The 922,746-nt window shown below is 63.4% G+C and carries 779 protein-coding genes, 4 tRNA genes, 1 other RNA gene, 4 pseudogenes and 2 riboswitches (2 of these 790 only partly in view); of the genes and pseudogenes, 392 read left to right on the top strand and 396 right to left on the bottom strand.

Features of this window, described 5'->3' with window-relative positions:
* On the bottom strand, nucleotides 1–1,143 hold the 5' portion of the coding sequence (locus tag L0U82_RS04645) for an SdiA-regulated domain-containing protein (protein ID WP_233828817.1). Its footprint begins 1,122 nt before the window's first position; only the first 1,143 of its 2,265 coding nucleotides appear in the window; it begins with the start codon at nucleotides 1,141–1,143; its stop codon lies off the left edge, out of view.
* Between the two features lie 202 nt (nucleotides 1,144–1,345).
* On the opposite strand from L0U82_RS04645, the gene L0U82_RS04640 reads away from it, so the two are divergent.
* The gene (locus L0U82_RS04640) at nucleotides 1,346–1,861 is read left to right on the top strand and encodes a hypothetical protein (protein WP_233828816.1); all 516 of its coding nucleotides are present in this window, start codon (nucleotides 1,346–1,348) and stop codon (nucleotides 1,859–1,861) included.
* A 104-nt stretch (nucleotides 1,862–1,965) separates the two neighbouring features.
* Here L0U82_RS04640 and L0U82_RS04635 read toward each other — a convergent pair whose 3' ends face one another.
* From L0U82_RS04635 to L0U82_RS04620, 4 genes are all read right to left on the bottom strand, one after another.
* Nucleotides 1,966–3,099, bottom strand: coding sequence for a porin (locus tag L0U82_RS04635; RefSeq protein WP_233828815.1), 1,134 nt, complete (start codon nucleotides 3,097–3,099; stop codon nucleotides 1,966–1,968).
* Between the two features lie 340 nt (nucleotides 3,100–3,439).
* Nucleotides 3,440–4,879 carry an MFS transporter gene (locus L0U82_RS04630; protein WP_233828813.1) on the bottom strand — a complete coding sequence of 480 codons (1,440 nt, stop codon included), beginning with the start codon at nucleotides 4,877–4,879 and terminating at the stop codon, nucleotides 3,440–3,442.
* Nucleotides 4,880–5,071: 192 nt separating this feature from the next.
* A complete protein-coding gene (locus tag L0U82_RS04625; protein WP_233828811.1) occupies nucleotides 5,072–6,223 on the bottom strand; it encodes a CaiB/BaiF CoA transferase family protein in 1,152 nt (383 codons plus the stop codon).
* A 12-nt stretch (nucleotides 6,224–6,235) separates the two neighbouring features.
* On the bottom strand, nucleotides 6,236–7,177 hold the full coding sequence (locus L0U82_RS04620) for a hydroxymethylglutaryl-CoA lyase (RefSeq protein WP_233828809.1): 942 nt from the start codon (nucleotides 7,175–7,177) through the stop codon (nucleotides 6,236–6,238).
* A gap of 145 nt (nucleotides 7,178–7,322) precedes the next feature.
* Between L0U82_RS04620 and L0U82_RS04615 the strand changes: the two genes are divergently transcribed.
* Nucleotides 7,323–8,252, top strand: a complete 930-nt coding sequence (locus L0U82_RS04615) for a LysR substrate-binding domain-containing protein (RefSeq protein ID WP_233828807.1) — start codon at nucleotides 7,323–7,325, stop codon at nucleotides 8,250–8,252.
* Between the two features lie 279 nt (nucleotides 8,253–8,531).
* Here the strand turns inward: L0U82_RS04615 and L0U82_RS04610 are convergent, their stop codons facing one another.
* From L0U82_RS04610 to L0U82_RS04580, 7 genes are all read right to left on the bottom strand, one after another.
* Nucleotides 8,532–9,677: an acyltransferase family protein gene (locus L0U82_RS04610; RefSeq protein WP_233828806.1), complete on the bottom strand. Its 1,146-nt coding sequence runs from the start codon at nucleotides 9,675–9,677 to the stop codon at nucleotides 8,532–8,534.
* The gene (bla, locus tag L0U82_RS04605) at nucleotides 9,674–10,558 is read right to left on the bottom strand and encodes a class A beta-lactamase (protein ID WP_233828805.1); all 885 of its coding nucleotides are present in this window, start codon (nucleotides 10,556–10,558) and stop codon (nucleotides 9,674–9,676) included. The genes L0U82_RS04610 and bla overlap by 4 nt, the downstream gene beginning before the upstream one ends.
* 77 nt (nucleotides 10,559–10,635) lie before the next feature.
* On the bottom strand, nucleotides 10,636–12,408 hold the full coding sequence (locus tag L0U82_RS04600) for a M56 family metallopeptidase (protein ID WP_233828804.1): 1,773 nt from the start codon (nucleotides 12,406–12,408) through the stop codon (nucleotides 10,636–10,638).
* The gene (locus L0U82_RS04595; protein ID WP_233828803.1) at nucleotides 12,405–12,788 is read right to left on the bottom strand and encodes a BlaI/MecI/CopY family transcriptional regulator; all 384 of its coding nucleotides are present in this window, start codon (nucleotides 12,786–12,788) and stop codon (nucleotides 12,405–12,407) included. Before L0U82_RS04595 ends, L0U82_RS04600 begins: the two co-directional genes overlap by 4 nt.
* 91 nt (nucleotides 12,789–12,879) lie before the next feature.
* Nucleotides 12,880–13,323 (bottom strand): lipocalin-like domain-containing protein, encoded by a 444-nt coding sequence (locus L0U82_RS04590; protein ID WP_267929305.1) that lies wholly within the window; start codon nucleotides 13,321–13,323, stop codon nucleotides 12,880–12,882.
* Nucleotides 13,324–13,422: 99 nt separating this feature from the next.
* On the bottom strand, nucleotides 13,423–13,830 hold the full coding sequence (locus L0U82_RS04585) for a RidA family protein (RefSeq protein ID WP_233828801.1): 408 nt from the start codon (nucleotides 13,828–13,830) through the stop codon (nucleotides 13,423–13,425).
* A gap of 85 nt (nucleotides 13,831–13,915) precedes the next feature.
* A complete protein-coding gene (locus tag L0U82_RS04580; RefSeq protein WP_233828800.1) occupies nucleotides 13,916–14,923 on the bottom strand; it encodes a zinc-dependent alcohol dehydrogenase family protein in 1,008 nt (335 codons plus the stop codon).
* Between the two features lie 192 nt (nucleotides 14,924–15,115).
* On the opposite strand from L0U82_RS04580, the gene L0U82_RS04575 reads away from it, so the two are divergent.
* Together L0U82_RS04575 and L0U82_RS04570 are read left to right on the top strand one after the other, a co-directional pair.
* Entirely contained in the window at nucleotides 15,116–16,006 is an 891-nt protein-coding gene (locus tag L0U82_RS04575; RefSeq protein WP_233828799.1) for a LysR family transcriptional regulator, read from the top strand.
* Between the two features lie 151 nt (nucleotides 16,007–16,157).
* Nucleotides 16,158–17,093: a hypothetical protein gene (locus L0U82_RS04570; RefSeq protein WP_233828797.1), complete on the top strand. Its 936-nt coding sequence runs from the start codon at nucleotides 16,158–16,160 to the stop codon at nucleotides 17,091–17,093.
* Between the two features lie 28 nt (nucleotides 17,094–17,121).
* On the opposite strand, the gene L0U82_RS04565 is transcribed toward L0U82_RS04570, so the two are convergent.
* Complete coding sequence (locus L0U82_RS04565; RefSeq protein ID WP_233828795.1) at nucleotides 17,122–18,000, bottom strand: LysR substrate-binding domain-containing protein; 879 nt, start codon at nucleotides 17,998–18,000, stop codon at nucleotides 17,122–17,124.
* A gap of 129 nt (nucleotides 18,001–18,129) precedes the next feature.
* Here L0U82_RS04565 and L0U82_RS04560 point away from each other — a divergent pair, with 129 nt between their 5' ends.
* The 5 genes from L0U82_RS04560 (at nucleotide 18,130) to L0U82_RS04540 (ending at nucleotide 23,560) form a co-directional block, all read left to right on the top strand.
* A complete protein-coding gene (locus L0U82_RS04560; protein ID WP_233828792.1) occupies nucleotides 18,130–18,834 on the top strand; it encodes an SDR family oxidoreductase in 705 nt (234 codons plus the stop codon).
* A gap of 364 nt (nucleotides 18,835–19,198) precedes the next feature.
* The gene (locus L0U82_RS04555) at nucleotides 19,199–20,605 is read left to right on the top strand and encodes a class I SAM-dependent methyltransferase (protein WP_233828790.1); all 1,407 of its coding nucleotides are present in this window, start codon (nucleotides 19,199–19,201) and stop codon (nucleotides 20,603–20,605) included.
* Between the two features lies 1 nt (nucleotide 20,606).
* Nucleotides 20,607–21,944 (top strand): sensor histidine kinase, encoded by a 1,338-nt coding sequence (locus L0U82_RS04550; protein ID WP_233828788.1) that lies wholly within the window; start codon nucleotides 20,607–20,609, stop codon nucleotides 21,942–21,944.
* A gap of 17 nt (nucleotides 21,945–21,961) precedes the next feature.
* Nucleotides 21,962–22,366, top strand: a complete 405-nt coding sequence (locus tag L0U82_RS04545; RefSeq protein ID WP_233828786.1) for a response regulator — start codon at nucleotides 21,962–21,964, stop codon at nucleotides 22,364–22,366.
* A 183-nt stretch (nucleotides 22,367–22,549) separates the two neighbouring features.
* The gene (locus L0U82_RS04540; protein WP_233828785.1) at nucleotides 22,550–23,560 is read left to right on the top strand and encodes a response regulator; all 1,011 of its coding nucleotides are present in this window, start codon (nucleotides 22,550–22,552) and stop codon (nucleotides 23,558–23,560) included.
* Between the two features lie 115 nt (nucleotides 23,561–23,675).
* Here the strand turns inward: L0U82_RS04540 and L0U82_RS04535 are convergent, their stop codons facing one another.
* On the bottom strand, nucleotides 23,676–24,485 hold the full coding sequence (locus L0U82_RS04535; protein WP_233833116.1) for an SDR family NAD(P)-dependent oxidoreductase: 810 nt from the start codon (nucleotides 24,483–24,485) through the stop codon (nucleotides 23,676–23,678).
* Between the two features lie 141 nt (nucleotides 24,486–24,626).
* On the opposite strand from L0U82_RS04535, the gene L0U82_RS04530 reads away from it, so the two are divergent.
* Entirely contained in the window at nucleotides 24,627–25,256 is a 630-nt protein-coding gene (locus L0U82_RS04530; protein WP_233828784.1) for a TetR/AcrR family transcriptional regulator, read from the top strand.
* Nucleotides 25,257–25,310: 54 nt separating this feature from the next.
* Here the strand turns inward: L0U82_RS04530 and cynS are convergent, their stop codons facing one another.
* From cynS to L0U82_RS04510, 4 genes are all read right to left on the bottom strand, one after another.
* Entirely contained in the window at nucleotides 25,311–25,778 is a 468-nt protein-coding gene (gene cynS, locus L0U82_RS04525) for a cyanase (RefSeq protein ID WP_233828783.1), read from the bottom strand.
* Nucleotides 25,779–25,888: 110 nt separating this feature from the next.
* The gene (locus tag L0U82_RS04520; RefSeq protein ID WP_233828782.1) at nucleotides 25,889–26,599 is read right to left on the bottom strand and encodes a cysteine hydrolase family protein; all 711 of its coding nucleotides are present in this window, start codon (nucleotides 26,597–26,599) and stop codon (nucleotides 25,889–25,891) included.
* A gap of 104 nt (nucleotides 26,600–26,703) precedes the next feature.
* Complete coding sequence (locus tag L0U82_RS04515) at nucleotides 26,704–27,294, bottom strand: TetR/AcrR family transcriptional regulator (RefSeq protein ID WP_233828781.1); 591 nt, start codon at nucleotides 27,292–27,294, stop codon at nucleotides 26,704–26,706.
* Between the two features lie 71 nt (nucleotides 27,295–27,365).
* Entirely contained in the window at nucleotides 27,366–28,271 is a 906-nt protein-coding gene (locus L0U82_RS04510) for a LysR family transcriptional regulator (protein WP_233828780.1), read from the bottom strand.
* 107 nt (nucleotides 28,272–28,378) lie between these two features.
* Here L0U82_RS04510 and L0U82_RS04505 point away from each other — a divergent pair, with 107 nt between their 5' ends.
* The 4 genes from L0U82_RS04505 to L0U82_RS04490 all read left to right on the top strand — a co-directional run bounded on the left by L0U82_RS04505 (nucleotide 28,379) and on the right by L0U82_RS04490 (nucleotide 31,247).
* A complete protein-coding gene (locus tag L0U82_RS04505; protein WP_233828779.1) occupies nucleotides 28,379–29,128 on the top strand; it encodes an SDR family NAD(P)-dependent oxidoreductase in 750 nt (249 codons plus the stop codon).
* Nucleotides 29,129–29,325: 197 nt separating this feature from the next.
* Nucleotides 29,326–29,928, top strand: a complete 603-nt coding sequence (locus L0U82_RS04500; protein WP_233828778.1) for a DUF1326 domain-containing protein — start codon at nucleotides 29,326–29,328, stop codon at nucleotides 29,926–29,928.
* Nucleotides 29,925–30,722 carry a DUF2182 domain-containing protein gene (locus L0U82_RS04495; protein WP_233828777.1) on the top strand — a complete coding sequence of 266 codons (798 nt, stop codon included), beginning with the start codon at nucleotides 29,925–29,927 and terminating at the stop codon, nucleotides 30,720–30,722. Before L0U82_RS04500 ends, L0U82_RS04495 begins: the two co-directional genes overlap by 4 nt.
* A gap of 108 nt (nucleotides 30,723–30,830) precedes the next feature.
* Nucleotides 30,831–31,247 (top strand): hypothetical protein, encoded by a 417-nt coding sequence (locus L0U82_RS04490; RefSeq protein WP_233833114.1) that lies wholly within the window; start codon nucleotides 30,831–30,833, stop codon nucleotides 31,245–31,247.
* Nucleotides 31,248–31,305: 58 nt separating this feature from the next.
* Here the strand turns inward: L0U82_RS04490 and L0U82_RS04485 are convergent, their stop codons facing one another.
* A complete protein-coding gene (locus L0U82_RS04485) occupies nucleotides 31,306–32,193 on the bottom strand; it encodes a LysR family transcriptional regulator (RefSeq protein ID WP_233828776.1) in 888 nt (295 codons plus the stop codon).
* A 278-nt stretch (nucleotides 32,194–32,471) separates the two neighbouring features.
* Here L0U82_RS04485 and L0U82_RS04480 point away from each other — a divergent pair, with 278 nt between their 5' ends.
* The 4 genes from L0U82_RS04480 (at nucleotide 32,472) to L0U82_RS04465 (ending at nucleotide 35,893) form a co-directional block, all read left to right on the top strand.
* A complete protein-coding gene (locus L0U82_RS04480; RefSeq protein WP_326489710.1) occupies nucleotides 32,472–32,780 on the top strand; it encodes a non-heme iron oxygenase ferredoxin subunit in 309 nt (102 codons plus the stop codon).
* A 33-nt stretch (nucleotides 32,781–32,813) separates the two neighbouring features.
* On the top strand, nucleotides 32,814–34,031 hold the full coding sequence (locus L0U82_RS04475) for an NAD(P)/FAD-dependent oxidoreductase (RefSeq protein ID WP_233828775.1): 1,218 nt from the start codon (nucleotides 32,814–32,816) through the stop codon (nucleotides 34,029–34,031).
* 84 nt (nucleotides 34,032–34,115) lie between these two features.
* Entirely contained in the window at nucleotides 34,116–35,396 is a 1,281-nt protein-coding gene (locus L0U82_RS04470) for an aromatic ring-hydroxylating dioxygenase subunit alpha (protein ID WP_233828773.1), read from the top strand.
* Nucleotides 35,393–35,893 (top strand): aromatic-ring-hydroxylating dioxygenase subunit beta, encoded by a 501-nt coding sequence (locus L0U82_RS04465; RefSeq protein ID WP_233828772.1) that lies wholly within the window; start codon nucleotides 35,393–35,395, stop codon nucleotides 35,891–35,893. Before L0U82_RS04470 ends, L0U82_RS04465 begins: the two co-directional genes overlap by 4 nt.
* A 127-nt stretch (nucleotides 35,894–36,020) precedes the next feature.
* On the opposite strand, the gene L0U82_RS04460 is transcribed toward L0U82_RS04465, so the two are convergent.
* Complete coding sequence (locus tag L0U82_RS04460; RefSeq protein WP_233828771.1) at nucleotides 36,021–37,691, bottom strand: ankyrin repeat domain-containing protein; 1,671 nt, start codon at nucleotides 37,689–37,691, stop codon at nucleotides 36,021–36,023.
* A gap of 659 nt (nucleotides 37,692–38,350) precedes the next feature.
* On the opposite strand from L0U82_RS04460, the gene L0U82_RS04455 reads away from it, so the two are divergent.
* Nucleotides 38,351–39,043, top strand: a complete 693-nt coding sequence (locus L0U82_RS04455) for a phosphatase PAP2 family protein (protein ID WP_233828770.1) — start codon at nucleotides 38,351–38,353, stop codon at nucleotides 39,041–39,043.
* Between the two features lie 94 nt (nucleotides 39,044–39,137).
* On the opposite strand, the gene L0U82_RS04450 is transcribed toward L0U82_RS04455, so the two are convergent.
* Entirely contained in the window at nucleotides 39,138–39,995 is an 858-nt protein-coding gene (locus L0U82_RS04450; RefSeq protein ID WP_233828769.1) for a LysR family transcriptional regulator, read from the bottom strand.
* A gap of 153 nt (nucleotides 39,996–40,148) precedes the next feature.
* Between L0U82_RS04450 and L0U82_RS04445 the strand changes: the two genes are divergently transcribed.
* Complete coding sequence (locus L0U82_RS04445; protein ID WP_233828768.1) at nucleotides 40,149–41,594, top strand: MFS transporter; 1,446 nt, start codon at nucleotides 40,149–40,151, stop codon at nucleotides 41,592–41,594.
* Between the two features lie 14 nt (nucleotides 41,595–41,608).
* Here the strand turns inward: L0U82_RS04445 and L0U82_RS04440 are convergent, their stop codons facing one another.
* Nucleotides 41,609–42,580 carry a LysR family transcriptional regulator gene (locus L0U82_RS04440; protein WP_233828767.1) on the bottom strand — a complete coding sequence of 324 codons (972 nt, stop codon included), beginning with the start codon at nucleotides 42,578–42,580 and terminating at the stop codon, nucleotides 41,609–41,611.
* 135 nt (nucleotides 42,581–42,715) lie between these two features.
* On the opposite strand from L0U82_RS04440, the gene L0U82_RS04435 reads away from it, so the two are divergent.
* Complete coding sequence (locus L0U82_RS04435; RefSeq protein ID WP_233828765.1) at nucleotides 42,716–45,010, top strand: NADP-dependent malic enzyme; 2,295 nt, start codon at nucleotides 42,716–42,718, stop codon at nucleotides 45,008–45,010.
* 48 nt (nucleotides 45,011–45,058) lie between these two features.
* Entirely contained in the window at nucleotides 45,059–45,388 is a 330-nt protein-coding gene (locus L0U82_RS04430; RefSeq protein WP_233828763.1) for a cupin domain-containing protein, read from the top strand.
* A 463-nt stretch (nucleotides 45,389–45,851) separates the two neighbouring features.
* Here L0U82_RS04430 and L0U82_RS04425 read toward each other — a convergent pair whose 3' ends face one another.
* From L0U82_RS04425 to L0U82_RS04415, 3 genes are all read right to left on the bottom strand, one after another.
* Nucleotides 45,852–47,942: a phosphocholine-specific phospholipase C gene (locus L0U82_RS04425; protein WP_233828761.1), complete on the bottom strand. Its 2,091-nt coding sequence runs from the start codon at nucleotides 47,940–47,942 to the stop codon at nucleotides 45,852–45,854.
* Between the two features lie 468 nt (nucleotides 47,943–48,410).
* The gene (locus L0U82_RS04420; protein ID WP_233828759.1) at nucleotides 48,411–48,809 is read right to left on the bottom strand and encodes a VOC family protein; all 399 of its coding nucleotides are present in this window, start codon (nucleotides 48,807–48,809) and stop codon (nucleotides 48,411–48,413) included.
* A gap of 161 nt (nucleotides 48,810–48,970) precedes the next feature.
* Nucleotides 48,971–49,942 (bottom strand): AraC family transcriptional regulator, encoded by a 972-nt coding sequence (locus L0U82_RS04415; RefSeq protein WP_233828757.1) that lies wholly within the window; start codon nucleotides 49,940–49,942, stop codon nucleotides 48,971–48,973.
* A gap of 94 nt (nucleotides 49,943–50,036) precedes the next feature.
* Between L0U82_RS04415 and L0U82_RS04410 the strand changes: the two genes are divergently transcribed.
* From L0U82_RS04410 to L0U82_RS04395, 4 genes are all read left to right on the top strand, one after another.
* On the top strand, nucleotides 50,037–50,870 hold the full coding sequence (locus L0U82_RS04410; RefSeq protein ID WP_233828755.1) for an oxidoreductase: 834 nt from the start codon (nucleotides 50,037–50,039) through the stop codon (nucleotides 50,868–50,870).
* 236 nt (nucleotides 50,871–51,106) lie between these two features.
* Nucleotides 51,107–51,838, top strand: coding sequence for a transporter substrate-binding domain-containing protein (locus L0U82_RS04405; protein ID WP_233828752.1), 732 nt, complete (start codon nucleotides 51,107–51,109; stop codon nucleotides 51,836–51,838).
* A gap of 45 nt (nucleotides 51,839–51,883) precedes the next feature.
* Entirely contained in the window at nucleotides 51,884–52,327 is a 444-nt protein-coding gene (locus L0U82_RS04400; RefSeq protein ID WP_233828750.1) for a GNAT family N-acetyltransferase, read from the top strand.
* 184 nt (nucleotides 52,328–52,511) lie between these two features.
* Nucleotides 52,512–53,309, top strand: a complete 798-nt coding sequence (locus L0U82_RS04395) for an alpha/beta fold hydrolase (RefSeq protein ID WP_233828748.1) — start codon at nucleotides 52,512–52,514, stop codon at nucleotides 53,307–53,309.
* A 73-nt stretch (nucleotides 53,310–53,382) separates the two neighbouring features.
* Here the strand turns inward: L0U82_RS04395 and L0U82_RS04390 are convergent, their stop codons facing one another.
* From L0U82_RS04390 to L0U82_RS04380, 3 genes are all read right to left on the bottom strand, one after another.
* Entirely contained in the window at nucleotides 53,383–60,207 is a 6,825-nt protein-coding gene (locus tag L0U82_RS04390) for a YDG domain-containing protein (protein WP_233828746.1), read from the bottom strand.
* 25 nt (nucleotides 60,208–60,232) lie between these two features.
* Nucleotides 60,233–62,002: a ShlB/FhaC/HecB family hemolysin secretion/activation protein gene (locus tag L0U82_RS04385; protein ID WP_233828745.1), complete on the bottom strand. Its 1,770-nt coding sequence runs from the start codon at nucleotides 62,000–62,002 to the stop codon at nucleotides 60,233–60,235.
* Nucleotides 62,003–62,789: 787 nt separating this feature from the next.
* On the bottom strand, nucleotides 62,790–63,416 hold the full coding sequence (locus tag L0U82_RS04380) for a LysE family translocator (protein ID WP_233828744.1): 627 nt from the start codon (nucleotides 63,414–63,416) through the stop codon (nucleotides 62,790–62,792).
* A 115-nt stretch (nucleotides 63,417–63,531) separates the two neighbouring features.
* Between L0U82_RS04380 and L0U82_RS04375 the strand changes: the two genes are divergently transcribed.
* The 4 genes and pseudogenes from L0U82_RS04375 to L0U82_RS04360 all read left to right on the top strand — a co-directional run bounded on the left by L0U82_RS04375 (nucleotide 63,532) and on the right by L0U82_RS04360 (nucleotide 66,103).
* Nucleotides 63,532–63,984, top strand: coding sequence for an Lrp/AsnC family transcriptional regulator (locus tag L0U82_RS04375; RefSeq protein WP_233828743.1), 453 nt, complete (start codon nucleotides 63,532–63,534; stop codon nucleotides 63,982–63,984).
* A 112-nt stretch (nucleotides 63,985–64,096) separates the two neighbouring features.
* Nucleotides 64,097–64,901: pseudogene (locus L0U82_RS04370) on the top strand (lipid II flippase Amj family protein).
* Between the two features lie 100 nt (nucleotides 64,902–65,001).
* Complete coding sequence (locus L0U82_RS04365) at nucleotides 65,002–65,412, top strand: hypothetical protein (RefSeq protein WP_233828742.1); 411 nt, start codon at nucleotides 65,002–65,004, stop codon at nucleotides 65,410–65,412.
* Between the two features lie 91 nt (nucleotides 65,413–65,503).
* Nucleotides 65,504–66,103 (top strand): hypothetical protein, encoded by a 600-nt coding sequence (locus tag L0U82_RS04360; RefSeq protein ID WP_233828741.1) that lies wholly within the window; start codon nucleotides 65,504–65,506, stop codon nucleotides 66,101–66,103.
* Nucleotides 66,104–66,701: 598 nt separating this feature from the next.
* Here the strand turns inward: L0U82_RS04360 and L0U82_RS04355 are convergent.
* From L0U82_RS04355 to L0U82_RS04345, 3 genes are all read right to left on the bottom strand, one after another.
* A complete protein-coding gene (locus L0U82_RS04355) occupies nucleotides 66,702–68,201 on the bottom strand; it encodes a hypothetical protein (protein ID WP_233828740.1) in 1,500 nt (499 codons plus the stop codon).
* Nucleotides 68,202–68,635: 434 nt separating this feature from the next.
* The gene (locus L0U82_RS04350) at nucleotides 68,636–69,271 is read right to left on the bottom strand and encodes a hypothetical protein (RefSeq protein ID WP_233833110.1); all 636 of its coding nucleotides are present in this window, start codon (nucleotides 69,269–69,271) and stop codon (nucleotides 68,636–68,638) included.
* 11 nt (nucleotides 69,272–69,282) lie between these two features.
* Entirely contained in the window at nucleotides 69,283–69,843 is a 561-nt protein-coding gene (locus L0U82_RS04345) for a hypothetical protein (protein WP_233828738.1), read from the bottom strand.
* An 882-nt stretch (nucleotides 69,844–70,725) separates the two neighbouring features.
* Here L0U82_RS04345 and L0U82_RS04340 point away from each other — a divergent pair.
* Nucleotides 70,726–71,451 (top strand): hypothetical protein, encoded by a 726-nt coding sequence (locus L0U82_RS04340; protein WP_233828736.1) that lies wholly within the window; start codon nucleotides 70,726–70,728, stop codon nucleotides 71,449–71,451.
* A gap of 630 nt (nucleotides 71,452–72,081) precedes the next feature.
* Here L0U82_RS04340 and L0U82_RS04335 read toward each other — a convergent pair.
* A complete protein-coding gene (locus tag L0U82_RS04335) occupies nucleotides 72,082–72,846 on the bottom strand; it encodes a hypothetical protein (protein WP_233828734.1) in 765 nt (254 codons plus the stop codon).
* A 776-nt stretch (nucleotides 72,847–73,622) separates the two neighbouring features.
* On the opposite strand from L0U82_RS04335, the gene L0U82_RS04330 reads away from it, so the two are divergent.
* From L0U82_RS04330 to L0U82_RS04315, 4 genes are all read left to right on the top strand, one after another.
* On the top strand, nucleotides 73,623–74,198 hold the full coding sequence (locus L0U82_RS04330; protein ID WP_233828733.1) for a hypothetical protein: 576 nt from the start codon (nucleotides 73,623–73,625) through the stop codon (nucleotides 74,196–74,198).
* A gap of 401 nt (nucleotides 74,199–74,599) precedes the next feature.
* On the top strand, nucleotides 74,600–78,457 hold the full coding sequence (locus L0U82_RS04325) for a type VI secretion system Vgr family protein (RefSeq protein ID WP_233828732.1): 3,858 nt from the start codon (nucleotides 74,600–74,602) through the stop codon (nucleotides 78,455–78,457).
* A 1-nt stretch (nucleotide 78,458) separates the two neighbouring features.
* A complete protein-coding gene (locus tag L0U82_RS04320; RefSeq protein WP_233828731.1) occupies nucleotides 78,459–79,070 on the top strand; it encodes a hypothetical protein in 612 nt (203 codons plus the stop codon).
* A gap of 151 nt (nucleotides 79,071–79,221) precedes the next feature.
* Entirely contained in the window at nucleotides 79,222–79,836 is a 615-nt protein-coding gene (locus tag L0U82_RS04315) for a hypothetical protein (protein ID WP_233828730.1), read from the top strand.
* Nucleotides 79,837–79,932: 96 nt separating this feature from the next.
* Here L0U82_RS04315 and L0U82_RS04310 read toward each other — a convergent pair whose 3' ends face one another.
* The 7 genes from L0U82_RS04310 to L0U82_RS04280 form a co-directional block, all read right to left on the bottom strand.
* Nucleotides 79,933–81,330, bottom strand: a complete 1,398-nt coding sequence (locus tag L0U82_RS04310; protein WP_233828729.1) for an MFS transporter — start codon at nucleotides 81,328–81,330, stop codon at nucleotides 79,933–79,935.
* Nucleotides 81,331–81,384: 54 nt separating this feature from the next.
* Nucleotides 81,385–82,446, bottom strand: coding sequence for an amidohydrolase family protein (locus tag L0U82_RS04305; protein ID WP_233828728.1), 1,062 nt, complete (start codon nucleotides 82,444–82,446; stop codon nucleotides 81,385–81,387).
* Between the two features lie 111 nt (nucleotides 82,447–82,557).
* Nucleotides 82,558–82,908 carry a non-heme iron oxygenase ferredoxin subunit gene (locus tag L0U82_RS04300; protein ID WP_233828727.1) on the bottom strand — a complete coding sequence of 117 codons (351 nt, stop codon included), beginning with the start codon at nucleotides 82,906–82,908 and terminating at the stop codon, nucleotides 82,558–82,560.
* Between the two features lie 88 nt (nucleotides 82,909–82,996).
* Complete coding sequence (locus L0U82_RS04295; RefSeq protein WP_233828726.1) at nucleotides 82,997–84,025, bottom strand: 2Fe-2S iron-sulfur cluster-binding protein; 1,029 nt, start codon at nucleotides 84,023–84,025, stop codon at nucleotides 82,997–82,999.
* A gap of 50 nt (nucleotides 84,026–84,075) precedes the next feature.
* On the bottom strand, nucleotides 84,076–84,810 hold the full coding sequence (locus L0U82_RS04290) for a class II aldolase/adducin family protein (RefSeq protein WP_233828725.1): 735 nt from the start codon (nucleotides 84,808–84,810) through the stop codon (nucleotides 84,076–84,078).
* 51 nt (nucleotides 84,811–84,861) lie between these two features.
* On the bottom strand, nucleotides 84,862–85,380 hold the full coding sequence (locus tag L0U82_RS04285; RefSeq protein WP_233828723.1) for an aromatic-ring-hydroxylating dioxygenase subunit beta: 519 nt from the start codon (nucleotides 85,378–85,380) through the stop codon (nucleotides 84,862–84,864).
* Nucleotides 85,377–86,669 carry an aromatic ring-hydroxylating oxygenase subunit alpha gene (locus tag L0U82_RS04280; RefSeq protein ID WP_233828721.1) on the bottom strand — a complete coding sequence of 431 codons (1,293 nt, stop codon included), beginning with the start codon at nucleotides 86,667–86,669 and terminating at the stop codon, nucleotides 85,377–85,379. Before L0U82_RS04280 ends, L0U82_RS04285 begins: the two co-directional genes overlap by 4 nt.
* A 404-nt stretch (nucleotides 86,670–87,073) precedes the next feature.
* On the opposite strand from L0U82_RS04280, the gene L0U82_RS04275 reads away from it, so the two are divergent.
* The gene (locus L0U82_RS04275; RefSeq protein WP_233828719.1) at nucleotides 87,074–87,808 is read left to right on the top strand and encodes an IclR family transcriptional regulator; all 735 of its coding nucleotides are present in this window, start codon (nucleotides 87,074–87,076) and stop codon (nucleotides 87,806–87,808) included.
* A 69-nt stretch (nucleotides 87,809–87,877) separates the two neighbouring features.
* Here the strand turns inward: L0U82_RS04275 and L0U82_RS04270 are convergent, their stop codons facing one another.
* The 10 genes from L0U82_RS04270 to hemC form a co-directional block, all read right to left on the bottom strand.
* On the bottom strand, nucleotides 87,878–89,302 hold the full coding sequence (locus L0U82_RS04270) for an MFS transporter (protein WP_233828717.1): 1,425 nt from the start codon (nucleotides 89,300–89,302) through the stop codon (nucleotides 87,878–87,880).
* Nucleotides 89,303–90,049, bottom strand: coding sequence for a class II aldolase/adducin family protein (locus tag L0U82_RS04265; protein ID WP_233828715.1), 747 nt, complete (start codon nucleotides 90,047–90,049; stop codon nucleotides 89,303–89,305). It lies immediately after the preceding gene.
* Between the two features lie 64 nt (nucleotides 90,050–90,113).
* The gene (locus L0U82_RS04260; protein ID WP_233828713.1) at nucleotides 90,114–91,268 is read right to left on the bottom strand and encodes a porin; all 1,155 of its coding nucleotides are present in this window, start codon (nucleotides 91,266–91,268) and stop codon (nucleotides 90,114–90,116) included.
* A 147-nt stretch (nucleotides 91,269–91,415) separates the two neighbouring features.
* Nucleotides 91,416–92,825, bottom strand: coding sequence for an MFS transporter (locus tag L0U82_RS04255; protein ID WP_233828712.1), 1,410 nt, complete (start codon nucleotides 92,823–92,825; stop codon nucleotides 91,416–91,418).
* 431 nt (nucleotides 92,826–93,256) lie between these two features.
* Entirely contained in the window at nucleotides 93,257–95,020 is a 1,764-nt protein-coding gene (locus tag L0U82_RS04250) for a SulP family inorganic anion transporter (RefSeq protein ID WP_233828711.1), read from the bottom strand.
* Nucleotides 95,021–95,538: 518 nt separating this feature from the next.
* Nucleotides 95,539–97,032 (bottom strand): DNA-binding protein, encoded by a 1,494-nt coding sequence (locus tag L0U82_RS04245; RefSeq protein WP_233828710.1) that lies wholly within the window; start codon nucleotides 97,030–97,032, stop codon nucleotides 95,539–95,541.
* A 229-nt stretch (nucleotides 97,033–97,261) separates the two neighbouring features.
* Nucleotides 97,262–97,972 (bottom strand): FkbM family methyltransferase, encoded by a 711-nt coding sequence (locus L0U82_RS04240; RefSeq protein ID WP_233828709.1) that lies wholly within the window; start codon nucleotides 97,970–97,972, stop codon nucleotides 97,262–97,264.
* Nucleotides 97,973–98,397: 425 nt separating this feature from the next.
* Nucleotides 98,398–99,588: a heme biosynthesis protein HemY gene (locus L0U82_RS04235; RefSeq protein ID WP_233828708.1), complete on the bottom strand. Its 1,191-nt coding sequence runs from the start codon at nucleotides 99,586–99,588 to the stop codon at nucleotides 98,398–98,400.
* A gap of 2 nt (nucleotides 99,589–99,590) precedes the next feature.
* Complete coding sequence (hemDX, locus tag L0U82_RS04230; protein ID WP_233828707.1) at nucleotides 99,591–101,627, bottom strand: fused uroporphyrinogen-III synthase HemD/membrane protein HemX; 2,037 nt, start codon at nucleotides 101,625–101,627, stop codon at nucleotides 99,591–99,593.
* On the bottom strand, nucleotides 101,627–102,622 hold the full coding sequence (gene hemC / locus L0U82_RS04225) for a hydroxymethylbilane synthase (protein ID WP_233828706.1): 996 nt from the start codon (nucleotides 102,620–102,622) through the stop codon (nucleotides 101,627–101,629). Before hemC ends, hemDX begins: the two co-directional genes overlap by 1 nt.
* A 568-nt stretch (nucleotides 102,623–103,190) precedes the next feature.
* Here hemC and ppc point away from each other — a divergent pair.
* The 3 genes from ppc to argH all read left to right on the top strand — a co-directional run bounded on the left by ppc (nucleotide 103,191) and on the right by argH (nucleotide 109,129).
* Nucleotides 103,191–106,457: a phosphoenolpyruvate carboxylase gene (gene ppc / locus L0U82_RS04220; RefSeq protein WP_233828704.1), complete on the top strand. Its 3,267-nt coding sequence runs from the start codon at nucleotides 103,191–103,193 to the stop codon at nucleotides 106,455–106,457.
* A 297-nt stretch (nucleotides 106,458–106,754) separates the two neighbouring features.
* A complete protein-coding gene (locus tag L0U82_RS04215; protein ID WP_233828702.1) occupies nucleotides 106,755–107,567 on the top strand; it encodes a helix-turn-helix transcriptional regulator in 813 nt (270 codons plus the stop codon).
* Between the two features lie 155 nt (nucleotides 107,568–107,722).
* Nucleotides 107,723–109,129 carry an argininosuccinate lyase gene (gene argH, locus L0U82_RS04210; protein ID WP_233828700.1) on the top strand — a complete coding sequence of 469 codons (1,407 nt, stop codon included), beginning with the start codon at nucleotides 107,723–107,725 and terminating at the stop codon, nucleotides 109,127–109,129.
* Nucleotides 109,130–109,172: 43 nt separating this feature from the next.
* On the opposite strand, the gene L0U82_RS04205 is transcribed toward argH, so the two are convergent.
* The gene (locus L0U82_RS04205; protein ID WP_233828699.1) at nucleotides 109,173–109,469 is read right to left on the bottom strand and encodes a hypothetical protein; all 297 of its coding nucleotides are present in this window, start codon (nucleotides 109,467–109,469) and stop codon (nucleotides 109,173–109,175) included.
* Nucleotides 109,470–109,669: 200 nt separating this feature from the next.
* Here L0U82_RS04205 and L0U82_RS04200 point away from each other — a divergent pair, with 200 nt between their 5' ends.
* From L0U82_RS04200 to L0U82_RS04190, 3 genes are all read left to right on the top strand, one after another.
* Entirely contained in the window at nucleotides 109,670–110,125 is a 456-nt protein-coding gene (locus tag L0U82_RS04200) for a TonB C-terminal domain-containing protein (protein ID WP_442793629.1), read from the top strand.
* A 360-nt stretch (nucleotides 110,126–110,485) separates the two neighbouring features.
* Nucleotides 110,486–111,793, top strand: coding sequence for an MFS transporter (locus tag L0U82_RS04195; RefSeq protein WP_233828697.1), 1,308 nt, complete (start codon nucleotides 110,486–110,488; stop codon nucleotides 111,791–111,793).
* Nucleotides 111,794–111,939: 146 nt separating this feature from the next.
* Nucleotides 111,940–112,119: a hypothetical protein gene (locus tag L0U82_RS04190; RefSeq protein ID WP_233828696.1), complete on the top strand. Its 180-nt coding sequence runs from the start codon at nucleotides 111,940–111,942 to the stop codon at nucleotides 112,117–112,119.
* A 39-nt stretch (nucleotides 112,120–112,158) separates the two neighbouring features.
* On the opposite strand, the gene L0U82_RS04185 is transcribed toward L0U82_RS04190, so the two are convergent.
* Together L0U82_RS04185 and waaC (L0U82_RS04180) are read right to left on the bottom strand one after the other, a co-directional pair.
* Entirely contained in the window at nucleotides 112,159–112,305 is a 147-nt protein-coding gene (locus L0U82_RS04185) for a hypothetical protein (RefSeq protein ID WP_233828695.1), read from the bottom strand.
* 532 nt (nucleotides 112,306–112,837) lie between these two features.
* Nucleotides 112,838–113,839 carry a lipopolysaccharide heptosyltransferase I gene (gene waaC, locus L0U82_RS04180; protein WP_233828694.1) on the bottom strand — a complete coding sequence of 334 codons (1,002 nt, stop codon included), beginning with the start codon at nucleotides 113,837–113,839 and terminating at the stop codon, nucleotides 112,838–112,840.
* A gap of 301 nt (nucleotides 113,840–114,140) precedes the next feature.
* On the opposite strand from waaC (L0U82_RS04180), the gene L0U82_RS04175 reads away from it, so the two are divergent.
* Entirely contained in the window at nucleotides 114,141–115,610 is a 1,470-nt protein-coding gene (locus tag L0U82_RS04175; protein ID WP_442793595.1) for a chloride channel protein, read from the top strand.
* 278 nt (nucleotides 115,611–115,888) lie between these two features.
* On the opposite strand, the gene L0U82_RS04170 is transcribed toward L0U82_RS04175, so the two are convergent.
* The 6 genes from L0U82_RS04170 to map all read right to left on the bottom strand — a co-directional run bounded on the left by L0U82_RS04170 (nucleotide 115,889) and on the right by map (nucleotide 120,299).
* Nucleotides 115,889–116,200 carry a YXWGXW repeat-containing protein gene (locus L0U82_RS04170; RefSeq protein ID WP_233828690.1) on the bottom strand — a complete coding sequence of 104 codons (312 nt, stop codon included), beginning with the start codon at nucleotides 116,198–116,200 and terminating at the stop codon, nucleotides 115,889–115,891.
* 293 nt (nucleotides 116,201–116,493) lie between these two features.
* Nucleotides 116,494–116,748: a cell division topological specificity factor MinE gene (minE, locus tag L0U82_RS04165; protein ID WP_233828689.1), complete on the bottom strand. Its 255-nt coding sequence runs from the start codon at nucleotides 116,746–116,748 to the stop codon at nucleotides 116,494–116,496.
* Between the two features lie 14 nt (nucleotides 116,749–116,762).
* Nucleotides 116,763–117,578, bottom strand: a complete 816-nt coding sequence (gene minD / locus L0U82_RS04160; protein WP_233828688.1) for a septum site-determining protein MinD — start codon at nucleotides 117,576–117,578, stop codon at nucleotides 116,763–116,765.
* 105 nt (nucleotides 117,579–117,683) lie between these two features.
* Entirely contained in the window at nucleotides 117,684–118,538 is an 855-nt protein-coding gene (gene minC, locus L0U82_RS04155) for a septum site-determining protein MinC (protein ID WP_233828687.1), read from the bottom strand.
* A gap of 234 nt (nucleotides 118,539–118,772) precedes the next feature.
* Complete coding sequence (locus L0U82_RS04150) at nucleotides 118,773–119,306, bottom strand: GNAT family N-acetyltransferase (protein ID WP_233828686.1); 534 nt, start codon at nucleotides 119,304–119,306, stop codon at nucleotides 118,773–118,775.
* Between the two features lie 207 nt (nucleotides 119,307–119,513).
* Complete coding sequence (gene map / locus L0U82_RS04145) at nucleotides 119,514–120,299, bottom strand: type I methionyl aminopeptidase (protein ID WP_233828685.1); 786 nt, start codon at nucleotides 120,297–120,299, stop codon at nucleotides 119,514–119,516.
* A 287-nt stretch (nucleotides 120,300–120,586) separates the two neighbouring features.
* On the opposite strand from map, the gene L0U82_RS04140 reads away from it, so the two are divergent.
* Nucleotides 120,587–122,164, top strand: a complete 1,578-nt coding sequence (locus L0U82_RS04140; RefSeq protein ID WP_233828684.1) for a methyl-accepting chemotaxis protein — start codon at nucleotides 120,587–120,589, stop codon at nucleotides 122,162–122,164.
* A 484-nt stretch (nucleotides 122,165–122,648) separates the two neighbouring features.
* Entirely contained in the window at nucleotides 122,649–123,341 is a 693-nt protein-coding gene (locus L0U82_RS04135) for a CBS domain-containing protein (RefSeq protein WP_233828683.1), read from the top strand.
* Between the two features lie 124 nt (nucleotides 123,342–123,465).
* Here L0U82_RS04135 and L0U82_RS04130 read toward each other — a convergent pair whose 3' ends face one another.
* Nucleotides 123,466–124,671, bottom strand: a complete 1,206-nt coding sequence (locus L0U82_RS04130; RefSeq protein ID WP_233828682.1) for an FAD-dependent oxidoreductase — start codon at nucleotides 124,669–124,671, stop codon at nucleotides 123,466–123,468.
* A gap of 287 nt (nucleotides 124,672–124,958) precedes the next feature.
* Here L0U82_RS04130 and L0U82_RS04125 point away from each other — a divergent pair, with 287 nt between their 5' ends.
* The 7 genes from L0U82_RS04125 (at nucleotide 124,959) to L0U82_RS04095 (ending at nucleotide 132,638) form a co-directional block, all read left to right on the top strand.
* Entirely contained in the window at nucleotides 124,959–126,311 is a 1,353-nt protein-coding gene (locus L0U82_RS04125) for an MFS transporter (protein ID WP_233828681.1), read from the top strand.
* A gap of 54 nt (nucleotides 126,312–126,365) precedes the next feature.
* Nucleotides 126,366–127,217: a fumarylacetoacetate hydrolase family protein gene (locus L0U82_RS04120; RefSeq protein WP_233828680.1), complete on the top strand. Its 852-nt coding sequence runs from the start codon at nucleotides 126,366–126,368 to the stop codon at nucleotides 127,215–127,217.
* The gene (gtdA, locus tag L0U82_RS04115) at nucleotides 127,217–128,245 is read left to right on the top strand and encodes a gentisate 1,2-dioxygenase (RefSeq protein WP_233828679.1); all 1,029 of its coding nucleotides are present in this window, start codon (nucleotides 127,217–127,219) and stop codon (nucleotides 128,243–128,245) included. Before L0U82_RS04120 ends, gtdA begins: the two co-directional genes overlap by 1 nt.
* A gap of 30 nt (nucleotides 128,246–128,275) precedes the next feature.
* A complete protein-coding gene (locus L0U82_RS04110; RefSeq protein ID WP_233828678.1) occupies nucleotides 128,276–129,655 on the top strand; it encodes an MFS transporter in 1,380 nt (459 codons plus the stop codon).
* A 25-nt stretch (nucleotides 129,656–129,680) separates the two neighbouring features.
* Entirely contained in the window at nucleotides 129,681–130,688 is a 1,008-nt protein-coding gene (locus tag L0U82_RS04105; protein ID WP_233828676.1) for a dihydrodipicolinate synthase family protein, read from the top strand.
* A gap of 95 nt (nucleotides 130,689–130,783) precedes the next feature.
* Entirely contained in the window at nucleotides 130,784–131,869 is a 1,086-nt protein-coding gene (locus tag L0U82_RS04100; protein ID WP_233828675.1) for a porin, read from the top strand.
* Between the two features lie 88 nt (nucleotides 131,870–131,957).
* Nucleotides 131,958–132,638 (top strand): TetR/AcrR family transcriptional regulator, encoded by a 681-nt coding sequence (locus tag L0U82_RS04095; RefSeq protein WP_233828673.1) that lies wholly within the window; start codon nucleotides 131,958–131,960, stop codon nucleotides 132,636–132,638.
* A 69-nt stretch (nucleotides 132,639–132,707) separates the two neighbouring features.
* Here L0U82_RS04095 and L0U82_RS04090 read toward each other — a convergent pair.
* From L0U82_RS04090 to L0U82_RS04080, 3 genes are all read right to left on the bottom strand, one after another.
* Nucleotides 132,708–132,798, bottom strand: a tRNA-Ser gene (locus L0U82_RS04090).
* 151 nt (nucleotides 132,799–132,949) lie between these two features.
* Nucleotides 132,950–134,245, bottom strand: a complete 1,296-nt coding sequence (gene serS, locus L0U82_RS04085; protein ID WP_233828672.1) for a serine--tRNA ligase — start codon at nucleotides 134,243–134,245, stop codon at nucleotides 132,950–132,952.
* 76 nt (nucleotides 134,246–134,321) lie between these two features.
* Entirely contained in the window at nucleotides 134,322–135,635 is a 1,314-nt protein-coding gene (locus tag L0U82_RS04080) for a replication-associated recombination protein A (protein ID WP_233828671.1), read from the bottom strand.
* A gap of 270 nt (nucleotides 135,636–135,905) precedes the next feature.
* Here L0U82_RS04080 and cytX point away from each other — a divergent pair, with 270 nt between their 5' ends.
* Nucleotides 135,906–137,222, top strand: a complete 1,317-nt coding sequence (cytX, locus tag L0U82_RS04075; RefSeq protein WP_233828670.1) for a putative hydroxymethylpyrimidine transporter CytX — start codon at nucleotides 135,906–135,908, stop codon at nucleotides 137,220–137,222.
* A gap of 650 nt (nucleotides 137,223–137,872) precedes the next feature.
* On the opposite strand, the gene L0U82_RS04070 is transcribed toward cytX, so the two are convergent.
* The 3 genes from L0U82_RS04070 to L0U82_RS04060 form a co-directional block, all read right to left on the bottom strand.
* Nucleotides 137,873–138,097, bottom strand: coding sequence for a hypothetical protein (locus L0U82_RS04070; protein ID WP_233828669.1), 225 nt, complete (start codon nucleotides 138,095–138,097; stop codon nucleotides 137,873–137,875).
* 304 nt (nucleotides 138,098–138,401) lie between these two features.
* On the bottom strand, nucleotides 138,402–139,133 hold the full coding sequence (gene lolA, locus L0U82_RS04065) for an outer membrane lipoprotein chaperone LolA (protein WP_233828668.1): 732 nt from the start codon (nucleotides 139,131–139,133) through the stop codon (nucleotides 138,402–138,404).
* A 175-nt stretch (nucleotides 139,134–139,308) separates the two neighbouring features.
* A complete protein-coding gene (locus L0U82_RS04060) occupies nucleotides 139,309–141,624 on the bottom strand; it encodes a DNA translocase FtsK (RefSeq protein WP_233828667.1) in 2,316 nt (771 codons plus the stop codon).
* A gap of 347 nt (nucleotides 141,625–141,971) precedes the next feature.
* Here L0U82_RS04060 and trxB point away from each other — a divergent pair, with 347 nt between their 5' ends.
* From trxB to L0U82_RS04040, 4 genes are all read left to right on the top strand, one after another.
* Entirely contained in the window at nucleotides 141,972–142,973 is a 1,002-nt protein-coding gene (trxB, locus tag L0U82_RS04055; RefSeq protein WP_233828666.1) for a thioredoxin-disulfide reductase, read from the top strand.
* A gap of 298 nt (nucleotides 142,974–143,271) precedes the next feature.
* Nucleotides 143,272–144,051, top strand: a complete 780-nt coding sequence (locus L0U82_RS04050) for a Smr/MutS family protein (RefSeq protein ID WP_233828664.1) — start codon at nucleotides 143,272–143,274, stop codon at nucleotides 144,049–144,051.
* 134 nt (nucleotides 144,052–144,185) lie between these two features.
* Nucleotides 144,186–144,845: a glutathione S-transferase family protein gene (locus L0U82_RS04045; RefSeq protein ID WP_233828662.1), complete on the top strand. Its 660-nt coding sequence runs from the start codon at nucleotides 144,186–144,188 to the stop codon at nucleotides 144,843–144,845.
* A gap of 195 nt (nucleotides 144,846–145,040) precedes the next feature.
* Entirely contained in the window at nucleotides 145,041–145,961 is a 921-nt protein-coding gene (locus L0U82_RS04040; RefSeq protein ID WP_233828661.1) for a LysR family transcriptional regulator, read from the top strand.
* A gap of 125 nt (nucleotides 145,962–146,086) precedes the next feature.
* Here L0U82_RS04040 and L0U82_RS04035 read toward each other — a convergent pair whose 3' ends face one another.
* From L0U82_RS04035 to L0U82_RS04020, 4 genes are all read right to left on the bottom strand, one after another.
* Nucleotides 146,087–147,202 carry an ABC transporter ATP-binding protein gene (locus L0U82_RS04035; RefSeq protein ID WP_233828660.1) on the bottom strand — a complete coding sequence of 372 codons (1,116 nt, stop codon included), beginning with the start codon at nucleotides 147,200–147,202 and terminating at the stop codon, nucleotides 146,087–146,089.
* A 103-nt stretch (nucleotides 147,203–147,305) separates the two neighbouring features.
* Entirely contained in the window at nucleotides 147,306–148,163 is an 858-nt protein-coding gene (locus tag L0U82_RS04030; RefSeq protein WP_233828659.1) for a carbohydrate ABC transporter permease, read from the bottom strand.
* Nucleotides 148,153–149,091, bottom strand: a complete 939-nt coding sequence (locus tag L0U82_RS04025; protein WP_233828658.1) for a carbohydrate ABC transporter permease — start codon at nucleotides 149,089–149,091, stop codon at nucleotides 148,153–148,155. The genes L0U82_RS04030 and L0U82_RS04025 overlap by 11 nt, the downstream gene beginning before the upstream one ends.
* A gap of 233 nt (nucleotides 149,092–149,324) precedes the next feature.
* Nucleotides 149,325–150,572: an ABC transporter substrate-binding protein gene (locus L0U82_RS04020; RefSeq protein WP_233828657.1), complete on the bottom strand. Its 1,248-nt coding sequence runs from the start codon at nucleotides 150,570–150,572 to the stop codon at nucleotides 149,325–149,327.
* Between the two features lie 557 nt (nucleotides 150,573–151,129).
* Here L0U82_RS04020 and zwf point away from each other — a divergent pair.
* The 4 genes from zwf to L0U82_RS04000 all read left to right on the top strand — a co-directional run bounded on the left by zwf (nucleotide 151,130) and on the right by L0U82_RS04000 (nucleotide 156,544).
* A complete protein-coding gene (zwf, locus tag L0U82_RS04015) occupies nucleotides 151,130–152,593 on the top strand; it encodes a glucose-6-phosphate dehydrogenase (RefSeq protein WP_233828656.1) in 1,464 nt (487 codons plus the stop codon).
* 237 nt (nucleotides 152,594–152,830) lie between these two features.
* On the top strand, nucleotides 152,831–153,550 hold the full coding sequence (gene pgl, locus L0U82_RS04010) for a 6-phosphogluconolactonase (protein WP_233828655.1): 720 nt from the start codon (nucleotides 152,831–152,833) through the stop codon (nucleotides 153,548–153,550).
* Nucleotides 153,528–155,444 (top strand): bifunctional transcriptional regulator/glucokinase, encoded by a 1,917-nt coding sequence (locus L0U82_RS04005; RefSeq protein ID WP_233828654.1) that lies wholly within the window; start codon nucleotides 153,528–153,530, stop codon nucleotides 155,442–155,444. Before pgl ends, L0U82_RS04005 begins: the two co-directional genes overlap by 23 nt.
* Nucleotides 155,445–155,617: 173 nt before the next feature.
* Nucleotides 155,618–156,544: a bestrophin family protein gene (locus L0U82_RS04000; protein ID WP_233828653.1), complete on the top strand. Its 927-nt coding sequence runs from the start codon at nucleotides 155,618–155,620 to the stop codon at nucleotides 156,542–156,544.
* 30 nt (nucleotides 156,545–156,574) lie between these two features.
* Here L0U82_RS04000 and L0U82_RS03995 read toward each other — a convergent pair whose 3' ends face one another.
* The 5 genes from L0U82_RS03995 to apbC form a co-directional block, all read right to left on the bottom strand.
* A complete protein-coding gene (locus tag L0U82_RS03995) occupies nucleotides 156,575–157,315 on the bottom strand; it encodes a lysozyme inhibitor LprI family protein (RefSeq protein WP_233828652.1) in 741 nt (246 codons plus the stop codon).
* Between the two features lie 2 nt (nucleotides 157,316–157,317).
* Nucleotides 157,318–159,603: an arginine/lysine/ornithine decarboxylase gene (locus L0U82_RS03990; protein WP_233828651.1), complete on the bottom strand. Its 2,286-nt coding sequence runs from the start codon at nucleotides 159,601–159,603 to the stop codon at nucleotides 157,318–157,320.
* Nucleotides 159,604–159,693: 90 nt separating this feature from the next.
* Nucleotides 159,694–160,263, bottom strand: coding sequence for a dCTP deaminase (gene dcd / locus L0U82_RS03985; protein WP_233828650.1), 570 nt, complete (start codon nucleotides 160,261–160,263; stop codon nucleotides 159,694–159,696).
* A gap of 176 nt (nucleotides 160,264–160,439) precedes the next feature.
* Nucleotides 160,440–160,976 carry a superoxide dismutase family protein gene (locus tag L0U82_RS03980; RefSeq protein ID WP_233828649.1) on the bottom strand — a complete coding sequence of 179 codons (537 nt, stop codon included), beginning with the start codon at nucleotides 160,974–160,976 and terminating at the stop codon, nucleotides 160,440–160,442.
* A gap of 152 nt (nucleotides 160,977–161,128) precedes the next feature.
* Nucleotides 161,129–162,217 carry an iron-sulfur cluster carrier protein ApbC gene (apbC, locus tag L0U82_RS03975; protein WP_233828647.1) on the bottom strand — a complete coding sequence of 363 codons (1,089 nt, stop codon included), beginning with the start codon at nucleotides 162,215–162,217 and terminating at the stop codon, nucleotides 161,129–161,131.
* A 344-nt stretch (nucleotides 162,218–162,561) separates the two neighbouring features.
* On the opposite strand from apbC, the gene L0U82_RS03970 reads away from it, so the two are divergent.
* Entirely contained in the window at nucleotides 162,562–163,215 is a 654-nt protein-coding gene (locus L0U82_RS03970; protein WP_233828645.1) for an OmpA family protein, read from the top strand.
* A 450-nt stretch (nucleotides 163,216–163,665) separates the two neighbouring features.
* Nucleotides 163,666–165,837: a methionine--tRNA ligase gene (gene metG, locus L0U82_RS03965; RefSeq protein WP_233828643.1), complete on the top strand. Its 2,172-nt coding sequence runs from the start codon at nucleotides 163,666–163,668 to the stop codon at nucleotides 165,835–165,837.
* Between the two features lie 109 nt (nucleotides 165,838–165,946).
* On the opposite strand, the gene L0U82_RS03960 is transcribed toward metG, so the two are convergent.
* Together L0U82_RS03960 and L0U82_RS03955 are read right to left on the bottom strand one after the other, a co-directional pair.
* Nucleotides 165,947–170,440, bottom strand: a complete 4,494-nt coding sequence (locus L0U82_RS03960) for a translocation/assembly module TamB domain-containing protein (RefSeq protein WP_233828642.1) — start codon at nucleotides 170,438–170,440, stop codon at nucleotides 165,947–165,949.
* A 68-nt stretch (nucleotides 170,441–170,508) separates the two neighbouring features.
* Nucleotides 170,509–172,371 carry an autotransporter assembly complex protein TamA gene (locus tag L0U82_RS03955; protein ID WP_233828641.1) on the bottom strand — a complete coding sequence of 621 codons (1,863 nt, stop codon included), beginning with the start codon at nucleotides 172,369–172,371 and terminating at the stop codon, nucleotides 170,509–170,511.
* A 245-nt stretch (nucleotides 172,372–172,616) separates the two neighbouring features.
* Between L0U82_RS03955 and L0U82_RS03950 the strand changes: the two genes are divergently transcribed.
* The 4 genes from L0U82_RS03950 (at nucleotide 172,617) to panD (ending at nucleotide 175,269) form a co-directional block, all read left to right on the top strand.
* Entirely contained in the window at nucleotides 172,617–172,802 is a 186-nt protein-coding gene (locus L0U82_RS03950) for a DUF3460 family protein (RefSeq protein WP_233828640.1), read from the top strand.
* Between the two features lie 32 nt (nucleotides 172,803–172,834).
* Nucleotides 172,835–173,710: a segregation and condensation protein A gene (locus L0U82_RS03945; protein WP_233828639.1), complete on the top strand. Its 876-nt coding sequence runs from the start codon at nucleotides 172,835–172,837 to the stop codon at nucleotides 173,708–173,710.
* 262 nt (nucleotides 173,711–173,972) lie between these two features.
* Nucleotides 173,973–174,806, top strand: coding sequence for a pantoate--beta-alanine ligase (panC, locus tag L0U82_RS03940; protein ID WP_233828638.1), 834 nt, complete (start codon nucleotides 173,973–173,975; stop codon nucleotides 174,804–174,806).
* Between the two features lie 76 nt (nucleotides 174,807–174,882).
* Nucleotides 174,883–175,269 carry an aspartate 1-decarboxylase gene (panD, locus tag L0U82_RS03935; protein WP_179401619.1) on the top strand — a complete coding sequence of 129 codons (387 nt, stop codon included), beginning with the start codon at nucleotides 174,883–174,885 and terminating at the stop codon, nucleotides 175,267–175,269.
* Between the two features lie 137 nt (nucleotides 175,270–175,406).
* Here the strand turns inward: panD and L0U82_RS03930 are convergent, their stop codons facing one another.
* Nucleotides 175,407–176,048: a ParA family protein gene (locus L0U82_RS03930; RefSeq protein WP_233828637.1), complete on the bottom strand. Its 642-nt coding sequence runs from the start codon at nucleotides 176,046–176,048 to the stop codon at nucleotides 175,407–175,409.
* 241 nt (nucleotides 176,049–176,289) lie between these two features.
* Here L0U82_RS03930 and L0U82_RS03925 point away from each other — a divergent pair, with 241 nt between their 5' ends.
* Entirely contained in the window at nucleotides 176,290–176,709 is a 420-nt protein-coding gene (locus L0U82_RS03925) for a PaaI family thioesterase (RefSeq protein ID WP_233828636.1), read from the top strand.
* Between the two features lie 54 nt (nucleotides 176,710–176,763).
* Here L0U82_RS03925 and L0U82_RS03920 read toward each other — a convergent pair whose 3' ends face one another.
* On the bottom strand, nucleotides 176,764–178,242 hold the full coding sequence (locus L0U82_RS03920) for a cobyric acid synthase (RefSeq protein ID WP_233833108.1): 1,479 nt from the start codon (nucleotides 178,240–178,242) through the stop codon (nucleotides 176,764–176,766).
* A gap of 184 nt (nucleotides 178,243–178,426) precedes the next feature.
* Here L0U82_RS03920 and cobU point away from each other — a divergent pair, with 184 nt between their 5' ends.
* The 4 genes from cobU (at nucleotide 178,427) to L0U82_RS03900 (ending at nucleotide 182,020) form a co-directional block, all read left to right on the top strand.
* Complete coding sequence (gene cobU, locus L0U82_RS03915; protein WP_233828634.1) at nucleotides 178,427–178,981, top strand: bifunctional adenosylcobinamide kinase/adenosylcobinamide-phosphate guanylyltransferase; 555 nt, start codon at nucleotides 178,427–178,429, stop codon at nucleotides 178,979–178,981.
* Entirely contained in the window at nucleotides 178,981–179,922 is a 942-nt protein-coding gene (gene cbiB / locus L0U82_RS03910) for an adenosylcobinamide-phosphate synthase CbiB (protein WP_233828632.1), read from the top strand. Before cobU ends, cbiB begins: the two co-directional genes overlap by 1 nt.
* Nucleotides 179,923–179,938: 16 nt before the next feature.
* Nucleotides 179,939–181,027 (top strand): threonine-phosphate decarboxylase CobD, encoded by a 1,089-nt coding sequence (gene cobD, locus L0U82_RS03905; RefSeq protein ID WP_442793628.1) that lies wholly within the window; start codon nucleotides 179,939–179,941, stop codon nucleotides 181,025–181,027.
* Between the two features lie 66 nt (nucleotides 181,028–181,093).
* Nucleotides 181,094–182,020, top strand: a complete 927-nt coding sequence (locus L0U82_RS03900; protein WP_442793594.1) for a cobalamin-binding protein — start codon at nucleotides 181,094–181,096, stop codon at nucleotides 182,018–182,020.
* A gap of 12 nt (nucleotides 182,021–182,032) precedes the next feature.
* Here L0U82_RS03900 and cobC read toward each other — a convergent pair whose 3' ends face one another.
* The 6 genes from cobC to L0U82_RS03870 all read right to left on the bottom strand — a co-directional run bounded on the left by cobC (nucleotide 182,033) and on the right by L0U82_RS03870 (nucleotide 188,492).
* Entirely contained in the window at nucleotides 182,033–182,623 is a 591-nt protein-coding gene (cobC, locus tag L0U82_RS03895; RefSeq protein WP_233828629.1) for an alpha-ribazole phosphatase, read from the bottom strand.
* Nucleotides 182,608–183,384 (bottom strand): adenosylcobinamide-GDP ribazoletransferase, encoded by a 777-nt coding sequence (locus L0U82_RS03890; protein WP_233828628.1) that lies wholly within the window; start codon nucleotides 183,382–183,384, stop codon nucleotides 182,608–182,610. Before L0U82_RS03890 ends, cobC begins: the two co-directional genes overlap by 16 nt.
* Before the next feature lie 61 nt (nucleotides 183,385–183,445).
* Nucleotides 183,446–184,507 (bottom strand): nicotinate-nucleotide--dimethylbenzimidazole phosphoribosyltransferase, encoded by a 1,062-nt coding sequence (gene cobT, locus L0U82_RS03885; RefSeq protein ID WP_233828627.1) that lies wholly within the window; start codon nucleotides 184,505–184,507, stop codon nucleotides 183,446–183,448.
* Between the two features lie 56 nt (nucleotides 184,508–184,563).
* Entirely contained in the window at nucleotides 184,564–185,424 is an 861-nt protein-coding gene (locus L0U82_RS03880; protein ID WP_233828626.1) for an ABC transporter ATP-binding protein, read from the bottom strand.
* A complete protein-coding gene (locus L0U82_RS03875) occupies nucleotides 185,421–186,500 on the bottom strand; it encodes a FecCD family ABC transporter permease (RefSeq protein ID WP_233828625.1) in 1,080 nt (359 codons plus the stop codon). The genes L0U82_RS03880 and L0U82_RS03875 overlap by 4 nt, the downstream gene beginning before the upstream one ends.
* Nucleotides 186,501–186,539: 39 nt before the next feature.
* Nucleotides 186,540–188,492, bottom strand: coding sequence for a TonB-dependent receptor domain-containing protein (locus L0U82_RS03870; RefSeq protein WP_233828624.1), 1,953 nt, complete (start codon nucleotides 188,490–188,492; stop codon nucleotides 186,540–186,542).
* Nucleotides 188,493–188,583: 91 nt separating this feature from the next.
* A riboswitch (cobalamin riboswitch) is annotated at nucleotides 188,584–188,843 on the bottom strand.
* A 206-nt stretch (nucleotides 188,844–189,049) separates the two neighbouring features.
* Here L0U82_RS03870 and L0U82_RS03865 point away from each other — a divergent pair.
* The 5 genes from L0U82_RS03865 to L0U82_RS03845 all read left to right on the top strand — a co-directional run bounded on the left by L0U82_RS03865 (nucleotide 189,050) and on the right by L0U82_RS03845 (nucleotide 191,564).
* A complete protein-coding gene (locus tag L0U82_RS03865; RefSeq protein WP_233828622.1) occupies nucleotides 189,050–189,409 on the top strand; it encodes an ATPase in 360 nt (119 codons plus the stop codon).
* Nucleotides 189,406–189,717, top strand: a complete 312-nt coding sequence (locus L0U82_RS03860) for a cell division protein ZapA (RefSeq protein ID WP_233828621.1) — start codon at nucleotides 189,406–189,408, stop codon at nucleotides 189,715–189,717. Before L0U82_RS03865 ends, L0U82_RS03860 begins: the two co-directional genes overlap by 4 nt.
* Nucleotides 189,718–189,873: 156 nt before the next feature.
* A non-coding RNA gene (gene ssrS / locus L0U82_RS03855) (6S RNA) lies at nucleotides 189,874–190,055 on the top strand.
* Between the two features lie 148 nt (nucleotides 190,056–190,203).
* On the top strand, nucleotides 190,204–190,662 hold the full coding sequence (locus tag L0U82_RS03850; RefSeq protein WP_233828620.1) for an EVE domain-containing protein: 459 nt from the start codon (nucleotides 190,204–190,206) through the stop codon (nucleotides 190,660–190,662).
* 173 nt (nucleotides 190,663–190,835) lie between these two features.
* Complete coding sequence (locus tag L0U82_RS03845) at nucleotides 190,836–191,564, top strand: SIMPL domain-containing protein (RefSeq protein ID WP_233828619.1); 729 nt, start codon at nucleotides 190,836–190,838, stop codon at nucleotides 191,562–191,564.
* 151 nt (nucleotides 191,565–191,715) lie between these two features.
* On the opposite strand, the gene lgt is transcribed toward L0U82_RS03845, so the two are convergent.
* Both lgt and L0U82_RS03835 read right to left on the bottom strand, forming a co-directional pair.
* Nucleotides 191,716–192,621, bottom strand: a complete 906-nt coding sequence (gene lgt, locus L0U82_RS03840) for a prolipoprotein diacylglyceryl transferase (protein WP_233828618.1) — start codon at nucleotides 192,619–192,621, stop codon at nucleotides 191,716–191,718.
* An 85-nt stretch (nucleotides 192,622–192,706) separates the two neighbouring features.
* Nucleotides 192,707–193,687 (bottom strand): LysR family transcriptional regulator, encoded by a 981-nt coding sequence (locus tag L0U82_RS03835; protein WP_233828617.1) that lies wholly within the window; start codon nucleotides 193,685–193,687, stop codon nucleotides 192,707–192,709.
* 234 nt (nucleotides 193,688–193,921) lie between these two features.
* Here L0U82_RS03835 and ilvD point away from each other — a divergent pair, with 234 nt between their 5' ends.
* Both ilvD and L0U82_RS03825 read left to right on the top strand, forming a co-directional pair.
* Nucleotides 193,922–195,595: a dihydroxy-acid dehydratase gene (ilvD, locus tag L0U82_RS03830; protein WP_233828616.1), complete on the top strand. Its 1,674-nt coding sequence runs from the start codon at nucleotides 193,922–193,924 to the stop codon at nucleotides 195,593–195,595.
* Between the two features lie 201 nt (nucleotides 195,596–195,796).
* On the top strand, nucleotides 195,797–196,138 hold the full coding sequence (locus L0U82_RS03825; protein ID WP_233828614.1) for a c-type cytochrome: 342 nt from the start codon (nucleotides 195,797–195,799) through the stop codon (nucleotides 196,136–196,138).
* Between the two features lie 125 nt (nucleotides 196,139–196,263).
* Here the strand turns inward: L0U82_RS03825 and L0U82_RS03820 are convergent, their stop codons facing one another.
* The 3 genes from L0U82_RS03820 to L0U82_RS03810 all read right to left on the bottom strand — a co-directional run bounded on the left by L0U82_RS03820 (nucleotide 196,264) and on the right by L0U82_RS03810 (nucleotide 199,319).
* Nucleotides 196,264–197,172 (bottom strand): DUF2486 family protein, encoded by a 909-nt coding sequence (locus tag L0U82_RS03820; protein WP_233828612.1) that lies wholly within the window; start codon nucleotides 197,170–197,172, stop codon nucleotides 196,264–196,266.
* 151 nt (nucleotides 197,173–197,323) lie between these two features.
* Nucleotides 197,324–197,740, bottom strand: coding sequence for a DNA polymerase III subunit chi (locus tag L0U82_RS03815; protein WP_233828611.1), 417 nt, complete (start codon nucleotides 197,738–197,740; stop codon nucleotides 197,324–197,326).
* Between the two features lie 67 nt (nucleotides 197,741–197,807).
* Nucleotides 197,808–199,319 carry a leucyl aminopeptidase gene (locus tag L0U82_RS03810; RefSeq protein ID WP_233828610.1) on the bottom strand — a complete coding sequence of 504 codons (1,512 nt, stop codon included), beginning with the start codon at nucleotides 199,317–199,319 and terminating at the stop codon, nucleotides 197,808–197,810.
* Between the two features lie 137 nt (nucleotides 199,320–199,456).
* Here L0U82_RS03810 and lptF point away from each other — a divergent pair, with 137 nt between their 5' ends.
* Genes lptF through L0U82_RS03795 form a run of 3 tightly spaced genes read left to right on the top strand, consistent with a single transcriptional unit; the run spans nucleotide 199,457 to nucleotide 202,118 of the window.
* Nucleotides 199,457–200,554: an LPS export ABC transporter permease LptF gene (lptF, locus tag L0U82_RS03805; RefSeq protein ID WP_233828609.1), complete on the top strand. Its 1,098-nt coding sequence runs from the start codon at nucleotides 199,457–199,459 to the stop codon at nucleotides 200,552–200,554.
* Between the two features lie 3 nt (nucleotides 200,555–200,557).
* The gene (lptG, locus tag L0U82_RS03800; protein ID WP_233828608.1) at nucleotides 200,558–201,706 is read left to right on the top strand and encodes an LPS export ABC transporter permease LptG; all 1,149 of its coding nucleotides are present in this window, start codon (nucleotides 200,558–200,560) and stop codon (nucleotides 201,704–201,706) included.
* A 31-nt stretch (nucleotides 201,707–201,737) separates the two neighbouring features.
* Nucleotides 201,738–202,118 (top strand): sirohydrochlorin chelatase, encoded by a 381-nt coding sequence (locus tag L0U82_RS03795; protein WP_233828607.1) that lies wholly within the window; start codon nucleotides 201,738–201,740, stop codon nucleotides 202,116–202,118.
* Nucleotides 202,119–202,191: 73 nt separating this feature from the next.
* On the opposite strand, the gene cobA is transcribed toward L0U82_RS03795, so the two are convergent.
* From cobA to L0U82_RS03765, 6 genes are all read right to left on the bottom strand, one after another.
* Nucleotides 202,192–203,064 (bottom strand): uroporphyrinogen-III C-methyltransferase, encoded by an 873-nt coding sequence (cobA, locus tag L0U82_RS03790; RefSeq protein ID WP_233828606.1) that lies wholly within the window; start codon nucleotides 203,062–203,064, stop codon nucleotides 202,192–202,194.
* An 80-nt stretch (nucleotides 203,065–203,144) separates the two neighbouring features.
* Complete coding sequence (locus L0U82_RS03785) at nucleotides 203,145–204,461, bottom strand: sulfate adenylyltransferase subunit 1 (RefSeq protein WP_233828605.1); 1,317 nt, start codon at nucleotides 204,459–204,461, stop codon at nucleotides 203,145–203,147.
* Nucleotides 204,462–204,485: 24 nt separating this feature from the next.
* A complete protein-coding gene (gene cysD / locus L0U82_RS03780; protein ID WP_233828604.1) occupies nucleotides 204,486–205,448 on the bottom strand; it encodes a sulfate adenylyltransferase subunit CysD in 963 nt (320 codons plus the stop codon).
* A 107-nt stretch (nucleotides 205,449–205,555) separates the two neighbouring features.
* Nucleotides 205,556–206,311, bottom strand: a complete 756-nt coding sequence (locus tag L0U82_RS03775; RefSeq protein ID WP_233828602.1) for a phosphoadenylyl-sulfate reductase — start codon at nucleotides 206,309–206,311, stop codon at nucleotides 205,556–205,558.
* Nucleotides 206,308–206,868 (bottom strand): DUF934 domain-containing protein, encoded by a 561-nt coding sequence (locus L0U82_RS03770; RefSeq protein ID WP_233828601.1) that lies wholly within the window; start codon nucleotides 206,866–206,868, stop codon nucleotides 206,308–206,310. Before L0U82_RS03770 ends, L0U82_RS03775 begins: the two co-directional genes overlap by 4 nt.
* 22 nt (nucleotides 206,869–206,890) lie before the next feature.
* Nucleotides 206,891–208,570, bottom strand: coding sequence for a nitrite/sulfite reductase (locus L0U82_RS03765; protein ID WP_233828600.1), 1,680 nt, complete (start codon nucleotides 208,568–208,570; stop codon nucleotides 206,891–206,893).
* Between the two features lie 226 nt (nucleotides 208,571–208,796).
* Here L0U82_RS03765 and L0U82_RS03760 point away from each other — a divergent pair, with 226 nt between their 5' ends.
* The 3 genes from L0U82_RS03760 to L0U82_RS03750 all read left to right on the top strand — a co-directional run bounded on the left by L0U82_RS03760 (nucleotide 208,797) and on the right by L0U82_RS03750 (nucleotide 211,555).
* Nucleotides 208,797–209,738 (top strand): CysB family HTH-type transcriptional regulator, encoded by a 942-nt coding sequence (locus L0U82_RS03760; protein ID WP_233828599.1) that lies wholly within the window; start codon nucleotides 208,797–208,799, stop codon nucleotides 209,736–209,738.
* A 96-nt stretch (nucleotides 209,739–209,834) separates the two neighbouring features.
* Nucleotides 209,835–211,010 (top strand): ABC transporter substrate-binding protein, encoded by a 1,176-nt coding sequence (locus L0U82_RS03755; protein ID WP_233828598.1) that lies wholly within the window; start codon nucleotides 209,835–209,837, stop codon nucleotides 211,008–211,010.
* Nucleotides 211,011–211,144: 134 nt separating this feature from the next.
* The gene (locus L0U82_RS03750; RefSeq protein ID WP_233828597.1) at nucleotides 211,145–211,555 is read left to right on the top strand and encodes a DUF302 domain-containing protein; all 411 of its coding nucleotides are present in this window, start codon (nucleotides 211,145–211,147) and stop codon (nucleotides 211,553–211,555) included.
* A 127-nt stretch (nucleotides 211,556–211,682) separates the two neighbouring features.
* Here the strand turns inward: L0U82_RS03750 and L0U82_RS03745 are convergent, their stop codons facing one another.
* The gene (locus L0U82_RS03745) at nucleotides 211,683–212,609 is read right to left on the bottom strand and encodes a LysR family transcriptional regulator (protein ID WP_233828596.1); all 927 of its coding nucleotides are present in this window, start codon (nucleotides 212,607–212,609) and stop codon (nucleotides 211,683–211,685) included.
* A 115-nt stretch (nucleotides 212,610–212,724) separates the two neighbouring features.
* Between L0U82_RS03745 and L0U82_RS03740 the strand changes: the two genes are divergently transcribed.
* Nucleotides 212,725–213,477, top strand: a complete 753-nt coding sequence (locus L0U82_RS03740) for an SDR family oxidoreductase (RefSeq protein WP_233828595.1) — start codon at nucleotides 212,725–212,727, stop codon at nucleotides 213,475–213,477.
* A gap of 61 nt (nucleotides 213,478–213,538) precedes the next feature.
* Entirely contained in the window at nucleotides 213,539–214,435 is an 897-nt protein-coding gene (locus L0U82_RS03735) for an SDR family NAD(P)-dependent oxidoreductase (protein ID WP_233828594.1), read from the top strand.
* A gap of 39 nt (nucleotides 214,436–214,474) precedes the next feature.
* Here L0U82_RS03735 and L0U82_RS03730 read toward each other — a convergent pair whose 3' ends face one another.
* On the bottom strand, nucleotides 214,475–215,896 hold the full coding sequence (locus L0U82_RS03730; RefSeq protein ID WP_233828592.1) for an aldehyde dehydrogenase family protein: 1,422 nt from the start codon (nucleotides 215,894–215,896) through the stop codon (nucleotides 214,475–214,477).
* A 127-nt stretch (nucleotides 215,897–216,023) separates the two neighbouring features.
* Between L0U82_RS03730 and L0U82_RS03725 the strand changes: the two genes are divergently transcribed.
* Both L0U82_RS03725 and L0U82_RS03720 read left to right on the top strand, forming a co-directional pair.
* Nucleotides 216,024–216,974, top strand: coding sequence for a LysR family transcriptional regulator (locus tag L0U82_RS03725; RefSeq protein ID WP_233828590.1), 951 nt, complete (start codon nucleotides 216,024–216,026; stop codon nucleotides 216,972–216,974).
* A gap of 250 nt (nucleotides 216,975–217,224) precedes the next feature.
* Nucleotides 217,225–217,989: a ParA family protein gene (locus L0U82_RS03720; RefSeq protein WP_233828589.1), complete on the top strand. Its 765-nt coding sequence runs from the start codon at nucleotides 217,225–217,227 to the stop codon at nucleotides 217,987–217,989.
* 85 nt (nucleotides 217,990–218,074) lie between these two features.
* Here L0U82_RS03720 and L0U82_RS03715 read toward each other — a convergent pair whose 3' ends face one another.
* Both L0U82_RS03715 and L0U82_RS03710 read right to left on the bottom strand, forming a co-directional pair.
* Nucleotides 218,075–218,572, bottom strand: coding sequence for a CPBP family intramembrane glutamic endopeptidase (locus L0U82_RS03715; protein WP_233828588.1), 498 nt, complete (start codon nucleotides 218,570–218,572; stop codon nucleotides 218,075–218,077).
* Nucleotides 218,573–218,606: 34 nt separating this feature from the next.
* Nucleotides 218,607–218,834 carry a hypothetical protein gene (locus tag L0U82_RS03710; RefSeq protein ID WP_233828587.1) on the bottom strand — a complete coding sequence of 76 codons (228 nt, stop codon included), beginning with the start codon at nucleotides 218,832–218,834 and terminating at the stop codon, nucleotides 218,607–218,609.
* 367 nt (nucleotides 218,835–219,201) lie between these two features.
* Here L0U82_RS03710 and L0U82_RS03705 point away from each other — a divergent pair, with 367 nt between their 5' ends.
* The 3 genes from L0U82_RS03705 (at nucleotide 219,202) to L0U82_RS03695 (ending at nucleotide 221,704) form a co-directional block, all read left to right on the top strand.
* Nucleotides 219,202–219,897, top strand: coding sequence for an alpha/beta fold hydrolase (locus L0U82_RS03705; RefSeq protein ID WP_233828586.1), 696 nt, complete (start codon nucleotides 219,202–219,204; stop codon nucleotides 219,895–219,897).
* A gap of 106 nt (nucleotides 219,898–220,003) precedes the next feature.
* Nucleotides 220,004–220,858, top strand: coding sequence for an alpha/beta fold hydrolase (locus L0U82_RS03700; RefSeq protein ID WP_233828585.1), 855 nt, complete (start codon nucleotides 220,004–220,006; stop codon nucleotides 220,856–220,858).
* Between the two features lie 75 nt (nucleotides 220,859–220,933).
* Nucleotides 220,934–221,704 carry an SDR family oxidoreductase gene (locus L0U82_RS03695; protein WP_233828584.1) on the top strand — a complete coding sequence of 257 codons (771 nt, stop codon included), beginning with the start codon at nucleotides 220,934–220,936 and terminating at the stop codon, nucleotides 221,702–221,704.
* Nucleotides 221,705–221,749: 45 nt separating this feature from the next.
* Here L0U82_RS03695 and L0U82_RS03690 read toward each other — a convergent pair whose 3' ends face one another.
* The 5 genes from L0U82_RS03690 to L0U82_RS03670 all read right to left on the bottom strand — a co-directional run bounded on the left by L0U82_RS03690 (nucleotide 221,750) and on the right by L0U82_RS03670 (nucleotide 226,448).
* Nucleotides 221,750–222,433 carry a class I SAM-dependent methyltransferase gene (locus L0U82_RS03690; protein WP_233828582.1) on the bottom strand — a complete coding sequence of 228 codons (684 nt, stop codon included), beginning with the start codon at nucleotides 222,431–222,433 and terminating at the stop codon, nucleotides 221,750–221,752.
* 37 nt (nucleotides 222,434–222,470) lie between these two features.
* Nucleotides 222,471–223,214, bottom strand: a complete 744-nt coding sequence (locus L0U82_RS03685; protein ID WP_233828580.1) for an amino acid ABC transporter ATP-binding protein — start codon at nucleotides 223,212–223,214, stop codon at nucleotides 222,471–222,473.
* Nucleotides 223,215–223,224: 10 nt separating this feature from the next.
* The gene (locus L0U82_RS03680) at nucleotides 223,225–224,286 is read right to left on the bottom strand and encodes an amino acid ABC transporter permease (RefSeq protein WP_233828578.1); all 1,062 of its coding nucleotides are present in this window, start codon (nucleotides 224,284–224,286) and stop codon (nucleotides 223,225–223,227) included.
* Nucleotides 224,287–224,402: 116 nt separating this feature from the next.
* Nucleotides 224,403–225,206, bottom strand: a complete 804-nt coding sequence (locus L0U82_RS03675) for an ABC transporter substrate-binding protein (protein ID WP_233828576.1) — start codon at nucleotides 225,204–225,206, stop codon at nucleotides 224,403–224,405.
* Nucleotides 225,207–225,380: 174 nt separating this feature from the next.
* A complete protein-coding gene (locus tag L0U82_RS03670; RefSeq protein WP_233828574.1) occupies nucleotides 225,381–226,448 on the bottom strand; it encodes a TauD/TfdA family dioxygenase in 1,068 nt (355 codons plus the stop codon).
* Between the two features lie 260 nt (nucleotides 226,449–226,708).
* Between L0U82_RS03670 and L0U82_RS03665 the strand changes: the two genes are divergently transcribed.
* A complete protein-coding gene (locus L0U82_RS03665; RefSeq protein ID WP_233828573.1) occupies nucleotides 226,709–227,083 on the top strand; it encodes a hypothetical protein in 375 nt (124 codons plus the stop codon).
* Nucleotides 227,084–227,616: 533 nt separating this feature from the next.
* Here the strand turns inward: L0U82_RS03665 and L0U82_RS39960 are convergent.
* The 4 genes and pseudogenes from L0U82_RS39960 to L0U82_RS03645 form a co-directional block, all read right to left on the bottom strand.
* A pseudogene (locus L0U82_RS39960) lies at nucleotides 227,617–227,764 on the bottom strand (RHS repeat-associated core domain-containing protein); the annotation flags it as partial.
* A gap of 329 nt (nucleotides 227,765–228,093) precedes the next feature.
* Nucleotides 228,094–228,618 carry a hypothetical protein gene (locus L0U82_RS03655; RefSeq protein WP_233828571.1) on the bottom strand — a complete coding sequence of 175 codons (525 nt, stop codon included), beginning with the start codon at nucleotides 228,616–228,618 and terminating at the stop codon, nucleotides 228,094–228,096.
* A gap of 37 nt (nucleotides 228,619–228,655) precedes the next feature.
* Nucleotides 228,656–233,569, bottom strand: a complete 4,914-nt coding sequence (locus L0U82_RS03650; protein ID WP_233828570.1) for an RHS repeat-associated core domain-containing protein — start codon at nucleotides 233,567–233,569, stop codon at nucleotides 228,656–228,658.
* Between the two features lie 434 nt (nucleotides 233,570–234,003).
* Entirely contained in the window at nucleotides 234,004–235,572 is a 1,569-nt protein-coding gene (locus L0U82_RS03645) for an MFS transporter (RefSeq protein WP_233828569.1), read from the bottom strand.
* 151 nt (nucleotides 235,573–235,723) lie between these two features.
* Between L0U82_RS03645 and L0U82_RS03640 the strand changes: the two genes are divergently transcribed.
* Nucleotides 235,724–236,632: a LysR family transcriptional regulator gene (locus L0U82_RS03640; protein WP_233828568.1), complete on the top strand. Its 909-nt coding sequence runs from the start codon at nucleotides 235,724–235,726 to the stop codon at nucleotides 236,630–236,632.
* A 31-nt stretch (nucleotides 236,633–236,663) separates the two neighbouring features.
* Here L0U82_RS03640 and L0U82_RS03635 read toward each other — a convergent pair whose 3' ends face one another.
* A complete protein-coding gene (locus L0U82_RS03635; protein WP_233828567.1) occupies nucleotides 236,664–237,167 on the bottom strand; it encodes a hypothetical protein in 504 nt (167 codons plus the stop codon).
* A gap of 96 nt (nucleotides 237,168–237,263) precedes the next feature.
* Here L0U82_RS03635 and L0U82_RS03630 point away from each other — a divergent pair, with 96 nt between their 5' ends.
* Complete coding sequence (locus tag L0U82_RS03630; protein ID WP_233828566.1) at nucleotides 237,264–238,202, top strand: LysR family transcriptional regulator; 939 nt, start codon at nucleotides 237,264–237,266, stop codon at nucleotides 238,200–238,202.
* Between the two features lie 70 nt (nucleotides 238,203–238,272).
* Here L0U82_RS03630 and L0U82_RS03625 read toward each other — a convergent pair whose 3' ends face one another.
* Nucleotides 238,273–239,037, bottom strand: a complete 765-nt coding sequence (locus L0U82_RS03625; RefSeq protein ID WP_233828564.1) for a bestrophin-like domain — start codon at nucleotides 239,035–239,037, stop codon at nucleotides 238,273–238,275.
* 129 nt (nucleotides 239,038–239,166) lie between these two features.
* Between L0U82_RS03625 and L0U82_RS03620 the strand changes: the two genes are divergently transcribed.
* Nucleotides 239,167–239,427, top strand: a complete 261-nt coding sequence (locus tag L0U82_RS03620) for a hypothetical protein (protein ID WP_233828563.1) — start codon at nucleotides 239,167–239,169, stop codon at nucleotides 239,425–239,427.
* 9 nt (nucleotides 239,428–239,436) lie between these two features.
* Here L0U82_RS03620 and L0U82_RS03615 read toward each other — a convergent pair whose 3' ends face one another.
* The 6 genes from L0U82_RS03615 to L0U82_RS03590 form a co-directional block, all read right to left on the bottom strand.
* Complete coding sequence (locus L0U82_RS03615) at nucleotides 239,437–240,588, bottom strand: Gfo/Idh/MocA family protein (RefSeq protein ID WP_233828562.1); 1,152 nt, start codon at nucleotides 240,586–240,588, stop codon at nucleotides 239,437–239,439.
* 51 nt (nucleotides 240,589–240,639) lie between these two features.
* The gene (locus L0U82_RS03610; RefSeq protein ID WP_233828561.1) at nucleotides 240,640–241,689 is read right to left on the bottom strand and encodes a sugar phosphate isomerase/epimerase family protein; all 1,050 of its coding nucleotides are present in this window, start codon (nucleotides 241,687–241,689) and stop codon (nucleotides 240,640–240,642) included.
* 77 nt (nucleotides 241,690–241,766) lie between these two features.
* The gene (locus L0U82_RS03605; RefSeq protein ID WP_233828560.1) at nucleotides 241,767–242,729 is read right to left on the bottom strand and encodes a substrate-binding domain-containing protein; all 963 of its coding nucleotides are present in this window, start codon (nucleotides 242,727–242,729) and stop codon (nucleotides 241,767–241,769) included.
* A gap of 120 nt (nucleotides 242,730–242,849) precedes the next feature.
* Nucleotides 242,850–243,863 (bottom strand): ABC transporter permease, encoded by a 1,014-nt coding sequence (locus L0U82_RS03600; protein WP_233828559.1) that lies wholly within the window; start codon nucleotides 243,861–243,863, stop codon nucleotides 242,850–242,852.
* The gene (locus L0U82_RS03595; protein WP_233828558.1) at nucleotides 243,844–245,331 is read right to left on the bottom strand and encodes a sugar ABC transporter ATP-binding protein; all 1,488 of its coding nucleotides are present in this window, start codon (nucleotides 245,329–245,331) and stop codon (nucleotides 243,844–243,846) included. The genes L0U82_RS03600 and L0U82_RS03595 overlap by 20 nt, the downstream gene beginning before the upstream one ends.
* A gap of 3 nt (nucleotides 245,332–245,334) precedes the next feature.
* Entirely contained in the window at nucleotides 245,335–246,423 is a 1,089-nt protein-coding gene (locus tag L0U82_RS03590) for a LacI family DNA-binding transcriptional regulator (RefSeq protein WP_233828557.1), read from the bottom strand.
* Between the two features lie 320 nt (nucleotides 246,424–246,743).
* Between L0U82_RS03590 and L0U82_RS03585 the strand changes: the two genes are divergently transcribed.
* Nucleotides 246,744–247,397, top strand: coding sequence for a protein-L-isoaspartate O-methyltransferase family protein (locus L0U82_RS03585; protein ID WP_233828555.1), 654 nt, complete (start codon nucleotides 246,744–246,746; stop codon nucleotides 247,395–247,397).
* Nucleotides 247,398–247,596: 199 nt separating this feature from the next.
* On the opposite strand, the gene L0U82_RS03580 is transcribed toward L0U82_RS03585, so the two are convergent.
* Both L0U82_RS03580 and tolA (L0U82_RS03575) read right to left on the bottom strand, forming a co-directional pair.
* Complete coding sequence (locus tag L0U82_RS03580) at nucleotides 247,597–248,778, bottom strand: retroviral-like aspartic protease family protein (RefSeq protein ID WP_233828554.1); 1,182 nt, start codon at nucleotides 248,776–248,778, stop codon at nucleotides 247,597–247,599.
* A 72-nt stretch (nucleotides 248,779–248,850) separates the two neighbouring features.
* Entirely contained in the window at nucleotides 248,851–250,362 is a 1,512-nt protein-coding gene (tolA, locus tag L0U82_RS03575) for a cell envelope integrity protein TolA (RefSeq protein ID WP_233828553.1), read from the bottom strand.
* 300 nt (nucleotides 250,363–250,662) lie between these two features.
* Here tolA (L0U82_RS03575) and L0U82_RS03570 point away from each other — a divergent pair, with 300 nt between their 5' ends.
* From L0U82_RS03570 to ureG, 17 genes are all read left to right on the top strand, one after another.
* Nucleotides 250,663–250,986 carry a rhodanese-like domain-containing protein gene (locus L0U82_RS03570; RefSeq protein ID WP_018431735.1) on the top strand — a complete coding sequence of 108 codons (324 nt, stop codon included), beginning with the start codon at nucleotides 250,663–250,665 and terminating at the stop codon, nucleotides 250,984–250,986.
* Nucleotides 250,987–251,492: 506 nt separating this feature from the next.
* A complete protein-coding gene (gene urtA, locus L0U82_RS03565) occupies nucleotides 251,493–252,791 on the top strand; it encodes an urea ABC transporter substrate-binding protein (RefSeq protein WP_233828552.1) in 1,299 nt (432 codons plus the stop codon).
* A gap of 340 nt (nucleotides 252,792–253,131) precedes the next feature.
* Nucleotides 253,132–254,832 (top strand): urea ABC transporter permease subunit UrtB, encoded by a 1,701-nt coding sequence (gene urtB / locus L0U82_RS03560; protein ID WP_233828551.1) that lies wholly within the window; start codon nucleotides 253,132–253,134, stop codon nucleotides 254,830–254,832.
* A 1-nt stretch (nucleotide 254,833) separates the two neighbouring features.
* Nucleotides 254,834–256,042 carry an urea ABC transporter permease subunit UrtC gene (gene urtC / locus L0U82_RS03555; protein ID WP_233828550.1) on the top strand — a complete coding sequence of 403 codons (1,209 nt, stop codon included), beginning with the start codon at nucleotides 254,834–254,836 and terminating at the stop codon, nucleotides 256,040–256,042.
* Nucleotides 256,042–256,905, top strand: a complete 864-nt coding sequence (urtD, locus tag L0U82_RS03550; protein WP_233828549.1) for an urea ABC transporter ATP-binding protein UrtD — start codon at nucleotides 256,042–256,044, stop codon at nucleotides 256,903–256,905. Before urtC ends, urtD begins: the two co-directional genes overlap by 1 nt.
* Before the next feature lie 102 nt (nucleotides 256,906–257,007).
* On the top strand, nucleotides 257,008–257,700 hold the full coding sequence (urtE, locus tag L0U82_RS03545) for an urea ABC transporter ATP-binding subunit UrtE (RefSeq protein WP_233828547.1): 693 nt from the start codon (nucleotides 257,008–257,010) through the stop codon (nucleotides 257,698–257,700).
* Nucleotides 257,701–258,043: 343 nt separating this feature from the next.
* The gene (locus L0U82_RS03540) at nucleotides 258,044–258,463 is read left to right on the top strand and encodes a GNAT family N-acetyltransferase (protein WP_233828545.1); all 420 of its coding nucleotides are present in this window, start codon (nucleotides 258,044–258,046) and stop codon (nucleotides 258,461–258,463) included.
* Nucleotides 258,464–258,568: 105 nt separating this feature from the next.
* Nucleotides 258,569–258,928 (top strand): hypothetical protein, encoded by a 360-nt coding sequence (locus L0U82_RS03535; RefSeq protein WP_233828542.1) that lies wholly within the window; start codon nucleotides 258,569–258,571, stop codon nucleotides 258,926–258,928.
* Nucleotides 258,929–259,036: 108 nt separating this feature from the next.
* On the top strand, nucleotides 259,037–259,234 hold the full coding sequence (locus L0U82_RS03530; RefSeq protein ID WP_233828540.1) for a hypothetical protein: 198 nt from the start codon (nucleotides 259,037–259,039) through the stop codon (nucleotides 259,232–259,234).
* A 361-nt stretch (nucleotides 259,235–259,595) separates the two neighbouring features.
* Nucleotides 259,596–260,477 carry an urease accessory protein UreD gene (locus tag L0U82_RS03525; RefSeq protein WP_233828538.1) on the top strand — a complete coding sequence of 294 codons (882 nt, stop codon included), beginning with the start codon at nucleotides 259,596–259,598 and terminating at the stop codon, nucleotides 260,475–260,477.
* Between the two features lie 348 nt (nucleotides 260,478–260,825).
* A complete protein-coding gene (locus tag L0U82_RS03520; RefSeq protein WP_233828537.1) occupies nucleotides 260,826–260,990 on the top strand; it encodes a hypothetical protein in 165 nt (54 codons plus the stop codon).
* Nucleotides 260,991–261,126: 136 nt separating this feature from the next.
* The gene (gene ureA / locus L0U82_RS03515) at nucleotides 261,127–261,429 is read left to right on the top strand and encodes an urease subunit gamma (protein WP_233828535.1); all 303 of its coding nucleotides are present in this window, start codon (nucleotides 261,127–261,129) and stop codon (nucleotides 261,427–261,429) included.
* A 25-nt stretch (nucleotides 261,430–261,454) separates the two neighbouring features.
* Nucleotides 261,455–261,760 carry an urease subunit beta gene (locus L0U82_RS03510; RefSeq protein WP_233828533.1) on the top strand — a complete coding sequence of 102 codons (306 nt, stop codon included), beginning with the start codon at nucleotides 261,455–261,457 and terminating at the stop codon, nucleotides 261,758–261,760.
* Nucleotides 261,761–261,839: 79 nt separating this feature from the next.
* Complete coding sequence (ureC, locus tag L0U82_RS03505) at nucleotides 261,840–263,546, top strand: urease subunit alpha (RefSeq protein ID WP_233828531.1); 1,707 nt, start codon at nucleotides 261,840–261,842, stop codon at nucleotides 263,544–263,546.
* A 5-nt stretch (nucleotides 263,547–263,551) separates the two neighbouring features.
* Nucleotides 263,552–264,235, top strand: coding sequence for an urease accessory protein UreE (gene ureE, locus L0U82_RS03500; protein ID WP_233828529.1), 684 nt, complete (start codon nucleotides 263,552–263,554; stop codon nucleotides 264,233–264,235).
* The gene (locus tag L0U82_RS03495; protein ID WP_233828527.1) at nucleotides 264,222–264,902 is read left to right on the top strand and encodes an urease accessory protein UreF; all 681 of its coding nucleotides are present in this window, start codon (nucleotides 264,222–264,224) and stop codon (nucleotides 264,900–264,902) included. The genes ureE and L0U82_RS03495 overlap by 14 nt, the downstream gene beginning before the upstream one ends.
* 24 nt (nucleotides 264,903–264,926) lie before the next feature.
* Nucleotides 264,927–265,607, top strand: coding sequence for an urease accessory protein UreG (ureG, locus tag L0U82_RS03490; RefSeq protein ID WP_233828525.1), 681 nt, complete (start codon nucleotides 264,927–264,929; stop codon nucleotides 265,605–265,607).
* A 147-nt stretch (nucleotides 265,608–265,754) separates the two neighbouring features.
* Here the strand turns inward: ureG and L0U82_RS03485 are convergent, their stop codons facing one another.
* The 5 genes from L0U82_RS03485 to L0U82_RS03465 all read right to left on the bottom strand — a co-directional run bounded on the left by L0U82_RS03485 (nucleotide 265,755) and on the right by L0U82_RS03465 (nucleotide 273,733).
* Nucleotides 265,755–268,067, bottom strand: coding sequence for a S8 family serine peptidase (locus L0U82_RS03485; RefSeq protein ID WP_233828524.1), 2,313 nt, complete (start codon nucleotides 268,065–268,067; stop codon nucleotides 265,755–265,757).
* A 594-nt stretch (nucleotides 268,068–268,661) separates the two neighbouring features.
* Nucleotides 268,662–269,984, bottom strand: coding sequence for a lipid IV(A) 3-deoxy-D-manno-octulosonic acid transferase (gene waaA / locus L0U82_RS03480; RefSeq protein WP_233828523.1), 1,323 nt, complete (start codon nucleotides 269,982–269,984; stop codon nucleotides 268,662–268,664).
* A 139-nt stretch (nucleotides 269,985–270,123) separates the two neighbouring features.
* A complete protein-coding gene (locus L0U82_RS03475) occupies nucleotides 270,124–271,008 on the bottom strand; it encodes a Kdo hydroxylase family protein (RefSeq protein WP_233828522.1) in 885 nt (294 codons plus the stop codon).
* A gap of 99 nt (nucleotides 271,009–271,107) precedes the next feature.
* Complete coding sequence (gene waaC / locus L0U82_RS03470; protein WP_233833104.1) at nucleotides 271,108–272,049, bottom strand: lipopolysaccharide heptosyltransferase I; 942 nt, start codon at nucleotides 272,047–272,049, stop codon at nucleotides 271,108–271,110.
* Nucleotides 272,050–272,338: 289 nt separating this feature from the next.
* Nucleotides 272,339–273,733, bottom strand: coding sequence for a phosphomannomutase/phosphoglucomutase (locus L0U82_RS03465; protein ID WP_233828521.1), 1,395 nt, complete (start codon nucleotides 273,731–273,733; stop codon nucleotides 272,339–272,341).
* Between the two features lie 339 nt (nucleotides 273,734–274,072).
* Between L0U82_RS03465 and L0U82_RS03460 the strand changes: the two genes are divergently transcribed.
* The 4 genes from L0U82_RS03460 (at nucleotide 274,073) to galE (ending at nucleotide 278,464) form a co-directional block, all read left to right on the top strand.
* Nucleotides 274,073–275,335: an oligosaccharide flippase family protein gene (locus tag L0U82_RS03460; protein WP_233828520.1), complete on the top strand. Its 1,263-nt coding sequence runs from the start codon at nucleotides 274,073–274,075 to the stop codon at nucleotides 275,333–275,335.
* Nucleotides 275,332–276,162: a glycosyltransferase gene (locus L0U82_RS03455; protein ID WP_233828519.1), complete on the top strand. Its 831-nt coding sequence runs from the start codon at nucleotides 275,332–275,334 to the stop codon at nucleotides 276,160–276,162. Before L0U82_RS03460 ends, L0U82_RS03455 begins: the two co-directional genes overlap by 4 nt.
* A gap of 118 nt (nucleotides 276,163–276,280) precedes the next feature.
* On the top strand, nucleotides 276,281–277,429 hold the full coding sequence (locus L0U82_RS03450; RefSeq protein ID WP_233828518.1) for a glycosyltransferase family 4 protein: 1,149 nt from the start codon (nucleotides 276,281–276,283) through the stop codon (nucleotides 277,427–277,429).
* A gap of 12 nt (nucleotides 277,430–277,441) precedes the next feature.
* Nucleotides 277,442–278,464, top strand: a complete 1,023-nt coding sequence (gene galE, locus L0U82_RS03445; protein ID WP_233828517.1) for a UDP-glucose 4-epimerase GalE — start codon at nucleotides 277,442–277,444, stop codon at nucleotides 278,462–278,464.
* 2,274 nt (nucleotides 278,465–280,738) lie between these two features.
* Here the strand turns inward: galE and L0U82_RS03440 are convergent.
* On the bottom strand, nucleotides 280,739–281,194 hold the full coding sequence (locus L0U82_RS03440; protein WP_233828515.1) for a hypothetical protein: 456 nt from the start codon (nucleotides 281,192–281,194) through the stop codon (nucleotides 280,739–280,741).
* Here L0U82_RS03440 and L0U82_RS03435 point away from each other — a divergent pair.
* From L0U82_RS03435 to L0U82_RS03425, 3 genes are all read left to right on the top strand, one after another.
* A complete protein-coding gene (locus L0U82_RS03435; RefSeq protein ID WP_233828513.1) occupies nucleotides 281,163–282,284 on the top strand; it encodes a hypothetical protein in 1,122 nt (373 codons plus the stop codon). The genes L0U82_RS03440 and L0U82_RS03435 overlap by 32 nt on opposite strands.
* Before the next feature lie 1,114 nt (nucleotides 282,285–283,398).
* Nucleotides 283,399–284,763, top strand: a complete 1,365-nt coding sequence (locus L0U82_RS03430; protein WP_233828511.1) for a malate:quinone oxidoreductase — start codon at nucleotides 283,399–283,401, stop codon at nucleotides 284,761–284,763.
* Nucleotides 284,764–285,389: 626 nt separating this feature from the next.
* Entirely contained in the window at nucleotides 285,390–286,601 is a 1,212-nt protein-coding gene (locus tag L0U82_RS03425) for a glycosyltransferase (protein ID WP_233828509.1), read from the top strand.
* A gap of 351 nt (nucleotides 286,602–286,952) precedes the next feature.
* On the opposite strand, the gene L0U82_RS03420 is transcribed toward L0U82_RS03425, so the two are convergent.
* The 7 genes from L0U82_RS03420 to L0U82_RS03390 all read right to left on the bottom strand — a co-directional run bounded on the left by L0U82_RS03420 (nucleotide 286,953) and on the right by L0U82_RS03390 (nucleotide 298,309).
* Nucleotides 286,953–287,882, bottom strand: coding sequence for a phytanoyl-CoA dioxygenase family protein (locus tag L0U82_RS03420; RefSeq protein ID WP_233828507.1), 930 nt, complete (start codon nucleotides 287,880–287,882; stop codon nucleotides 286,953–286,955).
* Between the two features lie 1,480 nt (nucleotides 287,883–289,362).
* On the bottom strand, nucleotides 289,363–290,679 hold the full coding sequence (locus tag L0U82_RS03415) for a glycosyltransferase (RefSeq protein WP_233828504.1): 1,317 nt from the start codon (nucleotides 290,677–290,679) through the stop codon (nucleotides 289,363–289,365).
* 174 nt (nucleotides 290,680–290,853) lie between these two features.
* The gene (locus L0U82_RS03410) at nucleotides 290,854–292,095 is read right to left on the bottom strand and encodes a glycosyltransferase (protein WP_233828502.1); all 1,242 of its coding nucleotides are present in this window, start codon (nucleotides 292,093–292,095) and stop codon (nucleotides 290,854–290,856) included.
* Nucleotides 292,073–293,326, bottom strand: coding sequence for a lipopolysaccharide biosynthesis protein (locus L0U82_RS03405; protein WP_233828500.1), 1,254 nt, complete (start codon nucleotides 293,324–293,326; stop codon nucleotides 292,073–292,075). Before L0U82_RS03405 ends, L0U82_RS03410 begins: the two co-directional genes overlap by 23 nt.
* Nucleotides 293,323–294,759 (bottom strand): DUF6418 domain-containing protein, encoded by a 1,437-nt coding sequence (locus tag L0U82_RS03400; protein WP_233828498.1) that lies wholly within the window; start codon nucleotides 294,757–294,759, stop codon nucleotides 293,323–293,325. Before L0U82_RS03400 ends, L0U82_RS03405 begins: the two co-directional genes overlap by 4 nt.
* Nucleotides 294,760–294,773: 14 nt before the next feature.
* Entirely contained in the window at nucleotides 294,774–296,027 is a 1,254-nt protein-coding gene (locus tag L0U82_RS03395; protein WP_233828496.1) for a glycosyltransferase, read from the bottom strand.
* Nucleotides 296,028–296,101: 74 nt separating this feature from the next.
* Nucleotides 296,102–298,309 carry a polysaccharide biosynthesis tyrosine autokinase gene (locus tag L0U82_RS03390; protein ID WP_233828495.1) on the bottom strand — a complete coding sequence of 736 codons (2,208 nt, stop codon included), beginning with the start codon at nucleotides 298,307–298,309 and terminating at the stop codon, nucleotides 296,102–296,104.
* Between the two features lie 408 nt (nucleotides 298,310–298,717).
* Here L0U82_RS03390 and L0U82_RS03385 point away from each other — a divergent pair, with 408 nt between their 5' ends.
* On the top strand, nucleotides 298,718–299,806 hold the full coding sequence (locus L0U82_RS03385) for a hypothetical protein (RefSeq protein ID WP_233828494.1): 1,089 nt from the start codon (nucleotides 298,718–298,720) through the stop codon (nucleotides 299,804–299,806).
* Here the strand turns inward: L0U82_RS03385 and L0U82_RS03380 are convergent.
* From L0U82_RS03380 to L0U82_RS03350, 7 genes are all read right to left on the bottom strand, one after another.
* A complete protein-coding gene (locus L0U82_RS03380) occupies nucleotides 299,784–300,425 on the bottom strand; it encodes a D-glycero-alpha-D-manno-heptose-1,7-bisphosphate 7-phosphatase (protein WP_233828493.1) in 642 nt (213 codons plus the stop codon). The genes L0U82_RS03385 and L0U82_RS03380 overlap by 23 nt on opposite strands.
* Entirely contained in the window at nucleotides 300,415–301,152 is a 738-nt protein-coding gene (locus L0U82_RS03375; protein WP_233828492.1) for a nucleotidyltransferase family protein, read from the bottom strand. Before L0U82_RS03375 ends, L0U82_RS03380 begins: the two co-directional genes overlap by 11 nt.
* On the bottom strand, nucleotides 301,149–301,748 hold the full coding sequence (locus L0U82_RS03370) for a D-sedoheptulose 7-phosphate isomerase (RefSeq protein ID WP_267929302.1): 600 nt from the start codon (nucleotides 301,746–301,748) through the stop codon (nucleotides 301,149–301,151). The genes L0U82_RS03375 and L0U82_RS03370 overlap by 4 nt, the downstream gene beginning before the upstream one ends.
* The gene (locus tag L0U82_RS03365; protein ID WP_233828491.1) at nucleotides 301,733–302,767 is read right to left on the bottom strand and encodes a GHMP family kinase ATP-binding protein; all 1,035 of its coding nucleotides are present in this window, start codon (nucleotides 302,765–302,767) and stop codon (nucleotides 301,733–301,735) included. Before L0U82_RS03365 ends, L0U82_RS03370 begins: the two co-directional genes overlap by 16 nt.
* Before the next feature lie 74 nt (nucleotides 302,768–302,841).
* On the bottom strand, nucleotides 302,842–303,969 hold the full coding sequence (locus L0U82_RS03360) for a DegT/DnrJ/EryC1/StrS family aminotransferase (RefSeq protein ID WP_233828490.1): 1,128 nt from the start codon (nucleotides 303,967–303,969) through the stop codon (nucleotides 302,842–302,844).
* A 914-nt stretch (nucleotides 303,970–304,883) separates the two neighbouring features.
* Nucleotides 304,884–306,437: a hypothetical protein gene (locus L0U82_RS03355; RefSeq protein ID WP_233828489.1), complete on the bottom strand. Its 1,554-nt coding sequence runs from the start codon at nucleotides 306,435–306,437 to the stop codon at nucleotides 304,884–304,886.
* A gap of 219 nt (nucleotides 306,438–306,656) precedes the next feature.
* Nucleotides 306,657–308,222 carry a methyl-accepting chemotaxis protein gene (locus L0U82_RS03350; RefSeq protein ID WP_233828488.1) on the bottom strand — a complete coding sequence of 522 codons (1,566 nt, stop codon included), beginning with the start codon at nucleotides 308,220–308,222 and terminating at the stop codon, nucleotides 306,657–306,659.
* Nucleotides 308,223–308,661: 439 nt separating this feature from the next.
* Here L0U82_RS03350 and L0U82_RS03345 point away from each other — a divergent pair, with 439 nt between their 5' ends.
* Together L0U82_RS03345 and L0U82_RS03340 are read left to right on the top strand one after the other, a co-directional pair.
* Nucleotides 308,662–309,762 (top strand): MraY family glycosyltransferase, encoded by a 1,101-nt coding sequence (locus tag L0U82_RS03345; RefSeq protein WP_233828486.1) that lies wholly within the window; start codon nucleotides 308,662–308,664, stop codon nucleotides 309,760–309,762.
* A 353-nt stretch (nucleotides 309,763–310,115) separates the two neighbouring features.
* Nucleotides 310,116–310,808 carry a phosphatase PAP2 family protein gene (locus L0U82_RS03340; RefSeq protein ID WP_233828484.1) on the top strand — a complete coding sequence of 231 codons (693 nt, stop codon included), beginning with the start codon at nucleotides 310,116–310,118 and terminating at the stop codon, nucleotides 310,806–310,808.
* A gap of 87 nt (nucleotides 310,809–310,895) precedes the next feature.
* On the opposite strand, the gene L0U82_RS03335 is transcribed toward L0U82_RS03340, so the two are convergent.
* The 3 genes from L0U82_RS03335 to L0U82_RS03325 all read right to left on the bottom strand — a co-directional run bounded on the left by L0U82_RS03335 (nucleotide 310,896) and on the right by L0U82_RS03325 (nucleotide 314,865).
* Complete coding sequence (locus L0U82_RS03335) at nucleotides 310,896–312,776, bottom strand: polysaccharide biosynthesis protein (protein ID WP_233828482.1); 1,881 nt, start codon at nucleotides 312,774–312,776, stop codon at nucleotides 310,896–310,898.
* A gap of 11 nt (nucleotides 312,777–312,787) precedes the next feature.
* On the bottom strand, nucleotides 312,788–313,810 hold the full coding sequence (locus L0U82_RS03330) for an MraY family glycosyltransferase (protein WP_233828481.1): 1,023 nt from the start codon (nucleotides 313,808–313,810) through the stop codon (nucleotides 312,788–312,790).
* Nucleotides 313,811–313,905: 95 nt separating this feature from the next.
* Nucleotides 313,906–314,865: an NAD-dependent epimerase/dehydratase family protein gene (locus L0U82_RS03325; protein WP_233828480.1), complete on the bottom strand. Its 960-nt coding sequence runs from the start codon at nucleotides 314,863–314,865 to the stop codon at nucleotides 313,906–313,908.
* Between the two features lie 658 nt (nucleotides 314,866–315,523).
* On the opposite strand from L0U82_RS03325, the gene L0U82_RS03320 reads away from it, so the two are divergent.
* The 4 genes from L0U82_RS03320 (at nucleotide 315,524) to L0U82_RS03305 (ending at nucleotide 322,623) form a co-directional block, all read left to right on the top strand.
* Complete coding sequence (locus L0U82_RS03320; RefSeq protein ID WP_233828479.1) at nucleotides 315,524–316,495, top strand: glycosyltransferase; 972 nt, start codon at nucleotides 315,524–315,526, stop codon at nucleotides 316,493–316,495.
* 20 nt (nucleotides 316,496–316,515) lie between these two features.
* The gene (locus L0U82_RS03315) at nucleotides 316,516–318,711 is read left to right on the top strand and encodes a glycosyltransferase family 2 protein (RefSeq protein WP_233833102.1); all 2,196 of its coding nucleotides are present in this window, start codon (nucleotides 316,516–316,518) and stop codon (nucleotides 318,709–318,711) included.
* A complete protein-coding gene (locus L0U82_RS03310; protein ID WP_233828478.1) occupies nucleotides 318,704–321,505 on the top strand; it encodes a glycosyltransferase family 4 protein in 2,802 nt (933 codons plus the stop codon). The genes L0U82_RS03315 and L0U82_RS03310 overlap by 8 nt, the downstream gene beginning before the upstream one ends.
* A gap of 71 nt (nucleotides 321,506–321,576) precedes the next feature.
* On the top strand, nucleotides 321,577–322,623 hold the full coding sequence (locus L0U82_RS03305; protein WP_233828477.1) for a glycosyltransferase family 4 protein: 1,047 nt from the start codon (nucleotides 321,577–321,579) through the stop codon (nucleotides 322,621–322,623).
* Between the two features lie 41 nt (nucleotides 322,624–322,664).
* Here the strand turns inward: L0U82_RS03305 and L0U82_RS03300 are convergent, their stop codons facing one another.
* The 4 genes from L0U82_RS03300 to L0U82_RS03285 all read right to left on the bottom strand — a co-directional run bounded on the left by L0U82_RS03300 (nucleotide 322,665) and on the right by L0U82_RS03285 (nucleotide 326,253).
* Nucleotides 322,665–323,555 carry a hypothetical protein gene (locus L0U82_RS03300; protein WP_233828476.1) on the bottom strand — a complete coding sequence of 297 codons (891 nt, stop codon included), beginning with the start codon at nucleotides 323,553–323,555 and terminating at the stop codon, nucleotides 322,665–322,667.
* Nucleotides 323,552–324,142, bottom strand: coding sequence for a histidine phosphatase family protein (locus L0U82_RS03295; protein WP_233828474.1), 591 nt, complete (start codon nucleotides 324,140–324,142; stop codon nucleotides 323,552–323,554). Before L0U82_RS03295 ends, L0U82_RS03300 begins: the two co-directional genes overlap by 4 nt.
* A 70-nt stretch (nucleotides 324,143–324,212) precedes the next feature.
* The gene (locus L0U82_RS03290) at nucleotides 324,213–325,214 is read right to left on the bottom strand and encodes a glycosyltransferase (protein WP_233828472.1); all 1,002 of its coding nucleotides are present in this window, start codon (nucleotides 325,212–325,214) and stop codon (nucleotides 324,213–324,215) included.
* A gap of 49 nt (nucleotides 325,215–325,263) precedes the next feature.
* Nucleotides 325,264–326,253, bottom strand: coding sequence for a glycosyltransferase (locus L0U82_RS03285; RefSeq protein WP_233828470.1), 990 nt, complete (start codon nucleotides 326,251–326,253; stop codon nucleotides 325,264–325,266).
* Nucleotides 326,254–326,669: 416 nt separating this feature from the next.
* Between L0U82_RS03285 and L0U82_RS03280 the strand changes: the two genes are divergently transcribed.
* The 4 genes from L0U82_RS03280 (at nucleotide 326,670) to L0U82_RS03265 (ending at nucleotide 331,724) form a co-directional block, all read left to right on the top strand.
* The gene (locus L0U82_RS03280; protein ID WP_233828468.1) at nucleotides 326,670–327,626 is read left to right on the top strand and encodes a class I SAM-dependent methyltransferase; all 957 of its coding nucleotides are present in this window, start codon (nucleotides 326,670–326,672) and stop codon (nucleotides 327,624–327,626) included.
* Nucleotides 327,627–327,677: 51 nt separating this feature from the next.
* On the top strand, nucleotides 327,678–328,751 hold the full coding sequence (locus tag L0U82_RS03275; RefSeq protein ID WP_233828466.1) for a zinc-dependent alcohol dehydrogenase: 1,074 nt from the start codon (nucleotides 327,678–327,680) through the stop codon (nucleotides 328,749–328,751).
* Between the two features lie 76 nt (nucleotides 328,752–328,827).
* On the top strand, nucleotides 328,828–329,985 hold the full coding sequence (locus L0U82_RS03270; protein WP_233828464.1) for a methyltransferase domain-containing protein: 1,158 nt from the start codon (nucleotides 328,828–328,830) through the stop codon (nucleotides 329,983–329,985).
* Between the two features lie 116 nt (nucleotides 329,986–330,101).
* Nucleotides 330,102–331,724 (top strand): hypothetical protein, encoded by a 1,623-nt coding sequence (locus L0U82_RS03265; RefSeq protein WP_233828463.1) that lies wholly within the window; start codon nucleotides 330,102–330,104, stop codon nucleotides 331,722–331,724.
* A gap of 65 nt (nucleotides 331,725–331,789) precedes the next feature.
* On the opposite strand, the gene L0U82_RS03260 is transcribed toward L0U82_RS03265, so the two are convergent.
* The 19 genes from L0U82_RS03260 to L0U82_RS03170 all read right to left on the bottom strand — a co-directional run bounded on the left by L0U82_RS03260 (nucleotide 331,790) and on the right by L0U82_RS03170 (nucleotide 352,924).
* On the bottom strand, nucleotides 331,790–332,212 hold the full coding sequence (locus L0U82_RS03260) for a GtrA family protein (protein WP_233828462.1): 423 nt from the start codon (nucleotides 332,210–332,212) through the stop codon (nucleotides 331,790–331,792).
* Nucleotides 332,209–333,492 carry an NAD(P)/FAD-dependent oxidoreductase gene (locus L0U82_RS03255; protein ID WP_233828461.1) on the bottom strand — a complete coding sequence of 428 codons (1,284 nt, stop codon included), beginning with the start codon at nucleotides 333,490–333,492 and terminating at the stop codon, nucleotides 332,209–332,211. Before L0U82_RS03255 ends, L0U82_RS03260 begins: the two co-directional genes overlap by 4 nt.
* Nucleotides 333,493–333,505: 13 nt before the next feature.
* The gene (locus L0U82_RS03250) at nucleotides 333,506–334,444 is read right to left on the bottom strand and encodes an NAD-dependent epimerase/dehydratase family protein (protein ID WP_233828460.1); all 939 of its coding nucleotides are present in this window, start codon (nucleotides 334,442–334,444) and stop codon (nucleotides 333,506–333,508) included.
* A 131-nt stretch (nucleotides 334,445–334,575) separates the two neighbouring features.
* The gene (locus tag L0U82_RS03245) at nucleotides 334,576–335,316 is read right to left on the bottom strand and encodes an SDR family oxidoreductase (RefSeq protein WP_233828459.1); all 741 of its coding nucleotides are present in this window, start codon (nucleotides 335,314–335,316) and stop codon (nucleotides 334,576–334,578) included.
* Nucleotides 335,313–336,632, bottom strand: coding sequence for an FAD-binding oxidoreductase (locus L0U82_RS03240; RefSeq protein ID WP_233828457.1), 1,320 nt, complete (start codon nucleotides 336,630–336,632; stop codon nucleotides 335,313–335,315). The genes L0U82_RS03245 and L0U82_RS03240 overlap by 4 nt, the downstream gene beginning before the upstream one ends.
* Entirely contained in the window at nucleotides 336,629–338,053 is a 1,425-nt protein-coding gene (locus tag L0U82_RS03235; protein ID WP_233828455.1) for a UbiA family prenyltransferase, read from the bottom strand. Before L0U82_RS03235 ends, L0U82_RS03240 begins: the two co-directional genes overlap by 4 nt.
* Nucleotides 338,054–338,057: 4 nt before the next feature.
* Nucleotides 338,058–339,206, bottom strand: a complete 1,149-nt coding sequence (locus L0U82_RS03230; RefSeq protein WP_233828453.1) for a glycosyltransferase — start codon at nucleotides 339,204–339,206, stop codon at nucleotides 338,058–338,060.
* On the bottom strand, nucleotides 339,203–340,465 hold the full coding sequence (locus L0U82_RS03225; protein WP_233828451.1) for a glycosyltransferase: 1,263 nt from the start codon (nucleotides 340,463–340,465) through the stop codon (nucleotides 339,203–339,205). The genes L0U82_RS03230 and L0U82_RS03225 overlap by 4 nt, the downstream gene beginning before the upstream one ends.
* Entirely contained in the window at nucleotides 340,458–341,579 is a 1,122-nt protein-coding gene (gene wecB / locus L0U82_RS03220) for a non-hydrolyzing UDP-N-acetylglucosamine 2-epimerase (protein ID WP_233828449.1), read from the bottom strand. Before wecB ends, L0U82_RS03225 begins: the two co-directional genes overlap by 8 nt.
* Entirely contained in the window at nucleotides 341,576–343,189 is a 1,614-nt protein-coding gene (locus L0U82_RS03215; protein WP_233828447.1) for a polysaccharide deacetylase, read from the bottom strand. Before L0U82_RS03215 ends, wecB begins: the two co-directional genes overlap by 4 nt.
* Nucleotides 343,186–344,568 (bottom strand): phenylacetate--CoA ligase family protein, encoded by a 1,383-nt coding sequence (locus tag L0U82_RS03210; RefSeq protein WP_233828445.1) that lies wholly within the window; start codon nucleotides 344,566–344,568, stop codon nucleotides 343,186–343,188. Before L0U82_RS03210 ends, L0U82_RS03215 begins: the two co-directional genes overlap by 4 nt.
* Nucleotides 344,569–344,804: 236 nt before the next feature.
* Nucleotides 344,805–345,584: an ABC transporter ATP-binding protein gene (locus L0U82_RS03205; protein ID WP_233828443.1), complete on the bottom strand. Its 780-nt coding sequence runs from the start codon at nucleotides 345,582–345,584 to the stop codon at nucleotides 344,805–344,807.
* 4 nt (nucleotides 345,585–345,588) lie between these two features.
* A complete protein-coding gene (locus tag L0U82_RS03200) occupies nucleotides 345,589–346,407 on the bottom strand; it encodes an ABC transporter permease (protein ID WP_233828442.1) in 819 nt (272 codons plus the stop codon).
* Between the two features lie 2 nt (nucleotides 346,408–346,409).
* Nucleotides 346,410–347,825 (bottom strand): mannose-1-phosphate guanylyltransferase/mannose-6-phosphate isomerase, encoded by a 1,416-nt coding sequence (locus L0U82_RS03195; RefSeq protein ID WP_233828440.1) that lies wholly within the window; start codon nucleotides 347,823–347,825, stop codon nucleotides 346,410–346,412.
* Nucleotides 347,826–348,171: 346 nt separating this feature from the next.
* A complete protein-coding gene (gene rfbD, locus L0U82_RS03190) occupies nucleotides 348,172–349,098 on the bottom strand; it encodes a dTDP-4-dehydrorhamnose reductase (protein WP_233828439.1) in 927 nt (308 codons plus the stop codon).
* Between the two features lie 9 nt (nucleotides 349,099–349,107).
* Nucleotides 349,108–349,659, bottom strand: coding sequence for a dTDP-4-dehydrorhamnose 3,5-epimerase (gene rfbC / locus L0U82_RS03185; protein ID WP_233828438.1), 552 nt, complete (start codon nucleotides 349,657–349,659; stop codon nucleotides 349,108–349,110).
* Nucleotides 349,644–350,537: a glucose-1-phosphate thymidylyltransferase RfbA gene (gene rfbA, locus L0U82_RS03180; RefSeq protein WP_233828437.1), complete on the bottom strand. Its 894-nt coding sequence runs from the start codon at nucleotides 350,535–350,537 to the stop codon at nucleotides 349,644–349,646. Before rfbA ends, rfbC begins: the two co-directional genes overlap by 16 nt.
* Nucleotides 350,538–350,547: 10 nt before the next feature.
* The gene (rfbB, locus tag L0U82_RS03175; RefSeq protein WP_233828436.1) at nucleotides 350,548–351,609 is read right to left on the bottom strand and encodes a dTDP-glucose 4,6-dehydratase; all 1,062 of its coding nucleotides are present in this window, start codon (nucleotides 351,607–351,609) and stop codon (nucleotides 350,548–350,550) included.
* Nucleotides 351,610–352,012: 403 nt separating this feature from the next.
* Nucleotides 352,013–352,924, bottom strand: a complete 912-nt coding sequence (locus tag L0U82_RS03170) for a GDP-mannose 4,6-dehydratase (RefSeq protein WP_233828435.1) — start codon at nucleotides 352,922–352,924, stop codon at nucleotides 352,013–352,015.
* Between the two features lie 177 nt (nucleotides 352,925–353,101).
* Between L0U82_RS03170 and L0U82_RS03165 the strand changes: the two genes are divergently transcribed.
* Nucleotides 353,102–353,974 (top strand): symmetrical bis(5'-nucleosyl)-tetraphosphatase, encoded by an 873-nt coding sequence (locus tag L0U82_RS03165; protein ID WP_233828434.1) that lies wholly within the window; start codon nucleotides 353,102–353,104, stop codon nucleotides 353,972–353,974.
* A 92-nt stretch (nucleotides 353,975–354,066) separates the two neighbouring features.
* Here the strand turns inward: L0U82_RS03165 and L0U82_RS03160 are convergent, their stop codons facing one another.
* The 8 genes from L0U82_RS03160 to L0U82_RS03125 form a co-directional block, all read right to left on the bottom strand.
* A complete protein-coding gene (locus L0U82_RS03160) occupies nucleotides 354,067–354,921 on the bottom strand; it encodes a lysophospholipid acyltransferase family protein (RefSeq protein ID WP_233828432.1) in 855 nt (284 codons plus the stop codon).
* A 38-nt stretch (nucleotides 354,922–354,959) separates the two neighbouring features.
* Nucleotides 354,960–356,240, bottom strand: a complete 1,281-nt coding sequence (locus tag L0U82_RS03155) for a dihydroorotase (protein WP_233828431.1) — start codon at nucleotides 356,238–356,240, stop codon at nucleotides 354,960–354,962.
* A gap of 58 nt (nucleotides 356,241–356,298) precedes the next feature.
* Nucleotides 356,299–357,324 (bottom strand): aspartate carbamoyltransferase catalytic subunit, encoded by a 1,026-nt coding sequence (locus L0U82_RS03150; protein WP_233828430.1) that lies wholly within the window; start codon nucleotides 357,322–357,324, stop codon nucleotides 356,299–356,301.
* A 145-nt stretch (nucleotides 357,325–357,469) separates the two neighbouring features.
* Complete coding sequence (gene pyrR / locus L0U82_RS03145) at nucleotides 357,470–358,009, bottom strand: bifunctional pyr operon transcriptional regulator/uracil phosphoribosyltransferase PyrR (protein WP_233828429.1); 540 nt, start codon at nucleotides 358,007–358,009, stop codon at nucleotides 357,470–357,472.
* The gene (gene ruvX, locus L0U82_RS03140; RefSeq protein ID WP_233828428.1) at nucleotides 357,996–358,436 is read right to left on the bottom strand and encodes a Holliday junction resolvase RuvX; all 441 of its coding nucleotides are present in this window, start codon (nucleotides 358,434–358,436) and stop codon (nucleotides 357,996–357,998) included. The genes pyrR and ruvX overlap by 14 nt, the downstream gene beginning before the upstream one ends.
* The gene (locus L0U82_RS03135) at nucleotides 358,433–359,011 is read right to left on the bottom strand and encodes a YqgE/AlgH family protein (protein WP_233828427.1); all 579 of its coding nucleotides are present in this window, start codon (nucleotides 359,009–359,011) and stop codon (nucleotides 358,433–358,435) included. Before L0U82_RS03135 ends, ruvX begins: the two co-directional genes overlap by 4 nt.
* Nucleotides 359,012–359,381: 370 nt before the next feature.
* Nucleotides 359,382–360,803: a hypothetical protein gene (locus L0U82_RS03130; protein ID WP_233828426.1), complete on the bottom strand. Its 1,422-nt coding sequence runs from the start codon at nucleotides 360,801–360,803 to the stop codon at nucleotides 359,382–359,384.
* 501 nt (nucleotides 360,804–361,304) lie between these two features.
* The gene (locus L0U82_RS03125; RefSeq protein WP_233828424.1) at nucleotides 361,305–361,475 is read right to left on the bottom strand and encodes a rubredoxin; all 171 of its coding nucleotides are present in this window, start codon (nucleotides 361,473–361,475) and stop codon (nucleotides 361,305–361,307) included.
* A 344-nt stretch (nucleotides 361,476–361,819) separates the two neighbouring features.
* On the opposite strand from L0U82_RS03125, the gene L0U82_RS03120 reads away from it, so the two are divergent.
* From L0U82_RS03120 to cysC, 3 genes are all read left to right on the top strand, one after another.
* Nucleotides 361,820–362,683 carry a hydroxymethylpyrimidine/phosphomethylpyrimidine kinase gene (locus tag L0U82_RS03120; protein WP_233828422.1) on the top strand — a complete coding sequence of 288 codons (864 nt, stop codon included), beginning with the start codon at nucleotides 361,820–361,822 and terminating at the stop codon, nucleotides 362,681–362,683.
* Nucleotides 362,684–363,008: 325 nt separating this feature from the next.
* A complete protein-coding gene (locus L0U82_RS03115; protein ID WP_233828420.1) occupies nucleotides 363,009–364,220 on the top strand; it encodes a sulfotransferase family 2 domain-containing protein in 1,212 nt (403 codons plus the stop codon).
* Nucleotides 364,221–364,248: 28 nt separating this feature from the next.
* Complete coding sequence (gene cysC / locus L0U82_RS03110; protein WP_233828419.1) at nucleotides 364,249–364,887, top strand: adenylyl-sulfate kinase; 639 nt, start codon at nucleotides 364,249–364,251, stop codon at nucleotides 364,885–364,887.
* Nucleotides 364,888–365,045: 158 nt separating this feature from the next.
* On the opposite strand, the gene groL is transcribed toward cysC, so the two are convergent.
* From groL to L0U82_RS03095, 3 genes are all read right to left on the bottom strand, one after another.
* Nucleotides 365,046–366,686 carry a chaperonin GroEL gene (groL, locus tag L0U82_RS03105; protein WP_233828418.1) on the bottom strand — a complete coding sequence of 547 codons (1,641 nt, stop codon included), beginning with the start codon at nucleotides 366,684–366,686 and terminating at the stop codon, nucleotides 365,046–365,048.
* A 54-nt stretch (nucleotides 366,687–366,740) separates the two neighbouring features.
* The gene (groES, locus tag L0U82_RS03100) at nucleotides 366,741–367,031 is read right to left on the bottom strand and encodes a co-chaperone GroES (RefSeq protein WP_008923887.1); all 291 of its coding nucleotides are present in this window, start codon (nucleotides 367,029–367,031) and stop codon (nucleotides 366,741–366,743) included.
* A 437-nt stretch (nucleotides 367,032–367,468) separates the two neighbouring features.
* Nucleotides 367,469–367,732, bottom strand: a complete 264-nt coding sequence (locus L0U82_RS03095; protein WP_233828417.1) for a hypothetical protein — start codon at nucleotides 367,730–367,732, stop codon at nucleotides 367,469–367,471.
* A 690-nt stretch (nucleotides 367,733–368,422) separates the two neighbouring features.
* Here L0U82_RS03095 and L0U82_RS03090 point away from each other — a divergent pair.
* A complete protein-coding gene (locus L0U82_RS03090; protein WP_267929301.1) occupies nucleotides 368,423–370,117 on the top strand; it encodes a ShlB/FhaC/HecB family hemolysin secretion/activation protein in 1,695 nt (564 codons plus the stop codon).
* A gap of 79 nt (nucleotides 370,118–370,196) precedes the next feature.
* On the opposite strand, the gene L0U82_RS03085 is transcribed toward L0U82_RS03090, so the two are convergent.
* The 5 genes from L0U82_RS03085 to L0U82_RS03065 form a co-directional block, all read right to left on the bottom strand.
* Nucleotides 370,197–372,647, bottom strand: coding sequence for a two-partner secretion domain-containing protein (locus L0U82_RS03085; RefSeq protein ID WP_233828416.1), 2,451 nt, complete (start codon nucleotides 372,645–372,647; stop codon nucleotides 370,197–370,199).
* A 322-nt stretch (nucleotides 372,648–372,969) separates the two neighbouring features.
* Nucleotides 372,970–376,827 (bottom strand): galactose oxidase-like domain-containing protein, encoded by a 3,858-nt coding sequence (locus L0U82_RS03080; RefSeq protein WP_233828415.1) that lies wholly within the window; start codon nucleotides 376,825–376,827, stop codon nucleotides 372,970–372,972.
* Between the two features lie 134 nt (nucleotides 376,828–376,961).
* A complete protein-coding gene (locus L0U82_RS03075) occupies nucleotides 376,962–378,497 on the bottom strand; it encodes a Dyp-type peroxidase (RefSeq protein WP_233828414.1) in 1,536 nt (511 codons plus the stop codon).
* Between the two features lie 721 nt (nucleotides 378,498–379,218).
* Nucleotides 379,219–381,087: an SIR2 family protein gene (locus tag L0U82_RS03070; RefSeq protein ID WP_233828412.1), complete on the bottom strand. Its 1,869-nt coding sequence runs from the start codon at nucleotides 381,085–381,087 to the stop codon at nucleotides 379,219–379,221.
* A 220-nt stretch (nucleotides 381,088–381,307) separates the two neighbouring features.
* Nucleotides 381,308–381,703, bottom strand: a complete 396-nt coding sequence (locus L0U82_RS03065) for a hypothetical protein (protein WP_233828411.1) — start codon at nucleotides 381,701–381,703, stop codon at nucleotides 381,308–381,310.
* 352 nt (nucleotides 381,704–382,055) lie between these two features.
* Here L0U82_RS03065 and L0U82_RS03060 point away from each other — a divergent pair, with 352 nt between their 5' ends.
* Both L0U82_RS03060 and L0U82_RS03055 read left to right on the top strand, forming a co-directional pair.
* Nucleotides 382,056–382,676: a hypothetical protein gene (locus L0U82_RS03060; protein WP_233828410.1), complete on the top strand. Its 621-nt coding sequence runs from the start codon at nucleotides 382,056–382,058 to the stop codon at nucleotides 382,674–382,676.
* A gap of 79 nt (nucleotides 382,677–382,755) precedes the next feature.
* Entirely contained in the window at nucleotides 382,756–384,588 is a 1,833-nt protein-coding gene (locus tag L0U82_RS03055; RefSeq protein ID WP_233828409.1) for a hypothetical protein, read from the top strand.
* Between the two features lie 555 nt (nucleotides 384,589–385,143).
* Here the strand turns inward: L0U82_RS03055 and gmd are convergent.
* The 6 genes from gmd to L0U82_RS03025 all read right to left on the bottom strand — a co-directional run bounded on the left by gmd (nucleotide 385,144) and on the right by L0U82_RS03025 (nucleotide 394,140).
* Nucleotides 385,144–386,262 (bottom strand): GDP-mannose 4,6-dehydratase, encoded by a 1,119-nt coding sequence (gene gmd, locus L0U82_RS03050; protein ID WP_233828408.1) that lies wholly within the window; start codon nucleotides 386,260–386,262, stop codon nucleotides 385,144–385,146.
* Between the two features lie 113 nt (nucleotides 386,263–386,375).
* Nucleotides 386,376–388,643, bottom strand: a complete 2,268-nt coding sequence (locus L0U82_RS03045; protein ID WP_233828407.1) for a polysaccharide biosynthesis tyrosine autokinase — start codon at nucleotides 388,641–388,643, stop codon at nucleotides 386,376–386,378.
* 51 nt (nucleotides 388,644–388,694) lie between these two features.
* A complete protein-coding gene (locus L0U82_RS03040; protein ID WP_233828406.1) occupies nucleotides 388,695–389,834 on the bottom strand; it encodes a polysaccharide biosynthesis/export family protein in 1,140 nt (379 codons plus the stop codon).
* 43 nt (nucleotides 389,835–389,877) lie between these two features.
* Nucleotides 389,878–391,263, bottom strand: a complete 1,386-nt coding sequence (locus tag L0U82_RS03035; protein WP_233828405.1) for an undecaprenyl-phosphate glucose phosphotransferase — start codon at nucleotides 391,261–391,263, stop codon at nucleotides 389,878–389,880.
* A gap of 56 nt (nucleotides 391,264–391,319) precedes the next feature.
* Entirely contained in the window at nucleotides 391,320–392,918 is a 1,599-nt protein-coding gene (locus L0U82_RS03030) for a sugar phosphate nucleotidyltransferase (RefSeq protein ID WP_233828404.1), read from the bottom strand.
* Nucleotides 392,919–393,000: 82 nt separating this feature from the next.
* Nucleotides 393,001–394,140, bottom strand: a complete 1,140-nt coding sequence (locus L0U82_RS03025) for a helix-turn-helix domain-containing protein (protein ID WP_233833099.1) — start codon at nucleotides 394,138–394,140, stop codon at nucleotides 393,001–393,003.
* Between the two features lie 943 nt (nucleotides 394,141–395,083).
* Between L0U82_RS03025 and L0U82_RS03020 the strand changes: the two genes are divergently transcribed.
* A complete protein-coding gene (locus L0U82_RS03020; protein ID WP_233828403.1) occupies nucleotides 395,084–395,233 on the top strand; it encodes a hypothetical protein in 150 nt (49 codons plus the stop codon).
* 15 nt (nucleotides 395,234–395,248) lie between these two features.
* Here the strand turns inward: L0U82_RS03020 and L0U82_RS03015 are convergent, their stop codons facing one another.
* From L0U82_RS03015 to L0U82_RS03000, 4 genes are all read right to left on the bottom strand, one after another.
* Nucleotides 395,249–396,838 carry a methyl-accepting chemotaxis protein gene (locus L0U82_RS03015; RefSeq protein WP_267929515.1) on the bottom strand — a complete coding sequence of 530 codons (1,590 nt, stop codon included), beginning with the start codon at nucleotides 396,836–396,838 and terminating at the stop codon, nucleotides 395,249–395,251.
* Nucleotides 396,839–397,022: 184 nt separating this feature from the next.
* Nucleotides 397,023–397,655, bottom strand: a complete 633-nt coding sequence (locus tag L0U82_RS03010; RefSeq protein WP_233828401.1) for a response regulator — start codon at nucleotides 397,653–397,655, stop codon at nucleotides 397,023–397,025.
* On the bottom strand, nucleotides 397,652–399,544 hold the full coding sequence (locus L0U82_RS03005) for a PAS domain-containing protein (RefSeq protein WP_233828400.1): 1,893 nt from the start codon (nucleotides 399,542–399,544) through the stop codon (nucleotides 397,652–397,654). The genes L0U82_RS03010 and L0U82_RS03005 overlap by 4 nt, the downstream gene beginning before the upstream one ends.
* Nucleotides 399,545–399,838: 294 nt before the next feature.
* Nucleotides 399,839–400,957: a porin gene (locus L0U82_RS03000; RefSeq protein WP_233828399.1), complete on the bottom strand. Its 1,119-nt coding sequence runs from the start codon at nucleotides 400,955–400,957 to the stop codon at nucleotides 399,839–399,841.
* A 65-nt stretch (nucleotides 400,958–401,022) separates the two neighbouring features.
* On the opposite strand from L0U82_RS03000, the gene L0U82_RS02995 reads away from it, so the two are divergent.
* The 3 genes from L0U82_RS02995 to L0U82_RS02985 all read left to right on the top strand — a co-directional run bounded on the left by L0U82_RS02995 (nucleotide 401,023) and on the right by L0U82_RS02985 (nucleotide 403,178).
* Nucleotides 401,023–401,316, top strand: coding sequence for a hypothetical protein (locus L0U82_RS02995; RefSeq protein ID WP_233828398.1), 294 nt, complete (start codon nucleotides 401,023–401,025; stop codon nucleotides 401,314–401,316).
* 35 nt (nucleotides 401,317–401,351) lie between these two features.
* Nucleotides 401,352–401,987 carry a LysE family translocator gene (locus tag L0U82_RS02990; RefSeq protein WP_233828396.1) on the top strand — a complete coding sequence of 212 codons (636 nt, stop codon included), beginning with the start codon at nucleotides 401,352–401,354 and terminating at the stop codon, nucleotides 401,985–401,987.
* A gap of 402 nt (nucleotides 401,988–402,389) precedes the next feature.
* Nucleotides 402,390–403,178: a sulfite exporter TauE/SafE family protein gene (locus tag L0U82_RS02985; protein ID WP_233828394.1), complete on the top strand. Its 789-nt coding sequence runs from the start codon at nucleotides 402,390–402,392 to the stop codon at nucleotides 403,176–403,178.
* Between the two features lie 45 nt (nucleotides 403,179–403,223).
* On the opposite strand, the gene L0U82_RS02980 is transcribed toward L0U82_RS02985, so the two are convergent.
* Nucleotides 403,224–403,472, bottom strand: coding sequence for a hypothetical protein (locus L0U82_RS02980; RefSeq protein ID WP_233828393.1), 249 nt, complete (start codon nucleotides 403,470–403,472; stop codon nucleotides 403,224–403,226).
* Nucleotides 403,473–403,808: 336 nt separating this feature from the next.
* On the bottom strand, nucleotides 403,809–404,156 hold the full coding sequence (locus L0U82_RS02975) for a BON domain-containing protein (protein ID WP_233828392.1): 348 nt from the start codon (nucleotides 404,154–404,156) through the stop codon (nucleotides 403,809–403,811).
* Nucleotides 404,157–404,783: 627 nt separating this feature from the next.
* Between L0U82_RS02975 and L0U82_RS02970 the strand changes: the two genes are divergently transcribed.
* The 3 genes from L0U82_RS02970 to L0U82_RS02960 all read left to right on the top strand — a co-directional run bounded on the left by L0U82_RS02970 (nucleotide 404,784) and on the right by L0U82_RS02960 (nucleotide 408,370).
* Nucleotides 404,784–406,322, top strand: a complete 1,539-nt coding sequence (locus tag L0U82_RS02970) for a TAXI family TRAP transporter solute-binding subunit (RefSeq protein WP_233828391.1) — start codon at nucleotides 404,784–404,786, stop codon at nucleotides 406,320–406,322.
* A gap of 258 nt (nucleotides 406,323–406,580) precedes the next feature.
* The gene (locus L0U82_RS02965; protein WP_233828390.1) at nucleotides 406,581–407,231 is read left to right on the top strand and encodes a 2-hydroxychromene-2-carboxylate isomerase; all 651 of its coding nucleotides are present in this window, start codon (nucleotides 406,581–406,583) and stop codon (nucleotides 407,229–407,231) included.
* Between the two features lie 188 nt (nucleotides 407,232–407,419).
* Nucleotides 407,420–408,370, top strand: coding sequence for a LysR substrate-binding domain-containing protein (locus L0U82_RS02960; protein ID WP_233828389.1), 951 nt, complete (start codon nucleotides 407,420–407,422; stop codon nucleotides 408,368–408,370).
* Between the two features lie 115 nt (nucleotides 408,371–408,485).
* On the opposite strand, the gene xdhC is transcribed toward L0U82_RS02960, so the two are convergent.
* From xdhC to xdhA, 3 genes are read right to left on the bottom strand one after another with little or no spacing between them, the layout of a single operon-like run.
* Nucleotides 408,486–409,145: a xanthine dehydrogenase accessory protein XdhC gene (xdhC, locus tag L0U82_RS02955; protein WP_233828388.1), complete on the bottom strand. Its 660-nt coding sequence runs from the start codon at nucleotides 409,143–409,145 to the stop codon at nucleotides 408,486–408,488.
* 55 nt (nucleotides 409,146–409,200) lie between these two features.
* The gene (xdhB, locus tag L0U82_RS02950) at nucleotides 409,201–411,570 is read right to left on the bottom strand and encodes a xanthine dehydrogenase molybdopterin binding subunit (RefSeq protein ID WP_233828386.1); all 2,370 of its coding nucleotides are present in this window, start codon (nucleotides 411,568–411,570) and stop codon (nucleotides 409,201–409,203) included.
* Nucleotides 411,571–411,607: 37 nt separating this feature from the next.
* Complete coding sequence (gene xdhA / locus L0U82_RS02945; RefSeq protein ID WP_233828384.1) at nucleotides 411,608–413,125, bottom strand: xanthine dehydrogenase small subunit; 1,518 nt, start codon at nucleotides 413,123–413,125, stop codon at nucleotides 411,608–411,610.
* 99 nt (nucleotides 413,126–413,224) lie between these two features.
* Between xdhA and L0U82_RS02940 the strand changes: the two genes are divergently transcribed.
* The 3 genes from L0U82_RS02940 (at nucleotide 413,225) to L0U82_RS02930 (ending at nucleotide 415,817) form a co-directional block, all read left to right on the top strand.
* A complete protein-coding gene (locus L0U82_RS02940) occupies nucleotides 413,225–413,452 on the top strand; it encodes a hypothetical protein (RefSeq protein ID WP_233828383.1) in 228 nt (75 codons plus the stop codon).
* 72 nt (nucleotides 413,453–413,524) lie between these two features.
* A complete protein-coding gene (locus L0U82_RS02935; RefSeq protein ID WP_233828382.1) occupies nucleotides 413,525–414,736 on the top strand; it encodes an MFS transporter in 1,212 nt (403 codons plus the stop codon).
* Nucleotides 414,737–414,953: 217 nt separating this feature from the next.
* Complete coding sequence (locus L0U82_RS02930) at nucleotides 414,954–415,817, top strand: sulfotransferase family protein (protein ID WP_233828381.1); 864 nt, start codon at nucleotides 414,954–414,956, stop codon at nucleotides 415,815–415,817.
* A gap of 151 nt (nucleotides 415,818–415,968) precedes the next feature.
* Here the strand turns inward: L0U82_RS02930 and L0U82_RS02925 are convergent, their stop codons facing one another.
* The 6 genes from L0U82_RS02925 to aspT (L0U82_RS02900) all read right to left on the bottom strand — a co-directional run bounded on the left by L0U82_RS02925 (nucleotide 415,969) and on the right by aspT (L0U82_RS02900) (nucleotide 432,197).
* The gene (locus L0U82_RS02925) at nucleotides 415,969–417,666 is read right to left on the bottom strand and encodes a ShlB/FhaC/HecB family hemolysin secretion/activation protein (protein ID WP_233828380.1); all 1,698 of its coding nucleotides are present in this window, start codon (nucleotides 417,664–417,666) and stop codon (nucleotides 415,969–415,971) included.
* A 14-nt stretch (nucleotides 417,667–417,680) separates the two neighbouring features.
* Nucleotides 417,681–424,922, bottom strand: a complete 7,242-nt coding sequence (locus L0U82_RS02920) for a beta strand repeat-containing protein (RefSeq protein ID WP_233828379.1) — start codon at nucleotides 424,920–424,922, stop codon at nucleotides 417,681–417,683.
* A 521-nt stretch (nucleotides 424,923–425,443) separates the two neighbouring features.
* Entirely contained in the window at nucleotides 425,444–426,667 is a 1,224-nt protein-coding gene (locus tag L0U82_RS02915; RefSeq protein WP_233828378.1) for a pyridoxal-phosphate-dependent aminotransferase family protein, read from the bottom strand.
* A 157-nt stretch (nucleotides 426,668–426,824) separates the two neighbouring features.
* On the bottom strand, nucleotides 426,825–428,486 hold the full coding sequence (locus L0U82_RS02910) for a bifunctional aspartate transaminase/aspartate 4-decarboxylase (protein WP_233828377.1): 1,662 nt from the start codon (nucleotides 428,484–428,486) through the stop codon (nucleotides 426,825–426,827).
* A gap of 165 nt (nucleotides 428,487–428,651) precedes the next feature.
* Complete coding sequence (aspT, locus tag L0U82_RS02905) at nucleotides 428,652–430,334, bottom strand: aspartate-alanine antiporter (protein ID WP_233833097.1); 1,683 nt, start codon at nucleotides 430,332–430,334, stop codon at nucleotides 428,652–428,654.
* A gap of 180 nt (nucleotides 430,335–430,514) precedes the next feature.
* Complete coding sequence (aspT, locus tag L0U82_RS02900; RefSeq protein ID WP_233828375.1) at nucleotides 430,515–432,197, bottom strand: aspartate-alanine antiporter; 1,683 nt, start codon at nucleotides 432,195–432,197, stop codon at nucleotides 430,515–430,517.
* Between the two features lie 155 nt (nucleotides 432,198–432,352).
* Here aspT (L0U82_RS02900) and L0U82_RS39680 point away from each other — a divergent pair, with 155 nt between their 5' ends.
* Both L0U82_RS39680 and L0U82_RS39955 read left to right on the top strand, forming a co-directional pair.
* On the top strand, nucleotides 432,353–432,481 hold the full coding sequence (locus tag L0U82_RS39680; protein WP_267929300.1) for a hypothetical protein: 129 nt from the start codon (nucleotides 432,353–432,355) through the stop codon (nucleotides 432,479–432,481).
* Between the two features lie 136 nt (nucleotides 432,482–432,617).
* Nucleotides 432,618–433,097 (top strand): annotated as a pseudogene (locus tag L0U82_RS39955) (2-hydroxyacid dehydrogenase); the annotation flags it as partial.
* A gap of 31 nt (nucleotides 433,098–433,128) precedes the next feature.
* Here L0U82_RS39955 and L0U82_RS39950 read toward each other — a convergent pair.
* Complete coding sequence (locus tag L0U82_RS39950; RefSeq protein ID WP_233828373.1) at nucleotides 433,129–433,755, bottom strand: plasmid fertility inhibition factor family protein; 627 nt, start codon at nucleotides 433,753–433,755, stop codon at nucleotides 433,129–433,131.
* An 89-nt stretch (nucleotides 433,756–433,844) separates the two neighbouring features.
* Between L0U82_RS39950 and L0U82_RS02885 the strand changes: the two genes are divergently transcribed.
* Nucleotides 433,845–434,678 (top strand): crotonase/enoyl-CoA hydratase family protein, encoded by an 834-nt coding sequence (locus L0U82_RS02885; RefSeq protein ID WP_233828372.1) that lies wholly within the window; start codon nucleotides 433,845–433,847, stop codon nucleotides 434,676–434,678.
* 54 nt (nucleotides 434,679–434,732) lie between these two features.
* On the opposite strand, the gene L0U82_RS02880 is transcribed toward L0U82_RS02885, so the two are convergent.
* On the bottom strand, nucleotides 434,733–436,352 hold the full coding sequence (locus L0U82_RS02880; protein WP_233828371.1) for a methyl-accepting chemotaxis protein: 1,620 nt from the start codon (nucleotides 436,350–436,352) through the stop codon (nucleotides 434,733–434,735).
* Nucleotides 436,353–436,692: 340 nt separating this feature from the next.
* On the opposite strand from L0U82_RS02880, the gene L0U82_RS02875 reads away from it, so the two are divergent.
* From L0U82_RS02875 to L0U82_RS02855, 5 genes are all read left to right on the top strand, one after another.
* A complete protein-coding gene (locus L0U82_RS02875; protein WP_233828370.1) occupies nucleotides 436,693–437,850 on the top strand; it encodes an MFS transporter in 1,158 nt (385 codons plus the stop codon).
* Nucleotides 437,851–438,254: 404 nt separating this feature from the next.
* On the top strand, nucleotides 438,255–438,887 hold the full coding sequence (locus tag L0U82_RS02870; RefSeq protein WP_233828369.1) for a hypothetical protein: 633 nt from the start codon (nucleotides 438,255–438,257) through the stop codon (nucleotides 438,885–438,887).
* A complete protein-coding gene (locus L0U82_RS02865) occupies nucleotides 438,884–439,435 on the top strand; it encodes a hypothetical protein (protein ID WP_233828368.1) in 552 nt (183 codons plus the stop codon). The genes L0U82_RS02870 and L0U82_RS02865 overlap by 4 nt, the downstream gene beginning before the upstream one ends.
* 64 nt (nucleotides 439,436–439,499) lie before the next feature.
* Complete coding sequence (locus tag L0U82_RS02860) at nucleotides 439,500–440,720, top strand: MFS transporter (RefSeq protein ID WP_326489741.1); 1,221 nt, start codon at nucleotides 439,500–439,502, stop codon at nucleotides 440,718–440,720.
* Between the two features lie 125 nt (nucleotides 440,721–440,845).
* Nucleotides 440,846–442,570, top strand: a complete 1,725-nt coding sequence (locus L0U82_RS02855; RefSeq protein WP_233828365.1) for a pyrrolo-quinoline quinone — start codon at nucleotides 440,846–440,848, stop codon at nucleotides 442,568–442,570.
* A gap of 82 nt (nucleotides 442,571–442,652) precedes the next feature.
* On the opposite strand, the gene fahA is transcribed toward L0U82_RS02855, so the two are convergent.
* A complete protein-coding gene (fahA, locus tag L0U82_RS02850; protein ID WP_233828362.1) occupies nucleotides 442,653–443,951 on the bottom strand; it encodes a fumarylacetoacetase in 1,299 nt (432 codons plus the stop codon).
* Nucleotides 443,948–445,306: a homogentisate 1,2-dioxygenase gene (gene hmgA / locus L0U82_RS02845; RefSeq protein ID WP_233828361.1), complete on the bottom strand. Its 1,359-nt coding sequence runs from the start codon at nucleotides 445,304–445,306 to the stop codon at nucleotides 443,948–443,950. The genes fahA and hmgA overlap by 4 nt, the downstream gene beginning before the upstream one ends.
* 359 nt (nucleotides 445,307–445,665) lie before the next feature.
* Here hmgA and L0U82_RS02840 point away from each other — a divergent pair, with 359 nt between their 5' ends.
* Nucleotides 445,666–446,499, top strand: coding sequence for an EAL domain-containing protein (locus L0U82_RS02840; RefSeq protein ID WP_233828360.1), 834 nt, complete (start codon nucleotides 445,666–445,668; stop codon nucleotides 446,497–446,499).
* A 105-nt stretch (nucleotides 446,500–446,604) separates the two neighbouring features.
* Here L0U82_RS02840 and L0U82_RS02835 read toward each other — a convergent pair whose 3' ends face one another.
* On the bottom strand, nucleotides 446,605–447,390 hold the full coding sequence (locus L0U82_RS02835) for an IclR family transcriptional regulator (RefSeq protein WP_233828359.1): 786 nt from the start codon (nucleotides 447,388–447,390) through the stop codon (nucleotides 446,605–446,607).
* A gap of 94 nt (nucleotides 447,391–447,484) precedes the next feature.
* Here L0U82_RS02835 and L0U82_RS02830 point away from each other — a divergent pair, with 94 nt between their 5' ends.
* A complete protein-coding gene (locus L0U82_RS02830) occupies nucleotides 447,485–448,675 on the top strand; it encodes an acyl-CoA dehydrogenase (RefSeq protein ID WP_233828358.1) in 1,191 nt (396 codons plus the stop codon).
* A gap of 299 nt (nucleotides 448,676–448,974) precedes the next feature.
* Here the strand turns inward: L0U82_RS02830 and L0U82_RS02825 are convergent, their stop codons facing one another.
* Complete coding sequence (locus tag L0U82_RS02825; protein WP_233828357.1) at nucleotides 448,975–449,904, bottom strand: AraC family transcriptional regulator; 930 nt, start codon at nucleotides 449,902–449,904, stop codon at nucleotides 448,975–448,977.
* Between the two features lie 201 nt (nucleotides 449,905–450,105).
* Here L0U82_RS02825 and L0U82_RS02820 point away from each other — a divergent pair, with 201 nt between their 5' ends.
* The gene (locus L0U82_RS02820; RefSeq protein ID WP_233828356.1) at nucleotides 450,106–451,149 is read left to right on the top strand and encodes an SDR family oxidoreductase; all 1,044 of its coding nucleotides are present in this window, start codon (nucleotides 450,106–450,108) and stop codon (nucleotides 451,147–451,149) included.
* A gap of 218 nt (nucleotides 451,150–451,367) precedes the next feature.
* Here L0U82_RS02820 and L0U82_RS02815 read toward each other — a convergent pair whose 3' ends face one another.
* The gene (locus L0U82_RS02815) at nucleotides 451,368–452,006 is read right to left on the bottom strand and encodes a peroxiredoxin (protein ID WP_233828355.1); all 639 of its coding nucleotides are present in this window, start codon (nucleotides 452,004–452,006) and stop codon (nucleotides 451,368–451,370) included.
* Nucleotides 452,007–452,355: 349 nt separating this feature from the next.
* On the opposite strand from L0U82_RS02815, the gene L0U82_RS02810 reads away from it, so the two are divergent.
* The 3 genes from L0U82_RS02810 to L0U82_RS02800 all read left to right on the top strand — a co-directional run bounded on the left by L0U82_RS02810 (nucleotide 452,356) and on the right by L0U82_RS02800 (nucleotide 453,887).
* A complete protein-coding gene (locus L0U82_RS02810) occupies nucleotides 452,356–452,658 on the top strand; it encodes a DUF883 family protein (RefSeq protein ID WP_008919742.1) in 303 nt (100 codons plus the stop codon).
* 135 nt (nucleotides 452,659–452,793) lie between these two features.
* Entirely contained in the window at nucleotides 452,794–453,183 is a 390-nt protein-coding gene (locus tag L0U82_RS02805; protein ID WP_233828353.1) for a phage holin family protein, read from the top strand.
* A 185-nt stretch (nucleotides 453,184–453,368) separates the two neighbouring features.
* Nucleotides 453,369–453,887 carry a DUF3318 domain-containing protein gene (locus L0U82_RS02800; protein ID WP_233828352.1) on the top strand — a complete coding sequence of 173 codons (519 nt, stop codon included), beginning with the start codon at nucleotides 453,369–453,371 and terminating at the stop codon, nucleotides 453,885–453,887.
* 26 nt (nucleotides 453,888–453,913) lie between these two features.
* On the opposite strand, the gene L0U82_RS02795 is transcribed toward L0U82_RS02800, so the two are convergent.
* From L0U82_RS02795 to glyA, 7 genes are all read right to left on the bottom strand, one after another.
* A complete protein-coding gene (locus L0U82_RS02795; RefSeq protein WP_233828351.1) occupies nucleotides 453,914–454,363 on the bottom strand; it encodes a type IV pilin protein in 450 nt (149 codons plus the stop codon).
* Nucleotides 454,364–454,385: 22 nt separating this feature from the next.
* Nucleotides 454,386–454,868, bottom strand: a complete 483-nt coding sequence (locus tag L0U82_RS02790) for a pilus assembly PilX family protein (protein WP_442793593.1) — start codon at nucleotides 454,866–454,868, stop codon at nucleotides 454,386–454,388.
* Nucleotides 454,869–455,002: 134 nt separating this feature from the next.
* Nucleotides 455,003–455,809 carry a PilW family protein gene (locus L0U82_RS02785; protein ID WP_233828350.1) on the bottom strand — a complete coding sequence of 269 codons (807 nt, stop codon included), beginning with the start codon at nucleotides 455,807–455,809 and terminating at the stop codon, nucleotides 455,003–455,005.
* Entirely contained in the window at nucleotides 455,806–456,279 is a 474-nt protein-coding gene (locus L0U82_RS02780; protein ID WP_233828349.1) for a type IV pilus modification PilV family protein, read from the bottom strand. The genes L0U82_RS02785 and L0U82_RS02780 overlap by 4 nt, the downstream gene beginning before the upstream one ends.
* The gene (locus L0U82_RS02775) at nucleotides 456,261–456,821 is read right to left on the bottom strand and encodes a GspH/FimT family pseudopilin (RefSeq protein ID WP_233828348.1); all 561 of its coding nucleotides are present in this window, start codon (nucleotides 456,819–456,821) and stop codon (nucleotides 456,261–456,263) included. Before L0U82_RS02775 ends, L0U82_RS02780 begins: the two co-directional genes overlap by 19 nt.
* A gap of 221 nt (nucleotides 456,822–457,042) precedes the next feature.
* The gene (gene nrdR, locus L0U82_RS02770; RefSeq protein WP_233828347.1) at nucleotides 457,043–457,525 is read right to left on the bottom strand and encodes a transcriptional regulator NrdR; all 483 of its coding nucleotides are present in this window, start codon (nucleotides 457,523–457,525) and stop codon (nucleotides 457,043–457,045) included.
* Between the two features lie 6 nt (nucleotides 457,526–457,531).
* A complete protein-coding gene (gene glyA, locus L0U82_RS02765; RefSeq protein ID WP_233828346.1) occupies nucleotides 457,532–458,779 on the bottom strand; it encodes a serine hydroxymethyltransferase in 1,248 nt (415 codons plus the stop codon).
* 167 nt (nucleotides 458,780–458,946) lie between these two features.
* A riboswitch (ZMP/ZTP riboswitch) is annotated at nucleotides 458,947–459,073 on the bottom strand.
* A 250-nt stretch (nucleotides 459,074–459,323) separates the two neighbouring features.
* Here glyA and ydfG point away from each other — a divergent pair.
* From ydfG to L0U82_RS02715, 10 genes are all read left to right on the top strand, one after another.
* Nucleotides 459,324–460,070 carry a bifunctional NADP-dependent 3-hydroxy acid dehydrogenase/3-hydroxypropionate dehydrogenase YdfG gene (gene ydfG, locus L0U82_RS02760; RefSeq protein WP_233828344.1) on the top strand — a complete coding sequence of 249 codons (747 nt, stop codon included), beginning with the start codon at nucleotides 459,324–459,326 and terminating at the stop codon, nucleotides 460,068–460,070.
* A gap of 164 nt (nucleotides 460,071–460,234) precedes the next feature.
* On the top strand, nucleotides 460,235–460,699 hold the full coding sequence (gene ybgC / locus L0U82_RS02755) for a tol-pal system-associated acyl-CoA thioesterase (protein WP_233833093.1): 465 nt from the start codon (nucleotides 460,235–460,237) through the stop codon (nucleotides 460,697–460,699).
* 187 nt (nucleotides 460,700–460,886) lie between these two features.
* The gene (tolQ, locus tag L0U82_RS02750; protein ID WP_007179119.1) at nucleotides 460,887–461,564 is read left to right on the top strand and encodes a protein TolQ; all 678 of its coding nucleotides are present in this window, start codon (nucleotides 460,887–460,889) and stop codon (nucleotides 461,562–461,564) included.
* Nucleotides 461,565–461,574: 10 nt separating this feature from the next.
* Nucleotides 461,575–462,021 (top strand): protein TolR, encoded by a 447-nt coding sequence (gene tolR, locus L0U82_RS02745; RefSeq protein ID WP_233828342.1) that lies wholly within the window; start codon nucleotides 461,575–461,577, stop codon nucleotides 462,019–462,021.
* Complete coding sequence (gene tolA, locus L0U82_RS02740) at nucleotides 462,018–463,058, top strand: cell envelope integrity protein TolA (RefSeq protein ID WP_233828340.1); 1,041 nt, start codon at nucleotides 462,018–462,020, stop codon at nucleotides 463,056–463,058. Before tolR ends, tolA (L0U82_RS02740) begins: the two co-directional genes overlap by 4 nt.
* Nucleotides 463,059–463,196: 138 nt before the next feature.
* On the top strand, nucleotides 463,197–464,489 hold the full coding sequence (gene tolB / locus L0U82_RS02735; protein WP_233828339.1) for a Tol-Pal system beta propeller repeat protein TolB: 1,293 nt from the start codon (nucleotides 463,197–463,199) through the stop codon (nucleotides 464,487–464,489).
* Between the two features lie 18 nt (nucleotides 464,490–464,507).
* Complete coding sequence (gene pal / locus L0U82_RS02730) at nucleotides 464,508–465,017, top strand: peptidoglycan-associated lipoprotein Pal (protein WP_233828338.1); 510 nt, start codon at nucleotides 464,508–464,510, stop codon at nucleotides 465,015–465,017.
* Between the two features lie 20 nt (nucleotides 465,018–465,037).
* Nucleotides 465,038–465,787, top strand: coding sequence for a tol-pal system protein YbgF (gene ybgF / locus L0U82_RS02725; protein ID WP_233828337.1), 750 nt, complete (start codon nucleotides 465,038–465,040; stop codon nucleotides 465,785–465,787).
* A 193-nt stretch (nucleotides 465,788–465,980) separates the two neighbouring features.
* Nucleotides 465,981–466,056 (top strand) — tRNA-Lys (locus L0U82_RS02720).
* A gap of 656 nt (nucleotides 466,057–466,712) precedes the next feature.
* On the top strand, nucleotides 466,713–466,922 hold the full coding sequence (locus tag L0U82_RS02715) for a hypothetical protein (RefSeq protein WP_233828336.1): 210 nt from the start codon (nucleotides 466,713–466,715) through the stop codon (nucleotides 466,920–466,922).
* 211 nt (nucleotides 466,923–467,133) lie between these two features.
* Here L0U82_RS02715 and L0U82_RS02710 read toward each other — a convergent pair whose 3' ends face one another.
* Together L0U82_RS02710 and L0U82_RS02705 are read right to left on the bottom strand one after the other, a co-directional pair.
* Nucleotides 467,134–468,579: a cytochrome-c peroxidase gene (locus tag L0U82_RS02710; RefSeq protein WP_233828335.1), complete on the bottom strand. Its 1,446-nt coding sequence runs from the start codon at nucleotides 468,577–468,579 to the stop codon at nucleotides 467,134–467,136.
* Nucleotides 468,580–468,739: 160 nt separating this feature from the next.
* The gene (locus L0U82_RS02705; protein ID WP_233828334.1) at nucleotides 468,740–470,563 is read right to left on the bottom strand and encodes a phospholipase C; all 1,824 of its coding nucleotides are present in this window, start codon (nucleotides 470,561–470,563) and stop codon (nucleotides 468,740–468,742) included.
* Between the two features lie 719 nt (nucleotides 470,564–471,282).
* Here L0U82_RS02705 and L0U82_RS02700 point away from each other — a divergent pair.
* From L0U82_RS02700 to L0U82_RS02685, 4 genes are all read left to right on the top strand, one after another.
* Complete coding sequence (locus L0U82_RS02700; RefSeq protein ID WP_233828333.1) at nucleotides 471,283–472,074, top strand: alpha/beta hydrolase; 792 nt, start codon at nucleotides 471,283–471,285, stop codon at nucleotides 472,072–472,074.
* 177 nt (nucleotides 472,075–472,251) lie between these two features.
* On the top strand, nucleotides 472,252–473,322 hold the full coding sequence (locus L0U82_RS02695) for an SDR family oxidoreductase (protein WP_233828331.1): 1,071 nt from the start codon (nucleotides 472,252–472,254) through the stop codon (nucleotides 473,320–473,322).
* A 258-nt stretch (nucleotides 473,323–473,580) separates the two neighbouring features.
* Entirely contained in the window at nucleotides 473,581–474,240 is a 660-nt protein-coding gene (locus tag L0U82_RS02690; RefSeq protein WP_233828329.1) for a hypothetical protein, read from the top strand.
* 255 nt (nucleotides 474,241–474,495) lie between these two features.
* Nucleotides 474,496–475,314, top strand: a complete 819-nt coding sequence (locus L0U82_RS02685) for a mechanosensitive ion channel family protein (RefSeq protein WP_233828328.1) — start codon at nucleotides 474,496–474,498, stop codon at nucleotides 475,312–475,314.
* Between the two features lie 118 nt (nucleotides 475,315–475,432).
* Here the strand turns inward: L0U82_RS02685 and L0U82_RS02680 are convergent, their stop codons facing one another.
* A complete protein-coding gene (locus tag L0U82_RS02680; RefSeq protein WP_233828327.1) occupies nucleotides 475,433–476,104 on the bottom strand; it encodes a DedA family protein in 672 nt (223 codons plus the stop codon).
* 192 nt (nucleotides 476,105–476,296) lie between these two features.
* Between L0U82_RS02680 and mutL the strand changes: the two genes are divergently transcribed.
* On the top strand, nucleotides 476,297–478,435 hold the full coding sequence (gene mutL / locus L0U82_RS02675; RefSeq protein ID WP_233828326.1) for a DNA mismatch repair endonuclease MutL: 2,139 nt from the start codon (nucleotides 476,297–476,299) through the stop codon (nucleotides 478,433–478,435).
* Between the two features lie 46 nt (nucleotides 478,436–478,481).
* Nucleotides 478,482–479,426: a tRNA (adenosine(37)-N6)-dimethylallyltransferase MiaA gene (gene miaA / locus L0U82_RS02670; RefSeq protein ID WP_233828325.1), complete on the top strand. Its 945-nt coding sequence runs from the start codon at nucleotides 478,482–478,484 to the stop codon at nucleotides 479,424–479,426.
* 113 nt (nucleotides 479,427–479,539) lie between these two features.
* Here the strand turns inward: miaA and purM are convergent, their stop codons facing one another.
* Nucleotides 479,540–480,595, bottom strand: a complete 1,056-nt coding sequence (gene purM, locus L0U82_RS02665; protein ID WP_233828324.1) for a phosphoribosylformylglycinamidine cyclo-ligase — start codon at nucleotides 480,593–480,595, stop codon at nucleotides 479,540–479,542.
* Between the two features lie 287 nt (nucleotides 480,596–480,882).
* On the opposite strand from purM, the gene hda reads away from it, so the two are divergent.
* The 6 genes from hda to panB are packed head-to-tail and all read left to right on the top strand — an operon-like array spanning nucleotide 480,883 to nucleotide 486,109.
* Nucleotides 480,883–481,698: a DnaA regulatory inactivator Hda gene (gene hda / locus L0U82_RS02660; RefSeq protein WP_233828323.1), complete on the top strand. Its 816-nt coding sequence runs from the start codon at nucleotides 480,883–480,885 to the stop codon at nucleotides 481,696–481,698.
* A complete protein-coding gene (locus L0U82_RS02655) occupies nucleotides 481,691–482,377 on the top strand; it encodes an HAD family hydrolase (protein ID WP_233828322.1) in 687 nt (228 codons plus the stop codon). Before hda ends, L0U82_RS02655 begins: the two co-directional genes overlap by 8 nt.
* Nucleotides 482,374–483,990: a polynucleotide adenylyltransferase PcnB gene (gene pcnB / locus L0U82_RS02650; protein ID WP_233828320.1), complete on the top strand. Its 1,617-nt coding sequence runs from the start codon at nucleotides 482,374–482,376 to the stop codon at nucleotides 483,988–483,990. Before L0U82_RS02655 ends, pcnB begins: the two co-directional genes overlap by 4 nt.
* 48 nt (nucleotides 483,991–484,038) lie before the next feature.
* Nucleotides 484,039–484,581, top strand: a complete 543-nt coding sequence (gene folK, locus L0U82_RS02645) for a 2-amino-4-hydroxy-6-hydroxymethyldihydropteridine diphosphokinase (protein ID WP_233828318.1) — start codon at nucleotides 484,039–484,041, stop codon at nucleotides 484,579–484,581.
* Nucleotides 484,578–485,258, top strand: coding sequence for a deoxynucleoside kinase (locus L0U82_RS02640; protein ID WP_233828317.1), 681 nt, complete (start codon nucleotides 484,578–484,580; stop codon nucleotides 485,256–485,258). Before folK ends, L0U82_RS02640 begins: the two co-directional genes overlap by 4 nt.
* A gap of 35 nt (nucleotides 485,259–485,293) precedes the next feature.
* On the top strand, nucleotides 485,294–486,109 hold the full coding sequence (gene panB / locus L0U82_RS02635) for a 3-methyl-2-oxobutanoate hydroxymethyltransferase (RefSeq protein WP_233828316.1): 816 nt from the start codon (nucleotides 485,294–485,296) through the stop codon (nucleotides 486,107–486,109).
* 102 nt (nucleotides 486,110–486,211) lie between these two features.
* Here panB and pabB read toward each other — a convergent pair whose 3' ends face one another.
* The 4 genes from pabB to grpE form a co-directional block, all read right to left on the bottom strand.
* A complete protein-coding gene (gene pabB, locus L0U82_RS02630; protein WP_233828315.1) occupies nucleotides 486,212–488,104 on the bottom strand; it encodes an aminodeoxychorismate synthase component I in 1,893 nt (630 codons plus the stop codon).
* A gap of 18 nt (nucleotides 488,105–488,122) precedes the next feature.
* The gene (dnaJ, locus tag L0U82_RS02625; RefSeq protein ID WP_233828314.1) at nucleotides 488,123–489,262 is read right to left on the bottom strand and encodes a molecular chaperone DnaJ; all 1,140 of its coding nucleotides are present in this window, start codon (nucleotides 489,260–489,262) and stop codon (nucleotides 488,123–488,125) included.
* A 266-nt stretch (nucleotides 489,263–489,528) separates the two neighbouring features.
* On the bottom strand, nucleotides 489,529–491,481 hold the full coding sequence (gene dnaK, locus L0U82_RS02620; protein WP_233828313.1) for a molecular chaperone DnaK: 1,953 nt from the start codon (nucleotides 491,479–491,481) through the stop codon (nucleotides 489,529–489,531).
* Nucleotides 491,482–491,807: 326 nt separating this feature from the next.
* Nucleotides 491,808–492,389: a nucleotide exchange factor GrpE gene (gene grpE / locus L0U82_RS02615; RefSeq protein ID WP_233828311.1), complete on the bottom strand. Its 582-nt coding sequence runs from the start codon at nucleotides 492,387–492,389 to the stop codon at nucleotides 491,808–491,810.
* Nucleotides 492,390–492,761: 372 nt separating this feature from the next.
* On the opposite strand from grpE, the gene L0U82_RS02610 reads away from it, so the two are divergent.
* On the top strand, nucleotides 492,762–492,923 hold the full coding sequence (locus tag L0U82_RS02610; RefSeq protein ID WP_233828309.1) for a hypothetical protein: 162 nt from the start codon (nucleotides 492,762–492,764) through the stop codon (nucleotides 492,921–492,923).
* On the opposite strand, the gene L0U82_RS02605 is transcribed toward L0U82_RS02610, so the two are convergent.
* From L0U82_RS02605 to hrcA, 3 genes are all read right to left on the bottom strand, one after another.
* A complete protein-coding gene (locus L0U82_RS02605) occupies nucleotides 492,895–493,302 on the bottom strand; it encodes an RNA-binding S4 domain-containing protein (protein ID WP_233828307.1) in 408 nt (135 codons plus the stop codon). The two genes, L0U82_RS02610 and L0U82_RS02605, sit on opposite strands and share 29 nt — an antisense overlap.
* Nucleotides 493,303–493,309: 7 nt before the next feature.
* Nucleotides 493,310–494,380 carry a ferrochelatase gene (hemH, locus tag L0U82_RS02600; protein WP_233833091.1) on the bottom strand — a complete coding sequence of 357 codons (1,071 nt, stop codon included), beginning with the start codon at nucleotides 494,378–494,380 and terminating at the stop codon, nucleotides 493,310–493,312.
* Nucleotides 494,381–494,594: 214 nt separating this feature from the next.
* Nucleotides 494,595–495,614, bottom strand: coding sequence for a heat-inducible transcriptional repressor HrcA (gene hrcA, locus L0U82_RS02595; RefSeq protein WP_233828306.1), 1,020 nt, complete (start codon nucleotides 495,612–495,614; stop codon nucleotides 494,595–494,597).
* 280 nt (nucleotides 495,615–495,894) lie between these two features.
* Here hrcA and L0U82_RS02590 point away from each other — a divergent pair, with 280 nt between their 5' ends.
* Both L0U82_RS02590 and recN read left to right on the top strand, forming a co-directional pair.
* Nucleotides 495,895–496,809, top strand: coding sequence for an NAD kinase (locus L0U82_RS02590; RefSeq protein WP_233828305.1), 915 nt, complete (start codon nucleotides 495,895–495,897; stop codon nucleotides 496,807–496,809).
* Between the two features lie 74 nt (nucleotides 496,810–496,883).
* Nucleotides 496,884–498,551: a DNA repair protein RecN gene (gene recN, locus L0U82_RS02585; RefSeq protein WP_233828304.1), complete on the top strand. Its 1,668-nt coding sequence runs from the start codon at nucleotides 496,884–496,886 to the stop codon at nucleotides 498,549–498,551.
* Between the two features lie 125 nt (nucleotides 498,552–498,676).
* Here the strand turns inward: recN and glnE are convergent, their stop codons facing one another.
* A complete protein-coding gene (gene glnE, locus L0U82_RS02580) occupies nucleotides 498,677–501,604 on the bottom strand; it encodes a bifunctional [glutamate--ammonia ligase]-adenylyl-L-tyrosine phosphorylase/[glutamate--ammonia-ligase] adenylyltransferase (RefSeq protein WP_442793627.1) in 2,928 nt (975 codons plus the stop codon).
* A gap of 109 nt (nucleotides 501,605–501,713) precedes the next feature.
* On the opposite strand from glnE, the gene L0U82_RS02575 reads away from it, so the two are divergent.
* The 6 genes from L0U82_RS02575 to L0U82_RS02550 all read left to right on the top strand — a co-directional run bounded on the left by L0U82_RS02575 (nucleotide 501,714) and on the right by L0U82_RS02550 (nucleotide 510,983).
* Nucleotides 501,714–505,955: a YhdP family protein gene (locus L0U82_RS02575; RefSeq protein WP_233828302.1), complete on the top strand. Its 4,242-nt coding sequence runs from the start codon at nucleotides 501,714–501,716 to the stop codon at nucleotides 505,953–505,955.
* A gap of 219 nt (nucleotides 505,956–506,174) precedes the next feature.
* Nucleotides 506,175–507,038, top strand: a complete 864-nt coding sequence (locus L0U82_RS02570) for a carbon-nitrogen hydrolase family protein (RefSeq protein ID WP_233828300.1) — start codon at nucleotides 506,175–506,177, stop codon at nucleotides 507,036–507,038.
* Nucleotides 507,039–507,131: 93 nt separating this feature from the next.
* Nucleotides 507,132–508,598: a metalloprotease TldD gene (tldD, locus tag L0U82_RS02565; protein ID WP_233828298.1), complete on the top strand. Its 1,467-nt coding sequence runs from the start codon at nucleotides 507,132–507,134 to the stop codon at nucleotides 508,596–508,598.
* 437 nt (nucleotides 508,599–509,035) lie between these two features.
* Nucleotides 509,036–510,109, top strand: coding sequence for a 3-deoxy-7-phosphoheptulonate synthase AroG (gene aroG, locus L0U82_RS02560; protein WP_233828297.1), 1,074 nt, complete (start codon nucleotides 509,036–509,038; stop codon nucleotides 510,107–510,109).
* Between the two features lie 201 nt (nucleotides 510,110–510,310).
* Nucleotides 510,311–510,649, top strand: coding sequence for a type II toxin-antitoxin system RelE/ParE family toxin (locus L0U82_RS02555; protein WP_233833089.1), 339 nt, complete (start codon nucleotides 510,311–510,313; stop codon nucleotides 510,647–510,649).
* 1 nt (nucleotide 510,650) lies between these two features.
* Nucleotides 510,651–510,983 (top strand): helix-turn-helix domain-containing protein, encoded by a 333-nt coding sequence (locus L0U82_RS02550; protein ID WP_233828296.1) that lies wholly within the window; start codon nucleotides 510,651–510,653, stop codon nucleotides 510,981–510,983.
* 53 nt (nucleotides 510,984–511,036) lie between these two features.
* On the opposite strand, the gene L0U82_RS02545 is transcribed toward L0U82_RS02550, so the two are convergent.
* The gene (locus L0U82_RS02545) at nucleotides 511,037–511,591 is read right to left on the bottom strand and encodes a cob(I)yrinic acid a,c-diamide adenosyltransferase (protein WP_233828295.1); all 555 of its coding nucleotides are present in this window, start codon (nucleotides 511,589–511,591) and stop codon (nucleotides 511,037–511,039) included.
* A 334-nt stretch (nucleotides 511,592–511,925) separates the two neighbouring features.
* Here L0U82_RS02545 and L0U82_RS02540 point away from each other — a divergent pair, with 334 nt between their 5' ends.
* The 6 genes from L0U82_RS02540 (at nucleotide 511,926) to proC (ending at nucleotide 519,237) form a co-directional block, all read left to right on the top strand.
* Nucleotides 511,926–513,341, top strand: coding sequence for an FAD-linked oxidase C-terminal domain-containing protein (locus L0U82_RS02540; protein ID WP_233828294.1), 1,416 nt, complete (start codon nucleotides 511,926–511,928; stop codon nucleotides 513,339–513,341).
* Nucleotides 513,342–513,539: 198 nt separating this feature from the next.
* Nucleotides 513,540–515,033 (top strand): FAD-linked oxidase C-terminal domain-containing protein, encoded by a 1,494-nt coding sequence (locus tag L0U82_RS02535; protein ID WP_233828293.1) that lies wholly within the window; start codon nucleotides 513,540–513,542, stop codon nucleotides 515,031–515,033.
* Nucleotides 515,034–515,225: 192 nt separating this feature from the next.
* Entirely contained in the window at nucleotides 515,226–516,314 is a 1,089-nt protein-coding gene (glcE, locus tag L0U82_RS02530; RefSeq protein ID WP_233828292.1) for a glycolate oxidase subunit GlcE, read from the top strand.
* Between the two features lie 8 nt (nucleotides 516,315–516,322).
* A complete protein-coding gene (gene glcF / locus L0U82_RS02525; RefSeq protein WP_233828291.1) occupies nucleotides 516,323–517,549 on the top strand; it encodes a glycolate oxidase subunit GlcF in 1,227 nt (408 codons plus the stop codon).
* A gap of 36 nt (nucleotides 517,550–517,585) precedes the next feature.
* The gene (locus L0U82_RS02520) at nucleotides 517,586–518,332 is read left to right on the top strand and encodes a YggS family pyridoxal phosphate-dependent enzyme (RefSeq protein ID WP_233828290.1); all 747 of its coding nucleotides are present in this window, start codon (nucleotides 517,586–517,588) and stop codon (nucleotides 518,330–518,332) included.
* Nucleotides 518,333–518,421: 89 nt separating this feature from the next.
* On the top strand, nucleotides 518,422–519,237 hold the full coding sequence (proC, locus tag L0U82_RS02515; RefSeq protein ID WP_233828288.1) for a pyrroline-5-carboxylate reductase: 816 nt from the start codon (nucleotides 518,422–518,424) through the stop codon (nucleotides 519,235–519,237).
* Nucleotides 519,238–519,360: 123 nt separating this feature from the next.
* Here the strand turns inward: proC and ubiA are convergent, their stop codons facing one another.
* The 6 genes from ubiA to L0U82_RS02490 all read right to left on the bottom strand — a co-directional run bounded on the left by ubiA (nucleotide 519,361) and on the right by L0U82_RS02490 (nucleotide 524,332).
* Entirely contained in the window at nucleotides 519,361–520,224 is an 864-nt protein-coding gene (gene ubiA / locus L0U82_RS02510) for a 4-hydroxybenzoate octaprenyltransferase (protein ID WP_233828286.1), read from the bottom strand.
* Nucleotides 520,225–520,448: 224 nt separating this feature from the next.
* Nucleotides 520,449–520,943 (bottom strand): Dps family protein, encoded by a 495-nt coding sequence (locus L0U82_RS02505; RefSeq protein WP_233828284.1) that lies wholly within the window; start codon nucleotides 520,941–520,943, stop codon nucleotides 520,449–520,451.
* A 258-nt stretch (nucleotides 520,944–521,201) separates the two neighbouring features.
* Nucleotides 521,202–521,372 carry a hypothetical protein gene (locus L0U82_RS02500; RefSeq protein ID WP_233828282.1) on the bottom strand — a complete coding sequence of 57 codons (171 nt, stop codon included), beginning with the start codon at nucleotides 521,370–521,372 and terminating at the stop codon, nucleotides 521,202–521,204.
* Nucleotides 521,373–521,491: 119 nt separating this feature from the next.
* Nucleotides 521,492–522,946 (bottom strand): catalase, encoded by a 1,455-nt coding sequence (locus tag L0U82_RS02495; RefSeq protein WP_233828280.1) that lies wholly within the window; start codon nucleotides 522,944–522,946, stop codon nucleotides 521,492–521,494.
* A gap of 88 nt (nucleotides 522,947–523,034) precedes the next feature.
* A complete protein-coding gene (locus L0U82_RS39675; RefSeq protein WP_267929298.1) occupies nucleotides 523,035–523,163 on the bottom strand; it encodes a hypothetical protein in 129 nt (42 codons plus the stop codon).
* Between the two features lie 209 nt (nucleotides 523,164–523,372).
* Nucleotides 523,373–524,332, bottom strand: coding sequence for a hydrogen peroxide-inducible genes activator (locus L0U82_RS02490; RefSeq protein WP_233828279.1), 960 nt, complete (start codon nucleotides 524,330–524,332; stop codon nucleotides 523,373–523,375).
* A 286-nt stretch (nucleotides 524,333–524,618) separates the two neighbouring features.
* Here L0U82_RS02490 and L0U82_RS02485 point away from each other — a divergent pair, with 286 nt between their 5' ends.
* Both L0U82_RS02485 and ggt read left to right on the top strand, forming a co-directional pair.
* Complete coding sequence (locus L0U82_RS02485) at nucleotides 524,619–525,200, top strand: TetR/AcrR family transcriptional regulator (protein WP_233828278.1); 582 nt, start codon at nucleotides 524,619–524,621, stop codon at nucleotides 525,198–525,200.
* A 128-nt stretch (nucleotides 525,201–525,328) separates the two neighbouring features.
* Nucleotides 525,329–527,029 carry a gamma-glutamyltransferase gene (gene ggt, locus L0U82_RS02480; protein ID WP_267929511.1) on the top strand — a complete coding sequence of 567 codons (1,701 nt, stop codon included), beginning with the start codon at nucleotides 525,329–525,331 and terminating at the stop codon, nucleotides 527,027–527,029.
* Between the two features lie 70 nt (nucleotides 527,030–527,099).
* Here the strand turns inward: ggt and recG are convergent, their stop codons facing one another.
* Complete coding sequence (recG, locus tag L0U82_RS02475; RefSeq protein WP_233828276.1) at nucleotides 527,100–529,571, bottom strand: ATP-dependent DNA helicase RecG; 2,472 nt, start codon at nucleotides 529,569–529,571, stop codon at nucleotides 527,100–527,102.
* 177 nt (nucleotides 529,572–529,748) lie between these two features.
* Between recG and queA the strand changes: the two genes are divergently transcribed.
* The 5 genes from queA to secF all read left to right on the top strand — a co-directional run bounded on the left by queA (nucleotide 529,749) and on the right by secF (nucleotide 535,901).
* Nucleotides 529,749–530,807 carry a tRNA preQ1(34) S-adenosylmethionine ribosyltransferase-isomerase QueA gene (gene queA / locus L0U82_RS02470; RefSeq protein ID WP_233828275.1) on the top strand — a complete coding sequence of 353 codons (1,059 nt, stop codon included), beginning with the start codon at nucleotides 529,749–529,751 and terminating at the stop codon, nucleotides 530,805–530,807.
* 130 nt (nucleotides 530,808–530,937) lie between these two features.
* A complete protein-coding gene (gene tgt / locus L0U82_RS02465) occupies nucleotides 530,938–532,128 on the top strand; it encodes a tRNA guanosine(34) transglycosylase Tgt (RefSeq protein ID WP_233828274.1) in 1,191 nt (396 codons plus the stop codon).
* Nucleotides 532,129–532,357: 229 nt separating this feature from the next.
* On the top strand, nucleotides 532,358–532,687 hold the full coding sequence (gene yajC, locus L0U82_RS02460) for a preprotein translocase subunit YajC (RefSeq protein ID WP_176109522.1): 330 nt from the start codon (nucleotides 532,358–532,360) through the stop codon (nucleotides 532,685–532,687).
* A gap of 139 nt (nucleotides 532,688–532,826) precedes the next feature.
* Complete coding sequence (gene secD / locus L0U82_RS02455; RefSeq protein ID WP_233828272.1) at nucleotides 532,827–534,932, top strand: protein translocase subunit SecD; 2,106 nt, start codon at nucleotides 532,827–532,829, stop codon at nucleotides 534,930–534,932.
* A gap of 18 nt (nucleotides 534,933–534,950) precedes the next feature.
* Entirely contained in the window at nucleotides 534,951–535,901 is a 951-nt protein-coding gene (secF, locus tag L0U82_RS02450) for a protein translocase subunit SecF (protein ID WP_233828270.1), read from the top strand.
* Between the two features lie 156 nt (nucleotides 535,902–536,057).
* On the opposite strand, the gene L0U82_RS02445 is transcribed toward secF, so the two are convergent.
* The 4 genes from L0U82_RS02445 to L0U82_RS02430 all read right to left on the bottom strand — a co-directional run bounded on the left by L0U82_RS02445 (nucleotide 536,058) and on the right by L0U82_RS02430 (nucleotide 539,434).
* Complete coding sequence (locus L0U82_RS02445; RefSeq protein ID WP_233828268.1) at nucleotides 536,058–537,335, bottom strand: MFS transporter; 1,278 nt, start codon at nucleotides 537,333–537,335, stop codon at nucleotides 536,058–536,060.
* Nucleotides 537,336–537,643: 308 nt separating this feature from the next.
* Nucleotides 537,644–538,213, bottom strand: a complete 570-nt coding sequence (locus L0U82_RS02440) for a YceI family protein (protein WP_233828266.1) — start codon at nucleotides 538,211–538,213, stop codon at nucleotides 537,644–537,646.
* An 88-nt stretch (nucleotides 538,214–538,301) separates the two neighbouring features.
* Nucleotides 538,302–538,865 (bottom strand): YceI family protein, encoded by a 564-nt coding sequence (locus tag L0U82_RS02435; RefSeq protein ID WP_233828264.1) that lies wholly within the window; start codon nucleotides 538,863–538,865, stop codon nucleotides 538,302–538,304.
* Between the two features lie 8 nt (nucleotides 538,866–538,873).
* The gene (locus tag L0U82_RS02430; protein ID WP_233828263.1) at nucleotides 538,874–539,434 is read right to left on the bottom strand and encodes a cytochrome b; all 561 of its coding nucleotides are present in this window, start codon (nucleotides 539,432–539,434) and stop codon (nucleotides 538,874–538,876) included.
* A 348-nt stretch (nucleotides 539,435–539,782) separates the two neighbouring features.
* Between L0U82_RS02430 and L0U82_RS02425 the strand changes: the two genes are divergently transcribed.
* The 6 genes from L0U82_RS02425 (at nucleotide 539,783) to L0U82_RS02400 (ending at nucleotide 547,274) form a co-directional block, all read left to right on the top strand.
* On the top strand, nucleotides 539,783–540,589 hold the full coding sequence (locus L0U82_RS02425; RefSeq protein WP_233828262.1) for a paraquat-inducible protein A: 807 nt from the start codon (nucleotides 539,783–539,785) through the stop codon (nucleotides 540,587–540,589).
* Between the two features lie 7 nt (nucleotides 540,590–540,596).
* Nucleotides 540,597–541,247, top strand: coding sequence for a paraquat-inducible protein A (locus L0U82_RS02420; RefSeq protein WP_233828261.1), 651 nt, complete (start codon nucleotides 540,597–540,599; stop codon nucleotides 541,245–541,247).
* Nucleotides 541,240–542,901, top strand: a complete 1,662-nt coding sequence (locus L0U82_RS02415; protein WP_233828260.1) for a PqiB family protein — start codon at nucleotides 541,240–541,242, stop codon at nucleotides 542,899–542,901. Before L0U82_RS02420 ends, L0U82_RS02415 begins: the two co-directional genes overlap by 8 nt.
* Complete coding sequence (locus tag L0U82_RS02410; protein WP_233828259.1) at nucleotides 542,898–543,617, top strand: PqiC family protein; 720 nt, start codon at nucleotides 542,898–542,900, stop codon at nucleotides 543,615–543,617. The genes L0U82_RS02415 and L0U82_RS02410 overlap by 4 nt, the downstream gene beginning before the upstream one ends.
* Nucleotides 543,618–543,677: 60 nt before the next feature.
* Nucleotides 543,678–545,846, top strand: coding sequence for a site-specific recombinase (locus L0U82_RS02405; RefSeq protein ID WP_233828258.1), 2,169 nt, complete (start codon nucleotides 543,678–543,680; stop codon nucleotides 545,844–545,846).
* 135 nt (nucleotides 545,847–545,981) lie between these two features.
* The gene (locus tag L0U82_RS02400) at nucleotides 545,982–547,274 is read left to right on the top strand and encodes a THUMP domain-containing class I SAM-dependent RNA methyltransferase (RefSeq protein ID WP_233828256.1); all 1,293 of its coding nucleotides are present in this window, start codon (nucleotides 545,982–545,984) and stop codon (nucleotides 547,272–547,274) included.
* A 70-nt stretch (nucleotides 547,275–547,344) separates the two neighbouring features.
* Here the strand turns inward: L0U82_RS02400 and L0U82_RS02395 are convergent, their stop codons facing one another.
* Nucleotides 547,345–548,517, bottom strand: coding sequence for a Fic family protein (locus L0U82_RS02395; protein WP_267929297.1), 1,173 nt, complete (start codon nucleotides 548,515–548,517; stop codon nucleotides 547,345–547,347).
* Nucleotides 548,518–548,853: 336 nt separating this feature from the next.
* On the opposite strand from L0U82_RS02395, the gene L0U82_RS02390 reads away from it, so the two are divergent.
* From L0U82_RS02390 to L0U82_RS02380, 3 genes are all read left to right on the top strand, one after another.
* Entirely contained in the window at nucleotides 548,854–549,486 is a 633-nt protein-coding gene (locus L0U82_RS02390; protein ID WP_233828251.1) for a lytic transglycosylase domain-containing protein, read from the top strand.
* 229 nt (nucleotides 549,487–549,715) lie between these two features.
* Nucleotides 549,716–550,099, top strand: coding sequence for a VOC family protein (locus L0U82_RS02385; protein WP_233828249.1), 384 nt, complete (start codon nucleotides 549,716–549,718; stop codon nucleotides 550,097–550,099).
* A 43-nt stretch (nucleotides 550,100–550,142) separates the two neighbouring features.
* Nucleotides 550,143–550,919, top strand: coding sequence for a helix-turn-helix transcriptional regulator (locus L0U82_RS02380; RefSeq protein WP_233828247.1), 777 nt, complete (start codon nucleotides 550,143–550,145; stop codon nucleotides 550,917–550,919).
* Between the two features lie 143 nt (nucleotides 550,920–551,062).
* Here the strand turns inward: L0U82_RS02380 and L0U82_RS02375 are convergent, their stop codons facing one another.
* From L0U82_RS02375 to L0U82_RS02365, 3 genes are read right to left on the bottom strand one after another with little or no spacing between them, the layout of a single operon-like run.
* A complete protein-coding gene (locus L0U82_RS02375) occupies nucleotides 551,063–552,514 on the bottom strand; it encodes an NAD(P)(+) transhydrogenase (Re/Si-specific) subunit beta (protein ID WP_233828242.1) in 1,452 nt (483 codons plus the stop codon).
* Nucleotides 552,511–552,852, bottom strand: a complete 342-nt coding sequence (locus L0U82_RS02370) for an NAD(P) transhydrogenase subunit alpha (protein ID WP_233828240.1) — start codon at nucleotides 552,850–552,852, stop codon at nucleotides 552,511–552,513. The genes L0U82_RS02375 and L0U82_RS02370 overlap by 4 nt, the downstream gene beginning before the upstream one ends.
* 13 nt (nucleotides 552,853–552,865) lie before the next feature.
* Complete coding sequence (locus tag L0U82_RS02365) at nucleotides 552,866–554,017, bottom strand: Re/Si-specific NAD(P)(+) transhydrogenase subunit alpha (RefSeq protein WP_233828238.1); 1,152 nt, start codon at nucleotides 554,015–554,017, stop codon at nucleotides 552,866–552,868.
* Between the two features lie 213 nt (nucleotides 554,018–554,230).
* On the opposite strand from L0U82_RS02365, the gene L0U82_RS02360 reads away from it, so the two are divergent.
* The 10 genes from L0U82_RS02360 (at nucleotide 554,231) to L0U82_RS02315 (ending at nucleotide 565,587) form a co-directional block, all read left to right on the top strand.
* A complete protein-coding gene (locus tag L0U82_RS02360) occupies nucleotides 554,231–554,710 on the top strand; it encodes an NUDIX hydrolase (RefSeq protein WP_233833087.1) in 480 nt (159 codons plus the stop codon).
* A gap of 94 nt (nucleotides 554,711–554,804) precedes the next feature.
* Entirely contained in the window at nucleotides 554,805–556,067 is a 1,263-nt protein-coding gene (mnmA, locus tag L0U82_RS02355; protein ID WP_233828236.1) for a tRNA 2-thiouridine(34) synthase MnmA, read from the top strand.
* Between the two features lie 320 nt (nucleotides 556,068–556,387).
* The gene (locus L0U82_RS02350; protein WP_233828235.1) at nucleotides 556,388–557,998 is read left to right on the top strand and encodes an FMN-binding glutamate synthase family protein; all 1,611 of its coding nucleotides are present in this window, start codon (nucleotides 556,388–556,390) and stop codon (nucleotides 557,996–557,998) included.
* A 231-nt stretch (nucleotides 557,999–558,229) separates the two neighbouring features.
* A complete protein-coding gene (glyQ, locus tag L0U82_RS02345; RefSeq protein ID WP_233828233.1) occupies nucleotides 558,230–559,237 on the top strand; it encodes a glycine--tRNA ligase subunit alpha in 1,008 nt (335 codons plus the stop codon).
* Between the two features lie 15 nt (nucleotides 559,238–559,252).
* Complete coding sequence (glyS, locus tag L0U82_RS02340; protein WP_233828231.1) at nucleotides 559,253–561,352, top strand: glycine--tRNA ligase subunit beta; 2,100 nt, start codon at nucleotides 559,253–559,255, stop codon at nucleotides 561,350–561,352.
* 10 nt (nucleotides 561,353–561,362) lie between these two features.
* Nucleotides 561,363–561,917: a D-glycero-beta-D-manno-heptose 1,7-bisphosphate 7-phosphatase gene (gene gmhB, locus L0U82_RS02335; RefSeq protein WP_233828229.1), complete on the top strand. Its 555-nt coding sequence runs from the start codon at nucleotides 561,363–561,365 to the stop codon at nucleotides 561,915–561,917.
* 52 nt (nucleotides 561,918–561,969) lie between these two features.
* Nucleotides 561,970–562,728 (top strand): lysophospholipid acyltransferase family protein, encoded by a 759-nt coding sequence (locus tag L0U82_RS02330; protein ID WP_233828227.1) that lies wholly within the window; start codon nucleotides 561,970–561,972, stop codon nucleotides 562,726–562,728.
* 40 nt (nucleotides 562,729–562,768) lie between these two features.
* A complete protein-coding gene (locus L0U82_RS02325) occupies nucleotides 562,769–563,683 on the top strand; it encodes a M48 family metallopeptidase (RefSeq protein WP_233828225.1) in 915 nt (304 codons plus the stop codon).
* A 92-nt stretch (nucleotides 563,684–563,775) separates the two neighbouring features.
* Nucleotides 563,776–564,171, top strand: coding sequence for a lactoylglutathione lyase (gene gloA / locus L0U82_RS02320; RefSeq protein ID WP_233828223.1), 396 nt, complete (start codon nucleotides 563,776–563,778; stop codon nucleotides 564,169–564,171).
* A 462-nt stretch (nucleotides 564,172–564,633) separates the two neighbouring features.
* Nucleotides 564,634–565,587 carry a DMT family transporter gene (locus L0U82_RS02315; RefSeq protein ID WP_233828221.1) on the top strand — a complete coding sequence of 318 codons (954 nt, stop codon included), beginning with the start codon at nucleotides 564,634–564,636 and terminating at the stop codon, nucleotides 565,585–565,587.
* A gap of 36 nt (nucleotides 565,588–565,623) precedes the next feature.
* Here the strand turns inward: L0U82_RS02315 and rsmA are convergent, their stop codons facing one another.
* The 4 genes from rsmA to L0U82_RS02295 all read right to left on the bottom strand — a co-directional run bounded on the left by rsmA (nucleotide 565,624) and on the right by L0U82_RS02295 (nucleotide 571,434).
* Nucleotides 565,624–566,466 (bottom strand): 16S rRNA (adenine(1518)-N(6)/adenine(1519)-N(6))-dimethyltransferase RsmA, encoded by an 843-nt coding sequence (gene rsmA, locus L0U82_RS02310; RefSeq protein WP_233828219.1) that lies wholly within the window; start codon nucleotides 566,464–566,466, stop codon nucleotides 565,624–565,626.
* Between the two features lie 141 nt (nucleotides 566,467–566,607).
* The gene (pdxA, locus tag L0U82_RS02305; protein ID WP_233828218.1) at nucleotides 566,608–567,618 is read right to left on the bottom strand and encodes a 4-hydroxythreonine-4-phosphate dehydrogenase PdxA; all 1,011 of its coding nucleotides are present in this window, start codon (nucleotides 567,616–567,618) and stop codon (nucleotides 566,608–566,610) included.
* 10 nt (nucleotides 567,619–567,628) lie between these two features.
* Nucleotides 567,629–568,996, bottom strand: coding sequence for a peptidylprolyl isomerase (locus L0U82_RS02300; protein WP_233828217.1), 1,368 nt, complete (start codon nucleotides 568,994–568,996; stop codon nucleotides 567,629–567,631).
* Nucleotides 568,997–569,061: 65 nt separating this feature from the next.
* Entirely contained in the window at nucleotides 569,062–571,434 is a 2,373-nt protein-coding gene (locus L0U82_RS02295) for an LPS-assembly protein LptD (RefSeq protein WP_233828216.1), read from the bottom strand.
* Nucleotides 571,435–571,658: 224 nt separating this feature from the next.
* Here L0U82_RS02295 and L0U82_RS02290 point away from each other — a divergent pair, with 224 nt between their 5' ends.
* Nucleotides 571,659–572,726, top strand: a complete 1,068-nt coding sequence (locus tag L0U82_RS02290) for an aminoglycoside phosphotransferase family protein (RefSeq protein ID WP_233828215.1) — start codon at nucleotides 571,659–571,661, stop codon at nucleotides 572,724–572,726.
* A gap of 3 nt (nucleotides 572,727–572,729) precedes the next feature.
* Nucleotides 572,730–573,443, top strand: coding sequence for an N-acetylmuramate alpha-1-phosphate uridylyltransferase MurU (gene murU, locus L0U82_RS02285; RefSeq protein WP_233828214.1), 714 nt, complete (start codon nucleotides 572,730–572,732; stop codon nucleotides 573,441–573,443).
* A gap of 56 nt (nucleotides 573,444–573,499) precedes the next feature.
* Here the strand turns inward: murU and L0U82_RS02280 are convergent, their stop codons facing one another.
* Nucleotides 573,500–575,398, bottom strand: a complete 1,899-nt coding sequence (locus L0U82_RS02280) for an ABCB family ABC transporter ATP-binding protein/permease (protein ID WP_233828213.1) — start codon at nucleotides 575,396–575,398, stop codon at nucleotides 573,500–573,502.
* Between the two features lie 266 nt (nucleotides 575,399–575,664).
* On the opposite strand from L0U82_RS02280, the gene L0U82_RS02275 reads away from it, so the two are divergent.
* Nucleotides 575,665–576,060 (top strand): acyl-CoA thioesterase, encoded by a 396-nt coding sequence (locus L0U82_RS02275; protein WP_233828211.1) that lies wholly within the window; start codon nucleotides 575,665–575,667, stop codon nucleotides 576,058–576,060.
* Between the two features lie 41 nt (nucleotides 576,061–576,101).
* Here L0U82_RS02275 and L0U82_RS02270 read toward each other — a convergent pair whose 3' ends face one another.
* Both L0U82_RS02270 and L0U82_RS02265 read right to left on the bottom strand, forming a co-directional pair.
* Nucleotides 576,102–579,365 (bottom strand): sensor domain-containing protein, encoded by a 3,264-nt coding sequence (locus tag L0U82_RS02270; RefSeq protein ID WP_233828209.1) that lies wholly within the window; start codon nucleotides 579,363–579,365, stop codon nucleotides 576,102–576,104.
* A gap of 173 nt (nucleotides 579,366–579,538) precedes the next feature.
* On the bottom strand, nucleotides 579,539–580,015 hold the full coding sequence (locus L0U82_RS02265; protein WP_233828207.1) for a nitrate reductase associated protein: 477 nt from the start codon (nucleotides 580,013–580,015) through the stop codon (nucleotides 579,539–579,541).
* Nucleotides 580,016–580,184: 169 nt separating this feature from the next.
* Here L0U82_RS02265 and fdhD point away from each other — a divergent pair, with 169 nt between their 5' ends.
* Nucleotides 580,185–581,084, top strand: coding sequence for a formate dehydrogenase accessory sulfurtransferase FdhD (gene fdhD / locus L0U82_RS02260; protein ID WP_267929295.1), 900 nt, complete (start codon nucleotides 580,185–580,187; stop codon nucleotides 581,082–581,084).
* Nucleotides 581,085–581,333: 249 nt separating this feature from the next.
* Here the strand turns inward: fdhD and L0U82_RS02255 are convergent, their stop codons facing one another.
* From L0U82_RS02255 to L0U82_RS02170, 18 genes are all read right to left on the bottom strand, one after another.
* On the bottom strand, nucleotides 581,334–582,104 hold the full coding sequence (locus L0U82_RS02255; RefSeq protein WP_233833083.1) for an enoyl-CoA hydratase: 771 nt from the start codon (nucleotides 582,102–582,104) through the stop codon (nucleotides 581,334–581,336).
* Between the two features lie 135 nt (nucleotides 582,105–582,239).
* Nucleotides 582,240–583,439 carry an acetyl-CoA C-acyltransferase gene (locus tag L0U82_RS02250; protein WP_233828205.1) on the bottom strand — a complete coding sequence of 400 codons (1,200 nt, stop codon included), beginning with the start codon at nucleotides 583,437–583,439 and terminating at the stop codon, nucleotides 582,240–582,242.
* Between the two features lie 78 nt (nucleotides 583,440–583,517).
* Nucleotides 583,518–585,953: a 3-hydroxyacyl-CoA dehydrogenase/enoyl-CoA hydratase family protein gene (locus L0U82_RS02245; protein ID WP_233828204.1), complete on the bottom strand. Its 2,436-nt coding sequence runs from the start codon at nucleotides 585,951–585,953 to the stop codon at nucleotides 583,518–583,520.
* A gap of 147 nt (nucleotides 585,954–586,100) precedes the next feature.
* On the bottom strand, nucleotides 586,101–587,888 hold the full coding sequence (locus tag L0U82_RS02240; protein WP_233828203.1) for an acyl-CoA dehydrogenase C-terminal domain-containing protein: 1,788 nt from the start codon (nucleotides 587,886–587,888) through the stop codon (nucleotides 586,101–586,103).
* 98 nt (nucleotides 587,889–587,986) lie between these two features.
* Nucleotides 587,987–588,586 (bottom strand): TetR/AcrR family transcriptional regulator, encoded by a 600-nt coding sequence (locus tag L0U82_RS02235; protein WP_233828202.1) that lies wholly within the window; start codon nucleotides 588,584–588,586, stop codon nucleotides 587,987–587,989.
* A gap of 363 nt (nucleotides 588,587–588,949) precedes the next feature.
* Entirely contained in the window at nucleotides 588,950–590,209 is a 1,260-nt protein-coding gene (clsB, locus tag L0U82_RS02230) for a cardiolipin synthase ClsB (RefSeq protein WP_442793592.1), read from the bottom strand.
* Nucleotides 590,206–590,745 carry a dihydroneopterin triphosphate diphosphatase gene (nudB, locus tag L0U82_RS02225; RefSeq protein WP_233828201.1) on the bottom strand — a complete coding sequence of 180 codons (540 nt, stop codon included), beginning with the start codon at nucleotides 590,743–590,745 and terminating at the stop codon, nucleotides 590,206–590,208. The genes clsB and nudB overlap by 4 nt, the downstream gene beginning before the upstream one ends.
* A gap of 315 nt (nucleotides 590,746–591,060) precedes the next feature.
* Nucleotides 591,061–592,860, bottom strand: a complete 1,800-nt coding sequence (gene aspS / locus L0U82_RS02220; RefSeq protein ID WP_233828200.1) for an aspartate--tRNA ligase — start codon at nucleotides 592,858–592,860, stop codon at nucleotides 591,061–591,063.
* A gap of 75 nt (nucleotides 592,861–592,935) precedes the next feature.
* Nucleotides 592,936–593,592, bottom strand: a complete 657-nt coding sequence (locus tag L0U82_RS02215; RefSeq protein WP_233828199.1) for a DUF502 domain-containing protein — start codon at nucleotides 593,590–593,592, stop codon at nucleotides 592,936–592,938.
* 75 nt (nucleotides 593,593–593,667) lie between these two features.
* Nucleotides 593,668–593,994 (bottom strand): FmdB family zinc ribbon protein, encoded by a 327-nt coding sequence (locus tag L0U82_RS02210; RefSeq protein ID WP_233828198.1) that lies wholly within the window; start codon nucleotides 593,992–593,994, stop codon nucleotides 593,668–593,670.
* A 208-nt stretch (nucleotides 593,995–594,202) separates the two neighbouring features.
* Nucleotides 594,203–594,826 carry a methyltransferase domain-containing protein gene (locus L0U82_RS02205; protein WP_233828197.1) on the bottom strand — a complete coding sequence of 208 codons (624 nt, stop codon included), beginning with the start codon at nucleotides 594,824–594,826 and terminating at the stop codon, nucleotides 594,203–594,205.
* Between the two features lie 104 nt (nucleotides 594,827–594,930).
* Nucleotides 594,931–596,508, bottom strand: a complete 1,578-nt coding sequence (gene ubiB / locus L0U82_RS02200; protein WP_233828195.1) for a ubiquinone biosynthesis regulatory protein kinase UbiB — start codon at nucleotides 596,506–596,508, stop codon at nucleotides 594,931–594,933.
* A 15-nt stretch (nucleotides 596,509–596,523) separates the two neighbouring features.
* Nucleotides 596,524–597,168, bottom strand: a complete 645-nt coding sequence (locus L0U82_RS02195; RefSeq protein ID WP_233828193.1) for a ubiquinone biosynthesis accessory factor UbiJ — start codon at nucleotides 597,166–597,168, stop codon at nucleotides 596,524–596,526.
* Nucleotides 597,169–597,332: 164 nt separating this feature from the next.
* Complete coding sequence (locus L0U82_RS02190) at nucleotides 597,333–598,334, bottom strand: Tim44 domain-containing protein (protein ID WP_233828191.1); 1,002 nt, start codon at nucleotides 598,332–598,334, stop codon at nucleotides 597,333–597,335.
* A gap of 37 nt (nucleotides 598,335–598,371) precedes the next feature.
* Complete coding sequence (gene ubiE / locus L0U82_RS02185) at nucleotides 598,372–599,103, bottom strand: bifunctional demethylmenaquinone methyltransferase/2-methoxy-6-polyprenyl-1,4-benzoquinol methylase UbiE (protein ID WP_233828189.1); 732 nt, start codon at nucleotides 599,101–599,103, stop codon at nucleotides 598,372–598,374.
* Between the two features lie 66 nt (nucleotides 599,104–599,169).
* The gene (locus tag L0U82_RS02180; protein WP_233828187.1) at nucleotides 599,170–599,583 is read right to left on the bottom strand and encodes a gamma-butyrobetaine hydroxylase-like domain-containing protein; all 414 of its coding nucleotides are present in this window, start codon (nucleotides 599,581–599,583) and stop codon (nucleotides 599,170–599,172) included.
* A 106-nt stretch (nucleotides 599,584–599,689) separates the two neighbouring features.
* Nucleotides 599,690–600,118, bottom strand: a complete 429-nt coding sequence (locus L0U82_RS02175; RefSeq protein WP_233828185.1) for an HIT family protein — start codon at nucleotides 600,116–600,118, stop codon at nucleotides 599,690–599,692.
* A 33-nt stretch (nucleotides 600,119–600,151) separates the two neighbouring features.
* On the bottom strand, nucleotides 600,152–604,267 hold the full coding sequence (locus L0U82_RS02170) for a DUF3683 domain-containing protein (RefSeq protein ID WP_233828183.1): 4,116 nt from the start codon (nucleotides 604,265–604,267) through the stop codon (nucleotides 600,152–600,154).
* A gap of 528 nt (nucleotides 604,268–604,795) precedes the next feature.
* Between L0U82_RS02170 and ilvA the strand changes: the two genes are divergently transcribed.
* The 3 genes from ilvA to queF are packed head-to-tail and all read left to right on the top strand — an operon-like array spanning nucleotide 604,796 to nucleotide 608,071.
* Nucleotides 604,796–606,319 carry a threonine ammonia-lyase, biosynthetic gene (gene ilvA, locus L0U82_RS02165; RefSeq protein WP_233828181.1) on the top strand — a complete coding sequence of 508 codons (1,524 nt, stop codon included), beginning with the start codon at nucleotides 604,796–604,798 and terminating at the stop codon, nucleotides 606,317–606,319.
* Between the two features lie 28 nt (nucleotides 606,320–606,347).
* Nucleotides 606,348–607,250 (top strand): 5'-nucleotidase, encoded by a 903-nt coding sequence (locus tag L0U82_RS02160; protein ID WP_233828179.1) that lies wholly within the window; start codon nucleotides 606,348–606,350, stop codon nucleotides 607,248–607,250.
* On the top strand, nucleotides 607,247–608,071 hold the full coding sequence (queF, locus tag L0U82_RS02155; protein ID WP_233828177.1) for an NADPH-dependent 7-cyano-7-deazaguanine reductase QueF: 825 nt from the start codon (nucleotides 607,247–607,249) through the stop codon (nucleotides 608,069–608,071). Before L0U82_RS02160 ends, queF begins: the two co-directional genes overlap by 4 nt.
* Before the next feature lie 83 nt (nucleotides 608,072–608,154).
* On the opposite strand, the gene L0U82_RS02150 is transcribed toward queF, so the two are convergent.
* The 3 genes from L0U82_RS02150 to L0U82_RS02140 all read right to left on the bottom strand — a co-directional run bounded on the left by L0U82_RS02150 (nucleotide 608,155) and on the right by L0U82_RS02140 (nucleotide 610,992).
* On the bottom strand, nucleotides 608,155–608,541 hold the full coding sequence (locus L0U82_RS02150) for a RidA family protein (protein WP_008923846.1): 387 nt from the start codon (nucleotides 608,539–608,541) through the stop codon (nucleotides 608,155–608,157).
* Nucleotides 608,542–608,616: 75 nt separating this feature from the next.
* Nucleotides 608,617–610,098, bottom strand: coding sequence for an N-acyl-D-amino-acid deacylase family protein (locus L0U82_RS02145; RefSeq protein WP_233828174.1), 1,482 nt, complete (start codon nucleotides 610,096–610,098; stop codon nucleotides 608,617–608,619).
* Nucleotides 610,099–610,101: 3 nt separating this feature from the next.
* Complete coding sequence (locus L0U82_RS02140) at nucleotides 610,102–610,992, bottom strand: MurR/RpiR family transcriptional regulator (RefSeq protein ID WP_233828172.1); 891 nt, start codon at nucleotides 610,990–610,992, stop codon at nucleotides 610,102–610,104.
* 153 nt (nucleotides 610,993–611,145) lie between these two features.
* Between L0U82_RS02140 and L0U82_RS02135 the strand changes: the two genes are divergently transcribed.
* Nucleotides 611,146–612,423 carry an amino acid deaminase gene (locus L0U82_RS02135; RefSeq protein ID WP_233828170.1) on the top strand — a complete coding sequence of 426 codons (1,278 nt, stop codon included), beginning with the start codon at nucleotides 611,146–611,148 and terminating at the stop codon, nucleotides 612,421–612,423.
* A gap of 125 nt (nucleotides 612,424–612,548) precedes the next feature.
* On the opposite strand, the gene L0U82_RS02130 is transcribed toward L0U82_RS02135, so the two are convergent.
* Nucleotides 612,549–613,043 (bottom strand): MarR family winged helix-turn-helix transcriptional regulator, encoded by a 495-nt coding sequence (locus L0U82_RS02130; RefSeq protein WP_233828168.1) that lies wholly within the window; start codon nucleotides 613,041–613,043, stop codon nucleotides 612,549–612,551.
* A 29-nt stretch (nucleotides 613,044–613,072) separates the two neighbouring features.
* Entirely contained in the window at nucleotides 613,073–614,668 is a 1,596-nt protein-coding gene (locus L0U82_RS02125) for an MDR family MFS transporter (protein WP_233828166.1), read from the bottom strand.
* A gap of 143 nt (nucleotides 614,669–614,811) precedes the next feature.
* On the opposite strand from L0U82_RS02125, the gene L0U82_RS02120 reads away from it, so the two are divergent.
* Nucleotides 614,812–615,651 carry an EcsC family protein gene (locus tag L0U82_RS02120; RefSeq protein WP_233828164.1) on the top strand — a complete coding sequence of 280 codons (840 nt, stop codon included), beginning with the start codon at nucleotides 614,812–614,814 and terminating at the stop codon, nucleotides 615,649–615,651.
* On the opposite strand, the gene L0U82_RS02115 is transcribed toward L0U82_RS02120, so the two are convergent.
* The 8 genes from L0U82_RS02115 to L0U82_RS02080 all read right to left on the bottom strand — a co-directional run bounded on the left by L0U82_RS02115 (nucleotide 615,621) and on the right by L0U82_RS02080 (nucleotide 626,635).
* Nucleotides 615,621–616,598 carry an alpha/beta hydrolase gene (locus L0U82_RS02115; protein WP_233828162.1) on the bottom strand — a complete coding sequence of 326 codons (978 nt, stop codon included), beginning with the start codon at nucleotides 616,596–616,598 and terminating at the stop codon, nucleotides 615,621–615,623. The genes L0U82_RS02120 and L0U82_RS02115 overlap by 31 nt on opposite strands.
* 235 nt (nucleotides 616,599–616,833) lie before the next feature.
* Entirely contained in the window at nucleotides 616,834–617,268 is a 435-nt protein-coding gene (locus tag L0U82_RS02110; protein WP_233828160.1) for a CHRD domain-containing protein, read from the bottom strand.
* A gap of 477 nt (nucleotides 617,269–617,745) precedes the next feature.
* The gene (locus L0U82_RS02105) at nucleotides 617,746–621,678 is read right to left on the bottom strand and encodes an ATP-binding protein (protein WP_233828159.1); all 3,933 of its coding nucleotides are present in this window, start codon (nucleotides 621,676–621,678) and stop codon (nucleotides 617,746–617,748) included.
* A 59-nt stretch (nucleotides 621,679–621,737) separates the two neighbouring features.
* Nucleotides 621,738–622,481, bottom strand: a complete 744-nt coding sequence (aqpZ, locus tag L0U82_RS02100) for an aquaporin Z (protein WP_233828158.1) — start codon at nucleotides 622,479–622,481, stop codon at nucleotides 621,738–621,740.
* 162 nt (nucleotides 622,482–622,643) lie between these two features.
* Nucleotides 622,644–623,288 (bottom strand): response regulator transcription factor, encoded by a 645-nt coding sequence (locus L0U82_RS02095; protein WP_233828157.1) that lies wholly within the window; start codon nucleotides 623,286–623,288, stop codon nucleotides 622,644–622,646.
* Between the two features lie 174 nt (nucleotides 623,289–623,462).
* Nucleotides 623,463–624,155: a response regulator transcription factor gene (locus L0U82_RS02090; protein WP_233828156.1), complete on the bottom strand. Its 693-nt coding sequence runs from the start codon at nucleotides 624,153–624,155 to the stop codon at nucleotides 623,463–623,465.
* 56 nt (nucleotides 624,156–624,211) lie between these two features.
* On the bottom strand, nucleotides 624,212–624,991 hold the full coding sequence (locus L0U82_RS02085; RefSeq protein WP_233828155.1) for a response regulator: 780 nt from the start codon (nucleotides 624,989–624,991) through the stop codon (nucleotides 624,212–624,214).
* A gap of 273 nt (nucleotides 624,992–625,264) precedes the next feature.
* A complete protein-coding gene (locus tag L0U82_RS02080; protein WP_233828154.1) occupies nucleotides 625,265–626,635 on the bottom strand; it encodes an MFS transporter in 1,371 nt (456 codons plus the stop codon).
* Between the two features lie 94 nt (nucleotides 626,636–626,729).
* Here L0U82_RS02080 and L0U82_RS02075 point away from each other — a divergent pair, with 94 nt between their 5' ends.
* The 8 genes from L0U82_RS02075 to L0U82_RS02040 all read left to right on the top strand — a co-directional run bounded on the left by L0U82_RS02075 (nucleotide 626,730) and on the right by L0U82_RS02040 (nucleotide 633,499).
* Nucleotides 626,730–627,626 carry a LysR family transcriptional regulator gene (locus L0U82_RS02075; RefSeq protein WP_233828152.1) on the top strand — a complete coding sequence of 299 codons (897 nt, stop codon included), beginning with the start codon at nucleotides 626,730–626,732 and terminating at the stop codon, nucleotides 627,624–627,626.
* A gap of 38 nt (nucleotides 627,627–627,664) precedes the next feature.
* Nucleotides 627,665–627,847, top strand: a complete 183-nt coding sequence (locus tag L0U82_RS02070; RefSeq protein WP_233828150.1) for a hypothetical protein — start codon at nucleotides 627,665–627,667, stop codon at nucleotides 627,845–627,847.
* Nucleotides 627,848–628,188: 341 nt separating this feature from the next.
* Nucleotides 628,189–628,926 carry a c-type cytochrome gene (locus L0U82_RS02065; protein WP_233828148.1) on the top strand — a complete coding sequence of 246 codons (738 nt, stop codon included), beginning with the start codon at nucleotides 628,189–628,191 and terminating at the stop codon, nucleotides 628,924–628,926.
* On the top strand, nucleotides 628,923–630,239 hold the full coding sequence (locus L0U82_RS02060) for a c-type cytochrome (RefSeq protein ID WP_233828146.1): 1,317 nt from the start codon (nucleotides 628,923–628,925) through the stop codon (nucleotides 630,237–630,239). The genes L0U82_RS02065 and L0U82_RS02060 overlap by 4 nt, the downstream gene beginning before the upstream one ends.
* A 96-nt stretch (nucleotides 630,240–630,335) precedes the next feature.
* Complete coding sequence (locus L0U82_RS02055) at nucleotides 630,336–630,512, top strand: hypothetical protein (RefSeq protein WP_233828145.1); 177 nt, start codon at nucleotides 630,336–630,338, stop codon at nucleotides 630,510–630,512.
* Nucleotides 630,512–631,084 carry a cytochrome C oxidase subunit II gene (locus L0U82_RS02050; RefSeq protein ID WP_233828144.1) on the top strand — a complete coding sequence of 191 codons (573 nt, stop codon included), beginning with the start codon at nucleotides 630,512–630,514 and terminating at the stop codon, nucleotides 631,082–631,084. The genes L0U82_RS02055 and L0U82_RS02050 overlap by 1 nt, the downstream gene beginning before the upstream one ends.
* The gene (locus L0U82_RS02045) at nucleotides 631,071–632,696 is read left to right on the top strand and encodes a b(o/a)3-type cytochrome-c oxidase subunit 1 (RefSeq protein ID WP_233828143.1); all 1,626 of its coding nucleotides are present in this window, start codon (nucleotides 631,071–631,073) and stop codon (nucleotides 632,694–632,696) included. Before L0U82_RS02050 ends, L0U82_RS02045 begins: the two co-directional genes overlap by 14 nt.
* Nucleotides 632,693–633,499 carry a c-type cytochrome gene (locus L0U82_RS02040; RefSeq protein WP_233828142.1) on the top strand — a complete coding sequence of 269 codons (807 nt, stop codon included), beginning with the start codon at nucleotides 632,693–632,695 and terminating at the stop codon, nucleotides 633,497–633,499. The genes L0U82_RS02045 and L0U82_RS02040 overlap by 4 nt, the downstream gene beginning before the upstream one ends.
* Before the next feature lie 389 nt (nucleotides 633,500–633,888).
* Here the strand turns inward: L0U82_RS02040 and L0U82_RS02035 are convergent, their stop codons facing one another.
* Nucleotides 633,889–635,547, bottom strand: coding sequence for a methyl-accepting chemotaxis protein (locus L0U82_RS02035; RefSeq protein ID WP_233828141.1), 1,659 nt, complete (start codon nucleotides 635,545–635,547; stop codon nucleotides 633,889–633,891).
* Nucleotides 635,548–635,767: 220 nt separating this feature from the next.
* Here L0U82_RS02035 and L0U82_RS02030 point away from each other — a divergent pair, with 220 nt between their 5' ends.
* Nucleotides 635,768–636,568 carry a bestrophin-like domain gene (locus L0U82_RS02030; RefSeq protein ID WP_233828140.1) on the top strand — a complete coding sequence of 267 codons (801 nt, stop codon included), beginning with the start codon at nucleotides 635,768–635,770 and terminating at the stop codon, nucleotides 636,566–636,568.
* Nucleotides 636,569–636,674: 106 nt separating this feature from the next.
* On the opposite strand, the gene L0U82_RS02025 is transcribed toward L0U82_RS02030, so the two are convergent.
* Both L0U82_RS02025 and L0U82_RS02020 read right to left on the bottom strand, forming a co-directional pair.
* Complete coding sequence (locus tag L0U82_RS02025; RefSeq protein WP_233828139.1) at nucleotides 636,675–637,217, bottom strand: single-stranded DNA-binding protein; 543 nt, start codon at nucleotides 637,215–637,217, stop codon at nucleotides 636,675–636,677.
* Between the two features lie 148 nt (nucleotides 637,218–637,365).
* The gene (locus tag L0U82_RS02020) at nucleotides 637,366–638,553 is read right to left on the bottom strand and encodes an MFS transporter (protein WP_233828137.1); all 1,188 of its coding nucleotides are present in this window, start codon (nucleotides 638,551–638,553) and stop codon (nucleotides 637,366–637,368) included.
* Nucleotides 638,554–638,908: 355 nt separating this feature from the next.
* Here L0U82_RS02020 and uvrA point away from each other — a divergent pair, with 355 nt between their 5' ends.
* From uvrA to L0U82_RS02005, 3 genes are all read left to right on the top strand, one after another.
* Nucleotides 638,909–641,782: an excinuclease ABC subunit UvrA gene (gene uvrA, locus L0U82_RS02015; RefSeq protein WP_233828135.1), complete on the top strand. Its 2,874-nt coding sequence runs from the start codon at nucleotides 638,909–638,911 to the stop codon at nucleotides 641,780–641,782.
* A gap of 34 nt (nucleotides 641,783–641,816) precedes the next feature.
* The gene (locus L0U82_RS02010) at nucleotides 641,817–642,902 is read left to right on the top strand and encodes an AI-2E family transporter (protein WP_233828133.1); all 1,086 of its coding nucleotides are present in this window, start codon (nucleotides 641,817–641,819) and stop codon (nucleotides 642,900–642,902) included.
* Nucleotides 642,903–643,115: 213 nt separating this feature from the next.
* On the top strand, nucleotides 643,116–644,348 hold the full coding sequence (locus tag L0U82_RS02005; RefSeq protein WP_233828131.1) for a PepSY-associated TM helix domain-containing protein: 1,233 nt from the start codon (nucleotides 643,116–643,118) through the stop codon (nucleotides 644,346–644,348).
* Between the two features lie 100 nt (nucleotides 644,349–644,448).
* Here the strand turns inward: L0U82_RS02005 and purU are convergent, their stop codons facing one another.
* The 5 genes from purU to L0U82_RS01980 form a co-directional block, all read right to left on the bottom strand.
* A complete protein-coding gene (purU, locus tag L0U82_RS02000) occupies nucleotides 644,449–645,318 on the bottom strand; it encodes a formyltetrahydrofolate deformylase (protein ID WP_233828129.1) in 870 nt (289 codons plus the stop codon).
* Between the two features lie 160 nt (nucleotides 645,319–645,478).
* Nucleotides 645,479–646,330 carry an NUDIX hydrolase gene (locus L0U82_RS01995; protein WP_233828127.1) on the bottom strand — a complete coding sequence of 284 codons (852 nt, stop codon included), beginning with the start codon at nucleotides 646,328–646,330 and terminating at the stop codon, nucleotides 645,479–645,481.
* A gap of 112 nt (nucleotides 646,331–646,442) precedes the next feature.
* Nucleotides 646,443–647,057, bottom strand: a complete 615-nt coding sequence (locus tag L0U82_RS01990) for a LysE family translocator (RefSeq protein ID WP_233828126.1) — start codon at nucleotides 647,055–647,057, stop codon at nucleotides 646,443–646,445.
* 261 nt (nucleotides 647,058–647,318) lie between these two features.
* Nucleotides 647,319–647,885 (bottom strand): adenine phosphoribosyltransferase, encoded by a 567-nt coding sequence (locus L0U82_RS01985; protein ID WP_233828125.1) that lies wholly within the window; start codon nucleotides 647,883–647,885, stop codon nucleotides 647,319–647,321.
* Nucleotides 647,886–648,037: 152 nt separating this feature from the next.
* Complete coding sequence (locus L0U82_RS01980; protein ID WP_233828124.1) at nucleotides 648,038–650,041, bottom strand: cation:proton antiporter domain-containing protein; 2,004 nt, start codon at nucleotides 650,039–650,041, stop codon at nucleotides 648,038–648,040.
* A 208-nt stretch (nucleotides 650,042–650,249) separates the two neighbouring features.
* On the opposite strand from L0U82_RS01980, the gene kdsD reads away from it, so the two are divergent.
* The 11 genes from kdsD (at nucleotide 650,250) to L0U82_RS01925 (ending at nucleotide 659,716) form a co-directional block, all read left to right on the top strand.
* On the top strand, nucleotides 650,250–651,233 hold the full coding sequence (gene kdsD, locus L0U82_RS01975) for an arabinose 5-phosphate isomerase KdsD (RefSeq protein ID WP_233828123.1): 984 nt from the start codon (nucleotides 650,250–650,252) through the stop codon (nucleotides 651,231–651,233).
* A complete protein-coding gene (locus L0U82_RS01970) occupies nucleotides 651,233–651,793 on the top strand; it encodes a KdsC family phosphatase (protein WP_233828122.1) in 561 nt (186 codons plus the stop codon). The genes kdsD and L0U82_RS01970 overlap by 1 nt, the downstream gene beginning before the upstream one ends.
* Nucleotides 651,790–652,389 carry an LPS export ABC transporter periplasmic protein LptC gene (lptC, locus tag L0U82_RS01965; protein WP_233828121.1) on the top strand — a complete coding sequence of 200 codons (600 nt, stop codon included), beginning with the start codon at nucleotides 651,790–651,792 and terminating at the stop codon, nucleotides 652,387–652,389. Before L0U82_RS01970 ends, lptC begins: the two co-directional genes overlap by 4 nt.
* Nucleotides 652,390–652,418: 29 nt before the next feature.
* Nucleotides 652,419–653,090 (top strand): lipopolysaccharide transport periplasmic protein LptA, encoded by a 672-nt coding sequence (lptA, locus tag L0U82_RS01960; RefSeq protein ID WP_233828119.1) that lies wholly within the window; start codon nucleotides 652,419–652,421, stop codon nucleotides 653,088–653,090.
* A gap of 14 nt (nucleotides 653,091–653,104) precedes the next feature.
* Nucleotides 653,105–653,881: an LPS export ABC transporter ATP-binding protein gene (gene lptB, locus L0U82_RS01955; protein ID WP_233833079.1), complete on the top strand. Its 777-nt coding sequence runs from the start codon at nucleotides 653,105–653,107 to the stop codon at nucleotides 653,879–653,881.
* 217 nt (nucleotides 653,882–654,098) lie between these two features.
* On the top strand, nucleotides 654,099–655,616 hold the full coding sequence (locus L0U82_RS01950; RefSeq protein WP_233828118.1) for an RNA polymerase factor sigma-54: 1,518 nt from the start codon (nucleotides 654,099–654,101) through the stop codon (nucleotides 655,614–655,616).
* Between the two features lie 170 nt (nucleotides 655,617–655,786).
* Nucleotides 655,787–656,143, top strand: coding sequence for a ribosome hibernation-promoting factor, HPF/YfiA family (gene hpf / locus L0U82_RS01945; protein WP_233799906.1), 357 nt, complete (start codon nucleotides 655,787–655,789; stop codon nucleotides 656,141–656,143).
* A 339-nt stretch (nucleotides 656,144–656,482) separates the two neighbouring features.
* Nucleotides 656,483–656,998: a PTS sugar transporter subunit IIA gene (locus L0U82_RS01940; RefSeq protein WP_233828116.1), complete on the top strand. Its 516-nt coding sequence runs from the start codon at nucleotides 656,483–656,485 to the stop codon at nucleotides 656,996–656,998.
* A gap of 83 nt (nucleotides 656,999–657,081) precedes the next feature.
* Nucleotides 657,082–658,050, top strand: a complete 969-nt coding sequence (hprK, locus tag L0U82_RS01935) for an HPr(Ser) kinase/phosphatase (protein WP_008921706.1) — start codon at nucleotides 657,082–657,084, stop codon at nucleotides 658,048–658,050.
* A gap of 97 nt (nucleotides 658,051–658,147) precedes the next feature.
* On the top strand, nucleotides 658,148–659,041 hold the full coding sequence (gene rapZ, locus L0U82_RS01930) for an RNase adapter RapZ (RefSeq protein ID WP_233828114.1): 894 nt from the start codon (nucleotides 658,148–658,150) through the stop codon (nucleotides 659,039–659,041).
* A gap of 39 nt (nucleotides 659,042–659,080) precedes the next feature.
* Nucleotides 659,081–659,716, top strand: a complete 636-nt coding sequence (locus tag L0U82_RS01925) for an LON peptidase substrate-binding domain-containing protein (RefSeq protein WP_233828113.1) — start codon at nucleotides 659,081–659,083, stop codon at nucleotides 659,714–659,716.
* A 40-nt stretch (nucleotides 659,717–659,756) separates the two neighbouring features.
* Here L0U82_RS01925 and mutY read toward each other — a convergent pair whose 3' ends face one another.
* Together mutY and mutM are read right to left on the bottom strand one after the other, a co-directional pair.
* Nucleotides 659,757–660,902, bottom strand: a complete 1,146-nt coding sequence (gene mutY / locus L0U82_RS01920) for an A/G-specific adenine glycosylase (protein WP_233828111.1) — start codon at nucleotides 660,900–660,902, stop codon at nucleotides 659,757–659,759.
* Between the two features lie 7 nt (nucleotides 660,903–660,909).
* Nucleotides 660,910–661,740 (bottom strand): bifunctional DNA-formamidopyrimidine glycosylase/DNA-(apurinic or apyrimidinic site) lyase, encoded by an 831-nt coding sequence (mutM, locus tag L0U82_RS01915; RefSeq protein WP_233828109.1) that lies wholly within the window; start codon nucleotides 661,738–661,740, stop codon nucleotides 660,910–660,912.
* An 88-nt stretch (nucleotides 661,741–661,828) separates the two neighbouring features.
* Here mutM and L0U82_RS01910 point away from each other — a divergent pair, with 88 nt between their 5' ends.
* The 8 genes from L0U82_RS01910 to hisC all read left to right on the top strand — a co-directional run bounded on the left by L0U82_RS01910 (nucleotide 661,829) and on the right by hisC (nucleotide 669,164).
* Nucleotides 661,829–663,670, top strand: a complete 1,842-nt coding sequence (locus L0U82_RS01910; protein WP_233828107.1) for a tetratricopeptide repeat protein — start codon at nucleotides 661,829–661,831, stop codon at nucleotides 663,668–663,670.
* Entirely contained in the window at nucleotides 663,670–664,302 is a 633-nt protein-coding gene (lolB, locus tag L0U82_RS01905) for a lipoprotein insertase outer membrane protein LolB (RefSeq protein WP_233828106.1), read from the top strand. Before L0U82_RS01910 ends, lolB begins: the two co-directional genes overlap by 1 nt.
* A 136-nt stretch (nucleotides 664,303–664,438) precedes the next feature.
* Complete coding sequence (gene ispE, locus L0U82_RS01900) at nucleotides 664,439–665,320, top strand: 4-(cytidine 5'-diphospho)-2-C-methyl-D-erythritol kinase (RefSeq protein ID WP_233828105.1); 882 nt, start codon at nucleotides 664,439–664,441, stop codon at nucleotides 665,318–665,320.
* 52 nt (nucleotides 665,321–665,372) lie between these two features.
* Nucleotides 665,373–665,449: transfer RNA gene (locus tag L0U82_RS01895), tRNA-Gln, on the top strand.
* A gap of 63 nt (nucleotides 665,450–665,512) precedes the next feature.
* Nucleotides 665,513–666,469 carry a ribose-phosphate pyrophosphokinase gene (locus L0U82_RS01890; RefSeq protein ID WP_233828104.1) on the top strand — a complete coding sequence of 319 codons (957 nt, stop codon included), beginning with the start codon at nucleotides 665,513–665,515 and terminating at the stop codon, nucleotides 666,467–666,469.
* 164 nt (nucleotides 666,470–666,633) lie between these two features.
* On the top strand, nucleotides 666,634–667,248 hold the full coding sequence (locus tag L0U82_RS01885; RefSeq protein ID WP_233828103.1) for a 50S ribosomal protein L25/general stress protein Ctc: 615 nt from the start codon (nucleotides 666,634–666,636) through the stop codon (nucleotides 667,246–667,248).
* Between the two features lie 149 nt (nucleotides 667,249–667,397).
* Nucleotides 667,398–668,003 (top strand): aminoacyl-tRNA hydrolase, encoded by a 606-nt coding sequence (gene pth, locus L0U82_RS01880; RefSeq protein WP_233828102.1) that lies wholly within the window; start codon nucleotides 667,398–667,400, stop codon nucleotides 668,001–668,003.
* Between the two features lie 81 nt (nucleotides 668,004–668,084).
* On the top strand, nucleotides 668,085–669,164 hold the full coding sequence (hisC, locus tag L0U82_RS01875; protein WP_233828101.1) for a histidinol-phosphate transaminase: 1,080 nt from the start codon (nucleotides 668,085–668,087) through the stop codon (nucleotides 669,162–669,164).
* A 91-nt stretch (nucleotides 669,165–669,255) separates the two neighbouring features.
* On the opposite strand, the gene L0U82_RS01870 is transcribed toward hisC, so the two are convergent.
* The 3 genes from L0U82_RS01870 to rsmD form a co-directional block, all read right to left on the bottom strand.
* A complete protein-coding gene (locus L0U82_RS01870) occupies nucleotides 669,256–669,513 on the bottom strand; it encodes a YfhL family 4Fe-4S dicluster ferredoxin (RefSeq protein ID WP_233828100.1) in 258 nt (85 codons plus the stop codon).
* 64 nt (nucleotides 669,514–669,577) lie between these two features.
* Nucleotides 669,578–670,093 carry a pantetheine-phosphate adenylyltransferase gene (gene coaD / locus L0U82_RS01865; RefSeq protein WP_233828098.1) on the bottom strand — a complete coding sequence of 172 codons (516 nt, stop codon included), beginning with the start codon at nucleotides 670,091–670,093 and terminating at the stop codon, nucleotides 669,578–669,580.
* Nucleotides 670,094–670,202: 109 nt separating this feature from the next.
* Nucleotides 670,203–670,817: a 16S rRNA (guanine(966)-N(2))-methyltransferase RsmD gene (rsmD, locus tag L0U82_RS01860; protein WP_233833077.1), complete on the bottom strand. Its 615-nt coding sequence runs from the start codon at nucleotides 670,815–670,817 to the stop codon at nucleotides 670,203–670,205.
* A gap of 248 nt (nucleotides 670,818–671,065) precedes the next feature.
* Here rsmD and ftsY point away from each other — a divergent pair, with 248 nt between their 5' ends.
* Nucleotides 671,066–672,217, top strand: coding sequence for a signal recognition particle-docking protein FtsY (gene ftsY / locus L0U82_RS01855; protein ID WP_233828097.1), 1,152 nt, complete (start codon nucleotides 671,066–671,068; stop codon nucleotides 672,215–672,217).
* Nucleotides 672,218–672,307: 90 nt separating this feature from the next.
* Here the strand turns inward: ftsY and maiA are convergent, their stop codons facing one another.
* Nucleotides 672,308–672,952, bottom strand: a complete 645-nt coding sequence (maiA, locus tag L0U82_RS01850; RefSeq protein ID WP_233828096.1) for a maleylacetoacetate isomerase — start codon at nucleotides 672,950–672,952, stop codon at nucleotides 672,308–672,310.
* Between the two features lie 33 nt (nucleotides 672,953–672,985).
* Nucleotides 672,986–673,684, bottom strand: coding sequence for a fumarylacetoacetate hydrolase family protein (locus L0U82_RS01845; protein ID WP_233828095.1), 699 nt, complete (start codon nucleotides 673,682–673,684; stop codon nucleotides 672,986–672,988).
* A gap of 224 nt (nucleotides 673,685–673,908) precedes the next feature.
* On the opposite strand from L0U82_RS01845, the gene ybiB reads away from it, so the two are divergent.
* Nucleotides 673,909–674,886: a DNA-binding protein YbiB gene (gene ybiB / locus L0U82_RS01840; protein WP_233828094.1), complete on the top strand. Its 978-nt coding sequence runs from the start codon at nucleotides 673,909–673,911 to the stop codon at nucleotides 674,884–674,886.
* Between the two features lie 604 nt (nucleotides 674,887–675,490).
* Nucleotides 675,491–676,477, top strand: a pseudogene (locus L0U82_RS01835) (2-isopropylmalate synthase); the annotation flags it as partial.
* Nucleotides 676,478–676,742: 265 nt separating this feature from the next.
* Here L0U82_RS01835 and L0U82_RS01830 read toward each other — a convergent pair.
* Together L0U82_RS01830 and L0U82_RS01825 are read right to left on the bottom strand one after the other, a co-directional pair.
* Nucleotides 676,743–677,126, bottom strand: a complete 384-nt coding sequence (locus L0U82_RS01830) for a nuclear transport factor 2 family protein (RefSeq protein WP_233828093.1) — start codon at nucleotides 677,124–677,126, stop codon at nucleotides 676,743–676,745.
* 41 nt (nucleotides 677,127–677,167) lie between these two features.
* Complete coding sequence (locus tag L0U82_RS01825; protein ID WP_233828092.1) at nucleotides 677,168–677,731, bottom strand: acyloxyacyl hydrolase; 564 nt, start codon at nucleotides 677,729–677,731, stop codon at nucleotides 677,168–677,170.
* Nucleotides 677,732–678,093: 362 nt separating this feature from the next.
* Between L0U82_RS01825 and rpoH the strand changes: the two genes are divergently transcribed.
* The 4 genes from rpoH (at nucleotide 678,094) to cydB (ending at nucleotide 682,381) form a co-directional block, all read left to right on the top strand.
* The gene (gene rpoH / locus L0U82_RS01820; RefSeq protein ID WP_233828090.1) at nucleotides 678,094–679,029 is read left to right on the top strand and encodes an RNA polymerase sigma factor RpoH; all 936 of its coding nucleotides are present in this window, start codon (nucleotides 678,094–678,096) and stop codon (nucleotides 679,027–679,029) included.
* Between the two features lie 335 nt (nucleotides 679,030–679,364).
* On the top strand, nucleotides 679,365–679,625 hold the full coding sequence (cydP, locus tag L0U82_RS01815) for a cytochrome oxidase putative small subunit CydP (protein ID WP_233828088.1): 261 nt from the start codon (nucleotides 679,365–679,367) through the stop codon (nucleotides 679,623–679,625).
* Complete coding sequence (locus tag L0U82_RS01810; protein ID WP_233828086.1) at nucleotides 679,615–681,210, top strand: cytochrome ubiquinol oxidase subunit I; 1,596 nt, start codon at nucleotides 679,615–679,617, stop codon at nucleotides 681,208–681,210. The genes cydP and L0U82_RS01810 overlap by 11 nt, the downstream gene beginning before the upstream one ends.
* Nucleotides 681,211–681,244: 34 nt before the next feature.
* Nucleotides 681,245–682,381: a cytochrome d ubiquinol oxidase subunit II gene (gene cydB / locus L0U82_RS01805; RefSeq protein WP_233828084.1), complete on the top strand. Its 1,137-nt coding sequence runs from the start codon at nucleotides 681,245–681,247 to the stop codon at nucleotides 682,379–682,381.
* A 113-nt stretch (nucleotides 682,382–682,494) separates the two neighbouring features.
* On the opposite strand, the gene nagE is transcribed toward cydB, so the two are convergent.
* The 5 genes from nagE to L0U82_RS01780 form a co-directional block, all read right to left on the bottom strand.
* Entirely contained in the window at nucleotides 682,495–684,312 is a 1,818-nt protein-coding gene (gene nagE / locus L0U82_RS01800; RefSeq protein WP_233828082.1) for an N-acetylglucosamine-specific PTS transporter subunit IIBC, read from the bottom strand.
* A gap of 124 nt (nucleotides 684,313–684,436) precedes the next feature.
* Nucleotides 684,437–687,007: a phosphoenolpyruvate--protein phosphotransferase gene (ptsP, locus tag L0U82_RS01795; protein WP_233828081.1), complete on the bottom strand. Its 2,571-nt coding sequence runs from the start codon at nucleotides 687,005–687,007 to the stop codon at nucleotides 684,437–684,439.
* Nucleotides 687,008–687,045: 38 nt separating this feature from the next.
* The gene (locus L0U82_RS01790; RefSeq protein WP_233833075.1) at nucleotides 687,046–688,053 is read right to left on the bottom strand and encodes an SIS domain-containing protein; all 1,008 of its coding nucleotides are present in this window, start codon (nucleotides 688,051–688,053) and stop codon (nucleotides 687,046–687,048) included.
* A complete protein-coding gene (gene nagA, locus L0U82_RS01785) occupies nucleotides 688,046–689,149 on the bottom strand; it encodes an N-acetylglucosamine-6-phosphate deacetylase (RefSeq protein ID WP_233828080.1) in 1,104 nt (367 codons plus the stop codon). Before nagA ends, L0U82_RS01790 begins: the two co-directional genes overlap by 8 nt.
* Nucleotides 689,150–689,234: 85 nt before the next feature.
* On the bottom strand, nucleotides 689,235–689,969 hold the full coding sequence (locus L0U82_RS01780) for a GntR family transcriptional regulator (RefSeq protein WP_233828079.1): 735 nt from the start codon (nucleotides 689,967–689,969) through the stop codon (nucleotides 689,235–689,237).
* 391 nt (nucleotides 689,970–690,360) lie between these two features.
* Here L0U82_RS01780 and L0U82_RS01775 point away from each other — a divergent pair, with 391 nt between their 5' ends.
* Entirely contained in the window at nucleotides 690,361–691,290 is a 930-nt protein-coding gene (locus L0U82_RS01775) for a bifunctional helix-turn-helix transcriptional regulator/GNAT family N-acetyltransferase (protein WP_233828078.1), read from the top strand.
* A 77-nt stretch (nucleotides 691,291–691,367) separates the two neighbouring features.
* Here L0U82_RS01775 and L0U82_RS01770 read toward each other — a convergent pair whose 3' ends face one another.
* From L0U82_RS01770 to L0U82_RS01745, 6 genes are all read right to left on the bottom strand, one after another.
* The gene (locus tag L0U82_RS01770) at nucleotides 691,368–692,180 is read right to left on the bottom strand and encodes a MetQ/NlpA family ABC transporter substrate-binding protein (protein WP_233828077.1); all 813 of its coding nucleotides are present in this window, start codon (nucleotides 692,178–692,180) and stop codon (nucleotides 691,368–691,370) included.
* Between the two features lie 410 nt (nucleotides 692,181–692,590).
* Nucleotides 692,591–693,220: an SCO family protein gene (locus tag L0U82_RS01765; RefSeq protein WP_233828076.1), complete on the bottom strand. Its 630-nt coding sequence runs from the start codon at nucleotides 693,218–693,220 to the stop codon at nucleotides 692,591–692,593.
* A gap of 4 nt (nucleotides 693,221–693,224) precedes the next feature.
* Entirely contained in the window at nucleotides 693,225–694,130 is a 906-nt protein-coding gene (gene cyoE / locus L0U82_RS01760; protein ID WP_233828074.1) for a heme o synthase, read from the bottom strand.
* A 5-nt stretch (nucleotides 694,131–694,135) separates the two neighbouring features.
* Entirely contained in the window at nucleotides 694,136–695,245 is a 1,110-nt protein-coding gene (locus L0U82_RS01755) for a COX15/CtaA family protein (protein ID WP_233828072.1), read from the bottom strand.
* Nucleotides 695,246–695,268: 23 nt separating this feature from the next.
* Complete coding sequence (locus tag L0U82_RS01750) at nucleotides 695,269–695,931, bottom strand: SCO family protein (protein ID WP_233828070.1); 663 nt, start codon at nucleotides 695,929–695,931, stop codon at nucleotides 695,269–695,271.
* Between the two features lie 51 nt (nucleotides 695,932–695,982).
* Nucleotides 695,983–696,699 (bottom strand): SURF1 family protein, encoded by a 717-nt coding sequence (locus L0U82_RS01745; RefSeq protein WP_233828069.1) that lies wholly within the window; start codon nucleotides 696,697–696,699, stop codon nucleotides 695,983–695,985.
* Nucleotides 696,700–696,810: 111 nt separating this feature from the next.
* Between L0U82_RS01745 and L0U82_RS01740 the strand changes: the two genes are divergently transcribed.
* On the top strand, nucleotides 696,811–697,020 hold the full coding sequence (locus L0U82_RS01740) for a twin transmembrane helix small protein (RefSeq protein ID WP_233828068.1): 210 nt from the start codon (nucleotides 696,811–696,813) through the stop codon (nucleotides 697,018–697,020).
* 318 nt (nucleotides 697,021–697,338) lie between these two features.
* On the opposite strand, the gene L0U82_RS01735 is transcribed toward L0U82_RS01740, so the two are convergent.
* The 8 genes from L0U82_RS01735 to L0U82_RS01700 all read right to left on the bottom strand — a co-directional run bounded on the left by L0U82_RS01735 (nucleotide 697,339) and on the right by L0U82_RS01700 (nucleotide 704,791).
* Nucleotides 697,339–698,196, bottom strand: a complete 858-nt coding sequence (locus tag L0U82_RS01735) for a cytochrome c oxidase subunit 3 (RefSeq protein WP_233828067.1) — start codon at nucleotides 698,194–698,196, stop codon at nucleotides 697,339–697,341.
* 164 nt (nucleotides 698,197–698,360) lie between these two features.
* A complete protein-coding gene (locus tag L0U82_RS01730) occupies nucleotides 698,361–698,582 on the bottom strand; it encodes a DUF2970 domain-containing protein (RefSeq protein ID WP_233828066.1) in 222 nt (73 codons plus the stop codon).
* A gap of 121 nt (nucleotides 698,583–698,703) precedes the next feature.
* The gene (locus L0U82_RS01725; RefSeq protein WP_233828065.1) at nucleotides 698,704–699,303 is read right to left on the bottom strand and encodes a cytochrome c oxidase assembly protein; all 600 of its coding nucleotides are present in this window, start codon (nucleotides 699,301–699,303) and stop codon (nucleotides 698,704–698,706) included.
* 41 nt (nucleotides 699,304–699,344) lie between these two features.
* Nucleotides 699,345–699,479, bottom strand: a complete 135-nt coding sequence (locus L0U82_RS01720) for a cytochrome oxidase small assembly protein (protein ID WP_233828064.1) — start codon at nucleotides 699,477–699,479, stop codon at nucleotides 699,345–699,347.
* Nucleotides 699,480–699,615: 136 nt separating this feature from the next.
* Nucleotides 699,616–701,229, bottom strand: a complete 1,614-nt coding sequence (ctaD, locus tag L0U82_RS01715; RefSeq protein WP_233828063.1) for a cytochrome c oxidase subunit I — start codon at nucleotides 701,227–701,229, stop codon at nucleotides 699,616–699,618.
* 44 nt (nucleotides 701,230–701,273) lie between these two features.
* The gene (gene coxB / locus L0U82_RS01710; RefSeq protein ID WP_233828061.1) at nucleotides 701,274–702,899 is read right to left on the bottom strand and encodes a cytochrome c oxidase subunit II; all 1,626 of its coding nucleotides are present in this window, start codon (nucleotides 702,897–702,899) and stop codon (nucleotides 701,274–701,276) included.
* A 68-nt stretch (nucleotides 702,900–702,967) separates the two neighbouring features.
* Entirely contained in the window at nucleotides 702,968–703,444 is a 477-nt protein-coding gene (locus tag L0U82_RS01705; protein ID WP_233828059.1) for a DUF2244 domain-containing protein, read from the bottom strand.
* A gap of 381 nt (nucleotides 703,445–703,825) precedes the next feature.
* Nucleotides 703,826–704,791, bottom strand: a complete 966-nt coding sequence (locus L0U82_RS01700; protein ID WP_233828058.1) for a methyltransferase domain-containing protein — start codon at nucleotides 704,789–704,791, stop codon at nucleotides 703,826–703,828.
* An 83-nt stretch (nucleotides 704,792–704,874) separates the two neighbouring features.
* Here L0U82_RS01700 and L0U82_RS01695 point away from each other — a divergent pair, with 83 nt between their 5' ends.
* Both L0U82_RS01695 and trmL read left to right on the top strand, forming a co-directional pair.
* Nucleotides 704,875–705,660 (top strand): phosphoribosyltransferase family protein, encoded by a 786-nt coding sequence (locus L0U82_RS01695; protein ID WP_233828057.1) that lies wholly within the window; start codon nucleotides 704,875–704,877, stop codon nucleotides 705,658–705,660.
* A 17-nt stretch (nucleotides 705,661–705,677) separates the two neighbouring features.
* Nucleotides 705,678–706,148 (top strand): tRNA (uridine(34)/cytosine(34)/5-carboxymethylaminomethyluridine(34)-2'-O)-methyltransferase TrmL, encoded by a 471-nt coding sequence (trmL, locus tag L0U82_RS01690; protein ID WP_233828056.1) that lies wholly within the window; start codon nucleotides 705,678–705,680, stop codon nucleotides 706,146–706,148.
* Here the strand turns inward: trmL and L0U82_RS01685 are convergent.
* The 5 genes from L0U82_RS01685 to L0U82_RS01665 all read right to left on the bottom strand — a co-directional run bounded on the left by L0U82_RS01685 (nucleotide 706,121) and on the right by L0U82_RS01665 (nucleotide 709,209).
* Nucleotides 706,121–706,681: an O-acetyl-ADP-ribose deacetylase gene (locus L0U82_RS01685; protein ID WP_233828055.1), complete on the bottom strand. Its 561-nt coding sequence runs from the start codon at nucleotides 706,679–706,681 to the stop codon at nucleotides 706,121–706,123. The two genes, trmL and L0U82_RS01685, sit on opposite strands and share 28 nt — an antisense overlap.
* Before the next feature lie 194 nt (nucleotides 706,682–706,875).
* Entirely contained in the window at nucleotides 706,876–707,874 is a 999-nt protein-coding gene (locus L0U82_RS01680) for an NAD(P)H-dependent glycerol-3-phosphate dehydrogenase (protein ID WP_233828054.1), read from the bottom strand.
* 22 nt (nucleotides 707,875–707,896) lie between these two features.
* Nucleotides 707,897–708,373 carry a protein-export chaperone SecB gene (gene secB / locus L0U82_RS01675; RefSeq protein ID WP_233828053.1) on the bottom strand — a complete coding sequence of 159 codons (477 nt, stop codon included), beginning with the start codon at nucleotides 708,371–708,373 and terminating at the stop codon, nucleotides 707,897–707,899.
* Nucleotides 708,374–708,526: 153 nt separating this feature from the next.
* Nucleotides 708,527–708,787: a glutaredoxin 3 gene (gene grxC / locus L0U82_RS01670; protein ID WP_013088272.1), complete on the bottom strand. Its 261-nt coding sequence runs from the start codon at nucleotides 708,785–708,787 to the stop codon at nucleotides 708,527–708,529.
* Nucleotides 708,784–709,209, bottom strand: coding sequence for a rhodanese-like domain-containing protein (locus L0U82_RS01665; protein WP_233828052.1), 426 nt, complete (start codon nucleotides 709,207–709,209; stop codon nucleotides 708,784–708,786). The genes grxC and L0U82_RS01665 overlap by 4 nt, the downstream gene beginning before the upstream one ends.
* Nucleotides 709,210–709,345: 136 nt before the next feature.
* On the opposite strand from L0U82_RS01665, the gene gpmA reads away from it, so the two are divergent.
* The 3 genes from gpmA (at nucleotide 709,346) to L0U82_RS01650 (ending at nucleotide 713,035) form a co-directional block, all read left to right on the top strand.
* Nucleotides 709,346–710,092 carry a 2,3-diphosphoglycerate-dependent phosphoglycerate mutase gene (gene gpmA / locus L0U82_RS01660; RefSeq protein ID WP_233828050.1) on the top strand — a complete coding sequence of 249 codons (747 nt, stop codon included), beginning with the start codon at nucleotides 709,346–709,348 and terminating at the stop codon, nucleotides 710,090–710,092.
* Nucleotides 710,093–710,446: 354 nt separating this feature from the next.
* Nucleotides 710,447–712,030 (top strand): S41 family peptidase, encoded by a 1,584-nt coding sequence (locus tag L0U82_RS01655; RefSeq protein WP_233828049.1) that lies wholly within the window; start codon nucleotides 710,447–710,449, stop codon nucleotides 712,028–712,030.
* A 246-nt stretch (nucleotides 712,031–712,276) separates the two neighbouring features.
* Entirely contained in the window at nucleotides 712,277–713,035 is a 759-nt protein-coding gene (locus L0U82_RS01650; RefSeq protein ID WP_233828048.1) for a HesA/MoeB/ThiF family protein, read from the top strand.
* 99 nt (nucleotides 713,036–713,134) lie between these two features.
* On the opposite strand, the gene ptsP (L0U82_RS01645) is transcribed toward L0U82_RS01650, so the two are convergent.
* The 7 genes from ptsP (L0U82_RS01645) to L0U82_RS01615 form a co-directional block, all read right to left on the bottom strand.
* Complete coding sequence (ptsP, locus tag L0U82_RS01645) at nucleotides 713,135–714,880, bottom strand: phosphoenolpyruvate--protein phosphotransferase (protein ID WP_233828047.1); 1,746 nt, start codon at nucleotides 714,878–714,880, stop codon at nucleotides 713,135–713,137.
* Between the two features lie 350 nt (nucleotides 714,881–715,230).
* Nucleotides 715,231–715,500, bottom strand: a complete 270-nt coding sequence (locus tag L0U82_RS01640; RefSeq protein ID WP_012431596.1) for an HPr family phosphocarrier protein — start codon at nucleotides 715,498–715,500, stop codon at nucleotides 715,231–715,233.
* 107 nt (nucleotides 715,501–715,607) lie between these two features.
* Nucleotides 715,608–716,135, bottom strand: a complete 528-nt coding sequence (locus L0U82_RS01635; protein ID WP_233828046.1) for a PTS sugar transporter subunit IIA — start codon at nucleotides 716,133–716,135, stop codon at nucleotides 715,608–715,610.
* Nucleotides 716,136–716,491: 356 nt separating this feature from the next.
* Complete coding sequence (gene gshB / locus L0U82_RS01630) at nucleotides 716,492–717,448, bottom strand: glutathione synthase (RefSeq protein WP_233828045.1); 957 nt, start codon at nucleotides 717,446–717,448, stop codon at nucleotides 716,492–716,494.
* A 102-nt stretch (nucleotides 717,449–717,550) separates the two neighbouring features.
* Nucleotides 717,551–718,840 (bottom strand): glutamate--cysteine ligase, encoded by a 1,290-nt coding sequence (gene gshA, locus L0U82_RS01625; protein ID WP_233828044.1) that lies wholly within the window; start codon nucleotides 718,838–718,840, stop codon nucleotides 717,551–717,553.
* 416 nt (nucleotides 718,841–719,256) lie between these two features.
* Nucleotides 719,257–720,759: an ammonium transporter gene (locus L0U82_RS01620; RefSeq protein ID WP_233828043.1), complete on the bottom strand. Its 1,503-nt coding sequence runs from the start codon at nucleotides 720,757–720,759 to the stop codon at nucleotides 719,257–719,259.
* Nucleotides 720,760–720,804: 45 nt separating this feature from the next.
* Nucleotides 720,805–721,143, bottom strand: a complete 339-nt coding sequence (locus L0U82_RS01615; protein WP_013088261.1) for a P-II family nitrogen regulator — start codon at nucleotides 721,141–721,143, stop codon at nucleotides 720,805–720,807.
* Between the two features lie 388 nt (nucleotides 721,144–721,531).
* Between L0U82_RS01615 and L0U82_RS01610 the strand changes: the two genes are divergently transcribed.
* Both L0U82_RS01610 and L0U82_RS01605 read left to right on the top strand, forming a co-directional pair.
* Nucleotides 721,532–721,786, top strand: a complete 255-nt coding sequence (locus L0U82_RS01610; RefSeq protein WP_233828042.1) for an accessory factor UbiK family protein — start codon at nucleotides 721,532–721,534, stop codon at nucleotides 721,784–721,786.
* Nucleotides 721,787–721,906: 120 nt separating this feature from the next.
* Nucleotides 721,907–723,523 carry a YifB family Mg chelatase-like AAA ATPase gene (locus tag L0U82_RS01605; protein WP_233828041.1) on the top strand — a complete coding sequence of 539 codons (1,617 nt, stop codon included), beginning with the start codon at nucleotides 721,907–721,909 and terminating at the stop codon, nucleotides 723,521–723,523.
* 332 nt (nucleotides 723,524–723,855) lie between these two features.
* Here the strand turns inward: L0U82_RS01605 and L0U82_RS01600 are convergent, their stop codons facing one another.
* Nucleotides 723,856–724,557 carry a hypothetical protein gene (locus L0U82_RS01600; protein ID WP_442793591.1) on the bottom strand — a complete coding sequence of 234 codons (702 nt, stop codon included), beginning with the start codon at nucleotides 724,555–724,557 and terminating at the stop codon, nucleotides 723,856–723,858.
* A gap of 202 nt (nucleotides 724,558–724,759) precedes the next feature.
* Here L0U82_RS01600 and L0U82_RS01595 point away from each other — a divergent pair, with 202 nt between their 5' ends.
* The gene (locus L0U82_RS01595; RefSeq protein ID WP_233828039.1) at nucleotides 724,760–725,296 is read left to right on the top strand and encodes a TlpA family protein disulfide reductase; all 537 of its coding nucleotides are present in this window, start codon (nucleotides 724,760–724,762) and stop codon (nucleotides 725,294–725,296) included.
* Nucleotides 725,297–725,398: 102 nt separating this feature from the next.
* On the opposite strand, the gene L0U82_RS01590 is transcribed toward L0U82_RS01595, so the two are convergent.
* The 7 genes from L0U82_RS01590 to L0U82_RS01560 all read right to left on the bottom strand — a co-directional run bounded on the left by L0U82_RS01590 (nucleotide 725,399) and on the right by L0U82_RS01560 (nucleotide 733,817).
* On the bottom strand, nucleotides 725,399–726,748 hold the full coding sequence (locus L0U82_RS01590; protein WP_233828038.1) for a sigma-54-dependent transcriptional regulator: 1,350 nt from the start codon (nucleotides 726,746–726,748) through the stop codon (nucleotides 725,399–725,401).
* Nucleotides 726,749–726,776: 28 nt separating this feature from the next.
* The gene (locus L0U82_RS01585; protein WP_233828036.1) at nucleotides 726,777–728,864 is read right to left on the bottom strand and encodes a sensor histidine kinase; all 2,088 of its coding nucleotides are present in this window, start codon (nucleotides 728,862–728,864) and stop codon (nucleotides 726,777–726,779) included.
* Between the two features lie 50 nt (nucleotides 728,865–728,914).
* Nucleotides 728,915–730,195, bottom strand: a complete 1,281-nt coding sequence (locus L0U82_RS01580) for a dicarboxylate/amino acid:cation symporter (RefSeq protein WP_233828035.1) — start codon at nucleotides 730,193–730,195, stop codon at nucleotides 728,915–728,917.
* A gap of 427 nt (nucleotides 730,196–730,622) precedes the next feature.
* Entirely contained in the window at nucleotides 730,623–731,411 is a 789-nt protein-coding gene (ugpQ, locus tag L0U82_RS01575) for a glycerophosphodiester phosphodiesterase (protein WP_233828034.1), read from the bottom strand.
* 269 nt (nucleotides 731,412–731,680) lie between these two features.
* Nucleotides 731,681–732,685 (bottom strand): lipoyl synthase, encoded by a 1,005-nt coding sequence (gene lipA / locus L0U82_RS01570; protein ID WP_233828033.1) that lies wholly within the window; start codon nucleotides 732,683–732,685, stop codon nucleotides 731,681–731,683.
* Nucleotides 732,686–732,698: 13 nt separating this feature from the next.
* Nucleotides 732,699–733,430, bottom strand: coding sequence for a lipoyl(octanoyl) transferase LipB (gene lipB / locus L0U82_RS01565; RefSeq protein ID WP_233828032.1), 732 nt, complete (start codon nucleotides 733,428–733,430; stop codon nucleotides 732,699–732,701).
* Between the two features lie 60 nt (nucleotides 733,431–733,490).
* Nucleotides 733,491–733,817, bottom strand: a complete 327-nt coding sequence (locus tag L0U82_RS01560; RefSeq protein ID WP_233828031.1) for a DUF2917 domain-containing protein — start codon at nucleotides 733,815–733,817, stop codon at nucleotides 733,491–733,493.
* Nucleotides 733,818–733,915: 98 nt separating this feature from the next.
* Here L0U82_RS01560 and L0U82_RS01555 point away from each other — a divergent pair, with 98 nt between their 5' ends.
* Nucleotides 733,916–734,899 carry a transcriptional regulator GcvA gene (locus tag L0U82_RS01555; RefSeq protein WP_233828030.1) on the top strand — a complete coding sequence of 328 codons (984 nt, stop codon included), beginning with the start codon at nucleotides 733,916–733,918 and terminating at the stop codon, nucleotides 734,897–734,899.
* 31 nt (nucleotides 734,900–734,930) lie between these two features.
* On the opposite strand, the gene L0U82_RS01550 is transcribed toward L0U82_RS01555, so the two are convergent.
* The 10 genes from L0U82_RS01550 to L0U82_RS01505 form a co-directional block, all read right to left on the bottom strand.
* Nucleotides 734,931–735,200, bottom strand: coding sequence for a DUF493 family protein (locus L0U82_RS01550; protein WP_233828029.1), 270 nt, complete (start codon nucleotides 735,198–735,200; stop codon nucleotides 734,931–734,933).
* The gene (locus tag L0U82_RS01545) at nucleotides 735,172–736,125 is read right to left on the bottom strand and encodes a D-amino acid aminotransferase (protein ID WP_233828028.1); all 954 of its coding nucleotides are present in this window, start codon (nucleotides 736,123–736,125) and stop codon (nucleotides 735,172–735,174) included. The genes L0U82_RS01550 and L0U82_RS01545 overlap by 29 nt, the downstream gene beginning before the upstream one ends.
* Nucleotides 736,126–736,138: 13 nt before the next feature.
* Nucleotides 736,139–737,368, bottom strand: a complete 1,230-nt coding sequence (locus L0U82_RS01540) for a D-alanyl-D-alanine carboxypeptidase family protein (protein WP_233828026.1) — start codon at nucleotides 737,366–737,368, stop codon at nucleotides 736,139–736,141.
* Between the two features lie 324 nt (nucleotides 737,369–737,692).
* Nucleotides 737,693–738,337, bottom strand: a complete 645-nt coding sequence (locus tag L0U82_RS01535; RefSeq protein WP_233828024.1) for an alpha/beta hydrolase — start codon at nucleotides 738,335–738,337, stop codon at nucleotides 737,693–737,695.
* A gap of 46 nt (nucleotides 738,338–738,383) precedes the next feature.
* The gene (locus L0U82_RS01530) at nucleotides 738,384–738,707 is read right to left on the bottom strand and encodes a (2Fe-2S) ferredoxin domain-containing protein (protein ID WP_233828022.1); all 324 of its coding nucleotides are present in this window, start codon (nucleotides 738,705–738,707) and stop codon (nucleotides 738,384–738,386) included.
* Between the two features lie 133 nt (nucleotides 738,708–738,840).
* Nucleotides 738,841–739,998: a VanZ family protein gene (locus L0U82_RS01525; protein ID WP_233828020.1), complete on the bottom strand. Its 1,158-nt coding sequence runs from the start codon at nucleotides 739,996–739,998 to the stop codon at nucleotides 738,841–738,843.
* 31 nt (nucleotides 739,999–740,029) lie between these two features.
* Nucleotides 740,030–740,656: an ABC-type transport auxiliary lipoprotein family protein gene (locus L0U82_RS01520; protein ID WP_233828019.1), complete on the bottom strand. Its 627-nt coding sequence runs from the start codon at nucleotides 740,654–740,656 to the stop codon at nucleotides 740,030–740,032.
* A 30-nt stretch (nucleotides 740,657–740,686) separates the two neighbouring features.
* Nucleotides 740,687–741,670, bottom strand: coding sequence for an MlaD family protein (locus tag L0U82_RS01515; protein ID WP_233828018.1), 984 nt, complete (start codon nucleotides 741,668–741,670; stop codon nucleotides 740,687–740,689).
* 55 nt (nucleotides 741,671–741,725) lie between these two features.
* Nucleotides 741,726–742,604 carry an ABC transporter ATP-binding protein gene (locus tag L0U82_RS01510; protein WP_233828017.1) on the bottom strand — a complete coding sequence of 293 codons (879 nt, stop codon included), beginning with the start codon at nucleotides 742,602–742,604 and terminating at the stop codon, nucleotides 741,726–741,728.
* Nucleotides 742,601–743,734 carry an MlaE family ABC transporter permease gene (locus L0U82_RS01505; protein WP_233828016.1) on the bottom strand — a complete coding sequence of 378 codons (1,134 nt, stop codon included), beginning with the start codon at nucleotides 743,732–743,734 and terminating at the stop codon, nucleotides 742,601–742,603. Before L0U82_RS01505 ends, L0U82_RS01510 begins: the two co-directional genes overlap by 4 nt.
* 113 nt (nucleotides 743,735–743,847) lie before the next feature.
* On the opposite strand from L0U82_RS01505, the gene L0U82_RS01500 reads away from it, so the two are divergent.
* The 3 genes from L0U82_RS01500 to L0U82_RS01490 all read left to right on the top strand — a co-directional run bounded on the left by L0U82_RS01500 (nucleotide 743,848) and on the right by L0U82_RS01490 (nucleotide 746,093).
* Nucleotides 743,848–744,777: a biotin--[acetyl-CoA-carboxylase] ligase gene (locus L0U82_RS01500; protein WP_233828015.1), complete on the top strand. Its 930-nt coding sequence runs from the start codon at nucleotides 743,848–743,850 to the stop codon at nucleotides 744,775–744,777.
* Nucleotides 744,774–745,676: a type III pantothenate kinase gene (locus tag L0U82_RS01495; RefSeq protein WP_233828014.1), complete on the top strand. Its 903-nt coding sequence runs from the start codon at nucleotides 744,774–744,776 to the stop codon at nucleotides 745,674–745,676. The genes L0U82_RS01500 and L0U82_RS01495 overlap by 4 nt, the downstream gene beginning before the upstream one ends.
* Nucleotides 745,677–745,853: 177 nt before the next feature.
* Complete coding sequence (locus L0U82_RS01490; protein ID WP_233828013.1) at nucleotides 745,854–746,093, top strand: hypothetical protein; 240 nt, start codon at nucleotides 745,854–745,856, stop codon at nucleotides 746,091–746,093.
* Between the two features lie 103 nt (nucleotides 746,094–746,196).
* On the opposite strand, the gene rfaE2 is transcribed toward L0U82_RS01490, so the two are convergent.
* The 6 genes from rfaE2 to L0U82_RS01460 form a co-directional block, all read right to left on the bottom strand.
* A complete protein-coding gene (gene rfaE2 / locus L0U82_RS01485) occupies nucleotides 746,197–746,679 on the bottom strand; it encodes a D-glycero-beta-D-manno-heptose 1-phosphate adenylyltransferase (RefSeq protein WP_233828012.1) in 483 nt (160 codons plus the stop codon).
* A 233-nt stretch (nucleotides 746,680–746,912) separates the two neighbouring features.
* Nucleotides 746,913–747,791 carry a ferritin-like domain-containing protein gene (locus L0U82_RS01480; RefSeq protein WP_233828011.1) on the bottom strand — a complete coding sequence of 293 codons (879 nt, stop codon included), beginning with the start codon at nucleotides 747,789–747,791 and terminating at the stop codon, nucleotides 746,913–746,915.
* A 685-nt stretch (nucleotides 747,792–748,476) separates the two neighbouring features.
* Entirely contained in the window at nucleotides 748,477–749,247 is a 771-nt protein-coding gene (locus L0U82_RS01475; RefSeq protein ID WP_233828010.1) for a PhaM family polyhydroxyalkanoate granule multifunctional regulatory protein, read from the bottom strand.
* A gap of 140 nt (nucleotides 749,248–749,387) precedes the next feature.
* Nucleotides 749,388–750,290 carry an enoyl-CoA hydratase/isomerase family protein gene (locus tag L0U82_RS01470; protein ID WP_233828009.1) on the bottom strand — a complete coding sequence of 301 codons (903 nt, stop codon included), beginning with the start codon at nucleotides 750,288–750,290 and terminating at the stop codon, nucleotides 749,388–749,390.
* A 56-nt stretch (nucleotides 750,291–750,346) separates the two neighbouring features.
* Nucleotides 750,347–751,612: an ABC transporter substrate-binding protein gene (locus L0U82_RS01465; RefSeq protein WP_442793590.1), complete on the bottom strand. Its 1,266-nt coding sequence runs from the start codon at nucleotides 751,610–751,612 to the stop codon at nucleotides 750,347–750,349.
* Between the two features lie 263 nt (nucleotides 751,613–751,875).
* On the bottom strand, nucleotides 751,876–752,859 hold the full coding sequence (locus tag L0U82_RS01460; RefSeq protein ID WP_233828005.1) for a fumarylacetoacetate hydrolase family protein: 984 nt from the start codon (nucleotides 752,857–752,859) through the stop codon (nucleotides 751,876–751,878).
* A 156-nt stretch (nucleotides 752,860–753,015) separates the two neighbouring features.
* Between L0U82_RS01460 and L0U82_RS01455 the strand changes: the two genes are divergently transcribed.
* The 7 genes from L0U82_RS01455 (at nucleotide 753,016) to L0U82_RS01425 (ending at nucleotide 761,374) form a co-directional block, all read left to right on the top strand.
* Nucleotides 753,016–753,966: an IclR family transcriptional regulator gene (locus tag L0U82_RS01455; RefSeq protein ID WP_233828003.1), complete on the top strand. Its 951-nt coding sequence runs from the start codon at nucleotides 753,016–753,018 to the stop codon at nucleotides 753,964–753,966.
* Nucleotides 753,967–754,009: 43 nt separating this feature from the next.
* Nucleotides 754,010–755,389: a DUF3108 domain-containing protein gene (locus L0U82_RS01450; RefSeq protein ID WP_233828001.1), complete on the top strand. Its 1,380-nt coding sequence runs from the start codon at nucleotides 754,010–754,012 to the stop codon at nucleotides 755,387–755,389.
* A gap of 224 nt (nucleotides 755,390–755,613) precedes the next feature.
* Complete coding sequence (locus tag L0U82_RS01445) at nucleotides 755,614–756,357, top strand: alpha/beta fold hydrolase (RefSeq protein WP_233827999.1); 744 nt, start codon at nucleotides 755,614–755,616, stop codon at nucleotides 756,355–756,357.
* 164 nt (nucleotides 756,358–756,521) lie between these two features.
* The gene (locus L0U82_RS01440; RefSeq protein ID WP_233827997.1) at nucleotides 756,522–756,779 is read left to right on the top strand and encodes a BTH_I0359 family protein; all 258 of its coding nucleotides are present in this window, start codon (nucleotides 756,522–756,524) and stop codon (nucleotides 756,777–756,779) included.
* A gap of 270 nt (nucleotides 756,780–757,049) precedes the next feature.
* Complete coding sequence (locus L0U82_RS01435; protein WP_233827996.1) at nucleotides 757,050–758,120, top strand: homocysteine S-methyltransferase family protein; 1,071 nt, start codon at nucleotides 757,050–757,052, stop codon at nucleotides 758,118–758,120.
* Nucleotides 758,121–758,221: 101 nt separating this feature from the next.
* The gene (gene metH, locus L0U82_RS01430) at nucleotides 758,222–760,954 is read left to right on the top strand and encodes a methionine synthase (protein ID WP_326489739.1); all 2,733 of its coding nucleotides are present in this window, start codon (nucleotides 758,222–758,224) and stop codon (nucleotides 760,952–760,954) included.
* A gap of 210 nt (nucleotides 760,955–761,164) precedes the next feature.
* The gene (locus L0U82_RS01425) at nucleotides 761,165–761,374 is read left to right on the top strand and encodes an acid-shock protein (RefSeq protein WP_233827994.1); all 210 of its coding nucleotides are present in this window, start codon (nucleotides 761,165–761,167) and stop codon (nucleotides 761,372–761,374) included.
* A gap of 106 nt (nucleotides 761,375–761,480) precedes the next feature.
* Here the strand turns inward: L0U82_RS01425 and L0U82_RS01420 are convergent, their stop codons facing one another.
* Nucleotides 761,481–761,807, bottom strand: coding sequence for a DUF1840 domain-containing protein (locus L0U82_RS01420; RefSeq protein ID WP_233827993.1), 327 nt, complete (start codon nucleotides 761,805–761,807; stop codon nucleotides 761,481–761,483).
* 447 nt (nucleotides 761,808–762,254) lie between these two features.
* On the opposite strand from L0U82_RS01420, the gene argS reads away from it, so the two are divergent.
* The 8 genes from argS (at nucleotide 762,255) to L0U82_RS01380 (ending at nucleotide 770,742) form a co-directional block, all read left to right on the top strand.
* Nucleotides 762,255–764,045 (top strand): arginine--tRNA ligase, encoded by a 1,791-nt coding sequence (gene argS, locus L0U82_RS01415; RefSeq protein ID WP_233827992.1) that lies wholly within the window; start codon nucleotides 762,255–762,257, stop codon nucleotides 764,043–764,045.
* Nucleotides 764,046–764,110: 65 nt separating this feature from the next.
* Nucleotides 764,111–764,917: an SPOR domain-containing protein gene (locus L0U82_RS01410; protein ID WP_233827991.1), complete on the top strand. Its 807-nt coding sequence runs from the start codon at nucleotides 764,111–764,113 to the stop codon at nucleotides 764,915–764,917.
* A gap of 189 nt (nucleotides 764,918–765,106) precedes the next feature.
* On the top strand, nucleotides 765,107–765,745 hold the full coding sequence (locus L0U82_RS01405) for a thiol:disulfide interchange protein DsbA/DsbL (RefSeq protein ID WP_233827989.1): 639 nt from the start codon (nucleotides 765,107–765,109) through the stop codon (nucleotides 765,743–765,745).
* Nucleotides 765,746–765,760: 15 nt separating this feature from the next.
* On the top strand, nucleotides 765,761–766,534 hold the full coding sequence (locus L0U82_RS01400) for an SDR family oxidoreductase (protein ID WP_233827987.1): 774 nt from the start codon (nucleotides 765,761–765,763) through the stop codon (nucleotides 766,532–766,534).
* A gap of 3 nt (nucleotides 766,535–766,537) precedes the next feature.
* Nucleotides 766,538–767,356 carry a helical backbone metal receptor gene (locus L0U82_RS01395; protein WP_233827986.1) on the top strand — a complete coding sequence of 273 codons (819 nt, stop codon included), beginning with the start codon at nucleotides 766,538–766,540 and terminating at the stop codon, nucleotides 767,354–767,356.
* A 288-nt stretch (nucleotides 767,357–767,644) separates the two neighbouring features.
* Entirely contained in the window at nucleotides 767,645–769,231 is a 1,587-nt protein-coding gene (locus L0U82_RS01390; RefSeq protein WP_233827985.1) for an ABC transporter substrate-binding protein, read from the top strand.
* Nucleotides 769,232–769,570: 339 nt separating this feature from the next.
* A complete protein-coding gene (locus tag L0U82_RS01385; RefSeq protein WP_233827984.1) occupies nucleotides 769,571–770,311 on the top strand; it encodes a LysM peptidoglycan-binding domain-containing protein in 741 nt (246 codons plus the stop codon).
* A gap of 11 nt (nucleotides 770,312–770,322) precedes the next feature.
* Nucleotides 770,323–770,742: a lysozyme inhibitor LprI family protein gene (locus tag L0U82_RS01380; protein WP_233827983.1), complete on the top strand. Its 420-nt coding sequence runs from the start codon at nucleotides 770,323–770,325 to the stop codon at nucleotides 770,740–770,742.
* A 183-nt stretch (nucleotides 770,743–770,925) separates the two neighbouring features.
* Here L0U82_RS01380 and L0U82_RS01375 read toward each other — a convergent pair whose 3' ends face one another.
* Complete coding sequence (locus L0U82_RS01375; RefSeq protein WP_233827982.1) at nucleotides 770,926–771,999, bottom strand: MBL fold metallo-hydrolase; 1,074 nt, start codon at nucleotides 771,997–771,999, stop codon at nucleotides 770,926–770,928.
* A gap of 153 nt (nucleotides 772,000–772,152) precedes the next feature.
* Between L0U82_RS01375 and L0U82_RS01370 the strand changes: the two genes are divergently transcribed.
* The 6 genes from L0U82_RS01370 to L0U82_RS01345 all read left to right on the top strand — a co-directional run bounded on the left by L0U82_RS01370 (nucleotide 772,153) and on the right by L0U82_RS01345 (nucleotide 777,133).
* The gene (locus L0U82_RS01370; protein ID WP_233827981.1) at nucleotides 772,153–772,557 is read left to right on the top strand and encodes a MerR family transcriptional regulator; all 405 of its coding nucleotides are present in this window, start codon (nucleotides 772,153–772,155) and stop codon (nucleotides 772,555–772,557) included.
* A 224-nt stretch (nucleotides 772,558–772,781) separates the two neighbouring features.
* The gene (gene can / locus L0U82_RS01365) at nucleotides 772,782–773,558 is read left to right on the top strand and encodes a carbonate dehydratase (protein WP_233827980.1); all 777 of its coding nucleotides are present in this window, start codon (nucleotides 772,782–772,784) and stop codon (nucleotides 773,556–773,558) included.
* Complete coding sequence (locus L0U82_RS01360) at nucleotides 773,551–774,759, top strand: acetyl-CoA C-acetyltransferase (protein ID WP_233827978.1); 1,209 nt, start codon at nucleotides 773,551–773,553, stop codon at nucleotides 774,757–774,759. Before can ends, L0U82_RS01360 begins: the two co-directional genes overlap by 8 nt.
* Before the next feature lie 70 nt (nucleotides 774,760–774,829).
* Complete coding sequence (locus L0U82_RS01355; RefSeq protein WP_233827976.1) at nucleotides 774,830–775,507, top strand: SDR family oxidoreductase; 678 nt, start codon at nucleotides 774,830–774,832, stop codon at nucleotides 775,505–775,507.
* A gap of 32 nt (nucleotides 775,508–775,539) precedes the next feature.
* The gene (locus L0U82_RS01350) at nucleotides 775,540–776,670 is read left to right on the top strand and encodes an acyl-CoA dehydrogenase family protein (protein WP_233827975.1); all 1,131 of its coding nucleotides are present in this window, start codon (nucleotides 775,540–775,542) and stop codon (nucleotides 776,668–776,670) included.
* A gap of 7 nt (nucleotides 776,671–776,677) precedes the next feature.
* Nucleotides 776,678–777,133 (top strand): YchJ family protein, encoded by a 456-nt coding sequence (locus L0U82_RS01345; RefSeq protein ID WP_233827974.1) that lies wholly within the window; start codon nucleotides 776,678–776,680, stop codon nucleotides 777,131–777,133.
* A gap of 93 nt (nucleotides 777,134–777,226) precedes the next feature.
* Here the strand turns inward: L0U82_RS01345 and L0U82_RS01340 are convergent, their stop codons facing one another.
* Nucleotides 777,227–777,379: a hypothetical protein gene (locus L0U82_RS01340; RefSeq protein ID WP_233827973.1), complete on the bottom strand. Its 153-nt coding sequence runs from the start codon at nucleotides 777,377–777,379 to the stop codon at nucleotides 777,227–777,229.
* A gap of 366 nt (nucleotides 777,380–777,745) precedes the next feature.
* On the opposite strand from L0U82_RS01340, the gene L0U82_RS01335 reads away from it, so the two are divergent.
* From L0U82_RS01335 to bioB, 5 genes are all read left to right on the top strand, one after another.
* Nucleotides 777,746–779,080 carry a dienelactone hydrolase family protein gene (locus L0U82_RS01335; RefSeq protein WP_233827972.1) on the top strand — a complete coding sequence of 445 codons (1,335 nt, stop codon included), beginning with the start codon at nucleotides 777,746–777,748 and terminating at the stop codon, nucleotides 779,078–779,080.
* 529 nt (nucleotides 779,081–779,609) lie between these two features.
* Nucleotides 779,610–780,887 (top strand): adenosylmethionine--8-amino-7-oxononanoate transaminase, encoded by a 1,278-nt coding sequence (gene bioA, locus L0U82_RS01330; protein ID WP_233827971.1) that lies wholly within the window; start codon nucleotides 779,610–779,612, stop codon nucleotides 780,885–780,887.
* Nucleotides 780,887–782,071, top strand: a complete 1,185-nt coding sequence (gene bioF, locus L0U82_RS01325) for an 8-amino-7-oxononanoate synthase (protein WP_233827970.1) — start codon at nucleotides 780,887–780,889, stop codon at nucleotides 782,069–782,071. Before bioA ends, bioF begins: the two co-directional genes overlap by 1 nt.
* A complete protein-coding gene (gene bioD / locus L0U82_RS01320) occupies nucleotides 782,068–782,814 on the top strand; it encodes a dethiobiotin synthase (protein WP_233827969.1) in 747 nt (248 codons plus the stop codon). The genes bioF and bioD overlap by 4 nt, the downstream gene beginning before the upstream one ends.
* Nucleotides 782,815–782,847: 33 nt before the next feature.
* Nucleotides 782,848–783,927 (top strand): biotin synthase BioB, encoded by a 1,080-nt coding sequence (gene bioB / locus L0U82_RS01315; RefSeq protein WP_233827968.1) that lies wholly within the window; start codon nucleotides 782,848–782,850, stop codon nucleotides 783,925–783,927.
* Between the two features lie 113 nt (nucleotides 783,928–784,040).
* Here bioB and L0U82_RS01310 read toward each other — a convergent pair whose 3' ends face one another.
* Nucleotides 784,041–785,084 carry a sulfate ABC transporter substrate-binding protein gene (locus L0U82_RS01310; RefSeq protein ID WP_233827967.1) on the bottom strand — a complete coding sequence of 348 codons (1,044 nt, stop codon included), beginning with the start codon at nucleotides 785,082–785,084 and terminating at the stop codon, nucleotides 784,041–784,043.
* Between the two features lie 156 nt (nucleotides 785,085–785,240).
* Nucleotides 785,241–785,843: an RBBP9/YdeN family alpha/beta hydrolase gene (locus tag L0U82_RS01305; protein ID WP_233827966.1), complete on the bottom strand. Its 603-nt coding sequence runs from the start codon at nucleotides 785,841–785,843 to the stop codon at nucleotides 785,241–785,243.
* Between the two features lie 183 nt (nucleotides 785,844–786,026).
* Between L0U82_RS01305 and L0U82_RS01300 the strand changes: the two genes are divergently transcribed.
* From L0U82_RS01300 to L0U82_RS01275, 6 genes are all read left to right on the top strand, one after another.
* A complete protein-coding gene (locus tag L0U82_RS01300; RefSeq protein WP_233827965.1) occupies nucleotides 786,027–786,968 on the top strand; it encodes a 2-hydroxyacid dehydrogenase in 942 nt (313 codons plus the stop codon).
* Between the two features lie 97 nt (nucleotides 786,969–787,065).
* On the top strand, nucleotides 787,066–787,992 hold the full coding sequence (locus L0U82_RS01295; protein WP_233827964.1) for a hydroxymethylglutaryl-CoA lyase: 927 nt from the start codon (nucleotides 787,066–787,068) through the stop codon (nucleotides 787,990–787,992).
* A gap of 34 nt (nucleotides 787,993–788,026) precedes the next feature.
* Nucleotides 788,027–788,548: a YbaK/EbsC family protein gene (locus L0U82_RS01290; RefSeq protein WP_233827963.1), complete on the top strand. Its 522-nt coding sequence runs from the start codon at nucleotides 788,027–788,029 to the stop codon at nucleotides 788,546–788,548.
* 17 nt (nucleotides 788,549–788,565) lie between these two features.
* On the top strand, nucleotides 788,566–788,805 hold the full coding sequence (locus L0U82_RS01285) for a DUF1289 domain-containing protein (protein ID WP_233827961.1): 240 nt from the start codon (nucleotides 788,566–788,568) through the stop codon (nucleotides 788,803–788,805).
* Nucleotides 788,802–789,275 carry a MaoC family dehydratase gene (locus L0U82_RS01280; RefSeq protein ID WP_233827960.1) on the top strand — a complete coding sequence of 158 codons (474 nt, stop codon included), beginning with the start codon at nucleotides 788,802–788,804 and terminating at the stop codon, nucleotides 789,273–789,275. Before L0U82_RS01285 ends, L0U82_RS01280 begins: the two co-directional genes overlap by 4 nt.
* Nucleotides 789,272–790,201 (top strand): MBL fold metallo-hydrolase, encoded by a 930-nt coding sequence (locus tag L0U82_RS01275; RefSeq protein WP_233827959.1) that lies wholly within the window; start codon nucleotides 789,272–789,274, stop codon nucleotides 790,199–790,201. Before L0U82_RS01280 ends, L0U82_RS01275 begins: the two co-directional genes overlap by 4 nt.
* 440 nt (nucleotides 790,202–790,641) lie before the next feature.
* Here L0U82_RS01275 and L0U82_RS01270 read toward each other — a convergent pair whose 3' ends face one another.
* The gene (locus L0U82_RS01270; protein WP_233833073.1) at nucleotides 790,642–791,493 is read right to left on the bottom strand and encodes a DMT family transporter; all 852 of its coding nucleotides are present in this window, start codon (nucleotides 791,491–791,493) and stop codon (nucleotides 790,642–790,644) included.
* Between the two features lie 234 nt (nucleotides 791,494–791,727).
* Here L0U82_RS01270 and L0U82_RS01265 point away from each other — a divergent pair, with 234 nt between their 5' ends.
* Nucleotides 791,728–792,198, top strand: a complete 471-nt coding sequence (locus L0U82_RS01265; protein ID WP_233827958.1) for an Lrp/AsnC family transcriptional regulator — start codon at nucleotides 791,728–791,730, stop codon at nucleotides 792,196–792,198.
* A gap of 98 nt (nucleotides 792,199–792,296) precedes the next feature.
* Here the strand turns inward: L0U82_RS01265 and L0U82_RS01260 are convergent, their stop codons facing one another.
* A complete protein-coding gene (locus tag L0U82_RS01260; protein ID WP_233827957.1) occupies nucleotides 792,297–793,187 on the bottom strand; it encodes an alpha/beta fold hydrolase in 891 nt (296 codons plus the stop codon).
* Between the two features lie 390 nt (nucleotides 793,188–793,577).
* Here L0U82_RS01260 and L0U82_RS01255 point away from each other — a divergent pair, with 390 nt between their 5' ends.
* Nucleotides 793,578–794,537, top strand: coding sequence for an NAD(P)H-dependent flavin oxidoreductase (locus L0U82_RS01255; RefSeq protein WP_233827956.1), 960 nt, complete (start codon nucleotides 793,578–793,580; stop codon nucleotides 794,535–794,537).
* Between the two features lie 39 nt (nucleotides 794,538–794,576).
* Here the strand turns inward: L0U82_RS01255 and L0U82_RS01250 are convergent, their stop codons facing one another.
* From L0U82_RS01250 to L0U82_RS01230, 5 genes are all read right to left on the bottom strand, one after another.
* Nucleotides 794,577–798,374, bottom strand: a complete 3,798-nt coding sequence (locus L0U82_RS01250; RefSeq protein WP_233827955.1) for a methylmalonyl-CoA mutase family protein — start codon at nucleotides 798,372–798,374, stop codon at nucleotides 794,577–794,579.
* A gap of 98 nt (nucleotides 798,375–798,472) precedes the next feature.
* Nucleotides 798,473–799,405, bottom strand: a complete 933-nt coding sequence (locus tag L0U82_RS01245; protein ID WP_233827953.1) for a LysR family transcriptional regulator — start codon at nucleotides 799,403–799,405, stop codon at nucleotides 798,473–798,475.
* A gap of 188 nt (nucleotides 799,406–799,593) precedes the next feature.
* Nucleotides 799,594–800,679 carry a porin gene (locus L0U82_RS01240; RefSeq protein ID WP_233827952.1) on the bottom strand — a complete coding sequence of 362 codons (1,086 nt, stop codon included), beginning with the start codon at nucleotides 800,677–800,679 and terminating at the stop codon, nucleotides 799,594–799,596.
* Between the two features lie 721 nt (nucleotides 800,680–801,400).
* Nucleotides 801,401–801,955, bottom strand: coding sequence for a hypothetical protein (locus tag L0U82_RS01235; protein ID WP_233833071.1), 555 nt, complete (start codon nucleotides 801,953–801,955; stop codon nucleotides 801,401–801,403).
* A 359-nt stretch (nucleotides 801,956–802,314) separates the two neighbouring features.
* A complete protein-coding gene (locus L0U82_RS01230; protein WP_233827951.1) occupies nucleotides 802,315–802,527 on the bottom strand; it encodes a hypothetical protein in 213 nt (70 codons plus the stop codon).
* Nucleotides 802,528–802,544: 17 nt separating this feature from the next.
* Between L0U82_RS01230 and L0U82_RS01225 the strand changes: the two genes are divergently transcribed.
* From L0U82_RS01225 to L0U82_RS01190, 8 genes are all read left to right on the top strand, one after another.
* A complete protein-coding gene (locus L0U82_RS01225; RefSeq protein WP_233827950.1) occupies nucleotides 802,545–803,573 on the top strand; it encodes a bile acid:sodium symporter family protein in 1,029 nt (342 codons plus the stop codon).
* Nucleotides 803,574–803,944: 371 nt separating this feature from the next.
* Nucleotides 803,945–804,931, top strand: a complete 987-nt coding sequence (locus L0U82_RS01220) for a LacI family DNA-binding transcriptional regulator (RefSeq protein ID WP_233827949.1) — start codon at nucleotides 803,945–803,947, stop codon at nucleotides 804,929–804,931.
* A complete protein-coding gene (locus L0U82_RS01215; protein ID WP_233827948.1) occupies nucleotides 804,928–806,238 on the top strand; it encodes an AGE family epimerase/isomerase in 1,311 nt (436 codons plus the stop codon). The genes L0U82_RS01220 and L0U82_RS01215 overlap by 4 nt, the downstream gene beginning before the upstream one ends.
* On the top strand, nucleotides 806,235–807,143 hold the full coding sequence (locus L0U82_RS01210; protein WP_233827947.1) for a carbohydrate kinase family protein: 909 nt from the start codon (nucleotides 806,235–806,237) through the stop codon (nucleotides 807,141–807,143). Before L0U82_RS01215 ends, L0U82_RS01210 begins: the two co-directional genes overlap by 4 nt.
* A 169-nt stretch (nucleotides 807,144–807,312) precedes the next feature.
* Nucleotides 807,313–807,543, top strand: coding sequence for a hypothetical protein (locus tag L0U82_RS01205; protein WP_233827946.1), 231 nt, complete (start codon nucleotides 807,313–807,315; stop codon nucleotides 807,541–807,543).
* Nucleotides 807,544–807,617: 74 nt separating this feature from the next.
* Complete coding sequence (locus L0U82_RS01200; protein WP_233827944.1) at nucleotides 807,618–807,863, top strand: hypothetical protein; 246 nt, start codon at nucleotides 807,618–807,620, stop codon at nucleotides 807,861–807,863.
* 373 nt (nucleotides 807,864–808,236) lie between these two features.
* Nucleotides 808,237–809,211: an ion channel gene (locus tag L0U82_RS01195; protein WP_233827942.1), complete on the top strand. Its 975-nt coding sequence runs from the start codon at nucleotides 808,237–808,239 to the stop codon at nucleotides 809,209–809,211.
* A gap of 344 nt (nucleotides 809,212–809,555) precedes the next feature.
* On the top strand, nucleotides 809,556–813,146 hold the full coding sequence (locus tag L0U82_RS01190; RefSeq protein WP_233827941.1) for an indolepyruvate ferredoxin oxidoreductase family protein: 3,591 nt from the start codon (nucleotides 809,556–809,558) through the stop codon (nucleotides 813,144–813,146).
* Nucleotides 813,147–813,248: 102 nt separating this feature from the next.
* On the opposite strand, the gene L0U82_RS01185 is transcribed toward L0U82_RS01190, so the two are convergent.
* Together L0U82_RS01185 and L0U82_RS01180 are read right to left on the bottom strand one after the other, a co-directional pair.
* Nucleotides 813,249–813,962, bottom strand: coding sequence for a copper homeostasis protein CutC (locus L0U82_RS01185; protein WP_233827939.1), 714 nt, complete (start codon nucleotides 813,960–813,962; stop codon nucleotides 813,249–813,251).
* A 70-nt stretch (nucleotides 813,963–814,032) separates the two neighbouring features.
* The gene (locus L0U82_RS01180; RefSeq protein ID WP_233827937.1) at nucleotides 814,033–815,301 is read right to left on the bottom strand and encodes a sensor domain-containing phosphodiesterase; all 1,269 of its coding nucleotides are present in this window, start codon (nucleotides 815,299–815,301) and stop codon (nucleotides 814,033–814,035) included.
* 439 nt (nucleotides 815,302–815,740) lie between these two features.
* On the opposite strand from L0U82_RS01180, the gene L0U82_RS01175 reads away from it, so the two are divergent.
* Nucleotides 815,741–817,396 (top strand): Na+/H+ antiporter, encoded by a 1,656-nt coding sequence (locus tag L0U82_RS01175; RefSeq protein WP_233827935.1) that lies wholly within the window; start codon nucleotides 815,741–815,743, stop codon nucleotides 817,394–817,396.
* Between the two features lie 24 nt (nucleotides 817,397–817,420).
* Here L0U82_RS01175 and L0U82_RS01170 read toward each other — a convergent pair whose 3' ends face one another.
* Nucleotides 817,421–818,725, bottom strand: a complete 1,305-nt coding sequence (locus tag L0U82_RS01170; protein ID WP_233827933.1) for a solute carrier family 23 protein — start codon at nucleotides 818,723–818,725, stop codon at nucleotides 817,421–817,423.
* Between the two features lie 215 nt (nucleotides 818,726–818,940).
* On the bottom strand, nucleotides 818,941–820,473 hold the full coding sequence (locus L0U82_RS01165) for a sensor domain-containing diguanylate cyclase (RefSeq protein ID WP_233827931.1): 1,533 nt from the start codon (nucleotides 820,471–820,473) through the stop codon (nucleotides 818,941–818,943).
* Nucleotides 820,474–820,846: 373 nt separating this feature from the next.
* On the opposite strand from L0U82_RS01165, the gene antA reads away from it, so the two are divergent.
* From antA to antC, 3 genes are read left to right on the top strand one after another with little or no spacing between them, the layout of a single operon-like run.
* Nucleotides 820,847–822,250 carry an anthranilate 1,2-dioxygenase large subunit gene (antA, locus tag L0U82_RS01160; RefSeq protein WP_233827929.1) on the top strand — a complete coding sequence of 468 codons (1,404 nt, stop codon included), beginning with the start codon at nucleotides 820,847–820,849 and terminating at the stop codon, nucleotides 822,248–822,250.
* Nucleotides 822,247–822,735, top strand: coding sequence for an anthranilate 1,2-dioxygenase small subunit (gene antB, locus L0U82_RS01155; protein ID WP_233827927.1), 489 nt, complete (start codon nucleotides 822,247–822,249; stop codon nucleotides 822,733–822,735). Before antA ends, antB begins: the two co-directional genes overlap by 4 nt.
* A 15-nt stretch (nucleotides 822,736–822,750) precedes the next feature.
* On the top strand, nucleotides 822,751–823,779 hold the full coding sequence (gene antC, locus L0U82_RS01150; protein WP_233827926.1) for an anthranilate 1,2-dioxygenase electron transfer component AntC: 1,029 nt from the start codon (nucleotides 822,751–822,753) through the stop codon (nucleotides 823,777–823,779).
* 123 nt (nucleotides 823,780–823,902) lie between these two features.
* Here the strand turns inward: antC and L0U82_RS01145 are convergent, their stop codons facing one another.
* A complete protein-coding gene (locus L0U82_RS01145; RefSeq protein WP_233827925.1) occupies nucleotides 823,903–824,856 on the bottom strand; it encodes an AraC family transcriptional regulator in 954 nt (317 codons plus the stop codon).
* Between the two features lie 500 nt (nucleotides 824,857–825,356).
* Between L0U82_RS01145 and L0U82_RS01140 the strand changes: the two genes are divergently transcribed.
* Nucleotides 825,357–827,150: a methyl-accepting chemotaxis protein gene (locus tag L0U82_RS01140; RefSeq protein WP_233827924.1), complete on the top strand. Its 1,794-nt coding sequence runs from the start codon at nucleotides 825,357–825,359 to the stop codon at nucleotides 827,148–827,150.
* Between the two features lie 173 nt (nucleotides 827,151–827,323).
* Here L0U82_RS01140 and L0U82_RS01135 read toward each other — a convergent pair whose 3' ends face one another.
* Entirely contained in the window at nucleotides 827,324–828,265 is a 942-nt protein-coding gene (locus L0U82_RS01135) for a response regulator (protein WP_233827923.1), read from the bottom strand.
* A 291-nt stretch (nucleotides 828,266–828,556) separates the two neighbouring features.
* Between L0U82_RS01135 and L0U82_RS01130 the strand changes: the two genes are divergently transcribed.
* Nucleotides 828,557–829,054, top strand: a complete 498-nt coding sequence (locus L0U82_RS01130) for an acyl-CoA thioesterase (RefSeq protein WP_233827922.1) — start codon at nucleotides 828,557–828,559, stop codon at nucleotides 829,052–829,054.
* A gap of 10 nt (nucleotides 829,055–829,064) precedes the next feature.
* Here L0U82_RS01130 and L0U82_RS01125 read toward each other — a convergent pair whose 3' ends face one another.
* Entirely contained in the window at nucleotides 829,065–830,510 is a 1,446-nt protein-coding gene (locus L0U82_RS01125) for a sensor histidine kinase (RefSeq protein ID WP_233827921.1), read from the bottom strand.
* A 526-nt stretch (nucleotides 830,511–831,036) separates the two neighbouring features.
* Between L0U82_RS01125 and L0U82_RS01120 the strand changes: the two genes are divergently transcribed.
* The 12 genes from L0U82_RS01120 to L0U82_RS01065 all read left to right on the top strand — a co-directional run bounded on the left by L0U82_RS01120 (nucleotide 831,037) and on the right by L0U82_RS01065 (nucleotide 846,261).
* Nucleotides 831,037–832,761, top strand: coding sequence for an NAD(P)/FAD-dependent oxidoreductase (locus L0U82_RS01120; RefSeq protein WP_233827920.1), 1,725 nt, complete (start codon nucleotides 831,037–831,039; stop codon nucleotides 832,759–832,761).
* A gap of 198 nt (nucleotides 832,762–832,959) precedes the next feature.
* Nucleotides 832,960–833,709, top strand: a complete 750-nt coding sequence (locus L0U82_RS01115; RefSeq protein WP_233827918.1) for a helix-turn-helix transcriptional regulator — start codon at nucleotides 832,960–832,962, stop codon at nucleotides 833,707–833,709.
* Nucleotides 833,710–833,909: 200 nt separating this feature from the next.
* The gene (locus L0U82_RS01110) at nucleotides 833,910–834,962 is read left to right on the top strand and encodes a porin (protein ID WP_233827916.1); all 1,053 of its coding nucleotides are present in this window, start codon (nucleotides 833,910–833,912) and stop codon (nucleotides 834,960–834,962) included.
* A gap of 68 nt (nucleotides 834,963–835,030) precedes the next feature.
* Nucleotides 835,031–836,425 (top strand): indoleacetamide hydrolase, encoded by a 1,395-nt coding sequence (gene iaaH / locus L0U82_RS01105; RefSeq protein ID WP_233827914.1) that lies wholly within the window; start codon nucleotides 835,031–835,033, stop codon nucleotides 836,423–836,425.
* A 60-nt stretch (nucleotides 836,426–836,485) separates the two neighbouring features.
* The gene (locus L0U82_RS01100; RefSeq protein WP_233827912.1) at nucleotides 836,486–837,679 is read left to right on the top strand and encodes a substrate-binding domain-containing protein; all 1,194 of its coding nucleotides are present in this window, start codon (nucleotides 836,486–836,488) and stop codon (nucleotides 837,677–837,679) included.
* Between the two features lie 12 nt (nucleotides 837,680–837,691).
* A complete protein-coding gene (locus L0U82_RS01095; RefSeq protein WP_233827910.1) occupies nucleotides 837,692–838,543 on the top strand; it encodes a branched-chain amino acid ABC transporter permease in 852 nt (283 codons plus the stop codon).
* Nucleotides 838,521–840,371, top strand: a complete 1,851-nt coding sequence (locus tag L0U82_RS01090; RefSeq protein WP_233827908.1) for a branched-chain amino acid ABC transporter ATP-binding protein/permease — start codon at nucleotides 838,521–838,523, stop codon at nucleotides 840,369–840,371. The genes L0U82_RS01095 and L0U82_RS01090 overlap by 23 nt, the downstream gene beginning before the upstream one ends.
* Nucleotides 840,368–841,090: an ABC transporter ATP-binding protein gene (locus tag L0U82_RS01085; RefSeq protein WP_233827906.1), complete on the top strand. Its 723-nt coding sequence runs from the start codon at nucleotides 840,368–840,370 to the stop codon at nucleotides 841,088–841,090. The genes L0U82_RS01090 and L0U82_RS01085 overlap by 4 nt, the downstream gene beginning before the upstream one ends.
* Nucleotides 841,091–841,412: 322 nt before the next feature.
* The gene (locus L0U82_RS01080) at nucleotides 841,413–841,868 is read left to right on the top strand and encodes a CHRD domain-containing protein (RefSeq protein WP_233827904.1); all 456 of its coding nucleotides are present in this window, start codon (nucleotides 841,413–841,415) and stop codon (nucleotides 841,866–841,868) included.
* Between the two features lie 282 nt (nucleotides 841,869–842,150).
* Complete coding sequence (locus tag L0U82_RS01075) at nucleotides 842,151–843,518, top strand: cytochrome c (RefSeq protein ID WP_233827901.1); 1,368 nt, start codon at nucleotides 842,151–842,153, stop codon at nucleotides 843,516–843,518.
* Nucleotides 843,515–843,994: a (2Fe-2S)-binding protein gene (locus L0U82_RS01070; RefSeq protein WP_233827899.1), complete on the top strand. Its 480-nt coding sequence runs from the start codon at nucleotides 843,515–843,517 to the stop codon at nucleotides 843,992–843,994. The genes L0U82_RS01075 and L0U82_RS01070 overlap by 4 nt, the downstream gene beginning before the upstream one ends.
* The gene (locus tag L0U82_RS01065; protein WP_233827897.1) at nucleotides 843,991–846,261 is read left to right on the top strand and encodes a xanthine dehydrogenase family protein molybdopterin-binding subunit; all 2,271 of its coding nucleotides are present in this window, start codon (nucleotides 843,991–843,993) and stop codon (nucleotides 846,259–846,261) included. The genes L0U82_RS01070 and L0U82_RS01065 overlap by 4 nt, the downstream gene beginning before the upstream one ends.
* A 105-nt stretch (nucleotides 846,262–846,366) precedes the next feature.
* Here the strand turns inward: L0U82_RS01065 and L0U82_RS01060 are convergent.
* The 5 genes from L0U82_RS01060 to L0U82_RS01040 form a co-directional block, all read right to left on the bottom strand.
* Nucleotides 846,367–846,442 (bottom strand) — tRNA-Ala (locus L0U82_RS01060).
* 64 nt (nucleotides 846,443–846,506) lie between these two features.
* The gene (locus L0U82_RS01055) at nucleotides 846,507–846,806 is read right to left on the bottom strand and encodes a c-type cytochrome (RefSeq protein WP_233833069.1); all 300 of its coding nucleotides are present in this window, start codon (nucleotides 846,804–846,806) and stop codon (nucleotides 846,507–846,509) included.
* Nucleotides 846,807–846,898: 92 nt separating this feature from the next.
* On the bottom strand, nucleotides 846,899–847,690 hold the full coding sequence (locus L0U82_RS01050; RefSeq protein WP_233827895.1) for a BON domain-containing protein: 792 nt from the start codon (nucleotides 847,688–847,690) through the stop codon (nucleotides 846,899–846,901).
* Nucleotides 847,691–847,716: 26 nt separating this feature from the next.
* Entirely contained in the window at nucleotides 847,717–848,304 is a 588-nt protein-coding gene (locus L0U82_RS01045) for a phosphoheptose isomerase (protein WP_184068788.1), read from the bottom strand.
* 304 nt (nucleotides 848,305–848,608) lie between these two features.
* Nucleotides 848,609–849,010 carry a YraN family protein gene (locus tag L0U82_RS01040; RefSeq protein WP_233827893.1) on the bottom strand — a complete coding sequence of 134 codons (402 nt, stop codon included), beginning with the start codon at nucleotides 849,008–849,010 and terminating at the stop codon, nucleotides 848,609–848,611.
* A gap of 217 nt (nucleotides 849,011–849,227) precedes the next feature.
* Between L0U82_RS01040 and rsmI the strand changes: the two genes are divergently transcribed.
* Nucleotides 849,228–850,112, top strand: a complete 885-nt coding sequence (gene rsmI, locus L0U82_RS01035; protein ID WP_233827891.1) for a 16S rRNA (cytidine(1402)-2'-O)-methyltransferase — start codon at nucleotides 849,228–849,230, stop codon at nucleotides 850,110–850,112.
* A 137-nt stretch (nucleotides 850,113–850,249) separates the two neighbouring features.
* Here the strand turns inward: rsmI and L0U82_RS01030 are convergent, their stop codons facing one another.
* The gene (locus L0U82_RS01030; RefSeq protein WP_233827889.1) at nucleotides 850,250–850,852 is read right to left on the bottom strand and encodes a septal ring lytic transglycosylase RlpA family protein; all 603 of its coding nucleotides are present in this window, start codon (nucleotides 850,850–850,852) and stop codon (nucleotides 850,250–850,252) included.
* Between the two features lie 645 nt (nucleotides 850,853–851,497).
* Between L0U82_RS01030 and L0U82_RS01025 the strand changes: the two genes are divergently transcribed.
* From L0U82_RS01025 to L0U82_RS01015, 3 genes are all read left to right on the top strand, one after another.
* Nucleotides 851,498–852,142 carry an MBL fold metallo-hydrolase gene (locus L0U82_RS01025; protein WP_233827888.1) on the top strand — a complete coding sequence of 215 codons (645 nt, stop codon included), beginning with the start codon at nucleotides 851,498–851,500 and terminating at the stop codon, nucleotides 852,140–852,142.
* The gene (locus L0U82_RS01020; RefSeq protein ID WP_233827887.1) at nucleotides 852,139–852,771 is read left to right on the top strand and encodes an exonuclease; all 633 of its coding nucleotides are present in this window, start codon (nucleotides 852,139–852,141) and stop codon (nucleotides 852,769–852,771) included. Before L0U82_RS01025 ends, L0U82_RS01020 begins: the two co-directional genes overlap by 4 nt.
* A gap of 79 nt (nucleotides 852,772–852,850) precedes the next feature.
* Nucleotides 852,851–853,321 (top strand): Lrp/AsnC family transcriptional regulator, encoded by a 471-nt coding sequence (locus L0U82_RS01015; RefSeq protein ID WP_233827886.1) that lies wholly within the window; start codon nucleotides 852,851–852,853, stop codon nucleotides 853,319–853,321.
* A gap of 104 nt (nucleotides 853,322–853,425) precedes the next feature.
* Here the strand turns inward: L0U82_RS01015 and L0U82_RS01010 are convergent, their stop codons facing one another.
* From L0U82_RS01010 to L0U82_RS01000, 3 genes are all read right to left on the bottom strand, one after another.
* Nucleotides 853,426–854,706, bottom strand: a complete 1,281-nt coding sequence (locus tag L0U82_RS01010; protein WP_233827885.1) for a cation diffusion facilitator family transporter — start codon at nucleotides 854,704–854,706, stop codon at nucleotides 853,426–853,428.
* 293 nt (nucleotides 854,707–854,999) lie between these two features.
* On the bottom strand, nucleotides 855,000–855,308 hold the full coding sequence (locus tag L0U82_RS01005; RefSeq protein ID WP_233827884.1) for an H-NS histone family protein: 309 nt from the start codon (nucleotides 855,306–855,308) through the stop codon (nucleotides 855,000–855,002).
* 393 nt (nucleotides 855,309–855,701) lie between these two features.
* Nucleotides 855,702–856,364 (bottom strand): HugZ family pyridoxamine 5'-phosphate oxidase, encoded by a 663-nt coding sequence (locus tag L0U82_RS01000; protein WP_233827883.1) that lies wholly within the window; start codon nucleotides 856,362–856,364, stop codon nucleotides 855,702–855,704.
* A 260-nt stretch (nucleotides 856,365–856,624) separates the two neighbouring features.
* Here L0U82_RS01000 and L0U82_RS00995 point away from each other — a divergent pair, with 260 nt between their 5' ends.
* Nucleotides 856,625–857,746, top strand: a complete 1,122-nt coding sequence (locus L0U82_RS00995) for an MFS transporter (RefSeq protein ID WP_442793626.1) — start codon at nucleotides 856,625–856,627, stop codon at nucleotides 857,744–857,746.
* A gap of 168 nt (nucleotides 857,747–857,914) precedes the next feature.
* Here L0U82_RS00995 and L0U82_RS00990 read toward each other — a convergent pair whose 3' ends face one another.
* Entirely contained in the window at nucleotides 857,915–859,060 is a 1,146-nt protein-coding gene (locus L0U82_RS00990; RefSeq protein ID WP_233827881.1) for a branched-chain amino acid ABC transporter substrate-binding protein, read from the bottom strand.
* A gap of 507 nt (nucleotides 859,061–859,567) precedes the next feature.
* A complete protein-coding gene (locus L0U82_RS00985; protein ID WP_233827879.1) occupies nucleotides 859,568–860,671 on the bottom strand; it encodes an NAD(P)H-dependent flavin oxidoreductase in 1,104 nt (367 codons plus the stop codon).
* A 373-nt stretch (nucleotides 860,672–861,044) separates the two neighbouring features.
* On the opposite strand from L0U82_RS00985, the gene L0U82_RS00980 reads away from it, so the two are divergent.
* Together L0U82_RS00980 and L0U82_RS00975 are read left to right on the top strand one after the other, a co-directional pair.
* Complete coding sequence (locus L0U82_RS00980) at nucleotides 861,045–861,743, top strand: dienelactone hydrolase family protein (RefSeq protein ID WP_233827878.1); 699 nt, start codon at nucleotides 861,045–861,047, stop codon at nucleotides 861,741–861,743.
* Between the two features lie 367 nt (nucleotides 861,744–862,110).
* Nucleotides 862,111–863,646, top strand: a complete 1,536-nt coding sequence (locus tag L0U82_RS00975; RefSeq protein WP_233827877.1) for an amidase — start codon at nucleotides 862,111–862,113, stop codon at nucleotides 863,644–863,646.
* A 140-nt stretch (nucleotides 863,647–863,786) separates the two neighbouring features.
* On the opposite strand, the gene L0U82_RS00970 is transcribed toward L0U82_RS00975, so the two are convergent.
* The 3 genes from L0U82_RS00970 to L0U82_RS00960 form a co-directional block, all read right to left on the bottom strand.
* On the bottom strand, nucleotides 863,787–864,098 hold the full coding sequence (locus L0U82_RS00970) for a high-potential iron-sulfur protein (RefSeq protein ID WP_233827876.1): 312 nt from the start codon (nucleotides 864,096–864,098) through the stop codon (nucleotides 863,787–863,789).
* A 213-nt stretch (nucleotides 864,099–864,311) separates the two neighbouring features.
* Nucleotides 864,312–865,418 (bottom strand): NAD(P)/FAD-dependent oxidoreductase, encoded by a 1,107-nt coding sequence (locus tag L0U82_RS00965; protein WP_233827875.1) that lies wholly within the window; start codon nucleotides 865,416–865,418, stop codon nucleotides 864,312–864,314.
* Between the two features lie 504 nt (nucleotides 865,419–865,922).
* On the bottom strand, nucleotides 865,923–866,900 hold the full coding sequence (locus tag L0U82_RS00960) for an AAA family ATPase (protein ID WP_233827874.1): 978 nt from the start codon (nucleotides 866,898–866,900) through the stop codon (nucleotides 865,923–865,925).
* 395 nt (nucleotides 866,901–867,295) lie between these two features.
* Between L0U82_RS00960 and L0U82_RS00955 the strand changes: the two genes are divergently transcribed.
* The 14 genes from L0U82_RS00955 (at nucleotide 867,296) to L0U82_RS00890 (ending at nucleotide 884,128) form a co-directional block, all read left to right on the top strand.
* Nucleotides 867,296–867,871 carry a hypothetical protein gene (locus L0U82_RS00955; protein WP_233827873.1) on the top strand — a complete coding sequence of 192 codons (576 nt, stop codon included), beginning with the start codon at nucleotides 867,296–867,298 and terminating at the stop codon, nucleotides 867,869–867,871.
* A 68-nt stretch (nucleotides 867,872–867,939) separates the two neighbouring features.
* A complete protein-coding gene (locus tag L0U82_RS00950; RefSeq protein WP_233827871.1) occupies nucleotides 867,940–868,737 on the top strand; it encodes an endonuclease/exonuclease/phosphatase family protein in 798 nt (265 codons plus the stop codon).
* 447 nt (nucleotides 868,738–869,184) lie between these two features.
* The gene (locus L0U82_RS00945; protein WP_233827869.1) at nucleotides 869,185–869,955 is read left to right on the top strand and encodes a ferredoxin--NADP reductase; all 771 of its coding nucleotides are present in this window, start codon (nucleotides 869,185–869,187) and stop codon (nucleotides 869,953–869,955) included.
* Between the two features lie 440 nt (nucleotides 869,956–870,395).
* The gene (locus L0U82_RS00940; RefSeq protein ID WP_233827867.1) at nucleotides 870,396–871,412 is read left to right on the top strand and encodes a sensor histidine kinase; all 1,017 of its coding nucleotides are present in this window, start codon (nucleotides 870,396–870,398) and stop codon (nucleotides 871,410–871,412) included.
* Nucleotides 871,413–871,422: 10 nt separating this feature from the next.
* Entirely contained in the window at nucleotides 871,423–872,079 is a 657-nt protein-coding gene (rqpR, locus tag L0U82_RS00935; protein WP_233827866.1) for a response regulator transcription factor RqpR, read from the top strand.
* 322 nt (nucleotides 872,080–872,401) lie between these two features.
* Nucleotides 872,402–873,793, top strand: a complete 1,392-nt coding sequence (locus L0U82_RS00930) for an amino acid permease (RefSeq protein ID WP_233827865.1) — start codon at nucleotides 872,402–872,404, stop codon at nucleotides 873,791–873,793.
* A 500-nt stretch (nucleotides 873,794–874,293) separates the two neighbouring features.
* Nucleotides 874,294–874,836 (top strand): (2Fe-2S)-binding protein, encoded by a 543-nt coding sequence (locus tag L0U82_RS00925; protein ID WP_233827864.1) that lies wholly within the window; start codon nucleotides 874,294–874,296, stop codon nucleotides 874,834–874,836.
* A gap of 10 nt (nucleotides 874,837–874,846) precedes the next feature.
* Nucleotides 874,847–877,228: a xanthine dehydrogenase family protein molybdopterin-binding subunit gene (locus tag L0U82_RS00920; RefSeq protein ID WP_233827863.1), complete on the top strand. Its 2,382-nt coding sequence runs from the start codon at nucleotides 874,847–874,849 to the stop codon at nucleotides 877,226–877,228.
* Between the two features lie 28 nt (nucleotides 877,229–877,256).
* Nucleotides 877,257–878,054: an FAD binding domain-containing protein gene (locus L0U82_RS00915; RefSeq protein WP_233827862.1), complete on the top strand. Its 798-nt coding sequence runs from the start codon at nucleotides 877,257–877,259 to the stop codon at nucleotides 878,052–878,054.
* 218 nt (nucleotides 878,055–878,272) lie between these two features.
* Nucleotides 878,273–879,154, top strand: a complete 882-nt coding sequence (locus L0U82_RS00910) for an AAA family ATPase (protein ID WP_233827861.1) — start codon at nucleotides 878,273–878,275, stop codon at nucleotides 879,152–879,154.
* 83 nt (nucleotides 879,155–879,237) lie between these two features.
* Nucleotides 879,238–880,446: a vWA domain-containing protein gene (locus L0U82_RS00905; RefSeq protein ID WP_233833067.1), complete on the top strand. Its 1,209-nt coding sequence runs from the start codon at nucleotides 879,238–879,240 to the stop codon at nucleotides 880,444–880,446.
* Nucleotides 880,437–881,021 carry a CoxG family protein gene (locus L0U82_RS00900; RefSeq protein ID WP_233827860.1) on the top strand — a complete coding sequence of 195 codons (585 nt, stop codon included), beginning with the start codon at nucleotides 880,437–880,439 and terminating at the stop codon, nucleotides 881,019–881,021. The genes L0U82_RS00905 and L0U82_RS00900 overlap by 10 nt, the downstream gene beginning before the upstream one ends.
* The gene (locus L0U82_RS00895; protein WP_233827858.1) at nucleotides 880,994–882,016 is read left to right on the top strand and encodes an XdhC family protein; all 1,023 of its coding nucleotides are present in this window, start codon (nucleotides 880,994–880,996) and stop codon (nucleotides 882,014–882,016) included. The genes L0U82_RS00900 and L0U82_RS00895 overlap by 28 nt, the downstream gene beginning before the upstream one ends.
* Nucleotides 882,017–882,226: 210 nt before the next feature.
* Complete coding sequence (locus L0U82_RS00890; RefSeq protein ID WP_233827856.1) at nucleotides 882,227–884,128, top strand: DUF3857 domain-containing transglutaminase family protein; 1,902 nt, start codon at nucleotides 882,227–882,229, stop codon at nucleotides 884,126–884,128.
* Between the two features lie 47 nt (nucleotides 884,129–884,175).
* On the opposite strand, the gene L0U82_RS00885 is transcribed toward L0U82_RS00890, so the two are convergent.
* Together L0U82_RS00885 and L0U82_RS00880 are read right to left on the bottom strand one after the other, a co-directional pair.
* Complete coding sequence (locus tag L0U82_RS00885; protein ID WP_233827854.1) at nucleotides 884,176–885,213, bottom strand: serine/threonine protein kinase; 1,038 nt, start codon at nucleotides 885,211–885,213, stop codon at nucleotides 884,176–884,178.
* A 168-nt stretch (nucleotides 885,214–885,381) separates the two neighbouring features.
* On the bottom strand, nucleotides 885,382–885,594 hold the full coding sequence (locus L0U82_RS00880) for a hypothetical protein (protein WP_233827852.1): 213 nt from the start codon (nucleotides 885,592–885,594) through the stop codon (nucleotides 885,382–885,384).
* A 434-nt stretch (nucleotides 885,595–886,028) separates the two neighbouring features.
* Between L0U82_RS00880 and L0U82_RS00875 the strand changes: the two genes are divergently transcribed.
* The 5 genes from L0U82_RS00875 (at nucleotide 886,029) to L0U82_RS00855 (ending at nucleotide 894,422) form a co-directional block, all read left to right on the top strand.
* On the top strand, nucleotides 886,029–889,214 hold the full coding sequence (locus L0U82_RS00875) for an efflux RND transporter permease subunit (RefSeq protein WP_233827850.1): 3,186 nt from the start codon (nucleotides 886,029–886,031) through the stop codon (nucleotides 889,212–889,214).
* Between the two features lie 190 nt (nucleotides 889,215–889,404).
* Nucleotides 889,405–890,742: an efflux RND transporter periplasmic adaptor subunit gene (locus tag L0U82_RS00870; protein ID WP_233827849.1), complete on the top strand. Its 1,338-nt coding sequence runs from the start codon at nucleotides 889,405–889,407 to the stop codon at nucleotides 890,740–890,742.
* The gene (locus L0U82_RS00865) at nucleotides 890,739–892,385 is read left to right on the top strand and encodes an efflux transporter outer membrane subunit (RefSeq protein ID WP_233827848.1); all 1,647 of its coding nucleotides are present in this window, start codon (nucleotides 890,739–890,741) and stop codon (nucleotides 892,383–892,385) included. The genes L0U82_RS00870 and L0U82_RS00865 overlap by 4 nt, the downstream gene beginning before the upstream one ends.
* A gap of 141 nt (nucleotides 892,386–892,526) precedes the next feature.
* Entirely contained in the window at nucleotides 892,527–893,804 is a 1,278-nt protein-coding gene (locus L0U82_RS00860) for an MFS transporter (protein WP_233827847.1), read from the top strand.
* Between the two features lie 432 nt (nucleotides 893,805–894,236).
* Entirely contained in the window at nucleotides 894,237–894,422 is a 186-nt protein-coding gene (locus tag L0U82_RS00855; protein ID WP_233827846.1) for a hypothetical protein, read from the top strand.
* Between the two features lie 82 nt (nucleotides 894,423–894,504).
* On the opposite strand, the gene mgrA is transcribed toward L0U82_RS00855, so the two are convergent.
* Entirely contained in the window at nucleotides 894,505–895,548 is a 1,044-nt protein-coding gene (gene mgrA / locus L0U82_RS00850; protein ID WP_233827845.1) for an L-glyceraldehyde 3-phosphate reductase, read from the bottom strand.
* Between the two features lie 214 nt (nucleotides 895,549–895,762).
* Between mgrA and L0U82_RS00845 the strand changes: the two genes are divergently transcribed.
* Entirely contained in the window at nucleotides 895,763–895,969 is a 207-nt protein-coding gene (locus tag L0U82_RS00845; protein WP_233827844.1) for a DUF3185 family protein, read from the top strand.
* A 118-nt stretch (nucleotides 895,970–896,087) separates the two neighbouring features.
* On the opposite strand, the gene L0U82_RS00840 is transcribed toward L0U82_RS00845, so the two are convergent.
* Complete coding sequence (locus tag L0U82_RS00840) at nucleotides 896,088–896,849, bottom strand: phytanoyl-CoA dioxygenase family protein (RefSeq protein WP_233827843.1); 762 nt, start codon at nucleotides 896,847–896,849, stop codon at nucleotides 896,088–896,090.
* 616 nt (nucleotides 896,850–897,465) lie between these two features.
* Between L0U82_RS00840 and L0U82_RS00835 the strand changes: the two genes are divergently transcribed.
* On the top strand, nucleotides 897,466–897,828 hold the full coding sequence (locus L0U82_RS00835) for a hypothetical protein (protein WP_233827842.1): 363 nt from the start codon (nucleotides 897,466–897,468) through the stop codon (nucleotides 897,826–897,828).
* Nucleotides 897,829–898,144: 316 nt separating this feature from the next.
* Here L0U82_RS00835 and metK read toward each other — a convergent pair whose 3' ends face one another.
* Nucleotides 898,145–899,335 (bottom strand): methionine adenosyltransferase, encoded by a 1,191-nt coding sequence (gene metK, locus L0U82_RS00830; protein WP_233827840.1) that lies wholly within the window; start codon nucleotides 899,333–899,335, stop codon nucleotides 898,145–898,147.
* 284 nt (nucleotides 899,336–899,619) lie between these two features.
* Between metK and L0U82_RS00825 the strand changes: the two genes are divergently transcribed.
* The 9 genes from L0U82_RS00825 (at nucleotide 899,620) to hslU (ending at nucleotide 909,412) form a co-directional block, all read left to right on the top strand.
* Nucleotides 899,620–900,504, top strand: a complete 885-nt coding sequence (locus tag L0U82_RS00825) for a lipid A biosynthesis lauroyl acyltransferase (RefSeq protein WP_233833065.1) — start codon at nucleotides 899,620–899,622, stop codon at nucleotides 900,502–900,504.
* Between the two features lie 171 nt (nucleotides 900,505–900,675).
* Nucleotides 900,676–901,611 (top strand): diaminopimelate epimerase, encoded by a 936-nt coding sequence (dapF, locus tag L0U82_RS00820; protein ID WP_233827838.1) that lies wholly within the window; start codon nucleotides 900,676–900,678, stop codon nucleotides 901,609–901,611.
* Between the two features lie 57 nt (nucleotides 901,612–901,668).
* Nucleotides 901,669–902,403, top strand: a complete 735-nt coding sequence (locus L0U82_RS00815; RefSeq protein WP_233827836.1) for a DUF484 family protein — start codon at nucleotides 901,669–901,671, stop codon at nucleotides 902,401–902,403.
* Nucleotides 902,404–902,468: 65 nt separating this feature from the next.
* Nucleotides 902,469–903,392, top strand: a complete 924-nt coding sequence (gene xerC / locus L0U82_RS00810; protein WP_233827834.1) for a tyrosine recombinase XerC — start codon at nucleotides 902,469–902,471, stop codon at nucleotides 903,390–903,392.
* Between the two features lie 107 nt (nucleotides 903,393–903,499).
* On the top strand, nucleotides 903,500–904,702 hold the full coding sequence (locus tag L0U82_RS00805; RefSeq protein WP_233827833.1) for a class I SAM-dependent rRNA methyltransferase: 1,203 nt from the start codon (nucleotides 903,500–903,502) through the stop codon (nucleotides 904,700–904,702).
* Between the two features lie 224 nt (nucleotides 904,703–904,926).
* Nucleotides 904,927–906,042 (top strand): CobW family GTP-binding protein, encoded by a 1,116-nt coding sequence (locus L0U82_RS00800; RefSeq protein WP_233827832.1) that lies wholly within the window; start codon nucleotides 904,927–904,929, stop codon nucleotides 906,040–906,042.
* A gap of 719 nt (nucleotides 906,043–906,761) precedes the next feature.
* Complete coding sequence (gene dksA / locus L0U82_RS00795; protein ID WP_233827831.1) at nucleotides 906,762–907,181, top strand: RNA polymerase-binding protein DksA; 420 nt, start codon at nucleotides 906,762–906,764, stop codon at nucleotides 907,179–907,181.
* 338 nt (nucleotides 907,182–907,519) lie between these two features.
* Nucleotides 907,520–908,056 (top strand): ATP-dependent protease subunit HslV, encoded by a 537-nt coding sequence (gene hslV / locus L0U82_RS00790; protein WP_233827830.1) that lies wholly within the window; start codon nucleotides 907,520–907,522, stop codon nucleotides 908,054–908,056.
* Nucleotides 908,057–908,065: 9 nt separating this feature from the next.
* On the top strand, nucleotides 908,066–909,412 hold the full coding sequence (gene hslU / locus L0U82_RS00785) for an ATP-dependent protease ATPase subunit HslU (RefSeq protein WP_233827829.1): 1,347 nt from the start codon (nucleotides 908,066–908,068) through the stop codon (nucleotides 909,410–909,412).
* Nucleotides 909,413–909,487: 75 nt separating this feature from the next.
* On the opposite strand, the gene L0U82_RS00780 is transcribed toward hslU, so the two are convergent.
* Together L0U82_RS00780 and L0U82_RS00775 are read right to left on the bottom strand one after the other, a co-directional pair.
* The gene (locus L0U82_RS00780; RefSeq protein WP_233827828.1) at nucleotides 909,488–910,030 is read right to left on the bottom strand and encodes a response regulator transcription factor; all 543 of its coding nucleotides are present in this window, start codon (nucleotides 910,028–910,030) and stop codon (nucleotides 909,488–909,490) included.
* Complete coding sequence (locus L0U82_RS00775; RefSeq protein ID WP_233827827.1) at nucleotides 910,027–911,337, bottom strand: ATP-binding protein; 1,311 nt, start codon at nucleotides 911,335–911,337, stop codon at nucleotides 910,027–910,029. Before L0U82_RS00775 ends, L0U82_RS00780 begins: the two co-directional genes overlap by 4 nt.
* A 119-nt stretch (nucleotides 911,338–911,456) precedes the next feature.
* On the opposite strand from L0U82_RS00775, the gene L0U82_RS00770 reads away from it, so the two are divergent.
* Nucleotides 911,457–913,094: a tetratricopeptide repeat protein gene (locus L0U82_RS00770; protein ID WP_233827825.1), complete on the top strand. Its 1,638-nt coding sequence runs from the start codon at nucleotides 911,457–911,459 to the stop codon at nucleotides 913,092–913,094.
* Between the two features lie 148 nt (nucleotides 913,095–913,242).
* Here the strand turns inward: L0U82_RS00770 and L0U82_RS00765 are convergent, their stop codons facing one another.
* Nucleotides 913,243–913,464 (bottom strand): cysteine-rich CWC family protein, encoded by a 222-nt coding sequence (locus L0U82_RS00765; protein ID WP_233827823.1) that lies wholly within the window; start codon nucleotides 913,462–913,464, stop codon nucleotides 913,243–913,245.
* Nucleotides 913,465–913,744: 280 nt separating this feature from the next.
* Between L0U82_RS00765 and argB the strand changes: the two genes are divergently transcribed.
* From argB to L0U82_RS00730, 7 genes are all read left to right on the top strand, one after another.
* Nucleotides 913,745–914,644, top strand: coding sequence for an acetylglutamate kinase (argB, locus tag L0U82_RS00760; protein WP_169499658.1), 900 nt, complete (start codon nucleotides 913,745–913,747; stop codon nucleotides 914,642–914,644).
* Nucleotides 914,645–914,821: 177 nt separating this feature from the next.
* Nucleotides 914,822–915,589, top strand: coding sequence for a pyrimidine 5'-nucleotidase (locus L0U82_RS00755; RefSeq protein ID WP_233827821.1), 768 nt, complete (start codon nucleotides 914,822–914,824; stop codon nucleotides 915,587–915,589).
* A 26-nt stretch (nucleotides 915,590–915,615) separates the two neighbouring features.
* A complete protein-coding gene (gene slmA, locus L0U82_RS00750; RefSeq protein WP_233827819.1) occupies nucleotides 915,616–916,374 on the top strand; it encodes a nucleoid occlusion factor SlmA in 759 nt (252 codons plus the stop codon).
* A gap of 308 nt (nucleotides 916,375–916,682) precedes the next feature.
* Nucleotides 916,683–917,828, top strand: coding sequence for a homoserine O-succinyltransferase MetX (gene metX / locus L0U82_RS00745; protein WP_233827817.1), 1,146 nt, complete (start codon nucleotides 916,683–916,685; stop codon nucleotides 917,826–917,828).
* Complete coding sequence (metW, locus tag L0U82_RS00740; RefSeq protein WP_233827815.1) at nucleotides 917,825–918,433, top strand: methionine biosynthesis protein MetW; 609 nt, start codon at nucleotides 917,825–917,827, stop codon at nucleotides 918,431–918,433. The genes metX and metW overlap by 4 nt, the downstream gene beginning before the upstream one ends.
* Before the next feature lie 14 nt (nucleotides 918,434–918,447).
* Nucleotides 918,448–919,842, top strand: coding sequence for an AmpG family muropeptide MFS transporter (locus L0U82_RS00735; RefSeq protein ID WP_233827813.1), 1,395 nt, complete (start codon nucleotides 918,448–918,450; stop codon nucleotides 919,840–919,842).
* Nucleotides 919,839–921,200, top strand: a complete 1,362-nt coding sequence (locus tag L0U82_RS00730) for a M48 family metalloprotease (protein WP_233827811.1) — start codon at nucleotides 919,839–919,841, stop codon at nucleotides 921,198–921,200. The genes L0U82_RS00735 and L0U82_RS00730 overlap by 4 nt, the downstream gene beginning before the upstream one ends.
* A gap of 40 nt (nucleotides 921,201–921,240) precedes the next feature.
* Here the strand turns inward: L0U82_RS00730 and L0U82_RS00725 are convergent, their stop codons facing one another.
* The gene (locus L0U82_RS00725; protein ID WP_233827809.1) at nucleotides 921,241–922,020 is read right to left on the bottom strand and encodes an exodeoxyribonuclease III; all 780 of its coding nucleotides are present in this window, start codon (nucleotides 922,018–922,020) and stop codon (nucleotides 921,241–921,243) included.
* Between the two features lie 54 nt (nucleotides 922,021–922,074).
* Nucleotides 922,075–922,746: the 3' portion of a PPK2 family polyphosphate kinase gene (locus L0U82_RS00720; protein WP_233827807.1), read on the bottom strand. It continues 168 nt past the right edge of the window; the window shows 672 of its 840 coding nt (coding positions 169–840); its start codon lies beyond the right edge, outside the window; its stop codon occupies nucleotides 922,075–922,077.

The following is a 922,746-nucleotide window of genomic DNA, read 5'->3' as shown; positions in this document are numbered from 1 at the left end:
GTTACCGCTGAACGTCACCTGCGATGCGTCGCCCACCGAAATCGTGCGCGTATCGTCCACACCGTTGCTGAGAACGATATTGCCGGAACCCGCCTTCACCGCCTGATCGAACTTCAGGTACAGGTTGCTGCCGATGCCGACATTGCTCGTGCCGGTGGTCGGCTTGAAGATGGTCAGGCCCGGCAGGCTCGGGCCAGCAGCCTGTTCGCCGACCGCGTAAATGGTGCCGTCCGGCGCCATCGTCACGCCTTCATTCTGCGCGGTGGCGCTCATGTACAGGTTGCTCTTCAGGTTACCTGCACGATCCATCTTGACGATCCGGCCATCCGGCGCGCCGATGATGACGACGTTGTCGTAGTCCGGCGCGGTGGACGATACGATATTCGACACCGAGAACACGTCATTGAATGCGGAAAGACCCGTCGTAGCCGCATCGAACATCACCGGCGGATTGTCCGTCGACGGCAGGATCGGCGTGCCGTCCGATGCCGTCGCCGTGCCGGCCGCGAAGTTGATGGCCGCCTGGAAAATGTTGGTGGGTTGCGACTGGCGTACTGCGATATAGCCACCCGTTTTGGTATCGAAAGTCACACCCTCGATACCGACGTTGCCCACCGTCGTACCCAGTTTGACGGACTGTACCGCTGCCCTGTTCAGGGTTCCATTCGGAACGTACGTAAACATATCGACTTGACGGAGGCGTTCTTCCACCAGAACGAACTTGCCGCCGCCGGCATAGGTGATGCCTTCAGTGTCTTCGAAGTCGCCACCATTGAGCGTCATCGAATCGATAACGTGGCCGTCGCTCTTCGAAACCTGCACGACCGACGTCGCGCCGTCGCCGATAACGAACAGCGAATCCGTATCCTTGTCGTAAGTCACACCGGACGCCTCTGCGTTCAACAGATTGGCACCGCTCGTGTTTTCCTGCAGCGGGAACATCGCCGTCTGCGTGTAGTTATTCAGATCGAAGCTGCTTTGCGGATCAGTAAATGCAAGCGTCGGGATCTTGCTGTCCGTTACGGGCGTGCCATTGCCGCCATTGCCACCGCCATTGTTACCAGCAGTATTGCTGCTGTCGCTACCCCCGCATGCACTTAGACCGGCTGCGAGAATCGCAGAAATTAGAAATGTTTTTTTCACGGTATTTTAAGATTTGAAAGATTGGTAAGAGTTCGCGAACTTACGGCAGTTGTGTTTCATCTTCGTGACGGACTGGGTTAGTTGTCTTTGAAACTATTGGTAATTTTTTCGCGGAAACACGGCTGCTGCTTGACGAAGAAACGGCCTTCCCTTCCAACGTTCAATGCATTGGCAACCATCGCGAACTGTCAGCCAAGGCTCAGTGATCAATGCGCGAACACGGCACAACCACCCGTGCGAAACGATTGGTGATCTGGCGTTTTACTTCCATCGACACCGCAAGCTCGATGGGATAAAGGTGGGTGTTGTTTCTCCCGAATCGAACATTCTGCAGTCGTGGATTGAGGCAAGCGCGGCGTTGCCGATAACAGTTGTCCAGGTTTATCCGCAGAAGTGGCATGTCAAGACCGCGGCGAAAGCTTATCCACGCTTCTCGACCAGCATCGACATGGGTGAGTTGACCGACACCGACATTCTCGTGACCGACTGCTGGCCCGACGACGCCACGCCGGCGGAACTGGAAGGCTATAGAGTTACGGCCGCGGTGCTGGACCGGAGACGACCGGGCACCGAATTCATCCCGTGTCCGCCGGTATCAAGGGGCGAGGAGGTATCGGCGGATGCGATGCAGCACCCGAGTTGCCGCGTTGCCGCAGCGAAGGCCTTTCTGCTTCATGCACAGAATGCGGCCTTGGAATGGGCGTTTGGAGTGGTGTGAAGCGATGTGGCAGAGCAATGCAAACGGCGCATCGAATCGGGCTGCCCCGAACCGATGCGCCAACGCCAACCCAGGTCTCTAACCTAGCTCAGCATTCACGAATATCAGAACCGCGTCCGAATCCCCACGGTCGCGGCAACCTGATTACCGGTCGACGACTGCGCGAGGCCATTGATATACGCACCCTCGAACGCGGAGCCGGCCGCACCGTAAGCGTGTTGATATACGCCCTCCAGGTAGACATCCGTGCGCTTGCTGAACGAGTAGTCCGCCATCAACGTCACCTGATGCCATTTCGGATTAACCGAACCTGTACCGGAGCTAACAGACCCTTCGGTGAACGTGTAGGCGCCGGCCAGCGAGATCGAAGGCGTCAGCGCATAGTGCGCGTTGACTTCATAGTTATTGAAGTGCAGCGTGTCGAACGGTTGCAGGATCACCGAATTCGCACCGGGTTGCGTGTTGTCGAACAACGAACGCGTCCACAACAGACCGACAACCGCTGGGCCAAACGTGTAGTTTCCACCTACCCCCATTACGCGCTGACGCGCTGACGGAAAGCTCACGAAGTCGTTGTTCGTCAGCGCGCCGCCGGCAGTCAGGCCGCCGTTGTTGAGTTGCAGGTAGGCAGCCGCCAGGTTGATCGGACCGTTGGCGTAACTCACGCCAAAGCTATACGCGCGATTGTTCGAGAAATCGCCGGCCGCATTGCTGAAGCCGTACTGTGCTTCCGCCTGCAGTCCCTTGTAAGTCGGGCTTACATACTTGACCGAATTGTTGATATAGAACGAGTCGTCGATATTGTCGTTATCGAACGGATGCGCGGCCAGGTTATTACCATCGCCGTTATTCGCCAACGCGATCGGCCCGAGCATGTCGACCACCGCGTCGTACTGGCGACCGAGCATCAACGTGCCGTATTGGTCGCTTTGCAGGCCGACATACGCCTGGCGGCCGAACATCGTGCCCGCGTAAGTTTGGCGGCCGTTCTGGATGTTAAAGCCGCTTTCGAGGCGGAAGATCGCATGCAGACCGCCGCCGAGATCTTCACTGCCGCGCAGACCCCACACTTCGTTCGACAGCATGCTGCTCTGCATCTGCCATGCGCTGTGACCGCCCTGGTTGTTCGTATAGACGATACCTGTATCGATCAAGCCATAAAGAGTGACGCTGCTCTGCGCATGAGCTGTCACTGCAAAGAGCGACAACGCTGCTGCGCCAATAAGCCTGTTTTTCACGTTTTGATAGTCCACGAATTGTCCTGATTGAATGCCGAAATGCACGAGAGTAGTCGGCGGTCAACAAAGCGCCCGCCCATTGCTTGGCCGGCGCACTTCGCCCCCGAAGGCTCGAAGAGTGTAGGGAGAATGCCGTGTGGATTCACCAAAAAAGATCGATGCTTCTCGTAAAATTGGCGTAAAGACAGGATCGGAAAAGCCGTGTCGCGAGTACTTTCGTGATGAACATTTAGATGCGCGTCATCGCAGGCGCTGCAAAAAGCAAAAAGCGGACATCGCCTGTTTTCAGGCAATGTCCGCTTTCGAGCGCGGATTCAACCGATGCCGCCAGCGGCATCATTCAGTGATTAATCTCTTCGAGCCGCAAGCCATTGGTTTTAGGACCGAACACACCGATCGATATCGCGACGACCAGCATCGTCGCGGTAATACCGATGAACACGCCAACAACGCCAAAGTCGCGAAGCAGAAACGCGATCAGAAAGCCCGACATCATCGCTCCCACTCGGCTCGCCGAATAGACGATGCCATTCGCGCGACACCGTACCGCGGTGGGAAACAACTCGGCCTGATAGGCGTGATAGCACACGGAGATCAGTTGCCCAGCGAAACTGATCAATACGCCGAGCACGATGAGCAACGCCGCCGATTTCGTCTGCCCGAATGCGAGCCCGCACACAATCACTGCAAACGCCCCGCCGACGATCAGATACTTGCGCTGAATCCTGTCGGCAAACAGCATCGCGATCGCCGGTCCGACCGGTAGCGCGAATGCAATCACGAACGAGTAAAGCAGGCTCTTCGTCACCGTGATCCCCTGCCCGATCAGCAGCGTCGGCACCCAGTTCGCAAAGCCGTAGTAACCGATCGCCTGGCAGAAGTTGAAGGCGATCAGCATGATGAGGCGCGAACGATAAGGTGGTTGCAGAAGCTCGGCAAACGACGCGCGCCGGTGCGCCGGTTGTTCGATCACCGGAAGCGGCGGCGGCAGCGGCCGTCCCGATTGCCGCTCGACGATCGCTTCGATCTTGCGCACGATCTCGTCGGCTTTATCCACGTGACCATGCGCCGCGAGCCATCGAGGAGACTCCGGCACCGAGCGGCGAATGAACCAGACGACGATCGCGCCGGCAGAGCCCGCCAGCACGACAATGCGCCAGCCATCGAGACCGAAAACCGTCTCGGGCACGAGCCAATACGACAGGATCGCCGCGACGGGCGCCGCCGCGAACATCACCATCTGATTGAACGCCATCGCGCGGCCGCGCATGTGCTGCGGCACCAACTCGGTCACGTAGCTGTCGATCGTGATGATCTCGACGCCCACACCGATACCGGCAATAAAGCGCCAGAAAATCACGCCTTCTGGCGTGGTCTGCAGTGCCATGATCGCCGAGCCGATCGAGTACCACAGCAACGAGACCGTGAACACCGCGCGGCGACCGTAACGATCGGGCAGCCATCCCAGACAGAACGTGCCCACGAACAGGCCCGCGAAGATCGCGGCGATGAAGCCCGCAATACCGGTGAAGCCGAAGAACGCGTGAGTGGTCGTCTGCAGCAGTCCGCTTTTCGCCATGCCGGGCGCGATATAGCCCGTGAAAATCAGGTCGTAAATCTCGAAGAAGCCGCCTAGCGAGATCAGCGCCACGAGTACCCATAAATGGCGAGCCAGCGGCAGCCGGTCCATGCGCGCGGAAATCTCCGCGCCGGGTGTGACGCCGACTGCGATAGTCGGCGAGGCGAGCGGACGCGAGTCCGCAATCACGGTGGGTTGCATCCTTGTCTCCTGATGATTTCGGCTGATCTTCGTCTGATACGACGGCACTCTTATTTGGTGTTAACTGTCGTTCATGTTGCGTTCGGCGGAGTGCCGATTGATGTTTGCGCAATCAAAGCGCGGCGACTCGCGTCGCGCTCGATCGACTGAATAAGAACAAGCGCGTTGATTCGCGGCCGATACCGAACGCACTCAAGCGTTCACCCGGCTTTTGAGGCGCGACAGCACTTCCTGCGTATGCTCGCCGACACGCGCCAGTGCCTGGCGCACGCCAGGGCGGCGGCCGCCCATCATGATCGGCAGCAGGACCACCTCGGTCATGCTGCCGTCTTCGGTCTGCATCGGCGCGAGACCGCCGCTGGCCTTCAGATGCGGATCGTCGAGCAGTTGATCGGGACGCACGATCGGCGCGTACGGAATGCCGGCTGCTTCGAGCCTGGGCGCGAGTTCGTCGGCACGATGATCCTTGAGGATTTCACCGAGCCGCGCGAGCAGCTCGGGACGCACCGCGACGCGCAGCGCGTTGTTGGCGAATTGCGGTTCATCGGCGAGTTCGGGATGCTCCAGCACGTCGCACAGCGTGATGAACTGCTTGTCGCTCACCGCGCCGATAAAAAGCTGCTCGCCGTCGGCGAGCGTGAACACGTCGTAGACGCTCCACGCCGATACGCGCGCGGGCATCGGCGGCGGCGCTTCACGCGTCATCGCGTATTGCTGCATGTGTTGCGCGGACAGGAACACACAGTTCTCGAACAGCGCGCTCTGCACTTCCTGACCGCGGCCGGTCGCGTCGCGCTCGCGCAACGCCGCAAGCACGCCGATCGCGCCGAACATGCCGCCCATGATGTCGTTGACCGAAGTCCCCGCGCGCAACGGACGGCCGACCGGTCCGGTCATATACGACAGACCGCCCATCATCTGCACCACTTCATCGAGCGCGAGGCGCTTTTCATAGGGGCCCGGCAAAAAGCCCTTGTGCGACACATAGATCAGACGCGGATAACGCGCGGACAGCGTGTCGTAATCGAGCCCGAGCTGGTTCATCAAACCGGGACGGAAGTTCTCCAGCATCACGTCACAGGTGCCGATCAGTTCGATCGCCGCTTGCCGTCCTTCGTGCGTATTGATATCGAGCACGACGCTCTTCTTGTTGCGATTGAACGAACGGAAGAAGCCGATGCCGAGCCCCGGCAACTTGCGTGTCTTGTCGCCACCGGGTGGCTCGATCTTGATCACCTCCGCGCCCAGGTCGGCGAGGATCATCCCGCATGTCGGTCCCATGACCATGTGCGTGAATTCGACGACGCGAATGCCGTCGAGCGGAAGCGTTGTGTTGTTGCTCATGATGGGGTGGCCTCAGGCGTTGAGCGCAGCCGTGGCAGCGTAGGTTTTGGGTAATCCGGCGAGCCATAACGCGCCGTGCAGCGTTTCACCGTCGAGCCACCGCGCGAGCTTCGCGCGTAGCGTCAACAACGCGGGAAGGTCGATGCCGGTATCGATGCCCATGTCGGCGAGCATGAACGCAAGGTCTTCGCTGGATGCATTGCCGCTCGCGCCCGGTGCATGCGGACAGCCGCCGATACCGGCAAGTGTCGCGTCGAAACGCGCGACACCGGCTTGCAGCGCCGCATAGACATTCGCGAGCGCGAGGCCGCGTGTGTCGTGAAAGTGGCCGCACCAGAAGCGCTCGCCGGCGATCTCGCGAGCTTTCTCGAACAGTGCGCGCACGGCGGCGGGGCCTGCATAGCCGACCGTATCGGCGATGCTGACGCGATCCGCGCCGGCATCGAGCAGCGCCTGCAGATAACGCAGCACGTCGCACTGATCGACGTGGCCTTGAATCGTGCAACCGAACGCAGTGCCGATACCGCCTTCGATCAGCGTCTTCGAGCCGGCCGCATCGCGCGCGGCACGCATGCGGGCAACTTCGGCAACCACTTCCTCCGGTTCCTTGCGCAAGTTCGCGAGGCTATGCGCGCGGCTCGCGGAAAGCGGCACGAGCATCAGATCGGCCTGAGTGTCGAGCGCGCGCTCCGCGCCCTTCAGATTCGGCACCAGCACTGAAACGAGCAGCCCCGGCAGCGTCTTTGCAAACGCAACGAGTTCAGCCGTGTCGGCCAGTTGCGGGAGAAGGCGCGCGGGAACGAAGGAGCCGACTTCGATTTCGCGCTGCCCGGCGGCGTACGCGTCGCGAATCCATTCGATCTTGCGTTCCGTCGTAAGAATGCGCTCGATGCTTTGCAGGCCGTCGCGCAATCCGACCTCCCGGATCACGACGTGCGAGGGTATTGAAGGCATAGGGGCTGTCTCCGTCGATTCTGTGCCGACACATCGCACCGGCGTTTGACATCACTCTAGAGATTCCCGAAGATTCGTAAAGCGACGTTTTGGAACCACAATCGTTCCAGACCGGAACGTCACGAAAAAGAACGGAGACGACCTCGTGCGAGACATCGATCTGAAGACGCTGCGCCTGTTCGTGGCCGTTTGCGATCAGCGCAACATTGCGCGCGCGGCGGAGGAAGCCCACATCGAGCCGTCGGCAATCAGCAAGCGCATTGCGCAACTCGAAGCCGAACTGGGCGTGCCGGTGCTATCGCGCTCGCGACGCGGCGTCGAGCCGACGCCGGCCGGCCTCGCACTACTTGAGCACGCACGCAACGTGCTCTTCACGATGGACCGCATCGCGAGCGATGTCGCATCGTTCGGCGAGGGGCTGAAAGGAAACGTCAGCATTTGCGCGTCGGCATCGGCGATCGCCGAACAACTGCTCGACGACATCGCGAGCTTCATGCGCGAACCCGCCAACAAGAATATCAAGGTCGATATCGAAGAGCGGCTGTCGTTGGACCTCGTGCGGCAATTGCGCGAAGGGGCGGCATCCGTGGGCGTGTGCTGGGACAACGTCGAACTGGCGGGGTTGGAGCATCGTCCGTATCGGACCGACCGGCTCGCGCTGGCGGTCCATCCGGGGCATCCGCTTGCCGCGCTCGATACCGTTGCCTTCGAGCAGACGCTCGATTACGACCATGTCGGACTGCCGCCCGCCACCGCTGTGCAAACCATGTTGCAAAGATCGGCGGCACAGTTGGGCCGCACGATCGCGTACCGGGTGATCGTGTCGAACTTCGACGCGGCGTTTCGGGTCGTGGCCGCCGGTTTGGGGATCAGCGTGGTGCCGGCGGAAGTGTCGGCCGCGTACAGTCCGCGACTCGGCGTGCGGATCATTCCGTTCACGGATGCGTGGGCGCAACGCAGCTTCGTCGTTTGCTTCAAGCGCTTCGACATGCTGCAGCCGGCCGCGCAGCGAATGGTCGAACATCTGACGAATCGTGCGCGTGTTGGGGAGGAAGCGCGGTCGCCCGGTGACTAGAGCTCAATGCGGCTTTGGCGCGGGCGGAGATGGCTTGGATAGTGACGCGATAGCGAAGTACTTAATCGGTCTCCTGCTTCCCTGTCTTCGGTTGTTCAGGTAAAGGCTCAGATCCGCGTTCCGTCGGTGCCCTTGTACATGCATCCGCGGGAGTGCCGGCGATCACATCGTGGCAGCAACATGCATAGACGGGGAACCCGTACGCATTCGTGCGGACAATGGTAGTTGGCCCATGTAGCGGGCACACCGCGTTCATTTCAATCTCCTGAAACTCGTCGCTCAGCTATATGGTACGCGCTGGCGGATCGATTGAGACCTTCGCGCCACCAGCCACTGACGGACGATCCGATTCGAAGGGTTCGCGTAGAGCCGTGCGATCGCGAGGCTCAGACAGACCGAAACGAGCAGAAAAGCCAGCAGCAGCAGGAGCTTTTCCGATCCTGCCACGTCGGTAGGCGGAAAGATCGTTCGCAACACACCAAGAACGATCAGGTGAAACAGATAGAGTTCGTAACTCAGTCTGCCAAGCCCTTCGAGCGCCGAGCACCGCATCGACGAGCGGTGCTGGCGATCGTGTACCGCCAGCAGCAGTACCGCCGTGCCGAAAGCCATCGCGGTGACGCCGAACACATTGCTTTCCCGAATGGGCCAGCACAGATAAACGAACGTCATGCCTGCTGCGCTCAGCCACATCGACACGCTCCGCGCGCGGCCGCGCCATACGACATGCCTCGCGAGCAGCGCCGTGCAGCAACCGATGGCGATTGCATCGAAACAGGCGAAATACGCGTACAGATAGCCGCCTTCGTCGCCTTGATGAAAGAACCGGTAAGCCGGACCGACGACCACGCACACGAGCCAGAATGCAACGAGCCGTGTGTCCTCGCGAAGCGCCACGCAAAGCAGCGGGAACGACAGGTAAAACACCTCCTCGACGGAAAGCGACCACAACACGCCGAGCGCATAGTTCGTCCATCCGTGCGCGCCGATCAACACGTTCATCCAGAACGTCAACGACGCCAGATTCACGAGCCAGAAAGAAACCGGCGCGCCGCCCGGCGAGTGATTCTGAAAGATCGGGATGCCGGCTACAGCTAGCGCATTCACGACGGCCAACAATAGCAACAGGCACGGCACGATACGCGCGGTACGCAAGCCGTAAAACGCCCCGAGATCGACATGACGGAATTCGGACCAACGACGAAGAGCGTTGGCCGTAATCAGGTAGCCCGAAATCACGAAGAACATCGTGACGCCGTAGTTACCGTTTCGCACCACCGTCCGAATCGTCGGCCATCCGAATACACGCGAAAGAAAGGTGTCGTCGAGCCGATACGCAATGTTGAAGTGATGCAACAGCACGAGCAGAATCGACACGCCCCGCAGCAGATCGATGTTCCGGTTTCGCGTGCCGGTGTCGGTCATGCGGCGCTCGTGGCCCATTGCACGAATGCTTTGCCGGCTTCGCGCAACACCGCCTCGCGCGCGTCCATCGCGACTCCCGGTGCATCGTAGTAGGCGGCGACGAGCAATGGCGCGCGGCCCGGCGGACGGACGAGCGCGTAGTCGTTGGTCTCGCTTTCGACGCTGGTTCCGGGCCGGTCGGCGGCCTGCCAGCCCGCGGGCAACGCGGCACGTAGCCGGTTGAGACCCGGCTTGCAGTCGGTCATGCCGCGCTCCAGTTGCGCGCGTGAACCGGCACTCAGCACATCGCCGAGCAATAGGCGCTGCGCCGTGATGGCCATCGCCTTTGGCGTCGTCGTGTCGAGTTCGCCGTGATAGCTATTCGAGTCGGGCTCGTAGCGGTCCGAACGCGTGACCCTATCGCCGAGTCCACGAACGAAACGGGTGAGCGCCGAGGGGCCGCCGACGCTGCGCATCAGCAGGATCGCGGCGGTGTTGTCGCTTTCCACCAGAACCGCCCGGCACAGTGCATCGATCGACATCGCGCCGTGCGCGACATTGGCCTTCGTTACCGGCGATGTGAAAATAAGGTCCTTCTCCGTGTAATTCACAAGGCGCTCCGGCCGCTCCGCGCCGCTATCGATGCGCGCCAGTATCTGCGCCGCGAGGATCCCCTTGAACGTGCTGCACATCAGGAAGCGTTCGTCCGCGCGATGGCTCAGCGTGCGTCCCGAACCGGTATCGATGGCGAACACGCCGAGGCGACCGCCATGTCGCCGCTCGATCTCCGCGAGCGGCGATTCGGCAGCATGCAACGCGGGAACCATGCCGATGCCGGCGAGCAGCGGTAATCCAATCAACAGCTTTCGGCGCGTGGTCGAATGAGTGATCGACTGAGTCACAGTTGAGTCCAGGTAGTCAGAGTGAGGGGAAGCGGCGCGTGCAGTGTGCGCGGCGAATGTCACGCGTGTTAAGCGTGTTAAGCGTGTGACGCGTGCCACGCCTGCTCGCGGGCAAGCAGCAGGCGGCGGATATTGATCGCGTCGCGCGTGGGGACCGCGGCTGGCCCGGCGTCCAGAAACACCATCGTGACGCTGTCCCGAACCGAGCGCAGCCGCATGATCAGGCAACGCCCGGCCACTTCCGTGAAGCCGGTTTTCGACAACGCGATATCCCAGCCCTTCTGCCCGACCAGTGGATTCGTGTTCTGATAGTCGACCAGCTTGCCGTCGATCGGGATGATGCTGTGGGCGTCGGTCGTTGCACGCGCAATCGCCGGATAGCGGGCCGCCGCGTTCACCATCACGGACACGTCGCTTGCTGTCGACGTGTTGAGCGGCGACAGGCCAGTTGGTTCGTCGATCGTCGTGTGCTTCAACCCGAGTGCCGCAATCTTGGCGCGCATCGCCGCCTGGAACGCCAGGATGCCGCCGGGATAGTGATGCGCCAGCGCATACGCGGCGCTATTGTTCGACGACATCAGCGCAAGTTGCAGCACCGCGTAAAGCGGCAGGCTCGAACCAGCCGGCAATCCCGTGGGACTGGGCCGCAATGCCTCGACGTCGCTGGCATCGATACGAATCGTTCGGTTCATGTCGGGCCGCGCATCGAGCACGACCATTGCCGTCATCAGCTTCGTCAACGACGCGATCGGCACGATGTCGTCGGCGCGTTTCTGGAACAGAACCTTGCCTGAGTTGTTGTCGACCACCACGACGTGGTTCGATTCGAGCAGCCCGACCGGAGCGATGTCTGCCGCGGACTGTGACGCGGGCCACAGTGCCTGCGCCGCTAAACACAACGCAACGACGCCGAATGCGATGCCTGGCGCGCATGCCGTCCATTTCGGAGAAGGCGCAGCGGGTTCGCACAGACGCTTGATGCGGTCAAGCAGGTGGCCGCCCTTTGCCGATTGCGCGACCGACGCATATTCGGCATTGGTCGATTGATGAGCGTCGAGTTGCTCGAGCGCAAGCGCCAAACTTCGCGGGTTCTGAATCAGCGTGGCGGCGATCTGATCGGCAACGCATTCCCGCTCGATACGAATTTGCCGCGACAGCCACCACACCGTCGGATGATAGAAAAGCAGTGCCTCGATCGCGCTTTGCAGCAGATTGACCAGATAGTCGGCGCGCTTGATATGCGCGATTTCGTGCGCCAGCAGCGCTTCGAGCAGATCGGGCGGCATGCACGTGAGCAACGCGGCCGGAACCAGCACCAGCGGACGCCACCAGCCGATCGTCAGCGGGCTCGACAGATGCGCCGCCACGCGCAGCGTCACCGGGCGCGGTAAAGCGCAACGCGCGGCCAGCGCTGATACGTGGCTCTGCCAGCGGGCATCCGGCGAATGGGGAAACGCACGGCCCATTCGCCCCACCCACAGCGAACCGGCGAGCAGACGGCACGACATGGCGGCAACACCGATCAACCATGCGGCAACCAGCCAGGGCAATACGTGCTCCATCGCAAACGGTACGCGTGCATCTATCGTTGGCACGACGGGAAAATCGCTCAAGGCAAACCAACCCGATGCTCGCGATGCAGCGGCGATTTGCCGATAGACGTCGAACGCCGCCACACCGAGACACGACAGCAGCGAAACGCAGAGCAGCGCATAGCGACTCCGTGGGCTCGCGCCGCGCAATAGCCGCAACGTCAGCGCCGTTGCCACGCCGATCAGCGCCCCCTTCCACACGAACTGGATGAGCGCCCATCCCAATGCCTGGACGAGCGCCCAGGAAAAAGGACTCATTGCTCGTCCCCGTGCAGAAATTGGCGAATCTCCTCGCGTTCCTCTTGAGTAACGTGTTTGCGCAACGCAGCCATCACCAGTGCCTTTCCCGAACCGGAAAACGCCTTGTGGATCAGTTCCTTCAACAGGCGGGTTTGCAGCATGTTCTGGCTCAGCGCAGGCGCATAGACGTGCGAGCGCTCGCTGTCGTCGCGCTTGAGCAGTCCCTTCATATGCATGAGCTGCATCTGCCGCAATACGGTCGCGTAGGTCACGTCCGCGCGTTCCTGCTGCATGGCTTGATGCACCTGCTTGACGGTGGCCGGCCCGAGCGGCCACAGAACCCGCAGGAGTTCGAGTTCGCCCGCGGTCGGTTTTGCCGGAGCGGCAGCCTTGGTCATCGCGGAAGCCCTAGTGGAAAATCGATGACACGTAGAATAATTTGTCTAGATAAAAATGTCTACATCGATGCATCGACATCCCCACTTCCGCTCAATTCGGCTCCGCGCGTTGCCACGTGATATAGGCCATCACCGTGCGGCCCGCCGACGAGAACGGCGCACCGGTGCTCAGTTGCAGCCGGTCGCCCTCCATCCGCACAGCGCGCGACTGCGTATTGCCGAGCCAGTTCGGAAAGAGCGACACGAACATCGAGTGAGTCAGCGATTGATTCTCCTCGTCGATATCGAAGCGACCGGAATAGGCGAGATACGATGTACCTTCCTCACGATACTCGTCGGGCGTGCCGTCGAACCAGTCGCCGCCGGCGAACGGCTTGCGCTCGCGCCGCATCAGTTGCGCGGACATATAACCGTCGGGCGTGTACATGATCAGGCCCAGCGGCTTTTCACCAAACGGATAGAGCGACGCCGAGCCATCGACAGGCCGCTCCTCGTAGGACACGAGCTTCCATGCGCCAATCAGACGATCGCGCAAACTGTCAGCTAGACGTGCAACCGAACTTGTCTTCCTGCTCCTTCAATGAGCGTTTTTTATAGCGACGCGTTACGCACGTGCGCATAGCTTGGCTTACACTCAGTCAGCTATCACAACTGCGATTTCCAGCTCGATCAGATAATCCGGATGAGCAAGCGCGGTAACGCCGATCAGCGTGCTCGGCGACGGACGTTGACGATCCCACGGCACCGGAAACGTTTCGTCGCGAATGCAATGCTCGACGAAGCCGGCAACGTCGAGTGCGTACGCGCGCCGGAACACGACGTCGTCCCATGTCGCGCCGACCGCTTTCAACTGCACGGTCAGTGCATCGAGAACCGCGATGAACTGAGCCCTGATATCGCCGATATGAACCGGCTTCGCATGCTCGTCGGCCGGCACCTGCCCTGCGATATAGATAAACGTCGACGGCTCGGTCACGCGAAGAACGCGCGTGTAGTACCCGGACTTCGACAGACCCGGGGGATTGATGTAGTCCTTGGGCATGACAGTTTCCTTCTGCAATACGTGTTGGCGACAGCGTCATTGCCGATTTGGCCCTCCGCTGCCGGCATCTGGTTGCGCGTGTCTGTTACGCCTGAGTCATCACATCGATAACGACCTTGATGTTCGCGCCACGCTCGACCGCTTCGTGCGCTTCCATTGCCGTATCGAGCGTGAAGCGACGCGGGTCGAGAACCGGCCGGATTTTGCCGGCCTCGACGAGCCCGGTAAGCTCGCGCAAAATCGCGCCCTGATGCGCGCGCCGCTCGCCGCTCAGCATCGGATAAAGCACGAACTCGCCGCTGATATCCGCATTGCGCAGCGACGAGATCGCCAGATTGTGCGGTTGATAGGCGACGCAACTGACGATATGGCCGTAATGCCGCACGGCGCCGAGCGACGCCTCGAGTGTGTCGCCGCCGACCGTGTCGTAGATCAGGTCGAAGCCTTCACCGTCCGTGTATTGCTGCACGTATTGTTCGACGGGCGTGCTCGTGTAGTCGATCGGCGTGGCGCCGAGCTCTCGCACCAGTTCCAGCTTGGCACCGCTTGCCGTTGCGTAGACGTCGGCGCCAAGCGCTTTCGCGAGCTGCACGACAATATGGCCTACGCCACCCGCGCCGCCCTGTACGAGCACCTTCGGTTTGTTACCCGCCTGGATCTCAGCTCGCAGATGCGCGCGGTCGACCAGACCTTCCCACGCGGTCAGCGCAACGAGCGGCAGCGCCGCGGCCTCGCGCATGCTCAGATTGCGAGGCTTGCTCGCGAACATCGACGCATCGGCTGTCATGAATTCCGCGAGCGAACCCGGCAGTCCGCGCACGCCGCCGGCCATCCCATAGACTTCGTCGCCAACGGAAAAGCCCGTTACGCCTGCGCCAACCTCGGTGACGACACCGGCGACATCCGTGCCCAGAATCGCCGGCAACTCGGGCATCGCAAACGACGCATCGCCGCGACGGATCTTGTAGTCGATCGGATTGACGCCGCTTGCGTGCACACGAATGCGCAACTGGCCGTTTGCAGGAAGCGGCGATTCGATGTCCGCTGCACGGAACCGGCCGTTCTGGTAAGTATCGAGTAGAAGTGCCCGCATGATCGTTTGTCCTTGATTCATATCGATGAAGTAAAGCTTCATCGCGTGCCTTCCACTGCTTGGCAGCCAGATTGGCAACCACGGTGCTCAGGTTCGCTATGAATGGCGCCAGTCTGGACGCGATCGATCGATCGGATAAGATGGCCAACCATGCATGCGCTGCTGAGCCAGATTCACCAATGACCCCACTCGATGATTGAAAATAGCGAGCTATCGGAACTGGCCGCCTTCGCAGCGGTTGCGACGCATCGCAGCTTCCGCAAAGCGGCGATCGAACGCGGTACGTCGGCCTCCGCCGTGAGTCATGCGGTACGGAACCTCGAGGCTCGAGTCGGTGTGCGCCTTCTGCATCGCACCACCCGCAACGTTTCGTTGACCGACGCGGGCCAGATGCTGTTCGCCAGCCTGGACCCGGCGCTGTCGAACATACGCATGGCTGTCGATGGCCTGAACCGGTGGCGCGACACGCCTTTCGGTACGGTCAGGATCAATGTGCCCAATACGATTGCTCCATTCGTGTTTGGCGACACGATCGAAATGCTATTGAAAGAAAATCCCGGTTTGCGTGTGGAGATCGTGGCTACGGATCAGCGCGTCGACATCGTCGAAGAAGGTTTCGACGCCGGCATCCGTCTTGGCGAGAGGCTGTCGCAGGACATGGTCGCGGTGCGGATTCGCTCCAATCTGCGTTTTGCGGTCGTCGGCTCACCGGCTTACTTCGAAAAGCACGGCACGCCGTCCACTCCCTACGAACTGAACGAGCATGTGTGCATTCGGTATGCGTTTCCGGGCGGCACGCTTCTGCAATGGGAGTTTCAGCAGAAGAACGGCGAATTCATTCATGTGGAAGTCGATGGCCCGCTCACCGTCGACAGTCAGGAACTGATGGTGGATTCCGCGGCGCGCGGAATCGGTCTTGCATATGTGTGGGAGCAGCGCGCCGAATCCTTTCTGCGAGACGGCAGGCTCTTACGCTGCCTTGAAGACTGGTGCCCGCAGGAAGAGAACATCTTCCTTTATTTCCCGAGCAGAAAGCACCAGCCCGCGGGCTTGCGCGCGGTCATTGAAGCGTTGAAAGCCTGACGTGCTGTGAATTTCCGAGGCACCGCGCGTCTATTGAATTGGTTCGATGACTGTGCGCGGCTGATGGCTGCTGCATCAGCAGAATGCTTCAAGGTTATTCCAGCGTGGCCGTTATCAAGTCATTACAAAAGCGCGACAAGGACCCTTGCCGATGCAGCGCACGTTCCGCACATTTCTTCTGGCGTTCCTGATGGTTCTCACGGCTTGCAGCACGACGACCGGGTCTTCTCGCCTGGTTCAGCGCCCGTCGGAGCGCGTATCAGCCTTATCCATTCACTACATCCACCATTCACTCGTCGCAAAGAAACCCCTCGCGCGCGACTGGGTAAATGCACAACTGGCCCACGAAGATTACGACCAGCTAGGCAGCCGCATCGCTAAACTCGCGCCGCCACTATTGAACGCTCGTCATATGTCGATGACGACCTTCTACGAAACCACCGCGGGTCAACCGATCAGTCCAGACTCGGCCAGGACAATTGGCAACAGCGGGTTCGAATTGCAGATTAGCGTCACGCAAGGGTCGATCACCGCAGTGCGACTGGCCAGTACCGAGGCCGAAGTGATATTCGACTTCTCGGCAATTTTGCAAGACAGGAAAAGCGGCGCGATTATATGGCTCGGCGCATATCACACCGACAGCATTCCATTGTCCCGCTGGCATGTCGGATTCGATGACCGCGCGCTGTCGACGTTGCTGGCGCGGATGTTCGACGATATGGCAGCGAAGGGCGCCGTCGTGGGCACGCCGGTAATCATCGAGAGCGGCCAACAACAGTCCGGCGGCACCACTGACAACCGGCATTCGATCACGGACGTGGACGCAGTGCCATTGATCGATGCGCGTGGCCGCGACGGCTATCGGGCATGGTTGTATCGTCCGTCTCCAAAGGCATTCGTCATTGCGTCCAACGGAAACTGGCGTGCTACCTGGGGCAAAGTTCCGCAGGGCGAGCCTGTAGATGCAGCCGAGCGGGCGATGCAACACTGCCAGTCGTCCGGGCTGAAAGACTGCACGCTGTACGCGGTCGATGACAAGGTCGTCTGGCCATTCGCATCCTCGACCCAATCACAACCAACTCCATAGCAGACCCCGCAATTCACACCCCGCACCGTCACACTGACGCGCGCTGATGCAACCATTCGCGCAGCGCCGCCACCGCTTGCGGATGCTGCTGCTTGCGCGGAAACACCAGATAAAAGCCAGCCCCAGTATCGAACGTCTGCGCGAAATAATGGACGAGACGCCCCGCCGCCAGATCGCGCGCGACGAACGCCGGATTCGCCAGCGCGATTCCCTGGCCTTCGAGTGCGGCATCGATAGCCAGCGCGATCTGGTTGAAGTGGATGTTCTTGAAGTCGAGCGGCTTGTCAGGCTGCATCCGCGCGAGAAACTGCGGCCAGAGATTATGGGCGTCATGCAGCAACGTGCGGCTTCCCGTCTCCGAGCGCTTGCGTTTACCAGCGGACATCTCGGGACTCGCAACCGCAACGAGCACATCGTCGAATAGCAGTTCCGCGGTGAGTCCCGCGCCGAACGGCGGCTGCCCATAGCGCACCGCGAGATCGATTCCATCCGTCTGGAAATGCGACAGACGCTCGGTCGCGACAATGCGCAAGTCGGTTCCCGGATGCGCCGCCGTGAACTCCGGCAAGCGTGGAATCAGCCACTTGGCCGCGAACGTCGGCGTCACGCTGATCGTCAGCTTCAGCGGCTGCGGCCGCAGCGCTCGGGTCGCCTCGGTCAGCACGTCGAACGCGCGGCGAACGCTGACCGCATAACTTTGACCGTTTTCGGTCAGCACGAGCCCACGAGGCCGGCGCTCGAACAGCTTGAGGCCCAGCTCAGCCTCGAGACCACGGATATGCTGCCCCACCGCGCCCTCGGTCACGCCGAGCGCTTCAGCCGCGCGCCGAAAGCTCAGATGCCGGCTGACCGCCTCGAATACGCGCAGGCCATTCAGCGACGGCAGTTTCTCGTCTGAGTCCTTCATACAATAGTTTTTCTACTGTTAACTGGCAATGAAACTGCCGGATTGCAACCGCGCGACGGTGCTATTCTTTTTCCATTCATCGGCGTTTTTGGGCAGCCGTGGATCCACGGTCTTAAGGAGAATATCACCATGACAGTAGAAAAAGTTGCGGTCCTGACGGCCGCGGGCAGCGGCATCGGTGCGGCGGCCGCACGCCGTCTCGCGGCTGACGGCTTCAAGGTTGCGATCCTTTCGTCCTCCGGCAAGGCAGAGGCGATCGCCAGCGAACTGGGCGGCATCGGCGTCACCGGTTCGAACCAGTCGAACGACGATCTGCGCAGACTCGTCGACGACGCGATGTCGCGCTGGGGCCGCATCGACGTGCTGGTCAACAGCGCGGGGCACGGGCCGCGCGCGCCGTTGCTCGATTTGAGCGACGACGACTGGCATCGCGGGCTCGATGTCTATCTGCTGAACGTGATCCGGCCGACGCGTCTCGTCGCGCCGATCATGCAGAAACAGCAGGCGGGCGTGATCGTCAATGTGTCGAGCGCATGGGCTTTCGAACCGAGCGCGATGTTTCCGACCTCGGCGGCCTTCAGGGCGGCGCTGGCGAGCTTCACGAAGCTGTTTGCCGACTCGCACGCCAAGGACAACGTGCGCATGAACAACGTGCTGCCCGGCTGGATCGACAGCCTGCCGGCCACCGAAGAGCGCCGCGAGAGCGTGCCGATGCAGCGCTACGGCAAGAGCGAGGAAATCGCCGCGACGATCGCGTTTCTCGCTTCCGACGGCGCGGGTTACATCACCGGGCAAAACATCCGCGTGGATGGCGGACTGATGCGCTCCGTGTGAAAGCGATGCACAGTCGGCGGCGTGCCTCGGACCCGCGGGTTCGGACGCCGTCGAACACCCCTTTCGAGCGCTTACTCGCTCACTCCCCCCTCTCTTTGATGCGCGCCAGGTAATTTCACCGATCGTGCTGGAGCGAACCGACAGCATTCATTTTTTATCAGTAGAATGCTGCAAATCGCAAAGATCGGTACCGTTCCGAAGCTGGCCTTCAGGCCCACCAGGCTAACGAGTCCGTCGATACCGATGGCGGCGTTTCGTCACCTGGACCGAGGAAACTATCTACGCCGACTGGCCGGCCTGCTGGCCTGGGTATGGCACCAGATTTCAGACCAACCTCCCGTGGTACTTACCTAGCCGCAATACTGTGTATTCGAAAACGCAAATCGATCCGGTAGTGAGCTTCCGCAACTCGCAGGGCGAGCAGGTGCGGGGCACGATCATCAATCTCCAGCGCAAGTCCCTGGTGATGGAGGTCTATAACCCCTATTCGATTGTTCAGGTCAGCGAGGTGCTGAGCGACCTGTCGGTCAAGATGGGCGTCGAGCACGCCTACTCGGGCAAGGCGGTCGTCATCAGTATGGTGAATACCGGCCTGACCGCCATCGTGTCGGTCACGCTGATCGCCGAGTGGCGCGAGCTGAGCGCCGACGTGCTGGAAGCGCGCACCGTCGGGGACGAAGCCCGCCAGTTCGTGCAGGACTGGGCCGAGCGCTTCCAGATCCGCCGCGACTATCAGATCGCGGTCAATCAGATCCGGGCGTTTCTGTCGGACATGTCGCGCTGGGTCGAGCAGGCGGACCTCGCGGACAGCATGCCGAAGGAAGGTAAGACTCTGCGCGAGGACTTCTTCCTCGAACTGGCATCGCCGCTGATGGAAAGGACCAAGGTCTACTTCGACGATTTCGAAGGCGAAGCGCGCCTGGTCGACGAAGAACTGGCGCCTGCTCACCGCGCCTTTGCGCAGGCCGCGCTGCATCCGCTGCTGCTGCGTTCGCCGTTCGTGTTCCGCACGTTCACGAAGCCGCTCGGCTACGCGGGTGACTATCAGATGGTCAACCAGATGATCGACGATCCGCGCCAGGGTCCGAGCACCTATTTCCAGATCGTCAACGCGGCCTTCCTGCAGACGGCCGTCGCACGCGCGCACCGCAATCGCATCGATCTGTTGGTCGACTATCTGACCCGGCTTGCTAACGAAGCGCGCGCCGCGGGCCGGCCGTTCCGCGTGCTGAACGTGGGCTGTGGCCCCGCTCAGGAGATCCAGCGCTTCATCCAGGAATACGACGAGCCGCACTGGCTGACATTCGAGCTGCTCGACTTCAGCCAGGAAACCTTGGACTGGACGCGCGACCGCCTCGGGTCGATCGCGCAGAAAGCGGCCAAGCGCATGACCATCAGCTACAGCCACGATTCGGTCCACCACCTGCTCAAGCGCCGGATGGACGAGGATGCACCGGACGTCCGCGAGTTCGACGCGGTCTATTGCGCCGGCCTGTTCGACTATCTGTCGGACAAGGTCTGCGCGCGGCTGAACCAGCATTTCGCCAGCCGCACCCGCCATGGCGGCCGCCTGCTGGTCACCAACGTGCACGCCGACAACCCCGAGCGCTTCAGCATGGAGCACGTGCTGGAGTGGTACCTGATCTATCGCAACGAGGCACAGATGGCCGAGATCATGCCGGAGAACTGCGGCGAACCGCGTCTGTACACGGACGCGACCGGGGTCAATGTGTTCGCCGAGACGGTGATCGGCCAGCAACAAGTAGCCTGAGATGACGACATCCCTGGCTGGGCTCTATTCGAACTATCGTGAAGAGCTGCGCGACTACCGCTTGCTGTGCAGCAAGGCCGGCGGCCTGACCGTCATCGTGCTGGTGCTGATGGGCGTGGCGCTCGACTACGTCGTGTACCCGTCCGAGCAGAAGTGCTTTGCGATCATCCGGGTGCTGACGAGCGTGGCCATCGGGCTCGCGTTGCTGTCGCTCTATACGGCGGCGGGCAAACGCCACGTGCAGGTCATCACGTTCTTCTGGCTGCTGCTGCCGCAGGCCATGATCTCGTGGATGATTTACGCGACGCAGGGCGAGGCGTCGCTGTTCTACGCCGGGCTCATGCTGACGATCTTCGCGGTGGGGATTCTGTTTCCATCCGGCTACTGGCAGACGCTGGCCTTCGGCGTGGCCACGGTCGTGCTGTACTACATCGCGTGCGTCGCGCATCCGGGCGGCATCCAGGACGCAAGCCAGTTCAAGTTCCAGTTGATCCTGATCTTCTTCTGCGCGGTGGCCAGTTCCATTTACACGTACTTCAACGAGAAGGGCCGCTTCCAGCTTTTCCGGCTCAAGGACGAGGTCGCGCACAAGAACGAACAACTCGCGCGCACCAATGAAAGCCTCGCGCAGATCAAAGGCCAGTTGCTGCAGCAGGAGAAGATGGCGGCAATCGGTACGTTGTCGGCTGGCCTGCTTCACGAAGTGAACAACCCGGTGAACTTCTGCCTGATGGCGATCGAACTGGCGATGGAGGAGCGGCAGGCCAAGGAAAGCGCGACGCTGCAGGAGTGCCTGATCGATGCCAAGCAGGGCATGCAGCGCATCCAGCACATTGTCTCGGATCTGAAGACCTTTGCGTACCGCAAGCCGGGTGCATCCGCGGACGGCGTGCCGTTCCTGTTCGAGAAAGCGCTCGATTCGTCGACCCGGCTGAGCGCGCACGAGCTGCGCGGCGTCAGCGTCACACGCGAGCTGCCCGGCGACACACTGGTGCTGGGCGACGAAGCGGCGGTCATCGGCGTGCTGATCAACCTGTTCTCGAACGCCGCGCTCGCGATGCAGAAGGCCAGGACCGCCTCGCCGAAAATTCATGTCACCGTGCAATGGCGCGATGAGCGGCTGCATGTGAATGTGCGCGACAACGGCCCCGGCATCGCGCCGGAGAATCTGGCGCGGGTATTCGAACCATTCTTCACTACCCGCGAAGTCGGCCAGGGCCTCGGCCTCGGTCTGTCGATCAGCTATGCGGTGGTGGAGCGCCACGGCGGCACACTGTTCGCGGAAAGCGAGCTGGGCAAGTGGACTGCGTTCAACTTCGACCTGCCGCGGGCCGAATGATGTTGAGTGGTGTGGAGATGAGAGAGACCCAGCAAGCGCGGCAGACCGTCGTCTATGTCGACGATGAGGAACTGGCCCGCAAGTACTTTGCGCGCTCGGCCGGCAGCGACTATGAGGTGCTGCTCGCGTGCGACGCGGAGGAGGCCCTGGATATCCTGCGCCGCGAAGGCGCGCGGGTGGCGGTCGTGGTGACCGACTTCCGCATGCCGGGCCGGCACGGTGCCGATCTGCTGCGGCAGGTCTCGCACGAGTATCCGCATATCGTGCGGATACTCGTGACAGCCTACGCGGACGGCGACGCGCTGCCGGAATCGGTGCATGCCGGCGAGGTGTTTCGAATCCTGGAAAAGCCGCTGGGCGTGAGCACGGTCCGCGAAGTGCTCGCATCGGCGACCGCGGCGCCGTTATCGCCCCGGAGGTGATGCGGCGCCTGACTGTCACCCAGTTATCGCGGACGCCGGCGTGAGCGGCTTGCACATGAATTTCTACCCCCGCGTGATGCAGTCCTTTGGCGGAAGTATCAGGATCGCATCCGCGTCCGGCGACGGCATGACCGGGACGCTGGAATTCCCAAATTTCAAGGATCGAATGCACAGGAGTTACCAATGAGCACTACGATTGCCGACCAGACACCGCCCCCGGCGATTCTGTTCGTTGATGACGAAGCCACCGCGCTCAAATACTTCGAGCGCGCGATCGGCGCGATCGCGCCGGTCGTGACGGGCGCCTCCGTCGAGGACGGCAAGGCCATGCTGGATGCGCACGCGGCCAGCCTCGCAGTGCTGGTGTCCGACCAGCGCATGCCGGGCGAGTATGGCAACGAACTTCTGCGCTATGCGCGCGAGCGCTATCCGCATATCGTGCGGATCCTGACGACCGCCTATTCGGAGCTGGACCAGACCGTCGAGGCCGTCAACCAAGGCCAGATCCATCGCTATATCAAGAAGCCGTGGGATATCAGCGCGCTGCGCATGGAGATGAAGCAGGCGCTGGAACTGGCGGGGCTGCGCAAGGAACGCGACCAGCTGGTGCGCGAAAAGCTCGGCGTGCTGCAAACGCAGACCGTCGCGACCCGCATCGGCATCGTGCACACGCTGTGCGCGAGCCTGATCGGCCCGGGCCGCTTCCAGCCGGTGGAAACCTATCTGGCCGGCACGCAACTGGCCGGTGCGCGCAACGTCGAGCCGGACTGGCAGCGGATGGACTACGCGGATCTGGTGCGTGTCGAGAGCGAATGCAGCGGCAGCTTCGGCCACGCGGTCAGTACACGGCTGGCGGAGTTGCGTAAGCAACATGCGGGACGGGGTGCCGCCGACGCGGTGCAGGTCTTCACCGACGTCCTCGGCGCCACGGTGCGCGGCAATGGCGATGCGCTGACGTGGACGTCGCCGGCCACGCTGAGCGAGTTCCTCACGCGGCCGGTGGGCCAGACCGTATCGGCCGAGCACGCGAGCTGGCTGGCCGGTCTGCTGTGGCTCGAAGAAGCCGGCGGTGCGCTGCAATTCGGGCGTGAAGGCGACACGATCGTCTGCCGCGCCGGTGCACGCACCGCGAGTTTTGCGGCCGATCGCCTGGCGGTCTGGATCGAGCGGTTCTCGGAACCGGCGTTAGGCTAGACGAAGGACGGGATCGCGGAGTTCGCGGCGACTGCGCCACTTGCGCCAATCGCCGACGGGCCTGCGATCTCGCCGATCCTCGGATCGCGCGCGATCACAAGCGCAATAGCGGTGCTTAAACGGCTGTCGAAGCGGCGCGATAACGCGCCGCCGGTTCGGAAAGCGACAGCTTTTCCGAAAGAGCAACACGTGCCTTTTCGTATTCATCCCACTCGGCCAGATCGGGCAGCGACGGCGACGTCATGAATTCGCCCTGATCGAGGCCGGCGAGTGCGGCATCGACCATCGCTTCAGTCTGCATGACCATTTCCTTCGGCAGGTTCGTCACCGGCAAGCCCGCATTCGCCCAGATATCGGTCGCGGTGGCGCCGGGCAATACCGCTTGCACGCGTACGCCCTTATCAGACAGTTCATGTTTCAGAGACTGGCTGAAGGCGAGAACGAACGCTTTCGAGCCTGAGTAGACGCCGTTCAGTCGTTCTGTCCCGATCGACACCGCCGACGCGATATTGATGATGGTTCCGCTACCGCGCTTCACGAAGCCAGGCGCCACCGCATAGGTCAGACGCATCAGCGCGTCGATATTGATCGACACCAGCGTGCTCATCGCGTTGACGTCCGTGTCGAGCAATGGCGTCACCGCCGCGACACCCGCATTGTTGACGAGCAGCGAAACGCGCTCATCGTTGCGAAGGATGTCTTCGACACGCGCTACCCCGTCGCGATCCGTCAGGTCTGCCTCGACGACTTCTACTTTGCGGCCCGTGTCGCTGATAATCTGGCTTGCCAGGCTTTGCAGCCGGTCGACACGGCGAGCCACGAGAATCAGGTCGTAGCCCCGCTTTGCCAGCCGATCGGCGTAGACCGCGCCGATGCCAGCCGAAGCACCTGTGACGATGGCCACTTTATCTGCATGATTGCTCATTTGGGTACCTTTCAAGTTGAGTTGGTCAACGCCGGCCGATGCACTATTATGATGATGGGCAACATTGATACGCTCACAATAATGTTGAGCAACATCATTGTCAAGCACAGGAACCCGGTGCGCTGATGAGGAGAGACTGACATGAGATTGACGAAAGAACAGGCTGAGCAGAATCGACGTACGATCGTCGAGACGGCGTCGCGATTGTTCCGCGCGCGCGGCATCGAGAATGTGTCCGTTGCGGACGTGATGAAAGAGTCCGGCTTTACGCACGGTGGTTTCTATAACCACTTTGCGTCCAAGGAAGAATTAGCCGCCGAGGCGGTGGCTTGCGCATTCGATACTGCGACGAGCAATTTTGCCGAGATGGTTTCGTCGGGAAGCGATCCGAGAAAAGCGCTTCTGTCGGCTCTCGCCGCTTATCTCAGCCCGGAGCACCGCGACGAATGCGCCGAAGGATGCCCCGCGACGGCTCTACAGGCCGATGTCGCCCGAACCGGCGCGAATATCCAGCAGATTTACGCCACGGGCATTGAGGCCTATCTGGACATCCTCGCCGCGCCCATTGAAGGCGACAAACGAAAATCACGGCAGGAAGCGATGTCCGCGATCAGCGCAATGGTAGGCGCACTGTCGCTCTCGCGCGCAGTGAAAGATGGACGGCCCGAACTCTCGGACGAATTGCTTAGCGTCGCGCGCAAGCATTTTCGGCGTCTGATAGCCGAATTGGTACCGAAGCGGAAACCGGCACCGAGCGGTGCCGATCACTAGTGGATTGCCGCTCGGCGCGCGAGCGCGCCGCCGGCATGATGCACGCTGAAAAGATCAAAACGGCCTGTAGGGAAGGAATTTCCCGTCCAGAGTGACGACCGCGCGCGAGCCGCCTTCGGGATCGTCGACTTTCTTCACATCGATCCGAAAGTTGATAGCACTGATGATGCCATCGCCAAACTGCTCGTGCACGAGTGCCTTCAACGTGCTGCCATATACCTGCACCATTTCATAGAAGCGGTAGATGGTCGGATCGGTCGGCACGTTTCCTGGAATGCTGCCTCGCACCGGAATCGTCTGCAGTAGCAAGCGGTCTTCTTCGTCGAGTTCCAGTTTCTCCGCCACGCTGCGTGCCGCATCTTCGGGCAATGGATGTTGGCCCAGCAGCGCAGCCGTCACATAAGCAACGCTAAGACCGGTTCCTTCTGCAAGTGCCTCGAAGCTCAGGTTCTTTCGCACCTTTGCGATAACAGCGCGTTCGGTGAGTGCCGCGCGCGCGTCCTGGGAAATTAGAGATTGCATATCGATTCCTTTGATTTGCCACACTGCGGTTCGTTAATAACGGCACGCTCTCTCCACAGACGATAGATAAGCGCGTAGCGGCAGTGTGGCCTGGTCAAAATAACTGCGGTTCAGGCGCGAAGCTGTTCGAGCGTCTCAGCCGTGGTCCAGAGCGCGTGCGCGAGGAAACGATAGTTGATGATGGCCGCAAGATACCCGTCCCCTTCCGGCACGCGCGGACCGGCTGTCGCATCGCGTACGACGACGACTTCGAAGCCTTGCTCGATCAGTTCCCGCAGATGTGACTCGATGCAAAGATTCGCCGCCATCCCCGCCAGAATGATCTGGGAGACGCCTTGTTTGCGAAGCTGCAGTACGAGATCGTTCGTTTCCGGGCCGTACACCTTATGCGGCGACGCAATGATCGTCTTGCCGTCGAGAATATACGGCTTGTACTCTTCGAGGAAATCCGCACCCGAGCCTTCGAACGCGTCGAGCGTGACCGGCCCCTTGCGCGCAAACATGTTGATATCGTGCATCACCTTTTCGAGCGGGCCGCCGAAGTGCCAATGATGATCGACCGGATAGTAGTAATGCGGTGACACCGCGACCGTCAATCCGACATCCTTCGCGGCGCTGAACAATTGTCCGATGTGCTCGACCGTATTGTTCTCAACGATGCTCGCACCGAAATACGCCCAGCTCGCACCGCTTGGGCTCAGGAAGTCGTTTTGCGGATCGATAACGACAAGTGCCGCGTTCTCCTTTTTCAGCTTGAAAGTCGAACGAGGAAGCGCTGGATTCAGCGGATCGGCGTAGTTAGCCTGGTTTTGGCTGCTCATGAAAAGCTCCTTGAAGGATTGACCGCAAAGAAGTGAAGCGGCGTGGCAGGACGTGGCGACCTTGAAAATAAATGACCAGTCGGTTATTTATATGGACAAATTTTTTAGACGAGCAGCAACGGAAGCACGACCTTCTCGAAACGACGACATGCCTTGCCGCTTTGTTCGAGTTTGCTGCGCATGACGGCGCCTTCGTAGGCTTCGACAAGGATCGTCGCCACTTCCGCTACGTTGCGATCTGCGTCGAAATCGCCGCACTGTTGCGCTTCGCGCAGGCAGTCGGCCAGCGCGGCTTCCCAGCGCTTCACGATGGCGGAAATCCGCTGCCGCGTGTCCTCGCTCGCATGTGACAGTTCGAGCGACAGGTTTCCGATCAGGCAGCCCAACGTAAAATCCTTCTGGGCATGATCGCTGGAAAGTGCATGGAAAAATCGGGTGATACGAACGAGCGGCCGAACCGACGCCTCCCGCAGCAGGCTGCCATGGCGAGCCTCGATGGACAGCCAGTACGCCTCCACGATCTCGACGGCGAAAGCTTCCTTGCTGTCGAAATAGTTGTAGAACGAGCCCTTGGGCACACCTACCGCTGCCGTGATATCACCGACTCCGCAGCCGTTAAAACCCATTTCGTGTACGGTATCGCGCCCGATTGTCAGGAATCGCGTGCGGACTTCAGGGTTCGGTGGTCTGGGCATTGGGGCTCAAGATCGCATGGTTGGCACGGGTAGTAAGATAGTCGGTCATCTATTATCGTGTCAAGCTGTCTTCACGAATTCGGATTGCCCTTCCACGGCAATGATTCGATCTGCTCCGACACGAAGTCCATGAACAACGCCGCCCGGTTTGGAACATTGCGCCCAAATGCGTGCAGAAATTGCAGTGGAACCGAACGCAGCGGCACATCACGCATCAGCACCTTTAATCGCCTTGCCGCGACATCGGCGTGCACGGTCGTGCCGAGAAGTTGCGCAATGCCTAGCCCGTTGACAGCAGCCGTTCTCATCGCTTCACCATTGTCGGTGTCGAACATTCCTTGCGGGAACAACGTCTGGCCATTGTGGAAAGTAATCGGGAAGATCTGCCCGCCAAGCCGGTAACGTACATGGCGGTGAGTGGTGAGGTCCTTGATCGTATGAGGCTCGCCATACGTTTTCAGATACTTCGGCGATGCGACGAGAACGAGCCGCAAGCTCGCCAACGAGCGGGAATACAGCCCACTATCGCTGGCCTCGCCGACCCTCAGCACCAGATCGAATCCTTCCCGGATCAGATCGACATGTCGGTCGCCGATGTTCACGTCCAGCGCGAGGTCAGGATGTCGCGCGAGAAAAGTGGACGCGATCGATTCAAGCAGCGTATGCCCCAAATCTCCGGGCAAACTGACGCGCAACCGGCCTGTGGCTGTCGCTGGAGCCGCCAATACTTCGTCGGCCTCCGCGATGCCTTTCACCAATGGCGCGACGCGTTCGTAGTAGGCCTGCCCTCCTATCGACAACGAGAACGCCCGTGTCGTGCGCTGGAAAAGGCGAACGCCAAGCCTACGTTCAAGCCGTGCGATGCTCTTCGATACGGCCGACGGTGTCGTCCCGAGCAGGCGTGCGCCACCCGTAAATGATCCCGCCTCGACAGAGCGCACGAATGCGGCCAAACCCTGCAGATGTTCAACGGTCATTGATGACAGAATGGAACAGGTGAAAGGGCCATTGTATGACTTCCATATCTATCAAGATCAAATTAGATTGACCGGCATTCGGTTTTGGATATGACCATGGAGCGGCAATGAAGAACCTCGCAGGCAAAACAGCCATCGTGACGGGTGGCAATAGCGGAATCGGCTTTGCCATCGCGAAGACGCTGATCGAAAACGGTGCGGATGTGATGATCGTCGGCCGCCGTGCTGATGCCGTTGACGCGGCCGTTCGCGAATTAGGCCCGCGCGCAATCGGTTTGACCGGCGACGTAGCCGATCTCGCGACACATGATCGCGTCGCGGCACTGGCGGCGCAGAAATTCGGCGGGGTCGATATCTATGTCGCCAATGCCGGCATCAATATGATCAGTTCGTCGCAAGACGTCAGCGTCGCCGACTATGATGCGCAGTTCTCCACCAATACCCGCTCCGTGTTCTTCGGCGTTCAAAAGATATCCGCGCACTTGCGTAACGCAGCCACGGTCCTGCTCGTCAGCTCGGTGGCCAGCAGCAAGGTCATGGAAGGACACGCCGCCTATGCCGGCAGTAAAGCCGCCATCGAAGCCTTCGCTCGCGCATGGGCGCTCGAGTTCAAGCAACGTGCTATTCGCGTGAATGTGCTGAGTCCCGGACCGGTAGACACGCCCATTCTGTCGAAACTGGGCATCCCCGCCGACGCCCGCAAGGACTTCGAAGTCGGCATCGCCGCGGCGATCCCGCTCGGTCGTCTGGGCCATACCGACGAACTGGCTCGCGCGGCGCTTTTCCTCGTCAGCAGTGACAGCAGTTTCATCACGGGAGTCAATCTGGCCGTTGATGGCGGAATCAGCCTGACCTGATGCGAACAAAACCCCGTCGGTCGATCCCTCTACGGAAAGTTCGGTCTTCGTAGCGCGCAGAACAATACCCTCTGTACAAGCTGCTTCATTCATTTTCCGCGCCCGGAACGCTTTGAATGTTGATCGTCCGGCGTCTACAACAGGAGAGTGTCCGGCGCTGTTGTTCGCGCCGGCTTCAACCGGTAGCGGAGGCGCAAATGAGCTATCAACTGATGGGCAGCATCCTCGAAGTGTGCGAATGCAAAGTGCTATGTCCGTGCTGGATTGGAGAAGATCCCGATAACGGTATTTGCCGCAGCGCGCTTGCTTACCACTACGAGCAAGGCACGATCGACGGCGTCGATGTATCGGGCCTGACGATCGCGTTCGCGGCATTCATCCCCGGCAATGTGCTAAAGGGTGGCTGGCGCGTCGCGATGTTCGTCGACGAGCGCGCCAGCGATGCGCAATTCAATGCGCTGGTGAGCGTGTACCGTGGCGAGCACGGCGGTCCGCTCGCGGATCTCGTGCAGTTGATCGGCGAAGTCGTGTCCGTCGAACGTGCTCCAATCGAATACTCGGTGATCGACGGCAAGGGCCGGATGAAAGTCGGCGCGGCCATCGAGGCCGACCTGGAGCCCTATCGCGGCCCGACCGGCGAGCCGACCAAGCTGGTCGAAAGCATCTTTTCGACGATACCGGGGTCGCCCGCCTTCATCGGCAAAGCCAACAGCTTTCGCCTGCAACACGACAAGCTCGGCCTCGATCTCGCCTTGAGCGGACATAACGCCATTCAGGGATCGTTCAGCTTCGTGTCGTGAAAACGCTCGCACGCTCGCGGCTGTTCGCGCCGCTTTTCGTCGCGTTGACCGCCAGCGCGTGGGTTGCGCTATGGGCGTGGGACACGGGTCCGTACGCGCGCTATCTGCGTCATGTGAGCTGGACTGACGTGCCGCTCATCGGCGCGCTATGCGGCGGATTACCTGGCGCGAGCATCGCGCTCGCAGCGTTGCTGCACAGCGTTGCGTGGCTCTTGATGATCGCGGCGATGATGCTGCCGACCGCGTTCCCGCTGCTCGATATGTTCAGACGCATGACCAGCGCGCGCGAAAACCGCTGGACGCTACTGGCATTTCTGATCGCAGGTTATGCCACCGCATGGGTGTTGTTCGGCCTCATCGCGCACGGTGTCGATGCCGCACTCCACCGTTTCGCGGACCAATCGCCCGTATGGGTGTCTCACGGCTGGCTGATAGGCGCGGCGAGTGTCGCGCTTGCAGGTGCCTATCAGTTCAGCAGCCTCAAGCATCGCTGTCTCGACAAATGCCGCTCGCCGATGATGTTCATCACCGGGTATTGGCGCGGCAGGAACGCACGCCGCGAGAGCTTTCGACTCGGCATCGGCCACGGCGCTTTCTGCATCGGCTGCTGTTGGGCGTTGATGCTGCTGATGTTCACGCTCGGCACAGGCAGCATCGGCTGGATGCTGGCGCTAGGTGCGATTATGGCGGTCGAGAAGAATTTCAGCTGGGGCAAGTCGATCGGCAAGCCGCTCGGTATTGCGTTGATGATGTGGTCCGCGTGGATCATCGTTCAGAATGTCCGTATCGGCTGAGTCATGCGAATACACACGCCAATTCATCGAGTCAGCCTATAGTTATCCGGTACATCGAATGTCACGCGGAAAAGCGCCCGGCGGTGCGATTAAGAGAGGACCTTGATGATATCCAGCGAATGGAAGCGCCGATGGAGGTTGTTCATCCAGCGTTTCTGGCAGCCCGTCAGCGCATGCATGACCTGCATGCCCGGCAGTTGGGCCAATATCGCCAGCATCGTGCATTGGACGATTGCCTTGCGCACGGGTTTATTGACGGCGCTTCTGGCGGTATTGCTCACGTTCACGCCCGCGGCGAAATTCTACGAACACCGCTACGGAAATGCGCTGATTGTCGGCGTGCTAACGGCGATCGGCGATGCTTACTCTCACCCGAGCCACTATCATTTCCCGTACGTGGAGCACATCGCGACGGGCGCGGTATCCGCTGCCATCACACTGGTTGCGTCATATCTACTGGAAAACAAGGCAAAACGTCTTCGCGCGGTGTGGACGCGGTTCTCAGGAGCGGCGAAATCTCATTAGCCGCTCATTAGCCAACTACTTCGGCCAATAGCTCACTTCAGCATCGGCACTATCAGTTTCAATCACTTACCACCAGCGCGTCATACAACTTGCGCACATGCGGGGCGAAGTTCTCCTGCGCGCGCGAGATCAGTTTCAGCTCACGCTTCGCCCATTGTTCGTCGAGTCGGACCACGGAAAACGGCAGCGTGTCGCGCAGACGACGCGTGGTCAATTCAGGCACGATCGATACGCCGACGCCCGCCGCCACCATATGACAGACCGCCTCGAAGGTTTCGACCTGTGTGCGCACCTGAATGCTCTGGCCGAGCAGCAGCGCGGTCTTCGACACGTATTGCTGGTGCGATGCGTGTTCGTGCAAACCGATGTAATTCCACTCCAGCACCTGATGAAAACGAATCGTATGCTCGCGGGCAAGCGCATGATCGTTCGGCACGATGACGACGAACCGGTCGTCGCGAAACGGCCGCACTTCGAGTTTCCGGGTGTTCACCAGTCCGACGATGATGCCGAGATCCGCGCTGCCTTCGTCGATTCCGCGCACAGTTTCGGGACTCGTGTGTTCCTCGACGTCGACGTTGATATTGGGGTTATCCGCGAGGAAGCGCGCGAGCAACGCGGGCAGGAATTCGTGGATCGCATTGGTGTTGGCGAGAAGCCGGACGTTACCTCGCAAGCCGTCGCCGAACTGGGACAGATCGTGACGTAGCTTCGCGGATTCCCGCAACATCGTGATCGTGTATTGCAGAAACACGTCGCCGGCCGGCGTCAGTTCGACACCTCGGCTATGACGCGACAGCAGCGGCGCGCCGACCGACTCCTCCAGCGCGCGAATGCGCGAACTCGCCGCGGCGACGGCAATCGGCAGGCTTTCCGCGGCTTTGGTGATGTTTCCACGCGCAGCGATAGCCGCGAACAGCCTCAAATCGGTCAAATCGAAACGCATGCAGTCTCCATCGTATTGCCCGCCCGCTTCGCCGCGGCGGCCACGAATCCCCGAATCGAGCCGACGTTACCACACGACGCGGCCCACCGTATCCGCCGCGCGCGCTGCGTTCGCGAACGGCGAACGCTCCATCAAGGAAATAGTGACACGGCCCGTAACCGGCTCGCTCAGAATACGGACCGCCGACGCATAACGTCGCCAATGCTGAACCGAAGCATTCCTGTCCGGGGCGATACCGATATCGCCAGCCTGGTACTCACTTTGAGGAGACTGATCTGATGGCATGGAAACCGCTGGCACTCGTTGCCGAAGTCCCCGCCGGCACCGTCAAGGCGTGCCGTATCGAGAACATTCCGGTTGCTCTGTACAACCTCGACGGCGAATTCTTCGCCACCCACGATATCTGCACGCATGCGCACGCCTGCCTGTCGGACGGCTACCTCGAAGACGGCACGGTCGAATGTCCGCTGCACCAGGGCGTATTCGACATCCGCACGGGCAAGGCCGTGTCGGGGCCGGTCGATGTCGACCTGCAGACCTTCGCGGTACGCGTAGACGGCGATGAGGTGCTCGTCGATGTCGAATGATCTTTCGCGCGGCTTCGCGTGCGGAGTGAGCGCATGAGCAGGCGAACCGTGATCGTCGGCGCGGGACAGGCCGGCGCGAGAACGGCCGCCGCCCTGCGCAAACTCGACGCATCCGCCGAGATCCTGCTGCTCGGCGAAGAGTCGGAGTTGCCCTACGAGCGGCCGCCGTTGTCGAAGGAAGTGCTGAACGGCGCTTCGCCGTCGAAAACGACGATGTTTCAGCGCGACTGGTATGACGAACAGCGGGTCGCCCTGCGACTCGGTGTGAAAGTCGCCAGCATCGACAGCGCTGCGAAGCAGATCTCGCTCGCCGACGGCGAGCCGCTTGCCTACGACGATCTCGTGCTGGCGACCGGCGTGCGGCCGAGGCCGCTGACGGTGCCGGGCGCGGCGCTCGACGGCGTGCTGATGCTGCGCAACGTCGGCGACAGCGTGAACCTGTCCGCGCGTCTGACGGCCGGCGCGAAGGTCGTCGTGATCGGCGGCGGCTTTCTCGGACTCGAAATCGCCGCGACGGCGGTGGCGCGCGATTGCTCCGTCACCGTGCTCGAAACCGGCAACGGCTTGCTGCCGCGGATTTTCGGCGGCTTTCTCGGCACGTATCTGTTGGACCTGCATCGCTCGCATCAGGTCGATGTGCGCGCCGGCGTGACGGTTGCCGCGCTCGAAGGCAATACGGCCGTCGAGGCAGTCCGCCTGGGTGACGGCAGCCTGCTCGCCGCCGATGTCGTAGTGGTGGCAATCGGCGCGGTAGCGAACGACGAACTGGCCCGCGAGGCCGGCGCCGAATGCGCTGACGGCGTGCTGGTCGACGCCGAGGCACGCACCTCGCTGCCGTCGATCTACGCCGTTGGCGACGTCGCGCGGCAACGCACGCACTGGCTCGGCGAAGCCATCCGCGTCGAGTCCTGGGAAAATGCCGAAGTTCAGGCACAGGCCGCCGCGAACGCGATCGCCGGCAACGCCCCCAGCGCCGCCGCCGTGCCGTGGTTCTGGACCGACCAATACGACCGCAACATCCAGATGCTCGGCGGCCGCGTAGCGAACGACGTCGTCGTGATGCGGGCAGACGCCGGCGCGTCGTCATGGTGCGCGTTCTTCGTCGCCGATAACGTGATTCGCGGCGCCGTGCTGGTGAACGCGGGACGCGAGCGTCGCAACATCAAACGATTGATCGATACACAGCAACGCGTGGACCACACCGAACTCGGCGATACGGCGCGGCCGCTAACCGGCCTCGCGCGCGGCTGAACCTTAGCTCAACCGTCGGAGAATCCGCGTGCATCGCGCGCGGCTCCAACCTCGCATTGCATTCCTATTTTGTGGAGATGAAACATGGAGAGCGAAATCAAATGGGCTCCGCGCGCCACCGCCGAGACCGGCGATAGCGCCACGCGCGAATACGTATGGCCTGAGGAGGGCTGCTCGCGCATTCCGTTCTGGGTCTATACGGACGAGGAAATCTTCCGTCGCGAACAGGAGCGGATCTTCCGTGGGCCGAACTGGCACTACGTCGCGCTCGAATGCGAAATTCCGAACCCGGGCGATTTCAAGCGCAGCTTCGTCGGCGATCTGCCGATCGTCGTGGTACGCGATACCGACGGCAGCGTCAACGCATTCGCCAACAGCTGCGCGCATCGCGGCGTGGCGTTCTGCCAGGAAGAGCACGGCAACGCGAAGTCGTTCACCTGCCCGTATCACCACTGGAGTTATGACCTGAAGGGCAACGTCACCGGCCTGCCGTTCCGTCGTGGCTACAAGGGCAAGGGCGGCATGCCGAAGGACTTCAATCTGAACGAGCATCGCGCGCAGCCGCTCGTGGTGAACGTGCGCAACGGGACGATCTTCGCGTCGTTCGACGCGAGCGTCGAGTCGTTCGAAGAGTATCTCGGCCCGCGGATGCTGGGGTATTTCGATCGCGTGTTCGACGGCCGCAAGCTGGAACTGCTCGGCTACATGCGTCAGCGGATCGACGGCAACTGGAAGTTCATGTTCGAGAACCTGAAGGACCCGTATCACGCGAGTCTGCTGCACGTCTTCTTCGTCACGTTCGGCCTGTTCCGGATGGACGCGGAGTCGGCGATCGAGATGGACGAAACTGGACGTCACTGCGCGATGGTCAACCGTCGCGGCGGCAAGCTCGACGAAGTGGCCGCGCACGAAATGCGGGCGACGCTGCGCAGCGACATGCAACTGAAGGACACGCGCGTGCTCGACCTGATCCGCGAATATCCGGGCGACGTGACCGCGGTGATGTCGACGATCTGGCCGAATCTGATCATCCAGCAGCAATCGAACACGCTCGCGATGCGCCATCTGGTGCCGCGCGGACCGGACAGCCACGACCTGCACTGGACGTTCTTCGGCTACGCGGACGATACGCCTGAAATGCGCGCGCATCGGATCCGCCAGGCCAACCTGATGGGCCCGGCGGGCTTCGTGTCGGTCGACGACAGCGAAGTGATGGTGATGTCGCAGGAAGGCGTGATGCCCTACAGCGATCGCGCCGGCGTCGCGGAAATGGCCGGACGCACGGTCGAGGATCACGACCATACGATTACCGAGGTGGCCGTACGCGGCCTGCACCAACACTACCGCAAGGTGATGGGACTATGAGCACGTTGACTCAACAACCCGTGCAAACCGTTTCGGCGGACGTACGCTTTGGCATCATGGATCTGTACGCGGCGTACACGGCCGCGCTCGACGAAGCCCGCTACAAGGACTGGGCCGAGTGCTTTACCGCGAACGCCGAGTATCGGCTGACCACGAAGGAAAACCACGAGCGCGGGCTGCCGATCGGCATCATTTACTGCGACGGCAAGGGCATGATCGAAGACCGCGCGTTCACGACGTCGGAAACGACGATCGCGCAGCCGCGCTCGCTGCGGCACATCGTCAGCGGCATGTCGATCAAGGCCGATGGTGATGGCTATATCGTCGGCTCGGAATTTCTGATCCTGCAGACGATGCTCGACCGGATGACGGAAATCGTGATGTCGGGGCGTTACATCGATCGCGTCGTGCTCGATGGAGACCGCCTGCTGTTCGCGAGCCGCATTTGCGTGACCGATACGCTGCTGTACCCGACTTCGGTGGTAGCGCCGGTTTAAGGTTTAAGTTTTTAGGCTGAAACTGACGGGGCGGCGCCGGTAGTTGGGCGCCACTCCGTCAGCGATTCTCCAACGCTGATTGGAGGCTCCTGTTCTGTTCTGCCACCGCTCTTCCGAATGCGAAGAACTATGGTCGACTCGCTGCACCGCTCCCCTGCACTCCTTCGACCAGCACCTCCGTCACCTCGCCGGAAAAGCTCATACGCCGGCCGTCGATCAACACGCGATCTTCATGCTCGGGATCGCGCTCCGCTTTCGGCACCCCATGCCGGATCAGCACGCGAGCACAGCCGGCCCAATCGGGGCTCCCCGCGACTGACGGCTCGTTCTGCGACGCCCAGGCCAAGGTGCCGAGCGCATCGGAGCCGAAGCCTTGCGTTTCGCGCCAGCTCGCTCCGTGCTCCAGCAAAAACGCGGTCAGATCGACATCGCCGCGAAACACCGAGTGATTGAGCGCGGTTGCGTCCCAATCTCCGCCGCGTACGTCCAGCGGCCAGCCGAGTTCGACCATCGTCTTCACCGCGGCAGTCGATCCCCATGCCGCGGCGTCGGGAAGCAGACGTAGCCGATCGCCCGGTAGAGCGCGGGGCAAGTCAGGATGTTCTGTCTGAATGCGCCGCGCCTGCTTGGCATCAGCGAGTGCACATGCCGACACGAACTGCTCCGCGGCCGTCAGCGTTTCCTCGGCACCGGCGGCACGCAGTTGAGCCGCAATCTCCACAAGACCGACCTGCATCGCGAGCCGATACGCGCTCACGCCAGCCGCGGTGCTGGCCTTCACATCCGCTCCGGCCGCGATCAGCGCGGCAATATGATGTGGCGACCTGTGCAGCGCGATAGCGCGCAGCAGTGGCGTGCCCCAAACTTTCAGGCCTTCGGGAGACGATTCGTTCGCATTGCCGCCATGGCCAAGCAATAGTTCGAGAGCGGTCGCGTCGGGCATATCGAGCGCACGCCATAACGCGTTCGACCCCGTCACCCGCGCGCCGTGCTGCAACAATAATCTCGTGCAGTCCGGGTTTTCGAGCGAGTGATAAAGCGACTCACCGTCGTTCGGCTCCGCGCCGGCATTCAACAGCATTTCGGTAAGCGCCGGATCACGAACGACACCCGCCGCGCCGTAAAGCGTCGACAGCGGCTCGGTCATATCAGGCGCCGATAAAGAGGCAGGCGGCAGCCGACTGCCGATCTGCTGATTCGGATCGGCCCCGGCATCGACGAGCGCACGCGCGCATTCACGCAGGCGCGCGGCGAATTCGGGGATCTGCACGAGGCTCGAGTGAGTGACCGCGACGAGAGGCGGCAAACGTAGCGCTCCACCGGGCTGATTGACCCAGCCAGGATCCGCCGCGATCGCGCGGGACATCGTCTTCCAGTACCCCGCGGCGCAGGCCACGTACGGGTCGCGCTCGACCAGATCCGGATGATCGAGCAATAACTTCACCGCGACGCGCGGTCGCGACGCGGCATAGGTGCCCGTCACATCCGCGCCATAGACGAGGCCCAACCAGCGTCGGATCAACGCGGCCTGTTCGCGATGCGCAAAAGCGCTTGCATCGGCATAGGCGGTCAGATCCGCCCACGAAACGAATCCGTACTCGCGCGCAATGCAGGACTGAGCGTCGTGCAGACGCAGAGCAAGTGCCTTGACGTCCTCAACGGTACGATGCGCGGCGGCGGGAAGATACTGAATGAAGCGCGCGATGGCGGTGGCGTTGCCGGCTCGATAAAGCCGTAACAGCTCTTTCGCCTGCTTCTTCAGATGATCGGGATGGGCCTGGGCAGGCAGCTTTTTCATACGGATCCTCGTGCATTCAGTGGCCGAAGGTCCGCAACACTGCCAGCACAAAGGATGGAGGGCGTTCTGATTCGCTACGACAGGTGGGTTCAACCCTTTCCGCGGACCCGGTAGCGGCCTGCACCGCTAACCGGGATGCTATGCGACCGCACATCGATGCGTCAACCCGCGTGGATAAAGACACATCAGCCCCTGGATCAGCTATGCCCCGTTTGCTGTTCAGTTCCGGCGGAGCGATCCGGCCTATTGCACTAAAGCGTTAAATCGTGGCACGCGGGACCTCTCGAAACAATAAGACACGTGGCATTCAGGCTGGTCAATCAGACTTCGGTCCGACAGGTGTCAGTATCGAACGGACACCTTCAGCAAACCTTCAGATTCCGTGCATAGAGTGTTTACTCAGAAAGCTGGACTCGATAATTGCATGGCTGCTTAGCCGAAACCACGACAAATCAAATCAGCAGACGTCGGACATTGTGTTGCACTTCCTGCTCCGTATTCATCCATTGTGTCGGGCAGAACAGCGAACGGTCACGGCGCGCTCGGGATAAACATCTGATTTTTTCACAGCAACTGCTCGACTGCATTGAGCGTGACGAGTTCCTCAGGTTCTCGTCGATGGGCCACGCGGATTGCAGCCGGCGACGGTGGAAAGAAAAATGAATGGATTTGATTCGTCTATCGAAACATATCTGTCCAACCTCCATTTCGGTCATTTCTCGACGCAATCCATACAAGCCATCGCCGGCCTGTACATCTGCAAAGGCCTCGTTCTGGTTCCCGTGCTGTGGTGGATGTGGTTCCAGCAGGACGAACGTCGTGAATGGCGCAGAGAAATGATCGTCGCGACACTTTTCAGCGGACTCGTGGCGCTTTTCGTCGCAAGACTGCTGGCTCATTGGTTGCCCTTCAGAGTGCGCCCGCTCTATAGCACCGAGCTCCATCTGCAGTTCGCAAATCAGTCAACCGCGGGTGTCGGGTTGGCGAATTGGAGTTCGTTCCCGAGCGATCACGCCATGCTATGGATGGCGATCGCCACCGGCATCTTCCTCGTGGAGCGGCGTATTGGTGTGCTGGCGATTCTCTATACCGCGCTGTTCATTTGCCTTCCGCGCGCCTATCTCGGCTTTCACTATCCGACCGATTTGCTGGTGGGCACCGTGCTGGGAATCGCGATCACGTTGATCATGACGTGCGATGTGATCCGCGTGCGCTATGCAGCCCCGTTGCTACGATGGATCGACCGCTACCCTTCTCCGTCCGCGATGCTGGGCTTTATTCTGTGCATTCAGCTCGTCACGCAGTTCGATGAGGTGCGTAGTCTGGCGAGCGCTGTGTTCAAACATCTGTGAGCTGGCGTTGCGGCACTGCCTGCGTCGTAGTAAGAGCAAAGCGAGAGCAAAAGCAGTACATGCCCGCCATTTCATCATCGTCGAAATCCGACATTTATTGCATCGCCGGCCGATGCTCACGAAATGCCGCGGCAATAGTCCGCAAGGTCTCGCGCGACTTGGCATCCGACAGACTCGAATGCAGCACGATCTCCGACGAAGGAAGCGCAGGCAGGCCCAGCGCCGCGCCGACTTCAACGAGACCGAGCGGCGCGACCCGATGCGCGAACGCTCCGACGCCGAGCCCGGCCGACACCGCAGCGGTAACAGCCGCCGTGCCGCCACCTATGAATACATCGACCCAGGCAATTCCCACCGCGTCCAGCTTACGCGTCGCCACGCTGCGTATTCCGCACGATGCCGACAGCGAAGCGAGCCGCAGCGGTCCGCCTTCCCGATGTACGAAGGCGGGCGATGCAAACCAACCCAGCGGCTCCAGCGCGAGCACCTCGCCGTTGCGACGGTCATCCTCACGCCGCAGGATCGCAGCGTCGAGCTTGCCTAGCTCGAACGCGTCGAGCAATTCGCGAGACGATTCGATCCGTACTTCGATCAGCAACGTGGGATCGTAGGCGTGCAGCCGTGCGAGCAGCACCGGCAGATCAGGACCGGCAACATGGTCGCTGATACCGAGCGCAAAGCGCCGCGTCGTACCCGATAGTTCAGCGACGGCGCGCTCGTGCGCCGCGACGAACTCGCGTGCAGCCTCAAGAAACGAGGCACCGCGCGACGACAACCGCACCAGCCGCGGCGTGCGTTCGATCAGCTTGTGGCCCAGGCGCTCCTCCAACCGCTTCAGCTTCATGCTGATCGCAGCCTGCGTCGTGTCCATGGCCTCCGCGGCGCGCGTAAAGCTCTGAAAATCCGCGACGAGCGTGAAGGCTCGCACCGCGTCGACATCGAGCGTTGCCATCTCATTCATCTCCGATTGTTATCGCTGATATGTTCATACATCCCGTTGAGTTATGGAAAATGATATCGCATAGTCGTCTTCATCGATCAACGGGTCGGCCGATTTCGATTCCGATTCCGACGTCCCGCATCCATCCGGCGAACGACGACATCCATGAGCACACTCGACAACGCACACCCGCATTCTTCACACGACACGCACACGGCCGACCCACGACGCTGGCTCGCGCTACCCATCCTATTGATGGGGGCATTCCTTCCTATCCTCGACTTCAACGTTGTGAACCTCGCACTCCCGTCGATCAGGAAGGACCTCGGCGCCACGTCCGCGGAGATCGAATTCATCATCTCGGCGTATGCGGCGACCTACGCGGTTTTTCTGATCACGGGCGGCCGGCTCGGCGATCTGTTCGGCCGCAAGCGCATGTTCGTGTATGGCGTCGCCGGCTTCACACTCGCGTCGGTTTTGTGCGGACTCGCACCGTCCGCTACTGCGCTCGTCGCGGCGCGTATCCTGCAGGGCCTGACCGCAACCGTGATGGCCCCTCAGGTACTGGCCTCCATCCGCGTGTTGTTCCCCGCATCAGAACAGGGACGCGCGCTCGCGCTCTATGGCGCCACGTTTGGCCTCGGCAACATCTGCGGCCAGATACTCGGGGGCGCGCTCGTATCGTTCCATCGATTCGGACTCACCTGGCAGGCCATCTTTCTTATCAACGTGCCGATCGGCCTCGTCGCATTCGTCGGCGCCCTTCTATTTCTGAGCGACTCGCGAGCCGAGCACGCACGACGTCTCGACCTTGGCGGCGTCGTGCTGCTTTCGGTTGCCTTGGGTCTACTGGTCTATCCGCTCGTCGAAGGAAGAGAAACCGGCTGGCCGATATGGATTGTCGCGATGCTCGTCGCGGCGCCGTTTGCTTTTGCGCTATTTGTGCGCTTCGAAACTCGTCTGGCCGCGACGGGCGGTTCGCCTCTGGTCGAATTCGCGCTCTTTCGCGAGGCGGGTTTCGGGGTCGGCATCGCGATGGCTTTCGCGTTGTATATGCTGTCGTCGTTCTATCTGACGTTCTCCGTGTACCTTCAAGGAGGCCTGCTGCTCTCGCCACTTCAAGCAGGACTGGCGACGTTGCCCTTCGCGATTGCCTATTTCCTGGCGTCTCTCGCCTCCGCTCAGGTCATGGCGCGGCTCGGCAAGTTCGCACTGACGGTTGGCTTCGCGCTGCAGGTACTGGGGTTTGGTGTCGTGCTCCTCGCGGCGGCGGGAATGCTGGCGAATAGCCTCGATATCGGTCTCGCCATTGCCGGGCTGGGATTTGGCACGGTCATGCCGTCGGTCATCAAGGCCGTGATCGGCGGCGTTGCGCCGAAGCACGCGGGGCTCGCTTCCGGCATTGTCATCTCGACGTTTCAGATCGCTTCGGCGCTCGGTGTTGCGCTTATCGGCGGCGTGTTCTATAGCGAGCTGGGGGCGGGGCGCGGAGCAACTGCGTTCGGTCACGCGTTTGCCGTCGCGCTCGGCTGCAATGTCGTGTTGCTGGCCGTAGGCGGAGTACTTTCGTTATTTCTGCCCGATCAGCCGCGCGCGCTCAGACATAGCTAAGGCCAACGTCGGTCTTAATCCCGCGTCTCAGCGTAGGTTTCCGCGCATATCTGGCGCAACGATTCGACGAACAGATTCTGTGCCGCCGAGTGCGGCCCTTCCGAGCGGGTAAACATTGCAATAGGCGGAAGCGTCCATTCGAACGAGTAAGGCACGATGGCGACACCGGCGATTCGAACCAGTTCTTCGGCGATATCGGCAGGAACGATCGACACGGCCTCTTCGCTAGAAGCAATCATTTCACCGATGAGCTTGGACGAATAGCTCTCCACTATCGGCACCGGCGGCGCCGTGCCCGCGGCGAGAAACAGGTCAACCACCTGTTCTCTCATCGGTGTGTGAGGTGCGCCGAGAATCCAGTCGAGCGTCAGCAGTCTGTACCAATCCAGCTTCATACGCGCCAGTTTTGCCGCGAGGCGCCGGCTCGCGATTAATCGCGGACGCTGCCGGTACAGAACTTCGAAGCGGGTCCGGCTCAGATCTACCGATGACGACGCCCGTCCAATCACTACATCGACGACATGGTCCCGCAATTGCAGCAACAGTTGATCGCTGGTGCCCTCGTGGATGGTCACCGTCACTCGCCGCCCCATGCTGGCGTGCACCCGATTCAATGCGCCCGCGAGAAGCTGGCCGGAAATGAACGGAATCACGCCGATATGCAGGTGCGCCGCGTGCCCGACGGCAACGGCCTCCATGTCGCGCGCAAGATGATCGAGATCGTGGATCATCGCGCGTGCCCTTTCGAGCACAACCGAACCGAGTGCGGTCGGCAGCATGCCACGCGACGAGCGCTCGAAGAGCGGCATGCCGAACATGCTTTCCAGTTCCGCCAACGCATTCGTTACCGCCGGCTGACTGCTGGCCATTTGTTGCGCGACACGCGTCAGCGAACCGTGCTGCTCGATCTGCAGCAACAGCACGAGGTGCCGCATCTTCAGACGCGAGCTGAGGCGCCTGACCATATCGTTCGACTCGAGCGTCATTGACGTTCAGCGACCATTACCAAAAAGTGATGGGGCGATACTAAAACAAAATAGGCCGCTTATGGCGTTTGTCTAGAATCGTCTCAACCAATCGCGTCGGGGCGGGCTCGGCGCATTTCACCGAGAGCACAGGACATGAGGCAGACAGATACCGACCAGCAAGCCGCATTCGACTATCACGAGTTTCCCACGCCGGGGAAGCTGTCGGTCGTCGCCAGCAAGCCTCTCGTCACCCAGCGCGATTTGTCGCTCGCTTATACGCCGGGCGTGGCCAGCGTCTGCGAGGCGATTGCAACGGACCCGATGCAGGCGCATCGGTTTACCGGGCGCGGCAACCTGGTCGGTGTCATCACCAACGGCACCTCCGTGCTTGGCCTGGGAAACATTGGCCCATTGGCCTCGAAGCCGGTGATGGAAGGCAAAGCCGTGCTGTTCAAGAAGTTCGCCGGCATCGATGTGTTCGACATCGAGATCAACGAAACCGACCCGGACAAGCTCGTTGACATCATCGCGGGCCTCGAACCCACGTTCGGCGGCATCAATCTCGAAGATATCAAGGCGCCGGAATGCTTTATCGTCGAGCGCAAATTGCGCGAGCGCATGAAGATTCCCGTATTCCACGACGATCAGCATGGCACGGCGATCACAGTATCGGCGGCGTTTATCAATGGCCTGAAAGTGGTGGGCAAAGCCATCACCGAGGTCAAGGTGGTGACTTCGGGTGCGGGCGCGGCGGCCCTGGCCTGTCTCGACTTGCTGGTCGATCTGGGCCTGCCGGTGGAAAACATCTGGGCCACCGACATCGAAGGCGTGGTCTACCGCGGCCGCGCCGCGTTGATGGACCCGGACAAGGCGCGCTTCGCGCAGGAAACCGATGCACGCACACTGGCCGAAGTGATCGAAGGCGCGGATGTGTTCCTTGGGCTGTCGGTCGGCGGCATTCTGAGCGCCGACATGCTGAAGACGATGGGTCCGCGTCCGCTGATTCTGGCGCTGGCCAATCCGACACCGGAGATCTTTCCGGAACTCGCTCACGCGACGCGCGACGATGTCGTCATTGCCACGGGGCGCTCGGACTATCCGAATCAGGTCAACAACGTACTGTGCTTTCCGTATATCTTCCGCGGCGCAATGGATGTCGGCGCAACCACGATCACGCGCGAAATGGAGATCGCCGCGGTGCATGCCATCGGCGGTCTCGCGGAAGAAGAGCAAAGCGATGTGGTCGCGGCCGCGTATGGCGTCTATGACGTGAAATTTGGCCCGCAATACCTGATACCCAAGCCCTTCGACCCACGCCTGATTACCCGGATTGCGCCGGCGGTCGCGAAAGCGGCCATGGAAGGCGGCGTGGCGACGCGTCCGCTGCCGGACCTGGCCGCTTATGTCGAGCAGTTGCAGCAGTTCGTGTATCACTCTGGTGCGTTCATGAAGCCGCTGTTTTCGACCGCGAAGCAACTCGTGCGCGACGGCGGCAAAGCACGCATCGTCTTCACCGAGGGCGAGGAAGAGCGCGTGCTGCGCGCTGTGCAGGTACTCGTCGACGAAAAGCTGGCGCGACCGATTCTGGTTGGACGCCCGGAAGTGCTGCTGGCACGCATCGAGCGATTCGGCTTGCGGCTCAAGCTCGGTCAGGACGTGGAAGTGACCAACCCCGAATACGACGAACGCTTCCCGCAGTACTGGACGACGTATTGGGAATTGATGTGCCGTGACGGCATTTCCAAAGAGATGGCGCGTGTCGAGATGCGCCGCCGCCTGACCTTGATCGGCGCGATGATGGTGCGGCTTGGCGACGCCGACGGCATGATCTGCGGCACGGTAGGCGCTTATCACGACCATTTGCGATTCGTCGATCAGGTCATCGGCAAGAAACACGGAGCGAATACCTACGCGGCGATGAACATTCTGCTGCTCGACGAGCGCACCGTGGCGCTGGTCGATACTCACATCAACGACGATCCGAGCGCCGAACAGATTGCCGAGTTCACGATCAGCGCAGCCAGACAGATGAAATGGCTGAACCTGACGCCCAAGGCCGCCCTGCTTTCACGCTCGAACTTCGGCTCAGGCGGCGCCGCTTCGGGGGTCAAAATGCGCGCGGCACTGAAGCTCGTCAGGGAGCAGGCACCGGAACTCGAAGTCGACGGAGAAATGCACGGCGACTGCGCATTGGATGAATCACTGCGTGAGCGCGTGCTGCCGACTTCGCCGCTCAAAGGCGACGCCAATCTGCTGGTCTGCCCGAACGTGGACTCCGGGAACATTGCCTACAACCTGCTGAAGACCGGTGCCGGCAGCAATGTCGCAGTGGGACCGTTCCTGCTCGGTGTCAACGCACCGGTGAACATCCTGACGTCCAGCTCGACGGTGCGACGGATCATCAATATGGCCGCGTTGACCGTGATCGAAGCCAATCGCGCGCTGTAGTACTTTGGCAGGTCGTTACAGTAAGGCGACGCCTAACAGGAGACGCAAATGAACGACGAGGACATTCCTCTCGCAAACAGCAAGGTACTCTATAAAACGCTGCTGGTAGAGGACGACTACGCCGTATCGCAGACCACCGTGCTTCCGGGGGGCGAAACGGAATGGCACCACCACACGAATGTGCGAGACCGATTCGTCGTCGTGCGAGGCGTGTTGACTGTTGAAACGAAGATCGGCGAGCGGGTCGACAGAACGCAAGTCGATGATCATCACACGGTCGAACCCGGTGTCATTCATCACGTCAGGAATGAGACAGGTGATACCGTGGTGTACATCAACGTTCAGTCCGGGGGTGAGCGCGACATCGTGATCGCTTGAAGGGGAATCGGGGCAGGCGGAAAACGCTACGGTTGGTTGTAACGCAGTGGTCGGCTATGGAGGCGGCCGCTATACGCCAGCAACAGATTCGCGATGATGTAACCCTTCTCTGCCGAACTACATCATCGCGACGGCTATGCGTTTTCTTTCATGGGTGGCGTTCGCAATCTCAGCGTAACGCGCTCAGGCGAACGCGCCACGCCACCCAATTCACGTTACGTATTACCGCATCGAAACGACTTGGCTACGGTCGAAGCCCCTGCGGGCGCCGAGGCCCCAGAGGGTGCCGAAGCTCCGTTGGACACCGACGCCGCGCTGTTGGACGACCCTCCGCCACATGCACTGAGCAGCAAGGCAAAAAGTACTGAGAGAACCAGCGTGGCGATGCTGGATTTACTGGAAATCATCGTTTTCATATCCTGTCATGTGTCGGGACGTAAAGGCCCATTTCGGTAGTGACGGCTCAGGCGTGGAAGCTGAGTGTCGGATCGCTCATGCCAGGCTTGCCGGTTTCGACATGGCCCGCGAAACGGCGCACGAACGACGGGTCGAGACTCGATGTGACGATGAGGTCATACCAGCTGGAGCTGGCCGCGAGTGTGACCAGTTTCTGCGACGTCTGGCCGGATGCGACCGTCAAGGTCTGTGCTGCCTGCCCATAGCTGTTGTCTGAAATGGTGAATGTGCAAGGCTGTGCAGACGCGTTGGTCAGATTCAGCTCGATATCACCCTGCGTGACTTCGTAGCACGCCGTCACCTCCTGTTGCGTGACGCCCAAGCCGCCACCCGCGAAACGACGCAGGAAGCCGTTCGGCGCAACGACGGTCAGATCGTGCGACACACCGCTCGTCGGCGCCCATGTCCATGTATCGGTGATCGATGTGTTGACATCGACGGTGTAGCGCTTGACCGATGTCGGTGCGATGCCCGAATAGACGTGAAACACCACGGCGGTCTTGCCGGTATTGATGAGCTTCAGTTGGATGATGTTCGCATTCGAAATCACCGTTGCATCGGCAAACAACTCGTACGGCGCCGCGCGCAACTGGCGTACGCCTGCTTCCTGAACCGGCATGCTCTGAATGGTTGGCGGGTTGACCGTTGCAAGACCGGCCTCCGAATCGGCCAGCGCGCTCAGGCCCTCGGCGGACGGCACTGAAACCGGCGATGTATTCGGATTGGAGAAGTCGAACGCCGAAGTCAGATCGCCCGCGATTGCACGACGCCACGTCGTGATATTCGGCTCATGAACGCCGAAGCGTTTCTCGAGAAAGCGGATCACCGACGTGTGGTCGAACACTTCTGAACACGTCCATGCGCCCTTCGACCACGGGGAAATCACGAACATCGGTACGCGCGCACCCATGCCCACCGGTCCCGGTACGAACGTCGGATAGTTGGGGCTCGATACGAACAGTTCATTCGTCGTGTCGATGTTCGACAGGCCATCGGCGTTTGTGACCGGCGGCACCGGAGCGACGCAATGATCAAAGAAGCCGTCGTTCTCGTCGTACATGATGAAGAACACGGTCTTTGCCCAGACTGCCGGATTCGACGTCAGTGCATCGAGCACCGCTGCAATATAGGTCGCGCCGTCCGCCGGTGTGTATACCGGATGTTCGGAACAGAGTGCCGGCGGCATCAGCCAGGACACCTGCGCGAGTTGATTAGACTGAACATCGGCGACGAGCTGCGCATACGTGCGTTTGGCGAGCACGTTGGCCAGAGGTGAATCCGCCGGAGCATCGAAGATGTTCTGGAAAAAACGCATTGCGTTGTAGTTGTTCGGGAAGTCGAGGTCTCCCATCACAGTCGGCGTCAGCGCAGTCTTGAACGGCTCGCTGCCATCTCCCACCGAGCCCTGATACACATTCCACGACACGCCGGCGTTTTGCAGGCGTTCGACATAGGTCGTCCAGAGCAGCGGAATGCCGTTGACCGGCTTGTTGTCGAGCAGCGGACCATTGCCTGTCGAGCCGATGTCGAGCATGCCGGTAAACAGGTGCATACGGTTGGTGTTCGTCGCACCGAGCGCCGAACTGAAGTACTGGTCGCACACGGTGAACGAGTCGGCCAACTGGAAATGAAACGGCAAATCGTTGCGGGTGAAGTGCACCATCGTCTTCGTGCCCTTCGCCGCAACCCAGTTGTCCCAGCGACCGTTATTCCACATTTGATGTGCATCAGGCCACGCATGAGCAAGGCCGGTCATCGACAGCGAGCGGGTTGTTTCGCTGTCGGCATGGAACGGCAGGATAAACGCGCCCGTCGTGCCATTCTTCTGGTGAAAGATCGACTGCTGGCCGTCTGTCGGCAATGTCGCCTTGTCATTGAAACCGCGGACCCCTCCGAGCGTGCCGAAGTAATGATTGAACGAACGGTTTTCCTGCATCAGGATCACGACGTGCTCGACGTCCTGAATAGTGCCCGTCCCCGATGCGGCGGGAATGGCAAGTGCTCGTTGAATGCTGAGCGGAAGTGCGGAGAGCGCGGCAGATGCGCCTAACGTCTCGACACTTCGTTTAATAAATTCGCGACGGCTTATGTTCGGCATGTGTTCGTTCTTCGAGAATGCGCACGCGACCGCAGTCGCGTGGCATAGCCACGTGACTGTGAAATCAGATGTGCGGTGTATACAGATGGAAACGCACCGCTCTCCAATAGAACAATGGAGGCGGTGGTATATGACGGCGCGGAATACAGGCGATGGCCGTACTTCGGTGAAGTCTATTGATCGATGGTGAAAATACGGTGTCAACCGATAATTGACAAAGACTGAGTGGCATCAGTCTTTATTTTGATCGGTGAATATGCGTATCGACTCTACAAACTACGTATTCTTACTCACGTTGCTCTCACTCCGAAGTCGAGCAAATAAAGTACTCAATGCGCCAATATTTTCATCACCGCCCCAACAAGGTGCAGTCGAAGAACACTACGGGTTCGCGTCACTCGCCTCTGTCACATTGAATGGCAGTTCTGGTTGTGGAATTCGGATATTCAATTGTGCTGCTAGTAGACTCTATTCGGAGGCTGCGTGACAAACGGCCTCCACTCGATTCCCAGCCGGGTCGAATAGAAACGCGGCATAGTAGTCTGGATGGTAGTGCGACCGCAGGCCTGGCTCACCATCAGAGCGACCTCCCGCGGCAAGGCCTTTTGTGAAAAACGCATCCACCTGTTCGCGAGAAGATGCCTTGAAGCACCAATGCCGTTTGTTGTCGTCGATCCCGCTGCGATCCAGATAGACCGCCAGATATGTCGAGGCCGTGTCATCCGCCGTGCACCGTTCACCATACCCAAGCGCATCGGCGTGATCATAGACTTTCGTTGCGCCGAGTGCCGTCATGATCGAGTCGTAGAACGGGCGCGCTGCCTGAATGTCGGGAACACCGATCGAAACGTGATCGAGAAGCTGCATGAGTCGATTCCTTGAAGTTATTTGGTGCTTTGCCCTGTGGCTATTCGTTGATTGAGAGCTGATCGCCAAGCTATGTGTGCTTGTGTTAGTTAACGCATGATCAGAGTAAGCGGAACCTGACGACGAATCCGTGGAGTTCTATAAGAGCGTACAGCACGACTTCAGTGCGACGACACATAAGCCGAATCGGCGAATACCGGTGGAATCGCAAAGCTCTCGCGCAGACGCCTCGCCTCCGCGGCCGGCGTCAAACCAAACAAGCGCCTGAATTCCCTGCTGAACTGCGATGGGCTCGTATAACCCACAGCGTGTCCCGCCGCCTCCGCGGTCAGCTCGTTGCGCACCATCAACAGACGAGCCTGATGGAGGCGCGTCGACTTCACGTACTGCATCGGCGACACCTGCGTAATTGCCTTGAAGTGACTGTGGAAACTCGGAATGCTCATACCCGCTTCGTCGGCCAGTTGCCTGACGTCGAGAGGCTCTGCATAGCTTGCATGAATCAGGCGCAGTGAGCGGCCTATCTGGCCGAATTGTCCGCGCATCGCCAACGCCTCGCGCAATGCGCTTCCCTGGGCTCCGGTGAGCACACGGAAATACAGTTCACGCAGCAGCCCGTCACCCAGCACGGCAGCTTCGAGCGGCCGATGCATTGCCTCCAGAAAGCGCAGCACGGACGCCTGCATCGCGTCATCCATCGGCGTCGACATCATGCTCCGAGGTGCCGGCGCGCGCTCCTCGATGTCCTCACGGTCGATCCGCTCCGCAAGCTCGGCGGCCAGCGCGAAATCGAGGTGCAGATACAGCGCGAGCAGCGGATGCTCGTCAGTTGCGTCGGTCTCCATGCTGAACGGCACTGGTACGGAGACGGCCAGGTAGTGACGCTCGTCGTAAAGGTACAACTGGTCGCCGAAATAACCCCGCTTGCGGCCCTGACAAACGATCACGATACCGGGGTCGTACAGAACGGGCGTGCGCGACAGAGCCCGGTTCGAACGCAAGATGCGCACGCTCGGTAATGCTGTCAGGTTGTAGCCCTCGTCGGGCGCCAACGCGCGCAGCAGCGCAACCATGCGTTTCTGGCTGCGAGAAGATAACGCTGAAGGTTGGGCCGAAGCGCGTGTCGTGCTCATAGTTTTATGCAAGAAAATCAGCGGAATTCGGCTTAATTTGCCGATCTCGGAAGATTAGTATGCACTCTCCAATCGATATTCGGGAGAAGCTTTGATGGCATCCAGCAAAACTCTGCTCATCACCGGCGTCAGCAGCGGCTTTGGCCGCGCGCTCGCACAGGAAGCGCTGGCGGTGGGTCATAAGGTCGTCGGTACGGTGAGAAGTGCCGAGGCGAAGCGTGAATTTGAGTCCTTATCCGCGAATGCCGCATGGGGACGTGTGCTCGACGTGACGAACTTCGACGCGATCGACGGCGTCGTGGCGGAAATCGAGGTCAACGTCGGACCCATCGACGTGCTGGTCAACAATGCCGGCTACGGCCACGAGGGCATCATGGAGGAATCGCCGCTCGCGGAAATGCGACGGCAGTTCGATGTGAATGTATTCGGCGCGGTCGCGATGATGAAGGCCGTGCTGCCCTTCATGCGCAAGCGCCGCCGCGGCCACATTCTGAATATCACATCGATGGGCGGCTATATCACGATGCCGGGAATCACTTATTACTGCGGCAGCAAGTTTGCACTGGAGGGTATCTCAGAGGCACTCGGCAAAGAGGTCGGGCCCTTCGGTATTGCCGTGACGGCCGTGGCGCCGGGCTCGTTTCGCACTGACTGGGCAGGTCGTTCGATGACGCGAACCCCTCGCTCGATTGCGGATTACGACGATATGTTCCATCCGATTCGCCAGGCTCGCGAGGAGAAAAGCGGCAAGCAGTTGGGAGATCCGCGAAAAGCGGCGCGCGCGATGCTGGCCGCTATCGCGGCGGACCATCCGCCCGCGCATCTTTTGCTCGGTAGTGATGCGCTCGGGTTGGTTCGCGACAAGTTGTCGGCGTTGAATGCGCAGATCGATGCGTGGGAGACGGTCACTGTTTCGACGGATGGGTGATGAGCGTCGACGCGAAAAGAACGTCTCGTTCGAGTCAATGACCTGCATCGCCGGGCAGCACGCGCGTATAAGGTCCTGGTTGCGTCTGTTCCGGGATCGGCCCTGCCCGCCGGCATATCAGGCTGATCAACAAACGACAAAGTGCAGCCAACACGCGACGTGCATGCATGCCGGTAGAATCACCAGCAATCGGCTGCGCAGATTCGATGGCCGTTCCTATTTGACGAGACACGATCATGAAGGTAACGATTGCGTACATCGAAGAGCCGCCGTTCGGCTGGACGGAAGCGGATCACACCGCTACCGGTGCGGACATCGATCTGGCCAACGAGGTTCTTCGGGCAATCGGTGTCACCCAAATCGAACATCGGCTGACGACGTTCAGCGAATTGCTGCCTGGCGTCGCAGCGGGCCACTGGGACATGAATGTTCCACTGTTCGTTACGCCTGAACGCGCCAATCTGGTTGCGTTCAGCGTACCCGTATGGGCGATGGGAGACGGGTTCCTGGTTCGGGCCGGCAATCCGAAAGCGCTCGACAGCTACGCGTCATGCGCCCAACGTGACGACGCACGCGTTGGAATCATCGCGGGACAGGTGCAGCACGACTCGGCGAAAGCGTCGGGCGTGAGTGATGATCAGATCGTCATCTTCGAACAGCAGGCCGATGCTATCGAAGCGGTTCGCTCGGGAGTAATCGATGCGTATGCGAGCACTGCGCTGGGAAACCGGATACTGGCGAATCGTATCGGCAGTTCGATGCTTGAGGCCGTAGAGCATCGGCCTGGAGCGAATGACAGGCCGTTGAAGCCGCCGCCCGGTGCGTTCTCGTTCAGCAGAGAAAACAGCGATCTGCTCAACGCGGTCAACGCTCAACTTCGTTTATATCTTGGGTCGCCGGATCATCGCGCTCGCATGGCGAAGTTCGGCTTGACGGGCAATGAGATTGATCCGGCGCTTGCCTGTTGAGTGTGCGCCCCGACATTGAAGGCGACCACCAGGGAATAGTCACCTATGAATCCGGGCTTCGCTGCCACAAATCCATCCGATGCCGACGCCCTCGTCGACATTCGCATTGCCGCGATGCGCGAGAGTCTGGAACACATTGGACGCTTTGACGCACAACGCGCTCGCGAGCGCTTTCTGGCATCGTTCGATCCTTCGCAATGTCGATTCATCGAGATCGATGGCGTTCGCGTGGGCTTCATCCAGGTTTGCCCTCGCGAAGATCACTGGCTTCTGGATCATTTTTATATCCTGCCGGACCATCAGGGAAAGGGCATTGGCGCAGCAGTCTTACTGGATGTACTCAAAGATGCCGACGCTCATCATATGGAGATCCGCTTAGGCGCATTGCGCGGTAGCGATTCAAACCGCTTTTATCAACGGCATGGCTTCGCGAAGTGTGCTGAAGCCGAATGGGATATCTATTACGTTCGCAAGCCAGTCGAATGCTGAAGCCGTGAGCGAGCGCGAAATCCCCTGTGGCTTTTCACTGATAGCAAACGAATAGCCCGCGCTGCGCCCACCCATTGACCCGCCCTCACTCGATTGATACGATGCCCTCACTTTCAAAACGCCCTCCCGGTTCACGCCGGGAGGGCGTTTCGTTTTGGTTCCCCCATCTGAATGGAACCTTGAAATGAAAGCAACCGTTGAAGTCCGTCGCGGATCCGACACTAGCCTCGGATATGTGCAATACGGCAATGGCCCCATTCGCGTGCTGGTCATGCATGACTGGCTCGGCGACCACTCCAGCTACGATGCGCTGATCCCCTGGCTCGACGACCGCGCATTCACATACGTTTTCGTCGATTTGCGCGGCTACGGTCTATCCATCGAACTGGCCGGCGAATTCACGATAGAAGAGATGGCCGCCGATTGCCTGATGCTCGCCGATCAGCTCGGCTGGACGCGCTTCCATGTAATCGGCCACTCGATGACCGGAATGATCACGCAGCGCATGGCCGCGGACGCTCCGTCTCGCATCGCGAGCGCGATCGCCGTGTGTCCCGTTTCCGCCGCTGGAAATCGGCTAAGCCCGGACGCCCGGGCTTTCTTCGACAGCACGATAGAAGACGACGACGCCCTTCGCCGCCTGTTCAAGTTCGTCACCGGAGGTCTTTCCGACACGTGGGCAGATCGCAAGGTACGACAAAGCCGCGATACGGTCGCATTCACCTGCAGGAGCAGATACCTCGACATGCTGACCACCGCTAACTTTGTCGATGACGTTCGAGGCCTTCAAACACCGTATCTGGTCATCGTCGGCGATAAGGATCCGGGGCTTGATTCAGAGGCAATGAAGCGGACCTTTCTCGCGTGGCATCTGAACGCGGAACTGCACGTTATCTCTAACTGCGGTCATTACCCGATGCAGGAATGTCCGCCGTATTTCGCAACCGTTGTCGAAGGTTTTCTGAAGCGCGACGTCGTTTGATTAGCGTGGCCGAAAAAAAGCCGGTCCCATACACCAAGGGACCGGCTTCTTGTTACACGACTCCATCTCAACGTCAGCTTTGCTGGCTATTCGACGCCTCCAGCACCACGGCCTTGATAGCCTGCACATGCACACCGAGCCGTTTTCTCGCGACTGCCAACCCGTAACCCGCCGCGTCCTCGTCGCGCTGTTGCGACACATTGGACGGCAGATTCACGAGCAGCGTGCCGTCGTTGAGCAGGCGCACACGCATCTCGAGTAGTTCGCCATCGGCGCGTGCGACCACGCCGCGGACCCACTCGCCTCCAGCGACACCCAGATCGGGCGTGTTCGAGCCGAGCGTGGCGACGCCTTCCAGCGCGATGTCGTTGCCCTTGTCGACGACTTCGTAAGTACCCTTGTTGTCGAGCTTATCGGCGCTCTCGGCGCGGAACACGACCAGCGTGTTGTGCGCGGCGGGCTCCTCCTTCTCGTCGCCGAGGGCCAGACTGGTCCAGCCGTTGGCTCTGACGATCGACGTGTCCAGCACCGGAGTCGCAGTGTCGACGTCGTGCATCCCTTGCGACGTGTTGCTGCCCGGCAGCCCGTCATACAGTCCGGCCACCGACTGTGGCGTCGTGCCGAGCGTGGCGACGCTGTCGCCCGCCGCATGATTGCCGCTGCCGCTGGCATTCTGATCGGACCTGGCCGTGCCGTTCACGCCCTGAGTCGGCGCAACCAGCGCTACCGGCGAGTAATTGGTGGAGATGTCACCCGTGCCGATTGCAGCCTGCGTGTCGAGCACGTAGTTGCCCTTGTCCGCGCCGGTGAGCGACAAGCCCGTGCCGTAGACCGACTTGCCTGCGCCGACGTTCTGGTTGTCGAAGCTTCCCGTGTTGCCGGCCACACCGAGGTCGTCACCGGAGATGATGTCCCCCGAATTCAGTGCGACGTTGGCCAGTTGCGCCGCGGTGGTGCCGTCGTACGTCTTGCCGGAGACTGTGCCGGTTACGGTGATCGTTTTCGGCGTGATGGCTGCAGTGGCTACCTGTGCCGACGTATCGAGCACGTAGTTGCCTGCATCGGCACCGGCGAGCGACAGGCCCGAGCCGTCAACTGCCTTGCCATTGCCGACGTTCTTCGTGTCGAAGCTGCCGGTGCTGCCAGTCGCCGAAACCGTATCGCTACCGACGAGACCGGCCAGCGTCACGTTGCTCAACTGCGCGTTAGTCGTGCCGTCATAGACCTTGTCGCCAGCCGTGGCCGAAGCCGTGAGCGTTTTCGGCGTGATCGCCGCCGTGGCCACTTGCGCCGATGTATCGAGCACATAGTTGCCTGCATCGGCACCCGCGAGCGACAGGCCCGAGCCGTCAACCGCCTTGCCGTTGCCCACATTCTTCGTGTCGAAGCTGCCGGTACCGCTAGCGGAGACCGTATCGCCGCTCACAAGACCCGCCAGCGCCACGTTGCTCAGTTGCGCGGTAGTGGTGCCGTCGTAGACCTTGTCACCCGCCGTGGCCGTAGCGGAAATCGACTTCGGCGTAATGGCGGCCGTAGCAATCTGCGCCGACGTATCGAGCACATAGTTGCCCGCATCGGCACCGGCGAGCGACAGGCCCAAGCCGTCAACCGCCTTACCGTTGCCCACATTCTTCGTATCGAAGCTGCCAGTACCGCTGGCCGAGACCGTATCGCCGCCCACGAGACCCGACAGCGCAACGTTGCTCAACTGTGCGGTGGTGGTGCCGTCGTAGACCTTATCGCCAGCCGTGGCCGAAGCCGTGAGCGTTTTCGGCGTGATGGCTGCCGTGGCTACTTGCGCCGATGTATCAAGCACATAGTTGCCTGCGTCGGCACCAGTGAGCGACAAGCCCGAACCGTCAACTGCCTTGCCATTGCCGACATTCTTGGTGTCGAAACTACCAGTGCTGCCGCTCGCTGAAACCGTATCGCCGCTCACGAGACCTGCCAGCGTCACGTTGCTCAGCTGAGCGCTGGTCGTGCCGTCATAGACCTTGTCACCCGCCGTCGCCGAAGCCGTAATCGACTTCGGCGTGATCGCTGCCGTAGCAACTTGCGCCGACGTATCGATCACATAGTTGCCTGCATCCGCACCCGCGAGCGACAGACCCGAGCCATCAACCGCCTTACCGTTGCCCACATTCTTCGTGTCGAAGCTGCCGGTACCGCTGGCGGAGACCGTATCGCCACTCACGAGACCCGCCAGCGTCACGTTGCTCAACTGCGCGGTCGTGGTGCCGTCGTAGACCTTGTCGCCGGCCGTCGCCGTAGCGGAGATCGACTTCGGCGTGATCGCGGCAGTCGCAACCTGCGCCGAAGTATCGAGCACGTAGTTGCCCGCATCGGCACCGGCGAGCGACAGGCCCGAGCCATCAACCGCCTTACCGTTGCCCACATTCTTCGTGTCGAAGCTGCCTGTGCCGCTAGCAGAAACCGTATCGCCACTTACAAGACCCGCCAGCGTCACATCGCTGAGTTGCGCTGTGGTGGTGCCGTCATAGACCTTGTCACCCGCCGTGGCCGTTGCGGAAATCGACTTCGGTGTAATGGCCGCAGTCGCAACCTGCGCCGACGTATCGATCACATAGTTGCCCGCATCAGCGCCCGCGAGCGACAGACCCGAGCCGTCAACCGCCTTACCGTTGCCGACATTCTTCGTGTCGAAACTGCCGGTACCGCTGGCCGAGACCGTATCGCCGCTGATAAGACCCGCCAGCGTCACATCGCTCAGTTGCGCGGCGGTCGTGCCGTCGTAAACCTTGTCGCTAGCCGTCGCCGTTGCGGTGATCGTTTTCTGCGTGATGTCGGCCGTCGCGACCGCGGTGCCATAGTCGATCACGTAGTTGCCTGCTTCGGTGCCGGTCAGCGTGAGGCCCGTGCCATACACCGACTTGCCGTTGGCGACGTTCTTGTCGCTGAAGGTGCCCGTGGTGCCGGCGACGGCCACGTTGCCGGCATCGCCGGCGAGCACGCCGGTGACCACCTGCGGATTGCTCAACGTAGCACCCGTGTTGCCGTCGTAAACCTTGCCGCCGGCTGTCGCGCTGACCGTCACCGTCGCCGGGTTGATCACGCCGATGTTGCCCTGGATCGCGCCGCCCGTCGCACCGACATCGCCCGTGCCGCCACTCAGGTTGTAGCCGTACACGCGGACCTGATGACCCGACACGTCATCGTCGGCGGCATTGCTGTCGCCGCCGTTGGTGGCCGTGCCGATCGTCACGCCGGTCGCGCTCACCGTCTTGCCGTTCGCGACCGTGACCGTGCTGCCGTTGACGCTGACCGAGCCGTCCGGGTTGGCGTTCTTGTCGCTGAACTGCGCGCCGCCGAGGCCGATCTGACTGACCGCTACCTGCACGTTGTCGCCGTCGATGCCGTTGCTCACGAGTTTGACGTTGCCGCTGGTCGTCAGCGCCGAGCCGGTGGTGCCGTCCTGATACGTGACGGTCGTGTTCGTCAGGCCGGTCGTGCCGTCGTAAGTCTTCGTGACCGCGCCGACGAACGTCGCTTCCACGGTCGGCGAGACCTTGTAGACCTTGCCGTTGACGATCGAGTTGTCGAACGCCGATGCGCCGGAGCCGCCCGTCAGCGTCAGCAGCTGAATGAGCGTGTGCGTGCCGTCGATGAGCCGGGTGTCCGGATGCGTGTCGGCCTGGGTACCGTTGGCGTAGCTATAGGTGCCGTCGGCCTGAGCGAACGCGCCGTCGGCATCGAGGTAGTTCCCGTTGTAGATCTTGAAGTCGTAGGTCAGGCCGCCGGTCACGTCGAGGTCGGGCGAGTTCGAATAGGTCAGCCAGCGGCCGCCCGTCGTGAATGCATCCGAACCGCGATCGTTGACGAAATTGCCATTGGCCGACGATGCAATGATGTCGTCCCCAGCGGTCACGGTACCGTCAGCCGTGATCGTCACGTTACCGGTGATGTTGTCGTTGTTCGCGACGCCGGCCACCCATGCCTGGCCGGCGGACGGCAGCGTGCCCAGTTGATCGATCCCGTCACGGGCATTCTCCGCCTGCAGCACCACCGAACCACTGCTGTTGCTCAACGCGCCGTTGACGACGATGTTGCCGTTGATCAACCCGAGTTCTCCCGGCACGTTGAACGTGAACCCCGGCGTCACGGCGCTGCCCATGCCATTGACGGACGATTCGACTTCGGTCGTACCGGTGCCGTCCGCGCGGCCGATGATCAGACTGCGCACGCCGTCGGCTTCCAGCTTGGCCAGATCGGTCTCGCTGATGAAGGTCGTGCGCGTGGTCTGGCCGCTCACTGTTCCGTCGCGATTGACCGTACCGTTGCCCAACATCACGCCTTCGGTGTTGTTGAAGAACAGGTTGTCGCTGGCGTTCTCGGACTTGAGCTGCAGATCCACGCTGCTCAGGCCATTGATCGTGGTACCGGCGTCGAGGGTGATTTCGGAGCCCTGCAAGCCGACGACGGACGATGTCGTCGCGTGACCGGTCGCCTTGTCGGTGGTCGTCATCGTGACGTTGCCGAGACTGACCGAGCCGCCCGTGTTCTGGATGTCGGCGCCGCCCTGAATCGTGTAGCCGGTCAGATCCAGATTGGACTGCGACACGATCAGTTGGCCGCCGAGAATGACGCCGCCGCTGGCGCCGCCGAGACCCGACCAGCCCATCGCATACTGGTTGTACGAAGTGTTGGGGCTATTGCCGGTAAAGCCCTTCGCCCTGGCGATATCCAACCCCGTGTACAACTGGCCACTGCCCAGATTCGTGACACCGGACAGCAGCGCGTATGACGTGCTATCCGTGCCGAAGCCCAGATAGAGATTGCCGTTATTGGTGGTGATGTTATGGCTCAGGATGATGTTCCCGACGCCGCCGCTGTCAGCATCGCCCGATACCCGGACATAACCGCCATGCGTGGTGAGGTTGCCGTTGACGGCCAGACCATCGGCGCCCAGCAACGTAATGCTGCCGGCCGCGGGATGATCGGCAAGCGTCGTATACGCGGTGCCGAGCCTGTAGTTCGAACCCACGTGCGCGGGCATGTCGGCGGGGCCCAGGTTATTGGACGGATCTGTCACGTCCGTGTCGCTGCCGACCACCAGATTGAACACGCCGAAGTTACCGGTGACGAGCGAGCCGCCGCTTTGCGGTTGACCGACCGTGCCGGTCCCCGATCCCCCTGCTTCCATGTAGATGAACGCGTTGCCGGATACAGCCAGCGTGTTGTTGCTGTTCATGAACTGTATCGAGCTGTGCGACGACGCCACCGTCTCGACATACACGCTCACGCCGGGCTGCATCGTGATCATGCCGTCGCCGGTGACATAGGCGTTCGTCAGGCCGTCGATCGTCGGCGCCGCGTGCGTGGTGGTCGATGTGATGGTGTTGCCCGAGCCGTCCTTGTTCAGATCCTCGAACGTGATGTCGCCCGACGCGAGCAGCGCAACGTTCGCGGTCTGCTTCTCGAGCGTGCCTTCGTAGATCTTCATGTCGCCGGTGGTGCCCGTGGTGCCCCAGCCGGAACTCGCGCCATTACCCGGGTCATCGCCGCCATAAATTTCGATGGTGGTCGGATCGAGCAGCAAATCTCCGACCACGCCCTTCGGAGCGAGTGCATTGGTCACGCCGGTGTAGTGCAGCCCGCCCTTGCCCGATACTTCCGCGAGGCCGCCGTCTCCGCCATTGGCGCCGCCGCGGATGAAAATGTTGCCGGCGAAATCGTTGTTGCCGTCCGACCAGAACGTGACCGTTCCGCCGTCGCCCTTGCCGGTCGCATCGGCGAATACGTTCACGTCGTTGCCGGTCGTGACCGAGTGCGCGTTGCCGATGCTGGCATCTTCACCCTTGAGCCCGCCACCGACCTTGACGGTGCCGCCGCCGGTCGCGCCGCTTGCGTTGATCGTCGCGCTGTTCACGGCGATGTTCGTTCCCGCGACGATGACGTCGCCGCCAGTCCCGGTCGTGGACGACACATCCAATGTGCCCGACACGTTCGTCGTGCCGTTCGCGGTGTCGTTGTCGAGCACGATCCGGCCATTGCGCGATACGAGGCTCTTCGCCTCGATGACGCCGGTGTTGTTGACAACGCTGCTGATGGCGGCATCCGCCGCGCGCGCGCTGAGCAGCACGCTGCCGCCGTCGGCGGAAATCGCACCGTCGTTGCGCACCAGCGCATTGAGCACGCCGCGATCGACATTGACGCTGACGAGCCCATCGCCTTCGAAGTCGAGGCTGACCGCATCGCCCGCGGCCATCGCCACGCTGCCGTTGGGCGTGCTGATGGTGCCGCTGTTGCTGACCTGCGGCCCGATCAGCGCGACCACGCCGCCCGCGGCCGTGATGTTGCCCTGGTTGATCACGGCTCCGCCCGTGGCGCCGCCCGTGAAATGCGCTTTACCCGCGAGGAAATCGTCGTCGCTGATATTCAGTGACGATGCAACCAGCCCGCCGACGTTGACCTGGGCGCCTTTGCCGATCACCACGCCGCCGGGATTGAGCAGCCACACCTGGCCGTTGGCGCTCAGGTTGCCGAGAATCTCGCTGGGACCGCCACCGCCGACCACACGGTTCAGCGCGATGCTGTTCTTGCCCGGCTGCACGAACCGCACACCGGCGTTGCTGCCGATGTCGAAGCTGCGCCAATTGGTGACCAGCTTGTCGCTCGTCTGGGTGACGGTCATTTGCGTGCCGGACTGCGCGATGCTGCCGGAGCCGGCGGTGATCGCGCCGCCGGTTGGCAGCGGTCCGCCTGCCCAGGCCGCGCTCGCGAACGAGCCGACGCTCACGGCCAGCAACGCGGCCGTCAGTTTGCGGCTGACGCCGCCGCGCTTGCCGCGCGCCGGCGAGTTCTCGGCGACGGCAACCCAGCAGTCCGACGCGGAGCTCCAGACCAGACGATAAACGTGATTCAGCGATGTGCTTTTCATGTAGAAATCCCCTTTATTGTGTGGCTTAGAACGCCATGCCAACCTGTACCCACGCCCGCCAGCTGGTATCGAGCCCATCGGAATTCGCACCCGACGGACTGCTGCCCGGATTGCGGCCGATCGTGCGCGCCACGGCGCCGTGGATGTTCCAACGGCCGCTCCACACGTTGACCCCCACCCCCGCGGAGGTCAGCCAATAGCTGTTGGTGTTGTCGGCATTGAGCGTCGAACCGGCCCAGGGCTGGTGATGCAACGTGATCTGCCCCGCGTCGACGAAGCCCAACGCCTGCACCTTGACGTTGGGCAAGCCCACGTTCACATAGCGACGCAGTTCGAGCGTGCCGAGCCATCCCTCGTCACCGGCGCCCTCGCCCACCGGATAGCCGCGTACGCCGGTCGGTCCGCCCAGCAGAAATTTCTCGGAGCTGTCGAGGTTTGCGTTGGCAAGCTGCGCGGACATGCCGGTGTAGACGCTCCAGTTCGTGTCCAGCGTCTGCAGGCGCGAAAGATTCAGCGTCAGCTTCGCGTAGTTGCCCGCGGTACGCGCGCTCACGGCATCGGCCGCTTCGTCTTCCGGATTACCCGCCAGATTCGCGTGGCCCAAGGTCAGTGCGACACGCCCTTCCATCAGGCCGCCGGCGCCGAGGCTATCGAAGCGGTTGCCGGTGAGTGCCAGCGTGGCATCGTCGAGTTTGCGGCTGCTCAGGTTGGTGCCGAGTGCGTCGTCGTCGAGCTGCTTGTGCTCGTATAGCAGCGACGCATTCAGGTTCTGCGTTCGGCTGCGAATCAGCGGATAGTCGAGGCCGACCGATCCGACCACCGCGTGACCCGACAGATCGAGCGCGCTGTAGGCATCCTGGTCGACGTGGTAGTGCAGATACGAACCGCCCAGCAACAGATGCAATCCGCTCGCTGTAAGGGGCGCGCTGTATCCGAGGTTCGCGAGTTCGCTGCCGCTCGTTTTGGTGAACCCCAGTGTGAGCTGGTCGCCGATCCGCAACGGGTCGTTGATCGACAGGATCGCATTGCCGCGCGTCGTGCCGGTACTGCGATTGCCGTAGTTGTCGACGGAGAGCTGGCCGCTCACGAGAGGACCTTCGGTTGCACTCACAAGCAGTTTGCTGGTGCCGGGCTCGTTGCCTTTCGCGATCGATGCATGCGCACTGATACCCGGCTGGTCATTGATCAGCAGCAGTGCGCGCTCGAGATCTTCCTTCTTCAGCGGAACACCCTGCGGCAACGCCGCGGCAGCGATGGCGGCGAGACGCTCGTGGCTGCTGCGCGTATCGCCGCTCACGCTGATGCGCTCATCGCCCGACTGCAGACGCCCCGCTGCCAACGTGATGACGAGGTTGCCGTCAGTCAGATCCTGCGGCGGCAGATAGGCGCGCGCCAGCACATAGCCTCGTCCGCGCAGATACTCGGTGATCGTGTCCGCCAACTGCTGCAGGCCCGCATGTCCGAGTGTCTTGCCCACCATCGGCTGCGTCAATGCGGGCAGGTCTTCTTTTGCCGCCAGATCGGTATCGCCGTTGAACGTAATCGAATGCAGCCGCACGCTCAATTCGGGCGCCTGCGCCGGCACGCCCGGTTCCGGCTGCGCGGGCAGACCCAGCTCCGCGGGCGCGGTGGATTGCGGCCTCGGAGGCTGGCCGAGTTGTTGCTGCTGGTTGAGCAAACCGCCAGCGCTGGGCAGCGCCTGTGCGTGAGCGTATGACGACGCAAGAATCCCGAGCAACGCGATGCTGTACGGAGAAACGACTTTGATCCGATGGCGAGTGTCTGGCTTAGGCATGAACTGATGTACCTTCTTGTTCCTTAGAGTGGGTACTGCAGGGAATTCGCGAGCAGGCTCAAGCAGAGCCGGCCTTCTTATTGGGCCGGCTCACGTGGTGAGTTTCAAAAGGGCGCACGTATCCGACGCGCGACAGGCGTGCTGTCACGCGGAAGACCAACATTCGCAAAGAGATCTATTGCGACAACAGAAGACTTTCCGCCATCGACTGGAGAGCTATTCGAACGCGGCGATCAGAGCGGAGTGATTGAATTGACCAGAAGAAGTCCCCTTTTTGCGGCAGCCCTATCGCTTTACCTCATGAATCGCTGTTCGGAGATTCGAGGGCGCTCGCGAGAGGACATCGTTTTAGTTTTGAGCGCCGCAATTATGGTCAATTCACATTTCGTTGACAATAAGTTTTTATACAACTTTCAATTTAACAATTATCCTTTCGGCGCTAGTGCTGTCATTTAACGATTATCTTGAAGAGTGGGAGTGCCGGACTGAATTGGCGTTCGGCCTCGAATGAGAAGTGTGCAAACGTTTGCGTAATATAGAGTAATAATGTACTTCTCTTTTTTGAGTACTCTCTTCGTCACCCGGCTCTACGCAGCATTTCACTGACCGGAATTCCGTCTAAAACTATTGCTTTCGACCGGTGCGTCGAGTGGCTTCGAACGATGGACCACAGTGTTTCGTATCGAGTTGGAGAGGACCTAAAAAGCGACAATCACCAGCAATAGATATCGACATCCGGATAGCAACTCAACTTCCGAAATTCGCCATTCCCGCTCAGATGATCCACTCACCCGCGTAGCGCACGAAACTGCTCCAGCAGCAACAACACAGCGACAAGAATCATCGCCGCGCCAGAGAACTGGCCAACCATTCGCGAAACCTTCGGACGGGTACGCAAAATGAACTTCGACCCAACCGCGACCAGCGAATAAACAACGGCACAGTTCGCAATTTGCACGAATCCCAACGCGCTGATTTGTGCGGAAATCGGCCACGCTTGTCCTTGTCGTGTGAATTGCGGCAGCAGCGCGAGAAAAAGCAGCAGCGCCTTGGGGTTCATGCCGCTGATTGCGAAACCCCGCACCACCCAGCCCAATTTCGTGTTCGACGCCCTCCCCTCACCGGCCGTCGGTACGGATGGACGTGTGAGGATGCCACCGCCAACCCAGAGCAAATAAGCCGCTCCAACAAATGTCAGTATGGTGAGCACGACCGGCACGCTCGCAACCAATGCGCCGATTCCCGCTGCAACGACCAATGTGATCATCAGATAGCCGCACAACATGCCGGCGATAGCGGGTGCGATTGCGCCCCCGCGCATACCCGCCGATATCGCGTAAGCCCAGTCCGCGCCTGGGACCATCACCAACGAAAAAGACACGACCCAGAATGCGGTCAACAAGCTCGCTGCCAAGGAACTCTCTCCCATTCATTACGACATTGCGATGGCGAAAAGCATACGGAATCGGCCGTGGAAGGTGCTCCTGATTTCTTGCCCGCTGGCCCTTGTGTGAGCTAATATCTTTCGTATGGATGCGATAGACCGCAAGATTCTTGCTGAACTACAGAAAGACGGACGACTTTCCATCACCGAACTTGGCGAGCGGGTGGGCCTCAGCCTGTCACCGTGCCAGCGACGGGTTCGAGCGCTGGAGCAAGCCGGCGTCATCAGCGGCTACCGCGCTGAGATCAATACTTCGTCGGTCGGCCTGGATTTTTCCGCGATCGTTTTTGTGACGCTGAAAGAGGCGAACGTAAAGAGTATTCAGGCGTTCGAGGCGGCGTTGCATCTGGTGCCTGAAATAACGCAGGCAGAGCGGTTGTTTGGTGACCCTGACTATATGCTTCACGTCGTCACGCAGGATTTGAGTGCGTTTCAGGCTCTCTATGATCGGAGCTTGTCGACGTTGCCGGGTGTGTTGCGATTGACGTCTACGCTCGTTATGAAGAGTGTTTTTGAAAACCGGCCGCTTCCGCTTTGAAGGTGGTGGGCGGTGTTTGTAGGTGACTTGAGTCGCGTCCTGGTATCGCCACAGTCGGCCGGTCACGTGCACTCCGGTAGACTTCGATCCTTGCCAACTTCGCGTCGACGACATGGACATTCAACTGTGGACCATATGCGGGCTTACGTTCGTCATCCATGTGATAGCGACGCTGGCGTACGCCGTTCGTATTGCGGGTGTCCGCACACGCCGTATCGCCGTTTCATTCTCGCTGTTCGGAATCATCGCGCTGGTTTCCCGCACGGCAAATTCCTTTCAAGGACCATTTATCGCAAAGCGGGTTGAACTCGATATTGCGCGTCACATAGAACATGGTTTGCTTGGGGGACTTTCGGCTCTTTCTGCTCACCGCCACCGTGGCAAGTGCGGTCGGCGCGTTTCTGATTCCCACATTTCAGCGGTATTTCAGCCGGGCCGTTGACCACTTCCAGGCGAATCGCTCGATCCCCCGTCTGCTGCTCCATATCTTCAGTCGCGGAGGCGTCAGCTACCTCCGGCTCGGCGCGCGGCTCCCATCCCGACGCAATGTCACTCAGCTAACAACGGGCGCAGGCGTTTCCTGGAAAGTCATCGGACTCAACGTCGTCGCGATGGCGATCTGGACGGTCGGCGTTTTCGCGTCGCTCTATGCAGGCTACCTGAAACCCGACCTGCGAGTGACATGCGCGAATCTGTCGTCGGTTATCAATGGCTTTGCGACAGTGGTGTTGGCGGTTGTCATCGATCCGCAAGTTTCGGTGATGACCGATGACGTGATCGAAGGCCGCATTTCGGAAAACAGCTTCCGGCGCGCGATTAAAACGCTCGCGGGTGCTCGTGTTTTGGGAACACTGTGCGCGCAGGTGGCGCTCGTTCCGGCAGCACTGGTCATCGTTCGCATCGCCGAAGTCATCTAGCGCGGCCGCAACCGGTTGCTCGACGACAGCGCCTAAATCGTCGAAAATCGCGCATCGCAAGTCTGAGTGCATGCCACCTTTCAACGCGCTATCAGCACAAATGGCAATCCTCGCGAATCCCGGCAGTACAGAAACGCCCGCTCATCGGCTCGTGATCATCGAGGGCATCATGGGTTCGGGCAAGTCCACAACGATGCGGTTCATTGCCAGGCACCTGCAAGACTCGGGGCAATCGGCATTGCCGTTGCATGAGAGGGCCGAGCCTCACCCGGTGCGAGCGACGGACGAACTCGAACACTGGTTCGAACCGTGGAGAGACACCACGCCGCGCGATCTCGCCGACCGCGCGCTCTCCCGATGGACTGCTTTTGTCGAAGCGACCCAAAGGGATTCATCAATTCCGGTGATGGATGGTCAACTGTTTCATGGTGACCTGACTCACCTGCTGCTGATGGACGCGGATTCAGCACTGATTTCCGACTACGTAAGCGCATTGGCCACAACCAGATAGTCGAGACCGTCTCGCGGCTCGCTGACAATCTAGTGCGTGTCGGTCGTTTGTTCTACGCTGCGAGGCTTAATATCCCTGGAGAAAATGAAAATTGAAAATCCGGTCGATCATCTTGTGCATCCTGTGGATCAGCCTGAGTTCAATTTTTCCCGTTGCGTTTCTCCTGTCCGCCGCCGCGTCCGACTCCTTCGTGAGTGGTACGCTTCGTGGCAGATTCAATCCCCTATGGATCGGGTTTGGCGCCGCCATCCTCGGTGTTGCCGCGATCTGTATCGCGCCTCGGACGTCGACGAAGCAGGTGAATTCGAAGATGCGGATTAACGGGCGCCGGCTGATCGGCTTGCTATTTTTCCTGGCGTATCTCGTCCTTACCGGATCGATGCTGGCAGAAGCCGGTGAACGACTACTCGTCCGAGCCACGTCCCACGAAGACCGCTACTACCTGACATCCGCGCAACCAATGTCAAGGAAATGCTCAAACCCCGTAACATGGTACGACCGCCAGGTCGACGATATGGTCTTCACATGTTCGACGTTCGCTCTCTTTGATCATCCGGCAGCTTCGTATGCACGCAGAGCGTCGATCGTTCATGTGCTGACCGGTCCGTATGGTATCCGTGTTCTCTCCATTCACGCCGTTGATTCTTTTTTTGGCCAGCAAGATCTGAAAGCGATGAACGATCATCGCTAATTGCTTGCGGCTCCGCGAGGAGTACAAGATTGTTCGCGTGGCCATTTTGAATGGCCCATGTGGGGAAATGCTCATCATCCGCTCCGGGTCGATTACACGAATCGCGTCAGCTCGCAGTTCAATCTGGAGCGCCAATGCAGCAACAGGAGATCGGCTTCAGCGCTGTGTAGCGAGAGCGTGGCGGGATGGACTTCGTATGCTGCCGCATAGCTCGTTGATGATGCTGACTCGCGAGGTCATCCTCGTCCCAGCAACAGTGATCGCGGCAGCATGTAGCACGTGGATCTATCGGCGGCATGCTTCGGAATTGTTGATAGCGGGACAAGACAGACCGTCGTAGGAATGGCCGAGCCGACGTCGTGGGGCGATTTAAGCGAGCGTCCAAGGTCCGATTCCCGGTCGCGGCGATTTTTCCGCTGCGGATTCAAGCGGTCGATGCAATACACACCGCTGTCACTCCAACAGCTGATTCATCTCCGAAACCTCTCGGATACCCTGTGGGAGCGAAAGAGGCGCACGGGTATTCCAAGGAAGTAGCGCGGATAGTGCTTTGCTTGATGGTACTGACGTTCACAGCCCCTGACATCCCGTTCAGCGCTCAGGGACTAGACGCGGTAGTCGAGTGCTGTGAACTGACGCAATCGTATGCAGTGCTCGTGCTCGTGCTCGAACCAGATTTGCCCTGCTGCGGGGTAGCCACCGGGAGAATCGAATATTTGACACCCCTCGTCGCCGTTATGTCGTATCCCTGTTTTCCCAGTTTTCTTTCGTTGGGATTTTCAGCGAACCAATTATTGAAATCCTCCGCGTCGGAATAGCTTGCAAAGATAAGTTCGTTTGATTTTTGATTGACAATCGCTCCGATTGTGTTTCCGTTTGGAGCGACCAAGTGATAGCGCTTGGGAAACTCCTCTGGTCGCACGAGAACCTGAGGGCCCATATCCACCTTTCCAGAAGTGATCGTTACGTTCTGGTTTCCCTCCAGATAGTACTTCCTCGTTTCGTCGGAGGGAGTCCGAAGCTGATAAGACAGCACGACGTTGGCGCACAAAGCCGTCAACGGTGGATCCTGCACTTCGGTTATTGAAATTGAGAGCTTCGCGCTCGGAATAGCCGTGTTGTTCTTGAAATATCCAGCCGGATTACTGATCAGAAATCCAGATTGAAGCAGCGCGTTTTCGGGGAGCGAGATTGTGATCGGAGAAATGGTTACATTTCCGCTTAGATCGATGCCCCGCTCGCTCTCTCGCACAAGAGTAATCTTTTCGGGTGTAATGGCGAGATTTTGCGCCTCGTACTGAGCAGAAAGATCGGTTGTGCCTTCGCTTGCGTACTGCGTGCTCAAATCTCCCTCGGCTCCCCCTTTGACCGCTCCCGAAAGTGTCGGCGAGAGCTTTCCGGTCAGCGAAGTCGTCATCGTGTTATGTACAGTAGCGATCGACTGGGCCTGTATGCTGGTGGCCGGCACGGTATAACCCGCAAAGACGAACTGCAATCTTTTAGATAGAGGCGAATCGATGACTATCGGAGTCAACTCGACGACGACCTTCATCAACCGATCGCCCGGTCGTGCCTCAATTGCTTTGGACACGGTGACCACGAGCGTCCGCTGGAACTCATTCTCCTCGACGACATCAGATCCGGCATCCTTCGCGTCACTGCTCTTCTTCTTTGCGATGAGCGCCTGAAGCGCCGAAGCGGGGTCCTTGCTTGTCGCTGCCAGTCTTTCGATGAAAGCCTGCTGTCCATGATCGGACAGACGTTCGAGGCCACTGCTCGCGGCGCTACCGCTCGCGGAGTCTGGCTGCGCCGCTTGAGGCGAAATCGCATAGCTCGCGATCGACGCTGTCGGCACGGATTCACCACGAGGCATCGTGGCGATCGTGCCGTCCGACGGGACCCAAGTGGGCGTCGATGCCCATCGATACTGCTCCGGATGGCACGCCGTAAGTAACCCGACGAGAACCAGCATCGGCAAACGCGCCATGCGCTTGCGGAGGATCAGGAGATCAGGCATACGTGGGCGGAAAGCGGTTGACCGGTTTGCTGATTCATCACTGTCTTCTGGTGAATGGGATGAAGATTGTTGTGGTTCCATGAGCCGGGACTCACCAAGGGATCAATGAACGGCATGGCGTCGATTTCCGCGCAGGTGGCCGCTATCGCCGACACTTTGACCGGATCCCTCGAGCTATACCAGAAGACATCCAGGACCAATGCATATGACATGGAAAATCACCTCCATATTGTTCTTGCTTCTCGCAATGGGGAAAGCCTCTTTACCTCTTCCGAGTGTGCCTTGCTGTCTAAGTCCTGATGAATCGGCGCGCTAGCTTACGTTTCAAACTGGTGATAAGCGCAAACCCGTCCCCGTTCAAGCCACCTGTGAATCGGAATGCGGGCTTGCGCACAAAACCGGTAAGGGCGTTTACCCTTCCGGACGAACCCGCTTGTAGAACAGAAATGTGCCCATCTTCTATGCGGCGCTTCTTTAACATCTCCCTGCGGCGTAGGTCCATCCGGTCTTTTTGTTCAATGCGCCGCCTGCTGCGCCCCCGTCCCGTTCTGCGCGGTACTCGTCCCAAGCGCCTGCTCGATCGCGCCAGGCAACTTCTTGACCGCCTCGATCGTTGCTCGATCCGCCGATAACCCGAAGTTGTGCTTGAACTCATCGAACTCAGCATGGCCGCTGCCGGTGACTTGTGGCTTCGCGATAATCTTTCCGGACGGATCCGAGACCGTGCACGTCAACGTGACACTAAAGTCGGTGGGTGGCCACGTGAGCAAGCTCGATGACGACGAACTCGTCGCAATCTCCGGCGTGATGATGTATGTGAGGCCTTTCGCACGCGCAGCCGCTTCGTTCGGCGCTTCGTCGAGCTTCACCACATTTTTGAACGTCTGCGACAGTGCGAGATAGACCGGAAATTCAAGATCGTGATAAGGCTTGTACGCAACCTTGTCGCCGCCGCCGCCGGGCGTCACGGCTTCTTGCGTGCGCATCGCATTGGTGACGACCAGACCGACGGCTGCATCGATTTGATCGGGCTTCTTCTCCGGCGTCATTGAGGCCGCGTCGGGTGAGATAGTGATGTTGTGTGCGCATCCCGCAAAAAGACTGATGCCGACGCACAGGGCGGCGAGGCGAATGTATCGACGAATGTGCATGAATGTCCCCTTTAGTGAATGGCTTTTATGAAAACCGGATCGGCGTAGAGCTTCGCCAACAAGGTCTGTACGATCTGCGGATATGCGGCAGTTGCGTTGTTGATGGCAACGACGCCCATAAACGAGGATTCCCAACTGCCCGTCGCGGATTTAACGCTGTCGTAGACGGCGTCTGAGCCGCGACGCACGATAAACCGTGCCGAGATGGTCCCTTCTCCGCGCGACAGGCCTGACGCGTCGATATCGTTCTTGAGCAGCACGCCGCTGACCTCAAACTTCGCATTCGGCGACAGGTCGCCTGCAACGGCGAATTCCTGCTCCATCGCGTTCGACAAATACGTACCAAACGAGTCGCCGACCGGTGAGTGCATGCGAGCGGCGCGCAGGTGTACGGGATAGGGATTTTCGTTAGTCTCAGGCGCATCGAACGGCTTGATGCGTGCTTCGACTGTACCCGACGACTTCAGCGTCTGAAGATTATCGACAGACGGAGCATATTTGGCCGCGTCGACTGACGCACATGCGGTGATAACGCAGCTTAGCGCCGCGCATACAACGGTCCTACTCAACATCGGTGGTCCCCTGTTATTGAGTTGTTATGCATACATTTGTTGGATTGCGGTGCGAGGAACGTCTTAGCCCAGAACCGGCGCACGTCGATCGTCGTCTCAGGATATCTGCGACCAGTTCATACGCGATCAGCAAGTCGCCGCGTTTATAAGAGTCGGCCTCACATTTCAACTTACGGCGGGAGCGGACAAAACTTTAATGGCGCCGCGGCCGAAGTCGATGGCTATTTTTTTATTCGAACTATAGTTCAATTACGAGGGCGCGGGAAATTGGCTCAACCGTTCAAGCGACGTCGACCACCTTCGCATGTGCACGACTCGAAGATGCCACGTCTATAGGTGCTTCATTAGACAAAGGCGATGATTCGAAGCTCAAGGACCTCGTCGCGCAGCATCTTTGCGTGAACATTCTCCGGAACGTTCCGTGGCAGGTTCAGCGCGTCAGTGCCCCTTGGGTCTTAATTTCCATCTCTGGGCTACCAGGAGCCGCGGAATGGTCTCCATTGGGCAAATACTCGGCCGTCAATCCGAACTAGTCACTCCACATGCCGTTTCCGGCGGAAAATCTGCCGCTGGCGTCTGTGTGCGAATGTCCGCTTAGGGTATCGGTAAATGGCGGTTGGGCGTGGCTAGGGAAGATCGACTGGACCTGAGAACTGTCTTGAAGTCAGGTAGTTCGAGCGGAATAGGAAGCACGCTCTATGGCATCGCCTATGCCAGATTCCAGCTAGGGAATCTTCAGCGTTGCGCTAGTATCACGAGACGTTAATAAATCAGCAAAAGCACGACAATCGGGGGGCGCCAATGCGGCAACAGGAGATTGGGTTCGAGCGCTGCGTAACAGGAGCGTGGCGGGATGGGCTGCGGATGCTGCGGCATAGCCCGTTGATCGTCGTCACGTCGATCGCGGTGCTCTTTTTTATCGGCATCTGGCAAAACGATCTGGCCGCCGGTCCTGATCCACACTCGCTCCATGTGAGTTTTGCGAAGCTCGGCTTTGTTGTAATACACATGCTGATCGTCACTGCGCTGGTGTTTCAGACCTTGCGTTTCATTCTGCTTGGCGATCAGGCCGTCACGTTGCGATCGTTCGTGGGACGCGATTTCTGGCGCTATGCTGGCCTGGTTTACGGCTTGATGCTCGCGTTTATCGTGGGCTCCGTGGTAATCGTGGTCGTGCTTGGTTTCGCTACACGCGCGCTAGGTTGGCGCGGACCGTTCTTTCCTGTCGTCGCAACCTGTCTTTGCATGCTGCTGCTAACCTGGGCGTGGATACGTCTGCGAATCACCCTGCTTCTCACCCACGTTGCACTGGGCGGCGCCATGAGGTGGCGCGCCGCGTGGCGCGACACGCGCGGTCACTCCGGGCGTATCGCGCTGGCATATCTCGGCGTGACGATTTCGGTGACGGGTGCCGCCATCGTGATCGGCATGCTCGGCGGACTGGTGGCCTCGATACTGGATGACGGCCGCACCGGCCCGGTGATGCTGCTGACGCGCGAGGTCATCCTCGTCCCGGCAACGGTGATCGCGGCAGCATGTAGCACGTGGATCTATCGGCGGCATGCGTCGGAATTGTTGGTGGAGGGGCGGGATGGGGGCAACCATTAACGGCGACACAGTTCGTGCTTCTTCACAAGCGCGGTCGCGGTTAGTGAACTTCACTCATGAGATGTACAACCGAGGCGGTTCGCAGACTACTCGCAACACTCCTATTCCGTGCCCCGGACATGGAACGCGAAGGGCAGAACTAGTGGTGGCTCATCTTCTGCGCCGCGACAACACTGCGGATAAATCAACATTGGTTCGTAATTCGAGTTAATCAACTGATATCGAATTGCATCCGGATTGTTCACGATCTCGCCGCTAAGCCTGTATCTACTCAATATTCCAAGTGTTTTGACGGTGATCCAGTATTTAAGAGGTACATCCTGGCTAACGATTGTGCTCGAATGTGCCGCTGCGTTTAGCAACGCGATGATTCCAAGGGCGCACAGTATCTTCTTCGACATACCCGGTTGCGTGGTGGTTGATCTATCCGAGACTATACGTTTGATTCGAGGGAGAACATTGTGTCGAAAGGCCTTCGTGGGTCAATCCACACCGATCGAGCAGCTTGCCGTTCGTCCAACAACGGACATTGACCCGGCAGGCAACGTGGTAACAATCTTCTTTCGCCTCAACAGCAATTACGGCGCGTCGTGGAGATGCCGACGCGCCGTTTGAAGAAATTGAAGAAGATCAGTACTTCATCGCCGCGTTCAGACTCGAGATTGCCGCCGCGTTCAGGCGGATCTGATAGTTCTGCGTGTCGTAGGTCGTCGTGATCGAGTTTGCGGTTGCGACCGTGTATCCGACATCGCCCACGACAGTTCCCGACTTCATGCAACTGCCGACGTACACGTTACCGTTCAACTCGTAATACGTGCGGTATTCCGGCGTTGCCAGATGCGGACGCGCCGTGTTGGCGACATAGATCGTCACACCGCCAACCGTCGTCGTCGTACCGTCCGTTGATTTGTACGTCGTCGAGTCGGTATTCGACACGATACCGCCAGCGTTCATCAACGCGGCGATCGTCGTGCCCGTCGCCACAGGAGTCGGCTGGTTGCCCGTCGTCGCTCCGGAGAAGTCATCTACGTAATAGACGTCACCGAGCAGCGTGGCCGTAAATTTCACGTAGGCGGCGCCCGACTGCCAGTTCACCGAAGGATCAAGCAGCGTCGGGTTCGTGAACAACGCGTTACCGTACTGTACGAGGTCGGCCGGCGACGACGCCACCGTGCCGGCGAGCGGTACAACCGAATAGTCCGAGCGCAATACGCTTTCTACAGACGTAGTCCCGTCCGCCGACATCCGGTCAAAGCGAACACCGCCGTTCTGGTAACTGACGTTATTGACGGTCAACGACTCGACCACTACCGCACCATTGACCAGCACGCGCGTCGGAATCTGTGTCTGTACGCCAAGCGTCTTTGAAACCGGGCTCGGCGAACTGACAGTCATCTTCTGGTTTCCAGCACTCGCCGGCGAGGCAGCGATCGATCCATGCGTTTCGACCAGGAAGTTCTTGTTACTGACAGGTGCGCCGACCGGTGGCAGTGACCACTCCAGTTGATATGACGCATTCGGCGCAAGCAGGAATTGCTCAGAAGCCTTCTGGTCGGCTGACAAGGAAACCGGCGGATTATTCCCTCCTCCCCCTCCGCCGCCTCCACACCCAGCAAGTAGCATGGAGAGAGCGAATGCCGTCAACGCGTGCTGCTGCGCACGTTTTCTCATTGTTATCACCCGTGATGAATCTTGTGTGGTTTGAGATCGATATCTTTATTTACGATTCTCATTCAATTTTCTTTCGACTGTACGCGAATTGCTTCGGAATTGCTCAACGTATTGCGATTAAATCCGGATTCGCGAGACGAGAGACTACCTGATAAATCATGACTGGAAACATGGTCAATCGTAGTTTTTTATAAAGACATTGCTAATCTAATAATGTTTTTTACATACGACAGTGCCTGGCAAACGTTAAAGCCTTCAACATCACTCGCAGATGCGTTGACAATCGACTAGCGGCGACGTGGACCCGAACGCTGTATCCGCTGCTAAACGTTTGGCTATCTCGACTCAAATCAACTCAGCGAGAGTAGATCGATCAAATGTCACAATCTCCGACTCCGAGTGCCCGCTGTGCGGAATGGTGAAAGATCGCGCCGAGTACCGAACAAAGTGCAACCGTACATACAAAGCCGCCGCTTCATCCAGTCCGTTAGCCAGCAACGATGAAAACTCAAAACCTTTCGGATCGCCTTGCGGTTTGGCCTTTAGCCACGGGGATGCTCGTCCTTGCGTGGGTATTCTTCGTGATGAGTTGGCCTGTGGCGGCCTACGCCTTTTCACTGCTTTGTCCGTTCTGGGCCGTGCCCTTTGGCATATTCGTCGCTATTGTGTTGATTTGCGCGTTGTGGTCACTTGTTGCATCTGTCCGTCACAAAAGATGGCGAAGCGCACTCTCCGTTCTGACCTTTCCTGTGTGCCTCGCGCTCTGTCTACCTACTGCTGCATGGGCCGACAGGATTTCAAATGAAATACATTTTGTGCTGAAGAAGAACGAATATCTCAAGGAAGCACAGTCAACCGTCTGGCAACAGCGCAACGTCCTGCCATCGTTCGATTGGGGCGGCAACCCCATGATCGGATTCAAGCGACTCCTCGTCTTTGATCAATCCGACGAGATTCTGCTGCCGGCTGACAAACGTTCGCCTGCCTGGAACGAGCGCGCTGAACCTATTCTCGATGGGGCGCCCTTGAATGTCGTTCAATTGTTAGGGGGACACTTCTACGTTGTTGATAAGTGAGCACGTGTCGCGCGCGTCCCCGCGTATCAGAAGGCGATGTCCCTCGGCAATCGCCTGCCCGCTCAGTTCTTCGTCCTGGTTATCCACGAAGCCGAGAATACCGAGACCTGGATCGGCTGACAGATCGATATCGTTCGCCGTCTTACCGACCAATCGCGAACCTGCGTGCACGCGCAGCCGCTAAACACTATCCGCGATCCGATACTGCTCGACGAGCGGCTGCGCATGCTGAGAGATTGATATCTGAAAACGCGGTCACTCATCGATGCAATGCACGACCACACTGGGCGAGTGCCTCAATTCATGGTTTTTCTTACTTGGGCTAAATTTTAGTCCAAATCCGATAGACAGCGGAGCATGCGCTTTCGATACTGGCGTTCGTCCTGTTACGCGACGTACGCATGCTCAAACCATTACAGCACCGCACATTAGGTATTTCTGGAGACGCCCTGCCGACTTGGGGCGGTCAACCCGTGCTGGCGCCGATGCGTCTGCGCGGTACTGAAACACTCGGTCGGCTCTATCGGTATGCGCTTGATGTGGTGACGGTTGAGAGGCCGACGCTGTCGCGATGGCAGGCGCAGGAACTTGTTGTGCCGGATGACCTGATCGGGCAGGTTGTTGATGTTTCGATTGATTTTGCGGATGGTGGGTTTTTTGGCAGCGAGGTGCTGGGGTCTGGCGATGCAGTCGATGTGGTTGATGCAGGGATTAGCCGCCGTACGATTTCCGGCCTCATTACAGACGTCGCGCTGACCGGCACCGACGCCCGCCGCGCTTACTACCGCTTCACCGTGCGCCCCTGGCTGTGGCTCGCCACGAAGAACCGCGAGAGCCGGATCTTCCAGGAAGCGAGCGTCGTCGACATCACCGATCGGCTACTCAGCGTGCACTATCCCTGGCAGGTTGTGATGGAGATTGGTGGCCCCGGTATGGGGAGCAGTTATCCCAAGCGCGATTACGTGCGTCAGATGTGGGAATCCGACTTCGACTTCCTCACACGCATCTGGCGGGAATGGGGCATCTACTACCTCTTCGACGGCATGACGCTGGTGCTGTGCGATTCACCCGGTTCGCACAAAAGGCACTGCAACGTGTACGACCGGATCCGCTATCGCGCGCCCGACAGCCATCACGTCGATGAAGATCATATCTACCAGCTCCAGGTCTCGCGTCGTATTACAGCGGGCAGGGTCAGCCTGACTGATTACGATTACACGCGTCCTGCCGCGCAATTCGATGGTGGGTTTGCGGACCATAGCGACAGCGCGCACGACAACATCGAACAGCACGGATGGGGTGATTTTTCGCAGCCGCTCGCCGGTGCGGCGGGATTGTCGGGTGCGCCCAATAACTGTCAGGACGAAGCCGGCTATCTTGCGAGCGTGCGCGTCGATGCGATGCGCAGCCGTGGTCTGCGTCTGAAGGGACGCGGCAATCTGCGCGGGCTGACAACGGGGAAGACGTTCTGGCTCGATGAGCATCCGCAGCGGGAGGTCAATGCCGAGTATCTGGTTGTGTCGACGACGCTTGATATCCGTAATCCGGCGCAGAGCACGGAGTCTGGCAGCCAGGAAGCGAACGATGAACCTCGCCGCTGCGTGACCGGTTTCGTGCTGCAACCTGCCAATACGTTCTTCAGGAACCGTCCGAAGAAGAAGCCGCACTGCGCCCGCGAAACGGCCATCGTCGTCGGCCCTGAAAATCAGCGCGTCTGGGTCGATGGGTATGCGCGTGTGAAGGTCCGCTTCGTGTGGGACCGGCTTGGCCCAAAAGACGAGAACGCCACCTGCTGGCTGCGTGTTTCATCACCGTGGCAGGGCAACGGGTTCGGCGCGATCTACCTGCCACGTACCGGTCAGGAAGTCACCGTCAGCTATCACGAAGACGACCCGGACAAGCCGTACGTTTCCGACCGGATGGTCAACGCATGGAACCAGCCGCCCTGGAAGCTGCCGGATAATCGGGCGCTCTCAGGCATCGTCAGCCGCGATCTCGAATGCGGCTATCACGGCCAGTCCAATCACTTTGTGCTGGATGACACGCCGAAGCAGCTTCAGGCCCAGCTCGCCAGCGATCACGCGCAGTCGCGGCTCGTGCTCGGCTACAACACGCGCATCGTGCGTAAAGCCGGCCGGCAGGAGGCGCGCGGCGAAGGGTGGGAACTGGCGACCGGTGCGTGGGGTGTCGCGCGGGCCAACCGGGGCTTGCTGATTACCAGCGATGCACGCGACGGTGCCAACGCGCCCGCGAAGGATCTGAGCGAGGCCGTCTCACGGCTCACACAGGCGCGCGATATCCATGAGGGTCTTGCCGGTCTCGCGCGACGGTATGAGGCGCAGGAACCGAAGACCAGTCAGGGCGATGTATCGGATGCGATCGGGGCGCAGAACGATGCGATACGCGGGGCTGTACCGAACGAAAGCGCGCCGTTTCCACAACTCGCGAGGCCGGACATTGTGTTGGCCAGTGCGGCGGGTGTCGGCATCACGGCTGCACAAAGCGCGCATCTGGCGAGTGCTGAACACGTTGCGCTCACGGCAGGCGAGCATGTCAGCATCGCAGCGCTGAAATCGCTGCTGGCATCGGCGGTCAATGGCGTGCGGATATTTACGCAGAACCTCGGCATCCGGATCAGGGCGGCAGCGGGCAAGGTACTGATCGAGGCGCAAAGCGATGACGTCGAGGTCATTGCGCAGCGTGTTGTCAGCATCATCAGCAGGACGGACTCGATCAATCTGATCGCCAGCAACGAGATCGTGTTCCAGGCAGGCACCACGAAGGTGGTGATCAACGCGCAGGGGTATCGGGTCTATACAGAGGGTGAGCATCGGGTCCATGCAGCGAGTCATCAGAGAGATGTGCCGGTGGCCCTACCCGTCAGCACGCCGGTGACACCTGATAAACCCGGCCGGCTGGCCGCGCATTACGTGCTGATCGAACACGATACCGGCTTCGCACTTGCAGGGCAGCCGTACCGGATCACGCTGGATGATGGTCAGGTGATCAGGGGTGTCACAAATGCGCTTGGGGAAACGCGTCTGGTCACGAGCAATGTGCCCGGGTTCGCGACAGTCGAACTGTTCGCGGCGAGTGAGCCAGACAAGGTCATTGCTCTCAGTAAAGGGGCTGTCATCCGGGAAACAGATGAGCCATTCAGAGGCGCCGGGCCCAACGCTGAAAAGCGCAGTGCCAAGGTCGCTGGAAAGCTCACCGCAACACCCAGTCAGGGCGCAACGACAGAAGACAAGCCACCTGAATTCGTGTCCTGTGATCCGATGAACTTCGGGTTGCGGTTTCATCACTTCATCAACGGTGCGCGAGAGAGTGATGCGCCGGCGGGCATGTCGATGCGCAAAGGCGTTGAATACCCGGTGACCAGGGCATATACGGCTGCGATAAAAGCAGCGTTGAAGGGAATTGATTGGTCGCGAGTTACCTGGCCGCTAACTTCCAACTCCAAGGCGGCGATTCAAAACGCGGTCAAGCAGTCACTGCACAACGCACTTCGAACAGGTCCCTTTGGATTGCCACAAAGCTATACCTCGCCCTCGGACAGTGATGATGCTATACCGAAAATTGTGATCATTGGTCCAGATCGCGCGGAGCAGTACGGCCTAAGGCAGGATGTCAGCGCGGCGTTTGTAGGGGGAGACTGGCTTGTCGTTGTCAACGAGAGTGAGATTGCGCGCATCGTTGAAGTTAAAGACCAGCCGGATTCCTTGGGTGACCGCCTCAGGTCGTTTGCCGATACGCTGTATCACGAGGCCCGTCACTGCCAGCAGTACTTCTGGATGTTTTCCCTCCTCCAGCATTTTCCGGGCGACTACGGGGATCTGCCGAACATACGGGAAGTATATGCGTCATCAACGTTCAAAAGCGCCTTCGCGGCGGCTGGGGCAACACCCATGCCAGACGATCATCGCGTCCACATCAGCTTGCACAGGATGCTGGTGTTTCATTACTACTGGCTGATTTCCTACATGCAGGACAAGTTCGGCTGGGAATATGTCAGGCGGGATATCCCTTTTGCCGAAAAGAAGGTCTGCGACCTGCTGAACATCTCTCCTGAAACCGCACAAAAAATGGCGCGATTCGAAACCGGCTACAGGAGCCAACTCCATGAAGAAGATGCCTACGCATGCGCGGAAGTGGTTCAGGCTTATTGGCAGAACGCTAACGATCCTCTCGTTCGCAATCCCGGTACATGCACAGCCCAATATGTCGACGCCATCAGGACCATCGGAGCAAGGAGCTGATATGAGACAGCCTGTTACCGACGCACAGCGCGATATGGCACTCAGGATACTGACCACGGCAATGGCCATCCTGCGCGACGATCAGCAGTTTGATCCCGCACATCTAATATTCGGCAAAATTTTTGCCGCGGAGCCCCTCAACGGTTCCGCTGGAACGGAGTATTCCTTCGAGAACTTGGCTTTCCCCGGCACGCAAATCACCCTATTAGTAACGATCGATCCATCCGACCGCACAGCCGATCGCATGAGGGCCAGGCGGATCCCGAGAGTCTTCACGATCCGGTTTAGCCCACTGATGGACGGAATCACCCGCTCGACGTTGGAAGATCTTTTCCCGCTCGACATCGGCTACTGGGTCGATGGTGAGGGAAACAGACGACCCGGCAACGACATGGGAGCAATACCACCGCAGGTTCGTCTGCATCACTATCGCTATCGTGCTTCGAACCAGCCGACCAGCCGATTTCCGGTCGATGTTCAACTGGCATTCGGCGACCCCGACCCGCAGGATCTGAGGGAGAACGCACGCAAAACGCCAGTGCTAATGGACGTTCTCCTGACTCGCGACTATTCCTCGCTCAAACCCGAACGCCGCGAACAAAATCGACGTTGAGCCGCGAGCAGCAACGTGTCAGCGGCCGGGACAATGGCCCTGCACTCCGACCAGCTTCGAAACCAGCCAAAAAAGCCAGCTCAATGAAGAAGACACCTACGCCCGCGCGGAAGTCGTTCACGCTCACTGAAAGAACTCCACCAACCCTCCCATGACCCAACCACCCCGCAGCCCCACCCCACGCAACACAGCCCTAAAAATACTAACCACAGCAATGTCAATCCTACGAGACGACCACCCATTCGATCTCGCACACAAAGTATTCGGCCAACACCTCACCGCAACCCCTCTGCGAGGAACCATAGGCACCGAATATTCCTTCGAGAATTCAACATTCCCCCACACGAAAATCACGCTATTCATCACGGACGATCCGACCGCTCCGATGGCCAATCGCATGAAAGTGAAACAGGTGCCAAGGGTCTTCACGATGCGATTCAGTCCACCGATGGCGGAGATCTCCCGCTCGGCGCTGGAAGATCTGTTCCCTCTCGACATCGGCTACTGGATCGATGGCGACGGCGACCGGCAACCCGGCAATAACCTCGGGGTGGCACCTTCGCAGGTTCTTCAACACCACTATCGCTATCGTGCTTCGAGTCTGCCGATGAGCCGGTTCCCAGTCGATGTCGATCTGACCTTCAGCGACCCAGACTCACACGATGCGCAAAAGCACGCACGCAACATGCCGCTGCTAACGGATGTTCTGCTGACGCGCGACTATTTCAAACAAACGCCGACACGTCGCCATCTGCACCTGTATTAATCAACAGCCGGCCGTGATACCGCGAAGTCATATACGAATTCATACACGAAGTTATCGCGCGAATTCGAATACGCTCGCACGCCCAACTTGCCCGGCTTATCGCCTCGCACTAACCAGCCGCAAACAACTCGCCACACCACCCGCCACCGCAAACACCGCACCGGCGACCAGTGCCATCACGCCGCCATGATCCGCGCTGAGCGCGAACAATAGCGCGGCGACCGCCGCGCCGAGCGTCATGCCGATCAACCGCGCCATCGTCATCATTCCGCCGGCTGCTCCGCTGCGCTCCCGTGGGCCCGCCGTCAGCAGCATCCGGTTGTTAGGTGTCTGGAACAGGCTGAAGCCGATGCCGCACAGCAAGATGCGCCACGCGATCTGCGCATCGGTGGCGGAAAACGGCATCGTCGCGGTCAACGCGAGCCCCACGGCCAGCACCAGCATCCCAATCGAGCCGAGTACGCCCCCCGGATATCGATCCGATAGCCGCCCGGCGATCGGCGCGATAAAGACGATTGCAAGCGGCCACGGCGTAATCAGCAGACCGGCTATCGACGTGCTGCGCGCGAACTGATGTTCGAGCAGAAAAGGCAGCGAAATCAGCGCGAGTGCTTGCGCGGCGTAAGAGCAGATCGACGTAATCATCGATAGCGAAAACACCGGGATACGCAGCAGGTCGACTGGCACCAACGGTGCGGCGGCTCGCTTCGTGTGGACACACAGCACACCGCCGAACACGAGCGCCGCGCCTAGCTCCGCCAGCGCATATGGCGTGGCCGCGCGATCGCCGAGCCCGCCGACGCCGATGATCAGCAGCGTCAGCGTCACGCCGCCAAGCAACGCACCGACTGTATCGAACGGCCGCGCCACGCCCTCAAGACGCGGCAACGCGAGACTGGTCAGCATCAGCACGCACACGCCGACCGGAATATTTACGCCGAACAGCCAGCGCCAATCGGCGACACGCAGAATCGCCGCCGCGGCACTCGGTCCGAGCGACGATGAAATCGCCACGACCAACGCGAGCAGCGAGATGCCGCGTCCGATCATCCGATGAGGAAACGCATGGCGCAGCAGCGCGGGCGTCAGCGCGCTCACGCAGGCGCCGCCCAGGCCCTGCAACACGCGAAAGGCGATCAGCGCGCCGATCGACGGCGCCATTGCGCACGCGACCGACGCGAGCGTAAATACCGCCACGCCGCTCATGAAGATGCGCTTGTAGCCGAGCCGCTCGCCGAGTGCGGCGAGCGGCAGCACGGCGACGCCCACCGCCAGCTGATACGCGTTGACGACCCAGATCGACGTTGACGCCGTGCTGCCGAACTCGTGCGCAATCACCGGCACGGCGATATTGGCGATCGCCGCATCGAGCGTGGCCAGAAAGGTGCCGAGCAGAACCGCGAACACGGCCCATTGGCGTCGCGGCGACTCCATGCCATCCGGGGGAGCAAGTGCCGCCATGGCGGGCGAGGTTCGGTCCTGTAACACGATCACGGCGTCGTCTTCCTTTTATTCTTCGTTGATGGGCGTGCCGGGCGAAAACAGTGCCTATTTCAGACGGAACGCCGCTTCCGCATTGCTCTGGAAGAAACGCTTCTTGTCCTCGGCGCTGATCGCCATGCCGTCGAGAATACTCACTTCCTCGACCGCATGCTGATACGGGTAATCCATAGCGTACATAACCCGGTCGGCGCCCATCATATCCTGCGTGAACTTGATCGCCGGTTCCGACGCTACGCCGCTATTGGTGATGTAGAAGTTCTCGCGCAGGTACTCGCTCGGCTTCTTCTTGATCGGCTGCATGCTCGCATAGCGCTTCGATACCACCGTCGCGCGATGCATGTAGTCGAGCCGATACGACCAGAACGGCAGCGCTTCACCCATGTGCCCGAGGATGATTTGCAGCTTCGGAAAGCGGTCGAACACGCCGGCGGTAATCAGACGCAATGCATGCATACCGGTCTCGACGCCGAAACCGTAGATGGCGCCGTCGAGTCCGCATTCGAGAAACGGCCCGATCATGTTGCGCGGCGGCGTATTCGGATGCAGATAAATCGGCGTGTCGTTCGCTTGCGCTGCTTCGAAGATCTCCCAGAACTTCGGGTCCGACAGGTACTCGCCCTGCGTGTGCGAGTTGACGATAATGCCGGTCAGACCCAGCTCCTGCACGCCACGCTCGATTTCCTTCGCCGCGGCAGCGGGATCTTGCGGAGCGATCGCCACCATGCCGGAAAAGCGCGTCGGATGCTTGCGCACCGCTTCCGACAACTGGTCGTTGGCAACCTGCGCAAACGACACCGCCGTGTCCTTATCCATGACCTGAACGCCGGGCGACGTCAACGCGATCACCTGACGGTCGATGCCGGCTTCATCCATATGTTGCAGCCGCAACTGGTCGAGATCCTGCAAACATTCGATGATATGCCGCGCACGCGCGCTCGGGCTGCTCATATAAAAACCGATCAGACTGACGAAGCCCGGATCGGGATCGGCGCCGTCGAGAATCTTGCGCCAGATTTTCAGCATCTCGGGCGGTGCGAATGCTTCTTCCGTCGCGATGCGCGCGTAGTCGACTTTAGCGGGTTGAGCGATGGTTTGTGCCTGTTCCATGGTCGTTTCCTTCTCGGGTTAAAGGGTTCTCGCGAGTACGGCAAACACTGCGCGCGAGCGCGCCGGGATCAATGCAAAGGGGTTCATCCGTGCCCGGGTTGGGCACCGGGTTTAGTGCATCCGTATCGGCACCCATGACGGATCGCGCGCGAGCCAATAAACGCTGATCTCGCCATCGATGACTTCTGTGCGGTACACCTGCAGCGGTATCGAGCACGGCGCGCCCGCGGGCTTGCCGGTCGGCACGTGGAATGCGCCCAGATGCAGGCTGCACTCGACCACGTCGCCGTCCAGTTCGCCGTCCGACAGACTGGACATGCCGTGCGTGCACGCATCGTCAGTCGCATAGAAGGCGCCGTTTATGTTGTAAAGCGCGATCGCATGGCCTTCGATTTCGAAGCGGCGAATCGAGTTGAGCGGCACGTCGGCGACGCTGCAAACGCGTGTGGGGGTATGACTCATGATTGACCTCGCGAAGCCGCCGCGCAAACGCCACGCAAGCGCTTGCACGATGAGCGCAAGCACGGCACGCGTGACGTCCGGCGGTGGTTTAGAAATAGCGATCGAAATGCAATTGCTGCTGAGGCACGCCCGCATTGCGCAGGCTGCTCTCGACGGCCATCACCATCGGCGGTGGGCCGGCAAAATACCACTCGTGATCCGCGGGCCGCTCGCCGGCTTCGGCAAGCGCGATGTCGTGAGCAAAGCCGACCGCGCCGGTCCAACGCGAGTGCGGCTCGGGCATCGAGATCGCCGGATGAAAAGTGATGTTCGCGCCGAAGCCCGCCAACGCGCGTAGCTGCTCCTCGCCGCCGATATCGGCAGGCGTGCGCCCGCCCATTACGAAGCGCAGGCGCCGCTGCGCGAGCGCGCCGGATGCGGCCATACCTCGCGCAATCGATAGCATCGGCGACAAGCCGGAACCGCCGGCCACGCAGACGATGTCGCGCGCCACGTCTTCGCGCAGAAACGCGTTGCCATAAGGTCCGTCGATCACGAGCTGCATGCCTGGTTCGGCTCGCTCGAACAGCGCGGTCGTTGCCCTTCCCTGCGGCACACGGCGAATCTGGAAATGCCACTCGCCGCTGCCGTCGGCAACGTTCGCGACGTCCGCGATATTCGACATCGAGTACGCGCGCGGACGATCGACGCCTGGTATCTCGAGCAGCGCGTACTGTCCAGGCAGAAATGGCGCGGGCTCATCGAGCCGAAAGCGGAATTCGCGGATGTCGTGCGTGATGTCCGACGTGCCCGTCAGCGTCGCGTGCAGACGTCGCGGTACGGGCGTGGCCGCAGCGCACGCTTCGACGTTGATACGCACCCTGAGGTCCGATCTCGGCACCGACTGGCAGCCGAGCCGACGGCCCTTGCGACGATCGCGTTCGGTGAGGGCCGGCGCGTCCGGATAGCGATCCTCGACGTCGCCCGACAGCAGTTCGTACCGGCAGGTCCCGCAGCCGCCCGCGTTGCATTCGTACGGCATCGCAAGACCGGCTCGCAAACCGGCGCGCGTCAGCGTATCGTGCGCACCGCACGTGAAGCCGGTGCCATCCTCAAGTTGTATGTGAAAGTCCGACATGGCGTGGTTCCTGGAGCGTAAAGGCGAACAGACGTGGTGCCGTCGCCCGCTCAGGAAACCGCCTTGAATTCGATGCCGGCGTGACGGCACCAGTACTCCCACGCGCGGTCATAACCTTCGCCCGGTTTTGCGTCTTTGAGTCGCGCCTTGATCTTCTCGATTTCGCCCGCGCTCAGATAACGCACTTCGCCGAGCTGCATCGCGCTCATCTGCAATTTCGCGTTCACTTCCAGATAAACGGCCGTGTACACCACCGCGCGCAGCGATTCGCCGACCACGGTCGAGCCGTGTCCGCGCATCAGCGCGCTGGTGTTGTCGCCGAGTACGTTGGCGAAATCGCGGCCCATCGCCATATCGGAGATCAGCAGATTGGTGTCGCCAAAAGACGTTTGCGCGTCCCACACCGGCACGTTGCAGCCGATCGTCGCGCAGCTATGCACGATCGGACGGATGCGTGCACCACTGACCGAAAACGGCGCGACGCTATGGCTATGGCTGTGCACCACCGCGTGCACGTCGGGACGCGCTTCGTACAGCGCGCCATGGATATACCGCTCCAGATACGGCTTGCCGATCGATGCATCGACCGGCGTGCCGTCGAGTTCGAAGGTCATGATGTCGCTGCGCTCGATCAGTTCCGGCGGCCGCGCGCGCGCCAGAATATAGCGCTGCGGATTCTCCGGATCGCGCACGCTGACGTGGCCGAAGCCATCGACGATGCCTTCGTTTGCAAGGATGCGGTTCGCCGCCACCAGTTCATTGATCAACGTGTCTCTGTTCGTCATGTTATGTACCTTTCAGGTAGTCGCGCGCGGTGGCGCAGGATCAAGGAATGATCAAAGAATGAAGCTAACCGAGCCGAGCGAACCCAGTTCGTGCGCATCGAGCAGCACGCGGCGCTCGCGGATCAACAGGCCATGCGGGTTCTGTTCGCTACGTGCCAATACATAGCGATACTGGCCGACGTATTCGCGGATACGTTCATAGCGCCGATAGCGGTAGCAGACGAAATTCGCGGTGACGGTCAATTGCTCATCGGTTTGCTCGACGATGCGCACATTGGCCAGCAAACGCCGCGTGCGTGACTTCGGAAACTCCGCGTGGCAATTCGGATCCTTGATGCGGATCACGCGCTGGCGAATCCGTTCGGCGTTGTCGGCGATCGTGAACAGCGCGTCGCGATGGTTCGCTTGCGGCGCATCGTTGGACGGCACCAGGTAGGCGGCATCGTCGGTCAGCAATTGCAGCCATGCATCGAGTTGCCACGTGTCGAGCAATTCGGCTTCGGCAAACAGGAAGTCTTCGACTTCGGCGCGCGTCACCGGGCGCACGGAAAGCTGGTCGGCGTTGATCATTGCGCGCTCCCGGTCATCAGTTCATTCCAGCGCCGCCAGAACGTGCGCAGATGATGTTCGTCACTATTCAATTGCTCGCTCTCGCTCTTGTTGAGACCGCGCGACATTTCGGACCACGGGTCGTCCTGCCAGTTGGCGAGACCCTGCTGCACGAGTTCCAGCGCTTCGACGTCGTCCGGCGTCGCGAAGCCGCCGGGGCCGTAGAACGTCAGGAATGCATCGAGCCGGCGCGCGCGCGCGGATTCCGATTCCTCCACCGGGCCCGCCGCCCACGCGGTGACCTGCATGCGCGCCGGCCCGTCGGGATAGAACGTGCGGATCGTCACCGACGACCCGTCGTTGATCACCAGATTCGGGAAGATCACCAGATTGCGGTTGGTATCCGCGACGCGCGCCGCGCGCTCTTCGCCGAGGCGCGCAACCAGTTCGGCGCGAATCGACTCGATCTCCTCCTTCGCCTCTTCGCCGTACAGCGGAATCCAGCGCGCGACCGGCCGGCCGCGGAAATTGACGTTGTCGGTCGTGAAGTGGCCGTTGCCGAGATCGATTGCGTAGCCCTTGGTGGGCAGCACGAGGCCGGCTTCTCGCGGCGGTTCGATATCGACACCGGAGTTCTTCATGAAATTCAGCCACGTCGAATGCGTGGTGGGCAGGTGGTAATCGTCGACGCTGTTTTCGACCATCAGCTTCCAGTTCGCTTCGACGTCGTATTCCTGCGAGCCGGTAATCACCTGCATCTGGCCCGACGGCGACTGTTCGAATACGAGGTCGATGTAGTCCATCACGGCGGCGCCAAGATAGTCGGTGAGCGACACCGCGTCCGCGTCGAGGCACATGAACCACAGGTCGCGATACGACTCGAAGCGCGCGGGACGCTTCAGCGCGTATTCGCTTTTCTCGAAACCTTCGTCGTACGCGTCGTCACCCGGAATGCGGGCGAGCGAGCCATCGTTGCCGTAGCTCCAGCCGTGATAGACGCAGAAGAAACGCCGCGTATTGCCGGCGCGCTCGGTACAGACGGTCGCGCCGCGATGCCGGCACGTATTGAACAGGCACTGCACGTTGCCCTTGCCGTCGCGACAGAAGATGACCGGGCGGCCGGCCACGCGCCGCGTGACGAAGTCGCCGGGTTTTGGGATTTCCGAGGCGTGCCCAACATAAATCCAGCATTTTGAAAAAATCTTCGCTACTTCTTCGCGAAGCAAATCTTCGGAAACGTGGACTTCGCGGTTCAGCTTGAAGACCTTGCGCTCCGCGTCATCGATGATGTACCGCCCTTCTCTGCCCATTCACGACTCCTCGCATCCTGCCGGATCAATGTTGAGCGCAAAGTATAAACCACATTTCTTTTAATATGGGATTTTTGATCGTCATATTTTAGGCAAACTTGGCGCAGTTTTCGGAACATTCACCAGTTCACCATCTCAATTTGAGCGCCGCATGTCGGTCGCATTCCCTGCTGCAGCGGTACTGCGCCAGCGCAAGGAAGCCCGATACAAGCCTAATTTCACGACATTATTCGGGGTACAATGCGGGATCACCGGCATGGACACAATCCAACACTGCGGGATGAACGCTCTCACCTCAAGCGCTCACTTCGCGACACCGGCGTCAGGCCACCGGTCCTCGTCACGACTTCCGAACCAACCCAAGGGTTATGCAAGCAGCAACCTCACAAAGCAGCCTCGAAAGGATGATTTCGGTCCTCGATCTGATCGAAGCAAGCAGCAGCGGGCTGACTTTCGATCAGATGCTCGACGCACTCAAACTCACGCGCTCGACCCTCTATCGCTACGTCAAGATCCTGTCCGAGGCGGGCCTGATTACTTCGCTGTCCGATCTCGGCTATACGCTGGGTCCGCGTGTCGCCGAGCTCGACTACAAGATGCGTACGCAGGACCCGCTGATCGTCGCGAGCATTCCGATCATGGCCGAGCTTGCGCGTGCGGTGCCCGGCGTCGTGCTGCTATGCCGCCGCTATCGCGACAAGGTGCTGTGTGTTCATCAGGAAGGCTCCAGCGTGACGTTCAGCAGCGGCTATGAACGCGGCCGCGACCGCCCGCTGCTCAGAGGCGCGGCGTCGCGCATCATCCTCGCGCATATGCATACGCGCGCCATTTCGCGCCTCTATGCGGAGCGCGAAGCGGAGTTCAAGGAGGCGGAACTCGGCGATTCGCTCGCGAAGGTTCGCGCCACCCTCGCGCAGATTCGCCAGCGCGGCTGGGACGTCAGCGAAGGTCAGGTCACCGCCGGCGTCACCGGTATTGCCGCGCCGGTGTTCGACAGCGAAGGCGCGATCGTCGGCAGCTTGAGCATCACGATCGGCAAGGCGTCGATGAAGAGTGATGAGATCAGCCGCGTGGCCGAGCGCGTGACGTTTTGCGCGGGCATCGTTTCTAATGCGATTTCGCGCAGCGCAGCGCCTTAGCAGCAAACAAAACGGCACCGGACGCTCACGTCCGGTGCCGCCACTTCGCGTCAACAACCACCCAGACTTCTACGCAGACTTCGCCCGAGCCGCGTGGGCATCATCAGCATGAACATCCTCCGCGGCAGCACGTTCTTCAGCCGCCTGCGCGGGCTCCACTCTGGCGAAACGGTCGCGCGCCAGCGGCCGCAATATCAGCGCCGCCACCGCGCCGATTGCGAGCGGCGCGATCGGCGCAAGGAACAGCAGCCGCAACGGCAACTGCGCGTGAATCAACTGCCCGCCCACCAGCGGCCCGAGAATCGCGCCGACCCGGCCGACCCCGAGCGCCCAGCCCGTGCCGTTCGCGCGAATCGCGGTCGGATAGCTCAAGCCCACCACCGAATTCAGGCCGAGCTGATTACCCAGCACCGTCACGCCCACCAGAAACACCGACAGCTTCAGCATCACCGGCGAAAACCCGGGCGTGCCCAGCCACGCGACCGCCGGGCAAGCCAGCAGCATGAACACCCCGACGATGCCGAGCATGCCGCGATCCAGCGCTACCGCAATCGCGAGACCACCGACCACGCCACCGAAGTAGTACATCGACGCGGCAATCGCGGCCTGCGCGGGCGACAGTCCCGACGCATGCAGCAGCGTCGGCATCCAGCTGTTGAGAAAGAAATTGCTCATCAGATTCGTGATGAACAACATCCAGATGAGCGGCGTGATCCAGCGCAGCTTGCCCTCGAACAGCATCCGCACCGCAAAGCGCTGCGCGTTGCGGGTCGCGATGATGAAGCTCGCCTTGTCTGGCAACGACAACTCCGGCCGCATCCGGCGCGCCAGCGTGATCAGTTGCGGATGACGAGGATCCCTGAGCGCAAGGAACTTCATCGATTCCGGCAGAAACGCGAAATTCAGCAGCGCCGCGACGATCGGCAGTACGCCGCCCACCAGGAATAGCAGGTGCCACGTCACGTTCGGCACGAGGGCCGCGACGACCGCCGGCACGGTGCCGCCCAGCGTGATGCCCATGAACATCAACGTGATCAGCACGGCACGCGCGCGAGCCGGGGCGTACTCGGCCATCAACGCGATCGTGTTGGTCGGCAGACCGCCAAGCCCGATGCCGGTAAAGAAGCGCAGCACGGCGAGCGCGAGCAGCGAATGCGCGCCGGCGGTGGCCAGCGAGAACAGCCCGCACATCGTCGAACACACGATGATCGCGGCGCGCCGGCCGAACCGGTCGCCGACGAAGCCGAACAACGGCGCGCCGAACATCATGCCGACGAGACTCGCGCTGAACACCGGCGCGAGCAGCGAGCGCTCGATATGCCAGTCGCGCGCGATACCGACGGCCGCATACGCGGCGGCGGCGAGATCGTAGCCGTCGCCAATCTGGCATAGAAAGCCCAGCACCATGATGCTGATCAGGAAGCGGCCGATGCGTTGCTCGTCGACCAGTTGCGTGACGCGAACCACGCCTGACTGAACGGTGTCGTCGGACATTTACAGGCTCCAGTCGGACGGCAGCAGTCCTTGTGCGCGGGCACGCCCGACGTAGTAGGTCCACAGCTTCGAGATATGTTTGTCGCGCTTCAGATCGCGCTTGAACGACTCGATTTCATCGTCGCTCAGCGCCAGCACGCGACCCAGCAAGGCCGCGTCGTACATCGCGACCGCGTTCTCGACGAAATGCACGCAATCGATCAGCAACGCGGGGATGCTCTCGGCGACCACCACCTGGCCGTGCGCGCGAATCAGCGCCGCGTGATGCTCGCCGAGCGTCGCGGCCAGCGCGCGTCCTCGCGCGGCCGTGTTCACATGGCTCGGGTCGGCGTGGACCGGAATGCCGGACGCCCAGCGCACCGCGTGGTTCTTGATCGCCACGAGACGCGGACCGTCCGCCAATGTGAAAACCGTGGTCCGGTCATGATGAAAATGCGCGACCGAATTGACGTCGGGGCGCACGCGCAGGATTTCGGTGTGCAGGAACACTTCGGCCGGCGGACGCTGACCGTCCGGGCCCGACAGCATGCGGCCATCCAGATCGCAGATCAGCAGCATGTCGGGTTTGAGCGCCGCGCGACTCTGGTCGAACGACTGGATCAGGATGCGATCGCCCTGCAGGCGCGCGCTGACGTGACCGCTGTAGCCGAGAATCTCGAGTTCGTTGAGCATCAACGTGCAAGCGGCGACCTGCTCGCGCAGATGGCTTTCCGAAGCCGTCTGGTTGACTGTTGGGGTGGTGTTCATCGCTTCTCCAGGATTGGGTTGGGAATATTCAACGCATATTCAACGCATCGCGCGGGCGCTCGGATCAGAACTTGTGGCGGATCCCCGCATTGACTTCGATCTGGTTCGCGTTGGATGACGGCGACAGACCGGTGATCGTCGCGCGGGCAGGCTTGCCGGTCGAATCGGTGCCGGCCGCGTGCTGCCAGAAGCCGGTCAGATAGAGATCCGTTGTCTTGGAGAGGAAATAGTCCGCACCGACGGAAAGCTGGTGATACAGCGCATCGTTGACGCCCGCGCCTTTCGTGTAGTCGTAGGCCGCGGACAGCGCCACCGTGGGCACCACGAAATACGTCATGTTGATTTCGGCGTTGTTGAAAATCGCCGTCGAGCCGCGCGGCGCGAGATTCGGAATGCCCGGCTCTGCGCCGAGGTCGCCGAAGCGGGTGTTGCTGTACGTCGCGCTGACCCTGAAGCTGTCGCTGAACGAATAGCGGCCGCCGAGCGCGAAGATTTCCTGGATGCCCGCCGACGCATACCCCGAATACGTGAGGTTGGTCATGTTCGACGCGGTGAGGCTGCCGGTCTGGGTATCGCCGAAGAACGAATAGTTCGGGTTTCTGATGTTCAGATACCCTGCGCCCAATGCCAGCGGACCGTTCGCATAGCCGGTCCCGATCGACCAGATCTGGTTGCGCGCCATCTGCCCCGCCACGCCGCCGAAGCTGTACATGCCGCCGAACGTGAAGCCGGCGTATTTCGGGCTCAAGTACTTGACCGCGTTGTTGGTGCGGTTAGTGCCGTGCAGATTGTCGAGATCGCCCGGATGGTTGCCGCGGTCGCCCGCCCATTGCGACGCCGCGCCGAACTGTCCAACGAAGTCGCCGACGGAATCGTATTGGCGCCCCAGCGTAATCTTCCCGAAGTCGCCGCTCAGTCCGGCATAGGCCTGGCGCCCGAACAGCGTGCCGCCCTGCGTGATCGTGCCGTTCATCGCGTTGAAGCCGTTTTCGAGCTGGAAGATCGCGCGCATGCCGCCGCCGAGATCCTCCGAGCCCAGCAGGCCCCAGCGGCTGCCGTAGATGTTGTTGGTCGTCGCCGACACGAGCGACTTGCCGCCCGAGTTGGAGATGTAGCTCAGACCGTTATCGATCGCGCCGTACAGCGTCACGCTGCTTTGCGCATACAACGGCGACGAGAACATACCGACGACCGCTGCGAGATAGAGAGGCTTTTTCATTCTTGATTGCGTTGGAATGGTTAGCGGGGACAGCAGACGAATGCGGCTCACGCCTCGCGTGAATCACGCGAACGGGACTTGCGCGAACCTGGGCGACGGCGTACGCGCGGCGACGCCGGTCAAAACAGTTGCGAAAGCAATTGCCAATCAGAGCGGTGGAATCGGCGTGCGCGATGCCGGCGCATGAGCGACATCAGCCGCGCCGCCCGCGCGGATCAGCCGCGTACCCAGACCGAGAAGCAGCACCGCGGCGACCGACAACGCACCGGCCAACGCCGCGCCGAAAAAGACCGGCCGCACGCCCCAGCCGAGCGCCAGCAGCGCGCCGCCGACGATCGGGCCGGCCACCGAGCCGAACCGTCCGATGCCGGATGCCCAGCCCATGCCGGTGCTTCTGATCTGCGCGGGATAGCACTGCGCGCCGAGCGCATTCACGCCCGACTGGCCGCCGACCACGCAAAAGCCGGACACAAAAATCGCGGCGAACAGCAACGGCACGCTGCTGTTCACGACACCGCCGATGACCGCCATAGCCAACGCACCCACGATGAAATTGCCGATCAACAGACGGCCGAGCGCGACGCGTCTCGTGCCGAAGCCGAGCAGCACCGTGGCGGGAATACCGCCGGCCTGCAGCACTGCGCTCGCGATCACCGCGACGCGCAGCGGCAGTCCCGCCTCTTTCAGCAGTGTGGGCAGCCAGTTCGACAGGAAATACAGGTCGAGCAGATTGGCGAAGTTGAGCAGCCACAGCGAGAACGTGGTCAACGCGTAGCCGTTCCTGAACAGCCGGCTCACGCGTACATCGCCGTCGGCCGCGTGGGTATCGGCCGCGCGTTCGCTGAACCAGTTCAGCCGCGCTAGTGTGAGATCGCCCGATAAAGCGCGCGCGACGCGCGTGGTGCGCTCGAACGGCGCCCTTTCGTTAGCGGCGAGGAACTGGATCGACTCGGGCATCATCAGCAGCAATGCCAATGCACCGGCGAGCGATACGATGCCCGCGAGCAGGAACACCGCCTGCCAGCCGAACGCGGGCACCAGCCATGAAGCAAGCACGCCGCCGACCACGGCACCCGACACGAGGCCCAACGACATCAACATGACGATGGTCGCGCGGTAACGCTTCGGGCTGAATTCGGCGGTCATCGCGAGCGCGGTGGGCAGTAGCGTGCCCAGACCGAGGCCGGTCGTAAAACGCGCCGCCAGTAGTTGCTGCGCGCTGTGCGCGCCCGCGGTGGCGATCATCGTCGCGCCGCAGAACGCCAGCGCGGCGATCAGCACCGGGCGCCGGCCGATGCGGTCCGCCAGAATTCCCAATATCAGCGCGCCGATCAACATACCGACCAGGCTCGCGCTGAAGATCGGGCCGAGACTCGCCGCCGGAAGATGCAGCGACTCGCGCACGCCGGGAGCAACGAAACCCATTGCCTGCGCATCGAAGCCGTCGAATACCAGACACAGCGCGCACAGCGTGAAGATGCGCCAGTGATAGCGGCCAAGGGGTTGGGCGTCCACGAAAGCCTGAACGCTGACCCGTTCGGGGAAAGTCTGCGGCAAAGTCGTCTCCGTTTTTATGCTGGGACGCCGCGACGAACCCTTGCATCGCTGCGTTAAGTCTCATTATACGAGATTTTTTTATGTTATCAGTTTTGTTTTTGTCTCGTAAACACGGATAGACCTGGCGCCTTCGGGAAAGGCGATTTGCTATGTCATTGCGCGATTGCAGTGTGTGGCAGCACGGCGAATGTGCTCGTACAGATGTGGGAGGTAGCAGCTCGGCTGCGTTTTACCCACGTGGCGCGACAAGCTCGCCTGGCGAGCTGGCTAGCGCTCAGATTACTTCAGTCTCATCTGGCAGGATTACGATTATTGAATGTGCTCAACGAAATTCCGGCACAAGATTGCATAGCGGATGCGATCAGACAGGACGCCTTGCGCGTCGCCGTTGAGGCTGTTCGAGGGCCGAAAGAACCGCGCTCGAATCACCGCTACGCGTCATCGTCGCGCTCGCCATGCCGCGCATCATCCGAGCCGCCGATATAGTCATCGACCGCGCTGCTGACGGTCGGATGAAAGCACGCGTCGCCGATCAGGTCCGACAGCTCGAAGCGCCTGAGCTTGTCGCGAACCGGATCCTTCATCTCCGCGAAATGCAGCGCAATGCCCTGCGCGGCGAGCGTGCGCGTCAGCTCGCGCAGCATGTCGGCGGAGGTCACGTCGACACTGGTCACCGGTTCGGCCGCCACCACCACGCGCCGTATCGGCGGCGGCGAGTCGGCGACCGCTTCGAGCAGGCGCTGCTGAAACAGCTCGGCGTTCGCGAAGAACAGCGGCGCGTCCCAACGAAACAGCATCAGCCCGGGGATCCGCTCGGCATGCGGATAGCGCTTCAGATCGTGATAGCCGCGCAAACCTTCCACGCGCCCGAGCACCGCGTAGTGCGGCCGCCAGCCGTCCCACAGAAATTCGATGACCGCGATCACCACCGCGACGCAGATGCCCGGAATCGCGCCGAACGCGGCGACGCCGGCAAAGCAGGCAATCGATAGCCAGAACTCCCATTGCTGGATGCGATAAATGCGCTTCAGATCCGTGATCTCGAACAGACCGATCGCCGCCGCGATGACGACCGCGGCGAGCGCGCTGTTGGGCAGATAGCGCATCAGATTGGGCGCGAGCAGCAGCAGCGCCGCGACGGCCAGCGCACCCACCACGCCGGTGACTTGCGTGCGCGCGCCGGCTGCCTCGGCGACCGGCGTGCGCGATGAACTGCTGCTGATCGGAAAACCCTGGAACAGCCCGGCTGCGAGGTTGGCGGCGCCGAGCCCGACCATCTCCTGATTGGGGTCCACGCGGCTATGAAAGCGCGCGGCGAAGGTTCGCGACAGCACGCTGGTATCCGCGAACGAGATCAACGCGACCGCGCAGCCGCCGAGCGCGATCCTGGTCAGGTCGGCATCGCTAAACCAGGGCAGTGAGAAGGTCGGCAGCCCCTGCGGGATCGTGCCCAGCACCTTGACGCCGACGCTGTCCAGCTTGAATGCGGTCACGCACAGCGTCGCGACGATCACCGCGATCAGGATGCCCGGCAGCTTCTCGAAGCGCTTGAGAAAGAAGATCAGCAGAAGACTTCCCGCGCCCACCGCGAAGCTGTACCAGTTCGCCTTGCCGGCGCCGATCGCCTGCACGAGGCTCACGATGTCCTGCACCGGTCCACGCTCTTCGATCGAGATGGCGAACAGCTTCGGCAACTGGCTGATCAGCACGGCCAGCGCAATGCCGTTCATGTAGCCATAGCGAATCGGCTTCGACAGCAGTTCGGTAATGAAGCCGAGCCGCAGCAGCCCGGCGACGATACAGAACACACCGGAAACGATCGCCATCATGCTGGCCGTCGCGATCGCGCGCGACGGATCGCCCGCCGCGACCTGCACGACGACCGCGAGAATCGGCGCCGCGAGCGAAGAGTCGGGACCCAGCACCAGAATCTTGCTCGGGCCGAACAGCGCGTACACGAGCAGCGGCACGATCGTCGCGTAGAGCCCGTACACCCCCGGCACGCCGGACGCCGCCGCGTAGGCGATGCCGACCGGCACCAGCATGGTGGTCAATACCAGTCCGGCGACCAGGTCGTTGGGCAGCCATTTGAGCTGATACTCCCTGAGCATCGACACACCCGGCAGCCAACGCAGCCAGCGTTGCGCGCCGTTCGCGGTCCGTGCTTCGCGGGGAGACGGGCTGTGTGCGTCCATTGGTCGAATGGTGGCGGTGAGAGAGACGCGGCGATGTGGATCACGAGCGGTGCCGTCATTCGAAGAATAGTCCAGACGTCCCGCCGGCAACAGCGGTGCGACTGGCTCGCTTTTTTTGGAGGGTCGCGCGTGCGTCTGCACTCTGCTTGCAGCGGATAAGTCGGGTTTTACGAGCGCCGGGCTATCGGTCGGGCTCAGACCGGGGCTACGGTCGCGACAGCACGTTGCGGTGCGTTGGCATGACCGGGATTGCAGATGAAGTGGGGAACCGATGCGCTAGCTGTAGGTGAGACGCTGGCGTCATCAGCGCAGAGGCTGATGTCATCTCGCGATCGCCGGGTGCGGACAACAACACCGGCATGGAGATTTACGACACGAAGACGAATATCTTCGCGGATTCGGACGCGGCATCCCGGCTTCCTGTCGGCACATACCGCATCGCCAGGGGGACTACGTCACAACGATAAGCAAGCGCGCCGCTCTATTCGCGGCGCGCCATCACTCACTCTTGCTTACGATCAGGCCGGCGCGCTTTCAGTGTTCAGCTTCGACACCACACCGGTCTTCTCGTCGTAACGATAGCCTTGCTTCTCCAGATGATTAGTGATCGTCTCGACGATCACCTGCTGCTGGACCACCTTGCTCAGCAGCTCATGATCCGGCTTGAGCAGGCTCAGTTCGGCGGAAAGCCGGCGGCTCAGGGTTGCTTCGCCTGCGCCACGAGCCAGCACGACGATCGTCTTTTCGTTGGCCTGCGTCAGTTGCTGCTTCAGTCCGTTCGCGTAGTCGGACCATTTCTTGACGGTCTCGCGTGCTTCGGCAATCGCGGCCGCGTGCGTTTCCGCGTCGCGCGTAATTTGCGCCTTCAGCGTTTCGAGCTCTTGCAGGTCGACCGCGGCCGTCGGTGCCGGCTCTTCGAGCACCGGCTCCGCAGCCACGGCGGCGCTTTCGGCACTTTCAACCAGTTCAGCCGCACGCTGCTGTTCGGCGTCGGCGCGCTGCTGCTCCGCGTCGGCACGTTCCTGCGCCTCGGCGAGACTTGCCGACAGCCGCGCGATTTCGGAGGCGTCCGCCGCGCGCTCATCGGTCAGACTGGCGACTTGCACCTGCGCGCTCTGCAGTTCAAGCGCGGCGGCATCCAGTTGAGCATGCGCGCCCGCGACTTCGTCCCGGCGCTCCGCGTGCGCTTGCTGCTCGGCCTGCAGTTCCGCGCGAATCGCTTCCAGCTCGCTTTCCAGACGGGCGACTGCTTCCGCATGCGCGGCTTCCCGCGCTACGCGCTCCGCTTCGATCTGTTCGGTCGCGGCAGCCAGCTCGGCCGGCTCGACGGTTTCAGTCGGCTCAGCCAGCTCGGCCGGTTCAGCCAGCTCAGCCGGTGCGCTAGCCTCTTCGGCTTGCGCTGCGGCACTGGTTTCCGCTTGAGCGGACGCTTCGTCGCGCGCGGCCAGTTCCGCCAGCGCGCGCTCCAGTTCTGCTTCGAGCTGCGCGACGCGCTCGGTCAGTTCCTGCGCGCGCTTTTCGGCCGAGTCGGTACGCTGCACCGCAAGCGCGATGTCCTCTTCCAGACCCGTGACGACATTGACCTTCTGCTCGTAGGAGTTCGCCAGCTGATCCAGTTGACCTTGCAGCTCATCGAGTTCCTGCACGGTGTTCTGCAGCTCCGCGAGCGCATCGTCGCGCTCGGTGCTGGCCTCGTCGACGCGCTGGCGCATCGCGGTGAGGCGTCGTGCCACAGCGCGCTCGGCCTCGTCCTGCGCGGACGTCCACAGCCGGTCGAGCGCGTCACGCATCCCGTCGGTCACGCTGTCCGGCAGCGCCGGACGCTCGACGACCTGCGGCACGCGCGGCGCGCGCGTTTCGCGCCACTTGCGCAGGGCCGCGGCCACCGCGACCACCGAACCGGTGTGGACTTCGGACCAGATCGCCACCGGCGACACCGTCTGCCCCTCGTCGGCCATCCGGGTGGCGATTTCAGCTATCTGTTCGTCCGTGATCGTAATGTTGCTTGACATGTCTGCCTCGACAAAGTGCGCGTGATGACGAATACCGTTTCGTCGTTTGGGCGGCAGGCGCGCACGATTGCCCGCCTCGCATAGTTGCAAATTGTCGGGTAACGGCACGGCGATCAATCGCTCGAAAAGCCGGGGTTACGGGGAGGTATTCATGGAATTGCGGCGCATTCGCGACGCAATCGCCGCCCGTGGGCGCGCGGCTGTGTCCCGGCGCCCGCGGACCGCGATCCTACAGCTGATAGCGGAATATCCGGGATTTATCGACCCTGAAGATCAGTGACAAATGAGTCCAACCGACCAGTCGATAATTGCGCTCCTCCAGATAGCGAAAAATCGCGGAATCAATCACGTCTCTTATCGAGGTCAACGCCGACTCGACAATAATGATCTTTGGCTTATATCTGTTGATATCGATCGAGCGCAGCGCTTCAAAATCGTGACCTTCCGTGTCGATCGAAAGAAGATCAATTTCACTGCCGGCGTACGGACTATGATCCAGAACGTCATTCAACGTGGTAGCTTCGACCGTCCGCACGGCAACCGGCTCGTGGCCTTCGGCTGCCGCTACGTCCGGATCGATTGTCGAAGTCAATCCATAGTCCGAAAAATTGTAGATTTCCTTGACCGCTTTCTCATTCGAAATGGCCGCGCATACGTTCATATCGTCGGCCCGCGCAAGCGAGAATGCTTCGATCTTGACCGGATCCATGTCGATGTTGACACCGCGCCAACCACGCTTGTAAAGCGCGTGCGTATTCGAAAATTTCGTCGGATGATATGCACCGACGTCGACATAAACTCCCTTATTGCACTGCGGACTGATTATCTCGCGCAGCACCGCGTCTTCTCCGAACTGCGAATAGTACAAACGTGGCCCGCGGGTTATAAAGGTCTTACGGACGAGCCAAAGGAAGTGTCCGAAGATCTTGAAGGTCACCATAATCGCTCCTCAACCTGGAAAGGTTAGAGGCAGCGGATCAAACTGCGTTTGACCCGGAACCTCGTACGAGGGACGTTTTGTATTGGGTTATCGCCCATCTCACCTGCGGGCCGCTTACGCGTTATTCGCGAATTATTTACACCACCGCAAGGTATTCGAATCTTCGTAAGGAATCTTATCCAGCGCTTCGCCGAACGCTATGCGGACGGCATCAACTCGTGTAGTTTTGGCCGAAAGCGTGGAATTGCAGGAAGAAAGTGCCGGATGAAGTTATTGCCTTAGTCCGCCCCAAGATCGCGACCATGGCGTGTGGCTCATCGACGGCTGGCCCGCGACCCGTTACTTGTGCCCGCAGAAAAAGAAATGGCCGCAGCATTCGCTGCGGCCATCAGATAGCGGCGCCAGGTGCTCACGCACCGCGCACGTCACACCACGTTCATCGCCAACGCACTCTCGCGATAATGCTGGCTGGCCTTATCGGTATCGCCCAGTTGCTCATGCAGACGCGCGAGCGCGCGATGCGAGCGGATTTTCAGCGTCTCGTTGTCGGCCAGCTTCAGTGCCCGTTCGAGGAACGACTGCGCCTTGCCCCACAACTGCTGATGCAGACACAGCCGGCCCAGCGCGAACATCAGATCGGCATCTTCCGGTCGCTCCTTCTGCCACGCTTCGGCCTTCTGGATCAGCGGCAACGCGTCGCCGCCGGCCGTATCCGGATAACGCCGCAACAGCCGCGCGTCCCAGTTCTGCGCAAGGGCTTCCTCGACGATCTTGCGCGCGTCCTGCGGACGATTCAGCGCGACCAGCAGTTCGGCGGCGACATCGGCGAGACGCGGCGAATGACGCTCGGCCGCCGACAGCGAACTCCACAGTTCGAGCAGCGCATCGGCATTGTGACGCCGGTCGCGCAGCAGATTCTCCGCCGCCTGCTGGCGCAGCCGCACCGCGACCGCCGGATGAATCGCCTCGCGCTTCTCCAGCATCTTCACGAGCTTCAGCACTTCGGCCCAGTTCTTCAATTGCTGTTGCGCGCGCAGCGTGATCTGCTGCGCGTGAATGCGCCGCGCGCCCGTGGATTGCATTTCGGTCAGCGCATTCAGCGCGCCGTCGGCATCGCGGCCGTCGGCGCGCATGTCGGCGGTGGCCATCAGCCGCGCGTCCTGCCAGTCGACCTGATCGATCTGCGCGAGCCATTCGTCGCGCCGCCCGTATTCGCGCATCCGATGCGCGGCGGTGGCCGCGATCAGGCCGGCCGCGCCCTTGTTGTCGCCGTTCGCGAGCGCGTCTTTCGCGGCTTTCTCCGCGCGAGAAAAACGCCCCGCGTACAGATTGCCGATCGCGTCACGCAGCGATGCATGCGCCTTCGCGACGCGCGAGCGCGCACGGTACGCGGCCACGCGCTGCGGCATGCGCCAGATGTTGCGGACGATGCGCGTAAGCGCGTACAGCAGGATGAACAGCACCACCAGCCCGACGACGAACAGATTCAGCGACATGTCGACGCGATACGGCGGATAGATCAGCATGATCTGTCCCGCGTCGAAGCGCCCGCCCACCGCGAGCACCACCGCAATGGCGAACAGCGCCGCGAGCCAAAGGAGTCCCCGGATCGCCATGATTAACCTCGATTCCGGTATTGATTGACGGCTTGCAGGCTCGTGTCGAGATTCGGCAGCTCGACCGCGGCCGAACCGGCATCCACCTGTTTGACCAGATCGATGACGGTTTGCGTGTCTTTCGACGACGCGTCGAAGTAGCGCCCAAGCGACGACTGCGCGGCCTGCAGATCGGACTTCAGTGTGGTCTGGTTGCGCGACAGCAGCGCGAGACGCGCCGACAGCAGACGCAGCTTCAGGTTCTGGCGCACGAAGTAGCCCTGATCGGGCGACACGAGCATCGCGTCTGCGTTGTCGATACGGCGCACCTGCACGAGGCTCGTCAACTGCTCGCCGATGCCGTGCGTGACCTGATCGATCCACACTTCCCAGCGCGGCTTGCCGGTGGCCGCCGCGATCTTCGCGGTGTCGGACCATGTCGCCGCGTGCGGCGTCGCATGCGGGATCGGCGCTTCGCCGGACAGCGGCAGCGTTTCGACGTGGTCGATCGCATTGTCGAGTTTGATCGCGAGGCCGGTCAGATCGGTGGACGGCGCGGCCTTCAGCTTGTCGATGTCCTGTGCGATCGCCTTGCGCACCGCGACTGCCTGCGGGCTGTCGGACGCGGCGAGGCGCGTATCGGCGCTTTGCAGCGCGAAGAGGGCCAGCTGCGTGTTGCCGGTGAGCTGCAGCTGCTGGCTCGCGGCCGACAACATCTGGCCGACTTCGGCGAGCGTCCAGTCGTCGCGATTGCGCGCGAGATCCGCGTATTGCTGCTGCAGCACCTGCTGCGCGGCCTGCGCATCGGCGAGCTTGCCTTCGAACTGCGCGACCTGCGAGTCCGCCTGATGCACGGTGGCGAGCGCCTGGTCGATCTTGATGCGCAGCTCGTTGGTCTGCGTGTCGTTCGCCTGCTGGCGTTGCGCGAGTTCCTGCTCGGTGCGCGCGAGCTTACGGTTCATCACGAAGCCGCCGGCACCGACTGCGCACGCGAGAATCACGATGACAAACCACAGCAGCGGCGCGCTCGTGCTACGGCGCGTTTGCTGCGCTTCGTACGGCGTGAAGGGTTGATTCGGCGGCAACGGAGTGGTCGCGGTCGGCTGGGGTGAGGCGTTCGTGGAGGCGTTCGTTTCAGTCATGCGTGGTTGGGCCGATGAGTGGACCGATGAATGAGCCGGTGAATAAGCCGCTGAATGAGCTGGATTGGACGATACCGGTTGAACGACGGCCGGAACGGCGGCAACGACCGCGCGAACGATACGTTCATCGCCCGCGCCGGACACCGTAATCCTATCAAAACCCAATGCCCGCGCGGTCTGCGCGATACGGGGGTGCGGCGCGATCAGAATCGCGCGTTTGAGTTGCGCGATTTCGTCGGCGGTCAGATGCTCCTGCGCGAGTTCGTGCAGGTTGCGCACACCTTCGGAACTGGTGACCAGCCACGCGTGCGGCGCGCCGGCGAGCAGGTCGTGCACGCGCGCCCACGCGCCGATCGACGGCTCCGGCACGATGCGCCGGTAGGCGGCGACCGCCTCGACCTCGGCGCCGGCTTCGCGTAGCCGATCGGCGAGCCATTCGCGGCCGCCGTCGCCGCGCACGATCAGCACGCGCTTGCCTTCGAGGCTGGCCGCGCCGAGCGATGCGTCGAGCGCGGCAAAGAGGCCTTCGGAGTCGAAGCCGGCCGCTTCGTCTTCGGCACCGGCCGCTGGGCTGATCACCCGATGTTCCGGCGCTCGGACACCGTGACGCGCGAGCGCGCGCACGCTGCCCGGCCCGACTACGCCGATCGGCAGCGCATGCGGCCAGATGGCCGCGCTGTGCGCGAAGGCTTGATCGACCGCGTTCGGCGACACGAACACGACGAGCGCGTAGCGTTCGAGCGATGCGAGCGCGTTGCGCAACGGCGCGTCGTCGAGCACCGGGGCGATATCGATCAGAGGAAAGTCGAGCGTCGCGAGACCGGCCGCTTCGAGCTGCTGGACCAGCTCAGCCGACTGGCCCGCCGGCCGCGTGATCACGACCGTGAATGGCGCCTCGCGCGCTGTGGTGGCGCTCATCACTCGCCGGTCGCCGCTTGGCCCGCGGCCGGACCGCTCGCGGTGCTGAGCGCGCGGATGATTTCGAGCGCGCCTTGCCGCACCAGCTCATCGGCAACGCCCTGCCCGAGCGCGAGCGCGCCGTCGACGTTCGGCGCGGGCGCCGAGGCCTGCGCGCTCAGCAGACGCTGACCATCGGGCGTCGCGACGATACCCCGCAGATGCAGCGCGCCGTCGTGCCAGCTCGCATACGCGCCCAACGGCACCTCGCAACTGCCGCCAAGCACGCGCGACACCATCCGCTCAGCCTCGACCGCCGACGCCGTATGCTGGTGATGCAGCGGCGCGAGCCATGCAGCGAGTTCCGCGCGATCGGCGCGAATCTCGATGCCCAGCGCGCCTTGTCCGGCGGTGGGCAAGCTGTCTTCTGGATCGATCAGCGCGCGGATGCGATCGGCGAGACCAAGACGCTTCAAGCCGGCCGCGGCCAGAATGATGGCCGAGTAATCGCCGCGATCGAGCTTGGCGAGCCGCGTGTCGAGATTGCCGCGCAACGGCCGCACTTCGAGGTGCGGATAACGCATGCGCAGCATTGCCTCGCGGCGCAGGCTCGAGGTGCCGACCACCGCGCCCGCCGGCAACGTGGCAAGCGAATCGTATTGATTGGAAACGAAGGCGTCGCGCGGGTCCTCGCGCTCCATGATCGCCGACAGCGCGAAACCGTCGGGCAACTGCATCGGCACGTCTTTCAGCGAATGCACCGCGAGGTCCGCGCGGCCATCGGCGAGCGCGGCTTCGAGCTCCTTGACGAAGAGCCCCTTACCACCAACCTTCGACAGCGTGCGATCGAGAATCTGATCCCCACGTGTTGTCATTCCGAGGATTTTTACGTCACAAGATGGATATAATTTGTGCAGCGCACACCGCACATGCTCTGCCTGCCACATGGCAAGGCGGCTTTCTCGCGACGCAATCACAAGCGTGTGGGGTGGCGTGGAAAACGTCTCGGTAGTCATTAGCTTGCTGCTTGATCTCGGGATGGGATAACAATCAATGTTAGCACGCGACCCCGTGTCGAAAGGCACCGCTGGCGCCGTGCCGACACGGTATCGACAGAGGAGACGGGCTTCGCGTCACGCGCGAAGGCCTCCATCCGGTTTGCCACGCACGGTCGTTCGCGCACCGCGCGGCGGCATGCGGGATGATGCAGTGCGGCGTAACGTGCGTTGACGGCGCGCGCCGGCTGTTCGGCATGGCCCTTCGGGCTGCGTTGCCCTTCTCTCCATGCGTCGGTCCCTGCTTGTCTACGGCTCGCGTCGTTCCTTGCGTGGCGTTCGCGCGGCAACGCCTTTTGCCGTTGCCCTCGCAATTCCGTTGCAGTCGATGTTTGCAGTCCGTGTTGTCGTCGCACGACCTGGTTGCGCGACGTATTTACGCGTTGCAGTTCCGCTGGTTCGATTTGTCGTTTCGCTTCGCAGTCTTCGTTGCACGCAGTTCACGTTGCAGTTGCTGGTTGCAGTTCCGCAGTAGCGGTTTCGCAGTACCTGCTCATCAATCAACAGGCTTTCCCCGAGGAAACCCATCGTGACGTCTTCCGGATCGGCGCGCCCTGCCCGCCGCAACACTGCCTCGCCCACCGCTCGCCCGGCCGCTGCCGCGGCGCCCGACGCTTCCGCCATCGCCGCTGCCGCGACCCCGCGCGGCGGCCAACGCGCGCCCACTGCGCAGGCCGCCAAAGCCTCGAAGGCTTCGCAAGCCAGCGTGGCCGTGAAGGCGGAAAAAGCGCTGAAAACCGTCAAAGCCGGCAAGGCTACCGTCACGCCCGACGCGGTCCCTATGACCGACGCAAACGACGCGGCCAATGTGCTTAATGCGCGCAAGTCGGCTAAAGCCGCCGCGAAAAAGCAGGCCGCTGCCAACGATGCCGCCACACCGCGCGCCGCGAAAACGCCGAAGAAGCCGTCGAAGCTGAAAGCCGCGCCGAAGACCTCACCCGAGGCCGAGGCCGCGGCCACCGTGCCCGCCGTCAAGACCCCATCCCGCACGCGCGAGAACAAGGATCACCCGCTGTTCCAGGACATCCGCTATCTCGGCCGCCTGCTCGGCGACGTGCTGCGCGAGCAGGAAGGCGACGCGGTGTTCGAAGTCGTCGAAACGATCCGCCAGAACGCGGTGCGCTTCCGTCGCGAGGACGACAGCGCCGCCGCGCAAACGCTCGACAAGAAACTGCGCGCGCTCACGCCCGAGCAGACGGTCAGCGTGGTGCGCGCGTTCAGCTACTTCTCGCACCTCGCGAATATTGCCGAAGATCGCCATCGCAACCGCCGTCACCGCATTCACGCGCTCGCCGGCTCGGCGTCGCAGCCGGGCACGATCGCCTTTGCGCTCGAACGGCTCGCGGCGGCGGGCGCGGCCGCGACGCCGGTGCTGCAGCAGTTCTTCAACGACGCGCTGATCATGCCGGTGCTGACCGCGCACCCGACCGAAGTGCAGCGCAAGAGCATTCTCGACGCGCAGCACGACATCGCGCGCCTGCTGGCCGAGCGCGACCAGCCGCTGACGAACCGTGAGCGCGCGCACAACGAAGCGATGCTGCGCGCACGCGTCACGTCGCTATGGCAGACGCGGATGCTGCGCGACTCGCGGCTGACCGTCGCCGATGAGATCGAAAACGCGCTGTCGTACTACCGCAGCACCTTCCTCGAAGAGCTGCCGGCCCTCTACGCCGACATCGAGGAAGCGCTGAAGGAGCACGGCCTCGAAGCGCGCCTGCCGCCGTTTTTCCAGATGGGCAGCTGGATCGGCGGCGATCGTGACGGCAATCCGAACGTGACCGCCGAAACGCTCGAAAACGCGATCACGCGCCAGGCCGCGGTGATCTTCGAGCACTACATGGAACAGGTGCATAAGCTCGGCGCCGAGCTGTCGGTGTCGAACCTGCTCGCCGGCGCGAGCGATGCGCTGAAGGAACTCGCGGCGATTTCGCCCGACCAGTCGCCGCATCGCACCGATGAGCCGTATCGTCGCGCGCTGATCGGCATCTACACGCGACTCGCGGCCAGCGCGCGCGTGCGCCTCGGCGAAGGCAGCGTGCCGCTGCGCAGCGCGGGCCGCGGCGCGGCACCGATTCGCGCGATTCCCTATGACGACTCCGCCGACTTCGAACGCGACCTGCATGTGCTGATGGATTCGCTCGCCGAGCATCACGGCGCGCCGCTCGCCGCCCCGCGCCTCGCGCCGCTCGCGCGCGCGGCCGAAGTGTTCGGCTTCCATCTCGCAAGCATCGACCTGCGGCAAAGCTCCGACATCCACGAGGCGGTGATCGCCGAGCTGCTGAAGCGCGCGGGTGTCGAGGCCGACTATGCGGCGCTGTCGGAAGCGGACAAGCTGAGCGTGCTGCTCGCCGAACTCGCGCAGCCGCGTCCGCTGCGCATACCGTTCGCCGACTACTCGGATCTCGTGAAAAGCGAGCTTGGCGTGCTGGAAGAAGCCCGCGTCACGCGCGAAAAATTCGGCGCGCGCGCGGTGCGCAACTACATCATTTCGCACACCGAGACCGTCAGCGATCTGGTCGAAGTGATGCTGCTGCAAAAGGAAACCGGCCTGTTGCACGGACGCCTCGGCGACGCGGACGACCCCGCGCGCGCCGCCCTGATGGTGATTCCGCTGTTCGAGACGATCCCCGATCTGCGCAACGCGCCGCACATCATGCGCGATCTGATCGCGCTGCCGGGCATCGACGCGCTGATCGAGCATCAGGGCAACGAGCAGGAAGTGATGCTCGGCTATTCGGACAGCAACAAGGACGGCGGTTTCCTGACGTCGAACTGGGAGCTGTATCGCGCGGAACTCGCGCTGGTTGCGCTCTTCAACGAGCGCGGCGTGACGCTGCGGCTGTTTCATGGCCGTGGCGGCACCGTCGGCCGTGGCGGCGGCCCGACCTATCAGGCGATTTTGTCGCAGCCGCCTGGCACCGTCGACGGCCAGATCCGTTTGACCGAGCAGGGCGAGGTGATCGCGAGCAAGTTCGCCAATCCGGAGATCGGCCGGCGCAATCTGGAAACGGTGGTCGCCGCGACACTCGAAGCATCGCTGCTGCCGCACGGCCATGCGTCCGCCGAATTGCCGGCGTTCGAGGAAACGATGCAGCAGCTATCGGATGCGGCGATGGCGTCGTATCGCGCGCTCGTCTATGAAACGCCGGGCTTCAAGGAGTATTTCTTCGAGTCGACGCCGATCGCGGAGATCGCCGAGCTGAACATCGGCAGCCGCCCCGCTTCGCGCAAGCTGCAGGATCCAAAGCAACGCAAGATCGAGGATCTGCGCGCGATTCCGTGGGGCTTCTCGTGGGGCCAATGCCGCTTGCTGCTGACCGGCTGGTACGGCTTCGGCAGCGCGGTCGCCGAGCATCTGGACAGCGCGCCGAGCGACGCCGAACGCACGCGGCGTCTCGCGCTGCTGAAGAAGATGCACAAGAGCTGGCCGTTCTTTTCGAACCTGCTGTCGAACATGGACATGGTGCTCGCGAAGACCGACCTCGCGGTCGCGTCGCGCTACGCGGCGCTCGTCACCGACAAGAAGCTGCGCAAGCATGTGTTCGAGCGCATCGTCGCGGAATGGGAGCGCACGTCGAAAGTGCTGTCCGAGATCACCGGCAAGGGCGAGCGGCTGGCGGAAAATCCGCTGCTCGCGCGCTCGATCAAGAACCGCTTTCCGTATCTCGATCCGCTCAATCACCTGCAGGTGGAACTGCTCAAACGCTACCGCGCGGGCGATACGAACGCGCGCGTGCGGCGCGGGATTCATTTGAGCATCAATGGGATTGCGGCGGGGTTGCGGAATACCGGTTGAAGCCGGCAATCGCGCGAATCGGCGCTGCAATGCAAAAGCCGGGCGTGGCCAACAAAGGCCACGCCCGGCTTTTTTTACTGCGCGTCGATCATCAATGCGTTGAGCTTGTCGGCGCCCATGATCGTGATACGTCGAGGGTGGCTCCGGTTAGCGAGAGACCCAGGGAGCCTGAGCACACGTAGCGCGATCGCTGCCGCTACAATAGACCCCGCATGTACCAGTACAACCCAAGCAATTATTCTGGTATCTCTATTACCCCCCAATCGATACACGCAGATCCACGCGCCGCCTGATCGCATGACCACGCCGCCCTCCGCCGCTCATCCGCCGCCGCTCGATGCCACGCCGGCCCGCGCGCTCGGCGATTTCATCCGCGCGCATCGCGAGCGGCTGTCGCCGCAAGCGGTCGGTCTGCCACCGGGACCGCGCCGCCGCACGCCCGGTCTGCGGCGCGAGGAAGTCGCGCAGCTGTGCGGCGTGAGCCCGACCTGGTACACGTGGATCGAGCAGGGCCGGCCAGTGTCGGCATCCGCCGATGCGCTCGCGCGGATCGCGGTCGCGTTGCAGCTGTCGCGCGCCGAGCGCGCGTATCTGTTCGAACTGGCCGCGCAGCGCGATCCGGCCGAGCCGGACCCCGCCGCCGCCGATGCGCCCGCCACGCTGCTGGAGACGGTACAGCTCGTGAACAGCCCCGCCTACGTGCTCGACAGACAGTGGAACGCGCTCGCGTGGAACGAGCGCGCGGCCGGTCTGTTCGTCGGCTGGCTCGACGGCGCGCACGACCGCAATCTGCTGCGCTATACGTTCACCGAGCCGGCGGCACGCGCGTTGATCGTCGATTGGGAAACGCGCGCGCGGCGCCTCGCCGCCGAGTTTCGCGCCGATTCGATCCGCCATCTGAACGATGCGCCGACGCGCGCGCTGATCGATTCGCTGTCTGCCGCGAGCGACGAGTTCGCGCGCTTCTGGGCATCCCAGGACGTCGGTGGCCGCGAGGGCGGCCGGCGCGAGTTCAACCATCCGCGCGATGGGCGCATCGTCTACGACCAGATCACCTTCAAGCCCGCGCATCGCGAGGATCTGAAACTGGTGGTGCTGGTACGGGAATAACCGCCGGACCGCTAGCGGCGGCGTCGGGAACGCCCGCGCGCGGTGTTAAAATCGCTCTCTTTCCTCGCTGCGGCGGCGCTTTGCACGGCCCTTTGAACAGCATGTGCAGCCGCGTTGCCAGCCTCTTCACCGCTCGCTTTTAACCGCCCAACACCATGACGTCCCAACTGCACAAAAAAGGCGAAGCCTGGTCGGCTCGCTTCTCGGAGCCGATGTCGGAGCTCGTCAAACGCTACACGTCGTCGGTTTTCTTCGACAAGCGTCTGGCGTTCGTCGACATCGAAGGGTCGCTCGCGCACGCCTCGATGCTCGCTGCGCAGAAGATCATTTCCGCCGACGACCTCGCCGCGATCCAGCGCGGCATGGCGCAGATCAAGGGCGAAATCGAGCGCGGCGAATTCGAGTGGCTGCTCGATCTTGAAGACGTGCACCTGAATATCGAAGCGCGCCTGACCGCGCTGATCGGCGATGCGGGCAAGCGCCTGCATACCGGCCGCTCGCGCAATGACCAGGTCGCGACCGACATCCGTCTGTGGCTGCGCGGCGAGATCGACCGCATCGGCGGCCTGCTGACCGAGTTGCGCACCGCGCTGATCGATATCGCCGAGAAAAACGCCGCGACGATCATGCCGGGCTTCACGCACCTGCAGGTCGCGCAGCCGGTCACGTTCGGCCATCATCTGCTCGCGTACGTCGAGATGTTCTCGCGCGACGCCGAGCGCATGATCGACTGCCGCAAGCGCGTGAACCGTCTGCCGCTCGGCGCGGCGGCACTGGCCGGCACCAGCTATCCGATCGACCGTCACGCAGTCGCGAAAACGCTTGGCTTCGACGGCATCTGCGCGAACTCGCTGGATGCGGTCTCCGATCGCGACTTCGCGATCGAATTCACGGCCGCCGCCGCGCTCGTGATGACCCACGTGTCGCGCTTCTCCGAAGAACTGGTGCTGTGGATGAGCCCGCGCGTCGGCTTCATCGATCTGGCCGACCGCTTCTGCACCGGCTCGTCGATCATGCCGCAGAAGAAGAACCCGGACGTGCCCGAACTCGCGCGCGGCAAGACCGGCCGCGTGAACGGCCATCTGATGGCGCTGCTCACGCTGATGAAAGGCCAGCCGCTCGCGTACAACAAGGACAATCAGGAAGACAAGGAGCCGCTGTTCGACACCGTCGATACGGTCGCCGACACGCTGCGCATCTTCGCCGAAATGGTCGCGGGTATCACGGTCAAGCCGCAGGCGATGCGCGACGCGGCGCTGCAAGGCTTCTCGACCGCGACCGATCTGGCCGACTATCTTGTGAAGCGCGGTCTGCCGTTCCGTGACGCACACGAAGCGGTCGCGCTCGCGGTGCGCGTGTGCGCCGATCGCGGCTGCGATCTCGCGGACCTGACGCTCGACGAAATGCGCGGCGAACTGCCGAACGTCGCGCATCTGATCGGTGACGACGTGTTCTCGTATCTGACGCTCGAAGGATCGGTGGCAAGCCGCAATCATCCGGGCGGCACCGCGCCGGAGCAGGTGCTGGCCGCGGTGAAGGCGGCGCGTGAGGCGTTGAAGTAAGCGACGTTAACGACGACGTTAGCGACGACGCTAACGACGACATTTAGCGACGACGTTCAGGCGAGATTGCGAGCATGAGCTTGCATGCCTCGCCCGCAACGTGTTCGCGGTCTCGTTGCTGGCGAACAAAAAAAAGCGAACCTGATAACGGGTTCGCTTTTTTTTCGCCTCTGCCGCCGTGCGGGAATAGCGCAGGCAGGTCGCGGAAGCGGTGTATCGAAGGCAAAAGAAAGCCCGCTAGAAGCGGGCTGAAAAAGACTTCCACCGATGCCTCACGGAGAGGCTCTGAAAGTGTAGGCGCGTTTCGCCCGATGACCAATTCGCGGATATTTCCGGTCATTACAGCAACGTGTGAAGCATTGCATGCACAAGCCAGCCACACGCAATCATCGGCACCCAAGCCAACGGGAGAATGCCGATTGAATCCTGGCGGATTTTGACTACCATCAAATCACCCCCTTCCAGCGTTGTTCGCCGACGATGCTCTCTCGCACACCCGCTGCTCCCCTTCGCCGCGCGAGTTCGCCGCGCATTGCCCGCATGCTGTTCGCGACGCTGGCGTTCGCCGCCGTCTGCGGCTGCACGATCACGACGCTGACGCCGCGCGAGACCGTCAACACGCCGGTGGCCGCGATCAACAGCGCGACGCTCGATCAGTATCGCGACGCGGTCGCGCGGCGCATCACCGAGCGCAATCCATCGTATGTGCTGCAAGGCAAGCCGCAGGCGATGCTGCGCTCGCTCGTGGTGGTGTCATTCACCGTCGATCGCTACGGACACGTCGTCGAATCGTCGGTCTATCGCACCAACGGCGACGACGAAGCCGAAAGCACCGCGCTCGCGTCGCTGCGCCGCTCGGCGCCACTGCCGACGCCGCCCGGCAAGCTGCTGAACGGCCGGGGCCAGCTCGAACTGTTCGAGGACTGGCTCTTCAACGACAACGGCAAATTCCAGTTGCGTGAGCTTGCAGCGCCGCAAGCGGAGACGTTCGACTGAGATTCGGCCAAAGCTTCAACCAATGCTGGCAGTGAGGAACGGCCTGCTCGCGTTGAATCAATCGCATCGAACCGAGCCACGCCAGACGTCACGAATCACCGCACGGCGCGCATCACGTGCAACTCCCGACAGTGATTGCCCGCATGCGCTTGCGCCGCCATTGCTGCGCGCCAGCCGCGCTCGCTATAATTTTCCGATCCGTTGCGCCGGCAATCATCCGGTATGGCTCGCGCCGCCCGCACACCCACCGGCCCGGCGCGCAAGCTTCGACTATTTCAACAAGGACGCCGCACGAACACGCGCCGCCTGCCTTCGAAAGCGCACGGCGGCGAGCGGCGTCACGACACAGGGAGACTCTGCATGTCCACTTCGCCGATTTCCGCGGCTCAGCCTGCCAGCGGGCAGAACAGTAGCGCGCGGATCATCTTCGCGAGCTTCATCGGCACCGCGATCGAGTTCTACGATTTCTACGTCTATGCGACCGCCGCCGCGCTCGTGATCGGGCCGGTGTTCTTTCCGCATGGCTCGGCCACCGCGCAGGCGCTATCGGCCTTCGTCACATTCGGTATCGCGTTCGTCGCGCGGCCGATCGGCTCGTTCCTGTTCGGCCACTTCGGCGACCGCATCGGCCGCAAATCGACGCTCGTCGCGTCCTTGCTCGTGATGGGCCTGTCGACCACGCTGATCGGCTTCGTGCCGGGCTACGACTCGATCGGCAGCCTCGCGCCGATCCTGCTGTGCGTGCTGCGCTTTGGCCAGGGCATCGGCCTCGGCGGCGAATGGGGCGGCGCCGCGCTGCTCGCCACCGAAAACGCGCCGGCCGGCAAGCGCGGCTGGTTCGGCATGTTCCCGCAACTCGGGCCGTCGATCGGCTTTCTCGCCTCCAATGGACTGTTCTTCGCGCTCGCGCTGTCGCTGTCCGACGAGCAATTCCGTAGCTGGGGCTGGCGCGTGCCGTTCATCGTCAGCTCGGTGCTGGTCGCGCTGGGCTTGTACGTGCGTCTGAAAATCGCCGAGACCCCAGCGTTCACGGCCGCGATGGAGCGTCAGGAACGCGTGCGCGTGCCGATCGCGACGCTGTTCTCGCAACACTGGGTGCCCACCGTGCTCGGCGCGCTCGCGATGGTGGTCTGCTACACGCTGTTCTACAACGCGACGACGTTCTCGCTGTCGTACGGTGTCGGTTCGCTGCACATTCCGCGGCAGACGTTCCTCGGCCTGCTGTGCATCGCGGTCGTGTTCATGGCGCTCGCGACGCCGCTGTCGGCCCGTGCGAGCGACCGCTTCGGCCGCAAGCCGGTGCTGATCGTCGGCATCATCGCGGCGATCCTGTCGGGCTTCACGATGGCGCCGCTGCTCGGTAGCGGCGAGCCGCTGCTCGTGCTGCTGTTCCTCGTGATCCAGCTGTTCCTGATGGGCGTGACGTTCGCGCCGATGGGCGCGCTGCTGCCGGAACTGTTTCCGACTAATGTGCGCTATACCGGCGCGGGTGTCGCGTACAACCTCGGCGGGATTCTGGGCGCGTCGGTCGCGCCGTATATCGCCCAGGTGCTCGCCGCGCACGGCGGGTTGCCGTGGGTCGGCGCGTACGTGTCGGTGGCGGCCGCGGTGAGCCTGATCGGAGTGTTGTGCATGCGCGAAACGCGCGATGAAAGCCTGATGAAATGATGCGGCGCGTCGTGGCGGAATCGAGGTTTCGCCGCGACGCTTGCGCCCATGCCCGATGCCATGCCTGAGTAAGTCCCCCGCCTTGCGCGCCTTTTCGGCTTGCCTATACTCCCTGCTATAACCCTACCAAAAACAGGGAGACTCGCATGGACGTCCATCTTCACAACGCCGATATCGTGATGATCATCGCGCTCGCCTTGCTCGGCTCGTTGCTGCTCGCTCTGCGCTTCCGTCCCGCGTCATGGAAAGGCATCGTCGTGGAGGCACTCGCCGCGAACGCCGCGGCCATCGCCGCGGTCGTCGCGTTCGAAATGCTGATGGCCTAAAGCGTAGCGCCGCGCCGCGGTGAACGCCCGCCGTCAGGCTCAGCGATAGTAGTAGCCGCCGCCGTAGCCGTGATGGTAATAACCACCGCCGCCATAGTAGTAGCCCGGTGCCGGCGCAATCACGCAGCCGCCGAGTGCCGATGCGAGCACCGTGCCGGCGACGAGAGTCAGAATCAAGCGTTTCATGTTGTTCTCCATCGAGTCAGATTGATTCGAGCCGAAACCCCGAATGACCCGATTGAACACGATCCGGCCCCTCGCGAACGTTGCCATTTGTAAGGGAAGATCACCGGTGTGTTACAGGATCGACGCATCCGATCAATGGGCATCACACTCGCGCGCTGCTCTTTCAGCGTGATGTCAACATCGCCGGAAACACCGCCTATACTGCGTTGAACATGCTGCCGCCGCGGATGCATTGCTGGCTGCGCCGGCATCGTGCGATGCAGCACTTCCCAGACACGGCCATTGAGCCTCGACCCGCCGCGCGGCGTGGGCGCGCGATGAGCACGAAACGCACATCACGCATGTCGGCGTCCAACGAAAAGCGACAGATTTAACAGCCGTGTAATCGATTCCTCTCCGCCCGCTGTTCCCCGACGCGGGCGTTTTTGAAGGCGTGACGACGCAGTCCGTTCTAACGGACGAACTGCGCGTCGCGCCTCCTTTCTTGACACCAAACGATTGCGCGATAGCGCGAGAAAAGAACCGATGATGCTCAGGCAGCGGACCCTTGCTGCGCCGCGAACGCTTCCGAGCCGGTATGCACGTAGTCGATCGCCTCGAGCGCCGCGCTGATCGGCGGCACCGAGCGGCCGTCGCCGATCGAAGTCGAGCGGAATGGCGCCTCGACGCCGCAATGCGACGGCGAGGTCGCAACGAAGATCATTACGGTGCGCTTCTGCAGCGCGTGTGCGAGGTGCACGAAGCCCGTATCGGTACCGACGACGAGCGCGCATGCATCGATCATCTGCGCGACTTCGGTCACGCTCATCGACGGCAGCACGGTCGCGCCCGGCACCTGCGCAGCGATCTGCTCGGCCTCGGCGCGCTCGCCCGCCGAACCCCACGGCAGCACCACGCGAAAACCACGCTCGCTGAGCGCGTGACCGACCGCGACCCAATGCGTGAGCGGCCATTTCTTGTCGTCTTTGGAGGTGGCGTGAAAGAACGCCGCGACGGGTGCGCTCTGCTCCGCGAACGGCTGCGTGACCGGCTCGGGCAAACGCAGGTTATAGATGGCCGGGCCTTCCACCTGATAGCCGAGCGCCTCGGACGCGCTGATGCGCATGCCGTGCCACGCATTGCCCTGCGGACGCGGACCGAAGCGTCCGGTATAGGCGAACGCCGCGCCGCGCTCGCCGAGGTCCTGCGACTGATAGCCGATGCGCCGTGACGAGCGCGCGAGAAACGCGATGATCGCGCTCTTGTAGACGCCGTGGATGTCGATGATGTAGTCGTAGCGATGCGCGCGCAGATCGGCGATCGACGCCCAGATCGCCTTCAGGTCGCTCCAGCGACGCGCTTTCTTGAAGCGGCGCAACGGTGCGCACAGCACGCGGTCGACGCCTTTGCTCCAGTGCACGAGCTCCGCGAACGCTTCGTCTGCTGCCCAATCGACCTGTACACCGGGGAACGCACGTTTGATATCGGCGACGACCGGCAGTGCCTGCACGATGTCGCCGAGTGAAGTGACCTTGACGATGAGAATTCGCTTCATTGAGGGTCAGTTCTTGGTTCGAAATTGCAATTATTTTAGCTGACGATCCCGCAAGGATCGGTAAAAGAGTCGGCGCGCAGGCCCGGCTTTGAATACGGAGCGTTACAGCGCGCAGGGCATGCGGCCTTGCGCCCCAAGCACGCGAGAGCCACCTGACACTTCGCCTGATTCGCTCTTGCAAAGCGATTTCGTGCGCTTTGCATCGGTATCGTCCGCCTTATACTTGTGGCTCCGCGCGAAGCCGCTTTCCTACTCCACTCGCCGCATGCCTGCAATTTTCGTCCCCGCTCCAGCCACCGTCATGCGACGCGCGAAACGCCTGTGGCGGCAATACGGTGTGTTCTGGCTCGGCGCGATCGCGGTCGGCCTCGTCGCGGTGCTGTACGCGCGCCTGATCGATTGGGGCTACGAGCAATTCCGCGGCGTGCAGCAACAGCACGCATGGGCACCGCTCGTGATCACGCCCGCGGTCGCGGCGCTCGCGGTCTGGCTCACGCGCAAGTTCTTTCGCGGCGCCGAAGGCAGCGGCATTCCGCAGGTCATCGCGGTACTGCATACGAAGCCCGGCGAATACGGCGCACGGCTGTTATCGCTGCGAATTCTGCTCGGCAAGATCGGCGTGTCGTTTCTCGGCATTCTCGGCGGCTTTACGATCGGCCGCGAAGGACCGACGGTGCAAGTGGGCGCCGCACTGATGTTCAATCTGCGCCGCTTCTATCCGCGCTCGAATGCGCTGATCGAGCGGCAATTGGCGCTGGCCGGCGCGGCCGCGGGGCTGTCGGCCGCATTCAATACGCCGCTCGCCGGCATCGTGTTCGCGATCGAGGAGTTGACGCGCAGCTTCGAAGCGCGCGCGAGCGGCGTGCTGATTACGGCGATCATCGTCGCGGGGGTGGTCGCGCTCGGCTTGAATGGCAACTACACCTATTTCGGCACGATGCAGATCGGTGTCGATTTCCCTCATCTGTTCTCGCTCGCGGTGCTGCTCACCGGGATCGTCACCGGCATCGCGGGCGGCGTGTTCGGCTGGCTGCTGCTCAATACCGCGCGCTGGATTCCCGCGCCGCTGCGTCAGTTGCATGGCGAACGGCCGGTTGCGTTCGCCGCGCTGTGCGGTCTCATCATCGCGGTAGTCGGATTGATCTCCGGGGGCACGACGTATGGCAGCGGCTACGCGGAAGCACGCGGTCTGCTGTACGGACACGAGCAGTCGGCGTTCTATCCGTTCCTGAAGATGATTGCGATGATCGGTTCGTACCTGCCCGGCATTCCGGGTGGCATCTTCGCGCCGTCGCTGTCGATCGGCGCGGGCTTCGGCAATCTGCTGCACATGGTGTTCAGCTCGATGCAATTGCCGATGCTGATCGCGCTTGCGATGGTCGGCTATCTCGCGGCGGTCACGCAGTCGCCGATCACGTCGTTCGTGATCGTGATGGAAATGATCGACGGCCATGCGCTGGTGATCTCGCTGATGGCCACCGCGTTGATTTCGAGCCGCGTGTCGCGCCTGTTCGCGCCGCCGCTGTACGAATCGCTCGCGCGGCGTTATATGGCGCCGTTGCCGCAGCCGGCACCCGCGCCGGTGCCAGAAGTGCCCGAGGTCGAGGCATCTGAAACGATCGAAGGCGCCGATCGCGCGTCGGCCGTTGTGGATGACGCTGACTCCGCAGATACCGCAACAGACACCACGACAGCAACCGCGACAACGGACGCCACCGCGAACACCCCGACCGACGCAGCGGAAACCACCGACAAAGCACCACCTCAGTAGACGACCACGCGCGGCGCGTGCACATACATCGGCCGCGCGGGTACCACAACGCAGCCGGCGAGCATCACCGCCAACGCGGCGAGCACGAGCAGATTCTTTTTCATCGGATATTTCTCCAGACTCACAGGCGACGCTGTCGTCGGCGCATGTGCAATCAAACCGGAAGACGCGGCGCGAACGGTATCGCGCGCCGCGCGTAGCCTCGTGCAGCGGCGCCGCTTACGCGTTCACCGCCGCGCCCATCGATACGCTCGTCGACCCATTCATCGACGCGGCATTCACGCCCAATGTCCCGGCACCCAGCGATAGTGCGGACCACGTTGATCCCAGTGGCCCGGGACCCAGTGATAGCCGACCCGTTCGGCCTGCCAGTGGCCCTCGACCCACACATAGCGGCCATGCTCCCAGCGCCAGTGACCGTGATCCCACACATAACCGGCACGCGGCGCGGGCACCGCTTCGAAGCGCGCGGCCGGCGGCGCGGATGGCGCGATCACGACGACTTCCGCGGCCGAAGCCGAGGCCATCGTGGCGGCACCGGCGACGATCAGAACGGTGTTGGCAAGCAGCAGGCGAAAGGCTCTGTTCATGATTTCCCTCTTTGTGGTTGAACACCGGATACGGCGTTACCGGTTTAATGCGCGAGGGCGACGCGCGGCTGACGACAGGCGTGTAACGGCACACGCTGAAGTGCAACGGATTATTTCGACCGGGACAGGGATGACAGAGGCGGCGCGGAAACGACCGCGCGCGGAGAACTTTGTCGCGCCGCGAGCGCGAAGGAACGGTAACGACTGAACAGCGACGAACGAACAGCAGCGAACGAACAACAACAACGCGCACGCGGCAAACGCACCGCGCACGCGCATCCAATAACAAACGATCAGACCTGCGGTATCTCGATCTTGACTTCGAGCACTTCGAGATCGTCCTGGCGCTCGAGGCTCACGCGGATATCCTCATCGGAGATCTTCACGTACTTCGAGATGACGGCCACCAGTTCGCGTTGCAACGCGGGCAGATAATCGGCCGGCGCATGACCGCCGGCGCGCTCGTGCGCGATGATCAACTGCAGGCGTTCCTTCGCTACCGACGCGGACTTCTTTTTCTCGCCCAGCAAAAACGAAAGAATCGACATGACGTGCGCCCCCCTTACTTGGTGCCGAAGAGGCGCTGCAGCAGCCCGGGCTTCTGGTAATCGGTAAAGCGAAGCGACTTCTGTTCGCCGAGGAAACGCGATACGACGTCTTTATAGGCTTCGGCCACGTCGGTGCCGTCCAGATGCACGGCCGGCAAACCCTGGTTCGATGCGTGCAGCACGGCCTCCGATTCCGGAATCACGCCGATCAGATCGATGCGCAGAATTTCCTGGATGTCGGTCAGCGACAGCATTTCGCCTTCGCTGACGCGCTTCGGGTTGTAGCGCGTGATCAGCAGATGTTCCTTGATCGGCTCCTTGCCTTCGATCGCGCGCTTGGTCTTCGACGACAGGATGCCGAGAATACGGTCCGAGTCGCGTACCGACGACACTTCCGGATTCGTCACGATCAGCGCTTCGTCGGCAAAGTGCATCGCCAGCAGCGCGCCCGATTCGATACCGGCCGGCGAATCGCAAACGATGTACTCGAAGTCCATCCCGATCAGATCGTTGATGACCTTCTCGACGCCTTCCATCGTCAGCGCGTCTTTATCGCGCGTCTGCGAGGCCGGCAGGATGAACAGGTTCTCGCACTTCTTGTCTTTGATCAGCGCCTGGTTCAGATTCGCTTCGCCCTGGATCACGTTGATCAGGTCGTACACGACGCGGCGCTCGCAGCCCATGATGAGGTCGAGGTTACGCAGGCCGACGTCGAAGTCGATCACGGCGGTCTTGTGTCCGCGCAGCGCGAGCGCCGACGCAAAACTCGCGCTCGTGGTCGTCTTGCCCACGCCACCCTTGCCCGAAGTCACCACAATGATTTTTGCCATTACCCTTACCTTGTGTTCGTCAAATGCGTCAATTGATGCACGGCCAGCTTTGCCGTGAAACGCCGCGTGCCATATCGCGTGAGGCAGCGCGCGCTTCGCGTCGCCTTACGTGAGCCGCAGCGGTTCGATCATCAGTTTTTCTTCTTCGAGCCAGATCTGTACCGGCTTGCCGAGCACATCGGCCGGCAGCGGGTTCTCGGTCGTTCGATAGATGCCCGCGATCGAGATCAGTTCCGGTTCGAGACACGTGCAGAAAATGCGCGCGTCGTGATTGCCCTGCACGCCGGCCAGTGCGCGGCCGCGCAGCGGTGCGTAAATATGGATGTTGCCTTCGGCGATCACCTCGGCGCCATAGCTGACGAGACCGAGCACGACGAGATCGCCCTTTGCGTAGATGCGCTGACCGGAGCGCAGCGGCTTGTCGACCACCATCGTTTGCGGCGAGGTGGCGAGCCGCACCGGCTCGGCGGCGGGCGCGGGGTCGACCGTCGCGGCAGCGCCGGAGGTGTCTGCCGCTGCACCTGCCGCGCTTGCTGCATTCGCGGGAGCATCCGCCGCTTCATTCGCTGCCGGCTCCGCCGCGGTGCCGGCGGCGGGTGCCGCTGCCGCGCTGTCCTCGTCCGCCTGTTTTGCCGCCGCGCCGCGGCGATCGCGCGCTTCGAGCAGCGGCAAGGCCGCCTCGGCCGCCCATGATTGCTCCGCATTCGCGACCACGCCGATCGGACGCATGCGCACGCTGTCGAGCAGTTGCGCGATGTCGGCGAGCGGTACGCGTTCGTCGCCGGCCAGACGCCGCACGTCGATCGCGACGACATCGTTAGCGAAGAATTCGGGAGTCGCCTCGAAGCGCCGCGTCAGTTCGGCACGCATCGCGTCGAGGTCGGTCGTCTTGACCACGAACATGAGCGTGTCGACAGAGCCGCTGCGAAGTTCGAAAAAGGGCGATTTCTTGGGCGACATAGCGTTCGGCAAAAAATTTTGCGTATTTTACAGGCGTACACGCGCAGGGCCAGTTTTTTTGCCGCGAGAATCTGCTAACGCGCGCGTGTCGCGCCGCGAAAGCGCGCCGCGCCGTCGTACGCTCGATATAGCGCAGAAAAATAGCGACGAAAAGAATTCCGGAGACTGGCGAGAAGAGACAACAACGAAGAGAACAGCGAAGCGAGCAGCGGCTTGCAGGCGCCGCTCATCGGTTCACGGCTGGGGTGCGTCGGACATCGCGGGCACGTGGCGCACCAGCAGACTTTCGGCCTGCTCGGGCATGCGCTCGACGCGCCGGTGTTCGCCGGTTGGGCCGAAGCCAAGCGCTTCGTAAAAGCGCATTGCGTTGCGGTTCGCGTCGGCGACCCACGCGTAAATTTCGCTGGCGCCCGCGCCCGCGAGCCAGTTGCTCGCGGTATCGACGAGCAGTTCGCCGCCGCGCAGATGACGCACGGCCGGCGCGACCCACAGCTCGCAAACGAATGCGCGGTGCGCGGCGGTGTCGTCGAAATGCGCTTCGATCAGGCCGGCCGGATGGCCCTCGGTGTACAGGATGAAAGTGCTGACGGACTGCGAGACCGCGTGATCGGCGGCGGTGGCGTTGAAGCTATCCGCACCGGCCGACAGCGCGTCCTCGAGTGTCGCGCCGAAGGCATAGGGCGCCTCCCGCAGCGACGCGGTACGGAGTTCGCGAAAAACAGCGCCCTGATCAGCGGTGATGCGGCGAACGGTCAATGACGGACTCATGCAGACGAAAACCCCTGGAAACCCTAACACGTAGCTTTAACCGAACCGGCGCGCGAGTCAATTTTTATTATTGACCAGAACAGGCGGCCGCGAGAAGTGCTCGCGTCGGGCGCGAGCCGCCGAGGCGGCCGTCGATGCCGCCCGCATCGCCTGCAAGCTTCGGATGTGACCGCGGTACGCGTGACGCCAGCACCCCTCGCCGCGCACTCAGGGCGCCTCGTAGCGGCCGGTACCGTCCGGCCACGGCGTCAGCAGTTCATAGCCGTCGTCGGTCACGGCGACCATGTGCTCCCATTGCGCGGACAGCGAGCGATCTTTCGTGACGACCGTCCAGCCGTCGCGTTGCACCGATGTCGCGGCGCGGCCCGAGTTGATCATCGGCTCGATCGTGAACACCATGCCCGGCTTCAGGCGCACGCCCTGCCCCGGCTGGCCGTAGTGCAACACCTGCGGGTCTTCGTGATAGACGCGGCCGATGCCGTGCCCGCAGTAGTCGCGCACGATCGAGAAGCCGTCGCGCTGCGCGACCTTCTGGATCGCGTGACCGATGTCGCCGAGCGTCGCGCCCGGCTTCACCTGGCGGATGCCGGCCACCATCGCCTCATAGGTCGTATCGATCAGTTGGCGTGCGACCGGGCTCGGCTGGCCGACGTGGTACATGCGGCTCGTGTCGCCGAAATAACCGTCCTTGATGATCGCGACGTCGATGTTGATGATGTCGCCGTCCTTCAGGATCTCGCCGCGGTTCGGGATGCCGTGGCACACCACGCTGTTGACCGACGTGCAGACGGTCTTCGGGAAGCCCAGATAGCCGACGTTGGCCGGAATCGATTTCTGCGTGTTGACGATGTAGTCGTTGCACAGCGCGTCGAGCTCGTCGGTGGACACGCCGGCCTTCACGTGCTCGCCGATCATTGCCAGGACATCGGCGGCGAGGCGGCCGGCGATGCGCAGCCTCGCGATATCGTCGGGGGTCTTATAGGTAATGGCCATGAATTCAGTCGCTGTGTATTGCGGGGAAAGCGCGGGAAATACAGACAGGTTTCTAGTGTCCGGCGAACTGGTTTCGCCGAATCGATCGGGCAATTGTACAGAGGATCGTCAAGGCACCCGCCGAAAACGACCCAATGTGGTGCAAACGAAGTCGTCGAACCGGCCACTGCCGGCCTAAAGACCCGGCCCGCCCCGCCGTTAATTCTCATATGCCTGCAGCGTAGCCGCCAAATTGTCAAGCCGTCGAGGTCGTACAGGCGACCGACCGCCATTACGAAGAGTCCGTCATGTTCAGAAATATGAAAATCGGCACAAAACTCGGCCTCGGATTTGGCGCCATGCTTTGCATGGCGGCGGTGCTGGCCTTTTACAGCATCACTTCGCTCAATACGCTGGTGGGCAGTTTCCAGGTCGTCACCGACCAGATCTGGCCACGCACCCGCATCGTCAATCAGAACATCCAGGATGCGTACGATTACGCGAGAGCGTTCACGTTCATCGTCACGTCGGAGGGCAAGCCGGGTGTCAGCGCGGAAGAAGCCGCGCACGCGCATGCGGTGCTCGGCGAAACCGTGAAACGGGTGAACGACAGCATCGCGATGCTTCACACGCTGCCGTTGTCCGATGCGGAGAAGGCCGCGCTCGCCAAGGTCGAGACCGCGCGGACCGCCTACATGAAGAGCCGCGAACGGGTGCTGGAGCTGAAGAGGAACGGCGGCCTGGATCAGACGGTGATCTATCTGATGTTCACTGAAACGAATGCGTTGCAAAGCGCGTATATCGACGCGTGGCAGGAGTTCATCCGCCTCGAGTCCGGCGCGCTCGCCACCGATTCCGATGTGGTCAACCAGACCTATCTGTCCGCGAAGACGTTGCTGATCGCCGCTTTCAGCTGCGCGCTGATCGGCACGCTGGTGCTGTCGATCAGCATCACGCTGAGCGTCGCGCGTCCGCTCAAGCGTGCGATGCAGGTCGCGGAAGCCCTCGCCGACGGCGATCTGACGATGGACATCGAGGTACGAACGAGCGAAGAAACCGGTCAGCTGCTCGCGGCGATGAAGCGCATGGTGACGCGTCTGAAGCACACGGTGGCCGAGGTCGACGGCAAGGCCAGCGAGCTGGCGGCCGCGGCCACGCAGATCAACGCGACTGCGCAGACCTTGTCGCAGTCGGCGAGCGAACAGGCGGCCGGCGCGGAAGAAACCAGCTCGGCACTGGAACAGATGTGCACGTCGATCGCACAGACCACGGAAAACTCGAAGCTGACAGAAAAGATCGCCACCGCCGGAGCGCGGGAAGCCGTCGACGGCGGCGAGGCCGTGCGCGTGACCGTCGCGGCGATGCGGCAGATCGCCCGCAAGATCAACGTGATCGACGACATCGCCTATCAAACCAATCTGCTCGCATTGAACGCCGCGATCGAAGCCGCCCGGGCCGGCGAGCACGGCAAGGGCTTCGCCGTCGTCGCGGCCCAGGTTCGCAAGCTCGCGGAAGGCAGCCAGGCCGCGGCGCAGGAGATCGGCGAGGTCGCGGCCGGCAGCGTCAGCCAGGCGGAGACGACCGGCCGGCTGCTGGAGAGCATGCTGCCGAACATCACCCGCACGTCAACGCTGGTGCGGGAAATTACCGCGGCGTCGCACGATCAGTCGATAGCGGTCACGCAGATCACCGATGCGGTCGGACAGTTGAGCGAGACCACGCAGCAGAATGCCGCGGGTTCGGAAGAGCTGGCCGCGACGGCCGAACAGATGAATTTGCTGGCCGAGCAACTGCAGCAGACGATGTCGTTCTTCCGGCTGGCAACGGATCGCACCACGGGTCGCCAGCACACCGGCTGGGTGAGCGCACCCGAACTGGCTTATTGAGGCTCGGGCGGGCGGCTGAGTCGATTCCGAGCGTGCCCGCTTCGCAACGTACTTAGATACCAGAGCGTGCGTTTCGGGCGCCGCGCCACGCCCAGCGTTCGGACGCGGAAAGACGTGCCATGTTGGGACGGATGGCCCGGAAAAGTTAACCTACACTTTCTGCGTATCGCATTTCTCAAGCGGCCTGAGCATGCTCTGCGAGAGCCTGGTGAGCGCGGTCGCGAAAGAGCTCGAACTGCGCCGCATGCGTCAGGCCATCGATACCGACTGACGTCGACTGGCCGCCAACGATTGCGGATAGCAACCGGATGGCGTGGAACAACCCAGGCTCTCCCGCGCAAACAATCAACGCCTGCGCGGCCCGCCGTCGAACACCTGATCCAGCCGCCTCAGCATCGCGCGGGCTTGCCGCCGGTGCGTCTGCCGGAATCGCGCGAAGGGTGCAACAGATGAGGACCCGTCGCGCCCCATCGAGGGGACGAACATGCGCGCACTCGACATCATGACTTCCTCCGTCGTCACCGCGACACCGGACATGACCATTCACGACGCGGCGAAACTCTTCGTCGATCACCACATCAGCGGCATGCCGGTGGTCGATGCAAACGGCCAGGTGGTCGGCATCGTCAGCCAGGGGGATCTGCTGCATCGCGTGGAGAACGGCACCGGTCATGGCAAACATCGATGGTGGCTCGAACTGCTGTCGTCCTCGCCGCGCGAGCAGGCCGCGCGGTACGTGAAGGAGCACGGGCATTTCGTCCGCGACGTGATGTGCGACAACGTCATTTCGATTCCCGACGACATGCCGCTTCAGCAGATCGCCGATCTGATGGAACGGCGGCATCTGAAACGCGTGCCGGTTTTAAAGGACGGCCGCCTGGTCGGCATCGTCAGCCGCTCGAATCTGATTCGCGCGCTCGCGAGTGTCGAACCGATCATCGACTCGGGCCTGCACGACGATGCAAGCCTGCGCGATGCGATCCTCCATGAAATGCAAGGGCAGCGTTGGGGGCTCGCGAAACAGGGCGTGGTCGTCCAGGACGGCGTCGCGCATCTGTGGGGGGTGATCGAATCCGAAGAGGAGATGCGCGCGATCCGTGTCGCCGCCGAAGGGGTGCCGGGCATCCGGCGGGTCGAAAGCCACATGGTGGCGCCAAGTGTGCTTCCGACGATGTAGCGTGTGAATCCGGATACCGTTTATTCCAGTGCGCTAATGCGTAGAGGCGAATCGCCGGAAACGAGGACACCCTGCAGCGCAACTCGCATGCAGGGTGTCGGCGACCATTTACTGAAAATCCCGCTTACTGGATTTCGTCGGCGCGCCGGACGCTCGCGATCATCGACGAGTTGATCAGGTACGCACGCAACTGGTCGGGACTGGCTGCAATCGTACGCAGTTCGTCGAGTCGCTGCTCGCGTACGACTGGATCACGCTCTTCCAGCAGACGTTTGTTCCGGATCGTGATCGCCTGCACGTACTCCACATTCGTCAGGCGACGCTGCCGGTCGTAAAGATCGAGCACCTCTGTCGATGCGCCGTTCAACAGCACATCGGCCAGTTTGCCCGCGAGATTCACCGCGTCATGAATGCCGCTGTTCAAACCCATGCCGCCAAGCGGATTGTTGATGTGCGCGGCGTCCCCCGCCAGGAGTGCGCGGCCGACACGGAACTGCTTCGCGACCCGCTGATGCACGCGATACACGCTGCGATAAAGAATCGGATATTCGCGCTCCGGTGACAGGAAGCCCTGAATTTTGGCCTGCACGAAATCATCCGTGAGTACTTCGCTATCTTCCACCTCGGGCGGGATCGGGAATGCAATGCGCCAGATTCCAGGCGGGCCGTCATGCGGCTGGATAAAAATCGCACTCCATTCATCAGGGTCGGCAATATACGCGTTGCCGGTGAATCCCTGCTCCCGCAGATCGTAGCTCGTCGCAAAGACCAAAAAACGTTCCGGCCATGTGAACCCTTCGAATTCGACGTCCATCGTTTTGCGCACCACACTGCGCGATCCATCCGCGCCGATGATGTAGCTCGCGCGCATTTCCCCCGCGCCCTCGGCATTCTCGAACTGGACGGTTACGCCGTCCGCGTCTTCCGTGTAACCCGTGCAGCGGTGTGAGAACAAAAGGCGCGCATTAGGCATGCCGCTAAGCGTCTCGCGCAGCAGCTCCGACAGTTTGTGCTGCTCGCAGTGCAGACGGAATGGATAAGGCGTGAGGTCCGATAGCACACCCAGATCGAATTCCGCCACGACGCCGGTTTTGCGGTCGCGTATCTGCCACTGCCGCACGGGAATGCCCTGCGCCAGCAATGCATCTCCGACACCAAGCGCCGATAGCATTTCCACCGTGGGCGGATGAAATGTCCCGGCGCGCAGGTCGTGCGGAATATCCGCCTCGGTTTCCAGCACGCACACGTCAATGCCCTGACGCGCAAGCGCGAGCGCCGCGGCAAGTCCGACCGGACCCGCGCCGGAAACGACAACTGATTTGTTCTTCATTGAATACGAAAAGGTGCTGTTAGGAAGAGATCGCGTCCATCGTTCGCACTGCGTGCGCAGTTACGTCGTCCGCACCCATATAAATGAGCATGATCAAGTTTATGAGGGGCGGATTTCTTTGTCAATACCGACTAAATGACGGTGTTTCTTAGGGGTTTTCACTATGGTGCGTGCATAAAAACGCACTTAACATTGAGCGCGATCAATTTTCACGACTGCCATTTCATATCACGTCATGAGGCAGTTCGCCGGAACGGCCGTCCACATTCGTACAGGGGAATGATTCGATGAACAACGCGCTCCTCACTATCGACGTCGATAGTGCAATCGGAACCAGTTCCGTCAACCGGTTCCATGTGAACGTGGTTTTCTGGTCGTTCGTCGTGATGCTGATGGACGGTTTCGACCAGCAGATGATCGGTTATCTCGCGCCCTCGATCATTCACGCATGGGGCATTGCGCGCGCATCGTTCGTGCCGGTTTTTACCGCCAGCATGGTCGGCATGATGGTGGGTTCGACTGTCGGCGGGAGCGCCGCCGATCGTTGGGGGCGACGTTCGATCATGCTCGTCGGCATGGCTATTTTTGGCCTGCTGACAGCGGCCTGCGGCTTGACCACATCCATTGCGCAGTTGTCGGCGGTGCGCTTTCTGGCCGGCATCGGCGTCGGCTTCGCGGTCCCCAACGCGCTGGCATTGACGGCGGAATACGCACCGATACGCCATCGCTCGATGATGATCACCGTGATGTTTCTGGGCTACTCGCTGGGTGGCGCGGCGGGCGGATGGGCTGCGGCGCTGTTGATTCCGCATTACGGCTGGACGTCTCTGTTCTTTGTCGGCGGCGTGGCGGCGCTGGTGCTGATTCCCGGCTGCGCACTGATGTTGCCTGAGTCGATCCGTTTCCAGCTATTGCGTGCCGGCAATAGCGTCCGCGCTCGAACCATCCTCGCGCGGCTGTTGCCTGGCGTCGCGATCGATGCGCAAACGCGGCTGATCGTGGCGGAGAAAGTCGAACGCGGCGTGCCCGCGAAGCATCTGTTCACCGAGAAGCGCGCGGTATTCACGCTGCTTTTGTGGCTTTGTTTTATCGCCAACCTGATGACGTTGACGTTCGTGCTGAACTGGTTGCCCACCGTCATCGCCAACGCCGGCATTCCGTTGACGCGTGCCGTGATGGTCACGTCGTATTTCCAGGTAGGCGGTGTCGCGGGCGGCCTGATCCTGAGCCGATTACTCGATCGCGGCACGCTCGCGCCGCTCGCCGGCTTCTTCGGTTGCGCGGCCGTTTCCATCGCATTGATCGGCATTGCCGGCAATACATCACTCGCGCTCGATCTCGTCGTGTTTGCGGCGGGTCTGTTTGTCGTCGGTGGTCAGTTCGGTCTGAATGCGGTGGCGAGCATCGCGTATCCGACGTTCATGCGGGCCACCGGCGCGGGCTGGGCACTCGGTGTAGGGCGTTTCGGCGCCATCGTCGGTCCGATCATCGGCGCTCTTCTGATCGGTCTGAATCTGCCGCTGCCGATGTTGTTCGTGTGCGGCTCGGTTCCGATGGTGATTGCGTGCGCGGCGGCGCTGGTGCTCGCACATGGCGATCGCATCCGTTTTGCCGGATATCGCGAATCAGGTGTTCATTGAAACTTCGCGCCTCGATCGAGGCGCTCAAATGGCATTCATGGAGAAGGTAGTCTTATGAAACTATGTCGATTCGGCGCAAACCGCCTTGGTGTCGTAGTCGGAAACGTCATTCATGACGTGACCGCTGCTCTCGACGTGTTGCCTACGTGGCAATACCCGCTGCCGTCATTCGATCCGCTGATCGCTAATCTGGACGCTATCCGGGCGCGCGCGGAAGCTCTGGTCGGTCAGGTCGAGACCGTGGCATTGAATGACGCGCATCTGCTGAGCCCCGTTGCAAATCCGGGCAAGATCATCGCGGCTCCGGTCAATTACACGAAGCACCTGCGCGAAGTACTGGATGATCAGAACCTGCATCACGGCAACATGATCAACCACATCGAGAAAGCAGGCCTGTTTCTGAAGGCGGGCAGCTCGCTGGTCGGCGCGAGCGATGGCGTGCAGTTGTGCCATACCGACCGCCGCAACGATCACGAAGTCGAACTCGCCGTCGTTATCGGCAAGACGGGCCGCAATATCAGCCACACGGATGCGCTCAGCTACGTCGCCGGATACTGCATCGGTCTCGACATGACGATTCGCGGGCCGGAAGAGCGCAGCTTCCGCAAATCACCGGACAGTTACACCGTGTTCGGTCCGTGGCTCGTCACCAGTGATGAACTGACCGACCCGAATGCGCTCGATCTGTCGATCACGGTCAATGGCGAAATCCGTCAGAAGGCGAACACGAGCGACCTGATCATCGGCGTCGCGAACCTGATCGAATTCGCATCCTCTTTCTACACGCTGCATCCCGGCGACGTGATCATTACCGGCACGCCTGAAGGTGTGTCGCCGGTCGTGCCAGGCGACACGATGGTCGCGACCATCGACCGTATCGGTCAGATGACCGTCAAGGTGTCGTGATGAAGCCCGAAACGACCGCCGAGCGCCAGGCGTTTTATGGCGTGCTCGATCGCCACGATCTGGCGCCGCTGTGGGAAGCCATGGCAACCCTGGTGACCCCGCAGCCGCAAAGCGCCTGTGTCGCCGCAAGCTGGCAATACGAACGCCTGCGTCCGCTGCTGCTTGAAGCAGGCGCGTTGATTACCGCCGAAGAAGCTGAACGCCGCGTACTGGTACTCGAAAATCCGGGCATTCGTGGACGTTCGCAAATCACCAGCAGCCTGTATGCTGGCCTGCAGCTGATCCTGCCGGGTGAAGTCGCGCCGGCTCATCGTCACGCCGCGGCGGCGCTGCGCTTCATCGTCGAAGGCGAAGGCGCGTACACGGCCGTGGATGGCGAGCGGGTCACGATGCATCCGGGCGATTTCGTCATCACGCCGTCGTGGACGTGGCATGACCACGGCAATCTCGGCAGTGAACCGGTCGTCTGGCTCGATGGTCTCGACGTACCGATCGTCAATCTGTTCGATACGAGTTTCGCGGAAAGGTCCGCCACGAAAAGTCAGTCCGTGGCTGGCGCGGAAGATGTTGCCGTATCGCGCTACGGTTCGAACATGCTGCCGCTCGACTACGAAGTGCACGGCGGCAACAGTCCGCTGTTTGCCTATCGCTACGCACCGGCGCGCGCCGCGCTTGAACGGCTGGCACGCAGCGGTCAGATCGATCCGCTGCACGGCACCAAGCTCCAATACGCCAATCCGGCGACGGGCGGCTATCCGATGCCAACCATCGGCGCATTCCTGCAATTGCTGCCTCGCGGCTTTAACGGCCAGAACTATCGCTCGACCGATGCGACGGTATTCAACGTCGTTGAAGGCGACGGCTTCAGCATGATCGGTCAACAGCGTTTCGAATGGCAGCCGCGCGATGTCTTCGTCGTGCCGTCGTGGGTTCCGGTTTCCCATCACGCCAACGCCGAATCCGTGCTGTTCAGCTTCTCCGATCGTCCGGCGCAGAAAGCCTTGGGCCTGTGGCGCGAGCTTGTTTAACTCCGCCTGATAACAGCGCGGCAGGAGACTATGAGTACACAACAAATCATCGCGGAAAGCGTATGCACGGCTGAAAGTGCCAACATCGCCGGGCGCCTCGAACGTATTCCCGTTTCATCGTGGCACGTGAAAGCACGCTTGATCGTCGGCGTTGCCACCTTCTTCGACGCGTTCGACATGCTTGCGATTGCAACGGCCGTGCCGGTACTGGCGAAGCTGTGGCACCTGACGCATCCGGAAATCGGCCTGCTGATCTCATCGGGATTCATCGGCCAGATTGCCGGCGCGTTTCTGTTCGGATGGCTCGCCGATCGCATCGGCCGCGTACGGGCGCTTCAGTACAGCATCCTGATCTTCTCGTTGATGGCGGTCGGCTGCGCGCTATCGACGAGTTATGGAATGTTGATGGCATTCCGTGTCATTCAGGGAATTGGTATCGGCGGTGAAGTACCGATCGCGGCAAGCTACATCAACGAGTTAACGCGAGCACACAAGCGCGGCAAATTCGTGCTGCTGTATGAGATGGTATTCAGCATCGGCGTACTGTGCGCGGGATTTATTGGCGCATGGGTCGTGCCATCGTTTGGATGGCAAACGATCTTCCTGATCGGCGCGGCGCCTGCTGTCGTTGCCGTGTTCATGCGTCGCGTGCTGCCCGAATCGCCGCGGTGGCTGGCGACGAAAGGCCAATATGCGCTGGCGGATAAGATCGTGTCCGACATCGAAGCGTACACGCTGCGTGCCGGTCTCAAGCTTGCGCCCGCGAAGCAGATCCCGACTGTTGCCGCACCGGTAGCGCGTATCGGCGAACTGCTTGGCCCAGGCTATCTGCGCCGCACGCTGACGGTCTGGGTGCTGTGGTTCTGTGCGTATTTCGTCGCGTATGGATCGATCACCTGGTTGCCGACGATCTATACGTCGACGTTCAAGCTGGATTTGCATACCGCGCTGATGCTGTCCGCGATCAATTCGTTCGTCAGTTTCCCGATGAATTTCGTGCTCGCGTTCATCATCGACAGGCTCGGTCGTCGCCGCTGGTTTGCTATCGGCTTCACGCTCGGCGCGCTCCCCCTGCTCGCAATCGGTCTGATGCCCGAGCTGAGCCATATGACGGTCATTGTGCTGGCCGCGCTCAGCTACATGTTTACCGGCCCGAACTGCTCAGCCGCCTATCTGTACACGCCGGAACTGTATCCGACGCGTTTGCGCGCACTCGGTGCGAGCAGCGCGACCGTATGGCTGCGTATCGCCTCTTCGATCGGCCCGTTCGTGGTCGGCATGATCATCACGCATGGTGATTACCGTTCCGTATTTCTGATGTTCGGCGTGGTCGCACTGTTCGGCGCGCTGATCATCGGCCGCTTTGGTGTGGAAACAAGCGAACGGGTACTTGAAGAATTGTCCCGATAACGTCGCAATCTCTGAAGGAGTTCATATGCCTCTCGATCAAACGGAACGAAAGAATCTTTCGCACCGTCTATACGCGGCACTGGTGCTGCCGCTCAAGCCGGATTACTCGATTGACGAAACCGGATTGCGCCGTCTGGTGCGCTACTTCGCCGACAATCAACGGTTCGCGCCGCTCGGCGGCCTGATCGCGAACGCGGAAGCCGGTGAGATCTTCTACATGACGCGCGACGAGAAGCGTCGAGTGCTCGACATCATCATCGATGAAGTCGCGGGCAAAATGCCGGTGCTCGCCGGCACGTTCGCGTGGACGACGGCGGAAACCGTGGCCACGGCACAGGACGCGAAAGCCGCAGGCGCAAGCGGTATCTTCGTGATTCCGCCGGCGGGTTCGCTCGATGTATCCGGCGCGTGGGATTCCGTGCGCTATCCGGAAGTGTGGCTGGATCAGATCAAGGCGCAGGATGCAGCCGTTGACATGCCCATTTTCGTGCATGCCGTCGCGCCGCTTTCCCAGCCGTGGGGTATCGGCCTGCCGCTCGCACCGACATTGCAGTATTGCCGCGAAGTGCCGAACATCGTGGGCTGGAAGACCACGTACGCTTATCCAGGGCATCGTCTGCTTTCGCGTGGTATGCGCGATCACGCGCCGCAAGTCGCCTTGCTGTGTTCCAGCGCGCACTTCTTTCACGAATATCTCGCGGTCGGCAACATGGACGGCACGATCAGCGGCTCGTGGAACTATGCACTCGAGCCGATGCTCGACCATATCGACGCGTGCCGGCGCGACGATATAAAGGAAGCGCGCCAACTGTGGAATGGCGGAATGGTTCGTCTGCACGAGTACATCTATTCGGAACCTGGCCGCTTGCACATCCGCTACAAGATCGCGGCATGGATGCGTGGCCTCGTTGATCTGCCATTCATGCGCGAGCCGATGCCGAAGCCGCGTGTCGAGGAAGTGAACACGATCCGTCAACTTATGTTGAACAGCGGCATCGACGCGGTACGCACCGCCGCGGACATCGGCCTGTAGATTCGTGCGAGTACCTGTTTAACTCTAAACAGGTACTACAAAAGCAGTAGCCATCAAAAGAACGGTATTACCGTCGATAATAAAGAGACAATTAAATGAAGAAGATCTTTTTCAGCTACGGGCTGGTATTACTCAGCACGTCCGCCCTCGCACAATCCTCCGTCACGCTGTATGGCAGTCTCGATATGGGCGTGGACTTCAATACCAATTCGAAAGGAAGTCACCTTGTTCAGGCAGTTGCGGGTAAGCGTCAGCCTGATCGCTTTGGATTTCTTATCCGTGAAGACCTGGGTGGCGGCACGGCAGCTGTCGCCAGACTCGAATCCGGATTTCTGACAGGTACTGGCGCGTCGATCAGCCCGACCAGTTTTTTCAACCGTTACGCGTACGTGGGGCTGACTAATAACAGCTACGGTACCGTGACGATGGGCAATATTCCGGACTACGTGTACGAATACATCGGCGCACTCAATAACGCCGTGCCCGGTATTTCATCGTTCTACACGACAGGCAATCTCGACGGTCTTGCCAACACGCGTGCGCTGAACAACTCCGTCAAATACGAGTCGCCGGACTTCTATGGCTTCCAGTTCGGTTTGATGAATGCGTTCGGCAATCAGGCAGGCGACTTCAGTTCGGGACGGCAGTACAGCATCGGTGCGAAGTACTGGCACGGTCCCGCGAAAGTCAGCTTCGCCTATTCGATGTCACACGACCGGACCGCGGACCTGTTCGGTATCTTCGGCGTGACGTCCGTACTTGGTCAAAAGTTGGGGACGGGCGTGCTGTTCAACGCTGACCGATACAGCACGCTCGCGATTGCCGGTTCATACCAGATTGACCGCTTCCTGCCCCACCTCACATACACCGATGTCAAACTCACCAATTCGGAAGGCAGCGTCCGCGAGCGCAATTATCAGGGCGGCGTGAATATGGATCTGACCGGTACTCACGAGTACATTCTCGGGCTTTCGTACAATCGCTCGATCTTCCAGGAGCTGACGTTCAACCAGTACAACGTGTTTCTGGACTGGTACCTGTCGAAGTCAACTGAGCTGTATGCGGGCGTCGGACTTGAACGCGCGTCAGGGCCGAACGCACATGCGGCACAGTTCGGCTATCAGGTCTCTACTTCGGACAGCCAGACGATTGGCCGTGTCGGTATCCACCACCTGTTTTGACCGCAAGCGGTTATCGGCTATGATCCTCGCAGGGCTACAACCTGCCTGATGGTCGTCTAATCTTTCATCGTCAGCAGTGATCCGGTACATGACCAAAAATACAACAGAAAGTGCGCGCGTTCGTGAAATGCCGCTCGGAGTACGCGAACGGAACAAACTCGAGAAGCGCGACCGGATCATGGCAGCTGCACGTGCAATGTTCATTGAGAAAGGCTACGAAGCAGCGACGACGCGAGAAATTGCGGCCCGTGCCGACGTTGCCATCGGCACGGTTTTTGTCTATGCGAAGGACAAGCGCGATTTGCTGTTGATGATCGTCAATGACGATCTGGACGCAGTAACCAACCGGACGTTTGCCGACATCGACGTGAGCGCGCCGCTGCTCGATCAGGTCATGGCGTTCTATCGGAAGCGTTATCAATATTGGGCGACTGAGCCTCGCATTTCGCGCGCCGCCGTGCAGGAGACATTTGACTTCCTGTCGGCGTCTCCCGAACGCGGTGCGCAGACGCTGCGGTTCTACGCCAGACGTTCACACGTGATGAGCATGCTGTCCGAACTGATTTCCGCCAGACAACGCGCGGGTGAAATTTCGACGGAACATTCCGCCGATCTGATTGCTTCGCTGCTGATGACGATCTATCTGACGGAAGTGCGCCGCTGGCTTGCCGCAACCGAGAACCCCGAGGTCCGGACAGGTTTGGCTCACCTGAGAAAGATGCTTTCGCTGGCGATGAGCGGAATTTATGGTGGTAAAAGCGGCGGCTAGCGTTTTGCCCGTTGATAGCCCAAAAACAAAAAGCCCCTGATTTTTCAATCAGGGGCTTTTTGATGAATTTGGCGGAAAGGGTGGGATTCGAACCCACGGTACGGGGAAACCGTACGCCTGATTTCGAGTCAGGTACATTCGACCACTCTGCCACCTTTCCGGGTATTCCAACTGGCTATTGCTTTGTCGGATCCAAGCGGGTCGTTGCTCGGGAGAAAAAGATTATAAAACAGTTCGAATCAGTTCTCCAAGCCCCTCGGCGAAAAAACTTCTAAAAACTTTCCGAGAGGCCTGGACGCCGCCAGCGACGTTCAAGCGGCCGGCACTTCCAGCCGCTCGACGCCGCCAAGGTACGGCCGCAGCGCTGCGGGCACCGTCACGGAGCCATCGGCGTTCTGGAAATTCTCCAGCACGGCGACGAGCGTGCGGCCCACCGCAAGGCCCGAACCGTTCAGCGTATGCACGAGCTCCGGCTTGCCCTGCGCATTGCGATAACGCGCCTGCATGCGACGCGCCTGGAACGACTCGGTATTCGAGCAGCTCGAGATCTCGCGATAGGTGTTCTGCGCCGGCAGCCACACTTCGAGGTCATAGGTCTTCGAAGCGGAGAAGCCCATGTCGCCTGTGCACAGCGTGATCACTCGATACGGCAATTCGAGCTTCTGCAGGATCGCTTCCGCATGGCCGACCATCTGCTCGAGCGCGTCGTACGATGCGTCCGGCGCGACGATCTGCACCATCTCGACCTTGTCGAACTGATGCTGGCGGATCATGCCGCGCGTGTCGCGGCCGTACGAGCCCGCTTCCGAACGGAAGCACGGCGAATGCGCGGTCAGCTTGATCGGCAGCGCGTCCGCTTCAACGATGCTCTCGCGCACGGTGTTCGTCAGCGAAATCTCCGACGTCGAAATCAGATACTGCGTGACCGTGCTGTCGCCGCCGCCCTTCTCGACGCGGAACATATCGTCCGCGAACTTGGGCAGTTGGCCGGTGCCGTACAGGATGTCCGGATTGACGATGTACGGCGTGTAGATCTCGGTATACCCGTGCTGCTGCGTATGCGTGTCGATCATCAACTGCGCGAGCGCGCGATGCAGCCGCGCAATCTGACCACGCAGCATCGTGAAGCGCGCACCGGACAGCTTCGCGCCGGTCTCGAAATCGAGCCCGAGCGGCGTGCCGACATCGACGTGATCCTTGACCTCGAAATCGAATTGACGCGGTGTGCCCCAGCGGCGCACCTCGACGTTATCCGCTTCGTCGCGGCCCGCCGGCACGCTGTCGTGCGGCAGATTCGGCACGCCGAGCAGCAGATCCGACAGACGCTTCTGGATCTCGTCGAGCTTCACCGCCGACGCCTTCATCTCGTCGCCGATACCGCCGACTTCAGCCATCACGGCCGACGTGTCTTCGCCGCGCCCTTTCATCGCGCCGATCTGCTTCGACAGGCTGTTGCGGCGCGCCTGCATTTCTTCGGTACGGGTCTGGGTATCGCGGCGTTCCGCTTCGAGCGCGGTAAAGGCGGCGACGTCGAGGGTATAGCCGCGGTCGGCGAGGCGCTTCGCGACGCCGTCGAGGTCTTTGCGCAGCAGCTGGATGTCGAGCATGGGATGGGACGGGTGTTCGTTGTATGAAACCGCGATTTTAGCGCACCGGCGTGTCGCTAAAACCAAAGCCGGAGCCTCAGCCCTTCTTCGGCCGGTTCTCCGCGCGCCACTGCGCGTCCAGCTCGGCGAGCCGCGCCAGCTTCTCGCCGATCTTGCCTTCGAGGCCGCGCGGCGTCGGCGTGTACCAGCGCGGCTCGCGCATGCCGTCCGGCAGATAGGTTTCGCCGGCCGCGTACGCATCGGGTTCGTCGTGCGCGTAGCGGTAGTCGTGACCGTAGCCGAGCTCTTTCATCAGCTTGGTCGGCGCGTTGCGCAGATGCACCGGCACCGCGCGCGACTGGTCCTTGCCGACGAAGCGGCGTGCCTCGTTGTACGCGTTGTAGCCGGCGTTCGACTTCGGCGCGACCGCGAGGTAGATGACCGCCTGCGCCAGTGCGAGTTCGCCTTCGGGCGAGCCAAGGCGCTCGTAGGTCTCGGCGGCGTCGAGCGTGATGCGCGCGGCGCGCGGGTCGGCGAGGCCGATGTCCTCCCACGCCATCCGCACGATGCGGCGCGCGAGGTAGCGCGGGTCCGCGCCGCCGTCGAGCATCCGGCAGAACCAGTACAGCGCGCCGTCCGGATTGCTGCCGCGCACCGATTTATGCAGCGCGCTGATCTGGTCGTAGAACGCGTCGCCGCCCTTGTCGAAGCGGCGCAGGTTTTCGGCAAGCGCGCTGCCGAGCAACGTGCCGTCGATTTCCGTGGTTTTTTGCTGCGCGGCCGCCCGCGCGACGATTTCGAGGTTGTTCAGCAGCTTGCGGCCGTCGCCGTCGGCGGAGCCGATCAGCGCAGTGCGTGCTTCATCGGTAAACGTGAGGCCGCCGAGTTCCTGCTGTGCGCGTTCGAGTAGTTCGCGCTGCTCGTCGTCGGTCAGGCTTTTCAGCACGTAGACCGCCGCGCGCGACAGCAACGCACTATTCACCTCGAACGACGGATTTTCGGTCGTAGCTCCTACGAACACGAACAGGCCCGATTCGACGTGCGGCAAGAACGCGTCCTGCTGGCTCTTGTTGAAGCGATGCACTTCATCGACGAACACCAGTGTCTGATGACCGTTCGCGCGATGGATCTGCGCGGTCTCGACCGCCTCGCGGATATCCTTCACGCCCGACAGCACCGCCGACAGCGCGATGAACTGCGCGTGAAACGCATCGGCCATCAGCCGTGCGAGCGTGGTCTTGCCGACGCCGGGCGGGCCCCACAGGATCATCGAATGGGCTTCGCCGGACTCGAACGCAACCCTGAGCGGCTTGTTCGGGCCGAGCAGATGCGTCTGGCCGATCACTTCGTCGATATTGCGTGGCCGCAGGCGTTCGGCGAGCGGAACATTGGCACGGGTTTCTTCAAACATGACGTTTTGGGGATAATCTCGGCTTTTCCAGTCATTCGCGGGCGCCGCAGGGCAGCGCGACGGCAGGCCGGACAAGCGCAAAGCCTTGCGCGCAAAGGCGAGGCACAGGCAAAGCCCAGGTGAAGACGCGGGCAACGTCCTGCATTATGACAGTCACGGCGGCCGGGTGATGGCCGCACGGCGCGTGCCGGGCACACGCTGCCCCGCAAACGGCGTACCGCGCGGATACCACGGCAAGGTTCACAGCAACACCAACAGGAACAACATCAGATGGCACAAGATTCAGTCGCCGGCGAAGCCGGTTCCACCTACGCGCCGCTCACGCCGGTGCCCGAAGCGCGGCGCGAGTTTCGCACCAGCGACGCGTTCGCGCTGTGGTTCTCGCTCGGCATCGGCCTGCTCGTCGCGCAGGCGGGCGCGCTGCTGGTGCCGGGGCTGTCGCTGCCGCACGCGCTCGTCGCGATCGCGCTCGGCAGTGTGATCGGCGTCGTGCTGCTCGCGCTCGCGGGCGTGATCGGCACCGACACCGGACTCGCGGCGATGTCGTCGCTGCGTCCGACGCTCGGCGTGCGCGGCGCGTCGGTGCCGGCGGTGCTGAACATGGTGCAACTGGTCGGCTGGGGCTCGTTCGAGGTGATCGTGATGCGCGATTCCGCCGACGCGCTCGCGAAGCAGGCATTCGGCCTGTCGATGCCGCTCGTGTGGACCGTGATCTTCGGCGTGCTCGCGACGCTGCTCGCGATCAGCGGTCCGCTGTCGTTCGTGCGGCGCTTTCTGCGTACCTGGGGCATCTGGCTGCTGCTCGCCGGCGCGCTGTGGCTCACGTGGAACCTGCTCGCGCGCCACAATCTCGCGGACATGATGCGTCGTCCGGGCACCGGCGAAATGTCGTTCGGCGGCGCAATCGACCTCGTGGTCGCGATGCCGCTGTCGTGGCTGCCGTTGATCGCCGACTACACGCGCTTCGGCCGCCGCGCCGGCGACACGTTCCGCGGCACGCTCGCGGGCTACGGCATCGCGAACATCTGGTTCTATGCGATCGGCGCGATCTACGGCCTCGCGGCGGGCGGCGGCGATGCGCTGTTGACCGGCGCGCTCGCACAGGCCGGCGGCGGTCTCGCGCTGCTGCTGATCCTGATCGACGAAATCGACAACGCATTCGCCGACATCCATTCGGCCGCGGTCTCGACCGGCACGTTCTGGACGCGCGCAAGCGTGCCGTTGCTGTCGGCCGCGTTCGGCGCGCTGTGCACGCTGATCGCGCTGCTCGTGCCGATGGCGAAGTATCAGAACTTCCTGCTGCTGATCGGTTCGGTGTTCGCGCCGCTGTTCGGCGTCGTGCTGATGGATCACTTCGTCGTGCGCAAGCGCCGCATCGAAGCTACCGTACTCGCCGACGTGCGCGGCCGCTATGGCTTCTCGGGCGGCTGGCATCTGAGCGCGTTCATCGCGTGGGCAATCGGCATCGGCGCGTACCAGGTGATCAATCAGTGGCTGCCGAATCTCGGCGCGACGCTGCCTTCGCTCGCGATCGGCGCACTGTGCTACTTCGTGTTCGTGTCCACGCGCAAAACCGCTTACGCGTAACTGATTTGCCGGCGCGCTTTCGCGCGGAGGAATTGCAAAGAGCGCGGTCCGCCAGTTCGTATCTGGCGGACCGCATTGCGGCGCCGGCATCGGAAAGGATCGCGTATTTGTCGGATTTTTCCAGCGCACTCGCACTAAAAGCAGCTGATGCGCTAATTCCTGAATGGCCGATATCGCTGTGATAGCGCGCCGTAAAAAGCGCGTCTTTTTTCTCGCCGGCTGAAACCGATTTACGGCCTTATCTTTTCGCCGCTTTACGCTTGCGGGATTCGACTTTGCGACAAAGGTCCGTCAGCAGCCAACGCGCCACAGTCTCTGGGCGGTTCGGCGCGTACGACGCGAATTTGGTTTCGTTTTCGAAATGAACGACGACGGAGCCCGTCATCACACGGTAGGTACCGGCATAGTTCACACCGTCCAGCTCCACGCTTAATGGGTGCGTGGTTTCGTATTCTGCGAAAGTCAAGGTAAAAGCGAAATGTCTTGAAAGGATCAGCTTATTATCCCTGTGATCCTCTCAAAGTCAAAAACATATGCAATTTTTTGCATATTGAATTGGTTACGCTTTAATTCGATACACATTTCGCCGCAAAATGCATCAGAGTTAAATCTGTATATAGGGACAATCCCTTTACCAGCGTATTTCGCTTTTATTGCCGCTCATACGCGGGCGCATCGGAAAACCGCGCGAGCGCACGATTGCCTTCCCGATGAGCCTCGGCTTCGTCGCTAAACGTTTCCTCGCTGTAGGCGACGACCTTGAAGCCGCTGCCGACTGCCCGCGGAACCGTGATACCCCAATGCCAGCCGCCTTCCTGCTCGAAAACATGCAGCGACGGGGACGACCGTAAATTCTGTACCGAAGACAAGTTCATGACATGCCTCACCCTTCCAAACATTCGAAGCAACTACTGACTTCGACCAGTGTAGGCGTTATCTTGTTGCGTCGCAGCAAAAAAATGTCAAATAGTGCAGACAAAAGCCTGGAAGTTTCGGAACGCTTACACCAACCCATACGTGAAATACCGCGCGTTCCAGTCTCGCACTAATCGATGAGGTCTGCTGAAACAGCCGACCATCCGCTATGGTGGCCGCCGCCGCGCCAACAAAAAGCCGCGCTCGAAGGCGCGGCTTCGTCGCCATTCGTATAGCGCGAACTTGTCACGCCAACGATCGAGCTTACCCGTTGATCACATCCGCGCCCTTCGGCACTGTGAACTTGAACGTGTCGGCCGGCAATTGTGGATTCTTCTGAATGTTGGAGAACGTCAGCAACGTCACGTTGCCGAACACATCGTGCAATTCCATCGCTTCGAGATTGCCGTCCTTGAAGCCAATGCCGACGCGCTCGAATTGCGTGTCCTTCGCCTTGGGCGTCAGTTCGAGCCAGTCGATGCCGGCCTTCACGCCCGCGTCATGCAACGTGAAGTTCTTGTCGAGATCGTTGCTGCCGAACAGGATCGCCGCCGGGCTCGCGCCGAGCGCATTGCCGAGCGTGCGCACGGTGACCTGGTTCAGATCCTTGTCGTACACGTACAGCTTGTCGCCGTCCGCCTGCAGCAATTGCGAATAGGGCTTTTCGTATTGCCAGATGAATTTGCCGGGCCGCGCGAACGTGAACGAACCGCTCGACGTGGTCGGCTTGTTCGCGCCCATGGTGGGGAGCGCGCCGCTCGCGCTTTGCGCCTTGCTCGGCGCGCGCACTTCCTGCTGTACGAAGGTGCCGCGTGCCGAATGAACCTGCGCGACGAATGCCTTCAATTGCTCGGTACCACTCGCGAATGCCTGCGAGGCGATGAGCAGCGACGCGCCGATCGCGAGGCTGGCAGCGCCGTGCGCGAAACGGCGCACGAGCTGATCGAGGCCGCCAGATTGACGCTTTCGAGCATCCTGCTGTGCGAATGCGTGCATAGGGTTTCTCCGTTGATTGGATTCGGTGAAGGGCTGCGCCGGAGCGGTGTGCCGTGGGAACAGTGAGCGTGAGCGGCCTCTCGGTGTCACGCGCCGAGTCACGCGTTATCGAGCCGTATCGAGCGGTTCCGGGGCGCGACAGCGGCGGCAAAGGTCGGCGGCAAAGATCCGAGGCTTATTCGGTTTCGCGCTCGCGCGCCGGGGCCAGAATCTCGCGATTGCCGTTCGACGACATCGCCGACACCACGCCCGAATTCTCCATCTGTTCGAGCAGACGCGCGGCGCGGTTATAGCCGATGCGCAAGTGCCGCTGCACCAGCGAAATCGACGCACGGCGGTTTTTCAGCACCACGTCGACCGCCTGGTCGTATAGCGGATCCGACTCGCCATCGGTCGAAGCGGTTCCCGGCGTGCCTTCATCGCCCTCGCCGCCGACACCGCCCTCGAGAATTCCCTCGATGTAATTCGGCTCGCCCTGCTCCTTGAGCTTGTCGACGACGCGATGTACTTCGTCATCCGACACGAATGCGCCGTGCACACGCACCGGCAGCCCGCTGCCCGGCGGCAGATACAGCATGTCGCCCATGCCGAGCAGCGACTCCGCGCCCTGCTGGTCGAGAATCGTGCGCGAGTCGATTTTCGACGACACCTGGAACGCCATCCGCGTCGGCACGTTGGCCTTGATCAGGCCGGTAATCACATCGACCGACGGACGCTGCGTCGCGAGAATCAGGTGGATGCCGGCCGCGCGCGCCTTCTGCGCGATCCGCGCGATCAGCTCTTCGACCTTCTTGCCGACGACCATCATCAGGTCGGCCAGTTCGTCGATCACGATCACGATGTTCGGCAGGCGCGTCAGCGGTTCCGGTTCATCCGGCGTCAGGCTGAACGGATTCGGCAGCTTCTCCTCGCGCTTGGCCGCATCGTCGATCTTGTTGTTGTAGCCGGCGAGGTTGCGCACGCCGAGCTTGCTCATCAGCTTGTAGCGCCGCTCCATTTCGGCGACCGCCCAGTTCAGCGCATGGCCGGCCTGGCGCATGTCGGTGACGACCGGACACAGCAGATGCGGAATCCCCTCATAGACGCTCATTTCGAGCATCTTCGGATCGATCAGGATCATGCGCACCTGCTCGGCGCTCGCCTTGTACAGCAGCGACAGGATCATCGCGTTGATACCGACCGACTTGCCCGAACCGGTCGTACCGGCGACCAGCAGGTGCGGCATCTTCGCGAGGTCCGCGCACACCGGCTTGCCGCCGATGTCCTTGCCGAGGCCCATCGTCAGCGGCGACGCGGCGTCCGCATAGACGGCCGAGCCGAGAATCTCGGACAGGCCCACCGTCTGGCGGCGCTGGTTCGGCAGCTCGAGCGCCATGTAGTTCTTGCCCGGAATCGTTTCGACCACGCGGATCGACACGAGCGACAGCGAACGCGCGAGGTCTTTCGCGAGATTGACGATCTGGCTGCCCTTCACGCCGGTAGCCGGCTCGATTTCGTAGCGCGTAACGACCGGGCCTGGGTAAGCTGCGACCACGCTCACATCGACACCGAAGTCCTTCAGCTTTTTCTCGATCAGACGCGACGTGAATTCGAGCGTGTCCGCGGAAATGGTTTCCTGCGCGGCGGGCGCGGGATCGAGCAGCGAGATCGGCGGCAGTGTGGAGTCGCCCGGCAGATCGGTGAAGAGCGGCACCTGCCGTTCCTTTTCGACGCGCTCCGACTTCACCGGCGTGACGACCGGCGGCACGATCACCACCGGCTCGTGTTCCTCGATGCGCACACGGCCCTTCTCGACCTTGCCCTCGCGCTTGACCGCGGCCGCTTCGCCGAGCTTGCGGTCGCGCCCGGCCTCGCGGCGCAGTTTCGCGAACGTCACCGCGGAAATGATCGACTCGCCGACCCGCTCGGCGACCGAGAGCCACGAAAAGCGGAAATACAGCGACAACCCGATCGCAAGCCCGAGCAGCAGCGCGAGCGTGCCGCCGGTAAAGCCGAGCGCGTGCGACACCCCGCGCGCGACAGCCTCGCCGATCACGCCGCCCGGCGCGCGCGGCAACTGCACCTTCAGCGACCACATCCGCAGCGCCTCGATGCCGTTGCACGACAGCAGCACGAGCAGGAACGCGAACGCGTCCGCCAGCCAGCTGACGCCGCGCGGCGCGTCGTCGTCCCGCGGCTCTTCGTGGCGGGTGATGCGTTTGTAGTTCGCGGAGATATGGCGGCCGAGCAACACGATCCACCAGTAGGCGGACAGGCCGAACAGCAGCAGCAGAATATCGGACGTCCACGCACCGACGCGGCCCGCCCAGTTGGAGATATGGTCGACTTGCGCGGCGTGGGTCCAGCTCGGATCGTGCCTGCTGTAGCTGACGAGCGACATCAGCAAAAAAACGCCGAGCGCCACCTGCAGAATCCAGCGGATTTCGGTGAAAAGGCGCGACATGCGGTGCGGCAATGCCTGCGCGCTCGCGGAATAAGGAGCTTTTGCCATTGATCCTGTTCTGGGGTAGCCAATTCAGGCTGAACTGCCACCGGCAGCGGAACCCCGAGCCTTGCCGCGCGCGGCTGCGGGCCCGTCTCCCGGCTACCGGAAACTTCGATCCGGCCTATTGTAAACGCTGCGCCTCACGCAAGGCTGTAAATGACGGTAACTTGGCCGTATCGCCACACGGGCGTCACGGCAATGCGCGCCGCCACGCTATCGCGGTGATCGGAAAGCTTCATGGCGCAGCCGCGCGCCCCGCCCTTTATAATGCCGCACTGACACCCATCTACAGTTTCAGCTCAAAAACGCACGGCCTCGCAACGGCGAGCCGCGCGCCGTACAAGGATTCGATCATGCCCGCAACAGCAACGAAACACGCCAAGGTTCTGATTCTCGGTTCCGGCCCTGCCGGCTACACGGCGGCGGTCTACGCGGCACGCGCCAACCTGTCGCCGGTACTCGTCACGGGCCTCGCGCAAGGCGGCCAGCTGATGACCACGACCGACGTCGAAAACTGGCCGGCCGACGCCAACGGCGTGCAAGGCCCGGAACTGATGGCGCGCTTTCTCGAGCACGCCGAGCGCTTCAACACCGAAATCATCTTCGACCATATCCACACGGCCAAGCTGGATGAAAAGCCGATTCGCCTGATCGGCGATTCCGGCGAATACACGTGCGATTCGCTGATCATCTCGACCGGCGCGTCGGCGCAATACCTCGGTCTGCCGTCGGAAGAAGCGTTCATGGGCAAGGGCGTGTCCGCCTGCGCGACCTGCGACGGCTTCTTCTACAAGCAGCAGCACGTGGCCGTTGTCGGCGGCGGCAATACCGCGGTCGAAGAAGCGCTCTATCTGGCCGGTATCGCGAAGAAGGTGACCGTGATCCATCGCCGCGACAAGTTCCGCGCCGAGCCGATCCTGATCGACCGCCTGCTCGCGAAGGAAAAGGAAGGCATCGTCGAGATCAAATGGAACCATACGCTCGACGAAGTGACCGGCGACCAGTCCGGCGTGACCGGCCTGCGCATCAAGCACACGCAGACCGGCGAAACCACCGACATCGCGCTGCAAGGCCTTTTCGTCGCGATCGGCCACAAGCCGAACACCGACATCTTCGCGGGCCAGCTCGAGATGAAGAACGGCTACATCATCACGAAGGGCGGCCTGAACGGCTTCGCGACCGCGACCAGCGTGCCGGGCGTGTTCGCCGCAGGCGACGTGCAGGACCACGTGTATCGTCAGGCGATCACGAGCGCCGGCACTGGCTGTATGGCCGCGCTCGACGCTCAGCGCTATCTGGAGACCATCGACGAGATGGCTGGCGAACACGCGATGAGCCAGGAAGCGGAGCGCTGATCCGCGGCGCGTGATCACGACGCGGGATCACCACGTCGGATCACGACAGCGAGTGCGACGGTAAAATGGCGGTGGGGCAAAGCCCGGCCGTCTCGATTGCAGATAAAGGCCGCGGCTGAAAAGCTGGCGGCCTTTTTTGTGCTCATCGCGTTTGCGTCGCATGTTGGCGAGCTTTCGCGGCTGCGATCGCCGCGTGGTTTCGCGCGTTAACCATTGATTCGCCCGCAAACCGATGCGCCTGATGCATCGCGGGGCCCGCCCCGCACCACCGATCGACCTTCCCGCGTGTACTGCCGATATGCCGAAGAATCAGCCACATCCGAACGAACCGAAACGCCCGCGCACCGCTGCGCGGCCCGCGCCTGAAGCGGCCGCGCCCGCCGTCGCGCCGAAGCTCGAGCGCACGAGTGGACTTGCCGGCTTGGGCGCGCTGCGCGACGCGCTAAAAGGCGATGCGCAGCGGCGCGAACGCGAACAGGCCGTCGCGAAAGCGGCCCAGCGCGAAGCGGCGGCCGACGCCGATATGTTCCGCCGCGAAATCGGCGAAGTCGCGCCGCTCGCAGTGCCGCCGCGCGCATCGGTGACGCGCAATCCCCCGCCGCCGCTGCCGGTGCAAACCTTGCTCGACGAAGAGGCGGTGCTGCACGAAGCGATTTCCGACGAGTTCGATCCCGAAGTGCTGCTCGAAACCGATGAAACGCTGTCGTATTGCCGCCCCGGCGTGAGCCGCGACGTCGTGCGCAAACTGCGGCGCGGCGACTGGATCGTGCAGGCGCAGATCGACCTGCACGGCATGCGGCGCGAGGAAGCGCGCGAAGCGCTCGCGGAATTCATCCGCGAATCGGTGAAGCGCGGCTTGCGCTGCCTGCGCGTGATCCATGGCAAGGGTTTGGGGTCGATCGGCAAGGAACCGGTATTGAAGGGCAAGGTGCGCGCGTGGCTCGTGCAGAAATCCGAGGTCATCGCGTTCTGCCAGGCGCGCCCGCACGACGGTGGCGCGGGTGCGGTGGTCGTGCTGCTGCAGCCGGGAGCGTTGCCGTCGCATGGGGTTCAAGCGGCGGGTCAAACGAAGGGCTGAACGGGCTGAGGGACTGTCGATTTTCGCCATCGCTGCTCGTCGTCAGGTAAACGGCCGCTGTGGCCGTCGCGCTGTGACCGCCGTGAGCGTCGTCACCCGCGCACCGTTCGCTGCAACCACCGGAGGTGATCGCGATGCCCCTGCAACTGTTTGCCCACCCGTTCTCTTCGTACTGCCAGAAGGCGCTGATCGCGCTCTACGAAAACGACACGCCGTTCGAGATGCGCGTGCTCGCGCCCGACAACCCCAGCGCCATGGCCGAACTCGCCGCGCGATGGCCGCTGAAGCGCTTTCCGATACTCGTCGATGACGGCCGGACCGTGGTCGAGTCGAGCATCATCATCGAATATCTGGGCCTGCATTATCCGGGCCCCGTCGCACTGGTGCCCGCCGACCCGCGCGCGGCGCTCGACGTGCGCGGCATGGATCGCTTCTTCGACAACTACATTTCGACGCCAGTGCAACGGATCGTCTACGACAGCCTGCGCGCCGACACGGAGCACGACCCGCGCGGCGTCGCCGATGCGCGCGCCGCGCTTGAGACCGCCTATGCATGGCTCGACCAGCACATGGCCGGGCGCGAATGGGCCGCCGGCATGAGCTTCAGCCTCGCGGACTGCGCCGCCGCGCCGTCGTTGTTCTACGCCGACTGGACGCATGCGATCGATCCGGCCTTCACGCACGTACATGCCTATCGGCAGCGGCTGCTCGCGCGGCCGTCGTTCGCGCGCGCGGTCGACGAAGCGCGACCGTATCGATCGTTCTTTCCGCTTGGCGCGCCCGATCGCGACTGAGCACGGCAAGGACACGACAAACCCGACGAATCCGGCGAAAGCGGGCGCGGCGGCGATACCAACAGCAACGACCGCAGCGGGCAGGCGCGCACCACGGCCGCCCCCTCGGAGACAACACGTTTTCCTCGCGGTAGACTTCGTCTTTTCGCAAGCGCGTCCCGCCCTTGCCCCGGCTCACCACTCACAAGGCAGACCATGGACCGTTTCGAAGCGATGGAGATATTTACGCGTGTGGTCGAAGCGAACAGCTTCACCAAAGTATCCGAATCGCTCGACCTGCCACGCGCAAAGGTCAGCCGCACGATCCAGGCACTCGAAGAACACGTCGGCGTGCGGTTGCTGAACCGCTCGACCCGCCAGGTCAGCGTGACCGAAGACGGCGCGGCGTTCTACGAACGCTGCGTGACGATTCTCGCGGATGTCGCCGACGCCGAATCGTCGCTGTCGAACAAGCGCGAGAATCCGGCCGGCACGATTCGCGTCGATACGTCCGGCACGCTTGCGCGCGCGCTGCTGCTGCCCGCGCTCGACGACTTCTACCGCCAGTATCCGCAAATCGACGTGCGCCTCGGTCTCGCGGATCGCAATATCGACCTGATCCAGGACGGTGTCGATTGCGTGATCCGCATGGGCACGCCCGAGGAATCGAGCCTCGTCGCGCGGCGTATCGGGCTCGCGCGGATCGTCACGTGCGCATCGCCCGCATATCTGGAGAAGTTCGGCACCCCCACCACGCTCGAAGAACTCGCCGAACATCGCGCGGTGAACTACGTGTCCGCGCGCAGCGGCAAGACTTTCCCGTTCGAATATCAGGTGAACGGCGAAATCGAACGGGTACAGATGACGAGCACGCTCGCGGTCAACGACGGCTCCGTGTACATCGGCGCGGCCGTGCTCGGCCACGGCATCATCCAGCCGTCGCGCTTCATGGTCGCCGAGCTGATCGAGCAAGGCGCGTTGCAGGAAATTCTCGGCAACTACACGAGCCCCGGCACGCCGCTGTCGGTCCTCTACGCGCACCGCCGCAATCTGAGTTCGCGGCTGCGCGCGTTCATCGAATGGGTCAGCGAACTCGCGCGCAACAATCCGGACCTGAGTCTGGAGGACGCGGCATAACGCGTTGGCGTTGACGTCGTTGGCGTTGGCGCCCGCACGCACCGCGCGCGCCGCACCCAAAAACAAAGCCCCATGCGCTATTCAACGCATGGGGCTTTTCCTTTGCGAAGCGAAGGATCTAACGCTTACGCAATCCGCTCTTCATTGCTCGGATCGAATAGCACCGCCTTCGACGTATCGAACAGCAGCGTCGTGGTCATCGTCGGCTGCGGGTTCGATGCCGGGTGCACGCGGCTCACCACGCGCTTGCCGTTGATCTGCGCGAACACCAGCGTATCCGGACCGGTCGGCTCGATCACATCGACCAGCACGTCGACCGGCTGCAGCTTCGAGTCGTCGCCGTGCGCGCCGCGCGCATCGGTGATGCGCTCCGGACGCAGGCCCAGAATCACATTGGCGCCGATATGCGAGCGCACCTTCGACGACTCGAACGGCAGCACCAGCACCTTGCGCGCGACACCCGTATCGAGTTCGATGCCGACGCCCGAGCCCTGCTCGACCAGCTTGCCTTCGATGAAGTTCATCGGCGGCGCGCCGATGAAGCCCGCGACGAACAGGTTCGACGGCGAATCGTAGATGTCCTGCGGCGCGCCGAACTGCTGGACGATGCCGTCCTTCATCACCGCGATGCGGTCGCCGAGCGTCATCGCTTCGATCTGGTCGTGCGTCACGTAGACGATCGTCGTGCCGAGACGCTGATGCAGCAGCTTGATTTCGGAGCGCATCTCGATACGCAGCTTCGCGTCGAGGTTCGACAGCGGCTCGTCGAACAGGAACATCACCGGGTCGCGCGCGAGCGCACGGCCCATCGCGACGCGCTGACGCTGGCCGCCGGACAGCTGGCCCGGCTTGCGATCGAGCAGATGCTTGATCTGCAGCGTGTTCGACACGCGCTCGACGATCTGCGTCTGCTCCTGCTTCGGCACCTTGCGGATATTCAGGCCGAACGAAATGTTTTCGCGCACCGTCATCGACGGATAGAGCGCGTACGACTGGAACACCATCGCGATATCGCGATCTTTCGGCGACAGGTTGTTGACCGTCTTGCCGTCGATCTGGATCTCGCCCTTGGTCACGGTTTCGAGACCGGCAATCATGTTGAGCAGCGTCGACTTACCGCAGCCCGAGCCGCCGACCAGAATCAGGAACTGACCGTCTTCGATGTCGATATTGACACCCTTCAGAACCGGCACCCCGTTCGGGTAGGTCTTGTACACGTCACGGATGGAAAGGCTTGCCATGCTGTGAATCCTCTTCTCTGGTACTGCTTGAAAACGTCTTGTCGGGTGACGGCGGCGCGGATTCGCCGCGACGCCGCCGCTCTACGATGAGTTAGCGCTTCATTTAGCCCTTCACCGCGCCCGCGGTCAGGCCGCGCACGAAGTAACGTCCGGCGATGATGTAGACGAGCAAGGTGGGCAGCGCCGCGATGATCGCGCCGGCCATGTCCACGTTGTATTCCTTGACGCCGGTCGAGGTGTTCACGAGGTTGTTCAGCGCCACCGTGATCGGCATCGAATCGACGCCGGAGAACACGATACCGAACAGGAAGTCGTTCCAGATCTGCGTGAATTGCCAGATCAGGCACACCATGAAGATCGGCAGCGACACCGGCAGCAGGATCTTCGTGAAGATCGTGAAGAAACCCGCGCCGTCGATCCGCGCGGCCTTCACGAGCTCAGCCGGAATGCTGACGTAGAAGTTGCGGAAGAACATCGTCGTGAACGCGATACCGTAGATCACGTGCACCAGCACCAGACCGGTCGTCGTGTTCGACAGGCCCATCATGCCTTCGAAGCGCGCCATCGGCAGCAGGATCGCCTGAAACGGAATGAAGCACCCGACCAGCAGCATCGTGAAGATCGGATCCGCGCCGCGAAAACGCCAGTGCGTGAGTACATAACCGTTGAACGCGCCGATGATCGACGAGATCAGCACGGCCGGAATCACCATGCGCACCGAGTTCATGAAGAACGGCTGCATGCCGTCGCAGCGCACGCCGGTGCAGGCGCCGCTCCATGCCTTGAGCCACGGATCGATGGTCCAGTGGGTCGGCGGTGTGAGCAGGTTGCCGGTGCGCAGCTGGTCGATGTCCTTGAACGACGTCGACAGCATCACGTACAGCGGAAACAGGAAATACAGGGCGAACAGGATCAGGGCCGCGTAAATGACGGCACGGCTCATCGTCATCTTAGGCTGCATTGCGCGTGCTCCTCGATTCCAGATACATCAGCGGCACGAGCACGGCCACGACGGTGGCGAGCATCATCATCGACGATGCCGCGCCGACGCCGAGCTGCCCGCGATTGAACGAAAACGTGTACATGAAGATGGCCGGCAGCGACGACGACGTGCCCGGGCCGCCCGCGGTCAGCGCGACCACGAGGTCGAAGGTCTTGATCGTGATGTGGCAGAGAATCAGTAGCACGGAGAAAAACACCGGGCGCATGCTCGGAATCACGATCTTGCGATAGATGGTCGGCAGCCCCGCGCCGTCGATCTGCGCGGCCTTGAAGATTTCGCCATCGACACCGCGCAGCCCCGCGAGGAACAGCGCCATCACGAAGCCGGTGGATTGCCAGACCGCCGCGATCACGATACAGAAGATCGCTTTATCCGGGTCGCCGAGCCAGTTGAACGAGAAGCTCGTCCAGCCCCAGTCGTGGAACACTTTCTCGATGCCGATGCTCGGCGTCAGAATCCACTGCCACGCGGTACCGGTCACGATGAACGACAGCGCCATCGGGTACAGGAACACCGCACGCAGCGCGCCTTCGTTGCGAATCTGCTGATCGAGCAGGATCGCGAGAAACAGACCGAGTCCGATACAGATCGCGATGAACGGAATGCCGAACCAGCCGAGGTTCTTGGCCGAGGTCCAGAACACGTCGTTGTCGAACAGTTCGCGATAACGCTCGAGGCCGGCGAACTCGAAACGGGGCATCAGCCGCGACGTAGACAGCGACAGATAGCCGGTGATTGCGATAAAGCCGTAGACGAAGATCAGGCTGATCACGACGCTGGGCGCGAGCACCAGCTTCGGAATCCAGCGATCGGCGAGGGCCGCCGTGGGCGACGCGCGGCGGGTGGCGGCAGCCGTTTTCCCGTTTCCGCTGATAGAAGCAGTCACTACTCGACTCCTGCTGAAACTGTGCCGTGTGGCTCACCGCCTACGCAAGATGCGGGACCGCAACAGCATGGGTGTGACTCGATGAAACCAGAGTGAAGCCGCCTCGCGCCTCACGTTGCCGCAACGCTCGACGCGATACGACATGCGGTACGACGTGCGGTACAAGGCGGCCCGAAGGACACACCCGGCGTTTCACTGCAAGCCGCCGGGCGCAACGCTTCGCCTTACTTCACTTACTTGGTCTTCGCTGCCTTCGCGAGCGCCTGAACCGCGGTCTTCGAATCTTCCTGCGAGTTCATGAACTTCGTGACGACGTCGGAGATCGCGCCGGCAGCAGCGTCCGGTTGAGCCATGCCGTGAGCGAGCGACGGCACATAGCCGCCTGCCTTGATCGCGACCTGCTCATCCGCGTACGACTTCTTCGCGCAGTCGTCGAACTTGTCCATCGGCACGCCGAGACGCACCGGGATCGAGCCCTTGTACAGGCTGAACTGCTCCTGGAATTCCGGCGACATGATCGTCTTCGCGAGCGCGAGCTGGCCCGGCGTCGCGGCCTTCTGGCCCTTCTGCTGGAAGAACACGAACGAGTCGACGTTGAACGTGTAGCCCTTGTCGGTGCCCGGTACGACCGCGCAGATGAAGTCGCTGCCCGACTTCTTGCCGGCGTTGGTGAATTCGCCCTTCGCCCAGTCGCCCATGAACTGCATGCCGGCCTTGCCGTTGATGACCATTGCCGTTGCCAGGTTCCAGTCACGTCCGGTGCGGCCCGCGTCGAAGTAGCCCTGGATTTTGCGCACGGTGTCGAACACGCCAATCATCTTGTCGGAGGTCAGCGTCTTCTCGTCGAGGTCGACCAGTGCCTTCTTGTAGAAGTCCGCGCCTTGCGACAGCACGACGTCTTCCCACAGCGTCAGGTCCTGCCACGGCTGGCCGCCCATCGCGATCGGCTGGATGCCCGCGGCTTTCATCTTGTCAGCCACCGCGAAGAATTCAGGCCACGTGGTCGGCACCTTGCCGCCGGCCTTATCCAGCGCTGCCTTGTTGATATACAGCCAGTTCACGCGATGCACCGAGAACGGCGCGGCGACATAGTGGCCGTCCGCATGCATGATCTTGTCGATTTCCGGCGGCAGGTTCTTTTTCCAGTCGCCGGCGACCGGGTCGATCGGCACCAGCACGCCCTGCGAAGCCCAGTCCTGGATCAGCGGACCCTTGATCTGCGCGGCGCTCGGTGCGTTGCCCGAGATCACCTGCGTCTTCAGTGCCGTCATGGCAGCCGCGCCGGCGCCGCCCGCAACCGCGAAGTCCTTCCACGTGTAGCCCTGCTTCGTCATGTCGTCCTTGAGGACGCCGACGGCCTTCGATTCGCCGCCCGAAGTCCACCAGTGCAGCACTTCGACCGACTCGGCGGCCTGCACGGCCGACACGCCACACATCAGACCCGCAGCGCACAGAGCGCCCATGATCGCGCGAAATTTCATTGCTTATCTCCTCCAGACACCTGAACAAAAAACGAATGGCCCCTGATGTCGCCAGGGTGCTGTGGTTGGTTCAAACAGGCAAAGCACTGGGCGATCGAGCATGGTCGGGCGCATGCGCGACGGCATGCGCCGGCGGACCGATGTCCGGCCGCTGGACGCTCAAGAGGTGAGTGGTTCGGGATGCAACTGACTGTCTCCTCTTTTGATTTTTGCCTGCCCGCGTCGCGCGGCAGACTCGAGGTACTTCCTGCACCGATCCGATGCCTGCCGTTACGCAAGCAGCGGGTAACGACCCCGCAGGCCGGTCGGCAAGCGCGGCCCCTGTCTATTAACATGCGGGGGACGCCTGCCGATTCGCAAAAACGCGCATCCCGCCTGAACAGCGCACGCTTTTTTCATCGAATTAGCGCTACCTCTTGATTTGGATTGTAGTTAAACTACAATTCAGTGTCAAAAAATATTTTATCGGACTACGGTCGCTCTTTTCGGTCAGCGCGCGGCACTGCGCGGTCGTACCGGTTCGGCTCGGCGGCCCTTCAGGACATCGACGGAGACTCATGCAAACCGATTCAAGCTTCACCTTCGTTCTCTTCGGCGGAACCGGCGATCTGTCGATGCGCAAGATCCTGCCCGCGCTGTTCGAAGCGCACCGTGCCGGCTGCATGCTCGCCGACAGCGGCAAGATCGTGGCGGTGGCGCGGCACGTGGCGGATCGCGGCGAATACCTGCAATGGGTCGACGAACACGTCAAACCCCACGTATCGAAGAACGGTGTGGACGAAGGCGCGTGGACGAGCTTCCTCGCACGCATCGAGTTCGCGAAGATCGATCTCGGCAAGCCGGAAGACTTCGTGCATCTGCGTGATGCAGTGCAGGACCTGCCCGGCATCCGCGTGTTCTACCTGGCGACCGGTCCGTCGCTGTTCGTGCCGATCTGTCATGCGCTTGCTTCGGTCGGGCTCAATACCAATGCGCGCATCGTGCTCGAAAAGCCGCTTGGTTACGATCTGAAATCTTCGAATGCCATTAACGATGCGGTCGGCGAGATCTTCGCGGAAGAGCAGATCTACCGGATCGACCACTATCTCGGTAAGGAGCCGGTGCAGAACCTGCTCGCGCTGCGCTTCGGCAATGCGCTGTTCGAGCCGCTGTGGCGCCGCGAATGGGTCGAGAGCATCCAGATTACGATCGCCGAGGAGCTGGGCGTCGAGGCGCGTGGCGATTTCTACGACAATACCGGCGCGCTGCGCGACATGGTGCAGAACCACCTGTTGCAATTGCTGTCGATCGTCGCGATGGAGCCGCCCCACTCGATGGATTCGGACTCGGTGCGCGACGAGAAGCTGCGCGTGCTGCGCGCGCTAAAACCCGTCGATCCCCAGGAAATCGGCAAGGTTGCGGTGCGTGGCCAGTATCATTCGGGCGTGATTCGCGGCACCACGGTGCCGGCCTACGCGACCGAGCACGGCGTCAAACCCGATAGCTCCACCGAAACTTTCGTCGCGCTTAAAGTCGAGATCGAGAACTGGCGCTGGGCCGGTGTGCCGTTTTTTCTGCGCACGGGCAAGCGGCTGGCGGATCGGGTCGCCGAGATCGTCGTGAATTTCCGTCCGGTGCCGCATTCGGCGCTCGGCGCTCCGGCGCTGCGCGCGGGCGCGAACCGCCTCGTGATCCGCCTGCAGCCGAACGAGACGATTCGTCTGTACTGTCTGGCGAAGCAGCCCGGCGAGGGCATGAACCTCGCGAGCGTGCACCTCGATCTCGCGTTCGATCAGTTCTTCCGCGAAGGACAGATGGAGGCGTATCAGCGGCTGCTGCTCGACGTGATCCACGGCCGGCTCGCGCTGTTCGTGCGGCGCGACGAACAGGAAGCCGCGTGGCGCTGGGTCGAGCCGATCCTGAACGAATGGCAGGCCTCGCACAAGCCGCCCAAGCCGTATGCGGCGGGCACGTGGGGACCGGCCGCGGCAAGCGCGATGCTCGCGCAGCACGGCACCTGCTGGCTCGAGGAAGAGAATTGACGTTGATGAATTTGAATTGATGGACGGCGTCGCGCGATATTGGCAACAATCTGGCAACAATCGCGGCAGCACTTCGCAGCGGCAATTCGCGCGGCGCCGGCAGGACCCCACCGACGAACTGAACGGAATCGCGCCGGTATCGTGTAAGACGTCTGCAAGCCCCCCGCATCGCAAACGTCACGCGAAAGCAGCAACGCTGATTCCGCAGGCCTAACAAGAAAGCAGCACGGAGGAGAAGTGATCCAGCTTAACGCTTTCGACGACCAGCGCGCCCAATCCGACGCGCTGGCGAAAGCGGTGGGCGACGCGCTACATGCGTCGCTTGCCGCGCAGGCGGCCGCCACCGGCACCTCATCAAACCCGGGCGCGCGCCCGGCCATGCTGGCCGTATCCGGCGGCACCAGCCCGCGTCCGTTCCTCGAGACGCTGTCCACCCAGGCGTTCGACTGGCCGCGTATCGCGATCACGCTGGTCGACGACCGCTGGGTGCCGGAGAGCGACAGCGCGAGCAACGCGCAACTCGCGCGCGCCACGCTGCTGCAGAACGCCGCGCGCAACGCGACGTTCTGGCCGCTGGTCGACACCACCCAGGAGCTCGATGCGCACGTCGCCGCGCTGAACGCGGATGCACGCTTTGCCGCGGTACCCGACGTCGTGGTGCTCGGCATGGGCGAGGACGGCCATACCGCATCGATCTTCGCGGATTCGCCCGAATGGGATCACGCGATCACCACGACCGAGCGCTTCGTCGCCGTGCACCCGGGTGCCGCACCGCACGCGCGCGTGAGCTGGTCGCTTTCCGCGCTGAAGGAAGTGAAGCATCTGTTTCTGCTGATCGCTGGACCGCGCAAGATGGACGTGCTCAATGCAGCCGCCGCTTCGCTACAAAAAAATGCCATCTCGCAGTTGGCAAACGACAAGGGAGTGAGACTCGATGTCTACTGGTGTGCAAACTAAAGCAATGCCGGGCGCGGGCCAGCACGCCGACGGACCGAGACTGCTGGCCGACATCGGTGGCACCAATGCACGCTTCGCGCTCGAAACACGCCCTGGTGAAATCGGCTCGGTGCAGGTCTATCCGTGCGCGGACTATCCGGGTGTTGCCGAAGTCATCAAGAAGTATCTGAAGGACATGAAGATCGGCCGCGTCAATCACGCGGCGATCGCGATCGCGAACCCGGTCGACGGCGACCAGGTCAGCATGACCAATCACGACTGGACCTTTTCGATCGAAGCGACGCGCCGGGCGCTCGGTTTCGACACGCTGCTGGTCGTCAACGATTTCACCGCGCTGGCGATGGCGCTACCCGGCCTGACCGACGCGCAACGCGTGCAGGTAGGCGGCGGCGCGCGCCGGCCGAACAGCGTGATCGGCCTGCTCGGCCCCGGCACCGGCATGGGCGTATCGGGCCTGATTCCCGCCGACGACCGCTGGATCGCGCTCGGCAGCGAAGGCGGCCACGCCACCTTCGCGCCCGCCGACGAGCGCGAGGACATCGTGCTGCAATACGCGCGCAAGAAGTGGTCGCACGTGTCGTTCGAACGCGTGGCCGCGGGCCCCGGCATCGAGGTGATCTACCGCGCGCTCGCGGGCCGCGACAAGAAGCGCGTGGCAGCCAACGTCGACACCGTCGAGATCGTCAAACGCGCGCTCGAAGGCGAGCCGCTCGCGGCCGAATCGGTCGACGTGTTCTGCGGCATTCTCGGCACCTTCGCCGGCAATATCGCGGTGACGCTCGGCGCGCTCGGCGGCATCTATATCGGCGGCGGCGTGGTGCCGCGGCTCGGCGAATTCTTCGCGCGCTCGTCGTTTCGCAAGCGCTTCGAGGCAAAGGGCCGCTTCGAGGCGTATCTGCAGAGCGTGCCCACCTATGTGATCACCGCCGAATACCCGGCCTTTCTCGGCGTCTCGGCGATTCTCGCCGAGCAGTTGTCGAATCGCGCGGGCGGCAGTTCGTCGGCGGTGTTCGAGCGGATTCGCCAGATGCGCGACGCGCTGACGCCGGCCGAGCGCCGCGTCGCCGATCTCGCGCTGAATCATCCGCGCTCGATCATCAACGATCCGATCGTCGATATCGCGCGCAAGGCGGACGTGAGCCAGCCGACCGTGATCCGCTTCTGCCGTTCGCTCGGCTGCCAGGGTCTGTCGGACTTCAAGCTGAAGCTCGCCACCGGTCTGACCGGCACGATTCCGGTCAGCCACAGCCAGGTGCATCTGGGCGACACCGCGACCGACTTCGGCGCGAAGGTGCTCGACAACACGGTGTCGGCGATTCTGCAGTTGCGCGAGCATCTGAACTTCGAGCATGTGGAGCGCGCGATCGATCTGCTGAACGGCGCGCGGCGTATCGAGTTCTACGGGCTCGGCAACTCGAACATCGTCGCGCAGGACGCGCACTACAAGTTCTTCCGCTTCGGCATTCCGACGATCGCCTACGGCGACCTGTACATGCAGGCGGCCTCCGCCGCGTTGCTCGGCAAGGGCGACGTGATCGTCGCGGTATCGAAGTCGGGACGCGCGCCCGAGCTGCTGCGTGTACTGGACGTCGCGATGCAGGCTGGCGCGAAGGTCATCGCGATCACGTCGAGCAACACGCCGCTCGCCAAGCGCGCAACGGTGGCGCTGGAGACCGATCACATCGAGATTCGCGAGTCGCAGTTGTCGATGATCTCGCGCATCCTGCATCTGACGATGATCGATATCCTCGCGGTTGGCGTGGCAATTCGTCGCGCGGTGCCGAGCGACGACGTCGCGGAGACGGTCGAGCGGGCCCGCGAAGGCGCGGACGACGACGTGAGCGCGGTGCTCGACTGGCTGAGCCACGGCGCGGCTTCGTCGGCGCGGGACTGACGCGAAGGCGGGTTCCGCTACGCTGGCGGCGAATGAGTGAGTGAGTGAACAAACCCGCGCGGTGAGCTTCGAACGCGAAGCACACCGCGCGGGTTTTCTTTTATGTGCGGCGCAAAAAGCGATCGATAATAGGTGCTTTATCGCCTGACTTATCCGCCGACTCAACGCGCCCCATGATCATCCGCCCGCATCTCAACTGGTTCCGCATGCTGCTCGCGTGGCGCGGCTCGGTGCTGCCGCAACTGCTGCCGCGGCTTTTTCTGATCTTCGTCATCGCGATCATCGCGCTGGCCGCGCATGATCATTTGTTGCCCGTCAGTCTGAATCTGAATACGACCGCGCCGTTTTCACTGGTCGGTATCGCGCTCGCCGTGTTTCTCGGCTTTCGCAACAACGCGAGCTACGACCGCTGGTGGGAAGCGCGCAAGCTGTGGGGGCAATTGCTGAACGAGTCGCGCTCGCTAACGCGTCAGGCGCTGACGATGCCGTCGCGCGAGTTATCGGAACAGGACACTGCCGAATTTGTCGCGATGCTGAGCGCGCTGCCGCATGCGCTGCGTCATCAGTTACGTCAGACCGATCCGCGCGACGATCTCGCCGCGCGTCTACCCGCGGCGCTGTTCGAGCGCGTGATGGCCGCGCGCTACAGGCCGGCGATGCTGTTGCTGTGCCTCGGCGAATGGGTGCGACGCCACGCACGCACGGGCGCGCTCGATCCGATGGCAGTGCTCGCGTTCGACCGCAATCTGAATGGCTTGTCGGACGTGATCGGCGGCTGCGAGCGCATCGCGTCGACACCGCTGCCGTTCGCGTATTCGGTGATGATTCATCGCACCGTGTATTTCTTCTGCGCGTCGCTGCCGTTCGGTCTGGTCGACAGCATCGGCGTTTTTACGCCGGTATTCGCGGTGTTCGTCGCGTACACGTTCATGGCGCACGAGGCGATCGCGGCGCAGCTCGAAGAACCGTTCGGCACCGATGATAACGACCTCGCGCTCAACACGATGTCGGCGACGATCGAAGATGCGATGCGCGATCTGCGCGGCGAACCGGCGCTGACGCCGGCCGGATCGCGCGGCGAAAGTTATCTGCTGGATTGACGGCCGGAGCCGCGAGCGCCGGGCGGCGGCTCAGTCGTTACCGACCGTTTCGGACAGCCGCTTGATCGTCGCGACGCGCGCACCGATGATGTCGATGCGCCCACGTTCGTCGACGAGCGGCGTCGATGCCGTCAGATACGCGCTCCACGCGCGTTGCGCGCGCACCAGCGTAGGCCGTGAGCGCGCCGGCATCTTCGTATTGAGAACGCGGTAGTAGCGGTTCAGATCGAACATCGCGTGTTCGCAATGCGCATCCGCTTTGCACGCGCGCGGCGGGCGCGGCGGCGGTCCGCTCGCGGTGGCGAGCGCGCTGCGCAACACGAGCGCGCGATCGCGCACCGGCTGCAACTGCATATCCGCCTCGGAGAGCACGTACATCGAACCTCGGGTCGTCGCGAATACAGCGTCGAGCAATTGCTGCTCGGCATCACGCGAGCTGAGCCAGCTCGACTGGCTCTTCTGCCATAACCGGCGCCGTGCAGACGGCAGCTTCGACAGCAACTGCTGATAGGCGCTGTCGACGGCCGCCTTCCAGGCGATCCGCGCGTTGTCCATGCACTGCACCTGCCCCATCGTCGTCGACATGTCGGCGCGCGCGAGACACGCGCGCATCGACGCGTCGATCGGATCGGCGGCGGCGACTTCGGCATGCGCAGCGGGACTGATGAACGCGCCGCCGAGCGCCGCGATGCCGGCCGCCAGCGCGAAGGCCCATGCACCGGCCCCGCACCGCCAGCGATCGACGCCCGACGGGAACTTCACTCGCTGCATCGTCAAACGCGCACGCAATCGACGAAATATTCGATGCGCCCGTTGATCATTTCGCCGACGAGCCCGTGGATATCCGTATGGAAGCCCGGGAAGCGCTCGTTGAATTCGCGCGCGAAACGCAGATAGTTGACGATGGTCTTGTTGAAGCGCTCGCCCGGGATCAGCAGTGGAATACCCGGCGGGTACGGCGTCAACAGGATCGACGTGACGCGGCCTTCGAGTTCGTCGATCGGTACCCGGTCGATCTCGCGATGCGCGAGCTTCGCGAATGCGTCGGACGGCTTCATCGCCGGCTCCATGCTCGACAGGTACATCTCGGTCGTCAGGCGCGCGATGTCGTTCGCGCGATACACGCTGTGGATCTGCTGGCACAGATCGCGCAAACCGACCCGCTCGTACATCGGATGATGCTGCACGAACTCGGGCAGCACGCGCCACAGCGGCTGATTGGTGTCGTAGTCGTCCTTGAACTGCTGCAGCTCGGTCACCATCGAGTTCCAGCGGCCCTTCGTGATGCCGATCGTGAACATGATGAAGAACGAATACAGGCCGGTCTTCTCGACGATGATGCCGTGCTCGGCCAGGTACTTCGTGACGATCGCGGCCGGAATGCCGGTCTCGCCGAAGCCGCCGTCCATGTCGAGACCCGGCGTGACGATCGTCGCCTTGATCGGGTCGAGCATGTTGAAGCCTTCGGCGAGCGGGCCGAAGCCGTGCCACGCGTCGTTCGGGCGCAGCATCCAGTCGTCGCGCGAGCCGATGCCTTCTTCGGCGAACTGGTCCGGGCCCCACACCTTGAAGAACCAGTCATCGCCGTATTCGACGTCGACCTTGGTCATCGCGCGGCGGAAGTCGAGCGCTTCCGCAATCGACTCTTCGACGAGCGCGGTGCCGCCCGGCGCTTCCATCATCGCCGCGGCCACGTCGCACGACGCGATGATCGCGTACTGCGGGCTCGTCGACGTGTGCATCAGATACGCTTCGTTGAACCGATGCTTGTCGAAGCGGCTGTTCTTCGAATCCTGCACGACGATCTGCGAGGCCTGCGAAATGCCGGCGAGCAGCTTGTGCGTGGAGTGCGTCGCGTAGATCATCGCGCCGATGCGCGGACGGCCCGAGCCGATCGCGTGCATGTCCTGATAGAAATCGTGGAATTCGGCGTGCGGCAGCCATGCTTCGTCGAAGTGCAGCGTGTCGAGCCATTCGCCCAACATCTCCTTGATCATTTCGACGTTGTAGATCACGCCGTCGTACGTGCTCTGCGTGATCGTCAGGATGCGCGGCTTCAGGTTCGGGTTCTTCGCGAGCGCTTCGCGCGCGAACGGGTTCGCCTCGATCTTCTTGCGGATGTTTTCCGGCTCGAACTCGCTGCGCGGAATCGGGCCGATGATGCCGAAGTTGTTGCGCGTCGGCGTCAGGAACACCGGGATTGCGCCGGTCATCGTGATCGCGTGCAGGATCGACTTGTGGCAGTTGCGGTCGACCAGCACGATGTCGCCGGGCGCGACGGTGCCGTGCCAGACGATCTTGTTCGACGTCGACGTGCCGTTGGTCACGAAGAACACGTGGTCGGCGCTGAAAATGCGCGCGGCGTTGCGCTCGGAGGCCGCGACCGGACCGGTGTGGTCGAGCAGCTGGCCGAGTTCGTCGACCGCGTTGCAGACATCGGCGCGCAGCATGTTCTCGCCGAAGAACTGGTGGAACATCTGGCCGAGCGGGCTCTTCAGGAACGCGACGCCGCCCGAGTGGCCCGGGCAGTGCCACGAGTACGAACCTTCGTCCGCGTACTGCACCAGCTCCTTGAAGAACGGCGGTGCGAGCGCGTCGAGATACACCTTCGCCTCGCGGATGATATGGCGCGCGACGAACTCCGGCGTGTCCTCGAACATGTGGATGAAGCCGTGCAGCTCGCGCAGGATGTCGTTCGGCAGATGGCGCGACGTGCGCGTTTCGCCGTACAGGAAGATCGGAATGTCGGCGTTGCGGCGGCGCACTTCGGTTACGAACGCGCGCAGCGCGACGATCGCGGCCGCCAGCTCCGGCGTCTCGCCTTCGACCACCACGTTATCGACGTACGGCAGCAGTTCGTCGTCGTCGATCGACAGGATGAAGCACGAGGCGCGGCTCGACTGCTGCGCGAACGAGGACAGATCGCCGTAGCTCGTCAACCCGAGCACTTCCACGCCTTCTTTCTCGATGGCTTCGGCCAGCGCCCGAATGCCGGAACCCGAGATGTTCTCGGAGCGGAAATCTTCATCGATGATGACGACGGGAAAACGAAACTTCATGGGCGATTCTCCAAAAAGAAAACGACCGCTGCGTTATGTCGAAAACGCAGCGGTCACCCGAATTGCTAATGGGTCAAGACGCTGCCGATGTCACGTTTTCGGCAACGTGACGCCGTGCTGACCTTGATATTTGCCGCCGCGATCCGCGTACGACGTTTCACAAATCTCGTCGCTTTCGAAAAACAGCACCTGGGCGACGCCTTCGTTCGCGTAGATTTTCGCAGGCAAAGGTGTCGTATTCGAGAATTCGAGCGTGACGTGCCCTTCCCATTCCGGTTCGAACGGCGTCACGTTGACGATGATCCCGCAGCGCGCATACGTCGACTTACCGAGGCACACGGTCAGCACGCTGCGCGGAATGCGGAAGTACTCGACCGTGCGCGCGAGCGCGAACGAATTCGGCGGAATGATGCAGACGTCGCCCTTGAAATCGACAAACGATTTCTCGTCGAAGTTCTTCGGATCGACGATCGTCGAGTTGATATTGGTGAAGATCTTGAATTCGTCGGCGCAGCGGATGTCGTAGCCGTAGCTCGAGGTGCCGTAGCTGACAATCTTCCGGCCGTCTGCGGAGACGCGAACCTGATCGGGCGCAAACGGCTCGATCATCTTGTGCGACTCGGCCATGCGCCGGATCCACTTGTCGGATTTGATGGTCATAGATGAACGCTGCTCGACGTGAATGACAGGTGTGACGAAAGGTGGGTGAAAACGGCTGGCGCTTCGGCGCCCAGCCGAACGGCGAAGGCGCTTATTTTACGCGATCACGGAAATGCTGCGGCCGATCGCGCCGCGGGCCGTGCGACGGTGGAAGAATCGCGAAGGAAACCGAAGGCTCACTGCTGGCGGATTACGCCGCAGGCTAGCGCGACGCCCGCGCCATGCTGCGGATACGCATAAGGATCGGTCGCGTCGTGATGCAGCACGACCGCGCGTTGCAGCACCGAGCGGATGCCGTCGAGCGACACGTCCGGCGCAACGATGAAGCCGGTGGCGACGCCATTCGCATCCGCATGGATATTGCCGAGATCGCCCTCGACGCGTGCGCCCGCCTTCAGACGCTCGGCGGCCGGCGAGAACACCGGGCCGGCGCTCGAGCCGTCGGCGGCATTGCAGTCGCCGCGCTCGTGGACTTGCAGTGCGTGGTCGCTATTGGGCGGCAAACCCGCGAGGTTGTACGTCACCTGGACGCCGTCCGAGTGCTCGATGAACGTCACGAGACCGCGCGCCTGATTACCCACGGTGGGCAGCAGCTGCGCGTCGGCGCGCTTTTCCTGGGGTCTCAGGAACACGCCGCAGCCGCTCAACAACAGGCAGCAGGCAGTCAGAACGATGAACGCATGCACCACCTGCCCGTCGATTCGTTTTCCCATGCGATCCTCTTGCCGGCCGGACGGCCGCCCCTGCAGCCGCCGAGCCGGACTCGTGAAGCCGACATGATACCGCGAGAGCACGCGCAAATCGCGCTCTCGCGCCCCGATATCCGTTGCCGGAACGGCCGCCTGGGATCAGTCCGAAGTCACGCTCAGGTGTTCTGCACGACGATGTTCGGAAACTTCGAACTCATGTCGCGCGCGCGCTCGGCGATATGGACCGCGACCTTGCGCGCGATCGACCGGTAGATCGCCGCGATGCGCCCGTTCGGGTCGGCAGCGACGGTCGGTGTGCCCGAGTCGGCCTGCTCGCGGATCGTGATGTCGAGCGGCAGGCTGCCGAGCACGTCGACGCCGTACTCCTGACCCATGCGCTCGCCGCCGCCCGCGCCGAAGATATGCTCTTCGTGACCGCAGTTCGAACAGATATGCAGCCCCATGTTCTCGACGATGCCGAGGATCGGAATACCGACCTTCTCGAACATCTTGAGCCCCTTCTTCGCGTCGAGCAGCGCGATGTCCTGCGGCGTCGTGACGATCACCGCGCCGGTGACCGGCACGCGCTGCGCGAGCGTCAGCTGGATGTCGCCGGTACCCGGCGGCATGTCGACGATCAGGTAGTCGAGGTCTTGCCAGTTGGTCTGCCGCAGCAGCTGTTCGAGCGCCGAGGTCGCCATCGGGCCGCGCCACACCATCGGGTTGTCCGCCTCGATCAGAAAGCCGATCGAGTTGGCCTGAATGCCGTGACCGGTCATCGGGTTCATCGATTTGTCATCGGGTGATTCGGGGCGGCCGACGATACCGAGCATGGTCGGCAGCGACGGGCCGTAGATGTCGGCGTCGAGAATGCCGACCGACGCGCCCTCGCTCGCGAGCGCGAGCGCAAGATTCACCGCTGTCGTGCTCTTGCCGACACCGCCCTTGCCGGACGCCACCGCGACGATGTTCTTCACGCCCGGCAGCAACTTCACGCCGCGTTGCACCGTATGCGCGGCGATCTGTTGCGAAACCTCGACGCGCACGTTCGCGACGCCCGGCACCGCGCCGAGCGCGTCGGCGAACTGTTTGCGAATCGTGTCGAACTGGCTCATCGCCGGATAGCCAAGCGTGACCTGCAGACTGACGGTGTCGCCTTGCACCGTCACATCGCGAACGCTTTTTGCGGCCGCGTACGGCGAGCCGGTGTTGGGGTCCGTGACGGCCGCGATGGCGGCGTCGACCAAAGCCCGATCGATACTCATTGGTACTCCGTGGGGAAGACGTGCGGCGCGGCGGGAGCGAAGGCGGCCACGCGCCGGAATTTGAAAGAAATTGTTATACAGGATTGCGCAAACCGGACGTGCCTGGCACCCTTCGGGGCGGCGGCACGCCATGGGGCCGCATCGCGACCTGTTTCAGACACTATTGTAGTGTCTGCCGGCAAGCGTTGTCCGAAGACCCTTCTTCGCTGTCGGACCGCGGAAAAAATGGCGTAGGATTGCCATCGTTCAGATGTTTTGGAGTTGTCCGCGGTACTGGCGTATGTTCGCCGGATAGGTCGACCGCTACCTGCTGGTTTGTCCGCTTCACTCAAGAGGAATTGAAAATGAATGCAAAAATCATGACTCGCCTGGCTGTCTTTGCCGTGGCCGGCTCGTTGCTGGCAGGCTGCGCCACCCAACAGGGCACCAACACTGCAGTCGGCACCGGCGTCGGCGCTGCATCCGGAGCGGCGCTGGGCGCCATCTTCGGCGGCGGCAAGGGCGCGGCGATCGGCGCGGGCGTCGGCGCGGCGGTGGGCGGTGTCACCGGCTACAACTGGGAAGCGATTCGTAACCGCATGTCGGGCGCCACCAAGGGCACCGGTACGCAGATCACCGAGCAGCCGGACGGCTCGCTCAAGCTGAACATCCCGAGTTCGGTGACGTTCGACACCAGCAGCTATGCGATCAAGCCGTCGTTCGCACCGGTGCTCGACCAGCTCGCGCAAACCCTGCAGCAGAACCCGGAAGTCGTCGCATCGGTCGTCGGCCACACGGACAGCACCGGCTCGCTGCAATATAACCAGACGCTGTCGGTCAACCGCGCGGAGAGCGTGACCGGCTATCTGGGACAACGCGGCATCGCGCCGCAGCGCCTGTCCGCAACCGGCATGGGCCCGAGCCAGCCGATCGCCGACAACAACACCGAAGCAGGCCGGGCAGCTAATCGCCGCGTGGAAATCTACCTGCGCGCCACCGCGCAGCACGCTACGCAATAAGCACGCGTCGCAAGAGGAAAGGCAAGCAGCGGTGCCGCCGTGGTCTTAGGGCCCGGCAGCCCCGCTTGGCGCGCCAGACACACGGCGCGACATAAGCGGAATCGGGCCAAATCCGGCCAGAATCCATTTCCCGCAAATGCCGAAAAAAATTTTCGAACTCTGCGTGAAATCCGCGGTCTCTCTTTACGGTACGTGGCTGGCGAAGCCGCCGCGTCACCATTCTCCTCTTGTCGTTGTTGCTCCGGGGTTTTTAACCCCGGTTTTTTTTGCCCGCTCGGTTTATCCGAACGAGGTTTCGCGCAGCCCTCCCCACCCGCCTGTCCTCATCGCCGCAATCCGGCCGCTCAGCAAGCGCGCAGCCGGCCTGTGCAGCCCGACCGGCCGTCCCGCTCGAAGCGCACGCCCTGCTAGAATCATCGTTTCGTCCCACCGCAGGCTCCCACGATTCTTATGTCAGCACCCGCCACCGATCTCACCGCAGGCGCGCCCTCCGGCCGTCGCCAGATTCTCGTCACGTCGGCCCTTCCGTATGCGAATGGGCAAATTCATATCGGCCATCTGGTCGAATATATCCAGACGGACATCTGGGTCCGGACGCTGCGAATGCACGGCCACGAGGTCTACTACGTGGGCGCTGACGACACGCACGGCACGCCGGTCATGCTGCGCGCGGAAAAAGAAGGTCTGACGCCGAAACAGCTGATCGATCGCGTGTGGACAGAACACAAGCGCGATTTCGATAGCTTCGGCATATCGTTCGACAATTACTATTCGACCGATTCCGAAGAGAACCGCGTTCTCAGCGAAAACGTCTACCTGGCACTGAAGGAAGCGGGCCTGATCGACGCGCGCGACATCGAGCAGGCGTACGACCCCGTCAAGGAAATGTTCCTGCCGGACCGCTTCATCAAGGGCGAATGCCCGAAATGCCACTCGAAAGACCAGTACGGCGACAGTTGCGAAGTCTGCGGCTCGACCTATCAGCCCACCGAACTGATCAATCCGTACTCGGTCGTGTCGGGCGCAACGCCGGTGCGCAAGACCTCGACGCACTACTTCTTCCGGCTATCCGATCCGCGCTGCGAAAACTTCCTGCGCGCATGGGTCGGCGGCCTCGCCCAGCCGGAAGCCACCAACAAGATGCGCGAATGGCTCGGCGACGCCGGCGAAGCCAAACTCGCCGACTGGGACATCTCGCGCGACGCGCCGTACTTCGGCTTCGAAATCCCCGGCGCGCCCGGCAAATATTTCTACGTGTGGCTCGACGCACCGGTCGGCTATTACGCGAGCTTCAAGAACCTCGCCGAAAAGCGCGGCCTCGACTTCGACGCGTGGGTGCGCAAGGGCTCGAAAGCCGAGCAGTACCACTTCATCGGCAAAGATATTCTGTATTTCCACACGCTGTTCTGGCCGGCGATGCTCGAGTTCTCGGGCCACCGCACGCCGACCAACGTGTTCGCGCACGGCTTTCTGACCGTCGACGGCGCGAAGATGTCGAAGTCGCGCGGCACCTTCATCACCGCGCAAAGCGTGATCGACACCGGCCTGAATCCGGAATGGCTGCGCTACTACTTCGCCGCCAAGCTCAACAGCACGATGGAAGACCTCGACCTGAACCTCGACGACTTCCAGGCGCGCGTGAATAGCGATCTGGTCGGCAAGTACGTGAACATCGCGAGCCGCGCGGCTGGCTTCCTGATCAAGCGCTTCGACGGCCGCGTGCAGGACAGCGCGATGCATCATCCGCTGCTCGCCACGCTGCGCGCCGCGATTCCGCAGATCGCCTCGAACTACGAAGCGCGCGAGTACAACCGCGCGCTGCGTCAGACGATGGAACTCGCGGATTCGGTCAACGCATACGTCGACACCGCGAAGCCGTGGGACCAGGCGAAAGATCCGGCCAACGCGGTCGCGCTGCACGAAACCTGCAGCGTCAGCATCGAGGCATTCCGCCTGCTGTCGATCGCGCTGAAGCCGGTGCTGCCGAAGCTCGCCGAAGCGGTCGAAGCGTTCCTCGGCATCGAGCCGCTCACATGGGCGGACGCGAACGTGCCGCTCAGCTCGACGCGCCCGATCAACGCGTACAAGCACCTGATGACACGCGTCGATCCGAAGCAGATCGAGGCGCTGCTCGCGGCCAACCGCGAATCGCTGCAGGCCACGCCGGAAACCGCGCCGGCCGATGCGAAAGGTCAATCGAAGAACAGCGCGAAAAACGGCGCAAAAGCCGCGGCTGCCGAAAACGACGAAAGCGACGAAAGCGACGAAAGCGACGAAAGCGGCATCATCTCGATCGACGACTTCGCGAAGGTCGATCTGCGCATCGCGAAAATCGTCGACTGCAAGGCGGTGGAAGGCTCCGACAAGCTGCTGCAACTGACGCTCGACGTCGGCGAGGAAAAGACCCGCAACGTGTTTTCGGGCATCAAGTCCGCGTATCAGCCGGAGCAGCTGATCGGCAAGCTGACGGTGATGGTCGCGAATCTCGCGCCGCGCAAGATGAAGTTCGGCATGTCCGAGGGGATGGTGCTCGCCGCGTCGGCCGCGGACGAGAAGGCAGAACCGGGTCTTTACGTGCTCGAACCGCATAGCGGCGCGAAGCCGGGCATGCGCGTGAAGTAACGCGCAAGGACGGCGCAGCGCTTCGTGGCGCGGCGCCGCGCAGATAAAAAACGGCACGCTTCAAGCGTGCCGTTTTTTTACCGCCGCATGATGGCAATGGCACCGGCCATCACCAGTTGATCCGATCGAAACGCCGCGTATACAGCACATCGGTGCCATAGAACGTCCCGCCATAGACCACCAGCGACCAGTACCGCGACAAATTGATCGTCGCCTTGACCGCGTTGCTCGCCGACTGCAGCCCCTGCTCGTAGCCGATCACGAGCCACTCGTTGATCGCCTTCGACACCATCACGACCTGCGGATCGGTCAGGCCGACATCGCTGCGGCCGATCGAGAACTCGTCGAGCCCGACGGTCTGTGCGATCCGCTTGCCGGTCGCGCTGCCGAGCAGCGCAAGCGCGGTCGTCATCGTGCTCTGCTGACCGAGGTTGTTACCCTGGTCAGTGCCATGGCCAAACAGCAGCCACGACAGCTTTTCGTTGTCCGGCACGCTCGGCTCCGACACCAGCCGCGCGACCGGCACCTGCAACGTACCGGTGACCTGCACGCCCGCCTCGACCTGCTGGTTGCGACGCATCGCGAGAATGTTGATACCTGGATTGGTCACCGGACCGTTGAACGTGAAGAAGCCGTTTTCGATCGCCAGCTTGCGGCCGAACGCGGTATAGGTCGACCCCTGCAGTATGCGCACGTTGCCGACCGCGCGCAGCGGCGTATTCGGCGCGCTCATCGCGGTGATCGTGCCGGCGAGTTCGAGATCCGCGCCCAAGCCGCGGAAGCGGAAATCCTTGCCGAGATCGATGTCGATGTTGGCGCGCGGCGCGAACGGACTGGCCGGCCGCGCCTCCCCTTCGACCGGGCGCGCCTGACCGCCGGAACGGGTGCCGTCCGGGCGGATGATCACGACGTCGTCGCCGAGACTCGGCGCGGCCTGCTCGGGCATATCGAACAGCGCGCTGTCGACGACGAACTTGCCGTTGATCGCGAGCCCGCTGTCGGTGCCGCCGTTCGCGATGCTCGCGCTGCCCGACAGCGACAGATGACGGTCCGGCGACGCGAACACATCGAGCTTGTCCGCGACGATGCTCGCGGTCAGATCCGGCTGGGAGCCATCGAGGCGAATACGGCCGGTCGCGCGCAGCGTGCCGGTCGCGCCGTGGAATTCCACCTGCTGGAAGTCGACGGTGTTCTCCGACAGCGCGATGCGTACCACGCCGTCCTTCAACTGCACGCCCTGGCTGACCACCGTCGCCGAGATCCCGTCGCCGGTCAGCGCGCCCGTCACGCTCGGCTTCGCGACCGTGCCGTGCAGCGCGAGCTTCAACGCGAGGCGTCCGTCGAGCAGATAGCTCGGACCCAGCAGGCCGCCGGTGGTACGCAGCGACGGCACGTTCGCGTCCACATTGCCCGCCAGCGCGCTTTGCGGATCGACAGTCAACAGGCCATCGCGCATCACGAGCGTCGTATGTGCGTCGGCATCGATCACGCCGACCCGGCTCGCCTGCGCGTGCATCGTCAGGTTCAGCCGGTTGCCGCCGGCGAATTCGGCGCGCGCGCGGATATCGGCAATGCCCATCGATGCGAGCCCGCGGCCAATCTCGACCGTCACGTCGCCCGTGCGCCGCCGCAGCTCGATATGCCCGCTCGCCGTGGTGCCGAGCGAGAAGTCCCAGTCGCCGTCGAACACGAGGTCGGTTCGGACGTGCGGCGGCTCGCCGGTGATCTCGCGTCGCAGCTCCTGCAAGCGCGCAACCGACACGTCGGTGAGATTGCCGGCCGACTGGATCCGGCCGTGATCGAACGCGAACGATTTGAGGCTCAGCACCGCACCTTCGATCGTCAGACGCGTCGCGCCGAGCGTGAGCCGGCCTGGCCCAGCGCTTACCGCGAGCGGCGATTCGAGATTGAGCGCGGGCGTGCCGCGGTTCTGCAGACGCGTCACCGTGCCGTCCCAGCGGCTGCCGTCGCGCGTGTCGGTCAGCTTGCCGTTGGCGGCGAGCGTCAGATCGAGTGCGTGATCCTGCAGCTTGCCGGTGGCCGCGGCTTCGAGCGTGTGGTTCGCGCGTGTGCCGGACAGGCGCGCGGTCAGCGTGTTCAGCTCGACGCCGCCCGCGCTCAGATTGCGCGCATCGGTCGTGAACGCGAGCGCGCCGTTCGCGCCGTCGCGCGCCTCGGCGTGACCTTCCGCATGGCCGACCCGGTTGCTGCCGAACACGACGCTGTCGGCCTTGTAGTTCAGCGTGACATTCGGATGCGCGAACGAGCCGGTGACGTCGCCGTCGGCTGCGATCAGACCCGCGAGACCGAAGCCGAGCCGCTCGAGCTGCGGCGCGTCGACACGGAAACGCAGCCTGTCGCCGGGCGCGCCGAAACTGCCTTGCAGATCGACCTGGTTGCCGGCCACCGACAGATTCGCGCGGCTCGGCAAAATCCGCGAGCCGGCCAGCTGGATCATGCCGCCGCCGGTCAGCGGCAAATCGTTGTACACGCTCGGGCCAAGCTTGAATTCGGCACGGGTCGTGAATGTCGGAGCGAGCACGCCGGTCGCGCTCAAGGTCGCATTGACGCGGGCTTCGATCCTGCGCGATGGTGCCGGTGCATGTGTCGCCGCGGGTGCCGAGCGATGCGCGGGCGCGGGCGTCCTGCGTTCGAGCACCTCGGTCTGCACCACCGCTTTCGCGGTGTTTTTCGCGACGGCGGCGGCCTGATCGCCGGGCGCCGCGCTTTTCGCGCCGGCGGTACTGCCGGCCAGCGCGGCGGCCTGCGCGTGCCGCTCGCGCTGCGCGCCGCTGCTGCCGGCCGATGCCGACGCCGACGCCGTGACCGGCGTGCGCGCCGGCATCTGCGACGTCAGCGACAGCGGATCGAAATCGGTCAGTTGCGCTTTCAGGTTGTAAGTCGCGTTCGCGTCATGCTTGAGTGCACCGGACAGATCGATGCGGCCGCGGCCCGACGTGACGCGCACGTCGTTGAAACTGATACGCGCCGGATCGAACGTGATCTTGCCCTGAGCGCGCAGCGCGGCGGCGGGATCGGCGAGATCGAGCGTGACGCTCTGGATGTCATCGTTCAGGCGAATGCCGATCGGGCCAGACAGCTGAGTCGGCCGCACCGTCGCCTGCAACGCGTTCAGATCGAGCCGCGCGACGCGCAGATCGAACTGGCCGTGGCGGCCGCGCAGCGTGCCGCCGCCGGTAATCGTCGCGTTGCGCACGATCCGCACGTTCAGGTTCGAGATGCTTTGCGATTGCGCGTCGAGCCGCACGTCCGTGTTGGCATCGATCAGCGGCAGCAGGTTCTGGTCGATCGCACCGGGCTTCGCGTTGACGATCGACAGGTGGCCGGCGACGGCGAACCCGGCGGCGGGTTTTGCTGTTTGATGATGATGGCCGTGGCTCGCGCTGGGCGCGGAGGCTTGAGCGGCGCTGGCCGAACTCGCTGCGTCGTGCGTGCTTGCTGCTTCGAGCGCGCTTGCCGCTTCGAGCGCGCTTGCCGGCGTCTGCGCGCCAGCCGCCGATGCGCCCTTCTCTGCCCCGCTCGCGACATTTGCGCCACTCACCGCATTCGCCGCGCTCGCGCCGCTCGCGGCAGCACCCCCACCCGCTGCACCAGCCCCGCTCGCCCCCGCCAACTCCACCGGCTGCAACTCCGCACGTACCGCCAGATCCGCCAGCGGCGCGCCGGCCGAGAAAGCCTGCGGGTTCACATGGTCGAATGTCAGCGTCGCGCGTTGCAGCGGCACGGCGGCGAACGGCGCCGCCTCGATCCGCGCATGGCCGGCGAGCTTCATGCCACTCGCATCGAGTTCGGCGACGAGCTGCTCCAGCGTGCCGCTCAGATGCCCGGCCACCTGCACCGCTTCTTCCTTGACCTTGCCCGCATAGCCGACCTGGCCGCTCAGCGGAAACGGCTCGACGCCGTCGAGCTTCAGCGACGCCGTCAGTCCGCCGAACGGCGTATCGAGCCGGTCGATCGCGGCCTCGTGATGGCGCCCGTCGCTGCGTCCGTGAAAGGCGAAGTGCGACAGCTCCGTCGTCGATGCGCCCTGGTGCAGCAGCAGCTGATCGACCCGCACATCGCGGATTTCGAGCTGCATCGGCAGACGCAGATCCTTCGGCAGACTGAACGGCTCGCTGCTGCTCGACGTCGAGGACCCGAGCCGCGCGTCGATCGTGCCGACATGCAGATACTCGATCGTGAAGCGCCACGGCTCACGCGCGAGCGCCCAGCGGCCCGCGACGCGATCGACTTGGATCTCGGTGCCGCTGCCGTCGAGGCTGCGCCAGCGCACGTCGCGCAATTGCACGCCATGCGCCAGCGTGCCGCCATCGAGCGTACCGGCGAGCCGCCCGCCCAGCAGTCGCACCGCCGCATGCCACGCATAAGCGGTACCGCGCTCGGTCGTCAGCGCGCCGTAAAGCAGGCCGGCCGCGAGCGCGACCAGCAGCACCAGCACGGCCACCGTGCCCGCGACCGTTTTCAGCAGCAGCCAGCCCCAGCGTCGCTTCGGCGGCGGCGGCTCGGGCGGCTGTTGCCCCGGCTGGCCGGGCGGTACATCGCCGGGCGGCTGCGCGGGAGGGTCGGTGACGTCCGTGGTCATGCGTGAATAAGGTGGTGAATAAGTTGGTAAATGAGGTTGCGACTGAGGTGGCGGGCTGTCATTAAACGTCAGAAAGCGATGCCGAGCGTCAGATACGGCCGCACGCGCTTATCGCGAATCCCATATGCAATGTCGACGTTGACCGGCCCGACCGGGCTGCGCCAGCGCGCGCCGACGCCAGCACCCGGATAAAAGACTTTTTCGCCCCAGGTATCGGTGGCTGTGCCCACATCGAAGAACGCGGCCGCCCCCCAGCTATGCGAGAACCAGTGCTGGTATTCGGCAGAGGTCGTCACGAGGTATTTGGTTGGCAGCACCGAACCGGCGACGTTGTTACCGATGCTCTGAAACGCGTAGCCGCGCACCGAATTCGAGCCGCCCGCGCGGAACAGCAGCGACGCCGGAATCCCGCTCGAACCGCCGCTTGTGAACACGCCGCCGAGTTCGGCGCGGATCAGCACGATGTCGTTCGCGCCGATCGGCAGATACTGCTGGCCGCGCGCGTAGCCGCGAATGAACGACTGATCGGCGAGCAGTCCCTTCACCGCGAAACCGGCTTCGACGTGGATCAGGTTGCCGCGCCGCGGAAACAGCGGATCGTCGGTATCGCGCCGGGTCCACGACCACGCCGGCACCAGCGCATGCGCGGTGGTGGGCGGCGCCGCGTTCTGGTCGAGCCGGTCGTCGTAAAACAGCAGCGAGTAGCTGTAGTCGAGAAACTGCGACGTGCGCGAGCGCTGCACGCCACCGCGAATGCTGTAGATGCGCGTATCCGACACGTCGGTGGTCGTGTAGGACGCGAGCACGCTATTGGTCCACGCGCGTGGCCCCGGCGGCATCGACAGCTGGATCTGCCCGTACTGCTGGGTCTGGTCCGCGCGCCCTTCGACGGTGAACGGCCACGCCTTGCCGAAGGTATTCAGATACGAGTACGCGCCCTGCACGAGCGGACCGTTGTCGGTCGAGTAGCCGACGCCGCCGCGGAAGCTGTGGTACGGAAACTCCGACACCTTCACGTGAACCGGCGTGTCGAGCGGCTTGGTCGGGTCGTTGTCGAGGTCGATCGCGACACTCGCGAAATACGGCGTGTTCTGCAACTGGCGCTGCAGTTCGGCGACGGTGCGCGTGTCGTAGATGTCGCCCGGCGAAATCGGATTGACGTTGTGGACGATATATTCCGGATAGCGCCGCGTACCCGACACGTCGATGTTGCCCATCGTGAAGGTCGGCCCGCTGTCATAGGTCACCGACAGCTTCGCGGTATGCGCGCGCGGATCGATCAGCGCCTCGGAATGGTAGATCTTCGCGGCCAGATAGCGGCGCGATTGCAGCTGGCGCAGCGACGCGTTCTTCGCGTCGTCCCAGTCGCCCTGCGAGAACGGCTGGCCCTGATGCAGCGAGAACGCGAAGCGGGTCGCGTTTTCCTGCGCCGGGTCTTCGGTCAGCACCGCGCCGCGAAACGACAGATCGACCGACGTGACGATGGTCTGCGGGCCCGGCTCGACCCTGACGGTAACCTGCCGCAGGTTGTCGACGGTGCGCACGTCGGTACTGACGATCGGTGTGAAATAACCCTGGGTCGCGGCAAGATCGCGGACCTGCTGCGGCGTGGCGGTGATCAGGAACGAGAACTGGTCGTCGCTGATGTCGGGCCGCTTCGCGAAACGCGCGATGTCGAGGTGGTCTTCGAGCAGCCGGCGCAGCGAACGCGGCTCGGCGATCACGTCGACCTTGTAGCTGGCCGATTTGCGCGCCGCGTGGGCTTCGCCCGTGAGCGCCAGTAGGGTCAACATCGTCAGCAACGAAAGGTAGAGCGTGAGCCGCGTGCGCAACCCGCGCCGCGCGTGAGCGGCGCATGGGTGTGCCCGCCCGCGTTGCTGGCCGGCCGCGCCGGGCCGCGAACGCGGCTTGTCAAACGTACCTCCCGCCAAACACGACCTCCGCCCACAATTGGTGCACAGTTGGTGAAGCGCGCTGCCGCCGCCAATCGGACGGGCGCGGCATGCTATTTGACCACATCGCAGCCGGCCGCGAAGTCTCAAAAGCAGGGGGGCTCACAGCGTTTTTCGACCGCGCGCGGCGCATGCGGTAAAATTCCGCGCAACGGCACCGCCCTCGCGGCGTGACATAGCGGCCAGCCTGAGAGCCGCCCCCTACCCACCACGGACCTCGAGCCATGTATCAATCGGACATCACCCAGTTCCTGAATCAGCTCAAGCAGCAAAAGCCTTATCTGGAGACCGAGCAACGCAAGGGCCGCGCGCTGCTGTGGGACAAACAGCCGATCGATCTGGAAGAACGCGCCGAGCAGAAAGCCTCGCGTGTCGAACAGACGCCTTACTCGTACTACCAGAATTTCTGAGTGCCCCGTCGCATCAAAGCTGAACTTCATCGATGAGTCACGCTGACGAGGCACACGGCGCGCCGGCCGCTCCGGCCGACGCCGCGCTCTCCACGCCCGCCACCGATTCGACGCCCGACACCATCGACGGCGTCGCGTTCGCGCGCCTGTACGGCGAGCCGCTGTTCAAGCTGCCGAACGACCTCTATATCCCGCCGGACGCGCTCGAAGTGTTCCTCGAGACCTTCGAGGGACCGCTGGATCTGTTGCTGTACCTGATCCGCAAGCAGAACTTCAACGTACTCGACATCCCGATGGCGGATGTCACCGAGCAATACCTCGGCTACGTCGAGCAGTTGCGCAAGACCAATCTCGAACTCGCGTCCGAATATCTGCTGATGGCCGCGATGCTGATCGAGATCAAGTCGCGCATGCTGCTGCCGGTCAAGAAGGCCGACACCGGCGAGGAAGCCGAGGATCCGCGCGCGGAACTGGTACGCCGCCTGCTCGAATACGAGCAGATGAAGCTCGCCGCGCAGCGCATCGACCAACTGCCGCAACTCGGGCGCGACTTCCTGCGCGCCGAGGTCTATATCGAGCAGAGCATCACGCCGCGCTTTCCGGACGTCAGCAGCGACGATCTGCGCGCCGCGTGGGCCGACGTGATCAAGCGCGCGAAGCTGGTTCAGCATCACAAGATTTCGCGCGAAGAGCTGTCGGTGCGCGAGCATATGAGCCTGATCCTGCGGCAGCTGCAGAACGCGCGCTTTATCGAGTTCTCCGATCTGTTCGACACGAGCCGCGGCGTGCCGGTGGTCGTGGTCAATTTCATCGCGGTGCTCGAACTGTGCCGCGAAACGCTCGTCGAGATCACCCAGGCGGAACCGTTCGCGCCGATTTACGTGCGTCTCGCGTATCTGCCGGCCTAGCGCCGGGCCGATTCACCCCGCACCTGCCGGCATCGCGCGGCGCCCCAGGGAAAACCGCCGCGCGCTCGCCAATGCAAGGCCAGACGGGCCTCGGCGTCACGGCGAGCCTTGGCCGCCAGCCGCGTTTCCGGTGCGCCCAGCCCACAAATCCACTACAATCCGCGCTCCGAACCCGTCATCGCCGGTGAGGCGGTCCGCGCGATTCCGTCAGGTTTTTGCGCCAACCGGATCGCGCGCCGCGCGAGCCAATCCCTGTCCGATCATGAAAGTCATCAGCTCGATCCATGAATTGCGCGACCAGTTGCGCGGCCAGAATCGCACAGCCTTTGTGCCGACCATGGGCAATCTGCACGAGGGCCACCTGTCGCTGATGCGTCTCGCGCGCCAGCACGGCGATCCGGTCGTGGCGAGCATTTTCGTCAACCGGCTGCAATTCGGCCCGAACGAAGACTTCGACAAATATCCGCGCACGCTCGAAGCCGACATCGAGAAGCTGCAGAAGGAAAACGTCTACGTGCTGTTCGCGCCGACCGAAAAGGACATGTATCCGGAGCCGCAGGAATATCGCGTGCATCCGCCGCACGATCTCGGCGACATCCTCGAAGGCGAATTCCGGCCGGGCTTCTTCCACGGCGTATGTACCGTGGTGATGAAGCTGATGTCGTGCGTGCAGCCGCGCGTCGCGGTGTTCGGCAAGAAGGATTACCAGCAGTTGATGATCGTGCGCCAGATGTGCAATCAGTTCGCGCTGCCGACCGACATCGTCGCCGCCGAAACCGTGCGCGACACCGACGGCCTCGCGTTGAGCTCGCGCAACCGCTATCTGTCGGCGGCCGAGCGCGCCGAGGCGCCGATGCTGGCCATCGAACTCAATCGCATCCGCGACGCGGTGCTCGCGGGCGAGCGCGACTTCGCGAAGCTCGAACAGGCGGCCACCGCATCGCTCGCCGCGCGCGGCTGGAAGCCCGACTACATCGCGATCCGCAAGCGCTCGAACCTGATCGCGCCCGGCGCGCAGGACGTCGATGCGCCTCTGGTCGTGCTGGCCGCCGTGAAGCTCGGCGCGACCCGGCTCATCGACAACCTCGAAATCTGACGCCGTAGCCGCCGGCGACGGGACTCAACAAGCCAACTCATATAGCCAAGTCACACAGCGAATTGAAGGATTGGTCATGCAACGCAACATGCTGAAGTCGAAGATTCACCGCGTCGCGGTCACGCACTGCGAACTGCACTACGAGGGCTCGTGCGCGATCGATGAAGATCTGCTGGAAGCGGCCAACATCGTCGAAAACGAGCGCATCGACATCTGGAACATCAACAATGGCGAGCGCTTTTCGACCTACGCGATCAAGGGTGAGCGCGGCAGCGGCATGATTTCGCTGAACGGCTCAGCCGCGCGGCGCGCGCAGTTGGGCGACCTGGTGATCATCGCGGCGTTCGCGGTGGTCGACGAAGCGGAGCTGAAGGCGGGCTGGAAGCCGGACCTCGTATTCGTCGACGAAAACAACAAGATCAAGGGCAGCCGCGATCACGTGCCGACGCAAAGCTGGAGCTGAGCGCGGCTGAGATTTCCCGTTCTGGTTCTTGAGTGTTGGCGGCCGCTGCAGCATTGCGTGGCCGCTTTTGCTTTTTGTGGCAGGGTTTCGCGCTTGCGCGGGCTCCGGAACGGCTAACGCAGCCCCACAAGCCAACCTCAATCCTTCTTCTTGCCGGTCCCGTTGGTCCACTCGACGATCGGCTGCCACTGCTCCAGATCCTTCTCCACGCGACTTTTCGCGACATCCCACAGCGTCAGACCGTGTGCCGCGAGCTGCACGTAGTTCTGCGTATCACGCAGAAAACCGAGCACCGGCATTTTCAGGCCCTCGACGAAGCGGTGCAATTGCTCGGCCGAACGCGTGCGCGAATCGACGCGCATGCCCACCACGCCGATCTCGATCGCGCCCTTTCTGACCGCCTTCTCCTTCGCGAGCCGTTCGAGAAATTCCTGGGTCGCGAGAATATCGAACATCGACGGCTGCAGCGGCACGATCACCTTGTCGGCGAGATCGAGCGCGATGTTCAGGCGATTGCCGTGCAGACCCGCGGGCGTATCGATGACCGCGTGCTCGAGCCCCTTCGGCGGCCTGGTCGGCGTGTCGGGATTGACTTCCCAGGTCTCGATGGCCGGCAGCGTGGCGGGCCGCAATTCGAGCCACGCATGCGCGGAGTGCTGCTTGTCGAGGTCGGCCAGCGCAACCCATTCGCCCGCAGCGGCAAAATAGCCGGCCAGATTGGTCGATAGCGTGCTCTTGCCCACGCCGCCCTTCGGATTCGCCACCACGATCACCGACATGAAATCTCCCGGAAAGAAGGCTGGGCGCCGCCAGCCGGTTTGCCGCGTTATTGCTCGCGCGTGCTGCTGAACGACCCGGACCCGCGCCGGCGGGTTCGGATCCCGGCCGTTTCAGGTTCGGCTTTCAGATTCACCCGCCTATCCAGCCGTTGATAATATCGAGAAATGCATCGCTGCCGAAGCCCCGAACCGCGAATCGGCCGTCTCATTGCCCTGTTTTTTGACCAAGGACCTGAATCTCATGAGCAAACTGCGCCCGGAATACACGATCGAACGCCTGCACGAGCGCCAGAAAGGCACGCTGCCGGACCTGCTGGGGCTGCGCGCGGTATCCGTCGACGAAGGTCTGCTGGTCGCGGAACTGACCGTGCGCGACCAGTTGCTCGCGCCGAACGGCTTCCTGCACGCGGCCACCGTGATCGGCCTCGCCGACACCGCCTGCGGCTACGCGTGTCTCGCGCATCTGCCGGAAACCGCGCGCAATTTCACCACCATCGAACTGAAGAGCAATTTCCTCGGCACGGCGACGCAGGGCACGATCCGCGCGGTCGCGAAGGGCGTGCATCTTGGCCGCAGCACCCAGGTTTGGGACGCGACGGTCACCGATCCGGACGGCCGGACGATTGCGCTGTTCCGGTGTACGCAGATGGTGCTGTATTGAACGCGCAAGAGTGACCACTCAAAAAGCGATCTTTTTTCGAACGCGCGTCGGCTCTCACCCTACCGCCCCAAACAACCGCTGAAGATCGACGTGCGCGGCGAGCGTATCGGCCAGTCGCTCCAGCGACGCCTCCCGCAAAGCCGGATAGTCGACCTGTTCGGCGTCGCTCAAGCCGGCCCACGCGAGCAGCGCCGCGCACGCGGCCGGGGTGTCGAACAGCCCGTGCACATAGGTGGCGAGAATCTGCCCGTCGGCCGACAGCGCGCCATCGGGCCGCGCGCCATCCGCGCCTTGGTTGCCCTGCTCTCCGCCCAGCCACAATGCGGGCCGTTCGAGCGCCGGCCCACGCGTCTCGCCCATATGGATCTCGTAGCCGGCGACGTCCGGCGCGCCGGGCAACGCAAACCGCCCTGTCACATTCTTGAGCGTCTTCTCGCGCGTGAGCACCGTCGAATAATCGAGCCAGCCGAAGCCCGCGAACGTGCCCGGCACGCCCTCCACACCGTGCGGATCGGCGATCTCGTGGCCCAGCATCTGCATGCCACCGCAAATGCCGATCACGCGACCGCCATAGCGCAGATGCCGCGCGAGCACGTCGTCCCAACCCTGCGCGCGCAAAAACGCGAGGTCGCCGGGCACGTTCTTCGAGCCCGGCAGAATGATCAGATCGGCCGGTGGCGGCGGCATGCCGCTGCGCACGTACTGAAAATCGACCTGCGGGTGCGCGCGCAGCGCATCGAAATCGGTGTGATTGCTGATATGCGGCAGCACCGGTACAACGACCCGCAACAGGCGCCCCGCGGTGCCGCTGCCGGCCGCGCGCAACTCGGGCGGCAGCATGTCTTCGGCGTCGAGCGTCAGGCCGTGCAGATACGGCACGACGCCGAGCACCGGCTTGCCGGTCTTTGCTTCGAGCCAGTCGAGCCCCGGTTGCAGCAGGCTGATGTCGCCGCGAAACCGGTTGATGATGAAGCCGCGCACCCGCGCCTGCTCGCTGTCCGACAGGCACGCGAGCGTGCCTGTCAGATGCGCGAATACGCCGCCGCGATCGATGTCGGCGACCAGCACGACCGGGCAATCGACCGCTTCCGCGAAACCCATGTTGGCGATATCGCGCTCGCGCAGATTGATCTCGGCCGGACTGCCCGCGCCTTCGACAAAAATGGTGTCGTACGCCGCGCGCAGCCGCGCATACGACTCCAGCACCGCCTCGAACGCGACGGGCTTGTAGTCGTGATACGCGCGTGCATCGAGATTCATCCGTGCCTTGCCGTGGATGATCACCTGCGCGCCGCGATCGCTGGTCGGCTTCAGCAGCACCGGGTTCAGATCGGTGTGCGCGGCGATGCCCGCGGCCACCGCCTGCAACGCCTGGGCGCGGCCGATCTCGCCGCCGTCGACCGTCACCGCGCTGTTCAGCGCCATGTTCTGCGGCTTGAACGGCGCGACCCGCGCGCCCGCACGCCGCGCGAGGCGGCACAGGCCGGCGACCAGCGTGCTCTTGCCCGCATCGGACGTGGTGCCCTGAATCATCAGCGTGCCGCGCGGCACGGGCAAGGCGTCGAAGGGAGTCGGGGTTCGGGTCACGGGTGCAGGGTCGGGTTGAAGGCGGAGGCGAAAGCGGCGGCGCAACGACGTGGATGCCGGAGTGCCCCACGCGATCGCGCAGCATTATCCCACCGCGCCGGGCCGCATTGCGCGCCGGTACAATCACGCGATGACTCCCCGCGACCTCACCTTCGTTATCGGCGGCGCCCGCTCCGGCAAGAGCGCGCACGCCGAGCGGCTTGCCAGCGATAGCGCGCTGCCCGTCACCTATATCGCGACCGCGCGCGTCAGCGGCGACGCCGAATTCGCCGCGCGCATCGCCCATCATCGCGCGCGGCGGCCCGCGCATTGGAGCCTCGTCGAAGCGGATAGCGATCTCGCCGGCGCGATCGCGCAACACGACGCGCCCGGCCAGTGCCTGCTGATCGACTGCCTGACGCTGTGGCTCGCGAACCTGCTGTGTCCCGCCGACGGCGTCGCGCCACCGCTGTCGCAGTATCACGCGCAGTCCGCCGAGCTCGAAGCGGCGCTCACCGAAGCGCGCGGCAAGATCATCGTCGTCAGCAACGAAATCGGCCTGGGCGTCGTGCCGCTCGGCGAAGCCACGCGTCTTTACGTCGACGAACTCGGCCGTATCAATCAACGCGTCGCCGCATTGAGCAGCGCGGCCACGCTGATGGTCGCGGGCCTGCCGCTCGCGCTGAAAGGCGCGGGCCACGCGTAATGTCGACGCTGACGATGCCGCTGATCGCGACGCTCGCCACCGCGGGCGTGGCCGTCGACCGCTGGTTCGGCGAGCCGGGCCGCGCGCATCCGCTGGTCGGCTTCGGCAACTGGGCCGCGCGCATCGAAGCGCGCTTCAATCATGGCCGGCGTCTGCGGCTCAAAGGGCTCGCCGCGTGGGCGCTCGCGGTGCTGCCGCCGGTGCTGATCGCATGGGCGCTCGTCGCGGTGCTGCCGTTTTTCGCGGCCTGCGCGCTGCACGTCGCGCTGCTGTGGTTCGCACTCGGCGCGCGCAGTCTGCGCGATCACATCGCGCCGATCGCGCACGCACTCGAACAGCGCGATCTCCCCGCTGCCCGTGAGTTGACCGCGCGCATCGTGTCGCGCGACACCGCGCAAGCTGATGAAGCCGCGCTCGCGCGCGCCGCCGTCGAATCGGCGCTCGAAAACGGCAACGATGCAATCTTCGGCGCGCTGTTCTGGTTCGCGATCGCGGGCGGCCCCGGCGCGCTCGCGTTCCGTCTCGCCAATACGCTCGATGCGATGTGGGGTTATCGCACGCCGCGCTATCTGCGCTTCGGCTGGGCCGCGGCCCGCCTCGATGACGTGCTGAACTGGATTCCCGCGCGCCTGACCGCCACCAGCTACGCGCTGCTCGGCGACACGCTGACCGCCTGGCGCTGCTGGCGCGAACAGGCGCCGCGCTGGGACAGCCCGAACGCGGGACCGGTGATAGCGGCCGGCGCGGGCAGCCTGAACGTGCTCGTCGGTGGCCCGGCCGTGTATCACGGCGCGCTCGAACAACGGCCGACGCTCGGCTTCGGCCATCCCGCCGAGACCCGCCATGTGGGTGCCGCGTTGGTGCTGGTCGAGAAGACGGTGATTCTGTGGCTGGCCGTGTTGATCGTGCTGGCGTTGTTGAGCGTGCCGTTTCATGGCTGAGCCGATGAATGAGCAGATGAACGAGCGTCTGACCGATCCTCTGCATGCGCGGCCGGATGCAGCAGCCAGCCCGATCACACACGGCGGCAACCTGCACGATGCGGCGACGCGCTACGGCATCCCGTACCCGCGGTGGCTCGATCTGTCGACGGGCATCAATCCGCACGGCTATCCGGTGCCGCCGGTTCCCGCCGATGCATGGCGCCGTCTGCCGGACGAAGGCGATGGCTTCGCCGCGCGCGCGGCGCTCTACTACGGCGCACCCGACGCCGCGCACGTGCTGCCGGTCGCCGGCAGCCAGGCAGCGATTCGCGCGCTGCCCGCGCTGCTGCCGCGCGCGACGGTCGGCATCGCGCCGCTCACGTACGGCGAATACGCACCCGCGTTCGCGCGCGCCGGCCACGAGGTTGCAACACTCGACGTGCACGCCGACACGCTGCCCGCCACGCTGACACACGTGGCGATCGTGAACCCGAACAATCCAAACGCCGCGCACATCGATGCGAACACACTGCTGCGCTGGCATGCGCAGCTGCGCGAGCGCGGCGGCACGCTGCTCGTCGACGAAGCGTTCGCCGATGTGCTCGCGGGCGCATCGCTGGCCGCGAACACGCATCGTGATGGACTGATCGTGCTGCGCTCGCCGGGCAAATTCTTCGGCCTCGCCGGCGTGCGCGCCGGCTTCGTGCTGGCCGCGCCCGCGATGCTCGCAAGCTTGCGCGACACGTTGGGCGCATGGACCGTCAGCGGTCCCGCGCGACACGCGGTCAGCGCCGCGTTCGCCGATACCGCGTGGCAAGTGCACATGCGCGCGCGGCTCGTCGATGAAAGTGCGCGGCTCGTCGAGCTATTGCGCGCGCACGGTTTCGTCACACGTGGTACACCGCTGTTCGCATGGACCGACGACGCGCGCGCCGCCGCATTGCACGAAGCGCTCGCGCAACGCGGCGTGTGGACGCGGCTCTTTGCGCCGTCGCTTGCGGTGCCATCGGCAAGCGTGCGTATCGGCTTGCCCGGCACCGAGGCCGAATGGACTCGCTTCGCACAGCAACTGCAAGAAGCCATGCGCGCGATCGATGCCACGCCGACGGATCAACGTGCTTAGTGCGGCATTCGTTCCTCACAACCGCTTCGCTCAACGTTTCGCAAACCGCCCTCACGTCCCCGCCCGATGATCCGCTTCGCCGTGAACCCGCACCCTCTGCTGCGCTTCGTTGCCACTGCATCGCTCGTCATTGCCACGCTGAGCGCGCACGCCGCGATCAGCGTCACCGACGACACTGGCGCGACCGTCACGCTCGCCGCCCCCGCGCAACGCGTGATCAGTCTCGCGCCGCATGTGACCGAGTTGCTCTATGCCGCGGGCGGCGGCGCGAAAATGGTCGGCGCGGTGTCATACAGCGACTATCCGCCGCAAGCGCAGCAGTTGCCGCGCGTCGGCGATAACAAGGCGCTCGACCTCGAACGCATCGTCGCGTTGAAGCCCGATCTGATCGTCGTGTGGCGCCATGGCAATGCGCAGCGTCAGCTCGATCGATTGCGCGAGCTGCACATCCCGCTCTTTTTCAGCGAGCCGCATCGTCTCGACGACATCGCCGTATCGCTGACGAAGCTCGGCCAGTTGCTCGGCACGCCGGCCACCGCGGATGCGGCGGCGGCCGCGTATCGCGCGGACATCGCGAATCTGCGCGCGCAGTATTCGAACCGCGCGCCCGTCAGCGTGTTTTACCAGGTCTGGGACCGTCCATTGATGACGCTCAACGGCGAGCACATGATCAGCGACGTGATCGCGCTATGTGGCGGACGCAACGTGTTCGCGGGACTTCAACCGCTGGTGCCGACCGTGTCGACCGAAGCGGTGCTGGCCGCGAATCCGGAGGCGATCGTCACCGCCGCGCCCGGCGCGACGCGGCCCGACACGGCGCTGCCGCAACTCGACACATGGCGCGCGTGGCCGGGCCTCGCTGCGGTCGCGAACAACAACCTGTTCGCCATCGATGGCGATCTGATCAACCGCCCCGCGCCACGTCTCGCGCAAGGCGCGCGGCAGCTATGCGAGGATCTGGAACTCGCGCGCTCGCGCCGTCATCATCCGTAGCGTGGCGCGCGCTCACGCATTCCAGCGCACCAGTGTCCATTGCTGCGTGTCGTCATTGCGCCGCAACCATATGATCCCCGTCATATCGATCGACCATTGCAGACAACGCGCAAGCGGCACCTCGAGCACCGACGACGCGATCGCGCGCATCACGCCCGAATGCGTGACCACATAGGCCGGCGATAACTCGCGGGTCTGCGCGAACGCATCGAACCACGCGTGCACGCGCGCGACGAACTGCGCGACGCTCTCGCCGCCGTGCGCGCGCGCATGCTCGAAGTTGGCGGCCCAGTCGTCGAGTTGCGCGCGATCGATCGCGTCCCAGCGCTGCGACTCCCAGTCGCCGAAATCCATTTCCTTCAGACTTTCGTCGTGGCTGACCACGCAGCCGAAATCGTTCGCGATCTCGGCCGCGAACGCCGCGCAGCGCGTGAGCGGACTCGAGATCAGCACGCGCGGCGCCGGCACCTGCAATGTCGCGAGCCGCAACGCCAATGCGTTCGACGATACCTCGGCGTTTTCGGCCAACGCGACATCGGCGTGGCCATAACAGACGCCCGCATCGAGCGCGACAGCGGGATGACGAATCAGGACGATATCCATGCGAGCCCCACCAGGTAGATGCTCAATTCGAAAATCTGTTGCGCGAAGCCGAGGCAATCGCCGGTATAACCGCCAATGCGTCTGACGAAGTAACGTCCGATCGCGAAGCGCAGCACGAGCAGCACCGCGCAGGCGAGCGCCGCGAAGCGCCAGGCCGGCGCGCCGGGGCCGTTCGGCCACAACAGCCACGGCAGACCGAATAGCGCCGCGCACAGCAGCGCGGGCCCGGACAGTCGCTGCGCGACCGGCTTCGCCTTGCCTTCCGCGCGCACGTAGTCAAGCGTGGCCAGATAGCTGATTGCGCATGCGCGGCTCGCACCGTGCGCCGCAATCATCAGACTTGCAGCGCGCAACGGCGGCAATGCCGCGAGCGTTTGCCACTTCATCGTCAACGCGATCACGAGCGCGATGGCGCCGAATGCACCGATGCGCGAGTCGTGCATGATGCGTAACGCATCATCACGCGTATAGGCGCCACCGAACGCATCGACGCAATCGGCCAGACCGTCCTCGTGGAATGCACCGGTCACGAGCAGAGACGCGGCCATCGACAGCAGCACCGCGACGCCGGCCGGAAACACCCGCAGCGCGGCGAGATAGACGAGCGCGCTGAGGCCACCGATCAGCACGCCGACCAGCGGAAAATAGCGTGCCGCCGCGTTCAGATAGTGCGGCTCGTAGCCGACCCAGCGCGGCACCGGCACGCGCGTGAAATAACCGAGCGCGGTGAAGAAATAGCGCAGTTCCGCGAGCGGGTTCATAAGCGGGCCGGATCCAGGTTGGGAGCGAAAAAGGCCGTCGCGGCGCGTGTCGTCATACGCATCAGGCGTCGCGATCCGCGACGCCCGCCGAGTCGAAGCTCGCCATCTCGTTGACAAAGGCCGTCGCCGCGCGCAGCAGTGGCACCGCCAGCGCCGCGCCCGTGCCTTCGCCGAGCCGCAGATCGAGCGACAGCAACGGCTGCGCGCCAAAATGATCGAGCATCCGGCGATGGCCCGTCTCATTCGATGCATGCGCGAACACGCAGTACTCGCGCAACTCGGGCGACAACGCATCGGCGACCAGCAGCGCCGAACTCGCGATAAAGCCGTCGACGAGAATCGTCATGCGCGCTTCGGCGGCAGCCAGATACGCACCCGCGATCATCGCGATTTCGAAGCCGCCGAATGTCGCGAGGACATCGAGCGGCGCGCGGACATCCGCGTGACGCGCGAGCGCGGCGGCGAGCACAGTGCGTTTTTTCGCAAGCCCGGCGTCGTCGAGACCGGTGCCGCGGCCGACGCATTCGTCGATCGGCACATCGCACAGCCGGCTCATCAGACACGCGGCCGCTGATGTATTCGCAATACCCATCTCGCCGAAGCCGATCACGTTGGTGCCGAGCGCCGCGTGATGACGCACGCGCTCGGCGCCTGCCTGCATCGCGGCGAGTGCCTGGTCGTGCGTCATCGCCGCTTCGTGCGCGAAGTTGCGCGTGCCACCCGCAATCGGAATGTCGACGAGTCCGGTGCTCGACGGCACCGGCGTCGCGACACCCGCGTTGACCACTTCGAGTTCGAGACCGGCGACGCGGCTCAGCGCATTGATCGCCGCGCCGCCCGCGATGAAGTTCGCGACCATCTGCGCGGTCACCGCTTGCGGATACGGGCTCACCCCTTCAGCAGCGATGCCGTGATCGCCGGCGAACACGATCATCGCGGGCCGCTGCACGGTCGGATGCGTGCTGCGTTGGATCAGGGCCATCTGCAACGCGAGCGTTTCGAGCCGGCCGAGGCTGCCCGGAGGTTTAGTGCGCGTATCGATGATCCGTTGCAACTCGGCGCGCAGCGTCTGATCGACGGGCACGACTTCGGGCAAACCGGCCGGACGTGGAAAGAAAGTCATGGACGTAGTCGGGAAAGAGAACCAGAGAGAACTAAAGAGAATGTCGCAATAAGCGGTCAGCCTGACGCGCGGTCATGACCGGTCGGCGATTCATCATGTGCACGCGCACGCGGCGCGGGAATCAGCGCCTCGTGCTCGCCGTCGCGAATCAGAATCAGCGGATAGCCGAACGCGCGGCTCGTCAATGCGGGCGTCAGCACGTCGCGCACCGGGCCCGCATGCGCGCCGCCCTCGCCGTCGAGCAATAGCGCGTGCGTCGCGAAGCGGCGCGCGAGGTTCAGGTCATGGCACGAAAACAGTACGCTGCGAGCCGTGCCGCGGCCTGGCTCATGCGTCCACTCGACGAGCGCTTCGAGACAGTCGATCTGATGATGCAAGTCGAGATGCGACAACGGTTCGTCGAGCAGCAGCAGCGGCGCGTCCTGACACAGCACGGCCGCCAGCGCGACACGTTGCCGCTCGCCGCCCGATAGCGACAACACGTCGCGCGCGGCGAATTGCGCGAGGCCGAGCCGTTCGAGCGCCGCGTGCGCAATCTCCCGGTCGTCGTCGCCATCCCAGCCCCAGTCGCTCAGATGCGGAAAGCGGTTCAGCAGCACGATGTCGAACACGTTCGCGCTGAACGCATCGGCCGCGCTTTGCGGCATCAACGCACGACGCCGCGCGAGCGGCACCGGCTGCCAGTCGGCGAGCCGCACGCCATCGAGTTCGACGTGGCCCGCCGAGGCTCGCGCGAGTCCCGCGAGCGTCGACAGCAGCGTCGTCTTGCCCGCGCCGTTCGGCCCGGCGATACACCAGATTTCGCCCGCATTGAACGTGTGCGTGAACGCATCGAGCAACGTGCGCGGACCGGCGCGCAACGTCAGACGTTGCACGCTCAAACATGAAGGAGATGAGGTGTCGTGGCTTTGCATCATCGGCGGCGCCTCAACAGCATCCACAGAAACACCGGCACACCGACCAGTGACGTGATCACGCCGACCGGCAATTGCGCGGGCGCGATCACGGTACGCGCGATCAGGTCCGCGCCCATCACCGCGACGCCGCCGCCGAGCACGGCCGCCGGCAGCAGCATGCGCTGGTCGTTGCCGAACGCGAGACGCAGCATATGCGGCACGACGAGGCCGACAAAGCCGATCGTGCCCGCGGTCGTTACCGCCGCGGCGGCCGCGAGCGACGCGACCAGATAGACGCGCAAACGCAGTGGCATCACCGCGACACCGAGCGCCTGGGCGGCCGCATCGCCACGCAGCAGCACATTCAGACGCGGCGCGGCCGGCACGATCGCGATCAGCGCGAGAGCCAGCGCGATCAGCGCGGTCCACGGCAACGCGCCGCCGTTGAGATCGCCGGTCAACCAGAACAGCATGCCGCGCAGACGGCTGTCGGGCGCGAGATTGAGCAGCAGCGTGATCAACGCGCCCCAGCCCGCCGCGATCACCGCACCGGTCAACAGCAGGCGCGGCGACGTGTCTTGCGGCTCGCCGCGCCACAGTTCGCGACGCGCGAGCCCGAGCACCAGCAGGATCGACACGAACGCGCCGGCGAACGCGCTCGCATCGACGATCCACCATGCGCCGCCCGCGATCATCGCGACGAGCGCGAAGCTCGCCGCGCCGCCCGACACACCGAGCACATACGGTTCGGCCAACGGATTGCGCAACAACACTTGCAGCAACGCGCCGGCGAGCGCGAGCAAACCGCCGCATGCGAAGCCGGCGAGCGCGCGCGGCAAGCGCAGTGTGCGCACGATTTCGCCGGCCAGATCGTTGGTCGTCGCGCCGGTGTACACGCCATCGAATGCATGCGACGGCGCCAATGCCGCAAGCACGCGCGATGGCGCAAGCGGCACGCTGCCGAGCGCGAGCGACGCGATCAGCACCACCAGCGCGACCAGTGCGAGCCCGAGCCAGATCATGGCCGCGCGCTTCGCGCTCATCGTGCGAAGTGGTGCGCGCGGCGGCGTGCTCGAAGAAGCAGGCGCCTGGTTCATCGGCGTGCGCTCATGCGCTTGCCCGAACCGGCGCGCGCATTACTGCTGCTGCCAGCCGAGCGTGACATACGCACCGCGCCCCGGCGAGTTGTACGAGTAGGCCGTTTCATAGTCCTTGTTCAACAGGTTCTGGATTTGCGCGCTGACCCACCACGCCTTCGTGATGTTGTAGCGCGCCGACAGATTCACGACGCCGTAGCCGCCGAGGTTGCCGTTGCTATCGACGCTCGGACCGCTGACGATCCACTCTCCACCGACGCGCCATACGCCGATGCTGCGATTGATCGCGAGCGAGCCGAAGCGTCGCGCGCGCCGCACGAGGTCGACGTCGTTGTCGAGATCGACGGGGTTTTGCAGCGTCAGCGACGCGCGCACGTCGGTCTTGCCGACATGACCGCTCCACGATCCCTCGAGCCCCTGCACCTTCGCATGGCCGACGTTCTCGGGCAGATAGATGCCGGGAGTCGTCTGCACGTAGTCGATCAGATTCGTATAGCGCGTCTGGAATGCGTTCAAGCGCATCACGCCGAGCGCATTCGACGCGTACTGCAAGCCTGCTTCCACGGAATGACTGCGCTCCGGCTGGATCGATGGATTACCGCTCAACGGATAGTACAGATCGTCGAAGCTCGGCGCGCGAAACGCATCCGAATAGCTTGCGGTTGCCTTCCAGTGCGACGTGATGTCGAAACCGTAGCCGAGATAGTAACTGTTCGCTCCGCCGAAATCGGAATACTGGTCGCGCCGCACATTGGCCTGAATCTGGTTGCGGCCGAACCTCGCGGTATAGCCCGCGAACACCGAATCGACATGACGCTCGGGCGCGCCGAACGTATCGGAGTCGAGGCTCTGGTCCAGATGTTCGTAGCCGATCTGCAGCTTCTGATGCGCGGCGAGCGCGAAATCGTTCTGCCACGTGTACTGACGACTGTCGGTATCGAAGCGGCCGTTATAGACGCCGTTGGTATTCGACACGCTCCGATCGTCGCCCTGGGCGACCGTGAAGTGCGTGGTCCACCAGTCGGTCAGCCTGCCGTTCGCGAACACCGACACCTGACTCACCTTGCTATACAGGTTGTTCAGATCGGTCGGCACGCCATACGCGTTGTCGTAGCTATTGTTGCCGTTCGACTGCAAATAGCGCACGCCCGCATCCCAGTTGTCGTTGAACTTGTGACGCAGCGATGCCGAGATGCTCTCGTTCAGATAGCCGTTCGCATTCGGATTCGCGCCCGGCGCCTGGCTCGGGTTGATCGACGAAAAGCCATCGTCCCTGGTGCGTGCGAGTGTGATGCTGAAGGTCGTGCGGCCATCCCGATCGAGCGCGCCGTTGGCGCCGAGCGTTTGCGTCTGCGTGTGATAGCTGCCGTAGCCGACTGAAAAGTTGAAACGCGGCGGATGATCGCCGCCGTCCTTCGTGAACACCTGCACGACGCCGCCGATCGCGCCCGATCCGTATAACGCGGACACGTTGCCGTTGACGACTTCGACATGATCGACCTGATCGAGCGGAATCTGCGAGATCTGCGCGCTGCCGAGGCTCACCGAATCGACGCGCACGCCGTCGATCAACACTAGCGATTGCGTCGCCGACGCGCCGCGCAACGAGAGGCTCGCGCTCGAACCGGGGCCGCCGTTGCGCGTGATCTGCGCGCCGGGCGCGAGTTGCAGCAGGCCTGGCAGATCGGTCGCGGTGGTGTCGGCGATGTCCTGCTGATCGAACTGCGCGGTTTGCGGAATCGCATCGGTGAGCGCTTGCGGTCCGCGTTCGGCGGTCACGACGATCGGCGCAAGTGCGGTGACCGCTTCGGCGGCGGCGAGGTTCGCATCGGTGGGAGCGGTTGCCGCAGTGACAGACGAAGATGAAGACGGGGATGAAGCGCCGGCCGGCACGGCGGACGCCGAAGCCGCGGGTTCAGCGCTTTGCGCATGCACGACGAGCGGCAGGCTCGCGAACGCGAGCAACGCCGCGCGGGCGATGGGGGACTGCATCGGATGATATTCCTGTGAGTGGCGGGCGCGGCCCGCTTCCCCGCAGGCCGACGCGTAACGAGACGTCCCCCCTGTTTGACGTTCTGATGGGCGACGTGCTCTCCCTCTGGCCGGTATCCGGGCTGCGACGCATCGGTCCCGCCTTCCCACGCGTGACGCGCAGTGGCACACTCGCAAGTTAAGCTTCGAACCTGCGTTCAGGACCGACCTGCATGTGAACATGCGGTCGCTTACCGTTGCGGGGGCAGCGCAGGTTCGCGTCCGCGGTGTTCGACACCCCGCGCGTCCTGCTTCCCGTTTAACTGCGCGCACGGAAACGCGCGCGCGAGCACCAGAGTGCGGCAAGTTTAGGAGCGGCCTCGATGGGCGTCAAGAAAGCGTGCCCGCGAATAGCCGTTCCGTAAAACGCGGGCTATTGTCCGGCGGGTGACGTGTTTTTTATCTTATGGTCGGGAAAAAGCGTGCAAGAAGCGATGTTGTTACGTCTCGAAACGAGACAATTGTCGGAACCTGTAATATTCCGCGCTAAAATGCGATGTCTTTAGAGGACGCAGCACATGCTCACCGAACTCGAATCACTCTCCCAGAATATCGGCAAGCTGATTGCGATCAGCCAGCGCCACAACGAAGCGCGGCTCGCGCTCGAAGAGCAGCTCGCGCACTCACGTGCCGAAGTCGAGGCCACCCGTGCGGAACTCGCGCAATTGCGCGCGGAGCGCGACGCGCTGCAAGCCGAACGCGACACACTGTCCGCCAAGATCGACGACGCGCAGGTGCGCCTGAATGCGATTCTCGAAAAATTGCCGCGCGCACGCGCGAGCAGCGAACCGGATAACCAGCTCGATCTGCTCGACTCTGGCCATCCCGAAGGCGAAGAAGCGGAAAGCGACGTCAGCCGCCACGGAGAAAACGCATGACCACCAAGCAGATCGAAGTCTCGATCCTCGACGTACCCTATCGTCTCGCGTGCTCGCCGGAAACCGAAGGCGCGCTGCTCGAAGCGGTGGCGCGCGTCGACGCGGAAATGAAAAAAATTCGTAGCGCGAGCAACGTGCGCGGCACGGATCGCATTGCCGTCATGGCTGCGCTGTCGCTGGCATCGGAACTGCTTAAGCTGCAAAGCAGCGTAAGACACGGAGAAGCATTTCCCGCTGAAGAAATCCGGCGTACAATGCAGCAAATGAACGATCAGCTAGGTACTGTGATCCAACAGTACAGCATGTAGCAAGCGTAGCAGCGTGCCGGTTTCGAACCGGTCACGTGCTCAACGAAGTGGCTCGAATGCAGTACCCGTGTGTCACTTTTCTGAAGTACATGAGAAGATCACGGCAAGCATTTGAGTTCAATCGTTAAGTGATTGTGTTGTAGCTTTATCGGTTTAGCTTCCCTGCCTGGTTCGCCAAGGTCATATATTCCTTGAACCAATGCCATGTGCACGGTTGCGGAAATTTGTAGCACGGGCGTGCGCGTCACTCTGTCTGATGTACCCGAAGTGTTGCTAACTGCGACCAATTCTGAACCCTCGGTTCAGGATGCCGGCCTAGCGGCTAAGGCGGGGACCTTATCTGGAACGGCATCGGACTTCGGTTCGATGCCGTTTTTCTTTGGGTCCCGTTTTTTTGCGCTGTTTTTGTGCCGCTTTTCAGGCGCTTTTTCGTAGGCACCCGTTCGGACCCGCGTGTCGTTCAATCTCTAACGTTCAATTCGATTCATGCGCTACTGGCTGATGAAGTCCGAACCGGACGAAGCGAGCATCGACGATCTCGCCAACGCACCGCATCGCACGCTGCCGTGGACTGGTGTGCGCAATTATCAGGCGCGCAATTTCATGCGCGACACCATGCAGGTCGGTGACGGTGTGCTCTTCTATCATTCGAGCTGCCCCGAGCCCGGCATTGCGGGCCTCGCGGAAGTGTCGTCCACTGCCTATCCGGACCCGACGCAGTTCGACAAAAAGAGCCCGTACTACGACGCGAAGTCGTCGCCGGAAACACCGCGCTGGATCCTCGTCGATGTCGTGTTCAAAAAGAAGATCCCGCTGATTCCACTCGCCGCGTTGCGCGAGCATCCGCAATTGCAGGACATGCGCGTGCTGGCCAAAGGCAACCGTCTGTCGATCACACCGGTGAGCGAAGCCGAATGGCGTTTCATCACCAAACAGCTGGCTTAAAGGCAAATTCGGCATTCAGTCGCATGTGACTCAGGACCGCGCGATCGGCGGACGTGTGAATCTCCTCGCTGCCGATCATCCGTATCTCCACTCCCACCCAGGCCACCCACCTCGCGCCGCAAGCCGGCGCTCGCGTCAATCGAGCACAACCTGTTCAACCAAGGAGTCCAGCAATGACGAAAAAAGCCGCACGGGCACTCGCACTCGCTCTCGCCTGCACCGCGCCTGTCGCGCTCGCGCTGACCCCAACCCTCGCTCGCGCGCAGGGCGTGATGCCGCAGCCTTCGGGGGTTCTGTCGCTGAATGCGCAAGCGAGCGCGGAGGTGCCGCAGGACGTCGTCGATATCACGCTGTTTTTCGAGCAGGAAGCGAACGATCCGTCTTCGCTGACGGCCACGCTGAACCAGCGCGCCGACGCGGCCTTGCAGAAAGCGCGCGGCGTCACCGGCGTGACCGCGCGCACCGGCTCGTTTGCGATCTTCCCGTCGACGGACCGCGACGGACGCATCTCGACGTGGCGCGGCCGTACCGAAGTCGTACTCGAATCGCGCGACTTCGGCGCAGCGTCGAAGCTCGCCGGACAGATGGCATCGATCATGCAGGTCGGCAACGTGAGCTTCTCGCTATCGCCGGAAGCGCAGCGCGCGGCGGAGCAGCGGCTCACGGGCGACGCGATCAAGTCGTTCCGCGAGCAGGCAGCCTCGTCGTCGCAAGCGTTCGGCTTTAGCGGCTATTCGATCCGCGAGGTCAACGTGAATCACAGCGGCAATGTGATGCCGCGGCCGGTCATGATGATGAGCGCGCGCACGATGAGCACCGACGCGAAGATGGCGCCGATGCCGCTCGAAGGCGGCACGTCGACGGTAACGGTCAATGTGTCGGGGTCGGTGCAGATGAAGTGATGCGCGCGGCGAGCCGCGCTTGCGTCGATCGATACGCACACGACGAACGTACCAATAAAAACGCCACGGCATGACTTCATGCCGTGGCGTTTTTCATTTCATTCGTTCAGGAATTCAGCATCAGCACCCGTGCCGAACGAACGCTCGCCCGTCAGCTTGCACTGACCGCCTGCGCCGGCTCGCGGCGCCCACGGCGATACGCCCACACCATCAGGCCGATGCCCGCGAGAATCATCGGCAGCGACAGCCATTGGCCCATCGACAGGCCCATCGCCAGCAAGCCGAGGAAATCGTCCGGCTCGCGCGCGAATTCGACCGTGAAACGCGCGAGGCCATAGCCGATCAGGAACATCGCCGAAATGGCGCCGAGCGGCTTCGGCTTGCGCGAGAAAAAGATCAGCACGAAGAACAGCACGAAGCCTTCGAGCGCGATTTCATACAGCTCCGAAGGATGCCGCGGCAGCAGGTGATATTGCGCGAACACTTCGTTCAGATGCCATTGCACGGCCTGCTGCGGATGCGCGGCGAGCCACGCGGCGTCATCCGGCGCGGCGCCGGGAAACAGCATCGCCCACGGCGACGACGGATCGGTCACACGGCCCCACAACTCGCCGTTGATGAAGTTGCCGAGGCGTCCCGCCGCGAGTCCGGTCGGCACCATCGGCGCGACGAAGTCGGTCACCTGCAGCCACGAACGCTTGCGTTGAAACGCGAACAGCACCATCGCGAACGTCACGCCGAGAAAGCCGCCATGAAACGACATGCCGCCTTCCCACACCTTGAAGATTTCCAGCGGATGCGCGAAATAGAAGCTCGCCTTGTAGAACAGCACGTAGCCGAGGCGGCCGCCGAGAATCGTGCCCAGCACGCCGTAGAACAGCATGTCGTCGATATCCTTGGCGGTCCAGCCTTGCGCGGCAACGTAAGGCAAACGCAGCCGCAGCCGGGCGACGACGATCGCCGCGACGAACGCGACGAGATACATCAGGCCATACCAGCGCACGGCGAGCGGCCCCAGATGAATGGCGACGGGGTCGAAATTGGGGTGAATGAGCATCGGGTAGTTATGGGCAGTTCAGGTTCAGAAGCGGTTTGACGGCGGCACACTCGACGCGATCGACGACGGCCTTCGGCACGCGCCGCTACGCACGCGCCGCGACCGTCGCGGCATGAGCACGCACGATCTCGATAAAGCCCGCGAGCACCGGACTCACCTCGTCCGTGCGCCAGACGAGGCCCGTCTCGATCGCCGGCACAGACTCCGACAGCGGACGGTACACGACACCGGTGCGGCGCAGATTACGCAACGATTGCGGCACCAGTGCGACGCCCATGCCGGCCGACACGAGGCTGACGATCGTCTGCATCTGGATCGCCTCCTGGCCGATGCGCGGCGTAAGGCCCGCGACGCCGTAGCAATCCATAATGATGTCATAAAAGCCTGGCGCGAGACGCCTTGGAAAGATCACGAGAGGTACGTCGGCAAGATCGCGCAGGCTGACCGGGGTGTCGAGCCATTCGGCGGTATCCGCGTTTGGCTGTGGGTCAGCGTTGCCGGCGGCGCCCGGCACGCGCTGCGCCATCTCCGTCGACATCGCGATCACCAGAGGCTCGCGCGCGATCGGCAGCCACGACAGTCGCGCGGCATGCCGCGGCGGCAGCGGCGCGATCACGAGGCCCGCGTCGAGGCGCCCGGCCACCAGTTCGTCGACCTGCACGTCGCTGGTCGCCTCGGTCAGTTCGAGCCGCACACGCGGATGACGCACGCCGAAATCGCGCAGCAGCAGCGGCAGCAAGCCATAGTCCGCAGTCGACACGAACGCGAGCGACAACACGCCCGCCTCGCCGCGCGCGAGGCTTTGCGCGAGCGGCCGCAGCCCTTCAGCGGCCGCGAGCAGGCGCTGCACCTCGGGCAGCAGATCGGCGCCGACCGCCGTCAGTTCGACCGAGCGCTTGGTGCGTGCGAACAGTTCGACGCCGAGCGTCTCTTCGAGCGCGCGAATCGCCTGCGACAGCGGCGGCTGCGTCATCGACAAACGCACGGCCGCGCGCCCGAAGTGCTTTTCCTCGGCGACGGTGACGAAATAGCGCAACTGGCGTAGGTCGGGAATCGTCGGCAGCATGATTAATATATTTTACGACTCAGATAGCCGCGAATAATACACGCGACACTTGGCACGCAAAACCGCCTCTACGCGAAGCGCGGCGGCACTACACTGAACGGGTGCGCCGCCGCCGAACCCGCCGGCGCACTCATCGACGCACCGACCTGCCCACCCCGGCTCACTCCCGGCCGCGCCGGCGCGGCACCCGCGCGGCGCGGATCACGAACAGAACAGACAGACTGGAGCTTCCCCATGGCATACAACCGTCGTTCGAAAAACATCACGCAAGGCGTCGCGCGCTCGCCGAACCGCTCGATGTACTACGCGCTCGGCTACCAGAAAGAAGATTTCGACAAGCCGATGATCGGCGTCGCCAATGGCCATTCGACGATCACGCCGTGCAACGCGGGCCTGCAGCGCCTCGCCGACGCGGCCGTGGTCGCAATCAAACAGGCCGACGCGAATCCGCAAACCTTCGGCACGCCGACGATCTCGGACGGCATGTCGATGGGCACCGAGGGCATGAAGTACTCGCTGGTGTCGCGTGAAGTGATCGCCGATTGCATCGAGACCTGCGTGCAGGGGCAATGGATGGACGGCGTGGTCGTGATCGGCGGCTGCGACAAGAACATGCCGGGCGGCATGATCGGCCTCGCGCGCATGAACGTGCCGGGCATCTACGTGTACGGCGGCACGATCCGCCCGGGCAACTGGAAGGGCACCGATCTGACGATCGTATCGTCGTTCGAGGCGGTCGGCGAATTCACCGCGGGCCGCATGTCGCAGGAGGATTTCGACGGCATCGAGCGCAACGCCTGCCCATCGACCGGTTCGTGCGGCGGCATGTACACGGCCAATACGATGAGTTCGTCGTTCGAAGCGCTCGGCATGTCGCTGCTGTATTCGTCGACGATGGCGAACCCCGATCAGGAGAAAGTCGATTCGGCCGCCGAATCGGCGCGCGTGCTCGTCGAAGCGGTGAAGAAGGACCTGAAGCCGCGCGACATCATCACGAAGCAGTCGATCGAAAACGCGGTCGCGCTGATCATGGCGACCGGCGGCTCGACCAACGCGGTGCTGCACTATCTGGCGATCGCGCATGCGGCCGAAGTCGAATGGACGATCGAGGACTTCGAACGCATGCGCAAGAAAGTGCCGGTGATCTGCAATCTGAAGCCGTCGGGCCAGTATGTCGCGACCGATCTGCACAAGGCCGGCGGCATTCCGCAGGTGCTGAAGATCCTGCTTGACGCCGGCATGCTGCACGGCGATTGCATGACGATCACCGGCCGCACGCTCGCCGACGAGCTGAAGGACGTACCGTCGAAGCCGCGCGCCGACCAGCAGGTGATCTTCCCGATCGACAAGGCGCTCTACAAGGAAGGCCATCTGGCGATCCTGAAGGGCAACCTGGCCGAGGACGGCGCGGTCGCCAAGATCACCGGCCTGAAGAACCCGGTCATCACCGGCCCCGCGCGCGTCTTCGACGACGAGCAGAGCGCGCTCGAAGCGATCCTCGCGGACAAGATCGTCGCCGGCGACGTCGTGGTGCTGCGCTACCTCGGGCCCAAAGGCGGCCCCGGCATGCCGGAGATGCTCGCGCCGACGTCGGCGATCATCGGCAAGGGGCTCGGCGAATCGGTCGGCCTGATCACCGACGGCCGCTTCTCGGGCGGCACCTGGGGGATGGTGGTCGGGCACGTCGCGCCGGAAGCGTTCGTCGGCGGCACGATCGCGCTGGTGCAGGAAGGCGACTCGATCACGATCGACGCGCACAAGCTGCGGTTGCAACTGAATATCGACGACGCGGAACTGCAGCGCCGCCGCGCCGCATGGCAGGCGCCGAAGCCGCGCTATACGCGCGGTGTGATGGCGAAATATTTCGCGCTCGCGCAGCCGGCGAACCGGGGAGCGGTGACGGGGTGATCAAGCTCGGCAACGGGGTCGAGAGCGGAAGCGGGTAGTACTAGCAGCTAGCGAGAGTCAGCGTCATGGGCTTCCAAACCAATTCATCCAGGCCGCCGTAATCTACGCAAAAACGCCAGGGGGCGCACGAAAATCCGTGCGCCCCTTTGCTCTTATAATGCGTGCACCACGAGCCGGGCATCCGCACCGGCGGAGACCATAATGAAATCGATGTCGTATGCAGCCGGATCAGCCGCTGTTGCGCTCGCCATTACATTGAGCGCCGCCAGTCCCGCCGTCCATGCCGAGGCCTCGACGGGCCTCGCGCTCGCCCAGCAGAAAAACTGCATGAGTTGCCACTCGGTCACGCGCCCGTTCATGGGGCCGGCGCTGCACGATGTCGCGGTCAAATATGCGGGGCACGCGGACGCCGCCGCGTATCTGAAGCACAAGATTCTCGATGGCAGTACGGGCGTATGGGGCACGGTGCCGATGCCCGCGAACACCCAGCTCACGCCCGATCAGGCGGCCACGCTCGCGGCCTGGGTATTGACGCTCAAATAGACTGCGTGTTGCGGGTGACGATGCGTCGCTGAAAGGCGGGCACCAATTCGTGGTCGATGGATCCGCCGCCGCTCTACCTTTTCTCTGCCGCATCACATACCGCGGCACATCCGTCGCGAACAGACTCAGTCGCGACCAGAGCGCCGTGCAATCTCATCCGCCACGGCTTCTCGCACCCAGCCGGCCATTTCGGCTTCGAGTGCGCGCGCGACTTCCGTCGTGATCTGACCCACGAGAAGACTCGTATGCTGCTGCAACGCATCGCGGCAGCGCACCTCGATGATGCCGCGTCCGTCGCCCGCCAGAAAGCCGGCGAATCGTCCGCGCAAGCGTTCCGCGATCACGTCGGCGTCGAGTTCAGGCTGCGATTGCGCGGCTTCGTGCGCGGTGTCGTGTGTCGCATCGTGGGCGGGGCCGTGCTCCGCTTCGTAATCGAAATCCGGCGGCACCGTTGCGCCGGCCTCCAGCGGCACACCCGGCTCGCCGCGATCGAACACGCCCGGTGATACCTCCATGTCTTCGTGAAGATCGTCATGGCCGTGGCGCGCATGAATGCCACGATGAGGACGCGGATGCTTCTTCGCATGCGTATGGTCGGCCACATGCGGTTGATGAAACTCGGCCTCGGGAACGGCAGCAGAAACTGGCGCGGCCGGATGCCCGGCTTGCGGCGCCGGCGCGATAACAGGTTCGTCAGTGGATCTGGATTCGGACAGAGGCTCCGGCGCAAGGACCGGCTCCGGTGAAGCCAGCTCTTCGGGCGTGAGCACTGGTTGTGGCGCCAGCACAGGTTCGGGAGCGAGCGCAGGTTCAGACGGATGCGCTGGTGGCGGCGCAAACGCGGGTTCCTGGCGCCCAACCGGTTCGTGCTGCGTCCCGGCCTGCGCGGCCTGCCCGACTTGCGCGGCGGATCCCGGGGCCGGCTGAGCCGCTGGCGTAACCGTTGCGCCCGACGCGTCGCGGCTCTGAGGCGCGCGGCCCGGCACGAGGATTTCGTTCAGGACCGGGATCGAATTGTCGTTGGAATCGGACACGTGCGCTCTCCGTGTTTGAGTCGAAGGCGGGGACAAGCCGCTCGTGCGCCGCCGCGTCATCGCCACCGGCCGTCATCGGCCATCGATGACGGCTGATGATATGAAGAACCGGATGGACGCGGCGGACATCGCGAAGCGGAACCAGGAAAGCCTAGCCGCCCTGCTTGTAGTTGTTCAAAGCATAGCCGCGATCGCGATAGAAACGATAGCGGTCACGGCCCGCGGCGAGTTCCTCGTGTGCGTTACCGACCACTTCGAGCAATCTTTCGAAGCGGGCGAACTGCGCCGGCACTGCCGCGCCGAGATTGAGCAGCACCTGATGATGCGGCACATCGTCGAGATTCGCGGCCAGTACGACCGGAGTTTGGGCTGCAAGCGGCGTACCCGCCATGCAGTGCGGCACGAAATCGAGCGGCGAGAAGGTCCACAGTTTTTCGTCGAACGCACGCAGGCGCGCGGGTTCGGCCAGCACGACGAGCGGCTGACCCGCCAGGTACGCCTTGCGCACGAGGCGGCACGCGTACGTCAGCGAATCGCCGACGTTCGAGTGAAAGTCGATTCTCGTCATCGGCCGCTCCGCTGCGCTTGCCATCCAGCTTGCCGCCGCGCGCGCTGCGCGCGCTTACCGCACTGCGTCATTGCCCGGCGCGGTCGATCAGGAACTGCGCGAGCAACGGCACCGGACGGCCGGTCGCCCCCTTGGCCGCGCCGCTCTTCCACGCGGTGCCCGCGATGTCGAGGTGCGCCCACGGGTAGGCATCGGTGAAGCGCGACAGGAAGCAGGCCGCGGTCACGCTGCCGGCCGGACGTCCACCGATGTTCGCGACGTCCGCGAAATTCGACTTCAGCTGCTCCTGATATTCGTCGTCGAGCGGCAGGCGCCATGCCGGATCGGCTGCTTCACGCGATGCGTCGAGCAGTTCGCCCGCAAGCGCGTCGTTCTTCGAGAACAGACCGCTGTTGTGATGGCCGAGCGCGATGATGCAGGCACCCGTCAACGTGGCGATGTCGATCACCGCGGCCGGCTTGAAGCGCTCGGCGTACGTGAGCGCGTCGGCCAGGATCAGACGGCCTTCGGCGTCGGTATTCAGTATCTCGACCGTGATGCCCTTCATGCTCGTGACGATGTCGCCCGGCTTCGTGGCGGTGCCCGACGGCATGTTCTCGACCGCCGGGATGATGCCGACCACGTTGATCTTCAGGCCCATCTCGGCGACCGCGCGCAGCGTGCCGAGCACCGAACCCGCGCCGCACATGTCGTACTTCATCTCGTCCATGCCCTCGCCCGGCTTCAGCGAGATGCCGCCGGTGTCGAACGTGACGCCCTTGCCGACCAGCACCACCGGCGCGGCCTTCGCGGCACCGCCCTGGTACTGCAGCACGATGAATTGCGCCGGCTCGACCGAACCCGCGGTGACCGACAGGAACGTGCCCATCTTCAGCGCCTCGCATTGCTTCTCGCCGAGCACCTCGACCTTCAGCTTCCAGTCCTTCGCGAGCTTTTTCGCGGTGTTCGCGAGGTAGGTCGGCGTGCAGACGTTGCTCGGCAGATTGCCGAGGTCGCGCGTCAGGTCCATGCCGTTGGCAAGCGCGGCGCCCTGCTTCGCGGCGACCTTGGCGGCCTTCTCGTCGCCGGTGTTGACGCTGAAGACGACGCGCTTCAGCGCGCGCGGCGTGTTGTCCGGCTTGCTCTTCATCTGCGTGAAGCGGTAGGTCAGCTCGCGCAGCGCGAGGATCGCGGCGCGCACGCACCAGTCGGACGTGCGCTCGAGCACCGGCAGTTGCGCGAGCGTGAAGGTAACCTGGACGATCTTGGTGGCGAGCAGCGCGCGCCATGCGGCACGGACCGCTTCACCGTAGGCTTTCTGACTGAAAGCATCCTGTTTGCCGAGGCCGACGAGCAGCACGCGCGATGCGCCGATGCCCGATACTTCGTGCAGGAACAGCGTGGTGCCGGCTTTGCCGTCCATGTCGCCGGCCTTAATGATGCGCGTGAGCAGGCCCTTGGTGGCCTCGTCGATCTCCAGCGCGGCGCCCGACAGCGTTTGCGACTCGAACACGCCGATCACGATGCAATCGGATTTTCCGGTCAGGAAGCCGTTCGTCGAGCCTTTGGTCCAATCACAGGCTTTTATGCTAAAGTCCATCGCGCTTGTCCTCGGATAAAATCTGGGCTTAGGATGAAAGCCGCAATTATCCGCTATTTTTCCCGCGGCGGCTGCACCGGAGGCGTGACGGGAACCATCCCGCGCGCCGCCGTGAGCGCCCCCTCTCGTCATCACTAATGATCTTCGAACGCTCTCTCCAGCGCGAACTCGCGTACACGGCTGGCGCCGTGTTCATGGTTCTCCTCACGCTCGTGCTGACGACGATGATGATCCGCATCGTCGGCTTCGCGGCCCAGGGCGAGATCGACCCGCGCGACGTGCTGGTCCTGATCGGCCTCACCGTGATCGGCTATCTGGCCATCATGCTGGTCGCCACGCTGTTCGTGTCGATCCTGTTCGTGCTCACGCGCTGGTACAAAGACTCCGAGATGGTCGTGTGGCTGTCCTCGGGCGTGAGTCTCACGCAGTTCATCAAGCCGATCGGCATCTTCGCCACGCCGATCATCATCCTGATCATGTTCTTCGTGTTCGTCGGCTGGCCGTGGTCGAACCAGCAGAGCAAGCTGATCCGCGCGCGCTTCCAGCAGCGCGACGAAGTTTCGCTGCTGGCTCCCGGGCAATTCCGCGAATCGCCGACCACGCACCGCGTGTTCTTCATCGAGAGAATGTCGCCCGACCAGGGGCGCGTCGAAAACGTGTTCGTCACCAGCACCGAAGGCGGCAAGGTCAACGTGGTGGTGTCGAAGACCGGCCACGTCGAAACGCACAAGAACGGCGACCGCTTCGTCGTGCTGGAGAACGGCCGACGCTACGACGGCGAGCCGAGTCACCCCGATTTCCGCATCATGGAGTTCGAGCGCTACGGCGTGAAGATCCAGAGCCAGCCCGTCATCAATACGCCGACCACCACCGGTACGCCGACGCTGACGCTGCTGCGCAATCCCACGCGGGACAATCTCGCCGAATTCGCGTGGCGCGCGGGCTTGCCGCTGATCGCAATCAACCTGATGCTGCTCGCGATTCCGCTCGCGCACCAGAACCCGCGGCGCAGCCGCACGATCAACCTCGTGATGGCCGTGCTGATCTACCTGACGTATTCGAATCTGCTGAACGTCGTGCAGGCGTGGATCGAGCAGGGCAAGCTGTCGTTCGGCGTCGGGCTCGTGGTGCTGCACATCATCGTCCTCGGCATCGTCGCGTTCATCTTCTGGCTGCGCGTGCGCAACCGGCCGCTGTTCACGCGCGCGATGTTCAGCCGTTCGCAGGGAGCCTGACCGATGCGCATCTATGAAAGGTATTTCGCGCGTCAGATCTATCTCACGTTCATCTTCATTCTGTTTGCGTTTTCGGGTCTGTTCTTCTTCTTCGATCTGATCAACGAACTGAATTCGGTCGGCCACGGCAACTACAAATTCCAGTACGCGGTGCTGCGCGTCGCGCTGCAAACGCCGTCGCGCTTCTACGAGATCATTCCGGTCGCGGCGCTGATCAGCGCGATCTACGTGTTCGCGCAGATGGCGGCGAACTCCGAATACACGATCTTCCGCGTGTCGGGCCTCGCGACCAATCAGGCGCTGCGCTCGCTGCTGAAGATCGGCATTCCGCTCGTGATCGTCACCTATCTGATCGGCGAAGTGGTCGGCCCTTACACGGATCAACTGTCCGAGCGCGTGCGGCTGGAGGCGCTGGGTTCGTCGGTGTCGAGTAACTTCCAGTCGGGTGTGTGGGTCAAGGACACGCTGACCGAGCGCGCCGACGGCGAGCAGGTCACGCGCTTCGTCAACGTCGGCGAGCTGAAGCCCGACGCGACGATCAGCAACGTGCGCATCTACGAGTTCGATTCGAAGTTCCGGCTGTCGAACGTGCGCATCGCCCAAAGCGGCCACTATCAGCCGCCGGGCCACTGGCTGCTGACCGGCGTGACCGATACACAACTGATCGACGTGCCCCCTCCCACGGGCACGCCCACCGATGCGCTGAACCCGGTCTATCGCGCGAACCAGGTGACGCTGCCCGAGTACTCGCTGCGCTCGGAACTGACGCCGCAGATCCTGTCGGTGCTGCTGGTGTCGCCGGACCGCATGTCGATGTTCAACCTGTTCCGCTATATCCAGCATCTGACCGAGAATCATCAGGACACGCAGCGCTATGAAATCGCGCTGTGGCGCAAGCTGCTGTATCCGTTCGCGGTGTTCGTGATGCTGGTGCTGTCGCTGCCGTTCGCGTATCTGCATACGCGCGCCGGCGTGGTCGGCGTGAAGGTGTTCGGCGGCATCATGCTCGGTATGAGCTTCCAGCTGTTCAACACGCTGTTCTCGCACATCGGCACGCTCAATACGTGGCCCGCGCCATTGACGGCGGCAACCCCGGGGCTCGTCTATCTGGTGCTGGGGCTCGTCGGGTTGAAGTGGGTGGACCGCCACTAAAGCGGCGCTATGGGCATCGGGAGCTGACGCGATGGCTATGCACGGACTGATTCTGTTTGGCCACGGCGCGCGCGACGCGCGCTGGCGCGAGCCGTTCGAACGGCTCGCCGACAAGCTGCGTGCGGCGCGCGCATCGACGGGGGAAGCGCAGGCGGTCGTGCTCGCGTTTCTCGAGTTGATGGAGCCTGATTTGCCCACCGCCGTTACGCAGCTCGCGACGCAAGGGTGCGATGCGATTACCGTCGTGCCGGTGTTCTTCGGACAAGGCGGCCATGTCAGGAGAGATTTGCCGGCGATCATCGATCAGTGCCGCGCAGCCCATCCCACTGTCGAGATTCGTTGCGCGGTCGCGGCCGGCGAGGATGATGCGGTACTCGATGCGCTAGCGCAGTATTGTTTGCGGCAGGTTTGATACCGTGCCGCCGACGGCAGCGTTCACTGCTGTCGCTGCAGACAAGCCATTTCGGAATTGAAGAGCCCGACGGTCACCGCATAAGCGGCTGGGCTACTTTGCGCGGTGTGCAGAGATGTTCGGCCGCCGCACCGCGCGACGGCCGATCAGAAAAGCCTCGGTAAAACTCGCGAAATTCAGCTCGAGAAATTGAGGCCGCGACCAGCAAACCGCCCGCAGAACGCGTGCCCTCGACCTGCCGCTCGGCAAACGCTTCCCCGATCATCAACAGACTAGGCTGCGACGCATCGAGCCAGCGCTGTGCTTCGCCAGCAGCGAGTTCGTCGAGCGTGAGCGTGAGCATGCGTTCGCGCTCGGTGCTGCATGCTTCGACGATCGCGACCGGCGTCGTCGCCGGCTTGCCGGCATCGATCAGCTGCCGCGCGATCTCGACGCCACTATCGCGTCCCATATAAAACACCAGCGAATCCGCGTTGACCTGCTCGCGGATTTCGTCCGACCCGGGCGCGCGGCTGAAAGTGGCCAGCGCGACGCTGCGCGATACGCCCCGCAACGTCAGCGAGCGCTTCAGCGATGCCGCGCTCGCCAGCGCCGCGGTAATGCCCGGCACGACTTCGTACTCGATGCCCGCGGCTTCGAGCGCGCGCATTTCCTCGTCGGCGCGGCCGAACAGCATCGGATCGCCGCCCTTCAGGCGCACCACCAGCTGATGCTCCAGCGCCGCATCGACGATCTGCTTATTGATGAATTGCTGGGCCGTCGACAATTGTCCGCAGCGCTTGCCGACCGCAATACGCTTCGCGTGGTGTGGCGCGTAGTCGAGCATCGCCGGCTCGACCAGCGCGTCGTGCAGCACGACATCGGCGGCGCCGAGCAGACGCGCGCCGCGCACCGTAATCAGGTCCGCGGCACCGGGCCCTGCGCCGATCAGATAAACCTTACCCATTTACATCAACCTGTTCGTTGGCGTGTGCAGGCGACGCAATGCGTCGCCTGCACACGCCTTTACGCAACTACGCCGCGCACTTACGCGGAATAAGCGCGGATCATGCCGGCAGCGACGGTGTGGTTCGTCGCCTCGTCGATCAGCACGAACGCGCCGGTACCTTGATGCGCATCGTACGCGTCGCAAACGACCGGCTTCTGCAGCGTCAGCGCGACCCGGCCGATGTCGTTCATCGCCAGTTCCTTGCGATCGACGGCCTGCGACAGCGTATGCACGTCGAGCACTTCCCTGATCGCGCCGATCTTCGCGAACACCGTGTTGGTGGTCTGCTTCAGCAGATACTTGCGCTGCGTCGACAGCGGCGTCTCGTCGAACCAGCACAGGTCGGCTTCGAGCTTCTTCGCCGGTTCCGGCGCGCCGGCACGCAGCACGAAGGTATCGCCGCGCGACACGTCGACGTCTTCGGCAAGACGGATCGTCACCGTTTGACCGGCGAACGCGCGATCCACCTGCGCGGTGCCGCCGACCACCGGCGCGATGATCTCGGCGACCGTCGCCTCGCGGTTAGCCGGCAGCACGACGATCGTGTCGCCCAGCTTCACTTCGCCCGATTCGATCCGGCCCATGTAGCCGCGGAAATCGTCGGCCTGGCTGCCGTCCTGACGCGCGACCCACTGCACCGGGAAGCGCAGCGCTTCGCCGCCGGCGGTTTCGACCGGCAGTGCTTCGAGCACATCGAGCAGCGGCTCGCCCGCGTACCACGGCATGCGCTCGCTGGCCGTGACGATGTTGTCGCCCTTCAGCGCCGACACCGGCACGAAGCGCACGTCTTCGAGGCCGAGGTGGCGCGCGAGTTCGACATACGCATCGCGGATCTCGTTGAAGCGTGCTTCGCTGTAGTCGACGAGGTCCATCTTGTTGATCGCGACGATCACGTGCTGCAGGCCGAGCAGCTTGACGATCGCGCTATGGCGCTTGGTCTGCGGCAGCAGTTGCGCGAGGCCGTTCTCGAACGTCACGCGCGTTGCGTCGACGAGGATGATCGCCGCGTGCGCGGTCGACGCGCCCGTCACCATGTTGCGCGTGTACTGCTCGTGGCCCGGCGTGTCGGCGATGATGAACTTGCGCTTCGCGGTCGCGAAGTAACGGTACGCGACGTCGATCGTAATGCCCTGCTCACGCTCGGCTTCGAGGCCGTCGGTCAGCAGCGACAGATCGATTTCGTCGCCGACGGTGCGCTTGTTCTTTGCGCGCGACAACGCCGAAAGCTGGTCGCTCAACACAGCCTTGCTGTCGTACAGCAGGCGGCCGATCAGCGTGCTCTTGCCGTCGTCGACGCTACCCGCGGTGATGAAACGCAGCACGCCGAGGTCTTCTGGTTGATGGATACCGCTCATGATTCAAATGCCCTCGTCGTGTGCTTAGAAATAACCCTGCTTCTTGCGCTGTTCCATCGCGGCTTCGGAGACCTGGTCGTCCATCCGTGTCGCGCCGCGCTCCGTGATTTCGGTCACGGCCGTTTCGGCGATGATCTTCTCGACATCGTCGGCGTCGCTTTCGACCGGGCACGTGCAGCTGATGTCGCCGACGGTACGGAAGCGCACCAGCGCCTGTTCGCTGGTCTCGCCCTCGCGCATCGGCGTGAGCGGCGTGACCGGCACGAGCAGACCGTTGCGGCGCACGATCTCGCGCTGGTGCGCGTAGTAGATCGACGGCAGTTCGAGCTGTTCGCGCGCGATGTATTGCCACACGTCGAGTTCGGTCCAGTTGGAGATTGGGAACACGCGCAGGTGTTCGCCGTTATGCAGACGCGCGTTGTACAGGCTCCACAGCTCCGGGCGCTGCGCCTTCGGGTCCCACTGACCGAATTCGTCGCGGAACGAGAAGATGCGCTCTTTCGCGCGGGCTTTTTCTTCGTCGCGGCGCGCGCCGCCGATCATCGCGGTATAGCCGTATTGCTCGATCGTCTCCAGCAGCGTGACCGCTTGCGCGGCATTGCGCGAATCGGTTTCGCGGCGCAGACGCACGGTGCCGCGCTTGATCGAATCCTCGACGTGACCGACCACGAGTTCGGCGCCGATTTCCTTCGCGCGGCGATCGCGGAAGTCGATTACTTCGTCGTAGTTATGGCCGGTGTCGATATGCACGAGCGGGAACGGCAGCTGCGTCTTGCGATTCGCACCGAGACCGAACGCCTTCAGCGCAAGTGCGAGCACCACCACGGAATCCTTGCCGCCCGAAAACAGCAGCGCCGGCTTGCTGCATTCGGCGACCAGTTCGCGCAGGATGTGGATCGACTCGGCTTCGAGCCAGTCGAGGTGATCCATCCGGTTGGCCGTGTTGGCAAGCGGGGCGTTGACAGTCGAATCGAGCGTGGTGCTCATAGCGTGTCCTTCGTTGGTACTGCCCGGCAGACGCTTCTCGCGCGGGCAGTTGTATTCAAATCGGTATCGGCGGCGTTCGGCTCGGCCGGAAGTTCGATGCGCGGCGCTCAGGCCGACGTGTTTTCGCTGGGCTCGGCCGCAATCGACGAGATCGGGGTAATCGCCGTGATATGCAAGCCGCATTCCTTGGTGTCACGCGACTCCCACCACCAGCGCCCCGCCCGGCTGTCCTCGCCGGGGCGGATCGCGCGCGTACACGGCTCGCAGCCGATGCTCGGATAACCGCGCGCGTGCAGCGGATTGACCGGCACATCGAACGTCTTAAGATAATCCCAGACCTCGGCTTCAGTCCAGTCCGCGAGCGGGTTGAACTTGGCGATGTCGCGCGCGCCGTCGTGCTCTTCCTCGTGCAGTTCGGCACGCGTAACCGACTGCTCGCGACGCTGGCCCGTGACCCACGCGCTGACGTCGGCGAGCGCGCGGTTCAGCGGCTCGACCTTGCGGATTTCGCAGCAGCGCTTGCGCAGATCGACGCTTTCGTAAAACGCGTTCAGGCCGTGCTCGCTCACATACTGCTCGATCGCCGCGGCCTGCGGATGAAACTGTTCGATGTCGTAGCCATAGCGCGCTTTCACGCGTTCGAGCATGCCGAGCGTTTCCGCGTGCAGACGGCCGGTGTTCAGCGAGAAGATGCCGATCTTCACGCCGCGCGACAGGATCGCGTGCGTGAGCAGCATGTCTTCCGCGGCGAGGCTGCTCGCGAGTTTCACGTTCGCGTGGCGCGCGGCAATCGAATCGAGCAGCGCGTCGAGACGCTCGATCTTCGCGGCCAGTTCCGGGCTCAGCGACTGAACGGTGCTCATGCCGTAACCTTGCCCGCGGCAGCGTTTTGCGCAGCGGCCAGTTCCGCGCGACGGCGGAACAGCGGCGCCGGCACATCCACGCCACCCTGGTACTGCACGGTGAAATCGTCGAACGCCTTCATTGCATCGTTGATGTCCTTGTCGGCGCGTACCGCGAACGCATCGAAGCCGCAACGGAACATCAGCCGGACCTGGTCGCGCAGCACGTCGCCGATCGCGCGCAGTTCACCCTTGTAGCCATAGCGCTCGCGCAGCAGGCGACCGATGCTGTAGCCGCGGCCGTCGCGGAACACCGGGAAATCCACGCCGATCACTGCAAGCTTGTCGAAATCCGCGGCGATGTCCGCCGGTTCGTTATCCGGCGCGAGCCACACGCCGATTTCAGCGGCGCCGCGCGACGCGACCAGCGCATCGCGTTCGACCTGCCACAGCGCGAGCGGCACCAGCACCTTGCCGGCCGGCAGTTCGCTGACGAGCGGCAGCGTACCGTCTTCGGCCGGGCGCACGAGCGTCCAGTCGTCGTTGACGACCGCGCGATTCTTGATGATAGAAGCCATCTGTTCAGTATCCTTTGCGCGGTTACGCGTGAGCCGGTTGACGCGCGGCGTACACGCGCTCCTTGAACGGGGTGATGCCGATACGGCTGTACGTATCGATGAAACGCTCGCCTTCCTGGCGGTTGTCCACGAAGGTGTCGATCACCTTGCTCATCACGTCCGGCATTTCTTCCGCCGAGAACGACGGGCCGATCACGCGGCCAAGATGCGCGCCGGTCGCGCCCGTGCCCTGCTCGCCGCCGAGCGTCACCTGGTACCACTCGGAGCCGTCCTTGTCGACGCCCAGAATGCCGATGTTGCCGACGTGGTGGTGACCGCACGCGTTGATGCAGCCCGAGATGTTCAGCGACACGTCGCCGAGGTCGTACACGTAGTCGAGATCGTTGAAGCGTTCCTGGATCGCCAACGCGATCGGAATCGACTTCGCATTCGCGAGCGAGCAGAAATCGCCGCCCGGGCACGCAATGATGTCGGTCAACAGGCCGATGTTCGGCGTCGCGAAGCCCTGCGACCTGGCCTTTTCCCACACCGCGAACAGGTCGCGCTTCTTCACGTCGGCCAGAATCAGGTTCTGTTCGTGCGATACGCGGATCTGGCCGAACGAGTATTCGTCGGCCCAGTCGGCGACCGCTTCCATCTGCGTATCCGTTGCGTCACCGGGGGCGATCGTGGTCGGCTTCAGCGACAGCGTCACCGAGGCATACCCCGTCACCTTGTGCGGCCGCACGTTACGCTCGACCCAGCGCGCGAACGCGCGGTTTTCCAGCAGATGCTTTTCGAACGATGCGTCGGTATCCGGCAGCTTGTCGTAAGCGGGCGGCACGAAGTACTGCGCGACGCGGTCCACTTCAGCTTGCGTCAGCGTCGAAGGACCGTCCTTCAGGTGCTGCCACTCTTCTTCGACCTGCGCGGCGAATTTCTCCGGCGACAGCGCCTTCACGAGGATCTTGATCCGCGCCTTGTACATGTTGTCGCGGCGGCCGTAGCGGTTGTACACGCGCAGCACGGCTTCGCAGTAGGTCAGCAGATGCTGCCACGGCAGATCGCGGCGGATGATCGCGCCGACGATCGGCGTGCGGCCCAGCCCGCCACCCGCGAGGATGTCGACCACCAGTTCGCCCTGCTCGTTCTTCTTCAGATACACGCCCATGTCGTGGATCTGCACGGCAGCGCGGTCTTCCTTCGAACCCGACACGGCGATCTTGAACTTACGCGGCAGCCATGCGAATTCCGGGTGGAACGTCGACCACTGGCGCAGGATTTCGGCCCACGGGCGCGGATCGACCACTTCGTCCGGCGCGACGCCGGCGAATTGGTCAGCAGTGATGTTGCGGATGCAGTTGCCCGAAGTCTGGATGCCGTGCATCTGCACCGACGCGAGCTTGCGCAGGATTTCCGGCGTTTCTTCGAGCTTGATCCAGTTGTACTGGATGTTCGAGCGCGTCGAGAAATGGCCGTAGCCGCGGTCGTGTTCGCGCGCGATCGTCGCGAGCATGCGCATCTGGTCGCTGCGCAGGTTGCCGTACGGAATCGCGATGCGGTGCATATAAGCATGGCGCTGGTAGTACAGACCGTTCTGCAGACGCAGCGGACGGAACTCCTCTTCGCTCAATTCGCCCGACAAGCGGCGGCGAACCTGATCGGCGTACTGCGCAACCCGTTCATCGACGATGGTCTGGTCGTACTGATCGTATTGGTACATTCGGGGACCCCAATTTTCGAAACTTTGCGTGACACACGACGATCCGGTTTCGTCGCGGCTCGAATATCTGTGTTGGTCAACTCAGGCAGACAAGCGTTTAGACCCTTCGCTTATTTGCTTATGACAAATACAGATATCCATATTGAAAAAGTTGGACAGATCGTAATAAACTCGCCTTATATTTCAAACGACTAAAAAATTCTTTTTATATGCGGCGAGGTTATATATGAACCTGCACCAATTCCGCTTCGTCCGCGAGGCGGTGCGGCAGAATTTCAACCTCACCGAAGCAGCCAAGGCCCTATTTACCAGCCAGCCGGGCGTTTCCAAGGCGATCATCGAGCTGGAAGACGAACTGGGCGTCGAAATCTTTACACGGCACGGCAAGCGCGTGCGCTCGCTGACGGAACCCGGCCGCATCATCCTGCAGTCGATCGAACGCATCCTGCAGGAGGTGGAAAGCCTCAAGCGCGTCGGCAAGGACTACGCGGCGCAGGACCAGGGCAATCTGGTGATCGCCGCGACCCATACCCAGGCGCGCTACTCGCTGCCGGCCGCAATCGCCGAATTCAAGAAGCGCTTTCCGAAGGTTCACCTTTCAATTCTGCAAGGCAGCCCGACCCAGGTCGCCGAGATGGTACTGCACGACCAGGCCGATCTCGCGATCGCGACCGAGGCGATCTCCAACTATAAGGATCTGGTGTCGCTGCCCTGCTTCCAGTGGCACCACGTCGCGGTGATGCAGCCGGACCATCCGCTGCTCGAGCGCAAGCTGCTGTCGCTCGACGATCTGACCCAATACCCGCTGATTACCTATGACCAGGCGTTCGCCGGCCGCACCAAGATCAACGAGGCGTTCCGTCTGCGCGGGCTGCTTCCGGACATCGTGCTGGAGGCGATCGACGCCGACGTGATCAAGACCTACGTCGAGCTGGGATTGGGCGTCGGCATTATGGCCGACATCGCGTTCAATGCCGAGCGCGACCGCCACCTGCGCGCGATGCCGGTCGGCCACCTGTTCGGCAGCAACGTGACGCGCGTCGCGCTGAAACAGGGCGCGTATCTGCGCAGCTACGTGTACACGCTGGTCGAACTGCTGTCGCCGAGCCTGAATCGCAAGCTGATCGAACAGGCGCTCAAAGGCGAACACGAAACTTATGAACTGTGATCCGAACTGTGATCTGAACGGGGTCCGTGTGGATCCCTCTTGCACCGCAGCCTGTATCAACGCCTGAACCTCGCCTCTCGCCATGGAGACCTTCTGATGACGTCACATAACAATAAGCTTCGGAAAACCCTGCGCGGCCTCGCGGCCGGCGCCGGTGCGCTGCTCGTCGCGAGCGCCGCGCATGCCGACCTGAAAGTCGGCATCGATCTGTCGAACACCGGGCCCGCCGCCGTGATCGGCATCACCAGCAAGAACGCGATGCTGATGTGGCCGCCGACGATCGCCGGCCAGAAAGCCGATTACATCTTCCTCGACGACGCATCCGACCCCGGCAACGCGGTGCGCAATATCCGCAAGCTGATCAACGAGGACCACGTCGACGTGATCGTCGGCCCGAACATCACGCCGGCCGCGATGGCCGCGCTCGACCCGGTCGCCGAAAGCCAGACGCCGATGATCACGCTGATCGGCTCGGCAAGCGTCGTCGAACCGCAGGAAGGCAAGAAGGTGTGGGCCTACAAGATGGCGCAGACCGACAGCGCGATGGCCGACGTGATGACGCGCTATATGTCGAACCACAACGTGAAGACGGTCGGCTTCATCGGCTTCGCGGACGGTTACGGCGAAAGCTGGCTCAATGAATTCAGCAAGTTCGCGGCACTGCGCCATATCAAACTGGTCGCGACCGAGCGCTACAACCGCACCGACGCGAGCGTGACCGGCCAGATCCTGAAGCTGATGGCCGCGAAGCCCGACGCGATCCTGATCGCCGGCGCGGGCACGCCGACGGTGCTGCCGCAACGCACGCTGATCGAGCACGGCTACAAGGGGCCGATCTATCAGACGCACGGCATCGCGACGCCGGAATTCATCAAGCTCGGCGGCAAGGACGTGGAAGGCACGTTGTTCCCGACGCAGCCGGTCGTCGTCGCGCGCACGCTGCCGGCCGATCATCCGGCCAAGAAGGCGGCAGTCGCGTTCGTCAACGAATATGAAGCGAAGTACGGGCCGGGCAGTGTCACGCAGTTCGCCGGCGACGCCGCGGGTGTCTATCCGCGTTTGCAGGACGCCGTTGCGCGGGCGCTGAAGACCGCGCAGCCGGGCACGCCGGCGTTTCGCGTCGCGTTGCGCAACGAGCTCGAGCACGCGCATGAGCTGGTGGTGCCGAACGGCGTCGTCAATACGAGCCCGCAGGATCACGTGGGGCTCGACCAGCGCGCGAGCGTGATGGGCACGATCAAAAACGGGAAGTTCGTTTATCTGAGCCAGTGACGGATGCGGCGAGGCGTGGGCACGATGCCCGCGCCAGCGCCTACACTGAACTGACCCATTGCGCCGGAACTACCGCGCGCGCGGCGAGCCAAGGGGCGTGACGGCACACGCACCCGATCCATCCAGGAGAAATCATGACCACCGCTTCGATTGCAGAGAACGCCGGCACAGGCATCGTCACCGTGGCAAGCGCGCACGCGGGGCCCGCGACGGCCGAGCGGCTGGAGACGCTGATTCGGGAACGCGGGCTGACGCTGTTCGCCCGCATCGATTTCAGCGGCGACGCCGAACGCGCCGGGCTCACGATGCCATTCAGCCAATTGCTGGTGTTCGGCAATCCGAAAGCCGGCACGCCGCTGATGCAATTCGCGCCGACCTCCGCGCTCGATCTGCCGCTGAAGGTGCTGGTGTGGGATGACGCGGACGGCCGCACATCGCTGTCGTTCAACTCGCCCGACTATCTGCGCCAGCGCCACGGTCTTCCGGATGAACTGGTGAAGCCGGTCAGCGGCGTGGCTGCCCTCGTGGATGCTGCCTCGCGCTAACGCTCTCAGCGGCGTAAGCGGCTCACGGCGCGCCGCCCGTTCGATGCACTGCGCGCGGCGCAGCAGCCTTTTGAAGCCGCGACGAACAGCACCGCGCGCATCAACATGATGCGTCGACGTCGATTGATTAGCCGTCAGCATGACGCGGCTTCAACACCGTCGTCATGTACTCCGTCGCAAAGTCGATAAACGTCCGCACCCGCAACGGCACCCGCCGTTGCGCCGGATAGATGATCTGCGCGGCCAGCGGCTTCGCGTGCCATTTCGGCAAGACCCGCGCGAGGCGTCCCGATGTCAGATCCTCGTCGATCAGCCATTCCGGCAGCACCGCAATGCCGAGCCCCATGCGCACCGACTCGCGTATGCTCGTCACCCCTTCGGTCACGAATAGCGGCTCCACCCGCAGCACCTGCTCCGCCGCGCCCGAATGAAGCGTGATCTCGCCCACCCCGCCGAACTGGCTGCCGGACAGGCCGATCCACGGCAAAGCGGCCAGATCCTCGGGCTTGCCGGGAATCTTGTGATCCTTCAATAGCGCAGGCGACGCGACCACGTAACGCCTGATCTCGCCGAGCGGCCGCGCGACCACCCGGTCGTCGTTCATCGCCCCCGCGAAAATTCCCGCATCGCTGCCCTCCTCGATCATCCGCACCGGGCGATTCGAATAGCCCAGCTCCATCCGCACGCCCGGATGCGCCTGAATAAAGCTGCTGATCAACCGACTAATGACGGACTGCCCGAAATCGATCGTCGAAAACACGCGGATCGTGCCGTTCAGCGCGGTCTGGTCGCTGCGCAGACGTTGCTCCGACTCTTCGGCGAGCGACAGCAGCGCCTCGGCGTCGGCGAGCAGTTGATGCCCGACGTCGGTCACGCTCATCCGGTGCGTGTCGCGCCGCAGCAGCGAGGCGCCGCACAGATCCTCGAGCGCGCGCAACTGGCGGCTCAGCGTGGGTTGGGTCAGGCGCAGCTTGCGCGCCGCCGCGGAGATGCTGCCGCTCTCCACGATGGCGACGAACGCGCGAAGCAGGCCGAGGTCGTCGAATGGGGTCATACGCTCCAAGCATAACCGATATGTTGGTCATGCGGCTACCGTCTAATCCCGGCTGGCGAGAAGATACGTCCATCGCATCACCCACCACCCAGCCCCAGTCGAAAGGAGAGTCACCATGAGCACCCAAGCCAACGGTTCCAAAGTCGCCATCGTCACGGGCGCATCGCGCGGTATCGGCGCAGCCATCGCCAAGCGTCTCGCCGCGGACGGCATCACCGTCGTCGTCAACTACGCAGGCCGCGCGGCGGACGCACAGGTTGTCGTCGACGCGATCGAAGCAGCGGGTGGCCGCGCGGCCGCCATTCAGGCCGACGTCGCCGTGCCGGCGCAGGTCGCCGCGCTGTTCGATCAGACCGTCACGCTGTTTGGCGGTGTCGATATCGTCGTCAACAACGCCGGCGTGATGCAGCCGGGCCTGGTGTCGCTGGTCGATACCGACGACGCGCTGTTCGACCGCATCGTCGCGATCAACCTGAAGGGCACGTTCAACACGCTGCGCGTCGCGGCGAAGAAGCTGCGCAGCGGCGGCCGCATCGTCAACTTCTCCAGCAGCATGAAAGCGCTCGCGATGCCCGGTTACTCGGTGTACGCCGCGACCAAGGCCGCGGTCGAAACGATGACCAACATCTTCGCGAAGGAACTGCGCGGCCGGAACATCACCGTGAATGCCGTGGCGCCCGGACCGACCGCTACCGATCTGTTCCTGAAGGACAAGACGCCCGAGCAGGTCGAACGCCTCGCCAAAATGCCGCCGCTCGAACGTCTCGGCCAGCCCGAAGACATCGCAGCTGTGGTGTCGTTCCTCGTCAGTGACGCGGCCTCCTGGGTCGACGGCCAGACGCTGCGCGCGAACGGCGGAATTATCTGATCACGTCACCGAACGCCAACCTCGAATCAATCCAGCATTCAATGCAAACAAGGAGCTGATCATGAAACAGGTCATCGTTATCACCGGCGCGTCGAGCGGTTTCGGGCGCCTCGCCGCCGAAGCACTGGCAAAAGCCGGCCACACCGTCTACGCGTCGATGCGCGCCACGACGACACGCAATGCACCGGCCGTCGCGCAGATGGCGGAGTTCTCACGGCAACATGGCGTCGATCTGCGCGCGGTCGAACTCGACGTGCTGTCGCAGGAATCGGTCGACGCAGGGATTGCGAAGGTGATCGCCGACACGGGCCGCATCGACGTGATCGTGCACAACGCCGGCCATATGGCCTTCGGCCCGGCCGAGGCGTTCACGCCGGAGCAATACGCGCAGCTGTACGACAGCAATGTGCTCGGCACGCAGCGCGTGAACCGCGCGGTGCTGCCGCAGATGCGCAAGCAGAAGCGCGGCCTCGTCGCGTGGGTGTCGAGCAGCAGCTCGGCGGGCGGCACGCCGCCGTACCTCGCACCGTATTTCGCGGCGAAGGCGGCGATGGACGCGATCGCGGTTCAGTACGCCCGTGAGCTGTCGGGCTGGGGCATCGAAACCTCGATCATCGTGCCGGGCGCGTTCACGTCGGGCACCAACCACTTCGAGCACGCGGGCCATCCCGCCGACGCCAGCGTGCTCGACGCGTACGAGAACGGACCGAACGCCGGGCTCGCCGAGCGCATCCAGAAGGCCTTTGCCGCGATCGTGCCGCCGGATGCCGATGTGTCGCTCGTCGCGCAGGCCATCGTCGATATCGTCGATGCGCCATTCGGCAAGCGTCCGTTCCGCGTGCACGTCGATCCGACTCAGGACGGCGCGGATGTCGGATTCGCAGTGCTCGACCGCATCAGGGCCGAGATGCTGCATCGGGTCGGCATGTCCGAGCTGCTGACACCGCGTTCGTATTGATAACGCGCGACGGCTCGCATATCCGCAGGCGCTGCCTGGTCACATCGTGCCCAGCAGCGCCTTCGGTTCGACAAACGCCTCCAACCCGAACGCACCGTATTCACGGCCGATGCCCGATTGCTTGAAGCCGCCGAACGGCGCCGCCGGTTCATGCGCGAGCGTATTCACGAGCACGCGCCCCGCTTCGATTCGCGCCGCCACCGCGCTCGCCCGTTTCGTATCGGCTGAGCACACGTAGGCCTGCAATCCATACGGCGTATCGTTGGCAATCGCGATCGCATCCTCGGTATCGCGGTACGCGATGATCGACAGCACCGGGCCGAAAATCTCCTCGCGCGCAATGGTCATGTCGTTGCGCACATCGCTGAAGATCGTCGGACGCACGAACCAGCCCGCGTCGACGCCATCAGGACGACCCTCACCACCGGCAATCAGCCGCGCGCCTTCATCGATACCGATGCCGATATAGCGCTGCACGCGCTCCCACTGCTTCCGGCTCACCATCGGGCCGATGCTCGTGTGGAGATCGCGCGGATCGCCGGACTTCACCTGCGCGACGGCCGCGACGATCTTCGCTTCGAATTCCACGAGCCGCGAGCGCGGCACCAGAATCCGCGTACCGGCGATACATGCCTGGCCGCTGTTCATGAAACCGGCCTGCAGCGCAAGCGGAACGGCTTCGTCGAAATCGGCGTCGTCGAGGATCATCATCGGCGACTTGCCGCCGAGTTCCAGCGTTACGCGCTTCAGCGTTTCCGCCGCGGTGCGCAGGATCGTTTTGCCGACCGCGGTCGAACCGGTGAACGACAGCTTCGCGATATCCGGATGCGCGCTGATCTCGGCGCCCACGGTTTCGCCGCGCCCGGTGACGATATTGAACGCCCCTGCCGGCAGCCCCGCCTGATGCAGCGCCTCGGTGACGACGCGCGTCTGCAGCGCGCTCATCTCGCTCGGCTTGATCACCGCCGTGCAACCGGCGGCGAGCGCGGCCGCGAGCTTCCCGCAGATAAAACCCGCGTCACTATTCCATGGAGTGATCAGGCCGGCCACGCCAAGCGGCTGCATCACCACTTGCGCCGATCCGGCGCGACGCTCGAACGCATAGTGTTCGAGGACCTTCACCGCTTCGAGCAGCACGTCGCTCGCGTGACGGGCCATCCAGCGGCCGCGCGACACCGGCGCGCCGTATTCCTCGACGATCGCGTCGAACAGTTCATCCTCTTTCGCGACCACCGCCGCGTGCATGCGCTTCAGCATGTCGATGCGCTCGGCCTTGCTCGTGCGCGAGAACGCAGGAAAGGCGCGCTTTGCGGCCGCGATCGCAACGCGCGCATCCTCGGCATCGGCGAGACGCACGCGGCCGATCACCTGCTCCGTCGATGGATTGAACAGATCGAAAAGCTCGTCGCCGTGCGGCGTAACGAAGGCGCCGTCGATATAGATCTGGTCGATGATTTGCATGGTTCGTCCGTTCGCGAAAGTCGGGAGGTTCGTCGTGTGATGCACGCAGAATAGGCGATCGCGATTGAGCCGAATAGCCGTACAATCCAACATGACCTGTTGAACGATTCAGGATAATCAAAACCTCGTGAAAACCTCCGGCCTGACTGAACTCGAAGCCGTTCTGGCCGTCGCGCGTCATCGCAGTTTTCGCGGCGCGGCCAGCGAACTGAGCGTGTCGACTTCCGCGCTGAGTCATGCGGTCGCCGCGCTCGAAGCGCGCATCGGCGTGCGGCTATTCAATCGAACCACGCGCAGCGTATCGCTGTCGGAAGCGGGCGCGCAGTTCGTCAGCACGGTCGCGCCCGCGTTGTCGACCATCCGCGAGGCACTCGAACAGGCCGGCAGCTTTCGCGACACGCCGTCGGGCACGTTGCGCATCAACACGTCGGCGGGCGCGATCAGGCAGGTGATGCCGGTGTTCATCGCGTTTCTGGAACGCTATCCGGAGATGAAGCTCGACATCGTCACGGAAGGACGCCTGATCGATATCGTCGTCGAAGGCTTCGATGCCGGCATCCGGCTGATGGAGCTCGTGCCGCGGGACATGATCGCGGTGCCGTTCGGCGACCGGCAGCGCTTCGCGGTGGTCGGCAGCCCAGCGTATTTCGCACAGCACAAGCTGCCGCGCACACCGTCGGATCTCGCCGCGCATCGATGCATCCGCAGCCGGATGCCGAGCGGCTCCATTTATCAATGGGAATTCGAGCGGCACGGCGAATCGTTGCGCGTCGACGGCGACGGCGCGCTGACGCTCGACGATCCCCACCTGATGCTCGACGCCGCGCGCGCCGGCCTCGGCCTCGCGTATCTGACCGAATGGAACGTCAACGCGGACCTGCAGGCCGGCACGCTGGTGCGGGTACTCGAAGACTGGACGCCGCCGCTCGACGGACTATGCCTGTACTACCCCGGCCGGCGCCATATTCCGGCGGGGCTGCGCGCGCTGATCGACATGATTCGCGAATATGCGGACGCGCAAAAGGCGACGCGGAAAAAGACACGTCGCGCACCGGTCGCACAGCGTGCGCGACGCTGACTGGCGGATATCGCTGCGCTGCTGTCCGATATGAGCTGGTGCGACAGCCGGTGATATGCCCCGTTCGCGGCAACGCGCGAGCGGCATGCGCGGATCGACCGGACCGACCGGCGAGCGCGGCCCGGCACCTCGCGCTTACGCTCGCGCAACGCGATGCCGCTCACCGCAAAAACGGCCTCGCGCCCCCATTGCCGTCACCCGACTCAGGTATGCTGCACTTCTTTCGGACAGCTTCGCTCAAGGGGAGAACATGCGGCGCGTTGTATTCAATCAGAAAGGCGGTGTGGGCAAATCGACCATCGTCTGCAACCTGGCGGCCGTCAGTGCGAGCGAGGGCCTGCGCACGCTAGTGATCGACCTGGACGCTCAGGCGAATTCAACTCAATACCTGCTCGGGCCGCAGGCAAGCGAAATCGATCCGACTGTCGCCGGTTTTTTCGAAACTGCGCTGACGTTCAGCTTCAAACCGGTGGAAGCCACCAGCTTTATTCATCCGACGCGGTTCGAGAATCTCGACGTGATGCCCGCTCATGCCGATCTCGATACGCTGCACGGCAAGCTGGAATCACGCTACAAGATCTACAAGCTGCGCGATGCATTGAACGAGCTCGATATGTACGACGCGATCTATATCGACACGCCGCCCGCGCTGAATTTCTACACGCGCTCCGCGCTGATCGCGGTCGAGCGTTGTCTGATTCCGTTCGACTGCGACGACTTTTCGCGTCGCGCGCTCTATACGCTGCTCGAAAACGTGAAGGAGATTCGCCAGGATCACAACGATGCGCTCGAAGTGGAAGGGATCGTCATCAACCAGTTCCAGCCGCGTGCGAGCCTGCCGCAGAAACTGGTCGACGAACTCGTCGGCGAAGGCTTGCCGGTGCTGGCGTCGCGACTGTCGTCGTCGGTGAAGATTCGCGAATCGCATCAGCAGGCGACGCCGGTCATTCATCTCGATCCGGGACATAAGCTCGCGCACGAATATCGGGCTTTGTATCGCGAACTGAGCGAATAGCCGAAGCGCGGCGAGGTAGCCAGATCAGGCGAGCGCACTGCTAACGACATTCGCTCGCCGACGATCTCGCGATGCTGTTGTGTCTTTACCGCGCGAACAGCACCAGCAATGTGGTCGCGCCGTTACGCAGCACATGCACCGCCAATGTGGCGATAAACGGATGCCCATTGCGCGTGTCCTCGATGACGAACACCGTCGCCAGAATCGCGCCGATCAGCGTCGCCATCACGACGTATGCGGCGCTGTAGTAATGCCCCAACCCGAATATCAGCGCCGAAATGCCGATTGCGATACCCGTTGCACAACGGAATCGCTTCAATAAGCGCAGACAGGCCCATTGATTGATCGTCGTCTCGATCAGCGGAGCTACGATGCACCCAAATACGATCATCTTGACGATCGCGTGCTTGCCCATGTCGGGACCGCCGAAACTCTGCGTGGAGGTGACAAAATTCGCGTAAAGAACGGGCGGCAGTGCGACGACGTACGAACTCACCCATGCGAGTACGATCAGTTTTATCGTCGGTAATTCGAATAGCCAGCGTTTGAGTTTGTGTGCGTAGGTATCAGATGCCACTAGCATTGGGATGCTCTCGCTTTGTCGTGATTGTGTTAGTTCAAACCGAACCGCGAAGCCATACCATCGCGCACACGAACAGAATCGTTTCGACCGCCCCCAGAAAAGCCATCGTGTCGAAGTCGTGCCAGTCCCGCGAGTTGCGCGCAAATGTCGGATACCGTCCGAGCGTGATCAGCTTCAGAGAAAGCCAGCCAACGCCGGCGAACAGGCCGTTCAATACCAGTTGGCCGGACAAGCGAAGAAACAGGGCAAGCGCGGTATCCATTGTTTTTATTCCCGGCTGAAGAAGGTCTGAAGCTTACTGATTTGTCGGCTATCTTACGCGGATCGCAAGTAAGGCAGCGATGCCTCGGCTATTTGCTCAGGCGGGTTTCTCCCTCTCGTCTAACTCTCGCTCTCTCCGCTCTCTTGAGCCCGCATCCGTTGCGATCAGGTCTCGTCCCTACGCCACCGGCTTCGCTCACTGCCCCCTCCGGTCGTTGATTCCCCCCGTCCTTTCTCCATCAACCAGTGGCCGGATTTTGTAACCATTAAAAATCATCTTGACAAGTTACCACTCGAATAAGTAACCTTCTCATCAACGTTTTAACGGTTACACACCAGAAACCCACTACGATCGAAGGAGCAGCGAAATGAATCCAGGTAACGTGAATGTGGTGCTCGCGCATGGCGCATGGGCAGACGGCTCGAGCTGGAGCAAGGTGATCGACCAGTTGAGTGCGCAAGGCATCCGTGCGATCGCGGCGCCGCTGCCGTTGACGTCGCTCGCCGACGACGTGGCCGCGCTCGAACAGACGCTAGAGCGCATCGACGGGCCGGTCGTGCTCGCGGGCCATGCGTATGCGGGTGCGGTAATTGGCGCGGCGCGATCCGACGCAATCGAAGCATTGGTGTTTATCGCCGCGCTCGCGCCCGACGAAGGAGAAACGGTCGGCGACGTGTTCTATCGCGGCGAGCAGCATTCGCAGGCACCAAAGCTGGCGCCGGATCGGCACGGCCGCATCTGGCTGGCAGAACCCGACTTCGCGGCCGCATTCGCGCAGGACGCCACGCCGCAAGAATTGGCGGTGCTCGCTGCGGTGCAGCGCCCGATCTCGGTGGCATGTATCGGCGAGGCGGTCGGCAGACCCGGTTGGAGAGATACGCCGAGCTGGTATCTGATTGCCGAACAGGATCGGATGATCGATCCGAACACTCAGCACTTCATGGCGGATCGGATGAACGCGCACCTGCATTCGCATCAGGTCGATCACACGCCGCTCGTTACCGCGCCGCAGATCGTGACGAACGTGATCGTCGACGCGGTCCACGCGATATCGGCGCGCTGAGGCTCATCGCCAACGTTTCGATCCTTCAGTCCACAACCTGCCAGACGGCTTTCATCAATTGCCGCTTCAACAGCCGCATCAACTTATCGTCATCGAGAGAGAAATCATGTCATCCATCGCCTATCGTTATGCCGACGTCGACCAGTTCAAGGTGTTCTACCGCGAAGCCGGTCGAGCCGGCGCGCCGAAGCTGCTGCTGCTCCACGGCTTCCCAAGTTCGAGCCATATGTTTCGCGATCTGATTCCGAAGCTGGCGGATCGCTTTCATATCGTCGCGCCGGATCTGCCCGGCTTCGGATTGTCCGACATGCCGTCGCGCGATCAATTCGCCTATACGTTCGACAACCTCGCCAACGTGATCGACCGCTTCACCGAAGTGATCGGCTTTGATCGTTACGCGGTGTACGTGTTCGATTACGGCGCGCCGACAGGTTTTCGTCTTGCGCTGAAGCATCCCGAGCGCATCACCGCGATCATTTCGCAGAACGGCAACGCCTACGAAGAAGGTTTGAGCGATGGCTGGAATCCGATTCGCGCGTATTGGCAGGACCCGTCGCAAGCGAATCGCGACGCGTTGCGTGCGCTACTCACGCATGACACGACCGTATGGCAATACACGCATGGTGTCAGCGATGCGACGCAGGTGTCGCCCGACGGCTATTCGCTCGATGAGTTTTATCTGAACCGCCCCGGCGCGCACGACGTGCAACTCGATCTGTTCGGCGACTATCAAAGCAATGTCGCACTGTACCCGGCGTTCCAGCAGTGTTTCCGCACGCATCAACCGCCGTTCCTCGCGGTATGGGGCAAGAATGATCCGTTCTTCCTGCCGCCGGGTGCCGAAGCATTCCGTCGCGATATGCCGCAAGCGGTCGTGCGCTTCTTCGATACCGGCCATTTCGCGCTGGAAACCCACGCGGCCGAAATCGCCGAGGCCATTAGCGGCTTTCTGATTCGCTGACGCGCGGTGCGATGTTCAGCAAACAACTCGACTGTTGATTGAATCGAACCTGTCCTTCCTACAAGGAGAAATGAAATGTCCGCAAACGTAGCTATCGTGACTGGCGCGAGCCAGGGTATCGGCCGGTCGACCGCGATCAGACTGGCACGCGATTTCAAGTCGATCGTGCTGGTTGCGCGCAACCGCGAAAACCTCGAACAGACGGCCGCCGAGGTCGCGAAAGCCGGCGCGACGCCACTCGCACTCGATCTCGATCTGTCCCGGCCCGACGCCGCGGGCAAAGTGGTCGAAGAGACGCTCGCGACCTTCGGGCGTATCGACGCGTTGCTGAACATCGCCGGCGCGGTGCCGCAAATCGACATCCTCGAAATGACCGACGAGCAGTGGGACAACGGCCTCGCGTTGAAGCTGCACGGCGCGCGACGTTTGACGATCGCAGCATGGCCCGCGCTGAAAGCATCGTCAGGGTCGGTCGTATTGATGTCGGGCAATTCGGCGCTGTTTCCGAAGGCACCCTATGCGGCGGTGGGCACGATCAACGCGGCGATCGTTGCACTCGCGAAGGCGTTCTCGGATCGCGGCATCACCGATGGCGTGCAGGTCAACAGCGTGTTGCCCGGCGCTGTGATGACGGGGCGCCGCAAATCGTATCTGGAACATTGGGCGCCGCTGCACAACATGACCGTCGAAGAGGCGACCGCGAAGTTTCCCGCGGAGGCCGGCATCACGCGGTACGGCACGCCGGAGGAAATTGCCGAGTTGATGGCGTTTATCGTGTCGCCCGCCGCACGGTGGATGACGGGGTCCACGTTGCGGATGGACGGCGGAGAAGTGAAATCGGTGTGATCGTCGAAGCCGCGTGCGTGCGCTGGCGCAGACGCTAACGACAAGTTAGCGGCGCACCTGCGCGCGAAAGATCACCGATGCGGGCCGGCCGGTTCGCGGATGCAAAGGCTCACGCATCTCGCGAACGGCAAGTCCGCTCGCCGACATCGACTCGATCCATGTCTGCAGCGTGCGGAAATACCACGGCGGGGCATCGGTGAATGCGTCGCCGAACCCCGTCCATGAACCGCTGCGCCAGCCGTCGACATACGGCAGATCACCGCAGGCCATCAGCGGATGCAGCGTTTGCACGATCAACGAGCCGTCGGGTTGAAGCAGCATCGGCATCGCGCGCAGCAAGCCGTCTACCGACTCCTTGCCGAGCAGCGAGAAGTTGCAGATGACGACATCGGTCTTCAGTTCGAGCCGGCCGGTGGCGATGTCTTCATACGACAGCGTCCTGGCGTCAATCACGCCAGCCGCGGTCGCCGCGCGCACCAGTTCGGGCACCACGTCTACCGCCGTCACGCACATTCCGTGCTGCTGCAACGCAAGCGCCAGCCAACCTTCGCCACAGCCCAGATCGAGCACGGTCGCCGGTTTGCAGTCGAGTATCGCGTCCAGCGCGGCTTGATCGGTGATCAAGCGCCGGCTTTCGATTTCTCCGGCACGCACCGCGTTGATCCACGGCGACGCATTGCGCTTCCATGAGTCGACGATCTTGCCGTCGCTAAGCGGGTCGATAGCCATCACGTAGATTCGCTCACCGGTTCACACACCGTTGCGCTCAAATCCGCTTGGCTTCGCGGATGCTCTTCAGAAACGCGCGCGTTCTGTCGCGCGTCGGATCGCCGAAGATCTGTTCCGGCGGTCCTTCCTCGTACACGGCGCCATCGCACAGAAAACAGACCTTCGACGACACCTCGCGCGCGAAGCCCATCTCATGCGTGGCGAGCAGCATCGTCATGCCCTCGCTCGCGAGATCGCGCACGATGTTCAGCACTTCGGACACCAGTTCGGGGTCCAGTGCCGACGTGATTTCATCGAGCAGCAGCACCATCGGATCCATCGCGAGTGCGCGCACGATCGCGACGCGCTGCTGCTGTCCGCCCGATAGCCGGTCCGGATATTCCTTCGCCTTATGCTCGAGGCCAACGCGCTTGAGCAGCGTCATCGCACGTGCTTCGGCCTCGTCCTTGTTCTGCTTCAGCACGCGAATCGGCGCGAGCGTCACGTTCTCCAGCACGCTCATATGCGGAAACAGGTTATAGCCCTGAAACACGATGCCGATGTCGCGACGCAATGCATCCACGTCGACACCAGGACCGGTGATGCGATCGCCATGCACCAGTATCTCGCCGCCATCGATCGATTCAAGGCCGTTGATACAGCGCAGCAGCGTCGACTTCCCCGACCCGGACGGACCGATCAGGCACACGACGTCGTGCTCGTCGACCGTCATCGCGAGGCGCTTGATCACCGGCACCTCGCCATACGATTTCGAAATGTCGCGAATATCGATAAACGACATGGAGTCTCCCTCAGGCTTCGCCGGCACGCATGCGCGCGCGGTCGCGTCGCATCATGCGCTCGACGAATCTCGTTTGCGGAATCGATACGATGATAAAAAGCAGCGCCACGGTACTGACCGCGGAAAGATTGTAGTAATTCGAAGCAATCAACATCGACTGATTGAACGAGTCGATCACGCCGACGACCGACACCAGCGCGGTATCTTTCTGCAACGAAATAAAGGAATTGAGCAGCGGCGGAATGATCTGCCGGATGCCCTGCGGAACGATCACGAAGCGCAAGGTCTGAAAGTGCGACAGACCGAGCGAACGCGCGGCGGCGTTCTGACTCCAGTGAATGCTCAGGATGCCGGCGCGATAAATCTCCGCGACGTAGGCGCCCACGGTCAACGTCAACGCGACGATCACGAATACCGTCAGCGAAAAATCTTTCAGCACGGGGATGCCGGTCAGCGGAATGCCGAAACCGACCAGATAGATCACCAGCACCGCGGGCACCGCGCGAAAGATATCGACATACGCGGTGGCGATCAGACGAACCGGCTTGCCCGCAATACCGGGCGCGAACATCGCGAGCGCGACGATCAACCCCCAGATCAACACGAGTACTTCCGTGACGATCGAGATCTTGATGTTCATCCAGAACGCGGCGAGCACCAAGGGGAATGTCTTCACCATCAGGGGCACCGCGAAGAACGTCTTGGCGACCGCCTGATGGTTGACCAGAAAGAACTGGCAGACAACGACGATGACCAGTTGCGCCAACGCGTAGCCTAACGCGATGAAGCACTGGTCCCGAGCGTCCGAACGCGCACCGCGTGCTTCCGCGACATCGCGACGCGACACTGCGTCGCGAATCCGGCCACACGCTTTGAGCGCCCGGACCACCGGCAACACGACCACGATCGACAGCAACGCGAGAACCACGGCGAGCGCATTGACCCACGCGCCACCGAAATTAGCAGCGAGGAACGATGCGCGCATCACCGCGACCGTGTACCAGCTTCCCGCCACGACGACAGCGACCGCCGCGATCGAGGCGAGCAGCAGTGATGTGGGCACGCAGGGCATGCCCCCCATCCTTAAGCGGCGCCCATTGCCCGTGGGACTCGGCATGATGTCGCTCGTCGGTCGTGTTGCATTGCTCATGGTTCAGGCTCGTTGGGTTGAATGCCGGGTTGTGTCGCTTACGGGTTCAGCACCGGCACTTTGGTCGGATCCGCGCCGAGTTCCGGCGTCAGATATTTGGCGCTCAGCTTGTCCAGCGTGCCGTCCTTCTTCATACCCGCGATCAACTGGTTGAAGGCCGCCAGATTCGGCGAATCCTTGTTGACGAGGCCGCCCCATTTTTCGCCGGTATCGAAACGGCCGACTACTTCCAGTGCGCCATTCGAATTCTTCGCGCGCAGCATCACGTTCGGCGTGTCGTAGATCACCGCATCGACCTGACCCGCGGCCAGCGCGGTGTACATCGACGGCGGATCGTTGAACACCTTCGGCTGCTCGGTAGGCTTCACGTTCTGGACGATGTAATCGTAAGCGGTGGTGCCCCGCTCAACCGCATAGCGAAGGCTGGCGAGATTCTTCTTGTCGACCTTGGTGCCGGCCTTGACCAGAATCCCCTGATCGGAATTGAAGTACGGCTCGGTGAAATTCACGACCTGCTTGCGCGGCTCGGTGATCGTGATTTCGCTCAGCGCGATATCGAATCCGTCCGATTTGCCGGTCAGAATCTGCTGGAACGAACGGCTCACCAGTTCCACACGGTCGAGGCCCGCGCGATACGCCATGTTGGCGGCCATGCAGTACTCGAAGCCGTCCTTGATCGTGTCGAGCGAGTCGCCATTCCACCAGCCCGGCACACCGAGAACCGGCCGCACCGACAGCGTGCCCGGAACCACCGTCTGCAATTTGACCGAGCCTTTCTGTCCGGTGACTTCGCATTTGCCAAAATCCTGCGCGGCGAATGCGCTGGCGGTGATGGCGCTCAAAGCGACGCACACCGCCGCCCGATGAAGCCACGTTGTACGTTTTTCTGCGAGAGGCATGCTGCTTGTCGTCACGTTATTCTCCTCAATTGTGGGCACTGCTTGTTCAACGACCGGGTACACGTCTACAGATTACCGAGTACGACAGCAAAACGAGATCGGGACAAGCCCTGCGCTTCAAGCGGCGCAAGGCGTCGCGGGTTGTGCGATGCCGCCATGAGGCATGCCGCCCGTCACATCGCCCCACAGCACTGCATGATCTTCAGGCAACGCGCGCGAGTTCGGCACCGACAACCACAGCCTCATCAGCATCCGGTCCTGGCCGGTCGTTGCGTCGTCCTTGAAAGCGGTGCGCCCGTGATAAACGATATGGTTGTTCAGTAGCTGGATGTCGCCAGGCGCGAAGCGCATTTCGAAGCATTGCTCCTGAGCGAGTTGCAGCAGCATCCGCAACGCTTCGTGCTCCGCATCGGTCAGTTTGCGCACGCTCGACAGCAGTTGCGCATTCTCGATGTACGTCAGCGAAAAGTGACTCGTGAGCTTACCGTCCCGCACGCCGAACACCGGCAGATCGTAAGTCACGTATTGGCCGCCGGCTTCTTCGCCGAAGCGGCTGCGCGGAATCGGTTTGCACAGCAACGCATGCAGATCCGGCCGGCGCTTGAGCATTTCGTTGTAGACAGTCGCACTGCTCGCGAGCTTGCTGACGCCGCCTTCCGACGCTTGGCGTACGCACAGCAAACCGACCACGTCGCAGCGATCGGTGTGAAAGCGCAGCTCACCGGGTGACAGCGTGCGCGCGCCCGACGACAGGAATTCCTTGCCCGAAGCGTCCACGGTCGAACCATAGAGTTTGGCACCGACGCCCGCGCCTTCGTCCTTGATTTCGCGCATCAGTTCGCCACGGCGGTTCTGGAACATCGGCGTGCCGAGATGATGACCGAGTGCATACCAGATGCGACGCAACTGTTCCTGATCGTAGCGGCCGACATCGAGGCCGCGGATCTTCACCATCCCCGAGCCGTTTTCGAGTTCTTCGCGCACGTCGTCGAAAAACGCCTTTGCGCTCGGCAGCGCGAAGGTATCGCGGTTGACGTCGGCCCAATCGATATCGGCCGACTTGCGGACCGCGACGTCGATCTCATCCAGTACGACGGCCGGAAAGTCTCTGACCCAGCGAGGGTTCTCGTACATCTCGACACCGTTCCACACACACGCACCTTGCAGGTATTCGGCGGATGACATGGGTTCTCCAAAGTGATTGAGACCCGGGCGCTGTCGGCCCCGATCTTCGATGTGGTTAGCACGGGCGCTGCTGCCGCGCTGCAGGGTTGTATATACAAGATATGCACGATAAGTCGCGGCTAGTTTTCCTTCAAGCGGTTCTCGTAAGAATGCGGGCAAACACCTATTCGCGGTAGCGGCGAGGGTGGTGGGGAGCGTTGTGGCGTCGCAAACAGCGCAGCGAGGCGCAGTAACTGGCCGGCCGGGAAAATTCCCACGTCGTGCAGATCCTTCACTGTGAAAGAAGAACGAGGGCCAGCCTGCCTGCTGTCGATATCTTCAAACGGCTCGCTATCGCTTTGTCCGTAAGCGCTGATGCGTTGTTGTTCGATGTGAACGAACGCGGGCGTGGCGATGAGTTCTGCCTTCAGTTCGAGGCGTTGTGTGCGATGTTCGAAGATGAGAAGCACGTAGCCAAGGCGGTGCTCGAAGCCACGATTTTTGAGGATCAAATTACCGGGGCGGTGCTGGGCACGATTGCGCATGGTGTGCCGGCCGCGAAGACGATGACAACGGGAAAGGTCGCAATAACAACCGCGCGAGGTATGGCGCGCTCAGGTGCGGACAACTGGGCGCGGCAGCGCATGACCTCCTAGTAGAAGAAACCAGGAGCCGCATTTGCGGCCCCGTTTATAACTAGACTCGACTTGCGAAGTTCTTTAACACATCTGCTATCTCCAGTGCCTCCGACTCAGACAATTCGACTGGATCACCTTCTTTTGTCACTGCTTTGATATGAATGGATGACTCTTGCTCTATCCATATCCGAAGCGCTCCATCGCTTGATTCAAAGTAATTTTTCTCTTTTCCGGCGTGCATTGCTATTCACCTGTAGTTGGGAAATGAGGATTGCCATCGTCTGGCGAAACAACCTTCGCCTTCCCCGTTGAGTCATATGCATGTACATGGTCAACAGCAGCTTTGGGATCGTTGTAGGGCAATCCTGTTGTCTGATCTATATGGCCACGGTCTAGTCGGAGACGTTCTTTCCCTGTACACGGACACTTCCATTTTATCGGCGCACCCGAAGCATCTTGCTTTGCCACAACGAGTCCCCTTTGATTCGCGAGATCTCGAATCTCAGTGCGCGTTTTGTCCGTTATATCCGTCGCGCTGATTGTCGGCGGAGTTGTCGCGCTTAAACCAAGCGGATCGATCCACGCAACCGGGTTCGGCGCATACGCATAGACATTAATCCCACCCGCGAGCCCGATCGGATCCCTGCTGATGAACCGCCCGGCGTCCGGATCATAGTACCGATGCCGGTTGTAATGCAGTTCCTCCACTTGCCGCTACAGCTAACCGTTCAGTTGTTGCGATTTCCTGCAGCGATGCACGTCGCATTCCTCGCCGTCGCGGTATCTCACATTGAATGACATGTTGTTGAGCCCTGCGCAACAAGCCATCTCGACGTCGCACGACAGCTGGTTAGGGCAAGTCGGTTAGCAAGTCGTACACGTCTCGCAGACTTCAGATTCAAACCCGCCTGGCGCCTCTACTTCTTCTGCAACTTTGTTCGCCACACGATTTCTACTTCGCCAGCTTTCCTCTAGTCGCGTATACACAAATGACCGCTCACACAACCCATCGCGATTAGTCATCTGTTTTAAGATTGAATACAATATAGCCAAATTATTTTTCCATCCCCTGATGGATCGTCAAATCTATCTTCATAAAATGAAAAATCATTCAACATTCCGCACGCCTCGAATGCCGCTTTGATTTCAAGAATTCTGGCAGATTCTCTATTGAACTTTACTTTGCGAAGTGCAGCCGAAATCTGGTTCTTTCTTTCCGCATTAGCCACATAAATTTTTGGAATCAAAATTTCCTCATCATCTGGCTCATACATTGAGAAGGCTATACACGTAAAAAAATTTTCCTCCCTGGATTTTTCTGCTGCATTCTTGGCATAATTTTTTACGAAGACTGCGCATCCGATCCATAGTGCAAGCAAATTCCCATGTGGAAATGCCAGCCTCCAACTCTCAATTTGATGCTGTCTATATATCAACGGGTAGACCTCCGGTGCCTCCGTATGTTGAAGCAGAAGATCAACATCCAGACAATCTTGGTAGATGAATTTTTTACTGAATATTTTTTTCGGATTAGGAATAATATTCACGCTCATAGTTTCTCTCAATTTATCCGTTAGTCACGCAATCCACTCACTCTTCCTTGGGAGATGTCCAGCCGAAAGATTGAAGCCATTTCAGTGTCTTATTCGAAAAAAGCTGCTGTATAGATTTCCCTTTGGCCTTTGCCTTGTCATGCATTGAGCCATCTTGGTTAATTGCCGCACCACATTTGCAGTGTGCATGCCATTGACTACCTGGCACACTACTTTCTGGTTCATCAATTCTGGTGATATCAGATGGCCCTTGGCCTTTATTAACGGTCTTTTGAGCGTCTTTAGGGGTGCCGCCCAGAATCGGCTTCCCCATGAGGCCCAGCGGATCAATCCACTGCACCGGATTCGGCGAGTATTGATAAACGTTAATCCCACCCGCCAGCCCGATCGGATCGGGACTGATGAACCGCCCGATGTCCGGATCATAGTACCGATACCGGTTGTAATGCAGCCCCGTCTCTTCATCGTGATACTGCCCCTGAAACCGGATCGGGTTGACCGCGCCGACCGGGTCGGGCTTCTCCTGCCTAACCTTCGTCCCTTTCTTTTCAGCCCCCCAGGCCCTGTACCGCCCGATCCACACCACTTTGCCCGAATCATCGACGATCTCCTGCGGTGTCCCGAGATGATCGTTCAGATAGAACAGCGTCGTGTGTGTAGTCTTCGCCGGCACCCGCACCGCGCGGCCATCGGTACCCGTTGCCAGATACGCGGGCTCGACCAGCTTTTCGTCGATGCGCGCGAGCGGCACGAACGTGCCCGGCTCGTGCAGGTAGAGCGACACGCCCTGCCATGCGACATCCAGCGCATGCGCGCGCTGCGCCACCGGCAGCGAATACGCGTCTTCCGGATCCTCCCGCACCATCGACGCGAGTGCCGGTTCGGGCGCCACCGGACGCGGCCACGCCGGTTTCTGCGGCGTACGGGTAAAACGCTCCTCGATCAGCAGCACATCGCCGTCCCACACGAACACCGTGATGTCCGTGTTGCCATCGGGCTGCATCACCTCCTTGACCGTGCGACGGCCGAATGCGTCGTACCGGTATGTCGCCGTCAGCTCGGGAATCGTTCTGCCGATGTATGTCCGGTGGCGGTGGTGCGCATCCGTGCCGTGCTGGTCCGTCGTATCCTCGGGCGTCTTCGCATAGCGACTCGCCTCGACGAGCCGGTTCGACAGGTCGTAGCGATAGACCCACGTCGGTCCACCCCAGTCGATCCGGCGGATCAGGTTGCCCCGCTCGTCGTAGTGATAGCGCGTGTGCTCCAGTTCCTTCAGCAGGTTATCGAGGCACTTCGGCAGCCTGCGTTCGTACTCCGCCATCAGCGCGTCTTCACGGTTCGCGCGTTCGTCCGGACGGGTTCCCATGTAGTACTGCCGGCCCGGATTGGCCGCTTCCCACTGCGCCTGCTCGCGGGTGTGACGCGCGACGCGTTCGGCGAACGTCTCCACTTCGGGTCTTACCGGCACCTTCTCCGGATCAACACGGTTGCCGGCCCGGTCGTAGGCGAACGTCTCCGTCAGGTCAGGCGTTACCGCTTCCAGCAGACGTCCCACCGGGTCATAACCGTACGACGTCGCGCCGCGCAGATCATCGTCGATATGTGTCAGGTGGCCCTGCGGGCCATAGCGATAGCGGCGCCCGGACAGACGCGTGGGAGTCTCCGTTGCAGCTGGCTGTGAGTGCGACTGCGCCTGGGGTTGCGACAGCGATGGCGAAGGCGATGGCGCCAGTTGCGCGATCTGCTTCAGCAGCCGCCCGGCCGGATCGTATTCCCGCCGGGCACTGAACGCCCGGTGCGTCCGCGTGGTCTCGCGATGCAGCCTGTCCCGCTCGAAGTCGAGCAGCGGCTCGCCATTGACCATCACCTCGTGTACATGTCCCGAGCCATAGCGCAGCCAGTCGATCTTCAGCGTGTTCGGCAGTTGCGTCCTGATCCGGTTGCCCAACGCGTCATACCCGTGCCGCGTCACCGCCACGTACGGGCCGGCGGATTCAGTCCGCAGATGCTGTTCTTCGGCAATCAGGTTGCCGGCATCGTCGTAATGGAACACCACCCGGCTGCCCGGCGTCTGCGCGGCCGTGAGCCGTCCGTGCAGGTCGTAGTAGAACTGCTCGTGGCAGTCCGCGTGCTCCGCGCCTGCTTTACGGACGATGCGCTCCTTCAGCCGCCCCAAGGCGTCGCGGGTAAAAAGCGTTTCGACGTCACCCTCGCGCGACGCGATGCGGAATCCCGCCTCGTCGTATTCGTGCCGTACCGTCCTGCCGTCGAAACCGGTCTGCTCGATCAGTTGCCCGATCACGTCGTATTTAAAACTCGTGGCGCTGCCGTTCTCGTTGATGAGCTTCACCAGTCGCCACTGGTCGTCGTACCAGTACATCACCGTATGACCGGCCGCGTCCTCGCGTGAGACAGGGCGCCTGTCCATCGTCCAGGCAAAGCGGGTGACCTGCATCGCGCCATCGATGTGCGCCACCACGTTGCCTTCACCGTCGTACTGGAAGGATTCTGTCGGGCCGTCCGGATAGGTCACCTTCACGAGCCGTCCCAGCGCATCGTGCTGATAGCTCGTTTCCGCGTCTTCCGCATCGATCCGTCTGAGCAGGTGGCCCTGCGCATCGTACTGATAGCGGGTCGCATACCCGGAGCAGTCGGTCGCCTGCAGCAGACGTCCGGCTGCATCGTACGAGAAGCGCCGCACACCGCCTTTGGGATCGGTCAGCGAAACAAGGCGTCCAGCGTCGTTCCACGCGTATTGCGTGATGCGGCCGGCTGCATCTGTGACCGAAACCGGGCGACCCAGCGGATCGTAGGCGGTGGTGGTCGTCTGTCCGGCTGGCCCGGTCACCTTCACCGGCAGGCCGTGCGCGTCGTATTCGGTCAGTGTTTTGCGGCCCACCGCATCCGTCTCGGCGACGATGCGCCCCTGCGCGTCGTAGTCGAAACGGCGCATGCGGCCCGCCGCATCGCGGATGCCAGTGATGTTGTGGTTCGCGTCCCACTCGTACGATTCGCCCGTGCCGTCCGCGCGCTCGACCCGCACGATCCGGTTGTCGCGGTCGTAGCGGTAGAACGTCACGTTGCCCGCGGCATCGGTGACCTTCGTGAACCAGTGCTCACGGTGGTACTCGAAGCGCGTTTCCTCGAGGATTTTGCGGCTGTTCAGGCGATCCGCGCCGGGGGGACGGATGGATGTGCGCACGCATTGCGCGCTGGCAGGGGCAGCTAGCCCGTCCGGTTTGCCCGGCCAGTGCCAGTCGAGATGCACGGCGTAACCGTTGAAGTCCCTATAGCGGGTGAGCAGGTGATCGCGATAACCGTACTCGCGCACCTGGTCCAGCGCGTCGTGATGGGCGAGCAGATCGCCGGTGTCGTCATAGCGGTAAGTCGCGAGCAGGCCGAGGTCCAGGCCCTGGCCGTCGATGCGATGGATTGCGCTGACACGGCCATCGCGGTAGGTCAGGCGGATGGCGGTATCGTGGCCGTCGCCGATGGAAGCGAGTTCACCGGCCTCGTTGTAGCTGAGGGTGTGACCGAGACCATCACGCCCGAGCCGGGACTGCAGCCGGTAGCGTGGGCCCGCGAGGACATAGGTTTCGTGGCTGCCGTCCAGATACGTCACCAGAACGGTTTTTGCGTCCGGCCGCGCCACGGACAGATGCTCGGCAGGCGCCTCAACCGCATCACCCACCGCAACGTACGGCAACGGCACCGCGCGACTCTCCGCATCGAAGAAAACCAGCGACCCATCTTCGCGTGCTTCGAGCGACAGGTGAAACGCACTGCTCCAGCGCGCGCCGAGCGGACTGGCGTCGTACGCATCGAGGCTTGAGCGGTACAGCCGCGACCACACGATCGGCACGATGCCGTCGACGACGAAATCGGTCTGCGCCAGGTTCTCGTCGCCGGTCGCGTAGTCGATCGGCCGTTCGCTGATCCGATTTGCCGGGGGCAGCAGACAGTGGCAGGCCGCGGGTAACTGGCTTGCCTGGGCACCCGTCTGGTAGTGCCCGATATGCGCGGCGCCCTTGACATCCGGCTCATGCGCCGGCCCCGGGCCGCGTTCGACAACGTGCGACGCGTGATGACGCCGCGCCTCGAATGCCCGCGCGATCTGCGCGGCCATGGCCAGCAGCGTGCCGGTCTGCTCCGCGGCGCCGAACGCCTGATCCAGCATTCCATTACTGTCGCGCTCGAACTGCGCGAGCCATCCCAGCAGCACGTCGCGCACCGGCTCGTCGCTGCCGCGCAGCGTGACCGTCAGCAGTTCATCCACCGCATGGACCATGACGGTCTCGCCATCGGGCAGCCAAGACCAGAACCCCTGATCCTTCTTTCCTTCGATCGCGCGTTGCTGGGCCAGAACGCCAGGCGGACTCGCGATGAACGAACGCAACCCCTGCACCGTCTGCGACACCCACCTGCGGATGTCGTCCTTCCAGCGCGCCATGTGCTGGTCGAGCTGCGTCAGATAGTCCTTCGCGTTGCCCTGGGCCGCGCCCCACAGCATGTCGAGCGCGATCGCCGGAATCATGCCTTTCACGAAGCCGATCGCGATGTCCTTCATCACGGTGCGCACCGGCACGGGCACCTCATTGCCACCGGGCACCACGCCGATTGCATCGATCGCGAGGATCATCCAGTTCGACACGTCGGTTGCAGCGCCCTGTACCGAGCAGATGCGATACAGGTCGATTGCGACATCCCTGAGCGAGAGCGCGTTACCGACGCCCGGCACCATGTACAGGCACTGCACGAAGACTTCGAGGCCGTGGTTTTCGACCGCGTCGATGCCTTTCTGGATGAGGAGGCTGGCCGTGGACGGTTGGCTCGGCATCGTGCCAGGCACACTGCTCTGTACAAGGCGTCGGTTCTGCGCATTGAGTCTGACCGCGGCGGGCGACTGGACAGTCAGCGCGCCATGCTGCGCGGGCGTGGTTTCAGAAGTCATCAGGCAAAGAGGTTCTGTTATTCGAAGGACTGAGCAACAGGCGCGGCAATAGCGCCATCACTCATACTTGGTACGGAGGCACCGGATACCTCAGCGCTCCGCATGCTCATCGCACTACTGGCCGGATCCTTGAACCACCACCACACGTGAACAGATGTCACAGGCTCAGCGTCTTCAGATCAGATCTCGCATATCACATCCAGCAGATGCCGCCTTATGCGAGCAACCGCTATGAACAACCGCTGCCTGACCATCCCGACCATTCAGCCAGCAGTGTTCAACAGAATTAAATTGAGACGAGAAAATCTTGACGAAAAATAACCTTCAGCTCGCTTTTTTACTTTTATTCATTTTCAAGATGGTCGATCAATAAATAAAGGTGGCATCAAGCCACCTTAAGAAAGCCCCTCCGACCAGGCCGTCAACACAGCCACTTACTCTCTAACTTTCCCCCCGGAAAAGATCAGATAACTCACGACAGCGAGTCCACAAACCGCACTCCCTCCATAAACCATCAGCCAACCAAACCCATGCACGAGCGCGGCACGGCTCACCTCGGCGATCGCATCTGAGTGCAACGCGGCCCCCACCACGGCGTGGACAGGCTCCAGGTCACCAGCGGCAACGCGGCTTGCCACACCATCCCAAGAGCCAGCGACGTTCGCGCCCGCAAACGCATCCTGCAAACGATGCGCAACCCCCTTCATCAACAGCAAGCCCATCATCGCGATGTTGATCGCGAGCGTGATCATCCGCGCGCTCATATCGATGCCCGAGGCCATGCCGGCTCGCGCCCCGGACGCGGACCCCGTCGTCGTGTTCGTCACCGGCGTATTGGTCATACCGAGCCCCGCACCCGAGATCAGGCAGCCAGGCAGAATCGCGAGCGCACTGGCAGGATTGATTGCGCTGCCGAGTCTCATCAGAAAGAAGCCGAGCCCGATCGTGAAGAGCCCCGCCGGAATCACGACAGTCGGCGTGTAGCGCAGTGCCAGGCGCTCGCCGATCGGCGGAAACACCAGCGTGGGCAGCGTATAAGCGAGCAGGAACATCCCTGCGACGACCGGCCCCTCACCGAGCGCATGCTGGAAATAAATCGGCAGATAGATGATGAAAGGCCAGAAGCTGAAGTTCATTCCCACCGAACCGAGCAACGCTCCCGAAAAATTGCGGATCCTGAACACCGAAAAATCGAACATCGGATGCGCGCTGCGCAATTCGATCACGAAGAATGCAATGAGACCGCAGGCGCTCGCGGCAAGAATCGTCAACCCGGCGCGGCTCGTGAAGCCGATATCGGCACCCTGCGTAATGAACCACACGAAGCCGAAGATCGCCGCCGACAGCGTCACCATGCCGGCCACGTCGAGCTTTTGCGCCTGCGGATCACGCGACTCGCGCACGCCGGCAATGGCGAGCGCCAAGGTCACCAGCGCAATGAGCACGTGGACCCAGAACACCCATTTCCAGCTCGACAACGCGACGATCGCGCCGCCGACCAGCGGCCCGAAACCAAGCCCGATGCCGAGGATGATGCCCCACACGCTAAACGCTCTTGCACGCTCCGCGCCCTGCGGAAACTGATGCGACAGCACCGCGACCAGACAGATCAGCATCGCGCCGCCACTCGCGCCCTGAAGGAACCGGCTCGCGATCAGCACGGACGAACTCGACGCCAGTCCGCACAACAGCGACGCAACGCCGAACAGCGCGATCGTGATGATGAACAGGCGCTTGCGGCCGAACCGGTCCGCGAGCGTGCCGGTTGCCATCAGCACGCTTGCGCAGGCGATCGTGTACGCGTTCATGATCCACTGGATCTGTTTGAAGTCCGCATGCAACACGGTTTCCAGCGTCGGCAGGATCACCGGCACGCTGGAGATCTCCAGGCTGAACGTCATCACCGCGAGACAAACGGCGATCAGCGCGACGGTGTTCTGTCGAATCCGGAATGGGAAAGTCTTGTCGGTGGATGCTTCACGTTCGATCTCACATACCTGCATATCTGACTCCACAAAGATTGCGCGCCGCTGGCTCTGAATGAACAGCGGATCGGCGGATTTCCTGGTGGAGTCTACGAGAATATGATTCCCCTATTGACCAGTTAAATTCCCATGATAGATTCCTGACGGGAACCAATAACGGACCGTAAAAATGATGGATAACCTCGATGGCGTAGCGACCTTCGTGCAGGTGGTCGAGGCCGGCAGCTTCGCACTCGCCGCCGAGCGGATGGACCTGACGCGCTCGGCGGTCGGCAAGGCGATCGGACGGCTGGAGACGCGGCTCGGCGTGCGGCTGCTGCAGCGAAGCACGCGCAGCCAGACGCTCACCGCCGAGGGCCAGGCCTATTACGAAGGATGCGTGCGCGCGCTCGCGGAACTCGACGTCGCCGAGGCCGCGCTCGATCACGGCCGCGCGGAGCCCAGCGGAAGATTGCGCGTGAGCGTGCCGGAAGCGTTTGGGCATCTATGCGTGGCGCCGGTGCTGCTCGACCTCGCGCGGAAATATCCGAACTTGCAGATCGACGTTTCCTTTACTGACCGCTATACGGATCTGATCGAAGAGGGTTTCGATCTCGCCGTGCGTATCGGCGAGCTGCGCGACAGCAGCACGCTCGCGGCGCGGCGGCTCGGCACGCAGCACATCGCGATCGGCGCGTCGCCCGCGTATCTGGCGCGCCACGGCACGCCGCGCAACATCGAACAACTCGCGGATCACGTCGGGATTGCCTATTCGCGCGCGGGCGTGGTCACGCCGTGGGATGCGAAGAAAAGCGTCGGTCGTGATGGCGAGCCGCTGCGCATTCGCTCGCAGGTCAGCATGGACGACATTCAGGCGATCGCCGCGGCAGCGATCGACGGTTACGGGCTCGCATGGCTGCCGTGCTGGCTGCTCACGCGTCACGCGCAAAGCGGTGCGCTCGTGCCGGTGCTCGGCAGCTATCGGGTCCGCTCTCAGGAGATCTATGCGATCTGGCCAAAAGCGCGTCATTTGCGGGCGAAAACCCGTGTTGCGATCGATGCACTGAAGGAGCGGATTCCGGCGATGATCGGCGAATAGTTGTCGGCGACAACGATAAACGATCCCGCGCTCAATACCCCGGCACCACCCTCATCTGTCGCCGCAACAGCAGATAAAACGCCGCGCCGTGCGTAATCATCAGCACCGGCACATAGAGGATCGGAATCACGTACATCGCGCCCAACTCGCCCGCGCGCGCGGGCAGATCGGCTTGAACGGCGTGGTAGTAATCGAGCACGAGATCGGTTATCCCCGCCACATTGAACGCCACGATAAACAACCAGAACAGCGCACGCACGCGCACCACGAGTAGCGCCAGCATCGCCAGCACGGCCGTGACGAAGTCGCCATAGGCGGCGAACACAGCGAAGCTCGCCGGCAGGCCGGAACCCACGACGCCCGGCAACAGGAAGACCAGACCGAAGAAGCGGAAGCTGTGCAACGTGGCAATCGCACGTTGTGCATCGAACGGATCCATCAACTTGAGCTTCGGCCACGCGTAAGTGCCGAAGCACAAAAGCCACGCGACATAGCCGAGCACGAGGTGCAGCTGGAAAAGAAGTTGCGGCGACATGAAGCCTCCTGAGGCGGATCTGCTGAAGGTTTTCAACAGATGTCAGGTGTACCATCGTGTCGCGCGAGCGACTATTCCTCACAATGTTGACGGCCCATGAAGCAGAACTTCACAGTCAGACAGGGCGCACTCGATGGCGTCGAAGTATTCCTGAGCGTGGCCCAGCATCGTAGTTTTCGCCGGGCCGCGGCCGAACTCGGCGTGACGCCGTCAGCTATCAGTCAGACGGTGCGTGTGCTCGAAGAGCGCATCGGCGCGGCGCTCTTCACACGCACCACGCGCAGCGTCGGCCTGACCGAAGCCGGCGAACGGTTTCTGTCGCGCGCGAAGCCCGCTTTCGAGGAGTTGGTCGCCGCGAGCGAAGTGGCGCGCGACCTCGGCCAGCGGCCAACTGGCCTGTTGCGGCTCTCGGTGCCGCGCGCGGTGGTTCCGCTGCTGCTCGAGCCGCTGATCGCGTCCTTCTGCAAGGCCAATCCTGAAGTCGAGGTGGAAATCTCCGCAAACGAGGCGCTGATCGATCTGGCCGCGGAAGGATTCGACGCCGGCATCCGGCTAGGTCAGTTCGTCGCCGCCGACATGGTCGCGGTGCCGATGACACCGCCGTTGCGTTTCGTCGTCGTCGGCAGCCCCGCGTATTTCGCGCAGCGCGAGCGGCCTGAACATGTCGACGACCTGCGTCAGCACGCCTGCCTGCGCTGGCGCCGATCCAGCGGCGCGCTCGCGCTATGGTCGTTCAACGATAACGGTCGCGCGCTGGAGATCGCCGTGTCCGGTCCGCTGATTTCAAGCGATTTTCCGACCATGCTCGGCGCGGCGATCGAAGGCGTCGGTCTTGCTCAGCTACCCGAGCCGATGGTCGCCCAGGGGTTGAAAACGGGCACGCTGATACAGGTGCTCCAGCCATACGCGCCGATGATACCTGGCGTGTTTCTCTACTACCCAAGCCGCCAGCAGATGTTGCCGAAGCTGCGCGCGTTCATCGATCATGTAAAGAGCCGCGCGGCTAGCGACGGCGAGGCTCCTTGCGCGCAATGACGCGAAGCGCGCGATAGCGCGCAAAAAATGCGCATGAACAAAGCGCAACACCCAACTGCGCCGCTCGATATCATGTGCCCAACGACCTGAGCAACCTCGTCAGATTTTGCGGCTGCACGAGAATGAAGCCACCTCGCGGACTGTCGATATCCGCAATGAGCGTCAGCGAAAGCGCCACCGTGACGGGCAGGATAACGACGAGCAGCCCCCTGCGAATATGGCCTTTCGCACCATAACCCTGCACCGCGCAGGCCAGCATCGCGATCATGATCATCAGCACCCACGCGCCGCGCGGAATGCGGTTTTCAAGCGCCGCCTCGGAATAGTCCTGCGAGTTGAGTACGTCGTTCATGCCGGTCATCACGGCCGCGCCGATCGGCGTCGGCTGGTCTTTCGCGACCTGGGTGGCGAGCCGCCACAGTTCGGTTTGAGATTGCGTCGTGGCCCGATCGACGCGCGCCAGCTCCCCCGGGTCCCGCGTCTGAAAATGTTCGCGCCGCAATTGCGCGTAGTGAACCAGTTCCGTCTTGATCCGCGCGCCGACGGCAGCGTCGACCACATCGGCGCGTGCATATTCGGTGCCGATTGCGTTCGCTTCGTTTTCTTCCAGATTCTTGCGCTGATCGTAGCGGTTGACCGCCATCGACAACGTAAAACCGATCAGCAGCGCAAGCAGTGTCAAGGTCGAGGTCTGAACGATATTGAAGTCATCGCGCTCTTCGCCGGAGAGCTTCAGAAAGCGTCGCAAAACCGATGCGCCGAAAGCGATGGCAAGCGCGAAGACGACGAGAAGCACGACAAACATGGTGGCCGGATGATCGACGAATGCTGACATGCGCTGCCTCCGTTTTCAGATACCTGCTTCCGGGTAGAGAGGATCTCACCAATGGCCATTCTTACCTGCCGACGCGCAAAATTGTTAAAGTAATGTTCTCTTCCCATTCGCAATCCGCGGTTCGACATCATGCGCACCACCCGAGCCATCCACGCCGTCGAGCGGCTGAAAACACGCAGCGGTAATCCGCGTTTCGCCGCGATCAGCCTGTCCGGCGGACTGTTCTATCTGGTCGACAAATCGAGCGGTGCCGACAAGAAAGTGTCCGAACCGCTGACGCTCGACGACTTCGTCAAATTCGTCGACGCATTCGGCCCGCAAAAACCGCGCAAGGCCAGCAAGCTCGATGTCGCGTTCGAGGCGCAGATCAAGAAAAGCAAAGGCGGTTGATGCCGCGCTTCACGCCGGTCCAATCCGCGACCATGCGCCATCCGCGGCGCTGCTTCTCAACACCGTATCGATAAAACGCAGCCCTGCCACGCCATCGTCGACGGTCGTCAATAGCCGGCTTTCCGGCGGTGCCGCCAGCCCCGCGTTCAACGCTTCGATCTGCAACGCCGCATCCTTGTACAACTGCGCGAACGCTTCCAGATAACCTTCAGGATGCCCCGCCGGCACGCGCGTCGCATGCGCGGCAATTGCGCTTTTCACACGCGCGCGGGTCAGGCATTCGGCCAGTCCACCCAGCGGCGTGAACCACAATTCGTTCGGCTGCTCCTGATCGAATGCGAGCCCCGCCTTCGTGCCATACACTCGCAAACGCAGCGCGTTCTCCGCGCCGCTCGCCACCTGACTCGCCCACAACATCCCGCGCGCGCCGTTCGAATAGCGCAGCATCGCCTGCACGTGATCGTCGATACGGCGTCCCGGCACGAACGTATGCACTTCCGCCGCTAGCGCGTCCGGCATCGTCCCGGTCACGAACGCGGCAAGCTGATACGCGTGCGTGCCGATATCGCCGAGACAACCAGCGGGCCCGGCCAGCGCCGGATCGGTGCGCCACCCTGCCTGCCTGTTCGTGCCGCTTGCTTCGACCGGCTCGGCGAGCCAGTCCTGCGCATATTCGACCTGCACGACACGTATGTCGCCCAACTCGCCGCGCTCGACCAGCTCGCGCGCATGCCGCACCAGCGGATAGCCGGAATACGTATGCGTCAACGCAAAGAGCCGCTTCTTGTCGCGTGCGAGCCGCGCGAGTGCTTCACCCTCTGCGAGCGAAACCGCTAACGGCTTGTCGCAGATCACGTGAATGCCCGCTTCGAGAAACGCTGTCGCGACCGGCGCATGCAGATGATTCGGCGTGACGATCGCGACCGCGTCGATGCCGTCGTCGCGCGCGGCTTCGGCGCGCGCCATCTCGCGCCAGTCCGCGTAGCTGCGCGCGATACCGGCCTCGACAGCACTCGCCTGCGCGCGTTGCGGATCGGACGACAACGCGCCCGCCACCAGTTCGAAGCAGTCGTCGAGCCGCGCGGCGATCCGATGCACGGCGCCGATGAACGCGCCCTGCCCGCCGCCGACCATGCCGAGTCTGAGCCTTCTTCGTTGCATTGCTTCACGCTCCTTGCGTCGAGCCGCTGCAGCCGTTATCAACGCGTTAGATCAAATCCCGAGCACGCTTTTCAGTTGCGCGTCATCGACGCCGCTGCCGGCGAAATCGTCGAATGCATGCTCGGCCACGCGGATGATGTGGCGGCGAATAAACTCCGCACCCTCGCGTGCGCCGTCGTGCGGATGCTTCAACGCGCACTCCCATTCGAGCACGGCCCAACCCGGAAAATCGAACTGCGCCATCTTCGAGAAGATCGCGCCGAAATCGATCTGCCCGTCACCGAGCGAGCGAAAGCGTCCCGCCCGTTCGACCCAGCCGCTATAGCCGCCATACACGCCCTGCTTGCCGGTGGGCCGGAACTCCGCGTCCTTCACATGAAACGCCTTGATGCGCTCGTGATAGATATCGATGAACGCAAGGTAATCGAGCTGTTGCAGCACGAAATGGCTCGGGTCGTACAGGATATTCGCGCGCGGATGCTGTTTGACCGCGTCGAGAAAGCGTTCGAACGTGACGCCGTCGTGCAGGTCCTCGCCCGGATGCAACTCGTAGCAGACGTCGACGCCGGCCGCATCGAATGCATCGAGAATCGGGCTCCAGCGGCGCGCGAGTTCGTCGAACGCGGCTTCGACGAGACCGGCCGGCCGCTGCGGCCACGGGTATAGATACGGCCACGCGAGCGCGCCCGAAAACGACACATGCGTGGTCAGTCCCAGCCGCTGCGATGCCTGCGCGGCGAGCTTCATCTGCTCGCTCGCCCATTGCGTGCGTGCCGCCGGATTGCCGCGCACCTGCGGCGCGGCGAAGCCGTCGAACAACGTGTCGTAGGCCGGATGCACGGCGACCAGTTGGCCTTGCAGATGGGTCGACAGCTCGGTGATGGTCACACCCGCGTTGTCGGCCGTTTCGCGCAGTTCGTCGCAATACGCGTCGCTCGTGGCCGCTTTGTCGAGATCGATCAGGCGCGAGTCGCACGGCACCTGAATGCCCTTGAAGCCGAGGCCGGCGGCCCAGCCCGCCAGATGCGCGAGATTGTCGAACGGCACGTCGTCGCCCATGAACTGGGCGAGAAAGATCGCCGGACCTTTGATGGTTTTCATCGTACGGCTCCTCGAAGCTGGCGCGCGCGGGCCGCGTCCGTTGCTCTCGCCGGACGCGTGCGCGCGCTACCCATCACTCAGAACGGCGAGTCCGGGAAATAGAACTGCTGCGCGTTTTCCTTCGTGATCAGCACCGACGGAATGATCGTCGTGGCCGGCAGCTTGTCGCCCTTCAGACGCGCTTCGGCGGTCAGCTTGATCGCGTCGTAGATGAATTTCGGCGAGTACGACACGTCGGCCTTGATCATCGGCGCGCCGTCCATCACGTTCTTCACCATGCCCTTCGAGCCCGCGCCGCCGAACACGATCTTGATGTCGTTGCGCTTGGCCTGATCGATCGCCTTGATCACGCCGACGGCCATGTCGTCGTCGGCGGCCCATACCGCGTCGATGTGCTTGAAGCGCGTCAGATAGTCCTGCATCACCTTGAACGCGTCGTCGCGATTCCAGTTCGCGTACTTCGCATCGAGAATCTTGATGTCCGGATAGTTCTTCATCACGCCGGTGAAGGCAGTCCAGCGCTCGTTGTCGAGCGTGGTCGGAATGCCGCGCAGCGCGACGATATTGCCCTTGCCGTCGAGCGCTTTCGCCAGATACTCGGCGGGGATCTTGCCGAACGCGGTGTTGTCGCCGGCCACATACGCATCCTGCGCGCTGGTGTCGGTCAACCCGCGATCGACGACCGTCACGTACACGCCTTTTTTCTTCACCTGCGCAACCGGCTGCGTCAGCGAAGCCGATTCGAACGGGAAGATCACCAGCGCGTTGATCTTGTTGACGGTCACGAGATCCTGCAACTGGTTCGCCTGCTCGGGCGCGCCGGCCGCGGTCTTCACGATCACCTTCAGATCGGGATGCGCTTTCTCCAGATCGGCCTTCGCCTTGTTCGCCCACCAGACGATGCCGCCGGTAAAGCCGTGGTCGGCCGTCGGAATCGCGACGCCCAGCGTGACCTTGTCGTCGGCACGCGCCGCGCCTACGGTGCCCAGTATTCCCAACGCCAGCATGCCGGCGCCGATCGCTCGAATGACCTGCTTCATGGTTGTGTCTCCATTGATGAGGCGTCCGGGCGCCTCGTTTTTCGGACCTGCCGTTGCATTGCCATCGTTGCCTTGCTGCCGCTGCACTACCGTTGCCGCACCACAGCTACTACCGCGCCTCTACCGCCTGCCCCGCTGCACGAACGCGACGAAGATAATCACCACGCCCTGCACCGCCGCGTTCAGATACACGCTGATGATGCTGGTCAGGTTCAGGATGTTCGCGATCACCGACAGCAGGATCGCGCCGATCACCGTGCCGACCACGCGCCCCTCGCCGCCCCTCAGCGCAGTGCCGCCGACCACCACCGCCGCGATCGCCTCCAGTTCCCACAACAGCCCCGTGGTCGGCGTGGCCGAACCGAGCCGCGGCACGTACAGCACGGTCGCGACGCCGACGCAGATGCCGACCAGCACATACGTGACGATCTTCACGGTATCGACGCGAATCGCCGCATAGCGCGCGACCTGCTCGTTCGAACCGATTGCCTGTACATGCCGGCCGAACGCGGTGCGATTCAGGATCAGCGCGCCGCCCGCGGCGACCACCAGAAATACCCAGATCGGCACGGGTACGCCGAACAGACTCGCGTAATACACCGGACCGTAGAGATCGGACAGCGAATCGTTGAGCGTCAGCGCACCGCCATCGGCGAGCCACGTCAGCACCGCGCGAAAGATCCCCAGCGTGCCGAGCGTCACGATGAACGGCTCGATGCGCCCCTTGGTAATCAGCAGGCCATGCGCGCAACCGAATACCGCGCCGAGCACGAGTGCCGCGACGATGCCGATCGCGACGATCGCGAGCGGCGGCAGCGCGTGGCCGGCCGCGCCCGCGGCCAGGCCGTTCATCAGCCAGATCATGCTGCCCGCGATCAGCGCGGCCATCGAGCCGACCGACAGATCGATGCCGCCCGAAATGATCACGAAGGTCATGCCGACCGCGATGATGCCGATGAACGACGTGCGCGTGAGCACGTTCATCAGGTTGTCGAGCGTCGCGAAGTCGCGATTCAGCAAGGTGCCGACGATGCACAGCAGAATCAGCCCGACCAGCGGCCCGAGCGTATAAAGGCGCCGCGCGACGCGCAGCGCGCGGCCGCTTTGCACGGTCTCAGTGGGTGCCGGTCGCATGGGCGATCAACTCCTCTTCGGTCAGATGGTCGAGTGTCAGCGTCGCTTGCAGGCGTCCCGCGCGCATCACCGCGACGCGATGGCACAAGCCGATCAGCTCGATCAGTTCGGATGAAATGACGATCACCGCGCGGCCTTGCGCGGCGAGACGATGAATCAGGAAATAGATGTCGCGTTTCGCGCCGACGTCGACGCCACGCGTCGGCTCGTCGAGCACGATCACATTCGGGTCGGGTTGCAGAAACTTCGCGAGCGCGAGCTTCTGTTGATTGCCGCCCGACAGCATGCGCGCGCGGCTCGACAGGTCGCCGGTGCGAATGCCGAATTCGCCGACCGCTTTGGTCAACGCCGCGCGCCCCGCCTTCATATCGAGCAGAGGATGCGCGTAGCGTTCGAGCGTCATCAGCGTGAGGTTGTCCTGCAGGCTCAGATCGACATGCAGGCCCTTGCCCTTGCGGTCCTCGCTCAGATACGTGAGGCCGTGGCGCATCGCATCGCGCGGGCTTTTCAGATCGACATGACGCCCGGCGATTTCGATGTCGCCGGCGATACGTTTGCGCAAACCGATGATCGCTTCGAACGCTTCGGTGCGGCCCGCGCCGACGAGACCCGCGAAGCCGAGCACTTCACCGGCGCGCACGTCGAAGCTCAGATCCTCGACCCAATCCGGCACCGTGAGGCCGGCGACCCGCAACGCGATCGGCGCATCGGTGGACACGGTCAGCTTGTCGGGGAACATATCGGACAGCTCGCGCCCGACCATCAGATTCGCCATCTGCTGACGCGCAAGCTCCGCGGTCTCGCCGCGCGCGACGAAACGGCCGTCGCGCATCACGATCACTTCGTCGGTGATGCGTTCGACCTCATCGAGCTTGTGCGAGATGTAGACGATCGTCACGCCGTCGGCCTTCAATCTGCTCATCAGCGCAAACAGGCGTTCGGTTTCGGCGGGCGTCAGCGTCGCGGTCGGCTCGTCCATGATCAGCAGACGCGCGCGCCGCGACAGCGCCTTCGCGATCTCGACCATCTGCTTTTCCGCGACGATCAACTCGCGCACCTTGGTGTCCGGCGCGCGCTCGAGCCCGACCTGCGCCAGATAACGCGCGGCATCGACGCGCATTGCCGCATCGTCGACGAACCAGCCGCGCCGCTTCTCGTGGCCGAGGTACATGTTCTGCGCGATCGTCAGATGCTCAGCGAGGTTGAACTCCTGGTGAATCAGCACGATGCCCTGCGCCTCGGCATCGCGCGAACCGGCAAAGTGCTGCGCGTGGCCATCGACGAACACGCTGCCCGAACTCGCCACCTCGTAGCCGGCGAGGATTTTCATCAGCGTCGACTTGCCGGCGCCGTTCTCGCCGAGCAAACCGTAGATGCGCCCCGGCGCAAGCTCGAAGCTCACGCCGTGCAGCACACGCACCGGGCCGAAGTCCTTGCGGATGTCGTCGAAGCGGATCGCGAGGCTCATCGCTCAGGTGCTCCTGCGAACCACCAGACGATGCGGCAGCAACACGCCGGGCACCTCGGCTTGCGGATTGGCGAGACGCTGCAACAACAGACGCGCGGCCGTTTCGCCAAGTTCGCGCATCGGCTGCGCGATCGTCGTCAGCGGCGGATCGATCTGCGCGGCGAGCGAAATGTCGTCGAAACCGGCCACCGCGACATCGTCGGGCACGCGCTTGCCGACGCTACGCAAGCCGTGGATCACGCCGATCGCGAGCGTGTCGGACACCGCGAAAATCGCGCTCGGCGCGTCGGGCTGCTGCATCAGCGTGGCCGCGGCCGCGGCGCCCGCTTCATAGTCGAGGCTGTTCAGATTCATCCGCCAGTTCGGGTCGGGTGCGATGCCCGCGTCGCTCAACGCATCGAGATAGCCCTGCTGACGCTGCCGCGCATACAGATAGTCGACGTCGGAATTGATCAGCCCGATACGCTGGTGGCCGCGCGCGAGCAGGTGCCGCACCGCGTCGCCGGCGGCCTGATAGTTGTCGATGCCGACATACGGTACGCCGACCGCCGGATCGAACTCGCAGCACGCGACCCACGGCAGCGCGTGCGACGCGTCGCCGAGCGCCTGCTGGATCGTCGCGGGGTCCAGGCAAATTGCGCCATCCGCGCGGCGTCGCCGCAGCATGTCGAAGTAGCTGCGCTCGCGGCCGGGGTCAGCGCCGGTATCGCACAACAGCATGAAATAGCCGTGCTGCCGCGCGACGCTGTCGATGCCGCGCACGATCTCGGCGTAAAACGGATTGCCGAAGTCGGGGACCATCGTCAGCAGCAGGCGGCTTTCGGCGGTGCGCAGATTGCGCGCGAGTTCGTTCACGCGATAGCCGCTCGCGTCGATGGCGGCGAGTACCTTGTCGCGCGTGGCCGGCCGCACGTTGTCGTGACCGTTCAACACGCGCGACACCGTCGCGACCGACACGCCCGCCTGTTCCGCCACGCCGGAAATCGACGGCCCTTCGGTGCCGTGTTGCCAACGCGCGTCGGGTTGGCTCGTTCTCGCAGACGCCGAAGCTGGTGACGTAGTTGGCAACGACCGGGACGGCGTTCTGGACACGGCGACTCGCGACGAAAATGTAATCGATTACATTTTTGAACGATGCTGGCGCAAATCGCAAGCACGGATCGCTAGGGATTAACACGGGGGCCCTACGGGGTCACACAGCGCCGCTCGACCGGCCGCCTGCCGCAATCGTGCCCGCGAGCGTTCGGCGCGACACCGCCATTTGGTACAATCCCGCAGTTACTCTGACGCGGCTTGCAGTCTGAAGGCTTTCTCCCAGGCCGCGCCCGGCGGCAACCCGCCGCGGCACCAGTCAGGGCAAAAGTCCGCGGCACACCTCGCCCGCTCGCCAAACCAAAACCGCCGAATCCACCATGAACATCGAGCAAGCGCGTTTCAACATGATCGAACAGCAGATCCGCCCCTGGGAAGTGCTCGACCAGGACGTGCTGAATCTGCTGTCGATCGTCAAGCGTGAGAATTTCGTCCCCGCCGCCTACCGCGATCTCGCCTTCGCCGACTTCGAAGTGCCGCTGCCGGCCGGCCAGCATATGCTGGCGCCGCGCGTCGAGGCGCGCACGCTGCAGGAACTGGCGGTGAAGAAGCACGAAAGCGTGCTCGAAATCGGCGCGGGTTCGGGTTATATGGCGGCACTGCTCGCGCACCGCGCGCAGCACGTGCTGACCGTCGACATCGAGCCGGAACTGGCCGAACTGGCGAAGAGCAACCTGATCGCCAATGGCGTGCTGAACGCCGAAGTCGCGACCGGCGACGCGTCGCGCGGCTGGGCCGGCGCGGCACCGTACGATGTGATCTGCGTGTCGGGCGGCCTGCCGGTGCTGCCGCAGGAAATCCTCGAACAGTTGAAAGTTGGCGGCCGTCTCGCGGCATTCGTCGGCACCGCGCCGGTGATGAAGGCGCAGATCATCACGCGTATCGACGACAAGCAGTACCGCATCGCCGACGTGTTCGAAACCTATGTCGAGCCGCTTGCCAACGCGGTGCAGCCGACGCGTTTCAAGTTCTAAGCGATACCTCTGCGTCAGGCGCGGCCTTCAGGCCGCGCCATCGACCAACCGGACGGCGCGCTCGCTGCCGTCTGCGTCAACACAGTCCCCAGCGTCACTCAAATAAAAGCGTCACGCGCATGTGCCGGATTCGGCTGAATTCGACACCGTATCGGCGCGGCGGCTATCCATCGCCATAACGCTCAGCGCTTCACGCGTGTCACTGCGGCGGCAGAGCCAGCGGCGGCGGCGCGAGCCGCGGCGTCTGCACGACGTGCGGAACCATCCTGTACGTGATATGCGAATGACTCGAAAACTGCGGAATCGGAGCATCCGGCGGCCCCGCCAGGGCGGTGCCCGACGCGTAGACCTGCTGTAGCTGGCCGGCCGCGTCGAGTGGCTGCGGGGCCATTGCCGCCGTCGCGCCCGAAGCGGAAGCCAACGCCGCCGGCTTCGCTCCGCCCGCCGCTGCGTCGCGCTGCATGAATACCCAGCCAGTCGAATAAGACAGCCACACGCGCCGCCATCTTAGGAAGTCCATCCCGAGCAGCATGCCGACGCCGGGCGGCACGCCGGTATCGCCGATCTCGATCTGCGCGTTCCTGAACACGCGCGTACCGATCTGCAGCGCGTCGAAACGATGCCGGTAGATCACAAACGACGTCCCCGCGACGCCCTCGCCGGACGTCTTCGGATCGCGCGCGAGCATCTCGCCATCGACACCGGCGCGCTGCGCGGCTTCGCGCCCGACCAGCGAGCGCGCGGCGCCGGTATCGAGGATCGCGCGCATCGGCTGACCGTTGAGCCGCACGTTCATCAGGAAAAGATGGCGCGGCGTGTACTCCGGCGAATAGGACTGAAACTCGCCGCTCCACGGCACGAAATGGCCGAGGCAATTGACGGCCGTGTAGAGCGTCATCGTGTGCGCGGGAAAGTCGAGTTCCACGTCATAGCGCGACAGGATGTCGGCGCCGAGAATGCCGGCAAGCTGCGGCTCGGCCATTCGCGCGAAGGTGTTCGCCCCGGTGACCGGCACGCGCAGATCCGGCCATTGCGTCGCGCCGAGCGCGATCGATGCGATCCGCGGATAGTCCGGCGTGATCGCATCCCCGACGCCGATCACCCGCTGCGCGCTGGTGCGGTCGTAAGGCAGGTTCAGCGCGTCGGCGGCGGCGGGTGTCAGCGCGGATTTCTGCGAACCGGTGTCGATCACGAAAAGACGCTTTTCGCCATTGATGCCGGCCTCGACGAGAAAGCGCCCGGCGCGTTCGACGAGCGGAAGCTGGGCTTCTTTCGTGAGCTGGCACGTGGCGTCGGCCGTTTGCGCGTGCGCCCAAGATGCCGCGAGGATCGGCACAGCCAGCACCAACGCGGTGGTCATCACGCGAGCGTCTGCTTTCATTGCAAATAGCGCCTGTTTTATTGTGTTCACGCTGTTCGAACCGCTCTTCAGCGCATCCCCGTCAAATCGCCGTCAAATCCCCGGCCGCAGCGTGATCGTGAACACGCGCGGCGCTTCGCCGTTTTCGTCGCGCGGCATCGGATCGGAGCGCCGAACCGCGTCGAGCGCGGCCTTGTCCCACCCGCGGTCACCGCTCGAGCGCACGATCCTCGCCGATTCGAGGCTGCCCGACGATGTGCAATGCACTTCGATCACGGTTTGCTGATCCTTCACCTCGCCGCTCCAGACGATGTTCGGACGCACGTGTTGCCGCACCATTTCCGCGTAATCGAATACGGTCGGCGCGGACGCCGGCTGCTGCGCGGATTGCCGGGCCGCCATCATCGCCGCCAGATTCTTTAGCGCGTTCGTCACTATCGACGCGGAACGCCGCTGGTCTTCGATGGCCGCGACCATCACCCAATCGCGCTGCGGTTGCGGCGTGGCATCGAACGCGTGCCGGTAGAAACGCGTGGCTTTGCACCACACCTGCGGCGAAAGATCCGCCACCTTGCCGCCCAGCAACACGCCGAGATCTTCCGTCTCCGACGGATCGTGTTTCAGCGCCGCCGCGATCGACGCCGACAGCGCGAGCTGTCCTTGCAGCCGCTGCCCGGGCGTCAGCTCCGGCGGCGGTGTGCTTTGCGTCGATTGCTTGAGCAGATGGAACAGCGCCTGCAGTTGCGCCTGGAGTTCGGCGTCACTCTGCGTGCCCAGGCTCATATAGCGCGATGTCACGAGCTGGACGTTCTTGACTCCGCCGCAGTCCTCCGGCGCGCTGTCGAACGCGTGTGTTGTCATCGCCGTCAACTGCTCGCGGTCCTCCGGCGAGATCTTCGCGATGCCGTCCAGCATCGCCATCCCGCGCAACAACGCAGCCTGCCCCGCTGTGGCCGGGTTGTTATCGGATGAAAAGAAGCGCTTGATGTCGGGATCCTCCACGACCTGGCGCGCCCAATCCGCCAGCAGCTTCGCCTTCGACGAACCGGGATCGATGCCGAACCTGACCAGCAGGTCCGAATCGAGCGGCTTGCGGAGGTCGAATGGCAAGGCCGTGGCCAGCAGCGACGAATTGGTGGTGCCGACCATAAGCGACGGCGCCAAGGGCAGACCGCTCAGCGGCGCCGCCGTGCCCTGGCCGGTGCCGCGCGCATCGACAATCGGGCGCGCCGCGGAGAAATCGAAATTCGTTTCGACCGCAACGGGCTTGCCGTCCGAGCCCATGACGGGCCGGCACTGGGCGCGCCGCGACGCCTGCAGCGCGGCATTGTCGAAGGCGGGATTGCGGGACGATTTTTCCACGACCGCGTCACTGACCTTGCCGCTCTCATCGACCCAGACCCTGACGGTGGCGCCGAAGCGCGGCGCGGGGCCGCCGGCAGCGTCGACGGCTTTCAGATCGTCAGCGGACAAAGCATAGCTGCAGCCGATGGTCTGCGCGGACACGTAGCGCGTCTCCGGCGCGGCGCTGACATTTGCCTTTGCCGCCGTCATCATGCCGGCGAAAGCCGCGAGGCCGGCGGCCGCCACGGCGACGGCCCGCATCGTTTTGCCGGCACGCGCACGCGGCACTGAACCCCTGTGACTCGATATCTGCATTTTTGTATTCGTTCGCCGTTGAAGTCGCCTGAGCGCAAACCGGCGACACCGTTGCGCTGGCGTTGACTCTTACCGCACCTGATGCACCCGAACTGCACAAACGCCGCTTGATTATCGTGCATTCGTATGTCGGCCGCACTTCGCTCGCGGACAGCAAAGCGTTACGGTTTGCTACCGTTTGCTACCATATGGGCTTGATCCGGGCCTGATCCGCCTCACCCCTTCCTCGAACCGAATACTCCGCTGATGCAAAATCTGACCGCTCCCGCACTCGCCGAATGGCTCGCCGATACTTCGCGTCCCGCACCCGTGCTGCTCGACGTGCGCGAGCCGTGGGAACTGCAAACCGCGTCGATGGCCGGCGTCGTGTCGATTCCGATGCGCGAAATCCCCGCGCGCAGCGAAGAACTCGACGACGACGCGCAGATCGTCTGCATCTGCCATCATGGCGCACGCAGCGCGCAAGTCGCGATGTTCCTCGAATCGCGCGGCCATACCAACGTTTTCAATCTGCAAGGTGGCATCGACGCGTGGTCGCGCCAGGTCGATCCTTCGGTTCCGACGTATTGAAGTTGACTGCGCAGTAGCGCATTGAAGCGGCGCAAGGGCTGATGGTCCTTGCGCCGTTTGTCTTTTTACACAGCGAACGTCATGCACGAAAGCGCGGCGTGCATGCACCGCGCTCGCTCTCCTCACACGCCCTTCGCGCGCTAATCACGCGTCAATCACGCATCGATCGCGCATCCCTTAGGCGCTGCTCGCGCCCACACCTCGCCCGCCTGTCCACGCACAATCACGCACGCCTCGTCGCGGCGCGGCACGCACCTGAACGAAGCGCGTCGCGCGCGTCGCGCACCAGTTTCGCGCCACGCCACGGCACTGCCCGTTGCGCATCACGCTTCGCACGCAAGCGCCGCTAACCCACGCTGCAACGGCAGCGCGCGGCCCGACACAGCCGCAATACGTCGCATGGCATATGCCTTGCAATACACGATCGGCAAATCGTCCGGGCTCAGCGCTGCTGGCTGAAGTCGACGCTCATAAACAGTCACCATCCATGACAAGGGGAAACCACAATGAAACGTCGCAGTCTGTTGAAGTTCGGTTCCATGTCCGGCGCGCTCGCGCTTGCAGGCCGCGTGCCGTTCGCGCACGCGCAGTCCGACAGCGGCCCGATCAAGGTCGGCATTCTGCATTCGCTGTCGGGCACGATGGCGATCTCCGAAACGTCGCTGAAGGACACCGCGTTGATGACCATCGCGGACATCAACAAGAACGGCGGCGTGATGGGCCGTCAGATCCAGCCGGTGGTCGTCGACCCCGCTTCGAACTGGCCGCTGTTCGCCGAGAAGGCGCGTCAGTTGATCACGCAGGACAAGTGCGCGGTCGTGTTCGGCTGCTGGACTTCGGTATCGCGCAAATCGGTGCTGCCGGTGTTCGAAGAACTGAACGGCCTGCTGTTCTATCCGGTGCAGTACGAAGGCGAAGAGATGTCGCGCAACGTGTTCTACACGGGCGCGGCACCCAATCAGCAGGCAATTCCGGCGACCGAATATCTGATGAGCGCCGAAGGCGGCGGCGCGAAGCGCTTCTTCCTGCTCGGCACCGACTATGTATATCCGCGCACGACCAACAAGATCCTGCGCGCGTTCCTCAAATCGAAGGGCGTGCAGGAAGCCGATATCCAGGAGGTCTATACGCCGTTCGGACACAGCGACTATCAGACCATCGTCGCGAACATCAAGACCTTCTCGCAAGGCGGCAAAACGGCGGTGATCTCGACCGTGAACGGCGATTCGAACGTGCCGTTCTATAAAGAACTCGGCAACCAGGGGCTCAAGGCGTCGGATGTGCCGGTCGTCGCGTTTTCGGTCGGCGAGGAAGAGTTGCGCGGTATCGATACGAAGCCGCTCGTCGGCAATCTGGCTGCGTGGAACTACTTCATGTCGCTGCGCAACCCGGCCAACGAGAAGTTCAAGAAACAGTGGGCCGCATGGGTGAAGGACAACAACCTGCCGGGCGGTACGAAGCGCGTGACGAACGATCCGATGGAGGCGACCTTCGTTGGCATCCATATGTGGAAGCAGGCGGTCGAAAAAGCGAAGAGCACCGAGGTCGACAAGGTGCGCGTCGCGATGGTCGGCCAGACGTTCGCCGCGCCGTCGGGCTTCACGCTCGAAATGGACGGCAACCATCATCTGCATAAGCCGGTGATGATCGGCGAGGTGCGCGCGGATGGTCAGTTCAACGTCGTGTGGCGCACCAAGGGACCGATTCGCGCGCAACCGTGGAGCCCGTTCATCGCCGGCAATGCGGGCAAGCCGGATGTGGTCAGCTCGATACCGGCGTTTTTGAAGCGCTCGCGTGTGGCGTAACGGCGTAGCGGGGCAGCGTGCGACACGATGGGTGGCATGAAACACACGCTCACGCCACCCGTTAAGCCGCTTCGCGATATCTGCATGCCCATGCGCGTCAGGTGCTGGTGTTTGCGCATCGCGCGGCCGGTGCGGGCTCGTGCCACGCGCTGACGCGCACGCAACCACGCGGCCGCGCGACGCGACAAGACGACAACACAACGGCGACACGACAACACCGCAACACGACGACGGCAGCGACAAGCCCGAGCAGCGTCGCGGCGCGACATCGCACAAAGAACGATGCCGCACCGCGCACGCCCTTTATCCGCTCATCGATTCGCAACGTGCAAAGGCCGCCATGGCGTTTTCATTTCCTCTCTCCGCGCGGCGCTTGCTGCCGCAATTCACGTTGCCATTCACGTTGCGACTCGCGCCGCAATCGATACATCGATCCGCGCGCCGCGCGCTCGCTGCGGCAACGCTCGTCGTGCTCGCCGCGGCCGCACCATCCGCCGCGTTCGCGCTAACCCAGGCTGACGTCGCGCCGCTGGCCGGCGACGACTTCGACGCGAAATCCGCCGCCATCGACAAACTGATCGCGACGCACGATGCCGCGTCGCTCGCGGTGTTGAAGGCGCTAGCCGACGACAGCGCACTCGCCACCGACTCAGGCGCCGTGCTGCTGCAGGACGGCGACAACGCGCGCGATGCCGTCACGGGCCAGGCCGTCGCCGCGAACGACGCACAACCGGTCACGCTGAACAATCTGCTGCGCTCGAAAGTAGCGGGCGCGCTATCGGGCCTGCAACTCGCGTCGCCGGACGAAGCCACGCGCGCCGCCGCCATCGACGCGCTGCTGCAAAACCCCGATCCATCGATCAAACCGTTGATCGACGCGGCCCGCGCGAAGGAGACCGTTCCCACGCTGAAAAAGCGTCTCGACACGCTATGGGCGATGTCCGCATTGCACGACCCCGATCCGGCGAAGCGCCTCGAAGCAGTGCAACTGGTTGCCGCGCGCCATGACCTCGACATGAACGAGCTGCTGCGCCCGCTGGTCGCGAGGAAAGCGGACGGCTCTTACGCCGAAAGCGACGAACGCGTGCGCGCCGCCGCGCAAGGCGGCATCGACGAACTCGATACGATCCAGCGCCGCAGCCAGATCGCGGGCACGCTGTTCGCGGGACTGTCGCTCGGCAGCGTGCTGCTGCTCGCCGCGCTCGGCCTCGCGATCACGTATGGGCTGATCGGCGTGATCAACATGGCGCACGGCGAATTCCTGATGATCGGCGCGTACGCTACCTACGTCGTGCAGAACCTGTTCCAGCGCTTCGCTCCCGGCGCGTTCGATTGGTATCCGCTGCTCGCGATACCGGCCGCATTCGTCGCGGCGGGACTCGTCGGCATCGTGCTCGAACGGCTGGTGCTGAAACACCTGTATGGCCGCCCGCTCGAAACGCTGCTGACCACCTTCGGCGTGAGCCTGATCCTGATTCAGGCGACCCGCATGCTGTTCGGCGCGCAAAACGTGCAGGTCGTGAATCCGTCGTGGATGAGCGGCGGCGTGACCGTGTTGCCGAACCTGATCCTGCCGTATAACCGGCTCGCGATTCTCGCGTTCTCGCTGATCGTCGTCGCGATTGCGTGGGGGGTGCTCACACGCACACGTCTTGGCCTGTTCGTGCGCGCGGTCACGCAGAACCGTCGCATGGCCGCGTGCGTCGGCGTGAAGACCGCGCGCGTCGATTCGTATGCGTTCGCGTTCGGCGCGGGCATCGCCGGCCTCGGCGGCTGCGCGCTGTCGCAGATCGGCAATGTCGGACCGGACCTCGGCCAGAGCTACATCATCGATTCGTTCATGGCGGTCGTACTGGGCGGCGTCGGCCAGCTCGCCGGCACCGTGCTCGGCGGCTTCGGCCTCGGCCTCGTCAGCAAGGCGATCGAACCGTTCTGGGGCGCGGTGCTCGCGAAGATCGCGGTGCTCGTGCTGATCGTGCTGTTCATCCAGAAACGTCCGCAGGGCATGTTCGCCCTGAAGGGCCGCAGCGCGGAGGCATGAGATGACATCGGCTAGCTCATCGGCAACTTCTTCGTCTTCCAGCGCGACGTCACGCGCCGCCACGACCGGCAACGGCGCACCCGCCGCACGTGACACCAACACCGGCTTCGCACTCGGCCTGCCTCCGCGCCCCGCGCTGCTGTCGCGCTGCGCGTGGCTCGCACTGATCGCGCTGATCATCGTGTTCGGCCTCGGCGTGCCGTTCGCCGCGCTCGTGATTCCGGAGACCAGCGCGCTGCATCTGTCCGCGTACGCGATGACGCTCACCGGCAAATTCATGTGCTACGCGATCGCGGCGCTCGCGCTCGATCTCGTGTGGGGCTACTGCGGCATTCTGAGCCTCGGCCATGCACTGTTCTTCGCGCTCGGCGGCTACGCGATCGGTATGTACCTGATGCGCGCGATCGGCCACGACGGCAAGTACGGCAGCGATCTGCCCGACTTCATGGTGTTTCTCGACTGGCATCAGTTGCCGTGGTACTGGCAGGGCACGCAGCATCTCGGCTACGCGTTGCTGCTCGTCGTGCTCGTGCCGGCCGTAATCGCGTGGATCTTCGGCTTCTTCACGTTCCGCTCGCGCGTGAAAGGCGTGTACCTGTCGATCATCACGCAGGCGATGACCTTCGCCGCGATGCTGCTGTTCTATCGCAACGAAACGGGCTTCGGCGGCAACAACGGCTTTACCGACTTCAAGCGCATCGCCGGCTTTCCGATCACGCACCAGGGCACGCGCGCGGCGCTGTTGCTGATCACGTTCGCGGTGCTGGTCCTCGCGTTTCTCGGCGCGCGCGCGATCGTCACGTCGAAGCTCGGGCGCGTTGTCACCGCGGTACGCGACGGCGAAACACGTTTGATGTTCCTCGGCTACAGCCCGCTTGCGTACAAGCTGTTCGTGTGGACCGTGTCGGCCGTACTGTGCGGTATCGCGGGCGCGCTGTACGTGCCGCAGGTCGGCATCATCAATCCGGGCGAGATGTCGCCGGGCAATTCGATCGAAATGGCGATCTGGGTCGCGGTCGGCGGACGCGGCACGCTGATCGGCCCGATCATCGGCGCGTTCGCGGTGAACGGCGCGAAGAGCTTTTTCACCGCGAATTTCCCCGAGTACTGGCTGTTCTTTCTCGGCCTCATTTTCGTGCTGGTGCCGCTGCTGCTGCCGAACGGCATCATGGGGCTCGCCGCTCTGCTGACGCGCAGGAGCAACCGCTGATGAACGAAAACCCGATGGTTCCCGATCTGGCTTTACCTGAAGAACCCGCCGAACAGGCGCTCAGCGGCGTCGCGAACATGGGGCATGCGGTCGTGCCCGGCGAAATCGACGTATCGCACGGCACGATCCTCTATCTGGAGGACGTGACCGTCAGCTTCGACGGCTTTCGCGCGTTGAATGCGCTGTCGCTCGCAATCGACGCCGGCGAGCTGCGCTGCATCATCGGTCCGAACGGCGCCGGCAAGACGACGATGATGGACGTGATCACCGGCAAGACCTCGCCCGACAACGGCAAGGTGTTTCTCGGCCAGTCGATCGATCTGACGCGGATGAACGAGCCGGCGATCGCGCGCGCGGGCATCGGCCGCAAGTTCCAGAAGCCGACCGTGTTCGAGCAGCATCCGGTGTGGGAGAACCTCGAACTCGCGATGAAGACCGACAAGAGCTGGTGGGCATCGCTGCGCGCGCGGCTCGATCGCGACGCGCAGGCGCGTATCGAGGAAACGCTCGAGTTGATCGGACTGGAGAGCGAAGCGCGGCGGCTCGCCGGCGAGTTGTCGCACGGGCAGAAGCAGCGGCTCGAAATCGGCATGCTGCTGATGCAGCAACCGGCGCTGCTGTTGCTCGACGAACCGGCCGCCGGCATGACCGACGACGAAACGATGCAGCTCGCCGCGCTGCTCAACCGCTTGCGCGGCAGTTGCTCGATGATGGTCGTCGAACACGACATGGAATTCGTCGCGGCGCTGGCGGGCGAGCGCGGCAAGGTCACGGTGATGGCCGAAGGGCGCGTGCTCGCGCACGGCACGCTCGATGAGGTGAAGCGCGATGAGATGGTCATTGAGTCGTATCTGGGCCGATGAGCTGGGTCGATGAGCTGGACCGCTGAGCTGGACCGCTGAGCGGGCCGATAAACGCGTCGTCAGCCCGCTGCTGACGCAACGATTGCACGGGACATCACGAACATGCTCGAAGTAGAAAAGCTGAACCAGTACTACGGCGGCAGCCATATCCTGCGCGACGTCAAACTGACCGTGCCCGACGGCAAGCTGACGGTGCTGCTCGGCCGCAACGGCGTCGGCAAGACCACACTGCTGCGCTGCCTGATGGGCGTCGTGCCCGCGAAAAGCGGCGCGATCGCATGGCGCGGCGCGCCGATCACAAAGCTGCCGACGCATGCGCGCGTCGCCCAGGGGCTCGCTTATGTGCCGCAAGGCCGCGATATCTTTCCGCGTCTGACCGTCGAGGAAAATCTGCTGGTCGGCGCGGCCAGCAAAAAAGCGCCGAAGCAGATCCCCGCGCGCATCTACGAACTGTTCCCCGTGCTGAAGGACATGCGCAACCGGCGCGGCGGCGATCTGTCCGGCGGCCAGCAGCAACAACTGGCGATCGGCCGCGCGCTGATGAGCGAGCCGCAACTGCTGATTCTCGACGAGCCGACCGAAGGCATCCAGCCGTCGATCATTCAGGACATCGGCCGCACGCTGCGGCAACTGGTCGAGGAAATGGGCATGACGGTGCTGCTCGTCGAGCAGTATTACGACTTCGCGAAAGCAATCGCCGATCGCTACTGGGTGATGAGCCGCGGCGAGATCATCGCCGGCGGCGAGGGCGCGAAGATGGACGACGATGGCGTGCGCGCGTTGATCGCCGTTTGAACGTGTTGCTATACCCGAAGCTCATCTGTTGACGGCGCTGGTCGACGCTACTCGAACAGCGCCCTTTCCTCGCAGGCAACTGATCAATCATCTGATCAATCATCCGAAGAATCGCTCGCGGCAATGCACTTGCATGCGCCGTCCCGCCATCCGGCACGTCTGAACGCTGCCGCTCAAGTTATCCGCCACCTATCCGTTAAACAGGCTGTGAAGCAGGCTGCAAAGAGGGCTGTGAAGCCAGCCTTGAAGTAAGCAGGCGCTGAAACGCCGTGCAGGATCGCGGCTCGGGCCAGCGTTCAAGCGACGAGGGCTGCGCCGGATAACGGAACAGACGAACCAGGCGATGGAAAAGATCGATGCCACCGGGGGCGCCTTTACCTCGGCGGACCACGAGGACCGGTGGACGAGTCATGCCGATACCATCGACGCGCTTCGCTCGACAGCCGCGACACCTGCGGTGCGGCGCGAGGCGGCGGGATACCGCTTCGAATACTGGATCGACATGGCGGACTCGACATCGCCCTGGTACATGGCCGTGTTCGAACGCAACGGAGCACTCGTCGGCTTCCTGTCGTTCGGCCCGTGCGACGACGTGCTGGTGGTCAACGAAGTCGCGGTGAGAAAGGCCTTTCGCAGAAGAGGGATTGCATCGGCCATGTACAACCTCGGCGAGCACGCCACACAGCGGAAGTTCGTGCCGTCCCGTCGCGCGTCGCCCTACGCCGCCGCCTTCTGGGCAAATCGGTGCGCGCGCATCCGTTGATGGAGAAATTTCCAGCTCGCAAACGATTTCCGTGCCGTTTTAAATCGTTGCAACTCGGGCAGAAGCGCCGGGCCAATGTCAGGACCGTTTAACCAGGAGGAGACCATGGACGGGAAAAGTCAACTTAGACGCGAGTTCTATCAGAACTCCGCCTCCTATTGCCGCGTGATGAATGTCGTATCGGCCGTGACCTTTGGTCTGTTCCGCGAAGACAGCGGCGAGACGGCCGGCATGTTGTCGGTGCGCTGGGAAAAGCTCGGCAACGAACTCGCGCCGCAACTGCACGCCTATTACGACAGTTGGCACGTGCTCGCCTCGGTCCCCGACGTTCTCGCGAAAATGGCCGGGACAACCGGGCCGTCGTGTTCGCCCGAGGCGTTCTGTCAGCTATTGCTCGATTGCGGATTCATCGATCGCGCCGAGCGTGGCTTGCATGATCATACCGAGGCGACACTCATACGCTAGACGCACCTGCCTGCAAGCATCGAAAGTTTTGCCCCACGGGGCAGCGCGTCCGCGCGCACTGTTGAGTTGTGTTTGTCCACGAAAGATCAATTAACGATGGAGTAAGTTATGCCCGTGACGGTTCACGTCGAGTATCAGTATTGCCAGCATGGCAAAAAAGCAGTGAAGACAGGCACCGACCTGGTGACCGCGGCGGAAAACACGCCGCGCGCGATCGTCGCCGTTCTACGCCTGCTGCATCCGCATTGGGAAGGCATCAAGGTATTGTCCGCAACCGAGGCATCGGCCGAGGGCAGCGCGCCGTAATCGACCACAACCGAAGCTGCGCTCGCCGCTTCCTCGCGGCGACGCGAAGCGCGGCGCGTGCGTCCGCTGCCGGGTGCCTGCCGGGTGCCTGCCGATTTCCTGGCGGCTTCCTGGCTACGCCGGGCTCACGCAAAATCTTCCCGCGCCGTTCAGTCCGTTTCACGTCAAGCGCCACGCTCTGCGCTCCACGCGCCACGATCAGCTCGACTCACGCAAATTGTCCACGTGAGTACGCGTGCTATCCTCGCCGCATCGTAGCGGCAGATCAGACGTATCAGGCATGGCCGCGGCGCCACTCGCGCGAGCCTGCCGCTCTTTTCTTCCGCGCCCTTCCTTCACGCCCGCTCGCTCGTCCATTCGCATGTCGCTTCACGAAAATCACGCCGCGCTCGCCAATGCGCAGCCTGCCGCGCATGCGCCGTGGCACGCGCGTCTTGAACTCGGTTTCGTCGGCGGCGACGCGCGCACGACGCTCGCGCACCGGCTCCACGATGGACCGCTGCGCGTGCAACGACCGCTCTATCCGGAAGGCCAGGCAATCTGCCACGCGGTGATCTTGCATCCGCCCGGCGGCATCGCGGGCGGCGATCAACTCGATATCGACGTTACGCTCGGCGCGCACACGCATGCGGTACTGACTACACCAGGCGCGACCAAGTGGTACAAGTCGAACGGTCGCGCGGCACGGCAACGCATTGCGCTGCATGTCGGCGAGCACGCGAAGCTCGACTGGCTTCCGCAGAACAACATCGTGTTCGACCATGCGAATGCGCAAACCGATTTTTCTCTGACGCTCGCCGACGGCGCCACCGCAATCGGCTGGGACGCGACGCAGCTTGGACGGCAAGCCGCCGGTGAACGCTGGTCGGCCGGAAGTTTGCGCACGGTAGCGCGCATCGTCGGCGCGCGTGGCGAGTTGCTATGGTTCGAGCGCGCGAGCCTCACGGCCGATGATCCGCTGCGCGACGCGCCGCAAGGACTCGCCGGCTTTCCCGCGTACGGCACGCTATGGGCGATCGGTGCGGCCTGCGATAGCGCGCTCGCCGAATCGCTGAGCGCGCAACTTCCATTCGACGACACACTGCGCGCCGCCGCGTCATGCGTCACGGACGGCGTGCTGCTCGTGCGCGCGGTATCGCAGTCGATGGAAACGCTGCAGAACGCGCTCACGCGCTGCTGGCTGCAATTGCGGCCGCTCGTGCATGGCGTCCCGGCTGTGCCGTTGCGGATCTGGGCGACCTGAGCTGAGCGGCACGGACAAACAGCGCACTCGCGCGAAGCCCACGAACTTCCAACTATCGAAACGTCGGCATATCACGCCGGCTCGCCGCCTTTCACCTTCACAACGCCCGTCGCGCACCAACATGGCACGCACATACGCCCCACATTTGTGCGCGAGGCTGCTTGCCACGCCGCGAGGCCAGGCAACAGCGCGATGGCACATAGCTTGCATCTCTTGCCATCGCCATCGAACGCGGGCGTCGAAGCGAGTTCGGCCACATGCATGCGGCCACCCTGCCACGTCGCCACGCGTCAACAACAGCCGCCCCGCACGCCAACATCACAACGACACGCCACCGCCCCATCCGCCATGATCCGACCGCTTCCCCGTCTCGCGCGCCGCGCGTTGCTGGCCGCGCTGCTCGCGCTGCCGATCGTCGCCGACCTGGCGTTTCATGCGAGCGCCGCGCACGCCGGCACGCTCGATTCGATGTCGCGGACGTGGTCCGGTGCGCCACGGCTGGCCGATCGGTGAATCCGTAAGCGCGCCGTTAGCCGCACTTGATACCGTGGCCGGCTGACGATGCGTCGCCACGGCACCGGCACACCGGCACGCCGCCGCTGCGACACACCACGACACCGACGACAAACAACGACGAGACCCTCACCCGATGAAGCTGACACCTCGTGAAAAGGACAAGCTGCTGATCTTCACCGCCGCGCTGCTCGCCGAACGGCGCCGCGCGCGCGGGCTCAAGCTGAATTACCCCGAGGCCGTCGCCTTCATTTCCGCCGCGCTGATGGAAGCGGCGCGCGACGGCAAGAGCGTCGCCGAGGTCATGCACTACGGCACCACGCTGCTCACACGCGACGACGTGATGGAGGGCGTGCCGGAGATGATCCCCGATATCCAGGTCGAAGCGACGTTTCCGGACGGCACCAAGCTCGTCACGGTTCATCATCCGATTCCGTGAAACCTTCATCGTCAAGGCAGGCTCAATGATTCCCGGCGAACTTCTGATCGACGACGGCGAGCACGAACTGAACGCAGGCCGCGCGACCGTCACGGTGATCGTGTCGAATACCGGCGATCGTCCGGTGCAGATCGGCTCGCACTATCACTTCTACGAAGTCAACGACGCACTCAGCTTCGATCGCGAAGCGGCGCGCGGCTTTCGCCTGAACATCGCGGCCGGTACCGCGGTGCGCTTCGAGCCCGGCCAGCAGCGCACGGTCGAACTCGTCGCGCTGGCGGGCGAGCGCGTCGTTTATGGCTTCAACGGCAAGGTGATGGGCAAGCTATGACGATGACGCGCACATCGCGTCTATCGCGCTTATCCGCTCGTATCGCCCTGCTACACCGCCTCCACTCCGGACTCACACCATGACACTACGCATTGGCCGCCGCGCGTACGCGGAGATGTTCGGCCCCACCACCGGCGACCGCGTGCGCCTCGCCGACACCGAGTTGCTGATCGAAATCGAACGCGACTTCACGACCTATGGCGAAGAGGTCAAGTTCGGCGGCGGCAAGGTGATCCGCGATGGGATGGGCCAGTCGCAGCGCGTGCACGCGGACGTGGTCGATACGGTCGTCACGAACGCGGTGATTCTCGATCACTGGGGCATCGTGAAAGCCGACATCGGCATCAAGGGTGGCCGTATCGCGGCGATCGGCAAGGCCGGCAATCCCGACATCCAGCCGAACGTGACGATCGCGATCGGCGCATCGACGGAAGTGATCGCCGGCGAAGGGCTGATCGTGACCGCGGGCGGCATCGATACGCACATTCACTTCATCAGCCCGCAGCAGATCGACGAAGCGCTCGCGAGCGGCGTGACGACGATGCTCGGCGGCGGCACCGGCCCCGCCACCGGCACCAATGCGACGACCTGCACGCCGGGGCCGTGGCACCTCGAACGCATGCTGCAAGCGGCCGACGGCTATCCGATGAATCTCGGCTTTCTCGGCAAGGGCAACGTGAGTCAGCCGCAGCCGGCGCTCGAACAGATCGCCGCGGGCGCGATCGGTTTGAAGCTGCACGAGGACTGGGGCACGACGCCGGCCGCGATCGACAACTGCCTCAGCGTTGCCGACGACACCGACACGCAGGTTGCGATCCATACCGACACGCTGAACGAAGCCGGTTTCGTTGAAGCGACGGTGGCCGCGTTCAAGGGCCGCACGATCCACACGTATCACACCGAGGGCGCGGGCGGCGGCCACGCGCCGGACATCATCAAGGTGTGTGGAGAATCGAACGTGCTGCCGTCGTCGACCAATCCGACGCGCCCGTACACTGTCAACACGCTCGAAGAGCATCTCGACATGCTGATGGTGTGCCACCACCTGGACCCGTCGATCGCGGAAGATATTGCGTTCGCCGAATCGCGGATCCGCCGCGAGACGATCGCGGCCGAGGACATCCTGCACGATCTCGGCGCGCTGTCGATGCTGTCGTCGGATTCGCAGGCGATGGGCCGCGTCGGCGAGGTGATCATCCGCACGTGGCAGACCGCGCACAAGATGAAGGTGCAGCGCGGCGCGCTGCCCGAGGACAACGCGCGTCACGACAATTTCCGCGCGAAACGCTACGTCGCGAAGTACACGATCAATCCGGCGCTCACGCATGGCATCGCGCACGAGGTCGGTTCGATCGAACCGGGCAAGTGGGCCGATCTGGTGTTCTGGGAGCCGGCGTTTTTCGGCATCAAGCCGTCGCTGATTCTGAAGGGCGGCATGATCGCGATGGCGCAGATGGGCGACCCGAATGCATCGATTCCGACGCCGCAGCCGGTTCACTATCGCGACATGTTCGCGACGCGCGGCGGCGCTTTGAGCCGCACGTCGCTGACTTTCGTGTCGCAACTCGCCGCCGAAGCCAATGTGGCCGAACGCTACGGCCTGGAAAAACGCATCGTCGCGGTGAAGAACTGCCGCAACGTGACGAAGGCCGACATGATTCACAATGCGTGGCGCCCGACGATCAGCGTCGACCCGGAAACGTATCAGGTGATCGCCGACGGCCAGTTGCTGACCTGCGAGCCCGCCACCGTGCTGCCGATGGCGCAACGCTACTTCCTGTTCTGACCGACATGCGTACTCTCGACAAACTGTTGGCGCCGCATCTGAAGCTCGCGCCCGTTCTGGTGAAGCGCGCGCCGACCTTGACGCTCGCATTCGATGAGCGCCGCAAGAGCCGGCTCGCCGCGACGCTCGACAACGGCGAGGCCATCGCGCTGCTGCTGCCGCGCGGCACCGTGCTGCGCGATGGCGATGTGCTCGTCGCCGATGACGGCGGGCTCGTGCGTATCGTCGCGAAAGCGGAAGCGGTGCTGCTCGTGCGCGCGAACGATACGTTGACGCTGACGCGCGCCGCGTATCACCTCGGCAACCGTCATACGCCGGTGGAAGTCGGCGCGGATTATCTGAAGCTCGAATACGATCCGGTGCTGGCCGATATGCTCAAGCGCATCGGCGCGACGGTCGAGCAGGTGTCGTTGCCGTTTCACCCTGAAGCCGGCGCGTATGGCGGCGGGCATAAGCATGGGCACGACGAGACGTTCGCCGAAGACTATGCGCTCGCGCAGCAGGTGTTTGGTGAGCATCATGGTCATGGGCATTCGCATGAGCACGAACATCAGCACGGCCACGAGCACGGCCATGCGCATTCGCACGATCATGGCCACAACCACAGCCACGATCAGGATCACGAAGGCCACGTTCACGACGAATCCTGCGGCCACGCACATCACCCGCATCATCATGCGCATCGCTGAACTCACCGCGCTGCTGCATCTCGCGTCGCCGGCGCTGCCGATCGGCGCATTCAGCTACTCGCAGGGACTCGAAGCGGCCATCGAAGCGCGTTTGATCACCGATGCCGATTCCGCGCGCGCATGGATCGAAAGCGGTCTGACCGACGTGCTCGCGCGCGGCGAGTTGCCGTTCCTCGCGCAGCAGATCGAGCGTTGGCACACGCATGACGCCGCGGAACTCAGCGAAGCCAACGCCGAATTTCTCGCGAGCCGCGAGTCCGCCGAACTGCGCCGCGAAACCGAGCAGATGGGCTGGTCGCTGCGGCAGCTCTGCGTGTCGCTCGAATGGGGCGATGCAGCGCGACGCGCAACGCTCGCATCGATCACGCCGCTCGCGCAACCGACCGCGTTCGCGTTCGCCGCCCACGCGCACGACGCCGCCACCGATGCCGCGCTCGCCGCCTACGCGTTCAGCTGGGTCGAGAACCAGGCTGCCGCCGCGTTGAAGGCGGTGCCGCTCGGCCAGCTCGCGGGGCAGCGCATCATCGTCGCGCTGCGCGAGCCGATCGACGCGGCCGTCACGCGCGCCCTCGCGACCTCGCGCGAGAACCTCAACACCTTCGCGCCGCAGCTCGGCATCCTGTCGGCGCGCCACGAGTCGCAGTATTCGCGGCTCTTCCGTTCGTAAGCAACACGATTCCGACGATCCATCATGAACGCACCTCATCATCCCGCTGCACACGCAACAACCAGCGCAACCACCCACGCAACGACCCGCACGAAGAAGCTGCCGCCGCTGCGCGTCGGCGTCGGCGGCCCGGTCGGTTCGGGCAAGACCACGCTGCTCGAAATGCTCTGCAAGGCGATGCGCGAGCAGTACGACCTCGTCGCGATCACGAACGACATCTACACCAAGGAAGATCAGCGTCTATTGACCGTCGCGGGCGCGCTGCCGGCCGAGCGGATCATGGGTGTCGAAACGGGCGGCTGTCCGCATACGGCGATCCGCGAGGATGCGTCGATCAATCTCGAAGCGGTCGACCGCATGCTCACGCGCTTTCCGGACGCGGACATCGTGTTCATCGAATCGGGCGGCGACAATCTCGCGGCAACCTTCAGTCCGGAACTGTCGGACCTGACGATCTACGTGATCGACGTCGCGGGCGGCGAGAAGATTCCGCGCAAGGGCGGACCCGGCATCACGAAGTCGGACCTATTGGTGATCAACAAGACGGACCTCGCACCGCTGGTCGGCGCGAATCTCGATGTGATGGCATCGGATGCAAAGAAGATGCGCGGCGAGCGGCCATTCGTAATGTGCAATCTGAAGGCGCTCGACGGCTTAAGCGAGGTGGTAAGGTTTATCGAGGAGAAGGGCTTGTTGAAGGTGTGAAGTAAAGCAACGCTTCACTCGCCCGGATGACAGCGCGTTTATCTCGGCCATCGAGCTTTACGTCGATGGCGGCGTCGTGCAGATCTACTGCTGTACCGCAGTTCGTGCTGCATCGCGTTCTCCGTTCTCGTCGGTGCCGTCCGTATGTCACGTCGTGACGGCGCCGACGATCACCATGGCGAAGGTCTGCGGCCCCTCTGGAACGTTCGAACCCACCACCTGTACCGTGTATTTGCCGGCCTGCGCTTTCGGCACGATCACCATTTCCACGTTATTGGTGCTATCGAATGTCGCGGGTGCTCGTGAATTACCGACGTACGCCGAACCACCCGGTTCCCTGACGATCAGATTGAGGTTATTGACGAGCTTCGGTCCAGGATAATCGGAGTAGACGAGGACAATCTTCAGAACGGAGCCGGCTTTCCTGACGTTCACGGTGCGTTCATCAAGATCACCTGTACCGAGTCCGCGTCCTTCGATAAACACAACCTTCGTAGGTGCCGGTGGTTTCAGAATCGCATCGAGATTCAAACGGCCAAATCCTTCGTTGCAGTCGGGCACCGCGAGCCGCGGCCGGGTCGTTATCGCGCCGGCGATCAATGCGGCCTTGAGTAACGCGGCTGTCGGCGAAGCAATTCCGACTGTCTTGCGCAAATATTCGCGCACCACGCCGACCGCACCCGCCGTCAGCGGCGTCGCCATGCTCGTGCCACTGTCGAACATATAAAGCTTGCTGTTGCGATAACGTCCGTAGCCGAAATTGTTCTCGGCAAGCATCCGGGAACGCGTCGACAGAATATAGGTACCCGGCGCGACGATGTCGGGCTTTGCCCGCCCATCTGCTGTCGGCCCCCGACTGCTGAAGGCCGCGATGTCGTCGGCATTGTTGGCGATCCGATCGGACTTGAGCGGCTCCGCCGGATAATCCCTCGGCCAGCTTCCGCCGTAAGTCATCGTCATGGCGGGGCGCAGGTTCTCGCTTGCGCCCACGGTGATGCAGTTCTTGGCGGTGCCCGGCGGCGTGACGCTGCCTTGATCTACCTGGCCATCGGCATTGGCGTCCGTCCCATCGTTGCCGGCCGCAAACAGAATGCAGAAATCCTGCTTCGTCCAGATGAACCTGTCGACCTGTTCACACTGCTCGTCATAGGCGCCGGCATCGCCACCGCCCCATGAATTCGAATGGATCCGCGCACCTTTCCTATACGCGAACGAGAACAAGGTCTCGAGGTTGTCCGGCAGGCCGGCCAGCACAAAGCGGCCGTAGCGGTTAGCGTCCTCGGGGTCATGCCATGCCATTTCCTGTTCGACCGCCTGGAGCACCAGCTTCGCCCGATAGGACATGCCACGTATCGGGCCTGCAAGACCCTCGAGACCCGCGCTCGCGGTTCCGTCACCGAGCACCGATCCGCATACATGCGTGCCGTGGCCACTTGAAAGATCCGCCGGTCCGTCGTCGTGTCCGACATTGCTGGCCGCCTGCCTGAAAGCGGCTCCCACCGGATAGCTTTTTATCGCAGCCACCCTCCCCGCGAAATCCGGATGAATGGTCTTGGGGTCGCCATTGTCGAGCCCGGTGTCGCACACGCCGATGATCTCTCCGGCACCGCTCAGGCCCAACCCAGGCGAGTTGCCGAACATGGCAGCCGTTGCCATGATTGCGACGGCCCGGTCGTTGGAGGTCCGTCGAATGGGCCGGTTTGCGACGCGCCGCACTCCATGAATGCGCGCAAGCGCTTCCAGCGCGCGGTGCACTTTGTCCGGCTTGTTCTCGGACAGATGCACGATCATGACCTGCGCCCCTTCCGCGTATTCGACGATATCGAAGCCAAGCCGTTTGACGGCACTGCGCGCCTGCTCGGCAAGATCGCTTCGAAAAAATTGCACCGTATAGGTTCCAGGCAGCACACGCGTGCGAGGCGGCGCCGACTCTTTCGCGCTCTGCTGATCCTGCATTTGCTGATGGATGTGCTTCGAGAGTCGCGTGGCGTACGGGAGATGGTGGAGTGCTCTCAACACGGGCAGTTTTGCGACGGCCTTTACCGCGCGTGGCGACAGGCGCGCGATTACCGCGAAGCCCCCATAGGGAGCGACGACCTCGCCCCCCGCTTTGCGCACCATACTCAGCCAGCTCCGTTTTACCGGGCCGATAAACTGCAACACATAATGATGCGGCCCGGCCGTCAGGGCAGCGTCCTCGGGTCGGGCGGCAGCTTCGGTGTCCGTGGCACTGCCCGTCGAGCGCAGTCGTGGCAACTCCGCATCTGCACCCGTCTCATGCAGATCGAGCTGGTACTGTTCGGTGATGTCCTCGGTCAAACTCTTTCGGGCGAGTTCACGCGCGGCGATATCGGTTGCTTCCACCAGCACGAAAGCCGGGTAGCTTTCGACTACTCGCGCGCCTGGAATTTGAGCAACCTTATCCGCGTCTCCGTCATACACCTTCAGCATGCGAGCCATGCTTGTCTCCCATCGCCGACACACACGACTCATCCGTCGGCTCTAGCGATTAGCCGTGACCGGACGCTACGGATAGAAGCGAGCCGATCCACCATGGGCCCCGATCACATCGGGTTGCCGGACACTACGGGACGTCGAATCCGGCGCTGGTGCCTCACGGGCGATGCGCTGTCAGAACGAATCGGTACGGACGGGCGTGGGCACCCGATTGGACCCGCCGGAAATGGGTATGGAGAAGGTGGCGGGGGCGATGCGAAGTATAGGAAGACGTAATCTTTCGCCAAGGGGCATTAATGTACTTTTATGTGCCTTTTCGCACAGACGCAAACGCATCCCTAACTGCGCGGCCCTCTCGCGCCGCTTGAGAGACCCGCGAACCTCTCGTTTTGTTCACGCGCGGATCGACATCGAAAGACGAATGTTAAGTTGCTCAGTAAGAAACATTCGTCAGTGCGGTTATCTGCGTGGGAAATTCGGCGGGAAGCCGCCGATGGAATGACTGCACAAACTCAATGGCGGGCGACCATCGTCGGGTCGCGCACCACACACCAAACCCGCCGCAACGTGCCGCGTTGCACGGCACGCGCTCCTTTGCTACTCCGGCAACAACGCCGCCAGCACATCCACCGTGCGCGCCGTCGCCCCACGATGCCGCGCCGCGAACGCCGCCGCCGCACCGCCCATCGCAAGGCGCCGCGCCTTGTCGTCGAACAGCTCGCGCAATGCCCGCGCCAGATCGGCCGGGTCCTGCACCTGCACCGCGGCGCCCGCCGCGACCGCATCCGCGGTGGCTTGCGTGAAGTTGAACACGTGCGGGCCGATCAGCACCGGCACGCCGACCGCGCACGCCTCGATCAGATTCTGCCCGCCGAGCGGCAACAGACTCCCGCCGATAAACGCGAGATCCGACGCCGCATAGTAAGCGCCCAACTCGCCCATCGAATCGCCGAGCAGCACCTTCACGTCCGGCGACAACGGCAGCAACGGCGGCACGCCGCCCTCCGCGCCGAGCGCCGCCGATGCGAGCCTCGCATCGGGCGCCCAGTTCGAGCGCCGTTCGAGCCGCAAGCCCGCCTTGTCGACCAGCGCCGCGACCTCGTTGAAGCGCTGCGGATGGCGCGGCACCAGAATCAGCAGCGCATCGTCGACGCCCAGCGCCGCGAACGCTTCCAGCACCAGCGTCTCCTCGCCCTCGCGGGTGCTTGCCGCGACCCACACGGGCCGCGTGCCGATCGCCGCGCGCCACGCATGACCGCGCGCCGCCAGTTCCGGCGGCGTGCTCATATCGAACTTCAGATTGCCGAGCACCGCGACGTTGCGCGCGCCGAGCGCAGTCAACCGTTCCGCGTCCGATGGGCTCTGCGCGAGCACGCGTGCAAAGCCGCCGAACACGCCTTTCGTCGCGCCGCCGAACTTCGCCGCGCGCTTGTACGAGCGCGCCGACATGCGTGCATTGGTCAGCACAAGCGGCACCTCGGCGCGCCGGCATTCGTCGATCAACGTCGGCCAGACCTCGGTTTCCATCACCAGGCCGAGCGACGGCCGCCACGCGCGCAGAAAGCGCCGCACCGCGTGCGGCATGTCGTACGGCAGATAGCTGCGCAACACGCGATCGCCGAAAATCTCCGTGCCGGTTGCGCGGCCGCTCGGCGTCATATGGGTGAGCAGAATGCGCGCGTCGGGCCGTGCCTTCATCAACGCATCGATCAGCGGCTGCGCCGCGCGCGTCTCGCCAACCGACACCGCATGCACCCAGATCAACGGCGTGTTGTCTTCCGGCAGACGTCCGCGCGAATAACCGAAGCGCTCGCCGATATGCTCGCGATAGCCGCGCTCCTTGCGCGAACGGATCAACAGACGCAGCACCGCCAGCGGCGCGATGAGCCACCAGAGCGCCCGATAGATCGCTCTTAGCATGGGCGCTCCGCACGGCTAACGAGAGTCCGGCCGTTCATGCTATGGGCGTGGCTCACGGTTTCCAGGTGTCGGCCGCTCAAGGCCCTCCATGGCAGGCAAGCCAGCGCCCGCCGCCGAATCATCAAACGAACCGCGGCGCTCAAACCAGCGCCCTGCCCTTCAGGCGCTCGAGAATGCCGAGCGGCGCGCACTCGGGCTGCGCCATCGCCTTCACCGGCAGGAAGAACGTCTGCTCCAGCATGAACTGGCCGGACATCACCGCATGCGACGTCTGATCGGAGAAACACACCCACACGCACCCCGGTGGAAACGGCATCGTTTCCTGCGGACTGGTCTTCTGATAATCGAGGTCGGCCTTCATGCCGTCGTGCAGATGCAGCATCAGATGGTCGTACTCGCTGCGCGGCGATTTCGTCACATGCAGCAGATTCAGCAGCCACGCGGCGCCCGGCATCTGCGGCTTGATGCGCGGCAGGAACCGCTGTGCCATGTCTTCGAACGGCTCGCCGACGCGCCACACGCGCGGCGTGCCGTGCGGATTGACGTTGGTGAACACGCGCAGAATGCGCTCGCCGTAATTCGGCCGCGACGGAAACGCATCGACGTGCAGGCGGCTGTCGTCCTTGCGCCACGAGGTTTCGCGCGTTTCGACCTGATGCAACCGTAGGCTGGTGGGTGCGACGCGCAGCTTGCCGTTGTATTCGGGAAAGAGCCCGTCGACGAGCGTGCGTGCATTGGCCTGATAACGCGCGATCAATGCGCGCACCGCCGATTGCGTGACCGCGTCGCCGGCCACACCGTGCAGCGCGCCGCCGTTCGGCTCGAGGCTGATGTTCTTGCGGTTCGGGTCGGCGAGCGCCGGGTCCAGCAGCGCCTGCTCGCCGCCTTCGATCGCGAAGCGCAGGTTCGGGAAATACAGCACTTTGCCGCGTTCGACGCCGGCGAGCAGCGTCTCGCGCGGCACGGACAGATTGCGGCCGTGCCAGTCGGCGCTCGCTACTTCGATGATCTGGGTTTCGTTCATGGTCGCCCTTGGGAACGGGAGGTGCGCAAGGCGAAGCGCACCGGCGGGTTGCGGCAGCCCGGCGCGCACGATGGCGAGCCGGACGGCGGCACACCCGGGCTACAGCAAGCCGAAAGCGGCCAGCGCCGACTTGACCTGTTGCAGCGTCGGCGGCTGCCCGGCCGAGCCGAGATTGACGACGTTCGGCGACCAGTAACCGCCGGTACGCCACGCAGTCGAGAAATTGTACAACTCGACCGTCGGCCGCTTCAGCGCCGCCGCGATGTGAACCAGACCTGTGTCAACCCCCACTGTCGCGGCCGCGCCGTCGATCAGGCCGACCACCGCCGGCAGCGACAGCTTCGGCGGCACGATCGCGGCCGCGCCGAACTCCTTCGCGAGCCGCTCGCTGGTCGCGCGTTCGGCATCGCTGCCCCACGGCAGCACGAGCGATGCGCCGCGTCGCACCAGCGACTGTCCGAGTTCGATCCAGGCGGTATCGGGCCACTGCTTGTCGGCGCGCGAGGTCGCGTGCACGAACACCACGTATGGCACCGGCAGGTTCAGATTCGCCTGCGACAGCGCGAGCGCCGCGCGCCCGGTGTCGAGGCCGAAGTCGATGTCGTCGGTCGGCTGCGGCGGCGGGTCGTTCAGCGCCGCGGCCACCAGTTGGCGCGTGCGTTCCACGACATGCGTGCGCGGCTCGATCGGCACGCGCCGTTGGTAGAAAAAGCGCACCGGCCATTCGTAGCCGGCACCCTCGGTGCGATTGCCGAGGCCGACCAGCGGCCCGCGCGCGAGGCTCGAAACCCACGCGGTCTTGATCAGCCCCTGGCAGTCGATCACGAGATCGTAGTGCTCCGCGGCAAGCGCGCGGCGGAACGCGCCGATCTCGCGCCAGTTGCCGACCGACAGGATGCGCTTGCGCCAGCGCCGCAGCGAGACCGGAATCGCGCGCCGCACGCCGGTCACGAGTTCGACGAGCCCCGCGAAGCTTTCCTCGACGAGCCAGTCGATCTGCGCGTCGGGATGGCGGCGGCGGATATCCGCGATCACCGGCATGTTGTGAACGACGTCGCCCAGCGACGACACCCTCACGATCAATATCTTTTGCGCGCTCAAGAGTGGAAAAACCGGCTATCCGGCTCGAAGATGCGTTGAAAGGATCCCCATCCCGGCGCTTCGCGCCATGCCCCAGAGGGGTGAGGAGGACGGCAATTCTAGCGCGTCATATATAAAAGGCATGAAAAAGCGGCGCGGTAGATGCCACCCGCGCCGCATTCGATGGCGGCGATGCTTCGATCCGCGTTGATACGCTTGCGTGAGAGTCGAAGCGCCGCCGCATCAGCCGTCAGAACGGCAGTTTCGCATCGGCCTTTTCCGCGAGAATCACGCGGCGGAAGTCGTCCTGAATGCGCTTCAGCGCCGCGTCGTTATCGGCTTCGAAACGCATCACGACGACCGGCGTCGTGTTCGACGAACGCGCGAGACCGAAGCCGTCCGGATACTCGACTCGCAGACCGTCGATCGTCACGACGTTCTCCGCGCCGGTGAACTTCGCGTTCTGCTGCAAACGCGCGATCAACTCGAAGTTCTCGCCTTCCTCGAGCTTCAGTTGCAGCTCCGGCGTGGCGTGCGAATTCGGCAGCGAATTCAGCAGCTTGCTCGGATCCTCGACGCGCGTGAGGATTTCGAGCAGACGCGCGCCTGTATACAAGCCGTCGTCGAAACCGTACCAGCGGTCCTTGAAGAACACGTGGCCGCTCATCTCGCCGGCGAGCGGCGCGCCGGTTTCGCGCAGCTTTGCCTTCACGAACGAGTGGCCGGTCTTCCACATCAACGGCACGCCGCCCTTGTCCTTCACCCACTGCGCGAGATTGCGCGTGCACTTCACGTCGTAGATGATCTGCGCGCCCTTGTTGCGCGACAGCACTTCTTCGGCGAACAGCATCAGCTGACGGTCCGGGTAGATGATCTGGCCGTCTTTCGTGACGACGCCGAGACGGTCGCCGTCGCCGTCGAACGCGAAGCCGATTTCCGCATCGGTTTCCTTCAGCGCGCGAATCACGTCTTCGAGGTTTTCCGGGTGCGCCGGGTCCGGGTGATGGTTCGGGAAGTTGCCGTCGATTTCGGTGAACAGTTCGACCAGTTCGCAGCCGAGCTTTTTGAACAGCTTCGGTGCAAGCCCGCCGGCCACGCCGTTGCCGGTGTCGACGACGATCTTGATCGGACGCGCGAGCTTGATGTCGCTCGCGATGCGTTCGAGGTAGGCGTCGGCGATGTCGTATTCGGCATAGCTGCCGTTGCCGTCGGTGAAGCTGCCGTCGACGATGCGCTGATGCAGCGCGAGGATCTGCTCGCCGTAAATGGCCGCGCCGCGCAGCACCATCTTGAAGCCGTTGTAGTCCGGCGGGTTGTGGCTGCCGGTCACGACGATGCATGAATCGACGCGGCGCTCGCCGCCGGCGAGCTTGAGCGGCACGCTCGCCGCGAAGTAGCCGACCGGGGTGGGCACCATGCCGACGTTGACCACGTCGACGCCGGCCGCGCGCAAACCGTCGGACAGCGCCTGGATCAGATCGGGACCCGACAGCCGGCCATCGCGTGCGACGACGACCGAATCGCCACCTTGTGCGCGCACTTCGCTGCCGAACGCGCGGCCGATGGAACGCGCGGCGTCGGTATCGAGCGTCTTGCCGATGACACCGCGGATGTCATACGCCTTGAAAATCGATTTGGAGATCATGTTGGCTCACTTGCGTGCAATGGAAAATTTTGACCTGCGCGCCGCTGACGAATCGGTAAATTCGCGGCAACGCTCGCATAAGACCCGCTGCCCACCCGCGATGAAAGCGGGCGTTGTCATACCGCGGCGCGCCCTTGCCGGAAGCGGTCCGGTTCCAACTTATAATTGCGTTCTTCTGACCCGCCTGAATAACGCCATTCTAATGCTTAGACGCCCTCCATTTGTAAAGTTGCCGAGGCTACCGGCCAGGTGGGCGAACGCGCAGACGGCCATCCGCATGGCCACACGATCAGCCGCGCAAGGCGGCCTGACGGGCGCGCGACGGCGAGCGGCCAACGGATGCTAACGCTCAAACGTTTCACTAATCCGGACGTCACGCGTGCATTCACGAATATCGTGTGGCTGGGGCTCGAGCGGCTGACGCAGATCGGCGTCGCGATCGTGATCAGCGGCATGCTGGCCCGCTACTTCGGGCCCGATACGTTCGGCAAATGGCAGTACGCCAATACGCTGCTGCTCGTGTTGTCGCCGATCACATGGGTGTGCGGCGCGGAAATTCTCGTACCCACGATCGTCAACCGTCCTCCCGAACAACTCGGCACCGTGCTCGGCAGCGCGTTCGCGCTGCGCTTCTCGGTGTCGGCCGTGGCGCTGCTGCTCACCTGGCTCGGCATCGCGCTGCATCTGTTCGAGCCGCTGGTCGGCGCGATGCTTGCCGGTCTCGCGGTGACGATGCTGTTTCGCGAGCCCTTCGTCGGCGTGATCAACGCGTGGCTGCAAAGCATGACCTACAGCAAGCCGCAACTGCTCACCAGCATGGGCACCGCGGTGCTGAAGGCGGCCTGCGTCTATCTGCTGGTGCGTGCCGCCGCCGCGCCCGCGCGTTTCGGCTGGCTGTGGGCGCTCGAATCGGCGGCAATCGGCGCGGTGCTCGTGCTTTACTTCGTGCGCCGGCATGGCGGCAAGCTCGGCTGGCGCATCGAACGCCCGCTGTTCAAACACTTCGCGAGCGCGGGCACGGTGTTCTGGCTCGGGCTCATCTGTATGTATCTGTTCCTGAAGCTGGACCGGCTGATGCTCGAACGCGCGATTTCGTTCGCCGACCTCGGCCGCTACTCCGCCGCGCAGCAGCTGAACGAAAACTGGATCACGCTCGCGCTGATGCTCGCGCAAACCATCGCGCCCGCGTTCGTCTATCGCGTGCAGAGCATCGCGCAGCTACGTCGCAACATGTGGCGCCTCACCGCGATGACCGCCGTGCTGATGGTTGCGGGCGCACTGGTGCTGGATCTGCTCGCCGGGTTCATCATCCGCCGCGTGTTCGGGCCGGACTTCGAAGGCGCGATCGAGATCTTCCGTTGGGCCGTGTGGCTGTCGGTGCCGGCCGGCATCGAGGCGATCGGCAATCTGGTGGTGCTCAAGTATCAAGCCAAATTCGTGTTGCTGGCGAAGTGGCTGCTCGCGCTCGCCGTTGCGTTCGCAGTCAATCTGATCGCGATCGCGCGACTCGGCGCGTATGGCGCGCTCGTCGGTCTCGCGGCCGGTTATCTGGCGGCCGCGTCGGTCAATCTTTATTACATTCGTTTCAAATTGCGCCCATGACGAATTCATCCGCCACCGCGCAAATCACGCTCGACGATGTCGCCGTGCTGATGCCCGCCTACAACGGCCAGGCGGACGTCGATTCGACGCTCGCGTCATTCAGCGAAAACGCGCTGGTGCACGTACTGATCGTCGACGACGGCAGCGTGCCGCCGATCGTCGCGCCCTCGATGCCGAACCTGAAGATCGAGGTGCTGCGCATGGCGCAGAACGGCGGCATCGAGCGCGCGCTGCAAACCGGTATCGACGCGCTTGCGCAGCGCGGCTTTCGCTACGCCGCGAGAATCGACACGGGCGACCGCGCGGTGCCGGGCCGCCTCGCGAAACAGCGCGCGTTCATGGAACAGCATTCGCACGTGGCGGGGCTTGGCATGTGGACGCAGGTCGTCACGCGCGCGGGTGAGCCGCTTTTCATGCTGACGCCGCCCGCCGAACCGCAAGCGATCCGCCGCCAGCGCTTTTTCCGTTCGTGCCTCGCGCATCCGTCGATGATGCTGCGCATCGACGCGGTGCGCGCAGTCGGCAACTATCGCGCCGACTATCGTTCAGCCGAAGATCTCGATCTGTTCGTGCGTTTGATGCAGCGTTACGACTGCGCGAATCTGCCGGAACTCGGCCTCTACTACGAGCTGAACGAAGGCGGTATCAGCGCGACGAAGCGGCGCCGTCAGATCGTCTCGACGTTGCGCTTGCAACTACGTTATTTCAATGTGGTAAATCCATACGACTGGCTCGGGCTCGCGAAAAATCTGCTGCATCTGATGCTGCCTTATCGCACGCTGCAACGGGTCAAGCGCATGCTGCTTACGCCGCGCGCAGGCCATTGATCTTGCGGCTCGCGATGGATGGCGCATCGCCTCGCTTGCGTTCGTATTTTGTCGCCGTATTCATTGCCCTATCCGTTTTCCAGGTCAACGCCCGATGCAACGCACAGCCTCTTCCCACATGAAGCCCTCTTTCAAGTCGACGCCCGCGCTACGCATTACACTCGTTTGCAATACGGCCTGGGCAATCTATACGTATCGCCAGGGGCTGATTCGCATGCTGATTGGGCGAGGCGTCGACGTCACCGTGCTCGCGCCGCGCGACCGCACGTTCGAACTGTTGACGGCAATGGGTTGCCGCTGCGTCGAATTGCCGATCGCATCGAAAGGCACGAGTCCGCGCGAGGACCTGCGCACGCTCGCCGCGCTGTATCGGCAATACCGGACGATCCGGCCGCACGTCGTGTTTCACTACACGATCAAGCCGAACATCTACGGCTCGATCGCGGCAAAGCTTGCGGGCGTGCAGTCGGTCGCGGTCACGACGGGGCTCGGCTACGTGTTCATTCAGCAGAGCCGCGCTGCCCAGATCGCGAAAAAAATGTATCGTTTCGCGTTCCGTTTCCCGCGCGAAGTGTGGTTTCTGAATCGCGACGATGAAGCGGCCTTCATTGATGGCAAACTGCTTGTGCATCCGGAGCGCGCGCGACTATTGCATGGCGAGGGTGTCGATCTCGAGCAGTTTGCGTTCACGCCGCTGCGCGAGTGCGCGGAGTTCCGCTTCGTGCTGATCGGGCGTCTGCTGTGGGACAAGGGCGTCGGCGAATTCGTCGAGGCCGCGCGACAACTGCGCAAGCGCTATCCGCATGCGCGCTTCCAGTTGCTCGGGCCGGTCGGCGTCGACAATCCGAGCGCGATCACGCGCGAGGAAGTCGCCGCGTGGGAGCGCGAAGGCGTGATCGAGTATCGTGGCGAAGCGCACGACGTGCGGCCGTTTATCGCCGACGCGGATTGCGTCGTGCTGCCGTCGTATCGCGAAGGTGTGCCGCGCACGCTGATGGAAGCATCCGCGATGGGGCGGCCCATCGTCGCGACCGATGTGCCCGGTTGCCGCGAAGTGGTGGCCGACGGCGTCAACGGCTTGCTGTGCGAAGTGCGCAATCCAGCGAGCCTTGCCGCGAGCCTCGCGCGCATGCTCGACATGAGCAGCGCCGAGCGGCGCGCAATGGCAGAACGCGGCCGACAGAAAGTCGCGATGGAATTCGACGAACACATGGTCGTCGAAACCTATAAAGACCTGGTGCAGAAAATCACGGGCGTTCTACTTTAACGGAGCAATAGCATGACCACGAAGGGCACGATTCTGGTAACCGGCGGCGCCGGCTTTATCGGCTCGCACACCTGCGTCGAACTGCTCACCGGCGGCTACGATGTCGTGGCGATCGACAACCTCGTGAACAGCAAGCGCGAATCGCTGCGGCGCGTCGAGCAGATCACCGGCCGCGCCGTGAGCTTCTACGACAACGACGTGCGCGACGAAGTGGCGCTCGCGCGCATTTTCGACACGCATCCGATTACCGGCGCGATCCACTTCGCGGCGCTGAAGGCCGTTGGCGAATCGGTCGCGAAGCCGATCGACTACTACGCGAACAACGTCGGCAGCCTGTTGGCGCTGCTTGGTGTCATGCGCGATCGCAACGTCAGGCAGTTCGTGTTCAGCTCGTCGGCGACCGTGTATGGCGTGCCTGAAAGCTCGCCGATCGACGAATCGTTTCCGCTGTCGGCAACCAATCCGTATGGTCAGTCGAAGCTGATCGCCGAGCAGATTCTGCGCGATCTCGAAGTATCGGATCCATCGTGGCGCATCGCGACGCTGCGCTATTTCAACCCGGTCGGCGCGCACGAGAGCGGGCTGATAGGCGAGGACCCGGCAGGCATCCCGAACAACCTGATGCCCTATGTTGCGCAAGTTGCGGTCGGCAAGCTGGAGAAGCTGCGGGTGTTCGGTGGCGACTATGAGACGCCTGACGGCACCGGCGTGCGCGATTACATCCACGTGGTCGATCTCGCCCGCGGACACCTCGCCGCGCTCGATGCGCTCGTGAAACGCGATGCGAGCTTCGTCGTCAATCTCGGCACGGGCCAGGGCTATAGCGTGCTCGACGTGGTGCGCTCGTTCGAACAGGCATCGGGCAAGCCGGTGCCGTACGAGATCGTCGCGCGCCGTCCGGGTGACATCGCGCAGTGCTTCGCCGATCCGACGGCGGCCGAGAAGATCATCGGCTGGCGCGCGCAGTTCGGTATCGAGCGGATGTGCGCCGACCATTGGCGCTGGCAGTCGTTGAACCCGCGCGGATTCGCCTGAAGTTTACTGTTGACCGACCGCGGAGCTGGTGAGTCGCGACGCACGGACTCCGCCGCGGTTGGTCCTGGTATTTTGGTGGCTTTTTCAGAGTCATTCGGGAAGGTCTGGCCTTGCTGGCGATGGGGGAATTCGCCGGCGAGGTCGCTGTTTTGTATCGGATGTTTTCGCTCCCGCTTTTCCCGCTTGACCTACCGCGAACTCGCGGTTCAGGGGTGATTATGCGCGGCACCCAGAGCCGTTGATGCCGTCGTTTTAGTGCCTGATTTGGGGGCTAAAACGTTAACGCGGCCTCTGAAGTGCCGGCTACCGCTCCGACAGAACATCAAGGCACGATTTAAAGATGGTTAATCCGGGATCGATAAATTGCGGGCGAGCCAACCATCCATTCACACGCTGATTTATATCGCGGGGCGAGCGCTCGCGACTCGTGCGAGCGCGATGGAGCATCGCTTTTCGTAGCTGCGGCAACGCTTCGGACGCATTTTCCAACCGATTAACGCCGACACCAAACGCGTTCTTTTTCGGGCGTAAAGCGAAACTTCGCTGGATATGCCCAGGATCGATGTATCGCCTACCTCATTGACGCCCCCTGCCCTTGCTTGACTGCAGCGAGTCGCTTCGCGCTTACCACGCGGCCTGATGGGTCGCGGCACGAGCCGCGTAAGTGGTATCTAGATACTCGCGAAGAGCTCATGGCCCGAAAGAAACGAAGCTTGTTAGATGGGCGGGCGCTGCGTCGCCATAGCGCGGCGACATCCTCCCCGGCGGACGGGTTTGCATTTCCGCTTTTCCCGATAAATCACATCTTGATTACTTCAACCGCCCTGCATTAGGCAAGCGCTCGTTCGAGTCATGGCTTTTATTCTCTATTTTCACGGCAGCCCCACACAGGAAAGCATGGGCATTACTCAAAAATATTCATGAAAGCATTTTGATTAAATTTTTAATCCAGCCTTTTCAATAAAAATCGCGATTTTTAAGTTAATAACTACATCATCACGATGTAACACATTCATGCTTGTGCATTATCTTTTGCGCTTCTACTTCGCAATGCGCGAGCATTTATTGCGTATGATAAAAGAAAAAAATACATACCGGTCGTTCGATAAAATACTTCGCATTTTTTGCCGACTTCCAGTCAATAGCCGCCTATTGTCCGAGAAGCGCTATTCGCCCTTCGAGCAAGTAGTTCACCGGCGGCATTTATAATACGAAAGATGTAGATGAAAATTTCCTCGAAACACCCGTGTCAAGTAGTTCATTATGATTTTTTTTGATGGAAAGGCGAATTGCCCCATTTCTTTGCCAAATTAGGGAAGATCTAACTCCGCTAAAACGGATGCAGGGAGCTATCGCTTTTTTTCTCATATCTTTGAATGCGTTACAGAACTGAAACGTTTTTTGAGATATATTTTGCACCCGTGAACTGCGCGGGAAAACCCTATCGCGCAATTCTTTCTTGTTTAACGTGCATTTTCGTTCGCATTTCGCGGATTTGAAAGATTTCTTGTTGTAGCAAGCGTAATAGCTACCGCAACGAAGTCGCTCCATTCAACGGGACCTCATTCCCGGATCTTCGATCCAGGACGTGCTGGCCACACCAAATTGCTCTCGCGAAGTGGCGATTCCGTTGGAGTGGTCGTACCCTTTCAATTAACGTGCGGATATAGATACTCCCGGATCGAAAGACTTAGCCGACCGCTGGCACGGGGAAATCCGTCAAACGAGAAATGCAACGATAGTTACACTTTTAAACAGTTTAATTTGTACCCCGAATTAACCAAATTGTTCATTTTTTGTTATGGCGATATTTCTTTAGAAATACTTCGATCGGCGAAGACTTCGCCTGAAGCCTCTTCCTGATCGACAACGATATGTAATTCCGGCAACCGTCCCTTCATTGTGACGGTGGGATCGTTGCGCGAGTACTAGAACGCGCATGCCGTTATTGGACAACGCCCTTGGATCGAACAGGGCGTCGCGAGGATTCGTCACCCCCTCCGTTAGGTCCAAAGCATCCTCCACCGAATTTTGTGGTGGATGACAGGCGGCGCATAGGTGTAGCCACGAGGTGACTAGCTGATAAGAGGAGGAGTCGAAATATTCGTCATCGAAAGAATCCTGATGTTAATCAGTACCACTTATCGAGTGATCGCGTTCGCGACCTGACTTGGTAAGCGCGGATCCCCTCTGGGAAGTCAACCGCCTCGCAGGGCCTTGCCGCTGCGAACGTCGTAACGGCTTTTTGGGATTTTGTTCACGCCTAGGCGGCATCTAACGCGCCTTCGGGCAGGCATCCCTGTTTCTTGTGAAGCCTGAAGTACAGGGCTTTGAGTCTTCAAACAAATTCAAGAGGATATTGCTAGTGTCACCGAAATTGAAAACCAACCTTTCCCGAGCAACGCTCGCAGCTTGTGTCACTTTCATGGTCGTGGGTTCGGCGCAAGCGCGCGGACACCATTCGCACTGGCACAATGGGCAATCGTCGAGCTCGACATCGACTTCTTCGGCTCCTTCGACTTCGACTTCGACTTCGACTTCGACTTCGACTTCGACCCCTTCGACCCCTTCGACCCCCGCAACCCCTTCCACTCCGTCGACGACCCCGTCGGCACCCGCATCGGCAACCGTACAAGCGGCGCTGTTGCCTGCAAACACCTCGGCAAGCGCATCCTTCGCAGGCTTGTCGAACGGCACGTTGCCTGGCTCGACCAACGTCTCGAAGGTCAACGTTCACTCGCTGCTCTACCCGGGTAACACCACGAAGGTGCTGGTGCACTATCTGCCCTGGTTCGACGGCGGCAACGACACGGGCGTCAACGTCAACTACTCGAACGCCAACCCGACTTACATCAACGCATTCTTCGCCGACATCGTGAGCCGCGGTGTCGACGGCGTCATGGTGGACTGGCAGGGACAAACCGATATCAGCGACAAGGACTGGCTGATCTCGCAACCGCTCATTCACAATTACAAAACGCTGTCGGGCGATAAGCTAACGTTTGCGATCATGCTCGACGCGAACCTGCTGGGCAACGGCAGCGGCACCAATCAGGCCAAGGTGCTGTCCGCGATGAGCTACATCAACTCGCACTACCTCAGCGACCCGTCGTATCTGACCTATAACGGCAAGCCTGTCGTCGGCGATTTCGGCTTGACGGCAGCAAGCGGTATCGACTGGACGGCTGTTCAGGCCGCGTATCCGAACGTCCAGTTCGTGCACCTGGACAATGCAACGTCGCCTGACGGATTCGGCATCGCCAAGAGCGGCGGTTCGTTCCTGTGGGTGAACCCGACTTCGCAAAATGTGTCGCCGCCCAATCTGTCGGACATGGACGACTTCATGACCCGCGCAAATCAACACCCGTCGGAAATCGCGATGATGGGCGCGTACAAGGGCTTCAACTCGCAATACGCGTCGTGGGATGGTCAGGAATACGTCAACCAGCAATGCGGTCAGACGTGGCTGGACGGCTTCACCAAGATCAACCAGTACTACAACTCGGCCAAGCAGCTTCCCTTCCTCCAACTGGCGACCTGGGATGACTACTACGAAGGTACGCCGCTCGAGACGGGTGTCGATAACTGTCTGACGATGAAGACTTCGGTGAGCGGCCGCACGATCACGGTTGCGCCTTCGAACACGAGCACGCTGGACCATCTGGAGTTGTGGAGTTTCAACAACTCGGCGTGGAGCCAGGTGAGCTACCCGGCCAACACGACGTCGATTCCGGTAACCGCCGCGGGTACCTACTACGTCAAGGCCGTTGGCAAGCCGTTCATCAAGAACAACCTTTCGTCGGCCATCACGGTCAATTAAGCGTCGCGTTCGCACCGCGTGGCATGGCATCGTATGAGCCACGTGGTGCTTCGTGTCCGGTAGTTGACTGGCTGTCAAAGTGTCTGGAGGGAAGCGGCTGAACAATGCACACGTCAGTCTTCTTCCCTCTTCCTCCAAAAACAACCAGCGACAACGTCAAACGCCGGCGGAAGGCGAGGTACCTGCATACGGATGGGAATCCGTAAGAAGTAATCCTCGAAAGTATCAACAGCGGCCGCGAATGCAAAATTGCGGCGCAAGCTTCATAGTCCGCTTCGCAGCACAGCGGCGAATGCACCAGTTCAGAAGTAGTAACGCAACCCCGGCTGTTTGATTGCGGCCAAACTCCCCTTCCTTAAGAGAAATCGGTCACTTCGACGCTCGTCGAGCTGGCAACGCGCGCGACGACTCCGTATACGTCCGTCCGCTGCGCAGCAATAAATTGCTCTCGCTCAACCTCGCAGAGCTGAATTGTTAAATCGGCCTTCTCTTTCCTCCTTTGGTGCTGCAACCCACACAGCACCAGCCCCATTGCGCAACACTATTGATGCAGGAACCCTGGCTGCAAAGCAGGCAGAACTATTGCTTCGCATTCCCGTGAAGCGGATCAATGTGCGTGGCCTTCAGCGTCCGATGCTCTTACGCGACAACGGCACCACAGTCCCGACATAGTACTTTTGAAGCCAGTATTGAGATCGGCCTCTCGTCATATCCTCAACGAACGATCGAGAAGCTCGGGAAGTTCGTCGCCATGTTCTTTGATTGCTATCGACTGAAGTCTGCGCGAGCGAGCGACAACGCTACTTGTTACCTCGGGGCAAATAGTTTTTGACATTGCAAGACTAGTCGATCGATGAAGGTGATGCGTCTACGTAGTGTGTTCGGTGCGGCGGCGAACAGAACGAAGATCTCCTTTCGTACGACATTAGAAGTGATAGTAAGCGCGCTTAGGGAGAAGACCAACGTGAATCACACTTCACATGTACCGTCCATCGGCCGGATCGCACGGGCAAAGTTCTCTTGCGCCGTTTGCGGAGCAGGTCCGTCGGGGATGGGCTTTTTATTTCATGCTTTCAAAACGGGGAACTTGCCGGAGATCGCGAGGAATGGCCTTTTGATCATCGACAAACGTACCGAGCTCGGGGCGGGCAAGCTGGGCGAATATGTAAATGTCACCGGTAATACTGTAGGCAATACCTTTCTCGCTTGCCTCGAACATGAAAACTTTCAGGAAGTGTTTGCCGATCTTCGACAGAACTCGCCGCTGCACAAGCGCATGATCGAGGCGGCCGATGGGCCGCCGAGTCTCGCCGACGCAGGTGCATTGCTTGCACAGGCAACCGAGCAACTCCTCGCTTACCTGAGCGCGCGTTACAACGTCACCGTATTGCGTGGCCACGAGATCGACAAGATACGGCGCCTTGAAAGCGGCGGCTTCGAAATCGTCTATCACGATGTGAACGATCCAACCTCGGTCAGTACGGTGTCGAGCGACACTGTCGTGATGAATCTGGGTGGGCAGCAACGTGTCGGAGAAATCGACCAGTTGTGTCGAGGACTGCGGCTGCCGCCGCTCAACGCGGGCACCCGATCCTATGTGTCCGATGACGTGCTCAGTCTGACGACCGCGCAATTGATCGCCGAATTCAAGCGCGACTTCTCACAACGGGAAACGCGTCGTCCGAACCGGTTGACGGTTATCGGTGGGTCGCATAGTGCATTCACGGTTGTCGACCGCCTGGCGATGGAGTTGGGAAACGAAGGTCTGGATGAAATTGCCGTGATTCATCGGTCACAGGTCCGCCTGTTTTTCGAAACCGTCGAAGAAGCACGGGCCGATGGTTACGAGGTCGACGAAGTGAACGACGTCTGCCCGGTCACCAAGCGAGTCAACCGTGCCGGTGGTCTGCGCTATCGGGCTTTTGACATTGCGCGCTCAATCATGGCTAGCGGCCATATACCGGCTGCGAAGCCTCGCGTCGAACTGATTGCCGCGTATTCGAGCGAGGCCGCCCGGTCGCGCGCACGCGAATACCTGAGGGACTCCATCGCCGTTATCCACGGCGCCGGGTATGGTCCCAACATGTCGACACTCGTCGATCATTACGACAGGCCGATTTCACTGCAACTGGGCCAGGGAGGAGTGGTCTCCGACAAATACGGATGCCCATTCGATGCCAGCGGCAAAGCAGTGCGGGGGTTGTTCTCTTTTGGACTCGGTTCGGGGTTCCGTCCGGACGAGCAGATCCGCCGCGAGACCGGATTCGAAGCGGCATTCCGCGGCCGCATTTATGGCGTATGGGCATTTCATCATGACTTCGGCGGGCGGGTTATGAATGGGGTGCTCGAGGCGTTGGCGACCGTACCGTTCGCACACGAAGCCGACGTTGCGTCGCACGAAAGCGCGGCCGGCTCGCACGCGTTGCCGGAGTTATCCGCATACGACGGACCCAATCTGGCGATGGCTCCGCAAAGCTGAAACCGCCGATCGTCAGCGATCGGCGAACGTCCAGCGGGCTCCTCGATTGAAACCCTGCTTGCAAGGGTCTTTCGACGACCCGCATTCGACGCTTCACCGCCTGGCGACGACGCGGTCTATTAGCATGCGTCACTGCCGCGTGCTTTACCCATCAAGCCCGTGCGATCTACTTCGCAACGAAGGCTCTTCTTCCCACTCTTCCTCTCGACCTTAATACATTCGCGTTCGCTCAATCGGGCCGCTGTCTAAACATTCAACTCTTGGGTTGCAGCATCGGCACAGCAATTACTCTGTGAACTAACGAACGGAGCACGACGACGACGGCGGGCAGTATCAGTCTGAGGGTTCGCGTCACAACTCGATGAATGAATGCAAACAAGGCCGAATGCTGGAAGCCCATCGCGTATGTCCGCAAGCGGTACACATGGCTATGCAAAGGCATGCTTCACGCTTCGTGCAAATACACGGGGATCGACAGCAAGGTATTCGGAAGACTTCGGCTCTCGTTACTCCATTCAGGGCAGCAAGCGAACGTCTGCCCGGAGCACCGACGAAATGAAGATCCGTCAGCGATATGCCGCCGTTCGCTCAACGGCCCATACACCTTATCTTCGCCAGGAATATCCATGAAACTTTTCTCCGATCTGTCCGGGAGCGAAGCAGCGGCCAAGTTGAATAAGACGGCTCCGCAAGAAAACGCCGCGTCGAACGCGACTGCCGGCGCGCGAATCGTGTGGTTCATGGGTCCAAGGCCAAGCAGCCTGACCGGAGTGGGCCAGCATAGTCTCGAACTGGCGGCCGGGCTAAGGAAGTACACGAACTTCCGCGTTGAAACTGTCGACATCGATGCGCAGCCTCGCTCGTTCAAGCGCTACTGGACTCAACTGGTGCTGTATCCGTTGCGCGCGATCCGCGAAGCACGCTCATGCGACATGATCATCCTCTACCAGGAAGATCTGAGCTTCATGATTCCGATCATCCATCTCGCCGGTGGCCGGGTCTGCCTGATGTTCCATCACGTGCAGATTCCGGGGCACGCTCGCGGCATGGTGGAGAAGCTCAAGTCGCTTTATGTGAAGACGCTTCTTCCATTAGCGCCGAAGGCCGATCTCGTTCTCGTCGAAGCCGACTCGGCCGCGCAGGATCTGATCGAGGCTGCCCCCGTCAAGCCGGAGCTGGTGCAAATCGTACCCTGTCCATTCGAAAACAAATATGCACCGCTTGCCAAGGCGACACCGAGTGAGACTCGCGCTCAGGCAAGGGCAATCCTGAAAGAGCGCTTCGGGCTGGATATCGGCGATGCACTGGTGCTACTGAATGTCGGCTCCGACGAAACCCGCAAGAACAATCTGACGCTGTTCAAAGCACTGGCCAAACTGGCGCGCAAAGATCTGATGATCATTCGGGTAGGCAAGGCTTTCAACACCGCCAATCGAATGGAATGCAAAACGCTCGCCGAATCATCCGGCGTTCGCGCTCACTTTGCCGACTCCGTATCCGAGCAAGACCTCGGGTACTTTTATCAAGCCGCGGACATCTACGTCTCGGCGACGCTGCACGAAGGCTTTGGCCGCACCGTGATCGAGGCACAAATGGCGGGAACGCCCGTCATCGCATCGGACATCCCCGTGTTTCGAGGCTCCATGGGTGACTCGTTCCTCGCCGTGCCCAATCCGACCAATCCCGACGAATGGGCCGCAGCAATCAGTAATCTCGCGGACTTCCCTTCCCGGATGAGTGAATTGAGAGCGCGCGGCAAGACCAACGCATTGCAGTACTCGACCGACGTGGTGGCCACCCGCTTGCATCACATTCTGCTTCGTGCGTTTCGGGGCTGACAAAGCGGAAGGTGGGTGTGTGATGTATCGAATTGACCGAGCACCACCCACCTTGCTTTTCAATTCCATCGACGACAAGTCAAAGCGGCGAGTACTACATCGCGCAGAACTCGAAGGCAATGGCATCCCCAGCGCCGAAAAATCGGCGCCCGATAGCGGACTCTTTGTTCGAACAACGAAGACACGAGTCTTTGCTCGTAACGACACGCTTTACCTACGCTCGTCCACAAAGGTGTTGCGCGGAACCACGTGACGCGCGTGCCAGCGCGCTACCCGTCGATTCGTTGCCGGACGAGAAAAAGAGGAAAACAATCAGTTGCCAACTAACCAAATCCAGCGACAGGCAAAGCACTATATGCGCTTGCGCCCCTGCACCAATGACCACCAACGGCGTTTCAACCCGAAGTAAAGGCGATGCGGATCGAGGTTATTGCGTCGCATCACGCGGCGATACAACGCGACCACTTTCCCGCGGCCCCGCATCCACTTGTCCTCAATCTCGTCGCGCGTCGTCTTCTGATCGAGCCAGCTGAACTCGCGGTGTTCCGTCGAAACGGTAGCCGGAATATCGAAAACGACGACATAGGCAAAGCGCGCGGTTTCGGTGACATTCGGTCCCGCGCCATGCAACGTACGCCCCAGATGAACGGTGCATCCGCCGACGGGCACGGGGCAGAAGATCGCGTCGTCGGGATCGAATCCGTCATAGCACTCAATGCCGTGAGAGCGCTCCTTACCCGGAATCTTTCTGTGAGGCTGAACGGCCCAGCGGTGCGAACCCGGAATAAACCGAAGACAGCCGTTTTCGATTGTCGCCGGCTGCAGAGGTAGCCAGAAGCTCACCTCCTTGTAGTTGAAGCGCGGATCGTGAAACGCTTCGTCCTGATGCCACGGGGTCTCGGGGCCGGCGACAGGCGGCTTATAGAACAGGTGATCGCCGGCAAAGCGCGCCTGCGGACCCAGAACCTGCTTCGCGAGAACTTCGAGACGCTTGTGATAATTGGTCCGGCGCAACCGCTGGTTGAAGTTGCTCGGCATACTCAATTGAGTCAGACCGGTCGAAGCAAGAGGATTGTCACCGACGAAATCGAACAACGCGCCCTCTCGCGCACCTTTACCGGCGAAAATAAGCCGCTCGCAGATGCTTTTTAACTCCGCGATTTCATGAAGGGAAGCAATGTTCTCAAACGAACCGAAGCCTCGCTCCCAAAGAGCGGCAATCTGATCGGTGAGTAAGCTGTTTTGTTCGAGACGGTCGGGAAGGGAAAAGTTTGTTTGCATGTCTCCTCCAATGTTGTTCCGACCACAATGTTGTTATCTTAAAAATACCGATGTTGGCCATCTGTTCGATAACACCCATATCGCTACTTCTGCGCGGTTGCTACGTATGATTGTCGTGATTTTTAAATGCTCTGGATAATTGCTGCTACGCAATAGCAGATACAAAGCTTTGATCTTTTTCTTTTCACCCTTGCGTTGCGATATAAGCTCGAAACAGATGCCTCGTTGCGCCGATTCCAATTCGCCGGCGCGACTCAGGAGTACTTTCGCGGGGTGGCCGTGCGTCCACGCCGGTGCTCACCAGGATAGCGACGTACGACACGGTGTCAGGCGCGTTGCACGGATCTCTTCGCCTTCCGCTGACACATGCTTTGCGAAGCAAGGAAGATCTTCTTTGCGATCAACGCGTTCATCAAACCGCCGGCAGGCGAGTTAGCGGAGGTAGCGGGAATCAGTTGAGCGGCACCATTCGAGTTGTGATCCGATTTCAATACCTTGTATAGCTCCACGTACACGGAGCTTAACGCAAGACAATGCAATAAATAGATTAAGATAAAGACATCTCTAGAAAAACGAGATGCCAACAATAAACAGAGATTTTATTTTCAATTACCCTCTCAGTCTCCACTGTCAATTAAACGATAGGCCAGACAACATTCGATAAACGCATCAACACGGGAAGTCGACAATACGGTCAGCTCAATCACGCAAATAGGAAAAAACTCCCTTTCCCTCGCTGCACTCGAATAGCAGCGCACCGCTTAAAAAATACAGCCCGGAAATCGTTAAAGATAAACCGTACAGGGAAATTCAGCGGCGCGATGAAAGACGAGCCCGACAACGCCATCAGCATGCCGGCTACAGGCCACGCAGGCGGCCTCGCCGCCAGCACAGGAGCAAGGACTCATCCGAGTGCATCAACCCCGCTATGGACGCAATAGAGGAACTGGCGGCGAAAATCAGCCGATAAGAGACAGCAATTTCCGAGGGCAAATCGCTATGCACACGTGTTAATTTTGATACGTCGCCATCAGCCAATGACGCGATAGTAATAAATAGCCATCACGTCGGTATATTCCTATCACGCCTTGCCTCACTCAAAGTGGTGCGCAAAATTCATTCCCATCGTGACGTATGACATGATAGATCCACTGATAATAATAAAAATATCTCGGCCCCAAATTGCACAATTTGATAATTAATGAATAATTCCCTGAAACGATTCTTTTTAATTCACTCAAGAACGATAGCCAAATCCCGCCAAACCCTGAGAATTGAAATCGTTTTTATTCCCGCACATTACACCTTACTTCGTCCGATTAATACACTATGCCTTTTTCCGCCTGGCGACAGCGGATATCGAAAGGCAACCAGCCCAAAACGACAAACGCCCCACATGCTTTCGCATGCGGGGCGTTTGTACTTACAGGACTACCTGGTCAAAACGATCGCGCTCGAGTTTCCAGCGTCCTCTCAACCCTCACCGTGACACACTAGCCCGCTTCACCGGCTGCGTGGCAGGGTACTGCGCTGCACCAGTCTCTATCGGAATTGCGGACAACTGGCCTTCGCCGATGACGACACCGGTCTCCGTCTCCGGAACATACATCGGACGCAGCAGATCGCCCCACCGGTGCGCGAACACCGGCATGCTGAAGTTGCGTTCGCAGAACGCTGCAAACCGCGTCGCCGCTTCCATCACATCATTGAGATCCGCAAAGGGATCGGCGAGAAAGCGCTGCAGTCGCCCTTCATCCATTGCCAGCGCTTCGTCATCGAAATTCAGACCTTCGTACGACGCGTCATTGCCAACCGGCGGGCAACCGAACGAGATCGCCTCCAGTACCTTCGACTTGATACCGCCGCGCAGGAATGTCGGACATAGGGCGATCGAGTTCGGCGCGTAGACTTCGTCGAGCGTCTTGGCAAAGCCAGCGAACACGACGTTCGGTACCGCTTCGTATTGACGCGACATCCGCCCGTAAATAACCAGCGGCAAGTTCAACTCGAGCTTTTTCCATGACGCCACCAGGTACTCGATGGCAAGCCGGTTCTGCAACTGGCTGTCCGCGCCGACGAATACGAATCTGACCGGATCGACGGGCCGCACCATCGGCTTGATCGAATCGACCGGCGGTGCGATCACATGTACCCGCTTTTTCACCGCGTCGGGAAGAATACGTTCCAACGCATCGGCATCCGTCGTCGACACCAGCGTCACCGCATTCGACGCAGCCGCCGCCCGTCGCTCATGGCCCTTCAGTGCATATTCCTCATATCTGAGCAACATGTTGCGAGCGAACCGCGAATTGATCAGCGAGACGACGGCCGGCGGAATCGACTTCGCAAGGTAGCCAACGGACAACGCGAAATTGCCGGTCCGCAGAATATTGGCGCGTCGCGACATCAAGTCGTCCAGGTCGCTGATGATGTGGCTCGACGGATAACGCCGACGAATAAACGCCGCATAGTCGACCATCCGGATGCCATCGAAATAGATCACATCGGGCTTGTACTCTTCAATCGCTTCGACAAGCCGCCTCTTGCCGTCGACACTGGCGAACATCGCGACTTGCAGCGCGCAAGGACTGGCGGTGAGTACGCCGCCGGCCATCCTGAGCGCGGCGCGCAGTTTGGCGGACAACGTGCCGGCTTCAAATACGGAATGAATCTTGAGTTCACGCACATCCGCATTCATACCGATCGCTTTGCGAATGAAGCACAACGTGCGTTCGCGTCCATTCGATGCTGCCGGTGGGATGTCGCGGGTCATTACCATCAGTACGCGTTTTCTCATGGCGCCTCCGAACCGAGATAGTTCTTGAATCTCTTAATGAGCTGCGGACTCAGGTTCCGATCATCTGAAGTACCGCGCTGCCAATGCAAATACCGCCATCCTCATGAAGCCACTCACGCTCTGTTCGCATTAACCGCTTTGCTAACGAGCGCCCATTCCATTCGATCCGCCGGGTCAGCTGCGAGCGTCCCGATCCGCTTCGATCGCGCCCACGGCCGCTTCCTGCCGGTCCTGTCTCGCGGCGACCCGCAGCACCGCTTCGAACTGCTGTAGTTGCCGCGGCGGCAGAAAGTGATCGCGCCGCTCGTGGCAACGACGGGCCATCTGCTGGTAGAAAGCCGGGTCGTCGATAAAGCGGCGAATGAGCGTTCCGAGTGCTTCGACGTCGCCTCGCGGCACCGTCAGTTCGGGAAAGGCGGTGAATACTTCGGGCAGCCCACCGGACGTAAACGCAATGGACGGCTTGAAAAATTCCCAGGGCTCGAACGCGACCATTCCAAATGGCTCGTTCCACATCGAAGTAACAACGACGAGATCGACCAACGGATAAAAGTCTTTCGCCGGCATGAAGCCGTAGCGCACGACCCGCAAATCGGGGTACTCGGCGATCAGCTGATCCAGAATCTTTTCGTTGTCGCGCCCCGCGATATGCAGCTCGATGTTGGCGGTTTGCGCCGCGGCCGCGCCCGCAAAGAACTCGCGAATACCTTTGGTCGCGTCGGGGCGGCCGATAAAGCCGAGCCGGAATGGCGTGCGCGCTTCGGTAAATGTCGGAGGAACAGCGTTGAACGGCTGCCGCGCGTTATGAATGACGCAGGGCTGCGCGGCACCGAAAAAGTTTTGCCGCCGATGGCGTTCCAGCACGAAGTTGCTGACGCCGACTACGTGCCCAACGAGCCGCGAGAACCACGCCTTCGGCGTCGACACGCTCCGGCATCCGCGACACGCTTGCTCACAGGCGTGGCCGTCGCGAAACATCGTCGAGGTCGGACAAATCAACCAATAGTCATGCAGCACATGCACGACCGGAATCCGCAAGCACCATGCGGCAAGCCATATCGCCGGTCCCATTCCCTTCAGGTTGTTCGTACACAGCGCGTCGATATCGAGGCGCCGCAAATGGCGCAGTGCGTACAGGAAGACGAGTGGATTGAAGGTATCCAACGCACCGAACACGGCCTTTTTCAGCCCGCTGCGCTCGGCATGAAAGAACTGGTTGTAGATGTTCGTATTCGGCATGCTGTGCACACGAAGACCATCCACGAGCGCGTTTTCAGCCGAGCGCGAATCCGACAACGTGAAAATGCTCACGTCGTGCCCGCGGTCGCGAAGCTGAATCGCGAGATCGTAGACGACCATCTCGGTGCCGCCGACGACATGCGGCGGAAACCGGTTATTGCACAGACAGACCTTCATTGCGCACCCTTAAACGTTGCCCCTGCCCAAAAAAAACGGCAGCCCAGAACAGGACGATTGATAACGCCGTGCCCACCGCCGGCGAATACATCATCAACGCGGTGGGCATCACGAATGGCGCAATGCCGATCGCTGCGATCGTCACGAGCAATTTGATGGTCATCAACCGGTAATGCCGCGCGCCGATCAGCCACGTCGTGAGCCCGGCGTCGACGAACGTCGCAATCGAGCACGCGGTGCCGAAGATCATCACGGGAATGCCGGCTTCGAATGCATGGCCATAGATCAGCAGGAATACCGGCCGCCCGACGAACAGGCTGCCGACCAGCGCAATCGCAGCGATCACCGCCAGATATGCGCTGAGCCTGATCGCTTTGCGAAGCTGTTCATCGCCGCGAGCGGCGAACACCATGGCCGGCGCAAGCGCCAGCGCGAGCGTCGTACCGACGGAGTTCCACTGCTCGACGAGCGATGCAGCGGCCGCATAGATGCCGAGGTCCGCCTTCGACATCAGCGTGCCCAGCAGCAGACGATCCATCCGCAACACCAGCACACTCGCGACAATCGCCGGCCACATCCTGAGTCCGCGCACGATCAGCGTTCGTTTGATCATTTCCGAACCGTGCAGCGACGGCGGCCGATTGAACGCGAGTGTCCGATAGCGGCTGAACGGCGCAACAACGGCGACGTATGCTTCGAGCGGCCATGCAAACGACGCGACCACCGCCCCGACCGACGCGTGCGCGGCGCCCAGCAGCCACAGCACCCGCACGCCGCTCGCGTAGGCTTTGGCGCGCGTGATCACCCATGGCTTGGTTTCCGCGTAGGCCATCAGCGAGCCGAGCGCGATCGGTTCGCACAGCATCACGAGTCCGGCGACCAGCATCAACGCGCTGTTCGACGATTCGGTCAGCAGCGCGACGATCACCAGAAACAGCAGCGTCACGCTGAGCGTCGAGCCCAGACGTAGACGGAATGCACGGTAGAACACGAGGTGCCGCAGCCGTGGATGTCGGCCGAAGATCGGCGATACCGCTTGCGCGCTGAAGATCAGCGCGGCGCTGCTGACGACATACGCGAGCGACAACGCAAACTGCAATTCGCCGAAGAATTGCGCGCCATATAGCGTGGCGAACAGGTGGTTGCTCGCGACCGCCGCGAGCGCGCCTATTCCTTTCTCGCACACGACGCCGGACAGCGACGAAAACAGCAGGGTTCGAAAAGATTTCACTCTGCCACCAGCCGTTTCAGTTTGGTCGGCGTGGCGCGCGAATCCACCAGCACCCACCAAAGGAATGCCAACGCCACATAAAACAGCGTGCGGACACCGAAGAAGGACCAATAGTCGCCTTGCTGGATGCCGGAGCTTGCGTAGCTCAGTACCTTGACGACCAGCCAAAGCATGATCACGCCGCCGCGTAACGCGAACACGATCTGCAATGCGCACAGCGCCCCATAGATCACGCCCGTGAACGCGATGAAGATCGCGCCGCCGACGAACCCGAACCAGAAGACAGGGATCGCCATCTGTCCCATCGTGAAGGTCACGTCGTCCTTGATATACGTGTTCATCAGTTGCGGATCGCCGTATGCGAGCATCACGTCGCGCAAGCCGCTGTAGCCGATGGGGTCGTCGAAGCCTGGCTGATTCAGCTCCAGCAGCGACTGCGCGAAGCGCGAGAAAGCCGGCGTACCGCCTAACTGCGGTGCGCTGAACAGATGCGCGTCGTAGTCGACCACGTACCAGACCTGCCCCTGCAGCAGCGAGCGGTCCGTGATCGTGTTTTGCACATCGAGCCCCTGCCCCTGGTAAGCGGAAAATACCGAAGCAGCACCGATGATCAGCGCGACGCCGCCGCCGATCGCCATATACCGCAGCACCGGCTTGCCTCTCATCAGCAGCACGGCGACCACCGGAGCAAGCACCGACAGACCGAAGTGCAGCACCGACATGAACTGCTCGCCGTGAAGCACGTACAGGATGGTCGTCACGATGATCAGCACGATCGACGACCATTTGACCAACGCGTTCTTGCTGGTGGCAAGCGCGCCGAGCAGCAGCGCAAGAAAGACCTGATTGTTCAGGAACGTGTTGAACAACACGCTATCGGTGCCGGTACTTTCGTTGCGTAGCGTGTATCGGTTCACGCCGTTGAGCAGCGCGAAACCTTGCGTCAATCCGGCTGCCACGCCCGCGCCGATGATCGTCAGCGCGAGTGCGAATCCGAGCGCCACGCTGCGCGAGTCAACGGTGATCAGCGCGACCCGAACCTTCGGATCGCGAATGTTCAACGAGCGGTTAAAGCCGTACAGCGCGCAACCGACGAACACGACATAGAAAAGCAGCAGGCGGCTAAAAGCACCGTTCGGTTCACCCCGCACGCCCGTTTCGATCATCAGCCCGCCCGCCTCGATGCCGATGCCGGCAACGAAGGCGGTCATCGCGATCATCATGAAGTAGAGCATCGAGACCGAAAAGAGCGGTCGCGTCGCGACCAGATAGATGACCGCGAGCGCCGCCAGCACGAAGGTCCATGTCGCGCTCGCCTGCGCGTAGCCGAGATGCGGCAGCGCCGTGTTGAACAGCAGCGCGAGCAGCGTCACGATCGGCAGGATCAGGTGCTTCAGCGAAAGAGTCGGCTCGATGGCCTGTCGGATTTGCATGGCCGGTCCGGTTTTCAATTGGCAGCCGTGTGCTTGCCATTAACAGCGTCAACGTCAGCATCAGCGCCAACTGCCTTCATCAGACCGTCACGCAGCGAAGCGCACAGCACGTCCGAAAAGTACTGCCGCACGTTGAGCCTGCCGCGTTCGATCAGGCGATCCGCAAGAGCAGGGTCGGTCGCGAGACGATTGATCTGGGTTGCCCATGCGTCGGGATCGGTCGGATCGCCGACCGGCAGAAACGACTCCCCCATCGACGCCCGATAGACCGGCATGTTGGACGCGACGACCGGAATACCGGCGATCTGCGCCTCGATCACGGTGCGCCCGAAACCTTCGTGCAATGACGCGGACACGTACATGTCCGCAGCCTGATACAGGTAGCCGAGATCGTCGTCGCTGACGGAATCGAAGAAATGCGCGCGGATGCCCGACTCACTGGCGAGCGTCGTGCATTCCTTGCGATTGGCGAGGTTGAACGGCTGGCCCGCGCGAACGATGACGACATCCTTGCGCTGCATCCGCGCCAACGCGCGAAACAGCGTCACGTTGTTCTTGCGGGTCTCGTCCGAGCCGACGTTCAGCAACAGGATCGCGTCGCCGATATCCAGGCCGATGCGCTCTTTCAGAATCTCGCGAGAGCGGGCGCGTGCGGCGCGTGGCGTAGGCTCATCGAGCGGCGAGTACTTGTCCTCGAATGGGCAAGGCATGATCAGGATGCGTTCGGGCGCGACCGGCACCACCTCGCGCAATTCCGTCGAGGTCACTTCACTCTCGACGAGCACCAGATTCGCCCCCGCGACCTGCCGCCGGATCACGCGGATATAGAACTCCTTGAGCCGCTCCATCAGCCCGCGCGCCTGCCCTTTACGCTGCACGTGATGGAAAAACACCGCGACCTTGCCGCCCGCAAGCCGGATGAGCGGCACGAGGAAGCTCAGATCCTCCTGATAAAGCACGACCATGCTGCTCGAGCGCGACGCGCGGATTGCCAGTCGCGGGTACACGACGAACTGCCACCAGTAGCGTTTCAGTGAGCGGGCCGGCGCGGGAATCTCGATCGTCTCGACATTGAATCCAGTGGTCCTGTTTAGGGCCCGGATAAATATCAGGCTATGCTGACTCACGCCGTTCCAACTGCTCGAACTCGGGCCCATGAACCAGACGACTCGCACATCGTCACTCGTATTCGGCACCACACGCAGCGACTGACTCTGATTGTCCAGTCGGCTGGTTACCGGTCCCGTCAGCATCGAAAGAAGTCCCATGTAGATCCCTGATTGCGACGACGCGCGCCTGTCGCTTGACTACCCCGAGGTTGCACGTCGTCTATGGACGCTATTCAGTCTTGCTCAGACATGTACCGGTAAGCATTCGAGTAATACCCATAGCGCAGCGGCGATGGGGTAAAGCCGTTGAACACGAGACCGTCGACCTTCGTGCCGACTTTCGCGAGACGCGACATCGATTCGGCGACTTCCGCGTAGCTGACTTCTCCTTGCCGTGTGACGAAGAGCGTCATGTCCGCGAATCTCGACAGCGCGGCGGCGTCCGTGACCGGCAGGACCGGCGGAGAGTCGACGATCACCACGTCGTACTCTTCCCGCAGCGAAGCGATCACCGGTCCGAAGTTGTCGCCTCTCAACAGCTTGGCCGCCTTGCTGGTTTTCTTGCCGGCCGGCAACGCGTGGAAATTCTCGGTCGGCTTGGCAATCACATCGGCTGAATCGAGCGTGCCGTCGAGGACCCCTGATAAACCGACGCTGGTATTGGCGGAGAGATAGCGATGGACCTTGGACTTGCGCATGTCCGCATCGAGCAGCAACGTCTTGAGTCCCTTTTCGGCCAGCAGATACGCGAGGTTGGCCGAGATCATCGACTTGCCCTGGTTGGGCACCGCCGACGTGATCAGCACGACCTTGCTACCGTCCTTTTCCGCCAGCGAGCATTGCACGGCCAGTACGAGGCTTTCCATCGCTTCGATGATCGGCGTTTCGGTTTCCTCGGCGCTGATCAGGAACGTATGCTCGGGCTTGGCCGCCGCGATTTGCTGGGCCGGTGAAACCGGCAGGATACCGAGCGTATCGATACCGACGATCTGTTCCAGACGCTTCGGATCGCGAATCCGGCCGGCACCGAGCGCCTTCAGTTGCACGGCGACGAAACCGAACAGGCCGCCGGCCGCGCCCCCCAGCAGCAGTGCGAGCATCGCATTCGGACGGCTCGGCTTTTCCGCGACTTCCGCGTAATCGACGATCGACGCATTACCGCCGCTGCTCGCGGTAGCAATCTGCAACTGCTGTGCGTTGTTCATCAGGCCGACATACAACTGGTTTTCGACGTCGACATCGCGCGACAGACGCAGTAGCTCCTGCTGCAAGTTGGGCAGTTGCGCGATGCGGTCGGACAGCTTATGCGAAGCGGTGTCCAGTTCCTTCAGCTTGCCCAGCACCGCATCGAGCGGCGGCTGACCGAGCTGGTACTTGGAGCGCAGCTCCTGGTAAGTCAGGTTGGTTTCCAGTTTGGCCTTCTCGATCGCCGCGGACTGATCGAGCAAGCCTTTGATTTCGCCGCTTACGTCGATGCTGCCTTCACGCAGACGAAACGCGTTGAGCGCGTCTTCCGCTTTTTGCAGCCGCGCACGCACAATCGGGATCTGCGAGTTCAGGAATTTCAGACTGCGTTCCGAGTCCTGCGCGCGGCGCGTATCGTTGTTCTTCAGATACGCGTCGGCAATCGCGTTGACGAGGCGCGCGGCGTAGAACGGGCTGCTGTCGCCGAACTCCACCTCGAAGACGCCCGATTCGCGTTTGGTCTCGGCGACGTTGAGCTTCTTGATGATCCGGTCGACGGTCGACTGCGTGCCGTGCCGGGCGAGCGTGAATTCGGTGCCCGGGCGCGCGGTCACCGCCGTCAGCAGCATCCGGTAGTCGCCCGAGACAGCGAGTTCGCCGACCTTGCCCTTCAGCACTTCGGTACCGGTGCGGTCCAGCAACGTCCATTGGCCTTCGCCGTCGTACACGAGCTTGTACGGTTTGCCGGTCTGCGACGGAGGAACATCGAAGGAGCCGATCTTCAGATTTTCGCCACCCCATGCCCAGCTCGTGAGGCCGAGCGGCGCACTGGCGAGTCCATCCGGGTCACGCGGCAGCACCGTGGCGAGCCAGCGGCCCACCAGCGGGAACGTGTTCTTGACCGTGACGGTGGTTTGCGAGGCCGACGCTTCGACCGCCTGCGTGACGACGGTCCGCGAACGCGCGACGTCGATCTCGCCGAGAATCGGCGAGCCGTTCACATCCAGCGCGCGCGTGACCGTGGACAAAGAACCCAGCGCACTGCTTTTCTTGTCCTCGATCTGAATCAGCGCATTCGCCGAATACATCGGCGAAGCCAATAACACATATGCGCAGCCAAGCAATAGCCCTGACAAAAGTACGCTAACGAACAGATAGCGATAAGTCAGAACATTTTCCAATACGTCGAACATCGAGAATGTCGACACATCCTGAACAATAGTGGCGCTTGGCCCATGACCGACATCGTTGCGCATATGCAAACTCCGATTATTGAAAACGCTGAGCTGGCGTCGGGCGGAAACCGCCTGGCGGTACCTGGGACACCAGGGCTTGCGTGTCTATGCGTCCGGAAGATGAAACTGACGGTTAAAAAACCCTATTGGACTGGAATGCCAACGCCCCCGAATAACTCATAGAATGCAAACTTTCTAGCCACACTATCGGTTATGACTACAGTCAAATGGATACTGCCCGCGTTAACCCTCTGTTTCAGTGCGCTACCCCTCACTGCAAAATGTGAAGCGCTAATTCGAAATCTCGCGCCGGCCAATACATCGGCAAGTCATACCTTCGCGGCTACACGTAACGGTAATCTTGGCGGATCGACGTCGGTTTCAGACGTCAATATTCATACGCTTCTATATCCCGGTCACACGACCAAGGTGCTCGCGCATTATTTGCCGTGGTGGTTCAATCCCGAATCGCGAGGGGTCGCGGTCGGCTATCGCTCGGACGATCCGGAACAGGCATTTCGCACCTTCAAGGACATGCAAGCGCGTGGTGTCGATGGCGTGATCGTCGACTGGTACGGTCAGCACGATGGCAACGGCCAGCCCGAGCCGATCGACGTTGCATGGCGTAAATCGATGCCCGAGCTGGCGAAATTTCCCGCTATGTCGTTCTCGATCATGGTCGACGCCGGCACCTACAACTTCAATCATTGCAAGGGTTGCGACGTCACTCAAACGGTGCTGTCACAACTCGACTATCTGTCGCACACGTACTTTTCGTCGCCGCAATACCTGCGATATGACGGCCATCCGGTGGTGTACGAGTTTGGTCTCGACTGGTCCGGCAAGGTCGACTGGTCACGCATTCAGGCGGCGCACCCAGAGATATCCTGGGTTCACATCCACAAGCAGGGCTTCGATCGGGACAGCAGCGCGGGCGCTTTCGTGTGGATTGCGCCCGGCTTCGCCGCGCACAAGAAAAGCGTCGCGGATCTGGACCAGTTGAAGGAGTTCTACCGATACGCACGCACCGAGCCGACGAAGATCGCCACCGGCGGCGTGTTCAAAGGCTTCGACGACCTGCTGGCCGCATGGGCGAAGCCGAACGAAAAGCATTACATGCCACAAGCTTGCGGCGCCACGTGGCTGCAGACCTTCGATGTCATCAATCAGAACTACAGCACCACACGCCAGCTACCTTTCGTCCAGCTGATCACGTGGAACGATTACGAGGAAGGCACGGCACTCGAATCCGGAATCGACAACTGCGTCACACTGCAGACGCATCTTTCCGGTAATACGCTCGCCGTCGACATGTCGCACGCCGACACGGTCGATCATCTCGAGCTGTATCAGTCGGTCGAAGGCGGTGAATTTCGTCTGATCAAGAGCTATGCGCCAGCGACCGCTTCAATCGCGCTGCCGGCTGGTACTTCCGGCACGCTCTATCTGAAGGCGGTCGGTAAGCCATTCTTCAGGAATGTCGTGTCCGCGCCGATTAGCGTCGAGCTGCCGAAATAACGTTCGCGGCGATGTCCATGGCGGAGTCCGACGGACTCCGCGTGTCATGCAACGGCTCATGCATCGACTCATGCGTGAACCGGTCGAGCAATTCCGGTAGCCCGTCGATGCGCGTGCCGAGCGCCGCACTCAGTTCAAGGTCATACTCGCCCGCCGGTGCCAGCAGGAAACGCTGCGCGACGCCCGCTCGCGCCGCCGCCTGCAGATCCGACGGCTTGTCGCCGACCATCAGTGATCCTTGCATATCCAGATCGAAGTCGACGCGCGCCTGCTCGAACATGCCCGATTGCGGCTTACGGCAAGCACACGCCTGCCGATACTCGCCGAGCCCGAACTCCGGATGGTGCGGACAGTAATAGACCCGGTCGATGCGCGCGTGCCTGCATCGGAATTCGTCGAGCATCCAGTCGGTGAACGCGTGGAACTGATCGACGGTGAAATAGCCGCGCCCGATGCCCGCCTGGTTCGTGACGAGCACCACCACATAGCCCGCGTGATTCGCCGTTCTGACGAGTCCGAAGATGTCTTCGTTGAACACGCATTCGTCGGACGTGTGCAGGTAGCCGATATCGACGTTGACGACGCCGTCCCGATCGAGAAATAGCGCTTTACGAGTCATGGGCGGATCGTTCACACATCAGCGGCACCACCTGCTGGGCGCGCGCATAGTCCGACGGAATACCGATATCGATGAACTCCGTGATGTCTGGAAAGACCCGCATGTCGAGCGAGCCGATCTGCCGGCGCAGGAAATCGTCTTCAAACGAAAAGCGTTTGGGCAGATCGAAGCCGAGCAGACGCGCCGCGTCGACCGCGTACACGCCGGCATTGATGAAGCCCGGCGCCGCTACCGGCCGCTTTTCTTCGAACGCGATCAGGCGCTTCGAGCCGGTGTCGAATTCGAGTGTTCCGTACCGTGACGCATCGGGCACGCTGGTCGCCGCGATGGCGAGATCCGCACTCGTGGCGTTGAAAAAGCCGGCGAAAGCGGGCAAATCCAGATTCGTGATCGTGTCGCCGTTCAGCACGATCATCCGCGGCGCGCCATAGCTGCGCAGCGCATGCATGATCGCGCCGCCGGTCCCGAGCGGCTCGTCTTCCTCGATGATGGTCACGGACAATTCCAGCGATTGCCGCTGCAGCCAGTCGACGATCTCGCCACATCCATAACCGAGCGACAGCACGACATCGGTCACCCGTTGCTGTTCCAGCCAGCGCAACATCCACGCGAGAAACGGCTGGCCGCCGACGCTGGCCATCGCCTTAGGAAGACCTTCGCCGAGAACCGGCCGTAATCGCGTGCCCAGTCCGCCCGCCAGGATCATGCAAGGCAGCATGCTGCTCATGATCCGAAGATGTTCTGCTCGACGATACCGCAGACGATATGGCCGCACACCAGATGGCCCTCCTGGATCTTCGGCGTGGACTTCGACGGAATCTCGATGCACAGATCGGTCAGCGCGCGCATCTTCGCGGCGCCCTCTTCATGGCTGCCCGTGAAGCCGACTCTGAACATCTTGCGCTCCTTCGCGACTTCGAGCGCGCGCAGAATGTTCGGCGAGCGGCCGGACGTCGAGTACGCCCAGAAAACATCGTCCTGTTTGGCAACGGCTTCGAGCTGTCGCGCAAACAGCTTTTCATAGCCGTAGTCGTTGCCGATTGCCGTCATCACCGAGGTATCGACGGTCAGCGCGAATGCCGCGAGGCCCGGTCGATCGAAATTGAATCGGCTGACGAATTCGCCGGCAATATGCTGTGCATCCGCTGCGCTTCCGCCATTACCGGCGAGCAATATCTTGTTGCCATTGTTCAGCCTCGTCGTGATCTCGCGCGCCAACGCTTCGACCTGCTCGATGACGCGCGGGCTCCTTGCCAGCGTGCTCAGAACTTCAACGGTCTTTTCGATTTCTTCGATAACGGAAATGCTCACGATATTCTCCATGATTGGGCACCGTTTTCTGTGAACGTGCAGGACATGACCTGGCCATCGCGGCTGCCAAGCGCGCGTGTTACGGCCGGGCGATCGATCGGATCGACGAAGAACATCATGAAACCCCCGCCGCCGGCGCCCGACACCTTGCCGGCTTTCGCGCCGGCGTTAGTGGCAATCCGCCACAACTCGTCGATCGACGGATTGGAAATGCCTTTGGCCATGCGCTTTTTCGCTTCCCACGAGTCGCGCAGCGCGGCGGCAATGCCGCCGAAGTCGGCACGCAACACGGCCTCTTTCATCCGGGTCGCTTCAGCTTTGACTTCATGAAGAGCAGCAAGCGGATCGGTCTGGTTCTCGACCACGTTGTTGGTCTGCTCCTTGATGATGTTGGCCGATTCGCGCGAGACGCCGGTATAAAACAGCACCAGCGAAGCTTCCAGTTCGGCCTTCGTATCCTGCTTGATCCGCAGCGGATTCACGATCACCTTGTCGCCGTAGAACTCCATGAAGTTCAGGCCGCCGAACGTTGCCGCGTACTGGTCCTGCTTGCCGCCCGCGAGCGCCAGATCGATCCGCTCGATGTCGTGAGCGAGTTTCGCGACGTCGTATTCGCCGAGCGGTAGTGACAGCAGCTCGCAAAACGCCTGCACGAGCGCCACCACGACGGTCGACGACGAGCCCAGTCCGGATCCCGGAGGCGCTTCCGAATGCGTGGTGATCGATACGGCCAGCGGATGTCCGCCATTGAATTGCCTGACGATCCGGTTGTACACGCCGACATGCAAGCCCAGCCCCTTGATTTGCGGGAGTTCGGGCGTGATCTCTCCGATCCAGCGCACCTGCGTGTCCGCGGCGGTCAACTCGATCCTCGCGTCGTCGCGCGGCACGATCGACGCATAGGCAAACCTGTCGATGGTGACGTTGAGCGTCAGTCCGCCAAAGCGGTCGGAATAAGGCGAGACGTCGGTTCCGCCGCCAGCCAGTCCAAGCCGCAGGGGCGCGCGGGAGCGGGCGATAAAGTGCGTCATGATTTATCCTTCCTCGGCAATAGAGCGGCTGTCCGAAGCCGCCTGATTCATCGCGACCTTGATCGAGCGCGCGACTACGCTGCTAACGACTCGGCTTTCGCGTGCTGTCCGCTCAGGAACTCCCGCACCCGTTCGCAAATGAACGTGATGTCGTCGCGCGTTAGTGCGGGATAGCTCGGCAAGTTGATGCCCCGGCTCGCGATCTCGTCGGCCACCGGAAAATGCTGGCCCGGCGCCGCGTACATCGACATTTGATGGACCGGATAGAAGAGCGGACGGGTTTCGATACCGTCGTGCAGGAGCGCCGCGCGCAACGCGTCACGATCGGCGGCCTCTTCGACCAGGATCGATACCATCCAGTAGCTGTGCCGCGTGCGCGGGTTGACCGCGTGCACCTGTACGGGCAATCCGGCCAGACCCTCGCGATACCATTCGGCAATTTGCTGCTTCTTCGCGATCAGGTCGTCGATAGACTCCATCTGCGCGCAGCCGATCGCCGCGGCAATATTCGTCATTCGATAATTGAAGGCGATCGCATCGTGCCAGTACTCGCGCTCGCTACTCACACCCTGACTTCTCAGGTGCCGGATTTTGCGGTCCAGTTCGGCGTTGTTGGTGACGACCATGCCGCCTTCGCCGGTCGTAATCGTCTTGTTGCCGAAAAAACTGAAGCAGCCGACATCGCCGATCGTGCCCACATGGGTGCCGTCAAAGCGCGTGCCGATTGCTTCCGCGCAGTCTTCGATTACATACAACGAGTGTTTTTTCGCCAACGCCATCACGGCGTCCATCTCGGTCGCCTGACCGTACAGATGCACGACCATGATTGCCTTGGTCCTGCTGGTGATCTTGCGCTCGGCATCCTCGATGTCGATCTGCCAGTACGCGCGTTCGCTATCGACGAAAACCACATCCGCGCCGGTGTACTTCACCGCGTTCGCGGACGCGATGTAGGTCAAGGTCGGCACCAGTACTTCGTCGCCCGGGCCGATACCCAACGCGGCCAGCGCGACGTGCAGCGCGACTGTGCCGTTGCTGACCGTCACCGCATGACGCGCGCCGATCCACGATCCAAACGATTCCTCGAACTGGCCGACGTATTTGCCCTTCGAAGAGATCCACGTCGAGTCGAGACAGTCCATCACCAGAGCTTTCTCGCGACCATTGAGGTACGGAGCGTAGACCGGATATTTGAGGTTCATTGTTGTTTCCTATGATCAACGGCAAAACGCAACGATAGGAAAAAATGCTGAGCGGCCGGATTCGCCGTTATCACCGCTCACTCTCAACGCTCGTCGTCCCGTCTGTCCGGACTGCGAGTGCCGCCCCTGTCCTTGCGGACTCAAGTTATTGTTGTTGCCCCTGCCATAGCGGATTGGAAGATCAGTCGCGAGTGCATACTCGTCGGTGGCATGCGACCGCACTGATCGGTCAACCTTATGCAGAAGTTCTTTCATGCTTCGGCTCACGAGCCTATGCATGTATCGGCTTGCTACGGAACGCTACGCATCGCGAGCCCTCGTGCAGTGCCGTTGGTAGGTAGATTAAGGTTCGTTCTCCGCGCGATCCGTGCGCTGCACAACACAACATCCGTGACCGTGGCGCGCGGGTCTGCAAGCGAATCACGCCGTTTTCGCGCAGACGAAATGCCGCATCACCGAACACGGTCGGTGCTCTTTAGCGAAATTCCGAGAGCGTCTGGCGTGCGTGCGGACCGGCTCGATGCCGGATCCGATTTCGACGGGAAAAGACTGGGTAGAGGGTGACGCGCGGCGTTGTCGTTCTCATTTGCGCGTTCAAAGATTGGAGCGCGGGCTGACCGTCAGCAGCGCCGGCGGCAAGTCGGAACGGCGAAGAATGAACGCCTACGGGCCACGGAAAGTGTTATTCGGACCGACTGTCCGAATAGAAAGGAGCGGCGCAAGCGCGAGGTGGAATGGGTAGACGTATCACGTCAGGCAGTCGGTGCCGCCTGACGAACAGAAGGACGCGATGACACCACGACACGACAGACTGATCGCACGAAACGGATCGCAAGATCGCGTTTCGCGGAGTGGTTGAGAGCGGCTTGGTAGACGACTTAGTAGACGACTTAGTAGACGACTTAGTGAGCGACTTAATGAGCTGCGCCGCGCGGATAAACATACAGGCCGGCCACGTTCACCGCGCCGGTCAATCCTTCCTTCGGTACCGCCGACACGAGCCAGCGTGTGTGAGCGCTTTGTATTTGATCAGCCGTGCAACGCGCTGCGGGAGTAAACAACAGCTGCCAGTTTTGCGCGATACAAAACGGCACGCGGCCCTCGCGCTTCGCATACGCCTCTACACCCACCAACGTAGTCCACAGCTGTTCCCAGTTCGTGCTGTTATCGAGATCGAAAACCAGCACGCCGTTGCCCGCGTCGAGATCACGGATAGTGGTATAGGCGGCGGGAATCCGAGGGTCGTTGTATTGAGCAGCGTACTCAGGCGGTTGATGAATGCGAATCGCGGTGAACGCTCCAACGGCCACGCAAACGAGTACCGCAACAGGCAACGTCGTAATCACCACGTTGTCGATCAAACGCTTCAACAGCAAGCTCAGCGCGAGCGCGGGAACCGCGTAATAGAAGATGCCGACATAGGTCAACGAAAGGTCGTCGACGCCGACAACGGCATAAAAGACAAAGGCCACCGTCGCACTCGCCAGTGCCAACGACAACGCGCGCTCGGGTGCGATACGCCCTTCATTGTCCCGTGCCGGGTGATTGGTCACGAGCACCGCGCAGGCCACCGCGCCGAACAGAATACCGAAGATGCCATTGCTCCAGAAAAGACCGGCAAAGCGCACGGCATCCGCGAGACGATTGGCTTTGTGCGCGTGTCCGAAAGCCGCGTATTCGGCGAGCGGTCCTGGAAAATGAAGGATCGTCTGGAGCGCGAGAGGCACGAGAAAAAGCACGACGATCGCCACTGCCGCAACGATCGTTCGACGATTGCTTGCGAAGTACTGCCGGCTCAACACCCTGCTCTGGCTAGAACCCGAACGCGACGTGACCCATGTATTGGCTATCAGCGCGCACGCCAGCATGATCACGGTCATGCCGAGAAAAGACGCATGACCGTTGACGAGAAATCCGAGGCTCACGGCAAGCAATACGAGCCCATCCGCGCGCCCCATGATCAATGCACCGATGGCCACCGTGAACGCCGCAAACGCGAAGTAGTACAGATGCGGGAACCACGGTCCCACAAACGCCTGGTAGTTGATATAGGCAGTCACGCCGACGAATAGCGCCGTGGTGACGATCGCCGTCGCGGCGGCGCCTTTGGCCGCGCGCTGCATTCGGAGCAGAAGCGCGCCGATCGTCGCGATCCAGAAACCGGACAGCAGTGCGACCGCGTGAAGCTGACCGGAAAACGGCGACGCGACCCAGTGCGTCAGTTTGAAAAAGAAGACCTCACCCGCGGCAAGTACATAGAGAAACGCGGGACCCGGATGATTGAAACCGACGCGCGAGTAGTTTCCAACCAGCAGCTTCAGATGTGCCGCGTCGGTGATCAACAATGAGTTCGCCGCAAAGTCACCGACTTCGTGCAACGAGACGGACGCGAAAGTCTGACCGAAGCCGATGATGAACAAGCCGACGCAGATCGTCGCAACAACAAATACCGCCAACCCTTTGAACATCGAGCACCTGTTTTCGTTTTATCCAGCACGTTGCTCCGATCCGGCGCGGCACGGCACGGCGCCGCGCAGCACAGCGCGTCGATCCATCACTTGACGAAGAACGCGCAAGACGCCGGCGACAGGAGCAACGTGATGATCGAAAACGGGATTCTAAGGTAGCCGGCAACGCGCGATGAAAGCGGATGCAAGCGGCGGCCACGCATGTCCGCCGCTTGCGTGCTAAGCCGGCACGCCCGACTCTTCGAGCCGGAACACGGCAATCGCCTCTTTCAGAACGATCGCCTGCTCTTCGAGCGACTTCGCCGCAGCCGCCGCCTGCTCGACGAGCGCCGCGTTGTGCTGCGTGACCTCGTCGATCTGCGACACCGCTTTGTTGACCTGCTCGATGCCGTCGCTCTGTTCGAGCGCCGATGCTTCGATCTCGCTCATCACACCGGTCACGCGCTCGACCGCCTTCATCGCTTCCTGAATCGTCTTCTGCGCATCGGACACGAGCGACGCGCCCTGTTCGACCTTGGCCGCCGATTCACCGATCAGCTCCTTGATCTCCTTGGCCGCCGAGCCCGAGCGCTGCGCGAGGCTGCGCACTTCCGAGGCCACCACCGCGAAGCCGCGCCCCTGCTCGCCCGCGCGCGCTGCTTCGACCGCCGCGTTCAATGCAAGGATATTGGTCTGGAACGCGATCCCCTCGATCATGCCAATGATCTCGGTGACCTTGCGCGACGACTCGCTGATGCCGTCCATCGTCTCGGTGACGCGCGACACCACCGTGCCGCCACGCGTGACCGTATCGAGCGCGCCGTGCGCGAGACGGTTCGCCTGCTTCGCGTTGTCCGCGTTCTGCTTCACGGTCGCCGACAGTTGCTCCATGCTCGCCGCGGTCTCTTGCAAAGCGGCCGCCTGCTGCTCGGTACGCGCCGACAGATCGGCGTTGCCGGCCGCGATTTCGTTCGCCCCCTGCGTGATCGCGCTCGTGCTGCCGCGCACCTTCGCAACGGTGTCGACGAGGCCGTCGCGCATGCGCGTCAGCGCCCCGAGCAACTGGCCCATCTCGTTGCGCGAGCGGACCTTGATCGCGCCGCTCAGATCGCCGGCCGCCATCCGCTCGAAGTGCTGGACCGTTGCGTTGACCGGCTTGATCAGCGCCGCCGACAACGCGACGCGTGCCGCCACGCCGATTACCAGCGCGATCACCGCGATCGCGCCGAACAGCAGCGTCGCGAGCTGGAAGCGTCGCGCGCCGGTGGCCGCCTGTTGCTGCTGGTTGTCGAGCTGCGCGTTTTCCAGCGCGTCGATCGCCTTCGAGTAAGTCGAGTAGAGGTTGTTGGCCGTGTCGCCCTGCAGGTTGCGGAACGTGTTGAAGTCGTAATCGGTCAGCGCCTTGAATTCCGGTTCGAGCGCCTTGTCGACCAGCGCCGCGCGCGCGTCGCCGACGCTCTGCGCGAGCTTGCGCTCGGCATCGCTCTCGAACGGTCCGGCCATGTAATTGCGGAAGTCGTTGTTCGAGTCCGCCAGCACCTTATGCGCTGCCGGCAGCATGCCGTCGGTCTGCTTGCCGACGCTGAACAGCGTCTGAAACGTGCCCAACGCGAGCTGCACCTGCAGAAGCTTTTCCGAACTCGCCTTCAGATGCGACAGCGCGACGGCACTATGCTGCGCTTCATCGAGGCTATTGTTGGCGAGCTTCAATGCGCCGTAACCGACTGCGATCACCGTCAGAAGGAAGGCGACGAATACGCTGACGACCAGCGTGAGCCCGCCACGAATTGTGATGTTGTTTAGCATTGGATCTCCGGTACGTCCTGCCTGGGTCTTGCATGATTGCGGCGACACATTGGCCAAGCGCGCGAACGGATCGTCAGCCGCCGGGCAACCGCCAGTCGTCACGCGAGCCGAAGGTAGGCTCGACGGATCTGATACGGCGGTTTGGTTCGGCGGTTCATTCAGCGATGCATGACCGAATCACATCGCGAATCGCCTGAATGAACGCTGAGCGGTCGTTGCGCGATTACACTTCGCCGCATCCAGGTTTACGGCCATTGCAAACGTTTTCCGCATCAGGGAAATCCATAGGAAGCCCATACTGGCTTGGCTTTGCGGCCGGTTTTTGCATCACTATCTGGGATTTTTCGCACCCTGGCGGTGAAAGCTTCGTCCCGCGACGCACGCCGGTCGCGATGCGTTTCGTTTGTATAATTCCGCGTCTTCGCTCAGGCCCACTTTCATGCTCAGTTTTGCGCTCGGCTTTCTGGTTTCTCTGCTGATCACGCTGTTGATCGTGCGCTACGCGCATCTGCATGAAAAATTCTCGACCGATACCGATCTCGCAGGCGTACAGAAATTTCACGTGCACCCGGTGCCGCGCATCGGCGGCACCGGCATTCTGATCGGCCTGATCGTCTCCGCGGTGCAGCTGCATCACGCGTATCCGGCCGTGTCGGGCAGCATTCTCGGCTTGATCGCGTGCGGGATGCCGGCCTTCGGCTCGGGCCTCATCGAGGATCTGACCAAGCGCGTATCGCCGCTAGCGCGCCTGCTCTGCACGATGGCCGCCGCCGCGCTCGCGTTTTTTCTGCTCGATATCGCGGTCACGCGCATCAGCGTGCCGCCGCTCGATTTCCTGCTGTCCTACGCGGCAATTTCGTTCGCGGTCACGGTGCTCGCGGTCGCGGCGCTCGCCAATGCGATCAATATCATCGACGGCTTCAACGGGCTCGCGTCGATGGTCGCGTTCATGATGTTCGCGTCGCTCGCCTACGTCGCGTTCCAGGTTCACGACCCGGTCGTGCTGTCCGCGTCGTTCATGATGATGGGCGCGGTGCTCGGCTTCTTCATCTGGAATTTCCCGGCCGGGCTGATCTTTCTCGGCGATGGCGGCGCTTACTTCATCGGCTTCATGCTCGCCGAACTGTCGATCATGCTGGTGATGCGCAATCGCGACGTGTCCGCGTGGTATCCGGTGCTGCTGTTCATGTATCCGATCTTCGAGACCTGCTTCTCGATCTATCGCAAGAAGTTCATTCGCGGGATGTCGCCGGGCATTCCGGACGGCGTGCATCTGCATATGCTGGTCTATAAGCGGCTAATGCGCTGGGCGGTCGGCACACGTACCGCGCGCGAGCTGACGCGCCGCAATTCGCTGACTTCGCCGTATCTATGGCTGCTGTGCCTGATCGCCGTGGTGCCGGCGACGCTGTTCTGGCGGCACACGCTGCATCTGTTCTGCTTCGTGGTGGTGTTCGCGGCGACCTATGTGTGGCTGTACGTGAGCATCGTGCGCTTCAAGTCGCCGCGCTGGATGGTGGTGAGAAAGACGAAGCATTAGCGGCAGCAGGCTGCTGCGACCACGCAAGACCATGGAAAAAGGCGCCCGAGGCGCCTTTTTTCTTGCTGTTTCACCACCTGTTCCGGCCTCGCATGGCGGCATCCAGGCGATGCCTTCCGATACCTGCGGCACCGTCGTTGCGCCACGCAACCTGACGCAATCTTAGCGAAGCCGACAAGCCCCAAAGGCATCCGAGAGCGGAATTTAAAGTTGCGCAGTAGAGATTGCCAGCCGCTCAAAACCAACAAAACTTGCAGTAAAAAATGCCGTGCGGAAACAGACACTAGAACGTGTAGCGCGACCATGAGGTCGTGCTACCCTGCGTGGCATTACTCCAATTAAATGACAGAATGATGAACATCTTCGATTCATCCATCGAAACGTATCTGTCCCACATTCACTTCGGCCCGTTTGTCACCAAATCCATCGAGGTCGTCGCCGACCTCTACTCATTCAAGGGATTAATACTCGTTCCTATTCTCTTGTGGATCTGGTTTCAGCCGCATCCGCGCCTCGCGTGGCGGCGGCAAATCGTTCTCGCCACGTTTGCGAGCGGCCTCGTGGCGCTCTTCGTCGGAAGGCTGTTGACTCACGTGCTGCCGTTCAGAGTGCGGCCGATCTATAACCCCGAACTGCATCTGCAGTTTGCGACGACGTCGACCCACGACGCCGCGCTGACCAACTGGAGTTCTTTCCCGAGCGACCACGCGATGCTATGGATGGCGATCGCGACTGGCATCTTCATCGTGTGGCGCGGCATCGGTGCGCTGGCAATCATCTATACGCTGCTCGTGGTTTGCCTGCCGCGCGCCTATCTCGGCTTTCACTATCCGACCGACTTGCTGGTGGGCGCCGCGGTCGGCGTCGTGATCACCGTGTTGATGACGCGCGACGCGATCCGCGTGCGCTACTCGGTTCCGCTGCTTCGATGGATCGAACGCTGCCCCGCGCCCGCCGCGACGCTTGGCTTCATTCTGTGCGTTGAACTGGTCACGCAGTTCGACGAACTGCGCAAGGTGGCGGGCGGTCTGCTCAAGCATCTGTAAAACGCGCGTTGCGCGCGGATGCTTACGCGCGGATGCCGGATTCAAGGTCCGAGAGGCAAGCGCGTTATCAGCGCTTGCCATTACCCTTTACGACGCCCTTGGCACCGGGCTCACGCTGCGCAGCGTGGTTGCGGTCGCCGGCTGATACTCGGACACCCAGCGCCGCAGGTCGCGGCGCACTTCATCGTCGGACGGTACGCGATGCTGCATCAGCCACGGCAGCAGATTGTCGATCAGGCTGTCGGGGACCTCGCGCGCCTGTGCGATACGCAGCTTCGGATGCGGCGTGCGCGTGGTCGTTTCGTCGTCCGCGAGTAGCTCTTCGTAGAGTTTTTCGCCGGGCCGCAGGCCGGTGAACACAACGCGAATCTGTTCCTCGGTAAAGCCGTACAGGCGAATCAGATCGTGCGCGAGATCGGCGATACGCACCGGCTTGCCCATGTCGAGAATGAAGATCTCGCCGCCGCGCCCCATGCTCGATGCCTGCAACACCAATTGCGAGGCCTCCGGAATCGTCATGAAAAAGCGCGTGATCTCAGGATGCGTGACCGTGACCGGCCCGCCGCGCGCAATCTGCTCCTGGAACTTCGGAATCACGCTGCCGGCGCTGCCGAGCACGTTGCCGAAGCGCACCGTCTCGAACTGCGTGCGCCGCGCGCCCTGCTGCTGCAGCGCCGAGCACGCCATCTCGGCGAGCCGCTTGCTCGCGCCCATCACGTTGGTCGGGTTGACGGCCTTGTCGGTCGAGATCAGCACGAAGTGCGCGACCTCGTGACGGATCGCCGAGCGCGCGACGCGGTACGTGCCGAGCACGTTGTTGCGCACCGCCTGCCACGTGTTGATCTCTTCCATCAGCGGCACGTGCTTGTAGGCCGCCGCATGAAACACGATGTGCGGGCAATAGCGCGCCATCACCTGATCGAGCAGCAGCGAATCCTTCACGTCGCCGATGATCGGCACCACCGACACTTCCGGATACTTGTCGCGCAACTCTTCGTTGAGCCGGTAGATCGAGAACTCGGAGATATCGAATGCGACCAGTTGCACCGGGCCGAAGCGCAAGATCTGCCGGCACAGCTCCGAGCCGATCGAGCCGCCCGCGCCCGTCACCATCACGACGCGGTTCTTTAGCAGCGCCTCGACGTGTTCGGTATCGATCGTGACCGGGTCGCGGCCGAGCAGGTCTTCGAGATCGATCTGGCGAACCCGCGACAGGAACGCCTGGCCTTGTGTGAGCTGCGTGAGCGCGGGCAGCGTCATCGCCCGGACGCCGGCGCGCACGCATAGCGTCGCGATCCGCCGATGCGCTTCGACCGACGCCGACGGCACCGCGATGATCGCGTGCTCGACCTTCAGATCGGCGCTGATTTTCTGCAGATCGCTGATCGAGCCGAGTACGCGGTAGCCGTAGATTTCGCGGCCCTGCTTGATCGGATCGTCGTCGAGCAGGCCGACGAGACGCCATTGGCCCGAACGTTTCAGCTCGCGCACGAGGTTCGCGCCGGCATTGCCGGCGCCGAGCACCAGCACCGGCTTGCCTTGCCCGACCAGACCGCCATAGCGATAGAACTCCTTGGCCGCGCGATAGAGCGCACGCGAACCGCCCATCGTCAGGAACAGCAGCATCGGCGACACGATCAGCACCGAGCGCGGCACGATCGGCGCGGGCTGCAACAGCGCCGACGCAATCATCACGACGAGCGCGCCGACGGCGATCGCCTTCGCGATGCGCACGAGATCGGGCAGGCTCGCGAACACCCACATGCCGCGGTAGAGCCCGTAGCTGCGGAACATCACCGCGTAGATCACCAGCACCCAGACGAGCGCATGCAAGCCGCTCGACCAGAACGGCGCGGGCACCGGCCCGTTGAAGCGGATCACGTAGGCCAGCAGCCAGGCCAAGGCTACCGCGCATAGGTCGAACGCAAACGCACTAAACGAAAGCCATCTGGCTTTGAATGTTTTCATTGCGCAGAACCTCAGGTTTGCCCGGAATGGGACATATGGCGCCGCCAGCGGCGGTCAATGCACAGCCCTGCGACGACCAGCACGGCAGCCCATCCCGCGACCGCCAGCCATTGATACAGGAGAGCGAACTGTAGCGCGCAAATAGCAAGCATTATGCCTACCGCCATGAACAAATACCAAATCCACGCGGTCGATGCGTGTCCCAATCCGGACTGCACCAGTCTTTGATAGTAGTGTTCCCGGTGCGCCTGCCAAAATTTTTCGCCACGCAGCAAGCGCTTAACAAGCGTCACCGAGGCATCGCCGATAAATGGCGCGAAGCACAGCGCCGGAAACCACACCGGCCAGACGCCCTCGCGCCAGCCCCAATAGCCGAGCGCACCAGCGAGAAAACCGAGCGGAATCGAGCCGGCATCACCGAGAAAAATGCGCGCTGGATGAAAGTTGAACAGCAGAAAGCCCGCCGCCGCGCCCGCGACGATCAGGCTCGCTGCCGCGAGCGCCGCATCCGGACGGAGCGACACCGACGCGGCCAGCGCATAGCCGCCGAAACCGAACAGCGCCATGCCGCCCGCGAGGCCGTCCGAACCATCCATGAAGTTGTAGAGATTGACCAGCCACACGAGTAAAACCGCCATGCACGGGAGCGCCCACCACGGGACGTCGGCCGGATAGACCGCGACGAGCGCCGCGACCGCCGCCGCGTGACCGCCGAAGCGCACGCGCGCCGGCAAGCCGCGGCGGTCGTCGATCTGCGACAGCGCGGCGAGCAGCGCGGCGGCCAGCGCGGGCAGCCACAGCGACGGCGCCGCGAGCCCGATCAGCACCACCGTGACCGGCACGATGCCCCAGCCGCCGACGCGCGGCGTCGGGCGGGTGTGCAGCGAGCGGTCGTTGGGGATATCGGTCGCGAGGCGCCACGCGAGACCGCTGCGCAGCAGCGCCCACAGGATCGCGGCGCATGCGGCCAGCGCGGCGACGCCCCATGGCAGCAGGGCAACGATGGAAAAGTCGGAATGCGAAGCGGGTGGCATCGATAGGTTTTATGAGTTAGCTGCGAGGTTTGCTGCTTTCCAACGGCGATTCAATGCGGCTCCAACGCAAATTCAGATCGGGTTCGAGCCAAGGCTCAATGCGTGGCGCGATACCACGCGGCGGTCTCGAGCAAGCCATGCTCGACCGTGTATGGCGGCACCCAGCCGAGACGTTCGCGAATACGCGAACTGTCGACGCGCAACTCGCCGATCAGCCGGTCGATCTGCGCCGAGCGCCCGCTCAGGCGGCCGGCCATCCGCAGCACGCCGGCCGGCACCGGCACGAGCCGCGCCGGCGCATGCAGTTGCATGGCAAGCGCGCGCACGAGTTCCGGCAAGCTGAGATCGCGCCCATCCGTCACGTGAAAGGTCTCGCCAGCCGCGCGCGGATCGGTCGCGCAATGCACGAGCGCATCGGCAAGGTTGTCGACGAACACAAGGCTGCGGCGCGCCTTGATCGCGCCGAGCGGCAGCGGAACACCCTTGGCGATCGCGTTCATCAACTGCAGAAAATTCGCGCGCACGCCCGGCCCGTAGACGAGCGGCGGGCGCACCACCACGATCTCGAGACCCGACGCGCGGCCATAGTCGAACAACGCGCGCTCCGCTTCCAGTTTCGAGATGCCGTACGGATCGACCGGCGCCGGCGTGTCCGCTTCGCCGATCGGACGACCCGGGCCCGCCTCCGCCATCGCCTTGATGCTGCTCACGAACACGAAGCGGCGCGCGCCCGCGCCGCGTGCCGCGGCGGCGACGCGCAATGCGCCGTCGACGTTGGTTGCGCGATAGGCGGCAAGCGGATCGCTGACGCTCTCATGCATCACGTGGACCCGCGCGGCGAGGTGGATCGCCGCATCGCAACCGACGCCGACCGGCCAGCGTTGCTCGATGCCCGCGAAGTCGTCGACATCGAGCAGCCATTCGCGCACGCCCTCGGCGGCGCTATGCACTTGCCGCACCGCGCCGAGCACGCTGTCGCCGCGCCGCAGCAGCGCGCGCGACACCGCTTTGCCGACGAAGCCATTGGCGCCGGTGACCAGAACCTGCAGGCTCATCGGCGTGCTCCAGAACACGCGGCGAGGTCCGCGCGATGCGATTGGATCGACGAACCGATACTGGCACCGCCAGGACCAACCCTACCCGGACAGGGCGGGAAAGGCGGATGAGACACGATACAATCTGGCATCGACGGTGCTTTCTCGGGAAGTCTGGCTGGGACCGTATTGTATGCGGGCGCCAACCCGTCGCGGCCCTATTCGCGGGCCGGCAGCCGGGCGCTAGAATAAATGGCATCGGCCACTGGGCGGCACCGCACACGCGGCTCACGCCCGGGCCGTGATAATAAAACGGACGTGCCCTCGCTGGCGCGCAATTCGTACACTTCGTAACAACTCAAACATTTTCGCGCATGTGGAATTCGTGGTATCGATCCAAACGTGCTCGACAACAGCACGATCAGGCCTGTCCCAAGGCCGCGCGAACAGGCAATCGCCCGCGCGCCGACGAACCAACGCCTGATCGCCGCGCGACGGCGCGGCACACCTCCATGTGAATGCTCCGCCCTCGCTGCACCGGCCGCCCCCTGGGCGGCTCGCGCAGCGCCGGTTCATTCGGCCTGGATCACGGAGACAGGGTGTCCGAAACCGTCGATATGTGGAATAAAACGTGCTGGTCTGGAGAAAACAATTTGTCTGAGCCATTAGGGCCCCGCCTATGAAAGTGCTGTTCGCCACTTACCCGATGGCTTTCCATACGCCCGGCGGCGGAGAGATCCAGCTGCTGGCTTATCACAGGCATCTGCCCGCGCATGGCGTGGACGTCACGCTGTTCGATCCATGGAAGCCGCGCTTTCTGGAACACGATGTCGTGCATTTCTTCTCGTGCGTCGGCGGCTCGGTGCACCTGTGCAACTTCGTCAAGCAACTAGGCTTGCCGCTCGTCGTGTCGTCGAGCCTGTGGGTCACCGAAGAAACCAGGCATCTCTATCCGATCGGCGAAATCCATCATCAGTTTTCGCTGGCCGACCGCGTGGTCGCCAACTCGGAGATCGAGTGCGATACGCTCGCGCGCGTCTTCGATCTGCCGCGCGAGAAATTCGTCAGCGTGCTCAATGGCGTCGAACAGAGCTTCTACGAGCCGGTCGCGCCTGAACTGTTCCGCCGCGAATTCGGCATCGCGGATCGCTTCATCCTGAACGTCGGCAATATCGAGCCGCGCAAGAACCAGCTCGCGCTCGTGAAGGCAATGAAGTCGTTCCCGGAACTCAAGCTCGTGCTGATCGGCCATCAGCGCGATCCCGAATATGCGAAGGCATGCTTCGCCGAAGGCGGCGAACAGGTCGTCTACGCAGGCACGCTCGCTCACGATTCGCCGCTGCTGCGCTCGGCCTACGCCGCCTGCGAAGCGTTCGTGCTGCCAAGCACGCTGGAGACACCCGGCCTTGCCGCGCTCGAAGCGCATGCGGCGGGCGCGCGCATCGCCGTGACCCGGGTCGGCTCGACCGAAGAGTACTTCGCGCGGCATGTCGCGTACCTCGATCCGTTCGATGTCGACAGCATCGTCCACGCGATTCGCGAAGCGCTCGCGCAACCGCGCGGCAGCGCCGATGGCAACGCGCGCGACCTGAGCTGGCAAGCCGTGCTGTCTCCGCTGAAAGCGCTCTACGATTCCCTGCTGAATAAATGACGAACCCCGTGAAGAAACCTGTGACGAAATCCGTGAAGAACCCCGTGAAGCGCTTCGAACTTCGTCCGCTGAACAACGTCGAGGCGTCCTCGAATCCTGAGTTTGCGTGGAAGGCGATCAATGGCGATCCACAGTTCGAACTCACCGGTTGGGAAGAACTCTCGGGGCGCGCCGCGCGCATTTCGTTCGAACTGTTGAAGGAGGACATGCCGGCATCGCCATGCATGATCTATTTCGACGCGGGCGCGGGCATGTCGGAGCACGCGACGATCGGGCTCACGGTCGGCGCTGAAGGCAAAGTGGATCAGGTGGTCGCGTTTCCGCCGCTCGTCGGGCCGTTGCGGGTCGACCCGATCGCCCGCTCGGGGTTGTTCTCGGTGAACGGCTTCAACGTCGAACTGATCGCGGACAGCGACTGTCCGCAGGAACTGCTCGAACGCGCGCGCCGCATGGCGTCGTGGCGCGGCGGTGCGCAACCCGCGCCGGTGCCGAGTGCCGGCCACACGTACCAGGAATGGATCGAGCGGCACGAACCGCCCGCGGCGCTGTACCCCGAATTGCGCGCGCGCTCGCAGCAGTGGGCGCTGCAGCCGCTGATCAGCATCGTCATGCCGACCTACAACACGCCGGCGAAATGGCTGCGCATCGCGATCGATTCGGTCGTCGCGCAGGTCTACGAGAACTGGGAATTCTGTATCGCCGACGACTGCTCGACGAACCCCGAAGTGAAAGAGGTGCTCGATAGCTACGCCGCGAAAGATCCGCGCATCAAGGTCGCGTACCGCACGACGAACGGCCATATCAGCGCATCGAGCAACACGGCATTGGAACTGGCCATCGGCGAATTCATCGGCCTGCTCGATCACGACGACGAGTTGCATCCGCTCGCGCTGTACTGCGTCGCCGAAATGATCAACGCGCATCCCGACGCGGCGGTGATCTATAGCGACGAAGACAAGATTTCGATCGACGGCGTGCGCTCGGACCCGTACTTCAAATGCGACTTCAACTACGACCTGTTCCTGAGCCAGAACATGATTTCGCATTTCGGCGTGTACCGCACGTCGACTGTGAAAGAAGTCGGCGGCTTCCGAGCCAGCTTTGAAGGCTCGCAGGATTACGACCTCGCGTTGCGCGTGATCGACCGCGCCGGTCATCACACCGTGTATCACGTGCCGCGCGCGCTGTACCACTGGCGCATGATCCCGGAAAGCACCGCGGCCGGCCACGAGGCAAAGCCGTATGCGCATACCGCGGCGATGCGCGCGCTAGACGAACACCTCGCGCGCAACCGGATCAACGCGCATACCGAACACGCACCCGGCACCGATGCGTTCAACAAGGTCGTGTACGAGCTACCCGAAGTGCTGCCGTCGGTCGAGATCATCATTCCGACGCGCGATTCCGCCGGCCTCGTCGAGCAATGCGTGGAATCGGTGCTGCGCAAATCGAGCTACCCGAACTTTCGCATCACGATCATCGACAACGGCTCGGTCGAGCAGGCCACCCACGAGCTATTCGAGCGGCTGCAAAAAGACCGGCGCATCCGCGTCGTGCGTGACGATTCGCCGTTCAACTACTCGGCGCTGAACAATGGCGTCGCGCTCGCGAGCACGGCGGACTTCGTCTGCCTGATGAACAACGACATCGAAGTGATCAACGCCGACTGGCTCGAAGAGATGGTGTCGGTCGCGCTGCAGCCGAACGTCGGCGCGGTGGGCGCGAAGCTGCTGTATCCGGACGACACGATCCAGCACGGCGGCGTGGTGCTCGGCGTCGGCGGCATCGCGAGCCATGCGCACAAGCATTTCCCGAACACCCATCCCGGCTACTTCGCGCGCGCGCGCCTGCGCAACGCGATGTGCGCGGTGACCGCCGCGTGCCTGCTGATCCGTCAGTCGATCTACAAGGAAGTCGGCGGCCTCGACGAACAATTACACGTTGCCTACAACGACATTGATTTTTGCCTTCGGGTCCGGCAAGCCGGGTACCGCAATGTGTGGACGCCATACGCCGAGCTTTATCATCACGAATCGGCAACCCGCGGCGCCGAGGACACGCCGGAAAAAATTAGCCGCTTCAACCAGGAATCCGAATTGGTCAGGCAACGCTGGGGGCATCTGTTGATGAACGATCCGTGCTATTCCCCCAATCTGACGCTGACTGCCGACGACTTTTCCTTCGCTTGGCCTTCAAGGATTGGAAATCTTGCTTAATCTGGGACCCAAAAAAACCAAGACCGGGTGGCTCGGGGAATACCGCCATCCATCGCCGGGGGAACTCTTCTGCCTGCCGAGCGCGATCTACTTTCTGATGAAATTCAGAGCCGATCTCGCGCGCTTCAATTCCAAAGCGCTCAATGACCGGGTCACGTTGTACTTCTGGTGGGAAATGTCGGCGCGCGACACGTATCCGGACTTCGACTGGGTACTGCGCCGCGAAGACCTCGAATACCTGCGCCAGCTCGATAACGACACGCTGATCGAGCGCCATCCGGATGCCGTCACGTATTGGCTGGGTTCGACCCGGCCGAGCGTGCTCGACGCGAAACATCTGAGCGAAACGCTGCTCGAGCCCGACACGGTGCTCGAAGAAGCCGGCCTGCAATTGCCGAAGCTGATGACGATGATCGTGCGCAATCGCGGCGATCTGACGCGCGCCTTCAACCTGAACACGCTGACCGGCTATCTGAACTGCCTCGACTGGTGGGACGAGCACGGCCAGATCACCTGTCCGCGCGTAACGTGGCGCCCGCCGATCGCGTGGACCACGCTGATGGAGCCGATCGACGCGCCCGATTCCAGCGCGATGCCGTTTCCGCGCTTTCTCGCGCTGATCACTACCGAGCGGCCCGATCTGCGCGCCGCTTTCGACCTCGCCAGCTTCACGTCGCGGGTCACCGCGCTGAGCTGGTGGGAAGACCACGGCCAGCGCGAATATCCGCGCATCAAGTGGTCGCAGCCGCCGATCGGCGGCTTCATGCTCGAACCCGAAGTGCCGCCCGCCGACGGCGGCCCGTATGTGCCGCGCTTCCTTTGCGAGATTTTCAAGGAGCGCGCGGACCTGCAGGCGACTTTCGATCTGCACTCGCTCAACGGGCGCCTGAGCTGCCTGTCGTGGTGGATCGAACATGGCCAGCATCAGTACCGCTCGATCCGATGGGTGCCGCCCACGACGCCCGCGCAGATGTTCGAACCGGAATGGGGCACGCATCCCGACTGGCTGCCGGTGCCGCGCTTCCTGCGCATGCTGCACGACGAGCGCCGCGATATGCAGGAGCTCTGCTCGCTCGACAGTTTCACTGGCCGGCTGAAGTGCCTGTCGTGGTGGGTGGAGAGCGGCGAGCCCCAGTATCCGGCGCTGCACTGGACCATCCCGCCGCTGCCCGACGAACTGTTCAACATGCAAGCCGGCGAGCAAGGTGTATTGCCGCTGCTGCCGCGCTTTTTGCTGCTGATCTGGAACGAGCGGCCCGACCTGCAGGCATCGTTCAATCTGAACAGCTTCAGCGCGCGGCTTGGCTTCATTTCGTGGTGGGACAAGCACGGACACGACGAATACTCCGCGATCAAATGGTCGCCGACGCATCTGGCCGAAGAACTCGCGAGGATCGACGACCAGCAGCCGGCCGACGCCACATTGCTGCCGCGCTTCCTGATGATGATTGCGAGCGACCGCCCCGACCTGCGCGAGGCCTACGACCTGGCCACCGCGGCGGGCCGCGATCAGCTCGTGAACTGGTGGAACGAATGGGCGTCGACCGAGTATCCGCTCGTCGGCTCGCTGAAGGTACGCTGGGCCGATTCGGCCGAGGTTGCCGACAGCGCCGACGACGACACCGATGACGACGAGCGCGAACCGGCTCGCTATCACGCGCGCGTCGAAGGTGGCGGCTACGGCTTCGGCGTCAACGTGATCGGCTTCCCGCAAGGCGTGCTCGGTCTCGGCGAAGACGCGCGGATGGCCGCGCGCGTGCTGCAAATGTCGTCCACGCCGGTCACGCTGCTCAATGCGCCGATGGCGGGACCCGCGAAGCTCGAACACTCGGTCGATCATCTGATCAGCGAGGAGCTCAAGTACAACATCAGCCTGATCTGTCTGCCGGCGCCCGAGATGGTGCGTCTCGCGATCGAGGGCGGCCGCCATCTGATCGACGCGCCGACTCACAAGATCGGCGCGTGGCCGTGGGAACTGCCTCATTGGCCCGACGCGTTCGGCAACGTGCATCAGATGGTCGACGAGATCTGGGCGCAAAGCCGCTTCGTGCAGAGCGTCTACAGCCGTCTTGGCAACACGCCGGTTTATCGGATGCCGATGGCGGTCGAGGTGCCCGCGCCGGTCGAGCCGAAACGCGAGCGGTTCGGTTTGCCCGCCAACGAGTTCCTGTTCTACCTGATGTTCGACGGCAACTCGTGGCTAAGCCGCAAGAATCCGCTCGCCGGCGTGCAGGCTTTCAAGCAGGCATTCGGCGCGAGCTCGCCAGGCGTCGGCCTCGTGATCAAGGCGATGAACGTGCGCGACGACGATCCGGTGTGGCGCGCAGTGCTCGATCTGACCGCAGGCGACAGCCGCATCCATATCGTGTCCGAGCGCCTGAGCCGGCAGGATTCGACCGACTTCATGGCCTGCTGCGACGCCTACATTTCGCTCCATCGCAGCGAAGGCTTCGGCCGCGTGATCGCCGAGGCGATGGTGCTGGGGCAGCCGGTCGTGGTCACGAACTTCTCGGGTAACGTCGACTTCTGCGAAGCCGACACCGCGTTCCTCGTGGACGGCGAGCTCATACCGCTGCGGCCCGGCGACTATCTGTTCGCCGAAGGCCAGTACTGGTGCGATCCGGAAGTGTCGATCGCGGCCGAACAGCTCAAACGCATGATCGACGATGCGCCTCTGCGTGAGCGCATCGCCCAGGCAGGCAAGGCACGCATCGAGCGCGACTACTCGGTTCAGGCGGTCGCGCGCGCCTATGCTCAACGGTTGACGGACATTGCGGAGGCGAAAGCAAAATGACGCTGCGGGTATGTGCTCCGGACATTTTCTCGGGCGATGCGGTCGGTAATCACTGCATCGGTTTCGTTCGAATGGCTGAACGTCTCGGCATGAAGGCCGAGTTGTATGCAAGCGGATTCGATGAGGGAACGAACGGGGTCCGCCCGCTTGAAGCGTTATTCGACGACGTCCGCCGGGACGACGTCGTGCTGTTGAGTTATTCGATCTTCGATCCGCATCTCGAGCGCATTCTCGCGCTCGACTGCAAGAAGATCTGCTACTTCCACGGCGTGACCGACCCGCAACTGCTGCGCGCGCTCGAACCGCGCACCGCGCAGTTGTGCGACAAGGCGCTCGCGCAACTGCCGCTGCTCGCGGGCTTCGACGCGCTCGTCGCAAACTCGCGCGGCACCGCGCAGAGCCTCGCCGGCATCGTCGATGTCGATGCTGATGCCATCACGATCGTGCCGCCGGTGTTTCCGGACATGTACGTATTCCGGCGCGAGACGCCACGTAAAGGCCGCAAGCGGCAGGAGCCGAATCTGCTGATGGTCGGCCGCGTGGTGCCGCATAAACGCGTCGAAGACGGCATCGAGATTCTGGCGCTGCTGAAACAGCGCGACTTCAACGCAACGCTCAGTATCGTCGGCAGCACGCCGAATTACGATTACCTGAAGTTCCTGATCAACCACGCGCGCCGCCTCGGCGTGCTCGAACGGGTCGACTTCAAGGGCATGCTCGACGACGCCGACCTGTTCGAGTGTTACGAGTCGACCAGCGGCCTGCTCGCGATGAGCCGGCATGAAGGCTTCTGCGTGCCGGTGCTCGAGGCGATGCACTACGGCAAGCCGGTATTCGTGCGCGGCGGCACGGCCGCTCAGGAGATCTGTCCGCGCGACTGTGTATTCGACGCGAATGCCGAACTCGCCGCATGGGTGCCGGTCGTGATGCAGCGGCTGGGGCAATCCGTCGGCCGCAGCCCGATCGATCTCGCTTACGTGCGGCATGCCGACGGCGTGCTGCAACGTTCCAGCGACGACGTGTGGCGCACGCTATTCACCGGCGTGGGCGTGGTGATGAACGGCCCTTCGCGCGCGCGTGCAAGCGCGCCGGCCGCATCGGTGGAGAAAAGAAGATAACGAGTGACGGCGCGCATCTACTGGATCGCGCTGTCGACGCGTTACTTGCCGCCGCGCTCGAAGTCGATCGGTTGCCCGGTATGCGGATGCGGCGTAAACGAAAAGTGCGCGCGCACGTACTTCTGCGACAGCGTGCACAGCAGGTCCATCAACGCTATCTGCTCGGGCGGAAAGACCGGTGCGCGATCCGCGGCATCGATCGGCTTTTGCATATACCGCACGATGTCCTTTTCGAAATCGCTGACACAGTAGTCCAGCACCTCGTCGCCCTCGATCGGATACGCGGCCACCTTCACTTGCGGATGCAGCGACAGATACGTGCTGAACAGACGCTCGGCGACGAACGGCAAAAACGGTGCATCGTCGGAATGAATCGTAGGCTCCAGCACGCCACGCGCGGCTTCGCTATCGCTTTGCGTTTCGAGGAACGTGGCGATCGGCTCCAGCACCTTGCCGACATAGTTTTCCCAGAACGACTGCGAGCCGACCCAGAAATTGCAATAGCACAGCGTATGCGCGGACTGACGCGGCGCCTCGCGCAGATTCCAGTCGATACCGACCGCGTCGAGCAGATTCTGGCTGCGTTCGACGAGTCCCGGATGCGCATGCTCGCCTTGCATCCATGCAGTGTGCGAGACATACGCGAGTTGCGGAAATGGATTGATCATGCAGACGTCGGCATCGGTATTCGCTTCGACGAACTCGATGAACCGGCTGCCGTCCATACGCGCCTTCAACGCGAATTTCGGCGAGAACAGCGCGGTGAAGTCCTGCTCAAGGTGCATGCCCTTGCGGTACATGTCGACGATGATGTAGAACTCGCGCCACGCAGCGTGAGCATTGTTGTGCAGTACCAGCGGGTGAAAGACCTTCTCGGAGAGCACCTGCCCCGGCGCGTAAAGCGGCTCGAAAATCCTGATCGATGCACTCATGACAGCCCCGCGATCTGCAAATAGAAGTTTCCGGTATGCACGTTCTGCCGGAACAGCGTGATGGATGCATTCGGCACCAGCACGTTGGGAAATTTCGACAACGGGATATTCAGCAGATACTGAGAGATCACCGAGATCGGCCCCGCGTGACATACGGCGGCGATCAGGCCCGGCTGGTCAGCGTGCCGCAGCACCTCCTCCTCGACCCAGTTCACCGATCGCGCGGCCAGCTCGAGATGCGATTCGCCACCGTCGTAACGGTCCGACAGATGTTTGCCCCAGTCGGGAAACGCGAGCCGGAAGTCTTCGGCTTTCCATGTCGCGAACCGGCCCGCATTGGTTTCGCCGAGACGGCTGTCGACCGTCCAGTCGCACTTGCCGTTGAACAGCACCTCGGTGGTTTGCAGGGCGCGCCGCCACGGGCTCGAAAAAACGCGGTCCGGCACGAGGCCGCGGCTTTCCATCAGCACGCGCAGCTGCGCGGCCTGCTGCATCCCGTGTTCGGTCAACTCGTCCTGCTCGGTCGAGTTGAGCAGACCGGCCACGTTGGCAAACGATTGGCCGTGGCGAATGAGAAGAAGATCCATAAGAGTCGGTTGCGTGGGTGCGTGGGTACGCTTGGGTGTATCTCGGTGTATGCGAGTGCCTGGCGTCAGCTCAGTCGGACTTCGGGCCGGGTAAGGCTTTCATGAACATCGCCGCAATGCGCCGGACACTGAAACGATCGAACACGTCGGCATAGGCCTGCTCGCGGATCGACTGCCGCAACTTCGCGTCGGTGAACATGTCCTCCAGCGCCTGAGCCCAGCTGTCCGCCGTGTTCGCTGCAATGTACCCGGTCTGCCGATGCCTGACGTTCTCGCGGTAAGTCGGACAGTCCGAATAGATGCTCGGGATGCCGAGACTGCCGTAGTCCGCGTATTTGATCGGCGACTTGCATGAGTTGAAGAACAGCGTGTCGGGGTCTTCTTCCGCGCCGAGCGGGACGATCGCAAACGTGTACCCTTCGTCGCGGAGCGCTTTCTTGTACTCGAGATTGCCGCGGCTACCGCGATACGTCATGTGCGGGATCGTATTGAGTTCGGGAAACAGATCGCCCCAGAAGTCGATCGATACGTTTTCGTGGCGCGTCAGGAAAGCGCGCAAGGTCGCGAAGAAATCCTTGCGGAAGCTCACGAGCTTGATGCCGTCGAGATTGGAGAAGATGATCTTCGGCGGCTGCTGTTCCTGCCACAGCCCGGGCGACAGATCGAAAGCCTCGCCGTCGAAGCCGTTCGGGATGATCAGCACGTCCGAGCGCCGCACCTTGCGCATGCGTTCCTGCAGCAGCTGATTCGACGCGGTGGCCGCGCTCGCCTCGCGAATCATTGCGAGCACGTTGTAGAGCACGTCCTCGTTCATTTCGAGCACGCTCCACGACGGCAGATCGAGCAGCCAGTCGTCGAGATCGTAAATCGTATGGAGGCCGAGTTCGTTCGCCATCCGCATGATCTTCAGCGACAGGTTCGACACGTGCTTGTTGAACAGCACCACGTCGAAGCGATGCAGATGACTGACGCCGACTTCGGCCTCGGAGATCTGCTCCCATTCGATCAGCTGGTGCCGCTGCATATACGACAGCAACGGCGCGAAGCGCGCGCCGATGGTGCGCGAATTCATTCGCCCGTCAGTCATCGAGCGCCGCTGGACGACGAGCAGGCGCGGGATCTTAGTAGTTTGTGAGGCCGGCATCGGTCAGGTGTTTGATTAAGTCTGCTGCTACCGTGCCCGACGAGTGCCGTGCATAGACGCGTTCATAGTTGTTTGCGATCTTTTCTTCTCTGTCCGTGTCGGCAAGCGCGGCCGCAATCGCCGGAACGATGTCCGGCGCATCGGTGGAAGCCGCGTACCAGACATCATCGCCGAAGTGCTCGCGCTGCCAGGCCCCATCGACCATGACGAGCGGCTTCTTCACGAATGCGCCTTCGAGACAGGAGCGGCCAGGCGGATCGAAGCTCGGCTCCGCCACGACCAGTGCGTTGGCAAGCGCGGAGCGCAACAGCGCGCTGCAAGGCTGGATGAAGGGCAGGAAATGAATCCCGCGATGCGCGTCGCGCACGCACTGCCGGTAGTACGCCTCGTCCCGGAAACCGCCCACCATCAGACCGTTGATCTGCAACTGGTTGAGCGCCTTGATCAGTTCGAGCTGATTCTTGATCGGCTCGATCAGGCCGAGGCACAACACGTAATCGGATACGTCACAGACCGTAGGCAGTAAATCTTTATCGGCGGGCAGAAGGAACCGGTCAGATATACCGGAGCCCACCACCACGCAACGGGCCGGATCGACGTTGATGTAGCGCCTGAAATGCTCGAGTTCCGTCGACGATTTGAACAGCAGCCGCTCGGCACGCGCGACGAACGCTTCGATCCGGCTGATTTCCACCGGGTCCGGCGCGCTTAGCCACCAGACGTTGGGCCACAGAAAGACCTTTTTGCCCTGATTGACCGTTTCGCGAACGATCGCCTCGCCGTCCGCGTGAACGGAGAAATGCATGACGGCGTCGTAAAAGCGCAGCGGCCGGCTGCGGATCCCGTAGATGTCGGCCTGTACGTCCGACTCGTTCAGGAGTTCGGCGACCTGCACGAGTTCCGACTCACCACCACCGCTCGTCATGAACGCAGTACTGTGAGTGGTCAGGAGAATTTTGAAATGCATAAGCGGGCTCCGTCCCGAATCGTCCGGTATCGTAGGTGCCGCCGCGCAGGACGGTGCGCAATCCAGGCATTCCAGGTGTTAGCGACCACCCGCGAAACCGCCCCGGACCGTTATCGGCAGGGGCCTGATTTTACGTCAAATCGTAGCGCAAACAGCCGTCTGGGCGGGAGCGAAACGCACGTTGTCGCGCGCGCCAGTACCGGGGCGGATTGCTACGACGAATATTTTGTAAGCAACGGTAAGTGCGCGCTGCATCGTTACCCTGCTCGCGATAATTGATGCTAGGAATACTTGGGTGCGCGGGCCTCGGTACGTTAGACTTCATCAGTTCAGTACGCTACGGGCAGCCGGGCTATCACACCGGATTCGCCCTTCATAAACTGCCTCCACGAAATCCACCGCGCGGGAGACGCAAGATGTCGGCATCGACCGAACTTCTCAGTTCACTGGCAGCAACACATCCTGAAGTCGCAGAACTGATTGCTGAACGCGACAAGTATCGAGACTCGCTTCAGACCAACATTCCGCACTTTTCGAATCTCGGCGACGTGCCGCCCGGTCACTACTATTCGCCGATCCCGTCGATTACTGATATCCAGAAAGACGAGGCGCGCCTGTTCGGCAACGTTCAGCGCACGCTGCCCGGCATCGAATTCAACGAAGCGGCCCAGTTGCGGCTCGTCGAGGAATTCGCCGACAAGTACTACGGCGAGATGCCGTTCGAGCCGCACAAGAAAGACGGCTTGCGCTTCTACTTCGAAAACGTGATGTTCTCGTACGGCGATGCGACGTCGCTGTACTGCATGATTCGTCATTTGCGGCCGCGCCGCATCGTTGAAATCGGCTCGGGCTTTTCGTCCGCTGTGTCGCTCGATACCAACGACCTGTTCTTCGACGGGCAGATCAAGTGCACGTTCGTCGAACCCAACAACGAACGGTTGCTGTCGCTGCTGACCGACAAAGACAAGACCACTTCGAAGATCGTGAAGTCGCTCGCCCAGGACGTCGATCTGTCGGTATTCGCGGAGCTGCAAGCGAACGACATCCTGTTCGTCGATTCCTCGCATGTGAGCAAGATCGGCAGCGACGTCAACCGCATCGTCTTCGATATCCTGCCGATGCTGGCGCCCGGCGTGCACATCCATTTCCATGACGTGTTTCTGCCGCTCGAATATCCGCCGCAGTGGATCTACGAGGGCCGCGCATGGAACGAAGCGTATCTGCTGCGTGCGTTCCTGCAGTACAACAGCGCGTTCGAGGTGGTGCTGATGAACACCTTCATGGGCCACTTCCACGCCGATCTGATGAACGCGCGCATGCCGCTTTTCATGCGCAATCCCGGCGCCAGCTTCTGGATCAGGAAGAACCGCTAACCGGCGCTAGCGCAGCGAGCCACGTCTTTACCGAACCGAGGAGATTCACCGATGACTGCAACGAACGCGCTCGAGCATCGCACCGAAGGCGCGTCCATGCGGGCTGGCTTGCAGGACGGCATGCGCACGATGAAGATCGGCCGCATGCCGATACCTGAATTGCTGCCCGGCACCGTGATCGTCAAGGTCGCGAGTGTCGGCATCTGCGGCAGCGATCTGCATGCGTATCGCAACGCCGACGCCCATCAAAGCTTTCCGAACGGCCATGAATTGAGCGGCACGGTGGTCGAAATCGGCGCTGGCGTGACGAGCGTGCGTGTCGGGCAGCGGGTCACGATCGACATGGTGATGGGCACCGCATGCGGCAAGTGTGAATACTGCAAGCTCGGCACGCCGATCCACTGCCGCGCGCGCGAATTTCCGTTCGGCGGCGGCTTTGCCGAATATGTCCGCACGAAAGAAGCCGGCGTGTTCCCGCTGCCCGATGCAGTCGACGACCGGCTCGGCGCGATCGTCGAGCCGATTGCCGTCGGTGTGCATGCCTGCCGCAAGATGCGTATCGCGGCGGGCACGGTCGGCGTGGTGGTCGGCGCGGGCACGATCGGTCTCGCGGCACTGGCTGCCGCACTGGATGCGGGAAGCGAAAAGGTTTACGTGGTCGCCAAACACGCGGCCCAGGCGCGCGCGGCGCTGGCGATGGGCGCCACCGCGATCCTGCCGGCCGATCGCGCCGAGGCACTGGCCATCGTCCAGCAGGCAACCGATGGGCTAGGCGCGCACTACGCGATCGAAGCCGTCGGCGGCACAGGCGACACACTCGACTACGCGTGCCAGTTCGTGCGCCCATTGGGCCAGGTGGCGGTGCTCGGCGCGTTCGACCATGGCTTCAAGGGCATCGAGATCATCGCGCCGCACATCAAGGAACTGACGATTCATCTGCCGAACTGCTACGGCTATATCGACGGTCAACACGATTTCGCCGTGGCAATCGATCTGCTCGCGCGCAAGGGCGACACGCTGCGCGCGATGATCACGCACGACCTGAGTCTCGACCAGATTCAGGAAGCTTTTCAACTGGCTTGTGACAAGAGTTCGGACTCGATCAAGGTCCAGGTTCATACGTGAGGAAACAAAAAAATCTGATGTAACGCGGGGGACATTAGTCAACTTAGTGCTGTGCCGTCCACTACGAGGAGGCAACATGGCGAAGGAAGACAATAGTCTCGGCATCAATGAAATTCGTGACAACAGGCGCTGCCGTCTGCTGAAAGGCCTGGACGTCAAGGGCAGCGTCGGCGTCGAAATAGGCCCGCTTTGCTGGCCGCTCGTACGCCGCTGCGATGGTGGTGAAGTCATCTATGTGGACCACACGGATACGCCCCACCTTCGTCAGAAGTACAAGGACGACCCTCATCTGAACATCGATGAGATCGTCGACGTCGACGCGGTGTGGGGGCGCAATACGCTGCATGAGGCGATCAACGGCCGGTATGTCGACTATGTCGTCGCGTCGCACGTCGTCGAGCATGTCCCCGATCTCGTCACATGGCTCAGAGAACTGGCCGCTGTTCTGAAACCCACCGGCGAGGTGCGTCTCGTCGTACCCGACAGACGCTTCACGTTCGACTACTTCCGCCGCGAAAGCCGTCTGCCTGAAGTTCTGGCGAGCTATATCGCGCGGGCGCGGATACCGCAGCCTTATTCGCTGCTCGATCACTGTCTGTCCGCTGCCGAAGTCTCCGCTCTGGACGCATGGCAACGACGGATCAACGTGGATTCAGCGAGGCGGCATCATACATGGCAAGGCGCGTTGCATCTCGCACGCGACGCGTTCGAAAACGGCACCTATCACGACATTCACTGCTGGGTTTTCACGCCGCACTCGTTTGCGAAGCTGATCGCCGATCTCAGCGAAATGGAGTTGATCGATTTCGCCTGCGAGCAATTCTGCGACACGCTTTATAACGACATCGAGTTTTCTGTCGTGATGCGGCGCTCACGGGATCGTGCCTATATCGCCGATAGCTGGCGGCGGATGGAGCGGCTGGCTAGCGATGCGACGCCGACGGTACCGTTCTGGCGTGCGCACCGCAAGTTGAAGGAACTGCACGCGATACACGATACAGACAAGAGCGCGGCGCGCGTTTGTGGACAGCGCAGCGAACTCGATCCCGATGAACCGGTTGCGCTACCGCCCGGCTTCGATGCACACGACTATCTCGCCGCCAATCCCGACGTGGCCGCGGCCGGCGTAGACGCGCACGAGCATTATCAGCATTTCGGCTGGCGGGAAGGACGCTTGCTTCAGCCTTTATCGCTCACCCATTGCCGCACGCCGGCGATACTCGACGTTCACTGATAACACGTGCGTGCCGGTTGGGGCGGCCAGCGGCACGCCGCCCCAACCAATCAAGACTGGACGGGAACTACCCGATTTGTTATGTTCGCCCCAACTTTTTGGGCCAGGAGTATCGATTGCAGCGCATCTATTCTCTGTGGGGCGCGCTACTGGGCATCTTTATCGTAGCGACCTCCATCTATGGGGGATTTCACTATTTTTCGCCGATCCCTTTCTGGGATCAGTGGAATGGCTATATCGGCTTCTACCAGGCCATAGTGAATGGTGACTACGGGTTCTTCTGGTCGCAGCATATGGACCACCGCATCGTCATTCCACGGATTCTGTTTTTCCTCGATATCTACGTGTTCGGCGGCTGGAACGTATTTAATATCGTCGCCATTTATTTGCTGGTCGTGTGCCTCGGTGTGACGATCTGGCTTGAACATAAAAAGTGGCACACGGTTCGATATTCGCCGTTCCTCATCATCGGTATCATTTTTTCGTTCATCTTTTCGTGGACACAGAACGACAACCTTAAATGGGGCTTTCAAAGCCAGTTCATCGCGATCTATCTGTTCGCGATGCTGGCTTTCGCTTTTTACTCGCGGCCGACCAACAGCGTAAGGCGGGTCGCGCTGGGGCTGTTCTTCTGCGTGTGCGCGGAACTCAGCATGGGCAACGGCGTCGCGACGTTCTTCGTGATGGCGGTGCAAGGGGTGCTGCTGCGTCGGTCGTGGCGCGAAATCGCGACAGTCCTGGTAGCAGGCGCTATCGCGAACGCGGTTTATTTTTATCACTTCGTCAAGCCGATTCTGCCGCTCGATCCCGCGGTCGCTCACGTCTCGCTGGCCCGGCCGAAGTTCTTCCTGATCTTTCTGGGTAACCCGGTCTTCTGGATCACGAATCGCCTCGAACTGGCTGGAATCGCCGGCTTTGGTCTGCTCGTTCTGGCCGCGGTTGCCACACTCCATCTGTACAGGAAGCGTCTTTTCACACCGTATCGCTCGTTTCTGATCGCGGGCTATGGTCTTGTCGTCGCGTCGGCCGTCGGCGCCACCCAGGGGCGCTGGATGATGGGTCTGCCGGCCGCGGTGGCGAGCCGCTATACGCTGCCCGCACTGCTGGGCTTTCTGGTGCTGTCGTTACTCGCCCTCGATCTCGCGTCGACGAAGCGCGCGCGCACGCTCGTGGTACTCATCCCGCTCGTCTTTCTCACGTTCCTCGCTAAATTCCAGCACAACGTGAACGGCGATATCGAGGTTCTGTACCGCTGGAAACTGGCGGTGCTGTCGCAAAAGATCGGCCTCGACCATCAGGAACTGGACGGTCTGATCTTCCCGCTCAGCGCTCACTCCGTCTATGTGGACGACGCGAAGTTCGCCGCGGAATACGAAATTGGACCTTATTCGCGCGGCTGGCTCCACGACGCCGGCCTCGTCAGGTTCAGTAAAGACTTCGTCGATGACTCGCGCTGCACCGGCTTTCTCGATACGGTCACGCCCGACAGCGTCGGCATCACCGCGTCCGGTTGGGTCGTCGCGCCCACTCATCGCCGTAGTTCGTTGCTGATTGTTCTCGTGAACCCCGCCGGCGAAACGGTCGGATACGGCGTGTCCGGCAAAAGACGTGATGACGTGAAGGCCAACGTGAAGAACGCGCCCAGGGACGCAGGCTGGGTCGGCTTCGCGAAGCCCGGCGAGAAAGACCTGCGCGCTTACGCGCTGGTCGGCGACCGCTTCTGCACTCTGCAGAAATGACAAAGTGGCCGTACGTCGCCTCAAGCTGGCGGCGCACGGCCACTTCATATCAGACTCACTAAGCGTTACTTGAACGTCAGCTTCTTATGGCCGATGTAGCTCGTAAACACCGGCACGACAACGCCGACGAAGTGAGCAATCTCCTTCGGATGCCACGTGATATTCAGCCACGGCAGCACGTAGTACGCGAGCGCCACGCTAACTGCCCACGTCTGCAGCACCGCAACCACATTCACGAGCGTGAAGAACACCGCCGACTGCCATGTCGGGCGCTCGCTTTCGGTAAACACGAACAGCTTCGTCAGCACGAACGCGGTGATCATGCCCGCGATATAAGCGACCACGATCGCGGCGGAAAACGGCATCCAGTGATTGAAAACAATCCGGCTGCCGAAATTCACCGCGGCCGCCACGCCGCCCGCGAGCAGAAACTTCAGGAATTGCGGCGACGCCAGTTTCCGCTTGATACCCATTGATTCAGCCGTCATAGCATTTTCGCCATCTTGCGAGCGAGGCCGATACTTTCCGAAATACCCCGATCTTCCGGATAGTAATAGGACGTATCGGCGACGAGCAGCCCCTTGACCGGCAACTGGATCGGCGGCAGGCGATCGAGGAAGCCCGGCTCGCAGATCGGCTGCGCGTAGCGGTAGCGGCTTGCCCGCACGTCGATGAAATCCTGCTCGCTCAGTGCCGGATTGATCCGCATCAGATAGCGCTTCACCTTGTCGATGAACACGCTGTCCGCGTCCTGATACTTCGCGTGCTCGCCAGGCATATAGAACGGTACGTACACGACGTGCTCGTCGAGCGGGCGCAGGTTCGTGTATTCGACGATGCCGGGGATATCCATATCCGGATCGTTCACGTTCAGCCAGAAGTTCTGCGTCACCGCTCTCTTCAGCTTCGCGATCACGCACACCACCGCGACATTCTTCACGCTCCTGAACGCGGTCGCGACATCGGCGGGCAAATCAGGCATCACGCGCGGCACATACGGCAACGGAATCGTGCTGATGACCTTGTCGAACGGCAGCAGTTCGCCATTCACCTGGACGCCCGCGACCGCGTCGTTTTCGATCGCCACCTTTTGCGCGGGCGAGCCGAGACGGAATTCACCGCCGTTCGCCTCGATGTAGCGCCGCATGCCTTCAAGCAGCGTATCCGAGCCGCCCTCCAGATAGCCGAGCTTTTCGCGGAACAGGTCGTAGCGCGAGCGGCCGATACGGCGAATCCGGCTCCAGATCCATGCGGCCGACAGGTTGTACGCGTAGTCGTAAAACTTGTAGTCGAACAGCTTGCGCCACAGCACTTCCCATGCTTCCTCGCCGATCCAGCGACGAATCCAGCCGGAGGCCTCGACATGGTCCAACGGGCGCCAGTCATTGCGCTTGGTGGACAGGAATGCGTGCAGCCCGTAGCGGAACTTGGCGCTGAAGCTGAGCCCCTTGAACTTGAGCAGCGCGATCGGGTTGCCCCATGCCTGCACATGCCCCTGGTAGTAATAGCCCATCTTCGTCTCGACCCATTTCAACTGGTCTTCGATGCCGAGTTCGCGCAGCACCTCGAAGAACGCGTGGTCGGAGATCGCATGAAAATGGTAGTAGCGCTCGATCGACAAGCCACCGAAATCGAAACACGCGGCCATGCCGCCGACGCGGTCGTCCGCCTCGAAAATGACCGGCTTGCGGCCGTCCTTCACGAGTTGATACGCGACGCCCAGTCCCATCGGGCCCGCGCCCAGCACCGCAATTTTTTCGTTGCTCATACTCACGTCCAGTTCAGAATTCGAGCGCGATGCTGCTGTACACCGGATCGTTGAAGGTTTCGTCGACGGCGTTGGCGAACGACGTCGCCTTGATGCCGAAAATGCCTTCCCAGTCGATCACTTCGAACTCGTCGCCCGCGGTCAGCGCCTTCAATTGCGACGCCGTAAACGGCGGGTTCTTGTCGAACAGCGCGTAGATCTTCAGCAACACGTAGAACAGTCCGTACGGGATGCGGATGATCGCGCAACGAGCTTTGGTCGCCCGCTTGATCTGCCGGATGATGTCGATGTAATCGACCTTTTCGCGGCCGCTGATATTGAATGCTGCACCGCTCTTGCGCGACTCGATGCAACTGATGATCACGTTGCAGAAATCGCCCGCATACAGCGGCTGACGCATATAACGGCCGCTGCCGGGAATCGGAAACACCGGCACGCGCTGCATGAAACGCGACAGCCAGCCCAGATGCTTGCGATCAAACCAGCCGAACATCAGCGTGGGACGCAGCACCACGCACTCGATGCCCGACGCAAGCACGATCTCTTCCTGTTTGCGCTTGGTGTCCGTATAGAAATCCTTCGCCACTGAGTTCACGACCGACGAACTGATGTGCACGGTGTACGGCACGTCGTAGCGCTTGATCGCTTCCAGCACCAGCTCGGTCGATGTGATGTTGTTGCGGATGAACGGCTCGATGGTCGGGGCGCCGATCTGCGCCTGCAGCATCACCACCACTTCGGCGCCGTCGAAATAGCGGACCCAGTCGCCCGGTTCCGCGAGATCGGCATATTCGATCGTGATGTCCGGATGCACGCCGCGCAGTACGTCGAGATTCGCGCGATGCTTGTCGAGCACGACGAGGTTCGTGTAGCCGCGCTGCTTGAGCCGCGCGACGAGGTTTTGGCCAACCAGACCCGCGCCGCCGGGAAGAATGATGCGTGTATTGTTCATTGATCTGTCGTTAAGCTAATCTTTGAAGAACCGGCAGCCAAAGGTCAACCGTACTTGAACCCGCCATTGTAAACGGTGCGGCACGCGCATCCTTCGCCGAACGAAGTTCCTTTGCCCGTACCGCGTGCGATCTACAGCGACGTCCGCTTGAACAGGAAGCCCGGCACCGAGCGGATGATCAGCATGATTCCCGACCAGAACCACGGCGTATAAATCGAATCTTTCTTGCGCTCGACCGCGCGCACGATATCGTTCGCGACCCGCTCCGGCGTCGCGACGAGCGGGCCGGGCAGCGGCAAGCCGGCGGTCATCGGCGTCGCGACGAAACCGGGCTTGATGGTCAGCACATGCACGCCGGATTTGAACAGGCGCGCGCGCAGACCTTCGCAGAACGTGCTCACCGCGGCTTTCGCGGTGCCGTACAGATAGTTCGACGGCCGTCCGCGGTCGCCGGCCACCGACGAAATCACCGCGATCACACCGGTCTTCGCGCCTTCCATCAGATTGGCGAGCGGCGTCAGCAGCGCAATCACCGACAGCCCATTGGTCGACAGCTCGCGCAGCGCAACCTTCACGTCCTGCTCGCAGGATTTCTGATCCGACAGCGTGCCGTGCGCGATCAACGCGACGTCGATACCGCCGAGTGCCGCCGTGCAGGCATCGAGCATCGCCTGGTGGCCGTCGAAATCGTTCATGTCGAGTACGTGGCTTGTTGCCGACGCGGCGCCCCGCGCGACCAGATCGGCGCCGATCTGGTCGAGGCGCTCGGCATGCCGCCCGACGATGAACAATGCCGCGCCTTCGGCCGCCCAACGGCGCGCGCAGGCGATGGCAATGGCGGAAGTCGCGCCGACTATCAGGACTTTTTTCATGTCTGTGTGGTTCGTTGCCAAAAACGGGACATCAGCGCCGGATCGCGCAGTGCCTCTAATTGATGCCATTGTGGATAGGCGCTCTGGAAATCGCGCGCCGACATATGCGCGTCCTTCGCCGGGTAGATGCGTCCGCCCGCTTCCCTGACGATCGCATCGAGCCGTTCGAACAGCACGCGGTTGCCTTCGTCATGCTGCGGAAAATCCAGTGCGAGCGACGCGCCTTCCATCGGAAAAGACAGCAGTCCCGGCGACACCAGATCGCCACAGCGCTTGAGCACCGCGAGAAACGAGCCGGTGCCGCTTTTGCCGATCGTCTCCAGAATCGCATGCATCGCATCGCGCGAACGCGCCTGCGGCAGCACGCACTGGTACTGCTGAAAACCGCGCTTGCCGTAGATGCGATGCCATTCGAGCAGGCTGTCGAGCGGATAGAAGTAGCTGTCGTAGTCGACTTCGCTATACACGGTTTTGCGCTGCTGACGCTGGTAGTACAGCGTGTTGAACGCGCGCAGCGTGAGCGGATTGATCAGCGACACGGGCGGCGTGATCGGCACGGTGCGCTTTTTCTTGACCGGCAATTCGAGGCTGCCCGTTTGCGCATGATCGCCGACCATGAAGATGCCGCGGCCGAGCGCGGCGCCGCGGCTCAAACAGTCGATCCACGCGACGCTGTATTCATGCTTGCTGTCGAGTTCTTCCGATAGCGAGAAGAACTCGTCGAGGTTATCGAAGCGGATGCTCGTCACCGCGATCTGGCTCGAACGGATCGGCATCAACTGGATTTCGACCCACGCGATCACGCCGGTGAGCCCGAGACCGCCGATCGTCGCGGCAAAGAATTCGGGATGCGAATCCGGCGTGCACTCGAGCCGCGTGCCGTCGCTGCGCAACAGGCAGAAACACCGCACGTGCCGGCCAAACGTACCTCGCACGTGATGGTTCTTGCCATGCACGTCGTTGGCGACCGCGCCGCCGAGCGTCACGTACTTGGTGCCGGGCGTGACCGGCAGCATCCAGCCGCGCGGCACCGCCACCTGCAGGATTTCGTCGAGCGTCGTGCCGGCTTCCGCCCGCAGCACACCGGTCTGCCAGTCGACGGCAATCAGCCGATCGAGCGGCCGAGTATGCACGACCTGATCGCTGGCCGCGAGGCAGCTGTCGCCATAGCTGCGTCCGTTCCCATAGGCGAGCGTGGTGCCGTTCGCGCTCGCTACACGGCTCCACACCGCTTGCAGATCGTCGCGCCACTGCGCCGGGTGGCCCGCTTGCGGGCAATCCGGATAGCGTCCCCAGGATCTGAGCGCCTTCGTCATATGGCGAGCCAGAACACGAGACCCATCAGCGCGACGACGAGCAGACTGGTCCGGTCTTTGGCCGCGAACACGACCGGGTCGTCATGCATCAGGCCGCGGTGCGTGATCAGCCACGTGCGGCTGATCCAGTACAGCAGCAACGGGCACGCGAGCCAGATCACCTGCGGATGCCGGTACAGATGCGTGGTTTGCGAGTCCTGGATATAGAGCGCGAGCACCAGCACGGCCAGATAGCCGGATGCCGCGCCGAGCGACGAGATCATCGACAGGTCATCGGCCACATAGCCGCGCCCGCGTGCCTTCGCCTTGCCCGCCGCACGCGTCGCATGCAATTCGGCGTAGCGCTTCACGAGCGCGAGACTCAGGAACAGAAACATCGAGAAGGCCAGCAGCCAGAACGTCAGCGTCATTCTGAACGCAGCCGTGCCGGCGATAATGCGGGCGGTATAAAGCATCGCCAGCACCACGACGTCGAGCATCACGCGCCGCTTGAGCAGGAACGAATACGCCATCGTCAGCACGTAGTAGGCGGCCAGCACCGCGGCAAAGCGCCAGGGCAGCCAGATCAGCGCACCGGCAAATGCGCCGACCGCAAACACCGGAAACGCGACGAGGCCCCAGACGATCGACAGCGCCCCCGATGCGAACGGCCGCCGCCGCTTGGTCGGATGGTGCCGGTCGTCATCGAGATCGAGCAGATCGTTCAACAGATACACGCTCGACGCGCACAGCCCGAACAGCACGAAGGCCAGCACGCCGCGCAGATCGAGTTCGAGCGACGACACCTGATGCGAAGCCAGCAGCGGAATGAAGATCAACAGATTCTTCAGCCACTGATGCATGCGCAACGCTCGCAGCCATACGCGCAGCGGATTCTTGCGGGTTTGCAGCACGCTCTCGACGTTGCCGATTTTTTGCGCGCGCCGTTCGACGCCGAACGCCGGGTTCACCACGTATGCACGCTCCGCGGCCTCCCATACTGCGATGTCGTCATGCGAGTTGCCCGCGTAGTCGAAGCCTTTATCACCGAACTCGCGCACCAGCGCATCGCGCTTGCGGCCCGACGACAGATTGACCTTGCCGTCCGTCGCGAGCGTTTTGTCGAACAGGCCGAGATGGCCCGAGATTGCCTCCGCGTAGCGCGCGTCGCTAGCGGTGGCGAGCACCAGCGAGCGGCCCGCCGAGCGTTCGTGCTTCAGCCATTCGATCACCTTCGGGTCATATGGCAACGTCGTCACGTCGACGTGAGTCGCGTCCGCGAGTTTGGCCTTCAGATGCGCCTTGCCGCCTTGCGCGAGCCACAGCAACGGTCGATAGAAATGCAACGGATTGGCCTTCAGAAAAGCGAATGCCGTCTCGATCAGCATGTCCGATCGTATCAACGTGCCGTCCAGATCGACGGCCAGTGTCTTCCATTGCATTCCGTTAACCTTTCCCCATGTGGTTTTGCGCGACTTCCTGGTACAGCGCACTATAAGCCTTGCCGAGCGCCTCGCCGGAAAACAGCTTTTCATAGCGGGCACGCGCGGCGCGCCCCATCGTGGCTGCCAGCGTGTCGTCGTCGAGCAGCGCATTCATCGCGCGAGCCAGCTCTTGTGCCTGTTCCTTCGCGACGACAAACCCCGTCACCCCGTTCTCGTTGACGAACGATGTCCCCGAGCCCACCTCGCAGCACACCATCGGCTTGTCGAACATCGCCGCTTCGACGAGCACCATGCCGAATGCCTCGGAGCGCAGGTGAGACGGCAACACCATCGCGCGGCAATCCTTCAGCAGCGCGACCTTTTCGTCATGCGTGACCTGGCCGGCAAACACGACGTTGCTCGCGCCGTGCTGCTGCGCCAACGCGGCCAAACGATCGCGCTCCGGCCCGGACCCGGCAATCACGATGCGCGCCTTCACATGCCGCGCCGCCTCGACGAGCGTATGCAGGCCCTTGTAATAGCGCAGCACGCCGAGCGCCAGAAAATAAGGTTCGCCAGGCGCGAGACCGAGCCGCGTTTGTACTTTGTGTTGCGCGTCAGCCGGCTGCGGCGCGTCGCGGTAATCAATGATGCCGAGCGGAATCGTCTTCAGGCGGTCCTTCGATACATTCGCGGCCAGCGTCTCGCTGGTGCGCGCATAGGCCGGCGACGTCGCGACCACCGCGGACATGCTGCGCAGCGTGCGCCGCATCAGCGGTCCATAGACGGCGCCGAGCGCCTTCTGCCGCACGATGTCCGAGTGATACGTCATCACCGTGGGCTTGTTCGTGCGCCCAAGCAGATGCAGCACATCGGCGAACGGCCACGGAAAATGGAAATGCACGACATCGGCCCATTCGACCATCTGCCGATAGCGGATCACCGAGCCCGGTCCGCCGAGATCGCACGAAGCCGGCGCGGCCCACGATTTCTCGCGGATCACCTGCCCTTCCGGATAGTCGACGACGGTCGGACGCGGTGTCGGCGACAGCGTCAGGATGCGCGGCTCGACGCCACGCTCGCGCGTCGACAACGCAATCTGCCGGATCGCTTCCTGCAAGCCGCCGGGCGGATCGGGAAAGTACGTGCGGTACACATGAACGACCCTCACGTGCGCACCTCCGCGCCGCATGGCCGCGCACTGCCGCCATCTGCCTGGGAGCCCTGAAACGTGATCGCCAGCATCTTGTCCAGTCGCGCTTCCCAAGTATTCTCGCCGACCGCCGCGCGCGCTTCGTCCGCGCTCAGCTTGCCGCGCGCGAGCTGCTTTTCAAGCGCCGCGATGAACGCATCGGCATCGCCACCCACCTCGAGCCCCGTGCGCGATTCTCTCGCGAAATCGAGCGGCGTCGACACGACAGGCAGACCCGCTGACAGATATTCATAAAACTTCATCGGAAACATCGAGTGCGTGTACTCGTTGATCAACGTCGGCAGCACGCCAACCCGCATCCCGCGCAGGTATTGCGGCAGCGCCTGATACGGCCGGTAGCCGAGCAGATGCACGTTCGGCAGGCGCGCGAGTTGCGCGAACAGTTCGCTGCGCTGCCCTTCGCGCTCCTCGCCGATGATCACCCACTGCCATTGCGGCCGCGCCTGCGCGGTCTTCAGCAGCAACGGGAAGTCGACCTTGAAGTCCGACAGCACGCCGTGATAGACGAGCCGCGGCTCGGCGATCGCGGCCAGCTCGGCGGGCAGCGGCCCGTCGGTGCGCGCTTCGCCGAAGTGCTTGTCGTCCACCACGTTGCCGAAGAAATGCGTGTTGCGGTTAAACGGCAAACACACGTCCTTCAGCGATTGCGCGGTCGTAAACACCGCTTCGCAGCGCCCGAGCAGATCCTGCTGCGCGCTGCGAAACGCGTCGACGTCGACGCCCGGAATCGCCGCGATATCGTCGACGCAGTGATAGACGAGCGGCCCGCGCGGCAGCGTCGCGATCGCATCGAGCATGTACGGGTGATACGTCCACACGACCGGTTTGTCGAAGCGGTGCGAACGGGCAAAGCGGTTCACGGAAAAGCGCAGCATCGCCTGATTCAGCGAGCGCACGAACGGCACGTGATGCCCGGCCGGCACCATCAGCGGCGACAGTACCCAGACGTTGTCCGCGCGGCGTGGCGGCCCCAGCACCAGCGACTGCACACCGCGCCACAGCCGCCGCCACAGCCGCGACCAGTCGCGGCCGCTGCCGACCTTCGGCGCGCGAAAGCCGACGCTCTCCACGTACAGGATCCGCCAGCCGCGCGCGGCGAGGATGCTCGCCGTGTGCTGCTTGTTGGTCCAGTACGGTTCGTCCCAATCCGCGGTCGAAAACAGCACGCAGTCCTGCGCCGGAACCAGCGGAAGCGCGCCGCGCTTGCCGTCAGCCAACGAACACCTCGACCGGCCGGCCGCGCAGGCTCTCGACGATGCGCTGCGACGCGTGGCCGTCGCCATACGGATTCGCGCGATTGCGCAGCGCCGCGCGCCGCGCCGGATCGTCGAGCCAGCCGCACACCGCGCTTTCGATACTGGCCGCGCTCTGGCCGGCGAGCGTCGCGAAGCCCGCGTCGACGCCTTCGCGCCGCTCGGTGTGATTGCGCATCACGACGACCGGCACGCCGAAGGTCGGCGCTTCCTCCTGAATGCCGCCCGAGTCGCTGACCACGACCGCGCTGCCGCTGATCAGATGCAGGCTGGTCGGATAGTCGACCGGCTCGATCAGCGCGAGGTTCGCAATGCCATCGAGTTCGCGATGCACGGGCCCGCGCACGGCCGGATTCAGATGCACCGGGAACACCCAGCGGTAATCGCTATAGCGCTCGCACAGATCGCGCAACACGCGGCAGATGTCCTGCAGCACGTCGCCGAAATTTTCGCGCCGATGGCAGGTGACGAGCACGTGCTGCTTCTGCGCGCCGTGCCACTCAGGCAGCGGGCTCGCCGGCGGCGTCACGTTCCAACTATCGCGCACTTCGGCGATTGCATCGACGACGGTATTGCCGGTGACGATGATCTTCTCCGCCGCCACGCCTTCGGCGAGCAGGCTGCCGCGCGCGCGCGAGGTCGGCGCGAAATGCAGCGTCGCGATGCGGCCGAGCAGGCTGCGATTCGCCTCTTCCGGAAACGGACTCGCGAGGTCGCCGGTACGCAGCCCCGCCTCGACGTGGCCGACGCGGATGCCGCGCTGAAACGCCGCGAAGCCCGCACAAAACGCGGTCGTCGTATCGCCCTGCACGATCACCCAGTCGGGACGCACTTCATCGAGCGCCCGATCGAGCGCGGCGATCAGACGCGACGCGAGTGCGTTCAGCGACTGCCCCGGATGCATCGTCTCGAGCGTCAGGTCCGGCTCGATGCCGAAGAATTCGAGCGCCTGCGCGGCCATGTCCTTGTGCTGCCCGCTCGCGCAGACGATCGTCTCGCACTCGCGGCGCAACGCGCGCACCAGCGGCGCGAGCTTGATGACCTCGGGCCGCGTGCCCATCACCACCATCACTTTCATTGCAGTGCTTTCCCCGCTTCGACCTGCGTATGTGTACCCCGGAACTCGACGCCTAGCGTGAGCGGCGTCGTATCCGCGAACGGCGTGACGACGCTGAACGCGCCGTCCTGTTCGACGATCCGCGCGAGCGACCTGAAACGCAGGAAATCGAGCGCAGCCTCTTCGTGCAGGAACAGCGGCCGGCGCGCGACACCGCGTATGTACGCGATCAGCCGCTCGTGCGCGTCGATGCGCGCCGCTTCATCGGACCAGCCGTATGCGTAGCGCTCGGAGAACGGATGGTCGAGATAGCCGAACAGCGTGTTGGTTGCGTACGCGTTATCGAATGCCTGCTTGAAGATCGCGAGCGGATCGCCCTTTTTCAGCATGCAGTCGCCGTGCAGCATGCACTGCTGGCTATGGCCGATAAAGCCTTCGGGCAAACCCGCCAGCGCGCCGCCGCGCGCGCTCAGAAACTCGGGATCGTTGCGAATGATGCCGCCGACGCAACCCGAATAGCCCGCGTCGATCAGCCCGCGCATCGCATACGGCGGCGACTGGTGAAACGGCGATACCGCGTAGCGCACCGGCACGCCGGTCGCCCGTTCGAGCAGTTCAGCCGATTGCGCGCCCTCGGCGAACGCGGTGTCGTAGCTGCCGCCCCAGTTCGGCGAATGCGTGGCAGTGTGCGACAGCACCGCGCCCTGCTGTCGGTCGGCGAGCAGTTCGCGCAGGATCTCGTGCTGATCGCCGCGCTGCAGATTGTGCGTGTGCACCGCGAGCGAGAACGGTACGCGGAGGCGTTGATAGGCCTGCCACAGCGGCCGCGCCGATTCGACGTCTTCATCGCAATCGAGCCGCGACGTGATCGCCGCGTCGTAGCCCCACGGCAACTCGCTCAAGACCGGCTGACACGGCAGTGCGTCGGCGCGATAGCCCGACAGAAATTGCTCGACGAGGCGCCATTCGAACGAATCGCACGGGCCGACCGGGCGGTTGAACCACAGCACGCCCGCCGCGCCGGCATCCCATAGCGCTGCGTACGCGAACTGGCGCTCACCGTTGACGACGACCGCGGCCAGCTCGGCCTCGGCGGGCACTTCGGGCGCTTCGGCGAGCGCCCAGATCGAGCCGTCCGCGCGGATCGCACCGTAGCCGAGGTTGTTCCATTCGTCGGTGAAGTCGAAGCGCTCGAACGGGCGATGCCACGGCTGGCCGCCGAGCGTTTGCGCCAATGCGCTATAGCGCACCGCGGCCGCGCTTTCGCGCGACTCGTATGCAGGCGCCGGCTCGCTGCGGCTCGCTGGCGCGAATTCGGGCGACAGGCTCGTCGGCCGATAGCGCAGATAGTCAGCGAGGGCGATCGGCATATGGCCGAACACGATCAGCTTGCGCGGGCGCGGGCTGGTTTGGCCGCTTGTATGGCTGCCTGTTTTCCCTTCTACGAATGCGATCAGATCCGCACTCCACGCATCCGGCGCATCGACGGCGACCACGATATCCGGTGCGATCTCATGCAGCATGCCGCGTGTGATCGCCTGTGCCTGGGTCGCGCTGACCGAGCGCCGCAGCGCCGCCAGCACGTACTGGCCGGCGTCCGCGCGCGCATCCGCAAACGCGACGCCGATCATGCGGTCACCACGTGACGGAATTTGGCGCGGCTGCCCACGCGCACGAAATCGTCGTGACCGACGTACGCGATCGTGAACGCGTCCTGCCAGAAGTGGCGCAGCTTCGCCGTCGTGTCGTCCGCGTTCGCATGCGGTTCGAGCACGATGCGCAACGTCGGCGGGCTCGTGCGCAGATCGATCTGGAATTCCTGGATGCCGCCGACCCGATGATCGAGCATGTCCTGGATATGGTGGGTCGGATGCGCGACGCCATTGATCGGCACGACGTCGTGAATCCGCCCGACCACGTCGGTCAGGAAAAAGCCCTTGTGCGTTTCCTGCACGCGCGCGAGGTCGCCCGTGGTGTAGCGAATCAGCGGCATCAGGCGATTGCGGAAACCGGTGAACACGAGCTCATGCGCGCCGTCGGGGTTATCGGGCGCGACGCGGCTTTCCGGCCAGCCTTCGGATTCGAGGATCTGGAAGCCGCCTTCGTGACCGTCGAGTTCGTACGCCATCACGCCGAGTTCCGCGAGACCGTAGCGGTCGATCACGCGGCAACGCAGCGCCTTCGCGATCATCTCGCGCGCATGCGGTTCGAGCAGCTCGCCGCTCGACTCGAACACCTGGAATGCTTTGCCGCCACCGTACTTGCGCTCGACGTAGCACGCGAGCGCGTACATCGTCGACGGATGCGAATGCGCGAGATACGGCCGGCGGCGCTTCAGCATGCGCCACATTTCCTCGAGACCCTGGTCGTCGATGCGGTCGAAGAAGATGTTGCTGCGATTCATCGCGAAGCATTTGAAGTCTTCACGCGACGGCCATTGCGGCACGGCCTGATCCGGAAAGCGGCACGCGAAGTGCAGCTCCGAGCGATGACGCAGCTTGCCGATGCGCTCGCGGCAATAGTTGGTGACCGCCGACGAATAATCGGCGCCTTGCTGGTCGTAGTAGATCGTCGTCGACAGCCCGGTCGAACCGCCGGTCTTGCACGCGTGGTGCTTGCCCGCTTCGAGCGGCCCCGACAGCAGACGCGGCCCCTGCTCGCGGATGATGTCCTTGGTCAGATATGGCAGTTCTTCGAGGTAGCACGGATCGTTGCGGACCTTCGCCGGATCGAACCGCTTCGCCAGAAACAGGTCGCGGTAGTAAGGCACCTTCGCGCCGGCGAATTCGAGCGTCGCGACGAGCCGTTCGAGCGCGATGCGACGGCGGTGCGGAACCGGCAGTCGATAGTGCTCGCGCAACTCGCGGATTTTCGATCGCACGTTGCGTTTTTCGGCGTTCTCCGCAATCGGATACGCGATATAGCCGCCCGCAAAACCCTTCAGTGTGCGAAACGGCTGACGCACCAGCAGGGATTCGGAGTAGCGCAGAAATGGGTGATTAGCTCGCATGAAATTCGAACCTTGTTGCGCCTCGGGGCTCGGCCCCGCGGGTGTTTCTGGACTGCGCTTCTAAACTGCGCCGCTGGGCTGCACTGATGATGTCCAGCCAGCTCTCGAAGAACTCGATACTTCAAAGCGTGAAGAGCCGGCCACGGCCAGGCTCGCACGGCACATCTCGCGCATCACGTGCAGCACGCCGCGGTCAGCGCGACGCATCGCACCGTTCGCGCCGCGCGCTCGCGCCATCAATGCGGCAACTGCGCGGTGTGGCTGACGAGCGGCTCGTCGGTTTTTTCTTCCGGCGGCAGCACCGGCTCGTCGGCGACCATCTTGCCGTGCTCCATCGAGATCTTGCGGTTGCACACGCGCGCGACCAGCGACGGATCGTGCGACGCGACCACCAGCAGCGCCGCCTTGCCGACGAGACCTTCCAGACGCTCGGCCGCCTTCACGCTGAACTCGGCGTCGCCGACGCTCAGCCACTCGTCCATGATCAGGATGTCGGCTTCGACGCTCGTCGAGATCGCGAACGCGAGGCGCAGCATCATCCCGCTCGAATAGGTGCGCACCGGCAGATTCAGGTAGTCGCCGAGTTCGCTGAAGTCGGCGATCTCGTCGATCTTGCTGCGGATGCGCGCGGGCTTCAGGCCATCCAGAATGCCGCGCAGATAGATGTTTTCGAAGCCGGTCGCGTCGGGGTCGAGGCCCATCGACACGTCGAGCAGCGACGCGATCTTGCCCTGCACTTTGAGTTCGCCGCGCACCGGCGCATAGACGCCCGACAGCGTGCGCAGCAGCGTCGTCTTGCCCGAGCCGTTGTGGCCGATCAGGCCGATGCGCTCGCCTTCCGTGAAGGTGAAGCTCAAATCGTCGATCGCGCGGACGATCGCATGGCGACCCGCGTCCTGGCCGATCCGGCCACCCGTCGTCAGATTGAGCACCGCTTTTTTCAGCGAGCGATGCGAGTTCTCGTAAATCGGAAATTCGACGGAGATGTTACGAGCGACAATCGATGAAGAACTCACAATATCAAAGCCAGTAAGGAACGCGATTACGGAAACGCTTCATCAGGATCTGCGCGAACGCAAAGCCGACGATCAGGAGGCCAATCGACCACGCCCACGATTCCCAGTGGGTCGGACGGCCGGTGAGCGGCGCGCGCACCGTTTCGATCAGGTGATACAGCGGGTTGTATTCGGCGACCCATGCGCGGTCCTTCAGGATTTCCGGCGACCACATGACCGGCGTGAAGAAGAACACCACTTGAATCAGATTCGTGACGATCGGCGGAATGTCGCGAAAGCGTGCGCACAGCACGCCGAGCGTGACGCCGAGCCACACGCCGTGCAGCAGCAGGATCGCGAGCGCGAACGGCACCAGCACGAACTCCCAACCTGGCCAGTGACCGAAGATCACCAGCAGCACAATGACCACCGGCAGGCTGTGCAGCAGAATCACGAAGTTGCGCCACGCGATGCGGCACACGTGCACCGTGAGCGGCAGCCTGATCTGCTTGATCAGATAGGCCGAGCCGATAAAGGCCATGCACCCTTCGTTGGCGACCGAGGCGAGATATGCCCACACGACGAGACCGACCGCGAGATACGGTAGGTAGTCGGAGATTTCCTGATGCAGCAGCGTCGAATACAGCGCGCCGAGCACGACCACCATGATGATCGTGCTGAGCGTGAACCAGAACGGCCCGAGCACCGAGCGGCGATAGCGCTGCCGGATGTCGTGCCAGCCGAGCGTGCCCCACACGCGCACGGCCTTCATGCCGACCAGCAGATCGTCGTTCTGGTTGTGACGCGTCAGATCTTCCGCGTCGTTGGTAAAACTGATATCCATCTTCAGGTACGTCCGTAAATGTCGTCGAAGCGAACGATATCGTCTTCGCCGAGATATTCGCCGCTTTGCACTTCGATCATCACGAGCTCGACGACGCCCGGATTTTCGAGGCGGTGTTTGTGGCCCGCCGGAATATAGGTCGACTCGTTGGTCGACACGAAAAACGCCTTCTCGCCGTTGACGACCTTCGCCATGCCGCTCACCACGACCCAATGCTCGTTGCGGTGATGATGCATCTGCAGGCTCAGGCTCGCACCCGGCTTCACCTCGATGCGCTTGATCTTGAAGCGCGGCCCTTCTTCGAGCACCGAGTACGTGCCCCACGGCCGATGCACGGTGCGATGCACCTTGTACGTCTCATGACCGCGCGACTTCAGCTCCGCGAAAATCTGCTTCACGTCCTGCGCGCGCTCCTTGTTCGCGACGAGCAGCGCATCGGGCGTGTCGATCACGATCAGGTTGTCGACGCCGACCGCGCCGATCAGCCGGCCGCTGCTGCGCAGATATGAGTTCTTCACGTCGACCAGCAGCGCCTCGCCTTCGACGCGATTGCCGCTCGCATCCGCCGGCGACAGATCGGACAGCGCGGTCCACGAACCGACGTCGGTCCAGCCGAGATCGCAGCACACGACGGCCGCGTGCTGGCATTTCTCCATCACCGCGTAGTCGAACGACAGCTCCGGCACCGCGCCGAAGCAGCCCGGTTCGAGGCGCACCTGCGCACCGGTCTTGCCCTCGGCCGATGGCGACTTGTCCATGCATTCGGCCGAGGCATCGAGAATGTCCGGGCAATGCGCGCGCATCTCCTTCAGGATCGTGCCCGCGGTAAAGCAGAACATGCCCGAGTTCCACACGAACCTGCCCGACGCCAGATATTCGCGGGCCTTGTCCAGCGACGGCTTCTCGACGAAGCGCACCACGTTCTCGCCGTCGGCTTCGATATAGCCGTAGCCGGTTTCAGGCGTATCCGGATGCATGCCGAAGGTCACCACCTTGCCGGTCTGCGCGAGCGTGCGAGCCCGCTCGACCGCCGCGGCGAACGCGGCCTGATCGGCGATCAGATGATCGGCGGCGAGCACCAGCATCACCGTGTCTTCACCGTGCGCCTTGGCCGTATGCAAGGCCGCTGTCGCGACCGCCGCGGCCGTATTGCGGCCGAACGGTTCGAGGATGAACGACGTCACAATGCCGTTCGCGTTCACTTCGCGGAAATCGTCTTCGGTTTTGAAGAACAGCTCACGGTTGGTGACCGTCAGCACTTCCGTCACGCCAGGCAACGCCACCGCACGCAGGAAGGCTTTCTGCAGCAGGCTCTCGCCGTCCGCGAGACGGATGAACGGCTTCGGATGCGATTCGCGCGACACAGGCCAGAGCCGCGACCCTGCTCCGCCGCACAGAATGATCGGTAACAAACTCACAGCTCCCTCTCAGTACCGTATTTATTACGCGGTTGCACCGATTTAAATGAATCGGCATAACCCGCGAAAATCAGCGGGTCATGCGGTATGCGTACGCTTTATCTGCATATTGCGAAGCCGGCTACGCGAATCGCATCGGCGGGCACCGTACCGCGATCCCGCCGAGCCATATTCTACCGCCGCACCCTTTCGCCATTGTCAGGCACCGTCAGTACCGCTCGCACCGTCAAGCACCGTTTTGCACTATTTGGCACAACAGGGCGACGCGGCGAACGCATCGCAACGTATTACGGTCAAGGTCGCGCCACGACAGATGCGGGCACGACAACACGTATGAGCGCCGGGCTCAGGAGCGCGCCGCCGGCGACTTCGGAAAACCGTCCGTCAGACACAGCTTCAGCGCGTCGCGCCAGTGCGGCGCGGCGAGCCCGAACACACGCGCCAGCTTGTCGTTCGACATTCTGGAGTTGGCCGGACGCGTGGCTGGCGTTGGGTAGTCCGCGGCGGGAATCGGCAGCGTATTCGGCTTGTTCGGCAGGTCCGCGAGTTCGAAGATCGCCGAGGCGAAACCGTGCCACGACGTCGAATCGCCCGCGCACAGGTGATAGATGCCCGAGCGCTCGGCCCACCACTTTGCGTTGTCTTCGGCGGCGAACGATTGCGCGCACAGATGCGCGGTCAGCGTCGCGATCGTGTTGCACCAGGTGGGCGCGCCAAACTGGTCGGCGACCACCTTTAGCTCCGGACGATCGGCGCCGAGACGCAGCATCGTCAGCAGAAAGTTCTTGCCGCGCGTGCCATACACCCAGCTCGTACGCAGGATCAGGTGATTCACGCCGGTGGCCGCGATGGCCTGCTCGCCGGCTAGCTTCGTGCGCCCGTACGCGTTTTGCGGGTCGGTCGGATCGTCTTCGACGTACGCGCCTTGCCTGGTGCCGTTGAACACGTAGTCGGTCGAATAGTGGATCAGCGCGGCGCCGAGCTTCTTCGCTTCCTCGGCGAGCACGCCCGGTGCTTCGCCATTGATGCGCAGCGCCAGCTCGCTTTCCTGTTCGGCCTTATCCACCGCCGTGTAGGCGGCCGGATTGACGATCAGCGTCGGACGCACGTCGCGCACCACCGCGCGAATCTGGTCGAGGTTCGACAGATCGAGCCGCGAGCGGTCGACCGCGACCACGTTGCCGAGCCCTTGCAGCGTGCGCGCAAGCTCATAGCCGACCTGGCCGTTTACGCCGGTGACGAGGATCGTCCGCGTGGCATCCTGTGCGCTCATGCGATCCCCTTATGCGAAGACTTCGGCGTCGGCGAGGCGCTTGCCCGCCGCATCCTTGGCAGCCAGCAGCGGCTCGAAGTCGATCGGCCATTCGATGCCGATCGCCGGGTCGTTCCACACGATGCTGCGCTCGTGTTCGGGAAACCAGTAATCGGTGGTCTTGTAGAGGAACTGCGCGGACTCCGACAGCACGACGAAACCGTGCGCAAAACCGGGCGGCACCCACAGTTGCCGATGGTTTTCGACCGACAGCGTGACGCCGACCCACTTGCCGAAATTCGGCGAGCTTTTACGGATGTCGACGGCGACGTCGAACACTTCCCCCTCGACCACCCGCACCAGCTTGCCCTGCGCGTGCTGGATCTGATAGTGCAGCCCACGCAGCACGCCCCTCGCCGAGCGCGAATGATTGTCCTGCACGAACTCGACGCCCGCCTCGACCTTCTCGGTGAATTCGAGCGCATTGAAGCTTTCGAAGAAAAACCCGCGCGCATCGCCGAACACCTTCGGCTCGATGATCTTGACTTCGGGCAGCGCGGTTGCGGTTACCTGGATGGCCATGCGACGTGATCCGTAAGAATGTTTTGCAGGTATTGTCCGTAGGCGTTCTTCGCGAGCGGTCTCGCCAGCGCGAGCAGTTGTTCGCCGTCGATCCACTGACGCCGATACGCGATCTCTTCCGGACACGCAACCACCAGACCCTGGCGCTTCTGCAGCGTCGCGATGAAGGTCGCGGCTTCGATCAGCGAATCGTGCGTGCCGGTGTCGAGCCACGCATAACCGCGGCCCATGATCTCGACGTTCAGCGCCGAGTTCGCGAGGTAGCGCGAATTGACGTCGGTGATTTCGAGCTCGCCGCGCGGCGACGGCTTGATGTCCGCGGCGATATCGCAAACCTGCTTGTCGTAGAAGTAAAGACCCGTCACCGCGTAGTTCGAGCGCGGTTTCGCCGGCTTTTCCTCGATCGACAGCGCGCGGAAGTCCTTATCGAATTCGACCACGCCATAGCGCTCGGGATCGTGCACGTGATACGCGAACACGGTGGCGCCGTCCGGCTGACGATTGGCATGTTCAAGCTGCTTCGCCAGATCGTGGCCGTAGAAAATGTTGTCGCCGAGAATCAGCGCCGACGGATCGTTGTTCACGAACTCGCGGCCGATGATGAACGCCTGCGCGAGCCCGTCCGGCGACGGCTGCACCGCGTACTGGATGTTCATCCCCCACTGGCTGCCGTCGCCGAGCATCGCCTCGAAGCGCGGCGTATCTTGCGGCGTGGAGATGATCAGCACGTCGCGAATGCCCGCCACCATCAGCGTGGACAGCGGGTAGTAGATCATCGGCTTGTCGTAGACCGGCAGCAACTGCTTGGAGACGACATGCGTGATCGGATACAGGCGGGTGCCGGAGCCGCCCGCGAGAATGATGCCTTTGCGCGCCATTGCCGTGCCTTTATGCGCGTTGCGCGTAGTTGGTCTCAACCCACTTCCGGTATTCGCCCGAAGCGACTTCGTCAACCCATTGCTGGTTGTCCAGGTACCACTGAACCGTCTTCGCCAGACCGGTTTCGAACGTTTCCGCCGGCTTCCAGCCGAGTTCGCGCTCGAGCTTGCGGGCATCGATCGCGTAGCGGCGGTCGTGGCCGGGGCGATCCTTCACGTAGGTGATCTGGTCGCGATACGAGCCGGCCGATTTCGACCGTTGCTGGTCGAGCAGATCGCACAGCGTGTGCACGACCTCGAGATTCTTCTTCTCGTTCCAGCCGCCGACGTTGTACGTCTCGCCCGGCGTGCCGCGCGCGAGCACTTCGCGAATCGCGCTGCAGTGATCGCCGACATACAGCCAGTCGCGCACGTTCTGACCGTCGCCGTACACCGGCAGCGGCTTGCCGTTGAGCGCGTTGGCGATCATCAGCGGAATCAGCTTTTCGGGGAACTGGTACGGACCGTAGTTGTTCGAGCAGTTGGTGGTGAGCACCGGCAAGCCGTACGTGTGATGGTAGGCGCGCACGAGGTGGTCGGAACCCGCCTTGGTCGCCGAATAAGGGCTATTCGGCGCGTATGGCGTAGTTTCGGAGAATTGCGGATCGGTTGCGGACAGCGAGCCGAACACTTCGTCGGTCGATACGTGCAGGAATCGGAACGCGGCGCGCTCGGCTTCGCCCAGCGTGTTCCAGTAGCTGCGGGTGGCTTCGAGCAGCGTGAAGGTGCCGACGACGTTGGTCTGCACGAAATCGGCCGGACCGTGAATCGAGCGATCCACATGGCTTTCGGCGGCGAAATGCAGAACGGCGCGCGGCTTGTGCTCGGCGAACAGCGCATCGAGCGCGGCGCGGTCGCAAATGTCGACGCGCGCGAAGATGTGGTTGGGATTGCCCTGGAGCGACTTAAGCGTGCCCAGATTGCCCGCGTAGGTCAGCTTGTCCACGTTGAGCACCGCTTCGTCCGATGCATCGAGCCAGTCGAGCACGAAATTGGCGCCGATAAAGCCGGCACCGCCCGTTACCAGGATCATAAATTCCCTTCTAGATATAAGTGACGGGCCGCAGTGACTCTGCCGGTCCGCGCTCCCCGCGTGGTAGTGTCCGCTTCCGTTGGCGGCCGTCGCGCTGCTGCGTACAATCGGCAGACACTCGGACACCAATTCTATGAAAGGCACAATTATAAAGCGGCCCGGGTTAAAAACGAGAACCCTAACAACTTGAAACAGCTAGACAAGTTTCGTATCGACCCAGCTGGATAGCGTTTTCTGGTCACTTTCCGCCAGGTTAGCGGACGCGGCTGGCGACAGGTTGGCGGACGCCTTACAACGGATAACGAAAAGAAAGCCGTCACGCATATGCGCCTATGAGCAGACGTATGCGTACAACAAGGGACGAGCGATAAATGGGAAGCCGACGCAGCCAGCGCACCGCCACTCAGGCGGCGAGCATCCAGCGCAAGGTCTCGATAAACGGAATGGACTCCACGGCCGGCACCATTGCGCGCAATTTGGCCGGCGATCCGATGAGCGTCTTCACGTCGGTTTGCCGGACGAAGGCGGGATTCGCGCGGATGTCCAGTTCGTGCCCGGTCAACTCGCTCGCCGTCGACAGAATGTCGCGCAGCGTATAGGGCGTGCCCGTGCAGACGTTGACGGTCTCGGCTTCAGCCTCGGCGTCGAGCAACGCTTCGTACACGCTCGCCACGTAGCGCACGTCGGAAAAATCGCGCGCCACGTCGATATTGCCCAGTTCGATCGACGGCTCGCGGCGCGCAAAATGCTCGACGATCTTCGGCACGAGAAAGTTCGAAGTCTGCCCACGGCCGGTGTAGTTGAACGGCCGCGCGATCAGGATCGGCAGGCGGTCGAACCAGGTGCGCACCATCGTTTCCATCGCCGCTTTGCTGGCCGCGTAGTGATTGACCGGATGAAGCGGAAAGGTTTCGTCGATCGCGTCGCTGGCCACGTTGCCGTAAACGTTCGCGCTGCTTGCAATCAGCAGCTTGCGCGGCGTGTGGCCGACGTGTGCGCAGGCTTCCAGCAGATTCAGCGTGCCCATCACGTTCACGCGATAGAAATCCAGAGGATCCTGATGCCCGACGAAGCTGATAGCCGCCAGATGCACGATGTAATCGGGCTGCGTGCGCTCGATGACCCGCTGGCACGCATCCGGCGACGTGACGTCGAGCCACAGCCGCGTGGATGTTTCCGGCTCGTCGCGCTCGCCGACCGTCTCGATGACGGCGTGGCCGCGGGCGAGCAATCTCTCGACCAGATAGCGGCCAGTGAAACCGCTCGCACCGGTAACGAGTGTGCGAACGGGTCGCGTGGCCTGAGAAAACGGCATGCTTTCCTGCTCTCCTGTTTGTAGCGCAATATCGCCAGGCATACGTGCTCGCGCCAGCTCCGGGGCCTTCAACGATATCGGTACTTCAAAACCTATATTATGTCAGGCTAGCTTGTTGCACCGCAGAACGCCGACCTCTGTCTCTTACCGCGAATTACGAACCACTCGATTCATCAGATGATCCCCTCCTCCGCTCCCAGCGCCCCGTCTTCTTCCGTGCCCCTCGCGTTCGGCGACCTGCAAGGTTGCCGCAAGCCCTTCCAGCAACTGCTGGCAAAGGCCGCGCCGCCGGACGGAACGCCGCTGTGGTTCGCGGGCGATCTGATCAACCGAGGCGCCGAATCGCTGGCCACGTTGCGCGACGTCATCGCACTCGGCGAACGCGCGGTGCCGGTGCTGGGCAATCACGATCTGCATCTGTTGTCGGTGTCGGCGGGAATTCGCAAATCGAAAAGGGGCGACACGATCGACGATATCCTCGCCGCCCCCGATGCCGCCGATCTGCTCGACTGGATCCGTCACCGTCCGCTTGCGCACTTCGAAAACGGCATGCTGATGGTGCATGCCGGCGTGCTGCCGCAATGGGACGCGGCGCTGACGATGGAACTCGCCGAAGAGCTGCAGCGCGCACTGCGCGCGCCGAACTGGAAGGAAACGCTGGCGGGCCTGTACGGCAACCAGCCGAATCGCTGGACGCCCGACCTGAAGGGCATCGACCGGCTGCGCGTGACCTGCAGCGCGTTGACGCGAATCCGCTTCTGTACGGCGGACGGCACGATGGATTTCAGCAGCAGCGGCACGCTCAGTTCGGCGCCGCGCGGCTGCATGCCGTGGTTCGACGTGCCGTCGCGCCAAACCGAGCACGTGACCGTCGTGTTCGGCCATTGGGCCGCGCTCGGTCTGACCTTGCGCGACAACCTGATCGGTCTCGACTCGGGTTGCGTATGGGGCGAACAGCTATCCGCTGTGCGGCTCGCGCAGAATCCCGCGGAACGCACGCTGACGCAGGTGGATTGCGAATCGTGCCGGGTGGAAAACGGCGGCAACTAGGCGCACGCAGCCAGGCTCGTTCGAATAAGCCGCCGCTTACCAAAACGGATAGCGTCGCATCAAGCGACGCCGGGGCCATCTTGCGATGGCCGTCAGGCCGAATGACTCGAACCGTCAACCGGCGCGATCAGCTTGCCGGCCGGCTCGTCGGACGATACGGGCTGCTCCGACTCCTCAGGCTCCTGCCATACAGCTTCGCCTGTTTTCGCGGTGCCGTGCTGCATCTCCCGCAACGCGGCGCCGACCATGTCCTGCGCTTGTGCGGCCAGCGTGCGCCGATCGGCACCAGGCGCAAGCGGCTCGCCGACGTACACGTGCGCGGTCAGCGGAGCGCCGCGTAACAGCATATCGAGCGAATCGGATAGCGACAGGTCGTCGATATACGCGGGCGCGGTCGACTGCCGGCCCTCGGCGTCTTCATACATCAGGCACACCGGCTGCACCGGCACGCCGGCCGATACCGCGGCCTGGAACATATTCGCGTGAAACGGCAGCAGCGTGAGCCCGTTCGACGTCGTGCCTTCCGGAAACACGCACATCAGCTCGCCCGCGCTCAACCGCTCCGACAGCTCGTGCATGATCCGCTTCGCGTCGCTGCGCTTTTCGCGCTGGATAAACACGGTATCCAGTTGCTGCGCGAGCCAGCCGACCACCGGCCACTGCCGGATCTCCGCTTTCGATACGAACGGCGTGGGCCGCCACGCATTGATCACGTAGATGTCGATCCACGAAATGTGATTGGCGACCACCAGCGCGCCGCGATCGAGCCGCGCTGCGTCGTTATGCACGACGAGCCGCATGCCGCACAGCCGCAGCATCTTCAGCGACCATGCGCGATTGAGCGCGTGACGCCGGTCGGCGCTCGCGTTCGGGAAGCGCGTCGCGACGGTCCACATGCCGTGCAGCAGATGCGCGATGAGACGAATCTTGCGTAACGCGAGCTTCATGACCGTGGCTTTCCTTGACTGGACCCTAACGATACCGCTCAGCGCGCTTCGTATGCGAGCCGACCGGACACGACGGTCGCCCGCACGCGCGCCGGCAGTTCATAGCCGAGGAACGGCGTGTTGTGCCCCTGACTCTTCAGCGCGCGCGGCTCGACGTGCCAGTGCGCGTTGCGGTCGAACACGCACAGGTCGGCTGCCTCGCCGGGCGCGATGCGGCCGGCCGTTTCGAGGCCGAGCACGCGTGCCGGCGACGCGGTGATGCGGTTCAGCGCGGTAGCGAGCGGCACACCTGCTTCGTCGGCCCATTTGATCGTTAGCGACAGGAACAGCTCGAGGCCCGTCGCGCCCGGCGTCGCTTCGTCGAACGGCAGCAGCTTTTCGTCGTCGTCGACCGGCGTGTGGGCCGAGCAGATCGCGTCGATCGTGCCGTCGACGAGACCCGCGCGAATCGCTTCGCGATCGCGCTGCTGACGCAGCGGCGGATCGAGCCGGAACTGCGCGTCGAAGTAGCCGATATCGAGGTCGATCAGATGCACGTGGTTGACGGTCACGTCGCACGACACCGGCAGGCCCTCGGCCTTTGCGGCGCGCACGAGCGCGATGCCCGCCGCCGACGACACGTGCGACAGATGCACGCGCGCGCCCGTCACGCGCACCAGTTCGAAGATCGTATGCAGCGCGATCGTTTCAGCGGAGACCGGCACGCCCGACAGACCGAGCCGCGACGCCAGCGCGCCGCTCGCGGCCACGCCGCTCTTGCCGAGGTACGCATCGACCGGACGCAGCCACGTGGTATAGCCATACGTTTTCGCGTACTGCAGCGCGCGCATCAGCACTTGGGTGTCGACGATCGGCGAGTCGGCCTGCGAAAAACCGACGCAACCCGCCTCGGTCAGCTGGACCATTTCGGTGATCACCTGGCCCTTCAGGCCGACTGTCAGCGCACCCAACGGATACACGTGCGCCTGGTTCAGATTGCGCGCGCGAAACTTCAGCATTTCGACGAGGCCGGGTTCATCGAGCGTCGGATCGGTGTCCGGCGGACAGACGAGACTCGTCACGCCGCCCGCCAGCGCGGCGGCCATTTCGGACTCGAGCGTCGCCTTGTGCTCGTAGCCCGGCTCGCGCAGACGCGCGCACAGGTCGACGAGACCGGGCGCGACCGTGAGGCCGCGCGCATCGATCGTGCGTTCCGCCTGGAAACCGGCCGGCGCGCCGCCGAGCGCGGCGATCTTGCCCGCGTCGATAAAAATGTCCTGCTGCTGTTCGGTGCCCGCTACCGGATCGATCAGCGTGCCGCCTTGAATATGAATCTTCATGCGCTGCCTTTGTTAAACCCGTGGTCCAGCTATTGATCAGTCGTTGCGTGGTGGTTGCTTAGTCGTGATTGCCCGCGACGATTCCCATCACGGCCATGCGCACCGCGATGCCGAACGTCACCTGATTCAGGATCACCGATTGCGGACCGTCCGCGACCTGCGAGTCGATCTCGACGCCACGGTTCATCGGACCGGGGTGCATCACGATCGCATCGGGCGCCGCGAGCGCGAGACGCTCGGGCGTCAGGCCCCAGCTCTTGAAGTACTCCTGCGCCGACGGCAGCAGCGCGCCGCTCATGCGCTCGTTCTGCAGACGCAGCATGATGATCACGTCGACGTCCTTCAGCCCTTCGTCGAGGTTGTGATACACGCGCACGCCCATCTGTTCGAGGCCGCCGGGCAGCAGCGTGCGCGGACCGATCGCGCGCACTTCGGGCACGCCGAGCGTGGTCAACGCATGAATGTCCGAGCGCGCGACGCGCGAATGCAGGATGTCGCCGACGATCGCCACGCGCAGCTTCGTGAAGTCCTTCTTGTAGTGGCGGATCGTGTACATGTCGAGCAGACCCTGAGTCGGATGCGCGTGCCGGCCATCGCCGGCATTGATCACGTGCACGTGCGGCGCACAGTGCTGCGCGATCAGGTACGGCGCGCCGCTCGATGCATGGCGCACGACGAACAGGTCCGCGTGCATCGCCGACAGATTGTTGATCGTGTCGAGCAGCGATTCGCCCTTGCTCGTCGACGACGCGTTGATGTTCAGATTCAGCACGTCGGCTGACAGGCGCGTCGCGGCGATTTCGAACGTGGTGCGGGTGCGCGTCGAGTTTTCGAAGAACAGGTTGAATACCGATTTGCCGCGCAACAGCGGCACCTTCTTCACCTCGCGATCGGTCACGCTGACGAACTGATCGGCGGTATCGAGAATGTGATTGACGATGGCCTTCGGCAGGCCGTCGATCGACAACAGATGCTTGAGCTCGCCGTTTTTCGTGAGCTGCGGGTTGCCCTTCAGGAAGCCGTAGCGGAAGCGCTCGGACGCGCTAGCGGAGGAATTCTGCGGAGCCTGGGTGGCGGTGTTCATGGTGTACCTGCTTCAAATACGGGCTTCAACTTGATCGGTGTCGCGGCGCAGGGCCGCGCGGCGATGCGGGTGACGACGATCCGAAACGACTTCGCGGGAGCCTGCGTGCTGACCGCACCGATAACGTGCGGGCGGCGCGCGACTTTCAATCGACGCGCGCTTCAGTGTGAAAAGAAAACCGCTGAGCGCCGGCGCTACCGTCTTCACGCGCCAGCACGAGCGTCGCGTTCGTGGGCACATCCACCGTGCCGCCGACGAAGCGCGCCGCCACTGGCAGCTCGCGCCCGCCGCGATCGGCGAGCACCGCGAGTTCGACCGACGCCGGCCGGCCATAGTCGTACAGCTCGTTGAGCGCCGCGCGGATCGTGCGGCCGGTGTACAGCACGTCGTCGACCAGCACGATGCGGCTGCCGTCGACCGCGAACGGCAGCGAGGTCGGGCTGGCCTGCGCGTGCAGCCCCTTCTTCGCGTAGTCGTCCCGATGCAATGCGACGTTGACCACGCCGAAGCTCGGCAGCTTCAGATCGCGCGCGAGCCGCTCGGCGAGCCATGCGCCGCCGCTATGGATACCGGCCAGCACCACCGCATCGGCACTACCTGGCGTAGCGGCGAGCCGGTCGCCATACGCCGCGCGAATCTGGTCGAGCAACGCGCGATAAAGCGCTTCGGCGTCAATGGAACTCATGATCGTCGGAAAGTCCGTCTAGATATTGCTGGAGGATGATGCGGGCGGCCTCGGCGTCGAGCATGTCGGCGCGGCCGTTGCCTTCGCGAATTTGTGCCTCGGCCTCGACCGACGAGTAGCGCTCGTCGACCCATGTGACCGGTAGCCTGAAGCGGCCGTTCAGCTGATTGCCGAAGCGCTTCGCGAGCTGGGTGCGTTCGTGCGGGGCGCCGTCCGGATGCATCGGCAGGCCGACCACCAGCGCGTCGGGCTTCCATTCGGTGATCAGCTTGCCGACCGCGTCGAAGCAGTAATCCTTGCTGAGGTTCTGCACGATGACGAGCGGCTGCGCGCGACGCGTCAGCGAATTGCCGACCGCCACGCCGATGCGTTTTTTGCCATAGTCGAACGCAAGCAGCGTCGCCTCACGTCCGGCGGGCAGGCTCATGCGTGCCCAGCCTCGCCCGACAGCATCGACAGCGAAATGCCGAGCAGCGCGAGCGCCGCTTCGAGACGCTCTTCGGCGGGTACGTCGAAGACGATCTTCGGATCGGCCTCGACCGTCAGCCAGCCGTTCTTCGAGATTTCGTCCTCGAGCTGGCCGGCACCCCAGCCTGCGTGGCCGAGCGTGAGCAGGAAACGTTCCGGGCCGGTGCCGCTCGCGACCGCTTCGAGCACGTCTTTCGAGGTGGTCATTTCGAGCCCGCCGGGCACCGACATCGACGACGTATACGCGCTGCCGCCTTTCGGATCGTGCAGCACGAAACCGCGCTCGGTTTGTACCGGGCCGCCGAAGTACACGGGAACATGAAGGAGGGGTTCGATCTCGAGCTTCAGATCGATGCGATTGAAGAGCGCTTGCAGGTCGATATCGGTCGGCCGGTTGATCACGAGGCCGAGCGCGCCGCGCTCACTGTGATCGCAAAGGTAGACCACCGTTCCTGAAAACGTCGGATCCGCCATGTTGGGCATGGCGATCAGGAACTGGTTGGTCAGATTGATGCGATCGGAACTCTTGGACATAGTTGGGATTTTAGCAAAGACGATGCGGGATGGCGGGCTTTGAGCGTGGCGCCACGCTGCGTTTCGCCATCGCGTTTGGCTACCGGGTTGGCGACCGCGTTCGGCCACCGGGTTGGCCAAATGCGCCGCGCGCCATCGACGCCGGATCAAGTTGCACTCTATCACGCGCGACGGCCGCGTCATGCGGCGATCAGGCGGTGCGCGGCAGGGCGGAGCGGCATGCGTGCCGTAGGCAGTGCGGGTCGCACGGATCGTGCAGCTCGTGCAATAAACGGCGCGATTGTGTCTTATCGTGATGAATTCGTGACGGAGCTGGCCGCGTCATCTGGAACGATATGAATCAAAGCAACGCGATGACGCGTTGCCCGCTTCACGCGCTGCCCTGCTCGATCGCGTGCGTAAGCGCGGCGAGGGCCGCCTGCGTGTGGCTGGCGGCGGCCGGCCCGACACCCGCGGCGACTTTGTGCAGCGTCGCGCGCAATGCTTCGGCCGCCTGTTCGAGCGTATCCGCCGCCGGCGCGCTGACGATCACGTGAGCGCGCACCGCCGGCGTCGAGACCCCGGCATGCGCGCGCCGCCGCCACGCCAGCCCGAGCGCATCGGCGAGCAGCGCCACATGGCCGAGGCCGAGCGCGCAGGCCGCCGCGCCGAGCCGGTAGGCGGCGTCGCCCGCCTGCAGCGCCTCGCTCGGATCGGCTTTTTCCGGTTGATTCGCCGCGCGGGCGTGCGCGGCAAGCGCCTCGATCGACGCGTCGGCGGTCTGCAGGAAATCTTCGTACGCATGCGCGTTGACGGTCAGCACGCCGAGATCGCGAGTCAGCGTGCTGAGGCCGCCGCCAGACGACTGCGCGTCGCGCGCGCCCGCCTCCCACAGCATTTCCGACGGCTGCGAGCCGGCGACGTGCCAGTCGACGGTCAGCCCGTAGTCGTGCAGCAGCTCGACCTGCTCGGCATCTTCCGCGGCCGCGCCGAACAACGCGTAGTCGCGCCACAACAGCGCGAGCGTCGCGCGCACCAGCGAGCGCGGCGCCCGCTCGATACCGCGCGCGTGATCGGCGAGCGCGAGGTTGCAGCGCGCATAGAAACGCCGCGCGTCGGTTTCGCGAAGCGCGTGGCCGCCGGTGCGCAGCGCTTTCGCACAGGCCCGCGCGAGCCGCCAGAAGTCATAGGGATCGGGACCGGCGAGTTCGGCGAAAACGGTGTCGAGTTCATCGAGCGCGGCATTGGTGACCGCGAGCGCGACCGCGCTGCCGGTACCGGCCTGCGAGCGCAGCACCGGCAACAGCGCGCGCTCGTAGCGTGCCCGCAGATGCGCGAGCTGATCGGCGGATTGTGCGTGCAGCGAAGTCGGCGGCACCGGCCGTGAGCACAATGCGAGGTCTTCGAATGCGACCGTGGAACCCGACATGTGCTCGGCCAGTTGCGCGCACAACGCGCTGTAGTGATTGAACAGCGCCGGCGAGCAGCACAGCTCGCGCAGATTGTGACGCTCGAGCGCCGCGCGGAAATCGCCCAGCGCCGCGCCGAATACCGGCCGCGCGCCTTCCGCCTCGCCCGGCTCGCCGCTTGCGAGCGGCGACAGACGTACGAGCGCGTCGGCGAAACGCTGCGCGCTGAGCCACCCGGCCGTACGCAGCGCGTGCGATGCGCGCAACAGCGCCGCGCCAGTTTCGCGGCGCTGCTCGAACGCGAGCGTTGCCTCGGCAAGCGCGAGTTCCGCGGGACGGACCGCACCGCCGCGCGGATTGGGCAGGGCGTCGAAGGAAACGGGTGCAGTGGATCGAGTGCTCATGGGCAGGCAACATGAAGCTGGCGGGTCGTCGCTTCGCGCCGTATGCAGAGTTCCACGGCAACGTGCGAACCGGCGACAGAACAATGACAGACTACTGTTGCGACACAACGCGCGCGGCAATATGGCGTGCCGACGCGGTGAGACTGAATGCCGGGCGTGCCGGCGGATCAAGCAGTTGCGCGGCGGACTGGCACCGCGCCTTGTCGTGAACGATCTCTTCGGCACGCCCTGCCGGATCGGCCCTTGCGAGACCAGCCTTTGAGAGACTGTGTCGGTGGGCTCGCTTGAGTGTGCCGCCTCCCGGCAAGCGATGATGCTCGAAGCAACCTCGCACGAGACGCTTTCGCGCTGCTAGCAGACGCCGTGCCGCGCAAGCCGGTGTGACCTACTTCCGGCGCCGTGCCCCGACCATCGAGCCGCCGATGCAGGCAAGCACCGGAACGATCCAGCAGACAAGCCCTCGGAAAAACTAGCCGCCCGTTACCGACCGCTTGCCAGACTTCAGATCTGGACCATCTCGAAATCTTCCTTGCGCGCCCCGCACTCCGGACAGGTCCAGTTGATGGGCACGTCTTCCCAGCGCGTGCCCGGCAAAATGCCTTCGTCCGGCAGGCCGGCTTCCTCGTCGTAAATCCAGCCGCAAATCAGGCACATCCAGCTTTGATATTCCATTCTTGTGTCGCGTCGTTGAGTCCGTGGAAACGGGAGCCATGATGGTACCGTGTTGCCGCCCCCATGCCTAGCAATCGGAAACGCGCAATCGTAGCGTGCGCCGGCCTGCTGGCGGGCTCGTCGGCAAGCGGCTGGGAGCGGCCCGGCAGCCGTTGCGGCCTAACGCCGCGCGATGCTGCCGACGTCCCGGCGATCGATCCGTGGGCTCCTCGCGGCGACGTGGTGTGCTCGTGCCGTCGCGGGCCGGGGCGTGCGAAAAAACGGCCTCCAGCGAGGTTTAGGCCGCATAATTGAGCCAATTCGCGCAGTGCGCGCCAGAAATCCCGCTTCCTTCTATCCATTTCATGCCCAGCGACACGCCTCCGATCGTCCTCACCTTCGGCCTTTCCGATCCCACTGGCGGCTCCGGCCTGCAAGCCGACCTGATGACTCTTGCCAGCATGGGCTGCCACGGCGTCTCCGTGCTCACCGGCTACACCGTGCGCGACTCGGCCAACTGCGATGAAGTCACCGGGCTCGATCCGGAAGTCGTCGCGACCCAGGCGCGCATGCTGCTCGAAGACATGCCGGTCGCCGCGTTCAAAGTCGGCGCGTGCACGCGCGCGGAAGTGGTGAGCGCGATCGCGGAAGTGGTCGCCGATTACGACGACGTCCCGCTGATTCTCGCCCCCGACTTCACGCTCGACGACGAGCACGTGCTGGCCGCCGACGAACTGCGCGAAGCGATCGCCGATCTGCTCGCGCCGCAAACCACGCTGCTGGTCGCCGATTCATCCACGTTGCTCGCGCTGGCGCAGCCTGATGGCGACGCCGAAGCGCCGAGTCTCGACGCGGCGATCTCGCACCTGCTGTCGCAGGGTTGCGAGTACATCTTGTCGACGGAGACGGGCACGCACCGGCTCGTCAATACGCTGTTCAGCGAAGATGGCCAGTTGCGCCAGGACATGTGGGACCGTGGCAGCCAGCGGCTGTCGGGCATCACCGACACGCTCGGCTCGGCGATCGCCGCCTTGCTGGCCAATGGTCAGGAACCCGCGGAAGCGGTGCGCGAAGGGCAGGAATATCTGTACCAGGCGATCCGCAATGCATTTCGGCCCGGCATGGGCGCCTATATGCCCGACCGCTTCTTCTGGGCGCGCAGCAGCGAGGACGAAGAAACGCCGCCCGCTCCCGGTCAGGGCGCGGCCCCGGGCGAAGCGCGGCACTAAAGTCCCGAGCCGCGTTACGCGGCCAGTCGATACCGGAAACCCGCATTTACGCGGGTTTTTCCGTTTCTGGAACCTGTCTTTTGCGATAGCCGGAAATTTTTCCACGCATTAAATCCGAATTGCATCGATTGGCATCGATTAATACGGTTAATGCTGCAACGAGTCCCTTATGGGGCAAGTAGTTTATTAATTCTATTTCGCATGACAACATAAAATTCATCTTGAATCGCGTAACCGGATGTTGTATGGCGTAATTAAACGTTACAACGATGCCGCCCCCATCAGGCTAGACTTTACGAATCACAAAACTGTCATATGACCCCATATGTCTTTTCCTGTTTTCTTCATCCATCTACCGAAATGCGGCGGTTCGACCGTTATTTCGTTCTTTGATTTGAATAAAGGTAAAGACCAATTCATCAGCTTCGTCTGGGATCAGGCTGGCTGGGAACACTGCCGCGCGAAGCTGCTGGCCACCCGCGTTGGCGGCGGGCATCAGCCATACGGCATTCATCGCACGCTCAAACATCCGCTCAGCTATTGCACGATGGTGCGCGATCCGCTCGCGCGTCAGATCTCGCACTACTGGTATGCCGCGAGCGGCAAGAATGGTGAAGTCAACCGGGGCGTCAGCGTGTCGACGCCCGAAGCGCTCGCGCAGCAAGGGGTACTGTCGCTCGACGAATGGGTCGGCGAATCGCTCGGCGGCAGGAATCTGTTCGTCCAGATGCTGAGCGGCGAAGCCACGGTGAATGAAGCGAGTCTCGCGATTGCGCAAACTCATCTGCATGAGCAGATTGGCACAGTCGGCGTTTGCGAGAACATGAGCGAATTTCTGCTGCGGCTTTGCGGCACGAACGGCTTTAAATTACCGTTCTATTTCGAAACCAACAGGACCAATGGCTCGCCGAAAGGAAAGAGTCATCTGAGCGAAGCGGCGAAGCAAAGGTTTATCGACGACAACAGTTTCGATTACCAAATCTTCAATGACGCAACCCGCATAGTCGAAAGCTATTCCGAGCAAACCGGCAGTGTGTTTTCAAATGCACTTGAACTGGTTCAGGTCATTCAGGCGGAAATAAATAAGCTCGATAATCCGCATGTCTATACTTCGCCGGTTTTCGGCTTCGATGGCTCTTTCCTCACGAAAGTCCACGAGGTAATCGACCGCTTCGATCTCGCGCCGATCGACACCTATCTGGAATTCGCGCAAAGCCAGCGGTGTCCGCCGGTCGACCTGTTCGATGGTTTCGTCGACACGATACAAAACGGCGTCGTGTACGGCTGGGCCGTCAATCTCAGCCGGCCCGAGCAACGCGTCGCGCTCGAGGTCCGGGTCGGCGCGCAGACCGTCGCGACCGGCTGGAGCGGCGAGCATCGCCCGGATGTCGCCGGCGCCGGTTATCCTACGTCGAACAGCGGATTTTCGATTCCGCTGCCCGAAGGCATTCCGGAGGGCTTTCACGTTGCGATCGCCAATTCCACGGAAAGCCTGCACAATGCCGGCGCCTGGCGGCAAGGTTGGCATTGTGAATAAGCGTCAGGAGAGTCAGGAGAATCCACCCATGAAAGAGCCGCCCAACTTCCTGCAACGCTTTCACGGCACGATCGCCGTGCAGGATCGCATGCGCATGTTTCACCATAAGCCGGCCACGATCTGGCTGACCGGCCTGTCTGGCTCCGGCAAATCGACGCTCGCGTTCGCGCTCGAGGAGCAACTGATCGCGCTCGGCCACGCGTGCTACGTGCTCGACGGCGACAACATCCGCCACGGCCTTGCCAGCGACCTCGGTTTCGCACCTGAAGACCGGCGCGAAAACATCCGCCGCGTCGCGCACGTCGCGCAATTGATGAACGACGCCGGCCTGATCGTGATCACCGCGCTGATCTCGCCGATACGCGAAGACCGGGCGATGGCGCGCGAGATCATCGGCCACGACAAATTCATCGAGACCTATCTGGCCGCGTCGCTTGCCACCTGCGCAAGCCGCGATCCGAAAGGGCTGTACGCGAAAGCGAGAACGGGCGAAATCAGTTCGTTTACCGGTGTGTCGGCGCCCTACGAAGCGCCGAGCGCTCCCGAGCTTCACGTCGACACCGGAACGTTGAGCCCCGCCGAAAGCGTTGCGAAAATCTTCAGCTATCTGCGCGACAAATGTCTCGATACCACTGCGCACCGCGCCACTCACGAAGCGGGCGACTGACTGGCTCTCGAATCATCGGCCCCAAAAGAAAAAACCCGCTTGTAAGCGGGTTTTTTCTTTTGGGAAGCGCGCGTTGCGGCGCACTCCCCTGATGGACATCCAACCGGGCCTCATCGTGTGATCCAGCCACGAGGCTGAACCACGAGACCCGAGCGGAATTACATGTCCATGCCCATGCCGCCCATGCCGCCGGGCATGCCGCCAGGCATCGGTGCATCTTCCTTCGGCAGTTCGCAGACAGCTGCGTCGGTCGTCAGCAGCAGACCAGCAACCGAAGCTGCGTTTTGCAGCGCCGTGCGCGTGACCTTCGTCGGGTCCACGACACCTGCGTCGACCAGGTCGACGTACTCGCCGGTCGCTGCGTTGTAGCCGTAGTTACCGTTGCCAGCAGCAACCGCTGCCACGACGACGCTCGCTTCTTCGCCACCGTTGGTGACGATCTGGCGCAGCGGCTCTTCCATTGCGCGCAGAACGATCTTGATACCTGCGTCCTGATCGGCGTTAGCGCCCTTCAGGCCGGCGATCGCCGTGCGTGCGCGGATCAGCGCGACGCCGCCACCAGCCACGATGCCTTCTTCCACAGCTGCGCGCGTAGCGTGCAGTGCGTCTTCGACACGTGCCTTCTTTTCCTTCATTTCGACTTCGGTCGCAGCACCGACCTTGATCACTGCAACGCCGCCTGCCAGCTTGGCAACGCGCTCTTGCAGCTTTTCACGGTCGTAGTCCGACGTCGCTTCTTCGATCTGCTTGCGCACTTGCTTGACGCGAGCTTCGATGTTCGCTGCTTCGCCAGCGCCGTCGATGATCGTGGTGTTTTCCTTGCCCACCTCGATGCGCTTCGCCTGGCCCAGTTCAGCCAGCGTTGCCTTCTCGAGCGTCAGGCCGGTTTCTTCAGCGACGACCTGACCGCCGGTCAGGATCGCGATGTCTTCCAGCATCGCCTTACGACGATCGCCGAAGCCCGGAGCCTTGACAGCAACAGTCTTCAGGATGCCGCGGATGTTGTTGACGACCAGCGTTGCCAGAGCTTCGCCTTCGACGTCTTCAGCGATGATCAGCAGCGGACGGCCAGCCTTCGCAACCTGTTCCAGCACCGGCAGCAGATCACGGATGTTCGACACCTTCTTGTCGTGCAGCAGCACGAACGGGTTGTCCAGAACGGCGACTTGCTTGTCCGGGTTGTTGATGAAGTACGGCGACAGGTAGCCGCGGTCGAATTGCATACCTTCAACGACGTCCAGCTCGTCTTGCAGCGACTTGCCGTCTTCGACGGTGATCACGCCTTCCTTGCCGACCTTGTCCATTGCTTCAGCGATGCGATCGCCGATCGACGAATCGCTGTTCGCCGAGATCGCGCCGACCTGTGCGATTTCCTTGTTGGTCGTGCACGGCTTGCTGATCTTGCGCAGTTCTTCGATTGCGGCTGCAACAGCCTTGTCGATACCGCGCTTCAGGTCCATCGGGTTCATGCCCGATGCAACGTACTTCATGCCTTCGCGGACGATCGATTGCGCGAGAACCGTAGCGGTCGTCGTGCCGTCGCCTGCGTTGTCGCTGGTCTTGGAAGCGACTTCCTTGACCATTTGCGCGCCCATGTTCTGGAGCTTGTCTTTCAGTTCGATCTCTTTCGCGACCGACACACCGTCCTTGGTGACCGTCGGGCCGCCGAAGCTACGCTCGAGGACCACGTTGCGGCCCTTCGGACCCAGCGTGACCTTCACTGCGTTGGCGAGAATGTTCACGCCTTCGACCATCTTGGCACGGGCGGAATCACCGAATACGACGTCTTTAGCTGCCATCTTCTAACTCCTTGAATTCTTTGGATATGACCGGGAAAAGTAGCGGCGTTGCGCTTACTTCTGCACCACGGCCATGATGTCTTCTTCGCGCATCACGAGCAGTTCGTTGCCGTCGACCTTGACGGTCTGGCCTGCGTACTTGCCGAACAGAACGCGGTCGCCGACTTTCACGTCGAGCGCAATAGCCGCACCCTTGTCGTCACGCTTGCCCGGGCCGACTGCGAGGATTTCGCCCTGATCCGGCTTTTCTGCCGCGGCTTCGGGGATCACGATGCCCGACGCGGTCTTGGTTTCTTGATCCAGACGCTTGACGATCACGCGATCATGCAAAGGACGAAGGTTCATACATACTCCTCTCTTGATTGAGACTGAAGAACGCTGGGAAAACCCGGCTGGCTGGGCCAGCCGGCGATGTTGTTAGCACTCTCGTGCAGCGAGTGCTAATTATATGGACGGGTGGTGACAAATTCAAGAAGTGGGGGATGAGGCAATGGCGTGTCGATGTCGAAATCCGCTGCCGAGATTCGCTTAACCGGGCAGCCTGTTTACTTAAGCCGGAAACTTCGCGCGGTATCGAAACCGGAAATCGCAAACTTTTTCTCAGTAAAAACAGTCATTTATCATCGCGTCGCAGGACAAGCCCACTGCTCCGCTCCATGCTCGGCAGAAGCGTGCGACGCTGGCTTGAGCGCGTCGGCGTGACTGAAGCCGTCCCAGGGAAATCCCCGAGCCTGGGCGCAGACGCGTGCTCTCGACGATTCGGTCCGCCGACTGTGGGTGAATCAAAGGGACAGCGAAATGCGCTCGCCCGAATACAAGGACAGCCCGTACTGTTCGATCGCGCCCAGGACTCGCTGTTTGCCTAACTGGAAAGCGAGCTGGATCTGATGCTCACTGCTATCGCGTGCCCCTAGCTGTTCGCAGACTACTTCATGCGGTAGACGGAAAGCGCGGTAGCCCCAGCCAAAGGCGTACGCCGAGAAGCAGATTGCAGCGTCGTCGCACGGAGTGAGCGCGATCATCTGGATCGACAGGGTGGTCATCATGCATATCCGGTCAGAAGGGTTGGCTGCTGCTGAACCGATTATAGAGCTTCGCTTTTACAGCCCGGTCACGAGGCGAAGATGACCTGGAGATATTGCTGCAAAGGAAACGACCGCCTATGTTCGGGAGCGGATATTGGGGCGGGCGTGACTGACTCAGCCGCTCAGCAACTCAGTGCCAAAGCCAACAGATCAACTGGCGCCCAGCAAATATCATCAGATCATCAGCACTTCGGTTTTGGCGAGTATCCGCCGCATACAGATCTGGCGCACTGATCGTGCCGCCGCGCTACCTGATGTCGCGGGCGCGAAGCGATACTCCCGGCAAAAGTCAGGAATATGCGCGGCGAGATAATCCTGAAGCACCCAGCAGACACATTGCTGATCGATCGATAACTGGCGTACTTTGCATGTCCGGGGAAACGTCAGACAGCGGTCCCGCGGCTATGCATTGACCGCATTTACCGGGACTCACTTCGTGACGACGCAAGTTGAATTGCATCCCTGTCAACAGATCACCACGTTCTGCCCGGCTCATTTCAACCAACGCAATGCGGAGTTGGATTCCCGCAAGTTGGATTCCCGCAAGTTGGCATTTCACGGATACGGGTCCTCGACCTGGCTATTTCGATGAAACCGCGATCGACCGACTGCACGGGTTTTCTGATAATCGCGGCGTGCATCGCTGTCATCATGCATCCCTCACCGGCAGCGGCGCAGGCATGGCGTGACCTGGCACCGCAACCCGCGCCACCGGTACCGCGAAGCGCATCGTCACCATCGTCATCAGAAACGCAGATCGAGTCCGCACGGATCGCGGTCGACCGGCTGGCCGGGCTCGTCTTCGAACCCGCCGGCGCGTCGATGCCTTCATCGCCGACGCCGGCCGCACCCATCATCGCGCGAGGACTGCCAGTACTCGACGACGCCTTCCTGCAGAGCTTCGCGACGGGCCTCGGCAAGCCGCTGACGTTCGGTCGCCTCGCCGAAATACGCCGCGCGGTGGTCGCGCACTACCGGGCGGCGGGAAAGCCGCTCGTCGACGTCTACGTGCCGGAACAGGACGTCAGTTCGGGCGTCGTGCATATCGCCATTGCCGAATTCAGGCTGGGTCGGGTTCATGCAAGCGGCAACACCCACTTTTCGAACAGTCTGCTGGAACGTGAAATGCCGCTCGAGCCCGGCGCACCGATCCCGCAAGCGTCGGTGTCGAAGGGGCTCGCCGTGCTGAACGCGAACCCTTATCGACGGGTCGATGCTGTTTTCACGCCCGGCGATGCGGCGGGCACCACCGACGTCGTGTTGCAAACCGAAGACCGTCTGCCGCTTCGGGTCAGCGCGGGTTACGACAATCAAGGTGTGCCGGATCTCGGCCGCGATCGTTTTTTTGCAGGCGTAGGCTACGGCAACCTGTTTGGTCTCGATCAGCAGATCGCCTATCAATTCACGGCCAGCAACGATTTCTTCAGCGGCAATCCGGATATCGAAGGCCGCCCCAACCGCGCCCGCTTCACCGCGCACGCGCTGAACTACACAGCGCCACTGCCATGGCTCGACAGCATCGAGTTGTTCGGCGTCTACGCGCAAAGCACGCCACGCTTGCCCGACGCGTATGGGCAAACGGGCATTTCCGCGCAGTTGAGCTTTCGCTACGACTTGCGTTTGCCGACCATCACGGACACGGCACAGTTGATCCAGATCGGATACGACTTCAAGCGCAGCAACAACGATCTGGAATTCGGCGGCTCGCAGGTCTTCAACTCGAATACGCACATCCACCAGTTCGTGCTGGCTTACGACATCAGCAAGCCGACCGAGGCCGGCACCGCGCACGCCGCGGCGACACTCGTCGCCAGTCCGGGCGGACTGGACGGCAGCAACCAGGACGCGGCATTCAATGCCGCGCGGCAGGGCGCGACGGCCCGGTACATTTATATGCAGTTGACGGCGTCCCGCGCCACCGCGCTTGGCGCCGGCTTCACGCTGATCGCGAACGGAACGTTTCAGTGGACTCCGAACACGTTATTGCCGAGCGAGGAGATGGGGCTTGGCGGGGAGTCCAGCGTGCGAGGCTACGAACCCTATGTCACGCAGGGCGATCGCGGCTGGAACATTCAGACGGAGGTGCGCACGCCTGCGATCCCGCTCGGCGCGAGCAATGCGGCTGTGCAGCCCTTCGTGTTTTTCGACGCCGGCCGGCTATGGAACACGATCGACCAGCCAGCGGAAAATAACCCCGGTCTGCTCGCGGGCGTCGGTGCGGGCGTGCGTTTCCAATGGTCACGGTTCGTGGATTTGCGCTGCACGTATGGCGCACCGTTACGCCCGGCGACGCCAAATGGCTCGAAGGCGCCGATCGTGCTGTTATATGTGTCGATCGGAACGTGAAGCGTCGGTTGTCGACGTCTGGCCGCGGACACCTAGCGGCCTATCGGAAAGCAGCCCGACTGACTGACTCCGCGCGTGGTTATTGCGTCAGTTGCCAGCGCAGCACCGGATGCGTCGCGCCGGCAGGCATCGCCCACACGCCCGTCGAGCTGAAGTCATACCCGACGAAAGACGTCGGCGTGCTCATCTGAGCGGTGGTCAGCCCGTTCGCCGCGGGAATCGGCGTACCGTACACGACGCCGATTGTGGCGCCCGTGGTGTCGGTGTTCCAGTACACATCGTTCGCAATCGTGCCTACATTGGACCGCGCGATGCCGATCGGTCCATAAAACACCGGCTGGTTCACCGGACCGGTTGCGAATGACTGGGTGATTGTTCCCGAGTTATAAGCGACGAGGCCGGCCCCCCCGCATTGACTGGAGCGGCAGCCCGGAAACGTCGTAGAGCCGGTTGCATAAGACTGGCTGATCGTGCCAGTGTTGGAGCCGGCGAGGCCACCACCGCCCTTGGCGTTGTAACCCGACGACACGACAGGACCCGTGGCGAACGACTGGCTGATCAGGCCGTCATTCTCGCCCACCAGACCACCGACCCAAGCCCCCCCCGAGCTGACGGCGGCGCTGCTCGAAGAACGCAGGATCGAGCCGGCGTTGACGCCCACGAGCCCACCGGCTGACGAAAAGTCGATCGGAAGCCCCGAGCTGGGATTCAGGGTCGCCACCGTACCGGCCGTGTTCACGCGCAGGACAGTACCGTTGTTCAGGCCGGCAAGTATGCCCATATAGAAGCTCGGGTATCCGATAAGCCCACTCACGTTAGTCGAATTCGCCGTGCCCGAAATGCCGAGGTTGCGTACGACACCCTGGGTACCGATTGCACCGAACATGCCCACTAGTGGCTGTGGCGGTTCGTCCCCGCCGTAAATCAGAAACCCGCCCAGCGTGAGCGAGGTGATCGTATTGCCTTGTCCGTCGAACTGCCCCGTGAACGGTGCGCTAACGTTGCCGATTGGAGCGAAGGGGCTGCTGCTCGTCGCGCTCGCATCGATGTTCCTGCCGAGCGCGTAGTTACCGTTGAGATCGTTGGCGACATTCGACAGATCGGTCAGCGAGTTCACAAGCCTGTACGGGGTGATCTGCGTAACGAGGCCGCTGAATGCGGCGGGCATCCATGCCGGATTGCTCAGTTGGGTACCGGCAACGTATGTGCCGTTCATGTCGTAGAAAGCACTCAGCGCACCGGTGCTCTTCGACCAGTCGAGCGTGCCTTTGTTGGTGATGCCGCCGCCGTTGTCGATGCCGGTTGCGTCGGCGCGCAAGCTGAGATTGCCCGCGCCCTGGTTCGCGATCGTCGCACCGCTCCTGATCGACACGTCGCGGTACGCGGCGAGCGTCAGCGAAGCGGGACCGCTCCAGTTCAGTTTCGATGCGACGTCGATGTCGCCCGTCGCGCCTGTCGTGCCTGTCGTGGCCACATGGACGGAAGTGCCTGAATTCAGGCTGCCGCCCAGTGCGCGTGCAGCGGATTGGTCGATCGTGAAGCTGGGCGTCGAGAGATTCCATTCGCCCGCATGCACGGCTGCCGTGGCGCCGAACGCCATGCGCGCCGCGTCGGTGTCGACCGTTCCACCGCTGCCGTTTGCGTTGGTGGCCGTGATCACGCCCGACTGCTCGACACGGCCGCCGTCGGCGACGAGCCACACATGGCCGTCGCGATTCGCCGTGCCCGTCGCGCGGATGCGCGTGCCACCGCCGGCGAGCGCAAACACGTTGCCATCGGCGCCCTGCAGGCTGATCTGCGCGGCCGCGATGCTTCCGCTGTTGAGAACCGTACCCTGGCTACCGGTCTGCACGAGCACCTGTTTGCTGCTGGCCGAGTCCTGCAACAGCACCTGTTCGCCGACGGCCAGTTCGGCCGTGCCGTTCGGCGCTGTGATAGTGCCGGCGTTGGTCACGGCGTGTCGCGCGATCAGGAAGATGTCGCCGCCGGTCGAACTGATCTTGCCGAGGTTGATCACGCTCGCGTCCGAATTGCCCGACAGAACAAGCGCGCCGCCGTTCATGAACGCGCTGTCGCTTGCGTCCAGCGTGGATGCTACGAAGCGTCCGCCCGTCGTCACCGTTCCGGATGGCCCCACGACGACGCCCTGCGGATTGATCACATACAGGCTGCCCGTTGCGCTGAGCCTGCCGAGGATCGCGGAGGGCGAACCACCCGTCACCCGGTTCAGCGTCGCGCCATTGCCGTTATTGAACGTGACGCTGTTGTTCGCGCCGATCGAGAAGCTGTTCCAGTCGATCACACCGTGTGTCGAACCGGGTTGTGTGATCACGAGTCCGTTGCTCGTGCCCGCTATCGTGCCGGTGCCGGCGACATACCGGCCGCCGTTGGGTAGGACGCCCGCCGCGCACGCGGTGTGCGTCAGGTAGAGTTCTGCGAATGAAATGCCGATCACGAGCCAGATGCGTCCGGCTGATTTCTGACGATGCGTTATGCATCGCGCAAGCGGAGATCGTCCTGAACGTGTCATACATCCCTCTTTCAGCGTGGGCGCGGATTACTTGCCAATAGCTCGCAGCGCCGCCCGGAACCGCGCAAGCCCGAGCGTCTGGGCACGTGTTTTCCGTCCAGGATCTGGACCGGGCTGTAACGGGTGACATCCGTGGCGTCTCCGTTAGAAGCCCGTCCTCAAGCATATTGTTCATTCGCTAGAAGAAAGCCGACGCATCGTCGCGTACGTGGGGAAGCGCACATATGGTGCGTATTCGTCGTCAGCGGACACGATGATGCTGAGCCTTCGTGTTCGGACTTGTCTTCCGCATCGCTGACAATCGACGCGTCGAGACCATGGTTCAGACAGTGAAGGTTCTAACTTCGACGAAGAATCCATGTTCATGCTTCAACAACGCACCGGTGACCGTTACCGACGCGCCTTCGCGCATCGGGTCACTCAGAAGCTGTCTCAGTCTCTCGTAGGCGGTTGCTTCGTCCGGTTCCAGCGGCCAGTTTGATTTCGTAGCGAAATTCCATTGCACTTTAGCGCTGGCCTCGAGCGGTGCCAGCCAGACCGTTGGCCTTGTTTGATTGCCGAGCAATATCAGCAATCCATCTTTCTCCTCGATCGTGCCGCTCAGGCTCATCTCGATCCCGCGCAATGAGTACGATGCATTGGCGATGCGCCCAAATTCCTGGCGCCAGATGTCGAGATCCGGCAGTCTGTCATCCTTCAGGAAGACCGAAGCAGTCGACGTATAGGCATTGGCCTCCTCGAGAACGCTTTCGACTCCTGTCAGCCGGCGCAACGCGCCCTTCGCGCCGCCCCAGCAACCCGCCAGTCCATACAGGCAGGTCGGCGTGATCCCCACGGTGACGAGCGGCGTTGTCGCCGTTCGACGCGTCTCCACGTCTTTTTCGACGGGACCGGGCCGCGCTTCGTTGAAAACGACGCCCCTCGGCACGAACGCCGCCGGCGCGGCCTGACGCGCTGCGATGCGCACAATATGGCCCACGGAAGGCGTTCCTTCGGCGTCCACCACGAACAACATGTAGTGACCCGGCGGACAGACGTTTGGGTTCGCTGGTGCCGTGACCTTCAACGTAGCGGCGCCCTTTTCGAAGGTGAGCTTGCTTAACCGCTGGTTCTGATCGCATGAGTGCGTGACCGACGCAAGCCGTATCAAGGTTATTGTCGTGATTGTGATTGCGTTTGCAACTTGCAGCGTGACTGCGTCGCCATAGAAGATCTCGTCCGGCGCGCCCGAGAAAGTCGGACGCTGACGAAACATGTACGGCGGAGAGAATAGTTGCGCGTTCGAGTGCGTGTCCTTCGCCGGATTTGCCACGTTGTTTTCGGGAGCGTATTCGCCACCGCCGGCACTGAATACGCGTCCGTCGGGAAGCAGCACCGCGGTCGAGTGATAGCAACGATCAACCGCTTCTTCCGCCATGATGGTCCACGTTCCGGTTGCCGGATCCCAGATTTCCGCCGCGTGGATCGGGGAACCGATATCCACATCGTTGAAGTTCGGCCCTTGGGTTCCACCGGTGACAAGCACGGTGCCGTTCGGAAGGATCGTCGCGTTGTGCTGGCGCCGCCGAAAATGCATTGGTGAGGTTGGGTGCCACGCCGGATTCGGGGAACCCAGATCTATCGTTTCGGCACCGCTCGCGGGCAGGTTCGTACCGGCGTCAAGACCGCCACCGATGTAAATCACCTTGCCCGTGTCGTACATCACTGATGGTGCGTAATCCCGAAGACCCAGCGCGCGAGACGGGCCACGTATCCAGGCGCCTCCACCGCTCGTATCCAGAAAGAAACTTTCTCCTTGTGCGCCCGACATGAAAACATGTCCCTGCTTTGGCTCGATGTGGAGCCGCGGAAACAGCGTCAACCCATCATCGAAGTCGTGCAGCGATTGCCATCCGGTCCCTCGCCAGACCTGCGGCGTTGGGTTGACGACGGTATTGTTCGGTGGCGGTTGCAACGGACCTGATGCAAAGGACCCGGACAACACCAGCGCTCCGCCGTCGGGCAGCGTCACGGCAGAGGGGTACCACCGGCCGTTGTTCATCGGTTCTTCGGCTGTCCACAGATCCGTCGCGGGATCATAGATGCAGCTCTGGTTGACGCCCTGGCTGTCGAACAGATGCCCTCCCGCGACCATCAATCTTCCGTCCGCGAGGAACGTGTGACCGGAGCAGAACAGGTTGACGGTGGTGCCGTCTTTCAATGTCGGCTGGTTCTTCGTCTCGGTGCTGGTCCCGGTTTCCGGATCCCATAAGTAGGTTTGGGAGACGTGGTCGTTGAGCGTGGCAAAGACATCGGAGCCGAACTCTTTTCGACGGCCCCAGTAAAGAATTTTGCCCGTCGGCAGCAGATGCGCGTGGATCGCGACGTTTTTAAGGTCGATCGGCGTCGACCAACGTCCCAGTCTGGCCGGATCGGGCTCGGGAGCGGTCGTCTCCAGTCCCAGTTTCAAGGGGGCCTTAAAGCTGGCCGAGACCTTGTACTGGTGATCCGCGTTCGACGCAGGCAACCCAGCCGCGGTCACTCGAAGCGTGTAAAAACCTTCCTTGCCCGCAGTCGTTGTCAGCGTCGGCGCATTCGCGCTCGTCAGCGTGATCGTTTCCTTTTGAATGTTGTCGGGAGCCAGCAGCTCCAGGCTTACTCTGGACGAAGCGTTCCAACCCGAACGATCGAGCGTCAATGTCGCCGTGACGGGCGAGCCTTGCGCACACCATATCCTGCCTGCGTCGACTGTCGTGCCGTTCCTGCAAGGCAGGATGTCGAGGTCGGCCGCACCTTCGAAATCCTGGCTCACGCCATGCGATGCCGGGGCCAACGCCCTATCCTGACCACTGCGGCTATAGCAGACGTATCCCAATCCGTTCGAGTTCACGGGCACGCTCACCGTCACCGCGCCGGTCTCGTCCGTCATCAGGTCAGCCCCATGTCCCGTGTAGTCGTGCAACAGGACGTTGGAACCGAACCCGGTGTCCACCCGGATCGTTCGCATGCCGCCGGGATCGTTGTTCAGCGCCACCAGGAGATGCGGACCGCCCTTTCTTTCATAGGCAAAGACATCGAAGTCCTTCCATCTCTGCACCGTCGTGCCAGCGGCCAACACCTCGTGGATCCAGATGAGGTTATCGATTTGCGGCTTGAGCCCGTAGCATTCGGGGCTGGTGCTGTAGTCCTTGTAGAACACGCACGGATACCCCTCCGAGGTCAGGATGTAGGCATAGGCCAACATCTTGTTCGCGACGATCTTCTGCGCGCTCTGGAGGTCCGTATCGTGGTTCTCGACGAACGTGACCGCGTTCATCGGCGAGATGCCGGCCAGCCCCGCATGATCGAGGTCGGCCATGTTGAAGCGACCGGGATTGTTGCACATGCCATTGAGCAGGAACTTCAATGGAAAGTCGAACGCGCTCGGGCGCCCCGCCATCCCTTTTGGATTGAATATCCACTGGTTGATCAGCGCACGGTTCCCATCGAAGAATTCTCCGACAGCGAACTTTCCCGCCATCGCTTTGCTATTCAGAAACGGGAGCAGAAAGTCTGTCGAAAGCCCTTTCACGTCGTCGATCCGATAACCCTGCGCGTCGAGTGCGCGCGTCATCCAGTCAGCGGCAGCGATGAGATTGTTGAAAACATAGCGCGACGGTTTCGCGTTGATCGGCGCCAGTTCGCGTCCGAACGGAAAATCATCGGCGACCGGTCCGCCGAGGTTGGGGTCGCGAGGCACCTGAGGCGCGTGTGCTCCAACGAAATTGGACGGATCCTTTGGGAAGCGTCCGCGATTCGGCGAACCGTCTGCCCCGGGATAGCGAAACACGAAAGGCGTCGTGTCGCCTGATCTTTGATGTTCCACCATGTCCAGGTACACATCGAGTCCGTTGGCACGCAGAACAGCGACGCAGCGTTGCAACTGCTCGCGTGATCCGTAGCGCGTCTGCACCGATCCCTTTTGCCGCCTGGAGCCGATGTCGTAGTCGTCAAATGCACCGTAGCCATCCGCGCCCTGGTTGGCCCCCGATGCCGTCTTGAGCACGGGCGGCAGCCAGACAGCAGTGAAGCCGGCAAGGCCCAGGTCGTGAGCCTCCGCGGCCAATCGGTCCCACCACCAGGTCCTTTGACTGCCATCCGCTGGCGACGGCAACGCACGGTTCGGCGGCAACTTGAAAAAGCCCTGCAGAAGTACGCCCATCTGACGACCCCTACCAATCGGTATCCGAAACAAATGTCTCGAATATTTCTCTCTCAGCGCACCGTCAAGTATTCACGGGCAGGTCGAAGCCAGGAAAGAGCGGCCACGCGACCCCATCCCGGACAGCAGGTTAATCAGCTATGTTTGCCCGCGCCGATGTCTTGCAATGCAGCGATTGACGGAGCAAGGAAATAAGCACCGCCGTCGGTTCTGACGAAGTGCTTCACGGTTATCGCAGCCGCGCTTTTTCCTACCTGAAACGAACCTTTAGCATTTTGAGCAATGATCGGATCGACACCAGGTGTGGGGCGGCTCGACGGAAATAGAGGGAAAGTCTCTTCGTTGACCCAATGTGTCTGGATGAACTCGAACTGATCCTTGATGCTTCGCTGATAACAAACGAACACCAGCCCACGGGGGTCGCTCACCTTTCCGTTGACCTTATCTCCGATCGAACCTCCATACGCGATGCCGCGCCGCAAAATCCTGTGGGTCTGCGTGATACTTTCGCTGTCCGCGGCCTTGCTCGTCGTCTGCTCATCGCGCGGATAAGCCTTGCGAATGTGCGCGGCAAGTGGACAAATTTCTCCGTCCGCGTCCTCACCGAACTCGAAGTTGTTGTTGAAGTTGTCATTGTCGGTGAGTTGCGGGTTGGCAAGGCCAGGATCGCCCCCGGACCCGGTGGCGAGATCGGGTGCGAAGCTGCGCATTTCGAGTGGGCATCCGCTCTTGTAGCGCCCCACCAGTCTCGCTCCCATTAGTTCGGCTGAAATGTTATTGGCAAGTGCCAACTCGCGTACGTGACTTTCGAAGTTCGGCACGTCCTGCTCGAGTCGTCGGAAAACAAGGTATGAACCGTTTGACGTCCAGGCCGGCTTCGCAACACTAAGTGGGCCGGCGTTCGGATTGGGACCGTCAACGTTGGGATCGGCATGATCGATTTGCGTCGGATATCCCAGCACGAATTCCCCGGGCCAGAGCAAGTCTTGACCCGGCTGCCCCTGGTTTGGGTTGCCGATGGGGTCGCTCGGTGGCGTCACGCCTCGTATTCCCGGCTGCGATACACCATCCTTGAAGCCGAAGTGTTCGTGACCGCTGGCCTCGCCGAGACGTGCCCGTCCGCATACCACGCCAAGAATATCCACGCCCGGTGCAAAAGTGCTGTCGTCTTTAATCGCATCGACTCGCGCTTTTAGCAAGGCATCGGAATCGGCCGCGACAATAAGCAACGCATGCACGTCGTCGAGATTCTTGAAAGGCACATTCCACTTGTCGGGCGCGCTGGAGTCGCGGTCGCCAAGCAAGTCGGCCCGTGCTGCCATACCCTCCTTGAATTCTTCCGGGAAGAGATCCAGGTCGGCGGACTTGATGCCGAGTGCTTTGAGACCAGCGAATGTCAGCCCAACGTTCGCCCAGGATGCGGCAAGATATTTTTCCGGCTCGAGGCCCTGCGCCAGCAGAGCCTTGAATTGACCGTTGAAATTGAGCACTTCCGCGCTGTTGCTTCCGGCGACGCCAGGATCGAAGTCATCCGATGCGAGCCGCGCAATCCACGCCCGCCCCGCAGAAGCCGACTTGAACTTCAGAAAGATAAAATCCTGAAAGTCCTTATTGAATCCGCCGAATATGTTCCCTTGTATCAGGTGCAAGTTGTTTGCCAGGTTGCTCATCTTAGGCTCCTTCGAGAATCGGGATCTCTTCCTTCGACTAGCTACGCAAAGCGCTTCCTGCGCATGCGAGGTGGCATCGCACTCAATTCATGGCGATGAAGCTGTAACCAGATAAATACCAACGATATGGCGCTTGTTCGCCACTCATTGTCTTTTCATAGATTCGCATTTCGAATCTATTCGGAAAATCCTGGAAGTTCACATCTCGCGGGGCGATAGGCGTTCGGCGACCATCTTTCCCGTTCGCACAACGTCGCCTCGATGAGCTTCCGCTTGCGCGCCAATGTGGTATAGGTCCGCCCCATCGGTTCTGCAAACGCAGAAACGGGCGTGCTCCGTGCGGAACCGAACACTTGCAGGGACGTTATGCGCCCCGCATTCGCACGCGCTTATACGTTGGTGGAAGTGACGCGCGAGGCATTTCGCGGCAAGCGGCTACTGTTTTCAGACATCAATGGCGGGAATTGCGAAACGGCAAATCGATTGGAGTCAATTACTTCGCCGGGATGCTGCTGACCTTGAGCGACATGGCACTCTAACGTCGTGTACGGTCAATCCGAATTGGCGGGATGGAGTGGCCGTTGTGCATTGAACGCGGCCGCATGCAAGCGCCCAGCAAACCGCATTGGAGACCGCGCCCGACGCGTCGACTGGAAATATCCAGACCGGCTCGCGTCGGGTCGCCTGTGGAAATGACGGGCAATTTCGAGTGCCGCAACATTCACCCAAGTAAACGGGCACCCAGTTCGCCGACATATTCGTTGACGTCATATTGCAGAATTTCGACCCCGCACTGCAGCCAATACGCGTGATGATCGCTTTTGAGCGTAACTGCCCAGGACTTTGCCTCGGGCCGGCCCAGGTGGGTATACCGCACGAGTGCCTCGACATCCTGCGCGGCGAGACCGTGCCCAAGAAATAGCAATCGACTGGAAGAAAGCTGCTTCCTGACGATTGCCGGCAAGACCTGAGGGATGCGTGCGGCAAGATCCCAGTAGTCGAGCCTCGTCGTCACGAAAGTCGTCGGGATCTGATTGCGGAAATCCATCCCTCCGTTCAATTTCACAACGATAAAGCCGGGCTCTTCAAGCGCCGTGACATTCTTGGGGCGCTCGATAACACGCAATTCGCCGCCCGGCGTGCGGTGATAAAACAGCCCTTTATGAGCACCCGTCGCCTGGTAAGAGAACAGGTGATAAGGAACATTCGACGCACTGAGCGTCTGCTCAAGAATGTCGTCGTAGTTTGTCGTGATGACGGTCGGATATGGCAGCGGCTTGCCGCGCTTCGCGTTATAGAGGTTCCAGTTCGCAAACACCTCGTGCGTCACGCGAGGCATCAAATCGGTTTGCTCGAAGAATCGGCAGATCTGCGCGTCGAGTGTGTCTCGGCCATGCCGGTCGGCGATAAATTGCGCTACCGCGAAATTGTCGGTGTCGAGCGCGGTGCAATCGAACAGAATCGCCAATCTCTTATAAAACTCGTTGGCCATCAATCGGGTCGGCGTGTGGATCGCCGAGCCAAGAAAGAATGTCACCGCGCCTCTTTCAATGTCGCCAACCAGTCTCTCGAAATGGACATCAAGGTTCTCGGCGACCGACGTGCGCTGCGGTTGCGTGAATGGCACCGGCTTTACGGCAGCCGACGTCGGAGCCGTCGTGGCACCCGCCGCAGCAGGCTTCGGCAACTCGACATTCCTGACCGACATCCGCTCGATAATTTCTCGCAGCAGTTTGTCGACCTGACGGTTATGGTCCCCATCGTGATCGACCTGGTACCACAACGGCAGTACTCCGCAATCTCGCAGTTGAGCTTCGCGAGTCTCCAGGTTGTCCTCGCTGGGTGCGCTCAAAATCGCGAAGTGCCGAATGCCGGCGTAGGCGTTGTGCACCTCTTTCAGCATTTCCACGGTCCGATCCGCGTTCAGACTTGCGCCGAGAAATAACATCGACCTGCTGGAAAACAACAACCGCTCAAGACCATCCAGCAACTCACGTTTTTTGCCCGGTTGAGCCGTGCCGTAGTTAGCGTCGTAGTCCGACTTCGCAAAGGTCCTGCCGACGCGGTCCCGCCAATCGCCGTGAAGCTTGATCAGCGCGTGCCGGTTTTCCTGCAGCGCCACGATCGTCAGATCAGGCCGAGGTCCCGAAATCACGGACTCGAATGATGCGCCGGCTTCGTCGAACACCCGCTCGAGCACGCCATCGAAGTTGGTTGTAACGACCAGACCTTCCGCAATCAACGGCAGCAACGTGGCCGGTCCGGTGAGAACGTCAAACCCCGCGAGCTGCTGATCGCCCGACAGCGCCGTCACCATGCTTTGAAATCCATCCGCGCCGAGTTTTTCGAGCAGATGTTCGGCGGCGCCTTCGTAATCGTTCGCGCTGAGCGCCGCATCGACTGCCCCGATCGCGTAGGGCGGCGCGGCGGCACGCAGAATACTTTTCCAGTCTTTGAATCCATAGGCGCGCGATACCCCCGCTCCTATAAAAGGAACGAGACCGAGCGATGAGCGCGCCTGAGTCTGCAGCAACCGAAAATTGATGTCGTTGGACCGTTCGATCCATTCACTGAGTTGTTCCGCGGTCATGTCGTCTTCTGTCGTGTTTGCTGTTAGCGGCGCTGTTCTACGCGCGAGGAAATTTAACGATGAGCTACCGGAAACTGACTCTTCTTTATCGGCATCCCGCAAGCGTCCTGTAGATCCGCAGAAGGGATTTCGATCGAAGCGGCGCCAACACTCGCGTGCGCTATCCATTGGGCATAGCAACGACTTCAAGCTTTAATCGCGCGGATCGATTTGCGCCCCGTCACTTCTCCCCCGGCGCACGCAACGCATTGCGCGCCATCCACTTCAACCGCTCGCAATTGACCTTGATGCGCGACTCGAACTCCGCCGGGTCGCGCTCGCGCAGCGCGCTCATCTGCCGATCATTGCTTTGCCCGCGACGCCAGCCGGTATCCCAGTGCTGATCGAAATGAGTCGCTTCGGTCAATCTTTGTCTGAGTTGAGCTTTGTACGCATCGATGCGCTCGGGCGGCACCGCGCAAAACGCCTGCGCGAAGCTTGCGCGCTCGCCGGCCGCTTCGATCTTCAGGTTCGCGCTCTCCTCGCTCGCGTGACCGGTCAGCGGCATGACGAGCAACGGCAGCGACAAAAATACTGCTATGCATAACGGACGGCGGCAATACGGCAACTTTTTCATCTTCGACTCCTGACGGTCTGGCATTGCGCCCAGTGAATTGTCCCGCGCTCCCGCGCCGCGCCGACGCGATGTCCTCAATAGACAGCACGATGGCGTTTTCGCCCGTTATGCGGCGCGTTGCATCGCCGGTCCCCGGTGCTACGCTCGTAAAAGCAGCATTCGATAGCCTGCCCGGCCACGCATTGCCGGACAGCGACGTCGAGCACCGTGCACCGCGAAGTGCTTCGGCTCGACGAAGGACCGGACGCGACGCTCGAACCGGGCGCGCGGCATGTGGACAAACAGACATACATCGAAAGTCCACGCGGACAACACTAACAAACGGCGAAACATCGCTGCGGGAGTGACTGCGATGGCATTTAGAACATATACCGTACTGACGCTGCTGGTAACGAGCAGTGCCGCGTTCGCGTGGCAACCGCTCACTTACCCGATCCGCAGTCAGAGCCCCTACGAACGCGGCGTCGACACGGCGCTGTGCTACGCGGAAGCGAGCCGCGTCAGCAAGGTCAATATCGTGCGCGAGCCGCAGATCCCGCCGCGCCCGGCGCCGGCGGCAAAAGGCTCGTCGACCGGCGCGCCGGCCAAGCCGCCGCTGCCGCCGAGTTCGTTCTCCGCCACGCCGCTGCCCTATGCCGCGAGCATGCCGGACGCCGCCAGCGAGGCGCTCGCGGCAATCGCGGCCGGCCCCCTTGGGGCGTCGGCGGCGAAGCCGGCGAGCGGCGCGGTGACGGGTGCCGACGGTTCGCGCGGCGCGGCCACCGCCGCGGCGGGCGCTTCGGCAGCCTCGCCGACGATGGCTGCCGGCGCGAGCGCGCCCCTCGGCGCATCGGATGCAGCGAGCGCATCGTTGCAGGCGAGCGCGGCATCGGACGTCAAACTGCCGCCGCTGCCCGCGCCCGAGCCGCCGATGACGCGCTATTGGGCCGCCTACGGCGCATGCATGCAGGCGCGCGGGTACGTCGTTCAGTAGTTCACGCTTGCGAATCTCGTTGCCGTTATCTGTTCCCTTGACCGAGGCGTCGTCATAGAACGCCCGAGAGCGACCGGCCATGTCCAACTATCCGACTGTCAATCAGCCCGAGCCCCGCCGCTGCGAGAACTGCGGCGCGCCTATCAAGGGCCGCTTCTCTCCGTGTATCGCGTGTCATTCGCTCGGGCTGGACGGGTCGGCTGCGCAAGCCGCCCAGATGCCGGGTTTGTATGTCACGCGGCCGGGTACGCAACGCAGATTCTGGCAGCCGTCGCCGGACACGCTGGTCTATCCGTACGATTCGATCGACGAAGCCGAGTTGGCCGCGAAAACCCAAAAGCGTTCGCGCCGCCGCATCGTGATGGCGGCGTCGGTGCTGGCGGTGAGTTCGGCTGTGTATCTGGTCTGCATCCACGGCGATGATTGGCGCAGGGCGGCGTCGGCGGGGGCTGCGCGCGATGTGTCCGCGCAGAATGGCAAGCCGGCTGGTGCGGTTGCAGATGCGGGGGGAACTGGCGCGGCGGAAAAATCGCATGTCGATGTACGGCCTGGCGCTGTCGCGCAGCAGCAGCCGGGCGTCGTCGCGCAGAACGCTGCGTCGGTTCGGACTGTGCCGGCCACACCACCGGCTGCGTTGCCGGCCGAGCAGGACAAGGTCGCGCCGGCACTGCCTGATTCCGCGCACGTCGCCGCTGCCGCTCAGCCGACTAGTGCGGAGGAGAAATCGCGCGTCGATGTACGGCCTGGCGCCGTCGCGCAGCAGCAGCCGACTGTCGTCGCGCAGAACGCTGCTTCGGTCCGAGCTGCGCCGGCTACACCGTCGGCTACGTCGCCTGCCGAGCAGCACAAGGTCACGCCGGCACTCACTGACTCCGCTCGCGTTGCTGCCACTCAGCCGACTAGCGCAGGGGAAAAATCGCACGTCGATGTACAGCCAAGCGCCATTGCGCAGCAGCAGCCGAGCGTCGTCGCGCAGAACGCTGCGTCGCTGCGGCCTGCGCCGGCCACACCATCAGCTACATTGCCTGCCGAGCAGCACAAGGTCGCGCCGGCACTGCCTGACTCCGCTCGCGTCGCTGCCGCTCAGCCGACCAGCGCAGGGGGAAAATCGCACGTCGATGTGCGGCCGAACGCCATCGCGCAACAGCAGCCTGCCGTCACCGCGCAGAAGTTTGCGTCGGCCGCGCCTGCACCTGTCACGGCACCAGCTGCAGCGCCACTTGAGCAACGCCGCATCGTGTCGGCAGCGCCCGATTCCACGCACGTTGCTGCCGCTCAGCCGACCAGCGCGGGAGGAAAATTGCACGTCGATAGCCGATCAAGCGCCACCACACAACAACGCCCCGTCGTCGTCGCGCAAAACCTCGCATCGGCCCGGCCTGCGCCAACTACAGCATCGGCCTCGGCACCGATCGCGCCGTCGACTACACCACAGGCCGCTACGCTGCCCACGCAACACCGCATCGCATCTGCAACACCGGCTCCTGTACGCGCTGCTGCCCCTCAGCCGATCAGCGCGGAAGACAAACAGCGCGCCGAAGCGGCGCAGTCTCTGAGAGCGGCGCGTGCCAGTATGAAAGCGAACAATTTGTCGGCGGCGAAAGCGCACCTCGCCGCGGCCATCGCCGCGCAGCCCGACAACCGTGAGGCACGCCGTCTGCGCGCCACGGTACATACGCTAGAACAGCAACGCGATGCGCTGCTGAGCCTCGCGCGCAGCTGCGGCTCCATCGGGCACCTTGCCTGTACGTCGCGCGACGCCGGCATCGCGCTACAGATCGATTCCAGCAGCAAGGCGGCACGGCGTCTGGCAACGAACGCGATGCGCGAATCCGAACTGCAAATCGAGCCGCAAGCGGACTCCGTGACAGGCCCATTGCCCGCGATGCGTTATGTGAGCACGCATCACTAATCTGATGCCAGCACGCGTCCGGCGGAGCGCGAAGATATACGTCACGCGACAACCAAGCGCCGTAGTCGCGGCTCGCTGCAACGGTAGTAACTCACCTGCTCCGCCACCACCCGATCATCCGCTAGCGATATGACCAAGCGCGAGGCGCAATACACAAGCCAACGCGCCACACGTATCAACGCCCCAGCGCGATATCCAAGCCAACGGCACCGCATCGCACCGCATCGCACGGCAAATACCGACAGATTGAAAACAGAGCGATCGAATTGCAGCAACGAGCGATCCTTCCTCGCGATACGCGTTGATGCACAAATCGAGCCCCCGGCCTGCTTCGCATCGGCGGCTCGAATGCCACAACTTCACCCGCGAAAAAACACACGCCCGTAGCAGTAGCCGGCAAGCTACTGCTACGGGCGCGAGACGACGCGCAAAACGACACGCATCAAGTTAGCCCATCACAAAACCGCAAAACAAAAAACCCGCAAAGCCAGGAGCCACGAACACATCGCAGAGACTCGCCACTCTCCAAAGCCGCAGCGACTTAACCCGCCACCCTTACTCGTGATGCTCCAGCGCAGTAAACCCCGCCAACGTAACAAGCGCATCGCGACGTGCAATCTGATAGTCCGAACGCACCATTTCCTTGACCAGCTGATCGAACGTCGTCGTCGGTTTCCAGCCCAGCCGCGCGTGCGCCTTCGACGGATCGCCGAGCAGCGTTTCGACTTCCGCCGGACGGAAATAGCGCGGATCGACCCGCACGATCACATCGCCGGGCGACACCCTGATCTCCCGCCCCTCGACCTTTTCGACGATGCCGACTTCATCCACGCCGGTGCCCTCGAAGCGCACCGTGATGCCCAGCTCGGCAGCCGCATCCTGCACGAACTGACGCACGCTGTATTGCTCGCCGGTCGCGATCACGAAGTCTTCGGGCTGATCCTGTTGCAGCATCATCCATTGCATTTCCACGTAATCGCGAGCGTGGCCCCAGTCGCGCAATGCCGACAGATTGCCGAGATACAGCATCTTCTGCGTACCCACCGCGATGCGCGCGATCGCGCGCGTAATCTTGCGCGTGACGAAGGTCTCGCCGCGCACCGGCGATTCGTGATTGAACAGAATCCCGTTGCACGCGAAGAACCCATAGGCCTCGCGATAGTTGACCGTGGTCCAGTAAGCGAACAGCTTCGCGACCGCATACGGGCTGCGCGGATAGAACGGCGTGCTCTCGCTTTGCGGCACCTGCTGCACGAGCCCGTAGAGTTCCGACGTGGACGCCTGGTAAAAGCGCGTCTTCTGCTGCATGTCGAGAATCCGGATCGCTTCGAGCAGACGCAAGGTGCCGAGACCGTCGGCATTAGCCGTGTATTCCGGCTCCTCGAACGACACCGCCACATGGCTCTGCGCCGCGAGGTTATAGATTTCGTCCGGCTCGACGCGCTGGATCACGCGCAGCAGACTGGTCGAGTCGGTCAGATCGGCGTGGTGCAGAAAGAGCCGTTGTTCCGGTTCGTGCGGATCGCGGTACAGGTGATCGATCCGATCCGTATTGAACAGCGACACCCTGCGTTTGATGCCATGTACGATGTAGTCCTTGGCGAGCAGCAACTCAGCCAGGTATGAGCCGTCCTGTCCAGTAATCCCGGTGATCAGCGCAACCTTGCGTTTCATGGAAACTTCTCCCGATTAATGTTTCGCGATGCTTGTACGAACCCCTGGTTTCGTCTGAACTCGATGCGCACACAGCCGCCGCACGGTCCGTCATTGCATCGGAAACCGCGCGTTCAACCGGCAATGCTGTCGTAGCCGTAATAGCCGCCCTGATATCCGGAACCCAGAAACGCAGCTTCTTGCGGCACATCGGTCAGCAGTACGCCGCGCATTGCCACGCCACCATTGCGCAAGCGTTTCGCCGTCTCGACGATCTCATGCAGCGGTTGGCGGCCGTGCCGCACCACCAGCAGCGTGGTGCCTGCGTATCTGCCGATCAGCGTCGAGTCGGTCACCGCCAACACCGGCGGTGTATCGACAATAACCAGGTCGTACCGCGGCTTCAGTTCGTCAAGCAACATTTCGAAGCGTTTGCTCATCAGCAGCTCGGCCGGATGCGTGGGCAGCGAACCCTTGGCCAGCACGTCCAGACCGGGCAGCACGTCGCGCTGGATCATCGCGTACGGATCGCCGCCATTCAAAACATCAGACAAACCCGGTTGATGGGAGATACCGAAATGCGAATGCACGTCCCCGCGTCGCATGTCGCCGTCGATGATCAGCACCCGTTTTTGCGCCGATGCGACCAGCGCCGACAGATTCACCGACAGAAACGACTTGCCGGCATCGGGCCGCGAGCCGGTGATCATCACGACGTTGTTGGTCGCATGATCGAGCGATAGCTGCAGCGACGTGCGCAGGTTGCGCACGCCCTCCACCGCGAGATCGCCGGGCGCCTGATGCGCGAGCACGTGCTGCCCGCGCCGCCGATGCTCGACGCTATTCTGCAGACGCAACTGCGTCTGGCTGCGCGGCACCGCCGCGAACACCGGCACACCGAGGATTGCTTCGAGGTCGTCGGGCCGCTCGACGCCGCCGCACAGCGCGCGCTTGAGCAACACCAGCACGATGCCGAGCCCGAGACCACCGCCAAACGCGATCAGGACCGCGAGCATCCGCCGCGGCCGCACCGGATCGTCCGGCGGCTCGGCGAGGTCGACGAGCCGCACGCCGCCCACCTGCCCCGCCTGCGTCACGCGCAGTTGCTGCACGTTATTCATCAGATTGTTGTACTGCTCGGTCTTGACCTGCAGATCCTGCTTGAGCCGCTGCGCGGTCTGCTCGATGTCGGGCGCGACCGTCACGCTGCGCTTCGAGGTGGCCTGCGCGTTTTGCAACGCGGCGATCTGCGCATCGAGCGCGGCGACCGACGGATAGCTCGCGGTGAAGCGCTGCAACAGCACCATGCGTTGCTGTTGCAGATCGAGCAGCCGCGCCTTGTTGTCGGCGGCCTGCTGCAGCATCAGCCGGTTTTCCTCGCCGATGTCGACGGTGCCGTGTTCGTTACGGAACTTGCTGTAGCGCTGCTCCGCGTCGTCGAGTTGCTGGCGCAGACCGGGCAGTTGCTGTTCGAGGAACGCGAGCGTGTGCTGCGTTTCGGTCGACTGGCTCGCGATGTCCTGACGCACGAACTGCTGCGCCATGTTGTTGACGACCGCCGCGACCAACCCGGCATCGCCGCCTTCGAGACTCACGCGGATCACACCGGATTGCGGCGCGGTCTCCTCTACGACCACCGTGTTCTGCAGATGATCGACCGTGCCGAGCGTCGACGCGCGCGCGAGCGTGAAACGCGAACCGGGCGCGCCGACCAGCCGGTCGACGTGCAACGCGATCGGGCCATCGGCGGTATCGGTTTGCACCGTCTCGCCGACCCGGCCCGACAGGATCGCGTTGCCGTTCGGATCGCGCAGCATGAAGGTGTTGTTGGCGCCCGCCACCAGCGTGAACTTTGCGTCGTACAGTTGCTTCGCGGTATCGAAACGCGACACCGCGATACTCTCGTCACCCCACGCGAAGCCCCGCACCTTGAGGAACGACGGCAGCCTGAATCCCCAATGCCCGTTCGCGAGACTGGCGAGCCTCGCGCCGATGACCGGCAGATAACGCGGCGTCGCCGTGATGTCGAGGTGCAGCGTGCGCACCGCTTCCTCGACGACGAGCCGCGATTTCAGCAATTCGATCTGCGCGGCCGTCGACGGCTTCGAATCGGACCCGTCGGCGGCCGGCAACGCGCCGCCGACGGCCCTGCTCGCATTGGCCGTCTTGTCCTCGACGTGAAACAGCACATCCGCGCGATACACGGGCGGCGCGAGAAACGCGTACGCGCCACCGAGCGCAAGCGCGATCAACGTGATCGCGATGATCGTGCGCCGGCCGCGCACGATCGCGCGCAGATAGTCCGCGACACGCAACCCTCCCGCTCTCGACACATCCACGTAACCGTTGTCAAAGCGGTTGTCATAGCGCCTTTCGTAGCGGTCGTCATAGTTAATCGCCATATTGTTCACCCCGACAAGGCCTGGCAAATCAGGTTACGTGTACCGCGGACGTCACTTCGAAACGACGACTCCCGTCACAGCCGCGTTGATCGCCGGCAACAGCAGGTTCAACACACGGTTGAAGCGGACCAGACCACCCTGGCCGACGTACACGATGTCCTTCGGCTGCAGCTCGAACTGGTTCGCGAGCAGCATCGCCACCGGCGACGTCGCGTCGAGGTGATAGATCTGCGGCGAGTCGCTGGTCGAGCCGCGGATCACGAACAGCTGCTGCGCCGCGGCCGTGTTCGAGTCGAAGCTGCCGCCATCGGAGATCGCCTGCGACAGCGTCAACGAGCCGTTACGCAACGGCAGCACCGTGGCCGGCTTGTTGACTTCGCCCATCACGTAGACGCCGCTGTCCTCGCGCGCCGGCACCCGCACCAGATCGCCCGGCTGCAGATAGATATCCGCCGGATTGTGGCCGTGCTTGATCAGCTCGTCAAAGTTCAGCGCATACGTCTGGCTGTTGCGGATCAGATCGACGCGGCTGCGGTCCGCGGTCGTCGTGAAGCCGCCGCTCAGGCCGATCGCATTGGTGAGCGACATCGGCACGTCGGTCACCGACTGGCTGCCGGGCGTGCGCACTTCGCCGTCGATCATCACCTGCGCGTTGCGGAACGACGCGACCCGCACCGTCACTTCGGGCTTCTGATAGACCTTGCTCAGACGCCGCAGCAGTTCGCGCTGAATCGTGCCGACGTCCTGGCCCGCGACGTGCAGATTGCCGGCATACGGAAACTGCACGTTGCCGCTGTCGTCGATCAGGAAGCCCGGGATCGCATCCGACGGACGCGAGGTCTGCGTCGGCTGCCCGAGCGCGGCGGCGAGTTCCGGGTGATCCCACACGACAATCTGCAGCACGTCGCCGGGGCCGACCCGATACGGGGCCGGCTTGCCGAACAGCGCCGAGATGTCCTGCGGCAGCGCCATGCCATCCTGGTCGGCCTTCAGCTTCTTGACCAGCGCGAGGTTGATGTCGGTGATCTGAATCTGCTTCTGCTGCGCAGCTTCGGTACTGAATTCCCCACCCGTGTCCTGAATCGAAGCCGGCACGATCATTCGTTGTCCCGGCACGCTTCCGCATCCGGAGAGCAGCGCCGCACTAGCGAAAACCACGAGACTTCCCGTGCGAAAACCAAGCGAGCTCATAATATTTCCTCCTAGCGCCCCGAGGCGTTTTTACCTACATGTCTTAGTAAGCGTTTCGATGTACCAGTCCGGCGACAATCGTCGCGCCGATGATCCGCATGTCGAGTGCGAACGACCAGTGACCCAGGTAATACAGATCATGTTCGACGCGCCGCTCCATCTTCTCGATGCGGTCGGTCTCGCCACGAAAGCCGTTGATTTGCGCCCAACCCGTAATACCCGGCTTGATCCGGTAGCGATTGATATAGCCCGCGACCACTTTCTGATAGAGGTCGTCGTGCTCGAGCGCATGGGGACGCGGTCCTACGACCGACATGTCGCCACGCAACACGTTGAAGAATTGCGGCAGCTCGTCGAGACTCGTGCGACGCAGGAACGCGCCGACTTTCGTCACGCGCTTGTCGTTGCGCGTCGCCTGGCTCAACGTGCCCTTCGCTTCGGTATGCACGCGCATCGAGCGGAACTTGTAGATCGTGAACACACGACCGTCCGCGCCCTTGCGCTTCTGTTTGAACAGCACCGGACCGCGCGAAGAAAGCTTCACCGCAATCGAGATCGCGAGCAGCAGCGGCGCGAGTGCACACAGCGCGGTTGCCGCAAACAGGCGATCGAAGATTTCCTTTTTCAGCATCGCATTCGCCGACAGCGGCGACGCCACCAGATTGATCGCCGGCACGCCGAGCAGATCGACCACGCCGCTGCCTTCGAAGAGCGCATGGCTGCGTACGTCCGGCATGAAGCGGATGTTGACGAGATCGTCGCGGAACTCGCCGATCAGCGAGCAGATCAGCGGCTCTTCCGACAGCGACAGCATCAGCCACAGCTCGTGCACATCATTAGTGCGGATGTATTCGGCGAATGCGTCGACACTGTCGAACACCGGCACGCGCGGATCCGCGACGCCGGACAGCTCGGACTTCGTGTTGTACACGGCAGTCGCGCGAAAGCCGGCGGTCGGCGTCGCTTCGATACGGCGAATGATCGCGTCGCACTGCGAGCCGCTGCCGACGATCGCGACCTGATGCAGGTTCATGCCGGCACCGCGCGCGCGAGCGAGCACCGCATGGGTAATCAGCCGGTACGCGATCAACATGCCGCCCGTCACCGCGGTCCAGTACGAGAACCACAGGCGCGACACGAAATCACTGCGATGCAGCGAGTACATCAGCACCAGCGCGCAGGCCTGCACGATCAGCCATGCGAGCGACACCTGCCCGGCGAGCGCGAGTTTCGAGCGGCCGCGCCACGATTCGTACACGCCGAACGCGGGAAAGATGGCCAGCGCGAACGCGGCCGAAAACATCACCAGCACCCAGTAAAAACCGGACTGGCCCAGATAGTCGAAGCGGATCTGCGACGCGACAGTCGCGCCTAGCAGCACCAGTAGCACATCGAAAATCCGCGCGAGCAGATCCTGAAACTTGCGCATTTTGCTTACCTCTTTCCCGCGGTTCCTGTTCGCAAATAAAGGCGTGGAAGTGCCGCTTACGGGCAGCGGCCGTAGTTGTCGTTGAACCTCACGATGTCGTCCTCACCGAGATACGTGCCGGACTGGACTTCGATGATTTCGAGCGGCACCTTGCCCGGGTTTTCGAGCCGGTGACGCGTGCCGAGCGGGATAAACGTCGATTCGTTTTCGCTCAGCAGAAACTGTTCTTCGCCGCGCGTGACGAGCGCAGTGCCGCGCACCACGACCCAGTGCTCGGCGCGGTGATGATGCAGTTGCAGCGACAGCTTCGCGCCCGGCGTGACGACGATACGCTTGACCTGGAAGCGCTCGCCGTGATCGATCGAATCGTAGAAGCCCCACGGGCGCCGTACCTTGCGATGCGCGTCGGCCTCGGGCGCGTTCTGCGCCTTGATGCGTGACACGAGCCCCTTGACGTCCTGCACGTGCGAGCGGTCGACCACCAGCACCGCGTCGGCGGTTTCCACGACGACCACGTTCGCGGTGCCGACACAGGCGACGAGCCGCCCTTCCGAATGCGCGTAGCACGACACCGCGCCTTCGAAGGTCACGCGCCCGCGTCCAGCGTTGCCGCTCGAGTCTTTTTCCATCGCGGCCCAGACGGCATCCCACGAGCCGAGGTCGGACCAGCCGGCTTCGAGCGGCACCACGACGCCGGGCGGAATACCATTCACCCCGCCGCCCGCCTCGCCGCTCGTCTGGCCGTCAGTGCTCGCGCCATCGCGTTGCGCAGCGCCGGCCGGTGAGTCGGTCAGACGCTCCATCACCGCGTAGTCGATCGAATCGGCGGGCACCTGGACAAACGCTTCGGTTGCCGGACGAAATACCGCGCCGTCCTTGCTGCCGCCGGCAAACGCGCTTTCGCACGGTGCGCGCATGTCGGGACGCAAGCGCGCGAGCGTATCGAGCCACACACTCGCGCGCACGATGAAGATGCCGCTGTTCCACCAGTACGTGCCGGCCGCTACGTATTGCGCGGCGATTTCCGCGGCAGGCTTCTCGACGAAGCCATCGATCGCATGACCGCCGTCGGGCAGCGCCGCGCCGATGCGGATATAGCCGAAGCCGGTATCGGGCCGCGTCGGCGGCACGCCGAGCGTTGCGATCGCGCCGGCTTGCGCATGGCGCGCCGCGCAGGCAAGCGCGCGCTGCAAAGCGGGCACGTCGGCGATCGCGTGATCGGCGGGCATCACGATCAGCACCGCGTCGCCGCCGGCTGCATCGGCACGCGCGAGCGAAGCCGCAAGCGTCAGCGCGGGGGCGGTATCGCGCCGCGCCGGTTCGACGATCAGACGCGCATCGACGCCGTTTTCATGAAGCTGTTCGGCAATCACGAAGCGATGTTCATCGCCGCAGACGACGATCGGCGACGCATCTACGCTCCAGCCGGAAGGAAAGCCGTCGAGCCGCCGCGCGGTCGCTTGCAGCAGCGAGTCGGAACCGACCACGTCGATCAGCTGCTTCGGAAAATTCTCGCGCGATACGGGCCACAGGCGCGTGCCCGAACCGCCCGCGAGAATCACCGGAACGATGCGCGTGCAAGCGGCACCCGCCGCCCCAGCGCTCGCTCCGCTCGGGTCGATATTTGCGGCGTTCACAGATCCGTGCGTCAACATTGGCGCGTCCTTATCTTTCTCGAATTAGAAAACGGTCCCGGCGCGGCGGCGATCGCGCGCCGCCGGGTTGATCCCGTCGTCGCTAGCCGCCGGTCATCCGGCGGCTTTGAATCCTGAATTCGGTGGGGGAAATCCTCATGCGCTTGCGGAACACTTTCGCAAGGCGGTCGCCGTTGCCCATGCCGGTGCGGCGGGCAATCTTGTCGACCGGCAATTCGGATTCGGTCAACAGGCTGCACGTGACCGCGAGACGCTCGTGCAGCAGAAAACTCGATGGCGTAATGCCCATTTCCATCTTGAAGCGGCGCAGAAAGTTGCGCTCGCTCATCGCCGCGACCTGCGCGGCGTCGGCAATCGAAATCGGCTGCTGGCAGTTTTCCTGCAGCCAGCGCGCGGCCGCGCGCACCTTGTCGCCGGGGCTCATGCCGCCGTCTTCGCCGAGCAGCGACGCGAGGTTCGTGCACGAATCGGACAGCAGCCTCTCGGCTGCCATGCGCGCGGTTGCGTTGCCCAGATCGCGCTTGATCATCGCGAGCGCGCTGCGCATCGATTCGAGCCGGTCGCTTACCTCGACCACGCCGTGCTCGGATGCAGGCGCGCCGTTCAGCGCAGCTGCGCCGTTTGCGCCGTTTGCGCCGTTCATACCGCTTGTGCCGTTCGCACCGTGCACGGTGCCGGTGCCGCCGGTGCCATTTGCACCATTCGCACCATTCGTGCCGTTCATCCCATTCGCGTGGTCATCGCCATTCACAGCACCGGCGAACGGCCGCACCTCGCTGCCTGGCGCGCCGCCCGGCACATAGGCGGCATCGAGCAACGCGCGGCCTTCGCCGACCGGCCGGATCATCGCGGTGTTACGGCGCACGCGGCGCAGCCATGCGATCAGCCGCTCATCGTTCGCGGCCGCTGCCGCTCCTCTGCCGCCCGCGACATACAGCGCATCGAAGCCGCCGTAATGACGCGCGTCGAGCCCGTCGGTCCACACGCGCAAACCGGACGACGACGTGATCATGCCGCCGTCGGCGGAAAGGAAAGACACGTCGTACAGCCATGCACCCGAACTCGCGGTGGTCAGTTCATTGGCCGCCTGGAAGACTTCGGCGATCACACCCGCGCCCTGCAGCGAGCAGTCGTTGAACATCAGGATCGCGATGCGGCGCACGCCCTTGTTCGGCGCATGCACCCAGCGCAGCATGGCGGATTCGAGACTCGCGCAGGTCATAGTCATCCTCTCGAAGAAACGGACTACCTTCACCTTTTACGGCCACAGGGGGCGCGCACTCTGTGCAGTGCATCATAGCCAGCGCATATCCAGCATTTAGCCGCCATGACCGAAAGTGCAGACATATTGGCGCGATGCCTACATGACCTCGCAGTGAAATTCGGACCAATGCCGGAACAACTGCCCTATCAATCGATTAAATAGCCAATTCGGCACATCATTGAATGTGCATTCCGGCGAATGTTAATGCAGCTTAAAAAATGGGTAGGTACGGCAGCGCACACTGCGGGCCACTCGCAATGTGCCCCGTGGATCCGTGCGTGAATGTGCGTGTTTAAAGTGGATTCTTGCGTGAGATGGGCCTTGCTGAGTCAGCCCGTCATTGCTGCCCTGCCGCTAGCCGCCAACGCCGGTGCGGCCAGTTTCGCCGCCGGAATGAATCACGGCACGCAATCATCTATCCATTGATCCAATATAAACGCTTTACGGATCCAAAGGATTAATTCGTTGATTGTTATTTTATATTTGCAAATTAAAACGACGATTAATGTTTCAATTCTGAAACATTAATAATTGAAAGCTCTGACGGCACCGCAATAGATGGACCACTGGCGGATTGTGTCTGAGGCGACCCGGTTCGATTCCGCCAGCGCGTGGCGTATCCGTGCTATGCCATTTCCGCAACAGCTGCGATGAAAGACGAATGTGGGCCGTTATCGCCTGGTCGGCCGGCATACCGGCGATTGCATCAATATATGCGTGTGGCACCGGCAGGTTCGCGAAAGCCATCGCGATACACAGGCATCACCCCGCACATTGCGCCATGCGGTGGCGCAATGTGCGGAGAGTTCGACGCACGCGGACAGAACTACGGCGGGCAACGTACATAAAATCGCCGCCGCGAGGACTAGCATGCGTTACGACATGCTGGAGTCGCATAGAGATGAATGGCCTCGTCTGGACCGTGCTGATATTAGCCGCGATGATCGGCGCGCTCCTGTTCGTGACGATCGGCGTGGTGGTGTTCGCGCTATTGCTCGCGAACGTATCGGGCCGGCTCGCGCGTAACGACGAGATTCATCGGGATCCCTAGCGAAGCCGGGAGCGCTTATATCGAGGCCTGCGCGTCGAGCTGGAACGCCCGCACTGCCGTATCGAGCTCGGTGCCCTGATCCTCGAGCGAACGCGCGGCGGCGGCAGCCTCTTCTACCAGTGCGGCATTGCGCTGCGTGACCTCGTCCATCTGAATGATGGCCCGGTTGATCTGCTCGATGCCGCGGCTCTGTTCTTCGGATGCGAGCGCGATTTCGTCGATTACGCCGGCGACCCGACCGACCGCGGCCGTGACGTGCGAAATCGCATCGCCCGCTTCGGTGGCGAGAGACGAGCCCGCGTGAATCTTCTGCACCGACTGGGAAATCAGGTCCTTGATCTCCTTGGCCGCGCTCGATGCCTTTTGCGCGAGGCTGCGGACTTCGCCGGCCACGACGGCAAAGCCGCGTCCCTGCTCGCCGGCGCGCGCGGCTTCCACCGCCGCGTTCAGCGCGAGGATGTTGGTCTGAAACGCAATACCTTCGATGATGCCGGTGATCTGCGCAATGCGGCCGGAACTCTGATCGATTTCGTTCATTGTGTCGACCACCCGCACGACCACTTCATGTCCGTTGTGCGCGAGCCGCGCCGCGTCGCCCGTCAGCGTGCTCACCTGCTTCGCGCTATCCGCGTTGCGCTGAACCGCGCTCGTCAGCTGCTCCATGCTCGAGGCCGTCTCTTCGAGCGATGCCGCCTGCTCTTCGGTGCGCGCCGAAAGATCGGCATTGCCCGCGGCGATCTGCGTCGCCGCGACCTGCACCGAATCGCTCGATTGACGCACCGTGTGCAGCACCGCGTTCACCCGTCCGACCAGCTGATTGAATGCCTCCGCAGTGCGGCCGATCTCGTCGCGGCGAGTCACCGGTGCGCGCAGCGACAGATCGAGCGAATGGCTGACCGCATCCAGCGTCTGCTGCAAGCTGCTCAAGCCCCGGCGGACCCGTTCGAACAGACGGAACGCGAGCACGCCGGTCAGGACGAACACGGCCGCGGCGGTCAGCGTGAGCGTCCATAGCGACGCGGTGGCGGCACGCTCGCCCTGCGCGCCGAGCGCGAGCGCCTGCGCGATGTTGTAGTCGGTCTGATCCTTCAGGCCTTTAGTGACCGCCGCGGTCGCGGGCGTCAGCGGCTGCAGCGCGGCCTCTCGTTGACTTTCGTCGAGCGCGCCGGACGCCTGTTCGATGAACGCCGCCTGGACCCGGCGGTATTCGGTGAGATTCGCGTTGTCGGCTGCCAGCAGCGTGCGGTCCCTGTCGTCGAGAACATGATCGCGCGCATAACGGGCGAGGATTTCATCAAGGTGCCGATGCGCGTCGGCGATGCGTGCATCTCTCTGCTCACGCATTTGTGGATTCGAGGTCATCACGCGCGACAGCGTGGCGGCACGCAGTTCGGACATCTGCGAGGTCGCTTCGGCGAGATCGATCAGCGCGGGGATCGTATTGGATTCGACGTACGCGTAGCGTGCTTCGGCGCGGGTCAATTGCCGGAAACCGTAGCCGGTGACAAAGAGCAACGCCAGTAGCGCGGCTGCCAGAGTCAAGGCCATATTCTTGATAATCGTCACGCCAATCACCGCCCTTTTTTTCTTCTGGATGCAAGTCATCTGTTCCACTGCGGCGATCGACCATGACCGGGCCCGGCCGATCGCGAACACACGACTATCCATGTAGAGCGAGCAACTGAAAATCAGCCGGCGCCGATTCTGATGTAGGGCATTCCTGACACCGGTGTCCACCGATGCCGACCCCGCCGATCCGATCGCCCGTCGTCAAGAATGCCCGGAAGGATCAATCGATCAGTCGGTGCGACACCGCGTAGCGCACGAGCTGCGCATTGTTGCGGCAGTTCAACTTGTCCATCAGCCGGGCCTTGTGCGTGCTGACCGTTTTATTGCTGATCGCGAACTCGGCGGCGATCTCGTTGACGCTGCGCCCGCGCGCAAGCAGCCGGAAGATCGCGAACTCGCGCGCGGACAGGCGCTCGTGAGGCAGGCCCTCGCGCGGTTCGACGGCATCGAAGACCATGTGCTCGGCGAGCAGCGGGTCGATGAAGCGGCCACCTGCCGCGACCCTGCGGATCGCGGCAAGCAACGTTTGCGGATCATTGTCCTTGGTCAGATAGCCGGCCGCGCCGGCCTTCAGCGTATAGCGCACGAAATGGATTTCACTGTGCATGCTCAGCACGAGGATCGGCAAAGCCGGCCGGTGGGCTCTGCTATGCGCGATCAGATCGACACCGCTGATACCCGACATGGACATGTCGAGCAGCAGCAGATCGATCGGCGTTTCGCGCAGCGCGGCGAGCACGTCGGCGCCATTCGCCGCTTCCGCGACGACTTCGATACCCGGCTCCAGTGCGAATAGCTGTTTGAGGCCTTCACGCATGATCGCGTGATCATCCGCGATAAGAATGCGGATCATGATGTCTCGGACGATACGGTTGCGGGAATGCGAATGCGGACGGTCGTTCCCGTACCGGGCGACGTGAACAGCTCGAACGTGCCGGCAAACATCAACACACGCTCGCGGATGCCCACGAGGCCGAACGACTGGGGCTTCGTTTTCGTCGCGTCGAAGCCCACGCCGTTGTCGTTGATTTCGAGCATGCAGCCGTCGTTCTCGCGCTTGAGCAGCACGTTCGCGTGCGTCGCGCCCGAGTGCCGGACGATGTTGCGCAAGGCCTCCTGCGCGATGCGGAACAGCGCGGTCGTGTCGGCTTCACGCAGCGCGATGGTCGACAGATCGGTCCAGAACCGGCACCGGATACCCGTGTCGGCGACGAATTCGTCCACCAGCCACTCGAGCGCCGACAGCACGCCAAGGTCGAGCGCGACCGGCCGCAGGCTGGTGATCGCGTTGCGTACCACCCTGATCGCGCAGTCGACATGAGAAACGATCGCGTCCGCGCGGGCCTTGAGCGCCGGGATATTTGCGCCGAATTCAAGGCCCAGTACGTTCACTTGCAACTTCAGCGCGAGAAGCGCTTGCGCAAGGCCGTCGTGCAGTTCCCGCGCCATATGCTTGCGCTCTTCCTCACGCGCCGCTTCGCTGCGGCCCGCCAGTTGCCGGATCAGGCGGCGCGACTCCTCGACGCGCATGTTGGCTTTTCTCGCCTCCGAGATGTCGCGGCTGATGGCCAGCGCGCTGACGATCTCGCCGTTGCCGTCGCGTTCCGCCGTGATGCGCACAGCGTAGTATTTGCTCTCGCCGCCGGGCAACGACCAGGCCCCGAATGCCTCGCCCGGTGTCCCGGTCTTCAACACGCGCCGGACGATCTGCTTGAACTCGTCGACGGAATTGTCGGACGCCCAGGCGATCTCGAGCCGGACGTTCAGCGCTTGCGACGCGGAAATACCGAAGTTGCGTTCGAAGGCCGGATTCACGTAAATCCGTTCGCACTCGAGGTTGTATCGAACCACACTGTCCGGCAGGTTCTCAGCCAGGGTTCGAAACGCTTTCTCGCTCTTGCGCAGCAGATCTTCGGTTCTTTTGCGGGCGGTAACGTCGACCGTCGTGCCGATGTATTCGCTAATGCGTCCGTCTTCGTACGACAGCGGGCGGCCAGTGCCGAGCACATGGCGGATCGAGCCGTCGGCAAGGACGATCCGATACTCGTGTTCGAATGCGCTGTTGGTTTCGATCGCCCGTTCCAGCATCTTGCGCATGTCGTCCCGGTCCTGCGGATGAATGCGCTCCCCGATTGCGTCCATGTCGGGAGGCGTGGCGGCAACCGGGTAGCCGAAGATCCGATAGTGCTCGTCCGACCACACGAGCGTGCGTAATCCGATGTTCCAGCGCCAGCAGCCGGTCTGACTGATCTTCTGGCCCTCCGCGAGAAACGCCTTGCTAAGCCGCAACTGTTCGGCAACCCGCAGGTGTTGCACGTTCTCTGCCTGCAGCGCCTGGTTCGTGCTGGTCAGCATCGCAACCGTCTGCGCGAGGCGACGGTGTGCATCGCGAAGCGAACGCGCGGTGCGGTTCTGCAATGCACCGAGGCCACCGATCGACGTGGCCGTGAACGAAAACATCAGCATGCGCGGCAGTTCGATCCGAGCCACGTGCAGCGAGTGCAGTGGCGACACGAAGCTGTAGTCGAACGCGAGAAGCGACAGCGCGACGGCCGACAGACCCGGACCCAGACCGCCGAGCCATGCACTCAGCGCAATGGCAATCAGAAACATCGACGCGGCGGCCGATTCGAAGTGCCGCGACAGCCATGCGGCGCAAGCGTAGGAGATGATCACGCAGCAAATCGCCCCGACGTAGCGGGCGGGCGTCGTGGTGAAGAGACGCGCTGGTTCGTTATCCATTGCTCTTTTCCCTGTAGAGAAAAGAACGTGACGGCACAGTGGAAAACCCAACGGCACCCAGAATCGGACCGGCTATCCCTGTTGAAAAAAACCCGCTACCCATATCGGACCTCAAGATGCGATGGCTTACGCGTCCGGGTCGGAAAATACGGAGAGGACGACAGCCGTCGTTTGAAACGCGACCGCGATGATAGCCCAAACATCTTGTGTCATCGTGCCTGAGGTGTGCCAGGCTTCGTCCGTGCAACGCACCGGGAACTGTCCGACAACCGGCGAGATCTCGCCTCACGCTCATCAGAACCGATACGTCATCCCCACCGCGGCGAGAACCTGCTTCGTCGCGAACTCGCTGACGACGATACCGGGCCAACTGACCACCGAGTCGCCATTGTTCTTGATATAGCCGGCACGCATGTAGAGACTCGTGCGCCGCGACAACGCATGCTCGGCACCGACTTCGAATCCCACTGCATTGTCGTGTGCGCCGCGCACGTCGCGCTGCGACGCGGCGAGCATGATCGCGTCGGCCGGTGTCACCTGGATCGTCGCGCCCAGTTGGACCATCCCGTACGAATGCGCGGTGCCGACCAGTGCAGCCAGCGACTTCGCGGGAGCATCGTCGGCGCGCACATACGTGTAGATGAATTGCAGATTCGTGATGCCGATCTGGTACGCCAGCGCGGCGACGAAATGCTCGGTGGCGAGCAGGTCCAGCGGTCCTCGCAGACCTGCGATCGTGGCCTGACCCGACTGCTGGTTGGTATAGGCAAGCCCCGCATAAAGACCGTAGCCCCGATAGCTTGCCGCGAGAGCCAACGCATTGCCGTTGGTCATCGGCACCGGCTGGGTCACCGTGCCCGAGAATGAGTACATGCCGTAGAGCCGCACGCCGCGCAGATCGGGCGATTGATAGAGGATCGCGTTGTTGGCCCGGCCGGAATCGGACTGCGTCGACAACGTATTGCGATCGACCGCGAGAACATTCGCGGAGGCCAACGAAAGATTTTCATTCAGGCGAAACGGATCGGCCGGATAGGCAATCACGAAACTCGGTTCGTACTGGCGTCCGAAGGTCAGTGAGCCGAGCTTTGCATCGATGAGGCCCATCCATGCCTGGCGATAAAAGAGCGCGGTCGTATTGGCGTAAAGCGAGCCGTTGTTGATATTGAACTCGCCTTCGAGATCGAACTTCGCGTTCAGCCCGCCACCGAGATCTTCGGTGCCCGTCAATCCGAATAGCGATCCCGTCGCCCCGCCGCTTCGCACAGAAGCCGAATGCGCGCCACCGTTATCGAGGTACTGGATAAAGCTATCGGCGACGCCGTACAACGTGACGCTCGAATCCGCCGCCGCGGCAACGCCGGCGGCTAAAAGCAGCGCAGCTCCACCGATACCCTGCGCAATCCATCGCATGCATTTCTCCTGTTCTTTCTTATATCGATCAAATACACGACTAACATGTCGATCGCTACCTCGCTATGAATCGATACGCTGATGGGTATTGCGTTATCGCTGTCAGCGCGGGGATGTCGAGATTGCGGGCCATCCCGATGGCGGGATCGAAAAATACGCTGTCCGTAGATACCGCGCGCATGATAAACGCCGCGCGCGTTATTCGCGACACCGAAGAAGCCGTGCATCAGCCGATGGATACCGGAGCAATGCCGACGAAGTTCGGTATTGCCGGCAAGCGTCTTTTTACTCATGCCGGTCACGCATTACCCTTGCCCGCGATTTTCTGTCTGGCTATGCTGGCGGCTTCGCCAGCATAGCCAGACCAGGCAGACCAACCGTTCGGGAATACTCCATGTCGACCACCAGTCTCTTTTTCACCGCCGCCGGCGTCGGCCTTGCGATCGCCGCGCCAGTCGGTCCGATGGGCATGCTGTGCATCCGCCGCACGCTGACCGGCGGTCCGCGCGCCGGGCTCGCGATCGGCTTCGGTATCGCAAGCGGCGACGCGGCCTATGGGCTGATCGCGGCGCTCGGCCTCGTCGGGATTTCGCAGTTCATGCTGGCGTACGACCGTCCGCTGCATCTGCTCGCGGGCCTGTTCCTGCTGTATCTGGGCGTGCGCACGCTGCTGCAGAAGCCGCCCGCCGAGAGCGCCGACGGCAACGGCAAGCTCGCCCAGGTCGGCAGTGCCGGCGCGCTGCGCGCATATGCGAGCGCGTTGCTGCTGACGCTGACCAACCCGCAAACCGTCATCATGTTCGCCGCGCTGTTCACGACGCTCGCGCCGCGCGGCGCGTTCTCGCCGGCCATCGCGCTGACCACGGTCGGCGGCGTGTTCGCCGGCTCGATCGCGTGGTGGTGTCTGCTCGTGACCGTGGTGTCGCTCGCGCGTCATGCGATCGGCAGCAAGCTGCGGCTCGCGATCGACCGCGTGGTCGGTCTGACGCTCGCGGCGTTCGGTGTCGTCGAGATCCGGCGCGCGCTGTGAGCGCGGCGCCTTAACGTAATTCGCGAGCCGCGAAGCGCGAACCGAAAAGCGCGCCGCGCGTGCCTTCGCGCGCTGCCTCACCCTCCTCACCGTCGCCCCCTCGCCCTGTCCCGCGCACGCGCGCCGAGCGCGTCGCGCACGCAGCAGCGGCAGTTTTGCGACAATAGCGCCTTTCGCCGTTCGGGCGGCGACCGCGCCAAGCCGTGCAATCCACGGCTGCGGCATGGCCCGCGGCGCTCGCCGGGCGTCCATACGACGTTCGCGCGGGCGCCGTACAGCGTCCGCGCGGCGGCCATTTATCGGCCGGCGGCGGCTCTGTTTTCTTCACGCCCCGCCGCGCGTCGCCCTGGCCTGCGCGCGCCGGCCAACCCATTCACCTCCGATCCGTCAGCTGTCCGTTCAATGGCTCTACCCCACATCGATCTGCTGTACTCCTTCTCCGGCCTGTTCGTCGGCTTTCTGGTCGGGCTGACGGGCGTCGGCGGCGGCTCGCTGATGACGCCGATCCTCGTCCTGCTGTTCAACGTTCATCCGGCCACCGCGGTCGGCACCGATCTGCTGTACGCGGCCGCCACCAAGGCGACCGGCACGCTCGTGCATGGGCTGAAGGGTTCGGTGGACTGGCAGATCACGCTGCGCCTCGCGGCCGGCAGCGTGCCCGCGGCGACGATCACGCTGATCCTGCTGCACCGCTATGGGATGGACACGCCGGGCACCGGCCGGCTGATCCAGGTCGTGCTCGGCGCGGCGCTGCTGATCACCGCGATCGCACTGGTGTTCCGTCCGCAACTCGCGGCGCTCGGCGCCCGCAAGCTGCGCGCGCCGAGCCAGGGACGCACGCTTGTGCTGACGATGCTCACCGGTGCAATCCTCGGCGTGCTGGTGTCGCTGACGTCGGTGGGCGCGGGCGCGATCGGCGTGACGGTGTTGCTGCTGCTGTATCCGCTGCTGCCGACTACGCGCATCGTCGGCTCCGACATCGCGCATGCGGTGCCGCTGACGCTGCTGGCCGGGGCCGGGCATTGGCTGCTCGGCTCGGTCGACTGGTCGATGCTGCTGTCGCTGCTGGTGGGATCGCTGCCGGGGATCGCGATCGGCAGCTACCTGTCGTCGCGCGCGCCGGACGCGCTGCTGCGCAACCTGCTCGCCGCGACGCTGACGCTGGTCGGCGTGCGGCTGGTGCTGGCCTGAGCGCGGCTCATCGAGCGGCGCTGATGCGCGCCGCCCTCACGCGATCTATTTGAAGAACCGGCAGGTCAGATCCGCTTCGAACTGCCGGATCCACTGTCCGTGGCCGTCACGATACGACTGCGCCCAGCCGCCCCGGCGCACCGTGACCAGGCGTTCGTGCTCGGGCTCTCCCGACGTCATGCTGGCGCTGATATCGAAATGGATCGGCGTAAAACCGTGCCGCGCGCACACCAGTTCAAAGGCCGCCCGGTCGCCGATCGGCAGGTCGATATAGCGGAAAAGTGTGGTTTCCATGGCGCTTGCTCCCATTGCCTGCCTTTACAGTACGCCTCCCAGCGCGTCGGCAATGTGTCGCAGCGCACCAACCCATGCGGACGGCATCAGTACACGGTGTGGCCCGCGCGGCAGCCGGCATTTTTTGCGGCGGACATGCAGGTCCCGCGACGAAAGAATGGAAAAATTTCGCGCCTGAAGCCGGCCAACCGCACCCGCACACGACACCACAACCCAGCGACGAAAAAAAAGCTCCGGCGATATGCCGGAGCCCCTTTACCGCCATGCGCAACCCGCTCCACACGGGCCGCGCTGCTGCCGCACGGCGCTTGCGGCGCCGCGCGACCAATATGCTGCTTACTGCTGCACGACGGTGAGCTTGTTGCTGACCGACGTCACGCCCGCGACGCCCTTGGCGGCCGTGCCGGCGGCTTCGATCTGGTCCTGATTCGGCACGGAGCCCGTCAGCGTCACGGCGCCGGCACGCGCGCGCACGGCGATGTTCGACACGTCGAGACCTTGCGTCTTGGTGAGCGCGGCGCGCACCTTGCGGCCGAGTTGATTGTTCGCGCGCTTGCCGGCCTTGACGCTGGCTGCGGTCGACGTCGAATCCGTTGCCGGACCGCTTGCCTGCGCGTACACGTTGCACGCCACCACCATCGCCACCACCGAGCCCAGCGTTTTCAGAATACCGACCGTCTTCATAGCTCTCTTCTCCTTGGTTTCACATTGGACCGCATATACAAGCGGTTTCGTTACGACTACATGCGGCCACGCTGGCGCAAACGCGCGCGGCAGCGATGACCGGCTACGGCTATGACACGGGATGCGAGAGGCGACAGAAGCCGGCTGCGATTCACTGTCCGTCATGCGCCTGTTGAAGGCGGCACCGCGGAGCGGCACGGCAACCAGCAGACCGCGAAATTCGCCGACGCCTCCGGTTCTTGTCTGTCGTGCCGGATCGCGCCGCGCAAACGTTGGTTCGCGGTAGCGATGCACAATTTAATCTAGCCGCGACAGAAGCGCAAAGGGTTTAGAGACCGGCGTGGCGCGCCGGCAGCGATTGCAGCATGCCGGCCGCAAGCGCCGCTCCGATCGCGCTCACCATTTGTTACGGGTTTGTCGGCGAAGCGGCATGCCGGGCGTTTCGCCGACGTATGAATCTCAGGTACCATCGGCGCGACATGCGCTGCCGTGCCAAAGACCGACCGTTCACATCGATACGCGGCAGCGCGTTGCACCACCCCGGGCGCGCCATCACACGCCCAGCCGTCCACTCGCGCGCTTTCCGGCGCATTCGAACCAACTCGACCGCCGCCATCAGATGATCCGATGAAGCCAGCTACCGGCCGCTCCCGCCCTCCCCGTCTCGTCGCCCGCTTTGTCGCGATCTCGTGGCGCGACCTGGCAGTGTCGTTCGGTCCGCTCGTGCTGCTCGGCATCGTCGCGATCTGGGCCGCCGTGCGGCTGATCCAGCCCGCGCCGCCGAACACGCTGACGATCAGCGCCGGCCCCGAGGGCAGCACCTTCTGGAACGCCGCGCAGAAGTACAAGACGATCCTCGCGCGCAATCGCATTACGGTGAACGTGCTGGCCTCGCAAGGCTCGCAGGACAATCTCAGCCGGCTGTCCGACTCGAAATCGAACGTCGATGTCGGCTTCGTGCAGAGCGGCATCGCGCCCGGCACGGTGGCGAAAGACAAAGGCCTGATGTCGCTCGGCAGCGTCGCCTACGTGCCGCTCGCGGTCTTCTATCACGGCTCGCCGGTTCAATGGCTGTCCGAATTCAAGGGCCAGCGGCTCGCGATCGGCGCCGAGGGCAGCGGCACGCGCGAACTGGCGCTCGCGCTGCTGAAGGCCAATGGCATCGTGCCGGGCGGCCCGACCAAACTGTTGCCGCTGTCGGGCGAAGAGGCGGCCAGCGCGCTGATCGACGGCAAGATCGACGCGGCCTTCCTCGCCGGCGACTCGGCGCAGCCGGCGGTGATGGGCAAGCTGTACCGCACGCAGAACATCCGCTTCTACGATTTCACGCAGGCCGAAGCCTATACGCGGCGCTTTCCGTACCTGACCGCGCTGAAGGTGCCAATGGGTGCCCTGGACCTCGGCAAGAACCTGCCGGCGGAATCGATCAGCATCGTCGCGCCGACCGCCGAGCTGGTCGCGCGCAATTCGCTGCACCCGGCGCTGTCGGATCTGCTGATCGAAGCCGCGCGCGAGGTGCACGGCGGCGCGACCGTGATGCAGCGCGCCGGCGAATTTCCGGCGCCGATTGCGCACGACTTCCCGCTCTCCGACGACGCCGCGCGTTACTACAAGTCCGGCAAGAGCTTCCTGTACCGCACGCTGCCGTTCTGGATCGCAAGTCTCGCCGACCGGATGCTGGTGGTGATCGTGCCGCTGATCGTGCTGCTGGTGCCGGCGCTGCGCGTCGTGCCGGGGTTGTATGCATGGCGCGTCAAGTCGCGCATCTACCGCTGGTACGGCTCGCTGATCGCAATCGAGCGCAGCGCGCTCAGCGAGCACTCGGCGGCCGAGCGCACGTCGCTGATCGAGCGGCTCGACGCGATCGAGGATTCGGTCAACGGGATGAAGATGCCGCTCGCGTACGCGGACCAGTTCTATGTGCTGCGCGAGCACATCGGCTTCGTGCGGCGGCGGCTCACCGAAGGCCGCGACGCGCTGAGCCCGCTGGAGGAGGCGAACGAGGCGGCCGAAGCGGATGACGGTCGCGAGGCCGGCGATGCAGCGGCGCGGCAAAGCCCGCCAGCAACTTCTGCAAAAGCGCCGGCCTCCGGCGAGCGCCAGAGCGGCGGAGATACCGCCTCCACGACGAACGAAGCCGCTGAAACCGGCGCCAAACGGGAATAAAGCGGCAATAAAGCGAAGGGACGAAGCTGGCCGCTAAATCGGGACTAAAACCGCATCAAAGGATGCAAACCCAGCGAGCAATAGCGCAGACAACAAAAACACGTAATGAAGCAGGTACTGAAACACCACCAAGCCCGCGCGACCAGGGGATATCGACCGGTGCAAGCGCCGGCCGCACCGCGTAAGATCATTACAATTTCGACGAGATAGCGGACGCACCGTCCGCGCAGTTCCAGAACAGGCAATCCGGAGACATTTATGACCGTTGGCATCGACGCCCAACAGCCGCTGTGGTTTTACGATTTCGTCTCGCCGTTCACCTACCTGTTGCTCGAGCAGCACGACAAATGGCCCGGCTTCGACTTCGGATTCACGCCGGTCGTGCTCAACGAGCTGTACCACCACTGGGGTCAGCGCTCGGCGTACAGCGTGCCCTCCAAGCGCACCTTCATGTACCGGCACGCGCTGTTTCGCGCCGAGCAATTAGGCATCCGCTACAAGATGCCGCCCGCACATCCGTTCGATTCGATGAAGCCGCTGCTGCTCGCGACCGCTGCGAACGGCGACGTGCAATTCGTGCGCGAGATTTTCCGCTTCATCTGGCGCGAGGGGCGCGATCCGTCGAGCGACGAAGCGTTTGCCGAGCTGTGCGAGCGCGTCGGCAAACCGGACGGCCCCGAGCTGATCAAAAGCGAAGAAGTCAAAGCGCAACTGCAGCGCAACACCGCCAATGCGATCAGTCTCGGCGTGTATGGCGTGCCGACCTTCCGTCTGAACGATCAGCTGTTCTGGGGCGAGGATGCGCTGCCGATGGTGCTGTACTGCGCGCGCACGCCGAACTGGCTCGAATCGGGGGAAGTGAAGCGGATCAGTTCGCTGCCGTGGGGCCTCGCGGACAAGCCGGCCTGAGCGAGCGCTTCAGCGAATCCGCGCGTGAATGCCTGAATTCGCACCTGGGCACAGTACAGCGCTGATCCCCGCCATACCGCGCGCGCTATGCCGTTCGCGCGCAAACGGGCCTAAGGTTATACCTTCGCACCCCACGCGCGCGCCGCGCGACGAGCGCTACATTCCGCTCGCGCCGCCGCGCCCCAATCATGGACGACATCGCCGCCTCCCTCGATATCTGGCTCGTGCGCGTGCTGCGCACGCTGCTGGTCGAGCGCAGCGTCACGCAGACCGCCTTGCGTCTGAACCAGACCCAGCCCGCGATCAGCACCGCGCTGCGCAAGCTGCGCGAAACGCTCGGCGATCCGATTCTGGTACGCGGCAAGTCGGGCATGGTGCCGACCGAATACGGCGAGTCGCTGCTCGCAACGGCGCAACGCATATTGCGCGATGTCGATTTCGTCGCGACGCCGCACGGCGATTTCGATGCGGGCCGCTCGCGCCGCACATTCCGTATCGCCGCGCCCGACTATCTGAACGATTTCTTCATGCCGACCGTGATCGCGCGTTTTCGCGAGGCGGCGCCGCATGCGCGGCTCGAAATCGAATCGCTCGGGCCGCTGTTCGATCATGCGGCCGCGCTCGACGCCGGCGAACTCGACCTCGTGATCGGCAACTGGCCGAAGCCCGATCCGTGTTTCGAGCGCAGCGATCTGTTCGCCGACACCGTCGTGTGCATGATGCGCGCCGATCATCCGCTCGCGCGCACGCCGATGACGCGCGATGCCTATCTGGCCGCGCCGCATCTGGCGCCGGCGCCATATAGCGGCGCGCGCGGCGGCGCGATCGATACCGGTTTCGCGCGCGCACAGGCGCAACGGCGCATCGTCGCGACGCTGCCGTATTTCGGGCTGGTGCCGCAGACGCTGCTGCAATCGGATCTGATCTTTACGACCACGCGCCGCTTCGCGTTGCATTACGCGAGCATGCTGCCGCTTGCGGTCGTCGATGTGCCGATCGCGTTTCCGCGCATCAAGTGCTATCAGATGTGGCATCCGCAGCCGGACCGGCCGAGCGATATCGGCTGGCTGCGCACGTTGATGTCCGACGTGTCGGATGAACTGGTCACGCGGAAAAAGCCGCGGGTGAAGGCGCGGTAGATACCGCCGCAAGCGCAACGAAGCACTCTGCACCGCGAAAAAAGAGGGGATCGGCGCACCAGCACCGTCCCCTCCAACGCTCTCGCAAGCTAACTGTCTGTTTGTGCCGTGTACTTTATGCGCTCGCCGGCACCACGTGCTGATCGATGTGCTGTCCGACATCACGCACGTGAAGCCGCGCGGACGCGCCGGCCAACGCACGGCCCGCAACCTGTTGCGTCCTCAACCGCAGCAACTGAGCGCACACCGCAATCGCAATCGCCGAAGGCGCCTTGTCGACGATCCCCTCGACGCCGATCGGACACGTCATCTCCGCAAGCCGATCGAGGTCGACCCCGCGTTCGAGCAAACGCCGCTCGAATTTCACGCGCTTGGTCTTCGAGCCGATCATGCCGAAGTAGCTGAAATCGCGTCGCCGCATGATGCGCGCGGCCAGCGAAAAATCGAGCGCGTGGTTGTGCGTCATCACGAGAAACCATGCGCCCGGCGGCGCCGCGTCGACGATCGCATCGGGCGTGTCGGTCGCTTCGACCTGCACGTTCGGCGGCGTTTCGTCGGGGAACAGTTCGTCGCGTTCGTCGACCCACTGCACCACGCACGGCAACATGCCGAGCAATTCGATCAGCGCGTGGCCGACGTGCCCCGCGCCGAACAGCACGATATGCATCGGCGCCGGGCGCGGCGGTTCGAACGCGCCGCGCCGGCCGATGCGAACCGCTGAGCGATCGCTCATCGCGACCATCCCGCTCAGAAAATCATTCACGCGTGTTTCCATGCTTCGCTCCGTTGGGTCCGCTCGCGCACCATCAAACGCACCGTCAGCCACACCATCACGCGCACCGTGCCGCCGTCGTCGCGGCGCGCACCGCGCCGACTGCCTTCAGAATTTCCTCGCTGGTCGCCGGCGCATTGAGCGGTGGATTGACCTTGTGAGCACCCACCGCTGACACCGCGTCGCGCACCGCGAAGAACACCGAGAACGGCAGCAGCAGCGGCGGCTCGCCGGTCGCCTTCGAACGATGGATGCTGTCCTCCGCGTTGCGGTTCTTGAACAGCTTCACGTTGAAGACCGGCGGCACATCGTTGACGGTCGGGATCTTGTAGGTGGACGGCGCGTGCGTCATCAGCTTGCCGCCCGCGTTCCACCACAACTCTTCCGTGGTGAGCCAGCCCATGCCCTGAATGAACGCGCCTTCGACCTGGCCGACGTCGAGCGCCGGATTCAGCGACGCGCCCACGTCATGCAATGCATCCGCGCGCAGCACGCGCATTTCGCCGGTCAGCGTATCGATGACGACTTCCGATACCGCCGCGCCATACGAGTAGTAGTAAAACGGCCGGCCTTGCAGCTTCGACTGATCCCAGTACAGCTTCGGCGTCGCGTAAAAGCCGTCGGACCACAACTGGACGCGCGCGAGATACGCCTTCGCGATCACTTCGCCGAACGGCACGATCGCGTCGCCGACCACCACGCAATCGTGCGCGAAGCGCACATCGGCGGCATTCACGTGGCCGTCGCCGAACTTTTCGGCGGCAAACGCGGCGAGCCGTTCGCGCAACTGCCGCGCGGCATCCTGCGCGGCCTTGCCGTTCAGATCGGAGCCGGTCGATGCGGCCGTCGCCGATGTATTGGCAACCTTGCTGGTATCGGTCGCGGTCACGCGGATGCGGTTAAAGCCAACACCCAGCTCATGCGCGACGACCTGCGCGACCTTCGTGTTCAAGCCCTGGCCCATTTCGGTGCCGCCGTGATTCACGAGCACCGAGCCATCGGTGTAGATATGCACCAGCGCGCCGGCCTGATTGAAGTGCGTGACGTTGAACGCGATGCCGAACTTGACCGGCGTCAGCGCCAGCCCCTTCTTCAGGATCTCGTTGTTCGCGTTGAATTCGTCGATTGCCTTGCGGCGCGCGCGATAGTCGCTGGTCGCTTCGAGTTCGTCGATCAGCTCGTGAATCACGTTGTCTTCGACCACCTGACCATACGGCGTCTGGTTGCGCTCGGTCTTGCCGTATAGATTGCGGCGCCGCACGTCGAGCGAATCCATGCCGACCGAGCGCGCGACGTTGTCGAGGATGTACTCGATCGCGAACGCACCCTGCGGACCACCGAAGCCGCGAAACGCGGTATTCGACTGCGTGTTGGTCTTGCCGCAAAAGCCGTCGATCGATACATCCGACAGCCAGTACGCGTTGTCGAAGTGGCACAGCGCGCGCGTCATCACCGGGCCGGACAGATCGGCGGAAAAACCGCAGCGCGACGTCATGTCGACCGCGACGCCGTCGATCACGCCCTGCTCGTCGTAGCCCACTTCGAACGTGTAGTGAAAGTCGTGGCGCTTGCCGGTCACCATCATGTCGTCGTCGCGATCCGGACGCAGCTTGACCGGGCACAGCAGCTTCCATGCGGCGAGCGCCGCGCAGCACGCGAACAGCGCCGATTGCGATTCCTTGCCGCCGAAGCCGCCGCCCATGCGCCGGCATTCGATCAGCACGTTATGCGAAGCCACACCCAATGCATGCGCAACCAGATGCTGCATTTCGGTCGGATGCTGGGTCGAGCAGTACACATGCATGCCGTCGTCGTCCTTCGGCACCGCGTACGAGATCTGCCCTTCCAGATAGAACTGCTCCTGACCACCGAGCAGCATTTCGCCGGCCTCGCGATGCGCGGCGCGCGCGATCTTCGTGCCGGCATCGCCGCGCGCGAGTTTCATCGGCGGCAGCACGAACTGGTTCGCGGCGCGCGCCTGCTGCGCGGTCAGCACCGCGGGCAATTCCTCGTAGACCACCTCGGCGCGCCGCGCGCCGAGACGCGCGACATCGTGCGACGTCGCGACCACGATAAACATCGGCTGACCGATGTATTGCACGACGCCATTGGCGAGAATCGGATCGTCGCCGTGGATGATCGGGCCGACGTCGTTGACGCCGGGGATATCGTCGGCGGTAAAGACCGCGACTACACCAGGCGTCGCGCGCACCTTGTCGAGCGAGATCGACACGATCTTCGCGTGCGCCTTCGACGACAAACCGAGCGCCGCGTGCAGCGTGCCGGCCACCTCGGGGATGTCGTCGGTGTAGGTCGCGCGGCCGCTCACGTGCAGATGCGCGGATTCGTGCGGCCGCGACACGTGCACCTGGGTGAAGTCGTCGAGCGCCTGAAGCTCTTTCAGGAACGGTTCGGCTTGCTGGTTCATTGTGATGTTCTCCGTATGCTCTGTGACCGTGCCGCGCTCAAACGCTCGCGCCGGCCGGCTCGACCGCGCGCACGTCGAGCAGATTTTTCGGCAGCGGGTTGTGCGGGCGCGTTTCGAGCCAGAAGCGGTACAGCGTGTTCTTTGCGCTTTCGAGCCGGTAGTCGCTGGTCGCGCGCATGTCGGACAGCGGCGCGTAGTCGTTGCCGAGCGCGAGCATCGCGGCCTGCGCGCTCGCCTCGTGCCATTCGGCGTCGCGCAGCACGGCTTCGGCATGCAGCGCGCGCTTCGGCGTCGCGGCCATGCCGCCGAACGCAATGCGCGGCTCGCGAATCGTGTTGCCGTCGGCGATAAACGAGAACGCCGCGCACACGGCCGAGATGTCCGAATCGAAACGCTTTGACAACTTGTAGGTGCGAAAGCGCAGATTCGCGCGCGCGCCGCTGCGCGTCGGCACCTTCAGGCCGACGACGAACTCGTGCTCGGCCATATCCTTCTTCTGATACGCGAGGTACAGGTCTTCGAGCGGCATCTCGCGCTCGATGTCGCCACCGCGCACGATCACGCGCGCGCCGAGCGCGATCAGCCCCGGCATCGAATCGCCGATCGGCGAGCCGTTGGCGATATTGCCGCCGAGCGTGCCGGCATTGCGGATCGGCAGCGATGCAAAGCGCTGCCACATCTCGGTGAGTTCCGGGTACTGCTTCGCGATCTCCGCGTAGGCTTTCTCGACGCTGACGCCCGCGCCGATCTCGATCCAGTCGTCATTCGTTACGAGCTTTTGCAACTCGGCGATCTGGCCGACATAGACGATGTTGCCGAGTTCGCGCATCTGCTTGGTGACCCACAGGCCGATGTCGGTGCTGCCTGCCAGAATCCGCGCGGCCGGCTCGGCTTCCTTCAGTTGCGCGAGTGCCGCGACCGTGCGCGGCGCGGCAAAGCGCTGGCCCGCGTGTTCGTAGTGGAATGTGTCGTTGCGCCCGAGCGATGCGAGCGACGCCGCCAGCGCCTTCACATCGACCGGCGCTTGCGGCGCGGGCGCCTCGAACATCTGCTCGGCCGCCTCGACGATCGGCCGGTAGCCGGTGCAGCGGCACAGGTTGCCGGTCAGCGCGTTGTTGATCGTGTCGCGCGACGGCACCGTACGGTTCGCGCAGCCATGCTCGTGGCCATGCTTTTCGTACAGCGCCCACATCGACATGATGAAGCCCGGCGTGCAGAAGCCGCATTGCGAGCCGTGGCAATCCACCATCGCCTGCTGCACCGGATGCAGCGAGCCGTCGGGCTGGCGCAGGTCTTCGACGGTGAACAGCGCGCGGCCGTCGAGCGTCGGAAGAAACTGGATGCACGCGTTGACCGCCTTGAAATCGACGCCGCCCGCCGCGTTGGGCTCGCCGATCACCACGGTGCACGCGCCGCAGTCGCCTTCGGCGCAGCCTTCCTTGGTGCCGGTGCAATGCGCGTCCTCGCGCAGATACTGCAGCACCGTGCGGGTGACGGGCGCGTCCTTGATTTCGCGGATCGCGTTGCGGTGATAGAAGCGAATCGGCTCAGTCATGTCTCATTGCTCTCGTCTGTTCTGTGTTCGCGCGGACGTGCCGCGTCGATGGTTCGAAAACTATCATCATCAATAAACACAACCCATAGCGGCAATTGCATGCAGGACATATCCGTAGAGCGATATCGGCAGGGATATGCACCGCGTTGCGCTTATGTTCAGAAGGAAATATTGCCGCCTTTTGCAAGTTTTTATGGCATTAAAGCCATCACAAACCATGGCGAACATGGCCGCGAGGCGTGCAAAGCAGCCCCAGACACCCCCAAAACGACCCTTTATAAGCGCGCCGAGGCCCACAAAACCGCCTTTAATCCGACGATTAATTAAGCAAATCCTGCAAGGGAATCGGTTCCATGGGACAATCACGCACTCCCGCCGATTTCAAGTCTCGTTTTCCCGATGTCCACCGACTCCGCGCCCGTTCGCAGCGAATTTGCGACGACCTTGCAGATCATTCCGGTCGTCTTTTTCACCTTTGTTTGCTACCTGACCATCGGCATTCCGCTCGCGGTGCTGCCCGGCTACGTGCATGGCGATCTCGGCTATAGCGCGGTGCTCGCGGGCGCCGCGATCAGCGTGCAATACGTCGCCACGCTTGCGTCGCGGGCGCTCGCGGGCCGCTCGGCCGATACGCTGGGGCCGAAGCGAACGGTGTCGATCGGTCTGATCGGCTGCGGTACGAGCGGCGTGTTTCTGCTGCTCGCCGCGCTCACCAGTCACTGGCCGGTGCTGAGCCTCGCGCTGCTCGTAGTGAGCCGCCTCGTGCTCGGCTTCGGCGAAAGCCTGTGTGGCACCGGCGCGATTCTGTGGGGCATCGGCCGGGTCGGCACCGCCAATAACGCACGGGTGATTTCGTGGAACGGCATCGCAACCTACGGCGCGCTCGCGATCGGCGCGCCGCTCGGCGTGCTGATTTCGCGCTCGATCGGCTTCACCGCGCTCGGCATTCTGGTGATGGTGCTCGCGGCGCTCGGCTACTACCTGGCGCGGCAGATCGCGGCGGTGCCGGTCGTTCACGGCGAGCGGATGTCGTATCGCAGCGTATTCACGCGCGTGCTGCCGCACGGCATGGGCCTCGCGCTCGGCTCGGCCGGCTTCGGCTCGATCGCAACCTTCATCACGCTGTTCTATGCGGCCAGGCACTGGCCGAACGCGGCGCTGTCGCTGACGCTGTTCGGCACGCTGTTCATCGGCTCGCGTCTGCTGTTCGCGAATACGATCAAAACGTATGGCGGATTTCGCGTCGCGATCGCGTCGTTCGCGTTCGAATGCGCGGGTCTGCTGATGCTGTGGCTCGCGCCCGAGCCGCATATCGCGCTGGCGGGCGCCGCGTTGACCGGCTTCGGCTTCGCGCTGGTGTTCCCGGCGCTCGGCGTCGAAGCGGTCGGCCTCGTACCGCCGGCGAGCCGCGGCGCGGCGCTGTCCGCGTATTCGGTGTTTCTCGATCTGTCGCTCGGCATTACCGGTCCGCTGGCCGGGTATATCGCCGGTGAATTCGGCTACGGCTCGGTGTTTCTGTTTGCCGCGCTCGCGGCAGCGGCGGCGGGGGTCTTGTCCACGGTGCTGTATCTGCGTCACGCCAGGGTGCGCAATCTGTCCGCCGCGCAATGAACGCGGACAATGCGTACGCGCGATGAAAATCCGCTGATCGCACGATCAAGCCGCAACACGCGCGGCGCCGGAACGTGAAGCCTGCGCGCGAATTCGTGAAACCTTGTACGGTAAAATCCAATTCTTGCCGTAATGGGTTCCCGCGTACCGCGGGAAGTGCTTATCCGGGCTCGACCGGGCCGGGAATAACGAACGACGCACGAATAACTCACGAACGATGCCGGCTCAATTCGTTGGTATAACGGGCTTGCCGCGCGCAGGCTCGACACTGCTGTGCCAGTTGCTGGCGCAGCATCCCGAGATCCACTGCGAAAGCCATAGCTCGCCGCTGTGCAACGCGCTGCTGGGCATTCGCCGCATGGTCAGCGACGACACCTTTTTCCTGGCCCAGCTCGACCACTCTTTCGAGCGCAGCTATGAGCACCTCGCATCGTCGATGCAAGGCTTCCTGCGCGGCTGGTATCACGACTGCGAGCGGCCCGTGGTGGTGGACAAGAACCGCGCGTGGCTGCACTCGATCGAATTCCTGCTGCGCATCGAGCCCGAAGCGCGGCTGATCGTCTGCCTGCGGGAACTCGGCCAGATTTACGGCTCGATCGAAGCGCAGCATCAGCGCACGATCCTCGTCGACTTCGCCGACCGTCTGGCCGATTACGACCGCTTCGGCCGCGCCGACATGCTGTTCGCGAAGGACAAGGCCGTCGGCGCGCCGCTGATCTCGCTGCACGCGGTACTGGATCTGCCCAAGGCCGTGCAGGAGCGTCTGTACTTCCTGCGCTTCGAGGATCTGATGGCGCAACCGGTGGCCTGCATGTCGCATCTGTATGCGTGGCTCGGCGTCGAGCCGCTCGACATCGATCCCGAGAATCTGACGGTCAGCCCTCACGAAAGCGACAGCCACTACCGGATGAAGTATCTGCATCGGCAAGGACCCCGCATCGCGACGCCGGCGCGGCATGCGGTGCCGCCGCGCATCCAGAAGCAGATCGAATCCGCTTGCGCGTGGTATTACGACCTTTACTATCCGCACCTCGTCAAGCCGCCGGCAAGCGGCGGTGGTGGTGGCGGCAGCGGAAGCTGAACGCGCGGCCCGGTTTGCGCCGCCGCATCGAGCGGTGGCGCTGAACTGCAAAAGGGGTGGTTGGGTCATTCCCAACCGCCCCTTTTTCGTGAGTACGCACAGCGCTTCGTGCCGGCATGGCCAGATGGCTAGCCGGATCGAAAGATTCCGCTCAGAAGGCCTTGCTCAATTGCAGCCACGCGCGCACCGACGCCGTATTGCCCGCCTGCTCCGGCCGGCCGCCGATCGGCGCCGCCAGCGAAGCGCTCGCATTGGTCTGATACGGCCCTGCCCAGTTCAAGCCGACGCCCACACCGGCCATATTCGCGATGTTCGAGCCCGCTTCGAACGTATCGCGGTTGATCCGCACGTGCGCGGCGTCGAGGAACGCAATCGCCTGCCACTGTCCGTACCACGCATGCGCCATCGTGTGACGCAATTCCATCGTGAAGAGCGCACCGGTGTCGCCGGCCACCGCATTGACGTCGTACGCGCGCACCGAACCCGGCCCGCCGGCGATCACCTGCTGCGACGAATCGAGGTTGCCCGACGCGAGCTGCCCCGACGCCGACAGGAACAGCGCATTGCCGCCGCCCAGATCCTGCAGCCGCATCGCGCTCAGATTCCACTTCGAGAAGCCGCCCTGGGTATCGCGCCCCATCGCGTCCTCGGCCTGCGCCGCGGCATTGCTGAAGCTCGTGTGGCCGTAGGTCCAGCTCAGGCTCCAGCCACTGACCGCGCCGGCGAGCAGGCCGTCGCGCACGTCACCTGACAGCGTCGCCGTGACGTTGTCCAGATGCCGGTCGTTCGCGCTGCCGGTGGCATCGATGTTGTCGTCGAGCGACAGGTGGTCGTACTGGAGCTGGCCATACAGATTCAGCGTGCGGCCGCGCAGCAGCGGCTGCTTGACCCACGTGCTCGCGACCTGCGCGGTGCCATGCGCGCCGATCGGCGACAGATCGCCGGCGAGGCGATAGTCGAGCGCCGAGAACGACGCGCCGACGCGCGTGCCGAGGCCGTTGAGCAGCGCGTCATAACCGACGCGGCCGTAGTTCATGTCGGCGCCGCTGGTGAGACCCGACACGCTGAACTCGTCGCCCTGATGCAGCGGATTGAACACGCTGACCGTGGCCGAGAGCCGTGGGCGGCCGCTGTAGCGCTCGCCCCAGTTGTCGACGGTGACGTTGCCCGCGACCATCGGCGCGGCCGCCGCGACCACCTGCAGGTCCGACGTGCCGACCGCGGCACCGGGCTTCAGCGTCGCGTTGACCTGCACGCCGGGGATATCGGACAGCAGCAGCAGGCTGCGATCCATCTGCGCATCCGTGACGACGGCACCGCTTTGCAGGCCGCCGAGCGTCGCGAGCAGCAGGCCGTCGCGCACGCGGCTCTGGTTGTCGAGGCCGATCTTGCCGAAGCGCGCCTCGATCACCTCGATGCGCACCACGCCGTTTTGCATCGTCTGCGCCGGCACGATTGCGCGCGCGAGCGGATAGCCGTGCGCGTGATAGTAGTCGGTGATGCGCGCCGCGAGTACGCCGAGATCCGTGAGCGTCAGATCCTTGCCCTCGGAGCCGGCAACCAGCGCGTGCAGCGTCGCCGTATCGATCTGCGTATTGCCGGTGATCTCGATACGCTCGACCCGGAACGCGACGCTCGACGGCAGTGTTTCGCTCGGCGGCCGGACGATGTTCAGGCCGGGGTTGTTCGAACTCGGCGTCGGCGGCTCGACCGGCTGGGTTTGCTGAAGCAGCGTGCCGGCATTCGGAATCGCCGGCGTGGCGGCATGAGCGGCAAGGCAAGGCAGTACGCCCAGCAGGGCGATAACGGCCGGCCGCTTCGTCAGGCGGCCGTGCAGGAGACATGTCATGGATGGTCTACGAATTAGTTCTTGCCGATCAGCGTGTCGGAGGGAAGATTCACGCCGAGACTCTGGATGTTCAGCGTGCCGGTGCCGCCGATACTCAACGTGACCGTCGGTATCGGCGTCGACGAAGACGCTTGCGTGGTGGACCCGGCGTTATTCGGCGTGCCCGGCGCGTTCGACGCCGGCAACGCCGAAATCGTCGACGACGTGTTCAGCCCCGGCGCAGTGCCGCCCATGCCAAAGAACGAGGTTTGCACGCTCGCGAGGATGTTGGGGAGCGTGTTCAACGGCGCCGCGGTGATCGTCAGCGCGCCCGCATTGCCGGGCGCGTCGGTGAACACATAGTTCGCCGCCGTGAGACCCGCGCCGTCGATCGCGTAGCTGCCCGCGCCCGACGAACTGTTCGCGCTGGTCGTCCATGTGAGCGTTCCGGAGGTCGAGTTCGCGAGCGTGTCGCCGCCGACGAAGCCGCTGACCGTGCCGCTCAAGTCGGGCAACGGACGGCCCGACTGGCCGGAGGCCGGCGCCGCCGTGTAGGTCAGCGTGGCCGGGGTGATGTTGGCGCTGAGGCTCGTGGGCTGCGCGATCACGTAGTTGCCGGCGTCCGCGCCGGTCAACGCGTCCGATGCGGTGATGCCGATGCCGTTGCCGACGTTCTTCGTTGCGAACGTGCCTGATTGCGTCAATGTCACCGAGTCGGAGCCGATCAGGCCAGATAGCGTGCCGCCGCTCAGCGTCGCCGCTGTCGTGCCGTCGTAGACCTTGTTGCTTGCGCTCGTGCCGGTCACCGTCAGCGTGGCCGGCGTGATATCCGCGGTAACGCTGGTCGGTTGCGCGATCACGTAGTTGCCGGCGTCCGCACCGCCCAACGTGTCCGCGGTGTTCACACTGATGCCGCTGCCGGCGTTCTTCGATGCGAACGTGCCCGACTGCGTCAGCGTCACCGAGTCCGAGCCGATCAGGCCCGACAGCGTGCCGCCGCTCAGCGTCGCCGCTGTCGTGCCGTCGTACACCTTGTTGTTCGCGCTCGTGCCTGTCACCGTCAACGTGGCTGGCGTGATGTCGGCGCTGAGGGCGGCCGTGGGTTGCGTGAGCACGTAGTTGCCCGCGTCGGTACCGCTAAGCGTGTCCACCGCGGTTACGCCGATGCCGTTGCCGACGTTCTTCGATGCGAACGTACCCGACTGCGTCAGCGTCACCGAGTCCGAGCCGAACAGGCCAGTCAACGTGCCACCCGACAGCGTCGCTGTCGTTGTGCCGTCGTAGACCTTGTTGTTCGCGCTCGTGCCCGTTACGGTCAAGGAGGCCGGGGTGATGTTGGCGCTGAGAGACGTGGGCTGCGCGATCACGTAGTTGCCTGCGTCGGTGCCGGTTAACGCGTCCGATGCGGTTATGTCGATGCCGTTGCCGACGTTCTTCGATGCGAACGTGCCTGATTGCGTCAATGTCACCGAGTCGGAGCCGATCAGGCCCGACAGCGTGCCGCCACTCAGCGTCGCCGATGTCGTGCCGTCATACACCTTGTTGCTTGCGCTCGTGCCCGTCACCGTCAGCGTGGCCGGCGTGATGTCAGCGGTCACGCCGGTCGGTTGCGCGATCACGTAGTTGCCCGCGTCCGTGCCGGCCAGCGTATCCGCTGTGTTCACACTGATACCGTTGCCCGCGTTCTTCGATGCAAACGTACCCGCTTGCGTCAATGTCACCGAGTCCGAGCCGATCAGGCCCGACAGCGTGCCGCCACTCAGTGTCGCCGCTGTCGTGCCGTCATAGACCTTGTTGCTCGCGCTCGTACCCGTCACCGTCAACGTAGCCGGCGTGATGTCGGCGCTGAGGGCACCCGTAGGCTGCGTGAGCACATAGTTGCCCGCGTCCCCGCCGCCGAGAGTGTCCGCCGCGGTCACGCCAATGCCGTTACCGACGTTCTTCGATGCGAACGTGCCCGACTGCGTCAGCGTCACCGAGTCCGAACCGATCACGCCGGATAGCGTGCCGCCGCTCAGCGTTGCAGCCGTCGTGCCGTCATAGACCTTGTTGCTCGCACTCGAGCCTGTCACCGTCAGCGTGGCCGGCGTGATATTCGCGCTGAGAGACGTGGGCTGCGCGATCACGTAGTTGCCGGCGTCCGTGCCGGTCAGCGCGTCCGATGCAGTAATGTCGATGCCCGCGCCGACGTTCTTCGTTGCGAACGTACCCGCCTGCGTCAATGTCACCGAATCCGAACCGATCAGGCCCGACAGCGTGCCGCCGCTCAGCGTTGCCGTGGTCGTGCCGTCGTACACCTTGTTGCTCGCGCTCGTGCCGGTCACCGTCAGCGTGGCCGGCGTGATGTCGGCGGTAACGCCGGTCGGTTGCGCGATCACGTAGTTGCCGGCATCGGTGCCACCGAGCGAGTCCGCCGCAGTTACGCCGATGCCCGTGCCGACGTTCTTCGATGCGAACGTGCCCGATTGCGTCAGCGTCACCGAGTCCGAACCGATCAGGCCCGACAGCGTGCCGCCGCTCAATGTGGCCGCCGTCGTACCGTCGTAGACCTTGTTGCTCGCGCTCGTGCCGGTCACGGTCAGCGTGGCCGGCGTGATGTTGGCGCTCAGCGACGTGGGCTGCGCGATCACGTAATTGCCGGCGTCGGTGCCGGCCAGCGCATCCGTCGCGGTCACGCCGATGCCGTTACCCACGTTCTTCGACGCGAACGTTCCCGACTCCGTCAGCGTCACCGAGTCCGAACCGAACAGGCCCGACAGCGTGCCACCGCTCAGCGTTGCAGCCGTCGTGCCGTCGTACACCTTGTTGCTCGCGCTCGTGCCCGTCACAGTCAAGGTCGCCGGCGTGATGTCGGCGCTCAGAAACGTGGGCTGCGTAATCACGTAGTTGCCTGCGTCAGTGCCGGCCAGCGAGTCCGCCGCGGTCACGCCGATGCCGTTGCCGACGTTCTTCGATGCGAACGTGCCCGACTGCGTCAACGTCACCGAGTCCGAGCCGATCAGGCCCGACAGCGTGCCGCCCGTCAGCGTGGCCGTCGTCGTGCCGTCGTACACCTTGTTGTTCGCGCTCGTGCCCGTCACGGTCAACGTGGCGGGCGTGATGTTGGCGCTAAGAACACCCGTGGGCTGCGCGATCACGTAGTTGCCGGCATCGGTGCCACCGAGCGAGTCCGCCGCGGTCACGCTGATACCCGTGCCGACGTTCTTCGATGCGAACGTGCCCGACTGCGTCAGCGTCACCGAGTCCAAACCGATCAGACCCGACAGCGTGCCGCCACTCAGCGTCGCCGAGGTCGTGCCGTCGTACACCTTGTCGCTCGCGGTGGTCGTGCCCGTCACCGTCAAGGTGGCCGGCGTGATGTTGGCACTGAGAGACGTGGGCTGCGCGATCACGTAGTTGCTCGCGTCGGTGCCGCCCAGCGAATCCGCCGCGGTCACACCGATACCTGTGCCGACGTTCTTCGATGCGAACGTGCCCGACTGCGTCAATGTCACCGAGTCCGAGCCGAACAGGCCCGACAGCGTGCCTCCCGTCAGCGTGGCTGTCGTCGTACCGTCGTACACCTTGTCGCTCGCGCTCGTGCCCGTCACGGTCAGCGTGGCCGGCGTGATGTTGGCGCTGAAAGACGTGGGCTGCACGATCACGTAGTTGCCCGCGTCGGTGCCGGCGAGCGTATCCGCCGCAGTTACGCCGATGCCCGTGCCCACGTTCTTCGACGCGAACGTGCCCGACTGCGTCAGCGACACCGAGTCCGAACCGAGCACGCCGACCAGTGTGCCGCCCGTAAACGTCGCGTCTGTCGTACCGTCGTAGACCTTGTTGTTTGCGCTCGCGCCCGTCACGGTCAGCGTGGCCGGCGTGATGTTCGCGGTAAGGCCGGTCTGCTCCACCACCACATAGTTGCTCGCATTCGTGCCGCTCAACAGTCCCGACAGCGTCACGCCGATGCCGGTGCCGACGTCCTTCGACGCAAACGTGCCCGACTGCGTCAGCGTCACCGTGCCCGCATCGGCGCCGATCAGGCCGGAGATCGCGCCGCCACTCACCGTTGCCGCGGTCGTGCTGTCGTACACCTTGTCGCCGACGGTCGTGCCCGTGACCGTCACCGTGGCCGGCGTGATGGTCGCGGTGACGCCGGTCGGCTGCGTGATCACATAATTGCTGGCCCCGGTGCCGCTCAGCGCATCCGTCATGGTCACGCCGACGTTCGTGCCGGCGTTCGGCGACACGAACGTGCCCGATTGCGTCAGTACCACCGTGCCCGCATCGGCTCCGATCAGGCCCGACACCGTGCCGCCGGAGACCTGCGCGGTCGTGGTGCCGTCGTACACCTTGCCGCTCGCGCTCGTGCCCGTCACCGTCACGGCCTTCGGGTTGATGGTCAGCGTGCCGCTCGCATACACGATCGTGAATTCAGGGTCGATCGTGCTGAGCCCGCTCATCGTGATCGCGTAGTTGCCCGCGTTGGTCGCACTTTGCGTGGCGGCCCCGGCGTAGGTGGCCGTGCCGCTCAGCGGGCTGCCGCCGAACGAGCTCGTATAGGTGAAGCCGCCGGAATAGGCGCTGCCGTTGTACGTGACGTTCGAGCTGCTGGCGGTGGGCGTCACCGTTACGACGGTCGCGAGCCGCGTCAGGATCGGGCCGTTGCTGCCCATTTCCCATGTATTCGGAAAATCCCAGCTGGCGAAGCTGCTCTGGCTTCGCGCCTGCGTCGAGGTCAGCCCGCCACCGCCGGATGCCGTGGCCGATGACGTCAGGCCGGTCGTCGTGGTGTTCCAGTAGCTGTTCGTGATCAGTCCGGGAGGAAGGGACGAACTCGTCGAGGTAATTCCGCCCGAATCGGACCCTCCGGTGACTCTGCCGGCGGCGTAGCTATTCGAGATGGTGGCGCCGCTGTTGCCGCCAACCAGTCCGCCGACATACGCCGCCCCGGTGACGCTGCCGAGCGCGAAACTGTTGGTAACGGTCGCGCCGGAAGATAAAGACGAATAGTTGTAGCCGACCAGCCCGCCAACGAACCCCATGTCGCTGGCCTGCGCCGAACCCACGTTGCCGATCGCGTAGCTTTCCGAAATCGTACTGGTCGGTCCGGAGCCGCCGCCGAACGATTGGCTGCCGTTGAAGCCGACCAGCCCGCCGACGTTGGAAGCCTCATCGTCGGCGGCATCGATGTTCACGTTGCCGGTTGCGAAGCTCCGCGAGATGGTGCCTGCATTGATGCCGACCAGTCCGCCGATATTGAAACCAGGCGAACTCACCGCGCCGAGCGCATGGCTGTTGGTGATCGTGCCGTAATTCAATCCGGCCAGCCCGCCGACATCCGAGGTAAATCCATTACCGCCGCCGACCGTACCACCGGCATAGCTGTTGTCGATGCTGCCGGTCTTATAGCTGTACGTCCCGTTCGCGCCGACCAGTCCGCCTATGACGCCCCCGCCGCTCGGCCCGCCGCTCGTCGCCACATTGGCCGTCGCATAGCTATGACTGATCGTGCCGTAGTTCTGCCCGACCAGCCCGCCCACATAGCTCTCCCCGACGATGGACCCGTTCACGAGCCCGACGTTGCGGATCACGCTGCCGGTGACGACACCGGCGCCGTTCGGCGCCCCCACCTGCCCGAAAAGGCCGATGTACATGTCGTTCGGCCGCGCGATGGTCAGGTTGCTGATCGTGTGCCCGAGCCCGTCGAACACGCCGGTGAACGGCGAGATATACGACCCGATCGGCACGAACCCCTGCCCGCTGTTCCAGCCCGACGTCGCACTCGCGTCGATATTGGCGCCCAGCACGAAATTGCCGCCCAGATTGCCGTTGACGCCCTGCAGGTCCGTGCCGGTTGTGCTGCCCGCGTTGCCGAGGCTCGTAATCACCTTGAACTGGGTGACCGCGCCGTTGCTGCCGAGCTGCGTGCTGAAGTTGTTGCCCGCCTGCAGGTTCACCGGCGCATTGACGTTGTAGGTCGCGGTATTACCCGCGTTCACCGCGCCCATGCCGTACTGCAGCGCCAGCTTGCCGTTCGCGTTCGTCGCGGTGATGCTCTGGTTGATGTTGATGTTGGCGAGCGCGGTCAGCGTTAGCGTCGTTGCCGCGCCCCAGCTCACCGTGTCGTCGATGTTGATGTTGCCGCTGCCGGCGCTGCCGCCCGACGTGCTCTGCAGTTGCACGCTGTTGTTGTTGAGCGCCGTGCTCAGTGCCGCTCCGGTCATGTCGCCGCCGCTCGCAGCCACCGTGAAGTCGGTCGGGTCGATCAGCCATGAGCCGGTCAGTCCGTCCGGCGCCCGCGTCGTGATCGTCGCGTCCGGCGCCACCTTCACCGTCGCGGCGCTCGTCTCGATCGAGCCGCCGTTGCCGCCGTTCGGCGCACTCGCGTCGAGCGTGCCACCGACGTTCACCTGCCCCGCCGCCATGCCGCCCAGCAGCGTGATCTTGCCGTCGTGGTTCTCGACCGTGCGCGCCTCGATCACTCCGGTGCTGTTCACCACGCTCGCCAGCAGCGCATCCTTGGCGCCCGCCGTCATCAGCACGATGCCGCCGTCGGCCTGGATCAGCCCGCCGTTCTCCGCGAGATTGTTCAGCGTGCTCTGGTCCACCTGCATGCTGACGAGGCTGCTGCCGCCGAAAGTGAGTGTCACCGCGCTGCCCGCGCCCAATGCGACGGTGCCCAGCTTCGCGACGATCGTCCCTTCGTTGCCGACGTGATTGCCGAGCAGCGCCACGTAGCCGCCGTTGGCCGCGGTGATCGCGCCTTGGTTGATCACGCTGCCGGTGCCGTTGCCGCTGAAGCTCAGCTTGCCGCTGCCGAGGCTCGCGTCATTCACGTCGAGCGTCGATGCGACCAGCCCGCCGACGTTGACCTGCGCGCCCTTGCCGAACAGGATCCCGTTCGGGTTGATCAGGAACACCTGGCCGTTGGCGTTCAGCTTGCCGAGAATGCGCGTGCCGCTCGTGTCGAAGATGCGGTTCACCGCGATCGACGACGCCGTCGGCTGCACGAACGTGACCGTCTCTTTCGGCGCGATGTTGAAGCTGTTCCAGTTCACCGACAGCGTCGAACTCGACTGCGTGATCGTGGTCGTCGCTCCGTTACGGCTGATACTGCCGCTTCCCGACACGACCTGGCCGCCACCCGGCGCGGCATGCGCACCGACCGCCGACAGCGACAGTGCCGCCATCACCAGCTTGCGCCCCGAGCCCTTGCTTCGACCCCGGGCAACCTCCGAAACCGCCACCCAGCTCTGATAAACCTGATTCCAGATCAGCCGATATGCGTGATTCATAAATAACAACCTCGAATTATTCTTTGAATGCTTTGGCGCGAGACAGTAAAAACGGGAAAATATACCGCATTAAAAATCTCACCCCTCCGGATGAGGTATTTTTGAATACGTGGAGAGGGAGATTGGCTCAGGAAGCGGATTATGACGCATCGTCGCGTTGGCAGTCATCACTAACAACTCTATATTTCACCGTATTACGGCAGCCGGCCAAAAGACTTTAGCGGTATTAATACTGATATTTAGATCGTGCACTATTTAACAGTGCCGCATTCCCGTTGAAATGATTCTGAAAATCCGGAATGAATAATAAACTGCGTGAATAAAGCGGATATCTGGCGCTAGAAGGCCCTTAGCAAACGTTTGGCATACGCCAACGCACGAAGCAGAAGCGAGACGCCCGGCGATAACCTCAATTACAGGGTGCTTGCATCGCGCGTTGCATGACGCGTTATCCGTCACCACCAGCGCGTAGCAGCCGGCACCGCAACCCCGCGAGGGTCGGCCGGTGCCGGCCGGTTCCTCTACTTGCCTTCCGACAAGCCGCGTTCGAGTGCCGCGACGCCCGCCGGCAGATCGACCTTCACGCCCAGATCGACCATCGTGCGGCCGAGCGCGTGCACGGTGCGAAACAGGTTGTGCTCGCGGCACTGCTCGCCCATCTGGCCGATCCGCACGATCGGCAAACCGAACGAGCCGGAAATCTCCACCTGATGCTGCCGCGAGATATGCGCGCAGACATCGGCGGGACTCAGGCCGCCCGGCACCTCGATGCCGACCACCGAATTGAGCCGGCAGTTCTCCGGCGCATACAGTTGCAGGCCCATTGCGCTGACGCCTTGCTGCAGCGCGAGCGAACACTTCAGATGGCGCGCGAAGCGCTTTTCCAGCGTCTCGGCGCACACGAGCCGCAGCGCCTCGTGCAGCGCGAGCACGCCCGACACCGGCGCCGTGTAGTGATAGCCGGCGTTGTGCCAGAAGTTTTCGGCGAGTGACGCATCGAGACACCAGTGCGTATTCGGCACCGTACGGCCCTTGACGCGCGCCCACGCCGCATCGGAAAACGCGATCAGCGACACGCCCGGAATCGACGACAAGCCCTTCTGCCCACCGGTAATCACCGCGTCGATGCCCCACGCGTCCATTTCGAGCGGCATCGTGCTCAGCGTGCAGACCGCATCGACGATCACGAGCGCGCCCGCTTCCTTCGCGAGCGCGGCGATATCTTTCAGATGATGGTTCCACACGGTGTTCGAGGTCTCGCCCTGCACGACGGTGACGACCTCGGGACGCTCGCGGCGAATCGCCTCGGCCACCTGGTCGAGACTCGCGACGGTACGGTCCGCGACTTCGAGCATGCTCACGCTTGCGCCGACGCGCCGGCCCATCTCGCCCATGCGGTCGCTGAAGAAGCCGTTCTTGATGCACAGCATGCGCGTGCCTTGCCACGCGAGATTGGAGATCGCCATCTCCATCGCGCCCGATCCCGGTCCCGCGACGCCGAGCACCCATTTCGACTGCGTCTGGAACACGTAGCGCGCCATCGTCTTCACCTGATTGACCACCTTCGCCATCGTGCCGCCCAGATGGTTGATCACGATCGCATTGGCCTTCGCGACCGCGGCGGGGATCGGCACGGGACCGGCGCCCATCATCAGCAGCGGTTCTTCGGGAAGGATGGCGTCGAGCGATTCGACAACCGGACAGGGCACGGAGGAAGCGACGGAATGAGCAGTGGAAATCGGCATGATGGGTACGTGAAGATTCGGGCGCAAAGGAAAGAACGGCCTCGTGGCGGTTAAGCCAGCGAGGCCGTCGTCCGATCATTCACCGAACCGCGCGATTGCGCAAGACTTTGCGCGCCGCGCGTCGCACATGACCGTACCGCCCGACGTACCGGTACAGTTACTTCACGCGGGTCTTGTCGAGCTTCTTGCCGGTCGCCGCGTTGAAGCGCTCGACGTACTCCTCGATCAGCTTGCGCATCGCGCGGCCGATCTTGCGATAGTCGGACTCGTTCAGATTGGCGAGCGACACGCGCCCCGACGGATGCTGCGTGCCGAAACCGCGCCCCGGCAGCAGCACGACGCGCGCCTCGCGCGCGAGCCGGAACAGCAGCTCGGACGGCTCGGTGTTCACCAGCAGCCAGTCGACGAACTCGCGCCCATACGCCCTCTCGCCGAGGAACTCGATATCGACGATCGTGTAGTAGTCGACCTGGTTCGGATCGTCGTCGTCGAACGAGATGCCGACCTCTTCGTAGAGCGCCTGCTTGCGCTTGCGGATCAGCCGCTTCAACGCGCACTTGTATGCGTCGGGCGTGTCCATCAGCGAGAACAGCGAAAACAGGACCATCTGCACCTGCTGCGGCGTCGATAGTCCGGCTGTGTGATTCAACGCGACCGTGCGGCTGTCGGCCACCAGCCGGTCGATGAACTTGAGCTTGTCGGGCTCGGTCGTGATCGACTCGTAGCGGTGATGCAGCTGCTTCTTCGCGTCGGCCGGCAACGCGCCGATCAGCCGGTCGAGCACGTTGTCGCGATGCGTGGCGACCACGCCGAGACGCCAGCCGGTCGCGCCGAAATACTTCGAGTACGAGTACACGAGGATCGTGTTCTTCGGCGCGAGCGCGAACAGCGACACGAAGTTATCGGCGAACGTGCCGTACACGTCGTCCGTCAGCAGGATCAGATCGGGCCGTTCTTCGACGATCGCGGCGATGTGTTCGAGGCTCGCGTCGTCGATCTTCACCGACGGCGGATTGCTCGGATTGACGAGGAAGAACGCCTTCACCTTCGGATCGCGCAGCTTGTCGAGTTCCTTCTTCGAGTACTGCCAGCCGCTCGCGACATCGGCTTCGAGATTCACGACGTTCAACTGATAGTCGTTCAGGCGCGGAATCTCGATGTACGGCGTAAAGATCGGCATGCCGAGCGCGATCGTATCGCCCGGCTTGATCAGATGATTCTCGCGCATCGTGTTGAAGATGTACGTCATCGCCGCGGTGCCGCCTTCCACCGCGAAGATGTCGAACTCGCCGACGAACGGATGCTTGCCGATCATCTCGCGGCGCAGATACTGCCCGACGATGATCTCCGACAGCTTCAGCATGCGGTCGGGCACCGGGTAGTTCGACGCCAGAATGCCTTCGCACATTTCATACAGGAAGTCGCCGGCCGACAGCCCCAACTGGTCGCGCACGTACGACACCGCGCCGCGCAGAAAGTCGATGCCGGGCACGCCGCGGTTTTCGCGCAGGAACAGATCGAAGCGCTCCTCCAGACCGTCGCGGCGCGGAAAGCCGCCGACGCCTTCGGGCATATACGCGAACGAGCGCTCGGACTCGCGCATTGCAAACAGGCCGAGCTGCCAGAAGCCGTGACGCGGAATCGTCGCGAGAAAGTTCGGATTGCCGCGGCCCGCGTTGAGCATCGCGGCATTCGCCGGGCGCTCGACCGCGCCGCCGCCGGCGGCCTTGATCAGTTCGTCCTTCAGTTCGAACGGGCTCAGCACGGCTTGCGCTGCCTGTGCCTCCGAGCGCTTTTTGTCGCCCTTCTCTTTTGCCATGATGCGTTCTCCAGTGAGCAGGTGAAAGACGCCGGCATGGCGAGTGGTCGCCCGGTTGCGGCCGGCATGAGAGAGCCGATGAAATGCCCGCTAAATGCGTGATAAGCGCGTGATAGACGCTTGATAAGCGCACACGCCCGGCACGCGACGAAACTTCGCCGCGCGCTACACCAGTCCGACCACCAGCGGCCCGAGCAGCGTCAGCGCGACGTTCGCGATCGCATACGTGATCGCGAACGGCACAGTCGGCACCGCGCTCTCGGCCTTGTCGAGCACGCCGCCGAACGCCGGGTTCGCGCTGCGCGAGCCGGACAGCGCACCGGCCAGAATCGCCGCGTTGTTGTAGCGCAGCACGTAGCGGCCAAACAGCATCGTCAGCAGCAGCGGGAACAGCGTGACGAACACGCCGAGCAGAAAGATCGTCAAGCCGCTTTGCCTGACCGTCACGACCGCCTGCAAACCGGAGTTCAACCCGACCACCGCGACGAACGCGGCGAGACCGAAATCCTTCAGCAGTTGCGACGCGGCCGACGGCATCACGCCGTACATCGGATGCTTGCCGCGCATCCAGCCGAACAGCAGGCCCGCGAGCAGGCAGCCGCCGCCCGAGCCGAGCGTCAGCGGCACGCCGCCGACATTGACGACGATCAGGCCGATCAATAGACCGATCACGAGCCCGACGCCCATGTAGATGAAGTCGGTCTTGTTGCTATACGGCAGCTCGTAGCCGGCGGTATCGACCGCGCGCTTGGTGTCTTTCGGCGAGCCGTAGAAGGTGATCACGTCGCCGTGCTGCAACTCGGTGTCCGGCAGCACCGGCAGCGGCTGCCCGGCGCGCGACACCGCCTGCAGATACACGCCGTGCCGCATGTCGCGATCGATCATCTGACGCGCCGCGGCGATCGTCGTGTGATTCATGCCCTTGCGCGTGAACACGGCCTCGCGCGTCTGCATCACGACGCTGATGTCCTCGGCGTCGGCCACCTCGTTGCCGTTCGCGCCGAACGCGACCACCGCCTCGCGGCGGCCCACGACGAGCACAACGTCGCCGTCCCGCAGCGTGAAATCGGGTGTCGGTTCGATTGCGTGGCCGTCGCGTTTGATGCGCTCGACCGTCAGCATGTCCTCGTGCAGCGACTCGACTGCCTTCACGGTTTTGCCCGCGCTGTAGTCGATCTTGTACGTACGTCCCACGAGTTCGGGCAACGCCAGCACCTGCCCCGGTCCATGCGACGGCGCGCCGGACGACAGCTCGCGCTCCGCTTCGATCGACGCCTCGCGCAAGCCCTGCCCCATGAATTTCGGCAGGATGTTCACGCACACGATGATCGCGCCGAGCGAGCCGAACACATAGGTCACCGCATACGCGATCGCGACGTCCGATTGCAGCGACTTGACCTCGTCGGCGGGCAGACCGAGCCGCGCGATCGCATCGCCCGCGGTGCCGATGATCGCCGACTGCGTGAGCGCGCCGCCCGCGAGCCCGGCCGCCAGCCCCTTGTTCAGATGGAACAGCTTTGCGCACACCACCACGGTAATCAGCGCGCTGACCGCGAGAAACACCGCCATCGCGATTTCGCGCAGCGTCTTGCGGTTCAGCGAATTGAAGAAGCCCGGCCCCGAGTCGTAACCGACCGCGTAGATGAACACAGCGAACATCACCGCCTTCACGCCGTTGTCGATCGTCACGCCCGCCTGGCTGATCACGACCGCCGCGAGCAGCGAACCGCCCACGCCCCCAAGCTGGAACTTGCCGAAGTTGATCTGACCGATGAAGTAGCCGGCCGCGAGCGACAGGAACAGCGCCATTTCGGGTGATTTGTGAAAGATGCTGTGTAGCCAGTCCATCATGCCCTCGCTGGTTGGTTGGCAATACGGTTACTGGATGCGGCGCGGGCTCGTGGCGCGCGCCGTTTCACGCGGGTTCATCTTTCGCGCGCGATGCGATGCGATGCGGTGCAATGCGAGGCGGGCAACGCTGCCCCGGCAAATCTGCAAAGCGGTGAATTGGGCTATGCGGCCACCCTGCTATCCAAGCTTGCCCGCAAGCCCGACCACCACCGGCCCCATCAAAGGCAACAGGATGTTCGACAGCGCGTAGGTGATCGTGTAGCCGATCACCGGTGTCGAATTGCCGGTCACGCCGACCAGCGCGCTGATCGCCGGCGTGCTGCACTGCTGGCCCGCGATCGCGCCGAGCAGCATCGGCGCTTCGAGCTTCAGCAGCGCATGACCGATCCACAGCGACAGCAGCCCCGGCACCAGCACCATCAGAATGCCGGCTACAGGCAGCGCGAGCCCGTATTCGCGCACCAGCTTGATCGCGTCCGGTCCAGCCGACAGACCGACCGCCGCGATAAAGGTGGCGAGTCCGAAGTCCTTGATGATCTGCGCGGCCGCCGACGGCAGCGAGCCGATCAGCGGATGGCGCGAGCGGACCCAGCCGAACAGCAGCCCCGACAGCAGACAGCCGCCGCCGGTGCCGAGCGCGAGCGTCACGCCGCCGATCGTGCCGCCGAGCCGGCCGATCGCCATGCCGATCAGCACGCCGAGGCCGAGATAAACGAAGTCGGTTTTCTGCGTCGCGGGCAGGATGTAGCCGAGCCGCTTCGCGCCGCGCTCGACATCGGCTTTCGCGCCGACGATCGTCAGCACGTCGCCGCGATTGAGTTCGGTGCCGGGCAGCGCGGGGATCGTCGATTCGAGCCGCGTGACCGCCGCGATATAGACGCCGCGCGCGTTTTCCGGCTTCGCCTGCGCGCGTAGCTGCGCGACCGTCATGCCGTGCGCGTCACGCCGCGTCAGCACGACATCGAGCCGTTCGACGACGAACTGCGCGAAATCCGCGCCGGCCACTTCGTCGCCGAGACCGGCCGCCGCTTCGACGATCGCACCCCGCCGACCGGCCACCAGCACCAGATCGCCGGCCGCGAGCCGCAGCTCCGGTTCGACCGGCAGCTTCGCGCCGCCGCGCTCGATCTGTTCGACCGTCAGGTTGTAGCCGTGGCGCTCTTCGAGCGCGCGCACAGTAACGCCATCGGCCGCGCCGATGCGAAACACCCGGCCGACGAGCGCCGGTGCCGCCGCCCGTTGCCCTTCGCTAAAGGCACCCGCGCCGCCGAGCTGGCGCCATACGCGCTCGGCTTCGTCGCGCAGATTGACACGCAGCAGAAGCGGCGCGAACTGGCTCGTGAACAGCACGATCGTGATCAACCCAAACAGGTAGCTGACGCTGTACGCGGTCACGATATTGGCCTGCAGACGCAGCGTTTCCGCGTCGCCGAGTCCGAGTCTCGCGATCGCTTCGGAGGCGGTGCCGATCACCGCCGATTCGGTCGCCGCGCCCGCGAGCAGGCCGGCCGCGGTGCCGATGTCGAGCCGCATCACGCTGACCGCGATCATGATCAGCGCGAGCACTGAGACGATCTCGACCAGCGACAGCACGCCATAACGCCAGCCGCGTCCGATGTTCGCGAAGAACTGCGGGCCGCCGGTGAAGCCGAGCGCGAAGATGAACAGCGCGAACGCGATGTTCTTCAGATCGGGAGAAATGCGCGCGCCGCTCTGGCCGAGCACGAGCGCAACGATCAGCGTGCCGCACACGCCGCCGAGCCGGATCGGGCCGATGCGAAATGAACCGATGAAATAGCCGATCGCGAGACAGGCAAAAAGCGCGATTTCCGGCTGCGATCTCAGCAATTCACCGATCATGTTGGCTCGCCGATTAACAGGTTATTAGCAGAAAGCAGAACACCGACTGCTGCAAAACCGGATCAACCCGTCTGACACACCCACGGATTCCATCCATGCCGTTTCAGACAGCGTGCATTGGATGACCTGCAACGGACCAGCAGAAAAATGCCGTGATGAAAGAAGAACCGCGCGGCGGTTTGATTTGCCGCAAACGCAAATGCGAGCGCCACCGCTTCGTCGCGAAAACGCCTGATATCGTCAAAGATAATCCACGCGTGGCTGCGTTCTCGCAGCATGATTAACCGTGCATCGTCAGCAATACCTGTCAAGCAATATTGCAGTTCAGCACCTCTGTCAATATCCTTTTCATTGCTGAAAACCGAGTTCGCACGACACCTCTGAAACATGCTTCAAGCGATGCCTTTCCGGGAGCCCGATATGCGCATGATCCTGTTCAGCAGCCGCCAGTACGACAGCGAGACCTTCACCGAAGCCAATGCCGCGCACGGCTACGAACTGCACTTTCAGGAATCCCATCTCGACAGCGAAACCGCGATCCTCGCGCACGGTTACGACGTGGTCTGCCCGTTCGTCAACGACCTGGTCGACGCGGCCACGCTCGAACAGCTTCACGCGGGCGGCACGCGCATGATCGCGCTGCGCTCGGCGGGCTTCAATCACGTCGATCTCGCGGCGGCCGAGCGGCTCGGCATGCTGGTCGCTCGTGTGCCCGCGTACTCGCCGCACGCGGTCGCCGAACATGCGGTCGGTTTGATTCTCGCGCTGAACCGGCGCTTGCCGCGCGCGGTCGCGCGCACCCGCGAGGGCGATTTCTCGCTACATGGGCTGCTCGGTTTCGATCTGCATGGCAAAACGGGCGGCGGGTTAGACGGCAGCCACGCGGGTGACCGCGCGGCCTGCCGTCGCGCCGCATTGCGCCGACGGACGACTAGACGCTGCCGCCGTCGCCGCCCTGCTGGATCGCGCGAATCGCGGTGCGGGCGTCATCGGCCGCGCCGCACAGTTCGCGCAGCAACGCCGCCTCGCGCTCGTGCACTTCGACCGGACACCAGCGCGCGCCCGCGTCGGCCAGGTAGCGCGCGCGATGCTGGCCGTTGCGAAACGCGACCACGCCCTCGCGCTCGACACCGAGCCAGCCGAGCAGCCCCGGCGCGCGACGCGTCGAGATCGTCACGTACGGCATCTGCGGAATGCGGGGGCTGTCGGGATCGAGAAATTCGCGAATGCCGCGCACTTTACCGGCATGCCATTCGGCGACCGGCTTCAGCACATAGTCGGTGTCGTCGCGATCCGCGCACATGAGCAGCTTGCGCAGATCGACGAGCACGACCTGATGGCGGGTGCCGTCGGTCACGAACACGCGCTTCAGGCGCACATGGTCGTACCATGAATGCTCGTGCAACGGCACGAGCCACACCGTTCCGGCGCAACCCGGCGCGGCGGCCGGCGATGAATCAGGCAAGGGCAAGGACAAAGGCAGGCTCGGCAGGCTAGCGAAAAGCCGCCAGCGCGTAAATAAAGCGCTAACGCTACGAGTCCGATATGAAAGAAACATGACGGCCTGATGAATTAGTTACGCTGCATAGCGTGCCGCAGCGCCACCTGCATAACGGCAGGAAAACGCCGATCTTCAAGGTACAAACGATGACGAGCACCGAACATTTCAATCGCGCCGTGCGCATCGAGTCGAATGACGGCAACGGCGTCGCAACAATCGTGCTCGATCGGCCGGCGCGGCGAAATGCGGTCGATCGCGAGGTTGCCGATGCGCTCTGTGCCGCGTTCCAGCGCTTCGAGGCGGAGCCCGCGTGGCGCGCGGCGGTGCTGTTCGGCGCGGGCGGCACGTTTTGCGCGGGCGCGGACCTGAGCGCGCTCGCCGACGACACGCGCCGCAACGAGCTGCACGCGGACGGCAGCGGCCCCGGTCCGATGGGCCCGACACGCATGCACTTCAGCAAGCCGGTGATCGCCGCGATCGCCGGCTATGCGGTGGCCGGCGGGCTGGAATTGGCGGCGATGTGCGACCTGCGCGTCGTCGAGGAAGACGCGGTGCTCGGCGTGTTCTGCCGGCGCGTCGGCATTCCGCTGATCGATGGCGGCACGATCCGGCTGCCGCGTCTGATCGGGCTATCGCGTGCGCTCGATCTGATTCTCACGGGCCGCGCAATCAATGCGCGCGAAGCGCTCGCGTTCGGACTCGCCAATCGCGTCGTGCCGAACGGCAACGCACGCGCCGCAGCCGAACAACTGGCCGCCGAACTCGCCGCGTTTGCCCAGGCCGCGCTGCTCGCCGATCGCCGCTCGGCGCTGGAAAACAGCACGCTCGACGATCTCGCCGAGGCGCTGCGGCGCGAAGGCGCGGGCGGTTACGACGCGGTATTTGCAGAAGGCGTGGCCGGCGCGGCGCGATTTGCTTCAGGCGCGGGGCGGCACGGTCATACGTTGACACCGGACGGCGGCGCGCCGCGCGATGGTTGACGCGCGGGTACGCGCATTGCGCGGCACGCAATGGCGAAGGAACGCGCCGGTCGCTTACGCGAACACCGTACTGCGCGGCGCCGGAGCCGATTCAAACGGAGCGTCTCTGCCAGCGTGGGCGTCGCCGACCCGGAAGGCCGCAGCCGCGCGTTGCAGGCTGATCGCCTGCTCGTTCAATGACTGCGCCGCGGCCGCCGCCTGCTCGACGAGTGCCGCGTTCTGTTGCGTCATGCCGTCCATCTGCGTGACTGCCAGATTCACCTGCTCGATGCCGGCGCTCTGCTCGGCCGCGGCCACCGCTATTTCCTGTACGAAGCCGGTCACGCGCGTGATCTCGTTGCGAGCCTGGAAGATCGTCGAGCCAGTGTTTTCGACCAACGTCGCACCACTGCCGACACTGTCGACCGCATGACTGATCAACTCGCGAATTTCCTTGGCCGCCGTCGCACTACGTTGCGCCAGGCTGCGCACCTCGCTCGCGACAACCGCGAAGCCCCGCCCCGCCTCGCCCGCGCGTGCCGCTTCGACCGCCGCATTCAGCGCGAGGATGTTGGTCTGGAACGCGATGCCCTCGATCGTCGAGATGATCTCGACCATGCGGCCCGATTCGCTCGATATATCCTTCATCGCCGCGACGGCCTGCGCGATCATGTCGCCGCCGCGGTTCGCGATCGTCGCGGCGCCGGCCGACAGCTCGCTCGCGGTGCGTGCGTTGTCCGCGGTCCGGCGGACCATCACCGTCATCTGCTCCATGCTCGACGCCGTTTCCTGCAGCGCAGCGGCCTGCCGCTCGGTGCGCGACGACAGGTCCGTATTGCCGTTCGCGATTTCGCTCGCGCCCGACGCGACGTTGCCGGACGCCTGCTTGATCTGGCCGATCGTGGCCGTCAGCGCATCACGCATGCGCTGCATCGCACGGAGCAGGCTTGAGTTATCGCCGTCGCGCGTGCGAATCGCCACTGTCAGGTCACCCGATGCGATGACGCTCGCCACGCGCGCCGCGTAGCCCGGATCGCCGCCGACCGTGCGCAGGATGCTGCGGTTCGTCAACACGACGAGCATGACGAGTACCGCGGACACCGCGAGGAAAATCGCCGCGATCCACCGCAGCGACGCCATGAACGCGGTGTTGATGTCATCGACATAGGCGCCGGTCGCGATGATCCAGTCCCATGGCGCGTAGCGCACCACGTAGCCGATCTTGCCGACCGCCTGCGCGGGCGCCGCGCCCGGATGCGGGAATACGTAGTCGACGAAGCCGCCGGCCGGCGCCTGCGCGACCGATGCGAAGGTCACGTAATGGTGGCGGCCATCGGCATCGGCGTTGCCCGCGAGATCGTGGCCTTCGAGTGCCGGCTTGATCGCGTGCATCACCATCTGCGGCTTCGAGTTGATCACGAGGAAGTAGCCGTCTTCGCCATAGCGGACACCGCGTAGACGTTCGAGCGCCTGTTTGCGGGCCTCCGCCTCCGACAGCGCGCCGCTTTGCGCGAGCGCCGCATACTCCGTCACGATGCTGAGTCCGACGTGCGCGATGTTCGTCAGATCGTTCTTGCGCTCCTCGATGCGCATCTCGCGCGACTGCCACGCCGCCGATACCGAGACGGCAAGCAAGGCAACGAGACTGATGATCAGCGGCAGCCAGAGCTTTTGGGCAAAGCTGAGTTTGTGCATCGGGAATCCTATTTCGAACGAACGGAAATCGCGAGGGGTCGCCATGCGAAGCCGCAGATGAATGGGAACGCCCGGTGCGCAAGGGCGGTTGAAGTTCAAGGAGAGTCATCTGCGCTATCGGCGGATCGGGAAGAAGGCCCTATCCTGTAAAACCCCTAGGCGCCAATGCCATCATCCAGAGCGCGCCAAGTCGGTTAGCCGGGCCCCAACTTCATTTCGCAACAGATTCTTAGGTAGAATTCCCTACTGTTTTGCCCTTACCCGCTGCGGGCGTCGCTGCCACGACAACGCCCGCGCGTCGCTCCCGGCGCGGCTTCACGCGCCACATCCCGTCATCACCATGCCTTTGCCCCTGCTTGCCCTTGCCGTTGCCGCATTTGGAATCGGTACCACCGAGTTCGTCATCATGGGGCTGCTGCCCGATGTCGCGCGCGATCTGTCCGTGTCGATTCCGGCCGCCGGCATGCTGGTATCCGCGTACGCGCTCGGCGTCACGATCGGCGCGCCGATCGTCGCGATCGCGGTCGCCAATATGCCGCGCAAGAAGGCGCTGATGAGCCTGATCGGCGTGTTTATCGTCGGCAATCTGCTGTGCGCGATCGCACCGGGCTACGCGGTGCTGATGGCCGCGCGCATCGTCACCGCGTTCTGTCATGGCGCATTCTTCGGCATCGGCTCGGTGGTCGCGGCGGGGCTCGTCGCGCCGAATCGCCGCGCGCAGGCCATCGCGCTGATGTTCACCGGCCTCACGCTCGCCAACGTGCTCGGCGTGCCGCTCGGCACCGCGCTCGGCCAGGCGGTCGGCTGGCGCGCGACCTTCTGGGCGGTGACCGGCATCGGCGTGATCGCGGCGGCCGCGCTCGCCGTGTGCCTGCCCGCGAAGATCGAGATGCACAAGGCGAGCCTCGTGCGCGAATTCAGCGTGCTGAAAAACCCGCAGGTGCTGATGGTGCTGGGCATCAGCGTGCTCGCGTCGGCGAGTCTCTTTTCGACCTTCACCTACATCACGCCGATTCTCGAAGACGTGACCGGCTTCACGCCGCACGCGGTCACGCTGGTGCTGCTGCTGTTCGGCCTTGGCCTGACCGTCGGCAGCACGCTCGGCGGCAAGCTCGCGGATTGGCGTCTGATGCCGTCGCTGCTCGCGTTTCTGCTCGCGATCGTGATGATCCTGTGCGTGTTCGCGGGCACGATGCACGCGCGCATCCCGGCGATGCTGACGGTGTTCGTGTGGGGCGTACTGGCGTTCGCGATCGTGCCGCCGCTGCAGATGCTGATCGTCGATCGCGCGAGCCATGCGCCGAATCTGGCGTCGACGCTGAACCAGGGCGCGTTCAATCTCGGCAACGCGACCGGCGCGTGGCTCGGCGGCATGGCGATCGGCGCGGGCGCGCCGCTGACAACATTGCCGTGGGTCGGCGTCGTGACCGCGCTCGGTGCGTTGCTGCTGACGCTGTGGTCGGTGTCGATCGACCGGCGCGTCGCGATGACGGGGTGAGTTTGCCGGCCATTGTGACGATTCGCGGTTTGACGTATCTCATTGCTGCCCGCGACAGCCGCTGTCTGGCACCGGCGCGCCAGTGCGCGATGTCCCGCCGCAACGACGAACACAACCAAGGGTAAGGCTTCGTTCGACGGCAGTTCACCCAACAACTGGAAACGATCTGCAACAAATCTCGAACCGGGTATCAAGGCCAATACGCGCGTCCACTCCCGCTTTCCAGCAAATGTGGCATTTGCGACGAGCAGTGGCATGTTTTGCGAGCGGACCGTAATGCTAGGTTGTCGGTCCCTCAACTTTCAAGACTCACCGGCTCGACGGCGAGACGCGACAGCGTCCGGCGGTAATGAAAAATCCGTTACTGCCTGTCATCCCTGTCGGGCCAGACGGTCTATCCGCACATGGCTACGACATTGCCTAACACCGCCTCCGAACCGTCCTTCGCCTGGAACGGGAAAAAGCCGGGAGGCACGGCAGTCTTCGACGCCCGCCCTCCCACCGTTCCACGTAGCGCAAAGTCCATCTACGACGAAGATCTCGGCTGCATCATTGGATACAAGCAGGAAGCAGCGGGCGTATTCCGTATCTATACGTTGGACGGTGCGGTCTCCTGGAGCGAAAAACCGCTGGAAGCCCCGCTGATCGATCCGCTCGACCTGCTGTTCGTGGTCGGCGGCGTCTGGACGGCCGGCGCTCGAGGCATAACGCGAGCGGGGATAAGAGCAGTCGGCTCCGCAATCGACCGGGCGACGCTTCTTGGTTTGCGAACGCGGTACGATGCGCTCATGCAGCGACCTTTGCGTTTTGCCGCCGCGCCGCTCGCGCATATGGGTAATCCCGCTCGCTATGTACCCGTTCACATCCTTCGACTTACGCTGAAATACGGCAAACGCACCGCTGACCCAGCAGGGCATGCGGGTGTGTTCCAATACACCTATCCCATCACACGCAACGGCACGGCCTATAGGCTCGAAGTGGTGGTTCGAGAAGCTGATTACACCGTTCTGCACTTTGCCTATAAACCTCTTCGATGAAGCATCCCACCGTCTACACGACTCCCCCTGCCACCGGCGGTTCCGCCATCGTGCGCTGGGATGAACAAAGCTCCACGCTGATTTGTGAGGTCAAGTATCCACCTTCGGCTTCGCCGCGGGCACAGCAAAGCGAACTCGGCGACCTGCTAGATGCACGCTTCGGCATTGGTGCGCCCTCTTATGTCCTCACGGCGGGCACATTGTCGATGCTCGTCGATCAGCATCACCGGATAACCGGATTGGACTTTTACACCAACCCCGAGCGATGGACCGTCCGCACGTCCGAACTCGCAGACCCAAGCGACGAAACTCCGCACATCGAGTCAGAATTCGACGCGCACGGACATGCGGAAGACATGGGAGAGCCGGATGTCTTTTACGAGCCTGGTGGCGGCACCCTTTATCTGTCGTGGGGTAACGTGTCTCACTGGTACGGTGTTGCGTCAACGCTCGCGATCGGCGTCGATGACGAGCAGCGTCTGACGCAGATCCGCCTGCGCGGCCTGACGATACCGCCGCGACCCGAGAAATCCGCCGATATCGGATGAAGATCGTCACAGCGAAAGCCTTTCCCGCATCGAATCGCCGGCAAAATATCGAACCGCACACGAAATCGAGCAGTTCTCACGGCCAGGATGCGCGCGACTCCCGCCCGTAGTAGCATCCCGGCCGATGAAAGTCATCTTCACACGCGATTTCCTCGCGCTCATTCTCAGCGTCGCCGTCGTCGGACTCGGCAGCGGCGCAACCCTCCCGCTCACCTCCCTCGCGCTCGCGCAAGCCGGCTACGGCACCGACGTGGTCGGCCTGCTGACCGCCGCGCAGGCCGGCGGCGGCCTCGCGATCGTGCCGCTCGCCGGCTGGATCGCCGCGCGCTTCGGCGGCCGTCAGGTGATCGTCGGCGCGGAGCTGGTCGTCGCGTGCGCGACCGCGCTGATGCAGTTCACCGCGAATCTATGGCTGTGGGCGCTGTTGCGCGTGCTGTGCGGCGCCGCGCTGATGCTGCTGTTCACGATCGGCGAAGCGTGGGTCAACCAGCTGGCCGACGACGCATCGCGTGGCCGTGTGATCGCCATCTACGCGACCAATTTCACGCTGTTCCAGATGTCGGGCCCGGTGCTCGTCAGTCAGATCGCCGGCTTCACGCAGGGACGCTTCCTGCTGTGCGGCGCGATCTTCCTGCTGGCGCTGCCGATGCTCGCGACGATCCGCGCGACGCCGCACGCGTCGAGCGAGGAGCACGCCGAGCATGGCGGCTGGCGCCGTGTGCTGCCGCAGATGCCCGCGCTCGTGATCGGCACCGGCTTTTTCGCGCTGTTCGATACGATCGCACTGTCGCTGCTGCCGCTGTTCGCGATCGCGCACGGGATGACGACCGAGGTCGCGGTGCTGTTCGCATCGGCGTTGCTGCTCGGCGATACGACGATGCAGTTTCCGATCGGCTGGCTCGCCGACCGGCTCGGGCGCGAACGCGTGCATATCGGCTGCGGGGTCGTGGTCGTCGCGTTGTTGCCGCTGCTGCCGTGGGCCGTGGGCTCGCCGTGGCTGCGCTGGCCGCTGCTGTATGTGCTCGGCGCCGCGGCGGGGGCGATCTACACGCTGTCGCTGGTCGCCTGCGGCGAGCGTTTTCGCGGCGTGGCGCTGGTGTCGGCGAGTTCGCTGGTCGGCGCGTCGTGGAGCGCGGCGAGCTTCGGCGGCCCGCTGATCGCCGGCGCGCTGATGAAGACCATCGGCAACGATGCGGTGGTCGGCGTGCTGCTGGCCGCGGCGCTCGCGTTTTTGCTGGCGGTGTGGTGGGAGCGAAGGCGGATCACCGCGCAGGCGGCCGGATGACGCGCGCACGCTAATTGCTGGCGTCGAAACGCTAGCGCCGGGTGCTATCTTCAACGCACGTTGCGCGGCATTTCGCCGGGCGGCCCATGACGGATGGCGCCGCTGCAAGCGACAAGGAGTGCGTGATGGAAACTGTGCGCGTATTGCGTCGTGCCTGCTTCGTCGGCGCGGCGGTCGTGGCGGCCGCGCTCGCGGCCGCGAACTGCGGCGGTGGCAACAGCAGCGTCAGCCTGACGGGCGGCTCGGGCGGCGGCTCCGGCAACCCGAGCGGCTCAGGCGGCTCGGGCGGCAGCAACACCGGCAGTCCAGGCAACAGCGGCGGCATCGGCATGTCGTCGGGTGGCACCGCGATGACCGCCGTGCACGACGTGCTCACCTATCACGCCGACATCGCCCGCACCGGCCAGGCGCTCAACGAAACCGCATTGACACCCGCCAATGTCGGCGCGTCGACGTTCGGCAAGGTCGGTTTTTTCACCGTCGACGGCAAGGTCGACGCGCAGCCGCTGTACGTCGGCTCGCTCGCGATCGCGGGCGGCACGCACAACGTGCTGTATGTCGCGACCGAACACGACAGCGTGTTCGCGCTCGACGCCGACAGCGGCGCGACCTTGTGGCAGACCCGCACGCTGAAGAGCGGCGAAACGCCGAGCGACGATCTCGGCTGCGGTCAGATCACCCAGGAAATCGGCATCACGTCGACACCGGTGATCGACCGCACGCGCGGCGCGAACGGCACGATCTACGTCGTCGCGATGTCGAAGGACGCGAGCGGCGCCTACCATCACCGCATTCACGCACTCGACCTCGCGACCGGCGCGGAGCTGCTGAACGGTCCTACTGAAATTGCCGCGACGTATCCGGCGGCAAACGGACACGTCGTGTTCGCGCCCTCGCTGTACGCGGAACGCGCGGGTCTGCTGCTGCTCGGCGGCGTGGTCTACACCGCGTGGACCTCGCACTGCGACGCCGGTGCGTATACCGGCTGGATCATGGGCTACGGCGCCGACACGCTGCAACAGACCACCGTGCTCAACGTCACGCCGAACGGTTCGGGCGGCGCGATCTGGATGGCCGGCGCCGGGCCGGCATCGGACGGCTCATCGATCTATCTGCTCGACGGCAACGGCGCGTTCGATACCGCGCTCGATTCGAACGGCTTTCCGAATCTGCGCAATTTCGGCAATGGTTTCCTGAAGCTGGGCACGGCGGGCGGCCTCGCGGTCGCGGACTACTTCGCGATGTCGAACGTCGCCGAGGAAGCGCGCGACGATATCGACCTCGGCTCCGGCGGCGCGCTCGTGCTGCCCGATCTGACGGACGCGAACGGCAACGTGCAGCACCTGACGCTCGGCGCCGGCAAGGACAACACCATCTATGTGCTGAACCGCGACTCGATGGGCAAGTTCAATGCGTCGACCAACAACATCTACCAGGCGATTCCGTCGCAACTGGTGGGCGGCGAATTCGGCATGCCCGCGTACTTCAACGGCCGGGTGTATTTCGGCTCGGTCGGCGATCATCTGAAAGCCTTCACGGTGACCCACGCAAAGCTGTCGACGACGCCGACCGCGCAAACCACGATGACATTCGATTATCCCGGCACGACGCCGAGCGTTTCGGCCAACGGCAGCGCGAACGGCATCGTGTGGGCCGCCGAAAACGGCAGCGTCGCCGCGCTGCATGCGTTCGATCCGGTCAGTCTGAGCGAGCTGTACAACAGCAACCAGATGGGCCCGCGCGATCAGTTCGGCGCGGGCAACAAGTTCATCACGCCGATGATCGCGAACGGCAAGGTGTATGTCGGCACGACGAACGGGGTGGCGGTGTTCGGCTTGCTGAAGGGATGATCAGCACGGCGCAAGCAGTTCGTATAAACAACGAGGGCCGGCATCGCGATGCCGGCCCTCGCTCGTCGCTTTCGCCTGGCGCTTACCCGCGCGCCGGCACAATCTCGCCGGCACACGCGCCGAAGCCGACGCGATACCCTTCGCCCTGGCACCAGCCGGTCAGCGTCAATTCATCGCCATCCTCGATGAACGCGCGCGTGCCGCCCTCCTTCAGTTCGAGCGGCTTCTTGCCGTTCCACGTCAGTTCGAGCAGGCTGCCGAACGAATCTTCGGTCGCGCCGCTGATCGTGCCCGAGCCCATCAGATCGCCAACCCGCGTGTTGCAGCCCGACACCGTGTGATGCGCGAGCTGCTGCGCCATCGTCCAGTACATGTATTTGAAGTTCGTGCGCGCGATCGTGCTCGCCTGCCCCGCGTGTTTCGCACGCAGCGCGACTTCGAGGTGGATATCGAACGCATGCTCGCCGTCGTGCCGCAGATAGGCGAGCGGCTGCGGCTCCTGCGCCGGCTGCGCGACGCGAAACGGTTCGAGCGCATCGAGCGTGACGATCCACGGCGAGATCGTCGTCGCGAAGGTCTTCGCGTTGAACGGGCCGAGCGGCACGTATTCCCATTGCTGGATGTCGCGCGCGCTCCAGTCGTTGAGCAGCACCATCCCGAAGATATGCGCTTCGGCATCAGCACACGCGATCGGCTCGCCCAGCGCATTGCCGGCGCCGATGATAAAGCCCGTCTCCAGTTCGATATCGAGCTTGCGGCAGGCACCGAACACCGGCCGCTCCTGATCCGGCAGCTTCAACTGGCCGTTCGGCCGCCGCACCGGCGTGCCGCTCACCACCACCGACGACGCGCGTCCGTTGTAGCCGATCGGCATCTCTGACCAGTTCGGCAGCAGCGCATTCTTCGGATCACGGAACATCGAGCCGACATTGGTCGCGTGCTCTTTCGACGAATAGAAATCGGTGTAGCCGGGAATCTGCACCGGCAGATGCAGCCGCGCATCGGCCTGGCTGACCAGCGCCTTTGCGCGCAAGGCGGCGTCATCGCGTAACGTCGCGGACTCGCGCGCGAGCAGCTGGCTCAGCTGGATGCGCACGCCGCGCCACGCGTTGCGTCCGAGCGCGATGAAATCGTTCAGCGCGTCGCGCGCAAATACCTGCTGCACCGGCGCGCTCAGCAAACCGGCCGCCTGCAGCGCGGCGAGGTCGACGATCTGGTCGCCGATCGCGACGCCGACCCGACGCGCATCGTTACCGCGATCGCTGAAGATGCCGAACGGCAAATTCTGGATCGGGAAGTCGCTGGCCGGATCGTTGGCCGATTCGACCCAGCTCTTGCGCGACGGATCGAGCGTCGCCTGAAGATCGTTCACTGCGTTCATCGTTGCTCCGGATTGAAGTGTTTCTCGAGGCCTTGCCAGCATTCGTAGTAATTCGCCTGCAGTTGCGCGGTGTCGAGCGCGAAGCGGGTCGGTTTGATCAACGTGCGGGTTTCGAACATGAAGGCCATCGTGTCGCCGACCTTCTTCGGCGTCGACGTATCGGCGTGCGACGCTTTCTCGAACGTATCGGCATCGGGGCCGTGGCCCGTCATGCAGTTGTGCAGGCTCGCGCCGCCCGGCACGAAGCCTTCGGCCTTCGCGTCGTACACGCCATGCACGAGCCCCATGAATTCGCTCGCGACGTTGCGGTGAAACCAGGGCGGACGGAACGTGTCTTCGGCGGCGAGCCAGCGTGGCGGGAAGATCACGAAGTCGAGCGTATCGACGCCCGGCGTGTCGCTTTGCGCTTGCAGCACGAGGAAGATCGACGGGTCCGGATGGTCGAAGCTGATCGAGCCGATCGTGTTGAAGCGGCGCAGATCGTATTTGTACGGCGCGTAATTGCCGTGCCATGCGACGACATCGAGCGGCGAATGGCTGATGTCCGCGCGCCACAGATGGCCGTTCATCTTCGCGACGAGTTCGAATGTGCCTTCGCGGTCTTCATACGCCGCATGCGGCGTCAGGAAATCGCGCGGATTGGCAAGGCCGTTCGAGCCGATCGGCCCGAGTTCCGGCAAACGCAATAGCGCGCCGAAGTTCTCGCAGATATAGCCGCGCGCGTCGCCGTCCGGCAGGCTCACCGCGAAGCGCACGCCGCGCGGAATCACCGCGATCTCGAACGGCTCGATATCGAGTCGGCCCATTTCGGTCGCGATCTGCAGACGCCCTTGCTGCGGCACGATCAGCAGTTCGCCGTCGGCGCTGTAGAAGAAGCGGTCCTGCATCGAGCGGTTCGCCGCGTACAGATGGATCGCGCAGCCCGTCATCGCTTCGGCCGAGCCGTTGCCCGCCATCGTCACCCAGCCGTCGACGAAATCGGTCGGCGTGGTCGGCAGCGGCAGCGGATCCCAGCGCAACTGGTTCGGCGGCGTCGGCGGCACATCGGCGGACGTCGCCGCGAAGTTCGCGACGAGCCGGTTCGACGGCAGCAGCGTGAACGGCTTGTGCATGGCCGCCGGACGAATCCGGTACAGCCATGAGCGGCGGTTATGACCGCGCGGCGCCGTGAACGCGGTGCCGGACATCTGCTCCGCGTAGAGGCCGTAGGCCGCGCGCTGCGGCGAATTGCGGCCGCTCGGCAGGGCGCCCGGCAACGCCTCGGTCGCGAATTCGTTGGCGAATCCCGACTGATAGCCGGGCTCGATTTCAGGCCGTAGGCAAGCGGCGGGCGGCGTACGTGTTGAGGTATCCATGCAGGGTTCTCCGCTAGGTTTCTGTCGATTCTGTGCCAATAGCCGGTCTTTCCAGCCGGGCCGGGCGGCATGCGAGGTCATGGGCGGCACGCGCAAGCGCTCCCGCCCAGCGCGACGCGCTGAGTTTTACTTATAGTAAAACCGATTACGAATAGTGAAATTAACGTATACCCTGGAGCCGGCGCGCGAATCGGCTTGAACACGCCGCGAGGCCCGTCGCCACGGGCTTACAGCCCAATATCGTTATGCATATTTTGTTGATGTCCGCGCGGCGCGGACTGCTACCATCAAGGCAATGCGGCAATCCGCCGCGTCGTCATGCGCCCCGCGCGCCCCAACGCCGCTATTCATTCGCCTTCATGATTCCGCCCACCATCCCCGATCTGATCGCTCGCGCCGCCAATCACCCGTTTCTCGGCCAGCATCTGATGATGGGACAGGGCGCGCACGGCGGCATCGCGCTCGCGCGCTTCGACGGCGTCGAACTCGCCAGCGCCTACGAACCGATTTTCGACATCAGCGTGCATGGGCTCGCGCAGTCGCTGTCATCGGGCGCGGAGGGTGTGGACCGGTTCGGCGACGAACTCGGTTTTCAGGCGATCGCGCATCGGCTCGACGCGCCGCCGTTCGACGCGTTCGATCCGTTCGACCGGATCGCCGACGATCAGCAACTGGTCGCGCTGGACCGCATGTCGCGCGCGCTGCACGCGATCAATTTCTTCGGCTCGCAGCGGCATGGCCTGCTGTTTCTGCGCGTCCACGAGAGACTGCTGAAAAGCGTGAAGTACGACCACGGGCTGCATTTTTCGAACGTGCTGACGTCGTTCGGCTTGAGCCCGGCGCGGATCGTCATCGAGTTGCCGGCGGCGGCGGTCGCGCACAAGACCTTCCTCGGCTATCTGACGAGGAGCTATCAGCACTATGGATTCAAGGTGGCGGGCAATCTGTCGAACGCGGGGCAGATTCTGTCGGTGTCGGAGACAGCGCGGCTCGACTTCATCAAGATGGATGCCGCGATCGCGTTGCGCGATGCGACGGTGAAGCCGCTGGTCGGCTATGCGAACCGGCTGCGCGTACCGCTGATTTTCAATCGGGTGATGGACGAAGCGCAGTTTGTCGCGCTACAGCAGTACGACGTGAGGTTCGTGCAGGGGCCGCTGTTTACCGCGCATTATCACGATAGCGCGGCGTAGTGGTTGTGGGTGGCGCCGCATAGCCTGGCTGGCCGCGAGCGAGCCTGGCTGGCCTTCACATCGCGCCGGTTTTGACGAGGTTCGCCGGCACGTCGCAAAGTCCGCTCAGTCCGTGCTGCCCAGGCGCCGCGCGAGCACCTTCAATCGCGGCGCGACATTCTCGCGAAACACATCTTCCCCCATCGACGATGCCGGTCCGCTACAGCTCAGCACGAGCCAGCGCCCGTCACGCGGTTCGCGGAACGGCACCGCGACCGCGTTGACATCGTCGTGCCACGCGCGAAACGAGTAGCAGCAGCCCTCGGTCGCAAACGCGGCGATCTCCTGCTCGGCCTCGGCGACGAGCATCGCGCCCGCCTTGCCGGCTGCTTTCCTGAGTTCGGCCAGCAACGCGATGCGCGCGTCGAGCGGCTGCACCGCGAGGTAGGCGCGGCCCATCGAGCTGGTCAGCATCGACAGTTTCGAGCCAGATGCGAGACCCAGCGTCAGCGCCGTTTCGCTGCGGATCGTCTCCAGATACACCATGTCGAGCCCGTCGCGGCAACCGAGCGACACCGCCGCGCCGACCTCGCGCGCGAAGCTGCGCAAATGAGGACGCGCGAGCTCGAGCGTATCGGTGCCCGACAGCAGCGCGAAGCCGAGCGACAGCACGCCCGCGTCGAGCGCATATTTGCCGTGCGTTTCGTCGAGCCGCAGATAACCGAGCACGCTCAGCGTATAGGCGAGGCGGTTGACGGTCGCCTTCGGCAAGCCGGTGCGCTCGACGAAATCGCGATTACCGAGCAGCGTTTCGCCCGGCCTGAACGCGCGCAGCAGGTCGAGCCCGCGAGCGAGCGCGACCACGAATTTGCGTTCGTCGAGCGGCGCGGAGAAAGTGGAAGGCGGCGTCATATCGGTGTACACTCTGTCGTCGTTTGCAAAACATTGTTTCGCACGGCGGAACTCAAGTCAAGCTCGTTCTGGGCAGGAAATCAGGAGACACGTCATGGCCGTAGCCGCGCAGTTCCACTGGGAAGACCCGTTGCTGCTGGATCAGCAGCTCACCGAAGACGAACGTATGGTGCGCGACGCCGCCGCGGCTTACTCGCAGGACAAGCTGCTGCCGCGCGTGCTCGAAGCGTTCCGTCACGAGAAGACCGATATCGAGATCTTTCGCGAAATGGGCGAACTCGGTCTGCTCGGCCCGACGATCCCCGAACAATACGGCGGCCCCGGTCTGAACTATGTCGCGTACGGCCTGATCGCGCGCGAAGTGGAGCGCGTCGATTCCGGCTATCGCTCGATGATGTCGGTGCAGTCGTCGCTCGTGATGGTGCCGATCTACGAATTCGGCTCGGACGCACAGAAGGAAAAATATCTGCCGAAGTTGGCGAGCGGCGAGTGGATCGGCTGCTTCGGGTTGACCGAGCCGAACCACGGCTCCGATCCGGGCAGCATGGTCACGCGCGCGAAGAAGGTCGATGGCGGCTACTCGCTGTCGGGCTCGAAGATGTGGATCACCAATTCGCCGATCGCCGACGTGTTCGTCGTGTGGGCGAAGCTCGAGGAAGACGGCAAGGACAACATCCGCGGCTTTATTCTCGAGAAAGGCTGGAAGGGTCTGTCGGCGCCGGCGATCCACGGCAAGGTGGGGCTGCGTGCGTCGATCACCGGCGAAATCGTGCTCGACGAAGTGTTCGTGCCGGAAGAAAACATGATGCCGGGCGTCAGCGGCCTGCGCGGGCCGTTCACGTGTCTGAATTCGGCGCGCTACGGCATCGCGTGGGGCGCGCTTGGTGCCGCCGAGGCATGCTGGCATACCGCGCGTCAGTACGTGCTCGATCGCAAGCAGTTCGGCCGGCCGCTCGCCGCGAACCAGTTGATCCAGAAGAAGCTCGCCGACATGCAGACTGAAATCACGCTCGGTCTGCAAGGCGTGCTGCGCCTCGGCCGGATGAAGGACGAAGGCACCGCGGCGGTCGAAATCACGTCGATCATGAAGCGCAATTCGTGCGGCAAGGCGCTCGACATCGCCCGCCTCGCGCGCGACATGCTCGGCGGCAATGGCATCTCGGATGAGTTCGGCATCGCGCGCCATCTGGTGAATCTCGAAGTCGTGAACACGTACGAAGGCACGCACGACGTGCACGCGCTGATTCTCGGCCGCGCGCAGACGGGGATTCAGGCGTTCTTTTGAGGCTCGATGTTTGATGCTTGGCTGATGTGCCCGGTGCATGGCGCGTGTAGATAGAGGCTGACGATTTTCGTCACGAGACGCAAGAACGGCCGCAAGCACCGGCTCCACGCTTCATCTACGCTTCAGACTGCGGACAACATCACAAAGCCCGGCCATGTGCCGGGCTTTGTCGTTTCTTTGCTGTCGGTGTGCAACGAACGTGTTGTCGTCATGCTCAAGCATTGCTGCCGGCGGCGCACGCTGCCTCTGCCGTCGCGTGCCTCACGTTGCAAGCCTTCACGAGAAGCAAGCTCGTGTGCTCAGGCGGCTCGGCCCTTCGCCCGTGCCGCGCTCCGGTAGGCGTTCGGCGATTTGCCGGTGACGCGCTTGAACGCGTTGCTGAATGCGCTTTCGGACGTATAGCCAAGCGACTCGGCGACCCCACCCACGGGGGTGTTTTCTTCCCGCAATGCGCGTTCGGCAAGACGCATGCGCCAGCCGGTCAGATAGGCGAGCGGCGTCACGCCCGCGATGGTTCTGAAGTGGAAAGCGAACGTCGTTCGGGACATTGCGCAAGCGCGCGCGAGTTCATCGAGATGCCACGCGCGGCCTGGGGCGCCGTGCATCAATCGCAAGGCTGGCGCGATACGCGGATCGCCTAGCGCTCGCAGCCAGCCGGCCGGCATCGGGCTGGACTTCTTCAGATGCGCGCGCAGGATCTGGATGAACAGAAGCTGCGCCAGATGCGCCGACGCGAGTTGCGTTCCCGGCTGTTCGACCGTTCGTTCCTCGACCAGTTGATCGAGCAGCCCGCGGAACACGGCGGCCTGCGGCGATGCCGCCGGGATATGGATCCACGGCGGCAGAACATCCTCCAGCAGTCGTCCGCTCGCCGGATCGAGCAGAACGTGGCCACCGATGTGCGCGAAATCCTCGCCGTCTCCGAGTTGCGCGCCCGTCTTATCGGCGCCGGAAAACACGCTCATCGCGTCGACGGGCTCGACATCGGGATCGCTCGCCAGCACGAAAGAGCGCGGTGCGGCCAGCAGCCCGACATCTCCGGTATCGAAACGAATCGCTTGCTCGCCGTCGAGCATGACCCAGCAACGGCCCTTCACAACCGCAAAAAATTTGATCTTGTCCGGTGCCGGGAAACGCAGCGCCCATGCGCCACCGGCCGTGAAGCCGCCCGTCACGAGCGATACGGCATTGGTGAACCTGAGGATGTCCGAGAAAGGATCGCTGTTCATATTCGTACTATTGCGCAAATAAATCGCACTTTAAAGCATTCACCGTTCGGGGGACGCGCTTTACGCTTGCGAGCTGTTCGTGGCGACGGGAGTGATCTCCGGAAATCGCTATCAGGATTGAGCACGGCGACGATCGACCGCTAGCCGCTGCCCCATTTCCGTGCCGCTCGACACTGTTCAACAAGCTCTCAGGACATTCACATGAACGACCAAACGGTACTGGTGACCGGCGGGACCGGCTTCATCGCGCAGCATTGCATTCTGGCGTTATTGAGCCGCGGCTACCGTGTTCGAACCACGGTCCGCTCGCTGGCTCGCGAAGCGGAGGTACGCAGCAATCTCAAAACAGGTGGCGCCGAGCCCGGCGAGCGCCTGTCGTTCGTCGCGGCCGAACTCGGCGACGACCGGGGTTGGGCCGAAGCCGCCGCCGGATGCGTGTACGTGCTGCACGGCGCGTCACCGACACCATCGGGTAATCAGGCTTCCGAAGAGGAATGGGTCAAACCGGCCGTCGACGGCAATCTGCGAGTGCTGCGCGCCGCGCGGGACGCAGGCGTCAGACGCGTTGTGCTGACCTCCGCGTTCGGCGCGATCTGCGCCGGACATAAATCGATGAACCGGCCGTTCGACGAGACCGACTGGAGCGACCTGACGGGCGACGTGTGGCTCTATCAGAAGTCGAAGACGCTGTCCGAGCGCGCGGCATGGGATTTCATCGCGCGCGAGGGACGTGGGCTCGAACTCGCGGCGATCAATCCGGTCGGCGTGCTGGGCCCGGTGCTCGGCCCCGACTATTCACACTCGATCCGGATCATCAAGAATCTGCTGGACGGTCAGCCGGGCTGCCCGAAGATCAATTGCGGGTTCGTCGACGTACGGGACGTGGCCGACCTGCATCTGCGCGCGATGATCGATCCCGCCGCGCGCGGCGAGCGTTTTCTCGCGACCGGCGGGCCCAGCATGTGGCTCATCGACGTTGCTAACGTGTTGAGGCAGCGTATCGGCGAAGCCGCGAGCAAGGTGCCGACGCGGGTGTTGCCGAACTGGCTGGTGCGCATTGCCGCGCGGCGCGATCCGATGATGAAGGGCATCGTGCCGCTGCTCGGCGTGAAGATGGACTCCACGAGTGAAAAGGCGATACGGATGCTGGGCTGGACGCCGCGGCCGCAGGAGGAAGCCATCGCCGCGACCGCGGAGAGTCTGATCCGCCTTGGGCTTCTGCGTGATTCGCAAGCGGCTGCATAGTCGTGCTTCGCGGTGCGTCGTGGGCCGTGCGCCGTCGGTGAACTCGAACGCTGGGTGGCTGGTGTCGATTCGGGGCTTCGCGGTCCGATGCGACGTGCCGTGCCGGCTCACTCGCATCGCAATCACATCGCATCGCATGAAAAACAAAAACCCACGCTCGGGCGAACGTGGGGTTGGCCGGCCGCGACTCGCGTCGCGCGCCGCACGTCTTCAGCCGCTTACTTGTTCGGCTGCGGCGTCATGCGCAGATACGGACGCAGTGCCTTGTAGCCCTTCGGGAATTTCTGTTTGATCACTTCTTCGTCCTTCAGCGACGGCACGATCACCACGTCATCGCCCTGCTTCCAGTTGCCCGGCGTCGCGACCGAGTGACTATCGGTCAGTTGCAGCGAGTCGATCACGCGAAGCACTTCGTCGAAATTGCGGCCGGTGCTCGCCGGATACGTGATGATCAGACGCACCTTCTTCTTCGGGTCGACCACGAACAGCGAGCGAACCGTCAGGGTCTCGTTCGCGTTCGGGTGAATCATGTCGTACAGCTCGGAGACCTTGCGGTCGCTGTCCGCGAGAATCGGAAAGCCGACACTGGCCGCCTGCGTCTCGTTGATGTCCTTGATCCACTCGTTATGCGACTCGGCGCTATCGACCGACAACGCGATCGTCTTCACATTGCGCTTGTCGAATTCGCCGGCCAGTTTGGCGGTCAGGCCGAGTTCGGTCGTGCAGACCGGCGTGAAGTCGGCGGGGTGCGAGAACAGTACGCCCCAGTTGTCACCGAGCCACTCGTGAAACCTGATACGGCCAACATTCGACTCCTGCTCGAAATCCGGCGCAATGTCGCCAAGACGTAGACTCATGTGCATCTCCTTTTAATGTCCGGAACGTCTCCGGATGTTGCATGCGGGTGCTTACCCAGCGAAACCCGCAAAGATAAAGCATACGGCAGCGGTGGTACATGACGAACGAACATCGCGTCAGTACTTTATGTGTTTTTGTAATTTTCTCCCGCCTGCGGGAAACTTTGCGGGACAGATCAACTCCATCTAACACCAATGTGGAGCAATCTGCTCTCAAACGGCTTCGCCGAAGTCTCACGATCATCGGGAATGGTTCGTGCGTTGGCTGCAGGCAACCGGTACTGCGCTCGCCAGCGGCCGTTTCTTTGGTTACGATTTACGCGTAGCTTGAGACCAAGGGGAGCTGTCAATGTCGGAAGTCAACAAGGAGAGATTGATGTCGGATATCAAAACCGTCCTCGCGGACGCTGAAGACCTGCTGAAACAGGCCGCGAGCGCAACCGGCGAGCGCGCATCGGAGCTGCGGGAAACCGCGCTGACGCGCCTGAAGCAGGCCAAGGAAAAGGCTGCCGACGTGCAGGTGGTCGTGGTCGAGAAAGGCAAGAAGGCAGCCCGCGCCACCGACGACTACGTGCACGAGCATCCGTGGGCATCCATCGGTATCGCCGCTGGTGTCGGCGTGCTGGTCGGCCTGCTGATCAATCGCAAGTAATGCCGGCGCAAACGCCGGAACAGCAGGTCCGGCGTTTGCATCAGCAAGTCGGGCAGACCGGTGCTTATCTCACTGGTCCGCTTCTGCCGACGCGCTTGCGCGCCGGTTAGGTCCTCACGCGCAACGCCCACAGCCATGACAACCGAAACACAATCGCAGCGTGCAGAACACAGTCCGTTGCGCCGGATTCTCAGTTCCGTGTTTGCCATTCTGCAGACGCGGCTCGAACTGGTGGGCATCGAACTCGCCGAAGAAAAAGACCGTCTGCTAGGCGTGCTGTTTCTCGGCCTCGCGGCAATGATGCTCGCCACGATGGCGCTGATCGCGCTCACCGCGCTGATCGCCATTGCATTCTGGGACACTTACCGCTGGCAGTCGCTCGCCGGCATCACGGCGGTCTATGCGATTGCCGGCCTCGCTTGCGCGCTGAAAGCACGCAGCGGTTTGCGCAATGCGCCGATGGTGTTCGACGCGACCATTGCCGAGTTCCAGAAAGATCGCGAAGCATTTCGCAGCCGCGATTGATATGCAAGGCGGCCGGCGCGCATCGCGCGTTGAAAGCCCGGTTTGATTTCATTGAAGTTTGCGGATGGACGGTCGTGCTGGGTTGTGCTGTCGACTCGTTGCCCGCCCAGAACATTCGCCGCAAATCGCATTAGATTGTGTTTGATCGTATTTGATCGCCTCATCTTCATTGCCGCCGACACGCCATGAGCCAGCCCCGTCCCGATACCGCATTTCGCCAGCATCGCCATCCATCGAAGGAGCTGAGCACGCCGCACCTGCGCGCGTTGCGCAAGGAGCTGCTGCTCGTGCGCGCGGAAGTCGAGCGCATGGAACTCGCGCAGGCCACGCTGGATCTGCGTCAGGCCGTTACGCATTTCAGCTGGCTCAAGTTCCTCATTCCGGGCTTTGGCGGCGTACGCATGGGCACAGGCGCGAAAGCGCGCATGATCAACGCCGGGAGCCTCGGCGCGTTGCTCAAGCAGTATCCGTTCGCCAGTTCGATTGTTTCGATGCTGCTCGCCAAGCCGCTGCGCGCCACCGTCGTGGCCGGCGCCAAGCCCGCACTCAAGTGGGGCGGTCTTGCACTCGCCGGCTGGGAAGCGCTGCGAATCTGGCAACAGATGAAGCGCGATTCCAGAACTGCCGCGGCTGCCGCGGCGTCCGCGTCCATGGCTGCGGACGCCGTTGCTGAAAAGGCCGAGTCGAGCGACAGCGGTTATTAACGATCCAGCCACGACGCCCCCTGCCCTTATGCCGTGTTCCAGCATTCGCTGGTCGCCGGCGCCGAACCGCCTGTCTCGTTTCTATTGCCGCGTAAGCCGGTCGCATCGAGCGTGAACGTGCCGCACGGATCGTCACGCATCGGGCCGGCTTGCACCGGCGTCGCTTCGATCGCATAGCCACCGTTAGTATCGTCAGCGGGCAGCACGCGAAGGCTGTAAATCGGCGTGCCAAATTGCGGCGCCTGGTCGAGACCCGCTGGCAAGGCCGGCGTATCGTCGCTCGCCGCGCCCTCGACAAACTGCGCGGCGCGATACAGCGCGGACGCCGCATCGATACGATGCGTTCGCGCAATGTGGCCGCGATACGAAGGAACCGCAAAGACGGCCAATGTTGCCGCGATTGCCAACGCGATCATCAATTCGATCAGCGTGAATGCGGACGTGGACGTGAATGTGGTTGTATTCGGGCTCGCCATGTTCCTCCCATCGGAATGCATTTCAGAATGGCCTCGCGGCAACACGCCGCCAATGACGTTCGATCGCGCCGCCGTCGATCACCAGTTCCATCTGCAACCAGACCTGCGACTCGCGGGTCCGGCCAAAGCCGCGCGCGCTCAGTAGATAAGCGATTGCGTTGTCGCGATTCGGCAGCCGCCACGGCTCGATCAGGCATTGGGGCGCACGCTCCGATCCGGGCCATTGCACGACAGGCGTGAGAGCGCCGGCCTCGAACGCGGTTTCGAGCATCCATTGAACGGGCTCGCCGGCTGCGAGCGGCGGTGCGGGCGATGCGGGTGCGTCGCTGCCCGTTGCGAGAACGCTGCGCTCGCATAGGGTGAGCGCGGAATCCGCTGCGTGAAATGCCTGCAAATAGTCACGCACGTTGGTCGCCGCGCGCGTGGCTGCCAGCGAGGTTTCGAACCACACCGCCGATGTCGCCAGCATCATCGCCGAGATCAACAGTACGATCGGCAAAACCACGCCACGCTGGCGAAAGCGTGCGGTGGCGGTGGGGTAACGTGGCCTGATCGAATTACTCGAATTGAGCGCTTTGTCGCGATGCCAGCTCCATCGACTACACGGGCGACGGCATTGGGATGTTCCTGTTCGAGTCGTCACGACGAAACCTCCATGCGATTACGCAACGCAACACGACGCGAAAACGCCTGCCTCGGTCGCAAGTCGGTACCGAACGTACTCACGCCATCGCAGTCGATATAGCGCGAACGCTGTCCTTGCGGTGCACCGCGCACGATCACGCAAAGATCGACTGCGACGATGTTCGTCCACTGATCCGTCGGCACCGCCGATGCGTCGATCGCAGCGGCAGCACCGGCCAACCAGTATCGCAAGCGCAACCGCTCGACACCTTCGACCAGCGGCTGCGCGGTCCCCGCGTTACCGTTGCCGTCGCAGTAAAGCTCCGGCTCGCCGGTCGAATCGCTGACGTTGGCGAAGTAGCGGTTGACCACTGGCACGCCTTCGCTGCCAAGCGTGGCGTCGCCGCTCTTGATGCCCTGACCGACACAATCGGTTATCTGCCCGCTCGACGATGGCCACGTGGATACGCCGTCTCCAACGTAGCGAATTGCAACGCCGTCCGAACCGCTACTCAATGAGCTGCAGCCGGGGTTATCGTCGGCACCGATCGGCCGCCCGCGCGAACAGCCGAACAGTGGAGCCGGCGCGTTGTAGCCGACAACCCCGGCGGGGACGAAGCCCGCCATTTGCAATTGCTGACCGATCAGCAGCAGCGCGGTGAGACCGGCTTCGCGAATTTGCGTCGCATTGCTCGCGCGTTCGAATGCACTGCGCTGCGTCGCATAGAGCGATATCGCGCCCGCCGTGACGATCAATCCCAGCGCCATCGCGATCACGAATTCGACCAGCGTATGGCCGTTTGCACCATGTGATCGCCTCATTTCGCGAACGCCAATGCGACACAGGAGGAGCCGGCGGGAGTATCAACGCCGCCGCAACGTTCCGGCTTGTCGATCACGTCACCCGAGCCGGAGCCTGATCCGGGTCTGTCCCGCACGGCGGCCCAGGTGACGCGCGCGGTCGCGACCCCGCCACTTTCGGCAATCGATGCTTCGCCGTGAGGCAAAAGCACGCCCGCCTGCGCGCTCAACTGATTGAGCGCGGCATCGCCTAGAGACGGCACGCTCATCGCTTCGGCAACCGAGTCGGCTATCCACGCGGCGCTTTCGCGCATCGCCATCGCGCGGGCTTCGCGTGCGATCCACACTTGAGCTGCGATCAAACCCAGCGCCGTCACCGCGACCAACGCAACAGCCAGCATCACTTCGATCAGTGAGCTACCGCCGCAGGCTGGCGCGCACCGCCGCGAGGGAGCAAGCGACGAAACCCGCGTCACGAAGCCGTTGTGCATGCGCCCTCCGAAATTCGCGCGCGGCCACCCGACGCAATACGAATGCAACGCCGCCACGGGTTCCCTTGCATTGCTTTAGACGGATTTCGCGGCGCGATGTCGAAATTGCGGAATGCGCCGAACAGCTGCCCCGCGGGCGGAGTGAATGTCATATCTGTTTGCACACCGGTGATGCTCACCGCCGCGAGCAGCGGTTGCGCGCGAAGCAGCGATAGCGTGCCGCCCTGCTCTACGAGCACAGCCCAGCCGCAGGCCCAGTCCGCGATGCCATCGCCGCATGATTGGCCCGCGGCAAGACAAACGCGCGCGGCGTCGATGCGGCACACGGTGACGCGCGCGCCTCGGCGCAGCGCTTCGCTGCGTGCATAGGCGAACGTCGACAGCAACGTCCTTGCACGCGCATCGACCTGATCGCGCATGTGCCACGCCACGAACGACGGCGTCGCCATCACGGCAATCACGACGAGCAACGCGACAACAGCCAATGTCTCGACAAGCGTGAAGCCGGCGCCTGGTGGCCGGCGAATCGCATGGTGTTTCATCTGCATCTCTGAACGTATCGAACGGATGCAGCCAATCTAGCGATTTGCGAACGGCCCAACAATCGGCCGAATGGCCAGGTAGTATTCAGATGCTATCGCGCGCAAAAATACACGTGACGAACTTCAGGTAAGCGGGGGTGGCAATGCGGCGGAAAACGCGTGGAATGCTCGACACGTTCAATGTGAACACGCACCGACAAGGCGTGGCTTGTTGCCGGCGTTCAGCGCTTGCGGGAAGGCTTCGGAGGAGAAGAAGCGCGGCGGAATTCCTCGATCACGTCCTCGAATTCGGAGACGTCTTCGAAGCGCCGGTACACGGAGGCGAATCGGACATAGGCGATCGTGTCGAGCGCTCGCAACTCGTTCATCACGAGTTCGCCGAGGCGCTCGCTGCGCACCTCGCGCTCGCCACTGCCAAGCAGTTGATACTCGATACGGGCGACCGCCGCGTCGATCGCGTCCGCTGCAACCGGACGCTTGCGCAGCGCCAGTTGCATGCTCGCGAGGATCTTGCGGCGATCGAATTCCGTGCGAGTGCCATCCTTCTTGACGACCGACGGCAGCGCCAGTTCGACCCGCTCATACGTCGTAAAACGTTTGTCGCAGGCCGCACAGCGGCGGCGCCGGCGAATCGTCGCGCCGTCTTCGGATACGCGCGAGTCGACGACCTGCGTATCGGCGTGGCGGCAGAAGGGGCAATGCATGACGGCTTAGCGGTAGACCGGGAAGCGCTGGGTCAGCTCGGCGACCTGCGCGCGCACGCGCTCGATCGTCGCGGCATCTTCCGGGTTGTCCAGCACGTCGGCGATCAGGTTGCCGACCTGCTCGGCTTCCTTCACGCCGAAGCCGCGCGTGGTCATGGCCGGCGAGCCGAGACGCACGCCCGAAGTCACGAACGGCTTTTCCGGATCGTTCGGAATCGCGTTCTTGTTGACCGTGATGTGCGCCGCGCCGAGCGCAGCCTCAGCTGCCTTGCCGGTGATCTTCTTCGCGCGCAGATCGACCAGCATCACGTGGCTTTCCGTGCGGCCCGAAACGATGCGCAGACCGCGCTTGACCAGCGTCTCGGCGAGCACGCGCGCGTTGTCGGCGACCTGCTGCTGATAGACCTTGAATTCCGGCGACAGCGCTTCCTTGAATGCCACGGCCTTGGCAGCGATCACATGCATCAGCGGACCGCCCTGGATGCCCGGGAAAATCGCCGAATTGATCTGCTTTTCGAACTCGGCCTTCATCAGGATCACGCCGCCGCGCGGGCCGCGCAGGCTCTTGTGAGTGGTGGTGGTGACGAAGTCGGCGTGCGGCACCGGGTTCGGATAGACACCGGCGGCAACGAGGCCCGCGTAGTGCGCCATATCGACCATGAAGTAAGCACCGACCGATTTCGCGATCTTCGACAGGCGTTCGAAGTCGATGCGCAACGCAAACGCCGACGCGCCGGCCACGATCAGCTTCGGCTTGTGCTCCTGAGCGAGCTTTTCAGCAGCGTCGTAGTCGATGTCTTCGGCTTCGTTCAGGCCGTAGCTGACGACGTTGAACCACTTGCCCGACATGTTGACCGGCGAGCCGTGCGTCAGGTGACCGCCGTGCGCGAGGCTCATGCCCATGATCGTGTCGCCCGGCTTGAGCATCGCGAAAAAGACGCCCTGGTTCGCCTGCGAGCCCGAGTTCGGCTGCACGTTGGCGGCTTCCGCGCCGAACAGCTGCTTCACGCGGTCGATCGCCAGTTGCTCCGCGACGTCGACGTATTCGCAGCCGCCGTAGTAACGCTTGCCCGGATACCCTTCCGCGTACTTGTTCGTGAGTTGCGAACCCTGCGCGGCCATCACGGCCGGGCTCGTGTAGTTTTCCGACGCGATCAGTTCGATGTGCTCTTCCTGACGGCGGTTTTCCTGCTCGATGACCTTCCAGAGTTCAGGATCGACGTTGGCGATGGTGCTTTGGGCTCTGTCAAACATACAGGTTCCGTTGAGTGTGTTCAGGTTGACCGGATCGTGCGCCGAATCTTGCGTAGGGGATACGCAGCGTTGCTGGCGGCCAGGCTAGCCCTGACGCGGCGGGTAGAGGAGTCGCCGCACACGCGAGGCAGGCCAACCACCGGCAACGCAGATTTCTGCGCGCGGATCACGGCTGCCCAGGCGAACGGCAAAACGGCACCCTGCGCTTCACGGTGGGTTGTTCCACCTTGAACCCGATCGGTTGAATCGGCTGAGTCGGACGACTCGGTTCTATCGCCAGTCACGCAGGGTCGAGCGCGTTAGTGTATTGGAAGAGGATCGAATAGGCAACCGGCCCGGCGGCGCCCAAGCGCCGGCTGGCCGGGCCTTCGGGCGAGCCGGGCCGCCTGCCGCGAACACGTCTGACGAAAGCCAACCGCCAGTCTCTAAGGGCCGCTGTGTGTCCGTGCCGCAGCGTCGGATACGGCTGGTTCATTCTTGCCGCAGCGCGGCATTGCAAGTAGGCTTTCGGCCTTCGTTACATACCGACCAGGGAACCACTGCAATGATCGTATTCGTCACTGGAGCGTCGGCAGGCTTCGGCGCCGCCATCGCCCGTGCATTCGTCAAGGGCGGCCATCGCGTCGTCGCCACCGCTCGCCGCAAGGACCGGCTCCACGCACTCGCCGACGAACTCGGCGACGCGTTGCTGCCGTACGAACTCGACGTGCGCGATCGCGCCGCGGTCGAGGCCCTGCCGCAGTCACTGCCGGCCGAATTCGCCGCCCTCGACGTGCTCGTCAACAATGCCGGCCTCGCGCTCGGCGTCGAACCCGCGCACAAGGGCCGCCTCGACGAATGGAACACGATGATCGACACGAACTGCAAAGGGCTGGTGCAGGTCACGCGCGCGCTGCTGCCCGGCATGGTCGAGCGCAACCGCGGACACATCTTCAATCTGGGCTCGGTGGCCGGCGCCTGGCCGTACGCGGGTGGCAATGTCTATGGCGCGACCAAGGCGTTCGTGCGCCAGTTCAGCCTGAACCTGCGCGTCGACCTCGCCGGCACCGCGCTGCGCGTGACCGACATCGAGCCGGGCCTGTGCGGCGGCACCGAATTCTCTAACGTGCGTTTTCGCGGCGACGACGACAAGGCCGCCAGGGTCTACGAAAACTTCCAGCCGCTAACGGCCGAGGACATCGCGGATTCGATCTACTGGATCGCCACGCGCCCCGCCCACGTGAATATCAACACGATCGAGCTGATGCCGGTTGCCCAGTCGTTTGCCGGGCTGAGCGTTCATCGCGGCTGAGCGGGAAGGCGGCGAGGCGTGACAGCCGCTCACGGCATCCGGGCAGGGCCGCTGCCGCGCACACGGCCCGGAAACGGCTTGCGCAACCACCCGATATCGCCGCTGACGTCCGCCGGACGGGATGCACACTTTGAAACAGACCCGCGGGTATGCGTTCCGGTAGAATGCGCCGCATGAATATGTCGACCAGCCAGCCAGGCACGGAAAGCGGGTACACGTGGTCAATCCGCGTGTACTACGAAGATACCGACGCCGGCGGCATCGTGTTTTACGCCAATTACCTGAAATTTTTCGAACGGGCGCGCACCGAATGGCTGCGTGCGTGCGGTGTCGACCAGCATCGGCTCGCGGAAGAAACCGGCGCGATTTTCATCGTGCGCAGTACCGCGGTCGATTATCGGGCTCCGGCCCGGCTCGACGATATCGTGAAAATTGTCAGCAGGATCGAGCGGCTTGGCAGAGCTTCGGTTGATTTTGCGCAGGAGGCTTGGCGCGAAGGCACGTTGCTTGCTACTGGCACGATCCGGGTAGGCTGCGTCGATCGAGTCGCGTTGCGGCCCGCTGCAATTCCCGCGCCGGTTCTCGCTGCATTGCAGCACGGACCGGGCGTGAGCCAGGACGTGAATTGAAAAGCGGCGGCATGTCAACGAACGATACCTGCGCGCCGTTGTTACGGGGCCAGTGAACTCATACCGGTCAGGCAACACAAAGCATGGTTCGGCTTCAACACCGCCGAAGCTTCCGTTTTGCCCACGGCGAGCTTGAAGCGGCCTTGCAGCCGGACGCCCCCTTCCCGGGACGCTAAAACGAACCTATATGAACACTACTCAAGATCTGTCGATCGTTTCACTAGTACTTAACGCGAGCCTGCTAGCTCAGGCCGTGATGGCCCTGCTGCTGTTGCTGTCCCTGTTGTCGTGGACTTTCATCTTCCGCAAGTGGTTTGCGATTCGCCGGGCGCGCGCGCAAACTGAGCGCTTCGAGCGTGATTTCTGGTCGGGCGGCGACCTGCAGGCGTTGTATCAGAGCGCCGCGAATAACCGCCACACGATCGGCGCGCTCGAGCGCATTTTCGAGTCCGGCATGCGCGAATTCCTGAAGGGCAAGGAAAAACGCCTGAACGATCCGGGCGCGATTCTCGACGGCGCGCGGCGCGCGATGCGCGCGGCCTTCCAGCGTGAAATGGATGTGCTCGAAGCAAACCTCGCCTTCCTCGCGTCGGTCGGTTCGGTCAGCCCGTATATCGGTCTGTTCGGTACGGTGTGGGGGATCATGAATGCGTTCCGCGGCCTGGCCAACGTGCAGCAGGCCACGCTCGCGAACGTGGCGCCCGGCATCGCCGAAGCGCTGACCGCCACCGCGATCGGCCTGTTCGCCGCGATTCCGGCCGTGGTCGCGTACAACCGCTACGCACACGACATCGACCGTCTGGCAATCCGCTTCGAGACCTTCATCGAGGAATTCTCGAACATCCTGCAGCGCCAGGCACAGTAAGGAGGCCACGATGGCAGGCTCCCGTTCCTCCAGCATGCGCGGTTCGCGTTCACGCCGCGCGATGGCCGACATCAACGTCGTGCCGTACATCGACGTGATGCTCGTGCTGCTCGTGATCTTCATGGTCACCGCGCCGCTCGTCGCTCCGTCGATCGTCAATCTGCCTACCGTCGGCGGTGCCGCTCCGCAGCAGCAGACCCCGCCGGTGATCGTCAACATCCGCGCGGACGGCAATATGAGCGTCAAGTACAAGGACGACGCCGGCACGCAGCAACAGGAAGACATGACGAACGCCGACCTGAAGGGCTTCATCGCCGATCGTGCGCAATCGCATCCGGATCAGCCCGTCGTGATCGCCGCCGACAAAACCGTGAAGTACGAAGCCGTGATGAATGTGATGTCCGAGCTGAAGGCCGAGGGCGTCAAGCGCGTTGGATTGCTCGTCAAATCGCAATGATCCGCAAGAACTCCGAATATCCGCTTCAGCCACCGCGTGAACGCGGCACCGGGCGCGCATTTCTGTTCGCGCTGGTGATGCATGCGCTGCTCGGGTTCTTCCTGTACCACGGCATCCAGTGGCAAAACAGCACGCCCGAGGGCGAGGAGGCGGAACTGTGGACCGAGGTGCCGAACGCGGCGATTCCTCGTCCCGTCCCGCCGCCAGCGCCGCCGGTGCCGGTCGCTCCTGCGCCGCCGGTGCGGGACGAACAGGCCGACATCGCGTTGCAGGAAAAGAAACGTCAGCAGCAGGAAGCGGCCCGCGAAGCGCAACTGGCCGAGCAGCAGCGTCAGCAAAAGCTGAAAGAGCAGCAGGAAGCGCAACGTCAGCAGCAGTTGGCGGCCGAGCAGGCGGCTCAGCTCGCCGCGCAGAAGGCCGCGAAACTGAAACAGCAACAACAGCAACAGCAGCAGGCTGAGAAGCTCAAGCAGCAGCAACTGGCCGAGCAGCAGAAACAGCAGCAGCTAGCCGAGCAAAAACAGCAGCAATTGAAAGAACAGCAGGAGCAGCAACAGAAGCAGGCGCAGGCGGACGCGCAGAAAAAGGCTGATGCGGAGAAAGCCGCGAAAGCCAAGGCGCAAGCGGATGCCGCGGCGCAGGCGAAGAAGCAGCTCGACGCCGAACGTCGCGCGCGCCTCGCGCAGATGCAGGGCATGGCCGGTGCTCCGGGTTCAACGGGCAACGGGCTTGGCAAGAGCGGCACGGGCAGTGGTTCCGGCGGCACGGCGGCATCGCCGGGTTACGCGGACAAGGTACGCCGGGCCGTGCGGCCGAACATCTCGTGGGGCGGCGAAACGGAAGGTCTCGAGACTGTGATCGCCGTGCGTTGTTCGCCGACCGGCACGTTGCTGAGCGCGAGCGTGTCGCACAGCAGCGGCAACGCCGCGTGGGATGCGGCCGCGTTGACCGCTGTGCGGCGTTCCGATCCGATGCCGCTCGATGTCAACGGCAAAGCACCGGAAAGTTTCTATATCACGCTACGTCCGGCTGGTTGAGGCAGCAGACTGACAGCCGGCTAACGGCGACGCCGCGCCCCGTCCGACAGGGCATCGCGCGGGAACGAATTAGCTGTTTTCCGGTCTGTTTGCTGTTGTGAAGTGTTAAGTAAAACCGTTTTGAGGAATCCATACAGCATGAGTTTGATGACCAAGCTAGGCCTGCGGACACTCGTGGCAACGTGCCTGATCGCTGTTGGCGGCGCCGCCAACGCACAACTCAACGTCCTCGTGACGGGCGTCGGATCTACGCAGTTTCCGATCGCAACGGCGAATTTCGCCAACGAAGCAAACTCGCCGCAGCAGATCAGCGCGATCGTGCGCCAGGATCTGCAACGCAGCGGCAAATTTACCAATATCGACGCAGGCTCGACGCCGGTGTCCGAGACCGACTCGGTCGACCTCGGCGCATGGAAGGCGAAGGGCGCCAACGCGTTCGTCGCCGGCAGCGTGAACCACTTGCCGAACGGCCAGTACGAAGTGCGCTTCAAGTTGTACGACACGGTCAAGGGCGAAAGCCTCGGCGGCCTCGTGCTCGTCAGCCCGGAAAGCGGCCTGCGCATGAGCGCGCACAAGGTCGCGGACTACATCTACGCGAAACTGATGGGCACCCGCGGCGTGTTCGCGACGCGTCTGTCGTACGTGATCCGCACGGGCGGACGCTACCAGTTGCAGGTTTCCGATTCGGACGGTCAGAACGCGCATATCGCGCTGTCGAGCCCCGAGCCGATCATCTCGCCGGCCTGGTCGCCTGACGGCACCAAGGTCGCGTACGTTTCGTTCGAGAAGAAGAAGCCGATCGTCTACATCCACGATCTGCCCACGGGCCGGCGCACCGTCGTGTCCGACCAGAAGGGCAACAACAGCGCACCGGCCTGGTCGCCGGACGGCCGCACGCTCGCCGTCGCGCTGTCACGCACCGGCAATACGCAAATCTTCGCGGTCAACGCGGACGGCAGCGGCCTGCGTCGCCTCACGCAAGGCAGCTCCATCGACACCGAACCGGCCTACTCTCCCGATGGTCAGTGGATCTATTTCACGAGCGACCGCGGCGGCGCGCCGCAGATCTACAAGATGCCGGCGCAAGGCGAAAGCGCGGGCCCCGCGCAACGCGTCACCTTTACGGGCAGCTACAACACCAGCCCGCGTGTGAGTCCTGACGGCAAGCAGCTTGCCTATATCTCGCGCGTCGGCGGTGCATTCAAGCTGTATCTCCAGGACCTGCAAGGCGGAACCGCCACGGGCCTGACGGACACGACACATGACGAATCGCCGAGCTTCGCGGCGAACGGTCAGTACATTCTTTACGCCACTGAGGTGAACGGCCGTGGCGTGTTGGCCGCAGTATCGACCGACGGTCGCACTCGGCAGGTCCTGTCCGTTCAGGGCGGCAGCGTACGCGAGCCGTCCTGGGGCCCGTTTATGCAATAACACAAGGAGAGTAAACAAATGATGTCCAAACTTCGTTTCGCATTCGCGGTCGTAATGGTCGGCACGCTGGCCGCGTGTCACTCGGGCGTCAAGCTCGACGAAAACGCCAACAAGGGTGCAGGCGGCGGCGTGCAGCCGAACCCGAACGACGTCGCAACGGTCAACGTCGATCCGCTGAACGATCCGAACAGCCCGCTCGCGAAGCGCAGCATCTACTTCGACTTCGACAGCTACTCGGTCAAGGACGACTATCAGCCGCTGCTGCAGCAACACGCGCAATATCTGAAGAGCCATCCGCAGCGTCACGTGCTGATCCAGGGCAACACCGACGAGCGCGGCACCAGCGAATACAACCTCGCACTCGGCCAGAAGCGTGCTGAAGCCGTGCGTCGTTCGCTGTCGCTGATGGGCGTCACGGATTCGCAAATGGAAGCCGTCAGCCTCGGCAAGGAAAAGCCGCAGGCAACGGGTCATGACGAAGCGTCGTGGGCACAGAACCGCCGCGCCGACCTCGTGTATCAACAGTAAGTCAACAGGTGATGAGCCGAATGACGCATCGTTTCTCCTGGCTGCGGCTTGCCGCAGCGGCCTGCGTCGCAGGCACGGCCCTCGCGGCCGTGCCCGCCCATGCGGGCATCTTCGACGACGATCAGGCCCGTCAGGCCATTCTCGATCTGCGTTCGAAGACCGATAGTCTGTCGAGCCAACTGTCGGCCGCGCAGCGCACGATCCTCGACCAGTCCAACCGTCTCGACCAGCTCAACCAGCAGGTCGCGACGCTACGCGGACAGAACGAGGACATGGCGAATCAGCTCGCCACGCTGCAGAAGCAGCAGAAGGATTACTACACCGATCTCGACACGCGCCTGAAGAAATTCGAGCCGCAGCAGCAGACGGTGGACGGCGTCCAGGGCGAGGTGCAGCCGGGTGAAACCGACGCGTTCAACGCGGCTTCACAGCAGTTCCGCAGCGGCGACTTCAAAAACGCCGCGGCATCGTTCCGCAGCTTCATCTCCAAGTATCCGGACAGCCCCTATCAGCCAACCGCGCAGTACTGGCTCGGCAACGCGCTGTATGCGTTGCGCGACTACAAGGGCTCGACGGCGATCTGGCAAGGCATCGTCGCCAAGTACCCGCAGCATCCGCGCGCACCGGAAGCACTGCTGGCGATTGCGAACAATCAGATCGAGCAAGGCCAGAAGGCGGCCGCGAAGAAAACGCTCGAGCAGATCGTCTCGCAATACGGTGGCTCGGACGTCGCGCAATCGGCGCAAAGCAAGCTGTCGCAGATCAAGTAGTGAGCAGTAACGCGCAGTGTCCGACGTCATAGTCACGCGCGCCTCTCGCTGAAAAGCCCGGGTAGCAATGCCCGGGTTTTTCATTTCAGGCGGACGTTTTGTGACGTGCTGAATGCGGCGAAATGCCGATAGCTCGACGGCCGCCCGCGGTTGACAGGCAATGGGTCGGTCTATATACTTTCGCTTCTCTTTTGGGTCGTTAGCTCAGCTGGTAGAGCAGCGGACTTTTAATCCGTTGGTCACAGGTTCGAATCCCGTACGGCCTACCAAAAGATTCAAGGGCTTAGCTTCGGCTAGGCCCTTTTTCTTGCTCCGCAAAACCCGCATTGCTCCGCAATCCCCTCAAGGTGCGGGAACCCACGACGCACGGTTAAACGCCGGCTCGCCCTCCAAACAACGTCGCCCGCACCCCGAGTCGGACAACGCCTCCTCGACAGCCGTATTCAATTCATATCACCTGTTGTCCAACTGATTCGACTTCATCGCTTGCCCTAGTCCTTTCATACAGCCAAGTGCAACCGCTTTGGCAATAGCATTCTCCGGCTTCGTAACCTTCACCGAGAGATCATCGAATCCCTTTTCGCACCACGCTACGTCAAGCGACGTCTCGGAGCGACAAGCGTGCATATTCAACTCAAGCAAGTTGTCTCGTCGCGTTCGACACAATCTCGTGGGCAGAACCTCTCGCGTGTATCGTTCCGTTGCATATCGGAAAGTTGCCAGGCCCGAATACCTGTCTCAGTCCTCACCTCGGGGGCAATCAAAGTGTCTTACTCGGGCGCGACCAAATACACTCACGCAACATCCGCTTCGATGGCGGCAATCGCAAGCGACGCGCGACCCAATAACTCCACGTTCCGAGTCGCACTTGCTGCACGCACGCTAGTGCGGTAGTAATGCCTGACCCACAAGGATTAACTACATCATGAATGCAGCCCCCCTCCCAAGCTTCATTTCCGAAAGTGATTCAAAGACGGTGGATGCGATGCTCGCATTCTTTTTGTATGAGTGCCCGTCGAGCATGATCCCATCGCGCGAGGAAGTGGCTGCATGGGCGCTCGCCCTGGCAGAGCGGGGCGATGAGTTTGCTCCGTACGCCGAGGCGTGCAAAAAATGGGCGGAAGGGGAAAACTAAATTACGCCGACACGCACCATCTGCTGGATATTGAGTCCGCGCGAAGCCGCATCGATCCCCCTCCTCCCGACAGTACCGAATCAGATTCGCATCTGTCGCACCTCCTTCATTCAGGACTCACATCGATCAAAAGAAAATGGGTCGCGGTTGTCCGCAGCCCATTCCGAAACCTGATTATTTCGAAACGAAGAAACCCGCTCGATAGATGTGGCTAATCGTGCGGCCGATACCCGTCATTTAGCGTCTGCATGAAGGCAATGATGTCTTTCATGTCCTGGTCGCTCATCGCTGGCTTGTCGCCGAATTTTCGATTGAACGGCGGGTCCACGACGTCCATGTTGGCATTGTACTTTGTCGGAATGTCATTGTATTTTTCGACGTTGCCATGAGCATCGACCGGATAGATCTTCGCTGGATTCGTATCGCGGAAGTCGTAGAAATTCATCACTTCCTGCAGCGTATGGTAGACGCCGTTATGAAAGTAGATCCCGCGATTGGCCGCATTACGCAGCGTCGGCGTCAGGAACATGCCGCAGTATTGCGTTTGCGTCTTCAGGTCGTCGCGCCACGGGCCGCAGATACCCATATCGTAATAATGCGGATCCTTGTTGGCGGGAATCAACGGGTTGCGCGGCGCACCGAGCCCTTCGTACTGGGTGTCGGTAAATAGCGGCGGCAAACCATCCTTGCTGGGCTGGCTCAGGTGGCAACCGGCGCAATTGGCCTTGTCCGGATCATTGAACAGACGCAAACCGCGCAGTTCGGCCGACGATAGCCGTGTCTTGCCTTGCAGCCAGTAGTCGTACTTGCTGGTGAACAGGTGAAACGACGGATCCTCGACCTGGTAGCGGCCGACCGCGAACATCGCCTCCGAAACCAGCAAGCCCGGGCTGAGCAGAATGCCAGGACCGAACAGTTGCTTGAACTGATCGCGATACTTCGCCGCCAGCAGTTTGTGCGCGACCTCGGCAGTGCTCGTATTGGCCATTTCCACCGGGTTGAGCATCGGGCCGTACGCCTGCAGCTGCAGTGAATCGGCGCGGCCATCCCAGAACAAGCCACCTTGCGGCACCATCGCCGGGGCCGACGGTGCGACCAGCGCATCCTTGGTGGCTTTTTGGACACCGACCGCCGACGCCGCCTGCTGCACGACACTCACCGTCGTCTCGATATCCGCCGGATCGGGACCAATGCTGAAGTTGGCCTGGCGATACAGATAGGTCAACGACGGCGGTGGCCGATAGCCCGGCAAGTTCAGATGCGAACCGCCAAGCGCCACCGGAAATTCATCGGGCGTCGGGCCGTACGAGTGCTGCGGGCTGTGACAGCTCGCGCACGACTGCATGCCCGAAGCGGACAGCGAGGTATCGTAGAAAATCTGTTTGCCGAGTTGCGCGACCGCGCTCAAGGGCGCGGCTTTCGGCATCCGAAGATGAACCGGGTGGGGATTTTCACCGGTCAGGTTTTCGACCATCTGCCCCACGGATGCCGGCATTTTTTCAGGGTAGGTCACCGCGTACGCACCGAATGCAATCACCGCGAGTCCGATCCCCAGCACACCCCATAGAGCACAACGTAACAGTGGTCGTTTTTGCGGACGACTGCGAGGGCTATCGGAGGACGGATCGGAAGAAACCTGATTCGAGCGTTCAGACATGGCTTATGGAAAAAAGCGCACTGCAATAGACAGATCGAGCCACCGGACAAGCTGGCTCGACACCTGATTGAAGCGATAACCGTCGTCGTTCTTCATCCTGCTTTCGATTCACGCCAGGCGGAAAATGACTGCCTGGCGCAAATCGAAGCGGAAGCAGAACTCAGGTCGGAGTCATGTTGATCGCGGGCGGCGTGGACAACGGCGTGCCTTGCGACGGATCGAGATACAGCGGCGTGTTGGCACCCGCCGAGCCGGTGAAGTTGAACATGTTCATGATGCTGCCGGCGGTCGCATCGAACGAACCACCGCCAAGGCGTTCGCCGCCGAGCCAGTTGTCTTCGATGAAACGCACGACCGAAGCCTGGCTCGCGATCGTGTCGGACACGAAGTTCGACCTGGCCCACGGCGAGATCACGAGCAGCGGAATACGCGTACCCGGACCGCAACGGCCATTGACCGGCGTACCGGCGACGCCCATCGGCAGGTTCGCGCTGACACCGCACACGCCACTACCGTTCAACTCATCGACACCGGCTGCCATCGAAGCGCTGGTCGGCTGCGTGTAGCGGTGGTCGTACCAACCGTCGGAGTCGTCATAGGTGACGATGACAGCGGTGTTCTTCCAGTCGGGCTGCTGCTGGAGGAAGTTGACCACTTGCGTGACGAACTGCTGTTCATCGAGCGGATCCGAGTTACCCGGGTGGCCATCGCCAATCGCGGGAGCCTTGATGTAGCTGACCGCCGGAAAGTTGCCGGACGCGACCGCGCTGAAGAAATCGTTGGTGTCGTACTGATGGTGAACCGGCGTCGCGGTGCTATCCATCGGATCGGTGAAGCCGATCAACGCGGTCGATGTCGGGCGCTGATGGGTCGGATTGGATGTCGACTTGTAGTACTGGAACCACGCGTGGTGCTGCACGTAGTCAGGCACGTTGCCGCCCAACACGTCGGAGAACGTGGTACGTCCGCCGGTCCCGGCCGCGGCCGTCGTATCGTTCGCGCAGCCTGTCGTGCCGTTCGGATTGACCGCCGCCAGATTGAAGCCGCCCATGAAGCCGCCCCAACTGATGTTCGCCGAGTTCAGCAAGTCACCGATGTTTTTCGACGTCATCATCACGGTGCTGGTCTTCGACGAACAGACGTCGTTGGCCGGGTCGGTATCGCCGTTTTCCGTCAGGCCGCCCTGTCCGTCGGCCACGGTGGAAGCACTGCCGACCACGGGCACGGCACCGTTGGTCTGGCCCGACACGACTTCGAGCGCGCCCGGCGTCGACGGACCATAGGTATCCGTGTAGGTGTTGTCGTTCAGCGCGAAATGCTGCGCGTAGTTCCACATCGCGGTAGCCGTGTTGCCGTCGAAGTATCCCATCACCTGGCCAGTCGTCGCGAAAGCACCGGTGGTATCGAGTGTGACGCTGAGGCCGTCTTCCACGAAGCCGGTGGCGGCGGTGCCGGTCGCGCCGGTGTGGGCCGGGAACAGGTCGGCGGCGCCGTTATCGTATGCCTCCTGTTCAGCCGTATAGGCGTGGCTCTGATCCGCGGTATTCGCCTGGGAACGGTCAAGCCGGAACGGGTTGAAGTCGGACTGAGGCACGGTCTTGCCCGCGACCAGGCTCGCGGCCGTACCGTTTGCCGGATTCAGGAAGTTCGGATTTTGCGTCTGCAACGCATCGGTGTTCAGACCGACGACCGACGGCGTACCGGCTGCCGCGATAAATTGCGGTTCGCCAGATGGATTGGCGGCGACCGGATAGGTCGCGAAGTAGTGATCGAACGACACGTTCTCGCCAAAGATCACGACCAGGTGCTTGATCGGCGTAGCCGTGACCGCCGCGTCCTGAACCGAAGGGGCGGGGGCGCTCGGTGTGCTCGCTGGCGTGGACGGCGCGGTGGTGGACGCGGTCGTCGAATTGCTACCGCTGCACGCGCTCAGCACGAGCGCAAGCACCGCGGCTGGAATGGGCAAAAAGTTTTTTCGAAACATTGTGATGGGCTCCGGATTCTTCGGCTTGCGCAGTCCCACACTTGCGTGCGGCAAACGCAAGGAAGCGATGCTGTTGGAACTAACTACTGGCTATTACCCGTATGAATCGGATCCCATTGCAACATCGCCACATTAACTTTTAGTGGCGTAATAATTCATATATATTTCCATTGTTTTAACGTAATTTGCTTTGCACGAAGCAAACAGATAGCTGTCGGAAATAGTATTTTTGCCCGATTTTTTGCGCTGCTCTGTAGACCCGCTCGACTCGCCCGAAACACCTGCTGAAAGCGGCTCTCACTGCCCAGATACATTGCGATGACGGCTTTGAATATTGCCAATTAAGTTGTAAGTCAGTATCAAGACATTCAATTCCCATTCGCCATTATTACCATTCATACCTATCTGAAAGATATCTTAATCTATTGGTTATTACACGCTATTAAATTGGGGCATAAGCACAGCCATAACAAAAGGCAAACAATTAGCTTTATTACGCCAATAACAGCAACTTCGATATGCGCCGACTCTGAAGCCGTCCTTCGTCGCAACTGCAACTGTTTGCGAACACGACGCACGACAGCGACACCTCCCCAACACGCCCTTCGATTCCCTATCCGCACGATAGAAGCAATCAATCAACCGATCGGAATATCGCGCACGCAACGTTGTTTGCGCCAGTACATCCACCTCACTTCCGATCAGCAAAGGAAATCGAAATGAAACTCCGTCTCTCAGCCGCAGCCCTGATCGTCGCGTCGACCCTATTCGCCGGCAACGCCGCATGGGCCCAAAGCAACACGGCAACGTCCCCCACTCCGGTGCATAACGTCGTGCTCGTACACGGCCTTTATGCCGACGGGTCGAGCTGGGCCAAAGTGATTCCGCTGTTGCAGGCAAAGGGACTCCACGTCACGGCGGTACAGAATCCGACGACCTCGCTCGACGCGGACGTCGACGCCGTCAAACGTGCACTGGCCGAGCAGGATGGGCCGACGCTGCTGGTCGGGCATTCGTACGCCGGGATGGTCATCAGCCAGGCAGGCGACGATCCGAAGGTCAGCGGTCTCGTGTACATCGCGGCGCGCGCGCCCGATGCCGGCGAAGACTATCCGGCACTGACCCGCAAGTTTCCCGCAGCTCCTGCTTCCGCCGGTCTGACATGGTCTTCCGATGGCTACGGGAAGCTGTCCGAAAATGCGTTCGTCAACGACTTCGCCGGCGATCTGCCGAAGCCGGAAGCGGAAACCTATTACGCGGTCCAGCAACCGGTCGCCAAAGCAGTCACGATGGCGAAAACGACCGTTGCCGCGTGGCGCGACAAACCCACGTGGTACGCGGTGTCGACCGAAGATCGCACCATCAACCCGGACCTCGAACGCTTCATGGCCAAACGCATGAAGGCTCACACGATCGAAATCGACGCCAGCCATGTTTCACTGCTGTCGCACCCGAAAGAAGTGGCCAACCTGATTCTCGAAGCAGCAGGTCAGCAGACATCGGCGCAATAGCGCGATCCGTCGCGGGAGGGACGGTGCCTGAGAAATATCGCGCGCCGGCCTACAATCGAAGGCTGCTGAACCACGACGACGCGGCAGGCCGGAGCGCCCGCGCACCGCGCTCTCCTTTCCTCACGCAGAGGAGCGCCTGCCGCTTCATTCGAATCGACTCTTCGACTTTCACTCCCCATGGAAAAACAGGCACTCATCATCGGCGCGACGGGCGTCGTCGGCGGCAATCTCGCGCAACATCTGCTGGCGCGCGGCGACTGGCGCGTGACCGGTCTTTCGCGCGGCCGCACCGCCGCGCCTAGCGGCATCGAATCGGTCACGGCCGATCTCACTCGCGCCGAATCCGTTGCCGATGCACTGCAAGGGCGCAGCTTCAGTCACGTCTTCTTCACCGCATGGTCGCGACAGGCAACCGAGCGGGAGAACATCAACGTGAACGGCGCGATGGTCCGTCACGTGCTCGACGCGCTGGGCCCATCCGGCAAGCTCGAACATGCGGCACTTGTCACCGGGCTCAAGCACTACCTCGGCCCCTTCGAAGCGTACGCGCAAGGCAACGTGCCGCTCACGCCGTTTCGCGAGGAACAGGGACGGCAGCCTGTCGATAACTTTTACTACGAGCAGGAAGACCGGCTCTTCGACGCCGCGCGTCAGTATGGTTTCAGCTGGAGCGTGCATCGGCCGCATACGATCATCGGCTTTGCTCTCGGCAACGCGATGAACATGGGCGTCACGCTCGCGGTGTATGCAACGCTTTGCAGAGAGACGGGACAGCCGTTCGTTTTCCCCGGCAGCGCCGCGCAATGGAACAGCCTCACCGACATGACGGATGCCAGTCTGCTGGCGCGGCATCTGGAATGGGCCGCGAGTTCGCCAAACGCGCGCAACGAGGACTTCAACGTGGTCAACGGCGACGTGTTCCGCTGGAAGTGGATGTGGTCGCAACTGGCGCAGTACTTCGGCATCGAGCCGGCGCCGTTCGATGGCGAGACCCGCCCGCTCGAACAACGCATGGGCGACGCGCGTGACCAGTGGGCCCAGATTGCAACGCGCGACAAACTTCGCGAAGCCGACATCGACAAGCTGGTGTCGTGGTGGCACACGGACGCCGACCTCGGGCGTCCAATGGAAGTGCTCACGGACATGACCAAGAGCCGCAAGGCAGGCTTCCTCGATTATCAGAGCACGCCGGATGCTTTCTTCGCGCTATTCGATCGTCTGAAAGCGGAGCGGATCATCCCCGCGTGATATCGAGCATCAACGTGGACGAGGCTCGCGCTTTCGTCCGCGTTGTTTGCGGCGCCGTTCTCACGGCGCACCCTTCTTTTCCGCCTCATCCCTGTCCGCCTGTTCGCTTATTTCCCGCTTGGTTCGGCAGCTAACAGACCACTTACGGCAGCCGCCCGCAACATCCGCGACGGCGTCATCGGCGCTCATCCGCAGCGAAGACGAAGGAGATCAGGGCCACCCGGCGTAGCAGGGCTGTCCTGCCGCACAGGGGTACCCATGAAATCTGCAAAGGTGGTCTGGGTAGTGGGCTTGGCATGTCTGATCGAAACGGCACATGGGCAGGAAGTCTATCTGCAGGGCGGCACGCTCGGCATAGGCGTCGGCGCGGCGTGGAGTATCACGCCACGGTTCGGCGTGCATGCGGACTTCAACGCGTTCAGCCTGTCGCACAACTTCTACGTCGGCGGAAATCGCTACGAAAGCCACGTGCAGTTGCGTCAGGGCGGTATCTACGGCGACTTGTTTCCGTGGACCGGCAGCGGCTTTCGCGTCACCGCCGGTCTGCGCGTGACCGACAACGTGGTGAGCGGCAACTCGGTGCCGACGAACGGCGCCTACGTGTTCGACGGCCAGGCCACGCCGGCCTTTCCCGGTGAATACGCGACAGCCACCGTCAAATATCCGCCGGTGATGCCGTATCTCGGCATCGGCTACGGACTGCATCCGAGGGCGAAGGGCTTCGGCTTCGTGGTCGATCTCGGCGTCGCGTTTGGCGTACCGCGAACTTCGTACGCGCTATCGCCCGCGCTCGCCAATGCCGCCGGTCCGGAGTTGAGTCAGCAGATCATCAACACAGGACTCGAACAGGTGCGCGAAAAGGCGTCACCGTTTCGATGGTATCCAACGTTGCAGATTGGTTTGTCATATCGCTTCTGATATAGAAGTGCGGAGGCCACTGTGCGCGCGATGCTTTGTTCGCGTGCTCACGGCATCGCGTTGAGAATCGCCGGCGTACCGCGACAAGAAGACTTCCGGGGAGCCGGCAGGAACGGTCCTTGCACAGGCGCGCGCCGTCGGCTATAACTCCCGAAGATCACGTGTTACCGGTTGCACCCGTCGCTTAAGCATTGCCGCTGTATTGCACTTCGCTGTTCAATCCGCTGATGGCAACTTATCCAACGAGGAGGCATCTTGGATCTCGAAACCGTACGCACGTTTATCATGACCCGGGGCATCGACTTCGGCACTCAAATTGTCGGCGCAATCGTCCTATGGATCGTCGGCCGCTGGGTCATCGGTCTGATCTCGAGCCTGCTGCGCAAGATGCTCGCACGCAACGGCCGCGTCGATCCAACACTTGCGCATTACCTCGCATCGATTCTCGGCGCATTGCTGAACCTGCTGCTGGTTCTCGCGATACTGCAGATCTTCGGCGTGCAGACCACGTCGTTCGCCGCATTGCTCGCCGGTCTCGGCCTCGCGATCGGTACGGCCTGGGGCGGCCTGCTCGCGCACTTCGCGGCCGGCGTGTTCATGCAGGTGCTGCGGCCGTTCAAGGTCGGCGACTTCGTGACGGCCGCGGGCGTCACCGGCACGGTCACCGAGCTGGGCCTGTTCGGCACGACGATCGTGACGCCGGACAACGTCACGACCATCGTCGGCAACAACAAGATCTTCTCCGACACGATCTCGAACTACAGCGTGCTGCCGTTCCGGCGCGTCGAGCTGACCGCGAAGATCGCCAACGGCGTCGACCCGACCGATGCGATCGCGCGCTTAAGAACCGCGGTCACGAAGATCCCCAACGTGGTCGAGAACCCCGCACCGGATGTCGAGGTATTGAGTTTCACGCCGGAAGGGCCGCTGCTATGCGTGCGTCCCTACACATCCAATCAGAACTACTGGCAGGTGTACTTCGACACGAATCGCGCGATCGTGCAGACCTTCAAGGACGCCGGCTATCCGACGCCGGAAACGCCGCTCGCGCCGCGCACGGTAACGCGCGACTGAACGACGCAAAGCCACCTGCGCGCAGCACCATGAAAAAAGGCGTCGCGAGATTCGCGACGCCTTTTCTGTTTTCAGCGCCCTGCACGAGCCGTGCGCCTCGGCACGACAACGCGATGCGTCAATGATTGCCCGCGTTCGCGCCGTTCTTGCGCAGCATCTTCCACAACGCGCCGAGCACGACCGGCACGACTGCCGCGCCGATACCGACGAGCACGATCACGTTCAGGTACTGGCGGATGAACGGGATATTGCCGAAGAAGTAGCCGAGCAAGGTGAGCAGCAGCACCCACAGCAACGCGCCGACCACGTTGAACAACTGGAAGCGGCTCCACGTCATCGACGATGCGCCCGCGACGAACGGCGCGAAAGTACGCACGACCGGAATGAAGCGCGCGAGCACGATGGTCTTGCCGCCGTGCTTCTCGTAGAAGTTGTGCGTCTTCTGCAGCGCGGCGCGATCGAGAAAACGTTCGAGCACCGGAATGTGCGAATTGAACACGCGTGGTCCTATTGCGCGTCCGATCAGGTAGTTGGTGGTATTGCCGGCGACCGCCGCGATCAGCAGCAGCAGGATCAGCAGGCCCAGGTGCATCTGCCCGGTCGCGCAGAACGCGCCGCCGATGAACAGCAGCGAATCGCCCGGCAGAAACGGCAGCACGACGAGCCCGGTTTCACAAAACACGATCAGAAACAGCACCGCATACACCCAGGCGCCGTAGACCTGAATGAAGTCCCCGAGGAACTTGTCGATGTGCAGGACGAGGTTGACGAAATGTAGCAACGTATCCAAGGAACGTCCTTTTAAACCAATGTGAGCGGGAAGAAACGGCCGTCGCGCGGCCCGCGGAAGAGGCCAGCAAAACAGCAGCCAGGCCGCTGCGAATTGACCGCGACATGATACAGAAAGTGCCTTGCCGCGCTTAAAAATCTGCCGCGTTGCGAGCGCCTGCGAACCCATCAGACGAGTCGCTATAATTTCGCCATGTCCGAATTCTCCGAAACGCCCGCCGGCTCCGCCGCCGAGCCCGCGCCGTCCGGCGTGGCGCCCGCGCCGCGTCCGTTGCGCGCGATCCAGCCGCTTCCCGACCAGTTGATCAGCCAGATCGCCGCCGGCGAAGTGGTCGAGCGGCCGGCCTCGGTCGTCAAGGAACTGCTCGAAAACGCGCTCGACGCGGGCGCGCAAACGCTGCGCATCCTGCTCGACGAAGGCGGCGTCAAACGCATCTCGATCACCGACGACGGCTGCGGCATCCCCGAAAACGAACTCGTGCTCGCGCTCACGCGCCATGCGACCAGCAAGATCCGCTCGCTGGCCGAACTCGAAGCGGTCGCTACGCTCGGGTTCCGCGGCGAGGCGTTGGCATCGATTGCGTCGGTCGCGCAGATGAGCATCACGAGCCGCACCGCCGACGCGCCGCACGCGGTGCGTATCGACGCCGAGACCGGCGTGCTGAGCCCGGCGGCCGGCACGCAGGGCACGACGATGGAAGTGCGCGAGCTGTATTTCAATACGCCCGCGCGGCGCAAATTCCTGAAAAGCGAACAGACCGAACTCGGCCACTGTCTCGAACAGATTCGCCGCGTCGCGCTCGCGCGGCCGGACGTCGCGATTTCGGTGCTGCACAACGGCAAGGCCGTCGAGCACTGGAACGCGAGCGAGCCGCCCGCGCGCGTCGCGAAGATTCTCGGCGATACGTTTGCAACCGCTCATCTGCCGCTCGACGAAGCGGCCGGTCCGCTCGCGATCTACGGTTGCGCCGGTCTGCCGACCGCGAGCCGTGGACGCGCGGATCAGCAGTACTTCTTCGTCAACGGCCGCTTCGTGCGCGACAAGCTGCTCACGCACGCGGTGCGCGCCGCGTATGAAGACGTGCTGCATGGCGAGCGTTTTCCGTCCTATGTGCTGTTCCTCGATCTGCCGCCCGAAGGGGTCGACGTGAACGTGCATCCGTCGAAGATCGAAGTGCGTTTCCGCGATTCGCGCTCGATCCACCAGTTCGTCTTTCATGCGGTGCAGCGCGCGCTCGCGCGGCACGCGGGCGCGTCGCCGGAAACCACCGCCGGCGGGCATGCGGCGCATCTGGAGCCGTCGGCAGGTGGGCCGGCTTCGTTTGGTTCGACGCCATTGGGCGGCGCGGACGGCACGAGTAATACCGGCAATGGCTTCGGGCCGGCCGCCGGCATTACGAGCGGCTCCGGTGGCTCCACGGGTGCGGGCTTCGGCGCGAGCGCACGCGGTGGCTTCGGCGGATCAAGTGGCTTCGGCGGACTCAGCGGCGCGCAGGCGGGCAACACCTGGATGCGCCAGTCGCGCATGACGCAAGGCACGCTGCCGGTCGCGCAACCGCTCGCCGGCTACGACGCGCTGTTCGGCCGCAAGGACCCGCTCGCCGGTCAGCGCGGAGGCGCATCGCTGTTCGAAGCGCGCGACCCGGCCTCCGAAATGGCGTCACCGTATGACACGTCATGGCCCGCTTCCGCGCCTACCTCGCCATTCGCCGCACGCGCCGCCTCCCCCGCATTCGACGCCACCGACGACCAGCCGCTCGGCTTCGCGCTCGGCCAGGTCCACGGCATCTACGTGCTTGCGCAGAACCGGCAAGGGCTCGTGATCGTCGACATGCACGCGGCGCACGAGCGCATCCTGTACGAGCAGTTCAAGAACGCGCTCGCCGATCGCGCGATCGCCGTGCAGCCGTTGCTGATCCCACAGACGATGCAGGCCGATCCGGTCGAAATCGGCACGGTCGAGGAAGAGCGCGACACGCTCGACGCGCTCGGCTTCGACCTCGCGGTGCTGTCGCCGACCACGCTCGCGATCCGCGCGGTCCCGGCACTGCTGAAGGATGCCGATCTGCAGGCGCTGGCGCGCGCGGTACTGTCCGATCTGCACTCGTTCGGCGGCTCGCGCGTGCTGACCGAACGCCAGCACGAACTGCTCGGCACGCTCGCCTGCCATCACGCGGTGCGCGCGAACCGGCGCCTGACGCTCGACGAGATGAACGCGCTGCTGCGCCAGATGGAAGCGACCGAGCGCGCCGATCAGTGCAACCATGGGCGCCCCACCTGGTATCAGCTGACGCTCGGCGATCTCGACCGGCTGTTCATGCGTGGGCAATGACATTGCCGCGTTCGATGAAACCGTCTCGACGCGCACCGGTTCGCTCATGACGTCACGCCCTATTCCGATCCCCTGTCTGCTTGGCCCGACCGCTTCCGGCAAAACCGCGGCCGCGCTCGCGCTCGCCGCGCGCCGGCCGGTCGAGATCATCAGCGTGGATTCGGCGCTCGTCTATCGCGAGATGGATATCGGCACCGCGAAGCCGAGTGCCGACGAGCGCGCGGTCGCGCCACATCATCTGATCGATATCGTCGATCCGGCCGATTCGTATTCGGCCGCGCAGTTTCGCGAGGACACGCTGCGGCTCACCGGCGAGATCGTCGCGCGCGGCCGGTTGCCGCTGCTGGTCGGCGGCACGATGCTGTACTACAAGGCGCTGACGCAAGGGCTCAACGATCTACCGACCGCCAATCCCGAGGTGCGCGCGGCACTCGACGCCGATGCGGCCCGCGACGGCTGGCCGGCGCTGCACGCGCGGCTCGCCGCCGTCGATCCGCTGACGGCCGCGCGGCTCGCGCCGAACGACTCGCAACGCATCCAGCGGGCGCTCGAGGTGTTCATGCTGAGCGGCCAGCCGATGTCGACGCTGCTCGCCGTGCCCGCGCCCATCGACGATGCCGCGTCGGCGTGGCGCTTCGTGCCGGTCGCGCTCGAACCGTCCGAGCGCGGCGTGCTGCATGCGCGCATCGAGCAGCGCTTCGATGCGATGCTCGCGCATGGTTTCGTCGATGAAGTGGTGAAGCTGCGCGCGCGCGGCGATCTGCTGCCCGACATGCCGTCGATGCGCTGCGTCGGTTATCGGCAGGTATGGGAATACCTCGACGGCGCGGTCGATTACCGGACCATGCGCGACAAAGGGGTGTTTGCGACGCGGCAGTTGTGCAAGCGGCAGCTCACGTGGCTGCGCAGCATGCCGGAGCGGTTGGTGGTGGATTGCTGCGATCCGCACGCGACGGCGCGGGTGGTGGAGCTGATCGAGACACTGGTGTGACGCGCTGAGCGGGAGTCAGGCGAACGGCGGGGAGTGAAGCGAAGGGCTTTATCAGAACCCGAACAACCCGGTTCGCGTGGCACCCTTGCGCATGCCACGCGAACCGTCAAACTTTAGACCACGACCGTCTGTGCTTCGCCGGCCGCGCTTTCGCGCACCACGCCGATCTTCCAGACCTGCTCGCCCGCTGCGGACAGCTGACCGATCGCCGACTCGGCGTCAGCCGCCGACACGATCACCGCCATGCCGATGCCGCAGTTGAACACGCGATGCATTTCCGCATCCGCGACGCCGCCGTGCTGTTGCAGCCACGAGAACAGCGGCGGCAGCGGCCACGCGCGATGATCGAGCTCGGCGGTCAGGCCTTCGCGCAGCACGCGCGGAATGTTTTCGACGAGGCCGCCGCCGGTGATGTGCGCCATGCCCTTGACTTCGATCTGCTGCATCAGCGCGAGCAACGGCTTCACGTAGATGCGCGTCGGCGCCATCAGTGCGTCGGCGAGCGAGCGGCCGTCGAAGTCCGCGTTCAGATCCGGCTGCGCGCGCTCGATGATCTTGCGCACCAGCGAAAAACCGTTCGAATGGATGCCGCTCGACGCGAGCCCCAGCACCACGTCGCCCGGTGCGATCTTGCTGCCGTCGATGATCTTGCTCTTTTCCACCGCGCCGACCGCAAAGCCCGCCAGGTCGTATTCGCCGTCGGGGTACATGCCCGGCATTTCCGCGGTTTCGCCGCCGATCAATGCGCAGCCCGACAGTTCGCAGCCCTCGGCGATGCCCTTCACGACGGTCGCCGCCGTGCCGACGTCGAGCTTGCCGCAGGCGAAGTAATCGAGGAAGAACAGCGGCTCGGCGCCTTGCACGAGGATGTCGTTGACGCTCATCGCGACCAGATCCTGGCCGACGGTGTCGTGCTTGTTCAGATGGAAGGCGAGACGCAGCTTGGTGCCGACGCCGTCGGTGCCGGACACGAGCACCGGCTCCTTGTATTTTTTCGGCACTTCGAACAGCGCGCCGAATCCGCCGATGCCGCCCAGCACGCCGTCGCGCAGGGTCTTCTTGGCAAAGGGCTTGATCGCGTCGACGAGGGCGTCGCCTGCATCGATGTCCACGCCGGCGTCGCGATACGACAAACCTTGAGCATCAGGGGCGGATTTCGGTTGATTCATGGGGAAGAGCGAGAAGGTCGGTAAAATGCGATTTTACCCGATGCCGGCCCCCTGGCTGGAATTCGCGCGTTCGACGACATCCGAGAAACGACTTTGCAACACGACACCCCGATTCCGGCTCTGCCGACCCGCGCGTCCGCCACCAACGCATCGACACGCAGGTGGCCCGGCGACGCGGCGAACACACCGCACCACTGATTGCCTAACGACGTTTCAGGCCCCGGGGTCCGGCCGCTTTCGTCCTTTTTTCGTTTGGGCGCCGGCCCCATTTTCGGCATTAACCTACTGTGCTTCGTCAACTGACGCTCGATCTCGGCACCCCGCCGCCATCGACATTCGACAATTTCTTCGCCGGCGCGAACGCCGAGCTGGTCACGCGCCTGCGTGAGCTCGACAACGCGCTGGCCGCCGGGCCGCTCGCCGATCGCACCTTCTATATCTGGGGCGAAGCCGGCAGCGGCCGTACCCATCTGCTGCAGGCACTCGTGCACGAAGCGCCGCCGGGCCATGCGCGCTTCGCCAGCCCGCAGAGCAGCCTCGCCGCGTTCAGCTTCGATCCGCGCGTCGCGCTGTACGCGATCGACGATTGCGACGGCCTGTCGGCCGCGCAACAGATCGCCGTGTTCAACCTGTTCAACGAAGTGCGCGCGCACCCCACGAGTGCGCTGGTCGCGGCGGGCAACGCCGCGCCGATCGGCATGACCGTGCGCGAGGATCTGCGCACGCGCCTCGGCTGGGGTCTGGTGTTCCATCTCGCGCCGCTACCCGACGATGCCAAGGCTGCGGTGCTCAAACGCGCCGCGCGCGAACGCGGCATCATGCTCGCCGACGACGTGCCGGCCTATCTGCTCACCCATTTTCGCCGCGACATGCCGAGCCTGATGGCGCTGCTCGACGCGCTCGACCGCTTCTCGCTCGAACAGAAGCGCGCGGTCACGCTGCCGCTATTGCGCACGATGCTCGCGTCGCCTGGCGTCGACGAGCGGCGCGGTTCCGCGGGCACGGCGACAGGATCGAACCCCGCCGCCACGAACTCCGACGCTGCCCCGCCGGGTTCATACGCCGCCCTTCCCGCTTCAAGTAAAATAGGCCCCCATGGCTAACCTCGCACTCTTCGATCTCGACCACACGCTCATTCCCACCGACAGCGACCACGAATGGGGCCGCTTCATGGTGAAAAAAGGCATGGTCGACGCCGAAAATTTCGCCCGTGAAAACGACCGCTTTTTCGCTGACTACAAAGCCGGCAAGCTCGACATTCACGCCTACCTGGTCGCCATGCTCACGCCGCTCGCGAAGTACACGCGCGGGCAACTCGCCGATCTGCACGCCGAGTACATGCACGAAGTGATCACGCCGGCCATCCTGCCGGCCGCGCTCGAACTCGTGAAGCAGCACCGCGAAGCGGGCGATCTGTGCTGTGTCGTCACCGCGACCAACGAATTCATCACGCGGCCGATCGCCGAAGCCTTCGGCGTCGATACGCTGATCGCGTGCGAGGCGGAAACCGTCGGCGGCGATCCGCACGGCGCCTACACCGGCCGCCCCACCGGCACGCCGAGCTACAAGGAAGGCAAGATCGTGCGCACCGAAATGTGGCTTGCTTCGCTCGGCAAGAGCTGGAGCGACTTCGAGCACAGCTATTTCTATAGCGATTCGCACAACGACATCCCGCTGCTCGAAAAAGTCACCGATCCCATCGCGACCAATCCGGACGACACGTTGCGTGCCCATGCGCAGAACAAGGGCTGGCGCATCCTCGAACTCTTTCAACCCTCGTGATCAAGAAACTCATCCGCAAGCTATTCGGCCAGGACACGGCAAGCGCTGACGACGCGCTCGCCGCCGAAACCCACGCCGAGGCCAAGGCCGAAGCCCGCGCCGACGCCGCCGGCAACGCTCCCACGCGCGCCAGGTCCGCCACCGCCGGCACCGCGCGGCCGCGCCGCAAATCCGCTGGAGCCGCCGCCGCGAAAACCCCGCGCGAGCCGGATGCGCCCGTCATCATCCCGCACGACGTACACGGCATCGATCCCACGCTGATCTCACGCAATGCGATCCGCGTGACCGAAGGCCTGCAGCAAGGTGGCTACCGCGCGTTCATCGTCGGCGGCGCGGTGCGCGACCTGCTGCTCGGCGTGAAACCGAAAGACTTCGACGTCGCGACCGACGCGACGCCCGAGCAGGTGCAGAAGCTGTTCCGCCGAGCGCGCATCATCGGCCGACGCTTCCAGATCGTGCACGTGCAGTTCGGTCAGGAAATCATCGAAACCTCGACGTTCCGCGCGCTGGTCGATGCGCCGGCCGCGGACGCGCCGCCGCCGAAGCGTCTGAAGCGCGACGAGCTCGACCGCCGCACCCACGCGGTCGACGCGAGCGGCCGCGTGCTGCGCGACAACGTGTGGGGCGAGCAGCACGAAGACGCCACGCGCCGCGACTTCACGATCAACGCGATGTACTACGATCCGGCCACGCAAACCGTGCTGGATTACCACAACGGCATGGCAGACATGCGCGCGCGCCTGTTGCGCATGATCGGCGACCCGGCCACGCGCTATCGCGAGGATCCGGTGCGGATGCTACGCGTGGTGCGTTTCGCCGCGAAGCTCGGCTTCGACATCGACGAAGCCACCCGCGCGCCGATCGACACGATGGCCGATCTGATCAACAACGTGCCCGCCGCGCGTCTGTTCGACGAGATGCTGAAGTTGATGCTGTCGGGCCACGCACTCGCGTGCCTGAAGCGGCTGCGTCAGGAAGGTCTGCATCACGGCCTGCTGCCGCTACTCGACGTCGTGCTGGAGCAGCCGATCGGCGAGCGCTTCATCTCGCTCGCGCTGTCCAACACCGACGCGCGCGTGCTGGCCGGCAAGCCGGTGTCGCCGGGCTTCCTGTTCGCGACGCTGATGTGGCACGACGTGCAGCAGCGTTGGCAGAAATTCGAAGCGGACGGCGAGTATCCGGTACCCGCTCTGCATCGCGCGATGGACGAAGTGCTCGACACGCAGACCGAGAAACTCGCGATCCACAAGCGCTTCTCGGCCGATATGCGCGAAATCTGGGGCCTGCAGCTGCGCCTCGAAAAACGCTCGGGCCGCAGCGCGTTGAAGCTGCTGGAACACCAAAGATTTAGAGCGGGGTATGATTTCCTCCTGTTGCGCTGCGCCGCGGGCGAACTCGATGAGTCGGTCGGAGCGTGGTGGACGGAGTTCATCGAAGGAGACGCCGCCGCGCGCGAGACATTGCTCACGCAAGGCGGGAAGGACCGGAGCCCCAGAAAACGACGGCGGCGCGGTGGCGCCAGAAACCGCAAATCAGGCGAAGGAGTGGAGGGCGGCTCGCCCGCCGAACGCACGGACAACGACGTGAGCCATGAAGGCTCACACGAAGACTGACGCGGCGTTCGCGGAAGCCGTCGAACGATAGTTGCAGGAAGTTATGCCATGACGGTTGCTTATCTTGGCCTCGGCGCGAATCTCGGGGACGCGCGCCAGACCCTGAAAGACGCGGTGGTGTGCCTGGCCCAACAGCACACCATCACCGTGCTCGCCAAATCGAGCCTGTATCGCACCGCCCCGATCGATGCGGGCGGCGATGACTATTTCAACTGCGTCGTGAAGCTCGAAACGACGCTCCCCGTGCGGCATCTGCTCGCGCTGTGTCACAAGATCGAGCATCACTTCGGCCGTGAACGGCCGTTTCGCAACGCCCCACGCACGCTGGATCTCGACATCCTGCTCTACGGCGATCAATCGATCGACGAAGCCGATCTGATCGTGCCGCATCCGCGTCTCGTCGAACGTGCGTTCGCGCTGGTGCCGCTCGTCGAGATCGACGCGGAACTGGTGATTCCGTTGCATGGCCGCGCCGCCGCGCTGATCGAGCGCGTCAGCGAGCAGCGCATCGAAAAGGTGAAGTCGCCCTGTCAGTGTCCGGTGCTCAATGCGCTGACCGGCGGTTCGGCCGACAAGGGCCGCTGCGAATGAATTCGCCGCCGCTCACGGTCACCGCGCCGCAACTGCGCCCGCCATTCGGCTATATCGCGATCGAAGGGCCGATCGGTGTCGGCAAGACCTCGCTCGCGCGGCGCCTCGCGCAACGCTGGTCGATGCAGGAGCTGTTCGAACGCCCGCAGGACAACCCGTTTCTCGAACGCTTCTATCGCGACACCGCGCGCTATGCGCTGCCGGTGCAGTTGCATTTCGCGCTGCAACGCGCGCAGCAGGCGCAGGAAGTCGTCGCCGCGCAGGCAAGCGGCACACCGCTGATCGCCGATTTCATGACGCAGCGAAACGACATCTTCGCGCGTCTGACCTTGCAGGAAGACGAGTGGCAGCTGTATCGCGCGCTCGCCGCGGGTCTTACGGTGAGCGCGCCGGCGCCCGATTTCGTCGTCTATCTGCAGGCCAGCCCCGAGGTGCTGTTCGCGCGCATCCAGAAACGCGCGGTGCCGATGGAGCTGCAGATTTCCGATGCGTATCTGCGCGCGCTCAGCGACGCCTACAACGAATTCTTCTACCACTACGATCGCGCGCCCGTGCTGACGGTCAACGCCGAACATCTGAATCCGCTCGACTCCGACGCGGACCTTGCGCTGCTCGCCGAACGCATCGAAACGATGCGTGGACGCAAGGAATTCTTTGTTAAAGGCACGTCGCTGTAAGCGGCGTCGCCGTTATTTTTCCCACTGGATTAACCATGACCTATTTGCAGGAAGCGAGCCGGAGCGCGATCACCGTGCCGAAACTGCAGGCAATGCGCGATGCCGGCGAAAAGATCGCGATGCTGACCTGCTACGACGCGAGCTTCGCGGCACTGCTCGATCGCGCCGGTGTCGACGCGCTGCTGATCGGCGACTCGCTCGGCAACGTGCTGCAAGGCCAGGCGACCACGCTGCCGGTGTCGCTCACCGACATCGCGTATCACACGGCGAGCGTCGCGCGGGCGCGGCCATCGGCGCTGATTCTCGCGGATCTGCCGTTCGGCACTTACGGCACGCCGGAAGACGCGTTTCGCAGCTCGGTCGAACTGATGCGCGCGGGCGCGCAGATGGTGAAGCTCGAAGGCGGCGAATGGCTCGCGGATACGGTGCGCTTTCTGGTCGAGCGCTCGATCCCGGTGTGCGCGCACGTCGGGCTGACGCCGCAATCGGTGCATGCCTTCGGTGGCTTCAAGGTACAGGGCAAGACCGAAGCCGGCGCGAGTCAGCTGCTGCGCGATTCGCTCGCGATGCAGGCGGCCGGCGCGCAACTGATCGTGATGGAAGCGATTCCGACGCGGCTTGCAGGCGAAGTCACGAGACAGTTGCGCATTCCGACGATCGGGATCGGCGCGGGGCTCGACTGCTCGGGTCAGGTGCTCGTGCTGCACGATATGCTCGGGATTTTCCCCGGCAAGCGGCCGCGTTTCGTGAAGGATTTCATGCAGGGACAGCCGAACATTCAGGCGGCTGTCGAGGCTTATGTGCGGGCGGTGAAAGAAGCGACGTTTCCGGGCGCTGAGCACACGTTCTGAGCCTGGAGGAATCGCGGCGCCCCGATGCCTGATTTGCGGCTCGTGGCGCTTTTTTATGGAGCGTGCGCGTTTGGTGTTTCGGAACCTGGCACGCTAGATGCGCTAGCGAAGAATTCGCGCCGGCAACGCGCCACGCAACGCGTTGCAGATCAGCAGCGCTTCGGCATTCAGCACGTTGGCCTGCGTCAAGATTTTTTCAGCCGCTTTCAGGCCCATCGGGTCTTCTTCCAGCAGCACGCCGCGCATCACGCCCGGCAGCACGCCGGACGCAAGTGGCGGCGTCCACCACTGCCCCGCCAGCTTCACGAACACATTCGACCGGCCGCCTTCGGTCAGCTCACCCCGTTCGTTGAAGAACAGCGTATCGAAGGCACCCTTCGCTTCGGCTTCGCGCCAGCCACGGTCGTAGTCGGCGCGGCGTGTGGTCTTGTGGTGCAGCAGCGGATCGGCTGCCTGCGTGGACGCGAAGCCCTGCTCGGACCCCAGCAGCACGCCGACAGATGCTTCCGGTAACGGCGTCAGCACCGCCGCGGTGATTTGCGCATTGCCGCTCTTACCGAGCGCGAGCCGCATCCGATGCGGCGTTTGCGCCGGCAGCGACGCGCACTGCGCGGCGATCTGCTCGCGGATGCGCGATTCGTCGAATTCGAAGCCGAACGTCGCGGCACTCGACGACAAACGCCGCAGATGACGCGCCAGATGCCGCACGCCGTCTTCCCGCGTCGCGTACATCGTTTCAAAGAGATCGAAGCCCGGCTCGGCGCCGGTCAGGAAACTGGCTTTCAATTGGCACTCCGCGTATTCATCGGCGGCCACGCTATCGAGCACGATGCCCGCGCCGACGCCCATGCTGCCGCGCAGAGGGGTTGCACTGCCTGATCGAGCGGATAGCGTCAGCGTGCGGATCGCGACAGACAGACAGAAGTCGCCACATGGGGAAACGTTCGCGCTCTGATCCTCACCCGCATCGAGCCACCCGATCGCGCCGGTATAAAGCCCGCGCGGCGTACTTTCGAGTTCGTCGATCAGTTGCATCGTGCGATGCTTCGGCGCGCCGGTAATCGAGCCGCATGGGAACAACGCACGCAAAATCCCGGCGAATGACGTGCCGCCAAGCAAGCTCGCCTCCACCGTCGACGTCATCTGCCAGACCGACCTATACGGCTCGACCGAAAACAGCGCTGGCACTTTCACCGAGCCGATCTGCGCGACGCGCGACAGATCGTTGCGCAACAGATCGACGATCATCACGTTCTCGGCGCGATTCTTCGGATCGTTGGCGAGGAATTCCGCCGTCCGCTGATCCGTGACGGGATCGCTCGAGCGCGGGGCCGTGCCTTTCATCGGCCGTGCGCGCAATGTCGCGCCCTGCTTTTCGATGAACAGCTCCGGCGAGCACGACAGCACCCAGTCGTCGTCCGGCAACGCGATGAGCGCGCCGAACCTCACCGGCTGGCGCGCACGCAGCCGCCGGTAGAACGCAACCGGCGAGCCAAACACATCGAAGCCGAGCCGGTACGTGTAGTTGACCTGGTAGGAATCGCCCGCGCACAGCGCCGCGTGGACTCCATCGATTGCCGCATCGAACTGCTTGCGATCGACGCTCGCGCGCACGTTGGCCGTACCCGCAACCGAAGGCTCGGCCGCGCCGTTATCGCGCGCCATCAGCCATGCGTCGACTTCATCGCGCGAGAGCTTCACGCAGCGTTCGAACAATAAAAAACGCAGCGTGGCATGACCACGCTGCGTTTCAAAAGACCGGCGCGCGTCGAGACCCACCAGCGCGCGGCCAAATTCATAGTCGGCGAGCACAACGGCGTGCAGACCGTTACGGGTATCCGCCGCAACGCTTTCGCAGACGGCTTCGAGCTGCGCCGCATCCGTACAGACCCGCTCGTGCACGAACTCCGTGTACAAGCGGCTCGAACGGCGCACTGCCGTCGCACCGCAATCGTCGAGCAGCGCGAACACCGCGCCGCGCCTGTCCACCGTCATGCTGACCGCCAAATCAGATCAGTCGAAGAAGCTCTTCACACGATCGAACCAGCTCTTGCTTTGCGGGCTATGCCGCGCACCGCCTTCCACCAGCGCCTTTTCGAACTGCTTGAGCAGATCGCGCTGCGTGTCGGTGAGCTTGACCGGCGTCTCCACCTGCACATGCACGTACAGATCGCCGGCGATGCTCGAACGCAGCCCCTTGATCCCCTTGCCGCGCAGACGGAACGTCTTGCCCGACTGCGTGCCCTCGGGCACCGTGAAACTCGCGCGGCCGGCGAGCGTCGGCACTTCGATTTCGCCGCCGAGCGCCGCGGTGGTGAACGGAATCGGCATCTGGCAATGCAGATCATCGCCGTCGCGCTCGAATACCGAGTGCTGCTTGATATGAATCTCGACGTACAGATCGCCCGACGGACCGCCGTTGATGCCCGGCTCGCCGTTGCCGGCCGAGCGGATACGCATGCCGTCGTCGATACCGGCTGGGATCTTCACTTCGAGCGTCTTGGTTTCCTTCACCTTGCCCGCGCCATGGCAGTGGGCGCACGGATCGGGAATATAGGTGCCGGTGCCGTGGCACTTCGGGCAGGTCTGCTGGATGCTGAAAAAACCCTGCGACATGCGCACCGAACCCGAACCGCTACAGGTCGGGCAGGTTTCCGGCTTGGTACCGGGCTTCGCGCCCGAGCCATGACAGACTTCGCACGAAACCCAGCTCGGCACGCGAATCTGCGTGTCGTAGCCATGCGCGGCCTGCTCGAGCGTGATTTCCATGCTGTAGCGCAGATCGGCGCCACGATAAACCTGCGGGCCCGCGCGGCCACCGCCGCGTGCAGCGCCGCCGGCCGCCTGGCCAAAGATGTCGCCGAAGATGTCGCCGAATGCATCGGCGAAACCGCCGAAGCCCTGCGCACCGGCTCCGCCCATGTTCGGATCGACGCCCGCGTGACCGTACTGATCGTACGCGGCACGCTTTTGCGCGTCCGACAGCATTTCATAGGCTTCCTTCACCTCCTTGAAATGCTCTTCCGCATCCTTGTTGCCCGGATTGCGGTCAGGATGGTGCTTCATCGCGAGCTTGCGATAAGCCTTCTTGATTTCGTCGTCGCTCGCGTTCTTCGCGACGCCCAGAACCTCGTAGTAATCCCGTTTCGCCATATCGGTTCAACGCCCCCGCGCACTGCAACGCGGCAGCTCCTTGTGAATGCTGTGGAGTCTTGCGACTCGTCCGGCCGCCGTTTGCGCCGCGCTTATCCACGGTTCCAAACAACGCCCTCCATAAAACAAATGTGCCCGGAGAGCCCAAAAGGCTCGCCAGGCGCGATAACCGCTGTTGCACGCAGGCGCCCACGAGGGGCGCCGTTGTTGCCGCCGGGCCGCGCACATCTCTGTGTGCGGCTTTACGGTCGGATGACGACCTGGCTTTAGTCTTTCTTCACTTCCTTGAAGTCAGCGTCGACCACGTCGTCGGCCTGCTGGCTCGCGCCCGCCGATGCACCAGCAGCACCTGCCGCGCCCGCCGCCGCTGCTTCGGCACCTTGCGCAGCCTGCATGTCGGCGTACATCTTCTCGCCCATCTTCTGCGAGGCCGTGGCCACCGCTTCGATCTTCGCTTCGATCGCGGCCTTGTCGCTCGAGCTGCTCTTCAGCGTGTCTTCGAGGTCCTTCAACGCGGCTTCGATCTTTTCCTTCTCGTCGGCTTCGAGCTTGTCGCCGTACTCGGTCAGTGCCTTCTTCGTGCTGTGGACGAGCGCGTCACCCTGGTTGCGGGCATCGGCCAGCTCACGCAGCTTGTGATCTTCTTCCGCGTTCGCTTCGGCGTCCTTCACCATCTTCTCGATTTCGGCTTCCGACAGACCCGAGTTCGCCTTGATCGTGATGCGGTTTTCCTTGCCGGTGGCTTTGTCCTTCGCGCCGACGTGCAGAATGCCGTTCGCGTCGATGTCGAAGCTCACTTCGATCTGTGGCACGCCGCGCGGTGCCGGCGGAATGCCTTCCAGGTTGAACTCACCGAGCAGCTTGTTGCCCGCCGCCATTTCGCGCTCGCCCTGGAACACCTTGATCGTCACGGCGTTCTGGTTATCGTCAGCCGTCGAGTAGACCTGTGCGTGCTTGGTCGGGATCGTGGTGTTCTTGTTGATCATCTTCGTCATCACGCCGCCGAGCGTTTCGATGCCGAGCGACAGCGGAGTCACGTCGAGCAGCAGCACGTCCTTGCGGTCACCAGACAACACCTGGCCCTGGATCGCGGCACCGACGGCCACGGCTTCGTCCGGGTTCACGTCACGGCGCGGATCCTTGCCGAAGAACTCCTTGACCTTCTCCTGCACCTTCGGCATACGCGTCATGCCGCCGACCAGGATCACGTCGTCGATTTCGCCGACCTTCACGCCCGCGTCCTTGATCGCGACACGGCACGGCTCGATCGTGCGTTCGATCAGCTCTTCGACCAGCGCTTCCAGCTTGGCGCGCGTGATCTTCAGGTTCAAGTGCTTCGGACCCGACGCGTCGGCCGTGATGTACGGCAGGTTGATTTCGGTCTGCTGGCTCGACGACAGCTCGATCTTGGCCTTTTCAGCCGATTCCTTCAGGCGCTGCAGCGCGAGCACGTCTTTCGACAGATCGACGCCCTGCTCCTTCTTGAACTCGCCGATGATGTAATCGATGATGCGCTGGTCGAAGTCTTCACCGCCGAGGAACGTGTCGCCGTTCGTGGACAGCACTTCGAATTGCATTTCACCGTCGACATCCGCGATTTCGATGATCGACACGTCGAACGTACCGCCGCCAAGGTCGTACACCGCGATCTTGCGGTCGCCCTTTTCAGCCTTGTCCAGACCGAACGCGAGAGCTGCGGCAGTCGGTTCGTTGATGATGCGCTTGACTTCCAGACCGGCGATGCGGCCTGCGTCCTTGGTAGCTTGACGCTGGCTGTCGTTGAAGTACGCCGGCACCGTGATCACGGCTTCCGTGACCGGCTCGCCGAGGTAGTCTTCAGCGGTCTTCTTCATCTTGCGCAGCACTTCCGCCGAAATTTGCGGCGGAGCCAGCTTCTGGTCGCGCACGTCGACCCATGCATCACCGTTGTCGGCCTTGATGATCTTGTAGGGCATCAGGCCGATGTCCTTCTGCACTTCCTTTTCTTCAAAGCGGCGGCCGATCAGGCGCTTGACCGCGTACAGCGTGTTCTTCGGGTTCGTGACCGACTGACGCTTGGCCGGCGCGCCAACGAGAATCTCGCTGTCTTCCATGTAAGCGATGATCGACGGCGTGGTGCGCGCGCCTTCCGAGTTCTCGATCACCTTGACCGAGTTGCCTTCCATGATCGCCACGCACGAGTTGGTCGTGCCGAGGTCGATGCCGATGATTTTGCCCATTTTTACTAATCTCCTGACTTTGATCGCTGCGGAAAACGCCCGGTTGGCCCTGCTGGCGGCGGGACGATCCGCTCTCAATTCATACCTGCACTCAAAATAAGTGCGGCCACATCGTTTTCAAGACCTTTTTTGCGATGCGGTCTTTAAATTTTTTCAATCGGGGACGGGTAATCCCGGTGCGCTCCGTCAGCTTGTGCGAAATCCGCCGCCTGATGCGCGGCAAGTGCCTGAATCGACGGGATCTCTACTGCGGCGGCAGCCGGCGCACCCAATTGCGCCGAGGCCGCGCGAGACGGACGAAGCGCCTCGCGCACGCCTCGTGACGCTTACTTCGGCGCGGCGACGGTCACGAGCGCGGGACGCAGCACACGATCCGCGATCACGAAACCCTTTTGCAGCACCGCGACGACGGTGTTCGGCTCCTGCTCGGCCGGCACCATCGAGATGGCCTGGTGGCGATGCGGATCGAACTTTTCGCCGACCGGGTTCAGCGCGACCACTCGGCCCTTTTCGAGCGCGCCGTTCAGCTGACGCAGCGTGAGCTCGACGCCCTCGCGGACCTTCTGCAGGTCGTCGGACGAATGGGCCACGGCTGCCTCGAGGCTATCGATCACCGGCAGCAGATGCTCGGCAAAATTCTCGATTGCAAACTTGTGCGCCTTGGCGACGTCTTCCTGAGCGCGACGGCGCACGTTTTCGGTCTCGGCCTTCGCGCGCAGGAAGCTTTCCTGCAGCTCGGCGATCTTTACCTGAGCGTCAGCGAGCGCCTGCTCGCCGGCTGCCTGCGTCGGTTCGGCGGCGCCTGCTGCCGGATCCTGCTGGGCGGTTGCGGCCTCTGCGGCCTGGCGCGCGGTTTCGTCGGCGGGCGTGGGGTTCTGGCTCGTCGGGTTCTCTTGCGTGTTTTCCATGTCGCTGAAAGTCGTTAAAAAGTAAAAGCCAACGGTAGCGCAGTCACATGACGCGCAGCGCGATTCGTGCGTTGCCGGATCGCGACACGCGCCGTTGCGCGCAACCGCATATCAAAGCCGCAGATGGGGCCGGAAAGAACCGTTTCAAGCGGCTTTCCGAGTTCTTTTGCACCAACCGCGTGCAGGCGAAATGCGCCGTAACAACCATCCGCGTGGCGCAATCAGATAGAGATTGAGTGCGACCAGCAAGTGGCCTATTCTCCATTCATACATCGGAAAAGCCACGTTAACCCTAATCTGACGTAAGCCTTACGACGCCTGACAGTTGTACCGATTCAGCCCGTTTCAATCCATCTTCCGAAGGGGAGAACCGTGAAACTGACCATTGCAATCGGGGTGCTCGCATTGGTACTGATCGCGGGCACCACGACCATCTGCATGTCCGGGGCGGTGAACGACCGCACCACCGAATATGGCGGCGCGCGCGCCACCATGGAACAGTTTTTCAATCCCCACCTGAAAATCTGTCGATAGTGCGCCGGTCCCGTTTGGTCGGCCGCCCATGCAGCGCGGCAGCCGGCTCGCGATACACGCGGCGCCGCTCCTGCTCGGCCTGCCGTTTCGACCTGCTCTCGCCGGTTTCCGCGTAAAGCGTCTGCGCAACGCTCGCCGGGCCGCGCACGTCGCACACCCCCAGCACTTCCACCTGCCACGCAACGCTGTCGATCTCGATGTCGACGAGGTCGCCGACGCGCACGTCCTTGGCCGGCTTGACGGCCGCGCCGCCGATGCGCACGCGCCCCTTGTCGACCGCATCCGCGGCGAGCGAACGTGTCTTGAAAAAACGCGCGGCCCACAGCCATTTGTCGATGCGCAGCTTCGCGCCCGGTTCGGTTGAGATGTGGTAGTTCATCGGTGTTTCAAGCTCCCGCCGTGTGCGGCATCGGCACAGCCTGCACCGGCCAGCCCTGCAGATGCTGCGCGACGATTTCACCCAGCGCGGCAATCCATGCGTGCGACGCGTTCAGGCAAGGGATGCGGTGAAACTCCTTGCCGCCCGCGTGCACGAACTCGTCGCGCACTTCCATGCCGATTTCCTCGATCGTCTCGAGGCAATCGGCGATAAAGCCCGGACAGAACACGTCGGCGCGCCGCACTCCGGCCGCGCCGAGTTCCTTCAGCGTCGGCGCGGTATACGGCTGCAGCCATTCGGCCTTGCCGAAGCGCGACTGGAACGTGATGCGGCATTCCACGGGCGTCAGTTCGAGCGCCTGCATCAGCAGCGCGCCGGTCTGCTGGCATTGCTCGTGGTATGGGTCGCCGAGGTCGAGCGTGCGCTTGGGCACGCCGTGAAAACTAAGCACCAGTTTGTCGCCCGCCGCGAAGTCGGGCCGGCCATGCTGATGCCAATATTGATGAACCTGCGCGGCGAGCGCCGCGATATACGCGGGGTGATCCGGGTACTGGCGCACCGTGCGGATTTCCGGCTGGTTGCGCATGCGCTTGAGCGCGGAGAAGGCATCGTCGAAAGCGGTGGCGGTGGTCGACGCGGAGTACTGCGGGTACATCGGCATCAGCAGCACGCGCTCGGCACCCGCGAGTTTCAACTGATTCAGCATGGCCGGAATACCGGGCGTGCCGTAACGCATCGCGTAATCGACGAGCACCGTGTAGTCGTTCAACTGCAACAGATGGCGCAAGCCCTCGACCTGCTTTTCCGTATGCACGCGCAACGGCGAACCCTCGGGCATCCAGACCGCCGCATATTTCTTCGCGGAACTACGGCCGCGAAACGGCAAAATCAGCACACGCAGAATGATCTGCCAAAGCAGCGCCGGAATTTCGACCACCCGCGGGTCGGACAGAAACTGCGCGAGATAACGGCGCACCGCGCGCGGCGTCGGCGCGTCGGGCGTGCCGAGATTGATCAGCAACACGGCGACGCGATGCGATGTAGCGTTCTGTGAGGGCCGCTCGAGATCGAAACGCATAGGCAGCAGAGATAACCGCTTCAAGCGGCAAGTCGGTTCAATGGAGATTCATTATAGCGGCGCGAATTGCGCGCGGCCCCGCGCACATCCCTGGCCATTCGGACGATTGGCAGACCACGTGGGTTCGCGCATCATTGCCGCACGGCCTGTCGTTACGGCAACGTGGAGTGAAGTCGCTGCTGATTTGCCGTTGACTGCTTGCTATTGCTGATTGTTATTGCTGACTGAGCGTCATCGAAAGCAGCCGCGCGGTGATATCGACGATCGGAATCACGCGGTTGTAGGCCATCCGGGTCGGCCCGATCACGCCGAGCGTGCCGACGATCTTGCCGTTCACCTCGTATGGCGCGGTGACGACGCTCATTTCCTCGATCGGCACGAGATTCGATTCGCCGCCAATGAAGATCTGCACGCCTGCGGCGTGACTCGACACGTCGAGCAACTGAAGCAGGCTGGTTTTCTGGTCGAATACATCGAACAGCTTGCGCAGGCGTGCCATGTCCGACGAAAGGTCCGCGACTTCGAGCAGATTGCGTTCGCCGGAAATCAGCACGGTCTCGCCGGTGTCGGATTCGTCGGTGCTCGCGGTGACGGCCGCGTGCATCAGCGAGGTCATGTCGCCGCGCAACTCGTCGATTTCCTCGCGCAGGCGGCGGCGCACTTCGTCGAACGAAAGACCGGCGAAGTGAGCATTGATGTAATTGGAGGCCTCGACCAGTTGCGACGGCGAGAAATCGCGTTGCGTGGCGAGGATGCGGTTCTGCACGTCGCCTTCGGGCGTCACGATGATCAGCAGGATGCGCTTATCGGACAGGCGCATGAATTCGATCTGCTTGAACACGTGGCTGCGGCGCGGCGTAAGCACCACGCCGGCGAACTGCGACAGGTTGGATAGCACGCTTGCCGCGGCGGCGACGATTTTCTGCGGCTCGCCCGCCTGCAGCGTGGTCTTGACGGCGCGCATCACCGCTTCCTCGTCCGCGGCGGATTCGACCGTCAGCATCGTGTCGACGAAGAGCCGGTAGCCGCGCGGTGTCGGGATACGCCCCGCCGACGTATGCGGACTGATCACGAGCCCCAGATCCTCGAGGTCGGACATCACGTTGCGAATCGTCGCCGGGCTCAGTTCGAGGCCTGAATAACGTGACAGCGTGCGCGAGCCGACCGGCTGACCTTCGGCGATGTAGCGCTCGATCAGCGTTTTGAGGAGGGTTTGTGCGCGAGGATCTAGCATGGCGAAAAATTTTAGCTCAATGGCATGGCTACCGCGAGCGCCCGCTGCGCTCGCCCCGAACGCATGCGCCGCGACCTTGCCGCCGCGCCGCGCGGGTTCGCTCCGGCGCGGCATCGAGCTCGCGGTCCGGTGCAACCTCGCACTCTAACCCGTACATATGTCATCAGGTGTTCACCATTCTAACGATAATCGCGACATGCGCCGACGGCCCGCGCGCACCGGCCCGCTACAGGGTTGGTCGGCGGTTCTTTTCAGGCCCTACCTATGGTGTAATGCCGGCATGCAAGTGACCAGCCAGTTCAAGACCGTCGCGCTCGTCGGGCGCAACAACACGCCAGGCATCGGCGAGCCGCTGACCGCGCTCGCCGCGTGCATCGCGAAGCTCGGGCTCGAAGTCGTGTTCGAGGCCGACACCGCCGCCGAAATCGGCGTCACTAACTACCCGGCGCTACGGCCCGCCGAGATCGGCGCGCGCGCCGACGTCGCCGTGGTGCTCGGCGGCGACGGCACGATGCTAGGCATCGGCCGCCAGCTCGCGCCGTACCGCACGCCGTTGATCGGCATCAACCACGGCCGGCTCGGCTTCATCACCGATATTCCGATCTCCGACATGCGCGAGATCGTGCCGCAAATGCTGTCCGGCAAATTCGAGCGCGAGGAACGCGCGCTGCTCGAAGCGCGCATCGTGCGCGACGGCACGCCGATCTACCATGCGCTCGCCTTCAACGACGTGGTGGTCAACCGCAGCGGCTTCTCGGGCATGGCGGAGCTGCGCGTGTCGGTGGATGGCCGCTTCATGTACAACCAGCGCTCGGATGGCCTGATCGTCGCGACGCCGACCGGCTCGACTGCCTACGCACTGTCGACGCAAGGGCCGATCCTGCATCCGCAGCTGCAGGGCTTCGTGCTGGTGCCGATCGCGCCGCATGCGCTGTCGAACCGGCCGATCGTGCTGCCGGACGACTCCAAAGTCAGCATCCAGATCGTCTCCGGGCGCGAAGTCAACGTTAATTTCGACATGCAGTCGTTCACGTCGCTGGAGCTGGGCGACACGATCGAGGTGCGCCGCTCGCGCCATACGGTGCCGATGTTGCATCCGGTCGGCTACAGCCATTACGCGACGCTGCGCAAGAAGCTGCACTGGAACGAGTACCCGTCGCACGAAGAAGACACGAGGCCAGACCCACGGCCATGAGGCCATAAGCGGCGCAGTCCGCTGGAACGTACGCGCCGCCGCCACCCGACTCTCACGCTCACCCGACGACTTCCATGCTTCGCCACCTCTCGATACGCGACTTCGTCATCGTCGCCGCGCTCGATCTCGAATTCGACAGCGGCTTCACTGTTTTCTCGGGCGAAACCGGCGCCGGCAAGTCGATCCTGATCGACGCGCTCGCGCTGGCGCTCGGCTCACGTGCCGATGCGAGCGTCGTGCGCACCGGCGAGAGCCGCGCCGACATCACCGCGGAATTCGAAACGCATGCGCAGGTCGACGCATGGCTCGACGCGCAAGCGCTCGGCGCGGCCGACGACGGCCAGCCCGGCGGCACCGTGATGCTGCGGCGGGTGGTCGACGCGAACGGCCGCTCGCGCGCGTTCATCAACGGTACCGCCGCGACGCTCGCGCAGTTGCGCGAGGTCGGCGAAATGCTGGTCGATATTCACGGCCAGCATGCGCACCAGTTGCTGATGCGCCCGGACGCGCAGCGCGAACTGTTCGACACGCACGCGGGCCTGTCGAATACTGCGGCGTCCGTCAGCCGCGCGTGGCGTGCGTGGCGCGACAAGGCCCAGGCCATCGAGCTTGCGCAAACGCGCGATCGCGAACTGCAGCTCGAACGGGAACGGCTCGCGTGGCAGCTCACCGAACTCGACAAGCTCGCGCCGCAGCCGGGCGAATGGGAAGAGATCAACGCGGAGCATAAGCGGCTGTCGCATTCCGCCAATCTGATCGACGGCGTACAAGGCGCGCTCGGCGCGCTGTCCGAATCGGACGAGGCGATGATCGCGCACCTCGCCTCGATCGTCTCGAAGATGCGTGACCTGGCTGAGATCGACCCGGCGCTGAACGACGTGCTGGCCGCGCTCGAACCGGCCGAGATCCAGTTGCAGGAAGCCGCGTATTCGCTCAGCCACTACGCGCAGAGGCTCGAACTCGACCCGGACCGGCTCGCGCAAGTCGAAAAGCGTCTCGATGCGCTGCACTCGGCCGCGCGCAAATTCCGTCTGCAGCCCGAGACATTGTCGGAAGAACACGAAGCGCGGCGCGCGCAACTGGCCGCGCTCGATGCCGCCGCCGACCTCGACAGCCTGCGCGCCGCCGAGGCAAAAGCGAAAGAAGCTTTCGTCGCCGAAGCGAAAAAACTGTCGAAGGCGCGCGCCAAAGCGGGCAAGGCGCTCGGCCAGGCGGTCACGACCGGCATGCAGGAACTGTCGATGAAAGGCGGCAGCTTCGAAGTCGCGCTGGTGCCGCTGCCCGAAGGCGGCGCGCACGGGCTCGAGCAGATCGAATTTCGCGTAGCGGGGCACGCCGGCGTGCCGTTGCGGCCGCTCGCGAAAGTCGCGTCGGGCGGCGAACTCGCGCGTATCAGTCTCGCGCTGGCGGTAATCGCGAGCGCGGCCAGCCCGACGCCGACACTGATTTTCGACGAAGTGGATACCGGCATCGGCGGCGGTGTCGCCGAAGTGGTCGGGCGGCTGCTGCATCAGCTGGGCGAGGCGCGTCAGGTGCTGTGCGTGACCCACTTGCCGCAGGTTGCCGCGCGCGGCGATCAACACTTCCAGGTCGCGAAGACCACCAACGGCAAAGGCGGCACGGTGAGCAGCGTGACGTCGCTCGACAAGGCGAGCCGCATCGAGGAAGTCGCGCGGATGCTCGGCGGTCTCGAAATCACGGCAACCACGCGCAAGCACGCGAAGGAAATGCTGGCCGCTTAGGTCCGTGCTTACGTTCACGCTGCGGTTCGCGCCGCGCGTAGCCATTCGCGCAGCTTGAAAAAAATGGCCGGGATGCCATCGCGATCCCGGCCACGTTTCCGCACTACGCGCAGTACTTCCACGCGTTAGCCAAACACCCTCTTCCACAACGCCAACACCGCGTCGCGCTCGGCACTCACCAGCGACGGATCGACCCGCGCCTTCTCCATCCCGTCGAGCCGCAGCGTGTGCTGCAACTTGCGATACCGCCGATACGCGGCGCCGACGGTCTCCGCTTCCGCCTCGCTCATCAAACCGAAACGCGACACCTCGCGCAGCAACGCGATATTGCCGGTGTTGCGGATCAGTTCGGGATCGCTTGCCGCGTGCAGCAGCACCCAGTACTGCACCGTGAATTCGATATCGACCATGCCGCCGCGATCGTGCTTCAGATCGAACAGCTCCGGCGTATGGTTCGGGTGCCCCGCCTCGACGCGCGTGCGCATCTCGACGATCTCCTTGGCGAGCGGCGCCGCTTCGCGCGGCGTCGTCAGCACCTGTTCGCGGATCGCCTCGAACTTCGCGCCGATCTCGGCATCGCCCGCGCAGTAACGCGCGCGCGTCAGCGCCTGGTGCTCCCAGACCCACGCGGTATTCGCCGCGTCGCCCTCGCGCAGCTGATAGCGGCGGAAGGCGTCGAGATCGGTGACGAGCAGGCCCGATTCGCCGTTCGGCCGCAGCCGCAAGTCGATATCGAACAGCGTGCCGGCGCCGGTCGCGGTAGTGAGCCACGTGATCAGACGCCGCGTGTAGGTCGCGTAGACATCGGCGGCGGCATCGTCGGGATCGTCGTACAAAAAGATCAGATCGAGGTCCGACGCGTAGCCGAGTTCCTTGCCGCCGAGCTTGCCGTATGCGATCACCGCGAAGCGCGGCGCGTCGCGATGACGTTTCGCCAACTGGTTCCACACGGCTTCGAGCGCGACGTCGAGCACCGCGTCGGCAAGTTCGGACAGCCGGTCGCTCACATGTTCGACGCTCAGCTTGCCGGCCAGGTCGATCAGCAGAATGCGAAACACCTCGGCCTGGTGCGCATGACGCAACAGGTCCATCTGCTGCTCGACGCCGTCTGCGGCAGCGAGCCGCAGACGCAGCGTGCGTTTGAATTCCGGCCAGTCGAACGGACTGTTGATCGCCTCGCCGTCGAGCAATTCGTCGAGCAGTTGAGGATGGCGAATCAGATAGCCGGCCGCCCAACGCGAGCCGCCCAGCACCGCCAGCACCTGATGCAGCGCCTGCGGATATTCGGTCAGCAGCGCGAGGTACGCGCCGCGCCGGCTCACTGCTTCGAGCAGGTCGAAAAAACGCGCGATCGTATTGCCGCGCCGTGCAGCCGGCTCCAGCGTGCGCGCGGCTTCGAGCGCGCGCTGCGCGACGATGTCGAAACGCTGCCGGCTGCGCTCGGCGAGGCCCATGTAGCGCGCCGAGCGCCACACCGCCTGCAGCCGCGCGAGCAGATCGCCGGGTTCGGCCACGCCGAGTTCGATCAGACGCGCGCGCAACGCATCGTCCGCGCTGTCGTCGGCAAGCGCGCTGCTCCACACCCAAGCGGCCGCGCCGTCCTCGGGCACCGCGCAGCCATCGCGGCCGCCCACCTTGTCGGCGAAAATCTGATCGAACTGCTGCTCGACGAATTCGCGATGCGCGTCGAGCTTCGTCATCAGCGCCGCGTAGTCGTCGCAGCCCATTGCGCGCGCGAGCGCCACGCGGTCCTCGGCGTCGACCGGCATCGCGTGAGTCTGCGCATCGTTGCGGTACTGCAGACGGTGTTCGAGTTCGCGCAGGAACCGGTAGGCCTGCGACAGCTTCACGCAAACCGACGGATCCATCAGCCCGTGCGTCGCCGCGTGACGCAGCACCGCGAGCGTCGGCCGTACACGAAAGCCCGCGTCCTGGCCGCCGCGAATCAGTTGGAACACCTGCGCGCTGAATTCGATTTCGCGGATACCGCCGCGCCCGAGCTTGATGTCGTCGGCCTTGTCGGGCCGCATCGACGCACGGCGCTGCGCCTCCTGGCGAATCTGCAGATGCAGCGCGCGAATCGCGCTGATCACGCCGAAGTCAAGATAGCGGCGATAGACGAACGGCGTGACGATCGCATCGAGCTGCTTCGACAGCCGCTGCGCCGCCGCGCTTTCGCCTTCCGACACGAGCCGCCCCTTGATCCACGCATAGCGCTCCCACTCGCGGCCCTGCACGTAGAAATATTCTTCGAGCATGCCGAGACTGCACACGAGCGGTCCCGAATCGCCGTTCGGCCGCAGCCGCATGTCGACGCGGAACACGTAGCCGTCGGCGGTCACTTCGGCGAGCGCGCCGATCAGCCGCTTGCCGAGGCGCGTGAAGAACTCTTGAGTCGCGAGCGGCGAACGCTGGCCGCCGGCGGTTTCGCCATCGTCTTCATAAATGAAGATCAGGTCGATATCCGACGATACGTTCAGCTCACGGCCGCCGAGCTTGCCCATGCCGACCACGCCGAGCGTCAACCGTTCGCCCTGCGGGCCGCGCGGCTCGCCGTACAGCGCTTCGAGATCGGCGGTGAGCACCGCGAGCGCGCGCTGGATCGTCGCTTCCGCGAGATCGGTCATCGCGCCGGTCACCTCGGCGATATCGGCAACACCTGCCAGGTCGCGCTCCATCACCGCGCAGAACACCTCGGTGCGCAACTGGCGCAGCGCGCGCTTGAGCGCCTCTTCGTTCAACGTCGCGCCGAAGTTACCGGCGGCCTCGGCGCATAACGCATCGAGACGCGCGTCGATACGCTCGCGCGTGAGCGGTGCCGCGGCAAGCGCGCTGACCTGCGCGACGAGCGATGGGCGGGCCGCGGCGGCGCGCGCGGCGTAGTGGGAATAGCTGGAATTCAGGAGGGTGGCGTCAGTCATCAAAAATCGGGCTCGCTCGTTGCTTGATTGGCGTCGTCTGGTGTTGTTCTGATGTTGTTTCGTTGCACGTCGGTGGATCGTAACCGATGCGCGAAGCAGCGCGCCGAGTGCCTTGCCGGATGGCCCTGACAGGCCGCGAGGCGGCGTGCGGACAGGGTTTGCAGGAGGTCCGCCGAGGCATTTCCGTGTGTTACATTTCGTCGTTAATTCGCAAAACTACCATACGCCCAGCCGCCGCAGCATGTCCGAGCGAAACGATCCCGCCGACCCGCACGAACAAGAGCTGGCCCGGCATGTGAGCGCAAGCGACCACATCGTGCTGCGCCGGACCTTGCGCGTGCTCGTCACGCTCGCGCTGATTCTGTACTTCATCGCCACGGCACTGTTCCTCGGCTTGCGCTACATGGTGCTGCCGCGTATCGACGCGTTCCGGCCGCGCATCGAAGCCGCGGTCTCCGAGAAACTTCACACCCAGTTCACGATCGGCCGGCTGGCGCCGCACTGGAGCGGCTTCCAGCCCGGTCTCGACGTCACCAACCTGGTCATCCGCGATCACGACGGACACCCCGCACTGACGATTCCGCACGCGACCGCGACGGTGTCGTGGCACTCGCTGTGGGAGTTTCGACCGGCGCTGTCGAGCCTGATCGTCGATCAGCCGGACGTGCTGGTCTCGCGCAGCGAAGACGGCGTGCTGTCGGTGGCGGGGGTGCCGGTGCCGACCCGCCATAGCGGCAACGACACGCTGTCCACCTGGCTGCTGCGCCAGCAGGCGATCGTCGTGCGCGGCGGCGTACTGCGCTGGCACGACGCGACGCGCGACGCGCCGGAGCTCGCCTTGCGCGACATCCGCATCGCGATCCTCAACGACGGTTACGACCACCGCATGGCCTTGCAGGCGCCGCCCGAAGGCAAGTTGCTGCAAGGCCCGCTCGATTTCCGCACGCACTTCCGGCACGCGCCGCTGTCCGCGATCGGCAAGCCGATCAACTGGACCGGCCAGGCATACATCTCGACCGGTCCGGTCGATCTGCCGACGCTCGCGCGCTACGTCAAATTCCCGATCGAGACGTTCGCCGGCCGCATCGACAATGCGATCTGGATAGACTTCAGCGAAGGCCGCATGACCAACGCGGGCGGCCAGTTGAACGGCACCGACGTCGCGCTGCGTGTACGCCCGACGCAGCCGAAGTTGCTGATGCCGATGTCGCATTTTCTGTGGCGCGTCGAAGCGGGCGAAGGCGATTACAAGCTGCAACTCGCCGATCTGCGCGCTGAACTCGGCGTACCGCCGCTCGAAGACGGCACGCCGCTCACCCGTACCCTGAGCCTCCAGACGCTGAACGGGCGTTACCGGACCGCGTCGCAGCAGCATGGGCAATTGCTGAGCGTCAGCGGCGATCGCGTCGACCTCGGCATCCTCGCCGAATTCAGCCGGGCGCTGCCGCTGCCGCGGCGCTTCCTGAACGAACTCGTACGGATCAACCCGCGCGGGATGGTGTCGGACTATGTGATCGAGGTGGAGCGCGGCAAGCCGGAATCGGGCGAGGTCGGCAGCGACCATCGGCCGACGGGCTCGGAGCCGATCGAGCGTTATCGCTTCAAGGGCGATCTGCAGGGCATCAGCTTCGCCGCCCAGGAGCCGGGGCCGGGGCTCACGCCGCGCGGCCATCCGCGCGCCGGCATACCCGGCATCGAAAATCTGTGGGGCAGTGTCGATGCCGACGAAAAAGGCGGCAAGGCGGTGCTCGACACGTCGAACGTCGCGATCACGCTGCCGGGCGTATTCGACGATCCGCGCCTGAAGCTCGACCGTCTGCACGCCCGCGCGGACTGGACGATGCTGCCGAGAGACGCCGACAGCACGCGCCCGGCGTTCGCGCTGAAGCTAGCCGATGTCAGCGTGTCGAACGCCGACGTTTCCGCCACCGCGACCGCGGACTACAGCAACCCGGGCCACGGCCGCGGCTCGCTCGATCTGAAGGCCGACTTCCAGCGCGCGCAGGTGGCGCACATCGCCCGTTATCTACCGACCGCGGTCCCCGAAAAAACCCGCATCTACCTCGGCCACGGCTTGCAGGCGGGCATTTCGCGCGGCGCCACGATCGAGATACATGGCGATCTGACCAAGTTCCCGTATGCGCGCGACCCCGACGCCGGCCTGTTCCATATCGTCGCGCCGTTCACCGGCGGCAGATTCGACCCGACGCCGTTTCCGCCGCGCAAGATGCGCAACGGCACACCGAACGTATGGCCGGCGTTCGACGGCATCGACGGCGTATTCGAACTGAAGCAGAACGTGCTGCGCTTCGACATCGAGCGCGGGCGATACGAGCGCGTCGCGCTCACCGGCGTGCGCGGCAGGATCGACGACCTCGGCACGAAAGGCTCGAACCTGACGATCCAGGGCAACGCGCGCGGGCCGCTCGGCGACATGCTCGACTATGTGAACGACAGCTCGCTCGGCATCATGGCGCGGCACCAGACCGAGCGGATCCGCGCCGAAGGGCCCGCGTCGCTCGCGCTCAAGCTGACGATTCCGCGCATACCGAAGCCGCATGTCAGCGTGGAAGGCACGGTCGGCTTCGAGAACAACCGGCTCAGTGCGAACAACGTGCCGCCGCTGTCGCAGCTGAACGGCCGCGTGCGTTTCACCGAACACACGGCTCAGCTCGACCGACTCTCCGGGCAGTTCCTCGGCGGCGACGTGCACGCGAACGGCGGCCTGCGCCAGGACGGCAGGTACGCGCTCGCGCTCGGCGGCCATATCGCCGTGGATGCGGCGCGCGGCCTCAATCTGCATGGCCCGGCCGAGCAGGTGCTCACGCATATGAGCGGCAGCGCGCCGTACGCGCTGAACGTCAGCGGCGCGCGCGGCAGCTTGCCGGAAGTCAGCGCGGACTCCGATCTGACAGGGCTCGCGCTCGACTTCCCGGCGCCGTTCAACAAACCGGTCGGCACGCCAATGCCGCTGCACTTCGCGGTCAATCCGGCGACGGCGCCCGGCGATGCCGGACTGGAGCGGCTCGACCTCACGTTCGGGCCGGCCACCGCCGCTTACGTGCTGCGCTATCAGCCGAAGCTGCAGCCCAATACGCCGCCGCAGGTGGTGCGCGGCGCGATCGGCGTGAACCGGCCGGCGGATCTGCCGTCCGAGGGTGTGGTCGCCGCGGTCGACGTGAAGGCGTTCGACGCCGATGCATGGCGCGCGCTCGCCGCGCAGTTGCGCGCCGGGGCCGCGGCGAACGGTGCCAGCGGCACGACCGGCGCCAACGCCGCCGGCTCGCGGACGGCCACGCCCGCGCCCACGCCTAATCCGACCGTCACGCAATTCCTGCCGAGCCGCTTCGCGCTGCACATCGACACGCTGACGCTCTTCAAGCGTCACTGGGACAACGTGATCGTCGGCGCATCGCACATGGATCGCACCTGGCAGGCGAACATCGCGTCGAATCAGGTATCGGGCCACGTGTCGTGGCTGCCGGGCGTCACGCGCGATTCGCCCGGCAAGCTGGAGGCACGGTTCGCGCGCGTGGTGATTCCGTCGGTCGCGGACAAGGACATGCTCGGTCCGGTGATGTCGGCGCCGGCGCTCAACATGCCGTCGATCGATCTGGTCGTCGACGAGCTGATCCTGCGCGAGCGCAACATCGGCAAGCTGGAAGTCAATGCACACAACTTCGAGGAAAACGGCGTGCCGGTCTGGCAGCTCGATAAGCTCGACGTGACGAATCCGGCGGCGACGCTCACCGCCACCGCGAACTGGCGCACCTCCACCGACCTCGACAGCGCGCCGGACGAAACCACGCCGCGGCGCACCGTGTTCGATTTCAAGCTCGACATCAAGGACGCCGGCGCGCTACTCGAACGCTTCGGCCTCGCGAGGACGCTGAAAAACGGCAGCGGCTCGCTGGCGGGCAAGGTAGCGTGGCAAGGCGGCCCGACCACGATCGACTACACGACGCTCAACGGCAACCTCGCGCTCGATCTGCGTCACGGCCAGATCCTGAAGGTCGATCCAGGCGTCGCGACGCTGCTTGGCGTGCTCAGCCTGCAAAGCCTCGCACGCATCGCGACGCTCGATTTCCGCGACGTGATCGGCGAGGGGCTGCCGTTCTCCAGCGTGACCGGCACCGCGCAGATTCATGACGGCATCGCCCGCACCGATAACTTCAGGATGGTGACCGCGCCGGCGCGCGCCGAGATGACCGGCTCGGTCGATATCGCGCAGAAGACTCAGGACATGCACCTGCATGTCGTGCCGACCGTCAGCGCGGGTGCGGCGGTGGTCGCCGCGACGGTCGTCAATCCGCTGTTTGGTCTCGGCGCGCTGGTCGCCGACCTCGCGTTCTCGCACTCGGTGTCGCATGTGTTCGCGCGCGAGTACTGGATTACCGGCTCGTGGACGAAGCCGCGCGTCGAGCGGGTCACGACCGAACGGGGTAAGATGGACGCTCCCGCTTCGACCGTGGAAGCGCACTGAGTTTCGCTGGCCGCGTGGGCTGGTTCCGGCCACGCCGGTTTTTTCCGGTCCGCCGCTCCGGCCTGCCTGAACCCGCTTCGGCGCCGATCCAGCCGGCCAGACACGGCCGGTCCTCCAGCCCCAACCCAATGCGCGTCGACGGCCGCCAAGCCAGCCCTGAACGATGCAAGCAGCGTGCGCCTCGCCACGCCGCCCTGCCGGGAGTCTTTCGATACGCTCATGAGCGACACACAGATATCTTCTTCCTCTTCGGCCGCGGCAGCGAGCGGCCCCGCCGGCAGCCCGTTCCGGGTCGCCGCGCTGCAGATGGTGAGCACGCCCGATCGCGAGCGCAATCTGGCCGAGGCCGGGCGCCTGATCGATGAAGCCGCGGCCGATGGCGCGCAGCTCGTGCTGCTGCCCGAATATTTCTGCTTCATGGGCTTCAAGGACACGGACAAGCTCGCCGTGCGCGAGTCTTATCAGGACGGCCCGATCCAGCGCTTTCTCGCCGATGCCGCGCGGCGCCACCGCATCTGGATCATCGGCGGCACGCTACCGCTGACCGCGCCGGAAGCCTCGCGCGTGCTAAACACGACGCTGGTGTTCGACCCGGACGGCAACGAAGCCGCGCGCTACGACAAGATCCATCTGTTCAATTTCGAGAAAGGCGAAGAATCGTTCGACGAAGCGCGCACGATCCGTCCCGGCACCGAGGTGCGCGGCTTCGAGGCCCCGTTCGGCCGGGTCGGCCTGTCGGTCTGCTACGATCTGCGCTTCCCGGAGCTATATCGGCGCATGGGCGACTGCGCGCTGATCGTGGTGCCGTCGGCGTTCACCTACACGACCGGTCGCGCGCACTGGGAGCTGCTGCTGCGCACCCGCGCGATCGAAAACCAGTGCTACGTGCTCGCCGCGGCGCAAGGCGGCAAACATGAAAATGGCCGCCGCACGTGGGGCCACAGCATGCTGATCGACCCGTGGGGCGAAATCGTCGCGGTGCGCGACGAGGGCGCCGGCGTGGTCGCCGGCAACCTCGAACGCGCGCGCATCGACGAAGTGCGGCAGAGCCTGCCCGCCTGGCGTCATCGCGTGCTCGACTGAAGCCCGCATCGACATTGAAACTGCGGCGCCCGTCACGCATATAGCGGGGCAGGCGCCACCCGAACCCTTCGTATCGAGCAGAACATACTTCGCATGAACATCATCGAACCCGGTATCCGTAATCTCGCCGCCGCCAAGGACATCCTCCTCACGCCCTACGGTCTGGACGAGTCGCTGCTCACGCGCACGCTCGCCGAAATCTTCACGCACCGCATCGATTACGCGGATCTGTACTTCCAGTACACGCGCAGCGAAGCGTGGAGTCTCGAAGAAGGTATCGTGAAATCGGGCAGCTTCAGTATCGACCAGGGCGTCGGCGTGCGCGCCGTGTCGGGCGACCGCACGGCTTTCGCGTACTCGGACGATCTGTCGCCAGAAGCAATTCGTCAGGCGGCGCTCGCCACCCGTTCGATTGCCAAGGCAGGCGGCGGCAAGCAGAAGATCAAGGCGGCCTCGTCGCTGACCGGTATCGCCGGGCGCGATCTGTACCTGCCGTCCGATCCGCTGCATTCGCTGGACGCGACCGCCAAGGTCAAGCTGCTCGAACGCATCGAGAAGATGGCGCGCGGCCGCGACCCGCGCATCCAGCAGGTGATGGCGGGCCTCGCCGGCGAATACGACGTGGTGCTGGTCGCGCGCAGCGACGGCGGCTTCGCGGCCGACATCCGGCCGCTCGTGCGCGTGTCGGTCACGGTGATCGCCGAGCAGAACGGCCGTCGCGAGATCGGCAGCGGCGGTGGCGGCGGCCGCTTCGACTACGGCTATTTCACCGACGAAGTGCTGTCGCGCTACGTCGACGACGCGGTACACGCGGCGCTCGTCAATCTCGACGCGCGTCCGGCGCCGGCCGGCGCGATGACTGTCGTGCTCGGCCCGGGCTGGCCCGGCGTGCTGCTGCACGAAGCGATCGGTCACGGCCTCGAAGGCGACTTCAACCGCAAGGGTTCGTCGGCGTTCGCGGGACGCATCGGCGAGCAGGTCGCCGCGAAGGGCGTCACCGTGGTCGACGACGGCACGCTGCCGAACCGCCGCGGCTCGTTGAACATCGACGACGAAGGCAATCCGACGCAGTGCACGACGCTGATCGAGGACGGCATCCTGAAGGGCTATATCCAGGACACGCTGAACGCGCGTCTGATGAAGATGCCGGTCACCGGCAACGCGCGGCGCGAATCGTACGCGGCGCTGCCGATGCCGCGCATGACCAATACGTACATGCTCAACGGCGACAAGGATCCGCAGGAAATTCTCGCGTCCGTAAAGAACGGCCTGTATGCGGTGAATTTCGGCGGCGGCCAGGTCGACATCACGAACGGCAAGTTCGTGTTCTCGGCGTCCGAGGCATACATGATCGAGAACGGCAAGATCACGTATCCGGTCAAGGGTGCAACGCTGATCGGCAGCGGCCCGGAATCGCTGAAGTACATCACGATGATCGGCAACGACATGAAGCTCGATTCGGGCGTCGGCGTGTGCGGCAAGGAAGGTCAGAGCGTGCCGGTGGGCGTCGGTCAGCCGACGCTGCGCATCGAGCGCATGACCGTGGGCGGTACGGCCTGACTGCGCAACAAATGCACGCCTCATGCACGAAACGCGTGAAGCGTGCGGAATTTCCGCATTTTTACGGCCTCCAGCTTGTCAGCCGAGCCCGTACCGGGTTATAAAGTCAACCACCCTTTTTGACCAGCGACACATTTCATTTCGCCATGTCCGCCAAGTTTTACTTTTACTTTTTTTGGTATCTCAGACCGCTGGCGGATCGAGAGGGGTGTTAGTGCACGCAGGACACCAAGAATTCCCGAAAAACCGCCAGCTCAGACTGGCGGTTTTTTTTCGCCTCACGCTTTTTGAAACCCGCTTTTTTGAAACCCGTTTTGCAAACGTATCCGAAACTTTGCCGTTGACTATTTTTTGATTGTCGTCCGCCTGGGGCAGCTGTTCGATCGCAACCGCCGCTGCCCGTGCGAACACGCTACGAACCGCTTCAGGAGAACCACATGCCCCTGCACAATACCGACGATGTCCGCATCCGCGAACTGAAAGAACTCACGCCGCCCGCTCACCTGATTCGCGAGTTCGCCTGCGACGAGACCGTATCCAGCCTGATCTACGACGCGCGCAATGCCATGCATCGCATCCTGCACGGTATGGACGACCGGCTGATCGTGATCATCGGACCGTGCTCGATTCACGACACCAAGGCTGCGCTCGAATACGCCGGCCGACTGATCGAGCAACGCAAGCGCTTCGCCGGCGAACTCGAAGTCGTGATGCGCGTGTACTTCGAAAAGCCGCGCACGACGGTGGGCTGGAAAGGCCTGATCAACGACCCGCATCTGGACAATAGCTTCAAGATCAACGACGGCCTGCGCACCGCGCGCGAGTTGCTGTTGCGCATCAACGAACTGGGCCTGCCGGCCGCCACCGAATACCTCGACATGATCAGCCCGCAGTACATCGCGGACCTGATCTCGTGGGGCGCGATCGGCGCGCGCACCACCGAGTCGCAGGTGCACCGTGAACTCGCCTCGGGACTGTCGTGTCCGGTCGGCTTCAAGAACGGCACGGACGGCAATGTCAAGATCGCCGTCGATGCCATCAAGGCCGCCTCGCAACCGCACCATTTCCTGTCGGTCACGAAGGGTGGCCACTCGGCGATCGTGTCGACCGCGGGCAACGAGGATTGCCACATCATCCTGCGCGGCGGCAAGACACCGAACTACGACGCCGATAGCGTCAATGTGGCCTGCAGCGACATCGGCAAGGCAGGTCTCGCCGCGCGCCTGATGATCGACGCGAGCCATGCGAACAGCTCGAAGAAGCACGAGAACCAGATTCCGGTATGCGCGGACATCAGCCGCCAGATCGCTTCGGGCGACGAGCGGATCGTCGGTGTGATGGTCGAATCGCACCTCGTGGCGGGCCGCCAGGATCTGCAGGAAGGTTGCGCGCTGGCCTATGGCCAGAGCATCACCGATGGATGCATCGGCTGGGACGAAAGCATTCCCGTGCTCGAAGGTCTTGCCGAAGCAGTCAAGCAGCGTCGCGTCGCGCGCGGCAGCGGCAATTAACTTCCTGCTTCAGCGCTGACGCGACTGGCTGTCAGCGATGCGTCGAAAACCCGGTTCGATTTCGAACCGGGTTTTTTTATTGGCCATTCGGACGAATGGTGCTCCGCGCCCTGCCTCTGTACCGTAACAGCTCGTTGCCCGGTCGTGGATGACTTGACCGGGATGGGTGAAACGTATAAGATTTTATACATCAAGGCGGCTATGGAGCAGGAAAAAGAAATTCGCTGGCTAGGCTCCAGCTATTGCGATTTGCTCGCCTTTCCCGATGAAGCACGTCGTCTCGCGGGGTTTCAGCTCCACAAGATTCAGGCAGGGCTCGACCCCGACGACTGGAAGCCGTTCGACTCGATCGGCGCGGGAACTCGCGAAATTCGCATCCGGGAAGAAAACGGCATTTTTCGCGTGATGTACGTGACCAAATACGTCGAAGCGCTTTACGTGCTGCATTGTTTTCAGAAGAAAACACAGAAGCTCAGCGTGCAAGACAGAAAGATCGCCGTAACCCGTTACCGCGCAATCATTAACGAGAGGAAAACCTGACATGACGATCGACACCAAAATCCGTCACGTAAGCAAACCCGGCAGCAATCTGTTTCTTGAACTCGGCTTCTCCGCCGAAGAAGCAAAACGCCTGCATGCCGCGTCGCAAAAGCAGATCAACGACACCCGGCTGCTGAAGGAACAACTGATGAGCGAGCTGTCCAGCTGGATCGAACAGCATCATCTGAAGCAGGCCGAAGCCGCGGAAATTCTGATGGTGTCGCGCCCGCGCGTGTCCGACGTCGTCAACAAGAAAACCACCAAGTTCACGATCGACACACTCGTCGAAATGATGAGCCGCATTGGCAAACCGGTGACGCTTGCCATTGGCTAATCACCGGCCAATGCGCGCGCGGCGCACGGTTAAGCACGCGCTCGCGCCAGCCTTCAATGCGTACCGCGATCGTGCTGCCACAACACATCGGTGCCGCCATCCGCGCGATTGAGCACGCGTGCAAGCACGAACAGCAGATCAGAGAGCCGGTTCACATACTGACGCGGCGCCGCGTTGAGTTCCTCGTGCTCGCCGAGCGCGACGATCGCGCGTTCAGCACGACGGCATACCGTCCGGCACACATGCGCAAGCGCGGCCGCGCGCGAGCCGCCAGGCAGAATGAACTCCTTTAGCGGTGGCAACGCTGCGTTGTAATCGGCGAGCCAGCCATCGAGTTGCGCAAGATGCCGATCCGTAATCATCGTGTGACCGGGAATGCACAACTCGCCGCCCAGATCGAACAGGTCATGCTGAATCGCAACCAGAGCGGTGCGCACGTCGTCGGGCAGGTGTTCGCACAACAGCACGCCGAGATTCGAATTGAGTTCGTCGACGTCGCCGATCGCGGCGATGCGCGCGCTGTCCTTGCGCACGCGGCGGCCGTCGCCGAGACCGGTGGTCCCGTCGTCACCGGTGCGAGTGGCGATCTTGCTCAGGCGATTACCCATGATGTCTCCCTGTGTTCAGAAGCGATGCGCACAACCGGGTGCGAGCGCAGCAGAAACGACGCGCGAACCCAACCCGGACCAAAGCCGAATCGAGCACAAATCCAGCGCCATTCACTCGCGTCGATCCGATCGCACACCACGTTTATCCATATTGCACGCATCGCAAAATCGCCGCCATTATATGGGCGCAAGCCAGCCGGCGCCGGCCCACGGGCGAACGGCGTAGAATGAAGCGCATGCTGCAAAAGAAGCCGCGCCCCGGCATATCAGCAACTATTTTCATGGGACCGGAGTAAGAGCTTTGCTCTAACTCCGGTCGACATAGGAGACATGCGTGAACCATCCCGTGCCGCCGGCCCCGCTGCGCCGGCCGTTTCCCGCCGAACTGCTGAATAACCTCAAAGCCGCGTTCGGCGACCGCGTGTCCGTTGCCGAAGCCGTGCGCGCGCACCACGGCCGCGACGAGTCCCCTTTCGATCCGCAACTGCCTGACGCCGTCGTGTTCGCTCGCACCACCGAAGACGTGCAAACCGCCGTCAAACTGTGTGGGCAGTACGACGTGCCGATCATTCCATATGGCAACGGCTCGTCGCTCGAAGGACATCTGCTCGCGGTACAAGGCGGCGTGTCGATCGATCTGTCGGAGATGAACCGGGTGTTGTCGATCAACGCCGAAGACCTCACCGTGACCGTCGAACCCGGCATCTCGCGCAAGCAGTTGAACGAAGCACTGCGCGACACCGGCCTGTTCTTCCCGATCGACCCGGGTGCGGACGCGAGCATCGGCGGCATGTCGGCCACGCGCGCGTCGGGCACCAATGCCGTGCGCTACGGCACGATGCGCGAGAACGTGCTCGGCCTGACGGTCGTGCTCGCCGATGGCCGCGTGATCAAAACCGGCACGCGGGCGCGCAAGTCGTCGGCGGGCTACGACCTCACGCGTCTTTTCGTCGGCTCGGAAGGCACGCTCGGCGTGATTACCGAAATCACCGTGCGCCTTTATCCGCAGCCCGAAGCGGTGTCGGCCGCGGTGTGTGCGTTCCCGTCGATGGGCGACGCGGTACGCGCGGTCATCGAAACGATCCAGATCGGCGTGCCAATCGCGCGTGTCGAGTTCGTCGATTCGCTCGCGATCCGCTCGATCAATCGCCATTCGAATCTGACGCTGCGCGAAGCGCCCACACTGTTCTTCGAATTCCATGGCACCGAAGCCGGCGTGAAAGAACAGGCCGAACTCGTGCAGGACATTGCCGCGCAGAACGCGGGCGAAGGCTTCGAATGGGCGACCCGGCCGGAAGATCGCAGCCGTCTGTGGAATGCGCGTCACAACGCTTATTTCGCAATGCTGCAACTGAAGCCCGGCTGCCGCGCGGTCACGACCGACGTGTGCGTGCCGATCTCGCGCCTCGCCGAATGCGTGGTCGAAACGGAGCAGGATCTGAAGGCATCGCCGCTGCCCTGCCCGATCGTCGGCCATGTCGGCGACGGCAACTTCCACGTCGCGATCCTGATCGACCCGAACAAGCCCGAAGAACTCGAAGAAGCTGAGCGCCTGAACCATCGCATCGTGCAGCGCGCGTTGCGCATGGACGGCACCTGCACCGGCGAGCATGGCGTCGGCCTGCACAAGATGGGCTTCCTGCTGGAAGAACACGGCGACGTCGCGGTGGATACGATGCGCTCGATCAAGCACGCGCTCGATCCCCGCAACCTGATGAACCCGGGCAAGATTTTCGCGTGGGCGGCCTGACGGATCGCAGGCAGGCAGGACGCGACGCCGCTTCCACTGCTGCGTCGCGCCGGCTTCGAAACAGAAACGGTATGAATCAGGTGGTATGAACAACGCGCACGAGGCAAGCGGGATAAACAGGCGCCGTCACTAGCCACCTGAAACAGCCGGCTCAAACCACGAGCCGGAGCGGCGAAAGCCACGAGGGAGACGAATCACATGAACGCACCCGCTGAACTGTCGGCTGAAGTACTCGCCCAGCGCCAGCGCGAAGTCGTGCAGGCGCTGATGGCCGTGTTGCCGAACCACTGTCTGCTACACCGCGAGGAAGACACCGTCGCGTACGAGTGCGACGGCCTCGCGGCCTACCGGCGTCTGCCGCTCGCGGTCGCGTTGCCGGAAACCGAATCGCAGGTGCAGCGCATCGTGCAGATCTGCCACCGCCTCGAAGTGCCGATCGTGCCGCGCGGCGCGGGCACCGGGCTGTCCGGCGGCGCGATGCCGATCCGGCATGGCGTGGTCGTGTCGCTCGCGCGCTTCAGGAAGATCGTCGAAGTCGACTCGTATGCGCGCACCGCGACCGTGCAGCCAGGCGTGCGCAACCTCGCAATCTCCGAAGCCGCCGCGCCGTATGGCCTCTACTACGCGCCGGACCCCTCGTCGCAGATCGCCTGCACGATCGGCGGCAACGTGTCCGAAAACTCCGGTGGCGTGCATTGCCTGAAGTACGGCCTCACCGTGCATAACGTGCTGCGGGTTCGCGCGGTAACGATGGACGGCGAGATCGTCGAATTCGGCTCGCTCGCGCCGGACGCGCCCGGGCTCGATCTGCTCGCGGTGATGATCGGCAGCGAGGGCATGTTCGCGATCGTCACCGAAGTGACCGTCAAGCTGATCCCGAAGCCGCAAACGGCGCAGGTGATCATGGCGAGTTTCGACGACGTCGTAAAAGGTGGCGACGCGGTCGCGGGCATCATCGCGGCGGGCATCATTCCGGCCGGGCTCGAGATGATGGACAAGCCGGCCACGCGCGCGGTCGAGGAATTCGTCAACGCGGGCTACGACCTCGACGCGGCGGCGATCCTGCTGTGCGAATCGGACGGCACGCCTGAAGAAGTCGCCAACGAAGTCGTGCGCATGACCGCGGTGCTGCGCGAGCATGGCGCGACCCGCATCCAGATTTCGCGCTCGGAAGCCGAGCGGCTGCGCTTCTGGTCCGGGCGCAAGAATGCGTTCCCGGCCGCCGGCCGCATTTCGCCGGATTACTACTGCATGGACGGCACCGTGCCGCGCCGCAGTATCGGACCGCTGCTCGCTCGCATCGAGGAAATGGAAAAAAAGTACCGGCTGCGCTGCATCAACGTGTTCCATGCCGGCGACGGCAATATGCATCCGCTGATCCTGTTCAACGGCAACGACAAGGACGAATGGCATCGCGCCGAAGCATTCGGCTCCGACATCCTCGAGGCCTGCGTCGAACTCGGCGGCACGGTGACGGGCGAGCATGGCGTCGGCATCGAAAAGATCAATTCGATGTGCGTGCAGTTCTCGCCGGAAGAGCGCGATGCGTTCCACGCGGTCAAGCGGGCGTTCGACGCGCCTGGTCTGCTGAACCCCGACAAGGGCATTCCGACCCGAGCGCGCTGCGCCGAATACGGCAAGATGCACGTGCGCGGCGGGCTGCTGCCTCATCCCGATCTACCGCGCTTCTAGCGTCTGCTCCGGCATCGCGCATCAGCTGCGCGCCGCCCCGCGCGCTGACCCACGCGTTGCGGCCAGCGCGCGACAACGCGGGGCCCACCGCCCCCTTCAGCGGCTTACGCCGGCCGCCGCTACGGGTGCGCTCCGGGTTGCCAGCGAGCCTCCGCCCGGTACAATCAGTCGAAACACAACGAGCAGGACACCATGGAAGAGGATGACATCGTCGCGGTATGGTCGGAACGCGTGCGTTCGGCCAGTGCCGAAGGGCGCACGTTGCGCATCCGTGGCGGCGGCACCAAGGACTGGTACGGCCAGACGCTGGAAGGTGAAATCCTCGACACGCGCGCTTATCGCGGCATCATCGCGTACGACCCGGCCGAACTCGTGATCACCGCGCGGGCGGGCACGCCGCTGCTGGAAATCGAAGCCGCGCTCGCCGAGCACGACCAGATGCTCGCGTTCGAGCCGCCGCACTTCGGTCCTCAAGCCACCTTCGGCGGCTGCATCGCCGCCGGCATTTCCGGCCCACGCCGGCCGGCCGTCGGCGCGGCACGCGACTTCGTACTCGGCGCCGTCGTGATGAACGGCCAGGGGCAGACGCTGCACTTTGGCGGCCAGGTGGTGAAGAACGTCGCGGGCTACGACGTATCGCGTCTGCTGGCGGGCTCGCTCGGCACGCTCGGCCTGATCCTCGAACTGTCGATCAAGGTGCTGCCGCTGCCGCAGTCCGAAGCCACGCTGAAATTCGACATGAACGGCACGGATGCCGTCCGCAAACTCAACGAATGGGCCGGCCGGCCGCTGCCGATCAACGCCAGCGCATGGCGCAACGGCACGCTCGCGGCGCGGCTCGCGGGCGCCGAGGCCGCGGTCAAGGCGGCGCGCACGGCACTCGGCGGCGAAGTCGTCGATGCGGTGGAGGCCGAGCGTTTCTGGGCCGGCCTGCGCGAACAGACCGATTCGTTTTTTGCGGCGATTCCGCCGAAGGCCGCGCTGTGGCGTCTCGCACTGCCGTCGATCACCGAGCCGCTGCAACTGCCCGGCGCGCAACTGATGGAATGGGGCGGCGGCCAGCGCTGGTGGATCACCGACACCGACGCGCAGACCGTGCGCATCAGCGCGAAGCAGGCCGGCGGCCACGCAACGATTTTCCGCAGCGGTCACGGCTACGACCGCAGCGCCGGTGTCTTCACGCCGCTGCCCGCGCCGCTGATGAAAATCCATCGCGGCCTCAAACACGCTTTCGACCCGGCCCGCATCTTCAATCGCGGCCGTCTCTACTCCGACTTCTGAGCGACGCGATGCAAACCAACCTCGCGGACTTCATTCGCAATACGCCCGATGGCGACGAAGCCGATGCCATCCTGCGCAAATGCGTGCACTGCGGCTTCTGCACGGCGACCTGCCCGACCTATCAACTGCTCGGCGACGAACTCGACGGCCCGCGCGGGCGCATCTATCTGATCAAGCAGATGGTCGAAGGCGCACCGGTCACGCGCAGCACGCAGACTCATCTCGACCGCTGCCTGACCTGCCGCAACTGCGAATCGACGTGCCCGTCCGGCGTGCAGTACGGCAGGCTGGTCGAAATCGGCCGCAAGATCACCGAGGAAAAAGTCCATCGCCCGCTCGGTCAGCGCATGGTGCGCCGCGTGCTCGCGAGCGTCGTGCCGAACAGCGCGATCTTCACGCCGGCGATGCGGCTGGGGCAGCACTTCCGCGGCGTGCTGCCGAAGAAGCTGCGCGACAAGGTGCCTGCGCGGCAACGCCCGCTCGAATGGCCCACCGCGAAACACGAACGCAAGATGCTGATGCTCGCGGGCTGCGTGCAACCGTCGATGATGCCGAACGTCAACATCGCGACCGCACGGGTATTCGACGCGCTCGGCATCGAAACGGTGGTCGCGCCCGAGGCCGGCTGCTGCGGCGCGATCCGCCTGCATCTCGGCTACAACGACGAGGCGCTCGACGATCTGCGCGCCAACATCGATGCATGGTGGCCCTACGTCGAGCAGGGCGTCGAGGCGATCGTAATGAATGCGTCGGGCTGCGGCGCGACCGTGAAGGAATACGCGCATCTGCTGCGCCACGATCCGGCCTATGCGGAGAAGGCACGCCGTATCGTCGAGCTGACGCGCGACATCGCCGAGATCCTGCCCGAGTTCGAAGACCAGCTGGTCGCGACCACGCGGCGCCGCTCGGTGCATACGGTCGCGTTTCATCCGCCGTGCACGCTGCAGCATGGGCAGCAGATTCGCGGCAAGGTCGAACAGTTGCTGACCGCGCTCGGCGTCGAAGTGCGCCTGCCCGCCGACAGTCATCTGTGCTGCGGCTCGGCCGGCACCTATTCGATGACGCAGCCGCGGCTGTCGTACGCATTACGCGATCAGAAGCTCGAGCGCTTGCAGGCACAGGAGCCGCAGGTGATCGTGTCGGCGAACGTCGGCTGCATCGCGCACCTGCAAAGCGGCACGTCGACGCCGGTCGCGCACTGGATCGAATTGGTCGAGCACATGCTGTCCGTATAATCGGGGCATCGTCTTCGCTGAATACCGGTTCTGTTCATGTCCGATCTGGATCACAACTCCGCCAACTGCGCCGCCAACCCCGCCGCCAACCGCGTCGCTCACCACCTCGATGAAGTGCGGCAGCGCATCGCGAAGGCCGCGCAAGCGGCCGGCCGCGACCCGCAGGCGGTGATGCTGCTCGCGGTCTCCAAAACGTTTCCCGCCGATGCCGTGCGCGCCGCCCATGCGGCCGGCCAGCGCGCGTTCGGCGAGAACTACGTGCAGGAATCGCTCGACAAGATTCAGACGCTCGCCGATCTGCGCGCATCGCTCGAATGGCATTTCATCGGCCCGCTGCAATCGAACAAGACGCGCCCGGTCGCCGAGCATTTCGACTGGGTGCATTCGGTCGATCGGCTCAAGATCGCGCAGCGGCTTTCGGAGCAGCGCCCCGACAATCTGCCGCCGCTGAACGTCTGTTTGCAGGTCAATGTCAGCGGCGAGGCGTCGAAAAGCGGTGTCGGCATCGCCGAGGCGGCCGATATCGCACGGCAGATCGCCGTGCTGCCGAAGCTGACATTGCGCGGCCTGATGTCGATTCCCGAACCGGCCGGCGATCTCGACGCGCAGCGCGCGCCGCATCGCGAGTTGCGCGAGCTGTTCGAGCGCTTGCGCGGCGACGGGCTCGCGCTCGATACGCTGTCGATGGGCATGTCGGCGGACCTCGAAGCAGCGGTGCTCGAAGGCGCGACGATCGTGCGCGTCGGCACCGCGATCTTCGGCGCGCGCGACTATTCGCACTGAGTTCGCATTGAGATTTTTCGTGGGCCCGCGCGCGATCAGCCGGGCCCGTCACCGCATCCAGCCTCTCACCTGAACCTCACCGGACCATCATGAAAATTGCGTTTATCGGCGGCGGCAATATGGCCGCGGCGTTGATCGGCGGCCTCATCAAGCGGGGCGTCGCGCCCGCTGACCTGTACGCGATCGATCCGAACGAAGACGCGCGCAAGCGCAACGAGCAGCAATTCGGCATCCGCACCGGCGTCGCCGCGGACGGCGCGCTCGCCGGCTACGACGCGGTCGTGCTCGCGGTCAAGCCGCAGATTCTGAAGGGCGTCGCCGAAACGGTGGCGCCGCATCTGCAGGCGTCACAACTGGCGATCAGCATCGTCGCCGGCATTCGCATCGCCGATATGTCGCGCTGGCTGAACGGCCATAGCCGCATCGTGCGCGTGATGCCGAATACGCCGGCCTTGATCGGCATGGGCGTGACGGGGCTGGTAGCAACGAGCAACGTCGACGAAGCGGGCCGTGCGTTGGCGTCACAGGTGCTCGGCGCGGTCGGCGATACCGTGTGGTTCGACGACGAAGCGAAGATCGACGCGGTCACCGCGATCTCCGGCAGCGGGCCCGCCTACGTGTTCTATTTCATCGAAGCGCTGCAGGAAGCGGCGCGCCAGCTCGGCATGAACGAAGCGCAGGGCCGTGCGCTCGCGGTCGCGACTTTCGCCGGCGCCGCGCAACTCGCGGCCAATTCCGACGAGCCGCTGAGCGTGCTGCGCGAGCGTGTGACATCGAAGGGCGGCACGACCGCGGCGGCGCTGGCGTCGTTCGCCGCGAGCGGTATCGGCGAAGCGATCGTGCGCGGCGCGCTGGCCGCCGATGCGCGTGCGAAAGAGATGGGCGACGAGTTCGGCAAGCAGTAAGCCGCTCGTCCACCAGAAACGGAAGCGGAAACAAATACGCCGTAGCGCGGCTCGCCCGTCGAATCAGGGCAAGCGGCTACGGCGTCTATACATCGCAGCGGTTTTAAAAAGCGCCGGCGAAAATTAAAACGAAGCCACCGCGTAATGCGCGGCAATCCCGACGAACAGCGCGCCGCCGAGCCAGTTGTTATGCCGGAATGCGGCGAAACACGGCATGCGTTCGCGGTTGCGAATCAGCGTGTAGTGATAGATCGCGCAACCAACCGCGGCCGCCCAGCCCAGCCAGTACAGCACGCCGAAACCGAGCATCACGCCGACGCCGACGTAAATCCCGAGCGTCACCGCATAGCACAGCATGATCGCGGCCACGTCGAAACGGCCGAACGTCAGCGCCGACGTGCGGATGCCGATCTTGATGTCGTCATCGCGATCGACCATCGCATATTCGGTGTCGTACGCGACCGACCAGAAGATATTCGCGAGCAGCATCACCCAGCCGAGCAGCGGCACATGGCCCTGCACCGCGGCGAACGCCATCGGAATGCCGAAGCCGAACGCGATGCCGAGATACGCTTGCGGAATTGCGAAGAAACGCTTGGTGAACGGATACGAGCCGGCGACGAACAGCGCGACCACCGACAACTGTTTGGTCAGTGCGTTGAGCGGCAGGATCAGCAGAAACGCGAGCAGCGACAGACCCAAAGCGAGTGCGATCGCTTCCCACGCGTTGATCTTGCCCGACGTGAGCGGGCGACTTTCAGTGCGCTTCACGTGGCGATCGAAATCGCGGTCCGCATAGTCGTTGATCGCGCAGCCAGCCGAGCGCATCAATACGGTGCCAACGATGAAGATCACCAGCAGCTGCCACGACGGATGACCGCCGGACGCAATCCACAGCGCGTTGAGCGTCGGCCATAGCAACAGCAGGCTGCCGATCGGCTTGTCCATCCGCACGAGGCGCCAATACAGGGGAAGTCGGGCAAACATGAGACGAATTCGATGAAGTGCGAACACGGTGCGGCTATTTTACGGGATGCGCGTGGCGGGGCTGGTTGCGCGCGCTGTATGCGTGTGCGACGTGTGTACAGCGCGCGATGACGCGGAAAAAACAAAGCCTCCCGGAAAGGGAGGCTTTGTTCGTTTTCGGCACACTGTGAGCGTCACCGAAACCGTACTTCGGTGCTTCAGCGGCTCAGCGATTCAACCGCAACTTACGCGAGCAGCGAGCGCAGCATCCACGCGGTCTTTTCATGCGTCTGCATGCGCTGCGTCAGCAGGTCGGCGGTCGGTTCGTCGTGGGCGGCTTCCGTCGACGGGAAAATCGCGCGCGCGGTGCGCACCACGGCTTCCTGACCTTCGACGAGCTGGCGGATCATGTCTTCCGCGGCCGGCACGCCATCCGCTTCGGGGATCGACGACAGCTTCGCGAAGTCCTTGTAACTGCCCGGTGCATGCACGCCCAACGCGCGGATACGTTCGGCGATGGCATCGACCGCGAGCGCGAGTTCGTTGTATTGCGTTTCGAACATCAGATGCAGCGTGTTGAACATCGGACCCGTAACGTTCCAGTGGAAGTTGTGGGTCTTCAGGTACAGCGTGTAGGTGTCGGCGAGCAGACGCGACAGCCCTTCCGCGATCTTCTTGCGATCCTTGTCGCTGATCCCGATGTTGACGTGCTGTACGGCTGCGGCTTCTTTCTTGGCCATGATGACTCCTTTGACGAGTGATACGAACCGGTCGGCAAATGACGGCTGCGAACAGACTAAAAACGTTCGACAGTGTAGCGTGAAATTCCGCGAAATCTACGCAACGCGCGGCCGCGCGCCTTGATTTGGCGCCGGTTTGCGACCATCGTGCCATCGTGCCAACATCGCGGCAAACGCAATTCGCCGCTGCCTCGATTGCGTCGCCTGGCTTACATCGATTGCCTCGCGCGAACCCGTCTCGCGCCAATCCGCCGCGCTTCAGGCAGCCAGCGCGTGCTGCAACGCCTGTGCGGCGAGCACCGCGAAGCCGCTCGTGACGATCGCGAACCCCACTGCCTTTTGCAGCATCGCCACGTGCCGCTCCCGCTGCCGTTGCACTCCGCGCGCGGCGGCTGAACCGCCAATCGTTGCCATCATCATCTGGATCATGATCGTACTCCCGGTTCGTCTCGGTACGGGCGCGGCAGGCTTGCCGCCGCGCCCGTCTGTTACTACTGCCCAACTCAGTCATTCGACTACTGCATGGCTAGCAGCCACACACGCAACGCTCAACGACCTTTTTCTTCCTGCAAAGCGGCCAGCGCCGCGATCACACCTTCCGCGTAGGCCGGATCGACGCGGCGGAAATGCTCGATCTGACGCGCGACGATCTCCTGCGGCACCCCATTGATATGCCGCGCGATATTGCCGAACAGACGCGTACGCTGCGCCTCGTCGAACAACTCGAACAGCATGCGCGGCTGCGTGTAGTAGTCGTCATCCTCGCGATGCTCGTAGTGTGCGACCGCACCGGCCGCGAGCGGCGGCTCCACTGCGTTCGCGTCCTGCGCGAAGTCGCCGAAACGGTTCGGCTCGTAATTCACGTTGCCACCGAGATTGCCGTCGGCGCGCAGCGCGCCGTCGCGATGGAACGAATGCGGATTCGGCGTGCGCGGCGCGTTCACCGGAATCTGATGGTGATTCACGCCGAGCCGGTAACGCTGCGTATCGCCGTACGAGAACAGCCGTCCCTGCAACAGACGATCTGGCGAAAAGCCGATACCCGGCACCACGTTAGCCGGCGTGAACGCAGCCTGCTCGACATCAGCGAAATAGTTCGCCGCGTTGCGGTTCAACTCGATCGTGCCGACGTCGATCAACGGATAGTCCTTCTGCGACCACACCTTCGTGATGTCGAACGGATTGAAGCGATAGTTCGCCGCGTCCGCTTCCGGCATCACCTGAATCGCGAAACGCCACTTCGGAAACTTGCCCGCATCGATGCTGTTCACCAGATCGCGCTGCGCGCTTTCGCGGTCCGATGCGACCACCTGAGCGGCTTCGACATCGGTGAAGTTCTCGATGCCCTGCAGCGACTTGAAGTGAAACTTCACCCAGAAGCGCTCGTTGTTCGCGTTGATGAACGAGTACGTGTGCGAACCGAAACCATGCATCTGCCGATAGTTCTTCGGAATGCCGCGATCGCTCATCAGAATCGTCACCTGATGCAGCGACTCCGGATGACGCTCCCAGAAATCCCACGCCGCGACATTGCTGCGCAAGTTCGTGTACGGATCGCGCTTCTGCGTATGGATGAAGTCCGGAAACTTCAGCGGATCGCGGATAAAGAACACCGGCGTGTTGTTGCCGACCACGTCCCAGTTGCCCTCTTCGGTGTAGAACTTGATCGAAAAGCCACGCACGTCGCGCTCGGCGTCGGCCGCGCCACGTTCTCCCGCCACCGTCGAAAAGCGCATGAAAAGCGGCGTTTCCTTGCCGACCTGCGCGAACACCTTCGCCTTCGTATAGCGCGAGATGTCGTGCGTCACTTTCAGCGTACCGAATGCACCGGAGCCCTTCGCGTGAACGCGGCGCTCGGGAATCACCTCACGATCAAAGTGAGCGAGCTTTTCGAGCAGCCAGACGTCCTGCAGCACGACCGGGCCGCGAGCGCCGGCGGTCATCGAATTCTGGTTGTCGGCGACAGGTGCGCCGGCAGCGTTGGTGAGCTTACGTTCGGACATGCGTACTCCTGCGTGGGTTTTTATCGAAATGGAGACAAAGCGGCGGCATCCGCAAACAGGAATGCCGTGAGAGTGACAGCCAGGCTCGTCAGGCGCCCAGCACCCGGTCGACCAGCAGCGATACCGCGACGGTGCGCACGCTCGGGGCCGGGCTCGACGGCGCCGTAGCGGCAGATTGTGCAGTGGGAGCGTGGATCGGCTGTGAATTCGCTTGCATGGTTGTTTTCCTCCGGGTTTGTCTCAGGCGCTGGGCTTTGCAGCCGGGCGCCGAGCCTTATGAGATAAGGGGATCGGGCGATCCTTGGAGGAAACTATAACAATCCTATCGAAAATTCGTGTTTGATTAACTTAATCTATTCGATAGGATTTGCTTGCGCCCTTTTTGAGAAAGGCCCGCACCGGCAGCGCGGTGCGGAATGCCGCGCGTTAATTGACGGCGGCCGGCAGATCGAGCTTCTTGACGCCCGGCAGATCGCAGGCGGCGATCGCATCGCAGATCGCGTCGATCGCAGGCATGCGCGTGAAGCTCTTGCGCCACGCGAGCACGACGCGCCGGTCGGGTACCGGCTCATCGAACGCGACGTAGCTGAGCAGACCCGCGTCGATGCCAGCCGCATGCGGCTTGACCTCGTGCACCGACATGCGCGGCAGCACAGTAATACCGACGCCGCTCGCGACCATATGGCGGATCGTCTCCAGCGACGAGCCCTCGAAGGTCTTCTGGATGCCGTCCGCGTTCTGCGAAAAACGCATCAGTTCGGGGCACACGCCAAGCACGTGATCGCGGAAGCAGTGACCGCTGCCGAGCAGCAGCATGGTTTCCTGCTTCAGATCGTCGGGGTCGATCTTCGGGCGCGTTTCCCATGCATGACCGGACGGCAGCGCGACGACGAACGGTTCGTCGTACAGCGGGCGCAGCATCAGACCCGTTTCGGGAAACGGCAGCGCCATGATCGCGACGTCGATTTCGCCCTGCTTCAGCAGTTCGATCAGCTTCAGCGTGTAGTTTTCCTGCAGCATCAGCGGCATCTGCGGGACCCGCGCGATCATCTGCTTGACGAGCGTGGGCAGCAGGTACGGCCCGATCGTGTAGATCACGCCGAGGCGCAGCGGCCCGACCAGCGGATCCTTGCCCTGCTTGGCGATTTCCTTGATCGCGAGCGTCTGTTCGAGCACGCGCTGCGCTTGCGTGACGATCTGTTCGCCGATCGGCGTGACACTGACTTCGCTGGTGCCGCGCTCGAAAATCTGCACGTTCAGCTCGTCTTCGAGCTTCTTGATGGCGACGGACAGCGTGGGCTGGCTGACGAAACATGCTTCGGCGGCCCGGCCGAAGTGCCGCTCGCGAGCGACCGCCACGATGTATTTCAATTCGGTGAGCGTCATTCGGGGATCAATCAGTACGATGCATTCGATAGGTTCTAGTTATACACCGTATAGGGTCGGTTCGCCAGCCTAGAAAATGCTCGCGACAAAATGACCACTGGACCGTTCGCCGGCAAGGAGGACAGGTCGCCGGACTGAGCGGACAGGATCCGGCTCGTCGGCGCTTGACTTCATTATTTTGACCCCGAACACTTGCCTACCAGTTAATAGGTAGGTACCGAGCCGCCGCGCCGCGTCTTCGCAGTCATCCGCATTCCGCGATTTTTCCAGCTCTCGCCACACCCCGATGAAGCATTTCACTGAACTCACGCCCTCGGCCATGCGCATCGTCGACACCGCCGAGGGTTTGATTCAACGCGTCGGGTACAACGGCTTCTCCTACGAGGACATTGCTGTCCAGATAGGCATTCGCAAACCCAGCGTTCATCACCACTTCGCGACCAAGGCGGAACTCGGCGCCGTCGTCGTGCAGCGCTATACGCATCGCTTTGCCGAGGCGCTGTCGCGCATCGAGACAACGTTCGCTCAAGCTCCCGACCGGCTGAAGGCCTACGCCGGTCTGTTTGCCAGCACCTACGCGCAGGACGGCCAGCTTTGTGTGTGTGGCATGTTGGGTGCTGAAGCGCAATCGCTGCCCGAGGACATCAGAAGCGGAATTCGTGATTTCTTCAGGATCAATCTCGGATGGCTTACTGCGGTCATCGAAAAGGGCCTCGCGCAAGGAAGCCTGCGCTCCAGCCGCAGTCCGTCTGAACTTGCCGGTGCGCTGCTGGCCTTGCTGGAAGGTTCGATGCTGGTGGGCCGAGGGCTCGGCCACGGCTTTGATCCGCAAGCGACGGCGGAGATTCTTTTTGCCTCGATTACCTGAATTTTCGGGGGTTCGTCAGGCGTGCACTGCCTGATCTGCCTTGTTTTTTACTATTACTCGACCGGAGACATTTCATCGTGAAGCGAATCGTTGCCCTTGCTGTTTTCTCAGTCATACACCTCCATGCGATGGCCGCATCGGAGCCGGCCGTCGAGGCGAGGAACGGCATGGTCGTGTCGTCGCAAGACCTTGCCTCCAACATCGGCATCGCGATTCTGAAACAGGGCGGCAATGCGGTCGATGCCGCTGTCGCCGTCGGTTATGCGCAGGCGGTGACCAACCCGTGCTGCGGAAATATCGGCGGCGGCGGCTTCATGACGCTGCATCTCGCGAACGGCGAGGACCACTTCATCAACTTTCGCGAGACCGCGCCGGCTGCGGCCAGCGCGGACATGTATCTGGATGCCGACGGCAAGGTCCGCCCAGGTGAGAGCCTATACGGCTATCGCGCGGTCGGTGTACCGGGAACGGTCGCGGGTCTCGATCTCGCACAACGCAAATACGGCAAGCTGACGCGCCAGCAGGTGATGGCGCCCGCGATCAAGCTTGCGCGTGACGGCTTCATTCTGACGCGCGCGGACACCGACATTCTGGACACGACGGTGCAGCGCTTTCACTCCGATCCGGACGCCGCGCGGATTTTCCTGCGTCGCGACGGCACCCCGCTTCAGCCGGGCGACCGGCTGGTGCAACGCGATCTCGCGAAGACGCTGGAAAGCATCGCTCGCCGCGGACCCGACGCGTTCTATCACGGCCACATTCCGCAGGTCGTCGAAGCCGCATCGAAAAAGAACGGCGGCCTGATCACCGCCGCGGATTTCGCCGCCTATAAGGCCGAAGATACCGCGCCGCTGAAGTGCAGCTACCGCGGCTACGATTTCATTTCCGCGCCGCCGCCGAGCTCGGGCGGCGTCACGCTTTGCGAGACGCTGAATATCCTCGAAGGCTATGACATGCGCGGCCTCGGCTTTCACTCAGCCGCGTCGGTGCACTACATGACCGAAGCGATGCGCCATGCGTACCTCGATCGCAATACGCTGCTCGGCGACCCGGCCTTCATCAACAATCCGGTCGACAAGCTGATGAGCAAGGACTACGCGGCAAGCATCCGCACGCTGATCACCGCCGATACCGCGACGCCGTCGAAAGACGTGCAACCGGGCTACGGCGTGCACGAGAAGCCCGAAACCACGCACTACTCGATCATCGACAAGGCCGGCAACGCGGTGTCGACGACCTATACCGTCAACGGCCGTTTCGGCGCGGTCGTGATCGCGCCGGGCACGGGCTTTTTCCTGAACGACGAGATGGACGATTTCACCGTCAAGGTCGGCGTGCAGAATATGTTCGGGCTGGTGCAAGGCGCGCGCAACTCGATCGCGCCGGGCAAGCGTCCGCTGTCGTCGATGGCGCCGACGGTCGTGTTGAAGGACGGCAAGGTCTTCATGGTGGTGGGCTCGCCGGGCGGCTCGCGGATCATCACGATTACGCTGGAAACCGCGCTGAACGTGATCGACTACGGCATGGCGCCGCAGGATGCGGTCGACGCGCCGCGTATTCATCACCAGTGGCTGCCGGATGAGGTCGACTACGAGACCCAGGGCTTGTCGCCGGATACGCTGAAGATCCTGCAGCAGATGGGCTACAAGATGGTCGAGCAAACGCCGTGGGGCGCCGCCGAGCTGATCATGGTCGGCTTGCCGGGGACCGAAGCGGCAAGCCGTGTGAGTTCAGGCAACGACTCGTCGGTGTCGGGTCAGGTTCGTCAGGGATTTCTGTACGGATCGAACGATCCGCGTCGTCCGGCGGGGTCGGCGGTCGGGTATTGATGCGGGTCCGCGAAATGGCCATGCGATCGGCTGATTGATCGCTGGCTGTTTCCTCCGGACTCCACCGACTCTACGCCTTCAGATACTGCTCCCGCGCGCCGAGCCAGCGCGCCAGATGCTGAAGCACCACCTCGGGATATTTTTCCAGCAGCGTCGCGGCCGCCTCGCGGGCCGGTTCGATCAGCCACTGGTCGTTCTGCAGATCCGCGAAGCGCAGCATCGCCGCGCCCGACTGACGCGCACCGAGAAACTCGCCCGGACCGCGAATCTCGAGATCGCGCCGTGCGATTTCGAAGCCGTCGGTAGTTTCGCGCATCGTCTGCAGACGCTGGCGCGCGGTTATCGACAGCGGCCCGGTGTATAGCAGCACGCACACCGACGCAGCGCTGCCGCGCCCTACCCGCCCGCGCAACTGATGCAGCTGCGCGAGGCCGAAGCGCTCCGCGTGCTCGATCACCATCAGCGACGCATTCGGCACGTCGACGCCGACCTCGATCACCGTCGTCGCGACCAGCAACTGGATCTCGTTGCGCGAGAACGCGTCCATCACCGCGGCCTTCTCGGCGGGCGCGAGACGCCCGTGCACGAGCCCGACCTTCAGTTCGGGCAGCGCGGCCACGAGCGTTTCGTAGGTCTCGACCGCGGTCTGCAACTGCAAGGTCTCGCTTTCCTCGATCAGCGGACACACCCAATACACCTGGCGCCCCGTCAGCGCCGCCTCGCGCACGCGGCCGATCACTTCTTCGCGGCGCGCATCCGACACGAGCTTTGTGAGGATCGGCGTGCGGCCGGGCGGCAGTTCGTCGATCGTCGACACGTCGAGGTCCGCATAGTAGGTCATCGCGAGCGTGCGCGGAATCGGCGTCGCGGACATCATCAGTTGATGCGGCTGGAAGTCGTGCGCGCCATCGGCGGCGTTTTTCGCCTTCGCGCGCAGCGCGAGCCGTTGCGCGACGCCGAAGCGATGCTGTTCGTCGACGATCACGAGACCCAGGCGCGCGAACTCGACCGCGTCCTGGATGATCGCGTGCGTGCCGATCACGAGTTGCGCGGTGCCGAGCGCGGCGGCTTCGATCGCCGCGCGCTTCTCCTTCGTCTTCAGACTGCCCGCGAGCCACGCGACGCTGACGCCAAGCGGCTCCAACCAGCCGCGCAGCTTGCGCGCGTGCTGTTCGGCGAGGATTTCAGTGGGCGCCATCAGCGCGGCCTGGTAGCCGGCGTCGATCGCCTGCGCGGCGGCGAGCGCGGCGACAATCGTCTTGCCGCTGCCGACATCGCCCTGCAAGAGCCGCTGCATCGGATGCGGTTGGGTCAGATCGAGCGCGATCTCGCCGCCGACGCGTTCCTGCGCGCCCGTCAGCGCAAACGGCAGCGCCTTCAGCAAACGCGCGACCAACGCCGATTCGTCGCCGAGCTTGCGGCGCGGCATCGCCGGCGCGGCGCGCGTGCGACGCTCGTCATGCGCGCGCTTCAGCGACATCTGCTGCGCGAGCAGTTCTTCGAACTTGATGCGAATCCACGCCGGATGCGTGCCGTCGATCAGCGCGGTCTCGTCCGACTGCACGCCCGGATGATGCAGCGTGCGCACCGCATCCATCAGCGACGGCACGCCGAGCGGCTCGACGAACGCCTGCGCGACCGGCACAGGCAGCAGTTCCGGCAGCGACGTGCGCGACAGCGCGTTGTCGATCGCCTTGCGCAGATACGCCTGCGTGACGCCCGCGGTGCTCGGATAGACCGGCGTCAGCGCCTGCGGCAGCGGCGTGTCTTCGTCGACGACGCGCACCGCCGGGTGCACCATCTCCATGCCAAAGAAGCCGCCGCGCACATCGCCGCGCACGCGCAGCCGCGCGCCGAGCGCCATCTGCTTGACTTGCGAGCCGTAGAAGTTCAGAAAGCGCAACACCAGTTCGTCGCCATCGGCGTCGCGCAGCTTCACCAGCAGTTGGCGGCGCGGCCGGTAGGCAATCTCGTTGTCGAACACCACACCTTCGGTTTGCGCGATGCCGCCGGGCAACAGCTGGCCGATCGGCGTGAGCGAAGTTTCGTCCTCGTAGCGCATCGGCAGATGCAGCACGAGGTCGATCGAGCGCGTGAGGCCGAGTTTGGCGAGCTTGTCGGCGGTTTTGACTGGGGGTTTGGTAGCGGATTTCGCGGCGGTTTTGCTTGCAGCCGGGGGAGCAGTATCGGGGCTGGCATCAGGGCCGGTATTGGCATCAGCACTGGCGGCAGCTTGCGGATCGGCTTTGACCGTGGCCTTCGGCCTGCCCTTCGCCGTGGTGCTGCGGCCCGTAGCCTTGGCTGCGGATTTGCGGCTCGGGTTGTCGCCCGCCGCGCCTGCTGCAAGCTCCTCCGCCGGATCGGGCGTGGGGTCACCGGCACTATCACCCTGCGCGGAATCGCCGCCGGCCGCCGTCATGCCGCCAACTGCGGCGCTCTCCGCTTCGCCGTCCTCCACCTCCGCTGCCCGCGCGCCACGGCGGCGCGGCGCGGCGCCCGCTTCGAGAGTGGCAACGGACGATCGGCGGTCGGACAAAGGCATGGGCTGCTTCGCAAGTACAATATCGGCTGCTTCGAAAAAAACGTCGTGCCGCCCTTCGCGCTCCAGCGCTTGCAGGAGGCGGCACAGGGCGCGCGGGCCGCTTCGGCGTCCCGTCATCATAGCCGCCCGGCTCCAGCTTCGGCTCAATTCAGTCCCAATTCGCTTCCAGTCGTTCGCATGTTTACGCTTTCCGATTTCGATTTCGATCTGCCGCCCGAGCTGATCGCGCAAGTCGCGCTGCCCGAGCGCAGCGCGAGCCGTCTGCTCGAAGTGGACGGCGCGGGTGCCGCCGATGGCGCCGCGCGTCTGATCGACCGCCGCTTCACCGAACTGCCCGAGTGCATCGCGCCGGGCGATCTTCTGATCTTCAACGACACCAAGGTGCTGAAGGCGCGCTTCTTAGGCCAGAAGGCGAGCGGCGGCCAGATCGAAGTGCTGGTGGAGCGTCTCACCGGTGAGCGCACCGCGCTTGCGCAGATTCGCGCGAGCAAGAGCCCGCAGCCAGGCACCACGATCCGTCTCGCGGATGCGTTCGACGTCACCGTCGGCGAGCGCGTCGAGCCGTTCTACACGCTGCATTTCCCCGCCGATTGCCTGACGCTGATCGAGCAGTACGGCCGGCTGCCGCTGCCGCCGTACATCGAGCACGACGCCGACGCGACCGACGAAACCCGCTACCAGACCGTGTTCGCGCAGAATCCGGGCGCGGTCGCCGCGCCGACCGCGGGTCTGCATTTCGACGACGCGCTGCTCGCGAAGCTCGACGCGCGCGGCGTGGAACGCGCGACGCTGACGCTGCACGTCGGCGCGGGCACGTTCCAGCCGGTGCGGGTCGAGAATATCGCCGAGCACAAGATGCACAGCGAGTGGTATCACCTGCCGCAAGCGCTCGCCGACAAGATCGCCGCGACGAAGGCGCGCGGCAACCGCGTGATCGCGGTCGGCACGACCTCGATGCGCGCGCTCGAAGCCGCCGCGCGCGACGCCGAAACCGCCGGCCGGCCGCTCGCCGCGACGAGCGCGGAAACCGATATCTTCATCACGCCGGGCTACCGGTTCCGGGTGGTCGACCGGCTGGTGACCAATTTCCATTTGCCGAAGTCGACGCTGCTGATGCTGGTGTCGGCGTTCGCAGGCATCGAGACGATTCGCGCCACGTATCGTCACGCGATCGAACAGCGGTACCGGTTTTTCAGCTATGGCGACGCGATGCTGCTGACGCGGCGCGACGTTTGAGCGCGCCGACGCGCCTGATGTAGCGTTTCCCTGTTTTTTTGTTTTCGCAGCTCTCTAGCCGCCGCGAACCTTCGCGACGGCGTTTCATTGTTTGCGCCGGACTGTTTTCCGGTAGCACAGGAGTTATCCCATGACCGTCGGTCATTCCTCGCAACACCCTGCCCACGAGCGCCCCGCCAACGGCCTCAAATTCGAACTGCTCGGCACCGACGGCCTCGCGCGCCGCGGCCGCGTGACGCTGAACCACGGCGTCGTCGAAACGCCGATCTTCATGCCGGTCGGCACCTACGGCACCGTCAAAGCGGTCCAGCCGCGCGAGCTCGACGAGATGCACGCGCAGATCATCCTCGGCAACACCTTTCACCTGTGGCTGCGCCCGGGGCTCGAAACGATCGAGGCGCACGGCGGCCTGCACCGCTTCATGGGCTGGAACAAGCCGATCCTGACCGACTCCGGCGGCTTCCAGGTGTTCTCGCTCGGCGATCTGCGCAAGATCACCGAGGACGGCGTCACGTTCGCGTCGCCGATCAACGGCGACCGGCTGTTCCTGTCGCCGGAAGTGTCGATGCAGATCCAGAAAGTGCTGAACTCGGACATCGTGATGCAGTTCGACGAATGCACGCCGTACGCGACCAACAACATCCCGACCTCGCACCAGGAAGCGGCCGAATCGATGCGTATGTCGATGCGCTGGGCGCAGCGCTCGATCGACGAATTCCAGCGCCTCGGCAATCCGAACGCGCTGTTCGGCATCGTGCAGGGCGGCATGTTCGAGGATCTGCGCGACGAATCGCTCGCCGGCCTAGCGGAGAAGAACTTCCACGGCCTCGCGATCGGCGGTCTGTCGGTCGGCGAGCCGAAGGAAGACATGATGCGCATCCTGAACCACATCGGCCCGAAGCTGCCGGCCGACAAGCCGCACTACCTGATGGGCGTCGGCACGCCGGAAGATCTCGTGGCCGGCGTCGCGGCCGGCGTCGACATGTTCGACTGCGTGATGCCGACCCGCAACGCGCGCAACGGCTGGCTGTTCACGCGTTTCGGCGACATCAAGATCCGCAACGCGACGCACAAGAACTCGCTGCGCCCGCTCGACGAGCAATGCGGCTGCTACACCTGTCGCAATTTCACGCGCGGCTATCTGCATCATCTGCACCGCGTCGGCGAAATCCTCGGCGCGCAGCTGAACACGATCCACAACCTGCACTACTACCTCGAACTGATGCAGGAGATGCGCGACGCGATCGACGCGAAGCTGTTCGACACGTTCCGCAAGCGTTTCCACGAAGATCGCGCGCGCGGCGCGGTGCCCTCGTCCTGACGGGGCGGCACGTGGATTCCGCTGAAGAATCCACGTGCATCGCCATGGATGCACACAGAAAACTTACAATCTACCTTCGCCATGCAGCGAATCGGACTTGACCCGCGACCTCAACGGACCTTTAACCGGTTGATCGCAAAGCCGATTCGCTGCGGCGGCGCGACTTCTGCCGGTGGTAGAATAATCGGCTGATTTTTTTGTGTTTGACTGATAAAACGGAGAGACCAACGTGTCGTTCATTTCCAATGCCTTCGCACAAGGCGCTGCAGCAGGTGGCGTTGAATCGAACCTGATGAGCTTCCTGCCGCTGATCCTGATGTTCGGCGTGCTGTACTTCATCATGATTCGCCCGCAAATGAAGCGTCAGAAGGAACATCGCAATATGCTCGCTGCGATGGCCAAGGGCGATGAAGTCGTGACGAACGGCGGCATCGTCGGCAAGGTGACGAAGGTAGGCGAAGCCTACGTCGGCATCGAAATCTCGGAAGGCACGGAAATCACCGTGCAAAAGGCGTCGGTCACGACGATTCTCCCGAAGGGCACGATCAAGTCGCTTTAAGGCCTGCTCTCCTCGCGTCCGGCGCGGCCTCGCCGGCGATTCACACGGTTTTCCCGCAGTTCGTTCATAGTTCCGTGAATCCGCCCGCGCTCATCGCCGGACGCATCGCATCCAAGCCAACCTTCCCGTTGGACCACTCATGAATCGCTACCCCCTCTGGAAATATGCCGTGATGCTGGTGGCTCTGGTCATCGGCCTCGTGTACACGCTGCCCAATCTGTACGGCGAAGCGCCGGCGGTGCAGGTGTCGAGCGGCAAGGCGACGGTCAGGCTCGACGCCACGACGCTTGCGTCGGTCGAAGCCGCGCTCGCGTCCAATCAGATCAAGCCGACCGCGGTCACGTTCGACAACTCGCAGAACAACGCGAACATCCGCGTGCGCCTGTCGGACACCGATACGCAACTGCGCGTCAAGGACCTGCTGCAGAAGTCGCTGAACAGCGACCCGAACGATCCGCAGTACATCGTCGCGCTGAACCTGCAAAGCGCATCGCCGAACTGGCTGACCGCGCTGCGCGCGCTGCCGATGTACCTCGGTCTCGATCTGCGCGGCGGCGTGCACTTCCTGCTGCAGGTCGACATGGCCGGCGCGCTGAACAAGAAGCTCGATTCGGACGCGTCGGACGTGCGTACGATGCTGCGCGACAACAGGATCCGCGACGGCGGTGTGAATCGCGTCAACCAGTCGGTGGTGGTGAATCTGGCCGATCAGGCTACCGCGGATGCGGCGCTGAAGCTGCTCAAGCGCAGCGTCAGCGAACTCCAGTGGGCTTCGCAGGCCAATACCGGAGCGGACGGCGGCGTGCAGCTGGTCGGCACGTTCACGCCGGACGTGCAGCGCTCGGTGCAGGATGCCGCGCTCAAGCAGAACATCACGACGCTGCATAACCGGGTCAACGAACTCGGCGTGGCCGAGCCGGTGATCCAGCAACAGGGCTCGGACCGCATCGTGGTCGAACTGCCGGGCGTGCAGGACACCGCGAAGGCGAAGGACATCATCGGCCGCACGGCGACGCTCGAAGCGCGCCTCGCCGATCCGGTCAACACCCATCCGAACCCGAACGACCCGGTGCCGCCGGGCGACGAACTGTTCACGCAAGGCAACCAGGTGCCGGTGCTGCTGCGCAAGCAGGTGATTTTCACCGGCGACCGCATCATCGACGCCTCGTCGGGCTTCGACGAGCATCAGCGTCCGTCGGTCAATATCCGTCTCGACTCGGCCGGCGGCCGCGCGATCAGCGCCGTGTCGCGCGACAACATCGGCAAGCCGATGGCGATGGTGCTGTTCGAACGCGGCAAGGGCGAAGTGCTGACGGTCGCAACCATTCAGTCGGAGCTGGGCGACCGCTTCCAGATCACCGGTCAGCCGACCCCGCAAGCCGCCGCCGACCTCGCGCTGCTGTTGCGCGCCGGCTCGCTCGCCGCGCCGATGGACATCATCGAGGAACGCACGATCGGCCCGAGCCTCGGCGCCGACAACATCAGCAAGGGCTTCCATTCGGTGGTGTGGGGCTTCGTCGCGATCGCCGTGTTCATGATCGCGTACTACATGCTGTTCGGCGTGATCTCGGTGATCGGCCTGTCGGTGAACCTGCTGCTGCTGGTCGCGGTGCTGTCGATGCTGCAGGCCACGCTCACACTGCCGGGTATCGCCGCTATCGCGCTTGCGCTCGGTATGGCCATCGACGCGAACGTGCTGATCAACGAGCGCGTGCGTGAAGAACTGCGCAACGGCGCGCCGCCGCAACTGGCGATCCAGAACGGCTACGACCATGCATGGGCGACGATTCTCGACTCGAACGTCACGACACTGATCGCCGGCCTCGCGCTGCTCGCGTTCGGCTCCGGTCCGGTGCGCGGTTTCGCGATGGTCCACTGTATCGGCATCCTGACGTCGATGTTCTCGGCGGTGTTCTTCTCGCGCGGCATCGTCAACTTCTGGTACGGCGGCAAGAAGAAGCTGAAGTCGCTGTCGATCGGCCAGGTGTGGCGTCCGCAAGCGGCAACCGCCGGCGCGGGAGCCTATCTGGGCAACGACGACGCCTCGACCGACACCGCGCAGGCCATCGCCACCGCGAAGGCCAGCTCGAAGGCAAGTTCCAAGGCTGGCGCGAAAGCATCGGCCGCGGCCGGCGCGCAGGGCCGCGCGAAACCGAGCGTGCGCCGCCGCAATGGGCCGGGCACGCCGACGGACGGCTCGTCGTCGAACACGTCCGCGCCGCAGAAACCGGGTTCATCCCGCTGAGTCCCGGAGAACAAGACCATGGAATTTTTCCGTTTCCGTAAAGACATCCCGTTCATGCAGCGCGCGTTGGTCTTCAACGCGATCTCGCTGATCACCTTTCTCGCCGCCGTGTTTTTCCTCGTGCATCGCGGGCTGCATCTGTCGGTGGAATTCACCGGCGGCACCGTGATCGAGGTGCAGTATCCGGGCGCGGTGCCGCTCGACCCGGTGCGCAACACGCTCGGCAAGCTCGGCTATGCGGACGCGCAGGTGCAGAACTTCGGCTCCTCGCGCGACGTGCTGATCCGTCTGCCGTTGAAGACGGGCTATACGTCCGCGCAACAGAGCGATCAGGTGATGGGCGCGCTGAAGGCCGACACGCCGCAGGTGCAGTTGCAGCGCGTCGAGTTCGTCGGCCCGCAGGTCGGCAAAGAACTCGCCACCGACGGTCTGCTGGCACTCGCGTGCGTCGTGGCCGGTATCGTGATCTATCTGTCGTTCCGCTTCGAATGGAAGTACGCAGTCGCCGGCGTGATCGCGAACCTGCACGACGTGGTGATCATTCTCGGCTTCTTCGCGTTCTTTCAGTGGGAGTTCTCGCTGTCGGTGCTGGCCGCGGTGCTCGCGGTGCTCGGCTACTCGGTCAACGAGTCGGTCGTTATCTTCGACCGGATTCGCGAAACCTTCCGCCGCGAACGCAAGATGACGGTGACCGAAGTGATCAACCACGCGATCACCAGCACGATGTCGCGAACCATCATCACGCACGGCAGTACGCAGATGATGGTGCTGTCGATGTTCCTGTTCGGCGGCCCGACGCTGCACTACTTCGCGCTCGCGCTGACCGTCGGTATTCTGTTCGGTATCTACTCGTCGGTGTTCGTCGCCGCCGCGCTCGCGATGTGGTTCGGCATCAAGCGCGAGGATCTGCTGAAGGAAAAGAAGGAACGCACCGATCCGGACGATCCGAACGCGGGCGCGCAGGTTTGATTCGCTTGCCGTAATACGCGGCTCGCGCGAAGAAGAATGCGCGAGCAACGAAAAGGCCGGTTCGAAAGAACCGGCCTTTTGCGTTTACATCCGCGATGCAGAGGCGGCAGTGCGAGGCGGCGCGAGGCTAAACACCCAGCCGCCCCACTACCCGCTCTAGCGGAATCCCAGCTTGCGTCGCGCGCCGATCAGCGCCGCGATGCTCAGCACCGCCGCAAAGATCACGTAGAAGCTCGGCGCGGCCTTCGAACCGGTCGCGCCGATCAGCCACGCGATGATGAACGGTCCGAAGCCGCCGAAAATCGTCACCGCGATGTTATAGGCGAGCGACATGCCGGTCGTGCGCGTCTGTACGGGGAAGATTTCCGACAGCAAGCCCGGCGTCGCGCCGAAGTATCCGCTCACCAGAACGCCGAATATGATCTGCCACGCGATCAACGTGCCGAAGCTCGGATGCGCGATCAGATACACGAACGCCGGATAGATCAGCACGAGCAGTAGCGCAGCGGCGATCAGCATGATGCGCGTGGGGCCGTGCCGGTCGGACAGATGCCCCGCTACCGGCGACAGCACCATCTGGATCAGACCCGTCACCGAAATCGCCGCGAACGCGGCCGACGGCGCCAGTCCCAGTTGCTTGACGCCATAGGTCGGCATGAACAGCATCAGATACGCGGACACGGTGCCGAGAATGACCACGCCCATTGCAATCACGAGCCGCACTTTCTGCGTCGCGAACGTGTCGCGCACCGGCGTCTGGGTGGTTTCGGCCGCGAGGAATTCGGGCGTTTCGTCGAGTTTCGCGCGGATATACAGCGCGACCGGCCCGATCAGCAAACCGAAGATGAACGGCACGCGCCAGCCCCACGATGCCATCTGCTCCGGCGACAGCGTGCCGGTCAGCACGGCGCCGAAGCCGGCGGCGAGCAAGGTGGTGAGCCCCTGGCTCGCCAGTTGCCAGCTCGCGTAGAAGCCGCGCCGCCCCGGCACGTGCTCGGCGAGAAACGCGGTCGCGCTGCCGAACTCGCCGCCGGCCGAAAAGCCCTGCATCAGCCGCGCGAGCACGAGAATCAACGGCGCGGCGACGCCGATGCTCTGATAGGTCGGCAGGATCGCGATGATCAGCGTGCCGCACATCATCAGCCCGATCGACAGCGTGAGTGCCGCCTTGCGCCCGGCACGGTCCGAATACGCGCCGATCACGATCGCGCCGAGCGGGCGCATGAAGAACGACACGCCGAAGGTGCCGAGCGTCAGCAGCAGCGAGACCGTATCGTTGCCGGCCGGGAAAAACAGCCGCGAGATGATTACCGCAAAAAAGCCGTACACCACCAGGTCGAACCATTCCAGCGCGTTGCCGATCGAGGCGGCGGCCACGAGGCGCCAAGAATTCTGCCGGCTTCCCGCGACGCTTGTTGCTGTCGTTGCATTCATTCAGATCTCCCGAGTCCCACGCGAAATATTTATCGACGCGAGCGCGGCGCGCTCGCGTTGGCCATGCCGGCTACGCGCACCACCGGCATGACTCCATGCGCTCTATTTAACTGAAAAAATAAAACGGCGCGAGCACCAAATTAACGGAGGCCCGCCGTGCAACGCCGCGGCGCCGGCGAATGGCAATAAAAAAACCGCTTCGTCGCAAAGAGCGAACGAAGCGGTTTTCTGTGCTGCGGCGCAGCGCGAAAGCTCGGTGCAAGCCGCGAGCCGCCGTGCGCGGCAGCGCGAGCTCGACCTTGATGTGCTTACTGCTGCTTGATGCCTTCGGACTGGATATGCAGGCGCGTTGTCATGTTAAAGCCATATTTCGCGCCGAAGTCCATGCCGAAATCGGAGCGATTGAACTCCGTACTTGCCTCGACGCCGCACACTTCGCGCTTCAGCACCGGATGCTGCATGCACTTGAACGAGTCGATCTTCAGATTCACCGGCTTCGTGATACCGCGAATCGTCAGATTGCCGATCACCTCGACCGGCTTGTCGCCGTCGAACTTGATCTCGGTGCCCTTGTAGGTAACGGTCGGATATTTGGCGACGTCGAAAAATGCGTCGGTCTTCAGGTGCTCGTCGAGCTTTGCGTTGCCGGTCTGTACCGATGCCGGATCGACGGTCACATCCACCGTGCCGGTTTTCGCCGCGCGATCGAGCGTCACCGTGCCGGTGCTTTTCGTGAACTTGCCGCGCCAGGTCGACAGACCGCCGAAGTGATCCGCCTCGAAGCTCGGATACGTGTGGGTCGGATCGAGCATATAGGTGTCGGCGGCAAACGCGCCGAGCGACAGCGACGAAGCCAGCGCGCCAACAACGATCAACATGGATGTTTTCAATTCATGCTCCTGTATTGCGTTGAAAATCGCGGGATAACCTGCGGTGGAAAGACCGCCACGCCAAACGCCACGCGCATTACTTGTGCGCGGCGACGATATGAAACTTGATCACGACTTCGTCGGCGACGACCGAGGTGTCCTTCCACTCGCCGGTGCCGATATCGAATTGCAGGCGTTTGATCGGCAACGCGCCGTCGAAGGTTTGCGTCGCGCCCTGCTGGGTCACCGTGACCGGCACGACGACCGTCTGCGACTTGCCCTTGATCGTCAGCTTGCCGGTCACCTTGAACTGGTTGCCGCCGGCCGGCGCGATTGCGCTAGAGACGAACGTCGCGCTCGGGAAAGTCTTCGCGTCGAACCAGTCCTTGCCGCGCACCTGCTCGTTGTAGCTCTCGTCGCCGAGGTCGTAGCTGCCGACGTCGATGCTCAGTTGCGCGCTGCCTTCGGTCGGCTTGGCCGGATCGAAATTGACCTGCGCGGTGAACTTGCCGAACTTGCCTTCGACCGGCACGTTCATCTGCTTCGACGTGGCCGTCACCGAACTTTTCGCGACGTCGACCTGCGCAAGCGCGCTGCCCGCGACAGTCAACGACGCCGCCGCGAACGCGGCCAGCATGTAGCGATAAAACGAGACCTTCATGTTTGTCCTTATTTGAGGAAAGGAAGCATGCGCGACAACAGACCGTCGCGATCGATCAACTGATGCTTGATCGCGGCCACGACGTGCAGCGCGACCAGCACCAGCAACGTGTAATTCAATGCGATATGCAGATTCTTCAGCACCTCCTTCAGGTGCGGATCGGGCGCGATGATGCGCGGCAACGGAATCAGCCCGAGATAGACGACCGGGATGTTCGCCGCCGAGCTATACAGATAGCCGGTCACCGGAATCACGATCATCAGCACGTACAGCAGCAGATGCACGAGATGCGCGGCGCCGCGCTGCCATAGCGGCATGCGGCGCGGCATCGGCGGCGCGGCGTGAGTCGCGCGCCACAGGATGCGCAGCACCGCGAGCGCAAACACGGTCACGCCGATCCATTTGTGCCAGGAAAAATAGCGCAGCTTGGTGGGCGTAAAGCCGGGGATGTCGGTCATCACCCACCCCAGCGAGAAGCCGCAGACGATCAGGAGCGCGATCAGCCAGTGGAATGCGATCGCGGTCCGCGTGTACGACTCCCGGTTACCGAATGAAGGATTGAGTGTCATCAAGATTCAACGCAGGCTGATTGAAGTTAACGGCGCGGCGGGCCCGGCTATTCCCGGCGGCGTGCCGCCGCCATCGGAGAGCGCGCAACATGTCGAGGAAACTCGCTGAAAACTCGCGGGAAACCCACGGCAAGCCCGCGACACACGCCACGGCCGCCATGCTACCCCAAGCGCTGGAAGCTGGCTGGCGCTCGATCGACCGGACGGGTCCAGTTTTTGCTGAAGTTTGCGCCGCGTCATTCACGCGAGGCGCCAGGCCCGTTTGGTACTATTGCTGCCAATGCCCGCGCGACCTTGCGTCAACAACAGGCCTTGCACGCCGCCACTCACGTCTAGCCCATCTACCGCATGGAACATGACAACCTGATCGCGTGCCATGAATGCGATACGCTGTTCCGCAAGCCACGGCTTGTCGGGCGCACCGCCGCGCGCTGTCCGCGCTGCGGCGCGACGCTCTATCGCGGCGTGTCGCGCAAGCTCGACGCAATCAGCGCGTTGACGCTCGCCGCGCTGATCACGTTTCTGATCGCCCAGGCCTTCCCGATCGTCGAACTCGACGCCAACGGCATCACCTCGCAGACCACGCTGTTCGGCGCGCTCATCGCGCTGTGGGGCGAGGACATGGAAATCGTCGCGGTGATGGTGTTCTGCTCGACGATCCTCTTTCCGCTTACCGAACTCGTCGCGCTGCTCTATGTACTGGTGCCGCTGCGCGCCGGCTTCGTGCCGGCTCACTTCAACTGCGTGCTGCGCGCGATCCAGTTCGTGCGGCCGTGGGGGATGATCGAAGTGTTCATGCTCGGCGTGCTGATCACGATCGTCAAAATGGTCAGCCTCGCGCGCGTGATTCCCGAAGCGGCGCTGTTCGCATTCGGCGCGCTCACGCTGATGTTCGCGGTGGTCGTCACGTTCGATCCGCGCGTGCTGTGGGATCTCGCCGACGAACTCGGCGAGCGCGGCGAGCGGCCGTTGCCGCGCACGTCGGCCGACAGCGCGGCGGCTGCGGTCGGCTCGCTCGCCGGACCGCCGATGCCGCCTGAGCAGCGCACCGCGCAGGCAACCACACCGGCCGCGCCCACGTCATCACCGCCGAGCGCCGCCGACAACCCGAGCGGCACGCCGCCCGGCCTGCCGCCCACGCCGCGCAACGGATGATTCCGCGATGAAATACGTCACCGCGAAACGCGCCGGCCTCGTCTCCTGCCATTCGTGCGGACGCGTCGAAGCGCGCATCCGCTCGATCACGCCGCAGCACTGCGGACGCTGCGGCGCGCATCTGCATTCGCGCCACCCCGACAGCCTGATGCGCACGTGGGCGCTATTGATCGCCGCGGCGCTGCTGTATATTCCGGCCAACCTGCTACCGGTCATGCATACGTCGTCGCTGTTCGGCTCCGAGGACGACACGATCATGAGCGGTGTCGTCTATTTCTGGACCTCGGGCGACTGGCCGCTCGCGGTGATCGTGTTCATCGCGAGCATCATGGTGCCGATGCTGAAGCTGAGCGTGCTCGCGCTGCTCACCATTACCGCGCAACGCCGCTCGCGCTGGCGTCCGCAGCAGCGCACGACGCTCTACCGGATGGTCGAGCGCATCGGCCGCTGGTCGATGCTCGATGTCTTCGTCGTCACGCTGACCGTCGCGCTCGTGCGCTTCAAGTCGCTGGCCGTGATCACGGCGGGGCCGGGCGCGATCGCGTTCGGCTCGGTCGTGATTCTGACGATGATCGCGTCCATGCAATTCGATCCACGGCTCATCTGGGACCCCGTGGAAAGCAGCACCCCAACACCTCAGGATCTCGACCATGACTAGCCCGCAAGGACCGACGCACGCTTCCGGTGACGCGCCGCGCAACGATTCGAACGGACCCAGACTGCCGCCCCAACTTCCGGACCCCGACATCGAGCCGCGCAGCCGCTGGCTGCCGTCGCTCGTCTGGGTGATTCCGCTGATCGCCGCGCTGATCGGCATCGCGCTCGTGATCAAGTCGGTCACCGAACGCGGGCCCGTCATCACGATCAGCTTCGTCAGCGCCGAAGGGCTCGAACCGGGCAAGACCAAGGTCAAGTACAAGGACGTCGATGTCGGCTCGGTCAAGACGATCACCCTGTCGCAAGATCTGTCGCATGTGCTCGTGCAGGTACAACTGACCAAGGAAGGCCAGAAATTCGCGGTCAAGGATTCGCGCTTCTGGGTGGTGCGCCCACGCGTCGGCGCGAGCGGCGTATCGGGGCTGACGACATTGCTGTCGGGCTCCTACATCGGCGCGGATGCCGGCCGCTCGACCGAGAGCGCGAGCGACTTCGTCGGCCTCGAAACGCCGCCGCCGATCACCGGCGACCAGAAGGGCCGGCAGTACGTGCTGCACGGCGACTCGCTCGGCTCGATCGACATCGGTTCGCCGATCTTCTACCGGCGCGTGCAGGTCGGCCAGGTGGTCGGCTTCTCGCTCGACAAGGACGGCACCGGCGTGACGATGCAGGTGTTCGTGTCCGCGCCGTTCGACCAGTACGTCGGCACCAATACGCGCTGGTGGCATGCGAGCGGCGTCGATCTGAGGCTCGATTCGAGCGGCTTCAAATTGAACACGCAATCGCTCGCGACGGTGATCGTCGGCGGCCTGTCGTTCCAGTCGCCGCCCGGCCAGAACATGGGCCCGCAGGCACCGAACAACCAGACCTTCCGGCTCGGCTCCGACGAAGCCGACGCGATGCGCGAACCGGACGGCATCCCGCTGCGCGTCGTGATGAACTTCAACCAGTCGCTGCGCGGGCTGTCGATCGGCGCGCCGGTCGATTTCCGCGGCATCGTGTTGGGCCAGGTGACCAACATCGGCATCGACTACGATCCGAAGACGCGCAGCTTCACGATGCCGGTGACGATGAACGTGTACCCGGACCGCCTCGGCAAGCGCTTCCGCGAGACCGCTCCGCAGCCCGGCACGCTCGCCGGTCAGACGCTGCTCGAGCAACTGGTCAAGCATGGGCTGCGCGGCCAACTGCGTACTGGCAACCTGATCACGAGCCAGCTGTACGTGGCGCTCGACATCTTCCCGAAAGCGCCGCCGGCCAAGGTCGACGTGACCAGCGATCCGCTCGAACTGCCGACGATTCCGAACACGCTCGACGAATTGCAGTTGCAGGTCGCCGATATCGCGAAGAAGCTCGACAAGGTGCCGTTCGACCAGATCGGCACCAACCTGAACAGCGCGCTGAAGAACGCCGACCAGCTGTTCACGCGCCTCGACAAGGAAGTCGTGCCGCAGGCGCGCGACACGCTGTCGGCCGCGAAGCAGACCTTCAGCTCGGCCGAAGCGACATTGCAGCAGGACTCGCCGTTGCAATCCGACGTTCATCAGGCGTTGCAGGAACTGACGCGCACGTTGCAGTCGCTGAACGCGCTGTCGGATTACCTGGAGCGTCACCCCGAATCGCTGTTGCGCGGTAAATCAGGAGATAAACCATGATGTTTGCCCGGCTCCCCCGCCCGCCGCGCGGGCTCGCGCGTGGTGTCGTGCGCGGTGTCGTCTACGCTGGCGCGCTGGCCGCGGCCATCGCGATGGCGGCGTGCTCGTCGCCAACGAGCCGCTTTTATACGCTGGGCGGCGCCGATGCAGCGGCGAACGCGGCGCCGGCCGTCGCGCATACGGCCGGCGCGCCCGCATGGCTGATCGAAGTCGCGCCGGTCAACGTGCCGCCGCAGGTGTCGCGCAATCAACTGGTGGTGCAAACCGGTCCGACCCAGGTGCAGTTGCTCGAACAGGAACGCTGGGCCTCGCTGCCTGGCGATGAAATCCGCCGCGCGCTGTCGACGAATCTGACGCAGCAGTTGGGGACCATCGATGCGTTCGGCACGCCGCACGCGGACGGCGTGGCCGCCTATCGGATCGCGATGAACGTGCAGCGCTTCGAGTCGTGGCCCGGCTCGCATGCATTGATCGACACGGTGTGGAGCGTGCGCGCGGTGCGCAGCAATGCGGTGATGACGTGCCGCAGCGTGGTCAGCGAGCAAGTCGGCAGCGGTTATGACGCGCTCGTCGACGGACACCGGCGCGCGCTCGCGGAGGTGTCGACGCAGATTGCGGCGGGGGTGCGGGCAATGGCGGCGGCTGCGGGCAAGACTCCCGCGGTCGCCGTGCCGGCGTGCCCCGCGGCCGGGATGAGCGCCGCGGCCGGCACCTGACGGGCCGGGCCGACCGGCACAACCTGAGATCCCGCACGCCTGCACACAAAACAACAATCCATGTTCGACTCGCTGAAACGACTCATAAAAAAATGGCGTGCCTCACGTGACGGCGGTCATCAACTCGACGCGCTGCTTGCGATCGCCGATAAAAACGCGCCGTACGCTGAACGCAGCGAGTGGCTGATCGAACTCGCGCACTGGATTCGCCGCGGCCGCACGGTGCGGCCCGCCGCAGCGGACGCGCAAGAGAGCGACGCGCCGCTCGCCAATCCGGCGCACACGCGTATCCGCTATCTGCTGCACGTCCTTGATCGCAACCCCGCGTGGAAAGCCAACGTCGCCGGCATCCTGCGCGCGTTGCTGCGCGAAAGCGACGGCCTGTCGCTGCTGTGCGACGCCGGCATGCCCGTGCATTCGGGCTTCTTCGGCGCGGTATTCGAGCGCTTCGAGGCAGCGCTGATTCCGCCCGCGCCGAATCGCCGCGACCTCGCCGCGATCGTCACGCTGATGTTCGGATCCGGGCACGACGCCGACTGGATCGAGACCCTGCCGACCGCTCTGCTGGTACGCATTCACACACTGTTCGACTACGCCGCCGACGCCGACGAAGCGCGCGACAGCACGCCGTTCTCGCTCGACCTGCTGGCCGCGCTGCACAACCTGACCTGTCAGATCAGCTCGACAGGTCTGTCGCAGACCGTGCGCAGCCGCCTGAGCGGTGGGGCATCGCACGACGGCCATCTGGACGACACGAACGACAGGAGCGACGCGCGCACCGCCGACACCGCCGGCGTACGCGTCGCGATGGAGAAGCAGCCGTTCTACCGCCTCACGCGCGCGATGCTCGCGGTCGAGGCCGCGCATCACGCGTATGCCGACGGTGGGCCGCAGGAGCCGTTGCTGCGCGAAGTCAACTATCTGCGTCTGCTGCTCGACGAGTGCCGCAGCGCGACCGGCGACGTGTTCGCGCATCTGTACCGCAACGGCGTGAGCGTCGATATCGTGTTTCAGGTCGAGCGGATGCGCATGCGCATCGAACGCGCCGAGCATCTGCTGAACGCGTGGCTCGCGCATGACGACCCGCACGCGAGCGCGCGCCTCGCCGCCGAGCTGGTACGCGCGAATCGCGCGAGCCAGAGCGTCGCGCATCTGGCGCGCAGCAATTTTTCGCTGCTCGCGCGCAAGGTCGTCGAATACAGCGCCGACACCGGCGAGCACTACATCGCGCGCGATCGCGCCGAGTATCTGAAGATGATGCGCATGGCGGCCGGCGGCGGACTCGTCACCGTCGTCACCGTGTGCGTGAAATTCGCGATCACCGGCGCGCATCTGCACGCGATGGTCGAAGGCGTGCTGGCCGGCATCAACTACTCGGCGAGCTTCCTGCTGATGCACTTCCTGCACTTCTCGCTCGCGACCAAGCAGCCCGCGATGACCGCGCCGACGCTCGCGCGCGAACTCGACGGCGTGGGGACGCCGGCGGGCATCGACAGTTTCGTCAGTTCGGTGACCGCGTTGATGCGCACCCAGGCCGCCGCGGTGCTCGGCAACGTGCTGCTGGTGTTTCCGGTGAGTCTCGGCGTGGATCTGCTGTGGCACGCGCTGTTCCACACCGACCTCATTTCACCCGACAAGGCGCTCGCGACGCTGCGTTCGTTCTCGCTCGCCGGGCCGACCCCGTTCTACGCGGCGCTGACCGGCGTGCTGTTGTGGTCGTCGAGCCTGATTGCGGGGTGGGCGGACAACTGGTTCATTCTGCATCGCGTCGCCGACGCGCTCGCCTATAACCGCCGTCTGCGGATGACGCTCGGCGCGGCGGGTGCCGGCCGCCTCGCGCGTTTTTGCCGGACGAACGTAGCCGGCGTGGTCGGCAACGTCACGCTGGGTCTGATGCTCGGGCTCGTGCCGGCGATCTTCACGGCGTTTGCGTTCAGTTTCGAGGTGCGTCACGTGACGCTGAGCGCCGGCTCGATCGGCGTCGCGCTCGGGGTGCTGGGTGAAAGCGCGCTGAAGCTGCCGGAGCTGTGGTGGGCGGTGGCGGGCGTCGGCAGCATGGCGATTCTGAACGTCGCGGTGAGTTTCGCGCTGGCGTTCTATATGGCGGCCAGATCGCGCGATTTGCGGCGCGGTGCGGTGCGCTCGTTGCGTGGGGCGATCTGGCAGCGGCTGCGCAGGCGACCGCTAGAGCTGGTGTGGCCGGAGAAAACGGCGAGCGCGGCGCGTTAGCGTAGGGATAGGACGCGTGGGTACCGGACGTCGCGACGGATCACGCGCGCCCGGCGCCATGCGCCGCGCCGCCCTCGGCCCGCCCACCCCGACCGCGTACAATGGCGCCTTATCCAACGCCTTGCGGCAACCTCAATGTCCTTCGATTTCTTCCTTCCTTGCCCGCGCGGGCTCGAAGCCCCGCTCGCGGCCGAACTCGCCGAAATTGCCAGCCAGCATCTGAACGGCGCCGCCTTCACGGCCGGCGCGCAGGTGCCCGGCGGCGTGCATTTCCGCGGCGGCTGGGCCGCCGGCATGGCGGCCAATCTGCATTCGCGTCTCGCGAGCCGCGTGCTGCTGAAAATCGCGCAGCGGCCGTATCGCAGCGAGCAGGACATCTACGCGCTCGCGCTCGAACAGCGCTGGGAGCAGTGGTTTTCCGCGCACGAGACGCTGCGTGTCGACGTCACCGCAATCAAATCGCCGCTTCGCAGCCTCGAATTCACGACGCTGCGCGTGAAGGATGCGATCTGCGATCGTCTGCGCGAAAAGAGCGGCGCGCGGCCGAGCATCGATACCGCGATGCCCGACGTGCGTGTGTTCGCGTTTCTGACCGCGACCGACTGCACGCTCTACCTCGACACATCGGGCGATCCGCTGTTCAAGCGCGGCTGGCGCCTGGACAAGGGCGCGGCGCCGCTGCGCGAAAATCTCGCGGCCGGCATTCTGCGTCTGACCGGCTGGCAGGCCGGCACGCCGCTGTACGACCCGATGTGCGGCAGCGGCACGTTCCTCGCGGAAGCCGCGCAGGTCGCGCTGAATATTGCACCGGGCGTCGAGCGCCGCTTCGGCTTCGAGAAGCTCAAGCAATTCGACGCGAAGGCCTGGCGCGAACTGAAAAACGCCGCGCTCGATGCGAAGCAGAGCGCGCGTAACTGGCGCGCGGATCTGCAGATTTTCGGCAGCGATATCTCCGGCGACATGCTCGAAAAAGCACGCGCGAACTTCGAGCGCGCCGGTTTACCGACGATTGCGCTGAAGCAGCTCGATGCGCGCGATATGACGCCGCCGTCATCCACGGCGGGCATCCTCGTCGCGAATCCGCCGTATGGCGAGCGGATCGAAGTGCGCGGACGTAACGCGCGCGGTGAGCTTCGCGAGGGGCGCGGCAATCGTGACAATCGTGATGACGACAGCTTCCGGCGGATTCAGGAAGAGGCGCCGGACAGCGAGTTTTTCCAGCTGCTCGGCAATGCGCTGAAGCAGCGTTTCGCGGGCTGGAACGCGTTCATTCTGACGTCGGATCGCAAGCTGCCGGGGCAACTGCGGCTGCGTGAATCGACGAAGACGCCGCTCTTCAATGGCGCGCTCGAATGCCGGCTGTTCCGCTTCGATCTGATCGCGGGAAGTGTCAGGCAGCGGCCGCAGGGGGATGCGTCGGGAGGTTGAGGCGACGCGGTGCAATGGGCGATAACCGTTGCGTTGCGCGGACCTTTGGTCCCCGCGAACGGCTGGCAAATCAGCCATTGGCGGAGGGCGTGTCGGCGAGCGCCGAATCCGGCGGCCCCCATCCCCGGATGTTCAGGTAATAGCGGGTCGAGCGACCGGCGCCGAGCTTGACCAGCAGACCCATGTCCTCAAGCTCGACCAGTTCGCGTGACGCAGTGGCACGCGAGGTGCCACCGATGCTCTCGTACTTCCTGGTGCTCATACCTCCTTCGAAGCCCTCGGGACCGGCATCGAGCAGCAGGTTCACGACCTTGCGTTGTCGAGTCGTCAGTACCTTGTCCCGATGGCTCGCCCAGAACATGGCCTTGTCGAGCGAGGCGTCCACGACACCTGACGCTTCATCGCAAGACACTCGCACCTGTTCCACGAACCACAGTACCCATTCGGTGACGTCTAGCCCGCCATGCTGGGCACGCTCGAGTTGCTCGTAATAGCTGTGCCGTTTGTCGAGCAAGCGCTGTGAGATACGAATCAGGCGGCTGACTTCGCCGCTGTCGCGCGCAAGGACAAGGTCGATAAGGAGCCGGCCGATACGGCCATTTCCGTCTTCAAACGGATGAATCGTCTCGAACCACAGGTGAGCAAGCGCGGCCTTGACCAGACTATCGTGCTCGGTCTTCGCGTTGAACCACTCCAGAAACGTCTGCATTTCGGCAGGGACGCGCGCCGATGACGGCGCCTCGTAGTGAACCCTTTCGCGTCCGACGCTCCCACTGATGATTTGCATCGGCTCCGCGTGCTCGCGGTAGGCCCCGACGAGGATCTTGACCATCCCTGAGTAGCCAGTCGGGAAAAGTGCTGCCTGCCACGCACACAAGCGCTCGTCGGTGAGCGGCGCGTCCCGCTTCAGCACCGCATCATCCATGCTGTCGAGCAGGCCTTCGACGCTTCGAGGTGCGCTGGGGCCATCCTGATTTCCCACGCCTAGCCGTCGCGCCACGGACGAACGCACGGCAGTCAGGTCGATGCGCTCGCCCTCGATGGCGGCCGTCGCGACCGCATTCTGACTCCAGGCTTCGGCGGCGAGTTCGAGCCGCTGCTCGAAGCCAAGACCCGCCAGCTTGCCCTCGACGATGCCTTGGGCTCGATGCGCGCGGGCCAGCTCGCTACCAACGCGAACCAGGTCGTAGTGCATGCCAGGCCAGGTGGAAGCCTGCCAGATCAGAGGTGCGACTGTAGACATGGTGACGGGTCAGGTGAGGCGATTGCGGGCCTTATTCGACTCATATCTTGAGTCGAATAAGAAGTATAGTCCACCTTAAGTCGAATAGACCGCGTAATCGACTCAAACCATGAGTCGATTACGCGTAGCTGTGCGCTGGCCGCGCACTTCATTCGCGCGCGAGCTTTGTACGAATCGGCGTAAAAATCGGCAAATCACGCGTAAACCCGCCGTAAATAATTCGCGCTGCCGCGCCGCGTTTACAAGATTTTCTCGGCAAGCAGCCCGGTTTTTTCGACATTGCTAGTTGGCGAACGGTAGCTTTCCAAGCTGTCTACAAGCAGCACGCCAACGAACATGAACAATCATTCCGCTGCTCGCGCACGCGCGTATTCCCGCCGCGTTCGCGGCATCGTTTGTGCGGCGATCATGGCCGCCAGTCTGGCCGGCACGGCGAGCTACGGCGCCGATGCATCGGTCGTCGCGCCGCCGGATGTCGCCGCCGACACGATGCCCGCGGGCACGCCAACCACCGAGGACATCGCGACGATGCTGAACGTCCGGTTCCATATCGGTTTGCACGAAGCATCGAAGATCGGCGCGGCCGTATTGAATGCCGCAAAGCGCGACACGATCTCGCCGTTTTTGCTGCTCGCGATCATCGAAGTGGAATCCGGCTTCGACCGCTTCGCCGTCAGCGTGGTCGGCGCACAGGGGTTGATGCAGATCCTGCCGTCGCAGCACAGGAATCTCGTGCTGCGAACCGCCGATCTGACCGACGCCAATACCAACGTCAGCATCGGTTCGTCGATCCTGCACGACTATATCGAAGCGTCCGACGGCGACGTGCACGACGCGCTGATGCGCTATAGCGGCGGCGCCAAAGGCTATCCGCGACGCGTGAACCAGCGCATGGGCATGATCAGAACGGCATTTCGCGCGCAGTCGCGCGACGCAGGCCACGACGCGTCGCCGGCATTCAGGGATTGAGCCGCTTTGATCTGGCGGTATCGCATCGTCGCCGCGCGCGACGGTCCCCGGTCCGGTCTTCACGATGCACGCCACGCCTCCCGCCCTGAAGCGGTGAGCAAAACACACGATCATCCTGCTGACACTCATCGCCCCCTACTGACACCACGCTGTCAGCAGCCCCTCCGCACACTCCTTCTCACGCCATCCGGCGCCTTGTCAAGCCTACTGCCATCCAAAGGAGAGTGTCATGTCCGCATTGCCCAAAGTCGTTGCCTGGTTCGAAATTCCGTCCGTCGATTTCGATCGCGCGGTGCGCTTCTACGAAGCCGCGCTCGATACCGAACTGAAACGTAACGAGTTCGGCGGCCAGCCGATCGCCGTGTTCAACTACGAGGAGCCGGCTACCGGCGGCGCGATCGTCCATAGCCCGTCGATGACACCCGCCGACGACGGCGTGATTGTCTATCTGAACGCGCAGCCCACGGTCGATGCCGCGCTCGCGCGCATCGAACAGGCGGGCGGCAAGACCGATGGTCCGGTCATCAAGCTGCCGGAGGACATCGGCTATATCGCATTCTTCACCGATACCGAAGGCAACCGCCTCGGCCTGCATTCGCTGACCAACGGCTAGCAGCACTTGTCGGTTCGCAGCGCAATCCGGACCGGAGCGCGGCATGCGGCGCTATCATCGCGGGACCGTCCCCCTCCTCCTCTACCCGACGCCCACGATGACGCGCCGCGCCGACCGCCTGTTCCAGATCGCCGAATTGCTGCGCGGCCGGCGTCTGACCACCGCGCAGCAACTTGCCGAATGGCTGAACGTATCGTTGCGCACGGTCTATCGCGACGTGCGCGATCTGCAATTGTCGGGGGTCCCGATCGAAGGCGAAGCAGGCATCGGCTACCGGCTGTCGCGCTCGGCGAGCCTGCCGCCGCTCACCTTCACCGCCGACGAACTCGCCGCGCTCGCGGCCGGCGCGCGGATGCTCGAATCATGGGGCGGCGCCGGTTTTGCGAGCGGTGCGCGCGGCGCGCTCGCGAAGATCGCCTCCGCGATGCCCGCCGACAAGCGCGCGACGCTCGAACGGCTCGCGATCTTCGCGCCGTCGTTTCATATCAAAGGGGATTTTTCGGCGCAGCTCGACACGCTGCATCGCGCGATCGACGCGCGTCAGGTGGTGCGCTTCGCCTATACCGATGCGAACAGCGCCGCTACCGAGCGGCGCGTCTGGCCGCTCGCGCTCGCGTACTGGGGCGCGCGCTGGACGCTCGGCGCATGGTGTGAATTGCGCGCCGATTTCCGCAATTTCGGGCTCGAAAAAATCCGCGATCTCGCCGTGCTGGAAGCGTATCCGGATCAGGAAGGCAGGCGGCTCGCGGATCTGCTACGGCATGTGAACGCGAAGCCGAGCGAGGCACGGAGAAACAGCGGCGAGAAAACTGCTGGCTAGTGTCGGCATCGACGCAGCTGTTGAAGTGGCCATCAACGCGGCCACCTTCGCAACAACAGCCGCCAAAACAAAAAACAAAACCGAAGCTTGCAGCGGATCGCGACACCACACATCGCATCGCGATCCCCCGCACAGCGAAGCGCTTACTCCACCGCCTTCACCATATCCTCGATCACCTTCTTCGCGTCGCCGAACACCATCATCGTCTTGTCCATATAGAACAGATCGTTGTCGAGCCCGGCGTAGCCCGCCGCCATCGAACGCTTGTTGACGATCACCGTGCGCGCCTTGTACGCCTCGATGATCGGCATCCCCGCGATCGGCGATTTCGGATCGTTCTTCGCGGCCGGATTCACTACGTCGTTCGCGCCGAGCACCAGCACCACGTCGACCTGACCGAACTCGCCGTTGATGTCCTCCATCTCGTAGACCATGTCGTACGGCACTTCGGCCTCGGCGAGCAGCACGTTCATATGGCCCGGCATCCGTCCGGCCACTGGGTGAATCGCGTACTTCACTTCGATGCCCTTCTCGACGAGCTTGTCGGTCAACTCCTTCAACGCGTGCTGCGCGCGCGCGACGGCCAGACCGTAGCCCGGCACGATCACCACGGTTTCCGCGTTGCCGAGCATAAACGATGCGTCATCCGCCGAACCGGATTTCACCGGACGCTGTTCGGCCGTGCCACCCGCCACCGCGCCCGCCTCGTTGCCGAAGCCGCCGAGAATCACGTTGAAGAACGAACGGTTCATCGCGCGGCACATGATGTACGACAGGATCGCGCCCGACGAGCCCACCAGCGAGCCCGCGATGATCAGCATCGGATTGTTCAGCGAGAAGCCGATGCCCGCCGCCGCCCAGCCCGAGTACGAGTTCAGCATCGACACGACGACCGGCATATCGGCGCCGCCGATCGGAATGATGATCAGCACGCCGAGCACGAACGCGATGATCGTCATGATGATGAACGGCAGCCACGACTGCGTCAGAAAGAACAGGATGCCGAAGCCGATCATCGCGAGCGCGAGCATCAGGTTGATCAGATGCTGGCCGGCGTAGACGACCGGCGCGCCCTGAAACAGCCGGAACTTGTACTTGCCGGACAGCTTGCCAAACGCGATCACCGACCCGGAGAACGTAATCGCGCCGACAAACGTGCCGATGAACAGCTCGATGCGATTGCCGTACGGCAGGAAGCCCTCGATCGGCACATCGGGATCGACGAGCCCGAATGCGGCCGGCTCCGACACGACCGCATACGCGATGCACACTGCGGCGAGACCGATCAGCGAGTGCATTGCCGCGACGAGTTCGGGCATCTTGGTCATCTCGACGCGCGCGGCGACGAACGCGCCGATCGCGCCGCCGACCACCAGCCCGAACAGCAGCAAGCCGAGCCCCAGGCCGAGGTTGGAACCGAGCACGGCGGCCTGCTTCGAGATCAGCGCGAGGGTCGTCAGAATCGCGATCGCCATCCCGACCATGCCGAAGGTGTTGCCGACGCGCGCGGTCTTCGGATTCGACAGCCCCTTGAGCGCCTGGATGAAGCACACCGACGCAACCAGATAAAGCAGCGTGACGACGTTCAGGCTCATTGCGCGCCCTCCTTGCCGGCTGCGATGGGTTTGCCTTCCAGTTTCTTCGGCTCTTTCTTCTTGAACATCTCCAGCATTCGCCGCGTGACGAGAAAGCCGCCGAACACGTTGACAGCGGCAAGCGCGACCGCGATCGTGCCGAAGAACTTGCCCGCGCCGCCGACGGTGAGCCCCGCCGCGAGCATCGCGCCGACGATCACGATCGCCGAGATCGCATTGGTCACCGCCATCAGCGGCGTATGCAGCGCGGGCGTGACGTTCCAGACCACGTGATAGCCGACGTAGATCGCCAGCACGAAGATGATCAGATTGATCACGGTGTGATTGATGACTTCCATCTCCGGCCTCCGTTCAAGCTTTGCGCGTGACCTGACCGTCGCGGGCCAGCAGCGTGGCCGCGACGATGTCGTCCGCGAGATCGATGTTCAGCGTGCCTTCCTTCGTGACGATCAGCTTCAGGAAGTCGAGCAGGTTGCGCGCGTATAGCGACGAAGCATCGGCGGGCACCATCGCGGCCAGATTCGTATAACCGACGATCTGCACGCCATAGCGCACCACCACCTGGTCCGTCTCGGTCAGCGGACAGTTGCCGCCGCGCCGGCCTTCGCTGCCGTCCACACCGGCGCCACGTCCGGCCGCGAGATCGACGAGCACCGAGCCGGGCTTCATCGCCTGCACGGTGTCCACCGAAATCAGCGTCGGCGCGGGACGGCCCGGAATCAGCGCGGTCGTGATCACGACGTCGGCCTGCTTCGCGCGTTCGTGCACGAACGCGGCCTGGCGCGCGAGCCACGACGGCGGCATCGGCCGCGCGTAGCCGCCGACGCCTTGCGCGGCGTCGCGTTCTTCATCGGTTTCGTAGGGGACGTCGAGAAATTTCGCGCCAAGGGATTCGATCTGCTCCTTCACCGCCGGACGCACGTCGGATGCTTCGATCACCGCGCCCAGGCGCTTCGCGGTCGCGATCGCCTGCAAGCCGGCGACGCCCGCGCCGAGAATCAGCACGCGCGCGGCCTTCACGGTGCCGGCCGCGGTCATCAGCATCGGCATGAAACGCGGATAGAGCGTCGCCGCGAGCAGCACTGCCTTATAGCCGGCAATGTTCGCCTGCGACGACAGCACGTCGAGACTCTGCGCGCGCGTGGTGCGCGGCGCGGCTTCGAGCGCGAACGCGGTGACGCCCGCCGTGGCGAGCTTTTGCGCGTTATCGGCGTTGAACGGATCGAGCATGCCGACGAGCGTCGCGCCGCGCTTCAGCAGCGGCAGTTCGGCATCGGTGGGGGACTGGACTTTGAGGACGAGTTCGGCGCCGAAGGCGGTCGCGGCATCGACGATTTCCGCGCCGACCGCCGTATAGGCGTCATCGGGAAAGCTCGCGCCGGCACCGGCGCCGCTTTGCAGCGTGACCCGATGACCCTGGGCGACGTACTTCTTGACCGTTTCCGGCGTCGCGGCAACGCGGGTTTCATGCGCGCGCGTCTCGGCTGGCACTCCGATGTGCATCGTGTTCCTCCTCGACTTCTGTTCGACTTCCTGTTTGACGACAGATCGGCCGACGAGGCACGCCGGCTTGCAAATGCAACGGCTCACGAACGCCCCACTTTAACCGAAACCGCCGCCGCGTCGAAATTGGGGGCAATGCGGGGGCGCAACGGCCCCGCCGGCGCGATCCGCCGCCCCGGCAGCCCGCGCCCAGAACCGGTAAAATGCGCAGCCATGAAACCGGAAACCTGGCTGCCGCACGTCACCGTCGCGGCGATCGTCGAGCGTGACGGGCGCTTCCTGCTGGTCGAGGAACATACCGCCGCCGGCTTGCGCCTGAATCAGCCCGCCGGCCATCTGGAAGCGGGCGAAACGCTGCTGCAAGCGGTGATCCGCGAAACGCTCGAAGAAACCGCCCATCCATTCGTGCCCGAGGCGCTCGTCGGCATGTATATGACCCACTTCGAGCGGCCGGAGCGGGAAGGCGTCACGTATCTGCGCTTCACCTATTGCGGCGCGGGCGGCACAGCGGATCCTACGCAGGCGCTCGATGCCGACATCGTCCGCACGCTGTGGATGAGCGCCGACGAACTGCGCGCGTGCCCCGAGCGGCATCGCACGCCGCTCGTCATGCAGTGCGTCGACGATTACCTGGCAGGCCGGCGTTTCCCGCTCGACTTCGTGCACACGCACTCGGTCGCGCCCAAACGATAAGCGCGGCCAACCCCGCGACAACCATCACGGTCTGGCCGTCACGAGCGGCCACCCCCACGATCCATGCAGTCATGCAGCACCCAGTGAGTACCTTATGAGCAAGCGCAAAGTCGTAGTAGGCATGTCGGGCGGCGTCGATTCGTCGGTCACCGCGTGGCTGCTGAAGGAACAGGGCTACGACGTGGTCGGCCTGTTCATGAAGAACTGGGAAGACGACGACGACAGCGAATACTGCTCGACGCGGCAGGACTGGATCGACGTGGTGTCGGTGGCGGACCTGATCGGCATCGACGTCGAAGCGGTCAACTTCGCGGCCGAGTACAAGGACCGCGTGTTCGCCGAATTTCTGCGCGAATATTCGGCCGGCCGCACGCCGAACCCGGACGTGCTGTGCAACGCCGAAATCAAGTTCAAGGCCTTCCTCGATCACGCGATGTCGCTCGGCGCGGAAACCATCGCGACCGGCCACTATGCGCGCGTGCGTGAGAACAACGGCCGCTTCGAGCTGCTGAAGGCACTCGACCACACGAAGGACCAGTCGTACTTCCTGCATCGGCTGAACCAGGCGCAGTTGTCGAAGACGCTGTTTCCGCTCGGCGAGATTCCGAAGACGAAAGTACGCGAGATCGCCGAACAGATCGGCTTGCCGAACGCGAAGAAGAAAGATTCGACCGGCATCTGCTTCATCGGCGAACGGCCGTTTCGCGACTTCCTGAACCGTTATCTGCCGACCAAACCCGGCCCGATGAAGACCACCGACGGCAAGACGGTCGGCGAGCACATCGGCCTCGCGTTCTACACATTCGGCCAGCGCAAGGGCATCGGCCTCGGCGGCAGCAAGGACGGCAGCGGCGACCCGTGGTTCGTGGCCGGCAAGGACATCCCGTCGAACTCGCTGTACGTCGCGCAGGGGCATGAGCATCCGTGGCTGCTGAGCCATACGTTGTCGGCGGGCAATACGAGCTGGGTCGCGGGCGAGCCGCCGGCAGAAGGCTTCGCGTGCGGCGCGAAGACGCGCTACCGGCAGGCGGATGCGAGCTGCACGTTCAATGCGGCGACGGCCGGCGAGGGTCTGTTCGAGCTGACTTTCGACGCCGCGCAATGGGCCGTGACGCCGGGACAATCGGCGGTGCTGTATGACGGCGATGTGTGCCTCGGCGGCGGCATCATCGAGCATGCGATGACCGGGCAGCCGATGGAGTTGCCGCAGGATCAGCCGCAAAAGCAGTCGCGGAGCCAGCGGCGCAAACTGGCGCACAAGCCCGCGCATAAGCAACTGCAAAAGCAGCCGCAAGATCAATCGCAAGGCGAACCGCACACCGCGCGGCAGAAAGCCTCCCTGCTGGGCACGCGCTAAGCGATGTCGGGCAGCGAGCGCGGTGGGTCGTGCGGTTGCGGCACGCCGCTCGCGCTACGACCGCCACTTTCCCCATTGCGCCAGCCCTCCTCGCCGAAGCCGTTCACACATGCTTCACTTTCGCGTGCGAATCTCGCCTCGCGCACGCATGACTCGTCGTTGGGCTTCCGGGGCTGGCGGATGCGACCGGCCGAAGCTGAAATTCAGGCTGCCCCCGGCGCCCCGCTGACCCGCCGCCAGTTTTCCTTCGCGACGGATACCGCCCGCGCCGCCCGCACGGACGATCCCGCCGCATTGATCTTTACCGCACTGGAGTCTCCATGTTTTCTCGACGCTATCTGGCCATGTGGTGTGCAATCGCGCTGTTCGTGCTGTGCGCCGCGTTCGCCGCGACGCATCATCTGTCGTGGTTCTGGATTCTCGTGCCGGCCGCGCTGGTTGCGCTCGGCCTGTTCGACCTGACCCAGCAGCGCCACGCGATCCTACGCAATTACCCGCTGTGGGGGCACTTCCGCTTCATCTTCGAATTCATCCGCCCGGAGATTCGCCAGTACTTCGTCGAGGACGATACCGACGAAAAGCCGTTCTCGCGCGCGCAACGCAGCATCGTCTATCAGCGCGCGAAAAACGACGTGGATAGCCGCCCGTACGGCACGCGGATCGACGTGAAAGCGATCGCGCACGAATGGATCAGCCACTCGCTCGCGCCGACCACGCTCGACAGTCACGACTTCCGCATCGTCGTCGGCCCGGACCGCGCGCAGCCGTATTCGATGTCGATCTTCAACGTGTCGGCGATGAGCTTCGGCTCGCTGTCGGCAAACGCGATCATGGCGCTGAACCTCGGCGCGAAGAAAGGCAACTTCGCGCACGACACCGGCGAAGGCTCGATGTCGAAATATCACCGCGAGCACGGCGGCGACATCATCTGGGAAATCGCGTCGGGCTACTTCGGCTGCCGCAACGACGACGGCACCTTCAACCCGGAGAAATTCGCGAAGCAGGCCGCCGAGCCGCAAGTGAAGATGATCGAGGTGAAGCTGTCGCAAGGCGCGAAGCCCGGCCACGGCGGCGTGCTGCCGGCGGCGAAGATCACGCCGGAAATCGCCGAGACGCGCGGCGTGCCGATGGGTCGCGACTGCATTTCGCCCGCGACGCACTCCGAATTCTCGACGCCGCGTGAGCTGCTCGAATTCGTCGAACGGCTGCGCACGCTGTCGGGCGGCAAGCCGACCGGCTTCAAGCTGTGTATCGGCCATCCGTGGGAATTCTTCGGCATCGCGAAGGCAATGCTCGATACCGGCATCCTGCCGGACTTCATCGTCGTCGACGGCGCCGAGGGCGGCACGGGCGCGGCGCCGCTCGAATTCACCGATCACGTCGGCGTGCCGTTGCAGGAAGGGCTGCTGCTCGTGCACAACACGCTGGTCGGCATCGGCCTGCGGCAGCGCATTCGCATCGGCGCGAGCGGCAAGATGATCACCGCGTTCGATATCGCGAAGACGCTCGCGATCGGCGCGGACTGGGTCAACGCGGCGCGCGGCTTCATGTTCGCGGTCGGCTGCATTCAGGCGCAGACCTGCCACACCGGCCGCTGCCCGACCGGTGTCGCGACACAAGACCCGGTGCGCCAACGTGCGCTCGTGGTGCCCGACAAGGCCGATCGCGTGTTCAGCTTCCATCACAACACGCTGCATGCGCTGAAGGAAATCATCCAGGCCGCGGGGCTCGAGCATCCGGCGGAACTGCGCGCGCATCACATCGTGCGGCGCGTGTCGTCGCATGAGGTGCGGCTGATGTCGGATCTGCTGAAGTATCTCGAACCGAACGATCTGCTCAACGGCAACTATCGCTATACGCTGTTCGAGAAGTACTGGCCGATTGCGCAATGCGATACGTTTTCGCCGAAGGCGGAGTTGGCGGCGAGCTGAGCGGAACGCCCGATTATCAACACAAGCGCGGCACGAGGGTAGCTGGATCCAGGCATGAAGCCATGGAGCCAGCGCTTGTCGCCCAAAAACCGCATCGCTCCCCGTCCGACCCCGCAAAACAGGCCGCCCGCCGTCCTTTCCGCTAAAATCACCGGTTTAGCACTTCGCTTCCACGGCAGCCTCGCGCGCTCCGGCGCACGCGGCACGGCCCCCATGCCCGAAAGGCACTTCATGCTCACGTTTCAGCAAATCATCCTGACCTTGCAGTCCTACTGGGACAAGCAGGGCTGCGCATTGCTCCAGCCGATCGACATGGAAGTCGGCGCGGGCACTTCCCACGTCCACACGTTCCTGCGCGCGATCGGCCCCGAGCCGTGGCGCGCCGCCTATGTGCAACCGTCGCGCCGCCCGAAAGACGGCCGCTACGGCGAGAACCCGAATCGTCTGCAGCATTACTACCAGTACCAGGTCGTGCTGAAGCCGGCGCCGGAAAACATCCTCGATCTGTACCTCGGCTCGCTCGAAGCGCTCGGCTTCGATCTGCAGCAGAACGACGTGCGCTTCGTCGAAGACGATTGGGAAAACCCGACGCTCGGCGCGTGGGGCCTCGGCTGGGAAGTGTGGCTGAACGGCATGGAAGTGACCCAGTTCACGTACTTCCAGCAGGTCGGCGGCATCGACTGCAAACCGGTGCTGGGCGAAATCACGTACGGTCTCGAACGCCTCGCGATGTATCTGCAGAAGGTCGAGAACGTCTACGACCTCGTGTGGACCGAGTGGGAAGAACAAGGCCCGAATGGCCCGGAAGTCCGTCGCCTGACCTACGGCGATGTGTATCACCAGAACGAAGTCGAACAGTCCACCTACAACTTCGAACACGCGAACGTCGATCTGCTGTTCACGTTCTTCAACAGCTACGAAGCGGAAGCGAAGCGCATGATCGACACGCAGCTCGCGCTGCCCGCGTATGAGCTGGTGCTGAAAGCCGGCCACACGTTCAACCTGCTCGACGCGCGCGGCGCGATTTCGGTCACGGAACGCGCGGCATACATCGGCCGGATTCGCGCGCTGTCGCGTCTGGTCGCGCAGGCTTACTACGAGTCGCGCGAAAAGCTCGGCTTCCCGATGCTCGGCAATCCGGTGCACGGCGTGCCCGGCCTCACCACCGACGCGCAGGAAGCCGCGATGCCCGCATGGGCGCCGCCGCTGAAAGTCGAACGCAAGATCGACCAGGACTGACGAGAACATCCCCCCATGACTCAATCTCAACACGCTACCCTGCTCGTCGAGCTGCTGACCGAAGAACTGCCGCCGAAGGCACTCGCGCGTCTCGGCGACGCTTTCGCCGAAGGCATTGCGCAGCGCCTCGCGGCGCGCGACCTGATCGACGGCGAACCGTCGTTCGAACGCTATGCGACGCCGCGCCGTCTCGCGGTCGCGATCCACAACGTGCGCCCGGTCGCACCTGAAAAACATGTGCGCGAAAAGGTGCTGCCGGTATCCGTCGCGCTCGATAAAGACGGTCAGCCCACCGCGCCGCTCGCGAAGAAACTCGCCGCGCTCGGCTTCCCCGACTTCTCTGTCAACGATCTCGAACGCGCGCAGGACGGCAAGGCCGAAGCATTCTTCCTGCGCTACGCGGCACCGGGCGCGACGCTCGCCGATGGCCTGCAGGAAGCGCTCAGCGAAACCCTCGCGAAGCTGCCGATTCCGAAGCCGATGACCTATCAGCGCCCGGATGGCTCGAGCGTGCAGTTCGTGCGTCCCGCGCATCGATTGATCGCGCTGCACGGCGAGCAGGTCGTGCCGGTCAGCGTGCTCGGCATCGATGCCGACGACACCACGCTCGGCCATCGCTTCCTGTCCGAAGGCTTCGTGCAGATCCAGCATGCGCACTCGTACGCTGAAACCCTGAATCATCGCGGTCGCGTGATCGCAAGCTTCACCGAGCGCAAGGAAGCGATCCGCTCGCAACTGCTCGCGCAAGCCGGTGAAGACAAAGTGGTGATGCCCGAGGCGCTGCTCGACGAAGTGACGTCGCTGGTCGAATGGCCGGTCGTCTACGCGTGCCGTTTCGAGGACGAATTCCTGCAGGTGCCGCAGGAATGCCTGATCCTGACGATGCAGACAAACCAGAAGTACTTCGCGCTGACCGATGCGAACGGCAAGCTGCGCTCGCGCTTCCTGATCGTGTCGAACATCGAGACGCAAACGCCGGGCGAAATCATCGAAGGCAATGAGCGTGTGGTGCGTCCGCGTCTGGCCGACGCGAAGTTCTTCTTCACGCAGGACAAGAAGAAGCCGCTCGCCGAGCGGGTGCCGCAACTGGCGAACGTCGTTTATCACAACAAGCTCGGCTCGGCCCTGCAACGCGCCGAACGTCTGGAAGGACTGGCCGGCGCGATCGCCGCGCTGACGGGCGCGGACATCGCGCTCGCGAAGCGCGCCGCGCGTCTCGCGAAGGCCGACCTGATCACCGACATGGTCGGCGAATTCCCCGAGCTGCAAGGCACGATGGGCACGTACTACGCGCGCCACGACGGCGAGCCGGAAGAAGTTGCGCTCGCGTGCTCGGAACACTATCAGCCGCGTTTCTCGGGCGATGCGTTGCCCGCCACCGCAACCGGCACCGTCGTCGCGCTCGCCGACAAGCTCGAAACACTGGTCGGTATCTGGGGCATCGGCCTGCAGCCGACCGGCGAGAAAGACCCGTTCGCACTGCGCCGTCATGCGCTCGGCGTGCTGCGCATTCTGGTCGAGAAGCAGTTGCCGGTCGACTTCGTCGAACTGCTGCGCGCGGCGTACGCGCAATTCGCCGGCGTGCCGAACGTCGCCGATTCGACCGACGCGATCTACGAATTCAGCATGGACCGTCTGCGCGGTCTGCTGCGCGAACGTGGCTATGCAGCCGGCGAAATCGACGCGGTGCTGGCGCTGAATCCGACGCGGCTCGATGACATCGTCGCGCGTCTGGATGCGGTGCGCGAATTCGCGTCGCTCGCCGAGGCGGCATCGCTCGCGGCGGCCAACAAGCGCATCTCGAACATCCTGAAGAAATCGGACGGTGCGACGAACGGCGGCGTGCAGCCGGCGCTGCTCACCGAGGCGGCCGAAAAGGCGCTCAACGCGCAGCTCGAACAGGTGAGCCCGCGCGTGCAGTCGCAACTGGCCGCGCGCGACTACACCGGCGCGCTCACCGCGCTCGCCGCGCTGCGCGAGCCGGTCGACACGTTCTTCAACGACGTGATGGTCAACGCCGAAGATCCGGCGCTGCGCGCCAACCGTCTGGCCTTGCTCGGCGCGCTGCATCAGCAGATGAACTGCGTCGCCGACATTTCCCGACTCGCTGCGTGAGCCCCGCGTCATGGCGATGAAGAAACTCGTGATCCTCGACCGCGACGGCGTGATCAACGTCGATTCCGACGCGTTCATCAAGTCGCCGGACGAATGGGTCGCGCTGCCCGGCTCGCTGGAGGCGATCGCGCGTCTGAATCAGGCGGGCTATCGCGTCGCGATCGCGACCAACCAGTCGGGCATCGGCCGTGGCCTGTTCGACATGGACGCGTTGAACGCGATGCATCTGAAGATGCATCGGGCCGCCGCAGCCGTCGGCGCGCGCATCGACGCGGTGTTCTTCTGCCCGCACACCGCGGAAGATCACTGCGAATGCCGCAAGCCGAAGCCCGGCATGCTGAAGATGATCGCCGAGCGCTTCGAGATCGATCCGGCGCATACGCCGGTCGTCGGCGACTCGCTGCGCGATCTGCAGGCGGGCGAGGTGCTCGGTCATCCGCTGCATCTGGTGTTGAGCGGCAAAGGCCGCAAAACACTCGAAGCCGGCGGCCTGCCCGAAGGCACGATCGTGCATGACGACCTGCGCGCGTTCGCGCTCGACTTCCTCGCCGAGGTCCAGGAGTAACACCCGGCCTGACGCGCGCGCCGCGCGTCCCCACCCCTCACCGACCACGCCGATGCGCTTTCTCCGCTCCCTGCTGCTGCTGTTCTATTTCGTGCTGGTCACGGTGCCGTACGCGACCGCGTGCTTCATCGCGTTTCCGTTCATGCGCGCGGAAAAGCGCTACTGGATGGCGGCCGGCTGGTGCCGCCTCACGCTGTGGACGGTGCGCTATCTGAACGGTATCCGTTACCGGATCGAAGGCTTCGAGAACCTGCCCCAAGGCCCGGCCGTGTTGCTGTCGAAGCACCAGTCGGCATGGGAAACGCTTGCGTTCCCGGCCCTCATGCCACATCCGCTGTGCTACGTGTTCAAACGCGAACTGCTGTACGTGCCGTTTTTCGGCTGGGCGCTCGGCATGCTGAAGATGGTTCACATCAACCGCAAGGAAGGCAAGTACGCGTTCGAGTCGGTGATCAACCAGGGCAAGGCACGCATGGCCGAAGGCGCATGGGTGATCATGTTTCCGGAAGGCACGCGCACGCCGACCGGCAAGCAAGGCAAGTACAAGACCGGCGGCGCGCGTTTCGCGATAGCAACCGGCGCGCCGGTCGTGCCGATCGCGCACAACGCGGGGCGCGTATGGCCGCGCAACTCGTTTACGAAATATCCGGGTATAGTCACGGTGTCGATTGGCAAGCCGATCGACACGACGGGGCTCACGCCCGACGAAGTGAACACGCGCGTCGAACAGTGGATCGAAGCTGAAATGCGCCGTATCGATCCCACTGCTTACCGCGCGGCGGCAGACGGTTCCGCCGCCGCTCCCATCTGACGCGCCACGCCCACGCGGCGTATTGCGCGAAGCGAAGCCGATGCAGAAGTCTCCTACGCCGCAGCCCGCCGCGGCGCTCGAAAACCGGCAACTCGATCTCCCGCTCTTCGCCGAGCCGGGGTCGATGTCGTCGTCTCCTTCACCTTCCGCGCCTGGATCGTTGCCGGGCGCCTCGGGCTCAGCGGATGCATCGCTGGCGTTTCAGCCTGCCGTGCCGCTCGCGCCGGACGGCAGCAAGCTGCGCACGCTGGCGATCGGTTCGCGCACGCTGCACTACGTGCTCAAGCGTTCGTCGCGCCGTTCGATCGGTTTTGCCATCGACAGCACCGGGCTCACGATCACCGCACCACGCTGGGTCACGCTCGCCGACATCGAAACCGCGATCACCGAAAAACAGCGCTGGATTTTCACGAAGCTGATCGAATGGCAAACACGCGTCGAGCAGCGCGCGTTGCCGAAGATCGACTGGAAAGATGGCGCCGAGGTGCCCTATCTCGGTCAGCCGGTACGCGTGACGCTCGGCGCACCGCAAGGCACGCTCGCGTTCAGCGCCGAGCACGGCGCGCTGCAGTTGCCGCTGCCGCAGCAAGCCGATCCGCAACAGATCAAGGACCGCGTGCAGGGCTGGCTGCAAGGCGAAGCGAAGCGGCTGTTCGGCGAGCGCCTCGCAATTTACGCGCAGAAGCTCGGCGTCGACTATCGCGCGTATGCGCTGTCTTCCGCGGCGACACGCTGGGGCAGTTGCTCGAGCGACGGCAAGATTCGCCTGAACTGGCGGCTGATTCATTTTCCGCTGTCGATCATCGATTACGTGGTCGCGCACGAGCTTGCGCACCTGCGCGAGATGAATCACAGTCCGCGCTTCTGGCAGACCGTCGAATCGATTTTCCCGGAATTTCGCGAAGCGCGGCAGACGCTGAAGTCACATCCGCCGGAATTGCTGCCGACGCTTTGAGGCCGCGCGGCCTCGCATTCAAGGCATGAGGCAATCATCTACAATTGCCGCACGTCAATGCCTTTATCGACAAACCACCCCAAGGATTAATCATGCGCATCTTGCATACCATGCTTCGAGTCGGTGATCTCGACGCATCGATCCGTTTCTATACCGAAGTTCTCGGCATGCGCCTGCTCCGAAAGAGCGATTACCCGGACGGCAAGTTCACGCTCGCCTTCGTCGGTTACGAGGACGAATCGGAAGGCGCGGCGATCGAACTGACTCACAACTGGGACACCAGCAAATACGATCTCGGCACCGGCTACGGCCACATCGCGCTCGAGGTCGACGATGCCTATGCGGCGTGTGAAGAAGTGAAGAAACGCGGTGGTGTCGTGACTCGCGAAGCAGGGCCGATGAAGCACGGCACTACCGTGATCGCCTTCGTCGCGGATCCGGACGGCTACAAGATCGAGCTGATCCAGAAGAAGGGCCGAGTCGACTGATGGGTTGGCGGTTGGGGTTCGGAGTTCGGCGCTAGATAGAACGCTGAAAATAGAGCCGTCCTCACATTGCACCCAAGGAACTGACGCCGGGTGAATTTATTTGCCCGGCGGACTCGCCTTCTGCTTCCCACCTGCAGTATCAAAACGCCGACGACTCACGCTCGGCTGCGCCCGCAACAAGCCGGGCAATAATTCAAACGCGCGAGCAATCGACACCGACACCGGTAGCGGTCATATCATCGAGGCCGGCTGTCATCGGCGAGCAGCGCAACGCGTCAAACCGCAGAAGCGCCTGCAATGGGCCATGGGCAATGACCCACGGTCACGCATAGCTACAGCTACACATGGAAGACCCCGCTTCGGCTCAAGCCAACAGGTTTGCTATCGTATGGCCTTTGCCGCGCATCCGACCCACCGGCTCACCGCGCCCTCTTCACGTCGCTATCTCGCCCTCACACACCCATGAGCACCACCACCGCCCTGCCCGCGCGCCGCGCCCCGGATAGCTTCGCGATTCTGTTGATGGTCGGCCTGTGCGCGATCTGGGGACTTCAGCAGGTCGCGATCAAGAGCACCAACGCGGCGGTGCCGCCGGTCTTTCAGGCGGGGCTGCGCTCGGCGATTGCATCGGTACTCGTGTGGGCGTGGGCGCGCTCGCGCGGCACGCCGCTCTTTCGCGACGACGGCACGCTCGGCGCGGGCCTGCTCGCGGGCGTGCTGTTCGCCGCCGAGTTCATCTGCATCTTTCTGGGTCTGACGCTGACGAGCGCGTCGCGCATGGCGGTGTTCCTGTACACGGCGCCGTGCTTCACCGCGCTCGGCCTGCACTGGTTCGTCGATGGCGAAAAGATGCGCCGCATCCAGTGGCTCGGCATTATCGTGGCGTTCGCGGGGATGGCGCTCGCGTTCGCGGACGGCTTCCTGCCCACGGGCGCAGCCGCGAGTACACCCGCTCATGGTTCGACGCTCGCGGGCGCCGCCGGCGACGCGCTCGGCGTCCTTGCTGGTATCGCGTGGGCGGCGACCACCGTGGTCGTGCGCGGTACGCGGCTCGCGCATACGAGCGCGAGCAAGACGCTGTTCTATCAGTTGGCGGTATCGGCGGTGGTATTGCTCGCGCTGGCGCTCGGACTCGGCCAGGTCCATGTGGAAACGGTGACGCCGCTCGCGCTCGCGAGCCTCGCGTATCAGGCAGTGATCGTCGCGTTCGTCAGCTATCTGTTGTGGTTCTGGCTGCTCACGCGCTATATCGCGTCGCGTCTGTCGGTGTTTTCGTTTTTGACGCCGCTGTTTGGCGTGACCTTCGGCGTGCTGCTGCTCGGCGAATCGTTCAGCGCGCGCTTCCTTGCCGCCGCGCTGCTGGTGCTGGTCGGCATCGCGCTCGTCAATGCGCCGGCCAGGCGGCGCGCGGTTTAACGGGTTTAACGAGCGCGGCTTGTCGCCGCGCCGGGCTTATTCCGCGGTTCCGGCGGAACGCGCCGACACCGCCTGCGCAACACTCACGTATTCGGCGACCGGCACGTCTTCCGCGCGGCGCTGCAGGTCGAAGCCGAGCGCGTCGAAATCCACGCTGTCGCGCAACGCGGCAAGCGTGTTGCGCAACATCTTGCGACGCTGCGAGAACGCCGCGGTCACCACTTCGCCAAGCACGGTTTCGTCGACCACCGGCATTTCGTGCCGTTCGTACGGGATCATCCGCACGATCGCCGAATCGACCTTCGGCGGCGGCTGGAATGCCTCGGGCGGCACGTCGAGCTGCTTGTCGATCACATAGCGATACTGCAGCATCACCGACAGCCGGCTGAACGCCTTCGTGCCGGGCTCCGCGACCATCCGCTCGACCACCTCGTTCTGCAGCATGAAGTGCTGATCGATCACGCGCTCCGCGAACGTCGCCAGATGAAACAGCAGCGGGCTCGAAATGTTGTACGGCAAATTGCCGACGATGCGCAGCGACGCCTTCTCGCCCGGCGCGGCGAGCGAACCGAAGTCGAACTCGAGCGCGTCGCCCGCGTGCAGTTCGAGCAGATCGCCGAACTTCGTCTTCAGACGGCCGATCAGATCGCGGTCCAGTTCGACCGCATGAAGCGGCGCGTCGGGTGTCGCAAGCCGTTCGATCAGCGGTTCGGTCAGCGCGCCGAGCCCCGGCCCGATTTCGACCATGCGCTCGCCGCGCTGCGGCCGGATCACGTCGACGATCGAATCGATCACGCCCATGTCGACCAGAAAGTTCTGACCGAAACGCTTGCGCGCGAGATGGCCTTGATGACGGCCTTGCTGTCTGCTGGTGGACATCGGAGAAACGCTAGAAAGAAAACTGCTTGAGAAAAGACCTACACGCCGCACGACGACGCCATGCAAAGGCACGAAACACAAAGCACGCGACACGCGCGCAGACCGCCGATGCAACGACCGTCGCAACAATCGCGACGGCGCTCAGCCTCCGCGACGGTGCCCCGCCATCGACACCGCCGTATCGATCGCGGCCATCAGGCTGCCCGAGTCGGCGCGGCCGGTGCCGGCCAGATCGAGCGCGGTGCCATGGTCGACGGATGTACGGATGATCGGCAAGCCGAGCGTCACGTTGATGCCTTCGCCAAAGGTCGCGTACTTGAGTACCGGCAGGCCCTGGTCGTGGAACATCGCGAGCACGCAGTCCGCCTCTTCGAGATAGCGCGGCTGGAACAGCGTGTCGGCCGGGTACGGACCGCGCGCGTCGATGCCCGCGCCGTTCGCCCGCTGCAATGCCGGCGTGATCACGTCGATTTCCTCGCGGCCCAGATAGCCGTTTTCGCCCGCGTGCGGGTTCAGGCCGGTCACCAGAATGCGCGGTGCGGGCAAACCGAAATGCTGGCGCAAGTCCTGATCGATGATGCGCAGCGTCTCGACCAGACTTTCGATCGACAACGCCGCCGACACGTCTTTCAACGGCAGATGCGTGGTGGCGAGCGCGACGCGCAGCGGCCGCTTGCCGGTGCCCGCGAGCATCATCACGACGCGCGGCGTATCGGTGCGCTCGGCCAGATATTCGGTGTGGCCGGTGAACGGCACGCCGGCATCGTTGATCGTGCTTTTTTGCAGCGGCGCGGTGACGATCGCGTCGAACCGGCCGGCCACCGCGCCGTCGATCGCGGCATCGAGCAGATCGAGCACATAGCGGCCATTCGCGGCATCAAGCTTGCCTGCCTGCGACGGCGCGCCGAGCGCGTGATGCTCGACCCGCACGCGCTTGCCGTCGGCGATCAGCGCGGCCCAATCGACGCTCACCGCGTGCGCGCGTTCGGCGAGCAGTTGCGCGTCGCCGAGCACGATGAACTGCGCGCCTGGCCAGTGCGCGGCCGCGCCAGCCAGCGCCTGCGCGGTCAGTTCGGGACCGACGCCGGCGGGCTCGCCGGTCGTGATCGCGATCTGCAGCGGCTGGCTTGCGGACTGGGCGGCGCTAGTCATGACATGAACCTTACTGCACGCTCGGCGAGGCCGACTGCTTCACGTCGACGTACGCGGTATCGCGCAACTCGCGCAGCCAGTCCGCGTAAGCCTGTTCCGCCTTGCGCTGGCCGATCGCCTGACGCGCGAGATCCATCTGCTGCGCAACCGAGCCTTCCGCGTCGCGGCGGCCGAGCACCTGAATCAGGTGGTAGCCGTATTCGCTGCGCACCGGCTCGCTGATCTGGCCGTCCTGCAGCGAGTTCATCGCGCGTTCGAATTCCGGCACCGTTTCGCCCGGGCTGATCCAGCCGAGATCGCCGCCCTGCGACGCCGAACCGTCCTGCGAATAGGTGCGCGCGAACTTCGCGAAGTCGCCGCCCGCGGCGATCTGGTTCCGGATGTCGAGCAGCTTCTGACGTGCCTCGGGCTCGGACAGGCCGTCGCCGACGCGCAGCAGAATGTGGCGCACGTGCGTCTGCACGAGCTTCGGCGCGTCCGCGCTGGTGCCCTGACCGGCACGGCGCTCGACCAGACGCACGATCTCGAAGCCGTCGTTGGTGCGGACCAGTTGCGGGGCGACCTCGCCCGGGCGCAGCGTCGCCGCGGCCGTGACGAACTCGGGCGGCAGCTTCGACGGCGGCAGGAAGCCGAGGTCGCCGCCATTCTTCGCCGCATCCGGCGCCTGCGAATTCGCCTTCGCAAGCTTTTCGAAATTCGCGCCGCCCTTCGCCTCGGCCAGCAGCGCGTCAGCCTGCTTCTGCGCGGCTTCGATATCGGTTTCCGGCGCGTTCAGCGGCGCCTTCAGCAGAATGTGCTCGATGTGCAGATCGTTGGTCTGGCCGGCGTTCGGGCCGCGCTGGCTGGCGATGTAGTTCACGACTTCGGCGTCCGTCACCGTGACCTTGCTGTCCACTTCCTTTTCGCGCAGACGCGACAGCGTCAGCTCGGTACGCGCGTCGCTCGTGAAGGTCGCCCAGGGCACGCCCGCTGCCTCGATGCGCGCGCGGTACATATCGAGCGTCATGTTGTTCGCCTGGGCAAGACGCTCGAGCGTGCGCTGCACGGCCGCGTCGTCGATCGTGATGCCGTCTTCCTTCGCCTTCTGCAACTGGATGCGCTCGAGCACCATCTGCGTGAGCACCTGCTGGCGCAACTGGTCCATCGGCGGGACCGGCGCGTTCTGCTGGGTCAGCCGGTGCGAGATCAGGCTGGCGCGCTCGTCGAGCTCACGCTGCGTAATGACACCGTTGTTGACCACCGCGGCGATCGTGTCGACCGTCTGGCCGCTACTGCTGCTCAATGCCTGCGCCTGGACCGACGCAACCGGAAGGAAGGACGCCGCGGCGGCGAGACTCGCCGCAAGCGTTGCGAAGCGAAGCTTTTTCATGATTGCCACAGATACTCCAATGATGTCGGGCGCTTCGCCCGTCTTTTCGCATGCCATGAATGACCGGGCGAACGTCATTCGTAGTTGGTGAACCGCGACTCCGGCGGCGGCGGCGGCGGCAACGGCGTGTAGCCGGCCACGCTGGTGCGGAACGCGGTGATCAGTCCGTTGTCGACGCTCGACAGGCCCTTGAACGTCAACTGCGCCAGAAACCGCGTGCTCGACTGATTCTGTCCCGACGTATTCAGGCCGTTCGCATAGCGCTGGATGCCGGCGCCGAGCGTCCAGCAGTCCGCGTCGTATTGCAGGCCGACCAGACCGTCGACGATCCGGTGGCCGCCGAGATCGTAATTGAAGCGACCGACCCCGAACACCCGGTGCGACAACGGCCATTGGCCCGAGATCACGACCTGATTGATCGGCTGGTTGTCCAGCGTGGTGTTCGCGCGCGTGTAGCGGTACCCGACGTTGAGCACCTTGCCGGTTGCCGGACTGAAGCCGAAGCCGACGCTCGTCTTCACGAGCTGGTTGTTGTCGGCATTATATTGGAACGCAGTTTCGGAAGCGAAACCGGCGCCCAGCTTGACGGACGCGCCCACGATCAGGTCCGAATGGGTGGCCTGCGTGCTCGTTTGAGTGGGCTCCAGCGTGACGCGCTGGTCCTGGAAATAGTACTGCTGCGCGATCACGAAGCGCGCGCGTTCGTCGCCCGTCGCCGGGTTGATGAAGCGCGTCGTGATGCCGGCGGTCAGGCGGTTCGCGTCGGCGATCCGGTCGTTGCCGACGAAGGTGTTCGGCGTGAAGATTTCCGCGAGCCCGAAGTCGGAATCGGCGGTGTCGAACAGCGGCGCGTTGTTCTGGTTGCGGTACGGCGTGTACACGTAGTACAGACGCGGTTCCAGCGTCTGGATATAGTCTTCGCCGAAAATGCGCACCGAGCGCTCGAAGGTCAGCCCGGTATCGAACGTGAAGGTCGGGATCGACTCGGTGAAATTCTTCTGCGGGTTGGATACGCCCGACAGATCGGTGCCGATGTTGTTCAGGTTGTACGACGCGAAGTGCCATTGCACCTTCGGCGTAACGAAGTAGCCCGGCCCCACCACCGAGTACGACAGGTACGGATTGAACAGGACCCGCTGGCCTTCGGTCACGTCCGCGGTGGTGATGCGGAAGTTCGTGTAGTCGGCCTCGGCGCCGAAGTCGAAGCCGCCGACGTTGTACTTCGCGTACTTCACGTTCAACTGCGGCTCGCGGCCATATGGCGCGACCGACGGCTGCAGCGTCTGCCAGTGCTGCTCGCGCGCGAGCACGGACCACGGTCCGTTGTTGTAGGTCAACCCGGCTTCCTGCTGGTACAGGAGCTGGGTGCCGTTCATGAACTGGTTGACCGACGACGACAGGTCTTCCGGATACGTGTTGTCCGAAACCTTGTTGTAGTAGATGTAACCGCCGAACCCGTCGCCGAAGTTCTGGTTGTGCTGGATATACAGCGCGTAGCGGTTCGTATGCGTCAGGTGATCGTCGGGCAGGAATTCACCGGTGATCGAGCCGGAATACGTCGGCGACAGATAGCGGAACGTGCTTTGCAGCTGCACACCGCGCTTCGAGATCAGACGCGGGGTGACCGTCAGATCGCGGTTCGGCGCGATGTTGAAGTAATACGGTACCGACAGTTCGAAGCCGTTCGACGAACTCAGCGAGAACGTGGGCGGCAACAGACCGCTGCGGCGGTCGCCCGACAGCGGGAACGACAGCCATGGCGATGCGAATACCGGCACGCCCTGGAAGAACAGCACGCTGTTGTACGCGACGCCTTCGTCCGCGCCGGTGTCGAAATCGAACTCGCTGCCCTTGATGTACCACGCCGGGTTGTCCGTGCACGAACACGCGGTGTAAGTCCCTTTCGTGAACACCGAGCGCTCGGCGTCGAGCAGGTCGACGCGCTGCGCGCTGCCCGAGCCGCCCGTCAGATTGAAGTGATACTTCGGCGCAGTCATGAACCCTTCGGTCGAATCGACGCGCAGATGCGCTTCGGGACCGATGAAGGTATTGCCGGTGTTGTTGACGTGGACATTGCCGTATGCATCGGCCATGTCCGTGTCCTGATCGTAGTGCAGCGCGTCGGCCTTGATCACGGCCGTGTTGTGGCGCAATTCGCCCGAGCCCTTGACCGCGAGGTCCTGATCGATCGTGCCGCTCGCGTGGTCGCCGAGCACGAAGGTGGCGGGCCGCTGTCCGCTTTGCAACGGATGGTCTTCGAGCTGCGGGGCAAGCCGCATGCCCCACGGCGCGTCGATCGGTTGTGGCTGTGCAGCTTCCCCGGCCAGCTGGGCGTGCGCAAGCGCGGGCATCAGGCCCGGAACGGCGACGAGCGCCGCAACGAGCCGCCTTTTGCGCGGCACTACTGCACAGGAGGGAGTGGTATCGGAAAGCTGTCTAGGCGGCATGTATCGTTTGGCGAATCGGCCCGTGCGCGAGCTTCCGTCGTCACGATCCACCGCCTGCACACCGCGACCGTGACAGTCGGCTGTACACCAGGATTGACCAGTTGCCGAATGATAAGGCGGGCGGTAGAACGGAACACGCGAAAGCTGGCGTGTGAGTCGCGTCAAAAAAGTCGTGGGGTATTATATGGCAAGACGTTGCCCCTCTGAATCTGCCGCCGGTTTTCATGACGCTGCCCGCCACCCAAGACCTCACCGACACCCGTTTCTCCCTGCTCAAAGCCTGGCTGCAAGGCCACGCGGCGCGCCATGCGCTCGAGCCCGACACCCTCGTCGCCGCTTCATCCGATGCGAGTTTCCGCCGCTATTTCCGGCTCGCCGGCAATGCGCCGCAAGCCGGCGGCGCGGCCACGCTGATCGCCGTCGACGCGCCGCCGCCCGAAAAATGCCGCGAATTCGCGCAGATCGCGCAGCTGCTGGCGCAGGCCGGCGTGCACGTGCCGCGCGTGCTCGAAGTCGACTTCGATGCCGGCTTCATGCTCGTCACCGATCTCGGCACCGCGTCGTACCTCGGCGCGCTGACCGACGCGCAAGCGGCCGGCGACTCGCGCCGCGCCCGCACATTGATGCGCGACGCGCTCGACGCGCTGATCCGCTGGCAACTGAGTTCGCGCGAAGACGTTCTGCCGCCGTTCGACGAAGCGTTCCTGCGCCGCGAGATGGAATTGATGCCCGAGTGGTTCATCGGCCGGCATCTGGGCCGCGAGGTCGACACCGCGACGCGTGAACTGCTCGATCGCACGTTCGCGCTGCTGATCGCGAGCGCGCGGGCGCAGCCGCAAAGCTTCATGCTGCGCGATTTCATGCCGCGCAACCTGATGATCGCCGAACCCAATCCCGGCGTGCTCGACTTCCAGGACGCGGTGTACGGACCGATCACGTACGACGTCGTGTCGCTGCTGCGCGACGCGTTTCTGAGCTGGGACGAGGAGTTCGAGCTCGACTGCTTCGCGTACTACTGGGAGCGCGCGAAAAAAGCCGGCCTGCCGGTGGATGCCGATTTCGGCGAGTTCTACCGTCAGCTCGAATGGATGGGTCTGCAGCGCCACATCAAGGTGCTGGGCCTGTTCTGCCGGATCAACTACCGCGACGGCAAGGCGCATTACATGAACGACCTGCCGCGCTTCATCGGCTACGCGCGCAAGGTGACGGAACGTTACGCGCCGTTGCGCGGGTTCGCGAAGCTGCTCGACGACCTCGAAGGGCGCGCTCAAGAAGTCGGCTACACCTTCTGACCGATGACGATGTCCGTAAACAAAGCGATGATTTTCGCCGCGGGCCGCGGCGAGCGCATGCGTCCGCTGACCGACGCGTGCCCGAAGCCCCTGCTCGAAGTAGGCGGCAAGCCGTTGATCGTGTGGCAGATCGAACGGCTCGCGCGGGCCGGCATCTGCAGCATCGTGATCAATCATGCATGGCTCGGCGCGCAGATCGAAGCCGCGCTCGGCGACGGCGCGCGCTGGCAGGTGGAACTGCGCTACTCGCCCGAGCACGAGGCACTGGAAACCGCGGGCGGCATCGCGCAGGCGCTGCCTTTGTTGACCGCCGACGGCGAAGATGACGTGTTCATCGCGGTCGCCGGCGACGTCTATACCGATTTCGATTACGCGGCGCTGCATGCGCGCGCCGGTCAATTGAAGGCGTTGCCGGAGCCCGGCATGCATCTGGTGATGGTGCCGAACCCGGCGTTTCATCCGGATGGCGACTTCGGTCTCGCCGATGGCGTGCTGTCGCTCGATACGTCGCCGCGCCTCACGTTCGGCAGCTTCGGGCTGTACGACACGCGGATGTTCCGCGATCTGCCGCGCGGCTCGCGGCGCGCGCTGACGCCGTATTACCACGAGACGATCGCGCGCGGTCTCGCGAGCGGCGAACTGTATGAAGGTTTGTGGGAGAACGTCGGTACGCAGGCGCAATTGGAAGCGTTGGACCGGCTGCTGCGGGCGCGTTGACAGCAAGCGCGCTGCGAGCGGGTGAAGTCGCCTGCCGTGATTGGGCAGGCCACCAATTACCGCGCGCCAGCCTCCACCCCAGCTTCACCGCTCGCCGCCTCCACCACCTCCGGCGTCTGCGCCGCGCGCTGCTGCAACGCCCACATCTGCGCGAACAACCCGTTCGCGCGCAGCAACTCCGCGTGCGTGCCGCGCTCGACGATACGTCCCTTGTCCATCACGATGATCTGCTGCGCGTGCACGACCGTCGACAGCCGGTGCGCGATGATCAGCGTCGTGCGTTCGCGGGCGATCTGGTCGAGTTCGTGCTGGATCGCGCGTTCCGAACGCGAATCGAGCGCGGACGTTGCTTCGTCGAACAGCAGGATCGGCGGATTCTTCAGAATCGTCCGCGCAATCGCGACGCGCTGCTTTTCGCCGCCCGACAACTTCAGCCCGCGCTCGCCGACCGGCGTGTCATATCCCTTCGGCAAGCTTTCGATGAATTCGTGGATGTGCGCGGCGCGCGCGGCCGCGATCACGTCATCGCGCGTCGCCGACGGCCGGCCGTACGCGATGTTGTAATAGATCGAGTCGTTGAACAGCACCGTGTCCTGCGGCACGATGCCGATCGATGCGCGCAGTGAATCCTGCGTGACGTCGCGAATGTCCTGCCCATCGATCACGATCGCGCCGCCCGTCGCGCGGTCCAGATCGTAGAAACGGAATAGCAGCCGCGCGAGCGTGGATTTGCCCGAGCCGCTATGGCCGACCACCGCGGTCGTCGTGCCGGCGGCGATCGTGAAGCTGACGTCGTGCAGGATCTGCCGCGCGGGTTCGTATGCGAAGCTCACGTTATCGAAACGCACCTGCGCGCCGCTCACCCGCAAGGCCGGCGCATCCGGCGCATCGGGCACTTCCTGCGGCGCGCCGAGCAGCGAGAACATCCGGTCCATATCGGTCAGGCTCTGCTTCAGCTCGCGATACACGACACCGAGAAAATTCAGCGGAATATAAAGCTGCAGCATGAACGTGTTGATCAGCACCAGATCGCCAAGCGTCAGGCGCCCGGCCATCACGCCCTGGGTCGCGCGCCACAGGATGAACACGAGCCCGGTGCCGATGATCGCCTGCTGCCCGAAATTCAGCGCCGACAGCGAGCGCTGCGATTTGATCGCCGCCGCGCGATAGCGCTTCAGGTTTTCGTCGTAGCGGCTCGCTTCCCATTCCTCGTTGCCGAAGTATTTGACGGTCTCGTAGTTCAGCAGCGAATCGATCGCGCGCGAATTGGCTTTTGAATCCAGCTCGTTCATCGTGCGGCGAAAATGCGTGCGCCACTCGGTCACCTTCACCGTAAACACGATGTACGCGGCGAGCGCGATGAACGTGACGATCGCGTAATAGGCCTCGTATTTGACGACGAAAAAGCCGAGCACGAGACCGACTTCGACCAGCGTCGGCAGGATGCTGTACAGCGAATACGAAATCAGTTGCGTGATGCCGCGCGTGCCGCGTTCGATATCGCGCGACATGCCGCCCGTCTGCCGCTCCAGATGAAAACGCAGCGACAGTCCGTGCAGATGCCGAAACACCTTCAGCGCGAGCTGGCGCACCGCGCTTTCGGTCACTTTCGAAAACAGGATCTCGCGCAGTTCGGTGAAGAACGACGTCGACAGCCGCACCACCGCATACGCGACCACCAGCAAACCGATGCCGCCGAGCAGCACGATGCCGGGCGCGTCGTGCGCGCGGCCGAGCGCAGTCAGATGCTGGACCGACGCGAGGCTGTCGACGATGCGCTTCATCACGATCGGCACGCCGAGGTTGGCGACTTTCGCACCGATCAGGCAACTGAGCGCGAAGCCGACCCGCCATTTATAGGTGGCGAGATACGGCAGCAGCGACAGGATCGTCTGCCAGTCGTTGCGGGGCTGGGTGGAAATCGGCGAAGGTTCGGAAGGCAGAGCGCGGCGCATGGATCGTGGGGCGAGGATGAAATTGCCGGAGTTCGCAGCGGCGCGGGGCACTCGTCCCGCTTGACGACCCGCGCGAGCCGGCCGGCCTTGCGGCTGCCGCGGCACGCGGGTCACGCGCTTCGCTGGGCGCTTTCCCGTACAATTCCTGATCTCTGTATTGTCGCAGAAGCCGGCTGGCGCCGCTTTTCATGGGCCGTACGGCCGCCCCCGCCGCGCCGTCCAGCAATCCATCAATACGCGTGAATACGCTTCCCGAGGATGTCCCGATGACCGATCTTCTTCAACTTCCGTCCAAATCCTGCGCACTGCGCGTGATGCCGCAGCCGTCGGATGCGAACATCCACGGCGACGTGTTCGGCGGCTGGATCATGGCGCAGGTCGACATTGCCGGCTCGATCCCGGCAAGCCGCCGCGCCAACGGACGGGTGGCGACCATCGCGGTCAATTCGTTTCTGTTCAAGCAACCGGTGTTCGTCGGCGATCTGCTGAGCTTTTACGCGGATATCGTCAAGACCGGCAATACATCGGTCACGGTGTCGGTCGAAGTGTACGCGCAGCGAATGAGTCTCGCGCAGGAAGTCGTCAAGGTCACGGAAGCGATCCTGACCTACGTCGCCACCGACAGCGATCGCCGTCCGCGCGCGCTGCCCGTGCTGGACTAGCGGCACCTGCCGCGCGCCCAAGTGCCGCGCGCCGCCGCGGCCTACGCCGTCTCCAGCTCCCGCATCAGACCGCCGTGCAGCAGTTCGGAAATCGCCTCGGTCGATAGCGGCTTCGCGAAGTAGAACCCCTGCATCTCGTCGCAGTCGCGCTTCTTCAGAAATTCGAGTTGCGCCGACGTCTCCACCCCTTCGGCGATCACCTGCAGCTTCAACGAATGCGCGAGCGCGATGATCGCCGACGTGATCGTTTCGCCGTCCATCGACACGCCGATATCCGATACGAACGAGCGGTCGATCTTCAGCCGGTCGACCGGGAAGCGCTTCAGATAGCTGAGGCTCGAATAGCCGGTGCCGAAGTCGTCGATTGCGAGACCGATACCGAGCGCGTGCAGTTCGTTGAGCATCGACACCGCCTCTTCGGCATTGCGCATGATCGTGCTCTCGGTCAATTCGAGTTCGAGGTACTTCGGTTCGAGCCCGGTCTCGGCGAACACCTGTTTGACCAGCTCGGTGATATCGCGCTGCTGGAACACGCGCGCGGACAGATTCACCGACACGCGCGCCGGCGGCAACCCCGCGTCCTGCCACGCCTTGTTCTGCCGGCACGCCTCGCGCAACACCCACTCCGTTAGCGGACCGATCAGTCCGCTTTCCTCGGCGATCGGAATGAACGACGACGGCGGCACAAGCCCCGCCTCCGGATCGCGCCAACGCACCAGCGCTTCGATGCCGACGATGCGGCCGCTGCCGATATCGACCTGCGGCTGGTAGTGCAGCAGGAACTCGTTGTCGCGCAGCGCGCGGCGCAGGCGCCGTTCGAGATTCAGCCGCGCGCCGGCGCTCGCGTTCATCTCCGGCTGATAGAACTGGAACGTGTTGCGGCCCATGTCCTTCGCGCGATACATCGCGACGTCGGCCTTCTTCATCAGCGTTTCCGCGTCGTCGCCGTCCTGCGGGAACAGGCTCGCGCCCATGCTGCAGCCGACGTACAGCTCGTGGCCGTCGAGCCATACCGGCTCCGCGATCGACATGCGCACGCGCTCCATCCATGCGATCAGCGATTTTTCGTCGACGGTATCGGTCATCACGATCACGAACTCGTCGCCGCCATGGCGCGCGACGGTGTCGCTGGTGCGCGAGCAACGTGCGAGCCGCTCGGCGACCACGCCGAGCAACCGGTCGCCGACGCTGTGACCGAGGCTGTCGTTGACGTTCTTGAAGCCGTCGAGATCGAGGAACACGACCGCGACGCCGTTGTGATGCCGCCGCGCGATGACGAGCGCATGTTCGAGCCGGTCGCGCAGCAGGTTGCGGTTCGGCAGACGCGTGAGGCCGTCGTAATTCGCCTGATATTCGAGCTGCTCCTGATAGCGGATCAGCTCGGTCACGTCGTTGATCACGCCGATGTGATGCGTGATCACGCCATCGGCATTCGGCACCGGCGCGATGAACAGCTGATTCCAGAACAGCGCGCCGTCCTTGCGATAGTTGCGCACCACCGCGCTCACCTCGCGGTTTGCCGCGAGCGCTTCGCGGATCAGCGCGACGCCTTCCTGGTCGCGATCGTCGCGTTGCAGCACGCGGCAGTCGTGACCGATCACCTCGGCCGGATCGTAGCCGGTGATACGCATAAACGCCGGGTTCACGTATTCGATCAGATTGCCGGACGGCGACGGCGCGGTGATCAGGATCGCGTTGACGCTCGCATCGAGCGCGCGGCTTTGCAAACGCAACGCGAGATCGGCGCGCTTGCGCTCGGTCACGTCCGTGTACGAACCGAGCACGCCGATCACGCGGCCATCGTTGTCGGTAAACGGCTGCTTGCTCGCGACCCGCGTACGGTACTCGCCGTCGATCACGAGTTCGACTTCGAAGTTCATCTTCGGCACGCCGCTTCTCACCACTTCGCGATCGTGCTCGACCAGCAGATCGGCAAAGGCGCTCCACGGCAGATCGGCATCGCACTTGCCGACCACCTGCTCGGGGTACGCGAGCCCCGCATCGAGCGCGAACGCCATATTGCAGCCGAGATAGCGCGAGTCCAGATCCTTCCAGAAGATGCGCTGCGGAATGTTGTCGATCACCGCTTCGAGCATCTGGTTCGAGCGCTGCGCTTCGGCTTCGGCGTTGATCTGGTCGGTCACGTCGTCCGCGAGGACGAACAGCGCGTCGCGACCCATGAAGTTGAGCGCGTGATACGACACGTCGACGCTGATGATCGAGCCGTCCTTGCGCTGATGACGCCAGATGCCCGCCAGCGTGTGCCCCTGGCGGATTCCGTCGCTGCGCTGCAGATGCGTGTTCAGACGCGAAACTTCGGTGCTCGGCCGGATCGCGTGAATCGTCATGTTCAGAAACTCGCTTTCCGTGTAGCCGTACTGCTGGATCGCGGCGGCGTTGACGGCGAGAAAGCGCATCGTCTCGCGATCGTAGATGTACATCGGCACCGAGTGATCGTCGAACAGACTGCGAAAGCGTTCTTCGTTGCGCACCAGCGCGCGGGCGCTGAGCAGCTTTTCGCGCGCGCTGTTCTCGCGCGCGCCGAACGTCATGATGAGCAGCGCGCTGCCGGCGAGCATCGTCACGATCAGCACGAACATCGCGCGCTGACTGTTGCTCGCCGAGGCTGCGAGCGAGATTTCCAAGCCGTGGGTTTCGTCGGCGCGCAGTTCGGCAAGCGCTGCTTCAACGCGCTCGATACCGTGGGCGAGAGGTAGACGGGCGCCGGCGATGTCGGCGGGGGCTTGGGCTTGTGGGTTGTTTGATGCGGTGTTCGGTGCGTTGCTTGAAGCGCTGTCCGGTGCGCTGTTCGCCGCGCCGCCCGAGACGTTGTTTTGCGCTTCGGTCGATACCGCGCTGATTGCCGCGCTTGGCGCGATATTCGACGCCACTCCAGGCGCCGCGGGCATGGCCCCCGCGCCTTGCTTCAACGCGTCTTCGATGTCGTGTTGCAGCGCGTGACGTGCCACGCTCAGGCGTCCGAGCGCGCCGGCCATCGAAGGTTCGGTCGCGAGTTCGTCGCGCAGCGCGTGCTCGCGGATCGCCAACGCTTTGGTGACCGACGCGGCCGCGTCGGGAGGCACCGGTTTGCCCGATGCCTGCAGACTGCGCAACTCGGTCAGTGCGTTATCGAGCGCGGCGCGATACGCATCGAGGTTCTGGCGCACGCTGGTCGAATGCTGCAGGCGCGCGTCGGCGTCGCGTTGTCCGCGAATCTGTGTGTATGCGACAAACGCATTGGCACCGACCGCGACGACGACGACCGCGATGTTGATCAGCAGCCGCTTCGATAAAAAAGGAATCATGGGTTCCGAACGTCAATCGGGCCGGGGACGAAGCGCGCGCTCACTTTCGAAGCGTCGGACCGCATCGATGCGAATCTTTTTGCGCGCCAACCTTTGGATATCGGCAGTGTTCGGAAGTGGGTTGAGGGTACGAGTCAAAAAAATTGTGGGGGGGTGCTACTAGCCGGCCGCACCTAGCCGGCCGCGCCGAACTCCTTCATCGCCGGAACGAAGTCGTGATTCGCCTCGGGCTTGCGCGACAGTTTTGCGAGCACATAGCGTTGAAACGGATCCAGCTCGGCCCAGCGCGCGACGCTCGGCGCGCCAAGACCCGCGAGCCCCGCCTGATGCGCGACATCTTCCGGCACACTGTCGGTGCGGCGCCACGCCGGTGCTTCCTCGGGCGTGAACCACTCCGGCTCGACGTTCGCGTGAGTGCGCAGCATTTCGAACAGTGCGTGATCGAAGTTCGGCTCGATCTGCGTGTCTTCATCGACCGGGAAACGCGCGAGCAGCTTGCGGTCTTCGAGCGGCAGTTGCTGCCACTGATCGAGCGCGATACGCAGCCCGAAACGGTCGAGATTGAAGCGCACCGACATCGGGATAAAAGTGAAATTCTCCGAAGACGCGACTTCGAAGTCGAACAGAAGCGGTGCTTCGTTGAGTCCCATGACAGTGCTCCTTCTCGGTGACGGACAGCGGGCGGGCGTCGCTTGAGGTATTTTAGAACCTTATTCGCGCGTTATTCGTGCAAAGCAGACCCGCGCGGCGGCCGCGCGCGACGCGTGCTCGATGCGGGTGGATGCCGATGCGCACTTGTATGTACAGGAGTCAAGCAGCTTGAACGGACAGGAACACGGGCGCGGTGCTGGTCAGACGGATGCTCAGACCAGCGCTGCCGCCGTCGCCCACGATGGCGACGAACAACCGGGCGCAGTGTCGCGCGAAGTGCGTCGCCATCGCGGCGCGGCAGTCGAAACGGTCACCGATCACGTCGGCCAGGAGTGGCCAGTCGCGCTCGTCTTCAACGGCATCTCGCACGCGGTGATGATGTGCACGCCGCGCGATCTCGAAGCGTTTGCAGTCGGCTTCGCGATTTCTGAGGGCATCGTCGAGCGCGGCAGCGACATCCAGGACATCGAAGTCGAATGGCACGACCATGGCGAATTGCCGCATGCCGAAGTGCACTTGCAGGTGGTGCAGCAGGCGTTCGTCGCGTTGAAGCAGAAGCGCCGCGCGCTCTCCGGGCGCACCGGTTGCGGCGTATGCGGCATCGAAAGCATCGATCTGCTCGATCTGAAACCCGAGCGCGTGCCCGACACCGGTTTTCTGCAACGTCTCGCACCCGACGCGATCGCCCGCGCCGCGCGCGCGCTGCCCGAGCATCAGGCGCTCACGCGGCTCACCGGCGGGCTGCACGCGGCCGCGTGGTGCGACGCGGCAGGGGCGATCCGCTACGCGTTCGAGGATGTCGGCCGCCACAACGCACTCGACAAACTGATCGGCCAGCTCGTGCTGACCCGCGCCGATACGCGCGACGGTTTCGTGTTTCTGTCGAGCCGCGCAAGTTACGAGCTGGTGCGCAAGGCCGCGCGCGTCGACGTGCCGATGGTCGCGACGATCTCCGCGCCGTCGTCGCTCGCGATTGCGATTGCGCGTCAGGCCGGTGTGCGGCTGGTGAGCTTCTGCCGCGAATCGAGTTACGTGGATTACGACACCGCACAGCAGCCGCAGTCTTGAGCGATTAAAACCGCGCAGACGAACGAACGGTTAATCGAGGCGTAGCGATTGGGGGCGGCGCGCCGTAACGGTCGTCGGCAAACGAAAAGCGAAGCACGTCGATAAGCCGCGAAATGATCAGATCAATTGCGGCAGGCAGCGGCGGTGCATCGGCTCTGCCGCGCCGCCATCGTTACCGACATCGCCATTTCTGCCTAAAACGGTGGCTGCACGCACGCCGATCACGCCACCTTTTCGCCCGCACCTCGCTCAATCAAACTGCCGGAAATCCGGCTTGCGCTTCTCGAAGAACGCCTTGAATGCCTCGGCCGCTTCCGGTGCGAGCAGCATCTTGCCGAAGTGCACGGCTTCCTCGGTCATCTGCGTGCGCAGTTCCTGCTGGCTTGCGCGCTTCATCAAACTCTTCGTCACCCGTAACGACGACGCCGGCAACGCAGCCAGCTTCGCGGCCTGAGCAGCGGCGAACGCTTCGACTTCACCCGCCGGCAGCACGCGATTCACGAAGCCCATCCGATGCGCTTCGGCCGCATCGAACGCCTCGCCGAGCAGCAGCTTTTCGGCCGCAGCCTGATAGCCGGCGACGCGCTGCAACAGCAGGCTCGACGCCGCTTCCGGGCACAGCCCGAGCTGCGTGAACGGCAGCGAGAAGCTCGCGGTGTCGGCCGCGTACACCAGATCGCAGTGCAACAGCAGCGTCGTGCCGATGCCGACCGCCGGTCCCGCGACCGCCACCACCACCGGCTTCTCCATCGAGCTGATCGCGCGCAGGAACTGGAACACCGGTGCATCCTCGCCGGCCGGCGGCGCCTTCATGAAATCTTCGAGATCGTTGCCCGCGCTGAAAATGCCCGCGCTGCCGCGAATCAGGATCGCGCGCACCGACGTGTCGCGCTGCGCATCGACGAGCGCGTCGGCCATCGTCTGATACATCGCGGCCGTGATCGCGTTCTTTCTGCCGGGCCGGTTGAAGGCGATCGTCAGCACCGCGTCGGCGCGCTCGATCAGAATATCCGTCGTCATCCCGCTAGTCGTCATCCCGCTGTCTCCTTTCGGTGCTGCTGAATGTGAAAACGGTTCGCAAGCCAGGCGGCCTGCGAACCGTTGCGTGGTCCGGCGCGACAAAGGCAATCGCCGCGCGGACCATGGCGAACCCGCTTACAGCCGCTCGATGATGCCCGCCGCCCCCATGCCGGTGCCGACGCACATCGTCACCATCCCGTACTTGTAGTTGCGGCGGCGCAGCCCATGCACGACGGTCGATGCGCGAATCGCGCCGGTCGCGCCGAGCGGATGGCCGAGCGCGATCGCGCCGCCGAGCGGATTGATCTTCGACGCATCGAGGCCGAGGTCCTGAATCACCGCCAGCGCCTGCGCGGCGAACGCTTCGTTCAGCTCGATCCAGTCGAGGTCGTCCTGCTTCAGCCCCGCGGCCTTCAGCGCGGCCGGGATCGCTTCCTTCGGGCCAATGCCCATGATTTCCGGCGGCACGCCGCGCACCGCGAAACTGACGAAGCGCGCGAGCGGCGTCAGGTTGAACTGCTTGAGGATCTTCTCCGACACGACGATCAGCGCGCCCGCGCCGTCCGAGGTCTGCGAGCTGTTACCGGCCGTCACCGAGCCCTTGTTCGCGAACACCGCGCGCAGCTTCGCGAGCCCTTCGATCGACGTATCGGCGCGCGGGCCTTCGTCGAGCGACACCTCGCGCGTATTCACGCTGACTTCGCCGCTGGCGAGATCGGGGAAGCGCTCGGTGAGCGTGTACGCGGCGATTTCGTCGTTGAATTCGCCGGCCTGTTGCGCGGCGATCGCGCGGCGATGCGATTCGACCGAGAACGCGTCCTGCGCTTCGCGGCTGATCTTCCAGCGCTCAGCGACTTTCTCCGCGGTCAGGCCCATGCCGTAGGCGATGCCGACATCTTCATTGCGATCGAAGATATGCGGCGACAGCGACGGCTTGTTGCCCATCATCGGCACCATGCTCATCGACTCGCAACCGCCCGCGATCATCGCGTCCGATTCACCGACGCGGATGCGGTCCGCGGCCATCGCGAGCGCGGTCAGACCCGACGCGCAGAAGCGGTTCACCGTGACGCCGCCGACCGTATTCGGCAGGCCCGACAGCAACGCGCCCATGCGCGCGACGTTCAGGCCCTGCTCCGCTTCCGGAATCGCGCAGCCAACGATCGCGTCTTCGATCACGCTGGTGTCGAGACCCGGCACCTGCGCTACGGCCGATTTGATCGCGTGGACCAGCAGTTCGTCGGGGCGCGTGTTCTTGAACATGCCGCGCGGCGCCTTGCCAATCGGCGTGCGGCTCGCGGCGACGATATATGCGTCTTGCAATTGCTTTGCCATTTGTGAATCTCCTGTGTCGACCAGAGTTAGCGCTTGAGCGCTTACTCTGGTCCCATGCACATTGTTGCCGTCGCCGCTTTAGTTGCGCACCGGTTTGCCGGTCTGCAGCATGCCCATGATCCGTTCCTGCGTCTTCTGCGTGCCGAGCAGATCGACGAACGCGCGCCGCTCCAGTTGCAGCAGCCATTCCTCATCGACGAGGCTGCCCGCTTCGACGTCGCCGCCGCACACCGCTTCCGCGATACGGCTCGCGATCAGGAAATCGTGCTCGCTGATAAAGCGGCCGTCGCGCATGTTCACCAGCGACGCCTTGATCGTCGAGATCGCCGAGCGTCCCGCAACCGGCACCTGCACCGCGCGCAGCGGCGCACGGTAACCGGCCGCGGCGAGCGCGCGTGCTTCCTTCTTCGCGACGTCGAGCAGTTCGAACACGTTGAACACGATCGGGTCCGACGGCTTCAGATAACCCATTGCGCGTGCATCGAGCGCGGAGCCCGACACCTTCGCCATCGCCGCGTTTTCGAACGACTTTTGCAGGAACTTCAGCAGATCGTTGGTCGCGCCGAACTGAGTCGCGGCTTCCGCCGCGCGCAACGCCGCTTCCTTCAGACCACCGCCCGCCGGCACCAGGCCCACACCGACTTCGACGAGACCCAGATAGCTCTCGATATGCGCGACGCGCTTCGCGCTATGCAGCGCAAGCTCGCAGCCGCCACCCAGCGCGATGCCCGAGATCGCCGAAATCACCGGCACATTCGCGTATTTCACGCGCAACATGCCTTGCTGGAATTTCTTCACGAACGGCTCGATGCCCTTCGCGCCGCCCATCATGAACGCCGGCAGCGCCTCTTCGAGATTCGCGCCCGCCGAGAACGGACCGCCCGGCGTGCCGAGCTTCAGCGAAGCCGTCTGCCACACGACGACGCCCTTGTAGTCCTTCTCCGCGAGTTCGATCGCCTGCGTAAAACCGTCGATCACCGCCGGTCCGATCGTGTTCATCTTGCTTTTGAACGACACGATCAGCACGTCGTCCTCGCCCGCGCGATCGTCGACCCATGCACGCACCGCGTCGGTCTCGAACAGCGTCTTGCCATAGGTCTTCGGATCGGCGCCGGTTTCGCCGGCGAGCGGCGCGCGGAATACCTGCTTGCGGTACACGTCGAGTGACGAGCGCGGCACGAAGGTCTGCGCGGCCGGCGACCATGAACCTTCATTGCTATGCACGCCGCCGTTTTCGGCAACCGCGCCTTCCATCACCCACGACGGCAGCGGTACATTGGCGAGCCCCTTGCCCGCCGCGATGTCCTCTTGCACCCACTCGGCGACCTGCTTCCAGCCGGCCGTCTGCCAGCCTTCGAACGGGCCTTCGCTCCAGCCGAAGCCCCAGCGGATCGCGAGATCGACATCGCGCGCGTTGTCCGCGATCGACTCCAGATGCACCGCGATGTAGTGATAGACGTCGCGGAAAATCGCCCACAGGAACTGCGCCTGCGGATGCTCCGTTTCGCGCAGCAGCTTCAGACGCTCGGCGGCCGGACGCTTCAGGATGCGGCCGATGATTTCGTCCGCCTTCGCGCCGCCGTCGACATAGTCGCCGGTGTTCGGATCGAGCACCTTGATCGCCTTGCCTTCCTTCCTGTAGAAGCCGGCGCCGGTCTTCTGGCCGAGCGCGCCTTTCTTCACGAGTTCGGCGAGCACGGCCGGCGTTTCGTAGATCGGGAAAAACGGATCGTCCGGCAACGTGTCCTGCATCGTCTTGATCACGTGCGCCATCGTGTCGAGACCGACCACGTCGGCGGTGCGGAACGTCGCCGACTTCGCGCGGCCGAGGCGCGAACCGGTCAGGTCGTCCACTTCATCGAAGCGCAGACCGAACTTCGCGGCTTCGGCGATCACCGCGAGAATCGAGAAAATACCGACCCGGTTCGCGATGAAGTTCGGCGTGTCCTTCGCGCGCACCACGCCCTTGCCGACCACGCTGGTCAGGAAGGTTTCGAGCTGATCGAGAATGTCCGGGCGCGTTGCCGCGGTCGGGATCAGTTCGACCAGATGCATATAGCGCGGCGGATTGAAGAAGTGCACACCGCAAAAGCGCGCCTTCAGTTCATCCGCGAAACCTTCCGACAGCGCGGTGATCGACAGGCCCGACGTGTTGGTCGCGAAGATCGCGTGCGGGGCGATGTGCGGCGCGACTTTCTTGTACAGGTCGTGCTTCCAGTCCATCCGCTCGGCGATCGCTTCGATCACGAGATCGCACTCGGCGAGCTTCGCGATGTCGTCATCGTAGTTCGCGGGCTGGATGTATTGCGCGTCGTCCTTCACACCGAACGGCGCCGGCGACAATTTCTTCAGGTTCTCGATCGCCTTCAGCGCGATCGCGTTCTTCGGGCCGTCCCTCGCGGGCAGATCGAACAGCAGTACCGGCACCTTGGCGTTGATCAGGTGCGCGGCGATCTGCGCGCCCATCACGCCGGCGCCTAGCACGGCTACCTTGCGAATGATCAGATTACTCACGTCGTTTCTCCGGGGAGTTGTGCGGTGGCGCGAAGATTTATCGATGCTTCGCGCGGTGTGTGTCGTGATGTAGAGCTGAAGCGAGGCGCCCGGGATTCATGCTTCGATGCATGCGGAGCGCCTCGTGTGAACGTCAGCGCGTGAACGTCAGAACAATGCTTCTTCGACGTCCATCATCGGCTTCGAGCCGGCGCGCGCCTGGCGGATCGTCATCGCCGTTTCGGGCAGCAGCTTCGCGAAGTAGAAGCGCGCGGTGGCGAGCTTGGCCTTGTAGAACGGATCGCCCGAGGCCTCTTTATCCAACGCGATGCGCGCCATGCGCGCCCAGAAGTACGAGAACACCAGATGGCCGACCGTGCGCAGATACGGCACCGCGGCAGCGCCCACTTCGTCCGGGTTCTGCATCGCCTTCATGCCGATTTCCATCGTCAGCTTCTGCACCTTTTCGCCGATGTCGGCGAGCGGGTTCACGAACTCCTGCATCTCCGGCCTGATGCCTTCGGCTTCGACGAATTCGGCGACCAGCTTGCCGAACTTCTTCATCTTCGCGCCCATGTCGCCGAGCACTTTGCGGCCGAGCAGGTCGAGCGCCTGAATGCCGTTGGTGCCTTCGTAGATCATGTTGATGCGCGCATCGCGCACGTATTGCTCCATGCCCCATTCGGCGATGAAGCCGTGGCCGCCGTAGATCTGCATCGCGTGATTGGTGCCCTCGAACGCGTTGTCCGACAGGAACGCTTTCAGGATCGGCGTGAGCAGCGCGACGAGGTCGGCCGCTTCCTTGCCCGCAGCTTCGTCGGCGTGCGACAGTTCTTTGTCGATATGCAGCGCCGCCCAGTACGAGAACGCGCGGCCGCCTTCAGCGTAGGCCTTCTGCGTGAGCAGCATGCGGCGCACGTCCGGATGCACGATGATCGGATCGGCGGCCTTTTCCGGCGCCTTCGGGCCGGTCAACGAGCGCATCTGCAGACGCTCTTTCGCGTAAGTCAGCGAGTTCTGATATGCGACTTCGGTAAGCCCGAGGCTCTGCATGCCGACGCCGAGACGCGCGGCGTTCATCATCACGAACATCGCATTCAGGCCTTTGTTCGGCTCGCCGACGAGCCAGCCCTTCGCGTTGTCGAGATTAATCACGCAGGTCGCGTTGCCGTGGATGCCCATCTTGTGTTCGATCGAACCGCACTTCACGCCGTTGCGCTCGCCCGGCTCGCCCGCTTCGTTCGGCACGAACTTCGGCACGATGAACAGCGATATACCCTTGGTGCCCTGCGGCGCATCCGGCAGACGCGCGAGTACCAGGTGGACGATGTTCTCCGCCATGTCGTGCTCGCCGCTCGAAATGAAAATCTTCGTGCCGCTGATCGAGTACGAACCGTCGCCGTTCGGCTCGGCCTTCGTGCGCAGGATGCCGAGATCGGTGCCGCAATGCGGTTCGGTCAGACACATCGTGCCGGTCCACGTGCCGGCGACGAGCTTCGGCAGATAGCGCTGCTGCAGCTCCGGCGTGCCGTGCGCATGCAGGCATTCGTACGCGCCGTGCGACAGGCCCGGATACATCGTCCATGCCTGGTTCGCCGAGTTCAGCATTTCATAGAGCGCGTTGTTGACGAACGCCGGCAGCCCCTGGCCGCCGTATTCCGGATCGCAGCCGAGAGCCGGCCAGCCGGCTTCGACGTATTGCTTGTAGGCTTCCTTAAAACCTTTCGGCGTGATCACGACGCCGTCGCCGGCGTACGTGCAGCCTTCCTGATCGCCGCTGTGGTTGAGCGGGAACAGCACTTCGGAGCAGAACTTGCCGGCTTCCTCGAGCACCGCGTTGATCGTGTCGACATCGAGGTCCGCGTGCTTCGGCATCTGCCGCAGTTCGGCTTCGACGTCGAGCAGTTCGTGCAACACGAATTGCATGTCGCGCAACGGCGCGGCGTACTGTCCCATGACTCTCTCTCCCAAGTTTTGACTAGAAGCCAGGCCGTTGGCCGAGTCCGTGGACGGACCTTCCGCGCCGCACATTCCCGGGAATGCCGGCGCCCCCGCTAACGGCTTTCGCTTTGATATGAATTAATCAGTTTTTCCAGCGCGGCCCACGTGAGACGCACCGCATCGGGCAGATGCAGGAAGCGTGCGTCATGGTGCAGACCGAGCGTGACGCTATACAGTTCGAACAGCATCAGCTGCGGATCGGTGTCGGCGCGCAGATGCCCTTCTTCCATCGCCTGCGAAATCGCCCGCGTGAGCGCCGCTCGCCACATCGTCACGCTCGACACCAGTTGCTCGCGCACCTGGCTGTCCGCGCGGTCGTCGTATTCGACCGCGCCGCTGATGTAGATGCAGCCGGTCGTGACTTCCTGGATGCGCTTCTCGATCCAGCGGGAGATCATCGAGCGCAAGCGGGGCAGACCGCGCGGTTCGCGCAGGCTCGGGTAGAACACTTCGTCTTCGAAGCGGCGGTGATATTCGCGCACGACCTCGACCTGCAGATCCTCGCGCGACCCGAAATGCGCGAACACTCCGCTCTTGCTCATCTGCATACGCTCGGCGAGCAAGCCAATCGTCAGACCTTCCAGTCCGTCCCGGCTCGCCAGATCGAGTGCTGCATCGAGAATCGCGGCTCGCGTTTGTTCGCCTTTTCGCATAGCTGTTTTACCGTTCTAATGTGGCCAAAATTAAAATCGAACGGCCGTACTATTATTGAGTGCTGCCGTCCGCTAAACAAGGACTTTATTAGAAACCGGTTTCTAACCGGTTCCTAATTTTGCGGCTTTCGACAATCAGATCAATCTTATTTTTAGAGGCGTTTGCCTTGAATCGATGGTTGCCGATCAGCGCGCTTGTGTTCTCGTGAGTTGTCTCGTCTGTTCTTTTCTCTCTTTTCCCGTTCGCCGCGGTTCATTGTTCGTTATTCGTGGCTAGCGACGCTTGTGTGCGCGGGGCATCGATCGTCGCCGATTACCGTGTCCGCGCCGACATGATGCAGCAGGCGCGGGGTTTTCTGGAAGCTAGTCGTAGCCGCCGACCGTCAGCAGCTTCATTGCAACGCGGTAGCTCGTGTACGCGATCCAGCTGATCGCGCGCACCCGGGCCGGACGCGATTCGTAGTGGGCTTCGTCGATGCGGCGCGCGTCCGCGAACGCACCGAGGATCGCGTCGCGCAGCCCGGCGATCGCGGGGTCGTTCACGATCACCACGTTGGCTTCGTTGTTGAGCATCAGGCTAAGCGCGTCAAGGTTCGACGAACCGACGGTGGCCCAGTTCGAATCGACCACCGCGACCTTGCCGTGCAGCAGCGTCTTCTCGTACTCGGCGATCTGCACGCCCGCGCGCAACAGCGCGTGATAGAGAAACGGCACCGCGTAGTCGAGCGCCTTGAACTCCTTGCGCCCGATGATCAGCTTCACGATCAAACCACGCTGGGCCGCGAATACGAGCGCGCGGCGCAGCTTGCGCCCCGGCATGAAGTACGGATTGGCGAGCAGGATTTCGTGGCGCGCCTGGCCGATGGCGGTCAGATAAGCCTTTTCGATCGCCCGGCGATTGATCAGGTTGTCGCGCGCGACGAATGCAACGCACGGTTCGCCGCCCGCCCACAATTCTTCGTTGCGGCGCCGCCGGCGCCGCCGCAGGCTGCCGAGCGACGCGGTGTCGTGCGGCTCGAGGTCCGGCTTGATCGAGTCGAGCGGCCGATGGCCGACGCGAATCCGGTGCCACTGCACGTTGAACGCGTCGCGCACGTCGGCAACCACCGGTCCGCGCAACTCGACCGCGAAATCCCAGCGGCGGTATGGCAGCTTCTCGCCGTTGTTCTCGTAGTCGTCGACAATGTTGATGCCACCACAATACGCGTACTGATCGTCGATGATCGCGAGCTTGCGATGCGTGCGCGAAAAGCCGAAGCGGCCGAACAGATGAGGGTTGTAGATGCGATGGTCGATGCCGGCGAGCGGCCATTGCTCGAACATCTTCAGGCGCGCGGTGCCGATGCCGTCGGTAATCACGCGCACCCTGACGCCGCGCGACGCGGCGCGCAGCAACGCGTCGTTGACGGCCTGGCCGGCGTCGTCGTCGCAGAAGATGTAGGTTTCGAGCGCGACACTTTGCGCTGCGGCGTCGATGCGCTCGATCAGCGCGTCGAAGTATTGATCGCCGGAGCGCAGCAGCTTGACTTCGTTGTTACTGGTGAAGCGGTAGCGCTGCCAGTAACGGCGGCCGAGCAGCGTGTGCCGCAGCCGCGCGAAACGACCCGCGCCGCCAGCGCTCACTGGCCACGCTCCCCGGCTCGCGGGCCGGTCCGTGGATCGGGTTGAAACTCGGACGGCGCGCTGGCCGCGCGCGCGCCGAGCCGGCGTGGCAACTGCAGGATCGCATCCGCATTCGACGACGAAAAACAGCGCGATGCCGCCTCTTCATACGGCAGCCATAGAAACGCGGTGTGTTCGCGCGGCGCGATTGCCACGTCGATCCGCTCGGGGACCTGCAGGCTGAACCAGTGCTCGGTGTTGTGGATCACGCCGGCTTCATAGCGATGGCGGAATTCCGGGTAGATCTCGTATTCGATCGAATAGCGCCAGTCGAACAGCGCGCTTTGCGGCACCGACGCACCGCCGATCACGATGCCGGTTTCCTCGCCGACTTCGCGCACTGCCGTGTCGACGAGCGGTTCGTCGAGCCGGTCCTTCGAGCCGGTCACCGACTGCCAGAAGCCGGCATGATCGGCGCGCTCAAGCAACAGCACGTCGAGCGCGGGCGTGTGGATGACGACGAGGACGGACTGCGGAATTTTCGGCGGTTTCGGCATGGCGTAAAAACTGGGCGCGGCGCTCGCGCGGTACATGTCGGATGACGGTCGAAAGGGTCTAAAAAACGGTGGCTTAACTGTAACGCAAAAAGTAAAAAAGGCGCTGAGGTGAAGTTCACCTCAGCGCCTTTTTGCTTCTCTGATGCCTGTTTTTGCGGTCGGCCGTGGCCGTTTTGCAGCTTTTTTACAACCGTCGCGTTTGCGATCACCGCCTGAATTGCGTGCTGATCAGCGTCTTTGGAACCACACGGGCAACGGCCAGTACGGTCCAACTCGCGGCTGATAGCGAGGCCGCGCCACGCGGCCCGGCTTTGCTTACACCTTCGGTTCCGGCGAACGCAGACGGATGTGCAGTTCGCGCAGCTGACGCTCGTCGACTTCGCTCGGCGCTTGCGTAAGCAGATCCTGCGCACGTTGCGTCTTCGGGAACGCGATCACGTCGCGGATCGAATCGGCACCGGCCATCATCGTGACGATGCGGTCCAGACCGAACGCGATACCGCCGTGCGGCGGCGCGCCGTATTGCAGCGCGTCGAGCAGGAAGCCGAACTTGGCCTGAGCTTCTTCGGCGTTGATGTTCAGCGCACGGAACACCTTGCTCTGCACTTCTTCGCGATGGATACGCACCGAGCCGCCGCCGATTTCCCAGCCGTTCAGCACCATGTCGTACGCCTTCGCGAGGCAGCGCGCCGGATCCGTTTCGAGGAACTCGAGATGCTCGTCCTTCGGGCTCGTGAACGGATGGTGCGCGGCGACGTAGCGGTTATCTTCCTCGTCGTATTCGAACATCGGGAAGTCGACGACCCACAACGGCTTCCAGCCGGACTGGACCAGACCGTTGGCCTTACCGAATTCCGAATGACCGATCTTCAGACGCAGCGCGCCGAGGCTGTCGTTGACGACCTTCGCGCGATCCGCCGCGAAGAAGATGATGTCGCCGTCTTGCGCGCCGGTGCGCTCGATGATCGCCTTCAGCGCTTCGTCGTGCAGGTTCTTGACGATCGGGCTTTGCAGACCATCACGGCCCTTCGCTGCTTCGTTGACCTTGATCCACGCAAGACCCTTCGCGCCGTAGATACGCACGAATTCCGTGTAGCTGTCGATATCGCCACGCGACAGCTCGCCGCCCTTCGGTACGCGCAGCGCCGCGACGCGGCCGTCCTTCGTGTTGGCCGGCGTGCTGAACACCTTGAAGTCGACGTCGCGCATCGCGTCGGTCAGCTCAGTGAATTCGAGCTTCACGCGCAGGTCCGGCTTGTCCGAACCGAAGCGGCGCATCGCTTCCGCGTATTCCATCACCGGGAATTTGTCGTCGAGCGCGACGCCGATCGTCGTCTTGAACACGTGACGGATCATCGCTTCGAACAGATCGCGGATTTCCTGTTCCGACAGGAACGAGGTTTCGCAATCGATCTGCGTGAATTCCGGCTGACGGTCGGCGCGCAGGTCTTCGTCGCGGAAGCACTTGGTGATCTGGTAGTAACGATCGAAGTTCGCGACCATCAGCAGCTGCTTGAACAGCTGCGGCGACTGCGGCAGCGCGAAGAACTGGCCCGGATTGGTACGCGACGGCACGAGGTAGTCGCGCGCGCCTTCCGGTGTGCTCTTCGTCAGCATCGGCGTTTCGATGTCGATGAAGCCCTGCTCGTCGAGGTACTTACGCACTTCGATCGCGACGCGGTAGCGCAAGCGCAGGTTGTGCTGCATCTGCGGACGGCGCAGATCGAGCACGCGATGCGTGAGGCGGGTGGTTTCCGACAGGTTGTCGTCGTCGAGCTGGAACGGCGGCGTAACCGACGCATTCAGCACGATCAGCTCGTGGCACAACACTTCGATCTTGCCGCTCTTGAGCGCGGCATTGGTCGTGCCTTCCGGACGGTTGCGCACGAGACCCTTGATCTGCACGCAGAACTCGTTGCGCACGCCTTCGGCGACCTTGAACATGTCCGCGCGATCCGGGTCGCAGACGACCTGAACGAGCCCTTCGCGATCGCGCAGGTCGATGAAGATGACGCCGCCATGGTCGCGGCGGCGGCTTACCCAGCCGCACAGCGAGACGGATTGGCCCAGCAGTTCTTCGGTCACCAGACCGCAGTATTCAGATCTCATCGACATGATGTTTGTCTTTCGTTTTGCATTGGTTGAACGGCGCGCCGCAGATGATCCTGCATGAAGCGTTGCGCGCCGGCATTACAGCGGAGGCTCGACGGTGGTGCGGCGCACCGGCGCCGGCGTCGGCGAGGCCGGCGCCACGACACCCATCGAGACGATGTACTTGAGCGCAGCGTCGACCGTCATGTCGAGCTCGATCACTTCGCTTTTCGGCACCATCAGGAAGAAGCCGGACGTGGGGTTCGGCGTAGTCGGCACGTAGACGCTAACGTAGTCTTCTTTCAGGTGATTGACCACGTCGCCGCCCGGAATACCGGTCAGAAACGCGATCGTATAGGACCCGCGGCGCGGGTATTCGATCAGCAGCGCCTTACGGAACGCGTTACCGCTGCTCGACAGCAGCGTGTCGGAGACCTGTTTGACGCTCGTGTAAAGCGGACCGACGACCGGGATGTGCGCGACCAGCAGCTCCCACCACTTGACGAGCTTCTGCCCGATGAAATTCTGCGTCAACAGCCCGACGACGAAGATGAACGCGAGGGTGAGCACCGCGCCGAGACCCGGCAGACGGTAGCCGATTGCGCGTTCCGGCTGCCAGGAGCTGGGCAGCAGCAAAAGCGTCTGGTCCATCGTGCCGATGATCAGACCGAGCACCCACAGTGTGATGGCCAAAGGCACCAGCACCAGCAGGCCGGTCAGAAACACCGATTTGAGCGTCGTCTTTTTCGTCGTCATGTGTACCGCCAGAAAGCCGCGCCGGTCGAAGCCCGGCGCGCGCTAGATGCACCGCCCGCGAGGGCGGCAGTCCCACTAGGCGCTGCCGGAACCGCTCGTATCCGCCGTGGCGGCCGGAGCAGCGGGTGTGGCCGCCGGCACGGCCGCGGTAGCCGGCGCAGCGGCCGGCGCCGCTTCGGATTTCGCTTCCGATGTGGCCGGGGCGCTCGCGCCACCGCTGCCGCCGCGGAAATCGGTCACGTACCAGCCGGAGCCTTTCAACTGGAAGCCGGCGGCGGTGAGCTGCTTGCTAAAGGTGTCTTTTCCGCATTCGGGACACTGCGTCAACTGGGGGTCGCTCATCTTCTGGAGCACGTCCTTCCCGAAACCGCATGACCCGCAACGATAAGCGTAGATCGGCATGATGCTTTTCCTACTCCAAATCCCTACTGAAATCTTGTAAACGCTTGCAAAGCCTTGAATTATAGCCGCAAACGATGGCCGTTCCCCTGTTTTCGGGAAGGCGAACGCGTGACGCGACCGCCAGCGGGGCAAATGGGGGCGCCCGTTCGCGCTATCAAGGGCAAGCGACGTGGCACAGCGCGGCGCGCGCGACGTGAGACCGCCGACGTTACGCGCGGCGCTGCCAGGTGAGCCAGCGCTCACGTCCTGTGAAGACGGCGATCGAATCGGCCACTGCCTCGTCTTCGATCAGCTCGAAGTACGGCGTCAAAAGCGCATCGAGTTCACCGCGTTCGACACCAAACGGCGGCCCCTTCGGCGTCGCGCCGAAAAAAAAGAAGCCCGCGAGCAACGCGCCGGGCGGCAACAGTTCGACCATCCGCTGCGCGTAGTCGCCGCGGCGCGCTAGCGGCAGCGCGCAGAAAAACGCTCGCTCATAAATCCACGTGGGCGTGAACGGCGGCTCATAAGTGAAGAAATCCGCCTGCTCGACCAGTTGCGCGTGCTGGGCGCCCAACTGTGCGCGCGCCGCCGTGACGGCAGCCGGCGAAAAGTCGATCGCGCGGACCGGCGTGCCCTGCTGCGCGAGCCACGCCGCTTCGTATGCGCTGCCGCAGCCCGGAATCAGCACCGCGGCGTCGCGGTGTCGTTCAGCGAAGGCGCGAAACGCGGACGGCACGCCGGCCTGATCCCATGGCGTGTAGCGGCGCTCGAAGCGTTCGTTCCAGAACTCGGGTGAATTCGGGTCGCGGCTCGCGAAAGCAGGTATGGAGGGTTGGGTCGGATCGCTCATCGGATGCCTCGTACGGGGTTGCGCCCAGCCGCCGCCATGAGCAGCGGCCGAACCGGCAACTGGATGGTCGCTCGAATCGGCGGCGGCAAAATCACGCGCCGCGCTCAGCCGCCATAAGCAAGCGCAAGAAACGCTCGCGCAAGCACCGCGCCGACGCCGACCGCCACGCCGAACAGCAGCAGGCCTTGCAGCAGACGGTTAGTGCGCTTTTGCTCCAGCAGAATCTGGCGAATCACATCGTCGTTCGCGCCGCCGGCCGGATGATGACGCTCGGCAAGCATGTGATGGACGAGGCGCGGCAACTGCGGCAGCGTCTTGCTCCACTGCGGCGCCTCGATCTTCAAGCGTTCATACCAGCCGCGCAGGCCGATCTGTTCGTTCATCCAGCGTTCGAGGTAAGGCTTCGCCGTCTTCCACAGATCCAGCTCCGGATCGAGCGAGCGGCCCAGACCTTCGACGTTCAGCATGGTCTTTTGCAGCAGCACGAGTTGCGGCTGGATTTCGACGTTGAAGCGGCGCGACGTCGAGAACAGGCGCATCAGCACCTGGCCGAGCGAAATGTCTTTCAGCGCGCGATCGAAATACGGCTCGCAGACCGCGCGGATCGCGCTTTCGAGTTCCTCGACGCGCGTGTTCGGCGGCACCCAGCCTGACTCAAGATGCAGCGTCGCGACGCGATGGTAGTCACGCTTGAAAAAGGCGAGGAAGTTCTGCGCGAGGTAGTTTTTATCGAAATCAGACAGCGCACCGATGATGCCGAAGTCGAGCGCGATATAGCGGCCGAAGTGCGCCGGATCGAGGCTCACCTGGATATTGCCGGGGTGCATGTCCGCATGGAAAAAGCCGTCGCGGAACACCTGCGTGAAGAAAATTTCGACGCCTTCGCGCGCGAGCTTCGGAATGTCGACGCCGGCCGCGCGCAGCGTATCGACCTGGCTGATCGGCACGCCGACCATGCGCTCCATCACCAGCACCGTCGGCGTGCAGAACTCCCAGTACATCTCCGGCACGAGCAGCAGATCGAGCCCCTGGAAGTTGCGCCGCAGCTGGCTGCCGTTGGCCGCCTCGCGCATCAGGTCGAGTTCGTCGTGCAGGTATTTGTCGAATTCGGCGACCACCTCGCGCGGCTTCAGACGCTTGCCGTCGGCCCACAGGCGCTCGGCCCACACGGCAATGTCGCGTAGCAGCGCGAGGTCGGAGTCGATCACCGGCAGCATGTTCGGGCGCAGCACCTTCACCGCGACGGCTTTGCCCGCGTGCTGGCCGGCCTTCACCTTCGCGAAGTGAACCTGCGCGATCGACGCGCTCGCGACCGGCACCCGCTCGAAATCGTCAAACAGCACGTCGACCGGTGCGCCAAGTGATTTCTCGACGAGCGCGATCGCGACCGCCGAATCGAACGGCGGCACCTGGTCCTGCAGCTTCGCGAGTTCGTTGGCGATGTCGACTGGCAACAGATCGCGCCGTGTAGACAACACCTGGCCGAACTTGACGAAAATCGGCCCGAGGCTTTCGAGCGCGAGCCGCAGACGCACACCCGGCGGCGCGTCGAACTTGCGGCCGAGCGTGGTAATGCGCAGCAACAGACGCACGCGCCGGTCGTTGATCCGGCTCAGCATCATTTCGTCGAGGCCGAAGCGGATGACGGTAAAAAATATCTTGAGAAAACGCAGAAAACGCATGACTGGGCCCGGTGACTAGCGCGTGCCGCGCGACGTGGCGGCGCCACCCGGCGCATGCGCGCCGCGGGCTTCGACCTTCTGTTCGAGACGCTCAATGCGCTTCTCCACACGCGCCAGCGCATCGCGCGCGCGGGCCAGCTCGACGTTGAAGTCCGCGAGCGCGGTACGGCGCACCAGTTGCGGATTCTCGTCGAGCAGATACTCAGCGGCGGTATCGAGCAGATTACGGCCAGTGCGCTGCACATGCTCGCCGACCGAGCGCACGACCGACGCGATGCGCCATGCCGGCCCGTCGCCGATCAGCTTCGCGAGATCTTCCTCCGGCTCCCAGCGCAAATGCTCGGCAAGCTTCGCGATCACGGTCGCGAACTCGGCGTCGCCTTCGATCTTCACATGCTTCATCACGGCGGCCTGGCCGCCTTGCACGAAAGCCGGCAGCGCATCGGACGGCACCGAAATCGTCACGTCGAACTGAGCCGCTTCGGCTTCGCCGATTGTGCCGAGATAACCGTCCGGCTGCACGAGCAGCGCGACGACAACCGGTGGACATGACAGACGGGCGGTCTTGCCCGCGTAAGGGACGAGGCGCTCACGTGCCCACGATTCGCGGGCGAGCAGATGATTGACAGCAGCAGCGAAGGGCTTGGCGGCAAGGGTCATCGAGAATGGCAAGAAAAAACCCGCGCGAGCGAGGTGCTTGCGCGGGTTCCTATTGTAACGTCCGTTCGCTTCGCGGCATCCTCGGCCGAACGGCCTATGCGATGCGCGAGGCAGGCGCCACGCGGGGCTTTGTCGAGACAAGCCTCGCCCGGCGCGTCAACACTTTAGTGCTGCTCCACCTGCTGGATGCCGGCGAGCAACCAGCCTTCGCCGGGACGATTCGCCTTCGACAGATTCCAGACCTCGACGAACGGCTCCGCCGCCGCGCCCGGCTCTTCGCGAATCAAGCCGGAGAAGCGCACGCTCGCGAAGTATTCGTTCGCGCGTTCCTCGACGCCGAGCAGTTCGGCGTTCAGCTGCACGACATCGGTCTGATTCTGCTGCGTGCCGCGCGAGGCCAGGTCGACGCGCACTTCGGCGAACATTTGCGGCGTCGTGAATTCGCGGATGTCCTCGATGTTGCCGACGTCCCACGCGGCCTGCAAACGCACGAAGTACACCTTCGCGTTGCGCAGGAACGCTTCCGAATCGAAGCCAGCCGGCACCGACGGCGTCGCACCGACCGACGGCGTGGTGAGCGGATTGCCTTGCGGTTCGAGATACGAGCCGGTGGGCGGCGCGCTGTAGCGCGGTTCCTGCGCATAGCCAGTGCCGCTCGTATTGAGCGACGGCGCCGTGCCGGCATACGCGGGCTGCGTCGCATTGCGCTTGCGGCCGGTGAAGCGGCGAATCAGCCAGATCACGATCATCGCGATCAACGCGATCACGATCACATTGGCGAACATGCCGGCGAACGCTTCGCCGAGCCCGAAATGCGACAGCAGCGCAGCGATGCCCAGACCCGCGGCAAGACCGGCAATCGGCCCAAGCCAGCGATTACGGTTCGGCGATGTGGCCGGCGCGGCCGGCGTGGGCGCCGGCTGCGCGCGTTGCTGCTGCGTGGTTTGACTGTTTTGCGCCGGTTGCGACGGCGGCGGCGTCTGACGTTGCTGCTGCAGGCTATTCGATTGACGGCCGATGCTGCGGCCACCGCCCATGCGGCGGGCTTCGGCGTCGAGAGAAGCGAGTGTGCCGGCCATCAGCAGACCGACCATTGCGATCAGCCCGATTCTTCTCGCCAGCGCCCCCTTAACCTTACGAGTAGATAACAAATCTGAATCGGACATTTCGAACTTTCCTTTAAAAAACGATGGGTTAGGGTCCCTAGTATTTGGTCCCCACATGCAAAGCTACCACGCCAGCTGACAAATTGTAATATTTGACGCCGTCGAGACCGGCTTGTTCCATCATTGTTTTCAAAGTTTCCTGGTCCGGATGCATGCGGATCGATTCCGCGAGGTACTGGTAGCTGTCCGCGTCTTTCGCGAAGCGCTCGCCAAGCCACGGCAACACCTTGAACGAATACAGATCGTAGACCTTCTTCAGCGGATCCCACACCTTCGAGAACTCCAGCACCAGCAGGCGGCCGGCCGGCTTCAGCACGCGGCGCATCTCCGCGAGCGCGAGGTCCTTGTGCGTCATGTTGCGCAGGCCGAAAGCGACCGTCACCACGTCGAAGTAGTTGTCCGGAAAGGGAATCTTCTCGGCGTCGCACAACAGCGTCGGCGTGATCACGCCCTTGTCGAGCAGGCGGTCGCGGCCCACGCGCAGCATCGATTCGTTGATATCGGTATGCCAGACTTCGCCCGTCTCACCGGCCTGTTTCGCGAACGCTCTCGACAGATCGCCGGTGCCCCCCGCGAGATCGAGCACCTTGTAGCCCGGCCGCACATTGGCCTGGGCGATCGTGAACATCTTCCACGCCCGGTGCAATCCGCCCGACATCAGGTCGTTCATCAAGTCGTAGTTGGCGGCAACCGAGTGGAACACCCCCGCCACCTTCTGCGCCTTGTCCTGTTCGTCGACCGATTGAAAGCCGAAGTGGGTTTTGCTCATCGCGCTCGTCCTTTCGCGTGTTCTTGAATGTTGCGCCGCTCGAGCGGCGTTCGGGGGCGAATCGTATCAGTGACAGTGGCCGTGCGCAGCCGCGGCGGGCACCATCGGCGTATCGCGGTCGATGCCGGCCGCTGCCAGTTTGGCGAGATACGTTTGCCAGAGTTCATGCTGGCGCACCGCCATGTCGTACAACAGGTCCCACGAATAGATGCCGGTCGAGTGCCCATCGGAGAAGGTGGGCTGCAGCGCGTAATTGCCGACGCCTTCGATCATCGTGATCGTCACGTCGCGCTTGCCGGTCTGCAAGGTTTCCTGGCCGGGCCCGTGGCCCTGCACTTCCGCCGACGGCGAATACACGCGCAGCAGCTCGAACGGCAGGCGATACGATTCGCCGCCTGCGTACTGCAATTCGAGCACGCGCGACTTCGAATGCACGACCACGCCGGTCGGCACCGGAGTCTCGGGGGTCAGTCCGCTCATGTTTGCCTCATCAGATAACGGCGGGTCATAGCGACGGGTCGGCCGCGCTTCGCGCTGGCGGGAATCCGGCTAGAGCCCGGCGGCGCACAGCGGCAGACAGCGACGCTCAGCCCAGCGCCTGTTCGATTTCCTGCCGCACCGCTTCGCGCAGCAGCGTCGCCTGCGCGCGGCGCGACGACAGCATCGCTTCGGACACCGTGCGCTGACGCGGCGCCCAGATCGGCAGGGGGAAATGCGCGTCGTTCGAATAACGCGGAATCACGTGCCAGTGAACGTGCGGGACTTGGTTGCCGAGGCTCGCCAGGTTGACCTTGGCCGGCTGCATCACGCGTCGGATCGCGCGTTCCACCGCGTACACCGCGTTCATCACGCGATTGCGCTCGTCGGCGGACAGATCCGAAAACTCGGCGACGTGTGCGTTCCAGATTACCCGGCAAAAGCCCGGGTAGTCGTGTTCGTCGGCGAGGACGACCCGCAGGGAGTCGTCCTGCCACAGCACATCGCCGCCGTCTTCACGGCAAAAAACGCAGTCCATCGTCGCCCTCGGCAAAAATCGTCGGTCGTGCCATTAGACCAGCACGCGCTCGATTCCGCCATTGTTCGCCCGTTGAACGTAGTCCGCCATCCAGTTCTCGCCCAGCACATGACGTGCCATCTCGACGACGATGTAGTCCGCCTCGGTACCCGCGTCGTCGTTGTAGCGCGACAGCCCTTGCAGGCAGGACGGGCAGCTCGTCAGGATCTTCACGTCGGTCGCGCTCGCGTTGGCCACGTTTGCCTGGGTCGGCTGAGGGCCGTCGCCGGCTTTCAGCACCGAACCGTTCGCAGCACCCGCCGCGCCGGCCGATGCATTGGCCGGATTGATCGCGTTCGCACCGGCTTCCGCAACCAGCGGAATACCGCGCAGCTTGGCCGCGCCCTTACGGATTTCCTCTTCCTTGCGGAAGCGTACCTGGGTCGAGATGTCGGGACGCGTGACCGCGAGCGTGCCCGATTCGCCGCAGCAGCGATCGTTCTTCTCGATCTTGTAGCCGTCATGCTCGGAGCCCATCAGCTGATTGACCAGCTTGACCGGGTCGATCGTCTTGATCGGCGAATGGCACGGGTCGTGGTACATGTAGCGCACGCCGTTCACGCCGTCGAGCTTGATGCCCTTTTCGAGCAGATATTCGTGAATGTCGACGATCCGGCAACCCGGGAAGATCTTGTCGAATTCATAGCCCGCGAGCTGGTCGTAGCAGGTGCCGCACGACACCACCACCGTCTTGATGTCGAGGTAGTTCAGCGTATTGGCAACGCGGTGGAACAGCACGCGGTTGTCGGTGACGATCTTCTCGGCCTTGTCGTACTGGCCCGAGCCGCGCTGCGGATAGCCGCAGCACAAGTAGCCCGGCGGCAGCACGGTCTGCACGCCCGCTTCCCACAGCATCGCCTGGGTCGCGAGACCGACCTGCGAGAACAGCCGCTCGGAGCCGCAGCCCGGGAAGTAGAACACCGCTTCCGTATCGGACGTGGTCGTCTTCGGATTGCGGATGATCGGGACGATCTTGTTGTCTTCGATGTCGAGCAGCGCGCGCGCCGTTTTCTTCGGCAGATTGCCCGGCATCTTCTTGTTCATGAAGTGGATCACCTGCTGGGTCACCGCCGGTTTGCCGACGGTCGCCGGCGGATGCGCGGTCTGCTTCTTCGTGAACTTCTTCAGCACTTCGTTGCCGAGCCGCTGCGCCTTGTAGCCGACGCCCATCATCGCGGTACGCGCGAGGTTGATGGTCTGCGGATTGGTCGCGTTCAGGAAGAACATGCCGGCCGCGTTGCCCGGATTGAACTTCTTCTTGCCCATCTTGCGCAGCAGGTTGCGCATGTTCATCGTCACGTCGCCGAAGTCGATCTTCACCGGGCACGGCGTCACGCACTTGTGGCAGACCGTGCAGTGATCGGCGACGTCGTTGAATTCGTCCCAGTGCTTGATCGACACGCCGCGGCGCGTCTGCTCTTCATACAGGAACGCCTCGACCAGCAACGAAGTGGCGAGAATCTTGTTGCGCGGGCTGTACAGCAGGTTCGCGCGCGGCACGTGGGTCGCGCAGACCGGCTTGCACTTGCCGCAGCGCAGGCAGTCCTTGATCGACTCGGAAATCGCACCGATATCGGACTGCTGCATGATCAGCGATTCGTAGCCCATCAGGCCGAAGCTCGGCGTGTAGGCATTGCGCAGATCGGCGCCGTCGAGCAGCTTGCCCGCGTTGAAGCGGCCCTGCGGATCGACGCGCTGCTTGTACGCGCGGAATTCGCCGATCTCGTCTTCGGTCAGGAATTCGAGCTTCGTGATGCCGATGCCGTGCTCGCCGGAAATCACGCCATCGAGCGAACGCGCGAGCCGCATGATGCGCGCGACCGCCGTATGCGCGTCCTGCAGCATCTCGTAGTTATCGGAGTTGACCGGGATGTTGGTGTGCACGTTGCCGTCGCCCGCATGCATGTGCAGCGCAACGAATACGCGGCCGCGCAGCACCTGCTTGTGGATCGCCTGGGCTTCTTCGAGGATCGGCTTGAATTCGCCGCCGTTGAAGATCTGGCGCAATTCGGCGCGGATTTCCTGCTTCCACGACACGCGGATCGTGCGGTCCTGCGCGAGATGGAACACGTTCGCGTCCGGCTGCTCGTCGACGCGGTCGGCGAACTTTTCGGCGAGCGATTCGTAGCCGAGACCGACCAGATAATGCTGCGCCTCGCGCAACGACAGATCGAGCTTGTCGCGCAGGAATTCCCAGCGCGTGCGCACCCGCCCGAGCAGATCGAGCGCCTGCTGCACGCGGTCTTCGAGCAGCTCGGCGCTGGGGATTTCGTTCGCGTCGTCGCTCTTGCCGAGCGGCAGCTTGCCGGCCTTGAAGAACGCTTCGAGCGCATCGACCAGCTGCAGCTTGTTCTTGATCGACAGTTCGATATTGATGCGCTCGATGCCGTCCGTGTACTCGCCCATGCGGTCGAGCGGAATCACGACGTCTTCGTTGATCTTGAACGCGTTGGTGTGCTTCGCGATCGCGGCGGTGCGGCTGCGGTCGAGCCAGAAGCGCTTGCGCGCCTCCGCGCTGACCGCGACGAAGCCTTCGCCGCTCTTGCCGTTGGCCATCCGCACCACTTCCGAGGTGGCCTGCGCGACCGCGTCCGCGTCATCGCCGACGATGTCGCCGATCAGCACCATCTTCGGAAACGCGTTGCGCTTGCTCTTGGTCGCGTAGCCGACCGCGCGCAAATAGCGTTCGTCCAGATGCTCGAGGCCCGCGAGAATCGCGCCGCCCTGGCGCGACGTCTCGAACATGTAGTCCTTGATTTCGACGATGCTCGGAATCGCCTCGCGCGCCTGGCCGAAAAACTCCAGACACACGGTGCGGGTATGCGCGGGCATCTTGTGCAGCACCCAGCGCGCGGACGTGATCAGCCCGTCGCAGCCTTCCTTCTGCACGCCGGGCAGGCCGGCGAGGAATTTGTCGGTGACGTCCTTGCCGAGGCCTTCCTTGCGGAACACGCGGCCCTTGATATCCAGCGATTCCTGACGCAGCAGCTTCTCGCCCGGCCCGTAGTTGCCGTCGAACCACTTGAGTTCGAAACGCGCGACTTCGACGTCGTGAATCTTGCCCATGTTGTGGTCGAGGCGCGTGACTTCGAGCCAGTTGCCTTCCGGGTCGACCATCCGCCACCACGCGAGGTTATCGAGCGCGGTGCCCCACAGCACGGCCTTCTTGCCGCCCGCGTTCATCGCGATATTGCCGCCGATGCAGGACGCGTCGAGCGAAGTCGGATCCACCGCGAACACGAAGCCGGCCCGTTCGGCCGCCTCGGTCACGCGGCGCGTGACGACGCCCGCACCGGAGAAGATCGTCGCGACCTTGCGATCGACACCAGGCAGGTCGGTCATCTCGACCGCGCCGAGCTGTTCGAGCTTTTCCGTGTTGAGCACCGCCGAGAACGGCGTGAGCGGTACCGCGCCGCCCGTGTAGCCGGTGCCGCCGCCACGCGGAATCACGGTGAGCCCCAGTTCGAAGCAGGCCTTGATCAGCCCGGCCATCTCGGCCTCGCTATCCGGCGTCAGCACGACGAACGGGTATTCGACGCGCCAGTCGGTCGCGTCCGTCACGTGGGCGACACGCGACAGACCGTCGAACTTGATGTTGTCTTTTTCGGTGACCTTGCCGAGCTCGCGAGTCGCGCGGCGGCGCAGATCATAGGTTTTCTGAAATTCGCTGGCGAATTCGTCGATGGCGCGGCGCGCGGCCTGCACCAGCGTCTCGACGCGCGCGGCGCGCTCGATGCCGGCTTCGTCGCCGTGGTCGCGCAGATCGGCGCGGCGGCGTTTCTCGATTTCAGCGAGGCGGTGATGCAGCGCCTCGATCAGCATCGCGCGGCGCTTCGGGTTGTCGAGCAGATCGTCCTGCAGATACGGATTGCGGCGGACCACCCAGATATCGCCGAGCACTTCATACAGCATCCGCGCCGAGCGGCCGGTGCGGCGTTCGGCGCGCAACTCGGCGAGGGCGTCCCACGCGTCGTTGCCGAGCAGGCGGATGACGATTTCGCGATCGGAAAACGACGTGTAGTTATAGGGAATTTCGCGCAGGCGCGCTTCGGGATCGGCGGCCACCGCAGCGGCGGCGCCGTGCGGATCGAAAACTTGAGGTGCGTTCATGGTTTGGACGACTCTGTGGGTCAGCCGGGCGCGCTCGTCGCGAGGCGTCGGCTGACAGTGCGCGTGGGGCGCAATTTCTGGAAATTTTCTTGGGGAGCGAGCACGGCCGGCGGTCTACCCGCGCCGGTCGCTTCGCGGCACTCAGATGCAGCTACACGATCGTGCGTGACGGACATGACGCTCCGCCGCGGGACGGGATCCGCGCGAAACGGGCATCAAGTGGGCGCTCCGAGGCTGCCAGTGCATCTTCCGATCCTTATTCCAAAACGAAATTCTACCGCATGATTCTGCCACGCGTTGATGGCGGAAATCGGAATGACAACGGCGATTCTGGCGTTTTTGACGCTGTTTTCCGCTCGATTTTAGGCCGACCGGACGGTCGGATTGACTTCAACCGACAGATCGCGATGCGGTTGCGCGACATGTGCCGCACGGCTTCGGCGCACCACCCGCGAAGGCCAGAGCCGGCACCGTTGGCGCTATCATTGACGTTTTCCCGTCCCACAGACAGCGCAACGCGCCACCCGCATGGCCTCCCACGACTACCTGAAAAAGACCCTGACCGCGCGCGTCTACGACGTGGCGCGCGAGACCGAACTCGAACGCGCGCCGAACCTGTCGGCGCGCTTACGCAACCCGGTCTATCTGAAGCGCGAGGATAACCAGCCGGTGTTCTCGTTCAAGCTGCGCGGCGCATACAACAAGATGGCGCATATTCCGGCCGATGCATTGGGGCGTGGCGTGATTACCGCATCGGCGGGCAATCACGCGCAGGGTGTCGCGCTGTCGGCGGCCCGTCTGGGCGTGAAAGCGATCATCGTCGTGCCGGTGACCACGCCGCAGGTAAAGGTCGACGCGATCCGCACGCATGGCGGGCCAACTGTCGAGGTCGTGCAGTCCGGTGAATCGTATAGCGATGCGTACACGCACGCGGTCAAGTTGCAGCAGGAGCGCGATCTGACCTTTGTGCATCCGTTCGACGATCCGTACGTGATCGCAGGCCAGGGCACCGTCGCGATGGAAATCCTCAGCCAGCATCAGGGCCCGATTCACGCGATCTTCGTGCCGATCGGCGGTGGCGGTCTCGCGGCGGGTGTCGCTGCGTACGTGAAAGCGGTGCGCCCGGAGATCAAGGTAATCGGCGTGCAGACCGACGATTCGTGCGCGATGGCCGCGTCGCTGAAAGCAGGCGAACGGGTGACCTTGAACGAAGTCGGCCTGTTCTCCGACGGCACCGCGGTAAAGCTGGTCGGCGAGGAAACCTTCCGTCTGTGCAGCGAATATCTGGACGAAGTGCTGCTCGTGAATACCGACGCACTATGCGCGGCGATCAAGGACGTGTTCCAGGACACCCGTAGCGTGCTCGAACCCGCGGGCTCGCTCGCGGTGGCGGGCGTCAAGCAGTACGCCGAAAGAGAGGGCATCGAGAACCAGACGCTGATCGCGATCACGTCGGGCGCGAACATGAACTTCGACCGCATGCGCTTCGTCGCCGAACGCGCGGAAGTGGGCGAAGCGCGCGAAGCGGTCTTCGCGGTGACGATCCCCGAAGAGCGCGGCAGTTTCAAGCGCTTCTGCGAGCTGGTCGGCACACGCAGCGTTACCGAATTCAACTACCGGATCGCGGATGCAAACTCCGCGCATATCTTCGTCGGCGTGCAGATCAGGAATCGCAGCGAGTCCGCGCAGATCGCCAGCGCATTCGAAGCGCACGGTTTCGCGACCGTCGATCTGACTTTCGATGAACTCTCGAAGCAGCACATCCGCTATATGGTCGGCGGACGCTCGCCGCTCGCGCATGACGAGCGGCTGTTCCGCTTCGAGTTTCCGGAGCGGCCGGGCGCATTGATGAAGTTCCTGTCGTCGATGGCACCGGACTGGAACATTAGCTTGTTCCACTACCGCAACCAGGGCGCCGACTACAGTTCGATCCTCGTCGGTATTCAGGTGCCCGCGAACGACAACGAAGCATTCGACCGCTTCATCGAGACGCTGGGTTATCCGTGCTGGGAAGAGACGAAAAACCCGGTGTACCGGCTGTTTCTCGGCTGATTTCTCACACTGGAACTGGAACGCACCGATGGCGCTTTCGCTCGTCGACAAACTGGTGGTCGCAATCTCGTCGCGCGCGCTGTTCGACTTCGAGGAGGAGAACCGCGTCTACGAGGCCGGCGACCTGCGCGCGTACGAAGCGTTGCAGCGCGAACGGCTGAATGTGCCCGCGAAACCGGGCGTCGCGTTTCCGCTGATTCGCAAGCTGCTCGCGCTGAACGCCGGCGGCCATCGCGTCGAAGTCGTGATCCTGTCGCGCAGCGATCCGATCAGCGGCTTGCGCGCGTTTCATTCGTGCCGCGAATACGGGCTCACGATCGAGCGCGGCGTGTTCACGCGCGGGCGCGCGCCGTTCGGTTATCTGAAGCCGCTGAACGCGTCGCTGTTTCTGTCTGCGAATCAGCAGGACGTGCGCGATGCGCTGGCCGCCGGTTTTCCCGCCGCACGCGTGTTGCCGGAATCGGCGAAAATGGCGAGCACGTATCCGGACGAAATCCGCATTGCGTTCGACGGCGACGCGGTATTGTTTTCCGATGAAGCCGAACGCATCTTTCAGAAGGACGGTTTGCGTGCCTTCGTCGGTCATGAGATCGACAACAAGCACCTGCCGCTCGCGGACGGCCCGCTGAAGCCGCTGCTCGAAGCGTTGCACCGGCTGCAGAAACTCGCGGACGCAGCCGCGCAGATGCGGATTCGCACGGCGCTGGTGACGGCCCGCTCGGCGCCCGCGCATGAGCGCGCGATCCGCACCCTGATGGCATGGAACATCGAAATCGACGAAGCGATGTTCCTCGGTGGCCTCGACAAAAGCGCATTCCTGCGCGAATTCGAGCCGGACTTTTTCTTCGACGACCAGCTTGGCCACTGCGAATCGGCCCGTGTCGTGACCGCGACCGGGCATGTGATGAGTGGCATCGTGAATGCATCATGACACCCGAACAATCTCCGCTCGGTAAGTCCTCGACTTACACCGAACAATACGACTCCTCGCTGCTGTTTCCGATTGCACGCGCCAATGCGCGCGAGGCGATCGGCATCGGCGCACGCTTGCCGTTCTTTGGCAGCGACATCTGGAACGCGTATGAGCTGTCGTGGCTGAACGCGCGCGGCAAGCCGCAGATCGCGGTCGCGACGTTCTTCGTGCCGGCCGATTCGCCGAATATCGTCGAGTCGAAGTCGTTCAAGCTGTATCTCGGCTCGTTTGCGCAGACCGTTTTCGAATCGACGGAGACCGTGCGCGATACGATCAAGCGTGACGTGTCGGCATCGTGCGGCGCGACCGTGTCGGTTCATCTGGCCACGTCGCATGAATTCGGCAAGCTGCGGATGGAAGAATTCGACGGCCTGTCGCTGGATCGACTCGATCTGGAAGCGAGCGTGTACCAACCGGACGCGTCGCTCTTGAGCGCGGCCCACGACGAAGCACCGGTCGAGGAAACACTGGTGTCGAACCTGCTGAAATCGAACTGCCCGGTAACCGGCCAGCCCGACTGGGGCAGCGTGCAGATTCACTATGCCGGCCCGCAGATCGATCACGCCGGGCTGTTGCGCTACATCATCTCGTACCGCAATCACACGGGCTTTCACGAGCAGTGCGTCGAGCGGATCTTCGTCGACATCATGAAGATGTGCAAACCGCTGAAGCTCGCGGTGTACGCACGCTACACGCGGCGCGGCGGGCTCGATATCAATCCGTTTCGCACCAACTACAACCTGCCGATGCCGGACAATATGCGGCTCGCGCGGCAGTAGTCAGATGCGGCAAACGCGCCAGGGGCGCCGCGGGCCATTACAGCCCGCGGCGCCCCTGTTGCATTGAAGCGCTCTCAGCTAGCTCAAGCCGCCGGCTTCTTATAAGCGACGCAATCCACCTCGACCTTGCAGTCGATCACCATCGACGACACCACGCACGCACGGGCCGGCGGGTTCTCGCCGAAGTACTCGCGAAACACCTTGTTGAACGACGCGAAGTCGCGCGGATCATCGAGCCACACGCCGCAGCGCACGACGTGCTCAGCGCCGTAACCGGCTTCCTTCAGGATCGCGAACACATTCTGAATCGCCTTGTGCGATTGCTCGACGATACCGCCGTTGATCACTTCGCCGTTTTCCATCGGCGTCTGGCCCGATACGAACAGCCAGCCGTCCGCTTCGACCGCGCGCGCGAACGGCATCACCTGACCGCCGGTACCCTTTCCGCCTTCCACGCCATATCGCTTCATCGTCACACTCCTTAAAAAGTCGGGCACGTGCGCGGCGCCCTCGCCGCGCGTGCCACCATCAATCGATCGAAAAAATCAGAACGCGCCCTGCGCATCGCCCTTTGACGGCACGCCGCGCGTGACGAACCGGCCGGCCCGCTCGCCGGTCACCGCGCCATCGCAATACGACAGCACGCCGTTGACCCACACCGCGTCGATGCCGGCCGCCGCTTGCTGCGGCTTGTCGAACGTCGCGACATCGAGCACCTTCGCCGGGTCGAACAGCACCAGATCGGCGTGATAGCCGACATGTACCTCGCCGCGCTGCGCGAGGCCGAAGCGGCGCGCCGACAGGCTCGTCATCTTGCGCACCGCCTCTTCGAGCGGCAGCAAACCGGCGTCGCGCACATAGTGGCCAAGCACGCGCGGAAACGCGCCCCACAGCCGCGGATGCGGCAGCGGATCGTTCGGCAAGCCATCCGAGCCGACCATCGTCGCCGGATGCGACAGGATGCGCCGCACGTCGTCTTCGGACATGTTGTGGTACACCGCGCCGGCCGGTTGCAGGCGCCTGCCCGCTTCCTGCTGCGACACGCCCCACTCGGCCGCGACCTCCTTGATCAGCTTGCCCGCCATTTCCGGATGCGGCTCCGACCACGTGATCGTGATGTCGATATCGCCGGTCACCTGCTTCAGATCCAGCGTCGACGAACTGCGGTTGTACGGATAGCAGTCGCAGCCGACCGGCTGCGCGCCGCGCGCGCCTTCGAGTGATTTCAACACCTCGACGCTGCGGCCCCAGTTCGACGGCCCCGCGCACTTCAGATGCGAGATCACGACCGGCACGCGCGCATGACGGCCGACGCGGTACGCCTCGTCCATCGCGTCGAGAATCGCGTCGAACTCGGTGCGCATGTGCGTGGTGTACAGCGCGCCCGCGGCGGCGAGCGGCTCGGCGAGCGCCATCACTTCCTCGGTCGGCGCGGCAAATGCCGAGCCATACGCGAGCCCCGAGCTCAAGCCGAGCGCGCCGTGCGCGAGCGCTTCCTCGAGCTGCGTGCACATGCCTTCGATTTCCTGCGCGGTTGCCGCGCGATCGAGCCGGTCCATCTGGTTGTTGCGCAACGCGGTGTGGCCGATCAGCGCGCCGACGTTGACCGCCGGGTGCGCGGCGTTCACCGCGTTCACGTAGTCGGCGAAGGTCGGGTACTGGAATGCGTCACGCTCGCCGAGCAGATTCATCGGATCGGGCGGATCGCCCTTCAGCGACACCGGCGACGCGCTGATCCCGCAATTGCCGACGATCACCGTCGTCACGCCTTGGGTGATTTTCGGCAGCATCTGCGGCGCGCGGATCACATGGGTGTCGTCGTGCGTGTGCACGTCGATGAAGCCCGGCGCGAGCGCACGGCCCTCGGCCTCGATCACCTCTTCGGCAAGCCAGTTCGACAGATTGCCGATCGCGGCGATGCGCCCGTCGCGGATCGCCACGTCGCGCTCGACGGGCGGTGCGCCCGTGCCGTCATACAGTTGCGCGCCGATGATCAGCGTATCGGCGGCTTCGGGATGCGAATGCATGGATCAGTCTCCTAACGGTTGTCGATCGCCGCCGCCACGGTGCGCGTCGAGCGCGTGCTTCATGCGGCGCAGCAATTCGCGGCTCTCGTCGCCCTGGCTGACGGCAAGTTCGGTGACGAGCACATCGAGCGCCATCATCATCGCGTAACGGGACGACGACGGCTTGTAAATGAAATCGGTTTCGAACGCGACGATCGGGATCACCCAGTCGGCGAGCCTCGCGAGCGGCGAGGCCGGTGCGGTCAGCGCGATCACCGTTGCGCCGTAGCTGCGCGCGATCTTGCAGTTTTCGAGCAGCTCCGGCACGCGGCCCGTGGTGGACAGCGCGATGATCACGGCTTCGCGCGACACGGTGCTCGCGACCATCCGCTGCAATAGTCCGTCCTGATAGCTTGCAACCGGGCGTCCCAGGCGCACGAGCCGGAAGCGCATTTCGTCGGCGAGCGCGGTCGAGCCGCCGCCCATGCCGAACACGTAGATCATCCGCGCGGCGCGTAGTGCGGCGGCCGCCTCGCCGAGCGGCGCCTGACGCAGCAACTGATGATTGTGCGCAAGCGCGGTTTGCAACTCGTCGAACACACGCGTGGCGATCGGCTCGGGTGCATCGCTTGTTTCGTCGCGCTCGAGAAAGCGCTGACCGACTGCCGCCGCCTGCGCGAGCCGCAGCTTCAGCTCACGCACATCGCGACAACCGACTGCTTTCGCGAAACGCGTGACCGTCGCGATGCTGACCTCGGCCTGCTGCGCGAGCGCGCCGATGCTCGCGCGCGACGCGCCGGTCAGATCGTCGAGGATCAGCGCGGCGACCTTGCGTTCGGCCGAGCGCAATTCCGGCGCGCATTCGGCGATGCGCGCGACGATGTCGAAAGCAGGCGGTTCGGCGCTACGATTCATGGCGGGCGATGGGGCTCCCAGCTGGGCCGCGCGGGCCTTGGAAAGGTCCGCGAAAGCCGTGGTACTAAATAACATTTCTCCGGACATCGTACTTTCGGTAACATACTAAAGTCAAATCTGCTGCAATTTAACTGGACGATGGAGCACGGATTCATGAAAGTTACAAACTATCAGGGCGCGACGATTGATCCTTATAGCAAGGGCTTGGGCAATGTTCCGGGCGCCAGCATCCAGCTGAAGGACGCCGCGCGCCTCGAGTGGAATCTGCTCGACGAAGACGTGAGCCTGCCGGCCGCGGTGCTGTACGCGGATCGCGTCGAGCACAACCTGAAGTGGATGCAGGCCTTCGTCGCCGAATACGGTGTCAAGCTCGCGCCTCATGGCAAGACCACGATGGCGCCGCAGTTGTTCCGCCGCCAGCTCGACACCGGCGCATGGGGCATCACGCTCGCCACCGCGCACCAGGTGCGTGCCGCTTACCACGGCGGTGTGTCGCGCGTGCTGATGGCGAACCAGCTGGTCGGCCGTCACAACATGATGATGATCGCCGAGCTGCTCAGCGATCCGGAATTCGAATTCTTCTGTCTCGTCGATTCAGCCGAGGGCGTCGAACAACTGGGCGAATTTTTCACGTCGGTGAAAAAGCCGCTGCAAGTGCTGCTCGAACTCGGCGTGCCGGGCGGACGCACCGGCGTGCGCGACGAAGCGCAACGCAATGCCGTGCTGGATGCGATCGCGCGCTATCCGGAGGTGCTGAAACTCGCCGGTGTCGAGTTGTACGAGGGCGTGCTGAAGGAGGAACACGAGGTACGCGCGTTTCTGCAAGGCGCGGTTGCCGTCACGCGTGAACTCGTCGAGCAGGGGCGTTTCGCGCGTGCGCCGGCGGTGCTGTCGGGCGCGGGTTCGGCGTGGTACGACGTAGTCGCCGAAGAATTCGCGCAGGCCACCGAATCCGGCAAGGTCGAGGTCGTGCTGCGTCCCGGCTGCTATCTGACGCATGACGTCGGCGTCTATCGCAAGGCGCAGACGGATATCTTCAAGCGCAATCCGGTCGCGAAGAAAATGGGCGAAGGGTTGTTGCCCGCGCTGCAGCTGTGGGCGTACGTGCAGTCGATTCCCGAGCCGGATCGCGCGATCATCGGTCTCGGCAAGCGCGACTCCGCGTTCGACGCGGGCATGCCGGAGCCGGCACGCCACTACCGCCCCGGCACCGACGCGCCGCGCGACGTCGCCGCGAGCGAGGGTTGGGAGATCTTCGGCCTGATGGACCAGCACGCGTATCTGCGGATTCCCGTCGGTGCTGATCTGAAGGTCGGCGACATGATCGCGTTCGACATTTCGCATCCGTGCCTGACGTTCGATAAATGGCGTCAGGTGCTGGTCGTCGATCCGCAGTATCGCGTGAAGGAAGTGATCGAAACGTTCTTCTGATTGTTATGATTGGATTGCGCTTCGTTTGAAGCGAGGGGCGTAAAAAAACGACGATGGCCTATTGGCTCACCGCCGTTTTTTATTGCCGCGCGTTTTATTACCACGCGTGCAACACGCGATGTCTATCAGGCGCGCTGCGTAGCCTCATCGCTCGTCGCCTCCGGCGCTGTCGCCGCGGCGGCGCTCGCGGCAGCCGCCACTTCGCCGATCCGCGCCTCGAGTATCGTCAGCGCGCTCGACAGTGCGCCCAACGCATCATCCGGCAGCCCCGCCATCGTGTCGTGCAAAAACGCATTGCGACGCGGCAGGCTTTCTTCCGTCGCTGCGCGTCCGACTTCAGTCAGCCGCACGTTGGTGACACGGTTATCGCGCGTATCCATGCTGCGCGCAACCCAGCCCATCCCTTCGAGCGCTTTCAACTGCCGGGTGAGTGCGCCCGGATCGACGCGCAAACGCTCGACGAGCCGCTTTTGCGACGACTCGCCGCCCTGGTCGTGCAGCGCGAGCAGAATGCGCCAGCGCGGCAAAGGATGACCCACGTGGGCCTCGAATGCCGACATGAACGTCCGATACGTGCGGCCGAATTGCTGCATCACGGCGACGCGGTCCTGTTCTTCCATAATCTGTCCGTCAAACACCAAGTCCAAAATCAGTCCGCGTGAATCACCGGTTCGAGTTTGCGCTGCAGCTTGATCGGCGGAACCCGACTGCATTGCCATACCGATACGACGGCGATCAACGCGGCCATCGCGAGACCCAGGTGAATCGCGCCGACCAGCGCCTCGCGCGCGCTTTCGAGCAACATCGCACCGTTGTGGCCCGCGTGCGTCAACTGGTCGACGAGCGTGGCCTGCGCGTCCCGGTTGATCAGGATCTGCGGATCGCCGAGATCGGTGAACCAGTGCGACGCGCCCGCATTATCCAGCGCACCGTGCACGCTGCTGCGGTACATGTGCGTGACGAGCGTGCCGGTCAGCGCCGTGCCGATCATGCCGCCGATCATCCGCAGCGACTGCATCAGTGCCGTCGCGATGCCCAGGTGCTCGCGGCCCGCGGTCTGCTGCGCGAAGATCGTCAGGTTCGGCATCACGAAACCGAGACCGAGACCGCCCAGCACCATGAACGACGTCAGCGCCCATTGCGGCATCGAACGGGTCGCGACGACGACGCCGAGGCACGACAACGCCATCAGCGCAAAGCCGATGTACAGCAACAGGTTCGGACTTTTCAGGCGCGGCACGATACGCCCGTTGGCGATACTGCCGATCGTCATGAACACGACCAGCGGCGTGATGACGAGCCCCGCTTCCTTCGGCGACATCCCGAAGCCGCCTTGAAACAGCAGCGGCGCGTAGAACAGCAGCGAGAACATCGTGAAACCGCCCAGCACGGCCAGCGTGAACAGCGCGGCCAGGCTGCGGTTATGGAACATATCGACCGGCAGGATCGCGGTCGGACAACGTTTTTCCCACTTCCACAATGCAATGGCGGACGCGATGCTCAACGCGAGCAGCACGAACGCGCTCAGCGTGATGCCGTGCTTCGGCAGTAATTCGACGAACAATTGCAGCGAGCCGAGCGCTACCGCGATCAGCGCCGCCCCCGGCCAGTCGAGCCGCATCTTGCCCGCATGCTCGACGTGCCGCAGATGCGGCAGGAAACGCCAGACGAAAAACAGCGACAGCAGACCCACCGGCAGATTCACGTAAAACACCGAACGCCAGCCGTAGTACTGCGTGAGAAAACCGCCGAGCGACGGCCCGATCGCATTCGCGATGCCGAACGCGGAACTCATCAGCACCTGCCAACGCAGACGCACGACCGAGTCGGGGAACAGATCGGGAATACATGCGAACGCGGTGCCGACCAGCATGCCGCCGCCAATGCCCTGCAAACCGCGCGCGAGCACGAGAAACAGCATGCTGTTGGCCGCGCCGCACAGCACCGACGCGCCGGTGAACACGACGATCGATGCGATCACGAACGGCTTGCGCCCGTAGTAATCGCCGAGCCGGCCGAAGATCGGCACGGTAATCACGGAGGTCAGCAGGTATGAGGTGGCGACCCACGCGTACAGTTCGAAGCCGCGGAGTTCGGACACGATGGTGGGCAGCGCGGTGCCGACCACGGTCTGATCGAGCGCGACCAGCATCGCGACGAATGAAACGCCGAGCATCGCCAGCAGGGATTCACGGAACGGTAAAACTTGCCCACTCGAATGGTGGGCGGCGGTATGGACAGCCATTTTTGATGGAGCAAAAGTTGACTTGTCAAAAGATTTGGAATCATACCACGGCCCAAGGCTCTAACCGGCACGCTCCGTGCGCAGCAGTGTGCGCCGGTACACTGAGCGGTAGCGCTGAAGCCACGACGACGCCAGGGAGGCCCATGCAGCCGAGTTCGCTCGCAGCACCATCTTTATCCGAGCAGGACCTGAACGCGCTGCGGCGCGCGAAACATCAGCTCGAAAGCCCCGCGCTCGCGATGAAACTCGCGAGCATCGTCGGCGCGCCGATCGAAAAGCTACTCACGCGCATTCCCGCTTTCGCCAACGAAAAGGTCGCGGACGCGACTCAGGCGGCGCTGCGCAAATGCCTGTCGATCGCGCTGCGCACACTCGGCCGACGCGACGACGCAAAGCTGCTCGCGCCCGACAAGCCAAATAATCTGCTGCACAAGTTCGCGGTGGCGACCACCGGCGCGGCTGGCGGCGCGTTCGGACTGCTCGCGTTGCCGGTCGAACTGCCGGTCACGACCACGCTGATGTTCCGCTCGATCTGCGATATCGCGCGCAGCGAGGGCGAAGATCTGACTTCGATCGACACGCAGCTGCAATGCCTGACGGTGCTCGGCATGGGCGGCACGTCGAGCGAGGACGACGACGCCGATCTCGGCTATTTCTTCATGCGCGGCGCGCTGGCGCAGGCGGTCTCGAAGGCATCGTCGGAAATTGCCAGCAAGGGCTTCACCGCGCACGGCTCGGCGGCGCTGCTGCGCTTGCTCAACGCGATCGCCGCGCGCTTTTCGGTGCAGGTCAGCGAGCAGATCGCCGCGAAATCGATTCCGGCGATCGGCGCGGTGCTCGGCGCGATGGTCAATACGGTTTTTATCGACCACTTCCAGCAGGTCGCGCACGGGCACTTCACGGTGCGGCGGCTCGAGCGGCAGTACGGGCCGGCTGAGATCGAGGCCGTCTATCAGACGCTCGACGTCACGCCCGACGCCTGAGCGGCAAGCGCGGCGCGGCTTGTCGCGCGCCGCACGAACGCAGCCGCGAGGTCGAGCGCGCGGTTCGCCTCGGGCATGAACGGCGCGAACACCGGCCATACGTGCGGCAGTTTCTTCCACACCTCGCATTCACAATCGACGCCCGCCGCACGCGCGTTGTCGGCGACGCGGCGCGTATCGTCGAGCAGCACTTCGGTGCTGCCCGCCATCATGAAAAGCGGCGGCAGGCCGTGCAGGTCCGCGTAGACCGGCGATGCGTACGGATGCGTGGGCGACGCATCGCCGAGATAAACCTTGGCCGCGCGCTCGATCGCCGCGCCGCAGAACATCGGATCGATGCCGTCGTTCGCGCGCAGGCTCGCGCCGGTCGTCGCGAGATCGGTCCACGGCGAAAACAGCAGACCGCCCGCCGGCATCGGCGCGCCGGCGTCGCGCAACGCGACCAGCGTCGCGAGCGCAAGGCCGCCGCCGGCCGAATCGCCGGCAATCACGATCGAACTGGCTGCGATGCCCATCGCGAGCAACTGACGATAGGCCGCGGTCGCGTCGTCGAGCGCGGCCGGAAAGCGATGCTCGGGCGCGAGGCGATAGTCGAGGGAAAAGAGCCGCGCGCTGGCACGCGGCGCAAGCGCGAAGGTCAGCGAACGATGCGTGCGCGGCGAGCAGAAGTAGTAGCCGCCGCCGTGACAGTAGAGCACCGTGGGTGTCGTGCTGGCGGCAAACTCGCCGTCCGGCTCGCTGCTCGCAGGCTCCAGCCATTCGCCGAGCAATGGCGCGTCGCTGGCACGATACGTTTCGCGCAGACGCCAGCCTGCCGGTACGCGCGGCGACCACACGCGTGTCGAAGTCAGTGCGCGCGCGCGTTCGACGTCGATATGTGGCTTGAGGGTCTCCGGCCGAAAATGCCTGCGCAAGTACCAGCATGCGAGTGCGCTTTGCCAGCTCATCGGGACGTGCTCCTTTATTGATGTCCCGTCATGGTACGTGCGTTGGCTGGGGCGCCGGTGGGTGGTGGGGTTCTAATCGTGGATGGGGGAGCGGGTGGGTGGTGCTGGTCGCTTGCGATTAGTGGGTGAGAGTTTGGGTTTCGGTTGTTGGTTTTGCAGGCTTCACTTGCTTGGCCTGCTCGCTGATCCTGCTCGCGGCTCCGCGCTCGCCGACGCACGGGCCGCTCTTGATGCGCTAGTTCGCCGGTAAAACCTGGCCGCGAATCTCACCCATCGGATTCTGCGCGGTATGGATGTTGAAGTACCACTGCCCAGCCATCAGATCGGTGACCTGCTGCTCGGTCAGCTTCGTGGTCCCCTTGATCGGGCTCGCCAGCGCCTTCTTTTCGATTGGCACCTGGATCTTCGCGTTCTGGCCGACCGGTGCGGGCCCATGAAAATGCGCGGCGGTCGCCGGCCCGCTCAGGCCCTCATAGGTAGCCGTCCATTGCAGCGATTGGGTCGACGTATCGAAAGTCGCATTCAGCATGCCGTGCCCTTGACTCACCCGCGGCGGCACCTCGCTCGATGGTTCGAGGTCGGCTTTAAGCGCCACCGTATCGGCAAGCGCGACGCCTGACGCAAGCGCCCACACCACCACGGCCAGATTCAGTTTTCGTAACGTAATCATGGTCTTCTCCGGACTTTGACGCACCGCTGCGACCTCGTATCTGCCGCGCAGATCCTCCCCATACTAGTGCAAATCGGCCGGACCCGGTGGCGGCCGGTGCGGTTGTTTCAGCGGCGCCGACTCAAACGGGAACGGCATTGAATTCCGCACCGTTCGTGGCTACGCGAAGTGCGCACTGTGCCATACGTTTGTGAAAAATAGATCTGAAATACAGACTCAGGCAAATGACCGAGCCGCTTTAATCGATTTAACCAAAAACTTAATTGCGCAATTTGTAATGAATAAATCACTCGACTACAGCTATGCTTCTGCCTGCGAGAAGTGACTCCTTCATCGAAGGACGTCTCCAAATCTTTAACGCGGCTTCGGCCGCGTTTTTTTTCGCCCCAGCTTTCTGGAATGCTTTCTGGAACGCAGTTGGAGCGGGTTTGAATCGCGTTTGGAGCGCCGGCATTTTGCGCACGGCTATCCGATGGATTACGCGAGCAATGCGGCCCGCTGTTCGATCGAATCCAGCATCGCCTCGCATTTCTCGATCAGCGCGAACCCTTCAGCACGCATACGCTCAGGCGCCGTCGCGACGATCTGCTCGCGATATGCTTCCAGCACATGAATCAGCGGCGGATACTGCAGCACATTCGCCGCCCCCGCCACGCGGTGCTGCCACGCGAGCATGCGCGCAATCTCGACGTGTTCGAGCAATGACGCGAGCGTCCGCATATCGTCGCGCATCGACGAAACGAACGAGTCGAGCAACGCCTTCACCGTCGACTCGCTTCCCCACAATTGCGTCATATGAGCAAGGTCGATCGGCGCCGGCGGCGTCGCGCCGGTTTGCCGAACCGCTGGGCCTTCGATGTCCGGCGCGGGCGGCACATTGCCTAGCGTTTCCGTTGGCGCGGCCTGCGACGCACGTTCAGCGTCGGCCTCAATGCCAGCCTCTGCGCCGAACCAGCGGCTCAGGTGATCACGCAACGTCGCGAGCCGGGTGGGCTTGATGAGGGTGTCGTCCATACCGGCTTCGCGGCACAGAATGAGGTCGTCTGGTGCGGTATTCGCGGTGATGCCGAGGATCGGAAGACGATGCGCGCCGCTTCGCGCCCGCGCGGCCTCGGCTTCGCGGATACGCCTCGTCAGTTCGTAGCCGGACAGGTTCGGCATGTGGCAGTCCGTGATCAGACAGCCGTAGTTCGTACGTTCGAGCGCGGCGAGCGCCTCGACGCCGTCGTCCGCCACGTCGCAGGCGAAACCGAGCAGAGCGAGTTGGTGGCGGATCAGTTCCTGGTTGACCGGATGATCTTCAGCGACAAGGATCAGCCGCCCGCTCGCCATCTCGCGCTCGCGGTCCGGCGGTGCCGCGCGATGTTCGGGCGCACGCGGCGCCAACGGAGTGCGACGCGTCATCGCGGCTGCGCACGCAGCGCTGAAGCCGCGCCACAAGATCGGGTTGACGCTGACGCGCACCGTGTCGTCGAGAATGCGGTAGCCCGTCGGCTTCGGCTTTTCGGTCAGCGTGACGATGCGCGTATTCGCACCGATATGCCCGGGCAATGCGATGTCTTCGCTGATAAACAGCAGGTCCGCGCCAGCCAGCGTGACGCGCTCGCCCGGCGCAGGGCGTGCAGCCGCCACGGATGCCTCGCCGCCGTCAGGCAAAACCGCTTGCAGCTCGAGCCCGAGCGCTTCGCCGAAATGCGTCACGGCCCGCGCGATGCACGGGTCACGTGCGATCACAACACCGCGCTTGCCGCGCAGGGCGCTGACCGAGTAATGCTGCGCGACGACCGGCATCGTGAGTCGCACGGTCATGAACGTCCCGCCACCGGGCTCGCTGCGCAGCGTGAGCGTGCCGTTCATCAGTTCGATCAGCTTGCGACAGATGGTCAGGCCGAGGCCCGTGCCGCCGAAGCGCCGCGTAGTGGACGATTCGGCTTGCACGAATGGCTCGAACAGGCTTGCCTGCACATCCGGTGCGATGCCGATGCCCGTGTCGTGAACCGTTATTTCCAGCGTTTGCGCAGACGATTGTGTGGAGCCCGGTAGAGCATCGCGATCGGCGACGACCGCCACGCTCACGCCGACCTCGCCATTCGGCGTGAACTTGATCGCGTTGCCGAGCAGATTGAACAAGATCTGCCGCAAGCGGACGCTGTCGCCGCATAGTGTCGCAGCCACGCCGGCAGCGATCTCGACGCGCACCTTCAGCCCGTTTTCGTGCGCTCGCCCCGCGAGCAAACCGACCGCGTTGTCGACGAGTTCGCGCAGGTCGATCGGCTCGGCTTCGATCGTCAGGTGCCCCGCCTCGATTTTCGAATAGTCGAGCAGATCGTCAAGGATCTGCAGCAGCGCACCCGCCGACTCATGGATCATGCCGAGCATTTCGCTCTGATCGGTGCTGAGCGCCGTACGTTCGAGCACTTCGGCGAGTCCCAGCACACCGTTCATCGGCGTGCGGATTTCGTGGCTCATCATCGCGAAGAATCGGTCTTTCGCGCGCGACGCCGCCTCGGCGAAGTCGCGCGCCCGCGCGAGTTCCTCGGAACGTGCGCGCTCCACGCTCGCGTCGACCCAGTAGCCGCTCCACACGACGCCGCCATCCGCCTCGCGCCGTGGCACCAGTTCCGCTCGCACCCACTTGGGTTGGCCCGCGTTTGCGACTGTGTTTGCGGCTGCGCCTGGACTCGCGCTCGTGCTCACATTCGTGTTGGCGAGACGAAACTCCATGTGCACCGGCGTTTCGCACATCGCCGAGCGCTCCAGCTCCGCAAGCACGAACGCCCGGTCAAGTTCCGATATGCGCTGAAAGTCGACCTGGCCGCGTTGGACCAGCGACGCGCTGCCCTCGCCGAGCAGATGCGCACTGTCGCCACCGATATACGGAAACGAGTACGCGCCGTTTGCCGTACGCCGCAACTGGAACACGACGGCCGGCAGCGAGCGCGTAACGTCAAACAGACGCCGCTCGGTTTCGCGCGCGAGCATTTCAGCGCGCCGGATATCGGTGATGTCGACCATCGTGCCGAGCACGCAAACCGGCTGCCCATCGTCGCCATGGCAGACGCGCGTCCAGAACAGCCCATGCCGAGGCTCGCCTGCGGTGTCCTCGAATTGCAGTTCGACCTGCGCGAGGGTGCCGCCGCGCAGCAGTTCGCGCGTCATGTCGTCGAGCTTGCGGCCGTTCGCGTCGCCCCATGTGCCGACCTCGGCGGTGGTACGGCCGACCACCGCCCCGCGGCTCATTCCGCACGCTTTCTCATACGCCTCGTTGACCGCGATGTAGCGCCCGTCCAGATCTTTGGCGGCGAGCGGATACGGCACCGTCTTCATCATCGTCTGCTGGAAGTTGAGCTGTAGCGCGAGTTCGCGCTCGGTCCGCTTGCGCAGCCTGACTTCGCGTTGCAGCAGTACGTAGGCGCGCAACGTAACCAGCAACACTGACCCGATGCCGATCAACACCGGCAGCAGATGCAGCGCGCTCACGCTCCATACCTGCTCGTTCGGTGCAGCGGGACTCGACCACTTCTGCTGGATGGGCTGCGTTTCTTCCGTGCCCAGCGTCAATCCGGATGCGGCCGATGCGGCCGCGGCGCCGAAGTTGCCGGACAGCCAGCGCGCGCGGATTGCCGCAGCCTCGGCAGGATTCAAAGACCTGAGCGCACGATTCAGTTGATCTCGCAATCCGATCCGCTCGCGCGGAACGCCGAAGCGCAAATCCAGCGCCTTGCCGCCCTGCTCGAACGCAACGCGTAGGCCGCGAAACGCTTCGCTGGCCAGTTCGACATGCACGACCGGCGCGAAGCCGATATATGCGTCAGCGTCACCGTGCAAGACCGCCGCCAGTGCCTCGCGTGTAGTCGCGAACGTGACGATGCTGGCGCGTGGCAAACCGTCGCGTAACAGCCGCTCGCGCGCGAAGCCGCGTTCTATCGCGATACGCGCGGTCGCGAGGCCGGCGAGGTTCACAAAACGGTGATCGTCGCGGCGCACGACAGTCGAAGCGGACGCTCGGAAATATGGCGCGGTGAAGCTCACGCAACGCTCGCGCTCAGGCGTACGGGCAATGCTCATCAGCACATCGACCTGCCCGGCGCATGCCGCCGCGAGCAACTGCGTCATGTCGGGAAAAGTCTTCGCCTCGATGACGACATCCGGACCCACGAGCGCGTGCAGCAGATCGCCGCTCAGGCCGCTCACCCCGGCCACGCGCCCGTCGCGCACCACGTCGAACGGCGGCCAGCCGTTCGCGAGCATGCCGACGGTGAGTTTGCTGGGGAAAGGAATAGAAGGAATCGAAGAACTAGCAGATGCGGCGGACGCAGCACCCGCATGCTGTGCGCGGCCAGACGTTCCGGCGATGCAGGTCACATGCACGAGCGCCAGCAGGCTCAACACGAGCAGACGTCGCGGCAAGCAGCGCAACCCACGCGTAGTCGCAAGACGATGAAGAAAGGCCACAGGGAACAATGAACTCACCCGGCCTCGCTCCGCCCATCGGCAAACGACGCGCTCGGCTCAGCACCGCCATTCAGACAGGAAAACAGAACGCCGGCCGCGAGGGCACCCGAGAAAGGCGCGGCCCAGAACAGCCAAAGCTGGTCTAGCGCCCAGTTGCCGACAAAGAACGCCGCCGCGGTGGAGCGGGCGGGATTGATCGCACCGTTGGTGACGGGAATGGACACGAGATAGGCAAGCATCAGACACGCGCCGATGACGAGCGGTGCAAGCGGCGCGATCTCTTTCCGGTTCGCGACCAGCAGGCAAGCAGTGACGAAAACGAAGGACAGCACGAACTCGACGATGAGCGCGCAGTGCAATGGATAATCGGCCGGCGAATGGGCGCCGAAGCCATTGGCGGCAAAATTGCTCGCACCGAGTTCGAAGCCGGGTCTGCCGCTCGCGATATAGGCGAGAAACGCGGCGGCGAGCGTTGCACCCACGATCTGGGCGGCGATGTAGGGCAACAGATCTCGGACCGGAAAGCGCTGCGCGGCCGTGAAACCGATCGTGACGGCAGGATTGAAATGCGCGCCCGAAATCTTGCCGAACGCATAGCTCGCGGTAGCGAAAGCGAGGCCGAACGCCAACGACATTTCCAGCGCGCTGCTGCCCTGAAGTGCGCCGGAGCTATCCAGCACGGTACTGCCGCATCCGACGAACACCAGCCACGCGGTGCCTGCGCACTCTCCCCACAATCGCTTACCCAGCGTGACCATCCGTGCTCCCATTTGAAATGACCAGACCGGCCGCGATGCAAGAAGAGCATCCACGAGGCCGAGGTCAATTTCTGATTATTAGGTGCCGTCTGAGTCGCGCCAATCAGAGAACTCCTAGATGATTGATCTCCTTAATCATCGCCATTCAACGCAGTTCGCCCGTCATATCAGTCCGATCTGGTTCGCGTAGTCGATCAGATCTCCCTCGGTTTCCAGCCCGAGCTTGCGCATCGCGCTGCGCTTCTGCGTGCTGATGGTCTTGTCGCTACGATGCAGACGCTCGGCGATCTCGTGCACCGCGAGGCCGCGCGCATAGAGTTGAAACACTTCCCACTCGCGCGCGCTCATCGCGCCGCCGCGCAATGGAGGTATCGGACGCGCCGCATCGAGCACTGCGCGCACCTGCTCCGACAGATGAATCCGCCCGTCCGCGGCCGCTTCGATCGCGTCGATCAAGGTCGCGGCGGCATCACGTTTATCGACGATGCCAGTCACGCCGATGCTGCGCAGACCGGACAGCATGTTCGCGCGGCGGACCATCGTCAGCACGACGACCTGCGGATGCGGCCGACGCCGCAACAGGCGGCGCAACAGCGGCACAGCATTGTCGTCGCCACCGAGTCCAGGCATGCCGATATCCGATACGAGGACGTCGCACGCACGAACATCGAGCAATTGCTCGAGCGTGAAGGTATCCGTCGCTTCGCCGACGATTTCGATATTCGGCCGCTCCCTGAGCAGATATCTGACACCCGCGCGAATGCAGTGGTGATCGTCTGCCACGACTACGTGGATTTTTTTTGTCATTTTTTATTGTGTTGTCGACCGGCTCGCCGGGCACTCGACGTGCATCCCCCGGATCATGCCGATATTGATGCGACCCACCGCGCGTACGCACGGCACATCGCCGCTTTGTTAACCGGCCCGCTTACCTCCACCTTCGCGGCCCGGGCGGTTTCGGTTAGAGCTTTGCCCGCAACACTAGCCCCAACCCCAACTACGACCATTGGTCACAACGCCGTGCTCCAGCGCGAAACGGAATAATTCGGCGTCGCTATTGAGCGCGAGTTTGCGCATCGCCATGCACTTCTGTGCACTAATCGTTTTCACGCTGCGCCCGAGGCGCTCGGCGATCTGCGTGACGCCGAGCCCGGACGCGTATTGCGTGAATACCTCGAGTTCGCGGCGCGACAGTGCGGCGCGCACGATATCGAACTGCGCACTCGTCGACATCTCCGTCAGCAGTGTGCGCACGGCCGGCCCGACGTAGCACTCATGCGCGAGCGCCATCACCGCCGCGACATGAATCAGATCGATGCGATCGCGCTTGCTGAGCAAGCCGTTGACACCGAGCGACATCACCTGCCGCAGCGTCGCCGCGTCGGTTTCCATGGTCAGTATCACGAGCGCGACATTCGGATAGCGCGCCTTGAACTGCCTGACCGCGCTGAACCCGCTTTCGTCGATGCCGCCTGGCATGTAGAGATCCATCAGCACGAGGTCGCATGGACTGCGATCGACTTCAAGAAACAGTTCGGTGACGTCTGTCGCGCGGCCGACCACTTGCAGGCCCGGATAGCTGCCGATCAGATGCTCGATCGCCAATAAGACCAGTGGATGGTCGTCCGCGATGATGGTTCGAACGGGCGTGGCTGCCGCGGCAATGGGGTTCATTGTCTGGCGCTCCTGATGCTTTTCATTTCGCTCGACCTTGTTCGGTATGAATAACGCTACCGCAATGGTTGAAGATTTCTTATCCCAAGGACATAAGAACGCTCCGAAATGGCGGGTGAATCATCCGTGGCCCATGCGTCGCTATCCTGATCGCGCGAGAACATCTCCAAAGCGCGCACACACGAAAAGAGACCAGCGTTGTCGGTCACACCGAAGCACGTCATCACCTCGCGTTTTTGCCGGCTGATCGTGCGTGGATGGCAACCGAGCGCCGCCGCGATCTGGGCGATCGACTCACCCCACACCAGTCTGCGCACGATTTCGATCTGCCGCGCCGACAGGTGGGGCACGGACACCGCGCGATGCGCGTCGTGATATGCCGGTGCTTGTGTATGTACCTGTATGTGTGACTGGGCGAGCAGCGCGACTATCGAGCGGCTTAGATAGCGTGTACCGCGCGCGCTTTCGGATATCGCCTGCTGAAGTTCGGTCAGCGGGTCCGCCTTGCCGAACACACTGAGCGCGCTGTCCGCGGCGAGTACGCGCAGGACCGCGGGATTCGTTTGCGCGGTCGCGACGACGACGCGCAGCGCGGGCCAATCACGGCGAATGCGCAGCATGAGGCTCACGCCATCTTCGATGACACCGGCGGGGTCGGCCATCGACAGATCGCTGATCAGCATGTCGCAACGCGTGCGTTGCAATAGCGCGATCAACCCTGCGGGCGTGTGAGCGTCGCCGACGATCGTGACGCCGTCGCAGGTTGCCAGCGTCGATCTGTAGCCAAGCAGAGCGAACGGGTGATCGTCGGCCAGAATGATTCGGAGATTCGCCAAGATGTTTTGCTGCCGTTGCAGGAGGGTTGGCTAGTGGATTGCTTCACACCGGCCGGCAACGGATCGCGGTGCCGGACACCCACCATCAAATCACCCGTACACCGTCGCAAAAATCAGAGCGTTCCTAATCCGCTTGAAAACTGTTGTCGCTTCGCTGTTCGATCAAATTTTCAATATGCAGCGAGTGCGAGCATCGCTCCCCCGTCGACGCACTCTGATGCCGAAGCAATTCTGCTTAGACTCACTCGCCCATGCCATCTCCGATGTCACTGCTCAAGCCGCGTCGCACGCCCGCGCCGCGCGCATCGCCCGCGTCGACGCGGCGCGCGGCAGCACCGGCAGCGCGATCAATGCGCATGCGCTGGCCACCGCCCACACCAGCGGCCACGCACCCATCGATAGCAGCGCCGGAATCGCAAGCGGCGTCACGAACAGCGTGAGGAACACGCAGGTGTTGCCCATCGCGAGCGCGGTGCCCGCGCGATTCGTGCCGGCCAGCGTCGCGAGTTCCGTGAATGCGACGCCATGCCATGCCGACGCGCTCACACCGCCGAGCACGATCATCACCGCGAACAACGCAGCGAGCGCCGCGTGATGGATACCGGCAAGCCCGGTCGCGAGCGCGAGCAACGCGAACAGCACGGCGGTAAGCAGACTGCAGCCGCGCATATACGCGCGACGATTGCCGCGCCGGTCGGTCCATGCGCCGCTCCACACCCGCGCGATAGCAGCGCCCGTCTGCACCGCTACCATCGTCGCGCTGATCGCGAGTACGCCGGCACGGCTGAAGTCGTGCAGAAAGACGGTGCCAAACGTGATGACGGCGATCTGCGGCATGCACAGCGCGCCCGCGCCGAGCGCGACGCGCCAGATGCGTAGGTCACGCAACGGCGAAGCGGTGGCGGCCGGGATGCTGGCGGTCGGGCTATGGTGAAGCGCGGAGTGCGCGCGGTCCGCACCAGTCAGGCTTGTCGTACCCGCCGCACCCGAAACACCCGCCGCACCTTGCGCCACCACCGCATCGCCCCCCTGCTCAGGCTCATGCAACCAGCGCCACGCAAACACCGCGGTCGTCGCGCACGCGAGCGCCAGCACCGCGTACGCACTCGCAAAACCGAAGCGCGACGCGAGCACCGGCAGCACCAGCGCGCCGAGGCCACCGCCCGCCGGCACCGCGGTCTGCCGGATGCTCATCGCGAGGCCGCGCTCGCCCTCGCGAAACCAAGCCATCACCGCGCGGCCGCTCGATCCGTTGACGCTGCCGCCGAGCAGACCGACCAGCAGCAAACCGAGCGCGAGCGGCGTAACGCCCGGCACATGCGCGCCGCCCGGTGACACGAACAGCGCGAGGCCGGCGAGCGCGGCCGCCGTCGCCAGCAAACCGAGCAGCAGCACGCGGCGATCGCCCCAGCGGTCGGTCAGCAGCCCCCAAGGCAATTCGCTGACCGCGATGCCGAGGCCGAGCATCCCGAGCACGAGGCCGAGCCCGTCGTTGCCCAGGTGATAGCCCGAGCGCAGAAACACCGCAGTCGTCGGAATCCCCGAGAACGCGGCCGAAAAGCTCGCGTTGGCCGCAAAGCCCACCCCGAGCACCTTCCAGCGATGCTGCGCGCCGCGCGGCGCCGTCGTCGATCCGTTTTTCATCACACCCTCCGCAAAGTTCTGGGGGTATGCTACGGCTGGGCCTTTCATCGGAAAAGCCGCAATTTCAGATCACTCCCATCGGAAAATCCGAATCATGAGCCAGCGTGGTTTCGACTTCGCGCAGTTGCGCACCTTCGTCGCGGTCGCCGAATCGGGCAGCGTGTCGGCGGGCGCCGAGCGCGTATTCCTGTCGCAGTCGTCGGTGAGCGAGCAGTTGAAGAAGCTCGAGGAGCGCGCCGGCCAGCCGCTCTTCGTCCGCGGCCGGCAAGGCGTGAACCCGACACCCGCGGGCGAGCGCCTGCTCGAGCACGCGCGGCGCCTCATCGCGATGAGCGAAGCGGCATTCGACGACCTGCAAGGCCGCTCGCTCGACGGCGAGCTGCGCATCGCGATCACCGACTACTTCCGGCCGCACGACATCGCGCGCATTCTGAAAACGTTCTCGGAGCAGCACCCGCGTCTGAAGCTGCATGTGACCGTGATGCCGAGCGCGACGATCGACAGCGGCGCGGACGATCACACGTCGTTCGACATCGGTCTGTCGGCGCGGCTCGTCACCGCGCAGCCACGCGGGCGGGGTTCGGCCGGCAGCGGCGCGGGCGCGGCCAGCACCGTGGTGCGTCGCGAAAAGCTGCTGTGGGCAAGCGCCGCCGATGCCGCGCCGCGCCCGGGCACGCCGTATCAACTGGTGCTACTGCCGCAGACGTGCCAGTTGCAGCGGTTCGTCGTCAGGCTGCTCGACGAACACAAGGTCTCGTACATCGTGTCGCATTCGGCGTCGGGCGTGGCCGGCCTGCAGCTCGCGTTGAAGGCAGGGCTCGGCATTTCTTGCTTGAACGAATCGTCGCTCGGCGGCGGCGTGGTTGCGTGTGCTGCCCATATCGGCCTGCCCGCGCTGCCGGCCATCGAGTTTCATCTGCTGCCCGGCCGGCCCGGCGAAAGCGAACTCGTCAGCAATGCGCGCGCGGCGTTGATGCGGCTTTTCGCATGACGCGGATAAGGGATGAATAACGAGCAAATGACGCACGAATGACAGTCACGCAATGGTCAATGCGTTTATATGAAAAGACCAGCAATTGCATTGATAAAAATCAAATACGCGCATTGCGCAATGCAATATCCGCCAATAAGTTGCGGCACCGCAAAATGCAAAGCGCTTTAGCTTCCGTCGATGACGGCCAGCTGATATTTTCCCCGGATGTTCTCTATTGACGCGTCCGATAAATTGCTGCAACCTGCTACTCGCTGGGGGCATTCACGGGTCGTCCGCAGCCCTCCCCGTCAGCCTCGAAGCCGCCACCACGGCGCATCCAGCGCGTGCTGCAATTGCAGCACATCGTCGCAGAGCATGCTTTTTAACGGACTATTGAATTACCGCAGCGGATCAATACTTCGTCAGCCCGAACAGGTCCGTTCCGCGATTCACTGTTAATGCAGTCGCAATAAGTAAAACAGGTAGCCCCGCCATGCGCCGTTTGACGGATTCGCTACGCCATTCGCCAGCGAGCATGAAAAATAAATCGACAGAAGCACGTTCCCCAACGAGGCCTCGCGTGCATCGTAGAACTATCGGATCTTCGGTTCTGTTCGTGCTGTTCGCGCTTCGCGTGCTATGTGGCAGCGTGGCAAGCGCGGCAACCGACACCTCCGCTGCCACACCCGCCGCGATGCCGTCGGCCATGGATGAACGCATGCGGGCCTGCACGGCGTGTCACGGCGTGCAGGGCCAGGGCCGCAACAACGATTACTTTCCGCGCATCGCCGGCAAACCGACCGAGTATCTGTTCAACCAGTTGACCGCATTTCGCGACGGCGGCCGCACCTATCCACCGATGGGCTACCTGCTCGCGTTCCTGCCCGACGACTATCTGCGCCAGATCGCCCAGTATTTCGCCGATCTGCAGCCGCCCTATCCCGAATCCGACCGTGCCGCGTTGCCACCGAAGCTGCTCGCCGCCGGCGAACGGCTCGTGATGCACGGCGACCCGGCGCGCGGCATACCGGCGTGCGTGGCCTGCCACGGCGCGCGCATGACCGGCACGCAGCCGGGCATTCCGGGCCTGCTCGGGCTGCATGCAAGCTATATCGCCGGACAGATGGGCACGTGGCGCTCGGGCACCCGTCACGCGCTCGCGCCGGACTGCATGCACACGATCGCGCTCAAGCTGAACGACAACGACATCGCCGCGGTATCCAACTGGCTCGCGCGCCAGCCGCGTCCCGCCGATCCACGGCCCGCACCGGCATCCGCGGAGCGGCTGCCTCTCGCTTGCGGGAGTCAACCGCAATGAAGCCGACACTTCGCTCACCAGGTTTGTCGCGGGCCTTCGCCATCGGCGGCATCGTGCTCGCGCAACTGCTGCACGCGCCGCTGACCGGCAGCGCGCACGCCGCCACGACTGCACCGGCTGTCGCCGAAGCAACCGCATCCGCTGGCGCCGACACGCGCCCCGACATCGTCAAGCGCGGTGAATACCTTGCCCGCGCGGGCGACTGCATCGCCTGCCACACCGCGCCGCGCGGCAAGCTGTTCGCCGGCGGCCTCGCGATGGAAACGCCGTTCGGCACGCTCTATTCACCGAACATCACGCCGGACGCGCAGTACGGCATCGGCACGTGGAGCGAGGAAGCGTTCTTCAAGATGATGCGCACCGGCCGCAAGCCGGACGGCGCGCCGATCTATCCGGCGATGCCAATCGCCCAGTACACGAAGGTCACGCGCGAGGACTCGGACGCGATCTTCGCGTTTTTGCGGACCGTCGAGCCGGTGCGTCAGCCGAACCGCAAGCACACGCTGCGCTTCCCGTTCAATCAGCGCGACCTGCTGTACGGCTGGCGCACGCTGTATTTCCGTGAGGGCGAGTTCAAGCCCGATCCGACCAAATCGGTCGAGTGGAATCGCGGCGCGTATCTGGTCGAAGGGCTCGGTCACTGCACGATGTGCCACACGCGCATCAACATGCTGGGCGGTTCGTCGCCGCGCGAGCAGTTCGCGGGCGGGCTGATTCCGGTGCAGAACTGGTACGCGCCGTCGCTGACATCCGACAAGGACGGCGGCCTCGGCGACTGGAGCATCAAGGACATCGTCGATCTGCTGCAGGCCGGTATCTCCGATCGCGGCGCCGTCTACGGTCCGATGGCCGAGGTCACCTATCACAGCCTGCAGCATCTGAGCGACGAGGATGTCCGCGCGATGGCCGTCTATCTGAAATCGCTGCCCGATCAAAGCGGCCGCAAGACTGGTCCGAGCGCGACGCCCGACCCGAAGGTGTTTGCGCTCGGCAAGCAGATCTACGCGGACAAATGTGCGATCTGCCACGGCGCGAACGGCGAAGGCCAACTGCCGCACTATCCGCCGCTCGCGGGCAACCAGTCGATCGAAATGGACTCCGCGGTCAATCCGATCCGCATCGTGCTGAACGGCGGTTTCCCGCCGGGCACGAAGCGCAATCCGCAGCCGTATGGGATGCCGCCGTTCGGCCAGGAGCTGAACGACGCCGAAGCGGCCGCGGTGGTCACCTTCATTCGCACCGCGTGGGGCAATCACGGACTGCCCGTGACGGCGCGCGAGGTCAACGAACTGCGCAAGGCGCCGCTGCATTGACGCACCCCACGTGAAGCGGCCATGCCGGGCCGCCGCACCGAAAAAAATGCCGTATTGAAATGCCGTACTGAAGCGCCGCACAGGAGAGCTATCGAGATGGAAGCGAACGACACGCACAGTGCCACCCCGCCGAGCGACGAAGAAGTCGAACGCGTCGTCGCGGCCGGCCCGGGCGGCGCGATCGCACTGGCCGGAATCTCCGTGCTGATCGTGATGGCGATCTGGTTCGGCTTCTACTTTTTCGCGTTTCTGCCGCGCGGGATCATCCACTAATGTCGACCGAATCGAATCATCAACCGGAGAGCGGCCACGCGGTCGCGTTGCGCGCCGAGCGGCGCTGGGCGATCTTCGCGGTCGCGCTGATCGTGCTGATGCTCGCGGTAATCGTGTTCTCCGGCGTGCATTGGGCGATGATGCCGCCGTCGCGCGTCGAGACGATCGATCCTTCCCGTCTGCAACTGTCCGGCGAATTCGCCGAGGACAATCTCGGCAGCGCGGTGCAGCCGGACGGCTCGGTGATCGTGCGCTTCGTCGCGCAGCAGTACTCGTTCACGCCGCAGTGCCTGGTGGTGCCCGCCGGCACGCCGATCACGATCCGCACCACCAGCGCCGACGTCGTGCACGGCCTGCTCGTCACCGATACCAACATCAACACGATGATCGTGCCCGGCTACGTGTCGACGCTGAACACGCAATTCGACCATCCCGCCGATCACACGATGCCGTGCCACGAGTTCTGCGGCTTCGGCCATCAGACGATGTGGGCGCACGTGAAGGTGATCGACAAAGCCGCTTTCTTCGAACAGGCCCGACAAACCCGGAGGCTGAGCTGTGTTTCACGCTAAGCGACTCGTTCTCGCGCATTTCTGGCTCGCCTTTATCACGTTCGCGATCGCGCTATGCCTCGGTGCGTGGCAGATGCTGGTGCGCAGCCCGCTCGCGCCGTGGATCGGCGACCCCGAGCTGTATTACCGCTCGGTGACCGCTCACGGCACCGTGATGGCCTATGTGATGCCCACGCTGGTCGCGATGGCCTTCGGCTACGCAATCGTCGAACTCGCGCTCGCGCAGCGCCTCGTCGGTCTCAAATGGGCGTGGGCCGCGTTTTACCTGCTGCTGGTCGGCGCGGTGATGGCGATGGTGCCGGTTGCGGCCGGCAAGGCATCGGTGCTCTACACGTTCTATCCGCCGATGATCGGCAGCCCGTTCTATTACCTCGGCGTCGTGCTGGTGGTGGTCGGCTCGTGGATCTGGGTCGCGCTGATGCATGTGAATCTGCGCGTCTGGAAGCGCGCGAACCCCGGCAAGCCGGTGCCGCTCGCGATGTTCGCGAACGTCGCGGGCGCGTATCTGTGGGCGTGGACCGCGGTCGGCGCGGCGCTCGAAATCCTGTTCCAGATCCTGCCGGTCGCGTTCGGCTTCACCCGCACGATCGATGCGGGCCTGTCGCGCGTGCTGTTCTCCTGGACCCTGCACGCGATCGTCTACTTCTGGCTGGTCCCCGCCTATATCGCGTACTACACGCTGGTGCCGCGCGCGATCGGCGGCAGGCTCTATAGCGATTCGATGGCGCGCGTGTCGTTCATCATGTTTCTCGTGTTCGCGATGCCGATCGGTATCCACCATCTGTTCGTCGATCCGCAAGTCGGCGCCGGCTTCAAGTTCGTGCACGCGGTGTTCACCGGCATGGTGTCGGTGCCGACGCTATTGACCGTGTTCACGATCTGCGCGTCGGTGGAAATCGCCGGCAGATTGCGCGGCGGCAAGGGCGCGCTCGGCTGGCTCACCGCGCTGCCGTGGCGCAACCCGATGATGCTGGTAGTCGCGTTCTCGTTCGTGATGCTCGGCTTCGGCGGCGCGGGCGGGCTCATCAACATGAGCTATCAGTTGAATTCGACCGTGCACAACACGCAGTGGGTGACCGGGCACTTTCACCTGATCTTCGGCGGCGCGATCGTCATCATGTACTTCGCGATCGCCTACGAACTGTGGCCGCAACTGACCGGCCGCGCGATCGTGTCGGCGAAGCTGGTGCGCACGCAACTATGGCTGTGGTTCATCGGCATGATGACCGTGACGATCCCGTGGCATTGGGTCGGCCTGCTCGGCGCGCCGCGCCGCATGGCCTATTACGACTACGCGATGGCGGGCATGCAGGGGCAGGCGTTCTGGGTCGGCGTATCGGCGATCGGCGGGCTGATCCTCGTGGCGTCCGGGCTGCTGTTCGTCTACATCCTCGTGAAATCGCAATTCGGGCCGCTCGTCGAGCCGCAGACATTCCGCTTCGCGAGCCCGGCGCAACCGGTCGTGCGCGTGCCGGTCGCGCTCAACAGTTTCGGGCTGTGGGTCGCACTGATGATCGGGCTCACGGTCGTCAACTACAGCGTGCCGATCGTGCAGTTGCTGCGCCTGCCGCAGACTTCGGTGCCGGCGGTCGTGATCGGAGCACAGCGATGAGCGAAGAACGCCTCTTCACGTTGCGCAATCCGTGGTTCGTCTGGAGCGTCGGCGGCACGCTCGCGATTGCGATCGTCGCGATACTGATCGGCTTTATCTGGCTGCCGTCCGCGAGCAGCGCGTTCGGCAATCTCAGCCTGTGGGCGCGGATCTGCGGCGCGGCCGGCGTGCCGTCGAGCTGGTATAGCGGCAACACCACGAGCCGCGTGCCGAGCGAGGTGGTCGTGCTGCCGCCGTCGGGCTTTGTGCATCCGGTCATGGGCGAGATCGGCCGCGGAGCGACGATTGCAACGCAGCACTGCTCGATGTGCCACGGCGTGTCCGGTCCCCCGCAGATCACAGCGCCCGCGCTCGCCGGTCAATACGAAGACGTGGTCTACAAGGAATTGCGCGACTACCAGAGCGGTCAGCGCCAGAGCGCGGTGATGCAGGCGATCATCGCCGAACGCAGCGACCAGGACCTGCACGATCTGGCCGCCTACTACGCGTCGCTGGCGCGCACACCGGCCACAGAGAAAACACCGGCCGGCGTCGGGCCGGATGCGAACGCGGTCAGACTCGCGATGCAGGGCGATCCGCAACGCAATATCGCGCCGTGCGCGGCCTGCCACGGCCAGCTCGATCGCAAGGGCGCGGCGCCTTGGCTCGGCGGACAGTCATCGGTGTATCTCGCCGCGCAGTTGCGCGCGTTCGCTTCGGGCGAGCGGCATAACGACATCAATGAGCAGATGCGCAACGTCGCGCGGCAGATGACGCCGGAAGAGATCGATAGTCTGGCTAAGTATTACGCGGCGATGCAGTAGAGGTGTGGGGGGTTGACGCGGCGGCTTGTGAGGGGCGAAGAAGAAGCCGTTTAGACGAACTGCTCGCGGTACCCTTACGCTGAGAAGCGCAGGGCGTGGTGTGGAGAATACGCGACGCCTTGTGACGGCAGAGAAGCAGCAGTTCAGACAAACTGCTCTCGGTGCCCTTACGCTGAAGTGAACTCGCTCGATAGCTCCGGTTCGGCGTCCATATCCGCGGTCTTTCGGCCGGCCCGGCAGTGGCAGTGGCAGTGGCAGTGGCCGATAGTTACGGCGCTCTGTGAACGGGTGCAACAGCGACGCCACACGCTGCAAAGAACGGATGCGTGGCCACCCAAATAAATGACCCGCATCGCCCCTGCTTCACGCTCACGCCGCCGCGATCACCGTTACGCCGTCACGAACTCGCTTTCCCGCTTCGCCCCGGCAGCACCACCCACCGCCTTCCCGCCAACCACAGAAGCCGCCGACGCACCCGCCGCCCGCGCCCCGCTGCCCGTCTGAAACACCGCTACCGCCGTCGTCAACCGCCGCGCCTGCTCTTCCAGCGAACTCGCCGCGGCGGCCGCCTGCTCGACGAGCGCCGCGTTCTGCTGCGTGACCTCGTCCATCTGCGCGACCGCGAGATTGACCTGGTCGATGCCGGTGCTCTGCTCGGTCGCCGCCGCGGCGATCTCGCCCATGATCGAACTCACGCGCGCGATGGCGTCGACGATTTCGGTCATCGTCGTACCCGAGCGCTCGACGAGGTGCGAGCCCTCCTGCACGCGCGCGGTCGACGCATCGATCAAGCCCTTGATCTCCTTGGCCGCCGCCGCGCTACGCTGCGCAAGCGAGCGCACCTCGCTCGCGACCACCGCGAAGCCGCGTCCCTGCTCGCCAGCGCGCGCCGCTTCGACCGCGGCATTCAGCGCGAGGATATTGGTCTGGAACGCGATCCCCTCGATCACGCCGACGATATCGGCAATCTGCCGCGAGTCGGCGACGATGCCATGCATCGTGCCGACCACCTGCTCGGTCAGCTCGCCACCTTGCGCGGCCAGCGTCGACGCGCCTTGCGCGAGCGAGCTGGCCTGCTTCGCGTTGTCCGCGGTCTGCTTGACCGTCGACGTCAACTGCTCGATGCTCGCCGCGGTTTCTTCCAGCGACGCAGCCTGCTCCTCGGTGCGCTGCGACAGATCGGTGTTGCCCGCCGCGATTTCGCTGACGCCCGTATCGATCGATTCGGTGCCCTGACGCACTGCGCTCACCGTCGAGATCAGCGAGTCCTGCATCTTGCGCAGCGCGGCCGCGAGCCGGCCCATTTCGTTGTCGCCGGTCACGTCGATGCGGCCGGTCAGGTCGCCGTTCGCGATGCGCTGGAACTGCGCGATCGTCGCATCGACCGGACTGACGATCGCGCGCACCAGCACCGCGCGACCCAGCCAGCCGCCAAGCAGCGACAGCACCATGCCGACCGCCACCGCGATACAGATCACGTAGAACAGCTTCTGCGCGTCCTGATAGCGTTGCTCGCCGTGATCGAGCTGCAGCTTTTCGAGCGCGAGCATCGCCTTTTCGTATGCGCTGTACAGCGACGGCAGCTTGTGCGCCTGCACGTCGTTGAACGCGGTGGTATCGCCCGACTTGAGCGCGGCGAGCGCCGGGTCCACGCCTTCGCGCAGGAACGTGTCGCGGCGCTGCTGCATGTCCGCGATCAGACGCTGCTCGTCGGCGTCCGCGCCCGCGCGGCTCACATAGTGGGCAAGTCGCTCATCGGATCCCTGGCGATACTGATCGAAACGCTTGAGCACCGCGGCCGCGCCATCCTTGTCGTTAAGCGCGGCAAGCGACGCATAAGTCGCGAGCGCGAGACGCAGACGCAGCAGCTGGCCAGCGCTGCCTTCGAGATCCGCGACTGCGGGGGTGTCGACCGTGTACATCTGCTGCAGCGACGCATTGGCCGCGCGCAGCGACAACAGCCCCGCGGCAGCGCCGAGCAACAGCACGACGGCAAAGCTCACGATCATCAGGCTAAGGCTGTTGCGAATCGACAGATTTTTCAACATCGAGTTGGTCTCCCTCCGGCTGCCCGGCCGATCCATTCGTATCGGCCATGCATACTGCATTCCACGCCACTCGGCCAGGTCCGCAATCTTGATTGAAATTTAAGCAAACACCGCATTGAGAAGAACGGCTTCATAACCAAAAACTTTATGGTTGATCGCGTGCATCGCTTGCGTTAAATCAATAAAGTGTCGCAGCGCGTGTGTTCTTCGGAGTGCTCCCATGTCGGAAGTCGGTTCGGCCATCCTGGTATTTGCGCTTTTGCTGCTCGCAACCGGTTTCGGTGTCGCCGTGCGGCCGCTTCTGCCCGAGGAGCACAAGGCGCATGAGACCGTGCAACTGGTCCAGCTCGTGATCGGCATGCTTGTCACGTTTGCCGCGCTGGTGCTCGGCCTGATGACCGCATCGGCGAAATCGAGTTTCGATACCGCGTCCAACGACATGCGCAGTTATGCGGCCAAGCTGATCGAGTTCGACACGACGTTGCGCGAACTCGGTGACGGCGCCAACGAATCGCGGCGTCTGCTGGGTGTGTACACGGCGGCGGCGATCGCGTCGACATGGCCGAGGGAGCCGGCGCCGAGCGGCAACTATCCGCGCGACCTCGGACCGCCCGACACGCCGGAGAAACTCGAAAACGTGCAGCTCGGCGACATGCTGACGGCAGTCGGCCGGCAGTTGCGCGAACTGCGTACGCACGATTCGTTGCAGCAGCGCGCGCTCGACGATGCGCTGATGCAATACCGCCGGGTCGTCGACGCGCGTTGGAAACTCATCGAGGAAGCACACAGTTCGATTTCGCGGCCGTTCCTCAAGACACTGACGTTCTGGCTAGGCGTGATCTTTCTGAGCTTTGGATTGATCGCGCCGCGCAACACGCTGGCGCTGGTGACGATCATGCTCGGCGCGGTGTCGATTGCTTCGGCAATTTACGTGATCGTCGACCTGGATTCGCCTTTTACCGGGCCGATCGTGATTTCGAGCGTGCCGTTGAGAGATACGTTGGAGCATTTGCGGCGGTGAATCCGCAACGAACTCGGTACAGTGGAGCGGGAGAACGGCCGACAAAAAAGCCCGCCCCCTTTCGGAGGCGGGCTTTCATGTTTTGATCGGTAAAACGGTGAGGGGGTCAGAACGGAATATCGTCATCCATCTCATCAAAACCGCCGCCAGCCGGCGCGCTCGGACGGCTCGCGCCGCCACCACCGCTGCCGCCACGCGAACCACCACCCGACGACATCGCGCGGCCACCACCACCACCACCGCCGCCGCCACCGCTACGCTCCGACGGTTCACCGCGGCTATAGCCGCCTTCATCGCCACCCATCGACGCGCCGCCACGGCCGCCGAGCATCTGCATCTGTTCCGCGACGATCTCGGTGGAATAACGGTCGGTGCCGTCCTGAGCCTGCCACTTGCGGGTACGGATGCGCCCTTCCAGATACACCGACGAGCCTTTCTTCAGATATTCCGAAACGATTTCCGCGAGGCGGCCGAAGAACGCGACGCGGTGCCACTCGGTGGCTTCCTTCATCTCGCCCGACGCCTTGTCCTTGTAGCGGTCCGTCGTTGCAAGGCGGATGTTCGCCACTGCGTCGCCGCTCGGAAGATAACGGACTTCCGGATCGGCTCCGAGGTTGCCGACGAGAATGACCTTGTTCACGGATGCCATGAATTTCTCCTGTTGATTCCATTACGGGCGGCGCGGCACTGCGCGGTTCGCGTCTCGTGGCCAGCAGACCTGGACTAAGCAAAGCGCCTCTGCCCGCCGCCGGGTGAGTTCTGGATGATTCGGGGAACGTGCCCCCGAGTGCGCCGCGTTATGCCTTGCGCGGCGGCGGTTTCATCTTCGCGGCGATTATAAGCCAGCAGAACACCAGCCCCGAACACGCAAAAAACACCGCGCTTTGCCCGTCTACCTTCAGCAGCCAGCCGCCGATCACCCCGCCCATCGCAAGACCGATCGCCTGGGTGGTGTTGTAGACGCCGGCCGCCGCGCCCTTGCGGGCACCGGGCGCCAGCTTCGACACCAGCGAAGGCTGCGAGGCCTCGAGAATATTGAAGCCGAGAAAGTACACGAACAGGATCGCCGCCACACTCAGAATCGTATGCGGAGCCACGCCCAATAACAACTGGCCGATCAGGATAAGACCGATCGCGGACAGCAGCACGATCTTCATCTTGCCGCGCGTCTCGGCGGCGATGATCGCCGGCACCATCATCACGAACGACAGGCCCATCACCGGCAGATACACCTTCCAGTGCGACGCGACCGGCAGGCCGCCCGCTTCGAGAATGCGCGGCACGACGAGGAACAGCGCGGTTTGCGTTGCGTGCAGCACCAGCACGCCGAAGTTCAGCCGCAGCAGCTCGACGTTGTGCAGCACTTCGGCGAACGGCGCGCGCACATGGACCGGCTTCGGCGCATCGGGCACGACCCACAGCACGAGGCCGATCGCCAGAATCGCGAAGATGCCGACCAGCGTGAACAGCCCGCTCATGCCGAGCCATTGGAACACGATCGGCGCACCGACGATCGCAACCGCGAACGATATGCCGATGCTGCCGCCGACCATCGCCATCGCCTTGGTGCGATGCTCCTCCGACGTCAGATCGGCGATGAACGCGATCACCGCCGACGACACCGCTCCCATTCCCTGAATCACGCGGCCGACGATGATCCACGTCATGTCGTGCGCGCCGGCCGCGACGAAGCTACCGAGCGCGAAGATCAGCAGGCCCGTCGCGATGACCGGCTTGCGGCCGATCTTGTCGGAAATCCAGCCGTAGAAGATGTAGAGCATCGACTGCGTGACGCCGTACGCGCCGAGCGCGATACCGACGAGCAGCACGTTCTCGCCGCCGGGGATAGTCTTCGCGTAGACCGAGAACACCGGCATGATCATGAACAGACCCAGCATGCGCAACGCGAAGATCGCGGCAAGCGACACGGTCGCGCGCAATTCGGGCGCGCTCATGCGTGTGGAGACGGCGGATGGATTGGACATCGGAAGCGTTGTTTGAATGAGCCGGGTGGCGCACCGTGCGGCGAGCCCGAGGGGACAGCTGTGGCCGCCGGGACAGGCGGCGCGATGGAACGGGCATCACGGACGGTGGCATGGCGGGTGTTTCGCGGCGCCGGACACTGCCGCACCCCGCCGGCCCTCACGACACCTTGCACTCGCGGAAAACGGCCCCAGTTACACCACTTCCCCGCGGCGTCGAACCGCCGTCTTTGAACCTGCCCCGAGCTTGCCCTCGCGCCTTGTTCCTGCTGTCAGGAAGCCGTAACGGCGGTCTGGAAAAGTCGTTATAGTAGCAGGTTTGGCTCCCTCCCCTTTCCGCAGTTCATGGAATAAATCCGTGGAACAAATCCGTATTCGTGGGGCTCGCACCCACAACCTGAAGAACGTCAATCTCGACCTACCGCGTCACAAGCTCGTCGTTATTACGGGGCTTTCAGGCTCCGGCAAATCGTCGCTGGCGTTCGACACGCTTTATGCGGAAGGGCAGCGCCGCTACGTCGAAAGTCTGTCGGCTTACGCGCGCCAGTTCCTGCAACTGATGGAAAAGCCGGACGTCGATCTGATCGAAGGGCTGTCGCCGGCCATTTCGATCGAACAGAAAGCGACCTCGCACAATCCGCGCTCGACGGTCGGCACCGTCACCGAAATCCACGACTATCTGCGTCTGTTGTTCGCGCGGGTCGGCACGCCGTATTGCCCGGATCACGAAATTCCGCTCGAAGCGCAAAGCGTGTCGCAAATGGTCGACGCGGCGCTCGCGCTGCCGGAAGAAACCCGGCTGATGATCCTCGCGCCCGTCGTGGCGGACCGCAAGGGCGAGCACACCGAACTGTTCGAAGACATGCAGGCGCAAGGCTTTATCCGTTTTCGCGTGCGCTCGGGCGGTGGCACCGCCAACGAAGGCACCGCGAAAATCTATGAAGTCGACTCGCTGCCGAAGCTGAAAAAGAACGACAAGCACACGATCGACGTCGTGATCGACCGTCTGCGGGTGCGTCCGGACATGAAGCAGCGCCTCGCCGAATCGTTCGAAACGGCGCTGCGTCTTGCCGACGGCCGCGCGATCGCGCTCGAAATGGATACGGACAACGAGCACCTGTTCAGCTCGAAGTTCGCCTGCCCGATCTGCTCGTATTCGCTGCAGGAGCTCGAGCCGCGCCTGTTCTCGTTCAACAATCCGATGGGCGCGTGCCCGGAGTGCGACGGCCTCGGCCAGATCACGTTCTTCGATCCGAAACGGGTCGTCGCGCATCCGTCGCTGTCGCTCGCGGCGGGCGCGGTGAAGGGCTGGGACCGGCGCAACCAGTTCTACTTCCAGATGCTGCAGAGCCTCGCGGCGTTCTACGACTTCGATATCGATACCGCCGTCGAGGATCTGCCGGAAAAGGTCCGCAAAATCCTGCTGTACGGCTCGGGCAAGCAGGAAATTCCTTTTTCGTACATCAACGAGCGCGGCCGCACGTCGGTGCGCGAGCACGTGTTCGAAGGGATCATCCCGAATCTCGAGCGGCGCTATCGCGAGACCGATTCGGCCGCGGTGCGGGAAGAGCTCGCGAAGTATCAGAACAACCAGTCGTGCCCGGCCTGCGCGGGCACGCGGCTGCGCCGCGAAGCGCGCTTCGTGCGCATCGGCGCGGACAGCGACGCGCGCGGCATCTTCGAAATCAGCGGCTGGCCGTTGCGCGACGCGCTTGGCTATTTCCAGACGCTGCGCCTCGAAGGCTCGAAGCGTGAGATTGCCGACAAGGTCGTCAAGGAAATCGTCGCGCGTCTGATGTTCCTGAATAACGTCGGGCTCGATTACCTGTCGCTCGAACGCAGCGCCGAAACGCTGTCAGGTGGCGAAGCACAGCGCATCCGGCTCGCGTCGCAGATCGGCTCGGGTCTGACCGGCGTGATGTACGTGCTCGACGAACCGTCGATCGGTCTGCATCAGCGCGACAACGACCGGCTGATCTCGACGCTCAAGCATCTGCGCGATCTCGGTAATTCGGTGATCGTCGTCGAACACGACGAGGACATGATCCGCATGGCCGACTACGTGGTCGACATGGGCCCGGGCGCCGGCGAGCACGGCGGCATGGTGATCGCCGAGGGCACGCCGAAAGAAGTGCAGAAGAATGCGGCGTCGCTGACCGGCCAGTACATGTCCGGCGCGCGCACGATCGAATTCCCCGATGAGCGCAAGGAACCCGACGAGCGGCGCCTGCGCATCGTCGAAGCGCATGGCAACAACCTGCACAACGTGACGCTCGATCTGCCGGTCGGCCTGCTCACCTGCGTGACCGGCGTATCCGGCTCGGGTAAGTCGACGCTGATCAACGACACGCTGTATCACGCGGTCGCGCATCACCTGTACGGCTCGGCCACGGAGCCGGCGCCGTACGAGTCGATCGAGGGCCTCGAACACTTCGACAAGGTGATCAACGTCGATCAATCGCCGATCGGCCGTACGCCGCGCTCGAACCCGGCCACCTACACCGGCCTGTTCACGCCGATCCGCGAACTGTTCGCCGGCGTGCCGGCGGCCAAGGAACGCGGCTACGATCCGGGCCGCTTCTCGTTCAACGTGAAGGGCGGGCGCTGCGAATCCTGCCAGGGCGACGGCGTGCTGAAGGTCGAAATGCACTTCCTGCCGGACGTGTACGTGCCGTGCGACGTCTGCCACGGCAAGCGCTACAACCGCGAAACGCTCGACGTCCAGTACAAGGGCAAGAACATCAGCGAAGTGCTCGACATGACGGTCAAGCATGCGTACGAGTTCTTCAAGGCGGTGCCGGTCGTCGCGCGCAAGCTGAAAACCTTGCTGGATGTGGGTCTCGGCTATATCCGCCTGGGCCAGTCCGCCACTACACTATCGGGCGGCGAGGCGCAGCGGGTGAAACTGTCGCTGGAACTGAGCAAGCGCGACACCGGTCGCACGCTATACATTCTTGACGAACCGACCACGGGCCTGCATTTTCACGACATCGCGCTGCTGCTGGAGGTGATTCACCGGTTGCGCGACCAGGGTAATACCGTCGTGATCATTGAACATAATCTCGATGTAATTAAGACCGCCGACTGGGTCATCGACCTCGGACCGGAAGGCGGCGCCGGCGGCGGACAGATCATCGCTCAGGGCACGCCCGAGCAGATCGCGAAGTCGAAGGCAAGTTTTACCGGCCAATACCTGGCGCCGTTGTTGAAACGCGCCGCCGCCATCAAGTAACGCTGCATTACAGAGGTTGGAGACGGGATAAGCCATGACCAAGCGGATTCAGGCGCGCGAAGAAGAACGGGTGCAGGACCTGCGCCCGCGCCCGGTCAGGCTGACCAGCGACATGAGTCTGCCGAAGTTGTCGGCGGTCGAAATCGGCAGCTATGTGGTGACGCTGTTCGGCATGTGGGCGGTGATCCAGCTGCATCTGCTCGGCGCGCTGCTCGCCGGGCTGCTGGTGTTTCAGCTCGTGCATATGATCGCGCCGCGCATCGAGCGTCATATGTCGAGCAAGCGGGCGCGCTGGCTCGCGGTGGTGTTCCTGTCGGCGGTGATCGTCGGCGCGTTGACGGGCATCACGCTCGGCATTGTGTCGCGCATCGAAAACGACGTGCCGAGCGTGCAACACCTGCTCGATCAGGCGATGCAGCTGATCGACCAGGCGCGCGGGCGGATTCCGCAATTCGTCGCCAGCTATCTGCCGGTCGACACCGAGCAGATGAAGGCGCGCGCCACCGAGCTGATGCAAACCCATGCGAATATGCTGCAGCAAAGCGGCACGACCGCGGCGCGCGGTTTCACGCATGTGCTGCTCGGCATGGTGATCGGCGCGATCATCGCGGTCGGCGCGCAGAATCAGGTGCAGCGGCTGCCGCTGTCCACCGCGTTCGTCACGCGCGTGACACGTTTCGCCGACGCGTTCCGCCGCATCGTGTTCGCGCAGGTGAAGATTTCCGCGCTCAACACGGTCTTCACCGCGATCTTCCTGCTGGTGATCCTGCCGATCTTCCACGACACGCTGCCGCTGTCCAAAACGCTGGTGCTCGTCACGTTCATCGTCGGGCTGCTGCCGGTCATCGGCAATCTGATCTCGAATACGGTCATCGTCGCGGTCGCGTTGTCGGTGAGCTTTCCGGCGGCGGTCATGTCGCTCGTGTTCCTGATCCTGATTCACAAGCTCGAGTACTTCCTGAATGCACGGATCGTCGGCGGACAGATCGAGGCTCGCGCATGGGAACTGCTGATCGCGATGCTCGTGATGGAAGCGGCGTTCGGCATCGCCGGGGTGATCGCGGCACCGATCTTTTACGCATATATCAAGCGGGAGCTGATTTACCTGCGGCTGGTGTGAGCGTTGTCCGGCTGACGGCCCGACCTCACGAGCGAAGCGGCACTACGGTGCCGCTTTTTTTACGTCTGCCGCGGCCAACGCCCTCTCTACCTTTCCTGACAGAATACTTGCAGTCGATCCGCCCAGTCCCTAAGATGAGAACAATTCCTATTTGCAAAATGTTCTCATCGTGACGCTTCACCCGAATTTCTGCTCATTCCCGCCAGTACGCGCATGAGACGCCAGCTTGTCCGTCTGCATCGCTGGTTTGGCGTCGCGACCGCGCTGTTTCTGTTCGTCGCCGGCCTCACCGGCGCGATCATCGCGTGGGACCATGAACTCGACGCCGCGCTGAACCCGTCGTTCTACCAGGCGCGCACGGCCGGTCCGGCGCTGACGAGCCTCGAACTGGCGAACCGCGTCGAAGCCGCCGACCCGCGCCTTCAGGTCACCTATCTGCCGCTTGCCGTCCAACCCGGCGAGACGCTGCAGATGATGGTGCTGCCGCGCACCGATCCCGCGACGAAGCAGCCCTATCCGCTCGACTTCAATCAGATCGCCGTCGATCCCGTCAGCGGTGAAATTCAGGCACGCCGCGAATGGGGTGCCGTGTCGCTCGCGCGGCTCAATCTGATTCCGTTCATCTACAAGCTGCATTACACGCTGCAACTGCCATTTACCGGCGGCATCGACATCGGCACATGGCTGATGGGGATCGTCGGCATCGTGTGGCTGTTCGATAGTGCGATCGCGCTGTGTCTGTCGTTTCCGAGTCTCAACGCGTGGCGAAAGTCGTTCGCGTTCCGCGTAAAGCGCGGCGGCTATGCGCTCACGTTCGACCTGCACCGCTCCGGCGGCGTATGGATCTGGGGCATTCTGATGATCGTCGCGCTGACGTCGATCTCGATGAATCTGCCGTCGCAGGTAGTACGGCCGATCGTGTCGCGCATCTCGGCGCTAACGCCCGACCCGATCAATAACCCGGAAATTCTGCGCGCGCCGCAACCGGGCGATCACTCGCTGAGCCGCGAGCGCATCGTCGAACTGGCCGCGCAGGCCGGCCGGGATTTGCATGTCGCCGCGCCGCCGGGCGGCCTCTACTACGCGGGATTCCTGCACACGTATGGCGTCGGCTTCTACACGCCGGGCAACGATCACGGCGACATCGGCCTCGGTAATCCATGGATGTATTGGGACGCCGTCACCGGCAAGCGGCTCGCCGCGCAGATTCCAGGTAGGGGCACGGCCGGCGACATCTTCATGCAGGTGCAATTCCCGCTGCACTCGGGGCGCATCCTCGGGCTGGGCGGGCGGATTCTGATCAGCGCGGTAGGCGTCGCGGTCGCGGTGCTGAGCATTACCGGACTGCTGATCTGGGTGAAGAAGCTCAATGGCCGCCGTCGCTCTGCGCGCAATGCGAATCTCGCGCGCAATGCCACTGGCGTGGGGGACGCTGCAGCGCGCTAGCCGCTGCTGAAAAGAAAGAAAATGCGCTGGCCTTGAACTGCACCCCAAAAGTTGGACGCTGATCCAACCTTTAGGGTGTTTTCACGACCGGCGCAATTTTTTAGCGGAACACTACCGTCTTGCTGCCGTTCAGCACGACGCGATGCTCGACGTGCCACTTCACCGCACGCGCGAGCGTCACGCATTCGACGTCACGGCCGATCGCCGTCAGTTGCTCGGGCGTCATGCTGTGGTCGACGCGCTCGACTTCCTGCTCGATGATCGGACCTTCGTCCAGATCGGTCGTCACATAGTGAGCGGTCGCGCCGATCAGCTTCACGCCGCGGTCGAACGCCTGGTAGTACGGCTTCGCACCCTTGAAGCTCGGCAGGAACGAGTGATGGATGTTGATCGCGCGGCCGGCCAGTGCCTCGCACAGATCCGGCGACAGGATCTGCATGTAGCGCGCGAGCACGACGAGATCGGCCTGATGCCCGTTGATCACGTCGAGCACGCGTGCTTCCTGCGCGGCCTTCGCGTCCGGCGTGCCGCCGAGCAGCGGGAAGTGATGGAACGGGACGTCGTAACTCGCGGCGAGCTGGTAGAACTCCTTGTGGTTCGAGATGATCGCCGGAATATCGATATTGAGCTGGCCGGTGCGGTAGCGGAACAGCAGATCGTTCAGACAGTGACCGATCTTCGACACCATGATCACGACGCGCGGCTTCACCGACGCGTCGTGCAACTCCCAGCGCATGCCGAACTGCTCGGCGAGCGGCACGAACGACGCGCGCAACGCATCGAGTCCGGGATCGCCGCCGACCTGCTGAAAGTGCACCCGCATGAAGAACTCGCCGGTGCCGCTATCGCCGAACTGCGCGGAGTCGAGAATATTGCTGCCACGCTCGAACAGAAAACCCGACACGGCGTGAACGATGCCGGGCCGGTCGGCGCACGACAGTTTGAGGATAAAGCTGTGATCGGTCGACATGACCTCGGTGACTCCCTTCTTCAATGCGTGGTTTGTTTCAGTGTGCCGTTTGCGGGTGTTGGCATTTGATGTCGCGGCGTGGTTCACAGTGTCGCGGCACGCTTAGGTTCAAGTTCAGGCTCACGTCTTCCTGCAAGCACGCGCGCCACCCGATCCACCTTCAGCCCAACACCGGCGGCGTGAACAATGCGTCGATGCCCGCGCACGCGTCCTCGTCGATCCAGCGGCGGCGCAACAGGCAATCGAGCGTGGCGAGACTCGCATCCACTGTCATCGCGCCTTCCTCGATCCAGCCCGCGACTTCGTCGATGCGCGCGAGCCGGTGTTCGCCCACTTCCCCATCCTGATTACGCGGCGCGAAGTGGGCCGGCAGCGCGAGGTCGTAGATGAAAATCTGCTCGGCCTGTGTACCTTCCGGCAACGACTGCAGCACGTGCGCGGTGCGGCCCGCGATCGCGCGCGTGGCGATCTCCGCCGGAATGCCCGCTTCTTCCCAGCATTCCTTGACGATCGTCTCGCCGATGCCGAAGCCCCAGCCGATCCCGCCCGCGACGACGTTGTCGAGCATGCCCGGATCGGTCGCCTTGGTGTCGCTGCGGCGCGCGATCCACAGTTGCGGCGCGCCGCCATCCGCGTATTCTACGACGCCGTTCAGATGCACCGCGTAGGTCATCGTGCCGAAGAAACGGGACGCCGCGCGTTCGATATACGCGAGCGGCGGTGCGTCGAACGCATTGCGGATCGCGTAGGTCTCGTTGCGCCAGCCGGGGATGCGACCGTCGGCGGCGAGCGCGCCGATCACCGACCCCAACGCCGCGCTGCGCAGATCGACGCTGTCGAACGCGGGCGCGAGCGTCACGTGCGCCGCGCGAATCTCGAACACGTCGGGCCAGCGCGCGAGCAACGGCACGTCGCGTTCGCGAATCCAGCCGACCTGTTCGTCGCCGATCAGAAACGGCCGATGCACGCTCGCGTCGAAGCGGCGCGCGGCGGTGATGCAAGGCAAGGTCATCGAAAACTCCAAACTGTCCGCCGGCGCGGCAACGCTGGTAAAGCCGGCAAAGCAAATGCAGGTACCTGAACAACGCGCATCAGGCACGCGTCAAGCACGCGCGGGTCGCATCTCAATCGCGCAACGCGACCCGAATCCCGATTGCGATAAACGTCGCGCCGGCCACGCGATCGAGCCACACGCCCACACGCGGACGGCGCCTCAACCAGCCGCCGATGATGCCCGCGCACACGCCGAACAGCGAGAACACCACGACCGTCTGCAACATGAACAGCACGCCGAGTTCCAGCATCTGCACCGCGACGCTTTGCGCGCCGTGCGGCTGCACGAACTGCGGCAGGAACACGACGAAGAACAGCGTCACCTTCGGATTCATCAGGTTGCCGAGCACGCTCTGGCGAAACACCGCGGAAAGCGGCTGCGGCGGACGTTCATGCGCGGTCGCGAGCCCCTGGCTGCGCAGTGCCTTGATGCCGATCCACACCAGATACGCGGCGCCCGCGAGTTTGATCGCCTCAAACGCAAGCGGCGACGACCGCAGCAGCGCGGCGACACCAAGTGCGGCGAGCGTCGTATGAAACGTGATGCCGGCGGCAAAGCCGAGCGCCGCGACGAAACCGGCCGCTCGGCCTTGGGAGATGCCACGCGCTAGCACCTGCAGATTGTCCGGACCGGGGGCCACGGTAATCGCGATCGATGTCGCGAGAAACAGCAGGAAGTTGGGCATTGTTCTGACCTTCTCGTTGGACGGTTTGGGAGCCGCGTCTCGACGTTGCTTTTCGGCTTTATGTGTCAGCGTTGTTTCTCTGCGCTGCTTCCAGGCACTCTGCGACCGGTGATATCCAGCGCATAGCGCGTGGCGAAAAATCTTCGCTGCGCACAGCGCGATACGACATGTCTACCGCGAAGCTCCTGACACAACGCGACGACACGCCCGGCGCAAAACAATCCGCGCCACGCACCACTTGCCGCGCAGCGCCCCGCCCGCTCAATGACCGTCGAAACTCGTCACTGTATACAACGCGAGCCCGCCCTCGCCCAACAGCTTCGAACCGCCGAGTTCAGGCAAATCGACAATCGCCGCCCCCTCGACGACAACCGCGCCCAGCCGCTCGAGCAACATCTTGCCGGCCATCATCGTGCCGCCGGTCGCGATCAGGTCATCGATGATCACGACGCGATCGCCGGGCTCGCATGCATCTTCGTGAACCTCGACGGTCGCGGTGCCGTACTCGAGTTCATACGACTGCGAGATCCGCTTGTACGGCAGCTTGCCTGCCTTGCGGATCGGAATGAAGCCGAGGCTCAGTTCGTGCGCGACGATCGGCCCGATGATGAAACCGCGCGCGTCGAGGCCCGCGATGTAATCGAGCTTCGCGTCGATATAGCGCTGCACGAACAGATCGATCAGCACACGCAGCGACTTCGGCTCGCGCAGCAGCGGCGTGATGTCGCGGAACTGCACGCCCGGCTGCGGCCAGTCGGACACCGTACGGATATGACTTCTGATGTAGTCGGCCGCATCGCGCGGCGCGCTCTCGAGCGCGTTGGACATGATGTCTCCGGATGGACCCCGATGGGTCCGGTGAAAAGCTTGAATCAGGCGCGCCCGGTGAAACGGGCATACGTCAATGCTGGCGTCGGCAACTCGCTTCGAGGACTCGCGCCAGCGGCTCAACTCGGTGGCTCAACGTCCCCGGCCCGACTTCAGGCCGCGGCGGCGCCCGCGCGGCGATGCTTCGACAGCCGTTCCTCGGCTTGCGCCAATTGTTCGGGCAGACCGCGCAACACGACGATGTCGCTCGCGCGCAATTTCGTGGACGGGTCCGGCTCGACACCGCGGATACCATGCCGGCGGATCGCGGTCACTTCGACGCCGAGTTCGAACAGGCCGAGTTCCGCGAGCGTGCGGCCCACCGCATCCGCGCTCGCGTCGACCGGCACCGATTGTAGCCGCACCTGTTCGTGACCGTCGTCGTCGTCGACGTCGTCCGCGCCGTGGAAATAGCCGCGCAGCAGCGAGTAGCGCTCGTCGCGCATTTCCTCGACGCGCCGCACCACGCGCCGCATCGGCACACCCATCACCACCAGCGTGTGCGACGCGAGCATCAGGCTGCCCTCGACGATCTCCGGGATCACCTCGGTCGCGCCCGCGGCCAGCAGCTTTTCCAGATCGGCGTCGTCGACGGTGCGCACGATGACCGGCAGCGTCGGCTCCATCTCGTGGATGTTGTGTAGCACGCGCAGTGCCGACGGCGTGTTCGCGTAGGTGACCGCGATCGCGGCCGCGCGGTGCAGGCCCGCGGCAAGCAGCGACTCGCGCCGCCCGGCATCGCCGAACACCACCGATTCGCCGGCTGCCGCGGCCGCGCTGACGCGATCCGGGTCGAGGTCGAGCGCCACATACGACAGGCCTTCATGTTCCAGCATGCGCGCGAGGTTCTGCCCCGAGCGGCCGTAACCGCAGATGATCACGTGGCCGCTCTGCTTCAGGCTTTGCGTCGCGATGCGCGTCATCTGCAACGACTGCATCATCCACTCGGTCGATGACAGCCGAAGCACGATGCGATCGGCGTTCTGGATCATGAACGGCGCGGCGAGCATCGACAGCAGCATCGCCGCGAGAATCGCCTGCAACAACGTCGCGTCGACCAGATGCCGGTCGAGAATCAGGTTCAGCAGCACGAAGCCGAACTCGCCCGCCTGCGCGAGCCCGATACCGGTGCGCATCGCGACGCCTGGCGTCGCGCCGAAAAGCCGCGCAAGGCCGGTAATCATGACCGCCTTCAGCAGCACCGGGCCGAGGAAGAAACCCAGCACGATGAGCGGGTGCTCCCAGATCACGCGCGGATTCAGCAGCATGCCGGTGGTCACGAAGAACAGCCCGAGCAGCACGTCGCGAAACGGCTTGATGTCCTCTTCGACCTGGTGGCGGTACGGCGTTTCGGCGATCAGCATGCCGGCGATGAACGCGCCGAGCGCAAGCGATAGTCCGAATTTATCGGTAATGAACGCGGCGCCGAGCGTGACCAGCAGCAGGTTCAGGATGAACAGCTCCTGCGAGCGGCGCCGCGCGACCACGTTGAACCAGCGGGTCATGAAGCTCTGCCCGACGATCAGCAGCAGCGCCAGCGCGACGACGATCTTGATCGCCGCGATGCCGAGCGCGCTGACCAGATTCTCCGAGCGTCCGCCGAGCGCGGAAATGATGATCAACAGCGGCACCACCGCGAGATCCTGAAACAGCAGCACACCGAAGATGTTGCGGCCGTGCTCGGTCTCGATCTCGAGCCGCTCGGCGAGCATCTTGCTGACGATCGCCGTGGACGACATCGCCAGCGCGCCGCCGAGCGCGACGCTCGCCTGCCACGTGATATGCACCCAGCGCTCCAGCACGAAGCCGAGCGATACCGCCACCGCGACGGTGCCGATCACCTGCAAGAGGCCGAGACCGAACACGAGCCGGCGCATCGAGCGCAGCTTGGACAGTGAGAACTCGAGGCCGATCGAGAACATCAGGAACACGACGCCGAATTCGGCAAGATTCTGCGCGCCCGCCGAATCGGGAATCAGGCCGAACGCATGCGGCCCGACGACGATGCCGACGGTCAGATAGCCAAGCATCGGCGGCAGGTTCAGGAAGCGAAAAACCACCACGCCCGCCACCGATGCCAGCAGCAGGAACAGCGTCATCTCGAGCGGGGAAATCATCGGCAAAAACGCATCGGTAAAGCGTCCTCGTTCGTCAGCGGAACCACGCACGAAAATGCCCGTGCGACATGGTTGAGGGGCCGGTAAAAAGCTGCCTGAAAGAAGCTGCCAGCAGGCTGAAAAAGAGATTGTCGACAGGCTGATGAGGTCAGCGGCTCGGCACAGCAGGCCCGGCGCGGCGAACAGGCGCCTTTGCTATACTCCGCGCATGATAGCGAAAATCAATGGCGACAGGGCACTCACGCTTGCTCGCAACGTACTCGACATCGAAGCGGACGCCGTGCGCGCGCTTCGCGACCAGCTCGACGACAATTTCGTCGGCGCGGTCGATTTCATCATGGGATGCCGCGGCCGCGTGGTCGTCTCCGGCATCGGCAAATCCGGCCACGTGGCGCGTAAGCTCGCAGCCACGCTGGCAAGCACCGGCACGCCGGCGTTCTTCGTGCATCCCGCGGAAGCGAGCCACGGCGACCTTGGCATGGTCACCGCCGACGACGTCTTCCTCGCGCTGTCCAACTCCGGCGAAACCGAAGAACTGGTTGCAATTCTGCCGCTGATCAAGCGCCTCGGCGCGAAGCTGATCGCGATGACGGGCCGTCCGACGTCGAGTCTCGCGAAGCTCGCCGACGTGCATCTGAACTCCGCCGTCGCGAAAGAAGCCTGTCCGATGAATCTCGCGCCCACCGCCAGCACCACCGCCGCGCTCGCGCTCGGCGACGCGCTCGCGGTCGTGGTGCTGGAAGCGCGCGGCTTCGGCCCCGACGACTTCGCGCGCTCGCATCCGGGCGGCGCGCTCGGCCGGCGCCTGCTCACCTATGTGCGCGACGTGATGCGCACCGGCGACCAGTTGCCGCAAGTCACGCCCGAGTCCACCGTCAGCGAGGCGCTGTTCCAGCTGACCGCGAAGCGCATGGGCATGACGTCGGTCGTCGACCACGAACAGCGCGTCGTCGGCATCTTCACCGACGGCGACCTGCGCCGCGTGCTCGAACGCGACGGCGATTTCCGCCGCCTGTCGATCGGCTCGGTGATGACCGCCGGCCCGCGCACGATCGGCCCGGATCATCTGGCGGTCGAAGCGGTGGAACTGATGGAGCGCCATCGCATCAATCAGCTGCTGGTCGTCGACGAAGCGGGCAAGCTGATCGGCGCGCTCAATATGCACGACCTGTTTTCGAAGAAGGTGATCTGATGGCCGTGCCTCCTCTTACCGCTACCGAACGCGCGAGCCGCGTGAAGCTGATGATTTTCGACGTCGACGGCGTGCTGACCGACGGCGGCCTGCTGTTCACGGCGGAAGGCGACACGATGAAAGGCTTCAACTCGATGGACGGCCACGGCATGAAGCTGCTGCGCCAGGCCGGCATCGACACCGCGATCATCACCGGGCGCAAGTCCGGCATCGTGGCGGCGCGGGTCAGGGATCTGAATATCACGCACGTGTATCAGGGCGTACAGGACAAGCCGGCGGCGTTCGCCGATCTGCTGCAGCAAACCGGCCTCAGCGCCGACGAATGCGGCTACATGGGCGACGACTGGGTCGATCTGGCCGTGATGCTGCGGGTCGGCTTCGCGGCCGCGCCGGCCAATTCGCATCCCGAGGTGATCGCGCGCGCGCATTGGGTCAGCGAGGCACGCGGCGGTTATGGCGCGGCGCGCGAAGTCTGCGACACGCTGCTGCGCGCGCAGCACAAATATGACGCACTGCTCGCGGCGGCCTGCAGCGGCGAGCAGCGAGGCCTGGTCGGATGAACCAGTTTCGTCTGACTTCGCTGATCCCGCTGGTCGCGATGGCGGCGCTCGCCGGCATCACCTGGTGGCTGCTGCAAGCCACGTTGCCGCGCCGTAACGACGACGTCGTGCGCCCGAAGGAGCACACGCCGGATTACTTCGCGGACAACTTCTCGGTGTCGGAACTCGACCAGTCGGGCGCGACGCAATACCGGCTGACCGCGCAGTCGCTGATCCATTACGAGGACGACGAAATGAGCGACCTCGTGAAGCCGGCGATGCGCGCGTTTCAGCCAGGCAAGCCGATCGTCACCGCGACCGGCGACACCGGCACGGTCAACTCGGACGCGTCGATCGTCAATCTGTACGGCAATGCCCGGATCCTGCGCGCGCCCGGTAACGGCGATCCGCAGATGCAGGCCGATTCCGAGCATTTCAGGGTCCTCGTCAACGACGATGTGATCGAGACTGAAAAGCCAGTTAAACTTCAGCGCGGCATGTCGGTGATGACTGCCAGCGGCATGAAATACAACAATGTCACCCGGGTTATGCAGCTGTTCGGCAATGTAAGAGGCGCAATCGCCGCAACCGACGCCGGCGGCGGCTCGTCCCACTAACCCGGGCCATTCATTCCAGGCGTGACTGCATGAACGAATCGCTCCCCCGTTTTGATACTGGCCGCTCGCGCGCACTGTCCGCGTGGCGCGCCGGGCTTGCTGCGCTCGTCGTCGCGCTCCCGCTCGCCGGCTTCGCGCCGCTCGCGCACGCGGACCGCGCCGACAAGGACAAGCCGCTGAACATCGAAGCGGACAACATGACTTACGATGACCTGCGGCAGGTCAGCATCTTCACCGGCCACGTGGTCGCCACCAAAGGCACGATCCTGATCAAGGCCGACAAGGTCGAAGTGTCGCAGGATCCGCAGGGCTACCAGTACGCAACCGGCACTTCGAGCGGCAGCAATCTGTCGTATTTCCGCCAGAAGCGCGAAGGGCTCGATGAGTACATCGAAGGCACGGCCGTGCGGATCGACTACGACGGCAAGCAGGATCTGACCACGCTCACCACCAATGCGACGGTGCGCCGCCTGCAAAGCATGACGACGCTGCTCGACCAGGTGCACGGCAGCGTCATCACGTATGACGGCCAGAACGACTTCTATACCGCGAAGGCGGGCAAGGACGTCGCCAGTCCGGGCAACCCGACCGGCCGCGTGCGCGCGATGCTCGCGCCGCGCAACGGCGGCGCCGCGCCGCTGACCGGTGCGTCGGCGGCGCTCGCGCCGTCCACCACGATCCAGGGAGCGCCGAACCAGTGAGCACGGTCAGCAACATCACGTCCCTCCCGCATCGCAAACCCGCCGGCACCAGCAGCTCGCTGGTCGTGCGCAATCTGAAGAAGCGCTATGGCTCGCGCACGGTCGTCAAGGACGTGTCGCTCGACGTGAAAAGCGGCGAAGTGGTCGGCCTGCTCGGTCCGAACGGCGCGGGCAAGACCACCTCGTTCTATATGATCGTCGGTCTGGTGCCGCTCGATGCCGGTGAAATCGATCTGGACGGCAAATCGATCAGCCTGCTGCCGATCCACAAGCGCGCGTCGCTCGGCCTGTCGTATCTGCCGCAGGAAGCCTCGGTGTTCCGCAAGCTGAGCGTCGAACAGAATATCCGCGCGGTGCTGGAATTGCAGCACGAAGAAGACGGCAAGCGGCTCAGCAAGGACGCCATCACCGCGCGCACCGAAGCGCTGCTCGACGAACTGCAGATCGCGCATCTGCGCGAAAATCCGGCGCTGTCGCTGTCGGGCGGCGAACGCCGCCGGGTCGAAATCGCCCGCGCGCTGGCCACCAATCCCAGCTTCATTCTGCTCGACGAACCGTTCGCGGGCGTCGATCCGATCGCGGTGCTGGAAATCCAGAAGATCGTCAAGTTTCTGAAGCAGCGCAATATCGGCGTACTGATTACCGACCACAACGTGCGCGAAACGCTTGGCATCTGCGATCACGCATACATCATCAGCGACGGCAGCGTACTTGCGGCCGGCGCGCCTAGCGAAATCATCGAGAACGAAAGCGTGCGGCGCGTCTATCTCGGCGAACACTTCCGCATGTAAGTATCCACGGGGGAACCGGCCGCGCGAGCATGCGTGGTCGGATTTTCCCGGCGTTTTTTTGCGGCACCCGCACATCCCGCCGCATCTCCCACAGCATCTATTTCCGGTCGGCACTGGCTGCCGCGTCACGGCGCCCTAAACGGGCGTATCCGCAAATTGCGAGTGCCGCAAGGTATCGCGCTCGTGGCAAACTCTCTACAATGAATCTCAACTTGCCATGAAAGCCAGCCTCCAACTCCGCCTATCGCAGCATCTTGCGCTGACACCGCAACTGCAGCAGTCCATCCGGCTGCTTCAGCTGTCTACGCTCGAACTGCAGCAGGAAGTCGCAATGGCGATCTCGCAGAATCCTCTCCTCGAAAACGAGGACGAATGGATTGCGAGCCCGTTGCGGGTAGCGGCTGACGGTTCGGTAATCGCCCAGACTCCCGGCTCTTCCGCGCCGGCGGATCCGATGGCCGGCAACGGTTCTGCGTCGTCGGACGGGAACGGCGAGCGCGCCGAGAATGGCGAGCCGCAAAGCGTCGACGAATATAATGGCCTCGCGGGCGACGGCAGCAGCGATTCGTCGCAATGGAACCTCGACGACTACGGCCGCTCCGGCACCGCGTCGGACGACGACGACCTGCCACCGCTGCAAATCCACGAATCGAGCACCTCGCTGCGCGATCACCTGATGGCGCAATTGCGCGTCACCCAGGCGAGCCAGCGCGACCGGGCGCTCATTACATTCCTGATCGAATCGCTCGACGACGACGGCTACCTCGCCGCCACGCTCGAGGAAGTGCTCGCCGACCTGCCCGAAGAGCTCGAAGTCGATCTCGACGAACTGAACGCCGCGCTCGCGTTGCTGCATAGCTTCGACCCGTCCGGGGTTGGTGCGCGCTCCGCGTCCGAATGTCTGAAGCTGCAGTTACTGCGGCTCGACCCGTCGCCCACCCGCACGCTCGCGCTAGACATTGTCGGCCATCACCTGGAACTGCTCGCCGCGCGCGATTTCACCCGCCTGCGCAAGCAGCTGAAGGCAAGCGACGACGACCTGCGCGACGCGCACGTGCTGATCCGCTCGCTCGAACCGTTTCCGGGCGCCGCCTACGGCAAGGCCGAAGCAGACTACGTGGTGCCCGACATCATGGTGCGCAGAACGGCACAGGGCTGGCAGGCCGAGCTGAATCCGGAAGTCGTGCCGAAGCTGCGCATTAACCATCTGTACGCGAATATTCTGCGCAATAACCGGGGTGATCCGGGCAGCGGTTCGTTGCGGCAGCAATTGCAGGAAGCGCGTTGGCTGATCAAAAATATCCAGCAACGTTTCGAGACAATCCTGCGGGTTGCACAGGCAATCGTCGAGCGTCAGAAGAGCTTTTTTGTGCACGGCGAAATCGCCATGCGCCCCTTGGTTTTGCGGGAGATTGCTGATACGCTGGGCCTACACGAGTCGACTGTCTCGCGTGTGACAACCGGTAAATACATGCTGACCCCATTCGGGACGCTGGAATTCAAGTATTTCTTCGGCTCACACGTTTCGACCGACACCGGCGGCGCGGCCTCATCCACGGCCATTCGCGCGCTGATCAAACAACTGATAGGAGCGGAAAACCCGAAATCGCCTCTTTCAGACAGTCGCATAGCCGAACTGCTGGCGGAACAGGGCTTCGTGGTCGCACGTCGTACCGTTGCGAAATACCGTGAAGCGCTCAAGATCCCGGCAGTCAACCTGCGCAAGTCTCTGTAGCCCGCCGCGCTGTGCAGCGGGCATTTACCGGCCGCTCCGCGCGTGGCGGACAGGCCGGCCGCTGCGACCTGCCAGATGTTCGTCACCGGGGGGCGACACAGGCGAGCCGTCAGATCGACCGGACCTTTGTCATTGTGCGGAACAAGCGGCCATTAGCTTGGAGAAGCACTATGAATCTCAAGATCAGTGGACACCACCTCGAAGTAACGCCTGCGTTGCGCGAATACGTGATCACCAAACTGGACAGGGTGCTAAGACATTTCGATCAGGTCATCGACGGCAGTGTGGTCCTCTCGGTCGACAACCATAAGGAAAAGGACAAGCGTCAGAAGGTTGAGATCAACCTCCATCTAAAGGGTAAAGATATCTTCGTCGAGAGTTGTGACAGTGATTTGTACGCTGCAATCGATCTGATGATCGACAAGCTCGACAGGCAGGTGATACGCCACAAGGATCGTCTGCAAGGTCACCAGCATGAAGCGATCAAGTATCAACCGGCGCCACAACAGGACGTGCCGCCGCAATAGAGGAAATTAGAGGAAATTCCTCATTTCCCTGAATCAGACAGAACCGCCCGCAACACCGGGCGGTTTTTCGTTTCAGCGAGACATTCGTATATCGCCAGCCTGCTTCGTCCAGTTCGCTTGCCGCGCTCCGTCTGACTTTGCGCAATGCGGCATGCGCCGCTCCGCAACCGGTGAAAAACCTGATAGGCATGAATGGCGCGCCGCACCATCGGCGATCACCCTGTTCTATAATGTTCCGGGTACCATCGGGGTCAAGCCTGCTCTCACGGAACACGGCCGGCCGGAGTTTCGCTTCTTTTTGCGACTCTCACCACAGCACGTTTCGCGAGCATCGAACGAATGGAACGCCACTCAACCGCCCCGGTGGGGAGAACTCAGGCCACGTTTTCGCCTGTCAACATGAATCGTTTAGCCAAATTTCTTCCCCTCGAGAACGTCGTCATCGGACTATCGGTCACCAGCAAGAAACGCGTGTTCGAGCAAGCGGGCCTGATCTTCGAGAACCAGAACGGCATCGCTCGCAGTACCGTCACTGACAATCTTTTTGCGCGAGAACGCCTCGGTTCCACGGGGCTTGGCGAAGGCGTCGCGATTCCGCATGGGCGGATCAAAGGCCTCAAGCAGCCGCTCGCCGCATTCGTCCGCCTTGCGGAACCTATCCCCTTCGAAGCACCGGACGGTCAGCCGGTTTCACTGCTGATCTTCCTGCTCGTGCCCGAACAGGCCACCCAGCAGCACCTCGAAATCCTTTCCGAGATCGCCCAGTTGCTGTCCGATCGCGAGGCCCGCGAGCGTCTGCACACCGAAGAAGACCGCGAATCGTTGCATCGCCTGCTCACTCAGTGGCAACCTTGATGCACCGGCGGCGGTAAATTCGCACGCACGCGCATACGCGCAGATAAGGCCCGGCAAGCGGCTCACACTGGAGTCACTGACTCATGGATACGTCCAGCATCAACGCCCAAAGCATTTTCGACGACAACGCCGCCATGCTGAAGCTCAGCTGGTTGACCGGGCATGAAGGCTGGGAGCGCGGCTTTTCTTCGGAATCGGTCGCCAATGCGACGTCGAGCGCCGACCTCGTTGGCCACTTGAACCTGATCCACCCGAACCGGATCCAGGTACTCGGCGACGCCGAAATCGACTACTACAAACGCCAGACCGACGAAGACCGTTCGCGCCACATGGCCGAACTGATCGCGCTGGAACCGCCATTTCTGGTCGTTGCAGGCGGCGTCGCCGCGCCGCCGGAACTGGTGCTGCGCTGCACGCGCTCGTCCACGCCGCTATTTACGACGCCAACTTCAGCCGCCGCGGTGATCGACAGCCTGCGTCTTTACATGTCGCGCATTCTCGCGCCGCGCGCGACGCTGCACGGCGTGTTTCTCGACATCCTCGGCATGGGCGTGCTGCTCACCGGCGACTCCGGCCTCGGCAAGAGCGAACTCGGCCTGGAGCTGATCAGCCGCGGCCACGGTCTGGTTGCCGACGACGCGGTCGACTTCGTGCGTCTCGGTCCGGACTTCGTCGAAGGGCGCTGCCCGCCTCTGCTGCAAAATCTGCTCGAAGTGCGCGGCCTCGGTCTGCTCGACATCAAGACGATCTTCGGTGAGACGGCGGTACGCCGGAAAATGAAGCTGAAGCTGATCGTGCAACTGGTGCGTCGGCCGGACGGCGAATTCCAGCGGTTGCCGCTGGAAAGCCAGACCGTCGACGTGCTCGGCCTGCCGATCAGCAAGGTCACGATCCAGGTGGCCGCGGGCCGCAACCTTGCGGTGCTGGTCGAAGCGGCCGTACGCAATACGATCCTGCAACTGCGCGGCATCGACACATTGCGCGATTTCATGGATCGGCAACGTCTCGCGATGCAAGATCCCGACAGCCAGTTTCCCGGCAAACTGATCTGAACCGGTAGCGCCATGCGGCGCCCGCGGCGGAAGACAGGCAGCAGGTACGCGTCGGGAGACCAGATGCTATGATGAAACGTACGGTTTCGACGACTCCATGCGCATAATTCTGATCACCGGTATATCTGGCTCCGGCAAGTCTGTTGCCCTGAACGCGCTCGAAGACGCGGGCTACTACTGCGTCGACAATCTGCCGCCGCGTTTTCTGCCGCAGCTCGCCACCTATCTCGCCGAAGACGGCCAGGATCGTCTCGCGGTCGCGATCGACGCGCGTTCCGGTTCGTCGCTCGACGAAATGCCCGCGATGATCCGCGACCTGAAGCGCTCGAACGACGTGCGCGTGCTGTTCCTGAGCGCAAGCACCCAGTCGCTGATTCAACGTTTCTCCGAAACACGCCGGCGCCATCCGCTGTCCGGTTCGCCCGCACACGACGCGGACGTGGGCCTGCTTACATCGCTCGCCGAAGCAATCGAGCGCGAGCGCGAACTGGTCGCGGGGATGGCCGAATTCGGCCATCAGATCGACACCAGCAACCTGCGCGCGAACGTGCTGCGTGCATGGGTCAAGCGCTTCATCGAGCAGGAGGCGTCGGGCCTCGTGCTGATGTTCGAGTCGTTCGGCTTCAAACGCGGCGTGCCGCTCGACGCGGATTTCGTCTTCGACGTACGCACGCTGCCCAACCCGTACTACGATCATGAATTGAGGCCGCTCACCGGCCTCGACAAACCGGTCAAGGATTTTCTCGATGCACAGCCGGTCGTCCACGAAATGATCGACGACATCGAGAGCTTTCTCGCCAAGTGGCTGCCGCATTTCCGCGACGACAATCGTAGCTACCTGACCGTCGCAATTGGTTGCACGGGCGGCCAGCACCGCTCGGTATTCATCGCGGAGACGCTTGCCGCGCGTCTCGCAACATCGGCGAATGTGATTGTGCGGCACCGCGATGCGCCGGTCGACGTCGGCGAATCATCGAAGCTGGTGGCTTAACCGGCCGCATCGCGCGGCCTTAACCCGAAGCGTTGCGCCATGTCCTCTACGCCTACTGTGTTCGCCGATTTGCCGCTGTTTCCGCTGCATACGGTGCTGTTTCCCGATGGCTTGCTGCCTCTGAAGATCTTCGAAGCGCGCTACCTCGACATGGCGCGCGAGTGTCTGCGAGAAAAGACTCCGTTCGGCGTGTGCATGCTGAAAAGCGGCGCGGAAGTAGCTCGCGAGGAAGAGCCTTCGGTGCCCGAAGCAATCGGCTGTCTCGCTGAAATCGACGAGTGCGATGTCGAAGCATTCGGCATGCTGCTGATTCGGGCGCGCGGCACGAAGCGCTTTCGTCTGCTGTCGCACCGTGTCGAAGCGAGCGGTTTGCTGGTCGGCATGGCGGAGCCGCTCGCCGACGACCTGCCGCTCGAAGGCAACGATCTGCTGGCCAAATTCGGCGCGTGCGCGGAAGTGCTCGAGCGGATCATCGCGACGATTCGCGAACGCGATCCGGATGGCTTGCCGTTTGCGGAGCCGTTCAGGCTCGGCGACCCGTCGTGGGTGTCGAACCGCCTCGCCGAAGTACTGCCGATCGCGTTGCGCGCACGCCAGAAACTGATGGAATTGACCGATGCCGGCGCGCGCATCGACGTCGTCCATCACTACATGCAACAGCATCAGTTGCTATGAAGGCAGTTGCGCACGCATCGCCTTCATCCCATCCGCTTCGTTAGATCAACGAACCCCGCAGACTGTCGAGCAGCTTGCGCACCGGCGCCGGCACGCCGAACGAATCGAGATCGGCGGGCGCGACCCATGCCGTGTCCGCATCGTTGAGCGGCGCCAACGCGCCGGCGCCGCGATCGAATTCCGCAAGCCGCGGCTCGATATCGAGCTTGAAATGAGTGAATACGTGCGAAAACGGCGCAAGCGGCGATACCGCGCCATCGCTGCCGAAAGCGCGAGCGCGCTCGGCGAGCGACGCTTCGTCGGCGGCTTCGGGCAGACTCCACAGACCACCCCAAATTCCCGACGGCGGACGCCGCTCCAGCATCACCGCATCGCCGTCGCGCAACACCAGCATCCACGTGCGGCGAGTCGGCACCGCTTTCTTCGGGCGTGCGGTGGGCAGTTCGCGCTGACGTCCAGTCACGTTGGCGACGCAATCGACCGCGAACGGGCAACGCGCGCAGTCCGGTTTGCCGCGCACGCATAGCGTCGCGCCGAGATCCATCAGCCCCTGCGTGTACGCGCTGACCTCATCGTTCGATGCATTCGACGGCAGCAGCGATTCCGCGAGCGTCCACAACGCATTCTCGACTTTCTTCTCGCCCGGAAATCCTTCGACGCCGAATACCCGCGCGAGCACGCGCTTCACATTGCCGTCGAGGATCGTTGCGCGCGCGCCGAATGCGAACGACGCGATCGCCGCGGCAGTCGAGCGGCCGATACCCGGCAGCTCCGCGAGTTCATCGACCGAGGCCGGAAACGCGCCGCCATGCTGCTCGACGACGACCTGCGCGCAGCGATGCAGATTGCGCGCGCGCGTGTAGTAGCCGAGCCCAGCCCACAGTGCCATCACGTCGTCGGACGGCGCGGCGGCAAGCGCGGCGACATCCGGGAAGCGCGCGAGAAATTTCGCGTAATACGGGATCACCGTCGACACCTGGGTCTGCTGCAGCATGATTTCCGACAGCCAGATCCGGTACGGATCACGCGTGTTCTGCCACGGCAGGTCGTGACGGCCATGCTGGCGCTGCCACGCGACGAGGCGCGCGGAAAAATCGGGCATGGCGGGAAACGCGGGCGCGCTGCCGGCCGTGGTGCCGCGCGGCTTCGGGCGCGAACTTGCAGAGGGAGTCAGACGGGAAGGCATCGAAGATCTAGCGCTGGCAGGTGGGACAGAAGTACGTGGAGCGCTGCCCCTGCACGATCTGTTTGATTGGCGTTCCACACACGCGGCATGGCAGGCCCGCGCGATCGTAAACAAAATAATCGAGTTGAAAGTAGCCGCTTTCGCCGTTGCTGCCGACGAAATCGCGCAGCGTGCTGCCGCCCTTTTCGATCGCGGCGGCAAGCGTCACGCGCACGGCGTCCGCGAGCAGTTCATAGCGCACGAGCGACACGCGGCCCGCCGCGGTGGTCGGCCGGATACCCGCGCGAAACAGGCTCTCCGACGCATAAATATTGCCCACGCCGACCACGATATCTCCGGCCAGCAGCGCCTGCTTCACCGACACCTTGCGCCCGCGCGTCAAGCGGTGCATCAACGCGCCGGTGAACGCCGGCGAGAAAGGCTCGACGCCGAGCCCCGCGAGCAGCGGATGCTCAAGAATGTCGCCGGCCTCGCGCGGATGCCACAACACGGCGCCGAAACGCCGCGGATCGCGATAGCGCAGAACGAATTCGTCGAAGATCCAATCGATGTGATCGTGCTTCGCCGCGGCCGGCGGATGCGGCACATGACGCAGCACCCGCAACGTGCCGGTCATACCGAGGTGGACAATGAACCAGCCCGCATCGATTTCGAACAGCAGATACTTGCCGCGCCGCTCCACTTTGCGCACTACGTGGCCGCGCAAGGTTTTCGCAAGGTCGGCGGGAATCGGCCATCGCAATGCGGCCGTGCGCACGTCGACGCGCTCGACCTTGCGCCCGGACACATACGGTTCGATCCCTCGTCGGGTAACCTCGACTTCTGGCAACTCTGGCATTTTTCTATTGGTCTGCTACTTGCGTGAGTGGTTGTGCGCGTATTGTAGCGAGCGCGTTACAATCGACTGAAACATTGAACGGATTTCCATGAACGTGTCCTTCGTGAAGCTGCTTTCAAGGCGCCTCGCGCGCATGTCCAACGTGCCGCACGCCGTGTCCGCTCGCCGGATGCTCGGTGCCGCAGCGCTCGCATTGTGGGCGCTTGCGGCAGTGCCCGCGCATGCCCAGGCCCCCGCGCCAGATTCGGACGACACGTCGGTCACGTTGCCCGACCCATCGGGTCCGGCAACGGCTGAAGACGAGAAGTCGCTGCCGGGTGTGCCGCTGTCGAGCCAGATCGTCTTCCAGGTGTTAGCCGCCGAAATCGCGTTGCAACGCGACCAGCCGGCGCCCGCCTATCAAACTTACCTTGCGCTTGCGCGCGACACACACGACCCGCGCATGGCGCAGCGCGCCACCGAAATCGCGCTGGCCGCGCAGAGTCCGACGGACGCGCTCGCCGCCGCGCAATTGTGGCAGCAATACGCGCCGGATTCCGAACGCGCCGCGCAACTCGACGCATCGCTGCTCGTGCTGTCGGGCAAGCCCGACGACGCCAAGCCGATCCTGTCGCGCGAACTCGCGAAAGTCCCCGACGAAAATCGCGGCAGCGCGGCCCTCGCGCTGCAATTGCTGCTTTCGCGCGGCCCGAATCGGATCGGCGGCTTGCATGTACTGCAGGATCTGCTGCAGAACGACATGAACCGGCCAGAAGTACAACTCGCGATCGCGCGCCAGCAGCTTCTCTCCAACGACGCGCCGGGCGCACGCAAGTCGCTCGAGCAGGCACTGACACTCAAGCCCGACTATCTGCCGGCCGCGCTGATGCTGTCGCAGATGGGCCCGGAAGAGCGCAAGGAAGGCATCGCGTCGCTCGAAAAATACGTGCAGCAGAATCCGAAGTCGCATGACGCACGGCTCGCGCTCGCGCAAATGTATCTCGCGAGCGACCGTCTCGACGATGCGCAGAAGCAGTTCGAGATCATGCGCAAGGCGAATTCGAACGACCTGACGCCGCTGATGGCGCTCGCGCTGATCAAGATCCAGCAGAAGAACTTCGCCGATGCGCAAACGTATCTGACGCAGTACGCGCAGCAAGCTGAAAAAACGCCGGGCGCGGACGCCGGCCAGGCTTACATCTACCTCGCGCAGTTGTCGCTCGAACAGAAGAACGAGGCGGCGGCAAGCGACTGGCTGAACAAGATTTCGCCGACGAGCCAGCAATACATCCCCGCGCAGATCACGCGCGCGCAACTGCTCGCGAAGCAGGGCAAGACCGAAGACGCGCGCAAGCTGCTCGCCAATCTGCAGACCCCGGATCCGCGCGATGTTGCGCTGATCGCGCGTACCGACGCGGCGATCCTGTTCGACGCGAAGCGCTATCCGGAGGCGGAAGAACGCCTGCAGCAGGCCACCGCAAACTTCCCGGATGACCCCGATCTCACCTATGACTACGCGATGGCCGCCGAGAAAAACGGCCATTTCGACGTCATGGAAGCGCAGTTGCGCAAGCTGATCCAGACCCAGCCGGACAATCCGCAGGCTTACAACGCGCTCGGCTATTCGCTCGCCGATCGCAACCAGCGCCTGCCGGAGGCGGACAAGCTGGTCGAAAAGGCGTCGGCGCTCGCACCGAACGACGCGTTCATCATGGACAGCGTGGGCTGGGTCAAATACCGGATGGGCGACACGGCCGATGCGATCAGCCTGCTGCGCAAGGCATACAGCATCCAGCCGAACGCCGAGATCGGCGCGCACCTCGGCGAAGTGCTGTGGAAGGCCGGCGAACAGGACCAGGCACGCGCCGCATTCCGCGCCGCGCGCAAGCTCGAACCCGACAACGACACTCTCGTCAAAACGTTACAACGTCTTCAGGTAAACGATCTTTGATGCGTCTTTCCCGTTTGATTTCCTTTTCCCGGGCGCCTCGCGGCGTGGCGCTCGGCTTCGCGGCGGCAGCGGTTGTCGCAATGACAGGCTGTGCTTCGGTGAAACCGCAGGGCCCGTCCACATCGAACGCAGCAACCGAAGTCACCGCGCAAACGAGCCGTTCGTATCAAGGCCGGTTCGCCGTGCAGTACAACGATCAGTATGGCCAGCAGCGCAACGCTTACGGCAACTTCTCGTGGCAGGAAACCGGTGACACGGTCACGCTGCAACTGCGCAATCCGCTTGGTCAGACGCTCGCGATCGTGACGTCGTCGCCGGCTTCGGCCACGCTCGAATTGCCGAACCGTCAGCCGCTCACCGCGGACAACGTCTCCACGCTGATGCAGAATGCGCTCGGCTTCACACTGCCGGTCGAAGGACTGCGCTACTGGCTGCAACCGTCGCCTGCGCCGACATCGCGCGCAACGACCGAAAAAGATCCGGAGCAGCCGTCGCGGCTGAAACAGATCACCCAGGACGGCTGGACGATCGACTATCTCGCGTACGCCGACGCGCCGGCTACCGGAGTGAAGCGCGTCAACCTGAGCCGCTCGGAGCCACCGCTCGACATCAAGCTCGTGCTGGATCAGTGAGCTGCTTTCGCCGCGACTTGCGCGCCGGCATCGGCTCGTGCGAGTCTCACGCAATCCTGTTGTCCGCTTGGTTGACCACTTCGTTGCCCGCTTTATTGCCCGTTTGGCGCCACCTTGGCGCATGTAGCCTTCACTCATGATCGAAACAGCCGATTCGCTGCGCGACTGCCTCGCGCCGGCGAAACTCAATCTCTTCCTGCATATCACCGGTCGCCGGCCGGATGGTTATCACACGCTGCAAACGGTCTTCCAGTTGCTGGACTGGGGCGACCTGCTGCATTTCACGCGACGTGAAGACGGGCTCGTCACGCGCAGCACCGAAATCGCCGATGTGCCGCCCGAACACGACCTCACCGTACGCGCGGCAAAGCTGCTGAAAGCGCATACGGGGTCGGACGCAGGTGTCGATATCGAAATCGACAAGCGTCTGCCGATGGGCGCGGGCCTTGGCGGCGGCAGCTCCGATGCGGCAACGACGCTGCTCGCGCTCAATCGCCTATGGAAGCTCGACCTTCCACGTCAGGAATTGCAGGACCTCGCGCTGAAACTCGGAGCGGATGTGCCGTTCTTTGTGTTCGGAAAAAATGCGTTTGCGGAGGGTGTCGGAGAGGCATTGGACGTTGTACAATTGCCGCCGCGTCACTTCCTGGTAGTGACGCCGAGGGTGCAGGTTCCAACTGCAGCGATTTTTTCCGAAAAAGCGTTGACAAGGAACTCAAAGCCTCTCATAATTATGGACTTTCCTGCAGAACTTAGCTGCAATACTGAATGGCCAGAAAGTTTCGGCCGGAATGATATGCAGCAGGTTGTCGTAGAAAAGTACGCGGAAGTAGCGCAAGTGTTGCGATGGTTTGAAGATATCGTGCCGGCGCGGATGTCCGGATCAGGCGCGAGTGTTTTTGCAGCGTTCCGTAGTAAAGCCGAAGCAGAGGCGGTGCAAGCCAAACTGCCAGGCGAATGGAACAGCGCAGTTGCCGCCGGTCTTGATCAGCATCCACTCTTTGCTTTCGCGTCATAAGTTTTGCATCGTCGAACGAAATTCCACGTTCGGCGGAGCTCAAAGTTAGTGTAGGGGAGTCGCCAAGCTGGTTAAGGCACCGGATTTTGATTCCGGCATGCAAAGGTTCGAATCCTTTCTCCCCTGCCAAAAACTCTCGTAGTTCGCTGTAATTCAAATTTCTTCCTCGCCCCAGCCTGAAGTAGGTGCACGATGAGCAGCCATGACGGCCTGATGGTTTTTACTGGCAACGCAAATCCCGCGCTTGCACAGGAAGTCGTCAAAAACCTCGGTATTCCCCTCGGCAAAGCAATGGTTAGCCGTTTCTCGGACGGCGAAATCCAGGTCGAGATTCAGGAAAACGTGCGCGGCAAGGATGTCTTCGTCCTGCAGTCCACCTGCGCACCGACGAACGACAATCTGATGGAACTGATGATCATGGTCGATGCGCTCAAGCGCGCATCCGCTGGCCGGATCACCGCAGCCATCCCCTATTTCGGCTATGCCCGTCAGGATCGACGCCCGCGTTCGGCGCGCGTCGCAATCTCGGCGAAGGTCGTGGCGAACATGCTGGAAATCGCAGGCGTCGAGCGGATCATCACGATGGATCTGCACGCCGACCAGATTCAAGGCTTCTTCGACATCCCGGTCGACAACATCTACGCAACGCCTGTGTTGCTCGGTGATCTGCGCAAGCAGAATTACGAGAACCTGCTGGTCGTTTCGCCGGATGTCGGCGGCGTGGTGCGTGCCCGTGCACTGGCGAAGCAGCTCAATTGCGATCTCGCGATCATCGATAAGCGTCGTCCGAAGGCTAACGTCGCCGAAGTGATGAACATCATCGGTGAAGTCGAAGGCCGCACCTGCGTGATCATGGACGACATGGTCGACACGGCAGGCACGCTGTGCAAGGCCGCGCAGGTTCTGAAGGAGCGCGGTGCGAAGCAGGTATTCGCCTATGCAACTCACCCGGTTCTGTCGGGTGGCGCGGGCGAACGTATCGCAGCATCGGCGCTCGACGAACTCGTGGTCACGGACACAATCCCGCTCGGCGAAGAAGCCCGCTCGTGCCCGAAAATCCGTTCGCTGACGAGCGCCGGCCTGCTCGCCGAGACGTTCTCGCGCATCCGGCGCGGCGATTCGGTGATGTCGCTATTCGCTGAAAGTTAAGTATTTGCGAAGACGCCGCGTATCGCTTCATGTGACACGCGGCGTTTTTGCACAATCGGCATGAACGGACGAAGGTTCGTGCCGCTATCCCGGGCCTCAGCCATTCCGGCTTCGAGGCCCCTGTTTTTACTGCCTGGTCGCGGGCAGTGCATTGGAGATTCAAAATGAAAGTTATCGCTTTCGAGCGTTCCCAGCAAGGTACGGGTGCGAGCCGCCGCCTGCGTAACTCGGGCAAGACCCCGGGTATCGTTTATGGCGCTGGTGCTGACACGCAACTGGTCGAACTCGATCACAACGCGCTCTGGCATGCGCTGAAGAAAGAAGTTTTCCACTCGTCGATCCTCGATCTGGAAGTGGCAGGCAAGTCGCAACAGGTTCTGCTGCGCGACGTGCAATACCACCCGTTCCGTCAGCTCGTGCTGCACGTGGACTTCCAGCGCGTCGATGCATCGAAGAAGCTGCACACCAAGGTGCCGCTGCACTTCATGAATCAGGAATCGAACCCGGCAGTCAAGCTGTCGAGCGCAGTGATCTCGCACGTCATCAATGAACTGGAAATCGAGTGCCTGCCGTCGGCACTGCCGGAGTTCATCGAAGTCGACCTCGCGAAGATCGAAGCAGGTCAATCGGTTCACGCGAAGGACATCCCGCTGCCGGCAGGTGTTGCGCTCGTCGCTCACGTCGACGCGGAAAACCCGGTGGTCGCTGCTGCAACGATCCCGGCTGGCGCAATCGCTGAAGACGCTGCCGCTGCTGAAGGCGAAACGCCGGCTGCTTAAGAACCTCCTGGTTCCAGGCAAGCAATCCTCTCGAACCGTTTCCGATGAAACGGTCGACGTGACCCGCCGAGGTTCTCCCCGGCGGGTTTTTTTTCGGCTTATTCGGTCCGGCCGCGTTTCACCGCCGGGCCAGATGGATCCACGCAATCATGATCAAGCTGATCGTCGGGCTCGGCAATCCGGGCGCCGAATACACCGCGACGCGGCACAACGCCGGCTTCTGGCTCATTGATCAACTCGCGCGCGAAGCGGGCACGATGCTGCGCGACGAGCGACGCTTTCACGGCTTCTACTCGAAGGCGCGGCTGCACGGCGAGGAAGTGCATCTGCTGGAGCCGCAAACGTATATGAACCGCTCCGGGCAGTCGGTCGTCGCGGTGGCGCAGTTCTTCAAGATTCTTCCCGACGAGATCCTCGTTGCGCACGATGAACTCGACATGCCGCCCGGCAGCGTCAAGCTTAAACTCGGCGGCGGCAGCGGCGGACATAACGGCCTGAAGGACATCACCGCGCATCTGTCGTCGCAGCAATACTGGCGGTTGCGGATCGGCATCGGCCATCCGCGCGACCTGATTCCCGAAGCCGCGCGCGCCGGCGCAAAGCCCGATGTCGCCAATTACGTGCTGAAACCTCCGCGGCGCGAAGAACAGGAAGTCATCGACGCATCGATCGAGCGTGCGCTCGCAGTGATGCCGCAGATAATCAAGGGCGAACTGGAACGCGCGATGATGCAACTGCATCGCAACAACGGCTGAGCTCAGCTGAGCCACGCCATCGGCGTCCGAGTCACGCCACCCTGATCGACACACAGCAACCGACTTCGCCAGGAGATTCGCTTGAGCCGCTACTGGAGTGACATCGTTCACCGTTTGACGCCATATGTGCCGGGCGAGCAGCCCGCGCTCGCGCATCCGGTGAAGCTGAACACCAACGAGAACCCGTACCCGCCGTCACCGCGCGTACTCGAGGCGATCCAGCGCGAGCTCGGCGACACGGCCGAAGCGCTGCGCCGCTATCCCGATCCGGACGCGCGCAAGCTGCGCGAAACGGTGGCCGCCTATCACGGCATCCGCGCCGACCAGATATTCGCCGGCAACGGCTCGGACGAAGTGCTCGCGCTCACGTTCCAGGCTTTGCTCAAGCATGACAAGCCGCTGCTGTTTCCGGACATCACGTACAGCTTCTATCCGACCTACGCGAAGCTCTTCGAAGTCGACTACCAAACCATCGCGCTCGACGACAGCTTCGCGATCGACATCGACGATTACGCCGTGCCCAACGGCGGCATCCTGTTTCCGAATCCAAACGCGCCGACCGGCCGGCCGCTGCCGCTCGCGCAGATCGAGCGCCTCGTCGCGAGCCAAACCGATTCGGTCGTCGTGATCGACGAAGCCTATGTCGATTTCGGCGCTGAGTCGGCGATTGCGCTGATCGACCGCTATCCGAACCTGCTCGTCGTGCACACGGTATCGAAATCGCGGTCGCTAGCCGGCATGCGCGTCGGCTTCGCGTTCGGCAATCCCGAACTGATCGACGCGCTGACCCGCGTGAAGGACAGCTTCAACTCCTATCCGCTCGACCGGCTTGCACAGGCCGCAGCGACCGCCGCGTATGAAGACGACGCGTGGTTCCGCGACTGTTGCGCGAAAGTGATCGCGAGCCGCGAACGGCTCGCGGCCGAACTCACGGCGCTCGGCTTCGACGTGGTGCCGTCGGCCGCGAATCTGCTGTTTGTGCGCCACCAGGGTTACGACGCGGCGACACTCGCGTTGCGCCTCCGGGAGAAGGAAATTTTCGTGCGCCATTTCAACGCGCCGCGCATCGACCAGCATCTGCGCATCTCGATCGGCACCGACGCCGAATGCGACGCCCTGCTGGACGCGCTGTGCGGCATCTTGAGCGCTTACGTCGGCTAACGACGCACGCGGAAATCGCAAAATCACCGCGCAAAAAAAACGGCGAAGGCCCACGAGCCTTCGCCGTTTTTTTACGCTCCACTCGCGGACTTTAAGCGCCCTTCGCGGCCTGCAGCGCGTGGTATTTCGCCATCAAACCCTCGGGCGTTTCCGGATGGTCCGGGTCGCGCGGAATACACTCCACCGGACACACCTGAATACACTGAGGCTCGTCGAAATGACCGACGCACTCGGTGCACTTCTTCGGGTCGATCACATAGATTTCCGGGCCCATCGAAATCGCGTCGTTCGGGCACTCGGGCTCGCAAACGTCGCAATTGATGCACTCGTCGGTAATCATCAGGGCCATGCTTTTCTCACTTCACGCCGGACGCAGCCGGCTTTGATTCGCCAAAACCGATAGTTTACGCCGGTTATGGCGTCGTCGCCTGAGCACCGTTTTGCGAATCCATCGCGGCGACCTTCTCCTTCAGCCATTTTTCGACTGACGGGAACACGAACTTGCTGACATCGCCGCCCAGTTGCGCGATCTCGCGCACGATCGTCCCCGAAATGAACTGGTACTGATCGGACGGCGTCATGAACATCGTCTCGACGTCGGGCAGCAGATAGCGGTTCATGCCCGCCATCTGGAACTCGTACTCGAAGTCCGACACGGCGCGCAGGCCTCGCACGATCACCCGCGCGTTGTTGCTGCGCACGAAGTCCTTTAGCAGCCCGTGGAAGCTCATCACCTGGACGTTCGGATAGTGCCCGAGTACCTCGTGTGCAATCGCGAGGCGCTCGTTAAGCGTGAAAAACGGCTTCTTGGCTCGGCTGTCGGCCACGCCCACCACCAGCGTGTCGAAAATGCTCGACGCGCGCCGAACGAGGTCTTCGTGACCGCGCGTCAGCGGGTCGAACGTGCCCGGGTACACGGCGACTACCATGAGACTTCTCCTCTTTTCAGACAAAAGGGCACATCAGCGCGTCCATACGACACATTTGGCACCTGTCGCGGGTGACGATAAACCGCCCGGCCCCTTTTTGGAACGCGCATTATTCCTTATTTTCGCGCTGCAGCAAATGAAAGTGGACAGCCCCCGCTTTGCCCTGCCGCACAATTTCCCAGCCAGCCAGCGCCTCGCAGCTGGTCGCCTTGAACGCTTCGCCCGCCTCCACATACAGAAACCCGCCGGCCGCGACGAGCGGCACGGTCACCGCCAATGCCTTGCCCAGCAGATCGGCGTCGAACGGCGGATCGAGGAAGACGACGTCGAACGAACCGGGCGCGAGACTCGCAGCAAGACGCAGACCGTCCGCTTCCGCGATTTCGATCATGGATGCCGACAGACGCTGCTGGTTCGCGCGCAATTGCCCCGCGGCCCGCGCATTACGCTCCACCATCAGCACGCGCGCCGCGCCGCGCGACGCGGCTTCGAAGCCGAGCGCGCCGCTGCCAGCGAACAGATCGAGACAGCGCTGGCCGTCCAGACGCTGGCCAAGCCAGTTGAACAGCGTTTCGCGAACGCGGTCGGGCGTGGGGCGCAGGCCGTCCAGATCGAGCACGGGCAGCGGCGTGCGTTTCCAGTCGCCGCCGATGATACGGATCGCATGCGGCTTGCCGCTTTTGGACGAAGCGCCGGCGGCGCGTGAGGGTGCTAAACGAGGCATGCGGTTTCGTGCGGTTTCAACTACGTGATCAATACGCCCGCCGCGCCAATGCGCGCGGGCAGGAGCGCCAACGTTACCACAGGGGCGGCGTGCGTCCAGCCTGGCCAATCGGCCGATACGACGCGCCGCGGCACGCCTGATAAAATGTGCAGCTGCCAGCGCCTTGCCTTTTCGCATCGTGGCGCTGCCTTCCTTCGCCGGTCCCGGGCCGGCTGCGCGCATCGGCGCGCTCTCCAATACGCCAGATCATGTTCAGCTTTTTCAAACGATTCAAGGGTTCGAAAGAGTCCGATACCGCCGCGGACGAAGCGCAGGCGGCGCAAGGCGGCGCGACGCCCGAGGCCGAACCTGAAGCGCCCGAAGCGCCTGCCGCTCCCGCGAAGCTCGCTGTTCCGCCAGTGGCCGCGTCCATCGTCGAACCGGAACCCGACTCCGAGCCGGAAGAAGCCGCGCTCGAAACCGTCGAAATCGTTCCGCCGCCGGTGCAGGATGCAAGCGCCCGGCGCTCGTGGCTCACCCGCCTGAAGAGCGGCCTGTCGAAAACGAGTTCGAGCCTCACCGGCATTTTCGTCGGAACGAAGATCGACGAGGAGCTGTACGAAGAGCTCGAAACCGCGCTGCTGATGTCCGATGCCGGCGTCGAGGCCACCGAATTCCTGCTCGAATCGCTGCGCGAAAAGGTGCGCAACGAACGCCTGACCGACCCGCAACAGGTCAAGGCGGCACTGCGCTCGCTGCTCGTCGATCTGCTCAAGCCGCTCGAAAAATCGCTGATGCTCGGCCGCGCGCAGCCGCTCGTGATGATGATCGCCGGCGTCAACGGTGCCGGCAAAACCACCAGCATCGGCAAGCTCGCCAAACATCTGCAGAGCTTCAACCAGTCGGTGCTGCTCGCCGCCGGCGACACGTTCCGCGCCGCCGCGCGCGAACAGCTGGCCATCTGGGGCCAGCGCAACAACGTGACCGTGGTCGCGCAGGAAAGCGGCGACCCGGCAGCGGTGATCTTCGACGCGGTCGGCGCCGCGCGCGCGCGCAAGATCGACGTGATGATGGCCGACACGGCCGGGCGTCTGCCGACCCAATTGCATCTGATGGAAGAACTGCGCAAGGTGAAGCGCGTGATCGGCAAGGCACAGGACGGCGCGCCGCACGAGGTGCTGCTCGTGATCGACGCGAACACCGGCCAGAACGCGCTCACTCAGGTCAAGGCATTCGACGACGCACTCGGCCTCACCGGCCTGATCGTCACCAAGCTCGACGGCACCGCGAAGGGCGGCATTCTCGCTGCCATCGCGCGTCAGCGGCCGGTTCCGGTGTATTTCATCGGCGTCGGCGAAAAGGTCGAGGATCTGCAGCCGTTCAGCGCCGAGGAATTTTCGGACGCGCTGCTGGGCGTCTAACGCGCGCCGTCTGGCTCGCGGCGAATTCGCACCAACCAAGAAGGGCACTCCGTGGAGTGCCCTTCTTTCATTTCAGACGGTCTACCATCGTCATTCAGTATCCGGCTGCACACCAGGCTCCGCGCGCGCAAACGCATCGAGCTGCATCGCGTGATCGTAGATGCGCTGGATCGTCGGAAACTTCACCGTATCGACCTTGAAGCGCTGCGCGTTGAACACCTGCGGAATCAGACACGCGTCGGCGAGCGTCGGCGTGTCGCCGAAACACAGCTTGCCGGTGCGTGCATCGCCGGCAAGATGCGTTTCCAGCGTCGCGAAGCCCGAGTCGATCCAGTGCCGGTACCACGCGTCTTTCGCATCGTCGTCGACGCACAGCGTGTGCTTCAGATACTTGAGCACGCGCAGATTGTTCAACGGATGAATCTCGCACGCGACCTGCAACGCAACCGATCGCACATACGCGCGATCGAGTGGCGCCTTCGGCAACAGCGGCGGCTCGGGATGCGTCTCCTCGAGATACTCGATGATCGCCAGCGACTGCGGCAACACGTTGTTGCCGTCGACGAGCGTCGGCACGATACCGTCCGCGTTGACCTTGCGATATTCGGGCTTCAACTGCTCGCCACCGTCGCGCACCAGATGCACCGGCACATAGTCATATGGCAGGTTCTTCACGTTCAGCGCGATGCGCACGCGATACGACGCCGAACTACGGAAATAGCTGTACAGCTTCATGTTATCTGTCTCCTCCAACCTGCCCGCAGACCGTCAGACGACACGCACGCTGAATTCGCCGAGCCCGTCCACGCCACCCTTCATCAGATCGCCTTGGACTACCGCGCCGACGCCTTCCGGCGTGCCGGTGAAAATCAGATCGCCCGGCTGCAGTTCGAACAGCGTCGACAGATACGCGACGGTCTCGGCCACCGACCAGATCAGTTGCGACACATCCGAGCGCTGCTTGTCCTCACCGTTCACCGACAGCCAGATCGCGCCCTTGCCGACATGGCCGACCACCGACGCCGGATGGATCGGGCCGATCGGAGCCGAATGATCGAAGCCCTTCGCGGTATCCCACGGGCGCCCCATCTTCTTCGCTTCGCCCTGCAGGTCGCGGCGCGTCATATCGAGACCGAGTGCGTAGCCGTACACGTGATCGAGCGCGCTGTCGGCGGGAATGTTCTTGCCGCCCTTGCCGATTGCCGCAACCATTTCCATTTCGAAATGGACGTTCTTCGACTGCGGCGGATACGGGAATTCACCGATCGCACCGGGCGCGACGTACACCACTGCATCGGCCGGCTTCGTGAAGAAGAACGGCGGCTCGCGATCCGGGTCGTGTCCCATCTCGCGCGCGTGCGCTTCGTAGTTGCGCCCCACGCAATAGATGCGCCGCACCGCGAACTGCTCGCTCGACCCCACGACCGGCACTGCCACCTGCGGTGCCGGTGCAAATACGTAACTCATCCCGTTCTCCGTTTTCCGTTTCCGATTGGCGCCGCCGACGCGGCGAGAAAATATCGAGTGTAACGCGCGGCACAGCACGCTGCGCAATAGCGGGGCAGCCGCGCTGCGGCGCCACGTTCTCGCCCGCCGGCCATAGATGCGATACTCACACCCAACCGCCTCTGATCACCGGCGCGGCGCGCGGCTCGAATGCAACCGGCCGCGCCACCCGCCCCTTGCCCCCGATGACCGACTCCACCGCTACCGACACCGTCTCTCCTTTCCCCTGCGCCCGTTTCATCAAGGAAATCGGCCGCGGCCCGAACGGCGCCCGCGCGCTGACCGCCGACGATACGCGCGCGCTCTATCGCGCGATGCTCGACGGCCGCGTCGATGACCTCGAACTCGGTGCAGTGCTGCTCGCGTATCGCGTGAAAGGCGAAACCGCCGACGAACTCGCCGCGATGCTGGCCGCCGCGCATGCGTCATTCGAACCGCTGCGCTTGCCGCACGGCGCGTACCGGCCCGTGTCGATTCCATCGTATAACGGCGCGCGCAAACAGCCGAACCTCGTGCCACTGCTCGCGCTACTGCTGGCGCGCGAAGGCGTGCCGGTGCTCGTGCATGGCGTCACCGAGGATCCCGGTCGCGTGACGAGCGCGGAAATCTTCACGCACCTGCGCATCGAGCAGGCACAGTCGCACGCGCAGATCGAAGACGGCCTCGCCGCGCGCCGCGTCGCGTTCGCGCCGATCGACGTGCTCGCGCCGAAGCTCGCTCGCCTGCTCGCGCTGCGGCGGCGCATGGGCGTGCGCAATTCGACGCACACGCTGGTGAAGATCCTGCAGCCGTTCGCGCCGGCCGGACTGCGTCTCGTGAACTACACGCATCCGCCGTATCGCGACAGCCTCACGCAGCTGTTCAACACGCATCCGGACGCGGCGCTCGGCGGCGCGCTGCTCGCGCGCGGCACCGAAGGCGAGGCGGTCGCCGATACGCGCCGCCAGGTGCAGGTCGACTGGCTGCACGACGGCGTGTGCGAAACGCGGCTGGCGCACGAGCGTTCATCGCCCGACGCGCCCGAAGTCGAACTGCCCGAGGCGCGCGACGCGGCGACCACGGCCGCGTGGATCGACGCCGTGCTGCGCGGTGAAGCGCCGGTGCCTGGTGCGATCGAGCGGCAGGTCGAGCTGATCGTCGATATCGCGAAAGCGCCGGTCTGACGCGTTCGCGCGCTTTCGTGCTTTCATCGTCCAGCGCGCACCGCGCTGGACAGCGCCACGGGCCTCGCCGTTCGATTCGAAATCGCGCTGCGACCACTCAGCGCGCAGCGGCAGCAAGTTGACACGCGGCCGCATGCCGTCATACATTCGCGCTCATGCGTTCCCTTCCGAACACCCTCCGAATTACCTCCGGCCGCCTAGCGCGGCCCCTATCGCTACGCCTGGCGTAAGTCACGCGTAGCGCCACTCGCAGGCAGCTCCGGCTGCCGTCGGGCGGTCCCCTCGTAGCTCCCGCAGTTCCTGTCGTTCCGTTTCACCCCCAGTCGTAGTTCCCACCACCAGTCGTCGTATGCATTCGTCCGTTTACCGCGCGGACGAAGCGAGAGGGTCAAATGCACGTTGCACGGGCAGCATCCGCGTCCGCTTTGCGGTTCGCCGATGCGTTCTTTCAGGTTCGCTCCGGTCGTCATCATGACGCCGCTGCGTTCGCGCCCGTTCGTCGTTGCCGCAGCCATCGGCTGCTCAACCGTGCGTTCATGGCAGTCGGCCAACCGCTCGACGCCACGCCGCCTCGCCGACGACACCACGAATGAGGCACATCACCATGTTGCGCAATCCCGCTGACAAATACCGCCCCTTCCCCGCCGTGCGCCTGACCGGCCGCAAATGGCCAAGCCACACGATCGACGCCGCGCCGGTCTGGATGAGCACCGATCTGCGCGACGGCAATCAGGCGCTGATCGAGCCGCTGAACGCCGCGCAAAAGCTCGAATATTTCGAGATGCTGGTCGCGATCGGCTTCAAGGAAATCGAAGTCGGCTTTCCATCGGCATCGCAGACCGACTTCGATTTCGTGCGCAAGCTGATCGACGAAAAACGCATTCCCGACGACGTGACGATAGAGGTCTTCGTGCCGTCGCGCGCGGAGCTGATCGCACGCACGTTCGACGCGCTCGAAGGTGTACCGCGCGCGATCGTGCATCTGTACAACGCGATCTGCCCGTCGTTCCGGCGCATCGTGTTCAACCAGTCGAAAGATCAGATCAAGGCGCTGGCCGTCGAAGGCACGCGCGCGATCAAAGAGCATGCGCAGCGCCGGCCCGGTACGCACTGGACCTTCCAGTACTCGCCCGAAACCTTCAACACGACCGAGCTGCCGTTCGCGCGCGAGGTGTGCGACGCCGTCGCGCAGACGTGGCGCCCCACGCGCGATCACAAGATGATCATCAACCTGCCGGCGAGCGTCGAGGCAGCCACGCCGAACGTGTTCGCCGACCAGATCGAGTGGATGCACCGCAATCTCGGTTATCGAGACAGCATCGTGCTGTCGGTGCATCCGCATAACGATCGCGGCACCGCCGTGGCCGCGGCGGAACTCGCGCTGCTGGCGGGCGCGGAGCGCGTCGAAGGCTGCCTGTTCGGCAATGGCGAGCGCACCGGCAATGTCGATCTGGTCACGCTCGCAATGAATCTCGACGCTCGGGGCATCGACAGCGGTCTCGATTTTGCGGATCTTGCGGCGATCAAAGGTGCCGTGGAGCGCTGCACGCGGCTTCCGGTGCCGGCGCGGCATCCGTATGCGAGCGACGTGGCGATGCGAATCGCGCAGGCGGTCCGCGTGAATATCAGCGATGAGCACCGCACGGCCGGGCGCGAACAATCCGACGAATGCGTCGCCGTCTGAAGAGTTGACTGGAGCTTGTAGCGGCGGTGCGCGTACCAGCGTTCCGCCGGCGCCGCTGTCGACGTGCTTACAAAGCGCGCACGACGAGCCGACACGAATTCAGTGGACCTCGCGAGAATTCAGTGAGGGCTCGCAAAACCCGCGAGCCCGCCAGTCCACGCAACGGCAAAGCTCACTCGAGCGCGCAACGGGTCGCCTGCCAGGCGATCAGCCGCCACTGCCCGTCTTCGTGCATATGAATCGCCGTGTACGCGATTGGAAACAGCAACGCGCCGTTGTTCGCTTCCATCTCGATCAGCGCGCGGCCCGTCACGACGTAGGTTTCGCGCCCGGCCGGCAGCACGTCCTGCGATTGCACCTCGATCTGCCGATAACGGCGGCGCCCCGCGGTAATCCCGTCGATGAACTGCCGTTTCGTCTCGCGCTTGCCGTTCGTATGAACGTAGCTCACGTTGTCCGCGAGCAGCGTGTCGAGCGACTGCCCATCGCCCTCGACCATTGCACGAAAACGCTCCCGCTCGAGCCCGCGAATCGCTTCGATCATCTTTGCCGCCATTGCAGAGCCCCTCGCACACCGCGGGCCGAAAGGGACCACGGTCAGAAGTTATATTGCAAATATAGCTGGCTGAAATTTATACCAGGATTGGGCTCTTTGATACCGCCATTGGACACATGCTGAAAGCGGTAGCCCGCGAGGTACTGCTGATGCTCGCCGAACTGCAGCCCGACGCCGGCCGTCTCGGCGAACTGGAACGCGGTGCTGAGCGTGAGGTCGGTGGAAATGCGGGGACTCGTCAGCAGCCGGACGCCGGCGCCTGCCTCGGCGAACGGCCGCACCGAGCCCGACGACTTGATGAAACGGATCATCGGCGTGACGCCGAACTCGCCGATATCGTCGTGAACGTTCCCTTCGTTGGTGTGCCACCACGCCGCGTGCGCCTCGCCGACCAGCGCGAAATGCCAGTCGCCGATCGGCCACCAGGTCCAGCCCGGGTTCCACACGAGGCCCAGATCGAGCTTCTTGATGTGATGGTCGCCGACGCCGGCCGTGACCTGAATGCCGAACGGATCCGCGAGAGCCACCCCGGCCGTTCCCATCAGCAGGAGCGCCAGCGCTGTTTTTAGAGTATGTCCACGCAAAACAGTGTTGTTCTTGTTCATCCAGCACCCGCTGTCACGAGCATTTAAACGATGCGCGACTGTCGGGTTAATTCTAAGGACAAACTCAAAGCAGTGGATCGCATGAATAATTCGCCAATTTCGCAATTATTCACTTCAGAATTGGAAAAAATCAGTCATTTATAGGAAACCGGTCAACGTCGCCGGTAACTCCTACGCCTCCATCGCCGCAGCAAAATAGAGCGTATGATGGCTATTGAAATCTGAATTTCAATAGATTTTGAGGGAACCTAGATGCCCCTACGGGCTCTAAGTATTAGCACTCGACAGATCAGAGTGCTAACATCCGTCGCTGGAGTCGTTATCTGAATACGCTATTGTCTGATTCCAAAGGAGTTTCATACGTGAGCCATGCAATGACCCTTCCGAGTACTTTGAGCCCGTCGTCGGCTAAGGCCGCTCCGGCAGGTGCACTGGCGCTCTCGCATTCCTCGCTGCTGCCCGGCCAGCTGGGCAACATCGACGCCTACATCCAGGCCGTCAACCGGATCCCGATGCTGACGCCGGCAGAAGAACGCCAGTTCGCCACCGAATTTCGCGAGCAGGACAATCTGGACTCCGCGCGTCGTCTGGTGCTGTCGCACCTGCGGCTCGTGGTGTCGATCGCGCGCAATTACCTCGGTTATGGGCTGCCGCACGCCGACCTTATTCAGGAAGGCAACATCGGCCTGATGAAGGCCGTCAAGCGCTTCGACCCCGAGCAGAACGTGCGCCTCGTGTCGTATGCGATGCACTGGATCAAGGCCGAGATCCACGAATACATCCTGCGCAACTGGCGCATGGTCAAGGTCGCGACCACCAAGGCGCAGCGCAAGCTGTTCTTCAACCTGCGTAGTCACAAGCAGGGTTTGGGCGCGTTCACGCCGGACGAGATCGAAGGTCTCGCGAAGGAACTGAACGTGAAGCGCGAAGAAGTCGCCGAAATGGAAACGCGTCTGTCGGGCGGCGACATCGCGCTGGAAGGCCAGGTCGAAGACGGCGAAGAGTCGTACGCGCCGATCGCCTACCTGGCCGACTCGCATAGCGAGCCGACCGCCGTGCTGGCTTCGCGTCAGCGCGACAAGCTGCAAAGCGACGGCATCGCCAGTGCGCTCGATGCACTCGACCCGCGCAGCCGCCGCATCATCGAAGCCCGCTGGCTGAAGGTAGAGGACGACGGCTCGGGCGGCTCCACGCTGCACGAGCTGGCTGACGAGTTCGGTGTATCGGCCGAACGTATCCGCCAGATCGAAGCGAGCGCGATGAAGAAGATGCGCGGCGCACTGGCCGAATACGCGTAAAGCCGCAAGCTGCCGCATAGGCCCCCGAAGCCCCGCCCTCGCAAGACGGCGGGGCTTTTTTACGTCCGTTTTTTTGACATTACCGTGGCACGCGCATTCGCGCCTGCCGCTCGTGCCCGGCATATGCCGCGCGCGCCACACCTTCCTTGACGTATCGAGAACCACACGGCAATACTGCGTGAACGCGGCGAGTTTCGCGACTCGCTTCCGCATCGCCAAACCTGAGCGCGCGAGGTTCCACTCCTTCATCGGCATGTATTCGCCAGACCGCCCGGCAACCAGGGCAGCCTGGATCCGGCCGGATTCACCGGCGTGAAGTCGTTCTTCGACCGATCATGACCATAGCCGTCAATCGCAGCAGCACCTTCCGGTCGCGCTGGCGCGACCGATTCATCGGCTGGGTACGCGGCCCGACGCTGGCACGCGATCTCACCATCATCCTCGCCATCAAATTCGTGTTGCTGATGGCGCTCAAGTACACGTTCTTCAATCATCCGCAGGCAGAGCACATGACGCTGCCGCCCGAGCAGGTCGCTCGGGCGCTGCTGTCGGCGCCCGCGCCGCATCCGTCGGAAGGTGATCCACATGCCCGTTAACGAAGTCGTCGAACTGTCGCGCCTTCAGTTCGCCGTCACCGCGCTCTATCACTTTCTGTTCGTGCCGCTCACGCTTGGGCTCGCGTGGCTGCTGGTCATCATGGAGTCCGTCTACGTGATGACCGGCAAGCAGATCTACAAGGACATGACGCAGTTCTGGGGCAAGCTGTTCGGTATCAACTTCGCAATGGGCGTCGCCACCGGTCTCACGCTGGAGTTCCAGTTCGGCACCAACTGGGCGTACTACTCGCACTACGTCGGCGATATTTTCGGCGTGCCGCTCGCCGTCGAAGGGCTGATGGCGTTCTTCCTCGAATCGACCTTCGTCGGCCTGTTCTTCTTCGGCTGGAACCGGCTGTCGAGGGTGCAGCATCTGATCGTCACGTTCTGCGTCGCGCTCGGCTCGAACCTGTCCGCGCTGTGGATCCTGATCGCCAACGGCTGGATGAACAATCCGGTCGGCGCGAAGTTCAACTACCAGACGATGCGCATGGAGCTCGACAGCATCTCGGCGGTGATCTTCAATCCGGTCGCGCAGGTGAAATTCGTGCACACGGTATCGGCCGGCTATGTGACCGCGGCGATGTTCGTGCTCGGCGTGTCGTCGTGGTATCTGCTCAAGCGCCGCGACACCGAATTCGCGCTGCGCTCGTTCGCGATCGCCGCCGGCTTCGGCCTCGCGTCGTCGATTTGCGTAATCGTGCTCGGCGACGAATCCGGCTACCGCACCGGCGAAGTTCAGCAGGTCAAGCTCGCGGCGATCGAATCCGAATGGGAGACCGCGCCCGCGCCGGCACCGTTCACGATCTTCGGCATCCCCAATCAGCGGGAACAGCGCACCGACTACGCGATCCGCGTGCCATACGCGCTCGGCATCATCGCCACGCGGTCGCTCGACGAGCCGGTGGTCGGGCTGCGCGACCTGATCGAGCGCAACGAAGAGCGCATCAAGAACGGCATGCTCGCGTATGAGGCGCTGCAAAAGCTGAAGGGCGGCGACGCAAGCGACGAAGCCCGCGCAACCTTCGAAGCGCACCAGGAAGATCTCGGCTACGCGCTGTTGCTCAAGCCGCTCACGGCAAACGTGACGGATGCGACGCCGGACCAGATCGCCGAAGCCGCCAAGCGGACGGTTCCGCCGGTGCTGCCGCTGTTCTTCTCGTTTCGCCTGATGGTCGGCCTCGGGCTGCTGTTCCTCGCGACCTTCGTGCTGGCGTTCTGGTTCTGCGCGCAGCGCACGCTATTGCTGGAAAAGCGCCGCTGGTTTTTGCGCTGGGCGGTGTGGGCGATTCCGTTGCCATGGCTTGCCGCCGAATTCGGCTGGATCGTCGCGGAAATGGGCCGCCAGCCGTGGAGCATCGCGGGCATTCTGCCGACCAACCTGGCCGCGTCGAACCTGACACCACGCGATCTGTATCTGAGCATCGCCGGCTTCGTGCTGTTCTACACGGTGCTGTTCATCATCGAGATCACGCTGATGTTCAAGTACGCGCGGCTCGGCCCGTCGTCGCTGCATACGGGCCGCTATCACCACGAAATCGCGCAGCCGGTGAACCCGCCGCTCGCGCCGAATACGGTCGCCTGACGCGCCGCCATACCGCCCAAGGGGAAAAACCGCCATGGACTACGCTGTCCTCAGACTGATCTGGTGGGTGCTGATCGGCGTGCTGCTGATCGGCTTCGCGCTGACCGACGGCTTCGACATGGGCGCGGCGATCCTGCTGCCGTTCATCGCAAAGACGGACGCCGAGCGCCGCATCGTCGTGAACACGGTCGGCGCGACGTGGGAAGGCAATCAGGTGTGGTTCGTCACCGCGGGCGGCGCGATGTTCGCCGCGTGGCCGCTCGCGTACGCGGCGTCGTTTTCGGGCTTTTACTTCGCGATGCTGCTGGTGCTGTTCGCGCTGTTCTTCCGGCCGGTCGGCTTCGACTATCGCGGCAAACGCGACGACCCGCGCTGGCGCAATGCGTGGGACTGGGGACTCTTTATCGGCGGATTCGTGCCGGCGCTGGTATTCGGCGTCGCGTTCGGCAATCTGCTGCAAGGCGTGCCGTTCTCGTTCGATACCGATCTGCGCGTGACCTATCACGGCGGCTTCTTCGGCCTGCTCAATCCGTTCGCGCTGCTGTGCGGACTCGTCAGCCTGGCGATGCTGACCGCGCACGGCGCCGCATTCGTGAAGTGGAAGTCGGACGGTGTGATCCACGAGCGCGCGTCGAAGGCGCTGCGGCTCGCCGCGCTGTGCACGGTGGTGCTGTTCCTCGTCGCGGGCGCGCTGGTCGCGACGATGATCGGCGGCTATCAGATCGTCGACGCGCCGCCGCTAGACGCCGTCTCCAATCCGCTGATGAAGACCGTAATCGGCGCGCCGGGTTTGTGGCTGACCAATTACGCACTCTATCCGTGGATGGCCCTCGCGCCGCTCGCGGGTCTGATCGGCGGCGCGCTCGCCGTGCTGCTCGCGCGTTCGCTCTTCGAGGCAAGCGCGTTCCTGTCGACGTCGCTGATGGTGATCGGCGTGATCCTGACCGCCGGCTTTTCGATGTTCCCGTTCATCATGCCGTCGTCGCTCGACGGCCGCAGCAGCCTGACGCTGTGGGATGCAACGTCGAGCCGCCTGACGCTCGAAATCATGCTGTTCGCGGTGATCGTATTCCTGCCGCTGATCCTGCTTTATACGAGCTGGGTGTATCGCGTGATGCGCGGCAAGATCACCGCGGCGGCGATCGAGGAAAATCACCATTCGATGTATTGAGCGCGGCGCGGCAGCGCGGGCGGCCATGCAATGCAAAGCGGCACCTTGAAATCAAGGTGCCGCTTTTTTTGTGACCGCTAGCGCGCGGCCAACCGCGCAATCATCCGTTCACGTCACGCCGGCAGCGGCGCCGCACCCGCGCCGCCGCGAGGCAACGACAGACGCTCGGCGAGTCTCTGCTTATAACGCGGCGCTGCCTCGCCAACGACGATATGGAACGTGTCCGCCGCGACCCACGCGGTATCGAGCGAAGCGAGACGCTGACGATCGACCGCCGACGGATCGCGCACGACGATCCGCAGACGCGTCGCCGCGACCGCATCGAGCGACACCACGTTGCCGGCGCCACCGAACACCGCGAGCCAGCGCAGCGGATCCGGATCGAGCGGGCCGCCTTGCGCTTGATGAGCGTGCTGGGCGGCGCTTTGAGCGTCCGGCGCAGCGGCAGCGGCCAGCATGGCGCCAACGCCTGGCACAGCCGCATCCGCCGCCGCAGCCACGTTCACCGCCGCACCACCTTGCGCGATCACCGTACGAATCTCATCGGCGATGATGTCCGCCTCCGGCCCGATGATCACCTGCACATTGGTCACACCGCGCTTGAGTACGCCACGTGCGCCGATCGACTTCAGTTCGCTCTCGGAGACTTTCTCCGCGTCGACGACCGACAGACGCAAACGCGTCGTGCACGCATCCACCACCGACAGATTCGCCGCACCGCCCAGCGCCGCGATATAGCGCTGCGCACGCGGCGCTGCTGCCGCGGCAGCCGGCGCAACGAAACCGCCCTCGGCGAACGAATCGGTCTGCTCGTCGGCAGCGGGCTCGCGGCCCGGCGTCGCCATGTTGAACTTGCGGATGAAGAAGCGGAACAGCCCGTAGTACACGACCGCGTACACGATGCCGAGCGGGATCGCCCACCAGCCCTTCGTCGACAGACCGAAGTTCAGCACGTAGTCGATGAAACCCGCCGAGAACGTGAAGCCGAGGTGAATGCCGAGCGCCGAGCAGATCGCGAGCGCGAGCCCGGTCAGCAGCGCGTGGATCGCATACAGCACCGGCGCGAGGAACATGAAGCTGAATTCGATCGGCTCGGTCACGCCGGTCAGAAACGACGTCAGTGCCATCGAGGCCAGCAGGCCGAACACCATCGCGCGGCGTTCTTTCGGCGCCTCGTGATACATCGCGAGACACGCGGCCGGCAGGCCGAACATCATCACCGGGAAGAAGCCCGTCATGAAGGTGCCCGCGGTGGGATCGCCCGCGAAAAAGCGGTGCAGGTCGCCGGTGACCGGCGCGCCGCCGGTCGGCGTGAAGGTGCCGAACACGAACCACGTCAGCGAATTGAGAATGTGATGCAGGCCCGTCACGAGCAGCAGACGGTTCAGCACGCCGAACACGAATGCACCCAGCGCGCCCGCCGTGGTGAGCCAGTGCCCGGCGATGTCGATCGCGGACTGCACCGGCTGCCACACATAGCCGAACACGATGCCGAGCCCGACACATATCAGCCCCGTGACGATCGGCACGAAGCGTTTGCCGCCGAAGAACGCGAGGTAGTCGGGCAGCTTGATGTCCTTGTAGCGGTTATACAGCAGCCCCGCGACGATACCCGCGATGATCCCCGACAGCACGCCCATGTTGAGCTTGTCGTTGATGTCCTTCATCACGGCGATCTGCACCAGATAGCCGATCGCGCCCGCGAGACCCGCGACGCCGTTGTTGTCCTTCGCAAAACCGACCGCCACGCCGATCGCGAACAGCAGCGGCAGGTTGCTGAAAATCGCGTCGCCCGCATCGGCGATCATCTTGATGTTGAACACATCGGGCTGGCCGAGTCGCAGCAGCAGGCCGGCGACCGGCAGTACCGCGATCGGCAGCATCAGCGCGCGTCCCAGCCGCTGAATTTTCAGAAACGGATTTCCATCCATGGGTATCTCCAATCTTTGTCTCGTAGTTGAACGTGTTGCTTAAGCGGTGCAGCGATGTGTGAGGAAGTCGCGCAGTGTCCCGGCCGGCACCCTCGTGCGGCCGGAAGCACGGGAATCAGCAGATTCAGTCGAGCGGCCAGGTTGCGCGGCTCGCGGCCCTGACCGCTTGCGCGGAATCGAGCGCGAGCGCGTCCTCGGCGCGCTGACGGCACAGTTGATAGTCGAGCGTACGCACGCGTGCCTTGATGCCCGGCACCGACACCGGGTCCACGGACAGTTCTGTCACGCCGAGCCCGACGAGCAGCGGCATCGCGAGCGGATCGCCGGCGAGCGCGCCGCACACGCCGACCCATTTGCCGTGCTTCGCCGCGCCTTCGACGGTGGCCGCGATCAACCGCAGCACAGCCGGATGCAGGCCGTCTGCCTGAGCCGCGAGATCGGGCTGGCAGCGGTCCATCGCGAGCGTGTACTGGGTCAGATCGTTGGTGCCGATCGACAGAAAATCCGCGTGCCGCGCAAGCTGATCGGCAAGCAACGCCGCCGACGGCACTTCGATCATCACACCCACTTCGATCGGCTCGGTGCGGCCCGCATCGCGCGCGAGTTCGTCGATCCGCTTGCGGATGCGCACGAGTTCGCCCGCGTCGGTGATCATCGGCAGCAGGATGCGCACCGCGCCGACCGGGCGCACCGCGAGCAGGCCACGCAGCTGATCGTCGAGCAGATCGGGGCGCACCTGCGCGAGGCGCACGCCACGCAAACCGAGCGCGGGGTTCGGCTCGGGCGGCAGCGTCAGGTAGTCGACTTCCTTGTCCGCGCCTACATCGAGCGTGCGGATGATTGCGGTGCGGCCACTCAATGCATCGACGATCGCCTGGTAGCTCTGGCGATGCTCGTCCGCGTTCGGCGCGGCCGGCCGGTGGATGAACAGCAACTCGGTGCGCAACAGCCCGACCGCGTCGGCGCCGTTGTCGACCGCGGCCTGCGCATCGTCGAGCGTCGCGATGTTCGCGGCCACTTCGATCGCGCGGCCATCAGAGGTGGCCGCAGCTTGCTGCGACGTGCGGCGATTCGCTTCGCGCACGTCGGCGAGGCGGCTGCGCTCACGGCGCGCACGATCGACGTCGAGTTCGGTCGGCGCGAATTCGATCCGGCCCGTGCTCGCGTTGACCACCACCTGGGTGCCGTCGGGAATCGCATGCAATGCGTCGCCGATCGCGACCAGCGCCGGAATGCCCGCCTGTCGCGCGAGAATCGCCGCGTGCGAGGTCGCGCCGCCACGCGCCATCACCAACGCGGTGACCCGCGTGCGATCGAGCGACGACAGGTCCGACGGCGTGAATTCGTCGGCCGCAAGCACCGCCTCGTCGGGCAGCGAGCGTGCCGCCGCGTTCGTATAGCCGAGCGCGCGCAGCACGCGCTTTTCGATGTCGCGCAGATCGGCCGCGCGCTCCGCGAGCAGCGCATCTTCGACATGGCTCAGGATGCCGATCTGCGCGCGGATCGCATCGCGCCACGCGAACCCGGCGCTCTTGCCGAGGCTGATCAGATCACGCGCCGCGTCGAGCAGCGTCGGATCTTCGAGCAGCACACGATGCACGGCGAAAATCCCCGCCTCGCCGACCGCGCCGCGTTGCGACGCATCGCGCACGATCGTGTCGAGATCGGCGTCGACGGTCGCGATCGCCTTGTCGAGCAAACGACTCTCTGCCGCCGACGTGCCACTCGCCTGCTCGGGCGGATCGACGTCCGCGTCGTCCCAGCGCACCAGCGTGCCGACCGCGACGCCCGGCGCCGCGCAGACGCCCGCGAGCGTGTTCGGCGCGAGCGGCTCGCCGTCGGTGGGACGCGCGGCAACGGCGGGCATCGCTGGCGCGGTGGTCGACCGCGCCGGCTTCTGTTCGACTTCGCCGTGCGCTTCGCGCGTCAGTTCATGCGCGATCGCATCGACCGCGGCCTGCGCTTGCGGGCCGACGCCGAGCAGTTCAACCGTCGCGCCCTCTCCTGCACCTAGACCCAGCAAACCCACCACGCTTTCGATCGCCGCCTTGCGACCTTCGTAACGCACCTCAACGCGGGCATCGAAACCGCGCGCTGCTTCGCGCGCCCGCGCTGCCGGCCGTGCGTGCAAACCGCCCGCATGCGTGAGCGTGACCTGCCGGCGCGCTTCGTCCTGCACAGCGCTTGCATGGCCCGCCGCCGCACCGGCATTCGTGCCGGCCCGCGCGCGCAGCACCAGCAGCGGCGTCTCACCGGCCTTCACCTGACCAGCGGGCGCGCGCTCAATCACCTCGAACGCATCCGAATTGGCAATCGCGATCACCGATACGAGGCTCGGCGCGTTCAGCGCGATCTGATCCTGATCGAACTCGATCAGCACGTCGCCCGCGCGGACCTGCGCGCCCTGCTCGACCATCGGCGCGAAACCCTTGCCGTTCAGCTCGACCGTATCGATACCGATATGCAGCAGGATCTCCACGCCCTCGGCACTTGCCAGCGTGACCGCATGACCGGTGCGCGCAAGGTGCGTGATGACGCCGTCGCACGGTGCGACAAGCCGGCCCTCGAGCGGATCGATGCCGATGCCGTCGCCGAACATGCCACCCGAAAACACCGGGTCCGGCACGTTCGCGAGCGGCACGACCGGACCGGTCAGCGGGGCGAGCAAAACAATGTGATCTGTGGAGTAACTCATCAGGCTGGACTTCTCGACACGTCTCATCTGCATTCTCGTCAATGAGTTTCGGTGACTTTGTTGAGATGGCGTGGCGCGTCGGGATTGCGCCCGCGCGCGGCGGCAAGGTCCGCGGCCATCACATAAAAGGACAGGATGGCGGCGATCGGATCGAGCGCCGCGTGAGCGGTTGAAACGAGCGGCAGCGATGCGTCCGGCACGTCGTCCGGCGCGGCGAGCAGCACGCGCGCGCCGCGCGCGCGCATGTCGTGCGCGAGTTGCAGCAGACCCGCCTGCTCCGGCCCGCGCGGCGCGAACACGAGCAGCGGATAGTCGCGGTCGATCAGTTCCATCGGACCATGCCGCACTTCCGCGCTCGAAAACGCTTCGGCCTGAATGCCGGAAGTTTCCTTCAACTTCAGCGCCGCTTCCTGCGCGATCGCGAGACCGAGACCGCGGCCGATCACGATCATCCGTTCGATGCCGCGCAGTTCGTCGACGGCCAGCGACCAGTCGAGCCGGCCAGCGCGCTCCAGTGCATCGGGCAACGCGGCGAGCGCGCCGAGCAGCTCGGCATCGTTCTGCCAATGCGCGACCAGTTGCGCGGAGATCGACAGCATCGCGATATAGCTTTTGGTCGCCGCGACGCTCAGTTCGGGGCCGGCCACGAGCGGCAGATGCCACTCGCACGCATCGGCGAGCGGCGAGGACGGCGCATTGACCGCCGCGACCGTCAGCGCGCCGGCGGCGCGCAGCGCGCTCATCGTGCCGACCAGATCGGGGCTCTTGCCCGATTGCGAAAACGCCAGCGCGAGCTGATCGCGCACGCGCAGCGGCGCCTGCTGCAAAGTCGCGACCGACATCGGCAGCGACGCGACCGGCACGCCGACCCGGCTCATCGTCAGCGACGCGAAGTAACTGGCCGCGTGATCCGAGCTGCCACGTGCGACCGTCAGCGCGACATGGCACGGCTGTGCGGCGAGCGTCGCCGCGAGCGCCGCGACGCGCGAAGTGTCCTTCAACTGCTCGGCGACCGTTGCGGCGGACGCGAGCGCTTCGTTAAGCATATTCGACAATGGCTTCTCCTTCGACGTAAGTCGCGGCGAGCGCCAGCTCGCGATCGAACACCACGATGTCGGCCCACGCGCCACGCGCGATACGGCCACGGTCTTCGATGCCGAGATAGTCGGCGGCATAGCGCGACAAACGGTTCGATACATCGGCGATCGGCAGGCCGATCGACACGAGATTGCGCAACGCCTGATCCATCGTCAGCGTGCTGCCGGCGAGCGTGCCGTCGGCAAGACGTACGCCGCCGAGGCACTTGGTGACGTGCTGGCTGCCGAGGCGATATTCGCCATCGGGCATGCCGGTGGCCGACGTACTGTCTGTCACCACGTACAGACGCGGGATCGCGCGCAACGCGGTGCGGATCGCGCCCGGATGGACGTGCAGCAGGTCGGGAATGATTTCGGCGTACTCGGCATGCGCAAGCGCCGCGCCGACGAGCCCCGGATTGCGGTGATGCAGCGGCGACATCGCGTTGAACAGATGCGTAAAGCCGCAGGCGCCGTGTTTGAGCGCGGCCACCGCGTCGTCGTAGGTGCCGAGCGAATGGCCGAGCTGCACGCGCACGCCGCGCGCCGCCATCTCGGAGATGATCTCCATATGGCCGGCGATTTCCGGCGCCAGCGTGACGACGCGGATTGGCGCGATCGACAGATATTTGAGCACTTCGTCCATCACCGCCGAGACCGCCGCGTCGGGTTGCGCGCCGAGCTTGCCGGGGTTGATGTAGGGCCCTTCGAGATGCACGCCGAGCACTCGCGAGCAGCCCGGCGTGCGCACCCGCGCAACATTGCCGAGGCCGGCGACCACGCTCATCAGCTCGTCGCGCGGCGCGGTCATCGTGGTCGCGAGCAGGCTCGTCGTGCCGTGGCGCGCATGCGTGCGGGTGATCGTTTCGATCGCGTCGCCAGCTTCCATCACGTCGGCGCCGCCGCCGCCATGCACGTGCAGATCGATGAAGCCGGGCAGGATGTACGGCGCGTCGTTGCTCGACGGATCGACGGGGTCACCGGCCAGCGCCGTGATGCGGCCGTTTTCGTATTCGAGCGTGCCGTGGATCCACCCTTGGGTGGTGAGTATGTTTCCGGTCAGCATGAGTCTCTCTGGTGCGTGATACGTATGCGGCAAATTGCGCTCGCCGGGTTCGCGGCCTGGCCGGCCGCGTGGTTCACTTGCGCGTTCAGGTGCGCAGTTCGGCGACGAAGTCGTAGTAGTCGTCGCGGCAGTAGGTGTCGGTCAGCTCGATCGCGCGCTGATCCACGCTGTAGCCGATACGGGTAATGACGAGCAGCGCGGTGCGCGGTTCGATGTCCATCAGCGCGGCGACTTCGCTCGACGCGTTGACCGCGCGGAAGTGTTGCAGCGCGCGGACCACCGCCGCGCCGCGTTGTTCGAGATAGCTGTACAGCGAATCGCCGATCGCGAGCGGATCAGGCACGATCGCGACCGGCAACGCCGAATGCTCGACCGCCATCACGATGCCGTCCGCGCGTCGCAGCCGCCGCAGGCTCGTGATCGCCGCCCCCGGCGACAGACCGAGATGCAGCAGTTCATCGCGGTTGGCCGCGCGCACATCGCGTTCGAGCCACACCGAATCCGGCCGGAAACCGCGCTGCTGCATCTTCTTCGTGAAGCCGGTGAGGCGCGACAGCGGATCTTCGACGCGCGGCGTAATAAAACTGCCCGCGCCGCGCGAACGTCGAATCAGACCTTGCTCGACCAGCAGCTCGATGGCCTTCCTCGCGGTGATGCGCGACACGCCGATCGCGTCGGACAGCGTGCGCTCCGACGGCAGCGCCTCGCCGGCCGACCAGACGCCACAATGGATCGCCGTCGCAAGGTTGCGCGCGAGCTGCAGATAGAGCGGCGTGACGTTGCGCACGTCAGGCATCAATGCGGACCAGCGAGTTTCCATGGGGCTCCAACGCAGCCGCGAACACCACGGCTCTGGGAAATTTGAGAGCCCATTATATAACCAACATAATACCAGTCAATTTACTGGTTCTATGCAATTGTCTTCGCGCTGTAAGCCTTGATAGATAAGGGTTTCATGCCATTTTCAGCATGATTTTCAGGCGAATTTGCAGACCAGGATTTACCCGTATGTGGGCTCGATAAAAGATACCAGTGGATGATTTTTGGCTTTAAAGGCGATCAAAAGCCATCTGTTCAGCATATTTTTAATACCAGTTTGAGTCCACTTTGAGCCCAGAGCTTGTAGACAGCCGCTTCGCCACCGGCGGTACGGCAATTTCCAATATAGTGGTGTGTACCAACTCACAACAAAGTCCCCCGGGGAGCCTCACTTGACCGATTCCGAGGCGCTGCGCCGCGCGCAGGCAGTCCGCCATTTCAACCGCTTCTACACCCGATGCATCGGCGCGCTCCATGAGCGCCTCGCGCGAAGCGAGTTCTCGCTGACGGAAGTACGCGTGCTGCACGAGCTTTCTCGCGGACACGCGCAAACCGCATCGGTGCTGGGTCGTGCGCTCGGTCTCGACAGCGGCTATCTGAGCCGGCTGCTGACCAATTTCGAGCGACGCAATCTGATCACGCGCCGCCCGTCCGATACCGACGCGCGCCAGTCGCTGATCGCGCTCACCGAGCACGGACACGCGACCTATGCGCCGCTCGATGACGCCGCCGTGCAGGAAGCCCTCGGCCTGCTCGACAAGCTCACCGCGCTCTCGCAGGATCGGCTGATCACGGCGATGAAGCTGATCGAGCGGCTACTCGGCGATCAGCCGCCTCGCGAAGAAACCGTGCTGCTGCGGCAGCCGCGCAGCGGTGAATGCGGCTGGCTCGTGCATCGACAGGCGCAATGGTTCGCCGCGCAATACGGCTGGGATCACACGTTCGAGGGCGTGCTCGCGCGTGTCGTCGCCGAATACGCGCAGCGCGACGATCCGCTGCGCGAGAAATGCTGGATCGCCGAGCAGCAAGGCCTGGTGATCGGCTCGGTGTGTATCGTCGGGGTATCGACGACGGTCGCGGGAGTGCGTTTGCTGTGGGTCGAACCGGACGCGCGGCGGCTCGGCATCGGCGCGCAGTTGCTTGGCGAATGCATACGCTTCGCGCGGCGCGCGGGATATACGAAACTCACGTTGAAATCCGCGAGCACGTTCGTCGAGCTGCGGCGGCTATGCGAGCGCGCGGGCTTCATGCTCGCCAGCACGTCGGCGGAGCACCGCTTCGGTCAGGATCTGACGCTCGAACGATGGGAGCTGGGGCTATAAAAAAAGCACGCGCCTGTTACGGCGCGTGCTTTCCTCAATGCAATCAGATCGCGATGAACTAGCGATAAAACCGTCGCTTAGAACGACGGCACCATCGAACCCTTGAACTGCGTCTTGATGAACTGACGCACGTCTTCCGACTGATACGCGGCAACCAGCTTCTTGACCCACGGCTGGTCCTTGTCCTTCGCGCGCACGGCGATCAGGTTCGCGTACGGGCTGTGGATGTCTTCGAGCGCGATCGCATCTTTGGTCGGCTGCAGGCCGGCGGCCAGCGCGAAGTTCGTGTTGATCACGGCGGCGTCGACGTCGGCCAGCGAACGCGGCAGTTGCGCGGCGTCGAGTTCGATGAACTTGATCTTCTTCGGATTGGCGGCGATATCGAGCGGCGTCGCGTTGTTGCCGCCGGTGCCCGCGCCGTCCTTCAGCTTGATCAGCCCTTGCGCCTGCAGCAGCAACAGCGCGCGGTTTTCATTCGACGGATCGTTCGGCACCGCGACCTTCGCGCCCTGCGGCAGGTCCTTCAACGACTTCAGCTTCTTCGAGTACGCGCCGAGCGGCGAGATGTACGTGAGGCCCGCGTTGACGAGCTTGTAGCCGCGTTGCTTGATCTGGCTATCGAGATACGGCTGGTGCTGGAAGCTGTTCGCGTCGAGGTCGCCGGCGTCGAGCGCGGCGTTCGGCTGGATGTAATCGTTGAATTCGACGACCTTCACGTTCAGCCCTTCGCGCTTCGCCACCTGGGTGACGACCTCCCAGATTTGCGCGTCCGGGCCGCCGATCGTGCCGACCTTGATGACTTTGTCGTCCGCATGGGCGCCGACGCTGGTCAGGATCGCCGCACCGGTGACGACTGCGGTAAGGGCTTTGAGGATGTTTCTGCGCTGCATGTGATTCTCGCTGTTACTGATTTGTGTGCCGACGGATTCCGATGGGCCTGCATGGGTTGAATGCGTCGGATCGATATCGGCATCGGATGAAAACGGGCGGTGCACTCGTTCTTTCAGATAGTGCGCCGCAGGCCAGGCCCGGAATTCTTTCATATGGCTGGCAGCTTGAGAAATACCCTGATCGCATATGGTTATGCGGGGCGGGCGGAGGCTTTGCGGCGGTTGGGAATTTGCCGATTCCGGGTTGAGAAGCCGGAACGGAAAGGACATTGCGGAAGGACTAGTGCGCGAACGGCTCAGGGGAATTGCGTTGATTTACGTGCGTCGCACGTCATGAACAACGCGCCGCTGGCGGCGAGAACCCTCAGCCACGAGAAAGCCGCGAGAAATCGCGGCCACGGGCCTCAATCTCAATCGAGCAGCAGCTTGATGTCATGCACCCACGGCGTCGCGCCCTGCCCATCGCGCGCGAACAGACGCAGCTTGCCATCCGTGTCGAACACATAGCTCGCGGCCGTGTGATCCATCGTATAGCTGTCGGGCGTCTTGCCCGGCACCTTCGCGTAGTAGATGCGGAAATCCTTTGCGAGCTTCGCGAGTTGTTCGTCGCTAGCGGGACGCAGGCCGACGAAGGTCGGATTGAACGCCGGCACGTATTGCGCGAGCAGTTGCGGCGTATCGCGCTCGGGGTCGACGGTGACGAACAACACCTGCACACGCTTCGCGTCTTCCGGACCCAGCTGCTGCAATGCCTGCGACAGCTCGGCCATCGTCGTCGGGCAGACGTCCGGGCAATGCGTGTAGCCAAAGAACAGCACCACCACCTTGCCCTTGTAATCGGCCAGCGTGCGGATCTTGCCGGAGGTGTCGGGCAGCGAGAAATCGCTCGCGAACTGGGTGTTGCCGGTGATGTCGAGATTCGTGAAAGCGGGCGGCTGCTTGCCGCAACCCGCCGTGACGAGCGCGGCACCAACCATGCCACCGAGCGCGCAAGCGATCACAGTGGCGCGCGCGACACGCGCAAAGCGTTTCTTGAGCATGGTGTTACGCGCCGATCACGACGCGCGCATAGTGGTCGATCAGCAGCGCGGCGAACAACAGCGACAGATAGACGATCGAGTAACGGAAGGTTCGGCGCGCGAGATCGTCCGAATATTCGCGGTAGATCTTCCACGCATATGCGAGAAACACCGCGCCGAGCAGCACCGCCGAGCCGAGATACACGACCCCGCTCATGCCGGAGATGAACGGCATCAGCGTGACCGCGAAGAGAATCACCGTGTAAAGCAGGATGTGCAGGCGCGTGTACTTCTCGCCGTGCGTGTTCGGCAGCATCGGTAGACCGGCGTTTTCGTAATCCTTTCGGCGATACAGTGCGAGCGCCCAGAAATGCGGCGGCGTCCACACGAAGATGATCAGCACGAGAATCCACGCATCGCCGGGCACGTGCCCGGTGACCGCGGCCCAGCCGAGCGCCGGCGGCATCGCACCCGACGCACCGCCGATCACGATGTTCTGCGGCGTGGCCGGCTTCAGCAGCAGCGTATAGATCACCGCATAACCGACGAAGGTGGCGAGCGTCAGCCACATCGTCAGCGGATTCGCGAACGTGTAGAGCGTCCACATGCCGAGGCCGCCGAGCACGGCCGAGAACAGCAAAATTTGCGGCGTGGTGATTTCGCCGCGCGCGGACGGGCGCCACGACGTGCGGCGCATCTTCGCGTCGATCTGCTGCTCGACGAGGCAATTGATCGCAAACGCGGCACCGGCCAGCAGCCAGATGCCGACGGTGCCGCCGATCAGTACGGTCCACGGCACCATGCCCGGTGTCGACAGGAACATACCGATGACCGCGCAGAACACCGCGAGCTGCGTGACACGCGGCTTCGTCAGAGCGAGATATTGGGAAACCCGGTTGCCGGGCGTTTGGGAGAGTGTCGTGCTGTCCATGTGAGTCACGCTGGCGCGGCGTCGCGCGCGGGGAATACGGCGCGGCCGGGACGGCTATAAGCGATGCGGAAGTTTAACATGACGAGCAGCAGCAGCAGGATCGCGGCCCCACCGTTATGGGCCACCGCGATCGGCAACGGCCATTGCAGCACGATGTTCGACAAGCCGGTGATGAACTGGATCAGCACCACCAGTAGCACCCCGTTCGCCGGCCGCCGCAGCGACTCGAAGCGGCGCAGCTTCAGCGCGAACCACACCAGATAGGCAATCACGACGAACGCGAAGGTGCGATGCGTCCAGTGGATCGCGACCAGCGCGTCCTGGGTGATCATGTCGCCGTCGCCGTTCATGCCGAGCGCGCGCCACAGGTGAAAGCCGTGCGCGAAGTCCATCGGCGGAATCCATTGACCGTTGCAGGTCGGGAAGTCGGTACAGGCGAGCACCGCATAGTTGGTGCTGACCCAGCCGCCCAGCGCGATCTGCAACACCAGCAGAGCGAGGCCCGCGAGCGCCGCCGCGCGCCAGCGCGCGGCCTCGGGTTCGTAGGCGGGCAGCGGCGTGAGCCGCGCGGCCAGCCAGCCGAGCGTGCCGAGCAGCGCGAGACCGAGCAGCAGGTGCGTGGTCACGATGATCGGCTGCAGCTTCATCGTCACGGTCCATGCACCGAATGCGCCCTGCACGACAATCAGCAGCAGCAACGAGGTCGGCCACCACGGCGACACATGCAGAGGCCGGCGCTTGATGCGCGCGGTCCACGCGATCGCCGTCTGAGCGATGATCAGCACGCCGATCGCCATCGCGAAATAGCGGTGGATCATTTCGATCCAGGCCTTCGTCATGCTGACCGGGCCGCTCGGCATCGCCTGGTAGGCCGCGGAAATCGCCGCGTGCGCGATGAACGGCGACGACGTGCCATAGCAGCCCGGCCAGTCCGGACAGCCAAGGCCGGAATCGGTGAGGCGCGTGAAGCCGCCGAACATCACGAGGTCGAGCGTGAGGAAGGTGGTGAGCCAGACCAGCTTGCGGAATTTGTTGTCGTCGGCCTTGACCCATACGTAGGACAGCGGCAGCAACGCGATACACAAGCCGATCAGGGCCAGTTCCAGTACGAACATCTTTTCTTACCTGTTTGCGGGCATCAGCCGATACTCGACCACTTGAGCAATTTGGTCAGATCACTCTTGATCTTGCTCGGGTTCGCATCTTTGGGAAAACGCATCATCAGATTGCCGTTCGGATCGACGAGGAAAATGTGGTCGGTGATCCGGGTCCCGGTATCGGCGGGAAGCCATGCGGCCACCTGCGCCGGGTCGGCGATCAGCATGTCGGTGTCGGGGTACGCGTGTTGTATCACGTCCGCGACTTGACCTGCGTCGGTGCGAAGCCACACTTCGACGACGCGCTCGCGTTCCGGCCCTTGGGTTGCGCGGATTTGTCGCATGAAGTAGAGCTTCGTCGCGCAGGCCTTGTCGCATGCGCTGCTGTCGACCGAGATCATCAGCCAGCGGCCACGTAGCGATGCGAGCTTGAGCGGCTTGCCGTCCTCGCCGGTGACCACCAGCGAGTCGGGGATCGACCGCTGAGGCTCGATCAGCGTGCCGTAGTTCGTGCTGCCGCCGGTCGGTTTGATCACGTAGTACATGAAGTACGAAATCGCGATCGGCGCCGCGCCGATCAGCGCGACCAGCAGCAGCATCCAGCGGCCGCGCCGCCACGAGCCCGCGCCGTTCGGTTGACCGGGGATCGCTTTGGCCGCGGCGGGTTTGCCGGCTTGCGGCGGGCGGGGAGTTTGAGTCGACACTACAAAACCTCTTTCAATGATTGGGCGGCCGCGGGCCGCGCTTGCACCACGTCATGCGCCTCGCGCGTGTTCTTTTCTGCCGGCGCGCCGCGCCGCGTACAGACCGAAGCCGAGCGCCGCCGCGGCCATGCCCCACCACTGGAACATATAGCCGTAGTTGGTCTCGACCCCGGTGGTCGGCGCGGGCCAATCGCGCACCAGGCCATCGCCGATGTTGCCGGTCTGCTGGATCACGAACGATTGCAGCGGCAAGCCGGTTTCCGTCGCATACGCGCCGGCATCGAGATTCTGACGGATCAGCTGATGCGCGGCCGAACCGTTCTGCCCCAACTCGAAGGCGCGCGACGCATCGGCCCGCGCGATGCCTTCGATCTCGACCTCGCCCGGCGGCGTCGTGTACGGCGCGATGGTCTCGCGATTGACCATGTTGCGCGGCAGCCAGCCGCGATTGACCAGCACATAACCGCCGCCGGTCAGTTTAAAAGGCATCACGACGTAAAAGCCTGGTTGATCGTTATACGGCCGATTATCGAGGTACACGACCTTGTCGGCGATAAAAGTGCCACGCGCCGACACGCGATGGAACTCGATGTCCTTCAGCGCAACCGGTGCCGCGCTCACCGGCTGCGCGGGCGCGTTCTCGAACTGCGTGATATGCGCCTCGAGCGCTTCCTTCTGATGCGCGCGATCTCGCTGCCAGAAACCGAGCCGCACCGTCACGACGACGACGAGCAGGATCAGCAGCGCGGGAATCAGGCGAAACTTCATTGCATGCGCTCCGTTGCCGCGGCCAGAGCCGCCGGGATGCCACGGCAGACGCTCGGACGCGGTGCGATAATAAACGTCTTGCCACTGCGCTTTCCGGTTTCAGTTGGTTCCATGCACATTATCGTTCCCATTGCGTTTGCTCTGATCATCGCCAGCATGGTGTCGGCGCTGTACTTCATGATGCACGACAGAGGCAAAACCAAGCGGATGGTCTGGTCGCTCGCCACGCGGGTGGGCCTGTCGATCTCGCTGTTCCTGTTCATCCTGTTCGCGCACTGGATGGGCTGGATTCAATCGACCGGCATTCCGTACGGACGCTGAAGCTCAGAGGTCCAATGTCGTGCTGTGCGAGTCTGACGCGCTGAGCACGACGCGTCGAGTGTCGTATTGACGCTGGTGAGACCGCGCTTCAGTGCGCATCGCTTCACTGCGCATGAGTCTCGCTCCTTCCCGATCCGCGTCCTACAGCCGGCGCCCCGCCAGCAAGATTTCCACGTCACCAAACAAAACGCCGCCCTGACAGGTCGAGGGCGGCGCTGCATCAATCCTTGCATCCTGCTCGTTGGCGCCGCCGTGGACAGCGTCACGCCAACGGCCCGCGCGCGTTCCGGCCATGCGGCGCGCGCGAGTCTGACTGCGTTACAGCCAGTACACGACGACGTACAGCCCGAGCCACACGACGTCGACGAAGTGCCAGTACCATGCCGCGCCTTCGAACGCGAAGTGATGCTCCGCCGTGAAGTGACCGCGGATCATCCGCGCCAGCACCACCGCGAGCATCGTGCCGCCGAGGAACACGTGGAAACCGTGGAAGCCCGTCAGCAGGAAGAACGTCGAACCGTAGATGCCCGAGGCCAGCGTCAGATTCTGTTCGTGGTACGCAGCGAAGTATTCGAAGCCCTGCAGCACCAGAAAGCACAGCCCCAGCGCGAGCGTAGCGGCCAGCCAGATGATCGCTTTGCGGCGATGATTCTCGCGCAGCGCATGGTGCGACACCGTCAGCGTCGCGCCGGACGACAGCAGCAGCGCCGTGTTGATGGTCGGCACCGGCCACGGTTGCATCGACTTGTAGGCCGACACGAGGTCAGCCGGACCGTTGTTCGGCCACACCGCCGAGAAATCCGGCCAGATCAGCTTGTAATCGAGGCTACCGAGTTGATGCAGCGCAATTTCGCGCGCATAGAACAGCGCGCCGAAGAAAGCACCGAAGAACATCACTTCGGAGAAGATGAACCAGCTCATGCTCCAGCGGTACGAACGGTCGACGTTCTTGCCGTACATACCGCCTTCCGATTCCGCGATCGCGTCGCCGAACCAGTGCCACAGCGTAAAGAGCAGCCACAACAAACCCACGAAGACGCCGATCGGCCCCCAACTCTGGTCGTTGATCCAGGCCGCAAGCGATCCGAGCATGACCAGCAACCCGGTAGCGGCGCTGATCGGATGCCGCGACGGATGCGGTACGAAATAGTACGGGCTCTCGTTTTGACCGCTCATTCTTGATTCTCCACTTCAGTCCAGTTGTTCCGGAATCTCCGGCTGTATCTTCGGCGGCGCGTCGATACCGCACCGCTTCACTCTAATTCTTGGGCCTTGCTGCGCGACCCAGGTACTACCCGCGCGGGCCTCGCTTCAAGCTGGCCCGGGCACTGAAGAACGTGTCAACCGACCACGACTCGCACAACCAGAATCAGCACGCCGATAAAGATCGCGGCACCGATCAATGCGGCCAGGATCACATGCAGCGGATTGAGCTGCGTGGCATCGGCCTCCAGATCGCGGCGCTTGCGCACGCCGAAAAACGACCAGAACACCGCGCGCATCGACTGACCGAAACTGCTCTTGCGCGGGCTGCCGCTTTTCTCGCCGCCGTTATCGATCATTTCGCTTCGTTTCCCCTGGTCTTGCTTCGTTCGCGGCTCTCGCCGTCAAACCGGTTTCGCGGGACTCACCGCCGCTGCGGTTGCGGCTGCCGCTGCGGTTGCGGCTGCCGCCGCGCCTGCGTTAACCGTTCGTCGCCTTGGCCTCGGGCACCGCTTCGTCGGCGCTCGCCGCCGCCGGCGTGTTCATTTCGAAGAACGTGTACGACAACGTGATCGTTTTCACGTCCTTCGGCAACTTCGGGTCGACCACGAACACCACCGGCATCCGCCTGGTCTCGTTCGCGCTCAACGTCTGCTGCGTGAAGCAGAAACACTCGATCTTCCTGAAGTACTCGGTTGCCTGCTTCGGCGCGTAGCTCGGAATCGCCTGCGCGCGAACCGTGCGCGGCTGTTCGTTGCTGACCTCATACATCACCGTCGTCACTTCGCCCGGATGCACATCGAGGCTACGTTGCTGCGGCTTGAAACCCAACAGGCCGCGCGCGTTCGCATCGAATTCGATCGAAATCGTGCGGCTCATGTCGACCTGCGTGTTCTTCGCCTCGCGCGCAGTCGTATCACGCTGCACGAGGTTGTTGACGCCGGAAATCTTGCAGATCGCTCGATACATCGGCACCAGCGCGAAGCCAAAACCGAACATCATCAGCGCGACGACGAACAGCTTGATCAGCATCGAACGGTTGAAAGAGCGGTCGGCCTCGGCCGGCGGTTGCGTCGACATCTGAATCCTCAACAAACCTGCAACGGACTACGACGGCTGCTTTAGCTGAACCAGTACTGCTTGACCACGATGGCCACGAAGAACATCGCCGCAATCGCGAACATCACCAGACCGATGCGCTTGTTGCCCGCGCGAATCTGCTCCGGCGTACGTCTTTCCTGTGAATTGCGGGTCATGCTCGACTCATGCTCGACATTCTGAATACTGTTCCCGACTGGCGCGAGGCCGCCGGGTTGACGGCTACCAGCGAAGCGCCCGATTCCGTCAGCAGCGTGCCGCGCCGACGGAACCCGGCACTTCGCCGGAAAAGACTTACTCGACGGTCGGCGGATGCTCGAACGTGTGGAACGGAGCCGGGCTCGGCACGGTCCACTCGAGACCGGTTGCGCCGTCCCACGGCTTGTCGCCCGCTTTCTCGAGCTCACCACCGCCACGGTAGGCCGGCAGCGCCACTGCGAACAGGAAGTAGACCTGCGACAGACCGAAGCCAAACGCGCCGATCGAGATCACCTGGTTCCAGTCGGTGAACTGTGCCGGGTAGTCCGCATAACGACGCGGCATGCCGGCCAGACCGACGAAGTGCATCGGCAGGAACGCGAGATTGAAGAAGATCATCGACGCCCAGAAGTGGATCTTGCCGCGCGTTTCGTTGTACATCCAGCCGGTCCATTTCGGCGACCAGTAGTACCACCCGGAGAAGAGCCCGAACAGCGACCCCGCCACCAGCACGTAGTGGAAGTGCGCGACCACGAAATAGGTACCGTGATACTGGATATCGAGCGGCGCCATCGCGAGCATCAGGCCGGACAGGCCACCGAACGTGAACACGATCAGGAAGCCGATCGCGAACAGCATCGGCGTTTCGAACGACAGCGAACCGCGCCACATCGTCGCGACCCAGTTGAACACCTTCACGCCGGTCGGCACCGCGATCAGCATCGTCGCGTACATGAAGAACAGCTGACCCGTGACCGGCATACCGGTGACGAACATGTGGTGCGCCCAGACCATGAACGACAGGATCGCGATCGATGCCGTCGCGTACACCATCGAGCTATAGCCGAACAGCGGCTTGCGCGAGAACGCCGGAATCACCTGCGACACGATCCCGAACGCCGGCAAGATCATGATGTACACCTCGGGGTGCCCGAAGAACCAGAAGATGTGCTGGTACATGACCGGGTCGCCGCCGCCTGCCGCGTTGAAGAACGACGTGCCGAAGTGGCGATCGAACAGCACCATCGTGATCGCGCCCGCCAGCACCGGCATCACGGCGATCAGCAGGTACGCGGTGATCAGCCAGGTCCACACGAACATCGGCATCTTCATCAGCGTGAGGCCGGGTGCGCGCATGTTCAGGATCGTCACGACGATGTTGATGCCGCCCATGATCGACGAAGCACCCATCAAGTGGATCGCGAAAATCGCGAAGTCCATGCCCGGGCCCATCTGCGTGGAGAGCGGCGCGTACAGCGTCCAGCCCGCGGCGGTCGCGCCGCCCGGTGCGAAGAACGAACCGACCAGCAGGATCGCGGCGACCGGCAGCAGCCAGAAGCTGAAGTTGTTCATCCGCGCGAAGGCCATGTCCGATGCGCCGATCTGCAGCGGCACCATCCAGTTCGCGAAGCCGACGAACGCCGGCATGATCGCGCCGAACACCATGATCAGCCCGTGCATGGTGGTCAGCTGGTTGAAGAACTCGGGGCGCATGATCTGCAGACCCGGTTCGAACAGCTCGGCACGGATCATCAGCGCCATCACGCCCCCAGACAGGAACATGGTGAACGAGAAGATCAGGTACAGCGTCCCGATGTCCTTGTGGTTGGTTGCGAACAGCCAGCGACGCCAGCCGTGCGGCGTTTCGTGGGCATGGTCGCCGTGCACGTGCTCGTGGCCCGCAACTACATCGTGTCCGATGCTAGACATGACAATCTCCTAAAGCGAATTCTGCGATGCTGACCATGAACACGTCAGGCCGCCGGGCTGATCTGTACACGCCGGGCTTCCTTCGCGTCGGTGCCGCCCGTGATCGTTTCCGGCTTCTTCAAAATAATATGGTCTTCGGCGATGCCGGCCGCCTTCAGCGCGTCGCGCACGGCTTCCGCGCGATCTTTCGCGAGCTTCGCGTTCTGATCGGCCGAACCGGTGGCGTCGGTGAAGCCCGACAGCGTGAATTTCGCATCCGGATGCGCCTTCGCATACGCGGCGGCGGCGTCGACCACCGCTTTCGCGTCGGTCGGCAGCGTGCTCTTGCCGGTTTCGAAGTAGACACTGGCCGGCAGCGCCGCGGCGCTGTTCGAGGCCGCCGCGTTATCCGATGCAGCCGGTGCTGCGGACGCTGCTTCCGCGCCCGATGCCTCGGCAGCACCGCTGGCGGCAGCGCCGGCGTCGGCTAGATGGTCGCCGCCTTCCGGCAGCTTGCCGTTGCGTGCGTCCGCGACCTGCTTCGGCTGCAGAATGTCGCCGGTGTGGTTGCCCCACGAGTTACGTTCGTACGTGATCACCGAAGCGATCTCGACGTCGTTCAGCGTCGGCGCCCACGAAGGCATTGCGTTCTTGCCCTTCAACACGAGGCTCACGTGCTGCGCGATCGGACCGTTGGCGATCTTGCTGCCGTCGAGCGCCGGGAATGCACCCGCGCCCTTGCCGGTCGGCTGGTGGCAGACCGCGCAGTTAGCCGCGTAGACCTTGCCGCCGCGCTCCATCAGCTCGGCCATCGTGTAAGTCTTGTTCGGATCGTCCTGGCCGGCGGCCATTTTCTTCTTCTGTACGTCGACCCACTTCGCGTAGTCGTCAGCGGACAGCACTTCGACGACGACCGGCATGAACGCGTGTTCCTTGCCGCACAGCTCGGTACAGAAGCCGCGGAACGTGCCGACGCGGTTAGCCTTGAACCACGTGTCGCGCACGAAGCCCGGAATCGCGTCCTGCTTCACGCCGAAGGCCGGCACGTACCAGGAGTGGACTACGTCGTTCGCGGTGGTGATGATGCGGATTTTCTTGTCGACCGGCACCACGAGCGGGTTGTCGACTTCCTGCAGATAAAGCGTGGAGATCGGCTGGCGGCCTTCGGTCTCGGCGCGCGGCGTGGCGAGCGTGGACAGGAAGTTGATGCCTTCGCCCGGACCCTTCACGTAGTCGTAGCCCCACTTCCACTGGTAGCCGGTGACCTTGATCGTGAGGTCGGCGTTGGACGTGTCTTTCATCGCGACGACGGCCTTGGTGGCGGGCAGCGCCATCAGCACGACGATGACGAACGGCACGATCGTCCAGATGATTTCAACGGTGGTGCTTTCGTGGAAATTGGCTGCCTTGTGGCCTTTCGATTTGCGGTGAGCAAAGATCGAATAGAACATCACTGCGAACACACCGACGAAGATCACGGTGCAAAGCAGCAGCATGAACATATGGAGGCTGAACAGCTCCTCAGCGATTCTCGATGCAGGCGGCTGGAGATTGATCGCATTGACGGCGGGGCCGCCGGGAGCATCGCCCACTGCCAGGGCGGCGCCGGCGAAAAGCAGTCCGCTCATCGCCAGCACGCTCGTGAGCGCTCGCTTGATTGTTTTCATAGCTTCCTTACCCAAATTTTCCATTCAAACCCCTCGACCCCGCTGGCAGCATATCTCGCGCGCCCCCTTGAACCCCGCGTGCCCGGCACCAACTAACAACGTGCCAGCCACATGCGCAGCTCCCCTGCGAACTGCGCGCGCCGATTCTGCGCGAGATGTTGCCCGATCATGATCGTCTGCCCGCGCGAGACCAGTTTGATCTGCTCGCGCGGCGTTGCGCCCGGCTCTATCCGCACCCAGCGCGGATTGAATTCGAACTGCGTAATCTGCTCGGCGCTGACCTGCTCGATCACGAGCCGGTTGGGAAACAACCGGATGCGTTCGTAATCGACAGCATGACGCGCATAGATTGCAAACGCGATACCTACCGTCAGCAACTCGATTCCGGTGAACGGCAACACCAGCCAGGCACCGACCAGAACCAGCATGAAAGCAATTGCCAACGAGAACAACGCAAGCGACACGTACAGACAGACGAACTGCCGCGGCGACATCGAACAGTTGCGCTTCATGGTCCAGTCCTTCAGGACCGGCTCCGAACCCGCCAGCAGATGATCTGATGCCCCCATCGCTGCCTCCCGCGAATTGCCGCGCCCGGTCTGCCTTCTTCTACTTCCGGATGCACCTCACGGCCGCCGCTTCTGCCATCTTCAGCGACCGCGCCAACCCTTACCGCATCACGTCATATTGCAGCCTGCGTGCTGTGCCTGCCACCCCAAATGTGGGACCTCCGGGCCGACAAACTGACGCATTATAGGCGCGATCCATAGCATCGACAAGCAAGCCCCGATTGGCCCACAAGCCAGGTGCGACAAGCCTTCGCGCCATTTTGCCTGGCGTTTTGCGGGTCTTTCGGAGGGCAAATCCCAGGCATAACGGATGTCATCTTTACCGCCTGCGCAACACCGCCATCGCGGCCAGCCATTCAGCCGGCGACATGCGCCAGTGCGCTAACCACGCCTGCCCGGTCCGCGTCCGATGTCCTCGATCCGCACGATTCCATGCCCTTCGGCCGTGGTGCGCGGCACCGCCTTCCATGCATGCCCGTAGATCACTTCGAAGGTCAGCGCGATCGTGCCGTCGGCGCGCCGGCGCGCTTCGAGCGCGGCGAGCAAAGCCTTGTGCAGCCTGCGGGCGACAGCGCCCTCGGCCGCCTCGCGCTCGAACGGATACGCGCCCCAGCGGCGCACATCCGCGAGCAGCGACTCGGGCGACTTATAGGTGATCGTCAGTGTTTCCTGGTCCATCACCGGGATCTCGAAGCCGGCCTCGACGAGCATGTCGCCGAGATCATGCATATCGACGAAGTCGATCACATGTTTGCGCGATGCGACGCCGTGCGCCGCCTCGATCTCCGCGTAGGCGCCGCGCAACTCCTTGAGCGTGTCGGGGCCGAGCGTGCTGAACATCAGCAGGCCGTTCACCTTCAGCACCCGCTGCCATTCGGGAAAAACGAGATCGGGCCGCGAATGCCAGTGCAGCGCGAGATTGGACCAGATGAATTCGAATGCGCCGGCCGCGAACGGCAGCGCCGAGAAGTCGGCCTGCGCGAAGCGCGGACCGCGCGCGCCCAGCGCCTTGCCGAGCGAAGCGGGCAGAAAGCGCCGCCAGCTGGTGTCGCCGGCATCGTGATGAAGCGCGCGCTTGAGCATGCCGTGCGACAGATCGGAGCCGAACACCGGCGCTTCGGGGAAACGTTCGCGCAATGCCGGGATGTCTTCGCCCGCGCCGCAGCCGGCGTCGAGCACACTCGTGGGTGTCACCTTGATGTAATCGAGGCGCTCGCGCATGCGTTGCGCGATCTCGCGCGGCAGGAACGCAACCTCGTCGAAGCTGGCGGCGCGGCGGTCGAAAATACGCCTCAGGCGCCGTGAATCATAGGCCGGACGGCCAGATTGAGCGGATGTTGGGGACATGAGTGTCGTGCTGGCGTAGAGCCCGAAGTATACTCGTTCGCTTACCCGCATTCATCGTGAACGGCTCGCCTCGGCACCCACTCGTGCGATTCCAGTCATTTTCTTCATCCTGTCGCAATCACGTCGCGCGTTTTGCGCGCGGCCTGAATTCGGTCTGGCCGCGCGTGCTGGACGTCGCGCTGCCGAATCTTTGCGCGTTGTGCGGCAATTTGTCGCAGACGACGCTATGCGCCGGCTGCGACGAAGCCTACTGGAATGAGAGCCGACTGCGCTGCACCGTCTGCGCGGTGCCGCTGCCCGCGTCGCGCTGGACCGCTCGTACGCGGTATCGCTGCGTGGATTGCATGGCCGAACCGCCGCCGTTCGACGCGAGCTTCGCGCTCGCCGACTATCGTGCGCCGCTCGACACACTGGCGATCGGCCTCAAGTTCCGCGCGCGCCTGATGCTCGCGCGCGACTTCGCGCAACGGCTCGCGCGTCTCACGCAGGACGCCTCGCCGGATGAAGCCAGCCAGCCCGATGTAATCGCGCCGGTGCCGCTCGCCAGCCGCCGCCTTGCCGCGCGCGGCTACAACCAGGCCTGGCAGATCGCCAAACCGCTCGCCCGCGCACTCGGCGTGCGCGGCGACGCGACGCTGCTGGAGCGCTCGCTCGATACCGCGCCGCAGTCGCAGCTCGATCTCGAAGCGCGCCGGCAGAACGTCGGCCGCGCGTTTCGCGTCGCGCACGCGGTGCGTGGGCTGCACGTCGGCATCGTCGACGACGTGATGACGAGCGGCGCGACGCTCGAAGCGATCGCGCATACGCTGAAGGCGGCCGGCGCGCGGCGGGTCACGAACTTCGTCGCGCTGCGCACACCGAAAAACTAGCTCCACGTGGTCTCACTATGTTTAACGTCGTTCTCGTAGAACCTGAAATTCCGCCGAACACCGGCAATGTGATTCGCCTGTGCGCGAACACCGGCGCGCGGCTCCATCTGATCGAGCCACTCGGCTTTCCACTCGATGACACCAAGATGCGGCGCGCCGGCCTCGACTATCACGAGTACGCGGAAATGAACGTGCATGCCGATTGGGCCGCGTTCATCGCGAAAGAATCGCCGGACCCTTCGCGCATGTTCGCGTTCACGACGCGCGGCTCGGGCCGTTTTCACGACCATGCTTTCCGGCCCGGCGACTGGTACGTGTTCGGCGCCGAAACGCGCGGCTTGCCCGATGCGGTGCTCGAACGATTTCCGAATCAACAGCGCGTACGCCTGCCGATGCGCCCCGGCAATCGCAGCCTGAACCTGTCGAACACGGTGGCAATCGTCGTATTCGAGGCGTGGCGTCAGACCGGCTTCGAAGGCGGCGCCTGAACGCGTTCGAGTTCGGCCTCGTAGCGCGCGAACATCGCGTCGTCGAAACAGGCGAACGTCACGTGCTTCATACGCGGCGTGCGCGGCAACGTGTTGAGCACGGTTGCGATTGCGATGCGGACCGCATCGTCAGCGGGGAAACGGTAGATGCCGCAACTGATCGCCGGAAACGCGATGCTCGTGCAATGCGCATCGCGCGCTACTTCGAGCGAGCGCTGATAGCACGACGCCAGCAGTTCGCCCTCGCCATGCGCGCCGCCGCGCCACACCGGGCCGACCGCATGAATCACGTGCTTCGCCGACAGGCGGTAGCCGCCCGTGATCTTCGCATCGCCGGTCGAACAACCGCCGAGCATTTCGCATTCGCGCAGCAGCTCCTTGCCGGCCGCGCGATGAATCGCGCCATCCACGCCACCGCCACCTAACAGCGACGTATTTGCCGCGTTGACGATCGCATCGACCGCGAGCGTCGTGATATCGACCACGCGCGCTTCGAGCGTGCAAGTTCCGTGACTGAGATTGAATGTGGGCATGGGAACCTCGCTGATCCGAGCCTCGATATCGAGGTGGACAGCAAGGCAAGACAGCCGTTCAACGCGGGTTCGCGCTAAGCGGCTGACAGATGGAGAGTGGGTAAATCAGGGCTGGTGGAACAGACTGATCCGGAAAATTTAACCGGCCTCGCCTGTTCCATCCTGCTTATGCCGACCTGCTTATGCCGTCCCGCTTACTCGGCCTTCGAATCGCGCCGTAGCAATGCGCTGACCGCATCGCGCGGCGCCACGCCGTCGAACAGCACCGCGCAGACCGCCTCCGTGATCGGCATGTCGATCGCGTGAGCACGCGCGATCGCGAGCACCGCCTGCGCGCAACGCACCCCTTCGGCTACGTGACCGAGGCCGCCGAGGATCTCGTCGAGCGTGCGGCCCGTGGCAAGCTGCAGGCCCACGGTACGGTTGCGCGACAGATCGCCGGTGGCGGTCAGAATCAGATCGCCGAGACCGGTGAGACCCGTGAACGTTTCCGCCCGACCACCGAGCGTCACGCCGAGGCGCGACATTTCCGCGAGCCCGCGCGTAATAAGAGCTGCACGCGCGTTAAGCCCGAGCCCGAGGCCATCGGCGATGCCCGTCGCAATAGCCAGCACGTTTTTCACCGCGCCGCCGACTTCGACGCCAATGACGTCATCGCCGGTATAAATCCGCATCGCGCCGTGATGAAACGCGGCAACCGTGCGCTCGCGGCACGCCGCCGACGCGCTCGCGACCGTCAGCGCGACCGGCAGGCCCTGCCCGACTTCGCGCGCGAAGCTCGGGCCGGACAGCACACCGTTGCTCGCGTGCTGGGGCAGTTCGGCCGCGACCGCCTGATGCGGCAACAACTGCGAGTCGGCTTCGAAACCCTTGCACAACCACACGATATGCGCCGGCACCTTACCCGCGTCGCGCATCGTCCGCAGCAGACCACGCAGGCCCGCAACGGGCGTAGCCACGACGCACAGCGCATCGTCGGCGAGCGCGTGATCGAGCGCCGCGCCGAGGTCCGCCTGATAGCGAAGCGCGGCCGGCAAAGCAACGCCCGCCAGATAGCGGGCGTTTTCGTGCGAAGCGGAAAGCTCGGCGATGAGCGCGGACTCGCGCGCCCACAACACCGTGTCGTGCCTTAAGGCCAGATGGCCGGCGAGGGCCGTGCCCCAGGCGCCGGCACCGAGAACGGCGACTTTCATAGCCGGCACTGCGCGCGGCGCCTTAGTGCGTGACGCCGTTTTGCGCGCCGTTGCCCGCCTGAGCCGCGCTCACTTGCGCGAGACGCTGCTCGTAGAGCGCCTGGAAGTTGATTTCGGCGAGGTGGATCGGCGGGAAGCCGGCGCGGGTGATCGCGTCGGCGATGTTCGAACGGAGGTACGGGAACAGGATGGTCGGGCAAGCAATGCCGACGAGCGGATCGATCTGTTCGGCGGGAATGTTGCGAATGTCAAAAATGCCGGCTTGCTTCGCTTCGATCAGGAAGGCGACTTTGTCCGACACCTTCGCGGTGACCGTGCCCGTCACGAGGATTTCGAACACGGATTCGGCGAGGCGCTCGGCCTTGACGTCGACTTCGACTTCGACCGACGGCATTTCCTGCTCGAGGAAGATGGCCGGCGAATTCGGCTGCTCGAGCGACATGTCCTTCAGGTAGATGCGCTGGATGTTGAAGAACGGCTGGTTATTCTCGTCGGACATGATGGTGATTCCCTGATAGGTATGCGTGACGGCGGCCCATGCACGAATGGGCCGCCAGATTGTTGCGACGGATCGCGCGCCCACGGAGGGCACGCATGCGCCGGCTTGTCGAGTCCGAATCGTCCGCCCGCTCGCGCGGCGCGGCAAGCAAACTCAGGCTGCTTCGAGCAGCGGCGTCAGACCGCCCGCGCGATCGAGCGCCGAAAGGTCATCGTAACCGCCGACATGCGTCTCGCCGATGAACACCTGCGGCACCGTGCGACGACCGGTCCGGGTCATCATCTCCTCACGACGGGCCGGGTCTTTGTCGATCAGTACCTTTTCAACGTGCTCGACGCCGCGCGACTTTAAAAGACGTTCGGCCATCTGGCAATACGGGCACACCTGCGTGCTGTACATGATCACTTTGTTCACTTGGCTGCTCCTTGTTTCACAACCGGCATACCGGCTTTCTGCCAGGCGTCGACGCCGCCTTCGAGGACGTGGACTTCCGCGTATCCCGCTTCCTGCACGATACGCGCTGCCTTGTTCGACTGCTGGCCGGTCTGGCATACCAGCAGCACCGGGTTGCTCTTGTTCTTCGCGAGTTGCGCGACCTTCGCCTGCAATTCCGCGAATTCGAAATGCCGTGCCGACGGCAAATGCCCGCTGGCGTAAGCGGCGGACGGTCGTAAATCGATGACCGCCGCGTTGCGCCGGTTGATCAGTTGGGTAGCTTCCGCGGCCGACAGGCCGCTACGTCCACGCCGAATGATGGTCGGCCACAGCAGCAACCCACCAGAGATAAGGACGATTGCGATCAGTACAAGGTTGGTGTAGTCGGTGAAAAACTTCACGGAGGATCCGCCGGAAAGAGAGAAATCGAGAAGGGTGATCCAGCCATTATAAAATAACCGTTTGACGCGATGACGAAGCGCCTGCAGAGGCCCGTCGCAACGCTGACCGCTTCCTTACTACCGACCGGCAATTCTCATGTACAAACTCGTTCTCATCCGCCACGGCGAATCGACGTGGAACAAGGAAAACCGCTTCACCGGCTGGGTCGACGTCGACCTCACCGAGCAGGGGAGCCTCGAAGCACAACAGGCGGGCGTGCTGCTCAAGGAATCGGGCTACACGTTCGACATCGCCTACACGTCGGTGCTGAAGCGCGCGATCCGCACGCTGTGGCACGTGCAGGACAAGATGGATCTGATGTACTTGCCGGTGGTCCATTCGTGGCGCCTGAACGAGCGCCATTACGGCGCGCTGTCGGGTTTGAACAAGGCCGAAACCGCCGCGAAGTTCGGCGACGAGCAGGTACTGGTCTGGCGCCGCAGCTATGACACGCCGCCGCCCGCGCTCGAGCCGACCGACGAACGCGCGCCGTACAACGATCCGCGCTACGCCAAGGTGCCGCGCGAACAGCTGCCGCTCACCGAGTGCCTGAAGGACACCGTCGCCCGCGTGATGCCGCTGTGGAACGAGTCGATCGCGCCGGCCATCAAGTCGGGCCGCGGCATCCTGATCGCCGCGCACGGCAACTCGATCCGCGCGCTGGTCAAGTATCTCGACAACATCTCGGACGACGAGATCGTCGGTCTCAATATTCCGAATGGCGTGCCGCTCGTCTATGAACTCGACGAAAACCTGAAGCCGATCAAGCACTACTATCTGGGAGACCAGGACGCGATCGCGAAGGCGCAAGCCGCGGTCGCCAACCAGGGCAAGGCCGGTTAAGCCCCATACAGCCATGGTGGCGTGGCGCGGTGGAACTGCACCGCGCGGCAGGACGCAACCATGGCTGCAGGGAAATACTGTATTGCGCGGGGTGGCCGTAGTCACCGGCCAAGGTGGCAACCGCCCGGCCACCACCATTGACTGGCTTGGCGCGGCTAGTACCTGAAACTGACCGCCGCGCATCGGGCCGCTCCACTTCGCCATTCGCGGTTCAGATGCCGCGAACCAGGACCTTCCCTCACTGTCGAAGCACGATTGCCTGCACCGCGCCCCTGAGCGGACGGGTGTGCAGTTATACTTGTCCGTCCAATCTTTTATCGACGCTGCCACGCGCTTCCGACCGCAACAGACTCTATGCGAAAGAACCTGAAAAATATCGGCCTGATTGCCGCGGGCCTTGCTACCGGTGTGTTTGCCACCCTGCAATTCTCCGCCTCGGCCCAGCAACCGGCTAGCGCCGCTATCGCACCGCTGCCGCTAGACCAGCTCAGGCTCTTCGCCGAAGTGTTCGGGCAGATCAAGCACGAATACGTCGAGCCGGTCGACGACAAGAAGCTTCTCACCGCCGCGATCAAGGGCATGGTGTCGAGCCTCGACCCCCACTCGTCGTATCTCGACAAGACCGATTACGAAGAGCTGCAGGAGCAGACCAAGGGTCGCTTCGCGGGTCTCGGCATCGAGATCTCGTCGGAAGACGGCCTGATCAAGGTGATCTCGCCGATTGAAGACACCCCCGCTTTCCGCGCCGGCATCCGTCCGGGCGACCTGATCACACGGATCAACGACAAGCCCGTGCGCGGCATGACGCTCGACCAGGCGGTCAAGCAGATGCGCGGCGATCCGGGCACCAAGGTCACACTCACGATCTTCCGCAAGACCGACGACCGCACGTTCCCGCTCACGGTGACGCGCGCGATCATCAAGGTGCAGTCGGTGAAGGGCAAGATCGTCGCGCCGGGCTTCGCTTACGTGCGCATCACGAGCTTCCAGGAGCGCACCACGCCTGATCTCGCGGCCAAGCTGCAGGACCTCGCGCGCCAGGAGCCGAACCTGAAGGGCCTCATCCTCGATCTGCGCAACAACGGCGGCGGTCTGCTGCAAAGCGCGGTCGGCGTGGCCGGCGCGTTCCTGCCGCCGAATTCGGTTGTCGTGTCCACCAACGGTCAGATCCCGGATTCGAAGCAGATCTACCGCGATACCTACGATAACTACCGTCTGCAATCTTTCGACAGCGATCCGCTGAAGGACGTCCCGGCGATCTTCAAGACCGTGCCGATGATCGTGCTGACCAACGCGTACTCGGCGTCGGCCTCGGAAATCGTCGCGGGCGCGCTGCAGGATCAGCACCGCGCGCTGATCCTCGGCAAGACGACCTTCGGCAAGGGTTCGGTGCAGACCGTGCGACCGATGACGGCCGACACCGCGCTGCGTCTGACCACCGCTTACTACTACACGCCGAGCGGCCGTTCGATCCAGAACAAGGGCATCCGCCCCGACATCCCGGTCGATCAATACGCGGACGGCGATCCGGATGATGCGCTCGTGACTCGCGAAGTCGACTACTCGAATCACCTTGCGAATACGCAGGATCCGAACGAGAAGAAGGAAGCGGAGCAACGCGAGCAGGAACGCATGGAGCAACTGCGCCAGCTCGAAGAGCAGAACGACAAGAAGACGCCGGAACAGCGCCAGAAGGATCGCGAGCGCAAGCCGATCGAATTCGGTTCGGCCGACGACTTCATGCTGCAGCAAGCTGTCGACAAGCTCGAAGGCAAGCCGGTTCAGGAGTCGAAGTCGCTGATGGAACGCCGTCTCGCGCAGAACAAGCCGGGCACGTCGGCTTCCGCGCCGGTTGCGGTGAAACCGACGCAACCGGTGCCGGGCGCATCCGGTCCGGCGCCGGCTTCGGCACCCGCAGCGGCTCCGGCCGGCAAGTAAGCAGCAATCCGTGTGTGTCTTCGCGGCGATTCACGCCGCGAAGACACACCGAGCAACTTTTCAAAGCGGCGGCATAGGCTGCGATGCATCGCGGGAAGCTGCCGCAGCTACAAGCAGCAAAGCCTCATCAAAGCCGCCGCTAACCCGCGGCAACAAGCCCCTCCCCCGCGCGATTAAAATAACAGCCACGCGCAACGCCGACTCCCCGTCTGTCTCCAGCTGCGCGACACACTCGCGCGTCCCGCCATGAATGACGATCAACTCCTCCGCTATTCCCGCCATATTCTCGTCGACGAAATCGGCATCGAGGCGCAGCAGCGTTTTATCGATGCTCACGCAATCATCGTCGGCGCGGGCGGCCTCGGTTCACCGGCCGCGATGTATCTGGCGGCCGCGGGCGTCGGCCGTCTGACGCTCGTCGATGCCGATACCGTCGACCTAACCAATCTGCAGCGGCAGATCCTGCACGTCAGCGCATCGGTCGGACGCAGCAAGGTGGAGTCCGGGCGCGACATGCTCGCGCAGATCAACCCGGAAGTCGTCGTGAACGCGGTGGCCGAGCGTGTCGACGACGCGTGGCTCGACCGCGAGGTGCCGCATGCGAACGTCGTGCTCGATTGCACTGATAACTTCGCGACGCGTCACGCGATCAATCGCGCGTGCGTCAGGCATCGCGTGCCGCTGGTGTCGGGCGCGGCGCTGCGCTTCGATGGTCAGATCAGCACCTTCGATTTCCGCAACGACGCGTCGCCGTGCTACGCATGCGTGTTCCCCGAGGATCAGCCGTTCGAGGAAGTCGCGTGCTCGACGATGGGGGTGTTCGCGCCGACGGTCGGCGTCATCGGCTCGATGCAGGCCGCCGAGGCGCTCAAGGTGATCGGTGAAATCGGCACGTCGTTGGTCGGGCGCCTGACGATGCTCGACTCGCTGCGGATGGAATGGAACACGATGCGCATCGGGCGTCAGCCGGATTGTCCGGTTTGTGGTCAAGCGCATCAGTCTTGACGCACGCACGACCCAGGTTTCCAGCCCTGAAATAAAAAACGCCGCACATAGCGGCGTTTTTCATCGAATCAGGTCAGCGCAACCAGGCAACGCAGGTCCTCAAACCAGCGCGACCCGCTTCAGCGCCGCCTGCACCTCCTCCGGCTCGAACGACGCAAGCACGTCGGCCACCGGCTTTTCGAGCGTCTTCAGATTCGAGCGCAACACTTCCTGCTTGACCTCGAGCAACTGGCTCGGATGCATCGAAAACTCGGTGAGACCCATGCCGAGCAGCAGACGCGTCATCGACGGATCGCCCGCCATCTCACCGCACACCGACACCGGCACGCCCGCGCGCTTCGCCTCACGCAGCGTGAACGCGATCAGATGCAGCACCGCCGGATGCAACGGGTCGTACAGGTGCGCGACCGCGTTGTCCGCGCGATCGATCGCGAGCGTGTACTGGATCAGATCGTTGGTGCCGATCGACAGGAAATCGAGCCGCTTCAGGAACAGCGGCAATGCGATTGCAGCGGCCGGAATCTCGATCATCGCACCGACCTGCACGTTCGGATCGTAGGCGATGCCGGCGTCGTCGAGCTGACGCTTGGCTTCGCGGATCAGATCGAGCGTCTGGTCGATCTCCTGTGCGTGCGCGAGCATCGGGATCAGGATCTTGACCTTGCCGAACGCCGACGCGCGCAGGATCGCGCGTAGCTGAGTGAGGAACATCTGCGGCTCGGACAGGCTCCAGCGAATCGCCCGCAATCCCAACGCGGGATTCGCGGCGGTTTCGTAGCCGTCGCCGCCGCTCATCGAATCGAGCGGCTTGTCCGCGCCGACGTCGATCGTGCGGATCGTGACCGGCAAGCCGTTCATCAGCTCGACCGCGCGGCGATACGCGCCGAACTGCTCCTCCTCTTCAGGCATCCGATCCTTGTGATTCATGAACAGGAACTCGGTACGGAACAAGCCGACACCCGTCGCACCCGATTCGACTGCCGCGCGCGCATCGTCGGGCAACTCGATGTTCGCGCACAGTTCGATGCGGTTGCCGCACAAGGTTTGCGTCGGCGAAAACTTGAGGCGCTGCAGCTTGCGCTGCTCAAGCTCCTTTTCGCTTTGGCGGTACGAGTATTCCTCGAGCACGATCGGCGCCGGATCGACGATCACAATGCCGTGGTCGCCATCGACGATGATCAGATCGTCCTGACGAATCAGCGCGCTCGCATGCTGAACACCAACCGCGGCCGGAATGCCGAGGCTGCGCGCGACGATCGCCGTATGCGACGTGCGGCCGCCGAGATCGGTGACGAAGCCCTGGAACGTTTGCGTTTTGAACTGCATCATGTCGGCCGGCGCGATGTCGTGCGCGACCACGATCATCTCGTCGCACGCGCCATGCACGCCGTCGACGATGCCGGGCGCACCCGCGAGCGCTTTCAATACGCGCTCGACGACCTGCTCGATATCGGCTTTGCGCTCGCGCAGGTATTCGTCTTCGATATCGTCGAAATGGCGCGACAGACGTTCGAGCTGCTCGGTCAACGCCCACTCCACGTTGTAGCGGCGCGTACGGATTAGGTCGATGGTTTCCTGAACGAGCATCGCGTCGTTCAGGATCATGGTGTGGACATTGATGAAGGCGCCCATTTCGCTGGGCGCATCGGCGGCGAGATCGGCACGCAACGCGTCGAGTTCGTGATGAACGCGTTGCTGAGCCGCGCGAAAGCGCTCGACCTCCCCTTCGATCTGGGCAGGTTCGATCAGATAGTGGTCTACGTCGAGTGCTGCCGGGGCGATCAGATAGGCCCGCCCGATGGCGATACCGCGTGACACGGGAATTCCATGCAGCGTGAATGACACGCGCACCTCCTCTAGTTGTGTGATGCCGCGGCAAACCGCTGCAATGCTCTCAGACTCTATCGGTCATTATAAATTCCGCGCCTTTCTGAAGTATCGCAAGGGTGTGTGCAGCGCAGCACGAATTGTCGTAATCAACAGTCACGCATAGTCGATGATAGTTCGTTGTCCACATGCCAATAACGATACGCAGGTCCCACGTGTTAAACATGCTCGCCGCCTTACGCGCTCTTTCCGATGTCTTTGCGCACGGGTTAACGCGCGAGCCCTTTCGATATTCAAATGTCGGTGACGAAAAAAAACCGCGTACGAGCCGCGGTTTTTGATCTGTTGAGTTTGCAGCGCGTGCCGCTTTACTGGCCTTCACCGAATTTATCGGCAATCAGTTTCAGCAATGCGTCCATTGCTTCCTTTTCGTCGGAGCCTTCGGTTTCGATCAGCACGGTACTGCCGATGCCGGCGGCCAGCATCATCACACCCATGATGCTCTTCGCGTTGATGCGGCGGCCATTGCGGCTCATCCAGATTTCCGCCTGATAGTTGCCCGCGAGTTGCGTCAACTTGGCCGACGCGCGCGCGTGCAGCCCCAGCTTGTTCACAATAGTCGTTTCCTGTTGCAGCATGTGTTGATCCGAAGCGCGGGTGAATGAAATGGTAAAAGGTGAAACGGCAAACCAGTTGCAATGCGGTTGAAGCCTTCCTTCAGCGACGATTCGAACTACACCCTCGCCTACACGCCGGCCGGGTCCGGCTTGTGCGCCAGATCGGCATCGGCCGGCAACGCCGGAATACAGTCGCCGGGCGCTGCATCGGGTGGCAGCGCCGGCAGGCAATCGCCCGATTCGGCCGGTGGCGCAACGGGCTCCGGCGTCGCGGGCCCGATTGCATGCACGCCCTTGGTCGCACCGGCGAGGGCTTTATCGACCAGCGTGTCGAGCGGCGTCGCGCGATAGCAGACCGCGCGCACCAGCATCGGCAGATTGACGCCGCACAGCACGCGCACGTCCGGCATCGTCGCGAGCCGGCCGGCGATGTTGGCCGGCGTCGCACCGAACATATCGGTGAGCACCAGCGTGCCGTTGTCCTCTCTCAGACGCGCGACTTCCGAATTCGCAAAAGCAACGACCTGCGCGGGATCGCAGTCCGCCGATACGTCGATCACGCCGATGCGTGCCGGCAAACCACCATAGATATGAGAAATACAATCGCGCAACGCGGTGGCGAATGGAGCGTGCGCAATGATCAGAATGCCTGCCATGTCAGCCTTACTGCAAAAGAACGGCCCCAAACCGTGGACCGGGCCGCAGCCCGGTTCGCGAGCGCCCTCGGCCGGCCGTGGGTCGCGAGAGCGGGAACACCTCGTGGAGCGAATGGCTCGCGACGCCCTACCGGCGCTGGCGAGAACGCTGCCCGTTCATGATCCGCGATCCGCGGTGGCGCCCGTTGCAGCCGATAAAGCCGCGGCTGACGCCTCGCGCGGGAGAGCGGGCATTGTAGCAGGCTCATTTTGGCGCCAAACCGCGTGGCGCGCCCGATGCGTGTTCACTACGTAGTTTGGGGGTGCAGCCTGCCGTTCAAGGCGGCTGCGCGAGCGCGGCGCTCTGGCTTGCCGCGTCAACCGGCTGCGCGCTCCAGCGCGTCGACGAACATGCCGGCGACGTCGAAACCGGTCTGATCCATGATCTCGCGGAAACACGTCGGGCTCGTCACGTTGACTTCGGTGAGCCAGTCGCCGATTGCATCGAGCCCGACCAGCAGCAAGCCGCGCGCGGCGAGCACCGGAGCGAGCGTATCGGCGATCTTGCGATCGTGCTCGCTGAGCGGTCGTGCGACGCCCAGCCCGCCCGCTGCTAGGTTGCCGCGCACTTCATTGCCCTGCGGAATCCGCGCGAGCGAATACGGCACCGCTTCGCCGCCGATCAGCAGAATGCGCTTGTCGCCGTCCTTAATCTCGGGGATGAATTTCTGCGCCATCACCGAGCGCGCGCCATCGTGGCTCAGCATCTCGATGATCGAGCCGAGGTTCATGCCGTCCGCCTTCACACGGAACACGCCCATGCCGCCCATGCCGTCGAGCGGCTTCAGGATCACGTCGCCATGCTGCTCGTGAAATGCGCGCAGACGCGCGGGATCGCGCGTGACCAGCGTCGGCGCGACGAATTGCGCGAACTCGCCGATCGCGAGCTTTTCCGAATGATCGCGAATCGCCTGCGGCTTGTTGAAGATGCGCGCGCCGGCACGCTCCGCCATCTCGAGCAGCCACGTCGACGTCACGTACTCCATGTCGAACGGCGGATCCTTGCGCATCACGACCGCGCTGAAGCTTTTCAGCGCGCGCGGCGCGGCGGGATCGGCGGCAAACCAGACGTCACGATGCAGATCGGTGGTATCGCCGACGATCGCGATGCGCTCGACGTTCGCCTCGACGCCGCCGCCCGTCCACGCGAGCTGCTGCGGCTCGCAGGTGTACACCGTGTGACCGCGCCGCGCCGCCTCGGCCATCATCGCGTAGGTCGAGTCTTTGTAGATCTTGAAATGGCTGAGCGGATCGGCGATGAAAAGAATGTCCATGAAAGTCCCGGTGCGCCCCGATGGGCTTCGCATTATTCGTCAATGGAGTCTTCGCGAACGACGCCGGCGGCACGCATCCCGCCAGCCCGCGCGCGAGGTAACTTAGACCTGAATCGCTTCCGGATCGGTCTTTTCGAGTTCGACCGACGCAGCCAGCAGCCCGAGCCGCGCGACCACGCCGTACATATAGAAGCGGTTCGGCGGCGCCGCGCCGGGCTTCGCGTGCGCATCGGGCAACGCGGTATGTTCGAAGCCGAGCGGCACGAAGTGCATGCCCGGCGCGTTCAGATTCTGATCGCGCTCGCGGCTGCCATGCACGCGGTAGAAGCCGCCGACCACATAGCGGTCGATCATATAGACCACCGGCTCGGCCACTTCCTCGCCGATCCGCTCGAACGTGTACACGCCTTCCTGGACGATCACGTCGTGCACTTCGAGGCCGTCTTTGGTCGCCGCCATGCGCGCGCGTTCGCGCTTGGTCAGCGCGGCAACTTCGGACGCGTCGTGCACCGTCATCACGCCCATGCCATACGTGCCCGCATCGGACTTGATCACCACATACGGTTTTTCGGAGATGCCGTACTCACGATATTTGCGCGCGATCTTCTTCAGCACGCCGTCGATCGCATCGGCAAGCGCTTCCTCTCCGGTACGCTCCTGGAAATCGACGCCTTCGACATGCGCGAAGTACGGATTGATCATCCACGGGTCGATCTCGACCATCTTCGCGAACTTCTTCGCGACATCGTCATAGCAGGAGAAATGCGTCGATTTGCGGCGCACGGCCCAGCCCGCGTGCAGCGGCGGCAGCAGATACTGCTCGTGCAGATTTTCGAGCACCGGCGGAATGCCACCCGACAGATCGTTGTTCAGCAGAATCGAACACGGATCGAAATTCTTCAGCCCAAGGCGCCGCGGCGAGCGTTCAAGCGGTTCGAGCACGAGCTTCTGGCCGTCCGACAACGCGATCGTGACCGGACCGTTGATGGTTTCGTCGAGCGTGCCGAAACGCACGTTCAGGCCCGCCTGGCGCATGATCGACGCAAGCCGGGCGACGTTTTCGAGGTAGAACGCGTTACGGGTATGGCGCTCCGGGATCACGAGCAGATTCTTCGCGTCCGGGCAGATCTTTTCGATCGAGGCCATCGCGGCCTGGACCGCGAGCGGCAGCACTTCCTGAGGCAGATTGTTGAATGCGCCGGGGAACAGATTGGTGTCGACCGGCGCGAGCTTGAAGCCCGCATTACGCAGGTCGACCGAACAGTAGAACGGCGGCGTGTGCTCCTGCCATTCGAGCCGGAACCAGCGTTCGATAGCGGGCGTGGCGTCGAGGATCTTCCGCTCGAGATCGAGCAGCGGGCCGTTTAACGCCGTAACTAGGTGCGGAACCATTGATCACTCGCAGACTGGAGAAAAAAGATTGTAGAGCAAATGCTTTGTCCATTTGGGGACGGTTTCTCCATACGCAAGCAGACTGGAATGCATTCTCCCTATGACGATGATAAGCCGGGTAAATCGCCGCTTCCAGTCCGATTGGGCTCAATTTGCTGATCACTCTGGAGCGATTTCAGCACCAATTAAAGGTCGTCGAATGCGGCTTGTAGCTGGCGACGTTTAAAACGCCGCACATAAAAAAGCCCGCGACGAACGCGGGCAAATTGCTGCACTTGCTTCCTGACGTGATTCGTGACCTGATTTCTGACCCAGGCCGGGAGCCAGATCGTGACCTGGCCCGCTATCCAATCTGTCGTCGATCGAGCCCGGCGGCGCGGGCTCGACCGCATAGCGTGATTTCGCAGCGATGCCGCTTATTCGACGTGCTCGCCGTGCAGGCTCACGTCCAGACCTTCGCGCTCCTGCTCTTCGGTCACGCGGATGCCCATCACCATGTCGATGATCTTCAGCAGCACGTAGCTCACCACGCCGCTGTAGATCAGCGTCGTCAGCACGCCCTTGGCCTGCACGATCACGCTGCCGTCCATGCCGCCGATGTCCTTGACCGCGAACACGCCAGTCAGCAGCGCACCGACGATACCGCCGACGCAGTGCACGCCGAACGCGTCGAGCGAATCGTCGTAACCGAGCTTGTGCTTGAGCCACGTGGCCGACCAGAAGCAGACCACACCGGCGACGACGCCGATCACCAGCGAGCCGAGCGTACCGACGAAGCCCGAAGCCGGCGTGATCGCCACCAGACCCGCCACAGCGCCCGACACGATACCGAGCACCGACGGCTTACCCTTGGTCGCCCATTCGGCAAACATCCATGCGAGCGCCGCCGCGGCGGTCGCCACTTGGGTCGCGAACATCGCGAAGCCGGCACGGCCGTCCGCCGCCACCGCCGAACCCGCGTTGAAGCCGAACCAGCCCACCCACAGCATCGCGCCACCGATCAGCGTGAGCGTCAGGTTGTGCGGTGCCATCGCCTCGCGGCCGTAGCCGACGCGCTTGCCGAGCACCAGTGCGCAGACCAGCGCGGCGATACCGGCGTTGATGTGCACCACCGTGCCGCCCGCGAAGTCGAGGATGCCCGCGCTAGCCAGCCAGCCGGTCGGTTCCCACACCATGTGCGCGATCGGCGAGTAGACGATGATCGACCACAGCGTCATGAACACGAGCATCGCCGAAAACTTCATACGGTCCGCGAACGCACCGGTAATCAGCGCCGGCGTGATGATCGCGAAGGTCATCTGATAGACGAAGTAGACCGTTTCGGGGATCGTCGGCGCGAGGTGGCTGACGGTCAGCGTCGTGGCCTTGTCGCCCTTGATGTAGTTCATGCCTTCCATGAACACGCGCGAGAAGCCGCCGATGAACGAGCCGCCCGGCGTGAACGCGAGGCTGTAGCCGATCACGGTCCAGACGATCGTCACCAGACAGGTGATCGCGAAGCTTTGCATCAGCGTCGCGAGCACGTTCTTCTTGCGGACCATACCGCCGTAGAACAACGCGAGACCCGGAATCGTCATGAACAGCACGAGCGCGGTGGAGGTCAGCATCCACGCGGTGTCACCGGAATTGATCTTCGACGAATCGACCGAGAACGGCGCGGTCGGGGCGGCCGGCGCGGCGTCCGCGGCGGGGGCGCTGGCCGGCGCGGCGGCCGATGCATCGGCGGCGGGCGCCGAAGCGGCGGGTGCTGCCGCCGGTGCCGACGCATCCGGTGCCGGCGCGCTCGCCGTCGTATCGGCGGCGGAGGCGGCGGGGGCCGAGGCAGCGGCGGGCGCGGAAGCGTCGTCCGCGAGGGCGGCGCCGACACCGCCCGCAAGCAGCGAGCCGGCCATCAGCAGGGACATCAATAGTTTACGCATCTTGGTTTTCCTCTTGTCGCTAGCTGTATCGCTAAGCTCTGGTCGTTACAGCGCGTCCGCGCCGGTTTCGCCGGTGCGAATCCGCACCACCTGCTCGATCGGCGTGACGAAAATCTTGCCGTCGCCGATCTTGCCGGTGCGCGCGGCGCGCTCGAGCGCCTCGATCGCCTGGTCGACGATGTCGTCCGACACCGCCGCCTCGATCTTCACCTTCGGCAGAAAGTCGACGACGTATTCAGCCCCCCGATACAACTCCGTGTGGCCCTTCTGCCGCCCGAAGCCTTTGACTTCCGTCACCGTGATACCCGACACGCCGATTGCCGATAGGGCCTCGCGTGCTTCATCGAGCTTGAACGGCTTGATGATTGCGGTAATGAGCTTCATAAATTCCTCGCTAGTTGTTGCTGATGCCGTTGCGTACCCGTAACCGTGGTCTGTTGCGTCGCCGGTAAAAGTGCCTTGGCAGTGCGCGCGGGCCCAGTAAAAGCAACTGCCATGCCAACTTGTGTCAGGCTGCGCGTCGAACGTATGGCGCAATGCGCCCGGACGGCCTTGTCCGAACGGCCAGCGACGCGGCCGGCGGTGGCGCGGCATAGTGATCGTTGCTAGAGTGTTCGAAGGTTCTGAACGCGGCGGCGCGCACCGAGCGTGCACCAAGCGCGCTCATGCGGCCACGCGCGGCGAAATACGGCGCACCAGGATCGCTCATTCGCCGCAACGGGGCACGGACGTAACGAAACATGCACATTTTTTGTGCACCAAGGGGAACACCATGAAACAACCGAACGACGTTTTTAACGACTTCCAGGCGCGCGTCAGCGATCTGTTCAAGAACTCGCCCGCCAAGGATGTCGAGCGCAACGTCAAGGCGATGCTGTCGCAAGGCTTCTCGAAGCTCGATCTGGTCACGCGCGACGAATTCGATACGCAGACTCAGGTGCTCGTGCGCACGCGCGCGCGCCTGGAGGAACTGGAGCGCCGCGTCGCCGAACTCGAACAGAAGCTGCCGCTCACCCAGACGCCGTAATCCCTGCACGCAGCCGCTGCGCTGCGTCGTGCTGCACATCATCGGCAAGCGGGCCGTGACGTCATCAGCGTTTTAGGGGATTCGCGCTCAGTTCGAGCGCGCCGTCCGACGGGAGAAAACATGTCGCTTGCCGTGGTGCGCAGTCGCGCGCCGGCCTCTGGCCGCGCGCCCGAAGTAACCGTCGAGGTTCACCTCGCCAACGGACTACCCTCCTTTTCGATCGTCGGCCTTCCGGATCTGGAAGTGCGCGAAAGCCGCGAGCGCGTGCGCGCAGCGCTGCAGAACTGCGGCTTCGATTTCCCGGTGCGACGCATTACCGTCAACCTGGCGCCCGCCGATCTGCCGAAAGAATCCGGCCGCTTCGATCTGCCGATCGCGCTCGGCATCCTCGCCGCGAGTGGGCAGATTCCCGCCGAGTCGTTGCTGCATCGCGAGTTTGCCGGGGAGCTGTCGCTGACCGGCGCGCTGCGGCCGATGCGCGGCGCGTTCGCGATGGCATGCGGAACCGCGCGCGGCGGCATGGCGGCCGGCGATAGTGATACCGGCACCGATGCACCATCTCATTGCTCTCCGATGTCGCCTCTGCCTGGCGGAGAAACGGCCGAGCAACCCTCGCGCGTCCCTCAGCTTTATCTACCCGTCGCCAGTGCGACCGAAGCGGCGCTCGTGCCCGGCGTCGACGTCTATGGTGCGGCCGACCTGCCGTCGCTGTGCGCGCACCTGACGGGCGAAGCCGATGCGCGCCTCACCCCGGTCGAAGCACCGGAGCTGGGCGACCAAGCCGTGCACGCGCCCGACATGGCCGACGTCATCGGTCAGCGCGCCGCCCGCCGCGCGCTGGAAGTGGCCGCGGCAGGCGGCCATCATGTGCTGCTGATCGGACCGCCCGGCGCCGGCAAGTCGATGCTGGCCGCGCGCCTGCCCAGCCTGCTGCCACCGATGACCGATGACGAAGCGCTCGCCTCCGCGGCGCTGCTGTCCGCGAGCCGGGTCGGCTTCAAACCGTCGCAGTGGCGGCAGCGGCCATTTCGCGCGCCGCATCACTCGTCGAGCGCGGCGGCGCTGGTCGGCGGGCGCAATCCGCCGCAACCGGGAGAAATCACGCTCGCGCATCTTGGCGTGCTGTTTCTCGACGAATTGCCCGAATTCGATCGCGTGGTTCTCGAAACGCTACGCGAGCCACTCGAAGCGGGTCGCATCACGATTTCGCGCGCCGCGCTGCAAGCCGATTTCCCAGCCGCATGCCAACTGATCGCCGCGATGAATCCGTGCCCATGCGGCTGGCGCGGCGATCCGGGTGGACGTTGCCGTTGCACGCCGGAGATCGCGGCGCGCTATCTGCGCAAGCTGTCCGGGCCGCTGCTCGACCGGATCGATATTCAACTCGAAATTCCGGCGCTAACGCCCGCCGAACTCGCAGCCCGGACCGCGACGACGGGCGAAGCCAGTGCGGCCATCGCGCAGCGAGTGAGCGCCGCACGCGAGCGGCAACGGCTTCGGCAAGGCAAAACCAACCGGGAGCTGGGCGGGCGGGAAGTGGACGACGTCTGTCGCCCGGATGCGGCGGGCGAAGCGCTGCTGCGTGAAGCCGGTGAGCGGTTCGGCTGGTCGGCGCGGGCTTACTACCGCGTGCTGAAGGTCGCGCGGACTATCGCCGACCTTGCCGGAGCGGCGATGCCGAGCGCCGCGCAGATCGCCGAAGCGATTCAATACCGCCGCGTTTTTGGCTCGTTATGAGGAGAAAAATCTACTGTCAAGACTTGACTTATACACACGTTCGCGATCCTGACAAATTTGGAAACATCTGAAAGACACAGTAACGGGTGTCTCAAAAAGGCTTTGATTTTATTGAGCTTTTTAAAACGCATCGCGCCTGAGAATCCTGACGCAAAGCCCACCGGCCGGGCTTTTCGAGCAAATGAAGCCGAGTTCTCAACAGAGTTATCCACAGGCGCGGCGAGTAACTCAAAAACCTCAACGTAAACCGGGAATTAGCGCGCAAACCTGCGAAAAAACTTTGACTGTGGGCGAGGTCAGCGCGCGCGTTTCACTGGCCAAAAATACCGCCTTCAATACAGCTGGAACGACGAAAAAAACTGGTCGACCTGGTCCTGCGGCAAAGGCTGATCGGCGATGATCGCCGCCTGGTAGGCGTGCCGCCCGTGCGCGACGAGCCGCACATAGACGGTGCGGGTTTCGTGCTTCGCGCCGGCCGCGCCGCTGACCTTCATCTCGAGGCCCGGCGTCTTGCCGCCCGCGGCGAGCGGGATTTGCACCGGGTGTGCATCGGGCGCCGCGCCGACGTTGCGCGCGAGCCCGGCGCGCAGGAAATCGAGCGCGGCGCGCTGGGTCGCGTCGCTGTCGTCCGGCAGCATCACGGTGCCGACCGCGAACACCGCGTGGCCGGCCTCGGCCGTCTGCATCGCCATCTGCATCGGCGTCCCGTTGATCTGCATCGCGCGCTGGTCGTTGCTCGGCTTGGCCGGGAAATCGACGGTGTAGCCGTTGTCGTTGTTCATCACGGTGCGCCAGTCGAAGGTCGGCGAGCAAGCGCTGAGCGCGATGCCGAATGCGAGCGCGCCGAACGCGGTCCCGAGCAACGTTCGCGCGCGCGGCGAATGTTGCTGAACGCCGGCGGAACTGGCGGAATCGCCCGGCCGGCTGGCGTCTGGCGAATGGCCCAGTGAGCGGACCAACAAACGACTTAACAAAGAAAGACCGGACGAAACGCGGGCAAGCAAACGGCGGGGGCCAAAGGCAGTTCGGAGCATGAGGACGAAAGATCGGGCTTACAGGAACGTAAAGCGCTATTATCCGCCGAACCAGTGCTGACGCGGCTTTCCGACGATCTGCCGTGGCGGCGCAACAGCATCAATCGAGCTACAATAGGCGGGCTAACCAGCACCGTCTCAGCATCACCCGATTGCCGACCCATTGCTCCGCGCATCCCGCGCGACTCCCGAGGTTCCGTTCATGAGCTCGAATCCGTCCACTGCCGCCCGGCGCACGAATCCGCTTCGCTACCTGATCGCATTCGCCGTGGCCATCGCGCTCGCGATCGCCGGCTATTTTGCGTTTGCCGGTCAGCAACGTGTGCCCGACGCGACCTTCACGCTGCTGTCGGGCAAGAAGATCACGACCGCGGACCTCAAGGGCAAGGTCTATCTGGTCAACTTCTGGGCGACCAACTGCGACACCTGCATGCAGGAAATGCCGAAGATGGTCGAGACCTATAACCGCTTCAAAGGCCAGGGCCTCGAATTCGTCGCGGTTGCGATGAACTACGATGCGCCGATGTACGTGACCAACTACACGCAAACGCGTCAGTTGCCGTTCAAGGTCGCCATGGACGACGGTTCGGCCGCCAAGCAGTTCGGCAACGTGCAACTCACGCCGACCACCTTCGTCGTCGATAAGGACGGCAAGATCCTGAAGCGCTACGTCGGCGAGCCGCAATTCGCGGAACTCGACCAGTTGCTCGCCAAGGCACTGAAAGGCACGTCGGCCTGATTCGACGCATTCAACGCAAGCTTCAACGCGAAACTGATTCATCCGCGCCGGCGCAAGCCTTAGCCGCCGGCGTTCCCCGCTTCACCGCCGGCGCTCCCCGCCTCACCGCTCCCCTTCCCCTTTGGCCGTCAGGCCATATCGTTTGATCTTCTCGTAGAGCGTCGCCTTGCCGAGCTGCAAGCGATCCGCCGCGACCGCCACGACGCCGCCCGCCTGCTCCAACGCCTCGGCAATCATCGCGCGCTCGAACTGCTCGACCCGCTCCTTCAACGGCTGGGTCACGGTCCCATCGTCGTCGAACGACAGCACGGGTTCCTCGGCGATACCGAGCACGAAGCGGTCGGCGGCATTGCGCAACTCGCGTACATTGCCTGGCCAGTCGCGCTTCATCAGATTCGTGCGCTGGCGATCGGTGAGAATCGGCGCCGGCCGCTGATACCGCACGGCCGCATCGAGCAGGAAATGTTCGAACAGCGGCACGATGTCCTCGCGGCGCTCGCCGAGCGGCGGCAGCGCGATCGTCACCACGTTGAGCCGGTACAGCAGATCGCGGCGAAACGAGCCGTCCGCGACATGCTCAGCCATGTCGCCCTTCGCCGCCGCGACGATGCGGCAATTGACGCGAATCGGCTGGTTCGAGCCGAGCCGCTCCAGCACGCCGTCCTGCAACACGCGCAGCAGCTTCACCTGCAACGCGAGCGGCATGCTCTCGATCTCGTCGAGAAACAGCGTGCCTCCCGACGCATGTTCGAGCTTGCCGATCCGTCGTTTCGCCGCGCCGGTGAATGCGCCCGGCTCGTAGCCGAACATCTCGGATTCGAACATTGGCTCGGGCAGCGCGCCGCAATTCACCGCGATAAACGGCTTGTCGCGGCGCGGCGACAGTTCGTGCAGACTGCGCGCGATCAACTCCTTGCCGGCGCCAGTGTCGCCGTTGATCAGCACCGATGCATCGGTCGGCGCGACGTTCGCGATCAACCGCCGGATCTGCTCGATCGCTGGACTGCGGCCGATGATGCGCGGCGCCACCGTACTCTGTCCGGCCAGCTCGCGACGCAGCGCGAGGTTTTCGAGCACCAGCTTGCGGCGCTCCAGCGCGCGCCGCACGGTTTCGATCAGCCGCTCCGACGCGAACGGCTTCTCGATGAAGTCATACGCGCCGTCGCGCATCGCCTGCACCGCCATCGAAATATCGCCGTGACCGGTGACCAGAATCACCGGCACGTCAGGCGCGCGTTCGTGGCATTGCGCGAGCAGATCGAGACCGCTCGCGCCGGGCAGGCGGATATCGCTGACGATCACGCCGGAGAAGTCCGCGCTGATCGTCCTGGCCGCCGACTCCGCCGACGCGTGGCCGATCACGTCGAAGCCCGCCAGTTGCAGGCTCTGCACGCTGGCGCGCCGCACCAGTTCGTCGTCTTCGATATACAGCACTTGCAGGCCGTCGTTCATTGCGTGTTCCGGGTGAAGTCCGGTGAAATCAGGAGCCCGCGGTCAGCGGGTCCGGCGAGGGGGACGCTTGCACGCGCGCGCGCCGCAGCGTCAGAACGAATAATGCGCCGCCAGCCGGCGCGTTGCGCGCGATCAGCGAGCCGCCGCAATCGCGCGCGATCGACGACGAAATCGCGAGGCCGAGGCCGAGGCCCTGGCCCATTTCCTTTGTCGTAAAGAATGGCTCGAACAGACGAGGCAATACGTCGTCGGCAATGCCGGGGCCGTTGTCGCCGACGGTGATCGACAGGGTCGCGTCGGCGGCCTCGACCTCGATCGTGATGCGCGGCGGACTCATGCCGGCGGTCGCGTCGAGCGCGTTGCCGAGCAGATTGATCAGCACCTGTTCGAGCCGCAAGTCGTCGCAATGCGCGATCAGTTCGGGATGATCGTCGGCGAGATTCAACGGCGTGCGCGCAGCGTCTGCCGCACTAACATCGGCATCACCGCCGGCATGCGCTCCAATATCCGTCAGCACGAATTCAAGCTCGACACCTTGCAGACGCTTCTGCAGCAACCCGACCACGTTACGCAGCGCCCGCACGATCGGCGCGCGCGCACTGCGCGGCCGCGCCCGGCCCACGAACAGTTTCAACTGATTGGTGATCTTGCCCATGCGCTCGGTCAGCGCAGCGATCGCTTCGAGGTTCTCGCGCGCCGACGCCTGGTCGCCGCGTTCGAGCAGCACGCGCGTGTTGTCCGAGAAACTGCGCAGCGCGGCGAGCGGCTGATTCAGTTCATGCGTGATGCCGGCCGCCATCTGCCCCAGCGCGGCAAGCTTGCTCGCCTGGATCAGTTCGTCGTGCGCCGAGCGCAACTCCTGCTCGGCGCGTGTGCGCTCGGCGACTTCCTTGTGCAACTGCTCGTTGGCTTCGGACAGATCCGCGGTGCGCTCGGCAACGCGCTGGTTCAACTCCGCGTAGGCCTTTTGTAGCAGCGCGCGGCTGCGCATCACCTCGCGCACGCGCGCCCGACGCATGCGCCAATAGAACGCAAACAGCACCAGTGACACGTAGCCGAAGCCGGTCACGATGGTCGCGTTGCGCGCGTCGGCATCGACCGGATCGACCGGCGACATCGTGATCAGATGCCAGTCCGGCTCGCCCATGCCGTGACGCGACGCCAGATAGCGCGGCGCGGAACGCCCGCCGCCGATGCGCAGAATCTGCGCATTGCCTTCGAGCGCGCGCACGACCGTCACTGGCAACGGCGCGATCGGCTGCTGCGCGTACTGGCGAGCCTGGTAGATCGAATCGGCGACCTGGCCGGGCAGCGGCCGGATCGTGTGATATTTCCATGCCGGCACCGACGACAGAAAGATCACCCCGTGATCGTCGGTCACGACGAGCGGCTCCGCTGCATCCACTCCCTGGAACCATTCGAGATCGAGTTTGACGACGGCCACGCCGACGATCTTGCCGTCACGTCGCACCGGCTGCGAAATGTAATAGCCCGGCGCCTGCGAAATCGTGCCGATGCCGAAAAATCGCCCCACGCCGCCGTTCATCGCGTCGACGAAATACGGCCGGAACTGATAGCCCGCGCCGACGAAGCTGCCCGGCCCGCGCCAGTTGCTGGCGGCGACGCAATAGCCATCGGCGGAAATGATGTAGGTGACCGTCGCGCGCGCGTGACGGTTCAGGTCTTCGAGATAAAGATTGGCGCGCTTCACGTTATCCGGACTGGGATCGATCAGCACGTCCTGCACGATCGGATGTTCGCCGAGCAGATAAGGCAGCGATTCGTAGCGTTCGAGTGTGCTCTTGAGCACGCTCGCAGTTCGCTCGGCACGCACCGCGGCGTTGCGCCGCAGCATGTCGACGCCGTTGCGCCACGCGATGCTGTAGGTGAGCCAGCATGCCGCCACGAGCCCGGCTGCGAGCACGAAGAGGATCAGCAGGCGGCGCGTCACGTTGGCAAGGTCCGGTCGATGAGGATCGGACATTGTGGCATAAGCAAACGCGGCGTCGGGCTCAGGCCGGCTGCGAGTTTCGCCGGAGGAATGCGCCGAAACAGACGCCTCGGACGCCGGAGGAATCGGTGAGGCCCCAACGGGGCGCGCGGACGCCGGTTTCATGATCAGGCGTCCGCGCTCGTTACGACAACAGTGGTGAACCTACGCGCGGCTCAAACGCCAGCCGGCTCTTTGACGGCCACATCGCCGCGCAGCACCGAGTTCAGCTTGTTGCGGTCGAGTTCCTTCTCCCACGCCGACACGACGACCGTCGCGACACCGTTGCCGACGATGTTGGTCAGCGCGCGGCACTCGCTCATGAAGCGGTCGATGCCGAGAATCAGCACCATGCCCGACAGCGGAATCGTCGGCACCACGGCAAGCGTTGCGGCCAGCGTGATGAAGCCCGCGCCGGTCACGCCACTCGCGCCCTTCGAGGTCAGCATCGTCACCGCGAGCAGCGTCAGCTGCTGGCCCCACGTCAGGTCGGTGTTGGTCGCCTGGGCGATGAACAGCACGGCCATCGTCATGTAGATGTTGGTGCCGTCGAGGTTGAACGAATAGCCGGTCGGCACCACGAGGCCCACCACCGAGCGCGAGCAGCCGAGCTTTTCAAGCTTCAGCATCAGTTGCGGCAGCGCGGCTTCCGACGAGCTCGTGCCGAGCACGATCAGCATCTCTTCCTTGATGTACGCGACGAAACGCAGGATGTTGAAGCCCACCATGCGGGCGATGATGCCGAGCACCACCACCACGAACACGATCGACGTCAGATAGAACGTGCCGATCAGCTTGAGCATCGGCAGCAGCGAGCCGATGCCGTACTTGCCGATCGTGAAGGCCATCGCGCCGAATGCGCCGATCGGCGCGAGCTTCGTGATGATGCGCACCATGCCGAACAGCACGTGCGAAATGCCTTCGATGAAGTTCGTGACGACTTTGCCCTTCTCACCGGCCGTCGCCAGCACCGCGCCGAACAGCAGCGCGATCAGCAGGATCTGCAGGATTTCACCTTGCGCGAACGCCGACGAAATCGTGTCCGGGATGATGTGCATGAAGAAGTCGACCGTGCTCTGGCCGTGCGCCTTTGCCGCATACGATGCGACTGCGCGGCCGTCGAGCGAGGCCGGATCGACGTTGAAGCCGACGCCGGGGCGCAACAGGTGCGTAGCGGCGAGGCCGAGCACGAGCGCGAACGTGGACACGATCTCGAAGTACAGCAGCGCCTTACCGCCGACGCGCCCAACCTTCTTCATGTCCTCCATGCCGGCGATGCCGGTGACCACCGTACAGAAGATGATCGGCCCGATCACCATCTTGATCAGTTTGATGAAGCCATCGCCGAGCGGCTTCATGTCGATGGCGAAGTCAGGCGAGAAATGGCCGAGCACGATACCGATGATGATCGCCACGATCACCTGGACGTACAGCACTTTATGGATAGGTTTCTTCACGATGATTCCTGCGAGGTGGATGAACTCATAACCCGCCGCGGTACGTGGCGTGCGAACGAAGCGTCGTCGCGCGGGCGCACTGCATCAGGGCAACCAAGACGACGAATTCAGAAATACCGGGACGGGAAATCGGACATCGTTGTCTCCTTGCTTTAGTTGTCGGGCCGTGGCGGCCGCGCGCTTTAATTTGCAAGGTCGATGCCAGTTATGCATCGGGATGGAAGCCTTGATTTTTATGGGTTTTCCGGCGATGCACGACGCGCGCCGTCCGGGATTCCGGAAATCCGGACGAAGGGTGTCGGGGAATCCGGAATTCGCAAGGCGCGGAGCCGAGGGGAAACCCGTAGGGGTTTGCGCGGGGGTAGCTAAGGTAGTGGCGACCGGCCTCGCCCCTTGTCGGCCAGCGCGGAGGCTCTGCGTTAAACGCTCAGGACGGGATTGCTGGCGCGGCCGGCAGCATGTCGTGTGTCAGCAGATCGAGGCGGTCCGTGCAGATCATGTCGACACCCCACTGTGCGAGCAGTTGCGCACGCGCCGGGTCGTTGACCGTGTAGGCAAGCACCCGCAAGCCCTCCGCGCGAATATGCGCGACCAGCGGCTCGCTCAGATGCAGATGGCTCGCGTGCAGCGACACGCAATCCAGTTCGCGCACGATGCGCAGCCAGTCTGCCGGCACGTGCTCGAACAGCATGCCGCGCGGCAACGATGGCGCGGCATCGCGCGCGGCGGCGAGTGCGTCGAACGAAAACGACGACAGCAGCGGCGGCGTCTGACCTTGCCACAGCTCCCGCGCGCCATTGGCGACCATCATGCCGGTGATCACCTCGCGGCCCGTGAACGGCTTGATCTCGATGTTCGCCGCAACACCGTCGCGCGCGCACCGCCCGGCCACTTCGGCGAGCGTCGGCAGCCGCGTGCCGGCGAACTGCGCGCCGCGCCAGGCGCCGGCGTCGAGCTGGGACAATGCCGGCCAGCCAAGCGCGACGCCCGACCCGTGCCCATTGGTCGTGCGCTCGAGCGTGTCGTCGTGCATCAGGAAGAGTTCGTTGTCGGCGGACAGCTTCGCGTCGAATTCGACCATCCGATAGCCATAACGCACGCACGCGTCGAAACCGGCCAGCGTGTTTTCCGGCGCCAGCGTGCCGCCGCAGCGATGCGCGACCAGCTGCGGATAAGGCCATTGCGCGGATAGTCCGCGATCGTTCCCATGTGCCACGTGTCGATCCCTTTCTGATTGAGCGGTCAGTGTGCTCGTGACGTGTTACTGATGCGTTGCCGAAGGCGTCTTTGTCGGCTTGGCGCGCAGGCCCTGTGCGAGAGCCCGCGCGTAGTATCGCGCGCCGGGCGCGCCGCGGCGAGAGCCTGAGCGCTGGATCGCCTGATCGCCGTTCCGATGAATCGCCAAACATCCGCGCATGAAAAAGCCCGCGCATCGGCGGGCTTTCTACTGCTATGTGCTACGGCGCGCAACCATGCGCGAGCGCGTCAGACCACGCCGGCTCCATGCGCCTGCAAGTCGGCGTGATAGCTCGAACGGACCATCGCGCCCACCGCGGCGTGCGTGAAGCCCATCTTGTACGCTTCTTCCTCGTACATCTTGAAGGTATCCGGATGCACGTACGAGCGCACCGGCAGATGGTGCTCCGACGGCTGCAGATACTGGCCGATCGTCAGCATATCGACGTCGTGCTCGCGCAGATCGCGCATCACTTGCAGGATTTCCTCTTCGGTTTCGCCGAGGCCGACCATCAGGCCGGACTTCGTCGCGACGTGCGGGTGCAGCGCCTTGAAGTCATTCAGCAGCTTCAGCGAATGCGCGTAATCCGAACCCGGACGCGCTTCCTTGTACAGACGCGGCACCGTTTCGAGGTTGTGGTTCATCACGTCGGGCGGCGCGGCATTCAGGATGCCGAGCGCGCGGTCGAGACGGCCGCGGAAATCCGGCGTGAGAATTTCGATGCGCGTTTCCGGCGACAGCTCGCGCGTCTGACGAATACATTCGACGAAGTGGGCCGCACCGCCGTCACGCAGATCGTCACGGTCGACGCTGGTAATCACCACGTACTTCAGCTTCAGCGCGGCGATCGTACGCGCGAGGTTGCCCGGTTCTTCCGGATCGAGCGGATCGGGACGGCCATGACCGACGTCGCAGAACGGGCAGCGGCGCGTGCACTTGTCGCCCATGATCATGAACGTCGCGGTGCCCTTGCCGAAGCATTCGCCGATATTCGGGCAGCTCGCCTCTTCGCACACCGTGTGCAGATTGTGTTCGCGCAGGATCTGCTTGATCTCGTAGAAACGCGAATTGCCGGTGGCCGCTTTCACGCGGATCCAGTCCGGCTTCTTCAGCTTTTCAATCGGAACGACCTTGATCGGGATGCGGGCGGTTTTGGCTTGTGCTTTCTGCTTCGCGGTGGCGTCGTAGGCGGCGGGGGCCGGCACGCCTTCGGTGGCGAGGGAAGCTGCGGAATTCGCGGTAACGTCAGTCATTCGTTCGATCCAGTCAGGCGGTGAGCGCACCGGCCTGCGGTTGGGCGACGGCCGCGGGATTGCCGTCGAGGTTTGCGGTGAGGCGTGCTGCCAGGGTACGGGCCACGTCGTCCCAGCCGGCGGTGACGCCTAGCGTCGCCATATCGACTGTTTCGAGCCCCGCGTAGCCGCATGGATTGATTGCGAGAAACGGTTGCAGGTCCATGTTCACGTTCAGACTCACGCCGTGATAACTGCAGCCGTTGCGGATTTTCAGACCGAGCGCCGCGATCTTGGCGCCGGCATGAGGCCCGCTGTCGGGCCCGGGCGCCACGTAGATGCCGGGGGCGCCGGCCTTGCGTTCACCGGCGAGATTATACGCCGCCAGGGTATCGATCACGGCCTGCTCGATCCGCGTGACCATCTCGCGCACCATCAGCTTGCGTCGACGCAGATCGAGCAGCAGATACGCGACCACCTGGCCCGGCCCGTGATACGTGATCTGCCCGCCTCGATCGACCTTGACGAGCGGGATGCCGCTATCGGCGGCGAGCAGGTGGGCGGGATCGCCCGCCTGACCTAGCGTAAAAACCGGTGGGTGTTCGACGAGCCAGATTTCGTCTGGGGTATCGGCGGTGCGCGCGTCGGTGAATGCGCGCATCGCGTCGAAACTGGCCTCGTAGGGTTCGCGGCCGAGCCAGCGCAGCGTCGGCGGCGCGATGGAGGGTAAAGACAGTGGAGACGGAGAAACCGGGGTGGCGCACATGATCCCGGGAGTTTACCGAAATATGGGAATCCACGCGCCGTGTGGGGCTTTGCGCGGTGCTTAAACCGTGCGCCAGCCTCCGCGCACCCGCATCACCCACCGCTCGCCGATGCGCGCGAGCCAGTTCAGCGCGCGTTCGTCGCAGCGCGTCGGCACCGAGAACGTCACCTTCGCGACCGCGGCGCCCTCGGCGCTGAGCCACAGCCGTTCACCGCGCCGCAGACGCATCGTGTTGCCCGGCTGCAGCCAATAGTCCTTCGTATCGTCGCTGCGCGTAACCCATACCGCGCCGCCGCGCACGGTCAGCCTGGTGCTGCGCGCGACCTTCAGCGGCAACGTGTCGCCCGTGCGGATTTCATATGCAATGCTAGAGGAAATTTCTCGCATGATGCCCTCGCCAAAAATCGTTTCATGGCTAGAATCGTAGGTGCGGCAAGGGTTTACGCAAAACGATCAATTTTCACCTCTATGTGAGAAATATTGCCATGGACCTCCGGCAACTCCCGGCCTTGAACGCGATCAAGGCGTTCGAAGCCGCCGCCCGCCACGAAAGCTTTTCGCGCGCCGCCGACGAACTGTTCGTCACGCACGGCGCCGTCAGCCATCAGATTCGCGCGCTCGAGGCCGAACTGGGCGTGTCGCTGTTCGCGCGCGACGGCAAGCGCGTGCGTCTCACCGAAACCGGCCGGCGCTACGCGACGCAGGTGCGCGCCGCGCTGCTGCAACTCGCCGACGCGACGCGCTCGATCCGCGCCGGCGACCGCGACCGCCGCCTCGTCGTATCGATGTTGACGTCGTTCGCGGCGCGCTGGGTCACGCCGCGCATCGGCAGCTTTATCGAGGCCCATCCGCAGTGGGATCTCGAACTGCTGTCCACCAATGCGCTGACGGACTTCGCGCGCGATGACGTCGACGTCGCGATCCGCTTCGGCTTCGGCAAATATCCGGGGCTGCACGCGGAGCTGCTGCTCGAAGAGATCTTCTTTCCGGCCTGCGCGCCGGACTTCAATGGCGGCAAGCTGCCGCAAACGCCCGCCGATCTCGCCAAGGTGCCGCTGCTGCGCTCCGATGACGAACTATGGCGCCCATGGTTCGACGCGGCCGGCCTCACCGAGTGGCCGGAGCCGAAGCGCGGCGTGCTGTATCAGGACTCGTCGAATCTGTTGCAGGCGGCCGTCGACGGCCAAGGGGTCGCGCTCACGCGCCGCTCGCTCGCGATGCATGAAATCGCAGCGGGCCGGCTCGTGCGGCTCTTCGATGTGGATGGGCCGAGCCCGTGGCAATACTATTTCATCTGCCCGCAGCAGATGCTCGAAACAGAGCGGGTCAGAGCGTTTCGCGACTGGGTGTTCGACGAGGTGGGACGTTTCAGGCAGCTTTTCGATCTGGCCTGCGCGGCGGGTCCGGCGGCGAGTGCGCGCCTCGCGGCGGAAGGGACGACGGCGGACGCGTTGCGCGTCACGCCGTGAAAGTGCCGAGATTTCGGCTTTAGCTTCAGCTTTACAGCACGACCTTGACCATCGGATGGCCGGTCAGCGCGCGATAGATATCGTCGAGATGCGCGCGGCTCGTCGCACGCACGGTAACGGTCAGCCCGGTGTAGGTGCCGCTGCTCGACGGCCGGGTTTCGACGCGCGATGGGTCGACGTCGCCATCGAACTGCCGCACCACGTCGACGATCGTCGCCTCAAACTCGGGATGCGATTTGCCCATCACCTTGATCGGGAAATCGCAGGGAAATTCAAACAGTGAGTCGTTCTCGGGATTCATTCTCTTCCACTCCTTCTTCTGCCTCGCCGGCCTTGGCTCGCTGATACGCCGCATACAGCGCAGCAAACACCGCGCCCGGCTTGCCCTCGCCAACCGGCTCGTCGTCGAGCCGCGTGACCGGCAACACTTCCTTGGTGGCCGAGCTGACGATGATTTCATCAGCCGCGCGCACTTCAGCCTCGGTAATTTCGCGCGCCTCGAAACGGATCCCGCATTCGGCCGTCAACTCCTCGATCAGACCGTAGCGGATCCCTTCGAGAATCCTGTTGCTGCGCGGCGGCGCCGCCAGCACGCCGTTCTTCACGATCCACACATTCGACGATGACCCTTCGGTCAGCAGACCATCGCGGAACTGGATCGTCTCGAACGCATCGTTTTCGGCCGCGTATTGCGCCATCAGCACGTTGCCGAGTAGCGACACCGACTTGATGTCGCAATTGAGCCAGCGGCGATCCTCGGCGCTCACACAGCGCACGCCGTGCGCGCGCTGCGCCGCATTCGGCAGACTCAGTGCGGTGACCATCACGAACACGGTCGGCTTCACGCCGGCCGGGAACGCATGGCCACGCTTCGCGACGCCGCGCGTGACCTGGATATACGCGATCGCGTCCTGATCGGCTCGCAAGCCGCCGTCCGTCTCGTTGGCCTCGACCACGCGTTCGATCAGCTCGCGCCAGCCGGCGTCGTCGAACGGATTGGCGATGCCGATCTTGCCGACCGAGCGCGCGAGCCGTGCCAGATGCTGCGTCAAACGAAACGCGGTGCGCCGGCCGCTCGCATGTGCATAGAGCGGCGCGACCTCGTAGATGCCGTCGCCGAAAATGAAACCGCGATCGAGCACCGGCACGCGCGCCTCGGACAACGGCACCACCTCACCGTTCAGGTAGACGATCGGGTCCTGCGAAGCCTCGGAAACAACGGTCATTACGGTGCAGCCCTTACTTCTTCTTGTTGAACATCAGCATCATCGAATCCCACACGCGGCCGACCACGCCGGCTTGCTGCACCGGCTGCAGCGCGACCACCGGGAACTGCGCGAGCACCTTGCCGTCAGCGACGAGCTTCGCGGTGCCGACCTGTTGACCGATCGCGAGCGGCGCGACCAGCGGATCGTTCAGTTCGATCTGCGGCTTCGCCTTGTCGGCGGCGCCCTTCGGCAGCGTGATGTACTGATCGCTCTTCACGCCGACCTGCACGCTGTCCGCCGTACCCTTGTAGATGCGCGGCGTGGCTACCACCTGGTTCGCCTTGTACAGACGCGTGGTGTCGTACGCGGTGTAGCCGTAGTTCAGCATCTTCAGGCTGTCCTGCACGCGGTCGTGCTCCTTCGGCTCGCCCATCATCACCGAGACGAGACGGCGCGACGCATCGGGCGCACCCGGCAGCGGACGCTTCGCGCTCGCGATCAGGCAGTAGCCGGCGGCTTGCGTGTGACCGGTCTTCAGGCCATCGACGGTCGGGTCGATCCACAGCAGACGGTTGCGGTTCGGCTGCTTGATCTTGTTGTACGTGAATTCCTTGACCGAGAAGATGTTGTAGTAGTCCGGATAGTCGCGGATCAGACGCGCCGACAGGATCGCGAGGTCGCCCGCGGTCGTGTAGTGCTGCGCGTCGGGCATGCCGTTCACATCGGCGAAATGCGTGTGCGTCATGCCGAGCTTCTGCGCTTCGGCGTTCATCATGTTGACGAACTGCGCCTCGCTGCCGCCGACCAGTTCCGCCAGCGCGATCGCCGCGTCGTTACCCGACTGCACGATCATCCCGTACACGAGGTCATGCACGGTGACCGGCTTCAGCGCCTCGATGAACATGCGCGATTCATCGTTTTTCACGCGGCGCACTGCTTCGCTCGGCTCGATGGTTTGATCCATCGTGATCTTCTTCGTATCGAGCGCCTCGAACACCAGATACGCGGTCATCAGCTTGGTGAGCGAAGCCGGCTCGACGCGCTCATCGGGATTGCCGGAAGCGAGCACCTGGTTGCTGGTGGCGTCGACGAGCACCCACGAGCGCGCGTTCACACCCGGCGGCGGCACCTGCGCAAACGCACTGGTGGCGACGAGCGTGGCGGGCAGAACGATACCGGCGGTGATGGCGCGATGCAGCGAGGTGGGAACGAAGGAAGCGACTGAAGGGAATGACGTGCGGCCAGAGGAGGAGAAACGCATAGGGTCGATTCGTGCAGAAAAATACATCGCGCGGCAGCGCGCATAGTTGGGGGAGCCGGTCGGCGAGCATCTGGCCGTAAAACGGCGCGGCGCCCGTTGGACTTCCGGCGGTGCAATCGGTTCGCAGGCGCAGCGCCACGCACCCGGCGCGCGCTGCAGGCGAAGCGACTTCGCCGCGCGCGAACTACCGGATGAGCGCCGCTGCGCCCCAAAAAAGAGCGCCCATTATACGCGCGGCACCCGGCCAAAATCGCGCCGACAAGCGCGATTCGCACACGTTTGCGCATACCTGTCCCCCACAAAACGCGTGGACAGCGTTTTTTTCTATCGCCACGCGTCGACGATGATCCGCTTCAGCACGTGAAGCTTTCGATGCAGAAAGTGTTCGGCGCCGGGAATCACGACGATCGGTAATTCCTGCGGCCGCGCCCAGTCGTAAACGGATTGAATGGGAACGGTCTCGTCGAGTTCGCCGTGGATCACCAATGTGCTCTCCGGCACCGGCGCGACATCCCAGCGGCTCGCCGCAGTGCCGACGAACACCACGCGCTCGATCTCCTGCCCTTCGTCGACGAGAGCCGCGGCGACGTGCGACAGCACGAAAGTGCCGAACGAAAAGCCCGCGAGCACCAGCGGCAGATCGCCGTACTCACCTTCCGTGCGCATGTGTTCGAGTACCGCGCGCAGGTCGTCGCGTTCGCCGATGCCCGCGTCGTGCTCGCCGTCGGTCTGGCCGACGCCGCGAAAATTCGAGCGATACGTCACGTAGTTCAACTGCACGAGTGTGCGCGCGAGCGTCTGCGCAACCTTGTTGTCCATCGTGCCGCCGAAAAGCGGATGCGGATGCGCGACGAGCGCGATGCCGCGCGGCGCGGCGCCGTTCTCGCGCACGTCGTCGGGCAGATCGAGCGCAACCTCGATCTTGCCGACCGGACCATCGATCAGATATTTCTTCGTGTTCGAATTCATCGTGATGCCTGTTGAGCGGGCTGTAGTTCGCGCCGGATAGTTCGCGTTATTGATCGATTTTCAGACGCTCGACGACCTTGCCGTTTACGAGATGCGACTCGACGATCTCGTCGATGTCGCTCTCGTCGACGTAGGTGTACCAGACGCCCTCCGGATACACGACGAGCGTCGGACCGAGTTCGCAGCGATCGAGGCAGCCCGCCTTGTTGATGCGCACCTTGCCGGGACCGGCGAGGCCGAGTTGCTTCACGCGCTTTTTCGCGTACTCCTGCATTGCCTGCGCGTTGCAGTTCGCGCAACTCGGACGCTCGGCGCCGGGGTCGCGCTGATTCAGACAGAAAAAGACGTGGTGCTGATAGAAAGAATCCATGATGTCGGGGGCAGGACTGAAAAGGAGTGCAGGGGCGTCGTCAGCGCGGGGTAGGCGCAAAGCGCCTGGGTCGTGCGGACGATTATAGCGAGCAGGCTATGCAGCCGCCGGGGGACGGACGAAGGCGTCGGCCTCACCCCGGCTTCGCCCGCCGCTTCAACCACGCCCGTTCCACCGCGAACGCCAGCCACACCAGCGCCGCATACGGCCACACCCACGCGAGCCAGCGCGCAAGTCCGTTGAAATGCAGATAGCGCCCTTGCCGCCAGTCGGCAAGCACGGCATCGAAATACGGATTCACCGGCAGCAGATTGACGAACACCAGCGCGACGACGAGCGTGAACCCCGCCAGCGCCGCGCGCACGCGCCGTCTGAGCGGCAGCGCGACGATTGCCGCGGCGGTGCCGCACACGAGCCCGATCAGCCCGCCGGGCGTCGCCCAGTCGAACGCGAGACCCGACTGCGATTGCAGAAATGTCGCGCCGGCCTTCACACCCAACGTAGCGGCGACGAACATCAGCACCAGCCGCACGCGCGGTGCATGGCGGCGCACCGGCAGCGACGCGAGCGCGAGCGCCGCGAACAGGTTCAGCGTCGTGATGACCGCTTCCCATGCATCGTCGGGTAGCCACGCGGCAGCCGCCGCCGGCCATGCGCCGACATGCCACGCGGACGGCGTCCACGTCAGCAGCGCATCCTGTGACGCCGGATCGAAGCGCAGCCACAGCGCCCGTGGCCAGTTGCCGAGACCGAACAGACGCGGTGCCGGATACATCGTCGCGAACGGCCACGCGGCGACGAGACACACGAGCGCCGCGTGGCCGCGCTCGAACCACAACAGCCGCAGCCGCCTGAGCAGCCCCCGATCGAGCAGCGCGCCGGTCGCGGGCGACATCATCGCCGCGCCGAGCAGCGCGCCGAGCGTGTTGGCGGCAAGGTCGAGATTGGACGCGACACGCGTCGGCAGCCAGGTCTGCACCGCTTCCATCGTGCCGGACAGCAAGCCGCCCAACACGAACGCGAGTGCGACAGCCAGCGTGCCGCGCCAGCGCGGATACGCGGCGATCACGACCAGCGCGCCGAACGGCATATAGCCGAGCACGTTGGTCACGACGTCGAATGCCGTCAGATACTGCGGCATCGGATCGAACAGATACGCGAATGGCGCGATGCCGAGCGAGCGCCAGCCGGAAAACGGATACCACGAGCCGTAGACGATCAGCGCCGTGTACAGCAGCAGCGCCTGACGCGCCAGCGCCGACGGCCGGCGCAGCCACGGACGCTCACTCATGCAGCGCTCCGTCGCGTGCGCCGCGAGCCCGTCATTGCGCAGCGACCAGCGCCTGCGAGCCGAGCCACGCGCTGATCTGCGCGATCAGGTCGTCGCTGGCCGCGGCGAGCGCCTGCGCGCCGCCGGCCGCGTCCGCCGAACGCGCGGGCGCGCGCACGACGAATGTGTGCTGGCTGACCACCTTGCCGTTTTGCGTCAGCGTGGCGCGCGCGGTGATCGCGCCGTGGCTTTCCGTCTGGCTGTCGAACACCTGCTCGAACTGGGTCAGCTCGACCCGCAGCACCGGCGCGGCCACGCCGTCGGAGCCGGTGAGCACGGTGCCGTGCGCGCTCAGCGTGTTGCGCAGGCGCTGCGTCAACAACTGCGACGGCATCATCGTCCAGTGGCTGTTCGCATAGGCCGCCGTTTGCTGCGCGTCGGCGTAGCTCAGCCGATAGATCAGCCGGTCGGATTCGAGCACGCTCGGTGCGCCGACGTCGAGCACCTTGACGGCCGGCAGCGGCGAGGCCGCGGCGGTCTGCGGCGGCGGACCGAAGTCGTAGCGGACATCCGACACCACCGCGGAGGTGCCCGCGCAACCCGCCGCCAGCACGCCGAACGCGAGCAGCGCCGCAATCGCGGCGCGAGGGCACAACAGTCGGTGAATCGAGCGTGACATGAGCATCTTCCTCTGTTCTGGCCTGCGGATTTAGTGAGCTGCCGTGGCGGCCTGAGCGGCAGGCGCGGCGGCGGGCCATGTGAAGCCCGACTCGCCCGGACCCGGCGCCGCGCGCGGCGCGCCGAACAGCACGCTGCGCGGATTGGTGCTGAAGGTATCCGCCGCGCGATCGATGGACTGGGCCGCCGAGCGCACATCTTCAGTCAGCGAATTCACGCGCGGCAGCGTCTCGTAGCCGACCCGCGCCGACAGATCCTGCAGCGACGTATTCATCTGGGTCAGCGCATCGCCCGCCTGCTGCGCGGCCGTGCCGACCTTGTTCAGATTGCGCTCGAACGGGCCGTCCGGCCGGTTCAGGCTCGTGATCATCTGGTTGGTCGATGCGAGCGTGTGGTTCAGCTGATCGATCGTGCCGGGCAGCTTGCCGGCAACCGGCGCCAGCTGCTGCGTCAACACGGCCACGCCCGACGCCGCCTGCGCGATGCTCGCCGCCGTGTCGTGCAGTTGCGCGACCATTTCCGGCGACAGCATGTCGTTGACGTTGTCGGTGACCTTTTCGAGCTTGCGCAACAGGATGTCGCCGCGTTGCTGCAACTGGTCGAGCAGGCCCGGGCGCATCGGCAGTTGCGCGACCTGGTGCACCGACGACGGCAGCGGCGTCAGATCGCGGCCGGTATCGTCGAGCTGGATGAATGCGATGCCGGTCACGCCCTGCAAGCCGAGGCTGCCGAATGTCGAATGGGTGATCGGCGCGCGCTCGTCGACCAAGATGCGGATCATGATCTGCCCCGGATGGCTCGGATCGAATTTGATCGATTGCACTTTGCCGACGTCGAGCCCGCGAAAGCGCACCGCCGCGTCCGCGTAGAGCCCCGTCACATTGGTGCGCGCGATCAGGTCGTACGGCACCCGCACCGAGCGGTCGACGTTGAACAGAAACGCGGCGAGCGCGATGGCCACCGTCAGCACGACCGTGAACAGCCCGGCCCAGAACGCATGTGCTTTGTTTTCCATTGTCAGGGTTCCTGGTTCATAGCGGCCTGCTTCATAGCCTGCTTTATAGCCTGTCTCATAGCGAGATCTCGGAGGACGCCGGCTCGAGCGCCGCCTGCGGCAGCTTCGCGCGGCGCTCCGGCGGCAGCGCCTGCAGCGCGCGGCGCCCGCGCAGGCCAAGGAAATATTCGCGGATGAACGGATGGTCGACGCCCGCCGCCTCCTCGACCGGTGCGTTGACCAGCACCTTGCGATCGGCCAGCACGGCCACGCGGGTCGACAGCGCGACCATCGTATCGAGGTCGTGCGTAATCATCACGACGGTCAGGCCGAGCGCGCGATGCAGCCCGGAGATCAGTTCGACGAATTCGTCGGACGCCTGCGGGTCGAGCCCGGCGGTCGGTTCGTCGAGGAACAGCAGTTCGGGTTCGAGCGCGATCGCGCGCGCGATGCCGACCCGCTTGATCATGCCGCCCGACAGCGCCGACGGCATCTTCGACGCGTGCTTGCACGGCAGCCCGACCATTTCGAGCTTCAGCATCACGATGTCGCGCAGCAGGTCTTCAGGCACTTTGCCGAGCTCGCGCACCGGCTGCGCGATGTTGTCGAACACCGACAGCGACGAGAACAGCGCGCCGCGCTGGAACAGCATGCCGGAGCGGCTGCGCATCAGCAGCGCGGTTTCGGGCGAGATGGTCGCGAGGTTTTCGCCGAACAGTTTGATGGTGCCCGACGACGGCCGCTCGAGGCCGAGAATCTGCCGCACCAGCGTGGTCTTGCCCGAGCCCGAGCCGCCGACGACCGACACGATCTCGCCGCGCCGCACGTCGAGGCTCAGATGCTGATGCACGATGTTGCGGCCGTAGCGCTTGGTGATGTCGATCACCTCGATCACCGGCTCTTCGATCGACGGGGCGGGTTGGCCGCGCACGGCCTCGGAGAGCGGCGCGATCATCCGAGCCCCACGTTCTGGAACAGCATCGCGAACACCGCGTCCGCAAGAATCACGATCGTGATCGAACTCACCACCGAGGTCGTCGTGCCTTCGCCGAGACTCTGCGAATTGGCCTTGATGCGAAAGCCGAAATGACAGCCGGCGATCGCGATCAGCATGCCGAACACCGCGCCCTTGCCGAGGCCGATCCACAGATTCGCGATCGGCACGACGCTCGGCAGTTGCCGCGCGAAGAAACTCATGTCGATGTTGAGCACGAGCTTCGCGGCCACCGCGCCGCCGGTCAGCGCGATCACGTTGGTCCACATCACCAGCAGCGGCATCGCGACGGCGAGCGCGATCACGCGCGGCAGGATCAGCCGCAGGCCGTGCGGAATGCCCATCACGCGCATCGCGTCGAGTTCCTCGGTCACGCGCATCACACCGATCTGCGCGGTGATCGCCGAGCCCGAGCGGCCCGCGACCAGAATCGCCGACAGCACCGGGCCAAGCTCGCGGATTACCGCGAGCCCGAGAATATTGACGATGAACTGGTTCGCGCCGAACATCCGCAGCTGCTGCGCGGACAGATAGCTGAGCACGATGCCGATCAGAAACGCGACCAGCGCGGTGATCGGCAATGCGCGCGCGCCCGCGTTGTAGACGTTCGCGGAAATTTCGGTCCACGGCGTGATTTTGGGTTTGCGGATGATCGCGAGCAGATCGAGCACGACGCGCCCGAGCATCGCGACGCCGCCATACAGATGCTCGAAGAACGAGAAGATCGACAGACCGAGCCGCGTGAACGGATCGAAGCGCGGCACCGGTTCGGCGCTCTCGCGCACGGTGTCGAGCATCGCGATGCGATCGAAGATGTCGCGCTGAGTGTCGGTGAGCGCGGTGCCGGGCGGCATCTTGCGGCCCCACACGCGCCACAGCGCCTGGCCGCCGACGTGGTCCATCCGGTCGATGCGCGACAGGTCCCACTCGCCGATGCCTTGCGCGCCGGTCAGCGAACGCAGTTGCGGGATCACGTGTCCGGTGGCGCGATCGCGCGCGAGCGCGAGCGCCGTCCACTGGCCCGAGAGACGGACGATCTTGCCTTGGCTGCCGGCCGCGACTTCAAGGCCGGGCGGGGTGTCGTAGTTCAAGGATCGCGTGAATCTGGTAATCGGATTAGCGGCCATTGTAACGAAGGCTCGGCCGATGGTCCGCACTCAAAACACGAAGCCCTGGCGAGTGAGCTGTCGCTACAATAGACAGCATGACCGCCTCCCGCACTCCTCCCTCCTCGCCCGCCTCCCGCTCGGCCCAATCGGCGCCCGCGGAAGACTGGCGCATCGACCGCGAGCGCGCGGTCAAGCTGTTCGGCGCGCATGCGCATGACTGGCCGATCGAAATCGTCGAGGAAACCGGCTCGACCAACGCCGACCTGATGACCCATATGAAGGCGCTGCCGCGCAGAGCCAATGCGCTGCCGCGGCCGATCGTGCGGGTCGCGTATCTGCAGACCGCTGGGCGCGGCCGGCGCGGGCGTCCGTGGTATGCGGAGCCGGGCAATGCGCTGCTGTTTTCGGTGGCGTGCGTGCTGCCGCGGCCGCTCGAAGGGCTCGCGGGCTTGAGCCTCGCGGTGGGCGTCGCGCTGGTCGACGGCTTGCGCTCGCTGCCGGTCGACGGTCCCGGCCAGATCGCGCTGAAGTGGCCGAACGACGTGCTGCTCGAAGGCGACAAGCTCGCCGGCATCCTGATCGAAACCGCGTGGAGCACCGAGTACGCGAGCGCGGTGGTAATCGGCATCGGCACCAACGTGAAGGGCGCGGACGAACTCGCGGCGAAGGTCGGCGCGCTGAACGCCGGCGTGCCGCCGCAGGCGCGCGGTACGGTGCCGACCGCGCTGCAGCGCGCGCTGCCGAACGCGAATCTGACCGATACGCTCGCCGCCGAGCTGAACGCGCTCGAACCGGCGCTGCAGCGCTTCGGCGCCGACGGCTTCGCGCCGTTCCAGCCGCGCTGGAACGCGGTGCACGCGTATGCGGGCCGCGAAGTCGTGCTGCTCGAACAGGGCAACGAACTCGCGCGCGGCATCGCGGCGGGTGTCGACGAGCAAGGCCAGTTGCTGCTGGATACGGCCGGGGGACGCCAGAGCATCGCGACCGGCGATGTGTCGCTGCGCCTCGCCGACGGTGCCGCATGACGCAGCACGCGCCGTATCTGCTGATCGACGCGGGGAATAGCCGGATCAAATGGGCGCTGGTGCAGCCGGGTGGTGGACAGTTGGCGGCTGGGGCGTTGGCGCATGATGAGGTTGCGCGGGCCGGGGGGCGGTCGGGTTTGCAGTCCGATTCTCGGCCCGATTCCGAGCCAGGCGCGCAGCCCGGCTGGGCCAATTGGCCGGCGCCGTGCGGTGCCTGGGTCTCCAACGTCGCGGGCGCGGACGTCGCGGCACGCATCGCCGCGCTCGTCCACGCGCAGTGGCCTGAACTGCCGCTCACGACGATCCGCGCGAGCGAGCGCCAATGCGGCGTCACCAATTGCTACGCGGTGCCGCACTCGCTCGGCAGCGACCGCTGGGCGGGCATGATCGGCGCGCATGCGGCGTTTCCCGGCGAGCATCTGCTACTGGCGACGTTCGGCACAGCGACGACGCTCGAGGCGTTGCGCGCGGACGGCACCTTCATCGGCGGGCTGATCGCGCCGGGCTGGACGCTGATGATGCGCTCGCTCGGCGAGCACACCGCGCAGTTGCCGACACTCGACGCTGCCCGCGCGCGCGGTCTGCTCGACGCCAGCGCTTCGGCCGGTGGCGATACCGCCGGCACAGGCCGAAGCGGCCCGTTCTTCGCGACCGATACGCCGCATTCGCTGTCGGCGGGCTGCACGCTCGCGCAGGCGGGACTGATCGAGCGGATGTGGCGCGATCTGCAGGACGAATGGCGGGTGCCGGTGCGGCTGGTCGTTAGCGGCGGTGCCGTCGACGAGGTGGCAAGCGCGCTCAAAGTACCGCATACTCGCCACGATTCGCTGGTGCTGTCGGGGCTCGCGCTGATTGCCGCTGACGATATGGCGCAACGGGGTGCGCGATCCGGCGGCTGATCGATGGAATGGCCGCCGCGGGGGCGTGACACGCATCTGACGTGGCGTCGGTGAGCGGTCGCGGCGAGGCGCTTTGGGATCGATGCCTCGACGTCGAGCCCCCTGGCGGATGTCGACGCGGCAAGCTCAATCCCCTCGATCCCGCGTCAACCTGCTTCTGGATTGGAACAATCGATAATGCTTCGCTGGCCGATCGCCATTCTAATTCTCGCCAACGTGCTCGCTTTCGTCGCGTTGCGCGGCGCGTTCGGCCCGGTGCCTGTCGCCGCCGGACGCGACCCGGCTCATCTGAATCGCCAGATTCATCCGGATTGGCTGAAGGTACGTCCGGTCAGCGCCGCCGATGCAGCCGATCAGGCAGTGGTCGGCGGACCCGCACCGACCGCGCCGATTTCGACCTCCGAACTGCCGCAGTAGCAAGGCCGGGCAACCGGCGATGTGAATGCCCGCGGCGGCGCTGTATTCGCGGCGGCGTCAAATTCGCGGCAGTCCCGCTCCGCCCGCCACCGCGATCCACCCGTCATTCCTGGCTGCGCACCTTCTTCAACAGCGCGGTCGTCGAGCGATCGTGCTCGAACGCGATAGCCAGCGCCTTGCCGCCCCAGCCGCGCACGAGCGCCGACTCCGGCAACGCATCCATGTCGTAATCGCCGCCCTTCACGAGCACGTCCGGCCGCAGCGCCGCAATCAGATCGACCGGCGTTTTCTCGCCGAAACCGACCACATAGTCGACGCTTTCGAGTGCCGCAAGCAGGGCCATCCGGTCGGCTTCGGTGTTGATCGGCCGGTCGTCGCCTTTGCCGAGCATACGCACCGACGCGTCGCTGTTCACACCGACGATCAGACAGGCGCCCAGCGCCTTCGCATCGGCGAGATAGGTCACGTGCCCGCGATGCAGGATATCGAATACCCCGTTCGTGAACACGACCGGCGCGCGCAGCGAAGGACGCAGTTTCACCAGGTCGTCGCGCGTCAGAATCTTGCGTTCAAAAATAGCGGCCATCGCGGAATCGTAGAGAGAGAGAGGAAAAGATTGCCGTCACGATACAGGGTCGGCGGCGTCGAGCACAATCAAGCAAAACGGTCCGGCAAGCTCGCGCCTGCCGGACCGTCTTGAATCTGTCATGAAACCGCTGAATCGGCTTACTGTGAAGAGGGAATCACGCCCACCGTGCGAACCCGGATCGCGGCGCCGGCGGGGATCGCGATGCCGACGTCAACGCGGCATCTACCCGATCACGCCGGTTGCTGCTGCGCCGGATTCTGATCGGCGGCCTGCAGGCGCGCGACCACTTCCTTGCGATAGCGGTTCAGCTCCTGCGCGGTGTTGAACGTGCGCTCGAACAGCAGCGACAGGTTGTGCAGAATGCGCTCGACGACCTTCTTTTCCCAGCCGTCGTCGAAACGGATCTGCTCGTCGAGCCAGCGCTCGAGCCATTCCGGATCTGGCAGACGCGACTGGATCGTGTCGCGCGGGAACAGCGCCTGGTTCACGTGCAGGTTGGTGGGGTGCAGCGGCTTTTCGGTGCGGCGCGCCGAAGCCATCAGCACGCCGATCTTTGCGAACGCGGCACGCGCGATGTCGCCGGTCTGCGTCATCGCCTTCTTCATGTAGCGCAGATACGCGCCGCCATGACGTGCTTCGTCGCGCGAAATGGTTTCGTAAATGTGCTTGATGACCGGCTCGGTGTGCCATTCGGCGGCACGGCGGTACCAGTGATTGAGGCGGATTTCGCCGCAGAAGTGCAGCATCAGCGTTTCGAGCGGCGGCGCCGGATCGAATTCGAAGCGCACCGCGTGCAGTTCCTCTTCGGTCGGGCACAGTTCCGGCTTGAAGCGGCGCAGGTATTCCATCAGCACCAGCGAGTGTTTCTGCTCTTCGAAGAACCATACGCTCATGAACGCGGAAAAATCGCTGTCGTGATGATTGTCACGCAGAAACATTTCCGTGGCGGGCAACGCCGACCATTCGGTGATCGCGTTCATCTTGATCGTCGCGGCCTGCTCGTCGGTCAGCAGCGACGCATCGAATTTGTCCCAGGGAATGTCCTTCTCCATGTCCCATCGAACGGATTCGAGCGATTTATAAAGTTCCGGATAAAGCATGGTGTTCATTGTCCCACCCCTGGTCTGCGCATACTGTGTGTGTCTGTTGCTGCTACGTGTAGCCGTTTTTACCTGCGACGAACGGACGTGCCGTTTATCGGCCAAGCATTCAATTTTACGCGTTAATCAACCGCCCAAATGCATCGGGCAGCAAAGAAGTCCGGGCGATTGCGCAGGTGCCTGAAGCGTGAATCAGGCGCTGCGCGGCCAACCATGGGTGAGGGACATTGGGAATACCCTTTGCCTGAGGTCGAACCAGTCTGTGTTGAAACCGTCCAGCTCTGCACGGGAGTGCCGGCGGCAAATGACGCAAGGGCGGCGGAATTGGTTCTTTTCAGCGCGCGCCCCAAAGTCTTATCAAGCTTACACGATGATAGCACGCGGACTTGACAGAACCTGTGACGGAAACCGCGCAATCGCGCTGTGGGATTGACTTCTCTCAATAAACGCTCGATTGGCGCGAACCGTGCCGCGGTGACCGGCATCGCCAGCGAAAGCGGAACAGCAAGGTTGATTAGCGCTCCCATGCAGCGCGCGTTTGTTTATCGTGGGGTGGCCGCGCATCTTCAACGTCTGCGGGCTCATCGCCACGCGCGGGGCGCTACGCCCGGTATGATGCGCCCCCGCCCCGTGTTGGCCCGCACGCACAGTTACCGTGGCCACCTCTGGCCAGCCTATCTCGTCACTTTTGCGCTCAGGACGATTTCTTCGCCGCTCCGGTGCCCGTGCCATCGCCAGCCGCGCGCTTCGTCGATGTCGACGCGCGCTTCGCGGCCGGCCGTTTGGTCGCGGGCTTCGCGCCCTGAGCAGCCGGGGCCGGATCCGGCGTGTCGGCGGCGCCCGCCGGTGCGGTCGTGCCCTGCGTGCCGCCCCCTGCCGCCGCGACCGCGACAGACGGCTGCGTCATCGCGAACTGGGCAATCTGATTGAACTGCGATTGCAGCAGATTCCACCATGCGGATGCATCGAACGACGGCGCGGCGGCTGCGGGCTCTTCCCCAGCGTCGGCCGCAGCCGCGCTTTCAGCGGCAGCCGCCGGTTCGGCCGGCTTCGCCCAACTCGGCGCGGGCGCGGGACCCGGCGCCGGGTTCGACGCGGCCGCGGCCGGCTGCGCCATCGACGACTGCGCGAACGCGCCGAACGCGCGCAGTGTCGCGAGCGTCGCGCGCTGCACTTCGAGCGCCTGGATCGCCGATTGCAGCATGCTCAGGTTCAGCTTCAGCCACTGCTCGACCGCGCGCATATCGGTGATGCGCTTGTCGAGTTCCTCAACGTTGGTGAGCGGCGCCATCATGTCGGACATCATCGATAGCGACGGCGCCGCGCCGCTACCCGGCTGCGCGCCGGTGAGCACCGAGCCGAACGGCGAGAGCCGCATCATGCCCCACATGCGATCGAGCATTTCAGCGGGCGGAAAACCTGGAAAGCCGGGAAAAGGCGGCGTGGAGTCAGTCGTGTCGGTCATGCTGTCGCCTCAGTGCGTAATGAGATGTCGCGAGATGCCGCGCGGCACGGGCCGCGCGCATTGATTCGATGATACCGTGCGCAAAGCGTGATCAAGACGCGTCGTTGAGCGTAATCGACGACCGCGCTCGGACTTCTTCTCTAGCTTTCGCCGTGCTGCGCGCCATCGCCATCATGCGGTTGCCGCCACGGATCGCCGCCGCCGAAATCCGGCGCGCGCCGCTCGCGCAACGAACTCAGTCCCTCGCGCACATCGGGTCCGGCAAACCCCATGAATTCGAGCGCAAGCGACGCATCGAACGCGGGTCCCGCCGTGCGCAGCCAGTTGTTCAACGCGTACTTGGTCCAACGGATCGCCGTCTGCGAACCGTCGGCGAGTTTGCGCGCAACTTCGAACGCCTTAGGCAGCAGCTCGGTTTCGTCGACGGCGAGCGACACGAGCCCGATACGCTCGGCCTCCTCGCCGCTCACCGGCTCGCACAGCAGCAGGTAGTACTTCGCCTTCGCCATCCCGCATAGCAACGGCCAGACGATCGCCGCATGATCGCCGGCGGCAACGCCGAGCCGCGTGTGGCCGTCGATGATGCGCGCCGTCTTCGCCGCGATCGAGATATCGGCGAGCAGACCGGCGACCAGTCCCGCGCCGACCGCCGGACCGTGCATCGCCGACACGATCGGCTTGCCGCAGTTGATCACGTTATAGACGAGGTCGCGCGCCTCGCGCCAGACCCGCGCGCGCACGTCGAAATCGTTCGCCATGTCTTCGACCAGTTGCAGATCGCCGCCCGCCGAAAAGCCCTTGCCCTCGCCGCGAATGATCGCGACGCGCGTATCCGGATCGCGGTCGATGTCGCGCCAGATTTCCGCGAGTTCGTAATGCATCCGCGCGTTCGCGGTGGCGAGCCCGCTTTTATTCGCGCCCTCGCCGCTCATCACGACTTCGAGCACGCCATGCGGATGGCGCTCTACGCGCAGCGAGCGATAGTGCGCGTAGTACGTGTCACGCGTATTGCCGGCGTCGTGACTTTGCGGTGACTCGGACATGATGAACAACCTCCAGAATGCTGTGTCGAGCGGATCGACGCGTCGCCGTCACGATGTCAGCGCGGCTGATAAACCCACTTGCCGTTGCTGATTTCGACCATCACGCGCGCGCGCTGATCGAGCCCGAGGTGATCGGCCGCGCTCATATCGACGACGCCGTTGGTATCCGCGAGACCGCGCGTCGCTTCGAGTGCATCGCGCAGCGCGCGGCGAAATTGCGGCGTGCCTGGCGCACCCGCCTTTAGCGCAATCGGAATCGCGTGGTTGAGCAGCGCGCCCGCATCCCACGTGTACGAACCGAATGCCGACACGCTGCCCGGCCCATGCTGCGCCTCGAAGCGCGCGATGTAATCGAGCGCGAGACGCTTCGCCGGATGATCGGCCGGCAGTTGCGCGGCCACCAGCACCGGGCTCGCGGGCAGGAACGTGCCGTTGCAATCGGCGCCGCACACGCGCAGGAAGTCGTTATTGCCGACGCCGTGATTGTGATAGATCACGCCCTTGTAGCCGCGCTCGCGCAGCGTTTTCGGCGGCAGCGCGGCGGGCGTGCCGGCCGCGCCGACGACCACTGCATCCGGGTGCGCCGCGAGAATCTTCAGCACCTGGCCGGTCACGCTCGGATCGGTGCGATTGAAGCGTTCGCTCGCGACCACGTCGATGTGATGCAGTTGCGCGAACTTCGCGACCTCGGCATAGAAGGTCTCGCCGAGCGCGTCGGCCTGGCCGATGAAGGCGATCGTCTTCACGCCGTGCGTGCTCGCATGTTCCGCGATCGCCGAGGCCATCATCGCGTCGGTCTGCGGCGTCTTGAAGACCCAGCGGCGTTTCGCGTCGACCGGCTCGATGATTTTCGCCGACGACGCGAGCGAGATCATCGGCGTTTCGCCCTCGGCGACGATGTCGATCATCGCGAGCGAATTCGGCGTGATCGACGAACCGACGATCGCGTCGACACGATCTTCCGAAATCAGTTTCTTGGTGTCCTGCACGGCCTTGGTCGTGTCGGATGCATCGTCGAGCACGATGTATTCGACGTTTTGTCCGCCGATCTGCCTGGGCAGCAGCGCGACCGTATCGCGCGCGGGGATGCCGAGCGACGCGGCCGGGCCGGTCAGCGACAACACGAGGCCGACCTTGACCTGCGCGAACGACGTCAACGGCAGCGCGCAGGCGAGCGCCGCGCATAGCGTGGCGGCGCGGCGTGCGATTCGCGCGAGCGGACCGCGCGCAGCCGCGACGCTCACGCACGGTTTCGCACTTACGCTCCCATGCGGCGCGTGTTCGCACCAGGTTGCAGATTCAACGGATTTCAATCGCGGCATCTTGTCTGTCTCCTCACGTCGGTTTTTCGTTCTGATCGACTGCCTGCGCCCGTCAGTTCACGCGCTTGCAAACACGGGCGCGGAGTCTTGTCTCGATATTGCGTGATTCGTCTGCGATCCTGCTCGACAGCTCAACAACTCGACGGCTTACGCGGATTTGGCGAATTCCGCGCGCCGCCAGCGGCCCGGCCACCCCGGCCAGGCCGCGCCAGTCAGTGTAGCCGCGCCTCTGGGGCGCGGCATCGGGCGAAACCCTTTCGCGCTTATTCGAGCGGCGCGATGCTCTGCTCGATCGCACCGAAAATCGACTTGCCCGCGTCATCGAACATTTCGATCTTCACCGTATCGCCGTACTTCATGAACTCGGTTTGCGGCGCACCGTGTTCGATCGTTTCGAGGCAGCGTTTCTCGGCGATGCAGCAGTAGCCGCGTTTGGCATCCTTGTTCGACACGGTGCCCGAACCGACGATCGAACCGGCACGCAGGTTGCGCGTCTTCGCCGCATGCGCGATCAACTGCCCGAAGTGAAACACCATGTCGGTGCCCGCGTCGGGCTGGCCGACTTTCTTGCCGTTCCAATGGACGATCATCGGCCGATGCACGCGGCCCTCGCGCCACTGCTCGCCGAGTTCATCCGGCGTGACCGCGACAGGTGCGAACGACGTGGCCGGCTTGCTCTGGAAAAAACCGAAGCCCTTCGCGAGTTCGGCGGGAATCAGGTTGCGCAGCGACACGTCGTTGACCAGCGTGAAGAGCCGCACGCCGCGCAGTGCCTGGTCCGGCGTCGCGCCCATCGGCACGTCGGTCGTGATCACCGCGACTTCCGCCTCGAAGTCGATGCCGAACGCTTCCGACGCGCACAGCACGTCATCGCGCGGGCCGATGAAGTCGTCGCTGCCGCCCTGGTACATCAGCGGATCGGTCCAGAACTCCGGCGGCATTTCCGCGCCGCGCGCACGCCGCACGAGTTCGACGTGGTTCACGTACGACGAGCCGTCGGCCCACTGGAATGCGCGTGGCAGCGGTGCCATGCAATCTTTTGCATCGAACGCGAAACTGTTGCGCGCGCGGCCCTGGTTGAGCGCGTCGTACAGATCGTGCAATTGCGGCGCGTAGAAAGCCCAGTCGTCGAGCACGCGCTGCAGCGTGGGCGCGATCGCATCGGCGATCGCCGCGGTGTGCAGGTCGCGGGACACGACGATCAGTTGACCGTCGCGCGTGCCGTCCTTCAGCGAGGCAAGTTTCATAGAGCTGTGAACCGTGGGTTAGTGACGATGGAAGGAATCTATTCTACGATGGTGAATCGGCGCGGCCCAGTGCGGGTGGCGTTGAGTGGCCTGTTGTTACCCATTCGTTACCGATCCGTTACCGATTACCGAACGCGCCGCGCGCGCCTCTTGCTTATGTCCGCCAACGCCCGCTCCGGCACGTCCCGCTCTCGCACCGTCCACGCGTCCGCCAACGATCCGCTCGCTATCGCAGATGCGACCGATGCAACCGATGCAGCCGATCCGCTCGACGCCAGCGCGGACGACGAAGCCGGCGAGCCCGGCGAAGAGAAACTGCGCTCGGGCATCCAGTCGATCGAAGTCGGCTTCCGGCTGCTCGACGTACTCACCCACGAGCCGCGCGCGATGATGCTGCGCGACCTCGCGCAGCGCGCGGGCATGAGTCCGGCGAAAGCGCATCGCTACCTGGTGAGCTTTCTGCGCCTCGGCGTGGTCGCGCAGGATCCGCTGTCGGGCCGCTACGAACTCGGCGGCTTCGCGTTGCAGTTGGGACTCGCGCGGCTCGCGCGCGTCGATGGCGTGACGCTCGCGCGCATCGCGCTCGCCGAATTGCGCGACCGGCTCGATCTCACGCTCGGCATCGCGGTATGGGGCAACCAGGGGCCGACGATGGTGCACTGGATGGAGTCGAGCTATCCGGCCAAGGCATCGCTGAAACTCGGCGACGTGATGCCGCTTCTGAGTTCCGCCACCGGCCTGCTGTTTGCCGCCTACCTGCCGGCCGGCAAGATCGCCCCGATGCTCGAGCGCGAACTGGCCGACTCGCGCCGCTGGTCGCACAGCGGCGCGCCGCGCACGCGCGCGGAGGTCGACGCGGTGCTCGCCGAGGTACGCGAACATCAAGCCGCGCGCGTCGAAGGCATGCTGCTGCCGACGATCCACGCTTTCTGCATGCCGGTGTTCGATTCGACTGGTGCGCTGGCGCTCGGTATCGTCGCGCTTGGCCATGAAGGCGCGTTCGATATCCGCTGGGGCGGCGAGATCGATATGGCGCTGCGCGAATGCGCGCGCAAGCTGTCGTACGAGTTGGGCTATAGCGCGTCGCCGCGCAGCGAGAACGGTTGATCCCGCGCGACGTTTTTCACACAGCCACACACACTCATCGCCGATGGCCTTTGCTTCCGCCTCCCGCCACTCCGATCGCATGCCGCCGGCCGGCCATCGGCCGAGGCGCACGTGGCGCTGGCTCGCGGTGCTCGTCGTCGTCGCGGGTCTGCACTGGATCGCCGCGCAGTGGTTCGAGCGCAATCGCGTGAATCTGAATCCGGCCGATCGCGAGCATGTGCCGGTGCAGGTCGCATTGCTGACGCCCGAGCGGGTCGAGCGTCAAGCCGAGCAGCAGCCGGCCGCGCCCGCGCAACATGCGCCGGCGCCCGCGCGCAAGCCGGCGGCCAGGCCGCCGCGCGAACCGCATGTGCTGAGCGCGCTACAGCCGGCCAAACCGGAGGAGTCGGCGGCCACGCCCGCATCCGATGCGGCGGCAAGCGCGCCGCCCGCCGCCGCGAGCGCGAATGTGAATGCGTCCGCCGCTGCGAATGGCAGCGCTACCAACGCGCCCGTCGCGGCAAGCGCGCCGCAGGCATCGAAGGGCGTGAAGTTCTCGGTGCCGCCCTCGGCCGAACTCGAATACGACACGTTCTACAACGGCGTGCGCAATCAGCCGGGCACGATTCACTGGGTCAACAGTGCGCAAGGATACGAAATGATCGTGTCGGTGCCGCTGCCGTTCGTCGGACCGTTCGTGTTTTCGAGCCACGGCAGCATCGATGCATTCGGCCTCGCGCCCGCGCAGTACAGCGAGAAGCGTGGCCGTCGCGCGGAAGACATTGCGATCTTCAATCGCGCCGATAAAAAAATCGGCTTCACGCGCACGCCGGCGACCTTCCCGCTGCCCGACGGCGCGCAGGACCGCTTCAGCGTCGTGATGCAGCTTGCGAGCCTCGTGCGCGGCGATCCCGGCGCATATACGCCCGGCGTCACGCGGCAGTTTTTCGTCGTCGATACGGATAGCGGTGAGAACTGGCCCATCGAGACGATCGGCGACGAAACGATTCGCGCGGCGCAAGGTTATCTACAGACGCGTCATTTCAAACGGCTGCCGCGCCATGAGGGCGATCAACGCCGCATCGACGTGTGGCTCGCGCCGTCGCTCGGCTGGCTGCCCGCGCGCATCCTGCAGACGGAACCGAACGGCACGCAATTCGAACTCGTGTGGCGCGGCAAGCTCGATCTCGATGGTGCTTCGCCCGGAGGTGATGGCGCTGCGCCCGCGGTGCCCACATCGGCCGGGAATGGCGGCAGCGATACCACTGCTAGCCCCGCTGCTCCCGTAACGTCCGTTACACCTACGCCCGTTACACCCGTTACGTCCGCGCCCACCGGCACGCCCGACAGCGTCACCGCACCCGCCACTGCCCCGGCAGTTATGCCCGATACGGCGCCAACCGCACCGGTCGATTCGACCGCTCCCGAAAACATCAAACCCTGATATATCGCGGCGCAAAGCCGCGGACCCGCTACCAGACTGCATCAAGCAGATTCGCGCAATTTCGGCGAAACTTCTTTGGTAGCGTTGACTCGCATCTGATGCAACAAACGTTCGCGCGACGCGCCATCCGGACCGACGCGCCTCATCGTCGAAGCGAACGCACCGCGACAACGAAGCAAGCACCTTTACTTTCTCACTGCATTTCCTTTCTTCAAGGAGCCTGCATGCAAGTGAACCTCAACGGTATCGAAACACGCTACGTGCTGAGCAACGAGGGCGGCGGCCCGTGGCTCACCTTCATCCATCAGTTGGGCGGCGATCTGTCGATCTGGGATCAGCTTGCCGGCTATTTCCGCGACGATTACACGGTGCTGCGTTATGACGTACGCGGCCACGGCGATAGCGCGGTGGCAAGCGAGTCGTTCAGTATCGGCGATCTGTCGGACGATCTCGCGACGCTGCTCGATGCGCTCGGCGCGCCGACCACGCATGTGGTCGGGCTGTCGCTCGGCGGCATGATCGCGCAGCAATTCGCGCTCGCTTACCCGTCGCGGGTCGATACGTTGACGATCGCCGACAGCACCGGCGGCACGCTGCCCGAAAACCGTGCGTTATGGAACCAGCGCGCCCACACCGCACGCACCGAGGGCATGGCTGCGCTCGTGCCGTCGACGCTCGCCCGCTGGCTCACGCCCGATTTTCAGGCCGCGCATCCGGAAGCGGTCGAGCCGATCCGCGAAGTGCTCAGCCGCACGCCGTCGGAAGGCTTCGCGATGGCCTGCGAGGCGTTGCGCGGATTCGATCTGCGTGGCAAGCACGGCGCGATCCGCTGCCCCACGCTCGCGGTAGCGGGCCGCCATGACACAGGCACGCCACCTGCTTCTACCCAGGCGATAGCGGATGCAATACAAGGCGCCCGCTTCGAAGTGCTCGATGCCGCTCATCTTGCGCCCATCGAGCAATCTTAACGTTTTGCCGCCTTGCTCGAATCGTTTCTGGAGCGGCGGGTCTAACCGTCAGGTTCGGAAGAATTACCAGCATCGATCCGAACCCACCCCTTGAATTCCATCTCACATGCTCCACCTACGGTGCAGAAAAGGGCAGGAGCCCAACGGAAATAAGGAGTGTCGCCATGCAAATGATCTACAACAGCCCCAACTACTGTGTCGTCGAATTTCCGCCGCAAGAGGGCCAACTGGCCATGAAGTCGGGCGGCTACGAGATCGTCGACAAGAACATGCAGCGCGAAATCTTCATCGACGGTGCAATGGCTGCGAATTTTCGCGAGCATGTGCAGAAGCTGATCGAAGGCGAGCCCACGCTCGACGAGGTCGACGAGTTCCTCGGCCAGTTCGACAGCTTGATGACTCAACCGGTAATCCTTCACTAACGTCGAGGTAGCACCGCTTAGCGTTCTGGCGACATCGATCGGCCGCGTCCCGCGGCCCCGCGAGCGGTCCGTATCGGGCGGCTGGCGGCGATCAAACGGCCCAGCAGGCTTATCCGCTTGCTGGGCCGTTTTTTATCGCATTTTGTTCCGCTGCGACCGATCGTCGCACCGTCGCCCAATCCCCGAAACCCGCCCGCGCCGGGCGCGTCCGCCCGGCAACGGCTACAATGACAGGCTTTCCGCCATCGTCCGCGCAAGCCTTCTTCCGCCATGACCCAGCCCGCTCAATCCGCCAAGCCAGTCCGTTCCGACGCCGCCTACACGCGCGGCGCGGCGCTGCCCGCGCTGCTGAACTCGCGCATCCTGATCCTCGACGGCGCAATGGGCACGATGATCCAGCGCTACAAGCTCGACGAAGCCCGCTATCGCGGCGAACGCTTCAAGGACTACGCGCGCGACATCAAGGGCAACAACGAACTGCTGTCGATCACGCAGCCGCAGATCATCGCCGAGATTCACGAGCAGTATCTGGCGGCGGGCGCGGACATCATCGAGACAAACACGTTCGGCGCGACCACCGTGGCGCAGGCCGACTACGGCATGGAATCGCTCGCGGCCGAGATGAACGTCGAATCGGCGAAGCTCGCGCGCGCCGCGTGCGACAAGTACTCGACGCCGGACAAGCCGCGCTTCGTCGCCGGCGCGATCGGACCGACGCCGAAAACCGCCAGCATTTCGCCCGACGTCAACGATCCGGGCGCGCGCAATGTCACGTTCGACGAACTGCACGCGGCCTACTACGAGCAGGCCAAAGCGCTGCTTGACGGTGGCGTCGATCTGTTCCTCGTCGAAACGATCTTCGATACGCTGAACGCAAAGGCCGCGCTGTTCGCACTCGACGAACTGTTCGAGAACACCGGCGAGCGCCTGCCGATCATGATCTCCGGCACCGTCACCGACGCATCGGGCCGCATCCTGTCCGGCCAGACGGTCGAGGCATTCTGGAATTCGCTGCGTCACGCGAAGCCGCTCACGTTCGGCCTGAACTGCGCGCTCGGCGCGGCGCTGATGCGTCCGTACATCGCCGAACTGGCGAAGCTGTGCGACACCTACGTGTCCTGCTATCCGAACGCCGGCCTGCCCAATCCGATGAGCGATACCGGCTTCGACGAACTGCCCGCCGATACCTCCGGCCTGCTGAAGGAATTCGCCGAAGCCGGTCTCGTGAACATCGCAGGCGGCTGCTGCGGCACGACGCCCGAGCACATCGCGGCGATCGCGAAGTCGCTCGCCGAGCTGAAGCCGCGCAAGTGGCCGACGCAGTATCGCGACGCGGCCTGAACGAAGCCGCGAAGCCGCGCGGCGCTGACGCCGCGCACGTTCCGAACACAGGCCGCCGAACGCACGCTTCTGACGCACGCCCCTTTTAACGCACGCACCCGATTCGCACTCACGCCATGACCGATCACACCATGCGCCTTAGCGGCCTCGAGCCGTTCAACGTCACGACCGGCACGCTCTTCATCAACGTCGGCGAACGCACCAACGTGACCGGCTCGAAAGCGTTCGCGCGAATGATCCTGAACAACCAGTTCGACGAAGCCCTGGCCGTCGCGCGCCAGCAGGTCGAAAACGGCGCGCAGGTGATCGACGTCAACATGGACGAAGCGATGCTCGATTCGAAAGCGGCGATGGTGCGCTTCATGAATCTGATCGCGTCGGAGCCGGACATCGCGCGCGTGCCCGTGATGATCGACTCGTCGAAGTGGGAAGTGATCGAGGCCGGGTTGAAGTGCGTGCAAGGCAAGGCGATCGTCAACTCGATCTCGCTGAAGGAAGGCGAGGAAGCGTTCCGTCATCACGCGAACCTGATTCGTCGCTATGGCGCGGCGGCCGTCGTGATGGCCTTCGACGAACAGGGCCAGGCCGACACCTTCAAGCGCAAGACGGAAATCTGCAAGCGCTCGTACGACTTTCTCGTCAATGAAGTGGGCTTTCCGCCTGAAGACATCATCTTCGATCCGAACATCTTCGCGGTCGCGACCGGCATCGAGGAACACAACAACTACGCGGTCGACTTCATCGAGGCGACCCGCTGGATCAAGCAGAATCTGCCGTATGCGAAGGTGAGCGGCGGCGTGTCGAACGTGTCGTTCTCGTTCCGCGGCAACGACCCGGTGCGCGAGGCGATCCATACCGTGTTCCTCTATTACGCGATTCAGGCGGGGATGGACATGGGCATCGTCAACGCGGGCCAGTTGGGCGTATATGCCGAACTCGATCCCGAACTGCGCGAGCGCGTCGAAGACGTGGTGCTGAATCGCCGCGAAGACGGCACCGATCGTCTGCTCGAAATCGCCGACAAGTTCAAGACCGGCGCTGCGAAGAAGGAAGAGAACCTCGAGTGGCGCAATCAGCCGGTCGAAAAACGTCTCGCGCATGCGCTCGTGAGCGGCATCACCACGTTCATCGTCGAAGACACCGAGGAAGTGCGCGCGCGAATCGCCGCTGAAGGTGGCCGTCCGATCAACGTGATCGAAGGTCCGCTGATGGACGGCATGAACATCGTCGGCGACCTGTTCGGTCAGGGCAAGATGTTCCTGCCGCAAGTCGTGAAGTCGGCGCGCGTGATGAAGCAGGCGGTCGCGCATCTGATCCCGTTCATCGAAGAAGAAAAGCGCCAGCTCGCGGCGGCCGGCGGCGACGTGCGCGCGAAGGGCAAGATCGTCATCGCGACCGTCAAGGGCGATGTGCACGACATCGGCAAGAACATCGTGTCGGTGGTGCTTCAGTGCAATAACTTCGAAGTGGTCAACATGGGCGTGATGGTCTCGTGCAACGACATTCTCGCGAAAGCGAAGGTCGAAGGCGCGGACATCATCGGGCTGTCGGGGCTCATTACGCCGAGCCTCGAAGAGATGGCCTACGTCGCATCGGAAATGCAGCGCGACGACTACTTCCGCATCAAGAAGATTCCGCTGCTGATCGGCGGCGCGACGACCTCGCGCGTGCACACCGCGGTGAAGATTGCGCCGCACTACGAAGGCCCGGTCGTGTACGTGCCGGACGCGTCGCGTTCGGTATCGGTCGCGTCGAGCCTGTTGTCCGACGAAGGCGCGGCGAAGTACGTCGAAGAACTCAACGCCGACTACACGCGCATCCGCGACCAGCACGCGAACAAAAAAGCGCAGCCGATGGTCACGCTCGCCGAAGCGCGTGCGAACAAAACCAAGATCGACTGGGCGAACTACCAGCCGGTCAAGCCGAAGTTCATCGGTCGCCGCGTGTTCAAGAACTTCGACCTGAACGAACTCGCGAACTATATCGACTGGGCTCCGTTCTTCCAGACGTGGGATCTCGCCGGCCCGTATCCGGCGATTCTCAATGACGAGATCGTCGGCGAATCGGCACGGCGGGTGTTTTCGGACGGCAAGTCGATGCTCGCGCGCCTGATCCAGGGCCGCTGGCTGCAAGCCAACGGCGTGATCGCGCTGCTGCCGGCCAACACGGTGAACGACGACGACATCGAAATCTACACCGACGAATCGCGCACGGAAGTCGCGCTCACGTGGCGCAATCTGCGCCAGCAAAGCGTGCGGCCGGTCGTCGACGGCGTGATGCGGCCGAACCGGTCGCTCGCCGACTTCATCGCGCCGAAAGACTCGGGCGTGGCCGACTACATAGGCATGTTCGCGGTGACGGCGGGTCTTGGCGTCGACGTGAAGGAAAAGCAGTTCGAGAAGGATCTCGACGACTACAGCGCGATCATGCTGAAGGCGCTCGCTGACCGGCTCGCCGAAGCTTTCGCCGAAGCGATGCATGCGCGCGTGCGGCGTGACCTGTGGGGCTACGCGAATAGCGAAACTCTGTCCAACGACGAACTGATCGGCGAAAAATACCTTGGCGTGCGCCCGGCGCCGGGCTATCCGGCCTGCCCGGATCACCTGGTCAAGAGCGATATGTTCGACGTGCTGCAGGCCGAGGATATCGGCATGAGCCTGACCGAATCGCTGGCGATGCTGCCGGCAGCGAGCGTGTCGGGCTTCTACCTCGCGCATCCGGACAGCGCCTATTTCTCGGTCGGCAAGATCGGCCAGGATCAGCTGGAGGACTACGCGCAGCGGATGTCGCTGTCGAAGGCGGATGCGCAGCGCGCGTTGGCGCCGTTGTTGTAAGCACTGGCCACATTGGGAAGCGGCGTAGGCCAGCATACGGCCCGGCCACCAGCCTCATCAACCACTATATCGGCCCCGAAAGACTGGATATTTGCGGCCACGGCGTTTTTGGCATTTTCGGCTCGGTAGACTGACCCGGCTTTCACCCTGTCAGGCGCGACCGTAATGCGCCGGCTCATCGAGACTGCAACCGACAACGGAGAAAATCGTATGAAGAAGCTGACGCTGTTACTGACCGCCGTTTCGCTGGCCGCGGGCGCTTCCGCGGCACTTGCGCAACCCGCCGCGCCAGGCGGCTCGAGCGCGGTCAGTTCGTACTCGCCGCCGATCCAGAAGCATGTGAAGAAGCCGAAAAAGCAGAAGGCGAAGAAGGGCGCGTCCGAACCGATGGCCGCTCCGGCCAATTCCGCCAGCCAGTAGAAAGCGCGGCGAGTTCCGGTTTCCGGCCGCTCAATGACAAAGAGCCCGCATCGAGCGGGCTCTTTTCTTTGCACCGGGAATTTGCTTCAGCCCAACCGGCCGAAAATCAAATCCCCCAGACGATATCCGAGCCTTCCTTCTGCGCCGCGCGCAACATATCGAGGAACGGATACGCGCGCTGCGCGAGTCCGGGCGGAATCTCATGATGTTCGTGGCCGTCCTCGCCTTCGTGGAAATGGCCGTCGTGCTCGGCGCGTTCCCGCTTGTCGAAAGTGATGGCCGCTTCGAGTTTCTCGATGGCAGGCCCCGTTTCCTCATGAGTGATGACGCCCCGCTCCCCAAGGCGTTTGCCGACAATGCCGACCAGATACTGCGCCAGATTTTCCAGCATCATCACGTCCGGGCAGGCGTGGCATTTGAAAGTAATCAGCATGACTGTTCCCTTTTTCGTTATATCGGGTGACGCATAAGCGACCCGCGGATGATGCCGGCGCGCCTGGCGTTGCGCCGTGCAGGGGCGGCGCCCACGCCCCTGACGGGCATCTCAATTGAACATATTAGCACCTGCTAAAATCCGTCTGAACGGAAAAGCGCGCCGCCATTCGCCGCCCGCGGCGAAGCGCGACAAGCGTGACGACAGGCTCGGCGCAGGTGCGCGGCAGAGTAGCTGAATTTTGTGTCGCAAGCCATATGCCGGGTGTGCCACGGCAAACCGGCGTGCAGAGTGCACCGCGTCGCGTGCAAGCTGCATGGCCGAGGCCGAGGTCGAACCCGGCGCCGGCACCGCGACGCGTCGCAGCCGCTTTCCATGCTTCCGACACCGGCCGCGGCCGGCGCCTCTTCCGCCTTACCGGATTGCCTCACTGGACTCGCAACAAGCATGCTGCCTGCACATAAACAAACTCTCGAAACACTGCTCGCCGAGACAGTGAAACAGGTCGCGCTCGCCTCGCAAGGCGCAACCGAAGCTGCATTCGTCTCCCCCACCATCACGCTCGAACGGCCGAAAGTCGCCGCTCACGGCGATGTCGCGTGCAACGTCGCGATGCAACTGGCCAAGCCGCTGCGCGCCAATCCGCGCCAGCTCGCGCAGCAGATCGTCGATGCGCTGCTCGCGCAGCCGCAAGCCAAAGGTCTGATCGATGCCGCCGAAGTCGCGGGCCCCGGCTTCATCAATCTGCGTCTCTCCGCCGCCGCGAAGCAGGCGGCGGTGTCCGCCGTGTTCGCCGAAGGCGACGCATATGGCCGCTCGCAGCGCGACGCCGGCAAGCACGTGCTGGTCGAATTCGTGTCGGCCAATCCGACCGGTCCGCTGCACGTCGGCCACGGCCGCCAGGCCGCGCTTGGCGACGCGCTCTCGAACGTGCTCGCGTCGCAGGGCTGGGACGTGCACCGCGAGTTCTACTACAACGACGCCGGCGTGCAGATCCACACGCTCGCGCTGTCGACCCAGGCGCGCGCGCGCGGCCTCGCTCCGAACGACGAAGGCTGGCCCGCATCGGCCTATAACGGCGAGTACATCGCCGAGATCGCTCGCGACTATATGAACGGCGTCACGGTCGAGGCGAGCGATGGCGCGCCCGTCACCGGCGCGCGCGACATCGAAGACCTCGACGCGATCCGCCGCTTCGCAGTGGCGTATCTGCGCCGCGAACAGGACATGGACCTGCAGGCGTTCGGCGTGAAGTTCGACCGCTACTACCTGGAATCGTCGCTGTACACCGAAGGCCGCGTCGAGAAAACCGTCGACGCGCTGATCGCCGCCGGCAAGACCTACGAGCAGGAAGGCGCGCTGTGGCTGCGCACGACTGACGACGGCGACGACAAAGACCGCGTGATGCGCAAGAGCGACGGCACCTATACGTACTTCGTGCCGGACGTCGCCTATCACGTCGCGAAGTGGGAGCGCGGCTTCACGAAGGTCATCAACGTGCAGGGCTCGGACCACCACGGCACGATCGCGCGCGTGCGCGCCGGCCTGCAAGGTCTCGGCATCGGCATTCCGAAGGGCTACCCCGACTACGTGCTGCACAAGATGGTCACCGTGATGCGCAACGGCGAAGAGGTGAAGATCTCGAAGCGCGCCGGCAGCTACGTGACGGTGCGCGACCTGATCGAGTGGTCGGGCGGCGCGACGCCGGGCTCGGAAGCGGCGGTCGATCTGATCGACGAGGAGACCATCCGCCGCGGCCGCGACGCGGTGCGCTTCTTCCTGATCTCGCGCAAGGCCGACACGGAATTCGTGTTCGACATCGACCTCGCGCTGAAGCAGAACGACGAGAATCCGGTTCACTACGTGCAGTACGCGCACGCGCGGATCTGCTCGGTGATCGCCGAGTGCAACACGCGCTACGGTCTCGACGAGAGCACGCTCGCGAGCGTGGACCTCGCGCCGCTCGCAAGCGAGCGCGCGATGGCATTGCTGAACAAGCTCGCCGAGTTCCCGGACATGCTGCAGCACGCCGCCGACGAGCTCGCGCCGCACGCGGTCGCGTTCTATCTGCGCGACCTCGCCGGGGAATTCCACTCGTTCTACAATGACAAAGCCGAGCGCGTGCTCGTCGACGATGCGGCCGAACGCAACGCACGCGCCGCGCTGCTTGCGGCCACGCGCCAGGTGCTGGCCAACGGTCTCGCGACGATCGGCGTCTCCGCTCCCGTCAAGATGTAACTCCTCCGGCGTAATATGCACGCGGCCGTCGCTCTATATAATCGGCGGCCGTTCCTGGATTCTTTTTGCAGGTGATTCGTACGATGGCAAAACCACGCCGCACAACAAAGCAGTCGAAGCAAACCGGGGGCACTTTTCTCGGTATCGTGCTGGGCCTGATCGTCGGCCTGGCGATCGCGGTAGTGGTGGCGCTGTATATCACCCGTGCGCCTACGCCGTTCGTGTCGAAGGTCGCGCCGCCCGCCGCGCCGGAAAACGGCGCGAGCCAAGCGCAATACGATCCGAACCGTCCTCTGCAAGGCAAGACACCTGGCCAGCCGGTGCCACAGGCCGCGCAACCGGCGCCGCAGAACACCGCGCCGGGCCAGACCAATTCGCAGACGCAGTCGGGCATGCTCGAAGAACCGCAAATCGTCGAAGTGCCGCCGTCGGCCGGCAATGCCAACAACAACGCCAACGCGAACGGCACCGCCGTTGCGCCGAAGCCCGCGCAGGATAACGGCACCGGCGGCATCGTCGCGCCGGCTCCGGTGAAAAAACCGCAGGCGGCAAGCACGCCGGCGGGCACCGCCACCGCCGCCGCGGGTTCCGCGCCGAAGAGCAACAACGCAGCGCCGGCACCGGGCGATGCGAACACCGGCTACTTCCTGCAGGTTGGCGCATACAAAACCGCCGCCGACGCCGAACAGCAGCGCGCGCGTCTCGCGTTCCAGGGCTTCGAGTCGAAAGTGACCCAGCGTGATGCGGGCGGCGTGACGTACTACCGCGTGCGCATCGGGCCGTTCTCGAAGTTCGAGGACATGAATTCGAGCCGTCAGCGTCTGTCGGATGCGGGTGTCGATACCGCTGTAATTCGCTTCACCAAACAATAAATAAACGGTAACGCAGGTCTGGGCAGCGCACCGAACCATCGGTGCGCCGCCCAGGTCAGAAGCACGATGGCGGCGCCGCCTTGTCTCATTGCCTGGCGACGCAGCCATGCCGAATCGAAATCCGAAAGCGGCGGCGCGGGCATCCAGCATGGCGTCACCGCTCTACCGCCATACTTGGGTCAACACAACATGAAAAAGCTGCTGAGCATCCTGTTTCTCTCGCTGGGCCTGATCGCGGCCACGGCGCATGCATCGCCGGCCGCGCCGGTCGCCGGCAAGGACTACACCGTGCTGGCCACGCCGCAGCCGACCGACGTGCCGGCCGGCAAGATCGAAGTCACCGAATTCTTCTGGTACGGCTGTCCGCACTGCAACGAATTCAACCCGTTCCTCGAATCGTGGGTGAAGCGCCAGGGTCCGGACGTCGTATTCCGCCGCGTGCCGGTTGCGTTCCGCGACGACTTCATCCCGCACTCGAAGATGTACCACGCGCTCGACGCGCTCGGCGTCGCCAACGACCTGACTCCGAAGGTCTTCAACGAAATCCACGTCAAGAAGAACTATCTGCTGACGCCGGAAGATCAGGCCAAATTCCTCGCGACGCTCGGCGTCGATCCGAAGAAGTACATGGAAGCGTACAACTCGTTCTCGACGCAAAGCGCGCTGCAGAAGGACAAGAAGCTGCTCGACGACTACAAGATCGAAGGCGTGCCGACGCTCGCGGTGCAGGGCAAGTATGAAACCGGCCCGGCTGCCACCGGTTCGCTGCCCGGCACGTTGCAGGTACTCGACTACCTCGTCTCGCAAGTCCGCACGAAGAAGATGTAATCACGAGGCGCCGGTATGACCTCTGCATTGAAGGTTTTCATTACCGGCGCTTCGAGCGGCATCGGCCTCGCGCTCGCCGGCGAATACGCACGGCGCGGCGCGATTCTCGGCCTCGTCGCCCGCCGCGGCGACGCGCTCGCCGCGTTCCAGCAGTCCCATCCCCAGAACACCGTCTCGATCTATCCGGTCGACGTGCGCGACGCGGAAGCGCTCGCGGATGCGGCCGCGCGCTTCATCGCCGCGCACGGCATGCCCGACATCGTGATCGCCAACGCCGGCATCAGCCGTGGCGCGCTGACCGGCCACGGCGATCTGCGCACGTTCCGCGAAGTGATGGATATCAATTACTTCGGCATGGTCGCGACGTTCGAGCCGTTCGCGGCCGCGATGGCCGAAGCCAAACGCGGCACGCTGGTCGGCGTCGCGAGTGTCGCGGGCGTGCGCGGTTTGCCGGGCTCGGGCGCGTACAGCGCGTCGAAATCGGCGGCGCTCAAGTATCTGGAGTCGTTGCGCGTCGAGATGCGGCCGTTCGGCGTCGGCGTGGTCACGATTGCGCCCGGCTATATCCGCACGCCGATGACCGATCACAATCCGTACAACATGCCGTTCCTGATGGACGCGGACCGCTTCGCCGAGAAGGTCGCGCGGGCCGTCGAGCGGCAGGTGTCGTTCGCGGTGTTCCCGTGGCAGATGCGCGTCACCGCGATGCTGCTGCACGTACTGCCGCGCTGGCTCTACGACCGCGTGTTCGAACGCGCGCCGCGCAAGCCGCGCGCCTCCGCCGAGTAAGCGATGGCACCCGGCGCGCTCGATGCAGCCGGCGTCGCGCACAGTCCAGCAGGCGCCGAAGCGCGCATCGTGTCGCTGGTGCCGAGCATCACCGAAACCCTGTTCGCGCTCGGCTTGGAGCGGCAAATCGTCGGGCGCACCGGCTTTTGCGTGCATCCGCGCGACAAGGTGCGCGCGGTGCGCAAGGTCGGCGGCACCAAGGCCGTCAAGCTCGACGCGATCCGCGCGCTACGCCCGACCCACCTGATCGTCAATATCGACGAAAACGAACGCGAGACCGTCGAGCAACTGCGCGCGTTCGTGCCGCATATCGTCGTCACGCACCCGCAGACACCGCGCGACAACCTCGCGCTCTATGCGCTGCTCGGCGCGATCTTCGGGCGCGTGCGGGAAGCGCGGCGCCTGAGCGACGCGCTCGAAGCTCGCCTGAGGGAAGCCGCCGTGAGCAGCTTCAGCGCGCAAAACGTGCTGTATCTGATCTGGCGCGAACCGTGGATGACGGTCGCGCGCGACACCTACATCGCCGCGATGCTGCGGCTCGTGAACTGGCATACGCTGCCCGACGTGCAAGGCGGCATCATGGGCGCGGCGCGCTATCCAATGTTCGACTTCGACGCGGCGCCGTGGCTCGCGCAAGTCGACCGGATCCTGCTGTCGAGCGAGCCGTACCGCTTCACGTCCGCGCATCGCGACGCGCTTGCGCGCGATCCACGGCTCGCCGGCAAGCGCATCGAACTGATCGATGGGGAAATGACGTCGTGGTACGGCGTGCGCGCGATCGACGGCGTCGGCTATCTGCTGCGCCGCGCCGCGGCGACCTGAGCGGCGACCTGAGCGGCGACCTGAGCGCCGGCGTACGGTTGACGCCCCATATGGATATGTAGATTAAATTGTTGTCGCGACCCGGCCCCTTCGATAAGCTTTCGCGAAGGCGCGCCGCCAGCGGGACCGGTACCGAGCCCGCGCAAGACCGGCATCGCCCGGCCTGTGCGACGGCGCCGGGAACGGATCACAATCATCACGACGCCCGCGCCCGTCCCGCGTCATCGACATAAGCACAACCAGACACAACCAGACGCAAGCCTGACTGCGCTCGTTACCGGAGATCCTATGCGCTTCAAACTGCTCGCAGCCGCCATCCTGTTCACGGCGCCCGCGCTCGTGCTCGCCAAGCCGCTCACCGTCTGTACCGAATCGAGCCCGGACGGCTTCGACGTCGTGCAATACAACTCGCTCGTCACGACCAATGCGTCCGCCGACGTGATCTTCAGCTCGCTGGTGTCGTTCGACGAAGCCGCGAAGAAGGTCGTCCCCGCGCTCGCCGACAAGTGGGAAGTGAGCCCCGACGGCCTGACCTACACGTTCCATCTGCGCCCGAACGTGCAGTTCCAGACCACCGACTACTTCAAGCCCACCCGCGCGCTGAACGCCGACGACGTGATCTTCACGTTCGACCGCATGCTCAACGACAGCAATCCGTGGCACAAGGTGGCGGGCGCGAGCGGCTTCCCGCATGCGCAGTCGATGGGGCTGCCGAAGCTGATCAAGTCGATCACCAAGGTCGACGACAACACGGTGAAATTCGAACTGAACGAGCCGAACGCGACCTTCGTGTCGATCCTGACGATGGGCTTCGCGTCGATCTACTCGGCCGAATACGCGGACCAGTTGCTGAAGGCCGGCAAGCAGGTCGACCTGAACGCGAAGCCGATCGGCACCGGCCCGTTCGTGCTGAAGAGCTATACGAAAGACGCGGTGATCCGTTACGACGTGAACCCGACCTACTGGGGGCCGAAGCCGAAGATCGACCGCCTGATCTACGCGATCACGCCGGATGCGACCGTGCGCGCGCAGAAGGTGAAGGCCGGCGAATGCCAGATCGCGCTGTCGCCGAAACCTCAGGATCTCGCCGACGCGAAAAGCGACAAGTCGCTCGCAATCGTGCAAACGCCGGCCTTCATGACCGCGTTCGTCGCGCTGAATACGCAGAAAAAGCCGCTCGACAACCAGAAGGTGCGCGCCGCGCTGAACATGGCGTTCGATCGCACCAGCTATCTGAAGGCGGTGTTCGACAACACCGCGACGCCGGCGGTGAATCCGTATCCGCCGAATACGTGGAGCTACAACCATTCGATCAAGGGCTGGCCGTACGATCCGGCGAAGGCAAAGCAGTTGCTCGCCGAAGCAGGCTATCCGAACGGCTTCGAAACGACGATCTGGGTGCGCCCGAACGGCAGCGTGCTGAATCCGAGTCCGAAGGCCGGCGCGGAAATGCTGCAGGCCGACTTCGCGAAGATCGGCGTGAAGGCGGAAGTGAAGGTGATCGAATGGGGCGAGCTGATCAAGCAGGCCAAGCAAGGCCAGCATGACACGCTGTTCATGGGCTGGGCCGGCGACAACGGCGACCCGGACAACTATCTGTCGCCGCTGTTCAGTTGCAATGCGGTGAAGTCGGGCATCAACTTCGCGCGCTTCTGCGATCAGGATCTCGACAAGCTGATCGCCGACGGCAAGGCGACGTCCGATATCGCCAAACGCACGAAGGCGTACGAAGCCGCGCAGCAGATCATCCACGACGAAGCGCTGTGGATTCCGCTCGGCTATCCGCCTGCTACCGCGATCACGCGCAGCAACGTGAGCGGCTATCACGTGAGCCCGTTTGGAAGGCAGAATTTTGGCGCGGTGTCGGTGCAGTAAGTTCGCACTGCGCGTTGCTGGGAGCGCCCTGCAAAAAACAGGTTTGAACTGCACCCCGAAGGCTGGACGTCGGTCCGGCTTTCGGGGTGTTTTTTTGAGTCACGCAGATTTTATTCAACGCGTGAATTTGATCTGAATCCCAAAGCTGCGCACCGAATTAGCGCGCCCGGCATAACGCTGTTCGTGCCGCCTCGCGCATCGCTATAACACTCGGTAACTGTTGTTCGACGAAGTCTCGGGCCTTTGCCCGTCATATTGCCTGCTGACGCTATTTTTCTTAGGCAAGGGGCTGACAATTGCTTGTCGCAATGAGCGGAACACAATTTGACAGGACAAGCGATGGCAATTCAGACGCCGACACGGACAGGTTTCGAACGGTGGCAGGACGGCATCAACAAGGCTGTAAGCGACGTCAGATGGGATTCTTGGGATTGCGAGATCCGGGTGACGGTCAGTAAGTACAACCACCATCTATCCGGCACCGCCGGATACCTACCCTTGGATTGGCAGCTTATCAAGGCGATGTTGTGGGTCGAAACAGGTGCCGATCATCCTCAATGGAACTCGCGGCCGATGCAAATCGGGGTCGCAGGTGATCCCGGATTAACATCGTTCCTTTCGGGCAATGAAGGCGGTGATCTGATACTGCCGCCAATCTGGAAAGGACCGCTGACAACAACATTAGTCAGAACGACACCAGCCTATAACATCTGCGCTGGTGTTGGTTATCTGCTTATGCGTATGGCAAATTTTGAGTACCGAAGCGTACCCGGTGCTGACTCTAATATCTATGAAATCGCCGTCAAGTCAGGCGATAGCCTGGACAAGATCGCGAGAACTCAAGGCAGCACAATCGATACGTTAAGAAAGCTGAACCCAGCAGTCACTGTTTTGCGCCTCGGACAAACATTGAAGTACCGGAAAGCTTCAGTTCAGAAAGTTATCGCAAGCTGGCGACGCATCTCCACAACGTCGATAGCCCAGCGCTATAACGGAGGCGGTGACCTCAACTACGCCAAAAAGCTCGACTACGCTTTGTTGTTGGTACGCGAAAAAAAAGCCGCCCTATGCCCACAATAAAACTGATCTGCTTGAGCATCGCAGTCTGTTTGCCAGCAATCGCTGTCGCCGCCACAACGGTTCCTGCGACGGGCGAGCGGGCTCTGAGGGAGGAATGCAGCGCATTCTCACAAGCGGGAATGCGGGACTGTCTGCGGGAAAAGGTCGAGAGCAGTCAAAAGGCTCTGACCCAGGCCGAACAGAAGATGATCGGCGCCCTCTCCAAATGGGACGAAGATGACCGGTACATCCGCGAGGCCAAGACAAAACTGGTCGCATCGAACAAAAAGTTCGCCGAGTATCGCGAAACTCAATGTGAATTCTCAGCGTCGCTAACTGGCGGCGGAGCAGGCGATGCGCACGATATCCGCCGGCTGGCTTGCGTTTCGGAACTCAACAACAGGCGAGCCGAGCAACTAGGCAACGCCGCATCCGACTTGCCCCTGAAGTAGTTCGCATGAGCACGCCCAGCATCGTTGCGCCGCTCAGTGCCTTCACGTAACGCAGACCTCTTCGGCCACGCTATTGCACCAGCAGCGAACGAAGCTGAGTTTTAGCAAGGCCCGCGCTCCACGCCCGGGCTTTTTTATCCGCAAACCAGCTTCAAAACCGCACTCAAATCCACCCTCCGCCGCTCAAACCGCCGCAAACCGAATCACCCCATCCGCATCCAGCGTGCGCTTCAGCTCCCCCTTGCGCCACAGCAGATGCAAATGCGCGAGCGCTTCGCCCATTGCGAACGTCATCTGATGGATATCGAGTTGGCGCTTGAACATCAGCGGCACGATATCGGCGGCGCTGTGCGGTTTTTGCGCGCACGCGTCGCGCACTTCGGCGAGCCGCGCGTCGTGATGCTCGCGCAACTGGCGAATCCGCGTGCGCACGCCGCGAAACGGCTTGCCGTGCGCGGGCAGCACGAGCGTGTCTTCAGGCATCGTCTCGTAGCGGCCGAGCGATTCCAGATATAGCTCGAGCGGCGAGCCTTCCGGTTCGATATCGAACACCGATACGTTGGTCGAAATGCGCGGCAGCACCATGTCGCCGGACAGCAGCGTGCCGGTCTCTTCGCAATAGAGCGCGCAGTGCTCCGGCGAATGGCCGAAGCCCGTCACCACACGCCACGTTCTGCCGCCGATCTTCACGCCTTCGGCTTCGCGCAAACGCCGGTATTGCCGCGGAATCTCCGGCACGAGCGTCGTGTAATAGCTCTCGCGATTGCGCAGTTTGTCGAGCGATGCTTCGTCGTTCAGGCCGTGCCGACCGAAGTGCCGCGCCGCCGCCTCGCCGCCCGCGTTCGAGCCGTCGCCGGTGGCCATCACGCGCGCCTGCATGTATTCGCCGAGCGTCATCCACAGCCGCACGTCCCAGCGCTTTTTGTCGCCGCCACTGCACACCCAGTGCGCGAGGCCGATGTGATCCGGATGGCAGTGCGTGACGATCACGCGCAGCACCGGCAGGCCGTCGAGCGCGGTGTCGAACACACTCTCCCAGTTCTGCTTGATCGTGTCCGACGTGATCCCGCAATCGACCACGGTCCAGCCCTGCTGCCCGTCGATCTCGTCGCGCAGCAGCCACAGGTTGATATGGTCGAGCGCGAACGGCAGCGGCATGCGCAGCCACTGCACACCGGGCGCGACTTCCAGCGTGCGGCCGGGTTCAGGCAGCGTGTCGTTGAAGGGGTAATCGAGTTGATGTTCGAGTGCGTTCATGGGGACCTGTCTTCCTCCGGCGATCATCCGGCATGGCGAGGTGTGCGATGCCGGTCGGTCGGGTTGTGGTTGCGTTCCGCTCAAGTTGACGATAACGTAAACGTCGATTCTATCGTCCATTTCCGGTTTTGTGCCCGGCCACGGGATATTCCGATGAATACGCAATATACGATCACCGAGCTCGCCCGCGAATTCGACGTCACGCCACGCGCGATCCGTTTCTACGAAGATCAGGGTTTACTCTCACCGAGTCGCGAAGGGTCGAGCGGCTTGCGCCGCGTCTATTCGGGCCGAGACCGCACGCGGTTGAAGCTCACGCTGCGCGGCAAACGGCTCGGCTTCACGCTGTCGGAAATCCGCGATCTGCTCGACGTGTACGAATCGCCGACCGACACCGTATCGCAACTGCATGCGTTTCTCGCGACCGTCGCGCGTCATCGCGAAGTGCTCGAACGTCAGCGCGAAGACCTGAACGCGACGCTCGAAGACCTCGCGCAGTACGAAGCGCAGGCGCGCACGCTGCTCGAAAGCGGCCAGCACACCGAGAAGTCCGTCTGACTTTGCGTGACGTTCGCCGGAGGCCGCAACGTGATGAATGACTTCCTCAAAGCCGACGCGCAAACCACGCAGATCGCGCAGACCATCGCACCAGGCATACCGGTCGCACACACAGCCCGCGCATCTGACGTGAACACGCCCACAAGCATCGCCGGAACGCGCCGCCGCGCACCCAGGTAACGGCCCGGCCGGCCTCAAGGCCGGGCCCCTTCTTCGGAGGCATCATGAACACGAAGCCTATCCCCGCCGATCATCCGCTCGCGCATCTGTTCGACAACAACGATGCGTGGGTGCGGCGCATGCTCGCCGAAGACCCCGAATACTTCTCGCGTCTCGCGCATCAGCAGACGCCCGAGTATCTGTGGATCGGCTGTTCCGATTCGCGCGTGCCGGCCAATCAGATCATCGGCCTGCCGCCGGGCGAAGTGTTCGTGCACCGGAACATCGCGAACGTGGTCGTGCATACCGATCTGAACTGTCTGTCGGTGATTCAATTCGCGGTCGATCTGCTGAAGGTCAAGCACATCATGGTGGTCGGCCACTACGGCTGCTCGGGCGTCGGCGCCGCGCTGCTCGGCCGCCGCGTCGGTCTCGCCGACAACTGGCTCGCGCACGTGCAGGACGTCCGCGCGAAGCACGCGGCGCTGCTCGACGAGTGGCCGATCGGCGAGGCGCGTCATCATCGTCTCGTCGAATTGAACACGATCGAGCAGGTCGCCAACGTGTGCGGCACGACGATCGTCGAAGATGCTTGGGCGCGCGGTCAGCAGCTGACCGTGCACGGCTGGGTCTACGGCGTGCACGACGGCCGGATGCGCGATCTCGGCATGCGGGTGGACAGCGCGGCCGCGCTCGAACCGACGTACAAGGCGTGCGTGGCCGGCGTGTCGGCCAACCGCGCGCGCAATGCGGACAACGATATGGTCGCCGCCGACGCCGCCCGTTTGGACGGCGTGAAGGCGGTTGTCGAAGGTGTGATCAAGGAGTTCGGAAATGAGTGATGCAAACCGCAGTGGAACCCAGGCAGATCCGGTTGTTATCGTCAGCGTCGCGCGCACGCCGATGGCGGCCTTTCAGGGCGACTTCGCGTCGCTGACCGCGCCGCAACTCGGCGCGATCGCAATCGAAGCCGCCGTGCAACGCGCGGGCCTGAAGCCCGAGCAGATCGACGAGGCGGTGATGGGCTGCGTGCTGCCCGCCGGCCTCGGCCAGGCGCCCGCGCGCCAGGCCGCGCTCGGCGCGGGTCTGCCGCTTGCCACCGGCTGTACGACGGTCAACAAGATGTGCGGCTCCGGCATGCGCGCGGCGATGTTCGCGCACGACATGCTGCTGGCCGGCTCGCTCGACGTGGTCGTCGCGGGCGGCATGGAAAGCATGACGAACGCACCGTATCTGCTGCCGAAAGCGCGCGGCGGCATGCGCATGGGTCACGGCCAGGTGATCGATCATATGTTCTACGACGGCCTCGAAGACGCGTATGAAAAGGGCCGTCTGATGGGCGCGTTCGCCGAGGAATGCGCGGCGTCGTTCGACTTCACGCGCGACGCGCAGGATGCGTTCGCGGTCGAATCGCTAAACCGCGCAAAGCGCGCGAACGAAGATGGCTCGTTCGACTGGGAAATCGCGCCGGTGAAAGTAGCGGGCCGCAAGGGCGACGTGACGATCACGCACGACGAGCAGCCGTTCAAGGCCAACCTCGACAAGATTCCGACGCTCAAGCCCGCGTTCAGCAAAACCGGCACGGTGACGGCGGCGAATTCGTCGTCGATTTCGGACGGCGCCGCCGCGCTCGTGATGATGCGCGAGTCGACCGCGAAGCGTCTCGGCGTGACGCCGCTCGCGCGCGTGGTCGGTCACTCGACCTTCGCGCAGGAGCCGGCGAAGTTCACCACCGCGCCGGTCGGCGCGATCCGCAAGCTGTTCGACAAGAACGGCTGGCGTGCCGGCGACGTCGATCTGTACGAGATCAACGAAGCGTTTGCGGTCGTCACGATGGCCGCGATGAAAGAGCATGGCTTGCCGCACGACAAGGTCAACGTGAATGGCGGCGCATGCGCGCTCGGCCATCCGATCGGCGCATCGGGCGCGCGGATTCTCGTCACGCTGATCGGCGCGCTGAAAAACCGCGGGCTCAAACGCGGCGTCGCGACGCTGTGCATCGGCGGCGGTGAAGCAACGGCGATGGGTGTCGAACTGGTCTGACACTCAGCAACGAGTCGGGCAACGAGTCGGGCAACGAGTCGAGCAACGAATCGAGCAAGGAAGGCAGGCGATGAAAACAGTGTTGATCGTCGGTGCGTCGCGCGGCATCGGCCAGGAATTCGTGCGGCAATACATGAAGAGCGGCTGGCGCGTGCTCGCTACCGCGCGCGACGGCGCCGCGCTCGACGCGCTCGCCGAACTCGGCGCGCAGACCTTCGCACTCGACGTGACCGCGCCCGAAGAGATTGCCGCGCTCGGCTGGAAGCTCGACGGCGAACGGCTCGATGCGGCAATCCTGGTATCGGGCGTGTACGGCCCGCGCACCACGGGTCTCGACATGGTCACCGCCGAGGACTTCGATCACGTGATGCACACGAACGTGCGCGGCCCGATGCAGTTGCTGCCGATCGTGCTGCCGCTGGTCGAGGACGCAAACGGCGTGCTCGCGGTGATTTCGAGCCGCATGGGCAGCATCTCCGAGGCGAACGGCACGACCGGCTGGCTGTATCGTGCGAGCAAGGCCGCGCTGAACGACGTGCTGAAGCTCGTATCGCTCGATACGGAGCGCGCGACCTGCGTGTCGCTGCATCCGGGTTGGGTACGCACCGACATGGGCGGTACGCAGGCGGCCATCGATCCGGCGCGCAGCGTCACCGGCATGCGCGAACTGCTCGCACAAGCGGCGGCATCACGCGACGCATTTCATGGCCGCTTCTTTCAATACGACGGCACGGAACTCGGCTGGTAAGCCATTTTTTGCATTGATGAGGAGACACGCTCATGGTGCTTGATCAGGACCACCTGATGGTGCGCGACGCGCTGCGCACCTTCGTACGCGAGGCAATCACGCCGTATGCGGCCGCCTGGGACCGCGAGCGCACCTTTCCGCGCGACGTGCATCGTCAGCTCGCCGAACTCGGCGCGTATGGCGTGCTGGTGCCCGACACGTATGGCGGCGCCGGCATGGATGCGCTCGCGCTCGCATTGATCCTCGAAGAAATCGCGGCCGGCGACGGCGGCACGTCGACCGCGATCTCGGTCAACAACTGCCCGGTGTGCAGCATCCTGCTCAGCTACGGCAACGACGCGCAGAAACGCGACTGGCTCACGCCGCTCGCGCGCGGCGAGATGCTCGGCGCGTTCTGCCTGACCGAACCGCAGGCGGGCTCCGATGCGTCGGCGCTGCGCACCACCGCGACACGCGACGGCGACTCGTACGTGCTGAACGGCGTCAAACAGTTCATCACGAGCGGCAAGAACGGCGACGTCGCGATCGTGATGGCCGTCACCGACAAAGCCGCCGGCAAACGCGGCATCAGCGCGTTCATCGTGCCGACCACGACACCCGGTTACGTGGTCGCGCGCGTCGAAGAGAAACTCGGCCAGCATTCGTCGGATACCGCGCAGATCCTGTTCGAGGACTGCCGCGTGCCGGCCGCGAACCTGATCGGCGCCGAAGGCGAAGGCTACCGGATCGCGCTGTCGGGGCTCGAAGGCGGACGCATCGGTATCGCCGCGCAGAGCGTCGGCATGGCGCGCGCCGCGTTCGAAGCCGCGCTCGCGTATGCGAAGGAACGCGAGAGCTTCGGCGCGCCGCTCTTTTCGCACCAGGCGGTACAGTTCCGTCTCGCCGACATGGCAACGCAGCTCGAAGCCGCGCGTCAACTGATCTGGCATGCGGCGGCGTTGAAGGATGCGGGCCAGCCGTGCCTGACCGAAGCGGCGATGGCGAAACTATTCGCGTCCGAAGCGGCCGAGCGCATCTGTTCGGCGGCGTTGCAGATTCACGGCGGCTACGGTTATCTGAGCGACTTTCCGGTCGAACGGATTTACCGCGACGTGCGTGTGTGCCAGATCTACGAAGGCACGAGCGATATCCAGAAGATCCTGATCGCTCGCGCGCTCAACTGAAATTCCAATGACCAAGCCTTTGTTGTCGCAGCAACGACCCGCCGACTGTCCGTGCGGCGGTGCCACGCCCGAAGCGCGCGGCGGTGCCGCTGCAAAGGCGCCGCGCTTCGCGCAGTGCTGTGGCCGCTATATCGACGGCGGCGAAGCGGCGCCACGCGCGCTCGAACTGATGCGCTCACGCTATAGCGCGTACGTGCTCGGCGCCACCGACTATCTGCGCGCCACGTGGGACCCACGCACCTGCCCCGCCGATCTCGACGCGGACCCCGCCGCGCCCGACGCGCCGCGTTGGCTTGGCTTGCAGATCAAGGCGTTCGCACAAAGCGACGCCGATCACGCGACCGTCGAATTTGTCGCCCGCTACAAGGTCGGCGGACGCGCGCATCGGCTGCACGAACTGAGCCGCTTCGCGCGAGGCGAAGACGGACGCTGGCGTTATGTGGATGGCGATGTGAGCGAGTAGTCGTCCATCGCCACTCGTCGGCCAGATGACAGTGCAATATGAAAACGGGCTTTCCACTGTCTTTCACGATCTGACAACACGCTTCCCACCGCTTCAAACGAGGCCCTCATCGAGGGCCTTTTCTTTGTCGGCATCGCGCGACAGCACCGCAATCCGATTTTTCCGTGAGCCTCGGCCATGCGCCGCAAAGCCCCGCCAGGCAAGGCTTTCGAGCCCTCCCACGTGACGCGGCAATTTTTGCGACACGGGTTCTCCTTGATTGCCCAAAACAAAATTGGCGTGCCAGGATGACCCCGTTGTTCCATGACGTCACGTTGCGACAGCGAGCCTTACCCGCTTCGCACGATGCGACAGGAAACCGTGCCGGCCACTCCATCGGGGCGAGCTGCGGCGGTTCAAGAACGCATCAGGTGACGCTCATCATCGGCGCGTGGGGTCGCGTCGGCCGTTGGGTTCATCCCGTGCGATCTCGATTGGCGTAGTGCGCTTCGCGCACTACGCATGCGAGTGAGTTTGTGTGTCGAAAACGCGAGCGTAAGCAGATTGTGAGCTGCGAATTTCGACAGACAGATCGCACGGAGTTCGGGACAGGTCTCTAAGGCGGGTGCGTCAATGGGGTTGAGCAAGGTACTGACGAAGTGTGCGGCGATCTGCGCCGCGGCCACTTGCGCCGTTGCGATCGCGCACGCCGATCCGCTCGCCGCTGCGCCTTCCGTCACGCGTACTGCCGCCTTCGGCTCCGCGCCGCTCAACGACACCCAGGCAGGACCGCTGTCGCGCGCACGCGTGCCGCGCCTCTCGCTCGGCGACGATGTATATCTGCCTACCGCGCACCTGAACGAACAGATCATCCGCGTGCCGGTCGACGCCGACGGCACGATCACGCTCGAAACGACGATCTACAAACCGGACGGCCCCGGCCCGTTCCCGATGATCGTGTTCAACCACGGCAAGATTCCGGGCGATCCGCACGTCCAGGAACGCAGCGACCCGCTGCCGTTCGCGCGTGAATTCGTGCGCCGCGGCTACGTGGTGGTCGCGCCGAACCGCCAGGGCTTCGGCCACTCGGACGGCGTGTATGAGCAGGACGGCTGCGACGTCGAAGCGAATGGCCTGGGCCAGGCCGGCGACGTCGCCGCGACGATCAATTACATGTCGAAGCAACCGTATGTCGACGCCACGCACATCGCGGTGGCCGGCACGTCGCATGGCGGTCTCGCGACGATCGCCTACGGCACCGAAGCCGCGCCGGGCGTGCGCGCGCTGATCAACTTCTCGGGCGGCCTGCGTCAGGACGCGTGCGAAGACTGGCAAGGCAATCTGACGCGTGCATTCGGCGCGTATGGCGAAAAGACCAAGGTGCCGTCGCTGTGGCTGTACGGCGATAACGATTCGGTCTGGAACCCGCAGCTCGTCGCCAACATGTACGCCGCGTATGGCGCGCACGGCGCGGGCGCGAAGATGATCGATTTCGGCAGCTACAAGAACGACGCGCATCGGCTCGTCGGCGACCGCGATGGCGTGCACGTATGGTGGCCGGCCGTCGAGTCGTTCCTCGCGCGCGCCGGCATGCCGACGGCCGTGCAGTATCACGTCGCCGATCCGGCCGCGCCGAAGCCGACCGGCTTCGCGTCGCTCGATGCGGTCGATGCGGTGCCCTACGTCGACGAAGCGGGCCGCAACGGCTATCGCAACTTCCTGCATCAGTATCCGAGCCGCGCGTTCGCAGTGTCGGATTCGGGCGCATGGTCGTGGGCCGAGGGCGGCGACGATCCGATGTCGGTCGCGATCGCCAACTGCCAGAAGCAGAGTTCCGATCCGTGCCGGCTCTATGCGGTCGACAACTCGGTCGTGTGGGGCAACCAGGGTTCGCAGACGGCGAATGCGGATAGCGCCGCGCCGGCAGCCGATGCCGATGGCCGGCATGCTCTGGCGAGCCGCGAGTGACGGGCGGATAGAAGCGGGATAGAACCGGTTCTGATCCATGAAGGCCTGCTGTTTCAGCAGGCCTTTTTGTTTTGACGCCGGAAAAAACTCCGCCCGCGGCAGATTCTCGCCAGTAATAGCCCATTACTTTGACGTCGTCATCTGCATCGATCAGCGAGCTTCGATCCCGAACTCGTTCTAGCTGTGTCGAACAGCGCCGAACCTCGGACCAGCAAGGAAAAGCGCCTATTTTTCCGCAGGTGCGCGCGGCTCAATAAACCGCTAATCTCGACCCCGCGCACTCATCAAACTCGCGCGCCGTCTCCCATGGAAAGACATGGCGTAGCGAAAAATGCCCTTCAAACAGGGCTCGAAACGGCTCTCTTGCGTGAGCGCAGGCGAGTGGCGGTGAGCAGCAAGCAAAGCACCCTGGAGTACCCCTTTGGAAAACCCGGCAGTCCCCTCGATCGCACCGTCAGTCGCCCCACAGGCCAGCCCTGAAGATTGGGTCGCCCGCAGCCTGCGCGCGGTGTGGCATCCGTGTACGCAGATGAAGCATCACGAACGTCTGCCGCTCGTGCCCGTCGCGCGCGGTCAGGGCGCGTGGCTCTACGACCGCGCCGGCCATCGCTATCTGGATGCGATCAGCTCGTGGTGGGTCAATCTGTTCGGCCACGCGAACCCGCGCATCAACGCGGCGCTGAAAGACCAGCTCGATACGCTCGAACACGCGATGCTGGCAGGCTGTACGCATGAGCCCGCGGTCGAACTCGCCGAACGTCTGCATGCGTTGACCGGCAATATGCTCGGCCACACGTTCTTTGCGTCGGATGGCGCGTCGGCGGTCGAGATCGCGCTGAAGATGAGCTTCCATAGCTGGCGCAACCGGGGCTTCGCCGACAAGCAGGAATTCGTCTGCGTGGCCAACAGCTACCACGGCGAGACCATCGGCGCGCTCGGCGTGACGGACGTCGCGCTATTCAAGGATGCGTACGATCCGCTGATTCGCCACGCGCATGTAGTCGCGTCGCCCGATGCGCGGCTCGCGCAAGCGGGCGAATCTGCCGCCGACGTCGCGCGCCGCGCGCTCGATAACGTGCGCACGCTATTCGACGCACGCGCGAACCACATCGCCGCGCTGATCGTCGAGCCGCTGGTGCAATGCGCGGCCGGCATGGCGATGCACGACGCGTCGTATGTCGCCGGCCTGCGCGCGCTGTGCGACCAGTACGGCGTGCATCTGATCGCCGACGAAATCGCGGTCGGCTGCGGGCGCACCGGCACCTTCTTCGCGTGCGAGCAGGCCGGCGTGTGGCCGGACTTTTTATGTCTGTCGAAAGGCATTAGCGGCGGCTATCTGCCGCTGTCGATCGTGTTGTCGCGCGACGAAATTTTCGAAGCCTTCTATCACGACGACACCGCGCGCGGCTTCCTGCATTCGCATTCGTACACCGGCAATCCGCTCGCATGCCGCGCGGCGCTCGCCACGCTCGATCTGTTCGAAAGCGATGACGTGCTCGCCGCGAACGCACGCAAAGCTGAAACGCTGAAGGCCGCGCTCGCGCCGCTCGGCGACCATGCGCAGGTGCGCAATCTGCGTCAGCGCGGCACGATCTTCGCGTTCGACGCGGCGATCGACGATCCTCAGCTTGCGAAGACTTTTTCGCGGCGCTTCTTCGAAAACGCGTTGCAACGCGAACTGCTGCTGCGCCCGATCGGCACCACCGTGTACCTGATGCCGCCGTATATCCTCGACGACGAAGAACTCGCGCTGCTCGCCGCGCGCACGCGCGACACCTTCGACGCAACACTCGCGGAGACCCGCTGATGCATCTGCTCGACACGCTGGCCGAAGGCCTCAAAGACATCGACGCGCGCGGCCTGCGCCGCCGCCGCCGCACTACCGACACGCCGTGCGCCGCGCACATGACCGTCGATGGCCGGCCGATCATCGGCTTCGCCAGTAACGACTATCTCGGTCTCGCCGCGCATCCGCAGCTGATCGACGCGATCGCCGAAGGCGCGCGTCGGTATGGCGCGGGCAGCGGCGGCTCGCATCTGCTCGGCGGCCATTCGCGCGCGCATGCGCAGCTCGAAGACGATCTCGCGGCCTTCGCCGGCGGCTTCGTCGACGATGCGCGCGCGCTCTACTTCAGCACCGGCTATATGGCCAATCTCGCGACGCTGACCGCGCTCGCGGGCCGCGGCACGACACTGTTCTCCGATGCGCTGAATCACGCGTCGCTGATCGACGGCGCGCGGCTGTCGCGCGCCGACGTGCAGATCTATCCGCACTGCGACATGGACGCGTTGAGCGCGATGCTCGAAGCGTCGGACGCGGACGTGAAGGTGATCGTCTCCGATACGGTGTTCAGCATGGACGGCGATATCGCGCCGCTGCCGCGTCTGCTCGAACTCGCGGAACGGCACGGCGCATGGCTGATTGTCGACGATGCACACGGCTTCGGCGTGCTAGGCCCGCAAGGCCGCGGCGCGATCGCGCAGGCCGCACTGCGCTCGCCGCATCTGATTTCGATCGGCACGCTCGGCAAGGCCGCCGGTGTGTCGGGCGCGTTCGTCGTTGCGCATGCCACCGTGATCGAATGGCTGGTGCAGCGCGCGCGGCCGTATATCTTCACCACAGCATCGGTGCCGGCGGCCGCGCATGCGGTGTCGGCGAGCCTGCGCATTATCGGCTCGGAAGAAGGTGACGCGCGCCGCGCGCACCTTCAGCAGTTGATCGAACGCACGCGCGCGATGCTGAAAGCCACGCGATGGCTGCCGGTCGATTCGCATACCGCCGTGCAGCCGCTGATCATCGGCGCCAATGATGCGACGCTCGACATCGCCGCGTCGCTCGATCGCGCGGGCCTGTGGGTGCCCGCGATCCGTCCGCCGACCGTGCCGGCCGGCACGTCGCGGCTGCGCATCTCGCTGTCCGCCGCGCATTCGCACGCGGATCTCGACCGGCTCGAAGCCGGCCTTCGACAACTCGAGGCGCGCGCCGCATGAGCAACCTGAATCACCAAGGCAGCGCGCTGTCGTTGTTCGTCACCGGCACCGATACCGAAATCGGCAAGACCTTCGTGTCGTCGGCGCTGTTGCGCGGCTTCGTCCGCGAAGGACTGCAAGCGGCCGCGATGAAGCCCATCGCGGCGGGCGCGTTCGAACTCGATGGCGTGCTGCACAACGAAGACGCGGACCAGCTCGATGCGGCATCGAGCGTGCTGCTGCCGCCGGAGATGCGCACGCCGTATCTGCTGAAGGAGCCGGCCGCGCCGCATATCGCCGCCGCGCTGGAGAACGTGACATTCGATGTCGAACATATCGTCGCATGCCACCGGCAAGCCGTGCAGCGCGCGGACGTGGTGGTGGTCGAAGGCGTCGGCGGCTTTCGCGTGCCGTTGACCGCGACCGAGGACACCGCCGATCTCGCGGTTGCGCTGAATCTGCCGGTCGTGCTGGTGGTCGGCATGCGGCTCGGCTGCATCAGCCACGCGCTGCTGACCGCCGAGGCGATCGCCGCGCGCGGCCTGACGCTCGCGGGCTGGGTCGCGAATCGCATCGATCCGGACATGACGTTCCCCGACGAAAACATCGCGTCGATTCGCGCGCATCTCGCGCGTGCCTACGACGCACCGCTACTTGGCGTCGTGCCGCATCTGAGTCCGATCTCACCGGATCTGGCGGCCGAACAGCTCGACATTCAACGGCTTCTGCAAACGCTGCGCGCGGCGCACGCGGCGCAGAGCTGAACCCCTTTGCATCGCTACACGAGGATCGATCACATGACGCAACTGAATATCACCCCAGACGCGCTCAGCAACACTCCGAACAACGCAGTAGCCGTTGATGCGAAGCCGCTCGCGCGCTGGCGCGTCGCCGACATCGTCGCGCTGTACGAACTGCCGTTTAACGATCTGCTGTTTCGCGCGCAGCAAACGCATCGCGAGAACTTCGATGCCAATGCGGTGCAACTGTCGACGCTGCTGTCGATCAAGACCGGCGGCTGCGAAGAGGATTGCGCGTACTGTCCGCAATCGGTGCATCACGACACCGGTCTCGAAGCCGACAAGCTGATGGCCGTCAACGACGTGCTCGCCGCCGCCAAGGTCGCGAAAGACAACGGCGCGACGCGCTTCTGCATGGGCGCCGCATGGCGTAATCCGAAGGATCGCCATCTCGAACCGATCAAGGACATGATCCGCGGCGTCAAGGCGATGGGCCTCGAAACCTGCGTGACGCTCGGCATGCTCGAAACGCACCAGGCCCAGGCGCTGCGCGACGCGGGCCTCGACTACTACAACCACAACCTCGATACGTCGCCCGAGTTCTACGGTCAGATCATTTCGACGCGCACGTACCAGGACCGGCTCGACACGCTGGAGCGCGTGCGCGACGCCGGTATCAACGTGTGCTGCGGCGGCATCGTCGGCCTCGGCGAATCGCGCCGCGAGCGCGCGGGGCTGCTCGCGCAACTCGCGAACATGGACCCGTATCCGGAGTCGGTGCCGATCAACAATCTGGTGCAGGTGCAAGGCACGCCGCTGACCGGCACCGAAGCGATCGATCCGTTCGAATTCGTGCGCACGATCGCGATTGCGCGCATCACGATGCCGCGCGCGATGGTGCGTCTGTCGGCCGGTCGCGAGCAGATGGACGAAGCGTTGCAGGCGATGTGCTTCCTCGCCGGCGCGAATTCGATTTTCTACGGCGACCAGTTGCTGACGACCAGCAATCCGCAGGCGGAAGCAGACCGCAAACTGCTCGCGCGTCTGGGCATTCGCGCGGAAGCCGCGCAGCAGATGCCGGTCGAACAAAGCGGTTGCGACGCCGGCTGCGGGCATAGTCATACGGCTGCGAACTGAGCGGACGCTCTAGCAGGGCAATGCTTAGCAGGGCAATTCACACACGCGCATGAAAAAAGGCTGCCTCGCGATACCGCGAGGCAGCCTTTTTCTTGCACCACTCAGTTCGACATTTACTTCCGGTCGACGATGATCTGATCGAACGTGCCGCCATCGGAGAAATGCGTGTCCTGCGCTTTCTGCCAGCCGCCGAACATCTCTTCGACCGTGAAGGTTTTGATCGGCTTGAACTCGGCGGCGTGCTTCGCGAGCACGTTTTTATCGCGCGGACGCAGATGGTGCTGCGCGATGATTTCCTGCCCGGCCGGAGACCACAGATAGTCGACGTACGCCTGCGCCTCCTTGCGCGTGCCGCGCTTGTCGACGACCTTATCGACGATCGATACCGGCGGCGCTGCAAGCAGGCTCACCGACGGATACACCGCTTCGTAGCTGCCCGCGCCGACGCCCGTGTCGATCAGCGACACTTCGTTTTCGAACGTGACCAGCACATCGCCGATACCGCGCTGCGTGAACGTGGTCGTCGCGCCGCGTCCGCCGGTATCGAGCACCGGCACGTTGCGGAAGATCGCTTTCACGAAATCGAGCGCCTGCGCATCGGTGCCGCCGTGCTGCTTGCGATAGCCCCACGCGGCGAGATACGTGTAGCGGCCGTTGCCCGACGTCTTCGGATTCGCGATCACCGCCTGGATGCCGGGCTTCGCGAGATCGTCCCAATCCTTGATGTGCTTCGGATTGCCCTTGCGCACGAGAAAGACCATCGTCGTCGTGTACGGCGCGCTATCGTCCGGCAGACGCGTGCGCCAGTTCGCGGGCACCAGGTGCCCCTTTTCCGCGAGCAGATCGATATCGTTCGGCTGGTTCATCGTCACGACGTCGGCCTGCAGACCTTGCAGCACCGACAGCGCCTGCGCGCTTGACGCGCCGTGCGACTGTCGCACCGCTACCGTCTCGCCGCTCTTCTGCTTATAGGCGGCGATGAAACCCGCGTTGATGTCCTTGTAGAGTTCGCGCGTCACGTCATACGACACGTTCAGCAGCGACGTATCCGCGTGCGCAGCCGGTATGCCGCCGAACGCGAACGTAAGCGTGATCATGAGCATCAACGCCGTGATGCCGGCTGCGAGCCGGCGAGATGTCCCCGTGTTGCCCTTCATTTTTCCCCGCCTGTCGATGATAAAAACCAGTGGCCGCCAGCGCGCGGCGCGATGCGGGATTCTAACGGATCGCTTACCGCGCGAGCCGCGCGTTGTCTTGCCACGCCGCGCGGCCAGAGCGCGGCGAATTACTCACATAAGAGGCTAACCAGCTGCTCACACCAGCGCATGCCGCCCCGCCTCCACCGCTTCGTCGCGAAAGCGCAGCGGCGCCGCGCAATGCACGAGCGTATCGATGAAATACTTCGCGCGCGGCCACGGACCGAAACCGGCCGCCGTGTTGATATGCCCCGCGTCGCCGAGATTGACGAACGCGCTGCCGAAACGCCGCGCGAGATCGCGCGCATCGGCGAGCGGCATCCACGGATCGGTTTCGCTGCCGATCAGAATCGACGGCACGCCGACACGCCTCGCGTCGAACGGTCCCGCGAATTCGAATTTGCGCGGGCTCGCGGGCGCAACGAATAGCACGCCGATCACGTCGTGCGCGAACGGTGCCTGCTGCAGCGCATGCGCTGTCGCGAGGCAGCCGAAGCTATGCGCGGCCAGCACGAAAGGACCGCGTTCGCGCGCCAGCAACTCGCGCAGCGACTGCGCCCACAACGCGAGATCGGGGGCATCCCAGTTGGCTTGCTCGACGCGCAGCGAGCGCGCGAACTGCCGCTCCAGCCAGGTTTGCCAATGCGCGCCTTCGCTGCCGTGCAAACCGGGCACGGTGACGAGCCGTGGCGGCCATGTCGATCGGGTGCATGAAAGCATGTGCGTGCCTCGCTGCGGAAATCCGGACAGTCATTGTGCTGTTGAATATCACGCGGACGAACCAAGTTTTTGTGCTTTGGTTATGGCTCGGACAGGGTTCGAAACGGGCACGCCGCGCCTATGTCGAATCGCACGTCCGTGCGCAAATTCCCGCGATTGGCGGCGAAAAAGTAGAATGACCGTATGAAAATCCTCTTCTACTCGCCGCTCAACGAAGCCGACGTGTGGCTGCACGATCTTGCACGCGCGCTGCCCGATGCCGATCTGCGTGAATGGCTGCCGGGCGATCACGCTCCCGCCGATTTCGCAATCGTCTGGCGTCCGCCGCGCGACATGCTGGCCGGCCGCGACACGTTGCGCGCGATCTTCAACCTCGGCGCGGGTGTCGATGCGATCCTCGCGCTCGAACGCGAACAGCCAGGCACGTTGCCGCCGAACGTACCGCTGATCCGTCTCGAAGACACCGGCATGGGCGTGCAGATGGCCGAGTACGCGACGCATGCGGTGCTGCGCTATCTGCGCCGTTTCGACGAATACGAAGCCCAGCAGCGCGAGCGTCGCTGGAAAATGATCGAGCCGCATCCGCGCGCGAGCTTCACCGTTGGTGTGCTCGGGCTCGGCGTGCTCGGCACTCAGGTCGCGCAAACGCTCGCGTCGTTCGGCTTGCCGGTGCGCGGTTATAGCCGCGGCGCGAAACACATCGACGGCGTGACGACGTTCGCGGGCGAAGCGCAGTTCGATGCATTCGTCGACGGCGCGAAGGTGCTGGTGAATCTGCTGCCGCATACGCCCGATACCGAAGGCGTGCTGAGCGCGCGCACGTTCGCGAAGCTCGCGAAGGGCGCGTATCTGATCAACGTCGCGCGCGGCGCTCATCTGGTCGAAGCGGACCTGCTCGACGCGCTCGCCAGCGGCCAGCTTGCCGCCGCGACGCTCGACGTGTTCCGCGAAGAGCCGCTACCCGCCGATCATCCGTTCTGGCAGACACCGCGTATTACGATTACGCCACACACTTCGGCACTGACATTGCGCGACGAAAGCGTCGCGCAGGTCGCGAGCAAGATCGGCGCGTTGATGCGCGGCGAGCCAGTGAGCGGCATCGTGCAGGTGGAGCGCGGGTACTGATGCCTGCGCGACACTCCGAATTGAATTAAGTTGAGTTGAAAGTTGAGTTGAGTAAGAGCAGCGCAGCAACGCCGCGCCACGCGGCAGGAGACAGATCATGGCCCTACCGAAGCAGGTGAAAATCGTCGAAGTCGGTCCGCGCGACGGACTGCAGAACGAAAAGGAATTCGTACCGACCGCGACCAAGATCGAGTTGATCGACCGTCTATCGGCGGCGGGCTTCCGCAACGTCGAATCGGCGTCGTTCGTGTCGCCGAAATGGGTGCCGCAGATGGCCGACGGCGCCGAAGTGATGGCCGGCATCGCGCGCCGCACCGGCACGATCTATTCGGTGCTGACGCCGAATCTGCGCGGCCTCGAAGGCGCGCTCGCCGCGCGCGCGGACGAGATCGTGATCTTCGGCGCGGCCAGCGAAGCGTTTTCGCAGAAGAACATCAATTGCAGCATCGCCGAGAGCATCGACCGCTTCGCGCCGGTCACGGCGGCCGCGAAGCAGCATGGCTTGCGGATTCGCGGCAGCTTGTCGTGCGCGCTGGGCTGCCCGTACCAGGGTGAGGTGCCGGTCACATCGGTCATCGATGTCGTCGAGCGCTTCGCGGCACTTGGCTGCGATGAGATCGATATCGCCGATACGATCGGCGTCGGCACCGCCGAGCAGACGCGCGCGGTGTTCGAAGCGGTGACCCGCGTGTTTCCGCGCGAACGTCTGTCGGGGCACTTTCACGACACGTACGGCCAGGCGCTTGCGAACATCTACGCGGCGCTGCTCGAAGGCATCGAGATTTTCCACGCGTCGGTCGCGGGGCTCGGCGGCTGTCCGTATGCGAAGGGCGCGACCGGCAATGTCGCGACCGAAGACGTGCTGTATCTGATGAACGGCCTCGGCATCGATACCGGCATCGACCTCGCGCAGGTCGTCGCGATCGGCGACTTCATCTCGACTTCGATCGGCCGGCCCAATGTGTCGCGCGCCGGCAAGGCGCTGCTCGCGAAGGCGCGCAGCGAAGCGAATACCTGCGTATAACCGCATTCACACACTTGAATCAGGATCTCCAACGATGACCGACCTCGCGTCCTTCGAATCCGACGATCTCGCCGCGCTGCCCGACTCGGCACGCCGCGTCGCGCTGCTGCTGCGCGAACGCGGTCACGCTGGGCGAATCGTGATGCTGCCGGAAACCGGCAAGACCTCCGCCGAAGCCGCCGCCGGCCTCGGCTGCTCGGTCGCGCAGATCGCCAAGTCGATCCTGTTTCGCCGCCGCGAGGACGACGCGCCGGTGCTCGTGATCGCGAGCGGCGCGAATCGCGTCGACGAAAAGAAGGTGGCCGCGCAGGTCGGCGAGATCGGCCGCGCGGATGCGAAATTCGTCCGCGAGAAAACCGGCTATGCGATCGGCGGCGTGTGCCCGGTCGGTCATGCGACCGAGCCGGTCACGCTAATCGACGCCGATCTGCTCGAACTCGACAGTCTGTGGGCGGCGGCCGGTCATCCGCATGCTGTGTTCAATCTGACTGCGCACGAGCTGATCGCGCTGACGGGCGCACCGGTCGTCGACGTCGCGCTGCGCGAGCCGGCCTGAAAACAATGACGATGACGATGGCGCCGACGACTGACGAGAACGGCGGCAACCAACACGACGACGGCCCGGTGGCGTCGCCGTGCATCAACGTGTGCCGGATGGATGCGTCGACCGGCTGGTGCGAAGGATGCCTGCGCACGATCGACGAGATCGCCGGCTGGTCCAGCTTCGACGATGACACGAAGCGCGCGGTGTGGGATGCGATCGAAGCGCGTCACGCTGAATGCATCGCGAAGCGCGCCACGGAGTCACAATGAACGCCGCGCCGCGCGTCGTCACGCTCGGTGAGACGTTCAGCTCGACGCTCGCGTTGTCGACGGATTCGATCAAGTCGTTCGCGACGCTGGTCAACGATCTGAACCCGCTGCATCACGACGACGCGTACGCGGCGCAAAGCCGCTTTGGCGGACTGATCGCATCGGGCACGCAGCCGACCGCGCATTTCATGGCGCTGCTCGCGACGCATTTCTCGACCTACGCGCAGCCGCTCGGACTCGAATTCGATATCAAGCTGAAGAAAGCCGTGCACGCGAGCGACACGCTGACGATCACGTGGCGCGTGCGCAACGCGCACTGGAAGCCGAGCCTGAACGGCGATCTGACCTACCTCGAGGGCTCGGTCGTCAATCAGCGCGGCGAACTGGTGCTGACCGGCACGTCGACGATTCTGGTGATGCCGAAGCCGGATACGGCAGCGCCGGCCGACACAGCAGGCACGCCGCGATGATCACGCTGCCCGCATCGATCCAGGTGTTCGAGCGCGGCTGGCTGTCGTCGAACAACGTGCTGCTCGTCGACGACGCGTGCGCGGCGCTGGTCGATACCGGCTATGCAACGCATGCAGCGCAAACGGTCGCGCTGGTGCATAACGCACTGACCAGCGCACCGAACACGCGCCCGCTCGACCTGATCGTCAACACGCATCTGCACTCGGATCACTGCGGCGGCAACGCGCTGTTGCAGGCAACGTGGCCATGCCACACGTTGATTCCCGCTTCCGAAGCCGACGCCGTGCGCGACTGGAACGAAGCGCGTCTGACCTTTCGCGCGACCGGTCAGCACTGCGAGCGCTTCGGCTTCACCGGCACGATCGCGCCCGACACGCAACTACGGCTCGGCGCGCTCGACTGGCAGGTGCTCGGCGCGCCCGGTCACGATCCGCATTCGCTGATGCTGTATTGCGCCGACGAACGCGTCCTGATCAGCGCGGACGCGCTGTGGGAAAACGGCTTCGGCGTGATCTTTCCGGAACTCGAAGGCGAAAGCGGTTTCGCCGAACAACAGGCCGTGCTGGATACGATCGCCGCGCTCGACGTGCGGATCGTGATCCCCGGTCACGGTGCGCCGTTTACGAATGTCGAACTGGCGCTCGAACGCGCGCTATCGCGCGTCGCATGGCTGCGCGCCGATCCCGCGCGCAACGCGAAAAACGCGTTGAAAGTGCTGATCGTGTTCAAACTGCTCGAAGTGCGCGAGATGAGTTTCGACACGTTGCTGCGCATGCTCGACGATGCAGCGGTGATGCGCGCCGCCGCGTCGATGCTGAAGCCGCGCGATGAGTGGCGCGCCTTGCTGACGGATATGGTTCGGGAGTTGGCGGCGAATCAAGGACCGCTCGAAGTGGACGGCACGCGTATTGTCGCGCGGCGCTGATACGCGCTAATGGCCGACGTTAATGCACGCCGCTAATGGGCGGTTAATCGCGTGAATAAATCGGCAAGCTATTTCTAAAGCGGCAAGCGTGATAGAAGCGGCACGGTAACAGAGTGATTCCGCGTGCTGAATGCGCAAAATCGTGGCCACAAAAAGAAAGCCGCTCGACGAAGCGAGCGGCGGAACATCTTGTTGGACGTGATCAGCGTCGCTACGAATTATACGCGTGCTGCATTTTCTCGACGCATCGGTAATTTCCCTACAGAAATTTGACAGTTCATTTCAAAGCCGAATGCATGGGAATGTCATGGAACGACGCTATGCGTTTAGCTCGTGCAATTGATCCGCTTATATGAACAATGACATCCGCAAGCGTCGATCACTTAATACGCGCGTTGATCCGTGCATTAATCGCTGAGCGCCGGCTTTCTCCGCGCGCTTCACGTCGACGAAAAACGCTTCTGCGGCACGATGCGCCAGCCGAGATTGACGCCGGCTGCCGCGAGCAGAATCAGCGCGGCGCCGAGCACCTGAATCCACGCGAGCGTCTGCCCGAACGCGACGCAGTCGACGATGATCGCGACCACCGGATAGATGAACGACAGCGCGCCGGTCAGCGACGTCGGCAGCTTCTGGATCGCACCGTACAGCAGCACGTACATGAGCCCGGTGTGAACGACGCCGAGCACGACCAGGTCGAGCCACTGCGCGCCGTTCGCCGGCAGCGCATCGAAGCGCACGAACGGCGCGAGCAGCAGCACGCCGAGCGACACCTGAATCAGTGCAAGCAGATGCGGAGGCGTACCCTTCAGCCGCTTCGTGATGATCGACGACACCGCGTACATCGCCGCCGCGCCGACCGCATACGCGACGCCGACCAGATACTGCCCCGGCAGCGCGAGCACCGCCGGCTCGACCTTCACAACGAACACGAGCCCGACGAACGCGACCGCGAGCCACGCGATCGTCGATGCGCTGATGCGCTCGCGAAACACCAGCGCGCCGAGCGCGACCAGCATGAACGGCTGCGTGTTGTAGACGGCCGTCGCCATCGAGATCGACGCGCGCGAATAGGCGGCGAACAGCAGCACCCAGTTGACGACGATCGCCGCGCCGCCGAGCAGCGCGAGGCCGAGCATCTTCCACGAGAACAGCTCGCGCCTGAACAGCCCGAGCACCGCGCACACGAGCGCGAGCGTCGCGCCGCCGAAAATGCAGCGGAAAAACACCACGTTGAACGGGCTTTGCTGCGACGACACGACGAGCCAACCGATGGTGCCCGACATTAACATCGCCATGCTCATTTCGGCCGCGCCGCGGCGGATATCGCCGGACGTATTGCCTGAAGTCTTACCTGAGGCTTGATCTGAAGCCTTACCCGCGGTTTTGGCCGAAGCCTGGTTTGAAGTCATCATTCGATCCCGGATCTGATTCCTGCATGACTCGCAGTGTAATTAATCCGGCGGCCCGAATACATGACTAAACTTAAGCGATTCCGGTTTTTTACCTCGCAAACGAAGGCCATCATGAGCAAACGCCTTGCTTCGCCCGGGCCCGTCGCACTCGATGACACCGATCGCGCGTTGCTCGCCGCGCTCGCGCAGGACGCGCGCCAGCCGGTCAGCGAACTCGCGAAACTGGTCGGCTTATCGGCGCCGAGCACCGCCGAGCGCGTGCGACGGCTCGAAGCGCAAGGGGTGATCGAGCGCTTCACCGTGCAGATCGATCCGCGCGCGCTCGGCTTCACGCTGCAGGCAATCGTGCGCGTCAAGCCGTTGCCCGGTCAGTTGCATCTGGTGGAGGAGGTGATCCGGCGGATTCCGGAGTTCGTCGAATGCGACAAGGTGACCGGCGACGATTGCTTCATCTGCCGCCTGTACCTGCATTCGATCGAACAGTTGGACGAGATCCTGTCGAAGGTCACCGAACGCGCGGAGACCAGCACCGCGATCGTCAAGACGACGCCGGTGGCGCGGCGCTTGCCGCCGCTCGGTTGAGCGGCGCGGTATCGAAGAACGTCGCCCATTGAGGCTGTGAAGTCGGTGCTGCCTCGATGAGCCTCGATACACTGCGAGGCGCCGCGAAGCGACGCGCCTTACGGTTCGACTGCCTCGAAGAAAGACAGCATTTCCGCGACCAGTTCGTCCGGCGCCTCTTCAGGCAGATAGTGCCCGCAGGACAGCGCGCGCCCGCTCACATCACGCGCAACGTGCCGCCATTCGCCAAGCGCGTCGAAGCATTTCTCGATCACGCCCTTGTCGCCCCACAGCACGCGCAGCGGACAGCCGATCTTGTTGCCGCGCTCGATATCGGCGCGATCGTGTTCGAGGTCGATGCTCGCCGACGCGCGGTAGTCCTCGCACATCGCATGCACCGCGCCCGGTTGCGCGAGCGCCGCGCGATACGCGTCGAGCGCGGCGGGATCGAACGGCGTGAGGCCCGCGTAGCGGCTTCCCATCACCGCGTCGACATACGCGGCCGGATTCGCGCCGATCAGCGTTTCGGGCAGCGGCTCGGGCTGGATCAGGAAGAACCAGTGGAAATAGTGCGTGGCGAACGCGCGGTCGGTGGCCTCGTACATCGCCAGCGTCGGCGCGATATCGAGAAGCATCAGACGCTCGACCGCGTCCGCATGATCGAGCGCCATCCGGTGCGCGACGCGCGCGCCGCGATCGTGCGCGCAAACGAGAAAGCGTTCGAAGCCGAAGTGGCGCATCACGGCGACCTGGTCGGCGGCCATCGCGCGTTTCGAATAGGGCGTGTGCGCGACATCGCTGGCCGGCTTGGCCGATGCGCCGTAGCCGCGCAGATCGGTGGCGATCACGGTGAAGTGCTGTGCCAGCTGCGCGGCGCAGCGCGCCCAGATCAGATGCGATTGCGGATGACCGTGCAGCAGCAACAGAGGCGGCCCGGCGCCGCCCTTCACCCCGAAGATATCGACATCGCCCACGGCGACGCGAAAGGGCGTGAAATTGTCGAAGGCCATGGGGTCTCTCGGGTCGTTTGAAGTTGTGTGCATTGTAGAAGCCCGGTATGTCCGCGCGGGGTGGGATAACCCACGCAAACATAGAACCTGAACACTCCTTCGAACTGTTGCAAACGGCATTGCCACACGGCTACTGAATGCTTCGCCTATAATCGAACGATCGTTCTTAAATCATCGGACGGCTACGGCTTACGGCGCTCATCCCGCATCGTTGATCACGTATCGTTGATCAAGCACCGCAGTCGCCGCGCCGCAAACGCTGTGCCGCTACACTTCGTTCAACACCGGGCACGCGACGCCGCACCGGTATTTCAAAACAGCAACCGCATTTCATAAGACCAGAACAGTTGCCGAAGCACCTACTCTGGTCAGACATTGGAGACTCGCACCATGGCATTGCCCGCCGTTCTGCAAAACCTCGCGCTGCCCGTCGTCGCTTCGCCGATGTTCATCGTCAGCTATCCCGAACTCGTTCTCGCGCAGTGCAAGGCCGGCATCGTCGGCTCGTTCCCTGCCCTCAACGCGCGCCCGGCCGACCTGCTCGACGAATGGCTCACGCAAATCCAGGCGCAGCTCGCCGAACACAAGGCGGCGAACCCCGGTGCAATCATCGGACCCATCGCGGTCAATCAGATCGTTCATCAGTCGAACGTGCGGCTCGAACACGACGTGCGCGTGTGCGTCGAACACAAGGTGCCGATCTTCATCACGAGCCTGCGCGCGCCGGCGCGCGAGATCGTCGATGCGGTACACAGCTATGGCGGCATCGTGCTGCACGACGTGATCAATCTGCGTCACGCGCAAAAGGCGCTGGAGGCTGGCGTCGACGGGCTGATCCTGGTCGCGTCCGGCGCGGGCGGCCACGCGGGCACCACGTCGCCGTTCGCGCTGGTCGGTGAAGTGCGGCGCATTTTCGACGGGCCGATCGTGCTGTCCGGTTCGATCGCCAATGGCGGCTCGATTCTCGCCGCGCAGGCGATGGGCGCGGATCTCGCGTACATGGGCACGCGCTTTATCGCGACCAAAGAGGCGCATGCGGTCGACAGCTACAAGCAGGCGATCGTCAACTCGACGGCGGCGGACATCATCTATACGAACCTGTTTACCGGCGTGCACGGCAACTACATTCGCGAGAGCATCCTGAACGCGGGGCTCGATCCGGATGCGCTGCCCGAGTCGGACAAGACCAAGATGAACTTCGGCGGCGACAAGGCGAAGGCGTGGAAGGACATCTGGGGCGCGGGCCAGGGCGTGGGGTTGATGGACGATATCCCGACGGTCGCCGAGCTGGTGAAGCGGTTGACCAGCGAGTATGACGACGCGAAAGCGCGGCTGGGGATCGCGCGCTGACACGTCGCCTGAACGGCGGCGCGTGCGCGGTGGGTCGCGCTACATATTCCGCCGATACTGCCCGCCGACCTCGAACAGCGCGTGTGAAATCTGCCCCAGCGAACACACGCGCACCACGTCCATCAGCACCTCAAACACATTGCCGTCGTCGATCACCGCGCGCTTCAATCGCTCCAGCGCGACCGGCGCTGCCTCGCGGTGCCGCGCCTGAAAATCGCGTAGGCGCGTCAACTGGCTCTGCTTTTCTTCGTCGGTCGAACGGGCCAGCACCAGTGGCCGCGGTGCTTCATGCGGATACGCGCTCAGGAACGTGTTCACGCCGACGATCGGATACGAGCCGTCATGCTTGCGATGCTCGTACAGCATCGACTCGTCCTGGATGCGTCCGCGCTGATAGCCGGTTTCCATCGCGCCGAGCACGCCGCCGCGCTCGGTGAGCCGCTCGAATTCCGCGAGCACCGCTTCTTCGACCAGATCGGTCAGCTCGTCGATCACGAAGCTGCCCTGATTCGGATTCTGATTCTTCGCGAGCCCCCATTCGCGGTTGATGATCAACTGGATCGCGACCGCGCGGCGCACCGATTCTTCGGTCGGCGTCGTGATCGCTTCATCGAACGCATTGGTGTGCAGCGAATTGCAGTTGTCGTAGATCGCGATCAGCGCCTGCAGCGTCGTGCGGATGTCGTTGAAGTCGATCTCCTGCGCATGCAGGCTGCGCCCCGAAGTCTGCACGTGGTATTTGAGCTTCTGACTGCGCTCGTTCGCGCCGTAACGCTCGCGCATTGCGACCGCCCAGATACGTCGCGCGACGCGGCCCAGCACTGTGTACTCGGGGTCCATGCCGTTCGAGAAAAAGAACGACAGATTCGGCGCGAAGTCGTCGATCGACATGCCGCGCGCGAGATAAGCCTCGACATACGTGAAGCCATTCGCCAGCGTGTACGCGAGCTGCGAGATCGGGTTCGCGCCGGCCTCGGCGATGTGATAGCCGGAGATCGACACCGAATAGAAATTGCGCACGCCGTGCTCGACGAAATACGCCTGGATATCGCCCATCACCTTCAGGCTGAATTCAGTCGAGAAGATGCAGGTGTTCTGCCCCTGGTCCTCTTTCAGGATGTCGGCCTGCACGGTGCCGCGCACGTTTTCGAGCGCATTGCGGCGCGTCTGCGCGAGTTCGTCGGCGCTGAGCGGGCGGCCTTGCTGCTGTTCCCGCAACGCGATCTGCTGATCGATCGCGACGTTGAAGAACATCGCGAGGATCGTCGGCGCGGGACCGTTGATCGTCATCGACACCGATGTCTGCGGCGAACACAGGTCGAAGCCGTCGTACAGCGTTTTCATATCGTCGAGCGTCGCAACCGACACCCCCGAATTGCCGACCTTGCCGTAGATATCGGGGCGCTCGTGCGGCTCTTCGCCATAGAGCGTCACCGAGTCGAACGCGGTCGACAGACGCTTGGCCGGCATCCCCTCGGACAGCAGCTTGAAGCGTCGATTGGTACGTTGCGGATCGCCCTCGCCCGCGAACATGCGCGTCGGGTCCTCGTTCTCGCGGCGAAACGGAAACACTCCGGCGGTGAACGGGAAATAGCCGGGCAGATTGTCGAGCATCAGCCAGCGCAAGATTTCGCCGTGATCGACGAATTTCGGCAGCGAGACTTTGCGTATCGACGAGCCGGACAACGTCGTCACCGTCAGCGCGGTGCGGATTTCGCGCTCGCGGATGCGCACGATGTGTTCGTCGCCGGAATAGGCAGCGACGGTTTGCGGCCACGCGGCGAGCAGCTTGCGTTCGGGCTCGCCGAGCGCGACGGTGCGCTGGTCGATCAGCGCGTTGAGAGACGAGAGCAACAGGTTTGGCTGGATCGCATCGGGGCTTGCGTTCGAGCTTGCATGCGAGCTTGTGTGCGCCTGCGCACCGGACGAATCGTTGCCGATGGCGCCCTGCACCGCGTTGGCATCGCTCCGCGCATTGGCGTTCGTATCCACGCTTGAACTGGCGGTCCCCGTCGCTACCTTCGCCGTTGCCGCCACGCCTGTTTCGCCGAGCATGCGGCGCGTCTCGATCAGTTGCCAGCGCTCGCGCGCGATGCGCGCCTGCGCGTCGGCTCGCTCGCGGTACACGTGCACCGTCTGCGCGATATCGGCCAGATAGCGCACGCGCGCGGGCGGCACGATCGCGTGCAGGTTACTCGAAAAGCGCACGCCGTCGGGCGCGCCGAGCCGGCCGCCGTGCGTGGTCCGCAGGCCGTGGCGACGCAGCGCCTCGGCGATGTGTCGATACAGCGCGGTCACGCCATCGTCGTTGAAGCGCGACGCGATCGTGCCGAACACCGGCATGCGCTCCGGCGGCGTCGCGAAATCGGTGCGATTTCGCTGCACCTGCTTCGCGACGTCGCGCAGCGCGTCCTGCGCGCCCTTGCGGTCGAACTTGTTGATCGCGACGAAACTCGCGAAGTCGAGCATGTCGATCTTTTCGAGCTGGCTCGCCGCGCCGAACTCGGGCGTCATCACATACAGCGATTCGTCGACGAACGGCACGATCGCGGCATCGCCCTGGCCGATCCCGGACGTTTCGACGACGATCAGATCGAAGCCCGCCGCCTTGCAGAGTTTGAGCGCATCGGGCAACGAATCGGAGATTTCGCTCGACGCGTCGCGCGTCGCCATCGAGCGCATATAGACTCGGGCACCGCCGCCCCAATCGCCGATCGCGTTCATGCGGATGCGGTCGCCGAGCAGCGCGCCACCGGATTTGCGGCGCGATGGGTCGATCGCGAGCACCGCGATCGTCAGCGCGTCGCCGTAGTCGAGACGGAAGCGGCGGATCAGTTCGTCGGTCAGCGAGGATTTGCCCGCGCCGCCGGTGCCGGTGATGCCGAGAACGGGGATCTTTGTGGATTGGGTGAGGGTCGAGAGGTGGTCGCGGGTGCTCGCGTCGATGGTCTTCGTTTCGAACGCGCTGATCAGTTCCGCGAGTCGGCGGAAGATGGGAGTGGCAGGGTCGGCGGAGCTGGTGCCGACGCTGGCGTCGGGGCTTGTGCCGCCGCTTGCGGCTGCGGACACGCCGTTCGCCTTGTCGTTCGCCTGGACGAGCGACGCTGCGTCGGTCGTTCCACCGCTGGCGCTATCGCCGCCGCCGTTGTTGCTCCTGCGTAGGCGAGCCGCTTCCAACGACTTGCTTGCGACAGCGCGTTGCGAGTCTTGCGCGTCATCCGCCACCGGGCTTGCCGGGCTCGCACTGCTGGACCGCTCATCGACCCGCGCCGTCTTGCGCACATCAGCACCGCCAAAACGCGGCAGCGGCCGTGCCGCGAAATCGGCGAGCCGTTCGCTCACCGGTGTCGGCCGCGCCGCGTCCGCCGCCCGCGCGCCTTCGACACAGCGCGCGATCATGTCGTCGATCATGCCTTGCAGACCGAGCCGCTGGCCGTCGTGCGGCGAGTAGATTTTCTCGACGCCGTCGCGTTCGAGCGCGGCAATCTCCTCGGGGACGATCACGCCACCGCCGCCGCCGAATACCTTGATGCGCTCGCCGCCGCGCGCGCGCAGCAGTTCGACGAGATAGCGGAAGTATTCATTGTGGCCGCCCTGGTAGCTCGACACGGCGACGCCGTCGGCGTCCTCGTTCAGCGCGGCGGTCGCGACTTCATCGACGGAGCGGTTGTGGCCGAGGTGGATCACCTCGACACCGCTCGCCTGCAGGATGCGCCGCATGATGTTGATCGACGCATCGTGGCCGTCGAACAGCGCGGCCGCGGTGACGAAGCGCAGACGCCGGCCCGCGGGCAGCTTGTGACTGCCGGCGCGCTGCGGCGTGGACAGATCGGTCATGTCTCCCCCAGATCGTTTCGCGTATGGGTGCTGGCAACCAGTATAGCGAAACGGGGTTCAGCGGCAGGGGGCGGGGTAAGGCGTTGGACAGTCGCCCCCTACCTCACCGCCAACGCCTTGATCTGCTCCAGCGACGGCCACAGCGACTCGTTCGCGAAGCGCGCCGCCAGAAAATCGACGAACGACCTGACCTTCGCCGACAGATGCCGCCGGCTCGTATAAACCACATGAATCGGCAGCTCGCGCGGCGGCACTTCGTCGACGAGCAGCGGCACGAGCCGCCCTTCGGCGAGATCGCTGCCGATCACCTCGGTGCCGAGCATCGCGATGCCCGCGCCATGCAGCACGATTACGCGCTGCGCCTCCAGCTGGTTGACGATCAGATTGCCCGACAGACGCACGCGCGACGATGCATCGCCGGTCGCGACTTCGAGCGCCGACACGCCCGCGTACTGCAGATAGTTGTGGCGTGCGAGATCGGCGACGCTCTTCGGCGTGCCGTGCTCGCGCAGATACGCGGGCGACGCGCACAGCACGAGGTGCGCGGTCGCGATCTGCCGGGCGATCAGCGACGACGACTTGAGCCCGCCCGGCGAAGCGCGGATCGCAACGTCGAAGCCCTCGTCGATCAGTTCGACGACGCGATCGGACAGCGTCATATCGACGGTGACCTGCGGATACTGCGCGGCATAGTCGGCGACCGCGGCCATCACATGACTCAGACCGAACGCCGATAACGACGACACCCTCAGCCGCCCTTGCGGCACCACGCTCGCCGCGCCGACCGCCTGGCCGGCCTCGTCGAGTTCGGTGAGCGCCTGGCTCAGGCGCTCGTAGTATTCACGCCCGGCCTCGGTCGGCGCGACGCGGCGCGTCGTGCGGTTCAACAAACGCGCGCCGAGCTGCTGTTCGAGATGCATCACATGCTTGCTCGCCATCGCCGCGGACATCTCCATCTTGTCCGCCGCGCCGACGAAGCTGCCCGCCTCGACGACATGGCGGAACACTTTCATGCTGACGAGGGTATCCATCTCAAATCTCTCGCTCCAGGAATCAATCGACGCCATTTTGCCGGGTTTATCAAAAGCTGGTCGGCAAAATGCTGCGATCGACAGCAAGGCTGGAAGAGACGAAGCCCGCGTTCCTCGGAGAAGGAACGCGGGCTTCGATTGATTGATCAGACCGAGGCGCCGTATCGGGCAGGCGGCCTGGAGACGGCTTAGAACTTCGTGCGCAAGCCGGCTCCGTACGTATTACCACTCGACTGTCCAGTGATGTGATCGTACAGATACGCAGCGTAGATATCGGTGCGCTTCGACATCGGATAGTCGTAGCCGATCGCCGCCGTCTGGCGTGTCTGGTTCGAGCCGCCGCCGTTACGCGAATAGGCATACGACGCCATCACCGAGCCCGGCCCGAACGGCACCGTGACACCGCCCTGCCCGGTGTTCACGTGCCAGCTCGTCACCTGCTGGTTGTTGTACGTGTACATGTACTGGCCGTACAGCTTGACGAACTTCAGGTCGTACGACACGCCCGCCTGCGCGACGCTCTGACTGCGCAAGCCGGGCACGCCGGACGTCTCGAAGCTGCCGAGATCGCCCGGCACGTTGTTGAAATTCACGTACTGGTAGACGGCGGTCGCCGCGAACGGGCCGTGGAAGTACAGCACCTGGCCGCTCCACTTCTTCGCGCCGTTCTGCGTGGTGTTGCCAAGCGCGTACATCGCCGTCGCCGACAGCCCGTTGAAGTTCGGCGACGCGTACGACACCGCGTTGTTCCAGCCCGAATCGCCGGTCACGCCCTGATCGGTCGTGTAGGTCGGAAACGTACCGAGGCCGAGGTACGTGTGATAGACCATCGGCGAGAACACATACGAGTCGATGAACGGATTGAACAGGATCGTCGACACGAACAGCGGCGTCGTCAGACGCCCGGCCGTCACGGTGCCCCACGGTGCCTCGATACCGACGTACGCGTTGCGCGAGAACGTGGTGTCGCCGTCGAAGCGGCCGTACGAGCCGGTCTGAGCGCGGAAGAAGCCTTCGAGCGTGAAGATCGCCTTGTAGCCGTTGCCCAGATCTTCGGTGCCCTTGAAGCCCCAGTACGAGGTCGACATGCCGCCGCCGGACACTACGACCGAGGTCTTGCCGCCCGGGAATTTCTGCGAGCCGACCCATTCGTCGACCTGACCATAGAGCTGCACGCTCGACTGCGCGAACGCCGACGAAGTGCCCGCCAATACGGCGACGCACGCGGTGGCCTTGAGAGTGGTCTTCAGCGCGCTACTGAGGCTTGTTTTCATGAATTCTCCAAATCTTTGTCAAAAGGGTGCGGCTGTGCGAAAGGGGACGCTCGCGCGAACCATTGTTGTTATCTGTTCGACTATCGAGCCAATCTGGGCCGGACCATCTTTGCGGACCATTTTTATGAATAGAAATGCTGGCGCTTATTGCCGGTATATCGGTCTGGTTAGTTTGGTCGTCTATCTGCCCGATATCGCGGGCCACTGGCGCCGATGCAGGGACGCCGTCGCCAGCGCGGCCGCGTTGCAACATGCTGCTGGACGCCGCGCCGAAGCGGCCGGCGACGTATCAGATGTCAAACCGATGACGCGGCGCGGCCGGTTGCCGCGATTTAACAATCGCAGGCGCCTCGCGGACGAGAATTTTCAAAAAAGTGTGGCGCCGACGCGTCAGATTGGCGGAGTTGCGGCGCGGTAGGTGGGGTGAGACGGAGGAAGACTCGGCTCGGAGAACGTGGACCGAGGCCGCGTGCCGGTTCGGGAAAGTCAGCTCTCAAGCGGCGTGATGCCGCTTCGGCGATCGCCGGAAGCGAGCCGGCGAGGTGTGCGAGGTGTGCGAGGTGTTAATGAAGGGAACGTTGAACAGGCACGGGACGGCGCTGCTTGCACTTCGAGTGCACAGAGATTCTGTACCGCGCTGTTCATGCCGATCGCGACGAACGCATTTCGCGTCGCGCGGCGGCGATTGCGAGAACCGCTGCCGTGAGGGACCTTCGGCCAGCTAGTTGCGATACGGCGAACCTTCCGGCGGACGCGGATCGTCGGCGGGACGCTGCAGCGAGCGCCCGGCACCACGCTCTTCGTTATAGCGGGCGACGTCGGCACGGATCGAACCGTTGCGCATCGGCATATTGGACGGCGGACGCGGCACCGGACGCGACTCCGCGCTGACCGGCGTAATCGCACCGGCGTATTGCATGCGCCCGCGCTCGTCGGCATAGCCGGATGGTGTGCCGAGACGGCGAACGCCGCCGTTATAGCCACCGGGGCCGTACCCATAGCCGTAGTTCGCATCCGCGAAACTGTTGCCGCCACGTTGACCATGCGAGTCGCGCGACATCGTCGAATTGCGAGAGGCTCTTGCCGAAGGTGCGCCTGCGGCACTGGCGTACCGGCCGCCGCCGTGCATCTGCACGTGCATAGCGCGATCGGCGTTGCCGTGCGAATAGGCTCCGCTGCCATGCGCGCCGCCCGGCACCTTTGCATAGGCGAACGAACAGAGTGCGGCGATAACCGCGCCCAATGCCCAGTGCCTCGTTCTCGACAACCCGTCCACCTTCTGACTCTCATGCCCGAAGACTTGCCTCAAATCCATCGTTCGAGCTGCGACGGACCCGTTGCGGGACTCACGAAAAGCGCCGCGTTTCTGTCGCGACGCAGAGCATCCCTGCGGCCATTGAACGGTAATTTATGGGCGGCAGCAGAGGGTGTCGAGCCAAAAAGTGTTAGGCCTAGCCCTCGGATGTAACACCTTGTTACTGCGACGCTTTTCCGCGACAGAGCCCTTGCGCGAAGGCCTCGGAAGGGCTTGCCGGCGCCCCTTTTTACGAGTGCCGCGCAGGCCTGCCGGAGCCTTGCTGGAGAGTCAACGACTGCGACGCTTTTTGCTTCCAACGGTTTAAAAATTTCGCTGGCTCAGATCAACCGGGTCGCCAATACTGAAACTTGGCGGATCGCGACCGAGCCGCGCGAATCGAAATCGGCGAGATCGACGGGTTGATGCGCAACAGTCATTAAACAATTCGGTAAATGAATTTGCCTTTTCAATCGAATTTCAACAACAATAGGCGCTTTCCATTGGTAGCGACGGCGCCCTTTGCGCGCGCATCCCACGCTATTCCGCGTCATTGAATCGAGATTCCGACATGGCCCGCCCGAAATATCTCCCCGACAATTTCACCCTGTGCCTCGTGGGCACCGTGATCCTCGCCAGCCTTCTACCGGTTCATGGGCAGGCCGCCGCCGGGTTCAACTGGGTGACGAACATTGCGGTCGGCCTGCTGTTCTTCCTGCATGGCGCCAAACTGTCACGCGAGGCGATCGTGGCGGGTGCGACGCACTGGCGCCTTCACGTGGTCGTACTGCTGAGCACGTTCGCGCTGTTTCCACTGCTCGGCCTCGCGCTTAAACCGATTCTTTCTCCGCTTGTGACGCCTTCCCTCTATGCCGGAGTCCTCTTCCTCTGCACGCTGCCGTCGACGGTCCAGTCGTCGATTGCGTTCACGTCCATCGGCAAGGGCAACGTGCCAGCCGCGGTATGCAGCGCCTCCGCGTCGAGCCTGCTCGGTATCTTCGTCACCCCAGCCCTCGTCAGCTTCATCGTGACCAGTCAGGCTGCGAGCGGCGGCGCGTCGCCGTGGCATACGGTCGGCAACATCGTGCTGCAACTGCTCGTGCCGTTTATCGGCGGCCAGTTGCTGCGCCCGCTGATCGGCAAGTGGATCGAGCGTAACCGCAGCGTGCTGAAGTTCGTGGACCAGGGCTCGATCCTGCTGGTCGTGTACGGCGCATTCAGCGAGGCCGTCAACGAAGGCCTGTGGCACACGATTCCGCTGTCCGCGCTCGGCGGCCTCGTGGTGGTGAGCGCCGTTCTGCTGGCACTCGCGCTGGCCGTGACGATCTTCGCGAGCAAGCGGCTTGGCTTCAATCGCGCCGACCAGATCACGATCATCTTCTGCGGTTCGAAGAAGAGCCTTGCGGCCGGCGTGCCGATGGCCAAGGTGATCTTCGCGTCGCACGCGGTCGGCGCCGTCGTGCTGCCGCTGATGCTGTTCCATCAGATCCAGTTGATGGTCTGCGCCGCGCTCGCGCAGCGCTGGGGCGCCCGCGACCTGAGCGGCGAGACTCAGGCCGCCGCGCAGGCTGCTCCCGCCGCGGCCGTCGCGCGCCGTTGAGCTCACGCGCAATGCAAACAGGACATTCATAAGCGCCCTCCCTGAGCGTCGTTTGATCGTGTGAAGAAAGCCGCCTTGCGCGGCTTTTTTCTTTTGGCGTTTGCGTTCGCCTTGTCGTTATTTCACGCTCAAACGTGGGCGCTGTCGCCTCGGCCGGATGGCATAGGAGGATTCCTGGCACGCCTCAATCTTGCTCTCAACACATCTGTTTATGTGTATTTTACTAAACAGTATTGAAGCGCATAATTCCATGAAATACGGGTATTTACGGGTGAAACTACGCCGTTTGTTGGGCTGTTTCAGCCGCGTTTTACTATACAATCGCCCGAATTAAAACACGCAAAGCCGCGCTCCGGCGGCGGCTTGATCCGATGGCCACAACCATCCGTGACGTCGCCCGCGCGGCCAGCGTTTCGATCGGCACCGTATCGCGCGCGCTGAAAAACCAGCCGGGCCTCTCAGAGGCCACGCGCGAACGCGTCGTCGAAGCGGCGCGGCAGCTCGGCTACGACCCCGCGCAACTGCGCCCGCGTATCCGCCGCCTGACCTTCCTGCTGCATCGTCAGCACAATAATTTCGCCGCGAGCCCGTTCTTCTCGCATGTGCTGCATGGTGTCGAAGACGCCTGTCGCGAGCGCGGCATCGTGCCGTCCGTGCTGACCGCCGGCCCGACCGACGACGTGATCCACCAGTTGCGTCTGCACGCACCCGACGCGGTCGCGATCGCCGGCTTCGTCGAGCCCGAAACGCTCGCCACGCTGGTTGCGATGCAACGCCCGCTGGTGCTGATCGACCTGTGGTCGCCCGGCCTGCGCTCGGTGAATCTCGACAACGCGGCCGGTGCCACCCTCGCGATGCGCCATCTGTTCGAGCAGGAGCGCAAGCGGGTCGCGTTCATCGGAGGCTCGCTCGCGCACTTCAGCATCGCCGAGCGCGCGCTCGGCTACCGGCGCGCGTTCTTCGAAGCGGGCCTGCTATTCGATCCATCGCTCGAAGTCACGATCGACGCCGGCCTCGATCCCGACACCGGCGCCGCGCGCGCGATGCAGCGCCTGCTCGATGCGCCGGGCCTGCGCCCCGACGCCGTGTTCGCCTATAACGACGCCGCCGCGCTGGCGGCGCTGCGCGTATGTCGCGCGCGCGGCCTGCGCGTGCCCGACGACATCGCGATCATCGGTTTCGACGACATCCCCGCCACCGCCCACGCCACGCCGCCGCTGTCGACGATCGCGGTCGACAAGGAAGCGCTCGGGCGACGCGGCGTCGAACTGCTGCTCGAAGACTCTCCCACCGAACTCGAAGTCCGCTTGCCCGTTCAACTCGTTGTCCGTGCCAGTACTTTGGTGAAAAAGCCATGACGCAATCCGATCCGCTTCACCCTTGCGGCGACGCCGCGAAGGCACCGCCCGTCGCGAACTTTCGCGACCGCGAATTTCTGCTGTCACACGTGCAGGACACGCTGCGCTTTTACGCGCCGAACGTGTTCGACCCGAGCGGCGGCTTCTTCCATTTCCTGCGCGACGACGGCTCGATCTACGACCGCACCACTCGTCACCTGGTCAGCAGCTGCCGCTACGTCTTCAACTATGCGATGGCATATCGCCAGTTCGGCGATCCGAAGCATCTCGAATACGCGCGCCACGGCCTGCGTTTCCTGCGCGACGCGCACTGGGACGCGCACAACGAAGGCTACGACTGGGAACTCGAATGGCGCGACGGCAAGAAGCGCACGCTCGATGGCACCCGCCACTGCTACGGCCTCGCCTTCGTGCTGCTCGCGTACTCGCACGCGGCGATGGCCGGCATCGAAGAAGCGAAGCCGATGATCGGCGCGACCTTCGAGCTGATGGAACACCGCTTCTGGGACGCCGCCGCCGGCCTCTACGCCGACGAAGCGTCGCCGGACTGGCGTGTCAGCACGTATCGCGGACAGAACGCGAACATGCACACCACCGAGGCGCTGCTCGCCGCGCACGGGGCGACCGGCCATCTGGTCTATCTCGATCGCGCCGAGCGGGTCGCGTCGAACATCACGCTGCGCCAGGCGAAGCTGTCGCAGGGTCTGGTGTGGGAGCACTTTCACGCGGACTGGTCGGTCGACTGGCACTACAACGAGGAAGACAGTTCGAACATCTTCCGCCCGTGGGGCTTCCAGCCCGGCCATCAGACCGAATGGGCGAAGCTGCTGCTGATTCTCGAACGCTTCCGTCCGCTGCCGTGGCTGTTGCCGCGCGCGATCGAACTGTTCGACGCCGCGATGACGCACGCGTGGGACGAAGACCACGGCGGCCTCTATTACGGCTTCGGCCCGGACGGCACCGTGTGCGATCACGACAAGTACTTCTGGGTGCAGGCCGAAACTTTCGCGACGGCGGCGCTGCTCGGCAAGCGCACCGGCAACGAACGCTTCTGGGATTGGTACGACGAGATCTGGCGCTATAGCTGGACGCACTTCGTCGATCACAAATACGGCGCGTGGTATCGGATCCTCACCTGCGACAACCGCAAGTACAGCGACGAAAAGAGCCCCGCTGGCAAGACCGACTATCACACGATGGGCGCGTGCTACGAAGTGCTCGCCCATGCGCTCGGCGACGTGGCATCGGCCGCATCGGCACAAACGGTTGGCTCCGCCGCCGCGCGTTCCGCGGAGAAAGCACAATGAACGCGAGCGCCAATCTTCCCGTTTTCATTTCCGCCGGCGACATCCTCACCGACCTCGTGCGCACCGGCGCGTCGCACTGGCTATCGCGTCCGGGCGGCGCGGGCTGGAACGTCGCGCGCTGCGTCGCGCGGCTCGGTTTGCCGACCGCGTGCGCGGGCTCGCTCGGCGTCGATAACTTCTCCGACGAACTGTGGGACGCGAGCGTCGCCGCCGGGCTCGACATGCGCTTCATGCAGCGCGTCGAGCGTGCGCCGCTGCTCGCGATCGTGCATCGGACGCATCCGCCCGCGTACTTCTTCATGGGCGAAAACAGCGCCGATCTCGCGTTCGATCCGGCGCGTCTGCCGGCCGGCTGGATGGACCAGGTGAAGTGGGTGCACTTCGGCGGCATCAGCCTCGTGCGTCAGCCGCTCGGCGGCACGCTGGCCGCGCTCGCCGCGCAATTGCGCGCGCACGGCGTGAAGATCAGCTTCGATCCGAACTACCGCAATCTGATGGAGCACGGCTACGAGCCGACCTTGCGCCAGATGGCCGCGCTCGCCGATCTGATCAAGGTATCGGACGAAGACCTGCACATGCTGTTCAAGACCGATGACGAAGCCGCCGCGCTCGCGCAACTGCGTGCGATGAACCCAACCGCCACCGTGCTCGTGACGCGCGGCGCGGAAACGGCGCAGCTGATCGACGGCACCGCGGTATTCGAGGCGAAGCCGCCGCGCGTCGAAGTGGTCGACACCGTCGGCGCGGGCGACGCATCGATCGGCGGGCTGCTGTTCAGCCTGTTGAGTGCACCGCGGCGCGCATGGCCCGAGCATCTCGCGTTCGCGCTCGCGGCGGGTGCCGCGGCCTGCCGGCACGCCGGCGCGCATGCGCCCGCGCTCGACGAGATCGTCGCGTTGCTGTGACTGCGTTGCTGTGACTGCGTTGCTGTAATTTTTCTGCCCTGGGGCGCGCGTAGTGTCGACCATGTCGATGGACATCGCGCGACGCGGACAGCGCCGCCCAGGCGGAGCCGAACCTTCAGCCCCGTGCTACGATCAAAGCATCGAGACCTTTGTGAAAAGGAGCGAGGCCATGGAAGACATCACCTACACCAAGGGTATCTACACGGCCACTGCGTCGATAAGAGAAGTGTCGAAGGACGCCTGGCAGGGTCTCGTCACACTCGCGCGCGACGAAGGCGAAGCTCGCGCCGATCAGGAAACCACGCAGTACGAAGTCGACTCCACTTCGTCGACGCCGGAAGAAGCGCTCGAAGAAGCCAAAGCGCTCGCTCATCGAATCCTCGGGGAAATCGAACTGTAGGCCGAACACGGGCGCGCGCCGCGCATCGTCCGATGCGTCGCGCGCGCCGCCGGGCCGGCCGGCTGGAGGCGATCATGGGTGAACAACTGTTCCAGTACGGCGTGTATTCGATACACGTGCGCCCCCTCGAACTCAGCGGCGCACGCTGGGACGCCGAATACGAAATCCGTCATCGCGACAAGGCCGTTCAGGCGTGGACCACGGTCGGCGGCGACGCGGGCTACGCGGACGAGAGCGAAGCGATCGCCAGCGCGCATCGCCAGGCCGTCGACGACATCGAGCATGGCGCGGGTATTCCGAAGCCGCATGCGTTTCCGTGAGCGATGAGTGGTGAGCGGCAGTTTGTGCGTAGTGCGGCACGACGCCCGGAGTGCCGCGCGATACGCGCGCCCTTCGCGCACGCCGCCGCGAGCACGGTTCCTCTAGCAAGCCCGCGCTTGAAGCAAGCCAGTCCGGCTTAAAGCCCTTGCATCGGAACCGCTGCCTGCGACGACCATCCCGCGCTATGCCGCGAAAATGGGCATCACACGGCGCACGCGGGGGCGCACATCACGCGTGCCGCGGCAACCGAATCAGCCGCGTATTCAGGCCCAAACCGCACCGCTTCTCGCCCCGTTTACCGCGCCGAAAATCCCGCTGCGCGCGCCACGCCGCATGCTACGCTGTGGCCGTTTTCATCCTCACGAGCGCGTGATGGCAAGCGAACCGTCAGACCGTTTCTCCACCCTCGACGACACCGATGCGAGCGCGCCGAAGCGCCGCGCGCGCGGTAGCCGCGAACTGCGCCTCGACGATCGCGTGGTCATCTCGCACGGCATGCCGACGCCGCTGTGGCAGGACCTTTATCACCGTGCGCTGGTGGTGCGCTGGCCGGTCTTTTTCGTGTCGCTCGCGGTACTGTTCCTGCTGCTCAACACGACGTTCGCCGCGCTCTATATGCTCGGCGACGCGCCGATCGCCAATCAGTTTCCCGCCGGCTTCGGCGGCGCATTCTTCTTCAGCGTCGAGACGCTCGCGACCGTCGGCTACGGCGACATGCACCCGCAAACGGTCTACGCGCACTGGATCGCGACGCTTGAAATCTTCGTCGGCATGTCGGGCATCGCGTTGGCGACTGGGCTGATCTTCGCGCGCTTCTCGCGCCCGCACGCAAAGATCATGTTCGCGCGCTACGCGGTGATCCGGCCGATCGACGGCCGCATGACGCTGATGGTGCGCTCGGCCAACGCACGCCAGAACGTGATTGCCGAAGCGCGCGCGCGGCTGCGCATCCTGCGCCAGGAAACCTCCGCCGAAGGCTTTACGCTGCGCAAGCTCTACGACCTCGCGCTCGTGCGCGATCAACATCCGATCTTCAAGCTCGGCTGGACGCTGATGCACGTAATCGATGAAAGCAGCCCGCTGTTCGGCGAAAGCGCCGAAACGATGAAGGGCCGCGACACGACACTGCTGCTCACGCTCGAAGGCGTCGATGAATCGACGTCGCAAACGATGCAGGCGCGCCACCGCTGGAATTGCGACGAAATCTTCTGGCAGTACCGCTTCGTCGACATCATGACCGAGCGCGACGGCGTGAGCCACATCGACTATTCGCATTTCGACGAGATCGTGCCGCTCGACGCGGCGCCACTCGATCCGCACGCAACCGCGCACACGGCGACGCCTTAGGCGCGCACGTTCGTTCAAGCGCGCGCTGTGCATCATGCGCGCACCCAACACCCATCACCACAAGCCCGCCGCCGCGATCGCCGGCACCCAGGGCATACCCGAAGCCCCGCGCCGCATGGCAAATCCGGCTCAAAAGCGGGCCGAAACGCGCGACTCTTCGCGCCCATTCGCCAACACCCGATTAAAGAAGCAAAAATTCTCTCCCGCGGGCGCTAAAAAATAGAGTCTCTTTCCGCAGCGCGCATCCGTGGCCCCACCACCGCGCGCGCGGAACAATGAACACACCCTTGCATGGGATCGGCGTCAGTGCTCCGCACCAACTTCGATCGACAGGAGATTCGCCCATGACCGCCCGCCTGCCCATCGACGGCACGCCCGCTCTCGCCGACTACCGGCTATCCGACAATCTCACCGCGACGCGCGGCCGGATCTTTCTGACCGGCACACAGGCGCTCGTACGTCTCGCGCTGATGCAGCGCGCGCTCGACCAGAAGCACGAGCTGAATACCGCCGGCTTCATCAGCGGCTATCGCGGCTCGCCGCTCGGCATGGTCGACCAGCAGTTGTGGAAGGCGAAAAAACTGCTCACCGCGAGCGACATCCGCTTTCTGCCCGCGATCAACGAGGAACTCGGCGGCACCGCGGTGCTCGGCACGCAGCGTGTCGAAGCGGACCCGGAGCGCACCGTCGAAGGCGTGTTTGCGATGTGGTACGGCAAGGGTCCCGGCGTCGACCGTGCGGGCGACGCGCTGAAGCACGGCAACGCATACGGTTCGTCGCCGCATGGCGGCGTGCTGGTGGTGGCCGGCGACGACCACGGCTGTGTGTCGTCGTCGATGCCGCATCAGAGCGACTTCGCGATGATGGCGTGGCATATGCCGGTCGTAAATCCGTCGAACATCGCCGACATGCTCGAATTCGGCCTGTACGGCTGGGCGCTGTCGCGCTTCTCGGGCGCGTGGGTCGGCTACAAGGCGATCTCGGAGACCGTCGAATCGGGCTCGACCGTCGATCTCGATGCGCTGCAAACCGAATGGAGCGTGCCGCAAGATTTCGACACGCCCGCCGGCGGTCTGCACAACCGCTGGCCCGATCTGCCGAGCCTGACGATCGAAGCGCGCCTGCATGCAAAGCTCGACGCGGTGCGCCACTTCGCGCGCGTGAACAGCATCGACAAATGGGTCGCGCCGAGCCCGCACGCGAACGTCGGCATCGTGACTTGCGGTAAGGCGCATCTGGACCTGATGGAAGCGCTGCGCCGGCTCGATCTGACGCTCGCCGATCTCGACGCGGCCGGCGTGCGCATCTACAAGGTCGGCCTGTCGTTTCCGCTGGAGATGACGCGCATCGACGCGTTCGTCTCCGGTCTCACCGAAGTGCTCGTGATCGAGGAAAAGGGTCCCGTCATCGAGCAGCAGATCAAGGACTATCTGTACAACCGCACGCAAGGCACGCGGCCGGCCGTAATCGGCAAGAACGCCGAAGACGGCACGCCACTGTTGTCCGCGCTCGGCGAGCTGCGTCCGTCGCGTATCCTGCCGGTGTTCGCGAACTGGCTCGCGAAGCACAAGCCCGCGCTCGACCGGCGTGAGCGCGTGGTCGATCTGGTCGCGCCGCAAATCCTGTCGAATGCGGCGGACAGCGTAAAGCGCACGCCGTACTTCTGCTCCGGCTGCCCACACAACACGTCGACGAAAGTGCCGGACGGCTCGATCGCGCACGCGGGCATCGGCTGTCACTTCATGGCCTCGTGGATGGAGCGCGACACCACCGGCCTGATCCAGATGGGCGGCGAAGGCGTCGACTGGGCGTCGCATTCGATGTTCACGAAAACGCGCCACGTGTTCCAGAATCTCGGCGACGGCACCTACTTCCACTCCGGCATTCTCGCGATTCGCCAGGCGGTCGCCGCGAAGGCGACGATCACCTACAAGATCCTCTATAACGACGCGGTCGCGATGACCGGCGGCCAACCGGTCGACGGCAGCATTTCGGTGCCGCAGATCGCGCGTCAGGTGGAAGCCGAGGGTGTATCGCGCTTCGTCGTGGTCAGCGACGAACCCGAGAAATACGACGGCCATCACGGTCAGTTTCCGCAAGGCACGACGTTCCATCACCGCAGCGAAATGGACACCGTGCAGCGCGAGCTACGCGACACCGACGGCGTGACCGTGCTGATCTACGACCAGACCTGCGCGGCCGAAAAACGGCGTCGTCGCAAGAAAGGCGAATTCCCCGATCCGGACAAGCGGCTCTTCATCAACGAGGAAGTGTGCGAAGGCTGCGGCGATTGCGGCGTGCAGTCGAACTGTCTTTCCGTCGAACCGGTGGAAACCACGCTCGGCCGCAAGCGCCGTATCGACCAGTCGTCATGCAACAAGGACTACTCGTGCGTGAACGGCTTCTGTCCGAGCTTCGTCACCGTCGCCGGCGGCAAGCTGAAGAAAGCCGCGGGCGTCGCGTTCGATCCGCAAGCGCTCGCCGCGCACGTCGCCGGCTTGCCGCTGCCCACCACGCAACTCGATGCCGCGCCGTACGACATTCTGGTGACGGGCGTCGGCGGCACCGGTGTCGTGACCGTTGGCGCGCTGATTAGCATGGCCGCGCATCTGGAAGGCAAGAGCGCGTCGGTGCTCGATTTCATGGGCTTCGCGCAGAAAGGCGGCTCGGTGCTGTCGTTCGTGCGCTTCGCCGCGCGCGACGAATGGCTGAACCAGGTGCGCATCGACACGCAGCAGGCCGACGTGCTGCTCGCCTGCGACATGGTGGTCGGCGCGAGCGCCGATGCATTGCAGACGGTGCGGCATGGCCGCACGCGCATCGTCGTCAACACGCATGCGATCCCGAACGCGAGCTTCGTGCAGAACCCGGACGCGACGCTGCACGCCGACGCGCTGATCGACAAGATGCGTCACGCGGCGGGCACCGAACGGATGTCGACGTGCGACGCGCAAGCGCTCGCGACGCGCTTTCTCGGCGATACGATCGGCGCCAATATCCTGATGCTCGGTTTCGCGTGGCAACTGGGGCTCGTGCCGGTATCGTTCGCCGCGATGATGCGCGCGATCGAACTGAACAACGTCGCGGTGCAGATGAACCAGTTGGCGTTCTCGATCGGCCGCATGGCCGCCGCCGACCCGGCCGCGCTCGAAGCGCTGTGGCAGGCGCGTCATCTGGCCGCGCCCGCAGCGGTGCGCGTCGATACGCTCGACGAACTGATCGCGCATCGCGAAGGGCGTCTGCTGACGTATGGCGGTGCGGCTTATGTGAAGCGCTATCGGGCGCTCGTCGATGCGGCGCGCCGCGCGGAAACGCAAGTCGACGCCGCGAGCGAGCGCCTGACGCGCGCGGTCGCGACGACGTTCTATCGTCTGCTCGCGGTGAAGGATGAATACGAAGTCGCGCGTCTGCATACCGACGCCGCGTTCCGCGAAGCGCTCGAAACGCAGTTCGAGGGCGTCGCGGGCAAGGACTTCAGCATCAGCTTCAACCTCGCGCCGCCGACGCTCACGCGCGCGCAGCCTGGCGTCGCGCCGACGAAGAAAACCTTCGGTCAATGGATGTGGCCGGTGCTCGGCCTGCTTGCGAAATGGCGTGGTCTGCGCGGCACGGCGCTCGATCCGTTCGGCCGCACGCTCGAACGCAAGATGGAGCGCGAACTCGCAAGCGACTACGAGATCACGATGCAGCGCGCGCTGTCGAAGCTCAACGCGAACACGCTCGATGACGTCGCGAAACTCGCCGACCTGCACGCACGCGTGCGCGGCTACGGTCATGTGAAACTCGCGAATCTCGCGGGCGTGAAGCGTGGCGAGCGCGATGTTGCGGCTCGCCTCGGCATCGATGCGGCAACCGGTGCGGCGGTGAAGAAGTCGCTCGAAGAGATGAAGGGCGCCGGACAGTTGCGCGGGATTCCGGTGGTGGTCGCGAAGTAAAAACCGTTCGCGGCAGTCGATGTCGCGACATGATGCTCTTGCAAAAAGCCGCTTCGGTTTCAATGCCGAAGCGGCTTTTTTTTCAGCCGTGAGCTTTACACGTCAGCGCGCCGTCGCACTGTCGGTCGCATCGAGCAGCGCCCTCACCTTCGCGACCTTCGCAGGGTCAACGGGCGCGAGGCCGTTGCCGTCCACACGCACGCCCGAGCCGAAATGCACGGCTTCGACACCAGTCGCGGCCACAAAACCCGCCACCGCATCGATCGTCAAACCCGCGCCCGCGAGTATCGTGCAGCGCGAACCGGACGCTTGCCGCACCAGCTCACCGATCATCGTTTCCGCTTGCAGCACCGACGGCTTTCCGCCCGACGTCAGCACGTTGGTCACCGCATCGAAATCGAGCAGCACGTCGAGCGCTTCGCGCAGATCGCGCGTTTCATCGAACGCGCGATGGAACGTGATCGCCAATCCGTCGGCGGCATCGCAGGCACGCTTCAGCGCTTCGCGGTCGATCGCGCGATGCGCGTCGAGCATGCCGATCACGATGCCGTTCGCGCCCGCCGCCTTCACCGCGCGGATGTCGCGCTGCATCACCGCATAGTCGTCGGCATCGTAGACAAACGAGCGGCTATGCGGCCGCACGATCACGTTGACGGGAATTTGCACCGCGACGACGACGGCCTCGATCAAGCCGACGCTCGGCGTCAGGCCGCCCTCGCCCATCGCAGTCACGAGTTCGAGACGGTCGGCGCCGGCCTGTTCGGCGGCGCGCGCATCGGCGACGGTCGTCGCAATCACTTCCAGCAGCACGGACATGAAGCCAACCCGGTGTCGTTGAAAACGACATCATCGCAGAACCGCGCCACCCGTCGAGCTACTCGTCCTGCTACTCGTCGACCCAGTCGATATCGCCGCACAGCACGCAGAGCTGCTCGCCGACGCGCGTCGCCATCGACAACGTCACGCACGGCAACGCCTCGTTGATCGACAGATACGGCTGCGTCACATGCACGCGTTCCGGCGCATTGATCGCGGCGCTGAAATACGGGCGCCGCAGCCAGTTCGCCCCCTGCGCGTCCGCGAGCGGCAAAAAGCGCGTTTCATGCGCGGCGCGATCGGCGCGCAACACGACATTGCGGCCCGCCTGGCGCCCCTTCGCATCGAGCAAGAAGCAGCGCGCCGCGTGATCGAGCGCAAGGAAATTCCAGCACACTTCGTCGAGCGGTTCGCCTGCGGCCAGCCGTTCGGCGGCGCGCTCGAACGCGCGCAGATACGGAGCGAGACGGCTCGCGCCACGGCGCTCGCGCGCTTCGGCATGCTCGCGATAACGCTCGGTGACTTCGCCGATGCAGGCCGCCGCGTGCACCGCGTCGGCGGGTCCCGGATTCGGCCGGCCGAAGAAAAAACCCTGCACAAAGTCCGCATTGCAGGCGAGCGCCATCTGCGCTTCGTGCTCGGTCTCGACACCTTCGATCAGCACGAGCTTGCCGGCCTCGTGCAGCATCGCCACCAGTCCCGGCAGGATCGTCGTCATATCGGCATGATGTCCGCCGTGCGACAGCATGATGCGGTCGAGCTTCACGATATCGGGATTCAGTTGCCAGATCCGCTCGATATTCGAATGGCCGGCGCCGAAATCGTCGAGCGCGATCAGGAAGCCGCGCTCGCGAAACTCACGCACCGCATCCGCGAGACGGTCGATATCTTCAGCGCGCTGCTCGAGGACTTCGAGCACGACGCGCCGCGGCGACAGATCGAGCCGCCGCAGATTCGCGAGCAGGGCCGCCGCCAGATACGGATCGAGCAGCACGCCGGGGTTCACGTTCAAAAACAGCCATTCGCGCTCGGCGCCGAGCATCCTGAAGTTTTCCAGATGCAGCGTCTGCGCGAGCCGGTCGAGTTGCAGCGCTTCGCCGACGCGCGCGGCTTCGCCGAACACGTCGAGCGGCGACACCGCGCGGTCGAGCACGTCGTGCGCGCGCAGCAGTCCCTCATAGCCGACCGCCCGCATATGCGACAGGCTGAAAATCGGCTGGAAAACGCTCGTGAGCGTCAGCTCGCCATGCTGCACCGAATAGCGATGAAGCCCCGAGGCCACTTCGACCTCGAAGCCGTGCGGCGCGCTCGCCGCTCTGTCCTGTTGCGCAATCGTCATCCAATCCCCTCACGCAGGAACCGGCCGCTCCGAGCGGGAGACGGACAGGCGGCGGTTCTAAAAATGTGCGTTATTGATCAGAGTTAAGCAAGCTCCATGCGCACGCTGGCGCACATAGCACGGCATTTGATGCGCGAACTCGGCACCGGCTGCACCGCGCGTGGGCCGCGCGCGGGCACGGGCCGCACCGTTTCGGTGCGCGATGATGCAAACGGCCCAGCAGCAATGGATCGCGCGCGGCGTGAGCACCGCACGTGACACAAGCCACGCACACGCGTTGTGCGAACGCGGCGGCAAGCGGCGCGCGCCGCCGGGCTACACTCGACCCTGCGCGTCGCGGCGCCTTGCCTCAGCGCCTGGCATCAGCGGCTTCGATCACGCAAGCGATACACGCCGCGCCGTTCTCCAAAGCAACCCCTTCATCCGCCCGGAACATCCGATGGAAATTGTCTTCACCGTCCTGATTCTGCTGCTCGCGGTCGCGGCGTCCGGCATCCTGAGCCGCACGCTGCCGTTCAGGCTGCCGCTGCCGCTTGCGCAGATCGCGATCGGCGCGCTGCTCGCGTGGCCACGGCTCGATCTGCACGTGAAGTTCGATCCGGAAATCTTCATGCTGCTGTTCATCCCGCCGCTGCTGTTCGCGGATGGCTGGCGCATCCCGAAGCGCGAATTCTTCATGGCGCGCCGCGCGATCCTGATGCTCGCACTCGGGCTCGTGTTCATGACCGTGCTGGTGGTCGGCTATTTCGTGCATGCACTCGTGCCGCAGATCTCGTTGCCGGTCGCGTTCGCACTCGCCGCCGTGCTGTCGCCGACCGACGCGGTCGCGCTGTCCGGCATCGCCGGCAAGGGCAAGATTCCGGGGCATCTGATGCACATCCTCGAAGGCGAGGCGCTGATGAACGACGCGTCGGGTCTCGTCGCGCTGAAGTTTGCGATCGCCGCCGCGCTGACCGGCGCGTTTTCGCTGCGCGAGGCGTCGATCAGCTTCGTGATCATCGCGGTGGGCGGCCTCGCGGTCGGCGCGGCGGTGAGCGCGCTGTTCAGTTTCGTGTCCACGCGTTTTCTGAATCTCGCCGAAGAAGGCGACCCGGCACCCGGCGTCGTGATGACGCTGCTGATTCCGTTCGCCGCCTATCTGAGCGCCGAGCGCTTCGAGCTGTCGGGTATCCTCGCCGCGGTGTCGGCCGGCATGACGATGAACTACGCAAGCGTCGCGAACGCGTGGCAGGTGTCGTCGCGGGTGCGCGCGAGCAACACCTGGACGATGATCGAGTTCGTGTTCAACGGCATGGTGTTCATCATGCTCGGGCTGCAGTTTCCGCACATTCTCGGCAGCGCGCTGCTCGACGCGCACGAAACCAGCGACGCGCAGGTCGGCCTGTTGATCGGCTATATCGTCGCGGTCGCGATTGCGCTGTATGCGATGCGCTTCGTGTGGGTATGGCTGCTGCGCTGGTTCGCGAGCCGCGGCGCGGCGAAGCACGGCGTCGCGAACGCCGTGCCGGGGCTGCGCATGGTGTCGGTGACGACGGTGGCCGGCGTGCGCGGCGCGGTGACGCTCGCGGGCGTGCTGTCGCTGCCCGAACTGCTGCCGGACGGCACGCCGCTGCCGGGACGCGATGTCGCGATCTTCATCGCGTCGGGCGTGATCCTGCTGTCGCTGCTGGTCGCGGTCGGCGCATTGCCGCTGTTGCTGCGCGGCTGGCGGCGCGGCAAGGATCCACACGCCGCCGAGGAAGCGCTCGCGCGCACGCTGGCCGCGCAGGCGGCGATTCGCGCGGTCGACGACATCCACGATACCGAGTGCGCGGACCTCGAAGAATCGGCGGCGGCGTATGCGGCCGATGTGACCGCGCGAGTGATGGACGTGTACCGCCGCCGTCTCGCGACGCTCGATGACGAACAGGAACGGCGCGAACTCGCGCGCCGCGCCGACGCGCTCGAATTCCGCATGAAGCTCGCGGCGATGCGCGCCGAGCGCCGCGCGCTGCTCGATCTGCGCGGCACGCAGCAGATCAACGACGAGACGCTGAACAAGCTGATGCGCGAAGTGGACCTGTCGGAGACGGCGCTGACCGCGCGCAAGCGGTAGCAGGCTCGCCGCTCACGCGCACCCTCAGGCCACCGGCCCCTGCGGATTCCTTCTCAGCAGCGCATAGAGGATGATCGCGCCGAACGTCGCGGTGCCGATCCCGCCGAGCCCGAAGCCGCCGAGCTTCAGCGAGAAGTCGCCGGCGCCGAGCACGAGCGTCACGGCGGCGACGATCAGATTGCGGTTATTCGAGAAGTCCACCTTGTTGACGACCCAGATGCGCGCGCCGGTCACCGCGATCAGCCCGAACACGACGATCGACACGCCGCCCAGCACCGGCCCCGGAATCGTCTGGATCACCGCGCCGAACTTCGGCGAGAAGCCGAGCACCAGCGCGATCACCGCGGCGATCACGAACACCAGCGTCGAGTAGATCTTCGTCACCGCCATCACGCCGATGTTCTCCGCGTAGGTCGTGACGCCGGTGCCGCCCGCGAAGCCGGACACGATGGTCGCGAGCGCATCGCCGAGAAACGCGCGGCCGATATAGCGGTCGAGGTTCTGCCCGGTCATCGCACTGACCGCCTTGATGTGGCCGAGATTTTCGGCGACGAGAATCACCGCGATCGGCGCGAGCAGCGTCATCGCGTGCGGATCGAACACCGGCGACGTGAAGTGCGGCATGCCGAACCAGGCGGCGTTCGCGACAATCGAGAAATCGATCGGCTTGCCCATGCCGAGGCCATTGGTCACGATCGCGTAGATCACGTAGGCGACCAGGAGGCCGATCAGGATCAACAGACGCTGCAGCATGCCGCGCGCGAACACCGCGACCGCGCCGACGCACAGCACCGTCACGAGCGCCATCCACGAATCGAAGTTGCTGCCGCTCACGCCATGCACGGCGATCGGCGCGAGATTCAGGCCGATCACGCAGACGATCGCGCCGGTCACGACCGGCGGCATCAGCGTTTCGATCCAGCGCGTGCCGACCGCCGACACGATCAGGCCGATCACGCCATACACGACGCCGCACGCGATGATGCCGCCCAGCGCGACCGGAATATTCGGATTCGTGCCGTGGCCGCCGTAGCCGGTCACCGCGATCACGAGGCCGATGAACGCAAAGCTCGAACCGAGATAGCTCGGCACGCGCCCGCCCACCAGCACGAAGAACAGCAGCGTGCCGATCCCCGACATGAAGATGCACAGATTGGGATCGAAGCCCATCAGCAGCGGCGCGAGCACCGTTGAGCCGAACATCGCGACGACGTGCTGGATGCCCATCGCGAACATCTGCGGCCACCCGAGCCGTTCGTCGATGCCGACGATGCTGCCCTCGGCGGCGGCGGGCTGGCGGCGCCAGCGGGGGAAATAGGATTCGGCCATCGCGGGGGTTCTCCTCTTGGGTCGGCGCGTGGGGCGCGGCTTACGCGTTATCGCGTAGCGGCCGGCAGGTTACGCGCGAGTTTACGAAGAGCAATAAGGACTGACAAGCGGAGTTGAAAAGCCGGCGCGAAAAGCTGGAGTGCAAAGCCGGGTTGCAAAGCGCGATGTCGCACCGGTCGCGCCAGCGCTGCCCACTAAGTGGGCCGACGCGTGCGTCAATCGGCGCCCCGCCGGTTGATATCCGGTGTAACGGCGTCGCCCTCGGCATGAGCGTCATCCGCACTCGCGAGATAGCTCATCACGCGGTTACGTCCGGCGTCTTTCGCGTGGTACAGCGCTTCGTCGGCGGCATCGACCAGCGCGCGATACGTCGCGATCGCGAGGCCGTGCGCGGTCGCCGCGCCGACGCTGACCGTCAGCACGTGATGCGCGCTCGCCACATGGCGGCACTGCAGTCCCTCGACCGCCGCGCGAATTTTCCCGGCGATGCACAGCGCGCCCGCCTCGTCGGTATCCGGCAGCAACACCGCGAACTCCTCGCCGCCGTAGCGCGCGGCGGTATCGCCGGGACGCCGGATGCCGTCGGCGATGCAGCGCGCCACGCCGATCAGCGCTTCGTCGCCCGCTGGATGGCCGTACAGATCGTTGAAGTTTTTGAAGTAGTCGACGTCGATCAGCAGCAGCGACAGCGGCCAGCCGTTACGCTGCGCGCGGCGCCACTCTTCGTTCAGATGCTCCTCGAAACTGCGGCGGTTGTTCAGCCCGGTCAGCCCGTCGGTGCGCGCGAGTTCGTGCAGTTCTTCCTCGGCCTCGCGGCGGCGCCGCAATTGCTGCGAAAACAGGATCGCGAGCGCGATGATCGTCAGGTCGAGCGCGCCGATCAGCGTGCCGATGATCCATGCGCGCCGCCGCCACTGCACGTAGATATCGCGCGTCGACAGCGCGACGTCGAGGATTAGCGGATAGGCGTCGATATGGCGGAACGCGTACCAGCGCTCGACGTGATCGATCGCCGCCGTGCCGAAGAAGTCGCCGCTCGGCCGCTGCACGAAACGCGTGTAGTTCGCGGTGCCGGTCAGGTTGATGCCGATCGTTTTCGGATCGTACGGACGGCGCATCAGCATCGTGCCGTCGGCGAGCATCAGCGCCATCGAGCCGCTCGGCCCGAGCTTCATGCCGTCAAACAGCCGGTGAAAATAGGTGAGGCGCAACGTGCCGACCACCACGCCGCCGAAGCTGCCGTCCGGCCGCGAAATGCGCCGGCTCAGCGCGATCCGCAAGTCCTCTTCGCGGCCACTCGGGTTGAACGGATGGCTGATGAAAAGGCCCGCGTCGGGCGAATCGCGCTGCACCTTGAAGTAGTCGCGATTGGCGAGATTGAGCGGCGTTGCCACCAGTTCGCGCGAATCGAAGCGCACGTTGCCGTGTTCGTCGAGCACGAACACCGAGCCCATGTCCTTCGCGCTGATCGAGCCGTCGAACAGCACCATCTGGCGGATTTTCGGCGGCAGTTCGAGCACGCCCGGCTGGTTCAGCCCGTCGATCACCGCGCGCAGCGACAGATCGTAGATCTCCAGATTGCGCGACACGTCGCGTTCGACCAGCAGCGACACGTTGAAGACCGCGTCCTGCGCGCGCCGCAGCGCGTCATCGCGCATCTGCGCGAGCAGCAAAACGGCGATCGCCAGAATCGCGCCCGCTAGCACGATGCTGATCGCAATCACGGCGTTCGGTCGACGCGTCACCATTCGCTGTTCGTTCTGCAAGGCGCTGCACCACGCGCGTAAAGAAACGGCCGCGCCTCGGTAATTACCCCAGGATCGCAACCTGTGAACCGTTAGCGTAGCAGACGCCACCGCCCCACAAACGGCCGAATAGACCTATTTTGCGGGTTTGCCCCAATGCCGCGCGCATGGTCGGCGCGAAATCCGCGTGACGCCCGCCAGTCAAGCCGATCCGGCCATCGCGACAGTCATGCCGGCTGACTATGCAACCGCCCCGCCGGGCCGGCCGCATTAATCGGATAGCAAATGCCAACTGACTGGATAGTTCGCCCCGCCGATTGGGTATTCAATCGGGTCCATCGATATTCAAACGATTGAACAAGGAGTGGGACACATCATGAGCGAGAAGGTTAGCGAAAAGCGCAGCGCCTCCGAATGGAGTGAATTCGTCAGCGGTTGTGTGGACTTCCGGCCCGCGGAAGGCGTGTACCGGATTGCCCGCGAGATGTTTACCGAACCCGAGCTGTTCTCGCTCGAGATGGAGCACATCTTCGAGAAGGCCTGGATCTATGCGTGCCACGAAAGCGAAATCGCCAACAACAACGATTTCATCACGATGCGCGCGGGCCGCCAGCCGCTGATCGTCACGCGCGACGGCTCCGGCAATCTGAACGCGATGATCAACGCGTGCCAGCATCGCGGCGCGACGCTCACGCGCATGACCAAGGGCAACCAGTCGACGTTCACCTGCCCGTTCCACGCGTGGTGCTACAAGAGCGACGGACGCCTCGTGAAGGTGAAGGCCCCGGGCGAGTACTGCGACGACTTCGACAAATCGGTGCGGGGCCTGAAAAAGGCGCGTATCGAGAGCTACAAGGGCTTCGTGTTCGTGAGCCTCGATGTCGACGGCACCGACACGCTCGAAGAGTACCTGGGCGACGCGCGCATCTTCTTCGACATGATGGTCGCGCAATCGCCGACCGGCGAACTCGAAGTGCTGCCGGGCAAGTCGACCTACACGTTCGACGGCAACTGGAAGCTGCAGAACGAAAACGGTCTCGACGGCTATCACGTGAGCACCGTGCACTACAACTACGTCGCGACGGTCCAGCATCGCCAGGAATCGAACGCGAAGAAAGGCGACACGCCGGGCGGCACGCTCGATTACAGCAAGCTCGGCGCGGGCGACGCGGAAACCGACGACGGCTGGTTCGCGTTTAAAAACGGCCATAGCGTGCTGTTCAGCGATATGCCGAACCCGGACGTCCGCCCCGGCTACACGAGCGTGATGCCGCGTCTCGTCGAAGCACACGGCCAGCAGAAAGCCGAATGGATGATGCATCGACTGCGCAATCTGAACGTGTATCCGAGCCTGTTCTTCATGGATCAGATCAGCTCGCAGTTGCGCATCGTGCGCCCGGTTGCATGGAACAAGACCGAGATCATCAGCCAGTGCATCGGCGTGAAGGGTGAATCGGCGAAGGATCGCGAAAGCCGCATCCGCCAGTTCGAAGACTTCTTCAACGTGTCCGGTATGGGCACGCCCGATGACCTCGTCGAATTCCGCGAACAGCAGCGTGGCTTTCAGGCGCGGCTCGAACGCTGGAGCGATATCTCGCGCGGTCATCACAAGTGGCAAACCAGCGCGACCGCGAGTACGACGCTGCTCGGCATCGCGCCGAATATCACCGGCACCGAATTTACCCACGAAGGGCTGTACGTGAACCAGCACGGCACGTGGCGCGACACGATCCTCAAGGGCCTCGCTAAAACCAACGAATCGCAGGGAGAGCAGGCATGAGCCAACTCCAACACTCCATCGAGCAGTTTCTGTATCTGAAGTCCGATCTGTGCGACAGGCAGCAATGGGACGAGTACGTCGATCTGTTCGATCAGCAGAGCGAGTTCCATGTGCCGCAGTGGGATTCGGAGCATGTGTACACAACCGATCCGAAGCAGGGCATGTCGCTGATTTACTACTCGGATCGCACCGGCCTCGAAGACCGCGTGTTCCGGCTGCGCACCGGCAAGTCGGCCGCGTCGACACCGCTGCCGCGCACGATGCATCAGATCAGCAACGTACGTCTGAGCGAACGCGACGATTCGCTCGTTGAAGCAGCCGTCAACTGGTCGACGATGTACACGCGTCACGGCTCGACCGACTACTTCTATGGCCGCGCGACATACGACCTGAAACCGTCGGGCGATAGCTGGAAGATCACGCGCAAGCATGTGCTGCTGCTGAACGACCACATCAACGCGGTGCTGGATTTCTACCATCTGTGAGCCGGGAGCACGACGATGAAACATAAGGTCGCGTTGAGCTTTGCCGACGGCAAAACCGCGTTCTTCGACGTCAGCCCGAACGAGCTGCTGCTCGACGCGGCGCTGCGAAACGGCGTGAACATTCCGCTCGACTGCCGCGAAGGTGTGTGCGGCACCTGTCAGGGCCGCTGCGAATCGGGCGAGTACACGCTCGATTACGTCGACGAGGATGCGCTCAGCGAGGAAGACCTCGCGCAACGCAAGATCCTGTCGTGCCAGACGCGCGTGAAGTCGGATGCGTCGTTTTACTTCGACTTCGATTCGACGCTGTGCGAAGGCGCCGGCACGAATACGGTCAGCGCCAAGGTGGTAGCAGTCGAACTGGTGTCGGCGACCACCGCGATCCTGCGCATCGACGCGAGCGCGCATCCGCAGCAGCTCGATTTTCTGCCGGGGCAGTATGCGCGCGTCAAGGTGCCGGGCACCGACGAATGGCGTTCATACTCGTTCGCCAATCACCCGAACGGGCGCAACGAATTGCAGTTCCTGATTCGTTTGCTGCCCAACGGCGTGATGAGCAACTATCTGCGCGAACGCTGCAAGGCCGGCGACACGATCGAGTTCGAAGCGCCGCTCGGCGCGTTCTATCTGCGCCAGATCGAGCGTCCGCTCGTGATGGTCGCGGGCGGCACGGGTCTGTCGGCGTTTCTCGGCATGCTCGACGACATCTCCGCGAAACGTAATTGCGCGCATCCGGTGCACCTGTACTACGGCGTCACCAATGCGGGCGATCTGTGCGAGACCGAGCGCATCAACGGCTATAAGGCGAGCATCGAAGGATTCGCGGTCGAAACGGTCGTGATGAACGCGGCGCCGGAATGGTCGGGCAAGACCGGTTTGATTCCCGAGCATTTCAACCGCTCGTTCCTCGAATCGAACGGCTTCGATATGTACGTGTGCGGTCCGCCGCCGATGGTCGAAGCGATCAAGACCTGGCTCACGGACCAGCGTATCGAGGACTACCGGCTCTACTACGAGAAGTTCGGCGAAAGCAACGCACGCTAGGCGGCGTTTTTACTTCGCGTGCTCAACTGTCTCGTTCCCTGTCCCGTTCCGTCGTGAAGCGATGGGGCGGGACAGTTTCGTTTGAACCCGGTGCGTTTATATGAGCTTGATACGAGTTTCGACCTAGCGCTTGATCGCGCGCTTCAGCGTATCGGACGGCGACTCGCCGAACATCGCCTTGTACTCGGTCGAGAAACGCCCCAGATGCGACATCCCCCAGCTCAGCGCAACCGATGAGATATTGCGCACCGAGCGGTCTTCGAGAATATCGCGCCGCACCGATTCGAGCCGGTAGCGCTTCAGATACGCGATCGGCGCGCAGCCGAAATACTCGCGGAAGCCGTCGAACAGCTTGAAGCGCGACACGCCGGCCGCGCGCTCGATGTCTTCGAGTGCAATCGGCTCGCGCGCGTTGTCGTGAATGAACTGGCGCGCGCGGGTCAGATAATGCGGCGGCGTCTGCGCCGACGCATTGGCCAGTTGCACTGAGTAGTTATGCGGCTGCGACAGCAGCAGCCCCTTCAGCAACGTCAGTTCGAGTTCGCTGGACATATAAAGCTGCCCCAGCGACGGCCCCGAGCGCTCCATCTCGCCGGCCAGGAACTTGATCATGCGCCACCACGCGCCCTGATCGCCAGCGGCCGCATCCATATCGGGCTGGAACACGAGCGGTGCGTCGACCGGGCGTTGCAACATCGTCTGCAGCACCTGCTGAAGCGCGGAGCGCGGAATCGCGACGTGCAGCTTGCGGCAATTGCCCATGATTGCCAGATCCTGCGATTCCTGCGGACTGACGATCACGCCACGATCCTGGTCCGACAGCCATCGCTTGCCGTGCGCGGCCAGTTCCTGCTGACCCACCACCGGCAGGCTCACGCTGTAGCAATTCAGCGGACTGTCCTCGCGCACCGCGACCGTGACGTCGGTGCCGTACTCGACGTAGCCGATCGTCGTCGCCATCGAGCGCAGCACGGTGCCGGACTGATGAAAGCGCAGCCGCTCCGGACGGCTGACCTGCAAGCCGTGCGGGCCGCAAATGGACGCCATCCACGCGCGCGCGCCGTCCAGGTCGCTCAATGCGGCACGGATATCGTGATTGCGTGGCTCCGGAGTTGATCGCATACGCAGAAAACTGACTACGGGAAATTCGCGCCCCAGGGATATCCATGAGAGCGCGGAATGTGGGACGTCGCGGGTTCGCTAAGACTACCTCAACTGCCGCATTTATGCGTAATGAAGAAAAATATGGCCAGCAACGACGGGTTCGTCGTTATGCGAAAGGAAATATTTTCCTGATAAGCATAAATAAAAATATCAACCGGTGACATTTTCGATTTTCCCCCTGCATCACATGCAAGCTTTCATCGTGATGACATATTTTGCTTAAGTCCGGCAGTGTTAAATCCGATAACCAGTAGTTGGGATACACCTTTCGTGTCTGGCGCTAGCCATGCATCGAAGGGCAAAAAAAGGAGTCCGCCGGTAGGCACGGCTGGCTCGACGACGACGTGCTCCCATCGACCGGACCTGAGAGTCCATTGCGAACCGTTTTACGTTTCGTTATTGGAGAAAATAAAATGCCCCTCAATCGACTCACCATCAAAGGCAAGTTAATTGCTGGCTTTGGCGTGCTTTCGCTGATCGTCGTCGGCGTATCGGCGTTTTCGTTGCAAGCTCTAAGCAATTCGACCGATCATTTTTCCGACTTCGTGCACGGCGCCAGAGCACGCGCGGACATGGTCGAACAGGTGCGAACCGCGATCGACCGGCGCGCGATCGCCGCGCGCAATCTCGTGCTCGTCACCAAACCGCAGGACATCGAGCTGGAAAAGTCCGATGTGACGCGCGCGGACGACGACGTGCGGCGCTATCTGAAGCAGCTCAACGACATGGTCGCGGACAAGAGCGAGACGTCGGAACAGGCGCGCAGCCTCGTCGCCGAGATCAATCGCGTCGAGGCTTTGTATGGCCCGGTGGCAACGCATATCGTCGGTCTCGCGCTCGACGGCAAGCGCGACCAGGCGACCGTCGAAATCGACGACAACTGCCGCCCGCTGCTCGCCGCGCTGGTCCGCGCAACCGATGCGTACGCCGCCTACATGCGCACCCGTCAGGAAGAGATGATCGGCGTTCAGGCCACGCACTATCAGAACCAGCGCAATCTGCTGATCGCGATCAGCGTCGCCGCGGTGGCGCTGGCGATCGCGGCGTGCTGGCTGATCGCGCGCGCGATAACCGGGCCGTTGAACTTTGCGATCGGTGTCGCGCGCACGGTGTCGGAGGGTGATCTGCGCACCCGCATCGACGCGGGCGGCCAGGACGAAACCGGCAAGCTGCTCCATGCGTTACGCGACATGAACGAGCGGCTCACCGCGATCGTCGCGCGGGTACGCGACAGCAGCGCGAGCATCGCGGGCGCCGCGCGCGAGATCGCCGCGGGCAATATGGATCTGAGCCAGCGCACCGAGCAGCAGGCCGCGTCGCTGCAGGAAACCGCGTCGAGCATGGAGCAGTTGACGTCGACAGTCAGGCAGAACGCGGAGAACGCGCAGCAAGGCAGCACGCTCGCGGCGAACGCGTCGTCGGTGGCGCAGAAAGGTAGCACGGTGGTCGGCCAGGTGGTCAGCACGATGCAGGAGATCAGCGACAACTCGACGAAGATCGCGGACATCACCGGCATCATCGAAGGCATCGCATTCCAGACCAACATCCTCGCGCTGAACGCGGCCGTCGAAGCCGCGCGCGCGGGCGAACAGGGCCGCGGTTTCGCGGTGGTCGCGAGCGAAGTGCGCAGCCTCGCGCAACGCTCGTCGAGCGCGGCCAAGGAGATCAAGGATCTGATCGCGACTTCGGTGGAGCGGATCCGCGACGGCTCGACGCTCGCCGGTGAGGCCGGCGAGACAATGAGCGAAGTGACCACTGCCGTTGCGCGCGTGACCGACATCATGGCCGAGATCGCCGCGGCATCGACCGAACAAAGCCGCGGCATCGAGCAGGTGAATCTCGCGATCACGCAGATGGACAACGTCACGCAGCAAAACGCGGCGCTGGTGGAACAGGCGGCGGCCGCGTCGCGCTCGATGGAGGACCAGGGGCAGCAGTTGAACGAAACGGTCGCGTTCTTTCGGGTAGCGAATGAAAGGGCGGCGCCGGCTTCCTTTGCGACGGCGGCTCCGGTTCGGGCTTCGGCTGCTGTTGCGTCAGCGGCTTCGGGCAGCCGGCCGATGGCGAAGCGCGAAAGCTCAGCCGCGCCGGTTGCTCAGCGGACGGCACGGGCAACCGCACCCATGCCGGTGCCGGCAGTGGCATCTGTCGCCATGAGCGTCGCGGGCATGCCGGCCGGCGCCGATGACGGCTGGGACAAGTTCTGAAACGAAACCTTTGCGCTAGCGCACCGCGCGTTCCGTGCGGGGCGGCGCTGGCGCAAAGCACCGCCGATCGATGTGCGCATCCCGCCGCGCGCAAGTCGTATGTGCAAGTCGCACCCAAATGCAAAAACCGGCTCAACGCCGGTTTTTGCATTAAAGCCCTCGTTGAAAATCTCCTAGCGCGACTCGCCGCGCTTCATCTGCCGCCATTGCGCGAAGCTGAGCAGCCCAGGCTCGAGTTCCGATCTGTCGAGACGCGTCAGGCTGTAAAAAGCGCCCGGCCAATCGGGCACCGGCGTCGGCTCGACCGTGCGGATCTCGGCTTGATCCGCGTGATAGGCCTGATGCGGCCAGAACACCGGCATCGCCCGGCGTTCCACCATATCCTGGTGCAGCCATTGCGGACCGCCCGCATCCTCGACCATGTCGCACTGGAACGCCCAATCGTTGTCGTCCCACGCAACGAGCACGGCCGGCTCGCCTGCGGCATCGAACATCAGCACGGCGTTCTGCTCCGGACGCCAGTAATACTCGACGTAGCTTTCGCGCGCGGCCAGTTCGTCCAGCAGGCGGACGACGCGGGTATCGCGATAGCTCGCGCCGACGTCGTGAACCGGGATCGCTCCGCGCAGGCTGCAATGATTTTTCTTCGCGTCCGCCAGCGCATTGGTCAGCTTTTGCGGCATGGCGGCGTCGCCCTTGCGGATATAGAAGTCGATCAGGCCAGCGTTAAAGGCTTCCACCGCCTCGCGGTCGCCCGCCGCGCCGGTCAGCAGGATCTTCGTGCACGCGGCATCGTTGATCGACGACAGGAACTGGATGCCGTCGATTTCCGGCATTTCGTAATCGACCACCACGGCGGCGACTTCTTCGAAGCGCGCGTCGTCGCTCAGCGCGTCCCTGCCCAGCGCATTGCTGCCGCCCTTTTCGACCTCCGAGTAGTCGGCGCCGGCGATTCGTGTCAGCGGCACGCCGCGATCGCGCGACAGCATGAAATCCAGCGCCACCTGTGGCCTGGTAAAAAAGCGGTTCAGCTCCCGGTCGCGGAAAAGCCCCTGCAGTCCATTCAGAAAGTCCTCGCTATCGTCGAGAAAGACGACGGAAACAGGGTGAAACATCGGTTGCCTGATAAAGAAACTCATACCGATCCCGGGAAAAGAATTTGTACAAACCGCGTTTGAGTGAAAGAAGCTGCCTGCGCGGATTATCCAGTGTTATGCGGAATGTGAGCAACTTTGCAAAATTCTCGCGCATATCCATGCGCCTTTGATGTCAGCGCGCAATCCGTTGTTCGGCTTCAGGCGTTGCTTCCAGCGCAACGCCAAATTGGGGCGGAGAGAATCAGCCATTCGCCGCGCAGGCGAATGTGCCGCTACCACACGTAGCGATTCTTTCGTGGAGTTCTATTCATGTCGACCCGAGATGCAATTCCCCATCTCCTTTCCAATGGCACCGCACTGTTGACGCCCGAAGCAATGGCCGTCCCAGCCGACAACACCTTTCACCACGTAATCGATATCTACCTGAAAGACTCGAATGCTTTTATGAATACCTATTTCGCAAGGTACTTCGAATGGCAAGGGATTTGTCGCGAACGCTGGTTTCATCAATGTGTCGACAATAACCTGCTCGGTTTGAACGGCGCGTTCGTCACCAAGCGCGCGCATCAGGAGTACGTGCAGGAAACCTTTCCGTTTCAGCGCGTCGATTGCTATCTGAATACGCTGGAAGTGAGGCAGTGCTCGGCGTACCTGGTGTTTCGTTTCTATGTGGACGGGCGCCCGGTTTCGATGGGGTATCAGCAGGTCGTGTTCGCCGGCTCGGACAAGCGCATTCGTCGTTTGCCGGCCAACGTCGGCGAGCGCTTCATGGCCTATGAGCTGAGCACGCTGGCAACCGCGGCCTGACGCGTGTGATTCATCCGACGCGATAGCGTCGTGACGGAGGCGGCAGATCGTGTCGTCCGCGATCCGCCGCCGATCCGGGCTCCGGCAGACGCAATGTGAAGGTCGTATGTACGCCGGGCTCCGACTCGCATGAAATAGAGCCGCCGAACGCGTCGCACACGCGGCGGCAGAAGTTCAGCCCCATTCCCGAGCCGCGGCCGTGTGCCTTGGTCGAATAGAACGGCTCGAAGATCTGCGGCAGCACGTCGGGCGCAATGCCTGGACCGGTATCGCTGAAGCGCAGCACGCAGAAACCATCGCGGCGGTGCGCACCGATCTCGATGTGGCCGTTGCCGGCCGAATGAATCGCATGAAGCGAGTTCTTCAGCAGGTTGAACAGCACGAAGATCAGCAGCGAATCGGAACCGGAAAACTGGATATCCGGATCGATGTGCGCGACGGAAACGAGCTCACGCTCGCCGGGGCGGAACGGAAAACGTTCGAACGCGGATTCGACGCACGCCGTCATCGAGTGGGCGCCGAAGCTGCGCTTGTCCAGCCGGTGCAACGTCATCGACGCGAGCGACATTTCCATCACCGCGCTCGTGCTGTTGACCTGACGGCGGATCGCGGACGCAAGCGCCGGCAGCCGGTCCGGCTCTTCCGCCGAGTACAGCGTGTCCTCGCACAGCTGGTGCTGCACCGCCAGGCGGTAGCCACGGATCAGTTCGGGCAGCGCGGAGCGCAGTTCGTCGGCGTGTAGACCGATCGCCGCGAGTGGCGTCGCGACCTCGTGCGCCATCGTCGCGAGTACGAGGTAAGGTCCCATCAGGCCATAGCGGACGATCGAAACGGCGAGAATGCCGAGACTCGTCGTGATGAAGATAAAACCCGGCGGATAGAACGCAACCGCGTAATTGACCGCGTAATCCACGGCGGCAAGCGAATACACGACCACGCCGACGAGGCACAAACCGAGCAGCTTGCGAGCACCCGCGGCACTCGTGTGGCGCCGCGCATCGAACAGCAGCCACGCGCTGCGGCTGACCACCACGACGGTCTGCACGACATGGACCGGATGAAGCCGGCCGGCCCGCGGATAGTCGCCGAAGAAAAACGTATTGAAGCCATCGACGATTTCATTGCTGCTCATCAGCAGCACCGCCAGTACCACGCACAAACTGTAGGACATCAACAGCACCGGCCGCTCGCCGCGGCGAGAAACCACTTCTATTGAGAAGTGATACAGCGCGGTGGGCAGAAACAGGATGAACAGATAACCGAACTTGACGAGCAGATTCGCGACGTCCGGATTGGTGGTCTGGAACAGAAAAGCCCACGTGCCCTGCCAGACGAACGTCGTCGCGCACATCACTGCAAACGGAACCGAGATGCGCGTGATGCCCTCGCGAATCAGCACGTAAGTGCCGAAGCCGAGAAACAGCGCGGAGACGAATGCGGGCAATATCGAGTACATGAGGACTGTTCGCGTTTTCCGTATTCTTGCGAGCGCGTCGATCTACGGTTGAGCATCTCCATTCGCAAACGGACGCATCGTTTGCTGTGCACGGCGGAGAATTATTTCAATTATTTTTCCATCTATGCCGAGTGCATTTTCTGGTGCCGGAAAGCTTCGGATCGGCAGAAAGCGCGATCTTATCGCATTGCGTACTTCGGGCTACATAAGCTATTGCCGATGAATAGAGCGACTGCTCGGATATGCAGATCGCGTTGCGATTCGAATCAGTTTATTTACTACTCGGATTGAGACATCACGATGAAAGCGGGCCGTAAACGCCGGTAAAAAAACACCGCCAAAGAATTTCTCGCCTCACACCTTCCATTCAGCCGCAATCGGGCTCGACTGTACGTATCTCCGCTGCTGTCTTCATCAATCTTGAGGATAGCGCCGGCCTTTTCGGCCACCTAGTCTCGCTTCAGCCTGCATGACGGGCGGATCTTTCGTGGGAATCCCAATCACCTCTTTTCCTGTGGAGAGCTTCATGGCTTTCATTCCAAATCTCAGATCGCGTGTGCAGGCTGTCGAATCGTTTTCATATATCGATAATCTTTTCGACTACGGCGCATTTATCCAGGGTGCGACGGAGGCCATCGGTATCATCCCCGCGGCGCAACAGAACGCACCGATTGCGGTGATCGGCACCGGCATCGCGGGACTTAGCGCCGCCTACGAACTGCTGCGCGCGGGCGCGCGAAACGTCGTGATTTACGAAGCGACGGGGCGTCTGGGCGGGCGCACCTGGAGCGCCAACTTCGCGAGCGCGCCGGCCAACTTCTATGCGGAACTCGGCGCGATGCGGTTTCCGCCTAGCGAATTCGGTCTTTTCACCTATCTGAACCGATTCCACATTCCTTATGCATCGAATTTCCCCGACCCCGGCAAGGTGGATACGAATATCGGCTATCAGGGCAAAACCTATGACTGGCCTGTAGGCGGTAACCCGCCGGCGATTTTCAACACCGTCAACGCGGGCTGGAATGCTTTCGTGGCACAAGGCTTCCAGGTGCCGAACGGCCCGAAGCTGATGGCGCCCGTGGCCATCACGACGCTGCTGCAGCAACGCAACTTCGCCGCCGCTCAAGCCGCATGGCAGCAGTACATCGACGTGTTCGAGAACGTGTCGTTCTACAACGGGCTCGTGCAAATGTTCACGAGCGCGAATCCGCCCGGCGGCACGCCGTGGCAACTGCCCGGCGACTTCCAGCTGTTCGGCGCGCTGGGGCTCGGTTCGGGCGGCTTCGGTCCGCTCTACTCGATCGGCTTTCTCGAACTCGTGCGCCTGATCGTCGACGAACTCGAAACGGATCAGCAATTCGTGCCCGGCGGCATTCAGTCGCTCGCGACTGCGTTCTCGAATCAGACCATCAACGGTGCGCCGATTTCGGCTCGAATCCGCTACAACACCGAGGTTGTCGGCGTGACCTCGCCGGGTCCCGGCAAGCCGGTCACGCTGCTGCTGTCGAATGGCACCGCGCCTCAATATAGCCGCGTCGTCATCGCGACATCGAACCGCGCAATGCAAATCGATCTGGGCCTGTCGAAGAGCGCGGGTCTGATATCCGCCAATCAGAACAGCGCGCTCAATCAGGTGCACATGACCAGTTCGTCGAAGGTATTCGTGCTCACCAGGAACAAGTTCTGGCTGACGAATCCGGGACTGCCCGCGAACATTCAGACCGATACGCTGGTACGTGGCGTCTATTGTCTCGACTACACACCGGGCAATCCGCAGGACCCCGGCGTCGTGCTACTCAGCTATACATGGGAAGACGACTCGATCAAACAGATGGCCATGGGCAGCAACCAGGCGCGCGTGCAGGAACTCGTCGCCGACGTCGCGCTGACCAACCCCGAGTTTGCCCAGTACGTCGTACCGATCAACGGCGATTACAACGGCAACTGCGTCATTATTGATTGGGACGAGCAAGCTCATTACTATGGCGCTTTTAAGCTCAATTTCCCCGGTGACGACGGATTGAGTCAGGCGCTGTTTTTCCAATACCTGGCATGCCTGACTCCGCAAACCGACACAGGTGTATATTTAGCTGGCGATTCGCTTTCGTTTACCGGCGGCTGGATCGAAGGCGCGGTGCAGACCGGCGTCAATGCAGCATGCGCGGTCATCAAGGCGCTAGGGGGTTCGATGTACACCCGGCTTAACCCCGTCGATACACCGCAGCAGAACGCCTACAACTATTACCCGTAATCGATGCGGTTTTCGGCGCGCCCGCGCAGACCCGGGCCGCGCCGGATTTCAGGCAGGACAGCAGCGGACCAAGATCCGCACGACAACAGACCAGATACGCAGTGCCATAACAAGCGCAGTGCCATAAAGACCATTGAAGGACCATTGAAAACGGTGATGCCACCGGTGGCGGTGACCTGATACGGGGGAGTTTCAATCATGTATCTAAGCAGCGATCAATGCCGCATTCTTCCGCAGATCATGGCGACGCTTGCGGAACCGTTCGACCGCGAGACCCTCAGGTGCCGGCTCGGAGAATTGTTGTTGAAGCTGCTGCGCGCGGATTTCTTTGCGAGCTATCAATGGTCTGATACGGATGCGCGTTTTGTGAGCCGCGTGTCGATCAACATGACCGACCGCAATCTGCACGACTATGAAAAGTACTACCAGTTTCACGATCCTATTACGCATGTACTGAGGCAACGCCTCGCGCCCACTCGGGTCACGCAGATTCTTCCGCAGGACAAGCTCAGACGTACCGAGTTCTTCAACGACTTTCTGTGGCGCGACGGTTTGTACTGGGGCCTGAATCTTCACATTCCGGTCGACGGCACGAGCACCGCCGACTTTCGCATCTGGCGATCTCGCGTTAGTTCGGATTTCGAAGACGACGATCTCGAGTTGCTGAAGATGATTACCCCGGCAGTCAGTATCGCGCTGCGGCGCTCGCACCGTCGCGAGCAGATCGATGCCACGCCGGCGTTGCAACAGATCTGGCATTGCGCCGGTCTCACCGCGCGCGAACTGGAGACCGCGATGCTGGCGGCGCGCGGCCTGCCCGACAAAGAAATCGCGCGGCAACTCGGTATTTCGTTCACGACGGTACGCACGCATCTGAAACACGCATTTCGCAAGCTCGATCTGGAAAATCGCGTCCAGCTCGCGGCTTCTCTGCGCCCGCCGTTCTGATCGCCGCGCGCCCGCGCGGCTACGCTTTTCCCCTCTGACAATCTTTAGCGTTCCTCCTCACTCGCGGCTGCGTCCTCCTCAATCGTCAGGATAGACCGCGCAATTTGGCCCCTCCATATTGGCGTCACATAACGATGCATTCAGCACATCGCGGCTGTTAAGCATCGCGAGTTCTATCTCCTGTCCCAACCTAACTGACGATGAAGATAAAGATAATTACGCGCGTCGCCGCTTCGATACTGTGCACCCTGCCGCTGCTCGCCACGGCTCAATCGAATGTCACGTTATACGGTGAAATCGACACCGGCATACAGTTCCTCACGCATGCTGGCGCCAATGGCGGCAATCAATGGTCGATGGCATCGGCCGGATACCAGCCTTCGCTATTCGGCCTCACCGGCACCGAAGATCTGGGCGGCGGCTATCGCGCGCTATTCCGCCTTGAACAAGGGATCAATTCGAACGATGGCTCCGCGCTGATTCCGGGCGACATGTTCGCGCGCGCCGCCTATGTCGGTATTGCCAACGACAACCTCGGCACCTTGACCGCGGGCCGTCAATTCAGCGTGCTGTTCGATAACACGATCATTTACGACCCGACGTTCTTCTCCAACTACTCGCTCTTTTCCGATTACTTCATTCCGTTGTCGAACGTGTGGGTGAATAACTCGGTGAAATACCGTTCGCCGATTCTCGGCGGCTTTACGGCCGAAGCACTGTACGGCTTCGGCGATCAGATCGCCGGCGACTCGCGTTCCGGACGCGTGATGGAAGTCTCGCTTAAATACACGCAAGGCGGCTTCGCGGGCAGCGCGACATGGGCGCAGACCAACGGCTCGCACGAGCCGGGTGCGGCCGCTTCGGCATCGGGCGAACTCGATACGCGCGCCGCGCTCGCCGCGCGCTACGCATTCGATCGCCTGACGATCTATGCCGGCTACGAGAACATCTCCGGTTCGTTGCAACTGACGCCGCGCGGCAACACCTATTTCGTCGGACTCGGCTACGACGTGTCGCCGTTCCTGAAGCTGACCGGCCAGGTCTACCGCTATGACCAGGGCGGCTCGTCCGCATCGACCATGGGCTACGTTGCCTCCGCCGGCTATCTGCTGTCGAAGCGCACGACGCTCTACGCCAACGTCGGCTACGTGAATAACCGCAATGGCGCGAACTTCGGTTTGAACCCCTACACGACAACGGCCAACGGTCAGAGCCAGTTCGGCACCACTGTTGGGATTCTCCACAGGTTCTAGGCGGCTTCCATGCAGCCGTGACCTGACGACACAGCGCCTCGAACTACTTGCAGAGAACTTGCCATTCCATGACTTCCGATCTGCTTGACCTCTCCCTTCTCGACGTGCGGCGCGGTCTAACGCACAAGCACTTCTCGTGCACCGAATACGTCGAAGCGTTGTTGCACGCGCGAAACGCGCAGCGCGCGCTGAACTGCTTCATCACGTCCAACGATGAAGCGCTGCGTATCGCCGCGCGCGCATACGACCGGCGCCCCGGCGCCGGGCCGCTGGCCGGCATCCCTGTTGCACTGAAAGACAATATCGACGTCGCGGGACTGCCGACGACGGCGGGCACGCATGCAATGCGCGCACATGTGCCGGGCGCTCACGCGCACGTCGCGCAACGTCTGTTCGAAGCCGGCGCGCTGTTCGCGGGCAAGACCTCGATGCATGAACTCGCGCTCGGCATCACGACCAACAATGGCGTATTCGGTCCGTGCCGTAATCCGTGGAATCCCGCAAGGATTCCTGGCGGCAGCAGCGGCGGCAGCGGCGCGGCAGTCGCCGCGCGGCTGGTGCCCGCCGCGCTCGGCACCGACACCGGCGGCTCGGTGCGCTTGCCGGCCGCACTGTGCGGGGTGGCGGGGCTGCGCCCCACCGTCGGCCGCTATCCGCAAGCAGGCATCGCGCCGATCTCGCATACACGCGATACCGCGGGTCCGATCGCTCGCACGATCGACGACCTCGCGTTGCTCGATGCGGTGCTGGCCGATATCGCGAACGAAGGGCCGCCACCCGAACTACATCCCCGTTCGCTGCGTTTGGGCGTATTGCGCGAGCAGGGCTTCGCCAGGCTCGACCCGGCCGTGCGCGAGGTGATCGAAGGCTCGCTCGACACACTCGCGCGCGCCGGCATCGAACTCGTCGACGTGTATATCGAAGGTCTCGATACGTTGAATGACGCGATCGGCTTTCCCGTCGTGCTGTACGAATTCGTGCGAGACCTGCCCGCCTATCTGGCCGCGGGCGGCAGCACGCTTACGCTGCGCGACATCGCGGCCGGCATCGGCAGCCCGGATGTCGCCGACATCGCCCGCCTGGCGATGGACGACCCGGTGTCCGACGCGGTCTATCGCGGCGCGCTCGACGCGCGCATCACATTGCAGGCTGCGTACCGGCGCGCATTCATGGATCACGGCATCGACGCGCTGGTGTTCCCGACGGCACCGCTGCCTGCTTGCCCGATCGCCAACGATGCGGTGCTCGTCGATGGGGTCTCCGTGCCGGTGTTCGCCGCCTACATCCAGAACACGGATCCTGGCAGCAACGCGGGCATACCGGGCGTCACGCTGCCGGCCGGTCTGACACGCGATGGCCTGCCGGTGGGCCTCGAACTCGATGGCCCCGCCGACTGCGACCGGCATCTGCTCGCGGTCGCACGAGCGGTCGAAAGAGTGCTCGGCCCGATACCGAGGCCATGACCCGGTCCGATCGTCGTCTTTAAGCCAATCCATTTATCGAACAATTACAAGGTACGTTGTATGAAACGTCGAGAGTTTCTGAAGCGTGGCGCGTCGCAAGCCGCATGGGTCGCGCTGGCGCAAACGGCGGGCATCTGCGCTGTGGGTACGACGGTGTCGATGGGCGCGCGCGCCGCCGCGCCGCTGAAGGTAGCCGTGATGATTCCGCAAAGCGGGCCGGCCGCGCTGTTCGGTCCGTCGAGCCGCAATTGCAGCGAGCTGGCGGCCGCCGATCTGAACAAGTCGGGCGGCATACTCGGCCGCCCGATCCAGTTGCTGTTCGGCGACGCGGGCGCGGGCCCCGATGCAGCGCGCCAGACCGCGCTGAAGCTGTGGAAGGGCGAAGGCGCTGAACTCTTCGTCGGCATGCACGACAGCGCGGTGCGCGGCGCGCTGACCAGCCTGTTTCACGGCCAGATCCCGTACTTCTATACCGCCAGCTACGAAGGCGGCGAATGCTCGCCGGGCACCTACGTGACCGGCGAAACGCCGCAGCAACAGCTGGCGCCGGTACTGCCGTGGTTTGCCGCGCATCAGAACATCAAGCGCTGGTACTTGATCGGCAACGACTATGTGTGGCCGCGCAGCACCAATGCGGTCGCCAAAAAGTACATCGCGAATTCGGGCGGCACCGTGGTCGGAGAAGAGTATCTGCCGTTCTCGGTCGACAACTTCGATACGAGTCTCGCGCGCATCAAGTCGAGCGGCGCGCAGGGCGTGCTCGTCACGCTGGTGGGCGGCGCATCGGTCGCGTTCAACCGCGCCTTTGCGAGCTTCGGACTCGCGAAAGACGCGATTCGCGTCGGCACGCTGATCGAGGAAAACACGCTGGCCGGTATCGGCGTCGACAACGCGGCCAATCTGTATTCGTCGGCGGGCTATTTCGCTTCGCTCGATACGCCTGCCGCTCGCGCGTTCGCGAGCCGCTATACCGCGAGCTATCCGGATCCGTCCGCGCAACTCAATTCGCTCGCGGAATCGCTTTATGACGGGTTCCTGATGATCAACGCGATCGCGCAGCGCGCCGGGCAGATTTCGGTGCCGGCGTTCGATCACGCCTCGGAAGGCGCGCGCTATATGGGCCCACGCGGACTGATCCAGATGAACGCGCGTCACACGGTCGAGAACATCTATCTCGCGCGGGTCGGCCAACACGGCTTCGAAATCGCCGAGACGTTCCCGCAGATCGGCGCGCAGCAAAACTGTCGTGTGTAAGCGGAGCCGATGATGGCCGCAACTCTCACCTTCGGACTCAACCTCGGCTATCAGCTCACCGTGCTGGCGATGCTGGCACTCGGGCTCGCGATCGTCTTCGGACTGCTCGGCGTGATGAACATGGCGCACGGCGAATTCGTGATGCTGGGCGCGTACAGCGTCGTGCTCGCGCAGCGCTGGGGACTGTCGCCGCTCGCCGGCGTGCCGCTCGCGATCGTCGTGTGCGCGGCGACCGGCTGGATCGTCGAACGGGTGCTGGTCAGGCCGCTATATCGGCGTCCGTTCGATACGCTGCTCGCGACATGGGGCGTATCGATTCTGCTGCGCGAGGCGGTCCGCGCCAGCTTCGGCGCCGGCTACCAGAACGTCGCGGTGCCGCTCAGCCACGCGGTGACGTTCGCGGGCGTCGCCTATCCGGCCTGGCGCCTCGTACTGATGCTGGTAACCGCCGCGTCGCTGCTCGCGATCGGCATCGGGTTCACGCGCAGTCAGGTCGGCGCGTGCCTGCGGGCGAGCATCGGCAACCCGGACCTCGCGCGCGCGATCGGCATCGACACGCAACGGGTGGCCACGCTGACCTTCATCGCGGGTGTGGTCAGCGCGGGGATCGCCGGTGCGATGCTCGCGCCGCTCGTGACGATCTCGCCGTACATGGGCCTCGATTACCTGCTGAAGGGCTTCTTCGTGCTCGTCGTCGGCGGCATCGGCACGATCGGCGGACTGCTGGCGGGCACGGCGATCATCGGCGGCGCGCAAAGCGGCGTGGCGTCGGTGCTCGATCAAACCGCCGGTTACGCGGCCGTGCTGCTTCTCTCGATCTTATTCCTGTGGATGCGACCCGATGGCATCGTTACGCGCCGATAGCGGCGACTCCCTGATTCAGCCCACGCGCGCCATATGGGCTCGCCATGCGCTCGTGTTCGCGCTCGTGGTGGCAATGATTTGCGCCGTACCACGCCTGTTCGGCGATTACTTCTCGTATCAGCTCGGCCTGTATCTGCTGCTCGGTATGGCCACCCAGGGCGTGGCCCTGTGCTGGGGACGCGCCGGCCTGCTCAATCTCGGGCAGGCCGCGTTTTTCGGACTCGGCGCCTACGGCTCGGCGCTCGTGCTGCGAGCAACCGATGGCGGCGCGCCGGCGTGGCTCGCGCTATGGCCGCTCGCGATCGTCGTGCCGGCGCTGATCGCCTGGTGTATCGGCATTCTGGTGTTCAGACGACGCAGCGACAGCGGCCCGTATTTCGCGCTGATCACACTCGCGATATGCATGCTGCTCGAACTGCTGGCGACGCGCGAAACGGCCATCACCGGCGGCTTCAACGGCTTGACCGGCATCCCCGATTTTCCCGGCACCGATCGCTACAGCAGCCTCTACTACGTGATCGCGAGCGTCACGCTGGCCGTGACGGTTGCGCTCGGCTGGCTCGTGCGCACACCGCTCGGTACGTTGTGGCGTGCGCTGGCGCAGAACGAAATACGCGTGCAGAGCCTCGGCTTCGCGAGCTATCGCTTCAAGGCGCTCGCGTTCGCGATCGGCGCCGGGCTCGCCGCGCTGGCCGGCGCGCTCTATGCGCCGCATGAAGGCATCGTTACGCCGCAGTCGATCGGCGTGATGCTGTCGGCGCAGTTCGTCGTGTGGGCGGCGGTGGGCGGGCGGCGAAGTCCGGCGGGGGCGCTGTTCGGCGCGGTGGCGATCGGCTTTCTGTCGTCGGCGTTGCGCGATCGCTATCCGTTCTGGGAAGCTGCGGTTGCGCTGGTTTTTATCGTCGTGGTTCGGTGGCTGCCTGATGGATTGTCGGGCGCGATTGAGGCTGCGTGGCGGCGTGTTGTTGCGATGCAGGTCGGTACGCACGGCGCTTACGGCTCGGCCGATTCAGGCGTCCACTCGACGCCACCCGATGCGCTGCTCGCGCCGCCACTGATCCGCCACGCCAGTGAAGAACACATCGCGCTGCGGTTCGACGCCGTGCGCGTCACGCGCGGGCCGGTGCGGATCCTGCAGGAGCTTGCGCTGACCGTCGATCGCAAGGGCATCGCCTGCGTGATCGGTCCGAACGGCGCGGGTAAATCGTCGTTATTCAACACGCTCACCGGCAGTCTTCCGGCGGACTCGGGGCGCATCCTCGTCGATGGTGTCGACGTTACGCGATTGCCCACGTGGCGCATCGCGCAACTCGGCATCAGCCGCAAGTTCCAGATTCCGTCGATCTTTGCCGATCTGACGGTTGGCGAGAATCTTTGCGTCGCGTTGTGGAGTCATCGCCTGCGCGTGCGCACGCTGTTCGACATGCAGGCATGGCGATGGCGTTCGGCGCTGTACGACGCGTTGATCGTGCGCTTTCCGGCTCTCGCCGCGCAACATGACACACGCGCGGGAAACATCTCGCAGGGCGACCGCCAGGTACTCGAATTCGTCATGGTCGCGCTGACCGAGCCGCGCCTGATGTTGCTCGACGAGCCGTGCGCCGGCCTGTCGCCGCAAGAGACGCAGCGCATGTTCGACGCGATCGGCTGGGTCGTGCGCGAACTCGACGCCACCGCGTTGCTGATCGAGCACGACATGAACGCTGTCGCGGCGCTGGCCGAGCATGTCTATGTGCTTCATCAAGGCCAGTTGCTCGATGAAGGCGAATTCGCCGCGATCCGCGCGTCGACACGCGTTCGCGCGGTTTATGCGGGAGGTGTCAAATGAATCCGCAACCAATCTGGTCGACGCTGCGATTTTCCGGTCTCGTATCCGGTTATCAGGGTACGCGGGTCCTGCGTGGCATCAGCGGCGGCGTGACGCCGGGCGAAGTGCTCGGCGTGGTCGGCCGCAACGGGGTTGGCAAATCGACGCTGCTGCGAACGCTCGCGGGTATCGTCGAACCGGATGAAGGCACGATCGAGATCAGCAACACGTCCGGCGCCGTCGTGCCGCTAGGCGGGGTGCCGGTCTCGCGGCGGCGCCATCTGGGGATCAGTTACGCACCGCAGGAACAGATCGTGTTCGACGATCTGACGGTCGCGGACAATCTGACGCTTGGCCGCAAAAGCCGCGATCTGAAGACTTTCGACGCAGCGTTCACGCGCTTTCCGCGCTTGCGCGAACGCATCGCGCAACCGGCGGGCAAGATGAGCGGCGGCGAGAAGAAGATCCTTTCTTTCGTGCGCGTGCTTGCGGAAGCGTCGCCGATCACGTTGATCGACGAACCGACGGAAGGCGTCGCACAGGAGAATCTCGATCTGATGGCCGCAAGCATCGACGAACGCAAACGCACGGGTGCCGCGTTTGTGATCGTCGAGCAAAACCTGCAGTTCCTGCTCTCGATTGCCGATTCGATCCTCGTGCTCGACCACGGCGAAGCGGTCGATTCAGGCTGCGCGCACAAGTTCACGCGAGCGCGGCTCGAGCGCTATCTGGTGGTCTGATTACGCTCACGCTGCCTGCCTGCACGGGCGTGCGCAAAATCTGATATTCGCGGCGCGGGAATTTTTTCCGTTCTCGTCCGTTATCCCCACTCGACCGGTCCTGGCGAACCCGCCGCGCGCCTGCCCTGGGTGGGACGCGCGGCGGATCGCCGGCTGGTCGCACAACGAACGTCTATACTCGGCAAACGCTGACTCGCCTGGCCTCTCGCCTCTGAGTAGCGTGAAGCGATAGCAAGCTGAGAAAACCGTTCAGAACCCGGCAACCGTGGCACGGACGCGCGAAACGCGTGCCGTCCCGGCCCTGTCCCACTGGAGAAAACAAATGGCTATTTCGACAACACGACGAGCACTTTTTACGGCTTTGATCGGCGCTGCGTGCGCGGGCGTATTCGGCATCGCGCAGGCCGCACCGGTTTCGTTCACGGTGCCGCTGACCGGCGCGCAGCAGGTCCCGCCGGTGCAGACGCAAGGCAGCGGCAGCGCCGCGCTGACCTATGACGCAGCGACCAAGGTCGTGACGTGGAACGTCACGTTCAGCGGCCTGTCGAGCGACGCGACGATGGCGCACTTCCACGCGCCGGCCGCTGCCGGCAAGAACGCCGGCGTCGCGGTCTGGATTTCGGAGAAGGGCAAGCCGGTCACGAGCCCGATCACTGGCCAGGCAACGCTGACCGCCGACCAGGCGAAGGAATTCGAAGACGGCAATATGTACATCAACGTGCATACCAAGACGAACCCGAACGGCGAGATCCGCGGTCAAGTGATGCCGCCGAAGTAATTCGGTATCGCGTATTCGCGGCGCCGGCTCGATCGGTTGGCGTCGTGAATGCGGTCTGCGCGGTGCGCGCGATGTTCGCTATCGATGCGATCTTCATGTCGAACGCGTCGCGCATCCAGCCTCCGTTGCCTACACCTATCTTACGCGTCAGACACGCGCCATCTTCGCGCCACCTTCACGCCATCGGCGTCACCCCTGGCGCAATTCAGGCATTGCACGAAGCACGATTGCATTCTCGTGTGCTATACATGGCGACCTGTTTGATGCTTCGACGGAGACGCGATGGGCAACAGATGGATCGGCTTGGCGGCATCGTTATGGACATGCGCGGTACTCATCGCGTTGACGTCTTACTGGCTCGTGCATCCGGGCTTCGCGTCGGCGGCAAACGCAACTGCTAACGCGACGACAGCCAGCCAGGCTGCGCCCTCGGCCGATCAGATCGCGTTGCTCAAACACGGCGCGAATCTGGCCGCAATCGGCGACTGCGCGGTCTGTCATACGGCGAGACCCGATGCGCCGTTCGCCGGCGGACGCCCGCTCGATACGCCGTTCGGCACGATCTACTCGACCAACATCACGCCCGATCGTCAGACCGGCATCGGCGCCTGGACACTCGCCGACTTCACGCGCGCGATGCGGCGCGGCGAGTCACGCGACGGCCATCTGCTCTATCCGGCGTTTCCGTATCCGCACTTCACGCACATGACGGACGCCGACATCGCCGCGCTCTACGCGTATCTGATGTCGCGCGATGCGGTGCAGGCGAGCGCCCCCGCCAACCACTTGATGTTTCCCTTGGGTTTCCGCCCGCTGGTCGCGGTATGGAATCTGCTGTTCCTGCATCCGGGCGTCGAAGCGGATGGCACCACGCAGGGGTCGGCTTCATCACAGTCCGCGTCGGCCGACGCACAGTTATTGCGCGGCAAATATCTGATCGACGGACCCGCGCATTGCGCCGCGTGCCACACGCCGATGAATCTGTTCGGCGCGGAAAAGAGCGGCGAGGCATTCGGCGGCAACGTGATCGAAGGCTGGGAAGCGCCTGCGTTGACCACGCTGATGAGCGCGCCGCAACCGTGGACGCACGATCAGCTCGTCGCGTATCTGCGCAGCGGTTTCGCCACTGAACATGGCGCGGCGGCCGGGCCGATGCGCGCGGTCACGCAGTCGCTCGCCGATGCATCCGATGCCGATGTCGATGCGATGGCCGCCTATCTGCTGTCGCTGCAAAAGCCGCGCACGTCATCAGCCGCCGCGGGCTCGCCTATCGTGCAGACCGCGCAAACGAACCCGGCCCCCGCCGACGACGAACACATCCGCAATGGCGCGGTGCTGTTCTCCGCCGCGTGCGCGTCATGTCATGCAACGCATGCGCCGATGACGACGTTCGGCAGCCGGCCCTCGCTCGCGCTCGGCACGGCCGTCAACGCACACGATCCACGCAACGCGCTGCGGATGATTCTCGACGGCATTCCCACTGAGCGCAGCAACCGCGCCGTGTATATGCCGGCATTTGCCAGCACGTTCACCGACGCGCAGATCGTCGATATCGCCGCGTTCCTGCGCGCCCATTTCAGCAGTCAACCCGCGTGGACGCTCGATGAATCCAACGTCGCGCGGCTGCGCAAGGAGAACCACGAACCATGATCACGCTGACCGTGAATGGCGTGCAGCATCAGCTCGATATCGATCCATCGACGCCGCTGCTTTACGCATTGCGCAACCAGCTCGACCTGCACGGCGCCAAGTATGGCTGCGGCCTGGGCCAATGCGGCGCGTGCACGGTGATCGTCGGCGACCAGCCGGTGTTCTCGTGTCTGCTGCCGGTCGCGGCGATCGGCACGCGGGCGGTGCGCACGATCGAAGGACTCGGCAGCACGGAAAAGCCCGGCAGGCTGCAACAGGCGTTCATCGACCAGCAGGCGGCGCAGTGCGGCTACTGCATCGCCGGCATGGTGATGCGGGCGCAGGCGCTGCTCGATCGCGTGCCGTCGCCGAGCGACGAACAGATCCGCGCGCACATGGAGCCGAACCTGTGCCGCTGCGGCACGCATATGCGGATCCTTGCGGCGATCCGTCAGGCGGGGCAACAGGCTGAGCAACACGCGGGGCAACACTCATGAGCGATACCCGCACCCTGCCCGACAGTGCCAGCCGCCGCCGCTTCCTGGCGGCGGGCAGCGTGATGGTCGGCTTCACGCTGCTGCCCGCGGCGCGCGCGCTCGCGCAGACCACCACGACCGAAGCCGGCACCTTCACCGCGGCCGCGCCGAATCTGCCCGGCAGCCTGAAAACCTCGCCGTTGCTCGACGCGTGGGTCAGGATCGACGAGAAAAGCCGCATCACCGTATTTACCGGCAAGGCCGAACTCGGTACCGGCATTCGCACCGCGTTCATGCAGATCGCCGCCGAACAGCTCGGCGTGACACCCGAACGCATCACGCTCGTCACCGCCGACACCGAAGCGACGCCGAACGAAGGCTATACGGCGGGCAGCCACTCGACCGCCGATAGCGGCACCGCGATCGCCAATGCGACCGCTCAGGTGCGCGTGCTGCTGCTCGAAGCTGCCGCGGCGAAACTGAATGTCGACGTCGCGACGTTGACGACGCAAAACGGCGAAGTCGTCGCGAGCGACGGCCGTCGTCTTGCATTCGGCGAAGCGGTCAGCGGCGTCGATCTGCATCGCAATGCGCAGCCGGGCGTGCCGACGAAAGATCCGCATACGTTCAAGGTGATCGGCCAGTCGCTTCATCGCGTGGATATTCCTGGCAAGGTGACGGGCGCGCCACGCTATGTGCAGGACCTGAAACTGCCCGGCATGGTGCACGCGCGCGTCGTGCGGCCACCATCGTACGGGGCGACGCTGAAGACGGTGGACGTCGCACCGGTACGCGCGATGCCCGGTGTGATCGCCGTCGTACACGATGGCAACTATCTCGCCGTGGTCGCCGACGACGAATGGCGTGCGATCAGCGCGATGCGCGCACTCGCGGATGCCGCGCAATGGCAGGGCGGACCGCCGCTGCCCGCGCAGGCGACGATTCACGACACCCTGCGCAAATTGCCCGCGCAGGAAATCGCCGTGGCAAACACGACTGGTGCGGCAGCTCCGGCCGCGCAGACACTGCGCGCGCGCTTCACGAAGCCGTATCTGACGCATGGCTCGATCGGACCGTCATGCGCGGTCGCGTGGCTCAACGACGGCAAGATGACGGTGTGGACCCACACGCAAGGCGTCTTTCCGATGCGCAAAGGGCTGGCCGAAATGCTGTCGATGCCGCCTGAGCGCGTGCACTGCATTCACGTCGAAGGCTCCGGCTGCTATGGACACAATGGCGCCGACGACGTCGCCGCCGACGCCGCGTTGATCGCGCGCGCGGTGCCCGGCCGACCGGTGCGCGTGCAATGGATGCGCGAGCAGGAACACACGTGGGAGCCGTTCGGGCCGGCGATGTCGAGCGAGATCAGCGCGTCGCTGGATGCGACCGGGCAGATTGTCGACTGGAAGTTCGAGGTCTGGAGCAACACGCATAACAACCGCATCGAGAATGCCGGGCGCTTCATGCCGACATGGTTTCTGTCGAAGCCGTTCACGCCCGCGCCGCCGAAGCCGATCCCGATGCCGGAAGGCGATGGCGACCGCAACAGCATTCCGCTGTATCGCTTGCCGAACCTCTCTGTGCAATATCACTTTTTGCCGGACATGCCGATTCGCGTGTCGGCGATGCGCTCGCTCGGCGCATATCACAACGTCTTTTCGATCGAGAGCTTCATCGACGAACTGGCGCTCGCCGCGCATACGGATCCGATCGAGTTCCGGCTCAAGCATCTCGACGATCCGCGCGCACGCGCGGTGATCCAGCGTGCCGCGCAACGCTTCGGCTGGCCGCATCGCGGGCGCGCCGGCACTGGCGGGCCGATGCGTGGGGTCGGCTTCTCGTTCGCGATGTACAAGAATCTGATGGCGTACTGCGCGCTCGCGATCGAGGTGTCGGTCGAACGCGAAACCGGGTACGTGACGATAGAGCGCGTCGCGTGCGCGATCGATTGCGGACAGATCGTGAACCCGGACGGCGTGCGCAATCAGGTCGAAGGCGGCATCATCCAGTCGGCCAGCTGGACGCTATTCGAAAGCACGACGTTCGACGAACACACGATCACCAGTTTCGACTGGAGCGCGTATCCGATCCTGCGCTTCTCGTCGGTGCCGAAGGTCATCGACGTCGATCTGATCGATCAGCCGGGCGCGCCGTTTCTCGGCGTGGGCGAAGCATCGCAAGGGCCGATGCCGGCCGCGCTCGCGAATGCGATTGCGAACGCGACCGGGCAACGGTTCAGGGATTTGCCGCTGTCGCCGGAGCGGTTGCGGGCGGCGTTGCGGGTGTAGGGGGGTTGGGGGAGGCCGGGTGTTGGCGAACCGCGAAATCCGGTTAAACGCGCCGCAAAAACAAAAAGGGTTACAGGCGAATGACCTGTAACCCTTCGATATTCGTGGTGGAGAGGAGGAGGATCGAACTCCCGACCTTCGCATTGCGAACGCGACGCTCTCCCAGCTGAGCTACCCCCCCGACGTGCTGACAATTCTAGCACAGGCATTTTCCCTTTTGCCAAGCGCCTGGCCTCGGGAAAACCTCATTTGGACGGCGCGCCGGCGAGTACCCAATCGACCACCGCGTGGATGTCCGCATCGCTCATCGATTGATGGGCCGGCATTGGAATCATGCCCCACACGCCGGAGCCGCCGTCCTTCACCTTGCGCGCGAGTTTCGCCGACGCGTCGCGATCGCCTTTGTATTTCGCGGCGATCTGCTGGAACGACGGGCCGACGAGTTTGCGGTCGACCGCATGGCATCCCATGCATGCATTCGCATTGGCGACCTGCTGGCCGCGCGGCGCGTCGGCCGCGTAGGCGGCTGATGCGCCCACGCCCATCAGCGCGCCGCCGAGCACGAGCGCGAACACGACGCTGACGCGAGCCCTACGCAGACGCGCGGACCGGGCCGCAGCCCGAACCACCGCGCGCGTCACGGCACCGCCTTTGGATTACCCGGACGAACCGACGTCGAGTTGCTCACCGGCGCCGGCGCCTGCTGTTCAAGCGGCCGCGCGCTCACCGACGAATCGGGGATCGCATCGACCGTCGGCTCGCTCGCCTCCGGCTGCGACGCCGCCGCGGGCGCGGTAGCCGCCGCGGCGGCCGCAGCCGCGGCTTCCTGCGGCTGGATGTACTGGAATAACTTCACGACCTGGACCACGCCCGGCACCCGGCTCGCGACATCGGCGCCGCGATTGCCTTCGTCCATCGTGACGAGGCCCATCAGATACACGTTGCCCCGCTCGGCCACCACCTTGAAGTTGTTCGCCGAAATGTCCTTCTCGGCGATCAGCGCGGTCTTCACGCGCGTCTCGAGATAGGTATCGTTGGTGCGCGACGAGAACGAACTCGCCGGCATGATCGCCAGTTCGTTGACGATCGTATTCACGTTGTTCAGACCGCGCACGATGGTCTCGGCGCGCTGCTTCGACGCATCGCCCGCGACCTCGCCGGTCAGCAGCACGCGCCGGTTGAACACCGCGACGTTGACGTGCGCGGAGTCCGGCAGATTCTGGCTGATCTGCGACAGCGCCTTCACCTGGATTTCGCGATCTTCGGTCTGCGCGCCGAGCGTGCGACGGTCGGTCGCCATCAGCGCGCCGCCTCCCGCCGCAGCGCCGACAGCGAGAAAGCAACCCTGCAGCGTGGCCGACAGCCCCGCCGCGAATCCCACTACCAGCACGGTTCTCACCAGTGTCTTCTTGACGCGGAATGCGCTCATCAACTAGCTCTCCTTCGAAATCAATCTCAGTCTTCGCCGAGCAACATGGCATCGATGCCGTCGCACAGGCAGTGGATGGTCAGCAGGTGCACTTCCTGGATGCGCGCGGTGCGATCGGACGGCACGCACACATGGATGTCGGTATCGCTCAGCACTTGCTGCGCGCGTCCGCCGCCCTTGCCGGTCAGCGCGACGACGATCATTTCGCGCTCGTGCGCGGCTTCGATCGCGGCAAGCACGTTCGCGGAATTGCCGGACGTGGTGATGGCAAGCAGCACGTCGCCCGGCTGACCGAGCGCCCAGACCTGCTTCGCGTAAATCTGTTCGAACGAGTAATCGTTGGCGATGGCGGTGAGCACGGACGTATCGGTGCTCAGCGCGATGGCCGGCAAGCCGGGCCGCTCGCGCTCGAAGCGGCCGATCAGCTCGGCGGCGAAATGCTGCGCGTCGGCGGCCGAGCCGCCATTGCCGCACGCGAGAATGCGATTGCCGTTGGCAAGCGCGGCGAACATCGTGTCGATCGCCGCGGCGATCGGCATCGAAAGGGTTTCGAGGGCTTCGAGTTTGACTGCCGCGCTGTCGCGGAAGTGTTGTTGGATGCGTTCGACTGACATCGAGTCTCTATCTTCTACCGCGAATGGGCCGCACTGCGCGGCCGTGTTGTGAAGTCATATCGTCAGGCTGCGTCCCGCCGAGGAGCCGCGCACGGAACGCGGCGCGCGACGGCGAAAGACATCGTGAAACATGCTGCTTGTTGCTTCGTTCCTGCTTTGTTTCTGCGTCGTTGCCGCGTCTCGCTGGTGGCGTGGCTCACGCGGCCCGCGCCATAGATGCCACGGATGCTGCTCTTCGCGCACCATCGACGGCGACATGCGAGCGCAAGTTTATCGCACTCACGCTTGCCGACCGCACGAGCGATCAGACTTCGTCGGCGCGAAACGCATCGCGCAGCCACACGAGCCGACCGCCGTCGAAGGCGATCACATCGAAGCGGCACGCGGGCTGCTCGCGTGGACTACCGCTCGCTGCCGCGCGTGTCGCGAGATAATGCCGCGCCGCGCGCACGATGCGCCGTTTCTTGTGCCAATCGATGCTGGCCGCCGCGCCGCCGTAATGACACCTCGCCCGCGCGCGGACTTCGACGAACACCAACGCGCCGTCGCGGTCGCGCATCACGAGATCGATCTCGCCGCCCCGGCATGCGACGTTTGCCGCGATGAAACGTAGGCGCTGGCGTTGCAGAAATTCGCGTGCGCGCGCTTCGAAGGCCGCGCCGACGGATTTGGACCCTCGGGCCGCGGAAAAGTTGTGAGGCGGCACACGCGGGATTTCCGGCTGGGTTTTCCGCGAAGTCTTTCGAGCAACTCTTGAGGTTGCCGTTGCGGTGCCCGTGGTTCTCGCCGTTTCCCGCACGCTCGTCGTTGCCGCGGGCATTCTCGCCGAGCCGTGCTGCCGCAGCCGCCCGCTCGCGGCGGATTCGCCCGGCCCCACATGGCACAATGGCGGCCTCGTTTCGTCTGTTTGTGTCTTCCGTGTCATGACTCCTCTCTCCGAACTCGCGCAAGGACAGCAGTACCCCGCCGCCGCGCTCTATGTAGTGGCCACGCCGATCGGCAACATCGCCGACATCACGCTGCGCGCGATGCATGTGCTCGGACTCGCGGATCGCATCGCCGCCGAAGACACGCGCAATACCGGTCAATTGCTCGCACGCTACGGCATCTCGAAGCCGCTCGTCGCCGTGCATCAGCACAACGAGCGCAGCGCGGCACAACGCGTGATCGAGCATCTGCAGGCGGGCGAGCGGGTGGCTTACGTGTCCGACGCGGGCACGCCGGGCATCTCGGACCCCGGCGCGAAACTCGTCGACGCCGTGCGCGAGGCCGGCTTCGCGGTGATCCCGCTGCCCGGCGCGAGCGCGCTTGCGACCGCGCTGAGCGTGGCCGGCGACTGGGTCGCGACGTTCTCGTTCCTGGGTTTCCTGCCGCCGAAGCCAAAGGCGCGCGCCGCCGCGCTGCAGACGCTCGCATCCCATCCGCACGCGATGGTGTTCTACGAAGCACCGCACCGGATCATCGAAACAGTGCAGGCGCTCGCCGACGCATTCGGCGGCGAACGCCGGTTGCTGATCGCGCGGGAACTGACGAAGTTACACGAAGCGCTGCATCGCGGCACCCTGGCCGAAGGGCCAACGTGGCTCGCTGCCGATCCGAACCGGCAGCGCGGCGAGTTCGTTGTGGTGGTCGAAGGCGCGGCACCGGAAGCTGCCGGCGAACACGATCACGACGCGTTACTGAGCGTGCTGCTGGAAGAGTTGACGGTGAGCAGCGCGGCCAAAGTGGCGGCCGCGCTCACTGGCGCGTCACGCAATGCGCTGTATACGCGCGCGCTGGCGCTGAAGGAAGACAAGCCCGACGCGTAGGGCTTGAGATGGTCGGACAAAACAAAAGGGCCGCGCGATGCGGCCCTTCGTTTTTTGCTGAGTGATCGTCGACAAACACTCCGTACAGACAGGCGCAAACCCGTACCGCACGGCGACTCGTAGACGCTCCGCCTGGCTTACTTGCCCGCGTCCGAACCCGAGTTCGACGCCAGCGTCTCATTCAGTTCGGCGCGCGCTTCCTGCTGCGTGAGCCCTTCGATCTGCACCTTCGCCGTACCGCTGTGACGCATGTCGAGTGCGGATGCTGCCGCCATCGACAGATCGATCACACGGCCGCGCGCATACGGGCCACGGTCGTTGATCCGCACGATCACGGAACGCGAATTGGCGGGATTGGTTACGCGCACGTAGGAGCCGAGCGGCAACGTGCGGTGCGCGGCCGTCAATGCGTGCATGTCGTAACGCTCGCCGTTGGCGGTGCGGCGGCCATGGAAAAAGCGTCCGTACCACGACGCGCGTCCGGTCTGACGGAACTCGGGAATGTCGAGGCCGTCATCGGTGAGCGGATGCGCGTCGGCGAGTGGCGTGCTTGGCGCGCTCGCGCCGGAAGCCGGCGCGCTGCCGAAAGACTGAGGTCCGAAGGCGCTCAGATGCACATTTTTTGTGCGCTGCGGCGTGTCGTTCGCCGAGGTATCGGTCGCGCCCGGAGGCGTGGCACAGCCGGCCAGTACAAAAAAGGCAAAAATAGTCCCCAGACCACGGGTTAGCCGAGTTTTCATAAGACGTGCAATCACGTTGTCGAGCCGCGTCACCCCAAAAGCTGGGTGTGTTGCTAGCGACTCCGGCGGCGGGACGACGACATGCCGCGCCAAAAAACGCAGTACGCCAAAGCCCGGATGCGGCTCATTCAGCCGCTACCGCACGGTTAATTTTCACGTCTGGCGCAACCTGTCCCCGGCAGCCTGACCAGACCCCACATGCCGCCATCGAACGTGGCAAACACGTTCTTGCGCGCGCAACTCAGCGTGCAGGAACGGCGGCGTAGGCCCCACCCAGCGTCACGGCGGTTAAGTCCGTAGCAGGCGCGCGGCGCCTGGCTGGGCAAGACGTGTGCATCGAACGCATCGATACTTGATGGCCGTCAAAGAGTCGACAGCCCTTACTTGAACGGCGAGCGGCGTACCCACTGTTGATGGGGACGCATCGCCTTGTGGCAGCACAAATCGTTGTGCATGACCCGCATTATACCCAAAAGAATTTTTCGGGCTGCCGAGCGGCACCAAAACCCGCCCAATCTTCACATTTATCGCAAAAATGGTGGCACCCGGAGCCTTCCCGGCGCGACGCGCGGGACCGTTCGCGCGGGCGGCGGACACGCTCGCGAGGCCGGTACAATCGATATTTTCCCAGCGCGTCGTCCAGCCATGAAAGCCACCCTGATCCCCGTCACGCCGTTCCAGCAGAACTGCTCGCTGCTCGTTTGCGAGGCAACCGGACGCGCGGCCGTCGTCGATCCGGGCGGCGATATCGACGTCATCCAGCGCGAGATCGCGCGTCAGAACGTGACGGTCGAAAAAGTCTTCCTGACCCACGGCCACGTCGATCACTGCGCGGGTGCCAAGACGCTCGCGACGCACTACGGCGTGCCGATTGACGGTCCGCACCCCGACGAACGTTTCTGGCTCGACAAGCTGCCCGACCAGAGCACCCGCTTCGGCTTCCCGCCCGCCGACGCGTTCGAGCCGGATCGCTGGCTGCAGGACGGCGACACCGTCCAGTTCGGCGACGAAACCCTCGAGGTCTATCACTGCCCGGGCCACACGCCGGGCCACGTGGTGTTCTTCAGCCGCGCGCATCGGCTTGCGCTGGTGGGCGACGTGCTGTTCGCCGGCTCGATCGGCCGCACGGATTTTCCGCGTGGCAATCATGCGGATCTGATCCGCTCGATCCGCGAAAAACTCTGGCCGCTCGGCAACGACGTCACGTTCGTGCCGGGCCACGGCCCGACCTCGACGTTCGGCGCCGAACGCCGCAGCAATCCCTATGTCGCCGATGGAGTGGCCGCATGAGCAGCGAAATCTACGTCAGCACCGACGTCGAAGCGGACGGCCCGATCCCCGGCCCGCATTCGATGCTCAGTTTCGCGTCCGCCGCGTACACCGAAGACAAGCAGCTGATCGCGACCTTTTCGGCGAATCTCGAACTGCTCGAAGGCGCGACGCCGCATCCGGTGCAGGAAGCGTGGTGGAAAACCCAGCCAGAAGCATGGGCCGCCTGCCGCAAGGATCTGCAGGCGCCAGCGGCGGCGCTCGCCGCGTATGTCGACTGGGTCGAAGCGTTGCCAGGCAAACCGGTATTCGTCGCGATGCCGGCCGGCTTCGACTTCACGTATATGTTCTGGTACATGATGCGCTTCGTCGGCCGCTGCCCGTTTTCGTGGTCGGCGCTCGATATCAAGACGCTCGCGTTCGCGATGACCGGCCTGCCGTATCGCAAGAATATCAAGCCGCGCTTTCCGAAGCACTGGTTCGACGAGCATCCGCATACCCACGTCGCGCTCGACGACGCGATCGAGCAGGGCGCGCTCTTTTGCAACATGCTGAAGGAATTGCGCGCGAGCCAGCCGGCGGTGCCCACGGACGGCAAGGATGATGGGGACGGCTCAGGGCAAAACGCCGCTCCTGACCCACTAAATTAGGGCGATCTCCCTCGCGAGAGCCGTTTTACATTGCGTTTCGTTTTCGAGCCCTCTACCATGCGTTGATACGGCGACGCTAATGGAGGCGCAGTTGACACTCGATACGTTCTCACAGAAGATCCTGCGCCTGCTGCAGCTCGATGCGCGCCGTTCGGTGCAGGAAATCTCCGACCAGGTCGGGCTGTCGAGCACTCCGTGCTGGCGGCGCATCAAGGACATGGAGCAGTCGGGCGTGATCCAGCGCTATACGGCGCTGCTCGACCGGGAAAAGCTCGGCCTGCACGTGTGCGCGCTCGCGCATATCCATCTGACCCGCCACACCGAGGGCGGTGTCGAGCAGTTCGAGCGGGAGATCGCCACCTGTCCGGAAGTCACCGAGTGTTACAGCACGACCGGCGAATCGGATTACATCCTCAAGATCGTCGCGCCCGACATCAAGTCGTACGACAGTTTTCTGCACGAACGCATCTTCAAGATTCCGGCGGTTGCGCAGGTGCGCACGAGCGTCGTGCTGCGCGAGATCAAATTCGATACGCAGTTGCCGTTGTAAGGCAAGTCGCGGTGGGAGAGCCTGGGCTGTAGCCGCCGGAACTCCGGTAGGTTCGGCGCCTGGCGCCCAGGCCGCAGCGTCCGGCGCTTGGCCATGCGCCGGACTCAGCCGGCGTCGTGAGGTTCCGTCTTTCTCGACTGATCGGCCGCTGTGCCGATTCCGACCTCGGCTGGCGCATGAACCTGCGCCGCCGACACATCCTGTTGCAGCAGCACGTCCAGCTTGCGCGCGCCGAGGCGGCGCTTCAGCCCATTCAGATCGACACGAGCGAGCGATTGGGCGTCGTCTTCCAGCACCCGGACGGCATCCTCGGCACCTGAACCCGAAGCACCGGACGGCGACGCCGCCGGCAATATCACCTCGACGTCGAGCCCCGCGCTCAGGTAGTGGAGATTCACCGCCGCGGCTTGCAGGCCGCCCGTCGCCAGTGCCGCGTTGACCTCGCTGATCACCCGCTCGCGGGGCGGCAAATCGACGGGCGGATGGGCGAGCGCATCGTTTTCCGGATCGACATGGATCAGCGCGTCGAGCACGCGTTGGTCGCTCAGCACGCGCAGGCGCGCCGACTCCGCGATGTAGTGCCCTTCCGATACCGAAATCAGCGGATCGACGAGGATATGCGCATCCACGAGGGCAAAGTCGCCCATCTTCCGCGTACGCAATTCGTGCACGTCGCGCACGCCAGGGGTCGAGAGCAACAGCGCGCGCATATCGGCGGTGGCGGCCTCGTCGAGCGCGCGGTCCGACAGGTCCTGCAGCGCATCCCAACCGAACGTCCAGCCCATGCGCGCGACCATGAAGCCGACGATCGCCGCCGCGATCGGATCGAGCAGCCGCACGCCGGCGAGACTGCCAACGACACCGATACCCACCACCAGCGACGACGCCGCGTCCGAGCGCGCATGCCACGCGTTTGCGACCAGCATCGCCGAACGCACACGCTTCGCCTCGCGCAACATGTAGCGAAACAGCGACTCCTTGGATACCAGCACCAGCACAGCGACCACCAGCGCGCTCAGATGAACCGCCGGAATATTTTGCAGATCGGAGAGCCGCGTGCCGGCTCTCCATAACATGCCGACGCCGACGGAAATCAGCAGCGCGCCCAGAAATAGCGAAGCGACCGTTTCATAACGGCTATGCCCGTAATTGTGGTCCGCGTCCGGCTTTGCGCCGCTGTGCCGATTGGCAATCAGCACGACAAAATCGGAAATCAGATCGGCGAGCGAGTGGATACCGTCGGCAACCAACGCTTGCGAGTGCGCAAACGTTCCGATTGCGATTTGCAGCGTCATCAGCACCGTATTGAGCGCAATACTCACAAAGGTACTTTTGCGTGCAACGCGTTGTTTCTCGGTGGATTGGGCGATGGCGGCGGAGGGCATCTTCAAAAAAAAGAAACGAGTTCAGTCTCGTTATTGTACGCGCCGCGAATCGGAAACACGCTCGAAACACACAAAAAAACCTTTTGAATCAATCCCTTATCTAAACGAAAAGCATTCGCGTTCCAGTTATCTGAAGCGACTGCGACAAAAAAATTAATAGCGTTGTTTGACAAAAAGCCGCGCCCTGAACGGTGCGCGGCTTTTTGGAGATCCGGGCAGCGCGTAATATGCGCTGCTCATTGCCAGTATTCGTATTACCTGCACGCCGGAAGCATTACCTCCGGCAGTGGGCATTACTTCTGGATCAGGAATTTTTCACGGTCGAGACCAGCGATCCAGCGCGGCGGCTTGCCGCGGCCGGACCACGTGCTGCCGCTATCGGGGTCGCGATATTTCGGCGCAACGCCAGCGCGCGGACGGCTGGCTTTAGCAGCAGCGCCCTTCGGTGCACGGCCGCCGCCGAGTTCGCTCAAAGAAATGCCATAGTCGGCCATTTTCTGCTTGATTTCATTCAGCACTTCCGCGTATTCACGCGACTTCGCTTCTTCAATCTGCTTTTCGAGCTTCTCGCGCTGCGCGAGCAGTTCCTTGTAAGAGGACATAGGTTCCCTTGTGGTATGGATAAATGACCACCGATCTGACGCCGGCTCGCCTTTGAAGTTTCATGCCTCGGAATTTGATGGCGAGATTAACACAAAATAGAAAGCCTGCAAAAGAGAAAGCGAAATTTAATTTAATTTCGTTTCAAAAAGTTTCCAACCTGACTCTGTCTGACCACTGGCTTTCAATTTCGTCAATTCGCATTTCACTGAAAAGCGTGTCGCGCGGCGTCTCTAATTTTCGAGATTAACTATCAGAAAATGCCACTGAAAATGGCTATATCAGATCAACATTTCACGCCATGAAAGCTTTTGTCTCAATGAAGCTTACTCATTGAGACGAAAAAGCCCTGCCCAGCTGATGTCCTGGCGTGTTCTCCACAAAACCAATAATGCTTAATTGAGATACCGCTGGATACAAACCTCGAGTGCCGCGCGCAATGTCCCATTGTCGGACCGGGCAGAGTCGAATGCGAGGCGCACGCGCGCGCCGTCGCGTTGCAGATCGGCGCCATAGCGATCGACGCCGAGCAATTTCACCGCGCCGGCGGCCGCCAGTCGCGCGCCGAACTCGTCCATCAGTTCGTTCTCTTCGATGGCGTGGAGCGGTGCAAGCGGATCGAGCTCATTGCCATTCAACCAGCCCATCGCGCCGAAGCCGCCGATATATCGCAGGCGTTCGAGTTTCATCGTCCAGAACGAGAAGTCGCCCAGCACCAGATAACGCTCGGCGTCCGGGTGATATCGCAGATAGCGCCGCACGACTTCCGGGCTCGAGTCGATCGGCTCGAAGGTGCCCAGCAGCGTGACGCGCTGACCGCCGAGTACGTCGCCATCCGGGGCGTCGACCGCGAGGAAGCCGGCTCGCGGGTCGGCATGCAGGTTGTGCGTGTGCTCGGCGAGCCGGCTGATCAGGATCGTCGGACGATGCCGCGCGTCCGGCGCGAACGGCAGCATCGACGGATAAGGAAAGCCCTCGGGCTGGCGCGCGTGGGTCGCGAGGGTGCCGACAGCGGCCGTATGCAGCAGGTGCAGCGGGGCGTGAGCGGGAATGTTCAAGCGAGCGGACCTCGGTGGATGACGGAGTGGACCGTATCAATCGTAGCCGTCGCCGCGGACCCGTCCAAGTCCTTTGCACGCCATGCAAGCATAAGAGACAGTGCTTCGATAGAATCGGAAGTCCGCTTTCAATGCGCTTTCTCACGCGCAACTCCCCCGAGACCTCCGTGCCCGATCCTCAAGCCCCCGAAGTCGCCGTCCTGCCCGCCGCTCATCGCGACCTGCCCGTCACCGCGCGGCAGCGGGCACGCGTCGCGACGATGGCGCTGTTTTTCATCGCCGGCATGATGTACGCATCGTGGGGCGTGCATGTGCCGACCGTGCGCGACCGCTTCCATCTGAATGCCGCGTTGCTGTCGTTCGCGTTGCTCGCGGTGGCCGGCGGCTCGATCGGCGCGATGGTGACCAACGGCTCGTGGATCGCCCGGGTCGGCACCCGCCGCGCGTGCCTGACCGGCGGTCTGGCGATGGCCGCATGCGCGGCGCTGATTCTGGTCGTGCCGGCCTACTGGATGTTGCTGATCGTGCTGGCCATATTCGGCGCGGGCATGGCCACGCTCGACGTCGCGATGAACGCCGAGGCGAGCGCCGTCGAAAAGGCGCTCGGCAGACCGATCATGTCGGCGCTGCACGGCATGTTCAGCCTCGGCGGGATGTTCGGCGCGGCGGTCGGCGGCGCGTTGCTGTCGCGCGGCATGGCACCGGCGCTGCATCTCGCGCTCGCCGCCGCGGTCAGCGCGCTCGTGCTGCTGCTCGCGTGCCCGTCGGTGCTGCCGCACGTGCCGCACGCCGAGCATCCCGATGCCGCCACGCCGCGCGCGAGCCGCTGGCGCTCGGGCGCGCTGTGGGCGCTCGGCACGATGGCGCTGGTCGCGCTGATCGCCGAAGGCGCCATGTACGACTGGGCCACTGTTTATATGCGCGACGTCGTGCTGGCGACACCCGCGCTCGCAAGCGCGGCTTACGCGGCGTTTTCGGGCGGCATGGCGGCGGCCCGCTTTGCCGGCGACGCGGTGCGCGCGCGGTTCGGCGCACCGCAACTCGTGATGATCAGCGCCACGCTCGCATGCGCGGGCATGGTCGACGCGCTGCTGTTGCCCAATCCGATCGCCGCGCTCGCCGGCTTCGCGCTGATCGGTCTGGGCCTCGCGAACATGATGCCGGTGCTGTTCGCGGCAGCCGCGAGCGTGAAGGGCATCCACGCGGCCGAGGGGCTCGCGCACGTCGCGGGGCTCGCGTATTTTGGGCTGCTGCTCGGGCCGGTCATCATCGGCGCGGTCACGCAGATGACCAATCTGACGATCGGCCTGTCGGTCGTCGCCATATGCTCCGCGGCAATCGCATTGGCCGGGCCGAAGGTGCTGCGGCGTTTGAACGTCTGACTCTGAACGTCTGGCTCTGACGCGGCGGCATCGCTGGCACCTGCGCGTCGCGATCCGCAAGAAGCAGGAAACACGAATCCACAATAAAAAAGGCACGTAAGCCTCGCGGCCTACGTGCCTGATCAACAGTGAATCGAAGACGGCTTGCGCCGCCTCCGGTCACGTAAATTACATCTTCACCACGTCGAGCAGTGTCTTCTTGCCCTGCTTGTAGTTGTACAGCGAGATCACGCCGTGCTGAAGGTCGCCCTTCGAGTCGAACGTCGTTTCGCCGATCACGCCCTTGTAGTCGGTCGTCGGCATCGCTGCGAGGATCTTCGCCGGATCGGTCGAGCCCGCACGCTTCATCGCGTCGACGATGATGTACACCGCGTCATACGTGAACGGAGCGTAGATCTGGATCGGCTGGCCGAAGCGCTTCTCGTACTTCGCTTCGAACGCCTTGCCGCCCGCCATCTTTTCGAGCGCCATACCGGCTTCCGAGCAGACGATGTTGTCGGTTGCGTCGCCGGCCAGGTCCGACAGCTTGTCGGTACAGACGCCGTCACCCGCGAGCACTTTCGCGCGCAGGCCGAGCTGCTTCGCCTGCTTCGCGAACGGGCCGCCGGTGGCGTCCATGCCGCCGTACATGATCGCGTCCGGGTTTTCGCCCTTGATCTTCGTCAGAATCGCGCGGAAGTCGACAGCCTTGTCGTTGGTCGCGTCATGCGACACCACGTTCAGGCCGAGCGCCTTGGCGGTCTTCTCGAATTCGTTCGCGAGACCCTGGCCGTATGCGGTCGAGTCGTCGACGATCGCGACCGACTTGATCTTCATACCCTTGGCCGCGTAGTTCGCGAGCGCCGGGCCTTGTTGCGCATCGGTCGCAACGACGCGGTACGTCGTCTTGAAGCCTTGCTGCGTGTACGCCGGGTTCGTCGCCGACGGCGAGATCTGCACGATGCCTGCATCGCTATAGATCTTCGAAGCCGGAATCGAAGTGCCCGAGTTCAGGTGGCCGACCACGGCGACGACCTTGTCGTCGACGAGCTTCTGCGCAACCTGCGTGGCGGTGCGGGGGTCAGCCGCGTCGTCCTGCGCGTCGAGTTGCAGCGTGATCTTCTGGCCGCCGATCGTCAGACCCTTGGCGTTGATTTCTTCCACGGCCAGGCGTGCGCCGTTTTCGTTGTCTTTACCCAGGTGAGCGATACCGCCAGTCAACGGCGCAACGTGACCGATCTTGACGACCGTGTCGGCAGCGGCCGATGTTGCCAACGTCGCGAACAGCATCGCCGCAGCGCTGATCGGCAACAGCTTTTGAATTTTGATGATCATGTAAGTCTCCAGTTTCGGTCAAAACAACGTAATCGCCCTTGTGCCCCGCTTCCCCAACTCGTGTCGCTCAGTCCCGTGGACGACCACGCCGGTTGCATCGTTCATGCACTTGGCCAGCACGATTGCCGGACTGTTTGTGACAGGTGGCAAACCGTACTTGCGCGCAAGTGTAGGCTAACAAATTAAATTGGGGGAATTTTTTGAGAAAGTGGGAAGAACACTAATAGCGCTTATCCCATGAGAGCCGCTTGGAGCGTAGAGGGCATAGCCGCAAAGCCCCATCTGATGCGGGTTTCCGCTAATCGGAGTTTCTCGCCGAGAACGCCGTTTGAGACTTTTCCCGGCATAAACGGCGAGTGATTCGAAGGGTTTTTCAACTAAAAATGAGGCGCGTCGCACAGTTTGGCGAGCGCGCCTCAAAATGTGAAATCAGCCGGGCGTCAATCGTGAATCGGCCGTCAATCAATCATGCTCCGGCGGCGCATGATTCAGCCGTCGACTAAATAATCAGCCTTTGAATGCGGCGACACGCGCGGTGGACGCCCGCCATTCGTCGTCGAGTTGCGCCATCAGTTCGGCGGCGCCCAAACCTTCGGCGCGCGCCCGCCCGAGCGGCGCGCCCTGCCCGGCCCACAGCGACAGATAATCGCCGTTCTGCGCGCGGCCCGCGTTTTGCCGCAATTCCTGCGTCAACGCGTTTTGCACCGGATACGGCGCGATGCTGTCCGCCGTTTCGCTCAGACGCCGCATCAGCGGATTGCGGATGCCGCGCGCATGACGGCCGGTGATCGCGCGCGTCACCTCCGTCGCCGTATCGGACATGCCGCGTACGCGGGTTTTCCATACTTCGGGAATCGCGCTCTCGCGGCAGGTGAGAAATGCGGTGCCCATCACCGCCGCCTGCGCGCCGAGCGCGAGTGCGGCGACGATGCCGCGGCCGTCCATGATGCCGCCGGCTGCGAGTATCGGCAGCCCGGTCGCGTCGACGAGCTGCGGCACGAGCGCCATCGTGCCGACCAGTGCGTCTTCGAACGAGCCGATGAACGTGCCGCGATGCGCGCCCGCCTCGGCGCCTTGCGCGGCGATCGCATCGGCGCCGACGTCGCGCCACGCGATGCCTTCGGCGACATGCGTCGCCGTGCCGACCACATAGGCGCCGCTCGCGTGCAGACGTTCGACATCCGCCGCCGGCAGCAAGCCGAACGTGAAGCCGGCGACCGGCACGCGCAGTTCGATCAGCGTGTCGAGTTGCGCGCGAAAGTCCGGCCCGTAGCGATCGAGCGGCTTGCCCGGCGGAAGGCCGAGATCGGCGCGCAGCGGATCGATTGCCGCGAGCGCGCGGCGCACGGTGGCATCGTCGGGCGATGCGGGATCGAGCACGAACAGGTTCACGCCGAACGGGCGATCCGTCAGCGCGCGAATCGCCGCGACTTCGCTCGCGATCTTCTCGGGCGACAGCGCCGCGCCCGCAAGAAAGCCGAGTCCGCCCGCGTTCGAGACCGCCGCCACCAGTGCCGGTGTGGTCGCGCCGCCGGCCATCGGCGCCTGCACGACCGGCACGCGCATCTGAAAACGCCTGGCAAACGGCGTCACGAAACTGCCTTCATTCATGATGGTTTCCTTTGCCGGCGCAACACCGGCGCTATTCTCGCCAAGGGGCTCGCAAACGTATTCACCGTTACTTTCGCCGCGCGATTGCAGCGGCTTTTCGTGCTGGCTCCGGCATGGTTTCGCCGCCGTTCCGATCCGCGCGAGCCGTCACTACAGACTGTAGCGAGGCGCGCGTCGGCGGAGAAATGAATTATCGAGATTGTTTCAATCGCCTTACGAGAATCGAGTCGCGCGGCGCGGCAAAGGCCCGCCCAGCGCCACTGCACGCCGATTCTTTTGATGGCAAACTAACCGCCGCTTCAGGGCCTCCCGGTCTCTGGCGTTTCTATACACCGACCTCGCGCGGCACGCGCGCGAGTCAATGGAGAACAGCATGAGCACGACTTCCCGATGGATCGACATCCCCGCCGGCAACGACAGTTTCGGTGGCTACCTCGCGCTGCCGAAGGGTGGCAAGGGGCCGGCCGTCATCATCATTCAGGAAATCTTTGGCGTGAACAGCCATATCCGCTCGGTAGCGGATCAGTACGCGCAGGACGGTTATGTCGCGCTCGCGCCGGATGTGTTCTGGCGGGTTCAGCCGCGCGTCGAATTGACGTATGACGGCAAGGACCGCGAAAGAGCCATCGAGCTGATGCAAAAGACCAATGTCGCCGACGCGGCCGCCGACATCGGCGCGGCTGCCGCCGCATTGCGCGCGCTGCCGGAAGTGACCGGCAAGATCGCGGCGATCGGCTACTGCTTCGGCGGCCGGCTCGCGTATCTGGCCGCGGCGGCCGGCTCGGTCGATGCCGCGATCGCCTATTACGGCGGCGGCATCCATACGCATCTCGACAAGGCCGCGAGCGTCAAGGTACCGATGCAGTTCCATTACGGTGAACTCGACACGCATATTCCGCCGTCGGACATCGGCCAGATCCAGGAGCGCTTCGCGGGCCGCGCGGACGTGCAGTTCAATATCTACCCGAACGCGGAACACGGCTTCAACTGCTCGGACCGCGCGTCGTACAACCAGCGCGCGGCCGCCTTGGCGCATGGCCGCACGCTGACGTTCCTCGGCGAGCAGATGTAATTCTGCGGCTCCGGGCTCCGGGCTCCGGGCTCGGAGCCGCGAGCTTCCTTTAGTACCCACGCGCCGCGCGCGTATCGCTCGCATCGCTTGCACCCTTCGACAGCCGCATGTGAAGTGCGCGGCCGCATCGATGCGAGTCACGCGGACGCGTAACTCGGGTACGCTCTGAAAGACGGCGTGTCGGTAACGCCGTCTTTTTTCCATCCGCGACTTTTGAGCCGGCCACCGCCGCACGACGAAACGGATTCGTCGCGCGCGTCCGGCAAACGGCATTGCGACCGGCGAAGCAACCGGCCCATTCAGCGCGGACGCAAATCTTCAGCACCGACGCAAACCCAGACGCAAACCGATAGCGAGGACCATTTCCGTGCACTCAGACTATCTCGCTCACGACGCCATCGGCCTCGCCGAACTCGTACGCACGCGCGAGGTCAGCGCGCGCGAACTGATCGACGTCGCGATCTCGCGCACCGAAGCCGTCAATCCGGCGATCAACGCGGTCGTGCTGAAGGATTACGATGCGGCGCGCCAGCGCGCGTCGCGTGACGATGCCGCTCGCAGCGCCAACGGCACAGGCGCCAGCAGTGCAAACGGCACCGACACCGCCGCCGCGCACGCAGCACTCGCGGGCGTGCCGTTTCTGATCAAGGACCTCGGCGCGCCGGTCGCCGGTTTGCGCATGGCGATGGGCAGCCGTCACTATCGGCACTTCATCCCGACCGAAGACGCGCCGGTCGTCACGCTCGCGAAGGCGGCCGGGCTGAACATCTTCGCGAAGACCAGCACATCCGAGCTGGGCCAGATGCCCTATACGGAGCCCGAACTATTCGGCGCGTGCCGCAATCCGTGGAATCTCGATCACACGCCGGGCGGTTCGAGCGGCGGCGCCGCGGCGGCGGTTGCGGCCGGCATCGTGCCGCTCGCGCATGCGTCGGACGGCGGCGGTTCGATCCGCATTCCGGCATCGTGTTGCGGACTGTTCGGGCTGAAGCCTTCGCGCGGACGCGTGCCGCGCGTCGCGCCGCCCGGCCCCGGCGAACTCGGTATCGATCTCGCGGTGTCACGCAGCGTGCGCGACAGCGCGCTGCTGCTCGATCTGTTGTCGGGCAATGCCGAGCGGCCCAGCGGCGCGCCCGGCACGTTTCTCGGCGCGACCCGCGAGCCGTGCAAGCCGCTGACGATCGCATACGTCACCGAGCCGATGCTCGCGCCGTCGTTATCCGCCGATGCGCTCGCCGCACTCGACGACGCCGCGCGACTGGCGGCATCGCTCGGTCATCGTCTCGAACCGGTATCGCTTGGTATCGATTTCGCGGCGGTCCGCCATGCGTTTCTGACACTGTGGTCGGTGAGCGCCGAAGACCTCGTACTCAACGCGGAGCGCATCACCGGTCGCAAGCCGGTGCGCCAGGAATTTGAAATCGCGACGTGGGCGATCGCGCACATCGGCCGCAAGCTCGGCGAACAGGGCCTGCCCGCCGCGCTCGACGAACAGCGCCGCATCACGGAGCGCCTCACCGATCTGCTGAACCGCTACGACGTGCTGCTGTGCGCGACGCTGGCCGGCGCGCCGATCAAGATCGGCGAGATGCAACCGACCTCCGTCGAGCGCATGCAGATGCGCGCGGTCACCACGATGCCGCTCGAACCGCTGATGAAGAAGATGCTGCTCGAAGCGTCGAACAAGGCGTTCGCATGGGCCGGATGCACGGAGCTGTTCAACCTGAGCGGACAGCCGGCGATGTCGGTGCCGCTTTACTGGAACGCGCGTGGCTTGCCGATCGGCGTGCAGTTCGCGGCGCGCGCCGGGGGTGACGCGACGCTGCTCAGACTCGCCGCGCAACTCGAAACGGCACGGCCGTGGTTCGACAAACGGCCGCCGTTGATGAATGCACGGCGCTAGAAAAGTTGCGGTGAACGGGAAAGGACCGGCCGCCGGGCGTGTAATCCGCCACTGGCCGTAGAAGGCGTTGCGCGGAATGCGCCGCGATATTGCGTGCGGCACATTCCGCGTAAGCCGGAAAACACGCTAGTGCGAGGGCGTCAGGCTTTCTTGTTATAGGCGCTGCACCAACCCTTGGCCGCTACCTGCTTGCCCGCGAACATCGGACAGCCGCCGTAGGCGTCGCCCGCCTTGCCCTGGAAGAAGCTGCAGTTGCCGCAATCCTGACCCGGTGCGAATTTGGCGAACTTCGCCTTGTCGACCTGGCTGGCATCCGCACGGTAGCCGAGCGCCTGCGCGGTCGGATCGGTTTCGGAGACTTTAGGTGCATCGGCGAACGCCTGGCGCGACAGCGCAAGCGTCGAGGCCACACCGATACTGGTAATCAAAAACGTACGACGGGAAGATCTCATGGGGACTCACTCCATTTATATGGAAACAACGCCGTTCTGCTGACAGCGTCCCCAAGCATAGCAATGAAGCCGCCGCGCGTGAGCATCCAATGATGGAGATAAGCGGATCGGTACGAGCGCGGACGCATCGCACGCAACGCGAATTTGCCGCGCGCCAGCCGCGAGTCCGCCCGGCGTCCGGCGCCCGCCGCGCGTAGTGGCCCCCTGCGGCAGTTAGCCGCGGCCGGCCAGCTCGCACACGCGCTGCGCGATCGCGAGCGACGCCGTCAGCCCCGGCGACTCGATACCGAACAGATTGACGAGCCCGCGCACGCCATGCGCGGCCGGTCCCTGGATCACGAAGTCCGCGGCGGGCTCGCCGGGGCCGGACAGCTTCGGACGAATGCCCGCGTAGGCCGGCTGCAGCGCGTGATCGGGCAGCGCCGGCCAGTACGCGCGAATCGCCGCGTAAAACGAGTCCGCGCGACGCGGATCGACGTCGTAACTGATCGCGTCGACCCATTCGACATCGGGACCGAAACGCGCCTGGCCGCCGAGATCGATCGTCAGATGCACGCCGAGTCCCGCCTCGTTCGGCATCGGATAGATCAGCCGGCTGAACGGCGCGCGCCCGGAGATGCTGAAGTAGTTGCCGCGCGCGAAATAAAGCGGCGGCACATGACGCGCATCGAGCCCGCGAATCTTGCGCGCGAGCGCATTCGCGTGCAGCCCCGCGCTGTTGATCACGCATGCGGCGCTGATCGTGGTCGGCGCATCGCCACCGACTGACACGATAAAGCGGCCGTTGTGCGCTTCGACCGCCTCGACCGGCGCATGAAACGCGCAGACTGCGCCGTCGCGCTCGGCATCGCCCTGCAGCGCGAGCATGTACTGATGACTATCGACGATGCCCGTCTGCGGCGAGAACACCGCCTCCACGCATTCGAGCGCGGGTTCGAGCGCCTGCGCCTGATCGCCGCTGACACGCATCAGGTCGAGCACACCGTTGTCGCGGCCCTTGGCCATGATGGCTTCGAGCTGAGGAATCTGGTTGCGCGAAGTCGCGACGAGCAGCTTGCCGCAGCGCGAATGCGGCACGTTGCGCTCGACGCAATAGTCGTACAGCATCTCGCGGCCGCGCACGCACAGCGTGGCCTTCAGCGAACCGCGCGGATAGTAGATGCCCGCGTGAATCACTTCGCTGTTGCGCGAGCTGGTGCCCGCGCCGATCGCCTCGGCGCCCTCCAGCACGATCACCTCGCGCCCGCGCGCCGCCAGTGCGCGCGCCGTCGCAAGGCCGATCACGCCGGCGCCGATCACTACACATTCGATCTGATCCATATCCGTTGACGCGGCCCACTACGCCGCGCGCTGCCTCGTTCAGCCAATGGAAAGAAGGACAGAATGCCGCGCCTCGCTGCCACGGTCCGCTCGTTATCGAACGCCTCTGTCCGGTTTTTGCGCTGGTTTTTACCTGCTCGATCATTCTTGACCACCGCCACGCAACCTCGTCGCACGCGATATAGACAGCGATGCCCGCGGGTGGCGGGCATCGCTGCCGCGAGCGCGTGCGACGCGCGGCGGCCAACTGCTTCGGTTTTTGAGTCTTTCAGACTAAGTAGTGTATGCCGCCGGAAGCGATGGCGCGGGTTTCTCGCGATGTTCTTCATCGTGCGTGCTTGACCGCGCGGACGGCAAAACCAGCCAATGCGAGGCATTCGGCCCGGCATCTCAAAAATAGCAACAATTGCCGGGGCATTCACTGCGTCGACGTAAAAATTCCAGCCCTCAGCCAGAAGAAATCGCCGAAAGAGCCCTTTTCTGGCCAAAAAGGGGCCAAAAAGCTCAAAAACCGATCGGTTTTCGACGGTTGCCGTAATCGAGCCGGATATCGGCCGGTTCGATCCGATCACGTCCAGCGATTCGCGCGGCGCCGAAGCCGTTCAGGATCGCGCGACGCATTTCGCGCGGCGACGCGCGCTTCAGCGAATCGAGCGTCGCCTCGCCGAGAGACTGCGGAAACCGCAGACCCCAGTTGTGCGCCGAGCGGATCTCGTCGTAGATCGCCTGCGCAATGCGCCGCGCGCCGTCGTGATCGGGTGGCTCGATCTCGTACACGTTCATCCGGTTCAGGATCGGCTCGGGAATCGCGCGTTCGTCGTTGGCCGTCGCGATCCAGATCACGTTGCCGGCGTTGATCGGAATCTCGGCGAATTCGTCGATGAAGCTTTGCGCGGTGTCGTGTTCGAGCAGCGCGTACAGCGCGCCGAGCGGATCGTATTGCGAATCGCCGGTGGCCTTGTCGATTTCGTCGACGGCGATCACCGGGTTCGCGTAGCTGCCGTTCACCAGCGCATCGAACACCTTGCCCGGCTTCGCGTTCTTCCATTGCGACGACGCGCCCGACAGAATCCAGCCCGCCGTCAGCGAACTCATCGCGACATATTGATAGGCGGTGCCGAGCAGCCGCGCGAGCTGCTTCGCGAAATGCGTCTTGCCGATGCCCGGATCGCCGAGCAGCAGGATCGGCATCAGTTCGAGCCGATCCTCCGTTTCGAGGCACAGCGCGACCTGCTTGCGGACGTCGTCGAGCGGGGCGGCGAAATTGGGCAGCGCGTCGATCAGATCGTCGATCGACGGCATCCGGTTCGGCTTCACGCAAAAGCGCAGATTGCCGGTTTTCAGCATCTTTTCGTAGGTCGCGCGCAGCGCCTCGCTCGAGCCGTCGCCGAGACCGTTCAGCGCGGTTTCGACCTGATCGAGGTCGTACACCCGGCTGAACGACGCCAGCGCGATTTCCTGTTTGACCATTGCTGTTGTCATCGCATACCCCGTCTGACTGGTCCTGCCAATGCGGCGCCTTGTGGGCGTCGTTTTCAGGTCCAGTGTAGCGAGGGCATAAATGCATGCAAGCCAGCAGTCGTGCGGCTCTGCTGCTAACAGCGCGCGCGGGCGCGTCGTTTGCGGGGGCGCTCGTTGTGTTACTCATTGCATCACTCGTTGCGTCGTTTATCGCGTGGTTTGTCGCGGCGTTGGACGCTTGCTTTCAGCGATTGCCGTCCTTATCTGGAATGGATTGTTGCTGAACCGGTCCCCACCCGACATGTCAGAAAACGTTCTGGCCATCGGGGGTAAGATGGCTTTCTGATCACGCGGAGACCTGCCTGGAAATGCCCTCGCCACCAAGCGGGCCGGGGCTGGGAGTGGAGATTCCTTCTATGTGGAAAACCAGTATCGCGGCCATGCTGCTCGGCGCTTCGTTGCTCGCTCACGCGCAACAACGGCCGGCGCAGCAGGTCGTGCAATGGCAGTTGCAGGTGATCCAGGACGGCCAGCAGATCGACACGTTCGATGGCACGACCACGGTCGGCCAGGCGCGCACCGATACGCATCATCGGGTCGTCCAGCACAACGTCGGCTGCAAGGATCAGCCGGCCGGCAGCATCGACCTGTCGCGCACGCTGACCGTCTCGCCGCTGCGGGTGGATCCGGAAGGCGTGATGATGTCGATCGACACGCAGGAAACACTCGAAGACGACAGCTCGGCGCGCACCGATATCGGCTGCAAGCTGCCGCCGCAGCCGCGCCAGCTGAGCGCGAATCATCCGGGCCTCGTCGTGCCGCCGGGCCAATGGGCTAGCTGGACGATCGTCGCCAGCAATCCGAATCTGGTTTATCGGGTACGCGCGAGCGTTGTGGACAACGGTGCGAACGGGGCAAGCAGTACGGGCGGCGATGCGGCCGGCAACGCCAACGGCAACACCAGCACCAACGCGCCCAGCAGCGCGAACTGAACATGAACAGCGGACTTGAGCAGCGCGCGCTACCGACGCGCTCAAACAGAACACGTGGATAACACGGCATGCGAAACCCAGAAGAATTGATCCGCGAGAACCTCGCGCCGAACGATTTCGTCGCGGTGAGCTGGAACCTGCACAAGGGCCGCACGCCGCTTGGCTTTCAGGCCTGGCAGGCAATGCAGAGCTGGGTGCAGTCGACCCACGCCGATGCGTACTTCCTGCAGGAAGCGATGGCGCGGCGCCTGCCGTCGCCGGTGCTGGCAAGCAGCTTCGGCGCGCCGATGGGCGATCCGCAGACCGACGTCTGGCACTGTCAGGCGACCGAAATCGCGCGCGCGCTCGAACTCGAAGTCGCGCTCGGCCCGAACGTATTCAAGCCGTCGTGGCGGCACGGTAATGCGATCCTGTCGCCGCATCCGCTCGATCTCGGCGGCCGCTGGGACATCTCCGCGCATCGCTTCGAAAAACGCGGTCTGCTGGTCGCGCGCGCGACCTTCGGCGGGCGCCTCGTCACGCTGCTGTGCGCGCATCTCGCGCTCACGCGCCCGGCACGGATGCGCCAGATGGAATGGATCGCGCACTGGATCGCGAAGGAAGCACCCGCCGGCCCGCTCGTGCTGGCCGGCGATTTCAACGACTGGCGCAACGACTCGGTGCCGCTCTTTCGCGAGCATGGCCTGCAGGAGGTCGCGACGCTGCTGGGCGAGCCCGCGCGCACGTTCCCGGCGTTCTCTCCGGCGCTGTCGCTCGACAAGATGTTCGTGCGCGGCATGCAGCCAGTCGAATGGATCCAACCGGCCCAGGAGACGGCATGGCTGTCGGACCACCTGCCTTATATGGCGCGATTGCGGCTCGATTAGCCTGAGCCGGCGACATTCACGTGACCGCGCGCCGTGCCCGGCCGGCGCCGCTTTGCCAGTTTCCTCAGCAGGGTCAATGCTGCAGCGCATGCTGCGTTTCGGTATCATCCTGAAATTGTTGTGCGCGCGGCGCGGTGGTTTCGCCCCTGCCGCACAGCCAATGGCAGCCGCCCTGCGCGGCATTCGCCGAATCGCCTTACCCCGCTGAAGCACGGCCGCTCTCACGCCAACGTACTTTGCGGCGCCAGCAATCCAGGCGCCGCCGCTTGCTGGTCCGGCAATCCGTTTCACCACGCTCGAGCGCCGCGCCGCGGCTCCGCATCGCGGGCACGGTAAAATAGCGGATTGCGCGTGACTTCCGACCACGAATCAGCGCAGCATCGCCCCTTGCCGTGCCGGCCGGCTCAGACGACTGGCCGCCTTTGTTTTCGCACTATCCAAGAAGCCATGAGCAACCTCAATTCACAAACCGTCCTGAGCGTCCATCACTGGACCGATACGCTTTTCAGCTTCACCTGCACGCGCGATCCGTCGTTCCGTTTCGAAAACGGCCAGTTCACGATGGTGGGCCTCCCGGTCGACGGCAAGCCGCTGCTGCGCGCCTACAGCCTCGCCAGTGCGAACTACGAAGAACATCTCGAATTTTTGAGCATCAAGGTGCAGGACGGCCCGCTCACGTCGCGTCTGCAGCATCTGAAGGTCGGCGACGAAGTGCTGATCGGCAAGAAGCCGGTCGGTACGCTGGTGGCCGATAACCTGCTGCCGGGCAAGACGCTGTGGCTGCTGTCCACCGGCACGGGCCTCGCGCCGTTCATGTCGATCATCAAGGATCCGGACGTGTACGACCGCTACGAGCGCGTGATCCTCACGCACACCTGCCGTTTCGTCGACGAACTCGCGTACAAGGAATACATCACCGACCACCTGCCGGCGCACGAGCATCTCGGCGAGCTGGTGCAGGAAAAGCTGCTGTACTACCCGACCGTCACGCGCGAAGCGTTCGAGAACCGCGGTCGCATCACCGAACTGATCGAAACCGAAAAGCTGTTTGCCGACCTCGGCGTGCCGGGCTTCTCGCTCGAAAACGACCGTGTGATGCTGTGCGGCAGCCCGCACATGCTGCGCGACACGCGCAAGCTGCTCGACGACATGGGTTTCAAGGAAGGCAGCAATAACGAGCCGGGCCACTACGTGGTCGAAAAGGCCTTCGTCGGCTGAGTCAGTACCCTGTTTCGCGGCCCCGGCGCCGCGCATCCGCAAAAAGGAGCCCTCGGGCTCCTTTTTTTTGCCGGTTACAAATCGCTGCCGTCGATCTGACATTTTGCGTCAGTATTATTCCGACACGCAAAAATGCAAAAAACATCAAGCGCCGTCTCAAATACCAGGCGCTAACCCTTGGTGCAACTGCATTTTTCATTTTTTTGAGATATCATCGCGCCGCAGGAGAAGTCGCCTTGGCAAGCCAGAAAAAGTCCGTTCGACTTGTTACCGAATGTAAATTTCGTTACGTTCGACATAGGGATTCGGACAGTTGTCCGTGGGTGACAACCGCCTTCGGAGGTCCGGAGTTCGCAGGCCCCAGTTCGCGTAGTCCTTTTTTTGCGCCGTCTATGCGCATCCGCTTCGCCGTCCGCACCGCTTCCTGAAGAGGGAAATTCATGGATACGTCGATTGCCGTCCCGTTCAACGCTCCGCTGGCGCCGTCAGCGGAGTGTGATGGCTTCGACGCGCAGTCGCTCGCCACCGTGCGCGAGCTGGCGCAGCTGCGGGCGCGAGTGCGCGAACTATCCACCGAACTCGTGCAGGCGCAGGAAAGCATCCGCCGTCATGTCGCGCGCGAGCTGCACGATGGCGTCGGCGCTGAGCTGACCGCGACGCGCTTCGCGCTCGCCAATATCGAAACCTGGTTGCCCGCCGATGCCCCACCGCAATGCGTGCGTGCGCTCGCGGTCGTCAGCCGTTCGCTCGACGCCGTGTGCGCGGCGAACCGCGACGCTGTCGAGCAACTGCACGCGCCATCGTTTGACATGGGGCTCGCCGACGCGATCAGACGCTGGACCAATGCATTCGCGACGCGCACCGGCTTGCGCGCCACCTTCATCAGCACCGACGACGCGCGGCTCGCGCGCCTGCCGGCCGACGCGGCGCTCGCCGTGTTCCGCGTCGCGCAGGAAGCACTGAACAACGTCGCGAAGCATGCTCGCGCGGCATCCGCCGACGTGCGCATCGAAGCTGACGCGAGCCATCTGACGCTGCTCGTCAGCGACGATGGCGTCGGCCTGCCGCGCGGCGGGTCGAAAAACCGCCGCGGCCGCAGTAATCGAAGCGACAAATCCGGCCAGACGAGCCAAACCGGCCAAGCCGGCCATTTCGGCCTCGCCGGCATGCAGGCGCGCTGCGCGGCCTTCGACGGCACGCTGTGCGTAGGCGCCGCGCGTAGCAAAAACGCTGGTAGCAATCTCCCGTCGGCTACGAGTCACGGCGGCAGTCGCGACCGCGTCCACGACGCTGCACGCGCCGCCGGCACCACGACCGCCGACACCGCCACAAGCCATGCATCGAACCCACAACCCCACCGCGGCACCCTCGTCCAGGCCCGCTTCGCGTGGGACGCGCTGCTCGCGCCCATCGTCACGTCGCGCGCCGCCCGGCGCATGCAAATCGTGAACTCGTGAACGCCCGACCATGAGCCTGCGCATCCTGATCACCGAAGACCACGCCGTCGTCCGCGAAGGCGTGCGTCAGTTGCTACTCGATCGCGGCATCGCGCGCGATGTCGCCGAGGCCCAGAACGGCTCCGAAGCGCTCGATGCCGTCGTCCAGCAGAGCTTCGACGTCGTGCTGCTCGACATCTCGCTGCCCGACATGAACGGCGTCGAAGTGCTCAAGCGCCTGAAGCGCAAGGCACCGCGCGTGGCCGTGCTGATGTTCTCGATGTACCTCGAGGATCAGTACGCGGTGCGCGCGCTGAAGGCCGGCGCGTCCGGCTATCTGTCGAAATCGGTCGACGCCGCGCAGATGATCGCCGCGATCCAGCAGGTCGCCGCGGGCCGCAAATACGTGAGCCCGGCGATGGCCGAAGCGCTCGCCGACTATGTGTCGTTCGACGGCGAGCAGTTGCCGCACGAAAAGCTGTCCGACCGCGAATATCAGACCTTGTGCATGCTCGCGTCCGGCAAACGGCTCACCGATATTGCGGCGACGCTGTCGCTGTCGGTGAAAACGGTCAGCGTGTACCGCACCCGGCTGCTCGAAAAAATGAAGCTGCGCAACAACGCGGAGCTGACGTTCTACGTGATGAGCAATCGGCTGGTCGATCTGAATCCCGCGATGGCGGGTTGAGCCGCGGCCGAACATCGCCGGCGCCAAGCTGAGCCGTGGCGCCATTAGTCATTGCGCCCTCATCAGTCACCGCGCTGCCGTCACATTCGTTGACGGAGAGATTCCCTCCCCATTCCTTGCGTATCCAGTAAAGACCTTACTGGCATCCTGTTTGCGGCGGCACGGACCACCCTAAATGTCCGTTCGAACAGGCGTTTCCGCCCTGCTGACCAGACCACGGAAACACCGCCACCTGTAAGGCGAACAGCGCGCTTCCGCTAAAATCGCGGGTTTTCCCCGACATCGGCGCGCAACACGCGTGCACTACTGGAGACCCACGCCAATGTCCCTGTTTCGCAAAAAGAGCGTCGAGCACATGCTCGCGGCGAGCGCTCAGAACGCCGGCCTGAAAAAGGCGCTCGGCGCGCTCGACCTCACTTTCCTCGGTGTCGGCGCCATCATCGGCACCGGCATTTTCGTGCTGACCGGCACCGGCGCCGTGCAAGCCGGCCCCGCGCTGATGGTGTCGTTCGTGATCGCGGCGATCGCCTGCGGCTTCGCCGCGCTCGCCTACGCCGAATTCGCGTCGACGATTCCGGTCGCCGGTTCGATCTACACGTACTCGTACGCGACGCTCGGCGAACTCGCCGCGTGGATCATCGGCTGGGACCTGATGCTCGAATACGGGCTCGCGACCTCGGCGGTATCGGTCGGCTGGTCGGGTTATCTGCAGTCACTGCTCGCGGGCTTCGGCGTGTCGCTGCCGGTCGCGCTGAGCGCCGCGCCGGGCGCGATTCCCGGCGTGCACACGCTGTTCAACCTGCCGGCGTTCCTCGTGATGATGGCGATCACGACGCTGCTGTCGCTCGGCGTGCGCGAATCCGCGCGGATCAACAACATCATGGTCGCGATCAAGGTGACCGTCGTGCTGCTGGTGATCGCGGTGGGCGTGTTCCACGTGACGCCGGCCAACTGGCATCCGTTCATGCCGAACGGCTGGAACGGCGTATTCGGCGCGGCCGCGGTGATGTTCTTCGCGTTTATCGGCTTCGATTCGGTGTCGTCCGCCGCCGAGGAAGTGAAGAATCCGAAGCGCGATCTGCCGATCGGCATCATCGCGTCGCTCGGCGTATGCGCGGTGCTGTACGTCGCGGTCGCGGCGGTCGTGACCGGCATCGTGCCGTCGGCGAAGTTCATGGGCATCTCGCATCCGGTGTCGTACGCGCTGCAGCAGGCGGGGCAGAACTGGGTCGCGGGCTTCATCGATCTCGGCGCGGTGCTCGGCATGCTGACCGTGATTCTCGTGATGGCGTATGGCCAGACCCGCGTGATCTTCGCGATGTCGCGCGACGGCCTGTTGCCCGCGAAGCTGTCGAAGGTGCATCCGCGTTACGCGACGCCATTCTTCACGACGTGGCTCGTCGGCATTTTCTTCGGTCTGATCGGCGCGCTGGTGCCGCTCAACGTGCTGGCGGAGTTGATCAACATCGGCACGCTCGCGGCGTTCTCGATGGTATCGATCGCGGTGCTGGTGCTGCGCAAGACGCATCCGGAACTGCCGCGCGCATTCCGCTGCCCCGGTGTGCCGGTCGTGCCGGTGCTCGCGGTCGCATCGTGCCTGTTTCTGATGCTCAATCTGCAGGGCATCACATGGGCAGCATTTGGGATCTGGCTGGTAATCGGCATGGTGATCTACTTCGGCTACTCACGCCGTCATTCGAAACTGGCGAAGTAATGTCCGTTTTCGCCGGGCTGTGCCGTTGAGCCACATAAACCACATAAGCCACATAAACCAGTTGCTCGCGAAATCAGCACGGCTTTAGCACTGATCGATCGATGCGCCCCGTCATGCATCTGCTTATGCACTTGCTGATGCACTTAAATACGGGGCGCAAGTTTTTGCAGCATCCCGCTTCACACGCGTAACGCCCTTCTTCCCGCGCACTCGCGTTCCAAACACACTTCCCCTCATAGCGCGCTCGCGCGATTTGTGCTTTACTTTTCGGCAGCCCCATAAAAACCCGTAGCACCCTCGTCGGACCTCGCGAATAGCAGTCGGTACGCAGTCGAAGGAAAGCAGCGGCAATAAAAAATCACAGGTCCGGTCTCACCCACAGCAACCATCTTGCATGGGATCGCGGCAAGCGCTGAAGCGCCTAATCCGGTCGACACGGCAAAGCGTGCGGCTGGAGCCAGTGCCGAAGCACTCGCTCCGATCGACAAGGAGACAGCTTCATGGCAATCAGCATCAGTCTGACGGTCAACGGTGCGCCGGTTAGCGCCACGGTCGACCCCGGCACCCTGCTTGTCCAGTTCCTGCGCGATCAACTCCGTCTGACCGGCACGCATGTCGGTTGCGATACGGCTCAATGCGGCGCCTGCACCGTGCATCTGAACGGCCGCGCAATCAAGTCCTGCAATATGCTCGCAGCGCAAGCCGATGGCGCGCAGGTCACGACCATCGAAGGGCTCGCGCAAAACGGCACGCTGCATCCGATGCAGGCCGCGTTCAAGCACTGCCACGGTTTGCAATGCGGCTTCTGCACGCCCGGCATGGTGATGAGTGCGATATCGCTCGCCGAGCGTCAACCCGATCTGACCGGCGACGACGTGCGCGCGCAGCTCGACGGCAATCTGTGCCGCTGTACCGGCTATCACAACATCGTCAAGGCCGTGCTCGAAGGCGCCGAAGGCATGAAGTCCGGCGCGCATGGAAGCACAAGCGCGGGCACGAGCGCCAATGCAAACGCAGGCGCGGCCACCGCGCCCGCCGCCTGAGGAGCCGACGATGAACGCACCCGATACCCCGAGCCTGATCGGCGCCGCCGTCGAACGCAAGGAAGACTATCGCTTCCTCACTGGCAAAGGCCAGTACACCGACGACATCGTGTTGCCGCAGCAAACGTACGCGGTGTTCCTGCGCTCGCCGCATGCACACGCGAAAATCAACCGCATCGACACGAGCGCGGCCAAGCAGTCGCCCGGTGTCGTCGCGATCTTCACCGGCGCGGATCTCGCCGCGGAGAACGTCGGCGGCCTGCCGTGCGGCTGGCTGATCCACAGCACCGACGGCAAGCCGATGAACGAACCGCCGCATCCGGTGATCGCGCATACGAAGGCACGGCACGTCGGCGATCAGGTTGCACTGGTGATCGCCGATTCGATCAAGGCCGCGAAGGACGCGGCCGAGCTGATCGAAGTCGATTACGACGTGCTGCCGGCCGTGGTCGACACCGCGCACGCGTCCGACGCGGGACAAGCCGCGGTACACGACGAAGTGCCCGATAACATCTGCTACAACTGGGGCCACGGCGACAAGGCCGCGACCGACGCGGCCTTCGCAAAAGCCGCGCACGTGACCACGCTCGACATCGTCAACAACCGGCTCGTGCCGAACGCGATCGAACCGCGGGCGGTCAACGCGAACTATTCGGCGCAGGACGACAGCTACGCGCTGTACGTCGCGAATCAGAACCCGCACGTCGAGCGGCTGCTGATGGCGGCGTTCGTGCTGTCGCTGCCGGAATCGAAGCTGCGCGTGATTGCGCCGGATGTCGGCGGCGGCTTCGGCTCGAAGATCTTCCTGTACGCGGAAGACGTCGCGCTTACGTGGGCCTCGAAGAAGATCGGTCGGCCGGTCAAATGGACCGCGGAGCGTTCGGAAGCATTCGTGTCCGACGCGCACGGCCGCGACCACGTGACCAAAGCCGAACTCGCGATGGACGAGAACGGCAAGTTCCTCGCGATGCGCGTGCACACGATCGCGAACATGGGCGCGTATCTGTCGACGTTCGCCTCCAGCGTGCCGACCATCCTGTACGCGACGCTGCTCGCCGGCCAGTACGCGACGCCCGCGATCTACGCGGAAGTGAAGGCGGTGTTCACCAACACGGTTCCCGTCGATGCATATCGCGGCGCGGGCCGCCCGGAAGCGACCTTCGTCGTCGAGCGTCTGGTCGAAGCCGCGGCGCGCGACATGAAGCTCGATCCCGCGGAAATCCGCCGCCGCAATTTCATTACGCAGTTCCCGTACGCGACGCCGGTCGGCCTCACCTACGACACCGGCGACTACAACGCGATCCTCACGCGCGCGCTCGAACTCGCGGACGTGAAGGGCTTCGCCGCGCGCCGCGAGGCATCCGAAAAGGACGGCAAGCGGCGCGGCCTCGGCTACTCGTGCTACATCGAAGCGTGCGGTCTCGCGCCGTCGAACATCGCCGGCGCGCTCGGCGCACGCGCGGGGCTCTTTGAAGTCGGCCAGATTCGCGTGCATCCGACCGGCTCCGTCACCGTGTTCACCGGTTCACACAGTCACGGCCAGGGGCATGAAACGACCTTCGCGCAGGTGGTCGCGGAGCGGCTCGGCATCCCGCTCGAAAGCGTCGAGATCGTGCATGGCGATACCGGCCGCATCGCGTTCGGCATGGGCACCTACGGCTCGCGCTCGATCGCGGTGGGCGGTTCGGCGATCTCGAAGGCGCTCGACAAGATCGAGGCAAAGGCGAAGAAGATCGCCGCGCATCTGCTCGAAGCATCGGCCGAAGACATCGAGTTCAAGAACGGCGTGTTCCGTGTCGCGGGCACCGACCGCACCAAGGCGTTCGCGGAAATTTCGCTGGCGGCCTACGTGCCGCACAACTATCCGCTCGACGTGCTCGAACCGGGTCTCGAAGAAAGCGCGTTCTACGATCCGACCAACTTCACCTATCCGTCGGGCGCGTATATTTGCGAGATCGAAATCGATCCGGACACCGGCGTGAGCCGCATCCAGCAGTTCACCGCGGTCGACGATTTCGGCAACGTGATCAATCCGATGATCGTCGAAGGCCAGGTGCATGGCGGGCTCGCACAGGGCATCGGCCAGGCGATGCTCGAGCGCTGCGTGTACGACAACGACAGCGGCCAGTTGCTGTCGGGCTCGTATATGGATTACGCGATGCCGCACGCGTCCGATCTGCCCGACTTCACCGTCGAGACCGCGAAGGGCACGCCGTGCACGCACAATCCGCTCGGCGTCAAAGGTTGCGGCGAGGCGGGCGCGATCGGCTCACCGCCGGCGGTGATCAACGCGATCATCGACGCGCTCGCGCCATTAGGCGTGACCGATATGCAGATGCCGGCCACACCGCATCGCGTGTGGTCCGCGATTCACGCGGCCAAGCAACCCTGACCCATCGATCCTCAGCGGAGCATTCGACATGTATTCATTCGAGTATCAACGCGCGACGGATCCGAAAGCGGCCGCCGCGGCCCTCACCGCCGACAGCGAAGCGAAATTCCTCGCCGGCGGCCAGAGCCTTCTGCCGACGATGCGCCTGCGTCTCGCGCAGCCGTCGCAACTGATCGACGTCACGCGAATTCCAGCGCTGAAAACCATCACCGTCGACACGCAAACGGTGACGATCGGCGCGGCCGTCTGTCACGCGGATGTCGCCGATCACGCGGACGTGCGGCGCGTGCTGCCGGCGCTCGCGGACCTCGCCGGCCATATCGGCGATCGTCAGGTGCGCGCGCTCGGCACGATCGGCGGCTCGCTCGCGAACAACGATCCGGCCGCATGCTATCCGGCCGCGGCGATGGGTCTCGACGCGACGATCGTCACCGATCGGCGGCGCATCGCGTCGGCCGATTTCTTCGTCGGCATGTACGAGACCGCTTTGGAGCCCGACGAGCTGATCGTCGCCGTCGAGTTTCCGGTGCCCGATCGCGCCGCGTACGAGAAATTCCGCAACCCGGCGTCGCACTTTGCGCTGGTCGGCGTGTTCGTCGCGCAATTCGCGAGCGGCGTGCGTGTTGCGGTGACGGGCGCCGCGTCGTCGGTGTTTCGCGTGCCGGAGCTGGAAAGCGCGCTGTCGGCGAACTTCACGCCCGATGCGGCCCGCGCGGTCAGCGTTCCGTCCGGCGAGTTGAACGAGGACATGCATGCAAGCGCCGAGTACCGCGCGCATCTGATTCCGGTGCTCGCCGCGCGGGCGGTGACGAAGGCGAACGGTTAGCCTCTTCGGCTGACACGAGCGGCTTGCCGCGCATCGAGCATCGATACAGGATGCCGCGCGCAAGCCGGCTTCGTCCGCCCACGCCCACGTCGCAATCGGGCGCGCGGCGTGCTTCGTACTTTCCGCGGCTCGTGCCTCGCGCTTGCGCCCAGGCTTCAGTCATTCTTTAGTCGCAGTCGCGCTTGAGTCGCAGCTCATCGCGCAGATCCAGGACCACCATGCAGCCGGCCTCCATCGACGACACTCTCGCCCAACTCGCCGCCCAACGCTATTTCGCGAGCCGCGAACTGGCGACCGCGCTGTATCTGGCACTGCGCATGGAGCGTCCGTTGTTCGTCGAAGGCGAACCCGGCGTCGGCAAGACCGAACTCGCGAAAGCGGCCGCGGGCATGCTCGGCACCACGCTGTTGCGGCTGCAATGCTATGAGGGGCTCGACACCGCGAGCGCGCTGTACGAATGGGACTACCCGCGCCAGATCATGGCGCTGCGGCTCGCCGAAGCGGCCGGCGAGCGCCCGGACAACGACACGCTGTATCGCGGCGAATTTCTGTTGAAGCGTCCGCTGCTGCAGGCGCTGCTGCCCGACGAACATCACCCCGGCGCGCGGCGCGTGCTGCTGATCGACGAGATCGATCGCGCGGACGAACCGTTCGAGGCGTTCCTGCTCGAACTGCTGTCGGATTTCCAGGTATCGATTCCCGAATACGGCACCGTGCGCGCGGCGCAGCCGCCGCTCGTCGTGATGACGTCGAATCGCACGCGCGAAGTTCACGACGCGCTGAAACGCCGCTGCCTGTATCAATGGATCGGCTATCCGGATCGCGAGCGCGAACTCGAAATCGTCGCCGCGCGCGCGCCGCAAACATCGGCGCAATTGCAGCGGCGCGCGGTCGATTTCGTGCACCGGCTGCGCGGCATGGATCTGTTCAAGGCGCCGGGCATCGCTGAGACGATCGACTGGTGCCGCGCGCTCGAAGCGCTGTCCGTGACGGAACTCGATCCGCAGTCGGTACAGAACACGCTCGGTGTGCTGCTCAAGTATCAGGACGATCTCGCGCGCGTGGACACCGCGCAGATCGCGCAGTGTCTGTCGGCCTGAGGATAGTGGAGATGGCAGATCGAGACGGCACGGACGATCAAGGCAACACGAACCGCGCCGCCGCATCGGCGGACGGCGCGCCGATGCTCGCGCGCAACGTCGTGCACTTCGTGCGCGTGCTGCGTGGCGCAGGCCTGCCGATGTCGCCCGCGCAGGCCGTCGATGCGCTCGCCGCGTTGCAATGGATCGACCTCGGCCGCCGCGACGACGTGCGCGCGGCGCTCGCCGCGCTGCTTGTCACCGCGCCCGACGAGCGCGAGCTGTTCAACGCTGCGTTCGATCTGTTCTGGCGCGATCCCGACTGGGAAGGCAAGCTGCGCGCGCTGCTGTTGCCGAAAGTCCGCGACGGCCTGCCGCCGCCCAAACGTAATAACCGTCTCGCCGATGCGCTCGCGGTGCGCATGCCGCCGTCGCCGCATCTGAACCCGCAGCAGGAAACCGAGCAGCACGAGTTGCACGCGCACATGACGTTCAGCGCCGAAGAGCGGCTGCGTCACCGCGATTTCGATACGCTGACCGCCGACGAATGGCGCAGCCTGCGGCATCTGATTCGCGGCCAGCGTCTGCCGCTCGCAACCGAACCGACACGCCGCCTGAAGGCCGCCTCGCACGGCACGCATGCGGACCTGCGCGCGAGCGCGCGGCACGCGGTGCGCGCGGGCGGCGACTGGATGGTGTGGAAATATCGCGCGGTGGTCGAACGCAAGCCGCCACTCGTGCTGCTGCTCGATATCTCCGGCTCGATGAGCAACTACTCGCGCGCGGTGCTGTACTTCTGCCACGCGCTGCTGCAGTCGCGAGAACGCCTGCAGGTGTTCCTGTTCGGCACGCGGCTCACGAACGCGACGCGCGCGTTGCGCGAGCGTGATCCCGATGTCGCGATCGCGACGCTCAGCGATCAGGTGGTCGACTGGTCGGGCGGTACGCGTATCGGTGCGGCGCTCGCCGAATTCAACCGGCGCTGGGCACGTCGCGTGCTGACCGGCCGCGCGACCGTGCTGCTCGTCACCGATGGTCTCGATCACGAAGCGATCGACGTGCTCGATACCGAAATGGCGCGCCTCGCGCGCTTCGCGCATCGCATCGTCTGGCTCAATCCGCTGCTGCGTTTCAGCGGCTTCGCGCCGAAGGCACGCGGCGTGCAGGCAATCCTGCCGTATGTCGACGCGCATCGTCCGGTTCATAATCTGGATAGCCTCGCAGCATTCGGCCGCGATCTCGCGCAACTCACCCGCGCGCCTCGCCATGCCGTGGCCGCGAAGGCACTCGCTGGAGCAAGCTCATGGAACTAGCCGAAACTCACACGCTGCCGGTCTCGCAGCAGCAAACGTGGGATGCGTTGAACGACACAGAAATTCTGCGTGCGTGCATCCCCGGTTGCGAAAGCATCGACCCCGATGGCGAAAACGCGTACCTGGTCGCGCTCAGCGCGGCGGTCGGGCCGGTCAAGGCGCGCTTCAAGGGTCGTATGCAGTTGACCGACATCGACGCGCCGAACACCTACACGATCGTCTTCGAAGGCCAGGGCGGCGCCGCCGGCTTCGCGAAGGGCAACGCGCAGGTCACGCTCGAAGCCGACGGCGACGCGGCGACGAAGCTCAGCTACACGGCGAACGCACAGGTCGGCGGCAAGCTCGCTCAGATCGGCTCACGGCTCGTCGACGGCGCGGCACGCAAGATTGCCGGCGAATTTTTCAAGCGCTTCAGTGCACAGTTCTCCGGCGGCGAGGACAATGACGCGAAAGCCCCGCCGTCCGGTGACGCGTCGGCCGCGCAAACGGAATCGAATCAAGCCGCGGACGGCGAGTCCGGCGGCGAAGAAAAGAAAGGAAAGAAATCATGGACAGCGTGGATCTCGAAGTTCTGAAGTCCAGCGCCCGCTGGCTGGAAGAAGGTCACCGCGCGCTACTGGTAACGGTCGTGAAGACATGGGGCTCGTCGCCGCGCCCCGAGGGCGCGATGCTCGCGGTACGCGATGACGGACTGGTGGTCGGCTCGGTATCGGGCGGCTGCATCGAAGACGATCTGATCGATCGGGTGCGGCAACGGGGCATCGAACAGACGCATCCGGAAGCCGTCAAGTACGGCATCACGGCGGAAGAAGCGCATCGCTTCGGGCTGCCGTGCGGCGGCACGATCCAGCTCGTGCTCGAACCGTTGACGCCGACCAGCGGCATCGGCGAACTCTGCCATGCGGTGGAGAACGGTCGGCTGGTCGCGCGCGAAGTCAACATGGCGACGGGCGCGGTGCGGCTCGACGACGCGCAGGCCACCGACGGCGTGCATTTCGACGGCGAGCGTCTGCTGACGATCCACGGCCCGCGCTACCGGATGCTGGTGATCGGCGCGGGGCAGTTGTCGCGCTACCTGTGTCATATCGCGGTCGGGCTCGACTATCAGGTCACCGTGTGCGATCCGCGCGAGGAATACACCGACGAATGGGACATCCCCGGCACGAAAATCGTGCGCACGATGCCGGACGATACGGTGATCGACATGAAGCTCGACGAGCGCTGCGCGGTGATCGCGCTCACGCACGATCCGAAGCTCGATGATCTCGCGCTGATGGAGGCGCTGAAGACGCCGGCGTTCTACGTCGGCGCGCTGGGGTCGAGACGGAACAATCAGGCGCGCCGCGAGCGACTGAAGGAGTTCGATCTGAACGAAGCCGAACTGGCCCGTTTGCATGGACCGGTCGGTATCTATATCGGCAGCAGGACGCCGCCTGAAATCGCGGTGTCGATCCTCGCCGAGGTGACGGCCGCGAAGAACGGCGTGTCGCTGCCGACGATACTGCAGGTCGAAGGTGCAAAGGCAGCGCAGGAGATTGCGGCGTCGGGTGGAGCGGCTTGCAGCGTGTAGTGCCTGCTGATTTAGCGCCCGGTGATTGACTGCCCGACGAGCGAGGGTGAGCGTCGCGCACGCTCGCCCTCGCGACAAACGGGTTGTGCGGGCCGATGCGCGAATAATCCGGATTCCGCCGAATGCGCGCCAGCCGCTTGACATCCGCACCGCGCGAACCGACTCTAACTGGCGACCCCGTCAATGTCGATCGTTCGGATATCGCCCGTCATGCGACTCTCTCTGCTGATCCGTCTTGTCTCGGTGGGCTGCCTGTGCGGCATGCACGTCGCGAGCGCGAGCGCGCCGGTCAAACTGGACGACCCCTACACCAACGAAGGCGAGACGCAGACCTTCACCGTCAACGCGGACGGCTCGTATTCGAAGCTCGATGCGCTGACGCTGCGCGTGAACAACGAGGCCGGCGTCGAGCGCGTGGCGCAGCAATACGTGTGGTTCAACCGCAATATGGCCGACGTGCAGGTGATCGAGGCCTATACGATCAGCGCCGACGGCAAGCGTCACGACGTGCAGCCCGAGCAGATCCACGACGTTCAGGAAGCCCGTTCGTTCAATGCGCCGATGTTCCAGGACATCCAGGAAAAGGCGATCGTGTTTCCGGCGGTCGAGCCGGGCGCGCGCGTTCATCTGACCTATCGCAAGACGCAGCGCCAGCCGATCGTGCCGGGTCAGTTCAGCGACTTCACACCGCCCGATCTCGCGCCGACGCGCGACTTCCATCTGATCTACGATCTGCCCTCCGACAAGCCGCTTTATGCCGACGCACGCGGCTTCGAAGCGCTGCCGCCGAGCACGCGCGATGGCCGCACGCGCTACGAATTCCGCTACGACAAGGCGCATTTCGACCGGCTCGAACGCGGCTCGGTCGCGTATGTGTCGTATGGCGACCGGCTGATGGTGTCGACCTTCCCGAGTTATGCCGCGTTCGCCGCATCCTACCGCGACTCGGCGGCAGACCCCGGCGCGCACGAGCCCGCACTGACACAACTCGCGCACCAGCTCACCGCCCACGACCATACGCCGCGCGACAAGGCGAAGACGCTATACGACTGGGTACGCCGCAACGTGCGCTATGTCGCGATCAACGTCGGACGCGGCGCGGTCGTGCCGCATCGCGCGAGCGCGATCCTCGCGAACCGCTATGGCGATTGCAAGGATCACGTCGCGCTCTATGGCGCGCTGCTCGATGCGGTCGGCGTGCGCAACGAGCCCGCGCTGATCAGCAGCGGCACGATTTATACGCTGCCGAGCGTGCCCGGCTATGGCGTGATCAATCATGTGATTACGTGGCTGCCCGATCTGCAGATGTATGCGGATTCGACCGCGTCGGACGTCGAATTCGGCTTTCTGCCTCCATCGGACATGAACCGGCCGACGGTGCTCGTCGACGATGGCGTGCTCGCGCGCACACCCGCCACCGCGCCGATGACGCGCAGCACCGACCTCGCGATCAGGATCGAACCCGATGGCTCGGCGAGCTTCACGTATCGGCTGCAGGACGCGGGGCCTTACGCCGAACAGGCGCGTGCGCGATTGCGTATGCAAACGCCCGCGCAACGCGAGGAATCGATTCAGGCCGAGTTGCGCAACGCGAATCTGCGTGGCACCGCGACACTGACGACCAGCGATCTGAGCGCGGCCGACGGGCCGCTCACGCTCACGATGAAAGGCACGCTGGAGAGCCTCGTCGTGACCGGCATGACGGCGTCGATCCCGGCGATCACGAGCTTGGGCGGCGGCGTCGAGGCGGACACCCGCTACTGGCTCGGCGAGCGTAAGCGCACGCAGCCGTTCGTGTGCCACAACCTCGCGATGCACGAACGCGCGCGCATCGAACTGCCGGCCAATTTCCGCGTGCTCGATATGCCGGAGCCGAAGCGCACGCAGGATCGCTTCGTCGATTTCGAATCGCAGTACACGTTCGATGCGCGCAACAACGTCGTGACGATGACGCGCGACGGCACGACTCATTTCGATAGCGACGTCTGCACACCGGATGATTTCACGCGGATGCAGCCCGCGATCGAAGCGATCGGGCGCGATGTGCGCGCCGAGGTAATCGTCAGATCGACGCTGGTGGAGTCGTCGAGTGTGGTGTCGCAGTCGCCGTGATGGGACGCGTGCACGTGCGCGTGCGCCTGTGCCTGCGCTGCTGCAATTCAAACCGGCCACAACGGCCCTTCCTGCATCGCGCCGATCTGCTCGCGCATCTCCAGAATGCGGTCTTCCCAGTAGCGCTGCGTGTTGAACCACGGAAACGCGGCCGGAAACGCCGGGTCGTCCCAACGACGCGCGAGCCACGCCTGGTAGTGAATCAGCCGCAGCGTACGCAGCGCTTCGATCAGATAAAGTTCGCGCGGCTCGAACTCGCAGAAGTCCTCGTAGCCGGCAAGCAGATCGGTGAGCGCGCGCGATGCGTCGGCGCGCTCGCCCGGCAGCAGCAGCCACAGATCCTGAATCGCGGGGCCCATGCGGCTATCGTCGAAATCGACGAAGTGCGGGCCCGCGTCGGTCCACAGCACGTTGCTCGGATGACAGTCGCCGTGCAGACGCAGCGAGCGAATTTCACCCGCGCGGTCGAACGCATGCGAGACACCTTCGAGCGCGAGGTTCACGACGGTTTCCCACGCAGTGCGCACATCGTCGGGAACGAAACGCTGCGCGAGCAGAAAGTCGCGTGGCTCGTAGCCGAAGGTTTGGATATCGAGCGTGGGCCGCTCCGTGTAGCTTTGCGTCTGACCGATCGCATGAATGCGTCCGATGAAACGCCCCAGCCACTCCAACGTGTCGCGCCGGTCGAGATCCGGCGCGCGGCCGCCGCGCCGCTCGAAGACCGAGAAGCGGAAACCATCGAACGAATGAAGCGTGCGGCCATCCAGCACGCGAGCGGTCACTGCGGGAATTTCGCGCGCCGCCAGCTCGGCGACGAACGCGTGTTCTTCGAGAATCGCGGCATCGCTCCAGCGTGCCGGACGATAAAACTTCGCGACCACGGGCGGCCCGTCTTCGACTCCGACCTGGTACACGCGATTCTCATAGCTGTTGAGCGGCAGCAGACGGCCGTCGGTACGCACGCCGGCCGTCATGAGTACGCCGTCGAGCGCGTCGAGCACGGTTTCCGGTGTGAGGCGGGCAAACGGCACGGCGCTGTTCGCGCCGGCCTCGGGATTGGGAATGTCGGGAGTGGTGTCGTTCATGCCCGCATTGTGCGCCGCGCCGTCGTTAAAGACGAGAGCGACCGCTCACGATGTGAGCCTATGCGCGGCTCGCCGCGAGCACAAAAAGAAGCACAGGGAAGCGCAAGCGTTAATCCTCCCTTACATAAAGACTACGATTTGCACACACATCTGTAATGCCAGCGGTGTTCAATGCGTTTGCGCACCGGCCGGACGTATCAGATCACCGGTATCGATCAGATCTTCGAGGAAAAAGGGTTCGGTGTTCAGTTGCTGCGATGCGCCGGGTTCACCGGCATACCACGCCACCATCGCCATGTCGCCGAGTATGCGCATGACGATTCCGCGCGCACCTTGCGGCACGGCGATATGTACCGAGCGGACAATGGAACCGACTTGCATGATATTTCCCCGTTTCCCTTAGCCGGCTTTATGAATTCACGCCGGTCGAGGTGATGATAAAAAGCGCCGCTTCGCCACTAACGTTGCTAACGCACCCAGTCCGCCGCGCGCCTTGCGCGAAAGAGGTTCGAGTCATTGTTCCCGTTTTGCGGGGCCTTTGGAAGCGCGAATAGATGACATTCACCAGTCGTTTCGCCCTATTCCAATTACGCTGCGCACGGCCGATGATCTCGGCGTGAGCCGTCGTAATGAAGTCCATCATAAACCCTGCCGGGGGGAGACATCAAAAACGTGCGCTGCCACAACGATCTGCCTGATACGAGCGCCGCGTCGCCACGCACTCGCGTTCGCGGCGCACGCAAAACACACGGCACGCGCGCGCTGTGCCGCATGCCTCGCCGCGCCGTTGCTCATTTCACCCACCGGCACTAGCCATGTGGATCGTTCGTCTCGCGCTGCGGCGGCCCTATACGTTCATCGTGCTGGCGCTGCTGTTGCTGATCGTCGGGCCTTTGACGATCCTGCGCACGCCGACCGACATCTTCCCGAACATCGACATTCCGGTGCTGTCGGTCATCTGGTCGTACAACGGCTTGCCCGCCGACGAAATGGAACGGCGCATCGCGCTCAATTACGAGCGCGGACTGTCGGTCGCGGTCAACGATATCGAGCACACGGAATCGACGTCGCTGAACGGCATTTCGGTAATCAAGATCTTTTTCCAGCCGGGCGCGAACATCGACGAAGCGCTCGCGCAAGTGACCGCGCTCTCGCAAACGCAATTGCGTTCGCTGCCGCCCGGCATCACGCCGCCGAACATCCTGCGCTATAACGCGTCGACGGTGCCGATCTTGCGGCTTGCGTTGTCATCGGCGTCGCTGACCGAGCAGGAGCTTTACGACTTCGGCAATAACTTCCTGAAGACACAGCTCGCGACCGTGCCCGGCGCATCCGCGCCGCTGCCGTATGGTGGCAAGCAGCGGCAAATCATGGTCGATATCGATTCGCGCAAGTTGCAGGAGCGCAATCTGTCGCCGATGGACGTGGTCAACGCGGTCACCGCGCAGAATCTGATTCTGCCGTCCGGCACCGCGAAAATCGGCTCGACCGAGTACTCGGTGGAAATGAACGGCAGCCCCGATTCGCTCGAAGGCCTGAACAACATTCCGATTCGCAGCACCGCGAACGGCACCATCTATATCCGCGATGTTGCGCATGTGCGCGACGGCTATCAGCCGCAGACCAACATCGTGCGCGTGAACGGCCAGCGCGCGGCGCTGCTGACGATCAACAAGAGCGGCAACACGTCGACGCTCGACATCGTCGATCGCATCAAGACGATGATGCCGACGTTGCGCAATCTGGTGCCGCCGTCGCTGAATATCGACCCCGTTGCCGATCAATCGCTGTTCGTGCGCGCGTCGGTGCAGGGCGTGCTGCGTGAAGCGCTGATCGCCGCGTGCCTGACAGGTCTGATGATTCTGCTGTTTCTCGGCAACTGGCGCGCAACGCTGATCATCGCGGTGTCGATTCCGCTATCGATGATCACGTCGATCATCGCGCTGTCGGCACTCGGTCAGACGATCAACATCATGACGTTGGGCGGCCTCGCGCTCGCGGTCGGGATTCTGGTCGACGATGCGACCGTTGCAATCGAGAACATCAGTCATCAGCTCGAACAGGGCAAGACGCTCGAGCAGGCGATTCTCGACGGCGCGCATCAGATCGCGATTCCGACACTCGTATCGACGCTGGCGATCTGCATCGTGTTCGTGCCGATGTTTCTGCTGACGGGTGTCGCGCACTACCTGTTCATTCCGCTCGCCGAAGCCGTGGTATTTGCGATGCTCGCGTCGTATGTCTTCTCGCGTACGCTGGTGCCGACGCTGGCGAACTATCTGCTGCGCCATCACCACAACAAAGCGGCGGATGCGCATCACACTCCTATGCCAACGCGCAATCCGTTCATGCGCGTGCACTATGCATTCGAGCGTGGCTTTGCAAGCTTGCGCGAGCGTTATCGCGGGTTTCTCGAAGCGCGTGTCGCGCGGCCCGGTCTCTTCGTCACGCTGTTTCTGGTTTGCTGTGGTGCGTCGCTGCTATTGCTGCCGTTTATCGGCCGCGACTTTTTTCCGGCCGTCGATGCCGGCACGATCGCGCTGCATATGCGCGCGAAAACCGGTATGCGGGTCGAGGAAACCGCGGTGCTGACCGATCGCGTCGACACGCGCATCCGTCAGCTGATTCTCGCCGGCGAGCTGCATTCGATCATCGACAACATCGGCTTGCCGGTGTCGGGTATCAATCTGTCGTACAGCAATACCGGCACGATCGGCACGTCGGATAGCGACATCCTGATCACGCTGAATCCCGATCATCATCCGAGCGCCGGCTACGTGCGCACGCTGCGGCGCACGCTCAGCGACGAATTCCCCGGCGTGCAGTTCGCGTTTCTGCCCGCCGATATCGTCAGCCAGACGCTGAACTTCGGCATGCCGTCGCCGATCGACATCCAGATCGTCGGTCGTGAAGTCGCGGCCAATCGCGCGTTCGCCGCGACGCTGCTGAACCGTCTGCGCACGGTGCCGGGTCTCGTCGATGCGCGCATCCAGCAGCCCGCCGATCTGCCGCGTATCTTCATCGATGTCGATCGCACGCGCGCGCAACAGGCCGGCTTCTCGCAGCGCGATATCGCCAGCGATCTGCTGATTACGCTGTCGGGCAGCCAGCAGACCACGCCGACGTTCTGGCTCAATCCGCACAATGGCGTCAGCTACAACGTGATCACGGAAGCACCGCAATACACGATCGATTCGCTGCAATCGCTCGAGAACATCCCATTGAATGCGAACGGCCGCACCAATATTCTCGGCTCGCTCGCGACGATGCACCGCGACGCCGGCAACGCGGTGCTCACGCACTACAACGCGCAGACCACGATCGATATTTTCGGCACCGCCGACGGCCGCGATCTCGGCGGCGTGTCCGACGACATCCGCAGGATCATCGACGAATCGAAAGCCGGCTTGTCGAAAAGCTCGACGATCGAACTGCGCGGCCAGGTGCAGACGATGAACGAGTCGTTCTCGGGTCTGCTCGCCGGTCTGCTGTTCGCGGTGCTGCTCGTCTATCTGCTGATCGTCGTCAATTTCCAGTCGTGGCTCGATCCGTTCATCATCATCACCGCATTGCCCGGCGCGCTGGCCGGCATCGTGTGGATGCTGTTCGTCACGCACACCACGCTGTCGATTCCGGCGCTCACCGGCGCGATCATGTGTATCGGCATCGCAACCGCGAACTCGATTCTCGTGATCAGCTTCGCGCGCGAGCAGTTGCTGCTGCACGGCGACGCGACGCGCGCGGCGATCGAAGCGGGCTTTACGCGCTTCCGTCCGGTGCTGATGACCGCGCTCGCGATGGTGATCGGCATGGTGCCGATGGCGATCGGTCTCGGCGAAGGCGGCGAGCAGAATGCACCGCTCGGGCGCGCGGTGATCGGCGGTCTTACGGTTGGCACGGTGGCCACGCTGATCTTCGTGCCGGTCGTGTTCTCGATGATCTATCGGCGGCTCGCGGCACGGCGCCAGCGTTCGGCGGAACATGTGGTGGGCAAGCCATGAACATCACGCGCGCGATGAGGGCCGCAGCGGGTGGATGCAATGCGTGCGATACGAGCAATACGCACTGCATGCGCCGCGATCACATAAGAGGCAGCGTCTACGATGGCCCGCCAGTCTCGACAAGAAAAATCTTTGATGAGATCGGAGTGAGCACTAAAACGCCAGCTCCGATCGACAGAGGGGAAGCTTGATGCAAGCGCAACGTCCAGAGGGTCCGGATTCGGGCGATCGCGCGAAGCCCAAGCGCACGCGCTGGCTCGTGATCGTCGCGGCCATCGCGATACTGGCCGTTGCCGCGCAAGGCATCTGGTCGCGCCGCGATGCGCACGCGGCGCTCGAACGCGAGGCCGAGCATACGAGCCAGATGAGCGTCGAAGTCGTGCTGCCGCGCAAATCGTCGGGCGGCTTCAATCTGGTGCTGCCCGGCAACGTGCAGGCATTTCTCGACACGCCGATTTACGCGCGCACCAACGGCTATCTGAAGAAGTGGTACGCGGATATCGGCGCGCACGTGAAGAACGGTCAGTTGCTCGCCGAAATCGACACGCCCGAAGTCGACGACCAGTTGCGCGCTGCCCGCGCCGATCTCGCGAACGCCAATGCGAACTACGCGCTCGCGAAAAGCACCGCCGATCGCTGGACCGAAATGCTCAGGACCAAGTCGGTGTCGAAACAGGAAACCGATGAGAAAGTCGGCGATATGCTCGCGAAAAAAGCCACGCTCGACGCCGCGCGTTTCAACGTTGCGCGTCTGGAGAAAACGCAGTCGTTCCAGAAGGTCTATGCGCCGTTCGACGGCACCGTGACCGCGCGCAACGTCGACGTCGGCGCGTTGATCGACGCGGGCAGTTCGGGCGGTCCCGCGAAGGAGCTATTTCATGTCGCGCAGGCGGACCGGCTGCGTGTCTACGTGAACGTGCCGCAAGGGTACGCGCAGCAGGTGCGTGCGCAACAGAGCGCGTATCTGACGCTGACCGAGACGCCGTCGCGACACTATCCGGGCACGGTCGCGCGCACCGCGGGCGCGGTCGATCCGCAGCAGCGCACGATGCTCGTCGAAGTCGATGTCGACAATCGCGGCGGTGAGTTGTTGCCGGGTGCTTACGCGCAGGTGCATTTCGAGCTTGGCGCGGGCGCGGCGCCGTACACGCTGCCGGGTAATACGCTGCTATTCAGACCCGACGGTGTGAAAGTCGCGACCGTCGATGCACAACACCGGGTGAAGCTGCTGCCGGTGTCGCTCGGCACGGACTTCGGCACGCGCGTTGCGATCGTGTCGGGGCTGCACGGCGATGAGCAGGTGATCGTGAATCCACAGGATTCGATCGTCGATGGCGCGCCGGTGCGGATCGTGCCGCGTGGGGCGGAAGGCGGAGGGGCTTCGGGAGCGGCTGGGGCGAATGGTTCGGCGGGTGCGAGTGCAGCGAATGGTGTGAGTGGTGCGATGAGCGCGACGAGCGTGGCCTGCGTAGTCGGCATGGCGGCGTTGCCGGCCAGAGCCAATCCGGACGCAAGGAAGCAATCATGAAGACGCCGGTTTTGCGTCGAGCGGCGGTCGCGTCGGCAAGCGCATCGGTATTCGCGCGATTGTCTGCGCGAGTTTCAGTTCGCGCGGCACTCGTGCTCGCGGACTCAGACGCGGACGCGCGCGGATCGACCAGCACCTCGCAACGTCCTTCGCTCGACACCGCACTACGTGCCTGCGCTTTGCCGTTGTTGTTCGCCGGTTCGCTCGCGGCCTGCACCGTCGGCCCCGATTACGTGAAACCCACCGCCGTCGCGCCGGCCACCTATCGCGAACTCGACGGCACCGGCTGGAAACCCGCGCAGCCCGCCGATACGCTCGCGCGCGGCGCCTGGTGGCGGATCTACGGCGACCCGGCGCTCGATGCGCTCGAACCGCGGGTCGCAAGCGCGAACCAGGACGTGCAGGCCGCCGAAGCGCGCTTTCGCGCGGCGCGCGCAACCGTCGCGCAATATCGCGCGGAATTCTTCCCGGTCGTGACCGCCGGAGCCCAGTACTCGCGCACGCGGACGTCGGCGAACGTGTTGCATAAATCGACCGCGGGGCTCGCGCTGGACGACTATCTGGTGCAGGTCGACGCGTCGTGGGAACCGGACCTGTGGGGCCGCGTGTCGCGCAGCGTCGAAGGCGCGAAGGCCGGCGCACAAGCGAGCGCCGCCGATGTCGACGCCGCGCTGCTGTCGATGCAGGCCGAACTCGCGACCGACTACTTCGAACTGCGCGGACTCGACCAGGAACGTCAACTGCTCGACGACACGATCAACGCCTATCGGGAAGCGCTCGAACTCACGCAGCACCGCTACGCGGGCGGCATCGCGACCGACGCCGACGTCGCGCAGGCACAAACGCAACTGAAGACCACCGAGGCGCAGGCGCTCGATCTCGGCGTGCAACGCGCGCAACTCGAACATGCGATCGCGATCCTGATCGGCCAGCCGCCGTCTACTTTTACGCTGCCGGTCGCGCCGCTCGTCGCCGTGCCGGTCGTCGCGGCGACGGGCGTGCCGTCTGAACTGCTCGAACGGCGGCCCGACATCGCATCGGCCGAACGGCACGTCGCCGAGATGAACGCGCAGATCGGCGTCGCCACCGCGGCGTTTTTCCCGAACCTCGTGCTGGCCGTGACGGGCGGGCTGGAAGCTACCAACTACAGCCAGTGGCTGCTCGCGCCGAGCCGGCTGTGGTCGCTCGGACCGACGCTCGCCGGCACGCTGCTCGACTTCGGCGGACGCGCGGCCGTCAAGGAACAGGCGCGCGCGCATTATGACGAGAGCGTCGCGCAATACCGGCAGACGGTGTTGAACGCGTTCGGCCAGGTGGAAGACAACCTCGCCGCGCTGCGCGTGCTCGAACAGGAAGCGGCCGCGCAGGACGAGGCGGTGGCCGCCGCGCAACGCTCGCTCGCGGTCGTGTCGGATCGCTACCGGAACGGCGCGATCACCTATCTCGACGTCGTGGTCGCGCAGACGACCACGCTAACGAACGAGCGCAACGCGGTCTCGATCGCGCGCCGCCGGATGGCCGCGAGCGTCGCGCTCGTGAAGGCGCTCGGCGGCGGGTGGGATGCATCGGCGCTGCCGGGCGATGAGGAGATCGTGCATCCGGCGGCGCCGGTGGCGGCTAGTGGGGTGGCGGGGCGGGGTTAGGGTGGTTTTGTGTGGTTCGCGTGGCCTGCACGCGCCACCGCTCCGCATCGGTTTTTCAGCGTATCCTTAACACCTTTTGCGCTCTCTTTCTCGCGCTTTTTCGTCGCCTGTTCGTATTCGTGTCATTCAAGGAGTTGTGTTGTGACCTTGCCGCCGGAATCCCAGCGGACTGCTTCTGCCGTTCCCTCTCCCACCACAGCCCCGGCTGCTTCCTCCGGCGCCCGCGCCGTATCGGACATCCCCTATCTCGAACGCGGCTCACGTGCGTACTGGCGCGCGAGCATCGCGCTGCTGTTCGCCGGCTACGCGACGTTTTCGCTGCTCTATTGCGTGCAACCGCTGTTGCCGTCGTTCTCCGATGCGTTCAACGTGACGCCCGCGCAAAGCAGCCTGTCGCTGTCACTGTCGACCGCCGCGCTCGCGCTCGCGATTTTCGTCGCCGGCTTCGTCTCCGAGGGCTGGAGCCGCCACAAGCTGATGACGCTGTCGCTGACGGTGTCGGCGCTGCTGACGCTCGCGGTGTCGGTCGCGCCGCATTGGCATCAGCTGCTCGTGCTGCGCTTTCTCGAAGGGCTCGCGCTCGGCGGCGTGCCCGCCGTCGCGATGGCCTACCTCGCCGAGGAAGTGCATCCCGACGGCCTCGGTCTTGCGATGGGCTTATATGTCGGCGGCACGGCGATCGGCGGGATGGCCGGGCGCGTGATTACCGGTGTCGTCGCGGATCTGTTTTCGTGGCGCGTCGCGATCGGCACGATCGGTGTGCTCGGCCTGCTGTCGATGCTCGCGTTTCGCGCGCTGCTGCCGCCGTCGCGCCACTTCGTGCCACGCCGCGGACTCGGCTTCGCGCATCACCGCGCCGCGCTGCTGCGGCAGTTCACGCGGCCCGGGCTGCCGCTGCTGTTTCTGCTCGGCTTCGTGCTAATGGGCAGCTTCGTCACGCTGTACAACTACATCGGCTACCGGCTGCTCGCGCCGCCCTATCGCCTGAATCAGACCGAGATCGGCGCGATTTTCATCGTCTATCTGACTGGCGTGGTTGCGTCGCCGTGGTCCGGGCGCATGGCCGATACGTTCGGCCGCGCGCGTGTGCTGACCGCGAGCCTGCTGCTGATGATGTTCGGCCTCGCGCTGACGATGCTGCATCCGCTCGCGGCGATCGCAGCCGGCATCGCGTGCCTGACCTTCGGCTTTTTCGCCGGGCATTCGGTGGCAAGCGGCTGGGTCGGACGACTCGCGAAAGACGCGAAGGGGCAGGCCGCCGCGCTCTATCTGCTTGCGTATTACCTCGGCTCGAGCGTGATCGGCTCGTATGGCGGGCATGTGTGGGCCACGCATGGCTGGAATGGCGTGGTCGGACTGGTGGGCATGCTGCTCGTGATCGGCCTGCTCGCGGCGATGCGTTTGCGCGGGCGCGAATAGCCCGCTGTGTCGAACGATTCAAGCGTGATCGACTCGCGTGACGGTTGCGTTTGAGTTGCTCGGGGTTTGCGCGGCACGGCCGGAATCACAGACATGTTGCGCGTTATCGCGTCGCGAAATTCAAGGTGTACCAATCCGCGTGCCGCGTGCCAACCATACGCCGCGAGGCATCCGTCCGTACGACTCACCCCGCATGGATTCGCGGCAAAACGTAAGTCACATGTAAGCGGGCATTTCATAGTTTTTGCTTCATTTGCTGCGACGCGCCAATCGCCGTATTCCCCGCCCAGCCGCGTTCAGCGCTTTGCGAATAAGCGCCGCCGCGCGATGTGACGCGCAGATGTTCGCGCAGCGGTCTCCTATACTCGAAACGAGCGCGGGCTCTACATGATTTCAGGACCGCAGCCCTCGCCAGAAAAAATGGAGACGAATATGACGACGTACTTTACGATCGGCGACTTCATCCTGGTCATTCCGATGGCGCTGGCGGGCGCGCTGTTCGTCGGCGCACTGCCTTGCAAGACGGAGCTGCGGCACAACGCGTTGCGCGTGCTGGGCGCGCTGATCGGCGTGATGTTCGCGGTGGCGCTGGTCGAGGGTCTGCCGGCGCTCGTATAGCGGCCGAGCGCCCACAAAAAAGCCGCACGCTTAGCGTGCGGCTTTGTCTGTCCACTACTTTCGCGGATAGTCCGTTACGCGATCAGATCGCCTGATCCGTCGACGGCTTTTCCCATAGATTGATCCCGCCTTCGGTTGCAAAGCGATCGATCTCCGCCAGTTCATCCGCCGAAAACGCGAGATTCTTCAACGCGCCGACGTTCTCGCGCACCTGCTCCGCGCGGCTCGCGCCGATCAGCACCGAGGTCACGCGCTGATCGCGCAATGCCCATGCGAGCGCCATTTGCGCGAGGCTCTGACCGCGCCGCTGCGCGATGTCGTTGAGCTTGCGCACGTGCTCGATGTTCTGGTCGCTCAGATGCTCCTGCTTCAGCGAGCCGCCGCCCGCCTTGTTGACGCGCGCATCGGCCGGCACGCCGTTCAGATACTTGCTGGTCAGAAGCCCTTGCGCGAGCGGCGTGAATGCAATCGTGCCCGCGCCGACTTCATCGAGCGTATCTAGCAGGTCGCGCTCGATCCAGCGGTTCAGCATGTTGTACGACGGCTGATGGATCAGCAGCGGCACCTTGTACTCGGCGAGCAGCTTCGTCATCTCGCGGGTCTTCGCCGACGAATACGACGAGATGCCGATGTACAGCGCCTTGCCTTGTTGCACCGCGCTCGCCAGCGCGCCCGCGGTTTCCTCGAGCGGCGTGTTCGCATCGAAGCGATGCGAATAGAAGATGTCGACGTAGTCGAGGCCCATGCGCTTCAGGCTCTGATCGAGACTAGCGAGCACGTACTTGCGCGAGCCGCCGCCCTGGCCGTACGGACCCGGCCACATGTCCCAGCCCGCTTTCGACGAGATCAGCAGTTCGTCGCGATACGGCCGGAAATCGTCGTTGAACAGACGCCCGAAATTGGTTTCCGCGCTGCCGTACGGCGGCCCGTAGTTGTTCGCCAGATCGAAGTGCGTGATGCCGAGATCGAAGGCGGTGCGCAGGATGTCGCGTTGTGTCGAGATCGGCGTGGTGTCGCCGAAGTTGTGCCATAGGCCGAGCGACAGCGCCGGCAGTTTGAGACCCGACTTGCCGCAAACGCGGTATTGCATGTCCGAATAGCGTTCTGAAGCTGCTTCGTAAGCCATTGCTAGTGTCCTTGTCGATGAAATCGCCCGGCGGTTGCGGGCATGAGGAATCGCGCGTTGCGGAGGCGTGCTGCTTCGGAGATTTATTGTTGGGTGCGGCCAGACCGCTATGGTAGCCAATCGACGCGACGCTTGCAGGCACCCAGTATGCGGGATAGACGAGCGCGAAAGGCTCGCCTACACTCTGGCCGATTCAGGCAGAAGGGAGAATTAAATGACGAAAGCGATTTCGATCGCGCTGATTGTCGGCGGTATCGTGCTGCTGTATTTCGGCGGCCAGGCGTTCAATTCGGTAAGCAGCGACGTGTCGCGTTTCTTTACCGGCTCGCCGAGCAACAAGGCGATCATGCTGATCGTGGCGGGCGTCGTCGCGACGCTGGCCGGTTTGACGGGGGTGGTGTTGTCGGGGAGGAAGCGCTGACGCCTGTCGTCATGTGCTTGCGTGCTTGTTGCACGTTTGCCGCCTGCTTCTTCGCGTTCGATCTCATTCATGAACGGACGGAACAGGCGGCGGACAAACGCCGCCGCTGTCCGTCAGCCTAGAACGCGATCTCGGGCTTGGCGGCCGAACGCGTGCCGGGCAACGGCACGTTGCTCACGCCGTGATACGTATACACCAGCGAGAACTTCACCTGATCGCTGAGATTCTTGCCGGCCGAGTGCAGCGTGTTGCAATGGAAGAACACCACGTCGCCGGCCTTCAACTCGGGTGACACCGCGGTGCGGATCGCAGCCTCGTTCTCGGCGAGATCGGCGCGGAAAAATTTCGCATCGTCGAAACGGTCCGACGTGAACGCGGCGCTATGCGATTTCGGCACGAACCACAACGCGCCGTTATCGACTGTTTCCGGCCCGACTGCGAGCCACACGGAAACCAGATCGTCGCGCTCGAACGACCAGTAGCGCACGTCGCGATGCCAGCCGGTCAAGCTGCCGTACGCCGGATGCTTGGTCATCATGCAGTTGTGATGCGCGCGCGACAGACGCGGCTCCTCGCCGAAATACAACTCCATCCAGCCGCGAATTTCCGGCGCGGTCGCCCATTGCGCGAACGCCGGATGACGACCGTACGCGTCGAGCAGACGCCGCACCGTATGCCCACCCGGCGCATCCTTCGACGACGGCGCGCCCGGATACTGCAAATCCGCTTCGAACTCGATCGGCGCCGCCGCTTCGCGCAGTTGCTGCTGCGCGATCCGCTTCAGTTCGTCGCAACGCTCGGGCGACACGAGTCCTGGCACGACGACAAAACCCTGCTCTCGCAACGTGTGAATCTGCTCTTTCTTCGAATGGAGTGACATGGTGTTCCGTGACTGTCGGCTGACCTGACCTTCGATTGTAAAACGGGCGCGATCGGGGTGCGTTGTTTCGCGGATTGTTTCGCTGGCGGTTTCGTCTGGGGTTTTGTCGGCCGTGTCTTGCGCGGTGGGTTCGTTGCCCGATTCCGTTGTTCGGCAGTGTCGCTGGGCGGCCGCACGTCGATGCACCAGATTCTGGCGCAACGCGCGACACACAGCCCATCCACTGGGCACAAACGCACGAAAATCGATCGCAAACGAAGCGATCACGTCGGTGCGCGCGACGTGCTTTTTGCAGGGGCAGACCCGCTTTCGCAGGGTAATAACGGACTTTCTGACGTCACGAATCCCGTGTAGCCTGCGCGTATGTTGATCGCAGCTTACGCACTTCTTTGCCGTGCGCGGGCCGTCCGGCTTCGTGCCGGCGGTTTCTCCGCATTTTTCCGCCGCCTCGTTTTGCGCCGACTCTCGCGTCGCAGCCTTCGTCATAGCGATGCGCCCCGGATTTCCGGCTTTCAGGCCCTTCATCGCAAGCCCGTCATTGGCACATTTGGTGCTGCTTTCCGTGCGCATCCCGGCGCACGTGCCGACGTGCGGTACATTGCCTACTCGTGAAGCCATGCATACTCTTTTGAGCACCCGTCTTACCCGCGCCGCGCTGAAAGCGGCGCGTCCCGCGCGCCGTCACATGATGCGCGCGCTGCGCCACCATGCTGCGCGCACCCGCGCGCTCGGCGAGCAGTGGCGTGACGCCAAGGCTGTCGACGGTATCCGCACCTGGTTCCATACGTTCTTCTCGGCGCTGCGCCAGCAAGGCGGCACGCGCCGTCTGTCGCTGCGCACGCTGCTGCGCAAGCCGACGCCGGTGCGCCTTGCCGTCAGGAAGCGCGCGCCGGAAGTGCAGGTTCATACGAGCCGCCGGCCACGTCGGCTATCGACGAGCAGCAGTGGGTGGTTTGCGTTCGCGTTTGCGAGCCGGTGAGGGTTCGGTTACTGAGTTGAGCTGTTGAGCTGTCGCCGGGCGACTTCTGTTCGTCGAGGCGTGCATAGCGGCGTCTTGTACACCGACGAACGGAAGTGAGTCGGCCGCATCGCGAGACGGCAAGCGCGTAAGCGGTTGAACCGCTTATTCCTCAGAGGACTTCGTCGCACACATCGCGTCGTGATCGTGATCGCGCTTTTGCGTGCCGACGCACACACCCTCACGCGCCCATCTATCCTTGCGGCAGATAAAGAAAAACCCCGCCCGGCTCACGCCGGCGGGGTTTTTTGCTAGCAGGCTGCGAGCAGCCGGGCGCTTATTCAGCGAGCGCCACAACCGGTTCGGTACCGGCGGCTTCGGCGAGCGCCAGCGCCTTATCGGTGGCTTCCCACGTGAATTCCGGCTCTTCGCGGCCGAAGTGACCGTAGGCTGCGCTCTTCTCGTAGACCGGACGCAGCAGGTCGAGCATCTGGATGATGCCCTTCGGACGCAGGTCAAAGTGTTCCTGCACGAGACGCGTAATCGTCGCACCCGACACGCGGCCCGTGCCGAACGTGTTGACCATCACCGAGGTCGGCTGGGCAACGCCGATCGCGTACGACACCTGGATCAGGCACCGCGACGCGAGGCCAGCAGCGACGATGTTCTTCGCGACGTAACGGCCGGCATAAGCAGCCGAGCGGTCGACCTTCGACGGATCCTTGCCCGAAAATGCACCGCCGCCATGCGGTGCCGCGCCGCCGTACGTATCGACGATGATCTTGCGGCCCGTCAGACCGCAATCGCCTTGCGGGCCGCCGATCACGAAGCGACCGGTCGGGTTCACGAGGAACTTGATGTCGCCCTTGATCAGGTCGGCCGGCAGCGTCGGCTTGATCACTTCCTCGATCACCGCTTCACGCAGCGTGGCGAGGTCGATGTCCGGCGAGTGCTGGGTGGACAGCACGACGGTATCGATCGAATGCGGCTTGCCGTCGACATAGCGCACGGTGACCTGCGACTTCGCATCCGGACGCAGCCAGGGCAGACGGCCGTCGCGGCGCAGATTCGCCTGACGCTCGACCAGACGGTGCGACAGGTGGATCGGCAGCGGCATCAGTTCCGGCGTTTCCTCGCACGCGTAACCGAACATCAGGCCCTGGTCGCCGGCGCCCTGGTCGAGGTTGTTGTCGTGCGCGCGATCCACGCCCTGGGCGATGTCCGGCGACTGCTTGTCGTAAGCGACGAGCACCGCGCAGCCGCGGTAGTCGATGCCGTAATCGGTGTTGTCGTAGCCGATGCGCTTGATCGTGTTGCGCGCGACCTGGATGTAGTCGACGTTCGCGGTCGTGGTGATTTCACCGGCCAGCACGACGAGACCCGTGTTGCACAGCGTTTCGGCTGCAACACGCGAGTACTTGTCTTGCGCGAGGATGGCGTCGAGGATGGCGTCCGAGATCTGATCCGCGACTTTGTCGGGATGGCCTTCGGAGACGGATTCGGAAGTGAAGAGATAGTCGTTTGCCACGTTGCAGACTCCTGTTATGTGGTTACGGGTGAGTTTCACGTAGCCAGCTTCGGGAGCCTTGAAGCGGCGACGCTTTAGCGGATTACCTTACCGTTGGACGCATATGCCATGGAGACCATGGACCGCACCCGCCGGCTTCGCCCCGCAAGTTGTCTATTAACTCGGCGAAGCCCTTATTATAGCGACTTCTTCAGATTGTCACAGAGTCCACGAGTGCGGTATCACGCCAATTTCTCCGCTTTACCGAACCCTGTCGCATGTCGCATCTCCTTGCCGGAGGCGGCATGCTGAGCCGCTACGGTCCGAAGCTCGCGATCGGGCTGCTCAAACTCTTCGCGCTGTTGCCGTACGGTTTCGTCGCCCGTCTCGGTGATGGCCTTGGCTGGCTGCTCTATCAGATTCCGAGCCGCCGCAAGCGCATCGTCCATACCAACCTGAAACTGTGCTTCCCCGACTGGAACGATGAACGCCGCGAGGACGTCGCGCAGAAGCATTTTCGCCACGCGATCCGCAGCTATCTGGAGCGCAGCGTGCAGTGGTTCGGCTCGGCGAAGAAGCTCGAAAAGCTGATCCAGCTCGACAGCGCGATCGACCTGACCGACCCGAACCTGCCGCCGACGCTCTTTCTCGGCTTTCACTTCGTCGGCATCGAGGCCGGCTCGATCTTCCTGAACTATTCGCTCAAACGTCAGTGCGGCTCGCTGTATCAGCCGATGTCGAATCCGGAACTCGAGGCCGTCGCGAAAGCGGCGCGAGCGCGTTTCGGCGCGGACATGGCGAGCCGCGCGGACAGCGCGCGCATCGTGCTGCGCTGGCTGCGCGAGAGCAAGCCGGTGATGCTCGGCGCGGACATGGACTACGGCGCGCGCAATTCGACCTTCGTGCCGTTCTTCGGCGTGCCGACCTGCACGCTGACCGCGGTCGGCCGTCTCGCGAAGGTCGGGCACGCGCAGGTCGTGCCGTTCATCGGCGAGGTGCTGCCGAACTACAAGGGCTATCGGCTCCGGGTCTTCAAGCCGTGGGACAACTACCCGACCGGCGACGACGATGCCGACGCGCGCCGTATGAACGAGTTTCTCGAAGAACAGATTCCGCTGATACCCGAGCAGTATTACTGGGTGCACAAGCGTTTCAAGACGCGGCCGCCGGGAGTGCCGGGGGTGTATTGAGTGAGCCCCGCCTCGAGCCGCACCGTGCCCGTTCCTTACGCCCCAACGTGTATCATCCACTATTGGTCCAACCCGGCTCGAATCGTCGCTATGCGCGCGACCAGCCAGGCCAGATTCTCCGGCTTCGCCCGCGCGCGCGAAGCCCCTTGCGGCAACGGATACACAGAAAACGTGAAGCTTAAATTCACCAAGATGCACGGCGCCGGCAACGACTTCGTCGTGCTCGACGGCTATACCCAACCGCTCAGCCTGACCACCGCCCAGGTGCGCGCGCTCGCGAGCCGCCATTTCGGCGTCGGCGCGGACCAGTTGCTGCTGGTCGAAAAGCCGACCGTCGACGGCGTCGATTTCAGATACCGCATTTTTAATTGCGACGGCGGCGAGGTCGAGCATTGCGGCAACGGCGCGCGCTGCTTCGTCAAGTTCGTGCGCGACCGCGGCCTGACCGATCAGCGCAGCGTGCGCGTGCAGGTACAGAAAGGCACGATCACGCTGACGATGCAGGACAACGGCGAGGTGATCGTCGACATGGACGCGCCGGTGTTCGACCCCGAACGCGTCCCGTTCGCGACCAAGGGCCTGCAAGGCCGCCGCGAAAACGCCGACACGCTGTGGCCGCTCGACGTCAACGGCACGACGCGCTGGATATCGGTGGTATCGATGGGCAATCCGCACGCGGTGCAGGTGGTCGACGATGTCGAGGCGTTTCCGGTGCTCGTCGAAGGTCCGGCGATCGAGCGGCATACCCGCTTTCCGCAGCGCGTGAACGTGGGCTTCATGCAGATCGTCAGCCGCGGCGAGATCCGGTTGCGCGTCTACGAGCGTGGCGCCGGCGAAACGCTCGCGTGCGGCACCGGCGCGTGCGCGGCGGTCGCGGCGGGCATCCGTCGCGGGCTGCTGGACTCGCCAGTGCTCGTCCACACGCACGGCGGCGATCTGACGATCACGTGGGACAGCACCCAGCAAGGCGCTCCGCTGCTGATGGCCGGCCCCGCGGCAACCGTCTTCGAAGGCGAGATTGAACTGGCCGACGACTTCGCCAACGAGTTGGCGAGTGCGCCGGCAAGCGCTTCCGCCAACGCGTCCGTGAACTCGACCGCCGCCTAACTCATTGACCGACGCGCCGTCGCAAACCGGCCGTCCCGTAGTCCTCTAGCCGAAACCATGAACGATCGCGAAGTCGCCGAATACCTGCTCGCCAATCCTGATTTCTTCGTCGAACACGCGGAAACGCTCGCGACGATCCGGCTCGCGAACCCGCACGGCAAAGCCGCGGTATCGCTGCAGGAGCGGCAGATGGAAATGCTGCGCGACAAGAACAAACATCTCGAACGCCGGCTCGCCGAACTGCTGCGCTACGGTCACGAGAACGACAGCATCGCGTCGAAATTCAACCGCTGGACGATTCGCGTGATGGCCGAGCGCGATCCGTATGCGCTGCCGCGCACGATCGCCGGCGGTCTGCGCGATATCTTCGACGTGCCGCAAGCGGCGCTGCGCGTGTGGGACGTCGCCGAGCCGTATGCGCAGGCCGATTTCGCGCGCCAGGTCAGCGAAGAAGTGCGCATTTTCGCGAACAGCCTGAGCACGCCGTACTGCGGCGCCAATACCGGTTTCGAAGCGGCGCAGTGGCTCGCGCCGGCGGCGAGCGCTGCCAGTGCGGCACATGGCGCCGATGAGAACGGCGCCGCGCAGGCCGACCCGGCGCAGCAGTCCACCGAATCGATCGCGCTGCTCGCGCTGCGCACCCCGGAAGCCGGCGAAGACGCCTCGACATTCGGCCTGCTCGTGATGGGTTCGGCCGATGCGCGACGCTTCCACGACGGTATGGCGACCGATTTCCTCACGCAGATCGGCGCGCTCGCGAGCGCCGCGCTGAGCCGGCTGCTGCCGCGCTGAGCCACGCCGAGCGCCCGTAACGCACACTCGCGCACACCAATCCGAGCCCACCGCCCGCTTCTACCGTGACCGCCGCCGACCCGATCGCCGCCTATCTGTCGCATCTCGAACACGAGCGGCGGCTGTCGGCGCACACGCTGCGCGCGTACACGCACGAACTCGACGAACTGAAACTGCTTGCCAAAGGCAGGCCGCTCGAAACCCTGAGCGCGGTCGAGATTCGCGGTGCTGTCGCACGCGCGCACGCGGGCGGCCTGAGCGCGCGCTCGATCGGTCATCGGCTGTCGGCATGGCGCGCGTTCTACCGCTGGCTGGCTGGCCGCGTCGATCTGCCGGCGAATCCGGTCGCCGCGGTACGCGCGCCGAAGCAGGCGAAAACCTTACCCAAGGCACTTTCCGTCGACGATGCCGCGCGCCTGATGGACAACGCGCCCGCCGCGTCGCCCGAAGGGTTGCGCGATCACGCGATGCTCGAACTGTTCTACTCGTCGGGCCTGCGCCTCGCCGAACTGGTCGGCCTCGACGTACGCTTCGCCGAAGCCGACGGCTACCGCTCGGCCGGCTGGCTCAAGCTCGATTCCGCTGAAGTCGAAGTGCTCGGCAAGGGCAACCGGCGCCGCATCGTGCCGGTCGGCGCCAAAGCAGTCTCGGCGCTGAATGCGTGGCTGGCGGTGCGCGACCAGATGGTCAGGCACGATCCGCATCCGCTCTTTCTGTCCGCGCGCGGCAACCGGCTTTCGCCGAACGTCGTGCGCGAGCGCGTGAAGCGCGCGGCGCTGGCCGCCGGCATTCCAGCAAACGTGCATCCGCACGTGCTGCGGCATTCATTCGCGACGCACGTGCTGCAGTCGAGCGGCGATCTGCGCGCAGTGCAGGAACTGCTCGGCCACGCGAGCATCACCGCGACCCAGGTTTATACCGGGCTCGATTTTCAGCATCTCGCCCACGTCTACGACAGCGCGCATCCGCGCGCCAAAAAACGCAACTGATCACGCGACTGACGCCGCCCGCCGCCCGCCACGACAGGCAGTCCGCACCTGAATTTCACCGGCCGCGCCGGACCCACCGCGCGGCCCATTGCCTGACCGACACCCAGATGAATACCGTTACGCTCAAACCATCGAAAGAAAAATCGCTGCTGCGCCGCCATCCGTGGGTCTACGCCAACGCGATCGACCGCGTCGATGGCCGCCCCGAAGCTGGCGCGACCGTGCTGGTGCGCGCGCACGACGGCCGCTTTCTCGCGCGCGCCGCGTACAGCCCGCACTCGCAGATCCGCGCGCGCGTGTGGAGCTTCGACGAAGCCGAGCCGATCGACCACGCGTTCTTCAAGCGCCGCGTGCAACGCGCGCTCGCGCATCGTCAGACGATGGTGCGCGATACCGGCGCGGTGCGTCTGATCTTCGGCGAGGCGGACGGCCTGCCCGGCCTGATCGTCGATCACTACGTCGCCGAGGACGCGGGCCAGCGCAGCCAGCTCGTCTGCCAGTTCATGGCGGCGGGCGTCGAGGCATGGAAGGAAGCGATCGTCGCGGCGCTGGTCGGCGCGACCGGCTGCCCAAATGTGTACGAACGCTCGGACGTATCGATTCGCCAGAAGGAAGGGCTCGAACAGATCACCGGCGTGCTGGCGGGCGAACCGCCGTCGGACGCGCTGATCGCGAGCGAAAACGGCGTGCGCTATCACGTCGACGTGCGCAACGGCCACAAGACCGGCTTCTATGTCGATCAGCGCGACAACCGCCTGCTCGTGCAGCAGCTCGCGCAGGATCGCGACGTGCTGAACTGCTTCTGCTACACCGGCGGCTTTTCGCTCGCGGCCTTGAAGGGCGGCGCGAAACGCGTGGTATCGGTCGACTCTTCCGGCGAAGCGCTGGCGCTCGCGCAGCGCAACGTCGAGGCCAACGGCTTCGACGCCGAACGCGCCGCCTGGCTCGACGCCGACGCGTTCAAGACCTTGCGGCGTCTGCATGACGAAGGCGAGCGTTTCGATCTGATCGTGCTCGATCCGCCGAAATTCGCGCCGTCGCGCGAACACGTGGACCGCGCGTCGCGCGCCTACAAGGACATCAACCTGACCGGTCTGAAGCTGCTGCGCCCGGGCGGACTGCTGTTCACCTACTCGTGCTCCGGCGCGATCGACCCTGAACTGTTCCAGAAAATCGTCTCCGGCGCGGCGGCCGATGCGCGCGTCGACGCGCGGATCCTCAAGCGCCTCGGCGCGGGCGTCGATCATCCGCTGCTGACCGCTTTCCCGGAAGGCGAATACCTGAAGGGGCTGCTGTTGCAAATCGCCTGATCGCCCTTACTTACGGGCCGATTGCGCGGGCCTGCGGCCGCGGCGACGGCGGCGGGCGCACCGGCCCGCGAACCGCGCCAGCCTGCGCCCGCCTGGCAAATATGTTTCAATAACCGGCTAGATAGCGCCCTGCGCCATCCGGCCATGGCACCCGCTCAACGCACCTGGCTAGCTTCGCGCTAGCGTTCGATCACGCACCGTTTCACGACTTACAGGCGACCCTCATGATTCCAGTCACCATCCTGACCGGCTTTCTCGGCAGCGGCAAAACCACCCTGCTCAAGCGCATCCTGAATGAAAAGCACGGCATGAAGATCGCCGTCATCGAGAACGAGTTCGGCGAAGAGAACATCGACAACGAAATCCTCGTGCAGGACAGCAACGAGCAGATCATCCAGATGAGCAACGGCTGCATCTGCTGCACGATTCGCGGCGACCTGTCGCGCGTGCTGAACGATCTGGCCGCGAAGAAGCAGGCGGGCGAAGTGGACTTCGACCGCGTGGTGATCGAAACCACCGGCCTCGCGAATCCGGGCCCGGTTGCGCAAACCTTCTTCATGGACGACCAGATCGCGAGCGAATTCCTGCTCGACGCGATCATCACGCTGGTCGACGCGAAGCACGCGAACCACCAGCTCGACGAGCACGAAGTGGTGCAGCGCCAGGTCGGTTTCGCCGATCGCCTGTTCATCACGAAGTCCGATCTCGTCGACGAACAGCACCAGGCCGATCTGCGCCACCGTCTGCTGCAGATGAACCCGAAGGCGGCGATCAAGGTCGTCAATTTCGGCGAAGCGGATCTGAAGGAAATCTTCGACCTGCGCGGCTTCAACCTGAATTCGAAGCTCGAAATCGACCCGGACTTCCTGGCCGAAGACGAACACGCTCACAGCCACGCGCATGCGCACGACGAGCACGGCCACACGCACGGCGAGCACGGCCATGATGATCACGATCACGATCACGCGAACTGCGATCACGACCACGGCCATTGCGATCACGAAGGCCATGATCACGGGCACCATCACCATGCGCATCATGACGACAAGATCAAGTCGTTCGTGTACCGCAGCGACCGTCCGTTCGATCCGAACAAGCTCGAGGATTTCCTCGGCGGCATTCTGCAGATCTACGGCGAGCATCTGCTGCGCTACAAGGGCGTGCTGTATATGAAGGGCGTCGATCGCAAGGTCGTGTTCCAGGGCGTGCATCAGATGATGGGCAGCGATCTGGCCGCGAAATGGCAACCCGCCGAGAAGAAGACCAACAAGATGGTGTTCATCGGCATCGAGCTGCCGCGCGATCTGATCACCGACGGCCTCGACGCCTGCCTCGTCTAAACGGGCGAAAAAGCTCGCGCCGCGCGAACCGGAAATCCATCAAGACGATACGCGGCGTGCCCACATGCCGCGCGCGGCGCGCGGCATGTGCCGTGCTGCTACGATTGCGCCCGTCCTGCGCGCTGGCGCTTGCGGCGCGGCTGCGGTAATCATCCGCTGAATACGATGCGCGCACGCAAGATCGCCGGAAGTGGAAACGAAAGGCAATCGTATGAAAAGCGCGTGAAAACCCTGCTGTATTAATGCGTGCACGACCATCGCTTTTTGGTCTTGTGCGCGTTATATTTTCGGGATAACGATCCGCCGCAGGCACGATTTCAGCAGTTGCGGTGCTGGATTGTGATTCAGTTACAATACGTGCCCACTGGAGAATGACAACGAATTACCCGGTTGCGCGTATCCCGCGCCGGGCCCGAAAAGGCGCCGGAAAATCTTGTCCGGAGACACGCCGAAAAGCTGGCGGGCATGGGCCTGAAAGGGCACGTGTTTGCCGGTGAGCGATGCCTCAGGAGCATTTGAGAATCGGTTTCCAGAGGAGTTCGGCCCCGCAGCGGCGTAGTTTGCAACGCCTGGCGTGTGGGCACGAAGCGCCCGGGTGTCACGAAACAACTCATCGTTCGTGGCTACGCTGCGCCGCGTGTCCGCTCGACGCCTTGCGGGCAATACGAAAGTGCGGGCACCCTGTAAGAGTTTTGCCTCACATTGAAGAAGTAAGCCAGATGACGACGAAACGACTCTTGACCGAAGCCGAAATCCTGAAGATGAGCGACAAGGATTACATGAATGAGGATCAGCTCGCTTTCTTCAAGAACAAGCTCGAACAGCTGCAAGCGGACATTCTCCGCAATGCCGGCCAGACGACCGAGAACCTGCGCGAAACGGTGATCGTGCCGGATCCGGCCGACCGCGCAACGATCGAGGAAGAGCATGCGCTCGAACTGCGCACGCGCGACCGCGAACGCAAGCTGCTGAAGAAGGTGCAGCAATCGATCGCGCGCATCGAAGCGGGCGACTACGGCTGGTGCGAAGAAACCGGTGAGCCGATCGGCATTCCGCGTTTGCTCGCCCGGCCCACGGCCACGCTGTCGCTCGAAGCGCAGGAGCGCCGCGAACTGCGCCAGAAGCTGTTCGGCGACTGATTGCCCGCGGCGCGGCTTCGGCTCCGCGCCCACAAAACGCTGCTTCGTCGAGAGGCGCACGGTGAACCGTGCGCCTTTTCTTTTTGCGCGACGCTCACGCGCGACCCACCGCACAGCCCTGCTCACCGCACCTCCGCCCCTCTTTTGTGCGCGGCCGCCGACGCTATCCCGATTTTTGTCCTATGCCTTTTGGCGGATCTTGATATGACCGCGCACGCCCTAAAATAGATCGGACATGCGCTCACGAGCGCGCCGGCCGGCGCGCCGTCCGCTGACAGGATTCATGCGGTAGCGCGCCGCGCTATCGCGTCCTACCCGTTTTGCAAAGAGGAACGCATATGGAGCAATTTCACGGCACGACGATCGTTTCCGTGCGCCGCGGCAACAGGGTCGCGCTCGGCGGCGACGGCCAGGTGACGCTCGGCAACATCGTCATGAAAGGCGGAGCGAAGAAGGTCCGGCGCATCTACAACGGCAAGGTGCTGGTCGGCTTCGCCGGCGGCACGGCGGATGCCTTCTCGCTGCTCGACCGCTTCGAGGCGAAGCTCGAAAAACATCAGGGCAATCTGACCCGCGCGGCAGTGGAACTCGCAAAAGACTGGCGCACCGACCGCATGCTGCGTCGTCTCGAAGCGATGCTGATCGCCGCGGACGCCACCACTACGCTCGTCATCACCGGCAACGGCGACGTGCTCGACCCTGAAGGCGGCATCTGCGCTATCGGTTCGGGCGGCTCGTATGCGCAGGCGGCGGCCATCGCGCTCGCCAACAACACCGAACTGTCGCCGCGCGAGATCGTCGAGAAGTCGCTGGAGATTGCCGGCGACATGTGCATCTACACGAACCACAACCGAGTCATTGAGACGATCGAGTAAGGACACACGATGAGCACCATGACCCCCGCGGAGATCGTCTCCGAACTCGACAAACACATCATCGGCCAAGGCCGCGCGAAGAAAGCCGTCGCCGTCGCGCTGCGCAATCGCTGGCGCCGTCAGCAGGTCGCAGACCCACTGCGCCAGGAAATCACGCCGAAGAACATTCTGATGATCGGACCGACCGGCGTCGGCAAAACCGAAATCGCGCGGCGTCTTGCGAAGCTCGCCGACGCACCGTTCATCAAGATCGAAGCGACCAAGTTCACCGAAGTCGGCTACGTGGGCCGCGACGTCGACAGCATCGTGCGCGACCTGATCGAAATTTCGGTCAAGCAGACCCGCGAAACGGAAATGCGCAAAGTGCGGACCAAGGCCGGCGACCTCGCCGAAGACCGCATTCTCGATATCCTGCTGCCGACCGCACGTCCGGTCGGCTTCGGTTCGAGTTCGAGCGCGACCGATACCGCCGACGAAGGCGGCAGCACGCGCCAGACGTTCCGCAAGCGCCTGCGCGAGGGCCAGCTCGACGACAAGGAAATCGAACTCGACGTCGAACAGCCGCAGGTCGGCATGGACATCATGGGCCCCCCGGGCATGGAAGACATGACCGAGCAGATCCGTTCGATGTTCGCCAACATCGGCGGCGGCAAGAAGACGCGCCGCAAGATGAAGGTGAAAGAAGCGCTGAAGGTGCTCACCGACGAAGAAGCCGGCAAGATGCTGAACGACGAAGAGGTGAAAACCAAGGCGGTGCAGAACGTCGAACAGAACGGCATCGTGTTCCTCGACGAGATCGACAAGATCGCGTCGCGCAACGAAGCCGGCGGCGGCGAGGTGTCGCGTCAGGGTGTGCAGCGCGACCTGCTGCCGCTCGTCGAAGGCACGACGATCAATACCAAATACGGGATGGTGAAAACCGATCACATCCTGTTCATCGCGAGCGGCGCGTTCCATCTCGCGAAGCCGAGCGATCTGATTCCTGAGCTGCAGGGGCGTTTCCCGATTCGCGTCGAACTCGATTCGCTGTCGGTGAACGACTTCGAGTCGATCCTCGTGTCGACGGATGCAAGCCTCGTCAAGCAGTATCAGGCGTTGCTCGCCACCGAAGACGTGCATCTCGAATTCGCCGACGACGGCATTCGCCGGCTCGCCGAAATCGCGTACTCGGTCAACGAAAAGACCGAGAACATCGGGGCACGGCGTCTGTACACGGTGATCGAAAAGCTGCTTGAGGAAGTGTCATTCTCGGCCGGCAATCATTCGGGCCATGCGGTGCAGATCGATGCGGCATACGTCGATCGGGCGCTCAACGAAGTGGCCGAAGACGAAGATCTGTCGCGTTACGTGCTGTGATACCGCTCAACGCTGACGCATAAAAAAACGGGCTGCCTGTGAAAAGGCAGCCCGTTCTGTTTTGATTCGACCCGCTTACTGCTTGACCGGCCGCTTCGAGAGCTTGCGCTGCAACGTGCGCCGATGCATGTTCAACGCACGCGCGGTCGCCGAAATATTGCCGCCGTTTTCAGCGAGCACGCGCTGAATATGTTCCCATTCCAGACGCGCCACCGACAGCGGCACCGGACGCTCGATGGCCTCTTCCGCCTGCACCGCGCTCGCCTCGCTTTGCAGCGCCGACAGAATCGTCTCGACATTGGCGGGCTTTGCGAGGTAATTGTCCGCGCCGTCCTTGACCGCCTGTACCGCGGTGGCGATGCTCGCATAGCCGGTCAGCACGAGCATGCGCGCATCGGGCTGCAAATCGCGCAACGGCGCGACGAGCGTCAGGCCCGAGTCGTTGCCCAGATGCAGGTCGACGGTGATCTCGCTGAACTTCTGCTGATTCGCGAGCCGGATCGCCTCCTGCGCGTTATGTGCTTCGCTGACCGTGTAGCCGCGTCGCGTCAAACCGCGCGCGAGGATGCCGGAGAACACTTCGTCGTCGTCGATGACCAGAAAACTCTTTTCGCTCATGCCTGCTTCTCCGTATTGGATGGGGCGGCGCCTTGACGGCTCGCCCCGGAAATTTTGCGCGTGCCGAGAGGCAGCTTCAGCACCGCGCGCGTGCCGCGCGGTCTCGCTGCGCTGACGTCGGTCAACTCGATCGATCCTTTCAGACGCGCGGCCGCCGAGAACGCCAGGTACAGGCCCACACCGTGGCCGCCCTGCGTGCTGTCCACCGGCATCGAGCCGAGCAAACCGCGCAGCGCGTGCGGAATGCCCGGCCCCCTGTCGCACACCTCGAACACGATCTGATCGCCGCGCGCGGCGAGCGTGCAGGACAGTGTCACGTGATCGGAACTCGCGCGCGCGGCGTTATCGAGCAGGATCGTCAGGATCTGGCCGACGGCGACCGTGTCGTCGAGACTGACATCGGCGGGCGGCGTGCCGATCCGCTCGAACTTCACATGCGGATGGCGCAGACGCCACTGCTCGGCAAACGATTCGAGCCAGTCGGCCACCGGCTGGCGGTTCGTCGTCGTCGATGCGCGGCTGCGCAAACGCGCGAGCGCCGACGTGCACAGCGTCATCTGCTGTTCGAGCAGTTCGAGATCGGCGCGATACGGTGCGAGCCCTTCGTCGGCGCGCGCCGCGCCGCGCAGCTCTTCGGACAGCATCGCGATTGTAGACAGAGGCGTACCGATTTCGTGAGCGACGGTGGCGGCCTGCACGCCGAGCGCGACCGCCCGTTCGTCCTGAAGCAAGCGCTGCTGGGCTTCGCCGAGCGCTGCGTCACGTAGCCGCAGCGCCCGCGACATGCGCGCGACGAACCACGCGATCAGCCCGACGCTCACCATGAAGTTGACCCACATGCCGGCGCGGAAGTAGTCGAACAGGTTCGCGGGATTTTCGAGATTGAGCGGTACCGAATCGAAACCGAGCACCGCGTAGCAGGCCACCGCGAACGCCGCGAGCCAGGCCATCAGATGCCATGGCAGCACGGCCGCGGCGATCGCGAGCGACGGCAGATACAGCGAAACGAACGGATTGGTGGTGCCGCCGGACAAAAACAGCAGCGCGGACAACGCGCCGAGATCGACCCAGATCTGCCCGAACAGCTCGATGTTGGACTCGGGGCGCTGCCGCGAAACGCGCCACCAGGTGAGCGCGTTGAACATCACTTCGAGCGCGATCACGAGCAGCATCGCGGGCAACGGCAGATTCACGCCGATGAAAATCTGCACGAACGCGATCGTCAGCAGCTGACCGATGATCGCGAGGCTGCGCAGCCAGAACAGATGACCGAGGTTGACCCGGCCGGTGTTGGTTATACGGTGCATGACCCTAGTCTACCCGTTGCAACGGTTCCGGCTGACCTGGCGGGCCGAGTGCCGGTAACATCACTGTCTTCGAGATAGCGCCGCGGGCCGCACCGACGATCGTCGCCCGCCCTCCATTCATGCCGCCCACTCCGACTCGCGAAGCCGACGCCTTATCCGCCTTTCTGACTTTTCTGCATGACGCCGTCGCCGCGAGAGCGAACGGCACGACGGCGGTGGAAGCCCGTTGCCTCGATGTCGCGGCCCAACTGCATCCGCTCGATGGCGCGTCGCTCGATACACTGGTCTGTACGCTGATCGAGCAGCAGCGCCACACCGAAGCGATCGAACTCGCCGCGCTGACCACGCAGCTCGAACCCGACAGCGCCCTCGCGCATTTCCGCGCCGGCTACGCGCTGCAGATGGCCAACCGCCATGCCGATGCGATTACGCCATACCGCCGTGCGCTCGCGCTCGATCCGGCGTTGCCTCAATTGCGTAACAACCTCGCCAGCGCATTGACGCTGACCGGCGGCGACCTGGACGAACAGCTCGCGCTGCTCGAAAGCGCCGTGCGCGATGCGCCGGACGACGGCAACGCGTGGATCAATCTCGCCAACTTGTATCGCAAAAAACTGGACGTGCCGCGCGCGCTCGAAGCCGGCGCGCAGGCCGTCCGACACGCGCCGCGCAGCCCGATGGGCTACAACAACTATGCGCTGACGCTGCGCGAAGCGCAACGCTGGGACGACGCCGAGCAAGCCGCGACGACGGCCTGCGAACTGGCGCCGCGGGATCCGACGATGCGCTCGAACCTCGGCATGCTGCAGCTGGTGCGCGGCAACTATGCGCAGGGATGGCCGTCGCACGAAGCGCGCTGGGACGGCTCGCTGGAACTCGGCGGCAACCGGCCGGTGATGCCGGCGCCGACCTGGCGCGGCGAACCGCTCGCCGGCAAAACGCTGCTGGTATGGGGCGAACAGGGGATGGGCGACGTGCTGCAGTTCAGCCGCTATATCCCGATGCTCGCCGAGCACGTTCATCGCGAGGGCGGCCGCCTGCTGTGGAACTCGTTTCCGCAGATGGGCGCGTTGCTCGCGCGCAGCCTCGGCGCTCACGTGGACAGCTATTCGTCCGGTGGCGGTGTCGAATCGCTACCGCCAATGGACTATGAGATTCCGCTGCTGAGCCTGCCGCTGATCTTCGGCACGCGCGAGCAGACCATTCCGGCGGCGGCGCCGTATCTGTTCGCCGACGCTGCCGCGCGCGACTCATGGCGCACACGGCTTGCCGGCGACCGCAACCTGAAGGTCGGGCTCACATGGACCGGCAGCCGCGGACATCAGCGCAATCCGTATCGCAGCGTCGGCTGGCAGCGCTACGCTGCGCATTTCGCCGCGCTCAGCGGCGTCACGTTCTATTCGCTGCAGCCGGGCGCGGACGAAGAAGTCGCCGCCGCCCGCGCCGCTAGCCTGCGGATCATCGATCACACCGCCGGCCTTGCAACCTTCGACGACACCGCCGCGTTCGTCAGCGCGCTCGATCTCGTGATTACCGTGTGCACGTCGGTCGCGCATCTGAGCGGCGCACTCGGTCAGCGCACCTGGGTGCTGCTCGACGTCAATCCGCACTGGGTGTGGCTGCTCGATCGCACCGACAGCCCGTGGTACCCAAGCACCACGCTGTACCGGCAGCCGCGGTTCGGCGAATGGGAGCCGGTGCTGGACGCGGTTGCGCGCGATTTGCGGGCGCTGGTGGCGCAGCGGCGCAGGGAATAAGCGTGCTGGCCTTGCTGGCCCGCTCGTTTGTTGTCGCGGCGGGCGGTCGCCGGCTGCGAGTGCGCCGCGCCAACGCAAATGCCGCCGCTCACGCTATCGCCCATCGGCCCCGCAACCTCGCGTGGTCTCGCAATGCAAACCGGTGCGCTCAGGGTCGCTCACCCGCAGCCTCCCCCCGCGCCGCCCGCGCGATTTCCTCGGCGAGGCATTCGGGGCACAAACAAGAACTCGCCGGATCGAGCCGCTCGGCCGGCAGCGGCGGCAACGCCTTGCACCAGCAATCACCCGGCCCCGTTTGCATGCAGCAGTCGAATGCATTGCCGCAGCGCGGGCAGCGCGCGCTGCGCCCGGAAATGGAAGACGGATTCATTGCACGGTGACGGAAATCGGCGGGGGAGTTCAGTCAATAAGGGTTCAGCCAATGATGCCACGATCGTGAGACCCGGGAACAGTCGTCCATTCGGCCGATTCACAGCCGTCATGCAAGCGCGTTAAGCTTGGCCCTCGACGTATCCCCGCGCTGCATCAGCGTGCGGCACGCCAAAACCCGCATCCCGCGTCTGTTGCGACGCTGCCGAAAAGCCTGTTGCAGCGCGCCAGTCCTGTACAATTCGCGCTGTTTTAACTGTCCCGTGCCCGAGCCTGCCGCCATGTCCGAGCTTCCCGACCTTTCGCAGATTGCGCCTACCCTGAAAGCCGAAATTCTGGCCGAGGCGCTGCCCTACATTCGTCAGTATCACGGCAAGACCGTGGTCATCAAATACGGCGGCAACGCCATGACCGAAGAGCGTCTGAAGCAGGGTTTCGCGCGCGACGTGATTCTGCTGAAGCTGGTCGGCATCAACCCGGTCATCGTGCACGGCGGCGGTCCGCAAATCGACCAGGCGCTGAAGAAGATCGGCAAACAGGGCACGTTCATCCAGGGCATGCGCGTCACCGACGAAGAGACGATGGAAGTCGTCGAATGGGTGCTCGGCGGCGAGGTGCAGCAGGACATCGTGATGCTGATCAACCACTTCGGCGGCCACGCGGTCGGCCTGACGGGCAAGGACGGCGGCCTGATCCACGCACGCAAGATGCTGATGCCGGATCGCGACAATCCGGGCCAGTACGTCGACATCGGCCAGGTCGGCGAGGTCGAGTCGATCAACCCGGCCGTCGTCAAGGCGCTGCAGGACGACGCATTCATCCCGGTCATTTCGCCGATCGGCACCGGTGAAGACGGCCTGTCGTACAACATCAACGCCGATCTCGTCGCGGGCAAGCTGGCAGTCGTGCTGAACGCCGAAAAGCTCGTGATGATGACCAACATCCCCGGCGTGATGGACAAGGAAGGCAATCTGCTGACGGACCTGTCGGCGCGCGAAATCGACGGTCTGTTCGCCGATGGCACGATCTCCGGCGGCATGCTGCCGAAAATCTCGTCGGCTCTCGACGCGGCCAAGAGCGGCGTGCGCTCGGTGCACATCATCGACGGCCGGATCGAGCACTCGGTGCTGCTCGAAATTCTGACCGAGCAGCCGTTCGGCACGATGATCCGCTCGCATTGAACGCAGCGAACGAACCGGCATGGGCGGCGCGCGACAGCAGCGCGGCGTCTGTGCCGAACGGCGCGGCTCGCGGCACAGGCGGCAAGGGCGGTACACGCAGTCGAGCCAGCTTGCGCACGGCGCACCGCCCGCAGCCGCCGGATGAAGCGCCCGCCGGCGTCTGAAAGTCTCCACACCATGCGCACCCCTACTTCGCGCCGCAGCCGTCCCCACATCGCGGGCGGCAAGCCAGTCTGGCTGTTCGATCTCGACAACACGTTGCACCATGCGTCGCACGCGATCTTCCCGGAGATCAATCGCGCGATGACGCAGTACATCATCGACGCATTGCAGGTCGGCCTCGACGAAGCCAACCGCCTGCGCACCGGCTACACGCTGCGCTATGGCGCCGCGCTACTCGGCCTCACGCGCCACCATCCCGTCGACGCGCACGACTTCCTGAAGGTCGTGCACACGTTCCCCGATCTCGGTTCGATGATCCGCCACGAACGCGGCGTCGCGCGCCTCGTCGCGGCGCTGCCGGGCCGCAAGATCGTGCTGACCAATGCGCCCGAAGCCTATGCGCGCGCGGTGCTCGCCGAATTGCGCATCGAGCGGCTGTTCGAGCGCGTGATCGCGATCGAGCACATGCGCGACCGCCGGCAGTGGCGCGCCAAGCCCGACCACGCGATGTTGCGCCGCGCGATGCGCGACGCGCGCGTGTCATTGAAAGACGCGATCCTCGTCGAAGACACACGCTCGCATCTGAAAAACTACCGGCGGCTCGGTATCCGCACGGTGTGGATCACCGGCCACCTGCCGCGCAGACCGCACGCCGACGGCGTGCCGACGCGCCTGCCGGGAACCGGCCGGCCACACTATGTCGACCGCAGCATTCGTTCGCTAAAATCGCTACGACTGAGCACGCGCTCGGTTCGATGGAAAGGACGCAAGCCGGGACAGTAGTCAACGACAGCAGCCGGGGGATCACCATGCAGCCGATCGATAAGCCTGACGAAGCCTTAGCCGAAGCCCCCGCGGTGGCGCCCGCCGCCGCTCCCAGCGCGACACGCGCGCCGCGCCCGAAGCCCGGAGAGCGCCGCGTGCATATCCTGCAGACGCTCGCCGGCATGCTCGAAGCGCCGAAAAGCGAAAAAATCACCACCGCGGCGCTCGCCGCCCGGCTCGGCGTGTCGGAAGCCGCGCTATATCGTCATTTCGCCAGCAAGGCGCAGATGTTCGAAGGGCTGATCGAGTTTATCGAGCAGACGCTGTTCGGGCTCATCAACCAGATCACCAGCCACGAAGGCAACGGCGTGCTGCAAGCGCGTGCAATCGCGCTGATGCTGCTCAACTTTCCCGCGAAGAATCCCGGCATGACGCGCGTGCTGATCTGCGAGGCGCTGGTCGGCGAACACGAACGGCTGACCGAGCGTGTGAACCAGATGCTCGAACGCGTCGAGGCGTCGCTGAAGCAGTGTCTGCGGCTTGCGCAGACGGAGGCGCTGGCGAGCACGGATGGCAACGAAGCGGCCGGCGGAGCGAGCAACGCAACGGGCAACGGTGAGGTCCACGCCGGCCCGGAAGCCAGCCCCCATGCGGCGCCGCTTCCCGCCGACTACGACCCCGCTATTCGCGCGAGTCTGCTGATGAGCTACGTGATCGGCCGCTGGCATCGTTATGTGCGCAGCGGTTTCGCGCGGCCGCCTGCCGAACACGCGGATGCTCAGTTGCTGCTGATCCTGCAGTAGCGTGTCCGTCGCACGTCCCCGCCCACGACGCTGCCGCGCGAAATTTTCCGCTATACTTTGCGCCTGACACGTCCGCGACATCCCAGTGACACACCGGACGGCGTTCAAGAATTCCCGAATACGCAGCACCCTTTTGCACTATCTGACGCGCCGATTTGCTGACTCGATTGCGGGCGCGCGAACCACTGGCCACCGGGCCGCGGTTCACTATAAATGCGGCTAAAGAGGTCGTCAGCCGCGCACACAGTCCGTTCTTCCGCGCTTCGCCGACGCCGTTTAGCCGCCCTGTTGATTAAATGGCGGAATGAATGGAATCCATCGGCATCGTCGCTCCCCAAAAAATGCATTTCCCCGAGCCGCTGCCCTTGCGCAACGGCAGCTCGCTGGCCGGCTATGACCTGATGGTCGAGACCTACGGCACGCTCAATGCCGCGCGCAGCAATGCGGTGCTCGTGTGCCATGCGCTGAACGCCTCGCATCACGTCGCGGGCGTGTACGCCGACAATCCGAAGGATGTCGGCTGGTGGGACAACATGGTCGGCCCCGGCAAGCCGCTCGATACCGACAAATTCTTCGTGATCGGCGTGAACAATCTCGGTTCGTGCTTCGGCTCGACCGGGCCGATGAGCGTCGATCCGGCGACCGGCCAGCCGTATGGCGCGGCGTTTCCGGTCGTCACCGTCGAAGACTGGGTCAACGCCCAGGCGCGCGTCGCCGACGCGTTCGGCATCGAGCGCTTCGCCGCGGTGATGGGCGGCAGCCTCGGCGGCATGCAGGCACTGGCGTGGAGCATGATGTACCCGGAGCGTGTCGCGCATTGCATCGTGGTCGCGTCGACGCCGAAGCTGTCCGCGCAGAACATCGCGTTCAACGAGGTCGCGCGCTCGGCGATCCTGTCGGACCCCGACTTCCACGGCGGCAACTACTACGCGCACGGCGTGAAGCCGAAGCGCGGCCTGCGCGTCGCACGCATGATCGGCCACATCACGTATCTGTCGGACGACGACATGGCCGAGAAATTCGGCCGCTCGCTGCGCCGCGCGGAAGGTGCGCAGAACGACTACAACTTCAACTTCGACGTCGAATTCGAAGTGGAGTCATACCTGCGCTATCAGGGCGACAAATTCGCCGACTACTTCGACGCGAACACCTATCTGCTGATCACCCGCGCGCTCGACTACTTCGATCCGGCCAAGAACTTCGACGGCGACCTGACCGCCGCGCTCGCGCACACCACTGCGAAGTATCTGATCGCGAGCTTCACGACCGACTGGAGATTCGCGCCCGCGCGCTCGCGCGAACTGGTGAAGGCGCTGCTCGACCACAAGCGCACGGTCACTTACGCGGAGATCGACGCGCCGCACGGCCACGACGCCTTCCTGCTCGACGACGCGCGCTATCACAACCTGCTGCGCGCCTACTACGAACGCATTGCCAAAGAGGTCAACGCATGAACCAGCGAGCACTTGATTACCTCGCGTCGCGCCCGGACTTCCGCGCGATCGCCCGCTGGGTCGAACCACGCGCGACCGTGCTCGATCTCGGCTGCGGCGACGGCTCGCTGCTGTCGCTGCTGAAAGAAGAACTCGAGGTGCAGGGCTACGGCATCGAGATCAACGACGCCGGCGTACTGGCCTCGACGCAAAACGGCGTCAACGTGATCCAGCAGAATCTCGAAGACGGCTTGCGTCTGTTCGAAGACGGCAGTTTCGATTTCGCGGTGCTGTCGCAGACTCTGCAGACGATTCATCAGACCGCCGCGATCCTGCGCGAGACGGTGCGCGTCGGCAAGCAATGCATCGTATCGTTTCCGAATTTCGGCTACTGGACGCATCGGCTGTCGGTGCTGAAGGGGCGCATGCCGGTGTCGAAGTCGCTGCCTTATCAATGGCACAACACGCCGAACGTGCGCGTGCTGACGATCAAGGACTTCGAAGCGCTCGCGCCCGAAGTCGGCATCGAAATTCTCGACCGCATCGTGCTGCACGACGGACAGGTGGTGCGGTGGGGCGCGAACTGGCGTGGTAGTCTTGCGGTCTATCGCGTCAAGAAAAGCTAACGTTAGTTATCCACATGTCGAACCCGCCGCACGAGGCGCCCGCACTTACCGCTCACGAAGAACATCCCGGCTGGCGCGCGTTCCTGAATACGCGCATGCTGATCTGCGTCTTTCTCGGCTTCACGTCGGGCCTGCCGCTGTTTACGCTCGTCTATCTCGTGCAAGCGTGGCTGCGCTCCGAAGGCGTCAATCTGAAGGAAATCGGCCTGTTTGCGCTGATCCAGTTTCCGTATACGTGGAAATTCGTCTGGGCACCGCTGATGGACCGCTATGTGCCGCGCCTGCCGGGCTGGCGGCCGGGCAGACGGCGCGGCTGGATGCTGGTCACGCAGATACTGGTGGCCGGCGCGATGGCGACGCTCGGTTTCGTGTCGCCGCGTGATTCGATCTGGACGGTCGCGGCGCTCACCGCGCTGGTCGCGTTTTTCGGCGCAAGCTCGGACATCGTGATCGACGCATACCGGCGCGAGTTGCTGAGCGACACGCAACAGGGCCTCGGCAACGCGGTGCATGTGAACGCATACAAAATCGCGGCGCTCGTGCCCGGCTCGCTCGCGCTGATTTTGTCCGATCATCTGCCGTGGACCACGGTGTTCATCGTGACCGCCGCGTTCATGCTGCCGGGGATGATCATGACGCTGGTCGTGCGCGAACCCGAAGTGCACGGCAAGCCGCCGAAGAATCTGCGCGAAGCGATCGTCGAGCCGTTCCGCGAATTCGTTCAGCGCGACGGCTGGCGCGGCGCGCTTTTCGTGCTCGGCTTCATCTTCCTGTACAAGCTCGGCGACACGATGGCGACCACGCTGTCCACGTCGTTTTTCCTCGACATCGGTTTTTCGCGCACGCAGATCGGCGTGATCGCGAAAACCACCGCGTTCGGCGCGAGTCTCGCGGGCGGCATCATCGGCGGCATCTGGCTGATGAAAATCGGCATCGGCCGCGGCTTGTGGATCTTCGGTTTGCTGCAGATGGTGTCGACGCTCGGCTTCGCGTGGCTCGCGCACCTCGGCCCGGATTCGCCCGGTCTTACCGAGATCTACAACATCGCGATCGCACTGAGCCAGGGCACGACGAAGCTGCTGTCGTTCATCGGCATCGACTGGAGCGTGCAGCTCGATCCGCGCTCGGTCGCGCTCGCGCTCGTGTACGGCTTCGAGACCTTCGCGACCGGCCTGACGTTGGCCGCGTTCACCGCGTATATCGCCAGCACCACCGATCCGCGCTACACCGCGACGCAGTTCGCGCTGTTCACGAGCCTCGCGTCGGTGCCGCGCACGCTCGCGTCGGCGGCGAGCGGATATGTGGTCGCGCGGATCGGCTGGTTCGATTACTTCATCGTGTGTACCGCGCTCGCGGTGCCCGGCATGCTGCTGCTCTTGCGGATCGCGCCGTGGAGGGCTCAGTCGTGACGAGCCGGTTTTCGACGCGCGCGCGGCGATTCGATGCGAGCCGCGCTTTATCGACCGGCATCAATCACGTGGCGTTGCGCGCGGCATGGACGCTCGGTTGCGCGAGCATCGCGCTAAGCGCTCCGATCGACGCGCTCGCGGCCAACACAAAGGCGGCCAACAGCGCGTTGATGCTCGCTCAAACCTCGACAGGCGGCGCGACTGCGGCGACCACCAGCACGAACGCGACGTCCGCGGTCAAAGCCACGACGAGCGCCGCTAGTGCCGAAAACGCGACCTCGGCAACGCCCGGCGTGAACAGCAACAGCGGCACCGGCAGCACGAACACCGGCGCGGGCTCGGGAGCGAGCGCGGGAACTGGAAGCAGCCCAAGCACAAGCATAAGCAACAACCCGAACTCCACCGCCGCAGGCGCGCCAAGCACCAGCGGCAGCGCACCGTCCGCCACCTCAGCGGGCTCCGCGCCGCAGCCCGCGCAAGCATCCGGCGCCGCCAAAGCGCCCGCCGCCACCTCCGCGCCGAACGCCGTCCCGCCGCCGTACTACGTGAGTCCGCAACTGCGCTACGGCGGCTACATGGTGTTCCGCAATCTGATCCCGTCGCCGATGCTCGAAGCGCAAGCCGCCGAGGAATTCAGCCAGATCGTCTACGGCGCCCAGCACGCGAATCGCCTGTACGGCGACTCCGATGCGCACGTCACGCGCGTGCGCCCGATCATCGACAGGATGATTCCGTACTCGCTGAAATGGAACGAGCGCGCCAAGGGCTGGAAGTGGGACGTCGCGGTGATCCGTTCGAACGATATCCGGATGTACTGTCTGCCGGGCGGCAAGATCGTCATCTACGGCGGGCTACTCGATCGCGTGCGCCTGAACGACAACGAACTGGCGATGCTGATCGGCCACGAAATCGCCCACGCGCTGCGCGAGCATGCGCGCGTGCGGCTGGGTCAGCTTCAGGCAAGCCAGCTCGATTCGTCCGGCACGATCCCGCAACTGTTCGGGCTTGCCGATCTCGGCATGGCGCCGCTCGGCATCGGCTCGCGTCTGCTGGAAATGAAGTACGAAAGCACCGACGAAACCGAAGCCGACGTGATCGGCAGCGATATCGCGTCGCGCGCCGGCTTCGATCCGCGCGCGGCGGTCACGCTGTGGGACAAGCTTGCGCAGGCGACGCGCGGCGACCGCGAACAGGGCTTCATCTACGTGCACCCGTACACGCCGGAGCGCCGCGACGACATCATCAAGCGGCTGCCGGACATGCTGCCGCTCTATGCGAAGGCAATCGGCAAGAGCGTCGACGCGCTGCCCGACTACCCGGGTGCCGACCGGCCCGCCCGCAAGACAAAGCACGACTGAGACAGCGACGGCGGCGCCACGCAGGCGCCGCGTGCAATGCTTACTTCTTGACCTTGTGGTCGTAATCGATGGTCAGCGGCGCATGGTCGCTGAACTTGATGTCGCGGAACACGTCGGTGCGCTTCGCCTTGCCGGCGATGCCCGGCGTCGCGATCTGGTAATCGATCCGCCACCCGACGTTCTTCGCGTACGCCTGGCCGCGATTGCTCCACCACGTGTACTGCTCCGGGCGTTGATCGAGCGTGCGGAACACGTCGACGTAACCGACTTCGTCGAACAGTTTGTCGAGCCACGCGCGCTCTTCCGGCAGGCAACCGGAGTTCTTCTGGTTGCTCTTCCAGTTCTTGATGTCGATTTCCTTGTGCACGATGTTCACGTCGCCGCACACGATCACTTCGCGCTCGCGGGAGAGTTCGGCGAGATGCGGCATGAACTCGTCCATGAAGCGGAACTTGGCCTGCTGGCGCTCCTCGCCGCTCGAACCGGACGGCACGTACACCGACACCACCGACAGCTTGCCGAAGCGCAGTTCGACATAACGCCCCTCAGGGTCGAACTCCTCGCTGCCGAAACCGATCACCACTTCATCCGGCTCGTGACGCGTATAAACGCCCGCGCCGCTATAGCCCTTCTTCACCGCATGCTGAAAATAGCCGGTGAAGCCGTGCGGCGCGAGAAATTCCGGCGTCATGTCGTCCTGCGAGCATTTGATTTCCTGCACGCACAGCACGTCGGCCTTCTGCTCGCCGAACCAGTCGAAAAAGCCTTTCTTCGCCGCCGAGCGAATGCCGTTCAGGTTGGCGGTAATCACACGCAACATGTCGTTCCTCTTATGTTCGATTCGTTTTTCTTAAGCTAAAGGACCGGTCCGTTTTCACTCGACCTTGACGCCCTTCAGCGATTCCTTCGCGGGCGGATAGTCGAGATTCAGCGCGCCGAGCATACGCACCAGCAGTTCCGCCACCATCACGTTGCGATGCGTCTTCGAGTCGGCCGGAATCACGTACCACGGCGCGTAGTCGGTCGATGTCGCCGCGAGCGTGTCGCAATACACCGCCTGATAGGCGTCCCACTGCTTGCGCGCGTCGAGGTCGGACACATCGAATTTCCAATGCTTCTGCGGATCGTCGATGCGCGCCTGCAAACGCGAGCGTTGCTCGTCCTTCGAAATGTGCAGCATGCACTTGAGAATCGTCGTGCCGCTGTATGCGAGCATTTCCTCGAACTGGCGGATGTGGCAGCAGCGCCGCTCGAACGCGTCGGCACTGAGTTCGCCGAGCACGGTCGGCACGAGCAGGTCTTCGTAGTGGCTGCGGTTGAAGATCGTCAGTTCGCCGGCCGCCGGTGCCTGCGAATGCACGCGCCACAGGAAGTCGTGCGCGAGTTCGACCGGCGTCGGCGCCTTGAACGGCACGATGCGCAAACCGAGCGGATCGACCTCGTGAAACACCGCGCGGATCGTGCCGTCCTTGCCGCTCGTGTCCATGCCTTGCAGCACCAGCAACACGCGGCGCTTGCGCTGCGCGTGCAGACGTTCCTGCAGGTT

This window comes from Paraburkholderia sp. ZP32-5, from assembly GCF_021390495.1.
Taxonomy (GTDB): Bacteria; Pseudomonadota; Gammaproteobacteria; order Burkholderiales; family Burkholderiaceae; genus Paraburkholderia.
This window is presented reverse-complemented; position numbering and strand designations above follow the sequence as displayed.

Bases quoted from the DNA above. Each gene is read 5' to 3' on its own strand.
- waaA (WP_233828523.1), bottom strand. From the start codon at position 269,984: ATGCTAAGAGCGATCTATCGGGCGCTCTGGTGGCTCATCGCGCCGCTG.
- rfaE2 (WP_233828012.1), bottom strand. From the start codon at position 746,679: ATGGCCGCTATTTTTGAACGCAAGATTCTGACGCGCGACGACCTGGTG.
- L0U82_RS04595 (WP_233828803.1), bottom strand. From the start codon at position 12,788: ATGACCAAGGCTGCCGCTCCGGCAAAACCGACCGCGGGCGAACTCGAA.
- L0U82_RS01240 (WP_233827952.1), bottom strand. From the start codon at position 800,679: ATGAAAACAAGCCTCAGTAGCGCGCTGAAGACCACTCTCAAGGCCACC.
- L0U82_RS04600 (WP_233828804.1), bottom strand. From the start codon at position 12,408: ATGAGTCCTTTTTCCTGGGCGCTCGTCCAGGCATTGGGATGGGCGCTC.
- L0U82_RS04510 (WP_233828780.1), bottom strand. From the start codon at position 28,271: ATGACCGTTGAACATCTGCAGGGTTTGGCCGCATTCGTGCGCTCTGTC.
- hmgA (WP_233828361.1), bottom strand. From the start codon at position 445,306: ATGGATACCTCAACACGTACGCCGCCCGCCGCTTGCCTACGGCCTGAA.
- L0U82_RS04350 (WP_233833110.1), bottom strand. From the start codon at position 69,271: ATGCACATTCGTCGATACATTCGCCTCGCCGCCCTGTGCGTCGGCATC.
- mutL (WP_233828326.1), top strand. From the start codon at position 476,297: ATGTCCGAATTCTCCGAAACGCCCGCCGGCTCCGCCGCCGAGCCCGCG.
- L0U82_RS02410 (WP_233828259.1), top strand. From the start codon at position 542,898: ATGATGTTTGCCCGGCTCCCCCGCCCGCCGCGCGGGCTCGCGCGTGGT.
- L0U82_RS01650 (WP_233828048.1), top strand. From the start codon at position 712,277: ATGAATGACGATCAACTCCTCCGCTATTCCCGCCATATTCTCGTCGAC.
- L0U82_RS01600 (WP_442793591.1), bottom strand. From the start codon at position 724,557: ATGCTCCGAACTGCCTTTGGCCCCCGCCGTTTGCTTGCCCGCGTTTCG.
- L0U82_RS02190 (WP_233828191.1), bottom strand. From the start codon at position 598,334: ATGTCCGATTCAGATTTGTTATCTACTCGTAAGGTTAAGGGGGCGCTG.
- nagA (WP_233828080.1), bottom strand. From the start codon at position 689,149: ATGCTGACCGGAAACATACTCACCACCCAAGGGTGGATCCACGGCACG.
- L0U82_RS01025 (WP_233827888.1), top strand. From the start codon at position 851,498: ATGAAAGCCACCCTGATCCCCGTCACGCCGTTCCAGCAGAACTGCTCG.
- lptG (WP_233828608.1), top strand. From the start codon at position 200,558: ATGCGCATCTATGAAAGGTATTTCGCGCGTCAGATCTATCTCACGTTC.
- minD (WP_233828688.1), bottom strand. From the start codon at position 117,578: ATGGCAAAAATCATTGTGGTGACTTCGGGCAAGGGTGGCGTGGGCAAG.
- L0U82_RS01305 (WP_233827966.1), bottom strand. From the start codon at position 785,843: ATGCTTTCATGCACCCGATCGACATGGCCGCCACGGCTCGTCACCGTG.
- L0U82_RS02270 (WP_233828209.1), bottom strand. From the start codon at position 579,365: ATGATTCCTTTTTTATCGAAGCGGCTGCTGATCAACATCGCGGTCGTC.
- L0U82_RS01185 (WP_233827939.1), bottom strand. From the start codon at position 813,962: ATGTCCGTGCTGCTGGAAGTGATTGCGACGACCGTCGCCGATGCGCGC.
- tolA (WP_233828340.1), top strand. From the start codon at position 462,018: ATGATCCGCAAGAACTCCGAATATCCGCTTCAGCCACCGCGTGAACGC.
- L0U82_RS01560 (WP_233828031.1), bottom strand. From the start codon at position 733,817: ATGCGAGAAATTTCCTCTAGCATTGCATATGAAATCCGCACGGGCGAC.
- L0U82_RS02930 (WP_233828381.1), top strand. From the start codon at position 414,954: ATGCCGGCTCAATTCGTTGGTATAACGGGCTTGCCGCGCGCAGGCTCG.
- L0U82_RS03065 (WP_233828411.1), bottom strand. From the start codon at position 381,703: ATGAAAAAGTTGCCGTATTGCCGCCGTCCGTTATGCATAGCAGTATTT.
- cydB (WP_233828084.1), top strand. From the start codon at position 681,245: ATGGACTACGCTGTCCTCAGACTGATCTGGTGGGTGCTGATCGGCGTG.
- L0U82_RS03215 (WP_233828447.1), bottom strand. From the start codon at position 343,189: ATGATCGGCGTCGCGTTTGCGGATGCGCGCGCGGACGCCGGCCAGTAC.
- L0U82_RS01615 (WP_013088261.1), bottom strand. From the start codon at position 721,143: ATGAAGCTCATTACCGCAATCATCAAGCCGTTCAAGCTCGATGAAGCA.
- L0U82_RS02495 (WP_233828280.1), bottom strand. From the start codon at position 522,946: ATGTCCGAACGTAAGCTCACCAACGCTGCCGGCGCACCTGTCGCCGAC.
- maiA (WP_233828096.1), bottom strand. From the start codon at position 672,952: ATGAAGCTGTACAGCTATTTCCGTAGTTCGGCGTCGTATCGCGTGCGC.
- L0U82_RS02195 (WP_233828193.1), bottom strand. From the start codon at position 597,168: ATGACCCTTGCCGCCAAGCCCTTCGCTGCTGCTGTCAATCATCTGCTC.
- L0U82_RS03410 (WP_233828502.1), bottom strand. From the start codon at position 292,095: ATGAAGGTCTGTCTGTGCAATAACCGGTTTCCGCCGCATGTCGTCGGC.
- L0U82_RS01440 (WP_233827997.1), top strand. From the start codon at position 756,522: ATGCAAATGATCTACAACAGCCCCAACTACTGTGTCGTCGAATTTCCG.
- L0U82_RS01405 (WP_233827989.1), top strand. From the start codon at position 765,107: ATGAAAAAGCTGCTGAGCATCCTGTTTCTCTCGCTGGGCCTGATCGCG.
- L0U82_RS00995 (WP_442793626.1), top strand. From the start codon at position 856,625: ATGGCGCTGTTTTTCATCGCCGGCATGATGTACGCATCGTGGGGCGTG.
- L0U82_RS01100 (WP_233827912.1), top strand. From the start codon at position 836,486: ATGAAACGTCGAGAGTTTCTGAAGCGTGGCGCGTCGCAAGCCGCATGG.
- mutM (WP_233828109.1), bottom strand. From the start codon at position 661,740: ATGCCAGAGTTGCCAGAAGTCGAGGTTACCCGACGAGGGATCGAACCG.
- aroG (WP_233828297.1), top strand. From the start codon at position 509,036: ATGCCCCTGCACAATACCGACGATGTCCGCATCCGCGAACTGAAAGAA.
- L0U82_RS03970 (WP_233828645.1), top strand. From the start codon at position 162,562: ATGAATGCAAAAATCATGACTCGCCTGGCTGTCTTTGCCGTGGCCGGC.
- L0U82_RS03115 (WP_233828420.1), top strand. From the start codon at position 363,009: ATGTCTTTTCCTGTTTTCTTCATCCATCTACCGAAATGCGGCGGTTCG.
- coaD (WP_233828098.1), bottom strand. From the start codon at position 670,093: ATGGTAGTCGCCGTGTACCCGGGCACGTTCGACCCGCTGACGCGCGGT.
- L0U82_RS04325 (WP_233828732.1), top strand. From the start codon at position 74,600: ATGCTCAAACCATTACAGCACCGCACATTAGGTATTTCTGGAGACGCC.
- ctaD (WP_233828063.1), bottom strand. From the start codon at position 701,229: ATGTCTAGCATCGGACACGATGTAGTTGCGGGCCACGAGCACGTGCAC.
- dksA (WP_233827831.1), top strand. From the start codon at position 906,762: ATGACGACGAAACGACTCTTGACCGAAGCCGAAATCCTGAAGATGAGC.
- L0U82_RS01080 (WP_233827904.1), top strand. From the start codon at position 841,413: ATGGCTATTTCGACAACACGACGAGCACTTTTTACGGCTTTGATCGGC.
- purM (WP_233828324.1), bottom strand. From the start codon at position 480,595: ATGAATCAACCGAAATCCGCCCCTGATGCTCAAGGTTTGTCGTATCGC.
- L0U82_RS02080 (WP_233828154.1), bottom strand. From the start codon at position 626,635: ATGAAAAACGGATCGACGACGGCGCCGCGCGGCGCGCAGCATCGCTGG.
- L0U82_RS03095 (WP_233828417.1), bottom strand. From the start codon at position 367,732: ATGATGACCACCCTGTCGATCCAGATGATCGCGCTCACTCCGTGCGAC.
- L0U82_RS03340 (WP_233828484.1), top strand. From the start codon at position 310,116: ATGAACATCTTCGATTCATCCATCGAAACGTATCTGTCCCACATTCAC.
- L0U82_RS03150 (WP_233828430.1), bottom strand. From the start codon at position 357,324: ATGAACACCGCCACCCAGGCTCCGCAGAATTCCTCCGCTAGCGCGTCC.
- L0U82_RS04260 (WP_233828713.1), bottom strand. From the start codon at position 91,268: ATGAAAAAGCCTCTCTATCTCGCAGCGGTCGTCGGTATGTTCTCGTCG.
- L0U82_RS02715 (WP_233828336.1), top strand. From the start codon at position 466,713: ATGAATGCAGCCCCCCTCCCAAGCTTCATTTCCGAAAGTGATTCAAAG.
- L0U82_RS03200 (WP_233828442.1), bottom strand. From the start codon at position 346,407: ATGGATATCAGTTTTACCAACGACGCGGAAGATCTGACGCGTCACAAC.
- L0U82_RS04475 (WP_233828775.1), top strand. From the start codon at position 32,814: ATGAGCAGGCGAACCGTGATCGTCGGCGCGGGACAGGCCGGCGCGAGA.
- hemC (WP_233828706.1), bottom strand. From the start codon at position 102,622: ATGACTACCGAGACGTTTTCCACGCCACCCCACACGCTTGTGATTGCG.
- L0U82_RS02655 (WP_233828322.1), top strand. From the start codon at position 481,691: ATGGCTAACCTCGCACTCTTCGATCTCGACCACACGCTCATTCCCACC.
- L0U82_RS02555 (WP_233833089.1), top strand. From the start codon at position 510,311: ATGGAGCAGGAAAAAGAAATTCGCTGGCTAGGCTCCAGCTATTGCGAT.
- trmL (WP_233828056.1), top strand. From the start codon at position 705,678: ATGTTTAACGTCGTTCTCGTAGAACCTGAAATTCCGCCGAACACCGGC.
- groL (WP_233828418.1), bottom strand. From the start codon at position 366,686: ATGGCAGCTAAAGACGTCGTATTCGGTGATTCCGCCCGTGCCAAGATG.
- tolR (WP_233828342.1), top strand. From the start codon at position 461,575: ATGGCAGGCTCCCGTTCCTCCAGCATGCGCGGTTCGCGTTCACGCCGC.
- L0U82_RS04290 (WP_233828725.1), bottom strand. From the start codon at position 84,810: ATGACGAACAGAGACACGTTGATCAATGAACTGGTGGCGGCGAACCGC.
- L0U82_RS04030 (WP_233828659.1), bottom strand. From the start codon at position 148,163: ATGCAGCCTAAGATGACGATGAGCCGTGCCGTCATTTACGCGGCCCTG.
- L0U82_RS02835 (WP_233828359.1), bottom strand. From the start codon at position 447,390: ATGACGCCGCCTTCCACTTTCTCCGCGCCGCTCGACGAACGCAAATTC.
- L0U82_RS02140 (WP_233828172.1), bottom strand. From the start codon at position 610,992: ATGAATCGTAGCGCCGAACCGCCTGCTTTCGACATCGTCGCGCGCATC.
- nudB (WP_233828201.1), bottom strand. From the start codon at position 590,745: ATGCCGAAACCGCCGAAAATTCCGCAGTCCGTCCTCGTCGTCATCCAC.
- L0U82_RS03520 (WP_233828537.1), top strand. From the start codon at position 260,826: ATGATCCGACCGCTTCCCCGTCTCGCGCGCCGCGCGTTGCTGGCCGCG.
- L0U82_RS02020 (WP_233828137.1), bottom strand. From the start codon at position 638,553: ATGTCCAATCCATCCGCCGTCTCCACACGCATGAGCGCGCCCGAATTG.
- L0U82_RS02135 (WP_233828170.1), top strand. From the start codon at position 611,146: ATGAAAGTTACAAACTATCAGGGCGCGACGATTGATCCTTATAGCAAG.
- hemH (WP_233833091.1), bottom strand. From the start codon at position 494,380: ATGCGTTTCGATCTCGAGCGGCCCTCACAGAACGCTACATCGCATCGC.
- L0U82_RS01980 (WP_233828124.1), bottom strand. From the start codon at position 650,041: ATGATTTCCCCGCTCGAGATGACGCTGTTCCTGCTGCTGGCATCGGTG.
- L0U82_RS02920 (WP_233828379.1), bottom strand. From the start codon at position 424,922: ATGAATCACGCATATCGGCTGATCTGGAATCAGGTTTATCAGAGCTGG.
- L0U82_RS04045 (WP_233828662.1), top strand. From the start codon at position 144,186: ATGCCCCTGCAACTGTTTGCCCACCCGTTCTCTTCGTACTGCCAGAAG.
- L0U82_RS02395 (WP_267929297.1), bottom strand. From the start codon at position 548,517: ATGTCTACAGTCGCACCTCTGATCTGGCAGGCTTCCACCTGGCCTGGC.
- L0U82_RS03240 (WP_233828457.1), bottom strand. From the start codon at position 336,632: ATGACGAAGGCGCTCAGATCCTGGGGACGCTATCCGGATTGCCCGCAA.
- L0U82_RS02055 (WP_233828145.1), top strand. From the start codon at position 630,336: ATGGAAGCGAACGACACGCACAGTGCCACCCCGCCGAGCGACGAAGAA.
- lipB (WP_233828032.1), bottom strand. From the start codon at position 733,430: ATGTGCGCCACCCCGGTTTCTCCGTCTCCACTGTCTTTACCCTCCATC.
- aspS (WP_233828200.1), bottom strand. From the start codon at position 592,860: ATGTCGATGAGATCTGAATACTGCGGTCTGGTGACCGAAGAACTGCTG.
- tolQ (WP_007179119.1), top strand. From the start codon at position 460,887: ATGAACACTACTCAAGATCTGTCGATCGTTTCACTAGTACTTAACGCG.
- L0U82_RS01605 (WP_233828041.1), top strand. From the start codon at position 721,907: ATGTCGCTTGCCGTGGTGCGCAGTCGCGCGCCGGCCTCTGGCCGCGCG.
- L0U82_RS01175 (WP_233827935.1), top strand. From the start codon at position 815,741: ATGGAAATTGTCTTCACCGTCCTGATTCTGCTGCTCGCGGTCGCGGCG.
- L0U82_RS04505 (WP_233828779.1), top strand. From the start codon at position 28,379: ATGAAGAACCTCGCAGGCAAAACAGCCATCGTGACGGGTGGCAATAGC.
- L0U82_RS00880 (WP_233827852.1), bottom strand. From the start codon at position 885,594: ATGCAAGTCGGTTCCATTGTCCGCTCGGTACATATCGCCGTGCCGCAA.
- L0U82_RS04005 (WP_233828654.1), top strand. From the start codon at position 153,528: ATGTCTACTGGTGTGCAAACTAAAGCAATGCCGGGCGCGGGCCAGCAC.
- L0U82_RS03415 (WP_233828504.1), bottom strand. From the start codon at position 290,679: ATGAGAAAACGCGTACTGATGGTAATGACCCGCGACATCCCACCGGCA.
- L0U82_RS03630 (WP_233828566.1), top strand. From the start codon at position 237,264: ATGAAGCAGAACTTCACAGTCAGACAGGGCGCACTCGATGGCGTCGAA.
- L0U82_RS04410 (WP_233828755.1), top strand. From the start codon at position 50,037: ATGGCATCCAGCAAAACTCTGCTCATCACCGGCGTCAGCAGCGGCTTT.
- L0U82_RS04470 (WP_233828773.1), top strand. From the start codon at position 34,116: ATGGAGAGCGAAATCAAATGGGCTCCGCGCGCCACCGCCGAGACCGGC.
- galE (WP_233828517.1), top strand. From the start codon at position 277,442: ATGACCACGAAGGGCACGATTCTGGTAACCGGCGGCGCCGGCTTTATC.
- L0U82_RS02935 (WP_233828382.1), top strand. From the start codon at position 413,525: ATGTCCACCGACTCCGCGCCCGTTCGCAGCGAATTTGCGACGACCTTG.
- L0U82_RS01055 (WP_233833069.1), bottom strand. From the start codon at position 846,806: ATGGGCGTGGGCGCATCAGCCGCCTACGCGGCCGACGCGCCGCGCGGC.
- L0U82_RS02385 (WP_233828249.1), top strand. From the start codon at position 549,716: ATGTCCGCATTGCCCAAAGTCGTTGCCTGGTTCGAAATTCCGTCCGTC.
- L0U82_RS02520 (WP_233828290.1), top strand. From the start codon at position 517,586: ATGTCCGATCTGGATCACAACTCCGCCAACTGCGCCGCCAACCCCGCC.
- L0U82_RS01250 (WP_233827955.1), bottom strand. From the start codon at position 798,374: ATGACCGATCTGTCCACGCCGCAGCGCGCCGGCAGTCACAAGCTGCCC.
- L0U82_RS02915 (WP_233828378.1), bottom strand. From the start codon at position 426,667: ATGCCGATTTCCACTGCTCATTCCGTCGCTTCCTCCGTGCCCTGTCCG.
- L0U82_RS03245 (WP_233828459.1), bottom strand. From the start codon at position 335,316: ATGAAAAAAGTCCTGATAGTCGGCGCGACTTCCGCCATTGCCATCGCC.
- L0U82_RS04035 (WP_233828660.1), bottom strand. From the start codon at position 147,202: ATGGCAAGCCTTTCCATCCGTGACGTGTACAAGACCTACCCGAACGGG.
- L0U82_RS03900 (WP_442793594.1), top strand. From the start codon at position 181,094: ATGATCCGCTTCGCCGTGAACCCGCACCCTCTGCTGCGCTTCGTTGCC.
- rqpR (WP_233827866.1), top strand. From the start codon at position 871,423: ATGAGCCTGCGCATCCTGATCACCGAAGACCACGCCGTCGTCCGCGAA.
- L0U82_RS02040 (WP_233828142.1), top strand. From the start codon at position 632,693: ATGAGCGAAGAACGCCTCTTCACGTTGCGCAATCCGTGGTTCGTCTGG.
- L0U82_RS02250 (WP_233828205.1), bottom strand. From the start codon at position 583,439: ATGGCAAAGCAATTGCAAGACGCATATATCGTCGCCGCGAGCCGCACG.
- L0U82_RS01885 (WP_233828103.1), top strand. From the start codon at position 666,634: ATGAAAGTTATCGCTTTCGAGCGTTCCCAGCAAGGTACGGGTGCGAGC.
- L0U82_RS01445 (WP_233827999.1), top strand. From the start codon at position 755,614: ATGCAAGTGAACCTCAACGGTATCGAAACACGCTACGTGCTGAGCAAC.
- panB (WP_233828316.1), top strand. From the start codon at position 485,294: ATGACCTATTTGCAGGAAGCGAGCCGGAGCGCGATCACCGTGCCGAAA.
- L0U82_RS02875 (WP_233828370.1), top strand. From the start codon at position 436,693: ATGCCTTTGCCCCTGCTTGCCCTTGCCGTTGCCGCATTTGGAATCGGT.
- L0U82_RS01595 (WP_233828039.1), top strand. From the start codon at position 724,760: ATGAGCTCGAATCCGTCCACTGCCGCCCGGCGCACGAATCCGCTTCGC.
- L0U82_RS02445 (WP_233828268.1), bottom strand. From the start codon at position 537,335: ATGAATGCAACGACAGCAACAAGCGTCGCGGGAAGCCGGCAGAATTCT.
- L0U82_RS01425 (WP_233827994.1), top strand. From the start codon at position 761,165: ATGAAGAAGCTGACGCTGTTACTGACCGCCGTTTCGCTGGCCGCGGGC.
- L0U82_RS02985 (WP_233828394.1), top strand. From the start codon at position 402,390: ATGGCTCTACCCCACATCGATCTGCTGTACTCCTTCTCCGGCCTGTTC.
- L0U82_RS01460 (WP_233828005.1), bottom strand. From the start codon at position 752,859: ATGAAACTTGCCTCGCTGAAGGACGGCACGCGCGACGGTCAACTGATC.
- glyQ (WP_233828233.1), top strand. From the start codon at position 558,230: ATGCTCACGTTTCAGCAAATCATCCTGACCTTGCAGTCCTACTGGGAC.
- L0U82_RS04270 (WP_233828717.1), bottom strand. From the start codon at position 89,302: ATGTCCGACGACACCGTTCAGTCAGGCGTGGTTCGCGTCACGCAACTG.
- L0U82_RS00920 (WP_233827863.1), top strand. From the start codon at position 874,847: ATGAACGCACCCGATACCCCGAGCCTGATCGGCGCCGCCGTCGAACGC.
- L0U82_RS03475 (WP_233828522.1), bottom strand. From the start codon at position 271,008: ATGAACGAAACCCAGATCATCGAAGTAGCGAGCGCCGACTGGCACGGC.
- ybgF (WP_233828337.1), top strand. From the start codon at position 465,038: ATGACGCATCGTTTCTCCTGGCTGCGGCTTGCCGCAGCGGCCTGCGTC.
- L0U82_RS03255 (WP_233828461.1), bottom strand. From the start codon at position 333,492: ATGAGCAACGAAAAAATTGCGGTGCTGGGCGCGGGCCCGATGGGACTG.
- L0U82_RS02485 (WP_233828278.1), top strand. From the start codon at position 524,619: ATGAAGCATTTCACTGAACTCACGCCCTCGGCCATGCGCATCGTCGAC.
- L0U82_RS04515 (WP_233828781.1), bottom strand. From the start codon at position 27,294: ATGCCCAGACCACCGAACCCTGAAGTCCGCACGCGATTCCTGACAATC.
- L0U82_RS02925 (WP_233828380.1), bottom strand. From the start codon at position 417,666: ATGACATGTCTCCTGCACGGCCGCCTGACGAAGCGGCCGGCCGTTATC.
- L0U82_RS04020 (WP_233828657.1), bottom strand. From the start codon at position 150,572: ATGAAATTTCGCGCGATCATGGGCGCTCTGTGCGCTGCGGGTCTGATG.
- aspT (WP_233833097.1), bottom strand. From the start codon at position 430,334: ATGGACTGGCTACACAGCATCTTTCACAAATCACCCGAAATGGCGCTG.
- L0U82_RS01200 (WP_233827944.1), top strand. From the start codon at position 807,618: ATGGGTGAACAACTGTTCCAGTACGGCGTGTATTCGATACACGTGCGC.
- L0U82_RS04610 (WP_233828806.1), bottom strand. From the start codon at position 9,677: ATGACCGACACCGGCACGCGAAACCGGAACATCGATCTGCTGCGGGGC.
- L0U82_RS02360 (WP_233833087.1), top strand. From the start codon at position 554,231: ATGAAACCGGAAACCTGGCTGCCGCACGTCACCGTCGCGGCGATCGTC.
- cydP (WP_233828088.1), top strand. From the start codon at position 679,365: ATGACCATAGCCGTCAATCGCAGCAGCACCTTCCGGTCGCGCTGGCGC.
- L0U82_RS04170 (WP_233828690.1), bottom strand. From the start codon at position 116,200: ATGAACAGAGCCTTTCGCCTGCTGCTTGCCAACACCGTTCTGATCGTC.
- L0U82_RS03235 (WP_233828455.1), bottom strand. From the start codon at position 338,053: ATGCAATGGAAGACACTGGCCGTCGATCTGGACGGCACGTTGATACGA.
- cobT (WP_233828627.1), bottom strand. From the start codon at position 184,507: ATGACTTTCTTTCCACGTCCGGCCGGTTTGCCCGAAGTCGTGCCCGTC.
- L0U82_RS04575 (WP_233828799.1), top strand. From the start codon at position 15,116: ATGATTGAAAATAGCGAGCTATCGGAACTGGCCGCCTTCGCAGCGGTT.
- grpE (WP_233828311.1), bottom strand. From the start codon at position 492,389: ATGGAAAACACGCAAGAGAACCCGACGAGCCAGAACCCCACGCCCGCC.
- antB (WP_233827927.1), top strand. From the start codon at position 822,247: ATGAGCCAACTCCAACACTCCATCGAGCAGTTTCTGTATCTGAAGTCC.
- hprK (WP_008921706.1), top strand. From the start codon at position 657,082: ATGGATACGTCCAGCATCAACGCCCAAAGCATTTTCGACGACAACGCC.
- L0U82_RS03365 (WP_233828491.1), bottom strand. From the start codon at position 302,767: ATGACGCACTTTATCGCCCGCTCCCGCGCGCCCCTGCGGCTTGGACTG.
- ggt (WP_267929511.1), top strand. From the start codon at position 525,329: ATGGCCGCATCGGAGCCGGCCGTCGAGGCGAGGAACGGCATGGTCGTG.
- L0U82_RS01165 (WP_233827931.1), bottom strand. From the start codon at position 820,473: ATGGTGACGCGTCGACCGAACGCCGTGATTGCGATCAGCATCGTGCTA.
- L0U82_RS03870 (WP_233828624.1), bottom strand. From the start codon at position 188,492: ATGCAGTCCCCCATCGCCCGCGCGGCGTTGCTCGCGTTCGCGAGCCTG.
- L0U82_RS02700 (WP_233828333.1), top strand. From the start codon at position 471,283: ATGAAACTCCGTCTCTCAGCCGCAGCCCTGATCGTCGCGTCGACCCTA.
- L0U82_RS39675 (WP_267929298.1), bottom strand. From the start codon at position 523,163: ATGCAAGCGAATTCACAGCCGATCCACGCTCCCACTGCACAATCTGCC.
- L0U82_RS01140 (WP_233827924.1), top strand. From the start codon at position 825,357: ATGCCCCTCAATCGACTCACCATCAAAGGCAAGTTAATTGCTGGCTTT.
- L0U82_RS02060 (WP_233828146.1), top strand. From the start codon at position 628,923: ATGAAGCCGACACTTCGCTCACCAGGTTTGTCGCGGGCCTTCGCCATC.
- ftsY (WP_233828097.1), top strand. From the start codon at position 671,066: ATGTTCAGCTTTTTCAAACGATTCAAGGGTTCGAAAGAGTCCGATACC.
- L0U82_RS03075 (WP_233828414.1), bottom strand. From the start codon at position 378,497: ATGAGCAACCTGGCAAACAACTTGCACCTGATACAAGGGAACATATTC.
- L0U82_RS02215 (WP_233828199.1), bottom strand. From the start codon at position 593,592: ATGACGACGAAAAAGACGACGCTCAAATCGGTGTTTCTGACCGGCCTG.
- L0U82_RS04480 (WP_326489710.1), top strand. From the start codon at position 32,472: ATGGCATGGAAACCGCTGGCACTCGTTGCCGAAGTCCCCGCCGGCACC.
- L0U82_RS04120 (WP_233828680.1), top strand. From the start codon at position 126,366: ATGAAACTATGTCGATTCGGCGCAAACCGCCTTGGTGTCGTAGTCGGA.
- L0U82_RS03030 (WP_233828404.1), bottom strand. From the start codon at position 392,918: ATGTTGACGCACGGATCTGTGAACGCCGCAAATATCGACCCGAGCGGA.
- L0U82_RS04080 (WP_233828671.1), bottom strand. From the start codon at position 135,635: ATGTTTGAAGAAACCCGTGCCAATGTTCCGCTCGCCGAACGCCTGCGG.
- L0U82_RS00950 (WP_233827871.1), top strand. From the start codon at position 867,940: ATGCGAAACCCAGAAGAATTGATCCGCGAGAACCTCGCGCCGAACGAT.
- L0U82_RS03540 (WP_233828545.1), top strand. From the start codon at position 258,044: ATGGAAAAGATCGATGCCACCGGGGGCGCCTTTACCTCGGCGGACCAC.
- ispE (WP_233828105.1), top strand. From the start codon at position 664,439: ATGATCGAAACAGCCGATTCGCTGCGCGACTGCCTCGCGCCGGCGAAA.
- L0U82_RS03685 (WP_233828580.1), bottom strand. From the start codon at position 223,214: ATGTCGTTTATCGATATTCGCGACATTTCGAAATCGTATGGCGAGGTG.
- cobA (WP_233828606.1), bottom strand. From the start codon at position 203,064: ATGGGTAAGGTTTATCTGATCGGCGCAGGGCCCGGTGCCGCGGACCTG.
- L0U82_RS04130 (WP_233828682.1), bottom strand. From the start codon at position 124,671: ATGAAGAACAAATCAGTTGTCGTTTCCGGCGCGGGTCCGGTCGGACTT.
- L0U82_RS04200 (WP_442793629.1), top strand. From the start codon at position 109,670: ATGCTGTTCGCGACGCTGGCGTTCGCCGCCGTCTGCGGCTGCACGATC.
- L0U82_RS01400 (WP_233827987.1), top strand. From the start codon at position 765,761: ATGACCTCTGCATTGAAGGTTTTCATTACCGGCGCTTCGAGCGGCATC.
- L0U82_RS03395 (WP_233828496.1), bottom strand. From the start codon at position 296,027: ATGGGACTTCTTTCGATGCTGACGGGACCGGTAACCAGCCGACTGGAC.
- L0U82_RS04580 (WP_233828800.1), bottom strand. From the start codon at position 14,923: ATGCGGGCACTTCTACTCGATACTTACCAGAACGGCCGGTTCCGTGCA.
- L0U82_RS03775 (WP_233828602.1), bottom strand. From the start codon at position 206,311: ATGAGCACCGTTCAGTCGCTGAGCCCGGAACTGGCCGCGAAGATCGAG.
- L0U82_RS00755 (WP_233827821.1), top strand. From the start codon at position 914,822: ATGCGCACCCCTACTTCGCGCCGCAGCCGTCCCCACATCGCGGGCGGC.
- L0U82_RS03270 (WP_233828464.1), top strand. From the start codon at position 328,828: ATGGCGAAGGAAGACAATAGTCTCGGCATCAATGAAATTCGTGACAAC.
- L0U82_RS02505 (WP_233828284.1), bottom strand. From the start codon at position 520,943: ATGGCCAAGAAAGAAGCCGCAGCCGTACAGCACGTCAACATCGGGATC.
- L0U82_RS04190 (WP_233828696.1), top strand. From the start codon at position 111,940: ATGGACGTCCATCTTCACAACGCCGATATCGTGATGATCATCGCGCTC.
- pal (WP_233828338.1), top strand. From the start codon at position 464,508: ATGATGTCCAAACTTCGTTTCGCATTCGCGGTCGTAATGGTCGGCACG.
- L0U82_RS04570 (WP_233828797.1), top strand. From the start codon at position 16,158: ATGCAGCGCACGTTCCGCACATTTCTTCTGGCGTTCCTGATGGTTCTC.
- L0U82_RS00885 (WP_233827854.1), bottom strand. From the start codon at position 885,213: ATGAACGACACCACTCCCGACATTCCCAATCCCGAGGCCGGCGCGAAC.
- L0U82_RS03485 (WP_233828524.1), bottom strand. From the start codon at position 268,067: ATGGCTCGCATGCTGAAGGTGTATGACGGAGACGCGGATAAGGTTGCT.
- L0U82_RS03850 (WP_233828620.1), top strand. From the start codon at position 190,204: ATGCGCTACTGGCTGATGAAGTCCGAACCGGACGAAGCGAGCATCGAC.
- ybiB (WP_233828094.1), top strand. From the start codon at position 673,909: ATGACCGACTCCACCGCTACCGACACCGTCTCTCCTTTCCCCTGCGCC.
- L0U82_RS01190 (WP_233827941.1), top strand. From the start codon at position 809,556: ATGACCGCCCGCCTGCCCATCGACGGCACGCCCGCTCTCGCCGACTAC.
- L0U82_RS01790 (WP_233833075.1), bottom strand. From the start codon at position 688,053: ATGCTTAACGAAGCGCTCGCGTCCGCCGCAACGGTCGCCGAGCAGTTG.
- L0U82_RS01730 (WP_233828066.1), bottom strand. From the start codon at position 698,582: ATGATCGATAACGGCGGCGAGAAAAGCGGCAGCCCGCGCAAGAGCAGT.
- L0U82_RS01495 (WP_233828014.1), top strand. From the start codon at position 744,774: ATGACGCAGCACGCGCCGTATCTGCTGATCGACGCGGGGAATAGCCGG.
- pdxA (WP_233828218.1), bottom strand. From the start codon at position 567,618: ATGACTAGCGCCGCCCAGTCCGCAAGCCAGCCGCTGCAGATCGCGATC.
- L0U82_RS02940 (WP_233828383.1), top strand. From the start codon at position 413,225: ATGCAGGACATATCCGTAGAGCGATATCGGCAGGGATATGCACCGCGT.
- L0U82_RS02150 (WP_008923846.1), bottom strand. From the start codon at position 608,541: ATGAAGCGATATGGCGTGGAAGGCGGAAAGGGTACCGGCGGTCAGGTG.
- L0U82_RS02910 (WP_233828377.1), bottom strand. From the start codon at position 428,486: ATGGCAAAAGAGAAGGGCGACAAAAAGCGCTCGGAGGCACAGGCAGCG.
- ruvX (WP_233828428.1), bottom strand. From the start codon at position 358,436: ATGAGCCTGCCCGCCGGACGTGAGGCGACGCTGCTTGCGTTCGACTAT.
- L0U82_RS04465 (WP_233828772.1), top strand. From the start codon at position 35,393: ATGAGCACGTTGACTCAACAACCCGTGCAAACCGTTTCGGCGGACGTA.
- L0U82_RS01115 (WP_233827918.1), top strand. From the start codon at position 832,960: ATGTATCTAAGCAGCGATCAATGCCGCATTCTTCCGCAGATCATGGCG.
- L0U82_RS01990 (WP_233828126.1), bottom strand. From the start codon at position 647,057: ATGCCCAACTTCCTGCTGTTTCTCGCGACATCGATCGCGATTACCGTG.
- L0U82_RS03380 (WP_233828493.1), bottom strand. From the start codon at position 300,425: ATGACTCGTAAAGCGCTATTTCTCGATCGGGACGGCGTCGTCAACGTC.
- L0U82_RS01510 (WP_233828017.1), bottom strand. From the start codon at position 742,604: ATGATCGCGCCGCTCTCCGAGGCCGTGCGCGGCCAACCCGCCCCGTCG.
- queF (WP_233828177.1), top strand. From the start codon at position 607,247: ATGACACCCGAACAATCTCCGCTCGGTAAGTCCTCGACTTACACCGAA.
- L0U82_RS00905 (WP_233833067.1), top strand. From the start codon at position 879,238: ATGCTCGCGCGCAACGTCGTGCACTTCGTGCGCGTGCTGCGTGGCGCA.
- L0U82_RS03070 (WP_233828412.1), bottom strand. From the start codon at position 381,087: ATGACCGCGGAACAACTCAGTGAATGGATCGAACGGTCCAACGACATC.
- gloA (WP_233828223.1), top strand. From the start codon at position 563,776: ATGCGCATCTTGCATACCATGCTTCGAGTCGGTGATCTCGACGCATCG.
- urtA (WP_233828552.1), top strand. From the start codon at position 251,493: ATGAAACGTCGCAGTCTGTTGAAGTTCGGTTCCATGTCCGGCGCGCTC.
- L0U82_RS03670 (WP_233828574.1), bottom strand. From the start codon at position 226,448: ATGTCATCCGCCGAATACCTGCAAGGTGCGTGTGTGTGGAACGGTGTC.
- L0U82_RS03650 (WP_233828570.1), bottom strand. From the start codon at position 233,569: ATGACTTCTGAAACCACGCCCGCGCAGCATGGCGCGCTGACTGTCCAG.
- L0U82_RS02130 (WP_233828168.1), bottom strand. From the start codon at position 613,043: ATGGAAGAACAGGACCGCGTCGCCGTGATGCAGCAATTCGGCCGCACG.
- fahA (WP_233828362.1), bottom strand. From the start codon at position 443,951: ATGAACGCAGTGAACGATCTTCAGGCGACGCTCGATCCGTCGCGCAAG.
- L0U82_RS04295 (WP_233828726.1), bottom strand. From the start codon at position 84,025: ATGTCGGACTTTCACATACAACTTGAGGATGGCACCGGCTTCACGTGC.
- L0U82_RS01475 (WP_233828010.1), bottom strand. From the start codon at position 749,247: ATGACCGACACGACTGACTCCACGCCGCCTTTTCCCGGCTTTCCAGGT.
- L0U82_RS01585 (WP_233828036.1), bottom strand. From the start codon at position 728,864: ATGAAACCGGCGTCCGCGCGCCCCGTTGGGGCCTCACCGATTCCTCCG.
- miaA (WP_233828325.1), top strand. From the start codon at position 478,482: ATGACGTCACGCCCTATTCCGATCCCCTGTCTGCTTGGCCCGACCGCT.
- hemDX (WP_233828707.1), bottom strand. From the start codon at position 101,627: ATGAGCGCCACCACAGCGCGCGAGGCGCCATTCACGGTCGTGATCACG.
- L0U82_RS04345 (WP_233828738.1), bottom strand. From the start codon at position 69,843: ATGTTGAGTAGGACCGTTGTATGCGCGGCGCTAAGCTGCGTTATCACC.
- L0U82_RS04205 (WP_233828699.1), bottom strand. From the start codon at position 109,469: ATGACCGGAAATATCCGCGAATTGGTCATCGGGCGAAACGCGCCTACA.
- L0U82_RS01290 (WP_233827963.1), top strand. From the start codon at position 788,027: ATGACCGACCTCGCGTCCTTCGAATCCGACGATCTCGCCGCGCTGCCC.
- L0U82_RS02390 (WP_233828251.1), top strand. From the start codon at position 548,854: ATGAACAATCATTCCGCTGCTCGCGCACGCGCGTATTCCCGCCGCGTT.
- L0U82_RS02175 (WP_233828185.1), bottom strand. From the start codon at position 600,118: ATGGACTGCGTTTTTTGCCGTGAAGACGGCGGCGATGTGCTGTGGCAG.
- L0U82_RS02370 (WP_233828240.1), bottom strand. From the start codon at position 552,852: ATGGAAGTCATCAATCACACCGTGATCAATCTGATCATCTTCGTGCTG.
- L0U82_RS03320 (WP_233828479.1), top strand. From the start codon at position 315,524: ATGAAAGTGCTGTTCGCCACTTACCCGATGGCTTTCCATACGCCCGGC.
- L0U82_RS03605 (WP_233828560.1), bottom strand. From the start codon at position 242,729: ATGAAGCAGGTCATTCGAGCGATCGGCGCCGGCATGCTGGCGTTGGGA.
- metW (WP_233827815.1), top strand. From the start codon at position 917,825: ATGAACCAGCGAGCACTTGATTACCTCGCGTCGCGCCCGGACTTCCGC.
- queA (WP_233828275.1), top strand. From the start codon at position 529,749: ATGTTTACGCTTTCCGATTTCGATTTCGATCTGCCGCCCGAGCTGATC.
- L0U82_RS01825 (WP_233828092.1), bottom strand. From the start codon at position 677,731: ATGAACAAGAACAACACTGTTTTGCGTGGACATACTCTAAAAACAGCG.
- L0U82_RS01845 (WP_233828095.1), bottom strand. From the start codon at position 673,684: ATGAGTTACGTATTTGCACCGGCACCGCAGGTGGCAGTGCCGGTCGTG.
- glyS (WP_233828231.1), top strand. From the start codon at position 559,253: ATGACTCAATCTCAACACGCTACCCTGCTCGTCGAGCTGCTGACCGAA.
- L0U82_RS02420 (WP_233828261.1), top strand. From the start codon at position 540,597: ATGAAATACGTCACCGCGAAACGCGCCGGCCTCGTCTCCTGCCATTCG.
- ubiB (WP_233828195.1), bottom strand. From the start codon at position 596,508: ATGCGTTTTCTGCGTTTTCTCAAGATATTTTTTACCGTCATCCGCTTC.
- L0U82_RS03990 (WP_233828651.1), bottom strand. From the start codon at position 159,603: ATGAAGTTTCGTTTTCCCGTCGTCATCATCGATGAAGATTTCCGCTCC.
- L0U82_RS02440 (WP_233828266.1), bottom strand. From the start codon at position 538,213: ATGTTGATCGTTGTTGGCGCGCTGGCTTCGTCGCTGTCGCTCGGCGCG.
- L0U82_RS03355 (WP_233828489.1), bottom strand. From the start codon at position 306,437: ATGTTCAAAGGGTTGGCGGTATTTGTTGTTGCGACGATCTGCGTCGGC.
- L0U82_RS01210 (WP_233827947.1), top strand. From the start codon at position 806,235: ATGAACGCGAGCGCCAATCTTCCCGTTTTCATTTCCGCCGGCGACATC.
- L0U82_RS02975 (WP_233828392.1), bottom strand. From the start codon at position 404,156: ATGAAGACGGTCGGTATTCTGAAAACGCTGGGCTCGGTGGTGGCGATG.
- L0U82_RS04235 (WP_233828708.1), bottom strand. From the start codon at position 99,588: ATGGCGATCCGGGGACTCCTTTGGCTCGCGGCGCTGTTCGCCATTGCG.
- L0U82_RS00780 (WP_233827828.1), bottom strand. From the start codon at position 910,030: ATGAGCGAAAAGAGTTTTCTGGTCATCGACGACGACGAAGTGTTCTCC.
- L0U82_RS01770 (WP_233828077.1), bottom strand. From the start codon at position 692,180: ATGCAGCGCAGAAACATCCTCAAAGCCCTTACCGCAGTCGTCACCGGT.
- L0U82_RS03335 (WP_233828482.1), bottom strand. From the start codon at position 312,776: ATGAAAACATTCAAAGCCAGATGGCTTTCGTTTAGTGCGTTTGCGTTC.
- L0U82_RS01520 (WP_233828019.1), bottom strand. From the start codon at position 740,656: ATGTCACGCTCGATTCACCGACTGTTGTGCCCTCGCGCCGCGATTGCG.
- L0U82_RS03785 (WP_233828605.1), bottom strand. From the start codon at position 204,461: ATGAGCGGTATCCATCAACCAGAAGACCTCGGCGTGCTGCGTTTCATC.
- L0U82_RS02325 (WP_233828225.1), top strand. From the start codon at position 562,769: ATGCAGAAGTCTCCTACGCCGCAGCCCGCCGCGGCGCTCGAAAACCGG.
- L0U82_RS00990 (WP_233827881.1), bottom strand. From the start codon at position 859,060: ATGATCATCAAAATTCAAAAGCTGTTGCCGATCAGCGCTGCGGCGATG.
- L0U82_RS01390 (WP_233827985.1), top strand. From the start codon at position 767,645: ATGCGCTTCAAACTGCTCGCAGCCGCCATCCTGTTCACGGCGCCCGCG.
- L0U82_RS01065 (WP_233827897.1), top strand. From the start codon at position 843,991: ATGAGCGATACCCGCACCCTGCCCGACAGTGCCAGCCGCCGCCGCTTC.
- L0U82_RS01830 (WP_233828093.1), bottom strand. From the start codon at position 677,126: ATGGCGGCAAAGATGATCGAAGCGATTCGCGGGCTCGAGCGGGAGCGT.
- L0U82_RS01375 (WP_233827982.1), bottom strand. From the start codon at position 771,999: ATGAACGCACTCGAACATCAACTCGATTACCCCTTCAACGACACGCTG.
- L0U82_RS02280 (WP_233828213.1), bottom strand. From the start codon at position 575,398: ATGCGCCGCGCTCTGCCTTCCGAACCTTCGCCGATTTCCACCCAGCCC.
- L0U82_RS01090 (WP_233827908.1), top strand. From the start codon at position 838,521: ATGGCATCGTTACGCGCCGATAGCGGCGACTCCCTGATTCAGCCCACG.
- L0U82_RS04400 (WP_233828750.1), top strand. From the start codon at position 51,884: ATGAATCCGGGCTTCGCTGCCACAAATCCATCCGATGCCGACGCCCTC.
- L0U82_RS00965 (WP_233827875.1), bottom strand. From the start codon at position 865,418: ATGGATCAGATCGAATGTGTAGTGATCGGCGCCGGCGTGATCGGCCTT.
- cysC (WP_233828419.1), top strand. From the start codon at position 364,249: ATGAAAGAGCCGCCCAACTTCCTGCAACGCTTTCACGGCACGATCGCC.
- L0U82_RS03745 (WP_233828596.1), bottom strand. From the start codon at position 212,609: ATGACCCCATTCGACGACCTCGGCCTGCTTCGCGCGTTCGTCGCCATC.
- L0U82_RS02170 (WP_233828183.1), bottom strand. From the start codon at position 604,267: ATGAACGCACCTCAAGTTTTCGATCCGCACGGCGCCGCCGCTGCGGTG.
- L0U82_RS04365 (WP_233828742.1), top strand. From the start codon at position 65,002: ATGGCAATCCTCGCGAATCCCGGCAGTACAGAAACGCCCGCTCATCGG.
- wecB (WP_233828449.1), bottom strand. From the start codon at position 341,579: ATGAAAGTGATGGTGGTGATGGGCACGCGGCCCGAGGTCATCAAGCTC.
- L0U82_RS02235 (WP_233828202.1), bottom strand. From the start codon at position 588,586: ATGCGAAAAGGCGAACAAACGCGAGCCGCGATTCTCGATGCAGCACTC.
- L0U82_RS01125 (WP_233827921.1), bottom strand. From the start codon at position 830,510: ATGTACTCGATATTGCCCGCATTCGTCTCCGCGCTGTTTCTCGGCTTC.
- proC (WP_233828288.1), top strand. From the start codon at position 518,422: ATGAAAATTGCGTTTATCGGCGGCGGCAATATGGCCGCGGCGTTGATC.
- L0U82_RS03020 (WP_233828403.1), top strand. From the start codon at position 395,084: ATGAATGGCCTCGTCTGGACCGTGCTGATATTAGCCGCGATGATCGGC.
- L0U82_RS04585 (WP_233828801.1), bottom strand. From the start codon at position 13,830: ATGCCCAAGGACTACATCAATCCCCCGGGTCTGTCGAAGTCCGGGTAC.
- L0U82_RS02810 (WP_008919742.1), top strand. From the start codon at position 452,356: ATGTCGGAAGTCAACAAGGAGAGATTGATGTCGGATATCAAAACCGTC.
- L0U82_RS03865 (WP_233828622.1), top strand. From the start codon at position 189,050: ATGCTCACCGAACTCGAATCACTCTCCCAGAATATCGGCAAGCTGATT.
- L0U82_RS04070 (WP_233828669.1), bottom strand. From the start codon at position 138,097: ATGAACTTGTCTTCGGTACAGAATTTACGGTCGTCCCCGTCGCTGCAT.
- L0U82_RS02795 (WP_233828351.1), bottom strand. From the start codon at position 454,363: ATGGCGAGCCCGAATACAACCACATTCACGTCCACGTCCGCATTCACG.
- L0U82_RS04385 (WP_233828745.1), bottom strand. From the start codon at position 62,002: ATGCCTAAGCCAGACACTCGCCATCGGATCAAAGTCGTTTCTCCGTAC.
- L0U82_RS03580 (WP_233828554.1), bottom strand. From the start codon at position 248,778: ATGAAAGCAGACGCTCGCGTGATGACCACCGCGTTGGTGCTGGCTGTG.
- metX (WP_233827817.1), top strand. From the start codon at position 916,683: ATGGAATCCATCGGCATCGTCGCTCCCCAAAAAATGCATTTCCCCGAG.
- L0U82_RS04305 (WP_233828728.1), bottom strand. From the start codon at position 82,446: ATGGAACAGGCACAAACCATCGCTCAACCCGCTAAAGTCGACTACGCG.
- L0U82_RS02005 (WP_233828131.1), top strand. From the start codon at position 643,116: ATGAGACGCCAGCTTGTCCGTCTGCATCGCTGGTTTGGCGTCGCGACC.
- bioB (WP_233827968.1), top strand. From the start codon at position 782,848: ATGACGCAACTGAATATCACCCCAGACGCGCTCAGCAACACTCCGAAC.
- tldD (WP_233828298.1), top strand. From the start codon at position 507,132: ATGAACATCATCGAACCCGGTATCCGTAATCTCGCCGCCGCCAAGGAC.
- antC (WP_233827926.1), top strand. From the start codon at position 822,751: ATGAAACATAAGGTCGCGTTGAGCTTTGCCGACGGCAAAACCGCGTTC.
- L0U82_RS04000 (WP_233828653.1), top strand. From the start codon at position 155,618: ATGATCATCCGCCCGCATCTCAACTGGTTCCGCATGCTGCTCGCGTGG.
- L0U82_RS03585 (WP_233828555.1), top strand. From the start codon at position 246,744: ATGAACATCGAGCAAGCGCGTTTCAACATGATCGAACAGCAGATCCGC.
- L0U82_RS02690 (WP_233828329.1), top strand. From the start codon at position 473,581: ATGAAATCTGCAAAGGTGGTCTGGGTAGTGGGCTTGGCATGTCTGATC.
- L0U82_RS00805 (WP_233827833.1), top strand. From the start codon at position 903,500: ATGAATACCGTTACGCTCAAACCATCGAAAGAAAAATCGCTGCTGCGC.
- L0U82_RS00985 (WP_233827879.1), bottom strand. From the start codon at position 860,671: ATGAATGAAGGCAGTTTCGTGACGCCGTTTGCCAGGCGTTTTCAGATG.
- gtdA (WP_233828679.1), top strand. From the start codon at position 127,217: ATGAAGCCCGAAACGACCGCCGAGCGCCAGGCGTTTTATGGCGTGCTC.
- hslU (WP_233827829.1), top strand. From the start codon at position 908,066: ATGAGCACCATGACCCCCGCGGAGATCGTCTCCGAACTCGACAAACAC.
- L0U82_RS03635 (WP_233828567.1), bottom strand. From the start codon at position 237,167: ATGTCGCCGCAACTTCTTTTCCAGCTGCACCTCGTGCTCGGCTATGTC.
- L0U82_RS01395 (WP_233827986.1), top strand. From the start codon at position 766,538: ATGGCACCCGGCGCGCTCGATGCAGCCGGCGTCGCGCACAGTCCAGCA.
- L0U82_RS04625 (WP_233828811.1), bottom strand. From the start codon at position 6,223: ATGAGCAACAACACAACGCTTCCGCTCGACGGCATTCGCGTCGTCGAA.
- L0U82_RS04300 (WP_233828727.1), bottom strand. From the start codon at position 82,908: ATGAGTCATACCCCCACACGCGTTTGCAGCGTCGCCGACGTGCCGCTC.
- L0U82_RS01260 (WP_233827957.1), bottom strand. From the start codon at position 793,187: ATGGCCTTCGACAATTTCACGCCCTTTCGCGTCGCCGTGGGCGATGTC.
- secB (WP_233828053.1), bottom strand. From the start codon at position 708,373: ATGTCCGACGAGAATAACCAGCCGTTCTTCAACATCCAGCGCATCTAC.
- L0U82_RS01925 (WP_233828113.1), top strand. From the start codon at position 659,081: ATGTCCTCTACGCCTACTGTGTTCGCCGATTTGCCGCTGTTTCCGCTG.
- L0U82_RS02775 (WP_233828348.1), bottom strand. From the start codon at position 456,821: ATGAAACACCATGCGATTCGCCGGCCACCAGGCGCCGGCTTCACGCTT.
- L0U82_RS01110 (WP_233827916.1), top strand. From the start codon at position 833,910: ATGAAGATAAAGATAATTACGCGCGTCGCCGCTTCGATACTGTGCACC.
- L0U82_RS03040 (WP_233828406.1), bottom strand. From the start codon at position 389,834: ATGAGCTCGCTTGGTTTTCGCACGGGAAGTCTCGTGGTTTTCGCTAGT.
- ilvA (WP_233828181.1), top strand. From the start codon at position 604,796: ATGGCCTCCCACGACTACCTGAAAAAGACCCTGACCGCGCGCGTCTAC.
- L0U82_RS03700 (WP_233828585.1), top strand. From the start codon at position 220,004: ATGTCATCCATCGCCTATCGTTATGCCGACGTCGACCAGTTCAAGGTG.
- L0U82_RS01940 (WP_233828116.1), top strand. From the start codon at position 656,483: ATGGAACGCCACTCAACCGCCCCGGTGGGGAGAACTCAGGCCACGTTT.
- L0U82_RS02050 (WP_233828144.1), top strand. From the start codon at position 630,512: ATGTCGACCGAATCGAATCATCAACCGGAGAGCGGCCACGCGGTCGCG.
- L0U82_RS02550 (WP_233828296.1), top strand. From the start codon at position 510,651: ATGACGATCGACACCAAAATCCGTCACGTAAGCAAACCCGGCAGCAAT.
- L0U82_RS00815 (WP_233827836.1), top strand. From the start codon at position 901,669: ATGAACGATCGCGAAGTCGCCGAATACCTGCTCGCCAATCCTGATTTC.
- L0U82_RS01725 (WP_233828065.1), bottom strand. From the start codon at position 699,303: ATGTCGACGCAACCGCCGGCCGAGGCCGACCGCTCTTTCAACCGTTCG.
- L0U82_RS01245 (WP_233827953.1), bottom strand. From the start codon at position 799,405: ATGGATACCCTCGTCAGCATGAAAGTGTTCCGCCATGTCGTCGAGGCG.
- pyrR (WP_233828429.1), bottom strand. From the start codon at position 358,009: ATGAGTTCCATTGACGCCGAAGCGCTTTATCGCGCGTTGCTCGACCAG.
- L0U82_RS01640 (WP_012431596.1), bottom strand. From the start codon at position 715,500: ATGCTGCAACAGGAAACGACTATTGTGAACAAGCTGGGGCTGCACGCG.
- L0U82_RS03930 (WP_233828637.1), bottom strand. From the start codon at position 176,048: ATGTCGGTGATCGTGGTGGCGAATCCGAAGGGCGGCGTGGGCAAGAGC.
- L0U82_RS03285 (WP_233828470.1), bottom strand. From the start codon at position 326,253: ATGCATTTCAAAATTCTCCTGACCACTCACAGTACTGCGTTCATGACG.
- L0U82_RS01195 (WP_233827942.1), top strand. From the start codon at position 808,237: ATGGCAAGCGAACCGTCAGACCGTTTCTCCACCCTCGACGACACCGAT.
- L0U82_RS01540 (WP_233828026.1), bottom strand. From the start codon at position 737,368: ATGCGTTTCTCCTCCTCTGGCCGCACGTCATTCCCTTCAGTCGCTTCC.
- L0U82_RS03400 (WP_233828498.1), bottom strand. From the start codon at position 294,759: ATGCAAATCCGACAGGCCATCGAGCCGACTCTTTCGCTGAAGCACCTG.
- L0U82_RS01120 (WP_233827920.1), top strand. From the start codon at position 831,037: ATGGCTTTCATTCCAAATCTCAGATCGCGTGTGCAGGCTGTCGAATCG.
- L0U82_RS03845 (WP_233828619.1), top strand. From the start codon at position 190,836: ATGACGAAAAAAGCCGCACGGGCACTCGCACTCGCTCTCGCCTGCACC.
- L0U82_RS04430 (WP_233828763.1), top strand. From the start codon at position 45,059: ATGAACGACGAGGACATTCCTCTCGCAAACAGCAAGGTACTCTATAAA.
- L0U82_RS02115 (WP_233828162.1), bottom strand. From the start codon at position 616,598: ATGAGCTGGCAAAGCGCACTCGCATGCTGGTACTTGCGCAGGCATTTT.
- gpmA (WP_233828050.1), top strand. From the start codon at position 709,346: ATGTACAAACTCGTTCTCATCCGCCACGGCGAATCGACGTGGAACAAG.
- tgt (WP_233828274.1), top strand. From the start codon at position 530,938: ATGACCGTCGGTCATTCCTCGCAACACCCTGCCCACGAGCGCCCCGCC.
- urtB (WP_233828551.1), top strand. From the start codon at position 253,132: ATGGCGTTTTCATTTCCTCTCTCCGCGCGGCGCTTGCTGCCGCAATTC.
- L0U82_RS04390 (WP_233828746.1), bottom strand. From the start codon at position 60,207: ATGAAAAGCACATCGCTGAATCACGTTTATCGTCTGGTCTGGAGCTCC.
- ydfG (WP_233828344.1), top strand. From the start codon at position 459,324: ATGATCGTATTCGTCACTGGAGCGTCGGCAGGCTTCGGCGCCGCCATC.
- L0U82_RS02240 (WP_233828203.1), bottom strand. From the start codon at position 587,888: ATGGGACAGTACGCCGCGCCGTTGCGCGACATGCAATTCGTGTTGCAC.
- L0U82_RS02070 (WP_233828150.1), top strand. From the start codon at position 627,665: ATGACAGTCACGCAATGGTCAATGCGTTTATATGAAAAGACCAGCAAT.
- L0U82_RS03125 (WP_233828424.1), bottom strand. From the start codon at position 361,475: ATGGAATATCAAAGCTGGATGTGCCTGATTTGCGGCTGGATTTACGAC.
- L0U82_RS02255 (WP_233833083.1), bottom strand. From the start codon at position 582,104: ATGACGACGGATATTCTGATCGAGCGCGCCGACGCGGTGCTGACGATC.
- L0U82_RS02180 (WP_233828187.1), bottom strand. From the start codon at position 599,583: ATGAGCGGACTGACCCCCGAGACTCCGGTGCCGACCGGCGTGGTCGTG.
- L0U82_RS03760 (WP_233828599.1), top strand. From the start codon at position 208,797: ATGAACCTGCACCAATTCCGCTTCGTCCGCGAGGCGGTGCGGCAGAAT.
- glcE (WP_233828292.1), top strand. From the start codon at position 515,226: ATGGAAGAGGATGACATCGTCGCGGTATGGTCGGAACGCGTGCGTTCG.
- L0U82_RS01355 (WP_233827976.1), top strand. From the start codon at position 774,830: ATGAAAACAGTGTTGATCGTCGGTGCGTCGCGCGGCATCGGCCAGGAA.
- L0U82_RS03705 (WP_233828586.1), top strand. From the start codon at position 219,202: ATGAATCCAGGTAACGTGAATGTGGTGCTCGCGCATGGCGCATGGGCA.
- L0U82_RS01360 (WP_233827978.1), top strand. From the start codon at position 773,551: ATGAGTGATGCAAACCGCAGTGGAACCCAGGCAGATCCGGTTGTTATC.
- L0U82_RS03295 (WP_233828474.1), bottom strand. From the start codon at position 324,142: ATGGATCTTCTTCTCATTCGCCACGGCCAATCGTTTGCCAACGTGGCC.
- L0U82_RS00900 (WP_233827860.1), top strand. From the start codon at position 880,437: ATGGAACTAGCCGAAACTCACACGCTGCCGGTCTCGCAGCAGCAAACG.
- L0U82_RS03375 (WP_233828492.1), bottom strand. From the start codon at position 301,152: ATGAGCAGCATGCTGCCTTGCATGATCCTGGCGGGCGGACTGGGCACG.
- L0U82_RS04500 (WP_233828778.1), top strand. From the start codon at position 29,326: ATGAGCTATCAACTGATGGGCAGCATCCTCGAAGTGTGCGAATGCAAA.
- L0U82_RS01280 (WP_233827960.1), top strand. From the start codon at position 788,802: ATGAACGCCGCGCCGCGCGTCGTCACGCTCGGTGAGACGTTCAGCTCG.
- L0U82_RS03620 (WP_233828563.1), top strand. From the start codon at position 239,167: ATGCGCACCACCCGAGCCATCCACGCCGTCGAGCGGCTGAAAACACGC.
- L0U82_RS00955 (WP_233827873.1), top strand. From the start codon at position 867,296: ATGTGGAAAACCAGTATCGCGGCCATGCTGCTCGGCGCTTCGTTGCTC.
- L0U82_RS04195 (WP_233828697.1), top strand. From the start codon at position 110,486: ATGTCCACTTCGCCGATTTCCGCGGCTCAGCCTGCCAGCGGGCAGAAC.
- L0U82_RS04420 (WP_233828759.1), bottom strand. From the start codon at position 48,809: ATGCAGCTTCTCGATCACGTTTCGATCGGTGTTCCCGACATTCAGGCA.
- L0U82_RS02145 (WP_233828174.1), bottom strand. From the start codon at position 610,098: ATGCATTCGCATCCCGAAGCCGCCGATACGCTGATCATCGGCGCGCAA.
- L0U82_RS03920 (WP_233833108.1), bottom strand. From the start codon at position 178,242: ATGATTCAGGGCACCACGTCCGATGCGGGCAAGAGCACGCTGGTCGCC.
- L0U82_RS01680 (WP_233828054.1), bottom strand. From the start codon at position 707,874: ATGAAAGTCGCCGTTCTCGGTGCCGGCGCCTGGGGCACGGCCCTCGCC.
- L0U82_RS04460 (WP_233828771.1), bottom strand. From the start codon at position 37,691: ATGAAAAAGCTGCCTGCCCAGGCCCATCCCGATCATCTGAAGAAGCAG.
- L0U82_RS04140 (WP_233828684.1), top strand. From the start codon at position 120,587: ATGTTCAGAAATATGAAAATCGGCACAAAACTCGGCCTCGGATTTGGC.
- rfbD (WP_233828439.1), bottom strand. From the start codon at position 349,098: ATGAGCGCACAGGATGCCACGCGGACGATCCTCGTCACCGGCGTAAAC.
- xdhC (WP_233828388.1), bottom strand. From the start codon at position 409,145: ATGGAAACACGCGTGAATGATTTTCTGAGCGGGATGGTCGCGATGAGC.
- lgt (WP_233828618.1), bottom strand. From the start codon at position 192,621: ATGCTCATTCACCCCAATTTCGACCCCGTCGCCATTCATCTGGGGCCG.
- L0U82_RS03815 (WP_233828611.1), bottom strand. From the start codon at position 197,740: ATGACGAGAATCGACTTTCACTCGAACGTCGGCGATTCGCTGACGTAC.
- L0U82_RS01300 (WP_233827965.1), top strand. From the start codon at position 786,027: ATGAAAATCCTCTTCTACTCGCCGCTCAACGAAGCCGACGTGTGGCTG.
- L0U82_RS01810 (WP_233828086.1), top strand. From the start codon at position 679,615: ATGCCCGTTAACGAAGTCGTCGAACTGTCGCGCCTTCAGTTCGCCGTC.
- L0U82_RS01500 (WP_233828015.1), top strand. From the start codon at position 743,848: ATGACCGCCTCCCGCACTCCTCCCTCCTCGCCCGCCTCCCGCTCGGCC.
- L0U82_RS01655 (WP_233828049.1), top strand. From the start codon at position 710,447: ATGCGAAAGAACCTGAAAAATATCGGCCTGATTGCCGCGGGCCTTGCT.
- L0U82_RS01030 (WP_233827889.1), bottom strand. From the start codon at position 850,852: ATGAAAACTCGGCTAACCCGTGGTCTGGGGACTATTTTTGCCTTTTTT.
- L0U82_RS01610 (WP_233828042.1), top strand. From the start codon at position 721,532: ATGAAACAACCGAACGACGTTTTTAACGACTTCCAGGCGCGCGTCAGC.
- L0U82_RS02210 (WP_233828198.1), bottom strand. From the start codon at position 593,994: ATGCCGATCTACGCTTATCGTTGCGGGTCATGCGGTTTCGGGAAGGAC.
- L0U82_RS03305 (WP_233828477.1), top strand. From the start codon at position 321,577: ATGGCTGAACGTCTCGGCATGAAGGCCGAGTTGTATGCAAGCGGATTC.
- rfbC (WP_233828438.1), bottom strand. From the start codon at position 349,659: ATGGCCATCCAGGTAACCGCAACCGCGCTGCCCGAAGTCAAGATCATC.
- L0U82_RS02095 (WP_233828157.1), bottom strand. From the start codon at position 623,288: ATGACAAAAAAAATCCACGTAGTCGTGGCAGACGATCACCACTGCATT.
- ureG (WP_233828525.1), top strand. From the start codon at position 264,927: ATGAACGCACCTCATCATCCCGCTGCACACGCAACAACCAGCGCAACC.
- L0U82_RS01720 (WP_233828064.1), bottom strand. From the start codon at position 699,479: ATGACCCGCAATTCACAGGAAAGACGTACGCCGGAGCAGATTCGCGCG.
- L0U82_RS03645 (WP_233828569.1), bottom strand. From the start codon at position 235,572: ATGCAGGTATGTGAGATCGAACGTGAAGCATCCACCGACAAGACTTTC.
- L0U82_RS04100 (WP_233828675.1), top strand. From the start codon at position 130,784: ATGAAGAAGATCTTTTTCAGCTACGGGCTGGTATTACTCAGCACGTCC.
- L0U82_RS02535 (WP_233828293.1), top strand. From the start codon at position 513,540: ATGAACGCACCCGCTGAACTGTCGGCTGAAGTACTCGCCCAGCGCCAG.
- L0U82_RS03960 (WP_233828642.1), bottom strand. From the start codon at position 170,440: ATGACCACGGACGTCACCGACCCTCCCGCGCAGCCGCCCGGCGATGTA.
- L0U82_RS01310 (WP_233827967.1), bottom strand. From the start codon at position 785,084: ATGAAGGGCAACACGGGGACATCTCGCCGGCTCGCAGCCGGCATCACG.
- L0U82_RS00960 (WP_233827874.1), bottom strand. From the start codon at position 866,900: ATGACAACAGCAATGGTCAAACAGGAAATCGCGCTGGCGTCGTTCAGC.
- L0U82_RS01230 (WP_233827951.1), bottom strand. From the start codon at position 802,527: ATGACGCGGAATAGCGTGGGATGCGCGCGCAAAGGGCGCCGTCGCTAC.
- L0U82_RS04125 (WP_233828681.1), top strand. From the start codon at position 124,959: ATGAACAACGCGCTCCTCACTATCGACGTCGATAGTGCAATCGGAACC.
- L0U82_RS03290 (WP_233828472.1), bottom strand. From the start codon at position 325,214: ATGAATTCGCGCACCATCGGCGCGCGCTTCGCGCCGTTGCTGTCGTAT.
- cobC (WP_233828629.1), bottom strand. From the start codon at position 182,623: ATGGATATCGTCCTGATTCGTCATCCCGCTGTCGCGCTCGATGCGGGC.
- L0U82_RS02090 (WP_233828156.1), bottom strand. From the start codon at position 624,155: ATGAACCCCATTGCCGCGGCAGCCACGCCCGTTCGAACCATCATCGCG.
- L0U82_RS02855 (WP_233828365.1), top strand. From the start codon at position 440,846: ATGGAAACTGTGCGCGTATTGCGTCGTGCCTGCTTCGTCGGCGCGGCG.
- L0U82_RS01135 (WP_233827923.1), bottom strand. From the start codon at position 828,265: ATGTTTCACCCTGTTTCCGTCGTCTTTCTCGACGATAGCGAGGACTTT.
- L0U82_RS03025 (WP_233833099.1), bottom strand. From the start codon at position 394,140: ATGACCTGCGCGAGTCTCGAATCCGCCATGCTGCGCTGGGTGCATGCG.
- gshA (WP_233828044.1), bottom strand. From the start codon at position 718,840: ATGGTTCCGCACCTAGTTACGGCGTTAAACGGCCCGCTGCTCGATCTC.
- L0U82_RS02110 (WP_233828160.1), bottom strand. From the start codon at position 617,268: ATGATTACGTTACGAAAACTGAATCTGGCCGTGGTGGTGTGGGCGCTT.
- cynS (WP_233828783.1), bottom strand. From the start codon at position 25,778: ATGCAATCTCTAATTTCCCAGGACGCGCGCGCGGCACTCACCGAACGC.
- L0U82_RS01450 (WP_233828001.1), top strand. From the start codon at position 754,010: ATGGCCTTTGCTTCCGCCTCCCGCCACTCCGATCGCATGCCGCCGGCC.
- L0U82_RS04175 (WP_442793595.1), top strand. From the start codon at position 114,141: ATGCGACGCGCGAAACGCCTGTGGCGGCAATACGGTGTGTTCTGGCTC.
- can (WP_233827980.1), top strand. From the start codon at position 772,782: ATGAACACGAAGCCTATCCCCGCCGATCATCCGCTCGCGCATCTGTTC.
- L0U82_RS01465 (WP_442793590.1), bottom strand. From the start codon at position 751,612: ATGCCGCGATTGAAATCCGTTGAATCTGCAACCTGGTGCGAACACGCG.
- L0U82_RS00910 (WP_233827861.1), top strand. From the start codon at position 878,273: ATGCAGCCGGCCTCCATCGACGACACTCTCGCCCAACTCGCCGCCCAA.
- L0U82_RS03455 (WP_233828519.1), top strand. From the start codon at position 275,332: ATGACGAATTCATCCGCCACCGCGCAAATCACGCTCGACGATGTCGCC.
- L0U82_RS04335 (WP_233828734.1), bottom strand. From the start codon at position 72,846: ATGACTGTCAGTTCGCCGAGCCCGGTTTCAAAGACGCTTGGCGTACAG.
- L0U82_RS03275 (WP_233828466.1), top strand. From the start codon at position 327,678: ATGACTGCAACGAACGCGCTCGAGCATCGCACCGAAGGCGCGTCCATG.
- L0U82_RS01270 (WP_233833073.1), bottom strand. From the start codon at position 791,493: ATGTTAATGTCGGGCACCATCGGTTGGCTCGTCGTGTCGTCGCAGCAA.
- L0U82_RS01045 (WP_184068788.1), bottom strand. From the start codon at position 848,304: ATGTCAGTCGAACGCATCCAACAACACTTCCGCGACAGCGCGGCAGTC.
- nagE (WP_233828082.1), bottom strand. From the start codon at position 684,312: ATGGATGGAAATCCGTTTCTGAAAATTCAGCGGCTGGGACGCGCGCTG.
- L0U82_RS00940 (WP_233827867.1), top strand. From the start codon at position 870,396: ATGGATACGTCGATTGCCGTCCCGTTCAACGCTCCGCTGGCGCCGTCA.
- urtD (WP_233828549.1), top strand. From the start codon at position 256,042: ATGAACGAAAACCCGATGGTTCCCGATCTGGCTTTACCTGAAGAACCC.
- L0U82_RS03825 (WP_233828614.1), top strand. From the start codon at position 195,797: ATGAAATCGATGTCGTATGCAGCCGGATCAGCCGCTGTTGCGCTCGCC.
- L0U82_RS04450 (WP_233828769.1), bottom strand. From the start codon at position 39,995: ATGGCAACGCTCGATGTCGACGCGGTGCGAGCCTTCACGCTCGTCGCG.
- L0U82_RS03420 (WP_233828507.1), bottom strand. From the start codon at position 287,882: ATGCAAACAAACTTTTCCCTTCCCGACCGTCTCGAACAAAACAGCTTA.
- L0U82_RS00765 (WP_233827823.1), bottom strand. From the start codon at position 913,464: ATGAATCCGTCTTCCATTTCCGGGCGCAGCGCGCGCTGCCCGCGCTGC.
- L0U82_RS04245 (WP_233828710.1), bottom strand. From the start codon at position 97,032: ATGTCAAGCAACATTACGATCACGGACGAACAGATAGCTGAAATCGCC.
- groES (WP_008923887.1), bottom strand. From the start codon at position 367,031: ATGAACCTTCGTCCTTTGCATGATCGCGTGATCGTCAAGCGTCTGGAT.
- L0U82_RS03765 (WP_233828600.1), bottom strand. From the start codon at position 208,570: ATGTACCAATACGATCAGTACGACCAGACCATCGTCGATGAACGGGTT.
- L0U82_RS04105 (WP_233828676.1), top strand. From the start codon at position 129,681: ATGCCTCTCGATCAAACGGAACGAAAGAATCTTTCGCACCGTCTATAC.
- antA (WP_233827929.1), top strand. From the start codon at position 820,847: ATGAGCGAGAAGGTTAGCGAAAAGCGCAGCGCCTCCGAATGGAGTGAA.
- L0U82_RS02570 (WP_233828300.1), top strand. From the start codon at position 506,175: ATGAGCGACACACAGATATCTTCTTCCTCTTCGGCCGCGGCAGCGAGC.
- L0U82_RS04320 (WP_233828731.1), top strand. From the start codon at position 78,459: ATGAGACAGCCTGTTACCGACGCACAGCGCGATATGGCACTCAGGATA.
- L0U82_RS03370 (WP_267929302.1), bottom strand. From the start codon at position 301,748: ATGGAGAATATCGTGAGCATTTCCGTTATCGAAGAAATCGAAAAGACC.
- L0U82_RS01295 (WP_233827964.1), top strand. From the start codon at position 787,066: ATGGCCCTACCGAAGCAGGTGAAAATCGTCGAAGTCGGTCCGCGCGAC.
- L0U82_RS04455 (WP_233828770.1), top strand. From the start codon at position 38,351: ATGAATGGATTTGATTCGTCTATCGAAACATATCTGTCCAACCTCCAT.
- bioD (WP_233827969.1), top strand. From the start codon at position 782,068: ATGAGCAACCTGAATCACCAAGGCAGCGCGCTGTCGTTGTTCGTCACC.
- L0U82_RS03690 (WP_233828582.1), bottom strand. From the start codon at position 222,433: ATGGCTATCGACCCGCTTAGCGACGGCAAGATCGTCGACTCATGGAAG.
- L0U82_RS03250 (WP_233828460.1), bottom strand. From the start codon at position 334,444: ATGAACAATACACGCATCATTCTTCCCGGCGGCGCGGGTCTGGTTGGC.
- L0U82_RS00770 (WP_233827825.1), top strand. From the start codon at position 911,457: ATGCCGCCCACTCCGACTCGCGAAGCCGACGCCTTATCCGCCTTTCTG.
- ubiE (WP_233828189.1), bottom strand. From the start codon at position 599,103: ATGAGCAAAACCCACTTCGGCTTTCAATCGGTCGACGAACAGGACAAG.
- L0U82_RS03595 (WP_233828558.1), bottom strand. From the start codon at position 245,331: ATGAGCCTCGCGATCCGCTTCGACGACATCCGCAAGGACTTCGGCCCG.
- L0U82_RS03695 (WP_233828584.1), top strand. From the start codon at position 220,934: ATGTCCGCAAACGTAGCTATCGTGACTGGCGCGAGCCAGGGTATCGGC.
- L0U82_RS01870 (WP_233828100.1), bottom strand. From the start codon at position 669,513: ATGGCCCTGATGATTACCGACGAGTGCATCAATTGCGACGTTTGCGAG.
- L0U82_RS02695 (WP_233828331.1), top strand. From the start codon at position 472,252: ATGGAAAAACAGGCACTCATCATCGGCGCGACGGGCGTCGTCGGCGGC.
- L0U82_RS00930 (WP_233827865.1), top strand. From the start codon at position 872,402: ATGTCCCTGTTTCGCAAAAAGAGCGTCGAGCACATGCTCGCGGCGAGC.
- minC (WP_233828687.1), bottom strand. From the start codon at position 118,538: ATGTCGCCCAAGAAATCGCCCTTTTTCGAACTTCGCAGCGGCTCTGTC.
- L0U82_RS01755 (WP_233828072.1), bottom strand. From the start codon at position 695,245: ATGTTCGTACTGGAACTGGCCCTGATCGGCTTGTGTATCGCGTTGCTG.
- L0U82_RS02820 (WP_233828356.1), top strand. From the start codon at position 450,106: ATGAACGACCAAACGGTACTGGTGACCGGCGGGACCGGCTTCATCGCG.
- L0U82_RS04630 (WP_233828813.1), bottom strand. From the start codon at position 4,879: ATGCAACCCACCGTGATTGCGGACTCGCGTCCGCTCGCCTCGCCGACT.
- L0U82_RS04355 (WP_233828740.1), bottom strand. From the start codon at position 68,201: ATGGAACCACAACAATCTTCATCCCATTCACCAGAAGACAGTGATGAA.
- L0U82_RS00980 (WP_233827878.1), top strand. From the start codon at position 861,045: ATGAGCACGACTTCCCGATGGATCGACATCCCCGCCGGCAACGACAGT.
- L0U82_RS01085 (WP_233827906.1), top strand. From the start codon at position 840,368: ATGAATCCGCAACCAATCTGGTCGACGCTGCGATTTTCCGGTCTCGTA.
- L0U82_RS02030 (WP_233828140.1), top strand. From the start codon at position 635,768: ATGTCGGAAGTCGGTTCGGCCATCCTGGTATTTGCGCTTTTGCTGCTC.
- L0U82_RS02995 (WP_233828398.1), top strand. From the start codon at position 401,023: ATGAATCGATACGCTGATGGGTATTGCGTTATCGCTGTCAGCGCGGGG.
- L0U82_RS00835 (WP_233827842.1), top strand. From the start codon at position 897,466: ATGCATACTCTTTTGAGCACCCGTCTTACCCGCGCCGCGCTGAAAGCG.
- L0U82_RS01335 (WP_233827972.1), top strand. From the start codon at position 777,746: ATGGGGTTGAGCAAGGTACTGACGAAGTGTGCGGCGATCTGCGCCGCG.
- L0U82_RS01265 (WP_233827958.1), top strand. From the start codon at position 791,728: ATGAGCAAACGCCTTGCTTCGCCCGGGCCCGTCGCACTCGATGACACC.
- L0U82_RS01225 (WP_233827950.1), top strand. From the start codon at position 802,545: ATGGCCCGCCCGAAATATCTCCCCGACAATTTCACCCTGTGCCTCGTG.
- L0U82_RS02805 (WP_233828353.1), top strand. From the start codon at position 452,794: ATGACAACCGAAACACAATCGCAGCGTGCAGAACACAGTCCGTTGCGC.
- L0U82_RS04565 (WP_233828795.1), bottom strand. From the start codon at position 18,000: ATGAAGGACTCAGACGAGAAACTGCCGTCGCTGAATGGCCTGCGCGTA.
- L0U82_RS02435 (WP_233828264.1), bottom strand. From the start codon at position 538,865: ATGAAGGTCTCGTTTTATCGCTACATGCTGGCCGCGTTCGCGGCGGCG.
- L0U82_RS03015 (WP_267929515.1), bottom strand. From the start codon at position 396,838: ATGACTTGCATCCAGAAGAAAAAAAGGGCGGTGATTGGCGTGACGATT.
- L0U82_RS03300 (WP_233828476.1), bottom strand. From the start codon at position 323,555: ATGAGTGCATCGATCAGGATTTTCGAGCCGCTTTACGCGCCGGGGCAG.
- hrcA (WP_233828306.1), bottom strand. From the start codon at position 495,614: ATGCTAGATCCTCGCGCACAAACCCTCCTCAAAACGCTGATCGAGCGC.
- L0U82_RS01705 (WP_233828059.1), bottom strand. From the start codon at position 703,444: ATGGGGGCATCAGATCATCTGCTGGCGGGTTCGGAGCCGGTCCTGAAG.
- L0U82_RS03080 (WP_233828415.1), bottom strand. From the start codon at position 376,827: ATGGGCGTACTTCTGCAGGGCTTTTTCAAGTTGCCGCCGAACCGTGCG.
- slmA (WP_233827819.1), top strand. From the start codon at position 915,616: ATGCAGCCGATCGATAAGCCTGACGAAGCCTTAGCCGAAGCCCCCGCG.
- L0U82_RS01205 (WP_233827946.1), top strand. From the start codon at position 807,313: ATGGAAGACATCACCTACACCAAGGGTATCTACACGGCCACTGCGTCG.
- L0U82_RS03740 (WP_233828595.1), top strand. From the start codon at position 212,725: ATGAGCACCCAAGCCAACGGTTCCAAAGTCGCCATCGTCACGGGCGCA.
- L0U82_RS03360 (WP_233828490.1), bottom strand. From the start codon at position 303,969: ATGAACCTCAAATATCCGGTCTACGCTCCGTACCTCAATGGTCGCGAG.
- L0U82_RS04040 (WP_233828661.1), top strand. From the start codon at position 145,041: ATGGACCGTTTCGAAGCGATGGAGATATTTACGCGTGTGGTCGAAGCG.
- L0U82_RS03280 (WP_233828468.1), top strand. From the start codon at position 326,670: ATGTCGGCATCGACCGAACTTCTCAGTTCACTGGCAGCAACACATCCT.
- L0U82_RS04535 (WP_233833116.1), bottom strand. From the start codon at position 24,485: ATGAGCAATCATGCAGATAAAGTGGCCATCGTCACAGGTGCTTCGGCT.
- waaC (WP_233833104.1), bottom strand. From the start codon at position 272,049: ATGCCGGTGATCGCGGATATCCGCCGCCGCCATCCCGACGCGCAGATC.
- L0U82_RS02035 (WP_233828141.1), bottom strand. From the start codon at position 635,547: ATGTTGAAAAATCTGTCGATTCGCAACAGCCTTAGCCTGATGATCGTG.
- L0U82_RS02415 (WP_233828260.1), top strand. From the start codon at position 541,240: ATGACTAGCCCGCAAGGACCGACGCACGCTTCCGGTGACGCGCCGCGC.
- L0U82_RS02290 (WP_233828215.1), top strand. From the start codon at position 571,659: ATGACGCTGCCCGCCACCCAAGACCTCACCGACACCCGTTTCTCCCTG.
- L0U82_RS04440 (WP_233828767.1), bottom strand. From the start codon at position 42,580: ATGACGCTCGAGTCGAACGATATGGTCAGGCGCCTCAGCTCGCGTCTG.
- L0U82_RS01590 (WP_233828038.1), bottom strand. From the start codon at position 726,748: ATGAACGACGGCCTGCAAGTGCTGTATATCGAAGACGACGAACTGGTG.
- urtE (WP_233828547.1), top strand. From the start codon at position 257,008: ATGCTCGAAGTAGAAAAGCTGAACCAGTACTACGGCGGCAGCCATATC.
- L0U82_RS03890 (WP_233828628.1), bottom strand. From the start codon at position 183,384: ATGAACCCGCTCGCGGAACTGCGCTATTTCTTCACCGCGCTCGGTTAT.
- L0U82_RS03860 (WP_233828621.1), top strand. From the start codon at position 189,406: ATGACCACCAAGCAGATCGAAGTCTCGATCCTCGACGTACCCTATCGT.
- L0U82_RS03160 (WP_233828432.1), bottom strand. From the start codon at position 354,921: ATGAAGCTCGCGTTACGCAAGATTCGTCTCATCGCGCATCTGCTGCAC.
- L0U82_RS03060 (WP_233828410.1), top strand. From the start codon at position 382,056: ATGGCATTTAGAACATATACCGTACTGACGCTGCTGGTAACGAGCAGT.
- L0U82_RS02545 (WP_233828295.1), bottom strand. From the start codon at position 511,591: ATGGGTAATCGCCTGAGCAAGATCGCCACTCGCACCGGTGACGACGGG.
- L0U82_RS02315 (WP_233828221.1), top strand. From the start codon at position 564,634: ATGAGCACCACCACCGCCCTGCCCGCGCGCCGCGCCCCGGATAGCTTC.
- cyoE (WP_233828074.1), bottom strand. From the start codon at position 694,130: ATGGACAGCACGACACTCTCCCAAACGCCCGGCAACCGGGTTTCCCAA.
- L0U82_RS01735 (WP_233828067.1), bottom strand. From the start codon at position 698,196: ATGAGCGGTCAAAACGAGAGCCCGTACTATTTCGTACCGCATCCGTCG.
- L0U82_RS04520 (WP_233828782.1), bottom strand. From the start codon at position 26,599: ATGAGCAGCCAAAACCAGGCTAACTACGCCGATCCGCTGAATCCAGCG.
- apbC (WP_233828647.1), bottom strand. From the start codon at position 162,217: ATGAGTATCGATCGGGCTTTGGTCGACGCCGCCATCGCGGCCGTCACG.
- lolB (WP_233828106.1), top strand. From the start codon at position 663,670: ATGCGTCTTTCCCGTTTGATTTCCTTTTCCCGGGCGCCTCGCGGCGTG.
- ptsP (WP_233828081.1), bottom strand. From the start codon at position 687,007: ATGAGTTACTCCACAGATCACATTGTTTTGCTCGCCCCGCTGACCGGT.
- L0U82_RS03535 (WP_233828542.1), top strand. From the start codon at position 258,569: ATGGACGGGAAAAGTCAACTTAGACGCGAGTTCTATCAGAACTCCGCC.
- L0U82_RS01345 (WP_233827974.1), top strand. From the start codon at position 776,678: ATGACCAAGCCTTTGTTGTCGCAGCAACGACCCGCCGACTGTCCGTGC.
- L0U82_RS00970 (WP_233827876.1), bottom strand. From the start codon at position 864,098: ATGAGATCTTCCCGTCGTACGTTTTTGATTACCAGTATCGGTGTGGCC.
- L0U82_RS03880 (WP_233828626.1), bottom strand. From the start codon at position 185,424: ATGATGCAAAGCCACGACACCTCATCTCCTTCATGTTTGAGCGTGCAA.
- rfbB (WP_233828436.1), bottom strand. From the start codon at position 351,609: ATGATCCTGGTAACGGGCGGTGCCGGCTTTATCGGCGCCAATTTCGTG.
- L0U82_RS02205 (WP_233828197.1), bottom strand. From the start codon at position 594,826: ATGAGCGATCCGACCCAACCCTCCATACCTGCTTTCGCGAGCCGCGAC.
- L0U82_RS01530 (WP_233828022.1), bottom strand. From the start codon at position 738,707: ATGGATTCTTTCTATCAGCACCACGTCTTTTTCTGTCTGAATCAGCGC.
- L0U82_RS03770 (WP_233828601.1), bottom strand. From the start codon at position 206,868: ATGGCTTCTATCATCAAGAATCGCGCGGTCGTCAACGACGACTGGACG.
- L0U82_RS02405 (WP_233828258.1), top strand. From the start codon at position 543,678: ATGTTCGACTCGCTGAAACGACTCATAAAAAAATGGCGTGCCTCACGT.
- ureA (WP_233828535.1), top strand. From the start codon at position 261,127: ATGAAGCTGACACCTCGTGAAAAGGACAAGCTGCTGATCTTCACCGCC.
- L0U82_RS01545 (WP_233828028.1), bottom strand. From the start codon at position 736,125: ATGACCGTTGTTTCCGAGGCTTCGCAGGACCCGATCGTCTACCTGAAC.
- bioF (WP_233827970.1), top strand. From the start codon at position 780,887: ATGCATCTGCTCGACACGCTGGCCGAAGGCCTCAAAGACATCGACGCG.
- L0U82_RS02825 (WP_233828357.1), bottom strand. From the start codon at position 449,904: ATGAACAGCGATCCTTTCTCGGACATCCTCAGGTTCACCAATGCCGTA.
- L0U82_RS04560 (WP_233828792.1), top strand. From the start codon at position 18,130: ATGACAGTAGAAAAAGTTGCGGTCCTGACGGCCGCGGGCAGCGGCATC.
- ilvD (WP_233828616.1), top strand. From the start codon at position 193,922: ATGGCATACAACCGTCGTTCGAAAAACATCACGCAAGGCGTCGCGCGC.
- L0U82_RS02885 (WP_233828372.1), top strand. From the start codon at position 433,845: ATGACGAGCACCGAACATTTCAATCGCGCCGTGCGCATCGAGTCGAAT.
- L0U82_RS02785 (WP_233828350.1), bottom strand. From the start codon at position 455,809: ATGAGGCGATCACATGGTGCAAACGGCCATACGCTGGTCGAATTCGTG.
- L0U82_RS03325 (WP_233828480.1), bottom strand. From the start codon at position 314,865: ATGAGCCTGCAGGTTCTGGTCACCGGCGCCAATGGCTTCGTCGGCAAA.
- L0U82_RS02365 (WP_233828238.1), bottom strand. From the start codon at position 554,017: ATGCACATCGGAGTGCCAGCCGAGACGCGCGCGCATGAAACCCGCGTT.
- L0U82_RS01535 (WP_233828024.1), bottom strand. From the start codon at position 738,337: ATGAATTCGAACACGAAGAAATATCTGATCGATGGTCCGGTCGGCAAG.
- L0U82_RS00800 (WP_233827832.1), top strand. From the start codon at position 904,927: ATGATTCCAGTCACCATCCTGACCGGCTTTCTCGGCAGCGGCAAAACC.
- mgrA (WP_233827845.1), bottom strand. From the start codon at position 895,548: ATGGCTTACGAAGCAGCTTCAGAACGCTATTCGGACATGCAATACCGC.
- L0U82_RS39680 (WP_267929300.1), top strand. From the start codon at position 432,353: ATGAAAGAAGAACCGCGCGGCGGTTTGATTTGCCGCAAACGCAAATGC.
- L0U82_RS04135 (WP_233828683.1), top strand. From the start codon at position 122,649: ATGCGCGCACTCGACATCATGACTTCCTCCGTCGTCACCGCGACACCG.
- L0U82_RS03035 (WP_233828405.1), bottom strand. From the start codon at position 391,263: ATGCGCAAGTTTCAGGATCTGCTCGCGCGGATTTTCGATGTGCTACTG.
- L0U82_RS02590 (WP_233828305.1), top strand. From the start codon at position 495,895: ATGCAAGTGACCAGCCAGTTCAAGACCGTCGCGCTCGTCGGGCGCAAC.
- L0U82_RS03425 (WP_233828509.1), top strand. From the start codon at position 285,390: ATGAAACTTTTCTCCGATCTGTCCGGGAGCGAAGCAGCGGCCAAGTTG.
- L0U82_RS01095 (WP_233827910.1), top strand. From the start codon at position 837,692: ATGGCCGCAACTCTCACCTTCGGACTCAACCTCGGCTATCAGCTCACC.
- trxB (WP_233828666.1), top strand. From the start codon at position 141,972: ATGCCCGCAACAGCAACGAAACACGCCAAGGTTCTGATTCTCGGTTCC.
- L0U82_RS02430 (WP_233828263.1), bottom strand. From the start codon at position 539,434: ATGACACTCAATCCTTCATTCGGTAACCGGGAGTCGTACACGCGGACC.
- argB (WP_169499658.1), top strand. From the start codon at position 913,745: ATGTCCGAGCTTCCCGACCTTTCGCAGATTGCGCCTACCCTGAAAGCC.
- mnmA (WP_233828236.1), top strand. From the start codon at position 554,805: ATGAGCAAGCGCAAAGTCGTAGTAGGCATGTCGGGCGGCGTCGATTCG.
- L0U82_RS03010 (WP_233828401.1), bottom strand. From the start codon at position 397,655: ATGATCCGCATTCTTATCGCGGATGATCACGCGATCATGCGTGAAGGC.
- L0U82_RS01075 (WP_233827901.1), top strand. From the start codon at position 842,151: ATGGGCAACAGATGGATCGGCTTGGCGGCATCGTTATGGACATGCGCG.
- L0U82_RS00870 (WP_233827849.1), top strand. From the start codon at position 889,405: ATGCAAGCGCAACGTCCAGAGGGTCCGGATTCGGGCGATCGCGCGAAG.
- L0U82_RS00845 (WP_233827844.1), top strand. From the start codon at position 895,763: ATGACGAAAGCGATTTCGATCGCGCTGATTGTCGGCGGTATCGTGCTG.
- L0U82_RS00945 (WP_233827869.1), top strand. From the start codon at position 869,185: ATGAGCAACCTCAATTCACAAACCGTCCTGAGCGTCCATCACTGGACC.
- L0U82_RS03995 (WP_233828652.1), bottom strand. From the start codon at position 157,315: ATGCAGCGAGTGAAGTTCCCGTCGGGCGTCGATCGCTGGCGGTGCGGG.
- rsmA (WP_233828219.1), bottom strand. From the start codon at position 566,466: ATGTCCACCAGCAGACAGCAAGGCCGTCATCAAGGCCATCTCGCGCGC.
- L0U82_RS39950 (WP_233828373.1), bottom strand. From the start codon at position 433,755: ATGTTTCTTTCATATCGGACTCGTAGCGTTAGCGCTTTATTTACGCGC.
- L0U82_RS02815 (WP_233828355.1), bottom strand. From the start codon at position 452,006: ATGAGTCTACGTCTTGGCGACATTGCGCCGGATTTCGAGCAGGAGTCG.
- L0U82_RS02990 (WP_233828396.1), top strand. From the start codon at position 401,352: ATGTCGACCACCAGTCTCTTTTTCACCGCCGCCGGCGTCGGCCTTGCG.
- L0U82_RS01740 (WP_233828068.1), top strand. From the start codon at position 696,811: ATGCACATTATCGTTCCCATTGCGTTTGCTCTGATCATCGCCAGCATG.
- lptA (WP_233828119.1), top strand. From the start codon at position 652,419: ATGAACGAATCGCTCCCCCGTTTTGATACTGGCCGCTCGCGCGCACTG.
- argS (WP_233827992.1), top strand. From the start codon at position 762,255: ATGCTGCCTGCACATAAACAAACTCTCGAAACACTGCTCGCCGAGACA.
- rsmD (WP_233833077.1), bottom strand. From the start codon at position 670,817: ATGCCTCGTTTAGCACCCTCACGCGCCGCCGGCGCTTCGTCCAAAAGC.
- L0U82_RS02705 (WP_233828334.1), bottom strand. From the start codon at position 470,563: ATGTTTCGAAAAAACTTTTTGCCCATTCCAGCCGCGGTGCTTGCGCTC.
- recG (WP_233828276.1), bottom strand. From the start codon at position 529,571: ATGCCTTTGTCCGACCGCCGATCGTCCGTTGCCACTCTCGAAGCGGGC.
- L0U82_RS02490 (WP_233828279.1), bottom strand. From the start codon at position 524,332: ATGACGCTCACCGAATTGAAATACATCGTGGCGGTCGCTCGCGAGCGG.
- bioA (WP_233827971.1), top strand. From the start codon at position 779,610: ATGAAGCATCACGAACGTCTGCCGCTCGTGCCCGTCGCGCGCGGTCAG.
- L0U82_RS02350 (WP_233828235.1), top strand. From the start codon at position 556,388: ATGTTTTCTCGACGCTATCTGGCCATGTGGTGTGCAATCGCGCTGTTC.
- cobD (WP_442793628.1), top strand. From the start codon at position 179,939: ATGAACGAGCGTCTGACCGATCCTCTGCATGCGCGGCCGGATGCAGCA.
- L0U82_RS03640 (WP_233828568.1), top strand. From the start codon at position 235,724: ATGATGGATAACCTCGATGGCGTAGCGACCTTCGTGCAGGTGGTCGAG.
- coxB (WP_233828061.1), bottom strand. From the start codon at position 702,899: ATGGAAAATTTGGGTAAGGAAGCTATGAAAACAATCAAGCGAGCGCTC.
- L0U82_RS01620 (WP_233828043.1), bottom strand. From the start codon at position 720,759: ATGCGTAAACTATTGATGTCCCTGCTGATGGCCGGCTCGCTGCTTGCG.
- L0U82_RS03610 (WP_233828561.1), bottom strand. From the start codon at position 241,689: ATGAAAACCATCAAAGGTCCGGCGATCTTTCTCGCCCAGTTCATGGGC.
- L0U82_RS02780 (WP_233828349.1), bottom strand. From the start codon at position 456,279: ATGCACAACGGCTTCGTGACGCGGGTTTCGTCGCTTGCTCCCTCGCGG.
- L0U82_RS02710 (WP_233828335.1), bottom strand. From the start codon at position 468,579: ATGTCTGAACGCTCGAATCAGGTTTCTTCCGATCCGTCCTCCGATAGC.
- L0U82_RS02840 (WP_233828360.1), top strand. From the start codon at position 445,666: ATGATTCCGCCCACCATCCCCGATCTGATCGCTCGCGCCGCCAATCAC.
- tolA (WP_233828553.1), bottom strand. From the start codon at position 250,362: ATGCGGGCCGTCGCCGTGGCGGCCGCCGGCCTCGCGGCTTTCGCCGGC.
- L0U82_RS04485 (WP_233828776.1), bottom strand. From the start codon at position 32,193: ATGCGTTTCGATTTGACCGATTTGAGGCTGTTCGCGGCTATCGCTGCG.
- L0U82_RS03210 (WP_233828445.1), bottom strand. From the start codon at position 344,568: ATGCGAGCTAATCACCCATTTCTGCGCTACTCCGAATCCCTGCTGGTG.
- L0U82_RS02800 (WP_233828352.1), top strand. From the start codon at position 453,369: ATGAGCCAGCCCCGTCCCGATACCGCATTTCGCCAGCATCGCCATCCA.
- L0U82_RS02025 (WP_233828139.1), bottom strand. From the start codon at position 637,217: ATGGCATCCGTGAACAAGGTCATTCTCGTCGGCAACCTCGGAGCCGAT.
- cobU (WP_233828634.1), top strand. From the start codon at position 178,427: ATGACTCCCCGCGACCTCACCTTCGTTATCGGCGGCGCCCGCTCCGGC.
- secF (WP_233828270.1), top strand. From the start codon at position 534,951: ATGGAATTTTTCCGTTTCCGTAAAGACATCCCGTTCATGCAGCGCGCG.
- L0U82_RS03655 (WP_233828571.1), bottom strand. From the start codon at position 228,618: ATGAGCGTGAATATTATTCCTAATCCGAAAAAAATATTCAGTAAAAAA.
- L0U82_RS03260 (WP_233828462.1), bottom strand. From the start codon at position 332,212: ATGACGGCTGAATCAATGGGTATCAAGCGGAAACTGGCGTCGCCGCAA.
- argH (WP_233828700.1), top strand. From the start codon at position 107,723: ATGACGTCCCAACTGCACAAAAAAGGCGAAGCCTGGTCGGCTCGCTTC.
- ybgC (WP_233833093.1), top strand. From the start codon at position 460,235: ATGCGCCGCATGAATATGTCGACCAGCCAGCCAGGCACGGAAAGCGGG.
- gmd (WP_233828408.1), bottom strand. From the start codon at position 386,262: ATGAAACGCAAGGTTGCGCTGATCACCGGGATTACTGGACAGGACGGC.
- L0U82_RS01275 (WP_233827959.1), top strand. From the start codon at position 789,272: ATGATCACGCTGCCCGCATCGATCCAGGTGTTCGAGCGCGGCTGGCTG.
- L0U82_RS03925 (WP_233828636.1), top strand. From the start codon at position 176,290: ATGAGCAAACTGCGCCCGGAATACACGATCGAACGCCTGCACGAGCGC.
- L0U82_RS04185 (WP_233828695.1), bottom strand. From the start codon at position 112,305: ATGAAACGCTTGATTCTGACTCTCGTCGCCGGCACGGTGCTCGCATCG.
- L0U82_RS00825 (WP_233833065.1), top strand. From the start codon at position 899,620: ATGCTGAGCCGCTACGGTCCGAAGCTCGCGATCGGGCTGCTCAAACTC.
- waaC (WP_233828694.1), bottom strand. From the start codon at position 113,839: ATGAAGCGAATTCTCATCGTCAAGGTCACTTCACTCGGCGACATCGTG.
- L0U82_RS03710 (WP_233828587.1), bottom strand. From the start codon at position 218,834: ATGGATACCGCGCTTGCCCTGTTTCTTCGCTTGTCCGGCCAACTGGTA.
- L0U82_RS01765 (WP_233828076.1), bottom strand. From the start codon at position 693,220: ATGCTCAAGAAACGCTTTGCGCGTGTCGCGCGCGCCACTGTGATCGCT.
- dcd (WP_233828650.1), bottom strand. From the start codon at position 160,263: ATGACCATCAAATCCGACAAGTGGATCCGGCGCATGGCCGAGTCGCAC.
- L0U82_RS01635 (WP_233828046.1), bottom strand. From the start codon at position 716,135: ATGGCAGGCATTCTGATCATTGCGCACGCTCCATTCGCCACCGCGTTG.
- L0U82_RS04110 (WP_233828678.1), top strand. From the start codon at position 128,276: ATGAGTACACAACAAATCATCGCGGAAAGCGTATGCACGGCTGAAAGT.
- L0U82_RS04375 (WP_233828743.1), top strand. From the start codon at position 63,532: ATGGATGCGATAGACCGCAAGATTCTTGCTGAACTACAGAAAGACGGA.
- iaaH (WP_233827914.1), top strand. From the start codon at position 835,031: ATGACTTCCGATCTGCTTGACCTCTCCCTTCTCGACGTGCGGCGCGGT.
- murU (WP_233828214.1), top strand. From the start codon at position 572,730: ATGACGATGTCCGTAAACAAAGCGATGATTTTCGCCGCGGGCCGCGGC.
- nrdR (WP_233828347.1), bottom strand. From the start codon at position 457,525: ATGCATTGCCCCTTCTGCCGCCACGCCGATACGCAGGTCGTCGACTCG.
- L0U82_RS01370 (WP_233827981.1), top strand. From the start codon at position 772,153: ATGAATACGCAATATACGATCACCGAGCTCGCCCGCGAATTCGACGTC.
- L0U82_RS04530 (WP_233828784.1), top strand. From the start codon at position 24,627: ATGAGATTGACGAAAGAACAGGCTGAGCAGAATCGACGTACGATCGTC.
- cytX (WP_233828670.1), top strand. From the start codon at position 135,906: ATGGCACAAGATTCAGTCGCCGGCGAAGCCGGTTCCACCTACGCGCCG.
- L0U82_RS03450 (WP_233828518.1), top strand. From the start codon at position 276,281: ATGAAGCCCTCTTTCAAGTCGACGCCCGCGCTACGCATTACACTCGTT.
- L0U82_RS01985 (WP_233828125.1), bottom strand. From the start codon at position 647,885: ATGTCCAACGCGCTCGAGAGCGCGCCGCGCGATGCGGCCGACTACATC.
- ubiA (WP_233828286.1), bottom strand. From the start codon at position 520,224: ATGTTTGCCCGACTTCCCCTGTATTGGCGCCTCGTGCGGATGGACAAG.
- L0U82_RS03625 (WP_233828564.1), bottom strand. From the start codon at position 239,037: ATGTCAGCATTCGTCGATCATCCGGCCACCATGTTTGTCGTGCTTCTC.
- map (WP_233828685.1), bottom strand. From the start codon at position 120,299: ATGGCCATTACCTATAAGACCCCCGACGATATCGCGAGGCTGCGCATC.
- aqpZ (WP_233828158.1), bottom strand. From the start codon at position 622,481: ATGGTCACGCTGGGTAAGCGATTGTGGGGAGAGTGCGCAGGCACCGCG.
- L0U82_RS03950 (WP_233828640.1), top strand. From the start codon at position 172,617: ATGTATCAATCGGACATCACCCAGTTCCTGAATCAGCTCAAGCAGCAA.
- L0U82_RS04240 (WP_233828709.1), bottom strand. From the start codon at position 97,972: ATGGTGACCTTCAAGATCTTCGGACACTTCCTTTGGCTCGTCCGTAAG.
- L0U82_RS02125 (WP_233828166.1), bottom strand. From the start codon at position 614,668: ATGGCTGTCCATACCGCCGCCCACCATTCGAGTGGGCAAGTTTTACCG.
- L0U82_RS04415 (WP_233828757.1), bottom strand. From the start codon at position 49,942: ATGAGCACGACACGCGCTTCGGCCCAACCTTCAGCGTTATCTTCTCGC.
- L0U82_RS03750 (WP_233828597.1), top strand. From the start codon at position 211,145: ATGACCACCGCTTCGATTGCAGAGAACGCCGGCACAGGCATCGTCACC.
- L0U82_RS02265 (WP_233828207.1), bottom strand. From the start codon at position 580,015: ATGGGACTCAACGAAGCACCGCTTCTGTTCGACTTCGAAGTCGCGTCT.
- L0U82_RS03390 (WP_233828495.1), bottom strand. From the start codon at position 298,309: ATGCGCAACGATGTCGGTCATGGGCCAAGCGCCACTATTGTTCAGGAT.
- L0U82_RS01515 (WP_233828018.1), bottom strand. From the start codon at position 741,670: ATGGAAAACAAAGCACATGCGTTCTGGGCCGGGCTGTTCACGGTCGTG.
- L0U82_RS02980 (WP_233828393.1), bottom strand. From the start codon at position 403,472: ATGGAAACCACACTTTTCCGCTATATCGACCTGCCGATCGGCGACCGG.
- lolA (WP_233828668.1), bottom strand. From the start codon at position 139,133: ATGCACGCATTCGCACAGCAGGATGCTCGAAAGCGTCAATCTGGCGGC.
- L0U82_RS03090 (WP_267929301.1), top strand. From the start codon at position 368,423: ATGCATCCCTCACCGGCAGCGGCGCAGGCATGGCGTGACCTGGCACCG.
- L0U82_RS03875 (WP_233828625.1), bottom strand. From the start codon at position 186,500: ATGAACCAGGCGCCTGCTTCTTCGAGCACGCCGCCGCGCGCACCACTT.
- ureC (WP_233828531.1), top strand. From the start codon at position 261,840: ATGACACTACGCATTGGCCGCCGCGCGTACGCGGAGATGTTCGGCCCC.
- L0U82_RS00890 (WP_233827856.1), top strand. From the start codon at position 882,227: ATGCGACTCTCTCTGCTGATCCGTCTTGTCTCGGTGGGCTGCCTGTGC.
- L0U82_RS03135 (WP_233828427.1), bottom strand. From the start codon at position 359,011: ATGTCCAAGAGTTCCGATCGCATCAATCTGACCAACCAGTTCCTGATC.
- L0U82_RS01420 (WP_233827993.1), bottom strand. From the start codon at position 761,807: ATGCTGATTACTTTCAAATGCCACGCCTGCCCGGACGTGATGATGCTG.
- L0U82_RS00735 (WP_233827813.1), top strand. From the start codon at position 918,448: ATGTCGAACCCGCCGCACGAGGCGCCCGCACTTACCGCTCACGAAGAA.
- dnaK (WP_233828313.1), bottom strand. From the start codon at position 491,481: ATGGGCAAAATCATCGGCATCGACCTCGGCACGACCAACTCGTGCGTG.
- L0U82_RS04620 (WP_233828809.1), bottom strand. From the start codon at position 7,177: ATGCCTTCAATACCCTCGCACGTCGTGATCCGGGAGGTCGGATTGCGC.
- L0U82_RS02965 (WP_233828390.1), top strand. From the start codon at position 406,581: ATGACCGTTGGCATCGACGCCCAACAGCCGCTGTGGTTTTACGATTTC.
- L0U82_RS04150 (WP_233828686.1), bottom strand. From the start codon at position 119,306: ATGAGTCCGTCATTGACCGTTCGCCGCATCACCGCTGATCAGGGCGCT.
- ureE (WP_233828529.1), top strand. From the start codon at position 263,552: ATGCGTACTCTCGACAAACTGTTGGCGCCGCATCTGAAGCTCGCGCCC.
- L0U82_RS01215 (WP_233827948.1), top strand. From the start codon at position 804,928: ATGACGCAATCCGATCCGCTTCACCCTTGCGGCGACGCCGCGAAGGCA.
- L0U82_RS03510 (WP_233828533.1), top strand. From the start codon at position 261,455: ATGATTCCCGGCGAACTTCTGATCGACGACGGCGAGCACGAACTGAAC.
- L0U82_RS03755 (WP_233828598.1), top strand. From the start codon at position 209,835: ATGACGTCACATAACAATAAGCTTCGGAAAACCCTGCGCGGCCTCGCG.
- L0U82_RS00865 (WP_233827848.1), top strand. From the start codon at position 890,739: ATGAAGACGCCGGTTTTGCGTCGAGCGGCGGTCGCGTCGGCAAGCGCA.
- L0U82_RS01455 (WP_233828003.1), top strand. From the start codon at position 753,016: ATGTCCGCCAACGCCCGCTCCGGCACGTCCCGCTCTCGCACCGTCCAC.
- L0U82_RS03810 (WP_233828610.1), bottom strand. From the start codon at position 199,319: ATGGACTTTAGCATAAAAGCCTGTGATTGGACCAAAGGCTCGACGAAC.
- L0U82_RS02160 (WP_233828179.1), top strand. From the start codon at position 606,348: ATGGCGCTTTCGCTCGTCGACAAACTGGTGGTCGCAATCTCGTCGCGC.
- L0U82_RS01470 (WP_233828009.1), bottom strand. From the start codon at position 750,290: ATGTCCGAGTCACCGCAAAGTCACGACGCCGGCAATACGCGTGACACG.
- L0U82_RS01525 (WP_233828020.1), bottom strand. From the start codon at position 739,998: ATGAGTGAGCGTCCGTGGCTGCGCCGGCCGTCGGCGCTGGCGCGTCAG.
- L0U82_RS04445 (WP_233828768.1), top strand. From the start codon at position 40,149: ATGAGCACACTCGACAACGCACACCCGCATTCTTCACACGACACGCAC.
- L0U82_RS01070 (WP_233827899.1), top strand. From the start codon at position 843,515: ATGATCACGCTGACCGTGAATGGCGTGCAGCATCAGCTCGATATCGAT.
- L0U82_RS03980 (WP_233828649.1), bottom strand. From the start codon at position 160,976: ATGGGAAAACGAATCGACGGGCAGGTGGTGCATGCGTTCATCGTTCTG.
- glcF (WP_233828291.1), top strand. From the start codon at position 516,323: ATGCAAACCAACCTCGCGGACTTCATTCGCAATACGCCCGATGGCGAC.
- L0U82_RS04425 (WP_233828761.1), bottom strand. From the start codon at position 47,942: ATGCCGAACATAAGCCGTCGCGAATTTATTAAACGAAGTGTCGAGACG.
- rsmI (WP_233827891.1), top strand. From the start codon at position 849,228: ATGACTCCTCTCTCCGAACTCGCGCAAGGACAGCAGTACCCCGCCGCC.
- secD (WP_233828272.1), top strand. From the start codon at position 532,827: ATGAATCGCTACCCCCTCTGGAAATATGCCGTGATGCTGGTGGCTCTG.
- lptC (WP_233828121.1), top strand. From the start codon at position 651,790: ATGAACCAGTTTCGTCTGACTTCGCTGATCCCGCTGGTCGCGATGGCG.
- L0U82_RS04435 (WP_233828765.1), top strand. From the start codon at position 42,716: ATGAGGCAGACAGATACCGACCAGCAAGCCGCATTCGACTATCACGAG.
- zwf (WP_233828656.1), top strand. From the start codon at position 151,130: ATGCAAACCGATTCAAGCTTCACCTTCGTTCTCTTCGGCGGAACCGGC.
- L0U82_RS03130 (WP_233828426.1), bottom strand. From the start codon at position 360,803: ATGAGCACTCGATCCACTGCACCCGTTTCCTTCGACGCCCTGCCCAAT.
- L0U82_RS03165 (WP_233828434.1), top strand. From the start codon at position 353,102: ATGATCCCCTCCTCCGCTCCCAGCGCCCCGTCTTCTTCCGTGCCCCTC.
- L0U82_RS01480 (WP_233828011.1), bottom strand. From the start codon at position 747,791: ATGAACACCATGCTTTATCCGGAACTTTATAAATCGCTCGAATCCGTT.
- L0U82_RS03085 (WP_233828416.1), bottom strand. From the start codon at position 372,647: ATGACACGTTCAGGACGATCTCCGCTTGCGCGATGCATAACGCATCGT.
- panD (WP_179401619.1), top strand. From the start codon at position 174,883: ATGCAACGCAACATGCTGAAGTCGAAGATTCACCGCGTCGCGGTCACG.
- L0U82_RS02970 (WP_233828391.1), top strand. From the start codon at position 404,784: ATGAAGCCAGCTACCGGCCGCTCCCGCCCTCCCCGTCTCGTCGCCCGC.
- L0U82_RS01435 (WP_233827996.1), top strand. From the start codon at position 757,050: ATGACCCAGCCCGCTCAATCCGCCAAGCCAGTCCGTTCCGACGCCGCC.
- L0U82_RS03795 (WP_233828607.1), top strand. From the start codon at position 201,738: ATGGCTATGCACGGACTGATTCTGTTTGGCCACGGCGCGCGCGACGCG.
- L0U82_RS02120 (WP_233828164.1), top strand. From the start codon at position 614,812: ATGCAGCCGAGTTCGCTCGCAGCACCATCTTTATCCGAGCAGGACCTG.
- xdhA (WP_233828384.1), bottom strand. From the start codon at position 413,125: ATGACTGAGCCGATTCGCTTCTATCACCGCAACGCGATCCGCGAAATC.
- L0U82_RS03615 (WP_233828562.1), bottom strand. From the start codon at position 240,588: ATGCAACGAAGAAGGCTCAGACTCGGCATGGTCGGCGGCGGGCAGGGC.
- L0U82_RS00775 (WP_233827827.1), bottom strand. From the start codon at position 911,337: ATGCACCGTATAACCAACACCGGCCGGGTCAACCTCGGTCATCTGTTC.
- L0U82_RS01010 (WP_233827885.1), bottom strand. From the start codon at position 854,706: ATGCCCTCCGCCGCCATCGCCCAATCCACCGAGAAACAACGCGTTGCA.
- L0U82_RS01385 (WP_233827984.1), top strand. From the start codon at position 769,571: ATGGCAATTCAGACGCCGACACGGACAGGTTTCGAACGGTGGCAGGAC.
- L0U82_RS00855 (WP_233827846.1), top strand. From the start codon at position 894,237: ATGACGACGTACTTTACGATCGGCGACTTCATCCTGGTCATTCCGATG.
- L0U82_RS00875 (WP_233827850.1), top strand. From the start codon at position 886,029: ATGTGGATCGTTCGTCTCGCGCTGCGGCGGCCCTATACGTTCATCGTG.
- cysD (WP_233828604.1), bottom strand. From the start codon at position 205,448: ATGAGCACCACGCTCGATTCGACTGTCAACGCCCCGCTTGCCAACACG.
- L0U82_RS04315 (WP_233828730.1), top strand. From the start codon at position 79,222: ATGACCCAACCACCCCGCAGCCCCACCCCACGCAACACAGCCCTAAAA.
- L0U82_RS02880 (WP_233828371.1), bottom strand. From the start codon at position 436,352: ATGCACAAACTCAGCTTTGCCCAAAAGCTCTGGCTGCCGCTGATCATC.
- L0U82_RS03460 (WP_233828520.1), top strand. From the start codon at position 274,073: ATGCTAACGCTCAAACGTTTCACTAATCCGGACGTCACGCGTGCATTC.
- L0U82_RS00915 (WP_233827862.1), top strand. From the start codon at position 877,257: ATGTATTCATTCGAGTATCAACGCGCGACGGATCCGAAAGCGGCCGCC.
- L0U82_RS03465 (WP_233828521.1), bottom strand. From the start codon at position 273,733: ATGATCTCCAAATCGATTTTCAAGGCGTATGACATCCGCGGTGTCATC.
- L0U82_RS01910 (WP_233828107.1), top strand. From the start codon at position 661,829: ATGAACGTGTCCTTCGTGAAGCTGCTTTCAAGGCGCCTCGCGCGCATG.
- L0U82_RS04265 (WP_233828715.1), bottom strand. From the start codon at position 90,049: ATGAACACCACCCCAACAGTCAACCAGACGGCTTCGGAAAGCCATCTG.
- L0U82_RS04330 (WP_233828733.1), top strand. From the start codon at position 73,623: ATGAAAACTCAAAACCTTTCGGATCGCCTTGCGGTTTGGCCTTTAGCC.
- L0U82_RS02500 (WP_233828282.1), bottom strand. From the start codon at position 521,372: ATGATCCAGATGATGATGGCAACGATTGGCGGTTCAGCCGCCGCGCGC.
- L0U82_RS01005 (WP_233827884.1), bottom strand. From the start codon at position 855,308: ATGTCCTCTTACAAGGAACTGCTCGCGCAGCGCGAGAAGCTCGAAAAG.
- L0U82_RS03495 (WP_233828527.1), top strand. From the start codon at position 264,222: ATGCGCATCGCTGAACTCACCGCGCTGCTGCATCTCGCGTCGCCGGCG.
- L0U82_RS03045 (WP_233828407.1), bottom strand. From the start codon at position 388,643: ATGGCGATTAACTATGACGACCGCTACGAAAGGCGCTATGACAACCGC.
- L0U82_RS03715 (WP_233828588.1), bottom strand. From the start codon at position 218,572: ATGCTAGTGGCATCTGATACCTACGCACACAAACTCAAACGCTGGCTA.
- L0U82_RS04395 (WP_233828748.1), top strand. From the start codon at position 52,512: ATGAAAGCAACCGTTGAAGTCCGTCGCGGATCCGACACTAGCCTCGGA.
- L0U82_RS03155 (WP_233828431.1), bottom strand. From the start codon at position 356,240: ATGAAGATTCATATTCAAGGCGGCACGCTGATCGATCCGGTAGCGGGC.
- L0U82_RS03055 (WP_233828409.1), top strand. From the start codon at position 382,756: ATGTCCAACTATCCGACTGTCAATCAGCCCGAGCCCCGCCGCTGCGAG.
- L0U82_RS03600 (WP_233828559.1), bottom strand. From the start codon at position 243,863: ATGCGACCGGCACCCACTGAGACCGTGCAAAGCGGCCGCGCGCTGCGC.
- L0U82_RS03345 (WP_233828486.1), top strand. From the start codon at position 308,662: ATGCTCAGTTTTGCGCTCGGCTTTCTGGTTTCTCTGCTGATCACGCTG.
- L0U82_RS04550 (WP_233828788.1), top strand. From the start codon at position 20,607: ATGACGACATCCCTGGCTGGGCTCTATTCGAACTATCGTGAAGAGCTG.
- L0U82_RS01890 (WP_233828104.1), top strand. From the start codon at position 665,513: ATGAGCAGCCATGACGGCCTGATGGTTTTTACTGGCAACGCAAATCCC.
- metG (WP_233828643.1), top strand. From the start codon at position 163,666: ATGTCAGCACCCGCCACCGATCTCACCGCAGGCGCGCCCTCCGGCCGT.
- L0U82_RS04405 (WP_233828752.1), top strand. From the start codon at position 51,107: ATGAAGGTAACGATTGCGTACATCGAAGAGCCGCCGTTCGGCTGGACG.
- gshB (WP_233828045.1), bottom strand. From the start codon at position 717,448: ATGGACATTCTTTTCATCGCCGATCCGCTCAGCCATTTCAAGATCTAC.
- L0U82_RS03570 (WP_018431735.1), top strand. From the start codon at position 250,663: ATGCAAAATCTGACCGCTCCCGCACTCGCCGAATGGCTCGCCGATACT.
- L0U82_RS01285 (WP_233827961.1), top strand. From the start codon at position 788,566: ATGGCGCCGACGACTGACGAGAACGGCGGCAACCAACACGACGACGGC.
- rapZ (WP_233828114.1), top strand. From the start codon at position 658,148: ATGCGCATAATTCTGATCACCGGTATATCTGGCTCCGGCAAGTCTGTT.
- L0U82_RS01970 (WP_233828122.1), top strand. From the start codon at position 651,233: ATGGCCGTGCCTCCTCTTACCGCTACCGAACGCGCGAGCCGCGTGAAG.
- L0U82_RS01700 (WP_233828058.1), bottom strand. From the start codon at position 704,791: ATGTCCCCAACATCCGCTCAATCTGGCCGTCCGGCCTATGATTCACGG.
- L0U82_RS02380 (WP_233828247.1), top strand. From the start codon at position 550,143: ATGCGGCGCTATCATCGCGGGACCGTCCCCCTCCTCCTCTACCCGACG.
- urtC (WP_233828550.1), top strand. From the start codon at position 254,834: ATGACATCGGCTAGCTCATCGGCAACTTCTTCGTCTTCCAGCGCGACG.
- L0U82_RS00725 (WP_233827809.1), bottom strand. From the start codon at position 922,020: ATGTTGCGTGTGATTACCGCCAACCTGAACGGCATTCGCTCGGCGGCG.
- purU (WP_233828129.1), bottom strand. From the start codon at position 645,318: ATGTCGACCGATCACAGCTTTATCCTCAAACTGTCGTGCGCCGACCGG.
- L0U82_RS04250 (WP_233828711.1), bottom strand. From the start codon at position 95,020: ATGGACGCACACAGCCCGTCTCCCCGCGAAGCACGGACCGCGAACGGC.
- L0U82_RS01130 (WP_233827922.1), top strand. From the start codon at position 828,557: ATGTCGACCCGAGATGCAATTCCCCATCTCCTTTCCAATGGCACCGCA.
- L0U82_RS03530 (WP_233828540.1), top strand. From the start codon at position 259,037: ATGCCCGTGACGGTTCACGTCGAGTATCAGTATTGCCAGCATGGCAAA.
- L0U82_RS02295 (WP_233828216.1), bottom strand. From the start codon at position 571,434: ATGCCGCCTAGACAGCTTTCCGATACCACTCCCTCCTGTGCAGTAGTG.
- folK (WP_233828318.1), top strand. From the start codon at position 484,039: ATGACGGTTGCTTATCTTGGCCTCGGCGCGAATCTCGGGGACGCGCGC.
- L0U82_RS01220 (WP_233827949.1), top strand. From the start codon at position 803,945: ATGGCCACAACCATCCGTGACGTCGCCCGCGCGGCCAGCGTTTCGATC.
- L0U82_RS04285 (WP_233828723.1), bottom strand. From the start codon at position 85,380: ATGATCAACGCCGACCAGCTTTCCGTGCGCCCGGTGACGCGCGCCGAA.
- L0U82_RS02075 (WP_233828152.1), top strand. From the start codon at position 626,730: ATGAGCCAGCGTGGTTTCGACTTCGCGCAGTTGCGCACCTTCGTCGCG.
- L0U82_RS02375 (WP_233828242.1), bottom strand. From the start codon at position 552,514: ATGAGCCTGAACGTCGTCACGCTGCTTTATCTGGTTGCGTCGGTGTGC.
- serS (WP_233828672.1), bottom strand. From the start codon at position 134,245: ATGCTCGACATCCAGCTGCTGCGCAAAGACCTCGACGGCGTCGCGAAG.
- aspT (WP_233828375.1), bottom strand. From the start codon at position 432,197: ATGATCGGTGAATTGCTGAGATCGCAGCCGGAAATCGCGCTTTTTGCC.
- dnaJ (WP_233828314.1), bottom strand. From the start codon at position 489,262: ATGGCGAAACGGGATTACTACGAGGTTCTGGGCGTCGCGAAGAACGCG.
- L0U82_RS03730 (WP_233828592.1), bottom strand. From the start codon at position 215,896: ATGCAAATCATCGACCAGATCTATATCGACGGCGCCTTCGTTACGCCG.
- L0U82_RS04275 (WP_233828719.1), top strand. From the start codon at position 87,074: ATGATTTCGGTCCTCGATCTGATCGAAGCAAGCAGCAGCGGGCTGACT.
- L0U82_RS01745 (WP_233828069.1), bottom strand. From the start codon at position 696,699: ATGAAGTTTCGCCTGATTCCCGCGCTGCTGATCCTGCTCGTCGTCGTC.
- L0U82_RS03350 (WP_233828488.1), bottom strand. From the start codon at position 308,222: ATGCTAAACAACATCACAATTCGTGGCGGGCTCACGCTGGTCGTCAGC.
- L0U82_RS01490 (WP_233828013.1), top strand. From the start codon at position 745,854: ATGCTTCGCTGGCCGATCGCCATTCTAATTCTCGCCAACGTGCTCGCT.
- L0U82_RS02960 (WP_233828389.1), top strand. From the start codon at position 407,420: ATGGACGACATCGCCGCCTCCCTCGATATCTGGCTCGTGCGCGTGCTG.
- lipA (WP_233828033.1), bottom strand. From the start codon at position 732,685: ATGACTGACGTTACCGCGAATTCCGCAGCTTCCCTCGCCACCGAAGGC.
- L0U82_RS02400 (WP_233828256.1), top strand. From the start codon at position 545,982: ATGTCCTTCGATTTCTTCCTTCCTTGCCCGCGCGGGCTCGAAGCCCCG.
- L0U82_RS01255 (WP_233827956.1), top strand. From the start codon at position 793,578: ATGGCATTGCCCGCCGTTCTGCAAAACCTCGCGCTGCCCGTCGTCGCT.
- L0U82_RS04545 (WP_233828786.1), top strand. From the start codon at position 21,962: ATGAGAGAGACCCAGCAAGCGCGGCAGACCGTCGTCTATGTCGACGAT.
- L0U82_RS00895 (WP_233827858.1), top strand. From the start codon at position 880,994: ATGGACAGCGTGGATCTCGAAGTTCTGAAGTCCAGCGCCCGCTGGCTG.
- L0U82_RS01995 (WP_233828127.1), bottom strand. From the start codon at position 646,330: ATGACCTTGCCTTGCATCACCGCCGCGCGCCGCTTCGACGCGAGCGTG.
- L0U82_RS04215 (WP_233828702.1), top strand. From the start codon at position 106,755: ATGACCACGCCGCCCTCCGCCGCTCATCCGCCGCCGCTCGATGCCACG.
- L0U82_RS03005 (WP_233828400.1), bottom strand. From the start codon at position 399,544: ATGGATAACGAACCAGCGCGTCTCTTCACCACGACGCCCGCCCGCTAC.
- L0U82_RS02425 (WP_233828262.1), top strand. From the start codon at position 539,783: ATGGAACATGACAACCTGATCGCGTGCCATGAATGCGATACGCTGTTC.
- tolB (WP_233828339.1), top strand. From the start codon at position 463,197: ATGAGTTTGATGACCAAGCTAGGCCTGCGGACACTCGTGGCAACGTGC.
- L0U82_RS02330 (WP_233828227.1), top strand. From the start codon at position 561,970: ATGCGCTTTCTCCGCTCCCTGCTGCTGCTGTTCTATTTCGTGCTGGTC.
- L0U82_RS01020 (WP_233827887.1), top strand. From the start codon at position 852,139: ATGAGCAGCGAAATCTACGTCAGCACCGACGTCGAAGCGGACGGCCCG.
- pabB (WP_233828315.1), bottom strand. From the start codon at position 488,104: ATGACGGTGGACAGGCGCGGCGCGGTGTTCGCGCTGCTCGACGATTGC.
- L0U82_RS03680 (WP_233828578.1), bottom strand. From the start codon at position 224,286: ATGCCCTGCGTGCCCACATCACTGCTGCTCGCCTCGATCGCGGCGGTC.
- hslV (WP_233827830.1), top strand. From the start codon at position 907,520: ATGGAGCAATTTCACGGCACGACGATCGTTTCCGTGCGCCGCGGCAAC.
- L0U82_RS01015 (WP_233827886.1), top strand. From the start codon at position 852,851: ATGGAGGCGCAGTTGACACTCGATACGTTCTCACAGAAGATCCTGCGC.
- minE (WP_233828689.1), bottom strand. From the start codon at position 116,748: ATGTCGATTCTTTCGTTTTTGCTGGGCGAGAAAAAGAAGTCCGCGTCG.
- L0U82_RS03735 (WP_233828594.1), top strand. From the start codon at position 213,539: ATGAAACAGGTCATCGTTATCACCGGCGCGTCGAGCGGTTTCGGGCGC.
- L0U82_RS03835 (WP_233828617.1), bottom strand. From the start codon at position 193,687: ATGCTGCCGACGATTCCCGACCTACGCCAGTTGCGCTATTTCGTCACC.
- cbiB (WP_233828632.1), top strand. From the start codon at position 178,981: ATGTCGACGCTGACGATGCCGCTGATCGCGACGCTCGCCACCGCGGGC.
- pth (WP_233828102.1), top strand. From the start codon at position 667,398: ATGATCAAGCTGATCGTCGGGCTCGGCAATCCGGGCGCCGAATACACC.
- L0U82_RS00925 (WP_233827864.1), top strand. From the start codon at position 874,294: ATGGCAATCAGCATCAGTCTGACGGTCAACGGTGCGCCGGTTAGCGCC.
- L0U82_RS02605 (WP_233828307.1), bottom strand. From the start codon at position 493,302: ATGAACTACCACATCTCAACCGAACCGGGCGCGAAGCTGCGCATCGAC.
- hpf (WP_233799906.1), top strand. From the start codon at position 655,787: ATGAATCTCAAGATCAGTGGACACCACCTCGAAGTAACGCCTGCGTTG.
- gmhB (WP_233828229.1), top strand. From the start codon at position 561,363: ATGGCGATGAAGAAACTCGTGATCCTCGACCGCGACGGCGTGATCAAC.
- L0U82_RS02010 (WP_233828133.1), top strand. From the start codon at position 641,817: ATGACCAAGCGGATTCAGGCGCGCGAAGAAGAACGGGTGCAGGACCTG.
- L0U82_RS03945 (WP_233828639.1), top strand. From the start codon at position 172,835: ATGAGTCACGCTGACGAGGCACACGGCGCGCCGGCCGCTCCGGCCGAC.
- L0U82_RS01950 (WP_233828118.1), top strand. From the start codon at position 654,099: ATGAAAGCCAGCCTCCAACTCCGCCTATCGCAGCATCTTGCGCTGACA.
- L0U82_RS04095 (WP_233828673.1), top strand. From the start codon at position 131,958: ATGACCAAAAATACAACAGAAAGTGCGCGCGTTCGTGAAATGCCGCTC.
- L0U82_RS02865 (WP_233828368.1), top strand. From the start codon at position 438,884: ATGAAGCATCCCACCGTCTACACGACTCCCCCTGCCACCGGCGGTTCC.
- panC (WP_233828638.1), top strand. From the start codon at position 173,973: ATGAAAGTCATCAGCTCGATCCATGAATTGCGCGACCAGTTGCGCGGC.
- L0U82_RS01350 (WP_233827975.1), top strand. From the start codon at position 775,540: ATGGTGCTTGATCAGGACCACCTGATGGTGCGCGACGCGCTGCGCACC.
- glyA (WP_233828346.1), bottom strand. From the start codon at position 458,779: ATGTTTGACAGAGCCCAAAGCACCATCGCCAACGTCGATCCTGAACTC.
- L0U82_RS03120 (WP_233828422.1), top strand. From the start codon at position 361,820: ATGCCCAGCGACACGCCTCCGATCGTCCTCACCTTCGGCCTTTCCGAT.
- L0U82_RS03330 (WP_233828481.1), bottom strand. From the start codon at position 313,810: ATGCCACCCGCTTCGCATTCCGACTTTTCCATCGTTGCCCTGCTGCCA.
- L0U82_RS02275 (WP_233828211.1), top strand. From the start codon at position 575,665: ATGACCGATCTTCTTCAACTTCCGTCCAAATCCTGCGCACTGCGCGTG.
- L0U82_RS04280 (WP_233828721.1), bottom strand. From the start codon at position 86,669: ATGGGCAGAGAAGGGCGGTACATCATCGATGACGCGGAGCGCAAGGTC.
- L0U82_RS00840 (WP_233827843.1), bottom strand. From the start codon at position 896,849: ATGTCACTCCATTCGAAGAAAGAGCAGATTCACACGTTGCGAGAGCAG.
- L0U82_RS01050 (WP_233827895.1), bottom strand. From the start codon at position 847,690: ATGAGCGCATTCCGCGTCAAGAAGACACTGGTGAGAACCGTGCTGGTA.
- rfbA (WP_233828437.1), bottom strand. From the start codon at position 350,537: ATGGCGCGCAAAGGCATCATTCTCGCGGGCGGCTCCGGCACCCGCCTG.
- L0U82_RS04060 (WP_233828667.1), bottom strand. From the start codon at position 141,624: ATGGCAAAAGCTCCTTATTCCGCGAGCGCGCAGGCATTGCCGCACCGC.
- xdhB (WP_233828386.1), bottom strand. From the start codon at position 411,570: ATGAACCAGCAAGCCGAACCGTTCCTGAAAGAGCTTCAGGCGCTCGAC.
- L0U82_RS01180 (WP_233827937.1), bottom strand. From the start codon at position 815,301: ATGACGATTGCGCAACAGGACAGAGCGGCGAGCGCGCCGCACGGCTTC.
- L0U82_RS03000 (WP_233828399.1), bottom strand. From the start codon at position 400,957: ATGCGATGGATTGCGCAGGGTATCGGTGGAGCTGCGCTGCTTTTAGCC.
- kdsD (WP_233828123.1), top strand. From the start codon at position 650,250: ATGATAGCGAAAATCAATGGCGACAGGGCACTCACGCTTGCTCGCAAC.
- L0U82_RS01550 (WP_233828029.1), bottom strand. From the start codon at position 735,200: ATGAATCCCGAGAACGACTCACTGTTTGAATTTCCCTGCGATTTCCCG.
- L0U82_RS04540 (WP_233828785.1), top strand. From the start codon at position 22,550: ATGAGCACTACGATTGCCGACCAGACACCGCCCCCGGCGATTCTGTTC.
- L0U82_RS02870 (WP_233828369.1), top strand. From the start codon at position 438,255: ATGGCTACGACATTGCCTAACACCGCCTCCGAACCGTCCTTCGCCTGG.
- L0U82_RS01780 (WP_233828079.1), bottom strand. From the start codon at position 689,969: ATGGAAACTCGCTGGTCCGCATTGATGCCTGACGTGCGCAACGTCACG.
- L0U82_RS01170 (WP_233827933.1), bottom strand. From the start codon at position 818,725: ATGGCCGAATCCTATTTCCCCCGCTGGCGCCGCCAGCCCGCCGCCGCC.
- L0U82_RS03170 (WP_233828435.1), bottom strand. From the start codon at position 352,924: ATGCCGTTTTCTCAGGCCACGCGACCCGTTCGCACACTCGTTACCGGT.
- L0U82_RS04050 (WP_233828664.1), top strand. From the start codon at position 143,272: ATGCCGAAGAATCAGCCACATCCGAACGAACCGAAACGCCCGCGCACC.
- mutY (WP_233828111.1), bottom strand. From the start codon at position 660,902: ATGCCTTCCCGTCTGACTCCCTCTGCAAGTTCGCGCCCGAAGCCGCGC.
- L0U82_RS03720 (WP_233828589.1), top strand. From the start codon at position 217,225: ATGCGGCGCGTTGTATTCAATCAGAAAGGCGGTGTGGGCAAATCGACC.
- L0U82_RS02830 (WP_233828358.1), top strand. From the start codon at position 447,485: ATGGCCGTAGCCGCGCAGTTCCACTGGGAAGACCCGTTGCTGCTGGAT.
- lptF (WP_233828609.1), top strand. From the start codon at position 199,457: ATGATCTTCGAACGCTCTCTCCAGCGCGAACTCGCGTACACGGCTGGC.
- recN (WP_233828304.1), top strand. From the start codon at position 496,884: ATGCTTCGCCACCTCTCGATACGCGACTTCGTCATCGTCGCCGCGCTC.
- L0U82_RS03525 (WP_233828538.1), top strand. From the start codon at position 259,596: ATGTCGCTTCACGAAAATCACGCCGCGCTCGCCAATGCGCAGCCTGCC.
- L0U82_RS01685 (WP_233828055.1), bottom strand. From the start codon at position 706,681: ATGCCCACATTCAATCTCAGTCACGGAACTTGCACGCTCGAAGCGCGC.
- L0U82_RS02575 (WP_233828302.1), top strand. From the start codon at position 501,714: ATGTCCGAGCGAAACGATCCCGCCGACCCGCACGAACAAGAGCTGGCC.
- L0U82_RS01555 (WP_233828030.1), top strand. From the start codon at position 733,916: ATGGACCTCCGGCAACTCCCGGCCTTGAACGCGATCAAGGCGTTCGAA.
- L0U82_RS02640 (WP_233828317.1), top strand. From the start codon at position 484,578: ATGAATTCGCCGCCGCTCACGGTCACCGCGCCGCAACTGCGCCCGCCA.